Source organism: Gordonia polyisoprenivorans (genome assembly GCF_017654315.1).
Taxonomy (GTDB): Bacteria; Actinomycetota; Actinomycetes; order Mycobacteriales; family Mycobacteriaceae; genus Gordonia; species Gordonia polyisoprenivorans_A.
In genome coordinates this window covers 2,817,285-3,740,030 of record NZ_CP072203.1, presented here as the reverse complement: position 1 = coordinate 3,740,030, position 922,746 = coordinate 2,817,285, and the positions used below count along the sequence as shown (strand labels likewise).

The window sequence follows — 922,746 nt, the reverse complement described above, 5'->3', positions numbered from 1 at the left end:
ATGACCGCCAGGCCCCGATTGATCTGCGCGACAGGTGATCTGAGACAAGACGGCTCGGCGGCAGGCGGCAACGGCCGCACCCTGCGCCTCGAACGAGAGGTGAACGTGATATTGGCACCAGTGAAATATGCTGTGCTGCAATCTATTTCGCCACCATCGAGAAAACGTCAGGGGTATCCCAAGTTGTTTCCATGAGCCGGCGATCCTGATTGCAAGACCGTGATATGACAACTCTGGTACTGGACTGAAACGCCGCGTACTCCTTGATCCCAGTGTCAACATCAAGCACGCTCACGAGCACGTGGTGTGAGGCAGTGCAATCGGGGCTGCCGAAGGGTGTAACTGGCGACCCCGATCTTGAAGTGGTCGGCGAGCGGTGGGTCAGCCTTCGCTGATCTCCATGCGTTCGATCTTGTTGCCCACGGTCACGAACCTGAATCGTGACCGGCCGTTGGCGTGGTTGCTGCGCCAGCCGCCGATGACGGTGATCGAGTCGCCCTCGACGCTGACTGTATCGGGAGTAAGGGTGCCATTACTTCCGATGAATTCCTTGTCGCTCCAGCCTTTGATGGCGTCACGGCCGGTGAATTCCCGTCCCCAGTCGTTGACGGCGCCGCTCTGAGTGAAGGCGTCAAGAAAACCCTCGTCATCATGCCGGTTCACCGTCTCGATGAACGAGGCCACCGGTTCGGGGATCGTTGATGTGGTCATGTCGGTGTTCCTTTCTGTCCTTGCGATCAGCGGGTGGTGTAGCCGCCGTTGGCGAAGATCGTCTGTCCGGTGATCCACCAGCCATCGGTGGCCAGGAACAGCACGATCGGGACAATGTCCTCGATATGGGTGAGCTGGTTGCCCATCGCCTGCGACTTGTGGAACTCGACCCGCTCTGGAGTCTCCTGCGGGTAGAAGAACGGGGTGTCCATGGGGCCGGGGCCGATGGCGTTGACTGAGATACCGCGGTCGGCGAAGTCCTTGGACGCGGCACGGGTGAAGTGCTCTACCGGGCTCTTGCCGCCGGCGTACGTCGAGTACCCGTCGGTATACGCCGCGAGCAACGACGTGACAAAGGTGATCAGCTTGCCGTTGTCGGCGAGATGTTGGCCAGCTTCCTTGATGAAGAAGTAGGCGGCCTTCGCGTTGATGTCAAACATCGAGTCGAACTCGTCTTCGCCGGTGTCAACGATTGGCTTGCGCAGCACTTTGCCGACAGTGTTGACGGCGACATCGATCGTCCCGAGAGCAGATTCGGCGTCGCCGAAAAGCTTCGCGACGTTCTCGGCAACGGTCAGGTCGCCGGTCAGGATCACACCCTTGCCACCCGCGGCTTCCACGGCGGCCAGGGTCTCCTCAGCCTGGGGGCGGGTGGACTCGGAGTTGTAGTGGATGGCGACGTTCGCGCCTGCCTTGGCTGCTTCGCGGCTGATCAGTCCCCCGAGGTTCTTCGCGCCCGCTGCAACGAGGACGTTCTTTCCCTGTAGTGAATATTCAGTCATGACTTCTCCATCTCTCCTGCTCGACTGCACGTATTTCATCGATACATATCGCCATATCGGCGATACAGCGCCACTGTATCAGCGCACCGGAGAGTTCAAGCTCGGCGATACGAATGACGAGTGTCGACCGAATCTCGTTATGTTGTAATGTATCGAGATGACAGTGGAGCTCTCGGACACGCGGACTCGGCTGCTTGACGCTGCTGCCGACCTGATCGCAGGGTCCCCCGGTGAGGAGATTTCCCTGCGGGCCGTCTGTGATGCGGTCGGTGTCAGGATGCCGACGCTGTACCACTTCTTCGGCTCCAAGCAGGGACTCGTTGACGCCGTGATCGAGCGTGGTTTCGACCTGTACCTGGCGCAGAAGGGTTCCCAGGAGCTCAGTGGCGATCCCATACAGGACATCCGCAACGGGTGGGACACACACGTTGCGTTCGGCCTGGCGAATCCGGGCTTTTACACGCTGATGTACGGAAAGGTTCGGCCCGGGCACCATCACCCGGCCCAGCTACGGGCGTACACCATCCTGCTCGGTTTGACGACGAGAGCCGATAATCAGGGCCGATTGGCGGTCTCGGCCGAAGACGCTGCGGCACACATCATCGTGACAAATATTGGGGTGACGCTCCGGCAGATCATTCTGGCCCAAGCGGATCGTTCCCTGTCGGACTCAGTGCGCGATGGTGCCATCGCTGCCATTACCGGGGTCTCGTCCGACAGCGGCCGGACCGCCAGTCGCGCGATGCACGAAGTGCTCGAGTACGTCGCTGCCAACTCCCACGTCCTCGGGGGGGCCGAGACACAACTAATGATCCGGTGGCTGCAGCGACTAGACCAGGCCTGCACGGACATGTGATCGGGGTGGCGGGCGTTGACGACTGCTGATCCGGTGCGTCCGAGTAATGTGGCAGCTTCGCAGGCAGTGAGGTCGGTGCGCAGCGCGCCGGCGATTGCGGGTCCGGTCGATCGTGCTGCGTTGTCCATGCCGTTACTTCATCCTTCCGGTCGCTTTCCGCAGGCTCATTCGGTGCCGTAGTAGGCGCCGGGAGGTGGGGGCCGAGACACTCGGCTCAGAAGCCAGGCGCGGGGTGCCGCCTTGCTGAATCACCATTCACAGGCGATGGCTTCTTTGATTGCCAGACGTCGGCGGACAGATCGTGGTGGTGGGATGCGGACAACCGGTGGGTCAGCATTGATGGCGCGGTCACCGACGGTTGTGCGGTCGTGGTGGCCGCAACGACTGGACCAATCGGGAGGGCTCACCTCTCTCACCGCCGGACCTCGATGGTGTCATCGCCCGCTCCGCGTGGCCCTGGGACCATCTGTCAGCCGATGGTACTTTCGGAGGGGGGTTGCACTGGGGGAAAGTTGGCATTCGCTATTACGTAGGCCTATGTGGGGGCATCCGGGATACGGCGTCAGGACAGGAGATTAGTCAACGGTGAGACTTCAGCGGTGGACGACCCCACGAGACAGCCACGGTTCGTGGGTCAGCACCGGATCGGTGGTTGTCTTCGTGACATCGCTCGGCCTTGTGCTGGGTGCGGTTGTCTACCTGGTCGCCCCGTTTGGCAGGTTGGACCATCCAGAGCCACGGCCGAGTAACGAGCAGATAGCGTCGTCGCGAGACTCGTTGGACTCGGCGTCGATGATGTTCGGTCTGATGAACTCGGCGCTGATGAGTGCGTCGGGCAGTATCCGCACGATCACGGCGAGCGCCGAAGACATCTTCAACGCAGTCGATACTGCCACCGAGGCATCGGCGACGGTCGCCCGAGCGATGGCCGAGGCACCCAGCACGGGCGCGGCCGCTGGTGGAGCCAACGAGAGCCTGAGCGCGATCAGTTCAGCACTCGTCCAAGTACGTGGCCTCGCAGGAGCGGCCGGACAATTGGATTCGTTCGTAACACCATTGATCTCGATTCTCGAGGCCAGTAATACACCGGCAAGCAACAGGGCACTCGCGCAACTACGACAGTTGCAGCAGGCGAGCCGACAGGTCACCTCACAGTTGGGTTCGCTATCAAATCTCGATGCGCAGATCTCCCGCGTCAAAGGGTCCCTGACCTCCGCGTCTTCTCAAGTCGACACCGCCCTCGGTCAGGCACGGAATGCTGCGAATCAGCTCGCCGCCGGGTTCAAGAAGATGTCGACTGCACGCACCGACACCGTCGCCGGTGCGCGGAAGATCACTGATGGTGTTGCCAAACTCAGCGGGGTCATGACAACCATCAACAACAACCTCGAATCCGCCAAGACCAACCTGGCTGCCCCAGCTCAGGAAGATGCCGACAACGCCGGCGCCGCACCGACAGGGCCGGCAGATCGTCTGCCCTGGGCGATCCTCATCGGTGCCGCTGCTATCGTGCTGACTCTCGCCGCGATCGCACTCGCAGCGCTACGCGCCCGATCGATGCGAAACCGCCCCGAGTCAATGCCATCAACGGCCACTGCTGACACCGATACGCGCGCCGACGCCAACACCACACGACCAGTCGATTCGGACACCACCGCCCCGGAGTAGTCGCCATCACCCCAGAAGCAGCGGTCGCGGAATACGAGGCCGCAGGCTCGGAAGAAGCTTTGCCGCGCAAGCATTCGGCGTCTCTCGTTCTGTCATCCGCCGCCGGCTTCACCAAGCCGGGCTCCGTGACACCGACTGCCACAACCGATAGCCCGGGAACCAAGGAATGATCGCGCGATACCCGCCGCGCCGGGCGTGTATTTGTGAAAGCCATTTGAGAATGCGCTACCCTGCATTCCATGGCGCGTAAAGAAGTTCTCTCGTTTGTTGATGATCTGGATGGCACCGCGTTGGATGTCGAGGACACTCACACGATCGACTGGTCCTGGCTCGGTGTGGACTACCGGCTGGATGTGTCGAGTGAGAACCTCGAGAAGATTGAGAACGGCAAGGTGGCGCTTGCTCGGCTGCGTGCGGCGTCGACGAGGGTGGGTGGTCGCCGCCAGTCGACCGCGCCAAAGATGACCACGGGTGGCTCCCCGCGTCCCTCGCGGTCTCGCAACCGCAGCACTGACGGTGCCGCGGTCCGCGAATGGGCGGCGAGCAACGGCTACGACATCGCACCCCGCGGCCGCATCCCCGGCGCTGTGCTTGAGGCGTACCGCGAGGCTCACTGAACCTCATGTCGCCGAGCTCTCAACTGAATCGTGCCCCTATGGGTAAGGGTTACCCATAGGGGCACGATGGCGTACGTGACACTCGATAGGACTACAGGATGTTGGTTGGTGCCTGCAGGTGCCACACGGTCGCTGGGAGCTTGTCGCCGACGCAGAGTGCTTGTCCGGCAAGCCATTCGGCGCGCAGGGTGTCGTTGGCGTTGATGAACGAGACGCAGTCGTTGCTGGTGGCGAACGGCCCGTATTCGTAGTACACCGAGTTGTCGGACCAGGTGCGGTGTTTCTGCACGACCTGGACGTCGGCGTGGGCCGGTGCGGCCGCGGAGGCGATCACCGCGCCGGCACCGAGGATGCTCAGGCGGCGGGTGGAGAGTGTGATTGTCATTTTCCGGGGTCCTTCTCCTTCGGTGCTGCCCGCCGGGTGCGGGTAGCGAGGAACCACGGATCACGAAGCGACCGAATGACAGAGGGTGTAGCGCCGTCTACCCGGCCCACCTACAGGTGCGGGCCGGGTGTGGTGACGACGGAGCCGGGTGTCCCTGTCATGTGCTCACCTCGAGATCCGAGGGCTGAGCCGTCAGTCAGGTCAGGGAACGACTGGCGTGGTCGTGTCGGTTGCTGGTGGGGTCGCGGTGAGTGTTTCGGTGACGGTGCTCGCCGCCGGTGTCGAGGTCACGGTCACCGTGTTGGTCTCGGTGGTGGTTTCGGTGACCGTCGACGGTGTCTCGGTGGTGGACTCGGTCGATTCCGCGGCCGGCGACATGCCGGGCAAGGTGGTGGTTTGCACCGACGCGCTCGCCGTGGCGGCCACCGACATATCGCGTACCGCCTCGGCGAACTTGGTGACTCCTTCCATGGTGCCGTCGGGGGTGTAGTGAATCCCTTCGGGATAGAACAACGAGTCCGATGCTTGTGCCGCCCAGTCGAATACGGTCAGATTCGGGTACGCCGCTGTCGCCGCGTCGAGGGCTTGATCGAACGCAGTCATGGCTTCGGGAGCGAAACCGGTGTGCGAACGGGCCGCGTCGGTGGTCTTGACGGTGGGCCAGAGCACCGGGCGGCCGTTGGCGATCGCCATCACCTTCTCGATCCGCTGCGCGGCGTTCACGCTGGCGCCGGCGGCCACAGCCGCGGCGTCGTTGGTGCCCAACGCGACGACGTAGCAGTCCGGATTTTGCTGGTTGATCGTCTCCAGGGCCTCGAGGCCTGGGGTTGCGGTGTTGGTGCGCTCGACGCACCAGTGACGAAATGTCACTGTGTTGACTGATGTCACGCGTGCGCCCGGGGTGTTATTTGCGGGGGGCGGAATCGGTGGCGTGCGTTCGCGACTGCTGATCCGGTGCGTCCCAGTAGTGTGGCGGCTTCCCACACGGTGAGGTCGGTGCGCAGCGCGACGGCGATGTCCTCGGTGGTCCAGGGGCGCTGGTGTTCGCGCGCGTTGGCGCGGTTGTCGACCGGGCGGCGGTCGATGTAGTCCTTGGTGCGGGCTTTGCTGGCGTCGGCGGGTGCGCGTGGTGTGCGGCGGGCGGCGATCGCTCGCCGCTGTTCGATCGCCATGGCTCGGCGGCGCCGGGTTTCGGCAGCGGCTTTGGCTGCCCGGCACCGCTCACAGCGGCACTTGTGCCTGTTGTAGCCGCCGATCGTGCCATGTCGCGGATCAGTAGGCCCGTCGAGCATCAATCCGTCCTCCGCAAGCGGCATCGTTGCCATACGAACGAAACAACTATGTGGTCGGGGTGCACAAGTAAGGCAGATGATTAATGGCGGAGTTCATCGCCCGCGGGCAAAACAGGATGGCCGTTATGACCACTTCAGTTGAACTCTCATTTGGCCGGGTGAGTATCCGACTTTCGCGGGGTCGGTGGGTGGGGCTTCGCCGGAGGGTGTGTACCCCTTGAGGGTGAAGGTTCCGACAGGTGAGACGGTGTAGCTGTCGCCGGGATAGCACTCGATGCTGGCGGTTAATGATAGATCCGGTCCCGAAACCCTGTTCGCCACCGCGTTGAATGCCACGAACACCGAATAGTCGCCGTTCGAGTCGCCTCCCAAATCGCCGCCCACATTCAGTGTTCCGGCCCAGAAGTTTCTGCTAAGCGGTAAGGTCCATTCCTGGGTTCCGGTGGATCTTGTCCGAACATACTTCTGGCGTTGAGGACTATTCGGGTCCAAGACGCTGCCTGCCGAATTTGAGGCGGAAATCCCCAACATTATGACTTCCTGAGCGGCGGAACTGCGTGTGCCGTCGAGGAGTATTGATGTTCTTCCGCCGAGGGAGGCGGACATGGTGTCGGAATCCACTCTTTGGTAGGAGCGGAAAGTGAATACATCGCCGTTGGCGAAAGCGACGGTGAGATCAACCCAATGTCGACCGTGTGCCTCGCCAATGGCTTTGGGGGTGACTACATAGTCCTTCTCGCCTTCGTATCCCGGAAGAATATACGGTTGTCCGACATGCAGCTCGTAGCGAGGATAGCTGAAGTTGCTTATACGGATGGGGTCGCCGTGGGGAGTGGCCACAATGGGATTGCCCGTCAGTGTGAAGGATGTCGACGATGCCGCGTCGCCTGGCTCGTTGGTGGCTGAACACCCCGTCATTCCCACGCATACCAGAGTAGCGGCGGCGGAGATACCGAAAACTGAACGGAGTCGGCATTTCGCTCTTCTTGAAATCATTCAAAAACACCCCGAATCTGATATGGGCGCCGATATGAACACGTCGGTGAAGTCGTCATCTATTTGGTCTTTTGGTAGAAAGAACTCGTTGCCATGATCTGCCTTGTTGAACGGTCCCCATGGATTTTTCACCCAGATCCCGTCAGGTGAGGACTTCGTGACGACGGAGGCGTGCCCACCCTTAAGGGTGTATGTCAGTCCGTCTTTGACTTTCCCGTTTTCGACGATACTGGTGCCGATGTTCTTGTCTTCGTTGCCGCCGGTTCCGACGACGACTGAGCTGCCGTTGGCGATTTTGGAGTTGATGTCGCTGGAGTCGTTGGTGAGGCGGTCTGCCATTCTGTTGGTCCACCAGTGTTCGTTGTGGTGTTCACTGCCGCTGCCGGACATTAAGCTTTGCGCATTCTGCGGGTATCCCCCGGCGCACTCGACTGCGTTTTCGTCTACTTGCGATACCGCAGACTCGATGATGCTGTCGATGAATCACACCAGGTTTGGTGCACACCTGGTTACGCGTGTGCTTCCACGGGTGTGGCGACAGTTTGAATCGCACCGAGTTCTCCGGAGGCGATTCAGATCAACCCGTACACCACGCCGAAGGACTTGACCCGATCAGATGAGATTCAGATAGCCGAAGCTGCGGATGTAGTTCTCGATGATCGCGCGACTGATGTGTGGAATGTCGTTCTCCGGAACGACTCTGAGGCTACGCACGGCGTCGCGGAACTGGGTCGCTGGTGCTACCGACCCCGTGGACGCCGGCATCGGCGCCGCGTACTGGGTCAGTAGCGGTAACAGCGAATGGCGGCGGCGGTACTCCGGGAGCTTGTCAAGTGCCGTCGAGAATCGACGGAACCACTGCCCATAGTCGTCGATGCGGGTGATGTCGAGTCCGAAATCGATCATCCAGTCCACGAATGTGTCCAAGCCGACCCCGTCCTCGTGCGGATTCACCGCGTGGAACGTCGCAAATCCCTTCTTCTCGACCACTTCCGAGATTGTCTCGGCCAAGAAGTCGACGGGCAGCGCATCATAATGCGCAGCGACACGAGTGCCGTCAGCGGGGATCGGATGGAAGGAGAACGGGGCGAGACCGGTGGCGGCAATACTCATGAGAAGTCGCGTGAACATGTCGGGTAGGTTCAGCTGTCCGACATGACTTGCGTCAGCAAGGATCATGTCACAGCGCACCACCGTCACCGGCAGGTCGCACTGCTCGTGCGCCTCGCGGAGCAACACCTCTCCCGCCCATTTGCTGTTTGAGTAGCCGCTGGCATAGCCCGCGTCGGACCGCCGTACCGGACTCATCTGCCGAACATCGCTGTCCTCGACAAACTCACCTTGGGGAATCTGATCGCCGACCCCGATGGTGGAGATGTACACGAACGGTTTGCGCTTGCCCGTCAGCGCGAGCCGGATCAGTTCGGCTGTGCCCAACACGTTGGGGCCGAAGAGCTCTCGGTACGGCAGAAGGTGATTCACCAGCGCGGCGGGATCAATAACGAGGTCGACCGAGTTCGCCAGCTCAGCCCACTCATCACCGCTCAATCCCAGGTCCGGAGCCCCCTTGTCGCCGGGCAGAACCCGCAAATGTGCGTCTGCCAACCGGGTGAACTCCTCGAACAACTCGGTATCGCCGGAATCGAAGACGCTATCAAGGCGCTGCCGGCCAGCGGCGGCGTCGGTGGCACGGACCAGCGCGACCACCTCACCACCGTGCTGATCCATCCGCCGTAGCCAGTCGATCAACAAATAACGCCCGAGAAAGCCCGTGGCCCCGGTGATCAGCACGGCGGACGGGGTGTCCGGGGCGTCCGGCAATTGATCCACGCCGTCGAGCAGTCTCGCGTCGAAGAACTTGTCCAGCGTCAGATCCGCGGCGCGCAGTACAGCACCCTCTGCGGCCGTGTCAATACCGTGCACAGTCGCGGCGGTGGGTCGATCGGAGCCCGAGCCCGACTCCAGGTGATCGGCGAGCGCTGCCATGTCAACCGCAGGCGAGGTGATGGTGCCCGCCGAGACGTCCCGGCCGAGAACATCTGAAAGTGCGGTACCCAATGTGACAGCACTCAAGGAATCCCCGCCAAGGTCAGTGAAGTGCGAATCAGACTGCACCACACCCTCGTCGAGATCCAACAGCGCAGTGACCACATCGAACACCGTGTCGAGGACGGGGCGGCTGGACGCCTGCTCGCGTGCCCGCCGCAGGCGCTGCTCGGATGCGGCGTCCGCCTCGGCGTACAAAGTCTCCAGGCGCGAGCGGTACTTGTCGCGCAGTCGCGGCCTCGCAAGCTTACCGATGTCGGTGAGGAGTCCGTTCGTTCGAGCGAAGGGGACGGCCTCGACGAGGAGGTCACGTGGTATCTCCCCCGCTGCCAGTCCACCGCGGGCACCGATCTCCCGGAGCGCCGCGATCAGTCGGCGGCGCAGAACGTCTTCGTCGCCTTCGGCGTCCGCGATCGCCTCCGGGGTGGGAACCACAACGGCCAGAAGGTACGGGCGCGCGCTGTTGGCATAGACGTAGATCTGCCGAATCGGCGGTGTGCTGAGTACGGACTCCACATGGGAAATCGTGACGAACTCACCATTCGACAGTTTGATGACGTTGTTGCGGCGATCCACATAACGCAACTCGTCCGGACCGACCAGTTCCATGACATCACCGGTCCGATAGAAGCCATCGGGCGTGAAGACCTCGGCGGTCAGCTCCGGCCGACGGTAGTAGCCACCGAAGATGTGGTCGGTTCTGACCACGAGCTCGCCACGTGGGTGAGGTCGGTCCGCCGTGGAGTATCCCAGTTCGGGCACATCGACGAGCCGGTAGTCAGAAACGACGGGGCGGGCAACTCTACCGTTCATCAGAATCCCGCCGGCCTCGGTGGAGCCGTAACCTTCCTCCAACGGAGCATCGATGAGCCGTTCCACGAAGACGCGGACCTCCACCGAGATCGGCGCCGACCCCGTGAGCGCGTGCACACGCTGCGAACCGAAGCACCGTTCCCGCAGCCTGCCGATGGCCTCCGACTCATCCACCCCCGCACGGCATTGCGCGAGGTACTCCTGATACAGCAGCTCCCACACCCGAGGCACGAAATGCAACCGGTTGGGGCGTACCGCCTCAAGATCGTCGAGCAGTTCGGAGAGATCGCTGTGGGCCGTAAAGTAGGCGATTCCACCGTGTCCAAGGGTCTGTGACAGCGTCACCCTGCCCATCACGTGACTCAGTGGCAGGAAGTTGAGAGTCACCCACGGCTCGCCGTCACTCTCGGCGTGCTCGAGCATCTGCATTCCGAAGCCCTCGGTCACCAGGCGCATCACCGCACGCTGCGAGTACATCGCCCCTTTCGGAGTGCCGGTGCTTCCCGAGGTATACACCAGCAGCGCCAGACGCTCGGAGTCCTCGGCAGCAGCTTCTCCGCGGCCAGCGTCGGCGAGGTCACCGCCCAGCGGAGCAGCGTTGGCGACCAGCAAGTCGGACAGGACGTGGACGTTCACATGCCCTGTACCGGTCACGATCTCGAGAGTCTTCGGGTCTCGATCTTCGTCGAAGACGAGGACCTCTTCGATGGGAAGCGAACCGCCGGCAATGAGTTCGGCCACCAGAGGCAATTGCGCAGCCGACACGGCGAGCACACGCGATTCCGTCTCGGAAATGATCGCCGACCAACTCTCTCGGGGGGCACCCGCCTGCAACGGCACACTGACAGCCGAGGCCACTCCACTGACAGCAAAGTCGACGAGTACGTAGTCAGGACTGGTGAAGCCCAGAATGGTCACGCGATCGCCTGGACACACCCCCAGTGACTCTCGGAGCGCTATGCCGACGCGCTCGATGCGATCGCCCATCTCCCCATAAGTTGTCACTTCCCACCCGGACCCTGTAGCAGTGCGCCGACACAACGCCGGACGATCGGAATATCCCGATGCCAACGCTCGCAGAACGCCCGCTATGTCCCTTTCTTGCGTAATCTGCTCCGTGACAACCGGATCGGCAGCGTCGGCGGCCAGCGACGGTCCTTGCCGAGTTTCATGAGTCATTGCCCAACCTCTCCCCAAGTTCTCTATTTAGGCATACTAACTATCTGCATCAAGTAGACACCTCTGCGCCCAAAGACTCCACGCCACGTGAAAAACATCACCGAAGAGAACCGCTCGGAGGAAGGCCCCACACACAGGCCTCGGCCTACTCGAACGACAGACACCGCGACTGCTACGACCCCGGGGCGATGATGAGTACCCACCATAAGCAGATCTTGACCGCCCGCAACCGAGCACGGCTGGACACTGCGAGCAGTCTTACCCACCTGGATCGAGATGCGGCGGGCCAAGCGATCTGAGCTTCTTCTTCCGCAAAGATGGCCAGCTCATTAGCGGAAGCCGCTACAACGCCACCGCGACACCCGGTTACCAATTAACCCATCACATCCTCAAGATCCGCCCTTGAAGAAGTATGAAGTCACCCACTAGTCATCGTGACTGCTGGCCGGCCACCTGGGGATCGGGAACGCCACGGTGGCCCGAGCGTGGCGTGCGTACGGCATCCGATTGATACCTTCGCAAGTTCAATCATCCCAGGTCAGGGCACCATTCTCCTTTTATGACACGAAATCAGCATGAAAGCCCGAGGCTAACCCCTCGGTGCTTCTGATACTGAACCGTCACATCAGCGGTCGCTGAATTCCCGAGACTCTTCACATTCGTCACCGAGGTGACCTCACCAGTGCCACGTTGAGTCGTGTCATCGTGTGCCGAGCGGCGAAAATGCTCCGCGGTGGAGGTAGAAAGGTCGGATGCTAATGCACCACATGCAACCGATTTTCAGCAGCGCCAAGTCTCCGGAGCTGTACGCCGATAAAGCTCGACGAGACACCGAGGTGATAGCAGCGACGTCAGCCTGGGTCGCCTCACCGGAGTCTGCGAGGGCGTATTACCCGTTGGGGTGCAGGGTGTTACGGCGCTCATGTGTTCTGGCGTGATGTTGTTGTGAGCCCGGCGACTAGTGCGTCGACTGCGGCGTGTTCGTGGTCCGCGGACATGGGCCACAACACCAGGGAGATGAATCCGCGGATTGCCCACTGGGTGCCGGTTTCGTCGTTGGGGTCGAGTCCGAGCAACTCGGCGGCAGCTCGTGTGACGGCGGGCGATCCCACGGCGGCGGAAACGATGCTCTGTAGTTGTCGGGATTGTAGGAGGTGGCGCAGGACGCTGTCGTCGCGGAGTTCTCGCAACGCGACATGGATCGCCGTGACCGAGCGTGCTGAGCCGCTCATATGCGATGTGTGCGTCGTGACGGCATTAACGACGCGTACTGACGATCGGGCGAGGACTGCCTCGACGATGTGCTTCTTCCCGCCCACATGCCTGTACACCGTGGCGCGTGAGCAATGGGCGCGGTGGGCGAGTTCGTTGATGTCGAGAGCGTCGATTCCGCGTTCTCGGATGAGAGTGGCGGCTTTGTCAATTAACCGGTCTCGGGCCTGGTCTGCGCGGTTGTCCTCGAGGATCCAGTCATGAGTCATATTCTCATCATGATACACATATGCGATATGTCGCAGCCGATTGGCGCAGGTCGTCGAGCCGTTGTGCGACTCGCCCTATAAGCATCCACTGGGCCGCATATCAACTTTCGATGTTCGATTGTCACCTCGGTCATGTTGGGTTCACGCTGGCGGGATGCATGATCTCGATAATCCCTACCCCGCCTTGGCCGCTCTGTCGCAAACGGAGCCAGTCAGTCAGATCGGCGATTCGTCGTTCTATCAGGTGACCGCATGGGATCTGATCGCCGAGGCCGTCGCCCGCCCGGACGACTTCTCGTCAAATCTCACCGCGACCATGGTTTGGCACGACGACGGCACCGTGGGCGAGTACCCAATCGCCGAACTGGGATCGCCCGTCCATGTACTGGCCACCGCCGATGATCCCGAGCACAAACAGCATCGAGCGCTCGTGATGCCGTCGCTCGTGGCGCGCCGAGTCCGGGCCCTTGAGCGGTTCATTGACACCACCGTCGAGCGGTTATGGGACGGCGGGCTGCATCACAAGCAGATCGACTGGGTCCAGGCAGTCGCCCAGCGTCTTCCAATGGCCGTGGTCGCAGAACTGCTCGGGTTTCCCGCCTACGACATCGACGACCTGGTGCGGTGGTCGTTCGCGGCGACTACTCTTCTCGACGGGGTCGTGAGCGCTGGACAACTCGACACTGCCAGCGAGGCGGTCGGCGAGCTCACCGCCTATCTCTCGGAGGCGTTCGAGATGGCGCTGACCCGGCCCGGCGAGAACGTGATGGGCGACTTGGCACGTATCGTCGCCACCGGAGCGATCACCCGCGACACCGCGGTGTTGATTGCAGTCCAACTCGTCGCGGCCGGCGCCGAATCGACCGTCAGTCTGCTCGGTAGCGCAGTACTGCTCCTGGGCAACAATCCTGACGTCGTGGCCCGACTACGCACCAATCGTGACCTCGTACCCACATTCATCGAAGAAGCACTGCGGTTGGAATCGCCGTTTAGGGGCCACTACCGACACGTCGTGGGCAACACACAACTAGGGGGCGTAGCGCTACCCGCGGGTTCGCACCTCTACCTGATGTGGGGGGCCGCGAACCGCGACCCCGCAACGTTCGACGACGCCGGAACAATCGATCTCGACCCCACCGCCAGGCGCACACACATGGCGTTCGGCAAGGGAATACACCTGTGCGTCGGAGCCGCGCTTGCCCGCCTCGAAGGACGACTCGCCATCGAATATCTCCTCGACCGAACACCCCGCGGACTCTCCATCGACACCAGCGACCCACAATGGGAACGCAGCCTTCTGGTGCGCCGACTCACAACCCTCACGGTCACGGTCAACACGTGAACGACACACCCACAGCGCAGATCACCGAACTGCTCCACCGCTATGCCCGATTGCTCGATGCCGGTGACTTCGCAGGTGTGGCAGCAATGTTCACCGAGGCCGCGATCTTGGTGAACGGTCAAGTAATCGGGACAGGCACTGACTTTGTCGAGAGCATGTTGACCGACTCGATCATTGTCTACGCCGACGGAACACCCCGAACACGACACGTGATCACCCACCCTGCGATCGACCTCGCCGCCACCGATCGAGCCACCGCGGACTCCCAATACACAGTCTTACAAGCCTCCCCCACCGGCGAGAACGTCGTCATGGTGGGCCGCCACCACGACACCCTGGCCCTGCGACACGGTATCTGGAACTTCACCACCAGGGACTACGGCGACATCACTTACACCAGCGACACATCCCACCACCTAAGGTACTGAAGACCCCCGCAATATTACCGCTGAGCTGCGAAAACGACTCGTCCTACCTCGACACGTCTCGTTACCAGCTTTACCTATCGAGTTGAAAACAGATGAATACTCGAGACTGCCTCTCAACGGCCGTGGCCAGCGCGAATGTGCTCTCGGTGTCGTGACGTTAAGGCGGTGACCGGACTGTGTTGACCAGTCTGACATGCGGACATGACCAGATCATTCATCTGCTGGATAGTGCCCCGTGGAGTGGTGGACTTCGGATCGGCGTGGACTCACGCGTAGTGATCAACGAGTCATGGTGAATGCTAGGCGTTGTGGTGGGATTGGTCCAGTGCTGCGGCGGCGTGGTGTTTGGCGGCGATCACCTTCTTGAGTTCGAGCATCGATACATCGGAGAGTTAGCGGCGGGTGACCTGCCACTCGTCGTGGGCCTCGATCACCACCGCGGTCGACAAGCTGGGGTTGACCCCGTTTCCCGGACATCTTGATGGCCAGTGTGAGGCTGGCGGGAGAGGATGGAGTGATGGGAGCGAAGCGGAAGAGTTACACGCCGAAGTATCGGCGTGAGGCTGCGCACTTGGTGATCGATACTGGTCGCACGATCGCGGAGGTCGCGCGGGAGGTCGGTGTGGGTGAGCAGTTGCTGGGTCGGTGGGTGGCCATTGAGCGGTCGCGGATGGATGATCCTCCGCCGGCGGTCGATGCCGATGAGCGTGCCGAGTTGGAGCGTTTGCGTCGGGAGGTTGCCCAGTTGCGGATGGATCGGGATTTCTTAAAAACTGCGGCAGCCTTCTTCGCGGCGGAGAATTCGCAGCAGAACAAGCGTACGAGATAATCGACGCGGAGAAGGCCACCTTCCCTGTTGTACGTAGTGTTGAATTGTTGGGGGTGTCGCGGTCGGGTTTTTATGAATGGCGTGAGCGGCAGGAGGCTGGGCCGTCGGCACGTCAGGTACGGCGGCAGGAGTTGGTGGAAAAGATTGTGCGAGTCCATGAGCAGTCGGATCAGGTGTACGGTGCGCCGCGGATTACCGCTGATCTGCGGGATTCCGGCGAGGTGGTGTCTACGAAGACTGTGGCTAAGTTGATGCGTTCCAATGGTATTGCTGGTATCAGTCCGCGTCCGTGGACTCCTGTGACGACGATCGCGGATCAGAATCCGCATGTGATACCGGATCTGGTGGGTCGTGAGTTCGATCGCGGAGTGTTGAATACGGTGTGGACGTCTGATATCACGTATTTACGTACATCGAGTGGCGGTTGGTTGTATTTGTGCGTGGTGCGGGATGGGTGTTCGCGTCGGGTACTTGGCTACGCATTCTCTGATACTCTGCACACTGATATTGTGGACACGGCGTTGCGGAATGCGGTGATGTTTCGCGAGCCGGAAACCGGGTCGACCGATCAGGTCATTTTCCATGCCGACAGGGGCTGTCAGTACACCTCTGAGCAGATGGCGCAGGTCGCTGACGACCTGAAAGTGCGGCTCTCAGTGGGCAGGACCGGGGTGTGTTGGGACAACGCTCAGCAGGAAAGTTTCTGGTCGACGTTGAAGACCGAGTTCTACGATCGACGGGAGTTCGACACTCACCTGGAGGCCATCGTCGCGGTGTCCCGCTGGATCGATCAGGTCTACAACCGCAGGAGACGACACAGCTCGCTGGGCTACCTTGACCCGGTGACATTCGAACGCAACATGATTGACCAGGCGGCTACCGAAGCCGCTTAACCGATGTCCGGCAAACGGGGGTAACCACAACTTACCCGATTTACCCATCTCTTGCATTCGGCGAGGGCTGTCGCGATCCACGAAATCACGCCGCACTCGGGAGTCCTCCGTCTTGTCCCGGGGCTCGGACGGGGCGATGTGTCACAGTGACGATTCGCGTTCGATTGCGGCCAGACTTGGGCCACCCACGGCGCACCATCACTGCAAGAACAAACTCGCGCTCGTAGCACTGTGGGGTCAACCCGGATTCGAAGTGAAAGAGCTTGTGTCGTAATCTTTTCACCCGTGTCTCTTCTCGCTGCTGGTGCTCTCATGACCGACGTCGCTGTGTCCCGATGTGTGTGGTGTTCGTCCCTTGAAGATGTTGCGGTGTATCGCCATGAACCGCGGTGCGGGCGGTGCCGCGCCGCGGAACAAACTGTTGCCGAGGCCCGCCACTTCATCCGCTTATATGGTCTGCGCCCCTTGGGTGCGTCGCTGGAGTCCGAGGACGACGAGGAGCGGGAGCATCGGGTCGCTTTCCGTGAGGCGTCCGCGGAGCTGAGGCGGATTCGGACAGAGACTCCGAAGACGCGTAAGCCTTCCGCGGTGCGAGCCGGCGGCACCACGTCCGCGCCCGTCGCCGTGAAAGCGAATGGTAAGGCCACCGGCACGGCGCGGAAGGTCGGTTCCGGGGCCGACTCGACCGGCATTTCCCGGCCTGGCGCCACTGAACTCATGAGTCGGGCCGAGAGCCTCTTGGCGCAGCTCGCCGAGATCGAGGGCCGTCTCGAGGTCGCGCTGGAAGACACCGGTCTGAGCGGTAAGGCCAAGGCATCAGACCTGACAGCGAAGCGGGATTCTGTGCTGCGCATGCTCGCCGCGTTGGAGAAGGCCAAGCGTGCGATGTAGCGCACCCCGCAAGTGATGTCACCCCAGGCATCGAGTTGCACTGAGTCGTCCTCCTGCAGGTTGCACACGAGAACACTCGCATTCATGAAGTTCAGATCCCTGCAGAACATTCGCCACCGAGATTGAACGATGACAGAAGCTGGCGATAGTCATCAACAAGGGCGGGCTGCAGTTCAGAGCGTTGGCATGCGCCACTCCCCTGTTTGTCCACACCTCATCGCAGGATCGCTGATCCGAGCCATCTGGCGGCTCGATGAAATCACCCATCCGGTCGTCCACCACAGCTTCGTGAGTTGAGGCAGGCCAACATATCGCAATGCACATTGCGCGAACTCTATTCTTCAGCAGTGTGTTTGGCGCATCGATCCGCGTCGAGTAGATCGATTCGCGCAACGTCGCGTCGGCGGAGATCTGCTCCACATTCCGCACCCGGACTAGGGTGATGACATCCAAGCACATGCGACGGTGGTGTGGACTGCGACCGGCACCATCGCTGACCCGTACAGATCGGCGATGGCAGCACCTATGCTTGCAGGCGTGTCTCTTGAGGATCGCGTTGCTCTGGTGACAGGTGCAACGAGAGGTATTGGCCGCGCTACCGCGGAGCTACTGGCGGCGCGCGGTGCCCGCGTGTTGGTGACCGGACGTGACGTGGAGCGGGGCCAGGCAGTTGTCGAGGCGGTGCGCGCCGCCGTTGGTAGTGCACACTTCCTGGCCGCCGATTTGACCGACGCGCCGAGCTGCCGCGCCCTGGCCGCCCAAGCCACCGAGTTGGCCGGGAAGGTAGACATCTTGATCAACAACGCGGCAACCGCCGCGTACGGGCCGACCGAGTCGATCCCGGAGGCCGACTTCGATGCCTGCTACGCACTCAACGTGAAGGTGCCGTTCTACCTGGTGGGTGCGCTCGCTCCGGCGATGGCGACCCGTGGCCATGGTGTCATTGTGAACGTGAGCACGATGGTGGCCTCGTTCGGGACGGTGGGCTCGGCGGTGTACGCCTCGAGCAAGGCTGCGCTGAACTTGTTGACCAAGTCCTGGGCCGCGGAGTACGGGCCTCGTGGGGTTCGGGTCAACGCGGTGGCACCCGGGCCCACACTCACCGAAAGCGCCGACGCCCTGTTCGGCGAAGATCGGCTCAACAAGATGATGAGCAACGCCCCGGCCCGGCGAGTGGCGGCCCCCGATGAGATCGCGCAGACCATCGCCTACCTGGCAAGCGATCAGGCCAGCTTCATTCACGGAACCATCGTGCCTGTTGACGGTGGCCGTAGCGCCGTCTGACGACTCTGTACGTTCAACTGGCACAGTGCTGCGCATCGCGATCGGCGTGTCCCCTCCCGCCCGGTGCGGTCTGGAAAGCGGTGCCTGCGTGGCGGATCAATCGACACTCAGAACATGCCGAACTATTCCTATTTTGGCTGGCTTGCGAGCCACAGCCGAGCGACCCTCAGCGCGACGTCGCTGTCAGGAAAACCCCCGACAACGTTGACTCGATAGGCGCCAGTGCGACTCCACACACTGATCTCGAGCACGTCATTCGTGTGGTCGAAACGCGTGGCCATCTCAAACGCCTCATCCCCAAGGCCGTCTACCGCCCGGACTGTCGACGTAGTCGTCCTGCCATCACTCCGGTCGGCTGCCACGTGTGATCTCTCCTCCAACACCGGAAGGACGCTGTACCGCAAGAAGTCTCGGTTCTCAAAGGACAGTAACGAGAACGCAAATGCGCCGGGAATCTCCACGTAGCACGAGACCTCCGTGGCACCTTGCTGTCGGGTGACGAACGGCGTCGCCGACGTCGCAAGGACTTCCTGCAGACTCGATACGCTCGGACATGCAATATCTTCGATACGGAACACCTGCGACTCCTCTGAGACTTGGGGTTACCCCGCTTGCCGGACATCGGTTAAGCGGCTTCGGGAGCCGCTTGGTCAATCATGTTGCTTTCGAATGTCACCGGGTCAAGGTAGCCCAGCGGGCGGTGTCGTCTCCTGCGGTTGTCCACCTGATCGATTCAGCGGACACCGCGACGAGGCCTGGCGCCACTGAGTTCATGAGTCGGGCCGAGAGCCTCTTGGCGCAGCTCGCCGAGATCGAGGGCCGCCCACTATCGATAACGGTTGCCATCCCGGTTAGGCTGGGTGTCATGACAGGACCCTCCATCGCGCAGATCTTCAACTCGGCCAGTGCGGATTTCGATCTGGTGACTCCCCTTGTCTGGGGCCCGGCGGGGGAAGCTCTGGTGGCAAGGGCGGGAATCTCGCTGGGCGACAAGGTGCTCGACATCTGCTCGGGTACGGGGGCGAGCGCGCTGGCCGCCGCTCGGGCCGTGGGGCCCGACGGGCACGTCACCGCGGTCGACTTCGCGACCGACCTGGTCGACCGCGCCCGGACCAACGCCGACGCGGCGGGCTTGAGCAACATCGACTTCCGTGTCGACGACGTCACTACTCTCCCTGGTCGTCTCTCAACCGAATACGACGTCCTCACTTGCGGTTTCGGTGTCTTCTTTCTGCCGGACATGGACGACGCCGTGCGGAAACTCCTGACCCTGCTGCGTCCGGGCGGCCGACTCGCCGTCGCAGTCTGGCACGACGACGCGCTGCGCGACTTCACCGGTGCATACTTTGCCGAGGTCGCGCGGGTCAAAGGTGACCCGCCGCCTCCCGGCCCGCGTGCCCCGTCCGATGGACCGCCGCACCCCATCACCCGGATCGACACGCAGGAGAAGATCGTGGGATGGCTCGAATCGCTTGGTGCGGTGGATGGTTCAGCGTCAGTACTCGAACTGCGAGTCCCACGCACGGACGAGTTCTCCTGGTCGATGGTTTTGGGTAGCGGACTGCGGGGCGCGCTGTCGGGGATGGACGCCGAAACCGTCGCCGCCGTCCGGGCAGGTTTCCTGCGGCGACTGGCACGCGACGGAATCACCGAAGTCGACTGCGACACTTTGATTGCTGTCGCTCGGACACCATGATCGCTGTTGCGCACTGGACCCAGCGCCAGCGCTTCCTCGGGTCACCCAGGAGCTGCCAGTGGTGCCGATTGCCGATCCCCTACACGATCGAGGCGCGGTAGATGATCTCGATGGAATCGCCAAGAGTGCGATCGAACTCGGCGTCGTCCTGCTGATCGGTCAGCCCGTCGAGCAGGGCCCGGCTGAAGCTTGCGATGAGGCCAGGGTTTCGCTTCAGTCTCGCGCACGCGTCATCCCGTGTGTACCCGCCCGAGAGTGCCACAACCCGAGCGACCCTCGGATGCGAGATGAGATCGGAGTAGAAGCCGTCGTCGGTGGGGATTGTCACCTTGATTGCCACCTGCGCATCGCCAATGCCCTCCAGGCCTTTCACGAGCTCCTCCTTCAACATGACCTCGGCGTCGCGCTTGTCCGGCGCATCGATGCTGACCTCCGGTTCGAGGATGGGGACGAGATCGGCCGCGAGCACCTCGGCGGCGACCTCGAACTGCTGTGCCACGACTCGCCGGATCCCCTCTGTGTCGGCTTCGTGGATGACCGACCGCTCCTTTGTTCCGAACACCCCGCGCGCCCGGGCATCGTCAAGTGTGCGAGCGAGGTCCGGGATGTCCTTCATCAGCTGGACGCCGTGCTCGGGGTCCTGAAGACCCTTGTCGATCTTGAGCAACGGCACGATGCCCTTGGTGGACCAGAGGTAGTGGGCGAACTCCGTACCGTCGACCTGCCGATCCAGCGTCCCCTGGAACAAGATGGCGCCAAGGACGCGGGCACCGTCGAAGGCCGGACTGACGACGATGCGGGCACGTGCGGCGTTGATCAGATCGAACATCTCCGCGTCTGTCGAGTAGCGATCATCGGGTATGCCGTACATACGCAAGGCCTTTGGCGTGCTGCCGCCGCTCTGGTCGAGTGCCGCGATGAAGCCCTCCCCAGTGGTGAAACGGGCGAGCTGCTCGGCAACGGGCATGGTTGTCTCCTGTCGGGCGAAGGTGGAACGTCGCGGTCTCCGTCCAATAGTAAATGACAACCGTTATCGTTAGACCATGAGCCAGGAAGATCAGGTCCACGATCAGGGAGGGCCGCTGGTGGCGCTGTGCGCGGGTCACCGGTGCAGCGCTCTGTGGCATCTCGGCGACGAATCGGCCCCGGCCGGAGACCCCGGTGAGGTGCGCCGCTCACAACGCCTCGGCCAGACCATCCGCAACACCCCGGGCGGGGTGCTGATCAAGACCGGCTGCCTCGGGGTGTGTCACCAGGGCCCGGTCGTCGGGGTCGCCTACCGCGCGGCCGGCTCGTCGCGCGTCAGGTTCCGTCACACCTTCGCCACCGCGGACCGGATGCCGGTTCTGCGCGGACTCGTCACATGGATCGCGAGCATTCGTGATTCGTCGGACTGCCGATCCATCCCGGAGGCCTTGCAGCCCGCTCTCATCACCGCCCGACAGAGTCGGTGACGCATGACCCCCACCTATCCCTTCACCGCCGTCCTCGGTCACGACGAGTTCAAGACTGCTCTGCTGCTGACCGCCGTCGACCCGGGGATCTCCGGTGTCCTGGCAATGGGCGATCGAGGCACGGCCAAGTCCACACTCATCCGTGCGCTCGGGGAGCTCCTGGCGATCTCCGGTATCGATGCCCCGGTCGTCGACCTGCCGCTCGGTGCCACCGAGGATCGCGTGGTGGGAGCACTCGACGTCGATCGCGCACTTCGACACGGCGAAGCGGTGTTCCGGCCAGGGCTGCTCGCCGACGCCCACGGTGGTTACCTCTACATCGATGAGGTCAACCTGCTCGACGACTTCGTGGTGGACCTGTTGCTCGACGTTGCGGCGAGCGGGATCAACATCGTCGAACGGGACGGGCTGAGTCATCGGCATCCGGCGCGCTTCGTGCTCGTCGGGTCCGGCAACCCCGAGGAGGGCCAGTTGCGTCCTCAGCTGGAGGACCGGTTCGGTCTGTCCACGCACGTGCAGACCATCACCGATGTCGGCTTGCGGACCCAGATCGTCCGTCAGCGTCTCGACTACGATTCCGATCCCGACGTTTTCGCGGAACGCTTCTCGGTTCGCCAGCACCACCTGGCGCAACGCCTTGCCGCCGCGCGCGCCGACCTCGAGGGTGTGGAGGTCGATGATCAGATCCTGTCGGATGCCGTCCGGCTGTGCGTCGAGGTGGATGCTGTGGGGCACCGCGGTGAGGTGATGCTGATCCGAGCCGCGCGCGCACTGGCCGCGTTGCGTCGACACCCGACCGTGACGCGGGGTGACCTGGCCGATGCTGCGATTCCGGTGCTGCGCCATCGGATTCCGCGTGAGCCCTTCGGCCGCCCGACGGTGGCGACCGCGCGGGTACGCAACGCGGTCGTGTCAGTCGTCGGGCACGTCGCGGCGTAGATGCCCACGCTGCCCTGGCATCGCCCGCCGGAGTCGTTCCTCGACTCCGAACAACTGCGTCTCTGCAGGGCCTGGCAGACCGACGGCCGCTTCGGCCTGCTGTTGGTGGGCGACGCAGGCCGTCGGGAGGCGGTGATGGCATTTCTTCGCCCCGACTCCGCGATGACGATCACCGCCGCCATGACCGACGCCGACGTCACCGTCGATGAAACCGCCACCGGGTCACCGATGCTCTCCGTGCTCGACCGGGCCGCGACACCCGCCGGAGTCATCATTCCCGCCGCCGACCTGATCGACCCGGTGGTCGCAGCGCTCCTCGACTGCGACCGGATTCTCGCGTCGGCACCGGACGTCGAGAGCGTGCCACCGGTACTCCTCTCCCGCGTTACGGTCGTCGTCGGGCTGGGCGTGACTCCAACCACTCGATCCCGGCGATTGCCCTCGCTGGACGGCGTATCGCGCCTCGATTGGGCGGTGCGCACGCTGGCCGCCAACGGTATCGACGATCACCGTCTCGACATCGGCACCGTGTGTTGCCTGGACGCGGTGTCCGCGGCGGGCGGTTCACCCTCGACGGTGCTGGCCCACAACATCATCGAACCGCGGCTCGGGCCATTGGTCGAGGCCGCGACCCTCGCGCCGTCGGCCGTCGATCCGGCTCAGGTGGACGCACCTGCCGCGGGAGACACCGTGGAAGAGCTCGACGCCGACGAGGCCGAGGTGGCGCGGCTGGTCGACCTCGGTGCAGCCCGCGCGTCAATGCCGGAATGGGTGTCGGTGTCGGTCGCGCGGCGCTACCTGCAGCAGCGCCGCCCCGGACGCCGGGGTGCGGTGGGGCGCACGAGACGAGGTCGGGTCAGACGTGTCGTCGAGTACGATGCGGCGCTCGGTCTTGACATGCATTCGACGCTGACCGCAGCCGGCCGACGGGGCCGTCTTGATCGGGATGCCTTGCGAAGCAGCATCCACGTGCGTCGAGGAGGTCGCCTGACGATCGTCATCGTCGACCGGTCCGACTCCATGAGCGGCGTCCGTGGACGCGTGGCGGCCGGCAGGGCGATCGGCGCGATCGAACAGTCCATCGCCAACCGGTCGAAAGTGGCGGTCATCGTGGCCCGCGGTGCTACAGCGCAACTCGTGGTCGAACCCACCCGCGACCTCCGGGACGCGTACGAGGTCATCGCGGCGCTGCAGTCCGGTGGCGGCACGCCATTGGCGTCGGCTTTCCTGCTCGCCGTCGGGGTGATCGACGACGAACCGGAGTCCGCTGCCCGCGTCCTGGTGGTGTCCGACGGCGGGTCGAACGTCCGCCTCGAGGAGGAGGTTGCCGACCGTACGGAAAGTGCTGTGGCACAGGCCGAGAACGCACTCGGACTCCTCGTGGCCCGGTGTGAGCAGGTCGTGGTGGTGCCGACGGCCAATCCCGGCGTGCGAATCCGACCTGATGACCTCGCATGGCTGCGCCGCGCCGGCGCGGTGGTGCGGCCCGGATGACAGGAAGAACCCACCGGTGAGGTGCGGACCGGATCAATTGTCTCTCCTGACATCGGTTCCCGCGGGAACCTCGGACGATCTGGTGTACAGGAACGAGCCCCGTCGTGCGCCCGGACGGGCCTGCACTGGACTACCGTGGCGTAGTACCGGGCGACAGCATCGTCGGGGATGGCGGTGAAATGTGAGTGTCGGTTGTCGGGCGAAAAACTCTCGAACCTCATGGTTCTCGACCGAGCCGGTGGATGCGGGCTCGAACAGCGCGAGCTGGTCGCGTGCGGACCAGGGAGCAAATAGGAAGGCGCGATGGGTGTTCCGCCGACGATTTTGGGTATTCCGCGGCCAAGGATATGCAGGTAGCAGAACAATGACGAAGACAGACTTCAAGAAAGAGCTGGCCGCCTACCGTTCCAGCTCCAAGGCGTTTGAGATCGTGGACGTCCCACCACTGCAGTACCTCATGGTCGACGGCCACGGCGACCCCAACACCGGCCAGGAATACGCCGACGCCGTTGCCGCACTGTACTCCGTCGCCTACAAACTCAAGTTCGCGAGCAAGAAAGAGCTCGGCAAGGATTACGTCGTCATGCCCCTCGAATCGCTCTGGTCGGCCGAGGACATGGACGCTTTCACCGACAGGCGCGACAAATCCCAATGGGACTGGACAGCCATGATCATGGTCCCCGACTGGATCACCCCCGAGATGTTCGACGCTGCGATCGCCAAGGCCGCCAACAAGAACCCGCCCGTGAGCCTCGACAGGGTGCGATTGGAGACGCTCCACGAGGGACTCTCCGTTCAACGGCTTCACATCGGCTCCTACGACGACGAGGCCGGCACGCTGGCCGAGATGCACCACACCTTCATCCCGACTGCGGGGCTGAAGCCAACGGGAAAACACCACGAGATCTACTTCAACGACTTCCGCAAGGTTGAGCCCGCGAAGCTGCGCACCATCCTCAGGCAGCCCGTCGAACGAGTGTGAAGAGGAGCTTTCTGCCCTGTCGCGCTCGGCCTACAGTCAGCGGAGCGCGGCCACTCCCATCCCGATTGCGCCGAGCGACGACAACCACCGGTGTAGCACGTTCCACGTTCCCCACGTGCGGGTGAACATGGCCCATTCCACCGAGCCGGTGGCCAGTCGCTGATTCAGGGGTCGGGATCCTGTGCGAAGTAAGTTGCGTGACGAAACTCGGTGTGATTACCTCGGTTGCGTGAAACAACTCGGTAGGCAGGCGCTGGTTGATGAGTTCTCGGCCAAACCGATTGGTGAGGGCACGTGGTCGGCCGACATCGATCGCTCATGGTGGGGGTGGTCCGGTCCGCATGGCGGGGTGATCGCGGCTCTGGCTGTCCACGCGGCAGCGGCGGCCGTACCGGATCGATTGGTGCGAGCGCTCGACCTCCGATTTGTTGGACGACCTGCCGACGGCGAACTCGTCCTGACTCCCCATGAGAAGAAGATCGGCGGCAGCACGCGCATTGTCGATGTCGGCATCACCCAGGGCGACCACGATGTCGCGGCCGCCACGGTGACCCTGGGCCGGGTGGGGTCGGCGTCCCCCCAGGACATCGTGGATGTGTCGACGGATGTCGTCGCGCGTCCCGAGGACTGCGAACCATTCATGATCCCGCCCGAGATCGTTCCGATGGGTGGACATCTCGACCTACGTCCCACCGACGGCGCGCTCCCGCTGACCGGTTCGGAGGATGCCTGGATGCGGGCGTGGATTTCGACGAGAACACCGATGTCGATGGATTTCGCCTATCTCGCGCTTCTTGCCGATTGCCTTCCGCCCGGGGTCTTTCCGACGCTCTCGGCTCCCCTGGCCGTCCCGACTGTCGCGTTCTCGATGCACGCGACCGCCGCGCTCGACGACCCGTCGCCCGCGCCCGTCCTCGTCCACACGCGGAATGCGTCGACATCAGGAGGGTGGTCAGTCGATGACACGACCTTGCGGGATGAGTCGGGACGGTTGCTGGCCACGGCACGCCAGAGTCGGCGGGTCCTCGGGTGGCCTGCCCGGTGAGGACCCGCCGCGGTGTCCACCAACGGTTGCGACGTGTCGGCCACTTCGTGCCACCGAGTCCCTCAGGGCATCTCGACTGTCTGCGCGCGGCGTATCTCCTCAACGGCACGAGTCACATACGGACCGTGATCGACAGCGGCCGCCGACGCCAGATCGGCGGCCACCAGGAGCGCCGCGACGACGACGTCGTTCGGTGTGGGCACCGACGTCGTTCCGTCCTCGGGCCGCTCTGCCACGCCGAGCGCGCCGGTGAGCACCACTGCGACGGCGGTCGGGTCCACCTGGGCGTTCCAGCGATCGGCGGCACTCACGGTGCGGTTGAGGACTTCGGCGATATCGTCGCCATCGAGCCCGTCCTGATACGAGGTTTCCAGCAGCTCGCGCACCAAGTGGCCGTGTACGTCACGGGCGGCGTCGGCGTGGATCGCGAGTTCCTCGACAGCGTCGCGTAATTCTTCGAGCTCATGAGTGCGTGCCGCGCCGATCCCTCGGTCGGTGGCCTCGGCGATGACTCGTGCCACCGCAGTCCAGTCGGCTGATGATCGGTAACCACTGGCCATTGACTGTTTCCTCCTGGTCGGCCGACGGATGAGTGGGCGTGCTCGTCGCAGACACTAGTCGCCACCGCCGACAACCAACGCGGGCGAGACATCATCGCCGTGCAACGCTGCGGCCGACGCAATGCCATCCGGACCCGACACCGCCACGATTACGGTGTGGGCATGACACAAGTAGCACTCGTCACCGGCACCTCCTCCGGCATGGGCATGTACGCGGCGGTCGAGCTCGCTCGCCGCGGCGTGCGGGTCGTCGCCACCATGCGCGACACCGGTCGATCCGGTCGATTGCGTGACGCTGCGGCCGACGCCGGCGTCGAGCTCGACATCCGAGCGCTGGACGTGGTCGATCACACTGCCGCCGCCCGCCTGGTCGCCGAGGTGGTAAGTGACCACGGCGCGATCGATGTTTTGGTCAACAACGCGGGTCAGGGCTGTGTGGCGACCGCCGAGCAATTGTCGATGTCGGAAATCCAGGCGCAGCTGGATGTGAATTACCTTGCCCCGGTGAATCTCACGAAGCTCGTCTTGCCGGGTATGCGGGAACGCCGCAGCGGCAGCATCCTGACGGTCACGAGTGTGGGTGGCGTCGTCGGACAACCATTCGCCGACGCCTATTGCGGCGCCAAGTTCGCCGTCGAAGGATTCATGCAGTCTCTGGCGGTGGTCGCCGAGAGCTGCAACGTGCATGTCGCGGTTATCGAACCCGCCGCCGTGGCGAGCGACTTCGTCTCCAACGCTGAGCGTCCCGAAGGTGCCGACGCCTACGGTCCGCTGCTCGACGCCTATCTCAGCCGAACCGCCGGTGCGTTCGCCAACGCGCAGACTGCTCAGAGCGCGGCGCTCGCCATCGCTGACGCCGCGATGGCCGAGAGTTTCCGATTCCGGTGGCAGAGTTCGGACGCGGCAACGACTTTCGCCGGTATCTCGCTGGCCGATCTCGATGGCGAGCGCGTCCTGGAAGTCACCCGTACCTGGCTCACCGCCGAACGGTAGGAGATCGAAACCGTGAATACCGACGATGACGCACTCGACGATCACGAACTCGAAGCAGCCATTGCCCACGGATTCGACCAGCGGGACCGCGCGAACATGCAGCCGACGATCACGTACTTCGAGGACTTGCTCGCGCGTCATCCCGGACACGCTGCCGTCTTGTACGAGTTGGCGGGCTCCTACGACACAGCCGGCGATGGGGTCCGGGCGGAGGCGTTGTATCGAGAAGCCTTGGCCGCCGGGCTATCCGGTGACCGTCTGACACGCTGCCTACTCCAACGCGGAAGCACCCTGCGCAACCTCGGGCAGCTTGACGAGTCCCTTGCCGTTCTTGCTGACGCGTGCCAACGCTTTCCGAGATCGCACGCGTTGCGCGTCTTTCACGCCCTCAGTGTTCATGCTGACGGTCGGGCCGCGACTTCCCTCGCGATGGTGCTCGAGCTCATGGCCGACGAGATGAGGGACGGAGACATCCCACGCTACGAGGCGGCGATCAGAGGTAACGCGCAGTACTCACGAGATCTCGACAGCGGCGGCGCCGACAGCGCATAGTACCGCTCAGCTATCCGACGCCTGATCCTCAAGATGCGCCAATGCCGCACGCGCGGTTTCGAGTTCGTGACTGAGTTCGTCGATCCTGCGTTGCGCCGCCTCGCGCGCTGCGCTGATGACCTCGTCGACGGCAGCGATGGCCGCGTCGTTACCGAGTTCGCGCATCGCCCGCGCCACGCGATCAGCGGTCACCTCGGTCGCCTTGACGGTTTTCTTGCTGCCCTGCGACACCGAAACGGCCCAGCTTCCTGCGGAGGTTGAGGTGAGCGTGACGCTCACGGCGGCTGTCGTGGTCTTCGCTCGCCGTGGCGCCTTCGGAGCAGCGCTCGAACTCTGCGGACTCGTGTTCACGGTTCGCGGCGTCGGGGCTGCGGTGCCTGCTCCCCCGGGCCTGGATTCGGATTTCCGGATTGTCGAGTTCGACGTGACCGGCGGCGAAGACGGGACGGATCGCGGTGCAGCAACTTTCGCAGGTGCAGGCCTCGCGGCAGAACGCTTCTGTGCCGGAGATGCGGACCCCGTTGCGGCCTGCGACCTCTGCAGTTCATTCGCCTCGAAGGGCAACTGATCGTCGACGCCTTTCGGGCGCACCGTCACGACCGATCCCTCGATGGACACCACGCGAGCCGAGGTCCCGGCGTCGAGGTCGAGGGAAGGCATGGGATCGCGCAGATAGACCGTGACCCTCTTACCCGCGGCGAGTCCGGCGGACAACGCTGTCAGGTCGTCGGACGTCAGACCGTCCCCTTTGCGTACACTCACGGAACCATAGTCGCACATGTGTGCGAGACGACGGTAGTGGGCTTCGGCAGTCAGACCGATTGAACCTCGCCGACGTCCGGCGCGACCGTTGATGCGCCCTTGACTCCAACCTGCGCGTCGGCAACACTTAGGTATGTGCCTAAGTATCACGACGATCTCGACACGGTGCTCCGCGCTCTCGCGGACCCGACTCGTCGCGCCGTCGTCGAACGGTTGGCAACCTCGCCGGCCGTCGTATCCGAAGTCGCGGCACCGTTCCCGATGGCATTGCCGTCGTTCATGCAGCATCTGCGGGTACTCGAAGAAGCCGGAATCATCGTGTCGCACAAGGTTGGACGGGTTCGCACCGTCAGCCTGCGCCCCGGTTCACTCGATGTGTTGCATGTCTGGCTCGGCGAGCAGCGCACTCCTGCAGAACACCAGGCCGATCGGCTCGGCATCCATCTGACCCGCACGACTCGCAAGGAGACCTGACATGACCCGCGTTCGCATCGACATGTTTGTTTCACTCGACGGATACACCTCCATGGGCGGCGAATCCCCCGACAACCCGATGGGCGAGGACTGGGGGCGGCTCACCGCGTCCTACACGGCCACCCGCACCTTTCACGAACGAGTCTTCGGCGATACCAGCGGCGCAGGCACCACCGGCGTCGACGACACTTATGCCGCAGCGCATTTCGAGGGGATCGGCGCCGAGATCATCGGGGCATCGATGTTCGGGCTGCACGCTTACCCTGACGACCCGGACTGGAAGGGCTGGTGGGGTGACGAACCGCCGTTCGGTACGCCGGTCTACGTCCTGAGCCACACCGCGCCACGTCCCCCGATCGAGATGCAGGGCGGGACCACCTTCCATTTCCGCAGCGGCGCAGTCGACGACGTGCTCGCCGAAGCGTCCGCCGCGGCTGCTGGACTCGACGTGCGCGTCGGCGGTGGGGTACGCACCGCCCGCGAGTTCCTGCGGGCGGGACTCGTCGACCACCTACATCTCATGGTCGCCCCGATCGTCCTCGGCCGAGGGATGCGGCTGTGGGACGACCTGCCCGCCCTCGACCGCACCCACAAGGTGACCACCGAGGTCGCCGAGAGCGGCACCATCCACGTCACCTTCACCCGATAGGACAAAGATGAGCATCGAACGTCGGCTCGCGCGCGCCGAATTCACCCTGACCCGCGACTATCCCGCGCCGGTGCACCGCGTCTGGGATGCCTTTGCCGATGAACACGAGAAACTCTCCTGGTGGGGCGGGGGCGACTCGGTGGATCCCATCGAATGGGCCTTCGACTTCCGGGTCGGCGGCCGTGACGTCGCCGAGGGCAGATTCCACGACGGCCCGGTCTCGCGGTATGTGGCCACCTACACCGACATTGTCGAGCACAACCGCATCGTCACGACATACGACATGTGGATCGACGGCCTTCACATGTCGACGTCGGTGGCATCGCTGGAGTTCGAATCGGTGGATGCGGGAACGCGATTCACCCACGCCGAACACGGGGTGTTCTTCGACCGGTTCTGGGCCGACGGGCCCAACCGGGAGAAGGGCACGCGCGGCTTGCTCGACGCGCTGGGTGCTTATCTCGGCTGAGACCCTTCCGGGGCGATGAGTTCCGCGCGGTCGGCGTGTCGATATCTCCGACACTGCACGCCACACTCCCGGAGGTCTGTCATGGGCATCATCCAGATCGAACTATTCTCGACGCTGGATCTAGTCGGCCAATCACCCGGTGGCCCGGATGAGGATCCCGACGGCTTCCCGTACGGCGGGTGGCAGGTACCGCTGCTCAACGAGGTCAGTGGAGCGCAGGTCGTCGCCGCCTACACGCACACCGATGCTCTGCTCCTCGGTCGTCGGACGTATGACATCTTTGCCGGGTACTGGCCGAATCAGGACCCCCAATCGTCGCCGTTCGCCACGCTCTTCAACAGCATTCCCAAGTATGTTGCGTCAACCGGTGATCCGGAGTTGACCTGGTCGGGCTCACAACTTCTCGGCCCCGACCTGGTGTCCGCCGTCGGTGAACTCCGGAACGTGCACGAGCACGTGACCGTGGTCGGCAGCCTGAATCTGGTACAGACACTCGTGCGGGAGGCGCTGTTCGATCGACTCGATCTGTGGGTGCACCCGATCGTGCTGGGCGTGGGTAAGAAGGTGTTCGATCAGGGCGTGCCGCCCACGGTGCTGACGCTCGTCGAGCCGCCGACGGCGTCGCCCGGCGGAACGGTCTTCCTGCAGTACGCGCGAGCCGACGGGACGCCGGGGGTCGGTGACATCGACGCACAGTCGTGAGACCTGCGTCGTCAGTCCCCTCGCCACCACGCCGGACCGCCGCGACCCTCGGACGCTCCTGCGCCGACTATGTTTATGGGAAGCTCGACGGCCCCGGCGCGTACCGGCGCACGGGGCGGCACATAGTCAGCGGAGATTCGGGGCAGATGGACGTCGACGGTCGGCAGATCACCGTGTCGGGGAGCCTGCTGCAACCGCTGTGGCGTCGCACCACCGACATCCTGCGGGTGGTGGCCGCAACGCTGATGCTCGTGGTGGTCGTGGTCGGCTCGCTCATCACCCGCAACAATTGGGTCGATCTCGAGCAGTCCATCTCCCGCATCATCGGGGTCCTGTCCCCCACCCAGGCCGACTTGGTCTACCTCGCCTACGGTCTGGCAATCCTCGCGCTGCCGTTCGTGATCCTGCTGGAACTGCTCGCCGCCCGTCAGTGGCGCATGTTGTGGGCCTACGGCGCCGCAGCGGCGATCACTTTCCTGTCGTTGTCCATCAGCGAGAACGGTGTCAGCGCACCCAACTGGCATTTCGACCGGCACCAGCGATTCAATTCGCTTGTCTCGCAATTCCTCGACGACCCGCGGTGGATCGCGATGCTCGCCGCGGTGTTGACCGTGTCCGGGCCGTGGTTGCCCGCCCGTTGGCGGCGCTGGTGGTGGACGCTGCTGCTGGCCTTCATCCCGATCCATCTCGTGGTCAGCTCCGTCGTTCCGGCCGGAGCGGTCTTCGGGTTGTCGACCGGCTGGTTGGTCGGGTCGATCGTCGTCTGGGTGGTGGGCACGCCCGCTCTGGTGGTACCGCTGGAGAGCGCTGTCCGGGTGCTGGGGCAACGGGGAATCGAGGTGACCGCGCTGTCGATCGTCACCCCTGCCGGTACCGGGCCTCTCGGGCTGGAGGCGACGTCGACGTCGGACGAGTCGACGTCGGACTCGGACGACTGCGGTCGCGTGGTCATCGACCTCTACGGCCCCAATCAGCACAGCGCCGGACTGCTCCGGCAGTTCGTCCGCAAGATCCGACTGCGAACCCAGGAGACCGGTCCGCTGCAGCTCTCGGTCAGCCGGATGGTCGAGCATCGCGGCCTGATGGCGATTGCCGTCGGCGACGTCGGGCTCGCCGACTCCGCTCCCCTCGCTGTCGCCTCCCTCGACCGGGGATGGACGATGTATGCCCACCGCACGCGTCGCGGCCGCGACCTCGACGCCGCGATCACCGACACCACGCCACGGGCGCTGTGGGAGGCCCTGCAGGAACTGCATTCACACGGGATCGCGCACGGTGATCTCCGGGCAAGTCGGATCACCGTTCTCGACGGGACCGTCCTGTTCGGTGGGTTCACCCACGCCGAGTACGGCGCCAACGAGAATCGGATGGAGTCCGACATCGCTCAGATGCTCGCGAGTGCCACCGAGTTGTACGGCGCCGGGCCCGCGGTCACCGCGGCCATCGATGTGCTCGGTGAGGATCGGGTTCTGGTCGCCTCCCGACGCCTCACCAAAACCGCTCTGCCCTCCCGTATCCGGGATGGTCTCGCCGACGCGAAATCCACGCTGTCGCAGGCGCGGGAGGAGATCGTCTCGCAAACCGGCGGCGAGATCCAGGCCGCCCCGATCACCCGGTTCACCCGCAGCCAGGTCATCCAACTCGTACTACTTGTCGCGCTCGTGTACGTGGCCTACCCGTTCATCAGCACCGTCCCGACCTTCTTCGGTGAACTGCGCAGCCTCGACTGGTGGTGGGCGCTGATGGGTTTGGTCGTGTCTATGCTCACCTATGTCGGCGCTGCCGCGGCGTTGTGGGCGTGCGCCGATGGCGTGGTCAGCTTCCGCAACCTGGTGATCATGCAGTTCGGCAACACCTTTGCCGCCACCACCACCCCGGCGGGTGTCGGCGGGCTCGCCCTGAGTACCCGGTTCCTGCAGAAGGGCGGTCTCGGCGGGGTCCGCGCGACGACGGCGGTCGCCCTGCAACAAAGTGTGCAGGTGATCGTCCACGTCGCGCTGTTGATCGTGTTCACCACGTTGGCCGGCACGTCGACCAACCTCGAACATTTCGTTCCCTCGACCACGGTGCTCTACCTGGTCGCCGGCGCTCTGCTCGGCGTCGTCGGTGTGTTCCTCCTCGTTCCCAAGCTTCGGCATTGGTTGGGAACGTCGTTGCGGCCCAAGGTGATCGAGTTACTGACTGACATCCTCGACGTGGCACGCGAGCCGAAGCGGCTCGGCACCATCGTCCTGGGTTGTGCCACCACGACTCTCGGCGGAGCGCTGGCACTGTGGGCCAGCGTGTACGCCTTCGGTGGGCAGACGTCGTTCGTCACCGTCACCGTGGTGACGATGATCGGCGGAACCCTGGCCTCGGCCGCCCCGACGCCCGGTGGAGTCGGCGCCGTCGAGGCCGCGCTGATCGGTGGACTCGCCGCCTTCGGCCTTCCCTCGGCGGTGGCGGTACCCGCGGTGCTGCTCTATCGCGTCCTGACCTGTTGGTTACCGGTCTTCATCGGGTGGCCGGTGATGCACTGGATGACCCGCAAGTACATGATCTGACAACACCGCACGCCCGGCCCTGGTGGGCCGGGCATGCGGTGTGTTCGGAGGCGGCGAGCGGTCACTCCTGGGTGTTGCGTGAGTTGGTCAGCGCCATCGCGCCGACCGCGGTGACGACCCCGACGACGACCGCGAGGATGCCGTAGGTCAGCCGCTCTCCGTGGAAGAACGACTCGACGAGATCGGCGCCCCAGGTGCCGGCCGGGAGCTGGGTGGTGACCACCGCGGCGATGATGGTGCCGATGACGGCGGTCCCCAGGCTCGTGCCGACCTCCTGGGCGGTGTCGTTGAGCGCGGTGCCGATGGACGTGCGGTTGGCCGGCATCGCCTCGACGAGGGCGATGGCACAGATGGTCATCACCGTGCGCAGACCGATGGTCATGACGACCATCGAGAGCGCGATGACGAGATAGCCGTGCTCGACACCCCATGCCAGGCCGCCGAGCGATCCGGCCAGGCAGGCTGCGCCGACGAGGCAGGCGATGCGGTGTCCGAACCGGCCGGCCAACCACTCCGAGATCGGTGTGGCGACGAGCATGGTGACGATGATCGGCAGGTTGGCGAGACCGGCCTTGACCGGGCTCCAGCCGTAGGCGTACTGGAAGTGCAGGATCAGTCCGAACATCACGCTGGCCATCGCGATCGACGTGCCGATCTGGGCGATGGTGGCACCGCGGATCGTCCCGACCTTGAACAGCCGGACGTCGAGCATTGGAGCGGCCGAACGAAGTTCGTGCCAGATGAAGGCCGCTGCGGCGAGCACCGCGCCGCCGATGGAGGCGATGGTGGGCCACGACACCCAACCGTGCTCGACGCCGCTGGTCAACGACCAGCACGCGAGGCCGATCGTGACGATGCTCAACAGTGCGCCCGGCAGGTCGAGTCGATCTTTGGTCAGACCGTCGGAGCGGTCGGCGGCGACGCCGAGCCGGACACCGATGCCGGCGATCAGCGCGATCGGTGCGTTGACGACGAGCAGCCATTCCCAGCGGACGTGTGCCAGGGCGGTGCCGCCGAGGACTGGACCGAGGACGAACCCGGCCATGCCGACCACGATCATGACGGTCATCGCACGCATCCGCAGGGTCTCGTCGTCGAAGAGGCGGAACACGAGCGAATTGGTGATCGGTGCCATCGCGGCGGCGGCGATACCGAGCGCGGCGCGCAAGGCGATGAGTTCGCCTGTCGTGGAGACGAACACGACGAGCAGGCTCAGCAGACCGAAGGCGGTGAGGCCGATGAGCAACACTCGCCGTCGGCCGAATCTGTCGGCGATGGAGCCCGCGGTCAGCAGCAGGCCGCCAAAGGTCAGCGAATAGGCGCCGGTGACCCATTGAAGTGCGACGGTGTCGCTGCCGAGGTCGCGGCCGATGGTGGGCAGAGCGATCGACAGCAGTGTGTTGTCGACCATCTCGACGAAGAACGCGAGACAGAGTGCGGCGAGCGGTATCCATGCCGCTCCGAGTGAGGTGTAGGTGCGCGACGTGGTCGTCGGCGCGGTGGTGACGCTGGTCATGAGGTCCTCCTAGAGGACAGCCGGGGTTCGATTACCGACAACGCTAGGTAGCGGTTCTGTCGTGGCGCTGTCGTGACCTGTCGCCTGCTGTCGCACACTGTCGTGCAAGATGCGTGCCTGCGTTACTGCTGGTCACTTACGCTTGCCGGGTGGATGCCATCGCCTCGAAGCGCCGTTCCCAGCCTGCGCCGCCCTGGGTGATCTTCGACGATCTCGTCGACCCCGATCGTCAGCCACGTCGCCCGTGCTCCTGGTGAACGCGAACCTGCGCCATACCTACGGGCAGTAGCCGACGATCCGACAGCTGTCCCCCGATGGCTGGTTGCCAAGTCGACGCCCCTTGGGCACGGTGGAGTGATGAGCGAACAAACGAGTGTCACAGTGGAACGGGTCATCGACGCACCGGTGGATGCGGTCTTCGGCGTCCTGAGCAACCCGCAGCGCCATCAGAAACTCGACGGCTCCGGATTCATTCGCGGCGTCGAGCACGCCGACCGTATCCAGCAGGTCGGCGACGTGTTCACCATGAACATGGACGGCCCGCACATGGGTGGTGAGTACAAGACCGACAACCACGTCACCGGCTACGCCAAGGACAAACTGCTGGCATGGCAGACCGCACCCGCCGGCACCGAGCCTCCCGGATGGGAATGGGTGTGGGAGTTGGAATCCCAGGGTCCCGACGCCACGCTCGTGCGCCACACCTACGACTGGTCCAAGGTCACCGACAAAGACCTGTTGCAGCAGGTGAAGTTCCCGCTCGTGTCGGCCGATCAACTCGAGGACACTCTGGGCCGGCTGGCCGCCGAGACCACCGGTTAGACGCTGTTGCGAAACGCGTTCGGCGACTACCGGTTCGGCGGCGCGGCACCCACTCGCAGCACCTGCCTCCCGAGAACGACGATGACCACACCCGGAACGACGATCCAGATCAGGTTCGGCAGCACCGCCACCATCAGGAAGCCGCCGAGATCGCCGCGCACCAGTGATTGTCGGGTCATGTCGAGTCCGCTGCAGATCTCCACCAGGAAATAGAGCACGGTCTTCCAGAAGGTGGCGACGCTGACCACGAGCCCGACCACGACGGCCGAGAATCGTCGCCGATGCGTCAGCACCCAGACCAGAGCGATCACCTCGAGGAGATTGGCCCAGCTCTGCGCGCTGCCGAATGCGTCGAACCCGGCATAGCGATGGTCGAAGGTCGAGTAGTAGACGTGCCCCGGCCACAACCACGCCAGAGGACCACCCCGGTGTGAGATCGAGCCGAGCAGTTCGTAGCAGGCGTCGTAGGTCTGGATCAGTGCGGTGATGGTGAACCACATGATCACCCACCGCGGGAGGCGCAGGTCGTCACGATCTCTCACCGCCGCCGGGTGGGGGTGCACACTCATCAGGTCAGCGTAAAACCGCTCGTGGCCAGGCGGTCTGAAATCGCAATCCCGTAACCACACCCGGACTCGTCGACCAACGGCCCGCGTTGGGACGCCAACGGTTCTAGGGTGGGCACCATGAGTCCCGAGAGTGAGTCCACACCCGAGGTGGACATCAAGCCCCGCAGCCGCGATGTCACCGACGGTTTGGAGAGAACCGCAGCCCGCGGGATGTTGCGGGCGATCGGGATGGGCGATGACGACTGGGCCAAACCACAGATCGGCGTCGGCTCGTCGTGGAACGAGATCACCCCCTGCAATCTGTCGCTGGACCGCCTGGCCACCGCGGTGAAGGAGGGGGTGTTCGAGGCCGGTGGCTATCCCCTGCAGTTCGGCACCATCTCGGTCTCCGACGGCATCTCGATGGGCCACGAGGGCATGCACTTCTCCCTGGTGTCGCGCGAGGTGATCGCCGACAGCGTGGAGACCGTGATGAGCGCCGAGCGCCTCGACGGTTCGGTGCTGCTCGCCGGCTGTGACAAGTCGCTGCCCGGAATGCTGATGGCGGCGGCGCGACTCGACCTCGCCAACGTGTTCCTCTACGCCGGTTCGACCCTGCCCGGCTACGCGACACTGGCCGACGGCTCCGAACATCAGGTGACGATTATCGACGCCTTCGAGGCGGTCGGCGCGTGTGCGCGCGGCCTGATGAGTCGCGCCGATGTCGACACCATCGAACGTGCCATCTGCCCCGGTGAGGGCGCCTGTGGCGGGATGTACACGGCCAACACGATGGCTGCGGTCGCCGAAGCCCTCGGGATGTCGTTGCCGGGCAGCGCCGCCCCGCCGGCACCGGATCGCCGGCGAGACGAGTTCGCGCGCAAGAGCGGCGCGGCGGCCGTCGAACTCCTGCGCCGCGGGATCACCGCGCGCGACATCATGACCCGCGAGGCATTCGAGAATGCGATCGCCGTGGTGATGGCATTGGGCGGGTCGACCAACGCCGTCCTGCATCTGCTCGCAATTGCACATGAGGCCGACGTCGAACTGTCTCTCGAGGATTTCGCCCGGATCGGTTCGCGCGTACCGCATCTCGCCGACGTCAAGCCGTTCGGCCGCCACGTCATGACCGACGTGGACCGCATCGGTGGCCTCCCGGTCGTGATGAAGGCACTCCTCGACGCCGGATTGATGCACGGCGACTGTCTCACCGTCACCGGGGCCACCATGGCCGAGAACCTCGCCCACATCGCACCGCCGGATCCGGACGGAAAAGTGTTACGCGCCCTGGATTCTCCGATTCATCCCACGGGCGGGATCACCATCCTCAACGGATCTCTGGCGCCGGGTGGGGCGGTGGTGAAATCCGCGGGATTCGATTCCGACGTGTTCGAGGGGGTGGCACGCGTCTTCGATCGGGAGCGCGCGGCGATGGATGCCCTCGAGGACGGCACCATCACCGCGGGCGACGTCGTCGTCATCCGCTACGAGGGCCCCAAGGGTGGGCCGGGTATGCGCGAGATGTTGGCCATCACCGGTGCGATCAAGGGCGCCGGCCTCGGCAAGGACGTGCTGCTGATGACCGACGGCCGCTTCTCCGGGGGCACGACCGGACTCTGCGTCGGGCATGTGGCCCCCGAGGCTGTCGACGGCGGACCGATCGCCCTGGTGTGCGACGGGGACCGGATCCGCCTCGATGTCGGGTCGGGTACCCTCGACCTGCTCGTCGACGCCGACGAATTGGTATCGCGTGCAGAAACATTCAGCCCATTGCCGCCGCGCTACACCCGCGGCGTCCTCGCGAAGTACGCCAAGCTGGTCACCTCGGCGTCACGGGGCGCGATCTGTGAATGAGTGCGTTACGACATCCCGGATACCGGCAGACCGCGGACCGGCAGGGTGGGGAATCATGAGGGCATGACCGCAACTCTCGTCGCCAAGGACCTCGCCGGTGGCCACGGCCACCGCACCCTGTTCGAGGGACTCGATCTCACCGTGGCGCCCGGCGACGTGGTGGGTGTGGTCGGCGCCAACGGCGCCGGAAAGACGACGCTCCTGCGGATCCTTGCCGGCGATCTCGACCCCATCGAGGGTGAAGTGTCACCGGCGCCGGCCGATGGCTTCGTCGGATGGCTGCCGCAGGAGCATGCACGTGTTCCGGGCGAAACCATCGCGCAGTATGTGGCGCGCCGGACGGGATGTGCGCAGGCAACCGAGGCGATGAATACTGCCGCCGAGATGTTGTCGTCGAATCCGCCTCCCGGTGGACCCGATCCCGCCGATGTTTACGCTGCGGCACTGGATCATTGGTTGGCCACCGGTGCAGCCGACCTCGATGAGCGACTACCGGCGATCCTGGCCGACCTGGGTCTGCGCGGCGCCGGGCACAGCGGTGACCTCGACCTGGGGTCGACGCTGATGACCTCATTGTCCGGTGGACAGGCGGCGCGGGTCGGACTCGCCGCCCTGCTGGCGTCACGCTTTGACATCGTGCTTCTCGACGAACCGACCAACGATCTCGACCTCGACGGAATCCAACGTCTGGAGACCTTCGTCGACGGCCTGCGCGCGGCGGTGGTCCTCGTCAGTCATGACCGAGAATTCTTGGCGCGCACGGTGACCCGCGTACTCGAGCTCGACCTCGCCCAGCACACCACCACGATCTACGGTGGCGGCTACGACGCCTACCTCGAGGAACGCGAGGTACTGCGTCGCCACAAGCGCGAGGCCTATGACGAATTCGCCGACAAGAAGGCCGACCTCGTCGCCCGCGCACGTGTTCAGCGGGAGTGGTCGAGTCACGGTGTGCGCAACGCGATCAAGAAGGCGCCCGACAACGACAAGCTGCGCCGCAAGGCAGCCGCCGATTCCAGCGAGAAACAAGCCCAGAAGGTACGGCAGATGGAGAGCCGCATCGCACGCCTCGAGGAGGTCGCCGAGCCGCGCAAGGAGTGGGTTCTCGACTTCTCCATCGGGTCGGCACCGCGGTCGAGTTCAGTGGTCGCCACCCTGGACGAGGTCGTGGTCCGGCAGGGTGATTTCGTCCTCGGCCCGGTCTCGCTGCAGGTCGACGCCGGCGAGCGGATCGGCATCGTCGGCCCCAACGGGGCGGGCAAATCCACCCTGCTGCGCGCGCTGCTCGGCCGCGTCGAACCCGATTCCGGGCGGGCGTCGCTGGGCGCGAGTGTGGCGATCGGTGAGATCGACCAGGCGCGTTCCCAGCTCGGTGGGGGCGGCAGTGCGCTCGTCGCGCGCTTCGAAGAGTTGTTGCCGGACTTCTCGGTGGCCGAGATCCGAACGCTGGTGGCGAAGTTCGGGTTACGGGCCGGCCACGTCGAACGCCCGGCCGCCGAGCTCTCCCCCGGTGAACGAACCCGTGCCGCGATGGCGCTCCTGCAAGCCCGCGGCACCAACGTGCTGGTGCTCGACGAACCGACCAACCACCTCGATCTGCCCGCGATCGAGCAGTTGGAGAAGGCGCTCGACGCCTATGACGGGGCGTTGCTGCTGGTGACCCATGACCGGCGGATGATCGCGACCGTCCGCCTCGATCGCCGGTGGCGGGTGGAGTCCGGCCGCGTCGTCGACGACGTGTTGTGACGGCGCCCCGAAAGCCCGAAATGCCGGTTTGGCTCGATAGTCTAATCCCCTGCAGCCGAAGAATATTGAGCCGATAGACTTTCGTCGCCCGGACGCAACGGAAGGCGGCGATGTTCCCCAAGTACGGTATTCCCGACGGTGCCGACACGGCGTGGATGCTGGTGGCATTCGCGCTCGTCCTGCTCATGACACCCGCTCTCGCACTGTTCTACGGCGGCATGGTCCGCTCCAAGAGCGTCCTGAACATGATGATGATGTGTCTGTCGGCGATCCCCATCGTGTGGATCCTGTGGGTCGTCGTCGGATATTCGCTGGCCTTCGGTGACGATCACGCGGGACTGATCGGGAGTTTCGGCTCGTTCCCGGGCCTCGAGCACACCTTCGGTCACGATGCCGCGCATCCGACGACGATCCCGCTCGTCGGCACGATTCCCGCGATCCTGTTCGTCGCCTTCCAGGCCGGGTTCGCGATGGTCACCGTGGCGTTGATCGCCGGTGCGGTCGCCGACCGGATGCGGTTCCTGTCGTGGGTGGTGTTCGCAACCATCTGGTCGCTGCTGGTGTACATCCCGGTCGCGCACTGGGTGTTCAGCGCACCCGGATTGACCGAAGAGCACGGCGGCTGGATCGTCGCTCACCTCAAGGCCATCGACTTCGCCGGTGGTACCGCGGTCGAGATTAATTCGGGTGCGTCGGCGCTGGTGCTCGCCATCCTCCTGGGACGGCGGCGCGGATGGCCCAAGGATCCGATGCGTCCGCACAATCTGCCGTTCGTCATGCTCGGGGCCGGTCTGTTGTGGTTCGGCTGGTTCGGGTTCAACGCCGGATCGGCGTTGGCGGCCAACGGGTCTGCGGCGATCATCGCGGTCAACACCCTCGGGGCGGGCGCGGCGTCGATGGTGTCGTGGCTCGTCGTCGAATACGCCCGGCACGGTCGGCCCACGTCCTTCGGTGCGGCATCGGGTGTGATCGCCGGCCTGGTGGCGATCACGCCCTCGTGTTCGGCGGTGACGCCACTCGGCGCGCTGGCGATCGGCGCTGTCGCCGGTGCGCTCAGCTCGTACGCCATCGAACTGAAATTCCGCTGGCGCTATGATGATTCGCTCGACGTGGTCGGGGTGCATTTCGTCAGTGGTGTCGTCGGCACCCTGATGATCGGCCTGGTCGCCTCGAGCTCTGCACCGGCCGGCGTGGACGGGCTGTTCTACGGGGGCGGATTCGATCAGCTGTGGCGCCAGGCGGTGGCTGTGGTGGCGGTACTGTCCTACGCCGTCGTCGTCACCGGGATCATCGGTCTCGCACTCAAGTACACGATGGGTCTACGTGCCGATCGCCAGCACGAGGTCGACGGCATCGACGACGCACAACATGCCGAGTCGGCCTACGACTTCCACACCGCCGGTGGTCGGTGAACACACCGCTCAGCTCGCCCGGCGCAGCGTCGAGACCATCTCGGCGACGACGGCGGGACTGACCGCGTCGGGAACGCCCTGCGGAGCCGAGATGACGAAGAGCACGCACCCCTGTTGTCCGGGCACCGTTGTGGCCACCATGGAATGAATGGCGGTGGGGCCGACACAGTTCGAGGTCGCGATGTCGCTCACCGATGCGACGATCTGTACCGCGGGAGCCCCGCCGACGGTGAGTTGTCGGGGTGGGCCGAGGTGCACCGTCGGGACGTGTCCGGAGTCCGAGGTATAGATGCCGGCAACCAGCGACGCCTCCACATGAACCGCCTTGTCGATGTCGGTGGTGTTCGATGCACCCGGCAGCCCGGAGACCGCGACCGAGTTGTCACCACAGCCGGGTACGTCGAGGGTGGCCGCACCGCTCATGGTTCGGATCGCGCAGTAGCCGAAAGGGCCGTCGTTGCACCGCTTCTCCCAGCCGACGAGTGTGCCGCAGCTCGCCACCTTCCAGTTGGACGGGACGTCATAGGCCAGACCGCGTTTGCCTGCGACGGTGTGCCATCCGGCCGGGGTATCGGGGGCGGCGGTGGCCGGTGGACACTGTGCGGCTGCCGGAGCCGATGCCGAAGGTGAACTGGACGGCGTGGGAGTGGTGGTGCTCGGGAGTGCCGACGACGACTGCGCGGCGTTGGCGGAGGTGTCGTGATCGTCGTGCGTGGAGCGCACCACCAGTACCACCGCAGCGACGGCCACGACGAGAATCAGGATCACTCCCGCGGCGATGACCGCGAGTGCCTTGCCGCTGCCCCCACCGCGCGGCGGCCCGCCGGGGCCGCCCGGCGTTCCGGCGTCCCAGGCTGGTGGTTGCTGCGCCATGGGGTGGCCCGGATACGCAGCCCCCGGGTACCAATGAGGTTCGGTCGGATACCCGGGTGGTTGGTGGCCCGGCTGCTGGTAGCCGGGCGGCACGAAGCCGTAGTGTCGATGATCAGGCTGCTGATTCGGGTCCGGCTGGTTGCCCTGTGTCGGATGGCTCACTGATCTCCCCCGAGGTCGCCGTGCACGGGCAGCCACGGTATCACCCGAGTGCGTCAGTCGACGGCGATGCCGAGGTGCGCCGCGAAGTGCCCGGTGAGCCCGAGCGCCTGCTCGCTGTCGATGGTGCATCCCCGCAATCCGTCGAGGTGATGGATCGTGCCGATGTCGAGTCCACGTAGGTCGACGTCGGACAGTGTCGCCTGATGGACATCGAGTGTCGTCACCGTGCAGTCCTCGAAGGCCATACGTGTGACGGTGGCGTCGACGAGATCGAGTTCGCCGATGATGCACCCCCGGAACAGCACGTCGCGGACGTCGCTGCCGCGGAAGTTGGCCAGCTCGATCTTCGCCGAATCGACCACCAGTGACCGAATCCGGGATTCGAAGAGATCGAGTGCCCCGACGCGGCTCGCGCAGATCTCGACTTGCCGTATGAAGCTGCGCGGCATGGACATCCGTGGCGCGTTGATTCCCTCGAGCCGGGTCTCGACGAGTCGGGCGCCGGTCAGATCGGTGTCGTCCAGCGACACCGAGGTCAGCCGGCACCCGGACAGTTCCAGCCCGCTCAGATCACGTCCGGAGAGGTCGACGTCGGTGAGCCGGACGAGTTCGACAGTCGCATACGGTTCGAGTTGGTGGGCATCGCCCACCTCCGCGGAGGTCAGGGTCAGAGTCTCGATCTGTGGTCGTTTCGCCACGCGTGCGACGTCCTTTCCTCGGCGATGCAGACGAGCGTAATGCGTCCCGGCGCCACCGCTTCGAGCACGGGGGTCCGGATGATCGCGGCGTCGACACGCCGGATGCTGTTCTTCGCGAACCCTGGATTCATGATGACAACTTCGTTAGCCTGCCGAATGGGTCGTTTTCGATGGGCCCATCCGCTTGGCCGAGAACAGTGAGAACCGAAGGGAAATCATGAAGAAGACCATGCGAATGGCAGTCGGTGTCGCCGCGGTGTCCGTGGCTGTGTTGACCGCAGCGGGATGTAGTGACGACAACAGCGATTCGGCGACATCGTCCTCGTCGGCCGCATCATCGATGATGAGCGAGAGCAGCGCGTCCTCCTCCAGTGGTGCCCAGGCGCAGGGCGCGTCGGTCGCATTGACCGCAGCCGACGGCACGACTGTCACCCTGACCGGACCCATCGCGACGAAGTACGAGGCCGCGACCGCCAAACAGAAGACCGACCTGGGTAAGCCGAAGACAGGGGCGGAAGCGTCTGGAACGGGCGCCAACGGCGTGGTGTACCAGCAGTTCGACGGAGGGGTCATCACCGCCAAGAACGCCGAGTCCGGTACGCCGGCGTACATCACGTGGGGCAAGATCCGCGACGCGTGGAATGTGCCGCGCGACGCCGTCGGTCAACCGGCCACCGACGGGAAGGGTGGCTCGCAGGGGCCACTCGGTACCGCAACGAGCGATGAGACCGAGTCCGGCACGCTTCGGACCTCCACCTTCGAACACGGCAAGATCACCTGGGACTCCGCGACCGACAAGGTCGAGGTCACGGTGAACGGCAAGGTCGTTCCGGCCGCGTAGACCGAGCGTGGACGCTGCGCCCCGATCGGTCGAACCGATTGGGGCGCAGTCCTGTCCGGCCCGACCGTGCAAGGCTCACCCACTGGCGCCTTGGCCCGCCGGCCGGGCGCGGGTTACCGTATCGCGTGACCGGAGACGACATGGCCTCGCCGGAGCGAGCGACAACGCACCTTCCGCCGGTACCCACCGACCTACGGCTGGTGGTCACCGACATGGACGGCACACTTCTCGACGAGCACAAGCGCATCCCGGAGTCGCTGTGGCCGTTGCTCACCGAACTCGATCGCCGCGGTATCGTCTTCAGCCCGGCGAGCGGACGGCAGGCGGCAACGCTGCTCGATCAACTCGGCCACGCCCTACCCGAGATGGTGGTGATCGCGGAGAACGGTGCGGTGGTCGCGCGAGGGTCCGAAAAGCTCAGTGTCACAACACTGGACGCGGCCGCGGTACGCGATGTCCTCGATGCGGCGCAAGAACTCGCGACGGCGGGCGTCGACGTGGGTGTGGTGTTGTGCGGCCCCGATACCGCGTTCGTCGAGCGATCCGACGAGCCCTTTCTCGCCCAGGTGCGTCCCTACTATCACTCGCATCAGATCGTTGAGGATCTCCGCGGCATCGACGGTCCCTTCGTCAAGGTCGCGATCTACGACTTCGACGACGTCGAGAAGGACACCGCGCCACGGATGACCACCATCGAGGGTGCGATGCAGGTGGTCGTCTCGGGACGCAACTGGCTCGACGTGATGGCGCCCGGGGTGGACAAGGCGGTGGCGGTGCGCGCCGTGCAGCAACGCCTCGGGATCACCCCCGCGCAGACCATGGTGTTCGGCGACTATCTCAACGATCTGGCCATGCTCGGCACCGCCGAGTATTCCTACGCCATGGCCAATGCCCATCCCGAGATCCTCTCGGCCGCAGCCCACCTCGCTCCGTCAAACGCGGAGAACGGAGTGGTCCGCACGGTACGAGCCGCGCTCGGCCTACCCGACCTGCGGTGACACGAGCAGGTCCATCGGCATCGTCGCGTCCTGCGCTGCCGGCGGTTTTTTCACCCGGTTCGACGGACGCCGGGAGCGCTGCGGGTGGATGCTGGAAACGATGAGATCCGACCGCCCGTACCGTGACCGTGCCGACGCCGGTCGCCGATTGTGCGCGTCGTTGTCACACCTGCGCGGGCGCGCCGGCCTCGTGGTGCTGGCGTTGCCGCGCGGCGGCATCCTCGTCGGGCTACCGGTCGCCGCCGACCTCGGGTGTCCTTTCGACATCTGCCTGGTCCGCAAGCTGGGGGTCCCCGGACAACCCGAGCTGGCCGCCGGTGCGATCGCCGCCGATGGGACGATCGTCACCAACGACGAGATCATCGCGCGCACCCACACCACCGAACGCGATCTCGATGAGGTGATCGCCACGGAGACAGAAGAACTCAACCGTCGAGAGCGCGTCTATCGCGGCGGTGCGCCGATGCTGGACGTGGCGGGCGGGACGGTCGTGCTCGTCGACGACGGCGTCGCCACCGGCGCCACGATGCGTGCTGCCCTGAGCACGCTGCGGCGCCAGGGCGCGGCCGAGTTGATCGTCGCGGTCCCGGTCGGCCCCGAAGGTGTCGACCGCGACTTTCCCGAGGCCGATGTCATGATCTGTCCGATGACCCCACAGCACTTTCGCGGCGTGGGCGGCGCGTACGACGATTTCGCCCAACTCACCGACGAGCAGGTCTGCGCGATGCTCGACGCGACGCGGCCCACTATCCGGCGGCGAGGAAATCGTCGATCTGATTGATTGCCCCCGAAGCCCCTTCGACGACGCCCATGTCCAAGACCTTCTGCAAGGCCTCGGCGGTCTCGTATCTGCTCAGGTAGGTCGCCACGGTACGTCCGCCCTTGTCGGCGAAGCTGTACTCGTTGACCGAGACCGGCAGCGAGTCCACCGGGGTGAAATCCTCGTCGGCGAATCCGTCACGGAAGGTGAATCCATGCGGCTCGTCGAGGGAATCGATGATCCAGTAACCGGCGTACTTCTCCCCCTCCGGCCCGGTCATGAAATACGTGACCCGTCCGCCTGGCGTGAAATCGTGGTCGACGAAGGTGGCCGGGTGACTCGGCGGACCCCAGATACGTTCCAGCTGACGGGGATCGGCGTAAATCTGCCAGATCCGTGACGGTGGGGCCGCGAACTCCGCGGTGATGGTCAGTGTTCGGGAATCGATGTCGTGGGTGACGTCGGTGACGGGCATGGGTCAATCCTCCTGGTGTCTGACAACTTCGGTGTCGTGTGTGTGTATTTCCCGGTCCACGGTGTCGGCGATGAGGTCGTCGATCCGCCCGATCCGGCCGCGCCAGATCTGCTCGAGGTCGGTCAGCATCGTCGCCACCGAACGCACCGCGTGCACGTCACCGGTGGCCAATTGCTCGCGACCCTGACGCCGCTTGGTCAACAGCCCTGATCGTTCGAGCACGGCAACGTGCTTTTGCACTGCGGCGAAACTCATGTCGTAGTTCGTCGCGAGCGTCGAGACCGAGTGTTCGCCGGCCAGTACCCGCCGCATGATGTCGCGGCGGGTGCGGTCGGCCAACGCGTGGAACATCGCGTCGGCGCGATCCTCGTCGTCCTCGATCACGAGTCCAACATACAACCAAGTGGTTGTATGTTGTCAAGCCTTCGCGACAACTGCTCGAGGTGGGACCGGACCAACACGCCGTCGTTGCGCTGTCCTCCGTCACCAGGACGGCGCCGTCGGTGATGATCGTGGACGAAGTGATCGAGAGCTGGAACCGTCGAGCGAGGTGGAGTGCGATGTCGTTGAGCGCTGGTGTCGACCGTTTCCAGCGTCGCCATCCGCTGAGCGGCTATCCCCTCGCGGTGGCGTACAAGTTCTTCGACGACCAGGGTGGTTACCTCGCGGCACTGCTCGCCTACTACGGGTTCATCTCATTGTTTCCGCTGCTGTTGCTGTTGACCACGGTCCTGGAGTTCGTTCTGCGCGACAACCCCGAACTGCGGGAGCGAATCGTGGACTCGGCGATGTCGCAGATCCCGGTGATCGGTTCCGAGCTGGGACAGCCCGGGCAGCTCAGCGGAGGAACGGTGGCGGTGACGATCGGTGTCGTCGGCGCCCTCTACGGTGGGCTCGGCGTCGCCGTGGCCATCCAGAACGCGATGAACGTCGTCTGGGCGGTGCCACGCAACGACCGACCCGATCCGATTCGCGTGCGTCTGCGCGGGATGCTGCTGCTGTCGACAGTGGGCACCGCGATCATCGGGTTGACCGTGGTCAACGGCGCAATCGCGGCCGTCGACCTCGGCACCACGGGGAAATGGCTGTCGATCGCGGGATCACTGGTGTTGACCGCGGTCCTGTTCGTGGTGGCTTTCCGCATCGGTACGGTGCGTGAGCTCGGCGTCCGAGACGTGCTGCCGGGCGCGATCGCCGCCGCGATCGGATGGCAGGCCCTGCAGAGCTTCGGCAGCATCTACGTCCAGCATGTCATCGCCAACGCGAGTGCGACGACAGGTGTGTTCGCCGTGGTGCTGGGTCTGCTCGCGTTTCTCTACATCGCGGCGATTCTCGTCGTGTTCTGCCTCGAGGCCAATGCCGTGCGGGTCGACAAGCTCTACCCACGCTCGATGCTCACCCCCTTCACTGACAACGTGGTGCTCACCTCCGGCGACAAGGCGGCCTACGCGGCCCAAGCCAAGGCGCAGCGCCACAAGGGCTTTCAGGAGATCCAGGTGAGTTTCGACAAACGTTCCGCCGACAAACGCCCCGCCGACAACCGATCCGGTGACGAGGGATCCGGAGACAACGTATCCGGCAGCCAACCATCGGGCAGCGACCCGGAAAGCTGAACGCGCACCGGCCGATCCATTGGGGCGGGTCGGCGTGACTGGGGTTGGTGTGAATCGGGTCAGCGTGATTCGGGTTGGGGCGATTCGGCGAGTTCGAGAATCACCTCCACCGCGCGGGCGGCGCTCTGACATGCGCCCTCCATGGTGGTGGTCCAATCGGTACGGGTCCAATCCCCGGCCAGCGCCAGACCGCGCACCGACGTGCGTTGCTCGGGCCGGATGTCGGCAGTCCCGGGCCGTTGGGCGAAGGTCGATTTCGGCATCCGCACCACGTGACCGTGGATCAGTTCCGCGCGCCGGGCGCCCGGGTAGTAGCGCCGCAGCATCTGCATCTGGAGGTCGGTGATGTCGGCATTGGATTTGCCGATGAGATCGTAGGCCGCCGAGACGGTGGTCGAATACAGATATCCGCGTGCCGCATCCCGGCCGTGCATCCGTTGGCGATCCCACACCTGTTCGAGGACGCCCTCGCCACCGTGCAGGATCTCACCCCAATCGTCCATGCCGATCGGGCGGTCCAGGTAGAGGTTGACGCTGACGATGGGTACGGGCGTCAAATGTTGGCTCGCCGAATAGATCTCGTCGTGACCGGGCACCTGATCGAGCAGCCCGCCGATGCTCCACACCGGGACCGCGCAGATGACCGCGTCGGCCGAGAGGAACTCGCCGTCGGTGAGCGTGACCCCGGTGACGGCCCCGTCGACGACCTCGACCGCCCGGACCACCGCCCGATGGCGGACCTCGACGCCGGCATCGGCGAAGACCTTCTGTGCACCGGTGACGAACAGCGTGTCGAGATCCACGGTCGGATAACCGATGGAGATCGGCGTCCGGGTCTGCCGCGCCCTGCGGATACCGGTCACCAGGAGGTCGGCGGGAACCTTGGCCGAGGAGATGTCCGGCTTGTCGCCGGTCAGCCCGATGACGATGCCGTCCCACAACGCCTCTCGTGCGGACGTAGGCATCCGGAGCCGGCGGAACCACTCGTCGGCGGTGATCTGATCGAGCCACTCGGGTTGACGCAGTGCCTGGCGGATCAGTCGCGCTTGGGCACGCGCGGTCCGCAGACGGTCGAGTCCGCGCACGCCGGGTAGATCGCCGAGTGCCGCACGCAGCCCAGCGATCCCGCCGAAGGCCGAGCGGCGCGTCGCGCCACCGGGCATCCGGATCGTCATGTGGCCGGGAAAGGCCACGTGCTGACGGGTGCCGACGCTCTCGAGGTAGCGCATCAGATGCTCATAGCCACTGGCGAAGACGTGCTGACCGTTGTCCGGGACGTCATCGACCGCGGCGACCGGCATCGAGATCGTTCGTCCGCCCAGCGATCCCCGGCGTTCGAGCAGGGTCACCCGGTGTCCGGCCTCGCTCAGCCACACCGACGACGCCAGTCCCGCCAATCCGCCACCGATCACCACACAATGCATGCGATGAGACTAATCGGCCGATCCGTTCCATGGGAGGAATCGGAGATTCGGGGTCACCGGCCGGCCGACTAGAGCCGGGGACAGACCGCGTCGAACGGAGCGGTCGAGGAGATCCGGGTTTCGATCCCGGCGTGGGTGAACTCCTTGGCGGTGTGAACCGCATCGAGAACGTCTGCGCCCTTGGCCAATTCGGCCGTGGTCGCCGCAGCGAAGACGCAGCCGGCACCCGACACCCGCTCCTCGCCGACCTTGGGTGCGCGCAACACGGTGACCTCCGAACCGTCATAGACCACGTCGACGGCATCGTCGCCGGGTAGGCCAACGCCGCCTTTGACGACCACCACGGCCGGACCCTGATCGGCGATCCGCCGGGCCGCCTCGGCGAGAGCGTCGATGTCGGTCAGTTCGTCCATTCCGGCCAGTGTCGCGGCCTCGAACAGGTTGGGGGTCACGACGGTGGCCAGCGGCAGGATGTGTTCGCGCAGGGCGTTGTCGGTGTCGAGCGCGGCTCCGGGTTCCTGACCCTTGCAGATCAGGACCGGGTCGACGACGACGTGTCGCCAGGGTCGGGCGCGCAAACCCTCGGCGACGGTCGTGATCGTCTCGGGAGTGCCCAACATCCCGATCTTGACGACCTCGGGTTCATGGGCAACGGTCGCCGCCTCGATCTGATCGGCGATGACCGGCGCGGCGATCGGCACGAATCGGTGTCCCCATCCGGCTTTCGGATCGAAGGAGACGATGCACGTGATGGTCCCTACGCCGTAAGTGCCCAGCTGGGCGAATGTCCGCAGATCAGCCTGCAGACCGGCGCCTCCGGTTGCCTCGGAACCTGCGATGACGTACGACACGGTGGCCACGGTGCACTCTCCCTCTGCTCGATCTCCTCCGGCGGTGCCTCCCCCAGCTTGCCAGCGCCCGCCTCCCGACGCGTGAACCAGGGTGTCGGTTGCGTCGGCGCGCATCGCACTACGCTTGGCGTCGGTTCACTACTGCCTACGTGGAGGTTTTCATGACACAGCTCGGAGTGGTCGGCGGCGGCACCATGGGTGCCGGTATCGCGGAGATCGCGATTCGCGCCGGCGATGACGTACTCGTACTCGAGCGCGACGACACCGCCGCCGATGCGGCTCGTGCCCGCATCGAGAAGTCTCTTGGCCGTGGCGTCAGCAAGGGCAAGATCTCCGAGGACGACGCCACCGCGGCACTGTCGCGGCTGACCCTGACGACCTCCGTCGGCGATTTCGCAGATCGTGAGTTGGTGATCGAAGCGCTTCCCGAAGTCGAGTCGCTCAAGGTCGGCTTCTTCGCCGAACTCGACAAGGTCACCGCGCCCGAGGCGATCCTGGCCACCAATACCTCGTCGATCCCCATCATCCGGATCGCCAAGGACGTCGCCGACCCGTCGCGCGTGGTGGGGGTCCACTTCTTCAATCCGGTTCCGGTGATGCCCCTGGTCGAGATCATCTCGAGTCTCGCGAGCTCGCCGCAGGCCATCGAGACGGTCACCGTCTACGCGCGGGATCACCTGGGCAAGCGCACGATCGCGGCGGGCGATCGCGGCGGCTTCGTCGTCAACGCACTGCTGGTCCCGTACCTGGTGAGCGCCATCCGCATGTACGAGAGCGGCTACGCCTCCAAGGAGGACATCGACGCCGGCATGGTCAACGGCTGCGCTCACCCGATGGGCCCGCTGACGTTGAGCGACACGGTCGGTCTCGACGTCATCCTCGACGTGGCCGAATCGCTCTATGCGGAGTTCCGCGAGCCGCACTTCGCGCCGCCGCCGCTGCTCTCGCGCATGGTCGAAGCCGGCTACCTCGGCAAGAAGAGCGGCAAGGGCTTCTACGACTACGCCGGCTGACCGCCTGTCTCCCCGGTGGCCAACGTCTGCGCGGTCACCGGGGGCGGTCCGGTTGTCAGTGAAGGCCGGTGTCCTTGCTGCCGTAGGCCTCACGTAAGCGCGGTTTGACGACCTTGCCGCCGGCATTGCGCGGTAGTTCGTCGACGATGACGAGATCCTTGGGCTGTTTGAAGCGGGCCAGGTTCTCGTTCAGATAGGGCTCGAGGTCGTCGAGCGTGAGGTCGTCGGCGCCCTCCGCGAGCACGACGACCGCCACCGGGACCTCGCCCCACTTCTCGTGGGCACGTCCGATGACGGCGGCCTCGGCGATCTTCTCGTGGCCGTAGAGCACGTTCTCCACCTCGGCGCAGTACACGTTCTCACCGCCCGAGATGATCATGTCCTTGGCTCGGTCGACGACGAAGAGGAAGCCGTCCTCGTCCTGACGGACGAGGTCTCCGGAGTGAAACCAGCCGCCGCGGAAGGCATCCGCGGTTGCCTGCGGGTTCTGCCAGTAGCCCTTCATCAGGTTGGGTCCGCGATAGACGATCTCGCCGACCTCGCCGGGTGCCACGTCGTTCATCATCGGATCGACGATCCGGGCGGTGACCGCGGGCACCACCTTGCCGATCGACCCGATCTTGCGCAGTGCGTCCTTGCCCTCGAGGATGCACGTGACCGGCGACATCTCGGTCTGCCCGAAAGCAGTCATGTTGAGCGCCTGCGGGAACGACTCGTTCATCGCGTTGAGCACCGTGTCCGACGCGGGTGCAGCACCCCAACTGATGGTGCGCAACTTGAGGTTTCGCGGCCGGACCCGTTGAGCGGCGCACACCGCCTGCCACTGGGCGGGCACCATGAACACCGACGTCGTGCCCTCCCGTTCGAGGGTGTCGAGCATGTCGTCGGGGTCGAACGCGCCGAGCGGGTGGATCACGGCGGGCACTCCCCGGTAGAACACCGGCGCGAACGCGGCGATGCCCGCGATGTGGAAGATGGGCGGGACCACCGAGGCCACGTCGGCGTCGGAGTGGTCCTGGGCCGCGGCGATCGTCGTCACCGCCTGCGCCTGCAGGTTCTGATGGGTCAGCATGGCGCCCTTGGGTTTTCCGGTGGTACCCGAGGTGTACATGATCAACGCCACGGTGTCCTCGGGCACATCGATCTCGGGGAGATCGGCGGAGTCCTCGGCGATCAGATCGGCGTAGTCGAGGTGGTCGGGGACCTCACTGCCGCCGACGACGATCGTGTGGTCGATGCCGCCGGTGGAGGCGGCGGCCGCCTGGGTCAGGGGTGCGAGCAGGGTTTCGGTGACGATGACCCGTGCACCGCTGTCGGTCATGAAGTAGCCCACCTCGGCCGGGCTCATCCGAATGTTGACCGGCACCGGGATGGCACCGATCAGGTTGGCGCCCAACACCGCCTCGACATACTCGGCGCGGTTGAGCAGCGCCATCAGTACGCGGTCGCCGAAGCCGACGCCCCGCCGGGCCAGCGCCGCACCGAAGGCCCGGGAACGCTCATCGAGTTGCTGCCAGGTGGTGGTCTGGCCCAGGAACCGCAACGCCGGTCGGTCGGGGGTCATGAAGGCATGCCTGCGGACCTGGTTGTTCCAGTGATTGCGTCGCGAACGCAGCGGTTCGGTGGTCAGGTCGGCGGTCGATTCGGTGGTCGCGGTCATACGCACTCTCCCTGTGATCATGGGTGCGCACGTTCACGCCAACTCCGCGTGCGCCCCGGTCGCGCTTGGTGTTCCTCATCACAGTAGAGCGCGGCACGGATGCTGCGGGAGCGTTCGCCCGGCTTGGTCCGACGATGGGCGTTTCGTCCGTTCCCGGGGGGCGGCACCGCCCTCGGAAAGTTCGCAGGTTACCCTAACCTAACTCACAGGACAGGTGGCTCGTCGTGGCATGTCCGCCACGACGCAACACCGCCACGACACCACATGGAACGGATGCGGAGATGGTGCAGCAGACCACCAGGACGTCGATGGCACGTGCGGTACTCGGGGAGGACAACTACCGCCGCGCCATTCGGGTGCTCAACGAGCGCCGGCAACGCCCGCGGGTGGGCCGGGTCCGCTTCGGTGATCTGCGCCGGACCCAACCGATCTGCCGCGAATACGGCTCGGCGCGTGGACGTCCCGTCGACAGGTACTACATCGAGAACTTCCTCGCCGAACACGGGCGACTGATCACCGGGTCGGTGCTCGAGATCGGCGAGCGCACCTATACCGAGCGCTTCGGCCAGGGCGTCACCCGGTCGGACATGCTCCACGTGTCCGACGGCGCCGGCGCCACCTACGTTGCCGACCTCACCGACGCGCCCGAGGTACCGAGCAATACCTACGACTGCATCATCCTCACCCAGACGCTGCAGATGATCTTCGATCTGCGCGCAACGGTGCGCACCCTGTACCGCCTCCTCGCACCGGGCGGAGTGCTGCTGTGCACGGCGCCGGGCATCAGTCAGGTCGCCGACCCGGTGTGGAACTCGACGTGGTACTGGTCGTTCACCCGATTGTCGATGCAACGACTGTTCGACACGACGTTCCCGCCCGGCAACGTCGACGCGCGGGCGTTCGGAAATGTCCTGTCGGCCACCGCATTCCTCCACGGAATGGCACAGGACGAGCTGCGTCGCTCCGAGCTCGATGTGGTCGACCCGGAGTATCCGGTGATCCTCACCGTCGCCGCCCGCAAGGGAGATCTCGATCAGCGCCACCGGCCGGCAGCCGACACACCGGTCGGGCCGGCGCTGGACCTGACCGACCCGCGATACGGCTCGATCGCCGAGTTCCTCGGCGCCACCGACGCGACCCCACGCGTCGCCGACTGGGGCGCACTGACCGTGCGTGAGCTCGAGGACCGCACCACCCAGGCCCGCTCGATCGTGCTCCCCCATGTGCTCGAACACACCTGGGCGTGGCGTCGCATCCTGCGCAACGCCGTTGCCTGCACCGGCGGCCGGTTGACGGTCATGCTGTCGGTGCCACTGGGCGACAGCGAGTTACGACTCGACAACGAACAACCGATACCCACCCTGCAACTCCCGCGAGAGGAATTCCTCGCCCACTTCGACGGCATGACGGTCCGCACCGACACCGTCGAGACCGACACCGGTGGCAGCGAGACCTGGTTCCATGTCGAGAAGTAGGGCCGCGCTCGGGGTGCTGCGCTCCCGGGTCCGACGGCATCGTCGGCGGGGTGGCATCCTGATGTACCACTGCGTCTGCGTGCAGCGGTGCGATCCGTGGGCGATCTGTGTCTCCCCCAAGTCCTTTGCCGAACACATGGCGGTCTTGGCGGCTGCGCGCGCGCCGGTCGGGCTCGACGCCTTTGCCGACGACCGCGCCTACACTGCCGACGGCGCGCGCCTCGCGGTGACCTTCGACGACGGATACGCCGACAACCTCACCGCGGCCCTGCCGATCCTCGAGCGGTTCGAGATCCCGGCGACGATCTTCGTGGTCGGCAACGCCGTGGGTCGTACACGCGAATTCTGGTGGGACGCACTGCAGCGCGCCATCCTCGATCCACCCGCGCTACCCGAACAATTGCGATGGACCTTCGGCGGCGCACCCCGGTGCTTCGTCGTGAACGAGAGTCCGGACGACGCAGCACGACTCGAGGGTTGGCGGGCCGACGCCGCCCCGCCGGTGACCGCGCGGCAAAAGCTGTTCCGCACGCTGTGGGATGCGATCGTGCTTCTCGAGCCCGCAGCACAGGACGATGCGGTCGACGCCCTTCTGCAGTGGTCCGGGGCGCCGGTGCAGCCACCGGTCGCCGCACGTCTGCCGGTCACCGCCGAACAACTCGCCGAACTCGCCGCCCATCCCCTGATCGGCCTCGGTAGCCATACCCTCGACCACGTCTCGCTCACCGACGCCGACCCGTCCCGTCAGCACGCACAGATCACCGGCGGTCACCGGATGGTGGAAGAACTCCGTGGCGGTCCGGCGGCCCACTTCGCCTATCCGTTCGGCCGACTCGACGCGAGCGCGCGGGATATCGTGCGCGACAGTGGGATCGCCGTCGGCTGCACGAGCGTGTCGATGCCCGCGACCGACGGCGACAACCGTCACGCGCTCCCCCGTCTGCACGCCACCGAGATGGACGGCGACGGATTCGCCCGATGGCTTCGCGACGATCACCATCTGCTCAGGACTCGGTAGCCCGCGGCTACCGGATGACGGCTACCGGATGACGAAGTCGTCCCAGCGATCGGCGAGGTAGTCGACGAATCGCGGACCGACCGATTCCGCCGTCAGATGGTCGACGTGCACCGGCGTCGACACCGCGCGGTAGTCGGCGTCGGCGATGGCCTGGCGTGCGAAATCGTGATGCAGGATCGCGCCGGTACCGATCAGGACGAAATCGGCTCCACGGGAGAGGCATTCGCTCGCGCCGGCGGCATCGAGGATCTTCCCGGCCACCCCGAGTCGGGTGGAGCCGCGGTCGAGGTCGGTGAAGTGGTCGATCAGTCGGCGATCCTGATGATGAGGCTCGTAGGGGTGTTTGAATGCGTCCCAGAGCGACATGTCGAGGTAGTCGAGCGCGCCATCGGCGAGGACCTCACCGGCCAGCGCCCGTGACTCGTCGAGAACGATGCCGTAGCGCTCAGGCTAGAGCCGCAGTCCGAGTTGGAAATCCGGCCCGGTGGCCGCGCGGATGCCGTCGATGATCTCGTGGATGATCCGGAAACGGTTCGACGCGCCGCCGCCGTAGCGATCGGTCCGCTCGTTGTGGCGGGAGTCGAGGAACTGCGCGAGGAGATAGCCGTGTGCGCCATGGATTTCGGCGCCGTGGAATCCGGCGCGCTCGGCGCGGACCGCTGCGGAGACGAAGTCACCGACGATCCGTTCGACACCGTCGGTCGACAGCGCGGAGGCGCCCTTCTCGGAGTCGTCCCACGGCGCGACGGCCGGTAGTCCCGACAGCGCCGGGTCCGCGCGGCGCCCACCGTGCTGCAACTGAATCGATGCCACCGCGCCGGCGTCGGAGATCGCCGCGGCCAGCCGCGTCAGCCCGGGCAGGTGGGCGTCGTCGGAGACCCCGAGCTGGCCGGGAAACGATTGCCCGTCACTGCTGACGTAGGCGGCGCACGTCATGACCATCCCGAATCCGCCGTCGGCACGCCGCACCAGCCAACGGAATTCGTCGTCGGACAGGGTCCCGTCGTCGTTGCTCTGCAGATTGGTCAGTGGCGCCAGCGCGAGCCGGTTCTTCCACGATGGGCCGTGGGAAAAGCTCAGCGGGCTGCCGAGGTCGGTCATCACTACATCCTTTGCGGGCGTCGGCACGGTCAGCAGAACCCTACCCGGCACACCGGATCGCCCCGGATCGGCCGAGTCCGATCACCGCGACACCCAGCCGTGCCAGAATCGGGCCATGAGTGAGCACACATATCGCGTCGTCGAAGTTGTCGGTTCCTCGTCGGAGGGTTCGGACGCGGCGATCGCCAACGCCATCGCCCGGGTGTCGCAGACGACCCGCAACGTCGAATGGTTCGAGGTCGTCGACACCCGTGGACATGTCGTCGACGGTGCGGTCGCGCACACGCAGGTGACGCTGAAGGTCGGCTTCCGCATCGACGACGCCGACTGAGTTCGGCTGCGCACCGGTGACCGAACGGATCGACTGCGCGGTCATCGGCGCCGGGGTGGTGGGACTGGCGGTGGCCCGCCGCCTCGCCCTCGCAGGTCGCGACGTGGTGGTCTTCGAGGCCGAGGATTCGATTGGGACACAGACCAGTTCGCGCAACTCCGAGGTCATCCACGCCGGCATCTACTACCCCACCGGAACCCGCAAGGCCCGCTGGTGCGTGGCCGGTCGCGATGCGCTCTACCGATACTGCCGGGATCGGGGCGTGGCACATGAGCGGCTCGGCAAGCTGATCGTGGCGACCACTGCGGACCAGGAGCCGGAGCTGCAACGGATCGCCGCACAGGCGTACGCCAACGGTGTCACCGACCTGCGTCGCGTCGACGGCTCCGAACTCGCCGATCTCGAGCCCGCCCTCCATGCGTGCGCCGGTCTCCTCTCTCCGTCCACCGGGATCGTCGACGCCCACGGACTCATGCGGGCGTTGCGCATCGACGCCGAGCAGGCCGGTGCGACGGTGGTGGTCCACAGCCCGGTGCTCGCCGGATCGATCGGCGCCGACGGCTCGCTGTCGCTGGACATCGACGGATCCGGCGACGTGCGCTGCGATGCGGTCGTGAATTGCGCGGGGCTGCGCGCGTGGGACGTCGCCGCATCACTGACCGGTTTCGCGCAGGAGTTCGTGCCGGCGAGGTATCTCGCGAAGGGCAGCTATTACTCGCTGGCACACGGGTCGGTGCCGCTCGGCAGACTCATCTACCCGGTTCCGGTGGACGGCGGTCTCGGCGTACATCTCACGCTCGATCTCGGTGGCCGGGCCCGGTTCGGGCCCGACGTCGAATGGATCGACGAGGTCGACTACGGCGTCGATGCGACGCGGGTCGGTGAGTTCGAGAGCGCGATACGCCGGTACTGGCCCGAACTCGCCGACGGTGCACTTCAACCGGACTACTGCGGTATCCGACCCAAGGTCACCGGGCCCGGCCACGCTGCCGGGGATTTCGTGTTCCAGTCCGCAGCCGACCACGGTGTGCCCGGCCTGATCAACCTGTTCGGAATCGAATCACCCGGCCTGACCTCGTGCCTGGCGATCGCCGACGAGGTCGCCGCGATGCTCTGACGCCCGGGGCCGGCGCAGTCGCGGTGTCCGGGAGCTTGTCCGGGAGCTCAGGCGCGGGCGAGGATCTCCCCGTGCGGGATGACGAGCCAACCGTCGGGGTGCGCCGCCCACTGCAGCCAGGCCGCGGCGATCTCGTCGAGGTCCGACGGGGTGGCCAACCCACGCTCGACGGCCATCCGCCCGACATCGGAGTGGATTCGCTGCGCCCACATCTCGCCCCAGCTCGCCCGTTCGGCAGGAGTGGCATAGCACCACACCGACGCCGACGGCGTGACCTCGGTGAAACCCGCTTCGTGGACCCACGCGAGCAGGTGTCGACCGGCGTCGGGCTCGGCGCCGTTGCCGTGGGCCACGGCGCAGTAGAGATCGAGCCAGGCATCGAGGCGTTCGTCGGCCGGCCACCAGTGAAACCCCGCGTAGTCGGCGTCGCGGACGGCCACCACCCCGCCCGGCCGGGTGACCCGACGCATCTCCCGCAGCACTGCGACCGGATCGGACACATGCTGCAGAACCTGGTGGGCGTGTGCGACGTCGACGCTGTCGTCGGCGTCGGAGAGCCGGTACGCGTCGTCCACCGCGAACTCGACCGCCACGCCGCGCTCGGTCGCGAGCTCGCGTGCCCGACCCAGCGGCGCGTCGGTGATCTCGACGCCGCGAACACGTCCGGGGGCCACGAGTTCGGCCAGATCGACGGTGATGCTGCCCGGTCCGCACCCGACGTCGAGCAGGTCGAGCCCGGGCCGCAGGAGCGGTATCAGGTAGGCGGCCGAACTCGCCGCGGTGCGGGCCGCGTGGCTGGACACCACCACCGACGCGTGCCCATGGGTGTAGACGTCGCGGGGCCGATCGGCGTCGGTCATCGGTTTCACTCCTCCGTGAAGTCAGCAGGTCGTGTGATTCTCGTCGCATGGTGCGTTCGCCTGTGACGTGACGGTAACCCGGGCCGGGGTCGTAAGCTCGGAACTGGCCCGGACCCGAGGGCCGTGGGCACCGTGGCTGCACCGAACGCGTCAACACGCGCCGATGTCGCCCGCCCGCGATACTGGTACCGCCCGGACAACACGAATCCGGGCGCTGCGTGACCACGACTGGAGAGTAAGGCAGATATGAGCGCGGAGAAACCGACCATCATCTACACGCTGACCGATGAAGCGCCCATGCTGGCGACGCACGCTTTTCTCCCGATCATCAGGACATTCGCCGACGCCGCCGACATCAACGTCGAGACCTCCGACATCTCCGTTGCCGCCCGCGTGCTGGCCGAGTTCTCCGATTACCTGACCGACGAACAGAAGGTTCCCGACAACCTCGCCGAACTCGGCAAGCTGACCCAGGATCCCGACACCAACATCATCAAGCTCCCCAACATCAGCGCGTCGGTGCCGCAGCTGACCGCCGCCATCAAGGAACTGCAGGACAAGGGCTACAAGATCCCCGACTTCCCGGGGAACCCGAAGACCGACGAAGAGCACGCGATCCGGGACCGCTACACCAAGTGCCTCGGCAGTGCGGTCAATCCCGTTCTGCGCGAAGGTAACTCGGACCGCAGGGCACCGAAGGCGGTCAAGGAGTACGCGCGCAAGCATCCGCACAGCATGGGCGAGTGGTCGATGGCCTCGCGCACGCACGTGGCGCACATGCGCCACGGCGACTTCTATCACGGCGAGAAGTCGATGACCCTCGATGCCGACCGCGACGTGAAGATGGAGCTGATCACCGCCGCCGGCGAGACGATCGTGCTCAAGCCGAAGGTGCATCTCGACGCCGGTGACGTCATCGACAGCATGTTCATGAGCAAGAAGGCGCTCATCGAGTTCTACGAGGAGCAGATGGAGGACGCCTACAAGACCGGCGTCATGTTCTCCCTGCACGTCAAGGCCACCATGATGCGAGTCAGTCACCCGATCGTGTTCGGTCACGCGGTGCGCACCTTCTACAAGGAGGCGTTCGCCAAGCACGGCGAGCTCTTCGACGAGCTGGGTGTCAACGTCAACAACGGCCTCTCCGATCTGTATTCGAAGATCGAGTCGTTGCCGGCGTCGAAGAAGGAAGAGATCATCGACGATCTGCACGCCTGCCACGAGCATCGCCCGGAGCTCGCGATGGTCGACTCGGCGCGCGGCATCTCCAACTTCCACTCCCCCAGCGACGTCATCGTCGATGCGTCCATGCCCGCCATGATCCGCGCCGGCGGCAAGATGTACGGCGCCGACGGCCGGCCCAAGGACACCAAGGCCGTCAATCCCGAGTCGACCTTCTCCCGCATCTATCAGGAGATGATCAACTTCTGTAAGACCAACGGGCAGTTCGATCCCACCACCATGGGCACCGTGCCCAACGTCGGTCTTATGGCGCAGAAGGCCGAGGAGTACGGGTCGCACGACAAGACCTTCGAGATACCGACCGACGGCGTCGCCAACATCACCGATCTCGCAACCGGCGAGGTGCTGCTGTCGCAGGACGTCGAAGAGGGCGACATCTTCCGCATGTGCATCGTCAAGGACGCGCCGATCCGCGACTGGGTCAAGCTCGCCGTCACCCGTTGCCGGGAATCCGGTATGCCGGTGGTCTTCTGGCTCGATCCCTACCGTCCGCACGAGAACGAACTGATCACCAAGGTGCACACCTACCTGAAGGATCACGACACCGAGGGCCTCGACATCCAGATCATGTCGCAGGTGCGGGCCATCCGATACACGATGGAACGTCTGATCCGCGGCCTCGACACCATCTCCGCGACCGGCAACATCCTGCGGGACTACCTCACCGACCTCTTCCCGATCCTGGAGCTCGGTACGAGCGCCAAGATGCTCTCGATCGTGCCGTTGATGGCCGGCGGCGGGCTCTACGAGACCGGTGCGGGTGGCTCGGCGCCCAAGCACGTCAAGCAGCTGATCGAGGAGAACCACCTGCGGTGGGATTCGCTCGGCGAGTTCCTGGCGCTTGCGGTGAGTCTCGAGGATCTCGGCCGCAAGAACGACAACCCGAAGGCGGAGGTGCTGGCCAAGGCGCTCGACGCCGCGACCGGCAAGTTGTTGGAGAACAACAAGGGTCCCTCCCGCAGCACCGGTGAACTCGACAACCGCGGTAGCCAGTTCTACCTCGCGCTGTACTGGGCGAAGGCACTGGCGGAGCAGACCGACGACGCGGAGCTGGCGAAATACTTTGCGCCGCTTGCCAAGACGCTCGAGGAGAACGAGCAGACCATCGTCACCGAGCTCAATGACGCCCAGGGCACCGCGGTCGACATCGGCGGCTACTACGCCCCCGACAACGACCTCACCGACAAGGTGATGCGCCCGAGCGCCACACTGAACTCGGCTCTGGAGTCCGTGCGCGGCTGAGGCCTCACGACCGGTCACGACCTGACGAGCCCCGCTTCCCGGTATCGCACCGGGGAACGGGGCTCGGGTCGTTCACCACCGGTGCATGTTCCCGGTCTCGGACACCGATTGCGCCCAGATGGCTTGCACGCCAGATGGATTGCACCTCACATGGATTCGAACGCCCGGCCGAGTTCGGCCTCCACGTCGATGATCCGAGCGCTGGTGACCTCCGGATCCTCGATCCGGGCGGCCACATCTCGGGCGATGAAGCGCTTGATCTCGTCGTCGACCTGCGCGACGAGCCGGATGATCTCGCCCCGCAGATTGCGGGAGGCGACGCCCACGGTCACATCCACGGGGCGTGGCGGGGTGACGTCGATGTGGAGCTGCAGGGGTTCGACCGCTCGGGCGGTGAGTGCGAGCCGCACCGACCCGTCGACGTCGTAGCGGATGCGATCGACCTTGAGATCGACCAGAAGCCGGATCGACAGCGGAATACGCACGGTGAAGGTGATCAGCTCGGAGATGTCGCGGATGATCTGTGGCTCGTCGATGCTGACGCGGGCTTGGACCTTGGCGATCCCGCCGGGCCCCGACGGGATCGGCCCCACGTCGAACGAGTCGCCGGTGATCGCCGAGAAGGCGCTCCCCACCCGTTTCTCGGTGACGGCCACCTCGAAGAAGCGGCGGCCGAACTCCTCATACGTCAGCTCTGACATCTGTCCATCGTCGCAAACCCCGGGCGGTGACGAGGCCGCCATGATCATGCACCCCGATGCGCGTCGACCCGTGCGGCCGCATCCGGCCACAGGGGTGGGCACGGTGCGCCCGGGACGGTCGCGACCTCGAAGTGCCACCACTCGTTGTCGAAGGTGCGGCACAGGCCCCACCGGAAACCGTTGACCTGCAGCCACCGGGCGCCGGCCTGCGGCCCGACGTCGATGGCGTGACCCCCGACATGCGTCGACTCCGACGGCGGCAACACCCACCGGCGAGCCTGCGCCGGGCTGCCGTAGGTGGCGATCGCCTCATCCCACAGTTGTTGCTGCTGGGCCGGTGTCCGCGCACCGGAGGTGATGTGTAGAGGGACGTCGTCGGCGCGTGCTGCCGCCGACGCCTGCGCGTATGCGGTGCCGAGGACGGGATCGAGGCCTCCTGTTCCCGCGTCGGCGAGGGCATGCGGTGCGGCGATCGACCAGGCGATGACCATCGCTGCCGCGATCGTCACCAGAACCGTCGTCCGACGCGGGTTTCCGGGAGTCCGGAGAGCAAGAGTCACCACACCAGTAAAGCGGGTATTGACGTTGGCGTCGATGACGCGGGGTCGGAGGCACTCGGTTTCCGGGTGATCTGCTTCGCTCCTACAGTGAGTTTCATGGCAGGCACCGGGAGGTCGACGGCGGGAACCGACGGAATCCCGGACACCTCGGGTGTGCGTGGCCGTCTGCTCGTGGTCCTGGGCGCATTGTCGGCGTTCGGACCGATCTCCACCGATCTCTATCTGCCCGCCCTGCCCGAGGCGGCCACGGATCTGTCGACGACACCGGCCGGGGTGCAGGCCACCCTGGTGGTGTCGATGATCGGACTCGGCCTCGGTCAGCTCGTCATGGGCCCGCTCTCGGACCGGTTCGGTCGTCGCCGACCTCTGCTCGTCGGTCTGGTGCTGTTCACCGCCGCCTCGGTCGCGTGCGCCTTTGCACCCACCGTGGCGATACTCGTCGTCTGTCGGCTGCTGCAGGCGCTGGGTGGCTCGGCAGGTGTGGTGATCGCCCGCGCAGTGGTGCGCGATCGCTGTAGTGGTCCGCGGTTGGTGTCGGTCTTCGCCGTCCTGACCGTGGTCGTCGGCCTCGGTCCGGTCGTCGCCCCGCTGCTGGGCAGCGCGATCCTCGTGGTCGGCACGTGGCGGACGGTCTTCGCCGTGCTGGCAGTGATCGGCGCGCTGCTCGTGATCTCGACGGCGGCCTGGGTCGGCGAGTCCCTACCCGCGGATCGCCGAACCGGCGGTGGCCTGGGTGGCGCCTTCGCCTCCTACCGGGTCTTGTTCGGTGACCTGCGATTCCTTCTCGTGATCGGTACGGGCGCAGCGGGATTCGGGGCGCTGTTCGCTTACATCACCGGCTCGCCGTTCGCGCTGCAGGTCGTGCACGGGTGCCCGCCCGCGGTGTTCTCCGCGGTGTTCGCGATCAACGGGCTGTGCCTGATGGCGTGTGCACGGTGGGTGCGGTTCGCCGATCCCGTCCGTCAGATCGCCTGCGGTGCGGGAGTATTGATCGTCGCCTCGGTGGCGATGATCGTCGCCGGCGCCGGCAGCTCACTGATCCCGCTCCTGCTCGGATTCGCCCTGATCGCCTCGTCCTGGGGCATCATCGGCCCCAGTGTCACCGCGCTGGCACTGCAACGACATCCCGAACGGGCCGGCGCGGCAGCGGCACTGCTGGGTGCGCTGCAATTCGTCGTCGGTGCCGTTGCCGGTTCGCTCGTGGGACACGGCGCCGACGCCGGCATCACGGCGCTCGTCGCCGTGGTGGCGGGCGCCACGATCTGTTTCGTCACGCTGGTCGTCGCGGTCTGGAGGGGTGAACACGGCACTCGCCGCACTGTCGGCGCCTGAAATCCCGGGCGCGAGCCATGATGCGCCGTCTTTGCTAGCGTGGGCATCGGAGTCCATTCATGGACCGCGGACGAGGGAGCAGTACCCGCCGAGCGACAAGACTGCCACGAAAGTGGAGGTCGGTCGCCATGGCCTGGCTCATTCTCATCATCTCCGGCGTACTCGAGGCCGTGTGGGCGGCCGCGTTGTCGGCATCACGGAGGTTTCGTGAACCACTCCCCGTGGTGGTCTTCGTGGTTGCCCTGGCGCTCAGCATGCTCGGACTCGCCCTCGCGCTGACGTCGTTGCCGCTGGGCACCGCGTACACGGTGTGGGTCGCAATCGGTGTCGTCTTGACGGTCGTCTGGGGTGTCGTCACCGGACAGGAACGGCCGACCTTCGTGCGAGTCGGGCTGCTCGTGCTCCTCGTCGGCTGCGTCATCGGCCTCAAGGCGGTGAGCTGACATGGCCTGGCTGATCTTGCTGGCTTCGGCCGTGTGTGAGGCGGTGTGGGCGGTGGCCCTGGACCGGTCGGACGGATTCACCGAACCGGTGGCGGTCGCGGTGTTCCTGGTGGGGCTCGCGCTGAGTATGGCCGGACTCGGTTGGGCGGCCTCGTCGCTGCCGATCGGCACCGCCTATGCGGTGTGGGTCGGTGTCGGGGCGACGCTGACCGTGACGTATTCCATGGTCTCCGGCGGTGAGGAGGTCTCGATTGTCAAGCTGGTCTTCATCGCGGGCATCGTCGCGGCGGTCGCCGGCCTGAAGATGACCCGATCAGGGACCACCGACTCATCCCCGGCACCCTCGCCCGACCTACCCTGAGAGAACCCCGACGATGAGGAGTTCTCGATGAGTGACCACGAAGTGAAGATGATCATCCTGTCCACCGACGATCTCGACGAGTCGATCAAGTTCTACGGCGAAACCCTCGGTATGACACTGAAGTTCCGCGACGGCGCGCATTTCGCGGCCCTCGACGGCGGGCCGGTCACCCTGGCCCTGGCCACCGAGGTCGATCATCCGATTCCCGGACAGGTCGTGGTCGGGATCAAGACCGCCGACGTCGACGCGGCTGCCAAGGCCATCGAGGCCAGCGGTGGCGGCATCGTCAAGGGCCCCTACGACGACGCCCACGAACGGCGCGCGGTGGTGTACGACAACAAGGGCAACGGGCTCGTGTTCTACAGCCCGCTCAAGCGCTGAGTTCTCGCGTGCGGCGATGCCACGGGTGCGACCATCGTGGCATCACCGCGTGCACCAGGCGTACAATTCAGTCGTGCACTACTGATTAAGCGCTTCATCGATTGCTCGATTTCATGAAGCCGTATACCGGCGTTACGTCCGGATCTGCGGTCTGGGAAACTCGAGTACGAAGACCGGTCACCGACAAGAGGAACCCCCATGGTTGACACGAACCACCGTGCTGCGACATCGCGTGCATCGCAGGACGCCTCGACGAGGTCCGGCGCCGGTCGCGACGGTGATCGACCGCACGGGCTGCAGTACATCAAGTACCACTACGGGGCGAAGCTCCCGGACTCGATGCGTGACTGGGTCTTCAACGATCTGACCGGCCCCTATGCCGCCCTGCGCATGGTCGCCTGGTGGGCCGTGCCCTGTGTGATCATCCTGGTGCCGATGTTGTTCGTGCCGGCCGACTGGCTGATCCGCGCGAACATGACCGTGCCCATCCTGATCCCCTACATCTTCTTCTCGGTCGCGCTCAATCGCGTGTACCGACGTTATCGGTTGTCGCAGCACGGTTTCGATCCCGATCTGGTCTCCCGCCGGGAGAAGGAGAAGAACGCCGACGTGTACGCGGAGTACCACCGCAAGTACCGCGGGGCCGGCCGCTAGCCTGTAACGCCCGGGAGTCGAAACCCGGGAGTCGAGACCCGGGAGTCGAGAACAGCGCCGTGGCAGGAGATCTCGAGGCTCGGCGCACGCGCCTCGCACCTCGATCAGCGTTCATGAAGGACGCATGCGCCTGGTGAGGTGGTCGATCAGGAGTGGTGCGCCTGGTGAGGGGGATTCATCAGGGAGGCGTGCGGCGGGTAAGGGTGGTCGATCGGAAAAGCCCGCTCCTGCCCGAGGATTCCGGTCAGATCAGCCGATTCTTGCCCGACGCCCGCCGCAGGTCGGAGAACGCGCCGATCGACGTCGACGTCGCCGTCGCCACCGGGCGACCACCGGCCGCCTCGGACTTCGACACCATCACCACGTTGTCGATGTAGGGCTGGATGGTGCTGGTGTTCTGCACGGTCGCAACGATGATCAGCTGGAAGCCGAACTTGCGGAATGCCGAGAGCGCCTGCTGGGCGAACTGCGGGTCGGACTTCGAGAACGCCTCGTCGAGCATCAACTGCGCGAAGATCGGCCGGTTGTCGTCGCCATGCGGGCTGGCGAGGTTGAAGCTCAGTGCGCCCGCCAGACAGAAGGCCATCAGCTTTTCCTGCTCGCCACCGGAATTGTCGCCGGCATTGCTGTAGGTGCGGATCGTCTCGCCGGTCTCGGCGTCGTGCTCCTCGCAGTAGAAGTCGAAACGGTTGCGAACGTCGAGCGCGTCGCGCGTCCACTGCCGGTCCTCCGGGGTCGCCCCCGCCAGGCGTTCGCGCAGCAGGAGGATGTCGGCGTACTGCTCGAGGATGGCCTGCTCGTCGCCGAACGCGACGGCGGTCGACCGCCCCGCGATCTGACGCGCCTTCTCGGTGAGTTCGGCTGCGGCCCCGAGGTTCTTGCGTCCGGGCTGCAGGCGAAGTCGGGTGCCGCGATTGAACGCCACCGCACCCAGGCCCGTGTTGACCCGCTCGATCTGTTCGACGATCCGGCGCTCCTCGGCGTCGGCGGCCATGTGCAGGTTGAGGATCGCACCCGGCGCCTGCTCGGTGATGAGTCGGCGCATCCGCTCGTAGGCCGCGGGTAGCTCCCGCTCGTCGATCCGACGGCACAACGCGACGTAGTCATAGATGCGCTCGTCGAAATCGCTGCTGTCGTTGGGGATCTCGTCGGGGAACTCCTCGTCGTAGGTCGCGAGGATACGGGCCAGTTCGTCCCGGGAGCGGCGCGCATCGGCGCGCATCCGATCGCGATCGCGCCCGACCGCCTTGATCAGTTCCTGGCGGTAGGGATCCGGTGCGAGCACATCGAGGGTGGCCGCGGAATCCTCACGGAACGTGTCGAGGGCCGCCTGTGCGGGCCCGGAGATGTCCTCGGCCTTGAGGCGGTCGACGAGATCGAGCAACTGCGTCCGGCGCTCGTCCTGGGTGGCGATCCGATCACGCACGAGCGCGGCCTGGGAGATCGCCGCGCGGACCTGCTCCCAGATCTCCTCGGCCTTGCGTTGCAATGCCTCGACGTCGGGATGCTCTTCCATCAACAGTTCGTACTGCTCCGAAAGTCGCTCGGCGCGATCGTCGGCGGACTCGACGTCGATCTCACTCCACTGCGTGAACTGTTCGCACACGGTGCGGTACAGGTCGCGGCGGCGTTGTTTGTCGGCCCGTTCGCGTTCGAGGACGGCGGTGGCCTCACGTGCCGCGGCATGGATGCTGTCCTCGTGATCGAGTTCCTCACCGAGGGCCGCGACCTTGGCATCGACGTTGCCGACGAAGATGTACTGCGAGGGCCGCAACGCCTGCCGGTCGTCCTTGATCGCCAGCTTCGCGGAGTCCTTGCGCAGCCCGCGATCGGTGACCGCCTTGGCATGGTCGGCGAATTCGGCCGGATCGTCGACGCACACGTAATTGCCCAGCCGGGCGAGCAACGTCAGGGCCTCCGCCGAACTCGGGTGATCCGGATCGACCGGACGCAGGGTCGCGGCCAGGGTGCCCGGGTCGGGCAGTACCGCCGTGCGGCGCTCGACATGATGCAACTGGATCCGCCCACGCATGTCGTGGGTGTTCACGAACCGCAGGGCGGCATTGAAATGGCGATCCGGCACCAGCAGTCGCAGACCGGCGTTGCGCAGCACCTTCTCCACCGCCGGGCGCCACCGCTCCTGATCGGGGTCGAGTTCGACGAGTTCGGCGACATAGCGCAATTCGGAGTCGTCGAGCTGCAGCGCATCGGCGATCACCCGGCGCATCTCGTGCTCGGCGCGCGGCAACGCCGATCCGGCCTCGCGCACCCGGGTCAGCTCGGCGGCGGCGGCGTCGCGGCGGCTCCGCGCGGCGACCTCCGCGGCCAACAGCTCGGCATAGTGACCCTTGCCGGCCTCGAGTTGCCCGTCGAGGCGTGTCGCCTCCTCGATGAGCGATTCGCGTGTCTCCCAGAAGTCCTCGGCCGACTCGGGGATCTGCACATCGAGCGCCGACATCTTCGAATCGAACGACGCCCGCCGCATCGACACCTCGCTCGCCGCTTTGCCGGCCGCGGCGAGCTGCTCCTGCAGCGGCGCGAGATCGGCTGTGCTGGAGGAGATTCGCGAAAGCAGGTGGCTGTGATCCTGGCGCAGCTGGTCGTGCTGGGAGGTCAGCGCGGCGAGATCGCCATCCAGACGGGCGATCTGGTCGTCGAGGTCGGCGATCTCGGGCTCGGCGTTGCGGATTCGCAGGTTGGTCACGTAGGCACGGATGGTCGCGCTGTCGATGGTGTCGAGCACCGAGAACTTCGCCGACTCGGTCGCATACCGTTCCTGAACGGTCTCGATGTTGCCGAGGATGGTGCGCTTGCGACGCGCGACATCCAGGAATTCACGGGCCTCGACGAGTGGATCGATCTGTTCGAGAGCGTCCTTGATACCCGCGATGCTGGTCGGTTCGTCGAGCATGAACTCGCGGACGAACTGGGCCAGACCGCCGACGCTCTTGAGCGACTTGGCCTTTCCCAACAACTGCTGGGCGGCCTCGGAGCCGCGGATGCCGATCAGCGAGTACAGCGACGCGAGATACTTGCCTTCGCCGGGACCGCCCCGCCATCCGCGCTCGCGGAGCCGGGCGGCGTTGTGCCCGTTGGCCGCCCACTCGTTGCAGGCGTCGACGATGTCGGCGTCGCCGTCGGCGAGATAGTAGGCGCTGTGGGCGTCGGTCATCTTGCCCGCGGCGAGCCACTTGAGGACGAGGCCCGTGATCGACACACCCGAGGTGGAGGTATAGGTGACGGCGATGGCCGCCCAGGCCGGCCCGGTGCCGCGCAGGTACATGATCTCGCGCGTCGAGTTCACGCCGTCGCGACGCTCGCCCCACGCTCCACGCACGTACTTGCCGACCGTACGCCGACCACTCGCCGATCCGGCCGCCGTGGCGTCACCGGAGGCATTGAAGTTGCGCCGATGGTCGGGCAGGAAGGCCAGTGAGATGGCGTCCAGAAGCGAGGACTTACCGCTGCCCGATGACCCGGTCACTAGAGAACCGTTGGCGCTGAACGGAATCGAATGATATCCGTCGAAGACGCCCCAGTTGATCAGCTGCAGCCGCGACAGGTGGAACTGGTCGACACGATCGCTCACCAGTCATCTCCTTCGTCGGTCTCGTCATCCTCGGTGTCGTCACCGTCGTCGGTGTCCCGGTCGCCCTCCGCGAGGTATCCCGAACCGTCGTCACCGGATTCGGGCGCGGAGCGATCGAGCGTCTGTGCCTCGACCTCCTCGCCGGCGCCGATGAACTGTTCGAACTGCTGCTGCAGATCGGTGATCACCGATGCCGTCATGATCGCGGTGATCGCCGGACTCACGGTGAAGGTGTCGGGGTCATCGCGATGGCGGCGTAGCAACTCGAGTTCTTCGAGCTTGTCGATCGCCTTGTCGATGCGTTTGTCGAACAGCGCGAGGTCGCGATCGATGGTGTTGGAGACGCCGGCGAACAATTCGTGGATCTCCTCATGGGTGATCAGTACCTGATCCTCGCGTGCGGCCCGCATGTGTTTTGCCAGGTGCAGTGCGAGGATCGCGTCATAGGCCTGGATCGTCTCGCGCTTGAGTAGTCTTCTGCCCCAACGGGAGTCGTAGCCCACCTGCTCGACGAAGGCCACCTCGAGTTCGGCGACCAGGCGCAGCCGAAGATCGAGTTCGGACAGCCGGATGCGCAGGGACTCCTGGTATTCGACGATCCAGGACCACAGCTGGGGGGTACGGTCGCCGCTGACGTAGCGGCGGGTGAGTAGATTCTGCAACGCCCAGCAGGCGCGGTCGGGCATCGCCGAGACGTCCCCGTCGAAGCGTGGGACCTTCGTTTCCTCTGCGGCGGTCCGGCTCACCGCGGGCAGGTCGTCGTAGCCGTTGAACTCCTCGGCGCTGAACCCCTTGGCGGGAAACCGTTCTGACTGATCGGTCACAGGACGTCGACCTCCGCGGTGGGGATGGGTTCGGTGAAGTGCAGGGCAGGAATCTCGATGAGACGGTCCTCGCCGTCGAGGGACCGGAATCGGATGGACTCGGTCGCCACGGGGTCGCCGGTGGCCGCCGATTGCCGTAACGCCCACGACCACAACACGATCACGTGGGCGAGGTAGGGGTCGTCGAGGGAATCGATGACCTCCGACAGCGCCACCGGGCCGTCGACGACCGCGTTGTTGACCACCTCGGTGAGTTCGACGGTGTCGACCTGGCCGGCCAGCGACACGAACGAGTCGAGATCGGTCTCCCCCGTTGCGGGCACCGCCGGCTGTGGGGGTTCGGGCGTGCGGATCTCGAACGCGAGACGCCCGTTGGATGTCAGCGCGGGAGTGGCCAGCGGTAGTTCGTAGCCCAGCCGCCGATCGGCGAGTGAGATCGTGAGGAGTTCGTTGGCGGTGGCCAGGGCATCGTTGAGTTGACGGGCGATACCGCGACTCTGCTCGAGGGTTCCCGAGGCGACGAACCGGCGGATACGACGCGCGCAGCGACGACGGATCCGGCCGACCTCGTCGATCTGCTGGGTGACCAGTACGAAGAAGTTGTCCATCACCGACCGCAACCCCGGATCGATGGCGGGCAGATGCGCGGTGACGGTCTCGATGTCGGAGACCAGCCGGGCCCGCTGGGTCGGGTCGCCGATCATGTGCGTGAACGCGTGGTAGGAGGCGCTCTGCGAGGACTCCAGCAAGGCCTCGTAGTCGTCGAACATCTGCCGCTGACGGTCCCGATAGGCCAGATCGGAGTCGTTCGGATCGTCGAGGAGCGCGGTGGTGATGCGATCGAGCATGCTGCCGTACTGCCCGATGTCGGAGATGATCTGCTCCATCTGGTAGGCGATGGCGCGGGCCTCGTCCTCGGCGGCCCGCAGATCCGGCCGGCGTCGGCGGCCTGCGTCGAGGTCGGCGAGTTCGGCGTCGAGTTCCTCGATCTGATGGGTGAGGTCCTCACGGATGTAGCTGGGGTCGTCGCTGACCTGGCCGGCCACCCGCCGCAAGCCCGCCGCGATGCCATTGATCGAGCCGGCGGTGGCCACCGAGTCCTCCCGGCGCAGCCGTCGCATGTAGTCGAGCACCGAGCGCGCCTCGGGGGTGAGATAACAGAGGTTCTGGGTGGCCACGACCGGGTCGGCCATGCGATGCAGCCAGCCGTTCTTGGCCCACAGTTTGAGCAGATCCATGCCGTGGGGCTGGTCGCCGACGCCGAGTTCGGCCATGTCGCGTTCGAGCCGGATCGCCAGATCGGTCTCCGACCGGCGTGCCCCGAAGTCGAGGTGGCGCTCCATCAACGTCACGTAGAGCGCGGAGTTGGTCGCGGCGAACAACCGGACGGCCGCGGATCGTTGGATCGATCGGTTGGTCTCCCACGCCTGCATGAGCGTGGGCTCAGTCGCACTGTCCATCGCCGCCTCGTGGGTTCGTCTCGGGTTCGGTTGCTCGTCGGGTTCGGTTGCGATCGGGGATCGGGTTGGTGGTCGGGCCGCCAGGTAGTCTCCCACGTCCACCGAACTTGGCCCGCGCCACGTCCGCGCCGCTGTGGACAACCTCACCGACACGCCGAGGCGAGCGGGAAAGAGATCCGCATGTCGCGAGGCGCCGAACTCCAGGAAAGGACGTACGGGCACGACGGCTCTCGTCACGCCCGCTGCGAGAAGAGGGTGATCCACCGATGTCCGAGTTGCGCCTGGTCATGCCTCATCAGTTGTTCGAATCACATCTGAACGCCGAACCCGGCACCCGGTTCGTACTCGTCGAGCACGATCTGCTGTTCCGCCAGTACCGCTTCCACCGGCAGAAGCTGATCCTGCACCGGGTGTCGATGCGCCGGTTCGCGCAGCGGCTGCGCCGCCACGGATTCGACGTCGAGGTCATCGAGACCGACTCCCCAACCACCAGCCGAGAATCCCTGAGCGCTGTGGTCCGGCGCCTGCGCCCGTCGTCTGTGCATCTCTACGACGTCGTCGACGACTGGCTCGCCGCCGACGTGCGTGCTGCGCTGGCCGACGCCGGGATCGACCTCGACGACGAGGCCACTGCCGAGAGCCCCAACTTCCTCACCTCACGGCGCCAGATCGCCGAGTTCTTCGACGGCCCGACCGCTCGGATGAGCGAGTTCTACGCGTGGCAGCGCCGACGCCTCGGCGTTCTGGTGGACAGCGCAGGAGTGCCGGCGGGTAAACGCTGGAGCTTCGACGCCGAGAACCGCAAGCCGCTCCCCCGCGGGCTCGAGGTGCCGGTGCCGCGGTTTCCTGATCCGGACGATCAGGTCGACGCGGCCATCGAGTGGGTCGAGAAGGAGTTCCCCGACAACCCCGGCGATGCGCGGGCGTTTCGGTGGGCCACCGACCACCGCGGGGCACGCGAGATGTTCGAGGGCTTTCTCGCCGAACGATTCGTCGGATTCGGCCCCTACGAGGACGCGATCAGCACCAGGAATCGGTATCTCTTCCACGCCGTGCTCACCCCCGCTCTCAACGTCGGCCTTCTGTCACCGCGGACGGTGCTGCGCCGCGCACTCGAGGTCGGCGGGCATGGCGAGATCGGGCTCGCCGGGCTCGAGGGTTTCGTCCGTCAACTCATCGGGTGGCGCGAGTACATGCGGGCCACCTACGTGGCGCATGGTCGCGCGATGCGGACCGCCAATCGGCTGGGGCACCGTCGCGCCCTCGCGCCGGGCTGGTGGACCGCGCAGACCGGTCTCGAGCCGGTCGACGGCGTCGTGCGCCACGTCCTGCACTGCGGCTGGGCGCATCACATCGAGCGGCTGATGATCCTCGGTAATGCCATGTGCCTCTTGCGAACCCATCCCGACGAGGTCTACCGGTGGTTCATGGAGATGTTCGTCGACGCCTACGACTGGGTGATGGTGCCCAACGTCTACGGGATGAGCCAGTTCGCCGCGGGCACCGCCATCACCACCAAGCCGTACGTCTCGGGCAGCAACTACCTGCGCAAGATGTCCGACCTCGGCAAGGGCCCGTGGTGCGCGGAGTGGGACGGCCTGTACTGGACGTTCGTCGCCGATCACCGCGACGTCCTCGACCACAACCGCCGGTCGTCGGTCGTGGTAGCGAATCTCGAGCGCTTGGAACCGTCCAGAAGGGCCGCCCACCTGCGCACGGGACGGCGGTGGCTCGACTGACGATCGCGGAGGTGGTTCTCGGACCGCGCGGCGCACGTGAGGGTGCCACCATGGAGTCATGTTGCCGACCCTCGACCTCACCGCAGCCGACGCTGACGGGCAGGCCTTCGCGACCGCGTTGCGCGAGGCCGCCCACCAGCACGGGTTCTTCTACCTCGTCGGACACGGCATCGCGCCGGCGCAGATCGACGGGGTCCTACGACTCGCCCGCGGGTTCTTCGGGTTGCCCGACGCCGAAAAGGCGCGGATCTCCCAGCTGGACAGTCCGGCGTTCCGGGGCTATTCACGTCTCGGCGGTGAGTTGACGAACGGACTCGTCGACTGGCGCGAACAGATCGACATCGGCCCGGACCGGCCCGTCGTCGACGGTGCCCACGGGTACTGGAATCTGCAGGGCCCCAATCTGTGGCCGCAGCGCCCCACCGGATTCCGTGAGGCATTCGAGGCGTGGATCGCCGCCGTATCGGAGGTGGGCGTACGCCTGCTGCGGCACTGGTCGGCCTCACTCGGAGCGCCGGCCGGGTACTTCGACGACGCGTTCGCCGACCGTCCGGCCACCCTGCTGAAGGTGGTGCGTTATCCGGGCAGCGACGACCGGGACCAGGGCGTCGGAGCACACAAGGATTCCGGTGTCCTCACGCTGCTGCTGGTGGAGCCGGATTCCGAAGGGCTGCAAGTGGAAACGCTGGATGGTACCTGGGTCGACGTGCCGCCGAAGCCGGGCGCGTTCATCGTCAACATCGGCGAACTGCTCGAGGTGGCCACCGGCGGTTACCTGCGCGCGACCCGGCATCGGGTGCGCGCGCCGCGCCCCGGGACCGATCGCATCTCGATCCCGTTCTTCCTGAATCCGGCGCTGGACGCCACGATCCCGATCATCGAGCTGCCGCCGGAGCTGGCGGCGTTGTCCCGCGGTGTCGAGGCGGACCCGGACAATCCCATCTTCAGTACCTACGGCGAGAACGCCTGGAAGTCCCGGGTTCGTGCGCATCCCGATGTGGCACAACGACATCACGGGATCACCCCGCTCGGCCCGGCATCCGCCTACTGATCAGTCCGGTCTGATCAGTCCGGTCGCGCAAGCCATTCCGGCCGACACGAGCCGCGCGGAACCAGCACCGTGCGGTAGCGACCCGGCGTCTGGCTCATCCGAACCTGGTCGGTGACACCCTGATACGCCCCGAGCGGTGTCTCGGCGGTGAAGGTCTCGGGATCGAGATAGTGATGTGCGCCGTCGCCGACATCGGTGCCGGCGATCTCGTGGGCGTAACCACGATCGAACACACCCATCCCGATGATCCAGAGTGCAGCCCGGGTCAGCGACACGTGCACCCGGTAGCTGCCGCCGTCGCGGGCGCGGCGGGTGAGGGCTTCGACGATTCCCGCGGTCAGCAACCACGACACGATGTAGTCGTTGACGACGAGAATCGGAGGGAGCTTGGGTTTGTCGCCCCCGCCCTCGAGCAGCATCATCCCGGTCAGGCTGCCCGCGGTCTGATCGAATCCGACCTGCGACGACCACGGGCCGTGCTCACCGTTGAGAGAGGCGGTGGCGTAGATGATCCCGCGGTGTCCGTCGGCAGCGGCATCGGCGGACAGGCCGATCTTGTCGAGGTAGCCGGGTCGGCGGTTCGCGTAGAACACGTCGGCGTCGCCGAGCAGCCGACCAATCCGGGCGGCACCGTCGGCGTCGTAGGGATTGATCGTCGACGACCGTACGCCGACGTTGGCGGTGGCATAGGTCGCGTCGTGCTCGAGTTCGTCGGGGCGCCATACGTTGAGCACGTCGGCGCCGTGCAGGGCCAGTGCCCGGCCGACCCCGGCACCGGCGATCACATGCCCCATACCCAGCGCCCGGATGTCGTCGAGGGGCTGGTCGACGCCTCCGGGCAGCGGGACAGGGTCGCCGTCGGCGATGCGGGTGATCTCGATGAGCGGCATGTCGGCGAGAACTTCCCGATAGTGCGCTTCGTCGAGGAGTTCGGCCGTCGTGCGCAGCATCGGCAGGACGACACCCGCCTCGGTGGCCGCGGCCTCGAGTTCGGCGCCCTTCCAACTCGCGATGGCCGCCGCGACGGCGTCGTTGTCGTCGGGTACCCCGAGGAGCCGCTGCGCGCCGACCTTGATCTTCGGATACGGGTTCAGCGGCATCATCCACCGATCGTCACCGGTCCGGTAGAAGCGGAATCCCAGCGCGTTCGACGGATTCGACGGGGTGGCCGGCGGATAGCCGTTGAGCATCTCCCACCGGCGGTCGTAGAACGGGCACAACCGATGTGGTGCGCTCCGCAGGTCCACGGCGATGTCCTGGCCGGCGCCGCCGCGGACCTGCCACAGCTTGGCGACGGCGGCGGACTTGGCGGCGAGCGCGATGGCCGACGCACCGCCGAGACGCAGGGTGCTCGGCACCACCGGGTCGGCGCCGTCGAAGGTGACCGTGCCGCCGGTGTCCTCGGCCGACATGCCGATGCCGCCCAGGACATCGGCGAGTTCTGTTGCGGGATCGAAGGAGTCGTCGGTGGCCGGCGCGGCGATGGCCGCACGCAGTCGGTCGGTCAGGGAGGTCACACCAGCTCCTCGTGGTCGGCGGTGGTGAGGTCGGGGACGGTCGCGTCGGCGGTCAGCAGGTCGTCGGGGATCAGCACCTGACGCGAGCGCAAATACTCCCCGATCGCCTTGCCCACCTGGTCGATTCGCAGGTTCGACGATCCGCCGGTGCCGAGCAGGCCCTTGAACACGAAGTGGATCGCCCGCAGATCGGGGAACTCGTGGCGCACCACGTCGATGTCCTTGGTCTCGGGGATCAGGCGACGGATCTCGTCGGTGGACAGGAACCGCCGCAGCCACGGCCACACCCGCGGATCCGGGGTCCACACACCGACATTGGAGTTGCCGCCCTTGTCGCCGCTGCGCGCATGGACGACGGTGCCCAGCGGGGCGCGGGTCACCCGCTCGGGAAGCGGTGCCTCACCCGGTTCGGGATGCACGGGTTGAGGGGTCGACGCGGTGGCAGGGGGCACGGCGGAGTCGATGACGGTGCCGTCGTCGAGGATCGCCCGGTGGTGCAGTGCACTCTGTGGGAGGAGGCCCGGCCAGTAGTCGACCCGGGGTTGGGGACGCGAATGCAGTCCGGCGGCACCGTCGTGGAAGTAGCCGGGGATGCCCTGCAGGTACAGGCTGCCCAGGCGTGACCCCATCTCCGCCCGCGTCAGCGTTTCGGCATCGCCGGCGACCGCCATGACACGCAACGCCACCGTTGCCGCCCACTGGGATTCGGGGTCGTCGGCAGGCTCTCCGACCTGGGTGAGGTCGATCTGCACACCGTCGGGAAGATCCCGGTTCAGTTGGTCGCGGATGAGGGCGATCTTCTCCTCGACATGTGGTGAGGTGACGAACACCGTGTTGACCACGCTCGCGCCGACCGCTCCGAAGAGGGCGACCTTGGTGGTCGGTGGCGGCGGCGTTCCGGCCGCGCCGGACACGGTGACCCGATCGGGGCCGGTCTGATCGACCCGTACGTGGTCGAGGTGGACGGTGACATCGGGGTTGAGATAGATCGGGCCCTGGATCTCGTAGACGAGTTGAGCGGTGACGGTGTCGGCGGTGACCGCTCCCCCGTCACGGGCGTGTTTGGTGATGACGCAGGTGCCGTCGGCGGCGACCTCGCCGATCGGGAAACCCGGTGTCGTGCGGTTGGGGATCTCGAGGAAGCCGGAGAAGTTCCCACCGACCGCATGAGCACCGCATTCGATGATGTGGCCGGCGACCACGGCGCCGGCCAACGCGTCCCAGTCGTCGGCGGACCAGTCATGCCACCAGGCCGCCGGACCGACGGTCAGTGACGCATCGGTGACGCGGCCGCAGACCACGATGTCGGCCCCGGCGCTCAACGCACCGGCGATTCCCCAGCCGCCGAGGTAGGCGTTGGCCGCGATCGGCTTGGCTGCCCAGGTGTCGAGCGGCGCACCCGAATCCAGGTTGCCGAAGCGATGACCGGCGGTCTGCAGATCGGCGAGGTCGGCGAGGATGTTGTCGCCCTCGATGTGCGCGACGCTCACTGTGACCCCGGCGTCGGCGAGTTCGGTCCGTAATGCCTCGGCGAGCCGGTCGGGCGCGAACCCGCCTGCATTGGTCACGACCTTGATGCCGCGCTCGGCGATCGTGGCCAGGTGCGGGCGCAGTTGACGTACGAAGTACTCGACGTATCCGCGGGAGGGGTCACGGTGGTGCACCGCCGACAGTGAGGCGAGGGTGATCTCGGCGAGATAGTCGCCCATCAGGACGTCGACGGGATCGCCGGCGATGGCCTCGTCGATGGCGGTCCGGCGGTCGCCGAGGTAGCCGGAGAAATTGGCGATGCGGATGGGTCGTCGCGCGGTCATCGATACGCTCCTTCGCGTTGTCTGCCTGGCATCGATCGGCCGTAGGCGGCCGATACCGGTGTTTCGCGTCGCCACCGACGCTATCGACATCGTCCGACGCCCACCACGACCGATTCGCGAACGGCGAGATGATCGTGGCGGTCATCGGCGCACCCGGCGGATGGCGATGGTTCGGTGTCCTATCGTGAAGGTCGTGGACCTGCCCCATCTGCGCTACTTCGTCGCCGTCGCCGAGGAGCGCAGCTTCACCCGAGCCGCCGCCCGGCTGCACATGGCGGCCTCGCCACTGAGCCAGCGCATCAAGGACCTCGAACGCGAGTTGGGTGCACCGCTGTTCATCCGCGCGCACCATCGGATCGACCTCACCGATGCCGGTGAGGCGCTGCTGCCCCGCGCCCGCGACATCCTCCACCGGGTGGACTCCTTGCCCGTGGTCGTGGCCGACGCGCAGCGGCACACCCTGCGGCCGGCGGTGATCGGCATCGCGCCGGAGGTCTCGCCCACCGTGCGGGACAACGTTCTCGACACGCTCGCCGACCGCCACCCGGACATTGCCGCACAACTGCTGCCCGCGAGCACCGCACCGTTGCTGCGGGATCTGCGTGCCGGAGCGGTGGATGTCGCACTCGTCCACGGTCCCGTCGCCGGCGAGGGAATCGACAGCCTGCTCCTCGAACGCAGCCCGGTCGGCGTGGCTGTCGGCACCAAGATCCTTGGGGAACAACGGGATTCGATCGCTCTCGGCGAACTGTCGCACGTGCCGTTCGCCTCGATCAACCACGAGGCCGCACCCGAGATCTATCGCAACCTCGACCGGCTGCTCGACCGACACGGCGTCCGCAAGCGAATCACGTTGCCCGACGACAACTTCGCGGGCCTTGCGCATCTGGTTGCCAGTGGCCAGGCCTTCACCCTCATCTCACTCGGCGAGGGAATCGGTGGCCGGATGTTCGCCAGTGAGGCCGTGCAGGTCATCCCGCTGCGTGACACCCGCGCGCACATCAGCACGGTCGCGGCGTGGTCACACCGTCGTGCCGAGACCGAACCGCTGATCGCCGACCTCGTGGACGTGGTCAGCGCGCTGGGCTAGCCGGGGCGACCGTCGAGCGTGCTCAGCCGATGAGGCCGTCGCGTCGGGCCCGGTTGACCGCAGCGGTTCGTGAACGCACACCGAGTTTGGAAAAGACATGCACGAGATGGGATTTGACGGTCATCTCGCTCAGCAGCAGGCGTCTCGCGATCTCCCGGTTGCTGTGTCCGGCGGCGACCTCGACGAGCACGTCGATCTCGCGCGCGGTGAGTACCGCGTCGGCCGGTGCCCGCATCCGTGACATCAGGCGCGTGGCCACCATCGGCGACAACGCGCTGTCGCCGGCAGCTGCGGCGTGCACCGCGGCGATGAGTTCGGTGGGTGGGGTGTCCTTGAGCAGATAGCCCGACGCGCCGGCTTCGATGGCCGCAAGGATGTCGGCGTCGGTGTCGTGGTTGGTGACCACCAGCACTCGGGGCGCCGGTCGCAGCGTCAGCAGTCGTCGGGTGGTCTCCACCCCGGACAATCCCGGCCCGAGCCGCAGATCCATCAGCACCACGTCGGGTAAGGGAGCGGGCGGCGTGCACCGGGCGATCGCCTCCTCACCGGTGGCGGCTTCCCCGACGACCCGGATGCCGTCCGACTCGGTGAGCAGCGCACGCAGACCGGCTCGAACGATCGCGTGGTCGTCGGTGATCAGGACGCAGATCGGAGGTACCGAGGACGAGGCCCGGTCGGTCGGTGCGGTCATCGGAGTCCGGCCTCGACCCGGAAGCCGACCGCAACCGAGGTGTGGCCGGGTTCGGAGACGACGTCGAGGTCGCCGCCGAGCTCGCGCACGCGTCGGCGCATCGTCGTCAGACCGAAGCCCGGCGTGGCCTCGGGGTCGAAACCCACTCCGTCGTCGACGATGTCGAGATGGACCTCGTCGGTGCTGTAGGTGAGGGTGACCCGCAGGACCCTTGCCCACGCATGCTGCACGACGTTGCCGACGGCGCTCTGTGCCACCCGGACGAGCGCCGCCTCGATCGGCATCGGCAGCCCGAACGGCTCACCGTCGACGACGAACCGGGTACGCAGGCCGTGACCGCCCGCGTCATCGGTCACCCGTTGTAGTGCCGCACCCAACGAGCGTCCGTCCAGCGGTGCCGGGGTGAGTGCGTCGATGAGTCGCCGGGTCTCGGCAAGGGCGTCGGCGGCCGCGGTCCGCGCGGTCTGCAGCTCCGGCGAGCATTCGCCCGCCCGGCGTTCGGCCGCGTAGGTGAGCATCTGGATGCTCGAGAGACTCTGTGACACGGTGTCGTGGATCTCGCCGGCGAGTCGCTCCCGTTCCCGCGCCCGGCCCACCTCCTGCTGCTCGGCGGCGAGCTCGGCGCGGGTGGCGAGCAGTTCGTCGATGAGGCGTTGTCGGCTGCGTACCTCGTCGAAGAGTCGCCGGTAACCGGCCGAGATCACCACCGCCACCGCCGCTCCGAGGACCGGCCCGATCGCCGCGGCCACCGACCAGCCGCCGTGCAGTCCGAATCCCACCACGGCGGCCGCCGTGGACACCGCGACACATGTGGTACCCCAACGCATCCCGGCCAGATGCAAGTAGAGGAAGAACATCACGAACACCAGGTAGACCGCGTCGTCGCTGGCGGACAGGCATCCCAGCCACACGAGGCTGAGCGCGGCGAGCCACCACCACCCGGCACGGCTCGAGCGCACCAGCACCATCCCGGAGGCGTAGATCGCGAGCCACAGCGCCGCCAGTGTCACCGCCGCCACCGACGTCGTGCCCCCGCTGCTCACCGCACGGACCGCGACCACCACCGCGAGCACGGCGGCCATGGCGTGCAGGGCCAGGCGCAGGGCGGTGAAGACCGGGGCCAACGGTGAGAAGTGCATGTCGATCCAGTTTATCGACGGTGCACCGCCGCGCATCCATCGAAAGTGCGAGTCACCGGCGACGAACGATGCACCCCGTGACCCTCCAACTCTCGACGCGCGGTGCCCCCGATGCCCGCCACACTGGCAACCGACCACCCGAAAGGACTTTCCATGTTCGTCGCCATTCGTGATCTCCGAAGAGCGAGAGGACGATTCGCGCTCATCACCCTGGTCGTGGTGCTCGTGTCCGTGCTCGTCACCTTCCTCGGTGGACTCACCGCGGGACTGCGCCACCAGAACATCTCGGCCCTGCAATCCCTGCCCGGTTCGACGATCGTGTTCGCCGACACCGGGTCCGCGCCCTCCTTCGATCAGTCGGTGCTCACCGCCGCGCAGATCACCATTTGGCAACACAACTCCGAAGACGCAGTGCCCGTGGGTATCTCGCGGGACAGCGCGACGTCGACCACGCATACCGATCCGATGCCGGTGGCGCTCTTCGGCCTCGGCGGAAACGACCGCCCGATCGCCGGCACGGCCGACGTCGCGGCGCCCATCGCCTCGTCTCTCGGCCTCCACCCCGGCCAGACGATGCAGGTCGGCGGGCGGACGATGACCGTCGGACGAATCGTCGGCGACCAGTGGTACGCGCACAGCCCGGTCATCTACCTTCCCATCGACGCGTGGCACGACCTGGCACCACAGTCGGGCGCGGCGACCGTGCTCGCGGTGACACCACGTGCCGGCACCGACGCACAGTCCGTGGCCACCTCGAGCGGCACCATCACCCGCTCCGGCTCCGATGCGCTGTCGGCGCTGGCGTCCTACCGCGCCGAGAACTCGTCGCTGACGCTGATGACGGTGATGCTGCTGCTGATCTCGGCACTGGTCATCGGTGCGTTCTTCACCGTGTGGACCGTGCAACGTGTCCCCGACATCGCGGTACTCAAGGCGCTCGGGGCGTCCACCGCGTCGCTGGTGCGAGACGCCCTCGGCCAGGCCGTGCTCATCCTGATAGTGGGATGCGGCCTCGGGGTGGCGCTCGCCGTCGGTGGCGGCACACTGCTGGGCTCGACCCCGTTCGTCGTGACCACCTCCACCACGCTGGTGCCCGCGCTGGCCACGATCGGGCTCGGCGTCCTCGGCGCCGGCGCGGCACTGCGCTTCCTCATCACCACCGATCCCCTCACCGCACTCGGGAGCAACCGATGACCACGCCACGACACGTACCGATCCTGACACTGCAGCACGTGACGATGACCTATCCCGACGGCACCGGCCACCTCACCGCCCTCGACGACGTCGGGGCAACCTTCGACGCCGGAACGATCAGTGCCGTCACCGGCCCATCGGGATCCGGGAAATCCAGCCTGCTCGCCGTGGCCGGAGCGCTACGCCGGCCCGACAGTGGAGGCGTTCTGCTGGCCGGCAGAGGCCGTCCGGCCAGTGATGGCGGGACGGTCGATCTGGCACAGGTGGTCGATCTGGCACAGTTGAGCGCGTCGGCGGCCACCAGGGTGCGCCGCGAGCGCATCGGTCTGGTCTCCCAGCAGCCCAATCTGCTTGCCTCGCTGACCGTTCTCGAGCAACTGCAGGTGACCGCGCACCTCGGACAACCCCGGGTGGTCGGCGCAGCACGGCGCCGCGCCACCACGGCTCGGGCCCGCGACCTACTGGCCGCTGTCGGTCTGGACGGAATGATGCACCGGCTCCCTGCCCACCTCTCTGGCGGACAGCGTCAACGGGTCAACATCGCGCGGGCCTTGATGAACGAGCCCGACCTCCTGCTCGTCGACGAGCCCACCTCGGCGCTCGACACCGAGCGCGGGGCACAGGTGCTCTCGATGCTGGTCGATCTCACCGCCGCCGCGGATACCGCAACGATTCTGGTCACCCACGATCGGACGCACCTCGCGCGTATGGACGCCGTGTACCGGATGGTCGACGGCGTCTTGTCCCCCAGCGATGCTGGACACACCGACGCGGGGCGGTCTACTGTCGGCGCCAGATAGTCAATTAATTGAGTAAGGAGTCGTGATCGAATGCACCCGTTCCGCGAAGCGGTGGAGAACCGGGACATGGCAGCCGTCGACGAGCTTCTCGCCGAGGACGTGACCTTCATCAGTCCGGTCGCCTTTGCGCCCTATCAGGGCAAACCGATCACCGCAGCCATCCTCCGCGGCGTGCTCCGGGTGTTCGAGGACTTCCGGTACGTCAAGGAGTTCGGTGCGCCCGGAGCGCCCGACCATGCCCTGATGTTCGAGACGACGGTGAACGGCAAGGCGATCACCGGCTGCGACTTCCTTCATCTCGACGCCAGCGGCAAGATCGACGAGTTGATGGTGATGGTCCGACCGTTGTCCGGGGCCACCGCGCTCGCCGAGGCGATGGGTGCGCAGTTCGACAGGATACGTGCCGAGGCCGAAAGCGGAACCGAAAGCGGATAGGCGCGCCGTGCTCAGTGCGGCGGCTCGGTCCGGTCGAGGCGCGCGGACAGGACGTCGGCCGCACGGCGACACCACGCCGCGTTCTCCCGCTCGAAGGCGATGCCGCGTAGACCCGTGAGATACGGTCCCACGCGCGGACTCTCGGCCAGATACCGGTCCTCGGACATCTCCCCGCGCATCTTGGCGAGCAGCGATTCGATCAGTTCTGCCTTGGCCAACGCGTGCGCCCGGCGAGCATGCAGGGTGTCGATCAGGGTGGCCACCTCGCCGACATCGCACGCCCGCACCTTCACCAACAGGTCGTCGCGCACGAAGGTGGGTTTGGACGCGGCCGAGACGAAGTCGACGAGTGCGGCACGCCCGGCGTCGCTCAGGGTGAAGACCCGCTTGTTGGGTCGGCCCTGCTGGGTCACCTCACGCCCGCGGATCAGGCCGTCAGCCTCCAGACGCGACAGTTCGGCATACAACTGCTGCGGCGTCGCGAACCAGAAGCTCGCGACCGCCACGTCGAAGGTCTTGGCCAGCTGGTATCCACTGGCTCCGTCGTCGAGGAGTTCGGCGAGGATCGCGTGACGCAACGACATGCACCCAGGGTAGTCAACTAATTGCCCTTATTGGGTATTGAGCCGGGCTCCGTCGCGGGATACCGTCGAGGAACGCGTCGCTCGCCCATGCCGGGCGGCGCCTCACGCGCCGCGAAGGAGAATGATGAAACTCGGACTGCAACTGGGATATTGGGGTGCGCAGCCGGCACCGAACCACCACGAACTCGTGCTCGCGGCCGAGGAAGCCGGATTCGACGCGGTCTTCACCGCCGAGGCGTGGGGCTCGGACGCCTACACCCCGCTGGCCTGGTGGGGCGCCTCGACGCAGCGGATGCGGTTGGGCACCTCGGTGTTGCAGCTCTCGGCGCGCACGCCCACCGCCTGTGCGATGGCCGCCCTCACCCTCGACCATCTCTCCGGCGGTCGCCACATCGTCGGTCTCGGTGTGTCGGGTCCGCAGGTCGTCGAGGGGTGGTACGGGCAGAGGTTCGAGAAGCCACTGGGACGCACCCGCGAATACGTCGACATCATGCGGCAGGTGTGGGCGAGACAGGCGCCGGTGGTCAGTGCCGGTCCGCACTACCCGCTGCCCTACACCGGGCCGGGTGCGACCGGGCTGGGCAAGCCGCTCAAGCCGATCGTTCACCCGCTGCGGGCCGACATCCCGGTGATGCTCGGCGCCGAGGGCCCCAAGAACATCGCTCTCGCCGCGGAGATCGCCGACGGCTGGCTACCGCTGTTCTACACGCCGCGGATGGCCGACACCTACAACGCGTGGCTCGACGAGGGATTCGCCCGGCCCGGTGCCCGCCGCAGTCGTGAGGATTTCGAGATCTGCGCGACCGCCCAGATCGTCATCACCGACGACCGCGACGCCTCCTACGCCGCGATCAAACCGTTCCTGGCTCTCTACATGGGCGGAATGGGCAGCGAGGACACCAATTTCCACGCCGAGGTCTATCGGCGGATGGGCTACGGCGAGGTCGTCGACGAGGTCACCTCGCTGTTCCGGTCCGGACGCAAGGACGATGCGGCGGCGATCATCCCCGACGAGGTGGTCGACGATTCTGCGATCGTCGGCGATGTCGATCATGTCCGGGAACAGATCGCGGTTTGGGAGAAGGCGGGTGTCACCACGATGCTCGTGTCCCCCGGCAGCGTCGAGGAGGTGCGCCGTCTGGCGTCATTGGTTGCCGAGACCGGGTAGGTAGTAGCGTTGCGCGGCATGCGCATGCTTCGAGGGGTCCTCGCGTCGATCGCCCTTCTCACCGTGGTGATGGTGGCCGGATGTAGCTCCTCGTCCGACGACGGGCCGCCGAGTTGGTCGCTGAACGGATCGACCGGACGGGTCACGGTGACCGCGGCGAAGAACGACACCTCGGCCCCGCAGGTGTCGATGACCACCCCGTTCGCGGTCACCGAGACGCAGGTGCACACGCTGAGCGGTGGTGACGGCCAGACCGTTGGTGACGGTGCCAAAGTCACCGTCAACTACGTCGGCGTCGACGGACGCACCGGACTGCAGTTCGACAGCAGCTACACCCGCGGCCAGCCCGCGCAATTCTCACTGGCCGAGGTGGTTCCGGGATTCAGCAAGGCGATCGCGGGCCAGCGTGTCGGCTCCCCCGTCGCGGGGGCGACCGCCCCCGCCGACGGCTACCCCGACGGCAATCCCTCGGCCGGGATCAACGCCGGGGACACGCTGGTCTTCGCGATCGTCATCGTTTCTGCCGACGGCTGAGCCGTCAGGCGCCGACGTAGTCGGCGAGGTGACGGCCGGTGAGTGTGGTTCGCTCCGAGACCAATTGGGCCGGGGTGCCGGTGAACACCACCTGACCGCCGTCGTGTCCGGCTCCCGGCCCGAGGTCGATGATCCAGTCGGCGTGGGCCATCACGGCCTGATGGTGTTCGATGACGATCACCGATTTCCCGCCGTCGACCAGGCGATCCAGTAGCCCGAGCAGCTGCTCGACATCTGCCAGATGAAGGCCCGAGGTGGGTTCGTCGAGAATGTAGACCTCACCCTTGTCCCCCATCTGTGCGGCGAGTTTGAGTCGCTGACGTTCCCCGCCGGACAGTGTGGTCAACGGTTGCCCGATCCGCAGGTAGCCCAGCCCGACGTCGGACAGCCGCTGCAGGATCTTGTGTGCAGCGGGGATTTTCGCGTCACCGTCGGAGAAGAACCGCTCGGCCTGGGCCACCGACATCCCGAGTACCTCGTCGATGTCGGCGCCACCGAAGGTGTAGCCGAGCACCTCGGCCTGGAATCGCTTGCCCTCGCAGACCTCGCAGATCGTCGAGACCCCACCCATCATCGCCAGGTCCGAGTAGACGACGCCCGCGCCTTTGCAGTTGGGGCACGCGCCCTCCGAATTGGCGCTGAACAGAGCCGGTTTGACGCCGTTGGCCTTCGCGAACGCTTTCCGGATGGGCTCCAGCAGGCCGGTGTAGGTGGCGGGGTTGCTACGTCGCGAGCCCTTGATCGCACCCTGATCGATGCTGACGACGCCGTCGCGCCCGGCCACGGACCCGCCGATGAGCGAGCTCTTCCCCGATCCGGCGACGCCGGTCAGCACCACGAGCACACCGAGTGGGATGTCGACGTCGACGTCCCGGAGATTGTGGGTGTCGGCGCCACGCACCTCGAGTGCTCCGGTCGCCTCGCGCAGGGTGGTCTTGAGTGTCGCGCGATCGTCGAGGTGGCGGCCGGTGAGGGTGTCGGCGCCGCGCAGTCCCTCGACGCTGCCCTCGAAGACGATCTGACCGCCCTCGGTGCCCGCGCCCGGACCGATGTCGACGACGTGGTCGGCGATCGCGATGGCCTCCGGTTTGTGTTCGACGACGAGCACGGTGTTGCCCTTGTCGCGTAGTTGCCGCAGGAGGTCGTTCATCCGCTCGATATCGTGTGGATGCAGCCCGATCGTGGGTTCGTCGAACACGTAGGTGACATCGGTCAGTGATGAGCCCAGATGACGGATCAGTTTGGTGCGCTGCGCTTCTCCGCCCGACAGCGTGCCCGCCGGTCGATCCAGGGAGAGGTAGCCGAGACCGATGTCGACGAAGGAGTCCAGCAGTTCCGACAGTGCGGTCAACACCGGGGTCACCGATGCGGTCGACGATCCCTGCAGGCCGCGGACCCAGTCGGCGAGGTCGGTGATCTGCAGGGCGCAGACGTCGGCGATGCTGCGGCCGTCGATCTTCGATGACCGGGCGAGTTCGGACAGCCGCGTGCCGTCGCAGTCGGGGCACACGGTGAAGGTGATCGCACGGTCGACGAAGGCTCGGATGTGCGGTTGCATCGCCTCCCGGTCCTTGGCGAGCATGGATTTCTGGATCTTGGGGATCAGACCCTCGAACGTGACGTTGATGCCCTCGACCTTGATCCGCTTGGGTTCGGAGTAGAGCAGGATGTCGAGTTGTCGTTTGGTGAACTTGGCGATGGGTTTGTCTGGGTCGAAGAATCCGCACTCGCGATAGATGCGCCCGTACCAGCCGTCCATCGAGTAGCCGGGAATCGTCAGTGCGCCCTCGTTGAGGGATTTGGTGTCGTCGAAGAGTGCGCTCAGGTCGAAGTCGGAGACCTCGCCCCGCCCTTCGCATCGCGGGCACATCCCGCCGGTGATGCTGAACTCCCTGCGTTCCTTGACTTTCCGTCCACCACGTTCGATCTCGACGGCTCCGGCGCCCGACACCGAGGCGACGTTGAACGAGAACGCCTGCGGCGAGCCGATGGTGGGCTCACCGAGACGGCTGAACAGGATGCGCAACATGGCGTTGGCATCGGTGGCGGTGCCGACCGTCGACCGCGGGTTGGCGCCCATGCGTTCCTGGTCGACGATGATCGCCGTGGTCAGGCCCTCGAGCACGTCCACGTCGGGCCGGGCCAGGCTCGGCATGAAGCCCTGGACGAAAGCACTGTAGGTTTCGTTGATCATCCGCTGCGATTCCGCGGCGATCGTCGCGAACACCAGCGAGCTCTTCCCCGATCCAGACACCCCGGTGAACACCGTCAGGCGCCGCTTGGGGATCTCGACGTCGACGTTGCGCAGGTTGTTCGCCCTGGCTCCGTGGACCCGGATGATGTCGTGGGTGTCGGCGGGGTGGGGCGTCGATCTCGTCGGCGTCCGGCTCATCGATTCTCCGTTGCGGTCGGGCTTCTCGGGTGGGGTGGCAAGGTCTCGGGCGTCACGTGGCCCGGGTGTCAGGGCGTCTGGTTGATGCGCAGCAGGTTGCCCGTCGGGTCCCGAAATGCGCAGTCGCGCACACCGTACGGCTGATCCATCGGTTCCTGGATGACCTCGGTACCGGCAGCCTGGAGTTTGTCGAACAGTCCCTGGAGGTCGTCGGTGGCCAACGTCAGTGCCGCGCCATAGGTGCCCTTGGCGATGAGATCGAGGATCGTCTCACGCTCCTGTTCGGTGATGCCGGGATCGACGGCGGGTGGGTGGAGCACGACGGCGGTCTGTGGCTGGTTCGGGGGTCCCACGGTGAGCCAGCGCATGCCGGAGTAGCCGACGTCGTTGCGCACCTCGAATCCGAGGGTGTCGCGATAGAACCCGAGCGCCGCGTCGGGGTCGGTCTGCGGGAGAAAGGTGTAGTGAATCGTGATGTCCATGCCGACAACGCTAGCCGCGCCCGGCCGGCGAGACTTCTCGATTCCTGACCGGTCGGGTGACCTGTGTGGCCAGACATGTCGGAATGCCGACGGTCTCGTCGGCGGCGCGACGTCGGTACTCGGTGGGCGGCATACCGACGAGCTCGGCGAAGCGGGTGCTGAAGGTTCCCAGCGACGAACATCCCACGGCGAAACAGATGTCGGTGACCGACAGATCGCCCCGGCGCAGCAAGGTCATCGCGCGTTCGATACGCCGGGTCATCAGGTAGGAGTACGGCGATTCGCCATACGCACGCTTGAATTCTCGGCTCAGATGTCCCGCCGACATGGCGACGCCGCTTGCGAGTGCCTCCACATCGAGGGGCTGGGCGTGGTCGCGGTCGATCCGGTCGCGCACCTGTCGGAGCCGGCGCAGGTCTGCCCTCCGCCGATCGCGGTCTGGCTTCGCGGTCACATGGACGATCCTCGCATATTCCTCAGCGAGCAGGCCGGGACCGAAGGTAGACATCGGCGTCGAAGCGCAGGACCGCCACCCCGGACTGATTCACCAGTTCGGTCGTGTAGGTCACCAGGCCACGGCCGCGCGCGTCGAGGTCGACGGACTCGATCCGCATGGATCCGGACAATGTGTCCCCGGGGCGGACCGGTGCCAGGAACTCCATCTCCCGGAGCCGACGCCCGGCGATCACGCTCCACGAACGCAGGACCGAGCTGACGGCGAGGCGCTGTGCGATCGCCAGACTGTGGATTCCGCTGGCGATCAGGCCACCGAATGCGCCCGACTCGGCGGCTGCCCTGTCGATGTGAAACGTCTGCGGATCCCACTGCGATGCGAAGTCGACGAGCTCGGTCTCGGTGACCGTATGAGCGCCAAGATCCTGGCACTGACCAGGCTGGAGGTCGTCGGCGTACACGGTGGGATCGGTCATCGCTGGGGGTGCTCCTCGGGTGTCGGGCGGTGTGGTGGCGGGCGGGCTCGGCCGTCGGTGAAATTCTTTTCGACGATGTGTAACGCGATCGCCACCCTCGACGATCTCACCTATGACTCCGACCGAGAGTGCCAGACCCCCGACCCGGCATTCTCGGTCGGAGTCTCTTGTTGTGGTGGACTCCCCTCTTGTGGTGGGGCCTCCCGCCGTGCACATGGCTGAGACGTATCGGTAGGTTCGTCCCATCAGGGTGTTGCGCTGCGGCGTGACCCGACCATCGGCCAGGGGGTAACAACTGATGACGACCACCAGGATTCCGGTCAGCATCGATCGGGCGTGGCATGTCGGCGCCGACGGGGTGAGTTACCCGCCCGAACCGTGGTATCTCGGTGGTGACGCTCTCATGTCGGCGTTCGTCGTCCCGCGCGCCGACCTACCGGCCGAGGCGTTCGGGGTCATACCCTCCGGAGCCCGCCTGCTGACGGTGGCGGGCAAGGTTCTCGTCGTCGCCGCCGTCCTGCACTACACCGAGGGCGGGGTCCTGCAATACGAAGAACTGCTCACGACCTATCCGGTGGTGTCGGTGCGCCACGGTGTCCGGGTCAGCATTCCCGACATCTGGGTGACCAGCCCGAACTCACGCACGGGTGGACGTGAGCTCTGGGGAATCCCCAAGCACCTCGGCGAACTCACCCGTGAACGATCCGGGCGCCGGATCACCACCGCGATGACCGCGGACGGCCGCTATGTCGCCAGCCTCGAGGCGCAGCTCGGGCCGCGCCTGCTTCCCGGATCGCATCAGATCCCGTTACCCACCGCTCAGGTGCTCGAGGGTCGTACCTCGTGGTCGACCAACCGGATCGTCGCCCGGCTGCGCACCGCGCGGACGCGGTGGACCTTTGCCCCCGACGGACCGCTCGGGTATCTCGCGGGTCGTCGCTCGCTGGTCAGCGTCGCCACCACCGACGCCGCGGTCTTGTTCGGTACCAAGGTTTCTCACAACTGACCTGCTCCTCGCGCAACCACGAGCGTTCTTCCGGGAGCCGTCCCCTCGAGGTTGTCCTCCGCGCACAAAGGCATCGCCGAACTCTGGCTTGCGGGACCGTTTCACATCACATCTTCCCGTTCTAGTGTCATAAGTCACAGACACGGCGAAAGGGTATGCACCAGTGACCAGCTCCTCGTTCTTCGCCTGGGATCTCCGAGATCGCGGCGACGCCCCGTGCGTCGCCGATGACACCGTCGAACTCAGTTATCGCGACTTCGCCGACCGGGTCGACGCGTGCGCACAGGCGCTGCAGCGACTCGGCGTCACGGGTGGTGACGTCGTGGCGACCGTCCTGCCGAACCGTGCCGAACTGCTCGTCGTCCTGATGGCCGCGTGGCGCCTGCGCGCGGTGGCGACCCCGGTCAACCCGACCTTCACCGCCGACGAGATGCGCTATCAGCTCGACGATTCCGACGCGGTGGTCGTCGTGTCCGACGTCGCGGATCTGCGGGCCGACCGGAGAGTGCTCCACGTCGACGACCTGCCTCCGGCTCCCACCTCGGGGTGGCGGGCACCGAACGAGGCCGCCGACGCCGACGATGCCCTGCTGATCTACACCTCCGGATCGACGGGACGTCCCAAGGGGGTTCGGCTGTCCCACGCGAACCTGCACTACATGGCGACGGCGATGGCACACCATCTCGAGCTCGGCGCCGACGATCACGCACTACTGATCCTGCCGCTGTTCCACGTGAATGCGATCTGTGTGAGCTTCTTGGCGCCGGTCCTGGCCGGCGGACGACTCAGCATCACCGGACGGTTCTCGGTCTCGAGGTTCTTCGACGACGTCGAACGTCTACGACCCACCTACTTCTCGGCCGTGCCGACCATCTATGCCCTGCTGGTCTCCCACCCCGACCTCGAGCGCCGGGCGCAGGCGCTCGACTCCCTGCGCTTCGCGATCTGTGGCGCCGCACCGATTTCCGCCGAACTCCTCGATCGCGTCGAGAACAGTCTGCGGATCCCGATTCTCGAGGGTTACGGACTCACCGAGGGCACATGCGCGTCGACGTGCAACCCGCGTCACGGGATTCGCAAGCTCGGCACCGTTGGGCCGGCCATCGAGGGCCAGCGCATCCATGTGGTCGGACCCGACGGTGCCGACCTACCCACCGGTGCCGTCGGTGAGGTGGTCATCACCGGACCCAACGTGATGCGCGGCTATCTCCATCGTCCCGAGGCCACCACGAACACCGTCATCGACGGCAGGCTGCACACCGGCGACGTCGGCCGTCTCGATGCCGACGGCTACCTGACACTCGTCGACCGCATCAAGGACATGATCATTCGCGGCGGAGAAAACCTGTATCCCAAGGAAATCGAGAACGCCCTCGCCACCCATCCGGGAGTCCTCGAGAGTGCTGTCGTCGGTGCACCCCATCCGGTGTACGGAGAGATCCCGATCGCGTTCGTCGTCCCCTACCCCGATCACCCCGCCGACGCCGACGCCCTCACCCGGCACCTCGGGTCGCTGCTGACCAAGGCCAAGATCCCCGAGTCGATCCACGTCGTCGAGGCCCTCCCCCGAAACCCGGTGGGCAAGATCGACAAACCCGCTCTCCGTCGACAATTCGCAACGCCGACGGTGCTGTAGAACCGCCCCCGATCGCGTTCTCCCTCCTCCCCCCCGAACCGGCCGCGCACGACGGCGTCGGGTCGGCCGAACGCGTCCGCACCCCGAAACCACCCATCAATTCCGCCTCACCCCGAAGGAGTACCCATGGGATTCACCACCCCGGATTTCCCGCCCGTGGAACCGGAGACCTTTCTGGACAGACCGTTTCTCGACCGGCTGCGCGTTCTCGGCGCGCACTGGGCCGAATACGGCTTCGGCACGCCCAAGATGGTGCACACGATCTACCTGCTCAAGGTCGGCGTGCTGTATATCGTTGCGGGACTGTGTATCGCAACGCTCAGTTCGGGATTCAACGTTGTCGACGTCGGCTCCTGGTGGAACGAACTGATCGTGTATCAAAAGGTGGTCCTGTGGACCGTCCTGCTCGAAACCCTCGGGCTCGGCGGGTCGTGGGGTCCGCTGGCCGGCCATTTCAAGCCGATGACCGGCGGGTTCCTGTTCTGGTTACGGCCGGAGACGATCCGCCTGCCACCGTGGCCGGGACGCGTACCGTTCACCAGAGGTGATTCCCGAACTGTCGCCGATGTCGTGATCTACGCGGCAATCCTGATCAACATCATTGTCGCACTGGCACTCCCGGGCGTTTCGTCATCGTCGATGAACTCGGTCGTCGCCGGTGATCACGGCGTGGTGAATCCGGTGGTCCTCTACCCGCTGATCGCGCTCTTCGTGGTCATCGGGTTGCGCGACAAGGTGATCTTCATCGCGGCACGGTCCGAGCAGTACCTGCCGGCACTGGTGTTCTTCGCCTTCCTGCCCTACGTGGACATGATCCTGGCGCTCAAGCTCCTGATCGTCTCCGTCTGGGTTGGTGCCGGCATTTCCAAACTGGGACATCACTTCTCGATGGTCATTCCGCCGATGCTGTCCAACACCCCCTGGCTGCCGTTCCGGTCGATCAAACGCGCCCACTACCGCGACTTCCCGCACGACATGCGACCGTCGCGACTCGCCTCGGGGGTCGGGCACGTCCTGGGCACCATCGTCGAGATCGTGACCCCGTTGGTGCTGCTGTTCTCCACCAACAAGTGGCTCACGCTGGCGGGCGTGGTGCTGATGGTCTGCTTCCACCTGTTCATCTTCTCCACCTTCCCCCTCGCGGTCCCGCTGGAATGGAACATCCTGTTCGCCTACGCGTCGATCTTCTTGTTCTGGGGACACCCCACGTGGGACGGCTTCGCGCTGGCCGACACCACCATGCCGTGGGTGCTCGCCCTGATCGCCGCAGCGCTGTGCTTCTTCCCGGTGCTGGGCAATCTCCGTCCGGACCTCGTGTCGTTCCTGCCGTCGATGCGGCAGTACGCCGGGAACTGGGCGTCGGCAACGTGGGCCTTCGCCCCGGGCGCCGAGGACAAACTCGACCGGTGCGTGGTCCGCTCCTCGAAGAACACCAGGACCCAGCTGCTCGCGTCGTATCCACCGGAGGTCGCCGACGTCGTCATGCACCAGATGATGGCGTGGCGTTCCCTGCACAGTCAGGGGCGTGCGCTGTTCTCGCTCATGATGCGTCACCTCGGCGACGACATCGACACCTACACTCTGCGAGAGGCCGAGTTCTCGTGTAATTCGCTGGTGGCCTTCAACTTCGGTGACGGACACCTGCACGACGAGAAGATGATCGCGGCCCTGCAGCGCCGGTGTGACTTCGCGCCCGGTGAGTTCACGATCGCCTGGATCGAGTCGCAGCCCATCCACAAGGGCACCCAGCGCTACAAGGTGATCGACGCTGCACTCGGCGTCATCGAGACGGGCACCTACCGGGTCGCCGACGCGGTCGCCGAGCAGCCGTGGTTGCCCAATGGGCCGATCCCGGTGCAGGTCGACTGGACGCTCGACATTGACGCCCGCCGCGCGCTCACCGATCCTGAGATCGTGACCGAACCCCGGATGCGCTCGACACCCTCGCGGCAGGTGCAACCGTGACGACTGCCGTCGTCGTCGGCGGCGGGCCCAACGGGCTCGCCGCCGCCCTGCATCTCGCGCGCAACGGCGTCGAGGTCACCGTTCTCGAGGCCGCAGACGAGGTCGGCGGGGGTAGTCGGTCGGGCGAGCTGACCGAACCCGGCCTCATCCACGATCACTGTGCGGCCTTTCACCCACTGGCCATGGGCTCGCCGTTCTGGCGTAGCGTCGGCCTGGAGTCCTACGGCTTGACCTGGTGCCTCCCGGACATCGACTGCGCCCATCCGCTCGACGACGGGACCGCGGGACTCCTGTATCGCAGCATCGATCAGACCGCCGACGGACTCGGCCCCGACGGTCGGCGTTGGCGTCTGGCCCTCGGTGACCTCGCGCGCGGCTTCGACGAGCTGGGCGAGGACCTCCTTCGTCCGATCGTGCATCTGCCGCGGCATCCGTTGCGGCTGGCGGCATTCGGGCCACGTGCGGTACTGCCCGCGACCGTGATGGCCCGCTGGTTTCGTACCGATCGTGGTCGGGCGTTGTTCGCCGGTATCGCCGCGCATGCATTCACCCGGCTCGACCGGCCGCTCACCGCATCGCTGGGCATGATGATCGCGGCGAGCGGACATCGTCACGGTTGGCCGGTCGCCCGCGGGGGGTCCGGTGCGATCGTCGCCGCCGCGGCCACCGCGATCGGTGACCACGGCGGCAAGATCGAGACCGGCACACTGGTCTCGGCGCGCTCCGACATCCCGCCGGCCGATCTGGTCTTGCTGGATCTCTCACCCGCGCAGGCGCTCTCGATCTATGGTGACCAGATGCCGGGCAGGGTGAGACGCGCGCTGGCGCGCTACCGCGTCGGGTCGTCGGCGTTCAAGGTCGACTACGCCATCGACGGCGACATCCCCTGGACCACTCCCGACTGTGGACGCGCGGGCACCGTTCATCTCGGTGGTGATGCCTCCGAGGTGTGGCACACCGAGCGGCAGCGGGCCGCCGGGATCATGGCGGACAGGCCCTTTGTCCTGCTCGGGCAGCAGTATCTCGCCGATCGATCGCGGAGCCGTGGCGGACTCAATCCGATCTACGCCTACGCCCACGTACCCCGCGGATACGACGGCGACGCCACCGACGCGGTGACCGCCCAGATCGAACGTTTCGCCCCGGGATTCCGCGATCGGATCGTCACCGTGCGTAGTACCGGTACCCGTCAATTGCAGTCCTATAACTCCAATTTCGCTCTCGGGGACATCATCGGCGGAGCCAATGACGGGCTGCAGATGCTGGCGCGCCCACGACTGTCGGCCAACCCGTATGCGCTCGGCGTCGATGGCGTCTATCTGTGTTCCCAGTCGACGCCGCCCGGTGCGGGCGTGCACGGATTGTGCGGTTATCACGCGGCGTCGGCGGCCTTGGCATCGTTGCGGGGGCGCCGGTGACCGAGGCCGATGGTGATCGAGGGGCGCGGGCGCGCGCCCGGTTGGCCCGCATGCCCGCGACTGCCGATGCCGAATTGCAGGAGGTGGTCACGGCGATCGCTCGCCGGCTTCGTGCGCAAGAGGCCACCATCGTCGCGGACCTGAGCGTCAAGATTGCCCGCGAGATCGACCATCTGGATGCGGATCCGAAGCTCGTCGAGATGCTTGAGGCAAGTGTGCACGGCAACGTCTCGACGATCATCCACGTTCTCGCCAACGACATCCCGGTCGATCACCTGCAGCCGACGACCGCCGCGGTCGAGTACGCACTGCGCCTCGCTCAACGCGACGTTCCGTCGAATTCTCTTGTGCGCGCCTATCACCTGGGTCAGAACGAGGTGATGTTGTTGTGCTATCAGATGATCGGCGAGCTGGGCCTGGACGCGGACCGGGCCATGGCGGTCACCCGACACATCTCCGGGGTCATGTTCGGGTACATCGACTGGATCACCCTTTATGTGTTCCAGGCGTACGAGGACGAACGCCGTCGCTGGCTCGGCGCCGACGCCACGCTGTCCTCGACCGCGATTCGTCGGGTGCTCGACGGCACCGACACCGACGGCCGCACATTCACCGAGCAGACCAGATACCGGTTGGACCGCGCGCATCTTGCTGCGATCATCTGGTCCGACGACGACGGTGTGGATCTGCGGCGCCTGCATCGCGGCGCCGAGGAACTCGCGGTTCGGCAGCGTGCCGACGGGCCGCCAATTCTCACGGCCGTGGACCGTTCGACGATCTGGGCCTGGATACCGCTACGCACGGTGTCGGCTGAGCGTCCGGTCGGAGAGATCGACCTGCCGCCCGGACTGCGGGGCGCATTCGGTCTGGTCGGTGAGGGCGTCGACGGATTCCGACGCAGTCATGAGCAGGCTCGCGGAGCCTATGCGGTGGCGATCATGCCCGGTAGTGGCACCGGATCGGTCGTGGGGTTCGCCGATCGCGGGGTCGCCATCGCCTCGCTGCTCGCGCAGGATCTCCCCGCCGCCGCGGCCTGGGTGCGGGAGATGCTCGGTGGTCTCGCCGACGACTCACCCACGGCGGCGACGCTGCGCGAGACACTCTCGGTGTTCTACGCGACCCGAGAGAGTCATCTGCACACCGCGACCCGCCTCAACCTGCATCGCAACACGGTCAAGTACCGCGTCGGCAAAGCGCTGGCCGCAGTACCAGAACATCGCGATCGGCTCGATCTCGCCCTGGCGCTGACGGTCTGTGAACTGTTGGGGCCCAGCATCATCTCCGGTCCGGCCTGACCCGACCGGGGCCATCGGCGGGACGCAGGGCCCACGCCGGCACCCAGTGGGTGACCGACTCCTGCCGGTCGCGTGCGCTCAGGGTGTAGGTCACCTTGCCGTACCACTCGCCCCACTCCGACAGTCCCCACTCGGTGAGGACGCCGGTGGCGACCTTGCGGATCTGCAATCCGTCGGGGTGGTAGGTGCCGCTGTGGTGCGGCGTCTGCGGATACAGCGCGTTCAGATCGATCAGCACCGCTCGATGGCCGACGCGCACGAACGCGGGCCGGTGGGGTCGCCCGCTGTCGCCACCGATTCGAGCCATACCCACGCATGCGATCATATGTTCGATCGCCGCCGTTTATCCAACCGCCGACGCACGTATCCATGCCATCACGGAGATGAATCGAGTGAACGAACGTACACTGAGATCCATGAGCAGCAGGCAGTTGGTCGGTGAACAGGGAGAAGTCCGTGCGCTGGCACGACTGGGACTGAGTGAACTGGGTAAGGCCACCGTCGGAATCGCGCGGGTACACCGCGCCACCTCGGCGGCGGTGTTCGGCACACTCGACCTCGCGATCGGCAGGTCCGTCGCACCGGTGCGCACCGTGCACGACGCGGTCAGCGAAGCGGTCTACACCTCGATCACCGGAGTGCTCGACTCGGCCACGATCGTCGCCGACGCGTTGCCCGAGACCGGGCATCAGCCGACCACGACGGTCCGCGGTGCGGCCATGATCGGCATCCTCGACGGACTCATCGGTGATGCCCTCGACGACGACCACTCCCCGCTGGCGCCACGGATGGCGCCGCGCGTCGGTGGCTCACCGGTCACCGTGACCACCGACGGCTTGGCCGCCGCGTATCCGCACGCCACCGGACACCTCGTGGTGTTCCTACACGGGCTGATGGAGACCGAACATGCCTGGCGGCTCGGTGGACATCCGACCTATGGAGCGCGGCTCGCCGACGATATCGGCGCCACCGAGGTGCAGATCCGCTACAACACCGGCCGCCATATCAGCGACAACGGTGCGACCCTCGCCCGATTGCTGAGCGAGATGGTCTTGCTGTGGCCGGTACCGGTCACCCGTATCTCCCTCGTGGGGCATTCCATGGGCGGCCTGGTCATCCGCAGCGCATGTCACCTCGGCACGCGCAGCCGCGCGCCGTGGGTGCCACTGGTGACCGAGACGGTCAGTCTCGGCTCCCCGCACCTCGGTGCGCCCCTGGCGCGGGGGGTGCACGCCGCGTCGTCGGCGTTGCGCATGTTGTCGGTGACCCGACCGTTCGGCGAGTTGTTGCGTCGGCGCAGTGCCGGTGTCCGAGATCTGTTCCACGGCAACGTCATCGCCGAGGATGGACCATCGGCGGATCCGGATGGTTGGTGGCAGGCGCCCGGCGCGGACGTCCCACTGCTCGCCGGCGCCCGCCATCTGTTCGTGACGGCTTCCCTCTTCGGCAATCCGCGCCACCCGCTCGGCCGCTTCATCGGCGACGGTCTGGTTCTGACGCCAAGCGGTCGAGGATTCCATCGCTCCCGGCGGATCGGATTCCGCGACGAGGACGGCATGCACCTGGGCCGCGCGAACCATTTCACGCTGCTCAACCACGACGAGATCTACCTGTGGCTCCGTGACGGACTCCGTCCGCTGCGAGCGCTCACCGCCGGCTAGGGCACGGCTAGGGCGTGTCTCCCAGGTCGAGCGGATTGTTCTGATGTGACAGCCCGTGGCGCGCGAGCCTCAGCTACGGTGAGCAGCCTGCGGCGAGCGCGTACGGCATACTAGATGCCGACTGGGCACTTCTTGCTCAGTCAGTGGCTGCAGGCCTGATGATGCATCACCCTCCAACCGCATTCAACCGTCACCTCGACGAAGGAACTCCCTCCGTCGCTTCCTGCGGCCGTTCCAGGCGATTTCCTTGCGCCCTGGTCATCGGGAGCGTGCCAACTGCGGACAAACCCCATAGGCCATGCCAAGTGTCACGGCCCCTACAAAAGGTCAACGAAAACTGATGTCTATCAACATGATTACCGCCGGAGACGAACGACTGATCCTGAACAGCATGCTCGATCACAACCGTCGAGCGCTCGTCGAGACCGTGCGAGGTCTCGACGAGATGAGCGCGCGCCTGCATCTGGTTCCTTCGCTGACCACGCCCATCTCGTTGATCAAGCATGCCGCGGCCGCCGAACGGATCTGGTTTCAGCGCTTCTGGGCAGGACTTGAGGAACAAGAATGCGATGGCTACTCGCGCCGCGACGAAGGCACCTTCACAGTGGCCGAAGACGAGACATTGGAGGAGGTGATTGCCGAGTTCGAACGTGCCGGGACACGCTCGCGAGACATCGCTGCCCGCTTCTCTCTTGACGACATCAAACGTCAACCCCGTGAAGGGCTGGTCAGCATGCGCTGGACACTGGTCGCTATGATCACCGAGTTCGCCCGCCACGCGGGTCACGGCGATATCCTCCGCGAACAGATCAACGCGGTCGGCCACCACCACCCCGGCACATAGACCTGTAGTGGTGGGTGACCCGCATGCGCCCACAGTGAGCCTTAACGTTGAAGCCCTGGTATTCACTGGGGTGATCGTCGATCTCGGCGGGGTCTTGGAATCGTCGACACGATGGACTTCATCAGCGACCGACAGGTGAACTGGGTTGTACTCCAGACAATTTCGCCGCGCGAACCAGCGATCTATAGGCGGCGGGTGCCCTTGGCCCACTATCGGCTTGAGCCATCAGCCCGAAAGGCGCGCAAACCTGCGAACCAATTGACGCTATGTATTGAGGTTGAGGTCTTCGGCGGGTATACTCGAACATGTATTCATGGGGTGATACATTCGAGTATCGCGCGAGGGGGTGATCGCGGTGGCCGATGTCGATGGTGGAAAGGATCCGTCGGCTGCTGCGGACATGCTGGACCTGTACGCGCAGCTGCATGGTGTGCTCGACCGCATTGCTGCCGCATCGCCACACGTGTTGTCCGATACCGACCTGGTGACGGTCACCGAGGAACACGAACGCGCCGCTCGGCGGATGGAATCGGTGAGTCAACCCGCACTGATCGAGGTCGAGAACCGCGGCGTGTACCGGAAGCTGGGTTTTCAGAACATCTCCGGCTTTCTGAGCCGCCGATTACGGATCACCGACACCTTCCGCCGTAAACGCCGGTTGCAGGCGTTGGGGCAGTTCACCTCACCGACCGGTACGCCGTTACCGCCGTCGGCACCGACCCTGGCCGACGGTGTCGCCGACGGAGTTCTCGGCCCGGACCACGTCCACGCGGTCCTCGACGTGCTCCGCAAGATCCCGGTGGCGTTGCCCGCCGAGGTCCACACCGCAGCGGAGCAGACGTTGGGTCAACTGGCACGCGAGCACACCCCCGCGGAGTTGGGGGTCCTCGGGCAACAACTGCTTGCACGGGTCGATCCCGACGGCGAGCTGACCGAACCCGCCGACCGGGCCCGGCAACGGCAACTATGGTTGGGTCGTCAAGACGCGCAACAGATGTCGATGATCAAAGGCCGCCTGGACCCGGCCACCCGAGCGATGTTCGATGTGGTGCTGGCGTCATGGGCGGCCAAGGGCGTCAACAATCCCGACGACGAGAACTCCCCGCACGGATCCGTCCAGGACGCCGACCCAGAAGCGTTGGAGGCCGCGGCCCAACGCGATACACGCACCACCGCACAACGCCAGCATGATGCGTTCCGTGCCCTGCTCCACGCCGCCCTCGACGGCGGGTTACCGGGTAAGAGTCATCGGGGTCTGCCGCCGCAGTTGATCGTGTCGATCACCTCCCAGGAATTACGCGAGCAGGCCGGTCTCGGACGTACCGCCTCCGGTACGACACTGCCGATCGGCGATGTGGTGGAGGTGGCGGCGCGGGCGCAACTGTATTTGGCGGTGTACGCCGATCATTCGTCGGAGATCTTGTATTTCGGGCAAGCCCGTCGGTTCGCCTCACGGGGCCAGCGGCTGGCCCTGGCCGATTCCTACGGGGGCTGTTCGCATCCGGACTGTTCGGCGCCGATGGTGCACGTCGAAATCCACCACGCCGCCCGTGACTATGCGCGGGGCGGGAACACCGACATCCACGATCTCGCCCCGGCATGCGGTGTGCACAACAGGATGGTCGGCCCCGACGCCGGCCAGTACACCACCGAACTGATCCGCAGTGGCCCCGACGCCGGACGCTTCGGCTGGCGACTCAACACCGAACCCGGCCAGCCACAGAACCCGTTGCGGGTCAACAAGTTCTTTCGGATTGACCGGACGTTTCGGGCCGCGGTCGAACACATCCGAGACGCGGCCGGCGTACCGGCCGACCCGCCACCACCACCGGTGTCGAGGTGCGAAGCCCGCCTCGACGCCGGGGTGCAGCGAGTCGTGCACCGCGAAGCCAACAGCCGCCACGGCCACCGACGGACCGGCCCACACGATCACCCACCACCCGGACCGAATCCACCCGGGCTGGGCCCACCCGACCGTCATCGACCACAGGCACCACGAGGCGACATCAACTTCTTCCTCGCCCACCCCGACGCAGCCTGACCAGGCCAACGAGCCGACAACCACACACACGCGAGGTCACCGGCACACCACAACGGATGCCGGTGACCTCGCCGTGCGTTGATGACGGGCCACCTCTGCGCCATCCTCGAATCCGGCGGAGCGGCTTGACCTTCAGGTAGGTCGAGGTCCGATGATGTCCCGGTGACCAATTCGGAGATGATGTCGATCGGGGCGTTCGCCGACGCGTGCGGCCTGACGACGAGCGCCCTACGTTTCTACGACGACGCCGGGCTTCTGCGACCAGATCGCGTCGATCCAGGCTCGGGCTACCGCTGGTACACCCCGGGCCAATGTGACCGTGCGGTCCTGGTTCGACGTCTACGAGAGATCGGCATGCCCATCGTGGGGGTGCGGAAGATGCTCGACTCCGCACCGCTCGATGCGAAGCGTTGTCTCGACGATTACCTCGCGGAGATCATCGGCGCGGCCGAAGCCGCACGGTCGACTGCCTCGCTCATCAAGGCACAGTGGGACATTCAGCCAGAACCCGGTGTGACGACGATCAGTGGACCGATGTTTGCCGCCGCAACCGACCAGGTTCTCACCACCACGGCATGCGACGCGGAGTTCGCTGTCCTCGGCGGGGTTCGCGTGGAGATCGACAACGGGGCTCTCACGATGACCGCCACCGATCGCTATCGGCTCACGACCCGATCGCTCGTCGCCGGGCAAACGGGCGCGACGTGGGCGGGCACGGTCAGCGCAGACGACCTGCGCCGGTGCCTGGCCGATCTCCGACACTCCCCTGTCGTTGAGCTGACCGTCGCCGACGATGACCTCACGATCACGCTTCCCGGCGGACGCCGGCGTCACTGCCGACTGATCGACGACACCTTCCCGGATCATCGTGCGCTGCTCGGGGCATTGCCGACTCCGACAACAACGATGCTGACGTCGCGGACCGGACTGCTCGACGCACTCGAGCGCGGCCCCGCAGAATTCGTCGAGATGCAGATCGATGAGGGGCGGATCGCCCTTCGCCCGTACCCGCGCCCGTCCGACGCCGACTCCGGCTCCCCCGGCACCACGGATCTCGGTGACGAGATGCGCGTGGTGGCCGAGGTGACGGGTGCACCACTGACCCTGTGGTTCGAGATGACGACGCTCCATCCGGCGATCAGCACCGCGATCGGTGCGGACCTACTCGTCGAGCTCCGTGGTGGAGATCAGCCCGCCACGATCCGCTCGGCCGATCGTGGCGAACTGACCACACTGGTGATGCCGGTCAGGTCCCCGGCGTCTATCGACCGAGTCGCGTCCTGACCTGTACAGCCCCGGGCAGGGCGACTGACCGCGTTCAGACGACCGGGTCGAGAACCACCCGAACCGACACCGAACCCTTCTCGTCACGAGTCGCGACGGCGTGACCTGTCCGGTCCGCGCCGTCGAGCAGTAGCGACAGCGGTCCACCGCTCCCGGTGAAGTTGCGCCACCAGTTCTTCTTGTCCGGCAGCGCCACTCCGATCAGGACGGTCTCACGGTCCGCCCCGCTCTCGGAGGCCGGCGTGCCGCGTCGAAATGCGACCGGCAGCCGGAACGTGGTGCCCGAACGCCGGCCGGTGTAGGTCACCACGGTCATCGACCTGCCCAGCGCGGCACCGATGACCGGTAGTCCGAACAGCGGGATGACCGCCTTGTTGGTCACGGCCGCCGCGGAGGTGAACAGGCTCATCGGGCTCCTTCGTCGTGGACTGATGCGGCAGGGCGCGTGTGGTCGCTGCCGATGATGATCGAACGCGTGGCGAGAGCATCGTCGTCGATGGTGGCCACCCGGGTACCCGGTTTGCGGCCGTCGCGGATCTCGGAGATGCCGACCCCGGCGTCGGTCAGGCGACGATGGGTGGCCGCGATGTCGGTGCTGCCCCACGCGATACCCCACAGGCGTACGGGCTCGTCGGTGGGCGCGCTGTCGGGGACGACGACTTCCACGACGAGATCGCCTCGGCGGAAGAACAACTGTCGCAGACCGTCGACGACTCGGCGGTCGAGGCGGAAATCCAGTCCGAGCGTGGCACCGAACAGAGCGACCGCGTGATTGCGATCGGGGCTGGAGAACACCAGATGATCGATACCGGCGATGTCGGCGGCAACCTCGGGCGCCGACACGGTGCGCCCGCGATCGGCCACCGGGTCGGCCGGGGTGACACCGAAGGGCAAGGTGTCGACATGCCACTCCCCGCGCACGTCGGCTCCCGTCGGCGCCGTCAACTCCAGACCGCGCCGCCGGAGCAGGCGCACATGACCGTCGGCGTCGGGGGCTCCGAAGAGCACCCGGTGCTGATCGCCGGATGTACTGGGCCGCAATCGGATTCGAGCAGCGAACACGCCGATGTCGTCGGTGGGCTGCGGCAGGCCCAGTAGTCTCGCGTACGCCGCGGCCGATGCGTCGACGTCGGGCGTGCCGAGATCGACAACGGCGACCGGGTCGTGCGGTCCGGTCGGCGCCGTGTCGGTGGGTCCGGTCTCGATCCCGCTCGGGACGTCCGCGTCGGCATGCTGTGCCATCGGAGAAGTGCTCCTCATCGTCTGCGTCGGCCACGACGGCCGCTCGGGGGTCGGGGTGGCTCCTCGCGCGGCGGACTGCTGGTGATGTGCCACGACCCGCAGTCACAGCGATAACACCGCAGCGTCGGCGCACGCCGACCGACCTGCCGAATCCGGCCGATCCCCTCGATCGCCGCGGCCTCCGAGCCGAAGGCGTCCTTGTACGGCGTCGGACAGTCCCGATACACCGGCGCCGGGTGTCGACGACGCCGCGGGGTCAGGTCGGTCCGCGCCTCCACACCCCGATAGAACTGCTCGAGATCGTCGTCGGAGAAAGGCGTCATCACTGCAACACCACCGATCCGCGACAGCGCATCGACCTTTTCTGTCGGTCGCAAGCATCCGGGTGGTTGCCTGATCGGGTGGGCACATACCCAGCCTGCCATCCTCCTCGGCGCGACGTCGCGTCAGCGCGCCGAGCGCTCGACGTGTTATCGGCTCAGCGCGCCATCCACAACCGTCGGCGGATCACCTGGCGCATCCGCCGCAATTCGGAGTTGCTCAGTCCGCTCGGCGGTGCCTCGTCGACGAGCTGATCGACCTGCGCGAAGAAGTCACGATCGGTCAGCCCGAACTGCTCGGTGATCTCACGGGACGAGCCACCGCCCAACGTGTACCAACTCGTCTCGAAGTCGATCATCTGCTGCTGCTTGTTGTTGATCACTGTCATGGTGCCGCCCAACCATCGTGGTGTATCCGTGCGCACAGGACACTCTCGGTCTTGGCTCGGCCGAGAATGTTGCAGGAGTGCGGTTGACGTCCTTTGTACACCGCGACGGTGACCGAGGGCAGTCATTTGTGCACCGACGAGGTTAATCCTCTCGACCTCTTTCCAGGGGGATCGAAACACCGTGTCGCAGTAGAGGACTACACCAGCGCGCCGCACCGCGGTGGGCATGCCGGAAATGTCGCGCCAGCTCGATCTCTCATCGTGCGGTCAAGGGTCGCGATGTGGCCGGCGGGGCGGGTCCCGGCTCGTGCGGCGCTACGGGTCGTACCGGGGAACCACCGCGTACACGGTCAGTTCCCGGGGAACGCCCTTGGCCTTGAAACGACGGCGTCGGCGACGGGCATAGCGCTGCGGATCGACGCTCTCGAGGGTCGCGTCGCTGATGAGCAGTTCACCCGCCCCGGCGGCACCGGCAACGCGCGCCGCGATGTTGACGTCGACACCGACGAAGTCGTCGCCGACCGCGCGAGGTGTACCGGTGTGCAGGCCGGCCCGCAGCTGAGGGCGGTAACCGTCGATCGTGAGCGAGCTGACCGCACCGATCGCCTCGTAGGCGGCCGCGATCGCCTCGTCCGGATCGGTGAACATCGCCATCACCCCGTCCCCGAGGTTCTTGACGATCCGGCCGCCGTGACGTCGGACCACCTGCTCGGTCGCGGTGTTCACCTCTCGAAGAAGTCGCAACACCTGATCATCACCGGCTGCGAGAGCCCAGGTGGAGAATGCCACGAGGTCGGTGAACAGGATGGTGACGTCGACGGGAGTGTCCGTGGAGTGTCCGCGCCGGGTCACCGATTGCCACGCCTGCACCGCAGCGAGCCCCAACTCCCTGGTTGCACTTGGCTTTTCAGGTCTCGCGTCGGCGATCAACCGGGCCAGCCGGTCCGACGGCCGGGAGTCGGTGATCGATGGTGGTGCGTCCGGCAGCAGCCTGCGGACCGCTCGGATCGCCCGGATGCCGGTGGAGTTGGCGTCGGCCCGGGCGAGAGCATCGGCGGCGCGGGCACCCAGCGGTGGTGATTCGGGTGTGTCGGGTGCGTCGTCGGCATTCACCGCAGCCGCTCCGCGTCTCGCGCCAGGGACAGCAGGTCGTCGGCGAGCCCGGCCAACGTGCCGTGATCGGCGTCTTCGCCCACCGCGGTGGCGAGGTCCTCGGCGGCACATCGCAGCGCGAACATCCGGTCCCCGAACTCCGCGACCTCGGCCGAGGACAAGATCACCGCATCGTCGGGAATAGAAGTACCCGCCACGAGCGCTCTCTGTTCGTACGCCCGCTGTCGACATGACCGTTTGCAGTACTTGCGTCGCCGACCCATCTCGGAATCGGCCATGGTCGAGCCGCACCACGCGCACGCGTAGGTTCGCCGGGAACGGGTCGCATCCACGGCACAGACCGTACCGTGCGCGGTGCTCATCGCGACACAAGCCGCGCGCGGTGTCGCGTGCGTCGGGCGTCACGGATCAAGAAGAGTAGAATGGTTCTGTTCAGCAGCTGGTTTGGTCAGCGAGCAAGCCGAGAGGAAAGCAGTAGCAAATGGCAGATCGAGTACTTCGGGGTAGCCGCCTCGGTGCGGTGAGCTACGAAACCGATCGTGATCACGATCTCGCGCCGCGGCGGATTGTCCAATACCGCACCGACAACGGGGAGATCTTCGACGTCCCGTTCGCCGACGACGCCGAGGTGCCGTCGAAGTGGCCGTGTAAGAACGGCATGGAGGGCACCATCCTCGAGGGCGCCGAGCCCGAGGAGAAGAAGGGCAAGCCACCGCGCACCCACTGGGACATGTTGCTCGAGCGGCGCAGCGAGGAAGAGCTCGAGGTCCTGCTCAACGAGCGCCTCGACCTGCTCAAGCAGCGCCGTCGCGGAGCGACCAACTGATCGAGTTCTGCGGAGCGACGAACTGATCATCTGATCGTCGCAGACTCTGGCAAACAGACGGGCGGCCCGGGAGGTTTTCTCCCGGGCCGCCCGTCTCGTTGTCTGGCCGGTGCGTCGTCAGCGCCGTATACCGAGTTGGGCGAGCCGACTCTGCACACCCCAGCGGAACACCTTGACGAATGCCTCCGACATGACGCCACCGCTCATCTTCGACTGACCGATCTCGCGTTCGGTGAAGGTGATCGGAACCTCACGGACGTCGAAGCCCGCCTGGATCGACCGCCATGCCAGATCGATCTGGAAGCAGTACCCGGCGGATTCGACGGTATCGAGGCTGATCTTTTCCAGCACCGCGCGGCGATACGCGCGGTAACCGGCCGTGATGTCGTGAATTCCGGCGCCCAGCGCGACACGCGCATAGGTGTTGGCGCCGCGGGACAGGATCTCGCGTCGCCGCGGCCAGTTGACCAATTCACCGCCCTTGACGTAGCGCGAGCCGATGACCAGGTCGGCGCCGTCGTTGATCGCCGCGAGCAGGGCGGGCAGTTGTTCGGGAGCGTGGCTGCCGTCGGCATCCATCTCGATGATGACCTCGTAGTCGCGCGCGAGACCCCAGGCGAATCCGGCCAGATAGGCCTTGCCGAGTCCATCCTTGTCGACCCGGTGCAGGACGTGGATGCGGCCTGCGGCATCGGCGGCGGCCAACTCGTCGGCGACCTCACCGGTGCCGTCGGGGCTGGAGTCGTCGACGACGAGCACGTGGATGGCGCTCAGAGCGGTCTGCAGGCGGCCGATGATGAGTGGCAGGTTCTCGCGCTCGTTGAAGGTCGGGATAACGACCAGCGCTTTCTCGCCGTCGGGCCCGACCACGGTGGGTCGCTCGACACCACCGGCAGGCGATCGGTCACTGTTCGTCACCGGTGTACTCCTCCGACTTCTCCGGGGCGGCGCCGGCACCCTTGTGAGGCCGCACCGCCGTGAATCTCTGAGTGAACCTAGTACGCATTGCCACCGCGACCAAAAGCGCCACCACCGCGAGGAGCATCGCCACGCGTTCCGGCCATGCTCCCAGACGGGTGGCGATGGTCGTGGCGGAACTCAACGGAAGCCGGTCGGCGAGAATCGCCGGGGTGAATATGTCCGATTCCGACGTCACCGATCCGTCCGGTTCGATGAGTGCGCTGACTCCGCTGGTCGCGGCCACGATCACGGCCCGACCGTGCTCGACCGCCCGGAATTGCGACATCGCGAGTTGCTGGTAGGTCATGTTCGTACGACCGAACGTGGCGTTATTGGTGGGTACGTACAGGATCTGGGCGCCCTGATCGACCGCGTCGCGTGCCGCCCGGTCGAAGGCGACCTCCCAACACGTGGTGACCCCGACGGTGACGTCGCCGGAACGTCCGGGCACGGTCAACACCGACGGGCCGGTGCCCGGACGGAAGTTGCCTGCCATGTCGGCGTAGGACGAGAACATCCGGAAGAACGGACGCCACGGCAGGTATTCGCCGAAGGGCTGGATGATGTGCTTGTCGTAGCGGGCGATGGGTCCGCGGCTACCGTCCCAGACCAGCACGGTGTTGGTCGGACGGCCGTCGGGTTCGACGATCAGCGTGCCCACCAGGATCGGCGCGCCAACGGCGTCGGAGGCCGCGGTGATTTCCGCGGCGGCGTCGGGATTGGCCAGTGGATCGATGTCGGAGGCGTTCTCGGGCCAGGCGACGAACGAGGGTTGCTCGATGTGGCCGGCGTTGATCTCGTCGGCGAGCGCCATGGTTTCGCGGACGTGGTTGTCGAGCACGGCGCGCCGCTGGGCGTTGAACTCGAGCCCGAGTCGCGGCACGTTGCCCTGAACTGCCGCGACCTGCGCCGAGGCGCCTGCGACGTTGCGGTCGACGGTGTCGGGCAGCAACGCGATCGCCGAGACCGGCGCGAGCAGGGCCAGGACGATGCCCAGTGCGGCGCTACGGACGACAGAGGATCGTGGGCCCATGCCGACGGCGGTGTCTCGGCGGGCGGCGAGTTGGATCACCCAGACCACGGACGCGCCGAACAGTGCGACCGCCCCGGAGACACCGGGCGCCCCCAGGACCGACGCCAGCGGCAGCAGCGGACCATCGACCTGACTGAATGCGGTTCGGCCCCAAGGGAATCCGCCGAAGGGAAAGGACGACCGTAGTCCTTCGATCAGCACCCACGAGAGCGCGAACCAGATCGGTGGCACGGGCAGACGCATCGTCAGCGTCGCACACACCCCGAACAGGGCGAGGTAGGCGGCGAGCGCGGCGGCCAGCGCCAGCCACGGCAGGGGCCCGACGTACACACCGATCCAGGGCAGCAGGGGGACGAAGAATCCGAGGCCGAAGACGAAACCGATCCAGGCTCCGGTACGGGCCCGGGGACGGCCCTCACCCAGCAGTCCGTAGAGCAGTCCGAGTGACACCACCGCCATGAACCACCAGTTGCGCGGCGGAAAGGCCGAGAACATGGCCAGACCGGCCAGGGCGGCGAGGACGGTGCGTGCCGCCCACAGTGTTCGGCGGTGGGTGGCGGGCGCGGCCGCGGCCCACCGGTCCCGCAGCCGATCCCACGTCCGCGGTGGGGACTGCTCGGTGCCGACGGATCGATCGGCATCGGCATCGGTTCCGGGGACGGCGTCGGTTCCCGGTGCCGGCGTCACCAATCGCCCCCGTCGACGTCGTGGATGATCGAGCCGGCGCGGACGGTCCGCACGCATCGTGGCAGGCGGGCATCGGGTGAGACGTCGGGCAGTGCGGGTACTCGCGACCGCGGATCGGTCGACCACCGCTGCACCCCGGCGTGCGAGCCGGCGACGACGAGCTCGTCGACCTCCCACACCGCATAGTCGGCCCGAGCACCAGGTTCCAGGGTGCCGGTCAGACCGTCGTGTACACCACCGGCGCGCCACGCGCCGCGTGTGCACGCGCCGAACGCCGCGCGCGCAGAGATCGCCGACGACGCCCGATGCGGGTGCACTGCGGCGCGGATGGTCGCCCACGGATCGATCGCGGTCACCGGAGAATCGGAGGAAAATGACAGTGCCACACCGGCTTTGGCGAGCATTGCGAAATCGTTGAGGCCGTCGGCGCGGGGCCCGAGCCGCTGGGCATACAGCCGCTCACGTCCGCCCCATTCGGCGTCGAACAGTGGCTGCATACTCGCGATCACCCCGCAACGGGCCAGGACGGCGGCGTCGGTGGCATCGGTCATCTCGACGTGTTCGAGCCGATGGGCGCAGCGTGCCAGAGCCGGTGTGCCGAGTTCGTCGGCGACCGAGGCGAACGCGGCGACGACCGCCTTGGTCGCGGCGTCGCCGATCACATGGAAACCCGCCTGCGCGCCGGCCAGCGTGCAGGCGTGGATGTGGGTGCGGATCGTCTCGGGCTCGAGATAGTTGATGCCGCTGGTGTCCGGATCGTCGGTGTAGGGCTCCCGCAGCCACGCGGTGTGTGAGCCGAGAGCCCCATCGACGAACAGATCGCCGGCCAGGCCATCGGCGCGGGTGATGGAGAGTAGCTCGGCGGCATGCTCGGCATCCTCGGCCGCCTGCCCCCAGTAGCGGCGCACCTCGACCGGGTGGTCGAGGTCGGCCAGGGCGAGGAAATCGTCGAGTCCGGCGATCTCGGGTCCGCCGTTCTCGTGGACCGCCACCACTCCGGCGGCGGCTGCGGCGTCCAGTGCGCGGCGCTGCCACCGGGCGCGGGTCGCAGGGGTCACCAGTGTCCGGGCGGCGGCACGCACGAGGTGGTGTGCGTGGGCGACAAGCGGTGCATCGGGGTCGTACCCCTCGGCGGCGTCGAGGTCGGTGACCAGCCGGCGCAGCGCGGTGGAGGCAACCGCCGAGTGCTCGTCAACGCGCGCGAGATAGACCGGACGGTGACCGACGACCTCGTCGATCTCGGCAGTGGTGGGAAACCTGCGGTCATCCGGATCGACGCCCTCCCAGGTGGAATCGTCCCACCCGAGCCCCCAGATCAGTTCGTTCTCGTCGGCCCCGGCCGTCGCGGCGGCAAGGCGGGCGAGACAGTCGGTACGACTGGTGGCCTCATCCAGCGTCAACCCGTCCAGGGCGAGTCCGGTCGACGTCAGATGCACATGGGAATCGACGAAGGCGGGCGCGACGAATCGGCCGGCCAGATCGGTGATCCGGGCGTCGGGGTGCAGGGCTCGCCCCACGGCGTCGGTGCCGACCCACGTCACGACGCCGTCGGTGACGGCGAGCGCGGTCGCGTCGGGAACGCTCGATGAATAGACCAGTCCGCCGAGCAGGAGTTCGGTAGCCACGATCGTCCAGTGTGCCCTGAGTGGGGTCGGCAGGTGCCGGTGGGTTTGAGGTCGGGGGGGGTTGGGTGCGGTGGGGCTCGGGTCGGTGATCAGTGCCCGGGCGGCAGCTGCCGGTCGCCGGCCGGGGTGGCACCCGCGTGCGCCGGGTCGCCGGGAGCAGGCGAATCGACGACGGTGCCGTCGATCACGGTGCCACGACGGAAACCCGAGGTCGCATAGATCCCGGCGCGATCCATCGCCACCACGAGGCGGCGGGCGCCGAACGCGGTCACCGCGGGCCGGACCAAGCGCCGGGTGGGCGGTGCGAGCAGCACGATGCCGGCCAGCGTCGAGACAACCCCGGGAACGATCAGCAGGATCGAGGATCCGGCCATGATCGCGGTGTCGGCCAGGGGCGCCCGGGCGTCGACCTCGTTGCGGGAGGCGCGTCGGAGCTCGCCGAAGACCTTCGCACCCTGCCAGCGCAGCATGAGGAAGCCGACGACGGCCGCGGCGATGGTGATGAGCACCGCCCACCCGAAGCCGAGGGTCATGGTCATCGCCACGAACACGCCGATCTCGACGGCGAGATAGAAGAGGGCATACGCGAGTCGCATGGGTCGGCCTTTCGTTGCGTGTCTGTACCGCTCAACGAACGAGACGCCGGTTTTGCTCCGCAACCCGGGCCCGCCGGTTCTGGGAAAACGCTGAGAAACCCGCGCTACTGCTCGTCGCGGCCCTCGATGTCACCCTCGGTCTGCAGATACACCGCCCGGAGGTCGTCGAGCATCTGCGCCGGGGGCTCGTGCCACATGTCGCGTTCGACGGCCTCGAGGAGACGTTCGGCGATACCGTGCAGCGCCCACGGGTTCGACTCCGCCATGAACTTCTGATTGTGCTCTTCGAGGACGTAGGACTCGGTGAGCTTCTCATACATCCAGTCGGCGACGACGTCGGTGGTGGCGTCGTAGCCGAAGAGATAGTCGACGGTGGCCGCCATCTCGAAGGCGCCCTTGTACCCGTGGCGCTGCATCGCCGAGATCCACCGCGGGTTCACCACGCGCGCCCGGAACACGCGGCTGGTCTCCTCGGAGAGCGTGCGCGTGCGCACGGCGTCCGGGCGGGTGGAGTCGCCGATGTAGGCCTCCGGAGAGCGTCCCGTCAACGCGCGCACCGTCGCGACCATGCCGCCGTGATACTGGAAGTAGTCGTCGGAGTCGGCGATGTCGTGCTCACGGGTGTCGGTGTTCTTGGCGGCCACCGAGATCCGGCGATACGCGCTGCGCATGTCGTCGACCGCCGGGATACCCGACAGGTCGCGGCCGTAGGCGTAACCACCCCATTCGGTGTAGACCCGTGCCAGATCGTCGTCGGTGCGCCAGTCCCGCGAATCGATCAGTTGGAGCAGACCGGCACCGTAGGTCCCCGGTTTGGACCCGAAGATACGGGTGGTGGCCCGACGTCGGTCGCCGTGCTCGGCCAGTGCGGCACGAGCATGGGCCGCAACGAAATTGGAGTCATCGGGCTCGTCGGCGTCGGCGGCGAGGGCGACGGCGTCGTCGAGCATGGTGACCACGTGGGGGAACGCGTCGCGGAAGAAGCCGGAGATACGGACCGTCACGTCGATCCGGGGCCGACCGAGTTCGGACAGGCCGATCAGTTCGAGCGCCGACACCCGGCGCGACGCCTCGTCCCAGACGGGCATGACGCCGAGGAGTGCGAGCACCTCGGCGATGTCGTCGCCCGAGGTGCGCATCGCGCTGGTGCCCCACACCGACAGCCCGACCGACGCCGGGTACTCGCCGTGGTCGCCGAGATAGCGCTCGAGCAGGGAATCGGCCATCGCCCGGCCGGTCTCCCACGCCAGACGCGACGGCACGGCCTTGGGGTCGACCGAATAGAAATTGCGGCCGGTGGGCAACACATTGATCAGACCACGCAACGGCGATCCGCTGGGTCCGGCCGGGATGAAGCCACCGTCGAGGGCGTGCAGCACGCGCGGGATCTCCCCGGAGGTCTGTCGCAGCCGCGGGACGACCTCGGTGGCCGCGAATCGCAGGATGTCGGCGACCGCGGGGGGATGCCCGACGGCCACCTGCGCGACCGTCTGTTCCGACCAGTCCCCCGCCGCACACGACTGCACGAGTTCGCGGGCGAGCTGTTCGACGGCGTCGACCTCGGTACGCGCGGCTTCGCCGCTGCCCTCGGTCAGGCCCAGCGCCTCACGCAGCCCCGGGAGGGCAGCTGTCCCGCCCCACAATTGTCTGGCCCGCAGCATCGCGAGCACGAGGTCGACCTCGTGCTCGTCGGCGGGAGCCTGCCCCAGCACGTGCAGTCCGTCGCGGATCTGCACGTCCTTGATCTCACAGAGCCAGCCGTCGACGTGCAGGAGCATGTCGTCGAAGACCTCTTCGTCGGGGCGTTCGGTCAGCCCGAGATCCTGATGCATCTGCGCCGCGGTGAGCAACGTCCAGATCTGCTGGCGGATGGCCGGCAACTTCGCCGGATCCAGCGTGGAGATGTTGGCGTGCTCGTCGAGGAGTTGCTCGAGGCGGGCGATGTCGCCGTAGGACTCGGCGCGCGCCATCGGCGGGATCAAGTGATCGACGAGTACCGCGTGGGCGCGCCGCTTGGCCTGGGTGCCCTCACCGGGATCGTTGACGAGGAAGGGGTACACCAGCGGCAGATCGCCGAGGGCGGCGTCGGTCCCGCAGTCCGAGGACATGCCGAGTGTCTTGCCGGGCAACCATTCCAGGTTGCCGTGTTTGCCGATGTGCACCACCGCGTCGGCACCGAAGCCGGGGATGTCGCCCGCCCGCCCCGCCCGCCCGGCGACCCAGCGGTAGGACGCCAGATAATGGTGCGACGGTGGCAGATCCGGGTCGTGATAGATCGCGACCGGATTCTCCCCGAATCCGCGCGGTGGCTGCACCATGATCGCCGTGTTGCCGAAAACCAGTGCGGCGATGACGATGTCACCCTCGGGATTGGTCGAGCGGTCGACGAACAACTCCCCCGGCGGCGGCCCCCAGTGCGTGGTCACGGCCTCACTCAACGCGGTGGGCAGCGTCGCGAACCAGCGGGTGTAGTCCGCCGCGGACACCCGAATCGGGTTGGCGGCCAACGACTCCTCGGTCAGCCAGTCCGCGTCCTGACCGCCCGCGGCGATGATGGCATGGATCAGTGCATCGGAATCGTCCTCGGCCAGACCGGGAATGGCATCCGGGCCGGATTCCGGGCCGATGTCGTATCCCGCGTCGCGTAGCGCCCGCAGCAACGACACCAGACTGCGCGGGGTGTCAAGGCCCACGGCGTTACCGATGCGGGCGTGCTTGGTCGGATACGCCGAGAGCATCAACGCGATACGACGTCGGGCCGCGGGGGTGTGGCGCAGCCGGGCATGGGCCGCGGCGATGCCCGCGACCCGTGCGCATCGCTCCGGATCGGGACGATAGGTGGGCAGCCCGTTGTCGTCGAACTCCTTGAACGAGAACGGCACCGTGATGATCCGACCGTCGAACTCGGGCACCGCGACCTGGGTGGCCACATCGAGTGGCGAGAGCCCGTCGTCGTTGGCGTCCCAGTCGGCCCGCGAGGACGTGAGGCACAGGCCCTGCAGGATCGGGATATCCAGGGCGGCAAGGCGTTCGATGTTCCAGGCATCGTCGTCACCGCCCGCCGACGCGATGGCCGGGGTGGCCCCGCCGGCCGCGAGGACGGTGACGACGAGCGTGTCGGCGGTACCGAGCAGCTCGATGAGGTCGTCGGGAGCGGTGCGCAGCGACGCGCAGAACACCGGCAGTGCGCGGGCGCCGGTGTCCTCGATGGCGCGGCACAGGGCGTCGATGTAGGCAGTGTTACCGGCCAGATGCTGGGCCCGGTAGTAGAGCACGGCGATCGTCGGAGACGAGTCGTCGTGGCCGGCGTGGGCAGGGTCGGCCTGCCCGGTGCCTGCTCGATCGAGGATTCCCCACGCGGGGGTCTGCGCGGGCGGATCGAAACCGAGTCCGGTGAGCAGCAGCGTGTCGGAGAGGAAGTTGTGCAGATTCTCCAGATTGGCCACACCTCCCGCCGCGAGGTAGTTGTGGGCCTGCTGGGCGACTCCGGCGGGCACGGTGGAGCACGCCATCAGATCGGGGTCGGGCTGCTGCTCGCCGGACAGGACGACGACCGGGCGACCGGCGTCCAGAACCGCCTCCAGCCCGTCCTCCCATGCACGGCGCCCACCGAGGATTCGTACGACGACGATGTCCGCCGGTGCAACGAGATCGGCGATGTCATCGGCCAGCAGCCGCGACGGATTGGCGATCGCGTAGTCGGCGGTACCGGCATGGGCGGTGATGAGGTCGGTGTCGGAGGTCGACAGCAACAGGATCATGAGAACTCCTCACCGGGGTGGCGCGCCCGGTCGTGTGGTCGGGGTGCCCAGCGACAGGTCTGACTCCGGGCGTATCCGTGGACACCCCCGACACAGTGGCGCGACCGCGCCGGAATCGCACCGGCTTCTGACGCACTGGACGTGTGGTTGGAGCCTAGTGCAGGCGCCGTGGGCGGCCCACACCCGCGTCTACGCTGGATCCCGTGACCGAACCCCGCGAGCGCAGCGCCGACGACCGGTGTCCCGGTGTGTTCACTCCGCACCCGGCCGCCGACGGTGCGCTCGCGCGGATCCGACTGCCCGGCGGAGTGCTCACCTCCGCACAGCTGCAGACCCTGGCCGAGGTCAGTGCCGAACACGGTGACGGCTACCTCGAGTTGACGGCGCGCGCCAACATCCAGTTACGCGGGATCAGCGACGTCGAGGCCGTCGCGGACGCACTGACCGCGGCCGGTCTGGTACCCGACGGGGTCGGGGGTGACGACATCGGCGGCCGGGAGAAGATCCGCAACATCGTGGTGAGTCCCCTGACCGGCCGGATCGGGGGCCACGCCGATGCGTCGCCGATCGCCGCGGCGCTCGATGCCGAACTGCGTCGTGCCGATGGTCTCGACGGTCTGTCGGGCAGGTTCCTGTTCGGGGTGGACGACGGACGCGGTGATGTGGCGCGTCACCGGCCCGATGTGTGTGCCGTCCTGCGGCATCCGGCGGAGGGCGGGGCGGCCGACATCGTGGTCGACGGTGAGGTGGCCGGTTCGGTCGACGCGATCGCGGCTGTCGCGCCTGCGCTGCTCGACGTCGCGCGTGCCATGGCTGCGGTGACGGCGCCGCGCCGCTGGCGCATCCGCGACCTCGACGCCGCCACGCGCGTGTCGGTGATCGATGCGGCGCGGCGCCGTCTCGGACCACCCGGCGATCAAACGTGGACAAACGCATCGGCGCCGGAGCCTGTGGTCGGATGGTTCGAGCAGGACGACGGCCGGGTACTGCTCGGTGCGGTCGTCGAGCTTGGTCGTCTCCCGTCGCGGCTCGCCGAGTTCCTCGCTGCCGTCGGGGCACCGATCACGATCACCACCGATCGGGAGATCCTTCTCTGCGATCTGACCGAGCCGATCGCCGAAACCGTCGTCCGCGTCCTCGCGCCGATGGGCCTGATCTTCGACGCCGCCTCACCGTGGGTGCGGGTCAGCTCGTGTGCCGGCGCCCCGGGATGCGCCAATTCGCATGCGCCGGTGCGTATCGATCTCGCGGGCCGGGTCGCGGTCGGTGAGCCGGTGACCGACCGTGAGCACTGGGTCGGATGCGAGCGCGGATGCGGCTCCCCCACCGAGTCGCATCTACGAGTCCAGGCGGGCCCCGACGGCTATCACACGCGTCGGGTTCAGGAGAACAGGTAGTCCTCGAGCGGGAACGTGTCCTGCGCCCGCACCGCCTCGGCGACAGAGGTCGGCCGGAACAACGGGGTCTCCCCCTTGGCGTTGAACCAGTACGAGCGTGACCGCGTGCAGTTGCCAAGGGCGAACACCGAATCGGCGATCCGGGTGGTCATGTCGTCGAGGAATTTCTCGTTGGCCTCTTCACGGACCTCGAAGGACACCGCATCCCTGCGTCGGACCTCCCCGAAGAGCCGCGCGATGCGCCGCATCTGGCATTCGACTGTGGTGAACCAGGACAAACCCACCCACGAGTAGGGGCCGGCGGAGTTCAGGAAGTTCGGGAAGTACGGCATCGTCAGACCCTCGTATGCGGCGAATGCGGTTTCCCGCCACCACTTTCCGAGATTGCGACCGTCGCGTCCGATCACCTCGATCGCCGGGAGATTCTTCTCCCACACGTCGAAACCGGTGGCGAGGATCAGGACGTCGATCTCACGGGTACGGCCGTCGGCGGTGACGATACCGTTTGGCGCGATGTGGTCGATGCCGGTGGTGTCGAGGTTCACGTCCTCGCGTGCGAGCGTGCGGTAGTAGTCGTTGGACACCGTCGGGCGTTTGCAGCCGTAGTCGTAGGCGGGTGTGAGGCCGCGACGCATCTGCGGATCGCGCACCTGCAGATACCGGAAGAGTGCGGCTATCCGTTTGACGGCGTCGTTGACGCGACGGAATCGCCGGAACCGCCACATCGCGATCAGCATGGCCATCTCCTGGGTCGCATCGGTGACCCATCGCACCGCCCGTTGACTGGCCGGGAGCCGCCGGAACAGTGCCCGCACCGGCGCGGGGATGGGGGCGTCGAGTTTGGGCATCACCCACATCGGTGTGCGCTGATAGACCGTCAGCTCCTCGGTGAGATCGGCGATCTCCGGGATCAGTTGCACCGCAGTCGATCCGGTTCCGATGACCGCGGCCCTCTTGCCGGCGAAATCGTAGTCGGTATCCCACCGTGACGCGTACACCACCCGCCCGGTGAAGGTGTCGATACCGGGGATGTCGGGGGTGGCGGGCTGGGGCAGGAAACCGGTGGCACACATCAGGAATCGCGTCGTCATCGTGGCCCCGCCGGCAAGGGCGACACGCCAGGTGTGCGACCGCGTCGAGGAGACCACGATCGGACTCCGGGATGTACTCGTATCCACTGCGACCGGGTGCCGCGCAGGCGGAGACGAACAGCGCCTCGATCTGCACCCCGCGCTGTTCGAGGCGGCGAGCGGTCTCGAAGGCGACCAGGGCGCCCATGGAATGGCCGAAGAATGCCACGCGCGCGTCCGGGCCGAACGCCGGCAGTTTGCTCAGCACGGTGTCGGCGAGGGCGTCGATACCGGTGAACGAGGCCAGGTCCTGGCTTCCGTTCTTGCCGGGGTACTGGACCGCCACCCGACCGATGTCGGAGGTGAAGGTCCGCGCGAAGGGCACGTAGAAGGCCGCGGAGCCACCTGCGTGCGGGAAGATGTACAGCGTTGGCGCGGTCACGCCGCATACGATAGCGCCTCGGACGGCATGCGGGTCCGAGGCGATCATCGCCTCCGGGACGCCAGTGGGACCGAGCGGATGATCGGTCCCGCCGGGGCTGCCGATAGGCTGACGGACATCATGACCGAGTACCTGCGTGATGGCGCCTCCATCTATCGTCGATCGTTCGCGATCATCCGTGCCGAGTCCGACCTGTCCGCATTCGCGCCCGACGTCGCCGGTGTCGTCGTGCGGATGATCCATGCGTGCGGACAGACCGATCTGACGCGCGATGTGGTGGCCACCGAGGGCGTGGTGCGCGCCGCACGGAACGCGCTGGCCGGTGGGGCGCCGATTCTCTGTGATGCCACGATGGTCGCGAGCGGGATCACCCGCCGTCGTCTTCCCACGGACAACGAGATCCGATGCCATCTCCACGATCCCGCGGTGCCGGAGTTGGCTGAACGCATGGGTACCACCAGAACCGCTGCGGCACTGGAGCTCTGGCGACCGGTCCTCGACGGCGCCGTCGTCGCGATCGGAAACGCCCCGACCGCACTGTTCGCGTTGTTGGAAATGATCGACGCCGGGGCACCGCGGCCGGCCGCGATCGTCGGAGCGCCGGTCGGCTTCGTCGGGGCCGCCGAATCGTGCGCCGAACTGGCCGCCCGGGCCGACCTCGAGTTCATCACGGTCACCGGCAGGCGGGGCGGTTCGGCGATCACCGCTGCCGCCGTCAACGCACTGGCCAGTCCGGAGGAATGAGGCGTCGACCATGAGTGCAGAGCAATCGGTGTCATCACAGTCGGTGTCGTCGCGGCGCCTCGGCACCCTGTGGGGAGTCGGACTCGGGCCCGGTGACAGCGAACTGATGACGGTCAAGGCCGCTCGGGTGATCGGTTCGGCCGAGGTCGTGGCCTACCACTGCGCACGCCACGGACGCAGTATCGCCCGCGGGGTCGCCGAGCCGTATCTGCGTCCGGGGCAGATCGAGGAGAGGTTGATGTACCCGGTGACCACCGAGTCCGCCGACCATCCCGGCGGCTACCGCGGTGCGCTCGACGACTTCTACACCGACAGTGCCGAACTCCTCGCCACCCACCTGCGTGCGGGCCGCGACGTGGCCCTGCTCGCCGAGGGCGACCCGCTGTTCTTCAGTTCCTACATGCACATGCACAAGCGCCTGGCCGCCGAGTTCCCGACCGAGATCATCCCGGGGGTGACATCGGTGAGTGCGGCGTCGGCGGCGATCGAGGTGCCGCTGGTGGAGGCCGAGGAGACGTTGACCGTCGTACCGGGCACTCTCCCGGTGCCCCGGATGCGGGAATTGTTCGCGCACGCAGACGCTTTCGCGGTCATCAAACTCGGCCGAACCTTCACCGGGGTGCGTGAGGCGCTGCGCGCGGCGGGCCGGCTCGACGAGGCGTGGTACGTCGAACGCGCATCGACCGCCGCCCAGAAGGTGGCCCCGGTCGCCGAGGTCGATCCCGCACAGGTGCCGTACTTCTCGATGGTGGTGGTGCCCGGGCGCATGAACAACCCGCGCGCGGATCGTCCCGCCCCGCCGCGGGCGGAAGTCGTCGTCGTCGGTCTCGGGCCGGGTGCCGACGACTGGACCACCCCGCAGGTGGAGCGCGAACTGGCGGCGGCCACCGATCTGGTCGGCTACAAGACCTATCTGGCGCGTGTGTCGCCGCGGCCGGGACAGCGCATCCACGCCAGCGACAACCGGGTCGAGGCCGAACGTGCCGAGTTCGCACTGGATCTCGCGGCCCGCGGTGCCCGGGTGGCGGTGGTCTCCTCCGGCGATCCCGGGGTGTTCGCGATGGCCTCGGCGGTGGCCGAGGTGGCCGCCGAGTCGCGGTGGGCCGATGTGCCCGTGCGGGTCGTTCCCGGTATGACCGCGGCGACCGCCGTCGCGGCGGCGGTGGGTGCGCCGCTCGGCCACGACTTCGCGGTGATCTCGCTGTCGGATCGGCTCAAACCATGGGAGGTGATCGCCGATCGGATCCGCCGCGCGGTGGCCGCCGATCTGGTGATCGCCGTCTACAACCCGGGGTCGCGCAGTCGTACCTGGCAGGTGTCGGCACTGAAAGAGATTCTCACCGAATCGGTCTCGGCGAACCGAGTGCTCGTCCTCGGACGCGACGTCGGCGGCGCCGAGCAGTCGCTGACGGTGACCACCGTCGGTGACTTCGATCCGGCTGTCGTCGACATGCGCACGCTGATCATCATCGGGTCGTCGGCGACCCGAATCGTGCGACGTGGCGGCGGCGATCTCGTCTACACCCCGCGCAGCCACCCGAGTCGCTGAACGCCGGCGGCAGATCGGGCACTCGGCGCACCAGGTGCCGAACCGGCCGACGTCACCCGTCGGTCAGCGTCCGGACCCATGCTGCTGCCGACTCGACGTCGCCGACGGCAGTGACACCCATCGGTTCCGGTGGTCTTTCGACCATGATCACCCGGATGCCCAGTTCGGCGGCGGCGGCGAGTTTCGGGTGGGTCAACGCTCCCCCGCTGTTCTTGGTCACCAGCGTGTCGATCCGATTCTCCTGCAGCAGTGTCCGTTCGGCATCAAGGTGATAGGGACCGCGCGAACGCAGGATCGTGTGATGGGCCGGGAGCCGGCCGGTCGGCGGGTCGACCACCCGGATCAGGAACCACGCGCCGGTGACCCCGGCGAAGGCGTCGGCGTCCTGGCGTCCGGTGGTGAGCAGGATGCGGCCGTCGTGACCGGTGAGCGCCGCGGCCGCGGCGCCGATGTCGGGCACCCGCGTCCAGTGCTCACCCGGGCGTGCGACCCACGGGGCACGTCGAAGCCGCAGCAACGCTGTGTCGGTCACGGCGCACGCCGTGACGGCGTGCGCGGTGATCGTGGCCGCGAACGGGTGGGTCGCGTCGACCACGGCGCGAACGTGGTTGTCGTGCAACCACCTCGACAACCCGTCGACACCGCCGAAGCCGCCGATGCGGACCGCGCCGACGGGCAGGCGGGGCCGGGCCACCCGCCCGGCGAGCGAACTCACGATCCCGATACCGTCGTGGTGCAGGTCTGCCGCGAGGCCGCGAGCCTCCGCCGTACCGCCGAGGATCAGCACACGGCCGACACCCGCCGGTCGGCTACCGGCCATCGGACTCTCCCCGATACCCATGGGAGTCGTTGCGCAACTTGGTCATCCGAGCCTGGGAGTACAGATAACTCTCGAGACGGTCGGGATGATCGGCGGCGTCGAGAACACGACCGACGAAGATCACCGCGGTGCGGGTGATGCCCGCGTCGGCCAGGGCGGTGGCGAGGTCGGCAAGCCGACTGCGAATGATCACCTGATCTGATCGAGAAGCGAAAGCGACGGTGGCAGTAGGGCAATCGTTGCCGTACACGGGGCTCAGCGTCTCCACGATCTGCGTGGCGCGATGGGCGGCGAGATGCAGCGCGAGTGTCACGCCCGCCGCGGCGAGGTCGGCGAGATCCTCACCGGGCGGCATGTCGGTCGACAGCGTCGACACCCGGGTGACGAGCAGACTCTGACCGATCCCGGGAACGGTCAACTCGTTCTGCAGCGCCGACGCCGCGGCGGCGAAGGCCGGAACGCCGGGCACCCATTCGACGTCGATACCCTCGGCCCGGACCCGGGTGACCTGCTCGGTCACCGCCGAGTACAGCGAGAGATCGCCCGAGTGCAGACGCGCCACATCGTGGCCGGCGCGATGCGCGTCGACGATGTGGGAGACGATCTGCTCCAACGGCATTCGCGCGGTGTCGATGATCGTGGCGTCGTCCGGGCACATCTCGAGGATCTCCGCGGGCACCAGCGATCCGGCCACCAGGGCGGTTCGGCAGCGACCGAGGATCCGGGCGCCGCGCACGGTGATGAGGTCGGCGGCACCGGGGCCCGCGCCGATCAGGAAAAGGGTCACCGCGCCACCGGCCCGTCGCCGGCTTTGGTGCCCGCCCAGGTGACGATCGGCAGTGCCGGGCGCCAGGTGAGGTAGCCGCCGAGTGGTGCCGCGGTCTCCACCGCGATCCGGCGCAGCGTCGATTCGCCTGAGTCGCCGCGCATCCGATGCCACTCGGCGAGGATCGCCTGTGTCTCGATGGTCACCGCGTTGGCGACGAGCCGCCCACCGGGTCGCAACGCCGCCCACGCGGTGTCGAGCACCACCGGGGAGAGACCGCCGCCGATGAACACCGCATCGGGAATGGGCGCGTGCGCCAACGCATCCGGCGCGGCGCCGCAGACCGTGACGCGTTGGGACACACCGTGCCGGTGGGCGTTGGAGCGGAGTCGCTCTGCCCGAGCGGTATCGCGTTCGAAGGCGATGACCGCCCCGCCGGGCTGAGCGCGCAACCATTCGATCGCCACGCTGCCGGAGCCGGAACCGATGTCCCACAACGTTTGTCGGTAGGACGGTGTCAACGCGCACACGGTGAGGGCGCGGATGACGGATTTGGTGATCTGTCCGTCGTGGTCGAATTCACTCTCATCGCGACCGGGCAGTGGCGAGCGCCGCGGGCCGATGCAGTCGACGGCGATGATGTTCAGTGGGTCCACGACGGTCGCCGGATCCCAGCTGTCGGCGCTCGCGTCGGTCACCTGCTCGCGGGGTCCGGCCAGTTGTTCCAACACGGTGAACGGCGAATTGCCGAAGCCGTGGGCCACGAGAAGTTCGGCGATGCGGGCGGGGGTGGTCGCGTCGCGTGCCAGTACGAGCACCCGCCGTGCGTCGGTGATCTCGGTGAGCACGATCTCCGGGTCGGCGGTCACCGTACTGACGACCGCGACGTCGGCGAGATCCCAGCCGAGGCGGGCGCACGCGAGCGAGGCACTCGAGACCGTCGGGATCACCCGCACGCGGCGCGGTCCGACCGCCGCCACGATGGTGGCACCGAGCCCGTGGAACATCGGATCCCCGCTGGCCAGGAGATGGATCCGCAGACCGCCGAGACCGCCGTACCGGGCGAGCTCGGCGGACGACCCGGTGAGGACGGCGTCGAGATGCTCCGACATCGGCGAGCGCCAGGCAATGGTGGTGACGCCGAGATCGGGCAGCAGATCGAGTTGCCGGGCCGACCCGATGATCACTCGCGCCGAGGTGAGCTCGGACTGCGCGATCGGCGTCAGGCCGTCCCAGCCGTCGGCACCGACACCGACGACGACGAAGGTCGAGTCGTCGTGAGCGGGAACGGAATCGCTCATCGGGGCAGCCGCCGCCAGATCGCTCGCGGAAGCAGTCGCATGCCGACGAACAGCGGACGCAGGAGTGCCGGTATCCACACCTCTGATCGTCGTCTGCGGTAGGCGCGCGCGACCGCGTCGGCGACCTCGTCGGCCGTCACCGACAGCGGTGCGGGTCGGGTGCCCTGCGCCATCAACTCCGCCGTCATGTTGCCGACGACAAAGCCCGGTCGGGCCAACAACAGCCGAACACCACTGCCGTGCAACGCATCCGCAAGTCCACTGGCGAAGCCGTCGAGTCCGGCCTTGGTGGATCCGTAGACGTAATTGGCGCGACGCACCCGAACACCCGCGACCGAGGAGAAGACGATGATGGTCCCGCTGCGTTCGGCGCGCATGGCCGTTGCGAGCGGGGTCAGCACACTGATCTGGGCGAGATAGTCGGTGTGCGCGATCTGCAGGGCATGGGCCACATCGGATTCGGCGCGCGCCTGATCACCGAGAATGCCGAACGCCACGATCGCGATCCCGATCGGACCGTGCTCGCCGGTGAGGGTGTCGATCACCGCGGGGTGGGTCGCGGTGTCGTCGGCGTCGAAGCCCATGGCGACGACGTCGGTGGCTCCCGCCGCCAGCAAGGTCTGTCGCTGGGGCTCGAGATCGTCGGGACGGCGGGCGGCGAGGACGACGACCCGGCCGGCACACAGCCGCTCGGCCAACCCCACCCCGATCTCGCTGCGGCCACCGAAGACGACCACGGTCCCGCGATCGGACTCCACACCCTCGTCTGCCACGGGATGCAGTATCGCATCGCGCGCGCGCTCGCGATGCGCCGGGCATCCGGCGCGATCACCCGCCCGTGGTCGCTACCGTGAACCCATGCCACGTACCCGCGCCGACCTCGGCTCCGACGCCCTGTCCTTTCTCGCCGAGCGCCACCTCGCGACCATCGCGACCCTGCGCGCCGACGGCACCCCGCACGTCGCGGCCGTCGGTTTCACCTACGACGAGGCGGCGGGTCTGGCGCGGGTGATCACCAGCGACGGCAACCAGAAGGTGCGCAACGTCGAACGCGGCGGATATGCGGCGCTCACCCACGTCGACGGGCCGCGCTGGCTGACACTGGAAGGGCCGGCCCGCATCCGTCGCGAGCCCGAGCAGGTCACCGACGCAGAACAGCGATACGCGCGGCGCTACCGCGAACCCCGGCCGAATCCGCGGCGGGTGGTCATCGAGGTCACCGTGGACCGGGTGATGGGGTCGCGCACGCTGCTCGGGGAACCACCACAGGGGTGAGAGCCCGGCCAGAGCTCTACAGCACCACGAGGTCGTGCGGCCGGACGTTGAGAGCGTCGTGGCCGTCCTCGGTGACCACCACGATGTCCTCGATCCGCGCACCCCAGTGGCCCGCGAAGTACACACCCGGTTCGACGCTGAAAGCCATTCCCGGGCGCAGGATGAGATCGTTTCCGCCCACGATGTAGGGCTCTTCGTGGACCGACAGGCCGATGCCGTGCCCGGTGCGGTGGATGAAGTTCTCGGCCAGCCCGCGCTCACTCAGCAGATCGCGGGCGGCGGCGTCGATCGACTCGGCGGTGACGCCCGGCCGCACCGACTCCACCGCACGCGCCTGCGCTTCCTGAAGGGCGGCGTAGGCGTCGGCGATCTCGACCGGCGGGGGTGCGAAGCAGTAGGTGCGGGTGGAATCGGAGTTGTATCCGGGCTCGACCGGACCGCCGATATCGATGACCACGATGTCGTCGGGCTCGATCACACGGTCGGAGAACTCGTGGTGCGGGTCGGCGCCGTGTGGTCCGGAGCCGACGATGACGAACTCCGCCCCGGTGTGGCCCTCGGCGACGATCGCCGCGGCGATGTCGTCGGCGACGTCCTTCTCGGTGCGTCCCGGCCGCAGCCACTCACCCATGCGCGCATGCACCCGATCGATCGCCGCACCGGCCCGGCGCAGTGCCTCGATCTCCGCGTCGTCCTTGATCATTCGGAGTTCGCGCAGCACGGCGGTGGCCAGGGCCGGGGTGGCGTCGACCCGCTGCGCGATCGGTACGAGATGCAAGGCGGGCATCGCGTCGGACACGGCGAGCCGTGGATGGTCGGGTAGGCCGGTCAAGGCCAGTCCGTGGGCGTCCTGACCGTCGACCCAGTCCACGATCTCGATACCGAGATCCGCGGCCGCCGATTCACGCACCGAGGCCAGTTCCAGACGCGCGACGACCAGGCGTGCGGTGCCGTCGGCGCCGATCACCAACGCCGTCAACCGCTCGAAGGTCTCCGCGCGTGAACCGATCAGATACCGCAGGTCCGGGCCGGGCGAGACGATCAGGGCGTCGAGTCCGGCGCCGGCGGTCAGTTCGGCCGCGCGGGCCACCCTCGTGCGGTACACATCGGAGTCGAATCGCGAAGCACTACCCATGCGGGCAGCCTACGCGGACGGCGGTGGTGGGTCGGATTCGACGCCACGGCGTCGGAGCCTCGCGCGTGATGTCGGCGCGGGATGACAGAGTTGTGGGCGTGACCGACACCGGACGATCCACCCACGGCACCCTGATGCTGCTCGACGGCGCCAGCCTGTGGTTCCGCTCCTTCTTCGCGCTGCCGGAGAAGATGACCGCACCCGACGGTCGGCCCGTGAACGCCGTCCGCGGCTTTCTCGACACCATCGCCACCCTGGTGACACGCGAGGGACCGACGCGACTGGTGGTCTGCCTCGATCTCGACTGGCGACCGTCGTTCCGTACCGACCTCATCCCCTCCTACAAGGCGCATCGGGTGGCCCAGCCGGCCGGCGACACCCACGGGGGTGGCTCCACAACCGTTGACATCGAGGAAGTTCCGGACACCCTCACCCCGCAGGTCGACATGATCCTCGAGGTGCTCGCCGCGGCCGGTGTGGCCACCTCGGGTGCCGCCGGCTGCGAGGCCGACGACGTGATCGGCACGTTGGCGTTCGCCGAGTCCCTCGATGATGTGATCGTGGTGAGCGGCGACCGGGATCTGCTGCAGGTCGTCGCCGACGACCCGGTCCGCGTGCGGGTTCTCTATGTCGGTCGCGGGCTGGCGAAGGCGGAGATGATGGGTCCGGTGGAGGTCGGCGAGAAGTACGGCGTGCCCACCGAGCGTGCCGGTGCGGGGTACGCGGAGATGTCGATCCTGCGCGGTGACCCGTCCGACGGTCTGCCCGGGGTGAGCGGGATCGGCGAGAAGACCGCCGCCAAGCTCATCACCGAATACGGCGGACTCGACGAACTCGAAACCGCGGCCGCCGATCCGTCGTCGTCGCTGACGCCGCGAAACCGCAAGGCGCTCATCGCTTCCGCCGATTATCTGAGCGCCGCGCGCACGGTGGTCTTCGTCCGTACGGACGCCGAGACCGTGGAGAGCACCGACGACCGCTTACCCGCGGCACCGGCGGATCCGGGGCGTCTGGTCGAGCTCGCGGCCGAACTGGGGATCGGGACGTCGGTCGGCCGCCTGTCCAAGGCTCTGGGGTGGGATCTCGACGTACCGCGCTGATCGCGTCCGGTGACCGGCCGCGTGTCGTGGTGTGGCCCCGGTCGGCTCAGCTGGTCGGTCGCGCCACCTGGTACTTGCCGTCGTCGTCGAGGAAGGTGACCTTGACGTTCTGCTTCTGGCCGCCGACGGTCGCCGTGCACGTGAAGGAGTTGCCCTTCTTGACCTTCTGGCCGGACGGGCAGCTCACATCCGAGACGTCGCTGGCCTGGTACTGCTCGGTGAGAACCTGTTTGACACCGTTCTGCGCGGCCGTCTGATCCAGTTCACGCGGCCACCACCACAGCCATCCGGTGACGACGATCGCGATCGCCGCGACGATCAGGACTGCGCCCACGGCGATCAGTCCCCTCCAGAGACCCTTCTTCTGCGTGGGCGCGGCCATGCCGGCGAACTGGTCGCCGGGTGCTCCGTACGCACCGTAGGGGCCGGGCTGTCCGGGCTGTCCCGGTTGCGGCTGGTTGAACTGGCCGAAACCGGCGGTACCCGGCTGACTCTGGGCACCGTAGGGCGTGGTCCCGGGCTGCTGACCATACGGAGCCCCCGGCTGCTGGGCCGGGCCGCCGTACGGCGTTTGGGCTGCAGCGCCGTACGGCGCTTGGGCTTCAGCGCCGTACGGCGCGCTCGCCTGGCCGGGCTGCTGACCGTACGGCTGGGGCTGGCCGAACTGCTGGGGCGGGCCGTAAGGCTGGCCCTGAGTGAATTGCGGGGTCTGACCGAACTGCTGGGGCTGGCTGGTGGGCGCCATCTGGGTCGGACTGTACTGCTGACCGCTCGCCGCGCCGAATCCCGATGGCGCCGAAGGGGTTCCGTAACCCGGTGCAGGGTATCCGGGTTGCTGGGGAGGGCCGGGCTGGGCGGGATAACCGGCCGGGGTGGCGGTGGTCGGCGGCGCCTGCGGTGGCTGCTGCACGTGCCCGGGAATCTGCACGACCTCGGTCTTGCCGTCGGTTCCGGCTTCCGTCGGGTTCGCGGGTGCGGCAGGGCCGCCCGGAGCCGCGTCGCCCGCAGCCGGGGTGCCGGGAACCTTGTTGCTGGGGTCTTCCGGATTGCTCATCTGTGGTCTCCCGCCTTCGCTGCGCCGCCTGGCGTGCGCGTGTCGCCGATTCGCCCGACTCCATGGTCGGTGAACGTCCCCCCCGAGGTGTGTTCGGCCTGTCTCCGCCGACGTCAGCGCGGGAGGTCGCCCACCGGCCCGATCAGCAAGAAACGTTACCCCAGCGACCGCCGTCGATCACTCAATGCGCCCGACGGCGACCACTGGTGTCGATCGGACGACCGAATATCGACGGTCAGCTCAGTTCGGCGGCGACCACACCCCGGCGAATGGCCCCCACCGCCACGCGCGCGGGGCGCGCCAACGGCGAATCCTCACCCACGCACAATCGGATCTGTTCGAGCAGGTCGACGACCTGTCGATTCCAGCGGACGAAGTCTCCGGGCGAGAGCAGATGTCCGCGCTCACCGGCCGCGGCGAGCGCCTCGGTCAACGACCGTCCCGACACCCACATCGAGACCGCGATGGAGAAGCCGGTGTCGGGTTCCCGAGTCGGCGAGACGTGGTGGCGTGTCTCGACGGCGGTCACCGACCGCCAGATCGCGACGGTCTCGGAGACCGCCGTGCGCAGTGCCGGATTGCCGCTCATCGCGTCGGCACCGGAATAGCTCTCGCGACGCGACTCGAAGACCATCGCGGCGACGACGGCAGCCAGATCCGGCGGTGAGAGCTTGTCCCAGATCCCCGCCCGGATGCACTCGGTCACCACCAGATCGCTCTCGCTGTAGATCCGGCCGAGCACCTCGCCCGTCGGGGTGACACGCACGGTCTCGTCGACGTACTCCAGATAACCGAGTTCGCTGAGCACCCCGACGATGTGATCGAAGGTGACACCGAGCGTCGAGGTGCGCGCACCGATCCGCGCCTGCGCGTCGACGATGTCGCGCAACAGCCGGTTGCGTCGTTCGGCCAGTCGGAACAGATCGTCGGAGGCGTCGATGCCGTGGGCGGGATGAGTCTTCAGCACGTGTCGGAGCCGCTTCAACTCGGCGTCATCGGCGGCCTCGGCGCGCTTCTTGCTCCCCCGGCCCCGTGGCATCTCGATGCCCGTGGCGCGCAGCGCCGACGCGAGGTCGCGACGACCCCGACCGGAACGACGATCAGCATTGCGCGGCAGGCGCATTCCGCCGAGGACCTCCGGAGGATTGACGAAATCGGCCACCCCGACCCGACCGCACCAGGCGTCCTCGGTGAGTACGAGGGGTTTCGGGTCGACCGGTGCCCCGGCCGTCTCCAGCACGACCGCGATCCCGCGATGGCGCCCCGTCGGCACACCGATGACCGCACCACGTTTGAGCGAGGCGAGTTCGTCGGCGATCGCGTCACGGCCCTCGACGCGACGCCGGAACCGCAGATCCCGCTCTCGCCGCCGGATGTCCTCACGCAGGGTGATGTACCCGAGGAATCCGGCGTAGGGTTCGTCCGTGCCGTGCACGGCGTCTGACGCGTCCGGCACGCCGCCGGAGTCTCCGTCGATACCGATCGGTCCCGGATCGATCCCCCGCCGCCGTGCGGCACCGGCGAGTTCGACGTCGAGACGCCGCAACTGACGGCTCATCTCGTCGACCTTGCGCGCCTGACCGACCACCGAACGGTCCGCCTGGAACTGCGCGAAGGAGCGGTTGAGCAGATCGCGCGACCCGGCGAGGCCGAGTCGGCCGATCAGGTTCACCGCCATGTTGTATTCCGGCGCAAAGGAACTCCGCAGCGGGAAGGTGCGGGCACCGGCCAGCCCGGCTACCTGCTCCGGGATCAGTTCCGGCGACCACACGATCACCGCGTGTCCCTCGACGTCGATGCCGCGCCGGCCCGCGCGGCCGGTCAGCTGGGTGAACTCGCCGGGGCTCAGGTCCACGTGAGCCTCGCCGTTGAACTTGACGAGCCGTTCGAGGACCACCGACCGGGCGGGCATGTTGATGCCCAGCGCCAGGGTCTCGGTGGCGAACACCATGCGGACCAGGCCGCGGACGAAGAGCTCCTCGACCGTGTGCCGGAAGGTCGGCAACAACCCGGCGTGGTGGGCGGCGAACCCGCGTCGCAGACCCGCCCGCCACTCGTCGACACCCAGGACGTCGGCGTCGGCGGGTGAGAGTTCGGTCAGATGCCGATCCACCACCTCGTCCACCGCCGCCACCTGATCGGGGGTCAGCAGGTTCAGACCCGACCGCAGGCACTGCGCGAGCGCGCCGTCACAGCCGGCGCGGGAGAAGATGAATCCGATCGCCGGGAGCAGACCCTCCTTCTCCAATCGTGCGACGACCTGCGGCCGGGGCGGGCCCGGCTTACGTCGGGGACGGCCACGCCCGCGTCGCCCGCGCTGATCGTCGTCGTCCTCGAGGAGCATCCGGTGGCGGATGAAACGCTTCAGCTCGGGATTGACCTTCGACCGATGATCACCTGCCGCACTGTGGGAGTCGAATAGGTCGAACAGTCTGCTGCCGACCAGCATGTGTTGGGTCAGCGGCACCGGCCGGTGATCGTCGACGATGACCGTGGTGTCGCCACGAACTGTCTGGATCCACTCGCCGAACTCCTCGGCGTTGCTCACCGTCGCCGACAGGCTGACCACCCGAACCGAGGGTTCGAGATGCAGGATGACCTCTTCCCACACCGCGCCGCGGAAGCGGTCGGCGAGGAAGTGCACCTCGTCCATCACCACATGCGACAAGCCGTTCAGCGCGGGGGAGTTCGCGTAGATCATGTTGCGCACGACCTCGGTGGTCATCACCACCACCGGCGCGTCGGAGTTGATCGAGGTGTCACCGGTGAGCAGACCGACCGACGCGGCACCGTGCACCGCGACCAGATCGGCGTACTTCTGGTTGCTCAGTGCCTTGATCGGCGTGGTGTAGAAGCATTTGCTGCCCGAGGCGAGCGCCAGGTGAACGGCGAACTCACCGACGATGGTCTTACCCGCGCCGGTGGGGGCGCAGACGAGCACGCCGTGGCCGCTTTCCAGGGCGAGACAGGCACGGATCTGGAAATCGTCGAGGCGGAAGTCCAGGCGGGCGACGAAGGTGTCGAACGCCGATCCCGCGGACGCGGAGGGGGCGTCGAGCCGGTCGAAGGAAGTCATCGACTCCAGCATGTCACCTTCGAGGCCATCGGTGCTCTCCGTGCAGCTCCGTCGTGACCCGGTGACACATGGCCGGTGAGAGGTCGGTGGGTCAGAGGATGTCGTCGAAGGTGGATGCGTCGCGCACCCGGGCACGCGGCGTGCCCTGCTCTGCGGGGCGACTGCCGGTGCTCACCCCGACGGCCGGCTCCAGCCGGGAGGCCACCGGTGGTGCGGACGGGACGGGGATGGGGCCGGCCTGGTCGTCGGCCAAGGCGTCCCACTCCTGGGTGCGGCGGGTCTTTCGGCGGTCGTTGACGCGGGCGATCTGGATGGCGACCTCGAGCAGCACCGTCAGCGCCAGGGACAATGACAGCATCGTGAACGGGTCCTGGCCGGGCGTGACGATCGCCGCGAAGACGAACATGGTGAAGATGAGCCCGCGGCGCCACGCCTTGAGCTTCTGATAGCTGACGACCCCGACGAGGTTGAGCGCGACGATGAGCAGCGGTAGCTCGAAGCTCACGCCGAAGATGATCAGCAGGTGGATCATGAATCCGAAGTACTGGTCACCGGCCAGAGCGGTGACCTGTACGTCGTTACCCACGGTCAGCAGGAAGTGAAAAGCCTTGGCCACCACCAGGTACGCCATCACGGCGCCACCGACGAACAGCACCGCGGCCGCGGAGACGAAACTCATCGCGTACTTGCGTTCGTTGGCGTGCAGGCCCGGGGTCACGAACTGCCAGACCTGATACAGCCAGACGGGGCACGCCAGCACCATGCCGGCGGTCAGCGCGACCTTCAGCCGCAACATGAACTGGTCGAAGGGGCCGGTCGCGAGGAGCCGACAGCTACCGTCGGCGGTCAGTGTCGCCCGGGTCGACGGTGGTAGCGAACAGTAGGGTTCGCGCAGCAGATCGCCCAGGGACGAGACGCCGGGGATGCCGTGTGAGTACCAGATGAAGCCGACGATCGTGGTGACGACGATGGCCGCCATCGCCACGAGGAGTCGGTACCGAAGCTCCTGCAGATGCTCGACCAACGGCATGGTGCCGTCGGGATTGAGCTTGCGTTGTCGCTTACGCGGGTCGAGTGGGATCCGCACGCCGTACGCGCCTAGGCGGACTTCTTCGTATTGTCGGCCGGCGCGTTCGGAGCTGCCGCGTTGTGCGCCGGCGTCTCCGGGGAGGTCGGCAGTTCACGCGGCGGGGCGGGCTCGGCGGCGGTCGGTCGGGTCTCCCCGTCCTTCTGCATCTCCTGGACCTCGCTCTTGAAGATCCGCAGTGACTGGCCCAGTCCGCGTGCGGCGTCGGGCAGCTTCTTCGATCCGAACAGCAGCACCAGAACCACCAGCACGATGACCCAGTGCCACCATGACATTGCACCCATTGAACTACCTTTCCCCGTCATTTCTCGGCCCGAGGGCCATCGTACCCCGCACCCCGGAACACCCGTCACCGCAAGTGTGAGGACTCATCATCACGCCCCCGCGGGGCCGGTGGTGTAGCGAGCCCGGGCACGTGCGGCCTCGGCGCTGATCGCCGTTGCGATGTCGGCGTCGTCGACGACGCGCACTCGCCCGCCGAACCCGAGGAGGAAGCGGGTCAACCAGTCCGCCGAGCCATAGACCAGGCGAGCCCGGACCGGCGCGGACGGATCGGGCCGATCCTCGATCGGTTCGAGTGGCTCGACGGTGTAGTAGTCGAGAATCCACAACTCCGAGGAATCGACCTCGATGTCCACCGACGGAAGGTCGGGGTTCTCGGTGAGAATCGGCGACTGCACGGTATGGCGCGCCTGATCGGGCGGCGCGGCCGGCTCGTCGAGCATCACCGCCTCGTCGATCCGGTCGAAGCGGAACAGCCGGACGCCCTCGCTCTCGCGGCACCACGCCTGCAGATAGGTGTGACCGTCGACGGCCTGCAGCGAGATCGGGTCGACGATCCGCCGGGTCACCACGTCGCGGCTCGCCGAGTAGTAGTTCAACGCCAGGGCACGGCTCGACCGCACCGCCTCCCGGACGATGCGATAACGGGGTGACTCGGTGAGGTCGTCGCCCGAGGCCGAGGTGAGAGGCGCGAGTCCGGAACCGCCCGCGGCACCGGGTGCCGGGGCGCCGACCGCCTGCTCGATCTTGGCGATGGCCCGCCCGGCCGCTTCGCGGTCGAGGACCCCCGGGGTGTCGACGAGCGCGCGCAATGCCACCAGCAGGATGCTGGCCTCGGTCGGGGTGAGCCGCAGCGGCCGGTCCATGCCCGCGGTGAACCCGACGTGCACGTGTCCCTCGCTGAACTCGACCTCGATGAGATCGTCCGGGTAGTAGCCCGGCAGGCCGCACACGAACAGTTGCTCAAGGTCCTTGGTCAGCTGGCGCTCGGTCACCCCGAGATCGGCTGCCGCCTGATCGATCGAGATGCCTTCGTGGGCAAGGAAATACGGGACGAGCGCGAGCAGGCGGCTCAATCGGGACGGTGCAGCCTGGGCCATCAGGCACCCACCTGCATCAGGGTGTCGAGACCATCGATGACGATCTGCCTCAGCTCCGGTGGTGAGAGCACCACCGCGTCGGCGCCCGCGCCGAGCACCATCCGCGCGAGACCGGTCAGCGAGCCGATCTCGATGTCGAGGACATCGCCGGGTTCGCCGTCGTACTCCTGCGCGGTCCGGCCGGCCGCATGACGCCGCAAGCCCGCGGCGCGCCCGTCCGCCACCCACACCCGTGCAGTGCGGCCGTCGGATCCGGCTGCGGATTCCACCGCCGAGGCGACGATCGCCTGGAGATCGGTGCCATCGGGGACGGTCACCGAGCCCGGCTCGTCGACCGCCGTCACATCGGTGAGCCGGCTCAGCCGGAAGGTGCGGGTGTCGGCGCGGTCGCGATCATGGCCGACGACATACCAGCGGCCGCGATGGGTGACCACCCCCCACGGTTCGAGAGTTCGTGGCATTCCCGCCGATCCCGATCCGGCCCGATAGGTGAAGGTCACCGCGCGTTGCGCCTCGATGGCCGGCAGCAACGCTCCGAGGGTCGCCTCGCTGCCCATCGACCGCGCCGAATCACCTGCGGAGACCCCGATCTCGTCGTCGGCGCGGACGTCGAATCCGGCCGCGCGCAACTTCAGGACCGCGGTCTGCGAGATGGCCGAGATCTCCGGGGTGTCCCACAGGGTGGCCGCCATCGCGATCGCGGCGGCCTCGTCCCGGTCGAACGAGATGTCGGGCAGCTCGTAGCTGTCGCGATTGATGCGATAACCGTCGAGCCCCTGCCCCATCGCCGACGGCCCGGTCACCAGCGGGATGCCGAGCTCGCGCAGCTCGGTCTTGTCGCGCTCGAACATCCGGTTGAACGCCTCTGCCGACTGACCGTCGTCGTGGTAGCCGACCACGTTGCGGCGAATGTACTCGGCGGTGACGAACTGCTTGGTCGCCAGCAGGCAGATCACCAGATTGAGGAGTCGCTCGACCTTCGAGACCTTGGATGATGCCACCCGTCGAGCCTACGACTCACATGGACGCGATCAGGCGATCGACGCGCTCGTCGACCGACCGGAACGGGTCCTTGCACAGCACCGTTCGTTGCGCCTGATCATTCAGCTTGAGGTGAACCCAGTCGACGGTGAAATCACGTCCGGCCTTCTGTGCTGCGGAGATGAAGTCACCGCGCAGCTTGGCCCGCGTGGTCTGCGGCGGTTCGTTCACCGCGGTCTTGATCGCCTCGTCGGTGGTGATCCGTCGCACCAGGCCCTTACGGGACAGGACGTCGAAAACGCCGCGACCGCGTTTGATGTCGTGGAACGCCAGATCGAGTTGCGCGATCTTCGGGTCGGACAGATCCATGGAGTACCGGTCCTGATAGCGCTCGAACAGCTTGCGCTTGATCACCCAGTCGATCTCGGTGTCCACCCCGGAGAAGTCGCCGCTCTCCACCGCGTCGAGCATCCGGCCCCACAGATCGACCACCATGTCCATCTCCGGATCGGGGCGTCGGTTCACCAGGTGCTCGACCGCACGCGCGTGGTACTCGCGCTGGATGTCCAGGGCGCTGGCCTGGCGACCACCGGCGAGCCGGACCGGGCGACGCCCCGTGGGGTCGTGGCTGACCTCCCGGATGGCGCGAATCGGGTTGTCCAGGGCGAAATCCCGGAAGACCACGCCGGCCTCGATCATCTCCAGCACCAACGCCGCCGAGCCGACCTTGAGCAGCGTCGTCATCTCCGCCATGTTGGAGTCGCCGACGATGACGTGCAGACGCCGGTACTTCTCGGCGTCGGCGTGCGGCTCGTCGCGGGTGTTGATGATCGGACGGGAACGCGTGGTCGCCGACGACACACCCTCCCAGATGTGTTCGGCACGCTGCGACAGACAGAAGGTCGCCGCCTTCGGCGTGGCCAGGACCTTCCCTGCGCCGCAGATCAGCTGCCGGGTCACCAGGAACGGCAACAGCACGTCGGAGATGCGGGAGAACTCGCCCGCGCGCACCACCAGGTAGTTCTCGTGGCATCCGTAGGAGTTGCCGGCCGAGTCGGTGTTGTTCTTGAACAGGTAGATGTCACCACCGATGCCCTCGTCGGCCAGGCGCTGCTCGGCGTCGATCAGCAGGTCCTCGAGGACGAGCTCACCCGCGCGGTCGTGATTGATCAGCTGGACCAGACCATCGCATTCGGCGGTCGCGTACTCCGGATGCGACCCGACGTCGAGGTAGAGCCGCGCGCCGTTCTGCAGGAACACATTCGACGACCGGCCCCAGGAGACGACCCGACGGAACAGATAGCGGGCCACCTCGTCGGGACTGAGTCGGCGATGACCGTGAAAGGTGCACGTGACACCGAATTCCGTCTCGATGCCCATGATTCGACGCTGCACGTGATCAACCCTACCCGCGCGCCGCCACGGCGACCTGCCGGACGCGCGAGCCGACCACGCCGTCCGCGGGCGGGACGAACGTGCTCACTGTGCCGCGGGATCGGCGGAACCCGCGGCGGACTCACCCGGCTCGTCCGGGGCGTCGGCACCGGCGACGGTGCCCTCGGCGTCACCGCCCTGATCGACGCTCGAGAGCAACTCCGCCACGCGCGCGGCGGTGAGCCGCTTGAACGCCCGTCGGGGCCGATTGCGGTCGAGGACCGCGACCTCGAGATCACCCGGGGTGAGTTCCCGTGGCGTGGCCGCGGCACCGTTGCCGCTGTCGGTGGGAGTGGCCAGTGCGGCGGCCGCCACCGAGAGCGCATGCGCGAGATCGAGATCCGGGGTGTAGCTGTCCTTGAGGGCGGCCGCGATGGATTCGGTGGCACCACCCATCACCAGAAACCGCGTCTCGTCGGAGATCGAGCCGTCGTAACCGATGCGGTAGAGCTGGGAGGGCTTCGGCTTGCCCGGACGGGCCACCTCGGCGACGCACAGCTCGACCTCGTAGGGCTTGGCCTGCTCGGTGAACACCGATCCGAGTGCGTTGGCATAGGTATTGGCCAGACTCAGCGCCGACACGTCGTTGCGGTCATAGCTGTACCCGCGCATGTCCGCGAGCTGGATTCCGGCCTTGCGCAGACTCTCGAACTCGTTGTACTTGCCCACCGCGGCAAACCCGATGCGATCGTAGATCTCGCTGGTCTTGCGCAGCGTGTTCGACGGGTTCTCCGCGACGAACAGCACACCGTCGGCGTAGGTCAGGATGACCACGCTGCGACCGCGGGCAATACCCTTGCGCGCCAACTCCGAGCGGTCGCGCATGATCTGCTCGGCACTGGCGTAATACGGAAAGGTCACCGCGGATCTCCTTCGTGCTCGGCGGCGCGGCGATCGATGATCGCGCGTGCGGCCGCCTCGATCGCCTCCGAGTCGACCTCGTGGGCACCCTGCGCACCCACCACGACCGCCAACGGGAAGATCTTGCGGACCAGGTCGGGACCACCGGTGGCGGTGTCGTCGTCGGCGGCGTCGTAGAGGGCCTCCACGGCCACCGCCAGCGCGCCGTCGGCGTCGAGATCGCGACGGTAGAGCTTCTTCATCGACGACTTGGCGAACACCGAACCGGAGCCGATCGCGGTGTACCCGCCGAACTCCTCGTGACGGTCACCGGCGACGTCGAAGGAGAAGATCCGACCGCGCTCGGTGGGGTCGTCGTGATCGATGTCGTAACCGACCAGCAGCGGGATCGCCGCCAGACCCTGAAGCGCCGCACCGAGATTGCCACGCACCATCGAGGCCAGCCGGCTCACCTTGCCGTCCAGCGTGAGCGGCACACCCTCGATCTTCTCGTAATGCTCGAGCTCGACGGTGAACAAGCGGACCATCTCGATCGCGATACCCGCGGTACCGGCGATACCGGCTGCCGAGTACTCGTCGGTGATGTAGACCTTCTGCACATCCCGCGTGGCGATGAGGTTGCCCATCGTCGCGCGCCGGTCACCGGCGAGCACCACCCCGCCGGGATAGCTCACCGCCACGATGGTGGTGCCGTGCGGGATCTCGGAGGTGTCGGTCGCGGCGCTCATGTGCTGTGCGCGAGCGCCCGGTAACTGCTCCGGAGCGTGCACCCGGAGGTAATCACTGAACGAGGAGATGTCCGCGCCAAGGGAAAGTGCCGGTCGCCGAACGGGATTGGGGAACAGTGAATCGAACCCGTCGCTCACTGGCCGCCCTTCTGCACATAGGCACGCACGAAGTCCTCGGCGTTCTCCTCGAGCACGTCGTCGATCTCGTCGAGCAGATCGTCGGTGTCCTCGGTCAGCTTCTCGCGTCGTTCCTGACCCGCACCACCGTCCGAGCCGAGGTCGTCGTCGTCTCCGCCGCCGCCGCGCTTGGTCTGTTCCTGCGCCATCTGCACTCCTTAGTGTTGGCGAAGCCTCCGGCTTCGCGTGTGTTCACGCCCGAGAGCACCACTCTTCGTCGTCGGAGACGTCGCTCGCTGCGCTCACTGGTCTCCTCCTCCTGCATCGCGGTGCGGCGCGAACACGCCGTGCCACCATCACCCGAGTCGTATACGGGTTGTCGTCGTACCCGCTCGCTGGTGTATGACCACACTACCGGCGCAGACCTGTTCTGGGCGGTCGTAACACGACGACGTCTGCGAGGTCGATCAGGTCGTCAGCTGCTCGACGAGGTCGGCTGCGGAGTCCACGGAGTCGAGCAGCTTGCCGACGTGGGCTCGGCTGCCGCGCAACGGCTCCAGCGTCGGTATGCGCACCAGCGAGTCGCCGCCGAGATCGAAGATCACCGAATCCCAGCTCGCCGCGGCGACGTCGGCGCCGAAGCGTCGCAGGCACTCACCGCGGAAGTAGGCGCGGGTGTTGGTCGGTGGTTCGGTGATCGCCCGCGTCACCTGCGCCTCGTCGACCAGACGTTTCATCGATCCGCGCGCCACGAGCCGGTTGTAGAGACCCTTCTCCAGGCGTACATCGGAGTACTGCAGATCGATCAGCTGCAGGCGGGGCGCCGACCAGCCGAGGCCCTCGCGCTGCCGGAAGCCCTCCAGAATCCGCAGCTTCGCCGGCCAGTCGAGGATGTCGGCACACTCGAGCGGATCCCGTTCGAGACGGTCGAGGACGTCGGCCCACGTGGCCAGGACGTGCATGGCGCGCTCGTCGTCGGAGTGCTCCCGCTCGTGGAACCGGACGCAGCGGTCGAGATACTCACGCTGCAGCGCCAGGCCGGTGAGTTCGCGCCCGTCGGTCAGCGCGACGGTCGCGGCCAGGCTCGGATCGTGACTGATCGTGTGCACCGCCTGCACGGGGCGTGCGAGTTCGAGGTCGGAGAAATCGACTCCGGCCTCGATGAGATCGAGCACCAGCGAGGTGGTGCCGACCTTGAGGTAGGTGGCGGTCTCGGCGAGATTCGCGTCGCCGATGATCACGTGCAGACGCCGATAGCGTTCCGGGTCGGCGTGCGGCTCATCGCGGGTGTTGATGATCCCGCGCTTGAGGGTCGTCTCCAGCCCCACCTCGACCTCGATGTAGTCGGAGCGCTGGGAGAGTTGGTATCCCGCCTCGTCGCCCGACTGCCCGATGCCGACGCGGCCGGAGCCGGTGATCACCTGACGCGAGGCGAAGAACGTCGTGAGACCGCCGATGACCGCGGTGAACGGGGTCTCCCGGTTCATCAGATAGTTCTCATGGGTGCCATACGAGGCACCCTTGCCGTCGATGTTGTTCTTGTAGAGCTGCAGACGCGGGGCGCCCGGCACACTCGCGACATGGCGTGCGGCGGCCTCCATGACCCGCTCCCCCGCCTTGTCCCAGATCACCGCATCCATCGGGTCGGTGACCTCGGGCGCGGAGTACTCGGGATGGGCGTGATCGACGTAGAGCCGCGCGCCGTTGGTGAGGATCATGTTCGCGGCGCCGATCTCGTCGGCGTCGATGATCGGTGCCGGACCCGAGCCGCGGCCGAGATCGAACCCGCGCGCGTCGCGTAGCGGCGACTCCACCTCGTAATCCCACCGCGTGCGCTTGGCGCGGGGCACCCCGGCCGCCGCCGCGTAGGCCAACACCGCCTGGGTGGAGGTCATGATCGGATTCGCGGTCGGGTCCCCCGGAGCCGAGATGCCGTACTCGACCTCGGTACCGATGATTCGCTGCATATACCGAGCCTAGAGGTCGCTCGCCGACACCACCGATCCCACCCACCGGGGCGCCGACGGGTGAGAGGCCCGGGCGCCGTGGTCGGGATGGGTACGCGTCGATGAACACCACCCCGCTTGCGGTGCGCACGGTCGCCGTCGTCGGTAGCGTCTACGCCGTGAAAGCCTTCCGCCGGTTCACCGTCCGCGTGCCGCTCCCGGCCCCCCTCGCCGACCTCGATGTCCTGGCCCGCAATCTGCGCTGGGTGTGGCACAGCGACACCCAGGATCTGTTCGCCACGGTCGACCCTGATCTGTGGCACTCCTTCGCCGATCCGCTACGCCTGCTCGCCGAGGTCGATCCGGCGCGACTGGCCGAACTCGCCGACGACGACGGCTTCCGCGGCCGGCTCGAAGCGCTGCGCGCGGAGCTCGACACCTATCGGGCCGAGCCACAGTGGTTCGGTCGGCAGGAACGCGACGGTGTGCCGATGCCCCCGGGTATCGCCTATTTCTCGATGGAATTCGGGATCTCCGAGGTGCTACCGATCTACTCCGGCGGTCTGGGCATCCTGGCCGGCGACCATCTCAAGGCGGCCTCGGATCTGGGCCTGCCGCTCATCGGGGTCGGCCTGTTCTACCGCTCGGGCTACTTCCGGCAGAGCCTCTCGCACGACGGCTGGCAGATCGAGCGATACCCCGTCAACGATCCGGGGCTGCTGCCCCTGGACCTGCTGACCGACGGCGAGCATGCGGTCGACATCACCGTGTCGATGCCCGGCAGACGCACCCTGCACGCCCAGGTCTGGGTCGCCACCGTGGGCCGGATCCCGTTGCTGCTGCTCGACACCGACATCCCGGCCAACGACGACGAGCTGCGATCGGTGACCGACCGGCTCTACGGCGGCGACCAGGACCATCGGATCAAGCAGGAGATCCTCCTCGGTATCGGCGGGGTGCGCGCACTGCGTGCCTTCATCGCGGCCACCGGCCGCCCCGATCCCACGGTGTTCCACATGAACGAGGGACATGCGGGCTTCCTCGGCGCCGAACGCGTCCGCGAACTCGTCGAGTCGGGGCTCGATGTCGGCTCCGCGGAGTCGGTGGTACGCGCGTCCAACATCTTCACCACCCACACCCCGGTCCCCGCGGGCATCGACCGCTTCGGCAAGGATCTGGTCTCGTTCTATCTCGACGCCGATCCCGGTGGCGGGTCCCGGTTGCTGCCCGGGCTGTCCGCGGCGACGGTCCTCGAACTCGGCAACGAGGGCGATCCCGGAATATTCAACATGGCGCACATGGGTTTTCGGCTCGGCCAGCGGTCGAACGGGGTGTCGCAGCTGCACGGCGAGGTCAGCCGGGAGATGTTCGCCGGGCTCTGGCCGGGCTTCGACGCCGACGAGGTGCCGATCGGGGCGATCACCAATGGCGTACACGGGTTCACCTGGGTCGCGCGCCCCTGGCGCGAACTCGTCGGCGTCGACGAGGACTCGGCGGCATCCCGGTACGCCGACTTGTCGTCGGCCGATCTGTGGAAAACCCGGCAGACGCTACGCGGCGGACTGGTCGACGAGGTGCGCCGACGCGCACATGCCAGCGGCCGTGATCGCGGTTTCAGCGAGGTCGAATTGTCCTGGACCGCAGATCTCTTCGACCCCGAGGTGTTGACCATCGGCTTCGCGCGGCGCGCCGCGACGTACAAGCGGCTGACGCTCATGCTGCGCGACCCCGAACGTCTCAAGCGCATCCTCACCGACCCGCAGCGTCCGGTGCAGCTGGTCATCGCGGGCAAGGCGCACCCGGCCGACGACGGCGGCAAGGCGCTCATCCAGCAGGTGGTCCGCTTCACCGAGGACCCGGCGATTCGCGATCGCATCGTGTTCCTGCCCGACTACGACATCTCGATGGCACGGCACATCTACGCCGGCTGCGACGTCTGGCTCAACAACCCGGTGCGGCCGATGGAGGCCTGCGGTACCTCGGGAATGAAGTCGGCGCTCAACGGCGGCCTGAATCTGTCCATCCTCGACGGATGGTGGGACGAGATGGCCGACGGCGAGAACGGCTGGGCCATCCCGTCGGCCGAGGGCGTCACCGATGAGAACCGGCGCGACGACCTCGAGGCCGAGGCCCTGTACTCGCTGCTCGAGAACTCGGTCATCCCGCTGTTCTATGCGCGTGAGACCAGCGGACTGCCCGAGCGCTGGGTCGAGATGGTCCGGCACACGCTGTCGGTCCTCGGTCCGAAGGTGCTCGCCTCCCGGATGGTCCGCGACTACACCACCGAGCTGTATGCGCAAGCGGCGCAGTCGTTCACGGCCGCGGTCGCCGACGACTACGCGGCTGCCCGGGACCTCGCCGCCTACCGCAGGCGGGTCGAGGCGGCGTGGCCGTCGGTGATGATCGCGGGGCTCGACGAGTCCGGCGACCCAGGTGCCCGGCAACTGCAGCTGACCGCCCAGGTCGGTCTCGGGGGGATGGCCGCCGACGAGGTGACGGTCGAAGCGGTTCTCGGGCGGGTCGACGACGCCGGCGACATCGTCGAACCGACCGTGTCGCCGATGAGTCCCGCCGGTGGTCCCGACGCCTCGGGGCGGGTGGCCTTCACCACGACGGTCACCCCGCACCGTTCCGGTGTACTCGGCTACACCGCGCGCGTGCTGCCGCGCCAGCGGCTGCTCGCCGACGACGCCGAGCTCGGACTGGTGCGCTACCCGGCGCCGGCCGGCGGCTGAGCGACGGGCTCGGAGGCCGCGCGCGTCTGCGGCTCAGCGCTTCTTGAGCCGCAGACGCGAGTAGGTGAACAGGTAGAGGATCACCGCGATCACCAGCAGCACCCCGAATGCCAGTCCGGCGTGCGCGGGTGAGGTCTGCCAGAGGGAGACCTTCTGGGTCGCATCGGGATTGATGGTGGGCAGATCGACTGCGCCCGCCGACGCCACGTAGCCCCAGTAGGACGGGAAGATCCACGAGAGCTGTTGCAGGCCGGGCTTGTCCAGTGCGAACAGGCCACCGCAGAACACCAACTGCACCATGATGATGATCACCAGCGGGGGCATCGCCTGCTCCTGCGAGCGAACCGCCGCCGAGATCGCCAGTCCGACCAGGGTGGACACGCATGCCAGCGCGGCGATCGCGACGAACAACGCCACCGGTGGCGGCACCAGCGGACCACCGAGCTGTGGCAATCCCCGGCCGGCGAAGGTGATCGCGACCATCACCGCGCTCTGCAGGATCGCGGTGATGAAGAACACCACCACCTTTGCCCACAGGTAGGCGCCGGGTCGCAGCCCGACCGCCCGCTCACGTTCGAAGATGTCGCGCTCACCGACCAGATCGCGCATCGTCAATGCCGCACCCATGAACGCCGCCCCCACCACCAGCACGACGAGGATCTGCACCGCCTCGACCGGATCCTTGGCCGCCGGACGCGGCGGGATCAGGTTGGGGTCGGCGGCCATCTTGGCGTTGAATCCGTCGCTGCCCGGGATGACCAGCGTCAGCAATCCGAGCACCACCGGGAGCAGGATGAGGAACGCCAGATAGCCGACGTCGGCGAAGATCAGGCGTACCTGCCGGCGACCGATCGTGCTCGACTGTCGCGTGAAGCTGGTCTGCGGCACCGGTATCGGCGGGCCCGGCGGCCGCGGCGGGGGCGGTGGTGTGGGCGCGCGCCTGCCCTGCAGATACCGCATGTGTGCGGTGTCGGGGGCATCGGCGACGAAGGCGAAGATCTCCGCCCAGTCCGAGGTGCCCATCGCGGCCCCGACCTGTGTGGGCGGTCCGCAGTAGGCGGTCTTGCCGCCCGGCGCGAGCAGCAGCACCTGATCGCACATCGACAGGTAGGTCAGCGAGTGGGTGACCACCAGGACCACGCGGCCGGCGTCGGCGAGGCGTCGCAGCGTCGACATCACCTGGCGGTCGAGGGCCGGATCGAGGCCGGAGGTCGGCTCGTCGAGGATGAGCAGCGAGGGCCCGGTGAGCAACTCCATCGCCACCGATGCGCGTTTCTGCTGGCCACCGGAGAGCTTCTCGACGCGTGTGTCGACATGCTCGGTGAGTTGCAACTCGGCGAGCACACCGTTGATCACGTTGTCGCGGTCGGCTTTCGACAGATCCGGTGGCAGACGCAGCTCGGCGGCATAGCGCAGGGCCTGGCGCAGGGTGAGCTTGTGGTGCAGGACGTCCTTCTGCGGCACCATGCCGATGCGGGTGCGCAGCGAGTCGTATTCCTCGTGGACGCTGCGGTTCTCGAAGGTGACCCGCCCACTGGTCGGCGAATTCAGCCCGGCGACGATGCGCGAGACGGTCGACTTGCCCGCACCCGAGGGCCCGATCACCGCGGTCAGTGATCCGGGTCGGGCCGAGAACTCGACATCCTGCAGGAGTTTCTTACCCCCGTCGACGACGAGGCTCACACCGTTGACCTGGAGGCCACCGGCGACCACATCCTGGGCCTGGCCGCGCATCAGGCTGCCGGCGGAGACCACGAAGTCGCTGTTGCCGATGGTGACGACGTTGCCGTCGGTCAGCCGAACCCGTTGCACGCGTTGACCGTTGACATAGGTGCCGTTGACGCTTCCGAGGTCTTCGATGTAGAGACCGTCGGGTCGGGACAACACCCGGGCGTGGTGACGCGAGGCGAGTACGTCGCTGACGACGATGTCGTTGTCGGGGGTGCGGCCGATCGACTGCGAGCCCGCCAACGAGATCGTCTCGCGGCCCGGACGTTCGGCGCGTCCGGGCAGTTGATAGATCGCCGAGACATTCTGCTTGAGTGCCTGCAGGTGCGGCGCATCGGCGAGTTCGGCGGGCATCGGTGCGACCGCGCCGGGTTCATAGGATCCTGGCGCCGGTACGCGCATCGGCATCCGGGAAGAGCCCGCAGCGGCCGGACGTGGACCGGACCCCACCGGGCCCGGCGGCGCCGCCGGAGGGCGTCGCGGGGGTTGCGGCGGTGGCGGTGGCGAACCCGGACGCGCCGCGGTGCCATACTGCTGCCCGGCGGTGCCCGCCACAGGTGGGGCATCGAGCGCCACCTCGACGAGCGGGCCGGTGGTCGCGTCACCGAGCCGGAAGCCTGCGCCCGCGGTGAGCGGTAGCTCGGACACCCGCTGCGGACCGTGGAAGAAGCCGTTGGTACTACCGGCGTCGACCGCCCACCAGCCGGTCCCCCGCCACTCGATCGACAGGTGATGCCGAGATACCAGCGGGTGGTTCACGACGACGTCGTTGTCGGGGGTACGGCCGATACGAACCCGTGGCGAATCGCCGAGTCGGTGCGTGATCCCGGCAACCGTCAGCCGGCCGGGGATCATCGAGACGCTGCTGTTCATCACCGACAGACTCTAGTGCGTCCGAGGCCACCCGTCCCCGCCTCGTCGTGTGCATGACGGACAAATCGGGACGCCGACGGACGGTACCGACGACACGGACAGGGGTGAAACGGCCGCTGCCCACTCCCGAATCGGGAGTGGGCAGCGCCGAACCGGACTCGGGCCGGAGTCGACCTACAGGTACTGGCCGGTATTGGTCTCGGTGTCGATGGCGCGGCTCGCACCCGAACTCTTGCCGGTGACCAGCGTGCGGATGTAGACGATCCGCTCGCCCTTCTTGCCCGAGATGCGGGCCCAGTCGTCGGGGTTGGTGGTGTTGGGCAGATCCTCGTTCTCGGCGAACTCGTCGAGGATCGAGTCGAACAGGTGCTGCACTCGCAGACCCGGTGCGCCGGTGTCCAATTGCGACTTGATGGCGTACTTCTTCGCGCGGTCGACGACGTTCTGGATCATCGCGCCGGAGTTGAAGTCCTTGAAGTACATGACCTCCTTGTCGCCGTTGGCGTAGGTCACCTCCAGGAAGCGGTTCTCGTCGCTCTCGGCGTACATACGCTCGACGACCTTCTCGATCATCGCGTCGAGGCATGCGGTCCGGTCGCCCCCGAACTCACCGAGGTCGTCGGCGTGCACCGGCAGTGACTCGGTGAGGTACTTGGAGAAGATGTCGATCGCCGACTCGGCGTCGGGGCGTTCGATCTTGATCTTCACGTCGAGTCGACCCGGTCGCAGGATGGCGGGATCGATCATGTCCTCACGGTTGGAGGCACCGATGACGATGACGTTCTCGAGGCCTTCGACACCGTCGATCTCGCTGAGGAGCTGCGGGACCACGGTGGTCTCCACGTCCGAGGAGACACCCGAGCCACGGGTCCGGAAGATCGAATCCATCTCGTCGAAGAACACGATGACCGGTGTGCCCTCCGATGCCTTCTCCCGGGCCCGCTGGAAGATCAGGCGGATGTGCCGCTCGGTCTCGCCGACGAACTTGTTGAGCAGTTCGGGGCCCTTGATGTTGAGGAAGTAGGACTTGGCCTCCTTGGCGTCGTCGCCACGCACCTGGGCGATCTTCTTGGCGAGCGAATTGGCCACCGCCTTGGCGATCAGCGTCTTACCGCAGCCGGGAGGACCGTAGAGCAGCACACCCTTGGGCGGACGCAGCGCGTAGTCGCGGAAGAGATCCTTGTGCAGGAAGGGCAGCTCGACGGCGTCGCGGATCTGCTCGATCTGGCGGCCGAGGCCACCGATGTCCTCGTAGCCGACGTCGGGCACCTCCTCGAGCACGAGATCCTCGACCTCGGCCTTGGGAACGCGCTCGAAGGCGAAGCCCGCCTTGGTGTCGATGAGCAGGGAGTCACCCGGGCGCAGCTTGCGACGCTTGCCGTCCTCGCCGTCGACCTCGCCGCGCAGCGGTTCGGCCAGCCACACCACACGCTCCTCGTCGGCGTGCCCGACGACGAGTGCGCGGTTCCCGTCACCGAGAACCTCACGCAGCGTGCTGATCTCGCCGACCGAATCGAAGTCGCAGGCCTCGACGATCGTCAGCGCCTCGTTGAGGCGCAGTGTCTGCCCCTTGTGCAGCACCTCGGTGTCGATGTTCGGCGAGCACGTCAGGCGCATCTTTCGGCCCGAGGTGAACACGTCGACGGTCTGATCGGGATGGATCTCGAGCAGCACGCCGTAGCCACTGGGGGGCTGACCGAGCCGGTCGACCTCTTCGCGCAGGGCGACGAGTTGCTGACGCGCCTCTTTCAGGGTTTCGAGGAGCTTGGCGTTGCGGGCGGTGAGGTTGTCGACGCGATCCTGGAGATCCCTCGGATCCGAGGCCCGGGTGAATGCCGAGCGCTCCCGTTCCGCGCGGGCCGCGGCCAGAGGTGGGGTGTAGGCAGGGGTGAAGGTCTCCCCCGCCTCGACGTCGCGCGCATGCGCGGACTCGCTCGGGTCATTGCTGCCCGTGTTCTCCACCGAGGCTTCGTGGCGATCAGATTCGGTCATTGCTGACTCCTCTCCCCGGCAATCGCTCCCAATGGAGCACTTGCGCCGTAACACCACGCTACCGGCAGGAGAGAAGAATCGCCGTGCACTGCGCGAGGAGAGATGTTGATGGTGTGTTAAATGTGCGTCTTCGCAACGTATTAGCGATGTTTCCGGCTCGGCCGTGCGCGGATTCAGCCGCGTGTGGGTCGCCGTTGCGGCCGAAGCGTGGTGGTGCCCTCGGCGAGTCGTCGCGCGGTGATCAGAAACGCGGTGTGTCCTTGCATTTTGTGTTCGGGGCGGACCGCGAGGCCCACCGCGCTCCAATCACGTACCAGCGACTCCCAGGCCCGTGGCTCGGTCCAGCACTCCTGATCGCGCAGCGCCTCGATGACACGCGACAATTGCGTGACCGTCGCCACATAAACCGTCAAGACCCCGCCTGGTTTCAAGATCGAACGCACCACGTCGAGCGGCTCCCACGGCGCGAGCATGTCGAGGATGACGCGATCGAATTGCTCGGTGACGGCAATATTCGCCAGATCATCGATCACCAGTGACCAATTCGCCGGATGGCCGCCGAAGAATGTCTCGACATTGCGCTGGGCATGCTCGGCGTGATCCTCGCGGATCTCGTACGAGGTCACCTCGCCACGCTCGCCGACGGCGCGCAACAACGAGCAGGTCAGCGCACCGGAACCGGCACCGGCCTCCAGGACGCGGGCGCCGGGGAAGATGTCGCCTTCGGTGACGATCTGTGCGGCGTCCTTGGGGTAGATGACCTGTGCACCTCGGGGCATCGACAGGACGTAGTCGACGAGTAGTGGACGCAGCGCCAGGTATTCGGTTCCGCTGGTCGCCGCGACGATGCTGCCCTCGGGTGCGCCGATCAGGTCGTCGTGCGCGATCGCGCCGCGGTGGGTGTGGAACTGTTTTCCCGTATCCAGGATCACCGTGAACTTGCGCCCCTTGGCGTCGGTGAGCTGGACCCGGTCCCCGACGACGAACACGCCACTCGACGCCATCAGGTGGTGCTCTCGCGCAGCATGGTGGGGTGGTCCTCTCGGGGCTGGTGTTACACGTGTTGTCTACTGTGGCAGGACGTTTCCGATGCTGACGGTGTGTCCACCGACGTTCGCGGCGTTTGTCACCGACGTTTGCGGCGTTTGTCACCGACGTTTGCGGCGTTTGTCACCGACGTTTGCGGCGTTTGTCACCGATGTGCGCGGGTTTGTCACAGCCGCGCCCTACCCTGCCAAATGTGACGACCACAGTTTCTCCCGGGTCCACCCAGGCCACCGCTGCACCCGTTTCGGCCGCAGGCGCCCCGGCCGCGGACGAGGTGTCCGCGCCGGGTTCGGGGCGCGGTCTCGTCGGTCGGCCGTTGGCGTTGTCGCCCTCACGTGCCGCCGACTTCAAACAATGCCCGCTGCTCTATCGCTATCGTGCGATCGACAGGTTCCCCGAGACTCCCACGAAGGCTCAGACCCGCGGAACGGTCGTCCACGCCGCGCTCGAGAACCTCTTCGACATGCCGGCGTCTCTGCGCACACAGGAGTCCGCGGACTTTCTGGTGGAGGGTGCCTGGGCGGCGTTGTGCGAGGCCGATCCGTCGCTGGCCGAGCTGATCGGACCGGGTGATCACGAGGCCTTCCTCGCCGAGGCGCACGGACTCATCGAGAACTACTACCGGATGGAGAATCCGACGGCCTTCGATGCGGCCGCCGTGGAGGAACACGTCGAGATCGAGGCCGACGACGTGCTCATGCGCGGTTTCATCGATCGCATCGACATCGCACCCACCGGGGAGATCCGGGTGGTCGACTACAAGACCGGCCGCGCGCCCGGTGAGGCCTACGAGGCCAAGGCACTGTTCCAGATGAAGTTCTACGCGCTGGCGATCCTGCGGATTCGGGGTGTGGTCCCCGCCCGTCTGCAACTGATGTATCTCTCCGACGGGCAGGTGCTCACCTACACCCCCGATCGCGACGAACTCGAGCGTTTCGGTCGCACCTTGTCGGCGATCTGGCGGGCGATCCGGGCGGCCGTCGCCTCCGGCGACTTCCGGCCCCGTCGATCACGTCTGTGCCGCTACTGCGAGCATCACGAGCGGTGCCCCGAGTTCGGTGGCCAGATTCCCGAATACCCGGGTCCGCCAACGGGTTTCACGGCCTAAGCCGACAATCGGCCGGGTGGTGTGTCAGATCACCCGGCGTTGGTGGCGCCCGAAGCGCCGTCGCCTGAGCCCCCGCCACCTGCTCCCCCGTCACCTGCGCCGACCGTGCCTGTTGTTCCTGTACCCGTCGTTGCCGTGCCGGTCGTACCCGAGGTCGTCGAACCCGAGGTCGTCGTGCCGGTGTCGGCGTGCCGACCACTGCCCTGTAGGCGGTGCCGTCCCCCGCCCTGTGCGGGCTGCTCGGCCGGGGACTGCGTGGTCCCGGTGGTCCCCGTCTGGGTGGTCCCGGTCTGGGTGGCGGATGTCTGGTCGTCGCCGGGCGCCTCGGGTGCTCGATGTCGCCCGGAGGTCGTCGGTGCCGTGAGCGCCGAATCCTGTTCGGGTGCAGTGGTTTCGCTCGGTGCCGAGTTGTCACCCGGCGACGCAGCGGTGTCGGGTGTGGCTGCCATCCGGGCTTGTGGCGACGGCGTCGGGCGTTGGTCCGGGCCGGTCACGACAGGTACGGCCGCGTTGTCGACGGCGGGGCCCTGCAGCGGATAGAAGGCGTTGTTGACCTTGTCCCAGCGTGCGAGGTCGGCGGTGTCGTAGCCGATCCCGAGTTCGTCGTTGACCAGCATCGCCAGCATCGTCAGCGGATGGTGATCGGGCTGATAGACGAGGTAGGTGGTGTTGCCGTCCTGGCTGTAGAGCGTGGTCGGTTCCTGGCTGTAGTCGATGAGGTCGCCGTAGTTGTCGGCGCCCATGCCGGAGTGGATGGTGATGAAGCCTGCCGCGTCGACGAGAAGTGAACTCACCGGCCGATACCAGACCCACTGGAAGTTGGCGACCGGATCACCCACCACGATCACCGAGGTCACCGGCAGTTGGTTGCCCGTCGCACCCGGATCGCGGGCACCGTTGGATTCCGCACCGAACGCCTCGAAGAACGCCCCCACCAGCGGTTGCTCGGCGGCCCACGCCTTCAACCCCCACGGGGAGCGCGGATCGGAGATGAGGATGATGTGCGAGTTGGCCGTGTCGATGGAGCCCGACGCGACGGCTTGTTCGGCGGCGTTGCCCAGCGCTTCGGCGCCCTGCGAGTAGCCGGTGTAGACGACGTGGGTGCCGAGTCCGGAATCCAGGAAGGCCTTCATCACGGCGACGTTGCCCTCGACGGCGACGTCACGGGACTGGTCATAGGGCGGGGCGAAAATGGGCAGGATCGCGCCGGATTGTCCTGACGTGAGGGGCGCCAGCGACTGCGGGTAGTTGACCACGACGGTTTCCCGTCCGGCGCGCATCCCCTTGATCCGCGGATACAACGTGCCGTCGTCGGTACCCGGGGTCACCACGATGATGGTGCTGCGATCCGCATGCGGATCGTGCGTGCCCAGCCAGTCCGGACAGTCCGGGTTGATCGAGGTGTCATCGGCATCGGGCGGGACCGGGCAGTCGTCGGCGAAGGCATAACTCACCACCTCGGAGTCGACCAGGCCCCTGACAACCGAATCCACGCCGGCGTGGGCAACCGTTGCCGACAGGGTCATCGGGACGACCGCACCGAGACACAGCGCGCATCCGGCGGCCGTACTCGCGACCGCCTTTCGTACTCCGTACAAGACGTCTTCCCCTCGATCGATCACCGCGTGGACGTCGCGGATCCACCAGGGCTCCCATCGATGAGTCGTGTTGCCCGCTGTTCGTGATCAACATGATCGGATCGATGGTGGTGAACGAAGTTCATCCTGGACGTTTGATCGGCCGATCGTGGTGCGAGTCCGTGAATATTCACCCGATCGAACGAACAGTTGCGATCGTTCAACCGACACCGATTCGCGGCCCGTACCCCACCCCGGAGCGGACTATGCCGACTCGCATAGGCTCTGGCTGTGGAGACCAGTTACTACGTTCCGGAGGGTTCGGGTTCGGACGGGTTCGAGTACTTTCGACCGACGTCGGCGACCATCAGTCCGTGGTCGTCGGATATCCAGCACGGCGGTCCTCCGACCGGACTGTTGATGCGGGCGCTCGAGCACGCGGCGCCGGAGAAGTCGATGCACTTCACCCGGGTGACCACCGAGATCCTGGGTGCGGTCGGGCTCGAGATGAATCGGGTTCGGGCGCAGGTGATCCGGCCGGGCCGACGCATCAGCATGGTCGCCGCCGACCTCGAGGTCGTCCAACCCGACGGTTCCTATCGTCCGGTGGCCCGGGCGGTGGCGTGCCGACTGCGCGCCCACGACACCTCGACGATCGCGGTGCGCCCCCAGGCGCCGCTGCGTCCGACACCCGAGGACATCGATGTGAAGGTCGGCGTCACCGCGGACAGCTCGCTCGGGGTCGACTGGGGCACCGAGGGATTCATCGGGTCGACGGAGTCGGCGGTGACCGTGGGCAGGCTCGGCGCCACACCGGCGGTCTGGCTACGGCCGGCGGTCGAGCTCGTCGCCGGGGAGAAGATCTCCGATCTGCAATCGATCATGACCGTCGTCGACGTCGCCAACGGCCTCGGCACCCGATTGCGTCCGGACGAATGGACGTGGATGAACACCGACACCACCGTGCATTTCTCGGCGGTGCCGTCCGGGCAATGGCTCGGCATCGACGCCGAGTTGGCCGCGGGCTCCGATGGATTCGGCGCGACCTTCGCCGACCTCTACGACGCGGACGGATTCATCGGACGGTCCGCGCAGACGGTACTGCTCGACGGGCGTTGAGCGACTCACCGGCTCCGCTGCGGCGCCCGGCCGAACAGTGTCGACTGCTCAGAACCGGCAGGACCGGATGTCGGAGGCGAGGATCGCCCGCACACCGAGTTCGGAGAGTTCGTCCATCAGGTTCTGGTGGCTCTTGCGCGGGACCATCGCGCGCACCGCGACCCAGTCCGGGTCGGCCATCGGTGAGACGGTCGGCGACTCGAGGCCCGGGGTCAGCGCGATGGCCTGATCGAAGATGCCGCGGGGGCAGTCGTAGTCGATCATCACGTACTGCTGACCGAACACCACGCCCTGCACACGCTTGACGAATTGCCGTGCGCGCTTGTCGGTGTCGGTACCGGCGCGGCTGATCAGCACGCCCTCGGAGTCGCACAGCGACTCTCCGAATGCGGCCAGTCCGTGCTGACGCAGCGTCCGTCCGGATCCGACGACGTCGGCGATCGCATCGGCCACGCCGAGCTGGATCGAGATCTCGACCGCGCCGTCGAGGCGGATGATCTCGGCCTCGAGTCCGCGCGAGGCCAGGTCGGCGCGGACCAGATTCGGATACGACGTCGCGATCCGCTTGCCTGCGAGGTCGGCGACGGTCCACTCCTGATCGCCGGGTGCCGCATAGCGAAAGGTGGAGCTGCCGAACCCCATGGCGAGTTCCTCGTCGACCTCGGCGCCCGAGTCGCGAGCGAGGTCGCGGCCGGTGATCCCCAAGTCGAGGGTCCCGGCACCGACATAGATGGCGATGTCCTTGGGGCGCAGAAAGAAGAATTCGACGTCGTTGGCGATGTCGAGGACGGTCAGGTCCTTGCTGTCGGTCCGCTTGCGGTAGCCGGCCTCGGCCAGGACGGCGGCCGCCGACTCCGACAACGCGCCTTTGTTGGGTACTGCGACTCGCAGCATGATCACTCCAGGGGTAGCTGGTGAGCTGAGGGGATGACGGGCGATGGGCCGCGCCGGATCGGGCGCGACCTACAGATGGCGGTAGACGTCGGCCGGCGAGAGACCGCGCTTGATCATCATCACCTGCAACCAGTAGATGAGCTGGGAGATCTCCTCACCGAGCGACTCATCGGACTCGTGCTCGGCGGCGAGCCACACCTCGCCGGCCTCCTCGATGATCTTCTTGCCGAGGGTGTGCACGCCCGCGTCGAGGGCGGCGACGGTTCCGCTGCCGGCCGGCCGGGTCTGCGCCTTGTCGGTCAGCTCGGCGAACAGCTCGTCGAAGGTTTTCACGAGTTCCTATCCTCGCACGTGGACTGTTCGGAGTTCGGTGAGGGTGACCCCGACGAGCGAGGTCCGGAACTCCCGCAGCGGACCCGGCGGGACTGGTGCCGTCGAGGGCACCACGAGCGTCGTACACCCGGCTGCGGTCGCCGAGGAGGTCCCGGTCGGCGAATCCTCGACCGCTCGGCATCGGCGGGCATCGACGCCGAGGAGGTCCGCGGCCCGCAGATACGGATCCGGTGCCGGCTTGCCCGCGGCAACCTCGTCGCCGCACACCGTGACGGCGAAGAACCGCCGGTCGAGGGTGTCGAGGGCGAGTTCGGTCAGTTCGCGGACGGTGTTGGTGACCAGTGCCATCGGGATACCGGCCGCGGCGACGAGTTCGAGCGTCTCGCGGGCGCCCGGTCGCCACGGCAGGTCGTCGGCGAACAGTTCGGCGACCCGGTCGAGCAGCCAGCGTTCGTCGCGGGCGTGATCACGCCCGGCCGCCGAGAGTCCGGCGGCGTCGTAGACCTTGTCGAGTGCGTCGTCCATGGAGTTGCCCAGCGTCGACTCCCGCAGTTCCGGGGTCATCGGATAGCCGTGTCGCAGCGATAGTTCGGCGACGGCGATGTCCCACAGGCGTTCCGAGTCGAGCAGGGTGCCGTCCATGTCCCAGAGGACGGCGTCGGGAGTACGACGGTCGGCGGTTGTCGGCACGAGAGAATCATCGCCGACGAGCGGTGATCACACCCAATCCGGTGATCCCGGTCACCGGCCGATGACCGCGCCGCGAGCTCGCCGCAGGGTGTCGGCCACCGCCCAGACAAGACCGAGCGCGGCCAGACCCATCATCGACGCGTCGATGCCGAGTGCGGTGTCGCCTCGCCCGGAGGTGTAACCGCCGGAGCCGCCGTGTCCGCCGGGCGCACCTCCTCCGGTGCCGCCCGGGGCACCGGCTCCGGGACGGCCACCGGTATCGCCGTGCCATCCGCCGCCCGGTCCTCTGCCGAAGCCGTGCTCTCGACCGGCGCCCTGGCCACCGCCGGAACCCTGACCACCGACACCGTGGCCGGCACCGAAGCCCTGCCCCTGGTCCCCGCTCAGTGAGGAGTGGTACACACCGATCGCGGTGGCCTGGATGAGAATCGGGATGATCACGAAGCGCAATGGCAGGTAGAACGCCATGATGACGCTGAGCACTTCTGCCATGTAGAAGTACCGGTCGTGCATCGCCGGCAGCAGGAACGGCACGATCACCGCCGACGCCGTGGCCACCACGAGGATTGACGCGGGCGTCACCCGCGGCTTCTTCCACACCGACCACCCCAGGAACGCCACGATGATCGCCGCGGCGAGTCCGATGCCCAGATGCGCCAGCCAGGTGGCGTCGCCGGAAATCGGGATCAGTTGGTACGGGTTGGCCGCCCCGAGGGTGAGTTGTTTGTAGGAGTCGGTCTGATTCAGATACACCGACAGTGCATCCGACCACGGGGCGCCCACCGCCACGGCGGGAAGCACCGCGGCGACGAATACCGCGGGAATCGCGGCCAGGGTGTACCACGGCAACCTGCCGCGCAACAACATCCACGCCAGGATCGGCAGCACGAAGACGGCCTGCAGCTTGAACGACAGCGACAGTCCGAAGAAGGTGCACGCCCACAACGAGTTCAGGACATACGCCCGGTGGGTGATGCCCTCGCGCTGTGCGCGCAGCAAGAAGTAGACACCGCCCACCGCGAATGCCGAATAGATGGCGTCGGCCTGACCCCACCACGCGCTGTTGGCGATCATTGACGGTAAGAACAGGATCAGGCCGAAAGCCAAGGCACGCAGGGTGAATCGATCGGTGCGCAGGGCGACGATCCGGTAGGCGAAGAAGGCCAGGACCAGATCGAAGGTCACCGAGAGTGCCTTGATGCCGATCAGCGTCGGAGCGTGGACGACGGTGAGCAACCAGATCAGGTAGAGATAGGGGTAGTTGTAGTCGGCGAACTGCTCCTTGAACGCCCCGAAGCCCTGTGTGTCGAGCGTCTCGTACCAGCGCGACAGAAACGCCCGGTAATCCATCGTCTCCATCGAGTGGAAGTGCCACCGTACGGCGAGCGCGACGGCCACGAGGGCGCCCAGCACGAGCCAGCGTGCCCACGTCGGCGCGGTGCGAGAAAGTCCGATGTCGGTCGTCGGCTCATCTCCGGCATCGGACACCTCGGTGTCCGGAAGGGTCGCAGAGGTCATGACATCAAGGGTGGACACCGAAGCTGGGAGGCCGGTGGATGCACGCTGGGAATCGAGTGGCCCCGCCCCCGCGCGCGGCGATCAGCGTATCGTTCGCCTCGCACACCCCGGCAACCGTGAGGACGGCCGCATGACGGTTCTCGTGTTCGGACATCGCAATCCCGATACCGACGCCATCGCGGCGGCGCTGGCTCTCGCCGGGCTCGAGGTGGCTCTCGGCACCGACGCCCGGGCGGTCGCGCTCGGGCGGCCGAATCCCGAAACCGCCCATGCGCTGGCCTGTTTCGGCCTCGACGTGCCCCCCGTCATCGAACTCGCCCGGCCGGAGACCGATCAGGTGATGCTCGTCGACCACAACGAACGGCAGCAGAGTGTCGCCGACATCGACGAGGTGACCGTTTTGCGCGTGGTCGATCACCACCGCGTGGCCAACTTCACCTCGGTCCTCCCGCTGTATTTCCGGGTCGAACCCGTCGGATGCACCTGCACGATCCTGGCCCGCATGTACGCGGAGAACGAGGTGCCGATCCCCCGGGCGATCGCCGGGATGATGGTGTCGGCCATCATCTCCGACACCCTGCTGCTGCGCTCCCCCACCACCACCGACGACGACCGCCGCGTTGCGGCCGAGCTCGCCGGCGTCGCCGGGATCGACCTCGACACCTACGGCGACGCACTGCTGCGGGCCGGCGCCGCGCTCGGCGATCTCGGAGCCGCCGAACTCATCGACCGGGACGCGAAGAGCTACACGCTGGGCGCCACGCAGGTACGTCTGTCGCAGATCTCGAGCACCGATCCCACCGAGGTCCTCGACCGGCGCGACGAGTTCCTCGCGGCTATGGAGGCCGAGCGCGTCCGGGCGGGTGAGGATCTGTTGCTGCTGTTCGTCACCGACGTGCTCCGCGGGGATTCCGAACTCCTCGTGGTCGGCGAACCCGTTGCCGCGGTCGAGAAGTCCTTCTCGGTCACCGTCGTCGACGGCCACGCACACCTGCCGGGAGTGGTCTCCCGCAAGAAGCAGGTGGTGCCGCCGCTGACCGCGGCCCTGCGCTGAACCCGCGCCGTGCTCAGGTGGTGACGTACTCAGGTGTTGAAGTACTTGGCCTCCGGGTGGTGCAGCACGAAGGCATCGGTCGACTGCTCGGGATGCAGCTGCAGTTCCTCCGACAGATGCACACCGATGCGTTCGGGCTCGAGGAGCTCCATCATCTTGACGCGGTCCTCGAGGTCGGGGCATGCCCCGTACCCGAATGAGAAACGCGCGCCACGGTATTCGAGGTCGAAGAAGCCCTGCGCGTTGTCGGGATCCTCGGCGTCGACGGCGCGGTCGGCGAACGCCAGTTCCCCACGGACCCGCTGATGCCAGTACTCGGCCAGCGCCTCGGTGAGCTGCACGCTGATCCCGTGCACCTCGAGATAGTCGCGGTAGGCGTCACGTGCGAACAACTCGTTGGCGAAGTCGGCGATCGGCTGTCCCATCGTCACCAGCTGGAACGGCAACACGTCGACGCGCCCGTCGGCCACGGCCGCCTCGCGGGAGCGGACGAAGTCGGCGATGCACAGGAATCGTGACCGCTGCTGCCGCGGGAAGGTGAACGAGAACCGGGTCGGCGCATCGGGTGTCGGCTCGGTGAGTATGTGCACCACATCGCCGTCACTGACCGCCGGGAAGTAGCCGTAGACCACCGCGGCGTGCGCGAGGATGCCCTCGGTCGAGAGACGATCGATCCATTCCCGCAGACGGGGTCGGCCCTCGGTCTCGACGAGTTCTTCGTAGGTGGGGCCGTTGCCCCCGCGCGCGCCGCGTAATCCCCACTGCCCCAGGAACAGTGCGCGCTCGTCGAGTAGCTGGAGATAGTCCGCGACCGGGATTCCCTTGATGATCCGGGTGCCCCAGAACGGCGGGGTCGGGATCTCGTTGTCGGCGATGACATCCGAGCGTGCGGGCACCTCCACGGGCGTCTCGGCGGCCTTGCGTTTGGCCGCGATCCGTTGCGAGCGTTCGTGTCGCGCCTTGCGTTCGGCCGCCTTCTTCGCCGCGGCGAGCGAATCGGCGCTCTCGGGGACCGACCCACCGCCCCGCTTGAGTGCCATGATCTCGTCCATCAACCGCAAGCCCTCGAAGGCATCCCGCGCGTAATGCACCTGCCCCTCGTAGGTGTCGGAGAGGTCGTTCTCGACGTAGGCGCGGGTCAGCGCGGCACCGCCGAGGAGCACCGGGTAGTTGTCGGCGAGCCCGCGGGCGTTGATCTCCTCGAGGTTCTCCTTCATCACCACCGTCGACTTGACCAGCAGGCCCGACATGCCGATCACGTCGGCGCGCTTGTCCTCGGCGACCTCGAGGATCGTCGAGATCGGTTGTTTGATACCGATGTTGACGACCTCGTACCCGTTGTTGGACAGGATGATGTCGACGAGATTCTTGCCGATGTCGTGCACATCGCCCTTCACGGTGGCCAGCACGATGCGGCCCTTGCCGTCCTCGCCGGTGGCCTCCATGTGCGGTTCCAGATGTGCCACCGAGGTTTTCATCACCTCGGCGGACTGCAACACGAACGGCAGCTGCATCTGACCGGAGCCGAACAACTCACCGACGGTCTTCATCCCGGACAGCAGGGTCTCGTTGATGATCTCCAGCGGCGGCTTCTGGGTCATCGCCTCGTCGAGATCGGCCTCGAGGCCGTTGCGTTCACCGTCGACGATGCGTCGCTCGAGTCGTTCGAACAGTGGCAGGCGTGCGAGTTCCTGCGCGCGCGATTCGCGGGCCGAGGCCGCCGAGACGCCCTCGAACAACTCCATCAGCTTCTGCAGCGGGTCGTAGTCCTCGCGGCCCTCGCTGCGTGTGCCCGCCGGGCCGCGACGGTCGTAGACCAGATCGAGCGCGACATCGCGCTGCTCGTCGGGAATCTTGTTCATCGGCAGGATCTTCGACGCGTGCACGATCGCCGTGTCGAGTCCGGCCTGCACACATTCGTGCAGGAACACCGAGTTGAGCACCTGCCGCGCCGCCGGGTTCAAGCCGAAGGAGATGTTCGAGATCCCCAGGGTGAAGTGCACGTCGGGGTGCGCCTCGTGCAGCCGGCGGATCGCCTCGATGGTCTCGATGCCGTCGCGGCGGACCTCCTCCTGCCCGGTCGAGATCGGGAAGGTGAGGGTGTCGAGGATGATGTCCTCCTCGGCGAGGCCCCAGTTACCGGTGATGTCGGCGATCAGGCGTTGCGCGACGCGGATCTTCCAGTCCGCGGTGCGCGCCTGACCCTCCTCGTCGATGGTCAGTGCGACCACCGCAGCACCGTGTTCGACGACCAGCGCCATGATGCGCGAGAACCGCGACTCCGGACCGTCGCCGTCCTCGTAGTTCACCGAGTTGACCGCGCATCGGCCGCCGAGCGCTTCGAGTCCGGCGCGGATGACCTCCGGTTCGGTCGAATCCAGCATGATGGGCAGCGTCGACGACGTCGCGAAACGACTCGCCAGGGCGGTCATGTCCGCCGCACCGTCACGGCCCACGTAGTCGACGTTGAGGTCGAGCATGTGGGCGCCGTCGCGGGTCTGCTCCTTGGCGATGTCGAGGCAGTGCTGATAGTCCTCGGCGAGCATCGCCTCACGAAATGCCTTGGAGCCATTGGAGTTCGTGCGCTCGCCGATCACCAGGAAGCTGGCGTCCTGGTCGAACGGGACCGCGGAGTAGAGCGAGGACGTCTCCGAGATGTGTGCCGGGGCGCGATCGGCCTTGGTGGTCTCGGCGACCGCGGCGGCCACCTGCCGGATGTGTTCGGGTGTGGTCCCGCAGCATCCACCGACGAAGGCCAGTCCGAACTCACCGACGAAAGTGCTCAGCGCCGAGGCCAATTCGTCGGGCTGCAGCGGATACTCGGCACCGTTGGGCCCCAGTTGTGGCAGCCCCGCATTGGGCATCACCGACACCGGGATCCGGGCGTGGCGGGACAGGTAGCGCAGATGCTCGCTCATCTCCGCGGGCCCGGTCGCACAGTTGAGGCCGATCATGTCGACGCCGAGCGGCTCGATGGCGGCGAGCGCGGCGCCGATCTCGGAGCCGAGCAGCATCGTTCCGGTGGTTTCCACGGTGACGTGGGAGATGATCGGGATACGTCGGCCGAGCTCGTCCATCGCCGCACGCGCGGCGACCACCGCGGCCTTGACCTGCAGCAGATCCTGCGAGGTCTCGATAAGGACGGCGTCGGCGCCCCCCTCGAGCATGCCGGCGACGCATTCGAAGTAGGCGTCGCGGATCACACCGAAGGTCGTGTGCCCGAGACTGGGGAGTTTGGTTCCCGGACCGATGGATCCGAGGACGAATCGGGCGGTTCCGTCGGACGAGGGTCCCATCTCGTCGGCGACCCCACGCGCGATCGCCGTCCCCTTGTAGGACAGCTCACGAATGCGGTCGGCGATGTCGTAATCACCGAGGTTGGACAGGTTGCAGCCGAAGGTGTTGGTTTCCACCGCATCGGCGCCGGCCTCGAAGTAGGCACGATGGATCTGCTCGAGGACGTCGGGACGGGTGTCGTTGAGGATCTCGTTGCAGCCTTCGAGACCTGCGAAATCGTCGAGTGTGAGGTCGGCTGCCTGCAGCATGGTCCCCATCGCGCCGTCGCCGACCAACACGCGGCGCGCCATGGCCGACAGGAAGGTGGTGTCGTGGTTTCCCGGGTTCGGCGTGTGCGACGACATGGTGTTCAGAGTAGTTCGCTCTCTCTTGGGTTCGGTCGTAGGCTGGATCAGTGAACGCCGAGCAGATGTCGAACCTTCCCCGCTTGCGCAAACCCATCCTGCTGGCCGCATTCGAGGGCTGGAACGATGCCGGCGATGCCGCGAGCAGCGCCGTGGAGCATCTCGCGCTCATGTGGGACGCGCGTCCGCTGGCGGAGATCGATTCCGACGACTACTACGACTTCCAGGTGAATCGTCCGACGATCAAACAGATCGACGGGGTGACCCGCCGAATCGACTGGCCGACCACGTCCATTTCCTACTGCAGCCCGCAAGGGGCCGACCGGGACATCGTACTCGTGCGCGGTATCGAACCCAACATGCGGTGGCGTGGTTTCTGCGCCGAGATCGTCTCCTGCGCCGAGGCCCTCGACGTCGAGACCACGGTCATGCTCGGCGCCCTGCTCGCCGACACCCCGCACACCCGACCGGTGCCGGTCACCGGCAGTGCCTACAGCAGTGAGGCGGCCGCCCGGTACAACCTCGCCGAAAGCCGCTACGAGGGACCCACCGGCATCACCGGGGTGCTGCAGGACCTGTTCGTGCAGGCCGGTCTGCCCGCGGTGGCGTTCTGGGCGGCGGTCCCCCATTACGTCTCGACCCCGCCGAATCCGAAGGCGACGGTCGCCCTCCTCAACCGTGTCGAAGAGGTACTCGACATCGAGGTGCCGCTGGGTACGCTGCCCGAGCAGGCCGAGGAGTGGGAGCAGGCGGTCACCGAGATGACCGAGGACGACGAGGAGATCGCCGACTACGTCCGCGGGCTCGAGGAGCGCGGCGACGCCGAGATCGACACCGACGAGGTGATGGCCAAGATCGACGGGGACGCCCTGGCCGCGGAATTCGAGCGCTACCTCAAGAGGCGTGGCGGGCCGGGATCGTTCGGCGGCTGACCCTCAGCCGATCCGTTCGATCGACACGACCGGAGTGGTGATCCGCCACGTACGGACGTCGGGGTCGTCGGCGGCGCGCACCCAGAACTGGGCGGACTCCCCGACCCGGCAGGACTTCACCCCGAGCAGCGGGATGTCCTCGGAGTCGCGGCGCAGCGTGCTCACCGCCCACTCCTCGCTGTCGGTGCTGCCCACACCGGGTGCGCGCAGCAGCGTCATCTCGTCGAAGTCGATGAGGTAGGTCGACGTCCGGGTCTGCACGGTCCACACGCCGGTTGCGGTGTCGGGATTGATCTCCTGCACGCGAGCCACGCGCAAACCTTACTCACCCGGCCGCCCCGAGAACCAGCCGAGGTCGCCTTCGACGGGTCGGGCCGAGCAGTCAGGCCAGGCTCACACCGAGCAGCGCGTCGACCGCGGTGGCGAGCGCATCCGGCGCCACGGTGTCCCCGCCGATCCCCTGCTCCACGTCACGGCACCAGCCGTCGATCGCGTCGAGGGCCTTCGGGGTGTCGAGGTCGTCGGCGAGGTGTACCCGAATCCGTTCGATCACCGGCGTCGCATCCGGACCCCGGCCGCCGGCTACGGCACGTCGCCAGCGCGCGAGCCGCTCGGTGCCGGTCGTCAGGACGGCATCGGTCCACATCCGGTCGCCGCGGTAGTGATCGGCGAGCAGCGCGAGCCGAATCGCGGCCGGGTCGACACCCTGCGCGCGCAGCCGCGAGACGAAGACGAGGTTCCCGCGGCTCTTGGACATCTTCTCGCCGTCGAGCCCGACCATGCCGGTGTGGACGTAATGCCGTGCGAAACGCCGGGAACCGGTCAACGCCTCGCCGTGTGCGGCGGAGAACTCGTGATGCGGGAAGATCAGGTCGTTGCCGCCCCCCTGGATGTCGAACTCGACGCCGAGCCGGTTCAGTGCGATCGCCGAACACTCGATGTGCCAGCCGGGCCGTCCACGCCCGAACGGCGCATCCCAGGCGGGTTCGCCGGGTCGTTCGGCACGCCAGAGCACCGCGTCGAGCCGGTCCCGTTTGCCCGCGCGATCCGGGTCCCCGCCGCGCTCGGCGAAGAACCGCAGCATCGTCTCCCGGTCGTAACCGGACTCGTAGCCGAACTGTTCGGTGGCATCGATCCGGAAGTAGACGTCGGGGTATTCGGGATCGTCGACGACGTAGGCCGCCCCCGAGGCCAGGAGTTTGCCGACCATCTCCACGACCTCGCCGACCGATTCCATCGCGCCGATGTAGTCGCGAGGTGGGAGCACCCGTAGCGCGGTCATGTCGTCGCGGAACAGCTGTATCTGCTCGCTGCCGAGATCGCGCCAGTCCACCCCGTCGCGTTCGGCGCGCTCGAAGAGCGGGTCGTCGACGTCGGTGATGTTCTGCACGTAGTGCACGTCGTGACCCTGATCGCGCAGGACGCGATTGACCATGTCGAAGGTCAGATACGTTGCGGCATGCCCCAGATGGGTGGCGTCGTACGGGGTGATCCCGCACACGTACATGGTGGCCGTGGGGCCCGGGGCGACGGGGCGGACCGCAGCGCCGGCGGTGTCGAAGAGTCGGAGCGCGGGTCCGGCGCCGGGAACGGCGGGAACCGCGGGATCGGGCCACGAATGCATGAGTCCACTGTATGGCGGGCACGCGAGGGACCACGGACGGGGGCCACGGGCCATCGAGGCGGGTGTGCGCTGCACCCGTCTCACCGCAGGCACCTGCGGTGAGCCACCGATCAGAACGGGGGCCAGGGAATGGGCCGGTGGCCCGGAGGTAGCGGCATGGTCTCGGTCTCGGCGAGTACCAACACGCGGATGGTCAACGCGTCGATCTCGTCGACGGTGATGTGCCGGACCAGGTCGGCGCGCAATGCCGATGACTCGGTTTCCAGTGCCTCGGCGAGCTCGACGACATTGGCGAGCAGATGCGCCGGAACCGCTTCGCCCGCCCAACCCCACAGCACCGTGCGCAGCTTGTCCTCGCTGTGCAGACAGATGCCGTGATCGACGCCGTAGACCCCGCCATCGAGCCCTTCGAGCACGTGACCGCCCTTGCGGTCGGCATTGTTGAGGAGCACGTCGAGCACGGCCATACGCAGCAGACGCGGATCGTCGGCATGCACCAATTCGACCGGTTCGCCCCGCCCGTCCAGGGCACGCAGAATGGACCGATATCCGTCGGGCACCGCATCGACCGGACAGAGATCCACCAGATCGATTCTCGGAGCGGGCAACCCGGGATCATCGGGGTCCGGGGTGTCGATCCACCGCTGCACCATCCCCACCCCGAGCGGTCCATCGCGCAGCACGGTCGTCGGAATCGAGTCCCAGTGCAGCGCCTGCGAGATCAGATAGGACGCGACCTCTCGTCCGGCCAGGGTTCCGTCGGGGAAGTCCCACAGCGGGATCTCGCCGCGCACCGGTTTGTAGACACATCGAACCGCGCGATCCCCGACGACGGCGTCGCACACCAGGGTCGCATTGCTGGCCGTCGGGATGCGGCCGATGATCGTGAGTTCACCGTCGCGCAGCACGCCATCATCGGCGACATCGGTGTCGTGGGCCGCGTCGCCCCCCGGCTCAGGGTGCGAAGCGGGTTGCGGCACACCGGAAGCGCCCCCGACGCTCATGGCGCGGCCGCGCTCTGGTGCTCGGTCCGGCGCTCGGTCACGGCGCCGTCGCCGCGGTCATCGGGAGCCACCCTCCGGGCCTGTGTCGGGATCGTCGCCGCTACCGCCGCCCGGATCCTCCGACGACGGATCCTCATCGTCACCGAGCAGCGGCGGACCGTCGGTGAGCCCGTTGAACACCTCCGGATCGATGAAATCCAGCGACTTGCTCAGTTCGGCATCCCGCTTGTAGCCGTTGGTCCGGACACAAAGGTGTCCTTGGTCGTCGAGCGGTTCGCCACAGAGCGGACACGGGGGCCGGCCCGCCGAGATCACCCGGGTGGATCGGGCGGCGAACTCGCGTGCGGCGCGTGTGGTGAGGAACACGCGGACCGCGTCCGGGCCCTCGTCGGTGTCGTCGAGCACCACACTCTCGTCGAACTCGCCCTCGGTGATGGCGAGCAACTCCACGACGACCGCCTCGGACTCGGCATCCCACCCCAATCCCATCGTGCCGACCCGGAACTCGGCATCGACGGGCATGACGAGCGGGCTGAGGTCGCTGACCTGCTCGGCCTCCGGCGGAATCGGGGTCCCGAACCGCCGATGGATCTCCTCGAGCAGGGCGCCGATCCGTTCGGCGAGAATCTGGACCTGCTGCTTCTCCAGAACGACGCTGATGATGCGCGCCTCATGCACGGCCTGGAGGTAGAACGTGCGGTCACCGGGCTGCCCGACGGTACCCGCGACGAATCGGTCAGGACTGCGGAACACGTGTATCGCTCGTGACATCACCCACCTCCTTACGCTGTGTGGTCATTATCCGTCCCGGCCGGTCCCCGCGGCCACCGGCGCCTCCGGCTGCGCATCGGTGGACGCGTCGTCGGAGCCGGTGTCGCCGCCGACCACCGCATCGTTGGACGCCGGTGGCCGGATCGGCACCGACAAGGTCTTCGTCGAGTTCACCGTGTGGACGTAGGGCCGGGTGTTGCCGTAGCGGATGATGCTCACCGATGCGGGCTCGACGACGATGCGCTGGAACGAATCGAGATGCATCCCCATGGCGTCGGCGACGATCGCCTTGATCACGTCGCCGTGCGAGCAGGCCACCCACACCCCGGCCCCGTCCGACCCGCCGTACTCGCGGTCGAGCGCACGAACCGCGGCCACCGCACGTGCCTGCACGCCGGCGAGGCCCTCACCGTCGGGAAAGACCGCCGCGGACGGATGCTGCTGGACGGTCTTCCACAGCGGTTCCTTCAGCAACTCGCCGATCGTGCGGTTCGTCCACGCGCCGTAGTCGACCTCGGCGAGATCGTCGACGACGATCTCCGGCACCTCGTGACCCGCCTCGGCGAGGGCGGCCAGCAGCGGGCTCATGGTCTCGGCGCACCGCTGCAGCGGTGACCGGGCCACCGCGGTGATCGCGGTCAGGCACGGCTGCAGGCGATCGACGAGTTCGGCAGCCTGCCCCCGGCCCTTGTCATCGAGGGCCACGCCGGGAGTGCGTCCCGCGAGCACCCCGGAGGTGTTGGCCGTGGAACGTCCGTGGCGCACGAGGATCACGGTCATCCCCCAACCTTATGCATCCGCAGGAAACACAGCACATCGGTACCGGTGAGCGAGCCGACACCGCCAGGTCATGTGGCGTCGATGACACCGCATCACGTGGCGTCGATGACACCGTGTCACGTGGCGTCGATGACACCGCCGGCCAACAGGCCCATCACGACGAGACCCAGGATGACCCGGTACCCGCCGAACCAGTTCATCGAGTGGTCGCTGACGAAGCGCAGCAGCCACGCGATCGAGATGTAGCCCAGCACGAATGCGACGAGGGTGGCCACCACCAGTTGAATCCCGGTGGCCTCCATGCCGCCACCGGTCGGATGGATCGCATCGGGGATGCTGAACAGTCCCGACGCCAGCACCGCCGGGATGGCGAGTAGGAACGAGAAGCGGAACGCGGCCTCGCGTTCGAGCCCGAGGAACAGGCCTGCGCTGGCCGTCGCTCCCGACCGGGAGACCCCCGGGACCAGCGCCAGACACTGCGCCAGACCCATGACGATCCCGTCACGCAGGGTCAGCTGCTCCATCGAGCGGCGTTGGGTCGCGAGACGTTCGGCCAGCCAGAACACCCCCGAGAACAGGATCAGCACCGTCGCGACCAGCCACAGGTTGCGGGCCGCCGACCGGATCTCGTCCTTGAGCAGGAAACCGATCAGACCGATCGGGATGGTCGCCAGGATCACGTACCACCCGATGCGGTAATCGAGCCCACGCTCGTCGCGGGCGACCAACCCGCGGAACCAGGCGAGCACGATCCGGGCTATGTCACGGGCGAAGAAGACGAGCACCGCGGCCTCGGTGCCCAACTGGGTCACCGCGGTGAACGAGGCCCCGGCATCCTCCCCGAACATCAATTCCGAGGCGATGCGCAGATGTCCCGAGGACGAGATCGGCAAGAATTCGGTGAGGCCCTGGATGGCGCCGAGGACGATCGACTGGGCCCACGTCATGGTGTCGGTCACGGCGGTCGATGCTACGCGGGAATTGTCCGATCCCCCCGGTACCGGGGGGCGCCGCGGCTCCCGAGCCACTGTCGACCCGCGCCGACCGGACCCCGCGGGGGTGTGTGCAAGATGGGTGGCATGTCTGCCAGTCGATCCCGCGCCACGGCCCGTACCAGCACTCGCCGCACCGTCGGTCTGCTCGTCCCACTCGCCGCGGCCGTGCTCGTCGTCGCGGGGTGCAACTCCTCCGGAGGTTCGCAGACCCCCACGGATGTGGCCACCGTCACCCCGGCGTCCGCGAGTACCGCGCCACCGGGTGCGCCACGGGCGCCCGCGGGCGTGACCATCCCCACTCCCGCCGGATCGGCGTCACCGGCACTGTCGGACGCGCGTGTGGCGGTCATCGGCCCCGGCGGGACCGCGGTCCTGCGCTTCGACGAGTCGGCCATCACCGCAGCCGCCTCGGCGGCTCCCGGGAACCTCCCCACGGCGACTTCCCTCGCGACCCCCGCACTCACCCACCTCGTGGGCACCGGTGACGGCGGCTTCATCGGTGTCGGTCCGGGCCACGTCGTACGGATCGGCCCCGACGGTCAGGTGCGCAGCGACGTCCTGCGCACCGAGAACCCCAGCGCCCTGGCCCGCACCGCCGACGGCCGCACCCTGGTCGGCACCGACAACGGCCACGTGCTCGTCCTCGATCGCGATCTGGCCCAGCAGCGCGACATCACCGGGTTCGTCCGGGTCGACGACATCACCGTCTCGCCACCGGGCGCCGACCTGCCCGGCGAGCAGGTCGTGGTGCTCGATCGCGCACAGTCGTCGGTGACCCCCGTCGACCTGGGCAACGGTGATCTGGGGCCGGCGCTACGGGCCGGAAACGGTGCCACCAACTCCGCCGTCGACCACTACGGTCGCGTGCTCGTGGCCAATACCCGGGACGACGAGATCGTCGGATTCTTCGGATCACCGCTGGTGATGCGGTTCCGCTATCCGGTCTCCGACGGCCCCTACGCCGTAGACTACGACGACGCCCGCAATCTCCTGTGGGTCTCGACGACGGGCAACAACGAGGTGGTGGCCTATGACCTCGCCACCGGCGAACCGACCGAGAAGCATCGTTTCGCCGCGGTCGCCCAACCGGACTCGATCGTCGTCGACGACTCGAGCGGCACGGTGTTCGTGCTCTCGGCCCGGGACGGAGGAATCCAGGTGGTCACGACGGCTGCACAAACCGGCGGCGCGCCGGTGACGCCCACCGCTCCGGCGACCACCGGAGCCGCCCGATGACGACGAGGCGACCGGGGCAGGTGTCCATCGGATCGGGACGGGCGGGCGTGCGCAACGGCGCACGCTACCCGCGCGGCTGGGAGGTCACCTCCGAGGACTACGAGTGTCTGCTGGTACGACTGCCCCCGGACGTCACCCGCGTCACCGCGTCGATGCGGTTGTCGTTGGAGGCCGAATTCGGCGGGTGGGAGCTGTCGCGGGTGCGGCTGTATTCCGACGGCACCCGCAAGGTGCTGCTGAAGCGCCGGCGTGCGCCGCGCGGCCCCGACGTCGGCTCCGAGGCCACGCGCAACGGCCTCGCCCCCAACGATTCTCAGTCAGACCATGCCCACCCCGAGCGCGGCGCCCGAGCATGCTGACCCGCCTCAACCGGGCGCTGTATCCGGTGCTGCTGCGCCTGATGTTCCTGCTCCCGCCCGAACGCATCCATCGCATCATCTCGGCCACCATCGTCGCGACCATGCGCGTGCCCGCCCTGCGCGGGCTAGCGGCGCGTGTGCTCGCGCGCCACGACCCGATCCTTCGGCAACAGGTGTTCGGCGTCGACTTCCCCGCCCCGCTAGGCCTGGCCGCCGGCTTCGACAAGTCGGCCACGGCCGTGAACGCCTGGGGGCAGCTGGGTTTCGGCTTCGCCGAGATCGGCACCATCACCGGCCGGGCGCAACCGGGCAATCCCGCCCCACGGCTGTTCCGACTGCCACGCGATCGGGCGCTGATCAACCGGATGGGCTTCAACAATCCCGGTGCCGAGGTCGCCGCCGACCACCTACGAGCGTTCCGCCCCGGCCCGGTGCGCGTCCCGATCGGCGCCAACATCGGCAAGACCAAGGTCGTGCCCGTCGACGAGGCCGTCGACGACTATCGGCTCTCCGCACGGCTTCTCGGACCCCACGCCGATTTCGTGGTGGTCAACGTCAGCTCCCCGAACACACCCGGACTCCGCGATCTCCAAGCCGTCGACTCACTGCGCCCGATCCTCGCAGCGGTACTCGAGGAGGTCACGGTGCCGGTGCTGGTGAAGATCGCCCCCGACCTCGCCGACACCGATATCGACGCCGTCGCCGACCTGGCCGTCGAACTCGGGCTCGCCGGGATCGTCGCCACCAACACCACCATCGGGCGTGCGGGTCTGCGTACCCCGGCCGCCGAGGTCGAGGCGATGGGCGCGGGCGGGTTGTCCGGGGCACCACTGACCGCACGGTCCCTCGAGGTGCTCCGCCGTCTGTACGGCCGTGTGGGAGGCCGCATCTCGCTGATCAGCGTCGGCGGCATCGAAACCGTCGACCAGGCGTGGGAACGCATCCTGGCCGGCGCCGACCTCCTGCAGGCCTACACCCCGTTCATCTACGGGGGCCCGGTGTGGGTCGCCGGGATCAACGCCGGGATCGCCGACCGACTGCGGGCGGGCGGATACCCGGACCTCGCCGCGGCGGTCGGGGCCGGCGCCCGTCACTGAGCGCCGGCACCGACTGCGGTGTCACATATCCGCCGTGTCACATATCCGCGGTGTCACATGTCTTCTGTGTCACATGTCTTCTGCGGGCTGTTCGTACGTACCGACGAGAGTGGCCCGAGCGATGGCGTGCGAGAACAGATTGAACCCGAGGTAGGCCGGTGTGGCGCCATCGGGCAGACCGAGGGACTCGACGTCGACGGCGTGCACGACCACGAAGTAGCGGTGCGGGCCGTGGCCTGGAGGCGGTGCGGCACCGACGAATCGGCGCAACGACGCGTCGTTGGCCAGCGTCACCGCGCCGGCGGGCAGCCCCGACCCCTCGTCGTCACCGGCACCCTCGGGCAGGCTCGTCACCGAGACCGGGATGTCGGCGACCGCCCAGTGCCAGAATCCCGACGCCGTCGGCGCATCGGGGTCGTAGACGGTGACCGCGAAACTCTTGGTGTCGCTGGGGAATCCGGACCAGCTCAACTGTGGTGACGAGTCCTGACCACCGGCTCCCATCAGACCGCTCACCTGCGGATTGGCCAGCGGCGCACCATCTTCGAAGCTGGTGGAGCTCACCTCGAAACCCGGCAGGGCGGGTAACGACTCGTACGGATCGACGTTCGACATCGGATCACCTTTCTCGTGGTCGGCGCGCTACCCGACCCACTGTATGCGCGCGCAGATCAGCTGTGCAGCAAGAAGTGTTCGAGCACCTTGGTGCCGAAGACGACCGAATCGACCGGCACCCGCTCGTCGACGCCGTGGAACAGGGCCGCGAAATCCAGTTCGCGCGGCAACTGCAGTGGAGCGAAGCCGAAGCACCGGACGCCGAGTTTCGCGAACGCCTTGGCGTCGGTGCCGCCGGACATCATGTACGGCACGGTCCGCGCGCCCGGATCGTGGGCGAGGATCGCCGCGTTCATCGCGTCGACGAGGTCGCCGTCGAAGGTGGTCTCGTAGGAGTCGAGGTGGGTGATCCACTCCCGGGTGACATTCGGCCCGATGAGCCGATCGATCTCGGCCTCGAACTCTTTCTGCCGTCCGGGCAGGATGCGGCAGTCGACGACGGCCTCGGCCTTCTGCGGGATCACGTTGGCCTTGTAGCCGGCCCGCAGCATCGTCGGGTTGGCCGTGTCCCGCAATGTCGCGCCCAGAATCCGGGCCAGGCTGCCGAGTTTGAACAGCGAGGTCTCGAGATCGGGTGCGTCCGGACGAAGATCCAGACCGGTCTCCTCGGACACGGCGGCGAGGAACTCGGCGACCGATTCGCTCATCACGAGCGGAAAGGTGTGCCTGCCGATGCGGGCGACCGCCTCGGCCACCTCGGTGACGGCGTTGTCGGCATGCAAGAAGGACCCGTGGCCGGCGGTGGCATCGGCGGTCAGCCGCATCCACGCCAGCCCCTTCTCGGCGGTCTCCACCAGATACAGCCGCCGTTCGGTGCCGTCGGGCCGGTCCACCGTCAGCGAGTAGCCGCCGACCTCGCCGACGGCCTCGGTGATGCCCTCGAACAGATCGGGCCGGTGCTCGACGAGCCAGTGCGCTCCCCAGGTCCCGCCCGCCTCCTCGTCGGCGAGGAAGGCGAAGACCAGTTCCCGTGGCGGCGCCGTGCCCTCACGCCGGAATTGCCGCGCGAGCGCCAGCGCCATGCCGACCATGTCCTTCATGTCGACCGCACCGCGGCCCCAGATGTAGCCGTCCTTGACGGTGCCGGCGAAGGGATGCACGCTCCAGTCGGCCGGTTCGGCGGGCACCACGTCGAGGTGGCCGTGGATCAGCAGGGCCCCGCGATCAGAGTCCGGGGGTCCGGGCAGGCGGGCGAAGACGTTGCCGCGACCGGGCTGACCCGATTCCACGTACTGGGTGGTGTAGCCCACCTCCTCCAGCATCGACGCCACCCATTTGGCGCACTCCTCCTCACCGCGGGTGGTCTCCAGCTCTCCGGTGTTGCTGGTGTCGAAACGGATCAATGTGCTGACGAGGTCGACGACCTCGTCGACGGCGCGCGGGGTGTTCGACTCTTCGGTCACACCCTCACTCCTACGGGATTTGGGATACCGGGGCAACCTCGGTTAGTGTTATCGCCGCCGGTGTGAGAGCTCGCCTCGCACGCCGGTTGACAATCAAGTCCGAGTGGCGGAATGGCAGACGCGCTAGCTTGAGGTGCTAGTGCCCTATTAACGGGCGTGGGGGTTCAAGTCCCCCCTCGGACACGCAGCAGACGAGGTCCCCGGGAATCTTCCCGGGGACCTCGTCTCGGTTCGCGCGGTTTCGGCTCAGCCGTCGGCGTCGACGCCGACGAGTGTCCGGCCCCCGACATAGGGCAGATCGATGTCGTGTTCGTCATAGGCCCGCAGGATCTCCCGACGCAGCCGGCGCTGCACCGCCCACTGCGCGTTCGGTCGGGTCGTCACGGTCAGGCGCAGCACCACCCGATCCGACGCGACCTCCTGCACCCCGAGCATCCGCGGCTCGTCGACCACATCGGCGGCCAGTGTCTCGTCGTCGGCGACGGCCCTCATCGCGGCGTCGAGGGCGACCTCCTGCGCACGGTCGAGGTCGGCGCGCAGTGAGACCGGGACCTCGACCCGGGCCACCGCATACTCCTGGCTCATGTTGCCGACGCGGGCGATCTCACCGTTGCGGACGTACCAGAGGGTGCCGTCCACGTCTCGGACCGTGGTGATGCGCAATCCGACGCTTTCCACCGTGCCGATCGCCTCACCGAGATCGACGGTGTCGCCGACACCGTACTGGTCCTCGAGGAGCATGAACACACCGGTCACGAAGTCGCGCACCAGGTTCTGCGCCCCGAACCCGACCGCCAGACCGATCACCCCGGCCGAGGCGATGAACGGTGCGATGTTGACGCCGAGCACCGACAGGATCGCCAGTGCAGCCCAGGTCAGCACGATGATCGACACCGTCGACTTGAGCACCGACCCGATGGTGCGGGCCCGCTGATAACGACGCTGCGCCACAGCCGCTTTGGCCGCCGCGGGGGTCTTCGTCCCGGTCGGCGAACGTTCGCGCAGATGCCGGATCAGGGCGGGCGCCCTGCGGTCGGCGGCGTCGGGGTTCCCGCGGGTCGCCCGATCGATGAGGCGGTGCGCGACCCACCGCACGATCAGCGCCCCGACGATGTAGCACACGATACGAATGGGCCGTTCCACCAACCACATTCGGTTGGTGTCGGTCCATTCGAAGGCGAGCTGCGCGATGGGGCCATGGGCCGTGCCGAGAGTCGAAAGGTCCATGCCCCGACGGTACGGAAATCCCGCGATCCGTCGAACCCGCTGCGCAGCGGTGGTGGGCGCACCGGGGTGGGCCGGTGACCACCGGCAAGTGGGAGACTGGTGCGGTGACCCACCGTGTGTTCTTCGACTGCGATACCGGGATCGACGACTCGCTCGCACTGCTGTATCTGCTCGCCCGCGACGACGTCGATCTCGTCGGGATCGCCAGTACGGCCGGCAATGTGCCCGCCGATGTGGTCGCCACCAACAATCTCGCCTGGCTTGCGCTCTGCGGCCGCGAGGACATCGCGGTCCATCAGGGTGCGTCCGGCCCTCTGGTTGCCGACCTGATGACCACCGAGGACACCCATGGGCCGCTCGGGGTGGGCTATGCCGAGCTCCCCACTCCCACGCAGACCGTCGCCGGTCTCGACGCCGCGGACGCGTGGGTGCAGGCGGCCGCGGCACATGACGGGGAGCTCGTCGGACTCGTGACGGGTCCGATGACCTCGCTGGCCACCGCGATCCGCCGCGACCCCGACCTTCCGGTGCGGCTGCGACGCCTGGTGATCATGGGCGGGGCGTTCCATGTGCACGGCAACACCACCCCGACCTCGGAATGGAATGTGGCCGTGGATCCGGAGGCCGCCGCCGAGGTGTTCGCGGCGTTCGGCACCGATGGGGCGCCGGAACCGATCGTGTGCCCGCTCGATCTCACCGAATCCATCGCCCTGACCCCCGATCACACGGTGCGGCTGGCCGCCGCGGCCGGGAGTACCCCGCTGGAGTGCCCGGATCCCGCCGACGAACCGGGCACGCGGTCGGTGGCGACCAATGTGATCATCCGGCACGTGATGGACGCGCTGCGTTTCTATCTGGAGTTCCACCATGCTCACGACGAGGGCTACATCGCCCACCTGCACGACCCGTTCGCGGCGATGGTTGCGCTGGATCCGTCGTGGGTGCAGACCCGGCCGGCCCGGGTCGCGGTGGAACTCGCGGGCACGCTGACACGCGGGACGACGGTCGCCGACGAACGCGGGATGTGGGGTGGCGCACCGAATGCGCGGGTCGCCTCGACGACCGACGTCGATCGCGTCTTCGACGACCTCATCGAGACCGTTGCGACGCTCGCCCGGCGCGTGGGCAACCAGTCCACGGGAGCGTAGCGTTGGCGCGGTGACCCGCCTCGGCTACCAGATCCCGAACTTCAGCTATCCCGACACCGCGCCCGATCAGCTGTTCCCCACGATCACCGCGCAGGCCGTCGAGGCGGAGGACTCCGGCTTCGACACCGTGCTCGTGATGGACCACTTCTACCAACTCCCGATGCTCGGCGAACCCGACGAACCGATGGTCGAGTGCTACGCCCTGCTCGCCGCGCTGGCCCAGCACACCTCGCGGGTGCGGTTGTCGGCGCTGGTCACCGGCAACACCTACCGCAATCCCACGCTGCTGGCCAAGACCGTCACCGCCCTCGATCTGGTGTCGGCGGGGCGCGCCCAACTCGGCATCGGCGCGGGCTGGTTCGAACTCGAACACGACTGTCTCGGGTACGAGTTCGGTACGTTCACCGATCGGTTCGAGAAGCTCGAGGAGGCACTGCAGATCATCCTGCCCATGCTGCGTGGGGAGCGACCGAGCTTGGCGGGCAAGTGGTATCAGGTCAGCGACGCCGCGAACTCCCCCGCCCCGCTCGGTCGGATCCCGGTGATGATCGGCGGCGGTGGTGAGCGCAAGACGCTGCGCATGGTCGCCCAGTACGCCGATGAATCCAATCTCATCTGCGGGGTCGACGAGATCGGTCGCAAACTCGATGCCCTGGCGCAGCACTGCGAGCGCCTCGGCCGCGATCGCTCCGAGATCGTCGTGACCCTGCAGACCTCGGCGTGCGTGGCCCCGACCCACGAGCAGGCGCAGCAGGAGTTCGATGCCTATGTCGCCCGCAACCCGCGTGCCGAGGCACGCCGCGGCGGCGCGATCATCGGCTCTCCGGAGGAGGTCGCCCAGCGCTACTCGGCCCTACTGGCCACGGGCATCGACGGGGTCACGGTCAATGCGCCCGCCAACGGCCACCTTCCCGGCCGTGTCGACCTGTTGGGTCGGACCCTCGCGCCGCTGATCAACCGATAGGCAGGAACCACCGATACGCGTAGCCCGCTACAGAACCGCGGTCCGGCGCCCGGTTCCGTTGCGCGCACTCACGTGTGCCGACAGCGATTCGACGATCTCCCCGGAGCGGACCGCGACGTTGGACAACAGCGTCGCGGTCAGCCCGTGGGTGTGCTCGGAGTTGCCCTGCACGTAGATGGCGCCGGTCACCTCGGGATCGGTGCGCAGCCGATAGTGTCGGTCGAGCACCGGTCGCCCATGGACATCGGAGTGACAGAAGCGGCCGAGGTCGCCGAGCATGGCGCCGACCGGCGTGGGCTCGAAGCCGGTGGCGAAGACCACTGCGTCACAAAGGATCTCGAGTTCCTCGCCGTTCATGCGGTTCACCACCCGCAGGCGGGCCGCCTCGTCGGTCTCGACGATGTCGAGGACCTCGGTGGAGCCGTGGACGAACAACCGCCGGTGCCCGTCGACCCGTTCGGTGTATTCACGCCGATACAAGGCGTTGATCAGTTCCGGATCGACCGCCGAGTAGTTGGTGCCGCGATGATAGGTGAGAATGCGTTCACGCCAGGCGGGTTGCGCCGCGAAGTACTCGTCCACGGCACCGGGGTCGAAGATCCGATTGGCGTAGGGGCTGTCGTCGGCCGGGGTGTAGCCGTATTTGGCGAACACCGCGTGCACCTGCGCGTCGGTCTGCTCATGCAGGAATGCGGTCACCTCGGCGGCGCTCTGGCCGGCACCGATCACCGCGAACGCTCCGTGAGTGCTCTCGGGTAGCTCGGCGAAGCGATCGAGTACGTCGTGATTGTGGAAGACCCGTCGACCGGCGACCACACCAGCGGGCAGCTTGGCGCGGATTCCGCCGCCGAGCACCAGATGTCGGGCGCGACACGCGCCCGTCGGGGACGTCACCTCGAAGGCGCCGTCGTGCCAGCGCACCGAGGTGACCTCGGTCGAATACTGCACGGGTATCGACACGCGCGCCGCCGCCCACTGCAGATAGTCGTGGAACTCCGAGCGCAGCGGGAAGAAGGTCTGCAGGTTGATGAAGTCGGTCAGCCGGTCCCGTTCGGCGAGATACCTCACGAAGGTGTAGTCGCTGGCCGTGTTCCGTTGTGTGGCGAGGTCTTTGAGGAACGACACCTGCATGGTGGCGCCGGGCAGCAACATTCCGGGATGCCATTGGAACCGATCGCGTCGCTCGAAGAACTGCGCGGTGATCGGCGTTGCGGCGGTGCGGTTGTGCTCCTCGAGAGCGATGGCCAGCGCCAGATTCGAGGGACCGAACCCGATACCGACGAGATCCACCGTGGAAAGGTGCTCACTGCACACGCGCTACTCCTCTGCTTGCTCGCCGGGCTGTCGGACTCGGGTCCGGTCAGGCGAGCCGATCGGCGCCATCGGGCGACACCCTCACCGATGTTCAGAAGGTAAGTCTAACCTAATCTCCAACGCCCGCGAATCGGGCGCCCCGCTCCACGGTGACCACCCGATCGCCACAGATCCACCGGTCACCCATCCCGATCGGAGAAACACGCGAGATGATCTCATCGCCGACGTCGGCCGAGCACACTCCCGATGCCCTTGGCGCCGTAACCGGTCCGGCCGGCGCCGATGTCGCACATTTCCTGTTGTGCCGCAACACCTATCACGTCATCGGGGTGGGTTGCAGCACCGTGTACCACGACACCGACCGGGCGGCCCGCGCACTGCGAGACGGTGCGCGGGCCGCGATCGTCGGAGCCCTGCCGTTCGATGCCCGTGAGCGGGCGTCACTCATCGCGCCCGATCGGCTCGACCTGCACCACGGCCGGTGGACTCCGCCGACCGCCGCCGGGCGCCCGGTGGCGCGCTCCCGCATCGTGGCCGCCGTACCGTCGCCGGCCGACCATCATCGCCGGGTCGCGGCGGCGATCGACCGGCTCGCCGACCCCGACGACCCGCTGGCGAAGGTCGTGCTCGCACGCGCCCTGACGGTGCACTCCGAGTCGCCGGTCACCGGATGGGACGTGGCCGCGCGACTGCGTGCCATCGATCCGCGGGGATCGGTGTTCGTCACCGACCTGCCCGGTCCCACCTCGGGTTCGCTCCCCCAATTGGTCGGTGCCAGCCCTGAGGTCCTGATCCGCAAACGCGGCAACATCGTGTCGGCCTATCCGCTCGCGGGCTCGTCGGCGCGCCTGACCGATCCCCGACTCGACGCCGAACAGGGTCGGGCACTGGCGAATTCGACGAAGGATCGCACCGAACACCGATTCGTCGTCGATGCCTTGCGGGCGGCGCTCGCGCCGTTGTGCCGCACGCTCGACGTGCCCGACGAACCCGAGCTGATGACGACGCCGACGATGTGGCATCTGGGCACCCCGATCCGCGGTGAGATCGCCGACCCGTCGACCACGGCCCTGGATCTCGCCATGGCCGTTCATCCGACCCCGGCGATCTGTGGCACGCCCACCGACCTGGCCCGCGATCACATCGTCGCGACCGAGGCCCGGCGGGGCTTCTACGCCGGCGCGATCGGATGGGCGGGCGGCCCGACACGCGATCGCGACGGCACCGTGGTCGCCGGTGACGGCGAGTGGATGGTCGCGATCCGCTGTGCCGAGATCGCCCCCGGTGGCCGGGAGATCACCACCTGGGCCGGCGGCGGCATCGTCGCCGATTCCGACCCGGACACCGAACTCGCCGAGACCGACGCCAAATTCGCGACGATCCTCGCCGCCCTCGGTATCGGCTGAGCCGGACGGTCGGTGGGTCGACCGGTCAGACCGCGACCTGCGCCGGTTCCGCCCACGCCAAGCCGTCGGCCGAGGGCACCAGACCGCCCTCGAGCAGGGGCGGTTCGGTGGCGCGGTCGCCGACCGCGCCACGTGCCTGCAGGGCGTTCATCTCCTCCATCACCTCACGGACCACCGGCGCACCGAACATGTGCCCCATCCGCTGGCCGGAGTCGGTGTCCATACCGCCGGTGGCGCGGGCGGCCTCGGTCAGTGCGTCGGAGGATCGGCGGAACCGCGAGACGATCGACGACGGGTCGGTCAGTGCGTCCTCTCCCGAGTAGCCGCCGGCGACGAGGGAGACGAAGGCCGTCATGTCGTTGCGGTCGAAGTTGGTGACCTTGCGCGCCTTCCAGAAGTACGAGTCCTCGGATTGCTCCATGTCGTAGAACGCCGAGAGGAACTCGTGGAAGACGGCGTACTCGCGGCGATAGCGGCCCTCGAACTCACCGAAGGCACGTTCCTCGGACATCGTGCCGTCGAGCACGCTGTTGATCGAACGTGCAGCCAGCACACCGGAATACGTCGCGAGATGCACCCCGGTCGAGAACACCGGATCGATGAAGCACGCGGCGTCGCCGACGAGCACCATGCCGTTGCCCCAGAAGCGGGTGTTGGCATACGAATAGTCCTTGCGGATACGGATCTCGCCGTAGGTGCCCTCGGTCACCCGCGTGGCGTCGGTGAGCATGTCGCGGACGATCTCGCACCGATCGATGTAGTGCCGCAGGGTCTCTTCCTGCGCATTGAGCACATGCTGCGCCTTGTCCTTGGCGATGACCACGCCGACGCTGGTGAGCGTGTCCGACAGGGGGATGTACCAGATCCAGCCCTCGTCGAACGCCGCGCAGAGGATGTTGCCCGCGTCGGGCGCCGGGAATCGTTTGCCGCCTTCGAAATACCCGAAGACCGCGACGTTCTGGAAGAACTCGGAGTACACGCGTTCGCCGCCGGCGCGCGAGGACAGTCGGGTCGTGTTGCCGGAGGCATCGACGACGAACCGGGCCCGCACGTGGTGTTCGACGCGGTCGGCGTCCAGGTAGCGCACCCCGGTGACCCGGCCGGTCTCATCGGTGTCGACGCCGTTCACGCGGCAGTTCTGCCGGACATCGACGCCGTTGTCGGCCGAATTCTCCAGCAGGATCTGATCGAATTTCATCCGCTCGACCTGGTAGGCGTAGGAGCCCTCGCCGGCGAATTCCGGGGAGATCGCGAACAGGAAGTTCCACGGCACGGGGTTGGTGCCCCACCGGAAGCTGCCGCCGCGCTTGTGCATGAAGCCGGCGTCGCGGACCTTCTCATAACAGCCCAGCAGCTTGCACACCCCGTGAATCGTGGAGGGCAGCAACGACTCCCCGATCTGATACCGCGGGAAGGTCTCCTTCTCGATCTGGACCACGCGGCGGCCGCTCTTGGCCAGCAGCGTGGCGGTGGTCGACCCACCCGGACCGCCACCGACGACGACGACATCGACGTTCTCGATCGTGACCTCGCTCATCGGGCCTGCTCCATCGACAGTTCGCGCACCCAGGATCCGACCACCGGGTCGGCGGCCAACGCCACCAGATCGGCGCGCGTCGCACCTGCGGCGCGCCACCGCTCGATCAACGACATCAACCGCACCGAATCCAGGCCGATGTCGAGAACGTTGGTGTCGTCGGTGATCTCGGCGGCGGGAACGTCGAGGATCTCGGCGATGTCGCCGATGATCCGGTCGCGGGTCACAACTGCATCCACAGATGCCATGGGCAGATCCTCACTTCGTACGGCCACCGGATGCGGTGGGATCGTGGGTCGGTACGGTGAGCGAGGCACCGTCCGCGGTCGCTACAGTAGCTTAGCCTGGCCTAATTTCAACGCGCGCTCCGAGTCGGGCGTCCCGTGTGATGATCCTTGCCTAAGCAAGGGTAGGCTCTCCTATCATGCTTGAGCTCGATCTCGCCGCTCGCGAGCCTTCGTACCCCGCGTCCGCGGCCGCTTTGGGGCTGTGGGCCGCGCAGTCGGTGGTCGGGACGTCTGCGGTGTTCACGATCGGTCAGCTCGTCGAATTCCGTTCCGCGCCCGACCTCGACAGGCTGACCGCCGCCGTCGCGGCGGCGGTCACGGAAGCGGATCTGCTCCGTGCCCGATTCGTCGAGCCCACCCCCACCACCGACTCCGAGACGGACTCGGGCCTGCGCTTCGTCCTCGGGGACCCGGTGCCGGTCACCCGCATCGACCTCCGAGGCGACGGCGACGCCGACGCGCCACTCGAATACGCGCGCAGCGTCGTCGCAGGGTCCATCGATCCGCGGACCGGCCCCTGTGCCCGCATCGAGATCGTGTGCGCCGGCGACCGGATCGCCCTGCTCATCGTGGCTCACCACCTGGTCCTCGACGCCTACGGGCTCGGCCTCCTGACCCGCCGCATCGGCCACCTCTACGACGATCCGGCCGATCCGCGCCGACTCCGATCGGTCACCGACCTGCCCGATGGACTCGACGCAGCAGGAGTCGACGCAGCAGGAGTCGACGACCGCACCTTCTGGGCCGACCAACTGGCCGGGATCACGGCGCCCTTGACACTGTCGGACCGCCCGCGCGGTCATCGGGTCGCCTCGCGAATCCTCACCCGCCGCACGGTGATTCCCGCGCTCGGAGCACTCACCCGGAATCCGTCGACCCTGACCGCCGTCATCGCCGCCTTCTGCGGGCGGCTCGCGGGCACCGACGACGTCGTGCTCGGCTTCCCGATGATGAACCGGCTCGGCTCCCCCGTGGCCAATTGCGCGTGCTCGACGGTCAACGTGATTCCGTTGCGTGTCCACACGCCCGCACACCGCTCGATCGCCGACATCGCTGCCGGGGTCACCGACCGCCTGCGTGCCGTCTCCCCCCACGCGCGATACCGTGGCGAGGACATCGTCCGGGACCTGCGGCGACGAGGCGTCGACGGCGCGACCGGTCCCACGCTCAACATCAAGCCGTTCTCGGCGACCGTCACCGTCGGCGGGCATGTCGCCGACGTGCGGTCGCTGGCCCGGGGTCCGCTCGTCGACATGGCGATCACCGCCGCCGATCTCGACGGCGATCTCGAATTGGTCCTCGACGCCGACGCCGACCTGTACCCACCACAGCGCGTCGACGAAATCGTCGGCAGCATAGCCGAATTCGCCGAGGCGGCGGCCCGCACCATCGACGCTGTGCGCCCCGATTCTGGGCCCACCGTGGGCATCGGCGCGGTCGCGCTGGACGGCGCTGCCGACGAGCGCCTCGCGGCCCGAATCCGTGATGAGGACGCCCGGACCAGCACCCCGATCGGTGTGACGTCTCTGTTCGATCGGATCGCCGCCCAACCCGGGGACGCGGTCGCGCTCATCTGCGGCACGCAACGGATCGACCATCATGAACTGCGCGCCCGTGTCGCCTCGGTGTCCGACGAGCTCGGCGCTCTCGATGCCGAGGACATCGTCGCCGTCGCCCTACCCCGCGGGGTGGATCTCGTTGTCGCGCTCCTCGCCGTCCATCGCAGCGGTGCGGCATTCCTGCCGCTCGATCCGGGTTTTCCCGCCGAGCGGATCTCGGCGACCCTCGCCGACGCCGACCCGATTGCCGTCGTCGAGCCGGGACCCGGCGGGGTGGTTGTCCGTCGGCTCCGGGAACACGCCGCACCGTCGACCCGGCGCGCCGGTCGCGTCGGCGGTCGGGACGGCGATCCCGCCTACGTCATCTACACCTCGGGCTCGACCGGAAACCCCAAGGGTGTCGTCGTCGACCACGGCGCACTACGCAACCTCACCGACGCGATGATCGACGAGATCGGTTACCGCCCGGGTCGATCGGTGCTGTCGGTCACGACCATCTCCTTCGACATCGCCCTCGTGGAAACCCTTGTCCCCCTTGCCGCGGGCGCGACGGTGGTGCTCGCCGACGCCGATGATGTCCACGATCCCGGACGGCTCGCGGCACTGCTGCGCACCCACCGTATCGATCACATGCAGGCCACCCCGTCGTTGTGGTCGGCGCTCCTGGATTCCGGACACGCCGACGCCCTCCACGGGGTGCACGTTCTCGTCGGCGGGGAGGCACTTCCCACCGACGTCGCCGTCGGCCTAATCGGTGCGGCGGCGTCGGTACGCAACGTGTACGGGCCCACCGAGACCACGGTCTGGTCGACCACCGCGCCGGTGGTCGATGAACGCGCGATCGTGATCGGCTCCCCTATCGCCAATACCGGGGTCCGCATCCTCGACGCCACCCTGCGCCCGGTCCCCGACGACGCGATCGGCGAACTGTATCTCGCCGGTGCGGGTCTGGCCCGCGGATACCACCGGCGGGCCGGGCTCACCGCCACTCGTTTTCTCGCCGACCCGTTCGGGGCGCCCGGGTCACGCATGTACCGCACCGGCGATCTGGCTCGCCGTCGGACAGGGGAACACAGTCGGACAGCGCGACCCAGCCGGACAGCGGGACAGATCGAATGCCTCGGTCGCACCGACCACCAGGTCAAGATCCGCGGTTTCCGGATCGAGCTCGGTGACATCGAAACCGCACTGGCAGAGCACGATTCGATCGAGCGCGCCGTCGTGGTGGATCGACACGGTCGGCTGGTTGCCTACGCGACCCCCGCAACGGACTCCGGGATCGACCCGTTGGCGCTGCGTTCACACCTGGCCCGGCGAGTGCCCGACTACATGATCCCGGCCACCGTACAGGTGCTCGACGCGATCCCGCTGACCCCCAACGGCAAGGTCGATCGCACTGCCCTGCCCGCACCGGACTTCGGGGCTCTGACCGGCCATGGTCGCGCCCCGGTCACCGACACCGAACGTCTCCTCGCCGGGATCGTCGGCGAGGTCCTCGGGGTCGGCGACGTCGGTGCCGATGACGACTTCTTCATGCTCGGCGGTGACAGCCTCACCGCCGTTCGTGTGGTCGTACGCGCGGCCGACGCGGGTGTGCATTTCACGCCACTCGACGTGTTCGACCATCCGACCGTCGCGCGGCTCGCGGCAGTCGCGTCGAGCGACTCCCGATCGGCGGGCGGCGATCGAAGAGACGATGCGGCGCCCGGTGAGCGTCTGCGGCCTCGCGCGCACACCACCGCGGGGATCGACGCCGACGAACTCGACGACCTGATCGGGGAGGACCTGCTGTGAACGCACCGGAGGCAACAGATGGCGCCGTCACCGAAAGCGTTGACGCGCAGGCCAAGCCGGCCCTCGAGGACGTGCTGCCGCTGACGTCGGTGCAGGAGGCGATCGTCTATCACTCCACACGCCCTCGCGAGCAGGACTCGCACGACCCGTATCTGATCATCGCCGATCTCGACCTGGCCGCCGTCGCACCCGGCGTCATCGACGACTCGGCGGTGAGGTCGGCACTGGAGACGGTGATCGCCCGGCACGCCATGCTGCGGACTTCTTTCACACGCCGGCGCACCGGGGCGCCGGTCGCGCGCGTGCACACCGACGTCGAGGTCCGGATCGACACCGTCGACCCCGCCGAGTCGGGCGGACCCGACGGCCTCCGCGAATCCCTGCGCCGTCAAGGGATTCCCTTGACCACCGCACCTCCCCTGCGCGCGGTCGTCGCCCGCGACGCGCTCGCCGGTACCGCACACCTGCTGCTGGTGGTCCACCACGTGGCCCTCGACGGGTGGTCCCTGCATCGCGTCGTCGACGAGATCGTGCACCTGCTGCGCGGCGAACCGCTCGACCCGGTCGTTCCCATCAGTGACTTCCACCGATGGCGGACGACGCTGCCGAGCGGATTGGACTCGTGGCGTCGCGCGCTGACGGGCCTGCAGGCACCGACCCTCGTGCCGGTCGACCCCGGTGCCGCACATCGTTCCCGGGTGATCTCCCGATCCCTCGGTGTCGAGGCATCGCGGCGGCTGCGCACCATCGCACGATCCGTCGGCGCCTCGGCCAACACCCTCATCCAGGTCGCGTGGGCGCTGGTGCTCGCCGACCTCGACGACTCCGACGACGTCGTCTTCGGCGCGGTGGTCTCGGGCCGCGATCCCGCATTGCCCGGCGTCGACGAGATGGTCGGCATGCTGATCAACACGATCCCGGTGCGGGTCCGGCTCGAACCCACCGAGACCGTCGGCGAACTCATCAGCCGACTCCAGCGCGAACAGCTCGCCCTGCTCCCCCATCACCACACCGCCCTCGGTGACATCGGCGCGGCAACCGGCCTCGGGGAGCTGTTCAACACGCTGCTCGTCTTCGAGAGCTTTCCCCGCGGCACGGTCCGACCCCACCTCGAGGACGAGAACACCTACGCCGCAACGGTCCTCGTGGAGGACGAACCCGACATCCGACTCCTGCTCGAGCACCGCGGCGCCGACCCGGACCTGCTCGACCGCCTTCTCGGCATGCTCGCGGCCATCACCGCCGCGCCGGACACACCACGCGGCCGACTGCCGCGTTCGGATCGCGGAGACATTTCCATCGTGAGCGGATCACCCGTCACCGCCGCCGAGCCGCCCGCCCGGCGCATCGGACGCCTCGCCGCCGAACAGGGTGACGCGGTCGCCCTCCTCGTCGGCGAGGTTGCCGTCTCGCGCCGCGACCTCGACCGCGCCGCCGCTCGTGCGGCCGCCGGGCTCCGGGAGCGCGGCATCGGGACCGAATCGATCGTCGCGATCCACGCGCATCGCACGCCGGAGCTGGTCGCCGTGCTGCTCGCCGTGCTCCGGGTCGGCGCCGCCTACCTGCCGATCGATCCCGCCTATCCGAGCGCGCGCGTGGACTTCATGCTCACCGACTCGCGTCCGGATCTCGTCGTCGACGACGCTCTCGCCGCCGCACTGACCCGCACCGCACCGACCCCTACCGCACAGACCCAGACCGCACCGACCCAGACCGAGCGCGCCGCCGGCACCGAACCGGTGTCGCCACATCCGGATTCGGCCGCGTACCTGGTCTACACCTCCGGCTCCACCGGTACGCCGAAGGCGGTCGTCGGCACCGCCGGTGCCCTGGCCCGTCGACTCTCCTGGGCTGCCACCGATTGGGCCGCCCCGGTGATCCTGGCCAAGAGTTCGATCGCCTTCATCGACGGAACCACCGAGCTCCTCGGCGCATTATCGGCCGGGGCCAGCGTCGTTCTCGCCTCCGACGCCGATCTCCGCGACGCCGGCCGACTCGCCGAACTCGCTGCCGCCCACGGTGTCCGGCAGATCACCGCCGTGCCCTCACTCGCGCACACCGTCGTCGAGGACGGTCGCGCACCGGATCTCGATCGGTGGATCGTCTCCGGCGAACCGTTGAGCGCGGCCGTTGCCGACGCGCTCACCCCACATGCCGGTGAGGTCGTCAACTCCTACGGCTCCTCCGAGGTCGCCGGGGACGTGACGACGGGCGCGATCGCGCGCGACCACGGTGGCGCGATCCACATCGGCACGCCGGTGCCGGGCACCCGGATCATTGTCCTCGATCACCTGCTGCGCCCGGTACCCGTGGGTACCGCGGGCGAGGTGTATGTGTCCGAGACACATTCCGGCGCAGGTCAACTCGGACGCGGCTATCGCGCACACCCCGAGTGGACGGCCACCCACTTCGTCGCCGACGTCACCGGCGGTGCACGGATGTATCGGACCGGTGACCGGGGGCTCATCGACACCACCGGGCGTCTGCGCCTTCTCGGACGCCGAGACACACAGGTCAAGATCCGTGGCGTGCGAGTCGAACTCGGCGAGGTCGAGGCCGCCCTGACCGCCGTGCACGGCGTGGCTCAGGCCGCGGTGATCGCCAACCGGACACGCGACGGCCACCACCGAATCCACGCGTTCGTCTCCGGGACAGCGGCACCGGAGTCGGTCACGGCGTCGCTGGATCGGGTCCTGCCCGCGGCGATGCTGCCGTCGACGATCACCGTGCTCGACGAGCTGCCGCTCACCCCCGGCGGCAAGGTGGATCGCCGGGCACTGACCGCCCCCGAGGACCACGCTCCGACCACCGGCGGCCGCACGGCGCGGACCGACAACGAACGACTCGTGGTCACCGCGGCCGGGGACGTCCTCGGCATCGACGAACCGGCCGCCGATGCGAACTTCTTCGACCTCGGCGGCCACTCACTCTCGGCAACAAGGATGGTGACCCGGTTGCGCGTCGCCACCGGCCGGGCACTGCAGGTCGCCGACGTCTTCGACAACCCGGTGCTCGCCGACCTGGCGGGGTTGCTCCCCATTGCCGCCCGCACCGACGCCACGGATGCCGACGACGACACCAGCGGCGGGTCCGAGCCCACCGACGCGGAGCGCCCGGATCCGCTGCCGTTGTCCCCGGCACAGCAACGGCTGCTGTTTCAGGCCGGGGTCGACGATTCCGCCTATACGGTGGCCTTCGCCGTTCGACTCGACGCCCACGCGAACACCGCGATCGATGCTCAAGCCCTGCGGGGCTCCCTGCACGGCATCGTCACCCGCCACGAGGTGTTGCGAACCCGCATCGTCGACGGCCATCCCGTCATCGATGCCCCGGATGCGGTGGCGACGACACTCGACGAGCATCGCCTCGAGCACGACCCAGCCGCACTCGACACCGTCATGGCCGCGCTCATCGCACGGCCCTTCGATCTCGCCCGCGACCGGGTACTGCGCGCCGACCTGATCGCCCTGTCGGCGACATCGTCGGTGTTGCTGATCACGGTGCACCACATCGCCGCGGACGAGTGGTCGGCGGGACGACTGTTCGACGAACTCGCCGCCGGGTACAGCGCCGCCGTCGAGCACCGAGGTGATCGGGTTCCCGTCGCCCCGGCGATCCAATTCGTCGACCACACGATCCGGCAGCTGGCCCGGCTCGGTGACGAGTCCGATCCGCATTCGCTTGCCGCCGGACAACTCTCGTACTGGCGGGAGGCGCTCGACGGGATACCCGACGAGATCGCACCACCACTGGATCGCGCCCGACCGGTCGAACCGTCCCATCGTGGCGCCGAGGTTCATCGCACGCTCCCGCCCGGTGTCTGCCATGCCCTCGATCGTCTCGGGGCAGCAACGGGTACCTCGCGTTTCATGATGGTCCACGCCGCGGTCGCGCTGAGCCTCGCCGCCTCCGGTGCGGGTGACGACATCGTGGTCGGCACCCCGATCGCCGGCCGCGGGGACGCCGCCGCCGAAGACCTGATCGGGATGTTCGTCAACACGCTCGCCCTGCGCACCGATCTGCGCGGAGATCCTACTCTGGCACAGGTACTCTCACGTGTCCGCAGCGCCGACCTCGACGCGTATGCGCACGCCGATCTGCCGTTCGAGCAGCTCGTCGCCGCGCTCGCGCCGACCCGATCGCTGGCCCGGCACCCGCTCTTCCAGACCATGGTGCAGTACCGCGATCCCATCGTGGCACCGGAGTTCCCCGGACTCGAGGCCACCCCGCTGTTCCCGCCCACCCGGACGGCCAAGTTCGATCTCACCTACGAGTTCGTGGGGCTGCCCGACACCGGCGACGGCAGTGCACTGCGACTGCGACTGGAATACGCCACCGATCTGTTCGACGCCGACACCGCACACCGGCTCGCCGATCGCGCCGTCGCGGTGCTCGACGCGCTGGCCACCGACCCCGACCGGAGGCTGTCCCGGCTCCTCATGCCCGATGCGGTGCATGCGCTTGCGTCGGTGGGGGTTCCGGACGAGAGCCGGAACGCACCCGAATCCTCCCCCGGCCCGTCCTCGCTGGTCGAGGTGTTCACCTCGACCGTGGCGACACACCCGGACCGGGTCGCGATCAGCGACGGCACGACCTCCCTGACCTACCGCGAGATCGACTCCCGTAGTGCGCAACTCGCGTCGCAGCTGGTCGCCGACGGCGTCACGGTGGGCGACCTGGTGGCACTGGTGCTGCCCCGCGGTGCCGATCAGGTGATCGCGGTTCTCGCCGTGCTGCGCGCCGGAGCGGCCTACGTACCCATCGATCCCGCCTACCCGGCCGAGCGGATCGAGACGATCCTCGACGACGCCCGGCCCACGCTCACCGTCGATGCCGAGTACCTGACCCGCCCCGCGTCGGACGGCCCACCGGCCGAGCGGTCCGAGATCACGATCGGCGCCCGGCATACGGCCTATGTCATCTTCACCTCCGGATCGACCGGGCGTCCCAAGGGCGTCCGGGTCACGCACGGCAACGCGTGCGCGCTGCTCGCGAGCACCCGTGGCCTGTTCGATGTCGGCGCCGACGACGTGTGGATGTTGTTCCACTCGTATGCTTTCGACTTCTCCGTGTGGGAGATGTGGGGGGCGTTGTCGACCGGTGCCCGGCTGGTGATCGCCGATCGGGACACCACCCGCTCCCCCGCCGATCTCGCCGCGCTGATCGCCGCCGAGGGCGTCACCGTCCTCAATCAGACCCCGTCGGCGTTCGCGGCTCTCGACGCCACGGTCTCGTCGGCCGACGAGACCGGTGAACCGTTGTACGACAACGTGTCCGGTCCCACCTCGTTGTCGTCGTTGCGCTACCTCGTGTTCGGTGGCGAAGCCCTCGACCCCCGACGGCTCACCGGCTTCCTGCGCCGTCACCCGGGCGTCCGCGCGGTGAACATGTACGGCATCACCGAGATCACCGTGCACGCCACCCACCGCGAGATCGACGCCGCCGCAGCCGCTCACGCCACCGGCAGCGACGTCGGTGCGTTGCTCCCCGGATTCACCGGGCGACTGCTCGACCGGCATCTGCGCCCGGTTCCCGTTGGCGTCGTCGGCGAGCTGTATCTGTCGGGCCCGCAGGTCACCACGGGCTATCTGCACCGCCCGGCACTGAGTGCCACCCGATTCGTCGCCGACCCGACCACCCCGGGCGGCCTCGCTTATCGCACCGGAGACCTGTGCCGCCACACCGCGACCGGTGAGCTGCACTACGTCGGGCGCAGCGATCTGCAGGTCAAGATCCGTGGCTATCGCATCGAACCCGGCGAGGTGTCCGCGGCGATCAGCTCGCTGCCCGGCGTGGCCGACGTGGCCACCATCGCCCGTCCCGGCCCCGATGGCGATCACCGGCTGCTCGCCTACGTCGTTCCCGCCGAACACCATCCGGCCGGCACCGACCTCACCGCCGACTCCGTCCGCTTCGCACTCGCGCAGCGGTTGCCCGATCACCTGGTGCCCGGCGCCATCACACTGATCGATCGAATCCCGTTGACCACCAACGGAAAAACCGATGCGTCGGCGCTACCCGATCCCGTACCCCCGGCGGAGTCGGGTGCGGGCCGGGAACCGGCCACCGAGACCGAACGGATGATGCAGGAGATCTTCGCCGAGACGCTGCGGATCGATCCGGCCTCGATCGGCGTCGACGACGACTTCTTCGCTCTCGGTGGTGACTCCATCATCTCCACCACGATGGTGAACCGGGCTCGACGCCGGGGCCTGCGGATCACGCCGCGCGACGTGTTCGCGCACCGTAGCGTCGCCGGCCTCGCCGGCGTTGCCGAACCGATCGTCGCGCCGAGCGGCGGTGCGCCGGAGGACACGGCCGCCCCGCACTCGGCCCCCACACCCGTCGCCCTGCTGCCGATCATGCACCGCCTGCGCGAGCTCGGCGGCACCGTGGATCGCGTGAACCAGTCGCTGGTGATCGACACGCCACCGGATGCCGGCACCGAATTCCTCGCCACCGCACTCCAGGCGCTGCTCGATCATCACGACGCGTTGCGTATGACCCTGTCCGCGACCGCCGGGGTGTGGGGACTGGCGGTGTCGCCGCCCGGATCGGTCCGCGCCACCGACCTCCTCGTCGAGATGCCGATCGACGCCCACGGAACGGTCGCCGACACCGTCACCGTCGCCTCCGACGCCGCGGCCGCACGCCTGGCACCGACACGGGGTCGGATGCTCGCCGTCACTCATCTGCGGCCCGCGAACGACGCGGACGCGGGTCGACTGATCCTGGTGATCCATCACCTCGCCGTCGACGGCGTGTCGCGGCGCATCCTCATCGACGACCTCGCGGCCTTCCACAGCGACGGCAGACTGCCCACAGGCCCCGATGCGTCCATCGCCGACCATGCCGCAGCGGTGGCGGTGCGCGCGGGCGCACCCGAGTTGCTCGGCGAGCTCGATCACTGGGTTCGGGTCCTCGCACCCGGCGGCGACCTGCTGCCCGGTGTGCCCGCGGCCGGCGGTGTGGTCGGCGACCAACGTCGTCATGTGGTCGTCCTCGACGTTGCGACCTCGCGGGTGCTGGTGACCGAGGCGCCTGCCGCATTCGGCGTCGGGGTGACGTCGATCTTCCTGGGTGCGTTGCGGATTGCCGCTTCGGCGGTGTTCGACACCGCCGACCTGATCGTCGACACCGAGCGTCACGGCCGCGACACCGAGACGGCCGGCCTGGGGGTCATGGATCTCTCGCACACCGTCGGGTGGTTCACCACCATGGCCCCGCTGCGTCTGTCGGGACCCGTCGATGACGCCGTGGACCCGCTCGGCGCGGTCCGAGACGCCGACCGCCAATGGCACGACACGCCCGGCGCCGGAGCCGGATACGGGATGCTGCGCCATCTCAATCCGCAGACCTCGGCGGCATTGGCGACGATGCCGAGGGCCTCGGTGTTGCTGAACTACCTGGGCCGTTTCACCGTGGGTGGCGGCGGGGCGTGGCAGCCGTCGGCCGAGTCGTCGTCGTTGCGGGCGCTGCCCGACCCCGATCTCGGCTGCGACCATCTTCTCGAGATCGACGTGGTGTGCCGGGACGAGTTGGACGGGCCCGTTCTCTCGGCGACATTCGGCTACCTGCACCGCTTTCTGAGCGACGACGCGGTGCGGCGACTGGGTGAGGCGTGGGCGGACGCGTTGTCCACCCTGGCCGCCCTGTCCGCACGTGACGAGTCCGCATTCGACGATTCTGGAGTTCCCACGTGACCTCGACGACCCAACCGTCCGTATCCGCGCCGGCCTCGGCGAGGGGGGCGGGCGAACAGGTGTTGCCCGTACTCGCCGGCCAACGCGACATCTACTTCGGGCTGCAGGTGGCCACCGATCCCGCGCTCTACAACACCGGGCTCTACATCGAGGCCACGGCGTCACTGGATCTCGAGCGCCTCCGCTCCGCGGTCCTGGCCACCATCGATCGTGCCGAGGCGATGCGCGCGGTGTTCACCGAACACGATGGCGATCTCGGTCAGGTCATCCTGCCGATCGACGACTTCGACGTGCCGATCGTCGACCTCCGCGGTCACGACGCCCAGCAGTGGATGACCGCGGACATGGCGCGGCCCATGGACATTCACGCCGGTCCCTTGACCGAGTGCTGTCTGCTGCAGGTGGGCGGGCGCGCCGCCGGTGAGCCGTCGACGGTGTACATCTATCTGAAGGTGCACCATCTCGTCTGCGACGGAATGGGTCTGGTCGCCTTCTGCGAGGCCGTCCGGTCGGCGTACGACGGCGCCACCCCGTCCGCGGCCTGGACACTACGCGAAATCATCGAGTCCGAGCAGACCTATCGCACCGGCGAGGGGTTCGAGACCGATCGCCGCCACTGGACCACGATGATGTCCGACCGGCCCGACCCGGTGCGGCTGCTCGATGGTGAGGTGGCACCGGGGGTCGGACGAGCACACGCGCGTTTCGAGATCGATGTCGAACGTCTGTCCGTGCTCCGGGACTGTGCCTCGCGCGCCGGGGTCCGGCCGACGATCATGGTGATCGCCGCGGTCGCGGCCTTCGCCCACACCCGCACCGGCAAGGACGATCTGGTGTTCGCGCTGCCGGTCAGTGGCCGGGTGGACCGCCGGATCCGGACGACCCCGTCGATGGTGACCAGCGTCCTGCCGCTGCGGGTGCAGGCATCCGATCGCGATCGTCTCACCGACCTCGCCCGACGGGTCGACCGTGCCCTGTTCTCGCTGTTGCCGCACAGCCGATTCCGCGGCGAGGATCTCGGTCGCGCACTCGCCGCCACTGCCGCCGAATCGACAGACCCCGCCACGTCGACAGACCCCACGGTATCGACCGACCCCACCGTATCGACCGGCCCCTATCGCATGTTCGGTCTGGGCGTGAACGTCATGTCGCACACCACGACCCAGACCATGGGCGGTGAGCCCATGGTTGTTCATGCCTTGGCATCCGGCCCGGTGTCCGACGTGGAGATCCAGATTCAGTTGCGCCGCAAGAGCCTTCCCGCCGAGGTGGTCGTTCGTGCGATCGACGGCGCAGCCGAGCAGGCACGCTCGATCGCCGCGGCCTTCGACGAATTCCTCACCCGCCTCGCCGACCGTCCCGGAGAGCGTCTCGTCCACCTCGACGACGCCGCTCCCGTCCGCCAGGACGACTCCGCGCCGACGGCGGCGTTGACGCCGGCCCTGCTCCGGCTTCGCGCAGGTGGTGACGATCCGGAAGGGTTGCCGCCGAGTCGGATTCGCGTTCCACTGCCCCCGCAGACGGCCACCGAGACGATAGAGAATGTTCTCGGTCTCCTCTCGGCACGTCATGACGCGCTGCGCACCGACATCTCGCGTCCCCTGCCGATTCTCTGGACACTGACCACAGCACCGACCGACGACGCAACGATCGGGCTCGTCGAGCTTTCGGGTGAGGCCGGGTCGCGGCCGAGACCGCCGTACGCGATCCTCGGTGTGCACGCCGACACCCTCACGGTGGTCCTCGATTCCGCGATCATCGACCCGACGTCACGGTCGATCCTGCGGGCCGATCTGCTCGCCGCCCTCGCCGATGTCACCGCCGGTCGTGACCCCGACGTCGACCCGGTCCCGGTGTCCCTCGGTCGGGCCGCCGCCGAACTGACCGCGGCGGCCACCGACACCTCGGCCCTGCCCCGATGGATGGAGATCCTCGCACCGGGCGCAGCTCTCCCCGCGCCTCACGACGGGGCAGCGGCGACCGATGCCGCCATGCCCGAAACCATCTGTCGCCGTGCGGTTCCGGTTGCCGCGACGCCCAGCCCCCGACAACTGCTCTCGGCGATCGCCGAGGCAGTCCATGCGGTCTACGCCGGACGCATCGGCACTCACCTGCTCGTCGATGTCGTCTCCGACCTCCGGCCGGCCGGCGCCGAACGCACCACCGGCCCGTTCCAGGGGCTCACCCCCACCCGTATCGACCTCGCCGACGGCACCGCGATGCCGGTGCCCGGTCCGGCGCTCGATCTCCTGCGACATCTGTCTCCGCAGGTCGGCGCCGCGCTCACGGCCGCGGCGGCGACCGGCGAGATCGCCGAGCCCGCGGTGCTCGTCGGGGATTACGGTCTGCCGACCGATCACCCGGTCCGGGTCAGCGTCGTCGCAGCGGGGGTCGTCGCAGAGGGGATCGTCGCAGAGGAGGTCGTCGCAGAGGAAGTCGAATCGGAGGGGGTGACGCTGCTCGTCGAGGTCGACCCACGGATGGTCGCCGACGCCGAGGCCTTCGCCGACGCCCTGATCGACGCCGCCGGCCGGGTGGCCTCGCACCATCTCGTGGTGGTCGACCCCGACGAACTGGCCGCATTGACCGCCGTACACGGCGAGATCGCCGACATCTGGCCGCTGACGCCGCTGCAGGAAGGCCTCTACTACCAGGCGCAGATGGATGCCGACGCCGACATCTACACGGCCCAGTTCTGGCTCGACTTCGGCCATCGCATCGACCTTGCGGCGCTCACCGACGCGGCACAGGCTCTCCTGCAAGGCAATCCGGAGCTGCGTGCCGCCTTCGTCGAACATGATGGTCGACCGGTGCAGATCATCGCCGCCGACGTTCGCCCCGACGTCGCCGAGATCGATCTGTCCGACGCCCCCAACTCCGACCTGAATGAGCGCGTCGAACGATTCCTTGCCGAGGACCGCGCGACGAGCTTTCGCCTCGACCACGCTCCCCTGTGGCGGATGTGTCTGATCCATCTGCCCGGGGGCCGCGATCGGCTGGTGGTGAACCGGCGATTCCTGTTGTGGGACGGCTGGTCCGGTGGACTGTTCGTCTCGCGGTTGCTCGCTCATCTTCATCACACCCCGGTGCCGCCACGAGAGGCATCACTGCGGGACTATCTGGAGTGGCTGGCGGCCAACGGATCCGACGATGCGTCGATCACGGCCTGGACCGACCACCTCTGCGGCTATGACGAACCCGCACTGGTCGCGCCCCGGGCGGCCGGCTCCACTCCGCGGGCGCCCCGTCGCCTCGACGTCGAGCTCGGTGCCGTGCTGTCGGCGCGGCTGCGCGACGATGCACGCTCGGCCGGTGTCACCCTCAACACGGTCCTCACGGCCGCACTGAATCTGACCCTCTCGCGGCAGCTCGGACGCAGCGATGTGGCCTTCGGTTCGACGGTCGCCGGTCGCCCCACCGAGGTCGACGGCATCGACACCGTGATCGGCCTGTTCCTCAACACGGTGCCGGTGCGCACCCGGTTGCGGCCCGAGGAGACCGTCGGTCAATTGTTGCGGCGGATGCAGGCCGAGCGGGTCGAGATGATGGCGCACGACCACATCGGTCTGGCGCGGCTGCAGCAGGAGACCGGGCATCCGGCGCTCTTCGACGTCCTCTACGTGCTGCAGAACTTCCGTACCGACGAGGAGGAACGCGAGCAGTCGGCGCTGCACGACGTGATCGGTGAGGGCAGCCTCGATCACACGCACTATCCGGTGGCCGTGGTGGTGACCCCCTCGGCGGACATCCGTTTCCGGCTCGAGTACCGCGACGATCTGGTCTCCGAGCAGACCGCGACGGCGCTGCTCACCCGGTTCCGGCGAGCACTGGCAGCCCTTGGCGATCACCTCACCGACCCGGTGGGCTCGGTCGATCTCGACCTTCCCGCGGACGCCGGCCTGGACGGCCCGACCCACCCGCTGCCCGATCTCACGGTTTCCAATCTGCTGGCCGAGCGGGCCGCGTCGATCCCCGACGCCGAGGCCCTCGTCTTCGGCGGGCTCCGGATGACCTACGCCGAGCTCGACACCCACATCGATCGGGTGGCGCACGTGTTGTACGACCACGGGATCGGTGCGGAGAGCATTGTCGCGCTTGCGGTTCCGCGCAGTATCGATACGGTGGTGGCGCTCTTCGCGATCCTGCGGGCCGGCGCCGCATATCTGCCGCTGGAACTCGATCATCCCGACGACCGGTTGCACGGCATCCTCGCCGACGCCGAACCGGAGATCATCCTGTCGCACAGCCGCGTCGTGGCGCGCTTTGCCGATGTGGCGGTACCGACGTTGGTGATCGACGACCTCCCCGAGACCGCAGGTCCCGCCTGGCCGGTTCCGCGGGTCGACCCGGACTGGCCGGCCTATGTGATCTACACGTCGGGGTCCACCGGACGCCCCAAGGGTGTGGTGACGCCCTACCGTGGCCTGACGAACATGCAGTTGAACCACCGGGAGAAGGTGTTCGAGCCGGCGATCGAGGTGGCCCGCGCCGCGGGTGTGCAGGGGCGGCTGCGGATCGCGCACACCGTTTCCTTCGCCTTCGACATGTCGTGGGAGGAGTTGCTCTGGCTCGTCGAGGGCCACGAGGTGCACGTCTGCGACGAGGATCTGCGTCGCGACTCCGCCGCGCTCGTCGCCTACTGCGCACGTCATCGGATCGACGTCATCAACGTGACCCCCACCTATGCGGCGCAGTTGTTCGCCGACGGCCTCCTCGACGAGGCCACGCATGTGCCTCCGCTGGTGCTGCTCGGTGGCGAGGCCGTCGGCGATCCGGTGTGGACGGCATTGCGTGAACACCCGAAGACCTTCGGCTACAACCTGTACGGGCCGACCGAGTACACGATCAACACACTCGGTATCGGCACCGACGAGTCCGACACGTCGTCGGTGGGGACGCCGATCTGGAACACCCGTGCGCACTTGCTCGACGGGTGGCTGCGTCCCGTGCCGGCCGGGGTTGCCGGCGAGTTGTACATCAGTGGTGCCGGCCTGGCGCGTGGTTACCTGGGGCGGCCGGATCTGACGGCCGAGCGGTTCGTCGCCGACCCGTTCGCCACCGGCGGGCGGCTGTATCGCACCGGGGATCTGATGCGGATTCGCGCCGACGGCAACCTCGACTTCCTCGGTCGGACCGACGATCAGGTGAAGGTCCGCGGTCACCGCGTGGAGCTGGCCGAGATCGATGCCGCGCTCACCGCGCTCGACGACGTCGCCGGATCGGCGGTCGTCGCCGCCGAGGATCCCAGCGCACCGGGTGTCAAACGCCTTGTGGCCTATCTCATCCCGGAGGATCCGGAGCTCGGTGTCGACGTCGCCGACGTGCGCAGGCGTCTCGCTGCGACGTTGCCGGACTACATGGTGCCGACGCTGTTCGCGTCGGTGCCGCGGTTCCCGATGACGGTCAACGGCAAACTCGATGTGAGGGCGTTGCCCCAGCCGGCGCCGGCCTCCACCCGGCGGGCCCCGCGCACCGACCTCGAGCGTCGGCTGTGTGAGGTGTTCGCCGAGGTCCTCGGGCTCCGCGGCGGAGCCGCCGTCGACACAGCCGGAGCCGCCGTCGACACAGCCGGAGCCGCCGTCGACACAGTCGGAGCCGCCGTCGAAGCCGGCACGGTCACCGCCGATCCGGTGGTGGGTGCCGATGACGATTTCTTCGAACTCGGCGGACATTCGATGGCGGCGATGAAGCTCGTGTCGGCGTTGCGTGGCGAGCTCGGCGCCGAGATCACCATCCGTGATCTGTTCGAGGCTCGGACTCCCGCCGAGATCGCGACCCGGGTGCAGTTCACCGGGTCGCGTACCGACATCGTCGTCGGGCCCCGCCCGGATCGGATCCCGTTGTCCCCGGCGCAGGAACGGCTGTGGGTGCTCTATCGCCTCGATCCCGCCGACACCTCCTACCATTACGGTCACGTGATCCGCCTGCACCAGGCGATCGACCCCGACGCCCTACGGGCCGCGGTGGCCGACCTGCTGATCCGCCACGAGAGCCTGCGCACCGTCATCGTCGACGGAGGCGACGGTACCGACACCACCGGCAGCGCCACCGATCTCGCCGCGCACCAATCGATCCTGCCGGTCGAGCAGATCTCCGAGATGATCGGCGCGCACACGCTGGTCGAGGTGCACACCCTCGGCGATGTCGACGATCCGGAGGCGGTGTTCGGGGAACGGGCCCGCGAGACGCTGACCCGGCCGTTCGACCTGCGTACCGCTCCTCCGATCCGGTTCCGTCTGGATCTGCTGGAGAAGCCTTCCCCGACAGGCACTCTCGCCGGTGTGCTCACGATTGCCGCCCATCACATCGCGACCGACGAATGGTCGGACCGGCCGATGCTCACTGATCTGAGCACCGCATATCTCGCGCGGGCGGCGGGCACCGCACCCGACTTCGCACCGCTGCCGGTCCAGTACGCCGATTACGCGCTCTGGCAACGGGATCGGCTCATCGAACGCGGTGATGAGCAACTCGACTTCTGGGCCTCGTCACTCGCCGATCTACCCGACGAATTGCCGCTGCCGCGTGATCGTGCGCGACGACCCGGTGCGACCGGACCCGCGGCCACCGAGACCGCGACCGTGGACGCGGCGACCCGGGCCCGCCTGGCCGCCCTCGCCTCGGCGCACGGCGCCAGCATGTTCATGGTGGTGCAGGCCGCGGTCGCGGTTCTGTTGCATCGGGTGGGTGCCGGCGACGACATCCCGCTCGGCAGCCCCATTTCCGGGCGCAACGATCCGGCGCTCGACGATCTCGTCGGGTTCTTCGTCGACACGCAGGTGCTGCGCACCGACGTGAGTGGCCGCCCGCGATTCGGCGAACTCGTCGAGCGGGTGCGCACGGCCGATCTCGCGGCCTTCGACCATCAGGACGTGCCGTTCCAACGCATCGTCGAACGGCTGGCGCCGCGCCGCGAGTCGGGCCGTAATCCGCTGTTCCAGATCAGTGTCTCGTATCTGCCGCTCGACGCGGTTCCGGAGAGCTTCCTCGGCGTCGGGGCCACGTTCACGCCGCTGGTCGCCGAGGCCGCGAAGTTCGACCTCGGCTTCACCGTCGTCGATCTCATTCACTCCGGCGAACTGAGTGTCGCGCTCGAGTATGCGACCGCACAGTTCGATCCGTCGACGGCACGTACCCTGCTGCGCGGTCTGATGCGGGTACTCGCCACGGTCGGTGAGGATCCCGATGTCCCGGTGAGTGACATCGTTCTGCTCGACGACGCCGAGATCGCGCGACTGCGCACCGAGGAACGGGGTCCGCGCGGCACGGCCGACGACTCCACGACCGTGGTCGATCTGCTCGACGAGTGCGCCGGGACCCACGGCGATGTCCTCGCCATCCGGGACGTGAGCGGCACCGCACTCACCTATGCCGTCACACGCGCCGCCGCACTGCGGATCGCGGATCGGCTCGATGAGCACGTTGCAGGCATCGCCGAACCCGTGGTCGCCGTCCTCATGTCCCGCGGGGCTGCGCAGCTCGTCGCGCTGCAGGGCGTGTTGCGCAGTGGCGCAGCTTATCTGCCGATCGACGCGGATGTCCCCACCGAACGTGTCGCGGCAATCCTCGACGACGCCCGACCCGCTGCCGTACTCGCCGACGCCGTCACCGCATCCACCGCGCGGGCGGCGGCGCCCGCCATCGCGACGATCCTCCTCGACGCCGACGGATCGCCGAGCGACGCGGGCACCACGAGTGCGACCGGAGCCCGGCGTCGCACGGCGCGTCCCGACGATGCGGCGTACGTCATCTACACCTCGGGGTCGACCGGCACACCCAAGGGTGTCGTCGTCAGCCACCGCAACGTGGTCAACGTGTTGCGTTGGCGGCGCGACACCATCCCCGGCGGCCTTTGCGCCGGCGATGTGGTCCTCGCCAAGACACCCGTCGGCTTCGACGGCGCGGTGTGGGAGTTGTTGTTGCCCTTCGTCACCGGTGCCACGGTGGTCGCTGCCGCGGACGGCGACCACCGGGATCCGCGTCGCCTGGCCCGACTCATCGACGAGTACGCCGTCACCACCACGGTTTTCGTGCCCTCGCTGCTCGAGTTGTTCGTGGACCACCTCGCCGGACTACCGAGCCTGCGCCACATCATCGCCGGCGGTGAGGCCCTGCCGGCCGCATTGGCCCGACGGGTGGATGCCGCGGCTCCCGGGGTGTCGCTGATCAATGCCTACGGCCCGACCGAGACCACCGTCGTCGTCACCGACCGGCTCGCCGATCGCACCGTCACGGGTCCGACGGTGCCGATCGGCCGGCCCGTCGCCGGCACCGAGTTGCTCGTCCTCGACGGGTCGCTGCGGCGCGTCCCCGACGGCGTGACCGGGGAACTGTATGTCCGCGGAATCCCGGTGACCCGCGGCTATCTCAACCGGCCCGGCCTGACCGCGGCGGCCTACGTCGCCGACCCCACCGGCGACGTGCCCGGTGCCCGGGTCTATCGCACCGGCGACCTCGTCGTCCGCCGTGCCGGCGAACTCGAGTACCTCGGGCGTGCCGACACCCAGGTCAAGGTCCGTGGCAACCGGGTCGAACTCGGCGAGATCGAAGCGTGTCTGCGCACCGTCGACGGGGTGTCGGCCGCGGCCGTTCGCGTCGACGGTGACCGCATCGTCGGGTGGATCGTGCCCACCGACCCGTCGGTCATCGACGCGTGCACCTCCGAATCTTCGGCCGATCACACCGCACTGGTCGCGGCGGTCGAGCGGTCCGTGCGGCGACGTCTGCCGTCCTACATGGTCCCCACCCCGATCGTGGTGTGTGAGTCGTTCCCGTACAACCACACCGGCAAACTGGATCGGGCGGCGCTACCCGTACCGGCCACCGCGGCCGACGCCGGTACCACCGCGCCGCGTTCGACGATCGAAACCGATCTGGCCGAGATCTTCGGTGCGGTGCTCGGCCACCCGGTCACCGATGTACACGCGGATTTCTTTGCCCTCGGCGGACATTCGCTGCTCGCGATCAGGGCCATCAACCTGATCCGCGACACGCTGGGCCACGATCTCGAGTTGCGGACGCTCTTCGATCACCCGACGGTCGCCGGGCTTGCCGCACACCTTCTCGCCCTGCCCGCCGACGCCGACCCCGACACCGCCGCGCGCACACCGGAACTGCGACGTCGCGCGGATGGACGCGCGGAGTTGTCCTACGGGCAGGAGCGGATGCTCACGCTGCACGGCGTCACCGGACCCACGAGCACCTACAACGTGCCGATGCTGTGGCGACCCGGCGGACCGACGGGCCCGGCCGAGACCATCGATCCGACGGTGTTGCGCGCGGCGGTCGCCGATGTGGTGGCGCGTCACGAGATCCTGCGAACCCGCTACCCCGACCAGCGTCCCGAGGTCCTCGACGATCCCGAGATCGTCGTCGAGACCGTGACCGACCCGACCCATCTCGCCCGGGTGGCCGCACATGCGTTCGACCTGGCGACCGAGGTCCCGATTCGGGTGGCGGCCACCGACGACGTGGCGCTGGTGACGATCCACCACATCGCGACCGACGAATGGTCGGCTCCGCCGCTGCGCGCAGACCTGACCACCGCCTATCGTGCGCGAGCGGCCGGGCACGCACCCCAGTGGCCGCCGCTGCCCCTTCAGTACTCGGATTTCGCTGCGTGGCAACGAGATCTGATCGAGAGTGGGCGTGGCGAGAAACAACTCGACTTCTGGCGCACGGCGCTGCACGGGCTACCCGAGGAACTCGCGCTGCCCTACGACCACACCCGACCGCCACGACCGTCCGGGCGCGGCGACGGTGTCTTCCTCGCACTACGTCCCGCACTCGTCGGCGACCTGCGCCGCCTTGCCGCGGCCACCGGGACGTCGATGTTCATGCTGATGCGCACGGCGGTCGCGGTGTTGCTGTCGCGGCTCGGCGGCGGAGACGACATCGCACTCGGTACCCCGGTGACGGTGCGGTCGGACACGCGTCTGGAGTCTCTGGTCGGGTTCTTCCTCAACACCGTCGTCCTGCGCACCGACCTGTCGGGCGATCCGTCGGCCGCCGAACTGCTCGCGCGGGTGCGGGAGGCCGACCTCGCGGCCCTGGACAATCGTGATGTCCCGTTCGAACGGGTCGTGGAAGCCGTCGTGCCACGACGCTCGGCCGCGATGAACCCGCTGTTCCAGACGATGGTGGTCTACGTCGACGGTCTACTGCCCGGCGGTGATCCGGAGCAGAATCCCTCCGCCGCGCTGCCCGCACCGACGACCGCGAAGTTCGATCTGTCCTTCGACTTCACCGAGGACTCGACCTCGGGTGAGGCGACCACAGCAGGATCGACCGGGGCACGTGTGGGCGGAGTCATCGAGTACAGCACCGACCTGTTCGACCGGCCGACCGTCGAGGCGATGGCGCAGCGACTGGTCACGATCCTCGAATTCATGGCCGAGCGGCCCGATACGTCGTTGCGGCAGTTGGACATCCGAGTCTCCCGGGAACGTCGGGAGCTCTACCGGCCCGGCCCCGAGCCGACCACGTTCGACGTGCTGCTCGACGCCGCGGTCGAACGTGACCCGTCGGCGCCGGCGCTGCGCGGACCGGACGGCCGACGTACCTTCGGCGAGTTGCGTGACCGGGTCCACCTGATCGCCGCCCGGTTGATTCGCGCCGGGATCGGCGCCGAGGACGTCGTCGTCGTCCGTCTCCCGCGCGGGGTCACCGCGGTGGAGACGATCTTCGGTGTCCTCCATGCCGGCGCGGCATACCTACCGATCGAGCCCGACACCCCACCGGAGCGGGTGGCGGCGATGATCAAGGCCGCCCGTCCGCGACGCCTCATCGACAGCCTCGACGACGATCTCCTCGCACCCCGCGGCGACGAGGAGCCGTGGTCGCCGGAAATGCGGACCGCCCCGGTCCATCCCGACCATCCCGCCTATCTCATCTTCACCTCCGGATCGACCGGGACACCCAAGGGCGTGGTGATCACCCATCGCGGGTTGAGCAACCTGTTCGCCAGCCACCGCCGGATGCTGCATCGGCCTGCGGTGGCGCGCACTGGCCGCGAGCGGCTGCGCGTCGGACACGCCTGGTCACTGGCCTTCGACGCCTCCTGGCAGCCGCAGTTGTGGTTGCTCGACGGGCACGAGGTCAGCATCGTCGACGCCGAGGTCCAGCGCGACGCGCAGGCTCTCGCGGCCACCCTCCTCGAGCAGCGGTGGGACTTCCTCGAACTCACCCCGTCACATCTTCGGCAGCTCGGCGGTGCCGAGAGATCGATGGCGGCAATCGGTTTCGGTGGTGAAGCGATCTCCGGCGAACAGTGGGAGGCATTGCGGGCGTTACCGGACTCCGACGCCTACAACCTCTACGGTCCCACCGAGGGCACCGTCGATGCGCTCGTCGCGCGGGTATCCGACACGCCCCGACCGGTGATCGGCCGTCCGATCGACGGGGTGCGCGCCTACATCCTCGACGACCATCTGCTGCCGGTCGCCGACGGCGTCGACGGCGAGTTGTACCTCGCCGGTGCCGGGCTGGCCCGCGGCTACCTCGGCCGTGGTGAACTGACTGCCGAGCGGTTCGTCGCCGACCCGATCGCCAACGACGGCACCCGGATGTATCGCACCGGCGACGTGGTGCGCTGGACGACCGCAGGTGTGAACGGACCGGGCGAGGCGGCGATCGAGTATCGCGGTCGTGGCGACGATCAGGTGAAGATCCGCGGGCACCGCGTCGAACTCGGCGACGTCGAGGCGGCGATGCTCGCCGATGCCGACGTCTCGGCCGCGATCGCGGTGGCGCGGGCCGGTCATCTGATCGGGTACGTCGTGCCGGCCCGGGATCGGGCACCCGAGGCCTCCGTCATCCGCGCGCGGCTACGGTCCTCACTACCCGACTACATGGTGCCCACGGTCGTGGTCGTATGCGCGGCCTTCCCCACCCTGAGCAACGGCAAGATCGACCGTCGATCGCTACCGGAGCCGTCGTTCGATCGGGTCATCCGCACCCCGGAAACACCCGAGCAGCACCGTATCCGTGAGGCCTTCGCCGAGGTGCTCGATCTCGCCGCGGAGCAGATCGGGATCGACGACGACTTCGCCGAACTCGGCGGTGACAGCATCGTCGCGATGCAACTCGTCGCACGATTGCGCGCCGACGGCTTCGTGGTCGGCCCCCGTGACGTGATGACCCACCGCACCCCGGCCGAGCTCGCCGCACGCCTGGGTACCGCCGCGGCGGGGCAGGTCACCGACGCCGCGGCCCTGCCGCGTCTCGAGTCGGGCCCGGTCCCGGCCACCCCGATCGTGCGCTGGCTGCAGTCGGTCGCCGGATCCGATGCCCGGACCATCGCCGGATTCCATCAGTCCGCACTGCTCACCGCGCCCGTCGGACTCGACGTGGAGGCCCTCTCCGCGGCGCTGGCGGCACTCACGGCGCGGCACGCGATGCTGCGGGCACGACTCGTCGCCGATGAAAACCCTTGGCGTTTCGACATTCCCGCCGATTCGGCACCCGTTCCGGTGCGCAGGGAGACCGACCGCGATGTCATGGCGGTGGCGCAGCGGGCACGCGAGCACCTCGACCCGGAAGCCGGCGTGATGATGTCGGCGGTGTGGCTGGACTTCGGAGATGAGCCCGGACGTCTGCTCCTGCAGATCCACCACCTCGTCGTCGACGGCGTCTCGTGGCGTGTGGTCGTCCCCGAACTGATCGCCGCCTACACCCAGATCGTCGCCGGTGAGCCGGTCTCCCTTGGCCCCGTTCCGGCCGGATTCGCCGGTTGGGCAACCGAACTGGTGGCAACCGATCGCCGCGACGAACTCCCCCTGTGGCAACGGCTCACCGGCTCGGCGACCGCGACGGTGTTCTCGCGGCCGCCGGCCCCGGATACCGATCGCGAGGTTCACGCCCACCGGCATCGGGTTACGGTCGACACTCCGGTCGCGCAAGCGGTGCTGGGTCCGTTGCCGGCGCGCCTGCGGGTGGGTGTCGACGACGTGTTGCTCGGCGCATTGGGTGCCGCACTACCCGCGCCGACACTGGTCGACCTCGAGGGGCACGGCCGCGAGGAGCAGGCCGTCCCCGGTGCCGATCTCACCGGCAGCGTCGGATGGTTCACCGCCGTGCATCCGGTTGTGGTCGGCGGCGGATCGGATGCCGCCGGACAGGCCCGCGCGCTGGGCGCCGCCCGCGCCGAGATCCCCGACGGTGGACTCGGCTACGGTCTGCTACGTCATGTGGCCGGAGTCGATCTGCCAACGGCGGCCATCGAATTCAACTATCTGGGTCGCTACCGGTCCTTCGAGTTCGACGGATGGGCCATGGCCCCGGAATCGGCGGAGATCGGCCCCGGCGAGCTCATGCCCGCCGCCTACGGCCTCGTCGTCAACGTGGTCACCCTCGACGGACCCGACGGTCCGCAACTGAGCGCCACGTGGGTGTCGCAGCCCGGCGTGGTCGACGACGATACGGTGGCCGCACTGGCCGATCGGTGGGTTGCCGCGCTCACGACACTCACCGACAACGACCCGACCCCGACACCTGGAGAGAACTGATGGCCGCAGCCGTACGAGCAGTGCTCATCGACATCACCCCGCTACGGGTGAGCGTGCCCTTCCGACGGATCTTCGTGGCCCGGCTGATCTCCCTCGTGGGGATCGGCATGCTGCTGGTCTCGGTACCGGTGCAGGTCTACGACCTGACCGGATCGTCGATGCAGGTCGGCGCCGCCACCGCGGTGACCGGCCTCGCGACGTTCCTCGGCATGCCGCTCGGCGGTGTCCTCGCCGACCGGTTCGACCGGCGATCACTGATCCTCATCGGGCGCAGCGCGGCCGCGCTCGCCTTCGTGGGGTTGGCGGCCAACGCCTTCGGCGTCTTCGGTGAGTCCGCGGCGCTACCGGTGCTCTATGCGTTGGCGGTGACCGACGGGCTCATCGGAGCGCTGTCCATTGCCGCGCTGATGGCGGCCATCCCGACGCTCATCGACAGGAGACATCTCCCCTCGGTCGGTGCGCTCGGGGCGTTCAGTGTTCGCCTGGGATCGGCGGTCTCCCCCGGCGTCGCCGGATTCATCATCGGCGCGGCCGGCGTGCAGTGGGCCTACGTCACGGCCGCGGTCCTGGCCACCGCGGCGGTGCTCATCCTTCTCGGATTGCCGAGTCTCCCACCGGATGCCGCGATTTTCGGTGACCGATCGGAGCGCGCCCACGACGAGCCCGCCGACCGCACCCCGGACGACCCGACGACCGCCGAACCCGCCCCCACCACGACACCGTCGCTCTGGCGGTTCCTGCGCACCCAGCGGGTGATCACCGCGGTGATGGCGGTGGGTACGCTGGCGATGTTCGCGCCGGGCATCGTCGCCCTGCTACCGGCGCTCGTGGCGCAGCGTTTCGACGGAAACGCCTCGATCACCGGCCTGCTGTTCGCCGCGGTGGCCACCGGCGCGATGCTGGGCGCGATCACCAGCGGCTGGCTCGGCGGACTCCGCCGGCCCGGCGTGGTGTTGCTGGCCGCGCTCACGCTGACCTTCGTGATCATGATCGCGTTCGGACTTGCGCCCTACGCGTGGCTCATGCTGGGCTTGCTCGTCGTCGTCGGGTACTTCGAGTCCATTCAGGAGGTGTTGCGCTACACCTTGATCCAGCAACACACCCCCGGTCCGCTGCTCGGGCGGGTCAATGGGATCTGGATGGCGCAGGAAGTGGGCGGGGTGACGGTCGGCTCGCTGGTCGCCGGAGCATACGGAGCGATCTGGGTGGCCTCCGACGCCGTCATCTACTTCGGGCTGACGCTGCTGGTTCTGTCGCTGCTCTGCGCGGCGCTCCTGCGCTCGCTGATCCGCGTGCGCGGCGAACGCCCGGCCGCGATCCCCGTGTCCTGACTTTTCGCGGTCAGCGGGTGAGCAACTCCCGCAGCTTCTTTCGGCTGACCTTGCCCACCCCGGTCTCGGGGAACGCGTCGATCACCTCGATGGCGTCGGGGAGCTTCCATTCGGCGAGGCCGGAGTTGCGGACGAAGGCGCGCAGGCCCGCCAGGGTGGGCGGGTCGTCGGTGTCGGCGGGCACCACATAGGCACAGGTGCGTTCGCCCAGGTACGTGTCGGTCGCGGCAACGACGATCGCGTCGCGGACCGACGGGTGGGCCAGCAGATGCTCCTCGACCTGTTCGGCCGAGACCTTCTCACCGCCGCGGTTGATGCGATCGGCGGCCCGGCCCCGCACCACGAGGTTGCCCTGCGCGGTCAGCTCGACGACGTCACCGGTGCGATACCACCCGTCGGCGGCGAACGACTCGGGGCTCGCGTCGCGCCAGTAGGAGCGAATCGTGTAGGGCCCCTGAGTTTCCAGGAAGCCGGGACCGTCGGTGACCGGCGCCCCGTGCTCGTCGACGAGCCGCAGCTCGTCCAGTGACGACATCGGTCTGCCCTGCGTGGAGGTGATCTGGTCGTCGGGGTCGTCGAGCCGCGTGTAGCAGACCAGACCCTCGGCCATCCCGAACACCTGCTGCAGCCGCACCCCCAGGGCGGGGCCGATCCGCCGCGCCAGCTCGTCGGGGCACCGCGCACCGCCGACCTGCACGGTCTGCAGACTCGACAGGTCCAGCGAGGTACCGGCCTCGGCGGTCTCGGTCCACAGCCGGGCCAGCGGCGGCACCAGGCCCACCATCGTGACCCGTTCGCGTGCAACGAGTTCCCAGGCGATCGATGGCGTCGGGCTCGGCGAGAGCACCACCGTCGCGCCGGCGTACAACGCACCGAGGATTCCCGGTGAACTCATCGGGAAATTGTGCGCGGCGGGCAGCACGACGAGATAGACCGTGTCCTCGTCGACACCGCAGACCTCGTTGCTGCGCCGCACGCTGTACAGGTAATCGGCAGCCGTGCGCGGAATCAGCTTGGGCACACCGGTACTGCCGCCGGAGAGCTGCAGGAAGGAGAGTTGCTCGGGATCGGCGCGGCCGTGCTCGACCGGTGGCGCCCAGAGTTCCTCGAGAGTGTCGGAGTCGATGAGCAGTCGCACCGAGTCGACCTCGTCGGCGACGCGCTGCGCCAGGGCTCGGTAGTCGACGCCGCGACCGCCCGCCGGAGAGATGATGGCCACCGCTGCGGCCGACCGGGCGATGCCGACCAGCTCGGTCTCGCGGTGGGCGGGTAGTCCGAAGACGGGCAGGGCGAGTGCCCGGAACAAGGCGAACACCGCCTCGACGTAGGCCACGGAGTTCGGGATCTGCACGATCACCCGGTCGTCGGCCGCAATGCCCATGCCGACCAGTCCGGCCGCCAGCCGATCGACGCGTTCGTCCAGCTCGGCATAGGTCAGCGAGCGGTCGTCGTCGACGACGGCGATCTTCTCCGCGAAACGCGGATCAGCGGCCCGTGCGGTGAGGATGTCATCGAAGGTCTCGCCCGACCAGGTACCCGACGTGCGGTAGTTCTCGGCGAGTTCGGGGGGCCATGGTGTCACGTGCACAAGGTGAGGCTACCCTAATGCCGTGGCCATTCCCCCGATCGCTCCGTACCAGATACCCGAGGGCCCCTTCCCCGCCCGCGTGGAATGGACGTTGCAACCCGAACGCGCCGCGCTGCTGATCCACGACATGCAGCGCTACTTCATCGATGCCTACCGGCTCGACCACGAACCGATGGCCACCGCGCTGCCCAACATGATCGCGATCCGCGAAGCATGTTCGGCGGCAGGTGTTCCGGTGGTCTACACCGCCCAGCCCGGCGATCAGCATCCGTCACGACGCGGCATCCTCTCCGACTTCTGGGGCAAGGGACTCGCCTCAGGACGCGACGAGGAGGTCATCGAGCAACTCGCGCCCCGTGACGGCGACATCTGTGTGACCAAGTGGCGATACTCCGGATTCCAGCGCACCGACCTGCGTCAACTACTCGCCCATCACGGCCGGGACCAGTTGATCGTGGTGGGCGTGTACGCGCACATGGGCTGCATGATCAGCGCCACCGATGCGTTCATGAGCGATGTCGCCCCCTTCTTCGTCGTCGACGCGATGGGCGACTTCTCCCGTGACGAGCACCGCATGGCCGCCGAGTACATCGGCAAGCGCGCCGGACGGGTCGTCCGCGCCGCGCAGGTGCTGCGCGCCGTGCAGGGAGCGGCCACAGAACACGCCTCCGGCGGTGTCGGCACGGATCGGTCCGGGGTCACGGCGTGACCGCAGGATCCACCGCCGGGGTGGCCGGTCAGGTCGCCCTGGTGACCGGCGCCGCCGGCGGCATCGGGTCTGCCGTCGCCTGCGCCCTGAGGGCCGCCGGAGCCACCGTCATCGGATGGGATCGTCGGCCCGACACCGATGTTCGTGCCGTTGACGTGAGCGATCAGGATGCGGTGCGCGCCGCCTGGGACGAGCTCGACACCGAACACGGTCCGATCGGTGTGGTGGTCGCCGCCGCCGGGGTGATGAGCGACGACTGGGACACCTGCATGGCCGTCAACGCCGGTGGCGTCCGCAACCTCCTCGACGTGGCACTGCCCCCGATGATCGCCCGTCGACGAGGGTCGGCGGTGGTCGTCTCCAGTAACGCAGCAGCCGTGCCGCGGACCGCGTTGCCTGCGTACGCGGCATCCAAGGCCGCCGCCACCTCCTACGCACGGTCACTCGGGCTGGCCGCGGCGCCCTCCGGCGTACGCGTCAACATCGTCTCCCCCGGGTCCACCGACACCCCCATGCTGCGCGGGATGTGGACCTGCGACGCCGATCGCGACGCGGTGCTCGGCGGGGACGCCGCGCACTTCCGATTGGGCATACCGCTCGGCCGGATCGCCGACCCGGCCGACATCGCCGAGACCGTCGTCTTCCTCGCCTCGGATGCGGCGCGCCACGTGACGCTGCACGACCTGCGGGTCGACGGAGGTGCGACGTTGGACATGTGACCCCGTCACCACGGGCAACGCCGCACCTGATGGCACCGCGCTCGCCCCACCGCTGACATCGCGACCGCTGAAATCCCCGACCTGCTGACATCCCCGACTGTCGATATCCCGATTGTCGAAGTCTCCACTCCTCCTACACAACCGATTGGATTCTCGTGAAGAACACACGACCGATGCTGCGCGGCCTGGTGGTGGCCGTCGCAGTGGGCCTGATCGCCTTCCTCGGCGCCTGCTCCTCCCCCGACGACGACTCGGCGCAGAGCAGTTCGTCGTTCACCCCGGTGACTATCGATCACGAATACGGCTCGACGGAGATCACCGCCAAGCCCACCCGCGTGGTGACACTGCTCAGTGACTGGACCGATACCCTTGCGGCACTGAATATCCCGATCACCGCGGCGTTCGTCCCGAAGGGCACGCCGACGTTCTCGTGGACCCCCGCCAACAACGCACAGGTCGTCGAGGTCGCCGACCCGACCCAGGTGACCGTCGCCGAACTGGCCAAGTTCAACCCCGACCTCATCCTGGCCGGCTACCTCGGCAGCGAGGACCAGTACAACAAGCTCAAGGGGATCGCCCCGACGATCCCGGTACTGACCAAGGGCGCCACCGCCGACACCTGGGAGCAGCTGGCCACGACGGCCGGCAAGATCTTCGGCGTCGGCGATCAGGCACAGAAACTGATCGATGCCACCAATGGTGAGATCTCGACGTTCAAGTCGAACAACGCCAAGGCACAGGGCAAGACCTTCACCTTCGCGCAGGTGGGCCCGACCGGTCAGGTCGGGGCGATCAACTCCACCAAGGATGCCGCTGCGGGCCTGATCGCCCAGCTCGGCTTCACCCTGAACCCGCAGGTGGCCGCACTGCACAACGGTCAGTCCACCCGTGCGCTGATCTCGCCGGAGCGGATCGACCTGCTGAACTCGGATCTGCTGGTCGTCTATGTTCCCGGCGGCAACAACGCCGTGGTGAACCAGGTACCCGGCTGGAGCAACCTCACGGCCGTCAAGAACGGTACGGTCGTCTACCTCGACGACAAGACCCAACCCGCGTTCAGCGTGCCCAGTGCGCCGTCGGTCGGGTTCGTCATCGACACCCTGAATCCGGTGGCCGCCAAGCTCTGACCCGCGTGCGACCGACCCGCTGAAGAACACCGGCGCCGCACCTCGAAGGTGCGGCGCCGGTGTGCGTTCGGGGTGTCGGGTCAGCGGTTGTCGAAGGTCTCGATGATGCGCTGCGCGCCGAGCGCGGGGGTAAGCGTGGCCTCGCGCACCTGCTGCTCGACCTCGGCGCGCACCGACTTGACCTCGGGGGAATCGGCGAGGCGTGCCAGCACGGTCTCGCGCGCCATCTCCCACATCCACTCGATCTGCTGGCGGTTGCGTCGGGCCTCGAATTCTCCTGCGGCGAGCAGGGTCTCGCGATGACGCTCGACCGCCGCCCAATACTCGTCGACACCGGTGTTCTCCAGCGCGCTCATCGTCTGCACGGGTGGGAACCACAGTGCGTCGTGCGGATAGATCAGCCGCAGGGCGTTCTTCAGCTCGCGGGCCGCCGCGTTGGCCTCGGTGAGGTGCTTGCCGTCGGCCTTGTTGACGATGATCACGTCGGCGAGTTCGAGGACACCTTTCTTGATGCCCTGCAACGAATCCCCGGTGCGGGCCAGGGTCAGGAACGAGAACGTGTCGACCATGTTGGCCACCGCGACCTCCGACTGGCCGACGCCGACGGTCTCCACCAGCACGACGTCGAAACCTGCGGCCTCGACGAGGACGATCGACTCGCGGGTGGCCTTGGCGACCCCGCCGAGCGTGCCGGACGTCGGTGACGGCCGGATGTAGGCGCGCTTGTCCATCGACAACCGGCCCATCCGGGTCTTGTCCCCGAGGATCGACCCGCCGGTGCGGGTGGAGGACGGGTCGACGGCGAGTACCGCGACCTTGTGCCCCTGCTCGATGAGATGCAGTCCGAGTGCTTCGATCGTGGTGGACTTGCCGACCCCCGGGACGCCGGTGATGCCGACCCGAAACGACTTGCCCGAGTGCGGAGTCAGACGCAGGAGCAGCTCCTGCGCCGCGGCGCGGTGATCGGGCCGACGCGACTCGACGAGGGTGATCGCGCGGGCGAGGTCCGCGCGACGGTCCTCGAGGATGGCCTCGGCGAGCGCATCCACGTCCACCCGCCGGCGCACCGCTGCCCGTGTGCCGCTCTGGTCGGTCACTCGGAAGCGACTCCGGCGAGTTCGAGCCCGAGGTTGTCGGCGAGCTTGCCGACGAGTTCGACCGCCGAGTCGGCGATGACGGTGCCGGGCGGGAAGATCGCCGCGGCCCCTGCCTCGTAGAGCTCCTCGAAATCACCGGGCGGGATCACCCCGCCGACGACGATCATGATGTCGGGGCGGCCGACCTCCTCGAGCGCCTTGCGCAGCGCGGGCACCAACGTCAGGTGCCCGGCAGCCAGCGACGACACACCGACGACATGGACGTCGTTGTCGGCGGCCTGCGTGGCGACCTCCTCGGGGGTGGCGAACAGCGGGCCCACGTCGACGTCGAAGCCGAGGTCGGCGAACGCGGTCGCGATCACCTTCTGCCCGCGGTCGTGTCCGTCCTGGCCCATCTTGGCGACCAGCACGCGCGGACGCCGGCCCTCGGCCTCGGCGAACTGCTCGACGATCTCCGTGGCCGCCTCGACGCCGGTCACCGCACCCACCTCATGTCGATACACCCCGCTGATGGTCTTGATCTCTGCCTGATGGCGACCATAGACCTTTTCCAGCGCTGCGGAGATCTCACCGACGGTCGCCTGCTGCCGCGCGGCCTCGATGGCCAATGCCATCAGATTGTTCTCCATGCCGCCGTCGTCGCTGGCCGCGGCGCGTGTCAGATCTGCCAGCGCCGCCTCCACCGCCGCCGAATCCCGGCCCGCGCGAAGGCGATCGAGCTTCTCGAGTTGCTCGGTACGCACCTTGGAGTTCTCGACCTTGAGGACCTCGATCTCCTCGTCGTCCTCGACGCGGTACTTGTTGACGCCGATGAGCGGCTGCTGACCGGAGTCGATCCGCGCCTGCGTGCGCGCGGCGGCCTCCTCGATCCGCAACTTCGGCAGACCCTCGTTGATCGCCTGCGTCATGCCGCCGGTCGCCTCGACCTCGGCGATGTGCTCGCGCGCCTTCTGGGCGAGCTGATGGGTCAGCCACTCGACGTAGTTGCTGCCGGCCCACGGATCGATGGGGCGTGTGGTGCCCGATTCCTGCTGCAACAGCAGCTGGGTGTTGCGGGCGATGCGGGCGGAGAAATCCGTCGGCAGGGCGATCGCCTCGTCGAGGGCGTTGGTGTGCAGCGACTGGGTGTGGCCCTGGGTGGCCGCCATCGCCTCGACGCAGGTGCGGGCGACGTTGTTGAACACGTCCTGGGCGGTCAGCGACCACCCCGACGTCTGCGAATGTGTGCGCAGCGACAACGATTTCGGGTTCTTCGGATCGAACTGGGCGACGAGTTCACTCCACAGCAGACGCGCGGCGCGCAGCTTGGCGACCTCCATGAAGAAGTTCATCCCGATGCCCCAGAAGAACGAGAGCCGCGGGGCGAACTTGTCGATGTCGAGACCGGCGTCGAGACCGGCACGGATGTACTCCACACCGTCGGCGAGGGTGTAGGCCAGCTCGAGATCGGCGGTGGCCCCGGCCTCCTGGATGTGATAGCCGGAGATGGAGATCGAGTTGAACCGCGGCATCTTCTGGCTGGTGTACTCGAAGATGTTGGAGATGATCCGCATCGACGGCTTGGGCGGATAGATGTAGGTGTTGCGGACCATGAACTCCTTGAGGATGTCGTTCTGGATGGTCCCCGCCAGCTTCTCCGGCGGTACGCCCTGTTCCTCGGCGGCAACGACATAGAGCGCCAGGATGGGCAGCACCGCACCGTTCATCGTCATCGACACCGACACACTGCCGAGATCGATCCCGTCGAAGAGCTGGCGCATGTCGAGGATGGAGTCGATCGCCACGCCCGCCATGCCGACGTCACCGGCGACCCGCGGGTGGTCGGAGTCGTAGCCGCGGTGGGTGGCCAGGTCGAAGGCCACCGACAGGCCCTTCTGCCCGGCGGCCAGGTTGCGGCGGTAGAAGGCATTGGATTCCGCCGCGGTGGAGAAACCCGCGTACTGACGGATGGTCCACGGCTGGTTGACATACATCGTCGGATACGGGCCGCGGATGAACGGCGCGGCACCGGGCACCGAGTCCAACGGATACGGGTGGGCGCCGTCGGTGGTGACCGCGTCGCGGTCGGCGCGGGTGTAGACCGGCGTGACGTCGATCTGCTCGGGGGTGCTCCAGGTGACCTGCTCGGTGCTGTAGCCGTGGGCGGCCGAGAGGTTCCCGATCACCTCCGCGGCTGCGTCGGCCGGTACCGCCGGCACCTCGACGGCGAGGTCGACGTCGGCGAAACTCGGTATCGCGGTTGTCTGTTCGGTGTTGGTCATGCGCTGGCTCCCGAGGTGGCGGGGACGGAGGGGACGAGCCGGTCGAAGAGGTCGGTGAGGGTGGCCACCGCATCGATGCCCACACGCAGCGAGCCGTCGGGACGGTCGTCACCGGCGGGCCATTCCTTGTCCGGACCGGCGAGCAGCACCTGCGCCAGACCCGCTGCCCGTGCGGCGGCCAGCGCCGCCGGACCGTCCTCGGCGTAGCGCGCCTTGGTGCCGCACAGGACCGCGATCGGCGTGCCGGTCTCGTCGATCACGGTGGGGATGGTCGACGCGTCGAGCGGCCCGGGATTCACCGCCTCGATCCCGCCCGCCGCGAGCAGATTCGCGACGAAGGTGGTGCGGCCATTGTACTCGGCCACACTGCCCAACGGCAGCAACAGGATTCGCGGACGGGTTCCGGTGTCGGCGAAATGGGCGTCGGAGCGATCCCGCAACTGCTCGAAGGCGCGGCCGACACGAGCCAGCCGTGGAGTCGAACCGACGAGGTCGGTCGTCGTGGCGGGGGCGCCGGCGATCGGCTTCTCGGCGAGATTCGGGAACTCGTTGACCCCGGTCACCGATTCGCGACGATGGGCGACCTCCACATCCCGGGTGTGCAGCGATTCGGCAACCCGCTCGGCGATCCATCCCGAATCGAGGGCGGCGCGATACCCGCCCTGCTTCTCGATGTCGCCGAAGACCGCCCACGCGTTGGCGGCGAGGTCGTCGGTGAGGGACTCGACGAACCACGATCCGCCGGCCGGATCGAGCACGCGTCCGATGTTGGACTCCTCGAGGAGCAACAGTTGGGTGTTGCGGGCGATCCGCCGGGAGAACGCGGCTCCGGAGGTGCGCGCGTCGGCGGGCAGCGCGGCGTCGTACCGCAGGACGGTGACCTGGTCGGCGCCGCCGACGCCGGCACCGAAGGCGGCGATGGTGCTGCGCAGCATATTGACCCACGGATCGCGCTGGCTGTACATCGAGAGGTCGGTGACCGCATGGGTCAGTGCGCCACCCGAGGTCGGCGCGCCGATCACCTCGGCCACCCGGGCCCAGAGACGCCGCAGCGCACGCAGTTTCGCGATTCCGGCGAACTGGTCGTCGGCGACCGAGACGGCAAAGGTGATCTGCTCCAGCGCTGCTGCCGAGTCGAGTCCGGCGGCGGTGAGATCACGCAGGTGTGCCACCGCGGCCGCCACCGACAATGCCAGCTCGAGTCCGTTGTCCGCGCCGGCGGTGGCGAAGTCGGTGCCGTCGACCCGCAGGGTGCGAACCGCGGCGCCGTGTGCTTCCGCGACCTCGACCGCCAGGGCCGTGGCCGCCTCGGCTGCCACCGTGGGCCGACCCGAGTATGCGGCGGTCAGCGGTGAGAGTCCGAGGGACAGCGTCGTCGCCGCGGTCGGTGCGGCGGTGTCCGCGGTCGCGGGAGCACCGTCGAGGACGGCGAGCAGGGCGCGGGCGGCCTCGATACCCGAGGCGCCGGCGTCGAGGGTGATCGGTACCAGGTCCAGATAAACCCCGGACAGTGCGGTGGCGAGGTCGTCGGCCAACAGTGCACCCCCGACCGCCAGCCACAGTCCGCTGGTCCCGTTGTTCATCGCCTCGAGGATCTCGGCGTTGACCTGTTCGGCCGCTGCCGGGTCGTCGCCGAATCGTTCGGTCACCCGCCAGCCGGTGAGGACGTCGCGGTGCGGGTCGGCACCACGGACATAGGGAAAGCCGCCGGGGACACCGGGTTCGGTGGTCTCGTCCCGGCGCGTGTAGAGCGGGCGGACGGTCAGCCCATCCCGGGTCTGCGTGGACAGCAGCGCCTCGGGAGTATCGGGGAGATCGTCGACCTCGACGCGTCGTGACTTGGCGAGCACTCCGGCCGCGGCCCGCGACCATGTCTCGTATGCCTCGTCGAGCGCCTGTCGGGACTGCTCGGGCTGTTCACTGTGCTCGGGCATCGTGCTGCACACACCTCCATCATGCGCTCGGTCGAGAGCGTAGTTGACCTTAGCCGATCGCTCGCTCGGTACCGCACAGTAGGCCCGTGTCGTGACGTATGCCACGTCCGTCCCGCGTGACCGTGTGGCGGATCACGCGTGGCCGTGCGGCGGAACGGTCGTGATCGCGCGAGGGCCGGCCGGGCCCACGCCCTACAGTGGAGCGGTGCGTAACGATCGCGGTGGTTCCGGCGAGTCCGTGGCACCCACCTCGCCGAATTCGCGTCGAGAAGCGATGGGCACCGCATCGCGTCACAGCATCCGCAATGCGATCATCGGGCTCGTCGCGGTGTGCGCTGTCCTGGCCATTTCCTACCTCACCCCCATCCCGTCGGTCGGCAGTGTGCGCGACTGGGGTGAGAACCTGGGGCCGGCATTCGTCTGGGTCTTCTTCGGCGCCTATGTGGTGTGCACGGCACTGCCGATCCCGCGCACGATCTTCACCGTCATGTCGGGAATCTTCTTCGGTCCGGTGGTCGGCGTGATCGGTGCGATGACCTCGGCAACCCTGGCTGCCTACCTGGCGTTCCGGGTGGCACGTGGCGTCGGGCGGTCCCGCATCCAGCCCTTCCTGCAGAGGCCGGTGATGCGAGCGGTCGAGTACCGGCTGGCCGCGCGCGGCTGGCTCGCTGTCGGGTCGCTCCGGCTGATCCCGGTCTGTCCGTTCTGGCTGCTGAACTACTGCGCGGGACTCTCGTCGGTGCGCACCGGCCCCTATCTGGCCGCGAGCGTGGCATGCATGGCCCCGGGAACCGTGGCGGTCGTACTCCTCGGTGACGCGTTGACCGGTCGGCAGAATCCGTGGTTGCTGGGTCTGAGCGCCACGTTCTTCGCCATCGGTGTCATCGGACTCATCATCGACGTGCGGGCACCCCTTCGATCATCAACCCCTCAAACTTGACTTCTTCATATCAAGTCATTGTGCTTGATTATCCGAGAGCAAGTCGCCATACTTGACCGCCATGAGGGTGCGTGCGCCGCACGGCGCTGCCGCAACCGCCCTGTCGGTGGCGGGTGATCTGCTGTGTTCGTGATGACGATCGACCAGCGCCGGAGCCGGACGGATCGCGACCGGGTTCCCGACCTGCTCGCCGCCGTCGCCGACACCCCGGTCCTCCGCCCCTTCGACCGCACCGCCGGCGACGAGGTCCAGGCCGTACTCACCGACCCCGACACCGTCGTCGCAGTCACCCTGCTGCTGGCCGACGAGGGGCACTGGAGCATCGGCATCGGCATCGGCGCCGTCGAGACACCGCTGCCGGCGCAGACCCGGGCGGGCCGGGGTGAGGCGTTCGAACAGGCGCGAGCGGCGGTGGAGGCGGCCAAGGCCGCGCGGCCACCACTCGCGGTGCGCGGAGCGTCCCGGTGGGCCGAGCATGCCGACACCGCGCTGCGTCTGCTCACCGAGATCGTGACCACCCGCTCGGCCGCGGGCCGGGAAGCCGTGTCGCTGGTCCGTGGCGGTCTGCGCCAGACCGCGGCGGCCGAGGAACTCGGCATCACCCCGCAGGCCATGTCGCAGCGATTACGGGCGGCGCGCTGGGAACTGGAGTCGCCCACGCGAGAGCTCGTCGTCGATCTCCTCGCCCGGGCCGACCGACCTGCCGAGGATCGGCGATGACGGTCACCGCCATCACCCTGCTCGTCGTGATCGCCGCACTCCCCGGTGCGGCGATGGCGGTGCACCGTCGGCTCGGCAACCGGAAGTGGCTCGACCCGGCGTCGGGCGTCATCTCGTTGCTGCTCGCCGCGGCGGCCGCACTGTGCGCCTGGTCGGGCAACGCACCGACGACCGAGGCCGTGTCCGTCATCGGATCCCTCGCGGCGGCAACGGCCGCGGTCACCGCCGGCGGCGCGATCGTCCGATCGGTACTCATCGCCGGTGGGGTCACCACCGCCCCGGTCGGCACCACACCCCCCGCGGGCGGGCCGGCCGACCCCGAATCCGGTCCGCTGCGCGGCGGCCGGGTGATCGGCTACCTCGAACGGCTCGCCGTCGTCGGAACCCTGTTACTCGGTTGGCCGGAAGGGCTGGCGATCATCCTCGCGGTCAAGAGTCTCGCCCGCTTTCCCGAACTACGCGCGCCGCATGCCAGCGAGCAGTTCATCATGGGCACCTTCGCCTCGGTGCTGTGGGCGTGCGGGATGGCCGGGGTGGGCCACCTGCTGGCCGCCTGACGGCGCCTCGCACGGTCCGATAAGCCGGACTGGTCGGCTTCTTTAGCCCGAAATGTCAAGTGCTGAGCGGACTCTCAGCTGATTGACGGCGAAGTTCCAGATCCGGGCCGCATACTCGCGCGAGTGGGTTCGCAGACTTACGGACACGGCGTCTCCCTGCTCGACGGCTGGCTGCCGCTGACCATCGAGATCGTCGCCATCGTCCTCTTGATCCTGGTCGTCGCACGCCGGTCGCGACGATGGTGGCTGCTCTGGATTCCGGTCAGCATCGGGGTCGGCGCACTGACGGTATGGGCCGCATACGAGTACTGGTCCTCAGAGGGTATGTCCTCCGACCCCGCGCCGCAGCTCTTGTGGTGGTGGATCGGCGCGCTGGGTGCCGCGGTGGCGCTGCTCGTCGTCGGTGCGCGACGCACCCAGTGGTGGCGCCGGGTGGCATCGCTGTTGTCGGTGATCGCCGTGCTCGCCGCGGCAGCACTCAGCGTGAACCAGTGGGTCGGCTACTTCCCGACCGTGCAGGAGGCGTGGGCACAGCTGACCGCCGGACCGTTACCCGATCAGATCGACAACTCGACACTGGCCGCCGACCGCAACACCGTGCAGACCACCGGCAAGGTGGTCTCCATCGACACCGGTTCGGCGCACAGCGATTTCACCCATCGCACCGAATACGTCTACCTGCCGCCCGCATGGTTCGCCGGCCCCACCCCGCCGACCCTTCCGGTCGTGATGATGATCAGCGGCGAATTCAACACCCCCGCCGACTGGATGCGCACCGGACATGCCGTCCAGATCATCGACGCCTACGCGCGAGCACATCACGGACAGGCTCCGATCCTGGTCTTCCCGGATGTGGGCGGCAGCTTCAACAACGACACCGAATGCGTCAACGGTCCGCGCGGCAACGTCGCCACACATCTCACCGATGAGGTCCGTCCGGCGGTGATCTCGCAGTTCCACGCATCACCCGCCGCCAACTGGGGTGTGGTCGGCTGGTCGATGGGTGGTACGTGCGCGGTGGACCTGGTGACCATGCACCCCGATGAATTCACCTCGTTCGAGGACATCGCCGGGGACGCGGCCCCCAACTCGGGCACCACGAGCCAGACGGTCAGCCGCCTCTTCGGCGGCAGCACCGCCGCTTACGCCGACTTCGACCCGGCGACGGTCATGGCGCGCCACGGTCGCTACACCGGGGTCTCGGGGTGGTTCGACGAATCCTCCGGCGGCGGCTGGGGTCCAGGGGGTCCGGGACCCCACGGCGGGCACCACCCGGGACAGGGCGGCCGGGGCCAGGGACAGTGGGGCCAGGGTCACGGGGGTCAGGGGCATCGCGGTCAGGGCAAATGGGGCGGTCAGGGCCAGGGCGGCACCGGACTCGGCGGCCGCGACGGCGGAGGGCACATCACCCCGGGGTCGGAGCTGACCGCGGCCCGAACACTGTGCACCGACGGTGAGAAGGTCGGCATCGCCTGTTCGATCCACCTCCAATCAGGCGGTCACACATGGCAATTCGCCGAGCAGGCCTTCACCGACGCGCTGCCCACCATGGCCGCCGAGATCGGCGTTCCCGACGCCGGTCCGGTCCCGGCCACCGCGACACCGGCGCCATCGGGCACAGCGACACCGGCGCCATCCAGCACAGCGACACCGGGCACTCCGGCGGCGTCGGTGAATGCGATGTCCGCGCCCTCGACACCGCCTCCGGCGTGAGACCGCCCTCGACACCGCCTCCGGCGTGAGACCCCGCCCCGCGTGGAGCCCGGCGCCGCGGACCTACGAGCTCGACTCGGGGGTGTCGGTCGGGGCGGCCGACTCGACCGCGGGTGCCGCCGCGAATCCCGGTGCCGCATCGAGCGCGCCGGTCGGAGCGTTGGTGGACGGGGTGGTGTCGGCGGTGATGGAGCGCCGAGTGGCCGCACGCAGCGGCGCATCGGGTTCGACGGGCTGGCGGGCAACCGCCTCGGCCTCGGCGACCGCACGCGCCACCCGCGGGTCGGTGGTCATGTCGAACCAGCCCTCGGTGTCGGATTCGTCGACGTCGGCCGGAATGTCGTCGGCGGGCTCGTACCGGAACACCCCGTCGTCGCCCTGGACGCCGAACGACTTCGCGAATCCCTGGAGGGCCGAACCGAAGTCCGTCGGCAACACCCACACCTTGCTGGCCTCGCCCTTGGCCATCTCCGGGATCTGCTGCAGGTACTGGTAGGCGAGGATCTCCGGTGTCGGCTTGCTCGCCTTGACCGCGGCGAAGGTCTTCTGGATCGCCTTGGCCTCGCCCTGCGCCTTGAGGTAGGTCGCCGCGCGATCGCCCTGGGCGCGCAGAATGCGCGACTGCCGTTCGGCCTCGGCGGAGAGGATCGCGGCCTGCTTGGCACCCTCGGCGGACAGGATCTGGCTCTGCTTGGCCCCCTCGGCGGTCTTGATCGCCGACTCGCGCTGTCCCTCCGCGGCCAGGATGGTCGCGCGCTTCTCACGGTCGGCCTTCATCTGCTTTTCCATCGATTCCTGGATCGACGGCGGCGGCATGATCGACTTGAGCTCCACGCGCGCCACGCGCAGTCCCCATCGCCCGGTCGCCTCGTCGAGTACGCCGCGCAACTGGCCGTTGATCGAATCCCGGGAGGTCAGCGTCTCCTCGAGGGTCATGCCACCGACCACGTTGCGCAGTGTGGTGATGGTCAGCTGTTCGACGCCGGCGATGTAGTCGTCGATTTCATAGACCGCCGACCGCGGATTGGTGACCTGGAAGTAGACGACGGTGTCGATCGACAGGGTGAGGTTGTCCTCGGTGATCACCGGCTGCGGGGGGAAGGACACCACGCGTTCGCGGATGTCGACGCGCGCCCGGATGCGGTCGATGAACGGCACCAGCAGGGTCAACTGCCCTGACACGGTGCGGGTGTAGCGCCCCAGGCGTTCGATCACCGCTGCTTCTGCCTGCGGGATGAGGGCCACCGATTTAGCGAGGGTGACCACCACCAACACGATCACCAGGACGGCCACCACCAAGCCGATGTACTCCACGACCCTCACCCCTTCCATACGACGGCGGTCGCGCCGTCGATCTGCATCACGGTCACCTGTTCGCCCGGTTCGAAATGATCTCCGGGGGTCATCGCGCGGGCGGACCACTCCTCGCCGTCGATCTTCACCCGGCCGCGGTGTTCGTCGACCGGCGCGAGGACCGTGGCGTGCTTGCCCTCGAGCGCCTCGACGTTGGTCAGCAACGCCGGTCGGGACATCAGATGCCGTTTGGCCACCGGCCGCACGAACGCCAACAACGCGATCGCCACCACTGCGAACACCACCACATCCACCCAGATGGGCGGTGAGACAAAGAAATCCACGCCCGTGGCGGCGAGCGCGCCACCACCGAGCATGAGCAGCACCAGGTCTCCGCTGACCATCTCGCCGATCAGCAGCACGATCACGGCCACCAGCCAGATCAGGGTGCTCATGGGTCCAGTCTGCCAGAATCACCATCCGGGCAGCGGCGATCCGGACCGCGCCCGACTTCCCGGAGCGATCGCCGACTCAGCCGTCGCCGTCCGCGGCGGTCACGAAGTCGATGAGTTCCTCGACCGAGCGCAACAGATCCACCTCGAGGTCACGGAAGTCGGTGACCTTCGAGAGCACCCGACGCCAGCCGTCTTGCGGTGTGCCCCAGCCCAATCGGGTGCACACACCGGTCTTCCACTCCTCCCCGCGCGGCACCGTCGGCCAGGCCCGGATGCCGACGGAGGCCGGTTTGACCGCTTCCCAGACATCGATGAACCGATGCCCACGAACGAGGACGTGCTCCCCCACCCCCGCGGTGAGACGTTCCTCCTTGGATCCCGCAACGAGGTGGTCGACCAGCACACCCGCGCGGCGATGGGCGGCAGGGCCGAAATCGGCGAGTACGGCGTCGAGGTTGTCGAGGCCGTCGAGTCCGACGACCACCACGCCCTCGGCGCGCAGATCCGATCCCCAGACGCGTTCGAGAAGAGTGGCGTCGTGCACGCCCTCGACGAAGATGCGGCTCGCCCGGGCCGTGCGGGCACGTGCCGCGGGCGCCACCCGCGATCCCGACGCGGTCCGCTGCGCCGCGACTGGGCCCCGGGTGCGCGGTCGGACCAGGGTCACCGGCGAACCGTCGATGAGGAACGCCGCGGGATGCATCACGAACACCCGCGTACGCCCGTGGCGGTCCTCGAGTCGAACCAGGTCTCCTGCATAGCTCTTCTCGAGTCCGACGACGGCGCCACAGAATCCGCTCGCCGCGTCCTCGACGACGAGGTCCCGCTCGGCGGCCACCTCGGGGGTGCGGGGCGCGGCGCGGCGCGGGGCCGCCAGTACATCTCGTCCGTAACGATCGTCGGTCACACCCGTCACGCTAACCAACTCCCGCCCCAGCCGCGGAGAGCCACGCCGGGCGCCGAGGCGTGAACCGGAAGGTATCGTGGACGACCTATGACCAGTATCGACCATGTCCTGCAACACGCCTGGCCGGCCAGCGCCCTGGGCGCGTGGTCTGCGGCGTGGATCGCCGGCCGCTGCTCCCCCGACGACGTCGTCGACACCCTCGCCGGGGCAGCCGATCTGCACATCCTCGACGATCGGACGGACGCACCGGGTACGACCCCGGCCGGTGTTCTGGGAATGCTCTCCCTGCTCCGCGACGCCGGGCGCCTCTCGGTCCGACTACCCGGCGCCGGTGACCCGCAGGGCCTGCCCCCCGACGAGGCCACCACCGCGGCCCTTGCCGCCGGCGAGGTCCTACTGATCGACGACGGCGCAGCGACGCCGCTGGCACTGATCCCGACCGAACACGACGGATCGTGCCGATGGCGGGCGATGCGCTACCGATCCGAAGTGCCCAGTGGGTCCGGCGGCCTCGCCGGGGACATCGAATACGAACTGCGGCAGGCGATCTCGACGGCAGCCGAGATGATCGCGAAGATGGGTGGCCGGACGGCGACGATGCCCGCCGACCTCCGCGGAACACTGCGCGCGCAGACCCACCGCCACCTCGTCGAGGTGCCTCCGCACGACGACGTGCGCGCGACGCGCATGATCGAGACCGCCGCGCAGGTCGAGTCGATCGCGATTCTCGCCGGTGAGGCCGGGGCCGGATTCGGGGCGACCGCCGCGCAGTGGTCCTCTGGTGATGGGGAGCTTCGTCGGCTGGTCGGACTCGCGCATGCCGCGCGCGCCGCCGCCGTGAACCGGATCATCACCGAATTCCTCGGCACCACATGGTGATCGGCGTTCGCCGACGATACTGATCCCCGGTGAGGGTGATCGCCTGGCGTCAGCGGCGGGTCGGTCGGGCCACCGGGACACAGCAGCGGTCCCGGCAGATCGCCCCGTTGTCCCCGCACCCCATCGGCCGCTCGGCCGCCGGGGTGGTCGCGACACCGGCAAAACTGTCGGCGACGAGGTCGGCGATCAGGGCCACGAAACGTGCGTCGGTACCGACCGTGTCGGCGCGGACGTAATCCATTCCCAGACGCCGCGCGGTGTCGGCCGCCTCGTTGTCGAGATCCCAGATCACCTCGAGATGATCGGAGATGAATCCCACCGGGTAGACGATGACCTGCGTGACGCCCTGCTCGGCCAGGGCTTCGAGATGGTCGCAGATGTCGGGGTCCAGCCAGGGCACCTGGGGCGGCCCGGACCGCGACTGCCACACCTGGTCGTGGTCGTCGAAACCCGCTGCCCGCGCGACCATCTCGGCCGCGCGGGCCACCTGACGTGAATAGAGGCGGCCGCCGTCGGCGGCCGGCCCGGAGTTCGCGTCGGCGGCGCTGGGCACCGAATGTGCCGTGCACACCAGACGCGGTGGGCGAGCCGCGGGCGGGAGGAGGCCCGCCGCACGCGTGATCGCGTCGCGGCCGGCCGCCACCATCGCCGGATGGTCCCAATACTGTGGGAGTTTGCGCAGCAGCACGGGATCCGACGAGGCCGCCGCCGGCCGGCGCAGTGTCAGCTCGGTCACCGCATGCTCGATGTCTTCGTGGTACTGCCGGCAACCGGAATAGCCACCCCAGGCCGACGTCGGGAACACCAGAATCCGCCGATGACCCGCGTCGTACATCTCGGTGACGGTGTCGGCGATCATCGGATGCCAGTTGCGGTTACCGAAGAAGACCGGCAACCCCTCGTGCCCACGACGGTCCAGTTCGCCGCGCAACGCCTCGATCATGTCGAGATTGAGCCGGTTGATCGGCGAGACCCCACCGAAGTGCAGGTAATGCTGCGCGACTTCCTCGAGACGTTCCCTGGGCACACCCCGCCCCCGGGTGACGTTCTCCAGGAACGGGATCACGTCGTCGGGCCCGTCGGGCCCACCGAAGGACAGGAACAGTACGGAATCGAACGGCCGGCGCTCACCGGTCGGATCGAGGTCCCCGCGTTCGGCCGCGACGGTCACCGACACGCTCACTTGATGAAGTCCGCCGGGAACCAGGTGTTGTGGCTCGCACCGCCGTCGACGTAGACGATCGATCCGGTGGTGCCCGGCAGGTAGTCGGAGAGCAGTGTGCACACACTGGTCCCCACCACGCCCGGGTCGTTGACGTCCCAGCCGATCGGCGACGCACCGTTCCAGTACTCGTTGAGCATGTTCAGCTTCTTCGCGTCATCCGTCGCCGTACCCGAAATCGCCTTGGCGGCAAGCGTTTTAATGGGTCCGGCCGCAACCAGGTTGGACCGGATCCGCTTAGCGTAGCCGACCTCGCGCGCTACGTAACGATTCACCGACTCCAGCGCGGCCTTGGCCACCCCCATCCAGTTGTAGTCGGGCATCGCGGTTCGCGGATCGAAGTCCATGCCGACGATCGAGCCGCGCTCGTTCATCACCGGAAGCACCGCGCGCGCCAGCGAGGCGTAGCTCCACGCCGAGATCTCGAAGGCCTTGGACACATCGGGGCCCGGGCCGTCGAGGAACGGCACGGCGTCGGGACCCATCAGGGTCTTGGGGGCGAACGCGATCGAGTGCACCACTCCGTCGACGCCCTCGGGCGCCAGTTCGCCGACCTTGTCGGCCAGCGCGGCGAGCGACTCCTCGTCGGTGACGTCGAGCGGGATCGCCGCCGGCACCTCCTGCGGTAGCCGCTTGGCGATGCGGTCGATCAGCCGCAACCGCTCCGGGATCCCGGTGATGATGACCTTCGCGCCCTGTTCCTGGGCGACCTTGGCGGTGTGGAAGGCGATGGAGGCATCGGTGATGATGCCGGTGACGAGGACGGTCTTGCCGTCCAGGATTCCGCTCACGGCGAGAACTCCTCTGCTGTGCGGGGTCGGGGTAATGGGGGAAATCAATGGTGGGAGAACGGATCTGGAGACTCTAATGGCCCATTCCGAGGCCGCCGTCGACGTTGATCACGTTGCCGGTGACATACGACGAGTCGTCGGAGGCCAGGAACGACACCACCGCGGCGACCTCCTCGGGCTGTCCCATCCGTTTGGCCGGGATCGCCTGGTCCACCGCGGTCTTGGTGTACTCCTCGGGCAGCGCTCGGGTCATGTCGGTGTCGATGAGCCCGGGAGCGACCACGTTCGCCGTGATGTTGCGGCCACCGAGTTCGCGGGTGACCGACCGTGCGAGGCCGATCACGCCGGCCTTCGACGAGGCGTAGTTGGCCTGGCCGGGGGTACCCATCAGACCGACGACCGAGCCGAGATAGATGAACCGTCCCCACCGCTTGCGCAGCATGTCGCGGGTGGCCGCCTTGGTCACCCGGAAGGCGCCGGTCAGGTTGGCGTTGATGACCTTCTCGAAGCTCTCGACGCTCATCCGCATGAGCAGCGTGTCCTCGTTGATGCCGGCATTGGAGACGACCACCTCGACGGGACCCTGATGGTCGGCGACCTCCTTGAACGCCCGATCCACCGAGTCGGTGTCGGTGACATCGCACACGACCCCGAACAACCCGTCGGGCACCCCGGAACCGCGATGGGTCACCGCGACCTTGTGCCCGTCGGCGAGGAGTCGCTTGGCGACGGCCAGACCGATTCCACGGTTGCCGCCGGTGACCAGTACCGATCGTGAGACCCGACCGGCGTCGGTCGTTTCGTTGCTATCAGCCATGCGCCAAACCTATCGGTTGGATCGGTGTCACTTGCTGCCAGGTCGGCCCTGGGCGCGCACGCACACACCGACGGCTCCGGTGCACCGGCTACGGCAGGCGCTGGTTGATGACCAGCGAGCCGATGACCGCGACGATCGCGAGGATCGTGCCGGAGAGGATCCAGGGACGCGAGTTGTCGCCCTTGCGGATCTCGTAGCCGATGTCCTGCTGCAGCGACTCGTAGACCTTGTTGAGCTCGTCGAGACTCGACGCGGTGAAGAACCGGCCGCCGGAGAGGTTGGCGATCTGACGCAGGGTGTCGTCGTCGACGGGCACCGGTACCTGATCTCCGTCGAGATCCACGGTGCCGGTCGCGGTACCGAAGGAAATCGTCGACACCGGGATGTTCTCCTCCTTGGCCTTGCGGGCCGCGGTGAAGGCGCCGCGCGGGTCGTCGGGGTCGTCGGGCACCGTCTGCTTGCCGTCGGAGAGCAACACGATGCGCGCCGGCGGCGCACCGGAGTCGCCGCCGAGGACGGCGTTGAGCGTCTGGATCTGCTGGATGGCGGCGAAGATACCCTCGCCGGTGGCCGTCTTGTCGGCCAGTTGCAGCTTGTCGACGGCAGCCTTGGTCGCGCCGTGATCCGGTGTGGGCGTGACGAGACTGGACGCCGTCCCGGCGAACGAGATCAGGCCCAGGTTGATGCCGTCGGTGAGGTCGTCGGCGAACTTCTTCGCCGCGGCCTGCGCCGCCTTGAGTCGGGTCGGCGCGACGTCGGTCGACTCCATCGATCGAGAAACGTCCATGACCAGGATGACGGTGGCCTTGTTGCGCGGCACCTTGCGATCGGCCTGCGGTCCGGCCGCGGCGACGACGAGCAGGAGCAACGCGACGATCAGCAACGCGATCGGGGCGTGCCGGGCCCACCGCGTCCATCGGCCGTCGGGCGTGGTGACCCGGTCGAGGACCTCGGTGTTGGCGAACTGCAGGGTTCGCCTGCGACGAGCCCGCAGAACATAGACGTAGCAGGCCACGACGCCGGCGACGAGCAGGGCGAGCAACAGCCACCAGGGGTTGGAGAACACTCCGCGATCACCCGACCCCGGCCGCGAGGCCGCGGCGGCGCCGGCCGACGAATTTCACGACGTCGGTGAGCCAGTCCCGGTCGGTCCGCAACGACAACACCGGGCCACCGCAGCTGCGGATGGTGCGTCGCACCTTGTCCTCGTGGGCGTGTGCCGCGACCGAGAAGTCATGGCGCAGACGGTCGGTGATGGTCACCTCACGCACCTCACCGGATTCGGCGTCGGCCAACCGGACCTCACCGATCGGCGGCAATTCCACATCGCGCGGATCGAGCACCTCGACGGCGAGCAATTCGTGATGGGCCGCGATGGCGCGCAGGGATCGCTCCCAGGTGATCGGTCCGAGGAAGTCGCTGATCACCACCGCCAGGCCGCGGCGTCGCTGTGGACGACGGAGCGCTTCGATGCCGGCGTCGAGGTCTCCCCGAATGCCGGGCGCGCCACGGGTGGTGGTGGCAATCGTCTTCAGCACGTGTTGGGCGTGGACTCGTCCGGCCCGCGCCGGGATGCGGACCACCTGGTCGCCGGTCACCACGATCGCCCCGTGCCGGTTGCCGCCACCGGAGGTCAGGTGAACGATCGCAGCCGCCGCCGCGACCGCGAGATCGCGTTTGGTGCAGTTGACGGTGCCGAAATCCAGACTCGCCGAGGCGTCGACCACGAGCCACGTCTCGAGCTCGCGGTCGGCGATCATCTGACGAACGTGCGGCTGGGTGGTGCGTGCGGTCACCGACCACTCCATGCGCCGGATGTCGTCGCCGGGCTGATAGGGGCGGGCCTCCCCCGGCTCGGAGCCGGGCCCGGGGATGAGGCCGAGGTGCTCGCCCTGCAGCACGCCGTCGAGTTTGCGCCGCACGGTGAGCTCGAGCATCTTCAGCGCCGCGGTGAGCTGCGGCTCCTCGAGCAATCCCGCCCCGAGCAACGGCAGATCGCTATTGGCCGCCATAGTGCGCGGTCGCCTGGTTGGGTGCGTGCTGACCCGGCTGGGCGGTGACCTGCTGGCCGGCGCTCGGCGGCTCCCCGATCGGAGGTGCCGGCGGGTTGGGGTGGTCCTGACCCGGCTGCTGGTGTCCCGGCTGCTGGTTGGGGGGCTGCGGCTGGTTCGAGGGGTACGGCTGGTTCGAGGAGTACGGGGCGGCCATCGGTTGTGCACCGACCTGCGGCAGGCCGACGGTCTGCAGGATGCGGGTGATCACCGTATCCGCGGTGACCTCGTCGGCCATCGCGTCATAGCTGAGAACCAGACGGTGCCGCAGCACGTCCGGGATGATCTCGACGATGTCCTGCGGGATGACGTAGTCGCGCCCGCGCACCAGCGCGAGTGCCCGGGCCGCGGCGACGATACCGAGGGTCGCACGCGGCGAGGCACCGTAGGACAGCCAGCTCGCGGCATCGGTCAATCCGAGTTCGGCCGGGCGCCGCGTGGCGTTGATGACGCGCACGACGTAGTCGACCAGCGCGTGGTGCACGAAGACGTTGGCGGCGGTCCGCTGCAGACGGATGGTTGCCGCGGGGTCGAGGATCTGCGACGCCTCGGGGGCGACATTGCCCATCCGATAGACGATCTCGCGTTCTTCCTCGACCGATGGATAGTCGACGAGCACCTTGAACAGGAATCGGTCCCGCTGCGCCTCGGGCAGGGGGTAGACGCCCTCGTTCTCGATCGGGTTCTGGGTGGCCATCACCAGGAACGGATCCGGCATCGGATAGGTCGTTCCGCCGATCGAGACGTGACGTTCGGCCATCACCTCGAGCAGCGCCGACTGGACCTTGGCGGGCGCGCGGTTGATCTCGTCGGCGAGTAGGAAGTTCGCGACCACGGGACCGAGCTCGGTGTCGAACTCCTCGCGTCCCTGCCGGTAGATGCGTGTGCCGATGAGGTCGGTCGGGACGAGGTCGGGGGTGAACTGCACACGGGAGAAACTGCCGCCGATCACCTTGGCGAAGGTCTCGACCGCGAGTGTCTTGGCCACACCGGGAACACCCTCGAGCAGGATGTGGCCGCGGGCGAGCAGGCCGACGAGAATGCGCTCGACGAGCTGGTCCTGACCGACGATGACCCGCTTGACCTCGTAGATCGCCCGTTCCACGAGCTTGACGTCGGCGTCACTCAGTTCGAAGCCCGCCGCGCCGGCCCCCTGCGCCGTCGACTCGACTGTGGGATGTGAGGTCAACCCTTGCTCCTGTCGTTGCTGATCCGGCGACGGACGTACCCCCGCTCTCGTCGTTGCCAGCCTAGCGGCGCCGACTGAGAACATGCCACGAAGGGCGCGGGTGCCGAGGACGCCGGTAGGTCGGATGAACGAGCGTGGCGCCCGCCGACAACCGGGTCAGAGGAGGCGGACGACGTTGGGCATCGCGCCGTCGGTACGCACCGGCGACACCTTCACCACGTCGCCCGACTGCGGTGCCTCGACCATCTTTCCGTCGCCGAGGTAGAGGGCGACGTGCTCGCTGGCGTTGGGGCCGTAGAAGATCATGTCGCCGCGCTGCATCTGCGCGAGCGGGAACTGGGGCCCCGACGTGTACTGATACCCGGTGTAGTGCGGCAGCTCGATTCCGACGCCGGCGAAGGCGTAGACCATCAGGCCCGAGCAGTCGAACCCGATCTTGTTGTAGTCGCCGTAGCTGTCGGCGACGCCGCCGTCGCGGATGCCCTGGGTCGGACCGTTGGCGTCACCACCGCCCCACGCATAGGGCACGTTCAGCTGCGACAGTGCGCGGTTCACGACGATCTCGACGGCCTGCGGGCCGCGCAGACCCGGGCGGACCACTCCGCCCCCACCGCCGGAGCTGCCGAACAGTTGACCGAGGCTGCCCGAACCCAGGCGCGAGCTCAGGGTGTCGCCGCCGTCGCTGCCGAGCCCCGCTCCGCCGAGGCCTAGTTCGTCGAGCAGTTCCGAATGCGGCACCTGCTGTTGGCCCACCAGCCCCGAGAGCACCTTCTGCGTCACGTCGAGGGCCAGTCGCGCCGCGGCCTCCGCGGCGACCTGCATGGCGTCGTTGTCGCCGGCCGCCTGGTTGGGACTGACGGTGACCGGGCCGGGTTGCGCCTGACCGGGCAGATCGCGGAACAGGCCGGTCAGCAGATCCGCGGGCGCCGGGGCGTCGACCTGGGTCGGGCGCGCCGTGCCGCGAAGTTTGTCGAGTTGGGTCTGGACCGCGTTGCGCTGTTGGACCAGGGTGGCCCGTTTGCGTTGTTGGTCGGCGATCGCTCCGCGAGCCGCCGACACCGCGGCGACGGCGTCGTCCCGGCGGGTCTGGGCGCTCTGCGCCGCGTAGGCGGTCTGGCGCTTCGTCGCCTGGAGTGCCGCCACCTGGTTGGCCTGCTGATTGCGCGCCACCTGCAGGCGCCGGATGGTCTGCTGCTGGTCACGCCCGAGTTGATTGATGACGGTGACGCGGTCGAGCACCTTCTGCGGGTCCGACGACGAGAGGTACTCGGTCAGCGTGCCCTCGTTACCGCCGGTGCGATAGACCGAGCGGACGAATTGGTCGAACTCACGCTGGGCGGCCTCGGTGGCCCGGGTCGCGCGGCCCAGTGACTGCTGGGCGTCGTCGGCGGCCACGGCCGCGAGCCGCTGCGCGGCGACGGCGTTCTGGTAGTCGACGACAGCGTGGTTGGCCGCCTCCTGTCGGGCTGCGACCGCGCTGTCGAGGTCGCTGAGATTCTGGTTGACCTGGGCGATCTGATTGATCAGCGCCGACACCGGGGAACTCGAGGTCGTCGGGGCGGCCCCCGCCGGGCCCATCACGGCGACCACCCCGACGGTCGCCGCGACGAGCGACGTCGCCAACGACACCCATCGGCGCGCCGCCCTGCGGCCCACTCCTGTGGTCCCTCGCCTCACTGGCACTCCCTCGCCGTCTGTCAGCGGATGTGGTCATCCGTGGCACGAACAGCGCTTGCAACCCCCGTACGGCGCACGGCGCCGACGATGCAACACGCATCACATATGACGCATTGATGGACATCTACACCACACGTGACATTGGAACCGTACGTCACATTTGCCACAGGAGAAAACGGGTAGAACGAATTACAAAGACGTGATTACCTGCGTCGATGCTGTGAACTGCTCAAAGTCCGACAGGTTGCGTTGGTATCGAATTGGCAACGGACACCGTCGCCGCGGCGTCAGCCCAACAGGTGACGGGGCGTCAGCCCATCAGGTGACGGGGCGTCAGCCCGTCAGGTGACATCGGGGCTGCACCGCGGGACGCCACCATGAACGCGCCGAAACAGGCCTGCGACGGTGAGAACGACCTCCGAGACGGCCCCGGGAGTGCGACCTTAGGAGCGATTCGTCGAGCCGGGCGCGGCAACGCCGGCCGGGTCCTTCTCGTCCGCGCCCGTCTCCGCGCCTGCCGTGCCGCGAGCGGGATCTGCTGCCGACGTCAGCGGGTCGCGGTCCCGGCGGCGCAGACTCCGGATGCGGCCGACGATCGCCCCGACGACGACCACGGCGATCAGCACGATCGTGACCAGCGTCCAGTCGACCCCGGGCTTGGTGATCGCGTCGACCATCTGCTGTGCGGCCTGCGGAGGGTTGGACAGCGTCAGATTGTCGGTGGCGTCCTCGAGATTGACCCGGCTGAATTCCGGCGAGGCGCTGCCCACCGAATTGGGACCGAAGACCAGGACCGTCCCGCCGACGTGTTGTTGCAGTTCGGTGGCGATGTCGCGATACATCGTGAACGTGGGCATCTGCTGCTTGAGCACCACCAGGTTGATGTCATGACCATCGGCCTGGGCATGCGCCACGACCTGCTTGAGGGCGCCGATCTGCGCGGGGTCCTCGCTGTAGACATGATCGTCGCGGAGGTCGGCGGCGATCGCGGTCAGGTCGACCCCGCCGGGGGCGGTGGTGGCGGTGACGCCCTGGGTGTCGTAGGACGGGGCGGGCGCCGCGAGGACGGTCCGGGCGGGCGCGGCGAGTATCTGGGTGCCATCGGTGGCCGGACCAGGATTCATCGTCTCCGCTTCCTCGAACAGGGCCGGCGCACCGGTCAGGGTGGCCACCACGTTTCGCGATCATTAAATGTGAGGCGGTCGGTGGATGCTCACCGAACCCCGATCAGAACGGTACGACAGAATAAAGAAGTCGTGAGCATCCGGGGGGCCGCGTCGCACGCGCCGGGCATGGTCCTTGTTAGCAGTACGCCCGTACTGTTAGACTGGATTACGTCACCGCGGAAACCCCGCGGTCGCTGGATGAAACGTCGCTGGATGAAGCATCGAGCACGACCCCGACGCAGCCCGTCGGGTGGATGGTCAGAGTCGACGAGCCGGTCAGTTCGCCGATGAAGTACGCAGCCGTCCCGGAGACCGTCGCCCGGGACGGCACGCACACGCCGGCGCAGCCCGCCGGCCAGAGGAGAGTGGATTACACGTGAGTATCAATTCGTTCGGCGCGCGCGGCACCCTCGAGGTGGGCGACAACTCCTACGAGATCTACCGGCTCGGCGCGGTCGAGGGCACCGACAAGCTTCCCTACGCTCTCAAGGTCCTCGCCGAGAACCTGCTGCGCACCGAGGACGGCGCGAACATCACCACCGAGCACATCAACGCGATCGCCAACTGGGATCCCTCGGCGGAGCCGAGCATCGAGATCCAGTTCACCCCGGCGCGTGTGATCATGCAGGACTTCACCGGCGTGCCGTGCGTGGTCGACCTGGCGACCATGCGTGACGCCGTCAAGGAACTCGGCGGCGACCCCGACAAGGTCAACCCGCTCGCACCGGCCGAGATGGTCATCGACCATTCCGTCATCATCGAGGCCTTCGGCAACGCCCAGGCCTTCGAGCGCAACGTGGAGATCGAGTACCAGCGCAACGAGGAGCGCTACAAGTTCCTGCGCTGGGGCCAGGGCGCATTCGACGACTTCCGCGTCGTGCCGCCGGGCACCGGCATCGTGCACCAGGTCAACATCGAGCACCTCGCCCGGTCGGTCATGGTGCGCGACGGGGTCGCCTACCCCGACACCTGCATCGGCACCGACTCGCACACCACCATGGAGAACGGCCTCGGCGTCCTCGGCTGGGGCGTCGGCGGTATCGAGGCCGAGGCCGCGATGCTCGGCCAGCCGGTCTCGATGCTCATCCCCCGTGTCGTCGGATTCAAACTCACCGGTGCCGCCAAGCCCGGGGTCACCGCCACCGACGTGGTGCTGACCATCACCGACATGCTGCGCAAGCACGGCGTGGTCGGCAAGTTCGTGGAGTTCTACGGCAACGGCGTCGCCGAGGTGCCGCTGGCCAACCGCGCCACCATCGGCAACATGAGCCCGGAATTCGGTTCGACCTGCGCGATCTTCCCGATCGACGGCGAGACCATCAACTACCTCAAGCTCACCGGCCGGTCCGCGGAGACCCTCGCCCTCGTCGAGGCGTATGCCAAGGAACAGGGCATGTGGCTGGAGAAGGACGCGCCGGAGGCCCAGTACTCGGAGTACATGGAGCTCGACCTGTCGACCGTCGTCCCGTCGATCGCGGGCCCCAAGCGCCCGCAGGACCGTATCGAGCTGTGGGACGCCAAGAACGCTTTCCGCAAGGACATCCACAACTACGTCGAAGAGGGCAACACCCCGCAGCTCAACGGCGTCGACGAGGCCAACGAGGAGAGCTTCCCCGCCTCGGACTCGCCGTCGACCTCCCCGGAGGCGGCCAAGCTGTCGTTCTCCGACGAGCCCGCCCACAACGCCTCCAAGGGCGCCGAGGGACGTCCGTCGAAGCCGGTGACGGTGGAGTCGGCCGAGCGCGGAACCATGATCCTCGACCACGGCATCGTCACCATCGCCTCGATCACCAGCTGCACCAACACCTCCAACCCGTCGGTGATGCTCGGAGCGGGTCTGCTCGCGAAGAAGGCCGTCGACAAGGGACTGACCTCCAAGCCGTGGGTCAAGACCTCCATGGCCCCCGGGTCGCAGGTCGTGACCGGGTACTACGACAAGGCGGGACTGTGGCCGTACCTGGAGAAGCTCGGCTTCTTCCTCGTCGGCTACGGCTGCACCACCTGCATCGGCAACTCGGGTCCGCTGCCCGAGGAGATCTCCAAGGCGATCAACGACAACGACCTCACCGCAACCGCGGTGCTCTCGGGCAACCGCAACTTCGAGGGCCGTATCAACCCCGACGTCAAGATGAACTATCTGGCGTCGCCGCCGCTGGTCATCGCCTACGCGCTGGCCGGGACGATGGACTTCGATTTCGAGTCCGATCCGCTGGGCCAGGACCAGGACGGCAATGACGTCTTCCTCGCCGACATCTGGCCGACCAACGAGGAGATCGCCGAGACCATCGCGAGTTCCATCTCGGCCGAGCAGTACGCCGAGGACTACGCCGATGTGTTCAAGGGTGACGAGCGCTGGCAGAACCTGCCGACCCCGGACGGCAAGACCTTCGAGTGGGACGACGAGTCGACCTACGTGCGCAAGCCTCCCTACTTCGAGGGCATGACCCCCGAGCCGGAGCCCGTCGCCGACATCAAGGGCGCGCGCGTGCTGGCCAAGCTGGGTGATTCGGTCACCACCGACCACATCTCCCCCGCCTCGACGATCAAGCCGGGCACCCCCGCCGCGCAGTACCTCGACGAGCACGGCGTGGCACGCAAGGACTACAACTCGCTGGGCGCCCGTCGCGGCAACCACGAGGTGATGATCCGCTCGACGTTCGGCAACATCCGCCTGGCCAACCAGCTCGTGGACGTCACCGGCGGCTACACCCGCGATTTCACCCAGGAGGGTGGACCGCAGTCGTTCATCTACGACGCCGCCCAGAACTACGCGGCACAGAACACGCCGCTGGTGGTCCTCGGCGGTAAGGAGTACGGCACCGGCAGCTCGCGTGACTGGGCGGCCAAGGGTACCCGTCTGCTGGGCGTCAAGGCGGTCATCACCGAGAGTTTCGAGCGCATCCACCGCTCGAATCTGATCGGTATGGGCGTGATCCCGCTGCAGTTCCCCGAGGGCGAGTCGCACAAGTCGCTCGGGCTCGACGGCACCGAGACCTTCGACATCACCGGCATCGAGGCACTGAACTCGGGCGACACCCCGGAGACCGTGCATGTGACGGCCACCAAGGAGGACGGCACGGCGATCGAATTCGACGCCAAGGTGCGCATCGACACCCCCGGTGAGGCGGACTACTACCGCAACGGAGGCATCCTGCAGTACGTGCTGCGGAACATGATCAAGGGCTGAGGCACCCGCTCGAGAACGAGGAGCAACTCAAGTGCCCAAGGTCAGCGATGACCGACTTGCCGCGCGTCGTCGGGAGATTCTCGACGGCGCGCGGCATTGTTTCGCCGAGTACGGATACGACGGCGCCACCGTCAAGCGCATCGAGGAATCGACGGGCCTGTCCCGCGGTGCGATCTTCCATCACTTCCGTGACAAGGAAGCACTGTTTCTGGCACTGGCGTCCGAGGACGCCGAGCGAATGGCCGATGTGGCCGCCGAGCAGGGCCTCGTGCAGGTGATGCGCGATGTGCTGGCGCGTCCGCAGGATTTCGACTGGCTCGGAACACGGCTCGAGATCGCCCGAAAGTTACGGACGGACAAGAGCTTTCGTGATGCCTGGATGTCACACTCGGCGGATGTGGAGAAGGCCACGCTTGCCCGGCTCGAACGCGGGCGGGCCTCGGGCCGTCTTCGTGACGACGTGCCCGCCGAGGTGCTGGTGAAGTACCTCGACCTCGTGCTCGACGGGCTCATCACCCGGCTGGCGACCGGTCAGCCCACCGATGACCTCCACGACGTCCTCGACCTCGTCGAGGAGTCGGTCCGCGTGTCGCGGGGCGCCACCTCCGGCCCCGCCGGCAACGCGATGTGAAGTAGATCACCCACAGCCGACAAAGGTTTGCCTGGCCTAATTTTCTGGCTATCTTCACAGGATGCGTTCAGATTCTTCTTCGGCTGCGATCAGCCGCCGTTCCTTGCTGCGCGGTGCCGGGGCCGGCGCGCTCGGTGCCGCCGTGCTCGGCCCCGCGGGTCTCGGTGCCCCGTCGGGGACACCGGCATCGGCCGCGCCCGCAGCACCCGATTCCGGCGCCACCGCAATCGTCATCGGAAGTGGTTTCGGCGGTGCGGTGGCCGCATTGCGCCTGGGGCAGGCCGGGATCACGACCACCGTGTTCGAGCGCGGCCGCCGCTGGCCGATCCGGCCCGACGGCAACACCTTCGCGACCTTCGACCGGCCCGATCGCCGGGCCGCCTGGTTCGACGACACCGCCGGGATCTCGAGCGTCGGCCGGGTACCCACCCAGCGGTATCCCGGTGTGCTCGACACCATCCGTGGCAACGGCATCGAATCGGTGCACGGCGCAGGCGTCGGCGGCGGGTCCCTGGTGTTCGGGGCGTTCACCCTGCAGCCCGACAAGGCCGATTTCGAGACCGTGTTCCCGGGTGGCACGGGCTACGACGAGCTCGCCGCCGAGTACTACCCGCGCGCCCGGAAGATGCTGAACACCTCGGGCCTGCCCGACGACATCCTCGCCCACCCGAACTACGTGGGCGCGCGTTCCTGGTTGAGAATCCTCGAACGCTACGGAATCGCACCGCAATTCGTGGAGTACGCCATCGACTGGGATCGGGTGCGCGCCGAACTCGCCGGACGCGCCAAGCCGGGAGTCTCGATCGGTGACCTGTCCTACGGCGTCAACAGCGGCGCCAAGAACTCCGTCGATCACAACTACCTGCCCGCCGCCGAGCGGACCGGATTCGTGACGATCAAACCCATGCACGAGGTCTTCGAGATCCGGGAACGCTCACGGCGGCCCGGCTATGTCGTGCGGGCCCGGCTGATCGACGACGCGCGACGCACCGTCCGCATCGTCACCGCCGAAGCCGACCATCTCTTCATGGCCGCGGGCTCCTACCACACCACCTCACTGTTGGTCCGGGCCCGCGCACAGGGCACGCTCCCCCGGCTGTCGCCGAAGATCGGCAACGGTTTCGGCGGCAACGGCGACTTCCTCATCGTGCGCACCGCGCTCCGTGACCAGCACGGGCCGATCCAGGGCGGTCCCGGCTATGCCCGCATCCGTGAGGACCGGCTGCCCGGTGGACCGGCCACGATGATCTATCAGGCCAGCCCCTTCCCCGCGCCCGCGGGCTCGTTGGCGACCACACACCTGATCCAGGTGCACACCGATGAGCGCGGCACCATCGACTACGACCACGCCACCGGCGCGACGCAGCTGAACTACCCGTACCCCGAGGGTTCCAGTGTCCTGGACCGCCGCGCGATCGCCTTCGCCCGGCACTTCCATCAGCGGACCGAGACGCGGTTCGGCCACCCGGCCAACGGCATCCCGATCTACGACCGGCTCTCCGGATTCGGTTCCGGCGCAACGTTCCACGGGCTCGGCGGAGTCGTCGTCGGGCAGGCCGCCGACGCCGACGGCGCAATCCGCGGCTACGACAACCTCTACGTCGTCGACGGCTCGTTCGCCCCGGGCGCGGTGGGATTGGTCAATCCGTCGTTGACCATCACCGCACTCGCCGAACGCACCATGGACCGCTTCCTGAGCACTCGCTGACACCGTGACCAGTCGATGTCGGGGCCGCAGGGTCGCCGACCACATCGTCGAGCGCATGGACGCCGAAGGGATCACCTCGATCTTCGGTGTGCACGGCGCGAACATCGAGGAGCTCTTCGACGCAGCCGTCCGCGCCGGCCGGACTCCTCCGGTGATCGCCAAACACGAGTTCGCTGCGGCGGCGATGGCCGATGGCGTCGCCCGGATCTTCGCGCGTCCCGCCGCGGTGTTCGCAACCTCCGGTGGCGGCGCACTCAATGTGGTTGCGGCGCTGGCCGAATCGTACGACAGTCGGGTGCCCGTCCTCGCCGTGATCGGCGCGCCGGCCACCTCGACCGTCGGACGCGGAGCTTTCCAGGACATGCTCGATCCCCCCGACACCATCGATCTGCGGGCCACATTGTCCGGGATCGCCGGAAGTGTCGGCGTCGTCGGGCGGGCCACCGAGATCGACGCCGTGCTCGACGAGGCCATGCAGACACTGGAGCGATCGCTGCCCGCGGTGATCGTGGTTCCGAAAGACATTGCCGCCGAGCACCACCCCGACGGTGGCCCACCGCCGCGTCGACCGGTGGAAACACCGGCCGTTCCCGACCTCACCGCGACGATCGATCGCCTGGTGGCCGATCGCGGTCGGGTCTGCATCTGGGTCGGGGACGAGGCCTCGCGCGCCGGTCTGTCGGCTCCGGTCCACGTGCTCGCCGACCTGCTGGGCGCCTCGGTGGTCGTCGCCCCGGGCGGACGCGACATCGCGAGACCCGGATGTGCCGGTGTGACCGGGGTGATGGGCCATCCGTCCGCGTCGCGAGCGATCGCCGACGCGCGCACCTGCCTGGTGCTCGGCTGCCGGATGACCCTGACCGACCGTGCCGGCCTCGACGAGCTCCTCGCCACCCGCACGGTCATCCACCTCGGCGCCCACGCCCCGAGACTTCCCGGCACCGAGCACATCCCGTGCGAGCGTCTCGCCGAGGGCGTGTCCGACCTCGTCGAGCAGCTACGCCGTCGAATCGGTACCCGCGGCGGTCCGGACGACACTCGATTCGATCGGCGAGCCGTGGAGTTCCTCCCCGCCCTCGACCCCGGCTCTGCGCTGTCGCGGATGAGTGCGGTCGTCGATGCCGTCGGTAGGCATCTGCCCGATGACGCAGTCGTCTTCGCCGATGCCGGAAACATCGGAGCGGCTGCGGTGCACCATCTTCCGTTCGGGCGCGGGCGATTCGCGATCGCCCTCGGTATGGGCGGCATGGGTCATGCGATCGCGGCGGGCGTCGGGGTGGCGATCGCCGGCGCCGACGATGTCGGGAGTGCCCCACGCACGGTCGTCATCGCCGGCGATGGATCGTTCCTGATGCACGGCATGGAGATCCATACCGCGATCGAACACCGGGCACCGGTGACCCTGATCGTCGCGAACAACAACGCACACGGCATGTGCGTCACCCGGGAACGGATCTTCTTCCCGGATACGCCGGGGCTCAACACCTTCGGTCCCACCGACATCGCCGCCGGGCTCGCGGCGATGTTTCCCGACCTGCCGGTCCGTCGGGTCACCGATCCGCGCGACCTCGACGCCGCCACCCGTGACGTGCTCACCCGGCTCGGGCCCGCGTGCCTCGTCGTCGACACCGATCCCGACGAGATCCCGCCGTTTCATCCACTACGCAGAGGAATTCGATGACCACCGATCCCACGGGCGCTCTCTCCGATCTCGATCCCGCCGTACCGCTGCCCGGCGTCATCCGGGTCGAGACGCATTCGCGTGCGCAGAGCACCCCGATGCTCGTCGACCGGGTGCGGTCGGTGTATCCGCACGATCAGATCTACGGCGAGTTCTGCACCGTGCACGGTTACGTCGATGCACCGCCGCGAGAGCTGTTCGAGTGGCTCTCCGACACCCGGTCTCTGGAGGAATGGACCTACAGCACAAGGGATCTGCGCCGGACCGAGGCCGCCGAGCTGTGGGTGGGTACCGACCGGCTCAACACCGACACCGCGATCTATGTCCGCACCGTCGCCGACCCGGGAGCGATGACCGTCGACTACCACTGCGCCTGGGACCAACCCGATCACCTCTGGATGATCTATCTGATGCGGGTCGTCGACGCCCAACTCGTGCTGAACCGGCCGGGATCAGTCGTGCTGTGGACCAATTGCCGGCATCCGTTCTACGACCGCAATCCCTTCCCCGACACCGTCCCGGCCGGTCGTGAGGAGTGGGTCGGCGATCTGTGGGACATGTTCGCCGCCGGCCATCAGGTCGAACTCGACAACCTGACCGCCATCGCCGAACACCGCCATCGCATCGGCCTGCCGTTGACCCCGGATTGGATGACATCATGATCGCCGCAAACGGCCCCGGCGGACTGTGCCTGGGCGACATCGCCACCTATCGACCCGAGAACCGGGTACCGGCAGCCTATTTCGCGCAGTTCGCGCAGGACGACGAGCTCGCCGACAACGTCATGTTCCGCACACCCGCCCACCGCCATCATGCCGGCGCCGACGAGTCCAACGCCGACATGATGGTGGCCGCGGCGCAACGACTCATCGCCCGTCACGGCGCCGGCCATCTCGACGACGTCGACATCGTGGTGACCCACAGCCAACTGCCGGAGGTCCCGGTGCGCGGATGCGCGGGCGAACTGGCCCACCGTCTGGGTCTGCGCCCCACCACGGTCCTCGATGTGCACAACGGTGGTTGCGCCGCCTTCCTGCACATGATCGAGGTCGGCGGAGCGCTGCTGCGTGCCCGCGGCGGCGGCACGGCGCTGCTCGCCCTGGCCCAGAACAGTGCCGGACAGATCTTCACCCAGGAGCAGGTGCGCGCCAAGGCACAGGCCGCGATCCCCGGCGACGGCGCGGCGGTCGCGACCCTGATGCTCGGTGACGGCGCCAATCCGGTGCTGACCACGCTGTGCCGCTCGCACGGTGAGTATTCGGCGGATATGACCGCGGTGTCCGAGCCGGCCCGCAAGTACTGGGAATCGGGACCCGGGCAGATCCACGTCGGCTTCACCGAATCCAAGATCGCCAAGGTGCTCACCCGCGGCAATCGGCTCGTCCCCGAGGTCGCGATCGATGCCGCCACGGCCATCGACGTCCGACCCCGCGATCTCGACTGGTTGATCACCAACCAACCCAACCGCATCTTCTTACGCAATTGGCGTGAGGCACTGGAACTTCCGGCCGACCGGCATCCCGACACCTTCGACGAGTGCGGCAACCTCTTCGCCGTGGGCATCCCGATGACACTCGACGCACTGATCGACAGCGGCCGCCTGCGCGACTCGGATGTGATCATGATGGCGGCCTTCGCCCACGCCGGCGATTTCGCGGCCGCGGCCGCCGTGCGGTGGTCGGGCCGCTCGTGATCCGCTGCGATCTCAACGAGTCACACCTGCCGCCACCGCCCTCGGTGGTGGCGGCGATCGCCGCGGCGTCCGAGACCGTCCATCGCTACCCCGAATTCGGTGCCGACACCACACGCCGCGCGATCGCCGCGCACATCGGACTCGAGCCCACTCAGGTGAGCGTCGGGCCGGGCGCGACCGCCGTGGTCCACGCCATCCTCGCCGATGCGGTGCAGCGCGCCCGCATGCGCGGGATCTCTTCACCGGTGATCCTCACGCCCGCACCGACTTTCGACGGATTCGCACTCCTGGCCGGCATGATCGGTGTCGGCCTGCACACCACGCCGCTGCACGCCGACGGTCGACCGGATCCGGAGGCGCTGAGCACCGCGATCGGACCCGACACGGCGGCGGTGATCGTGTGCTCACCGCACAATCCGACCGGACGGACCGTCGACGCGGAGGCCTTGTCCGATCTGTTCGCCCGCATTCCGCCGTCGACCCGGGTGGTGCTCGATCAGGCGTACGTGGAGTACTGCTCGTCGCCACCCGACGTGCTCGACCTGATCTCGCGTTTCCCGGGGCTCGTGGTGGTGCGGACGTTCTCCAAGGCCTACGGTCTGGCCGGGCTGCGTGCGGGTTACGCATTCGGCGGGCGAGAGACGATGGCGGGGATCCTCTGCCGCGAGTTGCCGTTCGCGGTGAGCACCACCGCCGCCGTCGCGGTGTCGGCGGCACTTGCCGCCGGCGCTGAGATCCGCGATCGGGTCCGCGTCGTGCGCGCCGAACGCACCCGGGTGGCCGCGCGACTCGAGCAACTGGGCTACCCCACGCCGGCCGGTGAGGCCAACTTCATCTACGTCCCCGGCCCCGACGGACTCGCCCTCGACCACCTGCTGACCCGATCGGGTATTCAGGGCAAGGTCTGTGGCACAGATGGTTTCCGGCTCACGGTGGGCGACCCCATGGTCGGCGACGCCATCGAGGCAGCACTGCGTCGCAGCGTCGCCTGATCCTCGCCGCCCGTGCGGGAGTCACCGGTCGTGTGACAGCGCGGTCGACGCCGTTCGTCCCCGGGCGAGCCGCGCGACGAGCAGCCCGCCGAGGACCCGTACCCGAGCACCATCTGCGCACCGCCGAGAACCGAACCGACGAACCCCAACGCCGACAACGGGATTCCCCACACCAGCCAGCTCTGCGCGAACAGCGTCTGCCACCGCAGAACGCCACGCCAACGGCCGGCGATCGCGACTCGAATGCCGATGATCAGCATGCCGAGCATCGACAACGGCAAGCACATGTCGAACACCGTCCACACCGGCGAGCCCTGGATGAGCCAGAACGCGTCGAGCGTGGTCGAGACCATCGCTCCGGTGAGTACGACGGCCTGCGCGGTGTATCCGATACGTGCCACCCGCGCGGTGCCACCCTTACCGGTCATGGCCCGATCGCGGTACTGCACTCGCAGCAACCCGAGCAGCGAGACCTGGAACAGCATCGCCGCGATCCCGGTGAGAACCGAGGCGACACCGAATCCGTCCACGCCATCGAGGCACAGGAGTGCGGCTCCCCAGCTCATCGCGCCGATCACGAGGGCCGACCCGACCATCCGCACCCCACCGATCGGCGGCGGCGCGGGCTCGTCGGCGGGAGTGTCGGTTCTCCGACGGGCGGGGTCGGCACCCGTCGACTCCGCGGATGGTGGGTTCTCGATGGTCATGGCTGTGTCCTCGGCGGATCGGGGCTCTCCGGATGACGGAGAACTCGGTGCCGACAGCATGATCGGGGGCACTGGTAAAACACTTGGAGAGCGATCGGGCCACGGTGAACCCGGCCGGTGAGAACCCCTCGCCGCCGGGCATGCGCGATCTACCCGGTCTTCGGTGTCGCCCCGCCCACCGATGCGACACGTTCCCGGATCAGCACGGCCACCGCGGCACGATCGAGCGCGCGCCCGGTCGCCATCCCCGTGTCCAGCACGTGCGCGTCGATCCGCTCGGTCATCTCCCGTCCGTACGAGGCGAGATCGATGACGTCCATCCGCTCCGGCCGATATCCGGTCACCCCACCGTGGTGGTCGGCAACCCCGAGCAGGCGGGCGGCGGCCTCGTGTTCGCCCCGGACGAACTCGACGTAGGCGAGCGTGAACACGGCCACCATCCATGATGTCAGGTCGTCGATCCGCTCGCAGGCCGCGATCATCTCGGTCAGCTTCTCCTGTGCCGGGCCGTGCACCCGGCCGCGCGCGATGTCGTTCTTGGCGCCGATCCACAACGCCGAGGCGACCAACCAGTCGTATCCGCACTCGCGCCCGAGCTCGACCGCCACGGCCAGTTCGTCATCGGCCGCATCGTGGTCACCGGCGCGAAAACACGCGCTGCCGAGCGCCATTCGCGCTTCCGCGGCGATCTGCGGCAGCCCGTCGGTCGTCGCCACCGACAAGGCGCCGCGAGCCAGGGCGATGCCGGACTCGACCGCACCGGCACCACCCTGGAAGAATCCCAGGGTCACCGCGGCATCGGCGTGGGCAAGACGGTCGTCACGTCGTGTCATGTCCAGTGGCGCGTTGGACAGAGTCGCCTCAAGACGCCCCATCGAATCCAGCAGCACATCGAGATCACCTGCGAGATAGGCGATCACGAGCACACCGCACAGCGCACGCAGCCTGTCGACAACGGGAATGCCGGGGTCGTCGGCCACCGTCAGGGCCGGTCGCAGCATTCGCAGACCCTCGTCGACGCGGCCGCGACGGTACCAGTACCAGAAGATGCCACCGACGATCTGCGTGTAGGCCGCCGGATCGGCGTGGCGGCACCGTGACAGCGCCGCATGAATGTTGGGCATCTCGGCATCGAGACGACGCGTCCAGGCCAGGGTGTCGGGACCGCGCAGTCCCGCATCGACCTCGGCGCTCATCGCGCGGACCCACCGCAGGTGCGCTGCCTGCAAGGCGGCCGAGCGGGATTCATCGAGATGGTCGACGGCGAACTCGCGCAACGTCTCCAGGATGCGGTAGCGCCGCGGGTCACCGCCGACGACGGTCACCATCGAGGAGTCGATGAGCGCCTCGAGATCGCCGAGCAATCGCGCCCCGTGACCGGTCACCGCCTCGGCTGCGGCATGGTCGAACCCGCCTGCGAACACCGTCAGCGCCTCGAACAACCGGCGTTGTGAATCATCGAGTGCACGGTAGGACCCCTCGATGGCGGCGTACATGCTCGAGTGGCGCTCGCCTGCCGCCCCCGGCAGCGCGGCTCGCGCGGTGCGCAGCAGCGCAAAGCGGTCGATCAACAGGTGGTGCAGTTGCCGCACCGACAACATCGAGGTGCGCGCGGCCGCGAGTTCGATTGCCAGGGGCAGATTGTCGAGGGCCCGGCACAGGGTGACGATGTCGGCCGGGTCCTCGGTGCGCGCGGCACGAGGGGCGCGTTCGGTGAACAGTGTTGCGGCCTCGTGCAGCGGTCCGACGACGTGGACATGCTCACCGGGAACACCGAGCCGCACCCGGCTGGTGGCGAGCACCTGCACGCCGGGGCATGCGGTCAGCAGCGCCAGGACGAGCTTCGCGGCATCACCCGCCACATGCTCGCAGTTGTCGAGTACGAGCAGCGTCCGGCGCGTGCTCAGCAGTGAGGTGAGCACGTCGACGCCACCGCGCGCGGTGAAGCCGAGCACGCGCGTCGTGGCCTCGACGAGCGAGTCGTGATCCCGGGTGCCCGAGGCCTCGACGAACCACGGACCGTCGTGGTCGGAGCGTGCCGCGGCGACTGCCATCGCCAGCCGGGTCTTGCCGATGCCGCCCGGTCCGGTGAGCGTCACCAGTCGGTCCGTTGCGAGCGCGTGCTCGACGTCGGCGAGGTCCTCGTCCCGGCCGACGAAAGAGGTGAGCGCGACCGGGACGTGACGTCCCAGACGCGCGTGGGCGTCATGCTCCGCGTCGACGATGAGACCGGGATCGTGTCGCAGGATGGCATCGTGCAGGGCCACCAGCGACGGTCCGGGATCGGCGCCGATCTCGTCGGCGAGCACGTTGCGCGCAGTCCGCAGGCTCTCCAGCGCCTGCGCCTGACGCCCCGCGCGGTACTGCGTCAGCGCGAGCAGTTCCCAGCGCCTCTCCCGCAACGGATCCGTACGCAGCAGGGCCGACAGGTCGACGATGACGGATTCGTGGTCGCCGCAGGCGCTCGACGCGGCGAGGTGGTCGTCGACGGCCGCGGTCCGCACCGCCTCGAGGCGTGTGGCCTCGATCTGGGCGAACTCCCAGCCCTCGATGTCGGAGTACGCCGGTCCGTGCCATTGGGCCAGCGCCTGTGCGAGGATCTCGCGTGCCGCGGCCACCTCACCGGATGCCAGCAGGGCGCGCCCCCGCTGCGCCTGTCCGACAAAGACATTCGCATCCACGGCGTCACGAGGGATGAGCAGTCGATAGCCGCTTCCGGTACGGACGAGCACTTCCGGCGACTTCTGTGCGTGCGCCGGCTCGAGAACGCGTCGCAGCGTCGAGACATAGGCCTGCAGGGTCCCGGTGGCCGTCCGCGGCGGACTCTGATGCCACAGGTCGTCGATGATGGTCGACGCCGACACCACCTCGCCGCCCGCGATCAGCAGGCGCGACAGCAGGGCTCGCGGCAGCGGACCCCCCAACGGCACCTCGACCCCGTCCACCCGTACCGCCAGCGCGCCCAGAACACGGACCTCGAATGGCATGTGACGACGATAAACGGATCCGGGCGATTCGGACAGAATCTCACCTGCCGAGTGAGCGCTCGCTATAACCTGGCTCACAGTTGTCATCGCCGATGAGGAGAGATCGTGTTCCCTGGAGTGTTCGCCGCCCGTACCCCCGACAAACCCGCCGTCATCCGCCCCTCGACCGGCGAGCAGTTGACCTACCGAGAACTCGACGAGAACTCCACGCGTCTGGCCAATCATCTGGAATCGCTTGGCCTGAAGCCCGGGGATGCCATCGCCGTGGTCTCCGAGAACGACCTGCACATCTTCGAGGTGTACTGGGCGGCCCTGCGCAGCGGCATGTACATCACCGCCATCAACCATCACCTGACGGCCGAGGAGACCAACTACATCCTCACCGACTCCAATGCGCAGGTCGTCTTCGCCGGTGCGTCGGTGGCCCACGCCGTCGAACGCGCGGGTGAACTCCCTGCGCTCGCCGCGCCCGGTCATCGTCTCGTGTGGGGCGGCGACCTGCCCGGCTTCGACTCCTACGAGAAGGTCCTCGCGAGCGCGTCACCGCAACCGCGCACCGATCAGCCGCGCGGCACCGACATGCTCTACTCGTCGGGAACCACCGGGCGGCCCAAGGGAATTCAGACCCCTCTGCCGCAAGGGCAGGTCGATGAGATCCCCGACGCGTACACGGCCATCTTCGCCCCGATGTACGGCTTCGACGAGAACTCCGTCTATCTCTCCCCCGCACCGCTGTATCACGCTGCGCCACTACGTTATTGCGGCACCACCAATTCGGTCGGCGGAACCGTGGTGGTCATGGACCGCTTCGATCCCGAAGAGGCCCTGCGACTCATCGAGACCTACCACGTCACCCACAGCCAGTGGGTACCCACCATGTTCATCCGCATGCTGAAGCTGCCCGAGGAGGTCCGTTCCCGGTACGACGTCTCGAGCATGAAGGTCGCCGTTCACGCCGCCGCACCGTGCCCGGCCGAGGTCAAGCGCGCCATGATCGAGTGGTGGGGCCCGGTGATCCACGAGTACTACGCCTCCACCGAGGCGGCCGGTGCCACGTTCATCGGCCCCCAGGAGGCACTCGATCACCCGGGCTCGGTGGGTAAGCCGCTCCTCGGCGTGGTGCACATCTGTGACGAGGACGGCAACGATCTGCCCACCGGCGAGGTCGGCCTGGTCTACTTCGAGCGCGAGGAGGCCGTCTTCGAGTATCACAACGACCCGGAGAAGACCGCGCAGGCACGGCATCCCGCGCACGACAACTGGTCGACCACCGGCGACGTCGGGTACGTCGACGAGGACGGCTACCTCTACCTCACCGATCGCAAGGCGTTCATGATCATCTCCGGCGGGGTCAACATCTACCCGCAGGAGGCCGAGAACGTTCTCGTCACCCATCCCGCCGTGTTCGATGTGGGGGTGATCGGCGTCCCCGACCCGGATCTCGGCGAGGTCGCCAAGGCGTGCGTCCAGCTCGCCCCCGGGTTCTCGCCGTCCGACGAGCTCGCCGCCGAGTTGCTCGACTTCACCCGAGACAAGATCGCGGCCTACAAGGTGCCCCGCTCGGTCGACTTCGTCGACGACCTACCCCGGACGCCCACCGGCAAGCTCGTGAAAGGGATTCTCCGCAAGGCGTATTGGCCGTCGAACGTCTGACGATCGTTCGTCTGTGGATCGGTCGGGGTGACCCCGGCCGGTCTCAGGCGAGTTCGATGAGTTCCTGATACTCCTCGGACCAGTGATCCTCGGTGCCGTCGGGCAGCAGGATCACGCGCTGCGGATCGAGCGCTGCGGCGGCACCGGGGTCGTGGGTCACCAGGACCACGGCCCCGGTATAGCTGCGCAGGGCGTCGAGGACCTGTTCCCGCGAGATCGGGTCGAGGTTGTTGGTGGGCTCGTCGAGGAGCAACACGTTGGCCGCCGACGACACGAGTCCGGCCAGTGTCAGTCGCGTCTTCTCACCACCGGACAGGGTGCCCGCCGGCTGGTCGAGTTGAGCACCGGAGAACATGAACGCACCGAGCAGGCCACGCAGGTCCTGTTCACCGGCGTCGGGCGCGGCGTGCCGGATGTTCTCCCACACCGACGCCCCGTCGTCGAGGGTGTCGTGTTCCTGCGCGAAATAGCCGATCTTGAGCCCGTATCCGGGTTCCAGTGAACCCCGATCGGGTGTCTCGACCCCGGCGAGCAGTTTGAGCAGGGTGGTCTTACCGGCACCGTTGAGACCGAGAATAACCACGCGGCTGCCCTTGTCGATCGCGAGATCCACCCCGGTGAAGATCTCCAGGGAGCCGTAGTTCTTGGTCAACCCCGACGCCATCAACGGCGTCTTCCCACAGGTGGCGGGGTCGGGGAAGCGGATCTTCGCCGTCCGGTCGGCCACCCGCTCCTCCTCGAGCGAGTCGAGCATGCGGTCGGCTCGTTTGAGCATGTTCTGGGCCGCGGTGGCCTTGGTCGCCTTCGCGCCGAGTTTGGCGGCCTGTGTGCGCAGCGCCGACGCCTTCTTCTCGGCGTTGGCACGTTCACGTTTGCGTCGCTGCTCGTCGGTGGCACGCGCGTCGAGGTAGCGCTTCCACCCCATGTTGTAGACGTCGGCCTCACCGCGCACCGCGTCGAGGAACCACACCCGGTTCACCACGTCGGCGAGCAACTCGACGTCGTGACTGATGACGACGAGCCCGCCCTCGTGGTTCTGCAGGAATCCCCGCAGCCAGGTGATCGAGTCGGCGTCGAGGTGGTTGGTCGGCTCGTCGAGCAGGAGCGTCGTATCCGACTTGCCGGCACCGTCGGAGGCGGCGAACAGGATGCGCGCCAGCTCGATTCGCCGTCGCTGGCCACCGGACAGGGTGCGTAGGGGCTGACCGAGAACGCGATCGGGCAGGCCGAGGGAATGGCAGATCCGTGCCGCCTCGGACTCGGCGACGTAACCGCCGAGCGCGGAGAACCGCTCCTCGAGTTGCCCGTACTTCACGACCGCCTTGTCGCGCACCTTGTCATCGGCGGCCTCGGCCATCAGCGCCTGCTGCTTTTCCATCTGGCGCATGATCGAGTCGAGTCCGCGCGCCGAGAGCACCCGATCACGGGCGAGTACCTCGAGGTCGCCCTCCTTGGGGTCCTGCGGCAGGTACCCGATCTCGCCGCTGCGCACGACGGCGCCGGCATAGGGCTCGGTCTCCCCGGCCAGGATGCGCAGCGTCGTGGTCTTCCCGGCGCCGTTGCGTCCGACGAGCCCGATGCGGTCGCCGGGTTGGATGCGCAGCGCCGAGCCGGGCGCCGACAACAGGGTCCGGGCGCCCGCTCGGACTTCGAGGTCGGTCGCGGTGATCACGACGGTCCAGTCTAATGGCCGAGCGACATCAAGACCGCATCGCCGGGATTCGTCCACGTCAGCGACGCGGAGCGGGGGCGCGGCGACGACAGGCGACGGCCGATTGGGACGCCGGGTTAGGGTCTACTACACTAGCTTAGGCTCACCTTAGCGGCACCGAATTCCCGTGCATTCCCGTGCGGCACGGAACCCGCGAGCCCGACCCGACCGGATTCGAGGGAGTACACCCGGTGACCTCACCCCATCCGCATGACCCCCATCCGCATGTCCACAGCATGTGCGTCGTCATCTGCTGCTACACCGACGATCGGATGGCGCTGCTGACACGCGCGATCGATGCGGTCACCTCGCAGCTGTGTCCTGCCGATCGTCTGGTGGTGGTCACCGACCACAACGACGTGCTCGGGGACCGGGTGACAACCCTGGTGCGCGACCTTCCCGCACGCATCGATGTGGTGCCCAACGGGCAAACCCGTGGCCTGTCCGGTGCGCGCAACAGCGGCTTGCGGTGCGCGACGGAGGATCTCGTGGTGTTTCTCGACGACGACGCGGTGCTGCGGCCGGGCGGTCTCGCCGAGGTGCGTCGAGCCTTCCGCGACCCGTCGATCCTCGCCATCGGCGGGCGCGTGGACGCCGCGTGGTCGGGCACCGGCGCTCCCGGCTGGCTTCCCGACGAGTTCGGATGGGTGGTCGGCTGCGACTATCGGGGTATCGCCCCCGACTGTGCCGACATCCGCAATCCGATCGGCGCCGCGATGGCCGTCCGGCGTGCCGAGCTGGTCGAGATCGGGGGCTTCGCCGGTGAACTCGGGCGCGTCGGCGACCTGCCCGTCGGTTGCGAGGAGACCCTGATGGGCATCGAGTTGCACCGCCGGTTCACCGACGGCCGCATCGTGCGGCGCACCGGATTCGCGGTCGACCACTCGGTCACCGAGTCCCGCGCGACTCTGCGGTACTTTCTGCGACGCTGTCTGCACGAGGGCCGGTCGAAGGCCGTGTTGCGCCGGATGGCCGGCGCGACCGACGCGTTCTCGGCGGAGACCTCCTACGTCCTGCGGACCATCCCCACCGGGGTCCTGCGGTACCTCGCTCAGCTGCTGCGCGGCGATCTCGGGGCGCTCGCGCGGGTACTCGTGATGGTGCTCGGCGTGGCGGTGACCGCAGCCGGTGCGGTGTCGGCCCGGCGTGACGGTGGCCCGGTCGCGGCCAGGCGTGACGGTGGCCCGGTGTCGGCCACGCGGGCACGGTTCACCGGCTCCGACTTGGTGTCGGTCGTCATCCCGACGATCGGACGAGACCTCCTCGCCGGCACCGTGAAAGCGGTGCTGGCCCAGCACCATTCACCGCTCGAGGTCATCGTCGTCGACAACCGTCCGGCGTCCGGGCGGACCCGGCAGATCCTCGATGACTTCGACGATCCGCGGCTGCGGGTGGTCGACGAGTCGTTTCCGGGCATCTCCGCAGCCCGCAACGCCGGTATCGCCGCGGCTGCGGGACGGATCATCGCGTTCACCGACGACGACGCCCAACCCCGCCCCGACTGGGTTTCGACGATCGTGGAGACCTTCGTGCGCGATTCCACCGGCACCATCGGTGCGGTGACCGGCCGCGTGATGGGCGTGGAATCCCTCACCGAGCTCCAGCAGATGTTCGAGGACGCCCGGGTGTTCGACAAGGGCGAAGACCTCACGGTGTGGGCGCTGCGCCCGCATCCGACTCACGTCGCGGCGGGCGTTGCCGGCGAGCACAACTTCTTCTTTCCCTACACCGCGGGCCAGTTGGGCAGCGGGAACAACCTGGCGCTCGCCGCCGAGATCCTGCCGCACACCGGGGTGTTCGACGAACGCCTCGGCACGGGCACCCCATCCCGCGGTGGTGAGGACCTCGACCTGATGCGTTCGGTCATCCTCGCCGGATGGGCGATCGCCTACCGACCCGACGCCGTGGTGACCCACTACCACCGCGACAACATGGCCGAGTTGCGCACGCAGAGTTACGGATACGGCACCGGGATGTCGGCATCGCTGACCAAGCTGGCGTTGTCCCGGCACGGCCTGGCCCTGGCCTGGCGCATTCCCGCGGGTCTGCGCGCACTGTTGGTACCCGGTTCGGAGAATGTCTCGGCCTTCGCCCGGGAACAATGGCCCGACGAACTGCGAAGGCTCGAACGGCGCGGCTATTTCGCCGGACCAGTACTGTTCCTGCGCGGCCACCGTCGCTGCCGAAGACGGGCGATGCCCGGCACCGGCGTACGCCGCCCCGGTGCACCCCGACCCGAGGCACTCCGACCCGAGGCACTCCCGACGGGATCGCTCGAATGACGCTCACTGCAGACCGATCCGAGGCCGGCCCCGAGACCGATCGACGCTCGGTCGGGTATGGATTCCCGCCGCGGGCGGCACTGTCGGTGGCTGCGGTACTCGCCGCGGTGCTACTCCTCCTCGATGGTGCCGCCGCAGCCGACATCGACATCGCCGGTGCCGGGGTACGCGCCGCACTCGTCTTCCTCGGCGTCCTCACCCTGCCCGGCCTGCCACTGGTCATCGCGCTGGGGATTCCCGGTCGCGCATTGTCGACGGTTCTCGCCGCGGCGATCTCGTTGTCGGTCACCGTGCTCGCAGCGCAGACCACGATGATCGCCGAATGGTGGAGTCCGCCACGGACGCAGGCGATTCTGATGGTCGCCACGCTCGCGGTGTGCCTGTGGACGTGGCGCACCCTGCCCGCGGCGACCCGATCGGGCACCTGGCGGCTGGGTCGCCGGACGTGGACCCGCACCCGGGCCCGCAGCCTCGTGGCGCTGCTGGGCGCGCTGGTGCTGTTCGTCGTGGCTGCCGAGTCACTCGACGTGTTGCGGGTCGGTCGATTCGGTGTCGTCGCCGGTCTGGACGCCTATTACTTCGTCGGGCTGGCCCTGCTCGCGGTGGTGATCGTCACCGCCCTGCGCGCCCGCCGCCTCGACCCGCTGGTGCTGTCGGCCTCGACGGTGCTCGCGGTCGTCTACAACGGGATGCTCGTCGGTGCCGCCACCGGCGAGACATCGATTCCGACGTCGTTCGTCCACCGCGGTTTCATCAGCATCCTCGCCCAGGGGCACGCACTCCCCGACCAGATCGACGCGCGCTTCAGCTGGGCCGGGTTCTTCAGCATGGCCGCCCACGTCCAGACCGCGGCCGGACTACCGGATGTCACCGGCGTTCTGGTGTGGGCACCCCTGGTGTCGGGTGTGGTGATGTCCTTCGGCGTCTACGCCATCGCGATCGCAGTGACCGGCCGCGCCCGCCTGGCGTGGATGTCGGTGCTGCTCTACCACGGCTTCAACTGGTATCAGCAGGACTACTTCGCACCGCAGGCGATGGCCCTGATCGGCTACACCGCCATCCTTGCGACCCTGCTGTGGCAGCTGCGCCGGGCACCGCTCCCCGACCTGGAAGACGGCCGAATTCAGCGTGTGCTCAACGCCTTTGCGCGCACCCCGGGTCGCGTACCCGGCGTTGGCGCGGGACGCACCCTGGCCATCGAGGCGATACTCGTCGTCATCGTGGCGGCCGGCACCGTCTCCCATCAGATGACGCCCATCCTCACGATCGTGGCGTTGGCGGCATTCGCGGCGACCGGAACCACGCGCTACCGCACCCTGTGGCTGGCGGCCGGTCTGATCTTCGCCGCGTGGTTCTCCTACGGCGCCACCGACTTCTGGCTGGGTCACCTGCAGTCTCTCGTCGAGGAGGTCGGCAAGGTCGGCCAGTCGGTGGAAGCCGGGGTCGGTGATCGCCTCAGCGGTGACCCCACCTACACCCGAATGCAGTATCTGCGCATGATGGCCTCCGGCGGATTCGCTCTCGTCGGTCTTGTCGGCTGGTTCGTCTGGCGGACCAAGCGAACACGGCTGATCGCCGGTCTCCTTTGTGCTGCACCGTTTCTGCTCGTGGCACTGCAGAGTTACGGCGGCGAGATGATCATCCGATGCTTCTTGCTCGCCTCACCCGTCCTGGCGCCGTTCGTCGCCCTGACCCTCGCGTGGGCGGGCCACCGGATCGCCGTGGCCCGCGGTCGACGACCGGCGTCGCCGCGGCTGACCGTGCTGACGTCGGTGGTGTTGTGCGTCGCGGTGTTCGCCGTCGGTGTCCTGGAAACCACCAACCGCGGATTGAACACAGCGTTCGAGGCGTCCACCCGCGACGAGGTGGTGCTCACCGATGAGTTCATGGCGACGATCCCCCCGGATTCGCTGGTGATGAGTTTCAGCCACGCGCCACACTCGGTCGGCATTCGTCGCACGCTGGACCCACACGGCCCGAAGTTCGCGTTCATCGATTCCTATCCGTGTTTGAACAACATCGCACTGTGCACCGAGCAGCGCGATCCCGACTTCGTCTACATCACCAATCAGGGGATCCAGATGCTCGTACTCCAGTACGGCCAGGACCCGGCATGGCTACGACACCAGATCGACGAGGTCGTCGACACCGGACGATTCCGGGTCACGGTGAACACCCCGAGCGTGCAGATCCTGCGCAACGTCGAGAACGGACCGAGATCATGAACCTCACCATCGCCGCGTTCGTCGCCGGCGCCGTGCTGCTCGTGGTGGGCGCGGCACTTCGCGAATTCCAGGTCCCCGCATCGGGTGCGACGGGCCGGGGTCGCTTGGCACATCGGGTGACCATCCTGGTGGCCGCGTGCACCGTGGTCGCCGCCTGCCTGACCGTGCAGCGCCTCGCGGTGATGGCGCTGTGAGACGGCCCCGGCGGAAACGACCAGGTTCACCACGCCCGCGGCTGCTGCCGATTGCGTTGGGCGCCACGCTGATCGCCGGCGTCGCCGCGTGCGCACCGGCATCGGGCGATCCGATGCACAACGCCGCGCAGACGAGCAACTGTGTCGGCGCCGGGGTCGACGGCGCGGGCACCGCACCGGCCGCCCAGGACAGCCGATTGTGGAAGCGCGTGTTCGTCGACACCTTCGACCGATGTGACCTCGGCGACCGCTGGGGTACCTATTCCGGGTCGCCGGGCGGGAATCCCGTCGGCCGGTGGGATGCGTCGATGGTGCGTGTGCACGACGGCGTTCTGCGACTGTCCGGCGAGAAGACCGCGACGGGGTGGACGACCGGCGGCGTTTCCAACTATCCGGTCACCCAGACCTACGGGCGGTGGGAGGTGCGGATGCGGGCCACCGACAGCGCCGATCTCTCCTATCACATGCTGTTGTGGCCCAAGGACGAACAATGGCCGCCCGAGATCGACTTCGCCGAATCCATCGCCTCCCGACGCGATCAGATGTCGGCGTTCGTCCACTGGGTCGACGCCCGAAACGGGGACGGGGACAACAAGAAGGCCCATGCCGAGGTGAGCGGCGACTTCGGCGACTGGCACACCGTCGGCGTCGAGTGGCTGCCCGGGCTGATCCGGTACCTGCTCGACGGCCGGGTGTGGGCGGAGGTCCGTGATCCGGTGATGGTGCCGACAGTGCCGATGTGGCTCGGCATGCAGGTCGAGGCCGGCGCATGTGAACGTCGCGCCGACTGGGGTATGGCACCATGCTCGCCCGACGAGCCCCGTCCGACGCATGGTGAGGTCGAGATCGACTGGGTGGCGGTGTATTCGCCCATCGACGACGTCGCCGCGTTCACCAGTGCCGGATATCTCACGCCGACACCGGGAGCCGCTCAGCTCGGAGCGAGCTGAGCGCGCCCCGTCACCGCGCGTGTGAGCGGCACCGCGACGAGTAGGGCGGCGGTGCCCTCGGCGATGATCATCGCCCACCCCGCGGCGATCAGCCCGTGATCGCCGATCCACGCGGCGGTCAACGACAGCATCGTCACGGCACTGATCACCTGAACCGCCAACGCCGGACCGAGCCGGCACCGCACACGGCAGATGCCGACGTAGGCCAGGCCCACCGCCGCGAGCGGGAGTGCGGTGGCACCGAGCCGCAGCAGGACGGTGCCGTGTGCGGCGTAGTCCAGTCCGGCCAGCCGCAGGAACACCGGGCCGATCACGATCAGGACCAGCGCGGCCATCGTCGCCCCGCCGACGAGAATGGCCACGAACTGCCGCGTACGACGCAGGGCCACTTGGGCATTCGGCAGCGCTGGGGCATTCGGTGTCGCTGGGACATTCGGCGACACCGGGGAATTCGCGGGCCGTGCGGCATCGTCGGCACTCATCGCCGCCACATACGGTCCCAGCAGCATGGTCAACAGCACCAGCACCGCGCTCACCAGAGACCACACGATCGAGAAGTACGCATTCTGATCGGCCCCGACCCGCGCGATCACCACCGGCGGCAGGATCAGCGGGGTGATCGCGCCGGCCACATAGACGCCGTAATTGCCGGCGAGAAAGCGTCGTTGGGTCTGCCACGGGGGCAAGGCGGTCGGCGTGAACGCGACATCGGCGGCACGCAGACGGAGTTCGCGGCGGGCGACCCACCACAGCAGAGCGGCCGCGACAGCCGCCGTCACCACCCAACTGCCGATGAGTCCGAGCCGGTCGGCCGACAGGGCGAGCGCGGCCGCAGCGGCGAGTTTCGCGACCGCGTGCACGATGTTCTTCTGGGCCGACCAGTCGGCGCGTCCCATCGCGATGCTCACGTGGTCGAGCATCGCGAACGACGACAGGACCACCACCACGATCGGGAACATCCACATCTGCGCGGCGCCGTCGAACATCTCCGACGTCGGGCCGACGATCAGGAAACCGCACCCGAGCAGAGCGCCGCAGCTCGCGCCGATCAGCAGGCCTCGGCTCGGAAGTGTCAGGCTGCGTTCACCGGCAATCGGCAGAAACCGTTCGAGATAGGCGCCGATTCCCAGATTGCCGAACGCCGAGAGCATGGTGGCGGTGGTGATCACCGCAGCAGCGGCTCCGACCTCCGACGCCGGATACATGCGCCCGGCGAGGACCCAGTAAACCAACCCGAGAACCGCGGTTCCCAGACCCGAGACCACCAGCGCTGCCGAGCTTCTCGCGATCGTCTGACCGGTCGGCGCAGGCCCGTCGGACAGATCGGCGCGAGCGGCGATCACCCCGCGAGTTCGTCGGATGCGAGTTCGATCGCCGCACCCGCGCGCACTCCGTGACGCGTCGCCGACCGGTGCGAACGCCAGTGCTTGAATTCCTGGTTGATGGTGCGCAGCACGCGCATGCCATCGCTGTAGGCGTTGAGATTGCTGCGCCCGTGCAGTCGTGGCCCCTCGAAACTCCCGACCTCGGTGATCCGCAGACCTGCGGTCGCCAATCGAACGTTGATGACGGTCTCGATCTCGAACCCGTCACCCCACTGCGCCCGACGATATCCGGTGGGCGGCAATTCGATCTGCTCGGCGTGACGCGCCCAGAAGGCGTTGTAGCCGTAGCAGAGATCGGTGAACTTCGTATGGAAGTAGACGTTGACGATGGTGTTGAGGGCCTTGTTGCCGACCCGGCGCAGTGCGGTGATGTCGGTGCTGCCGCCCGCGCCGACGAATCGACTGCCCTTGGCCAGGTCGGCGCCCTCGACGAGCGCCTGCACGAACAGCGGGATCTCCGCCGGATCGGTGGAGCCGTCGGCATCGATCGTCACGATGATGTCGCCGGTGCAGGCCTCGATCCCGCATGCGAGTGCATTGCCCTTGCCCGAGCGGGTCTGGGTCACGAAAGTGGCTTCGGGCCACAGCTTTCGGGCCACGGCCACGGTGTCGTCGGCCGAGTTGCCGTCGACGAAGACGATCTGATCGATGCCCTCGGGCATCCGGAAGGCCACATAGGGCAAGTTCTTGGCCTCGTTCATCGCCGGGATGATCACCGAGACGCTCGGACGGGAGCCCGCCGCGTCGGAGATGGGCGAGATGTCACCATGCCCGATGGGCGAAATGTCACCGTGCCCAATGATTCCCGGTCGTGCGCTGTCCTGCATGGGTCCCCACTCGTTGCGGTTCGAACTACCTGAAGTTAGGCTTAGCGTAGACTAAAGGTTAGCCTAACCAAAGCCCGGTTCGCCTGAGTGCCGCACTTCACACCTTCTGCGGCGAATTGCGATCAACGCACAGGCTAGCCTAGCCTAAGTAATCGATCCACCCAGGCCTGCCAGGAGACCCGATGAACACCTTTCCGGACGGATATCGCCGTCCACATCCCACGGGCGGCAAGGCTATTCGGCTCTCCCGCATCGCCGACCCGGTGACCATGCGGTCCCAGATCGTGCCGATGGACCATTCGGTCACCGTCGGTCCGCTGGGCCCCACGCACCACACCGAACGCATGGTCCGGCTGCTCGCCGATTCCGGCTGTGATGCCGTGGTGCTCCACCGAGGTCGCGCCCAACAGGTCACCTCGGCGGCATTCGCCACCATGGGGTTGATCGTGCACCTGTCGGCGAGCACTTCTCTCGGTCCCGATCAGGACGCGAAGGTTCTCGTCGGGGGTGTCGACGCCGCGTTGCGGATCGGCGCGGACGCGGTGAGCGTGCATGTCAACGTCGGCTCCGCGACCGAGGCACGGCAACTGCAGGACTTCGCTGCCATCTCCCGAGAGTGCGACGCACTCGGGGTGCCACTGCTGGCCATGATGTACGCACGGGGTCCGGCCCTCCCGGCCCAGCCGACGGGCACGACACTGGCCCATCTCGCGGCGATCGCCACCGATCTCGGTGCCGACATGGTCAAACTCGACTACGCCGGCTCCGCAGAGGTCATGCGGGCCGTCGTCGACTCCACCCCGGCGCCGATCTACGTCGCCGGCGGGCCCGGCCGCACCGACGACGAGGCCATCGAATTCGGCGCGGAGGTGCTCACCAGTGGAGTCGCCGGACTGAGCTTCGGCCGCAACATCTTCGACGCCGCCGACCCGTTCCGGGTCGCCAGCAGCCTGGCCGATCTGGTGCACCGCCGTGCGGCGACCACGGCGATGGCGCGCGCCGGAGCGGCCGCCGACGTCACCGCACTCGAATCGGCCTGAGCCGAGTTGGACAGGTTCGAGTCAGCCCGGTCCGACAACGTCCACACCCAGCCCGACGCGCGCAGGTCGCGCGTCATCCCCGTCAGCAGAACAGGAATCCATCCGTGTCCACCACCGACATGTCCACCGCCACCGGCGACGTCGTCGTCACCGACCAGATCGTGCCCGCCGCCGCCACCGGCGCTGCGCGTGCCACCACGCATTTCGGCTGGATCGACGTCCGGGGACTGAACTCGACGGTGCGCGACGCGGTCATCGCCGCCGCCCTCAACCAGGGGCTCGACGGAATCGTCACCGACGACCCGCAGGTGCTGAGCGACCTACCGCCGACCGTGCGCCGAATCCTGTTCGCCGCCAACGGCGAATCCGCATCGGAGGCCGACCTCGTCCTCATCGACTCCGCGGCGCTCGATCCCGCCGACCCCACCGGCATCCCGAGCGGCGTGCACATCACCGTCTCCGATGCCCCCACCCTGGCGCAGGCGTGTGACGCGGTGCGCGTCACCCCGTGGACCGTCCTGACCTTCACCGATCCCACCAAGATCCCGCTCGAGATCGTGATCGCCGCCGCCGAGAACTCCGGCGGCAAGACGGTGACCGTGGTCAACGACATCACCGACGCCGAGATCGTGAAACTCGTTCTCGAGCACGGCTCCGACGGGCTGCTCCTCGCACCCCGGCACGCCGACGACGTCCTCGCTCTTGCGGCGATTCTGTCGCCGACGGCCGACCGCGTCGAGTTGTCCCACCTGACGATCACCGGTGTCGAACACATCGGCATGGGCGAACGCGCGTGTATCGACACGTGTTCACTGCTCGAACTGGACGAGGGCTGTCTCATCGGTTCGTTCGCCAGCGGAATGTTTCTGTCCTGCAGTGAAACCCATCCGCTCCCCTATATGCCGACGCGACCGTTCCGATGGAATGCGGGCGCCGTGCACTCTTATGTCCTGACCCCCGACAACCGGACCCGATACGTCAGCGAACTGCGGGCGGGTCAGCCGATCCTCGCGGTGCGTTCGGACGGTTCGGCCCGCGAGGTGCGGATCGGGCGAGTGAAGATCGAACGTCGCCCACTGATCTCGATCACGGCGACGAGCCCGGACGGCAAGACGATCAACGTCATCGCCCAGGACGACTGGCACGTGCGCCTGCTCGGCCCCGGCGGCGGCGTCAACAACGTCACCGAACTCACCCCCGGCGACGTGCTGCTGGGTTACGTCCCCACCGAAGCGCGCCACGTCGGGCTGCCCATCACCGAGTTCTGTGAAGAACGCTGAGCGCCTTGCCGATCGGTTCGCCGCGGCCGTCGCCGCCCACGCCGACCGATCCGCGCTGCGCATCGGCGACCGGTGCTGGGATTATCGCGAGCTCGACGGCGAGCTGAGCCGCCTCCGGGCAACTCTCGCCGAGGTCTGTACCGATCCCGACCGGCCGGTCGCGGTCGTCGTCGACGGTACGGCGCCGACCTTCCTGCCGATGCTCGCCGTGCTCTTCTCCCCGCATCCGTTGATTCCCGTCGATGCCGCCTCCCCGCGGTCACGGGTGTCGACCATCCTCGCCGACACCGGAGCACTGCTCTGGAGCGCCGACTCCGGGACCGACACCATGTCCACAGCCGACCTCGTGCCCGGCCATCCCCGGGTGGACTGCGCGGTGCTCGCCTTCACCTCCGGTTCCACCGGCACCCCGAAGGCCGTCCGGCAGGGCGACGAGCTGTGGCTGCATCAGGCGACCGAACTCGCCCACGAACTGGGCATCGGTCCGGGAGCGATTGTCGCACAGGCACTTCCAGCCGCCTTCGGTGGTGGAATCGACATCACCGTCACCACTCTGCTCGCCGGGGCGCTGCTGTGGACCCTCGATCCGCGAATCGACGGCGTGGGTGATCTGGTGGCCTCTCTGCGCCGTGGCCGGGCACAATCGCTGCACCTGTCGCCCGCGTTGTTGCGCGCGATCCTCGACACCGACGGCGCCGGCGAGGCTCTGCGCGGTATCGACCTGGTGGCCACCTGTGGTGAGGCGCTCGATGCGGCCGAGGTCAACCGGTTGCGCGCACTGACGCCCGAGGTCACCTTCGTGAACCGATCCGGCTCCTCAGAGACCGGCAACCTCGCCTTCAACTCGTTCGCACCCGACCGGGAACTGCCGACCGGGACACTGCCCGCGGGCCGCATCGCGGCGGGCAAACACATACGCGTTCTCGACGAGGACGGCACGCCGCTCCCGGACGGGGCTGTCGGCGCCATCGAGGTGCACTCGCCCCATCTCGCACGCGGATATCTCTGCGGCGGTGAGCTTGTCGACTTCGCGACGCACGACACCGGTGGCGGGCAGCAGCCCGCCGCAGTGCCGGTACGCAGTCACCGGACCGGCGACGTGGGGCGGGTCGACGGTGACCGGCTCACGTTGCTCGGTCGCAGTGACGACACGGTGAAGATCCGCGGCTACCGCGTCGACATCGGCGAGGTGACCGCTGCGGCCCGCGCCGCCGACGGCGTGGGCGACGCCGTGGTCATCGCCCACAAGTCGGACGGCCGAACCGAACTCGTCGCCTACGTGGCACCGCCGCGGGCCGCCCGTGCCCCGGCTGTCGCAACGGTCCGCACCGCCATCGGCCGGGCCGTGCCGTCGTGGATGGTCCCGGCCCACATCGTCCTGCTACCCGAACTGCCCCGCACCGAGCGCGGCAAGGTCGACCGCACCGCGCTGCCCGCCCCCCGGTGGCGCCCCGCGTACACGCCACCGGCCACCGGTACCGAAAAGCTCCTGGCAGCGATCTATGCCGACCTGCTCGGGATCGGGGCAGGGGGGATCGGGGCGGGCGGGATCGGGACGGGCGACGACTTCGTCGCGCTCGGTGGCGATTCACTGACCGCGGTGACCCTGCTGCAGCGGGTCGAGGAGACCTTCGGGGTGAGCCTGCCCCCGTCCGCACCGATCACCGACCCGACGGTGCGAGACCTTGCCGCGCGCATCGATGCAGCCGCACCCGTGAGCGCCGACGGCGTGGTGGTCCATCTGCCCGGAACGCACGAGCCCGGCGCAACGAATGATCCCGATGGAATGCCCGCACACTCCCCGATCGTGTTCGCCTTCGCCGGGGCCGGCGAGTCGGCACTGGCCTTCGCTCCGTTGGCGCGGCGCCTGACCGGGCATCGCCTCATCGGTCTGCACGCACACGGTCTGGAGAACCGTGGTGTTCCCGATCCGACGATCCGGCGGGCCGCGCGACGCTTCGCCCGCCAGGTGCGCCGGCTCTGTCCCCACGGTCCCTACCGATTCGTCGGGCACTCACTGGGCGGGGTGATCGCCATGGAGGTCGCGCGCATCCTCATCGCCGACGGTGAGGTCGTCGAGCACATCGTGTGTCTCGACACGGTGCTCACCGGCCCGCTACAACGTCGTCTGCCGGTTCACCTGCCCGCCTCCACCGCCGACACCACCCACGCCGCAACCGGATCCGATGTCGTCGATACCGAACAGGTTGCTGCAGAGCACCGTTCGACGTGGGATCTGTGGCGTACCCGGGCGGCGTTGCTGACCGCCGGATGGTGGCCGCGGCCCGCCGATGCCCAGTGGTCACTCTTCCACGAACTCGGGCGACGTTCGGCGTTGCTGCATCGGTTACACCCCTGGTCGGGCCCGGCCACGATCGTCCTCGCCGAGGACAACCCGGACCCCGGTGAGTGGTGGGAGGTAATCGCGCCGGAACACCATGGCGTGCACCGCATCAGCGGTGACCACAACGGCATCCTGCGCGCGCCGCACGTCGATGTGACCGCGGGAATCGTCGCCGATGCCCTTGCCGGGGCGCACGTATGACTCCCCGGTTCGCGGTGTACATCGTCGCGCACGACAAACCCGCGTTGTTCGCCGATCTGGTGGCCTCGCTGCACCATCCGCAGATCGACGTCTACGCCCACATCGACCGCGCCGTCGACAGTCGTCCGTTCCACGAGGCGGTAGGTGCGGCACTGCCCGAGGCGGTGCATCCGGTGCGCTTCGTCGCCGACCGCGACCGCATTCGGGTGCGCTGGGGTGGCATCAGCCTGGTGTCCGCCGGCCTACGGCTGCTCGCTTCGTCCATGGCGACCGGCCGTGTCTACCATCGTCATTCGTTGCTGTCGGGGACCGACCTGCTGCTTCGGCCGCTGCCCCAGCTGATCGACGCGTGGTCCGGGGACGTCGAATTCCTGCGCGTCGACTGCGCACTGGATTCCGTACCGCACCGCGCGACCGTCGACCGTTATCACTTTCCCGACCATCCGGGCCTGCGCCGGCTGTCCGGTCGCATTCCCCGCCCACCGGTCGAACGGCGCCTCTACCGCGGGTCCAACTGGTGGTCGCTCACCGACGAGGCGATCGGGATCATCGCCCGCACCCTTGCCGACGACCCGGGCTGGTTGCGGGATCTGCGGTTCGCCTCGTGCCCCGACGAGATCGTGTTCCACTCGATCCTCATGGGATCGGCTCGCGCATCGGCCATCGGGCAGAACTACGCCGAGTGCGTCCACGACAATTATCGGCATCCCGAGTCCGACTGCGTACACAGCGACGTGACCATCCACGGGCAGCACTACATCGACTGGACCGATCCCGCCGGCGTCTCGCCACCGGATCTCGATGTCGAGGCGCTGCGACGCGCTCTGGACGGCCCGGCCCTGTTCGCCCGCAAGGTGCCCTCGGGCTGGACGTGGCGCACCGGGCCGCTGCCCGGCCCGTCAGACAGCGACCCGTCAGACAGCGACCCGTTAGACAACGACCCGACAGACACCGCCCGGCCCGCTCGGGTGCGCACGTGATCGGCCGGTTCGCCACCCGGGATCGGTTGACGATCAACGCTTCTGCCCTGATGGCCAGCTCGGTGGGTACCGGGTTGCTGGGGCTGGTGTACTGGATCGTCGCCGAGCACCACTTCCCCACCGCCGAGGTCGGTCGGGCCTCCGCCGTGATCAGCTCGGCGACCGTGCTGTCCTCACTGGCCTGTCTGTCCCTCGGCGGTGCATTCCAACGGTTCCTGCCGGTCGCGGGCGGCGCCGCCCTGCGCTACATCGTCGGCGGGTATCTGCTGACCGCGGCCACCGGTATCGTCCTCGCCATCGGATTCGTCGTCGTCGGACTCGGAGACCGAATCCTGCACAGCACCGGTGAACGAATCGCCTTCGTGGCGATGGTCGTCGTGTTCGCGCTCTACGCGTTGACCGACCCCATCCTCACCGGCCTGCGGCGCGCTCCGGCCGTGGCGGTCAAGAACATCACGCTCTCGGCGATCAAGATCGTCCCCATCATCGTTCTGGCCGGTGTGCCCTCGGCACTGGTCATCTCCGGATCCTGGGCGCTACTGGCGGCCGTGGTCACCGCCGTCTTCGTGTTCGGTGCCTGCCGTACCGCGATCGCTCGCCGCGGCCAACGCCCGGATCTACCGGCGGGGCGCGAGTTGTTGTCGTTCCAGGGAGCGTTCTTCTTCCTGATGCTGGTGTCGTCGGTGACACCGCTGGCGTTGCCGCTGGTTGTCGTCGCCAAGACCGACACCACCCAGAACGCCTATTTCAACCTGGCGTGGACGATGTGCTCGGCGGCCGGCATGCTGCGCGCGTCGATCGGTTCGGCGTTCATCGTCGAGGCCTCCGCTCCCGGCGCCGACCGCCCGGCCCTGCTACGGCGACTGGGCCGGATGCTCGGACTGGTCACCGGGGTGGTGGCGGCGGGACTGGCGGTCGGGGGGCCGGTCGTGCTGCTGCTCGCCGGCCGCGACTACTTCCACGCGGCGGGGCCGCTGATGGTCGTCATGGCCGTCGAATCGATCGTGGAAACCGTTGTGGTGACCTACTTCTTGATCGCCCAGCTCCAACGACGGATGCGGTGGATGGTCACCGCGCAGGTGATCATGGTGATCACCACCGTCGGGGGTGCGTGGGTGCTGCTCGATCCGCTCGGGCTACTCGGCGTCGCGGTGGCCTCGCTGCTCGCGGCGGTGATCACCCTCGCGGTGGTGGCCCGGCCGCTGATCGTCGGGGTGCGCACGATGCTGCACGACGCACCGTCGGACACTTCTCGCACCGACGGCGAGGACGATCCGCGGGTCGCGACGCCCGGCGGCTTCGGCGCCGTTGTCACCGACGTCGGGCAGCCAGCGTCGCCTCGATGACGCGACGCGAACAGAAACGGGCCGTCTGGACACCCGGTTTCCGCCGGAATGCCCGCGCTGCGGCCGCCGAGGTGATCACCGCGGTCCGCAGCACCCCGGCGCCCTCGGGCCACAGCAGGTCGCCGACGACGTGATCCGGCAGGGCACGCACACCGGTGCGGTGCGCGTGCGCCGCCGCGATCGCCAGGTGCGCCTCCCGCTGCTCGGCACTGTGCCGGTTGCTCACCTGTGACGGATGAATTCGGTACCGATAGCCCACCGACGCGACGTTGCCGATCCGTCCGAACGCCGAGAGCCGTGCGTAGAACTCGTAATCCTCGGCGTGGGTGAACTGCGGATCGAACCGCAGAGCGGCCTCCGTCACGACGTCACGGCGCATCATCACCGAAGCGCCGCACAGACTTCCGGCCAGCAGCAGCCGCTGACGGCACGCCCTGTCCGAGCGCGGCATCCGCACGCGGCCGGTCATCGATCCGAACATCTCGTAGTCGGTGCCGCAGGCGATCCCGTCGGGATGCCGGCGGAACCACCGTAGTTGCGAACGCAACCGACCGGGGGCCGAGATGTCATCGGCATCCATACGCGCCAGATACCTGCCGCGGGCCTCGTCGAGACCACGGTTCAAGGCGGCCACGAGTCCCGAATTCGGTTGTCCCACCACACGTATGCGTGGTTCGTCGAGTGCGCGCAACACCTCGGCGCTGCCGTCGGTGGAGCCGTCGTCGATCACCAGGAGTTCCAGATCGTCGACGCACTGCTCGAGAATCGACCGCGCGGCCACCTCGATGTGGTCGGCGGCGTTGTACACCGGCATCAGAACCGTCACCAGCGGCGGGTCCGCCCGCCCGGTCAGCGCCATCGCAACACCGCCGAGTAGAAGCCGGGCACGAACTTCATCAGCACCGCGAACCTCGCCTCGCGCAGATGGCGTCCGGCCCACAGGGCCGGCAGATCGTGCAGGGTGATGTCGGCGCGGACCCGACGGATCGCCGTGCGATACAACGGCGGTTCGGCCCGGCCGTGATGCGCCGACCGCATCGCGACGTGGGCCACCGACGTCAGCACCTCGCGGTAGCGGAAGCCCACGAAGTCGCGGGCCCAGTCCACCCCGCGGTCGGCGCCGCAGATCAGCTCTCGCACATCGGCTTCGACGCGGAAGAGGTCGAGCGTCGAGGGACTCAGGGCCGTCGACAACGAGCCCTCCCGATACAGATAGCGATACAGCGGCTCGGTCACGGTGGCCACCCGGTCCACCGACAATGCCAGCCGCACACTGGTCGCGACATCTTCGTAGGCCTGATCCTGTGCCCACGGGTGGGTTCCGAGGATCTCGCGGCGGAACATCTTGGTACAGGCGTACGCCTTCGCGCGGCCGCGGAGGATCTCGCGGGCATAGTGCTCTCCGGTGAGCACCTCGGCCGGTGGCGGCGCCTCGTCGATCTGCAGGACGTTGCCGTCGACGTCGACGCGCCGGGTACGGGTGACGGCGAATGCCGCGTCATGCCGCTCGATCGCGTCGACGAGGCGCTCCACGAAGTCGGGGTCGGCCTGATCGTCGCTGTCGAGGAACCAGACGAGATCGGTGTCCAGTTGTGCCAGGCCGGTGTTGCGGGCCCGCCCCAGGCCGCCGTTGCGGGGTTGGCGAATGAGCGTATGCGGGCGCTCGTGCTCGGCCAGTACCCGCTGGGCCAGCGCAACCGAGTCGTCGCCGCCCCGGTCATCGACGAGTACGATCTGGTCGACGGGAAAGGTCTGCGCCAGAACCGATTCGAGGCAGCCGCGAACATAGGGCGCGCACCGGTACACAGGGATCACGACGCCGACGGTCGGCCTCACCCTCATGCGCCCCTCTCCCAACCTTGCCCAGACTTCGTGATGAGGATAGCCTAAGCAAATTCCCAGGTGCCGGCGGTGCCACACAGACGGCTGCCGACCCGAAGTCGATAAGGTGACTCCTGTGACCGCCACCACTTCATTTCCCGCACCCGACCTCACGGGTCGCTCCGCCCTCGTCACCGGCTCCAGCCGGGGAATCGGACTGGGCATCGCCACCGAACTGGCCCGCCGCGGAGCCGCGGTCGTCATCACCGGCCGCAAGCCCGACGCCCTCGAGGACGCCGCCCGGCAGATTCGCACCTCCGTCGCCGATGCGCGGGTCACCGCGGTGCCCGGCAACACCGGAGACCCCGCGCATCGGACGGAGGCCGTCGCGGCGGCCGTGTCGAACGGAGGAATCCACATCCTGGTCAACAACACCGGCATCGCACCGACCGCGGGACCGCTGATGGACGCCGATCTCGACGCCGTCCGAAAGACGTTCGACACCAACGTGGTTGCCGCGCTGGGCTTCGTCCAGGAGGCCTATCGGGCGGGCATGGCCGAGCACGGCGGCGCGGTGATCAACGTGGCGTCGGTGGCCGGCCTGCGGTCGACCGGCGTGATCGCCGCCTACGGCGCATCCAAGGCCGCATTGATCCGGCTGACCGAGGAACTCGCCTGGGAGCTCGGACCGTCCGGGATCCGGGTCAACGCCATCGCCCCCGCCATCGTCCGGACCAAGTTCGCCGATGTGCTCATCAGCGGTGACAACGAGGCCAAGGCGATCGCGCGGTACCCGCTCGGTCGCCTCGGGGAAACCGAAGACATCGCCGCCGCAGCGGCGTTCCTGGCCGGCGACGGCTCGTCGTGGATCACCGGCGAGACCCTGCGGATCGACGGTGGCCTCCTGGCCACCGGTGCTGTGTGAATGACGCGGCGCGGGCCCGGGGAGTGAGGGTGCCGGGGTGAGGGGGCTGAGATGAGAGGCCGGACGGCAATCGTCGTCGGTGCGGGACCTGCCGGTCGGGCGCTGGCCCATCGGCTCGCCCATCACGGCGTACCGGTGACGCTCATCGACTCGCGCGTCGAACGACGCTGGACGGCAACGTATGCAGCGTGGACCGACGAGCTACCGGCCTGGCTCGACGACTCGGTGATCGCAGCGCGGACGGCGTCGGTGGCCGCCCATGCGATCCACCGGCGTCACATCCCGCGCGGTTACAGCGTCTTCGACACGGTCGGGCTGCAGCGACGCCTGCACCTCGACGGTGTCGACGTCGTCGAGGCACGAACGCGCCACGTCGCCGCCGACCGGGTGATCACCGACGACGGCAAGGTTCATCGGGGCGCGACGGTGTTCGATTGTCGTGGCGCGGCAGCCGACGGCCCGTCGGCCCGGGCGGCCCCGCGCCAGACCGCGTTCGGCATCGTGGTCGGCCGCGACGAGGCGGCGCCGGTCCTCGACGGCGCCGAGGCGGTCCTCATGGACTGGCGAGCGCCGCGAGAAGGTCCGCCGTGGAGCCCCCGCGGAGCGGCGCCGTCGTTCCTCTACGCCGTACCCGTCGGCGACGACGCGATCCTTCTCGAGGAGACCTGCCTGATCGGCCGCCCGGCGCTGCCGGTCGCCGAACTCGCCGACCGCCTCACCACCCGCCTGGCCGGCCACGGCATCACCGGCGAGGGGGCACGGCACCGGGAGCGGGTGTCCTTCCCGGTACTCATCGCCTCGCCCACCCCGTGGCGTCTGGAGCCGCTGAGATTCGGCGCCGCAGGCGGATTCGTGAACCCGACCACCGGATACGGTGTGGCGACCGCGCTGCGTTGGGCCGATACCGCGGCACGGGCGGTCGCCGATGACGAGGACACCTCGGAGGTGTTGTGGCCGTGGCGAGCACGGCAGGTGTGGCGTCTGCGCCTGCGCGGGGCCGCCGTCCTGCTGGGTCTCGACCCCGTGCAGACGGTTCGGTTCTTCGACGCCTTTCTCGCGTTGCCGCTCGAGTCACAGCGCAGCTACCTGAGCGAACGCACCGACCTCACGGGCACCCTCGCCGCGATGCGCCGGGTGTTCGCGGCCCTCGATCAACCCACCCGCACGACCCTGGTCCGACGAACGATGCGCGGCCGCGCCTGATCGGCGCCACGGAGAGCTCGTCGCCGATTCCGCGGGACCTTGGTCCCGTGTTGCGGGTGCGGATTGAGGGCGCCCGATAACTAATGTTAGCCTCGCCTAACACCAATCCGGTGCCGGGTGTCGGCGGCAGTGCCCCGACTCGCATCTCGAAGGACATCCCATGAAGGTCTGCGTGGTCGGCGCCGGTCCGTGCGGTCTCACGACCATCAAACAACTCCTCGACGAGGGCCATGAGGTGGTCTGTTTCGAGAAGAACCCGTATGTCGGCGGAATCTGGCTGCGCGACGCCGATGGTGCGGATGCCGAGCAGATGAAGGCCTACGACAACCTGATGCTGACCATCTCGATGAAGCTGATGGCCTACTCCGATCATCCCCACGTCAGCGACGGTAGTCGTGGTGAGCGCGAGTTCTATTCGCGCGCGCAATATTTCGACTACCTGAAGGGATACGCCGAGCGTTTCAGTCTGTTCGAGCACATCCGTGCCGGTCATGAGGTCGTCGATGTCACCCGTGACGGCGCGACGTGGCGGGTCGATGTGCGCGACGGCGGAGACGCCGCGGGAGCCGTCCGTGCCGAGAGGTTCGACGCGGTCGCGGTGTGCTCGGGGCCGTTTGCCACACCGAATCGCGACATCGCCGAGCTCGAGGGATTCACCGGAGAGATCGTGCACTCCAGCGAGTACCGCAACAACGAACGTTTCCGCGGCAAGCGCGTCCTGATCGTCGGGCTCGCCGAGTCCGGTGCCGACATCGTGCGCGAGGTGGGCGACGTCGCCGCCGAGGCGACGCTGTCGATCCGCTCCTACAACTACCTGCTGCCCCGAATCATGAACGGCGACCGCACCACCGACCACGGAACCGTCCGGTCTCATCATCACGAGATGCTGCGCCGCTCGAGCGACGAGCCGTTCGTCCTCGACACGTTCTGGGGAACGAGCACGATCGCCAAGGCCGTGTTCCTCGCGTTCTCGGTCGTCTTCGGGGTGGTGACGACGGCGCTCGGCGCGGTCCGGGTGGCGAGCGAACGACTCGTTCCCGCCCGCCGCCGACCGAAGTCCGCACTGAATCCGATGGGCGAGCCGATGTTCCCGCCCAAACTCGACGTGGGCACCGTGCACGACGACGCGAATTTCGAACTGATCCGGACGTGGAATCGACGGTCCCATCCCGATGGCAGCTGGGCACAACGCACCATCTTCTGCAAGAACGTCAGTTTCATCCCGCACCTGGTGAGCGGCCGGGTGACACTCAACGACCGCGGGCTCTCTCACTCGGAGGGCACCACGATCACCTTCGGCGACGGCACCTCCGCCGAGTACGACACGGTGGTGCTGTGTACCGGTTTCACCAAGGAGTCGTTGTCGATCGGCGACCTCCAGGTCAAGGACGGCAACGTGCGCAACCTGTACAAGCACTTCCTGCATCCGGAGCATCAGGGCACGGTGGCCTTCATCGGCTTCGTGCGTCCGTTCTCCGGCGGGATCCCGGTGTGCGCGGAGATGCAGGCACGCTACTTCGCCCGGGTGCTCAGCGGCGCACTCACCCCGCCCGCCGACATCGACGAACGCATCGGGCGTGAGAAGGAGTGGGAGGAGTACTGGACGGCGTTGAGCCCTCGGCACACCGAAGCGATCCCGTCCCAGGTGCTCTACCTCGACGCGCTCGCGCGTGAGATCGGGTGCCTGATCCCGATGCGGATGATGCTCACCAACCCGAAGCTGTTCATCCAGTTGTGGTTCGGCAGCTTCAACCCTTCCTGTTATCGCGTGGTGGGGCCGCACAATCTCGGCGACGCCGCCCTCACCGACCTGTATTCCGAACTCGTCGACAACCGCCGCGAGATGGCGTTTCGGATGTCGATGCTGCAGTTGATGCCCACCCACGTCCATCCCGAACACATGATGTGAGTGCTCACAGGCGGGTGTCGACGGGCTCGGATTCCAGCGCCAGCACCCCGAAGACGCACTCGTGCACCTGCCAGAGCGGAGCCCCAGCCACGTGACGGGCGAGGGCCTCACGGCCCAGCCGATATTCACGCGCTGCCATCGACCGCTTGTGCCGCAGATCGCGAGACCGCAAGCGCGCCAGGTCATCGAGGTACGACGGCCCATAGACGATCCGCAGGTACTCGCGGCCGCGGACCTTGACCCCGGCCGGCGGCACGCGTCCAGCATTGTCGCGCACCGCATTGGCGTACGGTTTGACGACCATCCCCTCGCCACCCGCCGATGTCAGATCCGCCCACCACTGCTCCGCAGCCGCACACGAGCGCCGGTCATCGACGTCGACGACGCGGTGGCGGGTTCGGGTGAACAGTCCGTCGTCGGCGTCGACCAGTGTCGCGATGGTGTCAAGATGCCATGCGTGCGAACGAGACTCGAGTGTCATCTCCCCCGCCGAGCCACCCCCGCAGGCCAGCACCTCGAATGGCGCGATACGAACGTCGTCGATTCCGGCGCCCGGGTGCACATGGCCCGCGTAGGCGTCGGTGAACGCGCCGAGGTCGGCTCGGCGACGCCCGAGGGCATCGAGCTCGGCGTCCACCGACAGACCGCGGGCCAGTGCGCGGGATAGTTCGTCGTGCAACATCTCGGTCTCGGCTCGGCCGGCCGCGGCGACCTCCGCGAACTCCTCCCGAACCAGACTCTCGCCCTTGATGTTCCACGGCAGCAGTTCGGCGTCGAGGATCAGCCATGTCGCGTCCAGCCGGTCGAACAACTCCGCCACCGCGGTGCGTGCCCGCGCCAGGAGCGCGTGCTCGTCGGAGCCGTCGAAGAAGGGCCGACCGGTGCGCGTGTACATGGCGCCGCTGCCACCGCGCACCCCGAAACAACGCAACGCGGTGTCCTCGTCGGCGGTGAGCACCATGATCGCGCGCGACCCCATGTGCTTCTCCTCGCACATCACGGTCGAGATGCCCTGCTCACGGAAGAACGTGAACGCGGCGCCGGGACTCTCCAGGAGATCGTCACGATCCGAGCCGATCGGACTCATCGTCGGCGGCAGGTAGCGCAACCATCGTGGGTCGACGGAGTATCGCGACATCACCTCGAGAGCGGCCGCCGCGTTCTCGGCACGAATCGACACCGGTGGCCCGTATCCGGTTCGGATGGAGCGCTTTCCGAGGACATCGGCACGGTGCAGCCGTGCGCGCACGCGGTCGTCGGCTGCGCTGTGCCCGTAGCCGAGCGGACGACCGGCGTCGAAGTACGTCGCCCGCGCCGGCACCGACACGACCTCCCGCTCCGGGTAGCGCAACGCGGTCAACGCGCCGCCGAACACGCATCCGGTGTCGATGCAGATCGTGTTGTTGACCCACGCCGCCTGCGGCACCGGGGTGTGTCCGTACACGACCTGCGCCTGCCCGCGATAGTCCCGGGCCCAGTCGATCCGCACCGGAAAACCCCAGCGGTCGGTCTCACCGGTGGTCTCACCGTAGAGCGCCGCGCTGCGAACCCGCCCCGATGTGCGTCCGTGATAGCGCTCGGCGAGCCCTGCGTGCGCGACGACGAGTCGTCCGTCGTCGAGCACGAGCTGGGTGATCAGACCGTCGAGGAATTCTGTTGCCTCCAAGCGGAACTCGTCGGTCGTCTGTGCGAGCTGCGCCAGCGTCAGATCGGCACCGTGTCGCGCGCGGATCTCCGCACCACCTGCCCCGCGCCCGGTGCCCGCTCCGGCGCGGAGCAACCGCACCAGCTTCTCCTCGTGATTGCCGCGCACGCAGAGTGCGCGGCCGGCATCGACCATCGCCCGGACCACCGCGATGACCTGTGGACTGTCCGGACCACGGTCGACGAGATCGCCGACGAAGACCGCCGTACGGCCCTGCGGGTGTTCGGGGACGCCGCGGACGCGGCCGTCGTCACCCACCTCGACCACCCACTCGAGGGCGCGCAGCAGGTCGACGAGTTCGGTGGCACATCCGTGGACGTCGCCGATGATGTCGAACGGCCCGTGCAGATCGCGCTTGTCGTGGTACAGGCGGGTTCGGACGACCTGGACGGCGTCGATCCCGGCGACTCCGTCGAGATGATGGACGTACCGGAACCCTTCCTTGCGCAGCACTTTTCGGCTGTTGCGGAGCAGGTTGTACTGCCGTGCGAGAACACCCTCGTCGGTGCCGGTGACCGACGCTCTCCTGGTGAGTTCGCCGCGCGGGACGTCGAGGAGGATCGCGACCGCGAAGACGTCTGCCTCGCGTGCGAGGTCGAGCAACACCCGACGATCCTCCGGACGCAGCGAGGTCGCGTCGACCACGGTCAACAGGCCACGGCGCAGACGCCGTCCGGCGACGTCGGAGAGCACCGCGAAGGCATCGGCGGTGGCCGACTGATCGGTGGGGTCGTCGGCGACCATGGCGCGCAAGGCATCCGACGACAGCACCTCAGTGGTGTCGAAGTGACGGCGAACGAAGGTGGACTTGCCGGATCCGGACACTCCCACCATGACCACCAGGCACAGGTCGGGGATTTCGAGGACGGTCATCGTTTCACCCCTTCCGGCGACGGTGTGCGATCGGTGCGGGTGAACACGGCGTACTGGGTCGGCGACCCCGCCTCGACATCCCGGTCACCGATTCCGCCACGAACATGGGTGTAGGCGAACTCCGAGGAGACCGCGGCGCACCAGTCGGCGAACTCGGTGCGGTCGAACTCGAAACGGTGGTCGGGGTGACGCAATTCGCCGGCGGCCAACCCGTAACGGGCATTGAACTCTCGATTGGGCGTGGTCACGACGACGGTGGCCGGTGCCATGTCGTCGAACACCGAGGCCATCGCCACCGGCAGCCGCCCGCGGTCGATGTGCTCGATGACCTCCATCAGCACCACGGCGTCGTATCCGGAGCAGCGTGGATCGGCATACATCAGCGACGATTGCCAGAGCTCGACCTGCCGTACGAGCTCCAACCGTCGCGCCGCACGGTGCAGTGCATCCGCCGAGACGTCGACTCCGGCGAGTCGCGGGATCGGGGTGCGTGCCGCCAGTTCGGCCAACAGTCGCCCCTCCCCGCAACCGACATCGAGGACAGAACGTGCGCCGGATGCCGACAGGAGACCGACAACCTCCTCTGTCCTGTTGTGCGACAGACGTTTCCGTGTATCTGTGACGCCTGCGGCCGGCGCATCCGCTCCGGACACCATGATGATCGCCCGCTCGGCAAGGCCCGGCAGGTTCTTCAGATACGCGCGGGTGATGGCCGCGGCGTGGGGGTGGGCGGGCAGCCACGAGTCACCGAGCCGCACCAACTTCTCTATCTCGGCGTCGTCGACGAAGTAGTGCTTGTCGCGGGCGAGAACCGGGACGAGAACGGCGAGATGCCGCAGGGCGTCGACGACGCGAAACGATCCGCGCACGGTGAGCACCCCGTGGTCGGAACTGCCCCACTCCGCCGGCACCAGCGCCTCGCGTGTCATCTCGACGGTCCAGCCGAGTGGTTCGAAGAGATCCTCGGCACTCAGGGTGTCGGTGGCTCTGGGGTTGTCGGGGCCACCGGCGCACGGGACCGCGGCGGCGCGGATGGTGAGATCCCATGTTCGGTCGACCAACTCGGGCCGCTGGTGGCAGCGTCCGGCCAGTGCGTCACCGAACACCTTGCCCAGTGCGACCACGATGCGGGTGGACGCCTCGTACGGCGCGGCGGTGACGTATCGCGATGTCCCGGAATCGCGCGTCGGACGGATCCCGGTGCCGTCGACGTGCATGGCGATCCGGCACCGGTCGTCGTCGGCGATCGGGTAGAAGACGGTGGCCACGCCCTGGCTGGTCGGGAATCGCTGGACCCGATCGGGATGCTTGTGCAGCAGGTAGCCGACATCGGTCGCCGGGCTCGCCGGCCCGCCACGTACTTCCACGGTCATCAACACGCCGACCACACTATCGGTGGGGGCAAACGGTTTTGGCCGGTCAGCTGTGTCGCGACAACCGCCAGCGTTGCACCATCTCCTCGACGTCGACGGTGCGGCACACCAGATGTGAGGCCGGGCCGACGCTCGGACGCAACCGGTCCTGCTTCACCCGGGTGTTGAAGTCGGTCAGGATCGTGCGGACCAAACCTTCGTCGGAGATGCCGCGCAACGACTCCGGGAAGGTGTCGCGCTCCTTGCGCAGTTGCAGGGTGGGTGGCAGCAGTGCGGTCGAGTCGAGGTCTTCGTCGCGGATCTTCTGCTTGGCCCACCAATCGGGGTCGTCGAGTCCGGACAGGTTGAGCGGCTTACCCATTCCGGGCAGATTGTCGAACTCGCCACGCTCGGTCGCCTCGCGGATCATCTTCTCGACCCGTGACTCGTGACGCTGCGGACGCCACCGCCGTACCCGTCGGAAGTGTCCCTCGGGTCCGGTGGATGCGGGGTCGCCGCCGTCCGGTCCGGTCACCGGCCGCTAGACGGTGAACCCGAGGGCGCGCAGTTGCTCGCGGCCGTCGTCGGTGATCTTGTCCGGGCCCCACGGCGGCAGCCAGACCCAGTTGATCTCGACCTCGGTGCACAGTCCGCTGTTGACCAGTGCCCCGCGGGTCTGATCCTCGATCACATCGGTGAGCGGGCAGGCCGCCGAGGTCAGCGTCATGTCGAGTTTCGCGACGGCATCGTCGGTGATCTCGATGCCGTAGACGAGTCCGAGATCGACGACGTTGATCCCCAGTTCGGGGTCGACAACATCGCGCATGGCCTCTTCGACGTCGTCGTACTGCGGCAGCGACGTACTCGGGCCGGTCGGCGCCGGGACACCGGCTGTGGTGTCGACGTCGGCCGCGTCGGGATTGATGCTCATGCTGTCTCCGCTCCTTGCGATGCTGGTTGCGATTCGAGTGCCTCGACCGATCGTGCCAACGCGTCCTTGAACGCCAGCCATCCCAGGAGGGCGCACTTGACCCGCGCCGGATACTTGCTCACCCCGGCAAAGGCAATGCCGTCGCCGATGACGTCCTCGTCGCCGTCGTCCTTGCCACGCGAGGTCATCATCGTGGAGAACGAGTCGACGGTCGCCAACGCCTGCTCGACCGGCAACCCGACGATCTGGTCGTAGAGCACCGATGTCGAGGCCTGCGAGATCGAACAGCCCTGCCCGTCGTAGGAGACGTCGGCGACGGTGGTGCCGTCGTCGCTCAGGGCGACCCGCAGGGTCACCTCGTCCCCGCAGGTCGGATTGACGTGGGCGACCTCGGCGCCGAATGGCTCGCGCAGACCACGGCCGTGCGGATGTTTGTAGTGATCGAGGATCACGTCCTGATACATCTGCTCCATGCGCATCAGGCGTTCACCCCGAAGAAGTTCTGCGCCTTGCGGATCGCTGCGGCGAGCGCATCGACCTCGTCGAGGGTGTTGTATGCGGCGAACGACGCGCGTGCGGTTGCGGCGACACCGAACCGCTTGTGCAGCGGCCACGCGCAGTGGTGACCGACACGAATGGCGACTCCCTCGTCGTCGAGGATCTGCCCGAGATCGTGGGCGTGGATTCCGTCGACGACGAACGACACCGCTCCCCCGCGGTCTGTGGTGGTGGTCGGACCGATGATGCGCAGGCCACCGATCTCGCCGAGCTGCGACAGCGCTCGCTCGACCAGTGAGTGCTCGTGTGCGGCAACAGCGTTCATGCCCAGCAGCCGGAGATAGTCGACCGCCGCGCCGAGTCCGACGACCTGCGAGGTCATCGGCACCCCGGCCTCGAACCGTTGCGGCGCGGGCGCGTACGTCGACACCTCCATCGACACGGTCTCGATCATCGAACCACCGGTCAGGAAGGGCGGCAACGCATTCAGCAGCGCCTGCTTGCCGTAGAGCACACCGACACCGGACGGTCCGAACATCTTGTGCCCGGAGAAGGCCGCGAAATCGACGTCGAGTGCGGTGAAGTCGACCGGCATGTGCGGCACCGACTGGCAGGCGTCGAGGACCACCAGCGCGCCCACCGCACGCGCCCGGCGCACCAGTTCAGCGACGTCGGCGACCGCACCGGTCACGTTGGACTGATGGGTGAACGCCACCACCTTGACGGACTCGTCGAGGTCCAGCGAGTCCAGATCGATCCGGCCTGCATCGGCCGAATCCCCGCCGGTGACCCCGTACCACTTCAGGGTGGCACCGGTGCGTCGGCAGAGTTCTTGCCAGGGAACGAGATTCGCGTGGTGCTCGAGCTCGGTGACGACGACGGAGTCACCCTCACCGAGTGCGCGGCCACCCAGGATCGCTGCGCTGCGGTCGTCGCCGAGGGTGTAGGTCACCAGATTCAGTGCCTCGGTGGCGTTCTTGGTGAACACGATCTCGTCGGGTGCGGCGCCGACGAAACCGGCAATGGTCTCCCGTGCCGCCTCGTAGGCGTCGGTCGCCTCCTCGGCGAGCTGGTGCGCACCGCGGTGGACCGCGGCGTTGCGGGTCGTCAGGAACTCACGCTCGGCGTCGAGAACCTGCAGTGGCCGTTGCGAGGTGGCCCCGGAGTCGAGGTACACCAGCGGTTTGTCGTCGCGGACGGTGCGCGCCAGGATGGGGAAATCCGCACGCACTGCGGCGATGTCGAGGCCGGTGGTCCCGGTCTCGACGGCGTCTGCGGAGAGAGTCACGAGTGCTCCTTTCACAGACCCGGCGTCGTGCACCGGGTCAGCGGCTCGCGGCCGCCGAGGTGAAACGTACGTAGCCGTTGTCCTCGAGTTCGTCGGCGAGTTCCGGGCCCGCGGATTCGACGATGCGGCCGCCGACGAACACGTGGACGTGATCGGGCTTGATGTAGCGCAGGATTCGGGTGTAGTGCGTGATCAGCAGGATGCCACCGTTCTCGGCCTCCTTGTAGCGGTTCACGCCTTCGCTGACCACACGCAACGCGTCGACGTCGAGGCCGGAGTCGGTCTCGTCGAGGATCGCGATCTTCGGCTTGAGCAGGTCGAGCTGCAGGATCTCGTGGCGCTTCTTCTCGCCACCGGAGAAGCCCTCGTTGACACTGCGTTCGGCGAAGGACGGGTCGATCTCGAGGGCGGTCATCGCCTCCTTGGTCTCCTTGACCCAGTGGCGCAGCTTGGGTGCCTCACCGCGCACCGCGGTCGCCGCGGTTCGCAGGAAGTTCGACATCGACACGCCGGGCACCTCGACGGGGTACTGCATCGCCAGGAACAGTCCGGCGCGCGCGCGTTCGTCGACACTCATCTCCAGGACGTCCTCACCGTCGAGGGTGATCGAACCCTGGGTCACCTGGTACTTCGGGTGCCCGGCGATGGCGTAGGACAGCGTCGACTTGCCGGATCCGTTGGGCCCCATGATCGCGTGCGTCTCGCCCGAGCTCACGGTCAGATCGACACCCTTGAGGATGTGGATGGGTTCGGCGTCGGCATCGCTCTGGGCGACGTCGACGTGCAGGTCACGGATTTCCAGTGTGCTCACGATTGATTCCTTGATGGGTGTCTGTGGGTGCGTGTGGGCTGATGTCCGGTGCGAGGCTTCTGCGTCGGCCGGTCAGGCGCCGGCGATCTCGAGTTCGGCCTCGACGGCCGCCTCGAGTCGTTCGCGGAGCTCGGGAACCGCGATCTTGGCGATGATCTCGCCGAAGAATCCGCGGATGACCAGCCGTCGGGCCTGATCCTCGGGGATGCCGCGGGCCTGCAGATAGAACAGTTGCTCGTCGTCGAATCGGCCGGTGGCACTGGCGTGTCCGGCGCCGACGATCTCGCCGGTCTCGATCTCCAGGTTCGGCACCGAGTCGGCGCGTGCGCCGTCGGTGAGCACCAGGTTGCGGTTCAACTCGAAGGTGTCGGTGCCCTCGGCCTCGGGGCGGATCAGCACGTCACCGATCCACACGGTGTGTGCCTCGCGCGCACGGTCGGTCGCATCGCCTTGCAGCGCACCCTTGTACACCACGTTGGAGCGGCAGTTGGGCTGGCTGTGATCGACGAGCAGACGCTGTTCGAGGTGTTGGCCGGCGTCGGCGAAGTACAGACCCCACAATTCGACGTCGCCGCCGGGTGCGTCGTAGTGCACCACCGGCGACAGGCGAACGAGGTTGCCGCCGAGGCTGATCGCGAAATGGCGAACCGTGGCGTCACGTCCCACCCGTAGGTGGTGGGCGGCCACGTGCACGGCGTCGTCGGCCCAGTCGTGGACGTTGACGACCGTCAGTGCGGCGGAGTCACCGACGACGAACTCGACGTTCTCCGCGTACGTGCCGCTGCCCTTCTGATCGAGGACGACGACGGCACGCGCGAACGGTTCGAGGCGAATCTGCAGGTGACCGAACGCCGTCTGACCCTCGCCGGGTCCGGTGACCTCGATGGTGACCGGCTCGCCGAGCTCGACCTCTCGTCCGACCGTCACCACGGTGGCCTCGGTGAACGACGAATATGCTTGCGCGGCAATGCGATCGAAGGGAACGCCACCCTGGCCGAGACGCTCGTCGACGCGCCCGACGCTGTCGACGGTGACCCCGTCGCCCGCGCCACTGACCGTCACGGTCGCCTCCGCGGTGCGCTCGGCGGTGCCGTCATGCAGACCGCGTAGGCGGCGGAACGGGGTGAACCGCCACGCCTCCTCGCGCGGGCTGGGTACCTCGAAGGCGTTGACGTCGAACGACGTGAACTGCTCGCCTTTGTTGACCGGTCCGGCGGAGACCACCGGCAATGTCGGATCGGCCATCAGCCGACGGCTCCTTCCATCTGGAGTTCGATGAGACGGTTCAATTCGAGCGCGTACTCCATCGGGAGTTCTTTGGCGATCGGCTCGACGAAGCCGCGGACCACCATGGCCATCGCCTCGTCCTCGGTCAGTCCGCGACTCATCAGGTAGAACAGCTGATCGTCGCTGACCTTCGACACGGTCGCCTCGTGCCCCATCGTGACATCGTCCTCGCGGATGTCGACATACGGGTAGGTGTCGCTGCGCGAAATGGTATCGACAAGCAGCGCATCGCATTTCACCGTCGACCGGCTGCCGTGCGCGCCGTTGTTGATCTTGATCAGACCGCGGTAGGAGGCGCGGCCACCGCCACGCGCGACCGACTTGGAGACGATGTTGCTCGAGGTGTTGGGCGCGAGATGCACCATCTTGGAGCCGGTGTCCTGATGTTGCCCCTCGCCGGCGAAAGCGACCGAGAGCACCTCGCCCTTGGCGTGCTCACCGGTGAGCCACACGGCCGGGTACTTCATGGTCACCTTGGACCCGATGTTGCCGTCGATCCACTCCATGGTGGCGCCGGCCTCGGCCTTGGCGCGCTTGGTGACCAGGTTGTAGACGTTGTTCGACCAGTTCTGGATGGTCGTGTAGCGGCACCGACCACCCTTCTTGACGATGATCTCGACGACAGCGGAGTGCAGCGAGTCGGTCTTGTAGATCGGTGCGGTGCACCCCTCGACGTAGTGCACGTAGGCACCCTCGTCGACGATGATCAGCGTCCGCTCGAACTGGCCCATGTTCTCGGTGTTGATCCGGAAATAGGCCTGCAGCGGGATGTCGACGTGCACACCCGGCGGGACGTAGATGAACGAGCCGCCCGACCACACCGCGGTGTTCAGCGCGGAGAACTTGTTGTCACCGGCCGGGATGACCGACCCGAAGTACTCCTGGAAGAGCTCCGGGTGCTCCTTGAGACCGGTGTCGGTGTCGAGGAAGATGACGCCCTGCGCCTCGAGATCCTCCCGGATCTGGTGATAGACCACCTCGGACTCGTACTGCGCGGCCACGCCGGCGACGAGCCGCTGCTTCTCCGCCTCGGGGATGCCGAGCCTGTCGTAGGTGTTCTTGATGTCCTCGGGCAGTTCCTCCCACGAGGTGGCCTGCTTCTCGGTCGAACGCACGAAGTACTTGATGTTGTCGAAGTCGATGCCGTCGAGTTCGGCACCCCAGTGCGGCATCGGCTTGCGATCGAAGATCTTGAGCGCCTTGAGACGCTGATCGAGCATCCACTGCGGCTCGGACTTCTTGCCCGAGATGTCGGCGACGACCGCCGGGGACAGACCACGCTGGGCGCTGGCGCCCGCGACGTCGGAGTCGGCCCAGCCGTAGCCGTACGTGCCCAACGACGCGATGGTCTCTTCCTGCGTGAGCGGCGCCGCCTTACCGACCGGGGTGGACTCGCCGGCGGTGGTGACCGTGGGATCGGTGACTGTCATCGCGAAGCCTTTCGACTCTGGGGGTGTCGAGCGGATGCGGGCTGTGCATCACTCGTCGGGGTCGTGCGGTGCTGCTGTTCTTCGGGATCCGGCTGATGTTCTTCGGGATCCGGCTGATGTTCTTCGGGATCCAGTTGGTGCTCTTCGGGATCCGACTGTTCGGTGGCATCCGGGGGTGGATCGGGATGCGGGAGCGGAACATGGGTGGTGCACGCGCAGTCGCCGTTGGCGATGGTCGCCAGTCGCTGCACGTGCGTGCCGAGCAGCTCAGTGAATACCGCGGTCTCCGCTTCGCACAACTCGGGGAACTCGGTGGCCACGTGTGCCACCGGGCAGTGGTGCTGACAGATCTGCATACCTGCGCCGACCTGCCGGGTGTTCGCGGCGTATCCGGCACTGGTCAGTGCCTCGGCGATCTCGGTGACGGTCCCGGCAACCGTGGACGGATCGGTCGCGGGATCGATGCCGTCGACGATGCGTTCCACCCGTTCGCGGGCGAAGTCCGCGACCGCTCCGGAACCGCCGAGGTCACGCAGCTTGCGCATCGCCGCGCCGGCGAGATCGTCGTAGGCGTGGCGGAGCTTGCCCCGGCCGACCGCGGTCAGCTGGAACCACTTCGCCGGACGTCCCCGACCGCCTCGCTGGCCGAACGCCGGGGATGCTTCCTCGACATCGCCCGCCGCGGTGAGCGCGTCGAGATGACGACGGATTCCGGCAGCGCTGATCCCGAGCCGGTCGGCGATCTCTCCTGCCGTCAACGGCCCGTCCTCCACGAGCAGGGAGATGACCGCAGCCCGCGTCTGCCCATCGGCGTGGACACCATGATGGGCGGCGTCGGGCACGGTTTCGCCCCGCACAACATCACCGCGCATGGTTTTCACAACACGAGTGTGACGTAATTGATTCCCTCGTGCCAGCAAGGGTGCCCTTAGCGCCGACCTCGCGCGCCCCGCCCCGACGCGATCGCGGCCGGTCACCCACTACAGTCGTCGTGTGTCGGAATCACCCGCGTCAGAGGCCTCGGTGCTGCGCCGAACCCTGGACTACGTCGGGTTGAGCGCACCAGCACGGCGGACCAGGCGCGATCCCGATCGCCGCGGCGATTACGGCATCACCGTGGCCAAACTCCACGACCCCGAACACGAGGTGGGTCCCCTCGACGCCGCCGAGAACCGCCGCCTACTGCGCATCAAGTTGTTCGGGGCCACCGGCACCATCCTGATGCTCGTCGGGTCGCTGGGCACCGGGCAGATCCCGGTACTCCAGAACCCGGTGGCCGGGATGCGCGTGCTGTCACTGCCGTCGCGCATGTGGAGCACCGCGCTGACCCTGTCGATCGGCGGCACCATCATGCTCGTCGTCGCATGGCTTTTGATCGGGCGGTTCGCGGTCGGACGTTTCAGCGTCGAGGTCCTGCACGGCCGCAGTCCGGCGCGCCGGATGACCCGCCAGCAGGCCGATCGCACCCTTCTGCTGTGGATCGCGCCGATCATCGTCGCGCCTCCCCTGCTCAGCAAGGACATCTACTCCTATCTCGCGCAATCGGCGATCGCCTACCGCGGGATGGACCCCTACACGGTCAGCCCGCTGCACGGACTCGGCGTGGGCAACGTCCTCACCAGATCGGTGCCCAACCTGTGGCGTGACACACCGGCGCCGTACGGACCGTTCTTCATCTGGATCGGCAAGGGCATCACCGCGGTGACCGGCGACAACATCACCGCGGCGATCTTCCTGCACCGACTCGTTGCGCTGGTCGGTCTGGCGTTGATCGTGTGGGCGCTGCCGCGGCTGGCCCGGCGCTGCGGGGTCTCGCCGGTCGCCGCATTGTGGTTGGGGGCGATGAACCCGCTGGTCATCCTGCATTTGGTGGGCGGCATCCACAACGAAGCCCTCATGCTCGGACTGATGCTGGTCGGCATCGAGTTGTGCTTCCGCGCGATCTACGGTGCGCAGCGGCTCCGGACGCCCGGATCGTGGCGTCCGACCGGTGCGGGGTGGCTGTTGCTCGCCGGAGCAGCCGTGATCGCGACCAGCTCACTGGTGAAGTTCACCTCCGTCCTCGCGCTCGGGTTCGTGGGGATCGCATTGGCCCAACGGTGGGGTGCATGCCTGCCCGCGTTGCGTGGGGCACCGATTCGCCAGTGGTGGGCGAGATCACGCGCCACGGTGTGGGCGTTGGCCGCCTCCGCGGGCCTGCTCGGTGCCGTGCTCGCCGTCGTGATGGTGGTCATCTGCGTGGGCACCGGCCTCGGCTTCGGCTGGACCTCGACACTGTCGACCGGAGCAGTCGTGCGGTCGTGGATGTCGATGCCGACGTTGCTGTCGGTGTCGGCCGGGCGGGTCGGGGTCTTCCTCGGCCTCGGCGACCAGACCCAAGCGATCCTCGACGTCGTCCGTCCCCTCGGACAGATCATCGCCGCGGTCTTCGTCGTCCGCTGGATGCTCGCGACGTTGGCCGGACGCCTGCACCCGTTGGGTGCGTTGGGTGTGTCGATGGCGACGGTCGTCGTCTTCTTCCCCTTCGTCCAGGCCTGGTATCTGCTCTGGGCGGTCATCCCGCTCGCGGCCTGGGCGACCCGGCCGTGGTTCCGTATCGCGACCATCACCGTCTCGGCCATCATCGCGATCGTCGTGATGCCCACCAGCTCGAATACCAGCGGCGTGGTCCTCGCCCAGGGGTTGCTGGCCGGTGTGATCATGGTCGCGGTGATGACGGCACTGTTCTTCGAGGACTGGCCCCGATGGCGTCCGAGACGGCGCTGGTCGAAGCACCCGACCCCCGAACACACCGACACCGCGGCGTGATCGACGGCGTTCACGCCGATGCGAGTGCACGGGGTCGACGGTTTTTTACCTGTGCGCACGAAGGCATAGTCTGACCAGTGTGCGCAGCGCGACCTCCTCGCCGTCGAGCGACGATCCGATGACGGACCGTCACCTCGCCGGCCCGTCCCCCGAAGCGCGGACAGTCATCGGCGTCGATGCCCCCGCCCTTCAGGTCTGCGGACTGGTCAAACGCTTCGGCGACCGGACCGCGGTCGACGGTCTCGATCTGGAACTCCCCGCAGGGTCGATCCTCGCGCTCCTCGGCCCCAACGGCGCGGGCAAGACCACCACGGTCGAGATCTGTGAGGGCTTCTTGAGCCCCGACGCGGGAACGGTCACCGTGCTCGGCCTCGATCCCCGGCACGACAACGATCAACTACGCCGGCGCGTCGGGGTGATGCTGCAGGGTGGCGGCGCCTACCCCGGCGCGCGCGCCGAGGAGATGCTGCGGCTGTGCGCGTCGTATTGCGCCGACCCGATCGACCCGGACTGGCTGCTCGACGCGCTGGGTCTGCGCGATGCCGCCCGCACACCGTTTCGCCGCCTCTCCGGTGGCCAACAGCAGCGGTTGTCGTTGGCGTGCGCCATCGTCGGGCGCCCCGAACTGGTGTTCCTCGACGAGCCGACCGCAGGTCTCGACGCGCACGCCAGGCTCGTCGTGTGGGAGATCATCGACCGCCTGCGCGGCGACGGGGTGTCGGTGCTGCTGACCACCCACCTGATGGACGAAGCCGAGCACCTCGCCGATCACGTCGTCATCATCGACAGCGGTCGGGTGGTCGCGGCCGGTACGCCCGCCGATCTCACCAGCCGTGGTGCCGAGAACGAACTGCGGTTCAGCGCTCCGCGCGGACTCGACCTGGCGTTGCTGACGCTGGCGCTGCCCGAGGGGTATGTGTGCTCGGAGACCGCGCCCGGCAGCTATCTGGTCGTCGGGTCGATGACCCCACAGGTATTGGCGACGGTCACCGCGTGGTGCGCCAAGATCAATGTGCTCGCGACCGATCTGCGCGTGGAGACACGCAGCCTCGAAGACGTATTCCTGGATCTGACCGGCAGGGCGTTGCGATGACCGATTCGACAACCGTGGGATCGACCGCGGGCCCGGTGCGTTTCCCGCCGGGCACCTTCACCCCACGTGGCGGGGCGGCGCCGCTCGTGGCGATGCTCGCGGCGCAGACCCGTCTCGAACTTCGGCTGTTGTTGCGCAACGGCGAACAACTACTCCTCACCATGTTCATCCCGATCACGTTGTTGATCGGATTGTGCCTGCTTCCCCTCGACACCGACCTCGGATCGAGCACCGCCGAACGCGCGGCGACCTTCGTCCCGGCCATCATGACCGTCGCGGTGATGTCGACGGCATTCACCGGGCAGGCCATCGCCGTCGGCTTCGACCGGCGCTACGGAGCACTCAAACGCCTTGGGGCGACCCCGATTCCGCGGTGGGGCATCATCGTCGGCAAGTCGCTGGCGGTGGTGGCCGTGGTGGTGTTGCAGTCGGTGATCATCGGCGCCATCGGCGCCGGCTTCGGCTGGCGTCCCGGCCTCGGCGGACTGGCGATCGGCGCACTCGTGATCGCCCTGGGTACCGCCGCCTTCTCGGCGATGGGCCTTCTCCTGGGCGGCACGCTGAAGGCCGAGGTGGTGCTCGCTCTCGCCAATCTGCTGTGGTTCGCGATGGTCGGCATCGGCAGCGTGGTCGTGATGCAGTCACGGATCCCCGACGCCGTGTGGTGGGTGGCCCGATGTGTGCCCTCCGGTGCGCTCACCGAAGCCCTCGAGCAGGCCACACACGGCAGCGTCGATGTCGTCGGCATCGTGGTGCTGCTGGCGTGGGCGGCGGTCAGCGGCGCCCTCGCGGTCAGGTGGTTCCGATTCGAGTGACACCGACCCACCTGCCCACTCCCCCAACAGCCCTCACGATTGCGGGACCCCGATGACGACTTCAGAGAAGACCCCCGCGGCAGCCGACCGGCCCGCGCCCGTGGCGACGACGCGCTCCGGCCTGGCCCGTGTCCCCGGCTTCGGCCGCCCGACGATCCGTTTCGTCCATCGCTGGGCGATCGCTCTGCTGGTCGCCAATGTGGGCATCGTCGTCACGGGCGGTGCCGTCCGCCTGACCGGCTCCGGGTTGGGGTGTCCCACCTGGCCGCAGTGCACCGACGGCTCGTTCGTCCCGCATGAGGCGATGGGCTATCACGCGGCCATCGAATTCGGTAACCGCATGCTCACCTGGGTACTCACCATCATCGCGATCGCCGCGGTCGTCGCGGTGTGGCGTCAGGCGTCGTCGCAGCGCCGCAACCGTGTCCTGGTGGTCCTGCTCGCGCTGGGCATTCCCTTTCAGGGTGTCGTCGGCGGCATCACCGTCCTGACCGACCTGAACCCGTGGGTGGTCTCCCTGCACTTCCTGCTGTCGATGCTGTTGGTGTCGGGAGCCACGGTGCTCGTGTTCCGCACCAGCCCGTATCCACGGGAGTCCGCGGTGGCGGGTATCGCCGCACGCGTCGGCCTGATCATGGCGTGGCTCGTGTACGCGGTGACGTGGATCGCGATCTATCTCGGCACCGTCGTCACCGGTTCCGGCCCGCACGCCGGCGACGTCCATGCCCACCGCAACGGCCTGACCCCGTCGCAGACGACGCAGCTCCACGCCGACTCGGTCTTCGTCCTCATCGGTTTGGCAATCGCGATCGTGGTCATCACGCGGGTCATGCGGATGCCGCAATCCCGGGCGGCCCTCACCTACGCGGGGCTGCTGGTCCTGCAGGGGATCATCGGCATGGTGCAGTACTTCACCGACCTGCCGATCCTGCTGGTGCTGCTGCACATGCTGGGCAGCGGGCTGCTGCTGATCGGAGCCACCTGGTTGGTGCTGTGGTTCCGGTTGTCGGACAGCCCATCTGGAGACCCGGTACCCCTCACCTGAGGGCGCTGGAGGCCCACGCGACCTCACCGCACGAGCCAGCGCCGAATGTGCCCGATGAGTTCCTCTGTGCGTTCCAGGGGTGCAAGGTGCCCGACGCCGTCGAGCAGCGTGACGACGACATCGCCGGGCAACGCGTCTCGAAGGCGGCCGGCCTGTTCGACCGGCAACCACGGATCGTTCACTCCCCAGCCGATCTCGACCCGACATGTGACGTCCGCCAGTCGCGCACAGATCGGTTCGGTGTGATCCTCCGACAGCTGCGCGACCTGTCGATAGAACGCAGCTTGACCCACCTCACCGAGCCACGGTTCGACCAGCCCGCGCACTGTGTCGTGCGACAGATCGACGACGGCGGCACCGGCGATGTAGCGATGCACGAGCGCCTCGTGCAGATCCGCGGGAAGTTGTTGGAAATCCTCGGCGTGCTTGCCCACCAGCGCGAAGAACGCAGAGCCCCATGGGCGCAGCGTCACCGCGTCGAGCAGGTAAAGACTGCTCATCGCGACTTCGTTGAACAAATGCGCGCCGAGCGCAACCGCCCCGCCGATGTCGTGCGCGAGTACGTGGGGGCGGGACGGGTTCCAGATACGCACGAGTTCGGCGAAGCGTTGCCGTTGCGCGATCAGATCAACCGGCACCTCCGGGCTCTTGGTTGACCGACCGTAGCCGGGCATGTCCCACAGGAAGACACGGTGACGATCGGCCAATCGCCGGGCCACCGGCCACCACACCTCCGCCGACCACGGAGTACCGTGCATGCACACCACATCGGGGCCTTCCCGCCGGCTCCGAGGGGGCTCGAGGACATAGGTCGCGATGGCGGCGCCGTCGATCTCGACGATGGCGGGCGTGGGCAATGCATCGGCTGTGACAGGCATTCCCGAACCGTAGGACCTCAGGTCGACCTGAGGTCAAGGCATGATGTGGTGATGCGCATCGCCGAGGCGGCCGCACTGGTAGGCGTCGAAGTACATGTCCTGCGTCACTGGGATGACATGGGCGTCGTCGTGCCCGACCGCACCCCGGCCGGGCATCGCGAGTACAGCGCCGAGCACGTGAGCCGTCTACACGTACTACGCGCGTGCCAGCACGTCGGAATGAGCTTGCGAGAAATACGCGTCGTGCTCGATCGCGGCGCAGCCGAGCGCCGCCAGATCATCGATCGACGGATCGACGAGATCCGGGTGCAGCGCCGTCGATTGGCGGACGCGGAGTCGTTCCTCGTCCATGTCCTGGAATGTCGGCACGACCTGTTGACCCGGTGCCCGGAGTGCAGTGTCTTCGCCGGGTCGGACCCGGTCGAGCCCGAGGAAACCGGCTGAATCCCCGGTCACCCCGGCTTCCAGTCCCGGGATACCGGCTCAGAGAATGGCTTGATTACGCGGCTTGGGAAAGTGCTTTTGTCCGGCGACCCAGCCGGCCATCTTGCGATAGTGCGACGGCTCGACGGTCGTCGACGACGTCAGATCGCGGTCCCACTCGGCGGTCTCGACGCCGGCCACCGCATCCACGACCGCTGTGGCGGTCGCGAGGTCGGCGACCACGCGATCACCGAGGATGCCCCCCTGCTCGCCCACGAGCGTGATCCGCACGCCGGCCGCGCCGATCGGCTGCAAGACGGCTTTCGCCGACCCGCCTTCCCGGCTGACGAACTTCTCGATCGAGGACACCACGTCACGTGGTACCGACACGGTCGGGGCGTCGGCAGGGGTCTCGGAGTTCTCGGCTGCGGGCTGCTCGCTCATGGTCATCGAGCATACCGAGGTGGGGCCGCCGGGTAGACACGTGCCACCAACGCGCTCGACATGTGCCGCCGCCCGAAACTTGGCAGAGTCATTGCCATGAACGCCTCCGCCACGACCCCGCCGGCTCCCGACGAGCGCGAAAAGCTGACCTGGGAGATGAACGGCCGGGCATGCCGCGACCTCGCCCAGCAGATCGCCGACGACGGCTTCGTCCCCGACATCATCCTGGGCATCGCCCGCGGAGGCCTCATCCCGGCCGGCGCGATCGCCTATGCGCTCGACTGCAAGCTGATGATCTCGCTGAACGTGGCCTTCTACACCGGCATCGGCGAGACCCTGGCCGAACCGGTGATGCTGCCGTCACTGCTGGAGAGCAGTGGACTGCACGATCAGAAGGTGCTCGTCGTCGACGATGTCGCCGACTCCGGCAAGACCCTCGCCCTCGTCGACGACTTCTGCGAACATCAGGGCCGCGTCGCCGAGGTCCGCAACGCGGTGATCTACCAAAAGCCGCACACGATCACCACGCCCGACTACTGCTGGCGCACCACCGCCAAGTGGATCGATTTCCCGTGGTCGGTGGAACCCCCGGTCACCGGAGCCGCCGAGAAACCGTGATGATTCCGACGTCTCGGCCGGGGTGTAGAAACGACTCATGCGCGCAATTCAGGTCACTCGACACGGCGGTCCGGATGTCTTGAGCTATGGGACGGTCGACGACCCGATCCCCGCGCCCGACGAGGTTCTCGTTCGCGTCACCGCCGTCGGCGTCAACTTCATCGACACCTACCTGCGCCGAGGCTTGTACCCCTCACATCCGCCGTACGTGCCCGGCACCGAGGGCGCCGGCGAGATCGTGGCGGTCGGCTCGGAGGTCTCCGATCTCGATGTCGGCACCCGTGTCTGCTGGTGCGACGCCCCGGCCAGCTACGGCGAGCTCGTGGCGGTCCGTGCCACTCGCGCGGTGCCGATCCCCGACGGTGTCTCCGACGAGGTCGCCGGGAGTTCGTTGTTGCGTGGGCTGACTGCGCACTATCTGCTCGACGGCAGCGCGCATCCCGCCGAGGGCGACGCGATCCTGCTGCACGCAGGCGCCGGCGGCATTGGACTGATCCTCACCCAGCTGGCCAAGCGCAAGGGTCTGCGGGTCATCACAACGGTGTCCTCGGACGAGAAGGCCGAACTGTCGGCCGCGGCCGGCGCCGACCACGTGCTCCGCTACGGCGACGACCTCGTCGAGCAGGTACGAGGTCTCACTGACGGCGACGGGGTGCGGGTCACCTATGACGGGGTGGGCGCCGACACCTTCGACCAGTCGGTGGCAGCGACCGGCATCCGCGGATTCGTGGTCCTCTTCGGCGCGGCCAGCGGCCCGGTGCCACCGTTCGATCTGCAGCGTCTCAACAGCGCGGGCTCGTTGTCGGTGACCCGACCGACCCTGGCGCATTTCATCGCCGATCGCGACGAATTGGCTTGGCGCGCATCGGAGTATCTCGGAGCACTCGCCGACGGCGTCGAGGTGCGCGTCGGTCAGCGGTACCGTCTCGCCGATGCCGAACAGGCTCACGCCGATCTCGAGGGCCGGCGTACCACCGGAACGTCGGTTCTCGTGCCGAACTGACGAATTACCTCGGCGATCTAGAAGACGTGCGTGATGACCGGGAGGTTCACGACGGCGTCGATCGCCAGTCCGCAGAACAGGATCGCCAGGTACTCGTTGGACTGCAGGAAGATCTTGAGCGGCGTCACCTCGGCACCCTGCCGGGTGTCGCGGTAGAGCTTGTGGACCCGGCTGAGGAACCAGGCGCCGGCCAGCACAGCGACCGCCGCGTAGATCCAACTCGCCGCCGGGATCAGCGCCAGTGACGCGAGCACCGTGGCCCACGTATAGAAGAGCATCTGCCGGGTCACGTGCTCGTCGGAGGCGATCACCGGGAGCATCGGCACGCCGGCCGCCTTGTAGTCCTCGCGATACCGCATGGCCAGCGCCCAGGTGTGCGGTGGCGTCCAGAAAAAGATGACCAGGAACAGCACCACCGGCTGCCAACTCAGGCTGCCGGTCACCGCCGCCCAGCCGACCAGGGTCGGCATGCAGCCCGCGGCCCCACCCCATACGACGTTCTGCCAGGTACGCCGCTTGAGGATCATCGTGTAGACGCCGACGTAGAAGCCGATGGTCGCCGTCACCAACAGGGCGCTGAGCAGGTTCGCGGCGAAGAACAGCACCAGGAACGACGCCACCCACAACACGATCCCGAAGATCAGCGCACTGCGTGTGGCGACCGCTTTACGGGCCAGCGGCCGGCGCGCGGTGCGCCGCATCTTCTTGTCGATGTCGGCGTCGGCGACCATGTTCAGCGTGTTCGCACTGCCGGCTCCGAGCCAGCCGCCGAGCAGGGTGAACAGGATGACCGCGATGTCGACGTGGCCGCGGTTGGCCTGCAGCATGACCGGGATCGTGGCGACGAGGAGCAGTTCGATGACGCGCGGCTTGGTGAGCGCGATGTAGGCCAGAACGGTGGCCCGGATGCGCTGCGGCCACGTCGCGCCGGTGTCCTCGACGACGCCGTCGGTCGGCTCTGCGACGCCGGACTCACGGGACTGGGTGTGCCGAGCGGAGGTGGATCCGCCGGGAGCGGTGCCTTCTCCGCTCACACGTTCCCCAATCCTCACGTCCACTCCTACCTGCCCGAAGGACGCGCTCAGGGCAGTTGACCGGCTCTCGAACAGCGCGCCACGGCTACTACACAGCATGGTAGACGCTGCCCCACCCGATCGAAGAATTGCGTGCGCCGAGCAGGCCGCGAGCCCCAGCACGCGCCGCGACGCGCGCCGCAGACAAGGTTGCCGGGCATGGGCGGGCGGTGGCCGATTACTCTGGGAGCAGTGAGGCCCCTCCGACGTCCACCACATGTGACGGCTCGCGTTCCGTCCGGCGTGGCGTCGACCCTCGAATCCCCGCTGCTCGAATCCCCGCTGCGGCGAGCGCACGCACCCCGATAGGTACAGGAGACTGCAGAACAGTGGCAGACACAGACGAGATCCGCGAACTCACCGCTGCGGCCCACCCCGAGTGGTGGACCGAGGTCGATTCGCGCGCCGTGGACACCGTTCGGGTCCTCGCCGCGGATGCGGTCCAGAAGTGTGGGAGTGGCCATCCGGGCACCGCGATGAGCCTGGCCCCGTTGGCCTACCTGCTGTATCAGCGGGTGATGCGCCACGATCCGACCGACACCCATTGGGTCGGTCGCGACCGGTTCGTGTTGTCGTGCGGGCATTCCAGCCTCACCCAGTACATCCAGCTCTATCTGGGTGGCTTCGGACTGGAGCTGTCCGACATCGAGGACCTGCGCACCTGGGGATCGAAGACCCCCGGTCACCCGGAGCTGCATCACACGCGTGGCGTCGAGATCACCACCGGTCCACTCGGGCAGGGACTGGCCTCGGCGGTCGGCATGGCCTACGCCGCACGCTACGAGCGCGGCCTGTTCGATCCGGACGCCGCGGCCGGTGCCAGCCCGTTCGACCATCACATCTACGTGATCGCCTCCGACGGTGACATCGAGGAGGGCGTCACCTCCGAGGCGTCGTCGCTGGCCGGCGCGCAGGAACTCGGCAACCTGATCGTCTTCTACGACAAGAATCACATCTCGATCGAGGACGACACCCAGATCGCGCTGACCGAGGACACCGCCGCCCGCTACGAGGCCTACGGGTGGCATGTGCAGCATGTCTCCGGCGGCGAGAACGTCACCGCGATCGAGGCCGCGATCGAGACGGCCAAGCAGGTCACCGACAAGCCGTCGCTGATCGTGCTGCGCACCATCATCGGGTACCCCGCCCCGGACAAGATGAACACCGGCGCAATCCACGGGTCCGCGCTGGGCGCCGACGAGGTCGCCGCCACCAAGAAGGTCCTCGGCTTCGATCCCGACAAGAACTTCGAGGTCTCCGACGAGGTCATCGCCCACACCCGCGCGCTCACCGAGCGCGGCGCCGCCGCACACGCGCAGTGGCAGAAGGACTTCGACGCCTGGGCCGCGGCCAACCCCGAGCGCAAGGCGCTCTTCGACCGCCTGTGGTCGCACGAACTCCCCGACGGCTGGACCGACGTGTTGCCGAGCTGGGAGCCGGGCAGCAAAGCGCTGGCCACCCGCGCCGCCTCGGGCAAGGTCCTCTCCGCGCTCGGACCGATCCTGCCCGAATTGTGGGGTGGCTCAGCCGATCTCGCGGGCTCGAACAACACGACGATGGACGATGTCGACTCGTTCGGACCGTCGTCGATCAGCACCAAGACCTGGACGGCCAACCCCTACGGCCGCACCCTGCACTTCGGTATCCGCGAGCACGCCATGGGCTCGATTCTGTCCGGGATCGTGCTGCACGGCCCCACCCGCGCCTACGGCGGTACCTTCCTGCAGTTCGCCGACTACATGCGGCCCGCGGTCCGGTTGGCGTCGCTGATGGCGATCGACCCGATCTACGTCTGGACCCACGACTCGATCGGTCTCGGCGAGGACGGTCCGACCCACCAGCCGGTCGAGCACCTCGCGGCGCTGCGCACCATCCCGAACCTCGATGTGGTCCGTCCGGCCGATGCCAACGAGACCGCCCACGCCTGGCGCCACCTACTCACCCGGCGTGACCATCCGGTCGGCCTGTGCCTGACCCGTCAGGGCGTGCCGGTCCTGGAGGGCACCTCGTACGAGGGTGTCGCCGCCGGTGCGTACGTGCTGTCGGAGGCCGACGGCGAGCCGCAGGTCGTGCTGATCGGTACCGGCTCGGAGGTCCAGCTCGCCGTGGAGGCACAGAAGACCTTGGCCGACAAGGGTATCCGCGCACGTGTGGTGTCCATGCCGTGCTTCGAGTGGTTCTTCGAGCAGGACGCGGAATACCGCAATTCGGTGCTTCCGCCGTCGGTGCCGCGCGTCTCCGTCGAGGCCGGCATCGCCATGCCGTGGTACCAGGTCGTCGGCGACACCGGGGAGATCATCTCCCTCGAGCACTTCGGTGCCTCGGCCGACTACAAGGTGCTCTACGAGAAATTCGGCATCACCGCCGACGCCGTGGCCACCGCCGCGCAGCGCGTCGTCGGCGCCTGAACCCGCGCCCGAACGCCTTCCACCACAACCGAACACACCGAAATCGCGTGCCCCACAAGGACACCACGCGATGCACGCAAGGAGAGAACCGTGACCCAGAACGCCAAGCTCGCCGAATTGTCCGCCGCCGGTGTATCGGTGTGGCTGGATGACCTGTCCCGCGACCTGATCTCCTCGGGAGGTCTGCAGGAGTTCATCGACACCCGCTCGGTGGTCGGCGTGACCACCAACCCGTCGATCTTCCAGGCCGCGCTGTCGAAGGGCAACGCCTACGACGAGCAGGTCAACGAGCTCGCCGCCCGTGGCGCCGACGTCGATGCCACCATCCGCACCGTCACCACCGACGACGTCCGCAACGCGTGCGACGTCCTCGCACCGGTGTTCACCGAGTCGCACGGTGTCGACGGTCGGGTGTCGATCGAGGTCGATCCCCGACTCGCCCACGACACCGACAAGACGGTGGCCCAAGCCATCGAACTGTGGAAGATCGTCGATCGCCCGAACCTGCTGATCAAGATTCCCGCCACCAAGGCCGGGCTGCCGGCGATCACCCGGGTACTCGCCGAGGGCATCAGCGTCAACGTCACCCTGATCTTCTCCGTCGAGCGCTACCAGGGCGTGATGGACGCCTACCTGTCGGGCATCGAGGCCGCCGCGCAAGCCGGTCACGATCTCTCGACGATCCACTCGGTCGCCTCGTTCTTCGTCTCCCGCGTGGACACCGAGATCGACAAGCGTCTCGACGCCATCGGTACACCCGAGGCGACCGCGTTGAAGGGCAAGTCGGCGCTGGCCAACGCCCGGTTGGCCTACGCCGCCTACCAGGAGATCTTCGAGGTCGAGTCACGCTTCCACGGTTTGGTCGACAAGGGCGCCAATCCCCAACGGCCGCTGTGGGCCTCGACCGGCACCAAGAACGCCGACTACCCCGACACCCTCTACGTCAGCGAGCTCGTCGCGCCGAACACCGTCAACACCATGCCGGGCAAGACGATGGAGGCCTTCGCCGACCACGGCTGGGTCAACACCGACTCGATCATCGGTACCTCGGCAGCTTCGCAGGAGGTCTTCGACAAGGTCGCCGGCCTCGGCGTCGACCTCGACGATGTCTTCGTCGTCCTCGAGGACGAGGGCGTCAGCAAGTTCGAGGAGGCCTGGAACGAATTGCTCGCGGCCACCGCCGAGCAACTCGACGCCGCGAAGAAGGCTTGAACACGTGCCTACCGGCGGTTCCGCGAAATGGCGTAACCCACTTCGGGATCCACGTGACAAGCGGCTGCCGCGCATCGCCGGCCCGTGCAGTCTGATCATCTTCGGCGTGACCGGTGATCTCGCGCGCAAGAAGTTGATGCCCGCGGTCTACGACCTGGCCAATCGTGGTTTGCTGCCACCGTCGTTCGCTCTCGTCGGCTTCGCCCGGCGTGATTGGGACGACGAGGATTTCGCGACGGTGGTGCACGACGCGGTCCGTCAGCATGCCCGCACCGGGTTCCGTGAGGAGGTCTGGGAGCGGCTCGCCGAGGGATTCCGCTTCGTGCAGGGGTCGTTCGACGACGACAAGGCGTTCGCCCGGCTCAAGTCGACGCTGGCCGATCTCGACAACAAGCGCGGAACCGACGGCAATCATGCGTTCTACCTGTCGATTCCGCCGAAGGCCTTCCCGACGGTGTGTGAGCAGTTGCAGCGCAGCGGTCTGGCCGACGAACGCGATGACCACTGGCGTCGGGTGGTCATCGAGAAGCCGTTCGGCCATGATCTGCAGTCGGCGAAAGAGCTCAACGGCATTGTGAACGCCGTCTTCCCGGAGTCGTCGGTGTTCCGCATCGACCACTATCTGGGCAAGGAGACGGTCCAGAACATCCTGGCGTTGCGGTTCGCCAATCAGCTGTTCGATCCGTTGTGGAGTTCGCACTACGTCGACCACGTGCAGATCACCATGGCCGAGGACATCGGCCTCGGTGGACGCGCCGGCTACTACGACGGGATCGGCGCGGCCCGCGACGTCATCCAGAACCACCTGCTGCAGCTGATGGCACTGGTGGCCATGGAGGAGCCGATCTCCTTCGAGCCCAAGCAATTACAGGCCGAGAAGATCAAGGTACTGTCGGCGACCCGCAACATCCTGCCGATCGAGGAGAACACCGCCCGCGGTCAATACGGCCCGGGCTGGCAGGGCAGCGAGAAGGTCCCCGGCTTGAAGGACGAGGAGGGCTTCGCGGCCGACTCGACCACCGAGACCTATGCGGCGATCGCCCTGGAGGTCGACTCGCGTCGCTGGGCCGGTGTGCCGTTCTACCTGCGGACCGGAAAGCGGTTGGGCCGCCGGGTGACCGAGATCGCCTTGGTCTTCAAGCGGGCGCCGCACCTACCGTTCGACAAGACCATGACCGAGGAGCTGTCGCAGAATGCACTGGTGATCCGGGTGCAGCCCGACGAGGGCATCACACTGCGTTTCGGGTCCAAGGTGCCGGCGTCGAGCATGGAGGTCCGCGACGTCAACATGGACTTCAGCTACGGCACGGCCTTCACCGAGGCATCACCGGAGGCCTACGAACGCCTCATCCTCGACGTGCTACTCGGTGAGCCGTCGTTGTTCCCGGTGAACGACGAGGTCGAATTGGCTTGGGAGATCCTCGATCCCGTCCTCGAGAACTGGGCGGAGTCGGGTAAGCCCGACACGTACGAAGCCGGGACGTGGGGCCCGAAGTCGGCTGACGACATGATGGCCCGGACCGGCCGCGCGTGGCGCCGACCGTGACGACCGATGTGAGAGGACCCCGATGATCATCGAGATGCCCGAGACCTCGACCAACGACGTCGCCAAGAAGATAGTCGAGATCCGCGAGTCCGGTGGTGCGATCAGCCTCGGCCGCGTGCTGACCCTCGTCGTGGTGGCCGAACACGGCGAACCCACCGAGGCGGCCGTGGAAGCGGCAATCGGCGCCAGCAGCGAACACCCCAGCCGGGTCATCGTGCTGGCGTGCGGCTCCCGAAAGGGCGAGTCGCTGCTCAACGCGCAGATCAGGGTGGGCGGTGACGCGGGCGCATCGGAGGTGGTGATCCTGTCGATGTCCGGGCCACTCGCCGATCAGCCGCACAGCGTCGTGACGCCGTTCCTGCTGCCGGACTGCCCGATCGTGGTCTGGTGGCCGGGCGCGGCACCGGAGGATCCGTCCGCCGACCCGATGGGCCGGATCGGTCGCCGACGCATCCTCGACGCCAGCAAGTCCGCTCATCCCGAGAGTGTTCTCGAGCGCAGGCTGGCGACCTACTCCCCCGGCGACTCCGATCTCGCGTGGACCCAGATCACCCATTGGCGTGCGCTGCTCGCGTCGGCGATCGATCGCCCGCCGCACACACCGATCCAGTCGGTGGTGGTCACCGGGCCGGCCCAGTCGCCGGGCATCGAATTGCTTGCGGGATGGCTGTATTCGGCGCTCGGCGTACCCACCACGCGGTCGATCGGGAGTTTCGAGGTCCGCCTGCTGCGCGACCACGGCGCTACGGTCCTGTCGATCGATCAGAACGGCAACGCGGTGATCTCGGTGCCCGGCAAGCCCGATGGTCGGGTCGCCATGACCAACCGTGATCTACCCGTGTATCTCGCCGAGGAGCTGCGCCGCCTCGACACCGACGAGGTCTTCGAGCAGGCACTTCGTGGCGCCGTCGAACTCAGCCAGCAAGGACAACCGGCATGACCACCGAGACACTGGTTTTCGACGACAAGCAGACCCTGGTCGACACCGCCGCGCGGCGGTTCGTCGATCTGATCGGTGCCGCACAGCGCGCACGCGGGGTTGCGTCGGTGGTGCTGACCGGCGGTAGCAACGGCATCGCGATTCTGGCGTCCCTCGCCGCCGACAGCGGTGGTATCGACTGGTCCAAGGTCGACATCTATTGGGGCGACGACCGATTCGTCCCGACCGACGATCCGGAACGCAACTACGGACAGGCCCGGGACGCGCTGCTCGACCATGTGCCGGTCGATCCGGCTCGGGTACATCCGATGGCACCGTCGGACGGGGAGTTCGGCGACGACATCGTCGCCGCGGCAGGCGATTACGCCGCCACGCTGTTGGCGAACGCGGGAGCCGACATGTCTCCGCATTTCGATCTCCACCTGCTCGGCATGGGCGGTGAGGGACACATCAACTCCCTGTTCCCGCACACTGCCGCCACCGCCGAGACGCAGAAGACCGTTGTCGCCGTGGAGGACTCCCCCAAACCACCGCCGCGGCGGATCACCCTCACGCTGCCGGTGGTCAACCGCAGCAAGGCTGTGTGGTTTCTCGTCGCCGGTGAGGACAAAGCCCAAGCGGTCGCCGCAGCTCACGCCGGCGCCGATCCTGCCGACTGGCCCTGCGCCGGAGCCCACGGCACCGAGGAGACCGTCTGGTTCCTCGACCACGCCGCGGCCTCCACTCTCCCCGACGCCTGAACCCGTCAGGGCTGGAGCGACGTTTACGCCATCCGATGTCCGCCCCTTCCCCGGTGGTCGAGGTGCGAGCCGCATGCGGCGAACCTCGAGACCGCTTGCGCCGGTGCTGGTTCGGCTCGACGGGTGGTGCGGACACCTGTCGGCGAGCGGGGTCTCGAGGCTCGTCGCTGGCGCTCCTCGGCACCTCGACCATCGGATGGAAGGTCCTGAGTAGAACGACGGCGCATTCCCTGACCGAAGCTTGCCCCTTCCCCCCGATGGTCGAGCGCTTCCGTCACCCGACGCTCGCTCCCTTCCCCCCGGTGGTCGAGGTGCCAGCCGCGTGCAGCGAGCCTCGAGACCGCCTGCGCCGGTGCTGGTTCGGCTCGACGGGTGGTGCGGACACCTGTCGGCGAGCGGGGTCTCGAGGCTCGTCGCTGGCGCTCCTCGGCACCTCGACCATCGGAACGAGCGACCGCCGCTTCCTGACCGATGGTCGACCCGCCCCCCGATGGTCGAGGTGCGAGCCGCGTGCGGCGAGCCTCGAGACCGCTTGCAGCGAAGCTGGTTCCAGCTCGGCGGGTGGTGCGGACGCCTGTCGGCGAGCGGGGTCTCGAGGCTCGTCGCTATCGCTCCTCGGCACCTCGACCAACCTCGACCATCGGAACGGATCTCCCGATGCTTGACCGTTCCTTCCCGGTGGTCGAGGTGTGAGCCGCGTGCGGCGAGCCTCGAGACCCTGGCAAGATGACAAGCATCGCAACCACATCCACTACCCACTCGACGACTTGTCCACAGATTTCTCGAGCCGCGCGATCGCCGCGCCGGTTTTGTCGGTACCCCTTCGTACACTTGTGCCCATAGGTTGGATCACCGATCGCGGGAGGGGGCTATTCGGGTGTCGAGTGTGTTGACGTTCACCGATCCGGATGCCGATGCTGCCGCAATCGCAGCCATGCCACGGGATGAGCTCACCGAGACCGGCCCGGAGTTGTTGCGTCAATCGCGCAAGTACGAGGCCCGGACAGTCCTGGCCGCTGCCACGCTGGCGGAGCGGGTGTTTCGTGAGCATCTCGCCGGTCGACCCGAGACCGGTGTGTGGGGGTCGGTGATCGAACATGCCGAGAGACTCGGCCGCGCCGAAGTGTCGTTGCAGTTCAAGGTCTCCCGCAGCAAAGCCGGCAACTGGATAGCACTGGCGGACCTGTTGGAGAAGTTCCCACTCATCCGTGCCGCCTACCTGAACGGGGAACTCTCGACGAATCGGGCCTCGATCATGGCGCGCGCCGCCCAACGTGGCGGAGACATCGACGCCACCGACACCGACAGCACCGACAGCACCGACGGTGACGAGTCCGGTGACAACAAGGAGATGACGTTCGAGGAGATCGTCCTGGATTACGGGTCCCGGGCCACCACCGACCCGGTGCTATCCCAACAACTCGACGCTGCGCTGATCTCGATGAACCCCGACAGCGTGATCGAGGACCGCGACACCATCACCGATCTGGTGGGAAACGTGACCATCACCCCCGACGTCGCTGGACACTCCACTCTGGATGCGGTGGTGCCCGCGCATTACGGGGTGTTCCTCACAACCCAGATCAATGCCCTCATCGATGAACGCACCTGCCGTAAGGACCCGCGTCGCGTCGGGTCACTGCGGGTGATCGCACTCGGGGAGATCACCGGCGTCCCCGGAGCCCACCTCACCTGCGAATGCGGACAAGCGAATTGCGCGAAAGGCGGTGCTGCCCGCGACGAGTCGGCGGAAACACCCGCCGACGCTGCAGACGCACAAGCGTGGGACGACCTGCTACCCGAACCCGCCGACGCCGATGCTCCCGAAGTCGAGTTGGTTGAGTTGGTGGAGCCGGTCGTCGAACCCGAGGTCCCCGACCCCCTGGATGAGCCGACGCCGGATGAGCTGCCGGTGGCGTTCGGACGGGCCCTGGTGGTACCCGGCGCACCCGTACTGACAGTGGTCACTGACCCCGACGGTGTGCTGGTGCCCCGGTTACAGGGGTACGGGTCCATCGACCCCGACTACGCCACCACCCTCGCCGAGATAGCGAAAACAATCCACTACCCAGAATCTGCCCGTACTGCTGGGCCGTTGATCCCGCAGGTCTCCGACCGACCGCAAGCACCGCCCGCGGATCCGACCGGACACGGTGGTCACACCGTGCCACCCTCTCGGGCATTGACGTATGCACCCAGCGCTGCGTTGCGCGCTGAGGTGTTGGGCAACGATGCCTGGTGCCGATACCCGTACTGCGGGATGCCGTCGCACCTGTGCGACCTTGATCACTGGCGACCCTTCAACCATGCCGACCCCGAGGCCGGAGGGTGGACGGTGCTTGGTGATCTGATCCCGTTGTGTCGGGCCGATCACCAGCGGAAGCATCTCGCGGAGTGGGTACCGACGTTGTACACCGATCGGCGGGTGGAGTGGCGGAGTCGACGGACGGGCCAGGTCATCGTTACTTTCCCGCGGTGACGGGGTGTTTGCTGTGGGGTGGAACCAGCTGTGGCTCACCGGGTCTCGAGGCTCCTCGCTTGCGCTCGTCGCACCTCGACCACCAGGAAAAAGCACCTCGACCATCGGGGGAAGGCACTTCGACCACCAGGGAAAGCACCTCGACCGAGGACCTATCCGCTGTTGCGCAGTGCGGTCGCCAAACCGTTCATCGTCAGCTGGATACCGCGGCGGATTCGGGCTGAATCGTCACCGGCGCGGAAGCGACGCAGAAGCTCGACCTGCAGCAGATTCAGCGGCTCGAGGTACGGGAAGCGGTTGTACACCGACCGTTTGAGCGCCGCGTTGTCGGCGAGCAGATCGTTGGTGCCGGTGATCTTCGAATACATCGCGATGGTGCGTTCGTGCTCGTCGACGATCATCCCGAAGACGGTGTCGCGCAACTGCTCATCGGGGACGAGCTGGGCGTACCGATGTGCGAGCCCCATGTCCGACTTGGCGAGCACCTGCGCCATGTTGGACATGACTGTGCGGAAGAACGGCCACTTCTCGTAGTACCGCTGCAGGGTGGCCAGACGATCGGGGTCGTCGCCGACCCACTGCTCGAACGCGGCGCCGGTGCCGTACCAACCCGGCAGCATCACCCGGGATTGTGTCCACGACAGCACCCACGGGATTGCCCGCAGATCGGAGATCTTCTCGGTCTGCTTACGCGACGCAGGACGGCTGCCGATGTTGAGTGCGCCGATCTCCGACAGCGGCGTCGACGTCGTGAAGTACTCCACGAACCCCGGTGTCTCGTGCACCAATGCGCTGTAGGCCGAACGGGCCAGCGCCGCGATCTCATCGAGAGTGGTGTAGGCGTCCTCGGATACATCTCCGAGCCCCTCGACGTCGAGCAGCGACGACTCGATGGTCGCAGCGAGCAACGTCTCCAGATTGCGTTCCGCGCTGACGGGTTCGGCATACTTCGCGGCGATGATCTCACCTTGCTCGGTGATGCGCAGCGACCCTTGGACCGCCCCCGGCGGCTGGGCCAGGATGGCGTCGTAGCTCGGTCCCCCACCACGGCCGACGGTGCCACCACGACCGTGGAAGAGCCGCAACCGGATTCCGGCCTTGGCCGCGGCCTCGACCAGATCGAGTTCACCGCGATAGAGCGCCCAGTTCGCGGCCATGTAGCCGCCGTCCTTGTTGGAATCGGAATAGCCGAGCATGACCTCCTGCATGCCCGACTGCCCGTCGACGAGGTCGCGGTACAGCGGGATGTCCAAGGCGGCCAACAGGGTTTCGGCGCCCTGCTGCAGATCCTCGATGGTCTCGAACAGTGGGACGATCCGAACCGTCGAGGTGAGTTTCCCGGTGTCGCCGTCGATGTCGATCAGCCCGGCTTCTTTCAGCAGGATCATGGGCTCGAGCATGTCGCTGACCGAGGTACACATGCTGATGATGTAGTTGGGCACCGACTGCGGTCCGAACCGCGCCACCGCAGCGGCGGCCGCACGGACGATGTTGAGTTCCTTGGTTGCCAACTCGGACAACTCGGCATCGGGCCGGGTGAGCGGGCGCCGGGCGGCGAGTTCACTCGTCAGGATCTCGACCCGCTCGGCCTCGTCCAGCGATCGGTAGTCCGGGTGCACGCCGGCCCACGCCAGCAGTTCGGCGATGACGTCCTCGTGCATGTCGGAGTTCTGCCGCATGTCCAGCCCGGACAGGTGGAAACCGAAGGTGCGCACCGACTCCCGCAGCCGCAGTAGCCTGTCGTCGGCGATGATGTCGTCGTTGGCGGCGCGGAGTCCGGAATCGATGACGTCGAGGTCGGCGAGCAGTTCGTCGGCGGTCGAGTAGGCGTCGGCACCGTCGAGCAGGAACAGATCCGAGGTCTTCATCACCTCCTCACCGAACAGCCCGGTCGCGGTGGCCACCAACCGAGAACGAATGTGGCGCAACGCCAGACGGAACGGCTCGTCGGCGGCCGCGTCCTCGCGGGGCACCCCGGCTAGTTCGTAGACCGCGTCGGAGGTCGTCATCAGTCGGGTCGACATGCTCAGTTCCTGCGCGAGCGCCTCGAGCTCCGACAAATGATTGCCGATCGCGGTGCGCGCCGCGAGAGTCGTTGCCATCTCCACGATCTCGTCCGTGACAAACGGGTTGCCGTCGCGGTCACCGCCGATCCACGAACCCATCCGCAGCATCGGCTCGTCGGCCAGGCCCGCGTTCGGATACGCCGACCGCAATGCGGCCCGCACCGAGGTGTTGATCTTGGGCACGATCTCGAAGAACGACGCGTCGTAATAGCGCAGACCCGAACGGATCTCGTCCTGGATGGTCAGCCGCTCGAGGCGGATCAACGCGGTCTGCCACAGCGTCAGGATCTGCCTCCGGATTCCCTCGGTGACCGCGGCCTCCTCGGCGGGGGTCAGCTCGGTCCGCGACCGGTATCGCATCAGTTCGGTGATCCGGTTCTGCGCCTCGAACACCGACCGCCGACGGGTCTCCGTGGGATGGGCCGTGATCACCGGCACCACCGTCGCGTCGGCGAGCGCATCGCCCACCTCGTCATCACCGAGACCGGCCTCGGCCAGTTTGGCGTATGTGGCGTCCAGGCTGCTGTCCTGTGGCGGATCGCCGGCACGCACATGGATCATGCGTCGGCGTTCACGGTGGATGTCCTCGGCCAGGTTGGCCAACAGCGCGAAATTGCTGAACGCACGGATGATCGGCATGGCGACCGCGATGTCGAGATCGACGAAGAGGTCGGCCAGCTCGTCGCGATCGATCTCGGCCCGCCTGATCTTGAATGCCGCGACCCGCGCCGATTCGACGAGGTCGAAGACCTCCGACCCGGAATGTTCGCGCACCATGTCACCGAGGATGCCGCCGAGTAACCGGATGTCCTCACGAAGCGGTTCGGTGAGGGTGCGGCCCTCGTCGTCGACGACGATGTGGTCGACGATCGAGATGGAAGGACGCCAGTCCGGGGCACCGCGCGAAGGAGAGGTCATGGCCCCAGTATTGCGGCTGTGCGTGACGGTGGCATCTCGGGTGGGCATCTCGGGTGCACAGAAAGTCCGGTACACAGAAAGCACACGACCCGATGCGGCCGTGGCCGCATCGGGTCGAGGGAAAAACGTGTCAGGTCAGGCGGACAGCTTGATGTCGACGCCGATACCGATGATGAAGATGAACCATACCAACCCGACGAAGATCGTCAACCGGTCGAGGTTGCGCTCGACGACGCTCGAGCCGGACAGACTCGATTGCACACCGCCACCGAAGAGCGACGACAGGCCACCGCCCTTACCCCGGTGCAGCAGAACCAGGATCACCAGCAGCACACTGGTGATGATCAGGCCGATGTCCAGAACTGTTTCGAGCACGTCAGGCAGATCCTTGTCGGTTGGAATCGAGTCGCGTCCGGCCAGGGGCCCGACGACATGGTCGAGCCGGTCACTTCACGAGGAATGCAACCGGCTCGACCAGTGTACGCGTCCGAACGGGCGCTCAGGGCAGGGGGCCGCCCGCGGCGATCGCCGACAACGTGGAGAACTCGTCGGCCTTCAGCGAGGCGCCGCCGACCAGTGCCCCGTCGACGTCGGTCTGCCCGACGATGTCGCCGACGTTCTTGGCGTTCACCGATCCGCCGTAGAGCACCCGCACCGAGGCGGCGGTCGACGCATCGGCGATCTCGGCGAGCGTGGCACGCACCGCCGCGCAGACCTCCTGCGCGTCGGCCGCACTGGCCACCCGACCGGTACCGATCGCCCAGACGGGCTCGTAGGCGATGACGACCTTCGCGATGTCCTCGGCCGACAGTCCCGCCAACGAACCCTTCAACTGCGCGACGTTGTAGGCGACGTGCTCCCCGGACTCGCGGATGTCGAGTCCCTCACCGATGCAGACGATCGGCGTCAGACCGTGCTTCAGTGCCGCCTTGGTCTTGGCGAGCACCACCTCGTCGGTCTCGGCGTGCATCGTGCGTCGCTCCGAATGCCCGACGACGACGAAGGTGCACCCGAGCTTGGCGAGGAACGCGCCGCTGATCTCGCCGGTATAGGCACCGGAATCGTGCGCCGACAGATCCTGGGCACCGTAGGTCAACAGCAGCTTGTCGCCGTCGATGACCGTCTGCACCGAGCGGATGTCGGTGAACGGCGGGATCACCGTCACGTCGACCTTCTCGAAGTACTTCGCGGGCAAGGCAAATGCGATCTTCTGCACCAGGGCGATGGCCTCGAGATGATTGAGGTTCATCTTCCAGTTGCCCGCGATGAGGGGCTTGCGGGATCCGCTCATGACTCCAGCACCTTCAGTCCCGGCAATTCCTTGCCCTCCAGGTATTCCAACGACGCACCGCCGCCGGTCGAGATGTGCGAGAAGTCGTCGTCCGGCAGCCCGAGCGTGCGGACCGCGGCCGCGGAGTCGCCGCCGCCCACGACGGTGAACGCACCGGCCTTGGTGGCGCCGGCGATCGCCTCGGCGACGCCCTTGGTGCCCGCGGCGAACTTCTCGAACTCGAACACGCCCGACGGCCCGTTCCAGAAGATCGTCTTGGCACCCGAGAGCAGGGCGGCGAAGCGCTGCACCGACTCCGGTCCGATGTCCAGACCCATCCATCCGTCGGGGATGGCGTCGGCCGAGACCGTCTGCGACTGCGCGTCGGCGGCGAACTTGTCGGCCACCACCACGTCCGCAGGCAGCCGGATGACGTCGCCGAATCGCTCCAGCAGGTCCTTGCAGACCTCGATCTGGTCTTCCTGGAGCAGCGAGGTGCCCACGCCATGACCCTGGGCGGCCAGGAACGTGAATGCCATACCGCCACCGATGACCAGCGTGTCGACCTTCGGTGCCAGCGCCTCGATCACGCCGAGCTTGTCGGACACCTTCGAGCCGCCCAACACCACGGCGTAGGGCCGCTCCGGGTCCTCGGTGAGTGCCGAGAGCACCTTGACCTCGGCCGCCACCAGCTCACCCGCGTAGTGCGGGAGCAGCTTGGCGACGTCGTACACCGAGGCCTGCTTGCGGTGCACCACCCCGAACCCGTCGGAGACGAAGGCGCCGTCGGGACCGACGAGTTCGACGAAGGCCTTGGCCAGCGCCTCACGCTCGGACTCGTCCTTGGACGTCTCGCGCGGATCGAACCGCACGTTCTCCAGCAGCAGGACATCACCGTCGGTGAGTCCCTCGGCACGCGCGAGCGCGTCGGAGCCGACGACATCACCGGCGAGCTGGACGTTGCGGCCCAGCTCCTGGCCGAGACGCTCGGCGACCGGCGCCAGTGAGTACTTCGGATCCGGCTCGCCCTTGGGGCGGCCCAGATGCGCGGTGATGATCACCTTGGCACCGGCGTCGATGAGCGCGTTCAGCGTCGGCAGGGAGGCGAGGATTCGGCCCGGATCGGTGATCGTCGACCCGTCGAGCGGGACGTTGAAATCCGATCGAACCAACACACCGCGACCCGAAACGCCTTCGTCGAGAAGGTCTTTCAGAGTGGGTACACCCATTGCAGCATTGCTCCGTAACGGTTGGGTTCGTCAGCGACCGGTCGGTCAGAGAGACTTGCCGACCAGGCCGGACAGGTCGACGAGGCGGTTGGAGTAGCCCCACTCGTTGTCGTACCAGGAGACGGCCTTGACCTGGTTGCCGATGACCTTGGTCAGCCCGGCGTCGAACAGCGAGCTGTGCGGGTCGGTGACGATGTCGCTGGAGACGATCGGCGCGTCGTAGTACTTGAGGATGCCCTTGAGCGGACCCTCGGCGGCGGCCTTCATCGCGGCGTTGATCTCGTCGGCGGTCGCGGACTTCTCCAGGATCGCGGTGAGGTCGGTGACCGAACCGGTCGGGATCGGCACGCGCAGCGCGTAACCGTCGAGCTTGCCCTTGAGTTCGGGCAGGACCAGGCCGATGGCCTTGGCCGCGCCGGTCGAGGTGGGCACCACGTTGATGGCCGCGGCGCGGGCGCGACGAAGATCCTTGTGCGGGCCGTCCTGCAGGTTCTGGTCCTGGGTGTAGGCGTGCACGGTGGTCATCAGACCCGAGACGATGCCGAACTCGTCGTTGAGCACCTTCGCGAACGGGCCGAGGCAGTTGGTGGTGCACGAGGCGTTGGAGATGATGTTCTGGCTGCCGTCGTACTTGTCGTCGTTGACACCCATCACGATGGTGATGTCCTCACCGGAGGCCGGTGCGGAGATGATGACCTTCTTGGCGCCGGCGTCGAGGTGGCCCTTGGCCTTCTCCGCGGCGGTGAAGATACCGGTGGATTCGACGACGACGTCGACGCCGAGGTCGCCCCACGGCAGCGCCGCCGGGCCTTCCTTGACCTCGAGGGCCTTGATGCGCTGGTCGCCGACGACGATGAAATCGCCGTCGAGGGAAACCTCCTGCGGCAGGCGGCCCAGGATCGAATCGAACTTCAGCAGGTGTGCCAGGGTGGCGTTGTCGGTCAGATCGTTGACGGCGACGATCTCGATGTCGGTGGTGCCCAATGCTTTTTGTGCTTCGACGGCGCGGAAGAAGTTGCGGCCGATCCGGCCGAATCCGTTGACGCCTACCCGAACAGTCACTGGTGTGCTCCTTAGCAATTGTCTCGGCACGGGGTCATCTGCCCGCACCGCTCCTGGTGGCCGATCGGCTCATGGCCAACCGGCGTCGGGTCCAGCCTAGTAGGACGCCTGATCGTGGGCAGCGCGACGGGTGCACTGGCACACCCGTACCGCCGACCGAACGATCGGGTCGGCAACCGTCGATCAGGCGTCGTCGAGCAGATCCGAGGTGACCGCCGACTCGGTGTCGGGGATGCCCTCGGCATGCGCCTTCTTGTCCGCGGTCGACAGCAGTCGGCGGATCCGGCCGGCGACGGCGTCCTTGGTCATCGGTGGATCGGCGAGCTGGCCGAGTTCCTCCAGCGAGGCCTGCCGGTGGGTGATGCGCAGATGCCCGGCTGCGGCGAGGTGGTCGGGGACCTCGTCGCCGAGGATCTCCAGTGCGCGCTCCACCCGGGCGGCGGCCGCGACCGCGGCGCGCGCCGAGCGTCGCAGGTTCGCGTCGTCGAAATTGGCGAGGCGGTTGGCCGTCGCCCGTACCTCCCGGCGCATCCGGCGTTCCTCCCAGACCAGGCGCGTGTCGTGTGCGCCCATCCGTGTCAGCAGTGCGCCGATCGCCTCACCGTCGCGGATGACGACGCGGTCGGCGCCGCGCACCTCGCGGGCCTTCGCCGACACCCCCAGTCGCCGGGCCGCCCCGACGAGTGCCAGCGCCGACTCCGGACCGGGGCAGCTGACCTCCAGCGCCGAGGACCGGCCGGGCTCGGTCAGTGACCCGTGCGCCAGGAACGCACCGCGCCAGGCGGCCTCGGCGTCGGCGACACTGCCGCCGACGACCTGCGCGGGCAGCCCGCGGACGGGTCGGCCGCGCAGATCGAGCAGGCCGGTCTGCCGGGCGAGGCCCTCACCGTCGGCGGTGACCCGCACGATGTAGCGCGCCGACTTGCGCAGTCCGCCGCCGCGCAGGACATGGACCTCGGAGGTGTATCCGTACAGGTCGTGGATCTCCCGGCGCAGACGTCGCGCCACGTTGCCCATGTCGACCTCGGCCTCGACGATCACGCGTCCGGCCACGATGTGCAGGCCTCCCGCGAACCGCAGAAGCGCCGACACCTCGGCCTTGCGCGGACTCACCTGCGTCACGGCGAGCCGACTCAATTCGTCCTTCACCGCCGCGGTCATCGCCACCGGTCCCTGTCCTCCTGTCATCGCCGGGTCCTCCTGTCATCCGCGGACCCCATGTCTGCATTCCCAGGGCGCGCCCTGGCCTCCCCTGCCCGCGCAACCACGTTGAGCCAGCCTAACGGGTCGGTTCACGCGAACACAGTTGCTTGATCAGGCCGGCCACTTTCGCCGGGTCGTGGACGTGGCGCCCGGGAACGGCGAGGTCGCCGATCTCCAGGGTCGCGCCGAACATCCCGGCGGCCCGCTCGAGGTGATCGCGCTCTCGTCCGGCGGGTACCGATGACTCGTCGACCACCACATGATCGATCGCGAACGTGTCGGCGTGGGCGTGCAGCACATGCAGGTGCCGCTCCACCGAGAACCCCGGGGTCTCCCCCGGCTCCGGCGCCAGGTTCACGATCAGCACCTTGCGAGAAGTGCTGCGCTGCAACGCCTCCAGCAGGTCGGGCACCAGGACGTGCGGGATGACACTGGAGAACCACGAGCCCGGACCGAGGACCACGAGATCGGCCTCGTCGATGGCGGTGATCACCGGCTCACACACCGGGGGCTCCGAGGGCAGGAGCCGCACCCGACGCACCTTACCGGGGGTGGTCGCCACGGCCACCTGACCGCGGATGACCCGAGAGATACGCGGATCGGATTCCAGCCCGGAGACGTCGGCCTCGATCTCCAACGGGACCGACGACATCGGCAGCACCCGGCCGTCGACGTCGAACACACGCATCATCTCGTCGAGGGCGGCCACCGGGTCGCCGAGGACCTCGGTCAGCCCGGCCAGCAGCAGGTTGCCCACCGGATGTCCGGCGAGCGCACCGTAGCCACCGAACCGGTGTTGCAAGGTCTCCGCCCACAACTCATGGTGCCGCCGGTCGGCCTCCGGGTCGGGACGACCGGCCAGACCGTCGAGGGCTGCGGGCGCACACATCAACGCCGCCATCGCCATTCGCAGATCACCCGGTGGGATCACCCCGAGTTCCGAACGCAACCGGCCCGACGACCCGCCGTCGTCGGCGACGGTCACGACAGCCGTCACGTGCGGGCTCAGATAGCGCATCGCGGTGAGCGTCGCATACAAACCGTGGCCGCCGCCGAGCGCGGCGATTCGCATGGCACTCATTCGCGCCCCAGATCCCGGTGCATGACCCGCACGTCGTAACGCGCGGCGCCCGCCTCGTCGGCCGCGACGCGCAGGCGACGCGCCAACTCCTCGGAGATCGCGACGCTGCGGTGCTTGCCGCCGGTGCATCCGATGCTGACGGTCATGTAGCGCTTGCCTTCTCGCAGATAGCCCTTGCCGACGACACCGATCAGTTCGGTGTAGAGATCGACGAAGCGCCCGGCGTCGTCCTGGCCGAGGACATACTCCCGCACCGGCGCGTCGCGACCGTTGAGTTCCCGCAGATCGGCCACCCAATATGGATTCGGCAAGAAGCGGACATCGGCGACGAGATCGGAGTCGATCGGTAGCCCGTACTTGAATCCGAAGGACTGCACGGCGACGCTGAGCCGCGAACTCGCGTCGTGCGGATACGAATCCTCCACCACCTCACGCAGTTTGGCGACGGTCAGCGTCGAGGTCTCCACGACGAGGTCGGCGGAATCCTTGAGGGGCGCGAGGATCACCCGTTCCCGAGCGATCCCCTCGACCAGGGTTTCGCTGCCCTGTAGCGGATGGCGACGGCGGACCTGCTCGAAGCGGCGGACCAGCACCTGATCGCTGGCGTCGAGGAACAGCAGTCGCGTCTGGGTGCCGGTGGCCGCGAGTTGTGCGCGCAGCGTGCGCAATTGCTCGCCGAGGTTCTCGTCGGACGCGCGTAACACCATGGCCAGCCGCAGGATCGGCGGATCGCTGTCGGCGACGAGGTCGACCATCGTCGAGATCAGCGCGGGCGGCACGTTGTCGGCGACGTACCACCCGTCGTCCTCGAGCACGTTGGCGACCGTGGAGCGGCCGGCGCCGGACATGCCCGCGACGAACAGGACGACGAGTCCGTCGGTGCTCACACCGGAGGCGCCTCGTCCCGGTGCCCCGTGCGCGGGATCGCTGTCGGTCATGTCCGTGCCTCCGCTCGTGCTCATGTCCATCCCGCCGTCACATCGTGAGGGGTCTCGGCCGGTCCGGCCACCGAATCGCCGGTGACCTGTGGCGTGTCGGCGGCCAGCGCGTCGTGCACCACCCGGGCGGTCCCCGGGCCGATGCCCGGGACCGCGGCGATGTCGTCGACGGTGGCCTCCCGCAACTTGGCGACGGAGCCGAAGTGGGTGACCAGCGCGGTGCGCCGGGAGCGTCCGAGCCCGGGAACGCCGTCGAGTACCGACTCGGTCATGCGTTTGCTGCGTTTGCTGCGGTGGAAGGTGATCGCGAAACGGTGCGCCTCGTCGCGCACCCGCTGCAGCAGGAACAGCGCCTCGCTGGAGCGGGGCAGGATCACCGGTTCGTCATCACCGGGCACCCAGATCTCCTCGAGTCGCTTGGCCAGACCGATCACCGCCACGTCGGTGACGCCGAGCTCGTCGAGAACGGTCGCCGCGGCATGCACCTGCGGCGCACCACCGTCGACGACGAACAGATTCGGCGGATAGGCGAATCGTCGCGTCTTCTTGGAGTCGGGGTCGGCGGCCACCTGCGCCGCCACCTGGGCGGCGACGCCGTCGGCCTGATCGGCACGATGGCGCAGGAAACGTCGGCGGGTCACCTCGGCGATCGAGCCGACGTCGTCGGAGCGGCCGTCGCCGGCCGCCTCGCGGATCGAATAGTGCCGATAATCGGACTTGCGGGGCAAGCCGTCCTCGAAGACGACGAGCGAGGCCACCACGTCGGTGCCCTGCACGTGCGAGATGTCGACGCACTCTATCCGCAGCGGGGCCTGGTCGAGTCCGAGGCCCTCCTGCAACTCGGTCAGCGCCGCCGACCGCGTCGTCAGGTCACCGGCACGGCGTAACTTGTGCTGCGTCAACGCTTCTCCGGCGTTGCGGGCGACCGTCTCGAACAACGCCTTCTTGTCGCCGCGCTGCGGGACCCGCAGACTGACGCGGCTGCCGCGCAGATCGGACAGGAACTCGGTCAGTTCCTCGTGCTCGGCGGGAAGCGCGGGGACGAGGACCTCACGCGGCACCGACTCACCGCGTTCGCGGTCCTCGCCGACCTCGACGGTCGCGTCGAGATCGGCCTGGGCGCCGTAGAACTGTGTGAGGAACTGCCCGACCTGCTCGCCGATGTCGTCGTCGTCGGATTTCTCCACGACCCACCCGCGCTCACCGCGCACCCGTCCGTCACGGACGTGGAAGATCTGCACCGACACCTCGAGTTCGTCGCCGACCATCGCGATGACATCGGCGTCGGTGCCGTCGCCGAGGACCACCGCCTGCTTCTCCAACGCGCGCCGCATCGCCCCCACGTCGTCACGCAGACGCGCCGCCCGTTCGAAGTCGAGTGCTTCTGCGGCCGAGGCCATCTCACGCTCGAGACGCTTGATCATCTGGTCGGTACGGCCGGCCAGGAAGTCACAGAAATCGTTGACGATCTCGCGGTGTTCGATGGCGCTGACCCGGCCGATGCACGGCGCCGAACACTTGTCGATGTAGCCGAGTAGACACGGCCGGTCGATCTGCCCGTGCCGCTTGAACACCCCGGCCGAGCAGGTACGGGCCGGGAACACCCGGGTCAGCAGGTCGACGGTCTCCCGGATGGCCCACGCGTGCGAATACGGACCGAAATAGCGCACGCCACGACGCCGCGGCCCGCGATAGACGAACAGCCGCGGATACTCCTCGTTGAGGGTGACCGCCAGCATCGGGTAACTCTTGTCATCGCGATAACGGACGTTGAACCGGGGATCGAACTCCTTGATCCAGTTGTATTCCAGCTGCAGCGCCTCGACCTCGGTGCCGACGACCGTCCACTCCACCGACGCCGCGGTGGTCACCATCTGACGAGTACGCGGATGCAGCGAGGCGATGTCGGCGAAGTACGACGTCAGACGCGAGCGCAGGTTCTTGGCCTTGCCCACATAGATGACGCGGCCGTGGGAATCACGGAACTTGTAGACCCCCGGATCGGTGGGGATCGTCCCGGGCGGGGGACGGTAGGTACTCGGGTCGGCCACGTGTTCCAGGCTAGTCGGCGCGGCCGACGGATCGGGATGCGTACCGGCCGGCGAGCAGACTCGCCGACGGCCGTGGCGAACCGTCGTCGACGGTCCCCGGCCCCGCGAGCTCGGCATCGATGGCTCGCCCCGCCGCGGCGAGCACCGAGACGGTGTCGGTGAGCTCACACGTCCATCCGGTGTCGGCGAAGCGCCCGGCGATGCCCGGATCCTCGTGCCAGAGCGCGGCCACCTGCGCGAAGGGGCCATCGGTACTCGCGCGACGGGTGGAGCGGACCGTGACGCCGACCCGTGATCCGGGTGCCGACGCCGCCCCGATGGTGTCGATCACCCGCCGCGCGATCTCCGGTTCCAGATAGACCAGGAGTCCTTCGGCGAGCCAGCATGTCGGCTCGTCGGTGCGCAGACCGGCCTCGATCAGGGTGGGCAACCAGTCGGTGATCAGATCCGCCTGTACGACCCGGCGTCCGGTGGTGGCGAGCAACCCGTGCTCGGCGACGAGAGCTTCCTTGACCTCGACCACCGGCGGGCGGTCCAGCTCGTAGACCACCGCCGCGGGCCCCAGGTCCAGTCGGAAGGCCCGCGCGTCGAGTCCGGACCCCAGGATGACGAACTGCTCGATCCCGTCGCGCGCGGCCGATCCGAACAGGTCGTCGAGGAACAGGGTGCGGGCGACGATCCAGTGGTACATGCCGCGACGTTCGCGGCCCGCGGCGTCGGTGACCGGCGGCATCGGCCGCAGGGTGCCGTCGGGATCGATGACGGCGGATTCGAACAATGCAACGGCCAACGGGTCGGTGAACAGCGCATCACGACGCAGCGACTCGTAGGCGCGGACATAGGCCACCCCGAGTGCGGTCTGCCCCATGGCGTCGAGATCGATCATCGCGCGTCCCCCACTCAGCCGCGACGGTAGAGCTGCTCGATCTCCCGGTAGCGTTCCATCGCCTCGATCGCGCGGGCACCGTCACCGGCCTGGATCGCCAGCACCGGGACGTGCTCGTCGGCGGGAAGCTCGAGCTGACCGCCGAAACCCTTGTCCGGGTAGTTCAGTCCACGTACCTGATCCCAGTCGAAGAGCCGCTCGGTGGCCAGATTGCGCACCGACACCCCCCGCGCGCCGACCCGCAGGCGGGGCCGGGCGAGCAACATGATGGCGCACGCCTCGACGAGGCCGATACAGATGAGCGCGGCCTGATCGGACCACCCGATGTTGTCCGGACCGGTGTTGGAGATGGTCAGCAGCAGACCGAAGGTGACGTGGATGACCACCACCACCGTCGCGGCGACGATGCCGATCAGCCGAAGGCGCCGCGACCGGTACTCCATGTCCCACTCGGACGTCGACGCATCGGACACCGCGGACTCCGGTCGCGCCTCGCTCACGACGCCGCGGCCGTCGTCACCGACCCGGGATAGGCCTCGCCGCGACTCAGCGCGCGCAGGGTCAGGGCCGAGGCCAGCGCCGCCGTCGTGGCCTGAGCGCCCTTGTCCTCCTTGGACTCCGGCAATCCGGCCCGATCCAGGGCCTGCTCCTCGGTGAACGTGGTGAGCACCCCGTTTCCCACCGGGGTCGACTCGTCCAGCGACACCCGGGTCAGGCCCGCGGTGACCGCGTCACAGACGTAGTCGAAGTGCGGGGTCTCCCCCTTGATGACCACGCCGAGCGCGACCACCGCATCGTGGGTACGCGCCAACGCCTGCACGATCACCGGCAGTTCGATGGCGCCGGCCACCTGAACGATGGTCGGATCGTCGACCCCGTGCTCGGCCGCGGCCCGCACCGCACCGTCGAGCAGTGCCCGACAGATCGTCGCGTGCCACTGCGACGAGACGATCGCCAGGCGCAGTTTGCCCGCATCCCCCAACTCGAGGGTGGGTTCACCGTGTCCGCTCATAGAGGTCCTCCGCTCTCACAGATCCGCAGCTCGTGCCGGTGAGCTGCTCATGCCGGTCCGCTGTCTCCGGCCGCCGAATCCAGTGTGCCGTGCGGATCCCAGTTGTCCGGACCGTCCCAGTTCTCCAGACCGTCGAGGTCGTGACCCATCCGGTCACGCTTGGTCCGTAGATACCGCAGATTCTCCTTGTTCGCCCGCACCGGCATCGGCACGCGCTCCACGATATGCAACCCGTACCCGTCGAGTCCCACCCGCTTGGCCGGATTGTTGGTGAGCAGGCGCATCGAGGTGACCCCGAGGTCGACGAGGATCTGGGCGCCCAGACCGTAGTCGCGGGAATCGGCGGGCAGACCGAGCTGCAGATTCGCATCGACGGTGTCCGACCCCGCGTCCTGCAACTGGTAGGCCTGCAACTTGTGCAGCAGACCGATGCCGCGCCCCTCGTGGCCGCGCATGTAGAGCACCACACCGCGTCCCTCGGCGGCGACCATCTCCATCGCGGCATCGAGCTGCGGACCGCAATCGCAGCGCAACGAACCGAAGACGTCGCCGGTGAGGCATTCGGAATGCACCCGCACCAGCACATCACTGCCGCTGCCGTCGGCTCCGGCGAGATCACCCATCACCAGTGCCACGTGCTCGACGTCGTCGTGGATGCTGGTGTATCCGACGGCGCGGAAATCCCCGTGCCGGGTGGGGATGCGGGCATCGGCGACGCGGACCACATGCTTCTCGTGACGGCGTCGCCACGCGATCAGGTCGGCGATCGAGATCAACGCGAGATCGTGCTCGTCGGCGAAGATGCGCAGCTCGTCGGTCTGGGCCATCGACCCGACGTCCTTCTGCGACACCACCTCACAGATCACGCCCGCCGGCGCGAGACCGGCCAGCCGGGCGAGATCCACGGCCGCCTCGGTGTGCCCGGGCCGGCGCAGCACGCCACCCTCCTTGGCGCGCAACGGAACCACATGGCCCGGACGGGTGAAATCCCCGGCGGTGCTCGCCGGGTCGGCGAGCAACCGCATCGTCGTCGCCCGATCCGAGGCGCTGATCCCGGTGCCGATGCCCTCCCGCGCGTCGACGGTGACCGTGTAGGCGGTGCCGTGCTTGTCCTGGTTCATCGAATACATCGGCGGGAGTCCCAGCCGATCACAGTCGTCACCGGCCAGCGGCACACACAGGTATCCCGAGGTGTAGCGCACCATGAACGCCACGAGCTCGGGGGTGGCCTTTTCCGCGGCGAAGATCAGATCGCCCTCGTTCTCGCGATCCTCGTCGTCGACCACCACGACGGCCCGGCCGGCCGCGATGTCGGCGATCGCCCGCTCGACGGTATCCAGATGCACTGCCGCACTTGCCGATTCATTCACGGTCTCGTCGCTGACGGTCTCGCTCATCACTTCACCTCTGCTGTGCCGGACGTCGCGCCGGACGTTTTCGGGGTTCGGGTCGTCTCGGCGCGGGTCGCCTGGAGTCGTTCGACGTATTTGGCGAGGACGTCGATCTCGAGATTGACCACCGCGCCGACCGACGCCGACCCCAGGTTGGTCTCCTGCAAAGTGGTGGGGATCAACGAGATCTCGAACCAGTCGCCGTCGCTCCCGGCGCCGATGTCACCCGGCCCGCTCGCTTCGCTCCCGGCGCCGATATCACCCGGCCCGCTCGCTTCGCTCCCGGCGCCGATCGCCGAGACGGTCAGCGAGACACCGTCAACGGTGATCGAGCCCTTCTCCACGAGATAGCGACTCAGACGCGGATCGACGCCGATGCGTACGACCGTCCAATTCTGGGAGGGGGTGATCGCCACGACGGTGCCGGTGCCGTCCACGTGCCCCTGCACGATGTGACCGCCGAACCGGCCGTCGGCGCGCATGGCGCGTTCGAGGTTGACCGAGCTGCCCGGTCCGAGTCGATCAAGCGAACTGCGGCGGAGGGTTTCGGCCATCACATCCACCGTGAACTGCTGGTCGTCGAACTCGACGACCGTCAGACACACGCCGTTGACCGCGATCGAATCGCCGAAGCCGGCGTCGGAGGTGACCCGTGGGCCACGAATGGTGAGTCGGGCCGCGTCGGCGAGATCATCTCGCCCGACGATGGTGCCCAGCTCCTCGACGATGCCTGTGAACACCTTCTACCTCCTGTCGAGCTCGCTCGGAGCAGACAGGACGGTGTAGGGCCGTCTTGTTCTCTCGCATCCGGACTATGACCGTCGGCTCCGGATTCACACCGGAATCTGCTGTCCCCGTCCGGGTGGACGGGCGCTCGCGGGCTCGGTGTCGCCTGTGCCACACCATCACCGCCGGTGGGGAGTTTCACCCCGCCCCGAGAACGTACGTATCGACGCTAGCACGAGGTCGCGGACCCAACCAGTACGGCGGTCCACTTACGCGGGGAGGCGAGTCCCATTGCCGCCCGGCGGCGAGCGCCGCTGCGCTAGGATTCACCACACCCGAGTCCGATTCTCGGACCCGGTAGAAGGCGAAAGGCGACGCCAGCATGGCCGACAAGTCGACGCGGACGTCCGCCGGACCCGCAGCCAGAACACCCGGCGACATGGTCCTCGGACTCCTGAAACGCTTTTGGCTCCCGCTGATCCTGGTGATCGTCGCGATCATCTTCATCGCCCAGAACACCCAGCACGTGCAGGTGCGCTTCCTGATGTTCTCCATCAGCTCGTGGCAGTGGCTGATCCTCACCATCGTCGCGCTCGGCGGCCTGCTCGCGGGCTGGATTCTGGGCCGCAACGGCGCCCGCAAGCTCTCACGGCAGTAACCGGTCGGACACACTCCGGATCAGGACGTCGTCACCGAGTTGTTCGACGCCGGCCAGATGTAGTTCGGTCGCGTCGGCGAGCGTGATCGTCGCGGTCCGTTCGACCGCCGACGGCCCGGCGCCCAGGATCTTCGGCGCCACATAGCTGTCGACCTCGTCGACCAAGTCCGCGTCGAGGAACGCTCCGATGATCCCCGGACCGCCCTCCACCAGCACCCATGTCGCCTCGTGCAGCGCCGCGAGCACCTCGACCGGATCATGGGTGCGGACATGCCGGAAACCGCCCACCGTGCTGTCACGAATCCGGGCATCGTCGGGAATCTCGCGCTCTCCCATGGCAACCCGGATGGGTTGGTGTGCGTGCAGCGTGCCGTCGGGCAGCCGCGCGGTCAGCGCGGGGTCGTCGGCGACGACGGTCCCGGTGCCGACGATGATCGCGTCGAGTTCGGCGCGCTGCCGATGCGCCCGGGCACGCGCCTGCGGCCCGGTGATCCACTGGCTCGTGCCGTCCGGTGCGGCGGTGCGGCCGTCGAGGGTGGACGCGACCTTCGCGGTGACCAGCGGACGTCCGAACCGTTGGCGAAACAGCCAGCCGCGCAACGGCCCCGACCGCGCGTCGAGGGCACCGACGCCGGCGATCACCTCGATCCCCGCCGCGCGCAGCCGCTCCGCGCCACCCGCCGCGGTCGGATTGGGATCCCCGACAGCGTAGACCACCCGGGCCACACCCGCCTCGATCAGCGCCTGTGCGCACGGACCGGTGCGTCCGGTGTGATTGCACGGCTCGAGGGTGACCACCGCGGTCGCGCCTCGCGCCGCATCCCCGGCGCGGCGCAGCGCCTCGATCTCGGCGTGCGCACCGCCCGGCGGCTGGGTGTGACCGCGCGCGATCTCGGTACCGTCCGGCATCAGCAACACGGCGCCGACCGCCGGATTCGGCGAGACCCCACCGAGTGCCGCCCGCGACTCGGCGACGGCCTCACGCATCGCGGCGATCAGGACCGCCTCGTCGGGGATCATGGACGTCAGTGTGCGTGAGCCCGTGCGGCCGTTGCCTTCTCACGCAACGCCGCGACGGCGGCACCGGCGTCGGCGGGACCGTAGACCGCGGACCCGGCGACGAAGCAATCGACGCCGGCCTCGGCGGCCTCCGCGATCGTCCCGTCGTGGATGCCCCCGTCGATCTCCACGAGCAGCCGCAACTCACCGGCGTCGACGATCGTGCGGATCTCGCGCACCTTGTCGAGTACCTCGGGCATGAACTTCTGGCCGCCGAAACCCGGTTCGACGCTCATCACGAGCAGGGTGTCGAAGTCACGCAGGATCTCCAGGTACGGCTCGAGCGGGGTGCCCGGCTTGAGGGCGAGGCCGGCTTTTCCGCCCGCGGCCCGGATGTCCTTGGCGACGGCGATCGGGTCGTCGGTCGCCTCGGCGTGGAAGGTGACGTTGTAGGCACCGGCCTCGGCGTACGGCGGGGCCCAGCGACCGGGATCGTCGATCATCAGGTGACAGTCGAGCGGGATGTCGGTGGCCTTGAGCAGGCTCTCCACGACCGGCAGCCCGAGGGTGAGATTGGGGACGAAGTGGGCGTCCATCACGTCCACGTGCAACCAGTCGGCGCGCGAGGGTCCCGGTCCGGAGACCGCGTCGGCCTCGGCGGCGAGGTTGGCGAAGTCGGCCGAGAGGATCGACGGGGCGATCATCGGGGCAATCGGGGAACTCATGGCAGACAACTTACGCGGCCGACCGGCACCGACGAAGTCGGGTTTGGCGCCGGTCGATCACCGCCGGTGCGACACTCGACACCATGGACGGTGAGGTCTCGAGCAACGGCATCGGCGGGTTCCCGGGCGTAGACATCGGTGGAGCCGCCGAGGCCCTGTGGCGGCGCGAACCGATCTTCCACCGCTGGGAGCGCGGCTTCTCCCGCGCCGAATTCGACCGGATGACCGATGTGGACTTCTCGGAGGTCGGTGCCTCGGGCAGCCGCTACGACCGCGAGTACGTGTGGTCGGTACTCCTCCGACGTCATGCCACCGCCTCCTCCACCACAGCCTCCACCGACCGCGAAGAGACTTAGCGCGTCGAGGATTTCGCGGTGCGCAGCATCGCCCCCGACACCCATCTGGTCACCTACACGCTGCACCAGGACGATCGGGTGTCGCGCCGGGCGACCATCTGGCGCCACGAGGGTGGGCACGACGACAGTGAGCGCGACGACGGTGAGCACGACGACGGTGGGCACTGGGTGGCGCTGTATCACCAGGGCACCCTGGTGCCGGACCGGTGACTCCCCCGATCGGTCACGACCCCGGATCGGTCACACCACGGTGAGGATGCGTGGTCCGTCGTCGGTGATCGCCACGGTGTGTTCGGTGTGGGCTCCGACGCGTCCGTCGGCCAGACGCAGGGTCCATCCGTCGGGGTCGACGACGAGTTCGTCGGTACCCAGACCCCACCACGGTTCGAGGGCGAGCACCATCCCCGCCTTGAGTCGCATGCCGCGGCCGGCGCGCCCGGTGTTGGCGATGTGCGGATCCTCGTGCATGGTTCGTCCCAGGCCGTGTCCGCCGAAGTCGGTGTTCACGCGGTAGCCGTCGGCGTGCGCGACCGCGCCGATGGCAGCGGAGATGTCACCGAGACGGCCCTTCGGCACCGCTTTCTCGATTCCCGCGGCCAGCGCACGGCGCGTCGAATCGATGAGCGCGCTCACCTCGTCGTCGGCGGTGCCGACCTGGGTGGTCACCGCCGCATCGGCGACCCATCCGTCGATCGACACCGCGAGGTCCATGGTCAACACGTCCCCGTCGGTGAGGACGCGGTCGTGTGGAAGACCATGGAGCACAGCGTCATTCACCGACAGGCAGATCACGTTGCGGAAGGGGCCACGACCGAACGAGGGCGCGTAGTCCCAGTAGCACGACCGGGCACCCCGCGCGTCGAGCATCGTACGGGCGTGCGCCTCGAGGTCGAGCAGGTTCACGCCGGGCCGGGCCCGCCCGCCGAGCTCGTGCAGAACTTCGGCGACGAAGCGGCTGGTGACCGCGATCTTGTCGATCTCGGCCGGGGACTTCAGTTCGATCATTGCACTCCACTTCGGGTCACATCAGGGGGAACCGCACCGGTATTTTTATACCAATCGAGGCTATCATGGTTCGGTACAGTAATACCGGCTAGGATGGCTGCCATGGTGCGCGTTCCATTGACCCCCGAACAAGTCGCGGCCGGCCGCCGGCTCGGCGCTCTGCTCCGCGGCGCCCGCGCCGGACGCGACCCGGAAACGATTGCGCGAGATGCGGGTATCTCCCCGGAAACACTGCGCAAGATCGAGGTGGGCCGGATCGCCACTCCCAGCTTCGGCACCGTGGTGGCCATCTGCGACGCACTCGGGCTGCCGGTCACCGACGCCGTCGAGGTGTGGCGGTCGGCGACGGCCGAGGACGTCGCCGTCTGATCTGTCCCGCCTGCTCCTCGGTCCGCGCGTCTCAGTCGCGTGTCAGCGCGGCGAGGAACATCGCGTCGGTGCCATGGATGTGTGGCCACAGCTGCACGTGCGGACCCTCGCCGAGCTCGATGGCGCCGACGAGCGGCCGCGCATCGAGTTGGCGTGCGGCCGTGACCGATTCGAGCACCCCCGACACCAGGTCGGTGGTCTCCGCCGGATGCGGGGAACACGTGGAGTACAGCACCACCCCGCCGGGACGAACCAGCCGCAGCGCCTCGATCAGCAATTCTCGTTGCAGCGCAACGAGTTCGGGAACGTCGGTCGGCTGCCTGCGCCACCGCGCCTCGGGTCGGCGGCGCAACGATCCCAGGCCGGTACACGGGGCGTCGAGCAGAATCCGGTCGAAGCCGGGCGCGAGTCCGGTGTGGGCGGTGACATCGCGCGCATCGGCCACGTGGACGTCGACCGGGAGATCGCGCACCACACCACGGATGAGGTCGGCGCGATGCTCGCTGACCTCGATGGCGTCGAGGTGCGCGTTGTCGATGTCGGCGAGCGCGCCGATCAGGGCGGCCTTGCCGCCGGGCCCGGCACACATGTCGAGCCACCGACCGCCGTCGGTGCCGATGTCGGCCACGGTCACCGCCCGCGCCACCAACTGGCTGCCCTCGTCCTGTACGCCGGCGTAGCCCTGCCGGATCGCCTCCACGTCACCGGGATCGCCGCCGGGCAGGTAGACGCAATACGGCGAGTATCTGCCGATCTCTCCCCCGCTGGTCAGCGCGAGTTCCTCGGCCGTGATGAAACCCGGCCGCGCGACGAGGTGCACCGGCGGCCGCTCGTCGTCGGCGGCGAGCGCGGCCTGCAATTGTCCGAACGACCCGCCGAGGGCGTCGTAGAATACCTCCGCGATCCACCGGGGATGCGCATACCGGAAGGCCAGGTGACCGATCAGGTCGTCGGCCATGGACGGGGCGAGCTGGTCGACCCACAGCTCCTCGTCGCGCTGGGAGACCTTGCGCAGCACCGCGTTCACGAATCCGGCGGGGCCGATGCCGGCTTCGGAACGGACCAGGTCCACCGAGGTGTCGACGGCCGCGTGGGCACCGACCCGGGTGCGCAGCAGCTGGTAGGTGCCCAGCCGGAGCACGTCGAGCAGCTTGCCGTCGATCTCGTCGACCGGGCGGTTCGCGGCGGCGGCGATGACCGCGTCGAGGATGCCCTGCGCGCGTGCGGAACCGTAGGTCAGTTCGGTGGCCAGTGCGGCGTCACGACCGCTGATGTGGCGCTCCCGCAACATCTTCGGCAGCACCAGGTTGGCGTAGGCGTCGCGCTCACGGACCGCACGCAACACGTCGCGGGCGGTCTCGCGGACCGGATCGACCGCCTTGTCCCGCACCTTCGGGTCGTTGCGGGAGCCGCGTCCCGGACCGGAACGATGGTTGCCCCGGTCGGTCCCGCCGCGGCTGGATCCGTTGCGGTCTCCGCGTGGTCTGCTCATCCGAGCACGCTCCCCTCGTCGAGGCGGGCGCCCCGCGCCCAGTCGGTTGCGGGCATCGGTTTCTTGCCGGGTGCCTGCACCGGGCCCAGACGGACCGGGGTGGTGCCCGTCCCGACGAACACGACTTTCTTCGTCACGTATACCTCACCCGGCGCCAAGTTCCCGGGTGCAGCCGAATCCGCGATCGTGACCGGCCCGAGTTTGAGCCGAAGGTCACCGTGGGTGGTCCAGGCGCCCGGCGCCGGGGTGTGCGCGCGGATACGGCGATCGACGATGTGCGCGGGCAGTTCCCACCGCACCCGGGCGTCGTCGACCTCGACCTTCGGGGCATGGCTGACGCCGTCGGCCGGCTGCGGAACCGGGGTCAGCGCACCCGCCTCGATGCCCGACAACGTGTCGACGAGCAGACCCGCGCCGGCGTCGGCGAGACGGTCGAGGAGTTCACCGCTGGTGTCGGTGTCGCGGATGGCCTCGGTCAGCACCCCGTAGACCGGGCCGGTGTCGAGGCCCTTCTCGAGCCGGAACGTGCTGGCTCCGGTGGTGGCATCACCGGCGGCGATCGCCGCCTGGACCGGCGCCGCTCCCCGCCATGCGGGCAGCACCGAGAAATGCAGGTTGATCCAGCCGTGGGTGGGCAGCTCGAGCAGGGGCGGCGGCACGAGCCCGCCGTAGGCCACGACCGCCCCGGCGTCGGGCGCCCAGCCCTGCAGCGTCTCGGCGACCTCGGGTTCACCGAGACGTCGTGGGGTGATGACCGGGATGCCGTGGGTGTCGGCGAGTTCGGCGACTGGCGCCCGGTGCACCTTGCGGCCGCGTCCCGAGACCGCATCCGGACGGGAGATGACTCCGACGACGTCGTGCTCGGAACCCTCGATGAGCCGTCGCAGCGACGGCACCGCGACCTCCGGTGTTCCTGCGAACACGATTCTCACGCCGGTTTCCTCCACTCGCTCGACCATCTCGACCCACGCACGACGTGCGCGGCGTTCATCCGATCGTAGGCGGATCGATCTGGACCCGGATCGGTCCGGTCTCGCGTTGCGCGTTGCGCCGGATGTGCGCGGCGCGCAGGGCCTCGGCCAGCCGGCGACCTTCGCGGCGGTCGGTGCGGATCAGCACCCGTTCGATCTCGTCGGGAGCGCCGTGCCCGCCCGGCCGGTCCCAGTCGGCGCTGCCCGCGGGCGGACGGACACCGTCGGGCAGCGGGACCGGGCCCAAGGTGTCGGCGCCGTCGGGCAACTCGATCTGGTCGACGAAACCGGTGACCAGCTCGGCCGGACCGTCGATCGAGGCCATCGTGACCGCGGGCGGGAAGCCGAGCTCGACGCGACGCCCGAGTTCGGTCTCGGCGAAACCGACCGGGTCCCAACGGATCAGGGCTTGTACCGGATGCAGCGTCGAGTCGGCGACGATGACCATCGTCCCGCCCTGTCGCCGGGCCCGGACCAGCGCGCCGACGGCCATCCACCGGCGCACGGCATCTTCTTCGGCGCGCAGATCGGCGCGGTCGAGCTGAGCCCAGGTGTCGAGGATGACCGCTGCCCCGTAACCGCCCGGCGCCACCGGCTCGGCCCCCGGTGTGGCCACCACCACGCGCGGGCCCGGCTCCACCTCGTCGACGACGCCGGTCCCTCCGCTGGTGACGACCGGCACGCCGGCGAAGGCCCGGCCGAGTTCTTCCGCGGTCCGTCGGGCGCCGACGGTGAGGGCGCGCACACGGGTGCCGCCGCACTCCGGGCATCGGAAGTTGGTCTCGGGACGCCCACACCACCGGCAGGACAACGATCCGTGGGCGTCCATCTGCAACGGTCCGTGGCATGCCCGGCAGCGGGCGTGTTCGCGGCAGCGGGCACAGGCCAGCGACGGGATGTAGCCGCGCCGCGGGACACTGAACAGCACCGGTGCGTCGGCGGCCAGCGCGCGCCGCGCGGCATCGAAGGCGACCGCCGGGATACGTGCGGTGTGCGCCAACGGATCCCGCGCGACGCGGACGTCCTCGTCGTTGATGGCCTCGATCGCCGCGCCGCGTTCGCGGATGACGGCGCGGTCGGCGACGAGATCGTGCGCCCAGCCCGACGCGACGAGCGCCTGTGCCTCGGCGGTGCGCGCGTAGCCGCCGATCACCAGCCCGGCCTGCTCGTGATGGGCGCGCAGCACCGCGACCTCCCGGGGATGCGGATATGGTGCGCGCGGTTCGTTGAGGCTGTCGTCACCGTCGTCCCAGACCACGATCAGCCCGAGATCGTGCACCGGCGCGAAGATCGCGCTGCGCGTACCGAGGACGACGTCGGCTCCTCCGCGCCGTACCGCCAGCCACCGCCGGTAGCGGGCGGTCGGCCCCAGACCGGCGGCGAGGGTGACGCAGCGATCGCCCAACAGCGGCTCGCAGGCCGCCGAGAGGCGATCGAGGTCGCGTTGGTCGGGAACGACGATGACCACGCCACGACCGGCGGCGGCGGTCAGCGCGGCGAGATCGGCGAGCCGATGCGGCCAGCTCTCTCCCGGGGTGGCCTGCCATACCGCGCGCGGATTCGACGACGCCAACGACTCCAGGAACGCCGCGCCGGTGCGATAGGCCTGCCAGGCGCTGCGGTCGGGCGCGACCACCTCCGTACTCGGCGTCGGGGTCGGTTGCGCCTCGGTGCGGGCGTGGCGTGGGGGCACGGCCAGACGCAGGACATCGGACATCGTGCCCGCGTACCGGTCGGCGACGGCGCGACACACGTGGGCGATCTCGGCGGAGAGCACCGGCTCCGCGGACACGATCCGTTCGATCCAGCCCAGGCGGCCCTCATGATCGGATCCGTCGATCCGCTCCAACAGGAACCCGTCGACGAGCCGCCCGGCGAAGCGGACCCGCACCCGCACACCCGGTACCGCGTCGCCGTCCTGCTCGGTGTCGATCAGATAGTCGAAGGGCCGGTCGAGGTGGGCGAGCCCCAGCATCGGCAGGACACGGGCGATGGGTGCGGTGTGTGCACGCTCACGGGCCCCGGCGCGCTCACCACCGGCCGCCAATGCGGGGACTACAGTCCGGCGGCCGCGCGGAGCTTCTCGGCGCGGTCGGTGCGCTCCCACGGGAGGTCGACGTCGGTGCGTCCGAAGTGGCCGTAGGCGGCGGTCGGACCGTAGATCGGTCGCAGCAGATCCAGGTCGCGGATGATCGCCAGCGGACGCAGGTCGAACGTCTCGGAGATCGCTCGCCGGATGACCACCGGGTCGGTCTTCTCGGTGCCGAAGGTCTCGACGAACAAGCCCACCGGTGCGGCGCGGCCGATGGCGTAGGCGACCTGCACCTCGACGCGGTCGGCCAGGCCCGCGGCGATCGCGTTCTTGGCGACCCAACGCATCGCGTAGGCGGCGCTGCGGTCGACCTTCGACGGATCCTTGCCGGAGAAGGCGCCACCACCGTGACGGGCCATACCGCCGTAGGTGTCGACGATGATCTTGCGGCCGGTCAGCCCGGCGTCGCCCATCGGCCCACCGAGGACGAACTTGCCGGTCGGGTTCACCAGCAGCCGGTAACCGTCGGTGGTCAGACCCGGCAGATCGAGTTCGGCCAGAACCGGGTCGACGACCTGGCTCTGGATGTCGGGGGTGAGCATGTTGTCCAGGTCGATGTCGGCGGCGTGCTGGGTGGAGAGCACGACCGTGTCGAGACGGACCGGCGTGTCACCGTCGTATTCGATGGTGACCTGGGTCTTGCCGTCCGGACGCAGATACGGCAGCGCACCGGACTTGCGGACCTCGGTCAGGCGGCGCGACAGGCGATGAGCCAGCGCGATGGGCACCGGCATGTACTCGGGGGTCTCGTTGGTGGCGTAACCGAACATCAAGCCCTGGTCGCCCGCGCCCTGGGCGTCGATCTCGTCCTCGGAGATGCCGCTGCGGTTCTCGTGGGAGTTGAACACGCCGCCGGCGATGTCCGGCGACTGCGCGCCGATGGCCACGTTCACACCGCACGACGCGCCGTCGAAGCCCTTGGTCGACGAGTCGTAGCCGATGTCGAGGATCTTGCCGCGGACGATGCCCGGGATGTCGACGTAGGCGCTGGTCGTCACCTCACCGGCGACGTGTACCTGCCCGGTGGTGACCAGGGTCTCCACCGCGACGCGGGCCTTGGGGTCCTGATCGAGGATGGCGTCGAGGATCGAGTCGCTGATCGCGTCACAGATCTTGTCCGGGTGTCCCTCGGTGACGGACTCGCTGGTGAAAAGGCGGGACGCAGAGCTGGACATCGGATCCTCTCGAGGTCGTGACGGCGACGTACGGACGTCGCCGGTGATCGTAGACAAAACTACACAGGGGTCATGACGTGTGCGTGGCGGGCGTTGCGGTGCCCGATCCATCAGGCACCAGTGAGCGGACCGCGTCAAGGATCCGGCTCGCCATGAGTGTTTTGGTCCCCATCGGCAGTGCGGTCTCCTCGCCGTGCGCCGACAGCAGCCACCCGGTGTTGTCCTCGGTGCCGAAAGCCTTGCCGTTGCCCACGGCGTTGACCACCAGCAGATCGCACCCCTTGCGCTTGAGTTTCGCGCGACCGTGGTCGAGGACCCCACCCGTCTCGTCGCCGGTCTCGGCGGCGAAACCCACGATCACCGTTTCGACCGGGATGGATCCGGCGTCACGGGCCTCGACGAGTCCGCGCAGGATGTCGGGGTTGGTGGTCAACTCGACCGGAGCGGGCCCCGCGTCACCCTTCTTGATCTTGGACTCCGCGGTGGACACGGGCCGGAAGTCGGCGACCGCGGCTGCCATGATGACGACGTCGGCGTCGGCGGCGCGGCGGGTCATCTCCGCGGCCAGTTCGCGCGCGCTGTCGATCGGGACGACCTCGACGGCGGCGGGCTCGCCGGCCCCGGCGGTCGACCCGGCGACCACGGTCACCTCGGCGCCGCGCTGTGCGGCCGCGCGGGCGAGTGCGAAACCTTGTTTGCCGGAGCTGTGGTTACCCAGGAAGCGGACCGGATCGAGAGGCTCGCGGGTGCCGCCGGCGCTGATCAGTACGCGTACCCCGACGAGATCGTGCGGCAGGGCGTCTGCGCGGTCGAGCAACAGCTCACCGATGAGGGCGATCTCCTGCGGCTCGGGCAGACGTCCGGGTCCGCTGTCGGTTCCGGTGAGCCGGCCCGACGCCGGCGACATGACGATGTTCCCGCGCTCCCGCAGCGTCGCGACGTTGGCCTGGGTGGCCCGGTGGCGCCACATCTCGGTGTGCATCGCCGGCACGAACAACACCGGGCACGTCGTCACCAGCAGTGAGGCGGTGAGCAGATCGTCGGCACGGCCGGTCGCGGCACGCGAGAGCAGATCAGCGGTCGCCGGGGCGATGATCACCAGGTCGGCACCCTGGCCGAGCCGTACGTGCACGACCTCGTCGACGCCGTCGAAGACCTCGGTGCTCACCGGGTTACCGGAAAGCGCCTCGAAGGTCGCGGCGCCGACGAATTCCAACGCGTTGCGCGTGGGCACGACCCGGACGTCGTGGCCGTCCTCGGTGAAATGCCGGATGAGCGAACACACCTTGTAGGCGGCGATCCCACCGCCCACCCCGATCAGGATGCGCTTGCGGCCGCGTGCTGCCGGTCCGGTCGTCGCTGCGGTCATCTGCGGACCTGCGGGGCTTCTTACTCGCCCTCGGTGTGCTCGAGCAGGTCGGAGTGGATCTCGCGCATCGCGATCGACAGCGGCTTCTCCTGCAGACCCGGCTCGACGAGCGGGCCGACGTATTCGAGGATCCCGTCGCCGAGCTGGTTGTAGTAGTCGTTGATCTGCCGGGCGCGCTTGGCGGCGTAGATGACCAGCGCGTACTTCGACGACGCGCGCTCGAGGAGGTCGTCGATCGGGGGGTTGGTGATACCCAGCGGGGTGTCGTAGGCCGGTGCGTCGGCGATCTCGGTCATCTCGAAGTTGGTCTGCGTGCTCACGCGAACTCCTGGGAGTTGTGGGGTGGAAAGTCTGTCGGGGTGGAAGTCTGCGGGGTTGGAATCTGAGGGGTTGGCATCTGGGCGGGAACCGGCGACATGGTCGCCGGCGGCGGTCAGCTCGCCGCTGATTCGGGTCCGACCAGCAAGGATACCAATTCATCGGCGGCGCGGTCGACTCGGGAGTTCACGATGACGTGATCGAACTCGTCCTGAGCAGCCATCTCGGTGCGTGCGGTGGCCAATCGGGCATCGATCGCCTCGGGCGTTTCGGTGCCGCGACCACGCAATCGTGACTCCAGTTCGTCCCAGCTCGGCGGAGCCAGGAACACCAGGTCCGCCTCCGGAAGTCGGCGTCGCACATTGCGGGCGCCGACCAGATCGACCTCGAGCAGAACCGGCACGCCGGACTCCAGCGCCTGCTCCACGGGGCGCAACGGTGTGCCCGAGCGCTGCAGCCCGCCGTGGATCTCAGCCCACTCGAGCAACTCGCCGTCGGCGATCATGCGGTCGAAGTCGGCGCGGGAGACGAAGTGGTAATCGCGTCCGTCGACCTCGCCGGGGCGGGGATCGCGGGTGGTCGCCGAGACACTGAACCACAGGTCGGGAACCAGCTCCCGAACCCTGCCGACGACCGTCGACTTGCCCACAGCAGAGGGGCCGACCAGTACCACCAGTCGGCCCCTCGTACGTGTGGGCTGGCCCATCACGCTGCTGTGTTCGTTGTGCTCGGTCAGGAGCTGAACTTCTCGAGCAACGCCTTGCGCTGACGATCGCCGAGACCGCGCAGGCGGCGCGTCGGGGCGATCTCCAGCTCGTTCATGATCTCCTGCGCCTTGACCTTGCCGACCTTCGGCAGGGCTTCGAGCAGGGCCGAGACCTTCATCTTGCCCAAGATCTCGTCATCTTCGGCATCCTTGAGCACCTGCTTGAGGTCGGTGCCACCACGCTTGAGACGCTCTTTGAGCTCGGCGCGCGCTCGGCGGGCGGCAGCAGCCTTCTCCAACGCAGCGGCGCGCTGCTCGTCTGTCAACTGGGGAAGCGCCACGGGTTCCTCCGTCTTTCGTTATCGATCTGGACTGCACCGGCACCGTGTGGTGCCCGGTGGCGTGTGGCCGCTCGTGAGCGGGTGCGGTGGGTCGCTGCGACGGATCGCCACGACCGGCACTCACCGATTTGGTGCGGCGAAAGCGACCGTACCCACGTGAGCAGGCATTTGCGAGGGCCACCCCTGCCAAGCGCCGCGTAGGCGGTGCTGTAGGTTGCCCGCGGACCGCCCGCCGGTGGGCGGGTCGATCGGGCATCACCGTACCCCATCAACCCGGATGGTTGCGACCATAACCGCAGGTGAGCGGGGTGTGTCGAGGCCGACACCAGAATGCGGCGATATCGCCGGGCGACGACCGATTCTGCCCACGGCGACAACTCTGGGACTGGTGTGACGGGTGTGGTCACGCCGAATTGCTCCGAACATTCCCCGCACGTTGCGCGTGTCGTGGGACCCGAACGGCAAACGGAGGACCGGCTCGGCGAATCGGCTCAGCGGTCTGTCGGGACCGTCGCGATCGCCACGGTCCCGCCGCCGGGGCGGGCCCGGACCGTCAGGGATCCGCCGGCGGCGGCCAGCCGAACCCGACGCGAGGCGAGCCCGAGGTGGCCGGTGGCCATCTGGGCGTCGAGTCGCTCGCCCGATACGTCGTCGTCGGTGACGCCGACACCGTCGTCCACGACGATCAGCCGCGCCTGCCCGTCGGTGTGCTCGAGCGTGAGCTCCACCCGGTGTGCGCGGGCATGTTTGACCACGTTCATGAGCAGTTCGCGGGCTGACGCGAACAGCAGCCGGTCGACCGGGGTCGGCCCATCGGGCCAGGCCGCGGCGTCGACCAGCACCGTCACCCCCGACGATGCCTGCGTCGTCCGGGCGAGTTCGGTGACCGCGACCGCCAACCCGTGATGCTCGAGGACCGCCGGGTTCAGTGCCGTCAACGTCGATCGCAGCAACCGGCCGGATTCGGCGAGGGCGACCTCGACCCGATCGATCGCCACCGGATCGCCCCGGCGCACCGCGTCCATCTCGGCGCGCGCACCGAGCACGTACTGCAGGGCCCCGTCGTGCAACGCCTCGGCCAGTGCCTGCCGCTCGCGGGCCTCGACGCGCAGCGCATCCTCGAGCAACTGCGCCCGTTCGCGGGCCAGCACGGCGATGGTGAGCACCCGTGACCGCGCAACCCGCGAGAGCAGCACCGCGGCGAGCCCGAGGCCGGCGATCACCATCGTGTGCAACAGCACCGACGACCAGGGTTCGCCGTTGGCCGTACGTGCGGCCGCACTGGTGATGAAGAACACCAGCGCGGTCGGCACCGCGATCGCGGCACACACCGCCGGACGCAACTGCGTGGCCGCCGCCATCGGGAGCAGCGCGAAGCCCGTGAGCAACACGTCCGAGGTCCAGCTGGTCGCGTCGGAGGCGGCGGCGAAGGACGCGACGGTGGTGAGGGCCACCAGATCGACCAACAGCGCCAGCCACGCCCAGTACAGCGTCCGCCGGCCGGCACGTCGTGCGGGCACGATGCTGGCCACCGCCCACACCACGTAGGCGCCGACGACCGCCCAGGTCGGCACCAACAGGTGCGCGGGTGGATCGAGGGCGACGACAAGCGTCATGAACACCGCCAGCGTCAGCCGCACCACCACCTGCACACGCAGCCCGAGCAGGGCGTGTTCGTAGAGAATGCGGTCGAGTGCCGGCTCACCGAGACCCGGTGCGGAAAACCCGCGTGGCCGCCACCGCCCGAGAGGTTCCCGACTCATTCGATGAGGTGTTGCCGCATGCCCTCGGCGACCGCGGCGGCACGATCGGAGACACCGAGCTTCTGATAGAGGTTGCCCGCGTGGGTCTTGACGGTCGACGCACCGATGTAGAGCTCGGCGGCGATCTGCGGAATGGACAGGCCTCGCGCGAAACCGTTGAGCACCTGGCTTTCTCGCTCACTGAGTGTCGGTGCACCGGGAGCGGCGTGCGCCCGGATCTGGGTGACGAGACCGGCGGCGAGCTCGGGTGGCACGACCGTCTCGCCGCGCGCGACCCGTTCGACGGCTCCGACGATGGCGTCGCGGTCGGCGTCCTTCGACATGTAGCCCGCCGCACCCTCGCGCAGCGCGTCGAACACGACCACCGAATCGGTGACCGCCGAAAGCAGCAGCACCCTGGTGGAGACTCCGTCCCGGGTCACCGCGTGGACGAGATCGATACCCGTCATGCCGGGCATCTGGTAGTCGACGACGGCGACGTCGGGCTGCAGTTCGCCGATCGTGGCGATCCCCGACCGCGCATCCCCGGCCTCCCCGACCACCCGGATGCGACCGCTGGCCGACAATCCTCGCGACAGGCCGTCCCGGAAGAACGGGTGATCGTCGACGACCACGACGCTGATGGTCCGGTTCATGCGGCCTCCTCGGGCGCCGGCCTCACGACAGCGCTGATTCCACCTCATCACGCGCGGCCTCGAACGACGCGCGCAACGCGCCGATGTCGGGGCCGGCGCGCAGCACCCCGCGTGAACTCGCCGGCAGCAGCCAGTCGAGGTCGGCCTCGGCGAAGACCGAACCGAGATCCTCGGCGCGTGCGCCCTGGGCGCCGAGGCCCGGGGCCAGGACGGGACCGGCGAGTGCGGTGAGATCGAGGCCGTGCGCACGGGTCGCACCGACCACCACGCCCACCGTGCCCGCGCCGTCGGTGTTGACCGCGGCGGCCGCGTCGACGATCCGCTGCCCCACCGTTCGCCCGTCGGCATCGGCCAGTTGCACCGACGCACCCTCCGGGTTGGAGGTGCGGGCGAGGACGAACACGCCCCGCCCGGCCGGGCGTGCCGCGTCGAGAGCCGGTGCGAGGGAACCGAATCCGAGGTACGGGGAGACGGTGACCGCGTCGGAGGCCAGCGGCGACGAATCGTCGAGCCACGCTCGCGCGTAGGCGGCCATCGTCGATCCGATGTCACCGCGTTTGGCGTCGGCGAGCACGAGCGCCCCGGCGTCGCGACATCCGGCGATGACCCGTTCGAGGGTCGCCAGGCCGGCCGCGCCGAACGGCTCGAAGAACGCCACCTGCGGTTTGACGACCGCCGCCACCGACCCGAACGCCTCGATACAGATGTCGGCGAAGCGGTCCAGCCCGGCCGGGTCGGCTCCGAGACCCCAGGATTCGAGGAGTTCGACGTGCGGGTCGATCCCCGCGCACAGCCGCCCCCGTGCGGTGACGGCGGTGCGGAAACGGGGACCGAATCCGGTCACTTCTCGGTCCCGCCCGGCTCGTTCACCAGGGCCGCGTGGCGCCGCTGCAGCGCCTCGACACCCATCTGGTTGCCCCGCGCGGCCTCGATGCCCTGCACCGCCGCGCTGGCACCCTGCACCGTGGTGATACACGGGATTCCGGCGGCCACGGCGGCACTGCGGATCTCGTAGCCGTCGACCCGCGGGCCGGACTGGCCGTAGGGCGTGTTGATGACCATCGCCACCTCACCGGCGCGGATGGCGTCGAGGATGGTCGGCTCCCCCGGCTGTGCCTCGAAGTGCTTGCGCACCGTCTGCGACTCGATGCCGTTGCGCCGCAACACCTCTGCGGTTCCCTCGGTGGCCAGGATGGTGAATCCGAGGTCGGCGAGGTGTTTGACCGGGAACAGCAGCGCCCGCTTGTCCTTGTTGGCCACCGACACGAAGACGGCGCCGTCGGTGGGCAGCGAGCCGTAGGCGGCGGTCTGCGACTTGGCGAAGGCCCGCCCGAAATCGGCGTCGATGCCCATCACTTCACCGGTGGACTTCATCTCCGGACTGAGCAGCGAGTCGACCCCGGTGCCGTCGTGGCGGCGGAACCTGTTGAACGGCAACACCGCTTCCTTCACCGCGATCGGTGCGTGCACCGGGGCGTGGCCACCGTCGCCGTCGGCGGCGAGGATGCCCTGATCACGCAGCTCGGCGATGGAGGTGCCCAGCATGACGCGGGCACATGCCTTGGCCAGCGGTACCGCGGTGGCCTTGGAGACGAACGGCACCGTGCGGCTCGCGCGGGGGTTGGCCTCGAGCACGTAGAGGATGTCGTCCTTGAGCGCGTACTGGACGTTGAGCAGTCCGCGCACCCCGATCCCCTTGGCCAGTGCCTCGGTCGACTCGCGCACCATCTGCAGGTCCGCGCGACCGAGGGTGATCGGCGGCAGCGCGCACGCCGAGTCGCCGGAGTGGATCCCGGCCTCCTCGATGTGCTCCATGATCCCGCCGATGTAGACCTCGGTGCCGTCGCACAGCGCGTCGACGTCGATCTCCACCGCGTCTTCGAGGAACCGGTCCACCAGCACCGGGTGATCGGGGGTCAATTCGGTTGCGCGCGAGATGTAGTCGGCCAGGGACGACTCGTCGTAGACGATCTCCATGCCGCGCCCGCCGAGCACGTAGGAGGGACGCACCAGGACCGGGTAGCCGATCCGGGCGGCGGTCTCGCGTGCCTCGTCGAAGCTGGTGGCCGTCCCGAACGCCGGCGCGGGCAGTCCCGCGGCGGTCAGCACCTTGCCGAATTCGCCACGGTCCTCGGCGAGGTCGATGGCCGCGGGGCTGGTGCCGACGATGGGGACGCCCGCGGATTCGAGCCGGTCGGCCAATCCCAGCGGGGTCTGCCCGCCCAGCTGGACGATAACGCCGGCGACGGTGCCCGACTCCGATTCGGCGTGGAACACCTCGAGGACGTCCTCGAAGGTCAACGGCTCGAAGTACAGGCGATCGGCGGTGTCGTAGTCGGTCGAGACGGTCTCCGGGTTGCAGTTGACCATGACCGTCTCGTAGCCGGCCTCGCTGAGCGTGAGCGCGGCGTGCACGCACGAGTAGTCGAATTCGATGCCCTGCCCGATGCGGTTGGGTCCCGAACCCAGGATCAGGACCTTGGGCCGATCGGGCTGCGGCGCGATCTCGCTGGTCGCCGCCGGATCGAGCTCATAGGTCGAATAGTGATAGGGCGTCTTGGCCTCGAATTCGGCCGCGCACGTGTCGACGGTCTTGTAGACCGGGCGGACACCCGAGGCGTGCCGGAAGGCGCGGACCGCGTCCTCGTCGGCGAAATCCGAACGCAGCGCCGCGATCTGGCGATCGGAGAAGCCGGTCGACTTGGCCTCGCGCAGCAACTCCGCCGTCAGCTGCCCGGCGTCGCGGATCTCGGTGCCCAGCGCCGCGATCCCGCCGATCTCGGCGAGGAACCACGGGTCGATCGCGGTGGCCTCGTACAACTGCTCGACGGTGGCGCCGGCATCGAAGGCCAGCATGATGCCGTAGAGCCGGCCGTCCTTGGGGGTGCGCAACTGATCGAGGAGCGCCTCGAGGTCCACCGTCGACGGGTCGGGCCGGTTGGGCTCGGTCCAGAATCCGGCCGCCTTGGTCTCCAGCGAGCGCATCACCTTGCCCAGCGCCTCGGCGAACGACCGGCCCAGACTCATCGCCTCGCCCACCGACTTCATGGTGGTGGTCAGTGTGTCGTCGGCGCCGGGGAACTTCTCGAACGCGAACCGCGGAGCCTTGACCACGACGTAGTCGAGTGTCGGCTCGAAGCAGGCCGGAGTCTCCTTGGTGATGTCGTTGGTGATCTCGTCGAGGCTGTACCCGATCGCGAGTTTCGCGGCGATCTTGGCGATCGGGAATCCCGTCGCCTTGGAGGCCAGCGCCGAGGACCGCGAGACACGGGGATTCATCTCGATGACGACGAGACGACCGTCGGCGGGGTCCTGCGCGAACTGGATGTTGCAGCCGCCGGTGTCGACGCCGACCTCGCGCAGGATGGCGATCGAGAGGTCGCGCATCTTCTGGTATTCGCGGTCGGTGAGGGTCATCGCCGGCGCCACGGTCACCGAGTCACCGGTGTGCACCCCGACCGGGTCGACGTTCTCGATGGAGCAGATGACGACCACGTTGTCGCGGTTGTCACGCATCAGCTCGAGCTCGTATTCCTTCCAGCCGAGGATCGACTCCTCGATGAGCACATTCGCCGTCGGCGATGCGGCCAGGCCACCGCCGGCGATGCGCTCGAGGTCGTTCTCGTCGTAGGCCATGCCCGATCCGAGGCCGCCCATGGTGAACGACGGCCGCACCACCACCGGATAGCCGAGTTCGGCGACGGTCTCGCGCACCTCGGCCATGGTGTGGCAGACGGCCGAGCGGGCGCTCTCGCCGCCGACCTTGGCGACGATGTCCTTGAACATCTGCCGGTCCTCGCCGCGCTGGATGGCATCGAAGTCGGCGCCGATGAGCTCGATGCCGTATTTCTCCAGCGAACCCCGATCATGCAGTGCCACAGCCGTGTTCAGCGCCGTCTGACCACCGAGGGTGGCCAGCACGGCGTCGATGGGATGCCCGGCGTCGCGTTCGGCCTCGATGACCTTCTCGACGTATTCGGCGGTGATCGGCTCGATGTAGGTGGCATCGGCGAACTCCGGGTCGGTCATGATCGTGGCCGGGTTAGAGTTCACCAGGCTGACCCGCAGGCCCTCGGCCTTGAGGACGCGGCACGCCTGGGTGCCGGAGTAGTCGAACTCGCAGGCCTGGCCGATGACGATCGGTCCGGAACCGATCACCAGGACGTGCGACAGGTCGGTGCGGCGCGGCATCAGGCCCTCGTTCCGTTGGCGCGGTCACCCTCGAGCAGGGTGACGAATTTGTCGAAGAGATACGCGGCGTCATGGGGTCCGGCCGCGGCCTCGGGATGGTATTGCACCGAAAACGCACGGCCCGAGAGCAATTCGACGCCCTCGACGGTTCCGTCGTTGGCGCAGGTGTGGCTGACGCGGGCCCGGCCGAAATCGGTGTCGAACTCCTCGCCGGCCTCCCCCTCGAGGGCGAACCCGTGGTTCTGGGAGGTGATCGACACCGTGCCGGTGGCGTGGTCGATGACCGGGATGTTGATCCCGCGGTGCCCGAAGGTCATCTTGTAGGTGGAGCGGCCCAGGGCTCGTCCGAGGATCTGGTTACCGAAGCAGATCCCGAACAGCGGCAGATCCGCTCCGAGGACCTCGCGGGTCAGTGCGACGGCGGCATCGGCGGTCGCCGGGTCGCCGGGACCGTTGGACAAGAACACCCCGTCGGGCCGGAGTTCGCGGATGGCCGCGAAGGACGTGTCGGAGGGCAACACGTGCACCGCCACGCCGCGCTGGGCGAACATCCGAGGGGTGTTGGTCTTGATACCCAGATCGATGGCGGCGACGGTCAGTCGCGCCTGCTGCGCGGGCTCGACGAGGTAGCCCCGGTCGGTGGACACCTCCCCGGCGAGGTCGGCGCCCTTCATCGACGGCTGGCTGCGCACGCGGCCGAGCATCTCCTCGGTGGAGGCGAGCGCCGGACCGGAGAACACCCCGGCCCGCATCGATCCGTGATCACGCAGCACGCGCACGACGGTGCGGGTGTCGATACCCGCGATGCCGACCACACCCTGGCGGACGAGTTCCTCCTCGAGGCTCGTCGTGGCCCGCCAATTCGACACGCGCCGTGCGGGATTGCGGATCGCGTAACCGGCCACCCAGATCTTGCCGGAGTCACCGTCGATGCCGTCGCTCCCGGCGCTGCCGGTCGATTCGCCGTCCTCGGGGTTCCAACCGGTGTTGCCGATCTGCGGTGCGGTCGCGACCACGATCTGGCGGTGATAGCTCGGGTCGGTCAGCGTCTCCTGATATCCGGTCATCGCGGTGCAGAACACGGCCTCACCGAGTGTCTCGCCGGTGGCTCCGTAGGGCTGCCCGGAGAACACCTGACCGTTCTCGAGCACCAGAACCGCTGCGGTCATTGATCTTTCCCCTGTTCGCTATCGGTCAATGTCTCAGTGTGGGCCGGGGTCTCGGAATCGGCCGGTGCCGCGGAGAATTCGGCGATCCACGGGGGGTAGACGGCCTTGTCGTCGGCGCGGAAGCCGGAGTCGATCTCGGTTCCCGACGGCAGCGTCCACCGGATCACCAGCACACCGCCGCGGCCCATCACCTTTCCGGCATGGCCGTTCTCGGTCCGGATCGCGGTGATCGACGACCGCGGAATCCAGATCGTGGAGGCGCCGGCGCGCTCGATGCCGATACCGTCGGTGAACGCGGAGATGTCGGCGGCGGCGCGATCGCCGAAATCGCCGACGGCGACCCGGTTCTGCCAGCTCGGGGCGAGTGTGGCGCCGAGATAGAGTCCGGAATCCGGGCCGAGGAGCGCAGCACCCGGATCGTCGGGGAAGCCCGGGATCTCGCCGATCGCCTCGGCCTGGCGTCGGCCTCGATTGCGCCAGCCCCGCAGCAACAGGGCCACCAGCGCCAGCCACGCGGCCAACACGACGATCACGATGATCAGGTCGAGGAAGATCTCACTCATGCGCTCGCCCGCCCGTCCCGGGCAGTGACGACACCCCGTAGCAGCGTGGCGCTCACCCGCGCGGGCATCGTCATCTCCTCGTACGGCGTGTTCGACGACAGGCTGGCCAGCTCGTCACCGCGGACCACCCAGGGCGAGGACGGGTCGACCAGGGTCAGGTTGGCCGGTTCGCCGACGGCGATGGGGCGTCCCTGATCGGTGAGTCCGACGATCTGCGCGGGTCGTTCGCTCATCACCCGGGCGACCCCGCGCCAGTCCAGCAATCCGGGTTCGACCATGGTCGCCACGATGATCGGCAATGCCGTCTCGAGCCCGAGCATGCCCGGCTTGGCCTGGGCGAATTCGCAGCATTTGTCCTGCGAGGCGTGTGGCGCGTGATCGGTGGCCACGCAGTCGATGATGCCCTCGGCCAGCGCCTGCACGAGCGCTGCGGTGTCGCGGGCCTCCCGCAGCGGCGGGTTCACCTTGTTGACCGCGTCATAGGTGGCCAGGCGCTCGTCGGTGAGCAGCAGGTGGTGCGGGGTGACCTCGGCGGTGATGGAGATCCCCTGCTCCTTGGCCCAACGCACGAGCTCGACGGTGCCCTCGGTGGAGGCGTGACAGATGTGCACCCGCGCCCCGGCGTCGCGGGCCAGCAGCGCATCGCGCACCACGATCGACTCCTCGGCGGCGCGCGGCCATCCGGTCAAGCCCAGCCGTGCCGCGTTCGGTCCCTCGTGGGCGACGGCACCCTTGGTCAGTCGCGGCTCCTCGGCATGCTGGGCGATCAGCACGCCGAGTCCGGTGGCGTATTCGAGGGCGCGGCGCATGATCAGCGGGTCGTGGACGCATTTGCCGTCATCGCTGAACATGCGCACACCCGCGACGCCGGCCGCCATCATGCCCATCTCGGCGAGTTGCTCACCGCCCAGGCCGACGGTGACCGCCCCGACCGGGTGGACGTCGACCAGACCCACGTCGCGCCCGATCCGCCAGACGCTGTCGGTGATCGTCGAGTTGTCGGCGACGGGATCGGTGTTGGCCATGGCGAACACCGCCGTGTACCCGCCGAGCGCCGCCGCCCGCGAGCCGGTGCGGATGGTCTCGGTGTCCTCCCGGCCCGGCTCCCGCAGGTGGGTGTGCAGGTCGACGAAACCCGGCAGCAGCACCGCACCGGCACCGTCGATGCGCTCGGCTCCGTCGGGCACCGTCACCGACGTCCCGATCTCGGTGATCACCCCGTCGACGACGGCCACGTCGACCGTGTCCTCGCCGTACGGCCGAACCTGTTGCAGGACAACAGTTCCGATGTTCCTCGGGGCGCTCACTGCGATACTCCTGACTGTTCGGTCCCGACGAGCAGGCGGAACAACACCGCCATCCGCACATGGACTCCGTTGCGTACCTGTTCGAGGACGGTGGCCGCGGGGGCGTCGGCGACCGAGAAGCCGATCTCCATGCCGCGCAGCATCGGTCCCGGATGCAGGATCACCGCCTTGTCACCGAGCAGTCCCAGGCGGCGCTCGGAGAGCCCGTAACGCACCGAGTACTCGCGCGCGCTGGGGAAGAAACCGCCGTTCATGCGTTCGGCCTGCACGCGCAGCATCATCACCGCATCGACGGCCGGCAGTTCGGCATCGAGGTCGCTCGACACGGTGACCGGCCAGGTGTCGACGCCCACCGGCAGCAGTGTCGGTGGCGCCACCAGCACCACCTCCGCGCCGAGGGTCGAGAGCAGATGCGCGTTGGAGCGGGCCACCCGGGAGTGCAGGACGTCGCCGACGATCGCGATGCGGCGACCCTGCAGTGAGCCGAGTCGCTGACGCAACGTCAGGGCATCGAGGAGCGCCTGCGTGGGGTGTTCGTGCATGCCGTCACCGGCGTTGATCACCGACGGGCCGATGCCGTCGCGTCCCTCGGTCCATTGCGCGATCTGTTGTGCCGCACCCGAAGCCGGATGCCGGACGATCAGCGCGTCGGCTCCGATGGCGCGCAGGGTCATCGCGGTGTCACGCAGCGACTCCCCCTTGCCGACCGAGGAACTCGACGCCGAGACGTTGATCACGTCGGCGCTCATCCATTTGCCCGCGGTCTCGAAGGACACCCGGGTGCGGGTGGAGTTCTCGTAGAAGACCGTCATGACGGTGCGCCCGCGCAGGGTCGGCAGTTTGCGGACCTCACGTCCGGCGAGTGCCTGCTCGAAGCGTTCGGCCTCGTCGAGCAACTCGGTGGCCTCGGCCGCCGACAGGTCCTCGGTGGACAGCAGGTGTCGCATCAGCGCTCCCCTGCGCCGGCCGCGCTCAACACGACCTCGTCGAGTCCGTCGTGCTCGACGAGGTGCACGGCGACGCTCTCGTCACGTGAGGTCGGAATGTTCTTGCCGACATAGTCTGCGCGCAAGGGCAATTCGCGGTGGCCGCGGTCGATGAGGACGGCGAGCTGCACCGCGTCGGGGCGGCCGAGGTCGCGCAGGGCGTCGAGGGCGGCCCGCACCGTGCGACCGGAGTAGAGGACGTCGTCGACCAGGATCACGATCGCGTGGTCGACACCGCCGGGCGGTACCACCGTCCGTTCGAGGGGGCGGTGGGGTTTGTCGCGCAGATCGTCGCGATACAAGGTGATGTCGAGGTAGCCGACGGGGATGTCGCGTCCGGCGAACTCGCCGATCTTGGCGGCCAGCCGGTCGGCGAGAGTGGTTCCGCGAGTGGGAATCCCGATGATGATGACGCGCGGGGCGTCGGGGGCGTCGAGAGCGTTCTTCTCGATCACCTGGTGTGCGACGCGGGCAATGGTCCGCGAGACGTCCCCGGCGTCGAGGAGAACTCGTCTACCTGAGGGTGCACCGTCGGTGGGCGTGACCACGCCGACCTCCTTCTCCGCCTCACGGGACGGATCGTTAAAGGATGTCTGTCGCGGCCAAGAGTACACGCCGGAATCGTGTGCGCCGAACCGGACTCGGCCGGATCGGCTCAGTGGACTCGGCCGCTCAGTGGACTCGGCCGGGCCGGCTCAGTGGTTGTCGCGGTCCGAACCCGCCGCCTGCGCGGCCCGCACCTGCGGGGCGAGGTCGGCGATCGTCTGCAGCACCCCGTTGACGAAGGCGGGCGAATCGTCGGTGGACAGTTCCTTGGCGAGTTCGACCGCCTCGTCGACCACGACGACCGGGTCGACGTCGGTGGCGTTGAACAACTCCCAGGTGGACAGGCGCAGGATCGCCCGGTCCACCGCGGGCAGACGGGCCAGGGTCCAGCCCTTCAGGTGCGAGGAAATGACCGCATCGATCTGCGCCTGGTCGACCACCAGACCGTCGATGACCCGCGCGGTGTAGGGGTGGATCTGTCCGACACTCTCGTCGGTACGGACCAGCTCCCGCCGTTCGGCGACGAGTTCGGCCGGGCTGACGGCCTTGGCTTCCGCCTCGAACAGCAGGTCGATGGCGCGGCGACGCGCCTTGTGTCGGGTTCCGGGCTGCTTCACGTGTGGGGATCTCGCTAGTTGTTGACGCGGCCGAGGTAACTGCCGTCGCGCGAGTCGACCTTCAGTTTGTCGCCGGTGTTGATGAACAGCGGAACCGCGATCTCGGCGCCGGTCTCCATGGTGGCGGGCTTGGTGCCACCGGTGGAGCGGTCGCCCTGCAGGCCCGGATCGGTGTGGGTGACCTCGAGCTCGACGGTGACCGGCAGCTCGACGAACAGCGGGGTGCCGTCGTTGAGCGAGACCTGCACGGTCATGTTCTCCAACAGGAACCGGGCGCCGTCACCGACGGTTGCCGGTGCCAGCGAGTACTGCTCGTAGTCCTGGGCGTCCATGAAGACGTAGTCGGTGCCGTCGTTGTAGAGGTAGGTCATGTCACGACGGTCGACGGTCGCGGTCTCCACCTTGACCCCGGCATTGAAGGTCTTGTCGACGGTCTTGCCCGACAGGATGTTCTTGATCTTGGTGCGCACGAAGGCCGGGCCCTTGCCGGGCTTGACGTGCTGGAACTCCAGGATTTGCCAGAGCTGGTCGTCCATGCGGAGCACGAGGCCGTTCTTGAAATCGGCGGTGGTCGCCATATGTGTCGTCTCTTCCTTCTTGACGTCGAGAACCGTCAGATGACGGTGAATGTCTTGTCGCTGGCGGTCAGCAGCTCCGGTTCGCCGTCGGTGACGACGAGGGTGTCCTCGATCCTGACTCCACCTCGGCCCGGGAGGTAGACCCCGGGTTCCACGGTCACCGCTGCGCCGCAAGGCAGTGTACCCGTTGCGAGCTTGCCGATTCCGGGCGCTTCATGGATCTCGAGGCCGACTCCGTGCCCGAGACCGTGCACGTAGTTCTCCGCGTGACCGGCGTCGGCGATGACCGACCGGGCCGCGGCGTCCACCCCGCGCAGGTCGGCACCCGGGTGCAGTGCCGCCCGACCGGCGGCCTGCGCGGTGGCGACGAGTTCGTAGATCTCACGTTGCCACGACGCGGCGCGGCGGAGCACGAAGGTCCGGGTCATGTCGGAGTGGTAGCCGCCGAACACCGCGCCGAAGTCGATCTTCACGAAGTCGCCGTCGGCGAGCACATCGTGGGTGGGGCGATGGTGCGGAATCGCCGAGTGGGCGCCTGCGGCGACGATGGTCTCGAAGGCCACCGCGTCCGCGCCGCGCCGGAACATCTCCCACTCCAGGGCGCGGGCGACCTCTCGCTCGGTGGCTCCCGCCCGTAATCCCCCGCCTTCGATCAGTGCGGCAAGTGCCTCGTCACCGATCTGGCAGGCCCGCCGCAACAGCGCGATCTCCCCGGCATCCTTGATCTCCCGCAAACCCTGCACCAGGCCGGTCCGACCGACGAGTTCGACTCCGTCCGGCGCGTCCGCGCCCAGAGCCCGGTGCGCGGCGACCGTGAGCGCGTCGGCTTCGAACCCGATCCGTCGCGCCCCGGCGTCGGCGGCGACGCGGAGCAGAGCCGGTGGGCAGTCGCGGGCGATGACGGGTTCGAGATCACCGGCCTGCTCACCGACCTGGGTGAGATAGCGGCCGTCGGTGCAGATGCGATCGCCCGCCGGACCCGACGCCGAGATCAACACCGCACCGTTGGAGCCGGTGAATCCGGTCAGGTAGCGCACGTTGGTGAGATCACCGACCAGGAATGCGTCGACGGCGAGGTCACCACCACCGATCAGGTCACGCAGCCGGTCACGACGACCGGCATGGTCATGTGTGAAGGTCATGGCTTCACGGTAAGGCCTCGAGCCCGACCGTCCGTGCCGAGACGGGCCCTGCGTCGAGCCGCGAACTGTGTCCAAGAGCACTGAATGCGCCAACCCTCTAGTAACGTGTTCGGCATGTTCTCTTCCTGGTTGCTGCGCGGAGTGGTCATGACCGCGGTGCACGTCGTGGCCCGAGTGGTGCTCGGACTGGCCATCATCCACGCTCCCCTGCACTCCACGGTGTGGAAGACGATCGCGGTCGCCGTGGTCGTGCTGGTGTCCCTGCTCTGGGGCGGTATCGACGGCATCGCCGACGCGCGGGCCAACCCCGACCCCGACGACTACGAGGACCTCACCGTCCGCTGGCTCAAGGCCGGCGTCTTCGCCGGTGTCGTCGCCGGTCTCATCTCCTGGATCCTGGGCAGCTTCGTCTTCGCCGGGATCGGCCAGGCCAGCCTGTGGATCGAACTGATCGCCGGTGGCTCGTTCACCGCGCTCCTGATCTTCGTCCCCGCGTTCGTCGGCGCCGCGGTGGGTCGCTGGCTGATGCGCCGCGATCAGCGCAAGAACTCGCACGACGACGACTGGTCGGTGCACCCCGACGCGCAGCCAACCGAGCAGATCGAGCGGGTCTGACACACCTCGCCCAGTCCTCGGGCAGCGTGCGGAGACTCACTGTCGGTAGAACGGCTCGCCAGGCAACGGGTGCCGCCCGATAGTGGCCTCGAAGGGCAGATCGCGCACCAAATCGGGCCGCTCATCGTACGGATCGACCTCTGCAGGCGCGCTGCGAAGATAGTCACCCAGGTAGTCGAAGAACCAGATCTCGAAAACTCCGTCACGAGCACGTTCGTAGCCGCAGTGGGCGGCGGCGGTCACCAGATCGAAGCCGTCGTTCGGCGACCACGCACGGAAAGCGGAGAGGAAGTCCGCGCACCGTTCGTCGGTGGCCCAGAGTTCGCGTTCGACCTCGGGGTCCTGCGCTGCGAGGTCCTGGTGCCCCCCAGACCGTTCGGCCCACCACGCGTCTTCCTCGTCCTCCGACATACCCCGTGTCGGACTCGGTGTCGGGGTGGTCCACCACACGAAAGTCGGGTCGTCCGCGCGGATCAGTCCCCACTGTCCCTGGCGCCAGTCGGCCACCGGCGATTCCAGCCGGGCGCGCGCCAGCGTCCACCCGGGTAGCGGTTCGCCGAAGTAGACGGGCGAGACGACACACTGTTCACACACCGACGCCGTCCCTCGTCATCCGGCCCAGATTCATCCGGCCCGGATTCATCCAGCTCAGAGCAGGGTCGCCCCGCCCGGCGCCGCTTCTGCGGCAACCGCCGAGTATGCGGCGGCGACCAGGGAGGGGTCGGGGCCCTCGAGGCGTCCGGGTTTGGCGAGTCCGTCCAGGACGACGAAACGCATGACGCCGGAGCGGTTCTTCTTGTCACCCGCCATCGTGGTGAGGAGATCGCCGAGGGCGTCGGCATCGTAGGTCGTCGGCAATCCGACGAGGGACAGGATCGCCGCGTGACGATCGGCGGTCGCGTCATCGAGCCGACCGGCCAGCCGCGCGAGTTCGGCGGCGAAGACCAGTCCCACCGACACCGCCGCGCCGTGGCGCCAGCGGTACCGTTCGCGACGCTCGATGGCGTGGCCGAGCGTGTGACCGTAATTCAGGATCTCCCGCAGCGACGACTCCTTGAGGTCGGCGGATACCACGTCGGCCTTGACCTGCACCGATCGTCGGATGAGCTCGGGGAGGACGTCGGCGGTCGGGTCGGTGGCCGCGACCGGGTCGGCCTCGATGATGTCGAGGATCGTCGGGTCGGCGATGAATCCGGTCTTGATGACCTCCGCCAGACCGGCGATCACCTCGTTGCCCGGTACCGTCTCGAGGGTCGCGATGTCGATGAGCACCGCATCGGGCTCGTGGAAGGCCCCCACCAGATTCTTACCGGCATCGGTGTTGATGCCCGTCTTGCCGCCGACCGCGGCGTCGACCATCGCCAACAGGGTCGTGGGGACGTGGATGACCCCGATTCCCCGCATCCAGGTGGCCGCGACGAATCCGGCCAGGTCGGTCGCGGCGCCGCCACCGAGCGAGATGATCTTGTCGTTGCGTTTGAGCCCGATTCGGCCGCACACATCCCAGCAGAATGCGGCCACCGCGAGATCCTTGCCGGCCTCGGCGTCCGGGATCTCCACACGATGTGCGTCGAATCCCTTGTCGGACAGGTATTCCCGGATCTGTTCCGCGGTCTGGGCGAGCGTCGGCTGATACAGAATCGCGATCCGATCGGCACCGGCGGCGGCGTCGGCGAGTTCGCCGAGCAGCCCTCGGCCGATGATCACGTCGTAGGGCGACCCCGCGTTGACGCGGATACGTACCGGCTCGGTGGTCGTCGGGTCGCTCATGTGGTCCTCTCGGGTACGAGTTCGCGGGCGATCGCGGCGATGATGACGTCGGCGACGTCCTGCGCATCACCGTCGGCCGCGTCGACCTCGATGGTCGCGACGCCGCTGTAGATCTCGGCGCGTTCGGTCAGCAGTTCACGGTAGCGAGCGGCCGGATCACCGGCGGCCAGTAGCGGCCGATCCGATCCGGAGACACGCGAGAAGCCTTCCTCCGCACCGATTTTCAGGTGAACGACTCGGTGACCGTCGAGCGCGTCACGGACCGCTTCGGTGGTCACCGCACCCCCACCGAGGGCCACCACGCCGCGGTGGTTCTCCAGAACGTCGGCGACGACGTCGCATTCGATCTGCCGGAACCGAGTGGGCCCGGCCCCGGTGAAGATCTCCGGGATGCTCTGGCCGGTGCGCGTCACGATCTCGGCGTCGGTGTCGACGAAGTCGACGCCGAGCTTGTCGGCGAGTATCCGCCCGACCGTGGACTTTCCGGCACCCATGAACCCGACGAGCACGGCGACCGGACGATCGGGGCCGCCGGTCACCGGCAGTGGTGTGCCGGTCATGAACGCGGGGGCCGGGACTCGACGTGCTTGAGGTAGCCGCGCAGATTCTCACCGGTCTCGGTGGCCGAATCGCCACCGAACTTCTCCAGCGCCGCCTGGGCGAGAACCAGCGCGACCATGGCTTCGGCCACCACACCCGCCGCCGGCACCGCGCACACATCCGAACGCTGGTGGATGGCGCTGGCCTGATCACCGGTGCTCATGTCGATGGTCGACAGGGCGCGCGGCACCGTCGAGATCGGCTTCATCGCCACCCGCACCCGCACGTCCTCACCATTGGTCATGCCGCCCTCGAGGCCACCGGCCCGGTTGGTCGACCGCAGCACGCCGTCGGGTCCGGGGACCATCTCGTCGTGTGCGGCGCTGCCACGCCGGCGCGCGGTAGCGAAACCGTCACCGACCTCGACACCCTTGATCGCCTGGATTCCCATGAGCGCACCGGCGAGCCGGGCGTCGAGACGGGTCTCCCCGCTCACGTGTGAGCCGAGCCCCACGGGCACATTCGTCGCCACGACCTCCACCACGCCACCGAGGGTGTCGCCGTCCTTCTTGGCCGCCTCGATCTCGGCGATCATCGCCGCCTCGGCGTCGGAGTCGAAGGCACGGACCGGGCTCGCGTCGATCGCCTCGAGGTCGGTGATCCGGGGCGGCGGACCGACATAGGGCTCACTCGCCCCGATGGAGATCACGTGCGAGACGATGTCGATCCCGAGCACCTGTCGCAGGAAGTTCCGGGCGACCGTGCCCGCGGCGACCCGGGCCGCGGTCTCGCGGGCACTGGCCCGCTCGAGCACCGGCCGCGCGTCGTCGAAGCCGTACTTGAGCATCCCCGAGTAGTCGGCGTGCCCGGGACGCGGACGCGTGAGCGGCGCATTGCGCGCGCTGCCGTCGAGTTCGGCGGCATCGACCGGATCGGCCGACATCACCGTCTCCCATTTGGGCCATTCGGTGTTGCCGATCTCCACCGCGATCGGCCCGCCCATCGACAGACCGTGGCGCAGACCGCCGATCACCGTCACCTTGTCGGCCTCGAACTTCATCCGGGCCCCGCGTCCGTATCCGAGACGACGACGAGCCAACTGTTCGGCGATATCCGACGAGGTGATCTCAACTCCGGCGACCATACCCTCGACGATCGCCACGAGTGCCGGGCCATGCGACTCTCCGGCTGTTATCCAGCGCAACACAAGAATCCATTGTTCCATGCGGGCCACACGCCCCGCGAACAGCCTTGACGAGGCCCGGCCGCCGACACCGGCGACCGGCGCGCGAGACTCAGCCGAGCGCCAGGACGAGGACCGCGGCAAGGATCAGCGTCGGTCCGTGCGGGCGCCGCACCGGGCCGGCACGCCGATGCCCGATCAGTACTCCCACCTGGGCGAGCGCGACCATCAGCAGCGCCGCGAGCGGGTGCGCGAGGAGTCCACCGAGGACGAACCCGAGCTTGACGTCGGCGCCACCGCACCATCGTCGGGCGAAGGCGAGCAGATAGGGACCGGACCCGGCCAGGGCCGCGATCAATACGTGCGGGACAGTCAGCCCGCCGACGAGCACCGCGAGCACGCCCGGCACCAGCAACCGATTCGGGATCCGCGCGGTGCGCCGGTCGCACTCGGCGATCACCGCGAGCCAGATCATCACCACCAGCGCCGCCGCAACCATGCCGCCAGTGTGATCGGTGGCGTCGGCGTCCTGCGTCGCCGGATGGCTCGGGGACCTACGGCTGTGAACGGTCCCGAGTCTGTGGACGCGTCAGCAGGCCGCGTCGGCTCCGGCGAACACCTCGGCCATCACCGTGCGCGGTGCCGGCAGTCCGGTGAACTGCTCGACCTGACTGAACGCCTGGTTCAGCAGCATCACCAGTCCACCGACCACCCGACCGCCCGCGGCCAGGACCGCGGCCGCAAGTGGGGTGGGCCATGGGTCGTAGATGACGTCGACCAGACGTGCGGAGCCCGACACGGCGTCGAGCACCGGCGTGGTCGCCGACGCCGGGACCGTGGAGGCGGTGACCGCGGCGTCACGGCACCGCCGGTGCAGGTCGTCGGTGCTCTCGAACTCGGCCAGCTGCACCGACATCCCGAGATCGCGCGCCAGGGTGAGCACATCGGCGGCGCGCTGGGCACTGCGGGCGACGACGGTGAGTTCGCCGATCCCGACGGCGGCGAGCGCGGCAACGGTCGGCAATGCGGTACCCCCGGCCCCGACGAGCACTGCGGTATCGGGCAGGTCACCGCCGACGGTGCTCGCGTCGACACCGATGTGCTCGAGTGCGCCGGTCATGCCGTCGATGTCGGTGCAGTCCGCACGCCAGCCGCCCGCAGTGCGCACCAGGGTGTTGGCCGACCCCACCAGGACCGCACGCTCGGTGCGCTCGTCGGCGACGGCGAGCGCGGCGAGTTTTCCCGGCATGGTGACCGAGAAACCGACCTGCTCGGCCGGTGCCGCGGCGACGACTCCCGGCAGATCCGCTGCGGTGCACTCACGCCGCGTGTAGGTCCAGTCCCCCAGCCCCAGCGCGGCGTAGGCGGCCAGGTGCAGGTCCGGGGACCGCGAATGCGACACCGGGGAGCCGAGGACCGTGGCGCGACGGGCTGTGCGCCCGCCCACCGGGGCGCACAGCGGTGGACGCGCCAACAGCCGGCCGGCCTCGCCGAGCGGACCGGTCATCGGCACGTGATGAACTTGTTCTGGCATGCGGTGGCGATGTTGCGTCGATGCTGATCGAAATCGTCGGTGAACAGCGTCGTCCCCTTGGAGTCGACGGTCACGAAGTACAGCCAGTCACCGTCGGCGGGCTGCTCCATCGCCTCGACCGACGGCTCGGCCACCGCGCCGATCGGTGTCGGCGGAAGGCCCTGGCGCACATAGGTGTTCCACGGCGTATCCGCCTTGAGCGCATCGTCGTGCAGGTTCAGGTCGACGACGCTCGCGGTGTAGTTGGCGGTCGAATCGAACTCCAGCCGTTGGCCTTTGGCGAGCCGGTTCAGGATCACCCGCGCCACCTTCGGGTAGTCGTCGGGCTGCACCTCGCCCTGCAACAACGAGGCGGCGACCAAGGTCTGATACGGACTGAGCCCGGACTTGTTGTTGCTCACCAGACCCCAGCCCTCGTCCATGGCGGCACTCCTGGTGATCAGGGTGTTCAGGATCTGCGTGGCGTTGTCGTGAGGATCGATGTCCTCCCACGTGACGGGGGCGATCAGGCCCTCGATGCGGCGATGGTCGCCGTTGAGCGCCGTCACCGACTCCTGCGCCCAGCTCGGGACACCGAGTTCGGTGATACTGGCGTTGGCGGCCGCGTCGGACAGTTGCTGCTCGGTCACCCCGAGGCGTTGTCCGTTGATCTCGACGCCGGTCTGATCGGCGATCATCGCGAAGATGCCGGGGGTGACGCGCCCCGAGGTATCGCGTTTGGTGTCCAGCGGGGTGCCGGGGGGTATGACGATGCGCCCGACGCGGTTGGTCGAGTCGGCGTCGGTGATCATCTTCACCGCCTCCGCCGCCGGGATCTGGGTGCGCAACTTGTAGTAGCCGCTGGACAGCGAGGCCCCGTCGGCGGCGTCGACGAACGCCCGGACGCTACCGACGACGTTGTCGTCGACGAGAATGCCGCCGATCTGTTTGATCGACGCGTTCGCCGGGACGTGCACGAGCACGTCGGCGGTACCCGCGGCATTCGAGTAGTCCTTGCGGGAGTCGAAGAGCCCGGCCTTGTCCGCACCCCAGTAGCCCACTCCGGCCACGAGCGCCAGCATCACGACGGCCACCACGGCCATGCCGATCCGGCGTCGGCGCCGGCGGGCGACCGCCGCCGGACGACGTTCGGGATGGTCGTCGAGGTCTGGGTGGGAGTCGTCGGACACGGGCGCAAGGACGGTGTCGTCGGCGAGAGGCGAGACGACGGTGTCGTCGGCGAAAGGTGGGACGACGGTGTCGTCGGCGGGCTCGACCAGATCGTGCGGTTCGGTCAGATCGTGATCGACGCGGGCATGAACGTCGAGAGAGTCGGTGTCGGGGTGATCGGCGACGCGCGCATCGGCCTGCGAACCCGTGAGCGTCGGTTCGGCCAGTGCGGCCAGCGCGCCCGGAGCGACACCGCTGTCCCGTCTGCGCTGCGACGACCGACCACCGACCACCGACCGGCCCGTGGCCGCCGGGGCGGACGACACGTCTGGTTCGATCCGCTCCGGCTGCGCCCGCGGTGGTTCGGCCCGCGGTGGTTCGGTGCGCCGTGGTTCGGTGCGCGGTGGTTCGGTGCGCTGTGGTTGGGCCGGCTGCGACACCGGGATGGGAGCGGTGCCGGGATCCGAACGTTGTGCGCGCGAGCGCAGCGTCGGTTGCGGCGCCGACGGGGTCGTGTCGGCCGCGGGCCGCTGTGCGGGGGCCTGGGGTGCAGGTGTCTGGGGTGCCGATGTCTGGGGTGCGGTCCCGGGCCCGGGCAGGCGATCATCCGGTGATGCCGGCGCGGCCGGCCGCGATCCCGACGGGGTGTCCGCCGTACCGGTGCGGCGGCGGCGATGCCGGGTGTGGGGTCGCCCGTCCACCGGCTGTGTGAAATAGCGCAATCGGTCGGGGTCCATGCCCTCGGCGGGGTGATCCGCTCGGTCCCGATGGCGATTCCGATGCCGTTCGTCGCTCACCGCGGTTACCCTCCCTGGTTCCGGTTCGACGGCGCGGCGGCATGAACCCCACCCGTCCCCCGACACGTGCGCATGTCGCGCATCACACTGGACCTGAACCGATCGGACCCTCCGATCGGCGGACGAAGCGACGGCGCCAACGAACTCATCGTCGCGCGTCCAGCCATCCCTGCAGGATAGCGACCGCCGCAGCCTGATCAATCACCGAGCGCGACGCCTTCGCCGACCGGCCACTCGCCCGCAACGCCTGCGCCGCGGTCACCGTGGTGAGCCGTTCGTCGACGTACTCGACGGGCACCGGGGCAATCGCGGTGGTCAGGGCGTCGCCGAACTCCCGTGCGGCGGCCACGGCCACTCCGTCGGTGTTCCGCAGCGTCTTCGGCAAACCGATGACGATCCCGACGACCTCGTGCTCTGCGGCGAGTTCGGCGATCCTCGTCACATCCGACCCCCCGGACGTGTCCCGTCGGACGGTTTCGACCGGGGTCGCCAGAATCCCGTCGGGGTCGCACACCGCGACTCCGATCCGCACGCTGCCGACATCGATGCCCAGACGCCGGCCCCGCCGCGTCCGCTGGTCGTCGATCCCCGAATCCGGCATCAGTGCAGGAGCTCGGAAATCCGTCGGATCGCCGGGTCCACGCCCGCCGGATCGGATCCCGATCCCTGCGCCAGATCGGGTTTACCGCCGCCGCGGCCACCGAGGATGGGCGCGATCTCCTTCACCACATCGCCGGCCTTGAGTCCGGCCGAGCGGGCGGCCTCGGTGGTGGCGACGACGAACGGCACCTTGGCCTGCTCGGCGTCCTCACTCGGGGAGAACAGTGCGATCACCGCGGCACGATCGCTGATCCGGCCACGCAGATCCCCCGCCACCGACCGCAATCCGTTGGCATCGAGCCCGGGCAGCGTGCCCGAGACGAGCAGCGTCGACCCCACCGCCACCGCCCGATCGAGCAACGTGGCCGCCGATGCGCGAGCCGCCTCGGCACGCATTTTCTCCAGCTGCTTCTCGGCGTCGCGCAAACGCGTGACGAGTTGCTCGACGCGGGCAGGCACCTCGTCGGAGGGCACCTTCAACGACGACGCGAGACCGGCCATCAGTGCGCGTTCCTTCGACAGATGGCGGAACGAGTCCATGCCGACATAGGCCTCGACGCGGCGCACCCCGGAACCGACCGAGGACTCGCCGATGAGCGTCACCGGCCCGATCTGCGCCGACGACGCGACATGGGTGCCGCCGCACAGCTCCATCGAGAACGGGCCGCCGATCTCGACCACCCGCACCTCGTCACCATAGTTCTCCCCGAACAGAGCCAACGCGCCCATGGCCTTCGCCTCGGCCAGACCGGTCTCGAAGGTGTTGACCCGGTAGTCGGCCTCGACGGCCTCGTTGGAGATCTCCTCGATCTGGGCGCGCTGCTCGGTCGACAGTGGTCCCGACGCGTGGAAGTCGAAGCGCAGGTATCCGGGACGATTCAACGAACCCGCCTGTGTCGCACCGGGTCCGAGGACCTGACGGAGCGCCGCATGCACCATGTGGGTACCCGAATGTCCTTGCGTGGCACCGTGGCGCCAGCTCGTGTCGACGCTAGCGAGGACCTCGTCGCCTTCGACGATCTCCCCGGCATCGACGATGACGCTGTGCAACCACACCGACTTGCCCACGCGCTGAACATCTTTGACGGTCAACCGGGCGCCGGCACCGGTGGTGATCGAGCCGGTGTCGGCCATCTGCCCACCGGACTCGGCGTACAACGGGGTGCGGTCGAGGATCACCGTCAGTTCCTGACCGGCAGCGGCACTGCGGACCCGCACGCCGTCGGCGATCAGACCCAACACACGGGCCTCGGACACGAGCTCGCCGTATCCGGTGAACTCGGTGGGTCCACGATCGAGGAACTCCCGGTACACCCCGGCGTCGGCGTGCCCGGTCTTGCGGGCGTTCGCATCGGCCTTGGCCCGCTGCTTCTGCTCGGCCATGAGTTCGGTGAAGCCGCCCTCGTCGACCTGTAACCCGGCCTCGGCGGCCATCTCGAGGGTCAGATCGATCGGGAAGCCGTAGGTGTCGTGCAGGGTGAATGCGTCACTGCCCGAGAGCGTGCCCCGGTTGGCGGCCTTGGTGGCCGCTGCGGCGTCGGCGAACAACTTCGACCCGGCGGCGAGCGTCTTGGCGAACGAGGCCTCCTCGCCGACCGCGACACTCACGATGTGGTCGCGCTTGACGGCGAGCTCCGGGTACGACGGCGCCATCAGATCGATCGCGGCACCGATGAACGCCCCCATCGTCGGGGCGTCCGCGCCGCTGACATTCGGCCCGCTCGCTGCGCTCCCGGCGCCGCTGACATTCGGCCCGCTCGCTGCGCTCCCGGCGCCGAGCAACCTCGCCGAACGCACCACGCGCCGCAGCAACCGGCGCAGCACGTAGCCGCGGCCGTCGTTGCCCGGCAGCACGCCGTCGCCGATGAGCATCGCGGCGGTGCGGGTGTGGTCGGCGATCACCCGGAACCGGACGTCGGCCTCGTGGTCGCCGGCGCCGTAGGCGCGTCCAGTCACACTCGCGGCGAGGTCGATGATCGGTTTGAGTAGATCGGTTTCGTAGACGTTGTCGACACCTTGCAGCAGGCAGGCGACGCGCTCGATGCCCATACCGGTGTCGATGTTTTTCTTGGGCAGCGGGCCGAGGATCTCGTAGCCCTCCTTGCCGCCGCCCGGGCCGCGCACGTTCTGCATGAACACGAGATTCCAGATCTCGATGTAGCGGTCCTCGTCGGCCTCGGGTCCACCTTCGATCCCGTATGCCGGACCGCGGTCGTAGAAGATCTCCGAACACGGTCCGCACGGACCGGGGACGCCCATCGACCAGTAGTTGTCCTTCATGCCGCGTCGCTGGATGCGCTCGGCGGGCACGCCGATCTCGTCGCGCCAGATCGACTCTGCCTCGTCGTCGTCGAGATAGACCGTCGGCCACAGCTTTTCGGCCGGAATGCCGTATCCGCCGTCCTCGACGCTGTTGGTCAGCAGCGTCCAGGCGAAGGTGATCGCCTCGCGCTTGAAGTAGTCGCCGAAGGAGAAGTTGCCCGCCATCTGGAAGAAGGTGTTGTGACGGGTGGTGATGCCGACCTCGTCGATGTCGAGGGTGCGCACGCACTTCTGGACGCTGGTGGCTCGATCGAACGGCGGGGTCTGCTCGCCGAGGAAGTACGGCTTGAACGGCACCATGCCGGCATTGACGAACAGCAGGTTCGGGTCGTCGAGGATCAGCGAGGCGCTGGGCACCTCGGTGTGCCCGGCCTTGATGAAGTGATCCAGGAATCGCTTCCTGATGTCATGCGTCTGCACTGGGTGAGTCCTCGAAAGATCGGCGATGAGCGTATCTGCGGCTTACCAGCCTACCGTCGGCGGGACACACGCTCGCCGAGAGCGTCGGGTATCGCGGTCGTCACCGGCGCGGGCATACTCGGCCCATGTCCGGCGAACACCACTATCGCGTCACCACCACGTGGATCGGCGACCGCGGCACCGGGACGTCCGGGTACCGCGACTACGACCGCACCGTCCGCATCGGCGTCGACGGTAAACCCGATGTGATCGGTTCGGCGGATCCGGCGTTTCGCGGCGATGCGACGCACCACAATCCGGAGGATCTGCTGCTCATCGCGATCTCGCAGTGTCACCTGCTGTCGTATCTGCACGCCTGTGTGACCCGCGGCGTCGTCGTCACCGGCTACACCGACGAGGCGACCGCCGTCATGGCACAGAAGGGCAACGGCGGCCACTTCACCTCCGCCACCCTGCGCCCGACGGTCACGGTTGCCGACGAGTCGATGGTCGCCGACGCCCACGATGCCCACCACGACGCCCACGAGTGGTGTTTCATCGCGAACTCGGTGAACTTCCCGATCGACCACCACGCCACCGTCACCGTCGGCTGATTGCTTCCTGTCACCAGCAGGGCCAGGAACAATCCGCGCCACGCGGTCACCATGGAGTCATGACCAACGCATCGCTGCCCGTCGACCAGCTCGCGGACTTCTTGCGCTCTCGGCGTGCCGCGGTCGCGCCGGATGATCTCGGGATGGTGACGAATGGCTTCCGCAGAGTGCCGGGCCTGCGGCGAGAGGAACTTGCCGAACTCGCCGGCGTCTCACTCACCTACTACACGCGCCTCGAGCAGGGTGCGGCGACCAATCCGTCGACCCAGGTACTCGACGCACTCGCGCGCGCTCTGCGGCTCGACGACACCGAGACGAGTCATCTTTATCGGCTGGCGGGTGCGACAACGCAACCGTCGAATCATGCGCGGACCCTCCGACCGGGTCTGGCCACTCTGCTCGACGCAATGCCCGACGTCGCGGCGATGGCCCTGTCTCCAACTCAACACATCGTCGGATGGAATCGCCTGGGGCATGCAGTCTTTGCCGGACACCTCGAACCGTCGGCACCATACGGCCCGACGCCTCCGAACAAGGTCGCGATGTTGTTCAACGATCCGGCAACACGAGCGCTCCATCGCGACTGGGAGCATGAGGCGCGTCTGGCGGTGGCATCCTTGCGGTTTGTCGTCGCACCGCTGGCGGCGCGGCCCGAGGCCATCGCACTGATTGACGAGTTATCCACAGCCAGTGAAGATTTCGCGCGCATTTGGGCGCAGCACCCAGTGCAGGCGTGTTCGAGTGGAGTCAAGTATTTCAACCACCCTGTGGTGGGTGCGTTGGAATTGCGCTACGAGATGCTGCACCTGCCCGAGGACGACGGTTACCGGCTGATCCTGATGCATGCCGTTCCCGGCTCCGCCGACGATGACTCACTGCGCATGCTCGCCAGCACCACTCACCCGGGATAGCACCGGCCCAACTCATTCGTATCCGCGCGGCCATCACCGACCGCGTGCTCACTTGTCGCGTCGTCCGCCTCCCATGGCACCACGCGTTCCCGATGGTTCAGGAGACACACGTATGTCCGACCTCACCGACCAACACGTCGATCAGGTGGCCAACAAGAATCGAAGAGTGCAGTCGCACAACCACTTCCACTCCCCCACACTTCGACACCCGGGCGCGGCGCTGGCGGCGCTGGCACTCGGTGGCTTCGGCATCGGTCTGACCGAGTTCATCATCTCGGGCCTGCTCACCGACGTCGCCGACGACCTGCGCGTCAGCGTGCCCACCGCGGGCGCACTCATCTGGTCGTATGCCCTCGCCGTAGCAGTGGGCGCCTTCACCGTCACCCCCCTTCTGAGCCGACGCCCACCCAAGTCCGCACTCCTGTTGTTGCTGGGCTTCTTCATCGCAGGCAGTGTGCTCACCGCGCTGGCACCGACATTCCCGATCGCGGTACTCGGCCGTGTCCTCACCGCCATGTGCCACGGGGGCTACTTCGGAATCGGTGCCGTCCTGGCCGCCGAGCTCGTCCGCCCGGACCGCAAGGCCCGCGCCATCGCGGTGATGTTCGGCGGACTGACCCTGGCGAATGTGGTCGGCGTACCGTTCGGCACGGTGGTCGGGCAGCATTTCGGATGGCGGGCAGCGTTCTGGGTGGTCAGCATCGTTGGTGTCCTTGCCTTGCTCGCCATCCTCGCGTTGGTGCCCGCGCGGCCCGCACCACCGGCGACTTCCGGTTCGTCCTACCGCGTGCTGGCACGTCCCCAGGTGATCGCGTCGATAGTGTTGACGATGACCCTCTTCGGCGGCCTCTTTGGTGCATTCATCTACATCGAACCGCTGGTCACCCACATCACCGGCTACTCCGATGCGGCGGTGCCATGGCTGTTGGTGCTGTTCGGTGCAGGTCTGTGCGTCGGCAACGCCGTGGGTGGGTGGGGCGCCGACCGCTCACTGACCATGACGTTGCGCGTGTTGGCTGTGTCGCTCACGATCACCCTCACCGTCTACGCGCTCGTCGTGCCCTGGCCGATACCGGTCGCGATCCTGCTGTTCGTGATGGGTTTCGTCGGTTTCGCGACCAGCCCAGCACTGCAATTGCGGGTGATGCGCAGCGCCCCCGCTGCACCGACGATGGCGTCGGCGGCCAACATCGCAGCCTTCAACGTCGGCAACGCGATCGGAACCCTCCTCGGCGGACTCACCATCGGCGCGGGACTGGGCTGGGTGTCGCCGGTGTGGGTCGGCGTCGGAATGGCCACGGTGGCAACCGTGCTCACCTTCACCGTTCGGAATCCGTGAGAACCACCCCACGCCGCCGGGGCATCGCGAACGACACCACCGCGCCGACGACCACCAGCGCGACCATCGCGATCATCGCCGCGCGGTATCCGGCGTCCATGGACGTCGCGGAGGTGAAGATCGTCCCGATCACCGCAGCACCCACCGCGACCGACAACGCCTGCACGGTGTTGAACACACCCGAGGCGGCGCCGGCCCGATGCACCGGAACCTCGTCGAGCACCAGCAGACCTGCCGACCCGACGACGAGCCCGAAACCGGCGCCGGCCAGGACCAAGGCCGGCACCAACCACCAGTAGGGATCGTCGGTGCGTGCCGCGAGCATCATCGTGACCACCCCGACGGCGAATACCAGTGCGCCGCATCGCAGCACCGAGGCCCCGAACCGGGGTGCCAGCACTGTCGCCGATATGCCTGCGGCGACGAACACCGTCACCGAGAAGGGCAGCCACATCAGGCCGGCGCGTAGCACCGAGAAGCCCAGCGCCGATTGCGCGTAGAGCGACTGGACCAGGAAGAAACCGCCGGTCGGCACCATGAAGGCGGCGAATGCCGCGAGTCCGGCGGTGAACGACCGGGTGGCGAACACCGCCGGGGGCACCATCGGCTCCACACCGCGCCGCGCCGAGGCCCACTGCCGACGGCCGAATTCGGCCAGCAACCCCACCCCGAGCGCCATGCAACCGAATCCCCATGCAGGCCAGCCATGTTCGGGACCCACGGTGATCGGAACCATCAGACTCGCCAGCCCCGCGCCGAGCAGCACCGCCGACGTGACGACGATCGGGGCGGGCACCTGCGCCTTGGACTCCGGAAGGAACGCGCGAGCGGCCAGGATCGCCAGGACGGCGATCGGGACATTGATGAGGAAGATCGGTCGCCACGACATCCCCCACCAGTCACCTGCGGTGATGACGCCGCCGAGCAGCGGGCCCGCCACGGCGGCGAACCCGATCACGGAGGTGAACATCCCCATGGCGGTACCCCGCTGCGCGGGCGGATACAACACCTGGATGCAGGTGAGCACCTGCGGAACCATCAGGGCCGCGGCGAGTCCCTGAAGGAATCGGAAGGCGACCAGAGACGCCGGATCCGCGGCGAGGCCACACGCCAACGAGGCGGCACCGAAGGCGGCCAGCCCGATCACGAACATCCGGCGACGCCCGTACCGATCGCCGAGTCGCGCACCGAGCACCAGACCCGACGCATATGCCAGCGGGTACCCGGCGGCGATCCACTGCAACGCCGCCGCGGACAGCCCGAGATCGGACTGCATGGTGCGCAGCGCGACGTTGACCACGGTGGCGTCCATCAATTCCATGAACGACGCGGTCAGCAGGCACAGCAGGGCCACGGTGCGGGCGCGAGCGCTCAAGACAGGTGGGCCCTGCACTCCCCCAAGGGTTTCGGTGATCGACATCGTGGGTGTTCCTTCGGCTCGTCTCGGTGGGGAGATCCCCTGTGACGACGACGGTAGGAACCATTGCGGTCAGAACCGGTCCGCGAATCAGCGTCGCTTCGAGGTTGCCCGCCGAATGATCGATCGCAATTTGCCCACCCGCGGCCCGATTTCGCGTTCGAAGCCGTGGTCGGTCGGCTGGTAGTAGTCGACACCGACCAGCTCGTCCGGCGGATACTGTTGCGGCACAACACCATCGGGGTCATCGTGCGGATAGCGATAGCCGACGCCGCTGCCCATCTTCTTCGCGCCGGCGTAGTGGCTGTCCCGCAGATGAGGCGGTACGGCGCCGGCCTTCCCGGCCTCGACGTCGGCCAGCGCGGCTCCGATCGCGCCGACGACGCCCGCCGACTTCGGTGCGGTCGCGAGATGGATGGTGGCTTGTGTCAGAGCCAGTTTCGCCTCGGGCATCCCGACCAGCGCCACCACCTGCGCGGCGGCAACAGCGGTCTGCAGGGCCATCGGGTCGGCCATCCCGATGTCCTCGCTGGCATGGATCATCAGCCGCCGCGCGATGAATCGCGGGTCCTCCCCCGCGGCGATCATCCGCGCCAGATAGTGCAGTGCGGCGTCGACGTCGGACCCGCGGATGGACTTGATGAACGCCGAGGTGACGTCGTAGTGCTGGTCGCCGTCGCGGTCGTAGCGCACCGCGGCCTTGTCGATGGCCGCTTCCACGTCGGCGAGATCCACCGCCGGGATCTCGCTCGCGTCGCCCTGCGCATCGGGATCGGACCGATCCTGGGACACGACGTCGGCGGCGGCCTCCAGGGCCGTCAACGCGCGCCGGGCGTCGCCACCGGCAACCGCGACGAGGTGATCGTAGGCGCCGTCGGTCACGCGAACCGCCCCGCCGAGACCGCGCTCGTCGGTGACCGCCCGGCGAAGAACCTCGCGGATGTCGTCGTCGGTCAGCGACCGCAACCGCAGCACCAGCGAGCGCGACAGCAGCGGCGAGACCACCGAGAACGACGGATTCTCCGTCGTGGCAGCCACCAGCAACACGATCCGGTTCTCGACGGCGTCGAGCAACGCGTCCTGCTGGGTCTTGGAGAAGCGATGGACCTCGTCGATGAACAGAACGGTCTGCTCGCCGTCGACGAGTCGTCGGCGGGCCACCTCGATGACCGCCCGCACCTCTTTGACCCCGGCCGACAGCGCCGACAGCGCCTCGAACCGCCCGCCGGCCGCGGTGGAGATCAGCGACGCCATGGTGGTCTTGCCGGTGCCCGGTGGGCCGTAGAGCAGCACCGACGCCGCACCGGAACCGTTGATGAGTCGACGCAACGGCGACCCCGAACCCAGCAGATGGGTCTGCCCGATGATCTCGTCGAGTGAGCGGGGCCGCATCCGGACGGCGAGCGGCGCCGAGACGCCGACGGCGGGTCCGCTGCAGGGTGACGCGGGATCGGGAGTGTCGAAAAGTCCGTTCATTCCCGCGTCAGGACAGCCAGACCCGGTGCAACGCAACGCCGATCGCGGCAGCGAAATCGGCGACGTCGGCGTTGACCGACCGCGCGGACGCGGCGAGATCCGACCACCTCGCGACGATCACGCGCGGATCGTTGGAATGCAGTGCCCAGTCGTGCGCGTGGTCGGCGGTGTCGAACTCTTGCGGACCTGCCGGGTCCGGCGATGCGACGTCGGTGTCCTCCTCCGGCAGCAGCCACACCGTCGACAGCCACGCCCACAGCAACCGGGCGACGACCAGCTTGCGCTGCAGATCGCCGTCTCGGCGCAGCGCCGGCCAGATGGTGTGCACCTCCGAACGCCACGCGTCGACCATCGCGGTCTCGAGTTGGTCGCGATGTTCGAGTGCGTGCGGGCCGAGTTGCGCCGGGAAGGTCACGAGCGCATAGGCGATGTCGAGGGTCGCGTCGCGGAATCCACCCCACTCGTAGTCCATGAACTGCACGCCGGCCTCGTTGAGCAGGATGTTCTCCGGACCCACATCCGACGGGCTGAACGCACGATGATCGCCCTCGTCGAACAGGGTGCACGCACCCTCGAGCGCGGCGCCGACCGAGCAGCCCATCTCGACCCCGAGGTCACCGGCTCGCGACCGGGCGATCCGGACCGCACGCCGGGCCTCCTCGCCGAGCAGGTCGCGCCCCTCGGTGCCGGAGGGCCCGCGGCGGACCAGGGCATCGAAGTCGACCTCGCCGCCGACGGTGGCCGCGTGCATGCGACCGAGCGCCTGACCCCACGCGCTCACCGCGCGGGAGATCTCGACGACGTCGACACCGCCGAGCAGGGTGGTCATCGCATTGCCGCGCCCGAGGTCGGAGAGCACCATCAGCCGCACGTCCGGGTCGGAGGCGATCAACTGGGGCCCCGGTCGGGACTCGGTGGGCAGCGCCGTCGCGTACTTGTACGAGGCGATCTCGCGGTGAAACGCGTGCGGATCCTCGTGTTCGGGGAGCGCTTTGATGACGAGGGTGCGGTCCATCGACAGGGGGTTCTGGGCGACGCGTACGCGCACCACGATGGTGCGCCCGCTTCCTCCGAGATCCTCCGGTTCGGCGAGCACGACCGGCGAACCGGCTCGATGCGACAACAGGGCCTCTGCGGCACGCACCACGCTGGTGATGCGGCTTTCTGTGATGACCGTCATGGCATCCCCCACGGTACCGAATGCCACCGACAGTCGTCACCGGCCGTTGGGGATTCGTGACCGATCGGGGGACATCCGAGCACATACGCGCGGTATCGGGCCTCGCCGATCCTCACGCGGATCCGGTGTCGGCGGCGACGCCCGGCCGGGTCGGGGCCGGCGGCGCGTCGGAGCCCTCGTCGAGTGGGCTGACGTCGACCGATACCTTGATCTCGCTGCGTGTGGCATCGGTGTAGATGACCCCGCGCAGCGGCGGCACATCGTCGTAGTCGCGACCCCAGGCGACGGTGACATGCCGCTCGTCGACCAGTTTGTCGTTGGTCGGATCAAAAGGCAGCCAGCGGCCGTCGGGGAGCCAGACCGCAGCCCAGGCGTGGCTCGCGTCGGCACCGAAGATACGTTCGCGCCCCGGGGGCGGGTCGGTCGCCAGATACCCCGATTCGTAGCGGCCGGCGAGCCCGACCGAACGCAGCGCGGCGATGGCCACGCGGGCGAAGTCCTGGCACACACCTTCGCGGCGGGCCATGACGGTGTCGACGCGGGTACTGATCGCCGTCGATCCCGATTTGTAGGTGAAGTCGCGGTAGATGCGGGTCGTCAGATCGGTCACCGCCTCGATGAGCGGCCGGTCCGGGGTGAACACGGTGGCCGCGTACTCGGTGACCGCCTCGGTGATCTCCGGCGGATCGAGATCGAGGGTGAACTCCGTCGCAAGCTGCGGGCCGAGGCTCGCCGGGCGGGCCTGCTCCCAGGGCGCCCGCGCCGCGGGGCTGACGATCAGGCCGGGATCGATCGGATCGACCTCGACGTCGGAGATACCGGTCACCACCAGTTCGGTGTGCGGGGTGTGCACGTGGAAGTAGGTGTCGGTGTTGCCGTACACGTCGAGTCCGGTCGAACGATCGTCCGGTTCGGGTTCGACGCTGACATCGTTGCGCAACACCCGCTGATGCGGCAGGTCACGCGGGATGAGGTAGCACCGCCCGTACGACGAGGAAACCTCCGCGTCGTAGGTGTAGACGGTGCGGTGGGTCACCCGGTAGCGACGGGTCGTCGGCGCTTCGGGTTGGGGGCTGCTCATGTGTCACCTCTCCCGAAGCCCCAGATGGGCTGCGCCGGGCGTGGCAGCGCGAACCTGCTGCGCGCCAGCACCTCCGACAACTCGCGTGAACCCTCTCGCAGGGTGGTCATCAGTTCGACGAGGTCACCGCGCCTGCCGTCGTCACCGACGGCGCCGAGATCGGCGGGATCGATACGCCGCAGTTCGGCGGTCATCTCCTCGACGAGTCGTTCGGCAGCCGCCGACCGCAAGGCGTCGGGCAGGTCGCTCAGGTCGGCGCGCATGCGGTCGAGCTGGTAGATCATCGCGCGTGGATTGGTCTCGTCGAACAGCAACAACTGCGCCACCGGGAGTAGTCGGTAGAGGCCACGGCTGCGCCTGCGGTAGATCACCGCCGACTCGCCGGCGATCAGGTAGGACTCCAACAGCGCCTGTTCGACGGCGGTCTCGTGGGGTGTTTCGAAGAGCGCCGCGGTCAGATCGGCCAGGGTGATGACCCGTTCGATCCGGCGTCCGACGTCCATGAACAGCCACGCCGCGTCGTGGACCATCGACTCGGCCTGCAACCCGACCAGCCCCAGCACCCCGTGCATGATGTCCTCGTGCGTGCGGGCCAGGTCGGGTCCGAGATCCAGCGATGCGTCGCCGAAGATGCCCGCGGTGCGCGCGCCGGTGGTCTGGTCGACCTCGGCGGACCTGGCCACCTGCCGGGCCAGCGATTCCACCGCCCGTTCCATCGAGGTCAGCACCATCCAGGTACTCGTCGACATCTGATCACGCACCGCGCGGGCCGCCGCGACGAGCCGGTCCACGGCGAAGGCGACGGTGCCCGGCACCGTCGCGTCGACGGTGAGTTCGGCGATACGCATGATCGCGGCGTTGACCTGCTCGGGCGAGCGTTGCCCGTCGTCGACCAACAGGTCGGCGGTGTGCAGGTGCTCGGCGGTACCGGTGACCGTGGCCACCGCGTGCAGGAACAGCGGAACCGCGGAGGTGCCCTGCATCCACGGCCGGTACTGGAAGTCCTGGCATCGTTCGCGAGCGACCTTCGTCAGGCGTGTCACCAGTTCGGTCCGCTCGCCGTAGCGGCCGAACCAGAACATGTCGGAGAGCACGCGCGGGCTCGCCGCGACGGCGGTGTCGACGTACTCGGCCGCCGACGGGCGCGGCGAGCGGATCTCGATGACCTCTTCGGCCGGCTCCCCTCGGGTTTCCGAACGACGCGAGACATGACCGCCGACCTCCGGGTTGGTCACCCAGACGTCCTTGGCGGCCACGGTCTGCAGCGCGGCCCCGCCGATCCCGTCGGCCAGCACCGACCCGAGTCCGCCGGGCATCACCGCATAGGTCGGGCCCTGCGCGACGCTGAAGGCACGCACCGAGACCGGCGCGGCGCGGACCGCGCCCGGGCGCCCGGTTCCCCCGGGGGTGATGGTCGGCGCCACCGAGTACGCCTCGAGCGAGCGCGCGACCCACTCCGCGCCGTGCGCGGTGATGCGGCGCGCGAGGTCGTCGCGGGTGTGCGCATCGGTGAGTGGACCGACGAACTCCTCGCCGGTGCGCACATTGGTCACCGACAGAACGGCCAGCTCGGCGAGCACCTTGGATCGCTGTAGCTCCTCACCCGCCCAGAACGTGGGGATCGACCCGAGCGCCAACTCCTCGTCGAGCAGCATCGGCGCGGCTGCCTCGAGGACGGTGTGCAGGGCCGGGTTCTCGCAGACACCGCTGCCGAGGGTGTTGACGACGGTCACCGTGCCCCGCGAGATCGCCTCGACGAGACCGGCGACGCCCAGGCGTGAGTCGGTGCGCAGGTCGAGTGGATCGCAGTACGCGGCGTCGATGCGGCGCAGCAGCACGTCGACCCGCTTGAAGCGGCCCAGCGAACGCATGTAGACCGCACCGTCACGCACCGTCAGATCGGCACCCTCCACCAGCGGAAAGCCGAGCATCGACGCGAGATACGCCTGGTCGAACGCGGTTTCGGACATGCTGCCGGGGCTGAGCACGGCCACCGTCGGGTCGTCGACCCCGGGCGGTGCGTAGTCGAACAGCGCCAGGCGCAGCGTCCCGGCGAAGGTCGCCATGGGGCGCGGTGCGCACGACTGGAACAGTTGCGGGAAGGTCCGGGAGACCAGTCGACGGTCGACGGTCGCAAAACCGATTCCCGACGGTGCCTGCGTTCGGTCGGCGTGGGCGACGAAACGTCCGTCGGTCAGCCGGACGAGATCGATGGCATGCAGGAACAGAGCGTGTGGACCGGCGACCTCCAGGCGCGCGGCCTTGCGGACGTATCCGGGATGGGCGAAGACCATCTCCGGGGGGATCAGCCCGGAGGTGATCAGTCGCTGGTCGCGATAGAGGTCGCGCAGGATCAGATCCAGCAGCATCGAGCGCTGGGTGATCGCCTTCTCCAGGGCCGTCCACTCGACGCCGTCGATGATCAGCGGGACGGCGTCCACCGACCACGGTCGGGCGACGGTCGTGCTGCCCTGCACGGCGTTGTAGACCACGCCCTCGTCCCGGGTTGCCGACGCCAGACGGGCGGCGGCGGTCCGCAACCGCTCGTCACCGCGCATGCCGTAGCCGGCCACCAGCTCGTCCCAGGCCGGACGCACCGCGCCGCCGACGTCGAGCATCTCGTCATGGTGGATGGGGCCGGCTGCGGCGCGCAGGACCCCCTCGTCGATCTGTGCGAGATCGAACAGCGCGTAGCCGTCGGAGCGATACCTGTCGAACACCGCGGGCAGTGGGCCACCCGCAGAATCGGTCACCGGAGAACTGTACGTGCCCGACGTAGGTCGAGGATCGCCGGGACCCCGGCGTCGATGGCGGCCCGGGCCAACCGTTCCCGCAACAGCCCGGTGTCGAGGGTGCCGGTGGTGTGTCCGGTGGCCTCGAACCGGCCGTTACGGCGCGATTCGGCCTCGACCGCGTTCACCGGCGGCCGCTCGTAGGCGCGCCCGCCCGGATGCACCACGTGATAGGTGGCACCGCCGACCGAGCGGCCGTTGACGGTGTCGACGAGATCGAAGGTCAGCGGGGTGTCGATGCTGATCGTCGGATGCAGCGCACTCGGCGGCTGCCAGGCCCGGAACCGGATACCCGCCACCCGCTCACCGGCCCGGCCGGTACCGCGCAGGGGAACCGGGAAACCGTTGCAGGTCAACACGTATCGATCGTCGTCGCCTCCGGCGACGCGTACCTGGACCCGCTCGATCGAGGAGTCCACATAGCGTGCGGTGCCGGTGCCGGTGGCCTCCTCGCCGAGCGTGTTCCACGGCTCGATGGCGCCCCGCAGTTCGATCTCCTGATCGCGGATCTGCACCGTCCCGAGTCGCGGGAAGCGGAACTCGGTGAACGGGTCGAGCCACGCGGTGTCGAACGGATAGCCGGCCTCGCGCAGTTCCTCGGCGACCGACGCGATGTCGGCGATGATGTAGTGCGGCAACAGGTATTTGCCGTGCAGATCGGCGCCGTGCCGGATCAGCCGCGCCCGATAGGGCTGCTTCCAGAACCAGGACACCAGCGAACGCACCAGCAGCGACTGCACCATCGCCATCCGGTGATGCGGGGGCATCTCGAATCCGCGCAATTCCAGCAGCCCGAGCCGGCCGCGCGCCGAGTCGGGACTGTAGAGCTTGTCGATGCAGAATTCGGCGCGGTGGGTGTTGCCGGTGATGTCGGTGAGCAGATGACGCAGGGCGCGGTCGGTCACCCACGGGTTCGGCGCCACGCCGACCGTCGGCGCGTGCGGCTCGCCCTTGGCGTGTTTGACCGGGACCGGTGTCTTCTCGGCGAGCCGATCGATCTCGGCGAAGGCGATCTCGAGTTCGTAGAGCGCCGATTCGCGCCCCTCGTCCGCCCGCGGCGCCTGCGAGGTTGTGCCGATGAACTTGCCGCTGAACAGATATGACAGGGCCGGATGGCGCTGCCAGTAGGTCAACATCGACACCAGCAGGTCCGGGCGGCGCAACAACGGCGAATCCGCCGGCGTGGGACCGCCGAGTGTGATGTGGTTGCCGCCGCCGGTACCGCCGTGCGAGCCGTCGAGGTCGAAGGTCTCGGTGCCCAACCGGGCTCGGCGCGCGTGATCGTAGAGCGACTCCAACAACTCCGATTGTTCGGCGAAACTCGACGTCGGCTGGATGTTGACCTCGATCACCCCCGGATCGGGGGTGACGGTCAGTGTGGTCAGACGCGGGTCGGCGGGCGGGCCGTAGCCCTCGATGACCACGGCGGTGCCGGTCGCCTCGGCGGCGTCGGCGATCATCTCGATGATCGCGAGGTATTCCTCGAGCGCCGCGGTCGGGGGGATGAACACGAACAGGGTCTCACCGCGCTGTTCGGCCACCACCGCGGTACGCGGCACGAACTGCGCCGGGTCCATCTCCAGCACGGTGAAGCCCAGGTCGTCGGAGGCCTTGTCGGGCAACGCTTCATGAGGCGCCGACGGATCGGACACGAACACCGCGGGAGCCGGCCCCCACGACAGCGAGTTCAGCGGCAGCCGCAGTCCCGCCGGGGAGGTGCCCGCGGTCAGAACCAGACGGCCGCGTCGGGTGGTCCACCGCGCGCTGTGCCAGGCGGTTTCGTCCTCGGATCGGCTCAGCGGCAACACATACGCCGTCGGGTGCACGACGTTGGCGTCGAGCCGGTCGAGCAGTTCCCGGCGCGCGGCGGTCGAGTCGGCGGGCGGTTCGAGGTCGGTCTCCGGGTCGTCGATCTCGACGGCGGCCTCGGCTCGCGCGAAGGCGCGTGCGGTGGGCGTTGTGGGGTCGGTTCCCGGGTCACCCGGTGGCAGCGCGGCGAGTTCGCGCATGCGGACCAACGGATCCTCGAAGGCCGGCATCACCTGCGACGAAGGCACGCCCAGACGGGAAGCGAAGGTCAGCAACAACTTCTGGGCGCGTTCGGCACCCTCGGCGGTGGGCACCGGGCCCGCGGTCTCGATGGCCATGGACTCGGCGGCGCGCGCGGGGCTCGACCACGGATCGGCGAGCAGCTCCGGCCGATCCCAGATCGGCTGCCCGTCGGTGCGCCACATGATCGCGATCTGCCAGCGCGGCAAGGGCTCTCCGGGATACCACTTGCCCTGGCTGCGCTGGACCAGCCCGGTCGGGGCGTAGTCGCGGTGCAGGCGCTCGGCGAGGTCGGAGGCGAGTAGTCGTTTGTGCGGGCCGTCGGCGGCGGTGGTCCACTCCGGATCGGTCTGTTTGTCGATGGAGACGAAGGTCGGTTCGCCACCCATGGTGAGCCGGACGTCGTTCTCGGCCATCGTCGCGTCCACGCGGGCACCGAGTTCACAGACCCGATCCCACTGGGAGGCCGTGTAGGGCAACGTGACCCGCGGGTCCTCGTGAAATCGCGTGACCGTGTTGGAGAAGTCCAGGGTGGCGTGGCAGGGACCGGTCGATCCGGTGATGGGTGCGGCGGCACCGGGACTCGGGGTCGCCGCGAGCGGGATGTGTCCCTCCCCCGCGAACAGTCCCGATGTCGGATCCATGCCGACCCACCCGGCGCCGGGCAGATACACCTCGGTCCACGCGTGCAGGTCGGTGAAATCGGCGTCGGGGCCCGACGGTCCGTCCAGCGACCGGATGTCGGAGGTCAACTGGACGAGATAGCCGGAGACGAATCGGGCGGCGAGCCCCAGTTCGCGCAGCAGCGCCACGAGCAGCCACGCCGAGTCGCGGCACGATCCGATCGCGCTGGACAGGGTGTACTCGGGGCTCTGCACGCCCTGCTCGAGACGTACCGTGTAGCCGACGGCCTGCTGCACCGCCTGGTTCAGCCCGACGAGGAAATCGATCACCCGGATCCTCGAGGTGGGCCGGTGCGCGGCGGCGAACTCGGCGATCGCCGGATGGACGGGCGCGCCGGCGAATTCACCCTCGGTGACCCCGACCGGCCGCAGGTAGGCCTCGAGGTCTTCTTTCAGATCCTCGGGGTAGTCGAATCCGTAGTGCTCGGCCCAATCCTCGATGAAGAAGTCGAACGGATTGATCGCGGTCAAATCGGCGAGCAGGCTGACGGTGATCGTCAACGACGTCGACGGCTCCGGGAACACCAGTCGCGCAAGGTAATTGCTGAACGCGTCCTGCTGCCAGTTGAGGAAGTGCTCACCCGGTTCGACCTTCAACGAGTAGGCCTCGATCGGCGTCCGCGAATGCGGTGCCGGCCGCAGCCGGACCACGTGCGGGAAGATCTTCACCGGCCGGTCGAAGGCGTAGCTCGTGCGATGTTCCAGCGCGACCTTGATGGTCACAGCAGCCCACCTACCTTTCACGTCACCTCGGCGCGGGTGCGGGCGCCACAGGTGTCCGTGAACCGCGGGTCCCGCCTGCGGAAAATCACATCACAGATGTGACCTGTGCGCCCGTCGTGCGATCGGGCTCACCCCGACGGCCACTCCGGATGGGCGGCCGCCGGGGTCGGCGGTCAGGCCGTGGGCTCGGCCGACCCGGGAGCGGGGGCGTCGGGCCCCTTCTTCGGTGCGGGCTTGGCGTCGATACCGGACTCCTTGCGCTGCTGTGCGGTGATCGGCGCAGGAGCGTCGGTCAACGGGTCGACGCCGCCACCGGACTTGGGGAACGCGATGACCTCACGGATGGACGACTCGCCCGCGAGCAGCGCGGTGATGCGATCCCAGCCGAAGGCGATCCCGCCGTGTGGCGGGGCGCCGTAGGCGAAGGCGTCGAGCAGGAAGCCGAACTTCTCCTGTGCCTCCTCGGGCCCGATGCCCATGATCTCGAAGACCCGTTCCTGTACGTCGCGGCGATGGATACGGATCGATCCGCCACCGATCTCGTTGCCGTTGCACACGATGTCGTAGGCGTAGGCCAGCGCCGCACCGGGATCGGATTCGAGGTGCTCCAGCGATTCCGGAGTGGGTGAGGTGAAGGCGTGGTGCACGGCGGTCCAGGCTCCGGAGCCGACGGCGACGTCACCCGCGGCGCTCGCCTCGTCGGCCGGCTCGAACAGTGGCGCGTCGACGACCCAGGTGAAGGCCCAGTCCGCGGTCGCGGGGTCGATCGGCTCGCCCGGTGCCGGGATGAGTCCCAGCCGGGTCGCGATCTCCGAGCGCGCGGCGCCGAGCAGCGCTCGCTGCGCCTTCGCGGGCCCGGCGGCGAAGAACACGCAGTCGCCCGGCGCGGCCCCGACATGTGCTGCCAGACCGTCACGTTCGGCGTCGGAGAGGTTCTTGGCGACCGGTCCGCCGAGGGTGCCGTCGTCGTTGACGAGCACGTAGGCCAGGCCCTTGGCTCCGCGTTGCTTGGCCCACTCCTGCCAGGCGTCGAGGGTGCGTCGCGGCTGCGAGGCTCCTCCGGGCATGACGACCGCACCGACGTACGGCGCCTGGAACACGCGGAATGGCGTCTCGGAGAAGTACTCGGTGCATTCGACGAGTTCGATGTCGAAACGCAGGTCGGGTTTGTCGCTGCCGAAACGGCGCATCGCCTCGGCGTAGGTGATGCGCGGGATCGGCGTGGTCAGCTCCACCCCGATCAGGCGCCACAACGCGACGAGGATCTCCTCGGCGAGCGCGATCACGTCGTCCTGGTCGACGAAGCTCATCTCGACGTCGAGCTGGGTGAACTCCGGCTGACGATCGGCGCGGAAGTCCTCGTCGCGGTAGCAGCGCGCGATCTGGAAGTACCGCTCCATGCCTGCGACCATCAGCAACTGTTTGAACAGCTGCGGACTCTGCGGGAGCGCGTAGAACGAGCCCGGCTGCAGGCGCGCGGGCACCAGGAAGTCGCGGGCGCCCTCAGGGGTCGAGCGCGTCAGCGTCGGGGTCTCGATCTCGACGAAGTCGCGGGCGAGCAGCACCCCGCGGGCGGCGGCGTTGACCTTCGAGCGCAGCCGCAGCGCCGATCCGGGACCCTCGCGGCGCAGGTCGAGGTACCGGTGGCGTAGGCGTGTCTCCTCACCGGGGTTCTCGTCGAGCTGGAACGGCAGTGGCGCCGCCTCGTTGAGCACCTCGAGGTGCCCGGCGTTGATCTCGATCTCACCCGACGGCAGATTGGGGTTCTCGCTGCCCTCGGGGCGCACCTCGACGACACCGGTCACGGCGATGCAGTACTCGGCGCGCAGCCGGTGCGCGGCCGCGGCGACCGCCTCGTCCCGGAAGACCACCTGCACGAGTCCGGAGCTGTCACGCAGATCGATGAACACCACGCCCCCGTGATCGCGGCGGCGGGCGACCCAGCCGGCGACGGTGACGGTCTGCGTGGCATCGGCGCGGCGCAGGGAACCGGCGAGATGTGTGCGGAGCACGAAGGTCCTTCCTCAGGGGTGGAGACGTCGAGAACGGTGGGCGCGTCGGCCCGTGACAATCGTAGGCGTCCACCGCACGCTGGCGGCCACCGCCCGGGCGGTTGTCGCGCACGGCTGCGCGTCGGCGAGTCTCGAACTGTTCGACCCGATCCGGGTGGTTCGTCTCGTTACGCTGTGGCCATGACTTTTCAGGGCAGCGGGCCGCTCGACACCGGGAACGTCTCCGGCGGCGGAGGTGGCGGTGGCGGCGCCGGGCGGATCGCGCTCGGCGGCGGTGCCGGCCTGATCATCACCATCGTGGCGTTGTTGTTCGGGGTCAACCCGGGAGACATCATGGGCGGCGGGACCACCGGAACCGGAAGCTCCAACTCGGCCTCGTCGTCGGTGATCGACGAGCACATCCGGACCTGCACCGTGGAGATGGCCAATCAGGGTGACGCGATCTGCCGGATCGTGGCCACCACCAACAGTCTCGACCACGTCTGGCCGACACTGATGTCGAACTACACGCCGCCGAAGACCACCATCTTCAGCGGGTCGGTGAACACCGCGTGCGGTGCGGCGACCTCGGCGACCGGCCCGTTCTATTGTCCCGCGGACAAGACCGCCTACTTCGACCCGGATTTCTTCGACACCCTCGTCCAGATGGGTGGCAGCAACGGCGCCCTGGCGCAGGAGTACGTCGTGGCCCACGAGTACGGCCATCACGTACAGAATCTGACCGGGGCGCTGCGCAAGGGCCAGCAACTCGGTTCGCAGGGACCGCTGTCGGGATCGGTGCGCGTCGAACTGCAGGCCGACTGCCTGGCCGGGGTGTGGGCGCATCACGCCAGTGACGAGGGATACGACAATCGGTTGCAGCAACTGACCCAGCAGGACATCGCCGGGGTCATCCAGACCGCCAAGGCCATCGGTGACGACACCATCCAGGGCGCCAACTCCAACCCGGAGGGCTGGACGCACGGGTCGGCGCAGCAGCGGGCCCGGTGGTTCACCATCGGCTATCAGGGCGGCGACCCCAAGCGCTGCGACACCTTCGCCACCAACGACCTGTGATGCCACCCGCACGCACCAGCACCGCCGTCGACGCGATCGCCGACGCCCATCTGCGCACGATGGCCGCCGACGACCCGATCCTGGCCACCGAACTCGGGATCGATGACGCCGCGGCCGACCGACTCACCGACTTCTCCCCCGACGCCGTCGCCACCCGCGCCGACCACGCCCGGGCAACGCTGGCCGCGCTCGGCGCCGCCGAGGTGTCCGACGACGTCGACCGGGTGACCGTCGCGACGATGACGGCGTCGCTGCGCCGCGAGCTCGCCCTCGCCGATGCGGGAGAGCTGACCGGTGTCTGCAACGTCATCGCCTCCCCGCTGCAGGCGATCCGCGACATCTTCGATCTGATGGACGTCGACTCGCCGACGGGGCGGGAGACGATGGTGCGCCGGATCGCGGCGATCCCGGACGCTCTGGCCACCGCGATCGCCGGCGTCGAACAACGACGCACAGCCGGCCCGCCGTTCGCCCGCCGGCAGGTGGAACTCGTTGCCGCACAGGCAGATCAGGCCCTCGCCGCGATCTCGGCGAACACCGGGACCATCGTCGCCGACCCCGGATTGGCCGCCGACCTCGAATCCGCCACCACCGCAGCGGGTTCGGCCTTCGCCGAGTTCGCCGCCCACCTGCGCACCCGGGTGGCGCCCGACGCCGTCCATGACGACGCCGTCGGCCGGGATCGGTATCTGCTGCATCTGCCGCACTACCTCGGTGCCGACGCCGATCCCGAGGAGGCCTACGACTGGGGTCTGGCCCATTTGCGCGAGATCGTCGCCGAACAGCAGGCCATCGCCGCGCAGCTGGTACCCGGAGGGGCGGTCGCCGATGCCCTGGCCGCACTCGATGCCGATGCGCGGTATCAGATCCACGACAAGCAGGCGTTCGTCGACTGGATGCAGGCGACCTCCGACGCCGCGGTCGACGGACTGGCCGGCACCCACTTCGACATCCCGGCCCGCCTGACCCGTCTGGAATGCCGGCTCGCGCCGTCGTCGACCGGGATCATCTACTACACCCAGCCCACCGCAGACCTGAGTCGGCCGGGCCGCATGTGGTGGGCGGTTCCCCCGGGGCAGACCGTGTTTCACACGTGGCAGGAGAAGACCACCGTCTACCACGAGGGTGTGCCCGGCCATCACCTCCAGCTGGGGTCGGCGATCGTCGACGACGACCTCAACTCGTGGCGCAAACTGGCGTCGTTCACCTCCGGGCACGGCGAGGGCTGGGCGCTCTACGCCGAACGCCTGATGGCCGAACTGGGCTGGCTCGACGACCCGGGCGACCGGATGGGCATGCTGGATTCGCAGCGGCTGCGCGCGGCACGCGTCGTCGTCGACATCGGCGTGCACTGCCGATTGCGTGCCCCCGAGTCGGTGGGCGGCGGCATCTGGGACGCCGAGAAGGCCTGGACGTTTCTCACCTCGTCGGTGGCCATGGACCGGGCGGTGCTGCGCTTCGAACTCGACCGCTACCTGGGCTGGCCCGGCCAGGCGCCGTCCTACGCACTGGGACAACGGGTCTGGGAACAGACCCGCGACGCCGCCCTCGCCGCGCATCCGGGGTGGACGCTCAAGGAGTTCCACACCCGTGCGCTGGCGCTCGGTGGGGTGAGCCTGGACGTCCTCGCCGATCGGATGAGCCGGGCGGAATGAGACCGATCCGTATGACATTTCCTCCGGTTTCCGGGGGAAATGTCATACGGATCGGCGTGCGCCTCAGCCCAGCAGACCCCGCACCTCGTCGACGAGACCGTCGAGCGAGGCCCGATGCTGGTCGCCGGTTGCCAGGTTCTTGATCTCGATGGTGCGCTCGGCGAGTTCACGATCACCGAGGACGAGTGCGAGCCGTGCGCCCGACCGGTCGGCGGCCTTCATCGCACCCTTGAGGCCGCGATCGCCGTAGGCGAGATCGACGCTGATCCCCGCGGCCCGCAGTGTCCCTGCGACGGATACCAATTCGGCTTTCGCGTCGGCGCCGAGCGGAACCCCGAAGACCTCGACGCGCGCGGCGTCGGCACCCGCGACGCCCTCCGCCTCGAGGGCGAGCATCGTGCGGTCGACGCCGAGCCCGAACCCGATCCCCGACAGATCCTGCTTACCGCCGATCTGCTGCATGAGGCCGTCGTAGCGCCCGCCGCCCCCGATCCCCGACTGCGCGCCCAGTCCGTCGTGGACGAATTCGAAGGTGGTCTTGGTGTAGTAGTCGAGTCCGCGTACCAGCCGCGGATTGATCTCGTAGGGCACGCCGAGCCGGTTCAGGTGGGCGAGCACCGTGTCGAAGTGGGCCCGCGCGTCGTCGCTCAGATAGTCCAGCAGCAGCGGCGCGCCGGCGGTGGCGGCCTTGATCTCGGGGCGTTTGTCGTCGAGCACACGCAGCGGATTGATCTCGGCGCGTTGACGGGTCGGCTCGTCGAGGTCGAGCCCGAAGAGGAACTGCTGCAACGCTTCCCGATACCGGGGTCGGCTCTCGTCGTCGCCGAGGGAGGTGATTTCCAGTCGGAAGCCGCTGAGCCCGAGGCGTCGATAGCCCTCGTCGGCGATCGCGATGACCTCCGCGTCGAGAGCCGGATCGTCGACGCCGATGGCCTCCACGCCGACCTGCTGCAGCTGGCGATAACGACCGGTCTGCGGCTTCTCGTACCGGAAGAACGGACCCGCATAGCAGAGTTTGACCGGCAGCTGACCACGGTCGAGGCCGTGTTGGATGACCGCGCGCATCACACCGGCGGTGCCCTCCGGGCGCAGCGTGACCGAGCGGCCACCGCGGTCGGCGAAGGTGTACATCTCCTTGCTGACGACGTCGGTGGACTCACCCACCCCGCGCGCGAACAACGCGGTGTCCTCGAAGGCGGGCAACTCGATGTGGCCGTAACCCGCGCGCCGCGCCGCCTCGGTGAGCGTGTCGCGCACCTTGCGGAAGTCGGCGGAGGCCGGCGGGTAGTAATCCGGGATACCCCGAGGTGCGGCGAAATCGTTGGTCACAGGCCCATTCGTCCCTTCTTCACGGTGCCGGCGCCCTCGGCGTCACCGGCGAGACCGACGAGGAACGGATTGCTCGCACGTTCGGCGCCGATCGAGGTCTGCGGTCCGTGTCCGGGGAGCACCTGTGTGTCGTCGGTGCGGGTCAGCAGCCGGGCGGCGATGGAGTCGAGCAGTTGCTGGTGGTTGCCCCCGGGCAGATCGGTGCGGCCGATGGACCCGGAGAACAATACGTCACCGGAGAAACACACCGGGACGGTGTCACCGGCACCGCTCTCGTCGATCGGCACGTCGAGGGTCAGCAACACCGAGCCCTGGGTGTGACCCGGTGCGTGGTCGACGGCCAGGCGCAGTCCGGCGATCTCCACCGTCTCGCCGTCGACGAAGTCGATCACCTTGTCCGGCTCCCGGAACTGCAGCGACCCGATCACCGAGGAGAGCGCGTGGCCGAGGCCGATGCCCGGGTCGGCGAGCATCGACCGGTCCTCGGGGTGGATGTAGGCCGGGATCGAGAATTCGTCGCAGAGGTCCGCCGCGGTCCACGTGTGATCGAGATGACCGTGGGTCAGCAGGACCGCCACCGGGGTGAGATCGTGCTCTGCCAGCACCTTCTTCGCCATCGGCGCCGCATCCTGTCCGGGATCGATGACGACAGCGTCGCCACCGGGCGCCGGGGCGAGGATGTAGCAGTTGGTCTGGAACATCCCTGCGGGGAAGCCGGTGATCAGCATTGCTCCATTGTGTCTCATACGAATCCGGCGGCCTCGACCGCGGTCGACTCCAGTGGCACCGCCCACGGTCGGCGTACCAGCTCGTTTGTCGACGCAGGCCTCGCCACGCCCGGCTGTGTCCTCGACCCGGTGCGGCGAGTTCACAGGAGATACTGGCACACTGCATGGGGTGTCCGGCGGGAGTCGGACGACGAGCAGAGTGCACACGACACCAAGCGCACACCGAGGAGGGGTCACAGCGTGGCGAGCAACAAGGAACCCGAGAAGCCGGGTGCCCACAACGATGCCGACAACGATGACCCGGCCACCTCGACTCCGTCGGGGCCGAACCCGAGCAAGAATCCCTCCGATCCCGCGGCCGATGGTCCGGCGACGTCCGACCGGGCGCTGACCAACGAGCAACGGCGCGAGGCCGCCAAGCGCAAGCTCGAGGACCGGCTGGAGCGCGAACGCGCCGCAGCGCGCAAACGCAAGGTCCTCATCGGTTCGGTCTCGGGTGTGGTGGTCATCGCGGTGCTCGCGACCGCCACCTACTTCATCGTCGACAAGATCCAGACCGATCGATTCAACGCCTCGCACACGACGTGCGATTACGTCGCCAAGGACAGCAACTTCAAGCAGATCCCGACGACGGTTCCCGCCGAGATCACCGATCCCGCCCAGCGCGCGCTCTATCAGGAGCAGATCGACAAGGTGAAGGCCGGCGAGTCCAAGCAGAAGACCGCGCCGATGCCCGACAAGACGCAGGCCAAGGACGGCACGTCCACGCTCACACTGACCACCACGCAGGGTGTCGTGCCGGTCGATCTCAATCGCACCGGCGCTCCGTGCAACACCGGCGCGGTCATCTCGCTCGCCGATCACGGCTACTACGACAACAGCCCGTGCCACCGGATGACGACCGCGGCTTTGAAGGTCCTGCAGTGCGGTGACCCGACCGGCACCGGTCTCGGCCAGCCCGGCTGGACGAGCCCCGACGAGCCGCCGACCGATCTCAAGCCGTCCGGTCAGGCCAACCCGATGACCGGCCAGCAGGCTGTCACCTACCCGCGCGGGACCGTCGCGATCGCCAACAGCGGTAGCGCCCAGCAGGGTGAGGCGAATTCCGGTGGATCGGCGCAGTTCTTCATCCTCATCCAGGACGGCACCCTGCCGCCGAGTTACGCGGTGGTCGGCACCGTCGCACCCGACGGTATGAAGGTCATCGACAAGGTGTTCGCCGGCGGCGTGAACCCCGGCATCGGACCCAACCAGACGACCGGTGCCTACGAGCGCACCGCCGACGACGGCTCACCGAAGCTGCCGATCACCATCGAGACCGCCAAGGTCTCCTGACGCGCGGTCTCGCCACGGCCCGGCCGTGGCGAGACCGATCAGGCCGCCGTCTTCTCAGGCAGCCGAGGTGACGCGGTACACGTCGTAGACGCCTTCGACGTTGCGGACGACGTTCAAGACGTGTCCGAGATGCTTCGGGTCGCCCATTTCGAAGGTAAATTTGCTGATCGCGACGCGATCGCGGCTGGTGGTGACCGACGCCGAGAGGATGTTCACCCGTTCGTCGGAGAGCACCTTGGTCACGTCGGAGAGCAGGCGGTGACGGTCGAGCGCCTCGACCTGGATGGCGACGAGGAAGATCGATTCGGGCGACGGCGCCCAGGAGACGTCGATGATCCGCTCGGACTGATCACGCAAGGCGGTGGCGTTGGTGCAGTCGGTGCGGTGCACACTGATCCCACCGCCGCGCGTCACGAATCCCATGATCTCGTCACCGGGTACCGGGGTGCAGCACTTGGCGAGCTTGATCAGCACATTGTCGACGCCCTCGACGACCACCCCGGCGTCGCCGCCCTGCCGGGAACGGCTGGGCATGGTCGACGGCGTGGATCGCTCGGCGATCTGTTCGGCGGCCTCGTCGATGCCTCCGAGTGCGGCGACGAGACGGTTCACCACATGCCGAGCCGAGACGTGGTTCTCCCCGACCGCGGTGTAGAGCGCGCTGACGTCGGTGTAGCGCAGCTCCTTGGCGACCGCGGCCATCGAGTCGGCACTCATCAGCCGCTGCAGGGGCAGTCCCCCGCGGCGGACCTCCTTGGCGATGGCGTCCTTGCCCTGCTCGAGCGCCTCCTCGCGACGCTCCTTGGCGAACCATTGGCGGATCTTGGCTTTCGCGCGTGGTGAGACGACGAAGTTCTGCCAGTCCTTGCTCGGTCCGGCCGTGGGTGCCTTCGAGGTGAACACCTCGACGACCTCACCGTTCTCGAGGGTGCGTTCGAGGGCGACGAGACGACCGTTGACACGTGCGCCGATGCAGCGGTGGCCGACCTCGGTGTGCACCGCGTAGGCGAAATCGACCGGTGTCGACCCGGCGGGCAGCGTGATCACGTCGCCCTTCGGGGTGAAGACGAAGATCTCCTTGACCGCGAGGTCGTAGCGCAGCGACTCGAGGAACTCCCCCGGGTCGGCGGCTTCTCGCTGCCAGTCGAGGAGCTGGCGCATCCACGCCATGTCGTCGACCTCGGCGACGTCGGACTTGCGGCCCTTGCGGTCCTTGTAGCCGCTCTCCTTGTACCGCCAGTGTGCGGCGATGCCGAACTCGGCGGTGCGATGCATGTCGTAGGTGCGGATCTGCACCTCGAGGGGTTTGCCCTCGGGACCGATCACCGTGGTGTGCAGGGACTGGTAGACCCCGAACCGCGGCTGGGCGATGTAGTCCTTGAACCGGCCCGCCATCGGCTGCCACAGCGAGTGCACCACGCCCACCGCGGCATAACAGTCGCGCACCTCGTCACACAGGATGCGCATGCCGACGAGGTCGTGGATGTCGTCGAACTCGCGGCCCTTGACGATCATCTTCTGATAGATCGACCAGTAGTGTTTGGGCCGGCCCTCGACCGTCGCGGTGATCCGGGCCGAGGACAGTGCGTTGTTGATGTCGGCGCGCACCCGCGCCAGGTAGGTGTCGCGTGAGGGTGCGCGGTCGGCGACCAGCCGCACGATCTCCTCGTACCGTTTGGGGTGCAGAATCGCGAACGAGAGGTCCTCGAGTTCCCACTTGACGGTCGCCATACCGAGCCGATGCGCCAGGGGCGCAATGACTTCCAGCGTCTCGCGGGCCTTGCGGGCCTGCTTCTCCGGTGGCAGGAAGCGCATCGTGCGCATGTTGTGCAAGCGGTCGGCGACCTTGATCACCAGCACGCGCGGGTCGCGGGCCATCGCGATGATCATCTTGCGGATCGTCTCGGCCTCCGCGGCGCTACCGAGGGCGACCTTGTCGAGTTTGGTCACCCCGTCGACGAGGTGGGTGACCTCCGCCCCGAACTCCGATTCCAGTTGCTCGAGGCTGTATCCGGTGTCCTCGACGGTGTCGTGCAGGAGCGCGGCGACCAGGGTGATGGTGTCCATACCGAGGTCGGCGAGGATCGTGGCCACCGCGAGCGGATGGGTGATGTAGGGGTCACCGGACTTGCGGTTCTGCCCCTGATGACGTTCGTCGGCGACGTCGTAGGCGCGTTGCAGCAAAGCGACGTCGGCCTTCGGGTAGATCTCCCGGTGCAGGGTGACCAGCGGTTCGAGCACCGGACGAACCGGGCTGCGGGTCGCGGTCATCCGGCGAGCGAGCCGGGCGCGGACCCGCCGCGACGCCGACGAATGTTGGGGCAGCGCGTCGTTCGTGTCGCCGGCGGGCCCAGACTCGACAGCCCCGGACTCGACAACCGCAGACTCGCCCGCTGCGGACTCCGCAGCTCTGGACTCGACCACTGCTGCGGAGTCCACCTCGGCGGGTCCGGCATCGGTGATCGGGCCCGCGGTACTCGGCTCGTCGGCCATCAGACCCTCCCTCGTCCTCGGCGGTGGACGCGGCGGGAGCACCGGATCGTTGCCTCACACCACCGGTCCGTCCCACCACACATGTCACAAGTCTAATCCGCGCTTTCGGGAGCACCGTCGGTCCGGCCGGAATGTGACGGGCCAGGCTGTCGGGGAACCACCATGGGCTCACCGATCGCCGCGGACCCGCTTGAGCCGTGCCTTGCCGAGATTGGTGCGCACCACCCAGGCCACGTCGGGGTCCGGATCCTGTGCCAGCGCGTCGAACACCGGCAATCCGGCGGCCGGATCGGCGGCCACGGCGACGCTCCACCCGTATCCCAGTCCCTTGCGCAGGGTACGGGTGTCCGGCGCGCGCCGTCGCGTGTCGGGGACCGCGCGCAGCACCTCGGTGGCTCGTCCACACACGTCGATCGCGTGGGCGGCCATCTCGGGGGTCCGCAGCAACCTCGGCTCGCAGATCGCGGCGACAGCGGCGCGGGCGAGCAGGGGGCCGGGGCCGTCCGCCCATTCGCGTGCCACCGCGGCCATCGAGGCGGGATCGTCGTCGCCCCACCGCTGCAGCGCCATCGCCACGCCCTCGCGGACCCGCCATCGCTCGTCGGCGGCGAGTTCACGCAGCCGGGCAAGACCTTTCGAGCGGTCCTCGGCCGAACAGAGCAGACGTCCGATCCCGGCGGCCCCGCAGGTGGCCCGATACTCGTCGGCGGCATCGGCGGCGTGCCAGATCGTCGTGGCGGACGCCTCCTCGACGAAGGCGGCCAGCAGGGTCAGGTTCGCCCGCGGCCCGGGCAGACCCGAGTGCGCGTCCAGGTAGCCCAACCAGCGCTCCGGCACGTCACCCAAGGCGACGAGTTCGCGTCGATACTCTTCAACACCCATATCCGCCAACGATTCTCATCGATCGATCAATCAGTGGTGACCGCGTGCACCGGAATGTCGGCGAAGCCGTCGGCGATGCGGGCCCGCCCGCCGAGCGCCGCGATCTCCATGATCACCGCGACACCCGTCACCTCGGCGCCGGCGCGACGCAGCAGTTCGGCCGCCGCCACCACGGTGCCACCGGTGGCGAGGACGTCGTCGACGAGCAGCACCCGCGATCCGGTGATGTCGATTCCGCTCGCCGGGATCTCCAGTCGCGCGCTGCCGTATTCGAGGTCGTAGTCGATCGAGTACACCGGTGGCGGGAGTTTGCCGCCCTTGCGGACGGCGAGGATTCCGACGCCCAGTTCTCGCGCGACGGCCCCGCCGAGCAGGAAGCCGCGGGCGTCGATGCCCGCCACCAGGTCGACCGACCCGCAGCCGTGGGTCAGCGCGGTCACGATCGCCGACAACCCGTCGGGATCGGCCAGCACCGGCGTCAGATCCTTGAAATCGATTCCCGGCGCCGGGAAGTCGGCCACCATGCGGCCGTGCTCGGCGATCGCGGCCCGCGCCCGGGCCAGGGCGTCGCCAGTCGGGGTATCGGGGGTCGGGGTCTCACTATCGTTGCTCACCGGCTGCGTACCCATCGGTCCATGTTCCATCCCGTTCCGTTTCGTCCCGCACCTGCGACGACGTTGGTGATCTGATCCTTCCAGCCATGCGCGCGGGGAGCAGCGAACAGTGGGATCGACGGCACCTGAGCCCACGCACCGTTCTCGATGGTCCGGACGAGCGCGAGGCGCTCGGATTCGAGATCGGTGACCGCCAAGGCGTCGATCGCATCATTGACCTGCGGGTTCGAGAAGTTCGGCAGATCGAGCGGGTCGTCTCCGCGCAGCTGATAGGCGTCTCGGGTCTCGTCCGCGGCACCCGCCGCGGCGAAGGCGGCGCCGTTGGCCACCACCAGCGCGTCGGCCGACGAGCCGAGTGCTCCGACCCCGGTGGTGTCGGCGCCGACGTCTTTGACGGTGATCCCCGCCGGGGCACATGCGGAGGTAATGGCCGCGACCATCTCTTTCCACCGCTCGGTCGGTGCGGCATATCCGATACGCACCGTCTTGGCCGGGCGGCCACCGGTATCACCGGCCGCCTGGGCCAGCAGGTCACGGGCGCGCGGAAGATCGGGACGCGCGTACTGCGTGCCGAACTCGCCGTTCAGCGATGCGGCCAACTCGTCACCCGGCGCAAGTACCCGCATGTTCCACATCTGGGCGCCGTATCCGAACTGCCGGGCGAGCGCATCGCGCGGCACACAGGAGGCGAATGCCCGTCGCACCCGGACGTCGGAGAACACCCCGCGCCCGGACAACACGAGCCCCTCGACGCCGAGCGCCTGACCGGGGGCACCGACCCGGAGTCCGGCACCGGCGGTGGCCGCGGGCGAGATCGCGCCGGAACGCGTTTCGTCGGCGCCGGCGACGAGGCCCGCGGTGACGTCGGCGACGTCGTAGTCGTCGTTCGCGATGCGTCGCGCGGCATCGCTGCCGCGCCCGAAGATCGCGATCCGTGAGGTGGCCGGCGGATCACCCCACCACTTGTCGTTGGCCACCAGCACCACGCCGCCGGATGCGGAGTAACTCGCGATCTTGTAGGGGCCGGCGGACGGGAAACGCGCGGGGTCGAGGTCTCCGGGGGCGAGATCGAAGCCGGTGTTCCAGGCCTTGGCGATACGCGCGATGGCGGTGCGGTTGCCGGTGCGGATCGGTTCGGCCACGTCGGGGACCCCGGCGGCGCGGGCCACCACCTGCGCCGGCAGTAGCGTGCCGGCGCCGAACAGGGACGCCCAGTCGGAGGGGTCGCGTCCGGCGGCGAAGGTGACGGTTGCCGACTTGTCGCCGGGCGCACAGTCGACGGAGTCGATGTCGCGGTAGCCCGCGGTGGTCGCCGGGGTGAACTGGCCGAATCGTCCACTCATCGCCGCCCAGGCCAGCACGAGGTCGTCGCAATCCATCGCCGTGCCGTCGGAATATGTTGCGCGCGGGTTGAATTGGTACTTCAGGATCAGCCGGTTGCCGGGCTCACGGGTGACGGTGCCGATATCGCGGTCAGGGGTGACCTGTCCGGAATCGCCGAGATAGCTGAAGCCCGAGAGCACGCGGGTGAACGCCATCAATACGCCGTCGGCGTTGCCGTTCTCGGTGTTCGCGTTGTAGCTGCGGATGTCGGCGTCGACGACGTAGTCGATCGTCGGGGGCGCAGCGTCCCGGGAACAGCCGGCGATCAGCCCGGCACCCACCAGCAGGCTCACCACCAGGACCGCGGACCTCATCGCCGGTGTGGTCGTACCATGCCAACACCTGGATTGCCGACCTCTCGATGCCACGACTGCCGAGACTATCGCGCGCGACGCCGTTTCCCGCTCGGTGCCGTCGGGGTGTCGTCCTCGGCTACGCCCCGACCGGTCGACGCCCGCGACGGGCGGCGGCGCGGCGGTGTGCTGCCCGCGTCCGGGTCCTGCCCGGCGGCGATGGCCGCGCGACGGTCGAGCACCCGGGCGGTATGGCGGGCGATCTCACGACGCCGTTCCTTGAGGGTCACCAACAGCGGGGTGGCGAGGAAGATCGACGAGTAGGTGCCCACCACGACGCCGACGAGCTGGATCAGCGCAAGATCCTTCAGCGTGCCGACCCCGAGCAGCCACACGGCGATGACCATCAGCGCGATGATCGGCAACACCGAGATGATCGTGGTGTTGATCGAGCGCATCAGGGTCTGGTTCACCGCGAGGTTGGCCTGCTCGGCATAGGTGCGACGCGACGTCTGCAGCACCGACCGGGTGTTCTCCGAGACCTTGTCGAACACGACGACGGTGTCGTAGAGGGAGAAACCGAGGATCGTCAGCAGACCGATGACGGTCGCCGGGGTGACCTCGAAGCCGACCAGCGAATACACCCCGGCCGTGCAGATGATGTCGAAGAACAGGGTCGCCAGCGCGGCGATCGACATCTCCCGGTCGAAGCGCACCGCGATGTAGACGAAGACGATCACCAGGAACACGGCGAGGGCGAGCAACATCTTCTCGGTGATCTCGCGTCCCCACGTGGAACTCACCTCGGAGATGCTGACGTCGGCGGCCTTGAGTGTCGGCGCATATGCGTCGGTGAGCGCGACGGTCACCGCGCGTGCCTGCTCGGCGCTGAGCGCGTCGGTACGCACCTGCACGGTTTCGCTCGACCCCGATCCGGCGGTCTGCACCGAATCCGGGGCAGTGCCGAGCGCCTTGCCGACGACATTCTCGACGGATTGGCTGGTGATGCCCTGCGACACCGGGATCGAGATCTGAGTGCCGCCCTCGAAATCGATACCGAAGGTGAACTGGCGCACGCCGATCGAGATGATGCCGACCGCGAGGATCAGCGCGGTGACGAGGTACCACATGCGGCGTTTGCCGATGACCTCGAAGGCGCCGGTACCGGTGTAGAGGCGCGAGAGGAACGACCGGGAGGTGTCGGCGTGGAAGTCGGCGTCACTGCCGGCGATCGTCACCGTCGTCGCCGTGCTCGGCTCGTCACCCGTCGTCGTGCTGCCGGTCGATGCGCCGGTGGTCCGATTGCTGCCGGTCATTTCGCCGATCCCTTCGTCGGACCAGAGGGGGTCGAGTCGGTCGATGTAGCGCCGGTCGATGCAGTGGTCGTCGTGGACGAACTGAGGTTCGACACCCGTTCGGCCCGTGAGGTTCTGCGCGCTCGCGCCACCTCGCTGACCGCCCCGAGTCCGTTGACCCGCGGCCGCGACAGGAACTCCGAGCGGCTGGCGAGCACGACGAGCGGATGCGTGACCAGGAACACGACCACGATGTCGAGGATGGTGGTCAGGCCGAGGGTGAAGGCGAAGCCGCGCACCTCGCCGACGGCGAGGATGTAGATGACCGCCGCGGCCAGGAAGCTGACGGCGTTACCCGACCAGATCGTGCGTCGCGCGCTCGCCCAGCCGCGCGGGACCGCGGACCGGAAACTTCGTCCCTCACGCATCTCGTCCTTGATGCGTTCGAAGTACACGACGAACGAGTCGGCGGTCATACCTATACCGATGATCAGACCGGCGATACCGGCCAGATCCAGGGTGAACCCGATCCAGCGGCCGAGCAGCACGATGATGCCGTAGACCATCGCCAGCGACAGCAGCAGCGACGCCACGGTGAGGAAGCCGAGCATGCGGTAGTAGGCCAACGCGTAGATCAGCACCGCGATCAATCCGATCGCCCCGGCCAGGAGGCCGGCCCGCAGCGAGGACAGACCCAGCGTGGCCGAGACGGTTTCGGCGTCGGAGGTGGAGAACGACAGTGGCAACGAGCCGTACTTGAGCACGTTGGCGAGGTCGGTGGCCTCGGCTTCGGTGAACGGCGAGCCGGTGATCTGGGTGGCTCCGCTGATTGCCTGGTTGATCACCGGTGCCGACACCACGCGGGTGTCGAGGGTGAATGCGGTCTGCTTGCCGATGTTGTTGGCGGTGTACTCCGGCCAGGTCGTCGCGGCGGCACCCTTGTATTCGAGGCTGACGATCCACTCACCGGTCTGCGGGTCGGTGCCCGCGCTGGCCGATTTCACATCCCGCCCGTCGATGATCTCCGGCCCGAGCAGGTACACCGTCTTGCCGTCGGTGGAGCAGGCGACCAGATACTGCTTCGGGTCGTCGTTGCCGAGTAGGGGGTCGTTGGCGCCGTTGGCGCAGTTCATCTTCGACATGTAGGCCTGCAGCGCCTGGGTGTTGGCGCCTGCGGGAGCCTGCCGGTTCTTCTTCTCCTGGGTGATCTGCCCGGCAACCTGATCGGCGGGGAGTTCGTTGGAGTCCTCGGTGCGCGTGGTGTTGGGCGGCTGCGGCGTCGCCGGTGCCGAGGTCTCGACCGGGCGCACATACAGACGAGCGGTCTGCCCCAGCGATTTCGCCTGGGAGCCGTCCTGTCCGGGCACGGTGATGACCAGGTTGTTCCCGCTGACCACGACCTCCGAGCCGCTCACGCCGAGCCCGTTGACACGCTGCTCGATGATCTGCTTGGCCTGGTTCAACTGATCGCGGGTCGGCGCCTGACCGTTGTCGGTGCGGGCGGTCAACGTCACGCGGGTACCGCCCTGCAGGTCGATGCCCAGCTTCGGTTCGGGCGAGCCGCCACCGGTGAGGAAGACGAGGAGATAGACGAGGGCCAGGAGCGCGACGAACGCCGTCAGCGGCTGCCACGGCGGGATCTCGATCGACGACGAGCGACCCGGCGGGCGTCGCCGGGTGCCCTTCTTCGATCCCCCCGCCGACCGCTTCCGGGTCGATTGGCCCGGCGCCTTCCGACCGCCGGGACCCGCCGTCCCGGTCGAATCGGCGGCAGCTCCCTTCGATTCGGCCCCACGCGAAAAACTCACGTACTCGATCTCCTTTGATGAGCGTCGACCGGCGCACCTGGGCGCACTCGTCGACGCGGACTACGCGGCGCGAACAGCCCGAGGGCCCGATCGCGCGATCGAGTGGCCACTCTACTGCCCCGCCCGCGCACAGCGGCACGCCACCGCCCCCGACGGCCCGGTGTCCATCGGGCCACGGCCCTCCCCTGGTGGGCCGACGGTCGGTCGAGCGGCCTGCGGTCGGTGTCGGGGTGTGTCTACTTGTCCGAGTCGGCCGACGCGTCGCCGCCGGACTTGTCGAGATTCGGCCGATCGGTGGTCACATCGGTGGGGGTGATCGTCTCGGGCGCCTCGTCGATGGACTCGGCGTCGGCCGCGGCGAACGGCGGGGTGTAACCGGGGTAGGTCGCGGCGGCCTCGTCGGTGGGTATCACCCGCATGACGGCCAGGCGGTTCCAGCGGGTGACCAAACCGGTCGCGATCTCGACATCGATGTACTCCGACGAGGTCGCGTCGATCACGGTGCCGAAGAGACCGCTCGACAGCTGGATACGGGTCCCGGTCTGGACGGAGTTCTGCATTTCCTGCGTCTCGGCGGCACGCTTCTTCTGCTTGCGCACCGAGAAGAACATGAAGCCGACCATGAGGACCAGCAGAAGTGGGAGAAACAGAGATTCCATCGAGGTGTCGTCGTCCTTGTCGTATCGAGATCGTCACCCGCGGCGCGACGCTGATGTCACGCTCGGCGGGTCGCCGGTGAGGGGCTCCGGCGAGTCACGCGCCCGCGACCCGTCGCCCCGGGGTGAGGACCACCGGTGACGTCGGCGCCGAGCGCACGCACTCCCTCCAGTGTGCCATGCGAGGCAAGTCCGCTCCCAACGCCGGGAATGTCGGCTTTGCGAGCATACGAGCGACGCTGAGGGTAGGCCCCTGGTCGTCGTGCTCCCCTAGATGTCGTCGAACAACGACGGGCTGCCCATCTCGCGCGGGCGGACCCCGAAGGTCGCGTTGAGAGCACCGGCAGGTGGTGTGAGCCCCAGGTGATACCACGCCGCAGCGGTCGCCACGCGTCCTCGCGGTGTGCGTGCGACCATCCCGGCGCGCACCAGGAACGGTTCGCACACCTCCTCGACGGTCGCCGGTTCCTCACCGACGGCCACCGCCAGTGTCGACACCCCGACCGGCCCGCCGCCGAACGCCCGGATCAACGCGTCGAGGACCGCGCGGTCGAGGCGGTCGAAACCCAGTTCGTCGACGTCGTAGACGGCCAGCGCCGCGCGTGAGATGTCGACGGTGATCACCCCGTCCCCGCGGACCTCGGCGTAGTCACGGACGCGCCGCAACAACCGGTTGGCGATGCGGGGAGTGCCCCGGGAGCGGCTCGCGATCTCCGAGGCGGCGTCGGCCTGCATCTCGATGCCCAGGATGCCCGCCGACCGGCGCAGCACCCGGACCAACTCGCCGGTCTCGTAGAACTCCATGTGCGCGGTGAACCCGAAGCGGTCACGCAGCGGACCGGTCAGCGATCCGGATCGGGTGGTGGCCCCGACCAGCGTGAACGGAGCCACGTCGAGCGGAATCGAGGTCGCTCCGGGCCCCTTGCCGACGACCACGTCGACCCGGAAGTCCTCCATCGCCAGGTACAGCATCTCCTCGGCGGGCCGGGCGATCCGATGGATCTCGTCGATGAAGAGCACGTCGCCTTCGACCAGATTGGACAGCATCGCCGCGAGGTCTCCTGCGCGTTCGAGAGCGGGCCCGGAGGTGACCCGGATCGCCGCACCCATCTCGCCGGCGATGATCATCGCCAGCGACGTCTTGCCCAGACCGGGCGGCCCCGACAACAGGATGTGATCGGGAGTGCTGCCACGTTTCTTGGCGCCGTGCAGCACCAGCTCGAGCTGTTCACACACCCGCGGTTGGCCGATGAACTCGGCGAGCGACCGCGGACGCAACCCGGCGTCGAAGTCCCCATCGGAACGCACCGGGGTGGCGCTGACCTCCCGCTCCTCCTCGAGTCCATCCTCGGTGAGGCGGTCGTCGGGGTTCATGCGGACTTCCCGAGCAGGGCCAGCGACCGGCGCAGCGCCATCGACGCGTCGGCGTCGGGCTGCTCGGCGAGCACCGCGGCCACCGCCTTCTCCGCCGGTGCCGCGGTGAAGCCGAGTCCGACGAGCGCCTCCGCGACCTGACCGGCCACGCCGACCGGCCGCGATCCCGCACCGGTGGCGGCGTCGGCGACCGGCCGATCGACCTTGTCGCGTAGTTCGACGACGAGGCGCTCGGCGACCCGCTTCCCGATACCCGGCACGCTCGTCAGCGCCTTCACGTCGGAATCGGCCAGAGCCCGCCGTAGGGCGTCGGGTTCGAGCACCGCCAGCGTTGCCATCGCCAGCCGTGGACCGACGCCGGTGACCGTCTGCAGCAGGGCGAACAGCGCGCGGGCGTCGGGTTCGGTGAACCCGTACAGCGTCATCGAGTCCTCGCGGACGATCATCGAGGTCAGCAGCGTCATCTCGTCGCCCCGTCGCATTCGCGAGAGCGTGTCGGGGGTCGCCAGCACCCGGTAACCCACCCCGGCACAGTCGATGACGACGTGATCGAGGGCGACCTCGACCACCGGTCCGCGTACCGACGCGATCATGAGCCTGTCCCCTTCCGCCCGGCCGGTACCGTCGCCGATCGCGCCGCGGCGACCCGCTGTCGGTGCACCCGGGCCATCTGTTCGGCGCGCTGTTGAGCCTGCGCCATCCGTTCGATCATCGGTCCCCGCCAGCAATGGCAGATCGCGAGCGCAAGGGCGTCGGCGGCATCGGCCGGACGGGGTTTGGTCTGCATCCCGAGGATACGGGTCACCATGGCGGTGACCTGCGCCTTGTCTGCGCGTCCGCTGCCGGTGACCGCGGCCTTCACCTCCGACGGGGTGTGAAACCGCACCGGCACGTCGCGCTGGCCTGCGGCGAGCGCGATGACCCCGCCGGCCTGCGCGGTCCCCATCGCCGTCGACACCTGGTTCTGGGCGAAGACACGCTCGATCGCCACCACATCGGGCTGGTGGATGTCGAGCCAGTGGCTGGCCGCGGTGTACACCGCCAGCAGGCGCTGGGCGAGTTCCATGTCGGTGGGTGTGCGGACCACATCGACGTCGAGGGCGGTCACACTGCGACCACTCCCCGACTCCACCAGCGCGATCCCGCACCGGGTCAGCCCCGGGTCGACGCCCATCACCCGCACTCGACACTCCTCCTCCGACGGCGAACAGTTGTTCGAGATTCTAGCGACGCCGACCGACAGAGGGTGGGATCGACACGGCAACCCGTGGCGAACGGATCCGGCCGAAGCGTGGAGAATACGGCCGTGCCCGCCTACCGACCGATCGACCCCGAGGGCCTGGTCGTCACGTGCGCCGAGAAGTGCGCGGCGCTGCCCGGTCAGCCGGTGGTGGGGATCGACGGCGCGGTGGCGGCCCGACCCGACCTGGTGGCGCTGCGGGTCGCCGAGGTGCTGCGCTCGCGCGGCCGTGCGGCCGAGGTCGTCCGGGTCGCCGATTACGTCCGGCCGGCCTCGCTACGGCTCGAATGGGGACCGCACGACGCCGAGGCGTTCACGACCTCGTGGTACGACTTCGCGGCGCTGCGCCGTGAGATGCTCGACGGCCTCCGCGACCACCAACGATGGCTACCACGGCTCTGGGATGAGCTCTCCGACAGGTCATTTCGCGATCAACGACGCGAGGCCGCCCCCGGCCAGGTGACCTTGATCGCCGGCGAGATGGTGCTGCGCGACGACCTCGACCTGGATCTGAGGATCGCGCTGCGGATGGGTCGCGCGGCACTGGAACGCAGGACGCCGGCCGACCGACGATGGACGATCGATCCGCTACTCGACCATCAACGCACCGCACCGGACCCCGACGTCGAGATCCGCTACGACCATCCGGACCGGCCGGCGCTGCGGGTTTGAGGCTGAACGATTGACGGCTGCGTTGGCGGGGCCTCAGCTGTCGAGTTCGGCGAGCACCTCGTCGCTGACGTCGACATTGCTGTACACGTTCTGGACGTCGTCGGAATCCTCGAGCGCGTCGATCAGCTTGAACACCTTGCGCGCGCCCTCGGCGTCGACGGGAACCTCCACCGACGCACGGAAGTCCGCCTCGGCCGATTCATAGTCGATGCCGGCTTCCTGCAATGCGGTACGCACCGCGACGAGGTCGGTCGGTTCGCTGACCACCTCAAACGTCTCGCCGAGGTCATTGACCTCCTCGGCGCCGGCGTCGAGCACGGCCATCAGGATGTCGTCCTCGCTCTGACCGTTCTTCTCCAGCGTCACCACACCCTTGCGGGTGAACAGGTAGGCCACCGACCCCGGGTCGGCCATGTTTCCGCCGTTGCGGGTCATCGCGGTCCGTACCTCGCCGGCGGCGCGATTGCGGTTGTCGGTGAGGCACTCGATGAGGATGGCGACACCGTTGGGTCCGTAGCCCTCGTAGGTGATGGTCTGCCAGTCGGCGCCACCGGCCTCTTCGCCGCCGCCCCGCTTGCGGGCCCGCTCGATGTTGTCGTTGGGCACCGACGACTTCTTGGCCTTCTGGATCGCGTCGTAGAGAGTCGGGTTGCCCGCAGGGTCACCACCACCGGTGCGCGCGGCGACCTCGATGTTCTTGATCAGCTTGGCGAACATCTTGCCGCGCTTGGCATCGATGACGGCCTTCTTGTGCTTGGTGGTCGCCCATTTGGAATGGCCGCTCATACGCTGTTACCGATCCTTCCCGTGCACCGGAGGAGCCCCTGCCGGGGAGATCCGGGCATGACTTCTGTGGAACACGTCACTACTCGTCGAACACGTCGGAGATCGATTCTACCGACGCGCCACCCGCCTCAACCGCGCACCATGTCGACGAAGTGCGCGTGCACCCGCCGATCACCGGTCACCTCAGGGTGGAACGAGGTGGCCAGCACGTTGCCCTGCCGCACCGCGACGACCCTCTCGGCGGCCGGACCGCCGGGCACCCGGGCGAGCACCTCCACGTCGGCGCCGACCTTCTCCACCCAGGGCGCGCGGATGAACACCGCGCGCATCGACGGTCCGCCGTCGGTGATGTGCTCGACGTCCAGGTCGGTTTCGAAGGACTCGACCTGACGCCCGAAAGCATTGCGGCGCACCGTGATATCGAGGGCATCGAGATGCCGGGCGTCGGGGCGCGTGTCGAGGATGCGGGAGGCCAGCAGGATCATCCCGGCGCACGAACCGTAGGCGGGCATGCCCTCGGCGAGCCGTTCGCGCAGCGGTTCGAACAACTCGAAGATCCCCAGGAGTTTGCTCATCGTGGTCGACTCGCCACCAGGGATCACCAGACCGTCGACCCGGTCGAGTTCGGTCGGGCGTCGGACTGCGGACGCCTGCGCGCCGGCACCGGTCAGCGCGGCGAGATGCTCGCGGACATCACCTTGGAGCGCGAGTACCCCGATCCGAGGTCGGGCGCCGCTCACCGGTTCTGCCGGGCGTGCTGATCGGCGGGCATCACGCGCCCGGTCCGGCTCAAGCCCTCTTGGGTCACCGCGGCCACCATCCGTCCGGCCCGGTCGAAGATGCGGCCCTGGGTCAGGGTGCGCCCGGCGCCCGCCGACGGCGAGGTCTGGTCGTAGAGCAGCCACTCGTCGGCGCGGAAGCTCCGCATGAACCACATCGCGTGGTCGAGGGACGCCGATTGGGGTTCGACGCCGGGATGGGGCACCTTCGACGACCCCAATAGGGTCATGTCGCTCATGTAGGCCAACGTGCACACGTGGATCGTCTGATCATCCGGCAACGGTTTGCGGTATCGGAACCACACCCGTTGCTGGGCGACGAAGAACGGTGAGGTGACCAGTTTGTCGGCCGGAACGATGCGGATGTCGAAGTTGTCCCACTCCTTGAACACCGCTTTTTCGTCGTCGCCGGCCAGGACGTGCCGGTCGGGCAGGTCCTCGGGGGCCGGTGCGGGCGGAATGGGGTCCTGATGTTCGATGCCTTCGTCGGTGGTGACATGGAACGACGCCGACATCGTGAAGATGGCCTCGCCGTTCTGGATTCCGGTCACGCGACGGGTCACGAAGGAACGGCCGTCACGGATGCGGTCGACGAGGAAGACCGCGGGAATGTCGGGGTTGCCGGGCCGCAGGAAGTACCCGTGCAGCGAATGCACCGAGAACTCGTCGGAGACGGTCCGGGTCGCCGATACCAGCGCCTGGCCGGCAACCTGTCCGCCGAAGGTGCGTTGGAGCTGACTCTCGAAGGCCCCGCCACGATAGATGTCGGTCTCGATGCGCTCGACCCTGAGGACGTCCTCGATCTCTGCCACCCGACCAGTATCCCGTATGCGGTCCGTCGACACTCGAAAGGGCCTGCGCAGACGGTTCGCTGCGCGGTCGCCGTGGGCACCGGGTGCCCGGATTCGTCACAGCTCGTCGAGACGAACCAGACCGTCCTGCACGGCGCGCGCAACGAGGGCCGCCTTGGTCGGCGCGGTGCGGCCGATCTCGGCGTACTTGGCGCGGATACGGGTCAGGTGGGTGTTGACGGTGCCGAGGGAGATGAAGAGCTCTTGGGCCACAGCGGGTTTCGAGTCCACCATCAGCCAGGTGCGCAGCACCTCGATCTCGCGGTTGGTCAGGCTCGGCCGGGGCAGTTCGGGAGCCGCGGCCTCCTCGACGGGCTGCGGCGCCTCGGGCACCAGTCGCATGAGCGGGTTGGTCGGCATCGGCTGCTGACCGGGCAGCGGCATCCGGCGGGCGGCGAGCCGCGCGAGTGCCTCGGTGCGCCGGCGGTCGGCCTCGGCCCGGCGACGAGCGGCCTGGGCGAGCTGATTGGCGGGGATGTGGGAAACGACTGCGGTCATGGTGTCCTCCTGGATTCGCGTCATGCGTTGGGCTCCGTTGCCCCGATGCAGAAGACGTTATGAGCGATCCGACGAGAGGTCGATGGGGAGAACTCCCCTGCCCATGGGTAGAACTACCCATGAAATAAGTGCAGGTCAGAAGGGGTAAATCGGAGCCGATGGGGAGTTGTCGACACGACTACCCATGCGTCGTTCCCCAGGAAGGGGGAACGGGCCCCGACATCAGCTCGCGGCGTTGCGCGCAGCCTCGGCGTCGATCAGCGGGAGATCCTCACGCGTGACGATGCGGGAGGCGACCGCGTACTCGACCAGGCGGGCCCGACGATTGCTGGCGAGTTTGCCGCCTCCGGCGCGCATGCCGCTGACCCCGAGTTGATCGAGCTTGTCGCAGACGTTGTCGAGCTTGCGGTTGAACTTCGTCAGCGGCCACCCCAGCCGGGCGGCCGCCTTCGCCGACGACGGGATCGCGCTGGCCCCGGTGCCCTCACGGCGCAGGATCTCTTCCGCGAGCACGACGATGAGCAGCTTTTGGCTCTCGGTGAGCATCGGGACGCCCTGAGTGGTCCGGCCGCCGACGAAGGACTGCTCGGTGAGTGGGCGCACCTGTGGGGCCGTGGCGTAGACGCTGAGTTCGTAGGTGGTCGGGCCGGCGGTGAACACGATCGTCGTCTCGCCGAACACCAGCGGCATACGAGCACCCGGTCCGAGGGTCGCCGAGAACCCGACGTCTCCGGCCGACACGCTCGCCGAGAGGTGGGTGCCCAGGTTGGTGAGCCACCACAGCCCGTTTTCGTTGTGCAACACCAGGAATCGGCGATGCAGATAGGGGTTGTCGTCGACGGAGAGGTCGGCCTCGCGCCCGACGGTGAATCGTCGGTCACCCATCAACGGATAGCGCTCACCGCAGTATTCGACGTAGGTCATCCCCGGGGGCACCGGAGTGCTCCCCGAATGCTCCGACCCCGGATGTCCCGGTTCAGGAATCATTCATCCGACCCCGATCACTTCTCCGGCGTGGGCTCCGCGTCGCCCCCGTCGGTTGCGGTCCCGTCGGCCACGGTCGTCTCGTCCGCTGTTGCTTCGGCGTCCTCGGCCCCTGCCTCATCGGCCCCTGCGCCGGCGGTCCCTGCGTCAGAGCCCGTTGCTCCGTCGATGGCGGTGCCGTCCACCCCAGCACCGTCCACCACAGCGCCGTCCGCATCACCGTTGACGGCGGGCATCCGGATGGTCGGAACCGATTCGTGGACCTCGACGACGATGACGGTCACGTTGTCGTGAGCGCCGAGTTCGAGTGCGGCGTCGACGAGTTGGTCTGCGGCGTCGACCACTCCGTCGGCGTCACCGAGGATGCGGGCGATCTCGTCGTCGGGCAGTTCCCCGGTCAAACCGTCCGAGCACATGAGCAGGATGTCGCCCGGTAACGCGACGGTGCTGAAGTAGTCGGCGACGGGTTCGATCATGCCCGCGCCGAGCGCTCGGGTGATCACGTTGCGACGCGGATCGGTGCGGGCGTCCTCGGGAGTGAGGAACCCGGCGTCGATGAAGTCCTGGACCTGCGAGTGATCGCGGGTCAGTTGCTGCAGGGTGCCGTGCTGGAAGCGATAGGTGCGCGAATCACCGATGTTGAGGATCAGCCAATGCGGCTCCCCCTCGACGGTGACGAGCACCGCTCCGGTCGTCGTGGTTCCCGCGCGGCGCTCCGAGGAGGTCTCGATGTCGGAGATCCGGGCCTGCGCCTCGTCGAGGAGGTCGATGAGGGCCTTCTGCGTCTCGATCAGCTCGCCGGCACTCGTGGCAGCCGACAGCGTCAGCAGCGCCGCCTCACTGGCGAGTTCCCCGCTGTCGTGCCCGCCCATACCGTCGGCCAGCAGGTACTTTCCCGGCATGGCCAGAGCAGCGTCCTCGTTGGTCTCACGCACCCGGCCGACGCTGCAACGCACCGCCCACTCCAGACGCAGATCCTCCACGAAGTGGGTGCCCGAGGTCGCCTCGTCGCGGACGATGCTCACCGAATCCATGGTCAGCAGATCCTACCGGCGAGACCTCGCCGGACAGCGTCGGACCACACCGGAAAACAGCCGTTCGGTCGACGGATACTCGCGGTCAGGACGGTCACCAACCTCGTTCGGCGAGCCGGTGCGGCGCCGGGATGTCGTCGACGTTGATCCCGACCATCGCCTCACCGAGTCCGCGCGAGACCTTCGCCAGCACGTCGGGGTCGTCGTGGAAGGTCGTCGCCTGCACGATCGCGGCCGCACGCTGCGCCGGGTTGCCGGACTTGAAGATGCCCGATCCGACGAACACGCCCTCGGCGCCGAGTTGCATCATCATCGCCGCATCGGCCGGGGTCGCGATGCCACCGGCAGTGAACAAGGTGACGGGCAGCTTGCCCGCCCGCGCGACCTCGGCAACCAGCTCGTAGGGCGCCTGCAGCTCCTTGGCGGCCACATACAGCTCGTCGGTCGGCAGCGAGGTGAGCCTGCGGATCTCGTCGCGGATCTTGCGCATGTGCGTCGTCGCGTTCGAGACGTCGCCGGTGCCGGCCTCACCCTTGGACCGGATCATCGCCGCTCCCTCGGTGATACGGCGCAGCGCCTCACCGAGATTGGTGGCACCGCAGACGAACGGCACCGTGAACGCCCACTTGTCGATGTGGTTGGCGTAGTCGGCCGGGGTCAGCACCTCGGACTCGTCGACGTAGTCGACGCCGAGGCTCTGCAGGATCTGGGCCTCGACGAAGTGGCCGATACGGGCCTTGGCCATCACGGGGATCGATACCGCGGCGATGATCCCGTCGATCATGTCCGGATCACTCATCCGCGAGACGCCACCCTGGGCACGGATGTCGGCGGGCACACGCTCGAGCGCCATCACCGCGACCGCGCCGGCGTCCTCGGCGATCTTGGCCTGATCGGGGGTGACCACGTCCATGATCACGCCGCCCTTGAGCATCTCGGCCATGCCCCGCTTCACCCGCGCGGTGCCCTGTCCGGACTCGGGGGTGCCGTGGTGTCCGTTGATCGCGGACGTCGCATCAGACCCGGGGGTGGTCCCGGACTGGGGTTGGCTCACTGGAGGTCTCCTGGTTCGCGGTTCTTCGAGTCTCGGCGACGGCGCAGCCCTCGGCTGCGCAGCGCGTCCCACCAGGATAGGTGAGGTGTCCGGCGCACTCGCCACACACCTCGGTTTGGCCGACTCCGCTCAGTCGGCGGTGCCGGGGGTCACCCGCTCGACGATCTCGAAGTACTCGGGTCGCTGTGCGCGTCCGCCCAGGCGCAACAACCGCACCAGGAAGCGGTCGGCCAGGCTGAGGGTGTCGCGGACGGCGTCGTTGTAGAAGCGGCGGGCCATCATCACCCGGGTCTCGGCGTCGGCCAATTCGGCGATCAGTCCGGGTGGACGGACCGACGGGTCCACCCTGCTCAGCGCCGTGGACAAAGCATTCTCGGCATCCTCGCGGGAGGCGCGCGGAGCGTGCTCGGCGGCGTCGGCACAGGCGGCGAGGTGCCGTGCGGCGGTGGCGATCTCCGGATCACCGGAGTCCTCCATCCACGCGGTGAGTACCCGCACCACCACGGTTCGACGCTCCAGTGCCGCCTCCAGCGCCTGCCAGGCGAGGTCGACGCGGACGTTGAGCCGGTCGAGCCGATTCGCGCGACTGTAGGCCCAGGCACCGATGATCACCAGGATCGCCACGATGATCACGACCACCACGATCGTCAACGCCGACATCTCCTCCACCCCCTCGGTTCGTGCGGCACGACGTCAGTCCGACACCACGACCGGGCCGGCACCGACGGTGACGGTCTCGTACACGCGCATGATCTGATCGGCGACCCGCGACCAGTCGTAGCGGGCCGCGCGGGCACGTGCGGCCCGCACCTGGTCGGCGCGGGCGTCGTCGTCGGCGAGTAGTTCGATCAGTCCCGACGCCAGTTCGTCGGCGGCGCCGACCGTGAACAGCCGGCCCGCCCGGCCGTCGTCGAGCACGCGCCGGAACGCGTCGAGTTTGCTGGCGATCACCGCCGCGCCGGCGGCCATGGCCTCGACGAGCACGATGCCGAAGCTCTCGCCGCCGAGGTTCGGAGCGCAGTACACCTCGGCCGAGGCCAGCGCGCGGGCCTTCGTGGCGTCGTCGACCTGACCGAGGAACACGAGGTGGTCGGCGAGATCTCCGGCGCGACGCCGCAACGCTTTCTGGTTACCACCGCCGACCACGAGAACCCGCAGGTCGCCGAATCGCTCCACCACCGTGGGCAGTGCGCGCATGAGGATGTCGATGCCCTTGCGGGGCTCGTCGTAGCGACCGAGGAACAGCACCGTACGCCCCGGCCACGGATAGCCGTCGAGGGGTTCGGCGTCGGCGAACGATCTGACGTTGATGCCGTTGGGGATCTCCACCGCGTCGGAACCCAGCGACTCCATCTGCCATCGTCGTGCCAGTTCACTGACCGCGATCTTACCCGAGATGCGCTCGTGATAGGGCCGCAGCATGCCTTGGAAAGTGCTGAGCCACAACGATTTCGACGTAGATGTGTGGAATGTCGTGACGATCGGCCCGGAGGCCACCATCAGTGCCATCATCGACAGGCTCGGCGAATTGGGTTCGTGGACGTGCAACACGTCGAAGTGGTTGTCGGCGATCCAGCGACGCAGTCGTCGATATCCGTTGGGGCTGAAGTTCACCCGCGATACCGAGCCGTTGTAGGGAATGGCGAGCGCCGGGCCGCCGGAGACGACGTAGTCGGGTAGGTCGGTGTCACCGTCGGCGGGGGCGATCACGCTGACATGGTGTCCGCGTTCGATGAACACCGCGGCGAGTTCGGCGACGTGCGCCTGCACTCCGCCGGGGACGGAGAACGAGTACGGGCACACCATGCCGATCCTCATGTGCTCTCCCCGGCCCCGTGCACCCGATCACGCTGGCGCTCCGACCAGTCGGCTTCCCACAGGGGCTGCAGCATGTGCCAGTCGGCGGGGTGTGCGGCGATGTTCTGGGCGAAGGTGTCGGCGAGCGCCTGGGTCGCGGCCTCGACACCGACGGATACGTCGATCTCGTTGCTGACGGTGATCTGCGAGCCGGGCGCGTCGGTGAACCAGTGGTGCACCGGCAACAAGCCGGCTCCGGTCTCGATGGCCAGCCGCGCCGAGCCCGCAGGCATGCGGGTGCGTTCGCCGAAGAAGGTGACCGGGACGCCGTGGCGCGCGATGTCGCGTTCGCCGAGCAGGCACACGATTCCGCCGGCGCGAAGGCGCTCGGCCAACAGGCCGAACGGTGGCTGCTCGCCGCCGGAGAGCGGAAAGATCTCGAATCCCAACGACTCCCGGTAGTCGACGAACCGACGGAACAGCGATTCCGGTTTGAGTCGTTCGGCGACGGTGGCGAAACTCCCGCGGTTCTGCACCAGCCAGACGCCCGCCATGTCCCAGTTGCCCGAGTGCGGCAGCGCCAGGACCACACCCTTGCCGCGGTCGAGAGCCGCATCGAGTCGTGCCTGATCAGGGGGTGGGACGACGACGGTCTCGGCGGTGGCCGCCAGGTCCTGCGCGGGCAGACGGAAGGCCTCGTACCAATACCGCGCATAGGAGCGCATCGCATCGGCGACGAGGTCGTCGGGGACCTGGGCGCCGGTGGTGCCGAGGACCCGGGCGAGATTGCGGCGCAACTGCTCCGGTCCGCCATTGCGGCGCCCGGCGAAGGCACCGGCCCGGTCGAAGGCGGCGCGCGCCGGTCCGTCCGGAGCATGGCGGACACCGGCCCACCCGGCCCGATAGCCGAGGTCGGCGGCACCCGCGGACAGCCGCTCGAGCGCCGACCCCACCCTCGTCGACCCGCTCACCGGGCGTCCGCGCCGGGTTCGGTTCCGGCCCCGTCCGGCCCGTCGGAATCGGCGGCTGCCGCGGCCATCGGGATCAGTTCACGCGCGCCGGGTGACGCCGCGATCGACCACATGCGCTGACCGACGGTGATGACCGAGCCGACCGCGAGCAACCACATCGCAACATGGATGGCCCACCACAGACCCAGCCCGGTCAATCCGGCCCCGACGAGCACGATGATGAGCCGGTCGGGTCGCTCGATGAGACCGCCGTCGCCGTCGAGGCCGGCAGCTTCGGCGCGGGCCTTCGCATACGAGATGACCTGAGAGGTCACCAAACAGATCAGGGTGGCGACGAAGAGCAGCTGGTGCGGGTGGGTCCAGGCACACCACCAGGCCAGTCCGGCGAAGATCGCGCCGTCGGCGATCCGGTCGCAGGTCGCGTCGAGCACCGACCCGAAACGGGTGCCACCACCGCGGGCTCGCGCCATCGCACCGTCGAGCATGTCGAACATCACGAACAGCCAGATGACCATCGTGCCCCAGAACAACTGCCCCATCGGGAACAGCGTCAGCGCCGCGGCCACCGAGGCCACGGTGCCGATGAGCGTCATCATGTCGGGGGTGAGTCCGGTGCGCAGCAACGCCCGCCCGATGGGCAGCGTCACCTTCGACACCGACGCGCGGCCCCGGATGCTCAGCACCGATGCGCTCCTTCTCCCCGATCGAGATTCACCGCTCGCCCCGCCCCTCGCCGAGCCCTTGACCTGCACCGAACCGTTCCCACGCCTCCGCGAGGAGGTGACGGGTATCGCGCAGCAATTGCGGCATGACCTTCGCGCCGCCGACCACCGTGATGAAGTTCGCATCCCCCACCCAGCGCGGAACGATGTGCTGGTGCAGGTGTTCGGCCAACGATCCCCCCGCGGCGTAACCGAGGTTCAAACCGACGTTGAACGCGTTGGGGTTCGAGACCGACTTGATGGTGCGGATCATCCGCTGGGTGAAGGCCATCAGCTCGGCCGACTCCCCCGGCGTCAACGCCTCCAGGTCGGCGACCTGCCGATACGGCACGACCATCGTGTGCCCGGGGTTGTACGGGTACAGGTTGAGCACCGCGTAGACGTGCTCACCGCGCGCGACGATCAACCCGTCCTCGTCGGTCATCGTCGGGATGTCGAGGAACGGATGCCCGGTGGACTTGGTCGCCGGCGGGTCGGCGGTGATGTAGGTCATCCGATGCGGACTCCACAACCGCTGCAACCGATCCGGATCGCCGGTGCCGCAGTCCCGGATCTGCTCGTCGGTGCTCTGCTCGTTGGCGCTCGGCTGGTCGGCTCCCCGGTCCTCAGCCATCGTGGTCCCCACCCGCCCCGGCGGCGATGAGCTCACTGGTCGGCGAATAGTTGCGACGGGCGCCGATCCACTCGGTGATCGTCTCGACCGCTTGCGCCGTGGGCACGCCGTTGACCTGGGTTCCGTCGCGGAAGCGGAAACTCACCGCGCCTGCGGCGACATCGCGTTCGCCCGCGAGCAGCATGAACGGCACCTTTCCGGTGGTGTGGGTGCGGATCTTCTTCTGCATGCGGTCGTCAGAATAGTCGACCTCCGCGCGGATTCCGCGTTTCTTGAGGTCGTCGACGACGCCTTGCAGATGATCGGCGAAGGTGTCGGCGACCGGGATGCCGACCACCTGTACCGGCGACAACCACGCCGGGAACGCGCCGGCGTAGTGCTCGGTCAGCACGCCGAAGAACCGTTCGATCGAGCCGAACAACGCGCGGTGGATCATCACGGGCTGGTGTTTGGCGCCGTCACCGCCGGTGAATTCGAGGTCGAAGCGCGCGGGCTGATTGAAGTCGAGCTGGATGGTCGACATCTGCCAGTTGCGGCCCAGCGCGTCCTTGACCTGCACGGAGATCTTCGGACCGTAGAACGCGGCGCCGCCCGGGTCGGGTACGAGATCCAGACCCGACTCACGCGCCACCTCGGCGAGGGTGTTGGTCGCGATCTCCCACGATTCGTCATCGCCGACGTACTTCTTGGGGTCCTTGGTCGAGAGCTCGAGGTAGTAGTCGTCGAGTCCGTAGTCGGCCAGCAGGTCCAGGACGAAGGTCAGCAGGGACCGGAGTTCGTCGCGCATCTGCTCGCGTGTGCAGTAGATGTGCGCATCGTCCTGCGTCATGCCGCGCACACGGGTGAGCCCGTGCACGACGCCGGACTTCTCGTAGCGGTAGACCGAGCCGAACTCGAAGAGCCGCAACGGCAATTCCCGATACGAGCGGCCCCGGGACCGGAAGATCAGGTTGTGCATCGGGCAGTTCATCGGCTTGAGGTAGTAGTCCTGCGCCGGTTTGCGCACCGTGCCGTCGTCGTTGAACTCGGCGTCGAGTTGCATCGGCGGGAACATGCCGTCGGCGTACCACTCGAGGTGCCCGGATACCTCGTAGAGATGCGATTTGGTGATGTGCGGGGTGTTGACGAACTCGTAGCCCTCTTCGGTGTGGCGTTTGCGCGAGTAGTCCTCGAGTTCCTTGCGGATGATCCCACCCTTGGGGTGGAAGACCGGGAGGCCGGAACCGAGCTCATCGGGGAAGCTGAACAGGTCGAGTTCGGCGCCGAGCTTGCGGTGATCGCGTTTCTCGGCCTCGGCGAGCAACTCCAGGTACGCCTCCTGCGCCTCCGCCGATTCCCATGCGGTGCCGTAGATGCGCTGCAGGTCGGCGTTGTCCTGATCGCCGCGCCAGTAGGCCGCCGAGCTGCGGGTGAGCTTGAACGCCGCGATGTACTTGGTGGTCGGCACGTGCGGACCACGGCAGAGATCGCACCAGATGCGTTCTCCGGTGCGGGGATTGAGGTTGTCGTAGGCGGTGAGTTCGGCGCCGCCGACCTCCATCACCTCACTGTCGGCGGCCGCGCCCTTGTCGTCGATGAGTTCGAGCTTGAACGGCTCGTTCGCCAGTTCCATCCGGGCCTCATCCTTGGAGGCGTAGACCCGACGCGAAAACCGTTGGCCCGACTTGATGATCTGCTTCATCTTCTTCTCGAGGGCGGCGAGATCCTCGGGGGTGAACGGCTCGGCGACGTCGAAGTCGTAGTAGAAGCCGTCCTTGATGGGCGGACCGATGCCGAGTTTGGCGTCGGGGAACAGTTCCTGCACGGCCTGCGCGAGGACGTGGGCGGTCGAATGCCGGATCACGCTGCGACCGGCCTCGGTGTCGGCGGCGACGGGCTCGACGTCGGTGTCGAGTTCCGGGATCCACGACAGATCGCGCAGGTCGCCGGCCGCGTCGCGGACGACGACGATCGCCTGCGGCCCCTTGTTGGGCAGGTCGTGCTCACGCAGCGCGGTGCCCGCGGTGGTCCCAGCAGGCACACGGATCGTGGCTGGGTGACTCACCTTGAGATCGTCGGGCACGGCGAACGCTCCTCACACATGTGGCGGCACCGGTCGCCGGTGCCGCCGAATTTTCGATTTCGTGGTCGATCGTATCCGCGCCGGGTACGCGGGCGTGCCGGAGGATGGGCCGCGCGTCACAGGATCGGGCTCTCGGCCCAATCGGCGTGGACGTCGAACCATCCCGCGACCGTTCCGAACACGCCCAGCACCCACAGTGAGGCCAGCACCACCACACACGTGGCCAGCCCGAACATCCCCTGCACCGACCAGTGCCGGCGCTTCATCCACTCCAGCCAGGCGTCATAGCGGCCGCGGGCGAAGCGCAGCAACCGATGCGCCCACTCGAACTCCGACGCGAGGATGCCCAGACCGAGGAAGACGATGAGCCAACCGGGCCCGGGGTACGGGATGGCGACGATTCCGCCGGCGAGAACGATCGCGCCAACCACGCCGACGCCGATCCGGTAGGTCAGATTCAGTCGGGGGTCGCGCCGGACGATGTAGCGGCGTTGCCGTCCCCAGATGCGAAGTCGTTCCCACGCCCGCACTGTCGACTCCCGTCCTGCTCTGGTCGATCCCGATTGTCGGTTCGATCCGTGTGATCGCCGGAGTCGTCCGGCGTGCCGCCAGGATACCGATCGATGTCGGGTTAGTCGGATACCGAGCGTCGGGAGAGGCCGACGACAAGCGTCACCGCAATGGTGACGAGCAGCACCGCGACGTAGGCACCCGAATAGAAGACGACGGCCGCACCGTCGTACCAATGCACGTTCGGCCAGCGCGGCATCATGAACACGCCGATCGCGATGGCGTGATCGGAACTCTGATAGCGCCCGCTGGTCCACCAGTTGTACGACCAGGCGAACGTGGCGAGAACCAACGCGACCGGCAGGACCCACCACCACAGGCGCCGGCGGTCGGCGAGAGTGCCTCGGTAGGCCACGTCGATCGCGACGATCAGCAACGGCACGAACCACACCCAGTGGTGGCCCCACGAGAACGGCGATGCCGCCGCCGCGGTCATGCCGGTGATGGTGACCGACAACAACCGCCAGCCCCGGCGATAGGCGAGGACCGCAGCGCACAGGCCCACCACCACGACCACCGCGGCGACCGGCACCCACATCCACGCGGGCGCCTCGAACACGGTCCCGCCATCGGGATACGGGTGACGGAAGGAGGTCGCACCGAAGTAGGCGAGCAACTGCGAGAGAAAACCGTTGATCGACTGGTTGGCCGGTGAATCGACGCGACCCACCCGGTCGGCCGACCCGAGGTAGGTGGTCCAGTAGTCGCGGGAGTCGCCCGGAATGACGACGAAGGCAACCGCGACGGTCACCGCGAAGCCCACGACCACCCCGATTGCGGCGCGCCAGCGACGGAGTGCGAGCAGATAGAGAACGAAGAATCCGGGGGTGAGCTTGATTCCCGCGGCAATGCCCACCCAGAAGCCCCGGACACGGGAATTCGGCCGGTTCAGGTCACAGAAGACGAGGTCGGCGAGGATCAGGAACATGAGGAACACGTTGATCTGGCCGAGCCAGATCGTCGTGCGCACCGGCTCGAGCGCGGTGACGGCGACGGCCAGCAGCACCGACAACGTCCACAGCCGCGCGTCGGCTCGGTAGCCCAGACTGCGGAACCCGAGGAGCACGGTGATCACCAGGACGACGCCGATTGCCGCCCACCACAACAGTTTTGCGCCTGCAAAACCGATGAGGGACAGCGGCGCGAAGATCACCGCGGCGAACGGCGGATAGGTGAAGTCCAGATCGGAGATCAGCGAGTGGTGATACAACGGCGCCGAGGTGAGCACGGTGTGCCCACCGGCGCGATAGACGCGCAGATCCACTCCGTTGTGCAGCAGGCCGTAGAAGGGATTGTGCATCGGGATGACGGTGATCTGCCAGACGAACACCGCGATGGCCGCAATTGCGGCAAGCCCGACCAGCCCCCACCCGACGGAGCGGGGTTGCCGCCCGACGAGGGTCGCGCTGCTCGGCATGGGTAACACCGTACGACGATCCTCGGTCGATCAGAGGACTGCGTGGCCGACACGCCGACGATGTGAGCGGGTTACGTATTCAGGCGAAACGGTGGATCTCGCCGCCCGTACCGTACGGCGACCATCCGGGATCGCCCGAGGTGGCGAACCGCACCCACGTGGCGTGCATGTCGTCGGCGATCTTCTGGTCGGGTTCGGGGCCGACGAGCGCGTGCGCCTCGTCGAGGTGATCGAAGACGAACGGGATCTCGACCGCGTGCCCGGCGCGGATGTCACCTTGCGGGCTCTCGTATCCGAACTCGTAGAGATGGGTGGAGGCCCGGTCTCCCTGAGCACTGCCGCGCACCTCGGCGAGAGTGGTGGTCGGGCCGGAGAACGCGGCCCGGCTCAGGGCCTCGCTCAGCGCGTCGCCGGCGCTGACGCCCGCGTCGAGGCGGTCCCGCAGGAACTCGGCACCACCGTCGGTCGAGCCGAGCATCGCCGCCGCCCCCTCCTCCGTGACCGCCGACGCCCCACCGGTGGCCACCATGAAAAACCGGAACTCGTCGGCGTTCCAGCCGGCCAGCAACGGCACCGAGGCGCCGGCCCCGGCCGCGATGGCGTCGACCGGCCGGGCGGTGAGCACGTCGCCGTCGATCACCGGGAACTGCGACATGATGCCGAGGCCGACCTTCACGATCGACTCGCCCCACACCTGCGGATCGGGGGCCAGCATGAGTTCGAGTGCAACCTGGGTCTGCGCCTTGAGCAGCTCGTCGCCGGAGACCTGACCGAGTGCGTCGGCGGTGGCGTCCACGCGCAGCAGCGCCGCGAGCCGGTCGGTGACCTTGCGCGCGTCGGCGGGGTCGGCGGCCGCATTGCCGTTGCCGCTCTCCATGATCGCCCGTCCGAACAATCCGTCCGCGCGCGGCGAGGACAGCAGCGAGGCGACGCTCATGGCGCCGGCGGACTCGCCGAAGACGGTGATGTTGTCGGGGTCGCCGCCGAATGCGGAGATGTTCTCCCGCACCCAACGCAGCGCGGCGATCTGATCGAGCAGTCCGCGGTTCTCCGGAGCGCCCGCGACCGAGGCGAATCCCGGTGTGCCGAGCCGATAATTGATGCCGACGCAGACGACGCCGTCGCGGGCGAAGGTGTCCCCGGCGTACATCGTGATCCGGTTGGAACCACGGGTGAAAGCACCCCCATGAATCCACACCATCACCGGCAGCCCGGCGCCGCCCGGATCCGGGGTCCAGACGTTCAGGTTCAGGTAGTCGTCGCCATCGACGATGACGTTGTCGAGCAGTGCGGCGATTGGCGCGGGGTACGGCGCCTGTGGTGCGGTCGGGCCGTAGGCGGTGGCATCCCGAACCCCGTCCCACGACGGTGCAGGCTTGGGTGCGGCAAACGCATCGGGCCCGACCGGCGGTGCGGCGTAAGGGATTCCGAGGAATGCGGAGATCCCATCGGTGGTGCTGCCGGAGAGTGCGCCGCCGGCGATCGAGACGACGGGGGCGTGAACATCAGCGCGGGTCATACCCGCCGACGCTACGCCGCCGCCCCGTGAAATCGGCGGACATCGCGGGGAGCCCTCCGGATCTCGGCAAGTGCCGGTCAGGCCAGGAGCGCCCTACTCCGCGCGGCAATCACCTGAAGTGTCCTCTCCGTAGCGGCAACATCACCGGCGTCCAGCCCTTCCCAGATGGACGCGGTGACCTCGGCGATCTCGCGGAGCTTCTCGGCGACCAGCGCGCGACCTCGAGCCGACGCTGTGTTGCCGGCCACGAGACCGCGGCCTGCGAGCGCTTCAACGAGCTCTCGCGCGTCGGCAAGGTGCGTCTTGTGCGCCACCAGTGCCCCCAGATCGCCACCGGCATCGTTACCAACTGCCAGGCGCAGCACAACCCACTCGGGTTCGCTGAGGCCGGTTCCCTGGAGTATGCGCCGCAGCACTGCATTCAGCCCCTTCTCGGTCTCACCGATCAGTTGTGGTCCCAGAGGGGTCATCGAACTCTCCTTCTCGATATTCGTTGGTGGAACCAACATACATTTCGTTGGCGGAGCCAACAAGGGTCTAGGCTGATCCGATGTCGATCAGCCGCATCGAGAAGACCCCGACCTGGCTGCTGGCCCGCGCCAGCAGCAGCGCGCACAAGAAGCTGTCGGCGGCGTTCACGCCCTGGCAGCTTCGCCCGGTGCACTTTCGGGTGCTCGCAGCCCTACACGAGCTTGGCGAGATGACCCAGGCCGACCTGGGCCGCCGACTCGACCTGGACCGCAAGGATGTGGCAACCTGCGTGGACCTCCTGACGTCGCGGTCTCTTGTGAGCCGCCACGCAGACCCGCGCGACGCCAGGCGAAAGATCGTCGGCCTCGACGATCCCGGCCGCCGATTGCTACCTCGCCTATGTGCAGCGCTCAATAGCGTCCAGCAAGAGGTGCTCGCGCCGTTGTCTCCTCGTGAGGCCACCGAGTTGTTGAGGTTGCTGGTGAAGATGAGCGAGTGCTGACAAGTCGTGCCGGGCATCCGGTCACAGGAGACGACACCCTGGTGTAACCGAGTGACCGTGCCGAACAGCAATCGATGGAGACGCTGCTGACCAATGGTGGTCGGGGGCCATGCCCCGCGAATCGTCCACCAGCATTCGCGTTCATTGCATAGTGGTCTCCACCACCGACCTCGACCACCCCTGCGTTTCTACCGGGACACGTTGCGGGTGGTGGTTGACGGCGCCACCGACTTCGTAACGTCCTCCATGCCGGTGATCTGCAGGTGATGCTGCACGAGCATCCGGTGGAGCGTGGTGATGGCTGCGGCAGCGATCACCTTCGCGATCGACGACCTCGACGCCACCGTGGCAGCGTGGCAGCGTGGAACACGCAAGGCAATCGAGTGATCGACCCGCCGAGCAACCAACCCTGGAGTGAACTGGCAAAGCCGTCATGCGCGACGCCGACGGCCACGTCGTCTGCTGGTTCAGAACGACGACCGGTCACCGGCAGCGCGCAACCCTCGGTGTGACAGTGCCCGGTAGGCCGGCGCGTCGGCCACATCGGTCAATGGATCGTCACGATGTGTCACGCTGGTCCGGTGACCGAATCGGGCGAGAGTTCCTCCCACCGTTCCCGGCAGATCCGTCCGGGCACTGTTCACGGGCTCGACGCCCACCTCATCGAGACGCCGAACGCGCGGGCGGCGATTTCGGTGTTCGGCGGGCAGGTGCTGTCGTTCCGCCCCGTCGGAACGGGCCACGACGTGTTGTGGGCGTCCCCGGTGTTGGCCGATCTGCCGACGCCCATCCGCGGCGGAATCCCGGTCTGCTGGCCGTATTTCGCACGCGAGGGCCAGACCGGCGACGTTCCCTCGCACGGTTACGCGCGCACCGCACGATGGGCGATCACCGGATCCGCGGTCGTTGAGACCGGCGAGGTCGAGGTCTCGCTGGCACCCGAAGGACTCGATCACCTCGGCCTGCGCCTGTCGATGACCGTGCGGGTCGGCGCAACGTTGGAGCAGGGCATCCACACCCACAACCCGGGTACGACGCCTGCGCGGCTCACCGAGGCGCTGCACAACTACTTTCGCGTCTCCGACGTCGCTGATGTCCGCGTCGAGGGGTTGGCCGGGCTGAACTACGCCGACAAATTCGACAGCGGCGCGATCCATCCGCAGCACGGTGAATGGACGTTGCCGAGTTCCCCTGCGCGCAGCGATCGCCTGTACCCGGGGGCGGGCGGCACCTACCGGATCGTCGACCCCGGCTTCGGTCGGGTCATCGAGATCCGTGGACGCCAGGCGCGCACGGCCGTCGTCTGGAATCCCGGTGCGGACGTCGCCGCGGGCATGGCCGATGTCGGTCCGCACTGGCGCGAGTTCGTGTGTGTCGAGACGGCCAATGCCGGCCCCGACGTCGTCGAGGTTCCCGCCGGGGCCACCTACTCCATGTGGCAGACCATCTCCGTCGCGCCCGTCTCATAACTCCGGGTATCGAATCTCGTAAGTCTCAAAACTCGTTGGAACGCCGTCAGGATCCAATAGCCGGAAGTAATTCTCAGGACTGCGTTATCGAACTGACGATCGCCATCGGCCTCGTTCGTCTCAAATCTCACCGCGTGTCTCATCTCAGTAGCCCACCTTTTGAGATAATCTCGTCGGCATGGCCACCACCGATCCGGGAGCGCAACCCGGGATGCTCCTCGGTTACGCGCGGGAGAGTTCGGACTCCCCTGCACTCGATGAGCAGATCGATCTGCTCATCGACAACGGCGTCGACCCGGAGCGCGTGTACTCCGACCATTCGCGCCACGACTCCCCCACCGCACACCGCCCGGGACTCGACGCGCTGCTCGGCTACGCCCGCCCCGGTGACACCGTCGTGGTCGTCGGGATGGACCGGCTCGGACGCAGCACCCCGGAGTTGCTCTCGACCGTGCGCACCCTCGACGACCGCAGTATCGGTGTCCGCTCGATTCGCGAGCGATTGCGTACCGACGACGACGTCGGAGCGACGCTCGTCGGCGTCCTCGCCTCACTGGCCGTGGTGAACGACGAGGCCGCCCGAACACGCCAACGAACCCAACCCAGGCCGACCCGACACAGCGGAAGTTCCCCGCTCGGACGCCCCCGTGCGCTGACCGACGACCAGGTCGAACTCGCACAACGCATGCGGGACAACGGAGATCCCGTTCCGACCATTGCCACGACCCTCGGGGTCAGCCGCGCCACCCTGTACAGAACTCTCGCCGAGAAGAGGACCACCCGATGACCACCAGCAACTCCCGCGTACTCGCCTTCCCGACCGCCATCCCGCCGGAGTCGGCGATCAGCGACCCGACTCTCGACGAGGCGGAATTCCAGCGCGGATACGACGAGGCATCGGACTACCTCGCGTCCTTGCCGCGTGCCTGGGCCGCCAATCACGCGACGGCGGCGTTGGCCGCCGGCGAGATCCCCCAGATCACCCAAAGCTACGAACGTGGTTATCGCGCAGCCCTATACGGATATAGTCGGCATTCGCGGCGCTGAGTTCCACACCGGCCGCAGATAACCGTCACGAAGCAAGCATGTACCGCAAGATCACGCGATACCGATACATGCCATCGACGACCACGTTCTGGATGCGGGTCACAGTGGTGCCCTCGCGAACAAGCTCCTCGACGATCTCGATGTCATCGCATCGGCGGACCGTCGGCGGGTACCCGGACTCCTCGTAGTCCAGCACGTGGTCACGGCCGTCTTCCGTCCCGAGAAAACCATGAAAGGTGTAGCCCAGGCCTTCGAGCGCACCCTCTCCGGACCAGAAGGGGATCTCGGGATCAGTGCCGTCGGCGAGTTCGTGGAACGAACCGTCGGACCGAATCGTCAGCTCGACGGCGAACGGCGCCTCGATGGGAGCCGTGGAATTGCACACCGCGCTGTCGGGATCGGGCTGTCCGTCGAGCCATTGATCGTTCGCGTCCTCGGCAAGGTCCTCGCTCCAGTCGAGTTCGACTGCTTCGACGGACTGCAGGCGCCATCGTCCGACGAGGTCCTGGGTCGACTCGCCGGTGCTGTGCGAGGGCGGATACACCTCCTGTGCTTCGAGGCATTCGACGCTGACACGTACCGGTTGAACGTCGTTGCCGACCCCTTCGGGCCAAATCCGGATGTCGCCGGCGACACCCGGTCCATTGTCGAGGATCAGGTAACGGTTGTCACCCCACGGCGTGACGCTCGGGGCAACGGTGACCTCGATTCCCTCCGCGGTCACCGCGGACGTACGCAATCGTGCGAGCGCACCGGGCCGCACCACATGCTCGACGGTCAGCGGCTCCCAACGGGAATCAGGTTGCGCCACAACTTCTCCGAAGAGATCCGACAGGTAGGCGTCGAGTTCATCACCCAACCACACGCACCATCGCCAGACGGCGGGTCCGGTGACGACGGCGCGGCGAGCCGTGCCGGTGACCTTGTCCGCGCAGACGATGATCGCTGCCGGGAAGTGCTCCGCGTCGATGCCTGCATGCGCCTCGTCGACGACATCGTCGACCACCTGGGGTAGTTCGACATCGGGACCCTTCCATTCACCGTCAACATGGATGTTCGCACTCATGGAACGGCTGCCCTGGGCGAGACAGCTGACGATGTAGGCGAACTTGTCCCAGCCTTCGTCGATGGTTGCGGGCACATCGGCTTCTTGAGCCCGACGACGCCCCCAGCGAACAACATTCGGCCACGGCGCGAACACCGCCGCAGCCACCTCGTTGGGCAGATCCTGCCATAGGGTTTCATCTACGAGCATGCGCTGACCTCAATCTTTCCGAAAATTCTGCGTCGTGAACGACGAAAGATGTTCTTACATCTGATGATCGGACTTCCACGCATCGAGCCACCCCGGTCCGAACACCCCCGTTCAGGTCGGTCAGCTTATGTCGCGGATCCGGCGATGTCCGATGATGCGCCGGAGATGCCGGACCGTCGTCATTCGGAGAGCGGACCGCAAAACACACAGATCAGGCATAGGGTCGTCGGACGGTCTACGTCGAGTGGCAGGACTGGCATCCGACCTCGTCAAGGTCCCCCCGAGCCCTCCATCCACGCATTGCGTATTGCGTGTTTGCAACTCCTGAGCCGCGCCCCATGACGACCACCACGCACACCGCACGCAAGCCACGGCGCAACACCTCCGCGCCGGTCGCGCCAGACACCTCGACGATAAACCCGGCCCAGAAAGCCCGCTACCGCAACGCAATTCACGAGTCCGCCCACGCCATCACCGCCGCCGTCCTCGGCCACCGGGTCACCAAGGTCACCCTCGGCACCGACCCCGCACACCCGCACCGCAACGGCAGCTGTGCCTACTCCACCCGCTTCAACGACCGGGACCGGGCGGCGGTGTGCTACGCAGGCCCCTACGCCGAACAGTTCCACCTCCACGGCGGCCCGCCAACCACACAAGCGATCCGCCGCGCCCTCGACGGCACCGAAGACCTCGCCGCCATGACCGCCGCAGGCGACACCCGGCCCACCGAAGTACCCCGCCTCATCGCCACCTGCTGGGCCTCGATCACCGCGCTCGCCAACCACGTCTACCGCCACGGATCAGCAACCCAGGCCGACGTGGACACCGCGCTGAAACTCCCCCGCGACGACCAGGATGGACACCACGACGCCCTCGCGGTGATCCGCTCCGGCAGTGCGCCCGGAACGTTCACCGTCGTCGCTCAATTGCCGTGAGCCCTCCGATCTGAGGTCAGCGACCGCGGCAGCCAATGTCGGGGCAGGCATTTAAGCTCGTCGGGTGCGAGATGAGTTTTCGACTGCCGATGGCTGGACAGTTTCGCGCGTCCCCAACCCGTGGGGACTCGTGCCACACACCGCCGGAGGCCGTAGTCTCACCGACGCCGCACGCAGCTACAGGGACCGGCTCCGCTCGCAGATCGACCGGCGTGACGAAGCTGAGGACACCAAGCGCCACCACTATGTGCCCCAGGCGTAAATGAGGCGATGGACGTTCGACGAGCGCCGACGCCGGGTCTGGACCCTCGACACAGTGACGGGGAGAGTCATTCCAACAGGCGTATCCGACCTGTGCGTCGGTGAGAACTTCTATCGTGTGGTCGGCCTGGACGGCCCACACAACGGCGTCGAACTAATGTTCGGCGTGGTCGACTCAGAGCTGGTCCGAATACAGAAACTATTCGACGATTTGACCGACTCGAACACTCTGACACTGGACGACTTCCAAATTCTCTGTCTCTCAGTCGCGGCGCAGCGGATGCGAACGACACAACAGCGGCGAATCCACAATCAGTATTCCGCATGGTTGGCCGCGCAGGACCCGTCGATGACACCACTGGCCGAGGATGATCTGAAGGCGGCGGGAACGCAGACACAATCCATCTTCCGCGCCCTTTTCAGCGCCGCTGACGTATTCCTCGGTCGACAGATTGAGGTGTGGGAGGACCCGCAAGAACGATTCATGACCTGCGATGCCCCGGTCCTCGTTCCATTCTCCAAAGGTGGCTATCGTCCGCCGTTGCTCAACGCTCCTTGGACTATCTGGCCTATCAGCCCGCGCCGCGTGGTCGTTCTCAGCCGTGATTCGGTGGGCCAGAACGCGATAATTCGAGATGCCACGGGCAAGGATGTGGGTTTGGTTCGAGACTCGGTGCTCCAGGGTCGCGAGCGAATGGTTCTAGCCGGTGCAGCGCAGTCGGAGAGGCTGTCCAGTTGCAAGCGCTTCGGTGGTAGGCGCGCTCAGGCACAGCTCCGTTGTTCAGACCGCGGGCCGGGCGGCGACTACGTTCCGCATCCCGGCTGCGTGGTGCAGTTCTCAGACACGTTCGCTGCAAAGCCCGATGTAGTTCTCTGCTCGCGAGGTCTACACCGTCCGACGCCCGACATGTCGGGCCTAACCTAGACCACCTACTTGAGGGGCGAAGCGGACTCGGCCCGCGCGGGGTGAATCGCCCGCCGGGACCTTGCCCGCGACCTCGCGGCGTTCCGCAGAAGCAGTGTGCAGGGCGTCCACGTCACCCTGCGCGGGTTCGACTACTTAGATGATCCGCCACGGCCGCTCGGACAGTGCGTCCAGGACGGCCTGCGGATCGCTGACCAGCCGGACCAACCCGATGAGCTTCGCGGGATAGGCGCTCGGGTCAGCGGCGAACCCGGCCTCGTCGAACTCGACATTGAGCCGAGACCGTCGCGGCGACGGCAGCAGGTCAGAGGTTTCGTGCAGGAGTTGGCCAGCCTCGGACGCGAGTGGTGTTCGCGGCGTGCGGTGGCGGCGCAGCAGCCGTTCGAGAGGGCTGTCGTCGTCATCCTGGTGCGGCGCCTGCTCCATCGGTCTAGCCGCTGCGGCGAGGAGCCGGGCCGTGGTGTCGCGCAGCCCGGGGTCGTCGGCGTGGACGGGCAAGGGAATCGCGATGCTCTGGACCCTCCACACTGCGCTGATCTCGATGGCGAGCGACACGTTGGACGGGTCCTCGTGGACATTCACATACCGGAGCACGTTGACGCCCGGGCCGCACTTGCCCTCCAGGTGCGAGTCGCCCACGAAGTCGGTCGGCTCCCGGTGGATGCCCGGCTCGATGGCGCAATCGGACCGGAGCTGAACGCGGTGGAGGTAGAACTGGCTCGCCGCGTCACTCTGGTTGTCCATCCTGCGGAGCATGTTCTCGATGGCGGCCTCGTAGGTGCCGAGGTGGAGCGCCTTGGACTTCTGCCGCGCCGCCCAGCGCTCGACCGCGCCCGGGCGGAGTCCGTCTTGTTCCATCCGCTGCCTGCCGACCTCGGTGAGTTGCGCGGCGGGGTCAAAGTCCCTGTCGGGCCAGACGGCGTGGGTCGAGGAGTGGTACCAGTACCGCGCCCTCACGGTGTCGTCGTGCGCCGGGTCCTGCGGGCGCACCCAGAAGTCTGGGCGGTCCTCGCTCGTGCAGTCGGTGCCGCACTTCGGGCACGGCTCATCGCCGGCATCGAAGCGGTCAAGCCACTCGGCGTCGACCTCCCATTCATGGGCGCAGGTCCCGCAGCGCATGTAGCGGAGGCGGTCGAAGTCGATGGGCTGGTCAGTCACCACGCCAGCGTTCCACGGCCCACTGACAGAGCCACCGACGCGCGAGGCGGTGTGTCGAATAGCGCACCTGCGCAGGGAGATTCGAGGCCGTGCTGACGGCGGTCAACGCCGCCGTTATTGCACGTTATTTGCACGAGATGGTCAGAAAGTACCTCTGACCTGGTGGTCCCGGCTGGGATCGAACCAGCGACCTTCCCGGTGTGAACGGGACGCTCTTCCACTGAGCCACGGGACCGTGTTTCCGGCGCTCGGGGCGCCGGTGCACGAGGCAGAAGATTACACGCCGGTGACCCGGTTGCCAAAATCGCTCCCACCGCGCGTCCCGTCCCCGAACCATCGAACCCGCACACGCACCCGCGTCCGGCCGACAACCCCACCGGCATGCACGCTCGCGTCCCGGACCAGGCGATTTGGTATCTCCGTAACGTTCGGATAATGTTCTGTCCCGCATCGCGAGCACAATGGTCCACAAGATCGCTCGCGAAGCGTGCGGATGTAGCGCAGCTGGTAGCGCATCACCTTGCCAAGGTGAGGGTCGCGGGTTCGAATCCCGTCATCCGCTCGGTGCGAGTCGACTCGCCTCTGGTGGTGTGGCCGAGTGGTGAGGCAACGGCCTGCAAAGCCGTGCACACGGGTTCGATTCCCGTCGCCACCTCCACCACCAATTTCATATCCCGCGCGATTAGCTCAGTGGGAGAGCGCTTCCCTGACACGGAAGAGGTCACAAGTTCAATCCTTGTATCGCGCACCACGAAAAACCCGCCGGAGCCCCGGCGGGTTTTTTCTGTCGTCATGACTCTTTTCGCCTGCGCATTTGGCGTATCGGCGAACGATCGAATATGGTTGCGCAGCACGTCGCGAGTGGCCTGGTCCACTCGACGAGCATGCGGATGTAGCGCAGCTGGTAGCGCATCACCTTGCCAAGGTGAGGGTCGCGGGTTCGAATCCCGTCATCCGCTCGGCGCGGGGCAACTCGCATAGGGTGGCGTGGCCGAGTGGTGAGGCAACGGCCTGCAAAGCCGTGCACACGGGTTCGATTCCCGTCGCCACCTCCACCACCAATTTCATATCCCGCGCGATTAGCTCAGTGGGAGAGCGCTTCCCTGACACGGAAGAGGTCACAAGTTCAATCCTTGTATCGCGCACCATCACCAGAACGACTCGACGGCCGCTGCACCCCAGCGGCCGTTTCTTTTCACGCCTGGCCGCAAGCCGTGCACGGCCCCGGTCCTTGCCTCGCGGGCGCGCATACGATCTGATGACTCTCGAACACGGGGTGCCGGCAATCGGTCGGCTGAGATCAGACCCGTCGAACCTGCTCCAGCTCGCACTGGCGAAGGGATGGTCATGTCTGGCGCACTTCCGATCTCCGAGCACGTGGTCGTGGTGACCGGCGGCGGTCGCGGCCTCGGTGCCGAGATCGTCCGCGCAGTCGCCGGGCAGGGCGCGCGGGTCGTCATCAACTACCGCAAGAGCGCCGACGCCGCGCATGCGTTGGCCGACGAGATCGGCGATCGGGCGGTGGCAATCACCGCCGACGTCACCGACAGAGCTGCCGTCGACTCCATGATCGATTCCGCCACACACCATTTCGATCATCCGATAACGGCGGTGGTCGCCAATGCGCTTCCCGACTACTCGTTCAACGGCGACGCGCGATCCCACGCCGACGACCTCACCTGGGCCGAGCTCGACGCGCAGTTCCGCGGCATCGTCGGCGGCGCACTGACCACCGTGCAGGCCGCTATGCCCGGGCTCCGCGCATGCGGTGCGGGTCGCGTCGTGACCGTCGGAACCAATCTGGTGCAGAACCCGGTGGTCCCCTACCACGACTACACCGCCGCCAAGGCGGCACTGCTGGCCCTGACGCGCACGCTCTCACACGATCTCGGCCCCGACGGTATCTCGGTCAACATGGTCTCCGGCGGCCTGCTGCGCACCACCGACGCCAGCTCCGCGACGCCCGCGGAGGTCTTCGACGCGATCGCCGCTTCCACGCCGCTGCGGTCGGTGACCACACCCCGCGAGTTCGCCGACGCGGTGCTCTTCTTCCTCTCACCATGGTCGCGTGCGGTGACCGGGCAGAACCTGGTCGTCGACGGCGGGCTCGTCAAGAACTGAACCCCACAGTGACCGACCAACCCGGCTACGACGCGCTGGCATCGCTCTACGCCACGACGTTTCCCACGGCCTTCACCACTGCGCTCGAACGGCGCGTCGTCGAAGCCTTCATCGACACCGTGCGCAGCCGCGTCGAATACCCACGGGTCGTCGATGTCGGATGCGGAATCGGCCATGTGACAGCGCATCTCGCAGCCTCGGGTTGTCTGGTCAGCGCCGTCGACCCCAGTCCGGCGATGCTGCGGATCGCACGCGACACCCACCCGCACATCGACTTCCGGCACGGTGAAGCACTCCTCGCCGACGTCGACCTGTCGGAGGTCGACGCACTGGTCGCGCGATTCAGCCTGATCCATCTCTCCCCCGACGAGGTCGGTGAGATCCTCGACTCCTGGCGTCGTCGGCTCCCACCGGACGCACTCGTCCTGGTCGCGGCGCAAAGCTCCGATGACCAAGGGACACACGAGTTCGACCACGCGGTGGCACGCGCCTGGCGCTGGCACCCCGACACGCTGGCCGGCGCGCTCGTCGACGCCGGCTTCGTCGAGCTGTGGCGCACCGTCTCCCGCCCCGGACCCGGACATCGGTTTCCGGAAGTGCACCTCGTGGTGGCGGTCCCACCCGACGGAAGCCCCTAGTCGCAGCTCGTACCGCGGTCTAGGGTTGTATGCATGATGAGCAATATGACTGCCCCCGCCTGCGACAATCCCGATTGCACCTGTGGCCCGGACTGCAAGTGCGGCGAGAACTGCACCTGCGGAAAGAAGTAGCCTGAGCAAGTCGACCCCTTGCGCGGAGAAGCCGCGCAAGGGGTTGCGCGGTGCCCGGACCCGATGGCGTTCGGTACATCCCACGCGCCCGAGAGGAGAAGTCGGCCGGTGTCTGCCCAACCAGAACCCGTGACGGTGACCGTGCAACTGGTCACCGATCGCCGGTTCGCCGACGAGGTGGCCGCGCTCGCCGCCGCGACCTTTCCACTGGCCTGTCCCCCACACTCGGCCCCGGCGAACATCGCCGCATTCATCCGCGACAACCTCGCCCCCGCCGACTTCGCCCGGTACATCGACGCGCCCGAGTCCGACGTGCTGCTCGCGCGAACCGACAACAGCATCCCGGTCGGCTATGCCCTTGTGCATCACCGCGAACCCACCGACGCCGACGTCGCCGCCGTCATCACCGACCGACCGTCCTCGGAGGTCTCCAAGATCTACGTGCTGCCCGATCATCATGCGCACGGTCGCACGCAGTCGCCGTCGAAGTTGTTGATGGAGACGGCGATCGAACGTGCCCGAGCTCGCGGCGCGGCGTCGATCTGGTTGGGCGTCAATCAGGAAAACGCTCGGGCGCAACGGTTCTACGCCAAAATGGGGTTCACCCGTGCCGGGGTGAAGACCTTCGACCTCAATGGCAGCGTCGAACACGATTACGTACTGAGCCGACCCGTACTGAGCCGACCGCTGGACGCCTGAGCCGGACCGGTCTGACGCGCTGATCGCCCGATTCCCGTCGCCGGGGTCGCGCCGGACTCTAGACTCGACCAATGTCCTCCTCTGCCGCAACGACTCCCGGCCCCGACCCGGGACGCGCCGATGACCGGGTCGCCGTGGGCCTGGCCGACGTTCTCCGGGAGTCCACCGACGCGGGATCGATCGAGATCGGTGATCTCGTGCGCATCCCGGCCGGGGCGTCCCGGCAGACGTGGTCGTTCGTCGCGACGATCGACGGCGAACCCCGGCGGCTGGTCCTGCGCCTCGATCCACCGGGGGGACGCGACGCGTCGTCGCTGCTGCGCGAGGCCGCACTCATGCGCGCCGCGGGTGCCGTCGGGGTGCCCTCGCCCACGGTGATCGCCGAGGGCGTCGACCACGCCGACATCGGCGGCGATTTCGTCGTGATGGATCACATCGACGGCGCGACCATTCCGCGAAAGATTTTGCGCGACCCCGAATTCGCCGGCGCACGCGGTGCGCTCACCGGTCAGCTCGGTGCGGCGTTGGCGGCGGTGCACTTGATCGACGTCGATGCGGTTCCCGGGCTGCCCGAGGACGATCCGCTGGCCGCCTGGCGTCCCGAACTCGACGCCGCCGACCGAGTCTTTCCGACCTTCGAGTTCGCACTGTCCTGGCTCGAACGCCACCGACCCCCGACCGCCGGACGCGCCGTCACCCATGGCGACTTCCGTATCGGCAACGTGATCGTCGACCGCAACGGACTTGCCGCGGTTCTGGATTGGGAGCTCGCCCACATCGGCGACCCGCTCGAGGATCTCGGCTGGATGTGCGTGAAGGCCTGGCGATTCGGCGGCGCGGGAATGGTCGGCGGGCTCGGTGGACTCGACGAGTTCATCGGCGCCTACGAGGCCGCCGGCGGAGCCCGCGTCGACCGGGACGCGCTGTTCTGGTGGCAGGTCTACGGCACGCTGCGCTGGGGCATCATCTGCCTCCACCAGACCCAACGGCACCGCATGGGCACCAGCCGGTCGGTGGAACTGGCCGCGATCGGCCGCCGGGTGTCGGAGAACGAGTGGGAGCTGTTGTCGCTCATCGGATGAGGCGAAAGACAAGCCCCCTCAGCGCAGTCCGAACTCCCAGTTCCCGCCGTTGCGGTACTCGGTGAGGATGCGCCGCCCCACCGTGGAGATGTGTACCTCGTCGGCGCCGTCGTAGATCCGCGCGAAGCGGGCGTTGCGATACATCTTGCCCAGCGGGGTGTCGTCGGTGACGCCCGCCGCCCCGTACACCTGTACGGCACGGTCGATCACGTTGTGCAGCATGTGCGCACCGAAGACCTTGACCGCCCCGATGTCCACGCGTGCCTGCTCCCCGCGGTCGATCTGCTCGGCCGCCTTGAGGGTCAGCAAACGGCTTGCCTGGATCTCGGTGTAGGAGTCGAACACGTGCTTCTGCATCAGTTGTTTGTCGGCGAGCGGTTCGCCGAACGCGCTGCGTCCGATCAGCCTGCGGCACATGAGGTCGAAGGCCCGTTGTGCCTGTCCGAGCCAGCGCATCGCATGGAAGATGCGGCCGGGCCCGAGCCTTTCCTGCGCGATGACGAAACCGTTGCCGCGCTCGCCGAGCAGATTCTCCGCGGGCACCCGCACGTCGTCGTAGTCGACCTCGAAGTGATGTCCGGAGAACCCGAGAACCGGTGTGTCTCGCACGATCCGGTAACGCGGATGATCGGTGGGCACGATGATCATGGAGAACGCCCGGTGGCCGGGGGCGTCGGGCTCGGTACGGCACATCACGGTGGTGTAGGCGGCCTGGGCGGCGCCAGTGGTGAACCATTTGCGGCCGTTGATGACCCACTCGTCGCCGTCGAGGACCGCGGTGGTGCGCAGTCCGGTCGGGTCGGATCCGGCGACGTCGGGTTCGGTCATCCCGAAGCTCGGCGAGATCTCGCCCCGCACAAGCGGTTCGAGGTAGGCGTCACGCCACCGGGCGGACGCGTGGCGGTTGAGCATGATCGAGTCCTGTAAGGTCCAGGTCCCCAACGCCAATTGTCCGTACTCACTACGGCCCTGGACCTCGTTGACGTAAACGTAGTCGAGGAACGGCAGACCACCACCACCGATCTCGGTGGGATGCCCCAGCGCCCAGAGGTTTCGGCGTTTGGCCTCGGCGCGCAACTCGGCCATGATCGCGTCCGCGTCGGCGCCGCCCGCGTCGAGTTCGGGCTCGCGCGGCTCGACGAGTTCGACCATGAACTCGTACACCGCATCGCGCAGCGGGCGTACGTGTTCGGGCACTTCGAAGGTCATGCATCTCCGATCAACGAGGGATTGTCCACGCGCAGTTTGGCTACCACCGCAGCGCGCAGAACGGCGGGAATCCGCGGGTCCTCCGGGACGAATCGTCCTTCGCGTAGCCCGGCGACGAGTTCGGTGGCATCGGCGCATCCGAGGGTGGCGAGGTCGGCGCGGAAGCGTTGCGCCGGCTCGGCACCGGCCGCGAGTTGACGTTCGACGATCGCCAGCACGTTGCCGGCGACACGTGCGTGGAATCGAGTACTGCCCGACGTCTCGGCCATCACCTGTCCGTGCAGGAACTCCCGCACCGACTCGAGAAGCTCGGCGACGGTGGGCAGATCGTAGAAGCCGTCGGCGGACGCCGCGTCCGACGACGACTCACCGAAGGTGTCGACAGCGGCCTCGGCGTGCTCGAAATCCTTGTTCTGCAACGCCTTCGACCTCTTCCCCGTCGGTGGACCCAGGCCTTTGTCATGCTAGCCACGTCGGCGGGGTGTGGTCAATGACACACTGGAACAAAGATGAAGAAATGTTCCGATGCGGTTTCCGTCACGGCATGTGTCGGACCCTTGCTGTCACACCGCCGACTCGGCGAACCGCGACAGCGCCAACAGACGTGAGGTCGCACGCAGATACTTCTTGCGATAGCCACCGGCCAACATCTCGTCGGTGAAGATCTCGTCGAGCTTGGCGCCGGACACCGTCACCGGGATGTTCGCGTCGTAGAGGCGGTCGGCGAGCACCACGATGCGCAGCGCCACCGACTGGTCCTTGGCCGGATGCACGCCACTGATACACACGAGCGAGACACCGTCGACGAGCTCCTTGTACTTCGACGGGTGCAGCTTGGCCAGGTGCGCGCACAGCTCGTCGAAGTCGTCCAGCGTCGCGCCCTCGGTCGACTCGGCCAGCGCGGTGAGGTCCTCGGTCGAGCGCGGCTCGGGTGCCGGCGGCAGGTCGCGGTGTCGGTAGTCGGGGCCGTCGACGCGGATCGTCTCGAAGATCGCGGACAGCTTCTTGATCTCCCGCAGGAAGTCCTGCGCGGCGAATCGGCCCTCGCCGAGCTGCCCGGGCAACGTATTCGACGTCGCGGCGATCGAGACGCCCTTGGCGGTGAGCTCGGTGAGCAGCCGCGAGACGATCATGGTGTCCCCGGGGTCATCGAGCTCGAACTCGTCGATGCACAGCACGTTCTGCTCCGAGAGGCGCTCGACGGCGTTCATGAAGCCCAGGGCGCCCACCAGGTGTGTGAGTTCGACGAACGTGGCGAACGATTTCGGCGCGGGCATGGCGTGGTAGATCGATGCCAGCAGGTGGGTCTTGCCGACGCCGAAACCGCCGTCGAGGTAGAGGCCCACCCCCTGCGAGGTCTGCTTGCGGGAGAACAACCCCTTCTTGCCGCTGCGCGACTTCTTGGCCCGCTCGACGAAGTCACGGGCCTTGGCGACCGCCTCGGCCTGCGACGGTTCGTTGGCGTCGGGGATGTAGGAGTCGAAGCTCACCGCGTCGAAGGTGGACGGCGGGACCATCTCCTCGATCAGCTGCTCGGGAGAGACCACCGGGTTCCGGTCAGACAGACGTGCCACCATGGAGGGCAGCCTAGTCACTGCCGACCATGAGGAATGATGCTCTACCAGCATAAAGCGACCCAGGTCACATCCGGAGCTCCCGACGAGGACCAGAATCTGCGCGAACTCGCGCGCTTCTACCCGTACCCCGACACGCTCGATCGTCCGTTCGTGCGCGCCAACATGGTCGCCTCCGTCGACGGCGCCTCCTCGGTGCAGGGCCGTTCGGGCGGGCTCGGCGGCCCGGGCGACCGGGCAATCTTCCGCCTCCTGCGCGGGCTCGCCGACGTCGTGGTGGTCGGCGCGCGCACCGCGCTGACCGAGGGATATCGACAACCCGCTCCCGACGAGGCGTTCGGCCCGATGCGCGCCGACCAGGGCCAATCGCCGGCCCCGATGCTGGCTTTGGTCAGCAATTCACTGTCGATCGACCCCGACTATCCGCCGTTGGCCGATCCCGCGACCGTGGTCCTGACCTGTTCCGACGCGCCGGCGCAGCGTCGTCGCACATTGACCGATCGTGGGGCGACGGTGGTCGACTGCGGCAGCGAGGCCGTTCATATCGGTCGGGCACTCGATCACCTCGCCGCGCTCGGGCTGCCCCGCGTGCTCTGTGAGGGCGGACCCAGCCTCCTCGGAGCGGTCGTCGCCGAGGATCTGCTCGACGAACTGTGCCTGACGACGAGCCCGACGATCGTCGCCGGCGACACCGCGCGGATCGTCACCGGTCTCGCCCTGCCCGAGCTCGCGCAGATGCGCCCGGGCCATCTCCTCTCCGACGACGACGGGTACGTCTACACCCGCTGGACCCGGGCGAGCTGACCGATTGGCTACGCTCGCCGTCATGGCCCTGGCAAGACGCGGCCCGGTGTTCCGGGGACGGTCGCACACCGCACCGGAACGAATCACACCGACGCGCACCGGCAGGCCGTGGCGACGGTCCGGCGTGTCCGTCGCGGCTCTCGTGGCCGCGGTGACGATCGGCATCTCCGCGTGCGCCATCGGCCCCGATCCCGGTCCGGCCCTGGTCCCCGGCGGTGGCGGCAACGGTGGTCAGTCCGCGCCCGCATCCTCGAGTACCCCGGCGAAGGCACCGGAGCTGCGCGCCCCGGCCAACGACCTGCCGTGGCAGGACTGTGCGGCCAAGGTCTCCGGCGATTACGGAACCCCCGCACCGAACGGGCTGACCGTCCAGTGCGCCGCGCTGGCCTCCCCGGTCGACCCGGACCGGTCGCAGACGACGCTCTCCCTCGCCCTGACCCGCATCACCTCGCCCAAGACGCCCGCGGACGCCGCACCCCTGGTCCTCACCTCCGGGACCGACATGCCGTCCTCGCGCGCACTGTTGCTGCTGGCCTCCGGTGCCGGCCGCAGCCTGCTCGACACACATCCGGTGGTGGCCGTGGACCGACGCGGAATCCCGCAGAGCACTCCGTTGGACTGTCTGACCCGCGCCGATCGCGCCACCTACGCCGACAACGGCCTGACCCGCGGAGCGTCCGAGGATCGCCGCATCGGCGACCTGGCGTCGGCGGCCTCCGACGCCGCCGACGCGTGCACCGAAACCCTCGCCCCCGACCAGCTGGCCTTCGGCATCGGCGCCGCCGCCTCCGACCTGGAGACCCTGCGCAAGCGATGGAACGTTCCCCAGCTCGGTCTGATCGGCGTCGGTGAGGGCTCCGACGTCGTGATTGGCTACACCGCGCTCTACGGCGGCCGGTCGGGGCGCATCATCCTCGACACCCCCACCCCGTTCGGCGCCAACGCCCGCGACACCGCCGCCGCGGCGGCCACCGGGGTCCAAGCCGCACTCACCACCTTCACCCAACGCTGCGCCGCGCTGGGCAACGCATGCGCCCTGGGCTCGGGCGGCGCCGCCACCATCGCCGACGTCCTGACCAAGGGACGCAACGGTGACCTCGGCGCACTCTCGGACACCCAGGCGCTCGCCGGGATCACCACCGGGCTCGCACTGGCCGCCAATTCGCCCGACGGCATCGGTGGCGTCGCCTCGGCAATCGCCGCCGCCGATCGCGGCGACACCGGCGCACTGTCGGGCCTCGCCGATCAGGCACAATCCCTGCGCCTGACCGACGGCCAGATCGTCGGCGACTGCAACGACGTGACCGGGCCGGTCAGCCAGAACGAGATCGGCGGCCTGATCACCACCTGGTCCAAGGACAATCCGCTCACCGGCACCGACGCCGCGCTGTCGCTCATGCGCTGCAACGGCTGGGCCGCGGGCGAGGCGGTGGCTCCACCGACCGGTTTCCCGGTCGCACCACTGGTCCTGGACAATCCGGGCGACCCGATCAACGGCGGCACCGACGCCGACGCCCTCGGCGCACTGTTCACCCGCGCGTCCACCTCACCGGTGACGGTCAGTTGGAACGGTCTGGGCTATTCCGCAGTCGCCCGCAGCAGCTGCGTCGCCGATACCGTGGCCGAGTACGTCGCCTCGGCACCGCTGGGCGGCCCGTCCGAACGAGGCTGCCCGAGCTGACCCCGCCGCCGGCCCGCACCGACACCACCACCACCGGCCGGTCGAGACCGGCACCACGCGCGTAGTACGGTTCGCGGGTGGCCTTTCTCGACAGGTATCTCTACCCGCAGATGCCGGCTCAGCGCATCATCCCGATGGTGCTGTGGCCGATCACCCTGATGATGATCTTCCAGCGGTCGGTGATCCTCGGGGTCAACGGTGACCGTACCGACGACTTCAAGCCGGTCTACAACGCCGCCCTGGCATTCCTGAACCGCCGGGCGGTCTACGGCGAGAACCTCAACACGGTCGATCCGCATTATCTGTATCCGCCGTCGGGCACCCTGCTGATGTCCCCGCTGGCGGTCATCGACCCGGAACGCTCGCGGTGGCTGTTCATCGCGGTCAGCGTCGTTGTGCTGATCCTGTGCGCCTACCTCATCACCCGACTGTTCGGCTTCGGCGTCACAACCTGGGTGATGCCGACCGTGCTGTTCTTCTTCTTCAGCACCGAAACCGTCGCGCACACACTGATCTTCACCAACTTCAACGCCTTCGTGCTGCTGGGCCTGCTCGGCTTCCTGATGGTGATGCTGCACCGACAGGACTGGTGGGCCGGCGTGCCCATCGGGCTGACACTGGCGGTCAAACCGGTGCTCGCTCCCCTGCTGTTGCTGCCGCTGCTGGTGGGTCGATGGCGAATCCTGGTGACCGCCATCGGGATTCCGGTGGTGCTGAATCTGGTGGCGTGGCCGGTGTCGGCGGATCCGATGTCGTTCATCACGCGCACGGTGCCGTACCTCGGCGAGACCCGCGACTACTACAACAGTTCGATCGGCGGTAACGGCGCGTACTTCGGTGTCGCCGACTGGCTGGTGCTGCTCCTGCGGATCGCGTTCACGCTGATGGCGGTGTTCGCGCTGTGGTTCCTCTACCGCTATTACCGCCGCACCAACGAGTTGCTCTGGCTCGCCACGTCGTCCGGGGTGTTACTGTGCACCACCTTCCTGGTGAGCTCACTGGGCCAGGGCTACTACTCGATGCTGCTGTTCCCGCTGTTGATGACCGTGTTCATCCCGGGCTCACCGATGCGTAACTGGCCGGCCTGGCTCGGTGTCTACGGCTGCTTCACCTTCGACGCGTTCTATTCGGTGCGCTGGGATGCCCTCGGCAGACAGCTCGAATACAACAAGGTCACCTGGGGGTGGTCGCTGCTGATGATCGCGGTGTTCTGCTCGCTGCTGTTCCGATATCTGGACATGCGTCGCGACGGCGTGGCCGGTGGCTGGCGGGACTTCTCCGCGCCGGAACCGCCTGCCGACGATCAGCGCGAACAGGTCGGTGCGCCGACCCCGTCGGCAGCCCGATAGACCATCCTGCCGACCGTGCTGGCGGGCGGTGGCCGCAGCTCGTACGGTGGAATCATGACCGACACCCCCGCCCGCAAGGACGTGCAGGACCCCGCCGAACTGGCCGATCTCACCGATGACCAGTGGCGCGAGCGCCTCACCCCCGCCGAGTACCGGGTTCTGCGCCAAGCAGGTACCGAGGCGCCGTTCACCGGCGAGTACACCGATACAAAAAGTGTCGGGGTCTACCGTTGCCGGGCCTGCGGACACGAATTGTTCCGCAGCGAGCAGAAATTCGAGTCGCACTGCGGCTGGCCGTCGTTCTTCTCGCCGCTGGCCGGTGACGCGATCATCGAGCGTTCCGACGACTCGCTGGGCATGCGCCGCACCGAGGTGCTGTGCGCCAATTGCGGCAGCCACCTCGGCCACGTGTTCGCCGGCGAGGGTTATGACACCCCCACCGATCTGCGGTACTGCATCAATTCGATCAGCCTGACACTCGAACCGGAGGACGGCGGGGCCTAACGGTCCCGCCGGTCGGCGGACCGGCGCGCGATTCGGCGAGCCATGGCCTGATCGGCCGCGATCGGTGAGCGTGACAGGTGCTCGATGACGCTGTCCCGATTGCGTTCGGGCTGGTTCTGCGACATCTTGGCCTTGCCCTCCCACCGAGTGATCGACAGCTCGACCCCGACGATGGCGGACAGCTGCTTGTCGACGAACTCCGCGGGTGCATCGGTGACCGCCCACGGTTGGTCCCGTGAGCCTTCGTGCAGATCGGTCAGCGCGCACACCTGCCGGTACAGCCAGTCGCGATCGGTGTGGAATCGGAGCTGCCCGTGCGCGTGCACGGTCTCGTAATTCCAGGTCGGCACCACCCGGCCGGTCTCGGCCTTGGTGGCATACAGCGACGGTGAGATGTAGCCGTCGGACAGCGCGAAGATCGCGACGGACTCGGTCTGTGTGGCGGCCTCGCGCCAATGCGGGTTGGCCTTGGCCATGTGCCCGAGCAGCCGGGCGTTGGGCCGGTCGTAGATCAGGGGCAGTGGCGTCACGACGAGACCGGAGGCACCCACCGACACGAGCTGGGCCAGTCCGGGGTCACCGAGAAGCTCGGCGATCTCCTCGTCGGAGAGGGCGAAACCGGTTGGGACGTACATGACCTCGGACTACTGCGTTGTCAGCGGGCGCTCAGGGCAGCGTGTCGACGAGGGCGCCGGGCTCGACGCGGGGTCCGGTGAAGAACGGCGTCTCCTCACGCACGTGCATGCGGGCCTCGGTGGCGCGCAGATCGCGCATCAGATCGACGATGCGGTGCAACTCCGGTGCCTCGAAGGCGAGTAGCCATTCGTAGTCGCCGAGCGCGAACGACGCGACGGTGTTGGCGCGGACGTCCTTGTAGCCACGGGCAGCCATGCCGTGGTCGGCGAGCATCTTGCGGCGTTCCTCGTCGGGCAGCAGGTACCACTCGTAGGACCGGACGAACGGGTAGACGCAGATGTAGTTACCCGGTTCCTCGCCGGCCAGGAAGGCCGGGACGTGACTCTTGTTGAACTCGGCCGGACGGTGCAACGCGACGTTGCTCCACACCGGATCGCTTGCCCGGCCCAGCGGGGTCTCGCGTCGGAATCGGTTGTAGGCGGCCTGCAGATCCTCGAGTTTCTCCGCGTGCCACCAGATCATGTAGTCGGCGTCGGCACGCATCCCCGACACCTCGTATACCCCGCGCACGACGACGTCGGAGTCGTTGAGGGACTTGAAGAAGTCCGTCACCTCGGACTTGACCGAGTCGCGGTCGTCGCCGAGCTCACCCGGGCGCACGGCGAACACCGAGAACATCAGATAGCGGATCGTCGAATTCAGTGCGGCATAGTCCAAGCGGCTCATGCACCCCATGGTGCCACCGCGGGCGGGGCCGTCGACACCCAGGTCGGTAGGCCCGCACGGCCCTCAGCCGAGAGCGGCGAGGATCACCTCGGCGGCCCGACCGGCCGTCGCGATGCAGGCCGGCACGCCGACCCCGGCGTACGAGGAGCCGGCCAGCGCGAGTCGCGGCGGCAGCGCGGCGAGGACCTCGGCCATCCGGGCCAGGTGTCCGGGCGCGTAACGGGGCAGCCCGCCGTCCCATCGCTGCACGCGAGCCTCGAGCACGTGCGCCGAGGGGGCGGCCACTCCGGCGTCGGCACAGATCCGATCCAGATCGGTCAGCGCCCACGACCGTAGGGACTCGTCGATGCCGGGATCGTCGGCGGGGTCGGCCACCGGGTCGCCGTAGCGGCCGAAGGAGGCGCGCACCGACACCGGCGCACCGTCACCGCCCACGTGCGCCCACTTCTGGGAGGACAACGTGAATGCCTTGGGACGCAGATCTTCTCCGGTCGCCACCAGCACGCCGGAGTGATCGGGCAGAGCCGTGCCCGGCGTCAACGCGATCGAGACCACCACCGACGACGTCGGCTCGACCGCCGCCAGGGTGGCGACGAACTCATCGCCGATCCCGGCGAGCAGGCGGGCGGCGATCCATGCGGGAACAGCGAGAACGAGGCCGTCATAGACGGTGTCGGTTCCGGACTCGGTGCCCACCCGCCACCGATCGCCGTCGGCGTGGACGGCCACGACCTGTCGATCGGTGCACAAGGCCGGCCGCGCGGCTGCGGTGAGCGCATCGACGAGCACCCGATAGCCGCCGACGAGCGTCCCGAACACCGGGCCACCGGTACCGACCGGGGTGAGCAGCCCTCCGACGGCCGCCGACAGGCTCGGCGCACCCGCGTCGAGTCGCGCGGCCAGCGCCGGGATAGCTTCGCGCACACCGATGTCGGCGGCCAACGACGAGTACACGCCACCGAGCATGGGATCGACGCTGCGCGCGACGACCGACGCGCCGAACCGGTCGGCGACGAGATCGCCGACAGCGACGTCGTCACCGGGCCGCCACGCCAGGGCGCGGTCGGGTTCGGCGGCGATGCGGGCGAGGTCGGCGGGATCGGCGAGGCCGGCCATCACCTCTGCCGTGGCCGGGATACCCATCAGGGCGGGAGCGGGCATGGCATGCAGCCGGCCGCCGGCCCAGATCGCGGGGCGGCGGGGCGTCGGCGAGACGACCCGATCGGCCAGACCGAGTTCGTCGACCAGCGCGACAGCCTCCGGCCGGCGCACGATGAACGCTTCGGCTCCGACGTCGGTGGCCTGCCCGGCGACGTCGACGGTGTGCAGCACGCCGCCGAGCCGCTCGCGCTGCTCATACAGGTCGATCGTGGCGTCCTCGCCGAGCGCACGACGCAACCGGTAGGCCGCGACCAGGCCGGAGACTCCCCCGCCGACGATCGCGACCCGCGCCGGCATCAGAGGGTGTGGATCAGCTCGACGGCGCGGGTGAGCACGTCGGGATCGGTGTCGGGAAGCACACCGTGACCGAGGTTCACGATGTGGCCGGCCGCACCCGCGGCCACGGCCCGGCGGCCGTCGTCGAGGACGCGCTGGATCTCCTGCTCGACGACGGCGGGGCCGGCGAACAGCACGGTGGGATCGAGGTTGCCCTGCACCGCCTTACCCGGCCCGACGCGGTGTACCGCCTCCTCCAGCGGGACCCGCCAGTCGACGCCGATGACGTCGGCGGGTTCGGCCATCGCCGCGAGCAACTCACCGGTACCGACACCGAAATGGATTCGGGGAACACCATATTCGGCGAGCTCGGCGAAGACGCGATCGACGTGCGGCGCGACGAAGGTGCGGTAGTCGGCCTCCGAGAGCGCACCGGCCCACGAGTCGAAGACCTGGACGGCGTCGACCCCGGCGTCGAGTTGCACCTGCAGGAAGGTGATCGTGATGTCGGCGAGCCGGGCCATCAGCGCATGCCACGTGTCGGGGTCGGAGCGCATGAGCGCCTTGGTGTGGACGTAGTTACGACTCGGACCGCCCTCGATGAGGTAGGAGGCCAGGGTGAACGGGGCACCGGCGAAACCGATCAGCGCGGTGGTCTCGTCGAGCTGATCGAGGATCTTCGTGACCGCGCGCGCGACCGCACCCACCGCGGCCGGATCCAGACGTGGCAACGCCGCGACGTCGGCGGTGCTGCGGATCGGTGCGGCGATGACCGGGCCGGTACCGGCGACGATGTCGAGATCGACCCCCGCCGCCTTCAGCGGCACCACGATGTCGGAGAACAGTATCGCCGCGTCGACGTCATGGCGGCGGACCGGCTGCATGGTGATCTCGCAGACGAGATCCGGGTCGAAGCACGACTCGAGCATTCCGATCTCGGCACGGATCGCCCGGTATTCGGGCAGCGATCGACCGGCCTGCCGCATGAACCAGACCGGGCGGCGGGCGGGCGACTCCCCCCGTGCGGCGGCGACGAGCGGCATACGGGAGTGACTGCGGCGGGTACCTGGTGAGTGCGACATCACCGATCACTCTGCCATGCGGGGCCCGTCGGCATCGCGCGGTCGGGCGTGCTACTCCGGAACCCGGCGCGTCGTCCCGGTGCGCGGGGGGCGCCCGGTGGTGACCATCACCACGGCGCGCCTCCGACGCCCGACGTGGTCTCCGTCATACCGTCGGGGGCGTGACCTCCTCCGGAGCTCCGATGGAGCCTGCTGACTTCCGCACCGCGGTCGAGTCGCTGCATTCCGCGCGCATCCGGCGCGAGATCGAGGTCGGGCCGATCCGTCCCCCGCAGCGCCTCGCCCCCTACAGCTACGCCGTCGGCGCCGAGGTGCGCCCTCCGGACTCACCCGACGACCTCGACATCGACGCCGACGGCCAGGGCAGCGCATTCGGACGGCTGATCCTGCTCTACGACCCCGACGGCCAGGACGCCTGGAACGGGACGATGCGGCTCGTCGCCTACATCCAGGCCGAGGTCGAGGCCGCACTCGCGATGGACCCGTTGCTCCCGGAGGTCGCGTGGAGTTGGTTGTCCGACGCGCTCGGCGTACCGGTCGGCCAGACCGCCTCCGACGGCAGTGTGCACGCCAGCTCCGGCGGCCGGGTGGAGGTGACCGCACTCGGCGGCACCGTCACCTCGACGACGTCGGTGCGCTACGGCGACATCGCCGGCCCCCCACGAGCTCATCAACTCGAGTTGCGCGCCTCGTGGACCGCACCAACCTCCGACGGCCTCGGCGGTCATCTGGAGGGATTCTGCGAGGTCTTGTCGTCGGCGGCGGGTCTGCCGCCGGTCGGGGTCACCGAACTCGGGTCGGCGTGAACGACGCGGACCCGACCGGAGCCGCGGAGGAGCCCGAGTCGGACTCGCCGCCCGTCACCCCGCTGTTGGCACCCCGGGAGGGCGTGCCGCCGGTCCTGTCGTCCGCCGCCCACTTCGCCGATGCGGCACAACGATTGGCCGCGGGCAGCGGTCCGGTCGCACTCGACACCGAGCGGGCGTCGGGCTATCGGTACTCGCAGCGGGCCTACCTGATCCAGATCCGCCGCACCGGCGCAGGCAGCTTCTTGCTCGACCCGATCGAGGAGCCCGAGGCGCTGCAGCCGGTGATCGACGCACTCGCCGAACCCGAGTGGATTCTGCATGCCGCCGACCAGGACCTGCCGTGCCTGCGCGAGCTCGGATTCCGGACCACCACACTCTTCGACACCGAACTCGCCGGGCGATTGCTCGGGCTGACGAAGGTCAATCTGGCCGCGATGGTCGAGCAGTTCCTCGGACTCGGTTTGCAGAAGGGCCATGGGGCGGCCGATTGGTCGAAGCGCCCGCTGCCGCCGGAGTGGCTCAACTATGCCGCGCTCGACGTCGAGGTACTCGTCGAGTTACGCGATGCGATGGACGCGGCTCTGCGCGACGCCGGGAAAAGTGACTGGGCGGCTGAGGAATTCGCGTATGTACTACGCCGTCCACCGTCGCCGCCGCGCACCGACCGCTGGCGGCGGACCGCCAACATCCACACCGTCAAGACTGCCCGTGGACTGGCCGCGGTCCGCGAATTGTGGTCGGCGCGTGAGGAGATCGCGCAGCGACGCGACGTCGCGCCCGGTCGGGTACTGCCGGACTCGGCGATCATCACCGCTGCCGCTGCGGCTCCCTCGACCACCGACGAGCTGACCCGCCTGCCGGTCTTCGGCGGGCCCCGGCAACGACGACAGGCCGGGATCTGGCTCTCGGCCCTGCTGCGCGCACGCGAGCTGCCCGACGCCGAACTCCCGCCACGCAAGACCCCGGCCACCGGTCCTCCGCCGATCAGCCGCTGGGATCAACGCAATCCGGAGGCCGCGGCGCGCGCGAGCGCGGTCCGACCGCTGGTCAAACAGATCGCCGAGGAACACACACTTCCGCCGGAAAACCTGCTGACACCCGACCTGGTGCGCCAATTGTGTTGGGAGGGAATCGATCCGCCGATCACCGAGGCTGCGGTCGACGCCCGCCTGGCGGCCGGTGACGCCCGCGTCTGGCAGCGTGCGCTGACGGTCGGCCCGATCACCGCAGCGCTGAACGAGGCCGCGTCGAGCGACTCACCGTCGCCGGACCGGAGCTGACCCGCGGGGACCGATCTCGCACCGAAAGAACCCGTGCGACAGCGATTGTCGCCGCAGCGAGGACGGCCCCGGACACGGCCGGTAGAACGACTCCGGCTCGGCCTATTCCGGCTCGGTACCGTCGACCTCACGCAGCGAACGATCCGCACGCGACGCATCGAGTCCGGTGTCGGCGAACTCGTGACGGTCGAGCCCCGGTGTCACGTGCATGCCGGAGACGGTCGCGGTGATCGAACGCGCCAGATCCTGCGCGGTCAGCCCCAGCTCGGTGAGGATCTCACCGCGTGAGGCGTGCGCGATGAATTGCTGTGGGATGCCCCGGTTCTGCACCGGAACGGTGACCTCGGCGATACCGAGCGCGGTCGCCACCGCCGACCCCACACCGCCGTGCACACCACTGTCCTCGAGGGTGACCACCAACCGGTGCCGACCGGCGATCTCGGTGATCGACGCCGGAACCGGGAGCACCCACCGGGGGTCCACGACGGTGGCCTCGATGCCCTGACTACGCAGCCGTTCGGCGGTGTCGAGGGCCAGCGAGCAGAACGCCCCGACCGCGACGATGAGGACGTCACCACCGATCGGTTCGGCCGACGGGGTGCCCCGACGCAACACGTCGACTCCGTCATCCAGCCGCACCACAGCGCGGATATCCTCGGGCACAGCGCCTTTGGAGAATCGCAGCGCGGTGGGCGCGTCGTCGACGGCGAGCGCCTCGTCGAGTTCCTCGCGGAGCCGCACGGCGTCACGCGGGGCGGCGACCCGCATCCCGGGAACCATCGCGAGCAGCGAGAGATCCCACATCCCATGATGACTCGGCCCATCGGGTCCGGTGATGCCCGACCGGTCGAGGACCAGCGTGACCGGCAGCTCGAGCAGCGCGACGTCCATGAGCAGCTGGTCGAACGCGCGGTTGAGGAAGGTGGAGTAGATCGCGACCACCGGATGCAGACCGCCGAGCGCCAGCCCGGCCGCCGAGGTCATGGCGTGCTGCTCGGCGATCCCGACGTCGAACATGCGGTCGGGGAACTTCTCGCCGAAGGGGGCCAGCCCCGTCGGTCCGGGCATTGCGGCCGTGATCGCGACGACGTCCTCACGGGCGGTCCCCGCCTCGACGAGGGCCGTGGAGAACACCGACGTCCAGTCCTGCGGCGCCACGGACTTCGCCCGGCCGGTCACCGGATCGATGACACCGGTGGAGTGCATCTGGTCGGCCTCGTGGTTCTCGGCGTGCGCATACCCCATGCCCTTTCGGGTGACGGTGTGCACGATCACCGGCCCGCCGAAGGAGCGAGCCCGCGTGAACGCCGATTCGAGGGCCTCCACGTCGTGGCCGTCGACCGGGCCGACGTACTTGAGACCGAGATCGGTGAACATCTCCTGCGGCGCGAGAAGGTCTTTCAGACCGCTCTTGACACCGTGCAGAACGGCATACGCCGGGTCGCCGACCACCGGCAGCCGCTTGACCACGCGTCGGCCCTCATCGAGGACCCGCTCGTAGCCGGGCTGCAGCCGCAGACCCGACAGATGCCGGGCCAGCCCGCCGATCGTGGGCGCATAGGACCGGCCGTTGTCGTTGACGACGATCACCACACGACGATCGGCGGCGGCGATGTTGTTGATCGCCTCCCAGCACATCCCGCCGGTCAACGCGCCGTCGCCCACCACCGCGACGACCGTCCGGTCGTCCTGCCCGGTCAGCGCGAACGATTTCGCGAGCCCGTCGGCGTAGGACAGCGCCGCCGAGGCGTGTGAGGACTCCACCCAGTCGTGCGGGCTCTCGGACCGCTCCTGATAACCGGTCAACCCGCCGCGTTGGCGGAGCGAATCGAAGCCGTCGCGGCGCCCGGTGACGATCTTGTGCACATAGCTCTGGTGGCCTGTGTCGAAGATCACGGGGTCGATGGGCGAATCGAAGACGCGGTGGATGGCCAGGGTGAGTTCGACGACACCGAGGTTGGGCCCGAGGTGCCCGCCGACCGCCGACACCTTCTGGATCAGGAACTCGCGGATCTCGCCCGCCAGCGAGGTGACCTCTGCGTCCGACAGCGTCCGCAGGTCGGCTGGTGAGTTGATGCGCTCCAATTGGCCCATCTGATCCTCCATCACTGATCGTTGCACTCCCCGGTGACGTGGTGCGTACCCGGCGGGCCACCCGGCGCACCGACGGGTGCGCGCGGGAGCATGTATGTCAGTCTACGGTCGCCGCCGGCGCACCCCGGTCCGCCGAGCGCGGCAGCGGGCGTGAGTTCGACCGCACGAGCACGGCGATCGCCTCGATGTGGTGGGTGAGCGGGAACGCGTCGAATCCGCGGATCTCGCGGACGCGATAGCCGTTCTCGGCGAACAGGCCGAGGTCACGGGCGAACCTGGCGACGTCGCAACCGACGTGCACCACCACGTCCGGACCGGCCGCGGCGAGTTGCCCGATCACGCGTGCACCGGCCCCGGTCCGCGGCGGGTCGAGCACGACGACCCCGGCGGCGGGGAGTCCGCCGATGGCTGAGGCGACCTCACCACGGTGCACCTCGATGCCGTCGTCGTCGGCGAAGGTCGCTTCGGCGGCGGCCAGTGCCGCGGCGTCGGAATCCACGACGTGCACCGCCTGCGCATGCAGGGTGTCGGTCAGTGCGGCGGCGAAGATCCCGGCGCCGCCGTACAGGTCCCAGCACGTCGCGACCGAGTCGGTGTGGCGCGCGACGAGGTCGGCGACGGTCTGCGCATACACTCCCGCGGCGGCGCGGTGACCCTGCCAGAACCCGGTCACCGGGATGTCCCAGGTGCGCTCGCCCACCCGGTGGCGTGCGGTGGGGAGTCCCTCGACCACTCGCGTCGTCCGTGCCCGCTCGTGGCGTCGCCGACGCTGCTGCGCGGCCCGCCGAGCACCACCGGCTCGACCACCGCGTCCGCGCGCGGCCGTGCTGTCGGCGGGCGCGATCTCGGTGAGGTGCCGCGAGCCGTCGTCGTCGAGCACGAGCGCGAGTTCGGCGTGCGGGGTGAACCGACCGTCGTGCGCCGTGAGGTCGCTCAGACGCGGATCGGGCTGGGCGCAGGGGTGTCCGACGACGAGGCCGGCGGAGCCGCGCCGGTGCAATCCGGCACGCCCCTGGGCATCGACGGCCATGCGTGTCCGGATTCGCCAGCCGGTCTCGGCATCGTCGAGCGCGGCGACCGTCGGCGGCCCGCCGTCGAGCGCGGACAGCGCGTCGTCGGTGAACCCGCCGATCCGCCGCAGGACGTCGGTGAGGATCTCGGTCTTCAGGGTGCGCGCGTGCGCGACGGCGACATGCGCGAGATCGCAACAGCCGGCGCCGTGTGCGGCAGCGGCGCACAGCGGGTCGCGTCGATGTGTCGAGGGCTCCAGTACCTCGACCACCTCGGCGACGAGGAATCCCGACTTGTCCTCGACGATGGTCGCGGTGACCAGTTCGCCCGGGATCGCGCCTCGCACGAACACGACCCGGCCGTCGTCGGCGTGGGCGATGGCGGACCCACCGTTGGCGGGCCGTCGGACGCGCAGTGTCAGCGCGTCGGAGGGGGCACTCGTCACTCGGGGCCACCGCCCAGCGCCCGGCGGGTGTCACCGGGTGCGTGGTAATCGAGGTCGGCCTTACGGCGATCGGACGACGTGAGCTGCCATGGCACCGAGGTCACCATCACGCCGGGCTCGAACAGCAGACGGGTCTTCAACCGCAACGCCGACTGGTTGTGCAGGATCTGTTCCCACCAATGGCCCACCACGTATTCGGGGATGAACACGGTGATCACGTCGCGCGGCGATTCCCGGCGCACGCGCCGGACGTAGTCGATGATCGGTCGGGTGATCTCGCGGTAGGGCGACGCGATCACCTTGAGCGGCACCCGCAGATCGCTGTCCTCCCATTCCGAGACCAGTCGGCGGGTGTCGCGGTCGTCGACGTTGACCGTGACCGCCTCGAGCACGTCGGGGCGGGTGGCCCGGGCGAACAGCAACGCACGCTTGGTCGCCAGGTGCAGCGTCGAGACCAGCACGATCGAGTGGGTGCGGCTCGGTAGTACGGCCTCGTCATCGGCCGGGGTGCGCTCGAGTTCGCGCTGCACGGTCGCATAGTGGTGATGGATCGCCTTCATCAGCACGAACAGGATGACCATCGCCAGGATCGCGATCCATGCACCGGCGGTGAACTTGGTGATGAGCACGACCACCAGCACGGTCGCCGTCATCACCAGACCGACGGTGTTGATCACCCGCGACTGCATCATCCGGCGGCGCGCCTTCGGGTCGGTCTCGGTGCGCAACAACCGGGTCCAGTGGCGCACCATGCCGGTCTGGCTCAGCGTGAACGACACGAACACGCCGACGATGTAGAGCTGGATCAGTGAGGTCACCTCGCCGCCGAAGGCGACGACGAATGCGATCGCGGCGACCGCAAGGAACAGGATGCCGTTGCTGAAGGCCAGCCGGTCGCCGCGCGTGTGCAGCTGTCGGGGCAGGTAGCGATCCTGGGCGAGCACCGAACCGAGAACCGGGAATCCGTTGAAGGCGGTGTTGGCGGCCAGCATCAGGATCAGCGCGGTAACCGTCGCGACGAAGTAGAAACCGGCGGGGAAGGTGTCGAACACCGCGTGTGCGAGTTGGGCGATCATCGCCTTCTGCTGGTAGCCGGGGGGCGCCCCGATGAGGTCCTCCGCCGGGTTCATCACGTATTTCGCGCCGATCCGCTCGGCGAGGAAGACGATGCCCAGCAGCAGGACGATCGCGATCGACCCGAGCAGCAGCAGGGTGGTCGCCGCGTTGCGGGACTTGGGTTTCCGGAATGCGGGCACACCGTTGCTGATGGCCTCGACCCCGGTCAGCGCCGCACACCCCGAGGAGAACGCCCGCGCGATCAGGAAGACGAAGGCGATGCCCATCAGGTGGCTGTGTTCGGCCCGGATCTCGAATCCCGCGGTCTCCGAACGAATCTCGCGTCCGAGGATGAAGATCTCGGTGAATCCCCAGATGAGCATGCCGAGCACACCGATGATGAACGCATAGGTCGGAATGGCCAGCACGCTGCCCGATTCCTTGAGTCCGCGCAGGTTCACCGCGGCCAGGATGATGATCGCGGCCACACAGAACCACACGCGATGTTCGGACACGAACGGGATCGCCGACCCGATGTTCTCCGCCGCCGACGAGATCGACACCGCGACGGTCAGCACGTAGTCGACCAGCAGCGCACTGCCGACGGTCAGACCGGCCGTGGGCCCGAGGTTGACCGTGGCGACCTCGTAGTCGCCGCCACCGGAGGGATAGGCGTGCACGTTCTGCCGGTAGCTGGCGACGACCACCGCCATGACGATCGCGACCGCGATCGCCACCCACGGGGTGTAGGCCAACGCCGAGAGCCCGGCAACGGAGAGCACCAGGAAGATCTCCTGAGGCGCATAGGCGACCGACGACATCGCGTCAGAAGCGAAGACGGGGAGCGCGATGCGTTTGGGTAACAGCGTGTGGCCGAGACTGTCGCTGCGAAACGGTCGTCCCAGAAGCAGGCGTTTTGTCGCAACGGGCACCTTTGACACGGTAGGCACCACGCAACACTAAGACCTCGGTCAGATGAAGGCCACCAGGACCCGCGTCACGGCACGCCCCCTACGGGTAGGTTCATCTCTGCGTGGACCGATACCGGTCCGCGGCCGGCTCCCCGGCGACGCGTCGCCTCCCGGTGGCATGCGCCGGGAAGGAAGGATCGATTTTCTTGCGGGTAGTCATCATGGGCTGCGGCCGCGTGGGCTCGTCGTTGGCTCGCGCGATGGTCAAACGCGGCCACGAGGTCGCGATCATCGACCGCAACCCCTCGGCGTTCACCCGACTCGGCGACGAGTTCACCGGTCAGCGCATCGTCGGGGTCGGGTTCGATCGTGACGTGTTGATCAAGGCCGGGATCGAGCAGGCCGATGCCTTCGCCGCGGTGTCCTCCGGCGACAACTCCAACATCATCGCCGCGCGTGTCGCCCGTGAGACCTTCGAGGTGGAGCGGGTGGTCGCGAGAATCTACGACGCCAAACGTGCCGCGGTCTACGAGCGGTTGGGCATTCCGACGGTGGCCACCGTGCCGTGGACGACCGAACGGTTCGTCTCCGCACTCGGCGAGGTGTCCACCACCACCGAGTGGCGCGACCCGTCGGGCACCCTCGCGATCGCCCAGCTCCAGATCGACGAGTCGTGGATCGGGACGACCGTGGTGAAGTTCCAGGAACTGACCGGAGCGCGTATCTCGTTCATCAACCGGGTAGGCAATCCCGTTCTGCCAGAGGCGAAGACGGTCTTGCAGCAGGACGACGTGGTCTTTGCCGCGGTGTTGCTCGAGCGCCTCGCCGAGACTCGTACGATCGCCGCGTCGCCGATCGACGCCGACTGAGGAGTATCAGAATGAAAGTCGCCATCGCCGGGGCCGGCGCGGTCGGCCGTTCCATCGCCCGCGAACTCCTCGTCAACTCCCACGAGGTCACCCTGTTCGAGCGCAATGCCGAACACATCGACACCGACGCGGTGCCCGGCGCGCAATGGCTGCTCGCCGACGCGTGCGAGTTGTCGAATCTGGAGTCGGCGGAGCTGCAGTCCTTCGACGTCATGATCGCGGCCACCGGCGACGACAAGGCCAACCTCGTCGTCAGTTTGCTCGCGAAGACCGAGTTCGCGGTCAATCGGGTGGTCGCGCGGGTGAATGATCCCCGCAACGAGTGGCTCTTCGGTGAGGAGTGGGGCGTCGACGTCGCCGTCTCGACGCCACGACTGCTCGCCTCTCTCGTCGAGGAGGCGGTGTCGGTCGGAGACCTGGTGCGGCTCATGACTTTTCGTCAGGGTCAGGCAAATCTCGTGGAGTTGACGCTGCCTGCCAACACTCCGCTGGCCGGTCGGCCGGTCCACAAGCTGAGCCTGCCGCGTGATGCGGCACTGGTGGCGATACTGCGGGGAGGCCGGGTGATCGTGCCCGAGCGCGACGACCCGATCGAGGGTGGCGACGAACTGGTGTTCATCGCGCCTGCCGAAACCGAGCCGGCGTTGCACGAGGCGATGCGCGTCCCGCAGTGACCGCTGCGGTGCCGGGCGGATCGGTGGATCTACTCTTCCTCCGAGCCGTACAGCTCGTAGTACGGGTTGTAGACCACCTTGACACCGTCGTGTTCGGCCAGACGGCCTCGGACGGTGAGTTTGCGCCCGGGTTCGATGCCGGGAATGCGGTTACGTCCCAACCATTTCAGGATGACCGTGTCGGTCCCGTCGAAGAACTCGGCCTTGACCCCGCTCTTGGCGGCACGCGAACAGGTCTCCACCGCGCGCAGCTCGCCGTGCATGGTGACCTCGTCGCCTCGACAACATTCGACGGCGCGCTGGGCCCCGGTCGCCTCGGACTCGGCGGCGATCTGCTCGGCATCGGCATTGCCGAGATCTTCGGTCAAGCGCTTCGTCAGCCGCTTGAGATAACCGGCCGTCGGCATCACAACCTCCAGAAGAGACTTCGTTTCCGCTCGGAGGGCACGAGCCTGCTGGGCTGTGGTTCTCGGCCTTCTCGTCTTCCGACGCGGGTACTTTCGGCTCAGCGTAGACCCATGTCCTCATCGCATACAACGCGCGGCATGATCTGTGCATGCCCGCGAATGACAACCGAATCCACGCCCGCGGTGTGACCGGCGCCGGGAGCGATAGCGAGCGGGCCGAATGTGCCGGCGCCGGGAGCGATAGCGAGCGGGCCGGGTGTGGTGCCGCCGACGTCCTCATCGTGATGCCGGGAACGGGTTCGGACGCCAACTTCGTCCGTCGCGCGTTCGGTCCCGCGGCCCGTGAGATCGGTGTCGACCTGATCGCCCTCGACCCGACCGATGATCTCATCGGCGGACACCGTGATGCGTTGCGACGGTTCGCCGCCGACCATGCCCGGGTGCTGGTGGGCGGGTTCTCCATCGGTGCGGCCCTGGCGTTGGAGTGGGCGCTCGGGCCGGGGCGGGAGCGATGCGTCGGGGTGTGGGCGGCGATGCCGGCGTGGAGTGGCGAGCCGAGCACCGCATTCGCCGCGACCGGCGCGGCGATGACCGCGTCGGCGCTGCGCGCCGACGGTCTGGAGGCGACGATCGATGCGATGTCGTCGACGAGTCCGCCGTGGTTGGCGCATGAGCTGACCCGCTCGTGGCGGGCCCTGTATCCCGGACTCGTCGTCCAACTCGAGCGGGCGGCGGCGTATCGCGCACCGGACCTCGGCCGGATCGCCGGCCTGTCCGCGCCTCTGGCGGTGGTCGCCGCCGACGACGACCCGCTTCATCCGTGGGCCGTCGCGCAGTCCTGGTACGACGCAGCGCCCCGCTCACGGATCGAGCGGATTCACCTGGCGCAGTGGGGTGCCGATCCGGCCGTGTTGGGGCGCGCGTGCGCGATCGGATGGCGGTCGCTGGTCGACGAGTGTGTCGAAACAGACGAGAGTGCCGAAACCACCGACAGGTGAGCCCGCTCGGTACGGGGTACGCGGGTGGTCAGCGCTTGCCGCGGCGACGACGGAAGCGTTGCATCGCCGAGCCCGCCGACGGCGGCACCGGGTCCTCGGCGTCGGCTGCGCTCTCGACTGCCCCACCGTCGTCGGCTGGGGGTACCTCGCGGATGACGGTCGCCTGCTCGATCTGATCGAGGGCACCGCCGGCGACGCGCTCGGTCTCGGCGGTCGGCTGCTCGGGGGGCTGTGCGGGGGTGGGGGTTTCGCCCGTCGCGTCCGCTGCGGCGAGGTTGTCGGCGGCGAGGTTGTCTGCGGCGGTGTTCTCGACGGGGCCGGCGGGCGCACCGGCGGCCGGGTCGTCGGCGAACATCTGCTGCTGCGCGGCGGCGACCTGCTCGGCGAGGACCGGGGGCAGGATGATCGGGAGCATTTCGCGGGGCGGCGCCGGGTCCTTGCCGCGCCGCACCACGGACTCGGCGAGGACGGCGCGCGCGAGTTGTGCGAGTGGGGCCGCGGATTCTGCCGGTCCGCTGGCAACGCATCGCACCATCCACCGGGGACCGTCGACACCGATGAACCGGTGCGCGCCGCCCGGCACCTCGGCGAGCACCTCTCGGCCCCAGTGCCCGTCCTCGACGCTGGTCGTCGCGCCTTCATCACGGAGGGAAGCCGCGAGTTCGCGCACGACCTCACGCCACAGTCCGGGAGACCGCGGCGCCGCGAAGGCGGTCACACTGATCCGGCCGTGCGGGGTCACCAGATACACGGCTTCGGGTTGGTGATCGGGCGACATCTCGACGGTGACCTGCCCGCCCTCGACGACCGGGACCAGCACCGAACCGAGATCCAGGTGCGAGTTGGCCAGTTCCTCGGCCGGGGTGTCGAGCAACTCCATGTCGTACGGGCCGCGCGCCTGGCCGACCCGCAACTCCTCGTCGCCCGAGTCCCCGGTCCCCCGCTCCTCGTCAGCCATCAGTTCGTGTCTCCCATCGCCGTTTTCACGGTTGGTACCGCGTCACCCTCGCCACTGCAGGGTAGTCCAGGACCGGGCGCACGCCTCACAGGATCGCGTGGCCGCCGCTGGACCCGTATCCGCCCGTGCCACGGCTCGTCTCGTCGAGTTCGGTGACCTCGACGAACTCGGGCAGTTCGACGCGCTGGATCACCAATTGCGCGATGCGGTCACCGCGCGAGATGTGGATGGTCTCGGTCGGATCGAGGTTGATCAGACACACCTTGATCTCGCCGCGGTACCCGGCGTCGATCGTGCCGGGGGCGTTGACGATCGACAGACCGGCACGCGCGGCGAGTCCGGAGCGCGGGTGGACCAGACCGACGGTGCCGTGCGGCAGGGCGATCGCGATACCCGTGCCCACGAGCCGGCGATGCCCGGCCGCGAGTTCGAGGTCGATGGTGGAGCACAGATCAACCCCGGCGTCACCGGGATGAGCCCGTGCGGGCAGTGCGATGTCGGGGTCCAGCCGTTGGATGCGGACCGGTCCGATCGAGTCGGACGAGAGCGAATCGGACGGGGCGGACCCGGTCGCAGGGGGGAATTCTGAGGCCACGGGGGAAGACTACGCTGAGGGGTGTGAGTGACCCGGAACCCCGCAGTGCCGCCGAACCCCGCAGTGCCGCCGAACCCAGCACCCACGAACCCCGTACGGAGGCTGCCGGCGAGTCCGACGCCGTGGCCCCCTCTGGTGCGGTGTCGGGGACTGCTGAGGCCGGTGCCGGCGGCGGCGATCGATACGCCGAGCGGCTGTCCGTGCCGTGGTGGTGGTGGCTGGCCGCGGTGGTGGTGACCGGTGTGGTCGGTCATGAGATCCAACTGTCGGCCCATGACTCACAGTGGGGTCTGCTCGGCTACCTCGGCGCAGCGATCGTGTGTGCGCTGGTCCTGGTGTCGATGGGGCACACCCGGATTCGGGTGACCGCCGACGGCGAGTTGCACGCCGGCAAAGCTCGGCTGCCGCGGTCGGTCATCGCACGCGGGGCGTCGGTGCCGGCGTCGGCGAAGAGTGCCGCCCTGGGCCGTCAGCTCGACCCCGCGGCGTTCCTCATCCATCACGCGTGGGTGAAGACGATGGTGTTGCTCGTTCTGGACGACCCGGACGACCCGACCCCGTACTGGTTGGTGTCGACGCGCAGGCCCGCAGAACTGTTGAGTGCGTTGGGTGTTGCCGACGCAGCCGCCGGCAACGGGTGAACATCCCCACGAGCAACCGGTGACGGGATGACACCCTGGGCCCCACCACGATCCGCCCGGAGGGCGGATTCGTCGGGTGGGGTCGATCAGGCGCAGTCCACGCAGATCATGCTTGCGCCGTTCTCACGGGCCAGACGACTGCGGTGGTAGACGAGGAAACAACTGGTGCAAGTGAATTCGTCGGCCTGCTTCGGGATGACCCGAACCGAGAGTTCTTCTCCGGAGAGATCGGCGCCGGGGAGTTCGAACGACTCGGCGGTATCGCTTTCGTCGACGTCGACAGCAGCCGACTGCGCCTCACTGCGCCGTGCCTTCAGCTCCTCGAGCGAGTCCTCGTTCAGGTCCTCGGACTCCGTGCGCCGTGGGGCGTCGTAATCAGTAGCCATTGTGTGCCTTACCTGGTTGAAGGAGCGCGACCTTGGGTCGTCGGCTCGTGACCTGGACCGCTGGGGCGCTAAGTCGCCGGGATTGTCTTGCCGGCGTCACTACAACGTCATGACCGGTGTGATTCGTTACCGATCATCGACCAGACAGTTGTGATGTTGATCACAGTTGGTTGCCAGAACTCCAGCGGACTCGGGAGTGCGGGCGCCCGAAGCCTAGTGCACGGCCATCACAGAGTCAACAGTGTGTGCACGACGGATGAAACCGGCCCGGAGCGGTGGCCGCCACCGCAATCCCCCACTCGGCGGCGCCTGCGTCCCGTCGCGGCGACCACCCTCTACAGTTGGGCCAGAATCGGCGGTCGGGCCCGGCATTCATCGCCGGCGGCCCGACCCTTCCCTGGTGAAGGAGCGCAGTTCACGGTGGTCTCGCAGATTACGACCGGCTATCCCACTGACCACAACGGTCGGCCCTACAAGCGTCGGAACGCGCGCGCGATCCTCATCCTCCTGGCCGTTCTGGTGGTGCTCGGCATCATCGCGTGGTCGGTCGCCCTGGCCGGTTCCGATTCCGACACCACGCCCACCGCCTGCAACGAGCCGACACCGGCGAGCACTTCGGCCTCGGCGACCGCCGCCGCACCACCCGCCGCGCCCGCGGGCGCGAGTGCAACCCCCTCCCGAACCGTCGTGAACCGGGATCAGATGCTGACGGTCGCACCGGCCGCGCTGTCGACCTTCCAGGTGCGCGTCCTCAACGCGTCCACCCAGCGCGGCGAGGCCCAATCGGTCTCCAACGACCTCACCGCCCAGGGGTTCACCCCGGCCAGCGACACCGCCTTCGGCGACGATCCGGTCTACCCGAACCACGATCTCGATTGCGTCGCCCAGATCCGCTTCGGACCCGCCGGACAGTCCGCCGCGGCGTCGGTGTGGCTGGCGATCCCGTGCGCCCAGCTGATCAACGACGGCCGTCGGGGTACCGACGTCGACGTCGCCCTCGGTGAGTACTACAAGCCGCGCGAGCAGTCGCAGGACGCGCAGGCCGCACTCGAGGCGCTGCGGTCGGCCGATCCCAAGAACCCGCAGGCCGGCGTGGATCCGGGGCTGGTGAAAGCGGTACACGCCCAACCCTGCTGAGCAACACCCATCCCGTCCGCGGGGGTGTGACGGTCCGCGGGAGTGTGACGTCCGCAGGAGCGTGTCAGTGACGGGCCGGAAGTGCCCGTCGCGCTCCGAGGTCGTCGAGCAGCGCGACGAAGTCGGCGGCGATCCCTGGAGCCACCGCGATCGTCGCGTGCCCGTCGCAGGACCGCGAATCAGCCGGTGGCAGATGGACGACCGCCCCGGCCTCCGCCGCGATCAATCCGCCCGCCGCCCAATCCCAGGGACTCAGCCCGTGCTCGATGTGGGCATCGACCGCGCCACTGGCGACCATGCACAGATCGAGTGCCGCCGCGCCGATGCGTCGGAGGTCGCGTACCCGGGGCAGCAGTTGCGCCACGATCGCCCCCTGCTCCCGTCGGCGCGCCGCGTCGTATCCGAAGCCGGTGGCGACGAGGGCGAGCCCGACCTGTTCGATGTCGTTGCAGCGCAACGGCACCGTCTGACCGTCGGCGCGCAGGAACGCGCCGCCGCCCTCGGCCGCGTGATAGGTGACCCCGCGCGCGACGTCGACCACCGCGCCCGCCACCGAACGGCCGTCGACCTGCGCGGCCACCGACACCGCGTACGCCGGGATGCCGTACATGAAGTTGACGGTCCCGTCGATCGGATCGATGACCCAGCGCACCCCGGTCGGCACATCGACGGCGCCACCGGATTCCTCGCCGAGGATCTCGTCGGCCGGTCGGGCCGTGCGGAGACGATCCCGGATCAACTGCTCGGTCTCGGTGTCCGCCAACGTGACCGGGTCGGTCGGTGTCGACTTGGTCGCCACCGCGTCGACGCCGTCAGCGGCGGTCTGCGATCCCGGACCGCCGAAGAGTTCCGGGCGCCGCCTGCGCACGTGATCGGCCGCGGCCTCGGCGATGTCGACGGCGAGGTCGGCCAGTACGGCAGGACTCTCGACTGTCACATTCGCCGGCGGCACATCCTCGGGTGCGACGTTCCGGCCGACGGGATCACTGCCTTGTTGCTCCACCCGTCCATGTCAACACATCCGGCGCCGTGAACGGGCGTTCGGGCGGGCGGTGAGACCGGGCTCACCGCTCTCGCCGACACGTGCCGAGACGGTTTGCCCGTCCTCGCTGCACCACGATGCCCGCCTGGATAGCCTGGAGACGCGTCATACCCGATCAGCATCGATCCCGTATCGAGAGGACCCGCCATGACCGAGTCCGGCACGCCCGGCTCCCCCACCCCCTCCGCGAGCGAAGGAGAGCAAGCCCCGGGCGAAAAGACTTCGACGGCAACCAATCTCGCCTTCGGCGTGGACGTCGGCGGCTCCGGCATCAAGGGCGGGATCGTCGACCTCGACACGGGCGCCCTGGTGGGCGAACGCTTCAAGGTGCTCACGCCGCAGCCGGCCACCCCCGAGGCGGTCGCCGGCGGCGTCGCCGAGGTCGTCGCGCATTTCGACTGGCAGGGACCGGTCGGCATCACCCTGCCCGGGGTGATCACCGGCGGGATCATGCGCACCGCGGCCAACATCGACAAGGGCTGGATCGGCACCGACGTCTACGAGCTGTTCAGCAAGAACCTCGACGGCCGGAAGGTCTCGGTCCTCAACGACGCCGACGCCGCCGGGATGGCCGAGGACGCCTACGGGGCGGGCAAGGGTGTCAACGGCGTCGTGATGCTGCTGACCTTCGGAACCGGCATCGGGTCGGCGATCCTCAACGACGGAAAACTGGTGCCCAACACCGAACTCGGCCACCTGCAGGTGGGCAAGAAGGAAGCCGAGCACCAGGCATCGTCAAAGGTGAAGGAAGACAAGGGCTGGTCGTATGAGAAGTGGACCGAAAAGGTGTCCGAGGTCCTCAAGACCTATGAGGCGCTGTTCTGGCCACGGCTGTTCATCGTCGGCGGGGGGATCAGTCGCAAGTCGGCGAAATGGATTCCGCTGCTGACCAACTCCACCCCGGTCGAGGCCGCGGCCCTGCTCAACACCGCGGGTATCGTCGGGGCGGCCATGGCCGTCGATCAGGGTCTCCGCGTGTAGTTCGTGACCTTCCAACACTGCCGTTGACCTGGCCTTTGTCACATCGGCGGGGGTGGTGTCGTTACAATGGTGCGCACCGGTGCCATGTGCGCCGCACCAAGCCCTCATCCGCGACGGCCGACGCTGCCGCGAGGACAGTCAAGTTTCGCATCCGAAAGGTTGTACGTGGCAGCCACCCAGACCCGCCAGAACGACGCAGAGGTCTCCGACCCGACCACGGTCTCCGACCCGATCACGTCGACCGTTCCCACGGCTGACAAGGCACCCGCGAAGAAGACCGCCAAGAAGGCGGCCAAGAAGGCCACCGCTCGCAAGACCGCCAAGAAGGCTCCTGCCCGCAAGACCGCCGCGAAGAAAGCCGCCCCGAAGGCCGCCGGTGACGCCGACTCCCCGGACGACACCGATGCCGAGCCCACCTCGATCGAAGAACTCGACGGACCCGATGCCGAACTCGACGACGTCGAGATCGACGCCGACGACCTGACCGACGACGACGAGGAGGACGCCGAGGACTCCGCCGACGACGAGGAGGACGAGGAGTCCGAGGGCACGCCCGCCACCGCAGCGGCAGCCAAACCCGCCACCGCAGCGGCCAACAAGGCCGCGGCGGCCGACGACGCCAAGACCGCCGGCGACTTCGTCTGGGACGAAGAGGAATCCGAAGCCCTGCGCCAGGCCCGCAAGGACGCCGAGCTCACGGCATCGGCCGACTCGGTGCGCGCCTACCTCAAGCAGATCGGCAAGGTCGCCCTCCTCAACGCCGAGGAGGAGGTCGAACTCGCCAAGCGCATCGAGGCGGGCTTGTTCGCGACCGAGCGGCTGCGCCGGATCATGGAGTCCGGCGAGAAGATCAGCACCGCCCAGAAGCGTGATCTCAACTGGATCTCACGCGACGGCAACCGCGCGAAGAACCACCTTCTCGAGGCGAACCTGCGTCTCGTGGTGTCGCTGGCCAAGCGCTACACCGGTCGCGGCATGGCCTTCCTCGACCTGATCCAGGAAGGCAACCTTGGGCTCATCCGTGCGGTCGAGAAGTTCGACTACACCAAGGGCTACAAGTTCTCGACCTACGCCACCTGGTGGATCCGGCAGGCCATCACCCGCGCCATGGCCGATCAGGCCCGTACCATCCGCATCCCGGTGCACATGGTCGAGGTCATCAACAAACTCGGTCGCATCCAGCGCGAGCTGCTCCAGGATCTGGGCCGTGAGCCCACGCCGGAGGAACTGGCCAAGGAAATGGACATCACGCCGGAGAAGGTGCTGGAGATCCAGCAGTACGCGCGTGAGCCGATCTCGTTGGATCAGACCATCGGCGATGAAGGCGATTCGCAGCTCGGCGACTTCATCGAGGACTCCGAGGCCGTCGTCGCCGTCGATGCGGTGAGCTTCACCCTGCTGCAGGACCAGCTGCAGTCGGTCCTCGAGACGCTCTCGGAGCGCGAGGCCGGCGTGGTGCGCCTGCGTTTCGGCTTGACCGACGGTCAGCCGCGCACGCTCGACGAGATCGGTCAGGTGTACGGCGTCACCCGTGAACGCATCCGCCAGATCGAGTCCAAGACGATGTCGAAGCTGCGCCACCCCAGCCGGTCCCAGGTCTTGCGCGACTACCTGGACTGACCAGGCCCCTGATTCACCTGCTGCCCCGGCCGACGGCCGGGGCAGTCGGCGTCTGCGGGGGTGATTTCTCTGCTGTGTCAAGGGTTTCGGGCGCGCTGAGCCGGACGCGTCCACCGATGCCGGGGTGCGCGGGCACCAGCCCTACGATGTCGGACATGCCGCTTTCGCGTGATGTACCCGGAACACCTCTGGTGCGGCGCCGTGTCGTCGACCTGGTGCGGGTCGCGTCGATGCTGTGTCGCGTCGGGCTCCACGCCGCCTGACCCCACACCTTCCTGATTCGACCACAGATCCGATTCGATTCCGATCTCTGCACCGAAAGACACTCCTGATGCGCACCATCGTCCTCATCGGCCTGGTCGGGTTTGCCGCCCAACTGGTCGACGGCAGTCTCGGCATGGCCTACGGCGTCACCACGACGACGCTGCTCCTGGCCATCGGCACCAATCCCGCCGCCGCGTCGGCAACCGTCCACCTCGCCGAGATCGGCACCACGCTGGTCTCAGGCGTCTCGCATTGGCGATTCGGCAACGTCGACTGGAAAGTGGTGCGCCGCATCGCAATTCCAGGTGCGATAGGCGCGTTCCTGGGCGCGACGATCCTGTCCAATCTGTCGACCGAGGCCGCAGCGCCCGTGATGGCGGCGATCCTACTGGCCCTGGGTCTCTACATCCTCGTGCGATTCACCTTCAGTGGCATTCCCCGGCAGCACCTCGGCAAGCCGTTGCGCAAACGGTTCCTGTCCCCGCTCGGTCTGATCGCCGGATTCGTCGACGCCACCGGTGGCGGCGGATGGGGTCCGGTCGGTACGCCGGCGATCCTGGCCAGTGGACGTCTCGAACCGCGCAAGGTGATCGGTTCGATCGACACCAGTGAGTTCATCATCGCCGTCGCCGCGAGCCTCGGATTCCTGTTCAGCCTGGGATCGCAGGGCATCAACTTCGCCTGGGTCGGCGCGATCCTCGTCGGTGGCGTTCTCGCGGCACCCCTCGCCGCCTGGCTGGTCCGCCACGTCCCGCCGCGTCTGCTCGGCGCCTCCGTCGGCGGGCTGATCGTGCTCACCAACGTGCGCAGTCTGCTGCGGGCCGATCTCGTCGACGTCGCCCGTCCCGTGCAGACGGCGATCTACACCGTCGTGGTTCTCGCGTGGGCCGCGGCGTTCGCGTACTCGTTGCGCGAGTACCTGCGCGACCGCGAGGTGGAGTCCTCCGACGCCATCAGCTCCCTGCGCGAGGAACAGGAACGCGACACGGCGACGGGTGCGGTGGCAACCCCGGCGGGGTGATGCCGGGGTTCCCCGGATCGGTGCGCGCCTGCGGATGTGAGCTCCGTCTTGCCACCGGTAACAGCCAGTGGAACCCATGTTGCGGGCGGCGCCACCCGTGTAACGGGTGAGTGACGACACAACTCGCCGGGGCTTCGGAACAATACGAAAGCCGAAAACGTCTGACACAGTGAGGTTGGCGCATCGCCCGGATGTGCCGGCTCACGAAGGAATGGCACGAGAGGTGCCGGACCGGGACGGAGGAAACCATGCCAGACATCGCGACCACACCCCCGATCTCCCTGCCACTGACCGCATCGGACCGTTGCGATCGCTGTGGCGCCGCGGCCAAGGTGCGCGCCGTACTCCCCAACGGCGGCGAACTCCTCTTCTGCCGGCATCACTTCAACGAGCACGAGGCTCGCCTCGTGGAAATGCAGGCCACCGTGGACCAGTCGGCCGGCGAGCTCGTCTGACCGACCCACACCACGAGAGGGCCCGGCGGGATCCATCCCGCCGGGCCCTCTCGTCGTCTGCGGGCTCGTCGTCTGTGGGCTCGTCGTCTGTGGGCTCGTCTGCGGGCGCTCAGCGCCATTCGCGCAGGGCGGCGATCCGCTCACGCAGTTGATCCGCCGAAGCCATCGCGGTCGGCGGGCCCCCGAGTTTGCTGCGCAGTTCGCTGTGCACCACGCCGTGCGGTTTACCGGTGCGATGGTGGTGCATCGCCACGAGGGTGTTGAGTTCCTTGCGCAAGGCGTGCAGGTTCTCGCCGGCCGGCTTGGCCGCCGTGTCGGCAGCCGGGGTGGTGGCCGTGGCGGCCGAACGCGTCTGCACCTGGTCGGCCTGCCGCTGCCGGAGCAGAGCACGCACCTGATCGGCGTCGAGCAGCCCGGGTAGACCCAGGTAGTCCGACTCCTCGTCACTCCCGGAGAACGTCGCCGTGCCGAACGAGGAACCGTCGAAGATCACCTGATCGAGTTCGGCGTCGGCATGCAGCGATTGGAAACCCTTCTCGTCCTCGCCCGGCTCGTCCTTTTGTTTGTTGGCGTCGGTCAGCAGGGCGTCGTCGAGGCCGTCGCTGTCCCGATGCGGCTTGCCGAGCACGTGGTCGCGCTCGGCCTCCATCTGGCTGGCGAGGTTCAGCAGCACCGGCACCGACGGCAGGAACACGCTCGCGGTCTCACCGGGCCGGCGCGACCGGACAAAACGACCGATGGCCTGGGCGAAGAACAACGGTGTCGACGAACTCGTCGCATACACGCCGACGGCCAGTCGCGGAACGTCGACACCTTCGGACACCATGCGGACCGCCACCATCCACTCGTCGTCGGATTCGGCGAACTCCGCGATCCGCGACGATGCCTTCGGGTCGTCGGAGAGCACGACCGACGGCATCCTTCCGGTGATCGCCTGCAAGAGCTCGGCGTAGTCACGTGCGACGGTCTGATCGGTGGCGATGACCAGGCCACCCGCATCGGGCATGCCGCCGGACCGGATCTGTCCCAGCCGGGTGTGGGCGGCCTGCAGCACCGAGGGAATCCAGTCCCCGTGCGGGTCCAGGGCGGTCCGCCACGCACGCGCGGTGTGCTCGGCCGACAGCGGTTCGCCGAGTCGAGCGGTGAACTCCTCACCCGCACTCGTGCGCCAGCTCGCCTGACCCGAATAGGCCAGGAACACCACCGGTCGCACGACGCCGTCGGCAAGGGCATCGGAGTAGCCGTAGGTGTGGTCGGCGCGCGAGCGCAACACCCCACCCTCTTCGGGTTCATAGGTGACGAACGGAATCGGCGAGTCGTCGGATCGGAACGGCGTACCGGTCAGGGCGAGTCGTCGCTCGGCGTCGTCGAAGGCCTCGCGGATCGCCTCACCCCACGACTTCGCGTCGCCGCCGTGGTGGATCTCGTCGAGAATCACCAGCGTGCGCCGGTTCTCGGTGCGCACCCGGTGCCGGGACGGGTGCGCGGCGACCTGCGCATAGGTCAGCGCAACGCCGTGATAGTCGGAGCTGGTCTGACCGGTCGCGTTGCGAAACCGGGAGTCCAGCGAGATGCCGACGCGAGCGGCGGCCTGGGCCCACTGATGCTTGAGGTGCTCGGTCGGCGTCACGACGGTGATCTGCTCCACCGTCCGGTCGTCGAGGAGTTCACGCGCCACCCGCAGACCGAAGGTCGTCTTACCCGCGCCCGGGGTCGCGACCGCCAGGAAGTCCTTCGGCCCCTGAGCGAGGTATCGGGTCAGCGCACGCCGCTGCCAGGCGCGGAGCGGGGGGCCCGAAATGGCGGCGGCAACGTCTTCGGCAGCGGTCACTGGCAGCTGACTCCGGGGGTCGGTGAACGGGGAATCCGTCGGTGTTCCCGGTCGAACCCGGGCGACACAGTATCCCGGGCGATCGGCCGGCACACCGCACGGACGGGCCCATGCTACCGACCGGTTCCGACACCCGCGTGGGCGACACGGTGTGGGGCACACGCGGGTGTCGAGGCGTTACGCACACTGCGATGTCGAGGCGCGGAGCTGCGGCCGAGGTGGGCCGCACACGCTCAGGAGCCCGCTTGCGACACGCGCACTGGGCACGTCGCGGCCATGGTGGCGCACATCACCTTCGCCGATCGTGGATGCTGTAACCATCAGCACCCGACGACGCAACCCCGCTCCGATGACTCCCGACGACGTCACGTCGTCGGGCGCACGTCGTGGCCCGGTCCCCGAGGCGACCGGACGATCGGGCGCCGATCCGGCGCCGGGTGCTCTCCTCCCCCGACCCCCTCGCGCACCGCACCCCGACCGCGGTGAGATCCCGACCGCCCCGCTGCACTCCGCTCGCCACCCCGCGCGCCGCCCGGCACCGTCGTCGGTCGAACTCGACGCACCCGACCCCAACCACCGTGCGCTCGCCGACCCGGGGCGCGCCGAGACCGCCCACCCCGGCTCACCCCCACCGGGCGCCGACCCACGGACGGACAAGGAACTCGGTCGCGACGACCCGACCGTCGAACCACCCGAGACCCCGCGGCGGCCGGTGGTGCGCAACATCCCGATCCTGATCTGGCGGACGATCGTAAAGTCCTGGGACGACGGGATCGTGGGCTGGGCCGCGCAGGCCGCGTTTTGGCAGGCGCTGTCGCTGCCTCCCCTGCTCCTCGGACTGCTCGGCAGCGTCGGCTATCTCTCGGGCTGGTTCGGTCCCGACACCGTTGACGTGATCTCCGATCGCATCCTGGCGTTCGCGAACCGCACCTTCTCACCCAATGTGGTCAACGACCTGATCAAGCCGACCGTCGACAACGTCCTGGGCCGCGGACGGGTCGGGGTCATCTCGGTCGGCTTCATCCTGTCGTTGTGGGCGGGCTCGTCGGCGGTGTCGTGCTTCGTCGCCTCGATCGTGCGGGCCCACGACCAACACGAGGTCCGAAACCCGGTGTGGCAGCGCATCTTCGCGCTGCTGCTCTATCTCGGCTTTCTCACCGTCGCGGTCCCGCTGCTCCCCCTGGTCGCCCTGGGTCCCAACTATCTCCGCGAGATCGTCCCCGAATCCTGGGATCCCATCGTCACCAACGCGATCGATTTCGGGTACTTCCCGTTCGTGGCGTTGCTGCTGATGCTGGTGCTGACGACGCTGTATCACCTGGCACTGCCCAATCCGCTGCCCTGGCATCGCCTGGTGGGCGGCGCGATCGTCGCGGGCATCGTGTTCTGGGTGGCCAGCTACTTCCTGCGTCTGTACCTGGCCGCGATCACCCGGGCCGGGTACACCTACGGCGCACTGGCCACCCCGATCGCCTTCTTGTTGTTCACGTTCTTCCTCGGATTCGCGATCGTGGTCGGCGCCGAGTTCAACGCGGCGGTCCAATCCCTGTGGCCTGCGCGGCCGGCGGTGACCGCGCAAGTCCGGGACTGGGTCCAGCACCAGACCGCCGAGGTGACCGGGCAACTCAAAACGCTGCCCGAACGCCTGTCGACCGGCCCGATCAGTCGACGCAACCGGCCGCGCGGGAATTCACCCGACGATTCGTGACCGATTCCCGATCGCGACCGCCCGCGATCAAGCGGTCATTCCTTGCGCATCCGCTTGTAGATCTTCTTGCACTTCGGGCACACGGGTGAGCCGGGCTTGGCCGATCGGGTCACCGGGAAGGTCTCCCCGCACAGGGCAACGACGTGTGTGCCCATGACCGCGCTCTCGGCGATCTTGTCCTTCTTCACATAGTGGAAGAACTTGGGCCGGTCGTCGTCACCGCGATCGGTGGCGTCGGCGTCGGGGCGTTCGTCGGTGCGGGTGTCGGTCGGTGCATCGGTGTCGATGCGTTCGTCGATGTCGGGCCGCTCAATGGTTTCGGTGGGCATGCCCACCATTGTGCGCCACCGGGGCTCGACCGGGTCACCCCTGCCGGACCGAATCGATACGTGACCGCGGCGCGCTTCACCAAACGGACATAACCGACAGTGCGACGGTTCGGGGAAAGTGGGACAGTGGAGTGATGGGTGAGCGCGACGACAACGGTGAGTGGTCGGGGGGCGAGTGGTCGGGGGCCGAGCGGTCCGGGGGCGAGCGGTCCGGGACGGAACGGTCGAAGGCTGATGCGTTCCTCATCACCGGCGCCCCGACGCCGTACGACGAACAACATCGCGCTCGGGTCCGCAAGTACCTGACCCTGATGGCGTTCCGCGTCCCCGCCCTGCTCATCGCCGGCATCGTGTACTCCTCGACCGGTTCGGGCTGGTGGGCACTGGCCATCATCGCGGCGTCGATCCCCCTGCCCTGGGTGGCGGTACTGATCGCCAACGACCGGCCACCCCGCAAGCGCGGGGAGATTCCGCATTACCTGTACGGATCCGATCACTCCGTCGTCGGCCCGGCTCCACTCGGCACCACTGCCCGGACGATCGATTCCACGTCCACCGAGACACCGCCCGGGACCTGAAGCGTGTTCCGCGGATTCACCGATCTCAGCAACTTCTCAGAACCACGGCCCGCGACGTAGGGATATCAGCAGGTCAGCGTGGTGACCGAAAGGTAAGGAACTCCGGCGTCGGGAACTATCGGCGTCGGTGCGGCGTTGGACCCTGCAGAATGCACTCAAGTTCAGGAGGCCGGAATGTCACGCTCCACCGTTGCTCGCTCCACCACCCCCACCACCGATTACTCCGCCGAGCCCACCACCTCCACCCGTCCTGCCATGACAGAGCAGGATCTCGACGCCCAATCGCCCGCCGCCGACCTCGTCCGGGTCTATCTCAACGGCATCGGCCGCACCGCGTTGCTCAATGCCGAGCAGGAGGTCGAGCTCGCCAAGCAGATCGAGGCGGGCCTGTACGCCAAGCAAGTCCTGGCCACCCGTAAGCGTTTGAGTGCCGCCAAGAAGCGCGACCTCAACACCGTCGTCCGTGAGGGCGAGGCGGCACGTGCCCATCTCCTCGAGGCCAACCTCCGTCTGGTCGTCTCGCTGGCCAAGCGCTACACCGGTCGCGGTATGCCGTTGCTCGACCTCATCCAGGAGGGCAACCTCGGTCTGATCCGCGCCATGGAGAAATTCGACTACGCCAAGGGATTCAAGTTCTCGACGTATGCCACCTGGTGGATTCGTCAGGCCATCACCCGCGGCATGGCCGATCAGAGCCGCACCATCCGGCTGCCCGTCCATCTCGTGGAACAGGTCAACAAGATCGCCCGCATCAAGCGCGAGCTCCATCAGCAGCTCGGGCGCGAGGCGACCGACGACGAATTGGCCAACGAGTCCGGTATCCCCGCCGAGAAGATCGCCGATCTCCTCGACCACAGTCGCGACCCGGTGAGCCTGGACATGCCGGTCGGCAGCGACGAAGAGGCCCCGCTGGGCGACTTCATCGAGGACGCCGAGGCGACCTCTGCGGAGAACGCGGTGATCGCCGGTCTGCTGCACTCGGACGTGCGCGCCGTTCTCGCCACGCTGGACGAGCGTGAACAGCAGGTCATCCGCATGCGCTACGGCCTCGACGATGGTCAGCCGCGCACGCTCGACCAGATCGGCCGGATGTTCGGGCTCTCCCGTGAGCGCGTCCGGCAGATCGAGCGCGAGGTGATGGGCAAGCTGCGTCAGGGCGATCGCGCCGAACGCCTGCGCGCCTACGCCAGCTGATTCGCGTCCGCCCGGTCAGCTCATTTCGGTCTAGCTGAGCCTCCTCGGTCCGGTGTCCCTCCTCGAGGGCACCGGACCGATGCGTATCCGGGCGTTGAGGATCGCCGCGCCGTCGGGTGAGACCAGGATCGGATCACAGGTGACCTCCCGGATCTCCGGGATGTCCTCGACGAGAGTCGAAATACGTTGCAGGATCTCCACCAGAGCGGCCTTGTCGGCGGGGCGCTCACCACGGAAGCCGTCGAGCAGCGGCGCCGAGCGAGGCGCATCGATCAGATCGGCGGCGTCCCGATCCGACAATGGCACCGCCCGGTACGCACGGTCGCCGAGAAGTTCGAAGGTGCTGCCGGACAAGCCAAATGAGATCAGCGGCCCGAACGAGGGGTCGTCGCGCATGGTGATGACCGTCCCCACCCCCTTGGGCGCCATCTTCTGCACGTGCAGGACGCCGTCGCCGGTCAGTTCGGTCAGTTCGGCGAATGCCGTCACCACCGCGGTGGGATCGGGGAGATCCAGCCGCGCACCCTCGCGGTCGAGACGGCCGCGCCAGCCCGGCGAGGTGGCCTTGACCGCCACCGGGAAACCCAGTTCGCGTGCGGCGGCGCTGGCCTCGTGCATCGTCCGGACCTCGCGGAATGCCACGACATCGATGCCGTACCAGGTCAGCAGCCGAGCCGCGGCGACCTCGTTCAGCAGCCGACCGGCCGGCTCGTCGCCGAGGTCGGGTGCGCGGTCGTCGGCAACGTGGTCGGCGGGCGCGCGGTCGTCGGACGAGGCGCGCTCCTCCTGCGCGGTCTCGAGGCCCGCCATCTCTTCGCGGACGAACATGCGGGCGGCTTCGGGATCGATGTGGGCGGGCCGGATCACGGTCGGCTCGGGTTGGGCGCGCCACCGGGCGTACTGCCACGCGTTGGCCAGTGCGGACGCCGCGCGTTCGGGGCTGCCGTAGGACGGTATCGATCCTCGCTCGGGCAGACCGTTCGGGCCGGGACGCATGAGCCCGGGCGGGATGCCCTCGACCGCCAGGAACGTCGTCACGATAGGCTTGGCCGCATCGGCGTCGGGGGTGTTGGCCGCGGCCATCAGTGCGCGCGCGTGCCAGTCGGCGTCGACCGCCACCGGCGGCACGAACACCACGATGATCGCGTCGACCTGGTCGTCGGCCATCGCCGCAGCCACTGCCGACTCGAACTCCTCCTCCGACGCGCCGGCCCCGATGTCGACGGTGCCGATCACCTCCAGACCACCGTTGCGGGCGGTGTCGGCGGCGAGGCTGCCGAGTACCGAGGAGTTGCCGATGATCCGGGTGCGCGGCCCTCGGGGCAGCGGCTGGTAGGCGAATATCGTTGCGCAGTCGAACAATTCCGGGATGGTGTCGACCTGGATCACTCCGGCCTGCTCGAGCACCATCTGCGCGATGCGGTCGTCAAGGGTGGCCGCGGCCGACCGGGCGGCGCGCACCGCGGTGAGCGCCCCCTTGCCGGATTTGACCGCCACGATCGGCTTGGTTCGCGAGACGCGGCGCGCGATGCGCGAGAACTTCCGCGGGTTACCGAAACTCTCCAGATACAGCAGCACCACATCGGTGGCGGTGTCGGTGTCCCAGTACTGCAACAGGTCGTTGCCGGAGACGTCGGCGCGGTTACCCGCCGAGACAAAGGTCGACAAACCGATCTGCCGCCGTGCGGCGGTGTCGAGGATGGCGATGCCGAGCGCACCGGACTGGCAGAAGAAGCCGACCCGCCCGGCCGCGGGGATACGGGGTGCCAGAGTCGCATTGAGCGCGACCTGTGGGTCGTTGTTGGCGACGCCGAGGGCGTTGGGTCCGACCAGACGCATGCCGTGTTCGCGGACCTGCTCGAGCAGGCGGCGCTCACTCGCCAGACCTTCCTCACCGGCCTCACCGAACCCCGACGACACGATGACCAGGGTGCGTACGCCCTTGACGAGGCAGTCGTCGAGGACGTCGTCGACGACTGCGGCGGGCACGGCCACGACCGCCAGATCCACGGGATCCGGGATGTCGCGCACCGTCTCGTAGGCACGGATACCCCGCACCGACGGCGGACGCTCACGGTCACGCAGACGCGGATTGCCGTGTGCCACCTGATGGCTCACCGCGCCGTGACCGGTCGCACCGCCGGCGTGCGCCTGCTCGTCGGGGTCTTCGCCGCGATGTCCGGGCCCGTTGACCGGGAACACCGGTCCGGCGAATCCGCCGGCGATGATGTTGGCCAAGAGGGCATTGCCGACCTTCTTCGGATCGGTCGATGCACCGATCACCGCCACCGACATGGGCCGCAACAGATTGGCGACGCTGCGCGCCTCGGAGGCGCGTTCGCGGGCGTTGCGCACCGACAGCAACGCCTCGGTCGGATCGATGGTGAACTCGACGTGGACCGTCGCGCCGTCGAAGGCTCTCGAGATCTGGTAGCCGGCGTCGCGGAACACCGCGACCATGTTCGGGTTCTCGCTGAGCACCTCCGCCTCGAAACGGGTGAATCCGTTCTCCGCGGCGGCGCCGGCGAGGTGTTCGAGAAGGATCGGTCCCAGCCCGCGCCCCTGATGCGCGTCGGCGACGACGAAGGCGACCTCGGCCGACTCGGGTTTGCCGTCGGCGGCGAGGCCCTCGTAGATGCCGATCGCGATGAATTCACCACCGAGCACGGCAACCAGCGCCACCCGCTGCTGGTGATCGACCGTGGTCATCCGCACCACCTCGCGCGGCGGCAGCGTCGGGGTGGGGCCGAAGTAGCGCATGTAGCGGGTGCGCTCACTCAGCCCGGCATGGAACCGGACCACGCGATCGGCGTCATCGGGGACGATCGGCCGCAGATGAACGACGCCGCCGTCCGAGGCCAGGACATCGGCGATCCAGTGCCGCGGGTAATCCCAGGGCCCACGCGGGACCGGGCCCTCCACGGTGCGCGATCCCGCGCTCATCTCGGCATCGGCATCCGCCTGCGCTGCGCCGTCGGAGGTGGGTTGCTCAGTCACGCGGATCCTCCGGGTCGAGTCCGTGCAGCGGGAACACCGCCTTGCGAGTGGCCATGATGGCGCGATCGGTCTGTCGCAGCGCCGACTCGTCGATACCGGGCGGTGCTTCCTGACCGGCGTCGCCGTCCCAGGCGACATAGCCGACGTCGCCGTCGTCGCTCATGGTGCCGACCGGTGCGGCCGAATACTCCGAGTAGATCGTGCCTGCCACCTCGGTGGCGGTCTCGCACCACTGCTCACCGATGGTGGTCTCGACGGGAATGTCGCGGTCGAGGACCACACCGAGGAGGTGCGTCCAACTGCGCGGCACCACGTTGACCACGCCGTATCCCCCGCCACCGACCGCGATCCACCGTCCCTCACAGTACTTTTCAGCGAGGTCACGCATCGCGATCATCGCCGCGCGCTGCCCGTCGACGGTCAATGCCAGATCGGTCAGCGGGTCGGCGCGGTGGCTGTCCGCGCCGCATTGGCTGATCAGGATCTGTGGCGCGAACTCGGCGATCATCGACGGCACCACCGCATGAAAACCCCTCAGCCACAATCGATCCGGGGTATTCGGCATGAACGGGAGATTCACCGCGGTGCCGTGCGCGTCGTCCTCGCCGATCTCGGTCGGCCAACCGGTGCCGGGCCACAGGGTGGCCGGATGCTGATGGAGGGAGATGGTCATGACCCGTGGGTCGGCGACGAACTCGGCCTGCACCCCGTCACCGTGATGGGCGTCGATGTCGATGTAGGCGATGCGGTCGTAGCCGTGGTCGAGCAACCACCGGATGGCGACCGAGCAGTCGTTGTAGATGCAGAATCCCGCGGCGCGGGACCGCATGGCATGGTGCATGCCGCCGCCGATGTTGACTGCCCGGCGCACCGATCCCGACGCGACGGCCTGCGCGGCGGCCAGCGTCCCCCCGACGAGCAGACGAGCGGCTTCGTGCATGCCGTCGAAGACCGGGTTGTCGGCGTCCCCGAGCCCGAACAGCCGCGCCAGCAGCGGCCCGGACAACGACGCGGTGCCCGATCCGACGGCCCGCACGGCGTCGATGTAGTCGCGGGAGTGCACCGGGATCAGCGCGTCGTCGTCGATCTGCAGCGGGTCGGCGAGGTCGACGTCGTCGAGTACCCCGAGACTGCGTGCCAACGACATCGTCAGCGCCAGACGCACGGGGTTCATCGGATGGGAATGCGCCCATCGGTAGGACAGGAAGTCCTCACTCCAGATCACCGCTGCACTCATCGAGGACTCCACTGACTCGGCACGGATTCAGGCTAGTGGGTCCGAGGCCCGCCCGGTGCGGATCGGCGCGCGGGCGACGTTGCTCACACCGAGGACCCGTTGGCGCCACGCGGATGTGCCGGGGGCCACGACGACATCGACCGATGCCGGTGCTGGTCAAGGTACCCTTGGTGACGACGAAGGGACTGCGGACAGTGAACGATCTGGTTGATACCACCGAGATGTACCTGCGGACGATCTACGACCTCGAAGAAGAGGGGATCGTCCCACTGCGTGCTCGTATCGCCGAGCGTCTCGATCAAAGCGGACCGACGGTGTCACAGACGGTGGCGCGCATGGAACGCGACGGGCTCTTGCGGGTCGCGGGCGACCGTCACCTCGAGCTGACCGACAAGGGCCGCGGTCTCGCGATCGCCGTCATGCGCAAGCATCGGTTGGCGGAGCGACTTCTCGTCGACGTCATCGGGATGCCCTGGGATCAGGTTCACGATGAGGCCTGCCGCTGGGAGCACGTGATGAGCGAGAACGTCGAACGACGCCTGCTGGCCGTTCTCGACAACCCCACCACCTCGCCGTACGGGAACCCGATCCCCGGGCTCGAGGCGCTCGGCGCGGAGGCCACGACCACCATCGACGCCGCCACCCGGCTCTCCGATCTCCCGCAGGGCGATCCGGTCGCGGTGATCGTTCGCCGCGTCGCCGAGCACGCCCAGTCCGATCGCGAGCTGATCTCCGACCTCCGCGAGGCCGGCATCGTCCCCAACGCCCGCGTGACGGTGACCTGCAGCCCGCAGCGCGTCGAGGTCGACACCCCGGGCCACGAGGGCCTGGTCCTCTCTGCGGAGATGGCACACTCGATCTTCGTCGAGAAGGTCTGAGCGAGATTCCCTGACCGACCGCGACGCGCACCACCTCGCCATTCGGGCCACACCGTTGGGTCACGGTTCGGCGGGCCCGGCCGGTCAGCCGACGGCACGAAGCGTGGCTCGCGGGATCACCACCCCGAGATCGGTGGCGATGCCGTAGGACTCGTCGATCATGTCCCAGAGGATCGAGGGTGTCGCACCGCCGCGCAGCGCCTGGTCGAGCAGAGTCGCCAGCTTCCACCCGGGGTCGGCCGCCAGGGCGCAGTCGAGTGCGACACCCGCGAACGCCCCCTCGCCGCCGATGTAGTGAAGATGCGCGAGAAGCGTTGCGGCGCTGGCACGCCCGGTACCGCGCAAGCGGCGCGTGAGAGTTCGCCACAGGTTTTCCGCATCGGCTCTCAGATCGGTGACCGCGCAGGCGAGTGCGGCGTCGCGGACCGGAAGCGTGGTGATCGCGCGGTGCAGCAACGTCATGGTCGCGCAGTCCGGCACGCCCGGCGCCTGCATCGCATGAAGAACGGCCCGTAGCAGTTCGGCGTTTCGCCCATCCCGGGGTTCGATGTCACCGCGGGGTTCGATGCCACCGTGGGGTTCGATGCCAACAAGAGCCGGACGGCTCGACCGCTCGCCTCGCGGTGGCGCCAACCGCAGCTCGGGTCGCGCCGAAACCGGTTGTCCCGCAATGAATTCGGTGACGATCGGGGAATCACCGCTCGGGGAGTCGCTGCTCGGGAAGTCGCTGCTCGGGAAGTCGCTGCTCGGGAAGTCACAGTTCGGGGAGTCACAGTGCGGCAGCGGGGTGAGCATCGCGGCGATCTCACCGCGATCGCCGAGTATCCGTCGACCCGTCGACACCGCCTCGGCGACGGCGGTCGGCGAGGTGTAGGGATCGGCCATGGTGCCGCCGGCCGGTCGGCCGCCCACGCCGGCTGCCGTGGGGCCGGTACCGCGTCTCCAGATCAGTTGCCACGGCGCGTGCCGCTCGAAGGCGGTGACAACGAAACCCTGTGCGAGACCGCCGGATTCGGTGAGGCAGTCGTCGGCCAGGGAGAACACCCGGCGGTAACGGTCATCGTGGGGCGAATATCGGTCGTCGGCGATCACCGCGACCACCGGTCCCCCTCCGTGTCGGCGCACGATGTGCCCGAGACTCTCGGCGACGACGAGGAGTTCGTCGGCGGCACACCCGTCGGGCGTCAGCGACAGGTCGAAGCGCATCGCGACCCGCACATTGTTCGGGGACCTGAGGACGACGACGATCAGCGAGCGGGTCGGGATGAATCCGAGCAGCGCGGGGACCGCGCTGAGCAAGGTGGTCGCATCGATGGGCGAGGGAGGTGTGTGTGGCGTCATGCGCTGATCGTGGTCGCCGGTCCTGCCCCGTCCGCGTCGGTCGGGACCGTGCCGGACCGGCAATCCCCCGATCGACACTCGTCCACAGCCGCCGACACGAACATCCGTCAGGACTCCGGTCTGCACGCACTCCGGTCACGCACTCCGGTCAGAAGGCAGCAGCCACCGCTGTGGTGAACAGCGCGTCGAGATTCTGGGCGGCCGTCGGGTCGATGGCGCCCGCACCGGGCCATCGGTACTGCGCGTACACGCGGACGTCGCCGCGTTGTCCGAGCAACGTCAGACTGCTCGTGGCGTCGGAATGGGTGATGTCGCCGGTGAACACGGTGCGGTGCAGGGCGGCGGTACCGACGCCGGTAGGTGCCGGCGGGGCCGGTTGGATGCGGGTCGCCACGATGCTGCCGGCCTGCTGCCCACCGGTCCGGGTCTCCGGGCATCGACCGGCCTGTGCGAGCAGTGCGGCGAGCCCGTCGTGCACGCGGGCGATCGCCGAGGTGTAGGACGTGGATCCCGCGGCCACGATCACCGAGGTGACGACGGCGCCTGCGGCCGACGGAGCCGGGGGTGCACAGTCGGCCGGGTAGGCCACGGCCGGATCGTTACCACTGACTCCGGCCAGGGCGAACGGCACCGCCGTGTCGGGAACCCGCGTGGCACCCGGGACCGGGAAGTCGGCGGGGAGTACCGCGCGAGCCGAGAGATCGGCCGCCGAATTGCCCACCGCCTGACCATCGGTCATACAGCCGGCGAGCAGCACTACCGCACACAGTGACATACCCAGCAGGCGGGGCGTCCGACCGGGCACACGGGTATACCGGTTCAGTGATCGGGGGCGCGCTCGACCCGGGGGTCTCGGCGTCGGGGCACGCAGGGGCGTCATGGGTTCCCGCGATGGGTCGTCAGAGGAATCGTCATCATGGGGATCACTGTGCCACTCGGCGCGCGGGGTGCGGCGCACCTTCCGGCGGGAATCGCCGCCGGATGGCGATGGTTGTAGTGGCCGAGACGGTGCGAGAACCGTCTGCGATACGGCGCCGAGCTGCGGAATTGGTCTGCGGCGGCGCATATGCGAGACAATTGTGGTTCCTGCCCACGCTCACCTGGGGCGACGGGCCACATCGAGGAGGATTGACATGGACGAGCGGACCGCCGATGACGGCTCGCGCGACGATGCCTCGCGCGGTGAGGGCTCGCTGTACGAGCTGGCCTTTCCCGCGCCCGCCATGGGACGCCATGACACGGGTCCGGTACTGATCCACGCTCTCGACGGGTTCGCCGACGCAGGTCATGCGGTGGCTCTGGCGGCAGCTCATCTGCGCAACAGCCTGGAGTCCGATTTGGTGGCGACCTTCGACACCGATGAGCTGATGGATTACCGCTCTCGTCGCCCGATGGTCGATTTCAGCGGGGAGACCTTCACCGGTGTGGCGATGCCGACGCTGACCCTGCATGCCGTGCGCGACGCCAACGACCGCCCGTTCCTGCTGCTGTCCGGCTCGGAGCCGGACTTGCGGTGGGAGAAGTTCACCGAGGCCGTGCGGCGATTGGCCGACCGTTTCGGCGTCACCGACGTCGTCGGGCTCAACGCGATCCCGATGGCCGTTCCACACACCCGACCGGCCTCGATCACCGCCCACGGCAGCGATCCCGACATCCTCGGCGACCTGCCACGATGGGGTACCGCGATGAAACTGCCGGCCAGCGCCTCGATGCTGCTCGAACTGCGGCTGGGGCAGGGTGGTCGCCGGGCCTCGGGCCTGTCGGTGCACGTTCCGCATTATCTGTCGCAGACCGACTACCCCGCTGCCGCGTCGCGGCTGTTGTCGGCGGTGACGGCGATCACCGGCCTCGATCTGCCGGTCGCCGCGCTCGACACGGCCGCGGAGAAGGTTCGTGAGCAAGTCGACACCGAGGTCTCGGGCAACGCCGAGATCGAGACGGTGGTGACGGCGCTCGAGCAGCAATACGACGCATTCCAGCAGGCACAGACCGAACGGGCGTCGCTGCTGGCCACCGAGGAATCCCTACCCAGTGGCGACGAACTCGGCGCCGAGCTCGAACGCTTCCTCGCGGACCTGCATCAGGGTGGCGACGATCAGCCGGACGACGGTAATCCGTACGGCAGCGGCGATCAGCACGGCAACGGTGAGGATCCCGACGACGGCAGCGGTGGTCGGCCATTTCCGATCTGAGCCGACCCGATCCGGGCGACGCCGCCCGGATCGGCGACCCGGATGTGTCCTCACCGTCCTCTGCACCGCTGACCCCTGCACCCCCGACCCCGGCCCCTCTGTCCCCCACCGCCGATGAGGACACCGCCTTCGAGGAGTTCACCAACTGGTGGGCGGGACGCGGCATCGCGTTCTACCCGCATCAGGAGGACGCCCTGCTCGAGTTGGTGTCGGACAACAACGTCATCCTCGCCACACCGACCGGGTCGGGGAAGTCGCTGGTGGCCTCCGGCGCGATCCACTTCGCCCGCTGCCGCGGTCGGCGCGCCTTCTACACCGCCCCGATCAAGGCTCTGGTGAGCGAGAAGTTCTTCGACCTGTGCGAGCAGTTCGGCGCCGAGAACGTCGGGTTGCTGACCGGCGACGCCGCGGTCAACGCCGACGCCCCCATCATCTGCGCGACCGCCGAAATCGTCGCCAATCTCGCGCTGCGCGACGGCCCCGACAGCGACATCGGGGTGCTCGTCGCCGACGAGTTCCACTTCTACGGCGAACGCGACCGGGGCTGGGCGTGGCAGGTTCCGATCATCGAACTCCCCCACACGCAGTTCCTGCTGATGTCGGCGACGCTGGGCGACGTCACCTTCTTCGTCGACGACCTGCGCCGCCGGACCGGGCGGGACACGGTCGCCATCACCGGGACCCAGCGCCCGGTGCCGCTGGAGTACGCGTATGCGATGACGCCGATCCACGAGACCATCGAGGACCTCATCGACCGCGGCCGGGCCCCGATCTACGTCGTGCACTTCACCCAGGCCGCTGCGGTCGAGCGGGCGCAGGCACTGTTGTCGGCGCGGATCTGCGACAAGTCCGAACGCGCCGAGATCGCGGACGCCATCGGCGATTTCCGGTTCTCCACCGGCTTCGGCTCCACCCTGTCCAAGCTGTTGCGGGCCGGGATCGGGGTGCATCACGCGGGCATGCTGCCCAGATACCGGCGTCTCGTCGAACGTCTGGCCCAGCGCGGTCTCCTCAAGGTCGTGGCGGGCACCGACACACTCGGGGTCGGAATCAACGTCCCGATCCGGACCGTGCTGTTCGCCGGCCTCAGCAAGTACGACGGCACCCGGGTACGACGATTGCGGGCCAGGGAGTTCCACCAGATCGCCGGACGCGCCGGCCGCGCCGGATTCGACACGATCGGTTACGTGGTCGCCCAGGCGCCCGAACACGACGTGGAGAACGCGCGGGCGGTCGGCAAGGCCGGCGACGACCCGAAGAAACTCCGCAAGATCGTCCGCAAGAAGCCACCGGAGGGATTCGTCTCCTGGGGCGAGAAGACCTTCCTGCAACTCGCCGAGGCCCCCGACGAGCCGCTGCGCTCCCATTTCCAGATGACCACCGCGATGCTCATGGAGGTCCTCGGCCGGCCCGGTGACTGCTTCGCGGCCACGCGCCACCTCCTCGAGGACAACCACGAGCCGCGCGACCGGCAGCTTCGCCACATCCGGCACACCATCGCGCTCTACCGCGATCTGCGCAACGCCGGCATCGTCGTCCAACTCGACCGGCCCGACGCCGACGGCAGACACGTGGCGCTGTCGGTGGACATGCCGGAGAACTTCGCCCTGACCAATCCGTTGTCCTCGTTCGCGCTCGCCGCCTTCGAACTCCTCGACCCGGACTCGACGACCTACGCCCTCGACGTGGTCTCGATCCTCGAGTCGACACTCGAGGATCCGCGTCCGTTGTTGCTCGCGCAACGCAAACTCGCCCGCGACGCCGCGATCGCGGAGATGAAAGCCGACGGCATCGAGTACGAGGAGCGGATGTCACGGTTGGAGGAGATCACCTGGCCCCGGCCCCTCGCCGAGGAGATCGCCTATGCCTTCGACGTCTATCGGCGGGGCCATCCGTGGGTGTCGTCGTTCCCCCCGAAGCCGAAGTCGGTTCTGCGCGAGATGCTCGAACGGGCGATGACCTTCACCGAGCTGATCTCCGCCTATGGGCTCGCCCGCAGCGAGGGCATCGTGCTGCGCTATCTCTCGGACTGCTATCGCGCCTTGCGACAAGGACTTCCGCTCGCCGTGGCGACCGAGGAGATCGAGGACATCACCGATCGCGTCGGTGCGATGATCCGCGACGTCGACTCCAGCCTGCTCGACGAATGGGAAGAGCTCGCCCAGGCCGTGGCGACGACGCAGGCCTGACCGACGAACCAGGCGTGAGCGCAGCCTCTTTCAGACGGCGACCGCAGGCGCGCAGATCCGCACCGGCGCGATCTCCTCGACCAGTCCGGCGATCACCGCGGCCAGCCGCCGATACGGTTCGTCGCGGCCCGACGACGCCCGATAGACCAACCCGATCCGCCGTCCCGGTCGTGGGGCGATGAACCGCGCGATTGCCAGTTCGCCTGCCGCCGTTTCCGATTCGATCGCGGTCTCGGGGATCAACGTGACACCCAGCCCGCCCTCGACACATTGCACCGCGGTGGCCAGCGACGCCGCGCGGGTGTGCCCGAGGTCGGGCGAGACCCCGGCCAGCCGACATACCTCGAGGGCCTGATCACGCAGGCAATGCCCCTCGTCGAGCAACAGCAGCGGAAGGTCGGCGAGGGTGCTCGGGTCGACGCTTTTGCGGCCGGCGAGTGCATGGCCGACGGGCAGGGCGAGCACGAAATCCTCGTCATACATCGGGATCTCGGCGATGCCGGCGGCGTCTGCGGGCAGGGCCAGGACCGCCACGTCCAGCGAGCCCTCGCGCAACGCGGTGAGCAGACGCGCGGTCTGATCCTCGACCACCCGCAGTTCGAGGTCGGGTACTCGGGCCGGCAACCCCCGCAGCATCCGCGGCAGGATGTAGGGCGCGACCGTGGGGATCACCCCGAGGCGTACCGCACCGGAGAGCGGATCGTCGGCACCGGCCGCCGCGGACAGGAAGTCGTCGGCGGCGTCGGTCACCGCGATCGCCTTGGGGAGCAGGGTCTGCCCCTCCGGCGTCAAGAAGACACGCCGGGTGGTGCGCTCGATGAGTTTACGTTCGAGACCCGCCTCCAGCGCGGCCAGCGCCTGGGACAACGACGGCTGGCTGATCCCCAATTCGTTTGCTGCCGAACCAAAATGGCGCTTTCGTGCGAGCGTGACGAAGGCTCGCAGACCGGCCAGCGACGGCTGATAAGTTTTATCGGTCATGCCTATCAGTGTAGTGCTAATCATCACGTTTCGCTTTCACCGATTCCCGAGCACAATGGTCGGTGCGAAGCATTATCGGTACTGCCGTGCCGATCCGTCCGGATCGCCGGCGCCCGCGCGACAAGAAGGAGAGATTGCACACCATGGCTCTGCTCACGATCGGCGATCAGTTCCCCGCCTACAACCTCACCGCTGTGATCGGCGGCGACCTGTCGAAGGTCGACGCCCAGCAGCCCGACGATTACTTCACCCAGATCTCCAGCGACGATCATCCCGGCAAGTGGCGGATCGTCTTCTTCTGGCCGAAGGACTTCACCTTCGTGTGCCCGACCGAGATCGCCGCCTTCGGCAAGCTCAACGACGAGTTCGCCGACCGTGACGCGCAGGTGCTCGGCGCCTCGGTGGACAACGAGTTCGTCCACTTCCAGTGGCGCGCCCAGCACGAGGACCTCAAGACCCTGCCCTTCCCGATGCTGAGCGACCTCAAGCGCGAACTGACCACCGCGGCAGGTGTTCTCAACGCCGATGGCGTTGCCGACCGCGCCACCTTCATCGTCGATCCGAACAACGAGATCCAGTTCGTCTCGGTCACCGCGGGTTCGGTGGGCCGTAACGTCGACGAGGTGCTCCGCGTCCTCGACGCCCTGCAGTCCGACGAACTGTGCGCATGCAACTGGCGCAAGGGTGACCCCACCATCAACGCAGGCGAACTGCTGACCGCCAGCGTCTGAGAGGAGCACGCATGAGCATCGACAACCTCAAAGAAGCCCTCCCCGAGTACGCCAAGGACCTCAAGCTCAACCTCGGTTCGATCAGCCGCACCACGGCACTGAACGAGGAGCAGCTGTGGGGCACCCTGCTCGCGACCGCCGCCGCGACGCGAAATGCCAAGGTGTTGGCCGAGATCGGTGAGGAGGCCGCCGACACGCTGTCCGCGGAGGCCTACAACGCCGCCCTGGGCGCCGCGTCGATCATGGGGATGAACAACGTCTTCTACCGCGGTCGTGGATTCCTCGGCGGCAAGTACGACGACCTTCGTCCCGGTCTGCGGATGAACATCATCGGCAATCCCGGCGTCGACAAGGCCAACTTCGAGTTGTGGTCGTTCGCGGTCAGCTCGATCAACGGCTGCGAGCACTGCGTGGGCGCGCACGAGGCCACCCTGCGCGAGGCGGGCGTCGACCGCGAGGCGATCTTCGAAGCACTCAAGGTCGCCTCGATCGTGGCCGGTGTCGGCCAGGCGATCGCCACCACCGAGGTGCTCAGCGGCGTCTGATCGGCTTGTGACAGCCCCACTGTGACAGACGATGTCGGGCCCGGTGTCTGCGTGAGAGCAGGCACCGGGCCCGAGTCGTCGACGGCGTGCGCGCTCCGAACTGCGCGGTGCGACGTGTGCGCTGAGACTCAGCTCAGGGCATCACCGATGCGGCTCGCGAGATCGCCGACCTCTGCCGTGCTCATCACGAAGGCCGGGGAGATCTGCAGGGCACCCTGTCCGGCGGCGCGTCCGCTGACCCCGTGACGGCGCATGGCCGCCACCGCGTCCTGGGCGCGCGCGGGATCGGCGAGCTGGACGGCGCTGACCGCTCCCAACCCGGTGCGGACCTCGCTCACGGCGTCGAGATCGGCGAGCGGGCTCAGCGCCGTCGCCAGATCGGTCTCCAGACGGGTCGCCTCGGCGAGCAATCCCTCACGTTCGATGATGTCGAGGTTGGCCATCGCCGCAGCCGCGGCACCGGCGTGACCGCCGTAGGTGTAGCCGTGCCGCCACCAGACGCCGCCGGCGTAGAACGGCTCGGCGATCCGCGGCGCGACGAACACCGCGCCCATCGGTACGTACCCCGACGTCAGTCCCTTGGCGGTGGTCATCAGATCCGGCTGCAGGTCGAACCGCGACGACGCGAACCAGCTGTCGCCGCCGATGCGGCCGAAACCGGTGACCACCTCGTCGGCGACGAACAGGACGTCATGGTCGCGGCAGATCTGGCGCACCTCGGCGAGATAGCCCTCGGGCGGCAGATACACCCCGCCCGCACCGATGATCGGTTCGCAGAAGAAGGCGGCCACCCGATCGGCGCCGACCCGTTCGATGAGCCCGAGCAGACTCTTGGCGTCGTCCCAGCCGACCGACTCCGCGTCGGGCATGAGTTGCCCATAGCCGTCGTGGTTGGCCGGGATCCCGGCCAGCGAGGTACCCGCGACATGCATGCCGTGATAGGCCTTGGTGCGACCGACGAGCAAGGTCTTCTCCGGCTTGCCGACCTCGGTCCAATACCGACGTGCCAGCTTGGCCGCGGTGTCGACGGAATCGCTGCCGCCGGAGGTGAAGAAGATCTTGCTGCCGGGCACCGGTGCCAGCGCCGCGAGCCGATCGGCGAGGGTGTCGGTGACATCGGCGGTGAGATCACCGAACCCGGAGTAGTGGGCCAGCGTCGCCAACTGTGCACGCACCGCGTCGGCGATCTCGGTGCGCCCGTGACCGACGTTGGTGAACCACAGTCCCGCCGTGGCGTCGAGATAGGAGTTGCCCTGCGCATCCCAGATGCGCGCACCCTCGCCGCGGGTGACGACGAACGGACCGTTGGTGCTCACCGAACCCATGTCGGCGAAGCCATGCCACAGCGAACCAGCCATGGTCACCATGATGCCGGTCGGCTCCGGCCACGCGAGTCGCGGGGGCGGGCAAGAGCCGGTGCGATCCGGCCCACTCCCGCCCGACCCCATATCCTGGAAGGCATCATGTCCTCCTCCCCTGCCCGCTCCACCACTCACCCGGAGGGCGTCGATCGTCACGAACTGCGCGAGCGCATCGCTCGGCTGAGCATCGTCGACGAGCACTCGTTGCGCCGCAGGCTGGACAAACTCGGTCTCGACAAACGCGGCGCAACTCCCTCGCCCGAACGCCTGCACGGCCTGCTCCGTGCGATCGAGGGCGCCGAGAAGCGGATCGCCGCCAGACGTGCAGCGGTCCCGGTCCTCGAATATCCACCGGAGCTTCCCGTCTCGTCGGCCCGCGACGAGATCGCCGCGGCGATCGCCGAGCATCAGGTGGTCGTCGTCGCCGGGGAGACCGGGTCGGGTAAGACCACCCAGTTACCCAAGATCTGCCTGGAACTCGGTCGTGGTGTGCGGGGAGCGATCGGGCACACGCAACCGCGCCGCATCGCGGCCAGTTCGGTGGCACGCCGGATCGCCGACGAGACGGGCACCCACATCGGTGAGGCCATCGGCTATTCCGTGCGGTTCTCCGATCGCTCCGGAGCCGACACGCTCGTCAAGGTGATGACCGACGGCATCCTGCTGCGGGAGATCTCCTCGGACCCGATGCTGCGGCACTACGACACGATCATCGTCGACGAGGCCCATGAACGCAGCCTCAACATCGACTTCATCCTCGGTTATCTGCGCCGCCTGCTGCCCCGTCGCCCCGACCTGAAGGTCATCATCACCTCGGCGACCATCGAACCCGGGCGCTTCGCACGGCATTTCGCCACCGCGGACACCGAGGTGCCGATCCTCGAGGTGTCGGGGCGCACCTATCCGGTCGAGGTGCGCTATCGCCCGCTCACGCTGCGGGAGAATCCGGACTCCGGCGACGACACCGGTGGCGGTGAGCACGCCGATCTCGACCTGTTCGAGGGGATCGACGCCGCGATCGGCGAATTGTGGGGCGCACACGGTCGGGGGGACATCCTGGTGTTCCTGCCCACCGAACGCGACATCAGAGAGGCTGCGGCGACGCTGTCGCGTCGTGTCGCCGCGGGCGCCGAGGTGGTCCCGCTGTTCGCGCGGTTGTCCATCGCCGATCAGCAGAAGGTGTTCTCACCGTCGGACGGACGTCGAATCGTGTTGGCCACCAACGTGGCCGAGACATCGCTGACGGTGCCGGGGATCCGGTACGTCATCGATTCGGGGACCGCCCGCATCTCCCGGTATTCGACCCGCACCAAGGTGCTCCGGCTCCCGATCGAACCCATCTCGCAGGCCAGCGCCCGCCAACGTGCCGGGCGGTGTGGTCGCGTCGCGCCCGGCGTGTGCATCCGGCTGTACTCCGAGACCGACTTCGACGCGCGCCCCGCCTTCACCGATCCGGAGATCCTACGCACCAACCTGGCGTCGGTGATCCTGCAGATGACGGCGCTGCGCCTCGGCGACATCGCCGACTTCCCGTTCGTGCAGCCACCCGACGCCCGCGCGATCCGCGACGGCATGGCCGTTCTGAGCGAACTCGGCGCGATCACCACCGGCGGCCAGAAGTCGCGCGGCACAGCGCGATCGGACTCCGGCACAGCCCGATCGGACTCGGGCACGGCGCCCCGGCTGACGCCGGTCGGCGCGACCATGGCACGCATACCGGTCGATCCGCGGATCGCCCGCATGCTCGTCGGCGCCCGCGACGAGGGATGTCTGGAGCACGTCCTGGTCATTGCTGCGGCATTGTCGTTGCCCGATGTCCGTGAGCGACCGGCCGAGCACCGGGAGGCCGCCGACGCCGCACACCGTCGCTTTGCGGTCCCGGGCTCGGATTTCCTCGCCTACCCCACCCTGTGGGCCTATCTGCAGGAGAAGCGCACGGAGCTGTCGGGCAACCAGTTCCGGCGGATGTGCGAACGAGAATTCCTGCATTATCTGCGAATCCGGGAATGGCAGGACCTGCATCGGCAGTTGCGCGGCATCGTCACCGACCTCGACTGGGAGACTCCACGCACCGAGATCGATGCCGATGCGATCCATCGCGCGATCCTCGCGGGGCTACTCGGCAACATCGCCGCCCGCAATGCCGAGGGCCGCGAGTACACCGGAGCCCGCAACACCACGCTGATGATCTTCCCCGGGTCGTCGGTCGCCAAGAAACCGCCCTCGTTCCTGATGGCCGCCGAGATCATCGAGACGTCCCGGCTTTTCGCGCACACCGTGGCCGGGGTGGACCCGTTGTGGGTGGAACGGTTGGCCGGCGATCTGGTCAAACGCACCTACAGCGAGCCGCACTGGTCGTCGCGGCGCGGTGCGGCGATGGCCTACGAGCGCGTCACCCTCTACGGGGTCACTCTCGTCGCACGACGCCGGGTCACCTATGGCCCCATCGACCCCGAGGTCTCCCGCGAGTTGTTCCTCCGGCACGCGCTGGTCGAGGGCGACTGGAAGACCGATCACGAGTTCTTCCACCGCAATCGGCAACTGCTCAGCGACGCCGCCGATGTCGAGCACCGTGCCCGGCGGCGCGATGTGGTGATCTCCGAGGAGCAACTCTTCGAGTTCTACGATCAGCGCATCCCCGCCGAGGTGACCTCGGCGCGGCACTTCGACTCGTGGTGGAAGAAGGCGCGGTCGGCGCAACCGGATCTCCTCGACCTCACCGCGGCCGATGTGGCGGCCGACGTGGCCGTCGCCGACACCGACTATCCGGGTGTCTGGCAGCAGGGCCAGACCCGCCTGGAGTTGCGGTATCGATTCGAGCCCGGCGCGGCCGACGACGGCGTCACCGTGGTCATCCCGAAAGATCTTCTGCCCCACGTACGCAACGCCGGCTTCGACTGGCTGGTCCCGGGGATGCGCTCGGAGTTGGCGACCGAACTCGTCAAGACCCTGCCCAAATCGCTGCGCAAGACGATGGCACCGGCCCAACGTTTCGCCGATCTGGCGCTGTCACGGCTGACCCCGCGCTCGGAGCCGCTGATCCGCGGTCTCGCACGGGAGTTGTCGACCATCACCCGTCGCTCGGTCTCCCCTACCGACTTCGACCCCGACCGACTGCCGGCGCATCTGCGGATCCACTTCGCTGTCATCGACGACGAGGGCGAGATCCTCACCCGTACTTCATCGTTCGCCGAGCTCTCGGAACCGACACCCGCCGCCGCCACGCACACGGCCACGCCGGTGTACACCACGTGGACCGACGAGGGCATCGGAACACTCCCGTCGAGCGAGTCCGCCGACGTCGCCGGCCAGACGATCACCCGATACCCGACTCTGCACGTGACCCGCCGCACCGGCCACGCCGACGGGGTCACGGTGGCCCGGGCGGCGACGACGGCCGAGGCCACCAACGCCCTGGCGGCCGGGGTGATCGTGTTGCTGGAGAACGCGATTCCCTCACTGAGCCCGAAGGCTGCCGCCGGACTCGACCCCGCTGGTCGAATCGCGTTGAGCCAGAGTCCCTATCGGGAGTCGGCGCGGTTGTTCGGCGATTGCACACGCCGAGCGATCCGTGATCTCGTGGACGCCGACGAGCTGCGTACCGTACGTTCCCCCCAGGCGTTCGCCGCGCTCGCTCAGCGGTTGCGACCAGCGGTGACCGATGCCGCTCCGGAGTATCTGCGCCTCGCGGTCGACGTGCTGCGGGAATTGGTGGCATTGCGCGGGGTGATCGACACCCATTCGGGACAACTCGCCGCCGACGACGTCGCCGAACAGCTCGACCATCTGGTGTTCGACGGCTTCGTCGCCGCCACCCCACGTGAGTATCTGGCGCAGGTGCCCCGCTATCTCCACGCCGCGCGTGAACGGCTGGAGCATCTGCCCGCATCTGCCGCGCGGGATCGCGCCGGGATGCAGGCGCTGGATCGGGTGGTGGAGCGCTGGAATCAGCGGCTCGCGCAAGTGCCCGACGGCAGGCGGGATGCGGTCAACGACCAGGCGCACTGGCTGGTCGAGGAGTTGCGGGTCGGTCTGTTCGCGCAGCGACTGGGCACGCGGTACCCGGTCTCGGAAAAGCGGGCGCTACGGACTCTGGACGGACTCGGCTGAGACTGCGCCGGACGCAGGAGTGGTCCGGTCGTGGGTCAGATTGCCCTGCAGGTCGTCGATCTCGCGCTGGAAATCCTCGAGGGAATCGAAGGAGCGGTATACCGACGCGAATCGCAGGTAGGCGACCTCATCGAGGTCGCGTAAAGGTTTGAGGATTGCCAATCCGACTTCGTTGCTGGGGATCTCGGCCACCCCGGAGGCCCGGACGGTCTCCTCGACCTGCTGGGCGAGTTGCGCGAGATCGTCCTCGTCGACCTGGCGGCCCTGACACGCGCGCCGGACCCCACGCATCACTTTCTCCCGGCTGAACGGCTCGGTGACGCCGTTGCGTTTGACGACGGCGAGGACGGCGGTCTCCACCGTCGAGAACCGGCGACCGCATGCGCTGCAGGAGCGGCGACGGCGGATCGCCTGCCCCTCGTCGGCAACTCGGGAGTCGATGACCTTGGTGTCATCATTCCTGCAGAACGGGCAGCGCATACACCGACAATACCGCCCCACAGCGGCGGAATTACCGTGTGATCGTCCGGCCGTGACGTCACCGGTAGGCAGGCACGAGCAGCGCCTGCCCGACCTGCAGCCCGCTGCCCGTCATCTCGTTCATCTTCGTGATCTCCTCGATGACGGCCTGCCGCGGGAGATCGGGGGCCACCCGCGCCGCGACGGAGTTCAACGACTCCCCCGCTCGCACGTGCACGACCTCGGTCGCCGTGGGCGTCGGGGTGGTCGACTGCTGGTAATCGCTGCCGGCCACGGCCACCAGCCAGACCAGCAGCGCCAGGGCGACGCCGGTAAGCACAGCCACCATCGCACCGCTCCGACGGGCGGTGCGATGCGCGGTGACACGCGGGCCGACCGGCGAGGAACAGCGGGTACCCGCAACCAGCGGAGCGCGGCGTACACCGGGCCGGGCCGGGCCCGCGTACGCCGGTCGCCTGCGTGCCGGCTCGCGCTCGAGCGTGCGCCGTTCCGGGAGACTGCGCTCCGACGACCGGTGTTTGAGCACGCGGTGTTCGACGGTCGCGCGGGCCGAAATCGATGTCCCGCGGCGGGCGGCGGTGTGGTGGGCCGTCCGCCGGGACCGAACCTGCAGGTCGTCGGCGCCCGGCGTGGTGGGCAGAAGTACGGTCGGCATGGTGTCTCCCTGTCTCGATCATGCATTCGAAGAACGGATGTTCGAGTTCTACCACGGGGCTCCGACAATTTCTCGCGACACGTCGAACACATGTTTGAGGTTGCCTGTCGCCTCGGCTACCCTGGCCGGTGTTCAGCTCTCCACAGGGCCCGTCAACCAGGGCGTACTCCGACAGGACGTGCGCACCGACCGAAAGGATGCGAACCCCATGAGTGAGAAGAAGGGCCGTTCGTCCGACCCCGAGGCGACCACCGTCACCGACTCGGACGACTCCGACGAGACCGTCGCGACCGGCCCGATCGATCCGGCGGCCGTCGAGGCCGCGCTCACCCCGCGCCAGAAGGGCGTGCTCGACGTGATCCGCAAGTCCGTGCGCGAGCGGGGATACCCGCCGAGCATCCGCGAGATCGGCGACGCCGTCGGCCTGGCGTCGACCTCATCGGTCGCACACCAGCTACGGACCCTCGAGCGCAAGGGTCTGCTCAAACGCGACCACAACCGGCCCCGTGCGGTGAACGTCCAGGACGGCGATCCCACACCCACCGACGACAATCCGAATGCGTCGAATCTCCCCACGCCGACGTTCGTGCCGGTCCTGGGGCGCATCGCGGCCGGCGGACCGATCCTGGCCGAGGAGGCCGTCGAGGACGTCTTCCCGCTGCCGCGTGAACTCGTGGGCGACGGGTCGCTGTTCCTGTTGCGCGTCGTCGGCGAGTCGATGATCGACGCGGCCATCTGCGACGGCGACTGGGTGGTCGTACGGCAGCAGAACGTCGCCGACAACGGCGACATCGTTGCAGCGATGATCGATGGCGAGGCGACGGTCAAGACCTTCAAGCGCAAGGACGGTCATGTGTGGCTGATGCCGCACAACGACCTGTTCGAGCCCATCCCCGGCGACGACGCCGCGATCCTGGGCAAGGTCGTCACGGTGATGCGCCGCATCTGAGCGGAGCCACCCGCGCCGGACCGTTCGGTCGGATCGCTCAGCCGCGCAACGCTTCGGCTGCCGCGGTACGCGCATCGGCCGGTGATGCGGTGGCCAGTGCGGCACGGGCGGCGGAGCGGCACGCCTCGAGGTCGACCTCGGCGAGCTTCGCCCCCACCGCGGGCGCCGCGGCCGGGGCACTCGACAGCGAGGTGACGCCGAGTCCGACGAGAACACACGCGAGCAGCGGGTCGGCGGCGGCCTCGCCGCACACCCCCACCGGGGTCTCGCTGCGGGTGCCGGCCTCGGCGACACCGGCGATCAGCGAGAGCACGGCAGGCTGCCACGGGTCGGTGAGCCCGGCGAGTTCGGCCGACATCCGGTCGGCGGCCATCGTGTACTGCGTCAGGTCGTTGGTGCCGATCGAGACGAAGTCGACCTCGGCGAGGATGGACGGTGCGAGGATCGCCGCCGACGGGATCTCGATCATCACCCCCGCCACGAGCCCGCGGCCGCGGACCTCGGCGGCGAATTCGGCGGCTTCGGCGGCCGAGGCGATCATCGGCGCCATCACCCAGGGCGTGGTCCCGGTCTCCTGCGCGGCGCGGGCGATCGCGTCGAGTTGTCCGGCACGGATCTCGGGATGTGTCGCGGCGATCCGGTTGCCCCGTACCCCCAGTGCGGGATTCGCCTCGGTGCCGTGATCGACGAATTTCAGTGGCTTGTCCGAGCCGGCATCCAGGGTCCGAACGACGACCTTCTTGCCGTCGAAAGCCTCGATGACCTCGCGATAGAGCGCTGCCTGCTCCTGCACCGACGGCTCGTCGGCCCGATCGAGGAAGGCGAGTTCGGTGCGGAACAGACCCACCCCCTCGACGGGGTACGCCGTGGCCGCGCGCGCCGAGACGCCGTCGGCGACGTTGGCCAGGATGGCCACCTCCACGCCATCGGCGGTGCGTCCGGGCCCGCTCCATCCCGCGATCGCCTCCGCCTCCCGCCGGCTCTGCTCCACCTCGTCCTTGGCGCGCTCCGGATCAGGTTGGACGACAACGGTTCCCGCCGTCCCATCGACGAGCACAGGTGTGCCCGCGGATACCTCGTCGAGACCGGCGACCGCCACCACGCACGGAATCCCGAGTTGGCGGGCGATGATCGCGGTGTGACTGGTCGGGCCGCCGAGCCGGGTGGCCAGCGCGGTGATCAGTTTCGGGTCGAGGCCGGCGGTGTCGGCGGGCGCGAGGTCGTCGGCGAGGAGCACCGACGGTTCGTCGGGCACGGGGACCCCCGGTTCGGGTTCGCCGAGCACCTCGGCCACCACCCGATCGCGGACGTCGTTGAGGTCGGTGATGCGCTCGGCCATGATCCCGCCGAGTTTGGCGAACATCGCGGCGAACTGTTCGGTGGCCGCGGCGGCCGCGGCCGGGGCCGGGGTGCCGTCGGCAATCAGCTTGGCAACCGTCCCGATCCATCCCCGATCCTCGACGAGGCCCGCGGTGGCGATCAGGACCTCGGCGGCGGCGCCCGAGGCGTGCGATGCGCGCTCACGCAGTCGGGCGGCGACCACGGCGGCGGCATCGGCGAAGCGGGCCTTCTCGGCTTCACGGTCGGCCTCGGCCACCACGTGTGAGCCGGGATCGGTGGAGGCGACGCTCACCCGCTCACCCGGCCGGACGACCGGCCCGTAGGCCTTGCCGCCGACGACGGGCGTCCCGTGCAGCGTGGTGTCGGCATCCGACGCACTGCTCTCGGTCTGCGTGTGCTGGGGGCGAACCTGTTGATCCACGGTTCCGGCCTTTCCTCGTCCTTCAGTGATGCGGTTGTTCGGTGATGCGGTGGTGCGGGTGTTCGGTGATGCAGGTCGTACCGGTCAAGCGGTCGTTCTGTGTGATCCGACCAGGCGTCCGATGGATGTGAAACACCGGTACGTCACCACCTCTTGTGATCGAAGTTACAAGAAATCCTTGACTTGTCAACATAAACAGGCGTAAACACAGATATATCAACACCGAGTCCCACAGAAACCCACATGGGGTCGGTGGTCGGAAAGAGATCGGAGAGACGTGTACGCGGAAGAACGACAGCAGGCGATCGCCGAGCTGGTCCGCTCGAAGGGCCGCGCCTCGGTGAGCGCGCTCGCCGAGCGCTTCGAGGTCACCAGCGAGACGGTGCGACGCGATCTGGCCAGCCTGGAACGCGCCGGCCATCTGCAGCGCGTACACGGTGGCGCGGTTCGTCCCGGCCTGGTCCAGATCGTCGACGAGCAGGGCATCGGCGAGCGCGAGGCCAGCCATGCCGATCAGAAGGTGGCGATCGGCCGTGCGGCGATGCGTTTCCTGCCGCCCGACGGCGGCTCGCTCGCTCTCGACGCCGGCACCACCACCTACCAGGCCGCACTCAACATCCCCACCGACCGACGCCTGAGCGTGGTCACCAGCAGCCTGCCCCTGGCCACGCTTCTTGCCGAACATCCCAGCGCCACACTGCATCTGGTGGGCGGACGAGTCCGTAGTCTGACGCAGGCCGCGGTCGGCGCCGAGACGGTGTCCCGACTCCGGCAGTTCCGCTCGACGGTCGCCTTCATCGGCACCAACGGGGTCAGCGAGGGGCTTGGTCTGTCCACACCGGACCCCGACGAGGCGGCGGTGAAGTCGGCGCTGGTGCGCTCGGCTCAGCGCGTGATCGTGCTCGCCGACTCCTCGAAGATGAATCGAGAGGATTTCGCCGGTTTCGCCGACCTCGACGACGTCGATGTCCTCATCACCGACGCCGGTATCGATCCCACCTTCTCCGCGGTGCTCTCCGCGCGCGGGATCGAGGTCGTGATCGCATGATCCTCACCGTCACCGCCAACCCGAGCCTCGACCGCACCCTGGAGATCGCCGGTCCCCTCCAACGCGGCGAGGTACAACGCACCGTCGGTGTCCGCGCCGAGCCGGGCGGCAAGGGCGTCAACGTTTCCCGCGTCATCGCCGAGGCGGGCCTGACCACCCTCGCGGTCCTGCCGGCACGCAACGGCGATCCGCTGCTGACCGCGTTGGACCAGGTCGGACTCCGCCACGAGGCCCTCGCCGTGCCCGGTGAGGTGCGGTCGAACATCACCATCGCCGAACCCGACGGCACCACGACCAAGATCAACGCCTCCGGTCAATTCCTCGACGACCGTCAGGTGCGTGCGCTGACCGATCTCGTGTTGGCCCGCGCGGCCGGCGCCGACTGGGTGGCCCTGTGCGGATCACTGCCACCGGGTGTTGCCGACGACTGGTATCGCGTGCTCGCCGACCAACTCATCGCGCGCGGACACCGGGTCGCCATCGACACCTCGGGCGCTCCCCTGTCGGCGGCGGTGACCGGACGCGTCGACCTGATCAAGCCGAACGAGTACGAACTCGCCGAGGTCAGTGGTGCCGATCCGGAGATCCTGCGTCGCGCCGCCACCGAGGGTGATCTGTCGCCCATCGTCTCGGCGTCGGCCGACATGGCGCACCGCATCGGCGGCGCCGTGCTGGCCACCCTCGGCGCGGCCGGCGCACTGCTGACCACCGAGTCCGGTAGCTGGTTCGCCACGCCGCCGCCGATCGTCCCGCGCAGCACCGTCGGCGCAGGCGACTCCTCGCTGGCCGGCTACCTGATCGCCGAGACCCGGGGCGACGACGAGCCCGGACGCTTGCGCAGCGCGGTTGCCTACGGCGCCGCGGCGGCCGCACTCGCCGGCACCCAGCCTCCCCGCCCCGACCACCTCGATCCCGACCATGTCGTGATCACCGATCTCGCCGGAGCCGCCCCCACCCCATGACACCACCCGTGACCCAGAACCAGACCCCCACCATCAACACCCCCACCAGGACACAGCAGTAAGGAAACCCATGTCCGAGCAGATCATCACCGCAGCCACGGTGAATCTCGACGTCGACGCAGGCGACGACCCGTCGGCGGTGATCAATCACCTCGCCGAGAACCTCGGCGAAGCCGGTCGTACCAGCGAACCCGCCGACCTCGCGCGCGCCGCACTCGCCCGAGAAGCCAAGTCCGCCACCGGCCTACCCGGCGGGATCGCCATCCCCCACGCCCGCGCCGCATCGGTGTCGCAGGCGAGCCTGGCGATGGCGCGGCTGTCGAAGAAGGTCGACTTCGGCGCCCCCGACGGTCCGGCCGACATCGTCTTCCTCATCGCCGCCCCCGAGGGCGGTGCCTCCGAGCACATGAAACTGCTCAGCTCGCTCGCTCGTGCGCTGGTGCGCCCCGACTTCGTCGCCTCACTGCGGGCAGCGCGCACCGACGACGAGATCGTCGACCTCGTCGACGGTGCGATCAATCCGCCCGCGGCCGGCTCGAGCACCGCCGCGAACACGAGCACCGAGAAAGTGGCAACGCAGAAGGTGGCCACCGACAAGGTGACCACCCAGAAGTCCCCCCCGGCCGACTCGTCGACCCCGGACGCGCCGACGAGCGACACGCCGATGTCGATCGTCGCGATCACCGCGTGCCCCACCGGGATCGCCCACACCTACATGGCCGCCGACGCGCTGAAGTACGCCGCCGAGCGCGCCGGTGTCGACTTCCACGTCGAGCCCCAGGGTTCCTCGGGAACCACCCCGTTCACCCCGGACGTCATCGCCGGCGCCGACGCCGTCATCTTCGCCACCGACGTCGGCGTCAAGGGCAAGAGCCGGTTCCACGGCAAGCCGGTCATCGAGTCCGGTGTCAAGCGCGCCATCAACGAACCCGACGCGATGATCGCCGAAGCGCTTGCGGCAGCGAAGAATCCGCACGCGGCGGTGGTGCGCGCCGGCGACGGCGACAGTGCCGCCGCCGGTGCCACGGAGAAGGGCGGGCTCAGCCTGGGCAAGCAGGTTCAGCAGGCCCTGATGACCGGCGTCAGCTACATGATCCCGTTCGTCGCGGCAGGCGGTCTGCTGATCGCCCTCGGATTCCTGTTGGCCGGCTACCAGATCGCCAACAAGAACATCGACAAGACGATGAGCGACGGTGCCTACATCGCGCTGCACAACACGCTCTGGAATCTCCCGGCAGGAGGACTCGGCACCTATCTGGGGGCGGTGAGCTTCGCGATCGGCTCCCTGGCGATGGGCATGCTGGTCCCGGCGTTGGCCGGGTACATCTCGTTCGCGATCGCCGACCGGCCCGGTATCGCTCCCGGCTTCGTCGCCGGCCTGGTGTCGGTGGCCGTCGGCGCCAGCTTCATCGGCGGCCTGATCGGTGGCCTCGCGGCCGGCGTCATCTGCCTGGCGATCTCTCGACTTCCGTTGCCGCAGTGGGCGCGTGGCCTGATGCCGGTGGTGATCATCCCGCTCTTCGGCAGCCTCGTCATCGGTGCGGTGATGTTCATGTTCCTCGGCAGGCCGCTGGCGTGGCTCACCACCGAGATGAACAACGGCCTCAGCAGCATGACCGGTGGCTCGGCGATCATCCTGGGCATCGTGCTGGGCCTGATGATGTGCTTCGACCTCGGCGGCCCGGTGAACAAGGCGGCCTATCTGTTCGCCACCACCGGCCTCGCGGTCGGCGGCTCGGCGCAGCTGGAGATCATGGCCGCGGTCATGTGTGCCGGCATGGTCCCGCCGCTGGCAATGGCCCTGGCGTCCACGGTCCTACGTCCGCAGCTGTTCACCGAACCCGAGCGCGAGAACGGCAAGGCCGCTTGGCTTCTCGGCGCCTCGTTCATCTCCGAGGGTGCCATTCCGTTCGCCGCGACCGATCCGCTGCGGGTGATCCCGTCGATGATGGCCGGCGGTGCCCTGTCCGGCGCGCTGATCATGGCGCTCGGCGTCGAACTGCGCGCCCCGCACGGCGGCGTGTTCGTCTTCTTCGCCATGAACGCCTGGTGGTGGTTCCTCGTCGCCCTCGCCGCGGGCACCGTTCTCTCGGCGCTGTGCGTCATCGCCGCCAAGCAGTGGGGCCGCAACCGCGACCGCACCGCCGTCGCGACCACCCCGCGGGAGGCCGTCCCCGCCTGATGGCGCGGTTCGCCCACCTCGACCGACCGCCGCGGGCACAATCGAAGGTCACGCCCGCGCGCGGTCCGTCCCCCACCACCGATCCCGTCTGAATCGATCCCCGTCCCACCAGATCCATCCAAACAGGTCAAGGAGAAACCCATCATGCCCAGCACCACCGTCGCCGTCGGCTCCGCCGTCGGACTGCACGCCCGCCCCGCGACGATCATCGCCGAGGCCGCAGCCGATGCCGGCGGCCTGATCACCCTGGCCGTCGAGGGCGGCGAGCCGGTCGACGCCGGATCGGCGCTGATGATCATGACGCTCGGCGCCGAGAAGGGCACCAACGTGGTCGTGACCGCCGAGGACCCCGCCACCGTCGACGCGATCGCCAAGTTGGTCGCCACCGACCTCGACGCCGAGTGACCCGGTAACCGAACTCTGACAACGCCATCGGCCACCGACCCCAGCGGGTCGGTGGCCGATGGCGTTGTCGCCGCAACACTCGTCCCACAAGGATTGTGACCGAGGGATTCCGGCGGTGGGAGAACCTCGGCCGGTCAGGAACGCACCGGGACGGTTTCAAGCTGGTACGCGCGTGGGGTGCGGCCCGTCGCCTGCCGAAAAGCCGAGATGAACGCACTCGGGGTGGCCCACCCGCAGTCGTGGGCGGTCGCGGTGATCGAGCGTCCCTCGGCGAGCGCGATCATGGCCTGATACACCCGGATGTTGGTGCGCCACTGCGGATAGGTCACCCCCATCTCGTCGCGGAACAGGCGTGCCAGGGTGCGTTCGCCTGCACCGGCAACCGCCGCGAGCTCACTCAGCGGGCGAGGGACGGAGAGGTCGGCGAGCACCAGGTCGCAGGCACGCGCGAGCCGGTCGTCGCGTGGGGTGGGCAGCGAGACCGGATCCTGCGGCACGCGGCGCAGCTGATCGCGCAGCACGGCGCGGATCCGGGACAGTTCGTCGAGGCCGAGGGCATCGGTCGCGACGGCGATCACCAGTTCCCGCACCAACGGCGCCACCGAGATCACCGCGGGACCGTCTGCGTCCAGCACTCGTTCGGCTGCGGCGAAGCCCACCGTATGAAACCGGCTGGTGCCGTGGAATCGGTGCTGGTGCCACGTCTCGGCGGGAATCCACACCGCGCGATTCGACGACGCGACCCAGTGTCCGTCATCGGTGGCGACGGCGATCACCCCACGGCTGACGTAGATGAGCTGGTCATCGGTGTGCCGGTGACGCTCGACGATCTCGCCGGCCGCGCGCGAGGACGTCTGGGTCACCACCCGCTCATGCTGGCTGTTTTCCGACATTGATTGACAGAATATCGGAAGACTGCAACTGGTCGACGAACCACGATGGAACCATGAGTATCGAGAACACCGCCGTCGAGGCGATTCCACCGGGGTCACGTCGACCTGCCGACTCGGGATCGGCATGGCAGCGTATGCGAATCTGGGCCACCGCCCATGCGGTCGACGACTTCTACCAGGGCCTGGTACCGGCCGCCGTACCGTTCTTCGTGCTGGAGCGGCATTACTCCTATGTGGGCGCCTCGGGTCTCGCGCTCGCCGCCACACTCGGCAGCGCACTGCCACAGGTTCTGATCGGGTTGCTGGCCGACCGGCATCGGCTGCGGTGGATGTCGCCGGTCGGGCTGGTCGTGGCCGGGTCGGGTGCCGGACTCGCGGGCCTCGCCGGCTCATACGCCCTGGTCTGGACCCTGCTGCTGATCTCCGGCTTCGGCGTGGCGATGTTCCATCCACCCGCCGGGCGCGACGCGCGGAGCGCCGCGGGCGACAGCGCGAGCGCGATGAGCCTGTTCGCCGCCGGCGGCAGCGTCGGCTTCTTCCTGGCGCCCGCCCTGGCCACCCCGGCGCTCGATGCGTGGGGTGTCGGGGCAACTGCGGTGTTCATCGGCCCGGCGGTGCTGATGGGATACATCCTCTGGCGCCATCAACGCCGGACCGCGGTACATCCCGCCGCGCGGATCGCCCACGGCGGAGTCGACCGCTGGGGCATGTTCGGCACCTTGACCGCCGTCGAAGTGGTCCGCTCGACGATCTCCTTCGGCGTCAACACCTTCATCGCGTTGTATTGGATACGACACCTCGGGGCGTCGAGTTCGATTGCGGGACTTGCCCTCACGCTGCAGTTGGTGGGCGGGGTGTTCGGCACGCTGGCCGGCGGGCGGCTCGGCGACCGGGTCGGGATGGTGCGCACCGTGCAGATCGGCAACATCGCGCTGATCCCCGCCTTGTTCGCCATGCTGGCGTGCGGCCATCAGATCGCGGCACTGCCCCTGGTCTTCGTGGTCGGCCTGGTGACCAACATCCCGTTCGCCGTGCTGGTGAAGCTGGGCCAGGACTATCTGCCCAACCGCCCCGGCACCGCGGCCGGTGTCACCCTGGGGCTCGCGGTCAGTGCCGGCGGTCTGTTCATGCCGTTGTTGGGGATGGTCGCCGACCGGTGGGGCACGCAGGCCGTGTTCGTCGTGCTCGGCTGCATCCCGGTTCTCGCACTCGCCCTGTCGAGCGGGTTGCGCGAACCGACACCCGCACCCGAGGCCGTCCGGACCGACCCATGATCAGCGTGACGCGGTCGGCACCGGCGACGGTCAGGACCGCGTGACCACGAGGTCGGCGAGCTGACCGGCGAAGGCCTGCGGCACCCGCACCGTCATGCGGGTGCCGTCGGCGGTGTGGTCGCTGGCGAGCACCTCACCCTCCTCGTGGATACGCGAGATTAGGTCGCCCCGGGTGTAGGGCACGGCGAGGGTCAGTTCGACGTCGGTCCGGCCGACGAATTCCCGTACCCGATCGAACAGGTCCGGCAATCCCTCACCGGTGCGCGCCGAGACGAAGACCGCGTCGGGGGCCATCGCCCGCAATTCGGTCATCCGGGTGTGGTCGATCGCGTCGATCTTGTTGATCACGAGCAGTTCCGGCGGCGAGGACACCCCCTCCTCGGCGACGACCTCGTTGATCACCCGACGAACCGCGGCGATCTGCTCCGCGGGGAACTCGTCACTGCCGTCGACGACGTGCAACAGCAGGTCGGCGTCGACGACCTCCTCGAGAGTGGAGCGGAAGGCTTCGACGAGCTGGGTCGGCAGGTGGCGGACGAAGCCGACGGTGTCGGTGAAGACCACCTCGCGACCGTCGTCGAGCGTGGCCCGGCGGGTCGTCGGGTCGAGGGTCGCGAACAGGGCGTCCTGCACCAGCATGCCCGCGCCCGTCATCGCGTTGACCAACGACGACTTCCCGGCGTTGGTGTAGCCGGCGACCGTCAGCGACGGCACCGCGCTGCGGCTGCGGGCCGATCGCTTGGTCACGCGCGCCTTCTTCATGTCCCGGATCTCGCGCCGCAACTTGGCCATGCGCTCACGAATCCGGCGACGATCGGTCTCGATCTTGGTCTCACCGGGACCGCGCAGGCCGACGCCACCGTTGCTGCCGGCACGACCACCGGCCTGCCGTGACATCGACTCACCCCAGCCACGCAGGCGGGGCATCATGTACTCCATCTGGGCCAGCGACACCTGTGCCTTGCCCTCGCGGGAGGTGGCGTGTTGGGCGAAGATGTCGAGGATCAGCGCGGTCCGGTCGATGACCTTGACCTTGACGACCTTCTCCAGCGCGGTGAGCTGACCGGGGGTGAGCTCACCGTCGCAGATGACGGTGTCGGCGCCGGTGGCCAGCACGATCTCGCGCAGTTCCTCGGCCTTGCCGGACCCGATGTAGGTGCCGGGGTCGGGAGCGTTGCGCCGCTGGATGACGGCATCGAGAACCGCCGACCCGGCGGTCTCGGCCAGCGCGGCGAGCTCGGTCATCGCCGCGCGCGCCTGCGCCGAGGTGCCCTCGGTCCAGACACCGACCAGCACGACGCGTTCGAGCCGGAGCTGCCGGTACTCGACCTCGGTGATGTCGGTGAGCTCGGTCGACAGACCGGCCACGCGCTGCAGGGAGGCACGCTCGGACAATTGGAGTTCGCCGGTGGTCGGCTCGTCGGCGCGGTGACTCCCGGTGAAGCCCTGATCGTCGGTGAGGTCGGTGTCGTCGGAGACACCGATGTCCTCGGGGAGATCAGGGGTCGGGATGGGATATGCGGTGTGCGTCGTGTTGCTCATACGCCTTCCATGGTCGCATGCGGCAACGATGCAGCGCACACGAATATTTCGCGGCACCCGGCGGCGCCGACCGCCCGGCCGTCCCGGCGGCGCGCCCCGGTCGTGTCAGGAACCGTCCCATCCGGCGCGCAACGCACCGTCGGCGACCAGTTCCGACGGACCGCGCAGCCACGCGTCGTCGGCGAGGATGCGGACCTCGACCCGCCCGCCCGGCACGTCGATCACCAACTCCCCGACCCGCTCACCCCGATGGCGTAGCGCGGCCGCCGCGGCGGCGACCAAACCCGTTCCACAGCTTCGGGTTTCACCGACGCCACGTTCGAACACCCGCATCCGGGCGTGCAGACGTCCATCGACGGCCTCGGGGACGGTCAACAGTTCGACGTTGGCGCCGTGGGCGAAGACCTCGGGGTCGATCACGACACCCCGGGAGAAGTCGACGGCGGCCAGGCCGGCGGCATCGAGTTCGGGAACGACACAGGCCAGATGCGGATTGCCGACGTCGACCGCCACCCCGGGGTACAGATCGTCACCGATGCGGACCGTCGAGGGTTCCCCCACGCTCGCCGGGCCCATCTGCACACTGACGTCGGCGCGCAGCCGGTCGAAAGTGTGCACGATGACCGGACGGGCACCGGCACGCGAGCCCACGGTGAATTCGTCGGTGGCCACCAGGCCCGACGCGCGCAGGTGATGGGCGAAGACGCGGACCCCGTTGCCGCACATCTCGGCGATCGAGCCGTCGGCGTTGCGATAGTCCATGAACCAGTCGTCGGGGCGCACCTGATCCGGCAGGACCTCGAGCACCCCGGCCGCGACCAGCGCACCCGATCGGGCGACCCGCAACAGCCCGTCGGAGCCGATACCGCGTTGTCGATCGCACAGGGCGGCGACGAGATCGACACTCAGTGCGATCTCGGCCGCGGGATCGGTGAGGATGACGAAGTCGTTCTGGGTGCCGTGACCCTTCACGAACGGCAGGCCACTCATCGATTCGGCGGCGGTGGTCGAGGCGCTGGTCGTCACCGGTCCAGGGTAGCCAGTGCCCGATCGGTGAGGTCGGCGGCCGCGGCGTCGAGCCACACGATCCGATGATCACGCCGGAACCAGGAACGCTGCCGGCGAACATAGCGCCGGGTGCCGATCACGGTCAGCTCGACGGCCCGGTCGAGGTCGTACTCGCCGTCGAGGGCGGCCAGGGTCTGTGCGTATCCGATCGCCCGGCGCGCGGTGCGCCCCTCACGCAGACCGTTCTCCGCCAGCCCGGCCACCTCGTCGACCAGGCCGTCGGCGAACATCGCCGCGGTGCGCGCGACGATCCGCTCGTCGAGGTCTGCGGTTTCTCGGTCGAGAGCGAGAATCCTTGTACCCCAGTGTGGTTCACCGATCTTCGGAGCCGACGCGGCGAACGGCTCACCGGTGAGTTCGACGACCTCGAGGGCCCGCACGATCCGGCGACCGTCGGTGTCGAGGATCGCTTCGGCCGCGGCGGGGTCGACCTCGGCGAGCTTGCGGTGCAGGGCGGCGACGCCGATCTGCGCCAGCATCTCCTCGTAACGCGCACGAACCTGCGGGTCGGTCGCCGGAAACTGCCAGTCGTCGAGCAACCCCTGGATGTAGAGCATCGATCCGCCGACGATCACCGGGGTCCGGCCGGCCGAGAGCAACTCCTCGATGTCGCGCGTGGCCGCGGCCTGATATCGCGCGACCGTCGCGACCTCGGTCACGTCGAGGACGTCGATCTGGTGATGGGTGATGCCACGACGCTGCACGACGGCGAGTTTCGCGGTCCCGATGTCCATTCCGCGGTACTGCTGCATCGCGTCGATATTGACGATCTCCCCGTCGAGGGCCTCGGCGAGATCGAGCGCGAGATCGGACTTGCCGACCGCCGTGGGACCCACCACCGCCACCGGAACCGGAACCGGCAGACCACCGCCGGTCATGATCGGTTCCGGTTCGGCGTCCAACGTGCCACGACATACCCCACACCGAACGGCGCAGCGGCATACAGGCATTCGGCGTTCAACCCAGCTGCGTCCAACCCAGCTGCGTCCAACCCGGCTGCATCCAACCCGGGGGGATGCAGCTCGGCAGGGGTCACACCGGTGTGCGTACCCGCCGCACGGGCGACGGCCGCCGCGACCTGCCAGGCGACTCGTCCGCCGACACCCTCGGCGTGGCACTCCTCTACGTCGAGGCCGGCCAGAGCCGACAGATCCGCGGATTCGAGGGCGGCATCGATCCGCTCCTGCAACCGCACGGCCGATTCGCGCTCGCCGCCGCCCGGGGCCTTCGGGGACAGCGCGATCGCACCGTCCCCCACCACCAGCAGACCGACCGGTTCGGACACCGTCGACAGCGCCGCTGCGATCCCCTCCCCCACCGCCGCACACTGTTCGGGGCTCGCCGACGGGTCGAGCACCACCGGCGTCACGCGGTCGGCTCCCGCCTGCTCCCGCAGCCAGGCGGCGATCAGCATCGACAGCGGCAGTCGCGTCCGGTCGGCGCCGGCGCCGGTATCCGCCGACGGCGCCTCGGCGGTGGGATCCGCGGCGGAATCCAGGGTCACCGGCACGTCGACACCGAAACGCGCAAAGGTCCCGGTCGCGGCCACATCGGTGCGGCAGCGCGGCCGGTCGGTGCGGACGGCCGCGTCGGGTCCCGCGGCTTCCGGGGCGGTCGCCGTGTCGTCGGCGCCGACGGCGACCCATCGCGTGGCCGAGTCCACCAGCGCGGTCACCGCCGAGCGCGTCGCCTCGCGAACCGGCCGCGTGTCGTCGGCGTCGGGACCGGCGAGTTCGGGTACCAACAAGGGCGCACTCGGGACGAATACCGCGCAGGTGAACACCTGCTCGACGCTAGTCGACGGCGTGAGGCCACCGTGGACACCCCGGGCGGGCGTCGCCGGCCGGACCGCGCCGATCCGACGACGAGCGGGACCCATTGTTCCGCAGCCCACACGCGATGAACTCTGAGCTGCTTGAATGGACTCCAGCCCGGCGGCCTGACGCGGTCGGGGATCGAAGTGAACGGCAGCCGTGACGCGCGGCACCACGAGGCGGGAAGGGGCACCTGCACATGAGCGGACCAGACGGGACACCGGAGAACAGCGGGCACGAGGCCAGCGGTGGCGATACCGAGACCAGCGCACCCACCACGGCACCGGCGGCCTCGCCCCCGGCGCCCAAACCCGGCCCTCGCCCGGGCCCGCGTCCCGGGCCGCGGCCTCGTCCCCAACCGGGACCGGCAGCGTCCGCCCCGATCCCGGTGGTCACCCCGAATCCGTTGCCGCACACAGATCCCCATCGGTTCGGGCGGATCGATGCCGACGGCGTCGTATGGCTGAAGACCTCCTCCGGCGAACGACAGATCGGATCGTGGCAAGCCGGGTCCATCGAGGACGGGCTCGAACACTTCGGGCGGCGATTCGACGATCTGGCAACCGAGGTCGAGATCCTCGAGGAACGCCTCGCCGCGCGGTCCGGCGATCCGCGCAAGGCACAGGCCGCCGCCAAGCATCTTCTGGAGACTCTCCCCGACGCCGCGGTGATCGGTGATGTCGATGCGCTCGCCGAGCGGTTGTCGGCGATCGTCGGGACCGCGGACGAGGTCGCCGACTCACTCAAGGCCGAGCGGGAGGCCACCCGCGCTGCCGCGATCGCCCGCAAGGAGGAACTAGCCGCCGAGGCCGAGACGATCGGCGCGGAGTCCACCCAGTGGAAGACGTCGGGAGACCGGTTGCGGGCGATCCTCGACGAATGGAAGTCGATCAAGGGCATCGACCGCAAGACCGACGACGTGCTGTGGAAGCGGTACGCGAAGGCGCGAGACGCGTTCAACCGCCGACGGGGTGCACATTTCGCCGAGCTCGACCGGGTACGTGCCGGCGCCAAGGCGCGCAAGGAGGAGTTGATCGCGCAGGCCGAGGAATTGTCGTCGTCGACCGACTGGGGTCCGACCTCGGCCCGCTTCCGGGAACTGCTGGGTGAGTGGAAAGCGGCGGGCCGCGCCCCCCGCGACGCCGACGAAGCACTGTGGCAGCGTTTCAAGGCCGCGCAGGACGTGTTCTTCGCCGCACGTAATGCGGTCGCCTCCGAGCGCGATGCCGAGTTCACCGCCAACGGCCAGGCGAAACTCGAGTTGCTCGCCGCCGCCGAGGCCGCCATCGATCCCGCCGCCGACCTCGAGGCGGCGCGCCGCGAGTTCCGTGCGTTCCGCGACAAGTGGGACGAGATCGGCAAGGTCCCCCGGGAGCAGATGCACAGTCTCGAGAGCCGGGCCCGCGCCCTCGAGAAGCGGATTCGCGACGCCGAGGACGCACAATGGCAGCGCACCGACCCGGAGGCGCAGGCACGCGCCGCCCAATTCGCCGACCGCGCAGCGCAATTGGAAGAACAGGCCCGCAAGGCCGAGGAGCGCGGCAAAGCACGTGACGCGGCCAAGCTGCGCGAGCAGGCGGCACAGTGGCACGAGTGGGCTCAGGCCGCCCAGACCGCGATCGACGAGCTCTGAGCCCGCGTCGGGTCACCGCCGCTCAGGCTCTGGTGTCACCGCCGGTCAGGCCCCGGTGCCACCGTCGGTGGGTGGACGGAAGTCGGTCCGGCCGCGGATGCGGCGGGTCGCCTCCTCGCGTTTGGCGGCCTCGACCCGGCGCTGTTCGGCGATGGCGAGGTGATAGGTGCTGCGTGCCCACACGACCCGCGCCCAGTGGAAGGTGAGCACGAAGACCGCGATCCAGCCGAGGATCAGCCCGATCCCGACGCCGGACGGCGGCTCGATCCCGCCGACGCCCGGGGTGTTGCGGGTCCACCAGGCCAGCATCCCGGCAACGCAGGCGACGGCCGATCCGCACAATGCGACCCACGCGATGATCCAGCGCCGGGTGAGCAGTGCGAGCATCGATGCGCCGATCCCGAAGATCACCAGCAGATAGACGAAGACCCGGGAGGTCACCGCCACCCGCTCGGTCACCGCATTCGCCGACATCGTCAGCACGTCGATCCCGCTGGCCGACCCGGTGTGCGGTAGCACCAGCGACACCATCGCGAGCAGCACCGCGACCGCCACGACGATGGCGCGCGCACCCGGGTTGATCTCGCCGGCCACCTTGCGTTCGGCCTTGCGCAGGTCGTTCTCATAGGCAGCCAGGTCGGCAAGGCTCTCCGACGATCCGGACGGACGCCGGACATCGCGACCGAGGAGTTCCGAGAGCGCCTTGTCGCCCCGCAGGTTCTCGCGGCGTTCACGCGTCGCCGCGGATTCTCCGTCGGCCGCACCCGCGACGTCGTCGCCGTCGCGTCGGTCGGAGTCCTGCGGGTTCTGATCGTCGATACTCATGTCGTCCCTCACTGTCCTGCCGTCGCCATCACGCGCCCGGGATCCGCGGGACCGGCCCCACAGGCCCCGGCACCGCAGCCGTTGTCCTCCGCGACGACCGGCGCGGGACCGATGCCGGGGATACCGAGGCCGACGCCCACCGGCGGAGTCGTCGGGGTCCGGCTCTGTTCGTGTGCGTCACCGGCTCGGGTGCGCCGATGCCCGGCCACCCCGGCGTCGGCGATGAGGTGGTGCGGCGCAGCCTCGGTGACCTCGGTGGTCACGATGTCACCGGGACGGATCGCCGTGGCGCGGTCCCCGGGACGGAAATGAACCAGCCGGCCGTCCCGCGCGCGACCGGTCATGCGGTGCGAGTGCGCGCTCTTGCGGCCCTCGTCGGCGACCACGAGCAACTCGACCTCCCGGCCGATGATCGCCCGGTTCTCCGACAGACAGATCTGCTCCTGGAGTTCGATCAGGCGTCGGTACCGCTCGGAGACGACCTCCGGCGGCACCTGCTCGTCCATCGTGGCCGCGGGCGTACCCGGTCGCGGCGAGTACTGGAAGGTGAAGGCGCTGGCGAAGCGGGCTTGTTCGACCACCTCGAGGGTCTGGACGAAGTCGTCCTCGGTCTCGCCGGGGAAGCCGACGATGATGTCGGTGGTGATGGCGGCGTGCGGCATCGCCGCACGGACCTTCTCGAGGATGCCGAGGAAGCGGGTACGCCGATAGCTGCGGCGCATCGACTTCAATATCCGGTCGGACCCGGATTGCAGCGGCATGTGCAGCTGCGGGCAGACATTCGGCGTGTGGGCCATCGCCTCGATGACATCGTCGGTGAACTCCGCCGGATGGGGCGAGGTGAACCGCACGCGCTCGAGCCCGTCGATGTCGCCGCAGGCGCGCAGCAGTTCGGCGAACGCACCGCGGTTGCGCGGGGTGTCCGGGTCGGCGAAGGACATGCCATAGGCGTTGACGTTCTGCCCGAGCAGGGTCACCTCGAGCACACCGGTGTCGACGAGGGCGCTCACCTCGGCGAGCACGTCGCCGGGCCGGCGATCGACCTCCTTGCCACGCAACGACGGCACGATGCAGAACGTGCACGTGTTGTTACATCCCACCGACACCGAAACCCAACCGGCATAGGCGGATTCGCGTTTCGCCGGCAAGGTCGAGGGAAATGCTTCGAGGGAGTCACGGATCTCGACCTGGGCGGCCTCGTTGTGGCGCGCGCGTTCGAGCAACACCGGCAACGACCCGATGTTGTGTGTGCCGAAGACGACGTCGACCCACGGCGCCCGGCCCAGCACCGCGTCCTTGTCCTTCTGCGCCAGACAACCGCCCACGGCGATCTGCATACCCGGCCGAGCGGCCTTCACCGGCGCCAGATGCGACAGATTGCCGTAGAGCTTGTTGTCGGCGTTCTCCCGGATCGCGCATGTGTTGAAGACCACAAGGTCGGCGTCGTCGTCGGAGTCGGCCCGGATGTAGCCCGCCTCCTCGAGCAACCCCGAGATGCGCTCGGAGTCATGGACGTTCATCTGGCAGCCGTAGGTGCGGACCTGATAGCGACGCACGACGTCGTCGCCCACACCGACATTCGGCGAGGTCGCTGCGGATTCGGACAGGTCGATACTCACTCGGTCCAGAGTACGGGGCGGGGGCAAATCGGCTGTCGGGCCTACGGGCGGGGTCACGTCGGGGAGCTTGAGCGGAAAAGTGCACGTGACTACCCGTTTCCTCCTGAATCGGACACGCAGGTGTCGCATTTGCCGCGCCGTTCGGACTTGTCCCCATTAGGGTTGTGACGTATGACCGAATCCCCGAACGCGGCGCCGGGTGCGGCGACCGCCGCCGATTCACCGCCGATGATCGCCATGACGAATGTGCAGAAGCACTTCGGTGAGCTCCACGTCCTCAAGGACATCAACCTCGACGTTCCACGCGGGCAGGTCGTGGTCGTGCTCGGCCCCTCGGGATCGGGTAAATCGACCCTGTGCCGCACGATCAATCGTCTCGAACCGATCGATAGCGGCGAGATCCGCATCGAAGGTGAGTTGCTACCCGCCGAGGGTAAGGATCTCGCGCGCCTGCGCGCCGATGTCGGCATGGTCTTCCAGTCGTTCAACCTGTTCGCACACAAGACGATCCTGCAGAACGTCACACTCGCGCCGACGAAGGTCCGCAAACAGAACAAGGCCAAGGCCGAGAAGCACGCCCTCCAGCTCCTCGAGCGGGTGGGCATCGCCAGTCAGAAGGACAAGTACCCGGCGCAGCTATCCGGCGGACAGCAGCAACGCGTGGCGATCGCCCGATCCCTGGCCATGAACCCCAAGATCATGCTGTTCGACGAGCCCACCTCGGCCCTCGACCCGGAGATGGTCAACGAGGTCCTCGACGTCATGGTCTCGCTGGCCAAGGAGGGCATGACGATGCTCGTGGTCACCCACGAGATGGGCTTCGCCCGCAAGGCCGCCGACCGCGTCATCTTCATGGCCGACGGCGCGGTCGTCGAGGATTCCGACCCCGAGTCCTTCTTCGACAACCCGCAGTCCGACCGCGCCAAGGACTTCCTGTCGAAGATCCTGGGTCACTGAGATGGCCAACCCCACCAACACCCCGGGATCATCGACAAGACATATGCGACAACGTTTTCCACAGACCTCCGGTCATCGGCGACGCGGACGCTCCGCGGCCCTGGGCGCCGCGGTGCTCGTGGCCGCGGTCCTCGCCGCCTGCCTGACCGCCTGCGGCAGTTCCGAACCCCGCAATCTGCTCGACTCCATTCGCAACGGAAAAGTGGTTCTGGGCACCAAGTACGACCAGCCCGGCCTGGGTATCCGCAACCCCGACCGAAGCGTCACCGGATTCGACCCGTCGATGTCGACCTACGTCGTCAATCACATCGCCGATCAGCTCAAGGTGGCTCACCCCGAGATCACCTGGCGCGAGACACCGTCAGCCCAGCGCGAGACGCTCATCAACAACGGTGAGGTCGACATGATCGCGGCCACCTACTCGATCAACGCCTCCCGCGCGAAGCAGGTCAGCTTCGCCGGGCCCTACCTGATCAACTATCAGGCGCTGCTCGTCCGCGAGGACGACAACTCGATCACCTCGCTCACCGATCTGAACAAGGGCAAGAAACTCTGCTCGGTCACCGGGTCGACGTCGGCGCAGAACGTCAAGGCGCAGCTACCCGGAGTGCAACTGCAGGAGTACGACTCGTACTCGTCGTGCGTGGAGGCCGTGCGTCGCGGCAAGGTCGACGCGTTGACCACCGACGAGGTCATCCTCGCCGGTTACGCCGACTTCTTCCCCGACGAGTTCAAGCTCGTCGGGATGACCTATCCCAAGGACGCGTGCGTGACCAGCAGCGGCAAGAAGGTCCTCAAGAAGCAGGGTGCGCCGTTCTCCACCGAGAACTACGGCATCGGCATGGCCAAGAACTACCCCGACGCGATCACCGCCGTGGACGAGGCACTCGACGCCATGCTCCAGCCGGGCCCGGGTGGAGGCGAATCCGCATGGGAGGCGGCGCTGCGCAAGGCGATCGGCAATCAGTATGTCGACGAGATGATGGCCCGTGCCGCCGCGCCCGGATCGAGCTACAAGTTCCTACCCGATCCCGGACCGCAGGCCGTCGACAAGATCGTCAACTCCACGTCCACCCCGTGCCCGCCGGGACTGAGCTGAGGAAGGCAGGTGAACAACCATGAATGAACTCTGGTCGGACATGGGGCCACAACTGTGGCCCGCGTTCAAGGTGACCCTGGAACTCACCTTCTGGTCGGCGCTCGGCGCGCTCATCTGGGGCATCATCCTGGCCGGGATGCGGGTCTCCCCCGTTCCGGTGATGCGCTGGTTCGGCGCCACCTACGTCAACATCGTGCGCAACACGCCGCTGACACTGATCATCATCTTCTGCTCGGTGGGCCTCTATCAAAACCTCGGTCTGGCATTGGCTCCGGACAACAACACCTTCATCGAGAACAACAACTTCCGCCTGGCGGTGCTGGCCTTCATCCTCTACACGGCCACCTTCGTCTGCGAGACACTGCGATCGGGTTTCAACACCGTCCCGATCGGGCAGGCCGAGGCCGCCCGCTCCCTGGGCCTGGGTTTCACGCAGGTCTTCGGGATCATCGTGCTGCCACAAGCGTTGCGCGCGGTGATCGGACCACTGGGCAGCGTGTTGATCGCCCTGACCAAGAACACCACGATCGCCTCGGTGATCGGGGTCGCCGAAGCCTCGCTGCTGATGAAGGAACAGATCGAGGACCACGCCAATGAGATCGTCGCGATCTTCGTGATCATCGCCATCGGCTTCATGATCATCACCCTGATCGAGGGCGCCGTCTTCGGCTACCTCGCCAAGCGACTGGCGGTGAAACGATGAGCGGCGCAACAGTTCTCTACGACGCACCCGGACCGAAGGCACGGATTCGCAATGCGATCATCGCCGCGATCTTCCTCGCGGTGATCGTCGCGGTCGTCGTGTACGTGGTCCTCGTCCTCACCGACAACGATCAGCTGACCGGTGAGAAATGGAATCCCTTCGTCACCGGGACCACCTGGACGACCTACATCCTGCCGGGTCTCTGGGGAACCCTGAAAGCGGCGTTCCTGTCGATCATCTTCGCCATGATCCTCGGTTCGGTGCTCGGCATCGGCCGACTGTCCGATCACCTGTGGGTGCGGACGCTGACCGGCTTGTTCGTCGAAATTTTCCGCGCCATCCCGGTGCTGATCCTGATGATCTTCGCCTACTACCTGTTCGCCGATTACGCGGTGTTCCCCTCCTCGCAGTTGGCGTTCGCGGCGGTCGTCACGGGCCTGACCCTCTACAACGGGTCGGTGATCGCCGAAATCCTGCGTTCGGGCATCAACTCACTGCCCAAGGGACAGACCGAGGCGTCGATGGCGTTGGGACTGCGCAAGTCCCAGATGATGCGCATCGTGCTACTGCCGCAGGCGATCACCGCGATGCTGCCCGCCCTGATCTCGCAGATGGTCATCGCACTGAAGGACTCCGCACTCGGCTACGCCATCGGCTACGTCGAGGTGGTCCGGTCGGGCATCCAGTCGGCGTCGTACTACGGCAACTACCTGCCCGCCCTCGTCGTGGTGGCGGTGGTGATGATCATCATCAACTTCGGACTGTCGTCTCTGGCGACGTTCATCGAGAAGACGTTGCGCCGGGGACGCCGCAGAACCGACGTCCCCCACGGTGAGGACGTGGATCTCGGCGCCATGGAGAACATGCCGAACTTCGGTCCGCGATAACGGCACTCCAGGCCCGTATCGATCAGACGATGTTGCCGATCAGTATGACGTTTCGCCCGGATTCCGGGTGAAACGTCATACTGATCGAGCTGTTTCTCGGCTCGGCGCGATCAATTCACTCCGCCGAGTCCATTCCGGCCGCAGCGTCGAGGTGCTCGCCGACGACGTCGATCGCCAGGGACTGCGGATACCCGCGGCGGACCAGCATGCCCACCAGTCGACGAAAGTGCTTGTCCCGCTCGGTGCGATCGGCCACCTGCTCGAGCACACGCGGAGTCAGTTTCTTGGCGACCAGACGGCCGGCCACGGCACGCTCGTCCTCGGGGTCGATGTCGGCCAACGCATTCTCGATCGTTGCCGCATCCACGCCCTTCGCCTTGAGCTCGTGACGTAGCGCCACGCGTCCGCGTCCCGAGTGGGTGTGGCGTGACCGCACCCACTCGGAGGCGAAGTCCTCATCGTCGAGCATACCCGCGGAATCCAGGCGCCGCATCACATCGGCCACCGTGTCGGCGTCGAAGCCGCGCCGACCCAGCCGCTCCTGCATCTCGCCGCGCGACCGCGCCCGGACTCCCAGCAGTCGCAACGCCACATCCCACGCCGTGGGGCCGGTTGCGCCGCGGGAGTCGGTTGCGCCGCGGGGTTCGGTTGCGCCGGTCAGAATTCCACCGGAGCCGGAGCAACGTCATCGGCGTCGACCACCGCGCCGATGCCCAGCTTCTCCTTGATCTTCTTCTCGATCTCGTCGCGGATGTCGTCGTTCTCGAGCAGGAACTTCCGGGCGTTCTCCTTGCCCTGACCGAGCTGATCGCCCTCGTAGGTGAACCACGAGCCGGACTTGCGGATGAAGCCTTCGGCCACACCCATGTCGATGAGCGAGCCCTCCTTGGAGATGCCGTGTCCGTAGAGGATGTCGAACTCGGCCTGCTTGAACGGCGGTGCCACCTTGTTCTTGACGACCTTGACGCGCGTGCGGTTGCCGACGGCGTCGGTGCCGTCCTTCAGGGTCTCGATGCGACGGACGTCCAGACGCACCGACGAGTAGAACTTGAGTGCCTTACCGCCCGTGGTGGTCTCCGGTGAGCCGAACATCACGCCGATCTTCTCGCGCAGCTGGTTGATGAAGATCGCGGTGGTGTTGGAATTGCTCAACGCCGAGGTCATCTTGCGCAGCGCCTGGCTCATCAGGCGGGCCTGCAGACCGACATGCGAATCGCCCATCTCACCCTCGATCTCGGCCTTGGGCACCAGTGCGGCAACCGAGTCGATGACGAGGATGTCGAGGGCACCGGAGCGGATCAGCATGTCGGCGATCTCCAACGCCTGCTCACCGGTGTCCGGCTGCGACACCAGCAGGGCATCGACGTCCACGCCGAGCTTGGCCGCGTAATCCGGATCGAGCGCGTGCTCGGCGTCGATGAACGCCGCGATACCGCCCTGGGCCTGTGCGTTGGCGACCGCATGCAGGGCGACGGTGGTCTTACCCGACGATTCCGGGCCGTAGATCTCGACGACGCGGCCGCGCGGGAGTCCGCCGATACCCAGCGCGACGTCGAGGGCGATCGAGCCGGTCGGGATCACCTCGATCGGCTGTCGGGTCTCTTCGCCGAGCCGCATGACCGAGCCCTTGCCGAAGTTCTTGTCGATCTGTGCGAGTGCGAGATCGAGCGCCTTCTCACGATCCTGGGGCGCTGCTGCCATGGCTGTCTCCTCGTGTCTGTGCGCCGGGTACTCCGGCGGTCATCGGGTGGGTCGTCGGTATCGGTGTGATTCGTGAAGGACGTTAGCGACGGGGTCCGACAAAACCGTTCACGTCCTCACGAGAGCTTTGGACGCACCCGGTGCCGAGTTGGTTCCACACCCCTACAGAATTGCGTGAACATGTGTTCGATGGCAAGTCCGACACGCGGGTTCCGGGCGACTTCTACCAGCGTGACCACCAGCGCGAGTTCTACCAGCGGTGGCGCGGCACGTCGAAGTCCCGACAGATCGCCACCCATACATCGCGCGGATCGACGCCCGCCTCGATCGCCTGCGCGCCCGTCCGTCCACCGAGTTCGGTGAGCACGTGATCGGACAGGATCGAGTCCGCCGACATCGTGCCGAACTCCTCGGTGATCAACTCGGTGAACTCGGTCAATCGCATCGCGGCACTCCCCCTTTGCCCGTCCGGTACCCACCGCCGTGTCCGAGCGCATCCCCGGCGACCGACCGACGGTACACCTCGCACGCCACGCGCACCGGGTCCACCACGTCCGACGCCGATGCGGCAGCCGATGCCGCAGCGCGCGCATACCCCGAATCGCCGAGCACCGTGGCGACCGCCTCGGCGATCGCGTGCCCCTCGACCGGCCGCACCAGCATGCCGCTGCCCTGTCGGGCCACCCGGTTGGCCAATTCCCACTGATCACCGCCGCCGGGAACGGTGACCACCGGTACCCCTGCCGACAACGACTTCGCCAGCATCCCGTGACCACCTCCGCATACCACCACATCGGCTCGGGCCACGAGCTGATCTTGCCGTCCCAGTCCGGCGGTCACCGACAGCCCGGGCGCCCCGAACCCCTCGGCCCCTGGTGGGTCGAGCGCCGAGATGACCACGCGCACAGGATCTCTCGATGCCAGTTCGGCCAATCCGGCCAGCGTCTCGGTGAGCATGTCGGCCGCACCGATCACCGCGGTCGACGGCGCCACCACCACCACGGGGCCGGCGCCCGGCGGCGGTTCGACGATCACGTCGGTGGGCTCCCACAGCAGTGGTCCGACGAGGTGCGCCCGCGTCGGCCAGTCCGGTCGGGGGACCTCGAGCGCGGGCAGGGTCGCGATCAGTCGGGGAAGGCCGGCAGGAGACTCCGCCAAACCGATCCCCCGCCGTGCGATCGCACGCTGACGCTCACCGGCACGGACGGAGACATTGCTCGCCGTGCGCAGCGCGATGTCGCGGAGTCGACCACCGACCCCGTCACCCGGGCTCAGCCCGGCGCCGATGGGCGGCAATCCCCGCGACGGCAGGTAGAGCGGATGCGGCGACAACTCGATCGCGGGGATTCCGCACAGCTCCGCCGCCCACAGCCCGCCGACGGTGATGACATCGGAGATCACCAGATCGGTTCCCCGGGCGGCGAGCACCGGTGCAAGCGCAACGGCCATGCGGGCGGCGCGCGCACCGAGCTTGGCGCCGGCATCGGAATCGTCGTCGGTGGCCCGAGCACGCAGGCCGGGTAACTCCGCGACGTCGAGTCCGCGCGAGCGCGCCACCTCGTGCCACACGGCGCCGGTCCAGACCGTAGCCGAGATATCTTGCGCTGCAAGCTTTTCCGCCAACGCAAACGCCGGGAACGCGTGTCCGGCGTCCGGACCGGCGACAATGGCGACCTTCCGGGGGGCCACCGGAGACGACGTCGGCGGCAACGGTGAGGTCAGTTGCCCGTCTGCGGCGGCTCGGTGGTAGGCTTCGTCAGTCCCGGAGCCGGCTGCGCCGCCGGGGAGGCCGCTCCCCCGGTCGGCAGCGAGCCGCCGGACATGCTGGCACGAATCTGTTCGAGACGCGCATGCCCGGCCATCTGCACGCCGGCCTGCTCGACCTCGGCCATCCGGCCCTGCACCGAATTCTTCGCCAGTTCGGCGGAACCGAGCGCGTTGGCGTAGCGTCGCTCGATCTTCTCGCGCACCTGGTCGAGGCTCGGGGTGTTGCCCGGCACCGAGAGCTCACTCATCTGATTGAGAGAGGCGCTGACCTGCTCCTGCATCTTGGCCTGCTCGAGCTGGCTGAGCAGCTTGGAGCGTTCGGCGAGCTTCTGCTGCAAGATCATCGCATTGCGTTCGACCGCCTGCTTGGCCTGCTGCGCGGCCTGCAGGGATTGATCGTGCAGCGATTTCAGGTCCTCGACGCCCTGTTCGGCGGTGACGAGCTGAGCAGCGAAGGCCTCAGCCGCGTTGGTGTACTCCTGCGCCTTCTGCGCATCGCCTGCGGCATTGGCCTGATCGGCCAAGGTCAGCGCCTGACGGGTGTTGGCCTGCAGCCGCTCGACCTCTTCGAGTTGACGATTGAGCTTCATCTCGAGCTGACGCTGGTTGCCGATCACCGACGCCGCCTGCTGCGAGAGCGCCTGATGCTGGCGCTGCGCATCCTCGATCGCCTGCTGGATCTGGATCTTCGGGTCGGCATTCTCGTCGATCTTCGCGTTGCCGAGTGCCATCAGATAGCGCCACATCTTCACGAACGGGTTCGCCATGCTTCTCGTCAGCTCCATTCAGAACGGTTTCGCGTCGGTCTGCACACCAATCTAGCGTCTCGGTCGGCGGTGCGATGCAGTCCGGCATTCAGTTGGGGGATTACCCCGGGGATACCCGGATCTCGCGGATCGCGCACACCTCACGTCGCCCGGCCACCCGGACATCGAGGGATCCACCGACATCTCACACCCGCATCGACAGTCCCGAACGCATACGCGACCGAGACGCCGGATTTCGGGGCGACAAGCGGCGCCGCCGAACGGGTGTCGTCGAACGAGGCGACGTCAGGCTGCCGCCAGCGCGGTCGCGTGTGTATGCACCTCCGGTGCCGCGATGACCACCTTGGACGCGATGGCCGCCTCACGGTCGGCACCGTCGGCCGCCTGAGCCGACGCCGTGGCATGGTCCGGACGCATGGCGGTGCCGACGTCGAGGAGCAGATCGGCGATCTCCACCTCGAGAGCGTCGCAGATGGCGGCCAGAAGTTCGCTGGATGCCTCTTTCTGACCCCGCTCGACCTCGGACAGGTAACCCAGACTCACCCGCGCATCGGTGGACACCTCACGCAGCGTCCGGCCCTGCTGGGTGCGAACGCGACGCAGGCTGTCGCCGAGCGCCTCTCGCAAAAGCATTGCCATCGGGCTTCCTCCCTGTCTGTCTCGCACATCCGAACACCGCCACCGGTGGCGATGAACCACCCGTGCTGGGCCCCACATCGTGTTGGCGAACCACCACCGTGCTGTTCAACGACCGACGGGGGTGTGTCGTTCCCGAAGGTCACGCGCGGGCAACCGTTGAGCGCGCGTGTGGACGACAGTAGTCGAATTCCGTGACCGTCGCCGCGTCTCCCGCGGCGAGCCGACACGTGTCTCCGGCGCGAGCCGACACGTGAGTACCCGGCCTGGGCCCGCCTTATCCGCCGGACGATGCCTGATCCGACAGCCGATTCTGATGCGCGGGCCGGTGTCGTCTCCGCGGGTCAGTGTCGTTCGGGGCCCGACCCGGTGATCGGGGCGCCCTGGTGCGGTGCGGCCCCGCGGGCCCGATGGCGCGCGGAACGGCGCAGGCGCAGCGCCTGCCACACGTAATCGAATCCGGTGGCCACCGTGATGACGACCGCCACCCACATGATGATGACCGCCAGCAGATGAAACGCCCCACTCAGCGGAAAGAGCAGCAATCCGATACCGATGGCCTGCAACAACGTCTTGAGCTTGCCGCCCCGGCTGGCGGGGATGACCCCGTGTCGCAGTACCCAGAACCGCAGCGCGGTGACGCCGAGTTCGCGGACCAGGATGATCGCGGTGATCCACCACGACAGATCCCCGAGTAGCGACAGTCCGATCAGTGCCGAACCGATCAGCGCCTTGTCGGCGATGGGATCGGCGAGTTTGCCGAAGTCGGTGACCAGGTTGCGTCCACGGGCCAGGCGGCCGTCGATGTGGTCGGTGATCGCGGCGACGCAGAAGATCACCGCGGCGCCGACACGCCACCAGGTCTGGTGTCCACCATCGATGAACAGCACCACCAGGAATACCGGTACCAGGACGATCCGGAAGACGGTCAGCGCATTGGCGATGTTGACGACCGGCACCGGGTCGACGGGATCGGTGATGTGATCGGGTCCCCGCCCGACGTCGGCGAGACCGCGTTCGTTGACCGCCCGGCGCATCCGATCGGTCATGAGACCGCATCCCGGGCGCCGGCTCCTGTACTCGGCGCCGGACGCGTGTCGTTCATTCGCACGATCACCAGGGTATCGACCGAGGCGTGCTCGGCGACCGGCGGATCCGGGCGTGGACCGGCCACCCGTCACCGGTGCCCCGTCGCGGCTCCGGTCGAGAGCCTGCCTCCCGGTGACGCGCATGTCAGCCTGGGGGCAAGATGAATGCATGAACTCCCGTGGCGAGGTCGTCGTCCGTCGTGCCCGGACCTCCGACGTTCCGCGCATCAAGGAACTCATCGACCAGTACGCCGGGCGAATCCTGTTGGAGAAGAACCTCGTCACGCTCTACGAGGCCGTGCAGGAGTTCTGGGTGGCCGAACTCGACGGGCTTGTCGTGGGTTGTGGTGCACTGCACGTACTCTGGGCCGACCTCGGTGAGGTCCGTACCGTCGCCGTCGATCAGCAGTGCTCCGGGCGGGGTATCGGCCACCGGCTCGTCGCACGACTACTCGACGTGGCGCGGGAGTTGCAACTCGCACGCGTCTTCGTGCTCACCTTCGAGACCGAGTTCTTCGGCCGACACGGGTTCCGGGAGATCGAGGGCACGCCGGTCACCCGAGAGGTGTTCGAGGAGATGTGCCGCTCCTACGACACCGGTGTCGCGGAGTTCCTCGACCTGAGCTACGTCAAGCCGAATACGCTGGGCAACACCAGGATGCTGGTCCACCTTGATGCGCCGGCCGCCGAACAATAGACATGATGAGCCGAAACCCCAACGTGTCGAACGATATTCACCAGAGCGAGGAGATTCTTTCGTGACCATTTATGCGGTGCATTACGGCTACGAGCCGGCCAAGGGGGCCACCCGCGACGCCCATCGTGCCGTCCATCGTCAATGGCTGTCGGAGGAGCACCAGGCCGGCAACGTGCTCCTCAGCGGTCCATACCCCGACGGCTCCGGAGCATTGATCTTGATCCGGGTCGACGGCGACATCGACGCTGCCGAGGCATTCATGGCCAACGACCCGTTCAACGCACACCAGGCCGTCGACTCGGTGCGCATCGTCGAGTTCACCCAGGTGTACGGACCGTTCGACGACTGACCTCGCCACGACCGCGGGGCAGGATCGCCGGCGCCGTGACCGCGATCGGCGTGACGCTCACCGGTTGCACCCTGACACTCACGCCGGACGCCGGTCTCCCCGACGCCCCACCGCAGGTACGGCGGGGATTCCTTCACACGTCGCAATGAGGCGGAAGGCGGTGCGGACCGATTCCGGTCCGCACCGCACCGACCTCATCACGTCGGCGGAACCGCCTTCTGTCGTCGCGAACTCACCAGGCTCGCGACCGTCGTGATCACCAGGGTGCCGACGATGATGCCCAGCGAGAGCGGGGTGGAGATCTCCGGGACCGACAGGTGCTCGCCGCCGTTGATGAACGGCAGGGTGTTCTCGTGCAACGCGTGCAGCACCAGCTTGACGCCGATGAAGGCCAGGATGAACGACAGGCCGAAGGACAGGTACACCAGGCGGTCGAGCAGGCCACCGAGCAGGAAGTACAGCTGACGCAGACCCATCAGCGCGAACGCATTGGCGGTGAACACCAGGTAGGGCTGCTGGGTCAGTCCGTAGATCGCCGGGATGGAGTCGAGGGCGAAGAGGATGTCGGTGAAGCCGATGACGATGAGCACCAACAACATCGGGGTGGCCATCCGTTTGCCGGAGATCCGGGTGAACAGGCGGTCACCGTCATAGGTGTCCGTGGTGCGCAGAACCCGCTTGACGAATCGTTCCAGACGCGATTCGCGCTGCTCCTCGTGCTCGACCGGATCGTCACTCTCGCGCAGCAGCTTGATCGCGGTGAAGATCAGGAACGCACCGAACAGGTAGAACACCCAGCTGTACGCGTTGATCGCGGCAGCGCCGACGGCGATGAACAGACCACGCAGCACCAACGCCATGACGATGCCGAGCAGCAGCACCTTCTGCTGGTATTCCTTGGGCACGGCGAACTTCGACATGATGATGACGAAGACGAAGAGGTTGTCGACCGAGAGTGCCTTCTCGGTGACGTACCCGGCGAAATATTCACCGCCGTACGTCGATCCCCATTTCCACCACACGAATCCGCCGAAGATGACGGCGATCGTGATGTAGATGGCCGACCACATGCCCGATTCCTTGAGGGAGGGAGCGTGCGGTACCCGGACGTGGGCGAAGAAATCGAAGATGAACAGACCCAGGATCACCAAACACGTGATGATCCACATCGTGGTCGAGACTTGCATGAGCGATCTACCTCCAGCGCGCAGCACAAAGATGGTTGCGATGCCAGAGGTCTCTCCCGCCGTTGGACGACCGGGGATCCGGGCCTCGGTCCGAAGGTGATCGGCACCTTCGGGCTCCGCGACCGTATTGACGGACCCGCCGCGAGATGGGGATACTCCCCTCTTCGATCTGCGACCACCCTACACGATGTCCGATTCGACCGGTTCGCCTGACGACGCGACCTACGATGGCGGCCATGGCACGTCACCGGTCCCGCGCGGCCACCGTGGACGACATCCACGCCGCAGCCCGGTCGATGCCGTATGTCACCGACGCGAACGGCGATCCCGATCGCCCGGTCTATCAGGTCGGCGGCAAGAGTTTCGTGTTCTTCCGCACCCCGCGCCCGGACGCGGTCGACGAGGCCGGACACCGTTACGACGACGTCGTGGTGCTGTGGGTGCCCTCGGAAGCCGACAAACAGGCGCTCGTCCAGGACCCGAGGTCACCGTTCTTCACGACCACGCACTTCGACGGTCACCCATCGGTGCTGCTTCGGACGTCGAGGATCGGTGAGATCTCGGTCGACGAATTGACCGAGATCGTCACCGATGCCTGGCTGTCTCGGGCCTCGGCGCGACGCGCACGCGACTGGCTCGCCGCGCACGGCGACACCTGAGACCGCGACTGCCGAGACCGGCATGCCCGGTCTACTCGGCCTCGGTGTCGCCGTCCTGCTCCCCGCCGCCGTTGATCGATGCGATCACGCCGGCCAGATCCTCCGGCTTCACCAGCACCTCGCGGGCCTTGGACCCCTCGCTCGGTCCGACGACCCCTCGGGTCTCCATCAGATCCATGAGTCGTCCGGCCTTGGCGAAACCGACACGCAACTTGCGCTGGAGCATCGACGTCGAGCCGAACTGGCTGCTGACGACCAACTCGATCGCCTGGAGCAGATCGTCGAGATCGTTGCCGATGTCGGAGTCGATGTCCTTCTTGCCGCCGGCCTTGGCTGCGGTGACGCCCTCGGTGTATTCGGGCTCGGCCTGCTCCTTGGCGTAGTCGACGACGGCACTGATCTCCTCGTCGGTGATGAACGCGCCCTGCATGCGGATCGGTTTGTTCGCCCCCATCGGCAGGAACAGCCCGTCGCCCATGCCGATGAGCTTTTCCGCGCCCGGTTGGTCGAGGATGACACGTGAGTCGGTCAGCGACGACGTCGCGAACGCCAGACGCGAGGGCACGTTGGTCTTGATCAGGCCGGTCACCACGTCCACCGACGGCCGCTGGGTGGCCAGCACCAGATGAATGCCCGCGGCGCGGGCCTTCTGGGTGATACGCACGATCGCGTCCTCGACATCGCGCGGGGCGGTCATCATCAGGTCGGCGAGCTCGTCGACGATCGCCACGATGTAGGGATACGGCTTGTACACGCGCTCGGACCCGAGTGGCGTGGTGATCTCACCGGAACGCACCTTCGCGTTGAAGTCATCGATGTGACGCACCCGGGACGCCTTCATGTCCTGGTAGCGCTGCTCCATCTCCTCCACCAGCCATGCCAACGCGGCTGCGGCCTTCTTCGGTTGGGTGATGATCGGCGTGATCAGATGCGGGATGCCCTCGTACGGGGTCAGCTCGACCATCTTCGGGTCGATGAGGATCATCCGTACCTGTTCGGGTGTGGCCCGGGTGAGCAGCGACACCAGCATCGAGTTCACGAAGCTCGATTTACCCGACCCGGTCGAGCCGGCGACCAGCAGGTGCGGCATCTTCGCCAGATTCGCGCTGACGAAGTCACCCTCGATGTCCTTGCCGAGGCCGATGACCAGCGGGTGACCGTCCTTGCGGGTCGACGGCGCGGTGAGGACGTCGGCGAGACGCACCATCTCCCGGTCGGAGTTGGGTACCTCGATACCGACCGCCGATTTACCCGGGATCGGCGCGAGAAGCCGCACGTTGTCGGTGGCCACCGCATACGCGATGTTGCGTTGCAAGGCGGTGATCTTCTCGACCTTGACCCCCGGGCCGAGTTCGACCTCGTACCGGGTGACCGTCGGCCCACGGGTGTAACCGGTGACCGCGGCGTCGATCTTGAACTGCTCCAGAACACCGGTGACACGATCGATCATGTCCTCGTTCGAGCTGCTCCCCTGCTTGGGCGGATCGCCCTCGATCAGCAGGGCGGTCGGCGGCAGCCGATAGTCGCCGTCGGCGGGCTCGACGGTGAACGGCTCATCCGCGTCGTCGTCGACGGGGGTCGGCGCTGGAGCAGCCGGAGCCGCGGCGGGCGGCGTGGCGCGCGCGGGCTTGGTGGTCTCCGAGGTCGCCCGAGCGGCGGGTCGGCTGCGCGTCCGGCGCGGCGCCGGTGGCTCGGCGAGCGGTTCGGTGACCTCGTCGACGAACGGATCCGTGGTGGCATCGTCGCCGAATCGCTCCGTCGTCGCCGACGCGAGCACGTCGCCGGCACTGACCGGTGCCGGACGACGGGATCGTCGGGAACGCCGCGGACTCTCGGCGGCCGGGTCTGGCGGGTAATTGTCGTAGGGATCGGGCGAGTACCCCGGGTCGCCTGCGGGACGACCGCGTCGAGCGGACGACACACCGAACCGATCGTCGGATCCGAAGTCGTCGCGGTCATGGGCGTCGGGATCATGGGGATGGGGTTCGTCGGTATCCCACGGAAGTTCGTCGTCGTCGGTGTCCCAGTCGTCGACACCTGCGGTCAGTCCGAGATAGGTGCGCACTGCGTCGAGCACGTCACGCACCGTCCGACCGCTGATGACCAGAACACCAAAGGCCATGCACAACAACAGGATCGGCACCGACACCCATGCCGTCGCACCGGCGGTCAGCGGCGCGCCGACGGCAAACCCGAGGAACCCGCCGGCACCAGAGCGGCCATCGAGATCCGTCGGCGACCCCGCCATCAGATGGATGAGTCCCAGCAGCGGCAGCACAATGAGCAGCGCGGCACCGATGTAGCGGCCCCGACGCACCGGGTTCGGCGGGCGTCGCATCAGGACGATCGCCGCACCGACCAGCGCAACCGGGATCACGACCGCCAGGGAGCCGACGATCGCACGCATCAGCGCATTGATGAAGGCCCCGGCGGGACCGGCTGCGCCGAACCACACTCCGGCCGCGATGAGCACGGCGAGTGCCAACAACCCGAGGGCCACACCGTCGCGCCGGTGCGTGTGGCCGACACCGTCGCGGGTGGTCGATGCTCGGTCGCGATGTGCGCGCCGGTCGACTGCGCGTCGCCCGCCACGCGGGCCGGCGTCGAGGTCGGGGTCGTCGTACTCTGCGGCTGCGTCGTCGTCATGGGCGTCGTCGTAGAGGTCGTCGGGAAAGTCACCGTCGTGGAAGTCACCGTCGTGGAAGTCATCGTCGTAGAAGTCGTCGCTGCCGGCATCCCGGCTCGACGGTCCCCGCCGTCCCGAGCCCGCACGCGCGACGCCGCCGACTCCGCGTGCCAGGAGTCCCCAACCGGCGCCGACGCCCTTGCCGATGCCCTTGCCCACGGCACCCACCGCACCTGCACCCGGACTGCGCCGGGAGATGTCTGCCGACGCGGCCGCACTCGACCGCGATGCCCCGCGGGATGTGCCCGACGTGCGGGTCTTGCTCGCGGTGGCGCTGCGCGTACCCGACCCGGATGACCGTGAGCTCGCCGAACTGGACTTCCCCGAACTCGACTTCCCCGACTTCGGCGACGCCGCCTTGGCACTCGCGTTCTTCGACCGGGATGCTGACGTCGACGTGCGTGAGCGCGTCCCCGAGGACCGTGATGTCCCCGACCGCGTGGACGAGGACCCCCCCGACGCACGGGATGCGGACGTGCGCGTGCCAGTGCTCGCTCTCGAAGCCATGCCGACAGACTAGTCGGCAATGATCACCTCAGTCACACGGGCAACACCGGCAACACCGGCGCGTGTTGAATTCGTGACCCACGACGTGGTGATTTCGCTGCCGTCGTGCTCCCGAATCCGCAAACCATCAGAACCGCCGGCCATCAGAACCCGTGGGCCGCGGCCTTCACTTCGTCGATCTGCCCGGGGTCGCCGTCAAAGGTCACGGTGACCGGCGTCCGCCCGGTCGCGAACAGCAGCAACTCCCCGGGCGTACCGGTGACCGTCACCGGATCGCCGCTGCCACCCGAGGCGAGGTCGCTGCCGTCGGTGCCACGCAGCGTGACATGCGCCGGCATCGAGCGCAGGGTCATCTTGCTCATCGACCGCAACGGCATGCGCAGCGCGTCCTGCAGTCCGGGGTCGAGGACGCGCGGAACCCACTCGCTGTCGGGATCGGCGGCACCGCGCAGCACGTCCTCGTGGTGGATGAACATCTCGGCCAGATTCACCCACCGATCCAGTGGTCGCATCGGTGAGAAGATCGGCGGGCCGGAGGCGAGGTCGGCGAGCAGTGCGTCCCAGTCGGTGTCGGCGGCCACCGATGCCTGCACCTTCTCGGTGTACCCGGCGAGGGGTTTGATCAGGATTCCCGGTGCGGCATCGAGTCGGCGTTCCCGGACCACGAGATGCGCGGCGAGGTCGCGGGTGGTCCATCCGGCGCACAATGTCAGCGCATCCGGACCCACCTCTCGCATCGAGTCGACAAGGGCACGGCGTTCATCCTGTGCGAAGCTCACACCCCAACGCTACTGTCTGCGGTCGTCGACCGTAGCCCACCGGGCCCGACATCACGGCGACGCATGGTGTCAGCGGGCCCGGGATCAGCAGCGCGTCAGTCGCCGACGGCGAGCACCGTCGGCACGATCATCGGTCGGCGCCGATAGGTGTCGGCCACCCACCGGCCCACCGTCCGGCGGATGCCCTGCGCGATGCGGTGGGTGTCGGAGACGCCCTCGGCAGCCAGCGTGTCGAGCACCTGATCGACGAGGTCGGCGGCGGATTTGAGGGCGTCCGGATCGTCGGAGAAGCCGCGACCGGAGACCTCGGGGGTACTCACCGCACGCCCGGTGGTGGAGTCGACGGCGACGGTGATCGCGATGAAGCCGCCCTCTCCGAGGACGAGTCGTTCCGACAGCGTCGATTCGCCGACGTCACCGACGGACAGACCGTCGACGTAGACGTGGCCGACCGGGACCCGGCCGACGATCTGCGCCTGCCCGTCCACGAGGTCGACGACGACGCCGTCCTCGGCGAGCATGATCCGATCCGGATTCACCCCGGTCGCCTCGGCGAGCGCGGCATTCGCCCGAAGGTGACGCCACTCGCCGTGCACCGGCATCGCATTGCTCGGCCGGACCGCGTTGTAGAGATAGAGCAGCTCACCGGCCGACGCATGGCCGGAGACGTGCACCTTGGCGCTCTGCTGGGTGATGACCGTGGCACCCAGCTTCGCGAGGCCGTTGACGACCGCGAACACCGAGTTCTCGTTGCCGGGGATGAGCGACGACGCGAGGACGACCAGGTCGGCGGAGCGGATGTTGATCTGCCGGTGCTCCCCGCGGGCCATCCGCGACAGCGCCGAGAGCGGCTCACCCTGAGATCCGGTGGAGATCAGCACCACCCGGTGGTCGGGCAGGGTTGCCGCGGTGTCCATGTCGACCTCGACACCGTCGGGCACGTGCAGATAACCGAGGTCCTGGGCGATCTGCATATTGCGGACCATCGAGCGTCCGACGAAGGTGATCCGGCGGTTGTGGGTGTGTGCGACGTCGATGATCTGCTGGATGCGGTGCACGTGGCTGGCGAAGGAGGCGACGATGACCCGGCCGCGCGCCTTGCCGATGACCTGGTCGAGCACTCCCCCGATCTGCCGTTCGGGGGTGACGAATCCCGGCACCTCGGCGTTGGTGGAGTCGACGAGGAACAGATCGACGCCCTCGTCGCCGAGTCTGCTGAATCCGGCCAGGTCGGTGAGCCGGCCGTCGAGGGGCAGCTGGTCGAGCTTGATGTCGCCGGTGTGCAGGGCCAGTCCGGCCGGGGTCCGGATCGCGACGGCGATCGCGTCCGGGATGGAGTGGTTGACCGCGAAGTACTCGCACTCGAAGGGACCGTGGGTGGTCCGCTCGCCCTCGCGGACCTCGATGAGCTTGGGACGCAACCGATGTTCGCGGCACTTGGCGGCGACGAGTGCCAGCGTGAACTTGGATCCGACGACGGGGATGTCGCCACGCAGCCGCAGCAGGAACGGGACCGCACCGATGTGATCCTCGTGCCCGTGGGTGAGGACGACCGCCTCGACATCGTCCATCCGGTCCTCGATGTAGCGGAAGTCCGGGAGGATGAGGTCGACGCCCGGCTGCGCGTCCTCGGGGAACAACACCCCGCAGTCGACGATCAGCAGTTTGCCGTTGTACTCGAAGACCGTCATGTTGCGGCCGATCTCACCGATGCCGCCGAGGGCGACCACACGCAGCGCGCCCTTCGGCAGACGACGCGGCGTACCGAGTCGATCGACCGGTGCCGGCGGCGTGGAGGTACCGCGATCCCGGCCACCACCGCCTCGTGCACCTCGCGCGTTGTCACGGCGCTCGTGCCGACCGGACCGACGGGGTTCACCCCCACCTCGGTTCTCCGCCGGCGCCGATGCGGCGTGGCGGGCCGAATCCTGCTGCGCAGCCGCACTTTCGGACCCTCCGCCAGACGCTGAGGCCTTCGGGGGGGCCACGGCGGGCGAGGCGGGGGTCGGCGAGGCGGGGGCCGGTGAGCCGGCGGTATCGGTGGCGGGTGCGGGCTCGGGCGGTCCGGCCTGGCGTCGGGCGCTGCGGCGGCGCTGGGGGCCGGTCATCGGTTCAGCAATCCGGCCGTGCGCAGATCGGCGATGAGCGACTCGATCTGCGGAGCGTCTGCGGGTACCTGCGGCAGGCGTGGGTCCCCGACGTCGAGTCCGAGTATGCGCAACGACGCCTTGACCATGGTCACCCCTCCCAGCCGTCCCATCGCGTTGACGAGCGGGAGCATCGTGGTGTTGATCGACCTGGCGGTCTGCAGATCACCCTTCTCCACCGCGATCTGCATGTCGCGCAATCGATCTGCGACGAGATGGCCGATCACGCTGACGAAGCCGGTCGCCCCGATCGACAGCCACGGCAGGTTGAGCGCGTCCTCGCCCGAGAGGTACTCGAGGTCGGTGGAGGCGATCAACCCCGCGGCCGAATGCAGATCGCCCTTGGCATCCTTGACGCCCTTGATCCGCGGGTGCTCGGCAAGGGCGAGCATCGTCTCGTTGGCCACCGGCACCACCGAGCGGGGCGGGATGTCGTAGATCAGAACCGGCAGGCTGGTCGCATCCGCGACCGCGCGGAAGTGCGCGAGCAGACCGGCCTGCGGCGGCTTGGAGTAGTAGGGCGTGACGACGAGCAGACCGTGCGCACCGGCTTTCTCCGACGCCTGCGCGAAGCGGATGCTCTCGGCGGTGTCATAGCTGCCCGCACCCTGGGTGATGCGGGCGCGGTCCCCCACGGCGTCGAGAACGGTGCGCAGCAGATCGATCTTCTCTTCGGGTGTGGTGGTCGGCGACTCACCGGTGGTGCCACTGACCACGAGTCCGTCACAGCCCTTGCCGACCAGGTGGTCGGCGAGCTCGGCGGCCTTGTCCAGATCGAGCGAACCGTCGGGACGGAAGGGGGTGACCATCGCCACGACGTTGGTCCCGAACGGGTGCGCCTGTGGCTGTGACTCGGTTGCGCTCATGGTGGTCAAGATTACCGGGGCGCCGTGGCCTGCGGCCAATGGGCACTGCGTGTCGCAGAAAGGCGCGTCACCAGCACTTTGGCGGCCCCTGTGCCACTGCGGAGTTCAGCCCTCGAGCACGAACGGTGAGGTCGCGACCTCGGTGCCGTCGGCGAGCGTGCCGATCTCGAAGTCGCCGAAGACCGTTGGCGCGACCTCCATCAGCTGGCGCAGGCATTCGACGGCGAGTTGTCGGATCTCGACGTCGGCGTGCTCGGTGGCCCGCATCCCGACGAAGTGGCGCCACGCCCGGTAGTTGCCGGTGACGACGATCTTGGTCTCGGTGGCGTTGGGCAACACCGACCGCGCGGCCTGCCGGGCCTGCTTACGACGCAGGATCGCGTTGGGGACGTCGGCGAACTTGGCCTCGAGCGCGGCGAGGAGTTCGGCGTAGGCGGCGCGGCTGGCGTCGGTGGCCTCGACGAACAAGCGCTCGAGTTCCGCATCGCCGCTGATGGCCGGGGGCGCAACCACATTCGAATCGTGTTCGGGGACGAACCGCTGGGACAGTTGGGAGTACGAGAAGTGCCGGTGGCGGATGAGCTCGTGGGTGCACGACCGGGAGATGCCGGTGATGTAGAAGGTCACCGTCGCGTGCTCGAGAAGCGAGAGGTGCCCGACCTCGAGGATGTGGCGCAGGTAGCCGGCATTGGTCGCGGTCCGCGGATTCGGTTTGTCCCAGCTCTGATAGCAGGCTCGACCGGCGAACTCGACGAGGGCCTCGCCGCCGTCGGCATCGGTGGTCCAGGGCACATCCGACGGCGCGGTGAACTCGGTGGAAGCCACCATCTGCACCCGCAACGGAACCATCTCGGACACGTCGCCTCCTCGTCACTCGCCTCACGCCATCGCCGCGTCCCCCGGGCGGGAGGAGAACGCAGTCATCGATTGTCCCACCGGCATCCGTGGCGATTCCGCCCACCCCGTGCCGGACCGACCTGTTGTGCACACGACGGCGATCGCGATGAGCAGCAGGTGAATTCTCGGCGTCGCGTCGGTGTCACCGCTGTGGCGACCAGCACCGATGTGAGCGCCACACGAGGTCGGCCATGGCGATATGTCGGAAATGCCGCACAATGATGCCCCGTGAACCAGCCGCGCATGAACCCGACTGCTGTGAACCAGACTGCTGTGAGCCCGCTCGGGCGGCGACGGCTTCTGCAGACCGGTGCCGCGCTGTGCGCGGCGAGCCCGGTGGCGGGCCTGTGGGCGACCAACGCCCTCGCGGCACCGGCGTCGGTTCCCGTGACCTCCGCGGTCTTCGGCCACGGTGTCGCCTCGGGTGATCCGCTGCCCGACCGGGTCATCCTCTGGACCCGGATCACCGCGACCGCCGACGCGGTGCCGGGCTCGGGGCGTGGCGCGGGGGGCACCGTGCGGTGGGAGCTCGCCCACGACGAGCACTTCGGGACGATCGTCGCGTCGGGCGCGGTGGACGCCGTCGCCGAGCACGACTTCACCGTCAAGGTCGATGCGGCCGGCCTCACGCCGGCCACCGAGTATCACTACCGGTTTCGCGTGACCTCCGGGCCGGCCACCGGGGCGGTGTCGCCGGTGGGCCGCACCCGCACCGCGCCATCACCCGACGCCGACGTGTCGCGGATGCGCTTCGGGGTGGTGTCGTGCGCGAATTGGGAGGCGGGGTACTTCGGCGCGTACCGGCATCTTCGCTCCCACCGAGACCTGCACGCCATCGTCGCCCTCGGCGACTATCTCTACGAGTACGGCACCGGCGAGTACACCGGTAAAGCCGGTGCGGTGCGCACACATTCACCTCGACACGAGATCGTCACGCTCGCCGATTACCGAGTCCGTCACGCGCAGTACAAGACCGATCCGGATCTCGCGGAGCTCCATCGTGTTCTGCCGTGGATCTGCACCTGGGACGATCACGAATCCGCCAACGACGCGTGGGCCGGTGGTGCCGAGAACCACTCGCCCGACGAGGGTGCGTGGGCGACACGCAAGGCCGCCGCCGAACGCGCGTACCACGAGTGGATGCCGGTGCGCTCGGCCGCCGACGACTCGGGCACACACCTCTATCGACGGTTGCGCTTCGGTCGGCTGCTCGAACTGTCGATGCTCGACCTGCGCACCTACCGCGACCAACAGGTCTCGATGTCGTCGAATCGCATCGACGACCCGGCCCGGTCGATCACCGGGGCCGCCCAGATGCGTTGGCTCACCGGCGGTATCGCGTCCTCGTCGACGCGATGGAAGATCGTCGGCAATCCCGTGATGATCTCACCGGTGTTGCTGCCCCCGCTCGACACACGCACCACCGCCGCCCTCACCGAGTCCCTCGGGCTACCCGCCGAGGGGTTGCCCTACAACCCCGATCAGTGGGACGGCTACACCGCCGATCGCCGTCGCCTGCTCGACGCGATCCGGTCGAACAAGGTCACCAACGTGGTGTTCATCACCGGCGACATCCACTCGTCGTGGGCGTGTGACATCCCGGTCGATGCCGCCGACTATCCGGGAAGCGGTTCGGTGGCAACCGAACTCGTCGTCACCTCGGTCACCTCCAGCAATATCGACGACATCCTCGGCGTGCCCGAGCACACCGCGGGTGCGGCCGTCTCGCCGGCACTGATGGCGGCCAACCGGCACGTCCGCTGGAACGACTTCGATGCTCACGGATACGCCGTACTGACCGTCACACCGGCTGCGGCACAGATGGACTGGTGGTTCGTCACCGATAAGGCCGATCCACGGACCGGTCGGTACCACGGCCGCTCCTACCGGGTGATGGCCGGATCGCCACGCGTGCAACCGGCCGCGGCGCCGATCAACTGAGCATCTCCCCACCACCCGGTTCGCAAACCCGAACGGGGGCGGTGGCTCAGTTGTCGAGCAGCGCAACCAGTTTGGCGTGGGTGTCCTCCCAGCCCTCGACCGCGACGGAGGTGATGCCGATGTCCTGGACGGGGCGGTCGTTGCCACCCTCGTCGAGCCGGTCCCCGAAGAACAGGATGTCGTCGAGGCCCAGGTCGAGGATCTCCATGAGTTTGCGTGCGCCGTAGGCCTTGTCGATGCCCTTGCGGGTCACGTCCACCGATGTCGACCCGCCGCTGCGGACCTCGAGATCCGGAAGTCGTTCCGCGGCATAGGCGCGCAGCGATTCCTTTTTCGCACCGTCGGGGTCCCATGCCTTCTTGGCGTCCACCGGCGCGGACTGTCCGAGCGCCGAGTAGGTGATCTGACTGCCGCGGTCCTCGAGGATCGGGCCCCATGTCTCGCTCTCCCAGAGGCCGAGTTCCTTCGCGCCGGTCTCCAGGGCGTCGAGGGTGCGCTGCTTCTCGTCGTCGGTGAGGTCCTCGGCGTACACGGTCTCCCACTGTCCGTCGGAGTAGCGGACGTACTGGGTACCGCAGGTGGGCATCAGGTGCAGGTTGGCGACCTCGTCGACGCCACCGATCCGATCGAGGACCTGGGCACGGAATTGCTCGTAGCGCCCCCCGGAGATGATGCACACCAGTGACCGTTGCAGCAGCCGCCGCAGCACCTCGACCATGGCGTCGTCGAGTGGACTCTTCGACGGCGCGAGCGTGTCGTCGAGGTCGAACATCACCAGCGCGTAGTCGTGATCGCCGAAGGTCACCGTCATCGTCGTGTCTCACCTCTGTTGTGTGGATGTTTCCAGTGGTCGGGGCACAAGCATGTCATCGCTGACCGGCTGCCGCCATTCCGGCTCACGCGGCGGCCTCGACGATGTCGGCCGTGCGTGCGGTGGCATCGGAATGGTCGGTCAGTCGTGCCGCGAACCGGGCCGCACGATCGACGGTGTCGGGGTGCAGGACGGCGCGTAGTGCCATGGTGAGCGAATCGGCGTCGAGGTCGGCGAACCGGAGATGGCCGCCCACGCCGAGCCTGGTCACCTGCCCACCCCACATCGGCTGGTCGAACGACACCGAACAGATCAGTGTCGGTAGGCCCGCGCGCAGACTCTCGAAGGTCGTGCCGATCCCACCGTGATGCACCGCTGCCGCACATCGGGGGAAGATCAGATCGTGCGCAAGCGCACCGGTGATCATCACGTCGCCCTCGGCGACGCCGCGAGCGCCCGGATCGAGATCACTCCACCCCGCGCTGACGAGGATGCGCACGCCGAGACGTGCTGCGACCGTCCGCATCATGGCGACGGTGGCCGATGCGTCACGGATCGGCATGCTGCCGAAGCCGCAGTACACCGGCCGGCTTCCGGCGTCGATCCACTCGGTCACCTCGGCATGGTCACCGTCGAGGTCGCCGACCGCGGCACGCGTGTCGGGTTCCAGCGGAAGGAATCCCACGAGCGGTCGCCGTTGCCCCCACTCCTCGGCCAGGCCGGGCACCAGTGCGCGATCGTAGATCTGGATCTCCGGAATCCCTCGGCGAGCACATATCTGGGCGGGTATCGCCAGACTGCGGCGTAAACCCAGCTCGGTACGCAGCTCGGTCAGGTAGCGCAGGAACACGAGCCGGCGCGCGTTGTCGGCCACCAGCCATGTCGCGCGGTTGACCACTGCGGGCGGCGTCATCGTCGGTGGCAGGGCGCCGGGGAACGGATAGCTGCGGCTCGGCCGACCCGGGAATCCGTGCATCGTCACCATCGGGATGTCGAAGGCCTCGGTCACCGACGCCGCACGATCCTCGGTCAGCAGCGTCGCGACCACCACGTCGGCACCCCGACATACCTCGATCACCTCCGTGTTCATCCGAGACGCATAGTCGGCCATCTGCGCACCGACCAGTCGCATCAAAGCCAGGCTGCTGCCCGCGGCCAACGCTCGTTGTCCCTCATCGGAGGAATACAGTTGTGCCACATCGGGTCCGCAGCTCACGGCGTCGAGACCGGCACGACGGGTGAAGTCGAGGAGATTCGGTGGCGCTCCGACGAGGACGTCATGTCCGCGGCGGCGCAACTCCACCCCCAACGCCACCGCCGGCTGGACGTCTCCGCGTGTTCCCGTCAGCGGGATCGCAATCCTCATGTGACTCCTTTCGATTGCTGGGTGGATTACCCTGCAGACAATGCGACCCGACAGTGCGACGCCCGAGCCCGGCGAGCCCCACGGCCGGCTGCACATCGCCATGTTCACCGACTTCCCGCCGGGATCTCTCGGTGGCATCTCCACCGCGGTGCACGACCAGCGCCGGGCGCTCGAACGCCTTGGACATCGGGTGACGGTGTTCGCGCCGGCACCGACCGATCCGGGTGCCACCGTGCCCGCCTGGCTCGTGACCGTGCCCGCACCGCGGGCGCTGTCGGTCAACGGTTTTCCGTTCGTCGTGCCCACCCGCGGAGTCCTCGCGGCGGTCGAGAAAGAACTGATCCGACGCGCCCCGATCGACGTCGTGCACGTGCACACCACCTATGGGGTTGCGATCCTCGGCGCCAAAGTCGCCCGCCGGCACCGAATTCCACTGGTCCAGACGATGCACAGCCGCGACGACGTGTTCATCGAACGCACCTCCCCTGCGCCCTGGGCGTCCGCGGTGGGAATGCGAATGCTGCAGCGTTGCTTCGTGTCCCCCCGCTCGTCGACACATCGCGGAGGCGTCGATCGGGTAACCGAATCCCGCACCGCGCGGCAGGTGTGGCACACGATGCTCGCGCAGGCGCGTACCGCCGACGTGGTGATCGCACCGACCGAGCATTTCGCCGAACGATTGCGCCGCCACGGCCTCTCGGGTGTCATCCGCGTCGTCTCGGGCGGCGTCGACGACGATCTCCTGGCCACACTGCCGCGACGGTCTGCCCACGGCCACGACGATCCGCTCAGATTGCTGTGGTGCGGCCGGATCTCCGCGGAGAAGCGTCCGATGGTGGCTGTCGAGGCGGTCGCGGCGACCCCGGGATGCACACTCGACATCCTGGGCGGCGGCGATCAAGAAGCTCTCATTCGCACGCGCGTCGACGAACTCGGCCTGCGACAACGTATCCGGTTGCGCGGGCCGACCGACCGGGCCGGTGTGCTGGCCGCGATGGCCGACGCCGACGCGCTGTTGTTCACCTCGGCCGGTTTCGACACGCAGGGACTGGTCCTGCTCGAGGCCGCCGCTGCCGGTCTTCCGGTCATCTACTGCGATCGCGACCTCGACGAGACGGTACCCGCCGGCGGCGGGCTGCGTGCCGCCGATGCGTCGGCCGATTCCGTCGCCGCGACCATCGCAGCGGTGCTCGCCAACCCGGCGCGGCTCGATGCTGCACGAGAAGCGCTGTCCGACACCGCTGTTCCCCAGTCCCGGATGACCCGGCAGACCGTCGGGATCTACCGGGACCTCGTCGGTGCCGAGCGACGGCGCCGAGAGTGTGTGCCCGCGCGGCCCGAAGACGTCCCGAGCGCCCCCGGACGCGTACCCGGGCTCGGCCACAGCCTCGTCGCCCTGCGCCAGGGACTGCATTTCATCGTCGGTCTGGGCCGTATCGGCCCGGTGGTGCGCGTGGACCTCGGTACCCGGCCCGCCTATCTGGTCACGACTCCGGAAACAATCCGGCAGATCGGTTTTCGGACCGCGGGCGAGTTCCACCGCGCCGATCTGCAGGAGGCGATGCACGAGGCGATCCGGGAGGCTTCCAATGTTCTCTGCGGGCGACGCCACGAGGTGCGCAGGCGTCAGATGGCACCGGCGTTGCGCGCGCGTCGGCTGGCGCGGTACGCGGTCACCACGGCTGCCATCGCCGATGACTGGTCTCGCGGTCTGACCGATGAGCATCCGGTGGATCTGCGGACCGAGGCGCACGGTCTGGTGTTGCAGACCGTCACCTCGACGCTGTTCCGTGCCGACTTCGGCGCCGACGCGCTCGATCGGGTGCGTGAGACCGTGCCCTGGTTGCTCGGCGAGGTGATCATCCGCGGCGCGCTGCCCGCCCCCGTCCGCCGGATGCGGATGCGCGCGAACCGGCGTTTCGCCCGCGATTCGGCGATGCTGCGCGAGGCCATCGGCACCGTCGTTCGCCGCTACCGAAGCCAAGGCGTCGATCACGGCGACGTCCTGTCGGTCCTCGTCGGACACACCGACGAGGACACCGGAATCGGCCTGTCCGACGACGAGATCATCGACGAACTGCTGCTTATGGTGGCCGCCGGCGTCGGTTCGACGGCATCGATCCTGGCCTGGGTGTGGTACGAGGTCGCCCGCAACCCGCACGTGAGTTCCCTTGTTGCACAGGAGGTCGAACGCGTCGTCGGCGAGGGACCGGTACACCCCGACCACCTCGAACAGCTCACGTACCTGCGTCGGGTGGTGGCCGAGACACTGCGGATGTGGGGGCCGTGGATCAGCAGTCAGACCGCCGACGGGCCGGTCACCTTCGGCGACGACGACACCGGACGTCTCACCCTGCCGGACGGTTCGACGGTGATCTACAGCCCGTACCTCGTCCTGCACGACCCACAGTTCTACACCGATCCGGAGACCTTCGACCCGAACCGATGGGAGGCGGACCGAGCCGGGCATCTCGACCGGAAAGCCGATCTCGCTTTCGGTGTGGGAGAACGCCATTGCCCGGGAAACACGTTCGCGATCTCGACGATCCTGCTGTGCTCGGCGGCACTCTACTCGCGCTGGAATGTCCGTCCGGCCGGCCGCCGCCGGGCGCGGCCGTCGACGACCGATTTCGTCGCCGCTCCCTCGCAGGTCCGGGTGCGCCTCGAGCCGAGGCGATGAGGGTGCGGTAATCATCGCTGGGTCACCTCATCCCGTCGGGGTGGCCAGCGCCGCGCCGATCACCGCGAGGTAGACGCTCAGGACGTACACCGCGGCGGGCGTCGGCGGGTAATCCTCATGGCGCGAGCGCAGCCACACCGCCGTGGCGCCGACCGGGACGACGGCGAGAACGACTGCCGTCCAACCGAAGAGGGCAGAAACTACTCCAAACCGCCACGGCGTCCAGATCACCAGGACCGCGACGGTTGTGAGGGCGACGAAGCCCATCGAGACACCGACCGCGCCGGCGGCACCGAGCGGATTCGAGTAGTACATCTCACCGGGTCGCGGCCGGCGGGAAATCTTCCGCGCAAACTCGAACTGCAGGAACGACCCGGCCATGAGCACCGCGACCCACGCCGTCGACCATGTTGCCCCCACTTGTCCGGTGTCGACCGCCGAGCCGATCACGTACGCCGCCAACACCAGTTGCACCGGGTAGGTGACTGCGAGATTGCCGAGCACCGAGCGTCGCAACGCAGGCCACAGCGTCTCGGCGGCCCACAGACCGAGCCCGTAGGCCAGCACCGCCGCGATCGCGATCGCCGAGCCCGCACTCGCCATCCCGGACAGCACCACCACGACCACACCGAGCACGAGCATCGCGACGCGCAGATCGGCAGCGGTGACCGCACCGGTCACCAGCGGCCGGCCCGGGTGATACACGCGGTCGTAGTCGAGATCCTTCTGTTCGTCGACCATCCGCAGGAACAGCAGAACGAGCACCACGACCACCACACGCACGACGGTTGCCGGACCGAGATCCCAACGCACCTCGCTGAGCCGGGCCGCAGTCCCTTCGGCCGCCAGCACCCACAGGACCCCGAAAAGCAGATACTGCGGCTTGAACATGACCGCGGTGAACCGGGCAATGCGCACGACCGAGACCGACGACGCCCGAAGGGTTTCGGCCACCATCACGTCCCGGTCACCACACCCAGCCGGATCTCGGCACACACGGCGCCGCCCTGCTCGATCGTCACCATCACCGAGGTGGCCGCTCCGGGGTCGGTCGGGTCGTGCCCGTGATCGACACGTGCGATGCACATCGCCGACCGATCGAGTTCGACGAACCGGCCGAACGAACAGCGGACCGTTGCGATCCGCACGTCGGCACCGACATGGGCAAGCGCGATCTGTCGCGCCGCCTCGAGGAGCAGGGTGCCCGGCACGTGGTCGAGTTCGTGATCGAACAATCCCGGGTGGGCGGTGTCGACGACGAGTTCGCCCCGCGTCTCGTGGCCGTCCCGCGCGCGCACCCCGACCACGACGTTGCGCGGGTCGCAGCGGCCGACGACATGTGGATCTGCCGGCTCGGCCACGTGGACGCGCCCGCGTTCCGCACCGTCGCGCGCCCGGGCTCGCAGGGCCGACCATTGCGCGCGGGTCGTCCAGGAGAACGACCCGTCCACGGTCATCAACGGCACACCATCAGCCGAGATCGCCAGCACCATGTCGAGTCCCGTCAGCCGGTCGGCGACCACATGGCGGGCGCCGATGCCGACGGAGATGTCAACGTCTGCGGGCCGGGATCGCGGCCGCCACAACTCGTCGTCAACGGGTGCGTCGGCGGCGCCGTTGAAGGTGCGGACCAGGAAGGCACTGTCGAGCGGTACGTCGAAGAACTGGTGGGTCACCGCGATTGCGGCCTGCCGCGCGGTTTCCATCACCAACAACGGGTCGTGACGACCCGCCTGCGCCCCACGGTGATCCCCGAAGTAGGCGTGCATCCGCGGAAGCTGCGCACCGACGCGGAATTCGTCGTCGCCGAGATCCGGCTGTGCGCGCGACAACGACGTGACGAACACCTCCGAGACGGAACACCGATGAACGAGTTCGCGCGGAATCGTCTGACTGTGGAAGGTGGGCGCCACGGTGAGATGGTCCGGGGCCGGTGTCATGTGCGTGGTCATCTGCACTCCCGTCGGGTCGGGTCGGATGTCATGGGCAGAATGTGGGAGCCGAGCACGATCACCGACCACGGGTCCAGGTCGATCCCGTTCGCCCAGGCGCTGCGCAGCATGTCGGCACAGACCCGGTCATCGGTGAGGTCGGGCACCGGGGTCGCAGTACATGCAGCAGCACTCATCTGGGCAGCGACCAGCTCGGCAGCCACTGCGCGCCCGAATTCACGCGCCGGTGTCTGCGAATACAGTTCCGCAGCCAACGCCGCCACCCGCTCGTCGACGCCGACACCACCGTCGATCACGTCCTGCAGGCAGGCCGCGCGCGCTGGTTCGTCGAGCATGATCGCCCATTCCCGCAACACCTCGACGGGCGTGTCGGGTGTATGCACGAGATTCAGCAGGTAGCTGCGGTGACCGAGCGCATGCCGCAGCTCACCCGGGGCACCCGCCGTCGGATCGGTGGGTCCCTTCTCCCGCGTCAGCCGCTCGGTCGCCGACTCCCCGCCGACAGCGCCCTGCACGACGCCGACAGCGCCCTCGACGTCCTCGACAGCGCCCTCGGAAACGCCGACAGCGCTTCGGTCGTCGGTGACGAGCAGGACCATGGAGTCGCATATCTCGACCAGGAGGTCGGCCAGTCGGCGGCGCTCCACCGACGCCCGTGTCCACGAGGTCTGCCACAACGCCCTCGCGAGGTGGCGTCCCGACTCGACCCGCGCGGCGTGCAGAACTCGCCACCGATGTGCCGACAGCCACTCCAGCGTCGGCGCGACACCCCGGGCCACCACCGCGTCGGGTTTGAGGAGCAGTAGTGAGCACCGGGTGGCGAACCAGCCTGCCTCCACGCCCATCCGATCGAGATGTTCGATCGCCTCGAGCACGTAGGTGTCGCCGAGGCGGGTCGACAGGTCGGCGCCGTCGACGCCGATCCGGGTGAGCAGATCGGCGGTCATGGGGGTCATCGCGTGGTGTGCGCGTTCGGTCTTCAGAGTCATCGAGCACCACCGAGGCCGGCGAGAACGGTCTCCACATCGGGCAGGGGCGCACCGAGATAGCCGATGTCGAGGCAATGGTCGAGCAGCAAGCGCAGGTATTCGGGGCCGCAGTCCGGTGCCGGCCGCCCCAGAACAGTCTCGGCATTGCGAGTCGAGAAGTACTGTCGCCGTTGGAAGTAGCTGGTGTAGAGCGAGCCCACCCGGCGGAAGTACTCGCGTTCGATCACCTCGAGTGCATCGGGATCGAAGGTGGCATCCGGGACGAAGGTGGCCACATGGAAGGAGGGATACTCGGCCAGGACGTCGGAGAGCTCCCGCAGGGTCAATGGTCGAGAACTCACCGCGTGCAGCACCTTTCCATCGAGATCTACGGCTTGGCACGCGGCGGCGGCGACGATGTCGGCGACATGATCGACCGGCGCGAGCGACAGTGTGGCGTCATAGCGCCCCGGCAGCGTGCGCAGTTTGCCCTCGACCATGAGTTTGACGACGGTGTAGAGGTTCTTGTGGTCCCGGATGGCGCCGTCGGTGCTCACGCCGGTCACGATGCCAGGCCGGACCGTCACCGCGCGAAGCCCGTCGGCACGGGCCCGTTCGACGAGCTTCTCGGCATCGAATTTGCTCTTCTCGTAACGGGTTCCGAATACCTGGCCGACGTCGAGCTCGTCCTCGGCGATCGTGCCGCCCCGCATGCCGCAGACGTATGCGGTCGACACGTGCACCAACGGGACGTCCCAGGCGCGCGCGAGGTCGACCGCATGCGCGGTGCCACCCACATTGAGTTGCGCGTAGTCCTCGTCGGCGGCATCGAAGGCGGTGGTCGCCGCGCAGTGCACGATCGTCGACACCCGACCGGCCAGCGAATCGGCCCGGGCGGCCATCGCCGGACCGAATCCGGCGAGTCGCACGTCACCGGTGATCGTGTCGGAAATGGTCACGGGTGCACCGTCGTTGGCGATCAGTGATTCGTTGCGATGGGTCACGCCGATCACCGGCCAGCCCGCCGCCTCGAGCCTGAGACACACCTCGGTACCGACCAGGCCCGCGGCACCGGTCACCAGGATGTGATCACGCCGGCGATCATGTGACGGGGTCATCGGCCTTCTCCGATCTGTCGGCGCCGACCGGGAGACTGTGGTCGTCTCCGATCTGGCGACGGATGAGGGCGACGACGTCGCAGACCCGGCGCACGCCGGCAAGTTCGGCGGGCGGCAGGGGCGACAGGCCGAACGCTCTCTCCAGGGCGATGGTGAGCTCGATGAGCCGGACGGATTCGTATCCGAGGTCCTCGCGGAGGCGATCGGTTGCCGCCGGCGCATCCGCGGGCGGATTCGGCGCCATCGCGACCACGATCCGTCGGACCTGGCGGTCCGGGCCCGAGGTGTGCTGCTCGTCGATGCTCACCGGGCGCCACCCCCGAGCGGCGTGGACGGTGCCGGCGGGGCGTCGGCGACCGGATGTGGTTGTCCGCCTCCGCTGTTCATCAGGTCGGCGGCCTCGGCCAGCGGCAACCGAACCCCCAGGTGAGTGCCCAGACGAACCCAGTCGTAGGCGATCTCGAGGGTGCGGCGCCATTGGTCGCGGGAGTCGAAGGAGGCGGGGAAGTCACTTCCGACGAGTGCCCGGACCGCGCCGAGGAGTCCGTCGAGTACCTCGAGTTCGGCGAGTCCGTCGCCGCCGGAAGACAAGATGTCGTCGAAACGGACATGGGCGGCCCGCTCGATGACGGCGGGTATCGAGGGTTCGATCATCGGGCTCTGCAGGACCCTGCGGAGCGTGGCTGCCGGGGTGGCATCGGGAGGGAGAGGATGAACTCCCCACGCCGAGAGCACCATTCGGGCGATCATGGCGATCAGGCGATGCGCCGCAACATCGGCCACACCGCCCTGCCCACTCTTGAGGGCGCCGACGAGATCTTCCCGCGCGTTCTCGGCGACGATGTTGGCCCAGGTGAGTTGCAGGCCGGCCGAGGCGAAACGTTCTGCGGGCAACGGCGAGAGCTCTGCAATGCCCAACCCCGGCGCGGCGACTGCCCCACCCAGTCCGACGATCGGACCGCTCATGGCCGGCGGTGGTGTGTACGGTTCGGTGGCCTCGCACATCGCCATCGCCGGCCGGATGGGCCCGGCGCCTGCCCAGTCCACTCCGACGACACCGAGTCGAAGGAACTCGGCAAGGTACTCCGCGACCGGGCCGTGCTCCGCCTGCCCGGCACGGTCGCAGATCTCGGCCACCGGACGACGGAACACCATCTGCCGCCACGCTTGTGCCGCGGGATCGGAGAGCACGAAGACGTCCCGCGCGCCACGCACCACGTGCACACGCGAACCGATGGTCCACGTTGTCACCCCGGGAACACGCGCGAGCCGAAGCTGCCGCGCATCCGTCCACTCGTTCGCGTCGATTCCGAGGTCCGCGAGCAGGTCGGTGGCAGTGACCCACCACGAACCGGTCGCGTCGGCGTCGGGCACCGACGGTGCGGTCGCGGCCGTCCACCGGTCGGTGATCTTCTCGTCGCCGATCCGATCGAGTTGCCGGGGAAGCCATTTGGTCTCCACATAGGTTTCGCCGCGCTCGGCGCACCATGCCTTGGCTGCCTGGACGAGTGCATCACGCATCCACCCGAGCGCTTCGTCGTCGGCGCCGAGGGTCCGCAGAGTGGTGACATGCCGCAGCACCGAGACCGTGCGGTGGCGCCACCATCGCGCCATCACGCCGCCGAACCGGCGGTGGTCGATGATCGCCCGCAGCTCGTCGAGGTCGACGAGTGCGCTCGTGCGAATCGTGGTCGAGCGCAGGAATCGTTGACACCGGTTGAGGAGATCCTCGTCGAGCTCGGAAACGGTGCCGGCGGCCAGATGATCGGCGACCGTCTGCAAGTGGTGCCGCAGTTGAGCGAGCGAGCGGGTGCGCACCTCGAGGCGGCGCCCGTCACCGAACAGCACGGTCGGTAACGTCGGTAGTTCTTCGTCACCGCCCGCCACGACGAGAAAGTCCACGTCGGAGCCCTCGTTGCCGAATCCCTCGGCCAGCGACCCCTCGAACACGATCGCACAGTTGTCGGGAACGACGATCGAGTCGAGTGCGGTATCGAGGAGTTGAGCCACGCGCTGCGCGGGCAGCGTCGGAACGGCCCGGTCGTCGCCGGCCTCCCGGGCGGACGCGACGGTGCTCGTCGCAGCGGTACTCGCGGTCCCGTCGACCTCATGCACCACGGCGTCGGCCATCTCACCTGCGGTGAACATCTGCCACATGTGGCGCCGGCGCGGCTTTCCACTCGAGGTGCGCCGGATCAGGCCGCGCCCTCCGGTGATGACGGTGACCGTCTGAGCGGGCCCGAGCTGCCCGCGAATGACCGTGCGGGCGTGGGAGATCCATTCTCCCGGCGCGGTCTCGGCGAACAGTGCGACGCCTCTCGACCCGGCATCGGTGATCGCCACCGCTGCCAATTTGCCCTTGGTGATCCCGCATTCCACCGCCACCGTCGATTCGACGTCCTCCATGAACACCGAGCGGCCCCGCACCTTCAGGCTCGATCCCATCCGACCGAGGACGTAGAGCTCGGAGTCGCGGAGAAAACCGGCATCACCGGTGTGGAGCACCCCGTCGACGATGCGCGTCGAACCGCCCGATGAACCGGCGAGATAGCCGCGCGCGACGGAGCCACCGCGGACCGTGACCTCACCGAGTACCCCCTCGGGCACCGGCCGGCCATCGTCATCGACGACGGCGACCTCGGAGTCAGGGGTCGAACACCCCAGGCCGGCAATCCATCCCGATCCCGCATAGTCGGCGTCGACGTCGAACACCGCACACCGGCCGGTGTCGACCGTCTCCCCGAACCGAAGCGGCGAGGCCGGTCGGAGCAGGGTGATCGGTCGGTCCCGCCTCGAGGAACTGACCATCAATGTCGATTCGGCCAGTCCGTAGGCCAGGGTGATCGCTGCCGGGTCGAAGCCCTGCGGGGCGACAAGACGGCAGAACGACTGCAGATCCGACAGTTCCACCGGCTCGGAACCGACCGCGAGGGTGCGCCATCCCGACAGGTCGAGACCGTCGATGTCCTCGGGGCGAACACGGTGGGCCAGATAGCCCAAGGAGAACGAGGGAGACGGTGTGTGGCGGGCGATCTCCATCGCGCGCAACCAGCGCACCGGATCACGCACGAACTGGTCGGGTCGCATCAGGTACAGATCTTCCTGATTGGTGACCGTGGTGAGGAAACCGCCGACCAATCCCATGTCGTGGTAGAGCGGAAGCCACGACGCCATCGGCTCATCGGCACGCCAGCACAGCAGGTCGGTGATCATCGCGGTGTTGGTCGCGAGGTTCGGCCAGGAGATCTCGACCCCGCGCGGCGTGCCGGTGGATCCGGAGGTGAACTGCAGCAGAGCGCATTCGGTCGTCGGCGCGAGATCGTCGAGCGGCGTCGCATCCGAACCTGCGGCGCCCACCTCCATGACCGGGGCATCGAGTCCGGCCGCGGACACCGCGTCGGTCACCAGTGGCGTCAGGCCCGGGGCGGTCACGACGAGCGCGGGAGCCGCCTGGGCGAGGATCGACGCGGCGTGCGCGGTGTACTCGTCGAGGTCGGCAAAGGTCGGTGGGGTGATCGGAGTGAAGACCGCGCCGCACGCCCACACCGCGTAGAACGCTGCCGCGCACGTGACATCGGTGGGCAGGATCACGCACACTCCGTCACCGGGCCGTACCGCGTGCTCTCGCATGGCACCGGCGATGCGCAACGCTCGCCCCGCGATGTCGGTGTAGGAGTGGAAGGTCCAACCGCCGTCCTCATCGGCGAGGTGAATGCCCTTGTCCGGTGCGGGGTCGCGCAGCCATCCTCGGATGATCTCGGGTGCGTCACGGCCGGTTCGATCACGCATGGTCGGGGGTCCTCTCGAGTCGCGCCCCGTCCGGGGTGGTGGTGGCCGACGATGGCGGGTCGTCGGGTGCGGTATCGGTCGGTTGCGGCGCGTCCGTCACGACCGTCACGGTTCCCGCGGTGCCGTCGACGCGCACCCGCATCCCGGTGCGCAGCAACGCCGTCGCGTCACGGAGTTGCACCACTGTCGGGATGCCGAGTTCGCGGGCGACGATGGCTACGTGGGTCAGCGGGCTGCCGCGTTCGATGACCAGTGCCGAGGCGGACGGCAGTGCGGCCACCCACCCGGGGTCGGTGCGATAGGCCACGAGGATCCCGCCGTCGACGCCGATCGGTTCGGTCACCACATGGGCGGTCGCCTCGGCCGATCCCGCACACGACGGGGCGCCCGCGAGCACCGATCCCGCAGGCGCAGCGGCGGTCTCGGCCACGGGAGTCCAGCCCTGCGCGGCGAGTGCCTCGTCGTCGAACCGCTGTCCGCGGGTCTCGAAGCGTTCCGGCGCGATCAGGGTCGAGTCCGCGTGGCGGGCCGATCTGCGTGCGCACACCATGGCCGTTACATCGTCGGGTGGGCCCGATTCGTAACATTCGCGGAGTTCGGTCACGGTCAGCTCGAAGACGTCGGTGAAGTCGTCGAGCACCCCACGCTCGGCGAGGTCGCGACCCATCACGCGGATCAACCGTTTGACCATGCCGAAAGCCCTTGTGCGAGCGAATCGCAGCCGCTCGCGATGTGCGGCGCACCGGGATAGTTTGCCGCGCAGCGCGTCATACGTCCGGCGACGCAGTCCGTGCAGGTGGGCGTCGAGGTACTGCTGGGCGGACTCCGGCGGCGGACCGAGGGAGCGCATGGCCGGATCCGAATGCGTGCCCGGGTCGGGAGGTGCGGCCGATTCCGCGTTGCGCGCCAGTGCGCTGCGCAGCATGACGAACACCGACGACGGATCCTCACGCAGGTCGGGGACTTCGAGCTTCAGTTCGTCGAGACTTCGGTATCCGTAGCGCTGCAGGTAGTCCTCCACCGCTGCGGCGACCGTATCGTGGCCGCCTTCGTGCAGGGCACGGCGGATCGAGGCGGGTTCGGCGGTGGTGACAAGTTCTCGGACGTCGGGGTCCGCGGACACCAGGTCGGCGAGTGCGGCCATCGCCCGGGCCGGTTCGGCGGACTCGACGTCGGCGCCCGGTCCGACGACGGCGTAGAGGAACCATTCGGGCGCCCTGGGCAGAAAGATCTTGGTCAACAGATACATCGCGCCGGTCAGGGTGAGCAGGATGGCGTCGAGAACCATCAGCGGGCCCCATCGGCGAACCAGATCGCCCTCCACCTCGCGATAGGTGCGATAGGCCTGTTCACCGGTCATGGTGTCCACATCGAGGTTCTCGAAGTGGTCGTAGACGCGATAGAACTCGGTGAGGAAGTCCTCGACGAGGTCGTCGATGTCGCGCATCCGACGGAGGTACACTGCCGTGGTGACCGCTCGCACGGCGAGCCGCCGGATCGGGTTGGCCAGGGAGTAGGGCTTGAGCGTTCGCGCCAGGTCCTTGTCGAGTGGTTGGGCGACTCCGAGCGCGGCCTCGAGGACCTTGCGGTTGAGGGCATGCCCCGGCGCGATGCCGACCATCCGGTACCAGTGAAGCAGGTTGTAATACACACGTCCGTGAAAACAGCCCAGCATCACCGGCGTCCAGGTGTCGATCTGGGCGAGTGCCGCTCGCGGCAGATGCATCGACTCGGCGTAGCCGCGGTAGACGCGACCGTAGATGTCGGCGGCAGTCGTGTAGGTCAGGGGCGAGGTGATCCCGTTGAAGCTCTCGATGATGTTGGAGTTGTCCCAGATTCGCAGATCGTCGTCGGCCACACACTCGCCCGCACCGCGGATCAGCCGGTCCGACACCGGTCTCGACGGAGGCGCGGGGGTCTTCACGGTGGTGATCGGGCGGGCCTGCAGCAACCACAGACCCGCACCGTCGAAGGCCCATTCGATGTCCTGGGGTCCACCGAGGGCCCTCTCGACCCGCTCGGCGGTCGCGACGAGTTCCCGTATCTGGCCGTCGGTCAGAACCGCGCGCCGCCGCTCGGCGTCGTCGACGACGACGCTCGCGACGCCACCACCGGGCAGCGTGACGACCCGGAAGTCCTTGTCCCCGACGGTCGTATCGCGCACCGACCCGTCGGAACCGACGATGACGGTGTCGGCGTCGACGGCGCCGGAGACGAGCCCCTCCCCGAGTCCGTACACCGCGCTGACGACCATCTCGTCACGCGCACCGGTCATCGGATTGGCGGTGAACACGACGCCACTGGTCCACGGATCGAGCTGTCGCTGCAGCACCACGGCGATCGCACCGACGTCGTGGACCCCGCGCGCCCACCCGTAGGTGAGCACCCGCGCCGCATACGCCGACGCCCAGCAGTGACGCACCCGGAGCGAGATATCCTGTGTTCCGGTGACATTGAGGTAGGTCTCGAACTGGCCTGCGTACGAGAGGTCGGCACCGTCCTCGGCCGCCACCGATGACCGCACCGCCACCGGTCCCCCGCCGAGCCGCAACCACGCCGCGTCGATTGCATCGTCGATGTCGCCGGGCGTCGGCGACGCCAGAATTCGCTCCCGTAGGTCTGCCGCATACCGCTGTGCCGAGCGCTCGTCCTCGGCCGAGTTCACCAGCTCCCTCAGATTCGTGAGACCTGTTGCCGTCACATACCTTTCGAACAGATCCGCACCGAGCACCACCCACTCGGGAACGGCGACGCCGATGTCGGCCAGCCGTACCAGCCCGCGCGCTTTCCCGCCGGGGTCTCCCGCGACACCGTGCGGACCGCCCGGTCGGTCCCGTGCTGTCCGATCTGCCGCTGTCTGTTCCAATGGCTCCACACCAGCTCCTCTGTCGGGTCGGGCCTGTCGTCACCCTGTGCCGGAACGGACGGCATCGCAACCCTGCGCGACGATCCGCACCACCTCTTCGACGCTCGCCGATCACGGCCACGAGCGACGCTTTTCCGCCGTCCTCGCCGATGAGCGCGACTTGTGGTGGTTATCGGGAACCCTGTCGGGGCGTTACTTTGCGCAGTTCTGGCTTGTCAGTCGAAGAGATGACGTAGCGTGTCGGCAAGGTCCCCGCGGGAACCGATCTCGACCGACTCCATCCCGAGCCAGTCGGCCAACACCTGCAGGTCGCGTCGCAATACCGACGCGATCTCCGAAAGATGTTGTCCCGCCTCGGAAAATGCTCCCGGCACCATCAGCACCCCACGCTGCCGATCGGCCTTGAGATCGACGCGCGCCACGATCTCGTCGCCGAGCAGGTACGGGTGGACGTAATACCCGTGCACGCGTTTGTGTTCGGGAACGTAGATCTCGATTCGATAGTGAAAACCAAAGATTCGTTCGGTACGAGGCCGAAAGAACACCAGCGGATCGAACGGCGACAGAATGGCTCCCCGTTCACGATTGGCCGCGCGGACCCGGGCGGGAACCGTTGCAGCGGTGTGGAGGTACGCACCATCGCGCCACCCATCCACCGAAACCGGTTGCAGGACACCGGAGTCGATCAGGTCGGCGATGGCCGGCCGCACGTCGGCGGTCTTGAGTCGGTAGTAGTCGGCGAGATCGGCGACAGTGGCCACCCCCAGGGCCGATGCTGCACGCGTCACGAGTTCGCGGTGCGCATCGTCCCGCTCGACACGGCGGTCCACCCGATCGGCGCCGACAACCCGCTCGGCGAGGTCGTAGTGACGTCCGAAGACGTCGTCGCGGGTCGCGGCGAACTCGCCGGAGGCGAACATCGCCTCGCAGAGGTGTTTGACCTCGCCGCGGTTCCACCAGCCGCCCGCGGCCTGCGGTGCGCGCTCGATACCGAGGGCTTCCTCGATGCGCCGCGGGGTCACCGGCCCGGTCTCGGCGATCACGGCGCGTACATCGTCGGCGAGTTCACGGTTGCGTCGCATGGTGTCTCGCGTGTGACGGTAGCGTCCGTCGCGGTACTCGGCCATCCGGAACCCGAACAGCGGCCAGTCGTCGACGGGGATGAGCGCGGCCTCGTGCGCCCAGTATTCGGTCAACAACCGGCGCCCGCGGCCGGGCCGCCAGGCGGCCCGATCGAGCAGCGCCTGATCGTAGGGGCCGAGCCGGCTGAACAGCGGCAGATAGTGCGCCCGCACCGCGATGTTGACCGAATCCATCTGAAACAGCTTGGTGCGGGCCACGACTCGTTCGACCAGGCGCATGGTGACGGCCCCGGTCGGTGGCCGGTCGGCGAATCCCTGTGCCGTCAGCGCGATGCGGCGGGCCTGAGCCGTGGTGAGGACGGCGGCCACGTTACGACGTGTGCCGCACGTAGTCGACGAACCGATAGAACGTCCCGGTACTCGACTGCGCCCAGTCGGTCTCGGTCGTCGCGTGCCACCTCTCGTCGATCACCGGGGCGAACGCATCGGCACCGGTGACCAGCATGTCGATCTCGGTGACCCGCAGGTGAGTCGCGTGGTCCATCGCGGCCGTGTAGATCTCTCCGCCGCCCATCACCACCGCGTCGGCGCCGGCGAGCGCCAGCGCGTCGGCCACCGTGTGGACCACCTCGGCCCCCTCCGGGCGATAGGTCTGCGAGCGGGTGATCACGATGTTGCGCCGCCCGGGCAGTGGCCGAAAACGCTCGGGCAGTGACTCCCAGGTCTTGCGTCCCATCACGACCGCGTGCGAGCCGGTGACCTCGCGAAACCGTGCCATGTCCTCGGGCACACGCCACGGGATGGTGTTGTCACGGCCGATCGCGCCGACCCGATCCTGCGCCCAGATGAGTGTGATGCCGCCCATGAACCCAGCGTAACGGCCGCCCCCGACAACTCATGCGGCGCAATGCGGGTGCGCACACCCGGACCGCGACAGGTCAGACCGCCACCGGCGCCTTGATCCCGGGGTGCGACCGGTAATCGACGACGGCGACATCGTCGAAGTCGTAGTCGAAGATCGAATCCGCTTTGCGCAACGCGAGTGTCGGGTACGGGTAGGGCTCCCGCGACAGTTGGCGGGTCACCTGCTCGACGTGGTTGTCGTAGATGTGGCAGTCGCCGCCGGTCCAGACGAATTCGCCGACGTCGAGGTCGGCCTGCTGGGCCATCATGTGGGTCAGCAGGGCGTAGGACGCGATGTTGAACGGCACGCCGAGAAACAGGTCGGCGCTGCGCTGATACAGCTGGCACGAGAGCTTGCCGTCGGCGACGTAGAACTGGAAGAACGCGTGGCAGGGAGGTAGCGCCATCTGCGGGATCTCCCCGACGTTCCAGGCCGAGACGATGTTGCGGCGCGAGTCCGGGTTGGTCCGCAGCATGTCCAGCGCGGCCGAGATCTGGTCGATGTGCTCCCCCGACGGCGTCGGCCAGCTGCGCCACTGGACTCCGTAGACGGGGCCGAGATCACCGTTGGCGTCGGCCCATTCGTCCCAGATGCTGACCCCGCGGTCCTGCAGCCATCGCACGTTGGAGTCTCCCCGCAAGAACCAGAGCAACTCGTAGACGATCGACTTCAGATGCACCTTCTTGGTGGTGATCAGCGGGAATCCGGCGGCGAGGTCGTAGCGCAACTGATGGCCGAACAGGCTGCGCGTACCGGTCCCGGTGCGGTCGGCCTTCGGGGTGCCGGTGTCGAGCACCAACCGCAACAGGTCCTCGTACGGGGTGGGGATCGTACCGGTCGGCGCGCTGCCGTGAATCGCCGTGCTCACGTGAGCCAGTCTAGGCCAGCCTCGCCTGCCGGCGACGCGACGCGACGCGGCTCGGCCCTGCGCCAAGCGCGACAGCGCGGTCGTCGACCCCGGCAAGCCTCCAGTACCGATGGCCACCGCCCACACGAGGACGAACACGACGACGATGGCGATACGGGAGGAGTTGAGGTCCACGCCGCTGATCCACCTGATGGCGGCATGGTTCTGCCGAAGTCGTCATGCAGTACACCGCCGAGTTCGATCGTTCCGATGAGGAACGCGACCGCGATCGAGAGACCGGTGATCGTCAGCTTGTACTAGATCTTGCGCACGGGATGAGCCAGTACCCAGTCGCACGCGACCGTCATGAACATCCCTTCCACGGTGTCCGTCAGGCTCAGCCGCTGGCCAAGAGCAGGGAAGCACCAGAACCGCATACCACGGCAGACCGGCAACCGCTCCGGTGCCAGCAAGAGCCGGTAGTGCCACCTCTGTCTCGGTGTTGAGACCGAGACCGAAGAATACGCCGGCCGGATACCTGGGGCGGTCCGTCCGGCGACTCGGGCAATGAGCCCGAGACGCCGTGACCCCCAGGACGGTCACGCGCAGGTGTCGATCGCCCGCGAACGGCTGGGAGCACATGTACCCGCGCGGGCGCGGTACTCCGTCGGGGTACACCCGAGCGTCGCGTGAAAGGTCCGTGTCATATGCGAACTGTCACAGAATCCCCAGCTCGCAGCGACCTCCGCCATTGAGCGACCAGGGTTGTTCGTCAAGTCGCGGCATGCTGCCGAAACTCGCTCGGTGCGCACAAACTCGGCAAATGTGGTTCCCGACTCCTCGAATGCGCGATGGAGCGAGCGGACCGACACGCATGACGCCCGTGCCACCTCGGGAGCGGTCACCCGGCCCCTGCTCAGTACCGCGCGGATGTACCTGCGGGCGTTCTCGACGAGATACTCTCGCCCACCAACGGTCTCGGAGAGATGCCGGATACCGGTCGTGTCGGGCCCGAGCGCTCCGGCCAGTACTTCGGTGAAGGCATGATCCAGTGCGTCGACAGACGACCCCGACAGGTGCGCCTGCTGATTCCACAGTGAGGCCATCATCGACTTCACCACCGCACCGGCACCCACCGCACCGTTGATTTCTGCCGAGGTAAGGGGCAGTGCTGACGTCACCTGAAACCATTGCGACTGCGGAATCCGGAAAGAGATTGCCCGCCAGAGGTTTCTATCCGACTCGCGGAATTCCAGAGAGTACGGGCGGGTTGTGTCGAAGACGGCGAAAGAGCCGGGTCGCACCACGCAGCGGTTGCCTTCCTGTTCTCCGTAGCACGTCCCGGCGAGTTGCATGTTCACGAAGAACACATCCTCTGGGGATTGCCGCACCTCGGCAGCACCGTGGGTGATCAGCTGAGTACAGGCCGAGATCTCGGCGGTGTTAGTCGCACTCAACGGCCGCGTCCGCACCCATCCGGGCATCCCGTCAGGCGCAATACTGTCGGACTGATGTGCTCGTGTCCGGCGAGGCACCAAAGGCGTGAATGCTCTGCACACAACCTCCGCCCAGAACTGCGACTGGTCGGACAAGCTCAGTTCGGCCGTGGACCAGTACGCCATCTCGTCTCCGTTCCCTGGGCTTGCCCGTTGGCCGGACCCGTACCTATATCCCGCCTCGTCGCGCTGCCCCGACAATGATGATGCGCCACTGTCGCACAAATATTGCCGATTCATGACGCAGACGTTGGCTTTCATCCATCCTGCCGACGCGGCAAATGTGCGCACGTCGAAATCACGGCGAATCACCTCCGACATACCCACGAAACAGCGTCGCCGAGGTAATCCAACGTGGCACGTCGATCCAAGTCGTTGGTCTCAGTTGTCCAATCCTCCCGCTGCCACCCACTGCGACGATCGGTGCACCCCCGGCCGTCCGGGAACACCCACAGAATCTGTCCGACAACACTTGTCACGCCCACGAGAGGTACACCATGACAATCGACCTGACCCTCAGTCCGGACCAGCTTGCACTGCAGCAGGCGGCCCGCGGCTTCGCCGACACCGTGCTGTCCAAGGTCGCCGACACGATTGCGCCGTTCCACAAGCCAGAGGAACGATTCGAACAGATCAAACCGTTCTATCAGGAAATGGTCAACGCGGGCTTCCTCAAGGCGCTCATCCCTGCCGCATACGGCGGTACAGAATTCACTTCCGTCAACTTCGCAGTGGCCGCCGAAGAGCTCAGTCGCGTCGACATCAACACTCCGACCACACTGCTGGGTACCGGTCTCGGCCTCCAACCGATCATCAGGTTCGGCAGCGAGGAGCAAAAGCAGGAGTTCCTGCCACGCTTCTGCGGTGACGCACCGCTCCTGGCGGCCTTTGCCTTCACCGAGGTGGCCGGCGGTGCGAACTTCGACACCACCGACGTCAAAGCAGGCGTGCAGACCTTTGCCACGCTCGACGGCGACGAATGGGTCATCAACGGCAAGAAGCACTACACCACCAACGGAAGTGGTTGGCATGGAGACATTTCCGAGCTGATCACTGTGGTGGCGCGAACTGACCCGAGTGCTCCGCCCCAGGAATCGTTGGCGGTGTTCATCGTCCCAGGCAACACACCCGGTATCACTGTCGACTCCTACATCGACACCGCCGGTCACCGCGCGACCATCTCCCCGCGAATCCACTTCGACAACGTGCGTATCCCAGTTCGAAACATCATCGGCGCCCCTGGTGACGGAATGACGATCGTGGCGAGAGCATTCAATTGGACCGCATCGGCGATCGGTGCGGCATGCGTGGGCCGCATGCGTGCGGCGTTCGACTACGCCTACGAGTTCGCGCTGACCGACAAGCGATCCGGCCCGGTTCCGGTCATCGAATATCAGAACGTCGGCTACATGCTGGTCGATATCAAAATGCGTATCGAGGCATCCCGGTACCTGACGTGGAAGGGCTGTCAACTGTTCGACGACACCAACGGCGCCGACGAAGAGATCGGCCACATGGTCAAGATATATGCTTCGGAGACCTCGGTACAGGTCGTCTACGACGCCATGCGCCTGGTCGGCGTAGACGCCTACACCGACAAGACGCCGATCGCCGGGATCATGGAGGACGTGTTGTGCTTCCCGGTCTACGACGGCGGGAACATGGGCGTACGCCGCCGCCAGCTCCACAGCCTGATGAAGCGCGACGACTACGACCCGATGTTCTCGGCCTCGGGCGTCACTGCCTGATCACCGACGTCGCCGCACCGCAGGTCGGTGGTCGCCACGATGTGGTCGCATCTGTTCGTAACAGATGCGGCCATATCGCACGTCATTCCGGCGGCAGCGGGGTGAGGGTTCGTCGCAGGTGGCGGCCCAGCACCACCGACGTATTCGGCCCGGTGATCACATCAGCTGCGCGGCAACCCCCGCCCCGAGTTCCCAGCACGCCTCGATCACCGCCTTGTCCGGATTGTTCGACGCGATGACGTACTCGGCGGCCTTGGTCCAGCCCAGTCCGGCAGTGATCCGGTCGACGGCGGCTTGCGCTCCCTCGGTGCCCTCGTTGCCGTGCAGGTACAGCCCGAATGGTCGGCCTCGCGTCGAATCGAGGATCTGGTAGTACGAACCGTCGAAGGCGTGTTTATTTGTCGTAAACTCTCTTACTACGAGCGCCGCGCTGACCAGCACCTACTCCGACTCCCGACGTGCGCCGACCCGCGCAGTGATCTACACGCGCGTCTCGCGCGACCTTGCCGGTGGCCGCTCGGTCGCCGAGCAGGAGGCGGAGTGCAGGGCGGTGTGCGAGCGCAATGGGTGGCCGGTCGCCGAGGTGCTGACCGACAACGATCGGTCGGCTACCCGCTTCGCCACCAAGGACCGCCCGCAGTACGCCCGGCTCAGTGAGGTGCTGCGCCCCGGCGACGTGCTGGTGGTCTGGGAGCCCTCACGCGCTGGCCGGTCCATGGACCACTACGTCGATCTGCGCCGCCTCTGCACCGACCGTCAGGTGATGCTCTCCTACAGCGGGCGGCTGTTCGACCTCGAAGACGGCGACGACAGATTCACCACCGGGCTCGACGCACTGCTGGCCGAGCGCGAGGCCGAGGACATTCGGAAGCGGATCAAGCGCGCCCACCGCGAGAACCTGGCCCAGGGCAAGCCCCACGGGCGAGTCCCATACGGCTACAAGATCGTTCGCGACCCCGACACCGGCAAGTCGACGGGCCGCGTCCCCGACCCGTCGCGCGCTCCCCTGGTCGCCGAGGCTGCGCGGCGTGTGCTCGATGGGCACAGCTTCGGGTCGGTGGTGCGGTGGATCGAGACTCAGGACCCGCTCGGCTGGGACTCGGCGAAGCTGCGCCGGATCATGGTGAACCCGACCTACGCCGGGTACCGGACCGTCAGCGCGAAGGTCGACGGCAAGCGAGGACCGCAGGAGATCCACAGCAAGGGCACCTGGGAGCCGATTCTCACCGACGAACAGCACCACGATCTGGTGGCGCTGTTCGCCGGGCGCAAGACCGGCCCGCGCGGTGTGCCGGTGAAGCATCTCCTGACCGGCATCGCGCGGTGCGCGGTGTGCGGCGAGTACGTCTGGAAGGCGCGCGGCGGACGCCGCAAGGACGGCGGCAACTACGAGGTCTACCAGTGCAAGTCGCACTGTGTCGGTCGGAACATGCAGGCGACGGACGGCGTGATCTTGGGTGTCGTCAAGGGCATCCTCACCACGCCCGAGTCGCTGGCCGCCCTCGCCGAGGTCCCGGCGTCTGACCCCACCGCACCGGCACGGCTGGCCGAGCTGCGCCAGCGACTTGAGGACGTGGAGAACGAGATCGCCGAGGGCCGTATGCCGCCGAGCACCGGGGCGCGAGTGGCGACCCGCCTGGAGGCTCAGATCGCCGACCTGGAGGCCGCCTCGGCCCCGGTGTTCACCGACCCCGTGGTGCGAGATCTCGCCACGGCTCCCGACCCGATGGCACTGTGGGGCGAGTTGCCCCTGATCGCTCGCCGCGAGTTCATCCGATCGACCATGACCATCACCATCGACCGCGTGGGCCGGGGCCGCTGGCACAAGCCCTCGGATGCCATCACCATCACCCCGCGCCAACCCGGCGACGCGAGGTAGCCCACCCACGAGGTCAAGCGGCATAAGCTCTTTGCGTGCTGAACCTCGACCACCTGCCGACTGCCAAATCTCTACTGGGAATCACGGTTCCCGAGATGCTCTACCACTACACAAATTCGGGATCTCTGATCCAGATCACCACCGGGGGTGAGCTGTGGGGTGGGCTACCGGAACAGATGAACGACGCTGAGGAGGTCGCCCGAGCGTTTCGTTGGCTCAATGTAATCGCGGGTCAATTTAACCTCGATATGAGAGAGTCCGACGACCGCGATGAACGTATGCGCTTCGCGAGCTGGGCCGAACGTAGGACTTCGACCGAGGATTTCGGCTACTTGATCCGAGACTCGCCGAAGACCTACTTGGTATCGCTGTCTCGCGTAGGCGACTCCCTCTCCCAGTGGCGGGCGTACTGTCCCCGCAGCGGCGGCTACTGCATAGGTTTGCCCGGTCAGTTAATCCGGGACGCAGCATCATCCTCGGGGTGGCTACTAGCTCCCTGTATCTACGACGAATCTGACGTCGAAGCCATAATGCGCGAGCTATTCGATCACCACTTGACGAAGTGGTTCTCGACAATTGACTCCGGTGCCCCATTTGACCCAGACAATGACACTTTCACCGACGGCGTTATCGAAACGGTTGCAACGATGATTGAAGAGGCTCGCCTCATCGGCCACTTCATCAAGAACCCCACGTTCGAGGCCGAACACGAGTGGCGTCTGCTGGCTTTTGATCATTACCACGAAGCGGACGATCTTCGTTACACGTCGGGTACGGATGGCGTGCGCGTATTCCTCCCATTCGACTTTATGAACGGCCACGCCAAGCACTTTCCAGACGAGCCGCGTCCGTCCGTCCGAATTGGCCCTAACGCTCACCCCGAGAGCGCCAAGTTTGCGATGCGTTCCCTCTTTGAACGCCTCGTTGGGCCGGGTAATGCCGACGTGTTTACGACATCAAGTAGCTACCGCTAAACCTCCGCAAGGTCCGGATTCAGGTACACCGCGTCCGCGCCGCCGTCCTTGGTGCGCACGATGTGGTTGAGGTCGACGAGGAGGTCGAGCACCGCATCGCGCTTGGTCTTCTGGCGCAACCGCTTCGGCCCTGTAGCGGTGAGTTTGGAGATCCGGATCGGCTTGAACGGGTCCGCGCTGTGCGCGCGGATCAGCCACGCGCTCATGGCCTTCGCGTCCTCGATCTTCACCTCAGGCTTGCGCCGGTCGGCGTTCTCGATGAACGCGACACCGAACGCCTGCTTAGCGTTGACGATGTACCACTCCTCGATCTCGGCGGCTCGCCTCACCGTTTCCGCACTGATGAGGAGGTCGGCCCCCTTCGGGCCGTGCTCGGCCATGTGCAGGTGCAGGGCGCGCCGTGCGACCCGCCCGGCGGACTTCGCGACCCAGGTCTCCAGCTCTGGCGAACCGGCCAGGTCGCCGTCATCGCCGTATCGGCGCGCCTTGTACAGCGCGACAACCTGTTTCATGCGTAGCTGCGCGGCGTTGTCGAGCTGAGCAGTGCGTCGCGCTTCGCCGTGCAGTGACAATACAAGGTCCGCGATTCGTTTGGTGTAGTCCGAACGCACCGATGGCGGCACCGGCGGCTGCCCACTGGAGGCACCGCGCCGGTAGCGCTCCTTCACCGACTCAGGGTGAGCGAACTCGACACGGGCGATGAGTCCCTTACCGACGAATCGCGGGTTGGACAGGGCCTCCTGCGCGACGTGGGGCTGGGTGGCGACGCACATGGTGACGGCGGGACGATCCAGGCGGATCGACGCCCGCCCCACACGATCCTCGTAGTGGGTCTCACCGGTGTACGCGTGCAGGAGAATCGTGATCCCCGGCGAGGCGCTGTAGCGTCCCGCCAACGTGTCGAAGATGTCGCCCTCAGCGTCGGCGACCATGATCCGCTCGCCCTGGGCTGCCAGCTTGATCGCGAGCGCTTCGGAGGTGATGTCAGAGGCGATGAGGCACGGGTACGCCCCGATCGGCTTCGAATCGCCGACCACCGCGAGATCCGAACCGGCGGTGTCCCCATCGCTGTTGTCATCTGCGGGCGCGGGGGCGTCCTCGATCGACTCAGCGAGCCACCGGTCGATCAGCTCGCGCTCCGCGTCGTGCAGTGGTCCGGTGAGCATCTGCGCCATCGCGGGGCTCTTGTAGTCGCCGGACTCGCCGACGATCACGGTGTAGCTGACGCCGTTCTCGATCCACCGGTCGTCGTCCACACGAACATCGACACGGCCACACAGCGCACCCGAGATCGCACCCAGAGCCATCGGGGCGCACAACGACACATCGACGTCGAGGTTGTCGGCGACGGCCTGCGCCATGTCGCCGAGCACCGGGGGCAGCGCGTGGACCGGGAAGGACGGAACCTTGTTGACGCTCAACGGCAACGGCCCGGCCTGGAACAGCTCGCGAACCTCGCGGCGGTGTGCTTCGGCGTGCAGCGAACCTTCTTCTGCCAGCCGGTCGGCGATCACATGCGGGTCGTCCAGGCCGTGAGCGTCGGCGTAGGCTGCGACCTCGGCGCGAGTGAGCGATCCACCCGCTTCCGCTTCCGCGACACTTGCGGGCATGATCATCAGCTCGTCGTAGGTCGCTAGGTTGCTCGGGGCGTCGCCAGTCAGTGCCAGAAACGCCTCCTTCACCCCGTTCCATGCATGGAGGCCGAGGTTGTCGCGGACACAGCCCCCGTATGGGCTCTCGAACTCGTCGGCGAGTTGTCGTGCGCTCCACCACTGAGCGGGGCTGTCGTCCCCGATGTTGTTGGGGTTCTTGGTATCATCGGTGCTGTAGGTCATAGCGTCGGCCTCGTCGCTGCCCGCCCCTGGGGTCTCGGCCTGGGGGCGGGCACTCTCATTTCCGGACTGTGCACGGGCGATCGACGGCGCACTCATCGCGCATCGGCGAGCGCGCGGAGGACCTCGCCGGCGCGCCGAAGATCATCCGGAGTGAACTTGGCCAACGTCGCGGCAACGAACTCGTCTTGGCTGGGAGCCACCGCTTCTCCCATGGACTGTGCGTCGCTGTCGCGGGCACGCAGCCACGTGTCCACCTCGGTGATGTCGAAGCGATAAGTGCGCCGGGCAGTTCCGGTGCCGACACGATGTGCGGGCAGGCCCTCACGCTGAACGAGGCGAAGGACGGTCACGGGAGCCACGCCGAGGTGTTCGGCGAGCTGAGGCGCGGAAATGAGAGGGCTGGGTGTCTGGGACACTGCGAACTCCATGGTGCGTCGTGGAATTCGCAGCGGTCCCCGAGCCGGGTGATCCAGCTTCACCCTCAGGTCAGCGCTGCGCGGTGGGCCGAAGCCCCGCGTGGCGGCTAGCGTGACGCTCAGTTCCGGCGGGCGCATCTCGGTCAGCGACCGCACCGGGCAGAGCGTGCGCACCGGGCAGAGCGTGCGCACCGGCTACTGCTGGACAGATTGAAGCTAGTGCGACTGGAACCAGACTATATCCGCTCGGGCGGGTCCCTGGCAGCCTTGTTGCGCCTGGCGAGTCGACAACGCCAACAACGATAGGTATTGTGGGACAGTCGATCTCACCGCCAGATGACCCACAGCTCACCCAGCACGGCGCGGTCGACCTCGATTTCGCGGGTGCTGAGGTCTAGCACTCTAGCCCCCGGTCTAGCCCCTTTTTCGGTGGGTCTAGCCCCAGGCCTAGCCCCCTGGGTGCCACTCTCAAACCACCAGCGTACGGCCACTTTCGCACACTTTCGGCAGCTCAGGTCTAGCCCCTCTAGCCCCCTCCTCCGCGAGGACGCCGGAACCGTAGCCCGTCCAGCCGAAAGACAACAGGAACTTATTTCAATTATCTATCTATCTACCTGGGGAAATGTGGCTAGTGACAAGGGCTTTCGTCTGCATACGGGCGGGAGGGGGCTAGAGGGGCTAGACCTACCAGGCGATTTCGAGATGATTCCTCGCCTACCTGCGGTGATGGCGAAAACGCTTGGGGGCTAGACCAGGGGCTAGACCTGAGCGAAAAGGGGCTAGACCGGGGCTAGAGTTGGGCTAAGGGTCGTTCGGCGGTGCTGGTGGCTGTGTGACCGTGGCCGACATTCACGCGCGACGCGGACGGGTGAGCGCCTGGCACTGGGGCTGTGGGGAGCTGTGTCGATCGAATCGTCCACGCCCGCAACGCACAACGCCGACATTGACCAGTATTGTCACTGCACCCCCGCTTGACAGACTTTTGACGTGGCTACGACACGGATCGCTCAACGCGAGCGCGCACGGCGAGCGCTGCAACTTCGCGCGATGGGTGCCACCTGGCAACGGATCGCCGACGATCTCGGATACCGGTCCCGGCAGGCCGCGCATATGTCGGTGAAGACCTACCTCGCCCAGCACCAGCCAGACCCCGCGTCCGAACGCGGGGTGACCTCGGAGACGTTGCGCATCCTCCAGTCGACGTTGTTCTCCCGACTCGTCGATGCCAACGCGAACGGCGACACCGACACGATGCTGAAACTCTCGAAGGAGCTGCGATCGCTCACCGCCGAGTCGAGCCGCCTCAACGGGCTCTACGCGCCTGCCCAGACCGAGCACGCCGTCGCCGTCACGGTCACCCCGTCACCCCGTGACGCCATCGAGGAGGCAAGGCGGCGGACCCTCGAAGCCCTGAACACCAACACCATTGACGCGGAGGTCGTCGAACCATGAGCACCAAGTCCACCGAGGCAGCCCGAGCAGCCGCGATCAACTCGGCCTACGACGTCGCCACCGACGTCGCCGAGCGCCCTATCGACGCCGACGACCTCGCCCTCATCCAGACGTCCCTGGACTCGTCGCGCTCCATCGCGACCGGCGAGACGTCCGCCGACGACATCGGCGTCGAGTTCGCCGCCGAGGCGGTCGAGTTCTTCGGCGACGTGGTGGCCGACCCCGCTCACCCGTTCCACGATCTTTGGGTGACGGTGACGCGCAGGGCCGTCCGGCTGGGCCTGCTGCCCGCCCACGAGCTGGAGGACGCGCTGCGAACGATGCGCGGGCAGTGGGTCGAGGACGACGACACCCCAACGCTGCCACGGACGTTGCCGCCCATCGCCGGACCGGACGCCCTCGGTGAGCCAGAGCCGTGGGACGACCCCGCCCCGGCGCTCAGCGAGCCGCAGACGGGCCACGAGGCTGCGCCCAGGCCGACGTACCCCCGGCACGGCAGGAGGCCACCGAGGGCGACGAGGACGTGATCGACGCTGAGGTCGTCGAGGTGGAGCAGACCACCACGGCGCAGCGCCGGTACAAGCTCCCGCCCGGCCAGGTCTACGCGCCAGGTGCGAACCCGTTGGCACGTCCGATCGGCGGTGGCCACCGACCCGTCACCGTGATCCGCACCGATGTGCCGGGCCTCGACGATCAGCGATAGCTGTTGTCTGTCTAGGGCGTAGCCAATCGAGACGGCGACGGCACCCACGTCGCGCGTCTACCTAGAGTCGCCTGCCAGTTCTTTGACGGTCGCCTATTCTTGTCTAAGAATCTAGACAGACACTCAGGAGCGCAGGATGAGCAAGGGCCAGACCATCGGCTATCAGCGGGTATCGACCCCCGAACAGAACACAGCCCGACAGCTGGACGGGGTTCACCTCGACAAGTTGTTCACCGACCACGCCTCAGGCAAAGACACCAACCGACCCCAGCTCACCGCGTGCCTGGAGTACCTGCGTGAGGGTGATGAGCTGGTGGTCCACTCGATGGACCGGCTGGCCCGTTCACTGGTCGACCTGCGCCGGATCGTCGATGACCTCACCGACCGGGGCGTGAGCGTCCGGTTCGTCAAGGAGTCCATGACCTTCACCCGCGACGAGTCCGACCCGTGCTCGGTGCTCATGCTCTCTGTGATGGGCGCGGTCGCCGAGTTCGAGCGGTCGCTGATCCTGGAACGCCAGCGCGAGGGCATCGCCGTGGCCAAGGCAGCGGGCAAGTACAAGGGCCGCAAGGCAGCCCTGTCTGACGCCCAGGCGCGCCAGGTCGCCGACCGGCTGGCCGAGGGCGAGTCGGCCACAGCGCTGGCCACCGAGTACGGCGTGAGCCGCGCGACGATCTACAACGCGCGCCAACGTCTCGTGAGCGGCGCACCGCAGTGACCGCCGTCGACCTCACAGCCCTGGGAGTGCAAGATCTGCTCCAGCTCGACGCCGCGATCATCGCCGAGCTACGCCGACGCGACCTCGTGCGCACCAGCAACAAGCCGTTGGGCGACGTCGCCGAGGCGGTGGTCCACGCGGCACGCGGCGGTGTGCTGGAGGCCAACAGCACCAAGTCCCACGACATCACCGCGCCGGGCGGTCAGCGCATCCAGGTCAAGGCGATGGGCCTGCGATCCGCCGGGACCGCAGCGAAGTTCAGCGCGTTCCGCTCGACCGACTTCACCACCGCCGTGTTCCTCGTATTCGATCTCGACTTCAACCTGATCGAGGCGCGCGAGGTCGACGCCGCCGAGATCGAGCAGACGCGCCTCGTCGCCCACATCAACGGACGACAGCCGACCCTGCGCTGGGTCCGCTCAGTCGGCACCGAGGTGACCGCCGAGATGCAAGCCGCATGGGCCCGTCTCAACGAGACGCCCATCTGACTCGGCCCGTCCCCTGCACCCGGCGGGTGCATGATCACTACATCGACCGCCTCGCGGGTCGGTCGGAGCTTGAAGTCCCGTAGCCGCTCCGACCGTCCCGCAGGGCGGTCGAGTCATATCTGCCCCCTCGACACCGCCCCTCGGGCGTGCCCGGCAACAGCGGCAATAGAGTTTTCCGCGCCCGCGCGGCAACACCGGCAATACAGTTTTCCGCGCCTGCGACGCTTGCCGGCACTTTCGCCCCGAGTGGCTTTGCACCCCTGCTTGCTTGACTGGCAAGCATGAGCACCACGGCGATCTCACACCCCCGCGACCGGACTATGGCCGCGTGGCGATCTCGGCTCGGTGTCCTCGCGTCGCGAGGTGAGACCAGCGGCCCTCGCGTCGACGAGTGCAGGGCGGCGCTGTCGTGGTACCGGCTGCGTGCCGCCCTCGACCGCGAGGTCCGCGCCGGGTACCTCGACCCCAACCGCGCCGACGATCTGCTGGAGGGGGCGGTGGGAGCGATGACCTGATCCCCCTCGCAGCAGTGCGAGCCTCGGCGCACTGCTGCACCTTCGCCCGAGAACAGACAAGCACGACCGAGGAGACGACCATGACTACCACTGAGACGACTATCGAGGGCCAGATCCTCGACCACCTTCACCGCGTCGACCCCGACGCCGACGACCTGATCCGACTCTCGACCATCCTGCGCCGTGTCGACGGCACGTTCTGGGCCAAGCAGGAGGCCGTGACCGCGTTGTTCGACCGATCCGAAATCGCCGTCGTGAAGATCAACGGCGTGCCCTACATCGGGCTGTGCGATGGGTTCTGCCGAGACGCCCAAGCCGCCGCTGCCCGTCGTGGCGAACGCCGCGTTCCGGTGGTGCTGTGATGGCTCCGCTGCTTGGAGCCGTCGCCACCTGGGCGGTCGCCTGGGTGGCCCGCGACGTCTGCGACATCACCGCCGCCACCATCACGGCCCTGATCATCACCGCCCGCCGATCGCTGACCAAGACCGCCGCCCCCATCGAATTGCCCTGCCCTACTGAACAGCTCGTGAGGAGTTGACCATGACCATCTCGACCGGCGCTACCGGCTACGGTGTCCGCCCCCGCACCTTCGAGGACCCGCCCGCCAAGTCCCACACGCAGGACGAACTTCGAGCGCAGCGCCGCAAGTTCGTGTATCGCCCGCTGCGTTACGGTGCCGACTTCGACCTCGCCGCCGAAGTCCACGCTGTCGTCGGCCCCGTCGCCGACAAGCTGACCGGCGAGCCATGCCCAGCGTCGGCGGGATACGTCGGCGCCGCCCAGGCGGTCGTGGAAGCCGTTGCGCAGCTGTGTGACACCACCATCGAGATGGTGAACGACAGGAAGGTCGCCCGCGTCGGCTACACCGACCGCGACCGGGCACGTCGTGCGCTGCGCACCCTGCACGCCGTCGCACCTCCCGAGATCACCCGCGCCGCCCTCATCGACGGCTCCTGGCAGACCGGCGTCGTCGACATGGCCGCACCCCTGTCCGGCCCGCTCGCGGATCTCTTGAGCCGGGCGACGCCCTCGGCGTCCGACACCCTCGTCGAGTCCCTGCGCGCCCTGGACCGGGCCGCCGCCGACCTCGATCACCGAATCGACAAGGCCGCGTTCTACCGATCCCAGAACCCGACCGCGACCACCACGACGGCAGACGACCCCGAAGCCGCCCGCCGCACCCTCGCCGACCTCGGCATCGACATGGAGGCCAACCAGTGACCACCCCAACCCCGCAGACGCTCAACCCCGTTGAGTTCGACGCACCGCTGATCAACCCGGCACCGGATGGCTTGTACGCGGCGACCAGCTTCTTGGCGCAGGGCGCAACTGACGTGCCCAGGTGGCTCGCCTCGGGCGTCCGCGTTCGGCCGCACAACTACGGCGGCGAGGAGGCGTTCGGTGTCTGGGACGCGCCATGGTGCGGAGACCCCGGCGACTCGATCAAGGACGGCGAGCGACCCGGCCTGCCAGACCCGTTCGACCCGTACACGGTGTGGGCGTTCGACATGTGCGATCTCACCGTGCCCTCCCAGGCCGAGGTCCGCGAGCGCGCAGCGCAGAACCTTCGTCTCATCGAGCCCGTCGCCGTCGAGCGCGAGTTCGCCGCCCGCCTGCTGGTCGACGCCGGAACCGCTGAGGCCGCCACCGACATCGTGGAGGCGGTGGGTCACATCGAGGCCGAGTTCGCCAAGACCAACACGGTTGGCGTGATCCACGCTTCCGCCGGGCTCGCCGCCCACGCAGACCGATACGGGCTCATCATCCGCAACGGCGGCACGCTCAAGTCGCCGATGGGCCACACGTGGGTCTTCGGCGGCGGCTACGTCGAGGGTCTGGGCCACACCATCGTCGGCACCTCGCCGACGTTCGGGTGGCGCAACACAGTCGAGGTCCGCGAGACGATCGAGGAGCGCTACAACCAGTTCGTGGTCGTCGCCGAGCGCTCGGTGGTCGTCGGCTACGAGAAGGCGGTGGCAGCGGCCACCCTCACCCCCTGACCAACTATCCCGCGTGGCGATGAGGTCGGCTCCTCGCCACCACACCGACGCCGGTCTGGGCTTGGCTGTGGGCCGCCAGACCGGCGTCGGTCAACCTCAATCCTCCAGGAGCAGTGCAGAAATGAAGGCCACCAAGGCACGGCGCGACCGCTTCGCCACCGCCATCCACGAGGCCGCCCACGCCGTCATCGCCACCATCTACGGCGGCGAGATCTCGTCAGCGGTACTCACCCCCGACGACCCCGACAGCGGTGGCCGAGTGACCTACAAGACCACCTTCACCGACCAGCGCCGCGCCGACATCTGCTTCGCCGGTCCCTACGCCGAGGCGTTCGCACGGCACGGCGGACCGCCCACCTCGCGCGGGCTGCGCCTCCAGCTCGATCGCCACGCCTTCGACGCCCGCGCCATCCGCGAATCGGGCGACCACAGCGGGCAGGTACCCCGACTGGTGGCGAACTGTTGGGGCTCGATCACCGGCCTCGCACACCAGCTCTACACCGATGGCAAGATCTCGCAGCCCGACGTCGACCGCGCACTGTTCCTGCCCCTCGACGACGCCGACGCGCGATCGTTCGCACTCGCCAACATCAGGAGCGGTGCGACGCCAGGCACCTTCGGGATCACCCCGGCAGGCGTGCGAGCCTGATCCATCGCGTTCGCGCCGAGCGACCACCTACTACCCAAAGTCCGCCCACCCCAGCATCTCCCGATACAGCACCTCATTCCCGGTCGCATCTGGCATCGGGCGTGGATCGTCCGCCCAACAGCCCAGCACTGGGTGCTGCACAGTTGTGATCGTCGCCAGAGTCTTATTGCGGATGAGGAAACGTGAGAACTCCTCGACATATCGGAGCGTTTCTTTGAACAACGTGGTCGCCAGTGTCGCTAGATCAGCGGCATATGAACGTGGTTCAAAGGGATTTGAGGACTGTGCGTTCCAAACTCCTAAGCGGTCTAGTTGGTCCTGGTTCAGCGGTGTGCTGTCCGGATCAAACTCAGCGAGGCCGTCCAGAGTCACCGCCACCGTTGTCGACGAACCGTAGCCCCGAGATAGCTGGTGCTGCGTATCGAGCGGCAGCGCATGGATACGGTTTCGTAGCTGACCGATAACCCGCGCATACGCCCCGAGCGCTTCGAGTTCCGATGTGTCGGTCGGTTCGAACTTCTCGATCACTGAACGCAATTCGACCGTCGAGGTGAGCGAACCACGCTGCTTGTCCGGATTCAGACTCGTGTCGAACAACGTTTGGGTCACACGAGCGTATCTGTCCATCGCCGCACAGAGATACAGCAAGATTCGGTCGAATGCCTCTGCGGTGGTTTCGGCAGTATCCGACCGCTGCATCTCAGATGAGCTGCCGTTACTGAGTGCAGCGAGGAGATTGTCGACTGCTCGCGCTGCACGGCTGAGGCGCAGCGCTATCGCGGCCATGGACTCGACGAGATCAGAGTCACGGCCCATCGTGGCCATCAGGCGTATCGCAGTGAGATGCGGTACCGAAGCGTCAATACCAGCAAGGTAAAGGTCGGCAACGGATGTGGCGTTGTACTTCCGGACATACGTACCTCCCCCCTGCAATCCACCTTTCTCCGATTCCAGCACGTGGTTTCCTGTGCTGCGAAGGTAATGACCAAACAGGGGTAGCAGCTGATCGGGGGTGACACTGATGACTGAATCGTTGTCGGCCACGTCGTCGCGCAGCGCGGTCGGAGCCGTCGTCACGACGACGTCTACGCCAACAGCACCGGCAGCCGCTGCCAGTGCCGACGCTCTATGCCGATCGGCAAGGGTCAGGCCATCGTCGTCCGAATATGCCTTGCGAGCTGCTTCATCGAGCTGCGCGTAGATGCTGAAGAAGTTCCCCGAAGTCCCCAGCCAGCGCTCGCCGTCTCGATAGCCGGAGATGCCAACAGTGGATGCGTCGGCGAACTTCGGGGCGTCCTCCACGGTGGTGAATGTGAACTCGTACCACTCGCTAGAGCCGAGGGCGCGAAGCCACCCTGTCGGTTCGCCAGCATCGTTCTGGACCATCAAGATCGGCTCAACCTCTTCGTCCCGACCGACAACCCTCAAGAGTTCCGAAGTTGGTTCTGGCAAGGTCTCGACGTCAATGCCAACGCGCATCTTGCGAGTGCTTGGCTGGATCGGGAACAGCGGCTGTGCGTCGCGCTGGGTCCCGGTCGTCTTTGCGGGAGGCCGAACGTAACGCATGTAGCGGAAGCGCGGGATGTCGTCGGGCACTGTCAGAGTCATGGCATACAGATACACCGCCACTACGACAACGGGCCCGGATGGACGAAATTGATCCGAGTGACGGACACACGACGGGCACACCGCCCCCGGCGGGAGATCGGTCACCGGGAGCGGTGTGGAAGGTGACGATGGATGGCCTCGACACCCACCGGCGACGATAGCGGCGGTGGGGGCAGCCGCAGCGGATACGCTCTGCGCATGAGTGAGAGCGAGAGCGCGCGCCTGCCGGGCCTGGACAAGATCGAGCGCGCATTCGAGATTCGAGATGAGCTGCGGGACCTACTCGAAGAACTGCTCACCGCCGAGAAGAAGTACTCCCGACGCAGCAACATGTCTGAGGCGTCGGAGCCCATCGTGTGGGCTGAGTGGACGCTCGATGAAGTCCCCGACTACACGAGGTCGTCACTGCTCATGGGCGACGTCATCCACAACCTCAGAGCCGCAATGGACCACGCGGTCTGGGCTATCACGCCGTCGCGAATTCAGGCGAACAACCCACGCGAGGTGGAGTTTCCACTCAGACCCTCCGAGGCGTCGTTCGAGAAGTGGATTGGCAAACGGAAGAAGTGGTACGGCCCGACCGTCACCAAGGTGTTCGAGTCCCAACAGCCGTACCACGCAGGCGCTGACAAACTGCACCCACTGCACGTGCTCCAGCACCTCTCGAACACTGACAAACATCGACTGCTAAACGTGGTGGCCAACAACGCAGTTCGGATGGCCGAGGTGCGCGTCTCACCGGCACCACCCGGCGGCGTGAAGTCGAACGTGTACGAGGGAATTGTCGAGGCGGGCGGAGTCCTCGCGCGTGTTGAGTTCGCGCGACCCGCTGATAGAGGTGCTGTCGACCTCATGCCGGTGTTCGCGTTCGAGCAGGTCTTTCACTACGTTGACCCCACCGGGGCAGAGCGCTGGTTACAGCTCGGCGAGGCGATGAACGCCGTGTGCCCGGCGGTCGTCGAGGCAGTCGGCTACGTGGCCTCGGCCCACGATAAGGACCTCAATGACGGGTGGCAACCGCAGTGACGCGGTGCCTACCCCATCAGACCGGCGGCGACCGTCGCCCCCAGCTCCCAGCACCGCTCCAGCACCGTCTTGTCGGGCTTGTTCGACGCGATGACGTACTCGGCGGCCTTCTCCCAGCCGAGCCCGGCGGTGATCCGGTCGACAGCGGTCTCCGCACCCTCGGTGCCCTCGTTGCCGTGCAGGTACAGCCCGAACGGTCGGCCCCGCGTCGAGTCGAGGATCTGGTAGTACGAACAGTCGAAGGCGTGCTTGAGAGCACCTGAAATCGAGCCGAGGTTCGCCGGGCTGCCCAGCACGTAGCCGTCCGCGTCGAGGAAGTCGCTCGTCGACACCGACAGCGCCGCCCGGCGCACCACCTCGACGCCCTCGATCTCCGGGTCGGTCGCACCGCTCACGACCGCCTCGAACATCGCCTGACAGTGCGGCGAGGGCGTGTGATGGATGATCAGCAAGCGCTTCATGCCGCCGACCTCCAAGAACACGTAATAGCGGGGTTATCGCAACTCAAATGCTTGAGGGCACCCGAGATCGAGCCGAGGTTTGCCGGGCTCCCCAATACGTAGCCGTCCGCGTCGAGGAAGTCACTGGCCGACACCGACAGCGCCGCCCGGCGCATCACCTCGACTCCGGTGATGTCGGGATCGGTGGCACCGGAGACGACTGCCTCGAACATCGCCTGACAGTGCGGCGACGGGGTGTGGTGCACGATCAGCAGTGTTGCCATCACACTCGCCCGCGGTATTGCGCGACAGCACGTTTCATCATTTCCCGGGCGCGGCTCCGGTCGCCGGCGTAGTCGTAGGCGCGGGCGATGCGGTAGGTGTTGCGCCAGTCATTCGGGTCGGCCTCCCACTCCTGGCGCACCTGGGCGAACAGCGCGTCGGCGGCATCGCGTTCGATGCGGCCGGACGGTCGGCGCGGCATGTCGGAGACGTCGAGTTCACGTCCCTCCTCGGCGATCGCGCGCGCCAGCCGCTGATGCTCAATACCGGCCCGCAGGGTGGCCACGATCATCCAGATCCCCAGGAACGGCAGGATCAACACGCCGATCCCGATGCCGATGCCGGCCGCGGTCCCGCTGGTGATCAGGTCGACGCCACGCTTCCCGAGCAGCACGAAGTACACGCACATCGCGATGACGAGAAATGCGATCATCCACACGATCGGGCGGGCGTCGCGCTCGCGGGCCTTCTTGGGCCGCGCGGACGACTGTTCCGCATCCGATCGGGCCGGATCGGAACGGGACGGATCGGGGTCGGGAGCCATGAGCGGCGCCCTACAGGTCCATGAGGTCGTCGAGACCGACGGTCAGACCCGGCCGGTCACCGATGCTGCGCACGCCGAGCAGCACACCCGGGACGAACGACGTGCGATCCAGCGAGTCGTGACGGATGGTCAGGGTCTCGCCCTCCGTGCCGAGCAGGACCTCCTGGTGGGCGACGAGACCGGCGAGGCGCACCGAGTGCACGCGCACACCGTCGACCTCGGCACCGCGCGCACCGTCGAGTTCGGCGGTCGTGGCGTCGGGGCTGGGGCCGACGCCGGCGGCCGCGCGGGCCTCGGCGATCAACGACGCGGTGCGATAGGCGGTGCCCGAGGGGGCGTCGGCCTTGGCCGCGTGGTGCAGTTCGATCACCTCGACGGAGTCGTAGAAGCGGGCGGCCTGTTGGGCGAAGCGCATGCACAGAACTGCGCCGATCGCGAAGTTCGGCGCGATGAGCACCCCCACGCCGGGTGCCTCGGCCAGCCATTCGCGTACCTGCGCCAGGCGCTCGTCGGTGAAGCCGGTGGTCCCGACCACGGCGTGAATCCCGTTGCCGATGAGGAACTTCAGGTTGTCCATCACCACGTCGGGGTGGGTGAAGTCGACGACGACCTGGGTGTCGGTGTCGGTGAAGAACTCCGGGGCGTCGCCCTTGTCGACACCGACGGTGTAGGTGAGGTCGTCGGCCGCCTCGACGCCCGACACGATCGCCTTGCCGACCTTGCCGTTGGAGCCGAAAACCCCAACCCTGATGCCCTGCGCCATGTCAGCCTTTCCTCGACGGGTTGCCGCGTACGACCCGGTTGGGCCCGCGTCAAGTCTATGGGGACGGGTCGACGGGCCCGCCCGCAGGCGCCGCGCCCCGGTGGACGAGGACGTCGAATCACCGGTGCGCAGACGGGTCAGTAGATCGGCGCGTCGCCGCGTCGGTGGTCGAACACCAGTGAGGTCGTCGTGCCCGCGACCTCTCGCCGGGCATTGAGCATCTCCACGAAGCGACGCAGTTCCTCGGTGTCGGCGGTCGCGACGTGCAGCAGGTAATCGTCGGAGCCGGCGAGGAAGAACACGTCGATCACCTCGTCATGGCCGGTGATCTCGCCGACGAACTTCCGGATCTGACCGCGGGCATCCGATTGCAGGCTGACTGCGACCATCGCACGCAGCGGGCGACCCACCGCCGCCGGATCGACATCGGCGAAGAAGCCGCGGATCACGCCGAGATCCCGCAGTCGTCGGACGCGACCGTGGCAGGTCGATGCGGCGATTCCGACGCGCGCGGCGAGGTCGCTGTTGGTCACGCGGGCATCGGTCTGCAGGTGCCGCAGCAATTGACGATCGACCTCGTCGAGCTGTGGCCGAACATCCTTCGGCGAGTCGGGCATCCAATACCTCCTGGTCGACGGATCTTCGGCATACCGACGAGTTCAAGAATCATGTTCATGTCACTTGTATCGATTCCGAAGTTACTTCACTCTTGAGGCTAGTTCATCGAGGAACATTCAGCCATGAGCATTCCTGGTCGACGCTCATCACCGTCGGCGCCACAGACCACCACCGTCAAGGAGAACCCGTCATGCGTATCGGCATCCCCACCGAGATCAAGAACAACGAGTACCGCGTCGCCGCCACCCCGGCCGGAGTCGCCGAGCTGACCCACCGCGGCCACGAGGTGGTCGTCGAGGCCGGCGCCGGACTCGGATCGGCGATCTCCGACAACGACTTCAAGGAGGCCGGGGCGCAGATCCTCTCGACCGCCGATCAGGTCTGGGACCAAGCCGAGATGATCCTCAAGGTCAAGGAGCCCATCGCCGCCGAATACTCGCGGATGCGCGCCGGGCAAACCCTGTTCACCTATCTGCACCTCGCCGCCAGCCGTCCGTGCACCGACGCGCTGCTCGCGTCGAAGACCACCTCGATCGCCTACGAGACCGTCCGTGCCGCCGACGGCTCGCTCCCGTTGCTGGCCCCGATGAGTGAGGTCGCGGGTCGGCTCGCCCCGCAGGTCGGCGCCTATCACCTGATGCGGTCCGAAGGTGGCCGCGGAGTCCTCATGGGCGGCGTTCCCGGAACCGAACCGGCCGACGTCGTCGTCATCGGCGGTGGGGTCAGCGGCGTGAACGCTGCGACCATCGCCATGGGCATGGGCGCCCAGGTCACCGTCTTCGATCTCGACATCACCAAGCTGCGCGCGATCGACGCACGCTTCGGTGGTCGGGTGCACACCCGTTACTCCACGTCGCTGGCCCTGGCCGAGGCGATCAAGCAGGCCGATCTGGTCATCGGCGCGGTTCTCGTCCCGGGCGCCAAGGCCCCGGTCCTGGTACCCAACAGCCTTGTCGCACAGATGAAGCCCGGCTCGGTGCTGGTCGACATCGCGATCGATCAGGGCGGCTGCTTCGAGGATTCATGCCCCACCACCCACGACGATCCGACCTTCACCGTGCACGACAGCGTCTTCTACTGCGTGGCCAACATGCCCGGCACGGTTGCGCGCACCTCGACCCAGGCCCTCACCGGCGCCACCCTGCCGTACGTGCTGCGCCTGGCCGACAAGGGGTGGGAGGCGGCCTGCCGCGACGACGCCTCGCTGGCCGCCGGACTGTCGACCCACGACGGACACCTCTTCACCCCGGAAGTCGGTGCCGCCCTGGATATCCCGGTCACCGCGAATCCGTTCTCCGCGCACTGAGGAGATCACCAGACGATCTCGGCACGCCGACGCCTGCGCTCCCTCGATGGGGCGCAGGCGTCGACGTGAGACGTCACAGCGCCTCCAGCCCATTGGTGATCACCACAAAGCCCAGCACGATCAGCACCGTGCCGACGATCAGCGCATTGTGCCGGGTGATCAGCGCGTCGAGTCGCGCCAGTGTCGGTTCGGCGCGCTCGCCGGCAATGCTCGTGGCGATTGTCGGTGCGGCCACCGCAAGACTGCCGACAAGGACGAACACGACGATCGCCACCGCCTGAGCCCCGACGTCGGCGGTGGCCTCGGCGATCGCGGCGGCCGCCGACACCGTGATGAGCAGATTCTTCGGGTTGAGGGCCGCCAGACCGAATCCCGATGCGGCGGCCTTCGCGGCACCGATCTCCTCGATCATCGAGTACCACCCCGGGACCTCGCTCTCGGCGCCATCGGTCGTCCATGCCTTCTGCCACTTGCGGATTCCCCATCCGAACAACGCGAGACCCGCGACCAGTCCCACGATGCCCATCGCGGGCCCCGAGCCGCCGGAGAGCGAGCCGACGTCGACGATCGCGATGAGCACCACGAGCACCGCGGCGAGACCGGTCAGCCAACCGAGCAGAAAGCACCATCCGATCACGCTCGTGCGCTTGATGACCAACGCCATGCTCACCATCACCAGGGGCAGGGAGGCCATGAGCAGGGCGACGGCGATCGGCAGGACATCCAGGACGGCGTGGGTCACCCGAGCAATCTAGCCCGGTGGCGAGCTATCAGATGGTGATCACCGCGGTGGAGGGACCTTGGTCGGGGGTGTAGCGGCGTTCGGTGATGTCGCCATGGCCGTCGGGGGCGATCCGAACCACCGTACTGGCCCGGGTGCCGTACTCCCCCATGTCGACGAACATCGCCGACAGTGCGCGCTCGCTGTCGAGCGGAACCCCCGTGTGCGGCAGCGCGGCGTCGTCGGCGACGGTGGTGTCGTGCAGGGCGTCGAGCAGTGCTTCGGGGTCGGACGACGACGGGTCAGATGACGTCAGCGCGCCGGTCAGCTGTGCGATCCCGGACGTCACCTTCGGCCACGGCTCGTCTAGTGCCCCGTTGGACAACCCGTGGATTCCCGGCTCCACCCGCATGGCACGGGGTTCGAGATGGTTGGTGGCCCACCACATCTCGGCTCCGTCGTCGACGAGCAGATTCACCGGGGCATAGCGGTCGGCCGTCGCGACAAGGGCTGCCGCGGCATCGGCGGCACTGCCCGTACCGGTCACGAAGTCGACGGGCAGTCCACCACGAGAACGCTTGTCCGGCTGCGGTTGTGCGATCCCGTCACGCACATTGGTCACCGCGGCCAGCCGGTGCCCGTCGGGTGCGAGACCGAGCCAGGTACCACCCGCCTCGAGATCGCGTCCACCGATCACCGGCAGATCGTCCCACCGGTGCACCGCGGCGCTGCGCCGTTGATGAAACTCGTCACGGTTGGCGGCGAGGACGAGGCGATGGGACGGGTCGACCGCGAGGGCGAACAGGATCAAGCACACGACCGCCAGGCTACTGACACACACTCACAGAACCTGTGGCGGCATTCACGACACCGGCACCGACGACACCGGCCCGCCCCCGCCGAGGCGGGAACGGGCCGGTGGGCCGATCCGATCCGACGATCAGGCGTCGGCGGAGGCCTTCTCCTCGGCCGGGGCGGCCTTGGCGTCGTCGTCGACGGGGATGAGGCTGATCTTGCCGCGCTCATCGATGTCGGCGATCTCCACCTGCAACTTGGAGCCGACGTTCACCACGTCCTCGACCTTGTTGATGCGCTTGCCCTTACCGAGCTTGGAGATGTGCACGAGGCCGTCGCGGCCGGGCAGCAGCGACACGAAGGCACCGAACGCGGTGGTCTTGACCACGGTGCCCAGGAACCGCTCGCCCACCTTGGGCAGCTGCGGGTTGGCGATCGCGTTGACGCGGTCGATCGCCGCCTGCGCCGACTCACCGTCGGACGCACCGATGAACACGGTGCCGTCGTCCTCGATGGAGATGTTGGCGCCGGTCTCCTCGGTGATGGTGTTGATCGTCTTGCCCTTGGGGCCGATCAACTCGCCGATCTTGTCCATCGGGATCTTGATGGTGGTGATCCGCGGCGCGTACGGGCTCATCTCGTCGGGCTCGTCGATCGCCTCGGCCATCACATCGAGGATGGTCAGCCGGGCGTCCTTGGCCTGGGTCAACGCACCGGCGAGAACCTGGCTGGGGATGCCGTCGAGCTTGGTGTCGAGCTGCAGCGCGGTCACGAAGTCCTTGGTGCCCGCGACCTTGAAGTCCATGTCTCCGAAGGCATCCTCGGCGCCGAGGATGTCGGTCAGTGCGACGTAACGGGTTTCGCCGTCGATGGTGTCGGACACCAGCCCCATGGCGATGCCGGCAACCGGGGCACGCAGCGGCACACCGGCATTGAGCAACGACATGGTGGAGGCGCACACCGAGCCCATCGAGGTCGAGCCGTTGGAGCTCAATGCCTCGGAGACCTGACGGATCGCGTACGGGAACTCCTCGACGCTCGGGATCACCGGCACCAGGGCACGCTCGGCGAGCGCGCCGTGACCGATCTCGCGACGCTTCGGCGAACCGACGCGACCGGTCTCACCGGTCGAGTACGGCGGGAAGTTGTAGTGGTGCATGTAGCGCTTGGAGGTCTCGGGGGTCAGCGAGTCGATCTGCTGGGCCATCTTGACCATGTCGAGGGTGGTGACGCCCAGGATCTGGGTCTCGCCGCGCTCGAACAAGGCGCTGCCGTGGGCCCGCGGGATCACCGCGACCTCGGCCGAGAGCGAGCGGATGTCGGTGATGCCACGTCCGTCGATACGGAAGTGATCGGTCAAAATACGCTGGCGCACAAGCTTTTTGGTCACCGAGCGGAATGCCGCGCCGATTTCCTTCTCCCGGCCCTCGAACTGCTCGGCGAGCTGGGTGAGGATCTGTTCCTTGAGCTCGTCGGTCTTGTCGTCGCGCTCCTGCTTGCCGGCGATCGAGAGGACCGCAGCGAGCTTCTCGCTCGCGGCGGCCGACACGGCGTCGAAGACGTCGGACTCGTACGGCGGGAAGAGCGGGAACTGGCCGGTCTCCTTGGCGGCGGCCGCCGCGAGGGACTTCTGCGCCTCACAGAGGCGGGCGATGAACGGTTTGGCGGCCTCGAGACCCTCGGCGACGATCGCCTCGGTCGGCGCCTGCGCGCCACCGGCGATGATCTCGATGACGTTCTCGGTCGCCTCGGCCTCGACCATCATGATCGCGACGTCGGCGGAATCACCCTCGCCGGAGACGATGCGACCGGCGACGACCATGTCGAACACCGCGCCCTCGAGCTGTTCGGCGGTCGGGAACGCGACCCACTGGCCTGCCTTGTTCTCCTCGGTCGGGATGAGGGCGACGCGCACGCCGCCGACGGGACCGGAGAAGGGCAGCCCGGCGAGCTGCGTGGACGCCGACGCCGCGTTGATCGCGACGACGTCGTAGAGATCCTTCGGATCGAGCGAGAGCACGGTGACGACGACCTGGATCTCGTTGCGCAGGCCGTCGACGAAGGACGGGCGCAGCGGGCGGTCGATCAGCCGGCAGGTCAGGATCGCGTCGGTGGACGGACGGCCCTCACGGCGGAAGAACGATCCGGGGATACGCCCGGCGGCGTACATCCGCTCCTCGACGTCGACGGTGAGCGGGAAGAAGTCGAAGTGCTCCTTGGGGTGCTTGGACGCCGCGGTGGTCGACAGGAGCATGGTCTCGTCGTCGAGATAGGCGGTCACCGAGCCGGCGGCCTGCAGGGCGAGGCGTCCGGTCTCGAAGCGGATGGTGCGGGTACCGAAGCTGCCGTTGTCGATCACGGCGGTGGCCTCGGTGATGGTTTCGTCGTAGTCGGCGAAATCCTCGGTGGTGGTCACATCGGACATGTGGGGTGTTGATCCCTTCGTTGCGGCCGCATCCGGCGGCCGTGGGTGGCCGCGATTTCCGGCGGCCTTCTCTATGCGGATAGGGGCTGCCCGCGGCGCGACGACACGGCGATCATGCTTGGCTGCACGTGTCGGTGTCCGCGTGGGCGGCAAGCCCGGAACACGCGTGGGTGAGATCGTCGGCGGGAGGTGATCGGCGCGCTCGTATGCGCACCCTTTGCTCAGACGGCCTTCGATCGAAGCGGCCGGAACCTCGTGTTCCGGCGGCCACTACCGAGGACCGATCTGACTCGTCATCACTTCCGCGGACTCGCACGTCACGGCGGCGTTCCGACGCCACCTTATCATTGACACGACAAAGTCCATCGACACGACGACCACTGACACAGCAAGAACCGGTCGCCCCCGAGGGCGACCGGTTCTCCTGATGTCTGATGACCTCGACGCGACGAGGAGGTCAGCGACGCAGGCCGAGGCGCTCGATGAGCGAGCGGTAGCGCGCGATGTCGACCTTCGCGACGTACTTCAGGAGGCGACGACGGCGACCGACCAGCAACAGCAGCCCACGGCGGCTGTGGTGATCGTGCTTGTGCTCCTTGAGGTGCTCGGTGAGGTCGGTGATGCGCTTGGTCAGCAGCGCGACCTGCGCCTCGGGCGAGCCGGTATCGGTCTCGTGCAGACCGTACTGGCCGAGGATTTCTTTCTTCTCGGCAGCAGTCAGTGCCATGAAATACTCCTGTTTCTCAGTACCGCGACAATGTCATTCCTCGACCGAGCCCACCGGGGCCGATACGGGGCGGCGCGCCACCGCGGACTGCAGCAACGCCGGTCCGCCAATTTACCAGCGGTGAACCTCGGCGCCCAAATCGCTGCGCGCTGCGCTCACTGATCGGAGGCGGCGAGAATGGCGCGCGTCTTCTCCACGTCGTCGGCCATCGCCTCGAGGAGCCCGTCGATGCTGTCGAACTGCTCCATCGGGCGGATGTGGCTGACGAAGTCGACGGCGACGTGCTGGCCGTAGAGATCGGCGCTGGTGTCGAGGACGAAGGCCTCGACGGTGCGGGTCCGCCCGGAGAAGGTGGGGTTGGTGCCCACCGACACCGCGGCCTCGTACCGCTCGCCGGGGATCACCTGGCCGACCACCGGACCGGCCCCGAGCACGGTGAACCACGCGGCATACACCCCGTCGGCCGGGATCGCCGCATGCATCGGCGGTGCGACATTGGCTGTGGGATAACCCAATTCACGCCCTCGCCCGTCTCCGCGGACCACGACTCCCTCCACCCGGTGTGGGCGCCCGAGTGCCTCCGTCGCCCGCTCGACGTCCCCGGCGGCCACACACGACCGGATGTAGGTAGAGGAGTAGGTCACGGCGTGTTCGCCGAACAATGACACCGCCTGCACCTCGAACCCGAACTTGGCGCCGAGCTCGGTGAGTTTGGCGACATCGCCGGCGGCCTTCTTGCCGAACGTGAAGTTGGCACCGACGACGACGTCGGCGGCGTGCAGGCGCTCGACGAGCACATCGTGCGCGAAGTCTTTCGGTGTGCGCGCGGCGAGTTCGGGGGTGAAGGGCATCACACAGAACACATCGATGCCCAGTTGCTCGGCGAGCTCGGCCCGGCGCGTCAGGGTGGTCAGCTGCGGCGGATGGGTGCCCGCACGCACGACCTCGGCGGGGTGCGGGTCGAACGTCATCAGCACCGCGGGCACGCCGCGGTCTCGGGCGGCGCGCGTCGCGGCGCTGATCAACTCCGCGTGGCCGCGGTGAACGCCGTCGAAGACACCGATCGTGACCACACACCGACCCCAATCCGCGGGGACGTCCTCCAGACCTCTCCAACGCAACACGCCGACAACACTACGGCCACCGGCCGCGCCGTACCAGCACCGCCCGGACTGTGTGAACCTCCGGTGACCGATGCCCTCGAGCGTCGTGAACCCCGGGTGTCGCCACCGCAGTTCGCACCGCGCTCATGGCTGTCGACCGGGCTTCTTCGCGTCCGGGGGGATCGACACATAAGCTGAGCAGCATGCCCAACAGAGGACTGTCCCCCGCCGCCGGGGACAGCGAATCGCCGCCTGCGGTGACCACGCTGTCGACCGTGACCCAGGACTATCTGAAGGTCATCTGGACCTCGCAGGAATGGGCCGATGTGAAGGTCACCACCAAATTGCTCGCCGACAAGATGGGAGTGTCGGCCTCGACCGCCTCGGAATCGATCCGCAAACTCGCCGATCAGGGCCTGGTCTCCCATGAGCGTTATGGCGCGGTCACTCTCACCGATGAGGGTCGCAACGCGGCGATCCTGATGGTGCGTCGCCACCGACTGCTCGAGACCTTCCTGGTGCGCGAACTCGGATACGGCTGGGACGAGGTGCACGACGAGGCCGAAGTCCTCGAACATGCCGTGTCCGACCGCCTGATGGCGCGCCTGGACGCCAAACTCGGTTACCCGAGCCGGGATCCGCACGGCGACCCCATCCCCACGGTCGACGGTGCGGTGCCCACCCCGGACGCCGATTCGCTCGCCGACCTCGACGTCGGCGACTCCGGAACCATCGCCCGCATCTCCGACACCGATCCGGAGATGTTGCGCTACTTCGACCAGATGGGTGTCGCACTCGACTGCACGGTGACCGTCGTCGAGAAGCGGCCGTTCGCCGGGACCATCGCGATCAGCGTCGACGACGGCACGCCGATCGATCTCGGCGACATCGCCGCGCGGGCGATCTACCTGGTGACGGCGAGCTGACCACCGGCGCATCCGAACTCGATGCGCCGTCACACTCGACCGACGCAGACCGGACGCGATTGCAGGTTCACCCATCGCAGGGTCAGCGCAATGTCGCCGGTCGCACCACCATCACCGAACTGGCGCGTCTACCCTTCTCCTCGATCAATGCGATGGCCTGCCCGCGCGGATCGACGCCGACGTGAATTCCCTTGAGGCCCAACGGAACAAGCCAACGTCCCTGACTGATCGACTCGGCTTCGTCGTCGTCGATGTCGCGACGTGGGAACGATAACAGTGCCGCCTGGTCGATCGTCAGTGACAACTCGGGGGTCTCGGCGAGGACGTCGAGGGTTCGGGCGTGCTCCAGGGTGAACGGCCCCACCGCGGTGCGCCGCAGGGCGGTCAGGTGGCCGCCGGAGCCGAGGGCATCGCCGAGATCACGTGCCAGAGACCGGATGTAAGTACCGGCCGAACAGTCGACCTCGACGTCGAGATCGAGGAACCCGGCCTCGCCGCCGTCGTCGTCGGGCCGCCGGATCGCCCCGATCTCGAATCGTGAGACGGTCACCGGACGTGCCGCGAGATCGAACTCGGCGCCGGTGCGGGCCAACGCATGTGCGCGTTGCCCATCGACCTTGATCGCACTGACCTTGGCCGGGACCTGGGAAATGTCACCGGTGAGATCGGCGACCGCACTGGTGATCTCGTCATCGCCGATCTCCGAGACGGGCCCGCGACTGATGACCTGACCCTCGCGATCATCGGTGTCGGTGGCCGCCCCCAGACGGATCGTCGCCGTGTACGACTTGGTGGTCAGCGACAGCAGACCCAGGAGCTTGGTGGCCCGTTCCACACCGACGACGAGAACACCGGTCGCCATCGGGTCCAGAGTGCCTGCATGTCCGACCCGACGTGTGTTGAAGATCTTGCGGCACCGCGACACCACGTCGTGACTGGTGATACCGGCCGCCTTGTCGACGATGACCAGTCCGGCGTTCTCGATGGAGGCGTCGGCCATCAGAGCACCGCGATCACGGTGACGATGAGACCACGATCAATCATCCACCGGCCGTGGAACTCCGAGAGCGGACTCCCCCCGTCGACGGTCCGGCCGTCGATCAGGATGCGGGAGGTGAAGGTGCCCATGGGGACGTCGGCACCTCGGTCCTGCTCGACGGTGATGTGCGCATCCTCGAAACCCAGCCACCGCTGGGTCAGTGGAAACCACGCCTTGTACGTTGCCTCCTTGGCGCAGAACAACAATCGGTCCCAATGCAGCGTGTCGGGACGCTCGGCGAGTACCTGCCGTTCGGCGGGGAGACTGGTGTGGTCGATGACACCGTCGGGCAACGCGTCATGTGGTTCGGCATCGATGCCCAGTGAGCGCACCGCCATCGCGTAGGCAACCGTCGCCGCCCGGTACCCGTCGCAGTGGGTGAGGCTACCGACCACCTGCTCCGGCCACAGCGGCATTCCGCGTTCGCCCCGCATGATCGCAACCGGCTCGATACCGAGCTGCCCCAACGCCTGACGAGCACAGTGGCGTGCGGTGGTGAATTCGCGTCGGCGCTTCTCCACGGCCCGCGAGATCAGTGACTCCTCCCCCGGTAGCGGGGTGAGATCCGGTGGGTCACCGAACGATTCCGCCGAGGCCACCCCGGTGGGCAACAACTTCTCGATCACGGTTGGTCCCTCCGGGTGTCGTTCGTCGATCGTTCGGCGCGCCGGGCGGCCTGTTCGGCGCGGCGCTGTTCGAGTCGCCGGGCGAACTCCTCGGCGCGACGCTCGTAGTCGGGCGGCAGCTCGAATCGGGCACCATGCGGCGGCAGATCCTCTTCGCGCAGACCGGGATCCGGTGCGATCTGACGCAGCAACGGTTCGGGCAGCCCGCGGCGCTTCCATTCGCGCGGGTAGCCGACCGACACCTCCTCGAACCGCACGAGGTCGTAGAAGGTGGTCCGCGGGATGTGCAGATGCCCGTACACGCAACAGGCGGCGTTGAACCGGGTGTGCCAGTCGGCGGTCTCGGTGGTTCCGCACCACAGCGCGAACTCCGGATACATCAGGGTGTCGGTCGGTTCCCGCCGCAACGGCCAATGATTGATCAGGATCGTCCGCTCGGTCGGGTCGAGCGCCTCCAGACGTGCCCGGGTGGCCGCCACGCGGGCACGCCCCCACGCGTCGCGGGTCGGGAAAGGCTCCGGGGACAGCAGGAATTCGTCCGTGGCGACCACATTGCGTTCCCGTGCCAGTGCCAATGCCGCCAACGCGGTCGAGGTGCCCTCGGGCCGAAAGGTGTAGTCGTAGAGCAGGAACATGGGGACCACCCGTACCGGCGCAGAGCCGTCACCGGGATCGAACAGCGGATAGATGTCCTCGGGCGTCACGATCCCCATGTCCCGGCACGCTTGCACGAGATAGTCGTAGCGGGCCACCCCGAACACCTGCAGCGGATCCTTGGCCGTCGTGTAGAGCTCGTGATTGCCCGGTACCCACACGACGGTGTGGAAACGAGCGCGCAGCCGGCGCAGGGTCTCGACGATGTCATCGGTGCGTTCGGAGACGTCACCGGCCACGATCAACCAGTCGTCCGAGGTCCTCGGCCGGATCTGGTCGAGGATGTGCTCGTTGCCCCGATGTGCGACGTGCAGATCGCTGATCGCCCAGAGAGTAGCCACGAGGATCCATCGTGCCATGCGCTGTCATGTCCGGCGGCGCCCGGCACGATGCCCTTGCCTGAAGATGTCGCGGCGACGTGCCATGATGCCGACCATGAGTTATCCCCACCCTCCCGCGGTCCCCGCAGTGCCGGCGCCGGCCGTCGGTTCGCGGATGCCCGGCGGGCGCGGCCCGTGGTGGGTGCGAGTGCTGATCAGTGCGGCGATCACCGTCCTCCTGTGGGGGCTGTCGCTGGTGATCCTCATCGTCACCGACCGCAATTTCACCGGTTCTTGGGCGAACTTCATCGCGTGGACGGTGATCTATCTACTCTTCGTCGTCATACTCGCGCTCTGGGGACGGACCCTAGTACGCGGCATACTCGGCGCCTTGATCGCCTTCGTCCTACTGACCATCAGTCACGGGCTCGACGCACTGTTCCTCGTGAACGACTTCCACTTGTACGACTGGTACGAAACGATTGCGAACATCGGCACTCCGTTGTTCCTCATCGGAGCGATCGGTGGATGGAGTCTCGCCCGGCGCGCGACAGCCTTCGCGTGGATCGGTGTGATCCCGACGGTCGGAGTTGCGGCGGTCGCGACGTGGGTGCTCAATTATCACCTGCCGGACGTGCCGTACTCGTGGTTCGAACACCACGACTACACCCCCACGTGGTGGTGGTTCGCCTACATGTCTGTTCAGGCGGCGTTCATCATCGCGGGAGTCCTCGCTGTGTGGGCGTGCGACGCCATCGGCCTCGCCATCCGACGGAACCGACCGACCCCGCCCTCCGCGGGCCCGACCGCCACGTGGGGAGCCCAGGGCGTCCAAGCACCGTGGCCACCCTCGTCACCGGCCACATCCGGGCAGCCATCGTGGCCTGGGCAGCAGCCTCTATGGCCCTCTCAGCCACCGCCGGCCTGGCCCACCCCGCCACCGCAGGCGTGGCCAGGTCCGCCACCCACTCAGCCGCCGCCCGGCACCTGATCGGCCCGGCTGCCCGCCGGTGTCGTCGCGCCCACGCGATGCCAGCGTCCCGAGGCGATCCGCAGACACACCGCGACCAGTCGGGCGATCATGAACACCACCAGCCCACTCCACACTCCGGCCAGTCCCCAGTCGAAGATCAGCGACATCCAGATCAGCGGGAGGAAGCCGACGAGTGCGGCGACGAGGGTTGCCGTGCGCAAGAAGGCTGCGTCGCCGCTGCCGAGCAGTACGCCGTCGAGGGCGAACACGACGCCGGCGATCGGCAGCATCGCCACGAAGAACCACCAGGGCACCCCGATCGCGTCGAGCACCACCGTGTCGGAGGTGAACACCTTGGGTAGCGACGTCGCGCCCGCCGCGAACACCGCGGCCATCACCGCGGCGGCGATCACCGAGACCAGGGTCACCCGCCGGGCGACCGAGCGTGCGATGGTCACCGATCCCGCACCCAGTGCTGCCCCGACGAGGGCCTGGGCGGCGATGGCCACCGAATCGAGGAACAGCGACATGAATTCCCAGAGCTGAAGCACCAGTTGGTGTGCGGCCACCTGCGCGACACCGAATCGGGCGGCCACCGCCGCCGCGGAGATGAAACAGATCTGGAACGACAGACTGCGCACGATGAGGTCGCGGGCCATCACCAGTTGCGCTGCGATCATCTGGCGGTTCGGTGCGAAGGCCGCGAACACACTGCCCGACTCCTCGGCAGCCGAAGACCGCACGCTCACCAGTTGCTCACGCACCACGCGCGCGGCGAACAACAGCCCGGTGATCGACTGCCCGATCACGTTGGCGACGGCGCTGCCGATGATGCCGAGCCGCGGGAAGAACCACAGTCCGTGTACCAGACCGACGACGAGCACCGCCGAGATCGCCAGCCCGACAACCACATAGATGATGGGTCGACGTGTCTCCTGAACCCCGCGCATCCAGCCGTTGCCGGCCATCGACAGCAGGATCAGGGGCACACCGAACACCGCGACCCGCACCCACTGCGTCGCATCGGCGGCCACGACCGCCGACGACGACGAGGCGTCGCCCACCAGCGCCGACATCACATACGGCGCAATCGGCCACGCGACGGCGATGATCACCAGCCCCACGGCCACCGCTATCCAACTCGCCTGCACGCCCTCGGCGATCGCACCCGGACGGTCACCGGCTCCGTACCTGCGGGCCGACCGTGCGGTCGTGCCGTAGGACAAGAACGTCAACTGCGTGCTGATGATCGACAGCACCAGAGTCGCCACGGCGAGCGCGGCCAACTCGTCGCCACCCAGCCGACCGACCACCGCGAGATCCAACAGCAGATACAGCGGCGGTGCGATCAGTACCGCGAGAGCCGAGACGGTCAGTATGCCGACCCGACGCACTCCGGCATCGAGCACACCGGCATCGAGCACACCGGCATCCGGGCCTGCGTCCTCCGGGTGTGCGGCCTCGGGATCAGGGGCGTTGCGTTCGGTCACAGGGATCGCCGAAGGCGATCGATCACCTCGTCGGCCGTACCCGTGTCGCTGTAGCCGGAGGCGAGGCGATGTCCGCCGCCGCCATGGGTGCGGGCGATGGGGACCAGATCGACGGTGCTCTTGGAGCGCAACGACACCGTCCACTCACCGGCGTCGATCTCCTTGAACACCGCGGCGACCTCGGCTTCGGCGGTGGTTCGGACGATGTCGATGACGCTCTCCGACTCTTCCCAGCTCATCCCGGCCAACGCCCGGTGGGTCACCACGGCATACACCAATCCCTCACCACCACAAGCAGTTCGGTCGAGCGTTGCGGTGGCGAGAATCTCCGACACCATGCCGAGCCAGCCGAACGGATGCGTGTCGAGCAGCCGGCGACTCCACGTCCGGGAGTCCACACCGGCGTCGACGAGCCGGGCAGCCACCCGGAACGACTCCGGGCACGCCCAGCGGAACGACCCGGTGTCGGTGGTCAGACCTGCGTACAGACAGGTCGCGATGTCCTCATCGAGATCGACGCCGAGGTCGTCGAGTACGCGCAGGACGAGCACCGCGGTGCAGTCGGCGTGCGGATCGACGAAGTCAAGGTCGCCGAAACCGGTGTTCGACGCGTGGTGATCGATGACGATCGTGGTCTCGGCCCCGGTGAAGTGCGACTCGAGTTCACCGAGCCGCGGGCGGCTCGCGGCGTCGACCGACACCACCAACCGACTGCCTCGCAGGGCCGCCGGATCGACGAGCAACTTGTGCCCGGGCAGATCGGCGAAGGCCTCCGGGAGCGACTCCGGGCCGGGATGGGCGACCTCCACGTCCACCCCGAGCCGATCGAGCGCCAACCCGAGCGCCAACCCGCTGCCGATGGTGTCGGCGTCGGGTCGGACGTGACACAGGATGGTCACCGGACCGTTGTCGTCGGCGACCTGCCGGATGGACTGCGCGATCGCCGCACTCGAGGCTGCGGTCACGCGTGATCGCCGTCCTTGTCACCATGCTCGGGGTCATCAAGTTCGGGGTCACCATGCTCGGGTTCGTCGTGACCGGGCACCCGGTAGGGATCGGCCTCACCCGCCGGCCTCGCCTCGGCGGCACGCCGCGCGACGAGTTCATCACTCGCCCGCGCTCGCGCCACCAACTCCTCCATGTGCCGCGCGGCGTCGGGAACGGTGTCGAGGACGAAGGTGAGCGTCGGGGTGAAACGCACCCCGGTGCCCGCGCCGACCTTGGACCGCAGGATTCCGGTCGCCTTCGCCAGACCGGCCGCGGCGGCCTCGTAGTCCGGCTCGGTGTCCAGGGTCTCGCCCATCACCGTGTAGAAGACCGTCGCGTCATGCAGGTCACCGGTGACGCGCGCGTCGGTGATGGTCACATGGGCCAGCCGCGGGTCCTTGATGTCGTGCGAGATCGCCGACGCGACGATCGACGAGATCCGCTTGGCCAGCCGTTGTGCTCGTGCCGGATCAGCCATGATTGTCCTTCCCGAAGGGATCGAAAGGCGCTCCCCTCCCGCGTGGTGCCTGGGCGGCACGCTCGCGGAAGGGGAGCACTCGAGAGTGGTACGCGTCAGTCGCGCGGCTTCTCCTGGAGCTCATAGGACTCGATGACGTCGTCGACCTTGATGTCGCTGTACGTCAGTGTGAGACCACATTCATAGCCCTCGCGTACCTCGGTCGCATCGTCCTTCTCCCGCTTGAGCGAGGCGATGGTGAGGTTCTCCGCGACGACCACGTTGTCACGCAGCAGACGTGCCTTGGCGTTGCGGCGCACGATGCCCGACTGCACCAGACAGCCGGCGATGTTGCCGACCTTCGACGACTTGAAGATCGCGCGGATCTCGGCGCGGCCGAGTTCCACCTCTTCGTAGATCGGCTTGAGCATGCCCTTGAGCGCACTCTCGATCTCGTCGATCGCCTGGTAGATCACCGAGTAGTACCGGATGTCGACACCCTCGCGGTTGGCCAGCTCGGTCGCCTTGCCCTCCGCTCGGACGTTGAATCCGATGATGATCGCGTCCGAGGCCGCGGCCAGGTTCACGTTGGTCTCGGTGACACCACCGACACCGCGGTCGATGACCCGCAACGAGACCTCATCACCCATGTCGATACCGAGCAGCGCCTCTTCGAGGGCCTCGACGGTACCGGAGTTGTCGCCCTTGAGGATCAGGTTCAGCTGGCTGGTTTCCTTCAGCGCCGAATCGAGGTCCTCGAGGCTGATCCGCTTGCGGCTGCGTGCGGCCAGCGCGTTGCGCTTGCGCGCATTGCGGCGGTCGGCGATCTGACGCGCGATGCGGTCTTCTTCGACGACGAGCAGGTTGTCACCGGCACCGGGCACCGAGGTGAAGCCGATGACCTGCACCGGCCGCGACGGCAGAGCCGCCTCGATGTCGTCGCCGTGCTCGTCGACCATGCGACGCACACGACCGTAGGCGTCACCGGCAACGATCGAATCGCCGACGTGCAGCGTGCCGCGCTGAATGAGCACGGTCGCCACCGGTCCACGTCCGCGGTCGAGGTGGGCCTCGATGGCCACGCCCTGGGCGTCCATGTCGGGATTGGCACGCAGGTCGAGCGACGCGTCCGCGGTCAGCAACACCGCTTCGAGCAGTTCGTCGATGTTGGTGCCCTGCTTGGCCGAGATGTCGACGAACATCGCCTCACCGCCGTACTCCTCGGGGATCAGGCCGTACTCGGTGAGCTGACCCCGGATCTTCTGCGGGTCGGCGCCTTCCTTGTCGATCTTGTTGACCGCCACCACGATCGGCACATCGGCCGCCTGCGCGTGGTTGATGGCCTCCACCGTCTGCGGCATGACGCCGTCGTCGGCCGCGACCACCAGGATCGCGATGTCGGTGGCCTTCGCACCGCGGGCACGCATGGCGGTGAACGCCTCGTGACCGGGGGTGTCGATGAAGGTGATCAACCGGTCGTCGCCGTTGAGGTGCGTGTTGACCTGGTAGGCACCGATGTGCTGGGTGATGCCGCCGGCCTCGCCCTCGCGGACACTGGCGTTACGGATCGTGTCGAGCAGTCGGGTCTTACCGTGATCGACGTGACCCATGACGGTCACCACCGGCGGACGCTGCTCGAGATCTTCCTCGTCGCCCTCGTCCTCGCCGTAGCTCAGGTCGAAGCTCTCGAGTAGCTCGCGGTCCTCGTCCTCGGGGCTGACCACCTGGACGGTGTAGTTCATCTCCGAACCGAGCAGCTCGAGCGTCTCGTCATTGACCGACTCGGTCGCGGTGACCATCTCACCGAGATTGAACAGCGCCTGGACCAGCGATGCCGGGTTGGCGTCGATCTTGTCGGCGAAGTCCGACAACGATGCGCCGCGGGCGAGCCGGATGGTCTCACCGTTGCCGCGCGGCAGCCGGACGCCACCGACGGCCGGCGCCTGCATCGAATCGTATTCCTGACGCTTCTGCCGCTTCGACTTACGGCCCTTGCGCGGGGCACCACCGGGTCGACCGAAGGCGCCTGCGGCACCGCCGCGGCCACGTCCGCCGCCACCGGGACGGCCGCGGAAACCGCCACCACCGGCGGGAGCACCACCGGGAGCGCCGCCACCGCCGCCGCGGTATCCACCGCCACCGCCGCCGCGGTTTCCACCGGGGCCGCCGCTACGACCACCCGGACGGGCGTCGGGACGGGCGGCACGACTGGGCATCGCACCCGGATTCGGGCGCGGGGGCATGTTGCCCGGGCTCGGACGGGGACCGCCCTGACCGGGAGCCGGACGCGGTCCGCCCGGGCCGGGTCGGCCACCCTGGGCACCGGGACGACCACCGCCGGGACGGGGACCGCCCTGGCCCGGGCCGGGACGACCGGCCGGGGGTCGAGGTGCCGGCGCGGGCGCCGACGAGTACGGGTTGTTGCCGACACGCGGCGCACGGGGGCCCGGCTTCGGACCACCGGGACGCGGTCCCGGCGTCGGTCCGCCCGGCTTCTGGGCCGGTGCGGGCTGCTGTGCGGGCGGCGCGGACCGCTGGGCGGCCGCGGGTGTCGGGGCCGCCGGCTTCGGTGCAGCCGGCGTCGCCGGGGCCGCCTGTGCGGCGGCGGGCGTCGGAGCTGCGGGGGCCGGGGCCGCCGGGGCCGCGGCCGGCTGCGGGGCCGGACGGGTTTGCTCGGTACGAGCCGGGGCCTTCTGCTCGGCTGCCGGTGCCGGCTTGGGGCCGCCGGGCTTGGCGCCCGGACGCGGACCCGCGCCGGGCTTGGGGGCGGAACCGTTGGTGCCGGGCTTGGGCGCCGACGAACCGCCGTCTTTGTTCGGGAATGATTCGCGGAGTCGACGGGCCACCGGGGCCTCGACGGTCGACGACGCGGATTTGACGAACTCGCCCTGTTCCTTGAGTCGCTCGAGCACCTGTTTGCTCGTCACGCCCAGTTCCTTGGCCAGTTCATGCACGCGGGCCTTGCCTGCCACTGCTCTCCTCACTTGGAGGCCGAGCGGGCTGCCCGCTACGGCCTCGGATTACGTCCGATACGTGCTCATCGTGGTGACTTCACGGTGTGCTCATGTCTTCTGCTACCTGTTCCGGCCCGGTATCGGGCCTGCTGTCGTCCGTGGTCGGTGATGGTGCTGTTGCACCGATCACTTCTGCACCGAACACTTCTACGAGGTCGTCGGGGTTCACGACGAGACGCGACGCCCTCAATGCCGGGGCGAACGCTCGCCGCCGCACCGCGGCGGACACACAGTCCTCCCGCGGATGCAGCCACGCACCCCGTCCCGGCATGGTCTTCGCGAGATCGACCGCGATCGTGGGCCCGTCGGCACCCTCTCGGGCGACGACGCGGACCAGTGCGGTGATGTCGGTACGGGACCGACATCCGATGCACATCCGAATCGGACGACCCCGACGGCCATCGTCGGGTGACGAGGTCGACGGCTTTCGCTGAACCATCGCTCAGTCTAGCGCTAGTGACCGCGACTAGGACAATCGGCTGCCGCCGGGCGTGCCCGAGCCGGCGGCTCGGGCGTCGTCGGCGTCGGATCGGATGTCGATGCGCCATCCGGTCAGCCGCGCGGCGAGCCGCGCGTTCTGTCCTTCTTTGCCGATGGCCAGCGACAACTGGTAATCCGGCACCACGACCCGCGCTGCCTTGGCGGCGAGGTCGACGACCTCGACGGAGACAACCTTCGCCGGTGACAACGCATTCCCGACGAACACCGCCGGGTCGGTGTCGAAGTCGATGATGTCGATCTTCTCCCCGGCGAGCTCACTCATCACGTTGCGGACCCGCTGGCCCATCGGCCCGATGCACGCCCCCTTGGCATTGAGCCCACTGACGCCGGTGTGCACGGCGATCTTCGACCGGTGTCCGGCCTCTCGGGCCACCGCCACGATCTCCACCGACCCGTCCTCGATCTCCGGCACCTCCAGGGAGAAGAGCTTGCGCACGAGATTGGGGTGGGTGCGCGACAGGGTGATCTGTGGTCCGCGCTGTCCGCGGCTGACGCCGACCACGTAGCACTTGATGCGATCGCCGTGGGTGTAGGTCTCACCGGGAACCTGCTCGGCGGACGGGATGATGCCCTCGGTGGCATTGGCCTCGTTGCCGATCTGCACCACGACCATGCCGCGGGCGTTCGCCCGGGCATCCTGCTGCACGACGCCACCGACGATCTCACCCTCGTGGGCCACGAGATCGCCGAAACTCTTCTCGTTCTCCGCGTCACGCAGCCGTTGCAGGATGACCTGCCGGGCGGTGGTCGCCGCGATACGCCCGAACCCCTCGGGGGTGTCGTCGTATTCGTGGACGACCTCACCGTGCTCGTCGAGTTCCTGGGCCATCACCCGGACGGCACCGGTCTTGCGGTTCACGTCGATCCGCGCGTGCGGCGCGAATCCGTCGGTGTGGCGGTAGGCGGTCAACAGTGCCGTCTCGATCGCGGTGATCACCGTATCGGTCGGGATACCCTTGTCGGACTCGATCATCCGCAGCGCGTTGATGTCGATGTTCATTGCTCGTGGACTCCTATTCACTTGTCGGCGTATTCACTTGTCACATGGTCGTTCTCGATGGCCGGACCCACATGGTTCGGTGTATCCCGCCATCGGTGCACATCCCACAGTTCGGTGCACATCTCACAGTTCGGTGCGTAGCTCACAGTTCTGCGGTGCCGGGTTCACGACGCCGCGCGATCTCCTCGTCGTCGAGGCCGCACCGGGTGAGTTCGGCCACACTCGGACGCGAGAAGTCGACCTCGACGACCGCGCGGTCGACGGCGTCGAAGCGGACAGATTCCACGGCTATCCGCCCGCGGTGATTGACGACGATCTCGACGGCCTCGTCGTCGAGCGCGCCGATACGCCCGGTGATCGAGGCGCCGTCGACATCTCTGATCGCGACCTTGCGTCCACGTGCCCGCCGCCAATGCCGTGGCAGGGTGAGCGGCCGGCCGACGCCCGGCGAGGTGACCTCCAGCGTGTACGGGTCGTCGGAGAGATCGTCGTGGGCGTCGAGCGTGTCGGAGATGTCGCGGGTCAACTCACCGAGCAGGTCGAGGTCGGTGCCGGCGTCGGAATCGACGATCACCCGGATCTCGTCGGTGCCCGCGGAGGTCGAGACGATCACGTCCTCGAGGTCGAGTCCGCGATCGGTGACGAACTCACCGACGAGTTCGCGGACCCTCATCCGGTCGATGGTCACCGTGATCTCCCTCGTCTTCAGTTGTCCGGTTCACCCGTGGCGTGCAGCCCGTGCGGCTGCGCTGGCGCCCATCCATCGTAGAGGACACCTCAGGGGCTCGACGAAGTGCGCACGAACGGGCGTGCCGCGACCACCGTCGGGCTACGCCCGACTGGCATCATGTGTCGGGTGAGTCTCCCGCACCCCGATGAACCGACCGGCCGGTCCGCCGGCGTATCTCGTCGAACCCTGCTGCGGGGCAGTGCCGTCGCGGGCATCGGGGTGGTCACCGTCGCCGTGGCGGCGGGGTGCGATCGCGGACCCGATCCCGCCGAGACCACCGCACAGGCGCTGCTGCCCCTCGCACGCTCGGCGCTGGCCGACGCAGCCGCGGCGCGGGCTCTCGCCCCGCAGGTGACCGACTATTCGGCGGCCCTCGGCGTGATCGCCGAGCAGCGGGCGCAGCACGCCCAGGCGTTGCGCGAGGAGATCACACGACTCGACCAGACCCTCACCGGCCAGATCGAACCGTCCGGGACCGCCTCGTCGAGTGCCGCTGCGCCCGGCACACCCACCCAGGCGGCGAACTCGCTGGAAGGTCTGCGCTCATCTCTGAGTTCGTCGGCGAAGGCGGCGCGAACGGCGGCCATCGCATTGTCGGGGTACTCGGCCGGTCTGGCCGGGTCGATCAGCGCCTCGACGACAACCCTCGCGGAGGTTCAGCTGGCATGAGTCCCACCACCGACTCCCTGACCGACGCCGCAGATGCCGAGAACGCGGCGATCTTCACCTACGGCGTGCTCACCGCGTTCGTCTCGGCGTCCCGCCGCTCGACGGTCGACGACAACCTCGTCGCGCACCGCGCAGCCCGCGACGCCGTCAACGATGCGCTCACCAAAGCCGGTGGTACGCCTCCGGAACCGGCGGCGGGCTACACCTTGCCGCTGACGGTGAACGACCCGGTGAGTGCCGCCAAGGCGGCGCTGGCCGCCGAGGTCGACTGCACCGTCGCCTATCGCTCGGTGCTCGAGAAGGCCGATTCCGGTTCTGCCCGGACCCTCGGTGTCGACCAGCTCACCGGGTCGGCATCACGGGCCGCGGATTGGCGGATCGCCTTGGGCGACAAGCCCACCACCGTGGCCTTCCCGGGACAGCGCTGACCGGCCGACCGGCCGACTCCGATCCGCCCGGCGCCCTCAGCCGCGGACGGTGGCGGTGATGGCGTCGACCGCTTCGGCCACCGCCACCTCCACCGAGTCCCCGGAGAAGCGGTCGCGCACCTCGACGACCCCGTTGGCGTAGCCGCGCCCGACGACGACAACCGTTGGCATACCCAGCAATTCGGCGTCCTTGAACTTGACCCCCGGTGAGGCCTTGCGGTCGTCGAGCAGTACCTCGAGGCCCGCGGCATCGAGGTCGGCGGCCAGTGCCTGCGCACCGTCGATTGCCGCCTGATCCTTGTTCGCGATGACCAGGTGTACGTCGAACGGCGTGACCGCGCGCGGCCACCGCAGCCCCTTGTCGTCATGCCATTGTTCGGCCAGCACCGCGACGAGCCGGGACACACCGACGCCGTAGGACCCCATCGTCAGGCGCACGGGCTTGCCGTTCTCGCCGAGGACGTCGACCTCGAAGGCGTTGGTGTACTTCTGGCCGAGCTGGAAGATGTGGCCGATCTCGATGCCCTTGGCGCTCACCAGCTCACCCTTGCCGTCCGGCGACGGGTCGCCGTCACGCACCTCGGCGGCCTCGATGGTGCCGTCGGGCGTGAAGTCTCGGCCGGCCACCAATCCCACCACGTGATGGTTCGGTTCGTCGGCTCCGGTGATCCACGACGATCCGTCGCCGATGCGCGGATCGACGAGGAAGCGAACCCCGTTGGCCGCCAATCCCTTCGGCCCGATGTAGCCCTTGGTGAGGAACGGGTTGGCGGCGAAGTCGGCATCGGTGAGCAACTCGACCTCGGCGGGCTCCAGCGAGGCCTCGAGGCGCTTGAAGTCAACCTCCCGATCCCCGGGAACCCCCACACCGAGGAGTTCCCAGTCACCGCCGGGTTCGCGGACCTTGACCATCACGTTCTTGAGGGTGTCCGCGGCGGTGAACGTTCCCTCGAGAGTCGCATTGGCCCAGGCCACCAGGGTGTCGATGGTCGGGGTGTCGGGCGTCCGGTGCACCTTTGCCGGCGGCAACCCGTCGAACGGGATGGGTTGCGCCGCAGGGGTGATGACGGCCTCGACATTGGCGGCGTAGCCCGATTCCGGGCATCGGACGAAGGTGTCCTCACCGACCTCGCTCTCGGCGAGGAACTCCTCGGACGCGCTGCCGCCCATCGCGCCGGAGGTGGCGGCGACGATCACATAGCGCACCCCGAGGCGGGCGAAGATCTTCTGATAGGCCTCGCGGTGGGCGTGATAGCTGGACTTGAGTCCGTCGTCGTCGAGGTCGAACGAGTAGGAGTCCTTCATCACGAACTCGCGGCCACGGAGGATCCCGGCGCGCGGCCGCTCCTCGTCGCGGTATTTGGTCTGGATCTGATACAGGATGACCGGCAGATCCTTGTAGGAGGAGTACTCCCCCTTGACCAGCTGGGTGAAGAGTTCCTCGTGGGTCGGGCCGAGCAACATGTCGGCGCCCTTGCGGTCCTTGAGGCGGAACAGCGCATCGCCGTACTCGGTCCAGCGGCCGGTCTCCTCGTAGGGATCACGCGGCAGCAACGCGGGCAGCAGGATCTCCTGGGCGCCGATGGCGTTCATCTCCTCGCGCACCACCTGCTCGACCGCCTTGAGCACCCGCAGTCCCAGCGGCAACCAGCTGTAGACGCCGGGTGCGGCTCGCCGCACGTAGCCGGCACGGACCAACAGCTTGTGGCTGGGGACCTCGGCGTCGGCCGGGTCGTCGCGCAGCGTCCGCAGGAACAGATTCGACATGCGTGTGATCACGGGTCAGAAGTCTAGTCGGGCCCGCGACCCGGTTTCCCCGGCCCGCCCGGCGCGGTCGATACAGTGTTGCGGTGCTTGTCATCCTGCCGCCCTCCGAGACGAAATCCGATGGTGGCGACGGTCCACCGCTGAACCTCGACGCCCTGTGGTTCACCGAGCTCACCCCCATCCGCAAGCGCCTCGCCGACGCACTCGTCGAGCTGTCCGCCGACCTCGACGCGAGCCGTGACGCACTCGGGTTGGGCAAGACCCAGCTCGCCGAGGTCGACCGCAACGCCGACCTGTGGCACTCGCCGACACGCCCGGCCATCGAGCGCTACACCGGTGTCCTCTACGACGCTCTCGATCACCGCGGGCTGACCCGTGCGGGCAAGGCCAAGGCTGCCGACCGGCTCGCTATCGGCTCGGCACTGTTCGGCGTCGTGCGCTCGACCGATCCGATCCCGGCCTACCGACTCTCCGGGGGCTCGAAGCTCCCCGGACTCCCGACGTTGGCGTCGGTCTGGAAGCCGGAGCTCTCATGCGCCCTCGACACCGTCGACGACCTCGTCGTCGACCTGCGATCGGGGATTTATCAGCAACTCGGCCCGGTGTCCGGGGCGATCACCGCGACGGTGGTGACCGAGGCCGCCGATGGCAGCCGAAAAGTGGTGAGCCACTTCAACAAACACTACAAAGGCCTGATTGCCCGCGAATTGGTGCGCACACGTCGCACGGTGCGTGACGTCAATGCGCTGGCCGCGGTCCTCGCCGATGCGGGGCAACGTGTGGAGATCGCGCGAGCCGACGAGATCGTGGTGATCACGGACTAGGGCCCCACATTCGCGTTAACGTTTGCCGTGTTAACTATAGTGGCGGTCATGTCCGAGCCGATGTTCGTGTGCAATATCGATCCGCGCACCCGCGACATGCGCGACGAACCGTTCGCGCACGAGAACCTCGACGCCTTCGTGCAGCGGTGGCCCGGTGTCGACGTCGCCGTGTCCCCCGACACCGTGACCTTCGACCGGACCCCCGGTCCGGAGCGCGCGGAGACCGTCCTCGACGTGTTGACCACCGTGGGCGGGACCGCCCTCGGCGCCCATCTGCCGGTGGCGATCAGTTGCGATCGTGCCTGGTTGGGTGCCGATCATCCCCCGATGACCACCCTGGTCCTGGTTCGCGACGCCGACGAGATCCGCGACGCGTTGACGATGGACGCGGTGCATCCGGGCATCTACGACGGCCCGCGCTCGAGCCTGCGGATGGTGCGCCGTTGGTCCGACGAGCATGTCGCGACCGCGCTGGGCGGCAATGTCTTCCTCAGGATCGACGGCGAGCACGTTCACATCTGGGGCCGATGGTTCGAGACGACACCACAGATCTTCATCGGAGGCGCGCTGCACGACGCCGGTGGTGTGCGCACGTGGACCGCGCGCTGGGGTGCGCCGCCGACCGAGTTACAAGCCGGCCTGACCTACGCGGCCGACGGGTGGGTGATGCACCCCGAACTGTCGCGACTTCGCCTGATCGGTCACGGGGTCGAACTGATCGTCACCGGACCGCAGAAGATCTCGGTGCGCCCGGCACGCTGACGACGTCCGGCTACGACTGCCTCGAACTCACGTCGTCGACGTCGAGGGTGGCGTTGGCGGCTTCCTGCGCCGCCTGCCCCTCGGCAACCTCTTCGGGGGTGAACCGCATGAACAGGACGACGACGGCCGCGACGACCGCTATCCCCGCGCAACACGCGAATCCCAGGCCGTAGCCATCAGCCTGAGCGGCGAGCTGGGTGGCGTTCATCGTTTCCACCGGCGCGGTGGTGCCCCCTTGCGAGAGCGCGCGGGAGGTGACCATCGCCCCGACCACGACGAGTCCGACGGCGCCGCCGAGATTTTGGGCGACCTGCGCGAGCGCGGTGAGCGGACCGATCTCGGTCGGCTCGACCCCGGCGATCACCGACAGGGTCAGCGGGATGACGGCGAGGCCGACGCCGAATCCGATCACCACGACCGGGATCGCGATGCTCGGGAAATAGCTGGGCATCTCGGTGGCGATCGACGACGCGTACAGGCAACCGGCGAGGATGACGGCACCACCAACGAGCACCAGCCAGCGCGGCTGGATCATCAGGGCGAGTTTGGAGGCGATCGCCGCGGCCACCCCGAGGCCCACCGCGAACGGCACCACCGCCAGACCACTCTGGATCGGCGTGTACTTGAGGATTCCCTGCAGGTACAGCGAGATGAACACCGCCATGCACATCATGATCATGCTGGCCAGCAGGATCGCACCGAGCGCCGCGACCCGGCTGCGGTTGTCGAACAGTCGCAGCGGCAGGATCGGATTGGCCGCGCGTCGCTCCCAGACGATGAAGGCGACCAACGCCAGCCCGCCCAGGATGAACGACCCGACGACGATGGGCCTGTCCCACCCGTTCGGGCCGTCGCTGACCGCGAGCACCAGCAAGGTGCAGCCCAGCGTGGCCAGTACCGCACCGGGGACATCGAGGGGCATCCGCTCCCCCTGCGACTCGCGCAGGGCGAACAGCGCGCCCACCACCACCGCGAGTCCGATCGGGACATTGATCAGGAAGACCAGGCGCCAGGAGATCTGGGTCAGCACGCCGCCCAGGATGAGGCCGGCGACCGATCCCACACCGGTCATCGCGGCGTAGATCGCGAAGGCCTGGCTACGCGGTTTCCCGGGTGCGAAGGTCGTCGCGACCAGCGCCATCGCGGTCGGTGCGGCAATGGCCGCCGAGGCGCCCTGCAGCGCTCGGCCGATGACCAGACTCTCCTCGTTCCAGGCCAACCCGCACAGCAGGGAGGTCGCGGTGAACGCGGCCACGCCGAGGATGAACATCCGTTTGCGGCCGAAGGCGTCGCCGAGACGGCCACCGAGGAGCATCAGCCCACCGAAGGCCAGGACGTAGCTGGTGATGACCCAGTTCGCCGACGACTCGCTCAGGGAAAGGCTGTCGCGGATACGCGGCAGGGCAAGCGCGGCGACGGTGCCGTCGAGCACCATCAGCAGTTGCATCCCCGACAGCACCAGGATCGCCAGACCGAACACCGGCCGGTACTGGTCCGACGGCGCCGTGGTGGCATCGCTCGACGCCGAGAATGTCGACATACCGGTCGACGCTACCGCCGACGGGCTCGACTATGCCAATCCCCGTTGACGTATCGCCGTCCACCAGGTGGCACGTGGGCGCACCCGGTCGGCGGTGTGTCAGGTGAACGCGAGCACGTCATCGGCGTCGGTGAAGCCCGCCACGTCGCCGATGACGACGATCGCCGGCGGGCGCAGCCCCTCGCTCTGCGCGGTGTCCGCGGCGTGCGCGAGATCGGTGCGGAGCACTCGCTGCGTGGGTAGCGAGCCGTTCTCGATCATCGCGACCGGCGTGTCGCCGGGGCGCCCGCCGGACAGCAGCGCCTGCGCGAACTTCTCCACCCGCTCCACCGCCATCATCAGCACGAGAGTGCCGCGCAGTCGCGCGAGCGCCGACCAATCGGTCAGCGAGTCGGGGTGATCGGGCGCCACATGGCCCGACACGATGACCACCTCGTGTGTCACACCGCGATGCGTCACCGGGATACCCGCGGCCGAGGGCACCGAGATGGGACTGGCGATGCCCGGGACCACCGACACCGGGACCCCCGCGGCCACACACGCCTGTAATTCCTCGAAGCCGCGACCGTAGACGTAGGGGTCGCCACCCTTGAACCGCACGACGAACTTGCCCTCCTTCGCCTTCGCGACGAGGACATCGTTGATGGCTTCCTGCTTCATCGCCCGTCCGTACGGGACCTTCGCGGCGTCGATGATCTCGACCTGCGGTCCCAACGCCGCCAGCAGCTCCGGCGGTGCGAGTCGATCGGCGACGACCACGTCCGCGGCCATCAACAACCGCAATCCGCGGACCGTGATGAGGTCGGGGTCGCCGGGGCCGCCGCCCACCAGCGCCACGCCGGGCGGGTGCGGGGCCTCGTCGACCTGGAGATCGCCGTCGGCCAGCGCCCGGCCGATCGCCGCGCGCAGGGCCGCCGACAACTTGTGATCACCGCCGGCGATAACCCCGAACTGGACGTCTCGGTGCCGACCGGAGGCCGGGGTTACCGCGGTGCCGAACCGGGCGTCGTCGGCGCGCACACAGAACGTGTGCCGACGCTCCGCCTCGGCCACCACCGCGGCGTTCACCTCGGGGTCATCGGTGCAGGCCATCGCATACCAGGCACCGTCGAGGTCACCGTCGGCGTAGGCCCGCCGGTGCAGGGTGATGCCGGCGAACGATTCGACCGCCGGAGTCGGCTCGAGGGCCACCACATGGACCTCGGCCCCGCACGCCACCAGATTCGGCAGGCGTCGCTGGGCCACCGATCCCCCGCCGACCAGGACTACCTTGCGGCCCATCAGGTCCAGACCCGACAGATAGTGCGGATGGCCCGATCCGGGGTGTGCGGCTGCAGACATGAGAAGAACCGTACCGACTGCGCGCCGATCGGCAGCGCTCAGATCTCCCGGGGTACGACCGGTGTTCCACCGGGGCCGGCGGACTCGTCGTTCACCCGGTGGGATCGGTCACAGGGGGAGTTCGCCGGTTCGTCGGATGTGCGCCCAGACATCGGCCGCCGGCACACCGAGACGGTGCGCCGCCGCCTCGAGCAGCGCTCCGAGCAACACCGAACTGCAGTACTCCCCCGCCGCCGGGTCCGCTGCGTGGGCCCGAATCTCGTTCCACCACGTCGGATTGTGGCTTGCGGCGGCCTCGGCCATCGCGATGGCCGCGTCGAAGCCGTCCGGCACATCGGGCGCCGACGGCGCCGAGTCGCACGACCCGCAACACTGCCCGCAGCCATCGCCGGTGTCGGCCAACAGGTTCCGCGGGTTGTCGATCACCGTCATGCGCCGGCCCTGGCCTTGCGCTCTTCGCGTTCGAGGGCGCGCTCGCGGGCGCGTTCGAACTTCTCGACCTTGACGCTCATCTCCTGGAGATACTCGGCGAGCTTGTCCCGATACATCTGGCCGAGCGGGCCGAAGTCGTCGCGCTCGAAGATGCGCCACTTGCGCAGCACCGGCATCACCACCTCCGAAAGGTGTTGCGGGAGATCGTAGATACCGCCCTTGGCGATCAGGACGGCGTTGCGGCGGAAGTTGGGCATGGTGGCACCGGGCATCTGGAAGTTCGACACGATGCCGTAGATCGCACACATCGCCTGATCGGGAACGAGGTCGAGCGCACCGGCGACGATGTTGCGGTAGAAGAGCATGTGCAGGTTCTCGTCGGCGGCCACGCGCTGCAGCATGCGATCGGCGATGGGGTCGCCGCAGGCCTTGCCGGTGTTGCGGTGGCTCACACGTGTCGCGAGTTCCTGAAAGCTGACGTAACTGACCGCGAAGAGCATGTCGAAGCTGTGGTCGCGCTGGCCGTCGTCCTCGGGCAGCGGATTGAATCCGTGCGTCATGTGTTGCAGGCGGATCTCTTCGAGTTCAACGGGATCCACGCCTCGGGTGACGACGAGGTAGTCACGCATCACCGTCGAATGCCGCATCTCCTCGGCGGTCCAGCGCCCCACCCAGAAGCCCCACGCGTCGTCGAGGGTGAAGTTCTCGGCGATGACCCGGTGATAGGAGGGCAGGTTGTCCTCGGTGAGCAGGTTGGTGATCATCGCGGCCTTGGCGACCTCGGACAGCTTCGACTGATCGGGGTCCCAGTCGAGGCCACCGAGCGCGGCGAAGTTGCGACCGTTGTCCCACGGAACGTAATCGTGCGGATGCCAGTCCTTGGTCATCTTCATATGACGCTCGACTTCGGCCTCACAGACCGGCAGCAGTTCGCGCAGCAGGTCCGACCCGGTCATCCCGGTGTCGCTTGCGGATCCGATGAGGGTTGTCACTTCGCAGCTCCTAAGTTGGCGATTCGCGTACCCGTGGGTTCCACTCTTGCGAAACCTCACCAGTCCCACGTGAGCCGAAGGTCCCGGATGAGTGGGGACCGACGTCGCGTTCTTCGGCGTCGGGTGCGGTAATTTCGTGTCATGGCCACAGACCCGCGCCCACCCCAGGCCACCCCCGCCGCACCGACACCCGACAACCCGACCGCCGCGGAGCGATCCGACGCCGGTCCCGAACATCCCGTGCGGGTTTTTCTCGTCGACGACCACGAGCTCGTCCGCCGCGGACTACGTGATCTGCTCGGCACCGCCGAGGACATCGAGGTGGTCGGTGAGGCGGCGACCGTGGCCGAGGCGCGGGTGGGCATCCTCGCCGCCCGACCCGACGTCGCCGTCCTCGACGTCCGGCTGCCCGATGGCAACGGTGTGGAGCTCTGTCGTGACGTGCGCGCCGCCGAACCGTCGGTGCGCTGCCTGATGCTGACCAGCTATGCCGACGACGACGCGTTGCTCGCCGCGGTGCTCGCCGGCGCATCGGGTTTCGTGCTCAAACAGATCCTCGGCCGCAACCTGGTGGCCGCGGTTCGCACCGTCGGGCGCGGCGGATCGCTGCTCGACGACCGCAGCACCGCGGCCCTGCTGGCCAAGATCCGGGACGGAAAATCGCAGGCCGATCCGCTCGCGGAGCTGACCCATCAGGAACGTGAGGTCTTCAACCTGATCGGCGACGGTCTGACCAATCGGCAGATCGCACAGAAGATGTTCCTCGCGGAGAAGACCATCAAGAATTACGTCTCACGCATCCTGGCCAAGCTCGACATGCAGCGCCGCACCCAGGTCGCGGTGATGGCCACCAAGATCCGCGACGGCAAGGCCTGATCGGCACGCACCCTCAGGAGGGGGTCAGTGGCACCGACCAGGTCAGCGTCGTGCCGCCGTGGCCGTGGGGTGTGCCGCCCCGGGTGTCGATGTCGAAGGTCCCGTCGCACTCCTCGGCGCGACGGGTGAGGTTGGCCAGTCCGCGATAGGTGACCGACTTGTCGATGCCCACGCCGTCGTCGCTGATCTCCACCCGCAGGACGTCGTCGGCGCTGACCGACACCGAGATGTGTTCGGCACCGGAGTGTCGCAGTGCATTCGACAAACCCTCGCGCAGCACCGCGTCGATGTGCGGACCGAGTGTGTCGGGCACGACGGTGTCGACCGGGCCGACGAACTGCACACTCGGTGCGATCGGCGCGTGGGCCGACAACTCGGAGACGATGTCGAGCACGCGTCGGCGCAGCGTCGAGGTGTCGTGGTGACCGGAGACGGTCTGCAGGTCGAAGATCGAGGTGCGGATCTGCGCGATGGTCCGATCGAGGTCGGTCATCACCTGATCGAGCCGGTTGCTGACCGAGTCGTCGACCGAGCAGGCCCCGTTCTCCCGGGCCGCCTGCAGGGTCTGCACCGACATGCCGATGGCGAACAGCCGCTGGATGACGTGATCGTGGAGGTCGCGTGCGATCCGATGGCGATCCTCGAGAACCTCGAGATCGCGCGCCATCTGTTGCTGTTCGGCGTACACGACGGCCAGGGACACGATTTCGGCCACACCGGCGAGACCCGAGATCTCCTCTTCCTCCCAGAACGGCTTGCGTTCGGAGGTGATGACCACCCACCCGAAGGTCCCCGACACCCGGTGCAGCGGCTGCAGTGTCACCCATCGCGCACCCCGGGCGGTCAGGTCCGGGCCCACCTCGTCGGCGGGCAGCACCGTCATCTCCGACGAGGACGGCACCTTCAGTACGGTCGGATCGAGTCCGGCGCGGGTGGCGCCCTCCACCGCCAGTTCGCCCTCTTCGTCGGTGATCAGGTACACGTCGACGGCACCGACGAGTTCGCGCACATCCGAGCACATGCGGGACAGGGTGTCCGACAACGCGATTCCGGCGAGCGGCTCGGACCCGCGACGCACCAGGATCTGCATCCACCGGTGTCGCGTGCGGGCGCGCTCGAACAGTTGCGCGTTGTCGACGGCGATCCCGGCGGCCACCGCGAGGACCGCGACGAGTGTCTCGTCGAGTTCGGAGAACCCGCCACCGCCACGTTTCTCGGTCAGATAGATCCGACCGTAGATCGAACCGCGGATGATCACCGGGGCACCGAGGAAGGTGGTCATCGGCGGATGATGCGGCGGGAATCCCACCGACGCAGGATGTTTCGCGAGATCGGGAATCCGCAGCACATGTGGGTCGTCCATCAGCACCGCGAGCACGCCGCGACCGACCGGCAATGCCCCCATCAGCGCCCGTTGCTGCGGCGTGATCCCGGTCCACACGAATTCGCTGAGGCCGCCGTCGGGGCCGCGGACACCGAGGGCGCCGTACTGGGCGTCGACCACACCGACCGCGACCTCCACGATGCGCTGCAGCGCATGGTCGAGTTCGAGCCCCTGCCCGACGAGCAGCACCGCCTCGAGCAGATCCCGCAGGATGTCGGGGTTGTCGACGCCGTGCGACGCGAGTGCGTCGAGCGCCTTGGTCACCTCATGGGCCGGCATGGCTGCTCTCCTCTCGTCGCCGGGTGGCGATGTGCGGCGCGTGGGGCCGGGTCGCCGGAGGCACACTCGGCGAGACCCGTTGTGCTGCGCGCCGATCGGCGGCCCGAACGAACCGGAGGATCGCTCGCGGCACGGCCACCGGATGCACGTGCAGGTACGACGCGTGGACCGAGCCCGCCCCGATGCCGTCGGCGGCCGGTCGGCCCGCCCCGTCACGCCACGCCCAGGCAGGTTGCGCCGCAACGAGTTCGACGGTCGACCGATGGAATTCGTGGCCGGTGACCCGGCTGCCCGCCGGGTACAGCACCGAGTCGGCGACGGCGACCGCGTCGCGGTAGCCGAGGGTCAGGCGCGGACCGAACCGACCGACTCCGTCGATCACCCCGGCCATCGGATACCCGTCGAGTTCGCGACACAGATACAGAAGTCCGGCGCATTCGGCGTGAATCGGCCCACCGGACCGGGCGAGCGTATCGATGTCGTCGCGCAGACCTGTGTTCGACGACAGCTCCGCGGCGTGTTCCTCGGGGAACCCACCTCCGAGGACGAGGCCGGAGGTCCCCTCGGGTAGCCGATCGGTCAGTGGGTCGACGTCGACGGTCTCGGCGCCCGCGGCCCGCAGCATCTCCGTGTGTTCGGCATACCCGAAGGTGAACGCCGCGCCGGCGGCGACCGCGATGATCGGCTTGGCCGCGGGCGGATCGGTGGGGCCGGCCACCTCGGCCAGCGTGTCCTCGGGCGACCACGCCGGCGGCGACGGTGCGGTGCGGGTACGCGCGGCGGCGACGATCGCGGGGACGTCCAGACCCGCCGACACGGTCGCGGTCATCGCAGCCACCGCGGCCACCGCGTCGGCACTGCGTTCGGCGGCCGGGATGAGCCCGAGGTGACGCGAGGGCACCGTGAGGCTCGGATCACGGTGCAGCACACCGAAGACCGGGAGCCCGACGCGACGACACGCCTGTCGCAGCACCGCCTCGTGACGGGGTGAGCCGACCCGGTTGAGGATGACACCGGCGATCCGGGCCGTCGGAGAAAAGCCGAGGAAGCCGTGCAGCAGCGCGGCCAGCGACTGGCTGTGCCCGGCGGCGTCGACGACCAGGATGATCGGCGCGCCGATCAGGGCGGCGACGTGCGCGGTGGAGCCGATCCCGTTCGGGTCGCCGCCGTCGGGATCACCCGCCACGTCATCGCCACGGTCGCCTTCGTGGCAACCGTGGGCACCGATGCCGGTGATCCGACCGTCGAACAGGCCCATCACGCCCTCCACGACGGCGATGTCGGCGCCTCGGGTGCCCCAGGAGAACAGTGGCGCGACGAGGTCGGCGCCGACGAGGTTCGGGTCGAGGTTGCGTCCGGTCCGGCCGGCGGCCAGGGCATGGTAGCCGGGGTCGATGTAGTCGGGGCCGACCTTGAACGGAGCAACGCGGTGCCCGGCCGCCCGCAGTGCCCCGATCAGGCCGGTGGTCACCGTGGTCTTGCCGCTACCCGAGGCGGGCGCGGCGATCACCACGGCGGGGATCGAGGCTGGGCCGGTCACCACTCGATGCCCTTCTGCCCCTTGCGTCCGGCATCCATGGGGTGAGTGATCTTGTGCATCTCGGTGACGAGGTCGGCGGAGTCGATGAGTGCCTGCGGGGCGCGGCGACCGGTGATCACCACGTGCTGGCGTCCGGGTCGCTCCCGCAGCGCGGTCACGACGTCGTCGGTGTCGATCCATCCCCAATGCAACGGGTAGGTGAACTCGTCGAGGACGTAGAAATCGTGTTCGGCGGCGGCGAGCCGGCGCGCGATCTCCGCCCACCCCGCGCGGGCGGCCGCGGCGTGATCGTCGGCGGCATCGGTGTTGGCGCGCAGCCACGACCACCCCTGTCCCATCTTGTGCCACTCGACGGGCCCGCCCTGCCCGGTGGATTCGTGGAGCTCGCCGAGCGCGGTCAGCGCCGACTCCTCACCGACCCGCCATTTCGCGCTCTTGACGAACTGGAACACCGCCACCTTCATGCCGGCGTTCCATGCGCGCATCGCCATCCCGAATGCCGCCGTCGACTTGCCCTTGCCGTCGCCGGTGTGCACGGCCAGGACCGGCATGTTCCGTCGTTGTCGGGTGGTGAGCCCGTCATCGGGTATCGCGGTGGGGACGCCTTGCGGCACGTGCCTTCTCCTTGTTCGCCGATCGAATCCGGTTGTCCGTCCAGGGTGTCACGTCCGGCGCGGCGATGTGGCCGAGCGGACGTGTGCGGCGGTGTGCGCTCAGGCTGCAGGACTGCCGATCCGCGCCGCCGATGCGGCGCTCGGGCGGCCCGATCGTCCCAGGGCCGCCAACCCCAGGTCGTCCATCGGGATCAGGTCGGCGCGCAGGTGGGCGGCGAGATCGGCGGCCAGGCCCAGCCGCACCATTCCCTGCTCGCAGTCGACGACGACGCCGTCGATCCCCTGCCGTGCGATCGACGCGGCTGCGGCACGCGCGCGTACCGCGGCATCCGGCCCGGCGGTGGCGCGCCCATCGGTCAGGACCACGAGCAGCGGACGTCGCTGGGGTTCGATGCGGCGGCCACGGGCGATCAGCTCCTCGGCGGCCAGCAGACCCTCGGCCAGCGGGGTCCGCCCACCGGTCCGGACCGACGACAGCCGACGTACGGCGATGTCGACCGACTTGGTCGGCGGGACGACCAGTTCGGCGCGGGCACCGCGCGCGACAATCACCGCCACCCGATCCCGTCGGGTGTAGGAGTCGCGCAGCAGATCCACACACAACTCGCTGACCACGCCGAGCCTGCGGCGAGCGGTCATCGATCCACTCAGGTCGACGACGAAGACGACGAGGTTGCTCTCCTGCCCGATCCGATGGGCGCCGCGCAGGTCCTCTCGGCGCACCCGAACGCGTCCGTCCTCGGCCCCCCGGCCGGCGGCGCTGAGTACCGTGCCGAACAGGTGGACCGGTGTTTCGGCACCGAATTCCGTTGCGGCGACGGTGTATCCGCGTCGGCTGCGCGCCGCCGAACGACGGCCCGGCTCACCGTCGCCGATCCCGGCGACGGTGAGCCTGCGCATGCGCGGCGTGGTCGTCGAGTCGGTCGGCGCACCGAAGACACCGCCCGGCCGCGGGCCCAGGGTGGGCCGACCCGAGGCGTCGGATTCGGGCTCGCCGGACGCCGAGCCATCGGCAGCCGGATCGCTGGGAGCCGAATCGTCGGTCGGCATGGGTGATTCGGCGGGGTCGGCTGCCGCACCGTCCGGTCCGCCCCCATCCGGTCCAGCCCCAACCGGACCGTCCCCGTCCGGTCCGTCGGTCGTCGGCGCATCCCCGTCCGGCCCGCCGCCATCCGGCGGTTCCGGGGTGTCGTCCGGGCCCGCGGCATCGTCACCGGCCGCGAGTGCGTCGGCGAGTTCCTGATCATCCAGACCCGACTCGTCGAACGGGTTACGCCGACGCCGGTGCGGCAGTGCGAGTTCCACCGCCACACGAACATCGTCGGCGTCGACCTCCGAGGCGCCGCGCAACGCGGCGTGGGCCGTTGCCGTGCGCGCGACCACGATGTCGCCGCGCAGTCCGTCGACCTGTAGGTGCGCGCAGATACCGGCGATCCGTCGTAGCTGCGCGGTCGGCAACTCCACGTCGTCGACGAGTCGGCGGGCGTGTGCGATCTGTTGTGCCAGTTCGTCTTCTGCGGCGGAATAGGCGGCCGCGAACGCATCGGGGTCGGCGTCGAACGCCATCCGCCGACGAACGATCTCGACTCGCTCGTCCACATCGCGGCCGGCGCTCACGTCGACCGCCAGTCCGAAGCGGTCCAGCAACTGCGGACGGAGTTCGCCCTCCTCGGGATTCATCGTGCCGACGAGGACGAAGTCGGCGGACTGGGTGTGCGAGACGCCGTCACGCTCGATCGTGACCCGACCACTCGCGGCCGCGTCGAGCAACACGTCGACGAGATGATCGGCAAGCAGGTTGACCTCGTCGATGTAGAGCACTCCGCCGTCGGCGCGCGCGAGCAGCCCCGGCGTGAACTCGGCCCGGCCGTCGCGGAGCACCCGCGTCAGATCCAGCGACCCGATCACCCTGTCCTCGGTGGCCCCGATCGGCAGCTCGACGACCCGACCCTGCTGATCGGTCTGCCCCTCGCCGATGAGGGGGCCGAGTCCGCGCACGATGGTGGATTTCGCGGTGCCCTTCTCCCCGCGGATCAGCACACCCCCGATGCCCGGCGAGACGGCGCTGAGGATCAGGGCCAGTTTGAGCCGGTCCTGCCCCACCACCGCGGTGAAGGGGTAGCGGGTCACCGGAGGTGACGACGGGTCTGCGGTGACGAGGCCGGTCTCCGGGCTCACCGTTTCTGAACTCACCGTCTCGGCACTCACCGGCTGCTCCCGGCGGCCCGGATCATCGACACGTGCGGGATGCCGTCCTCGAGGTACTCGTCACTGTCGGCGCGGAAGCCGAACGCCGCGTACATCTGCGCCAGATAGGTCTGGGCCTCGATGCGGCACACGTGATCGCCGACCTCCTCGAGAGCCGCCGACAACAGGCGGGCGGCCAGACCCTCGCCCCGATGCGACCGCTCGGTGCACACCCGGCCGATCCGGAATTCGGGTCGGCCGTCGGCGTCGAGCCCGTCCTGCATCAGTCGCAGCGACGCGGCCACGGTGTCCGCGCCGGCACCGTCATCGGGTATGCACCAGAAATGTCGCGTCGACGGCTCGAGATCACGGCCGTCGAGCTCCGGATACGGACACGCCTGCTCGACGACGAACACGTCGACCCGCAATCTCAGGATGCGGTAGAGCGTGGCGGCGTCGAGGTCGGCGGCCGGGCGGGACTGCAGGCGGTAGGTACGCGGGCTCGATGACGTCATGATGTCGCCAACTATCTCAGACCGCCCTGTCTCAGACCGCCGTGGCCTCGGTCATCGCGCAGTCGTGGCCACCGGGTCGTCGCCGGTGATCAGCGGTGCGTTGCCGGTCAGCTGCAGACTCGCGCTGGTCCAGTCCCACACCTGCCGGAACAGGTCAGGGTTGTCGGAGAGCTTCTGGCCGAACGACGGGATCATCTCGGTGAGCTTCGGTGTCCACGACCGGTACTCGGTCGGGAAGCACTGCTCGAGGACGTTGAGCATCGCGGGCACCGCGGTCGACGCGCCGGGCGACGCACCGAGCAGACCCGCGATCGTGCCGTCACCGGCGGCGACGACGGCAGTGCCGAATTCCAGCGAGCCGCCCGCACCCGTCTTGCGGATCACCTGGACGCGCTGCCCGGCGGTGATCAGCTCCCAGTCCGATCCGAGTGCGCGCGGGACGAACTCCTGCAGCGTCTTGACCCGATCGGCCGGGCTCGCGGCCAGTTCGCTGATCAGGTATTTGAGCAGCCCGAACTCCTTGGGCGCGATGGACATCATCGGGATCAGGTTGCCCGGTTTGACCGATGCGGGCAGATCGGTGATCTTGCCGCTCTTGAGGAACTTCGGCGACCACCCCGCATACGGGCCGAACAACAACCCCTTCTTGTGGTTGATGACGCGGGTGTCGAGGTGGGGCACCGACATCGGGGGCGCACCGACGGCCGCCTGGCCGTACACCTTGGCCTGGTGCTGGTCGATGAGATCGGGGTTGGTGCAGCGGAAGAACTCACCCGACACCGGGAACCCGCCGAATCCCTTGGCCTCGGCGATACCCGACTTCTGCAGCAGGTGCAGTGCCCCGCCGCCGGCGCCGACGAACACGAACTTCGCATGCACCGACCACTTCTCGCCGGTGCGTCGGTTCTTGAGCTTGACGATCCAGCTGCCATCGGACTGCTTGTCGAGGTTGGTCACGGCGTGGCCGAAGTGGATGTCGCCGCCCTGACTCACGAAGTTCAGCAGCTGCTGGGTCAGCGCGCCGAAGTCGACGTCGGTGCCGTCGGTGAACCAGTTGAGTGCGACCGGATCGGAGAAGTCGCGCCCGATCGACATCAGCGGCAGCCGCTTGGTGAACTCGCTGGGATCGTCGATGAATTCCATGCCCTCGAACAGCACCTGGCTCGAGAGCCGCTCGTGGCGCTTGCGCAGGTAGCCCACACCGGCCTGGCCGTGGGTGAAGCTCACATGCGGGATGGGGTTGATGAACTCGTCGGGCGAGGTGAGGATGCCGTTGTCGACGGCGTGCGACCAGAACTGGCGGGAAATCTGGAACTGCTCGTTGATGTTGAGCGCCTTGTCGATGTTGACATCGCCGTCGGCGGTCTTGGGGGTGTAGTTCAACTCGCACAGCGCCGAGTGACCGGTACCCGCGTTGTTCCACGGGTCGCTGCTCTCCGCAGCGGCGGCGTCGAGCCGCTCGAACAGACTGATCGACCAACTGGGTTCGAGCTGGCGCAACAGTGCACCGAGCGTCGCACTCATGATGCCCGCGCCCACCAACGCCACATCCGTCTTGATCACCGTTTGAGACACCTGGACCCCAATTCACGCAGCCGGGACGACCCTCGCCCTCTCTCGTGACAGCCATTGTCCCCCATCGGCGACGCCCCGCCACAAGCACTCCGCGCAACTGTGGGCTGGGCGACATCGACGAGGACCTCCCACCAGCGGCCTAGAGTGGATTCGTGACGTCTTCCCGCGCCCGTACCGACAGCGCCGATCAGCTCACTTCACCGAAGTCCTCCACCCAGAAGTCCACCAGCCCGAAATCCATCAACCCGAAATCCATCAACACCGACGGCCCCGAGTGGCAGCCCGACCGGTTCCTCGATCGGTACGAGGTGGCGACCATCGCACTCGGGCCCGATCCCGACGACGAGGATCCGATCACCGCGACGCTCGTGCGACGCCCGGCGGCCGATCGCCACGCCGAGCACGGTGCGGTGCTCTACATCCACGGGTTCACCGACTACTTCTTCCATCAGCCGCTCGCCGATCACTTCGCCGATCTCGGCTATGCGTTCTATGCGATCGATCTGCGCAAGTGCGGCCGGTCGCTCGAGTCGCACCACACGCCCCATTACGCCACCGATCTGCGGGTCTACGACGAGGAACTCGATGCGGCCGTCGACCTCATCGTCGGCGAGCTCGGCGACGACACACCGATCATCATCGGCGCGCATTCCACCGGCGGTCTGATCGCCGCGTTGTGGCTGGATCGATTGCGGCGCACCGGCTCCGTGCGCCACCGGCGCATCGCCGGGCTGATGTTGAACAGCCCGTGGCTCGATCTGCAGGGCGAGGCACTGCTGCGCACCCATCCGGTGAGCATGCTGATCAAGGCCGTCGCCGCCGTCCGGCCGAAAACCGTCATCCCCCAAGAACTCTCGGCCGCGTACGGCGAGAGCCTGCACGACAGTGCCAACGGCGAGTGGAGTTACGACCTCGAGCGCAAGCCGATGGGCGGCTTCCCGGTCACCTTCGGCTTCCTCAATGCGGTACGCACCGGGCAGCGCCGGCTGCACCACGGCATCGACGTGGGCGTGCCGGTGCTCGTCCTGCGTTCGGACAAGACACATTTCAGCCGCACCTACTCGACGGCGGTCGATGCCGCCGACGCCGTCCTCGACGTCTCCCAGATCGCCGCGTGGAGCGGATCACTGGGCAATCGGGTGACCACCGTGCCGATCACCGACGCCCGCCATGACGTCTTCCTGTCGGTCGCGCATGCGCGCGAGCAGGCTTACCGGGAGGTCGATGCCTGGCTTGCGAGGACTGTCAACGTTCCCACCACCACCACGAAAGGACGGTGACCGGCCCGTGCCCGACATCGCCACCACCGCACATGTCGATCTCGCGATCATCGGGTCGGGCAGCGGGAATTCGTTGCCCGACGAGCGATTCGCCGACCGCAGCATCGCCATCTTCGAGGAGGGTGTCTACGGCGGCACCTGTCTGAATGTCGGGTGCATCCCGACCAAGATGTTCGTCTACTCCTCCGAGGTCGCCGAGATCGCCGCGCACGGCGGCAAGTACGGCGTCGACTCGCGCGTCGCCGGGGTCGACTGGCCTGCGATCGTGTCGCGGGTGTTCGGGCGGATCGATCCGATCTCGGAGGGCGGCAAGCGCTATCGCGTGGAGGACTGCGACAACATCACGGTGTACGACGCGCATGTCGAGTTCGACGGCCGCGACGACGCCGGCCGATACCGTCTGGTCACCGACGACGCGGTGGTGCTCGCCGACGAGGTGGTCATCGCCGCCGGGTCGCGGGCGACGATTCCCGACGTGATCGCCTCCTCCGGGGTTCGCTACCACACCAACAACGACGTCATGCGCCTCGAGGAGTTGCCCCGACGCATGATCATCCTGGGCAGCGGCTACATCGCCGCGGAGTTCGCCCACGTCTTCGGGGCGTTGGGCACCGACGTGACGATCGTCGCGCGTGGACCACGGCTACTGCGCAAACTCGACGATTCCATCTCCGAGCGATTCACCGAAATCGCCCGGGACCGTTGGGATGTACACCTCGACACCACCGTCACCGGCGCGGAGAACCTACCCGGCGGCGGCGTGCGGGTGCATACCGCAGACGGCCCGTCGCTGGAGGCCGACGTGTTGCTGGTCGCCGTGGGCCGCGAGCCCAACGGGGATCGGCTGGGACTCGCGACGATCGGACTCGAGTTGTCCGACGACGGCCGGGTCGTCGTCGACGAGCACGGGCGCACCGACGCGGCGAAGGTCTGGGCGTTGGGCGATGTGAGCTCGCCCTATCAGCTCAAGCACGTCGCCAACCACGAAGAGCGCGTCGTGCAGGCCAATCTCCTGAAGGGTTGGCAGGCAAGCGATCTGGTGTCCTTCGATCACCGTTACGTGCCCGCCGCGGTGTTCACCCACCCGCAGATCGCCGCGGTCGGACTCACCGAGGCACAGGCCCGCGAAGCCGGCTGGGACGTGACCGTCAAGGTCCAGGCCTACGGCGACGTCGCGTATGGCTGGGCGATGGAGGACACCACCGGGTTCTGCAAACTGATCGCCGAACGGGGTACCGGAAAACTGTTGGGCGCCCACATCATCGGCCCGCAGGCACCCACGGTGATCCAGCCGGTGATCCAGGCGATGTCCTTTGGGTTGGGTGCAGCCGAGATGGCGCGCGGTCAGTACTGGATTCACCCGGCGATGCCCGAGGTCCTGGAGAACGCACTACTCGGCCTCGATCTGGACTGGTGACGCGGCGCTCGTGACCGGCCGAGGTCTGGGTACCGATCGGTGCCCGGACCTCAGAACACCGCCGAGCGCAGGCTGATCTCGCTGGCGAGCTCGGCCGGCGCCTTCTGCGGAATCCAGTGGTCGATGCCGGGCAGGACACAGAACCTGAAGTCGGAGTAGGCATATCGTCCACTGCGCTCGGCCTGCTCGCGTCCCAGAGCCGCATCGCCGTCGCTCCAGACCATGGTCGTCGGGATCTCGACCGGACCGCACGCCATGTTCTTGGCGATGTCGCCGGTGAAGTTCGCCCGATACCAATTGAGTCCGGCGGTCAGAGCGCCCGGCTCCTTGAGCGGTTGGAGTTCCTCGGCGGTCACCCCCGCGCGACGCAGCAGCACGCCGTCCCGGGCCAGGAGTTTCTCCTCGGCGCCGTCGGCGATGAAATCCTTGATGTAGGACGACCTCTCACGCTGGTCACTGGTGGCCAGGGAGTCCCGGGTGGCCGAGGGGTGGCCGGTGGAGACCGCGACGAAGCCGGTGAAGCGGTCGGGGTAGCGCGACGCCAGATGCCAGGCGACCAGCCCACCCCAGTCGTGGCCGACGAGCAGTGCGTAGTGCACGTTCATCGCGTCGAGGATTCCGATGGCGTCGGCGACGAGATGGTCGATGCGATAGGCGTCCACGTCACTCGGGCGCGCCCCGGGGCTGTAGCCACGTTGATTCGGCACGATCGTCCGCAAACCCGCCTCGTGTAGGCGGGGCACGACGGCGTCGTAACACTGTCCGTTCACCGGGAATCCGTGCAGCAGCAGCACCCACGGCCCCCGCTCGGGTCCTCCCACGGTGACGTCGAAGGTCAACTCGCCGACGTCCACCGTGCGCTGTTCAGTCTCCACCGGCTCAGCCTAGGTGATCGCCCACGTCGCGCGTGGCTCAACGCGTCCTCTGTTGGAGGGAGTGTCTGATCGTCGGCAGTCGCGGGTCGGCGCCGCACCGCACGATCTCGACGAGCGCGGCCAGGTCCAGATGAGCCGACACGAGGTCGGCGATCCGGTCGACCTGGCTGCTGCGTATTGCCTCGACGCTCACCTCGGCAGCCGGGGCGAAATCGGCTATCCCGGACCTCGCCGCCACCTCGCGGAGGAAGTCCCGGCGGAACCCGTCGGAGGCGAGCAGGCCGTGCCAGTGCGTGCCGTATGTCGCGCCGCGTCGCGCTCCCTCCGGACCGTCGACGTCGTCGACGAGCCATCCCGTCTCCGCCGAGCGCACCACCTGCCCGTGATGAATCTCATAGCCCTCGATGCGGTGCCCGGCGGCCGATCCGGACACCCGACGCACCACCTTGTCGGCGCCGAACGCGATGTCGATGTCGAAGATCTGCAGACCGTCGACCACCGCGGGGCCCGAGACGGATTCGATCCCGTCGACGATGCGATGCGCCAGCATCTGGAATCCACCGCAGATGGCCAGCGTCGGGCGATCTTCGGCGGCCCGGGCGATCAGCGCGGCATCGATGCCGTGCGAACGCAGCCAGGCCAGGTCCGCGAGAGTCGCCCGGGTTCCCGGGAGGACGGCCAGATCGGCGGCGGCGACCGACGCCGGGTCGTCCACCCAGGTCACCTCGACGCCCGGTTCACAGGCCAGTGCCTCGACGTCGGTGGAATTGGAAATGCGCGGCAACCGGATCGCCGCGACCCGCAGGCGCGACCCGACAGCGCCGTGCACCGCGCCGACCGGGTTGGTCTCGGGCGGACCGACCCGTCGGCCGACCGGGCTCGCCAGCGAGTCCTCGGCATCGATCCACAGGTCCGGATCGAAGGGCAGCACACCGAGCGTCGGGCGTCCGGTGATCTGTCGCACCTGCTCGATCCCGGGTGCGAGAATCGCCGGATCGCCACGGAACTTGTTGATCACGTACCCGGCGATCCGCGACTGGTCGTCGGCGCCGAGGATTGCGGTGGTGCCGAACAGGTGCGCCAGCGATCCGCCGCGGTCGATGTCGGTGACCAGCAGGACCGGGAGGTCGGCGGCCTGTGCGAGGCCCATGTTCGCGATGTCGGTGTCGCGGAGGTTGATCTCGGCGACCGAGCCCGCCCCCTCGCAGATCACCACGTCGAATTCTTCGCGGAGGGACCGTAATTCGTCGGTCACCACCTCGAGTAGCCGGGTGCGTCGGGTGAAGTAGTCGGCGGCGCCGACATCACCGGCGGGCCGGCCACGCACGATGACATGCGACCGGCGATCACCCCCGGGTTTGAGCAGGACGGGGTTGAACCGCGTCGATGGTTCCAACCCGCAGGCGTAGGCCTGCAGTGCTTGGGCCCGGCCGATCTCGCCCCCGTCGAGGGTGACCACCGAGTTGTTCGACATGTTCTGGGCCTTGAACGGCGCGACCCGCACACCCTGGCGTGCCAGCGCCCGGCACAGACCCGCCACGAGCAGGCTCTTACCCGCATCCGAGCTGGTGCCGCCGATCAGCACGGCCCCTGCCGGCCCACTCATCCCGGGCAGCCCGGTCATCGCAGTCACCCCGGTCATCTCGGTCCTTCCGGCGCCGCCGCCCGAGCATTGGCCGCCTCGACCTTGGGGACGTGTTCCTCGGCCCACGCACGCACCGCGGCCAACGGGACCAGCAGCGAGCGGCCGAGCTCGGTCAGCGAGTACTCCACGCGCGGCGGCTGACCACCGTGATCGGTGCGTGCGACGAGTCCGTCGAACTCCAGCGCACGCAGGGTTTCGGTGAGCACCTTGGGGGTGATCCCCGCGATGTGTGCCTTGAGCGCACTGAATCGCATCGGACCATCGGCGAGTGCGGTGACCACGAAGACCGTCCAGCGCGCGCCGATCCGGTGCAGCACCACCCGGCTCGGGCAGGTCGGGGCCATCACGTTGTAGGCCTTGGACACCCACGCTCCCTCTCGTCATCGGAACCGCCGGGGGATCGCGCTGGTCGCCGACGGTTTCGTTGAAGATACCGGTATCAAATCCATACCGTGAATCGCGTCCAGCCTAGCCACTTCCAAGGAGTATTTGATGAACCAATCCCTGTCCGGTACCACTGTTCTCGTCATCGGCGGCGCCAAGCACCTCGGACTCGCGATCGCCCGGCGTGCCGACGCCGCCGGGGCCTCGGTGATCATCGGGGCCCGCGATCTCGCCGCGGCACGCTCGGCGGCCACCGACCTCGACAACGGCCGCGCAGTCGCCATCGACGTCACCGACGAGGCGTCCATCGCCGCTGCCGCCGCAGAACTGGGCGCCGTCGACCACATCGTGTCGACCGCGGCCGCCCATCACAACGTGGCGGTCCGCGATCTCGACCACGACGCGACGGTGACCGCCTTCGAGGCCAAGGTGATCGGCCCGATGCTGGTGGCCAAGCACTTCGCGCCGAGAATGCCGGCGACCGGCTCGATCACGTTGTTCTCCGGGGTCGCGGCGTGGAAGCCGGCACCGGGATACGCGGTGATGGGTATCACCAACGGTGCCGTCGCATTCGCCGTCAGTCATCTCGCTGCCGAACTCGCACCGGTGCGGGTCAACGCGATCTCGCCGGGCATCGTCGACTCCGGTACCTGGGACGGCATGCCCGAGGCGGATCGCGACGCGTTCTTCTCCGGTGTCGCCGAAGGCATCCCGGCGCGGCGGGTGGGAGCCGTCGACGACATCGTCGACGCCGCGCAGTGGCTGCTCACCGCGGGTTTCGTCTCCGGCGAGACCATCCACGTCGAAGGCGGTGCCCGCAGCGCATGACCGGGCCGTCACGCGTCGTCCCACGGCTCGGCGAGTGGATCAGTTGTCGGGGACGGTGAGGATCTCCGCGCCGTCCTCGGTGACGACGAGGGTGTGCTCGAACTGGGCGGTCCACTTCTTGTCGACGGTGACCACCGTCCAGCCGTCGTCCCACATCTCCCACGGCAGCCCGCCGAGGTTGATCATCGGCTCGATCGTGAACACCATGCCGGGTTCGAGGACGGTATCGACGTTCGGCTGGTCGTAGTGCAGCACGACGAGTCCGTTGTGGAAGGTCTCGCCGATGCCGTGACCGGTGAAATCGCGAACGACGGTGTAACCGAAGCGATTCGCGTACGCCTCGATGACGCGACCGATGACGTTGAGTTCGCGTCCGGGTTTGACCGCCTTGATGGCGCGCTCGGTGGCGATGCGGGTGCGTTCGACGAGGTCGCGTGCCTCCTGGGACACGTCGCCGGCGAGGAAGGTGGCGTTGGTGTCGCCGTGCGCGCCGTCGATGTAGGCGGTGACGTCGATGTTGACGATGTCGCCGTCGGCGATGACGGTGGAATCGGGGATGCCGTGGCAGATCACCTCGTTCAACGAGGTGCAGCACGACTTGGGAAAGTCCTTGTAGCCCAAGGTCGATGGGTAGGCGCCGTGGTCGATCATGTACTCGTGCGCGATGCGGTCGAGTTCGTCGGTGGTGACGCCCGGCGCGACGGCCTTGCCGGCCTCGGCGAGTGCGTTGGCCGCGATCTTGCTCGCCACGCGCACCTTCTCGATGACCTCGGGGGTCTGCACCCAGGGTTCATGGCCCTCGTTGACCTTCGGCTTCCACACGTACTCCGGACGTTCTATGGAGTCGGGAACGGTCCGGATCGGCGAGAGCTTGCCGGGACGCAGACGGGCACGCACAGTCATGGCTTCCACCATAGGACGCCGGGCCCAGACGCCTCTGACCACCGGGCCCACCGCCACCGGCGCGTACGCGACTCGCGTACGCGACTAAGGTGAGCCTGGGCAATGGCGCGGGCTCGGGCGGCGGGCGGCGCGACCACCGGAGAACGGAGACATCGGTGCGGCAGCGACATCTCACCCCCCACCGGCACCAGGAGCGGACGATCACGACGACCACCCTGGTGCTCGCGGTGTTCGCGGTCGTCGGTCTACTCGTCGGGGCGTGCAGCACCGCGCCGATGGAGCAGTCCTCGTCCTCCGAAGCCGCCGGCTCGCATCTGCGCAGCGGCCCGCAGACCGCGACGCTGCCGGGCTCGGATGTGACACCGGTGACCACCTCTCCCACGACCACCCTGCCGGTGACCGTCGATTCCGACGGGGGCGGCAAGGTCACCGTCACCGATACCAGACGCATCATCGCCGTCGACCGCAACGGCACACTCGGCAACATCGTGTTCGCCCTCGGTCTCGGTGGCCGGGTGGTGGGCCGCGATCAGTCGACAACCTTCCCGTCCGCGGCCAAGCTCCCGGTGGTCACCGGCAACGGTCACCAGCTCAACTCCGAATCGGTGCTGGCGTTGAACCCGACCGTCGTCCTCGTCGACGCCGCCACCACACCACCACAGGCGGTCGACGCGATCCGTGCGTCACAGATCCCGGTGGTGACGTTCAGCTCGACCCGCACCATCGCCACCACCCCCAATCTCATCCGGTCGGTGGCGGCCGCCCTCGGCGTGAAGCCGGCCGGCGAGCAGCTCGTCAAGCGCACCGAATCGGAGATCACCGAGGCCAAGGCCACGCTCCCGCACCCCACCGGCGACCCGAAGATCGCCTTCCTCTACATCCGCGGACCCCACCTGGTGCTGCTGGCCGGACCGAACTCCGGTGCCGACGATCTCGTCGCCGCCCTCGGCGGCACCGATGCGGGTACCGCCGCAGGCCTCACTGCCGAGTTCACCGCCGTGACCGCCGAGGCGCTGTTGCGCGCGAATCCCGACGTGATCCTGGTGATGACGCAGGGCGCGGACTCCGTCGGCGGTCTCGACGGGGTGCTCGCGTTGCCCGGTGTCTCTGACACGAACGCCGGACGTGCCCGACGAGTGGTGCAGATGGACGAGACCGAGGTGCTGGCGTTCGGGCCCGACGTCGGCAAGGTCATCGGCGCGCTCGGGCACGCGATCTACACATGAGTGCCCCGACCACCCGACGCTCCCCCATCGGTCCGTCCGGGCGGCTCTCGGGCCCGGTCGTGCTCGTCGTCCTGGTGATCGCGACGATCGCCGTCGCGATCACCTCGGCGGCCGTCGGCCAGATCCCGGTGCCGCCCGCCCAGGTACTCGGCAGTCTCGCACACCATTTCGGCCTCGACATCGGCACGATGCCCACCCACCCGCAGGGCGAGCACGCGCTGTGGGTGGTGCGGTTCCCACGAATCGTGTTGGGGCTGATCGTCGGCGCCGCCCTCGGCGCAGGCGGCTGCCTGCTGCAGGGGGTGCTCGCGAATCCACTCGCCGAGCCCGGTGTCATCGGCGTCTCCTCGGGTGCCGCCGTCGGTGCGTGCCTGATGATCGTCATCGGCGGGGTCGGCGTCAACGGGTGGGCGCTGGCCGGTGCGGCGTTCGTCGCGGCGCTGATCACCACCGCCGCGGTCTACGTGCTCTCGCTGCGGGACGGCTCGTCGTCGGCGATCATGCTGGTGCTCACCGGAATCGCGATCAACGCCTTCGCCCTCGGGATCATCTCGTATCTGACGTTCATCGCGACCACGGCGGCCCGAGAACAGATCGTATTCTGGCAGTTGGGCTCGCTCGCCGGCGCGAACTGGAACGCCGTGTGGGTGACGCTGCCGCTGGTGGTCGCCGGTGTCGCCGCGGCCATGCTGTTGGTGCACAAGCTCGACCTGCTGGCCTTGGGCGAGATCCAGGCGGCCTCACTGGGTGTCAACGTCGAGACCGTCCGCCGGCAGGTGGTCGTGCTGGTCGCGATCCTCACCGCGGCGGCCGTCGCCTTCACCGGCATCGTGATGTTCGTCGGGCTCGTCGTGCCACACGTGATGCGCCTCATCGTCGGACCGCGACACGCGATCCTGTTGCCGGCCAGCGTCATCGGTGGTGCGCTCGTCCTGGCCGCGGCCGATCTCGCCTCACGAACCGTTCTCGGCGGCGCCGATCTCCCGCTCGGGGTGTTCACCTCGCTGGTCGGCGGACCGGCGTTCTTCATCCTGCTGCGCCGCAGTCGCCACGCCGGGGCGGGGTGGTGACGGTGCCGCAGCCACGTAACGGATCGCAACGACATGCGGGCATCCGGGCCGAGGACATCGTCGTGACACTCGGCGGTCGCGACGTCGTCGACCACGTGTCCCTGGAGGTGACCCCCGGCGAGCTGGTGGCACTCGTCGGCCCCAACGGTTGCGGCAAATCGACTCTGCTGTCGGCGTTGTCCGGCGTGCGGACCCCGCAGCACGGCACGGCAGTCCTCGACGGTCACGACGTCGCACACACCTCCCACCGCGATCTGGCGCGACGCCGGTCGATGGTCACCCAGCACAATCGGGTCGACACCCCGTTCACCGTCGGCGAGGTCGTGGAGATGGGACGGTATCCGTGGTTGCGGACCCCGCACGCTGCCCGGTCACCCGAACTCATCGCCGATGCGATCACTCGCTGCGATCTCGATTCACTTGTCCATCAACCTTTTCCGCAGCTCTCCGGCGGGCAGCAGGCCCGGGTGTCATTGGCGCGGGCGTTGGCGCAGAACACACCGGTGATGATGCTCGACGAGCCGACCGCCGCACTCGACATCCGCCACCAGGAGCAGGTCCTGCAGATCCTGTGCGAGCATCGCGATTCGGGCGCCGCGATCCTGCTGGTGGTACACGACCTCACCCTGGCCGCGGCCTACGCCGACCGTGTCGCATTGATGAAGGACGGCCGACTCCTCGCATTCGGCCCGACCCGAGAGGTGATGACGAGCGAATTGCTCTCGGCGACCTACGATCACCCGGTCGACATCTTCGAGCGGGACGGAAGGCTCATCGTCATGCCGCTGCGGCGGTAGTCGCGCGCCGGGATTGTCCGCGCACGCCGGATCGCCCGGCACCGAACGGTCGCGGTCACACCCCGAAGCCGGGCGGCAGGAACGAGAAGAAGTCTCGGGTGACGCCGACCGCGTTGTTCGAATCCCCACCTCGCACAACGAGTGTCGCGAAAGCCAGATCTCCGCGATAACCGGCGAACCAGGCGTGCGAACCGCCGTCGAACTCGGCCTCACCGGTCTTGCCGTACACCTCGCCCTGTCCGGCGATCGCGGTGCCGGTACCGGTGAGCACCACCTCGCGCATCATCGGCCGCAGTTGCCCGACGACGTCGGGGTTCAGCGTCGCCGACGGGCCACCGACTGTGGTCGGCCGATCCAGGATGAGTTGCGGCACCGGCATCTTCCCGTTGTTGGCCACGGTCGCGGCGACGAGTGCCATGCTGAACGGGCTGACCAGGTCCTTGCCCTGACCGAAGCCGTCCTCGGTGCGGGCGACCAGATCGTTCTCGATGGGCACCGATCCGGTCGAGGTCGCCAGACCGGGGATGTCGAAGGTGCGGCCGATCCCCATGGCCGCCGCGGCGTGCGCCAGATCCGAGGGCCCCATCTCGCTGGCCAGTTTCGCGAAGGTGGTGTTGCAGGACTGTGCGAACGCGCGCTGCAGGGTGACCGAACCGAGCGCGAACTGATCGTAGTTGGGAATGGTGCGTGGGCCGATGGTGATCTCGCCCGGGCACCCGACGATCGAATCCGGATGCACCATCGACGCGTTGAACGCCGCCGACGACGTCACCATCTTGAACGTCGACCCCGGCGGGTAGAGACCGGTCGTCGCAATCGGGCCCTGGGTGTCGGCGGCCGGGTTCTGCGCGACTGCGAGGATCCGCCCGGTGGAGGGTTGGATGACCACCATCGCGATCTGAAAGGTGTTGGTGGCGTTCACCGCTCGCTGCGCGGCGTTCTGCACCTGCCGCGACAGGCTCAGCGGCACCGCCGCCGCAGGCTCTGGCGCATGGTCGGCGAGCACGTCGGCATCGAGACCATTGGGGTTCACGGTGACCACGCGCCATCCGGCCCGGCCGACGACCTCGTCGTCGACCACGCCGCGCACACCGTTGAGCAGCACCGGCGCGAAGGTCGGATCGGTGGGGACGAGTTCGGACTGCTCGTTGTACACCACGCCCGGGATCGCGAGTTGATCACGCAGCCGGTTGAAGTCGGCCTCGGAGAGCCGCGTGATCGGATACTGCCGGCCCGAGGACGTCGACTCCTCGGCGATCCGCTGCGGATCGAGATTCGGCGCGAACGGCGCGAGAACGCTCACCAATTGGGTGACGGCATCACCGACCGGGGTTCCGGCGGCCATGGCCGCCTTGGCGTCGAAGTTGATGCCGATCACGGTGCCGTTGTCCATCACCTCCGATCCGTCGGCCTCGTTGACCGTGGCCCGCGGCGCCTCGGTGATACGCAGCGAGAGACGTTGATCGCCACCGAGATTGGGGTGGATGTCGGTGGTCGTCCAGCGCACCTGCCATCCGCTGGCATCCGAGCGGATCGCCTTGACGGTGCCCGCATAGCCCCACTGCCGGCCGTGGCCGAGCTGCCAAGAATAGTTCACATCGATGTCGGCGGTGTCCTGGTCGATCGAGGCCTTGCCGGTGGTGCCCGACATCGATTCGGCCGACAACCCGGTCCACGCCGCCTGTAGTGCGGTCTGTGCCGTCTGCGGATTGTCGGTCAGCGCGGCCGCCTTGGCGGCGTCGCCGTGCGCGTAGGCATCGAGAAACGCCTGAACGGCCTGTCGGGGCCCGTCGTCGTCGGAGGAGCATGCGCTCACCGCGCACAGCGCGAGAACGGCACTGATCAGCACAGCCACCACACCGGCGGCGCGACGCGTCGGAAAGTCCATCGAGTGCCGATACTAGGACCCGCACGACATCGAATACGGTTGCCACGCGGCGTGATCGCCGCCGCGTTCCCCGGGCGCCGCTGCCCGGCGTGTCGGCGGTCGTCGGAGTCGGCGAGCCCGGAGTGCGAGGTCAGTCGATGAGAATCGTCGCGAAGGTCCCGACCTGGGTGAATCCGATTCGGCGGTAGGCGGCCTGGGCCGGCAGATTGAAGCTGTTGACGTACAGGCTGGGGATGCGCCCGAGCGCGGTGATCGCGGTGGCCACGGCGGCCGTTCCCGCGCCGCCGTAACCGCGCCCCCGCATACGCGGATCGACCCATACCCCCTGGATCTGCCCCACCGCCCGGGACATCGATCCGATCTCGGCCTTGAACACGACCTCGCCGTGCTCGAATCGGGCGAACACCCGGCGTGCGGCGATCAGCGACGCGAGCCTGCGCCGATACGACCGGCCGCCGTCCCCGGCGCACGGATCGACACCGACCTCACCGACGAACATGTCGACGGCCGCGGGCAGATATGCCTCGAGATCGTCATGGGTGACCAGTCGCACGTACGGGTCGGGTTCGACGTGGGGCGCGCCATGCAGAGCCATCAACGGTTGCACCGGCCGGACCTCGCGCGCCGGGCCCCAGGTGGCCCCGATACGGTCCCACAGCGTCAGGGCCAGGTCGGCGTCACCGACGATCGACGAACACACCCGGGCGCCCGCTGCCGCGCGATCGGCGAAGTACTCCATGTCGGCGGCGGTGCCACGCAACGGGATCAGATTGGCGCCCGAGAAACACAGGGAGGTCTCGGGCCGGCCCGCGGTCCACATCTCCCCGCCCAGCATCCGCGGCTCGATTCCGTGGGACTCGAACCGTGCGGCGACCATGCACATCGGGACCGGGTCCGAGTTGAGGACACGACCGACCGCGGGTGCATCCCGCGCCCCGAGCGGCTTGTCGCCCAGCAGCTTCAGCACCGCGCTGCTCCTTCGTCCCATGTGTTCTTGCGGTGTGAGCGTAGCCCGATATCAGTTCACCACGCGTGAGGAACTCAGGACACGGTCACGACTGGCGGCCCCGCGGGCGCGCCTTCTCCAGTTTCTCCCGATTCGCCCGCAATTCGCAGCGCTTCCTCGATCAAGGTCTCGACGATCTCGGCCTCCGGCACGGTCTTGATGACCTCACCCTTGACGAAGATCTGTCCCTTGCCGTTGCCCGAGGCGACGCCGAGATCGGCCTCACGCGCCTCGCCGGGACCGTTGACGACACACCCCATCACCGCCACCCGCAGAGGTACCTCCATGCCCTCGAGCCCGGCGGTCACCGCGTCGGCGAGCTTGTAGACGTCGACCTGGGCGCGTCCGCACGACGGGCACGAGACGATCTCGAGCTTGCGGGGCCGCAGGTTCAGTGACTGCAGGATCTGGTCGCCGACCTTCACCTCTTCGGCCGGTGGCGCCGAGAGCGACACGCGGATCGTGTCGCCGATGCCCTGGGAGAGCAGCGCACCGAACGCGACCGACGACTTGATGGTGCCCTGGAATGCCGGTCCGGCCTCGGTCACCCCGAGGTGCAGCGGGTAGTCGCACTGGGCGGCGAGTTGCCGGTAGGCCTCGACCATGACCACCGGATCGTTGTGTTTCACCGAGATCTTGATGTCGCCGAAGCCGTGCTCCTCGAACAGACCCGCCTCCCACAATGCCGACTCGACCAGAGCCTCCGGGGTGGCCTTGCCGTACTTGCTCATGATCCGTTTGTCGAGCGACCCCGCGTTGACGCCGATCCGGATCGGGATGCCGGCGTCACCGGCGGCCTTCGCGACCTCCTTGACCCGGCCGTCGAACTCCTTGATGTTGCCCGGATTGACCCGGACCGCCGCACAGCCGGCGTCGATCGCGGCGAAGATGTACTTCGGCTGGAAGTGGATGTCGGCGATCACCGGGATCTTCGACTTCTTCGCGATGATCGACAGCGCCTCGGCGTCCTCGTTGCGCGGGCACGCCACACGCACGATATCGCAGCCCGACGCGGTCAACTGCGCGATCTGCTGCAGGGTCGCGTTGATGTCGTGGGTCTTGGTGGTGGTCATCGACTGCACCGAGATGGGGTGATCGCTGCCGACGCCGACCGATCCGACCTGGATCTGGCGGGTCTTGCGGCGCGGTGCGAGCACCGGTGGCGGTGCGGCGGGCATGCCGAGCCCGATCGAGATCGGGTCGGTGACCGTCGAGCCGGCCGGAGTCGGGTCAGGTGCGGACATCTCGTTCTCCTGAGGAGTTCGGTGTGCGAGTGGGAACTCGCGAGGGCTGGGCGCGGGCCGGGCTGGTGGCGGCCATCAATTCGGGATCGTGATCGGGTTCACGATGTCGGCGGTGAGGGTCAGCACCATGAACGCTGCCATGACCACCACCACGGCGTAGGTCAGGGGAAGCAACTTGTAGTAGTCGATCGGTCCGCCGGGAGCCCGGCCGAACCACCGACGCACCGTGTCGCGCCCCTTCTCGTACCCGACGATGGCCATGTGTCCACCATCCAAGGGTAGTAGCGGTACGAGATTGAACAGGCCCAGGAAGAAGTTGATGCTGATCAGCAGCAGGAGAAAGGTGTCCCACAGCCCGCGTTCGGCGGCCTGTCCGCCCAGGACGGTGGCGCCGTACACGCTCACCGGGGTGTCTGCCGAGCGCACACCACCTGTCACCGCGATCCACAGATTGTGGACCTTGGTCGGCATCGACAGCAGCGCATCCCAGGTCTGATGCGCGAGTTCGGCGGTGAAGACCGCCGCACCGGGCAGGATCGTCACCGGGTTGTAGTGCTTCCACAGCGGCGGCTGCCGGAACTGGATCCCGACCTTGTTGACCGTCTGCGAGGTCACCTTGCCCGCCTTGTCGGTGACCGTGGTGGTCACCGGCTGCGGGGTCATCGTCAGGGTCACCCGGCTGCCATCGCGCTCGACGAGCAGCTGCACCGGGCCGTTGCTGTTCTGGATGAGCGGGGTGATCGCACTCGCGGTGGTGCCCGCGACCCCGTCGACCGCGATGATCTTGTCACCCGGGCGAATTCCGGCCGCACCGGCCGGTCCCGAACCGGTGCAGCGCGGCTCCGCCACGTTGCCGTCGGCGTCGACGGTGACCGTCGAAGTCAGACAACTCACCTTGTCCACCGTGGTGCCGACCGCGGGCGGCGACAGGTCGGGCAGACCCCAGATCAGACCGGCCACGACGATCAACACGAAGCCGAGGATGAAGTTCTGGGCCGGGCCCGCGAACAACACCACGAGACGCTTCCAAGCCTTCTGCCGGTACATCGCCCGACCCAGCTCGTCGGCGGTCAGCTCCTCGTGCGGGGTCATTCCGGCGATGTCGCAGAAGCCACCGAACGGCAGCGCCTTCACGCCGTACTCGGTCTCACCCCGCCGCGTCGACCACAGCGTCGGCCCGAACCCGACGAAATAGCGCCGTACCTTCATCCCCGTCGCCTGTGCCGCCCACATGTGCCCGCATTCGTGCCAGGCGATCGAGGCCAACAACGACAAGGCGAACAGCACGACGCCGATCGCGAATACCACTTCTCTCGACTCTCCGTTTCCTCACGCCACCGCTACTCACCCCACGGCACTTCACCCCACGGCGTGTCCTCACCGCTGCAACGTGGCCACCAACTCCGCGGCGCGGGCCCGCGCCCACGCATCAGCGCTGAAGATCTCCTCCACAGTACCCGGGGTTTTACGCCACTGATCTGCGTCGTCGAGCACACGACCGATGATCTCCACGATCCGCGGGAACGCGATGCGGCCGTCGAAGAACCCCTCCGCGGCAGCCTCGTTCGCGGCGTTGTACACCGCGGTCAGGCTGCCCCCTGCGGTTCCCGCCCGGCGGGCCAGGTCGATCGCCGGGAACACCTCGTTGTCGACCGGCTCGAACGTCCACGACGACGCCGTGGAGAAATCACACGCCGTCGACGATCCGGGCACCCGATGCGGCCAGCCCAGCGCCAGCGCGATCGGCAGCTTCATCGACGGCGGTGACGCCTTGGCGATCGTCGCACCGTCGACGAAGGTGACCATCGAGTGCACGATCGACTGCGGATGCACCGTCACATCGATGCGGTCGTAGGGCACGTCGAACAACAGATGCGCCTCGATCACCTCGAGCGCCTTGTTCACCAGGGTGGCCGAATTCAACGTGATCATCGGGCCCATCGACCAGGTCGGATGACGTCCCGCCTGCTCGGGCGTCACACCCTCGAGCCGATCGGCGGTGAACCCCCGGAACGGACCGCCCGACGCCGTCAGCACCAGTCGGTCGACCTCATCGGCGCTACCGCCACGCAAACACTGCGCGATCGCCGAATGCTCCGAATCGACCGGGACGATCTGCCCCGGTGCCGCCGCGGCCAACACCAACGCTCCCCCGGCGACCAACGACTCCTTGTTCGCCAGGGCCAGTCGCGCACCCGACCGCAACGCCGCCAGACTCGGCCGCAACCCGATCGAACCGACGACGGCATTCAGCACCACGTCGGCCTCGACCGACTCGATCAGCCGGCACATCGCGTCCGGACCACCCAGGACCCCATCGCCCAACTCGGCCGCCAGTTTCTCGGCCACCGCCGCATCCGCGACGGCCACCCGATGCGCGGGCACATCGAACTCGCGGGCCTGCCGGCCCAACAAGTCCGGGTTGCCGCCCCCGGCACCGACGCCGACCACCGAGAACAACTCCGGATGCTCGGAGATCACCTCGAGGGCCTGCACCCCGATCGAACCGGTCGAACCGAGAATCAGCACACGTGTCGTCACGACGACCATTGTCGCCCACCGCGCACCACGGCAAACCGCCGCCGCTCGCTACGCTTCCGGCGCTTGTTCGAATTCGGCCCGCTCGCTACGCTCCCGGCGCCGGGTTGACAGCGCGCCAGTGCTCGGCAATATCGATCCGCCGAGCAACCCACACGTCGTCGTGCGCCGCGACGTGATCGAGAAAGCGCTCGAGCGCCGCCACCCGCGCCGGCCGGCCCACCAGACGACAGTGCAATCCCACCGAGAGCATCTTCGGCGCACCCTGTTCACCCTCGCGGTAGAGCACGTCGAAGGCATCCCGCAGATGCGCGAAAAACTGTTCACCGGAAGGAAATCCGCCCGGCGACGCGAAGCGCATGTCGTTGGTGTCGAGAGTGTAGGGCACCACGAGGTGATCCACCTCGGTGCGAACCCCGTCGGTGGTCCGGCCGACCTTGACCCAGTACGGCAGATCATCGGCGTAACTGTCCGAGTCGTAGACGAAACCGCCCTGCTCCACGACGAGCGACCGCGTGTTCGGCGAATCGCGACCGGTGTACCAACCCAGCGGACGGGACCCGGTGATCTCGGTCAGCAGCTCCACGGCGGCGCGCATGTGTTCGCGTTCGACGTGCTCGTCGACCATCTGATAGCTCAGCCACCGGTACCCGTGACAGGCGATCTCGTCGCCGCGTTCGAGAAAGGCCGCCACCACCTCCGGGTTACGCGCCATCGCCTGCGCGACCGCGAAGATCGTCAGCGGCCAGCCGCGGCGCTCGAACGCCCGCAGCACCCGCCACACCCCGGCGCGGGAACCGTACTCGTAGAGCGATTCCATGCTCATGTGACGGTTCGGGAACGACTGCGCGCCGATCATCTCCGACAGGAATGTCTCGCTGCCGCGGTCGTTCTCGAGGACGTTGTTCTCGCTGCCCTCCTCGTAGTTCAGCACGAACTGCACCGCGATCTTCGCGTTCGACGGCCACTGCGGATCCGGCGGCGTGGCACCGTAACCCACCATGTCGCGGGGGTAGTCCTCGGAGCGATAGTCGGCAAGCGATCGGGTCGGCGGATGCATGGGCGCATTCTTGCACCGATCTCCGACGTCGTCCCGTCGGGCGACACCCCCGACTTTCGACGCCACGCGAGACGCGGCATGGGGAGTGAGACACGGCGCCACCGTGCCCGCTATGCTCTTCTGGAAGTACTACTACCGATCGTCAGAGACCGTTTCTGACGTGCGCAGCGAGGAGTCAACGTGGCAGGCACCGACGTGGAGCACGCGGCAAGCACCGACGTGGAGCACAGCGACGAGATCGACACCGGGTGGGTGCGCGAACCCGCTGACGCGCCCTCGGCGCGTTTCGGCTGGCACGGCGTGGCGACCCGCACGTTCTACATCGCCGGCTGGGTGGTGGTCGTGTTGCTGTTCGCGATGTTCTACGGAAACCACGTCGGACACGTCGAGGACATCTGGTTGGCCGCCTTCGGCGTCATCGTCGCCGCCTTCGTGCTGCGCGGCATGCTCACGAAGAAAAAGTGGAGTTGACCGCACCATCCTGAGAACCGACAAGGCACCCCGGCGAGAACTTCTCGCCGGGGTGCGTTGTCGTGTGGGCCTTGTCGTATGGGGTTCGGCGGCTCAGCCGTCGGTTTCCTCGGCGGCGAGTTGGCCGCACGCCGCCGCGATCTCCTGGCCGCGGGTGTCGCGGACCGTGCACGACACGCCCTGAGCCCGGACCCGCCGGACGAACTCGCGCTCAACGTCTTTCGGGCTCGCATCCCACTCGGAACCGGGTGTGGGATTGAGCGGGATGAGGTTCACATGCACCAGCGACCCGAGTGCCCGATGGAGCTTCTGGCCGAGCATGTCCGCGCGCCACGGCTGATCATTGACGTCGCGGATCAGTGCGTACTCGATGGAGACACGCCGGCCGGTGGAATCGGCGTAGTACCGCGCCGCGTCGAGCACCTCGGTCACCGACCAGCGGTTGTTCACCGGAACGAGCGTGTCGCGTAACTCGTCGTCGGGCGTGTGCAACGAGACCGCGAGGGTGACCGACAGATTCTCGTCGGCAAGCCTGCGGATCGACGGGGCGAGACCGACAGTGGAGACTGTCACCGAACGCGCCGAGATCCCCAGACCGTCAGGCGCCGGCGAGGTGATCTGCCGGACCGCCGAGACCACCCGCTTGTAATTGGCGAGCGGCTCGCCCATTCCCATGAACACGACGTTCGACAGGCGCCCCGCATCCCCGAACTCCCCGTCGCGCAGAGCCCGCGCGGCCGCGCGCACCTGATCGACGATCTCCCCGGTCGACAGGTTCCGGTCGAGTCCGCCCTGCCCGGTCGCGCAGAACGGGCACGCCATGCCGCATCCGGCCTGGCTGGAGATGCACAGCGTGTTGCGGTCGGTGTAGCGCATCAGCACGCTCTCCAGCAGCGTGCCGTCGTGCAGTCGCCACAGGGTCTTGCGGGTGCTGCCGTCGTCGCAGGAGATGTGGCGCACCGGGGTGAGCAGTTGCGGGAACAACGCGGCACCGACCTTGTCGCGCGCACCGGCCGGAAGATCGGTCATCTCCTCGACATCGGCGGTGAGCCGCCCGTAATACTGGCGTGCGAGCTGGTCGGCGCGGAATTTCGGAAGCCCGAGATCGCCGACCGCGGCGACCCTGGCCGCCTGGTCGAGGTCGGCGAAGTGTGTCGGCGGACGTCCGCGTTTGGGCGCGTCGAACACGAGCGGCAAAGACGTCATGTTCCCATTGTCGCATGTCATGATGGGTGCATGAGCACACCGGATTCGTCCTCCGAGCGCCCGGCCACCGACTCGTCGACCCACGCGCGCAATCCGGCGCCGCTCGATGACTCCCACGTCGCCGCCCAGACCGCGATCGACGACGTCAAACACACTCGCACCCGCGCGACCTTCATCGGCTGGGTCGTCGGTGCGATCATCACCATCCTGCTGTTGATCTTCATCCTCGCGAACCTGGGTTCTCAGCAGATCAACTTCTTGTTCGCGAAGGTCGACCTGCCGGTCGGCGTCAGCCTGCTGATCGCGGCGATCGCCGGTGCATTGATCACCGCGATGATCGGCGGCGCGCGCACGTTCCAGCTGAACCGTGCCCTGAAGAAGGCCCGAAAGGCCAACTGACAGCGCCCGGCACTCCGCCGACAGCGCCCGGCACACCGCCGACAGCGCCCGGTATTCCGCCGAGAGCGCTTCGAGGAGCGCCGCCGTCGATGTGAAGAGCGCCGTCGGCGAGATGGAGGGCGCTGTCGAGCTGGTGAGCCCGACTCAGAGCAGTGCGGTCAGCACGGCCCAGACGATGAACGCCGACGGCAACAGTGAGTCGAGCCGGTCCATGATGCCGCCGTGACCGGGCAGCAGGGTCCCCATGTCCTTGATCTCCAGATCGCGCTTGACCTGCGATTCGACGAGATCGCCCAGCGTTGCGCACACCACGAGGACCGGTCCCAGGATCACGCCGACCCACCACTGGGTGTCGAGCAGGAACATCGTGGTGCACACAGCACCCGCGGTACCCACCACCAGCGAGCCCGCCAGCCCTTCCCACGATTTCTTCGGGCTGATGGCCGGCGCCATCGGGTGTTTGCCGAACAGCACCCCCGCCGCGTAGCCGCCGACGTCGGAACACACGACGACGATCATCAAGGTCGCCACGCGTGCGGCTCCGTGATCCTGATGCACCATCAGCACGCCGAAAGAAGCCAGCAGCGGCAGCCAAGCGAGTACCAACACCGATGCGGACAGATTGCGCAAATAGTTCTCGGGGGCACGAGTGATGCCCTGTGCCAACAGCTTCCACACCATGATGACGAGGACCGTGGCCGCAAACGCCACCAGGACCCCGGTTGTCCCCCATGGCCAGCTGCACCAGATGATCGCCTGACCGCCGACGAGCAGTGGCCAGAACGCCACGTCGTAGCCGCCGTCGCGCAGTCGTTTGGTGACCTCCCAGGTGGCGATCGCGAACGCCACCGACACGACGATGTACCAGACCCACGGCGCGAACAGCAGAATCAGGATGATGCTGACGCCCAGGGTCAGCCCGACCCCGATCGCCGCCGGAAGGTCACGACCGGCCCGTGACTTACGCGGCACGGCGGCATCTGCCTCGCCGGGGCGTGCGGTATCAGGAGCGGCGGACTCGGACGGGGCGGCGTCGGGGGATTCTGGGTCGCCGGGTGTGCCGCCGGTCCCCGACGATTCGTGTGACATCGTTGTCGTTTCCGCCTGTCGTCTCGACTCGTCCGTCTTGCCTCATCTCGGTCGTCGCCCCCGGTGATACTCACACCGCGGACGTCGCTCACACCTCGAGAAGCTCGGATTCCTTGTGCTTGACGAGTTCTTCGACCTGCGCCACATACCCGGCAGTGGTCTTGTCGAGATCCTTCTCGGCGCGGACCACGTCGTCCTCACCGGCCTCGCCGTCCTTCTGGATGCGTTTGAGTTCTTCGACCGCCTTGCGACGGACGTTGCGGATGGAGACCTTGGCGTCCTCACCCTTGCCCTTGGCCTGTTTGACGAGATCCTTGCGGCGCTCCTCGGTCAGCTGCGGCACGGCGACGCGGATCAGCGTCCCGTCGTTGGTCGGGTTCACACCGAGATCGGAGTTGCGGATGGCGGTCTCGATGTCTCGCAGGGTCGACGCCTCGTACGGCTTGATCACCACCAGCCGGGGTTCCGGGGTGTTGATACTCGCGACCTGGGTGATCGGTGTCATGGCGCCGTAGTACTCGATGACCACCTTGTTGAACATCGCGGGGTTGGCCCGTCCGGTCCGGATCGAACCCATGTCCTCACGCGCGACGCTCACCGCCTTCTCCATTTTTTCCTCGGCGTCGAGCAGCGTGTCGTCGATCATTGTGTGTTCCTGTTTCGTCGTGGCGGGTCGGGCTGGATGCGGCTCGCCGGTTCGTCGGGATCGGTGGTGGGTCTGGCCTCCGCCGATCAGGTCCTCACCAGTGTCCCGATGCGCTCTCCGGCGATGGCACGCGCGATGTTCCCACGTTCCAGCAGATTGAACACCAACATCGGCATCTTGTTGTCCATGCAGAGGCTGAAGGCGGTCGCATCGGCCACCTTCAGTTCTCGGTCGAGGACCTCACGGTGGGTGATCTCGCGGAACAGCGTGGCATCGGGATCGACGCGGGGGTCGGCGCTGTAGACGCCGTCCACGGCCTTGGCCATCAGCACGACCTCGGCCTTGATCTCGAGCGCACGCTGCGCGGCGGTGGTGTCGGTGGAGAAGTAGGGCATGCCCATCCCGGCGCCGAAGATGACCACCCGGCCCTTCTCCAGATGTCGCTGCGCACGCAACGGGAGGTACGGCTCGGCCACCTGACCCATCGTGATGGCTGTCTGCACTCGGGTGGTGATTCCACGCTTCTCCAGGAAGTCCTGCAGCGCAAGGCAATTCATGACCGTACCGAGCATGCCCATGTAGTCCGAGCGCGCGCGGTCAAGGCCGCGTTGTTGCAGTTCGGCGCCACGGAAGAAGTTCCCGCCGCCGATGACCACGGCCACCTGCGCACCGGACTCGACGACCTCGGCGATCTGGTCGGCGACCGTGGCGACCACGTCGGGATCGAGGCCGACCTCTCCCCCGCCGAACATCTCGCCACCGAGCTTGAGGAGCACGCGGCCGAAGCCGCTACGTTCGGACTGTCGGGTGTCGGGGGTTTCGCTCATCAACATCCTCACTCGTCGGTTCGACTCACCATCTTATGGTCCCGTCCGTCCGAATCGGAGCGCGGCGCCACCGACCGGCAGCAAAAAGACGCGCCGGACACCCTCCACCAGCCGAGCAGAACGTCGTTGTATCACCGCTGAGCAGTCACGATGACCGTTCCGGCGTACACCTCAGCAGCCAACGGTGATGTCGATCCCGCACAGCGGCGGCCGACCGTGCACCACCGGATAGTTGCGCATCGGATCGAAACCACCCTGCCCGTCGGGTACGAACTGCGTCAACGGCTCCGTCGAATCGTCGATCCCGACACGTCGGAGGAAGGTCGCGACGATCTGTCGCGACGTGACGCCGCCCTCGCGCAGTCCGTCTTCACGGTGAGATCGCGACGCGAGCTCCACCTGGCCGATGGCGTCGATCCCGTCGCGGTGGAGTGTGTCGAGCAGGATCCCGATGTCGACACCGTCGCCGGGTGCAAACGGAATCGATGTCAACAGGTCCCGATCGGCGGCGAACTCACCGGCCAGGGGCTCGATCACCCCGGACAGCTCGGGCCTCAGCGCGGCGATCAGCTGGCGGACCATCAACTCGGTGACCCGACCGCCTCCGACCGGATCGGCGTCGTCGGCGACGAGTCTGTGGCGGTAGCCCTTGACCAGCCGCAACTCGTCGACGGTGAGCAGAGGTTCGACGAGTCGCGCGACGTCCCCCGGTTCCGGTCGCGCACCGTCGAGGACCACGACGATGTCACCGGTGGCCGCGGCCACCGAGCGCCACACGACCTCGCCCCGCCCGGGCAGGGTCGCGAGCCCCGGCAGCACCGACGGCCTGGGGATCACGCGGACGCCGGACGCCTCGCACGCGCCGCCGGCGCCGTCGGTGCCGTCGGTGCTCACCACGACCTCATCGACCAGCCGCCCGGAGTGCGACGCGAATGCGCGGAGCACCACGTCCACCGCCGCGCCATCCCCGACCACGGGCACCACCACCGAAATGGATCGGCCGGCCTTGGCTGCGACGAGGTCGTCAAGGGCGCCGGCCCGAAACGGTCGGGCGCCGTGGGGCGCGGCGAGGGACCAGGTGTTCGATTCCCACCAGGTCGCGGCGTCCTGCCCGGTCGTGATCGTCACCTCGCGAGTGCCTGCGCGAATTGCGGCCACGCGCGGTGCAACTCGTCCTGCCAGTAGGGCCAGGCGTGCGTGCCTCCCTGATAGAAGTGGAACGTCGCCGCCACGCCCAGCTGCGTCATGCGCCGCTGCAGGTTGTGGGAGCAGGCATCGGTGGCCGTTTCGATGACCGCGCCGACGGCCAGTTGCTCGGACAGTTTGGTCGCGTCGCCGTCGATACCCGGTCCGTTCAGCGTGTCGTAGCGGCCGGGCGTACCCGACCCGTTGGAGATGTAGATCGACTTGCCGCGGAATCGGTCGGCGTGGACATAGGGGTCGTTGGCCCGCCATTCGGGATCGGCGGGAGGACCCCACATATTGACCGTGTTGCCGTGTCCCCGGCCCTCGACGACCATGCGCACCGCGGCCTGTCCCACGGGGTCGCTCGTCTGCGCGCAACCACTGAACGAGCCCAGCGCCCGATACAGGTTCGGCGCGCGCAGGGCCAGTTGGAACACCGACGTCCCGGCCATCGAGATCCCTGCGATGGCGTTGCGACCATTGCCACCGAGGTCGCCGTCGATGACGGTGGGCAGCTCGGAAGTCAGGAAGGTGGCCCATTTCTGACGGCCGAGGACCGGATCGTCGCGACGCCAATCGGTGAAGTAGCTCGCCGCACCACCCATCGGGACCACCACGTTGACGTCGTCGTCGGCGAAGAAGGTGCGGATGTCGGTCTGATCGAACCAACTGCTGCCGCCGTCGCCTCCGGCCGCGCCGTTGAGCAGGTACAGCGTCGGCGCGTGCGCACTGCGTGCGGGGATCATCCGGACGTCGATGGTGCGTCGCATCGCCGGCGAGTACACGCCCACCGCGATCTCTCGAGGCGCGACGTCGTGTCGGTAGACGATGCTCGCGCCGCCCGGAGCCGCCTGTGCGGTTCCGGCGGTCGACACGACGGCTGCTGCGAGAAACACGGCCAGCACAACCACAATCGGTGTGACCCTGGGCCGGCGAATGACGCGGGGGCGGGGTATGGGCGACGGCATGAGGATTCCTCCGGTGACGGGGTCCCGCTGAACCGGAGAACACGGAACCAGAGAACGCGGGGCGTCGATGAGTGGTGCCGACCTGGCGGGTCGACGCTCGGAAGTGTGCCCGATGGCGTGAACACTTGTCCACAGTTTGACCGAAGACCAACTGAGTCATCTGACCAACTGCGATCAAATACACTGTTGTGCAGTCGGTTTGGTCGAATTGATCAACTGTGACTGGTTGCCAATGCCGCGGGACGGCTGTACTGTCACCCCACAACGTGTGTGTCCTGCAGCACTTTTCGACACGCCGCCCGATACGGGCCATTGCGTGCGTCGCACGAAATCTACTTCTCGAGAATCGAGGTTGTCGTGGTCAGTTTCGGCCTCATCGACGAATGGGAGCCCCGCATCGGTCGGCTGACCAGCTGGACGATGTCACCGACCGCGGTGGCCGCGGCCACCGGCGCGCCCATCCATCCGGTCCCGCCGTCCCATCAGCAGGAGGCCTACCTTCGTGCTGCGCAACGCAATCAGTCCGCGGGCTTCCGATTCTCCCGATTGTGCCTGCAGGCCTTCGATTTCCACTCACCGCTCGACGCCGACGCGCTGACCCGCGCCATCGACACCTTCCTACGACGCCACGACACCTTCCGCTGTTGGTTCTCCGAGGAGCCCGACGGCTCCATCGCCCGCCACGTCGTCGACCCGGCCATCATCTCGATGACCCCCACCACACACGGGGACATGGACTCGGCCACAGCGATTCGTGAACAGATCCAGAACGAGACACCGGGGCCGTTCTCGTGGGACTGCTTCACCTTCGGAGCGATCGAGTGGGAGGGCGGCTTCACCATGTACGGAGCGATCGATCACCTTGACACCGACGGTATTTCGCAGGCATTGACCTGTACCGAACTGATCACGCTGTACATGAACGAGGCCTTCGGACTCGACACCGGGCTGCCGGAGGTGGGCAGCTACATCGAGTATTGCGAGCACGAGCGCAGCGTCTCGGCCGCCCTGACACGGCAGTCTCCGCAGGTGTGCCGTTGGGTGGAGCTCCTCGAGGCCAATGGCGGTGTGCTGCCAGGATTCCCGTTGCCACTCGGTGGCGAGAGCGAGGGCCACACACGCAGCGCACTCCTGACGATGTCGGTTTTCTCCGAAGACGAGGCGCAACGTTTCGAGGACATCTGTCGCGCACACGACTCCAACATGACCGCGGGACTGATGGCGGTGGCCGCACTGGCAAGCTACGAGTTCACCGGGTGCACAGACTATCTCGGCATGACTCCGAAGAGCACCCGGGCGCCGGGACCGGCACTGAATTCGGTTGGCTGGTTCACCAGTCTGATCCCGGTGCCGATCACCGTCGGCGCCGACGCGACGTTCACCTCGATCGTCGGCCCGGCAGCCGAAAGCTACACGGCGGGTAAGGAACTCACCGATGTGTCATTGCATCGGGTACTCGAGTTGGTCGAGCACGATGACGGCATCGACGTGACACCGGGGTGGTCGGTACCGATGGTGTCCTACGTCGATGTGCGCAAACTCCCCGGCGTCGACGTCTTCGACGCCATCAACGGTTGCCTGTACGGCAATCGGGGCAGCAGCGAGGAGGTGTTCATGTGGATCAACCGATTCCGCGACCAGACGTCGATGACCTTGCTGTTCCCCGACACCGAAGAGGCGCATGTGGCGCTCCCCCGATACACCGACGCACTGCGCACGATCATGGCCACCATCGCCCGCTCCGGCGACTATCGTCCGACGGCGCTCGCGCTCACCTGATCCGGCCGATGACCGGTATCGAGCACACGAATCACCCAGCCTCACAGAACAGTTCCGCGTGTGACGCGCCCGCCCCGGTGCCGCCGCGCGGCTCGTGGTTGGCCCTCGCCGGCGCCCTGCTCGGGGTGTTCATGCAAATGCTCGACACCACCATCGTCAACATCGCACTACCCGACCTGACGGTCGAACTCGGCGCCTCGACGGCCCAGCAGTTGTTCGTCCTGAGCGTGTACACGCTCGCGTTCGCGTGCACGCTGTTGACCGCGTCCACGCTCGGCGGGCGATACGGGCGACGACGTTTGTTCATGTCCGCACTGATCGCCTTCACCGTCGCATCGGTGCTGTGCGGCGTCGCCCGCACCCCCACCGAACTCATCGTGTTCCGCGGCCTCCAGGGGATCAGTGCGGCGCTGATGTCGGCACAGACCCTGGCGCTGATCACCGCACTGTTCGCCAAGCCGCTGCATCCCCGGATCTTCGGCATCTACGGCGCGGTCGCGGGGGTGGCCGCGATGCTGGGCCCGGTCATCGGCGGCGTGCTGATCAGCGCCGACATCGCCGGCTGGGGTTGGCGCACGATCTTCTTCGTCAACGTACCGATCGGCGTCGTCGGATGTCTGCTCGCCGCCGGGCGGCTCCCCCAGATGCGCGACGGTGTGCGCGGCCGGCCCGATGTCGTCGGGGTCGTGCTGTCCAGCGCCGGATTGTTCGGTCTGCTCTATCCGCTCGCCGTCGGACGCGAGCAGGGGTGGCCACCGCAGCTGTGGGCGATGTTGGCCGGCTCGGCAGTCCTGTTGATCGCCTTCGCCTTTCACGAGCGGCGACTCACCCGAACGGGTGGCCGACCGCTGCTGCGTACCGACCTGTTCACGGCGCGCCGGTTCACCGTCGGCCTTCTGCTGTCGTTGATGTTCTTCAGCGTGTTCGCGGGGTTCTTCTTCACCGTGTCGGTGTCGACCCAATTCGGCTTGGGGTACTCGCCGCTGCGCACCGGAATGCTGGCACTGCCGTTCGCGATCGGCGCGATCGTGGGCTCGGTGTCCTCGGGTGTGCTCGCCGAACGTCTGGGCGCATCAACGGTGTTGAGCTGTGGTGCGATGGTGGTGGCCGTCGGCTTCGGCTGGCTCGCGGTGACGCTGACGCCGGACAGCGCAACCCTGTCCGTACCGGCGGTGATCGCACCGCTGCTGATCGGGGGCGCGGGTACCGGCTTGTTCGTCGCTCCCCTGCAGACCACGATCCTGGCCGACACTGCACCCGAGACGGTCGGCTCGGCATCGGGATGTGTTCCGACCGTCCAGCAGATCGGCGCGTCGATCGGCCTGGCGGTGGTCACGATGTTCTTCTTCGGCCAGGTCGCGGCCCAGTCTGCGACGGCCGTCCCGGCAGCGGGCTCGAACCTGGCAGTCTCACTCGAGACGACCTCCATCGACCCGGCCGTGCGCGGCCTCGTCGTCGACCGCTTCACGACGTGTGCTTCCGCCCAGCTGACCTCGCCGCATCCCGATCGCCCCGCTCCCGGGTGCGCGACGCAGGGCGAGAGGTCCGGAATCGTCGGCCGACTCACCGCCCAGACCGCCCCGCAGATCCACGCCGCACGTCGCGAGGTGGCCGCGCGGACCTTCGTCGGCGCGTTTCGTTCGACGCTGTGGGTGTTGGCCGCCGCTGCCGTGGTCGTGGCCGGGTTGTGTCTCGGACTGCGCCGGCCGCGGCCGGCGCGATGAGGGGCCCGCGGTGACCTTGAGCCCGACATGCACGAGGGCCCCGACCCACCGTGGTGGATCGGGGCCCTCGCGGATGGCCTCGTGACGGGTCGGTCAGGCCTGGCCGACCTCGAAGCGGGTGAAGCCCTTGACGGTCGCGCCGGCCTCGTCGAGAACGTCCTTGACGGTCTTCTTCGAGTCCTTGACGAACGGCTGGTTCACCAGGACCGCGTCCTTGAGGAAGCCCTTGAGCCGGCCCTCGACGATCTTCGGCAGAGCCTGTTCGGGCTTGCCCTCGGCCTTGGCGGTCTCCTCGGCGATACGACGCTCGTCGGCCTTGACGTCCTCGGGGACCTCGTCCTCGCTGGCGTAACGGGCCTTGAGCGCGGCAACCTGCTGCGCGGCGTTGCGCGCGGCCTCGGCTGCGGCGTCGCCCTCACCGGTGTAGGACACCAGCACGCCGACGGCCGGCGGCAGATCCGACGCACGCTTGTGCAGGTAGATCGCGACGGGACCGTCGTAGAACACGACGCGACGCAGTTCGAGCTTCTCGCCGATCTTGGCCGAGAGTGCCTGCACGGCGTCGGCGACGGTGCCGTCACCGAGCTTGGCTGCCTTGAGCTCCTCGACGTCGCTGGTCTTGGCGGCCAGCGCGGCGTCGAGCACCTGGTCGGCGAGTTCCTGGAACTCGGCGTTCTTGGCGACGAAGTCGGTCTCGGAGTTGAGCTCGATCATCGCGCCGTCCTTGGCGGCGACGAGACCCTCGGCGGTGGACCGCTCGGCACGCTTGCCGACGTCCTTGGCGCCCTTGATGCGCAGTTCCTCGACGGCCTTGTCGAAGTCGCCGTCGTTGTTCTCGAGCGCCTTCTTGCAGTCCAGCATTCCAGAGCCGGTGAGCTCGCGGAGACGCTTCACATCGGCTGCGGTGTAGTTCGCCATCGTTGGCGAGCCTCCTTAGAGAGAGTGATCGGTTACTCGGCGCGTCCCGTGGGTACGCCGGGGGTCAGGACGCCGGGGTGGCGTCGCCCTCGGCGGGCGCGGTGGCCTGGGTGAGCAGTTCCTGCTCCCACTCGGCGAGGGGTTCGCCGCTGCCGGCCTCCGGCTTGGAGTCGTCCGATGCCGCACCGGCCCGGGCCTGCACGCCCTCGGCAACCGCCGAGGCGATGACGCGGGTGAGCAGCGCGGCGCTGCGGATGGCGTCGTCGTTGCCCGGGATCGGGTAGTCGACGACGTCGGGGTCGCAGTTGGTGTCGAGGATCGCGATGACCGGGATGTTGAGCTTGCGTGCCTCACCGACAGCAATGTGCTCCTTGTTGGTGTCCACCACCCAAATGGCGGAAGGCACCTTGGCCATATCGCGGATACCACCGAGGGTCCGCTCGAGCTTGTTCTTCTCGCGGGTCAGCATCAGGATTTCTTTCTTGGTGCGACCCTCGAAGCCACCGGTCTGCTCCATGGTCTCGAGTTCCTTGAGACGCTGCAGACGCTTGTGGACGGTCTGGAAGTTGGTGAGCATGCCACCGAGCCAGCGCTGGTTGACATACGGCATGCCGACGCGGGTCGCCTCACCGGCGATCGACTCCTGCGCCTGCTTCTTGGTCCCGACGAACAGGATGGTGCCGCCGTGGGCGACGGTCTCCTTGACGAATTCGTAGGCCTTGTCGATGTAGGTCAGCGTCTGCTGCAGGTCGATGATGTAGATGCCGTTGCGGTCGGTGAAGATGAATCGCTTCATCTTCGGGTTCCAACGGCGGGTCTGATGCCCGAAGTGTGCGCCGCTGTCCAGCAGCTGCTTCATGGTCACGACAGCCATGAGGTCTCATTCCTTTGTGTCGGTTGATGCTCGGTACCGGGTGGTCCGAACCCTGGCGCCCGCATCCGCGCGGAACCCGGGGGTACCGGGACCGCCCACGCGGAAGGTTGTCGATCTCCACCACGACGGGAGGCGATCTGGTGACGAGCGCGCGAAGTCACCCCGCCGTCGGCGAGGTGCCCGATCAGCATACGCGTACGCCCAGCACAGCTCCAAAATCCGACCTGCGCAGCTCTGCGGAATCGCGGCCGTGCAACCGTTCCGCGGAATTCGTTCGGCCCGAAGGGAGCGGATCGTCGGTGCGCTGCGTCTGATCTGTCATGACCATTCTCCTGCGCCTTCGGCGCCCCCTCGTCATCGGCATGGTCGAACTCGCCGTTGTCGTGTCGTTGCTGGTGGCGGTGCCCGCGCTCGTCGGCGCACAGCCGATGTCCGCGGCGACTGTCGCCACGCCACCGGGTTCGCGGTACTCGGCGCCGCTGCCGCCCCGGCCGACGGTGGTCCGCGGGTTCGACGAACCGACCCAACGCTGGCAGCCCGGGCACCGTGGAATCGATCTCGCCACCACCTCCGGCGCCGCGGCTCTGGCCGCGGGTGACGGGATCGTCCGCTTCGCCGGGGTCGTGGCGGGCAAACCGACGGTGTCGATCGAGCACGACGACGGGATCATCACCACCTACGAGCCGGTCCGCGCCGGCGTGCGTCGGGGTGTCCGGGTGCGTCGCGGACAGGTGATCGGGACGATCGAGGCGGGCCACCCAGAGTGTGAGGCTGCGGCGTGCTTGCATTGGGGAGCACGACGCGGGAGCGGCCGCGCCGCGGATTATCTCAACCCGCTGGCACTCCTCGGCGCGATACAGGTGCGACTCAAACCGCTCGAGGGGCTGCTGTCACCGTGAGCGACTCACGCGCGGGGGTGGGCCTGCCGATGAGCGGCACGCAGGCGTTCGACGCTGACGTGGGTGTAGAGCTGGGTGGTGGCGAGCGAGGAGTGGCCCAGCAGCTCCTGCACCACCCGCAGGTCGGCGCCACCCTCGAGCAGATGCGTTGCGGCGCTGTGGCGCAAGCCGTGCGGGCCCATCCGCGGTCCGTCGATCGCGGCCACGGCCGTGGCCACCACGGTCCTCGCCGTGCGCTGGTTCAGGCGTCCGCCCCGCGCACCGAGCAGCAGCGCCGCACCCGAGCCGTCGGTGGCCAGGCGGGGGCGACCGCGGGACAGCCAGGCCTGTACGGCATGGTCGGCGGGTAACCCGAACGGAACGGTCCGCTGCTTGTCGCCCTTGCCGATCACCCGCAGGACGCGGCGACCGGTGTCGACGTCGTCGAGGTCGAGTCCGCACAACTCGCCGACGCGAATCCCGCTGCCGTAGAGCAACTCCAGGATGACCCGGTCGCGCAGGGCGATCGGTCCGACGTCGTCGCCCTCGGCGGCCGAGTCACCGGTGGGCGCCGACGAGGCCGCGGACACCGCGGCCGCGGCTTGCTCGGCGGTCAGCACCGCGGGCAGGGTGCGGTGCGCCCGAGGCGCCTGCAGGCGGCTCGACGGATCACTCGCGAACAGACCTTCGCGAACGGCCCACGCGCAGAAGGCCTTCGCCGAGGACACCTGACGGGCAACGGTGGTGCGCGCGGCGCCGCGACGCGTGTGTTCGGCCAGCCACGCGCGCAGTAGGCCGAGATCGATCGCCGAGATCGACGCGCCACGCGCTCCGGCGAAACTGATCAGTCCGCGAACGTCACCGGTGTAGGCGCGGATCGTGTGTTCGCTGTGCCCCTTCTCGAATCGCAGATACTCGGCGAAGTCGGCCAGCACCGTGGGTCCGCGTCCGCCGTCGGCGCCCGCACCGTCGACGGCTCCCGACCCATCGATGCCGTCTGCCTCGCTCATGCCCCGAGCACATCGCCCGACCGCCGATCCGGCAACCACACACGCCGTGTCGTTGCCGGATCGGTACGGCCGGACCCGATCGTGACGGGTCGAGGTTGCCTCAACGGACGAGGTTGCGCACCCGTTGTCCGAGCCCCGGCTTCTCGGCGCCTTCCTCGGTCTCGCGGAGTTCGGCCTTCCACTGCCGGAATCCCTCCTCGGTACGGCCGCGTCGCCAGTACCCGGAGATCGATGCGTTGGCCGCGCTCACCCCGCGCTCCTTGCGGACATAGGCGCGCAGGTTGTGCATGACGGCCTGCGCCTCTCCGTGGATGAACACCTGCGGCTCTCCCTCGAGCCAGGCTGTCTCCCGGACCGCGGCGACGAGCGGCGCGTTGTCACCGGCCTTGTCCTCGCCGACCTCACCTGCCCCGCCACCGCGATGCAGCCAGGTGATCTCGGCACCGGCGGGTGCGCTCAACTCGAGTTCATCGTCGGGACCGGCGACCTCGATGAAGACCTTGGCCACGGCATCGGACGGCAGTGCCTCGAGTGCCGCGGCGACGGCGGGCAGCCCCGCCTCGTCACAGGCGAGCAGGTGCCACGGTGCGGCCGGATCGGGGTGATATCCGCTTCCCGGGCCGAGGAAGTGGACGGTGGTACCAGGGTCGACACTCGCCGCCCAGGGCCCGGCGAGGCCCTCGTCGCCGTGCACGACGAAGTCGATGAGCAGTTCTCGACGCTCGGCGTCGACCTTACGCACGGTATAGGTCCGCAGCGTGGGTTGTTGTTCGGGCGGAAGCGATCTCGATGCCCGAGGGTCGAAGTCGTCGGGGAACTCCACCCCCTCGGGCATGAAGATCAGCTTGACGTACATGTCCGTCTCGGCGCGTCCGTCCTTGCCGACGGCGGGCACGAAGTCGTCGAATCCGTCTCCCCCGAGAAACAGTCGCACCATGTGCGGGGTGATCTGTTCACGCCGCAGGACCGTCATCGTGTTCACTCGCTTGGCCATGGGACCTCCTTCACCCGAACCACAGTACGCCGGGTTAGGTCAACCTAACCTGTGGGTCCGAGTGAGGACGTCAGGCCAGGCGCCACCCGCTGCCCTCCATGGCCACCAGACCACCGAGTTCCAGCACGGCAAGCGCCGCCCGGACCTCGCCGATCTCCACGCCTGCCGAGAACACCACCTCCTCGACCGTGACTGCGCCGCGACCCGGCAGCGCATCGTGGACGCGCTGTTGTACCGGCGTGAGTCCATCGGTGCTGCGTGGTGATCCCCGGTCGGCGACTCCCCCGCCGTCGGGGGCCGCCATCGTCCGCACGGCGGCACCATCGGCCACGAGTGCGGCGCGTCCGTCGGCGATCAGCTCGTGACAGCCGACCGAGGTCGCCGAGGTCACCGGCCCCGGCACCGCACCGAGCGGCCGCCCGAGTTTCACCGCCCACGCGGCCGTGCTCACCGCACCGGAGCGAGCACCCGCCTCGACCACCACCACGGCGTTGGACAAGGCGGCGACGAGCCGATTGCGGGTGAGGAATCGGTGACGGGCCGCGGTGGTGTGCGGCGGGTACTCGGAGACGATGACGCCGCGGTCGGCGATCTCGGCGAGCAGCCGGGAGTGCGCTGCGGGATAGTCGCGGTCGATGCCGCATGCGAGCACCGCCATCGTCGCGCCGCCACTGGCGAGCGCCGCGCGATGGGCCACCCCGTCGATCCCGAACGCGGCACCGGAGACGATGGCCCATCCGTGCTCGACGAGTTCCTCGGCGAGCAGGCCGGTGACGTGCTCGCCGTAGGACGAGGCGGCACGCGATCCCACGAGGGCGATCGAGGCCGCCGCGAGATCGTCCAGCCGGGCCGGGCCGCGCGCCCACAGCGCCAGCGGCATCCCTCCGCGTTCACCGGTGTCGGCGTTCGCCAGCGCCAGCAGCGAGAACCCCGGCCATTCGTCGTCGTCCGGGGTCACCAGCCGCGCACCGCATTTCTCGGCGACCGCCAGGTCCGACTCCGAGCGGTCGTCGCCGGCACGCGCCTGCGTCGCCTTGAGCACGGCCTCGTGCCCGCGCGGCACCTGCCCGCGCGCGACGGCCGCCGCGGCCTCGAGGACACCGATCTCGGCGACCAGTGCCGTCAGCGGCACACACGGCGGTTCGGCGACGCGGGCCAGATAGGCCCACGCGCGTCGTTCGGATTCGGTCGTCGTCATCGATAGCTCCCCCGATCGCGGTAGAGAAGTGCTTGGGCCACTTCGGTTTCGGTGGGCACCGTGCCCCCTGCCAGGTCGGTCAGCGTCCAGGCCAGCCGCAGCGCGCGATCTGCGCCGCGCGCGGTGAGTCGCCCCTCGCGCAAGCTCAGGTCCACCGGCCGAACGACCTTGGGCGGCAGCCGGAAACGCCTGCGCAACGCCGGCCCGGGTACCTCGGCATTGGTGCGCCAACCGAATTCGCGCCACCGCTCGGCAGCGGCGCCGCGTGCAGCGGTGACCCGCGCGCGGATGTCGGCGCTCGACTCACCGGTCTCGGTGGCCAGCGCGACGTTGCCGGGCGGATCCATCCGCACCCGGATGTCGACGCGATCCATCAGCGGTCCCGACAGTTTGCCCAGATAGCGCCGTCGGACCACCGCACTACAGATGCATTGCACATCCCGCGTCGGTGCGCACGGACACGGGTTGGCAGCCAGGATCAGCTGGAACCGCGCGGGATAGACGGCCACCCCGTCGCGCCGCGGCACCTTGACCACCCCCTCCTCGACCGGTTGGCGCAGGGAATCGAGAACTTTCGGACCCATCTCGGCGCACTCGTCGAGGAACAGCACCCCGCGGTGGGCCAACGACACCGCCCCCGGTCGCGCCATCCCGGTCCCGCCACCGAGCAGCGCGGTGGTCGTCGTCGTGTGATGCGGATCGATGAACGGCGGCGCACTGACCAACGGCGACCCCGGCGAAAGCACCCCCGCGATCGAATGGATCGCGGTCACCTCCAGCGACTCCTCGTCGTCCAGTGGCGGCAGGATCCCCGGCAACCGCCGCGCCAGCATCGTCTTCCCGATCCCGGGCGGCCCCGTCATCAACACGTGATGGCTTCCGGCAGCGGCGATCTCGAGCGCATGCCGCGCCTGCGCCTGGCCCACCACATCGACCATGTCGGCAACCGCGGCCACCGGCGGCGGCACCGCATTCTCATCGACCGTGTCGAGCACGAACGACCCCGCCAGCCACCGCACCACCTCCCCCAACGTGCGCGCCCCACCGACCTCGATCCCCGACACCAACGACGCCTCAGCCACCGTCGCCAACGGCACCACCGCCCGCGCAAACCCCGCATTCCGCGCCTCGATCACCGCGGGCAACACCCCGGCCACCGGCCGAATCCCGCCGTCGAGCGCCAACTCCCCCAACATCACCGTCGAGGACAACTTCACCGGCGAAACCTGGTCACGCGCAGCCAGAATCGCCACCGCGATCGCCAGATCATGCGCCGAGCCACGCTTGGGCATCGTCGCCGGCGACAGATTGACCGTCACCTTCAGATCCGGAAACGTGAACCCCGAGTTGGTGATCGCCGCCCGAATCCGATCCCGGCCCTCCCGCAACAACGCATCGACGTTACCGCCGATCGCAAACGACGGAAGCCCTTGCCCCACATTGGCCTGCACCTCGACCTGCTTGGCCTCGAACGCATTCAAACCCACCGAATGCGTGCGCCCCAACGACATACGCGCCGGCACCAGATCCTCACTCGGTGATACCGACATGATGGCGCACCTCCGCCCGCTCCATCGCCGACGGATTCGACCGATCCAATTGCACCGAGATGACGTCGAACCGAATGCCCGGCCACCACATCTTCTGCTGCGCCAACCACATCCGCGTCAACTTACGCATCCGCGCCAACTTGTCGGCCGTCACCGCCGCCACCGGGTCGGCGAAGACCCGCGACGCCCGCGTCTTGACCTCCACCACCACCAACCGACGTCCGTCGAAGGCGATCAGATCCAACTCGCCGTAACGATTACGCCAATTGCGTTCCAGGATCGACCAACCCAACTCGGTCACGAACTCGGCCGCCCGATCCTCACCGAGCCGGGCCACCTCCGCCCGCCCCAGACGACCACCCCGGGCTCTCACAGGTTCCGCTGTCATGACGACAACGATCGCCCCTCACACCCACACCACCGGCCCCCACGGCCCACAACACCCCCACCACCGTGCACACGGCGAAAACTGTGGAGAAAATCAGGCAGGAAAAACCCCACCACGAGGCGACGTCAGATCGAGCATCGGCTCGCAGACGGCGGTCACAGCCGGGCTCAGGGCTCGTCGGGCAACCGCAGCTCGGGCTTCTCGAGTTCCTCGATGTTGACGTCCTTGAAGGTGAGCACACGCACCTGCTTGACGAACCGGGCCGGACGGTACATGTCCCATACCCAGGCATCGCTCATGCGGAGCTCGAAGTAGACCTCGCCCTCGGCGTTGCGGGGCACCAGTTCGACGGCGTTCGCAAGATAGAAGCGGCGCTCGGTCTCGACCACGTAGGTGAATTGGCCGACGATGTCCTTGTACTCGCGATACAGGGACAACTCCATCTCGGTCTCGTACTTCTCGAGATCCTCAGCGCTCATCCTGTAAGCCTATCGCGGGACGCGTGGTCGTCGGCGTCGGGCGCGACCGCGCCGACACCGGGCTCACCGGTGTCGAGCAGCCGCCGCGACGCGACGTTGCGGTAGGACATCCGGTGTTGCGCAGAAGGTCCGAGTCGGTCGAGACAGGACATGTGTAGCGCGGTGCTGTAGCCCTTGTGGACGGCGAACGAGTAGCCGGGCACCTCGCCGTCCATCGCGACCATGATGCGGTCACGGGTCACCTTCGCCAGGATGCTGGCCGCGGCGATACACGCGGCCGCACCGTCGCCGCCGATGACGGGGAGCGAGGGCACCGTCAACCCGGGCACCGGGAAGCCGTCGGAGAGTACATATCCCGGAACGACGTCGAGCCCGGCGACCGCACGGCGCATCCCCTCGATGTTGGCGACGTGAATGCCGATCCGGTCGATCTCGTGGGCCTCGATGACCACCACCGACCACGACTCGGCGTAGCGGGTGACCGCACGATAAAGCTTCTCGCGCGCCGCCTCGGTCAGCTTCTTGGAGTCGTCGAGCTCGGCCAGCGAGGCGAGCTGGGTGGGCCGCAACACGCATGCGGCGACGACCAGCGGCCCGGCACATGCGCCGCGCCCGGCTTCGTCGACTCCGGCGACCGGCCCGAGCCCGCTGCGGTGCAGGGTGAACTCGTAGGTCCGCAGAGCCGCGGCGCGACGGACCGGGAATCGTGGTGGCCACCGGCTCATCGCGTCACCCCGCAGGCCGACATCGACACGGGTGACGCCGATCGGACGGGTACGTCGCTGATCATGGCGTGCCGCTCACTGCTGCGGGTCGACCGAGCCCACACCGCCCATCCGGGAGAACGGGTAGATGATGAACTGCGTCTTGCCGCGGATGTCGTCGACCGGGACCGTGCCATCACTGCTCGCGGTGATGTGATAGCGCGAATCCGAGGATCGGGTGCGATTGTCGCCCATCACGAACACGCTGTTCTTGGGCACGGTGATCGGACCGAAATCCTTGCCCAGGCAGCTGTTGAGCTTGCCGTCATCGCCGATCGCGCTCGGCGTGGCGGTGCCGTTGGCGAGATTCTGCTGCTGCAGCGCCATGTTGACGTAGGGCTCCTTGAGAGCCTTGCCGTTGACCTTCACACCGACGCCCTCGCTGTTGCGGCATTCGATGGTCTGGCCGCCCACGGCGATGATGCGCTTGACGTAGTCGTTCTCGTCCGGTGGTGCAAAGCCGAACCAGGACAATGCATCCTGCAGATGGTGCACCACCGGATTCGAGGAACGCGGCGAGACCCAGCCGTCCTCCCCCCACGAATCGGGGACCTTGAAGACGACGACGTCGCCGGGCTTGGGGTCCCCGAACGTGTAGGAGAGTTTGTCGACGAAGATCCGGTCGTTGGAGCAGCCGGTGCACCCGATGAGGGTGGGCTCCATCGACTCGGAAGGGATGACGTACTGACGACCGATGAAGGTCTGCAAAATCCAGCTGATCAGCAGGACGCAGGCGACGATGATGATCGTCTCCCGCAGCAACGAGCCCTTCTTCTTCTCGGGCTTGTCGCTCGTGGTCCGCCACGGCCGCGAGGTACGCGAACCGTCATCGTCGGAGGGATCGGCGCTGCCCGACGGATCGGTGCTGCCGGCGCCGTGGGCGCGGTCGTCCCCGGCGCCGTCGCGATAGGTGTCAGCCACGTCGTCAGGGTAGACGCGTCAGCGCTTTTCCTTGATCTTGGCTGCCTTGCCGCGGAGATCGCGCAGGTAGTACAGCTTCGCGCGGCGCACGTCACCGCGGGTGAGAACGTCGATCTTGGCGATGGTGGGGCTGTGCACCGGGAAGGTACGCTCCACGCCGACACCGAAGGAGACCTTGCGGACGGTGAAGGTCTCGCGGATGCCACCGCCCTGGCGACGGATGACGACGCCCTTGAAGACCTGGACGCGCTCCTTGCTGCCCTCGATGACCTTGACGTGGACGTCAAGGGTGTCACCGGGACCGAATACGGGGATGTCGTCGCGCAACGACTGCTTGTCGATGGTGTCCAGGATGTTCATGTGTCGTGGTCCTTATTCTGGCGTGGCGTGAACAGAGGAACCTGGCGGCCCACCCTGCTCCCCCGGGGATCACCCGAGGTCAGGAGTGTGGTTCGACCGGTTCGTGCTCCGAGTCATGGTGTGTGCCCGGATGGACGTCCGCTGGGGACATCGGCATCAGGCAACCCGACTATTGTGCCAGACGACCCCCGGCCCGACGAAATCGCCGGTCACGGCCCGGTGGCACCGCGCGACGACCGCGACGCGGTGGCGACCAGCGCGGCTCCCGACGCCGCGATCACCGCTCGGGAGTGCGCCGACGGAGGTGACGCGGTGGCGACCGCCAGCGGGATGACACCGGAGTTCTGCATGTGGTGTAACAGCGCGATCTCCGGGGCACGCCCGTCGCCGACGAGTTCCTCACCGGTCCGTATCGACATGCCCCGACGCAGGTAGGGCACCGGGTCGCTGGTTCCGATCACCACCATCCGACCGGTCTCCGGGTGCTCCCCCACCCCCACGGCGATCTGCACCCACGATCCGACGGCACCGGGCAGTGACGCCTGGACGGCTGCCGCCCGGCGGGCGAGCGCGTCATACTCGGCGCGCGTCAGTTCGGGAGGCTCGCCGGGCTCCGCGTCATGGTCGGATCGTGCGCCGGCCGCGACACGCCGGACCGCGGCACCTGCGCCCGCCCCTGCGCCGGCGGCGGCCGCGCCGAGTCCGGCGAAGCCGCCCATCGGCATCATCCCGCTCGTGGCGGCGGCGCTGCCGGCCCGGTCGTCGGTGTGATCACCGGCGCCCGACGCCACCGGGTCGGATCGCTCGAGGGTGAGTGCCCCGGACTGTTCGGTGTATTCGTCGCCGGCTGCCGTCAGTGCCATCCGACCGGCACTCGCCGCCCGTACGGCCGGTGTGTCGTCGCCGAGCGACGCCGCGAGCGCACCGATCATCCGGTCGCGGTCGGTGATCGCCGTGACCAACTCGACCCGCAGACGTGCCGTGGCGGTCAGGTCGGCGAACGCCTCGACGGTATCGGCGGCGGAAGCCACTGCTCGCGCGGTCGTGGTCAGCACGGCGTCCTCGCCGCCGACGAGGCGATCGCATCCGTCGAGAATCGCCCGGGTGAAGCGGCCGGCCCCACCCTCGACGTCGCGAAAGGCGGTGGCGAGGTCGGCCGCGATGTGTTCGAGACGCCCGCGCAGCACGGCCAGCGAGGACACGACCTCACGCAGGGCCGCGTCGTCGCTGGTGGGCCAGCATCCGGGAACGAGGCTCTCGGCCAGCGCGCGGGTGTCACCGCTCGACGGTTGCCCGCTCATCGCACCGTCATCGCTGCCGCCCACGAGTGTCGAGCCCGCGCGCCGCGCGATCGTCGGTGTCGACGAGGTCGCGCGTGCCCGCGTCGATCAACGCCGCGTGGTCGGTGACGTCGCGGACGGCACTCGCCACCGTCCCGGCGAGTGTGCTCACCGCGTCGGCGAATCCGCTGCGGAACCGCAGCGCGCCGGGATCGTCGCCGAGTGCCGAATCGAGGTGCGCCAGTATCGATTCGAGGTCGGCTCCTAGTTGGTCGAGGTGGCGGGCCGCGGTGGTCAGTGCGGCTTGCAGCGTGCCGGTGACGTCGGTGTCGACGTCGATACCGTGCGGGTCGGCGGTCATCGGGCGGACGGCTCGATGTCGGTGAGGGCAGGCGTGACCGCCGTCGCGGCGGTGAGTAGTTGTGCGCGTTGGGTGCGCAAGGTGCCATCGGCGTCGGCGACGAGTCCGGTGATCAGCTGCGCGAGTTGCTCTCCCCGATAACGACGCATCGCCGATGGGGTGATGTCGAGTTCGATCAGCACGCCGCGCGCATCGACGGTCACCGACACCGCGCGGTCCGGGCTGGTCGCCGTGGCGGTCAGCCCGGCGACGGCCTCGGCCACCCGCTGCACCTCGCCGCGCTGCCGGTCGACCTCATCGAGCATGTCTGCCCAGCGCGCACTGATCATTCGACTGTTGCCGGAATCCCCCACCGTCGCCTCCCCACTCACGCGGATCGGTCGATCATATCCCCCGAATCCGACATCGGCGGGGCGGGAATCCACAGGCCTGGACGGGTCAGGGATCGGGGTGATCGGCACCCGACAACAGGTCGGGGCGGCGCTCTCGGGTGCGCTGCATCGACTGCTGGTGACGCCAGGCCGCCACCTTCGCGTGGTCGCCGGAGAGCAGGACCGGTGGCACCGGAAGGTCCCGCCAGATCTCGGGCCGCGTGTAGCTGGGGCCCTCGAGCAGGCCGTCGGAAAACGAATCCTCTTGATGGGAGCGGGGATTGCCGAGGACACCGGGTATCAGCCGGACGGTGGCCTCGATCATCGCCATCGCGGCCACCTCCCCACCGATCAGCACGAAGTCGCCGAGTGAGACCTCCTCGACGCGCACGCGGCGCGCCGCATCATCGAAGACCCGCTGGTCGATGCCCTCGTAACGTCCGCACGCGAACACCAGATGCGCGTGCTTGCTCCAGCGACGAGCGGCGGACTGATCGAACGGCACACCGGCCGGGGTGGGGACGACGAGCAGCGCGTCGTCGGGGCACACCTCGTCCAGACACGGACCCCACACCTCGGGTTTCATGACCATGCCGGGACCCCCGCCGTACGGCGAGTCGTCGACACTGCGGTGGACGTCGTGTGCCCACGCGCGTAGATCGTGCACTCCGAGCTCGATGATGCCCCGCTCGATTGCCTTGCCCAACAACGCAACCCGAAGTGGCTCGAGATACTCGGGAAAAATGCTGACGACGTCTATGCGCACGCGGGCGATTCCTTGCTCACCGAGCCGGGTCCTCGGCGTCGTCGTCACTGCCGGTGTCACCGTCACCGTCACCGTCGTCGATCAGGCCGGGCGGCGGGTCGATCTCGATGCCCTCGAGGGTCACCGTCGGCACGATCTCCCGGACGAACGGGATGAGAATCTCCCGATCGGCGTCGGTGCGAACGACCAGGATGTCGTTGGCCGGCAGGTGCAGAACGGAATCGACGACACCCACGGCAACACCGTCGATCGTCGAGATCGCGACGCCCTCGAGCTCGTGGTCGTAGAAGGCGTCGGGGTCGTCGCCCGAATCGACCTGCGAGCTGTCGATGAGGAACAGCGTGCCACGCAGGGCATCGGCGGCCGACCGATCGGTCACCTCGGCCAGCGACAGCAACAGCCGCCCGGAATGTTCCCGGGCGGCTGTCACCGTGAAAGTGCGCTCGCCTGCGCCTCGCGGCAGTCGGCCGAGCAGGGTCGTCCCGCGCGCGAACCGCTCCTGCGGCTCATCGGTGCGGACGTCGACGACGAGTTCGCCGCGAATACCGTGCGACTTGGCCACACGGCCCACCACGAGCTCCATCGGGCTCGGAGAGATCAGCGGTCGGTGTCGACGATGTCGACACGCATCCCGCGCCCACCGATACCCGAGACGAGGGTACGCAGCGCAGTCGCGGTACGGCCGTTGCGGCCGATGACCTTGCCGAGATCCTCGGGGTTCACGTGAACCTCGACCATGCGGCCACGACGACCGGTGATCAGCTCGACGCGAACGTCATCGGGGTTGGTGACGATGCCGCGGACCAGATGCTCCACCGCATCGGCGACGACAGCGCTCACGCCTGGGCCTTGTCCTCGGCGGCGGAGGCGTCGTCAGCGGCCTCGGCCGGTGCGTCGTCCTTCTTGGGGGCGGCCTTCTTCTTCGGGGTGGTCGCCTCGGCGACGGGCTCGCTGTCGGCGGCGGCGAGCGCAGCGTTGAACAGGTCGAGCTTGGAGGTCTTGGGCTCGGCGACCTTCAGAGTGCCCTCGGCGCCCGGGAGGCCCTTGAACTTCTGCCAGTCACCGGTCACCTTGAGGATGGCGGCCACGGGCTCGGTCGGCTGCGCACCGACGCCGAGCCAGTACTGGGCGCGCTCGGAGTCGACCTCAATGAGGCTCGGCTCTTCCTTCGGGTGGTACTTGCCGATGGTCTCGATGGCGCGGCCGTTACGGCGGGTGCGCGCGTCGGCGACGACGATGCGGTACTGGGGATTGCGGATCTTGCCGAGCCGCGTGAGCTTGATCTTGACAGCCATGTCTTCATCTTTCGTGTGGTCACTGCGCAATTCAGCGACCCCACCGGTTGTGGGGCCCGGTTTTGCGATCTGTCTCGGTGTGACCGTCGGGCGGTGCGTGACCGGGTCCGACGAACCAGCAGATCATTGTGCCAGACCGGGTGAGTGAGGAGAAATCGGGTGAATCCTGCCCGGCCGGGCGACCCCGCCGGAAGTGCGGACATGCGGTTATCCACCCCGCGAAAGATAACCGCATGTCCGGCTTCATGTCGGTCCGTCTCGCGCATTCGCGTCGATCGGACTCGCCCCGTGGCCGGGCCGCCCAGACGGCCCGGATGCAGTTGCGGACTGATCACGCCTGCAATGCATCTGTGACCCTACCGAACAGTAATAAAACGCACCAATGGACAACGGGTGATTTGGATCACAAATCCCCCGTGTGCAGAGGCCCTGTGACACGTGTGATCAGACGTGGATTCCGGAACAGACGACCGCTCGGGGATGCCGGAGTACGCCGAGATCGGAGACCGGATTCTCGTCGAAGATCAGGAAGTCGGCACGATCGCCGTCGTCGAGTAGGTCGGCACCCAGCCACCGACGCGGCTCGGTACTCGCCGCCGCGATCGCACCACGCGCACCGAGACCGATGCCGGCGAGCCGTTCGACCTCGTCGACGATGCGCCCGTGTCCGACGAAACCACCGGCATCGGTACCAGCGAAGATCCTCACCCCCGCCTCGCGCGCGGCGGCAAAGGTGTCCACCGCACGGGCGTGCAGGGCGCGCATGTTGGCCGCGTACGTCGGGAACCGGTCCGCCCCGTCCGCGATACCCGGGAAATTGTCGACCTGAATCATTGTGGGCACCAAGGCAATAGAGCGCTCGGCCATGGCATCGAGGTGATCGGCGGTCGCCCCGGTTCCGTGTTCGATGCAGTCGACTCCGGCGGCGATGAGGTCACCGAGCGCATCGGTACCGAAGACGTGCGCGGTGATCCGCACCCCGGCATCGTGAGCGGCACGAACCGCGGCGTCGAGCTGCGCACGGTCCCACAGCGGCGCGAGGTCACCGACCTCACGGTCGATCCAGTCGCCGACGATCTTGACCCAGCCGTCGCCCGCGGCCGCCTGTCGCGTCACCTCGTCGGCGAGTTCGTCGGGATCGTCGAGATCCACACCGTAATCACGCAGGTACCGTTTGGGCCGCGCGATGTGCTTGCCCGAGCGGATGAACCGCGGCGCCAGCGGGTCGTCGTCGAGCGGGTGGGTGTCCAGTGGTGAGCCGACTTCCCGGATCAGCAGGGTGCCCGCTGCCACGTCCTGCCGTGCGAACGCCCGCGCCTGATCGATCGTCACCCCGAGCCCGGGGGCGATGCCGACATGATTGTGGGCGTCGACGAGCCCCGGCAGAATCCAGACATCGTCGGCAGCGGTCTGCGCGTCGGCAATCGGTTCGGTCCGGATGCGACCGGCTCGGACCCAGAACTCGACCGGTTCGTCGGTGAGCGGGTCGCGCCCCCGGTAGTGCCGCGGCCCGCCGTGGTCGATCGGGGAATACTGGATCGAGTCGCGTTCTGCGGCAACGTCTCCGGGCATCGGACAGGTTACTTCTTCTTAGGCTGCTGGAACTGGGAGATGTCGATGCCCTCGAGTCCGGGCGGGAGCTGGTCGAGTCCGGCGGGCATGTTCGACAGATCCGGGAAACCACCGGGCATCCCCGGGAAGCCACCGCGCACCTTCGGCGGCGTGGGTCCGCGGCCCTTGGTCTTGCCCTTCTTCCCCTTGCCCTTCTTGCGGTTGGTCTTGCGGCCGGGGCCCATCATCCGTCCGGACATCTGCGCCATCATCTTGCGGGCCTCGAAGAAGCGGTCGACGAGCTGATTGACCTCGCTGACGGTGACACCCGAGCCGTTGGCGATACGCAGACGCCGAGAGGCGTTGATGATCTTGGGGTTGTCCCGCTCGGCCGGCGTCATACCGCGGATGATCGCCTGTACGCGGTCGAGCTGCTTGTCGTCGACCTGCGACAAGGCGTCCTTCATCTGCCCCGCTCCGGGCAGCATGCCGAGAATGTTGCCGATCGGACCCATCTTGCGGATCATCTGCATCTGCTCGAGGAAGTCCTCGAGGGTCAGATCACCCTGGGTGATCTTGGCGGCGGCCTCTTCGGCCTGCTGGGCGTCCCAGTGTTCCTCGGCCTGCTCGATGAGCGAGAGCACATCACCCATGCCGAGGATGCGGCTGGCCATCCGGTCGGGGTGGAAGACGTCGAAGTCCTCGAGCTTCTCACCCGAAGAGGCGAACATGATCGGCTGGCCGGTCACCTCACGCACCGACAGAGCCGCACCACCACGGGCATCGCCGTCGAGTTTGGTCAGCACCACGCCGGTGAACCCGACGCCCTCGGCGAATGCCTCGGCGGTGGTGACCGCATCCTGACCGATCATCGCGTCGACGACGAACAGCACCTCGTCGGGACGGGTCGCGTCGCGGATGTCGGAGGCCTGCTTCATCAGCTCGGCGTCGATACCGAGACGACCCGCGGTGTCGACGATGACCACATCGTGGTGCTTGGCCCGGGCCTCGGCCACACCGCCGGTCGCCACCGACACCGGGTCACCGGCGGTCACCCCGAGCGGATTGGTCCCGATCGGGGCAGCCTCACCGCTGATGCTGGTGCCCGCATGCGGCGCGAACACCGGGACGCCCGCGCGTTCACCGACGATCTTGAGCTGCGAGACCGCGCCGGGACGCTGCAGATCGCAGGCGACGAGCAGCGGGGTGTGGCCTTGCTTCTTGAGCCAGGCGCCGAGCTTGCCCGCAAGCGTCGTCTTACCGGCACCCTGCAGGCCGGCAAGCATGATCACCGTCGGCGGGGTCTTGGCGAACCGGACGCGGCGCGTCTCGCCGCCGAGGATCGCCACGAGTTCCTCGTTGACGATCTTGACGACCTGCTGGGCCGGATTCAGCGCCGCCGAGACCTCGGCACCCTTGGCGCGTTCCTTGATGCGCGCGATGAACGCACGCACCACCGGAAGCGACACGTCGGCTTCGAGCAGCGCAAGGCGGATCTCACGGCAGGTGCGGTCGATGTCGGCGTCAGAGAGGCGGCCCTTGCCGCGCAGATCCTTCAGCGCACCGGTCAACCGATCGGAGAGGGAGTCGAACATTCCACCATCTTTCCATGACCGGCTCGTGCGGCGCCCGATGCGGGTGCGCGTCGCCCCCTCACGTCGACACGGCGGGCGCCGCCGACCGCTCGATCCCGCGTGGCGTCAGCTGATGGGCACTCCCGATCGCCCGCTGCTCCCGTAGCTCGCCGGCCCCGGATCGTCGTCGGATTCGGTATGCGGACGCGGCGGCGGACAGACCGCGAGCACCGCCTCGGCCAGCTCGGCCCGGCGCTCGGGGGTGTCCTCCCCCAGCATGAGACAAAACGTGTCGACGACCGTGTTGCCGAGGGTGGCGACCTTGGCCCAGCGCACCACGACGCCGGCGTGTTCGATGACGTCGCTGACCCGGCTCAACAATCCGAGCCGGTCGTCGGTGCGCAACTCCATGAGCACCCCACCGTCGAGGTCCGCCGACGTCCACAACACGCGCGACGGCGCGACCGCGAACAGTGCGGGTACCGCGTTGGCGGCGACCGTTGCGGGATCGTCGGGTGCGCCCTGCGCGACCGCCACGGCCCCAGGGGTCGCGACGATCGTGCCGATCGTCGGCGTCGGCGACTCGCGTTCACGCTTGTCGAGCCGCTCGAGCACGCTGAACTTGCCGTCGACGGTCGCCATGAGCTGCTGGCGCAACAGCCCGGCTTCGGGCGGTGTCCCGAACACGGGCACCACCACGAAGCTGTTCACCGCGCGATTCTCGTAACCCTGGACCGTCGCCGACAGCGAGCGCAATCCGTTGAGCGCCAGCACGCCGGCCATCTTGGAGAGCATGCCCGGATGATCGGGGGCGACCATCAGTACGGAATAGGTGTGCAAGCCGTCCGTCGGGGTGATGCGGACCGCGAAGTCGTCGCTGCGCGCCAGCGCGATCATCTCGTCGGTCAGCGGTTCGGGGGTCGGTAATTCCTCGCCGTCGAGCAAGCGCGTCGCCCGCCGCACCAGGTCGGTGATGAGTGAGGCCTTCCAGTCACCCCACACGCCCGGGCCGGTCGCCAGCGAATCCGCCTCGGCGAGTGCCGCGAGCAGTTCGAGGAGCAATCGGTTGTGTCCGAGCTTGTCGACGACTTCCTCGGCGGTGGCCGGGTCGTCGAGGTCTCGGCGGGTGGCCACCGTCGGCAGCAACAGGTGATGCCGGACCATCTGCGACAGGATCGTCACGTCCTGCGGCCACAACCCGATCCGGTTGCCGACCTGGATGGCGAGTTCCGCACCGACGATGGAATGGTCTGCGCCGCGGCCCTTTCCGAGATCATGGATCAGAGCACCGAGCAACAGCAGATCCGGTCGGGTGACCCGGGTCGTCATCGCGCCGGCGTTGACGGCGGTCTCGACCAGATGCCGGTCGACAGTCCACGTGTGCACCGCATCACGCGGAGGCAGGTCGCGCACCGCACCCCATTCGGGCAGGAGCCGACCCCACAGACCGGTCCGATCGAGGGCCTCGATCGGGGCGACCATGTGTGGCCCCGATCCGAGCAGCACCAGCAGATCCCCGAGCGCCTCGCTCGGCCACGGCTCGCGCAACTCCGGGGCGTAGTCGGCCAGCCGCGACAGGGTCGACGCGCTGATCGGCAGACCGGTCCGCGCCGACGACGCCGCCACCCGCAGAATCAGGCCCGGATCCTTACTGGGAATGGCGTTGCGCGCCAAGACGATTTCACCGTTGTGCTCGACGACGCCCTCATCGAGCGGCCGCCGGATCGGTGAGCGGCGCAATTTGGCCAGACCGCGTCGTGGCAGTGCATTGCCCGCGGTCCGCAAACCGACATCGGTGGAGTACCCGATCGTGCGCGCGGCGTCACTGATGACCCGCGCGAGATCGAAACGGTCCCCGAGGCGAAGCGCCGCACCGATCTCGTCGGCATCCTGAGCACGCACCTGTTCGCGTGCTCGGCCGGCGATCCGATGCAATTCGGTACGGATGTCCAGGAGTCGGTGATAGGCGACCTGCGGCCCCGCACCGGGCGAGTCGGGCCGCAGGTTGGCCATGCCGTCGGTCAGTTGCGCGATCGACAACGCACCGAGCAACTGCACGTCGCGGAGTCCGCCGCGACCGTTCTTGAGATCCGGTTCGGCGCGATGGGCGATGTCGCCGCTCCGCCGCCACCGATCCCGGGCATGTTCGACCACCGCGGGGAAACGCGTGCGGATCTCCGAACGCCATTGCTGACGTACCCCACCGATCAGCAACGACGACAGATCCTCGTCACCGGCGATGTGTCGCGCCTCGAGCAGGCCGAGTGCGGCCGTCACGTCCTCGGAGGCCACCTGCAGCGCCTGCGGAACCGTGCGCACGCTGTGATCGAGCGCGATGTTCGCGTCCCACAACGGATACCAGAGGCCGTCGGCGACCACCGAGACCCGCTCGGGTGACTGATCCTCGTAGAGCAGGATCAGATCGAGATCCGAATGTGGCAGCAGCTCACCGCGTCCGAGCCCGCCGACGGCGACGATCGCCAGCCCGCTACCGGGTTTGATCCCGAGTTCGGCGCCCTTGCTGGTCAACCAGAATTCGTGCAGGTCCACGAGCACCTGACGCAGGCCGGGGGCGTCGAGTCGATTGGGGCCGGACGCCTCGGTCAGCTGGCGTCGGGTTGCCGCGAGATCCGTTGCGGCAACCGGTGTCTGGGAAGGACGCGGCCCCGCGCCCGAATCATCATCGGACGCGGGGCCGTGACCAGTGCTCACGAAGGGCATCGGGCCCTCTCGCTACAGTGCGTCGGCGCCGCGCTCGCCGGTACGGACGCGCACGACCGACTCCACCGGCGAGACCCAGACCTTCCCGTCGCCGATCTTGCCGGTGCGGGCGGCCTCGACGATGACATCGACGACCTTGTCCACGGCGGCGTCGTCCACGACGACCTCGACCCGTACCTTCGGGACGAAATCGACCGAGTACTCGGCGCCCCGATAGACCTCGGTGTGGCCCTTCTGACGGCCGTAGCCCTGGACCTCACTGACGGTCATGCCCAGGATTCCGGCCTGCTCGAGACCTGCCTTGACGTCTTCGAGCGTGAACGGCTTCACGATTGCGGTGATCAGCTTCATGAGTTAACCCTCTCCAAAGGATTCGGCTGGGATTCAGCGTAGTGGTCGGCGGGTGAGGAATCACGCCAACTCATACGCCGTCTCCGCGTGTTCGGCCTCGTCGATACCGCTCTTCTCCTCGTCATCGGCGATACGCCAGCCGAGCGGCTTGAGGATGAACGCGATGATGGTGGTCAGAACGCCTGTGAACGCGAGCGCGAACAGCGCGATCACAACCTGAACGACCAGCTGCTTGTAGTCACCGCCCCAGAACAGGCCGGTGTCCTTGGCAAGGAATCCGATACCGATCGTGCCCCAGAGCCCGGCAACGAGGTGCACGCCGACGACATCGAGTGAGTCGTCGTAGCCGAACTTGTTCTTCAAGCCGATCGCCACCGCCGCCAGCGCACCGGCGATCACGCCGAGGATCAACGATCCCACCGGGGTGAGGTTGCCGCACGCGGGGGTGATCGCCACCAGTCCCGCGACGATGCCCGAGGCGGCACCAACGCTGGTCGCGTGCTTGTCTCGAACCCATTCCACGCCCAGCCAGCCGATCATCGCCGCTGCGGTCGCGGCGGTCGTATTGACCCACACGAGTCCGGCGGACACGTTGGCGGCCAACGCCGAACCCGAGTTGAAGCCGAACCATCCGAACCACAGAAGAGCTGCACCGAGCATGACGAACGGAATGTTGTGCGGCCGGTAGGCAGTCTTGCCGAAGCCCACACGGGCGCCGACGATGAGCGCGAGAACCAAGCCCGCCATACCGGCGTTGATATGGACCACGGTGCCGCCGGCGAAGTCGATCGGTGCGACATTGGCCTTGCCGTCGGTCGATCCGAACATCCACGAGGCGAAGCCCTTTTCGGCCGCGGACATGATTCCGCCGCCCCAGACCATGTGCGACAGCGGGAAGTAGACGATGGTCGACCACAGCACCGAGAACACCAGCCATGTCGAGAACTTCACACGCTCGGCCACCGCACCCGAGATGAGGGCGACGGTGATGACCGCGAAGGTCAGCTGGAAGCCGAGGAACACATACGACGGGATCGTCAAGCCGCCGGTCACGACGAGATCGGTTGCCGCACCGTCCTTCATTGGCCCGGGGATCGTGTCGGACAACTGTCCCGAGCCGAACAGAGCGAAGGGGTTGGAGAAGATACCCCCGATGTCACTGTCGCCGGTGATGCCGTTGCCGAAGGCCTCCGAGAAGCCCCACAGCACATACACGACGCTCACCGTCGCGACCGAGCCGAAGGACATCATCATCATGTTCAGCACGGCCTTGCCGCGGGACAGGCCCCCGTAGAAGAACGCCAACGCAGGCGTCATCAGAAGCACCATCGACGCGCTGGCGAGCATCCAAGCGGTGTCACCCGCGTCCGGAGTTCCAAAGGCTGTGTCTGGCAGAGCCAATATCACTTGCTTACCTCCCTATACAGCGCCGACGGCTCGGCGCCTGCAAAGAGAGTGTCGGCAGTCGGTTTCAGGCGTGGTGCCCTGGCGTTTCGGATATGTGAACCGCTGACTGCTTTATATTTCGCTGACGTTAAATCCCTGGTCGCTATGCAGCGGCACGCATGATTGTGCAGCGCAAAACCCACACGTTCACACATTCGCAAGAGCCGATGAGGAGGCCCCGGCTCCGTCGTGGCGGAGCCGAGCGTTATCCGGCCTCGGTCGCGCTCAGAGGAGCGCGTCGACGAACGCCTCGGGCTCGAACGGCGCGAGATCGTCGGCACCTTCGCCGAGACCCACCAGCTTCACCGGAACGCCGAGTTCCTCCTGGACGTGGAACACGATGCCGCCCTTGGCGGTACCGTCCAGCTTGGTCAGGACCACTCCGGTGATGTCGACGACCTCGGCGAACACCCGGGCCTGGGTGAGACCGTTCTGCCCCACCGTCGCGTCGAGAACCAGCAACACCTCGTCGACGGGCGCCTTCTTCTCCACGACGCGCTTGACCTTGCCCAGCTCGTCCATGAGTCCGGTCTTGGTGTGCAGGCGACCTGCGGTGTCGATCATGACCACGTCGACGCCCGAGTCGATGCCCTTCGCGACGGCGTCGAAGGCGACCGATGCCGGATCGGCCTGTTCCTTGCCGCGCACGATGTCTGCTCCCACCCGCTCCCCCCAGGTCTGGAGCTGATCGGCGGCGGCCGCGCGGAAGGTGTCGGCGGCGCCGAGCAGCACCCGTCGCCCGTCGGCGACGAGCACTCTCGCGAGCTTGCCGGTGGTGGTGGTCTTCCCGGTGCCGTTGACGCCGACGACCAGGATCACGGCCGGCTTGTCGGCGTGCGGTAGGGCGCGCACGGATCGGTCCATCTCGGGGTGGAGCTGATCGACGAGAACACGCTTGAGCAGTGCCCGGGCGTCATCGGCGGTGCGTACCGGGTTGGTGGCCAGATCGGTACGCAACCGCTCCACGACGGCAGTCGTCGACGCGGTGCCGAGGTCGGCCATCACCAGGGTGTCCTCGATCTCTTCCCAGCTGTCCTCGTCGAGGTCGCCGGCGCCGAGCAACCCGAGCATGCTCTTGCCGATCGCGCCCTGCGAGCGCGACAGACGGCCGCGGAGCCGACCGAGACGCCCCGCGGTCGGCGCGATCTCCTCGCGGGCGGGCGCCTCGGCGGCACCCGAGGCATCCGCCGGGACCGCCGGAGCGCTGTCGGCGGCAGCCGGAGCGCCGTCGGCGGGAGCAGGAGCGCTGTCGGCGGTGGCGGGAGCGCTGTCGACGGGAGCAGGAGCGCTGTCGGCGGTAGCAGGAGCGCCGTCGGCGGTAGCAGGAGCGCCGTCGGCGGTAGCAGGAGCGCCGTCGGCGGTAGCAGGAGCGCTGTCGGCGGTGGTGTCGGGGAGGCTGACCTCGGAGATTCCACGCTTGACCGAGTCACGCGGGATGGAGGCGTCGTCGCCGACGGCCGGCTGGCCGTCGGTCTCGGTGCGCTCCTGCGACGGCAGCACCGGCTCGACGGTCGGCGTCGGGCCGGGTGCCGGTGGCGGCGCGGTGGCGGTACCCGCCCCGCCCTGGCTGAAACTGAAACCCGACCCGGCCTGGTAGCCGCCCGATCTGTCGACCTGCGGCTTGCTGCCGTCGGTGACCTGGCGCTCGGGCTGATCGGTGAGCGAGATCCGCCGCCGCCGGGCGAGCACGATGCCCACCACGATGAGCGCGAGGATCACGACCACCGCGACGACGATGCCGATGATGATGTCGGTGTTCACTGGTGCACTAGTCCTGTTCTCCGTCAGTCTTGCGGTCCGTCGGTCTCGCGGTCGGGGGTGTCCGTCGGGATGTGTCAGTCGGTCGCGGGTTCCGGGGTCGCGGGATCTGGGGTCGCGGCGACCGGTACGTCGACCCCTCGCAACCGTTGGGAGATCACCGTGGTGATCCCATCGCCGCGCATGCTGACGCCGTAGAGCGCGTCGGCGACCTGCATCGTCGGCTTCTGGTGGGTGATCACGATCAGCTGCGACCGTTCCCGCAGTTGCTCGAACAGACTGATCAGGCGTCGCAGGTTGGTGTCGTCGAGTGCCGCCTCGACCTCGTCCATCACATAGAACGGCGACGGCCGCGCACGGAAGATGGCGACCAACATGGCCACCGCGGTCAACGATTTCTCGCCGCCGGACAGCAGTGACAGCCGTTTGACCTTCTTCCCCGGCGGTCGGGCCTCGACCTCGACTCCGGTGGTGAGCATGTCGCCGGGCTCGGTGAGGACCAGACGGCCCTCTCCTCCGGGAAACAGCGTCGAAAACACCTGTGCGAATTCGCGTTCCACGTCGGCATAGGCCTCGGTGAACACCTGCAGGATGCGGGCGTCGACCTCTTCGACCACCGACATCAGGTCCTTACGGGCGGCCTTGACGTCCTCGAGCTGCGCGGAGAGGAAGGTGTAGCGCTCCTCGAGTGCGGCGAACTCCTCGAGTGCGAGGGGGTTCACCCGGCCCAACGTGTTGAGGTCTTTCTGTGCCTTCTTGGCCCGTGACTCCTGGGTGGCGCGGTCGAAGGGCATCGGCGCCGGGGCCACCACCTGATCGCCACGCGCCTTGGCGGCCTCGTACTCTGCCATCTCGAGCGCCGACGGCGGCATCGGCACGTCCGGCCCGTATTCCGCGACGAGGTCGTCGGGCGCCATCGCGAACTGCTCGAGTACCTGCTCCTCGAGTTGTTCGATCCGCAGTGTGGCCTGTGCGCGGGCCACCTCGTCACGGTGCACGGCGTCCTTGAGCGTGCTCAGCCGCTGCAAGAGGGTGTTGACGCGACTCTTGAGTTCGTCGACGGCCGCGGTGCGGGTGGCCCGCACCTGCTCGAGCTCGTCACGCCCGGCCTGCGCGGTGGCGACGGCGGCGGCCACCCGCTCGGACACCTCCGCAGCCGACGCGGCCACGGCGGCGGCGACCGTGGCGGCCTGTCGTCGTGCCTCGTTCTGACGACGCACCCGTTCGCGGGAGTCACGTTCACGCTGCGCCGCACGCCGCAGCGATTCGGAACGTCCGCGCACCGACGCGAGACGCTCTTCGGCGGTGCGCATCGTCAGCCGCGCCTCCATCTCGGCGCTGCGGGCCGCGGCCACCGCCTCGGCTGCCAGCGTGCGTTCCCCCGAATCGACCTCGCCGGTCGGTTCGTCGGTGCCCTCGCCCTGGGCGAGTGCCAGACGTTGTTCGAGTTCGTCGAGTTTCGCGGCCGTCTCGGCGCGGCCGGTCTCGACGAAGTTGCGCTGGCGGGTGAGCCGGTCGGCCTCGGCCTGTGCTGCGCGGATCTCCTGTCCGAGCCGGGCGAGATGTTCGTATGCCCCGCCCACGGCGCTGTCGGACTCGTGCAGAGCGGCGAGTGCCTGTTCGGCGGCTTCCCGGCGCTGTTGCTGTTCGGCCAACGCACCCTGCAGGGCGGCGGCGAGTTCTTCGACCCGTCGGCGGGTGGCGGCGAGATCGGTGGTCGCGGTGTCGATCGCCGACTGGACCTCCAGCGTCGACGGCCGGTGCGACGATCCGCCTTCGATGGTCGCGCGGGACACCCGGTCGCCGTCGCCGGTGACCGCGCGTACGCCGAGCGCTCCGGCCACCTCGACGGCTGCCTCGGTGGTGTCCACCAGGACCGTGTCGGCGAGGATCAGCTCGATCGCGGGCCGGATGGACGGTGCGCAGGTCACCACCGACGACGCCCACACCGCTCCGTCGGGAAGCGGGTCGGTGCGCGGCGAGGGGGTCTGGGTCAGGCCGCCGACGATCATCGACGCCCGGCCACCGTCACCGGCTTTGAGCAACTCGAGGGCGTGCAGCGCCGACGACGGATCGGCGGCGGCGATCGCATCGACCGCACCGCCGAGCGCACCGGCGATCGCGGTCTCGTAGCCGGCGTCGACGGTCAACAGCTCGGACATGGGACCGAGGAGTCCGTCGGCCACATTCTCCATCAGCCAGGCACCGCCGTCACCACGCTCGAGGCCCACCGACAGTGCTTCGATGCGCGCGGTCAACGACGCGATCCGCTGTTCGGCCTCGCGTTCCTCGGCCTGCAGCGTCGCCACGCGCTCGTTGGACAGGTTGAGCGCGCTGACACAGCGCTCGTGGTGTTCGTCGAGGCCCTTTTCCGAGGCTTCGAGCTCACCCAACGACTCGGCCACCTCGTCCTGCTGGGTTTGCGCGATCTGCGAACGCTCGACGGCGGCGGCGATGGCCTCGGTCAGACGTGTGGTCTCGGCGTCGACCGAATCGGCCTTGGTCCGCAGATTGTCGACCTGCCCTTCGAGGCGGGCGAGTCCCTCCCGGCGGTCGGCGATGGCCCGCACCGCGGCCAGGTGCGCCTGCTCGGCTGCTGCGGCAGCCCGTTCACGTTGCGCCAGTTCATCTTTGGCGCCTTCGAGGAACTCTGCGGCATTCTCCACCGCGGCCGTCATCTCTGCCTCGGTCTCCGCGGCCTCATCGGCCTGGCGTTCGAGGTCGTCGGGGTCGGGACCGCTGGACGCGGTGACCGGCTCATCGAGGTAACGGCTGCGTTCGGTGGCGACGCGGGCGGTGGCGTCGACCCGCTCGGCCAACGCCGAGAGCGTGAACCACGCCTGGCCGGCGGCCTCGGCGGCGGGCACCACTTGTGCGAGATGCTCTTCGTGGTCGGCGAGTTCACCCGATACGGCGTCGAGTTCGGCGGAGACCTCGTCCTGTTCTCGGCGGATGTTGTCCTCGACGGCGGTGTGTTCGGCCATCTCGGCGCGGCGGGTCACCAGGTCGTCGGCGGCCAGCCGCAAGCGGGCGTCGCGGAGGTCGGCCTGGATGGTCTGGGCGCGGCGTGCCACCTCGGCCTGGCGTCCGAGTGGTTTGAGCTGGCGGCGCAGTTCGGCGGTCAGGTCGGACAGACGGTCCAGGTTGGCCTGCATCGACTGCAGTTTGCGGACCGCCTTCTCCTTGCGTTTGCGGTGTTTGAGGACGCCCGCGGCCTCCTCGATGAAGGCGCGGCGATCTTCCGGCCGGGACTCGAGGATGGCCGCGAGGCGCCCCTGCCCGACGATGACGTGCATTTCCCGGCCGATTCCGGAGTCCGACAGCAGTTCCTGGACGTCCATCAGTCGGCACGAGCTGCCGTTGATCTCGTATTCGCCCGCTCCGTCGCGGAACATGCGGCGGGTGATCGACACCTCGGAGTATTCGATGGGCAGCGCGCCGTCGGAGTTGTCGATCGTGAGGGTGACCTCGGCACGGCCCAGTGGTGGCCGTCCCGAGGTGCCGGCGAAGATGACGTCTTCCATCTTCCCGCCCCGCAGCGCCTTGGCGCCCTGCTCCCCCATCACCCAGGTCAGCGCGTCGACGACGTTGGACTTGCCGGACCCGTTGGGCCCGACCACACAGGTGATCCCGGGCTCGAAGCGCAGGGTGGTCGCCGACGCGAAGGACTTGAAGCCCTTGAGGGTGAGCGACTTGAGGTGCACGACGGTACAGCCTACTCATCTGGAGACGACGCGGGGCCCGCCCCCGGGCCTACTTCTCGACGAATCCGGTCACACCGGCGCGCGGGGCGTCGTAGGAGTCGACGACGAGATCCACGCGCCCCGGCGTCGTGTCGGAACGCAGGAGCGCGACGAGCGCGCGCACCGCCTCGTCCGGTCCCTGGGCCACGACCCGCACCCGACCGTCGGGTTGGTTGGCGGCGTATCCGACGAGGCCGAGTTCCAGTGCGCGGGAACGTGTCCACCAGCGGAACCCGACTCCCTGCACGTGTCCGTGGACGTAGGCGGTCAGCCGGACCGCATCATGGCCGTCCGTGCGGTCGGTGCTGTCGGCGTCGTCGGTCATGGCGTGTCGTCCAGCCTCACTCGGTGTCGATGCGCAGGCCGACCTCGGCCCCGGCCTTGATGGTGCGTCCGACGGTGCACACCGCGTCGATCGCGCGCTCAACCACGACGAGTAGGCGTTGCGCGGCCTCCGGATCGAGTTCGGACAGGTCCACTTCGAGTACCTCGTCGAGACGCGGGTACACCTCGTTGTCCCGGTCGGCGGTGCCGCTGACCCGGATCGTCGCGTCGTAATCGTCGCCGAGCCGCCGCGACAGCGGCCGGTCCGAGGACATGCCGGTGCACGCGGCCAATGCGATTTTCAGCAGCTCACCGGGGGTGAAGACGCCCTCGACGTCGTCGGAACCGACGAGTACCTCGGCTCCTCGCGACGAGCGACCGGTGTAGCGACGCGTTCCGGTGCGCTCCACCCACAGCTCGGTGTGCTGATGCGGCGCGGCGGCCGCGTCGCCCTTGTCGGCCGCGCCCTGCTGCTCGGCGTGATTCTCGACGGTCATCCTGACTTCGCTCCTTCGTCCATGGTCCTCGTGGCACCCAACGTCGCGGGCGGGCGGATGCTTCCGCGACGCCGGCAACCGGCGGCGCGCGTCACATCCGTGGTCGGCGCTGACACTGCGGACATGAGAACGAACTGCGGTTCATGAAGTGCTCACGACGCATGATCCGTCCGCACCGCCGGCACGGCTGACCCTCGCGACCATAGGCGTTGAGCGAACGCTCGAAGTAGCCGGACTGTCCGTTGACGTTGACGTAGAGCGCATCGAAGGAGGTGCCGCCGACCTTCAGTGCTTGCGCCATGACGTCGGTGGCCGCATCGATCAGCTCGCGAATCTTCTTGGGCGACAATGTGTCGGTGACCCTGGTGCCGTGTAGCCGGGCGAGCCACAGGGCCTCGTCGGCGTAGATGTTGCCGACCCCGGAAATGATCGTCTGATCGAGCAGTGCTCGTTTGATCTCGGTGTGTCGCGCACGGATCCTCGCGACGACGGCCGAGGTGTCGAAGCCCGGGTCGAAGGGGTCGGGCGCGATGTGTGCGATCGACGCGGGCACGCGGGGTAACACTCCGTCATCCGAATCCGTTGCAGCAGATGCATTCTCGGGCATGAACGGGTCGGGCACATGCTCGTCGACGTGCCAGCCGCCGAAGGTACGCTGATCGACGAAGCGCAGCTCGTTGCCGTCGGCGAGGTGTGCGCGGATACGCAGGTGGGTGTGATCGGGTGCGCCCGCCCGTGCGATGAGCATCTGGCCGCTCATCCCGAGGTGGACGACCAGCGCGGCGTCGTCGGTGTGGTCGGCGACGTCGAGCCAGAGGTATTTGCCACGACGGCGCGCAGCGGTGACGGTCTTTCCCGCCAGCCGCGACGCGAGATCGGCGGATTCGCCCGCATGGCGGCGCACCGCTCGGGAATGGAGAACCTCGACCGCAGTGATCCGTTGCCCGACAACATGGTCGGCCAGACCCATACGTACGGTCTCGACCTCGGGCAGTTCAGGCATCGACGCCCCGGCGCGGTGTGGTCACGACGCCCCGGCGCGGTCGGTCAGGGTCTGCCAGGCCAGCGCCGCCGCCTTCTGCTCGGCTTCCTTCTTGGTCCGGCCGACACCTTCTCCGACGCTCTCGCCGGCCACCACGGCCACCGCGGTGAATTCCTTGTTGTGGTCCGGGCCGGTCGAGGAGACCTGATACTGCGGGGGGCCGAAATTGTGCTCGGCGGTGAGCTCCTGAAGCGAGGTCTTCCAGTCCAGACCGGCGCCGAGATCGCCTGCACGATCGATGATCTCGTCGAAGAGGTCACCGATGACGCGCTGCGAGACCTCGAGGCCGTGTTCGAGATAGACCGCACCGAACAATGATTCGAGACCGTCGGCGAGGATGGAGTCCTTGTCGCGACCGCCGGTGAGTTCCTCACCTCGGCCGAGGTAGAGGTAGGCGCCGAGACCGTCGCCGGAGAGGCCGCGGGCCACACCGGCAAGCGCATGCATGTTCACCACGCTTGCCCGGATCTTGGCCAGCTCGCCCTCGGGCCGGTCCGGGAAACGCAGATACAGCCGTTCGGTGATGACCACGCCCAGCACCGAGTCGCCCAGGAATTCCAGGCGCTCGTTGGTCGGCAGCCCGCCGTGTTCGTAGGCATAGGAGCGATGTGTCAGGGCCAGGGTCAGCAGTTCCTCGGAGATGTCGGCGCCGAGCGCGGACAGCAACGGAGCGCACGACGCGGGTTGTTTTCCCCGGCGTCCGCCTTCGCTCACTGCGGACCCCGGGACTGTTCGGGATCGGTGCCGGACGACTCCTCATCGACATCGGCGAACTTCTGGGCGAGTGAGGCCCAGCGCGGGTCGATGATCTCGTGTCCGTGGCCGGGTTCGGCGGTGGCCATACGCACACCGCACACGGTGCACAGACCCTCACAGTCCTCGGTGCACAACGGCGACATCGGCAGTTCGAGCGCGACCGCATCGATGATCGACTGCTCGAGGTCGATCCGGTCGTCGTCGATGCGGTGGATCTCGTCGGCGTCGGTCGTCTGCTCGGTCTCGCTGTCCGGGTAGGCGAAGAGCTCGGTCAGGAAGACGGTGACGGTTCCGTCGACGGGCTCGAGACACCTCGAACACTGGCCCTCGGTTTCACCACACACCGTGCCGCTGACGAGAACTCCCTCGCTCACCGACTCGAGCCGCAGGTCGAGATCGACCTCGGACGCGGCCGGGATACCGATCATCTCCAGTCCGAGCCGCTCGGGTGTCACGGCGGTCCGGTGTACCTCGGTCATCGTCCCCGGACGTCGTCCCAGAGAGCGGATGTCGAGCACGAAGGGATCACGGGCGCGCGCGGATGCCTCACCCGTGCTCACACCTGGGGTCACTGCGTTTTCGGCCACAGATGCACCATACGCCCGGGTCAGCGAATCCTCGAATGAGCTCGCCCGGCCCGTGTCGGCACCCGGTCGATGGACTCAGACCGCGAGCGGCGAGACGTCGTCGGCAGCCTCGGACCGGGCCCGTCCGCGTGCCTGATCGTGATCGACGCTGCGGGGATATTCGACGTAGTCGTGCATGCCCGCTCCGGTACGCAGCTGATGGCGCCCGCGGTTCACCGACCGCAGGGTGTTGGTGAGGGTCTCCTCGAACTGCGCCAGCTTCTCGTCGACGTAGACGTCGCAGTCCCCACGCAGCCGGTCGGCCTCGGCATGCGCGGCGTCGATGATGCGCTCGGCCTCGGACTTCGCTGCGGCGACGACCTCGGCCTCGGACACCAGACGCTGTTGTTCGGCGATGCCGTCGGCGACCGACTTGTCGTAGGTGTTGTTCGCGGCGTCGATGGTGCGCTGCGCCTCGGCGCGTGCCCGCCCGGTGACGGCCTCGAATTCGCGGGCCGCACTGGACGAGAGCCGCCGAGCTTCTTCGGTCGCATCCTCGACGAGGGACTTACCGTGGTTGCTCGCCTCGTCGACCATGCGATCGGCCTGCGACTTGGCATCGGCGAGGATGCGGTCGGCCTCGGCACGGGCGTGGGCGAGGACCGCCTCGGACTCGGAGTCGGCGTTGCCGATCACGGTGTCGGCGTGCGAACGCGCATCCTCGAGCATCGAGTCACGGCTGTCGAGGACGTCCTGGGCGTCGTCGAGCTCGCCCGGGATCGAGTCCTTGATGTCGTCGAGCAGTTCGAGCACATCTCCCCGAGGGACCACGCATCCGGCGGTCATGGGGACACTCCGCGCTTCCTCGACGATCGCGACGAGTTCGTCGAGCGCTTCAAATACCCGGTACACAGCCACCCCAATCCGGCTCACGCCAATGGTCATCTGGTGAAACGTCTGTGACTATTGTGCCGAATGGGATGTGTGTGACTCCGGAGGTAGCAGTGATCGGCGTGTCGCATGGTGCGCCGACGAGGCCCGAACGATCAGTCGGGCACCCGGAACGATCCGAAGACGAGATCCTTGCGTAGTTCGAAGCCCAGTGATTCATAGAGGCGGATCGCCGTGACGTTCTCGGCGGCGGTGTGCAGGAACGGGATCTCACCGCGCCCGACGATCCCGTCGGCGACAGCGAGAACCAGACGCGACGCCAGCCCCCGACCCCGATGTGCCGGATCGGTGCACACGGCGCTGATCTCGGTGGCGCCCGCGGGATGCAGTCGCTCCCCTGCCATCGCGATCAAGGCGCCGCCCTGCTTGAGACCGAGATAGGTGCCCATCTCGATGGTCCGCGCCAGGAACGGCCCGGGACGGGTCCGGGCGACGAGGTCGAGCATCTCGGGTACGTCGTCGTCGGTGAGGATCACCGCTTCCGGATCCGGCGCGGGGCGGACGGCGCGGGCGATCATCTGCACGCCGGGCAGTGCCATCGTCGTCGTCCACCCGGGCGGCGGCGTCGGCATCGATCCCGAGATCGGCAGTGTGCCACCGGGACCGAAGAGTTCTGCGGCGTCCGCCCAATCCGTGGGGTCGGGATCGGCAGGGAACGCCGCGAACACCGAGACGTCGCGTCGATAGCGCAGCACCCGTCCGCGCCGTTGCGCAAGATGCCGATGGTGACCGGTCAGCGACGATCGGACCGCGTCGTCGAGGACGTCGGCGCCCGATCCGGCCATCGGCGAAGCATCTGCCGTGCACTCACTCATGACTTGATGATGTCCCATCGGCACACCTCCGTGCCCATCGCGCCCTTCCCCGTTCCGGCCCGCTCCATCCCGCCCGTCTCCATCCCGCCCACGTCAGCTGTCATTGCGCGGCAGCCCGGGCGGATTGACCTGTGACGTGGGCACGGCCTCGGCGGAGAGGTTCCATGCCGCCAGCCACTTCGCGTACACACCTGTGGTGATCAGGTGGTTGATCGCGTCGGCGAGCGGCCCGACGAGTCCGTCACCCTTCTTCGTCGTTGCCGCGATCAATCCCTGCAACGTCGACCCGGCCCCGGAGAATGTGCCGGCGACACGGGTGGCCTTGGGGGTGCCCGCGGTCTGACGGACGTGATACGAGATGCTCGGATTGGGTGCGAGGTAGGCGTCGATCTTGCCCGAGGCGAGGGCCAGGTTGATCGAGTTGGCGTCGGGGAGATAGACGACGTCGAGGGTCTTGCCCTCGGCGGCGAGCTTGTCGCGCCATTCGAGCAGTAGGCGTTCCTGGTTGGTGCCCGACCCGACCGCAACCTTCTTGCCCGCAAGGTTCTCGTAGTTGCCGTCGAAGTTCCAGGAGCTCGCCTTGAGCACCTCGAAGGCGATCTCGTCCTTGCGGTAGGTCGCGAAGTCGTATTTCTCTTTGCGCTCTTCGGTCACGGTGATGTTGGAGAACCCGACATCGGTTCGCCCGCTGTCGATTCCGACGAAGAGGTTCTCCCACGTGGCGTTGGTGATCACCGGCTTGAGTCCGAAGACGGCCGCGACGAGGCGCCCGAGGTCGGGTTCGGCGCCGGTCAGCGTGTGCTGATCGGAGCCGATGTACGCCAAGGGCGGGTATCCCGAGGGCAGTGCCCCGATCCCGATCGACAGCTCCCCGGAGTCACGCACCGCCGCAGGCAGCGCGTTGCGAATCGAATCGACCTGCGGCACAGTCAGATCGATTTGGTTGGCGGCGCCGTTGGACACCGCCCCGATGACGACGTCGCCCGGCTTTCCGGATGGTTCGGCGGCGTCGGTGGAACCGCCCGAGCACGCGGTGAGCAGACCGCCGACGAGGCCGAGTGCCACGGTGACAACACCGAGCCGCGTCGCGGCACGGCGACGAGCGCGGGTTCGAGGGGTGACGCGATCGGTGAAACGCGTTGGTGACATGGAGTTACTCCGTTTCTGGGGTGTGACAGCAGGGAGGATGACGACGTGCCCCGGAGGGGTCGCCGACGGTGGTGGTGGTCGGAGTGTGGCGGTCAGAGCACTCGGAGCAGTCAGAGCACTCGGAGCAGGAAGTCCTTGGTGCGCTGGTGAGTCGGGTGGTCGAGGACCTGCTCCGGGGTGCCCTGCTCGACGATGCGCCCGTTGTCGAGGAAGACGATGGTGTCGGCGACCTCGCGGGCGAAGCCGATCTCGTGGGTCACGACGATCAAGGTCGTGCCGGTGGCGGCGAGATCACGGATCACCGCGAGGACGTCGCCCACGAGCTCGGGATCGAGGGCCGAGGTCGGCTCGTCGAAGAGCAGCACCCCGGGCTCGACGGCCAGTGCCCGGGCGATGGCGACCCGCTGTTGCTGACCACCGGAGAGCTGGCGCGGATATGCGTCGTACTTGTCCGAAAGTCCCACGCGCGCAAGGAGTGCGCGGGCAGCGCTCTCGGCGTCGCCGCGGCTGATCCGGCCGGTCGAGACCAGTGGTGCCGCGACGTTCTGGCCTGCGGTCAGGTTGGAGAACAGGTTGAACGACTGGAAGACGTAGCCGATGCGGCGTCGCTGTCGCAGGATCTCGCGTTCGGGCAATTCCCGGAGCCGGCCGCCCGTACGGCGGACGCCGATCAGTTCACCGCCGACGCTGACGTGGCCTGCGTCGAGCCGTTCGAGATGGTTCACGGCACGGAGCAGGGTCGACTTGCCCGAGCCCGAGGGTCCGAGGATCACCGTCACCTCTCCCGGGCGGATCGTGAGGTCGATGCCCTTGAGGACGTGGTGGTCGGCGTAGAAGCGGTGGGCGCCCACGATCTGCACCTCGACACCGGCCGACGTCGTGTCCGGGGTGATGGCGGCGCGCGTCATGCGGCACGCTCCCAGGGACGCAGGGCGATGCTCCGGCGAGCGCCGGCAACAGCGAACCGCAATCGCTGTATCGGCGTCGGGGGCAGGGTGCGGACCGCCCCTCGCGCGAAGTAGCGCTCGACGTAGAACTGGACGATCGAGACGGCGCTGGTGAGGATCACATACCAGACCGTCGCCACCATCAGCAGCGGGATGATGTCACCGGAGTAGGTGCTCGACTGGGTCGAGACCACGCCGAACAGATCGAGTAGCGACACGTAGTAGACCAGCGACGTCGACTTGATCAGTCCGATCAGCAGATTCACATACGACGGCACGATGGAGCGCAATGCCTGCGGCAACGTGATGCGCAGAAAGTGGTATCGCCGTGGAATGCCCAGTGCGGCAGCGGCTTCGTGTTGACCCGCATCGACCGACAGGATGCCGCCGCGCACGATCTCGGCGGCGAACGCCGCCTCGTGGATGGTGATACCGATGACGGCGATCAGGAACGGAGTCGCCAGATCTGCCTCGGAGAAATGAAACAGTCCCGGCCCGAATGGAATACCGATACTCAGACTCTGGTAGAGCGCCCCGAAGTTGAACAGGATGAGAAGCAGGACGATCAGCGGGATCGATCGAAAGAACCACACGTATCCCCAACTGACCGCCGCGAGCACGGGATTGTTCGACAGCCGCATCAGCGCCAGGACGATACCCACGGCCAGAGCGAGCACCGCACTGTACGCCGCGACCTCCAGGGTGACCCCGAGACCTTCGAGAACGACGGGGCGAAAGAACCAGTACCCGAATCGATCCCATTGGAAGAATGCATTGGTGGCCAGGCCGTGGACCAGCTGCGCGCCGACGACGAGCACGATCGCGGCGAGAATCCACCGGCCGGGATGACGCAGGGGCGCAACGCGTTCGGCGGTCGGCGGCGTGGATTTCCCCGACGACGACCGCGGGTCCCCCGACGGCGCCGGGAGAGGACCGGCACTCGTGGACGGCGATGGGGCGGACATGGCGGCACTCTCCTTCACACGGGAACGGGAACAGACGCGAGGAGATGCGTGCCCGCCGCCACCCCGGGGCGCATCCCGCGGCAACCGACGACCACGACGGCACGACGACTCCTCACGAAGTCGTTGTGGCCGTGTCCATCACGCTTATCGGGATACACCCGATCCGGTCGTCACCTGGGGCACCCCACCGCGATGCGAGGGTTGCCGGTCAACCAGCCAGGGCTTGACGTTGACACTCATGACCGTCGTGCTCACGCTACTGCCGCGCGCCGCCGCGGTCAGCATTTACATTCGCCGAGGAGTGAAAGTCTCGTGGCGTCGGGTCGGACACCACCATTCCTCGGACGCCGCGGTCGTCAGATGCTGCGTTCACCGGCCAGGATCGCCTCGAGGCGTCGGTGGATGTGCGGGGAGAGAAAGGGTGTGACGTCGCCGCCGAGCTTGGCGACTTCTTTCACCAGTGAACTCGAGACGTGCGCGTAGCGGGGATCGGTCAGCAGGAAGACGGTTTCGACGTCGGCCAGCTCACGATTCATCTGCGCCATCGGAAGCTCGTAGTCGAAGTCCACCGACGAGCGCAGGCCCTTGACGATGGAGTGGATCGCGTTCTCTCGGAGATAGTCGACGAGCAGGCCGGTCCATTGATCCACCCGCACGTTGGGCAGATCGGCGCAGTCCTCCCGGATGAGTTCGAGTCGCTCCGGGACCGAGAACAGCCCGCGCTTGTTGGGATTGACGACCACGGTGACCACCAGTTCGTCGAAACACGCGGCCGCCCGCTCGACGACGTAGCGGTGCCCACGCGTGAAGGGATCGAAGGAGCCGGGGATCACCGCGCTGGTCATACTCTGCAGAACCTACCCGCCCGCCCCGCCGGTGACTCGCGCGACCTGCACCGTGGTGTCGCCGTAGGACTTGTCGGTGACGATCTCCCAGCCGGACGGCCAGTGTGTCGTGGCCCGTCGGCCGCGCTCGAGCACCAGCAGGCCGCCGTCGGCGAGCCAACCACCCGATCCGAGCGCCGTCAGGTCGCCGTGCACCTCGTCGTCGGTGAGCGCATAGGGCGGGTCGGAGAAGATCACATCGAAGCCGCCCGTCACATCCTCGTGGTGCGCGACATCCACGCGGGCCGGGGCACCGGCGGCCAGGAACGCCGGCACCGGTGCGGTGATCACCCGACCCACCTCGGCGACGCCGAGCGCCTTCAGATTGGCGGTGACGACAGCGGTGGCGCGACGGCGGTTGTCGACGAACACGGCCGAGGACGCACCACGGGAGAGTGCTTCGAGGCCCAGCGCACCGGACCCGGCATAGAGGTCGAGGATCGCGGCGCCCTCCAGATCGATCCGGGCATCGAGAATGTTGAACACCGCCTCACGCACCCGATCGGAGGTGGGCCGGGTCCCGGCGTCGGGAACCTTCAGTGGGCGTCCGCCGTGGCGGCCGGCGATGATCCGGGTCACCGGACCATTCTCCCATTGCCGATTCCGGTGGGCGGCGACCCTCGACGGGCGGCACCGGCGGGGGCGTCACCGCCACGTCGCTGCCGGACATTTCGCCCACCCGCAGCGAGTCGTCGCAAGCGTTTGTGTCCCGCATCACATACACCGGATGAACTGGGCATTGAGGGGACATTTCCCCACCGATTTACGCAGGCAGGTGAATTCGTCGACACACGTTGTTAACGTCGAATGCGTTATGAGCCCGTCCCACACAAGAACGGCCCCATCACCCCTTCTCACTCTCGACTACCGAGTTCCCTCGGTGGCCGACGGTACCCGACTCTGGGAGATTGCCAAGGACTCCCAGGTGCTCGACGTGAATTCCAGCTACGCCTACGTGCTGTGGTGCCGAGACTTCGCCGAGACGTCCATCGTCGCCGAGGTCGACGGCCGCACTGCAGGATTCGTCACCGGATATCGGCGTCCCTCCGACCCGTCGACCCTCATGGTCTGGCAGGTGGCGGTCGACGACGCCTATCGCGGCCACGGGATCGCAGCAACGATGCTGCACCGGCTCTTCGATCGTGCCGCGCGCCGCGGGGTGGTGGCCATGCACACCACCATCAGCCCCGACAACGTTGCCTCGCAACGATTGTTCGCGTCCGTGGCGGCCGCTCGCGGACTCCGGTTCGCCCGGCGCGACCTGTTCGCCGCCGGCGACTTCCCGGACGCACACGAGCCCGAGGATCTCTACCTGCTCGAACCCGAGGTCCCCGAACCCTGAGGCCGGGCAACGGGAGTCAGCTCCCGAGCGGTTCCGGTCCGACCCCGCACACGGTCAAGAATGCGGCCGCACAACACTTGTCGCTCACCCGTCGCCGAGAATCGCTGTTGCACAGCGACAATCGCGTGCAACAGCGCTTCACTCGCCGCACCGTGGTGCGCTCCCGCGGCACCGGCGCGTCGACGGATCGGCGGCCCCACAGATTTCCCACATTGGAGGAATAACCATGAATGACCAACCCACCGACAAGAAGGCCTCCATCGACGACTCGGTCTTCACCCAACACGAATCCGAGGTCCGCAGTTACTGCCGTAGCTGGCCGACGGTGTTCGGTCAGGCCCGCGGATCGTGGCTGACCGACACCAGCGGTGATCGCTACCTGGACTTCTTCGCCGGGGCCGGTGCGCTCAACTACGGCCACAACAATCCGGTCCTCAAATCCGCGTTGCTCGAATACATCGAGTCCGACGGCATCACCCACGGCCTCGACATGGCCACCGAGGCCAAGGGTCGGCTGATCGAGGAGTTCACCTCCAAGATCCTCGCGCCGCGTGATCTGGACTACAAGATCCAGTTCCCCGGACCGACCGGCACCAACGCCGTCGAGTCGGCACTGAAGCTGGCCCGCAAGGTCACCGGCCGTGAATCGATCGTGAGTTTCACCAACGCCTTCCACGGCATGACCCTCGGCTCGCTGTCGGTGACCGGCAACTCGATGAAGCGCGCCGGCGCGGGAATCCCGCTCGTGCACGCGACCCCGATGCCGTTCGACAACTACCTCGGCGGGGCCGTCGAGGACTTCAGCTGGTTCGAGCGCGTGCTCGACGACTCCGGCAGCGGACTCAACCTGCCCGCGGCGGTCATCGTCGAGACCGTGCAGGGCGAGGGCGGTGTCAACGTTGCGCGTGCGGAATGGTTGCGTGCGCTCTCCGAGCTCTGCCGGCGACGCGACATCCTGCTGATCGTCGACGACGTGCAGATGGGTTGCGGCCGCACCGGTGAGTTCTTCTCCTTCGAGGAGGCCGGGATCAAGCCCGACATCGTCACGCTGTCCAAGTCGATCAGTGGATACGGGTTGCCGCTGGCACTCGTGCTCATCCGCCGCGACCTCGACGTGTGGTCGCCGGGCGAGCACAACGGCACCTTCCGCGGCAACAATCCCGCGTTCGTCACCGCGGCCAAGACCATCGAGCACTACTGGTCCGACGATTCGCTCTCCCGCGACGTCCACATGAAGGGCCGCCAGATCAACGAGGTCCTCTCCACGCTGGCCGCCCGTCACGAGGGTGTGTCGACCCGCGGCCGCGGCATGGCGCGCGGCCTGGTGTTCGCCGAGCCCGCCGACGCCGGCAAGGTGTGCGCCGCCGCCTTCGGCGCCGGTCTGCTCGCCGAGACCTCGGGCCCGTCCGACGAGGTCGTCAAACTCCTTCCGCCGCTGACCATTTCCACCGAGGATCTCGACCACGGGTTGGGAATCCTCGCCGATGCCACCGAGGAGGTGCTCGCATGATCGTCCGCACCACAGACGAGATCACCGGAACCGACCGAGACGTCGCCGACCCCAAGGGCAATTGGGTGTCCAAGCGCATCGTGCTCGGCGGCGACCGGGTCGGGTTCTCGTTTCACGAGACCACCATCAACGCCGGCAGTGTCAACGAGTTCCACTACGCCAACCACATCGAGGCCGTGTGGCTCGTCGAGGGCACCGGCACCCTGCTCGACCGGGAGACCGGCCAGACCTACCCCCTGGCGCCGGGCACGATGTATCTGCTCAACGGTCACGAGCGGCACACCGTCACCGCGGAGACGCAGATGCGCATGCTGTGCGTGTTCAATCCGCCCGTGGTCGGCACCGAGGTCCACGACGCCGACGGTGTCTATCCGCTGGTCACCGTGCCCGAACAGCCATCCGGCAAGCACGCCGAGACCGCCGACGTCTGACACGCCGGCCGTCACGGGTCGTCCACGAGTGGTGGCCCTATCCTGGATGAGGTGCGTACCCGTCTGCAGATCGGCTGGACCCCCGCCGAACCGACCCCGCTCGAGGAGCGCCTCGACGTCGCCCTCGATCGACTCTCGGCACTGCTCGACGGGGCCCGGATCACCGCCCTGACCGGCGCGGGCATCTCCACCGACTCCGGTATCCCCGACTACCGCAGTCCCGGTGCGCCGGCCCGCACACCGATGACCGTGCAGATGTTCTTGTCCTCCCCGGAATTCCGCCGCCACTATTGGGCACGGAATCACCTCGGCTGGCGTCACATGGACGCCGCGACACCCAATGCCGGCCATCATGCACTCGCCGAGCTCGGACGCCAGGGACGCCTGACCGGTGTGATCACCCAGAACGTCGACATGCTGCACACCAAGGCACGAACCCGACGGGTGATCGAGTTGCACGGCTGTTACGGGCGGGTGCGCTGCCTGGATTGCGCGGCGATCCTGTCGCGTCACCGGCTCGCGGAGATGCTCGAGGATCTCAATCCCGGCTTCGCGGCCCGGGTGTCCGGCCGTGGTGCGATCGAGGTGGCCCCCGACGCCGACGCCGCACTGGAGGACACCGCCGATTTCGTTGTCGCACCCTGCCCGCGATGCGGCGGCATCCTCAAACCCGACATCGTCTACTTCGGCGAGAACGCTTCCAAAGATCTTGTCGCACAATCGTTCGCGATGATCGACGAGAGCGATGCGCTACTCGTCGCCGGATCGTCGCTGACCGTGATGAGCGGACTCCGGTTCGCGCGGTACGCCCACCGCACCTCCAAGACGCTGGTGGTGGTCAATCGCGGTGCCACCCGCGCGGACGACCTCGCCAATCTGAAGATCGACCACCTCTGCGGTGTCGTCCTACCCGCCCTCGCACAGTCGGAACGAGCAGACCGGGCACGAACAGACCGGGGACGGGCAGAGCGGCTTACCGAGCCCTCAGACGGGGACGAGGTCGTCGGCGTGGATCACCGGGCGCTGCAACTGTTCCGGTAGTTCCGAGGTCGAGCGACCCACCATCCGGGCGACGTCGTCGGCCGCGTAGGACGAGACCCCCCGTGCATGCACGGAACCTGCCGCATCGACCAGTTCGACGACATCGCCCTCGGAGAACCCGCCGCGCACCCCGATCACCCCGGCTGCCAGCAGTGAGCGCCTGCGCTGCACCACCGCGGCGACCGCGCCGTCGTCGATGGCGATCTGTCCGCGCGCATCGGCGGCGTGGCGCACCCAGAAACGCCGCGACGACAGCCGGTCGGGGCGTGCGGCGAAGACCGTGCCCACCGACGCCGACCCCAACGCCTGCGCGGCCTCGGCGGCGGCCGCGAGGAGTACCGGCACCCCGCCATCGGCGGCCAGACGAGCCGCGGCCAGCTTGGACGCCATCCCACCGGTACCCAGTGCCCCACCGGAACCGGCGATCACACCGTCGAGATCCTCGGGCCCGTTGACCTCTGAAAGAAATTGTGCGACACGGCCGTCCGGTCCCGGCTTGCGGGGATCCCCGTCGTACAGACCGTCCACATCCGAGAGCAGCACCAGCGCGTCGGCACCGGCGAGGTGTGCCACCAGCGCCGCGAGCCGATCGTTGTCGCCGAACCGGATCTCGTTGGTGGCCACCGTGTCGTTCTCGTTGACGACACCGACCGCCCCCAGGGAGCGCAGCCGGTCCAGCGTGCGTTGCGCGTTGGCATGATGGGCACGGTTGGAGATGTCGTCGGCGGTCAGGAGCACCTGTCCGACGGTCCGCCCGTATCGGGCGAAACTCGTACCCCACGCGTGTGCCAGCGCAAGCTGTCCGACACTTGCCGCAGCCTGTTTGGTCGCGAGGTCGGTGGGACGCTTCTTGAGTCCCAGCGGGGCGATGCCCGCACCGATCGCTCCCGACGACACCACGATCACGTCCGACCCGGCCCGCATACGTGCTTCGAGTGCGTCGGTGAGCCGGTCGAGCCGAGTCATGTCGAGACCGGTACCGAGGTCGGTCAGCGCCGACGACCCGATCTTGACGACGATGCTGCGCGCGTGGGCAATCCGTTCACGCACGTCGCTCATTACTCGTCGGCCTCCGTGTCGTCGACCAGACCGCGGCGCACCCGTCGTGCCTGCTTGCGTTCGGCCGCACCCATCCGGTCGGATCGATCGAGCCGAATGTCGGTGCCGCGCCCGGTGATCGGGACGTCATCGCCCATCGGGGTGGTCGGCTCCCAGTCGAAGGTCATGTCGCCGATGGTGACCGGCGCTCCGGGCCTCGCACCGAGACGCATCAGCTCGTCCTCGACGCCGAGGCGGTTGAGGCGATCGGCGAGATAGCCGACGGCCTCGTCGTTGTCGAACTGTGTCTGCGCGATCCAGCGTTCCGGACGAGCACCGGTGACGACGAATCCACCGTCGATCGCCGGGTCCGGCGTCACCGCGAACTGTGCCTCGTCGATCGCCTTGGGGCGGATGACCGTTCGGCGGGCGGCGGGCTTGGGATGGGCTTCGCGATATTGCGCGACCATGCGCGCGAGCGCGTTGGTCAACTCACGAAGACCTTGGTGGGTGACGGCGGAGATGCGGTACACCGGCCAACCGCGCTGTGCCAGTTCGGGTTCGACGAGATCGGCGAGATCTGCGGCATCGGGGACGTCGATCTTGTTCAGGATGACCACCCGCGGGCGCTCAGCGAGGTCACCGAGCCCATGGTCGGTGTCGAGGGCCGGCTGGTATGCGGCGAGTTCGGCTTCGAGGGCGTCGATGTCGGACACCGGGTCACGCCCGGGTTCGAGGGTGGCGCAGTCGACCACATGCGCGAGGACCGCACACCGCTCGAGATGACGCAGGAAGTCCAGACCCAGACCGCGTCCGGTGGAGGCGCCGGGGATCAGACCGGGGACGTCGGCGATGGTGAACACGTCACCGGCGGCCTGCACCACACCCAGATTGGGCTGCAGCGTGGTGAACGGGTAATCGGCGATCTTCGGTTTGGCGGCCGAGAGTACCGACACCAGTGACGATTTGCCCGCGGACGGGAACCCGACCAGCCCGACGTCGGCGACCGACTTGAGCTCCAGTACCAGGTCTCGGTGTTGACCCTCCTCGCCGAGCAGCGCGAACCCGGGCGCCTTGCGCGCCCGGGAGGCCAGGGCGGCGTTGCCGAGTCCGCCACGACCGCCCTGCGCGGCGTCGAAGGTGGTGCCCGCCCCGACGAGGTCGGCGAGGATGGTGCCCGCCGCATCGAGGACGACGGTGCCGTCGGGAACGGCGAGCACGAGGTCCTCGCCGTTCGCGCCGTCGCGGTTGTCCCCCATCCCCGGTTTCCCGTTGCCCGCCTTGGCATGCGGACGGAAATGGAAATCCAGCAGGGTGTGGACCTGGGGGTCGACGACCAGGCGCACCGAGCCGCCGTTTCCGCCGTCGCCACCATCGGGGCCGCCGAGCGGCTTGAACTTCTCCCGGTGCACCGAGGAGCAGCCGTGGCCGCCGTTACCGGCGGCGACGTGGATGGTCACCCGGTCGACGAACCGCGACATGACGTTCCTTCCTTTTCGGGCGCGACGAGGGGTCGACACCCGGTGACAACAACAACCAAACGACTACGCAACAACCAACCGTGAGAACCAGGTGGTGAGAACAACTGTGCCAAACAACAAGGGCGGGCCGGGTGCATGATGCCCCTGCCCGCCCTGTCGAAGAGCTCTGGTGGTTCTCGCGAACCGCTCGGGTCAGGCCTGAGCGGTCTCCGGAACGATGTTCACGGTCTTGCGGCCACGCTTGGTACCGAACTCGACCGCACCCGCCGCAAGCGCGAACAGGGTGTCGTCGCCGCCACGGCCGACGTTGACGCCGGGGTGGAACTTGGTGCCGCGCTGGCGGATCAGGATCTCGCCGGCGCTGACCTGCTGGCCGCCGAAGCGCTTGACGCCGAGCCGCTGGGCGTTCGAATCGCGACCGTTGCGCGAGCTGGACGCGCCCTTCTTGTGTGCCATGTGTCAGTCCTCCTGGGGTAGCGCTGAGTCGAGAATTACTTGATACCGGTGACCTTGAGGACCGTCAGCTTCTGACGGTGACCCTGGCGCTTGTGGTAGCCGGTCTTGTTCTTGAACTTGTGGATGCGGATCTTCGGGCCCTTGACGTGCTCGACGATCTCACCGGTGACCGAGATCTTCGCGAGCTTGTCGGCGTCGGTGGTGAGCTCGGAGCCGTCGACGACCAGCGCCACCGGCAGGTTCACGGTGGTGCCCGGCGCGCTGTCGATCTTCTCGACCTTCACAATGTCGCCCTGAGCGACCTTGTACTGCTTACCGCCGGTCTTGACGATCGCGTACGTTGCCATCGAAGCTGTCCTCTTGTTCATCATCTCGGGCCGTGTCACGCAGGTGCGTCCACGGGTGTGTGGGTGTGTACATCCGGTGTGGGCCGTGCGAAACCCAGCGGCTACACCGGGGTTGCATCAGATCACTCCGAAGGGCCTGCCGTGGAGGGAGTTCCCGGCCGGTGTGACCCGCCGGGAACAGTGATCCCTTCGGGACTCGGCACAGCTCGAACCCTCCGCCAGAGGCGACCAATCAAGGTTACGGGAGCCGGTCCGGTCAGGTCAAACTCGCCTCACCGGGGTCCGCCATCCCGCTTCCGTGCCTACTCGTCGGCGGGCGGACCGGCCGGACGCCCGGCAGCCCGGCGCCGCGGCCGCTGCCGGACCGCGACAGCGGTCTCGGTCGTTTCGGTGGTCGGGCCGGACGTGGTCAGGGGCTTGGCAGGAGCGTCGGCGACGACCATCGCCGTCACCTCCGACGTCGTCGTCGGCGAAGCGGCGCGACGTGCGGCGCGTCGCCTGCCCCGACGGGCCGGCGCGGGTTGCGCCGCGCTCTCGGGTCCGCTCGCCGAGGTGACCTCGCCATTGGACGACGCGTGTTCGGTGGCGTCGGCCGACGAGCCGGTCTCCGGCGTCTCGGTGTCGGTTGCGGTGGTGCCGGTTCCCTGCGATTCCGCAGCGTCGGTGTTCTCCGACGTGTTCTGCGGCGCCTGTCGAGCGCTCACCGCAGCCTCATGACCGTCGTGCTCATGCCCCCCGGCCTCATGACCGTCATGATCCGCATGGTCCACGTGACCGTCGTGATCCTCGTCGCCGTCGTGGGCGTGCGCCGCCATCGCCCGGAACATCGGGTGTTCGGCCGGATTGTGGGCGGGTTTCTGTTGCTCGGCGGGCTGCTCGGTCTTGCGCTTGCCGCGACGAGACTTCTTCGACCCGGCGTCGGCGCGGCCCGCGTCGTCGGTCCGGACCTCCACCGGCGCGGAGTGGACGATCACGCCACGGCCGCTACACGTGGTGCACGTGGTTGAAAACGCTTCCAGCAGACCGGTTCCCAGCCGTTTACGGGTCATCTGCACCAGGCCGAGCGAGGTCACCTCGGAGACCTGATGGCGGGTGCGGTCACGGGCCAGTGCCTCGGTGAGTCGGCGCAGCACCAGATCTCGGTTGGATTCGAGGACCATGTCGATGAAGTCGACGATGATCATGCCGCCGATGTCGCGCAGCCGCATCTGCCGCACGATCTCCTCGGCGGCCTCGAGGTTGTTACGGGTCACCGTCTCCTCGAGGTTGCCGCCGGCACCGGTGAACTTGCCGGTGTTGACGTCGACGACCGTCATCGCCTCGGTGTGCTCGATGATCAGCGTGCCGCCCGAGGGCAGCCAGACCTTGCGGTCGAGCGCCTTGGCGAGTTGCTCGTCGATGCGGTGCACCACGAAGGAATCGGGTGCATCGGCGTGCGAACGCTCGAACTTCTCGACCCGCTCGAGTAGGTCGGGCGCCACCGAGCTGACGTAGCCCTCCACGAGGTTCCACGCCTTGTCACCCTCGATGACGAGCTTGCGGAAGTCCTCGTTGAACAGGTCACGGACGACCCGCACCAGCAGGTCGGGCTCCTCGTACAGGGCCCGCGGATTCTGCGAGCCGTTGCCCTTCTTGCCGTCGGACTTCGCGTCGGAGACCGCGGATTCGATCGCCTTCCACTTGGACTCGAGACGTTCGATGTCGGCGGCGAGATCGTCGGCGCTGACACCCTCCGATGCCGTGCGGATGATCACTCCCGCATCGTCGGGGACGAGTTTGGCGAGGATCTGCTTGAGGCGCTTGCGCTCGACGTCGGGCAGCTTGCGGCTGATGCCGGTCGACGAACCGCCCGGCACATACACCAGATAGCGTCCGGCCAGCGAGATCTGCGTTGTCAGACGCGCACCCTTGTGACCCACCGGGTCCTTGCTGACCTGCACGACCACGTTGTCGCCGGGCGACAGCGCCTGCTCGATCTTGCGTGACCCGCCATCGAGACCGGCGGCATCCCAGTTGACCTCACCGGCGTACAGGACACCGTTGCGACCACGTCCGATGTCGACGAAGGCGGCCTCCATGCCGGGCAGCACGTTCTGCACGCGCCCGAGGTAGATGTTGCCGACCATCGACGACGACGTCTCGGTGGTGACGAAGTGTTCGACGAGCACGCCGTCCTCGAGCACCGCGACCTGCGTGTAGTCCTCGATGGCCGCGGGATCGGCGTAGTCGGTGGTGTGCAGTGAGCTGTTGGCGCTGCGCTCGCGCACGACCATGACCCGCTCGACGGCCTCGCGGCGCGCGAGGAACTCCGACTCGCTCAAGATCGGCGGCCGACGACGACCGGCGTCACGGCCGTCGCGGCGTCGCTGACGTTTGGCCTCGAGCCGGGTCGAGCCGGAGATGCCCTGCACCTCGTCGCGTACCCGCTTGCTGCGCGGTTCGCGCTCGTGCACCACGGTGTTCGGGGGGTCGTCGGCCGCCACATCCTCGGCCTCGCCGCCGCCCTTGCGCCGACGCCGACGCCGACGCCGCTTGGAGGTCGGTACCGAGGAGTCATCGCCATCATCGGACTCGTCATCGGTATCGGCGTCCTCCGCGGACTCCGCCGTGTCGTCACCGGCGGCGGTGTCCTCACCCCTGCGCTTCTTGTCGGCTCCGGCCTTGTCGGATCCTGCTCGGTCGGCTCCGGACCCGTCGCCATCGGACCCGTCGGCTTTCGCGTCGCCGTCCTTCTTGCCGGACTTCTTTCCGGATTTCTTGCCCGATCCCGATTGCTGCTTGTCGGTGGACGACTTGCCGTTCGATCCGGAGTCGTCCGACGACCCCGAGGAGTCCTCGTCGCGCGACGAGACATCGGTGGAATCGGAATCATCGTCGTGCGAGCCGGAGTCGTCCGACGAGTCCGCACGGTCGCCTTGATCGCCACGACCGCGACCACGACCACGCCGGCCACGCCGACGCCTGCGGTTGCGCCCGCCCTCACCCGACTGATCGTCCTCGGAACCGTCGTCGTCGGACTGATCGTCGATGTCCGCGGCGGTGTCGTCGCGGGTCGTCGATTCGGTCTTCGCCGACTCGGTCTTCGTCGATCCGGCCTTCGTCGATTCGGGGCTCGAGGTGCGCGCCGATCGGGACGGCGCGGGGGTCGATGTGTCCGGCTGCAGGAACAAGGGCCCCGCCGCGACCTCACCGGTCGCCTGGACGGGCGCATGACTGTCGACGTCGGCCGAGGAGAACAGCATCGGCACGTCCGACCGCGGTGGCGCCGGGGCGTCATCGGCCGATTCGGGCGCAGTGGTGAGCTCGGGCGCAGCAGTGTCGATCGCAGCGGTGTCGGGCACTTCCGACGTCGCCGCGTTGTCTGCTGGTGTCTCTTCGGCGGGGGTGTCTGCAACAAGAGACTCGGGCACGGCGGTCTCTGATACGGCGGTCTCGGGCGCCGCCACCTGCTCCGTCGGCTCCTCCGCCGCGGCGACAGTCGGCTCCGCGTGGGAGGTCTCGACCGCTGGTGTCTCGACCCCGGCGGTGTCGGCCGTCGGCGTCTGTCCCTGCGGCGCGTCCGCGACCGCGTCGTCGGCGGGCGGCTCGCTCTCCCGCACACGCTGCGCAACCGCCTGTGCCATCTCCCGCTCGACGCTCGATTGCGGGCTACGGGTGTGCCAGCCCAACTCGGCGAGGTGCGCAAGCACCTGACGACTGGTCAGGCCGAGCACTCGGGCGAGTGCGTGCACACGAAGCTTGCTGGGAAATTCTTCCACCGGATCCGACGCAGCGTTCGCGTCAGCCGGTGACCCATTGTCGGTCACTCGTGTCTCCTCGAACCCCCGGGCGCGTCCATCCGACGCGGCCACGCGAGGGCCTCTGCTGTGTGTCCCGGCCGTCGGCCAGTGTTGTGTGGTCTGCGCGCCCCCTCGGCTCGATCGGAGCTGCGGGGCGCTCTTGCTGGGTCGATGGGTTACGGCGGTCCACCCTCCACGCCATCACGAAGGCTGTGGCCTGCCGGCGGATCGCCGTCGGCGACCCACCGCGATGGGGAGGGCGGGTGGGCGGGCACTTGTCCCGGTCATCTCGACCGGGACTTTCGTGCTGGTCCGACCCGTTTCCGAACGTCATCGGCGTTGCCACGGACAAAGTGTGTCCGTGATAACCCCACAAGTATCCCACACCGCGGGGCGACGCCGGCACTCATGTGCGTGCACGCGCGTCGACCCGGGAGGTTGCGAGCGTCAGGCGTCGAGGTCGGGGAACCAGATCGCGATCTCGCGCTCGGCCGAGTCGGGCGAATCCGAGCCGTGGACGAGATTGTTCTGGGTGCTCAGTGCGAAATCCCCGCGGATGGTCCCCGGTACCGCCTTTTCGACGGGGTCGGTGCCGCCGGCGATCTGCCGCCAGGCTGCGACCGCACGCGGCCCCTCGACGACGGCGGCGACGAGCGGCGCCGAGGTGATGAACTCCAACAGCGCCGGGAAGAACGGCTTGCCCTCGTGTTCGGCATAGTGCCGACGGGCGAGTTCGTCGTCGACCGTCTTGAGTTCGAGCGCCACGAGCGTCAGGCCCTTGCGTTCGATGCGGGCGAGGATGTCACCCACCAGGGCGCGGGCAACACCGTCGGGCTTGATCAGTACCAGTGTCCGTTCAGTCACGAGCACACCTTATCGGCGCGCGGGTCGCGTCCCTACGGGTAGTGCCTCTATGGGCAGTACTGACCCGACACGGCGTAGAAGCCGTAATCGAACAACCCACCCGAGGTCGATCGCGGATCCACGATCACCTGTACGCATCCCTTCGGGTCGACCAGCGCACCCTTGACGGCCAGATCGAGATTCCTGGCCAGCGCCATGTTCGCCGGACGGTACTGCTCCGGAACCGGAAGAGCCGCGACCGCCTCGGCGGTCTTCATCGACGCCATCCGCTTGGTGAGGTCGTGGGTGGCGATGTATCCGAAGGAGCCGGAGGGCACCGGCATCGGCGGACCGGCATCGGGAACGTCGACGAGGAGTACCTGCGAGTCGGGGGCGGGCTGTGCCGGTGCGGGCGCCGCCGAGGACGGAGCCACCGTGGCCATGACTGCGGTACCGGCGGCGGCCGCCGCCAGGAGTGCGAGGGCGCCTTGTCTGGCGACCGACCGTGCCCGGGTCTCGTTGGTGGTGCGGTGACAGGCGCGGTCGATGATCACGCGGCTCCTTCGGGGTTGTCTGCGGCGTGGCGGTGGCGGCGAAAGGCGCGTCACCACCGTAGTCATGTCGGCCGGAGTGCGGGTCGGATGACCACTGCAGGGTCACAGCCCGATACGGGTCTCGAAGATACTCCGAGAGAAATCGCGGGCCCAGGCGCGACTTCGCGTAATTCTGCAAGAGGAGTGAGTGCGAGAACACCCCATCGAGGTCACGATTGGGCACCGATCGTCGGCCGAACGGACGACACGCCGCCCGAGCGCGCGGTCAGGCGAAGTGAACGATGCTGATCGCCCCGGCCAGCACGCAGTAGACCACGAACGGGTACAGCGTGCGGGTGTGGAACCAGCGGGCGAGAAAGGCCACGGCCGCGAGCGCCGCGACGAACGCGCAGAGCGAACCAACGAGGACCTGCCCACCGATGCCGTGTCCCTCGGGCCCGAACAGCTCGGGGATCTTCAGTAGCCCGGCGGCCAGGATGACGGGGGTGGCCAGCAGGAACGCGAATTTCGCCGCGTCCTCGTGCACCAGGCGACGCAGGAGACCACCGGAGATCGTCACCCCGGATCGCGAGATACCCGGGAGCAGCGCCAGGATCTGGCATGCGCCGATACCGACGGCCTCCCACATCGTCAGCGACGACATCGCCCGATCATTGCCCGAGGGTTGCGCGGCGTGCCGGCCCGCGGCCGTGCGTCGCCGCAGCAGTTCGGCCGTCAGCAGCACGAGACCGTTGAGGAACAAAAAGATCGACGCGGCAAGCGGGGTGGCGAACACCACCCTCAGCGGCTTCTCGGCAACCAGGCCGACGATCCCCACCGGGATCGTGCCGACGATGATCAGCCACGCCAGGCGCGCGTCGTCACCCTCGATGGAACGGTGCCGCAGCGACGAAATGAACCCACCCACGATTCGGACCCAGTCGCGCCAATAGAACAGAACGAGCGCCACGGCCGTCGCGACGTGCAGTGCCACGACGAACGCCAGGAACGGGGTGTGCCCGGCGCTGTCGGATTCGGTGACCAGCTTCTCCCAGTCTCCCCCCAGCCAGGCGGGCACCAGGATCGAATGCCCCAGGCTCGACACCGGGAACAACTCGGTCACACCTTGCAACAGACCCATCACAACGGCCTGGGGATAGGTCAGATCGCTCACCGTCGGCTCATCCTCTCGTCACCTCGACGCGCCAACAGTACCCAACGGCGGCCCACGAAACATGTTGCGCCACAGGCAATTACGGACATACCTCGCAGAACGGCCGACGCGGCGCGACGACCGTCACGAGTCGATCGGCTCCTGACCGGCCAACCGCCCCTCACGCATACGTCGGGCGACATCGGCACGGACATAGCGGATGTAGAGCCACACGAACAGGAACAGCAGCCCGACGATGGCGATCGACCAGTGGAATACCCCACCGATGATCACCAGGATCTGCAGGCCGATGTCGATCTCGAGAGCCCGCCGCCGACCCTGCATCCCGCAGGCGAGGATCATCAGCAGCGTGACCACGCCGAGATAGATTCCCGAGATCCAGGTCAGCCCCGGTCCGATCTTCGCGACGATCGGGAAGGTGAGGACCATGACGATGACCTCGAGGACCAGCGTGCCGGCCATGACGCCGCGCAGGCCGCGCCACGGGTCGGTGGCCGGCGCGGTGAAGCCGGGATGGTCGCTCATGCGGGCTCCTTGCCGAAGAGGGTTCGCCCGGCGCCTGCGGTGACCACCGAACCGGTGATGATCACACCCGCCCCGGACACCGGCTCGCCGTCGGACTCCTCGGCCAGCGCGATGGCCGCGGCCACCGCGTCGGGCAGGAAGGGCTCGACGGTGACGCGGTCCTCGCCGAAGACCTCCCGGGCGATCTCGGCCAGGTCCTCGGCATCGAGCGCACGCGGTGATCCGTTGTTGGTGACGACGACGTGATCGAGGACGGGTTCGAGTGCGGCGAGCACACCTTCGGCGTCCTTGTCCCCGAGCACGCCGATGACGCCGACGAGCCGCCGGAAATCGAATTCGTCGGTCAACGCGTGCGCGAGTGCCTCGGCGCCGTGCGGATTGTGCGCGGCGTCGACGAACACACTCGGCGCGCTGCGGACCCGCTCGAGCCGTCCCGGACTGCTGACGGAGGCGAAACCCGCACGGACGGCATCGATGTCGAGTTGACGATCGGGTCCGGCACCGAAGAACGCCTCGACCGCCGCGAGCGCGAGCGCGGCGTTGGCGGCCTGATGCTCGCCGTGCAGCGGCAGCAAGAGTTCCTCGTAGACACCACCGAGCCCCTGGATTCGCAACATCTGCCCACCGACGGCGGTAACCGCGTCGAGGACCGCGAATTCGGAATTCTGCCGGGCCACGATCGTGCCCTTGTCCACACTCTCGCGCAGCAGCACCTCCATCACCTCCGGCTGCTGGGGGGCGATGACGGTCACCGGATCGGTCACGACGAGATCGTCCTTGGCGCGCTTGATGATCCCGGCCTTCTCCCCCGTGATCGCCGCGAGCGAGTCGCCGAGGTAATCGGCGTGATCCATCGCGATCGGGGTGATCACGGCGACGGCACCGTCGACGACGTTGGTCGCATCCCAACGGCCGCCCATGCCGGTCTCGACGACGGCCACGTCGATGGGTGCCTCGGCGAAGTAGGCGTAGGCGATCGCGGTGAGCACCTCGAACTTGCTCATCCGCGGGCCCTCGGCGGCTGTCGACGAGTCGTCGACCATGGTGATGTACGGCTCGAGATCGCGGTAGGTGTCGACATAGGCGCGCGCCGAGATGGGTTGCCCGTCAACGGCGATACGCTCGGTCACCCGCTGCAGGTGCGGGCTGGTGATGCGCCCGGTGCGCCGGTGCAACGCGACGAGCAGCGCGTCGATCATCCGGGTCACCGACGTCTTGCCGTTGGTGCCGGCGACGTGGATCGCCGGGTAGGCGTGCTGCGGCGAACCGAGCAGATCCATCAACGCCGCGATGCGCGTCAGCGACGGCTCGATCTTCGTCTCCGGCCAGCGGGTGTCGAGGTCGGCCTCCACCTCGGCGAGTTCGGCGAGATCGGCCGCACTGTCGCCCGCGGTCAGCGGCGCACGATCGCGGGCGTCGGCGGCGGTTTCCTCGTCGTCGGTCAGCAGGGAGGCGAGATCCATCCGGTCGGGAGCGACGTCCTCGGGCCCGAAGTCGTCGGGTCCGAAGTCGTCGAGTCCGGGGGCGTCGGGTCCGGGGTCGTCGGGCTCGATGTCACCCGCGTCCTCCCACCCGGCGAAATCGGCGGCGGTGAAAATCGGTTCGTCGTCGGAGCCGTCCACTGCATCATCGTGGTGTGAATCGTCGGGATCGGACCCGCGGTCGCGAGTCACGATCCGCCCAGCGATGCCAGCTTGGCGGTGAGCCGTTGCACCTCTTCACCGGCGATCTGTTGGCGCGCGCGGATCTTCTCCACGACGGCCTCCGGCGCCTTGGCAAGGAACTGCTCATTGCCCAGTTTCCCGGTGGTCTGGGCCAGTTCCTTCTCGGCGGCGGCGAGATCCTTCGTGGCCCGCTTGCGCTCGGCCTCCACGTCGACGGTCCCGGACGTGTCGATCTCGACCCCGACCGTCGCCACACTCAGTCGCACCTCGAGGTCGGCGGTCGCGGTGAACTCGGTTCCCGGCTCCTCCAGCCGGGCCAGCGCGGCCATGTACCCGGTGAGTCCGGCCAGTCCGGCATCATCGAGGTGGGTGAACCGCACCGGAACCTTCTGTCCCGGTTTGAGCCCCTGATCGCTGCGGAAGCGTCGAACCTCGGTGATCAGCTTCTGCAAGTCCTCCACGGCGGTCGCCGCCTCGGTATCGGTCGCCCGCTCCGAGACCGTCGTCGGCCACGGCGAGATCACCAGCGACTCACCACCGGTCAGCGACGTCCACAACACCTCGGTGACGAAGGGCATCACCGGCGACAGGGCCCGCAACAACGGGTCGAGTACCGCGCCGAGGACCAGACGCGTTGTCTGCGAACGCTTCTCGTCGTTCTCGGCGAACTGCACCTTGGCCAGTTCCAGGTACCAGTCGCAGAACTCGTCCCAGGCGAAGTGATAGAGAGCCTCACAGGCCTTGGAGAATTCGTACGACTCGAAGCCCGCGTCGACCGTGGCGAGCACCTCGTCGAGACGCGACAGAATCCACCGGTCGGCGATCGTCAGATCCGCCGGAGCCTGCAGTTCGCCGACCTCGGCCCCGTTCATCAGCGCGAACTTGGTGGCGTTGAACAGCTTGGTCGCGAAGTTGCGCGAGGACTGGGCGTGGTCCTCACCGACGGAGATGTCACTGCCCGGATTCGCCCCACGCGCCAGCGTGAAACGCAGGGCGTCGGCGCCGAACCGCTCGACCCAGTCCAGCGGGTCGATGCCGTTGCCCTTGGACTTGCTCATCTTGCGGCCGTGCTCATCGCGCACGAGGCCGTGTAGGAACAGATTGTGGAACGGCACGCGGCGCTCCGGTCCCAGGTCGGCGCCAACATAGGTGCCGAACATCATCATCCGCGCCACCCAGAAAAACAGAATGTCGTAACCGGTCACGAGAACCGAAGTGGGATAGAACTTCTCGAGGTCGGCGGTCTGCTCGGGCCAGCCCAGGGTGGAGAACGGCCACAGACCCGAGGAGAACCAGGTGTCGAGGACGTCGGTCTCCTGGGTGTACCCGGCGGGCGGCGCGTCGTCGGGTCCGACGCACACCACCTCGCCATCGGGGCCATACCAGATCGGGATGCGGTGACCCCACCACAACTGACGCGAGATGCACCAGTCGTGCATGTTGTCGACCCAACCGAACCAGCGCGGCTCCATCGAGGCCGGATGGATCACCGTCGCCCCGTCGCGGACGGCGTCACCGGCGGCCTTGGCCAGTGGGTCGACCTTGACCCACCACTGCATCGACAGCCGCGGCTCGATCGGTTCACCGGTCCGCTCGGAATGTCCGACGCTGTGTAGGTAGGGCCGGATCTCCTTGACGATGCGTCCCTGCTCGGCAAGGGCCTCACGCACCTTGACCCGTGCCTCGAAGCGGTCCATGCCGTCGAATTGCGTTCCGGTGCCGAAGATCCGGGCTTCCTCATCGAGGATGGTCGGCATCGGGAGATCGTGGCGCTGGCCGATCGCGAAGTCGTTGGGGTCGTGGGCGGGGGTAATCTTGACCGCGCCACTGCCGAACTCCGGGTCCACGTAGTCGTCGGCGATGACCGGGATGGTGCGCTCGACGAACGGGTGGGCCAGTTCGGTCCCGATCAGGTGCGCATAGCGTTCGTCGTCGGGGTGCACTGCGATCGCGGTGTCACCGAGCATCGTCTCCAGTCGCGTCGTGGCCACCACGATGTGCGGCTCGGCGTCGTCGAGCGAGCCGTAGCGGAAGCTCACCAGTTCACCCTCGACGTCGGCGTAGCTGACCTCGATGTCGCTGACCGCGGTCTTGAGGACCGGCGACCAGTTCACCAGGCGTTCGGCCTGGTAGATGAGCCCGTCGTCGTACATCTTCTTGAACATCGTCTGCACCGCGCGGGACAGGCCCTCGTCCATGGTGAACCGTTCCCGGCTCCAGTCGACGCTGTCGCCGAGGCGGCGCATCTGCTCGCCGATGTTGCCGCCGATCGCGGCCTTCTCGGCCCACACGCGTTCGATGAACGCCTCACGTCCGAGGTCGTCGCGGGTCAGCCCCTCACCGGCGAGTTTGCGCTCGACCATGGTCTGCATGGCGATCGCCGCATGGTCCATTCCGGGCAGCCAGAGCACCTCGTAGCCCTGCATCCGACGGCGCCGCGAGAGCGCATCCATCAGGACGTGCTCGTAGGCGTGCCCCATGTGCAGGGAGCCGTTGACGTTGGGCGGCGGGATGACGATCGAGAACGGCGGCTTCTCACCGGCCGCGTCCGCGGTGAAATAGCCTGCGTCCACCCATCGCTGGTACAGCGCTGCCTCGTGTTCGGCGGGGTCCCAGGACTTCGGCAGCTCGCGGGAGGTATCGGGTGTGGTCACCCCCCAATCTTAGGGAACGCTGCAGACGCCCCTGCGCCCCCTGCCCCGCCGTGCCGGGTGCTCGCCGTTGCGGGTCGGGCGCACCCGTCGCTACGGCGCGAGTGCGCGCAGGCGGTGCAGGTCCTCGGGTGCGTTGACGTTGATCAGCCAAGACGGGTCACTCACCGTGATCCGGCGGGTCACCAGCGCATCGAGCGCTGCGGTCATCCGTCGCTCACCGGACTCGACCAGCGCGGCCACCGTGTCCGCGGCACCGACGCGGTAGATGGCCGCCATGGGGTGGTCGCGGTCGGCATCGTGGGCGACGACAGCCTCGGTCGATTCGGTCATGGCCGCCGACAATTCGGCGACCAGTCCCGGTGCGATCATCGGCATGTCGGTGGCGCACACGAACGCCATCTCGGCGCCGTGCTCACCCGCGGTCGCCAACCCGGCGGCGAGGCCGCCGAGCGGGCCTGCCCCCTGCTGCTCGCCGGTGACCCACTGGGCCGGCGGACCACCGGTGCCATGCAATTCCTGATACGCCGGGGAGCCCGTCGGTGCGGCGACGAACACCCCACGGTCGCAGCAGCCGTTGAGGACCTCGACGATGCTTGCCAGCATCGGCTGTCCCTCCCAATCCATCGCCGCCTTGTTGTGGCCCATTCGCCGGGAGCGTCCGCCGGCCAGGACCAGTCCGGCCAGATGTCGATCATTCGTCTGCGCTGTCATGGGTCCAGTCTCGGCGATGACCACCTCGCCTGGTGTCGAGATCGCGATACCGGTGTCGCCCAAAGGGAATTGAGCCCAACGGAATTGAACCCAGTGGAATCTGGCCCAGTGGGATCGGGCCACATACCCCGCACGCCAACGCTCCCGCCCGGGACATCCGGACGGGAGCGTTGGTGTGAGAGGGATCGGTGTGCGTGTCAGGCGCTTTTGTCGCGCCGTTCGTCGTCGCTCTCGGCGCGCGGAACGATCGTCGGGAGCACGTTGTCGTTCACCGTCTCGGCGGTGACGACGACCTTCTCGACGTCGGTACGGCTCGGGATGTCGTACATCACCGGGAGCAGCACTTCTTCCATGATGGCGCGAAGACCACGCGCGCCGGTACCACGATGGATGGCCTGATCGGCGATCGCCTCGAGCGCGTCGGCGCTGAACTCGAGTTCGACGTTGTCCATCTCGAAGAGCTTCGTGTACTGCTTGACCAGCGCGTTCTTCGGCTCGGACAGGATCGACACGAGCGATTCCTTGTCCAGATTGGTCACCGACGCGATGATCGGCAGACGACCGATGAACTCCGGGATCAGCCCAAACTTGATGAGATCCTCGGGCATCACCTCGGCGAAGTGATCGGTGACGTCCACGTCGTTCTTGGAGGCCACCTCATTGCCGAAACCGATGCCGCGCTTGCCGATTCGCTCGGAGATCACTTTCTCCAGGCCGGCGAAGGCGCCCGCCACGATGAACAACACGTTGGTGGTGTCGATCTGGATGAACTCCTGATGCGGATGCTTGCGACCGCCTTGCGGCGGCACCGACGCCTGCGTCCCCTCGAGGATCTTCAGCAGCGCCTGCTGCACGCCCTCACCGGACACATCGCGCGTGATCGACGGGTTCTCGCTCTTGCGGGCGATCTTGTCGACCTCGTCGATGTAGATGATGCCGGTCTCGGCGCGCTTGACGTCGTAGTCGGCGGCCTGGATGAGCTTGAGGAGGATGTTCTCGACGTCTTCGCCGACGTACCCGGCTTCGGTGAGCGCCGTGGCATCGGCGATCGCGAACGGGACGTTGAGCATCTTGGCGAGCGTCTGCGCGAGGTAGGTCTTGCCGCAACCGGTCGGACCGAGCATGAGGATGTTGGACTTCATCAGCTCGACGGTCTCACCGCCACGAGCCTCTTTCTTCTCCCCGGCCTGGATGCGCTTGTAATGGTTGTAGACGGCCACCGCGAGCGTGCGCTTGGCCGTGTCCTGACCGATCACATAGTTCTCGAGGAATTCCTTGATCTCGGCGGGCTTGGGCAGCTCGTCGAGCTTCACATCACCGTTCTCGGCGAGTTCTTCCTCGATGATCTCGTTGCACAGGTCGATGCACTCGTCGCAGATGTACACGCCGGGACCGGCGATGAGCTTTTTGACCTGCTTCTGACTCTTTCCGCAGAAGGAGCACTTCAGCAGATCGCCACCGTCTCCGATTCGTGCCATCGTGTGCTGTACCTACTTCCTCGATGTTGCCTGGCTGCCGGGGTCGTCGCCGCCACCGGATCGGCGACGATGGGGCAGGCGCGGGCGCGGACGGTCATGACGTGCGACGAGTACCTTGCTCGAACGGGCTCGCCACGAGTGTTCGCCCTCCCGACGGTACCCGCGCACGCCCGTTACTTCGACCGCTTGGGCCAAATGTCGCGAGAATGTCGTCCGGTCTGCCGCCGGGAACCCCGACGGCTCGGCCGCACCACATCCGTGCCGGTGATGAGCGCCGGCTACTTCTTCATTGACTTCTTGCGATACTCGAACACCTCGTCCACGATCCCGTACTCCTTCGCGGCGTCGGCGGTGAGGATGTTGTCGCGATCGGTGTCCTTGCGGATCTTCTCGGCCGGCTGCCCGGTGTGCGAGGCCAGGATCTCGTCGAGACGGTTGCGGATGCGCTCGATCTCGGCGGCCTGGATCTCGAGGTCGGAGACCTGCCCCTGATAGGCGCCACCGGTACGCGGCTGGTGGATCAGGATCGTCGCGTTCGGCAGCGCCGCGCGCTTGCCGGGGGTGCCGCCGGCGAGCAGGATCGCCGCCGCCGATGCCGCCTCACCGAGGCACACCGTCACGATGTCGCAGTGCACGTACTGCATCGTGTCGTAGATGGCGAGCATGTCGGGCACACTGCCACCGGGTGAGTTGATGTACATCGTGATGTCGCGGTCGGGATCCTGCGATTCGAGGACCAGCAGCTGAGCCATCACGTCATTGGCAACGGTCTGGTCGATCGGGGTACCGACGAAGACGATCCGCTCCTCGAAGAGCTTGGCGTACGGGTCGTACTGGCGCTGGCCGTTGGGCGTGTGCTCGATGAACTGCGGAAGGATGTAGCGCGCCTCGATCGCCTTCAGCGCCAGCGCCGAAGCCGGGATTCCGGCCGCCACGTCGGCGGGCAGGGCGTCGGTCGTCAGATTATGGGTCATTTCTGCTCCGTGAGGTTGGGATGCGACGAATGGTCTGTGGAGGGTCCGGCGCGTCAGTTCACCGGCACCGCACGCGTGATCACGTGGTCGACCAGCCCGTATTCCTTGGCCTGCTCGGCGGTGAACCACTTGTCGCGGTCGGCGTCGGCCTCGATCTTCTCCAGCGGCTGACCACTGAACTCGGCGTTGAGCCGGTTCATCTCCTTCTTCGTCGCCGCGAACTGCTCGGCCTGGATGGCGATGTCGGCCGCGGTACCACCGATACCCGCCGACGGCTGGTGCATCATGATCCGCGAGTGCGGGAGCGCATGGCGCTTACCCGGGGCACCCGCAGCCAGCAGGAACTGGCCCATCGACGCAGCCATCCCCATCGCATAGGTGGCCACATCGCACTCGGCGAGCTGCATGGTGTCGAAGATCGCCATGCCCGCGGTCACCGACCCACCGGGTGAATTGATGTAGAGGTGGATGTCCTTGGTCGGGTCCTCGGCGGCGAGCAGCAGGATCTGCGCGCACAGCCGGTTGGCGATGTCGTCGTCGACCTGTGTACCGAGGAAGATGATGCGCTCGCGCAGCAGTCGCTCGAACACCGAATCGGTGAGATTGAGCCCGGCGACTCCCGAGCTCATCGAAGGAGTGCGGCTCATCGAAGGGATGTCATCAGTCGGCTTGCTCACGATTCCTACCTTTACCTGTCGGTGTGGTGCCGGGTCGGGGGCAACCCGCCCGGCGTCGTGCGGGTCTGCTCGACCCGCACGCCTTGAGTTGATGCTCGTTACTTGCTTCTCGTTGTCCGGTGCCGTCTGTCACGTCGGCGGCTTCTCCGGCCTGCCCCGGAATCTGTCGGCCCCGGTGGTCGTTCCGGCGTTGTCACCGACACTAACCAATGCATCGCGTCCGGCACTCCCGGCGACGCCGTACTTCGCTCACAGCAGAACACGGCCCACGCCGGCGTGTCAGACGCGAACAGCCGGAGTCCATCGCTGGAATCCGGCTGTTCGTGATGAAGAAACTCAGGCGTCGGCGTCCTTGGCGTCGGCATCCTTGGCGCCCTCGACGTCATCCGCGGAGGCCGCATCGTCGGCTGCGGTTGCATCGTCGGCCTCGTCCTCACCGTAGAACTCGGCGAGGTCGATCGCGTTGCCATCGGAGTCGGTGACGCTGAACTTCCGGATGATGTCACCGAGCGCCTTGTTGCGGCGCACGTCGGCGTAGACGGCACCGAGCTGGTTGGCCTGCGTCAGTTGCTGGATGAAGTCCTGCGGCGCGATCCCGTAGCGCTGTGCGGAGAACAGGATCTGCTGGGTCAGCTCGTCCTGGCCGACAACCGTCTCGAGCTGATCGGCGATCGCGTCGAGCAGCAGCTCGGTGCGCACCGACTTCTCCGCGCTCTCGCGGGCCTCGGCCTCGAAGGCCTCGCGCGTGGTGCCCTGCGCCTCGAGCAGCTGGGCGAACACCGCCTCGTCGTGACCGATGCTGTGCAGTACCTGCTCGAGCTGCGCCTCGACCTGCGATTCGACGACCTTCTCCGGCAGCGGGACGTCGACCTTGGCGAGGAGTTCCTCGACCACGGCGTCGCGGATCTGGTTGGCCTGCTCGAGCTTCTTGGACTGATCGACACGCTCGGCAAGCGAGGTCCGCAGTTCGTCCACGGTGTCGAACTCGCTGGCCATCTGCGCGAACTCGTCGTCGAGCTCGGGCAGCTCACGCTCCTTGACGGAGTTGACCGTCACCGTCACCTGCGCCTCTTCCCCGGCATGGTCGCCGGCGACGAGCTTGGTGGTGAAGACCTTCGACTCGCCGGCCTTGAGTCCGACGAGGGCTTCGTCGAGTCCGTCGACGAGGTCACCGGAACCGACCTCGTGCGAGAGGCCCTCGGTGGAGGCTTCCTCGACGGCCTCGCCGTCGACACTGGCCGCCAGGTCGATGGACACCATGTCGCCGTCCTGGGCGGCGCGGTCGACGCCGGCAAGGGTGCCGAAGCGGCTCCGCAGTTGCTCGATCTGCTCGTCGACGGCGTTCTCGTCGTCGACGACGGCGGGCACCTCGACCGAGAGGGTCGAGAAGTCCGGGAGCTCGAGCTCGGGACGCACGTCGACCTCGGCCGAGAAGGTGATCGTCTCGCCGTACTTGAGCTCCTCGAGATCGATCTCGGGCTGGCCGATCGCCTTGGTGTCGGTCTCGGCGACCGCCTGGCTGTACTTGCCCGGCAGCGCATCGTTGACGACCTGCGCGAGGATCGAGTCGCGTCCGACGCGGGCCTCGATCAGCTTGGCGGGCGCCTTGCCCGGACGGAATCCGGGGATACGGATCTGCTGGGCCAGGGACCGGAAGGCCCGATCGAAATCGCCCGAGAGCTCCTCGAACGGTACTTCCACGTTGAGCTTCACCCGGGTGGGGCTCAGCTGCTCGACGGTGCTCTTCACGCTTCGAATGCTCCTATTTCTTGCGTTGCGGACGTCATGTGCGTCGTGGCCCGTCCTGACGGGCCACGACGTTGCTGTCGTTCGGTCGGTACAGAGTCGGGATGACAGGATTTGAACCTGCGACCCTCCGCTCCCAAAGCGGATGCGCTACCAAGCTGCGCCACATCCCGGCGCCCGCATCGCGGCAACGCCACCGGGGTGGGGATGCGCGGACAGGACCGACAGACGATCTTACGGGTCGCCCACCGCGAGACGAAACCCGGCCACCCGGATCGCCCTGCGCAGGATCTCCCGGATTCGCCGCAGAGGGCCGATTTCGGTTCGGGCACACCGAACAGGTACAGTCTCATGCGCACCGCAGCGGGTTCCGGCAACACCGGCGACCAACGCTGACGGGGCACGCGGGTGTAGCTCAATGGTAGAGCCCTAGTCTTCCAAACTAGCTACGCGGGTTCGATTCCCGTCACCCGCTCGCATCGACGAGAGCCCGGCACGAGGCATGTGCCGGGCTCTCCGCGTCTCGTGACCCACCCGGTCTCACGCCTCCCCGGTCTCGCACGTCACCGGCGGGGCTCGACGATCCCATGGTCGAAGGCGTAGACCACTGCCGCGGCGCGGTCGCGGACGCCGAGTTTGGTGAAGATCTTGCCGATGTGGCTCTTCACGGTCACCAACGAGATCACGAGTTCCGCGGCGATCTCGTCGTTGGTGAGCCCCCGACCGATGAGGCCGAGAACGGTCAGCTCCCGCGAGGTCAGACCGTCGGGGGCCGTCTGCGGCATGGTCGGTCCGGGCGCACTGCGATAGGTGTCGAGGACGTGCGCGGTCACCGCGGGGTCGAGGACGGCCTCACCCTGCGCCACGAGCCGTACCGCCCGGATGAGTTCCTCGGCCGGCGAATCCTTGAGCACGAATCCCGCCGCACCGGCCCGCAATGCCCCGGACAGCAGTTGCTCGTCGCGGAAGGTGGTGAGAACCAGCACCGGCGGCGGCTCATGGGCTCCGCCGAGATCGTCGCGGAGGCGTCGGGTTGCCTCCACTCCCCCGACCCTGCGCATCCGGAGATCCATCACGACCACGTCGGGTCGATGCCGGACGACCATCTCGGCCACCTCGTCGCCATCGGAGCATTCGGCGACCACCTCGAAGCCGTCTCGCGGCCGCAGGATGCGTCGCAGCCCCGCCCGCACCAGGTCCTGGTCGTCGACCAGGGCAACCCGGGTCATCACAGCGGCCCGGTCACCGGTGAGCCGTCCGTTCGGGTCACCGGCACCGATACGAAAGTCGTTGGGGGAAGCCGTGTCCCGTCCGATTCTCGCGGGCCATCAGCCGCATCGACGGCGTGTGCGCCGGGGCCTGCGACCGCCACCATCGGGAAACGGGCATCCACACACCAGTGTCCGTCGACCACTCCCGCCGCGAAGGCGCCTCCGCAGTTCTCGACCCGCGAGGCCATTCCCGAGAGCCCGGAGCCGCCGAGCGCACGACGCGCGTCGGCGCTCACCGGGTTGCGGACACACACCACGAGCGCGCTGCCGGGCTCCGGGCCCACCCGAACAGTGACTGTGCCGCGGGGTGCGTGGCGCGCAGCGTTGGACAACGATTCCTGAACGACGCGATAGACGGCCAGTCCGGTTCCGCCGGTGATCGTTTCGGCATTCCCGACGATCTCGGCGTCGAGATCGACTCCGGCCCTGCGGAATCCGTCGACGAGGTCGGCGAGATCGGCGAAACCCGGCTGCGGGGCCGACGACTCGGCGTCGGAGGTGCGTAACAGTTCGACCGTGCGTCGCACGTCCTGCATCGTTGCGCGACCCACCTGCTCGGCGTCGACGAGGGCCTCGACGGCATCGGCGACGTCGTCGTGTTCCTGAAGCGCCCGCCGCGCGGCGGTGACGTTGAGCATCATGATGCTCAAGGAGTGCGCGAGGACGTCGTGCACCTCGCCGGCGATCTCCGCGCGATCGAGTGCCATCTGCTGCTCCTGGGCGCGTCGTTCCGCGTGCAGCAGGAGTAGCTGTTTCTGTAGCAGGTAGCCGACCACACCGCCGAAGCCGACCATGAGCACGAACAACCACGCCTGGGCGATGACCCCGGCCAGCCCGCCGCCGACCGCGGTCACCGACAGGGCGATGGTCGAGATGATCGCCTCCCGTCGGGTGGCCACCGCGGCGGTGAGGGTCGCGCACAGCGGAAGCAACAGGGTGGCGACGTCGACCTCCACGGGAACCTGCCAGAAGCACACCACTGCCGCCAGCGTGAATGCGGGCAGACCGAGAATCCACGGCTTCCAGCGGAGGATGACGGGCTGCCAGCCGCCGTACAAGCACGCGAGGTGCGGTCCCAGTGCCAGCGCCACCGCCACCACCATCGGAATCCACTGGGTGCCGGAGAGACCGACGACCACACGCTGCACGACCGCGGCGACGGCGAGCGTGAACACCCCGAGGTCGGAGATGAGCATGTAACTCGTCGGGTAGTCGAACCCGAACATCACCAGGGCGTGCCGGTAGTGGGCCTCCAACCAGCGCATTCACCCAGCCTATCGCCGCCGCGGCGTTTGCACATCCACCCACGGTCGGAGGTCGCCTCCTCCCCGGGTAGGTCGGCAAAGATCCGCCCGCGGGGCGCTGACCAGGCAATTCGATCTCCATAGCGTGAGTGGTATCCGGATTGACCGGGTTTCATCGGACGAGGAGTACCCCATGCTGATCCTGCTGATCACCGTCGCCACCCTCATCACCCTCTTCTGGCTCCTGCACAGCCCGGATGACATGAACTTCCGTGGCCGCGAGACCGACATCGCCTATGCCGCACGAGAGAACCGCACCCGCCCGGCACACCGACCGACGCGGGTGGGTGCAGCGCTCCGCGTGACCCGGACCTCGCCGATGCCACGGCTGCTCGGTGCGACCCGACCGGCGGGGATGTGCGCATGACCGCATCGACCGGGCAGCGCCCCACGATCACCGAGCGGTGGTTCGACGCCGCCCCCGACGCGGCGTCGGGGTTGGTATCGACCTGCGCCGAGGCAGGGCCGTTGAGCGCGTCGGAAGCCGACGCCCTCTCGGCGCCGCCGATGCCCCGCAGCGCAACGGTCCGCAACGCGCTCCGGTTCGCCCGCCGTGAGGGCGACGTCGTGTTCGCCGACGCGGCGCGATGCGGCGACGTGCTCGCCTACGATCTGCCCGGCGCCCCCGGACGGTTGGTGGTGATCTCCGATCCCGCACACGTCCGCTCGGTACTGACGGCCGACCCGGCCATCGCGCCCTCGGCGACGCGGCTGTCACCGTTGCGCCCGATCGTGGGCCCTGACTCGGTGCTCACCACCGTCGCCGAGTAACACCGCAGACAACGGGCCGCGCTGCTGCCGTCTTTTCATCGCGCATCGGTGGCGCAGTGCGCAGACGTGATCCGCCGGGCGTCGGCGGCGCATCTCGATCGCTGGCCGGCCCGTCGTCGAGTTCGGGTCGATCGCATCGCCCAGGCGATCACCCTCGACGTCATCATGGCCGTGATCTTCGGCATCCATGCCCCCGACGGTGTCCTCAGCGACGGTGTTCCCGACGCCGCAACCACCGCCGAACGACACCTCCGCGACGCCACCCGGCGCTTCCTTCGCTGGTCGTCGTCGACGGTCGGTACCGTGGCGCAATTGCTCAACGCCTCGCATCCCGAGCCCGTCGGCCTGCTCGCCCGGGGTGTTCGGCATCTGGATGCGGCGATCGCTGCGGTGATCGCCGAGCGGCGGGCCGGCCGTCACACCGCCGACGACGTGATGTCGGCGTTGCTCGCGGCGCGCGCCACCGACGGACTCCCGTTGTCCGACAGCGAGATCCGCGACGAACTCGTGTCACTGCTGCTCGCCGGTCATGAGACCACGGCCACCACGATCGCCTGGGCATTCGAACGCCTCACCCGTCACCCCGAGGTGTACGCACAGGCCCGCCGAGCCGCAGCCGAGGACGACGCCGAGTTCGTGGGCACGGTGATCACCGAGACGATGCGGTGCCGCCCGGTGATTCCGTCGGTCGCACGGGAATTGAAGCGCCCGTGGCGATTCGGCACCCATCGCGGCGAGCCCGGAGACATCGTGCTGGTGAGCACGGTGCTCCTGCACCACCGCGACGACCTCTATCCGCATCCCTTCGACTTCCGGCCGGACCGGTTCGTCGGCACTCGGACCGATCCGATGACACTGCTGCCCTTCGGCGGCGGCAACCGTCGCTGCCTCGGCGCCCATCTGGCGATGACCGAGCTCCAGATCGTCGTGGGCGACATCCTGCGAAGGGTTGAACTGGAGACCCATGACCGCCCGTCGGAACCTCCCCGCTACCGCAATGTCACGATGATCCCCGCGCGCGGCGGAACCGTCCGGGCACTCTCCGTCGACTGATCTCGCCGCAACCCGCGGCCCCACGAGCATGTGATCTTCGCCACATCGCGCGTAGCCTGGGACCATGTCCTCCAGTCACGTCAAGAGTCAGCGCAAGTGCCCCTCGTGCGGGGCGAATCTCCACGTCCGCAAGGACGTCACCGAGACCACCGGCGGAAATCGGCGGGTCGACACCATGCTCGTGTGCCGTGACGAAGCCTGCTCCGAGCCGGCACGTCACCTGCACACCGAGCATCTCCAGCCCGCCTGACCCTCCGCCCGCGAACTCGCGGGTAACCCCCGTCACACCTGGTCATCCGTTCCAGTTGACACCCCATGCGACCCCCGTCAGATTGTGAAGCCTGTCGGGGGACATGACCGGTGTGGCCGTCGGCGCCACAGGTCTTCGAACCAGGACCTCGATGGGGGATTCGTGCTCTTCTCTCTCGGTGGTGGTCGCGCGCGTGCGACCACTCGCCCCAACCCGCTGTTCGGATCTCGTCGATCGAGCATGCCGCGCACCGGGATGTCCCCGGCCGCACGGGTACGCCACCTGGCCCTCGCCGTCGTGGCGACCGCAGTGACCAGCGTGACGGTGTCGAGTGGCTGGCTCGGCGCCGGACCCGCCCACGCCGACGACGTCGCACTCCCCACCCCGTTGCCCGACTCCTTCTATTCCCAGCCCGCCGACATCGCCTCGCATCGCGACGGCGACATCCTCGCGGTGCGCCCGCGGACCACTCCGCCCGGATTCTTCGACGTGCGGACCTACCAGCTGAAGTTCCGCTCGTCCGACAGCCAGGGCAAGCCGATCGCTGCGGTCACCACCCTGCTGGTCCCGATCCACAAGCAGGCCAACGGACCATTGTTGTCGTTTCAGCACATCATCAACGCGGTGGGACTCGAATGCGCGCCGTCGCAGGCCCTGTGGACCACCGACCCGAACCTCACCATCCGGGAGGCCCCGGGCCTCAACGGTGCGCTCCAACGTGGGTGGACGGTCTCGACCCCCGATCACCTGGGCCCGCGTAGTGCCTACGGGGCGGCCCGACTGGGCGGTCAGATCGCCCTCGACGCCACCCGCGCCGTGCAACGGTTCGGACCCGCCCAGGTCGCCAAGAGCAAGGTGGCGATGGCGGGCTACTCCGGCGGCGGCATGGCAACCGCGTGGGCCGCTGCGCTGGCACCGACCTATGCACCGGAGCTGAACATCGTCGGCGCAGCGTACGGCGGCGTCCCGATGGATCTGATCAAGATGGCCGAGGGCCTGGGGTACAACAATCCGCATCCCGCCTTCGGCCTGGCCTTCGCCGCGGCGATAGGCCTCTCCCGCGAGTATCCGCAGCAGATTCCGATGATGAAATTCCTGTCACCGCTCGGGAAGCAGATGTATTCCGAGATGCGCAATGCCTGCACCAACGACATCCTGCGCCTCGGCGCGGGTCACTCGGCCAAGCAGGTGTCGGTGGGCGGTGAGCAGATCTTCGAGGACCCGACAGCACGCCGCGTCGTCCAGGACAACAGCCTCGCGTTCTATCCGGGTGTGGCCAAGACCCCGATCTTCGAGTGGCACAGCCCGACCGACGTGTTGATCCCGGTGGCCTCGATCGATCAGACGATGCGGCGCTACTGCCGGGCCGGAACCCGTGTGCAGCAGTTCTCCACGCCGTCACCCGATCACATGTCGGCGGCGGTCATCGGACTGCTGCCCGCTTTCGACTATCTCGGTGACCGGTTCGCCGGATTGCCGGCTCCCAGCACCTGTTGAGGTCGCACAAGGTGGGGACACGCGCCGACTGATGTGACCGCAATCACAGCCGGCGTTTCCGGCGCCCTCACCTCCGGTTTCCAGATGCCGCATCGCAACTACACGACGGTGACGTCGCTCGATCGCCCAATGCCCTTTGGCCCCATGGCAACAGTTGTGTAACGATGGTGCCTGCGCCCCGGGGGAGCGCCCGGATGTCCCACAAGCAAAGGTTTCCACTTCCGTGCTGAACACCACCAACTCACCTCGCCGTCGTCGCGGCACGAGCCGCCTCGTGGCCATCGTCCTCGGCGTGATCGCCATGGCCCTTGCGCTGCCGGGCATGGCGCAGGCCGCCCCCGTCACGGTCATCCCCGGGCTCCCGCCGGTCGAGATCCCGTCGATCCCGGGTCTGCCGACCCCGCCGGCCGCACCGCCGTCGACAACCACCCCGCCTCCGACGACCACCACCCCGGAAACCCCCGGAGTGCCCGCGGAACCGAAGGTCTCGACCCCGACCGGTTGGGTTGCCCTCGCCGAGGATTCGACGCACACCATCTACTGGTGGAAGGACGGCACCTTCGTCAAGTCGATGCCGATCTCGATGGGCTCCGATGCCCACCCGACTCCGAACGGCGTCTACCACACCAAGGAGAAGTACCGTGACATGTACATGGACTCCTCCACCTACGGCGTACCCGTCGACTCGCCCGGTGGTTACCGCACCTATGTCGAGTACGCGACCCGCATGTCCTGGGACGGCATCTTCATCCACGCCGCTCCGTGGTCGCTCGAGCAGCAGGGCCACAGCAACGTCAGCCATGGCTGCATCAACGTGAGCACCGAGAACGGCAAGTGGGTCTACGACACCATCGGTCGCGGCACCCCGATCGTGGTCCGTGGCACCGTCGGCGGTCAGTACACCGGCGACTGATCACCCACCCGTCTTGGTACCGATGAAGGGCCGGCCCATCTGGGCCGGCCCTTCATCGTTCGTCGGGACTCATGAGCGAGGTCAGGCCACCGGCGCCGACACATCGAGATCGAGGGAACGGCCCTCCGCGCGCACCCATGCGATCGCACGCATCTTGTTCGACGCGTCGAGTGCGGCCACCTTGTAGCCCTCGGCGAGCGTCGGATAGTTGAACACCGCGTCGACGAGGTAGTCGACGGTGCCGCCGAGGCCCATCACGGTCTGGCCGATGTGGACCAGTTCGGCGGCGTTCGACCCGAAGGCGTGGACGCCGAGCAGCGTGCGGTCCTCGGCGTGCACGAGAAGCTTGAGCAAGCCGTAGGAGTCACCCATGATCGCCCCGCGTGCGAGCTCGCGGTACCGGGCCACCCCCACCTCGAACGGGATGTTGTCGGTGGTCAGTTGATCCTCGGTCCGGCCGACGAAGCTGATCTCGGGGATCGCGTAGATCCCGATGGGTTGCAGGTCGGTCGGGGTGTGCCCGACCGGCTCGCCGAAGGCGTGATACGCCGCGCGGCGTCCCTGCTCCATCGAGGTGGCCGCCAGCGCCGGGAATCCGATGATGTCGCCGACGGCATAGATGTGCCCGACCTCGGTGCGGAAATGCTCGTCGACCTTCAGCCGCCCACGGTTGTCGGCGGTGAGGCCCGCGGCCTCGACGGCGAGCTCATCGGAAACACCTTGACGCCCTGCGGAATACAGGACGGTGTCGGCCGGGATCTGCTTTCCCGATTCCAGGATGGTCAGGGTCCCGGAGGGGTGGGTCTCGACGGTGCGGACATGCTCGCCGAAACGGAAGGTGACGCCACGTTCCCGGAGCTGATACTGCAGGGCCTCGACGATCTCCCGGTCACAGAAGTCGAGCATGGCCGGCCGCTGCTCGATCACGGTGACCTTGGTGCCCAGTGCCGCGAACATCGACGCGTATTCGATGCCGATCACCCCTGCACCGACCACGACCATCGATCCCGGGACGCGGTCGAGTTCGAGGATCTGATCGGAGTCGACGACGGTCTCCCCGTCGAAGTCGACCGACGACGGCCGCGCCGGGCGGGTGCCGACCGCGACGACGAAGTGGTCGGCGGATACGTGTTTGAGGTCTCCGGTGGCATCCTCGATCGCGATCTCGTGCGGGCCGGTGAAGGTCGCGCTGCCGATGAGCGTGGCGACGCCGTTGCGGGCCAGCTGACTCTGGATGACGTCGATCTCCTTGCCGACGACGTGCATCGTCCGCGCGGTGAGGTCGGCCACGGTGATGTCGGACTTGAGTCGATAGGACTGCCCGTAGAGCTCACGCTGATTCAGGCCGGTCAGGTAGAGCACGGCCTCGCGGAGGGTTTTCGACGGGATGGTGCCGGTGTTGATGCACACGCCGCCCATCATGTGTTTGCGTTCGACGATCGCGGCGCGCTTGCCGAGTTTGGCCGCCGCGATGGCTGCTTTCTGACCTGCCGGTCCTGACCCGATGACGACGATGTCGTAATGATCCACCGTGGATCCTTCGCTCGATGTGTCCGTGGCTCGGCGGTGTAGCGATCACCGCAGGTGATCGGTACCGCCCGGACAAGTGTCACCCAGGTCGCCAGATCCCACGACTCGAGCGGCGGACCTCAGGCCGCCAGCTCGGCCGGGCCCAGGGTGAAGGTGGCCTGCACCTGCATCCATTGGGCCAGCGCCTGACAACCGGTGGTCAGCGGATCGGTCACCGAGTCCCGCCGGTAGGGCTCATCGTGGTAGGCGGTGTGTCTGCCGCCGGCCCGATTGCGAATGACCATGCCGCGCCAGGCGATGACACCGGGAAGGTAGCCGCGGACCTCGCGCCATGCCGAACCCAGCCGTTCGACGTCGCGCAGCCATTGCGCCGGACGCACCGAGGTCGCCCGGGCGTTCTGGAAGGAGTTGGAACGCACCACCTTCCATGTCTGCGACAGCCAGCGCCGAGGCGCGGCGAAGGTGAGGGTGTCGGTGAGATCGGCGATGTCGCGGACGAACGAATCCCGCGATGCGTTGCAGATCATGTCCTCGGGGGCGCCGACCCACCACACCGGGATGCGCTGGGGGATCGCCGGGCCCGGTCCGGCCACTCCCCACCCGTCGCAACCCGCGACCACACCGGGCGGTTGATGGGGGTCGGCGACGAATCCGACCGCCACGACACGGTTCAGCGCACGTGTGTCGGCACATGCGTCGAGGTCGGCCAACAGTCGACGGATCACCACCGCCCCCTGCGAGTATCCGATGATCATCACCGGCCCGGCAACGGCATGGAGCGCCGCGGCCAGCGCGCGCTGCCCGGCGGCAACACTGTCGGCGTAGCTGATCCCCGAAAGATGCGGTGCCGGACCATAACTCGCGGGATAGCCCACCCATCGCGCGTCAAACCGGTCGTCGAGGGCGTCGGTGACACCCGCCAGCAACCCGGTGACCTCGGTGCGCGTGTCACCGTCGTGGGACTCTCCGGTTCCGCCGACCACCAGGACCGTCACCGCGCGCGCCGGATCAGCATGGGCTGTCATGACTCCATCCTCGCGACTGTCGATGAGAGGTGCCGGACAGTCGGCTGAGGGTCGGATGAGAGTCGGAACAATACGGTGTGATGCCTGGTCACCGACGTGACGAGGGTGCCCAGGATCACCCGGGGTTCGGTTGCGTAACACAGATGTAACGCGAACAATGGATGGGGTCGAACACGGTCGTGAACCGTCGACGATCATCATCCCCGAGAAGTACGAAAGAAGCGGTACCCATGTCGTTCGCACGTCTGCGTGAACGTTTTCTCCCCTCCGGCCACAACCACCGTCGGCTCTACGAGCGCATCGTCCTGATGTCGTCCGGAGCCCAGCGCGACGAGTTGCTCGTCATGGCCCAGCGCCACGAAACTCGCTGACCTTCACTCACTTTCACCACCCCGACGCAGTAGGCGCGATCGTCAGTGCTGACAGTTGGGACACCAGTACAGGTTTCGTCCCACGAGTTCGGTGGTCGCGATCGGGGTCCGGCAGATCCGGCAGGGTTCACCGGTGCGCCGATAGACGTAGGTGCGTGGCCGATCCGGGGCGTATGACCCCGGTCCGTGGTCGTCCTCCGGCCGAATCACGTGAATTCGCCCGCGCCGCACGCCGATTCGCATGAGGCCGACGAGATCGGCCCACAGCTCGTCGAAGGTCTCCCGATCGACGGCGCGCCCGGCCCGCATCGGGTCGAGTCGTGCACGGAACAGGACCTCGGCGCGATAGACGTTACCGACGCCGGCCATCACCTTCTGATCCATCAGCAGCGCGGCGACCGGGCGTGACGAACGGTGGATCGCCTGCCATGCGCGCTCCGGGTCGGCGTCGGACCGAAGTGGGTCCGGGCCGAGCCGCGCGACGAGGTCCTCGAGGTCGGCCGGCGTATACAACTCGCAGGCGGTCGGCCCGCGCAAGTCGGTGCCCACCTCGTCTCCGACGATCCGCATCCGGATCTGTCCGACGGGCTCCCCCATCGGCACCGCGAGTTCGGTGAAGGAACCGTAGAGCCCGAGGTGGACGTGCAGCAGTTGGGTCCGCTTGCCGTCGCGGTAGCGCTGGATCAGGTGTTTGCCCCACGCCTGCGCGCGATGGAACTCCATGCCGTCGACCACCGCGGCGCCCTCGGCGAAACGCCCCTGCGGGCTCGACACCCGCACCCGCTGACCACCGAAGAGCTTCTGTTGACGCCGGGCAAGGCGGTGCAGGGTATGACCCTCAGGCATCGACCATCACCGGCGACGTCACCGATCTCGCCGACATCGCCGCCGCCGGGAGCTCAGGACTCGGGGACGGCCGGTGCCACACCGGTCTTCTCGAACTCCGAGAGGATGTCGATCCGACGCTGGTGGCGCGGTTCGTCCGACCACTTGGCCGCCAGGAAGGCGTCGACGATCTCGAGCGCTTCCTCGGTGGTGTGCATCCGTCCGCCGATCCCCATCAGCTGCGCGTTGTTGTGCTGGCGAGCGAGCTGGGCGGTCTCGACGCTCCACGCCAGGGCACACCGTGCACCGGGCACCTTGTTCGCGGCGATCTGTTCGCCGTTTCCGCTGCCGCCGAGCACGATTCCGAGGCTGCCCGGGTCGGCCACCACCTTCTCCGCTGCGGCAATGCAGAATGCCGGGTAATCGTCGGCGGCGTCGTAGACGTGTGCTCCGCAGTCGATCACCTCATGACCGTTGGACCGCAGATGTTCGGCGATGGCCGCCTTGAGTTCGAAGCCGGCATGATCTCCACCCACGTATACGCGCATGAGCCTCACTATAGATCCCGCCCACCCGCGATTCCGGTGCCGGGTGACGACCCGACAGTGGTCGTCACATGGGTCACCCCCGAACGACTCCGCCCCGGCGACCGGGGGCGGTCGTCGGGGCGGGGTGCACTCCAGGGCGGTCAGTCGAACTCGGGGTCCTCGTTGCGAGAGCGCTTGAGCTCGAAGAAGTGTGGATAGGACGACAGTGCCACCGCACCGTCCCACACCGTGCCCGCGGTCTCACCGCGCGGGATGCGCGAGAGCACGGGACCGAAGAAGGCCACATCATTGATGTGGATGGTCGGCGTGCCGACGTCGTCGCCGACCTTGTCCATCCCGCGGTGATGGCTCTCGCGGATCGCCTCGTCGAACTCGGTGGAGTCGGCGGCCTCGGCCAGTGTCGGATCGAGATCGAGTTCGGCGAGCGACTCGGCGATCACCACGTCGAAATCCTTGTTCTGTCCGTTGTGGATACGGGTACCCATCGCGGTGTAGAGGGGCGCGAGGATCGACTCATCCTTCGCCGCGGCCGCGGCGGCGATCACACGGACCGGCTTCCACGCCTGTTTGAGGCCCTCGCGATAGCTGTCGGGGATGTCGCGCCCCTCGTTGAGCACCGCCAGGCTCATGATGTGGAAATTCACCTCGATGTCACGCACCTTCTCGACCTCGAGGATCCACCGCGAGGTGATCCAACACCACGGGCACAGCGGGTCGAACCAGAAATCCACACGATCCTTCGACATACGTCTTCCCTTCTTCTCGACGATTCCCGGGCACCGATCTGCTGTCACCGGGTGCGCGGCGAACTCGGCCCACTCAACCCGTCCGCGGCCGTGCCCATTCCATTCGATCCTGCGCTCCCGGCGTCGCGTCGGCACCCCCGATCGCCGCCGAGCACTAAGCTGGCCGCTGTGACTGCCCCGAATCTCACCCGTGATCAGGCCCGCGAGCGCGCCGCCACCGTCGACGTGTCCCACTACGCCATCGAGCTCGATCTCACCGACGGCAACGGCGCTCCGGGCGCCACCACCTTCGCCTCCACGACGACGGTGACCTTCACCGCCACGCAGGGCGCATCGACCGTCATCGATCTCGTTGCGCCGACCCTGCACTCGGCGACGCTCAACGGCACCGAGCTCGACGTCACCGGCTTCGACGAGTCCATCGGCATCGAATTGACCGGTCTGGCCGCCGAGAACACCCTGACCGTGGTGGCCGACTGCGCCTACTCGAACACCGGCGAGGGCCTCCACCGTTTCGTCGACCCCACCGACGACTCGGTCTACCTGTACTCGCAGTTCGAAACCGCCGATGCCAAGCGGATGTTCGCGTGTTTCGATCAGCCCGACCTCAAGGCCACCTACACGCTGACGGTCACCGCGCCCACCGATTGGAAGGTGATCTCCAACGCGCCCGTGGCCAACACCGTGGCCGCCGAACCCGGCGTGCACCGCTTCCGCGAGACGCCGACGATGAGCACCTACCTCGTGGCCCTGATCGCCGGTCCCTACACCGAATGGACCGACTCCTACACCGACGAGCACGGCACCATCCCCCTGGGGATCTACTGCCGGGCCTCGCTGGCTGAGTTCATGGACGCCGACCGGTTGTTCACCGAGACCAAGCAGGGATTCGCGTTTTACCACAAGAACTTCGGCATCCCCTACGCCTTCGGCAAGTACGATCAGCTCTTCGTTCCGGAGTTCAACGCGGGCGCCATGGAGAACGCCGGGGCGGTGACCTTCCTGGAGGACTACGTCTTCCGGTCCCGCGTCACCAACTATCTCTACGAGCGCCGGGCCGAGACCGTCCTGCACGAGATGGCCCACATGTGGTTCGGCGATCTCGTCACCATGAAGTGGTGGGATGACCTGTGGCTCAACGAATCCTTCGCCACCTTCGCCTCGGTGCTGTGCCAGGCGGAGGCGACCGAGTACACCAGCGCCTGGACCACCTTCGCCAACGTCGAGAAGTCGTGGGCCTACCGGCAGGATCAGCTGCCCTCGACACATCCGGTGGCCGCCGACATCCCCGACATCGCCGCGGTCGAGGTGAACTTCGACGGCATCACCTACGCCAAGGGCGCGTCGGTGCTCAAACAACTCGTCGCCTACGTCGGCCTCGAGGACTTCCTCGCCGGTCTCCGCGATTACTTCTCCGCGCACCGCTTCGGTAACGCGACGTTCTCCGATCTTCTTGCCGCACTGGAGAAGTCCTCGGGCCGCGACTTGTCCGACTGGGGTGGGCAGTGGCTCAAGACCACCGGCATCAACGTGTTGCGCCCGGACTTCGAGCTCGACGACTCGGGCGCATTCACCCGGTTCACCATCGTGCAGGACGGGGCGGTCCCGGGTGCCGGTGGCGCCGACAACTCGTCAAAGGTGGGCGGGACGAGGGTGCACCGGCTGCGGGTCGGCATCTATGACGACGGCGACTCGGGCGCGTTGACCCGTACGCACAGCGTCGAACTCGACGTCGAGGGCGAACGCACCGACGTCGCCGATCTGCTCGGCGTCCACCGCGGCAAGCTGATCCTGATCAACGACGACGACCTCACCTACGCCTCGGTGCGGCTCGACCCCGACTCGTTGTCGACCGCGACCACACGGATCGGCGACATCAGCGATTCGATGCCACGCACCCTGGTGTGGTCGGCGGCGTGGGAGATGACCCGTCAGGCCGAGATGGCCGCCCGCGACTTCGTCGAGTTGGTCGAGCGCGGGATCGTCGCGGAAACCGAGATCGGGGTGGTCCAGCGAGTTCTGTTGCAGGCCACCACCGCCATCGAGTCCTACGCCGACCCGACGTGGGCCGAGCAGACCGGGCGTCCCGGCTTCTCGGCGCGACTACTCGAACTCGCCCGCGCCGCCGAACCCGGCTCGGATCACCAGCTGGCCTTCGTCAACACCCTGTTGGCCGGCGCTCTCGACGACGATCAGGTCGGCGTGGCCAAGGGCCTGCTCGACGGTGACGACCCGGCGTCGCACGGGCTGTCCGGGCTCACCGTCGACACCGATCTGCGGTGGCGGCTGGTGATCGCACTGGCCACCGCGGGCGCCATCGACACCGACCCCGGCTCGACCCCGGTCATCGATGCCGAGGCCGAGCGCGACAACACCGCCGCCGGTGCCCGGCAGGCCGCGACGGCCCGTGCCGCCCGCCCACTCGCGCAGGCGAAGGCCGATGCCTGGGCTCAGGCCGTCGACGACGATTCGGCCTCGAACATCTTCACCCGTTCCGTCGTCGCCGGCTTCGCCCGCCCCGGTCAGGGTGCACTGCTGGGCGAGTACGTCGCGAAGTTCTTCGACGCCGTGCCCGGTGTGTGGTCGCGGCGCTCGAGCGAGGTCGCCCAGACGGTGGTGGTCGGGCTCTACCCGTCGTGGGAGATCAGTGAGGCCGGTCTCGCCGCCGCCGATGAGTTCCTGGCCGCCGACCATCCCGCCGCGCTCAAGCGTCTCATCGTCGAAGGCCGTGCGGGAGTGGAACGTTCACTGCGCGCCCGGGCGTTCGACGCCACGCGCTGACCGTCGTGGCGGGCGGCCGAATGCTCAGCGCGCCCGCCACACGTAGCGGATCTGCGGTCGGCCGGTGTTGCCGTACTCGGTGAACCGGTCGACCGTACCGTCGTCGGCGAGACGTTCGAGGTAGCGCCAGGCCGTCACCCGGGAGCTACCGATCGCGCCGGCGACCTCCGAGGCGGTCAGACCGTCACCGCTGTCGCGGATGGCACGCCCGACGGCGTCCTCGGTGTCCGGGGAACGACCCTTCGCGGCGGTACGCCGGGTGTCGGCGGTGCGCAGGTTCGCCAGCGCACGATCGATGTCGCGTTGACTCACCGCGTCTCCCCCACCGGTCAGCGCCTCGCGATAGCTCAGGTACTGCCGGATCTTCTCACCGAATGCCGCGAAGGTGAACGGCTTGATGAGATAGAGCAGCACCCCGTGGGCCATCGCGCTTCGAACCGAATCCAGGTCTCGCTGCGCGGTGATCGCAATGATGTCGGGGGACGGAACGATGCCCGACAATGCCGAGGCCAGCGAGATGCCACTCGCGTCGGGCAGGCCGAGATCGAGCAGGACGAGGTCGACGGGGTGAGCGCCGTCGGCGGCCGCGGTGGCCCGGCGCAGGGCCTCCTGCGCGGTGGCTGCATGCGCGACGACGTCGAATCCGCCGATGCGCGACAGGAAGTCGACATGCGCGGCGGCGATCACCTGGTCGTCCTCGACCACGAGCACCCGGATCATCTCGGCCCTGATCGCATCATCTGAACCTCCCGGTGTCCGGTTCGGTCGGTGTCGATGTCTGCGCACCGGCGGTGATCTCGACGCCGACCACCGAACCGTAAGTGTTCTCCGCTCGGATCGTACCGCCGTGCAGGTGCACGACCTGCGCGACCAGCGCGAGACCGAGTCCGCGACCGGCGGTGTCCCCACCGGCCTTCGTCGAGTAACCGCGGCGTCGCGCTCGAGCGAACTCGTCGGGAGTCATGCCGGGTCCGGAATCGGCGACCACCACGTGCACGTGGGCGGCATCGCCGACGACGGTCACCTCCACCCAGGGATCGTCCGGGTCGACGGCGTCAAGCGCATTGTCGATCAGATTGCCCACCACGGTGATCAGCTCACCGGCCGAAAGGACCTGCGTCGCATGGTCATCGACCATCGACTCTTCGGTGAGGGTCAGTGCGACACCGCGTTCGGCGGCCTGTGCGGTCTTGCCGAGCAGCAATGCCGCCAGGGTCGGTTCGACCACCGCATCACCGACCCGATCGACGAGTTTCTGGGAGAGTTCGATGTTCTCGGTGGCCATGCGCACGGCGTCGTCCGACCGTCCCATCTCGATCAGCGCCACGATCGTGTGCAGCCGGTTCGCCGACTCGTGCGCCTGCGACCGCAGCGCCTCGGCGAAGCGTGTCATCGAGTCGAGTTCGCCCATCGCCTCGGCCACCTCGGTCCGGTCACGAATGGTGATGACCGCGGCATCCCGACCGGGCACCGGTGACCGATTCACCATCAGCACTCGCCCGCCCTCGGCCACGAGAATGTCGCGCAACGGTTCGGTGCCCGACGTCATGAACTCCGGGATCCGAAGCGGCTCATCGAGTCCCAGCAGTCGGCGCGCCTCGTCGTTGACGAGTACCGGGCGCGACGAATCGACGACGACAAGTCCCTCGCGGACCGCGTGCAGGACCGCATCGTGATGGTCGTACATCACCCGCAATTCCGTCGGGGTGAGCCCACCGGTATGACGGAGCAGACGCCGACGGATCGCCCACAGCCCGACCAGCGCGATCACCAGGGCAACGCCGCCGATCGCGCCGATCAGCGGGAGTTGGGACACCCAGTCCTCGGTCAACGTCGACTGGGTGATGCCGGCGGCCACCGCGCCGACGATGCTGCCGTCGCCGGCGCGGACCGGAGCGATGGTGCGGACCGAGGGACCGAGTGTGCCGGTGTAGATCTCGGTGAACGTCTCCCCCCGCAGGGCCGGTGAAATGGTGCCCAGATAGCGACCACCGATGAACCGGGGATCGGTGTGGGTGTAGCGGATGCCGTCGGTGTTCATGATCGTGATGAACGCGATGCCGGTGGCCAGCCGGATGTGCTCGGTGACCGGCTGCAGTTGCGCCGTAGGGTCCGGTGAGGTGATCGCCGCGGCGGTCGACGGGGCGTCGGCGATACTCACCGCCACCGCGGTCACCTGCTCCCGCGCCGCCCGATTCGCGTCGGCCCGGGCATCGACGATCGCGAGGAGACTGCCCACCACGACGATCGCGACGACCACCGCGACCTGCAGTGCGACCGCCTGCCCGGCCAATGACCGCGGCAGCAACCGTGCCCTCACCCGTGCACCTCCTCGTTCTCCGCCCACCGGCCCGACCTCCCACAGCGTGTCCATCCGGCGCACTCACACTGCCCGATCGGGGTGGTCCACGCCACTGAACGAAATGAACTCAATGGTGACCGGGGTCACCCCGAGACCGAAGAATTCTCGATCAGCACCTCCCATCGCCGTACGCGAGGGCGGGACGAGAAAGGACTCACTGATGAACATCAGGTCGAACGCGGCGGGCACCGACGATTTCCCGGCCACCCCGCGCAAGAAGCGGGACCGCACCCATTGGCTCTACATCTCGGTGATCATCGCGGTGATCGCAGGCGTGGCCGTCGGACTGATCTGGCCGGAGGTGGGCAAGGACATCGGCGTGCTGGGCACCATGTTCGTCGCCCTCATCAAGATGATGATCGCGCCGGTGATCTTCTGCACCATCGTCCTGGGCATCGGATCGGTCCGTAAGGCCGCCACCGTCGGCAAGGTCGGCGGACTGGCCTTCGTCTACTTCCTGGTGATGTCGACCGTCGCCCTGGCGATCGGCCTGGTCGTGGGCAATCTCATCAAGCCCGGCACCGGCCTCAACATCTCGGCGGTGGCCGGTCAGGGCGCAGAGCTGGCGGAGAAGGCCCACGAATCGGGCGGGACCATGGAGTTCATCGAGGGCATCATCCCCACCTCGCTGCTGTCGTCGCTCACCGAGGGCAGCGTGCTGCAGGCACTGTTCGTGGCACTGCTCGTCGGCTTCGCCATCCAGGCCATGGGGCGCACGGGAGAACCCATCCTCAACGCCGTGGCCTACTTCCAGAAGCTGGTGTTCAAGGTCCTCACCATGATCCTGTGGGTCGCCCCGATCGGCGCGTTCGGTGCGATCGCCAACGTCGTCGGCCAGACCGGCTGGGCCGCGGTGGGCCAGCTGCTGGTGCTCATGGTCGCGTTCTACCTGACCTGCCTGGTGTTCGTGTTCGGTGTGCTGGGAGTGCTGCTCAAGACCTCGGCGGGGGTGTCGATCTTCAAGCTGGTCCGGTACCTGGCCCGCGAGTACATCCTGATCTTCGCGACCTCGTCGTCGGAGTCCGCGCTGCCCCGGCTGATCGCCAAGATGGAACACCTCGGTGTCGAGAAGACCACCGTCGGTGTCGTGGTGCCGACCGGCTATTCGTTCAATCTCGACGGCACCGCGATCTACCTGACCATGGCCTCACTGTTCATCGCCGACGCCATGGGCGATCCGCTGTCGATCCCGGAGCAGATCGGGCTCCTGGCGTTCATGATCATCGCCTCCAAGGGTGCCGCCGGTGTCAGCGGCGCCGGCCTGGCCACCCTCGCGGGCGGACTGCAGGCCCACCGACCGGAGATGCTCGACGGCGTCGGCCTCATCGTCGGGATCGACCGCTTCATGTCGGAGGCGCGTGCGGTCACCAACTTCTCCGGTAATGCCGTGGCCACCCTGCTGGTCGGCTCGTGGACCGGAACCGTCGACAAGGCGCGCGTCGAAGAGGTACTCGCCGGCCGAGACCCGTTCAACGAGCAGGACATGGTCGACGAGGAACCGATCGACCGGCCCGGCACACACGACGACACCATCGTCACCGAGAAGGAACTCGCCGCTCGCTGAACGACGGTGGCACCGACTCGGGTGCCACGAGAAGCCGGCGCCGGTCACTCCCACCAGGAGTGACCGGCGCCGGTGTCGGCACGCAATGGTTCGTCGTGAAGGCCCTCCGGGTGCCCCCCGGCGCGGACACATCCACCGAAAACGCCGATGCGGGGCTCCTGGTGGGGAGCCCCGCATCGGCGAGAAGAAACGAGATCCGGCGATCAGGAAGGTGCGGCAGCGGTCGCGACGACGTGCAGCGCGGCGATCAGCCCATCGATGAGCTGACCGGAGCGGAAGCTGCCGATCGCGGCGGTCACACCGAGCTGGGCAACCCGATCGTTGACCCGGTCGGCCACCCGTGCACCGGACACGACGACGACGTCGTGGGTGTTGGGTGACACGGCGATCAAAGCGCCGTTGGCGGGCTCGGGAGCCTGGGCGAGGACAGCGCGCGCGTCGGCGACGGCGTCCTCACCGAGCTCACCGATATAGACCGAGAACCGCACGAGGGCCTTCTCGCTGGCGGCCTTGAGGGCGTCGTCGAGGTCGATCAGATCTCGCTGCGAGAACGGCGGGGTGCTCGGTGCCTGACCGGGAAACCGGGTCGCCGAGACGCGGCCGCTGTTGGTGATCACCGTTCCCATCGGGAGCGCGGTGGTCGGCGACAGCTTGACGTTGCCGCCCTGCGCGGCGCCGGGCGTGCCGGCCTGAGTCACTTCACCACTTGCCACTGGCCGAGCCTCCATCCACATCGGTCGGTCCCGCGTGGTGCGGCAGTGCCATCGGCTCGATCTCGGTGGCGCTGAACAGCAACGGCTGGCGCGTCCACTCCTGGTCGAGCGTGTACTCCTGCACCTTCGGGTATTTCAGGCCGGACGAGAACATCATCGAGACGACACAGAGCACGACCATCACGACGCAGATGACCGTGACCACGACTCCGATACCGACCATGGCGCTATCCATGACATCCTTTCGATCGGTGTTCCTCGAACGGCACGAAACCGCCCGCACCACCAGGTTGTGTGATCAATCTAGCCCACCGGCACGCGCGCGTCCCAGTGGGGCCTACAACGTGTCGTAGACGCTTGGCGGACTCCGTCCGGGACGATTTGGCGGACTCCGTCCGGGACGATTTGGCGGACTCCGTCCGGGACGATTTGGCGGACTCCGTCCGGGACGACACGCGGACCTCGACCACCGGAAACGACCGGCTTGTCAGGCAGCCCCGGCGTCGATGTACTGGACCCACGCCGGATCGATCTCCTTGATCGAGGCCAGCAGTCGCCAGTGCCGTCCCTTGGGCGCGGTGAGCGGGGTGTGCAGGGTCCAGCCGAGCTCGCTGAGCAGGCGGTCGGCCTTGCGGTGGTTGCAACTCGCACAGCAGGCCACGCAGTTCTCCCAGCAGTGCCCACCGCCACGGCTTCGGGGCTGCACATGGTCGATCGTGGTGGCCTTGGCCCCGCAGTAACCGCATCGGGAGCGGTCTCGATGCATCAACGCCGCCCTGGTCATCGGCGTGACCGCCCGATAGGGCACGCGCACGTAGGACCGCAGTCTGATCACCGACGGGATCGGGACCGTTCGTGCCGCGGAGTGCACAGCCATGCCCGGGGCCGCGGCGTGGACAACATCGGCACGTTCACGCAGGACGAGGATGATCGCGCGGCGCAGGGAGATCGCGGTGAGCGGCTCGTAGGTCGCGTTGAGCAGCAGCACCCGGCGTCGTCCCCACAGCCCGGCGCCCGGACGGGACTCGTCGGCGACATCCGGGTTCTCGACGGGTTCCTGGCCGGCCGACTCCGGGCTCTCGTGAGCGGGGCGCAGCGACCGGGGCTCGCCACGCAACATCGTCACATCGCGAACCTGCCGTTGGCTTCTGCGTGTCATCCCGCCTCCCGTGCGCGCGCCGGACGCGTCAAGTGGAACACGCCGAGCGCTGTCGTGCACGACAAATCTCGGGTGTCGGCGCAGGTCACTTGTGTGAACAGCGGATGTCGGGCACGGAGCCCGCAGCGGGTACCCACGGCGCCCACCGATGGTGGCCACGCGTGAGGTTTGAGACCTCCGGCGCCGGTGGAGGACACTGGTGGGGTGAGTGCCTCCCAGCCCGTTCCCGCACCCGAGAGCCGATCGTTCTACGACGAGGTCGGCGGCGCAGACACCTTCGCTCGCCTGACCCACACCTTCTATACCGAGGTCGCCAAGGACGAGATACTCCGACCGCTCTATCCCGAAGAAGACCTCGGGCCGGCCGAACGCCGACTCCGCATGTTCCTCGAGCAGTACTGGGGTGGCCCGCGAACCTATTCCGAGGAACGCGGCCACCCGCGTCTGCGGATGCGGCACCACCCCTACAAGATCGGGCCCATCGAACGCGACGCCTGGCTACGCTGCATGCACACCGCGATCGCGGAGATCGACTCGCAGACCCTCGACGACGAACATCGGCGTGCGCTCGTCGATTACATGGAAATGGCAGCACAATCGATGGTGAACTCGCCGTTCTGACCAATCGCCCCGACCGCGGCGCGCGTGGCGGCGACTCGCCGCGCGGACCTGCGTGGGTGACCAGGTTTTCGGGTGAGGCACAATTGCGACGTGAGCGATGAGACATCGAGCGCTGTGCCCATGGGTTCGGAGGACACCGGCTCCGAGGAAGCGCTCACCGACGAGCAGGTCGTGAGCCCGAGCGACCCCGGAACAGGTCCCGCCGACGTGGGCGAGGACAACCACGGGACCGCGGAGGACGAGGCGGCCGCCGGAGCGGACACCACCGGTGGACTCACCGACGAGCGAGTGGCAGGTTCGGTTGTGCCGCAACTCGACCCGTCCGACACCACGTGGTGGCGATCGGCGATCTTCTACCAGATCTACCCGCGATCCTTCTCCGACCTCGATGGAGACGGTGTCGGCGATCTCGCCGGGGTCATCGACAAACTCGGGTATCTCGAGCTCCTCGGGATCGATGCTCTCTGGCTGAGCCCGATCATGTGCTCCCCCATGGCCGATCACGGTTATGACGTGTCCGATCCCCGCGACATCGATCCCCTCTTCGGCGATCTCGAGGACTTCGACGAACTCGTCGCCGAGGCGCACGACCGCGGGATGCGCGTGACGATGGACCTCGTCCCCAATCACACCAGCGATCAGCACGAGTGGTTCCGGGCCGCACTCGCCGCCGAACCCGGCAGCCGCGAGCGCGCCCGCTACATCTTCCGTGACGGCCTCGGTGAGGGCGGTGACGAGCCACCCAACAACTGGCACAGCGTGTTCGGCGGACCGGCATGGACGCGGGTCACCGAGTCGGACGGTTCGCCCGGCCAGTGGTATCTGCACATCTTCGCCGCCGAGCAGCCGGATCTGAACTGGGAGAACCCCGAGGTCTTCGAGGATCTCGAACGCTCCCTTCGGTTCTGGCTCGATCGTGGGGTCGACGGGTTCCGTATCGATGTCGCGCACGGCATGGCCAAGCCCGAGGATCTGCCGGACATGGACCTCGAGTCGGTCGGGCTGCTGACCAACAGCGACGACGATCCGCGCTTCAACAACTATGCGGTGCACGACATCCACCGAAAGATCCGCAAGGTGCTCGACGAGTATCCGGGCGCGGCCAACGTCGGCGAGATCTGGGTGGAGGACAACGAACGCTTCGCCGAGTACCTGCGGCCGGACGAGCTGCATCTCGGTTTCAATTTCCGACTCGCCAAGGCCGCGTTCGATCCCGACGAGATCCGCGCCGCGATCGAGAACTCCATCGATGCGGTACATCGGGTCGCGGGGACGCCGACGTGGACCCTGTCCAATCATGATGTCGACCGGGAGGTCTCACGCTACGGTCGGCTCGATCAGCACGACCCACACTCCGAGGTCGACCTCGACGTCGGCCGGGCCCGGGCACGCGCAATGGCGCTGGTCGAATTCGCCCTGCCCGGAACGGTCTTCATCTACAACGGTGCCGAGCTCGGACTCCCCAATGTGGATCTCCCGGACGAGGCGTTGCAGGATCCGGTGTGGGAGCGCTCGGATCACACCGAACGTGGGCGCGACGGCTGCCGGGTGCCCATCCCGTGGGAGGGGTCGCAGCCGCCCTATGGTTTCAGCACCTCGGCGAAGACGTGGTTGCCGATGCCCGACGACTGGGCGTCCCTCACCGTCGAGAAGCAGCTCGAGGACATCTCCTCGACCCTCTCGTTGTATCGGCAGGCCATCGAATTACGGGTCAGCCGAGGCGAATTCACCGGAGACACGGTGGAATGGTATGGCGCGCCCGACGATTGCCTGGCATTCCGCCGAGCCGGTGGCGGTCTGATCTGCGCCCTCAACGCCGGCGAGGAGCCGGTGCCACTCCCCCCGGGAGAGGTCTTGCTGCTCAGCGCACCGCTCGTCGACGGTCATCTCGCACCGAATTCCGCCGCCTGGCTGGTGTGAGTCCGCGTATCACCGGTCCATTGCGGGTCACAGCACCGTGACGCCGAGGTCGCGGTGCCGGCGCAGGTAGACCGCCCCGAACCTCGCGTCGATCCGAATCCAGGCCGCCGACATCCGGATTCGGATCGGCTCATCGGCATCGATGGCCTCGACATCGGAGTCCTCGGTGATCGCGCGCCCCTGCGCGTCGCGGACGAAACCCATTCCGGTGAGCGCGAACAGCGCACGCAGCGACACCGCGGCCCGTAGACCGCCGTCGGTCGAGGTCACCTCCAGCACGTCCTGATCGAGTACGCCGGTCGCCGGGCCGTGCGCGCTGCCCTCCTCGCGTGCAACGCGAGCACCGTCCCGGACGAGCCCCACCACCGTGCGCGCGGGCACGTCGTCGACGTGGCGAAAACCGGTGAGCAGCGGCAGTGCGCCTCGCCACGCCGAGTCGAAGGGCATGCCGGGGTCGATGGGGGTTCCGGGTGCCGCACCGGAAAGCGCTGCGCGCAAGGAGGTCACGTCGGCCACCAGGTCCTTCGGCGCCATCCGACCGAAGACCGCCCGGGTGACCAGGACGTCGAAACCGGTGTGTGACCACAGGCCGATCAGACCGTCGCCGCGCACCGCGAGGCGGACGACGGCGGCGGCGTCGAGCTTGTGGGCGCGGCCGAGGAAGGCCAGCGCGTCGGAGAGGTCGTCGGCGCGCTGCAGCGTCAGATGTCGCTCACCCTCCATGACGCGGCGCGGTCTGCTCGGTGGTGCTCGGCAACCGGAAGCTCTCCAGGTATGCGCGTTCGTCGGCGGTGAGGCGCCGCAGACGCTGCGCATCGACGTCGAATGCGACGAGTTGGGTGGAGGCGATGACGGCCGGTGCGTCGCCGGGCTGCGCACCGTCGGGGCGCACCTCGTAACCGACGAAGAAGTCCACCGCCCGTACCTTTTCCACGAACATGGTGACCACGATCGGACCCTCGTCGTGACGGATCTGCGCCGCGTACTTCACGTGCAGGTCGGCGACCAGACAGCCGCGCCGCAGATCAGCGGTGGGTCGACCGTCGTAGAACAGCCACGGGATTCGGGCCTCCTCCAGGAGGGTCACCATCCGTGCGTGGTTGATGTGTTGGTAGACGTCCATGTCGGACCACCGCACCGGGACGCGCACGACATAGCCGTTCTCGGTGGCGGTTCCCTCATCCTCGTAGAGCATGGCGTCTCCCCTCCTCGAGTCTCATGAACGTTCCGACGGCGTTGCCGCTCACCGGGTCCCACTCATCGGATGACGCTGCGGAGTTGTCGGGCGGCCACCGACAGGGTGGCGAGGTCGATGTTGCCGGCCGCCTCGATCTCGGCCAGCATCGAGCGCACCCGCGCCAGACGAGACGAGTGCGCGCTCTCCCACTCGCTGATCTTCTCCGCAGACAGCTCATCGGGCTCGCTGCCCTCGAGGATCTTCAGCGTCAGCGCTCGCAACGCGCCATGCATGTCGTCGCGCAAGGCCAAGCGCGCCAACGCATGCCATCGGTCGCCGTACTCGAGATTCGACACCGCGGTGAGTAATTCCTCGAGACCGAAGTGCTCCATCACCCCGAAGTACAGTTCGCCCACCTCGACCGGGTCGCGGTCGGCGATCTCGGCCGCGTCGATGATGTCGAGCAGGCAGAACCGATGAAGACTGATCGCCACGTCGTGCGCGAGGTCCGGTGCCACGCCGAGTGAGTGATACCGGCGCACCCGCTCGTCGACGTCGGCGGCGGAGGCCTCACCGAACCAGCTGTCGAGCAGCGCGGTCAGATCGGCGACCCGCTCCCGATAGCGGGTGATGTCGGAGGCCATCGGCAGCGGTTGCGGCCGGAACGCCAGGAACCATCGCGACGCCCGGAACAGCAGTCGCCGCGCGTAGAGCATCATCTCGTCGACCGCGTCGATCGAAGCCGACGCAGTCTGGATGCGGTCGAGCAGATCGGCCATCCCGAAGACCTGCTCGGCCACCACGAATGCGCGTACCAGTTCCTCGGTGGTCGCACCGGTGGCCTCGCCGAGCCGGAACAGATGGGTGATGCCCGCACGATCGACGACGTCGTTGACGAGCACAGTGGTCACGATCTCGCGCCGCAGGCGATGATCATGGATCTCGGCGGCGAATCGCTCCTGCAGCGGCACCGGGAAGTAGTGGGTGAGCCGATGATCGAACACGTCGTTGTCGGGGAGGTCTCCGGCGAGCAGATCGTCTTTGGCGACCAACTTCACGTGCGCCATCATCGTGGCGAGTTCTGGTGAGGTGAGACCGCGGTGGGTATCGGAGCCGGAGCGTTTGCGTAATGCGACCGGGCTGGGCAGCGCCTCGAGTTCCAGGTTCACCCCACGGGCGGCGAGGGCGGTCAGCAGTCGGACGTGCACGTCCACCCGGTCACGGGAGTAGGCACGGCAGAAGCCGAGTTCGGAGTTCTGGGAGATGTTGTCGGCCAACACCAGTCGTGCGACCTCGTCGGTCATCGACTCGAGCAGCGGGTTGCGGTCGGACTGTGCCAAACCTCCCGAGGACACCGCGGCATCGAGCAGGATCTTGATGTTGACCTCGTGGTCGGAGCAGTCCACACCCGCCGAGTTGTCCATGGCGTCGGTGTTGACCCGTCCGCCCGCGAGGTCGCACTCGATGCGGCCGCGCTCGGTCACCCCGAGATTGCCGCCCTCGCCGATGACCTTGCAGCGCAACTCGTCTCCGGTGACGCGGATTGCGTCATTGGCCTTGTCGCCGACGTCGGCGTCGGATTCGGTCGAGGCCCGGATGTAGGTACCGATGCCTCCGTTCCACAACAGATCGACCGGCGCAAGCAGGACCGCCCGGATCAGCTCGGGCGGCGACAGGGTGGTCAGATCGTCGGAAAGTCCGAGGGCCGTGCGCATCTCAGGGCTGATCGGGATCGACTTGCGTTCGCGCGACCAGACGCCTCCGCCGGCGCTGATCAGTTGCTCGTCGTAGTCGGCCCACGAGGAGCGCGGCAGCGCGAACAACCTCGCCCGCTCGGCGTACGAGGACGCGGCGTCGGGGGTGGGGTCGATGAAGATGTGGCGATGATCGAAGGCGGCGACGAGTCGGATGTGTTCGCTGAGCAGCATGCCGTTGCCGAAGACGTCACCGCTCATGTCGCCGATTCCGACGACCGTGAAATCCTGTGTCTGGGTGTCGATTCCCATTTCCCGGAAGTGTCGCTTCACCGATTCCCAGGCACCGCGCGCGGTGATGCCCATGGCCTTGTGGTCGTAGCCGGCCGAGCCCCCGGACGCGAAGGCGTCACCGAGCCAGAAGCCGTACCGTCCCGCAACGTCGTTGGCGATGTCGGAGAACGCCGCGGTGCCCTTGTCGGCGGCGACGACCAGGTACGGATCATCACCGTCGCGCCGGACCACCGACCTGGCCGGGATCACCTCGCCGGTCGCCCGGTCGATGTTGTCGGTGACGTCGAGCAGACCGGAGATGAACATGCGATAGCAGTCGATTCCCTCGGCCCGCAATGTCTCTCGGTCGGCGGCGGCATCCCCGGTCGGGGCCGGGGGCCGGGTCAGGACGAAGCCACCCTTGGCCCCGACCGGCACGATCACCGCGTTCTTGACCGCTTGCGCCTTGACGAGTCCGAGGATCTCGGTGCGGAAGTCCTCGCGTCGATCCGACCACCGCAGCCCGCCTCGGGCGACGGCGCCGAATCGCAGATGCACCCCCTCCACGCGTGGCGAATACACGAAGATCTCGTGCAGCGGCCGGGGTTCCGGGGTCTGCGGGATGTCGCGCGGACGCAGCTTGAACGACATCACCGGCCGGTGCTCGTCGCCGCTGTCGGTCGTGTCGCTGTCGGTCGTTTTGCTGTCGGTCGTGTCGCTGGAGTTTCCCGGCGCGCCGAGCACGTAGAAATTGGTCCGATCGGTGGCGGCGATGACCGCGAGGAACGCCGACACGATGCGGTCGGCGTCCAGACTCAGCACGGCCCCCACATCCGCACGTAATTGCTCGAGGACGTCGGCACGACGGTCCGCGTCGGCGACCGCCGGGTCGAACGACGCCTCGAACAAGGCGACCAGCCCACGGGTGACCTCACGATAGCGGCCCAGCGTGGACGCGACATGGCTTGTGCTGTAGGAGAATCCGCATTGCTTGAGATAGCGGCCATAGGCACGGAGCATTGCCGCCGCCCGCCAGTCCAGTCCACACCGGATGATCAGCTCGTTGTAGGCATCGATTTGTGCGTGTTGTCGCCAGATCTGGGCGAATGCCTCGGTGAACCGTTCGGGCAGATCGTCGGCGTGATCGACGTCGACATCCATCCCGGCGGTCAACACCACGGCGAATTCGTAGACGTGGCAATCCTTGTCACCGATGCCGCGCAGCGCGTACGGGTGTTCGTCGATGACGTCGAGGCCGAGACTGTGCAGCACGGGCAATACGTCGGTCAGCGTGGCCGACTCGTCGCACAGGTACAGGGTGAAATCCCAATGATCCCGGTCGGTTCGGCTCTGCGCACCCGAGTGCTTGTCGAAGGTGACGGCCAGGTGACCGGGCTCGAGTGCGGCCACATGGGCGAGGTCGCCGACGGCGTCTGCGGGAGCGCGCTGGTCCTTGTAGTCGGCCGGTAGCGTATTGATCAGGCGCAGCATGGCATCGGCGCCACCGGGCGGCAGTGCCCGCTCCGAGGCGGTGGTGATCAGTTCTCGTACCCGCTCGTCCCAGCTCCGGATCGCCTCGGACAGGGTGGTCTGCATCCGGCGCTGCACATCGGTGCCGATGTCGACCGAACCCCACGAGCGAGCGGCGTCGGGGTCCACCCGCACCATCACCTGCAGCAGTGCCAGGGGGCGCTCACTGACCCGCGCCGAGTATTCGAGGTCGCTGCCACCGAGCATGTCGGTGACGGCCGCGCCCAGAGCTGTCCGTGACGGGGTGTTGTACCGGTCGCGCGGAAGGTAGATGAGTGCGGTGGCGGCTCCGCCTGCGGGGTGCACGCGGAGGAACACCCGCAGGGATCGCGTTGCGACGGCGTCGAGCATCTCGTCGATCCGCCGGTGCAGTTCCGCGGTCGTGTCCTGGAACATCTCGACCAGTGGGTAGTTCTGGAGGAGTTCGACCATTGTGCGCCCGGCAAAGGAATCCTCGTCGACGCCTGCGAGGGCAACCACGTCGTGCACCTTGCCGCGCAGAACCGGGACATCGAGCACCGTCTGATGCAGGCCCGAGGAGGTGAAGACGCCGAGGAAGCGATGCTCGCCGACATGTGCGCCCGCCGGGTCGAATGCCGGCACCGCGATGAGGATCGGGAATTTCGAGCGCTGGATTCCGGTGTCGAGGAACACCCGTGACACGCGCGGTGTCAGGGGCGTGGTCTCGATCCTCGGGAAGTCCAGGTCAACGGGCCCTGCGCGGTTGAGACCGAGTCGGTCGGTCACCGCACCGGAGGCGTCGAGTCGGGTATAGCCGAGTGGCACGAAGTGGTTGCCGGCGAACCATTCGAGCAGCCGCGCGTACTCGCGCTGGTCGTCGGTGGACACACCCGACTCGTTGTCGAGGTGCGCGCCGGCACACTCCGCGGAACATCCGGTCAAACGCTCCCGCATCGCGGTGGCGTCACCGTCGATCACCGCTACCACGTCGATACCGCGCTGGATGTCGGCCCGCAGCTGTGTGTCGTCGACCGACTCCCGACTCGACAGCGCCGACACCGAGATCCAGGATTCGGCCAGTCCTGCGTGTGGGCCGCAGATATCGGTGAGGGCGCCCGCCTCGTCACGGGTGACCGCCATGATCGGGTGGTCGATGCGGGTGACCGTCATGCCCCGCCCCTCGAGCGTGGCGAGCACCGACTCCACCAGCAGTGGCATGTCGTCGGTCACCACCACCACGTCGGTGCCGCCCGCACCGTCGGTGGTGACCTCGACCACCGCCTCACCGGATCGCCGGATCGCGGCGGTCTCCATGTGCGCGCGGATGCGGTCGAGGACGGCCGGGTCGAGAGTGGCCGGATCGATGCGCGACCGGTCGGTCCCCGCCGCATCCGCGGCGACCCCCACCGAGGTCGCCAGATAGCTGGGAATGACTTGCGGCAGAAGCGAAGTCACATCCGACAACGACAATCACCCTCTCGTGCGCGGCGCAGGGGTGACGGAGGCGCCGCCGTTGGCTCCATGGCGAGCCTAGCGCCTGCGGCGGCCCCCGGCGATCAGTCGCGCGTGAGCTTGCGATGCGTGACCCGGTGCGGGCGCGCCGCGTCGGCGCCGAGGCGATCGACCTTGTTGGCCTCATAGGCCTCGAAGTTGCCCTCGAACCAGAACCAGGTGCCCTCTTCGACGTTGCCCTCCCACGCGAGGATGTGGGTGCAGGTGCGGTCGAGGAACCAGCGGTCGTGGCTGATGACCACCGCGCACCCCGGGAACTGCTCGAGCGCGTTTTCCAGAGACGAGAGGGTCTCGACGTCGAGGTCGTTGGTCGGTTCGTCCAGCAGGATCAGGTTGCCGCCCTCTTTGAGGGTCAACGCCAGGTTGAGGCGGTTGCGCTCACCACCGGAGAGGACCTCCGAACGCTTCTGCTGATCGGGGCCCTTGAAACCGAACGCCGACACGTAGGCACGCGAGGGCATCTCGTTCTGCCCGACCTCGATGTAGTCCAGACCGTCGGAGACGACCTCCCACACCGACTTCTTGGGGTCGATGTTCGCGCGATTCTGATCGACGTAGCTGAGCTTGACCGTCTCGCCGACCTTGACGGTGCCCGAATCCGGCTTCTCCAACCCGACGATCGTCTTGAACAGGGTCGTCTTACCGACACCGTTCGGACCGATCACGCCGACGATGCCGTTGCGGGGCAACGTGAACGACAGGTCCTTGATCAGCACCCGACCGTCGAAGCCCTTGTCCAGATGCGAGACCTCCACGACGACGTCACCCAGCCGGGGCGGGGTGGGGATCTGGATCTCCTCGAAATCGAGCTTGCGCGTCTTCTCCGCCTCGGCCGCCATCTCCTCGTAGCGCGCCAGACGTGCCTTGTTCTTGGTCTGGCGGGCCTTGGCACCCGAGCGGACCCAGGCCAGCTCCTCCTTGAGGCGCTTCTGCAGCTTCTGGTCCTTCTTGCCCTGGACTTCCAGACGCTCGGCCTTCTTCTCCAGATAGGTGGAGTAGTTGCCCTGGTACGGGATCAGCTTGCCGCGATCGACCTCACAGATCCACTCCGCCACGTGATCGAGGAAGTAGCGGTCGTGGGTGACGGCCAGCACCGCACCCGGGTAGCTCGCCAGGAACTGCTCGAGCCACAGCACGCTCTCGGCGTCGAGGTGGTTGGTCGGCTCGTCGAGCAGCAGCAGATCGGGCTTGCTCAGCAGCAGTTTGCACAGTGCGACGCGACGCCGCTCACCGCCGGAGAGGTGGGTGACCGGCGAGTCCCCGGGCGGGCAGCGCAGGGCGTCCATCGCCTGTTCGAGCTGGGAATCGAGATCCCAGGCGTCGCCGTTGTCGAGGTCCTCCTGCAGCTTGCCCATCTCCTCCATGAGCTCGTCGGAGTAGTCGGTCGCGAGCAGCTCGGCGATCTCGTTGTAGCGGTCGAGCTTGACCTTGATCTCGCCCATCCCCTCCTCGACGTTCTGCTTGACCGTCTTCTCCTCGTTGAGGGGAGGCTCCTGCTGCAGGATGCCGACGGTCGCATCGGGGTCGAGGAAGGCCTCGCCGTTCGACGGCTGGTCGATGCCGGCCATGATCTTCAGGATCGACGACTTACCCGCGCCGTTCGGACCGACGACGCCGATCTTGGCGCCCGGGAAGAACGACATCGTGACGTCATCAAGGATGACCTTGTCACCGTGCGCCTTGCGCACCTTCTTCATGGTGTAAATGAACTCTGCCACGCGTGAGCCTCTCTACCAGTGGTTTTCGGGTCGTGGGGCCGACGAACAACTCGCGGTCTCATCTGCGGCGGGCGATCCCCGGGCGCGGAGAGAGCCGGGCCCTGACACAACGGTGCACCAGTCTAATCGCACCGGCCGGTCTGCCGTGTCGGCGCGTGCGAGGCAGGCGCGCCCGAGCCACCGGTGGCACCATCGATGAGTGCACGGCGACACCTCCGATACCGGCCGGCGCGCCCTTCGCGCCGGGTCGGCATCCGGACTGACCGACCTCGTCGCCATCCCCACGGCCGACTTCGAGATGGGCTCGGACCGCTTCTACGCCGAGGAGCGACCCGCCCACCCCCGCCACGTGGAGTCTTTTTCCATCGAGGTTCACCCGGTGACCAACGCACAGTTCTCGGCGTTCGTCGCCGACACCGGCTACCGGACCGTCGCCGAGCGGCCACTCGACCCGGCCGACTTCCCGGGTGCCGACTCCGCAGAGCTCGTTGCCGGCGCAGTGGTGTTCACCCCGACCGACGGCCCCGTGGACCTCACCGACTGGCGCGCATGGTGGCGCTACGTGCCCGGTGCGTCGTGGCGCCATCCACTCGGCCCCGACTCCGGGGTCGACGACCTGCTCGACCACCCAGTGACCCAGATCGCCTATGCCGATGCCGACGCGTACGCCCGGTGGGCCGGGCGCCGCCTGCCCACCGAGGCCGAGTGGGAATGCGCGGCCCGGGGCGGGCTCGACGGTCACGACTACGCGTGGGGCGACGAGCTCCACCCGGACGGCGCGGTCGTGGCCAACACGTGGATCGGGAGATTCCCCTACCGCAACGAGGGCTGGGGCGGGACCAGTCCGGTCGGGTATTACCCGCCGAATCCGTTCGGCCTGTTCGACATGATCGGCAACGTGTGGGAACGCACCTCCGAGGTGTTCACACCCCGCCACGTCCCGCCCGACATGTCGACGGTCACCGCGGGCGGACGGCAGAACCTGTTGGCGCCCAGCACTTCTCCTGCTGTCCTGCGTGTCACCAAGGGTGGCTCTCACCTGTGTTCACCCCAGTACTGTCGTCGATACCGACCTGCCGCGCGCTCACCGCAATCCGACGACTCCGCCACCTCACACCTCGGTTTCCGCTGCGTCGCCTGACCCGGTCGCCGACCGGCGGGGCGGAGTTGTCCACAGGGACGCTCCGGCGTCCGCCACAGAGCCCGATCGTCGGGCATGCTGATCGGGCAAGGACGGCGACCGCCGAGGGGACGGTCGCCGTCCTCACATCCGACCGGGATATACTTCCCAGGCCTTTCGGCCGCTCACGGCCGAGGCACGCCTCCGTAGCTCAGGGGATAGAGCAGCTGCCTTCTAATCAGCTGGTCGCAGGTTCGAATCCTGCCGGGGGCACCAGTACCGTTTCTTTCAAACCTGTGTCTTGGCGCACCGGTATGGTTCGTTTCGGGTGTTCATCGCCGTTCTTCCTGGTCGATCCGGCGCCGTCGCCGATTGTCGTTGCGGCGGCGTGGATGGCATCAAAGGGGTCGTTGAGGGTGCCGGTGGCGTCGTGTTCGCTGAGTTCGATGCGTTCGAAGAAGGCTTGATTGTAGAGCCGTCGAATGGGTGGTTCAGCTGCGAGGTAGCCGTGGTGGCAATTCTCGGCGTACTGGAGCGCGATGTGCAGGTTGTGGTCGATCTCCGCGCAGGCGGTGACGGTCACGGTCAGCTGTTCGTCGATGGTGGCGAGTTGTCGGGTGATCCGGTCTTGTTCGGTTTTGAGTAGATCGAGCGGTATGGCGTCGGCGTAGTGGGCGCGCAGGAGTCGGGTGCGTTCGGCGAGGAGCCGGTCTTTCTGTGTGGTGAGGTCGCGGTGGCGGTGATCGGCTTCGGCTTGGTTGGTGGCTAGTTCGGTGTGCAGATGCTGTTCGACGAGTTGTCGTTGTTCGGTGGTGAGTTGGATGTCGCGGTAGAGGTTTTCGACCAGTTGTTCGGCTTCGCGTTCCTGGCCGTAATGGCTCTGCTCGCGAGCACCGGATACGGGTTCGATCTGCTTCAGGCGGTGCTTCACCATGGAATCGGCAGCCCGAACGGTTCCAACTAGGAGACTGCTGAAAATGGCGGTCGTTGTGGGTCAGTCCCAGGGTGATCAGGCGGCGTAGATTCAGTGCTGCTCGGTTCGGTGCGCGTGTGCGAATCGGGCAGCCACGACAGGCCACCCCAAAGGTGACGTAGCCCTTGGTGCTGGTCGGCAGGTCAGGGTGTTCGTCTCGGCGTGATAGGTGAAGTCGTCGAGGAAATCACCCTGCACCTCCACCAGACCCACACACGACCTACACGCCGAAACAGCACACGACTGTTTCAGCAGGCTCCTAGGTAACCTGGTAGGCCCGGGCACAGCGTATGGATGCAAGCTGCGACTGTGGCCTCTGTCTGTGGATTAAGGCTGGTCTGTGGTGAGCGGAGGAGGATGATCGATGATCTCGGATTCATGGTGGGACGACCTGCCGAACCTCAGCGAGCCTCCAGAGTGGAAGCTTCGAGTCGAGCAAGGTGTTAGCAGCATCGTGTCAGCCCTCGGTATTCAAGCGCTCGCCGCATGGAGCGACGACGCTCTTTGCCGTGTTGAAGAAGAATTGTTGGCTACTTTTCCAAGGGTGGACAGTCCAGCAGTCCAGCGAAGCTCTGATTATCTTCAGTTTATTCAGTACCTTGGCGAGGGACTGGCGCATGACTTAAACGCCAAGTGGATTGAATTCCCGGAGGAACTGTCAGACTTGGGCGAATATGGGCTGTATGTAGAGTCGGAACATTCGCTGGTGCCGATCGAGCCTTTGATTCATCATGCTATCGACGTTCGCACCGGTGCTACATGGCTAGCGGCGTTCGCCGGTTCGCGCCGATGACTTTCGCGCTTTGATGCTCCTTATTCACAACAAATGGCGAAGGAAGCGTTCCGGTGACTGCAAGAACTCACGGGTGAGACGGACCGGCATAGCCTCGTCATATGAGACTGGCTTCACCTCCTCGTCTACTTCAAGAATTGTGGCTCCGGGGACGCTGAGCAGAATTGGCGAATGGGTGGCGATTATGATCTGGCAGCGAGCTGACGCCAGCTCTGTCAGAAGCGCCACGGCTGCCATACAGCCGCGCGGGGAGAGCGCAGATTCCGGTTCGTCCATAATGTAGAGACCGTCGGGAAAGAAGCGATTTCGCATGAGATCCAAGAATGACTCACCGTGTGAACGCTGATGCGGTGATACGCCACCGAATAATTCGAGTTGAGACCCGCCGAGGTTCTCACTGGCCGTCGCGAGATTATAGAATGACTCACCGCGAAGAAAGAATCTGCTGCGAGGTTTGCTAGGTCCCCAAACAACCGTCATGTTCTTCCCGAGGTCAGACTCGGTGGGTCGCGTAGCAAAGCGATAGTTTTGGCTGCCTCCTTCGGCGTTCAGTCCAACCGCGGTAGCAAGTCCCTCGATCAGAGTGGACTTCCCTGAACCATTCTCACCAACCAGGAATGTAACGCCAGCAGGCCACTGCATGCCGCCAGAGGCGGCGAGCCTGCCGATAACCGGCAGGTCGAACGGGTAGCGATCTCTAGGTGCCGCATCGTCGATGTACATGCCACGAACAAAGCGTCCTTCTTGCCTCGCAAGGCCCCGCATACTTGATCCTCTCTCCTTGGCGATGGTTGCAGCGAACCGGTCGGATTGTCGAAGTACCTTAACCCATGTGTTAACCGCAGAACCAGAATCTGGTTCGTTATCTCGAATCAGTCAGTCTATCTGTTGCGACCTGATTCTCCTGGAATTACTATGGATTTGCTCGGGCGAATCTTCACCTTCCTTTGCATCTCGTCTACTGTGATCAGGAGTGAGTTAACCGTGCATGCTATTTCACGCGCAATCGCGGCGGGTTCCTTAGCCTTGGGAGTATCTTTCGGGGCAATTGTTGGTGGTGTAAGTGAAGCCACCGCTTCAACACCATCGGAGCCGGCGAGCATTGTGAGTTCGTTAATACCCGGCCGCGTTCCGGTATATGGTCCCATTCGGATATTCCGACTCCATGTCGAGTGCAGTACATGGGCGATGCAGCCGCACAACAAGTACCATCAGGCATACTGCTTGCCGTACAACGCAGGTACCTGGGCGGGCTACTATAGGCACTAACCTCCTACCCCTGTCGACCCGGAGCCGATTGCACCATTCTGGCTTCGGGTCGATGGGTTTCAATTCACTAGTTCAAGCTGTTGTTTTGGCGCGCGGCACGGCTGGCGATCCATTCGGAGTCAAGTGTGGTCCACTTCAAAGAGGCGAGAACATTGATGTCACGATGTACCCCTCCCTGAAGGTAGCGCCGGGCGCAGTGCTGCCTCGTGCAGAAGCCCCTAGATGTATGAACAACCGGCAGAGCGGTTAGTTGCCGTCAACGATCCAGGCCTCGAGTCGGCGCAGCCCAAGGTATCCGAAGCTCCACTTCCAGAATGGTGTGCACGCCGCCCCGTCCGCGAGCGCGGCAGGCGTGCACGGGTGCTCTTGGCTACGGAAGCAGACGTCGAGCTTCGACCTCGTCCGCGTCGGGAGGTGCTTGCGGCATGCACCTCCAAGCCCCAGTGTGGTGTGCACTTCTCGGCGAGCTTGATGTCTATTCTTGGAGCGTTTCCGCGGTCCCCGTTTTTGGGGGATTCTTTCCGGTCCGGAATTTATCGCTCACCGCCCCTACCTGCACGGTTGCGAAATCAATTAAAGTGATGTCGATCTTTAGGTTGCCGAATCCTGTGAGACGTGGATGCATATTCGCGAACTGTTCAGAATCTGGCATCGCGCATCCATGGCGGTGCACTGATGGGTGTGAGGGGTGGCGTCATGGTGAGCGATGGCAGTCATGTGCGGGGTCGATCAAGGACGACTGCGCGCCGTCGAATGCTGACGGGCGTGTGTGCGGCGCTTGCGGTGGCCGCGTCTGTGATCGGGGCGGGTGCATCTGGTGCTGCACCGAGTTCGTTTGCTGATCAGCAGACGACCAAACGCACGGATGACGGGTGGGTCGTCTCGGCGATCAAGTCCCACGAGCAGGTGCGCTCAGTGCCGCCGCTTAATCGATCACCGTGGACAAGAGAAGGATTTCTGAGTCTGAAGGGTGAGGGTGTGATCGCCGGGTCGGGTTCGGTGCCGGTGCAGTCTGGGACGGTGGCGGCTGGTTTTCAGATCGGCTGCAACACCGACGTCACCTCCGGCGCCACGGTCGGGATCTCGGGTGGGCCGTCGGCGCAGATGAACATTTCGTATCCGCCGGCGGTGGTGATCGGTGCGACGGTCACCCCGAACATCTCCACGACGTTGCGGCCGGGCACGATCGCCGATATTCCGTTCGGCAGCAAGAAGATGCAGACCGGGAAAGCCGGCATCACCGTCGACGGCGTGCATGTGAAGGTCGACGGCTGTCTGGGGCCGGTCGCCCTGCGCGCGTACGTCACCGTCAGTGTGTCAACAGCGTTGAACGACAACACGATCAACGTGTACGGCAAACCCCACTATCTCTGACCAATTGGCCTGGCCGGCCGCCACGTGTGATCGGTCGGTGCGTTCGACGACGTCCCGTCAACTACAGCATCCAGATTCGTCTCCTGAAGGATCGTGACTCCCATGACTGCTCCTACTTCGTCCGTTCCGGGTGGCGCGCATCGCCTCGACGCCGATGCCGTGACCACCGAGTTCCCCACGACACCGAGCGGCGGTGATCTCTCGCCCGATGACCGTGACGCCTCTACTGCGCCGAACGACGCTCACGACACCGGTGGTGGGCTGCCGGTGCTGAAGGTGGTGTTGTTCCTCGTCGGCTGCGTGCTCTTGGTGCTGGCGGCGGCGAACCTGTCGAATCTTGGGGAGTGGTCGGACCGGTGGGGTGTGATCCCGGTATTCCTGGTGTTCTTTCTGGTGATGTCGATTGCCGGACGCTGGTTCTGGGCCGGTGCGGACGCGATCCTCGGAGCCCTGATGTGGGGCAAGGCCAAATGACTGACAGAGACCATCAACGTCGCCCGGCAGCCGTCGGAGAGTCGGTGATGTCGAAGCCTCGTCGGGGCCGTCATCGGCTGCCGCGCCGTCGGCGTCTCGGCGCCGGGCTGCTGGCTGCTGCGGTGTTGGCGATCGGTGGCGGCGTCACGGTGGCCGCACTCGGTAGCGATCCGGCTCCGGCGCACGCGGATGCGTTGTGTGATCAGATGCGCGCTCAGTACGGCTCGAACTGGCCGTGTATCTCGGTGCCCACCAACACCTTCCAACCGACCACGAACGCCCCGGCACCCACGACCGGGGGCAATGGTGCGGGATCGGGTGGGCCACAGGTCGGTTCCAACATCGGGCCCGGTCCGGGTGAAGGTAACGGCACACCGATCGTGACCGTGCCCGGGCAAGCCATCCCACAACCACCAGCAGGCACTGGGAACGGCGGGTCGGGACCAACCACACCGAACACTGGCGGCGTCCGGCCGTCAGCGCCGCAACCGGTACCCCGGGCGACACCACCGGGCAGATACCGGTGGTGCCCTCTGCCGCTGCTCCTGCGGTGACGACGGTACCGGATGCAGAGTCGGCGAACCCTGAACCAGGTACTCCGCCTCATGCTCTGGATTCCGGCTCGAAGCAGCCGGAGATTCCGCTCGCGGCGTGGGTCGTGGCGGGTGCGGCGGCATTCGCCGCGGCGAATCCACGGGTACGGCGCGCAGCGTCCGCTGGTGGGCTGCGGAGTTGGTCGTTGTTGCGGCGGGGCGGCTCGGAACGGGCGACGGTGGATCCGTCGCAGCTGGTGTTGATCAACGATCCGAGCAGCCCGAAAAGCTACGTGTTCCATGAAGACGTCCCACCGGGTGGGCATATCGGGGTGAATCCGGACGGGTCGGCGACCGTCTACGACGCCACCGGAAAACCGGTGCGTCAGATCGCAAAACCGTGGGCGTTTGATGCTGCCGGGCGGCCACAGAAGACCTGGTACACCGTCGATGAGAACGGTGACCTGGTCCAGCACGTTGAACCCGCGCCGAACGCGCTGTATCCGCTTGTCGGAGATCCGGCTGTTACCGACGCAGGAGCCAGCGGGGGCGCTGGGTCCGGGCAGTCGGCGGTGTCGTCGTTGAAGAGTGATTCGGGGATGAAGGCGTCTCCGAGCGGTAGCTGGGGTGGCGATCCGGGATTCTCGTCGGGCGCGGCGTCCAATTCGGGTGGTGACCCGGGATTCTCTGCTGGCGGCCGCGACGGCCTGCAAGACGGCGGCAACGACGACTCGCAGCACGGATCGGGCAGCGGTGGTGGTGGTGCTACCGGCGGCGACTCGGGATGTGAACCCGGCGACTGTGTCGGCGGAGGATCGGATACGCCCGCTCCCGCGCCGGCACCGACTCCTGACCCGCCGTCGAACACTTTCACTCCAGCACCCACCGCGCCGGAAGAAAGTACCGGCGGTGGGACCGACAGCCAAGGCGGCAGTGGCACAGCAGACACCGGCAGCGAAACCGGTGGCGGTGGCGGCTCGACATCGAGCGGTGGCGCTAGTGGTGCGGGTGGTGGCGGCTCAAGCGGTGACACCACCAGCACCACCGGGGACGGCACTGATCAGGTTCAGCCGATCGACTGGACGGTCCCTGACCGCGGCGATGGTGGCATCTTCAGCGGCGGCATTTTCGGCTGGTGGGCAGCAGTCCAGAACAGCATGGCCGGACTACTGCAATCGTTTTTCGAGTTCATCGCCGCGATCATGCAGTGGCTCAAGAACCTACCCGTGGCAATCATGACGTGGCTGCTATCCCAAGCCATCAACGGCGCCGAAGCCTTCCGCCACGCGCTGCAATGGCTATGGGACCAACTACACATCGATAACAACAACTCGCCCGCGACGCCCAACAACCCGCCGACGAATCAGACGCCCTCGCCGCCTCCGGCAACCACGGAGAAGCCTGGAGAAAACGCTGCACCCGGGACAAATTCCCCGCAGTCGGGAACGCAGTCTCCGACAACGGACCCGGCACAAGGCGGGAACCAGAACGCCGCCCAGAAGCCGCCAGCTATCCATCCCCGCGTTAGCAACAGAAAACTGCAAAACAACATCGATGAGCTATACAGGGGCGCAAAAGACCCTAATAGGGTCGGAGACGGCACGACATTTGATGCAGTAGAATGGGAACAGCAGCATCCAGGACAGACAGTTGGCGGCAAATCTCATACACTTAAGCTTCAGGAAAGGGTTAATTCCATAAATAAGATTCTTAACACGGACAAGACGCTTTCTCAGAATGACCGTGACGTTGCAAACTCCCTGCTCGACAGGGCTGAGAAGCTAGGAATCAAGCCAAATATACCAAGGGCGCCTCGATGACCGACAATGACGATTACGCCGAGCAGCTAGAATTTGTTGAAGAAATGGCCCGCCGGTTCAGGCCGATTCATGATGCATTTCTCGATCGAAAGGAAGAGTTCGAAGAAGACGGCCTCGATCCGCCAGTTCACATGATTCTTGCAGACACCGCCTCCTGGATCGACAGGAACGTTGAGACTGATCCGGCAGGTGTATCCGAAATGCTTTCAGCTTTCGATTATGCGTATTCCAAGAACGACCTAACCATCCGCGCGTTAATCGGCATGGGTTTAGTCGAGAGCCTACCGCGAACGTGGAGCGAGCGAGGTCAGAAAGTGTGGGAACTCGCCGGACAAAACATCAAGAAACTCATTGACGTGTGTTCTAAGAATGGGGCTGTCTTTGAGAAGGACCTGTACTGAGTTGCGATGATCCAGACACGCGTTCCTGATGGCGACAAGCGCGCTGGAACTTTGGGAGAGTGAACGGGCCATATCGACTACCAACGCGCACTTCCTGGCAGTTGCCGCTACCGCCATTTCCTGTAAGCGCAGACTAATGGGAGTAGTGTAAGGGCCGACCGCGCACTGGAAACCAAGTCTCGAGTCCTGGCCGGATGGAAAGCCATGCCACCAATATCAGTCCCGTAAACTGGAAATATGTGCGGATCTTTAATGGGCATGGCCAGCCGATTGACCTCGACGGTAAACCCTCTGGCAACCCCCAGACACATATTCCCATCAAGCCCGACGGGTCATTCCCACTGCCGAAAGGGTGGAAACCATGAGCGTAGCCATGCCACTTCCGCTGGCTGGCGACAAGGTTATCGATATTGACGGCGGCTACACCATTATTCTAAGAACGAACAACCACAATTTCCTCACCCTTGAGGACCCCATGGTCTGTGTCACTAACGCGGGCGAAAGATTCGTTGTTGATCCACGAGAGGGGTCTCCGCGCGTTGAATTGCTATTACCGTTGATGGAGAGTCCGATTACTTCGGCGGCCGACACCGAGGAATATCAGCTGACTATTCTACTCGATAGTGGGTTCTCCTTCTTTGTCGAACCAAATCACGATGGATATGAATCGTGGAATGCGCGGTACGGCGACCACATAATTGTGGCAATGTGGGAGCCAGACTTGGGTAGAAAACTGCGGTAACTCCAATTGCGGTTCGCGCATGGGCCCGGGAAACACCTCCTCCTAATGGCGCGAGTTTGAAGTTGTTGGACGGTTGGCTTTTTCCAGGATCTGTTCGGCGGTTTCGGTCCAGACGAATGGGCGGGCTCTGGGGTTCCATCCGTCGATGGACGCGCGGATTTTGGTGTTGAGGTCTGTGACGGAGGTGACCTGACTTGGCTCATTTTTCGCGATTCCGGTGTTCGCGGGTCTGTGACCTGCGGTGTTGGGTTGTGGAGTGGACACTAACGGTGGGGTTTTAGGCTGCTGGGGTGGCGTTTGTGCGGACGGTGACGACCAAGTCGGGGGCGACTGCTGTGCAGATCGTGTACTCGCATCGTGGTGGGTCGCGTCAGATCGAGCACATCGGGTCGGGACACACTGATGCCGAGGTCGCAGCGTTGAAGGCGGTCGCGGCGCAGCGTCTGGCCGCGGGCCAGCAGCAGCTCGACCTCGGTGTACTCGCTGCTGATGGTGCGGGGCCCTTACCGATCACCAGCTCACGGATGGCGGTGCTGCTGGATGCGGTGACCGCGGTTTACGACGAACTCGGCTTCGGAAAGATCCCGAACGCCGACCGTGTGTTTCGGGATCTCGTGACCGCTCGGATCATCGAGCCGACCAGTAAACTCGACTCGTTGCGGGTCCTGTCCGAGGCCGGAGTCGCTGCTCCCTCGTATGCGACTGTCAAACGTCACCTGCGCACCTATGCCGAACCGTCGTGGCGACATGCGTTAGCGAAAACCTGTGCTGCTCACGCGAATATAGGGCCAGCGACGCTGTGCTTGTACGATGTGACGACGTTGTACTTCGAGACCGACATCGCCGACGGGTTCCGCGAACCCGGGTTCTCGAAAGAACGTCGGCTGGAACCACAGATCACGGTCGGGTTGCTCACCGATGCCGCCGGTTTCCCGTTGATGATGGAAGCGTTCGAGGGCAACCGAGCCGAGACGCTGACGATGATGCCGCCACTGACCGCGTTCATGACCGCCCACTCGCTGGTGGATGTGACCGTGGTCGCCGATGCCGGGATGATCTCGGCGGCCAACATGGCGGCCATCGAGAACGCCGACCTGTCGTTCATCCTGGGTGAGAAGATTCCTACCATTCCGTACCAGATCATGAAGTGGCACAAAGACAATCCCGATACGATCCCGCCAGACGGGTTGACGTTGACCCAGCCGCAGCCGGCGACCTCGAAAACCAGTTACCGGCGTCATCGGGTGATCTACTACCGCTACAGCGCCGATCGCGCACGCCGGAGCCTGCGCGGGATCAACGAGCAGATCGCCAAGGCCGAGAAAGCCGTGGCCGGGCAGATCCCGGTCAAACGGAACCGGTTCGTCACCCTGCAAGGCGGTGACAAACACGTCAACCGCGCCCTGGAAACCAGGGCCCGAACCCTGGCCGGGTGGAAAGCCTATGCCACCAATATCAGTTCCCCGACACCAGATTTCGTGATCGGCTCCTACCATCAGTTGTGGCGGATCGAGAAAAGCTTCCGCATGTCCAAAAGTGATCTGGCCGCCCGCCCGATCTTCCACCACCTCGAAGACTCGATCCGCGCACACCTGACGATCGTGTTCGCCGCACTGGCCATCACCCGAATCATCGAAACCCGCACCGGCTGGTCGATCAAGAAGTTCGTCACCACCGCCCGCCGCTACCGCACCATCACCATCCAAGCCGCCGGCCATACCCTCACCGCCGCCGACCCCCTACCCGCCGACCTCGCAGACGCCATCACCGCCATCAGCAGTGGACACTAAAATGCGCCAAGTCAGGTCCATCCGTCGATGGACGCGCGGATTTTGGTGTTGAGGTCTGTGACGGAGGTGAACACTCCGTGGCCTGTTCCTGGTGCTCGCCGGAGTGTTCGTCATCGAATTGCGCCACAGGCAGCAGACACTGCAGCAGAAATTCGACGCTGAGCTGCCGCTGTTGCACCCGATCGCCGAGCAGACCGGTTGGAACATCGACGATTCCAAGGCCATGGCGTGGATGCCGCGGTGACCCGACGGCGAAGTCGCCGCAGCGCAGACACCGCCACGCCCGTCCGGCAGCGGTGTCAACGGAATGTGGCACCTCTCCATCTGCCCAATCGAGGCAATGTGAAAACCTACAGCGAACTCGGCTACTGAGTTCATAATCTATCGTCGTCGTAGATCGACTCCGGCATTGCGTAGACTACGTGCGACCGTGCTGCCCGCGACACCGTACTTGCGCCCCAGCGCGTTGGCCGAGTTACCTGAATGGTAGTCGGCGATGAGTTGTTCGAGTTGATCTTCCTCGAATGATCTCACTGGTCTGGTCTGGTGTCCGCTGCGCTGGATATGCCGGGTCACGGTCATGCGGTGGATGCCGTACTTGGTGGCAAGATCACGAGCGGTCGCTCCGTCCTGGTACTCGCTGACCAGCGACTCGACTTCGTGGGGTGTGAGCTTGCGGAGTTGGCGACTGCTCTGACAGATGTCGGCGGACATGAAAAACTGCCCATGGGCGGTCACGAAAGTGCCCGCTGACGGCCAATAAGGACTGCCCACCCGCGGTCAGGAAAGTGCCCGTTGGCGGACACGATGTTGCCCACTTCTGTCGTATCCATCCGGCGCGTCTGCGCTGTGGGGGTCTCTCCCGTGGTTTCGATGTCGATGCCTAGTCGAATCGAACGAGCTCACGGGAGAGACCCACCTTGAAGTCTGACGGAGAACTCATGGAGATACTCAATGCCTACGACCTGACGGGGTCGTATCGGGCTGCGGCGTCCTTGTGCGGGTGCAGCCATCACACAGTGAAACGGGCGGTCGCTGACCGTGCCGCGGGTCTGGCGCCGGCGGTGCGCCGGGCCCGGCTGATCGATGACTACCTGCCGCAGATCGAGCGATGGGTGATCACATCGAAAGGCAAGATCCGCGCCGACAAGGCTCACGAGAAACTCGTCGCGCTGGGTTTCACCGGCACCGAACGTACCACCCGGCGTGCGGTTGCGGAAGTCAAAACCCAATGGCGACTGGGCAATACACGGGTCCACCGCCCGTGGATCACCGAACCAGGGTTGTGGCTGCAGTACGACTTCGGCGACGGGCCCCTCGTCGATGGCCGCAAGGTGGTGCTGTTGGTGGCGTGGCTGGCGTGGTGCCGGTTCCGGGTGGTCATCGCGTTGCACGACCGGACCGCGCCGAGTGTGTTTGCCGGCCTGGACCGCGTGTTCCGGATCATCGGTGGCGCACCGACGTATGTGTTGACCGACAACGAGAAAACCGTCACCACCGGGCATGTGGCCGGAGTACCGGTCCGCAACCGTGACGCGGTCACCTTCGGCCGGTTCTACGGGGTCAGCGTGCTCACCTGCGAGCCGGCCGACCCCGCCTCCAAAGGTGGTGTGGAAAACGCCGTGAAACTCGCCAAAGCCGATATCGTGCCGACCGCCACGAACCTGCTCGAGGCCTACGACACCTTCGCCGAGGTTGAGGTGGCGTGTGCGCAGTTCATGAGCGAGATCAACGACCGTGAGCATCGGGTGACCGGCCGGCGTCCGGTCGAGATGCTCGCCGAGGAACGACTCCGGTTGCATCCGATCCCCGAGATACCGCACACCGCCGGGTTGGGGGTGACTCGCCAGGTGCCCGCGAATACCCCGATGATCACTTTCGAGTATTGCCAATACTCTTTTCCTGCAACATTGTTGGGGCAGACGGTGTGGGTGCGTCACCATCCCGGCACCGGTGAGGTCGTCGTGTGTGCGCTCGATACCGGTGGGCCGGTGGAGGTGGCCCGCCATGGACGGGCCACCCGCGGCACCCCGGCGATCGACGACAGTCATTTCCCCGGCCATCAGCCGAAGATGCCGGGCGACTACCGGATTCGGACACGCAGTGCTGGCAAGCATGCGTTCCTGGCGATCGGCGAGGGCGCCGGACTGTGGTTGAAAGAGGCGGCCGCGGTGGGTACTGAACGGATGTATCAGAAGATGGCTCACGCGGTGGAGTTGGCGGCCCTGCACGGCCGCGCCGATGTGGACTGGGCACTCGGGCATGCCGCGGTGCACGGCCGGTTCGCCACCGGTGACCTCGACTCGGTCCTGGCCAGCAAAGGGATGGACCCCACCCGCCACCACGCGTCGGAAGATACCTCGCTGGCCCAGGGAACAAAGAGCTGGACATGTTGGGCGCCAACAGTGCCGACGACACCGACAACGAGGAGCAGCAGCGATGACCGCACCCGTCACCTCGTCGCTGCCGGCCGAGGTCGAAGCATTGATGAAACAACTCCGGCTACCACACGCCCGCGCGATCGCCGCCGACGTGCTCGCCACCGCCCGCGCTCAACGCTGGGACCCCGCCGAGGTCATCAAAGCCCTGTTGACCGAGGAATCCGCCGGCCGCGCCCGCTCCATGCTGGCCTCTCGGCGTAAGGCGGCGAACTTCCCCACCGGCAAGACGTTTGACGTGTGGGACGAGTCGGCGTCGTCGATCCCGATCCCCACCCAGCACGCCCTGCAAACCCTCGAATGGGTCAGTCGCCGAGAGAATCTCGTCGTGTGTGGGCCCTCCGGCACCGGTAAGACGTTCTTCCTCGAAGCGCTCGGGCAAAAGTGATCGAAGCCGGCATGCCGGTGGCCTGGTTCAGTCTCGAACACCTCGGCATGCTCGTGCGCGCCCACCGTGCCGATGACACCCTCGGCAAAGCAGTGGCCAAGATAGTTCGCGCCGAGCTCATCGTCATCGATGACGTGGGCCTGTTGCCCGTGGGCACCGATGCCGCCGAGGGACTCTACCGGATCGTCGAAGCCGCCTACGAACGCAAATCGGTGGCCGTGTCGTCGAACCTGCACCCCTCCGGATTCGACGAGCTGATGCCCAAAACACTGGCGACGGCAACCGTGGACCGGCTGCTGCACCACGCCCACCTCTGCCAGACCAACGGCGACTCCGTACGCCTGGCCCAAGCACTCGCCGGGAAAGGAGTCACCACCTTGACCTAACCCCACCCCCGGCAGCGGACCAGCGGGCAGATTCATGTCCGCCACCGGGCACCCCCTCGTAACCGCCCACGGGCAGTCTTCATGACCGCCGGTGGGCAGTTCCCGCTGTCCCTTGACAGACGGGTAGACGCCTCTACGGGCGGTCCCTCCACCGTCCGACCCGGCAGGTGCGCCTTACGTGAAAGGGCGTCGAACCCGGTCGGCGGGTTTGAAAGAGATCCACGGAGGCGCACTGTGACATAGTTGCCGGCCTCCGGCCGGTGTGCGCCTCCTGTGTTTGAAAGAGATTCATGCAGGCGCACTCTGACATCCTTGCTGGTCTCCAGGTCCATGTGCGTTTCTTGTACTGGAGACGAGCATGCATGCTCCTCTATCGGTACCGCTTATTCTCAACTGTTTCGTCGTTGTCGCTGCGGTCCGCCTTTCCTTGTACGTCTCAGGTCTCCGGTTGGACTGTGTGGCCGTGACCAGGCTTCACTTCGCGGCTTGGCTTCGCGTCAGAGGATGGGGTCCTTCCCGATCGGATCGAAGCGTGTTGGATTCGGTGGGCTGATTCTCGGATCATTCCTGGGCCGGTCAGCAGGGTCGACCTTCGTCGATGCCGAGCGGGGTGCTGTGAGGTCGCCGGTGAGGCTGCAGGGTCGACGTGTTTCGCAATGCGGGCTGTCTACTCCACACGGCTCGTGGCGGGGCCGATCATAGGTGGCTCACTCCGCGTATCCCAGGTGATCGGCGGCCAGCGGGCTCACTGTGGGTCCTGCCACCCTTGCCCACCGATTCCGGTGTCCCCATTCGTGGGGATTGTTTCCGGTACGGAATTTCTCGCATGTTGCTGCGACCAGCACACTTGCCGGATCAAAGAAACCGATGGCGATCTTTAGGTTGCCGAATTCTGTCAGTCATGTTTGGGTATTCGAGAACAGTTCAGAATCTGGCATCACAGTTTTGTTGTGATGCACTGATGTGGTGGGGGCGGTGTCGTGGTGAGCGATGGCAGTCGGGCGTGAGGACGATCGGAGCTGACAGGCGTGTGTGCGGCGCTCGCTGTGGCCGCGTCGGTGATCGGGGCGGGTGTTGTCTGGTGCTGCACCGAGTTCGTTTGCTGATCAGCAGATCAGGAAACGCACGGACGAAAGGTGCCAACGTGACGAGAGGTGACACCGCAATGACCCACTACTTGCTTGACGGCCGGTTCGCGCCGATAACCTGGGCGATCGGATTCTTCAAAGCGCCTACTGCCACGGTAGCCGCTGCACTTGAAGACTGGCGAGTCGAAATCCACGGAAGACACAACGTCGAGTCCGTTGCCGTCGGCGGCGGTCTAAGTGCCATGCTCACCCACGTCGAACCCCTCGTCCGGGGCTACACTCCCCCTGAACTTCTCGTGCCCACACGCAACACCGAATGGACAGCATACTTCGCCGGAGGCTTCAGCGGCGCAGACGAGGCACCGATCGGTGGTCTCGCTCGGCGACTTCCGTGCGAGGCAGTTTCGTTCATGATGGTTCCGGAGCGGGAAGTGTCAAGACCGAAGCAACCCAACGGGGGCCGTTCCATTCTCCTGATCGCCGATCATGACACGGAATGGTTGAACTACGCCCGTTCAGTGGGAGTTGGCCAGGACGGAAACCGCTGGACTTTCGAGCAGCAAGGCGACCCGCTGCCCTTCGAGGATGTGTCTGCGTATCAGAGGCGCAGGGTGAAGGATCGTTTCACCGAGGAAATGCTCGTGGATTATGCTGCGAACCTCGGGCTGTATCCCATGGACGAACAGTTCTACAGTCAACAGGGCGTGTTGGTAAGAAGCCGATTAGAAGCCAAAGCCAGCGCATACTCCATGACTTTGGCGGAAGCCCGCGCGCATTTCGATCTGTCGTAGGAACGTGGGTACCTCTGTTGAAGACGGCCGCGGGTACCAGATGGCCCTGACAGTGAGAGGCTCACATGGAAGTGAATTGTGTCTTACCTCGACACGGCAACGTGACAAAGTATGCGTGAATTGAATAGTGATGAGTCTTTGCCGAGGAGACTTGACGAGTTCTGCGGCGGATACAGTCAGCGCCTGGTGTCGCTCGATGTTCTCTCATGGCTGCTGGAGGAAATTGTAATATCCCAAGACGATGGCAACCAAGCGAACGCTGAGGACCTGCGAGGGATTTGGTCGGAGATTGAGATAATCAACGCGCTTAGTTTGGAGTCTGGTAATTCTCCAAATGAGAGCGAAGTGGCCGAACTCCTCGAGTAATTTGGTACCGCCCTTAGGCTAGCAGATTCAAACATGACCGACCGATGATAATCGACCTATTACCTGAACAGCGTGACGCATTACTCTACCTCGCCGATCAACAAGGCGACGATGCAGTGTGCCAACAGATGAAGACAGTTGTTACTGTGGACGGGACACCGACGATGGCTCGCCTGAACGTGAAGCAGGGAGTCCCGCTCAGCCATCTTGCGGACGGACTGTGTTCCGGCGTACTAGGTGTTATTGACAGCTCAGGCCGACTAGTAGGCGAGTTGCTTCTATGGGTGGCGAACGGGCTGATCGACACCGTTGAGCAAACCTGGTACGGGGATTCACCACCTCTCCATCTGCCCGATCGAGGCAATGTGAAAACCGGCTCTTCAGGATTGACGGTGCGTGAAACAGGTTCTATCGACCACAAGATGTAGGCCGGATTTTCGGGTGTGAGCCGCGTGATGTGGGCGGGTCCTGTGGTGTGAAGATGAAAGCTCCTACACACTCATCCGAACACTCACAGGACCCATGACGCAGCGTAGCGCTATTGCCGACACGATTTGCCGCACCATCGAACTGGGCGTGACGATCACCGACGCCGCCGTCGACGGCGAGGATCGCACCCACCTGTTCTGCCAGCTCCTGGCCCCGAAGAACACCTGCCCGGCCTGCGGGCACGCAGGCCGGCTGCGTGATCACGTCGACCGCGAGGTCGCCGATCTGCCGATCGTCGGGCACCCGACCCGGCTGCACCTGACGGTGCCCCGCTATGTGTGCGCCACCAGCGACTGCGCGACGTCGATCTTCCGGGCTGACCTGACTGCGATCGTGGCACCGCGGGCGCAGGTCACCCGCCGCACCACCACCTGGATCATGCGGTCGATGATCTGCGACAAAATGAGCGTCACCGCGGCGGCGGCCGCGGTGGGGTTGAGCTGGAACACCGTCAACACTCTGGCGTGTGAGGCAGCCCGGACGCTGGCCGCCGCGCCCGCACGCCTGGCCGGCGTCCGCGTTCTCGGCGTGGATGAGCACAAGTGGAAACATGTTCGTGGCCAGGGGGAGTCGAGTTTCGTGACGGTGCTCGTCGACCTCACCCCGATCGTCGACGGGACCGGACCGGCACGGCTGGTGGATATGGTCGCCGGCCGCTCGAAAGCCGCGTTGAAGGACTGGCTCGACGCCCGCGATCAGGCGTTCCGGGATCGTATCCGGGTGGTCACGATGGACGGGTTCACCGGCTACCGCGCCGCGGCCGCGGAATCTCTGGACAAGGCGCGGGCGGTGATGGATCCGTTTCATGTGGTGCATCTGGCCGCGGAGAAACTCACCCTGTGTCGTCAACGCATACAACAGGATACGTGCGGACATCGGGGCCGATCCGGGGATCCGCTCTACGGCATCCGCCGGACCCTGCTGACCCGGATCGGGCTGCTCACCGACACACAGAAGACCCGCCTACGCACCGGTCTGGACGCCCGGGAGGAGCACGTGGCCGTGGCGGTCACCTACGCGATCTACCAGGAGTTGATCGACGCCTACGACCAGCCGAACAAGCGGGACGGGAAGATCGCGATGTACAAGCTACTCAAGAAGATCAACACCGGCCTACCCGCCGGTCTCGCCGAGGTAGCTCAACTCGGACGGTCGTTGTGGGCCCGACGTGCCGAGATCCTCGCCTACTTCGACACCGGCGCCTCCAACGGCCCAGTCGAAGCCATCAACGGACGCCTCGAACACCTCCGCGGTATCGCCCTCGGGTTCCGCAACCTCAACCACTACATCTTGCGGTCACTCATCCACTCCGGCCAACTCGCAGAACGCCTACACGCACTCTGAATTCGGAAGAGCCTGAAAACCTACAGCGAACTCGGCTACTGAGTTTGCTATCTATCGTCGTTGTAGATCAACTCCGGCAAGGGCCTGATTCACCAGCTCTCGCACCCGGGCAGGTCCGTGAGATTCCCGATCCCATTACACCCAACGGTCCACAAGGATACAACCCAAACTGCCCCTGGTGGAGCCAAATCCAGACATCAGCAGGTACGATCTGTCAATATCCGGTGTCAGAGTAATCCCGTCCGTTTCAGAAGAACCCAACGTATTCCTAATGCTACAAGGTGAAGCTCTCACGACCATTTCCGCTGCATCAGATACGATTGGATTTGGCAGCACAGGACAAACGGAGACCGCATGAAATTCTACAGGCTCCGTCCGGAGGTTCCGGCCAACTTCCGCGAAGGCACCTGGGATAATAGTTTCGATCCCCCCCCCCCCCCCCCGTGTCACTTCGGCAAAGTTGGGATTCGAGTTTCCGCTGCGCTCGGAGATCATCAAAGCACGTGGCGCTTACGTGGTAACTACCGAGCTGGCTGATGCGTTGCGGCGTACAGATTTCTCAGGTTTTAGGTTCGGGCCAGTGACGGAGACGGTGATCGAGTCGTGGTCGGAGTATGCCGATCAGATCGTTATTCCGCCATTGGAGTGTTTGATCGTCGTGGGTACTCCGTTGGTTGACGATTTCGGCTTACAGCGCCTCAACCGCCTTGTAGTTTCCGAACGTGCTGCCAGGTGGCTTGTTGCTCGGATCCGAATCTCCGGGAGTGTACGTCCGAACTCGATGACCAGGGCAAGGTCATCGACCTTGGACATCCGCTATCGGAGGACACCTCATAACTGAGGTGCGCTGTGGGGTGTCAGCGAAGTCCCACTCCGTGCTGCCGTAACGTTCGCGCGACTGTGCTACCCGCCACGCCGTACTTGCGTCCGAGCGCATTGGTCGAGTGGCCGGCACGGTAGTCGGCAATAAGCTCTTGGAGCTGATCTCCCTCGAACGATCGCACCGGTCTGGTCTGGTGTCCGCTGCGCTGTATATGACGGGTCACGGTCATGCGGTGGATGCCGTACATGGTGGCCAGATCACGAGCGGTCGCCCCGTCCTGGTACTCGCTGATCAGCGACTCGACCTCGTGGGGTGTGAGCTTGCGGAGTTGGCGACTGCCCTGACGGGTGGACGCCTCGACGGGTAGTCCCTTCACCGTCCGATCCGGCGGGTTTGCCTTACGCGGAAGGGCGTCGAACCCGTTCGGCGGGTTTGAAAGAGATCCACGGAGGCGCACTGTGACATCCCTTCCGGCCTCCGGCCGGTGTGCGCCCGCGGGAGCGGAACAGCGTCGGCCCCGTCCGCGTTGCCCCGAGATGACCGACGCCCCCTCCAACATCGTTGCCGCCCTTGCCCGCGTCCACGTCGACGATCTCGACGCGGCGCTGCCGTTGTATTGCGAGCTCACCGGCAACGAGCCACAGACTTTCGGATTTCGAGATATCCGCCTCGCCACGGTCGGCGCGTTCCTGCTGATCGAGGGCGGCGATGAGCAGGCGCGCTCACGGACCGCGACCGTCATCGTCCGCGACGTCGCGGTGGTGGAGCGCACCGTCGCCGACCTCGGAGGCACTGTCCTCGAGGGGCCCGCACCCGCACCCAACGGTCCACGGTTGATCGCCAGACATCCCGATGGTGCTGTTGTCGAGTACATCCAGTACGACTGACGCACCCGCACACCGGGTCGATCCAGCGGCAAGTTCCTTCGACGGCTATCGGCGCACCGCCCCATCACGTGTGCACAACCACCGTGAAGCATGGAACCGATCGGCCCCCTCGCCGCGTCCAATGCATCAGGTCGACCGACTCGACCGAACCACGACGCCGGAGGGGACCCATGACACCGTTCTCACATCTGCTGACGATGCTGCCCGACACCATCGAGCGCGTCTTAGCTGACGACGACTCACTGTTCGGCATAGACCCGGACGAGCTCGCCGGAATCTGCGCCGGTTGGCGAGAACGCGCCCGATTCATCGCCGACATTCCGTTCGACGGGTTGCATGTCGACGGACCACCGACCCGGGTCACCACAGCCCTGCGCTCACTGGCCGAACCCAGCCGCGCGGCCGCCGACTCGATCGCCGATCGCCTGCTGGCGATGAGCGTTGCGCTGCAGCAATTCAGCGCCGACGCACAGGCGAGCGACGCCGCGGCCGGACGCGCCTTCGACCTGTTGCCGCAACGCTGATGCGCCTCTCCATCTCCGCTGCCCGCGCCTGGCCCGTGGCCGACATCTCTGCGGCAGCAGACGCAGCCACCACTGCCGCGGGTGTTCTCGAGCAGGGACTCGACGTCGCGCTCGGCAGCGCACTTCGGCCAAGCGAGTGGCACGGCAAGACACATGACGCGGCCCTCGCCCGCCTGCGCCAGGAACACGATCACGCCTACGAGGTGCGAAATGTGTTGCAGCAGATCGCCGATGAAGCCGCCGATGCCCGCACAGACCTCGAGCAGGCACGCAGTGAGCTACTCGCCGCCGTCGACGAGGCGCGGCGGCTCGGTTTCACCGTCACCGACGAGGGCACGGTCTCCCATTCGCTGGCGACGAGATCAGCGGACGCCGCGGCGTTCCAGGCCTGGATCCAGCAGGGCCTTCGGGTTCTCGACGAGGTCGACGAACTCTACGGCACCAGACTCGACGATCTGCGCGCCGACCTCGCCTCGATGATCCTGGGCCAGCCGGACGTGACGGTGCCAGGTCTGGGCACCATGGACCCGGATGCGATGGTTCGGACCCTGAACTCGCTCGACGTCGACCAGCGGCGCACTCTGCTCGCCCAGACCGACGCCGACGATCTGCGGCGGCTCATCCAGGCCGACCCCGAGACCATGGGAAACCTGAACGGCGTTCCCTTCGAGATGCGCGGTGTCGCCAACGAGATCAGCATCCGCAACGCGCTGGCCGGCGAGATCCGCACGCACGGCGTCGACACCGACCGCGCACGAATGCTGCAGTCCTTTCTCGAGCAGCGCAAGGCGCCGTACTCGTCGGGCCAGGGCCACGCACCCAACGCCCCACTGACGGCACACACCGAGCGCGTGTTCGTCTCCTTCACCGACGGTGACAACCCACGGCTGGTCGAGATGGTCGGCGCGCTCACACCCACCACCCGCAACGCCACCGTCTACGTACCCGGTACCGGCACCAACGCGCGCGGCTACGGCGGTGGCAACTGGACAGCGGCCTACAACCTGGCGGAGCAGACGTGTGGTCCGGTGTTCATCTACCTCGACGGCGACTTTCCGCAAAACGTGGTCAACCCACCGCGGTTGCCGATCTCGACCAATCCCCTCGACCAGGTCAAGGCCTTGGCATCGGTCATCGACGACTCCGCCGTCGATCCGCAGTTCGCACTCGAGATGGCGCCGCGGCTGGTCGATTTCGGCCACGCCCTCGACGCCGAGATCGCCTCGATCGCGCCGTCGGCTACGACGACCTACCTCGGGCACTCCTACGGCGGGACCATCGTGGGAACCGCCGATCAGCTCGGATTGCGCGCCGACAACGTCATTCACGCGTCGTCGGCCGGAACCGGCGTACTGGGGGCGGCTGCGAACAGTCCAGGTGTGCACCGGTACACCATCACCGCACCCTTCGACCCCATCATGATGTCGCGCCTCATACCCGACAACACCCTCGGCGACAGCCCCGACCTGGCGGGCTACCAACCATTGCCCACCGGACGAGATGGCAACGGGGAGTGGCTGTTCGGACTGTCGGCGCACGGGTCGTACTTCAACGACCCCGAGTCGGACGCCTTCGCGGCGATGGTCGGGGTGATCACCGGGACACACCACACCAGCACTGAGACGCTCGCGGAGATCCTCGACAGGATCCGTGACGCGTCACAACCCACAATCGGCCCGGTGCCGCCGCTGCCCGGCAATGGCGGGCACGCGGGGCCACCGGGCACACCTCCCTCGCTCCCCACTCCTCTGATCCCCGATGTACCGCTGCGCACGTGGTGACTCGGGCCGGTCTGCGACGTACCCTCTTCGTCGGCGAAACACACAGCTGCTGTACAGGTTCCACTGACAGCGGGCTCTCAGCGACGAGGCAGCGCGGACGCAGCAACGGCTCCTAGTTTCATTTCTGTCGGCATCGACGCCGGCCATGACCGAAGGAGAACAACTCATGCCAGGACAGCCCCGTCAGTCCGGTCCGCAGCGCCGTTTCGAGCCCCAGCCGCGCCGCCGCCGCGTTCGCATCTGGGACTGGCGGACCTTCCGGTGGATCTGGGTGTGGCAGTGACCCGCACCGCCTGACCACTCCCGATCGGAAACCCGGCGCGAACCGCTTACTCGCGCCGGGTTCCGACGCGTCGACGCGCATGAATCGTCGACGCGCGCCCGAACGCACTTCTTCCACAACACACTCGACGACCAGGTTGCGGAGTCCCGATGAACACCCTCACTGCCATTCGACGATTCCTGCCCGCCATGCGCGGCCAGGGCACGCGATTCGCGTTCGCCGGCAGTCTCCTCGGGGTCGCCGCACTCTGCGAGATCGTCTCGGTCTTCGTCCTCGCCGACGTCATCGATGGAGCCCTCGATTCGCACAGCGTGTGGGACTTCGCCCGTCTTGCCGGTCTGTGGCTGGGTTTGACCGCGGTGTCCACGGCCGGCGACTACTTCGGCCAGGTCGTCGCGGTGAGCGTCTCCGAGCAGGTGGTCCTTCGGCTGCGTGACCGGCTCTTCGCCCACGTCCAGCGGCTCCACCCGGTGCTGCATCGTCGACTCGGTCTCGGCAACCTCGTCAGTCGTCACTCCGGCGACCTCGAGGCCGTCGAGTATCTCGTCGGGTCCGGGGTGATGCAGATCATCATCGCGATCTTCAACACCGTTGGCCTGGTGATCGCCGCGTTCCTCATGAGCTGGCAGGTTGCACTGGTCGCACTGGCTGCCGTCCCGATGCTGTGGGGTGTGTCCTCGATCTTCGCCCGCCGCCAGATGGCGGTCACCCGCGACGAGCGGGGCGCCAACAGCGACATCTCCGACGCCGTCGAAACCGCGCTGGCCGGCCACGAGACCGCCGTCGCCTACAACCAGCAGGAGCGCGAACACCAAGCCCTGCACGCCCACGGACTGGCTTGGCGCGCAGCACGTCTCGCGCAGACTCGGGTCGAGGCCGGGTTCGGCGCGGTGATGGGCTTCGGCCAGGTGATAGTCACCCTGGCCATCGCCGTCGCCGGCGTGTGGCAGGTTCGCCAAGGCCATCTCAGCGTCGGCCAGTTGCTCGCCCTCACCGGTTACCTCGGTCTGCTCTATCCGAAGATGCAACAAATCGCCGATGCCCGGCTCGCGATCGCCTCGGCCGTGGTCAGTGCCGAACGCGTCGCCGAGATCCTCGACCTCGAACCCGCCGAGCACGACGCACCCGACGCGCGGGACAGTTCCCCCACACCGGGCGCCGCACTGCCCGTGTCGTTGCGCTCGGTCTCGCTGCAGCGCGGTGAGACCACCGTCCTCGACGAGGTGTCGCTCGATCTGCGGCCGGGCCGGATCGTGGCACTCATCGGCCCGAGCGGGGTGGGCAAGACCAGTCTCGCTTCACTGCTGTGCCGCTTCGAGCACCCCGACTCCGGAACGATCCGTCTCGGCGGCGACGACTACGACACGCTGACCGGCGCTCACATCCGTGGCCTGGTGACCTTGCTCCCCCAAACCCCGATCATCAAGGGCGCCAGCGTCGCCGACAACATCGCCTACGGCGCACCGAACGCCGACCGGACACAGACCGTGCGAGCGGCCGTCGCCGCCGACGCCGACGCCTTCATCCGCGATCTCCCCGACGGCTACGACACCCGGCTCGACGACGGCGGACTCACGCTGTCCGGAGGTCAACGCCAGCGCATCGCGATGGCACGAGCGATGGTCCGCGACACCCCGGTGCTCATCCTCGACGAGCCGACGTCGGGGCTCGACGACGCCAGCGTGTCGCGAATCCTGAAGCCGCTACGGCGTATTGCGCAGGGCCGCACCACGTTGCTGATCACCCACGACCGCCGGGTCACCGCGATCGCCGACCGAGTCGTCGAACTCCGCGACGGTCACCTGCGCGATCGTTCCCCCTGGATCGCCCCCGAGGACACGATCGACGACTCGGCCGCGAGCGCGGAACGGACCGAGAACCTGGCGATCGCGCCGATCCTCGATTCACTCGCCGAGGGCACCCGTCTCTACGTGCCCACACTCGGCGGGCGCCGACACTGACCTGCCCACGTCACGGCTCGTCGACGGCGGTCTCCCAACGCTGCCGGCGCTGCGCATCGGTCTGCTCCCACCACGGCGTACCGCGTTCGCCCAGAGCGACTTTCGCCGCCTGGACCCCGGCGCGCGCGTCATCGGCACCGCGGGTTCGTCGTACCTCGCGTCGCCACGCCATGAGGATGTGCTGAAGTTCTTCCCGCCGCTCGGCGGGAATCAACGGATCCGTTGCGCGCCATCGGCGGCCGTTCACCACGATGTAGCGGCCGTCCGCGGTGTGCTCGACGTCGGCGGCTGCCCGCGGGGCACGGTCGGTGTTCTGGCCCATGCCACCAGGGTGCCACCACGCCTCTTGCGACAGTCGTCGATATGCACTCCCGCACATACTCACCTTGTTGCATAGCGCGTTGGTGCACTGCTACCGTGCGCATGTGGCTCTGGAACACGCGATCATGGTGTCGTTGTCCGAACGGCCCGGCACCGGCTACGAGATCAGCCGCCAATTCGACCGGTCGATCGGTCACTTCTGGTCGGCCACCCACCAGCAGATCTATCGCACGCTGCGCAAACTGCATGCGGACGGACTGGTGAGTTACGAGCCGATCGTGCAGGACGGCAGGCCCGACAAGAAGGTCTATTCGTTGTCCGACGCAGGTCGATCGGCGTTGCGCGAGTGGGTCGCCACCCCGACCCCGATCCAGAAACTGCGCGACGATCTCGGCCTGAAGATCCGCGCCGCCGACGTGCCCGGACTGCCCGATCTCATCACCGAACTCGAACGCCACCGGGAACTCCACGTGGCGCGACTGCACCTGTTCCAGTCCTTCGAGAAGGACGACTACCCCGCCCCCGACCGCCTCACCGGCCGAAAGTTGCACCAATACCTCGTGCTCCGGGGTGGCGTGCGGATAGAAGAAGGGTTCATCGACTGGTGCGACGAGGTCCTCACCGCACTGAAACGAGAACTCGACGCCTCGTCCTGACCGGACATCCCCAGATCACGAAGACCATCAGAACGTGCCCCACTGCCGGCCAGCCGGCACCGACCGAAAGGTGACGCGATGTCAGCCCCATCCGCACAGCCCAATCCTCATTACCCGCGCCTGTTCGAACCGCTGCAACTCGGCGGCGTCACCCTGAACAACCGTCTGATCATGGGCTCGATGCACACCGGGCTCGAGGACCGTCTGTGGGACACCGACAAACTGGCCGCCTATTACGCCGAGCGCGCCAAAGGCGGTGTGGGACTGATCATCACCGGCGGCTTCGGTACCTCTCGCACCGGTCTGCTCCTTCCCTTCGCCGGCAAGATGACCAATTACGCCGACGTCGCCAGGCATCGACGCATCACCGGTGCGGTTCATCGCGAGGGCGGCAAGATCGCGATGCAGCTCATCCATGCCGGGCGCTACGGATACACGCCGTTGAAGGTGGCCGCGGGCTCCGAGCCCTCACCGATCCACCCCTTCAAACACCTCAAGATGACCGAGCCGATCATCAAACACGTCATCCGCACGTTCGGTGCGTCGGCCAAGCTGGCGCGCCGCGCGGGATATGACGCCGTCGAGATCATGGGCGGCGAGGGTTATCTGATCAATCAATTCCTGTGCCCGCACACCAACGACCGCACCGACCGGTGGGGCGGCACCACCGAGAACCGACAGCGGTTCCTCGTCGAGATCATCACCGAGATGCGTCGCCAGGTCCCCCGTGACTTCCCGATCATCCTGCGCCAATCCATCGCCGACTTCGTCAAGGGCGGGCAGACCTGGGACGAGATCGCGCTGATGGCGCGCAAGGCCGAACAACTCGGAGTCGACGCGATCAACACTGACATCGGCTGGCACGAGGCCGGTGTCCCGACGATCGTGACCTCGGTACCGCGCGGCGCGTTCGTCAAGTTCACCGAGCGCCTGCGCGACGAGGTGAGCATCCCGCTCATCGCCAGTAACCGCATCAACACCCCCGAACTGGCCGAGGAGATCCTCGAACGCGGTAGGGTGGACGCGATCTCGATGGCGCGACCGATGCTGTCGGACCCGGACTTCGCCGACAAGGCGCGCACCGGCCGGGCCGACGAGATCAACACGTGCATCGGCTGCAATCAGGCATGTCTGGATCACGCCTTCGTCGGTAAGAAGGTGTCGTGCCTTCTCAATCCCCGCGCCGGCCGCGAGACGACGCTGACCCTCGGGGCCACCCGACTCGCCCAGCACATCGCGGTGATCGGCGCGGGCCCGGCCGGCCTGTCGGCCGCGGTGTCGGCGGCCAAGCGTGGCCATCGGGTCGAACTGTTCGAGGCCGGCGAATCGGTCGGAGGCCAGTTCTCGATCGCGGCGCGCATTCCCGGCAAGGAGGAGTTCAACGAGACGTTGCGCTACTTCACCCGTGAACTCGAGATCAACAATGTGACAGTGCATCTCAACACTCGGGTGTCCGCGCAGGACATCATCGCCAAGGGCTTCGACGAGGTGATCATCGCCACCGGTGTCACCCCACGCATGCCCGCCATCCCCGGCGTCGACCACCCGATGGTCGTCTCCTACGCCGATGCCGTGCTCGGACACCGAGAGATCGGCAAGCGCGTGGCCGTGATCGGTGCCGGCGGAATCGGATTCGACGTCACCGAGTTCCTCATGGTCGATGAGTCACCCACCCTGAATCTCAAGGAATGGGAGCAGGAGTGGGGTGTCAGCGAGGATCTGAGCAAGCCGGGCTTCGTCACCAAGCCGCGTCCGCTGCCCGCGGTGCGCGAGGTCTACCTGGTGCAGCGCAAACCCGGTCGACAGGGCAAGTCACTGGGGAAGACCACCGGTTGGGTACACCGCGCGACGGTGAAAATGAAAGGGGTCGAACAGATCTCGGGTGCCACCTATGACCGTATCGACGATGCGGGTCTGCACCTGAGCTTCCGTGACGAAGACGGCACCGTCCGCGAGACACGCCTGCTCGAAGTCGACAACGTCGTCATCTGCGCCGGACAGGAATCGGTCCGCGACCTCGTCGATCCGTTGACTGTCGCCGGCGTGCGGACCCACGTCATCGGCGGCGCCGACGTCGCCGCGGAACTCGACGCGAAGCGAGCCATCCGGCAGGGCACCGAGGTGGCCGCCGGCATCGGCTGACCGCGCCGGCCGAGCGACTCCGGCCACAGGAAGGCCGTACCCGTACCGACGGCGCCCGACGCCGTCGGTACGGGGCATCTGGATACGATCGACGGCATGGGAGTACCTGTACCGTCCGAATCCGCCCGCGCCGTCGTGACGGGCGCCTCGTCCGGTATCGGGATGGCCCTCGCCCGTGCCCTGGCACGACGCGGTCACGCGCCGATCCTGGTGGCACGGCGCGGCGAGGTCCTCGAGGAACTCGCCGAGGAGCTCCGCGCCGATCACGGGGTGACCGCCGAGGTGCGCCCCACCGATCTCTCCGATCCGACCGCGGTGGCAATCCTCGCCGCCGAGCTCGCCGACCGGGAGATCTCGATCCTGGCCAACAACGCGGGCATTGCGACCTTCGGGCCGGTCGCCGAACTCGATGCCGCCTACGAACGCGCCCAGGTTCGCTTGAACGTCAACGCCGTCCACGACCTGACCCTGGCCGTCCTGCCCGGCATGGTGGCGCGCCGCGCCGGCGGCATCCTGATGGTCGGTTCCGCCGCCGGCAACATGCCGATCCCGAACAACGCCACCTATGCGGCGACCAAGGCATTCGTGAACACCTTCAGCGAATCACTGCGCGGTGAGGTCTCCATCCACGGCGTGCACGTCACGCTCCTCGCTCCCGGCCCGGTGCGGACCGAGATCCCCTCACCCGAGGACGCGTCCGTGGTCGACCGTTTGGTTCCCGACTTCCTCTGGCACTCCAGCGACAAGGTCGCCGAGATGAGCCTGAATGCGCTGGAACACAACAAGATGCGTGTCGTCCCGGGCACTTTGTCGAAGGCCATGTCGGTGGCCGGGGGCTATACCCCGCGCGCTGTGGTCGCACCGATCGTGGGCACGTTCTACCGCAAGCTCGGCGAGGGCTGATCGCGTCGCCGAGTTGACCGCGCAGGTCCGCTATCGACGACGCCGCCCGGTGCCGAAGATCGCACGACTGAACTCGCGGCCGGCCGCGGTGGCCGCGGATCGCAAGAAACTCTGCATCGGCTTGCTGGTCAGCACCTCGGTGAGGATGCCCGGTTCCTCCGGCTGCGGAGCCGGCACCGGCGCCGGAGCGGGCGAGGGTGCCGGGGCAGGCACCGGCGCCGGGGCATCCGGCGATTCACCCGGCGCGAGCGTCTTGGCAGTCAGTTTCTCGTAGGCGGATTCACGATCGATCGATTGACCGTACTTGGCGTACAGCGGACTCGCCTTGGCCGCGGCCGTGATGCCTTCGGCACCAACGGCATCCATCGACGAGCGCGGCGCGCGGATGACGGTCCAGGCGACCGGTGTGGGAGCGCCCTTCTCGGAAAGGACGGTGACGATCGCCTCACCGGTACCGAGCGACGTCAGGGCCTGATCGAGCTTGTACACCTCCGAGACCGGATAGGTCTTGACCGTCTTGGTCAGTGCCTTCTGATCGTCGGGGGTGAACGCGCGCAACGCATGCTGTATGCGCGCACCGAGCTGTGAGAGCACCTCGTTGGGGATGTCGGTGGGCAGCTGCGAGCAGAAGAAGACGCCGACGCCCTTGGAACGGATGAGTTTCACCGTCTGCACCACCTGATCCTTGAACGCCTTGGAGGCATCGTCGAACAGCAGATGGGATTCGTCGAAGATGAAGACGAGTTTCGGTTTGTCCAGATCGCCGACCTCGGGCAGGAATTCGAAGAGATCGGCGAGGATCCACATCAGGAAGGTCGAGAACAAGGCCGGTCGGGCGGCCTGGGCGCCGAGTTCGAACAGGGTCACGATCCCGCGGCCGTCCGGTGCGGTGCGCAGCAGATCGGCCGGCTCGATCTCGGGTTCACCGAAAAAGGTGTCCCCGCCGTCGGCTTCGAGGTTGCTCAGAGCGCGCAGGATGACGCCCGCGGTCTGCGTGGACACCCCGCCGATGGCTTTCAGCTCCAGCTTGCCCTCGTCGCTGGTCAGATAGGCGATCACCGCGCGGAGATCCTTCAGGTCGAGCAGCGGCAGTCCTTTGCCGTCGGCCCAGTGGAAGATCAAGCCAAGCACCGACTCCTGGGTGTCGTTGAGGCCGAGCACCTTGCTCAGCAGAATCGGGCCGAAGGAGGTGATGGTGGCACGCACCGGGACCCCGATCCCGGTCGAGCCGAGCGAGGTGAATTCGACCGGACAACCCGACGGCTGCCAGTCGTCGCCGGTTTGCGCCGCGCGGGCGGCGATCTTCTCGTTCGAGCTACCCGGATTGCTCAGTCCGGAGAGGTCGCCCTTGATGTCGGCCATCACCACCGGCACCCCGTTGGCCGACAGTTGCTCGGCGATCAGCTGCAACGTCTTGGTCTTACCGGTACCGGTGGCGCCGGCGACCAATCCGTGGCGGTTCATCATCGACAGCGGGATACGCACGTGCGCGTCACTGACGACGGTGCCGTCGACGCTGACCGTTCCGAGTTCGAGCGCTGCGCCGGAAAACGCATAACCTGCGGCGATGGATGCGGCGGACTGGGCGGGATCGGTCACTGTCGGGTCCTCTCGGGTACACAACGGGGGTTCTCCGACGCTCCGGTGAGAGCCGGGGCCGCAGACCATCACAAATGCACCGATCACGATAGTCGCCTCGGTTCCGGGTGGTCGGCATCTGCGGTTGGCTAAGGTTGACGGGTGCAGGACAAATTGGTGTGGATCGATTGCGAAATGACCGGACTCGAACTCGGATCGGACAAGTTGATCGAGATCGCGGCACTGGTCACCGACGGTGACCTCAACATCCTCGGCGACGGCGTCGACGTCGTGATTCATGCCGACGACGACGCTCTCGCCGCGATGCCCGAGGTGGTGCGGAAGATGCACGCCGCGTCGGGCCTCACCGAGGAGGTCCGGCGCTCCACCGTCACGCTGGCCGAAGCCGAGAAGCTGGTGCTCGATTACCTGCGGACCCAGATCTCCGCATCCGGTGCGGTCCCCCTCGCCGGCAACTCGATCGCCACCGACCGCGGGTTCATCGCCCGTGACATGCCCGACCTGGACAGCTTTCTGCACTACCGGATGGTCGACGTCAGCTCGATCAAGGAACTGTGCCGTCGCTGGTACCCGAAGATCTACTTCGGCCAACCGGAGAAGGGCCTCGCCCACCGCGCACTGGCAGACATCCGTGAGTCGATCCGCGAACTCGCGTATTACCGAGCCGCAGCCTTCGTCGCGGCCCCCGGCCCTGACACCGATCGACTCCACCAGATCGTCGCCGATCTCGGCCCCGCCTGACTGCCACCCACCCGAATGCCCAGGTGAGAAAGCGATTGGTCTCGGCGCCGTCGATTCGCTAGAGTATGACCCTGGCTCTGGAACCCGGCGAGCGATCCTTGGTTCCCGACGCCGATGGTGGATGTAGTTCAGTTGGTAGAGCACCAGGTTGTGATCCTGGCTGTCGCGGGTTCGAGTCCCGTCATCCACCCCGAAACGAGAGCCGGAGTTGCCTGCCAACTCCGGCTCTCGCCGTTTCCGCACCGAGAAGAGCAGGGCACAATGGAGGCCGTGACCGAGACGGCGTCTGTACCCACGCTGCGCGCCACCGCCCCGTCCGCACCTGCCCCGCGTCCTTCGTCTCCGACACGCTGGGGCGATCGTGACCAACGCCGCGCCGACATTCTCACCGCCGGTCGTCGCCTGTTGGACGGCGGCGGATACTCCGCGTTACGCATGCGTGAGGTGGCCAAGGGTGCCGGGATATCCCTCGGTGCGGTCTACCGGTACTACCCCAACAAAGAGAGCCTCTTCGTCGCGTTGCATACCCGCCACCTTGCGGCGATGATGGACGACCTCGACGAACAGCTGCGGCAATCAACGGGATTCGTCGAGGCCTTCACCCATTTCGCCGCCGCCTACCGCACCGGATTCCTCGCCTTCGGCCGCGAGTTCGACGCGCAGAACGTGATCAACGACGACGCCCGGGTTCCCGCAGAACTCGTCGACGATCTCCGAGCGGCCATCGCCCGTATCCTGCGAGCCCTGCACGACACGCTCACCCGGTTCGGCTATACCGGCGACCCCGATCGCGCTATGACCCTGCTGTGGGCGACGGTCAGCGGACTGGCCAATCACTACGCCACCGCCAGAGCAGAATTCGTCGCGGTCGACTGGGACGCCGCCGTCTCGTTCGCCATCTCCACGTTGGCGTGCGGCCTCGGCCTCGACCCGACCCGCAGCTGAACGGCACGTTCAGAAGCTGTGCTCGGCCCCCCAGCCGATGGTTCGCACGATGGTGTCGGTGACCATCTTGACCGAGGGCACCTGCGGGCTCTCCTGCACGTAGTGGAGGCAGATCGCGACCAGTGCGGCCATCAGCAACGCTCCGGCGGCCTCCGGATCGACACGATCGTCCAGTAGCCCCGCATTACGGCAGCGAAAGAGGTAGTCGGCGAGAATCTGCGCGAGACGGGAGAACGCTCCGGTGATGAACTGCAGTGCAGCCGAATCGATCCCGGAGGTGTCGAGGATGACGCTTGCGAGTCGTGCACCCCGTTCCTCGGCATACATCGCCACCCGCGCGACCAGATGGGTGAGATCGGCGACCATACCCGCGTGCGAGGAAGGGATCGGCGTCACCATGGCGACCAGTCCCCCGACGATCAGCAGTTCTCGGTCGAGCACCTGCTGCAGGCATTCGCGGCGATTGTCGAAGTAGTTGTAAAAGGTGCCGTATCCCAGCCCCGCGGTGGCAGCCACATCGGCGGGGCGGACCCGTCGGTACCCCTGCAGGGCGTACAGTTCGAGCGCCGCGTCGAGCAGGCGTGACCGACGGTCGTGCGGGTGGTACACGGCCAGGTCCACACGGCGTTGTTCGTTCGTGAGCTCCGCCAGAGCCGTTTCCAGCGACTCGATCTCGAGTTCGCCGAAATCGGGAATCAGCCCTCGACGCAGCACGGCGTCGCAGGTCGCGGCAAACGCGTCCCGGGTGGTGCGGTTCGGGGTCGGCGCCGACTGCGGCGACGCGGTGACCATCGCCACCAACACGACCAGCAGGGTGCGGGCGACGAGGTCGACGGAATTCGGGTCGGCGACGATCCACCCGTGTTCGACGGCTCGGCGGATGCCGTCGCCGATCCTGTCGACCGCCATCGCCTCGAGTCCGAGGATGCGGTGCCGGATCTCGACATCGTTCGAACTACATTGGGAAACAATGAACTTCAGGACACGCGGCTGCGTGCCGACGAGTTCGAACCCACGCTGGACGATGATCTGCACCAGATCCACCGTCTGTGCGCGATCCTCGGGGAGCTGTGCGAGCGAGTCCGGGTCGATCGCCGACATGAGGGTGACCACCGCCTCGTCGAAAGCGGTATCGAAGATCTCCTGTTTGTCGGCGAAGTGCTGGTACACGGCACCGGTACTGATGCCGGCACGGCGGGCTATCGCCGAGACGCTCGCCGCGTCGTACCCGTCCTCGCACAGGATGTCGAATGCGGCCGCAGAAATGCGCTCTCGCGCGGGCCGTGAATCCCGACGAGTCTTGTCCGCCTTCGTCTGTGCCGTCATCAACCCTGACGCCACCGCTGGATCTCGGCCCCCATCTCGGTTGCGGGCGGACGCCCTTCGATCCACTCCCGGATGATCGCACCCCAGCGATTGGTCGCGTTGAGCTGTCCGAGAAGTCCGCAGACGGCCAGGTCGGTGCGGCGCGAGAAGATGTGGTCGGTGGGCAACGCGGTATGGCGAGTGGTGTCCAGATGCGCGGAACCCGGGACGAACAACGACGTGACGGCGCGGCGCGCAACGTCTTTCGTGATCGTCACCTGATCCTCCGTCAGAAACCAAAATCCGATGTCGCTCATCATCGAGACGATGTCCGCCTCACCGACCGATCCGGCAGTGGCCATACCCAGGTCCCGGCAGTCGCGGTACGCATCATGGTATCGCCCCTCGATGAGCGCGCGTAGTACTCGTGTCTGGTCGGCGAGCGACTCCGCCGACATCCGAACGTAGAGCCCGAAGTCGATGAAACCCAGCCGGCCGTCGGGCAGACCGAGCACGTTTCCCGGGTGCGGGTCGGCGCAGAACTCCCCTCTCTCGTAGACCCCACCTCCGTAGAAGCGGTAGATCGCTTCTGCCGCGTGCTCCGCACGGTCGCGATCCCCGGAGGCGATGTCGGCGAATTGCACACCATCGAAGAACTCACTCACCATCACCCGCGCCGTACTCATCTCAGGGAACACGCGCGGCACCTTCCAGCACGGATGATCGACACACAGAGACCACGCCCTCGCCTGGTTACCGGCCTCGGCGATGTAGTCGCACTCACGCGCGACCTCGACGGCGATCGCGTCGATGATCGCGTCGAGATTCAGACCCGGCATCACCGGGCCGCCCACCTTTGCGAAGAGCTTGAGGTTCTTGAGGTCGGCGCGCACCGCGGAATCGATCCCGGGGTACTGCACCTTCACCACGACCGGCATCGTGCCGTCGAGCATCGCGAAATGGACCTGGCCGAGTGAGGCGGCCGCGAGCGGTTTGGGGTCGATATCCAGTCGGCGCAGACCGCGGCCGAGCTCGCGGGCGAGCACCTTCTCGATGGCCGACCACTCCATCGGCACCACCCCATCGAACAGTAGCGCCAGACGGGCCGCGAACTCGTCGCGCGTCGTCCGGTTGGACAGGCCGAAATCGAACATCGCGATGATCTGTCCGATCTTGAGCGCGGCACCCTTCATCGGGCCGAGTACTCGCACCAGATCGTCGGCGAGCGACAGAATGGCGTCGTCACGCCTGCGCACATTCGCGTCGGCGCTCCGCAGCGGCGCCGTGGCACGTGTCGTCGTGGTTCGCACCGTGTGGCCGACCATCATTCGCCCGAAACTGTTGGCCCGCCGCAGTCGCCCGGCAGAGTCGCTCACCGGGACGCCCCGACGCACGGCAGCGGTGTCAGGTGTCCCACGCAGCACTTCATGTGAATACATCTATCATTTTCCGACATTTATGTGGACGGATGCGGACCAACGCGCAGACCCCTTTGGTGACACTCAGTTCATTGCTAAGCACGAAACAACTACCTTTGCCGCCAGTACATGAAGTACCTGAACGGCATTTCCACTCTTCGCGCTACACGGCTTTGATGAACCGGTTTGCGATATCACTGTGGTGCGGTACCGTGCCTGACAGTCAGTTCAGCACCGAGGCTCTGCACTGACGACCGTTGTTCGCGAAGAACAACCACGCCGTCGTCACCTGGAGGGGAGGTGACGACGGCGCCTCACGAACCACCGCCCGGCTCCGACCACACTGTCCGCATCCGGACCGATCAACGCCGATTCGTTGTTGTTCACTTTCATGCCCTAATCTGCGGCGCATGCTCGAGGACTTGAACAAGGCGGCCAAGAAGGTCGGCCTCAGTGTCGCCCCCGGTAAGAAGAAGGACCTCTACTCGGTGCGAAAGGTCAAGAACGGCAAACTCGTCGCGAAGAACATCAGCCCCGACGAGGTCAAGGAGCTGATCAAGGACCGCAAGTAGGGCCCTGAGCCACAGCACTTCCCCAACACTCCGCAATCACGTAATGTCGTAATTACGTAATGTCGTAGAGGGAGTGTCATGAAGAGCGCGATCATCATCACCGTCGTCACGATCGTCACGGTTCTACTCACCGAACTGACGGCCGCCACCGATCGGCCGCTCGCGCACGCCGACGCTCCGCTCACCGAATGCCCGAGCACCGCGGCGTCGGACACCTCCACCATTCCGGGCTGGCTCGGCTACATCGCCGAGCACCGCACCGATGTCGCCCTGGACCTGCGGACCCTCACCGGCGAGCGGATCGCGCTCAACTCCGACACCCGGTTCCCGACCGCCTCGGCGATCAAGATCGTCCATCTCGCCGCCTACGCCGCCGCGGTCGAGGCAGATCGCGTGAACCCGCAGGACACCGTCGACGTCGGGCAGTGGCAGCGGTGGTACTTTCCCCTCGACGGTGGCGCACACCGAGAGGCGTTGCGCCATCTGGGAATCCCGCAGACCGACAATGGAATCGCCCTCGATCCCGGCCGACGGGTGAGCTATGCCCAACTCGCCGACGTGATGATCCGCTTCTCCGACTCCGCGGCACCGGACCTGTTACGCGCACACCTCGGCGACGACGCACTGCGGTCGGTGATGGATCGCTACGGGATCTCCGGGCCTGTTCCCAGCCTGCTCGGCCTGTACCTCGGCGTCGTCGACCCCGCACTGCGGACCCCGGCCGACCAGGACCGGGCCGCACAGCGGTTCCACGACGACCCGGCAGTTGCCGCGTCGTATTGGGCACGGCTGGCATCTGTCGACCAGTCCGACACCACACGGACTGCGTCGTCGATCACCGCAACGGCGTCGTCCCTGACCTCTCTGATGTCGGCGATCGCCGACGGCAGCTTCGGACCGGGGTCGGCGCTCGCCCGCGGCGTGCTGGAGTTCCAGGGCCGCCGGCCCGACGGGTCGGTCCTGGGTTTCAAGGGCGGCAGTCTGCCGGGGGTGCTCACCGAGGTCTTCGAGTATCACGCCCCCGATGGCCGGATCGCGGTCGGAACAATGATGGTACGCAACATGTCTCGCGACGCACAGGACCGTGACCAGTTCACCCACCAGCGCCTGCTCCTCGGCGCCCTGACCGATCCTGCGATCTCCGCCGCGCTACGGTGCGTGGTGTGAGCGACGACCTCCAGTCCGTGGTGCAGGCGTTGACCGACCGCGTCGAACGCCTCGAAGCCCTCGTCGGGAACGACGAACGTCGTGGCCCGGAGGTCGGCGACGCCGACCCGACGACGGGGACCAGCGCCACGATCGCGCCGGACGGAAGCCCGCCGACCTCCGAGCGAACCCTGCACGAGAACACGGTCACCTACCAGGGCAGCGTCGACCTCGCGGGTCCGGTCTGGTGGCGGATCGGCTACGACGCGGCCGCGATCCTGGATCTTCCCGCCGCCACCATCGCGGATGTCTTTGCGGCGATGGGGCACCCCAGCCGCCTGGAGATCCTCCGAATCCTGTTGCGCCGCAATGCATCGGTGGCCGAACTCCAGGCCGCCGGGGACTTCGGGACCTCAGGGCAGCTCTATCATCACCTGAAGATCCTCACCGCGGCGTCACTGGTGGTGAAAGTGGGACGAAACGAGTACGGCATCGCTGCCACCCACGTCGTCCCGATCCTGGTCGCCCTGCTGAGCGCCGGGGACATCAGCGGCGTGCTGCGAACCCCACCTCCGCACATCGCGCCTTGCTGCGAGGCACTCGTCAGAGCGTCCGCGCGATGATCTCCTTCATGATCTCGTTGGTTCCGGCGTAGATCTTCTGGACGCGCTGATCGGCCCACATCCGGGCGATGGGGTACTCGTTCATGTAGCCGTAGCCGCCGAACAACTGCAGACATTCGTCGGCGACGACCATGGCACGGTCGCTGGTCCACCATTTGGCCATCGCCACGGTCGGGATGTCGAGCTTGCCGTCGATGTGTTTGGTGATGCAGTCGTCGACGAAGACGCGTGCGATCCGCGATTCGGTCGCCACCTCGGCGAGTTTGAATTTCGTGTTCTGGAAACCGAAGATGGGGCGCCCGAACGCCGTTCGTTCCTTCGTGTAGGCCAGCGTGTGCCGCAGTGCGGTCTCCATCCCGGCGACCGACGCGACGGCGATGATGAGACGTTCCTGCGGCAGCTGCTGCATGAGCTGGATGAAACCCTGCCCCTCCTCGCTACCGAGAAGGTTGCTCGTGGGCACCCGCACACCGTCGAAGAACAGTTCCGAGGTGTCCTGGCCGCGCTGCCCCACCTTGTCGAGCACGCGTCCGCGGCGGAATCCCTCACGGTCGGCCTCGACGAGGATCAGGGAGATGCCTTTGGCGCCCTCGCTCGCGTCGGTCTTGGCCACGACGATGATCAGATCGGCCTGGGCGCCGTTGGTGATGAAGGTCTTCGACCCGTCGATGACGTACTCGTCGCCCTGCGCGATCGCCTTGGTCTTGACGTTCTGCAGGTCGGATCCGGTGCCGGGTTCGGTCATGGCGATGGCCCCGACGACTTCACCGCTGGCCATCTTGGGCAGCCACGTCTGCTTCTGCTCCTCCGACCCGTACTGGAGCAGGTAGTGGGCGACGATGCCGTTGTGCAGGCTGACGCCCCACGAGGAGTCGGCGATGCGCGCCTGCTCCTCGATGAGTACCGCTTCATGGGCGAAGGTACCCCCGCCGCCTCCGTACTCCTCCGGAATCGACATGCACAGCAGACCGAGTTCGCCGGCCTTGTTCCAGAGGTCACGGTCGACGTGATGCTGGTCGATGAACTTGTCGATATTGGGCTTGACCTCCTTCTCGCAGAAGCTGCGGGCAAGGTCACGCAAGGCGCTCAGGTCGTCGTTTTCCCAGGAAGAGCGTTCGCCCATGGTGGTGGAATCCCATCGTCGTCGAAATCGTGTCAGAGATGAGCGTAACAATCACCAATGGCAATGTCGTTTCGGGGCGCCGCCTCAGGCATTGCCCTTCGACCACACCGCCCACGGGATGTTCCAGTCCCCGAGTCCGTCGGTGCCCGACAGCGTGCCGCCGACGGTGTTCTTCACGATGACCGGATCACCGCGCAGCGTGTTGTTCATGACCCACAGGGCGTTGTCCGGGCTCAGGTTCAGGCAGCCATGGCTGGTGTTGGTGTTGCCCTGGGCCCACACCGACCAGGGAGCGGAGTGGAAGAATATGCCGCTGTAGGACATTCGGGTCGCGTAGTCCACCGGCGTCCGATAGCCGTCGGCCGAGCCGACGGGCACACCGTAGGTCGACGAGTCCATGATGATGTTGTCGTGCTTGTCCGAGACGAGGTACACGCCGTTGTCGGTGGGGGTGGATTCCTTACCCATCGACGTCGGCATGCTGCGGACGACCTTGCCGTCCTGCACGAAGGTGACCTGCTTGGTGTTGTCGTCGGCCGTGATGATCATCGACCGGCCGATCTTGAAGGAGGACTTGAGATTCTCCTGACCGAACAGTCCGCCGCCGAGGTCGATGCCGTAGGTGTTCACCGCTACGTCCACGGTGGTGCCGGGCTTCCAGTACTCGGCCGGACGCCAGCGCACCTCGGTGTCGCTGATCCAGTAGAAGGCGCCCTGCACCGGCGGATTCGTGGTGATCCGGATCGCGTTCTGCGCTGCGCGGCGGTTGGTGATCGCCTCGTCGAACTTCACGGCCACGGGTTGGCCGACACCCACGGTCTCCCCGTTGTTGGGCGTCAGATAGGCCTGCGTGAGGTTGCTCGGCGCCCGCGTGGTGAACGAGACCTCTTTGGTCGTGGAGCCGCCGACGCCGGCTGCATCGGCGGTCAGTGTGTAGGTGCGGTTGTAGCCCAGCGGTTCTCCGCTGACCCATTCCGTGCCGTTCTCCGACAGGGTCCCCCGCACCGTGGAGCCGTCCGCCTTGCCGATGCGGACACCGGTCAGCGCACCCTCGCTCGCCCGCACCCGAATCGGTGCGCCCGGCTGGATTCCGACGGCGTTGTCGGCGAGCGTCTGCTCGTTCCACTCGGTGATCTCGACCCCCGGCTTGAGGAGATCGTCGTAGAGCACCGAACTGCCGACCGCGTTGGAGTATTGCGGCTTCTGAGAGCACGAGGTCACCAGCGCGATGACCGCCACCAGAAGCCCACCGATCATCAACGATGACCGCAGCCGAGTCCGACCGTTCCCCATCTCACTCCCACCTGACGCCGATGCCGACCCACCCATCAGGGAGTCGGCGAATTCTGCACCAAGTGTACGAGATCTCGGATATGACCGAGTTGTCGCGCCGTACGAGCCCGCCCGACCGAATGACACGCGCTGACCCCGCCTGGAGGCCACGCACCGCCGGTGGTGGATCAGGCGGGCGGCTGGGTCGAGGTTACGGCGGTGGTGGAGGCCGCGCGGCGCCGGCGACGGAGCCGAATCCACAGGAACAGGCCGACGGCGAAGATCACCGCGGCGATGATCACGCCGACCAGGGTGCCCCCGCGGAATCCCGGGGCCTCGACGTCGAGGATGCGCTCACCGGCGTGCGCCCCGCTGCCGCCGCCGGCGACGACGGTCAGGGTGAGCAGATTCGGTATCGACGCGACGACGGCGAGCACGACGAAGGCCAACGCCCAGTACCGGGTCTGACCCCAGCGCCGCGCGCGCCAGGCGAGGGCCAGCAACAGGAGTGAGACGAGCGTGCACACCACCCCGAACGCGATGCCGTAGAAGCTGCCGGTGGTGATGCTCTGATCCACCGCGGAACCGATCTTCTGCGACCACCAGCGCGGCAGGAACGCCGCCAGGATGAAGTACGCGATGACCGCCAGCACGACGACCACGGCGATGGCGATGGTTTTGACCGCCCACGACGGGAGTCCACCCTGGCGCTTGTCGTCGGGCACCACGGTCGAGGGGTTGTCGCTCATGCAGACATCGTTGCGCTCGGTGTCGCGATTGCCAAGTTCAACCCGCGAGACCGTGACCGCTTCGATACGCGTCGCCCCGGCTCGAACACCTGACCCGAGCCACGAAAGGCCCCCGTGACTGGTCAATACCAGTCACGGGAACCGTGCCGTGCCATCAGGACTCGAACTCTTAACCCGCTGGTTAAGAGTGTCGTAAAGCCGGCCGTGGCCGATACACAAGCTCCAACGGACTCTGCAGTGATTCACTGCAGAGATGAGCAATCGACCGGACGGTGGCGACCTTCCGCCCCAGATCGACTTCTCCCGGTTCTCGGGCTGGGTGCGGTTCGCGGACTTGCCAACCACGGATGTGCCCCGCGGCCCGGGCGTCTACGTCGTGGTGAGGGGTACCGAAAAACCGCCGGAGTTCCTCGACGTCTCACCGGCAGGTCACTGGAAGGGCCGCGATCCCACCGAACTCGTCGACGCCCTACAGGACCGCTGGGTGCCCGAGAGCCGTGTGCTCTATATCGGCAAAGCCAATGTCGGCAAGAGCGGACGCCGGGGCCTGCGTCGCCGTTTGGACGAGTACCGCCGCTACGGAGCCGGGGAACCCGTCGCCCACTCCGGTGGCCGTCGCATATGGCAGCTCGCAGACCACGCGGACCTACTCGTGGCGTGGAGGGAGACCCCGGACGCCGACGCCGCGGTCACCGAGAGCTCCATGATCCTGGCGTTCGCCGAACATTTCGGGCGCCTGCCATACGCCAACGCGCGTCGGTGAGGGATGTCGGATGGTCGCCCGCTGAAACCCATTGGCCCACTGGCGCTGTGCGGCCGTCCGAGCCCCACGATGAGAAAACCCCCTCCGGCGTACCCGGAGGGGGTTTTCTCGACTGTGCGCCATCAGGGACTCGAACCCCGAACCCGCTGATTAAGAGTCAGCTGCTCTGCCAATTGAGCTAATGGCGCTTGGCGAACCGAGAGGAAACATTACATGACCGGTACCCGATCCATGAAATCGGCTGGTCAGAAGCGGTTTCCGCTCGGTGGTCGCATCATCCGTCGGTGGCGTTGCCCTTCTTCCACACCGACCACGGGACGTTCCAGTCACCGAGGCCGTCGTCACCCGGAAGGATCGGTCCCACAGCGTTCTTCACCGTCACGATGTCGCCGCGCAGGGCCGTGTTGAGGAACCACTCGGCATTGGCGGGACTGACATTGAGGCAGCCGTTGCTCACGTCGTCGACGCCCTGATCGCCGAGCGACCACGGAGCCGAGTGAATGTAGATGCCGCTGAACGAGATTCGCGTCGCGTCGTAGACGGTCTCGCGGTAGCCGCCCGGCGAGCTGACCGGCACTCCGTAGGTCGAGGAGTCCATGATGACGCTCGGATCCCGTTCGGCCACGATGTAGATGCCGTTGTTGGTGGGACTCGAATCCTTGCCCATCGAGGTCGGCATCGTCCGCACGACCTTGCCGTTGATGGACACGGTGATCATGTGCGTCTTGTCATCGGCGGACGCGACGAGCGCGCGACCGACGGTGAAGTCGGTGGTGAGGTTGTTGTCGCCGTAGACGCCGCCACCGAGGTCGATGCCCTTGGTGTTGACCTTGACATTGACCTTGGTTCCCGGCGCCCAGAAATGCTCGGGACGCCAACGCACCATCGAGTCGTTGACCCAGTAGAACGCACCCTCCACCGGCGGGTTGGTGGTGACCTGGATGGCCCGCTGCGCGTTGAGCTTGTTGGTGACCGGCTGATCGAAATTGATCATCACCGGCTGACCGATGCCCACGGTCTCGTTCTCGGCGGTCACCGTCGATGCGGTGGCGGTCGATTCGGCGGAGGCGGTACTGAACGTCAGCTTCTTCGCACCCGCGCCGTCGACGCCCTGCGCCGCGGCGGTCAGGGTGTACTGGTCGTCGAAGTCCAATGGCCCCTTGGCGGTCCAGGTGGAGCCGTCGGCGGAGACGGTACCGGGCACCGGCCCGTCCGATCCGGTGACGACGACCGATCGCAGATTGCCGTCGTGGGCGGTCACGGTCAGTGGTGCGCCCGGCATCACGCCCACCGCGTTGTCCTTGAGGGGACGGTCGGCCCACCCGGTGACGGAGATACTCGGCTGCCCCAACGAACTCAACGCAGGCGCGTTCCCGGTGGCGTCGGGATACGACGACGACGCCGTGCAACCGGGCAAAACGGTCGCGACGGCGCCGGCGGTGAGTACGAGGAGCGCGTTTCGGGCGTATGAGCCCCGCGCTCGGGTCACCGTAGGACCTTGCGGATGACGAGAACGACGACGACAGAGCCCACGCCGGCAAGCGTGTACTTGACGGCGGGCGTGTTCAGGAACGCCAGTGCTGCGCTCTTGGCGTCGCCGGCCAGGCGCTGCGGGTTGGCCCGCTCGGCCAGCGCGTCGAGTGTGTGGGCCAGGTCCTCGCGGGCTTTCGCGATGTCCTGCTCGATACGGTCGGTATCCCCGGCCACGTGGTCCTCCCAGGAATGGTCAAAAAAGTTCAGCTCATGTGGCCCGGCGGACCACACTTCTCCCCCGACGCAACACGTCCGCGCGAGGTAAAGTTCCCGGCGCGGAGCGGATGCGGTGCGAGCGGCCACACAAGGCTACGCCATGACCGTCGGCGCCACTGCACATCGTCGGTCGGACATCGGACATCATCGACTAGCCTGAGCGTCATGTCAGACACGCAACGCCTCGCCGTCGGAGACCCGGCGCCGGCCTTCACCCTCCCCGACGCGCAGGGCAAGCCGGTGTCGCTGGCCGACTACGCAGGCCGAAAGGTGATCGTCTACTTCTATCCCGCGGCGTCGACGCCCGGGTGCACCAAGCAGGCCTGTGACTTCCGCGACAACCTCGCCGACCTCGCAGAATCCGGCATCGATGTGATCGGAATCTCACCCGACAAGCCGGCGAAGCTCGCGAAGTTCGCCGACGCCGAAGGGCTCGACTTCCCCTTGCTCAGCGACCCGGAGAAGACGGTGCTGACGCAGTGGGGTGCGTTCGGCGAGAAGAAGCTCTACGGCAAGGTCGTCACCGGCGTGATCCGCTCGACCTTCCTCGTCGACGAGCAGGGCACGATCGCCCTGGCCCAGTACAACGTCCGCGCGACCGGGCATGTCGCCAAGCTGCGCCGCGATCTCGCGCTCGACTGAGCCCACCTCGACACCGCACCCGGACCGATGACCACCCAGCCTCTCGTCCCCCGCAAACGGCCCACGCAGGAGCGCAGCAAACGCAAGTTCTCCGCGATGCTCGCGGCTGCTCGTGAGTTGCTCACCGAGGTCGGGTTCGAGTCGCTGACGTGTGAGGAAATCGCCTCGCGCGCCGAGGTTCCCATAGGGACGCTCTATCAGTACTTCGCCAACAAGTACGTCATCGTGTGCGAACTCGACCGACTCGACACGGTCGCGGTCCGCGAGGAGCTCACCGCGTTCGCCTCCGAGGTGCCCTCCCTCGAATGGCCGGTGCTCCTCGAGAAGTTCCTCGACCACCTCGCCGCGTTGTGGCGCGACGACCCGTCCCGGCGGGCGGTGTGGCTGGCGGTGCAGTCGACACCGGCGACCCGGGCCACCGCCTCGCAGAACGAACGCGTTCTGGCCGACCAGGTTTCACGGCTCATCGCCCCGCTCACCCCATCGCAGCGGGCGCGGCGCGAGATGATGTCGCAGGTGCTCGTGCACACGGCGTACTCGCTGCTCAGTTTCTCGGTGCAGGACGGCCACGACCATCCCGAGACGGTGACCGAGCTCAAACGCATGCTGGCCGGCTACCTGCTGCTCGAGGAGAGCACCAGTTCGGTCTGACCGACCGGTGCTCTCACCGACCGGTGCTCTGATCCACCGGTGCTCTGATCTACCGGTGGCCGACGAGAAACGACGGCGGTCGGGCCGATGCCCCACCGCCGTCGCCTCCTCGTCTCGTGCCCGGCGCGAGACGCCGGGTTCAGCCCGCGCCCTCCAGGATCGCGACCGCGGCGGCCGACGGGCCGTCATGGGTCAGCGAGATGTGTACCTGGGTGTCGCGTAGGTGTTCGGCGATCTCCCCGGCCAGTCGGATGGCCGGACGCCCCCAGTTGTCGGTGACGACCTCGATGTCGCTGTGCCGAATCAACGGCAGCAACGGCGACCGGGCGAATCGGCTCACCGACCACGCCTTGACGACGGCCTCCTTGGCAGCCCACCGTGCGGCGAGATGACGGGCATCCTCACCGGTACCCGACGCCGCGTCGCGGCGCTCGCCGACGGTGAAGCGGTCGCCGAAAGTCGTTCCCGGCTGGGCCAATTGCTCGGCGAATTCCGGGATCGACACGACGTCGATCCCGACTCCCAACACCGCCATCAGATCGCGGCCGCGCTGCTGGAGGCCGACACGTCCTGCGCCGCATCGGCATACGCACCCGACTCGCCCAGGCGGATCGCCGGATCGAGGAGCACCTGAGCCTCGGCGTCGTGCTCGTCGCGGGTCTCGTCAAAGCGACGATTGGCCGGACGACGGTAGGCGGCCTCGCCACCGCACATCGCCTCGAGCAACCGCTGGCTGCCCTTGCGCTCACGCTCGGCAGCACGACGGCGATAGTCGTCGCGCTCGGCCGGGTCCAGCGAGGCGATGAACGCCTCCGGGTGCACGACCGCGATCAGGCCCGACACGTGGCCGAATCCGAGACTGGTCAGCAGACCGGCCTTGAGCGGGAAGCGATCCCCGAGTCGCAGTGTCTCCCGCGCCCAGACCAGATGCGGGTAGTCCTGCATCTGCTCATCGACGCAATCGAGACTGCGATTCGGCGGGATGACGCCCTCACGCAACACCTGGCACAGTCCGATCAGCTGGAAGGCGGCGGCACCGCCCTTGGCATGACCGGTCAACGACTTCTGCGACACCACGAACAGTGGTGCACCGTCACCGCGGCCGATCGCCGCGGCCAACCGCTCGTGCAGCTCGGACTCGTTGGGATCGTTGGCGCGAGTGGAGGTGTCGTGCTTCGACACGACGGCAACGTCGTCGGCACTGACGCCCAGCGCCGCCAACGCGTTGGCCAGCGGCGAACTCAGCGCACCACGTGCGGCACCGAGCGCTCCGAGGCCCGGGGCCGGGATCGAGGTGTGCACACCGTCGCCGAAGCTCTGCGCCCACGCCACCACACCGAGGACCGGCAGACCCATCTGCGCCGCGACGTCGCCGCGGGCCAGCAGGATCGTTCCGCCACCCTGGGATTCGACGAATCCACCGCGTCGGCGATCGTTGGCCCGCGAGTAGCGGCGCTCATCGATCCCCCGTGCGGCCATCTTCGCCGATTCCGCGGTCGCCGACATGTCACCGAATCCGACGATGCCCTCGATCCCGAGATCGTCGAAGCCGCCGGCCACCGCGAACAGCGCCTTGCCGAGGCGGATCTTGTCGACGCCCTCCTCGACCGAGACCGCAGCGGTCGCACAGGCGGCGACCGGGTGGATCATCGCACCGTAGCTGCCGACGTAGGACTGGACGACGTGCGCGGCAACGATGTTCGGCAGCGCCTCCTGCAGGATGTCGTTGGCCTTGGCCTCGCCGAGCAAGGTGTTGATGTAGAGCTCGCGCATCGAGGTCATACCGCCCATGCCGGTGCCCTGGGTATTGGCCACCAGACCCGGATGCACCCACCGCATCAGCTCGCTCGGGGTGAAGCCCGAGGAGAGGAACGCGTCGACGGTGGCCACGAGGTTCCACAACGCCACCCGGTCGATCGACTCGGCCATGTCGGCCGAGACGCCCCAGCGGGTCGGATCGAACCCGGTCGGGATCTGTCCGCCGACGGTGCGGGTCAGGGCGAATCGACGCGGGACGCGGATCTCGGTGCCAGCCAGACGGGTCACCTGCCATTCGCCGGACTCCTCGTCGGCGACGACCCGGGTGCGCTCGGGATCGGCGGAGGCGAACGCACGCGCCTCGGCCTCCGAGGACACCGTGAAGGTCAGATCCTCGTCGAGGAACACCGATGTCAACAGCGGAGAGGTGCCGTCGACCAAGGCGCCCTCGTCGGCGTAGCGGCGGATGCCGCACCGCTCGACCACTGCGTCGTGGTAGCGCTCGGCGATATCGGCCTCGGCCACCGGGTCACCGGATTCGGTGTCATACCAGCCCGGCTTGGGCGCGGTATCCCAGGTAACCAGCCCGGTATTCCAGGCGAGTTCGAGAACACCTGCGGCGCTGAGCTTCTCGTCGACCTCCATCTCGAAGCGCGTGCGTGCCGACCCGTACGGGCCGAGCTCGCCGGCACCGACGATCACGACCATGTCCTCCGGACGCGAGTCGATCTTCGGCCACACCGGGCTCACGCCGCTCCCCGCGCGCGCCGGGGCGGGCAGGGCCGCGACGGTCACCGGTGCGTCGCCATCGGCCGGTTCGTCGGTCTCGTCCTCGTCGGCGGCCTGTGCGGCCAGGGCCTTGAGGTCGATCGACGGATCGAGCCCACCGGTGAAGTCCGCGGTCACCGCAGCCTCCCGCGCCGCGGCCCGGGTGGCCGGATCGCAGAGGCCCAGCAGATTGTCGGCCATCTCGTCGGTGGTCCAGGTGCGCACACCCGCGGCTTCCACCGCGGTGACCATGCCGTCGTTATGCCCCATGAGTCCGGTGCCCTTGACCCACCCGATCAACGCATGCGCCAGGGTGGTCTTCGAGCCCCACGATTCCTCTGCAGCCCAACGGGTCACGAGTGCATCGAGCGCTGCCTTGCTCTCGCCGTAGGCACCGTCGCCGCCGAACATGCCACGGTTGGGCGAGCCCGGCAGCACCACGTGCAGACGAGCGGCGATGTCGTGGTCGGCACCGATCTCGGACAGACCGGCGATCAACCGCTCCACCGACCACAGCAGCACCTTCATCTCCAGCTCGGCGCGACCACCGGCGTCGGTGAGATCACCGGCGACGCGGGGCGCGGCGAACGGGAACAGCAGCGTCGGCTTGATCGCCGGCTTCACCACGGCGGTGGTCCCGCCGAGGTTCTCGGTCTGTTCGCTACCCAGCCACGACACCAACTCATCGACGTCGGTGTAGGCGGCCATGTTCGCCGGAGCGACCCACAGTGCGGCGTCGAACCGTGCGTTCTCGCGATAGAGCTTCTTGTAGAAGGCGAGTCGCTGCGAGTCCAGTCGCGAGGTCGTGGCCACCACCGTCGCACCACCGGCCAGCAGCCCGGCGACGACCGACGCGGCGATCGACCCCTTGCTGGCGCCGGTCACGACGGCGACCTGATCGGCCCACCGGCCCTGTCCGGGCTCTTCGGCGGCATGCGCGATGGCCCCGAAAGCGAGCTCGTGCACCCGATTTCCGGCGGCCAGCGCCTTGCCCTGCCACCAGGTGGCGTGCTGGGCGACGGTGCGCCCGGACCCGGCGAACCGTGCGGTCAGCGCGTCGAAGTCGGCGTCCAGCTCGCCTTCGTCGGTGAGCCAGATCCGCACCAGGTCCTCACGCGAGGTCGCCCAACGATCATCGATCAGCACGACCTTGGCCTCGTCGAAGGCCGGGGCGACGGTGCGCGCCCAGTCCGAGCCCAGCTCATCGCTGACCCGCTGCGCCAGAACCGCATTGGGATCGTCGGCGGTCTCGGGGGTCGAGACCTCCTCGGTGAGACCGAGTTTGGACAGCATGGTGTAGGCGGCCGATGCCAGCGCACCGGTGCGACCGGTGATCTGTTCGGTGAACTCACCTAGCGCAGCCGCATCGACGGTTGCGCCGCCACCGGATTCGGCTGCCGGCTTGGCCACGGCGATACCGCGCGAGGCGCCGACCGCCGCGACCGCACGGTCGATCAGCGCGTCGAGACCGTCGGTGTTCGCGACGGCACCGTCGAGGAGATCGCCGAGGTCGCCACCGCGGACGCTGGCGCCCTCACGGGTGCCCAATGCGAGCGCGACCTGGGTGTGCAGGCCCCAACCCGGGCCCAGCTGCCACACGCCGGTCACCCGGTCGGTGATGTAGGACTGACGCTTGCCGGTCGGGCCGATCACCTTGCGGATCTGATCACCGACGGCGTCGGTCAGCACGGTGCCCAGCGGGCGGTACCCGCGGGCCAGGCTCTCCACCGTCGAGGCCAGTGCGGCCATGTCGGCTTCGGCGGCACCGTCGATGGCACCGAGACCGAGCTCTCCACCGATGTCGAGGAGCAGCTGGTTACGACGCGAGGACACACCGTCACAGAGCGCCTCGATGGTGTCGGCAGCGCCGATCTGATCGGTCCGCATCTTGGTCCACAACGCGATGACCGACTTGACCGCATCGGCCGGGCCGAACGAGATGTCGTCGGGCCGTGGGCCGCTCGCCGCAGCGGGGGCGGGAGCCGGCGCAGCGGCTGCGGGCGCGGCGGCGGTCTCGGCCGCCGGGGCCTCGCTCGGAGCCGACTCGGCGGGTTCGTCGTCCTCGGGCTCGGGTCCGGAGTCCTTGGCCAGGATCACATCCGAGTCGCGCTCGAGGTTGCAGACCTCGGTGGTCGCCGAGTCGTATCGGTCGAGTTTGAGGGTGTTGGTCGCCAGACCCGCCAGGGTCGGGGCGCCCTTCAGTCCGATCTCGACGAAGCGCTGCACACCGAGCCCGTCGCGGTCGGCGCCGGAGAACAGCAGCTCCTGGGTCTCGATCCAGCGCACGGGGCTGGCGAACTGCCACGCCAGCAACTCGATGAGCACCACGCGTGCCAGCTTCGCCGGCTGCGCTGCCCACGAATCCCAGTCCGCGAGAACCTCGTTCAGCGGGTCGGACGGAACCAGATCGGCGATCTCGGCGACGAAGTCGCGGCCCAGATTGAACATCCGCGGTACCAGGTTCGGGATGTAGTGCCCGATGAGGATCGACGGATCGAATTCCTCTGGGAGCAGCGCGTCGAGCTTGCCGCGGAATTCCGGCACGCCGGCTCGCAGCACCGTCGAGTGAAACGGCACGTCGATGCCGGGCACGATGATGAACGAGCGCTTGCCGCCGAATTCGGTCCGGCGACGCTCGATCTCGTCCTCGAGTCGCTCGAGGCCGCGCACGGTGCCGGCGATCGCGTACTGCGATCCGAGCAGGTTGAGATTCACGACCTCGAGGAACTCACCGCACTCGGCACCGATTTCCGCGACGAAGTCGGTGACCTCGGCGTCGTCGAGTCCGAACTGGCTGGGCCGAATGGCAGCCATCCGATAGTCGCTGCGGCCCTGATCATCTCGGGGCACCAGGTGATGCATGGCCTCGCCGCGCTGGAAGACGACCTCGAGGACCGCCTCGAGCGGCAACACCCCCGCGCAGGCCGCGAGCGCGTTGTACTCGCCGACGGAGTGACCGCAGGTGATCGCGCCCTCGACGAAGCCGCCGGATTCCTTGAGCTCGGCGATCTGTGCCACACCGAGGGTCGCCATGGCGACCTGGGTGAACTGGGTCAGGAACAGCACACCGTCGGGGTGGTTGTAGGTCGTGCCGTTGGCGATCAGGGTGGTCGGGTTGTCGCGGACCACCGCGAGGATCGAGAAGCCCAGTGCGGCACGGGTGTGCTTGTCGGCGCGGTCCCAGATCTTGCGGGCGGCCTTCGAGCGTGAGCGGGCGTCGAGACCCATGCCCTTGCTCTGGATGCCCTGGCCGGGGAAGGCGTAGACGGTACGCGGCGCGGCCAGCAGACCGGTGGCGCTCATCACGAGGTTGTCGCCGACCTTGGCGGTGACCTCGACGACCTCGCGACCGGCATCCATCCCGACCCGGTCAGCGCGGACGCTGATCACGTCACCGGTTCGCACCATGCCCAGATACCTTGCGGTCCAACCGATCAGCGGTCGCGGTGACGGAATCGGGTTCTTGGCGTCGGTGGCGGTGAGCACCTGCTGTGCCGCCGCCGACAACCACATGCCGTGCACGATCGGATCACCGAGACCGGCCAGCCGTGCGGCGGCGGAGTCGGTGTGGATCGGGTTGCGGTCGCCGGAGACCGCGGCGAAGCCGGTCATCCGCTCCGGTGCGGTGATGGTCGCGGTGCGCAGGGTCTTGCGGGTCGCCGAGCCCTCGTCGTCGAGCGCTCCCCCGGCGCGAGCCGGGTCGGCGAGTTCGGCCGAGCCGAGTCGTCCGCGGATCGCGAAGCGCTCGGTCATCACGGCGACCTGCTTCTGTCCGTCGATCACCTCGACCTGCACCAGCACGACGCGGCCGACCTCGGTGTCGGAGACCGGGCCACCGGTCGCGATCACGGTGAGTTGAGCTGCCTCCGTGGGGATCTCACCCACCAGGTGCACGGCGTGATCGAGATGCACCAGGTCGAGCAGACCCTCGACGACCGCTCGGCCGTCCTCGGTGGTGGCGGCGCCGATGACGCTGAACACGCTCGGCCAGCAGGCACCGACGAGGGTGTCGGGGACGGCGAAGCCGAAGGGCTCGGCGGGGGTGGTCGGATGCAGGTGAGCGGGCAGCGTGTACCCGGTGACCGCGGCGTGGTCGGCAACCGACTCCGGCGCCCAGGTGACCGTGGTGCGCGAGACGCCGTCGGCGACCTCGGCCAGCGAGCCGCCCGCGGCGACGGTGAGGATCTCCCGCATCGCGGTCGAGGCATCGTCGGCGAGAACCAGCGGGGCGCCACCGTCGGCGAGCGAGGCGTCGACGTGCAACGGGATGCGCACCGAAGCGCCCGAGATCGGGACGACGAGGTCGAAGCGCTCGTCGTCGATCCGCTCCAGTACCGAACCGGTCGGCTCGTGCTCGGCGCGGACATCCGAGAGCACCGACCACTTGTCCCGATCACCCAGCCGCGCAACGGGACTCGGAACCATGCGGCTCGCCCAGCAGACGTCGTCGGCTTCCAGGACGCTGGTCAGTCGACCGGCGTCGGCGGCCAGTCCGGCCTGCTTGCGGGAGTCGATGGCGCTCGGCTGTACGCCGGTGGCGCCGAGGTCGGTGACGACCTGCGCCTCGAAGCGGTCGAGCAGATCACCGACGGGCTCGTCGACCCGGGTGATACCGGCAACGGCCACCGGTCCCGGGATGATGCATACGGCCTCGGCCGGGTAGCGGGCGTCGTGGGCCTGCCACAGCGAGTCGCTGCGCCACCACCGGCGGACGTCCTTGTCGATAACGGGCACGAAGTTGACCGGCTTGCCCGGGGTACGGCACTGATCGAGGAAGAACGCGACGTCGGCGGGGTGCAGGACGTCGACCTCGACCTCGGGGTACACGCCGATGAGCGCGTCGATCGCGGCGTGCGCGTCCTCAACGGTGCTGACATCGGTGAACATGGTCGGGATCTCACCGGAATCGACCGGGTTCATCCGGGCTTCGGTGCGGCGCAGCATCTCGACGAAACGCTGCTTCCACGTGATGTCGGCCCACGGCAGTTGCTCGTCGTCGGGCGCGCCCACGGCCAGGGTGGCATAGCGCTCGAGCCATGCCCGATAGGTCATCTCGGCGACGTCACCGAAGTAAGGCTTGGCGGTGGGGGCCATCGCGGCGATGATCTCGTCGCGCCGCGCCGCGACCGCGTCGGCGTCGCCGGCGACCTCGTCGAGCAGGCGTCCGCACGCGGAGGCGGCATTGTCGATCTCGTGGATGTCGGCTCCGAGCTGGCTACGGCCCGAGGCCATTCCGGCGGTGGCGCCACCGGCGCCGATCCATTCGTCGCAGCCGACGGTGTCGACCAGCAGCTGCTTGACCTCGGGGGCCGTGGTGGCCTCCTTGGCTGCCATCGCGGCGGTGCCGATGAGGATGCCGTCGAGCGGCATCAGCGGGTAACCGTGCTCGGTGGCCCAGTGGCCGGTCAGATACGCGCTGGCACGTTCGGGGGTGCCGATGCCACCACCGACGCAGACGACGACGTTGGGTCGGGCACGCAGCTCGCCGTAGGTGGCCAGCAGCAGATCGTCGAGGTCCTCCCACGAGTGGTGACCACCGGCGCGGCCACCCTCGATCTGGACGATCACCGGGTGGTGGGGCACCTCGGCGGCGATGCGGATCACCGAGCGGATCTGCTCGACGGTTCCGGGCTTGAAAGCAACGAAACGCAGTCCGGCCTCGACGAATTCGTCGACGAGCGCCACGGCCTCGTCCAGTTCGGGGATACCGGCCGAGACGATGACGCCGTCGATCGGGGCGCCCTGGGCGCGAGCCTTCTGCACGAGGCGCTTGCCACCGAGCTGCAGCTTCCACAGGTAGGGGTCGAGGAACAGCGCGTTGAACTGCGCCTGACGTCCCGGCTCGAGCAGGTCGGTGAGGGTGGCGACGTTGTCGGCGAGGATCTGCTCGGTCACCTGCCCTCCACCGGCGAGTTCGGCCCAGTGTCCGGCATTGGCGGCGGCGGCGACGATGGCCGGATCCACGGTGGTCGGGGTCATGCCGGCGAGCAGCATCGGCGAACGCCCGGTGAGCTTGGTGAACGCGGTCTCGACGACCTTGCGTCCGTCGGGGAGTTCGGCGAGGGTCGGCGCGAACTCGCTCCACGGGCGGGCAACCTCGGGGATACCGCCGGGGCTGAACAGGTTTCGCTGTCCACCGCGGGATGCGGCGGCGACCAGACCGACACCCTGGCCGCGAACGAGCGGGGCCGAGAGCCGGGTGGCGAGGTCACCGGGACCGAAGTCGAGAATCCACCCGACGCCGGTGCCGAGGGTCTCCTCGACGGTGCCCACCCAGTCGACGGTGGCGACGAGGATGTCGTGGGCATGCCGCACGGCGAGATCGACGTCGATCCCACACTGCTCGGCCCACTGCCCGACGAGTTCGACCGCACCGGCCATGGCCGGGTGGTGGAAGGCGACACTGACCGACAGGTGGTCGAAGGAGGGGGCGAACGGTGCGCCGCCGGTGACCTTGCGCTTGCGCTCGTCGGCCTCTGCCGCGGCGACCTTCTCGCACAGTGCGGTGAAGGCACGCAGATGGCGCGGCGCGCCGGACAGCACGACCGCGGTGCGGCTGTTGCGGATCGCGATGACCGGGGCGTTGTCCTGCTCGGCGGCGGCGAGCTCGGAACGGTACTGCGCGAGAAGCGTTTCGATGCGCTCGGGCCGGACGCCGGTCACCGCGAGCATCGGCGAGCCCTCACTGGTGGTGGCCAGACCGCGACGACGCGCGACGATCGTGCCCGCGGCACCGATGAGGTGAGCAATCGCCAGCAGCAGACCCTGACCCGACTCGGCCACGTGGCCTTCGGCCCCGATGGCGCCGGTGGCCAGCGAGCCCTGGGAATGTCCGATGACGGCCCGCGGCGCGGCCTGAGCGGTGTCGAGGCCCTGCTTGCGCAGCGACTCGATCGCGGCGAGTTGGGTGAGCAGCACGCCGGGGCCGGACAGGGTGAAGTCGGCGAGGTCGGCGTCCGACGGTGCGGGCTCGCCGGCGTCGAGGGCGTGTGCCCACGTCATCGGGTGAAATCCGTCGGGACGGGCGATCGTGATCTGTTCGGCGATCGGCTCGACGAGGCGTTCGGCAGCGTCGACGACGCCGGCCACCCGATGCTCGAGATCGGCATCGATCACCAACTCCGCCAGGGTCGGCAGCCACGCTGCTCCCTGACCGCCGAAGCTGACCGCGTAGGGCTCGCCGGCGAGGAGGCGGTCGATGAGCGCCTGGGTGGGGCGGCCGGTGGTGGCCCGGTCTGCTCCGGTGCGATGGTGATCGACGGTCACATGAACTCCTGTGGTTGTGTCCGGTTGTCGTACGACCCGTGACCGCGCCCGCTGACGGGCACGCGTCATCGCCACCGGTGCTCGACGTGGGCCGGGCCGGTAGTGTGGTCGCGATGTTTCTGAACACGCCTGTGTGACAACGTCTTTGGTGTGGCGTCCTCATCAGTGAGCTCTCGCCGACGTGTTCGTGGCACTCATCATGACACACGAAAGTGAGGGATTCCTCATGTTCAGAACTGACCCCGCGGTATACCCGTGAGTAATCCCGCGGGTAACACACACGTGCACTCAACCCCGTTCGGAGACCGTCAGGGTTGCGCCAGTTCACACCAGCTTTTCGCGGACCGAACGAGCGCTCTGCAGGTCAGCGCCTGTTCGTTACTCAATCGTTATGTGAACTGGAACACCCTTCGTGGCGTGTCCCGCACCACGCCCGAGGACTCCGGGTGAGGACACCGACGACGTAGGCTGATCGACCATGACCGACTGCGTCTTCTGCGACATCGTGTCGGGCGCGGCCCCGGCCCGCGTCGTCTACTCCGACCCCGATGTCCTGGGCTTTCTCGACATCCGGCCGATCACCCGCGGCCACACGCTGTTGGTGCCCCGGACACATTCGACCGGGCTGGCCGACCTCGCACCCGAACTCGGCGCGCGCATGATGCGCGCGGGCCAATCCGTGGCCGCGGCCATGAAGAGCTCGTCGCTCGCCGCCGACGGTGTCAACCTCGCGATCAACGACGGCCGGGCCGCCTTTCAAACCGTTTTCCACACCCATCTGCACGTCGTCCCGCGCCACGACGGTGATCGCCTGCGCTTCCTTCGCGGAATGATCGTTCGCCGTGATCGTGATCCGGACTCCACGGCGATGCTGCTGCGTGCGGCACTCGACGGCACCCGGGAATCGTGAGGTGCGATGACCGACGAGCACCAGGGCGAGCCGCTGATCCCGCCCGAGGTCACCGAGATCGTTCGCGCGGCCGAATGGGTCACGGTCTTCAGCGGCGCGGGAATGAGCGCCGAAAGCGGGATTCCCACCTTTCGCGACGTCCGCACCGGACTGTGGGAGAACTTCGATCCGACAACGCTGGCCACACCGCAGGCATGGCATGACGATCCGGCGCTGGTATGGGGGTGGTACCAGTGGCGGGCCGGGCAGGTCAGGCGCCGCGAGCCGAACGCCGGTCACCGCGCACTCGCCGAGCTTCGGCACGCCGGGCTCGCGGCGGGAGACGATCCCCGCGCGATCATGGTGGTGACCCAGAACGTCGATGACCTGCATGAACGTGGAGGGACGCCGGTGACCAGCCATTTACACGGCAGCCTGTTCGCCCCGCGTTGTTCCCGTTGTGGGCATCGGTTCACCGAGACCGACCCCATCGACGTCGCCGACCCGGAGGTCACCGGCGAGCTGCCGAGGGTGGAGCCACCGCGGTGCCCGGTCTGCGGCGACCTGGTGCGTCCGGGCGTGGTGTGGTTCGGTGAACCGCTGCCCGCGCAGGAGTGGCAACGCGCCGATGCGGCGTTCCGCGCGACCGACGTCGTCCTCGTGATCGGTACGAGTGGGATCGTGTATCCGGCGGCGTCGCTACCCGAACGCGCCGCGGCCGCCGGACTTCCGGTCATCGAGATCAATCCCGAGCCCTCGGCGCTGACACCGTCTGTGCAACAACGTATTCCGGCCGGTGCGGCGGTTGCCCTACCCGCACTGGTCCAGGCGCTCGAGGTGCCGCCTACTCTCCTGCGCTGAGATCCACCGGCTCCCATGCCGCCACGGCGGGTTCCGACGACGAGCCCTCCGGGACAGCGCTTTCCGTGCTGCCGACATACGGCCCGGCCACCGATCCGGGCTTCACACCACGGCGATCGAGAGCCTCCCACAACGGCGCCAGCGCGGCGTCGGCGTCGAGTTCGAATTCCGACTCGCGCAGCCGCCAGAACTCCCAACCACATCGCCGCAGTTCACGCTCACGCTCCATGTCGGAACGGGCTTGCGCGCCGGTGGTGGTGAATTCATCACCGTCGCATTCGACCGCCAGCCGTCCGTCGGCGCCGGTGACCACCAGATCGATGCACATGTTGTTGACCGAAACCTTGGGGGTGACGTGATAACCGTGCGCGGCAAGGCAATTGAAGATCTTCTGCTCGAAGAGACTCTCGAAGGGCTCGACCCTGCGGTCATCGGGGACATCGACCGGCATGGCGTCGATGGCCGGTCCGGCATTGGCCTGCATGTACCCCAGCAGCGACCGCCGCAGGTCACCCTCCCCCAGGTCGGTGAGATCGATCGAGTGGAACAGCCACATCTGATCCATCGCCCGCGATGCAGCGACATTGATGCGCCGCTGGGACTCGGCACGGGTCAGGGCGGCGATCGCCGAGGGGTCGGAGACCACCATCGACAAGAAGATGACCCGCCGCTCATCGCCCTGGAAGTCAGGCGGCGAGCCGACCCGAATCCGCCGGGTGCGCCACGTCTCGTCGTCGACCGCCTCCCGCAGCGCACGGGTCAGCAGGTCGACCTGCTTGGTGCCCTGCAAGGCCATGACGCCGAAATCGAGTCCGTCATAGGCACTGTCGGACAAACAACCCACCAGCGTCGACACCAGCTCGTCGACCTCGCCTGTGTTGACGATCGAATTACCCTGCCCCTGAGCATTTCCCGTTACCCGCACGGTGCGCAGCGGATCGAGGCGGTCGGCGCCATGCTGACGAACCGGGATCAGCGGGGCGTCGGCGTAGAACTGCGCGGAGGAGAAGCCGATGATCTCCGGCATCGAGCGGAAATGCTCCCGGAGCCGGATGACGTGTCCGAATCGGCTGCGCAGCAACGAGAACAGGCTCGATCTCGGCGTGAGACCGTCACGAAGGTAGTGCGGCAGATCGGGCAACCGGGCGTCGAGGGCGGCGAAGGCGTCGTCGAGGGTGGTACCCGCAAGCCCCGTCGGGGCGCACTGCCGGTCGTCGCCGACCACGATCACCCGCGGAGCGAGCCAGAGCAGGAACACGCTGGTGATGTCGGACTGACTGGCTTCGTCGACGATGACCACATCGAACGAATTCTGTTCCGGCGCAATCATGTCCACCACCTGCGACATCGGCATCACCCATGCCGGGACTGCGGCGGATGCCTGCTCCATCGCCTCCCGGGCCGCAGCCCGGAACCTCGAGGCGTGTTTGCCCGACCCCTTGCCGAGGTTGATCATGTGGTCGCGATAGGACTGCAGTGCCTGGATCTGGGCCACTGTCACGCGCGACAGGCACGCCCGCCACGCGCGGGCCGCGGCGAGTTGTGTGGTCAACTGCGCGATGTCGGCCTCGGCCTCGTCGAGGGCCGCGGACCACCGCTGCTCCCCCTTGGGGTCGCTGCGTTCGGCGGCCCACGTCCGCGCACGTCGCCATGCCCATGCATCGGAGACGTCGCGCAATCTGGCGTCCCACCGCGGATCGTCGGCCGTGGACTCCAGCAGATCCGCGAAATCCGGTGCTTTGCTGCGTAACCGGAGCATCAAGAGGTCCAGCGCGGCCTGGTCCTCCCATTCCGTCCGGGCGGCCGTCGCCGCACGCCGGGTGGCGCGGATGGCCTCGGCATCGGCGTTGGCCAGTGCGGAGACGAGGGCGTCGCCCTCCGGTGAGGGCCCCTTCTCGAGTTGTGCGGCCAGACTGTAGGCGTGCTCGGCGAGTTCCTCCTCGGCGAGCAAGGCGTCGTTGGCCGCGGCGATCGCGCCGGCCTCGCGGGCCACGCGGGCGGCTTCGGTGACACTGCGCGGGCGCGGACCGCCCGGACTGATCACCTCGAGTTCACGAACGAGGTCGTCGCGCGCGGAAACCAGCGTCGAGATCCAGCCGAGTTGCCCGTCGAGGAGGACCAGCCGATTCAGTTGTGACGACCGCGATCCCGAGGTGTCGATGGGGACGTGGAGGTCGCCGAGGACGCGCTGCACCTGATGCACGGCATCGAAGACGGCCAGGTGATCGGCCACCGCCTGCAGCGATCGCTCGTCGGTGGCGGGCCGGCCGTCGACGGTGACGACGACACCGGATTCCTCCACCGCTCGCTGCGCCTCGGATCGGCGTAGTCGGCCGCGCCAGCGTCCGCCGTCGCGCAGGTGGGCCGCCGCCGCGGCGAACAGATCACCGTCGCCCGGCCGCGCACCGTCCACGACGACACTGTGCGCACCGAGTTCACGATCGCGGCGCGCGGCGTCGGCGATCACCGGTGAGAGCGCGGTGACCCGGGACCACAGGTGCGCGGCCTGTCCGGCGAGAAGTCGGTCGGCCATGTCGATCATGGTCGGCGGGAAGGTACCGACCTCCTGCGCGGCGACGCCGAGGTGATCGCAGATCTCCTTGATGTGGAGCAGCCGCGGGCTCTCGACGTCGCCGAGAATCGACATCAGCGATCCGCTGCCGACCATCGGCTCGGCCGGCCGCCGCGCGATCCGCGCACAGATCTGGTCCATGGTCGCGGGATCGGGTAGGTGATCGTCGAGGTCGACGAAACGCTGGGACAGTCGCCGTGTCTGCCCTCGCGTGGCTCTCAGCAATTCCAGGAGACGCCGGAACTCGCTCGCATCGAGGGGCGCGAACGCACCGTCGATCGGACCCGGAAGCCAGTCCAACCGCTCTGCGTCGGCGTTGGTCTGCCGCACGATCGCCGCGGCCGTCCCGGAGAAGTCACCGGCCACCCATTCGTGCACCTCGGTTTCGGAGCGGCGCAGTTCCCACAGCCCCCGCAGCGCGCGTTCGCGTCGCTCGACAGCCTGCTGCCGACGCGCGGAGAGATCGTCGATCTCGGCGCTGCCGACGCTGTCGACGTAGGTCGCCTTGCGTTCGGCGATCTCCTCGACGCCGGAGACCACCGACTCGAAGCGGTCGCGGGACAGGTCGGCGGTGGAGACGGTCAGCGCGCGCAGCTCCGGCGGCAGGATGTCCCGCAGCACCGCGAGCGCGCCCGCCTTCTCGCTGGTCACCAGTACCCGCTGCCCCTTGGAGAGAAGGGCAGCAACCACATTGGCGATGGTCTGGGTCTTGCCGGTGCCCGGTGGGCCTTCGACCACGACGCCACTGTCGGCGCCCAGGCGCGACAGCACGTCACGTTGTTCGACATTGGACGGCAACGGGTACAGCGCGTCGGTGACGAGTTCGCCGGCGGGCAGGGCCCCTGAGGCCGCGAGCGCCTCGACGCGCTCGTCGACCTCGATCGGCGCCACCAACTGCGCCAACCCGATCGGCACGTCCTCGGTGGATTCGCGCAGCCGATCGGCGACGGTGTCGTAGAACGCGGCCAGGGCCGTGGTCGACCGCTCACGCAGGACCAACGCCGTCGCCGCCGGATCGACCACCACGGTGACCTGCTCGGCATCGGTGTCGACACGCGGAATCCACTCGTCGAGCAGATCGGTGGCCTTGGGGCTCACCACACTGGGCAGAGCCTCGAAACGGGAGTGGAGCTTGACCGTCCGGGAGAGATCGATTCCCTCGATCCCCGCGAGCAGTCGGGCGTCCTGGGCACTCGGCGCGGATCCTGCGCCGAGTGAGATCCGCAGCGTGCCGGATTCCGGATCACGCTGCGCGACAACCTCTTGGGTCAGCAGGTACTCCCGTACCAGTTCGGGTGCACCGTCGTCGGGAGCAGCACCCTCGGTCGCCGACGTCACCACCACCAGGCCACCGGCGAGCACGAGTTCGCGAGAGTCCGGATGGTCGTACAGTTCTGCGACCATCGCCTCGAGTTCGTCGTAGCCGACGTAGCCGGGGTCGAGCTCCACGACAACCTGTCCGGCTGCGGCACCCGTACGCACGGCGACCGCGGTACCGGGACCGACGTCGAGCCGGGCACGATGGGCGTCGAGATGGCGTCGGCGACCGGCGCGGGTGGCCAGGAGGTCGGAGAGGAATTCGAGCAGACGCACGACCTGATCACGACGGTCGTCGAGAGACTCCTGCTCGGCCATCAGCCCGGCTTCCTCCTGCGCAGATCCCCCGACCTGGCCGGACGGCACCGGCCCACGGTCGGGCTGACCCATCACGCTATCAAGTCGACGCGCCGGTGGCAGGCCACACGATCATGGGGTGGTACGCCGCAGCGCCGGGAAACCACCGTCGACGTAGTGCACATTGGTGTAGCCGAGGTCGGCGATCTGCTCGGCGATGCGCGGTGCCTGCGACGACACGGATACGACGTTGATCTCCGTGTCGCGATGCCCGATGACGGGGAACGTGCCCGACGGCGTCGGGGCCAATCGCGACCGGACGTCAGTCGGGTCCACAACGACCGCTCCGGGCAGGGAGCCCTGGTGACGGACCACCTGCGGGCGGGCGTCGACGACGACGGCGTCGCCCTCGCGGGTGTGGGACAAGGCTTCGGCTGCTGAGATCGAATCCACCACTGACACTGGTGACTACTCCTGAAAATGCTCGCGTATATCTGACGGTCGGGTCGGACGGTGTCCACATGGATCATCGTTCGACCCGCCACCAAGGTTACGGAACAATCTCGAAACGCCCAACAGTGTCACGTACGCATCGGGTGTCCCGACCGCCCGGGGCGCCGCCTCAGCTACGACCGCGGCCGGCCACATGACGCGAGCCGCGTTTGCCCCAGCTGTCGCCTCGTGAGTGGTGACCGTCTCGACCGCGTTGACCTTGACCGGCACGTTTGTTGCCTCCGCGGGCGCGGGGCGGGCCCTGATCGCGACGCAGATCAATCGGGTTCTTGCCGATCCTGGTGTCGCGGAGCCGGTCGAGGGTGTCGCGGTCGAGGTTGTCCGGCAACTCGACGAGGGAGAAGTCGTCGCGGATGCTGATGTTGCCGAAATCACCCCGGGTGAGGCCGCCCTCGTTGGCGATCGCACCGACGATCGCGCCGGGCGACACCTTGTGTTTGCGGCCCACCGCGATGCGATAGGTGGCGTAGGAGCCCCCGGCCTTGCGCGGTTCTCGCTCACGACGCTCCGGCCGATCCCTCTCGGGCGGGTCGGGAGTCATCAGGAAGCCACCGTCGCGCGTCTCGAGGGCCAGCGCCGCGGCGATGTCGGCCATGGCGACGTCCTTGTCGCGCGCGTAGTCCTCGACGAGCTTGCGGAACATGTCAAGGTGATCCGACGTCAGATTCTCGGTGATCGAGTCGGCGAAGCGGGCCACACGCTGGGCGTTGACGTCCTCCACCGACGGCAACCCGATCTCGGTCAATGGCTGGCGGGTCGCGCGCTCGATGGCCCGGAGCAGATGCCGCTCCCGTGGCGAGACGAACAGCAGCGCATTACCCGACCGCCCGGCCCGGCCGGTCCGTCCGATGCGGTGCACATAGGACTCGGTGTCGTGCGGGATGTCGTAGTTGACCACGTGCGAGATGCGGTCGACGTCGAGTCCGCGAGCGGCAACGTCGGTGGCGACGAGGATGTCGATCCCGCCGTCCTTGAGCTGGTTGATCGTCCGCTCGCGCTGGGCCTGCACCATGTCGCCGTTGATGGCGACCGCCGAGAATCCGCGCGCCCGAAGCCGTTCGGCGAGTTCTTCGGTCGCCTGCTTGGTGCGGACGAACACGATCATCGCGTCGAAGGACTCGACCTCCAGGAACCTGGTCAACGCGTCGAGCTTGCGTTGATGCGACACCTGCAGATAGCGCTGCGTGATGTTCTGGGCGGTCGCGGTCTTGGACTTGACCGTGATCTCCTGCGGATCGTGCAGGTACTTCTGGGCCAGTCGGCGAATCGCGCTGGGCATGGTGGCCGAGAACAGCGCCACCTGCTTGGAGTCGGGCGTCTCGGCCAGGATGCGCTCGACGTCCTCGGCGAAACCCATCGTCAGCATCTCGTCGGCCTCGTCGAGGACGAGGTACTCGAGTTCGGAGATGTCGAGGGTGCCCTTGTCGAGGTGATCGATGACACGGCCGGGGGTTCCGACGATGACCTGCGCACCGCGCCGCAGCCCGGCCAGCTGCACGCCGTAACTCTGCCCGCCGTAGATGGGCAGCACGCGCACCTCGGGCATGTGCGCCGAGTACCGGCTGAACGCCTCGGACACCTGCAGGGCGAGTTCTCTTGTGGGCGCGAGGATCAGCGCCTGCGGACGGCGAACCTCCGGGTCGAGGCGGGACAGGATCGGGATCGCGAAGGCCGCCGTCTTACCGGTACCGGTCTGGGCCAGGCCGACGACGTCGCGTCCCGCCATCAACGGCGGAATCGTCGCAGCCTGAATCGGCGAGGGCGTCTCGTATCCGACCTCGGCGATCGCACTGCGCACACGATCGTCGATGTCGAGGTCGTCGAAGGTGATCGCGTCGGCGTCGGGGCGGTCGGCGGCTGGGGTCTCGGTCATGGTCTGCGTATCCCGTTCATCGAGTCAACTGTAATGCGAGAGGGCCCAAGAGACTGCATCTCCAGGCGCATCTGTCCACAGACCAACCGCCCGGGCTTCGAGCAGGCGACCGCCGATGCCGCCCGCCGCCACCTCCTGGTGTGACGCTCCTCTCATCAATCCTGGTACCCTCGGTCGCACATAAAATCGCCGCGCCGACCAGCGGGTTGTCCGCTATGTCGGGTTCTTCATCAGGAGCAGCATGCAGGAGTACACGACACCGTCCGATCTCTCCGTCGACGACAAGGCGACCACCGTCGACGCGATCCTGCGGTATCGCGCCGAGCGCCCGACCATGCCGCTGTTCAAGCGGCGCAGCAGCGGCACGTGGATCACGGTGACCGCCAAGCACTTCGCCGACGAGGTCGACGCCGTCGCCAAGGGCTTGATCGCTTCGGGCGTCGCTCCCGGCGAACGGGTCGCGATCCTGTCCTCCACCCGCTACGAGTGGACGGTTCTCGATTACGCGATCTGGCGTGCGGGGGCGGTGACCGTCGCCATCTACGAGACCTCGGCGACCGATCAGGTCAAATACATCGTCGAGAACTCGGGAACAACGCTGCTGATCGTGGAGTCCGAGGCACAGTTCACCAAGCATGCCGAGGTCATCGATGCCGGCGACCCCTTGCGCGAGACCCTGGTGATCGACCGCGGCGCGGTGACCGAGCTGACCAAGCGCGGCGAGCAGATCGGTGACGAGCAACTCGACGAGCGCCACGCCAACCAGCTGTCCTCCGACGCGGCGACCCTCATCTACACCTCGGGCACCACGGGCCGGCCGAAGGGTGTCGTACTGACCCACGCCAACTTCCTCGCCGAGTGCGCGGCGACGCGCGATGCGGTCGGCGCCGGCCTCGCCGAGGGTAAGTCGACCCTGCTGTTCCTCCCGCTGGCCCACGTCTTCGCCCGTGTCGTCGCGGTCGGCTGCGTCGAGAACGGTGTGATCCTCGGCCACACCAGCGACATCCCGAACCTCATCGATGATCTCGCGGTCTTCAAGCCGAACTACGTGCTCTCGGTGCCGCGCGTGTTCGAGAAGGTCTACAACTCCGCCAAGCAGAAGGCCTACGACGGCGGCAAGGGCTCGATCTTCGACAAGGCCGCCGACACCGCCATCGAGTACAGCAAGGCCACCGAAAAGGGTTCGGCCGGACTGGTGTTGACGATCAAGCACAAGATCTTCGATGCGCTCGTCTACAACAAGCTGCGCGCCGCGCTCGGCGGCAACTGCGAGGGGGCCATCTCCGGCGGCGCCCCGCTCGGTGCCCGCCTCGGCCACTTCTTCCGCGGCGTCGGCATCCCGGTCTACGAGGGATACGGCCTGTCCGAGACGACCGCGGCGGTCACCGCGAACAACGAGGACCACCAACGCGTCGGCTCGGTCGGCCGCCCTGTTCCGGGGGTGTCGGTGGCCATCGCCGAGGACGGCGAGGTGCTGCTGAAGGGACCGGTCGTGTTCACCGGCTACTGGCACAACCCCGAGGCCACCGCCGAGGCGATCCACGACGACTGGTTCCACACCGGCGACATCGGCCGCCTCGATGACGGTTACCTCTACATCACCGGCCGTAAGAAGGAGCTGATCGTCACCGCAGGCGGTAAGAACGTGTCGCCGGCGCAGCTCGAGGACGCCATCCGTGCGCACCCGATGGTCAGCCAGTGCCTCGTCGTCGGTGACAACAAGCCGTTCATCGGCGCGCTCATCACGATCGACCCCGAGGCGACCCCGGGTTGGCTCGAGCGCCACAACCTGCCGGCCGACACCTCGCCGGCCGACCTGGCCAGGAACGCCGAACTGCGCGCCGAGATCGCCGAAGCCGTCGACGAGGCCAACTCGAAGGTGTCCAAGGCCGAGGCGATCAAGAAGTTCGAGATCCTCGACACCGATTTCACCATCGAATCGGGGGAGCTCACACCGACGATGAAGCTCAAGCGCAACGTCATCAGCGACACCTACAAGCAGGCGATCGCCGACCTGTACACCTGAGCACCGAGCTCGACGCGGGGCCTCTCGGACGATGTCCGGGAGGCCCCGCGTCGTTGGATCACCGGACTGCCCGGCCTGTGACTGAAGTGCCCAATGTGGTGAATGTGACAATTGGGACTCGATCGCGCGTCGCACACGGTGACGGAACGACCCGGTCCTACTGTCGGGACCGATGAACCGGGACCTCGCGATCGACGTGACACGCGGCCTGGCGATCTGGAGCATGATCACCGCCCATTTCGCCGACGGCGCGAAAATCGCCATGCCCACCCACGTGTTCCCGTACGTCGACGGGATGAGCGTGTTCGTGCTGCTGTCGGGATTCGTGCTGGGGTTGGTGCACCGTCGGTGGATCGAGACCCGCGGTCTGCGATTCGCCTGCACGCGACTGGCCAAACGGCTTGCCGCACTGTACGTCTGCCAGCTCACGCTGTCGCTGGCCGCGGTCGCGGCCGGGATGGCCGGGTTCGGGCACCTGACCTGGCTTCGTCCGGTGGACGGGTGGGGGCAGGGCCTGGCGAGGGCGGTGACGATGAGCTATCTGCCCAGCGGCGGCAACATCTTGTTGCTCTACATGGTGTTGATGGTCTCGGCGTTCGCCGTCTTTCCGCTTCTGGTGCGCGGGTGGTGGGGGCCCGTCCTCGCCGCGTCCGTGGCGCTGTACGCGGTCTCACAACTCGCCGCACCCGACTGGTTCTATCTGGTTGCACAACCATCGGGCGCCCGAATCCAGAACTGGGCGGGCTGGCAGATCATGTTCGTTCCTGCGCTCATCGTCGGATGGCAGTGGCGTCGTTGGGATCTCGCCAGGCGGATCGAGCGGCACCTGCCGGCTGTGGTGTTGGTGGCAGCGGGCGTCGCGATGTGCACGCATCATCTGGTGACCAACGGTTCGTGGCACTCCGCCGAACCGTTCCTGGGAGACAAACTCGAGTTCGGACCGGCACGAGCCGTCGGCACCTGGGTGCTCGTGCCGGCCGTCTACGGGCTGTGCCGGATCTTCTTGTCGTTGTGGTCACGAGAATGGCTGCGGCCACTGCTGATGTCGGGGACCCGCAGCCTCGACTCGTATGTGATCCAGGCGCTGGCACTGGTCGCGGTACCGATCCTCGTCGTCGACCGACCGTGGTCACCCCTGCTCATGACCGCCTTCGCGATCGGCGTGTTCGGGACGTGCTGGGCGTGGGCCGAGGTCCGGCTCGCCCTCGGGATCGACAAGCTGCACCGGTTGCCCGTCATCCTCGGCGCTGCCGTCCTCGCCCGGATCACCGTGGCGCGAGCGGACGCTGCGAGGCCGGCGTGCCCGACCGTCGCGAGCCCTCCCCCTGCCGTTGCGTCGTCAGCGGTCGCCGACGTTGCGGCCTCACCGCGTGAGTGGACGGGCCGGCGAGAGGTGTCCGCCGCCGACCGGGCAGCATGAGACACGATCTGACCGACGGCCGAGCGGAGTGGAACCGACATGAACGAGCACACCGGCGATGTACTGCGTACGAGCGGCGACATGACGGCGTGTGTGCACGCGGGCAATGACACCGGCGGGCCATCGATCCGCACCCCGATCACCATGGCCAACTCGTATCACCTGCCACCGAATCCGGAGACCGCCGACTGGTCGGGCACCGATCAACTCTTCTACACCCGCAACACCGGCGCCAATCAGGCTGCGCTGCAGCGGAAACTGGCTCTACTCGACCACGGGGACGACGCGGTCGCGCTCGCCTCCGGCGTCGCCGCCCTGCACGCGGTGTTCTTCACCTTCCTCGCCACCGGCGACCACGTGGTGGTCTCCGACACGACCTACGAGGCGACGTTCAAACTATGGACCGAACTGATGCCGCGCAAGTACGGCATCGAGGCGAGCTTCGTCGACGTCACCGACCTCGACGCCGTGGCCGCAGCCGTTCGGCCCACCACCCGGATGCTCGTCACCGAGGCGATCGCGAACCCGACCACCAAGGTCGCCGACATCGCCGCGATCGCCGAGATCGCACACCGCGCCGATGCGCTGTTGATGGTCGACTCGACGTTCACTCCCCCGCCGCTGTATCGGCCGTTGACCGACGGTGCCGATCTCGTCGTGCACTCGCTCACCAAGTACATCAACGGACACGGAGATGCCATGGGCGGCGCGGTGATCGGCGCAGCGCATCTCATCGCACGGATCAAATCGGAGGCGATGGTCGACGTCGGCGGGGTCATCTCACCGTTCAACGCGTGGCTGATCGACCGCGGGTCCATCACCCTGCCGCTGCGGCTGCGTCAGCATCAGACGACCGCGCAGCGACTCGCCGAACTCCTCGCCGGCGATCCGCGAATCGCGTACGTGGCCTATCCGGGCCTGGCCACCCATCCGCAACACGACCTCGCCGCACGGCAATTCGGTGGGCGCGGGTTCGGCGCGATGATGGCGTTCGCCGTCGACGGTGATCCGGCGACCCAGAATCGGTTCGTGTCGCACCTGCGAGTGATCACCTCGGCGGTCTCGCTGGGTCACGACGAGTCACTCATCGTGCACGTCGGGACCGACGGGCCGCGGGTCGCCGCCTATCCCAAGCCCTTTCGCACCTTCGGGCACCTACGGTTCTCGGTCGGGCTCGAGGATGCGGACGATCTCGTCGACGATCTCACCCGCGCCCTCGACGCCACCTTCGGCTGACCATCCGGCTGCGACGGCACGCCATCGAGGGCACTCTCAGCGGGTCACCCACGCGCGTGCGATGTCGAGCCGCTGCCATCCGCCGGACGGCCCGCTCTTGTCCAGGGGGTAGCCGGCGGGCAGCGCGGTCCGGGCCAGGATGTCGCGCAGCTGGGCCGTGCTGAGTCCGGGATGTGCGGCGCGGATGAGGTTTTCGGCGCCTGCGGGCACGTTCTCCGCGCGGGCTGCGCCGGTCGGCAGGAAGGAGTAGGTCGCCCGCTGCCGGTAGGTCGTCAGCGCCGTCGCGGTGGGTTGGGTGGCCTGCTGGCAGGCGACGATCGCCCCGATCGGGGCGCCCACGCGTGCCTGCAGTACCGACCGCAGTTCGGTGCGCGCCTGCGCGAACAGCCCGGCGAAGCGCGGGTCACCGAGCATCTCGGAGGTCACGGCCTGCGCGAGCATCCGACCACCGATGACGTCGAGCGGATAGTGCACCCCGAGCACGACGCGATGGTACCCGTAGTCGGCGCCGCGCGCGAGGATCTGCGGACCCTCCTCGGGCACCATCGCCGCGATCAGGAAGGCCTGGGTGTAGCCCCAGGTGGTGTGCCCCGACGGGTAGGAGCCGCTACCGCGCACCGCCGCGTACAGATCGGGACGGCCGTCGCCGTAGTGGCGGATCAGTTGCGGCGCAACCTCGAACGGCCGCGGGTACTGAAAGTACTTCTTCTCCTTGCTGGTCCCGGTCCGGTCACCCGCCGGCGACTCGTCTCCGAGCAGCAGCGCGGCGGTCTTCGGCAACTGTCCGGCACGCAGCGCCGCGTAGAACGCCGGAGCCAGACGGGAACCCAGTGCGTCGAAGATCGCCGGGCCCTCGATCGCATAGTTGTCGTTCACCGCGGCGCGGGCGGTCGCCGGGCTCGCGGTGTTGTTGATCGCGACGGCCTCGGCGAGGTTCTGCCGGCGCACCAGCGGCGACGTCGACGAGAAGCCGTCCAGGATGGCGATGTGATCGCGCGGCGCTGGGGTCGCGAATGCCTGATCAGTTTGCCCCGCAGCGAAACCCGCGGATGCGGGTACCTGCGTCGGTGCGAACGCGCATGCCGGGGCTGCGGTGGCCGGCGATTGCGCCACCGCGGTGGGCACCACCAATGCCGCGGCAGCCAGGATCGCCGCCACCATCGAATTCACTGTCCGACGCCTCATGGTCTCCTCCGGGTCCGGCCGGCCACGCCGGCACCACACATCTCGGTGTCTCACCTCACGGAGGTCACCGGATCACCCGGCATCGACCGGTTTCACACCAGGTGAACAGTCGGTGAAGAGTCCTGCGGGATCGGACAATTCACCGAACCTCGAAGAGGATTCCGCGGCCGATCGCCTCGCGGACCACGGGAAGTGCTGCCTGTGCCAGTGCGTCGGCATCGACACCGTGGTGCGCGGCAAGCAAATCGATCAGGGTGCCGAGCTCGACCGCTCCGCGGCATCCGGCGAGCAGCGCTCGCGACACCTCGTCGACGCCGAGGACAGCACCCGGTCCGCCGGGGCGCCGCACCGCCGACCCGAACTCCTGCCAGCCGTCGTCGCCCGGCAACGATTGTGTCTCGCAGAACACCGGCGCACAGGCCAGCCGAGCCATCAACAGGTGGTCGTCGTCGTGGGCGCGCAGGTAGGAGCGCCGGTCCAGGAAGGCTTCGGCCTCGGGGCCGGTGACCTCCTCCCCCGCAGCGGTGATCTCTTCGAGAATGTGCTCGCCGTCGGTTGACCGCGAGCCGGCGCGCTTGCGAACGGTGATGACGCCCATGCCGATTCCGGTGATCTTCTCCTCGGCGAACCAATCGAGCCAGTCGGAGCCGCGTCGGGCGACCTGGTCGGGGTCCTCGCCGGCATCGGAGAGCCACAGGGAGATGTAGCTGATCGGGTCGGCGAGCTCCCGTTGCACCACCCAGGCGTCGAGTCCGGTGCCGGCCAACCAGCCGCCGACGCGGTCCCGCCAGTCGGCGCCGTCGCGCACCATCCAGTTGGCGAGCAATTGGGCGGTTCCACCGTCGGTCAGGTGGTCCGGCAATCCGGCGATCAGCTCGGCGCACAGGGCGTCGCCGGCCCGTCCGGAGTCACGGTAGATGTAGTCCTGTGCGCCGGCCCCGACCACGAACGGCGGGTTGGACACGATCAGGTCGAACCGTTCCCCGGCGACGGGCTCGAACAGACTGCCCGCCCGCAGATCCCAGGTCATGTCGTTGAGCGTCGCGGTGGCCGCGGCCAAGGCCAGCGCCCGTGGATTGGTGTCGGTGGCCACGATGGACCCGCAGTGGGCGTCGAGATGCAGTGCCTGGATGCCGCACCCCGTGCCGAGATCCAGGGCGGTGTCGACGCGGTCGCGGATCACCGCGCGCGCCAACGAGATCGACGCTCCACCGATGCCGAGCACGTGGTCGTGGGCCACCGGTCCGGAGCGCATCGCCGCATCCTGATCGGAGATGACGAGGAAGTCGTTGGTGTCGTCGGAGTGGGGACGGATATCGAGGATCGCGCGATATCGGCCGTCGGGACGCTGTTCGACGACGCCTTCGGCGATCAGCGCCGGCACGCCGGTGCTCGGGAAGGCCGCCGCCAGCGTCGGCCCGTCCTCGTCGGAGCCGAGTAGGAACAGTCTGATCAATGTCGACAGCGACTCCCGGGCGCCGCCGGGACGCGCCGCGCGCAATGCGGGCCACCAGACGCCGCGGCCCAGGGCGTCGTTGGCGTCGTCACCGAGTGCCTCCGCCACCCCCTCCGCGGTGTAGCCGGCGGCGCGTAGGTCGGCTCCGAGGGCGAGCACCACCGGGCGCGACCGCAGAGGCAGGGTCGTCATCAGCCGACGCTCCGATACTTCTTGTGCATGGCCTGTTTGGAAACACCAAGCAACACACCGATTTCGGCCCAGGAAAGGCCCGCCGCGCGGGCTCGCCGGACGGCAACCTCCTCGTCGCGGGCGATTTCGGCGCGGCGCCGGGCGACGGCAGCCAGTGCGGTCACCGGGTTGTCGGGGCCGCCAGATTCGTCTGGTCCGAGGCTTGTGCGCATGGCATCATCATTCACCGGAGCTCACCGGGGGTCAACCTTGGTTGACGATCTACTCGTCGACGTGGTCTTTCTCCCCGACACAGCACACCCAGATCGTGATTACGGTCACGATCGGCTCGTCATGCAAAGGTTATGCTAACTTTACTTTCGGTTTCCGCGCGAGGACGCTCCTCGATGCCCACCCGGGCACATGTCGGAGAGCCGAGGCCGGATGTCTGTTCGGGGGGTCAGAGGAGTGCGCGTGAAGACGGTTGGTGCGGTAGGAAATCGACGCTCGCGACGCACTCGCACGTGGGCCGTACGGGTCTCGGCGGTGGCGACGCTCACGGCATTCTCGGCGAGCGCGTTCACCTCCAACGGCACTGCGGCGGTGATCAATCCGGCGCTGGTTCCCGCTCCCACACCGGTCGCCGAGAAGGCGGCCCCGAAATCCCCGAAGACTCCCGAGCCCGAGACCTATCAGGAGCGGATCGACCGCATCGCGCAGAGCCCGCGCTCGTTGCTCGCGCCCCTGCAGGAGAACCGAGGCAAGGCGACGGTCTGCGTCAGCGGCGAGTTCACCAGTTTGTCGGTGGTGTATGACTCGCTGTTCGAATCGCTGTTGCCCTCGCTGCCACCGCAGCTACGCCAGAATGCCTACGCCGCACGCGATGCCGCGCATCGGGACATGAAGCGCCTGAACATCTCGACGCTGGCGATCTCCGACAACCCGATGGCTCTCGGCGCCGACTCCGCCGATCCGTCGATGACCTACCGCGGTCCGGTGTCGCAGTGGATTGTCACGCAGCTGTTGAAGGTTCGCGACGGCCAGGAGAACGAGGCGATCCCGCTCGGCAACATCACCCTGACCCAGGCGGTGGAGACGGCATGGCTGTACCTGTTCGTCACCGTCGTCGCACCGGTGAAGCTCGCCGCCCAGCTCACCCCGTTCCTGGGTAGCCCCTTGGCCGGCACGGCGCTCGACAGCTACCAGGGATATTTCACGTACAACACCATCCTGCAACTCGCCGTACAGGGCGGTGTCCTGGGCTCGCAGTATCTTTACCAGGGAATCTCCAACATGGTGATGAACCAGTGCGTCGCCCGGGTCACCGAGGATCAGCGAGAGCAGGCCGGGCGCCCCAGCGGCGACGTCGCCTACCACATCGACATCCCCGCGGTGGTGCGTGCCGCCGCAGGACAGCTCGCGCTCGCCGACAACGACAACTGCCGGCAGATCGGCACGCTACCGTTGAGTCGCATCGTCACCCGCACCGGCGAGTACGCGCAGCAACTGGTCACCACCGACGCCCAGAAGCAGAAGATCGCGAGTGAGACCAACGCGATTCTGGCGAAGATGCGGGCAACCCAGGTGCCGCACAACCTGATTCCCGCCGATCCAGCCGACTTCACACAACTCGAGTCCTTCGCCTCGCTCATCGGCAGTCTGATCCCCTACGTCGGCGGCGCCCCGCTCGACATCACGATCGGCCTCAAGCACAACCTCGACCAGGGCGACAATCCGTTCGAGACCGTGAGCGTCGCCGACCTGACCGTCACCAAGTCGCTGACGGCTGCCTACTACTCGTACTACCTGTCGCTGTACCTGTTCACCACGGTCGGCGGCTTGGCCGAAGGTCAGATCCTGGGAAGCCCGACCGTCGGCTTCCTCTCCCCCACGCGGGCCATCGGCGCCGTGGCAGCGCTGCCTCTAACCTACGGGCTCGTCAACTACCACAACGTGATCCGCTCGATGTGCCTGAGCGAGGACGACACGACCGGGACCGGCCGCGGCGCGCAGGTCAATCGCGACAACGCGGTCTTGCCGTCGGCGAGTACGACCACGCCGACCGTCGCCCGGCCGGGCCGACCGTCGAGTTCCGCACCGTCGAGCGCGCCACGGCGCGGCGCGTCCTCACCGACGTCGACGCCGGCACCGGTCATCCCGGGTCTACCGATCCGGATCCCGGGCATCAATTAGGGCGTGTCTCCCAATTCCTCTGCGATGGATTTGCGAGGTCGATGGTTCCCTGGCAAGGCGGAGGAGGCGCCGTCCTGAGGTGCGAGGCACGAGCCTCGAAGGGGAGCGATAGCGGAGCTATCGTGACCGACGACAACGCCGCCAGGGTGCCATCGAGCCGCAAAGACGCGCAAAGGGAATTGGGAGACATGCCCTAGAACCGGTCGACCGCGCTCATCGGCGAGCGTGGTCGATCCACTTCTGCACCAGGTGAATTGCTGTGATGCTCTGGCCGTCGTCGATCCCACCGGTGGCCACCATCTCGTCGACTTGGGCCATCGTGAAGAACTCAGCGGTGTCGAACTGCTCGTCGGAGACCTCCCGCTCGCCGTCGAAGGTGAGGTCGCGTGCCAGGCAGGTGGCCATCCGTTCGGTCATGAGCCCGTTACAAACGCGTGTCCGGCCGAGTACTTCCCACGCAGAGGCACGAATCCCGGTCTCTTCGTAGAGCTCTCGCGCCGCGGCTGCCAGTGCCTCCTGACCGTCACCGCCGCCCCCGGGCAGTTCCCAGTGCCACTGCTGTGACGGATAGGAGAATGTCTGCACCAAGTAGAGCCTGTCGGCATCGTCGACTGCCGCGATCATGACCGAATCGTTGGACTCCACCACGCCATAGATGCCCTCGGTTCCCAGAGGTGTGATCACCCGATCCTCGCGGACACGCATCCACGGATTCTCGTAGGGCATCGTCGACCCGAGCAGGGTCCAGGGGTTGTCGGTGCGCATGGCTTGATTGTGCTCGATCGACTGCCGGTCGGCAGGCGTCGTCCCATGTGACTGAGGTTCCCCAGTTTGAGTGGACACCCGAGATAGTGGGGCTGTGGGTCCTGCTGGAAGGATGTCACTATGTCGAGGACGCGTCGGTCGTTTACGCCTGAGTTCAAGGCGGAGGCTGCTCGTCGGGTGATTGATGGCGGCCGCCCGATCTCTGAGGTCGCTCGTGAGTTGAACGTGCATGAGAATCTGTTGGGCAAATGGGTTCGCGCCGAACGCATTCGCGACGGAGTGATCACCGAGGGGCGGGCAGCTCCGCCCGATGGTGAGCTCAGCGCCGGTGAGCGCGCGGAGTTGGTGCGGTTACGTGCCGAGGCCGCTGAGAAGGACCGCGACATTGCGTTCCTGAAAAAAGTCTCGGCGTACTTTGCGGCACAGCAACACCGGTGAGCTGTTATGAACTCATCGCCGCGGAGTGCGCCGGCCATGACATCACTGCTCTTGTTGAGCTGCTGGGGGTTTCACGCTCGGGATACTATGCGTGGGCGGGTCGTCAGCAGCGTGGCGAACTCACCGCGCGGCAGCAGCGTCGCCGTGATCTCGAAGTCAAGATTGTGGCTCACTGGAAGAGATCGCAACGCACCTACGGCTCCCCGCGGATCACCGCCGACTTGCACGACGAGGGCGTGTCGGTCTCGGAGAATACCGTCGCCAAGATCATGGCCGAGATGGGTATCGAGGGCATCAGCCCCCGCACCTTCAAGGTCAAGACGACCGTGATCGATCCGACGGAGTCGTTCCCACCTGACCGGGTGGGGCGGGTCTGTGATCAGGGCCGTCTTGATGCTGTCTGGACCTCGGATATCACCTATCTGACCTGCGGTGAGGGGGATGCGTACCTGTGTGCGATCCGCGATGAGCACTCGCGGCGCGTGCTGGGCTGGTCGCTGGCCGATCACATGCGTACCGAGCTCATCGAGGCCGCCGCGGACGCTGCGGTGGCCACGCGCGGCGGGTCGGTGACGGGCACCATCTTGCACTCGGACAGAGGCAGCCAATTCACCAGCCATGACATGGCCCAGGCCTGCACACGCCACGGGTTGCGGCGCTCGATGGGCGAGACCGGCATCTGCTGGGACAACGCCGGCGCAGAGTCGTTGTGGTCGACGGTCAAGCACGAATACTACAAGCGACACGCCTTCACCACTCGCGCGAATCTTACTGCAGGCCTTGACAATTACATCCGATTCTACAATCATGACAGGAGACACAGTTCGTTAGGGATGATCTCACCCATCGACTTCGAGATCAGCTCACACGCACGTCAGCAATCAAGCTAACCGTGTCCATTTTTTCGGGGGAACCCCACTTCCCCGACGGGGACCGCCTACTCGTTACAGAGGGGAGCCTTGAACATCTCGATTAGGCCGTATCCGGTACAAGGCCTACCCAGTGACGTTCAGGTTTAATCTCTCCGGAACTGGCTCTGCCATTCACTCGACTTACCCAGCGAATCACGATATGCCTCCAAGAACGCCGACAGGTCTTCTCCCAAATGCGGCCAGTAGCGTCGAGGATCGTACGGACTCGATACAACCCAGCCTCGATCCGGCGAATAGACTAGCGCTTCATCTAGCGATTGAAACTTGCCGACGATCACATCACCTGGCTCGTAGTAGTCATCCGGCTCGTCCTCGTTCTCTGCCGCGAACGCCGAAGTCGTATAATGACTTTCAGTAGGCGAGAATATGATCAAGCCCGTATTCCATTCGGCGTAGTAAAGGTGTATCCATTCAGCGGTCAGCCAAAGGTCACTTACCGCCTTTGGCAAATCGGTGCCCGACCAGGCCGTGTCGATCAACTCCTCGGTGGGGGGCGGCCCATAGTCCGTGACCGAATCGTAGGAGTACGCCGAATCGTGGCGGCGTCGATCGCCGCCGAGTTTCGTAACGATTGGCGTCCGGTATGAATCGAGAATCTTGAGGATATTCTCCATCGTCGCGAATCGGCTCCGTTCTCGATAGTGCGTTTCCGCGGCCCGTCTGTTTCATCGAGAGGCCATTCCGGGTGCTGGAAATCGCACTCGGGACCAGGTCAGAATTCCGGCCAGTCGAGATCGAGGTTGTGTAGCCACGGCAGGAACGGGTCGGCGATGTAACCGATGCCGTCTGTGATCGGAGTGGGGTCGGCATCGAGTGCTCGTACCGGGTCGGGGTCCGTGCCGAACAGCTCAGCCAGTCTGGTAGCAGCCGTCGGGCCCGTCACCACCCGGCCGGCTGCCTGGTCGTCGATGGCGCCGTCGTCGGCCGGCAGGTAGGCGCGGTAGACACAGTCGGCATCGCCGTCGGTTAATCGCCAGCCCGATACCGTCACCCCCCATTCGTCGCCGTCCTCGCACATCACCGCCCGCCCAGCGCCCACACCCGTGAACACCTCCGCGGCAGTGCCTGCCGCGACCGCCCCATTGACCAGCAGCGTCACCCGAACCGACGAGTCACCGGCCTCCACCTCGATCTCGGTGTCATCGAGCGGGTTACGCATCGGGAACGGCAGATGAGTACGCCGAGTGAACGTACGGCCCAACACCTCGCGGAACTGATCGGATAACCGCTGCGCCGCATCCTGATCGGCGACATCGGCGATAACGACGGTGCCGTAGGTACTCATAGCGACACCTGCGGTTCCGGGAACACCACATCACCAATCGCCTCATCCGGAACACCCAACAACCGCAAGCTATCGGTGCGGGCCTCCCGGATCACCGACTCGACCGCACCTCGATCACCACTGGCCACCGCACCCCGCAACGCGGTGAAGTACTCCTGATAGGTACGCGGGTTCTTCCGCGTCGACGCGTACGGCTTATACCGCTCAAGGAACGGATCTGCCAGCACCGCATCGATGTCGCTGACCAACTCGTCTCGAGCACGCGACCCGCACACCACCCGCATCGACACGAGTAGTTGTAATGCCGGCCCCTCGAAAAGGAACTGTCCATGAGCCTCACGCCGAGCCTTGACTACCTCCATCTCAGACAGGTCGTCCGCGAGGTTGGCCGGTGTTAGGTCCAGCCTTTCGCGCTTCACTGCAGTCACCCATTCTGCGACTGCCTCGGGCGAGCCCAACTCCTCAGAATAGCGAGGCCGATCCTCGCCCGAGACTATGAAGTGTTCGCTCGACACGCCATGTGCATCTCCCGTTTGAGACGCATGCGGCGGCCTACCCAGGAACGTGTTGTAAGCGATGAGTCTGCCCAGGCGGGTGTCTTCGTAGCCGACGAACTGCAGCCACCAGCCGACGGGCGCCCGAACCAACCGCGTCGAGGCGCCTTTGCCCGCGAGCACCCACTCCTCACCCAGAATCTCAGCAGCGCCGACGGCGAGTTCGCGCCAGCCTCTTGCTCCTATACCCACTGTGTCGTCACTCCTGTGTCGTCGTGTGTTGCCGCGGTGTGTCTAGTTCAGAGCTTATCGGTCGAGCCCGATCGTGACTTCGTCATGGCGTCGTCGCCGGTGGGCTGGGTGGCGTAGTCTTGGGCGGCCTCGGGATGTTCGGTTTGACTGACTGAATCATATCGTGCGTGATTCCGAGCACTCTACTAAGATCATTTCGCCAGCTTTTGCCGATATCTGCATTTCCGGTCTTGAGGTCAATGATCTGAAATATTTCCTCGACGACGTCACCGGCGGCATTTACTACCAAGCGAGTGATCACGAGATCCGGCCGCGCAGTGCCACTCTGCCCCCTCGGATCCCAAACAAAGCGTCCGTCTTGCCCTCGCGTGATTCCCACCGTCCGGTCGATTGACTTCTCAAGATTCGTGATGAAGTCGGGGCCGAACCACAGAGCGAGCTGCGGACCAAGGTATTTCTTTACGAAGTCTTCGAAGATTGTGTGGACGTCGGTGCCGAACTGTTGGGGGCTCAGCAGCGAGTGGGGATCGAGGAAGGCGCCCGCTGCTGCTGCAGCGTCGGCGATTTCCTGGAGTACCTCCTCAAATTGCTCGCGGACTTGGTCGTCAGAGGGTGTGCCATTTGGTCCTTGTGGATTCGCTGGCGGCGTCGGCGGCTGGATGGCCTGCATAATCGCCCCAAGCCAATCGGCGATCATCGCCGGCGTGACATTCCCGGTCGGCGGTGCCGGCCAACGTCCCGGCACCGGTTCAGGCCCGTCGGGGAGGTGCGGCTCCCCGAATGGTGGCGCGTCAGGGGCGGGCGGAGTCGTTGGTTCCCACCAGTTCGGAACGGCCCGAGACGGTAGTTCTGCACCGGGGTCCTCCCCGCCAGTATGGCCGGGCGTCGGCGAGTCCGAGTGGCCGGGATCGTTGCGTGGCGGCGGACTGTTAGGCGCGTCACCACCCGGATTTGTCGGATTTGTAGGCGCTTGGGGAGAGCTAGGACTCTCCCCAGGGCTGGTCGGTCCAGGAGCTGGTGACTCGCCAGGATTCGTAGGATCGCCAGGATTCGTAGGATTTTCCGGACCTGGCTGATCACCAGGCTGAGTAGGCCCAGATTCGTTCGGCGCATCCCCGGGGCGAGTGGGGTCGTTCGGACCCGGTTCATCGCCAGGATTTCTGGGTTCGATTGGTGGTGCGGCACCCGGTCCGCGGCGGCGTTCCAGCTCTCGCATCATCTGCTCACGCAGATCGTTGTTCATGTTGTGCAGCTGCTCGCGAAGATCGTGCAGTGCCGGGTCGTTGAATGGGCTGTCTTCCCTATAGAGATCGTTCTCCGCTTCGTCCAATAGGTCAAAGAACCCTTGAAGATCCTCGTCAGATAGCCACTGGAGCGAGTTGAGGAAACCCTCGGGATCACGTTGATACGCTTCCCACAGCTCGCGGATCCGCTTGATTCGTGCCTTCACGTCCTCCGGAAGATCATCAAACGGATTGCGCGAAGGAGATTCAGGAACCTGCCCTGGAATCTGACCTGGCCAAAACGGTATCGGTAGCCGTAAGCCGGGAAGACCGGGGATCTTTAATCCCGGGCGCAGTGGTTGTGCTGGTACCGACTTACCCGGGGCTGTAGGCGCGTTCGGGATCGCCTTCGGCTGAGTTTCTGGGGCGGGTGCAGGAGACTGCGGTGCTTGTGGGGCGGGTGCAGGAGGCGGCGGTGCTTGTGGGGCGGGTGCAGGAGGCGGCGGTGGATCCGGCGTGAACTGCGTGTTGCCGTTGCCTCCGCCGCCACTCCATGTCGAGCCGCCCCCGCCACCGCTGTTGGTAATCGGGTCGTCACCGCTACCGCTGTTGGTGATCGGGTCGCCGCCGCTAGCGTTACCGCTACCACTCGTGTTGCCGCTGCCGTTCGATGGCGGATCGCGATGCTCATGAGGCGCACGATCGTTTGCTCCCGGATCGTCGGGGCCGTGTTGCGGCCGGATCGCCGCCGCTTGGACATACCCGAATCGTCGTCCCCACCAGGTCGCGAATCGCGATGACCCTGTGCCGCGTACCGCCTGCCGCACTCGTGGGTGGGCTGCGGCGAAGGCTGCCGCCCCGGCAACGAGCCACGCCGCAATCGGAATATCTGGCTTCCTCGATCCAGAGTCCGATGCTCGGGAGGAATCACGGTCATTGGAGGTCGTTCCCGTGGGTACACCAGGAGGCGCGCTGATCACGGGAGCCGCACTACTCGGTATCACTGGGACCTGCCCGATGGGGCCTCCAGGTGGCACCGGGTTCGGTGCGGTCGGGCGATTCCCACCACTATCTGCCGCTGTCGGAGTGCCGCCATTGTTGTCGCCGCCACCCGCAGGCGATTGCGGCCCCTGCTGTCCGGGGACGGTCACGATGGGTGTGCCGTTGCCTTCGCCCGGGCCTGGCCCGATATTGCTACCGACCTGCGGACCACCTGACCCCGCACCATTGCCCCCGGTCGGGGCCGGGGTGTTCGTGGTCGGTTGGAAGGTGTTGGTGGGTACCGAGATGCACGGCCAGTTCGAGCCGTACTGGGCACGCATCTGATCACACAACGCATCCGCATGCGCCGGAGCAGGATCACTGCCAAGCGCCGCCACCGTGACCCCGCCGCCGATCGCCAACACGACCGCGGCGAGCAGGCCGGCGCCGAGTCGACGACGCGGCAGCCGGTGACGCCCCCGACAAGACTTTGACATCACCGACTCTCCGGCGGGTTCCGGGCGACGTCGATGGCCACGGTCAGTCATTTGGCCTTGCCCCACATCAGGGCTCCGAGGATCGCGTCCGCTCCGGCCCAGAACCAGCGTCCGGCGATTGACATCACGAGAAAGAAGACCAGGAATACCGGGATCACGCCCCAGCGGTCCGACCACTCACCGAGATTCGACAGGTTCGCCGCCGCCAGCACCAAGAGCACGCAGCCGACGAGGAACAGCACTACTTTCAGCACCGGCACCCCACCGTCATTGGTGGGGTCGTCCGGCGCAGAAGTCGGGTCAGCCTCATCGACCGAGCGACCGGCGTGGTCGGTCGTCGTGGGGAGTTCGGTGGTCGGCGCGTCGGCGTCGAGGCGGTGCGCGCCTCCCGATGCGGACGATGAAGTTGGAGCAGTCATACGGGATCACAGCCCTTCCTGGAGAAGATCGAAGAACGAGCAGAGAGAATGTCGTGCCTCACGCAGCGCGCAGCCACGCACGACACGGGGCGGAGGTCAGTGCCGACGGGTCACAGGTAGTGGGGTTTGCCGTATACGTTGATCGTGTTGTCGTTCAACGCCGTTGACACACTGACGGTCACGTACGCGCGCAGGGCGACCGGCCCCAGACAACCGTCGACCTTCACATGCACGCCGTCGACGGTGATGCCGGCTTTCCCGGTCTGCATCTTCTTCGACCCGAACGGAATATCGGCGATCGTGCCCGGCCGCAACGTCGTCGCGATGTTCGGGGTCACCGTCGCACCGATCACCACCGCCGGCGGATACGAAATATTCATCTGCGCCGACGGACCACCCGAGATCCCGACCGTGGCCCCCGACGCCACATCGGTGTTGCAGCCGATCTGAAAACCAGCCGCCACCGTCCCAGACTGCACCGGCACCGAACCCGACCCGGCGATCACACCCTCACCCTTCAGACTCAGGAAACCCTCTCTCGTCCAGGGTGATCGATTAAGGGGCGGCACTGAGCGCACCTGCTCGTGGGACTTGATCGCCGAGACGACCCACCCGTCATCCGTGCGTTTGGTCGTCTGCTGATCAGCAAACGAACTCGGTGCAGCACCAGACACACCCGCCCCGATCACAGACGCGGCCACCGCAAGCGCCGCACACACGCCCGTCAGCATTCGACGGCGCGCAGTCGTCCTTGATCGACCCCGCACATGACTGCCATCGCTCACCATGACGCCACCCCTCACACCCATCAGTGCACCGACATGGATGCACGATGCCAGATTCTGAACAGTTCGCGAATATGCAACCGCGTCTCACAGGATTCGGCAACCTAAAGATCGACATCGCTTTCATTGATTTCGCAACCGTGCAGGTAGGGGCGGTAAACGAGAATTCCGGACCGGAAAGAGAATCCCCAAAAACGGGGACCACGGGAACATTTCGAGAATGCACATCAAGATCTCGCAGCGAAGGGCACGGCGCGATCCGATCCGATCCAATCCGGAGCAGAGCATGCCGACAACATCTTCGGCGCGGACAAGCCCGATACACGGCGGCTACTCTCAGAGTCTGGGGCACCCGTGCGCTCGTGAACGCTCACTCGGTTGAGACACGTACTGGAAGGGTTCGCCAACCTCACGTACCGATGGACTACTCTGCATCGCGTGGCACCAGTTGAGCTGACAACCTTCATAGACGATCTCGACGGCGCTCTGCTCGAGATCGACGACGTTCATTCCGTCGACTGGTCCTGGAATGGCGTCGCTTACAGGCTTGACGTCTCCAGCGCGAACCTCGACAAGATCGAGAAGGGCACCATCCCGCTGGCCACACTTCTCGAGCACTCCACCCGCGCGGGCAGGCGCCGACGAACGAGAGCTTCACGCGCCCGCAAGACACCGAAGTCCGGCACCAACAGTCGCACGGTGGCGACTACGGCTGCGCAGATACGCGACTGGGCGACCGCACACGGTTACGACGTATCCGCACGCGGAAGAATCACCAACGCCGTGCACGAGGCCTATCTGGCCGCTCGTTGACCGATGCTGACCGATGGCCCCGTCGCCTGTGCACCCTGAGCGGTCAGAAGTGAAGCGCTCGCCCGCGGTGCCAGGCGAATGCTGGTTGTCGCGCAGAGTTGTGCGCGGTAGCCGGCCGCCCAGCCACGACATCACCACTTCGGTTACGGAGTCATTCGCGCTGTCACGGCCGGCGTGAATCGTTCCGTCGTCTACGACGAGAAAGCCACGCTCGAAGAGCGCGTCACAACCCAACGCGCATACCAGCATTGCGGCGCAAGCAAAGTCCCAGCGCTCGCTGTCCGAACACTTCGACCGCGGTTTGATGTGCCCTGCGACTAGGGCGTGTCTCCCAAATGCTGTAGCCAGTTGAGGATCGCGTTCAGTGTCACACCGGCCCGGTAGGTGATGGCGAGTTTGTCGTATCGGGTGGCCAGTCCCCGCCATTGCTTGGACCATGCGAATGAGCGCTCGACGACGTTGCGGCCCTTGTAGAGGTCGGAGTCGAAGGCGGGTGGTCGGCCACCCTTGCTCGCTCGTTTCTTACGCGAGGTGACCTGGGTGGACTTCTCCGGAATCACTGTTTTGATCCCCTTGTCACGCAGCATATCTCGATTGACACCGGTGGCGTAGGCCTTGTCAGCCAGGACCGCGTCCGGACGGGTCCGCGCACGCCCGACACCGATCCGTGGAACATGGATGTCGGCGAGCACCTCGGCGAGCATCGCGCCATCGTTGCGTTGGCCGCCAGTGACGATGTTGACCAATGGTCGTCCCCGCCCGTCGAGGGCACGATGAATTTTCGTGGTTAACCCGCCCCGCGACCTGCCGATCCCGTGACCTGCGGGTTCACCTCCGTTCGGGGCGAGGTTCTTGTGATTCGATGCTGCCCCCTGTGTCCTGATCAGGGCGCGAGGTGTTCGTCGCGTGCTGATGCGCACGCGCGATCGTCGCGTCCACCGACAGTCTCCAGTCGATCCGCCCAGCCGTATCGGCCTCGGCGAGCACGTGCGCGAGCACACGGTCCCACGTGCCGTCCTGGGCATGGCGGCGATGACGTTTCCACACCGTCTGCCACGGCCCGAACACCTCAACTGGCAAGTCCCGCCACGGAATTCCGGTCCGGTACCGATAGGCCATGCCCTCGACGACTCGGCGATGTTCACCACATGGATGCGCACGCTTACCCACATTCGACGGCAACAGTGGTTCGATCCGTGCCCACTGCTCGTCGGTGAACACTTGATACCTCGACGTCATCATCGCCACGAAAACAGCATGCGCCCACCAGAACCACACATATGGGAAACACGCCCTAGATCCCGAACGCGCTCCCCTGGTCAAACTTGCCTTCGAGCTGTACGCCGAAGGCACCATGACTATCCAGGACATCGCTTCTGAACTCACGACGAGAGGACTGACCACGCGCCCGACGCGCAGTCGCCCTGCCGGACCGATCTCCCATACGAAAGTCGCGGCGATGCTGAGAGATCGCTATTACCTCGGCCGGGTGAAGTACAAAGGCGACGAATTCCCGGGACGGCACGAACCACTCATCTCCGAAGAACTCTTCGACCGTGTTCAGCTGCTGCTCGAAGAGCGCGGGTTCGCCGGTGAACGGCGACGCAAGCTACACCACTACCTGAAGGGCAGCCTGTTCTGCGGCAAGTGCCACAACGCCGGAATCAAGCGCCGAATCATCATGCAGCGCGCGACCGGCCGTCACGGCGGTCACTATCACTACTTCTTCTGCCGCGGCACCCAAGACCATACGTGCGACGCACCGTACAACAACAAGGATCTTGTCGAAGCCGCCATCGAGGAGCACTACAAGACCATTCACTTCAGCCCCGAGTTCATCGAGGGACTGCGCACGGTGATGGAGGAACTGCTCGCCGACACGACAGCGGCGGCACGGCTGCACCGCAAGCAGCTCACCACGCAGCTAAAATCGCTCGACGTCAAGGAAGAGAACCTGCTCGACCTAGCGGCAGACGGAACGATGGCGACCGCTAAAGTTCAACGGCGGTTACGCGAGATCGCCGAGCAACGCGGGCGCATCACCGCCCAGCTGGATGAGGTCCTCGACGATCTTGGACAAGGTGCTCAGTACATCGACCTCTGCCTCCAGTTGCTCGCCAATCCGTACAAGCTCTACGCGGCAGCCAGCGACGAGACCCGCCGGCGGTTGAACCAGGCCATCTTCAAACACCTGTACATCCACGACGAGGAGATCACCGCCCACGACATCAACACCCCGCTCGCCGAGCTCCTCGCCGCCGACACAGGCGCGCAAATCGCGAACGCTACCCATGACCTGGTTGCGGGCAAGAAGGCCGCATACGCCGCCTACCGGGCCCACAGGGCGCAAGACGAAGGCACCGCCCTCTCGGGCGGTGCCAAACTACTGATTGATGACCTTCTCGAAGCCGTCCACGGACGTGCTGATTCAAGTAAGGCTTCTATGGTGCGCGAGGGGGGACTTGAACCCCCACGTCCTCCGGACACTGGAACCTAAATCCAGCGCGTCTGCCAATTCCGCCACTCGCGCGTGCCGAACCAGACTACCGCCCACGTCGGCGATCGACGGAATCGACTGCGATCAGAGCAGCGCCGCGACCTTGAGAGCCGTCTCCTTGGCCGATCCAGGATTCTGGCCGGTGACGAGATTGCCGTCGACAACCGCGTACGAGACGAACGGCAGTCGACCTTTCTCGTACAGGGCGCCGCGCTTCTTCATCTCCGCCTCGGCGTTGTAGGGCACCAGCTTGTTCACTCGCGCGAGCACCTCTTCTTGCCAGGCAAAGCCGGTGACCTTGCGGCCGGCGACGAGGAGTGTGCCGTCGGACAGGGTGGTGTTGAGCAGACCGCAGTAGCCGTGGCAGACCGAGGCGACGACCCCTCCCCGCTCGAAGATTTCACGCGTGATCCGCTGTAGCCCTTCGCTTTCGGGAAAGTCGTACATCACCGCGTGACCACCGGTGAAGTAGATGGCATCGTAGTCGGCGGAGTCGATCTCGTCGGGTGCCGCGGTGGTCTCGAGCAGTTGCATGCGCGCAGGATCGGCATGCCAGGCCTTTGCGGTCTTGTCGTAGTTGGGGAACTTCAACGATCGCGGCTCCAACGGGACATGGCCGCCGTGCGGACTGACGATTGTCTGCTCGAAGCCGCGGTCGTCGAAGACCTGCCACGCGTGCGTGAGTTCCGAGAGCCACAGGCCGGTCGGGTGGGACGGGTCGTCGTAGTGCCCGACGTTGGTGACGACGTTGAGAATGCGAGTCGCCATGAGACACGCTCCTGTGGGTTCGGTTTCGTGCGCCCGCGTTCCGCGGGCGCAATGTAGACGCTGCATACATTAAGCCCGAGGTTGCCCGTCGTCAACCCACGCCCACACCCTGCGGGCGACGCGGCGCTTCATCTGCCGGCCTGGATACACTTCGCTTCATGCCCCCTCGTTCGGCCTACCACCACGGCGACCTGCCCGCCGCGCTGGTTCGTGCCGCGATCGAGCTCGTCGACGCCGAGGGCGCAGACGCCGATCTGTCGCTGCGAGCCGTGGCGCGCCGGGCGGGGGTCTCGACCGGCGCCCCGTATCGCCACTTCGCCGACCGCAACGCACTGTTGTCCGCGGTGGCTGCGGTGGGCTATCGCGAACTGGCCACCACTCTGCAAGCAGCGCACCGGAATCCGAGTTCCGCTCAGGATCTCGCCGACATCGCGGTCGCCTATGTCCACTTCGCGATCGACCGGCCCGGCCTGTTCCGGATCATGTTCGGCGGCGTCTGCGACACCGACAACACCGAACGCGTCGAGGCGGTCGAGGCCATCCACGCCTATCTCCGTGACGTCGTGAAGCGCGCAATCCCCTCGGACACACCGGATGCCACGGCCACCGGCGCATGGGCGCTGGTACACGGCCTCGCATTCCTCTTCCTCGACGGCAAGCTCGATTCGTCGACCCCGGACGCCATCGACTCGACGATCCGCTCCGTCGTGTTGGCGTCCCTGCGCCACTGACCTCGCTCAATCCGCAGCCAGTTCGTCAATGTTGACAGCGTTCACTTCATCGCTCTACCCTCATGTGAGCAATGCATACATACGCGCGAGGAGTAACTCGATGACCATCCCCAGCACCACCGAGGACACCGTCGACATCGACCTGGGCGGACGCCTGGTTACGGTTCCGCGAGACGGCATGTTCGACCGCTACCGGATGGACGCGCCGCTCGACGAGGTGGCGGCCATGCCCGGCGTGCCCGGCGTCGACTTCTTCCGGACTCTCCCGAAAACGCAGGTGGAGACGCCGATCGGCGCCACTCGCACGCCGAACTTCTACTACGCGATGGCCTCGGCTCGGCTCACCATGCTCGCCCCGAGTCGCGCGATCCGCGCTCACATCCCCAGCGAACTCGCACCCCTGGAGGTCGTACCCGGCCTCGGTCTGGTGTCGGTGATGTTCTTCCGATACGACGTGTGCGACATCGATTTCTACACCGAGGCGGCTGTCGGGGTCGCGGTTCGTCCGGCCCGCCACGGCGGGCGTGGCATCGCCGATCTCGGGTCGGCCCTCGCCAACGATCACCTGCACTCGTATGCGCTCTCGCTACCGGTCAACACCGAGATCGCGCAGGTGCGTGGCCACGACGGATACGGATTTCCCAAGTGGGTCACCGACCTTCAGGTCAGCATCGACTCGACCCGGACCTCGGCGCACATCGCCAACGATGCCGGTGGCACCGACGTCGCGTTCACGGCATCGACTCCCGCGCAAAAGAACTTCACCAGTGGTGAGCGGGTCTCGACCCTCACCTCCTACACCCGGCGCGCCGGAGCGTGGCACTCCACGCTCAATCAGACCAACCTCCTGGCGACCGGAACATCGGTGTTCCCACGGGGTTTCGATCTGACTGTCGGTGAGGGCCGGATGGCCGACGCTCTGCGTTCCCTCAAGCCGCTGCGGACCATCCGCTTCGACGCGACGACGTCGGCGCAGGCCGCGCTGCACATGCCGGTCCCGTTCTCGGTCGGGGCGGCGCGATGAGCCCCACTCCGACGAGCCCCACTGCGTTGAGTTCGGTACCGTCCACCATGCGCGCCATCGTCGTCGACGCTGAAAAGAACCTCACCGTCGCCGACATCCCCACTCCCACACCAGGGCCCGACGAGGTACTCGTCCGCGTCGCCGCCGCCGGGATCAACCGTGCCGACCTGATGCAGCGCCAGGGGCTGTATCCCCCACCACCCGGCATCACCGACATCATGGGCATGGAGATCTCCGGCACCGTCGTCGCGCTCGGTCGAGACATCGGCCCCGACTCCCCCGCGCTCGGGCAGCAGGTGTGCGCCCTCATCGCCGGTGGCGGGTACGCCGACTACGCCGTCGTCCCGGTGACCCAGGTGCTTCCCGTGCCGTCGGGTGTGTCGCTCGTCGACGCCGCGGCGCTGCCCGAGGTGGCGAGTACGGTCTGGTCCACGGTGGTCGCCGACGCCGGGCTCCGCGCGGGCGAGCTGTTGCTCGTGCACGGCGGTGGTAGCGGTATCGGCACCCACGCGATTCAGGTAGCCAAGGCCCTCGGAGCGCGCGTCGCGGTGACCGTCGGCTCCGAGCACAAGGCCCAGCGCTGCCGAGCGCTCGGTGCCGACCTCGTGATCAATTACCGCGAACAGGATTTCGCCGCCGAGCTGGCCGGGCGCGCCGATGTAATCCTCGACATCATGGGCGGCAGCTACCTGTCGCGTAACATCGACGCCCTCGCCGTGGGCGGACGACTGGTGATCATCGGAATGCAGGGCGGCGTCACCGGCGAGGTCAACGTCGCCGCGCTGATCGGCAAGCGGGCCCGGATCATCGGACTCAACGTCCGCAACCGCCCCCTGACCGGCCCCGGATCGAAGGCCGAGATCGTGGCCGCGGTGGCCGCCGACGAATGGCCGCTGGTCGAGCAAGCCCTCGTCGCGCCGGTGATCTCCGCGCGGCTTCCGCTCGCCGATGCCGAGCGTGGGCAGGCGCTGCTCGAATCGGCGGAGTCCGTCGGGAAGGTCCTCCTGTTGACCGGGCAGTGACTCGCACGGACGGCGAGGTAGACAGAGATCACCGGACCGCCCGGCAGCTCATCGGCGCAGGCCAGGTACCGTCGTAGGTATGTCCGCGCAGCCCGGCCGTCGACGGCACCGCCCCGCACTCCTGGTGCTGGTGGTGGTTGCCGCGATTGTCTGTCTCGGCCTGGCGTGGTGGCAGTGGGACACCTATGAGGCCGGCGGGACCGGCCAAAACCTGGGTTACGCGTTGCAGTGGCCTGCTTTCGGTTTCGCGTTCCTGTGGGCCTATCGACGGTTCGTCGTCCTGGAGAGCGACCCCGAGGAACTGCAGCGGGCGACCGCGGCGAAGGGGATGACGGAGATCCCCGAGGATCTGCTCCCCGATCGCGCGAGCACCCCGAGTGCCTCGTCGTTGCGCGAATCGACCGTCGCGGACGACGACGCCGGACTCCGCGAGTACAACAGGTACCTGGCCGAGCTCAGCGCCGCCGACCGTGCACACGGCGACGGACACCTGGCCACCGCCACACCCGATTCATCTGTCAGTGAGGACCGCCGCAAGTGACCCAGACCGCCCAGCCCACCGCCACTCCCGTCGAGAAGGTCAAGGGCGCACTCCTGCGATATCGCATCCTCGCGTGGGTCACCGGCTTGTGGCTGCTGCTGCTGGTGGTCGAGCTGATCGTCAAGTACGGCTTCGGCGTCGACTCGTTGGACTTCGTCCCGATCGTGCACGGCTGGGTGTACTTCGTGTACCTGATCATGACCGTGGATCTGGCCATCAAGGTGCGCTGGCCGCTGGGCAAGATCGTGCTGACGGCGATCGCGGGCACGATCCCGTTCCTGTCGTTCTACTTCGAGCACATCCGCACCCGTGAGGTGAAGCAGGAGTACGGCCTCGGCGGCAAGTCGCTGTAAGCCTCGACGACGCCGGCGGTCGCGCCCCGTCGACAACCATCCCGCGAGCCGGTCAGGCCCGTGTTCGCAGCGCGCGTGTCACTTCCGCGGCCGCTCGTTCACCGGCACCGATTGCGCCGTCGAGGTACCCGGGGTGCTCACTCGCGGTCTCCGCTCCGGCCCAGTGGACGCGCCCGATTGCCTGCGACGACATCGGCAGCTCATCGTGACCGGCGCCGAGTTGCGGCACGGCAATGTAGCCGCCGCCGACGTGATCGTCGAGGTGCCACGCCTTCTCGTGCCAGTCGACCGGCTTGCAGATGGCGTCCCCGAGATGACCGGCGATCCTGCCCAACAGAAGTCGCCGTCGTTCCTCCGTATCGAGATCATCGAGGTCATGGGCCTCGGCACCGCCGACGAGTAGGCACAGATGGCCTGGGCCATCCGGGGGCGAGGTGTCGAAGACGGCGACACCGGGACGGTCGAGGAGGATCATCTCGGCCTCGCCCGAGACCCGCCAGAACGGGGTCGGGTACACCGCGATCGCCTTGTACACCGAGCCCATGAAGGTGCCGCGCTCCATCGAGATCCGCTCGGCCGGCAGTGGCGGGTGGTGGGTGATCCGCGCCGCGACCGGTGGCGGCACGGCCACGATGACCTCACGGGCGCCGATGTCACCCGAGGCGGTGCGAACGACGACGCGGTCATCGGACCGCTCGATCCCGGTGACCACGCAGTGCGTGCGTACCGCCGAGCCGAGATCGTCGACGAGTCGGTCGACCAGATATCCGATCCCTTCGACGACCAGCCCGTCCTGGGCACCCCCCTTCGTCGACAGCATGGTCACCAGACCACCCTGTACATCGATGAGGCTCAACATGGTCCGCACCGAGAACCGTTGCGGGTCGGCGGTCCACGAGATCGCGGCGACGACCTCGAGTAGTCGTCGGGCGCGCCCGGGTAGGCGGTCGAGCCAGCTCTGCACGCTCGTCGTCGCCCACCTCTGCCGACGTCGAACGCGGCGGACCGCACTCACTGCGGCGAGACCCGACACGGCGGCGAGCACCGACGGCGAGGTCACCCGCACCCGTCGGGAGCCGTCGGCGATCCTGGGCATCGGCGGGGTGTGCATCGTGAATCGGGTTGCACCGAGCTCGTCGGCCAGAGCCATCAGCCGGTGGTGATCGTGCCCCACCCACTGACCACCGAGGTCCAGTCGCGAGCCGAGACTCGACGTCACCGAATACGCCCGGCCACCGCATCTGTCGCCGGCCTCGAGTACCAGGACGTCGGCCCCTGATCGCCGAAGTGCGCGGGCAGCGATCAGACCCGACAGCCCCGCGCCCACCACCACTACATCGACATCGTCACTCATCAGACTCCTCAGTCAGTCGTATGACTGACTTTAGGGTCGGACGGGCTCGAAAGGCAATGGCGCGTCTCTCAGCGTGCGGGTCGGATGCCGGCTGCGGTGATCACCGTCTCGACGAAGAACGCCAGGTCGCTCTCGGCGCGCTCGTCGTCGGGGTCGCAGACGTATTGCAGGGTCATGCCGTCGATTCCGGCGAGCAGAAGGCGCGCCAGCCGATCGATCGGCACCGCGGTGGTCTCCCCGGCCCCCTGCGCCGCCCGCTCACACCACTGCGCGAGCACACTGCAATAGCGTTCGTACTGCCACGCCGCGAGGTGCTCCCACCCCGGCTTGCGGAGGCTGTGATTGAGCAACTCGCCCTGCACGATCTGCAGTCGCACATCGGGTGTGACGAGAGTCGACCAGAACAGTGCGACGCCGTCGCGGATGGCCCGGGCGAGCCCGCCCTCCACCGGCAGTGACTCGGCGAGTAGCGCGGCGATCTCCTCCACCACGTCCTCGATGACGGCCCGGACCAGTTTCTCCTTGGTGGGGAACACATATTGCAGGGTTCCGAGAGGCACACCGGCCTCGGCCGCGACGGCGCGAAGTGTCGTGGCGGCCACGCCCTCTCGCGCCATCACCGCCCGGGCCGCGGCGACCGACCGGCGGCTCCGTTCCGACGCCTCGACGTAGACCACCGCGAACTCAGTCGGAGTCGGCGAGCGCTGCCAGCGCAGATACCAACTGCGCCAACGCCTTACCGCGGTGACTCAGCAAATCCTTTTCCTGCGCCGACAATTCCGCAGAAGTCCGCCCGGTCGCCGCCGCGTCGTCCGGAACGAACAGCGGATCGTAGCCGAAACCATTGGCGCCGAGACCTTCTCGCAAGATGGTTCCGCGCCATTCACCACGCACGACCGTCTCGGTACCGCCGGGCATCACAAGTGCACACGCCGAGACGAACGCGGCCCCGCGACGTTCGTCGGGGACGTCGGCGATCTGATTCAGCAACAGCTCGTTGTTCGCGGCGTCGTCGCCGTGACGTCCGCTCCAGCGGGCCGAGAGAACTCCCGGCATACCGTTGAGGGCGTCCACCGACAACCCGGAATCGTCGGCCAGGCAAGGCAGTCCGGTGGCACGCGCTCCCGAGCGCGCCTTGATGAGCGCGTTCTCCTCGAAAGTTGCACCGGTCTCGGGTTCCTCGGGGTACTCCGGGACGGCGTCGAGTCCCACGACATCGAGTCCCACGATGCCCGCGGCGTCGACGACGCGTCGCAGCTCCGCCAGCTTCTTGGCGTTGCGGCTGGCCAGCAGCACGCGGCGGGGTGTCGAGTCAGGAGCGCTCATGCGGTCGGCAGCTCGCCCGGGTACGGCTCGTCGAGCACCGCGCGTTGCGCCTCGAAGAGCTTGGCGGTGCCGATCTCGGCGAGATCAAGCAGCTTCTCCAGGGTGGCGCGCGGGAAGGTCGCGCCCTCACCGGTGCCCTGCACCTCCACCAGGGTGCCGGCGTCGGTGGTCACGACGTTCATGTCGACCTCGGCGCGCGAATCCTCCTCGTAGGGCAGATCCAGCCGGACCCGGCCGTCGACGACGCCCACGCTGACCGCGGCGATCATGCACGACAACGGCTGCGGGTCGGAGAGCTTGCCCGCCGCACCCAACCAGGTCACCGCGTCGGCGAGCGCGACGTACGCACCGGTGATCGCGGCCGTTCGGGTGCCGCCGTCGGCCTGCAGTACGTCGCAGTCGAGCGCGATCGTGTTCTCCCCCAGCGCGGCGAGGTCGATGCAGGCACGCAGCGAGCGTCCGATGAGTCGGCTGATCTCGTGGGTGCGGCCCCCGACCTTGCCGGCGACCGATTCGCGGCGCGACCGCTCATGGGTGGCGGCGGGCAACATCGCGTACTCGGCGGTCAGCCACCCCAGCCGCGATCCCCGACGCCACGGCGGCACACCCTCGGTCACACTGGCGGTGCACAGCACCCGGGTGTGCCCGAATTCCACCAGCACGGAACCGGCCGGATGAGAGGTGAATCCGCGGGTGAAGGTGATCGGTCGGAGTTCGTCGTCGGCCCTGCCGTCAGCGCGTGTCGTCACCCGATCAACTGTAGACACCGATCCGATGGGACCCGTCGGGGCGTCAGAAGTGGAAGACCTGCCCTTGCCGGACGAGTTCGACCGGACCGGAGAAGGTGCTGCGCGCCTCGGCCATGATGACCGACGCGTCGCACCACGGGGGGACGTGGGTGATGGCCAACACCTTCGCGTTGGCTTTCGCTGCAGCCTCACCGGCCTCGATACCCGATAGGTGCAGGTGTTTGGGCCGGTTGACCGGATCGTGGGGCCACGACGCCTCACACAGGAACAGGTCGGCGTCGGTGGCGAGTTCGATGAGCTCGTCACACGGCCCGGTGTCGCCGCTGAAGGCGATCACGTGTCCCTCCGGACCGGTGACGCGCAGCCCGTAGGTCTCCGGCGGGTGATCGAGTTTCATCGCGTGGATGTTCATCCCGCCCAGCGTGATCTCCATCCCGTCGGCCCACTCGTGCACATCGAAGGTGTCGCTGATGTCGTCGATCTCGCCGGGGTACTCCGAGGAGGCCGCGCCGATCCGCATCGCCACTCCCGCCGGGCCGTAGAGCGGCGCCCTCTCCGGTGCCGGGCCGGGCGGGGCATAGCGGCGCCACACCATCATCGCCGGGAGATCGAGGCAGTGGTCGGCGTGCATGTGCGAGAGCACGACGGCGATGTCGTCGGGATCGGACACCCGCATCAGCTCACCGAAGACGCCAGGCCCGCAGTCCATCAGCACGGGTTGCTCGCCGGGCACCGAGAACAGGTAGCCCGAACAGGCTGTACCCGGTCCACCCACACTTCCCGAGCAACCGAGCACCGTGACACGCATAGCCCTACCTTGCCATGCGTGGGCGTCATGGTGGCCGGGTATCCGATCACAAGTCGGCGGGTGAACGACTCCCGCCGGTCACCTCAGATGCGGGCCACCGAGCCGACGGTCGGGCCGAGGAACCGAGTTGACAAGCGCGCGAACGATTCCGGATTCCCGGTGGCCTGGAACACGCGTTCGGCGGCGCGGTCGGTGTGCGGGTGCAACATGTCGGAGCGGGTCAACACGGCGAAGAGATCCTTGGCGGTTTCCTCGGCGCTGGAGACGAGAGTGACCTCGTCGCCCATGGCGAGGGCGATGACGCCCGAGAGTAGCGGGTAGTGGGTGCAGCCGAGCACCACGGTGTCGACGCCCGCTTCTTGCAGCGGCTCGAGGTAGCCCTGCGCCAAGCCGAGGATCTGGCGTCCGCTGGTGATGCCGCGCTCGACGAAGTCGACGAACCGAGGGCAGGCGACCGCGGTGATCTCCGCGTCCCGGGCAGCGGCGAAGGAGTCCTGATAGGCCTGGGAGGCGATGGTGGCCTCGGTCCCGATGACCCCGATACGACCGGTCTTGGTGGCCACCACCGCACGCCGTACGGCCGGCAGGACCACCTCGATCACCGGAATCGGCGAGTAGCGCTCACGGGCGTCGCGCAGACATGCCGCCGACGCGGTGTTGCACGCGATGACGATGGCCTTCACCCCGCGCTCGGCGAGCTCGTCGCCGATGGCCAACGCATGTTTGCGGATCTGCGGGATGGTCAACGGCCCGTAGGGTCCGTTGGCGGTGTCGCCGATGTAGACGATGTCCTCGTCGGGGAGCAGGTCGATGATCGCGCGGGCCACGGTGAGCCCGCCGACGCCGGAATCGAAGATGCCGATCGGGGCGTCGGGTCCTGGGGTGGCTATTGCGACACCCCCGGCATCGGCGGGCCGCCGGCGGGTGCGGTGTTCGGAGGTCGACGACGCCGGTCGCGGTCGGCGAGGAACCAGGCGGCGAGAACGCCGCCGATGGCCCCGAACAGGTGTCCCTGCCACGAGACGGTCGGATCGGTCGGCAGCACGCCCCACAGCACCGACCCGTAGACGAGCAGCAGGACCAGCCCGCCGAGGATCTGCCAGAGGTTGCGGTTGAACAATCCACGAACCAGCAGGTAGGCGAGCCAGCCGAAGATCACCCCGGACGCCCCGACGGTCACCGATCCGCTCGGCGCGAACAGCCACACACCCAGCCCGGAGGTGATCCAGACGACCGCGGTCACGAACAGGAAGCGCCGGGCCAGCAGCAACAGGAATCCGAGGACCACCCCGACCGCGAGATTGGTCCACAGATGATCCCAGTTGGCGTGCAGGAACGGCGACCACACGATGCCGTCGAGTCCGTCGACGCGACGCGGCTCGATGCCGGCCGAATCGAGGTCGTAATGGGTCGCGGCATCGATGGCCTCGACGATGATCAGGCCGATGACGATGAACACCATGACCAGCGCCGAGCGCTGCCACAACGGGCGCCGCGTCGGCGGCGCTCCCGGTGTCTGGGTCGCGTTGATGGTGTTCTCCTCGACGCCGGCGTCATGCCGGTCGGATTGCGGTGTCGGTCGGATTACGGTGTCGGTCGGGTGCGGGTGTCGGTCAGGGGCAGTGGTCGGTCGGGTGCGGTTGGGGCGGATCGGGCCTTCAGGCCCAGAGCTGCCCTTCCAGTGCCTGCTCGGCCTCTTCCAGGCTACCGTCGTAGGCCCCGGTCGACAGATACTTCCATCCCGCGTCGGGCACGACGAAACCGATGTCGGCGCGCCGACCCGCCTTGAGCGCCCTGCGTCCGATCCCCCGCGCAGCCTGCAGGATCGCACCGGTGGAGATCCCGGCGAAGATGCCCTCGGTGTCGATGAGTTCGCGTACCCGGGCGACGGCGTCGATCCCGGTCACCGAGAATCGCCGGGTCAGCACCGAGTCGTCGTAGAGCTCGGGCACGAAGCCCTCGTCGATGTTGCGCAGCCCGTAGACCTCGTCGCCGTAGCGCGGTTCGGCGGCCACGATCTCGATGTCGGGGTCGCGCTCACGCAGATACCGTCCCACCCCCATCAGGGTGCCGGTGGTGCCGAGCCCGGCGACGAAGTGCGTGATCTCGGGCAGGTCGGCGTACAGCTCGGGACCGGTGCCCGCGTAGTGCGCGCGCCAATTGGCCTCGTTGCCGTACTGGTAGAGCATCACCCAGTCGTCGTGCTCGGCGGCGAGTTCCTTGGCCACCCGCACCGCGGTGTTCGAACCGCCTGCCGCAGGTGATGAGATGACTTCGGCACCATACATTTTCAGCAGCGATCGACGTTCCTCGGAGGTGTTCTCCGGCATCACGCAGATCAGGTGATAGCCCTTGAGCTTGGCGGCCATCGCCAGCGAGATCCCGGTGTTGCCGCTCGTGGGTTCCAGGATCGTCGCCCCGGGCCTCAGGGTGCCGTCACGTTCGGCCGCCTCGATCATCGCCAGAGCGGGCCGATCCTTGATGGAACCGGTCGGGTTACGGTCCTCGAGTTTGGCCCACAGCCGCACGTGCGGGCCCTGCGTCGGATCGTCGTCCCAGCGCGGCGAGAGCCGTTGCAGACCGATCAGCGGGGTGTTGCCGACCGAGGCGATCAGCGAGTCGTAGCGGGTCACGACGTGGCGCTACCGCCGGCCACCGCGGGCAGGATGGTGACCTCGTCCCCGTCGTCGATGGTGGTGTCCAGACCACCGGAGAATCGGACGTCCTCGTCGTTGACGTAGATGTTGACGAAACGATGCAGCTTGCCGTCGGCGACCAGCCGTTCGCGCAGCCCCGGGTTCGCCGACTCCAGGTTGTCGATGAGTTCACTCAACGTCGATCCTGTTGCGTCGACCCGCTTTTCACCACCGGTGTGGGTACGCAGGATCGTCGGGATGGACACGGTTACCGCCATGGTTGCTCAGCTCCTGATCTCGATCTCTTCTTCGGTGACCACCCCGTCGAGGATCCGGTAACTGCGGACCTCGTCGGTGTCGGGCTCGCGGGTGGACACCAGGACGTAATGGGCGCCGGGCTCACTCGCGTACGACACGTCGGTACGGCTGGGGTAGGGCTCGGTTGCGGTGTGCGAGTGGTAGATCACCACCGGCTCCTCGTCGCGGCGGTCCATCTCCCGCCACACCTTGAGTTGTTCGAGCGAGTCGAATCGGTAGAAGGTCGGTGACCGTTCGGCGTTGACCATCGGGATGAATCGTTGTGGCTCGTCGGAGCCCTCGGGACCGGCGATCACCCCGCACGCCTCGTCGGGGTGATCGGCACGTGCATGCGCGATCATCTGGTCCACCAGCTCACGGCTGATCCGCAGCACTGCCACTCCTCGCTCTCACCGTCACGGGTGCACTCGGCACATCGTGGCTACCCAACGTCCGGCTCGGCGACGCTATTCCGGTCGCCGGTCCGATCGCATGCTCTCGCAGGTCAGCGCTGCGCCCGAGCGTCTCGCGCCCGCGCCACTCACTCGTCATCCGTGCGAACTACAGCTGTTTTCACACCGTCGTCCGGCGCTGTAGCGTTTCGCCACAGTTCACGATCTGTGGTGCCGACTTCGACAACCGACATCGGCCCCAGGGGGAACCTCAGAGAGTCAGGAGCTCACCACATGCACCGTGCCCACCGTGTTGCCACGGCCGCCATCGCCACGGGTATCGCCGCTGCCATCACACTCACCGGCTGCTCGTCGGATTCCGACAGCGGCTCGGGTGGCAACAACACCACCGCCTCGTCGTCGATGAGCGATCCGGCCGCCCTCATCAAGGCCGCCGCCGACAAGACCGCCGCCCTCACCGGCGCCCATCTCGATCTCACCGTCGACGGCAAGGTTCCCAACGTGACCGTCAAGAAGGTCGACGCCGATCTGGTGACCAAGCCCACCACCGCGGCCAAGGGCACAGCGACCGTGATGCTGGGCTCCACCGACAGCGCCGCACCGTTCGTCTACGTCGATCAGCACCTCTACGCCGATATCGGCAACAAGGGCTACGTCGATTACGGCGACGGCCGCTCGGTCTACGACGTGTCGGTCGTTCTCAACCCCGAGAAGGGCCTGGCGAATCTGCTGCGGAACATGCAGGACCCGAAGACCTCGGGCACCGAGGACATCGGCGGCGTCAAGGCCACCCGCGTCACCGGGACCGTCGCCGCCAAGCAACTCGCCGCGCTCACCGGGACCAACATCACCAAGAACCAGGACGCCCAGGTTCCGGTGAACGTCTGGATCACGCCCGACAACCAGCTCGCCCGAGTGGTCCTCATACCGGCGACCAACTCCACGATGACGATGAACCTGTCGAACTGGAACAACACCGTCGAGGTCACCAAGCCGGCGACCATCGCCACCCCATCCCCCTCCGGAACCCCCAGCCCGTCCGACGCCTCGCGCGCGCCGGCCTGACCAACCACTCACGCAAGGAGACAGCTCATGAGTATTCGCAAGCGTCTGGTTGCCTCGGCCGTCGCCGTGGGCGCGGTGGGTGCAGCGCTCGTCGCTCCCGCCGCCCTCGACACCGCCCCCGCCGCCCACGCATATGGCAATTACTACGGCGCGATCGCGTTGAACACCTCGACCGGGGACACCGGACGAGCGTGGGACTACGACTCCTACGCCGAGGCCTCGAACGCGGCCCTCGATGCCTGCGGCTACGGCTGCAAGGTCGTGGTCCAGTTCGTCAACGGTTGCGGCGCGGTCGCCTCGTCACCGTCGTATTGGGGCTACGGCCGCGGCCCCAGCCTCTACAGCGCCCAGTCGAACGCTCTCTACGCCGCAGGCGGCGGCGAGATCTACACCTGGGTCTGCACCTCGGACCACCAGTAACCACCGCCCGCTCTCACCCGCGGGTTGCCCAGACCGTGATGGCGTCAGCGCAATGCTGACGCCATCACGCGTCGGTAGGCGGGGATGCCCGCGACCGGTTCGGCGGCGACGATCGCCGCGATCACCGCATCCCGGGTGACCTCGGTGGCGACCGCACACACCTGCGCCAACACCGCGGTGTCGGGGTTCATGCCGGGCGGGATCGCCGGTGTCGGCGCCACCGGGTGCGCTCCGGTGGTCACGGCGAAGATGGTGTCGCCGTCGAGCGGCGAGTGCACCGGACGGATCGCCAGGGCGAGCCCGTCGTGCGCCGACATCGCCACCCGCCGCAACGACGCCGGGGCGAACGCCGCGTCGGTTGCGACGGCGCCGATCGTGGTGTTGAGGACGGTCGGCTTGGCGCCGACGTCGGCCAGGGCAGCCACCTCGGCCGGTGCCGGCCGCTGCAAACCCAGTCGAGCCAGGTCGGATTGGCCGACGCCCCAAGGCAATCCGGTATCCGGATCGATCACCGCGCCGACCGGATTGGCGACGATGAGCGCGCCCACCAGGATCCCGGCGGCCGGGCCCTCCTCGATCCGTCGACTCGCCGAGCCCACACCGCCCTTGAGGGAACCGGCCCGCGCGCCCGCACCGGCACCGACGCTGCCCACCGCGAACTCGCGACCCGCCGAGCGCACCGCCGCGGCACCGAACCCCGCATCCGGACGGTTCTCCCACGCCCCGACCGGGAGGTCGAAGATCACCGCTGCGGGAACGATCGGGACCACATGCCTGTGGGCGTCCATCGGTAGGCCAACGCCATCGCGTTCGAGCTCGGTCATCACGCCGTCGGCGGCGGCCAGCCCGTAGGCGCTGCCACCGGTCAGGACCACGGCGTGGGCGGTGGTGACGGTGTTCGCCGGATCGAGCAGATCGGTTTCGCGGGTGCCCGGACCACCACCGCGCACGTCGACGGCCGCACACGCGTTCGGCCCGTCGATCCGGATCACCGTGGTACCGCTGCACCAGCCACTGCCCGGCGGCTCGTCGGGGCCGCCACCGCCGACGGTCACCTCCGCGTCGATGCGGTGGTGATGGCCGACGGTGATCCCGTCGATATCGGTGATGCGGTTGCCCGCCTTCGCCATTCGGACGTCCGATTCGCTCGTCACATCAACGCCCCCGCTCACATCAAGGCCTCGACGAGCAACTCCTGCATGACCGTCAGCCAGTGGTAGACGTCGAGATGGGCTGCGTGCGGATGGCCCTCGGGCAACTGGTCGGGGGTGTCCTCGGAGATGCCGAGCATCGCGCCGAGAGCCAGCCGGACGTCGTTGAGCGCGGTCAGCCAGTCGAGTGCCTGTGCCTCGGTCAGGGCGATGTCGCCACCGCCGGCGGGCAACGAATCCAGCAACGTCTGCGCTGCCCCGAGTTTGGCGTCGATGATCTGCGGCTCGTTGAGGCTGCGCATCGCGGCGTTGAGGTCGCCGTTGATCATCTCCGCTTCCAGGTCGCGTTCCTGGTCGGGACGATGGAAATCGGGAAGGAGTCGGCCCAGGGTGAGATCGGTCGGCGGCGACGAATGACCGGTGCGGATGCCGGTCATCGCAGCCAGCTCGTCGGTGGGCGCGCTCGACTCCCGCTCGGTGAGCAGGTCGGTCATCGAAGTCACCATCGACGTGAGCAGCTCGACCTCATGGCGTTCGAGGTTGGAACAGATCCGCATCCGCGAACCCCGGCCCTGCCTTTTCCAGGTGCGCACGCGCTCAGCAATCCCGCTGCATCGTCGCCCACAATCCCGCCGCGTGCAGCTTTCGAACGTCGGATTCCACCTTGTCGCGGTCGCCGCTGGACACCACCGCCCGCCCCTCGGTGTGCACCTGCATCATCAGCTCGTTCGCCCGGGCCTCGGAGTAGCCGAAGATCTTCTGGAAGACGAAGGTGACATACCGCATCAAATTGACCGGGTCGTCCCACACCACTGTCATCCACGGGCGGTCGAGGTCCGATGCGCCCTCGGCGACGGTGGGTTCGGCGACGGCCGCACCACCGGGAGTAGCCTCATGCGCACGCATTCCGTCAGGCGCCATACGTCCAAGGGTAAGGGATCAACAACGTGGACAACACCGCCCTGCTGACCGACCACTACGAGGTCACCATGGTCCGCGCAGCGCTGCGCCACCCGATCGCGCACCGGCAGTGCGTCTTCGAGGTGTTCGCGCGGCGACTGCCCGACGGCCGGCGCTACGGCGTGGTCGCCGGGACCGGACGGGTCATCGACGAGCTGGCCCGCTTCCGGTTCGGTGACGAGGAGATCGCGGTCCTCGAACGCTTCTGCGACGCCGAGACCATCGCCTGGCTGCGCGACTACCGCTTCTCCGGCGACATCGACGGCTACCGCGAGGGAGAGCTGTACTTTCCCGGATCCCCGATCCTGACCGTGCGGGCGAGCTTCGCCGAGGGGGTGCTGCTCGAGACCCTGATCCTGTCGATCCTCAACCACGACAGCGCGATCGCGTCGGCGGCGGCGCGGATGGTCAGCGCCGCCGGCAACCGGCCGATCATCGAGATGGGGTCGCGCCGCACCCACGAGCGGGCCGCGGTCTCCTCGTCGCGGGCGGCCTACATCGCAGGTGTCGCGGCCACCTCCAACCTGGAGGCCGCCCGCACCTACGGGGTGCCGAGCGCCGGGACCGCCGCACACGCATTCACCCTCGGCTTCGCCGGGCCCGACGGCCCCGACGAGAAGGCGGCCTTCGCCGCGCAGATCGAGGCGCTCGGTGTCGGCACCACGCTGCTCGTCGACACCTACGACATCACCGCCGGGGTCCGCAACGCCATCGAGGTCGCCGGACCCGAACTCGGGGCGGTCCGCATCGACTCCGGCGATCTCGGCGTACTCGCCCGGCAGGTGCGCGATCAGCTCGACTCCCTCGGCGCCACCGGCACCAAGATCGTCGTGTCCGGCGATCTCGACGAGTACGCCATCGCGTCGCTGCGCGCCGAGCCCGTCGACACCTACGGGGTGGGTACCTCCCTGGTCACCGGCAGTGGTGCGCCCACCGCCGGCATGGTCTACAAGCTCGTCGAGGTCGACGGCACCCCGGTCGCCAAACGAGCCAGTCACAAGGAATCCCGGGGTGGCGCGAAGACCGCCGTCCGCGCGGCCCGGCCCAGCGGCACCATCGTCGAGGAGATCATCTACCGGGCAGGTGACCGGCTGCCCGACACCCACGGGCTCCTCACCCGCGACCTGCAGATTCCGCTCGTCCGTTCCGGCGAGCCGGTCGACGATCTGCCGAACCTGTCCGACGCGCGCGACCACCTCGGCCGCGGCCTCGTCAGCCTGCCCTGGGAGGGACTCGGCCTGTCGCACGGCGATCCGGCGGTACCGACGCGCTACGTTCTGGGTTGAGCATTTCGAGTCCGCTGTCCCTCTCACGTCGCTCACACCGCCAGCCGCCCTGTCCACAGCCCCGAGGAGAATCATGAGCAGCCCGCAGTCCGGCGAGTGGTCCGGCCCGGCCGATGCCCTGGTCATCGTCGACGTCCAGAACGACTTCTGCGAGGGCGGTGCGCTGGGCGTCCGCGGGGGTAATGCCGTGGCGGGTGCGATCAACAGCATCCTGGGCGACTACCGGACCGTGGTGGCCACGCGCGACTATCACATCGATCCGGGCGCGCACTTCTCCGACGACCCCGACTACGTCGACTCGTGGCCGCCGCACTGTCGGGTCGGCACCGATGGTGTGGCGTTCTCGCCCGCGCTGGACACCTCGACGGTCGCCGATGTCTTCTCCAAAGGCGAGTACAGCGCCGCCTATTCGGGATTCGAGGGCGCCGACGACGACGGGGTCTCCCTCGAACGGTGGCTGCGCCGGGCCGGGGTGAACTCGGTGGACGTCGTCGGGATCGCCACCGACCACTGCGTGCGTGCCACCGCCCTCGACGCCGCGCGCGCCGGTCTGCGTACCCGCGTGCTGCTCAACTTCACCGCCGCCGTCGACGCATCGACGGCCAAGGCCGCGCTCGACGAGATGCGTTCGGCGGGAATAACTCTCGACGGCGATCTGCTGTACAGTGGCGCATCCGAGGAGTCCTGAGCCGCATCCATGACAGATCTCCCCTCGGTGACCGAGCTACTCGACGCGGCGGTCACCGCATTGTCCGGCCGTCGTCGCGACGGCCAACTACGCATGGCCAACGCCGTCGATCACGCCATCGACGTCGGCGAGCACCTCGCCGTCCAGGCGGGCACCGGCACCGGTAAGTCGCTGGCCTACCTGGTGCCCGCGATCCGGCATGCGGTGGCCTCCGGCGAGACGGTGGTGGTGTCGACGGCGACGATCGCCCTGCAGCGCCAGCTCGTCGAGCGGGATCTCCCGCGGCTCGCCGATGCCCTCGCCGGCCCCCTCGGCCGCAGACCGACCTTCGCGATTCTCAAGGGCCGCTCGAATTACCTGTGCCTGCACAAGATCCACGCGGGCGCCGTCGAGGAACCCGATACCGAACTCTTCGATGCCTTCGAGCTGTCCCGGACCGGCCGCGAGGTCACCCGGCTGCGGGAATGGACCTCCGACACCGAGACCGGTGACCGCGATGACCTGTCCCCCGGGGTCGCCGACCGCTCGTGGCGACAGGTCAGCGTGTCGGCGCGGGAGTGCCTGGGAGCGACCAACTGCTCCTACTCCGAGGACTGTTTCGCCGAACGCGCACGCCGAGCCAGCGCCCAGGTCGACGTCGTCGTCACCAATCACGCGATGCTGGCCATCGACGCACTCAGCCCGGCCAACGTCCTGCCCGATCACGACGTGGTGATCATCGACGAGGCGCACGAACTCGTCGACCGCATCACCTCGGTCAGCACCGCGGAGGTCTCGGCGGCAGCGGTGGCCAACCTGTCCAAGCGGGTCGGCAAACTCGTCGATGAAGAGACCGTCGATGCGCTCATCGGCGCCGGTGAGCACCTCGGCGAGCTCCTCGAGGACTGTCCGCCCGGCGAATGGACCGCCATGCCGCCGGCGGCCGGCGCCACATTGACGGTGCTGCGCGACCGCCTGTGGGCCACGCGTGGTGCCATCGGGCCGGTCCGCGGCCTCGGGGCGGGCGGCGACGAGGGTGCCGCCGCGGCCCGCTCGGCCGCGCTCACCGGACTCGAGGATCTCCACGACACGATCGTGCGGCTGCTCGGGGCGTTCTCCGAGCCGGAGGTGGCCAAGCGTCGTGACGTGGTCTGGGTGGGCCACGAGCGGGTGGGCCGAGGACCGTCGGCAAGCACCCGTCCGGTGCTGCACATCGCACCGCTGTCGGTCGGCGGATTGCTGCGCAGCACCCTGTTCTCGACCTCGACGGTGATCCTGACCTCGGCGACACTGACCATCGGCGGTTCGTTCGACGCGCTGGCCGCCACCTGGGGACTACCCGCGTCCGGGCGCGGCGCAGACACCCCGGCCGCCGACGAGGTCGACGACCCGGGACCGGACGGGTCATCACGGGACACGTCCGGGCGATCCGCGGTGGCCGCGCGGACGGCGACCGCGACGGGCAAGGCCGCCCCGTCGGACGAGGGTACGGTCCGCTGGACCGGACTCGACGCCGGATCACCGTTCGACTATCCGCGCTCGGCGATCCTCTATGTCGCCCGCCACCTCCCACGGCCCGGGCGCGACGGACTGGCCCCGGCGACCCTCGACGAGATCGAGTCGCTGATCGGCGCCGCCAACGGCCGCACCCTCGGTCTGTTCTCGTCGATGCGGGCGGCGCGCGCGGCCGCCGACGCACTGGCCGACCGCGTGTCCGTGCCGATCCTGTGCCAGGGTGACGACACCACCTCGACGTTGGTCAAGCGGTTCGCCGAGGATCCGGAGACCTGCCTGTTCGGCACGTTGTCGCTCTGGCAGGGCGTCGATGTGCCCGGGCCGTCGCTGAGTCTGGTACTCATCGACCGCATTCCGTTCCCCCGACCGGACGACCCGCTGCTCACCGCACGTCAGCGCGCCGTCGACGCCCGCGGCGGCAACGGCTTTCTGTCGGTCGCCGCCAATCACGCCGCACTGCTGCTCGCCCAGGGCGCCGGTCGGCTGCTGCGCTCGGTCGACGATCGTGGTGTGGTCGCGGTGCTCGATTCACGTCTGGCGACCGCCGGATACGGCGGCTACCTCGCGGCGTCGCTGCCGCCCTTCTGGCGGACCACCGACCCCACCGTGGTCCGCTCGGCACTGAGCAGGCTGACAGGGGTACCCGTACGCTGATCCTGGCGCGCGGAGCGCTCCGAGCGACAACAATGGGTACCACGCCCCGGCGCAGAGGCCGCGGTGAGCAACGACGCATCCTCGCACCGACACGCGGTCGGGGTGAGAAGGGAGACCGTCTGTGATCGGCCGGATGGGCATCGACGACATCCAACCCATGGTTTCGGCGGGCCAGTATCCAGCCAAAGCCGTTGTCGGAGAAACAATCCCGATCAGTGCCACCGCGTGGCGCGAGGGCCACGACGCACTCGGGGTCACCGTGCGGATCGAGGCCCCGCGCCGGCGCGTCTACGAGATCACCATGACGCCGTCGATCGAGCCCGACCAGTTCAACGCCGTCTTCGTCCCCGACACCGAGGGCTACTGGACGTTTCGCGTCGAGGCCTGGAGTGACCCGTACACGACCTGGCGGTCGGCGATCGTCAAGAAGATCGAAGCCGGTCAGTCCGCGGTGGATCTGGCCAACGACCTCGAGATCGGCGCGCGTGTGCTCTCCCGGGCCCGCGACCAGATCGCCCCCACCGAACGCGGGGTCCTCTCCGACGCGATCCGCCTCCTGCGCGCCGACGACATGTCCCTGTCGACGCGGGTCGCCCCCGCCATCTCCGACGCCGTCACCTCATTGCTGCACCAACACCCGGTCCGTGAGATGGTCACCAAGAGCCGCAACCACCGCGTCTGGGTGGATCGCCGACGCGCATTGTTCGGCTCGTGGTACGAGATGTTCCCGCGCTCGACCGGCGGATGGGACAACGAGGGGCGCCCGGTACACGGCACCTTTTTGACCGCGGCGCAGGATCTGCCCCGCATCGCCGACATGGGATTCGACGTCGTCTACCTGCCGCCGATCCATCCGATCGGCGAGGTCAACCGCAAGGGCCCCAACAACACCCTGATCGCCGGAGCCGAGGACGTCGGCTCGCCCTGGGCGATCGGGTCCCGCGATGGTGGCCACGACGCCATCCACCCGCGCCTGGGCAGCGAGGAGGATTTCACCTACTTCGTCGGACGGGCGCGCGAACTCGGCATGGAGATCGCCCTCGACCTCGCATTGCAGTGCGCCCCGGATCACCCGTGGGCCACCGAGCATCCCGACTGGTTCACCATCCTGCCCGACGGCACCATCGCCTACGCGGAGAACCCGCCCAAGAAGTACCAGGACATCTATCCGCTCAACTTCGACAACGACCGCGCCGGCATCTATGCGGGTGTGCTGCGCGTGGTGCTGCACTGGATCGACTTGGGCGTCAAGATCTTTCGCGTCGACAATCCCCACACCAAGCCGCCGAACTTCTGGGAGTGGCTGATCACCGAGATCAAGAAACGCCATCCCGACGTGTTGTTCCTGGCCGAGGCGTTCACCCGCCCGGCACGGCTCTACGGACTGGCGCGTCTCGGGTTCACGCAGTCCTACACGTATTTCACGTGGAAGACCGCACGCTGGGAGCTCGAGGAGTTCGGCAACGAACTCGCCGCACACGCCGACGAGGCCCGCCCGAATCTCTTCGTCAACACCCCGGACATCCTCCACGAGAGCCTGCAGCACGGTGGCCCGGGCATGTTCGCGTTGCGGGCGGCGCTGGCGGCGACCCTCTCCCCGACCTGGGGCGTGTATTCGGGATACGAACTCTACGAACACCTGCCGGTCCGGGAGGGCAGCGAGGAGTACCTCGATTCGGAGAAGTACCAACTGCGCCCACGTGATTACAAGGCGGCCGCGTCCCGAGGGGAATCCCTGGAACCGTGGATCACCTCGCTCAACGCGATCCGGCGTCGCCATCCAGCTCTGCAGCAGTTGCGCAACATCACCTTTCACCACATCGAGAACCCGGCGCTGATCGCCTACTCCAAGATCGACCCCGCCTCCGGGGACCGGGTACTGGTCGTGATCAACCTCAATCCGTTCGGCACCGAATCGGCGACCCTGTGGCTCGACATGCCCGCCCTCGGTGTCGACTGGCAGGACCACTTCGGGGTCCGCGATGAGGTCACCGGAGAGGAGTACACCTGGGGTCAGGCGAACTACATCCAACTCGAACCGTGGCGCGCGGTGGCCCACATCCTGGCCCTGCCGCCCCTCGATCCGGCACTCGCGCAACAGCTTTCCTACCGCATCCGGTGAGGAACGAGGAGAGGACGACGACGTGACCAATCCCCCGCAATTCCCCACCCCCGACGATCCCCGGCCCACGGCCTCGCCGGCGTGCGGCGAGCCCGACCCGAACGCCTCCGGCCACGATCTGCGACGGATCGATGCCCTGACCCATCCCGACCCGCATGCCTTCCTCGGCGCTCACGACACCGGTACCGGTGTCACCGTGCTGCGGACGCTGCGTCCCACCGCGACGTCGGTCACTGCGGTCATCGGCGGCGTCGACTATCCGATGACCGCCCAGACCGACGATCTGTTCGTCGTCGCGGTCCCGATCGAGGGTCTCATCGACTACCGCTACCGCGTGGAGTATCCCGACGGCGCGGGCGGCCACAAGTCCTACGTCGTCGCCGACGGTTATCGCTTCCTGCCGAGCGTCGGCGAGACCGACCGCTACCTGTTCGGCGAGGGCCGCCACGAGCGATTGTGGGAAATCCTCGGGGCGCGCCCGGTCAGCTACACCACCCCCGACGGCGAGGTGTCGGGGACCGCATTCTCGGTGTGGGCTCCGAACGCCCACGGCGTGGCGGTGATCGGCGACTTCGACTGGACCGGGCGTACCGCGCCGATGAGATCACTGGGCTCCAGCGGCATCTGGGAGGTCTTCCTGCCCGACATCGGCGCGGGCACCCAGTACAAGTTCAAGGTGCACGGCGCCGACGGGGTGATCCGCGAGAAGGCCGACCCGATGGCGTTGGGCACCAACGTGCCCCCGGCAACCGCGTCGGTGGTGACCACCTCGGCGCACGAGTGGTCCGACGACGCGTGGATCGCCACCCGTGCCGCCTCCGCACCGGCCACCGAACCGATGAGCATCTACGAGGTGCACCTCGGATCGTGGCGAATGGGGTTGTCCTACCGGGAGATCGCCGGGCAACTCGGCGACTACCTCGTCGAGAAGGGTTTCACCCACGTCGAATTCCTGCCGGTCGCCGAGCACCCCTTCGGTGGCTCGTGGGGATATCAGGTCACCAGCTACTACGCGCCCTCGGCCCGGTTCGGCCACCCCGACGACTTCCGGTATCTCGTCGACCACCTGCATTCGCTCGGGATCGGCGTACTCGTCGACTGGGTGCCCGCCCACTTCCCCAAGGACGAGTGGGCGCTGGCGCGTTTCGACGGCACCGCCCTGTATGAACACGCCGACCCGATGCGCGGCGAGCAACTCGACTGGGGCACATACGTCTTCGACTTCGGCCGCCACGAGGTACGCAACTTCCTGGTCGCCAACGCGCTGTTCTGGTTCGACGAATTCCACATCGACGGCCTGCGCGTCGACGCGGTCGCCTCGATGCTCTACCTCGACTACTCGCGCCCGGCCGGCGGCTGGCGTCCCAACATCTACGGTGGGCGCGAGAACCTCGAGGCGGTGCAGTTCCTACAGGAGACCAATGCCACTGTGCACAAACACTTTCCGGGCGTGGTCACGATCGCCGAGGAATCGACGGCGTGGCCGGGTGTGACCCGCATGACCGATCTGGGCGGACTGGGTTTCAGTTTCAAGTGGAACATGGGCTGGATGCACGACACGCTCGGCTATCTGGGGCGCGATCAGATACATCGCAGCTTCCACCACCACGAGATCACCTTTTCGATGATGTATGCGTGGAGCGAGAACTTCGTCCTGCCGCTCTCCCACGACGAGGTCGTCCACGGCAAGGGCACACTGTGGACCCGCATGCCCGGTGACTCGTTCACCAAGGCCGCCGGGGTACGGGTCTTCCTGGCCTATCAGTGGGCGCATCCGGGCAAGCAACTGCTGTTCATGGGACAGGAGTTCGGCCAGACCGGCGAGTGGGCCGAGGACCGCAGCCTCGATTGGTCCCAGATGTCGGGCTGGGAGGGCGAATTGCATTCGGGCATCTCGGCTCTCGTGACCGACCTCAATCGGGTCTACCGACAGACCCCGGCCTTGTTCAGCGCCGACACCGACCCGGCGGGTTACGAGTGGATCGACGCCAACGACACCGCCAACAACGTCATCAGCTTCCTTCGATACGGAGCGGACGGCTCGGTCGTCGCATGTCTGTTCAATTTCTCCGGCTCCGATCGCAGCAACTACCGTGTCGGGCTTCCCGTGGCGGGCACCTGGGCCGAGGTCCTCAACACCGACTCGTCGGCGTATTCGGGTTCCGGTCAGGGAAATCTGGGCAGCGTCGTCACCGACGACCAACCGTGGCACGCCCGTCCCGTCTCGGCGACGGTGATGCTCCCGGCGAACTCGGCGATCTGGCTGGCCCCGGTGCCGGTCGACTCCCCGACCGATTCCGCTCCGACATCCCCGTGATCACCCACGTCGGTTGATACCCCGACGGCGCCGGGTCGAGATCCTCGACCCGGCGCCGTCGTCTGTGTGGCCTGCGGGACGCCTTGCGCTTTCACTATTCAGCGTTACTATGTACTAGTAGTCAGCATCACTGAGTAGTGGATCGCAAGACTTCACCCGAGTATCGGAGGACGCGTTGGGCAAACAGATGACCGAGATGCTCAAGGGCACGCTGGAGGGCATCGTCCTGGCGATCCTGAGCCTGCGCGCGGCCTACGGGTACGAGATCACCGCGGCACTGCGCGAGCAGGGTTTCACCGACATCGCCGAGGGAACCGTCTACGCATTGCTGCTGCGCATCGAAAAGCGCGGACTGGTCGACGTGGAGAAGGTGCCGTCGGAGAAGGGTCCGCCCCGAAAGGTGTATTCCCTCAACGCCTCCGGTCACGAGTACCTCGACGAGTTCTGGCGCACCTGGGATTTCCTCACCGACCGGCTCGACGCACTTCACCACCGAAAGGAACAACCGTGATGCTCACCAAGATCATCGGCGACAAGAAACGTTGGCGCGCATACAAAGCGCGGCGGGACGCCCTACCGGCCCCTCTGCGCACCGTCCTCGAGGCCGTCGAGCACTACATCTACTACTTCGCCTCCTCGGAGACAGATGCCCTGATGTCGTTGCTGACCGACCTCGCCGACCTCTTCGAGCAGGCCGCCGCCGACCGGACCCCGGTCGCCGACCTCGTCGGCGACGACCCGATCGAGTTCGCCGAGGGGTTCCTGCGCAATTACCCGGAGGCGTCGTGGATCAGCAAGGAACGCAAGCGATTGACCACAGCTGTCGAACAGGCGATCGCCGCCGAGACGAGCGGCCCCGACACCGACACCCCGGGGCGTGGGAGATGACCGCCGCACCCGCCATCTCCGTTGCCGGGCTACGCAAGTCGTTCAAGGAGCTCGAAGTCCTGCGCGGCGTCGACTTCGAGGTGGCGCCCGGCACCATCTTCGCCCTGCTCGGCTCCAACGGATCGGGCAAGACCACCACGGTCAAGATCCTCGCCACCCTCACCCGACCCGACGCCGGCACCGTGCTGGTCCAGGGCCACGATGTCGCCCGGCAACCGCAGCTGGTGCGCGAATCCATCAGCCTGACCGGGCAATTCGCAGCGGTCGACGACATCCTCACCGCCCGTGAGAATCTCGTCCTCGTCGCCCGGTTGCGCCATCTACCCGATGCCGACGTCGTGGCCGAGAAGCTGCTGGACCGGTTCTCGTTGACCGACGCCGCCGACCGCAGGGTCGCCACGTTCTCCGGCGGGATGCGACGACGACTCGACATCGCCATGAGCCTGATCGGCGAACCACCGGTCATCTTTCTCGACGAACCCACGACCGGATTGGATCCGCAAGCGCGCCTGGAGGTCTGGGAGTCGATCACCGACCTCGCCCGACAAGGCACCACGGTGCTGCTGACCACCCAGTACCTCGAGGAGGCCGAACATCTCGCCGATCGGATCGCGATCCTCCATCAGGGTCGCATCATCCAGAACGGCACCCTGGCGCAGCTCACCGCACTGCTTCCGCCCGCCGAGGTCGAGTACGTGGTCACGCAGCCCACGCTCGAAGACGTCTTCCTCGCCGTGGTCGGCGAGGACACCACCCGCACGACCAAGGAGCCGTGATGGCCACACATTTCGCCGCCGACACCACTGCGTTGCTCGGTCGCACCCTGCGGCATGTGACGCGCAGTCCGGACACGATCATCACCACCGCGGTCATGCCGATCGCCTTCCTGTTGCTGTTCGTCTACGTCCTCGGCGGTGCGATCCAGACCGGCTCCGGCTCTTACATCGACTACCTGTTGCCGGGAATCCTGCTGATCACGGTGGCGTCGGGGATCTCCTACACCGCGTTCCGGCTGTACTCGGATATGGCCGGTGGGATGGTCGAGCGATTCCAATCCATGCCGATCGCACGCTCGGCGACCCTGTGGGCGCATGTGCTGACCTCGCTACTGGCCAACATGGTGGCGGTGGCCATCGTGGTGCTGGTCGCGGTGGCGATGGGGTTCCGGTCGAGTGCCGGCGTCCTCGGGTGGCTCGCGGTGGCCGGCATCCTCGTCGTCGTCACCCTCGCACTGACCTGGGTCGCGGTGATCCCCGGACTCACCGCGAAGAGTGTCGACGGCGCCAGCGCATTCTCCTACCCGCTGATCTTCCTGCCGTTCATCAGCTCGGCGTTCGTGCCGACCGCGTCGATGCCCGGACCCGTACGGGCCTTCGCCGAGCATCAGCCGGTCACCGCGATCGTGAACAGCATTCGCGCGCTGTTCGCCGGGCAGCCGGTCGGCGGCGACCTCTGGATCGCGCTGGGATGGTGCGTCGGCATCCTGGTGATCGCCTACATCGCCGCGATGGTCGTCTACCGACGCAAGGTGTCGTGAGCCCCATACCCCGCGCGCCGGCACGGCCCCGGTCGTCGAACCACCACCGGTTGCGCGCGGGCCGGACTCAGAACAGGGCGCTCGCGAGCTTGCGCCGGGCGGCGACGACGAAGGGCTCGGCCGGATCGAACAACTCGAAGAGCTCGAGCAGCCGGGTGCGGGCGCGGGTGCGGTCGTCACCGGCGGTCGCGCGCACGACCTCGATGATCCGATCGAATGCCGCCTCGGGCTGCTGGGCGAGCAGGAGCACATCGGCTGCCGCCAATTGCGCATCGACGTCTCCGGCCGCGGCGGTCTCCACGATGGCGGGATCGTGGGCCTGGGCGCGGAGCACGAACTCGAGGTTGCGTGCCGCCGAGGCGGCCTCGACATTGTCGGGCTCGGCCTCCATGATCGCCCGGTATGCACCCAGCGCGCCGTCGAAGTCCCCGGCGTTGAGCAACTCCTCGGCCGCATCCATGCGTGGGTCGGTGGCCTCGGGCTCCGGCTCGTCGGCGTCGGGCACCCCGGTGAGGTGACCGCCGACCTGGGAAAGGATCTCATCGATCCACGAGCTGATCTCCTGCTCGCCGCGCACCCCGTTGAACGCGGCGACCGGTTGGCCGGCGGCGATCGCCACCACCATCGGGATCGACTGCACGCGGAAGGCCTGGGCGATACGGGGATTGGCGTCGACGTCGACCTTGGCGAGCACCCACTGCCCGCCGGCCGCGGCCGCCATACGCTCGAGCACCGGTGAGAGCTGCTTGCAGGGCTCGCACCAGGTGGCCCACAGATCGACGATGACGAGTTGCCGTGTCGACCGAGCCAGCACGTCGGTCTCGAAGGATTCCTCGGTCACGTCCAACACCGATCCCGACGAGGCCGAACCCGGCGAGCCCGGGCCGGATGCCGGCGGTCCGCCGGGAGCTGCGGAACGCTGTGGTTGCGCGCGTTGGGCTTCCGCGCGTTCCTTCAGCGCGGACAGGTCGACTGCACCGGACATCGCGACAGCTGCGGCCGCCTGCTGGGCTGCGGCTGCCTGTGCCCTGTTGGAAGGTCTGCTCACCCCTACAGTGTGTCATGACCGCGCGTCGCGCTCACGCGCGTGAGGTGCGCTCACGCCTGTCGGGCGGGGCGACCACCCCGGCGGCAGCGACCGCGAACGCGAGGGCGACCAACACCGGTGTGAGACCGAGACGCAGACTCGAGTGGCCGCTGATGACGCCGACGATCGCCGGCCCGGCGAGCATGCCGAGGTAGCCGCAGCCCACCACCATCGAGATCGCCCGCCCGCTCGAGTGCTCGGTGAGATTGCCCGCCGCGGTGAAGATCTGCGGGATGAGCCCGGCCAGTCCGATGCCGAACACCGTCCATCCGATGATCGCGACGATCGCCGAGCCGGTGGTCGGTGTCGACGGGACGAGCGCGATGACCATCCCGACGGCACCGATGACCGCACCCCCGCGGACCACCGATACCGGCCCCACGCGTGCCGCGATGGGGTCGACGACGAACCGGGCGATCATCATCGCCGCGCTGAAACTCGCGAAGGCGATGGCGCCGACGGCCTCACGGGTCCCGAAGGTCTCGACGATGTGCAACGCACTCCAGTCATACGACGTGCCCTCGGCGAGCATCAGCACGAACGCCAACGCCGCCATCACCGACAGGCGTCGCAGGTCCACCTCACGCCACCACCGGGCGCGTGGGCCATCCGGCGAGGCCGGGACACTTGGTTCGGGCGACCCCGTGCCGGCGTCACTGCCGACATCGCGCGGCGCCGCCACCGAGTCACCCCGGGCGACGATCCCACGCGCCGCGACCGCCACCACGACCAGTCCGATGCCGGCGAGCACCGCCACCGTCGCCACCACCGGCCATCGCAGCCACAGTCCCAGGGCCACCGCACCGGAACCGAGAAGTCCACCGACGGAGAAGAAGCCGTGGAACGCCGACATGATCGGGCGCCGATAGATCCGTTCGACGACGACGGCCTGCGCGTTCATCGACACGTCGAGGGAACCGTTGGTGAATCCGAAGAGGGCGAGCGCGCACGCGAGGCCGACCGGGCCGGTGGCCAGGACCGGACCCAGCATCACCGGGCACAGCACCACCGCTGCGGCGATCGTGGTGGGTCGCGAACCCACCCGGTCGATCAGATGCCCGCAGACCTGCATCCCGACGAACGCCGACGCACCCACGAGCAGCAGCATCGCGCCCAACAATTCGTGCGAGGTGCCGGTGCGTTCGGTGATGACCGGGATGTGGGCCACCCAGAGAGCGGCCAGGAAACCGTTGAGGCAGAACACAGCGGCCACGGCGGCGCGGGACCGACCCAGATGCCCGGGCACCGCCGACCGCACGGTGTCGGTCAATTCTCCAGATGAGCGTCGACCCGGGCGACCTTGCCCGCCAGTTCGCCGGTGTGGCCGGGCCGGATGTCGGCCTTGAGCATCAGCCCGACGCGGGGGGCGAGTTCGGCGACCGCCTCGGTGGCCTGCTTGACCACGGCCATCACCTCGTCCCACTCACCCTCGATGTAGGTGAACATCGCGGTTGTCTGATGGGGCAGACCGGACTCGCGGACCACCCGCACCGCCTGTGCCACCGCAGCGCTCATGCCGCCGTCGTCGTCGACGGCGTCGCCACCCGACGGCGAGATGCTGAATGCGACGATCATCGTTGCGTCCCCATCAGCCGAGTATCTCAGGCAGCGGAGTATCTCAGGCAGCCGAGTATCTCAAGCAGCGGCCGCTGCGTTGCTCGTCGACTCCGACTCCGACACCGACAGTTCGGCGAGGTGTCCGTTGCGCCGGGCCCACCACTCGAAGACCAGCGTCCCGAACGGGGGGATGCTCGAGAGCAGGGCCAGCCCGGTGACCTTGACGCTCCAGCGCAGGGAGAACGCGGTGAGCAGCGAGATCACCACGAACGCCATGAACACGATCCCGTGCGTCATGCCGGGGATCTGCACGGCCTCGTCGTGGCCGAGCACCCACTTGAAGAACATCGCGACGAGCAGCGCCGCCCACGTGATGGCTTCGAGCACGGCGACGAAGCGGAATCGTTTGGCGGGCGTGGACAGGTCGAAGAATTGCCTCATGCGCTCCATTGTGCCGGAGCCGGCGACAACCTACGACATCCCGTAGTAGCCGTGCGCTATCCGACGTGACCCACGTCACGGCTACCACGGGATCGTTGCGGTGTCGCCCAGACCCCCGGCGAGCAGGCTCCGGCGATCAGGCCTTGGGGACCCGGACGATCAGCGCATCGCCCTGCCCGCCTGCGCCACAGAGTGCTGCGGCGCCGACGCCGCCACCGCGCCGCTGCAGCTCCAGTGCCAGGTGCAGCGTGATGCGTGCACCGGAGGTGCCGATCGGGTGACCGACGGCGATCGCTCCACCGTTGACATTGACGATCGACTCATCGACGCCCAGCGATTTCGTCGAGGCCAGCCCCACGGCCGCGAATGCCTCGTTGATCTCGATGAGGTCGAGGTCGGTGGGCGCGATCCCGGCACGGTCGCAGGCCTTGCGGATGGCATTCGCGGGCTGCTGCTGCAGCGACGAATCCGGACCGGCGACGACGCCGTGCGGACCGATCTCGGCGAGCCAGGTGACGCCGAGCTCGGTGGCCTTGGCCTTGCTCATCACCACGACCGCGGCCGCACCGTCGGAGATCTGCGAGGAGTTACCCGCGGTGATGGTGCCGTCCTTGCGGAAGGCAGGCCGCAGGCCGGCCAGCGAATCGGCGGTGGTGTCGGCACGGATGCCCTCGTCCTCGGCGAACTCGATCGGATCGCCCTTGCGCTGCGGGATCGACACCGGAACCACCTCGTCGGCGAAGACGCCGTTCTTCCAGGCCGTGGCGGCGAGCTGATGGCTGCGCGCAGCGAATTCGTCCTGCTCGGCGCGGGAGAACCCATCGGTGTCGTTGCCCTGCTCGGTCAGCGCACCCATCGGCTGATCGGTGAACGCGTCGAACAGGCCGTCGTAGGCCAGGTGGTCGACGAGTTCGGTGTTGCCGTACTTGAAGCCGCTACGACTGCCCGGCAGCAGATGCGGTGCCTGCGTCATCGATTCCTGACCGCCGGCGACCACCACGTCGAACTCGCCGGCGCGGATCAGCTGGTCGGCGAGTGCGATCGAGTCGATTCCCGACAGGCACATCTTGTTGATCGTCAACGCGGGAACGTCCCACCCGATACCGGCCTTGACCGAGGTCTGGCGAGCGGGCATCTGTCCGGCGCCGGCGGTCAGGACCTGACCCATGATCACGTACTGGACCTCCGAGGCGGCCACCCCCGAGCGCTCGAGTGCACCCTTGATGGCGATGGCACCGAGGTCGACGGCACTGAAACCCTTGAGAGAACCGAGCATCCGGCCGAACGGTGTGCGTGCGCCTGCGACGATCACCGACGTCGTCTGATCTGGGGACATGGGGACCTCCACGACTCTGACCGCGGCACCAACCGAGCGGTCGCTCTGTACTTTGTCGCCTCTAACGCTACCGTTAGTCCATGAGTACTTCCGCAGCTGACCCCGCCACCACCACCCCATCGCCGGCCGCACTGATCTCCGACCTCGTCGTCGCGATCGACCACGTCGGCATCGCCGTGCCCGATCTCGATGCCGCCAAGCAGTGGTACGCCGACAATCTGGGCTTCGTGGAGCTCCACGAGGAGACCAACGACGAGCAGGGCGTACGTGAGGCGATGATCGGCCCACAAGGAGGTGACGGTGCCGTCATCCAACTCCTCGCGCCGCTGACCCCGGAGTCGACCATCGCGAAATTCCTCGACCGCAGCGGCCCGGGCCTTCAGCAGCTCGCGGTGCGGGTCACCGACGTCGTGGCGGTGATGGACCGCTTGACCGCGAACGGCGTCCGCGTGCTGTACCCGCAGCCGCGCCGAGGCACCGCCGACTCCCGGATCAACTTCGTGCACCCCAAGGACGCCGGCGGCGTACTCCTGGAGCTGGTCGAGCCCGCGGCGTCTGCCCACTGAGGTCTCGCGGGACCTTCGACCTCCCCGGCGCGTGCGGGCGCTGCGATTAGACTGGCTCGCATGTCAGCCCCTGCACCCAAGCAGCAGTTACCGTTCGCGATCGTGATGCGCGGGTACGACCGAGAACAGGTCGCCGACCGCCTTCGACGCATCGACGCCGACATGCGGGTGCTGGCCGCCGATCGCGATGCGGCCACCTCGCATGCCCGCGAACTCGCCGCACACCTCGCCGACGCGCGCGACGAGATCGAGGAGCTACGTCGCGAGGTCGACAAGCTCTCGGTGCCGCCGACGTCGGTGACCGGCATGAGTGAACGCCTCTCACGCATGTTGCAGCTGGCCTCCGACGAGGCATCGGAGATGCGCGCCGACGCGAGTGCCGAAGCAGCCGAGACCGTGTCCGTGGCTCGCCAGGAGGCCGAGGACACCCAGCGCAACGCCACCGAGGAGGCCCAGCGGATCGTCGCCGACGCCCGCGCCCGGGCGAGCAAGATCGTCGGCGACGCCGACGAATATTCGGCGAAGACGCGCAACGACGCCGATGCCATCAAGGCCGAGGCCGCTGCGGACGCCGAACGCGCCGCCGCCGAACGCGCCGAGCGCGCCGCCGCGATGGAGTCCGAACACGAGAAGACGATGACCGCGGCGAAGGCCGAGGCGCAACGCATCCTGACCAAAGCGCGCAGTGAGACCGACGAACTCCGGCGCCGCACGGCACAGGAGTTGCACGACGCGCGAACACAGCACGATGCCGAACTGTCCGCCCAACGTGCCGAGGCCGACGCTCTCGCCGCCGACATCGAACGGAGCGCGCGGGCCATCGCCACCGAACGGGTGGCGCGCTCGCGTGAACTCGGCGACCGCGTCACGAAGGCACGCGATGAGATCGTCTCCGAGTTCTCGCGGATCTCCGAGCGCCTCGCCGAACTCCCCGCGCTGTTGAACACCGAGGTCGATGCCGAGCTGACCACCGCGTCCGAACACAGCGACGCCGAACTCCTCAACACCCTGTTGTCACGCGACGCGCAGATCGACACCGAGCCGTTCCAGAAGACCACCGGCCACAATGGCCGCCACGCCGACAAACACGCCGACACCGCACCGATCCACACCGCCCCGCTCGAGGTCGAACAGAACTGACCGGCTCGACAATCGATCAGAACAATCGGAATTCGGTGCTCTCGGCCCCGCGGAGTGCATCGTAATCGAGTACCAGACAACGGATTCCACGGTCCTGCGCAAGGGTCCGCGCCTGTGGCTTGATCTGCTGCGCGGCGAACACCCCGCTGACCGGGGCGAGGAGCGGATCGCGGTTCAGCAATTCCAGGTACCTCGTCAACTGCTCGACGCCGTCGATCTCGCCGCGCCGCTTGATCTCCACCGCGACGGTCGCGCCGTCGGCGTCACGGGCGAGAATGTCGACCGGGCCGATCGCCGTCATGTACTCCCGGCGGATGAGGGTGTGCCCGGGCCCCAGGGTCTCGACGTGCTCGGCGAGCAATTCCTGCAGGTGGGCTTCGACACCGTCCTTCACCAGCCCCGGGTCGACTCCGAGTTCGTGGGTGGAATCGTGTTCGATCGAGGTGATCGTGATCCGCAGTTCCTCACCGGCCTTGTTGGTCACCACCCAGTAGGCGACCACCTCGTCGTGCGCGGAGGCGACCTCCTCGGGCACCGGCTCCTCGGCCAGCCAACAGGGTGGACTCATCCAGTTCAGCGGTTTGTAGGCACGGTCGTCGGCGTGCACGCTCACCGACCCGTCGGATTTGATGAGCAACAGCCGACGCGCCATCGGCAGATGGGCCGTGAGCCGTCCGACATAGTCCACTTGGCATTCCGCGATCACCAGACGCACAGACGGCAGCGTAACCGCTCACCGCACGACTCGGAGAACCCCACTCCGGGCCCCGCCGCGGAAATCTCGTCCGGTGATTCCCTACCGGAAAGCGCACGAGTCACGGACGCCGAAAGGACTCCAGTTGGAACTCCTCGGCGTCGCGGACCGCGGCCTCCATCGTCGAGTGCACGTGCGGCAGTGTCGGGTCGAGGCCCAGGAGTTGTTCGGGCGCATTCAGATTCGGCACCACGAAGTCGGAGCGATGACTGTCCACACTCGCCCGCACCACACCATCGGGATCGACGAGCATGGCACGCTGCCCGCGTAGTTCGGTGGTGTGCTTGATACCGAGCAGCATCGTCCGCGCGACCGGATCTATCACGCCCACCCGCGAGATCTCGACGATCACGACATCGAGGTCGTCGAGATCGGACTCGATGCGACGCAGGGCGCGCTCGGCGCCGGCGAAGGTCAGATCCCCCTGCAGTTCGTACACCCGCACCCGGTCCCGACAGGTTCGCAGGTAGCTGCGCTGCAACTCGTCCCAGTCCGCGCCGACCTCGAACTCGCCGATCGAGTACACCGACCGGATCGACACCCGGCTCTCCCGCGTCACATTGAACATGTGCAGGCCGAGGTCACGCGACAACCGCCGACAGGTGTCGACGCCACGCACGCTGTTGCCGTGCTGATCGAGGCGCGGCGAGTACACCCCGATCCCGAGCTGGCCGGGCAGGACCGCCAGAATGCCGCCGCCGACCCCGCTCTTGGCCGGCAGGCCCACCGAGGTGACCCAGTCCCCTGCGCCGTCGTACATGCCGCATGTGGTCATCACGCTCAACAACCGCTGGGCCACTTCGTTGCTCAGCACCCGGCGTCCGGTGCGCGGATTGACCCCGCCCGCGGCGATCGTCGCGGCGATCGCGGCAAGGTCGTCGCTAGTCACCCGCAGCGAGCACTGACGGAAGTAGAGGTCGAGGGCCGCCTCGGGGTCGGTGTCGACCGCGCCGAAACTGTCGAGCATGTAGACGATGGCACGATTGCGGGAGCCGGTGGCGGCCTCGGAGGCGTACACCTGCTCATCGATCGTCAGATGCCTTCCGGCGCAACCGGAGTAGAACTCGACGAGTTCGTCGAACGCCTCGTCCACGGCAGTGGCGGGCAGAGACCGTACCGGCGGCAGCAGCATCGACGACGCCAGGATCGCCCCCGCGTTGATCATCGGATTGCGCGGGCGCCGCCGCTCGTCGACGCTGATCTCGTTGAATGCCTCACCCGACGGTTCGACGCCGATCTTGGCATCCACCTCCGCCATATCGAGGCGGGTCAGCGCGAGCGCGTACGTGAGTGGCTTGGACACCGATTGGATCGTGAACTCGACGCCGACGTCACCGAGGGAATAGGTGTTGCCGTCGTGCATGCACATCGACAAGGCGTAACCATCGGGGTCGACGGCGGCGAGTTCGGGGATGTAGTCGGCGACCGCTCCGGAACGATCGGGGGCGCACTCATCCATGATGTGGTGCAGGTATCCGTGGACATGCGAGATCGGCACGGCACCAATCTATCCGGTGCGACAGCCGTCCCGCGCCGATCCGGCGACCAGGCGAGTCGGCGACGGCGGGTACGGCCGGTCAGTCGGGGGCCGAGCGCGTGTCGCGCACCACCACGCCGTCGGCGAAGCGGTAGGGGTTGGCACACAGCAGGCCGCCGAAATGCTTACGCAGACGCGAGATCTCGGCCCTGACGGTGATGGTGCGGTCGGCGACACCGAAGAGGTTCTGCGACAGTTCGGCCGCACGGAGCCCACCGGGTTGCGCGGCGGCGAGCATGCCGAGGATCTGGGCATGCCGGGGCGAGAGACGTTGGGTCCAACTGCCGGCGAACCCCTCGACGCGCACCACCACGCCGGTGCCGTCGGCGCCGATCACCACCTCGGTGGGCCGGCTCGGATCGGTGGCCTCGACCGTCCGGAGCAACCACCCTCCCGGCAGTGGTTCGATCTCGCACAGGCCGAGGTCGGGTACGGCCGCGCGGCCGGGCGCGAGCCCCGCCGGAATGCTCAGGCGCGCCCGCGGTGCCACCGAACCCACCGCGGCCACCCAGCCGTCGCGGTCGACGGCCATGGCCGGGCCGTCGGTCCGCGCGAGTATGGGCGCGGCAACCGCCCGGAGCTGGTCGAGGACACGTCGATGGTGTTCGCGCAGCCGGGATTCGGCCAGCCGGGCAACCGTGTCGACCAGGGCCAGTGTGGTCGGGTGGATCGTGGCCGCCGGGCCACTGACGTCGACCACCCCGAGCACGTCGCCGCTGCGTGGATTGCGGATGGGCGCACCCGCGCACGTCCAGGTGTGATGGGTGCGCACGAAATGCTCCGCGGAGAACACCTGAACCGCCCGCCCCGACTCGAGTGCGGTGCCGATTGCATTGGTACCCACCGACGATTCCGCCCAGCACGCACCCTCGACGAAACCGAGCCGATCGGCTCGATGCAGCACCTGGTTGGCACCACTGCGCCAGAGCACATGCCCGGCCGCGTCGGCGACGACGAGAATGTTGTGGCCGTCGGAGATCACCGCATCGAGGCCGAAGGTCAGGTCGTCGAGGACCTCGTGCAGTCCCGACTCGTTTCGACGCACCTCGATCTCGGCCACGTCGAGAGCTGCCGCATCCGGACCGTGGTCGGGGTCGACCCCGGCGCCGAGGACACGTCCCCACGATTCACTGATGACCTGGCGGGGACGGGCCGGCGGCTTGTCACCCGCCATCGCCGCGTCGTACACCGCCGAGAGGACGGCCGCGAACTGGCGCGGATCGTCGCCGGCGGCGACGGCGGGCTCGAGTCCGGCTGGCAGTGTCGACACCTCACGATTGTGCGCTCGGTCACAGCCAATTCGCAAAGACACCACCGGGGTTGCATCGGGTTGCAGTCCCGTGCCCCGCACGTCGCAACTGCCCCGCACGTCGCAACGGGATGCAACCCTTGCCGTCACGCATCGACGGCGCGTGTGCTGTGAGTCACATCAGAGATGACCGAAGGGAGCTGGCATGACCCAGACACTCGAACCCGATGTGGCGACCGCCGCAGACCAACCGCCCACACCACAACAGCGCGCCACCCGGTGGCTCGATCGATTCGAGACCGCACTCGCCGCACGCGACATCCCGGCAGTGACCTCGATGTTCGCCACGGACTCGTTCTGGCGCGACCTGGTGTCGTTCACATGGAATCTGAAGACGGTCGAAGGCCGCGAGCAGATTGCCGCCATGCTCGGCGAGCGCCTTTCCGACACCGACCCATCGGGCTTCGCCACCAGCGAACCGGCCACCGACGACGGCGGGGTGGTCTCGGCGTTCATCGAGTTCGAGACGGCGACCGGCCGGGGCGTCGGGCATCTGCGTCTACGACCCGACGCCGACTCCGGCGAGGACCAGGCGTGGACCCTGCTGACGACCCTGCAGGAACTCAAGGGCCACGAGGAACACAGCGGCCCGACCCGGGTCATGGGAGCGGTTCACGGATCCGACCCCGACACCCGATCCTGGGCAGAGCGCAAGGCCGACGAGGAGGCCGAGCTGGGGCGCACGCGTCAGCCGTATGTCCTCGTCGTCGGCGGCGGTCAGGGTGGCATCGCCCTCGGCGCCCGACTACGCCAGCTCGGCGTTCCGTCGATCGTCATCGACCGCCATGATCGACCCGGCGATCAGTGGCGCAACCGCTACAAGTCGCTGTGCCTGCACGATCCGGTCTGGTACGACCACCTGCCGTATCTCCCCTTCCCGGAGAACTGGCCGGTCTTCGCACCCAAGGACAAGATCGGCGACTGGCTCGAGTTCTACACCCGGGTCATGGAGGTGCCCTACTGGTCGAAGACGACGTGCGAATCGGCGACCTACGACGAGGCCACCGGCCGCTGGACCGTCGAGATCGATCGCGACGGCGAGCATCTGACCCTGCACCCCGATCAGCTGGTCCTGGCGACCGGTATGTCGGGCAAGGCCAACGTGCCCACCTTCCCCGGCCAGGACGTGTTCACCGGTGAGCAGCACCACTCCAGTCAACACCCCGGGCCCGACGGTTACGTCGGCAAGAAGGTGGTGGTGATCGGTTCCAACAACTCGGCCCACGACATCTGTAAAGCTTTGGTGGACAACGGTATCGATACGACCATGGTGCAGCGGTCCTCGACGCACATCGTGAAGTCCGATTCGCTGATGGAGATCGGCCTCGGCGCCTTGTACAGCGAGCAGGCGGTGGCGGGCGGGATGACCACCAAGAAGGCCGACCTGACATTCGCCTCGCTGCCCTACCGGATCATGCACGAGTTCCAGATCCCGCTCTATGACCAGATCCGGGTACGCGACAAGGACTTCTACGCTCGCCTCGAGGCGGCAGGCTTCGACCTGGACTTCGGTGACGACGACTCGGGCCTGTTCATGAAGTACCTGCGACGCGGCTCGGGCTACTACATCGACGTCGGCGCCTGCGAACTCGTTGCCGACGGCACCATCAAACTCCAGCACGGCGACGTCGACCATCTCACCGAGAACAGTGTCGTTCTCGCCGACGGTACCGAGTTGCCCGCCGACGTCGTGGTCTATGCGACCGGCTACGGCTCGATGAACGGGTGGGCCGCGGACCTGATGGGCCAGGAGATCGCCGACAAGGTCGGCAAGGTGTGGGGCCTGGGGTCGGAGACCACCAAGGATCCCGGTCCATGGGAAGGCGAACAGCGCAACATGTGGAAGCCGACGCAGCAGCCCGGTCTGTGGTTCCACGGCGGCAATCTGCATCAGTCACGCCACTATTCGCTGTATCTCGCGCTGCAGCTCAAGGCCCGGTACGAGGACATCGCCACGCCGGTGTACGGACTGCAAGAGGTGCACCATCTGAGCTGAGTCGCCGGCGACGACGAGCCGGGCCGCATCGCCGAATCCCCCGAGGCGCCCGGCTCGTCTGGTGTCCGGACCTGGCTGAGGGGTTTCGGTCGGTGACGGGCGGGGTGAATCGGGGCGGGGTGATCGGGGCGCACACGCGTGTCCCAGACACGTGTGCGGCACGCGTGAGAGTGAGAGCATCGAAGCGCACACCCCGAACACCGCCGATCGGAGCCGCCATGCCCTCCCGCAAACTGCTCGCCGCCTATCTCCCGACGCCGGGCGGCGAGGACGCACTGGCCCTCGCGATCGCTCTCGCCGGCCCTTTCCACGCGGCACTCGATGTCTGCATGGTCTTACCCCCGCCACCGGAGAGCGACGGTGACGCCGGCGCCGACCCGGTCCGGACGACCACGGAGATGTTGGACGCCCAGGCCGCCGACTGGCTGTCGGAGGCGGTCGGCCGTATTCCGGATGAGGTGGTCGCCGAGGGGCACATCGCCTTTCACGAGAACGCCGCCGAGGGTCTGGTGGCCGAGGCCGAGGCGACCGGGAGTGCGGCCATCATCGTCGGCGGTTCGGGAGGGGGCATCCGTGGACGTCACGCGCTCGGATCGGCGGTCAACGACCTGCTGCACATCTCGACCAAGCCGGTGGTGATCACGCCGCTCGGGGCTCAGGAGACCGCCCGTCCGCCACGTCGGATCACCTGCGCGATCGGCCGCCGGCCGGGGTCGACACCGCTGCTGCGCGCCGCAGTCGACGCGTGCTCACGGTCCGGTCTGCCTCTGCGTCTGGTCTCGTTGGTCACCAGCGACGACGCCACGGCCCATCGTGACGGTGACATGACGGGCGATGACGAGAACCGAGCAGTGGCCCACGCCACCGAACAGCTTGCCGAGCATGTGGCGTCCATCGGAGCACAGCTGCCCGACGGTCAGGAGATCACCTCCGAGGTGCTCACCGGCGACACCATCGAGGATGCCGTCGCGTCGCTGGAGTGGACCGCCGAGGACATCATCTTCGTCGGCTCCAGCCGCCTGGCTCGCCCACAGCAACTGTTCTTCGGGGCAACGGCGTCGAAGATGCTGCGCGCGTTGGCCATTCCCATGGTCGTCGTACCCAGGGATCCCGGCTGAGCGAGTGATCTCCCCGGCGGCTTCACCACGATGTCCATGCGCAGGGGTGACGATTCGACATTGTGGCTGGTGCATACCGGACGTGATGCGGCGCACAGTGGGGTTCGTTGATCCGAAACGGGCGGATCAGACGTTACGAACCCTGACCGATGGGAGCCCACATCATGACCACCGGCCGCACACTGCTGGTCGCCTACCTGTCCACGCCGGGCGGACAGGACGCATTGGCGCTCGGCGTCGTCCTCGCGCGATCCCTGCACGCCGATCTCGACGTCTGCATGATCTTGCCGCCGCCGTCGGCGACGGCACAGATCGCAGCCACCGGCAACGCCGATTTCGCGGAAATCCTCGACGAGCAGGCGACACGATGGCTCACCGAGGCCACCGACCGCATTCCCGACGACGTCCCCGCCACCAGCCGGGTCGCCTTTCACGACAATGCCGCCGAAGGGCTGGTGGCCGAGGCACAGGCGACCGGCTGTGCGGCGATCGTCGTGGGTGGCTCCGGAGGCGGACTGGTCGGTCGCCACTCACTGGGATCCGTCGTCAACGACGTCCTGCACGCGTCGACGACGCCGGTGGTACTGACGCCACGCGGTAGCCGGGACACGGCGTGCGCACCGCGTCGGATCACCTGTGCCATCGGCCGACGGCCGGGTACCGCGCCGCTGGTGCGTGCCGCCGTCGACGCCTGTGCCCGAACCGCGTTGCCCCTGCGGCTGGTCTCCCTGGTCACCGATGACGACCACGTGACCCCGTGGCGCCGCGACGCCGACGACGACGCCGCACGGGCTGCCGCGGCCGCCCACCTCGCCGACGTGCTCGCCCAGGCACGCGCCGAGCTCGGTGAGAACCATCCGATCACCTCGGCCGTCGTGCCCGCCCGCACCACCGAGGACGCCATCACCTCGCTGCACTGGGACGACGGCGACCTCATCTTCGTCGGTTCGAGCCGACTCGCCCAGCCCCGCCACCTGTTCCTCGGCTCGACCGCAGCAAAGATGTTGCGCGCGTTGTCGGTTCCGATGATCGTCGTTCCGAAGGACTCCTGATGAATCCCGACGACCCCACCACCTCTCGCTCCGGTGCCGCCCCGACGATCCCCGACTCCCCCGTCGCCAACGACAAGGGGCTCGCCGCCGGCAAGGTCGGCGTGCTCTCCGGAGCCATTCTCGGGATATCGACGGTGGCTCCCGGCTACACCCTCACCGCCAGCATCGGTCTGATCGTCGCCGCAGTCGGCCTGAAGATGCCGGCGATCTTCATCGCCGGATTCATCCCGATGTTTCTGACCGCCTACGCCTACCGTGAGCTGAATTCCGACACCCCCGACTGTGGCGCCTCGTTCACCTGGTCGACCAAGGCTTTCGGGCCGCACGTCGGCTGGATGTGCGGATGGGGCATGGTGGTCGCGACGATCATCGTGCTCTCGAATCTCGCGGCGATCGGCGTCCAGTTCTTCTACCTGATCATCGCCCAGATCGCCGACCGCCCCTGGATCGCCGACCTCGGAACGAACAAGCTGGTCAACATCCTCACGACCTTGGTTCTCCTGGCGATCGCCACCTGGGTCTCCATGCACGGGATCACGACCAGCGAACGTATACAATACGTGCTCGTCGGCTTTCAGATCGTGGTGCTGTTCGCCTTCGCGATCATCGCCTTCGTCAAGGTCGGCGCCGGAGACGCCCCCGCAGGCTTGTCCTTCGACATCGATTGGTTCAACCCGTTCACCGGGCTGACGATCTCGGCATTCGCCGTCGGGCTCACCGGCTCGATCTTTGCGTTCTGGGGGTGGGACACCTGTCTCACCCTCGGTGAGGAGTGCAAAGACCCGCAGCGCACCCCGGGTCGCGCCGGAATCCTCTGTGTCCTGTCGATCCTGCTCACCTATCTGCTGGTCGCCGTCGCGGTGATGATGTACGCCGGCGTCGGCACCGAAGGGGTCGGTCTGGGTTCGGAGGCCAACGCCGAGAACGTCTTCGGCGCCCTGGCAACACCGATCCTCGGTCGGTGGGGCGGATTATTGCTCTTCGCCGCGATCTTGGTGTCATCGATCGCCAGCTTGCAAACGACGTTCCTGCCCGTGGCCCGCACCATGCTCGCAATGGGCACCTACGGCGCATTTCCCAAGAAGGTCGCCGAGATCCATCCCCGCTTCCTGTCCCCGGCCTTCGCCGCACTAGTGGCCGGGATCGTGACGGCTGTGTTCTACACGGTGGTGACGGTCCTGTCCGAACGCACATTGATCGACACGATCGCCGCCCTGGGCATCATGATCTGCTGGTACTACAGCATCACCGCATTCGCCTGCGTCTGGTACTTCCGGCGCACCCTGTTCTCGTCCGCACGGAACTTCGTGTACCGCTTGCTGTTCCCGTTTCTCGGTGGACTCGCTCTCATCGTCGTGTTCGTCATCTCGGTCGGCGAGAGCATGAATCCCGACAACGGCAGTGGCGCGTCGATCTTCGGTATCGGTCTGGTCTTCTACATCGGATTCGGACTGCTCGCCGTCGGCGCCGTGGTCATGCTCTACCTGCGCGCCCGCCATCCCGCGTTCTTCCGCGGTGAGACTTTGCCACGCACGACGCCGGAGGAATCGGCACCAGCGCAGTAAGTCGTTGGCAGTTTGTGTGTCGACTTCGGCGTTGTGTGTCCTGCAGGGCACACAACGCCGGAGTCGACACACATTCCAGGCCTAACGGTTCCATCCGTGAGGAGCAAGCAGGTGGGTTGAATGGGGGATGCCCCGCAACACGGTGTGTTGCGGGGCATCCCTCAAAATTTGTGTTCGGCGGTGTCCTACTCTCCCACACTGATTAGGGTGCAGTACCATTGGCGCTGGTGGGCTTAGCTTCCGGGTTCGGAATGGGACCGGGCGTTTCCCCACCGCTATAGCCGCCGAAACTCTGTGAAACTCGCACCAGACGAGTCTATTTTTATCTCTTCTGGTGTTGTTTCAGAAGTACATAGTGGATGCGACACATCTTCTACTCTTTGAGAGTACGAAAGAATATAAGGATGTTGTTGTAAGTCCTCGGCCGATTAGTACCAGTCACCTACACCCATTACTGGGCTTCCAGTTCTGGCCTATCAACCCCATGGTCTGTGGGGGGCCTTAACCACTCAAAGGTGGTGAGAAACCTCATCTTGGAACAGGCTTCCCGCTTAGATGCTTTCAGCGGTTATCCCTTCCGAACGTAGCCAACCAGCAATGCTCCTGGCGGAACAACTGGCACACCAGAGGTTCGTCCGTCCCGGTCCTCTCGTACTAGGGACAGGTTTCCTCAAGTTTCTAACGCGCGCGGCGGATAGAGACCGAACTGTCTCACGACGTTCTAAACCCAGCTCGCGTGCCGCTTTAATGGGCGAACAGCCCAACCCTTGGGACCTACTCCAGCCCCAGGATGCGACGAGCCGACATCGAGGTGCCAAACCATCCCGTCGATATGGACTCTTGGGGAAGATCAGCCTGTTATCCCCGGGGTACCTTTTATCCGTTGAGCGACACCACTTCCACACGTTGGTGCCGGATCACTAGTCCCGACTTTCGTCCCTGCTCGACATGTACGTCTCACAGTCAAGCTCCCTTGTGCACTTACACTCACCACCTGATTGCCAACCAGGCTGAGGGAACCTTTGGGCGCCTCCGTTACCTTTTAGGAGGCAACCGCCCCAGTTAAACTACCCACCAGGCACTGTCCCTGAACCCGATCAGGGTCCGAGGTTAGAAGTCCAATACGATCAGAGTGGTATTTCAACAACGACTCCACAACCACTGGCGTGGCCACTTCACAGTCTCCCACCTATCCTACACAAACCGAACCGAACACCAATACCAAGCTATAGTGAAGGTCCCGGGGTCTTTTCGTCCTGCCGCGCGTAACGAGCATCTTTACTCGTACTGCAATTTCGCCGAGTCTGTGGTTGAGACAGCAGAGAAGTCGTTACGCCATTCGTGCAGGTCGGAACTTACCCGACAAGGAATTTCGCTACCTTAGGATGGTTATAGTTACCACCGCCGTTTACTGGGGCTTAAATTCTCAGCTTCACACCCCGAAGGGCATTAACCGGTCCTCTTAACCTTCCAGCACCGGGCAGGCGTCAGTCCGTATACATCGTCTTACGACTTCGCACGGACCTGTGTTTTTAGTAAACAGTCGCTTCTCTCTGGTCTCTGCGACCCACACCAGCTCAAACAGTAAATGTCGTCACCAGGATGGGTCCCCCTTCTCCCGAAGTTACGGGGGCATTTTGCCGAGTTCCTTAACCACAGTTCTCTCGATCGCCTTAGTATTCTCTACCTGACCACCTGTGTTGGTTTGGGGTACGGGCCGTGTACCAACTCACTAGAGGCTTTTCTCGGCAGCATAGGATCATGGAATTCACCACAACGGTTACGCATCACCTCTCAGACTATATGGGGCACGGATTTACCAATGCCCCGTCCTACAGGCTTACACCAGGACAACCATCGCCTGGCCCCACTACCTTCCTGCGTCACCCCATCGCTTGCCTACTACCACCCAAGGTCCCATGCAGCCCCCTCACGTACTCCGAAGAGTATCGATCAGGATTTGGATGGTTAGTACAGATGATTCAGCATGGACGCGGATACACGGGTACGGGAATATCAACCCGTTGTCCATCGACTACGCCTGTCGGCCTCGCCTTAGGTCCCGACTCACCCTGGGCGGATTAGCCTAGCCCAGGAACCCTTGGTCATCCGGCGGCAGAGTTTCTCACTCTGCTTTCGCTACTCATGCCTGCATTCTCACTCCCACACCCTCCACACCTAGATCACTCCGGCGCTTCCACGGATGCAGGACGCTCCCCTACCCACCCACACACCTAGACACACCCCCGCAAGGGCAAGCCAGACTAACGTGTGAGTGCCGCGGCTTCGGCGGTGTACTTGAGCCCCGCTACATTGTCGGCGCAGGATCACTTGACCAGTGAGCTATTACGCACTCTTTCAAGGGTGGCTGCTTCTAAGCCAACCTCCTGGTTGTCTTCGCGACCCCACATCCTTTTCCACTTAGTACACGCTTAGGGGCCTTAGCCGGCGATCTGGGCTGTTTCCCTCTCGACTACGAACCTTATCGCCCGCAGTCTCACTGCAGTGCTCTCACTTACCGGCATTCGGAGTTTGGCTGACGTCAGTAACCTAGTAGGGCCCATCGGCCATCCAGTAGCTCTACCTCCGGCAAGAAACACACCACGCTGCACCTAAATGCATTTCGGGGAGAACCAGCTATCACGGAGTTTGATTGGCCTTTCACCCCTACCCACAACTCATCCCCTCCATTTTCAACTGAAGTGGGTTCGGGCCTCCACGCGGTCTTACCCGCGCTTCACCCTGGCCATGGGTAGATCACTCCGCTTCGGGTCTAGACCCGGCGACTACCGTCGCAAGACAAATGTCTCCGACATTGCGCCCTATTCAGACTCGCTTTCGCTACGGCTACCCCACACGGGTTAACCTCGCCACCGAGCACTAACTCGCAGGCTCATTCTTCAAAAGGCACGCCATCACCCACGATTCACCAAAGAATCCACAGGCTTTGACGGATTGTAAGCGTCCGGTTTCAGGTACTCTTTCACTCCCCTCCCGGGGTACTTTTCACCTTTCCCTCACGGTACTAGTCCGCTATCGGTCACCAGGAAGTATTCAGGCTTACCGGGTGGTCCCGGCAGATTCACAGCAGATTCCACGAGCCCGCTGCTACTTGGGGACACCATCACGCAAGACCACACGCTTTCAGCTACCGGACTCTCACCGCCTACGGCAGACCATTCCAGGCCACTTCACCTAGCATGCAGCTTTCTCACTCACGCCCCGACAGGTAGATCGAGGAAGACAGACCCCACAACACCACACACACAACCCCTACCCGGTATCACATGCGCATGGTTTAGCCATCCTCCGCTTTCGCTCGCCACTACTCACGGAATCACAATTGTTTTCTCTTCCTATGGGTACTGAGATGTTTCACTTCCCCACGTTCCCCCCACACAGCCTATACATTCAGCTGGTGGTAACACGACATCACTCGTGCTGGGTTTCCCCATTCGGACACCCTCGGATCACAGCTCGTTTGACAACTCCCCGAGGACTATCGCGGCCTACCACGTCCTTCATCGGCCCCTGGTGCCAAGGCATCCACCGAACGCCCTCAAACACTTACAACAACACCTAAACCCACAGACGCCCCCAAACAACAGAGCCGCCCACCAGTTTAGCCATTTGCCTTACAAACATTTTCTTTCAACTCGAACAAAACACACAAACCAAAACATTGATTCGATATGCATTGCAAAAATAAAGATGCTCGCATCCACTATGCACTTCTCAAACAACACACACCCACAACATCACCGCATCTCCGCGCCCCACCACAGGACACCTCACCAACACGACAACCATTGCAAGCACCAAGACAACACACAGTGTGTTCCCTCAGAACCCCGACAGTGTATTAGCAGCACCCACCAGTCACCCAGAATCACCCGCCACCACCAGCATCAGACCAGCGACAGCACATGGCGTGTTTGATGTTTCACCCTATGAACACACACCCACCCAACGGACAGACGCCGCCGGCCTGGGAATGTTGCATGCTCCTTAGAAAGGAGGTGATCCAGCCGCACCTTCCGGTACGGCTACCTTGTTACGACTTCGTCCCAATCGCCGATCCCACCTTCGACAGCTCCCTCCCACAAGGGGTTAGGCCACCGGCTTCGGGTGTTACCGACTTTCATGACGTGACGGGCGGTGTGTACAAGGCCCGGGAACGTATTCACCGCAGCGTTGCTGATCTGCGATTACTAGCGACTCCGACTTCACGGGGTCGAGTTGCAGACCCCGATCCGAACTGAGACCGGCTTTAAGGGATTCGCTCCACCTCACGGTATCGCAGCCCTCTGTACCGGCCATTGTAGCATGTGTGAAGCCCTGGACATAAGGGGCATGATGACTTGACGTCATCCCCACCTTCCTCCGAGTTGACCCCGGCAGTCTCCTGCAAGTCCCCGGCATAACCCGCTGGCAATACAGGACAAGGGTTGCGCTCGTTGCGGGACTTAACCCAACATCTCACGACACGAGCTGACGACAGCCATGCACCACCTGTACACCAACCACAAGGGAACCAACATCTCTGCTGGCGTCTGGTGTATGTCAAACCCAGGTAAGGTTCTTCGCGTTGCATCGAATTAATCCACATGCTCCGCCGCTTGTGCGGGCCCCCGTCAATTCCTTTGAGTTTTAGCCTTGCGGCCGTACTCCCCAGGCGGGGTACTTAATGCGTTAGCTACGGCACGGATCCCGTGAAATGGAACCCACACCTAGTACCCACCGTTTACGGCGTGGACTACCAGGGTATCTAATCCTGTTCGCTACCCACGCTTTCGCTCCTCAGCGTCAGTTACTACCCAGAGACCCGCCTTCGCCACCGGTGTTCCTCCTGATATCTGCGCATTTCACCGCTACACCAGGAATTCCAGTCTCCCCTGTAGTACTCAAGTCTGCCCGTATCGCCTGCACGCCTGCAGTTAAGCTGCAGAATTTCACAGACGACGCGACAAACCGCCTACGAGCTCTTTACGCCCAGTAATTCCGGACAACGCTCGCACCCTACGTATTACCGCGGCTGCTGGCACGTAGTTGGCCGGTGCTTCTTCTGCAGGTACCGTCACCCGAAAGCTTCGTCCCTGCTGAAAGAGGTTTACAACCCGAAGGCCGTCATCCCTCACGCGGCGTCGCTGCATCAGGCTTGCGCCCATTGTGCAATATTCCCCACTGCTGCCTCCCGTAGGAGTCTGGGCCGTGTCTCAGTCCCAGTGTGGCCGATCACCCTCTCAGGTCGGCTACCCGTCGTCGCCTTGGTAGGCCATTACCCCACCAACAAGCTGATAGGCCGCGGGCCCATCCCCAACCGCAAAAGCTTTCCACCACAGAACATGCATCCCATGGTCATATCCGGTATTAGACCCAGTTTCCCAGGCTTATCCCAAAGTCAGGGGCAGATCACCCACGTGTTACTCACCCGTTCGCCACTCGAGCACCCTGCAAGCAGGGCCTTTCCGTTCGACTTGCATGTGTTAAGCACGCCGCCAGCGTTCGTCCTGAGCCAGGATCAAACTCTCCATGAAAAAACATCGAAACCAAACAGTTTCAACACAAAACAGGAAAGCAAAACCTGACAAAAACAATCCAAAAAACTGGCAAAAAAAAATCCACACCACACCCCACAACAAGGGTGCAATGCACAAACTCTAATGCCACAAAACAAATGGCATCAAACAATCCACCAATACACTATCGAGTTCTCAAAGAACACACACCCACCAACACCACCCCACACAAGGGCGAACTCCGATGAGCTTGTTCTGTTTCTGAAATGTTAACCCCTTCCGGAGCAACTCTTCCAGAGTACCAGGTGCTTGTTCCGTCCGCAACCTTCTCGGTTGGCAGTCAGATCGGCACCCGACGATCCCGCATCCTCATCGCGACACATGACAGTGCCGGCAACGATTTTTCGGGGGCGGTCAACGTCTACCCGGTTTCCTCTCCCCTACCGAACTCCTCTCGGAGCCCTCCGGGGCGGCGCCGCGGCGCGCTGACTTCGAATAAGTTACGCACCCGGGTGCCACGAATCAAATCGCCAGGTGAGCTCCGGGCCGACCGTGCATCCGCCCTGGTCAGCGGCCTCGCTGCCGCTGTCGGAGCTCGCGTATCCGGCCGTGCGGCCCGCTCGCGAGCATTGTGATCTGGGCCATGCGGGGGCTGTGATCGCCTCTCCGTTCGGTCAGCAGATGCACCCGTTCGGGCAGTTTCGCGGCAAAACTCCAGGTCATAGCGTTGTGATCATGAGCGTCACGACGATGAGTGCCGGGCTGCCGACCGCCCGTCGGATCACGGTGCGACACGTCGATGCACTGCCGGCGGATCTGCCCCACGCCGGACGGGTTGCCTGGTCCACCGACCGGGATGGAGCTCGCGTCGACCTCGTCCACACCTTCACCGCCGCCGAGATCTCGGATGACGCAATGATTCTCGCGCTCGAAGGCCTGATCGATGCCGGCACGTTGTGCGGCCAGTGGGAGTTCGAGGAGGCCGCGGTCGGTCTGATCCGGTCGTGCAGCGATCACGCCGACGACGCGTGGGCTGGCTTCTACGACAACTCGCTGCGCGCGCTACGCGACGGGACGGCGTCGTTCGCGCCTGTCCACCGGCGGGCGCGTTCCCTGATCAGCGGTTCGAGCGTGCTCGAAGTGGGCTGCTGCTTCGGCTTCTTCGCCCTGCAGTGCGCCGAGGACGGCCTCACTGTCGCCGCATGTGACATCTCCGTCGGTGCGGTCGACCTGCTGACCCGGGCCGCACGTCGGCGGGACACCGCTGTGCTGGCAACCGTTGACGACGCCACCGGCCTCGGTTTTCCCGACTCCTCGGTCGACACCGTCACGTTGATCCACCTGCTCGAGCATCTCCCCGCGAAGCAGGCGCGCGCGGCCATCAACGAGGCACTTCGGGTGGCGCGTCGGCGCGTGGTGATCGCGATCCCGTATGAGGATCGTCCGAGCGAACACTTCGGCCATCTCGTTCGGTTGGGGCCCGACAACCTGCACGCCTGGGCGGACGCAGCCGACCACGCCGGCGCCGAATTCCTCACCGATCACGGTGGTTGGCTGGTGCTCACCCCACGTCGCTGAGCCTCGTCAGATCAGCCCGCGCTTACTGGCGATGTACACCGCGTCGGTCCGTTTGCTGACGCCGAGCTTGCGAATGATGTTGCGAATGTGGAACTTCACCGTCGACTCGGAGATGAACAGCGTCGTACCGATGCGCTTGTTGCTCATCCCGTCGGCGAGAAGCCGCAACACCTCGCGCTCACGTTCGGTCAGGGTTTCCGATCCGCCACCATCGCCGGACACCGTGCGCAACACGATCGCCGCGCTGCGCGGATCGAACGCGCTGCCGCCGCCGGAAACCGACTGGATGGCCCGGACCAACTCGGTGGTGTCGACGTCCTTGACCACGTAGCCACGTGCTCCCGCCTTCACCGCGCGCACCACGAGATCGTCGTCGAGGAATGTCGTCAACACCAGAGTGGCCACCTCGGGATGCCGGGCGGCGATCTCGGTGATCAGCCGTAACCCCTCGTATTCGGTGCCCGCCGTCAACTTCAGATCGACGACGACCACATCCGGCCGCGACCGCTCGACCTCGGCCAGTGCCTGGTCGAACGAATCCGCCTCGCCCACAACCGAAATCGTTTCCTCCCGTTCGAGGAGCGAGCGAATGCCCGCACGCAGGAGTGCGTGGTCGTCGACCAGCATGGTGCGCACCGCCGTCGTCGCGATGTCGGGGTTGTTCATCTGCTGACCTCCTGATGCAGTGGCGATCGTGTCCCGGCGGTACGCCGGACCGATTCGGTGGTGGCGCGCCGCAACGACGTCGATTCGGTGACGGTGCCGGCCGGGATCTCCACCCCGACCCGCACGCCGCCCATCCGGGATCGGCGGATCCGGAACTCACCACCGAGTTCACGTGCCCGAGCCGACATGTTCGCCAGGCCCCGATGTCGCCCCGCCAGATCGCCCAGTGTCGCCGCACGCAGCACGCGACGCATGTGTCCCGGGTCGCCGACGCCGTTGTCGTCGACGGTCAGGCTCACGTCGTGATCGCCGTAGGTGAGCACCACCCGCGCCAGCGTCGCCTCGGCGTGCACCGCGGTGTTGAACAGCGCCTCGCCGGCGATGCGCAGAATGGCGTGTTGCACGTCGTCGGGCAGGTCACGGGGCCGGCCGACCACCCGCACCTCGGTCTCCAGATCAGCCGGCATGTGCATCGAGCACAGTTCGTCGAGAACCTCCCCCAGGCTCAACCCCTCCACCGACGGCGACTGGTTCAGGGCATAGATCACCGAGCGCAGTTGCTCGACCGCGTTGCGGGTCAGCGTCCCCGCGACCTCGAGGCGCTCGGCGGTCTCCGGGTCGCACTCCATCCGGCAGACCTCGATCTGCACACCCGCCGACAGCACCGACTGCGTCACCGAGTCGTGCAGTTCCCGGGCGATGCGTTCGCGCTCCTCGGTGACCAGCCGTTGTCGCATCACCGCCGACAACTCCCTTTGTGTGCGTTGCAATTCCACGTTCTGCACCGCCAGGTCGGTGGCCTGCTCACGGGCCTTGGCGTAGGCGTCCTCGGCGCGGGCGAGCTGATGGCGACTCTCCTCGAGCAGTGCCGCATTGAGCAGCGCCACCACTGCCTGTCGCGCGAGGATGCGCATCACCACCAGGTCGGCAGAGTCGACCACGTGGCGCGGGGGCGTCCACGCCGACAGCCCGCCGACCACCCGGCCGTCGAGGTGGACCGGCACATGCAGATGGTGATCGGCGACAACCGGACGGACGAGCTCACCGAGCTGGTTGCGCAAGATGTCGTTGAGACGGTTGAGCACCTCGTCGGGCAGGTGGCTCGGCGCGCGCGCGACCTGCACGCCCTCGAAGGCATAGATGGTGCCGTCGCCGTCCATCATCAGGTGACGCGGCCCCGTGCGGTCGAGCTCGCCGTCGCAGAGGGCGAAGACCACCCAGTCGGCCTCGAGGTGTTCGGCCGCCGCGCGCACCACCGAGAGCACGAGAGTCTCCGGTCCTTCCGCGGTCTGCACGAGGGCCCGCGAGATGCGGTCGAGTGCACCGACCACACGACCGAGACGCTCTTCGACCCCGCGGAACTGCGCGTAGTGCGAGCCCTTCACCGAGTGCAAACCGATCAGCGAATCGAAGTCCGACCCGACGACCTCGTCCACGCCGGGCGTCAGATCGCGGTCGCCGAACCTCGAGGAGACACTCATAACGCCTCGCGATAGAGACGCGCGACGTCGGCCGGGGTCGGCTGACGCGGATTGGTCCGCATACAGGCATCGACGAGCGCGTTGGCGGTCAAGGCGTTGATGTGTGCGGCGCTGACTCCCAGCTGAGAAAGTCGAGCCGGCATCCCGATCCGTCGCGAGAGTTCGCACACCGCGTCGGCGAATCGCTCGGCGGTCACGAACGCCGACGACGCCGTCGGGATGCCGACGGCCAGGGCCAGATCGACGAAGGGGGTCGGGTCGGTCTCCGCGTTGAACCGGATGACGTGCGGGAGCAGAACGGAGTTGATCGCTCCGTGCGCGGCGTCGCACAATCCGCCGACCGGATGGCTCATCGCGTGGGTGGCGCCGAGGATGGCGTTGGTGAACGCCATCCCGGCCTCGAGGGCGGCGTAGGCCATGTCGAGTCCGGCGTCGGGGTCACCGGGACAGTCGACGAAGCGCTCGATCGATCGCCATGCGGTCCCGATGGCCGACAACGCCGAGCGGTCGGTGAGTCTGGTGTGCGCCAGCGACGCGTAGGCCTCGATGCAGTGCGTGATCGCGTCCATCCCCGACTGCGCAGCCACCTCGGGCGGCAGCGTGGCCAGCGCGTGGGGATCGATCACCGACACATTCGGGACCAATCCGCGCCCGATGATCGTCACCTTCGTCATCCGGTCCACGTCGTTGACGATGCAGAACTGCGACACGTCCGAGCCGCTGCCCGCCGTGGTCGGGGCTGCGATCAGCGGCGGTAGCGGGCTGCGGGCACGGTCGATGCCCTCGTAGGACAGGATGTGACCTCCGTTGGCCGCCAGGATGGCCACTCCCTTGGCGGCGTCGATCACCGAGCCACCGCCGAGCGCCACGATTCCGTCCGAGCGTGTCTGCTCGTAATGGTCGAAGCCCGACGCGATCTCCGGCGCCCGGGGATTCGGTGAGACGTCGGTGAAGGACGCCACCTTGAGGTCGGCCGCCCGCAGACGTTGCGCCAGGCGCGGATACCAGGGGGTGGCCACCAGGTTGCGGTCCGAGACGATCATCAGCCGCCGCATCCCCAGACCTGCAGCGGCCGTGGGGATCTCATCCAGAGCGCCGGGACCGACGATGACCTCGGGAGTGTGGAACTTGACCACCGGGATCCGCGTCGGCCGCGCTGCGAGTCGTGGCCGTTCCGAATCCACCTCGGGTCGGGCCTCACCGATATCGGCGTGCATCCCGTTCACCCACCTCGTCGCACCCACCAGTCGTTGCCGAAATCCTACGCGGCCACCGACGGTTCACGCGCCGTATGCGCTGACCGAGACCTGCTCGAGCGCCTCGAGGTCGTGGACGACGTGCACGCGGTCGCACAGTGTGGCGTAGGCCGGCAGGTCGCACGACCCGAGGCCCCACGAGTAGCTGGGTTCGGGTGTGATCCAGATGGTCTCCCTGGCCCGGCGGCTGATCTCCTCCAACGCATCGAGGTTCGGGTCGCGGCCGTTGTTGCGACCGTCGCCGAGCACGATGACGGTGGTGCGCCGGGTGATCGCACCACCGAACTCGTCGAGGAAGCACTGCAGTGCATTGCCGTAATCGGAGTCGGCGTCGGTGTCGAGCACACCGCCGGCCGGCAGGCCCGAGACGACCAGCGACAGCGCCTCCTCGGGAGGGTGCTCGGCGAAGAGATCGGTGATCTCGACGAGGTCGGAGACGAAGGCGAACGACCGGACGTGGGCCACCATGCTCTGCAGTCCGTGCACGAGTTGCAGGGTGAAGCGGGCCGCGCTGCGCACCGACAACGACACATCGGCGAGGATCAGCAGCGACGGGCGGTCCTCGACCTTGGCAACGGTGATGGGCCGGAACGGCACCCCGTCGAATCGCAGATTCGCGCGCATCGTGCGGGCCGCGTCGACCGTGCCGCGGGCGGCGAGTTTGCGTCGGGCGCGCGGCGCGCCGTGCAGCGATCGGATGAGCCTGCGGATCGACTCCTCCAGGCTGGCCCGCTCGTGCTCGTGAATGGCATCGCGCACCGACGCCTTCACCTCACGGTCCTCGATCTCATGGTCGGTCGCCATGAGCGCCTCGAGGTGATCACGCAGCTTCTCGGGCAAACCGTCGAGCAATCCCGCCAGCGCGCTGCGCAGTCGGGCGATCTCCTCGCGGTCGGGCTGCGAACCGGACAGTCCCCCGGCGTCATCGAGCCAGTCGAGCAGCGCCATCTCCTGCGCCACCGACAACTCGGCGTCGAGCTGGGTCGGATTGCCGGTGACGAGTTCCCCCGGGCGGCCCGGGTTGTGCAGGCGTGACACCGTCAGCTGCACGCGAGCGGCCTGCTCGGAGTTGGGGACCGAATCCGCCGACAGCACGATCTCGTCGGTCAACGACGCCATGTCGAGTTTGTTGGCCTCCTGATGCAGGTTGTACTGCTCGGCGAGGTCCTCGGGGTCGAAGAAGTCCCGAATGTTCGACGGCGGACCATGACTGTGACCTTGCTGCGGGGTGTTGCTCACCTCGTCGGACAGGGTGTACTCGGCGAGCTCACCGGTGTCGGAGAGATCGTCGTGACTGTGCGAATGTCCGTGTCCGTCATCGGTGTCGAGCACCGGACGCAACGAGAAATACTTGTCGAAGACCTCGTCGAAGGTCTGCTCGTCGCGTCGATCCTTGATCAGACACGCCTGCAGCGCCGAACGCATGAGTTCACGATCGGCGAGGATCTCGGCGGTGCCGACGGCCGCCATCGCGTCCATCGCCTCCGAGACGCCGATGCGCACGCCGTGCAAGCGCAGCAGCCGGACGAACCGGTGGACCGCTCCTTCCATGACGCCGCTCCCTAGAACGGACGCTTGCGGCGGGTACCCGAACCCGAGCGGGAACGGCCGGTGTCGCCGAAGGAGCGACTGCCCTGCGTGGCACTCACCGCCCGGGTCCCGGCATCGCTCTTGGCCCCGGGCGAACCGTAATAGTCGTCACCGTGGCGGCCGGGCTTGTCCTTCTCGGCACGTTTGGCGCGACCACCGTGCGGGTCGTCGTGTGTGTGCTCGCCCTCGTGGGCGTCGTCGTGGGTGTGGGAATGCCCGTCGTGCGAATGGGAATGGCCGTGATCGTGGGAATGTCCGTGGGTGTGCAGATGATCGGGCACCTGCGCGTTCGGGTCCACCAGCCGGGGCAGGGCGTCGAGCGCGCGGGTGAGGTCGCGGTCGTACTTGACGACGACGTTGGCGGTCTGCCCGAGGATGTCGGCGGAGAGTTCGTCGGCGCCGAGCACCGCGAGGGTCCGCGCCCAGTCAATCGCCTCGGAGATACTCGGCGCCTTGCGCAGGTCGAGTTCACGCAGCCCGCGCACGATCTCCACGAGTTTGGCCGCCAGTGTCTCGGCCAGGCCGGTGTTCTTGGACTTGATGATCTCCAATTCCCGGGTGGCGTCCGGGTAATCGAGCGACAGGTGCAGACACCGACGTTTCAGTGCCGCCGACAGGTCACGAGTGTTGTTGGAGGTCAACACGATCATCGGCTGATGCTTGGCGACGAAGGTACCGATCTCGGGTACCGACACCTGGTATTCGGCGAGGAGTTCGAGCAGCACCGCCTCGAGCGCCTCATCGGCGCGATCGACCTCATCGATCAGCAGGACGACCGGGCGTTCGCTGCGCACCGCCTCGAGTAGCGGCCGGGGGGCGAGGAAGCGCTCGGAGAAGAACACGCTCTCCTCGGCGCCGATGCGGTCGACCGCTTCCGACAGCGAGTCGGCGTCGGCGACCACCGCAGAGATCTTCTCCCGCAACACCTGGGTGTAGAGCAACTGCTTGCCGTAGTCCCACTCGTAGAGCGCGGTGGTCTCGTCCTGACCCTCATAACACTGCAGCCGCAACAGATCTCGGCCGGTCACCTCCGCCAGGGTCTTGGCGAGCTGCGTCTTGCCCACTCCTGCCGGACCTTCGAGAAGGACAGGTTTGCCGAGCCGGCTCTGCAGGAAGACGGTGGTCGCCAGACGTTGATCGGCCAGGTAACCCGCCTCGGCGAACCGGGCGACCACGTCGTCGACATCACGGAAGCCGTCACCCGAATCAGGTTGGCTCGCAGCATCTTCGACATGCGGGGCGACGGTGTCGTCGGTGGTGACGGTGGAGGTGGGCATCGATCTCTCCTGAGGTCTGGTGGATGTGGGCCGGCGGCCGGTGGCCACGCCGGTGATCACCCGAATTGGGGGCGTTCGGGTGACCACCGGCGTGTAGTGATGTGGGGACACGCTATTCGGGGCAGACACATCCCCACATCGGTCTTCATCGGCGACGCACCGCTCTTACGGGAGCAGTTCGTCGAGATCGCCGTTGACGCAGTGCTCGACGACCGGGCGAACGGTCTCGAAGGTGCACTCCTTGGGGTTGCCCGGGGTGCACGCGTCACCGAGCACGTGATTGGTCAGCGCGTCGATGGTGGCCGCGTCGGTGGTGATCTCCTTGCGGTTCTCGTAGTACTTCGTCGGGCCCTCACCGAGACGGTTCTTCGGGTAGGTGTTCTGCTTGACGTCGGCGAACTTCTCCACGATGCCCACGTCGCGCAACAACCGGATCGCCGCTTCGAGCGCGGCGTCGGCGGCCTGGACCTTGGTCATGCCGTGGGTGTCGACGCCCATCGCGTCGGCCATGTCGGCGAAGCGGTCGTACATGACCGGCATGTTGAAGGCCCACACGCGCGGCAGCGCAATGGCGTTGTTGAGTCCGTGGTGGGTGTCGAAGAACGCCGAGACCGCGTGGCTGATCGAGTGGATGATGCCGAGACCACCGGAGTTGAATGCCTGCGCGGCGATGTACTGCGCGTACATCATGCCCTCGCGGCCGGCGAGTTCGGTCGGGTTCCAGGTGGCCTCACGCAGGTGACGGGCCGTCATCCGGACCGCGTGCAGGGCGTTGCCCATCGACGGCGGGAAGTTCAGGCGCGACACATACGGTTCCGAGGCGTGGGCGAGCACGTCGAACCCACACTGCGCGGTGAAGGCGACCGGGCAGTCGTAGTAGAGCACCGGGTCGTCGATCGCCAGGGTGGTCACCGCCGCGTCGTCGAAGGCGACGTACTTGTGCGGCTTGTCGGGATCGGTTGTGGTGTCGGTGATCACGTAGGCCCACGAGGTCTCCGACCCGGTACCCGCGGTCGTCGACACCGCGATGTGCGGCGGGTTCTTGGGGTTCTCGCTCTTGTTGAAGCCCTCGAACTCGTTGACGTTGCGGCCGTCGTGCGCGACCGAGATGCGCGCACCCTTGCAGGCGTCGTGCGCCGAACCGCCACCGATGGAGATGAACGAGTCGCACTTCTCCGAGTTGTACAACGACACGGCGTCCATGACGTTGTAGTCCTTGGGGTTGGACTCGACCTGGTCGTACACGACGACCTCGAGGCCGTGGTACTTGCACGACTCCACGATCTTGTGGACGGTGTCGCTACCCCGCAGACCGGTGGTCATCACGAGGGTCTTCTTGAACCCGAGTTTGAGGGCCTCGGGGCCGATCATCTCGTGCGCGCCCGGGCCCATCATCGCGCGCGGGAACGGGTGAAACTCCTTGATGGGAAACGGTTTGAGTAGTTCGTCTACCTGCATCTGACCTGTCCTCCTTCATCCGACGCACACCGCGTGACGCCGACTTGAGCACCGGCGACGTTACGCGCGTCACACCGTGTGTCAGAAGTGTTGTGAGGCCAAACCGTCCCTATTGCACCGAGTGCCAACCGAAGGGCAGTGCGTCCCCTGCCCGAGTGGTCAGGGCGATGCTGGCCGCAGGGTCAGTCACCCTGACCGGCGCGCGTCGGCTCACGCGGAGGACTGAGCGGCGCGTGCCCGGCGCACCGCATCGATGTCGAAACCCCAGGGCATCTCGAGGCGATGCGCGGCAAGCAATTCCGTATCCGACAGGATGTCGTCGACGTCGCCGTCGGCGACCACCCGCCCGGCGTCGAGCACCACCGCGCGGTCACACAACTGCGCCGCATACAGCAGGTCGTGGGTGACCACGAGCATCGTCGTGTGCAGCGTGAGCAGGGTGTCGGCGAGCTCGCGCCGTGCCTGCGGGTCGAGGTTCGCCGACGGCTCGTCGAGAACCAGAATGTCTGGGCGACATGCCAATACGCTGGCGAGTGCGCCGCGTCGGCGCTGTCCGCCGGACAGGTGGTGCGGGCTTCGCCCCGCGTGCTCGGTCATCGAGACCGCCGCCAGTGCCTCCTGGACGCGGGCGGCGAGTTCGTCACCGCGCACCCCGAAGTTGGCCGGTCCGAATGCCACGTCCTCGGCAAGGGTGGGCATGAACAACTGGTCGTCGGGGTCCTGGAAGACCAGTCCCACGCGGCGTCGGACCTCACGCAGGGTGTCCTTGGCCACGCGGGACCCGTGGATGCTCACCGCCCCCGCGCTCGGCAGCAGAACTCCGTTGAGCTGCAGCATGAGTGTCGTCTTGCCCGCTCCGTTGGGGCCGAGCAGTGCGATCCGCTCGCCCGGTTCGACGACAAGATCGAGATGGTCGATCGCGAGGTGCCCGTCGGGGTAGGCGTAGCGCAGTCCGGCGATCTCGATGGCGGGGGTCATCGCAACACCCAGGCGGCCGCGGCGATCGTGGTCGCGGCCAGCGCGGGTGTCACGATCACCAACCACTGGCCGGCGCTCGCACGGGCCGTGCCCACCACCCCGGGCATCTCCGGGATCGTCCCGGTGAAACCCCTCGACATCATCGCCAGATGGACGCGCTCGCCGCGCTCGTACGAGCGGAGAAACAGCGCGCCAACACCTTTGGCGATCGCACCGATCTGGTGGATCGCTCGCGGTGAGTCCCCGCGGGCGACGCGCGCGATCTGCATGCGTCGGATCTCGGCGGACAGCAGATCGACGTAGCGCAGCATCATCACGAAGATCGGGGTGATCGACGCGGGCACACCGAGGCGGCTCAGCGCCACCGGCAGCTCCCGCGCCGGCGTGGTGGCAGCAAAGGTCAGCGACGCCGCCACGCCGAGCGAGCCCTTGATGACGATCCCCCACCCGGCATACAGCCCGGGCACCGACAACGAGAGCCCGGCGACGGCGACGCGCTCACCCCCTTCGGCGAAGGGCAGGAGCACCGCGAGGATGACGAACGGCACCTCGATCAGCATGCGCGGAGCGATCCACGCCGGTGAGATCCGGGCGACGACCCACACCGCGGCCACAACCGCCGCGAAACCCGCGTAGGGCCAGAACATCTCACGCGGAGTGGCCACCACTGCGAACACGAAGACGACCAGACAGACGATCTTCACCTCGGCGGGCGCACGGTGAACCGCGGAGTCGCCGGCGCGGTAGAGCGGGTGCGCGTGTCCGGCTCCCATCGACTCAGTCTCCCGATCCGGTCCCCGACCGGGCGACACCGGTACGAGCACGTCGAGCGCCGCCGATGATCCAGAACAGGCCCGCGGCAATCACGAGGGTGATCGCCACGCCGATCACCCCGGCGATCCCGTTGGTGTAGCCGATTCCACGAAAGCTGTAGTCGGCCAATGGCGATGACGCCATGGCATGGTCTGTCGCATGCTGCGCGATGCAGTCTCCGGTGAGTTGCTCGGCACCGTCGACCTCGGTCGTCTCGCACCCGCGCAGGGTGGTCGAGTCCAGACCGTCCGGTGACGAACTGGCCAGATAGGACACCAGGCCTGCGATGAGCAAGGCCACCACACCGAACGCGATGAGGAAAGTCCTGCGATGCACCCGGGGCGAGCGGTCGCCGTGATCGTCGGTGGTTCCGGTCGCGGTCATGCCGGTGCTCCGATCAGCGTGGCGGGAGAGTCGGTGCGGCGCAACAGATAGACGAGGTCGGGTCGGGCCCGGGCTACCGCCACCACGGTCGCCGCGGTGATCAGCCCCTCACCGACGCCGATCAACAGGTGCGTGCCCCACATGTAGCTCGCGACCGCGGTCATCGACGTCGCCGCCGCTCCACCGATCGCATATTCGACGACGAATCCGCTTGCCGCGCACACGGTCCCACAGAGTGCCGCGACGAAGGCCACCACGCCCAGGCCGGCGAGCGGGTGATCCGAGTGTCCCCGGCGACCGACACGCAGTAGCCGCGACGCGGCCACCGCGACGCCGTAGCCGACGAACGTCGAGATGAGAGCCATGTTGGTGAGGTTGGCTCCGAGGGCGGTGATGCCGCCGTCGGCGAACAGCAGGCACTGCACGATCAGCACGATCGCGATACACAACGCGCCGGTATAGGGCCCCACCAGGATTGCGGCGAGAGCACCTCCGAGCAGATGCCCGCTCACACCGGGGAGGACGGGGAAATTGATCATCTGGACGGCGAAGATGAAAGCGGCGACGAGGCCGGCCATCGGCACGGTCTTCTCGTCGAGGTCGCGGCGCGCACGCCAGGCACAGAAGGCCAGGCCGACCACGGCGATGACGCCGAACAGCAGCGAGGTCGGTGCGTTGATGATGCCGTCGCTCATATGCATGGCGACTGGGGTGGTGGACATGAGCAGTGCCCTTCGAGATCCCTGGAGGTACACGCCCGGACGGCGCGATACGGGAAACACTAAAAGCGGACATCACATCTGTCTACTTATTCAGATGTTGAGGTGCTCAGACTGTCCGACCGGTCAGGTGTGGTCCTGACCACAATTCGACGGCGCCATGTCGATTCGGATCGGCACGGCTCACGACTCGTGGTGGCCGGCCCCGATCCAGTGCAGGAGTTGATGAACGGTCTCGTCCTCGAGTCGGTAGCTGACCGAACGGCCCTGTCGGGTGGAGGTCACCCACCCCTGGTGCCGCAGCACGCGCAGGGCCTGCGACACCGCGGTCTCGGTCCGTCCCACCTCGGCGGCGAGATCACCGACGATGATGCCGGGCGTACGGTGCAGCACCAACAGGATCTCGAGGCGATGCGGATCGGACAACAGATCGAAACGACTCGCCCACGCGGCGATGTCGACCTCACCGGCCGGATCCGCGCTCATCCCCGGACCCGCTCGATGCCGCCACCGAGCCGGGTGAGGTTTTCCTCGAAGTTCGGGTATCCGCGGTCGATGTGTTCGATGTCGTGCACCTCGGTGACCCCGTCGGCGACGAGGCCGGCCAGGACCAATCCGGCGCCCGCTCGGATATCCGAACACCACACCGGGGCGCTCGAGAGACGCTCGATACCTCGCACGACGGCGTGATGTCCGTCGGTGCGGGCATCGGCCCCCAGGCGCACCATCTCCTCGACAAAACGGAAGCGTGCCTCGAATACGTTCTCGGTGATCACCGACATGCCGTCGGCGACCGCCGCGAGTCCGATGGCCATGGGCTGCAGGTCCGTCGGGAACCCGGGAAACGGGAGGGTGGACACGTTGACCGCGGTCGGCCTGCCCTCGTGACGTACCCGGAACCCGTCCGGCATGGTGTCCACCCGTGCACCGGTGTCGACCAGTTTGTTGAGGACAAGCTGTAGATGCGCGGGCGCGACCCCGCGAACCGTCACGTCACCGCCGGTCATCGCGGCGGCGATCCCCCAGGTGGCGCCGACGATCCGGTCGCCGATCACCCGGTGTTCGGTGGGATGGAGACGATCGACGCCGGTCACCGTCAGCGTCGAGGTACCGGCACCTTCGATGCGAGCACCCATCTGCGAGAGCATCACACACAGGTCGACGATCTCCGGCTCGCGGGCGGCGTTGTCGATCGTGGTCTGCCCGTCGGCGAGCACTGCGGCCATCAGGATGTTCTCGGTGGCCCCGACCGACGGGAACTCCAGGGCCACGGGCGCACCCACCAGCGCGTCTGCCTCAGCAACCACACAACCGTGCTCGATCGCACTGTGTGCGCCGAGAGCCCGCAGGCCGGCCTGATGCATATCAAGCGGTCGCGACCCGATCGCGTCCCCACCAGGAAGTGCGACGACCGCTCGGTGGCAACGCGCCATCAGCGGTCCCAGCACACATACCGAGGCGCGGAACTGTTTCACCGCGTCGAAGTCGGCGTGGTACTTCGGCTCGGCGGGTGCATCGATCACAACGGTGTCGCCGTCGATGGACACCGTCGCGCCCAACCCACGCAGCACGTCGGCCATCAGCGGTACATCGGCGATCTCCGGCGAATTGGTCAATGTGGTCGTGCCCTCGGCGAGCAGCGCGGCGGCCATCAACTTCAGGACGCTGTTCGTGGCACCGCCCACCGAGACCTCACCCTGCAGCCGGGCTCCCCCGGTCACCAGATAGCGATCAGTCACGTCAGACAGCTTATCCGCCCGTCACCGTCACCCCGGTGAGGCGCTAGATTCGGGACTTATGGCCGTTCATCTCACCCGCATCTACACGCGTACCGGCGACGACGGGACCACCGGGCTCAGCGACTTCTCGCGCGTATCCAAGACCGACCCGCGAGTGGTCGCCTACGCCGACTGCGACGAGGCCAATGCGGCGATCGGAGCGGCGCTGTCGCTGGGCGGATCGGTTCCCGACGACATCGCGACGGTCTTGCGGACGGTTCAGAACGACCTGTTCGACGCCGGCGCCGACCTGTCCACTCCAGTGGTCGAGGACCCGAAGTACCCGCCGCTGCGGGTCGAGCAGGACTACATCGACGCACTCGAGCGCTGGTGTGACGCGTTCGGCGAGCCCCTGCCGTCGCTGGACTCCTTCATCCTGCCCGGCGGCAGTCCCCTGTCGGCTCTGCTGCACCAGGCCCGAACCGTCACCCGCCGGGCCGAGCGATCGGCGTGGGCGGCGGTCGACGCCGACCCGGAGGCCACCTCGGTGCTCCCCGCGCGCTATCTCAATCGGCTCTCGGATCTGCTGTTCATCCTCTCGCGCGTGGCCAACCGGCCGCCGCACGGTGACGGCGACGTCACCTGGGTGCCGGGCGGTCAACGTCACCGGCCGGATGAGACGGCGTCGGACTGACCACCGCGTGATCGCGGAAGCTCTCAGGCGCTGCGGCGTTCGGCGCGAGCCGAACGCCGGGACTCCAGCCACGACTGGAATGCGGTGACCCCACCGGCGTCAAAGGCGATTTCATAGTCCTTGCCGACACCAGTACCGACGGATTGGTGCACGTGCAGGATGATCAAGCCCTCGAGGATGTCACGTTCGCTTCCGACGGCGCGTCGGCGCCCGGCGATTTCGATCGAACTCCGCGGCAGCGTATGTGACGGGCCCGGACGCAGAGAACTCAGCCGGAAATACCGCAGGGCTTCGTCGCTGTAGTGGACCGTGCCGTGCCGCCAGCCCTCGTCGACATCGGCCGGCAGGGTGCGGAGCAGCACCGGTGTACCGCCGCGACGCAGCTGGGCCACCCGATAGGCGAGCAGACCACAGACACACAAGGCGACGAGGAGCAGGACGCTCAGTGTGATCACGAGTTCGGACACCCTGGTGCACCTCCTCGTTGCCGCCCGGGACGCATCGGACCCGTCAGGTCGTGACGTGGCTGTGGTCGTGCGTTGGTCTCCTCCAGGATGCCACCCCGAAACAGCACACGACCGGCCACCCGCACTGGGGTGGCCGGTCGTGTCATCACTGTTGACGTGCTCGGCGGTCTAGGAGGCCAGTTGTTCGGCCGCGGACAGACGAGCCTGCGCGTGGTTGTACTCGTCGGAGCCGGGTTCGGCGGCCTCGAGTGCCGAGCGCTCGGCTGCGACGTCGACGTCATCGGCCCACTCGGCCGACTCGGCGAGGATTGTCACCGCCTGGCCCGTGATCGACAGGAATCCACCCTCGATCGCGGCCGCCTTACGCTCGCCGCTCTCCTCGACGATGACCACGTATCCGCCGGGCACCAATTGGCCCAGCAGCGGCTCGTGGTTGGCCATCACACCGAGTTCACCCACGGTCGTGCGGGCGATCACGAAGGTCGCCTCACCGGAGTACAGTTCGGCGTCGGCCGAGACCACCTCGACGTGGAACGCTTTGTCTGCCATGTCGATCCGCTACTTTCCGGCGATCTTCTCGGCAGCAGCCTCCACGTCGTCGAGTCCACCGCAGCTGTTGAACGCCTGCTCGGGATAGTGATCGAACTCGCCCTTGCAGACCCGGTCGAAGGCCTCGATGGTGTCGGCGAGCGGAACGACCGAACCCTTTTGGCCGGTGAACTTCTCGGCAACCAGGAAGTTCTGGCCGAGGAACTTCTGGATGCGACGTGCGCGCTGCACGGTCACCTTGTCCTCTTCGGAGAGCTCGTCCATACCGAGGATGGCGATGATGTCCTGCAGTTCCTTGTACTTCTGCAGGATGCGCTTGACCTCGTTGGCGACGCGGAAGTGCTCGTCACCGACAATCGATGCCTCCAGGATGCGCGAGGTCGACGTCAGCGGGTCCACGGCCGGGTAGATACCCAGCTGCGAGATCGGACGCGAGAGCTCGGTGGTCGCATCGAGGTGCGCGAAGGTGGTGGCCGGCGCCGGGTCGGTGTAGTCGTCGGCGGGGACGTAGATCGCCTGCAGCGAGGTGATCGAGCGACCCTTCGTCGAGGTGATCCGCTCCTGCAGCTCGCCCATCTCGTCGGCGAGTGTGGGCTGGTAGCCCACGGCGGACGGCATGCGGCCGAGCAGCGTGGACACCTCGGAACCGGCCTGGGTGAAGCGGAAGATGTTGTCGATGAACAGCAGCACATCCTGGTGCTTGACGTCACGGAAGTACTCCGCCATCGTCAGCGCCGACAGTGCCACGCGCATACGCGTGCCCGGCGGCTCGTCCATCTGACCGAACACCAAGGCGGTGTCCTGGAGGACGCCCATCTCCTCCATCTCGAGGTGGAGGTCGGTGCCCTCACGGGTGCGCTCGCCGACACCGGCGAACACCGAGGTGCCGGAGAACTCTCGGGCAATACGGGTGATCATCTCCTGGATGAGCACGGTCTTGCCCACACCGGCGCCACCGAACAGGCCGATCTTGCCGCCCTTGACGTACGGGGTCAGCAGGTCGATGACCTTGATGCCGGTCTCGAGGATCTCGGTCTTGCCCTCGAGCTCGTCGAAGGCCGGCGGCTTGCGGTGGATGCCCCACTGCTCGCCGTCGCGACCGAGTCCCGGGGTGTCGAGGCAGTCACCGAGGGCGTTGAACACGTGTCCCTTGACGACGTCGCCGACGGGGACGCGGATCGGGTAGCCGGTGTCGGTGACGGTGGCACCGCGCACCAGACCGTCGGTCGGCTGCATCGAGATGGTGCGAACGAGGTTGTCGCCGAGGTGCTGCGCGACCTCGAGGGTCAGCGTCTTGGCGACCGACTCGAGCTTCACCTCTGCGTGCAGGGCGTTGAACAGATCCGGGATCGATCCCCGCGGGAATTCGACGTCGACCACGGGGCCGATGATGCGGACGATCCGGCCGTCGGCCGACCCCGACGACTGCGAGGCTGGGGTTTCTACTGCTGCGGTCATGGTGGTTGGATACTTCCTCTTGTCGAAAGATTGTGTCCGGCGGGGTTCGTCTCGGCTAGTTCGCCAGGGCGCTCGAGCCGCCGACGATCTCGCTGATCTCCTGGGTGATCTGGGCCTGACGGAGCTGATTGGCCTCACGTGAGAGCGAGGTCGACAGTTCCTCGGCGTTGTCGGTGGCCGCCTTCATCGCGGTCCGCCGCGCCGCCGACTCCGACGCCGAGGAGTCCAGCAGCGCCGCATAGACGCGAGTGGCCACATAACGCGGGAGTAGCGCCTCCAGCAAGGACTCCGCACTCGGTTCGAAGGTGTAGTTGCGCGACTCGGTGTCGACCTTGTCGGCCTCGCCGTCGCTCTGATCGGCCTCGTCGTCCTCGGTGACGACCAGAGGCGCCATCCGTCGAACCTCGGGAACCTGCGTCAGCATCGAGACGAACCGGGTGTAGACCAGGTGCAGTTCGTCAACACCCTCCAGTGTGCCCTCGCCGTCGGGGATCTCGACCTCTTCGCCGCTGCCGGCGACGAACAGGTCCACCAGGAACTTGCTGGCGACCGACGCGTCGGAATACTCCGGTGACTGCGAGAAACCGGTCCACGCCTGGGCGTAGTCGGCACCCCGGAAGGTGAAGTATCCGACGCCCTTCTGCCCCATCACGAAGATCACCGGCTCCTTGCCCTCCTCGCGGAGCAACGCGAGGAGTTCCCGGGTGGCCCGCAGCACGTTGGCGTTGTAGCCACCGCACATGCCACGGTCACTGGTGATCACCAGAACGCCTGCCCGCTTGGGGTTCTCGCGTTCCTGCAACAACGGGTGATCCAGCGACCCGGCGCTGCTCGCGAGTTCGGAGAGCACCTTGGTCATCTCCGTCGCGTAGGGCTTGGCAGCTGCGACGCGAGCCTGGGCCTTGGTGATGCGCGAGGTCGCGATCAGCTCCTGGGCCTTGGTGATCTTCTTGGTCGACTGAACCGACCGGATGCGTGAGCGCAGCTCACGGATGCTTGCCACGAGCCCTCACCCCTTCCTTGCCATCAGTGTGCCTTGCCGGGCCATCAGTGTGCCTCGCAGGCTTCGGCGGCCATCGGTGCCACGAAGGCATCGGCAGCGCTGGTTGAGTCGATCACTTGCGAATCTTGATCTCTTCTTGAGCGACGTCCTCGGAGTCCATCGCCGCCACCTCGGCCTCGTTGACCACGCGCTTGCCGTCGTGGGTGAGGTAGCTGTTCTTGAACTTGTTGGTCTCGGCGACCAGCGCCTCGGCCTCGTCGTCGGAGAGCACCTTGCCGCCGGCGATCGAGTCGTAGACTCCCTTGGCGTTGTGATGCAGGTGCGAGAGGAGCTGCGTCTCGAAGTTGCGCACGTCGTCGACCGGCACCGAATCGTAGTGTCCCTCGCCGCACAGGTAGATCGAGACGATCTCGTCCTCGACCGAGTAGGGGCTGTACTGATCCTGCTTGAGCATCTCGACCCAACGGGCGCCACGCTCGAGCTGAGCCTTCGACGCGTCGTCGAGGTCGGAGGCGAATGCCGAGAACGCCTCGAGCTCACGGAACTGCGCCAGTTCCAGACGCAGCGAACCGGACACCTTCTTCAGACCCTTGGTCTGCGCGGCACCACCGACGCGCGACACCGAGGTACCGACGTTGATGGCCGGGCGAACGCCCTTGTTGAACAGGTCGGATTCGAGGAAGACCTGGCCGTCGGTGATCGAGATGACGTTGGTCGGGATGAACGCCGACACGTCGTTGGCCTTGGTCTCGATGATGGGCAGACCGGTCATCGAGCCACCGCCGAGCGCGTCGGAGAGCTTCGCGCAACGCTCCAGCAGACGCGAGTGCAGGTAGAAGACGTCACCCGGGTAGGCCTCGCGGCCCGGCGGGCGGCGCAGCAACAGCGAGATCGCGCGGTAGGCCTCGGCCTGCTTGGTCAGGTCGTCGAACACGATCAGGACGTGCTTGCCCTGATACATCCAGTGCTGGCCGATGGCCGAACCGGTGTAGGGCGCCAGCCACTTGAAGCCCGCCGAATCCGAGGCGGGCGCGGCGACGATGGTGGTGTACTCCATCGCGCCGGCTTCTTCGAGAGCCGTCTTGACGCCTGCGATGGTCGAACCCTTCTGACCGATCGCGACGTAGATGCACCGAACCTGCTTGGTCTCGTCGCCCGACTCCCAGTTGGACTTCTGGTTCAGGATGGCGTCGACGCAGACGGCGGTCTTACCGGTCTTGCGGTCACCGATGACGAGCTGACGCTGTCCGCGGCCGATGGCGGTCATCGCGTCGATGGCCTTGATGCCGGTGGCCAGCGACTCCTCGACCGGCTGACGCTCGAGGACCGAGGCGGCCTGCAGTTCGAGCACACGCTGCTCGTCGGCCTCGATGTCGCCGAGGCCGTCGATCGGGGCGCCGAGCGGGTCGACGACGCGACCGAGGAACTTGTCACCGACCGGAACCGAGAGCACCTCGCCGGTCCGGCTGACCTGTGCGCCCTCTTCCAGGGTCTCGTAGTCACCGAGGATGACCGCGCCGATCTCGTCCTCGTCGAGGTTCAGCGCCACGCCGAGCACACCGCCGGGGAACTGCAGCAGCTCATTGGCCATTGCGCTCGGCAGGCCGCTGACGTGGGCGATGCCGTCTGCGGTATCGGTGATGATGCCGACCTCGTCGCGCGAGGCTTCGGCGTCGAACGACGAGACATATTGCTCGATCGCTCCCTTAATCTCGTCTGCTGAGATCGTCAACTCCGCCATGGGTTCTCGTCTTCCTTGCTCAGTCCGTGCAGTGGTTCGTGGTGGGTGGTGCGTCGGCGCCGATCGACCGGAATGGTTCCAGCCGACCGGCTCACGATCAACGCGGCAGCGTCTCGGTCGCCTTCGCCAGTCTCGTGGCGATGTCGGCCTCGATCACCTCGTCGCCGACGCCGATGCGAAGGCCGCCGATGATCGACTCGTCGACCTCGGTCTGGACCGAGATCGTGCGGTGGTAGATATTGCCCAGCACCTGTGCCAGGCGGGTGCGCTGCTCATCGGTCAACTCGACCGCGGACACCACATGCGCGACGATCTCCCCGCGACGGGCGGCGGCCAACTCGGCCAGATGCGCCACCGCGGTCTCCGACGGCTGTCCGTGCAGCAACGCGACGGTGTGCGAGAGCAGATACCAGGTGTGCGGACCGACCTGATCGCCGATGAGCGAACGCAGCAACTCCACGCGGCCTTCCGCCGGACGCTGGAAATCTGCGAGCAGCGAAGCGAATTCGGGGTTGGCATCGAGGATCCGGCCGATACGGAACAGCTCATCCTCGGTCTGCTCGATGGTCCCGTCGCGCTCGGCGGCGGTCAGTACGATCAGCGCGTTCTGCCGACGCAGCGCGGTCACGAAGTCGAGGCTCTGCGACCACCGCTTGGCGGCGGCCGAGGCCACCGTCTCCACGACGATCGGGGCGACCTTGCCATCGAGCAGGGTGTGCACCATCTGCTTCTTGCCTGCGTCGTTGTCCTCGTCCTCGGTCAGCTTCTTGCGCAGGACCGGGTTGTCGAGCAGGAACTTGATGACCGAGGCCATGTCCTCCGACGCCGACGTCAGCGCCTTCGCGTCGAGATCCTTGGCCGCCGACTCGAATTCGGCGCCGACGGCGCGCGCCGCGTCCCGGCTGGTGGCGTGCAGCGAGTGCAGACCTATCAGTTCCGAGCTGGCCGGTACCGAGGAATCGGCCTGCCCGGCGGCCATGCCGTCGAGCTCACTGATGGCCCGGTCGATGGCCGCCGACTGGTTGTCGGCCGACGAGAGATGCCGTCGGACGAGCTCGCCTGCGCCGTCGACGGCGTTGAGTCCGAGTTCCAGCCGCAGTTGGCGGACAAGGCTGGTCCGGGCCAATTCGGCCTGTGACTTGCCGTGCTCGCTGATGCGCCGGACCTCCGCGTCGGCGAGGGCCTTGAGGTCCTCTTCGATCGACTTCGCGTCGTCGAGCGCACCCGCGTGGAGCTCCTTGGCCTCCGCCTCGGCCTTTTCGACCGCGCGGTCGTGAGCGACCCGCGCGTCCTCGGCCCGGCTCTTGGCCTCGTCGCTTTCGACGATCTGCTGACTGATCGCGTCCTTCTGGGCGAGGACCGCCTTGCGCAGCGGCGGCAACACCCACTTGACGAAGATCGCGACGATGACGAGGAAGCCGACGAGCTGCCCGATGAAAATGTCCACGGTTACTTCACCGTCCCGCTCTGCTGGGCCCCGGCACCGGCCGAGGCGACGTCGGTTCCCAGAACGCGGCCGGCCAGTGCCTCCGACAGCCGACTCACGTCCTGCTTGGCGGTTGTGACCGCCTTGTCCGCCTCCACCTTCAGATCCGCCGAGATCTTGGCGAGTGCGGCATCGGCCTCTTCGGTGGCCTTGTGCTTGGCCGCCGACACATGCTCGTTGCCGCGGGCGCGGGCCTCGTCACGGATGCCGGTGGCATCGCCACGGGCTTCCTTCAGACGTGCCGCGTACTCCCGGTCGGCGTCCGCATAGCTCGCCGCCGCGGCCTTGTTGTCCTCGACCGTCTTGGCCACCCGCGCGTCACGCTCGTCGAGCACCTCGAGGATCGGAGGAACGACGAAGGTACGGATGACGACCAGGACGACGATGAAGATCAGCAGGCACGCGATCAGAGTGGCGTTCGGGATGAGGAAGTTGGACGTCTTCTCCCCGGCTTCTTCTGCGGCGAGACTCATCATGTTGGATGTCCCCTATCGGGATTGCGAACTACGAGCAGCTGAACGGACGACGCTTCGACTCAGGACGCGCCGTAGGTCTGAGCCGGGTTGGCGAACACGAACAGGGCCATGAACGCCAGGTTGATGAAGTAGGCCGCCTCGACCAGACCCACGGTGATGAAGAACGGGGTGAACAGACGTCCCTGGGCCTCCGGCTGCCGGGCGATGCCGGCGATGAGCTGCGAACCGGCGATACCGTCGCCGATGCCCGCACCGATCGCGCCGCCGCCCATGATGAGGCCGCCGCCGATCAACGCGCCCATGCTAACCAGATTCGGATCCATTGAGATCTTTCCTTTCGGGTGGAACTGGCACTCTTGGTTGCCAGGTCTGTGGGTCCGGTCGGCCGGGCCGACCTTTTCTATTGGGGTGTGGTTCTTACGGTTGTCCTGCAGTGGCCGACGCTCGCCATCAGTAGGCGTCGGCCGGTGGTTCTAGTGGTGCTCGTCTTCCATCGCCTGGCTGAAGTACAGGATCGTCAACAGGGCGAAGATGAAGGCCTGGATGAGGCCGATGAACATGTCGAAGGCTTTCCAGATCGCGTTCGGCGCCCACAGGATGTATGCGGGGAACAGTGCGATCAGGGCGACCATGACGCCACCGGCGAACAGGTTGCCGAAAAGTCGGAGAGACAGCGAGAGCGGCTTGGCGATCTCTTCGATGATGTTGATCGGTGCCAGACCTGCTGCGTGCCCCTTGACCAGCTTGCCCAGGTGGCGCAGCGGACCGCGACGGCGCATGCCGGCCGCGTGGTACCAGACGAAGACGAAGATCGCGAGCGCGTAGGTGAAGTTGGCGTCGCCCGAGGCCGGCTTGATGAGCTCGTGGGTCGCGCCACTGTCGACGCCGTACTGCACCGGCAGCACCGAGAACCAGTTGACGATCAGGATGTAGGTGAACAAGGTGACCGCGAGCGGCAGCACGAACGGGGCGATCTTCATACCGATCGCGCTCTCGATCTGGCTGCGCATCTGCACGGTGATGACCTCGAAGTACAGCTGCACGGTGTTCGGCCGGCGCGAGGTCATCCTGGCCTTGACGAAGAATGCGAGCGCGATCACGATCAGCGCGGCGATCGCCGAGGCGATGATCGTGTCGAGATTCCAGGTCATGCCCAGCCATTCCACCTCTTGGTGGTGGCCGACCTCGATCTTGGCCTCAGCCAGGTACAGCGCATCAGACGGTGCGGTCATAGCTGCTTACGAAGTCCTTTCATCACCGGAATCACCGTGTTGAGGACCAGGACAACCTGGCCAAGGGCGAGTCCGAACATCACGCCCAGCCCCTCGGGCCGGACCAGAATGGCTGCGGCCAATGCCAGCACGGTGATCACACCGAGCCGCAGCGCGGAATTGACGGCCAACAGTTTCTTACGGGGGTCCGCTTCGGCAGCCACGCGCGAGACGGCCATCGTCACCATCTTCGCGTTGACGAGAACCGCCGCCACACCCACCGCGAAGAAGATCGCAAACAGGAAGTGCCCCACGTAAATCGATACGCCCGCCACGATCAGCGTGAACGCACCGGCGATGATCCCAGGTCGCACCAGGCCGGTGGGGGCGGCCGGGTAATACACGGGAGCGGAGTCCGGGGCAGATGTCGTCATCAGCCTCTCCTCACCTCTCGTTGGAACCCTCCGTGCGGCACACAGGACGGCACACGGGATCGGGCGTACCCACTGGCAGCCGAGAGCAACCGAGCGTACGCTCCGCGTTGCTGTGACCCTACCAAGCACCGTGACCGCCACCACCAGGGGGTGCGAGACCGCGGAGCAGGTAGGTGAATCGGCGTGGAACCGCCGATCCGTTGCCGACGGCACCGTGCCCACCGTCGAACTACTACGTCTCATAGTACATGGTCTTTACCATCGGGTTACCTGCCCCCACGGACAGGTGCGCCTCAGTGCCCGCCGCGCCCGCCGACCACCGGTCCCGCGTGCGCGGTGCGCATCTGCGCGATCCGGCGGGACAGGCGCGGGGCCATGGTCACCAGCATCGCCAGCACCAGCCCTCCGGCGAAGGCCGGCGCGACGACCGCCATCGGAAACAATGTGCTCGCCGCCGCCGAGAACGCCAGGATCGCAACCCACAGATAGATGATCACGGCGACCCGTCGCTGCGAATGACCGAGCTCGAGCAACCGGTGATGCAGATGCATCTTGTCCGGCGTGTAGAAACCGACCCCGGCGCGGGTACGGCGAACGATCGCCATCAGCATGTCGAGCATCGGCACGAAGACGATCGCGGCGACGAGGATCAGCGGCAACAGCAACGTGAACACGTCCGCCGGACCGTAGGCATAGACCGCGATACGACCCGAGGCGCTGGTCGAGGCGGCCGCGAGCATCAACCCGATCAGCATGGCCCCGGAGTCACCCATGAAGATCCGCGCGGGCGAGAAGTTGTGCGGTAGGAAGCCCAGGCAGGCACCGGCGAGAACCACTGAGATCAGCGCAGGCGGGTAGTAGCTGACGTCGCCGCCCTGGTCACGGAGCAGTCCCAACGAGAACAGGCAGATCGCCGACGCCGCGATGAACCCCAGACCGGCGGCCAGACCATCGAGCCCGTCGACGAAGTTCACCGCGTTGATGGTGGCGACGGTGATCACGACGGTCAGCAACCCGGACTGGAATGGGTCGAGGACCACCGTGCCGATGTCACCGAAGGGCACCGGGAACTGGATCCAGCTGACCCCCATCACCACCATCACCCCGGCGGCGGTGAGCTGACCGACGAACTTGGTCAGCGCGTCCAGACCCCATCGGTCGTCGATCGCGCCGACGATGACGATCACCGCGCCCGCCGAGATCACCGCCCCGATGTCATTGGTGTAGGCGAAACCCCGGTTGAGCGCGGGTAGGTTCGCGGCCAACGCGACCGCGGCGACCATCCCGGCGAACATCCCGAGGCCGCCGAGACGCGGGGTCGGGATGACGTGCACGTCCCGTGCGCGTGGCACGGCCACCGCTCCGATCTTGATCGCGAGGACCCGCACTGCCGAGGTGAGCAGGTAGGTGACGGCCGCCGCACCCAATCCCACGAGCAGCAGCTCGCGGAACGGCACACCGAGCCCCTCGCCCACCCCGGGCGCAGCCAGTGCCGCGAACGTGTGCGCCACGCCGGGATCAGCCACGCTCATCGATGACCTCGCTCGGTGGCGCGCAAGGTCGAGAGGGGTTCCGGCACGCGAACAGGCTACCCGGCGAGCAACTCGGCGACCGAGCCGCGGATTCGAGCGTGTTGGGACGGATCGGACAATGCGGCGACCATCCAGTCGGCGATCTGCGTCATCGTGCCGGCGTCTGCGCCGGCGAGGGTCGCGATCGGGGTGCCGATGCGAATGGCCGAACCCTCGGCGACCGGCCGCGGGTCGAACGGGAGCACGGCCTTGTCGACGACGATCCCGGCACCGTGCAGGCGCTGCTGGGCCTGCACCCCGCTCAGCCCGGTCGTCGAGACGTCGACGACGGCGAGATGGGTGTCGGTGCCGCCGCTGACGATGCGTAGCCCGCGCTCGGTGAGTGCGGCGGCGAGCGCCCTCGCGTTCTCGACGGTCGCGGACGCGTACCGCGCATGCGCTGCCGTGGCCGCCTCGGCGAACGTCGCGGCTTTGGCCGCGATCACATGCATCGACGGAGCGCCCTGGGTGAACGGGAAGACCGCCTTCTGCAGCGCTGCACGATGACGGTCGGCGCCCAGCAGCAGCCCCCCGCGTGGACCACGCAGCACCTTGTGGGTGACCATGGTCACGACATCGGCGTGGGGTACCGGGCTCGGCGCCACCCCGCCGGCCACCAAACCACCCAGGTGCGCGGCGTCGACCCACAGGATGCACTCGGCCTCGTCGGCGATCTGCCGAAGAGTCGGATAATCGAACAGCCGTGAATAGGTCGCCGACCCGGCGACCAGCAACCGCGGACGGTGCAGCAGCGCGAGATCACGGATCTGGTCGTAGTCGACGAGTTCGTCGGCCTCACCGACGGCGTATCGGATGGTGGTGAACCACCGACCGGAGAAGTTCGCGCGCGAACCGTGCGTCTGATGGCCCCCGTGATCGAGTCGCAGTGACAGCACCGGGTCGCCCGGCTGGGCGAACGCCGCATAGACCGCCGACGCCGCCGCCGTCCCCGATACCGGCTGCACGTTGACATACGCGGCGCCGAACAACGAGGCGGCACGGGCGATCGCCAGTTCCTCGATCTCGTCGACCACCTCGCACCCGCCGTGATAGCGCGCGCCCGGATACCCCTCGGCATAGGTGTCGGCCAGTGGTGTCGCGAGAATGCGGTGAACCGCGGAACTCGCGATCGTCTCCCCCGCGACCAACTGCAATGTCTGCGCGCGACGCCGCGTTTCGCGGTCGATCAGCGTGGCGAGTTCGGCGTCGATCGCATCGTCGCCGACACCCATCACCGGATCGGACCCGTCATTGCTACACCAGGCTCGCCGGGTCGACGTCGAGGACCTCGGCGATGTCGTCGGCGCTCACCGCGCCCTGCCGAAGGATGCGAGGCGCCCGGCCGGTCAGATCGACAATCGTCGAAGCCTGCGCTTTCGGAGAAGGCCCGCCGTCTAGATAGACCGACACCGAATCACCGAGCTGAGTACGGGCCTCCTGTGCGGTCGTCGACGGCGACTGGCCCGAGACATTGGCGCTCGACACCGCCATCGGCCCGACGTCACGCAGGATCTCGATGGCCACCGGATGCAGCGGCATACGCAACATCACGGTGCCGTCGGTATCGCCGAGATCCCACGCCAGTGACGGCGCCTGCTGCACCACCAGCGACAACCCGCCCGGCCAGAATGCCTCCACGAGCGCACGCGTCGCGGAGCTGACACCGAGAACGAGTCCGTCGACGGTGTGCCAGGAGCCGACGAGTACCGGAACAGGCATGTCGCGGCCCCGACCCTTGGCGGCCAACAGCTCTGCAACAGCCTCGGAATCAAATGCGTCGCAACCGATTCCGTACAGAGTGTCGGTGGGCATGACGATCAGCCGGCCGGACTTGGCGGCACCGACCGCCGCCCGGATTCCGGTGGCTCGCTGGTCGGGATCGGCGCAGTCGAAAAGTGAGCTCACCGGTCCATCCTCGCACGGGCCGTGACAAATCTCGGACGCCCGGCGAGATCCTCGTGCTCACGCACCTCGTCGAAGACACCCGATCCCGCCAACACCCCGACCACCGATGCCGACGTCGTGTCATCGTGTTCGATCCCGACCCGGCCACCGGCCCGCAAGATCTGCGCGATCACCCCGACCATCGGGGTGATCACCGACATACCGTCATCGCCACCGAACACCGCTTCGGCCGGGTCGGCCCGCACCTCCTGCGACACCGTCACGCCCGTGGGGACATACGGAGGGTTGCTCACCACCAGGTCCACCGGACCGCCGACCATCTCCGACACCGCGGCAGGATCGGTTGCGTCGCCGAGGTGAACGTGGACGCGGTCGGCGACCCCGGCGCCATCGACGTTGCGGCGCAACCACTGTGCCGCGATCGGTGAGCGCTCCACGGCGTACACCCGGGCCCCCGGCAGCGACACGGCCAGCGCGATCGCCAGCGCCCCACTGCCGCTACAGAGATCGACGATCGTGGGACTTTCCCCCTCAGCCACCTCGAGCGCCCACGCGTAGAGCAACTCGGTCTCCGGGCGCGGGACGAACACGCCCGGCCCGACAGCGAGCTCGACCGGCCCGAACGACGCCGACCCGGTGAGATACTGCAGCGGAATCCGACGGCCGCGCGCGGCGACGAGATCGTCGTAGTCCCTGGCCACCGCGTCAGAGATGTCGTCCACGAGCAACAGCCGACCCCGGGAGACGCCGAGGACATGGGCCAGCAGCCACTGCGCGTCAGCGGCCGGCGAATCAACCCCCGCGGACGCGAGAAGCGCGGTCGCCGAAGCGATCGCGTCCCGTACCGAACGGGTCACTGCGCCTCGAGACGCGCCTGCCGGTCAGCCGCGACGAGCGCATCGAGCAAAGCATCCATGTCGCCGCTCAGCACGGCATCGAGATTGCTCGCCTTGTAGCCGATGCGGTGATCGGTGATCCGGTTCTCCGGGAAGTTGTAGGTACGGATCCGTTCGGAACGATCGACGGTGCGGATCTGCGCCGCCCGCCCCTCGGCGGCCGCGGCCTGCGCCTCTTCCTCGGCCGCGGACTGCAAACGGGCGGCGAGCACCTGCATGGCACGCGCCTTGTTCTGCAGCTGCGAACGCTCGTTCTGGCAGGTCACCACGATCCCGGTCGGAAGGTGGGTGATGCGCACCGCCGAGTCGGTGGTGTTGACGCCCTGCCCACCCTTACCCGACGAGCGATACACGTCGATCCGCAGATCCGACTCGTCTATCGCGACCTGCTCCACCTCGTCCGGTTCCGGATAGATGAGCACCCCGGCCGCCGACGTGTGAATGCGCCCCTGCGACTCGGTGACCGGCACCCGCTGCACGCGGTGCACACCGCCCTCGAACTTCAATCGCGACCACACCCCGTCCCGCGACACCTCACGCGAGCGAATCGACATCGTGGCTTCCTTGTAGCCGCCGAGATCGGACTCGGTGATACCCAGCATTTCGGCCTTCCACCCGTGCCGCTCGCAGTACTTCAGGTACATGCGCGCCAGATCGGCGGCAAACAACGCCGACTCCTCGCCGCCCGCACCGGATTTGATCTCGAGCACCACGTCGTCGGCATCGTGCGGGTCACGCGGGGCGAGTAAATCGGTCAGTGTCGCATCGAGTTCTGCCACCGTCTCCTCGAGCGCCGGGATCTCCTCGGCAAACGCAGCATCATCGGCGGCGAGCTCCCTTGCGGCCGCGAGATCGTCACGCGCGGACTGCAACCGGGCATGGGTCGCCATGATCGGCGCCAACTCGGCGAACCTCTTGCCCACGCGACGCGCCGTCGCCGGATCGTCATGCAACGACGGATCGGCGAGCTGGGTCTCCAAACCCGCATGCTCGGCGAGAATGTCATCGATGGCGGTTCCTTTGGCGCGGACTCCGTCCGCGCGTGCACCTGCGCCTTTACTCACCGCTCTTCGTCCTCATCACGTCGTCGCTGCGCTCCTCGCTCTTCCTCCTGCATCGCGGCGCGGCGCAGTGCCTTTGGCACCGGCTCCGCCGGTGCGGTGTTCGCGCCCTACTGCACCGCTCTTCGTCGTCATCGCCTTGTCGCTCCGCTAGCACCATTGGCACCGGCTCCGCCTGTGCGTGCACCCGCGCCTTCAGTCACCGCTCTTCGTCCTCATCACGTCGTCGCTGCGCTCCTCGTTCTTCGTCCTGCATCGCGGCGCGGCGCAGTGCCTTTGGCTCAGCGATCACCGCCACGGGCCGTGCAAAGACAAACGACGCCCGGCCGGTTCGTGCTGAACCGGGCGGGCGTCGTCGACGGGTCTACTTGGCGGCGTCGGCCTTCTTGCGCTTGCCGTAGCGAGCCTCGAACTTCGCGACGCGACCGCCGGTATCGAGGATCTTCTGCTTGCCCGTGTAGAACGGGTGGCACTGCGAGCAGACTTCCACGTTGATGCGACCGTTGGCAGCGGTGCTGCGGGTCTCGAACGTGTTGCCGCAGCCGCACACGACGGTGGTCGCGTGGTAATCGGGATGGATTCCCTGCTTCATCTCTGGTGTCCCTTTCTCGTGGTCGCCGGGTCACCGACGCGGATCGTCGGTGTGAACCGGAACCGGACTCGACCGATCAGTATGCCACGCGTACCGCACCGGACCGAAATCGTCGGTGACCGGTGATGACGTGACCCACCGAAGGGTTCATCGGGCTTAACAGAGCAACCCCCGGGTCCATTCCCGCCACGGAACACATATTTAGGGCACACTCATATTGGTAAGGCTTGGCTAAGTTATAGTGCCTCTGATGTTCGCTTCGCCGTCGCAGCGGACATCGCCGACCGGCCACTCGGACGTCACCGCCGAGGCCGGCACATCGAGTGGACACCCGGGCACACGAGGAGACGAATGCAGGCCGATCGGCACGGTCACCAGCAACTGCTGGTCGACCCCAGCGACGAGAAGAGCAGTTGTGGGGTGGGCTTCATCACCCGCAAGGACGGCGTCCAGAAGCACAGCGTGATCGAGAAGGCGCGTGCCGCACTGTGTTCGGTACCCCACCGCGGCGGCATGTCCGCACTGGGCGTCGGCGACGGCGGCGGTATCTGCATCGACCTGTCGCAGCGGTTCTTCCGCAAACTCACCGGTCGGCCCGACCTGCGCCTCGGCCAGTTCTGCGTGGGCAACTTCTTCTTGCCGAGCACCGAGGAGGCCGCGGCCAAGGCCACCCGCCTGATCGAGCGCACGATGGCCGACCGCGGATTCACCGTGTTGCGTGTGCGCGACGTACCGGTCGACAACACGGTGCTCCGCGAGGCCGCCGTCGACTTCCAGCTCCCGATCCGCCAGTGGATCTTTGCGGCACCGCAGCCATGCCCCGAGCCGGTGGACCTCGACCGTCTCGTCCAGCAGGCGCTGCTGCACATCGAGGCGATCGGCTACACGGCACCCGCGCTTGCCGGGCTCTATCCGCTCTCGCTGTCGGCACGCACCCAAGTCCTCAAAGGACGACTGTCCTCCCCCGAGGTCATCGACTACTTCCTCGACCTCGCCGACCCCGATCATCGCGTGCACACACTGTTCTTCCACACACGCTTCTCCACCAACACCGACCCGCACCCCACGATGGCGCAGCCGTTCCGGTTCCTCGCGCACAACGGCGAACTCAACACCGACAAGAAGAACCGCATCGCCCAGGTCACCGCTGCCGCGGCTACCCGACGGCCCATCGTGCGTCCACCCGGCCAGTCCGATTCCAGCCGCCTCGACCAGACCGTTGCCGCACGGGTGATCAACGACCAAACCGACCTGGTGACGGCAATCGTGTCGATGATGCCGCCGGCATGGGAGAACGATCCGACGCTGTCGGAGCGTGTCCGGGCGATGTTCGAGTACTTCTCGCTCTACGAGGAGAAGAACGACGGACCCGCGGCCGTCGTCTTCGGTGATGGCACGATCATCGGCGCGCGACTGGACCGCCTCGGCTTGCGGCCGCTGCGCACCGTCGAGACCACCGATTACCTGTGCGCCTTCTCCGAAGCCGGGCAGGTCGACTTCGATCCCGAGACCGTGATCGCCCGCGGCCGCGTCTCCGCGGGCGGGATGATCTACTACGACCATCGCGAGCATCGCGTCTACACCACCGCCGACGCCTACGAAAAGCTTTCCGCGGCACAGGATTACCCCGCGTTGCTGCGCGCGGCCAAGGTCGATCTCGCCGATCTCGCCGATATCGCCGCAGCGCACACCTCGGGTGAGTTCTCGTCGAACAGCTTTGGGTCCACCGCGGCCGAGCGCGATCTCAGCGACCATCAGCGCTACCGCGCCTACTACCTCGATCAGGAGAGCTTCCGGTACTTCACCGACCCCATGCTCACCGACGGCGTCGAGCGGGTATCCGCGATGGGCTTCGGCAACGCCATCAATCCGCTGACCAACGTCGAACCCAATGTGTCACGGTTCTTTTCGCAGCGATTTGCGCAGGTGACCAATCCACCGTTGGACTCCATCCGGGAGGCCGACGGGATGACCCTGCGGGTCGCACTCGGCCGCCGCCCGGACATCAACGTGGAGCCGGACCGGTCCGAAGGACGCCAGATCGTGCTCGGCACACCGATTCTCACCGCCGGCGACCTCGGAGTGCTGATGGCACAGTCGGAATCACCGGTGCAGGTCTTCGATGCGACATTCCAGCGGGGTGTCGACGCCGACGCCGATCGCATCCACCTCGTCGAATCGATCGACCGTCTCGGGGCTCGAATCGTCGAGTTCGCCTCGGCCACCGGCGGTATCGCTGTCCTCAGCGATACCGGGATCGGTCCCGAACGGGCGGCACTGCCGATGATCTTCACGGTGTCGGCGGTCAATCAGCAACTCATCTCCGCCGGCATGCGCCTGCGGATCTCGCTCGTCGTCGACACCGGCCAGGTCGAATCGTCGCATCATCTCGCCGCGATCCTCGGTTTCGGTGCCGCCGCGGTGCATCCACACACGGTGGCCCGGCGGGCACCCGACGAGGAGGGGTTCGCCCGGTGGCGCAAGGCCGCCGAGAAATCGCTGTGCAAGACCATGGGCCGGGTCGGGCTCTGCACGGTCGAAAGCTATATCGGCGGCGAGTTCTTCGAACCGGCCTTCCTCGACACCGCCGAGCAGGATCTGCGCCACTGGTTCCCCAATCTGCGGGCACCCGTCGGCGGCGTGGGGCTACAGCCGATCGTCGAGGCCCTCGGGGCCGCACACAGCGCGGCGATGAACGCCCCGGTACCGGCTGCCGACACCGACCTACCCCTGCTCGGCCTGTTCAAGGAACGCGCCGAGGGTGCCGGACACTCGTTCGGCGCCGCAGCCGTCCGCGGATACGGCGCCCTCGTCGACGAGAAGATCCATTTCTCCTCGGCGCCAGACGAATCGACGAAGGCCGAGGCCGAGGGGCTCGGTGACACGGTCCGCCTGCTCACCCTGGCCACCCTCACCGACGCGTTCGGTCTGGGTGACGAGGTCTACGAGGACAGCAGCTTTGCGGCATTGAGTCCCGCCGAGATCGATCGGTTCACCGTCACCGACGCCTATCGCGGCTTCGTCGCCGATCTGGCGACCACGCGGGCCCGCCGCCCGAGCGCGTTGCGCGACATCCTGGAGCCGGTGGCCGACACCCCACCGATCGCGCTCACCGACGTGCAACCCGCACATGAGATCACGGCGACCTTCGCCTCCGGCGCAATGAGTCACGGCGCACTCGTCGCACCCGCCCATGAGGCGGTGGCCCACGGCACCAACATGGTCGGTGGCCTGTCCAATTGTGGTGAGGGCGGCGAACATCTCTCGCGTTACGGGACGCTGCGCGCCTCGCGGATCAAGCAGTTCGCCTCCGGACGATTCGGGATCTGGGCCGGTTACCTCGCCGACCCGATGCTCACCGAACTCGAGATCAAGATCGGTCAGGGAGCCAAACCCGGCGAGGGCGGCCAACTCCCGGCACCCAAGGTGACCGTGGAGATCGCCGCCGCCCGTGGCGGTACGCCCGGCGTCGAACTCGTCAGCCCACCTCCGCACCACGACACCTACTCCATCGAGGATCTCGCCCAGCTCATCCACGACTGCAAGGCCGCGCGTGTTCGGGTGATCGTCAAACTCGTCAGTTCCGAGGGCATCGGCACCATCGCGGTCGGTGTCGCCAAGGCCGGCGCCGACGTCATCAACGTGGCGGGCAACACCGGCGGAACCGGCGCGGCGTCGGTGACGAGCCTGCGGTATGCGGGCCGAGCCGCCGAGATCGGGCTCGCCGAGGTCCATCAGGCGTTGTCGGTGCACGGGCTGCGCCAGAAGGTGGTGCTGCGGACCTCCGGTGCCCACCAGACCGGACGCGATGTACTCGTCTCGGCCCTGCTCGGTGCCGACAGCTTCGAATTCGGTACCGCCGCACTGATGATGATCGGTTGCGTGATGGCCAAGAACTGCAACATCAAGTGCCCGGCCGGGCTCACCACCAATCCGGAGGTGTTCGACGGCGATCCACGGGCGATGGCGCAGTATCTGCTCAATGTCGCCCACGAGGTCCGCGAACTCCTTGCCGACCTCGGGTTGCCGGATCTGCGCGCCGCCCGGGGACGCACCGATCTGCTGCGGCTGATCGATCATCCCGCACTCGTCACCGATCTGCGCCCGCAAGCGCTGCTCGCGCGGATCGAGGCACCCGAGATCACCGATCCGGTGTATCTCGAACGGGATTACCGCGTCGACGACACGCTCGGCGAGCAGGTCTGGCGCGCGCTCGTCGACGAGGCCCGCGACGGGGTCCACACCACACCGGTGGTGCTGACCAACCGCAACCGAAGTGTCGGTGCACAACTCGCCGTCGACATCGAGCGGCGGCTCAATCACGGGACCGGTTCCGAGGTGGCCGCCGCGATCCGCGATGATCGCGGGCGACGCCATCTCGACGCCGACACCGTGGTCATCGCCACCTCCGGTTCGGCCGGTCTGTCCTACGCCGCCTTCTGTAACGACGGGATGCGACTGGAGCACCGCGGAACCTGCAACGACGGGGTGGGCAAGTCGATGTGCGGTGGCACCGTCGTGGTGCGGTCTCCCGGTGGCGGCTCCCCCGCACTCGGGGGCAACGTCCTCATCGGCAATTTCGCCCTTTTCGGGGCCACCGGCGGACGCCTGTTCGTCGAGGGTGAGGCCGGAGATCGCTTCGCGGTCCGCAACTCCGGGGCCACGGCCGTGGTGGAAGGGCTCGGCGAATTCGGTTGTGAATACATGACCGGCGGTGCCGTGTTCAACCTCGGCGGCTACGGCAACGGCCTGGGCAACGGGATGAGCGGCGGCTTTCTCTATCAGTACGATCCCGGATGCGAACTCGCCGAACGGATCAGCAACGACTCGGTGATCGTTGGCGCGATCACCGGCGTCGACGATCCACTCGCCCCGATCCATCACCACGCCGCGTTCACCCTGCTGCAGATGCACGCCGAGGCCACCGACTCGGCGTTGGCCACACGGCTGCTCGAGAACTGGGAGACCGAACGCCATTACGTGAGTTATGCGCTGCCTCGAGCTCTACTGGCCCATCAGGATGCCGATACCCTCATGACGACGCTGAGTCCGCGAGCGCTGCGCGATGAGCTCGCCGGCGCGATGGCACTCGACCAGATCCGGACCCTCAAGGCCGATCTGCGGTCGGGGACGCCCGTCGCCGAGGGTGTGGTGCCCGAGTACGGCCACACCGACGACGCCGACATGTACCGGCTGCTGGGCGCTTTCACGGTGTACGAACTCGCCCGCGAGGTGGCCGGCGCGCGTCTGAACCACCGAAGCACCAGGGCGGCAACGGGTTCGGCGAGTGAGGAGTTCCTCGCGCGTGCGGCCCGCAATCTGATCCTGACCGAGGATCACGATCTCATCGCCCGGGTGTCCCGCTATGTGCGAGACATTCTGGCGCAGTACGACTCCGAGCAGATCGCCGCGCTCGTCTCCGCCAAACGCGTCGACGACTACAAGGCGGCACTCGAACGCCGCAATGTGCGCTCGATGGATGCCCCCGGTACCTATGGCTGGATTCTCCACCAGGACCGCCGCAATCATGAACGACTCGGTCGGCTACCGAGTTTCGACGAATTGTTCGCCACCCGAGCGATCCCCGACGTCGCCGAGTCCCTCGCACGTTCGGCCGCCGCAGTCCTACCGGAGGTCTCCTGAGATGCAATTGCCCTACATTCCCTCCGATGTTCCGTTCACCGGCGATCAGAAGGCCTGGCTGGCGGGCTTTCTCGCCGGATTGAACACCAAGATCGCGATGGCCGGATCGGCCACCGCGCAACCCACCGGAGCGCTTGCCGCGGCCGCCCCGGCCGGGATCGCCCTGCAGGTGGTGTTCGGTTCCCAGACCGGGACCGCCGAATATCTCGCCGAACAGCTCGTCGAACAGGCCGGTGCACAGGGCTTCGTCCCACAGTTCTGCGGTCTCGACGCCCTGGAACTCGACGACCTGACCGCGGTGCGGCGGTTGGTGGTGATCACCTCCACCTACGGCGAGGGCGATATGCCCGACAACGGTGAGCTGTTCTGGCAAGCACTCGCCGCACCCGACGCGCCACGCCTGGACGGGTTGTTCTACGGCGTTCTGGCGCTGGGTGATTCGATTTACGACGGATTCTGTCAGGCCGGGAAGAACATCGACGCCCGACTGGCGCAACTCGGCGCCACCCGCGTGATCGACCGGGTCGACTGCGACGTCGACTACGAGGAACCGGCCCGCGAGTGGATCTCCGGCGCGATCACCGCGCTGGCCGCCGTCGACACCGACAAGTCAGAAACGGGCTCCTCCACCGCCCCCGATTCCTTGGCCCCCGACTCCTCGTCACCGGCCACTCCACCTTCGGTCCCCACTGCGGCCGAAACCGTTGCCCCCGCCCTGGCGACCACGTCGCGTACCCCGGCGAAGTGGGGTCGCAAGAACCCGTATCCGGCGACCATCGTCGCCAACACGGTGTTGTCCGGCCCGGGGTCGGGCAAGGAGGTCCGTCATCTGGTGATCTCGTTGGGCGACAGCGGAATCACCTACGAGCCGGGCGATGGCATCAGCATCGCCCCGGTCAACGATCCCTCTCTGGTGGAGCGCGTGATCGCCCGCCTCGGCGCAACCGGTGAGGAGCAGATCACCGACCGCAGGTCCACCCGCACGTTGCGTGACGCGCTGACACGTCAGTACGAGATCGCGACGCCGTCGAAGTATCTGGTCGACTACATCGCCTCGCGCAGTCAGGATCCGGAGTTGCTGCACCTGGTGTCCACCGGCGACAAGGAGGCCCTCGACGCGTGGCTGTGGGGCAAGGACGTACTCGACCTCCTCGAGGTCGACCCGTCGCTGACGATCACCCCCGAGGAGTTGCTCGCCGAGCTGCGCCCGTTGGCGCACCGGGTGTACTCGATCTCGTCGAGTCCCCGCGCACACCAGGGCACGGTGCACATCACCATGGCCACCGTCCGCTACCGCTCCGGCGAGCGTGAACGTGGCGGGGTGTGTTCGACGTTCCTCGCCGATCGCCGCAACGACGGCGACACCGTCGACGTCTTCATCACCCCCAACAAGTCATTCCGGCTGCCGGCCGACGACGTCGCGACCATCATGATCGGGCCGGGCACCGGGATCGCACCGTTCCGGGCGTTCCTGCACGAGCGGCAGGCCCGCGGCTGTTCGGGACGGAACTGGCTATTCTTCGGCGACCAGCATCACGCCACCGACTATCTCTACGCCGATGAGATCGACCAATTCCGCGCCGACGGTGTGCTCACCCGCGTGGATCTCGCGTTCTCCCGTGATCAGGATCGCAAGGTCTATGTACAGGACCGGATGCGCGAGCAGGGGGCGGAGCTCTTCGCGTGGCTGGAATCCGGTGCGCACCTGTATGTGTGCGGCGACGCGACCCGGATGGCACGCGACGTGGAGACCGCACTCACCGAGATCATCGCCGAGCACGGTTCCCGCTCTGCCGATCAGGCCGGTGACTACCTCGATCAACTGAAGAAGGCCAAGCGCTACCTGCGCGACGTCTACTAGGAAAGGAAGGGCGTCATGCCCACCAACCGCGAGCCCACTCCCGGCCCCGAGAACGCCCCCGACAGCACCGGCACGTCGCTGTCGAGGAGCTGTCGGCGTGACAAGGGATGTGGTTGTGCGCCAGGGAGTTCGGGAACCAGCGATCTCGCAACGCTGATGGCCTCCCCCGGTTTCACCGGTACCGTACTCGGTCTCGAGCCCGCCGTCGTCGGAGCGCATCTGCCGCACCTCGACCAGGTGGTCGGTGTCACCGTGGCGGGGCCGGTGGTCTGCAACGACGTCGGCACCCACGAGCCGCCGGTGCATCCGGGCGGGCCGATCCGCTGCGACGCCTCCCGCATCACGTTGCGGCTCAACCCTGCTCGGCTGGGGTCGGCGCTGATCACCGAACCCGCTGCGCATGTCCCGCCGACCCTGCGGTTCTTCGACGTCGACGGAAACACCGCTCATGCCACATATCTCACCGAGCACAGTGACCGGCTGGCCTTCGAGTCGATCGGACTCGGGCGCGCCGATCCGACCTTCGCCGACGCAGCCGGCCTCGACTCATACGGTCCCGACGCCTCGGCGAGCTGGTCGGTTCCGACACCTGCTCAGGCCGACGACGATCAGATCACCCAGTTCGATTCGATCCTCGCCGACGGTGGTGTCGCGCGGCGCACCGAACTCCCGGGTCTGTCCGATGCCGGTTTCCGCAGGGTCGACGACCGGCAGGTGATCGCCGCGCTCGAACACGCTGCGCTCCTGGGTATGCAGATGACGACGGCCACCTGTGCACCCGGGTGCATCCAGATGCGCCACGATCAGCTCGACGGCGCCCGCGAGCACCGCGGTCAGATGGTCGTGGCCTCCGGGCGCGCGCGGGCCATGATCAACTTCGGTCTGGTCGCCGAATCCTGGATCACCTGGTCGGACGGCGTGTGGGGTCGCACCGGCTCGATCGAGCTGTACGACCGGCACGGCGCCTGCAGCCTCGTACTCACCCAGACCGGCCCGGTGCCCGCACCGGTGTTCGCCGCCTGGGATCATCTGCTGACCGATCTGATCGCCTGAGCCGGCCCGGCGCACGACAGGGCCACACAGCCAGACCGACCACACAGCGAACCAAACACCCAGCGAACCGAGCCGCCCTCGACCATCGGTGATGGTCGAGGGCGGCTCGAAGTGGTCGGCTCGCGGGGCCAAATCCCCTGCGGCGAGACCGGTCTCAGTCGTCCTTCATCGCGCCCGGCGCATTGGTCTGCACCTGCATCAGGAACTCGATGTTGGTCTTGGTCTTCTTGAGCTGGCTGATCAACAGGTCGATCGCCTGCTGCGAATCGAGGCCGCTCAGCACGCGACGCAACTTGTAGACGATCCCGAATTCCTCGGGCGACATCAACAGCTCGTCCTTACGCGTGCTCGACTGATTGACATCGACGGCCGGGAACACCCGGCGGTCGGCGATCTTGCGGTCGAGTTTGAGTTCGGCGTTACCGGTGCCCTTGAATTCCTCGAAGATCACGGTGTCGCCGGTGGAGCCGGTCTCGACCAGCGCGGAGGCGATGATCGTCAGCGACCCGCCGTTCTCGATATTGCGCGCGGCACCGAGGAAACGCTTCGGCGGATACAGCGCGGTCGAGTCGACACCACCGGAGAGGATGCGACCCGATGCCGGGGAGGCGTTGTTGTAGGCGCGACCGAGACGGGTGATGGAGTCGAGCAACACCACGACGTCCTTGCCACCCTCGACCAGACGCTTGGCGCGCTCGATGGCCAGCTCGGCGACGGAGGTGTGATCTGACGGCGGACGGTCGAACGTCGAGGCGATGACCTCACCCTTGACCGAGCGCTGCATATCGGTCACCTCTTCGGGGCGCTCGTCGACGAGCACCACCATGAGATGGCATTCCGGGTTGTTGGTGGTGATCGCGTTCGCGATGTCCTGGATGATCGTGGTCTTACCGGCCTTCGGCGGCGACACGATCAATGCTCGCTGCCCCTTGCCGATCGGCATGATCAGATCGATCACGCGGGTCGACAGGCGATCGGGGGTCGTCTCCAGACGCAGGCGCTGATTCGGATAGAGCGGTGTCAGCTTGCCGAACTCCGGGCGCTTCCTGGCGGCCTCGACCTCGGCCCCGTTGACGGTGTCGAGTCGCACCAGCGGATTGAACTTCTGCCGCTGATTGGGCTGTTCACCCTCGCGGGGCACCTTCACCGCACCGGTGATGGCGTCACCGCGGCGTAAGCCGTTCTTGCGCACGAGGTTCATCGAGACGTAGACGTCGTTGGGGCCGGCGAGGTAACCCGAGGTGCGGACGAACGCGTAGTTGTCGAGCACATCGAGGATGCCCGCGACGGGGGCGATGACATCGTCCTCGGAGATCTGGGGCTCGCCCGAGGTGTTCTCGCGGTCGCGCCCACGACGCCGCTCGCGGAATCGACGTCCGCGGCGTCGGCCGCCCTGGTCGTCGTCGTCGTCGCGGTTGTTGTCGCGGTTGCCGTTCTGGCCCTGCCCGCCCTGGTTGTTACCGCCCTGGTTGTTACCGCTGTTCCGGTTGCCCTCGCGATTCTGGCCCGACTCGCGGTTCTGGCCACCCTCACGGTTCTGGCCACCCTCGCGATTCTGGTTGTTGCGGTTGCGATTGCGGTTGCGCTGGTTGCCCGATGCGTCGTCGCCCTCGGCATCGGCTCGGTTGTCGCGGCGCTCGGAACGGGCCTCGCCGCCACCGCTCGTCGACTCGCCGGAGGTGTCGGGGGACTCGCGCTCGGAGCGCTTCTTCGGTGCGGCGTCGGTCTTCTCGGCGCCGGCTGCGGCGTCGGAGTCCGCGGCCTGGGAGGCACCGTTCTCGCGTGCGCCGGTGTCGGCGGCGCCGTTCTTGGCCGCGCGTCCGCGCACCGGACGGCTGGTGGGCTCGTCAGCGGTGATCGTCATCTGTTCGGGGGAACCGGCCTTGGCCTGCTCGCCGGATTTCGGCGAACCGCCGGACTGGCGTTCCTTGATCGCGGCGATGAGGTCACCCTTGCGCATGCCTGAGGTGCCCTTGATGCCCAGTTCCCCGGCGAGCGCACGGAGTTCGCTCAGCACCATGCCGGACAGTCCGGTTCGGGCGCTGCGGGCGCGGGTCTTCGGCGCCGCCGCTTCGGTGGTCGTGTCTGCGGAAGCGGGTGCGGTGATCAGGTCCGTATCGGTCACGGATGTCCTTTCATTCCCTTGCAAACCGTGTGCCGCAAGGGGCTTCATTCCGCCGTCGCCCTCGGTTGTCAGATGCCGAGGTTCGTCGGGCATGCCCGCCCTCGGTGGACGGGTGAGAGATCGTGGTCTCCGGCTGCGAGTGTCACTCCTGTACTCGGGTGCGCCAGTTGGGTGCCGGCTCGAGGAGGTGATTGTCGGGTCGGTATCGGTGAACCGTTCGTTCCGCTGTGGCGGCGGCTCCGCTGCGGAGTGGACCACCAAGCTGATTACCCGAGAACATGGCTGAACGAGCCTTCGCGGCTAGACGAGGATATGATAACGCGTCGTCCCAGATGAGGCAACACGCCGTGTCCTTGCGATATTCCGTGCCGTTGCGGCATCCCGCGGCACCGTCGTATTCCGCGTGTGCATCCCCGCTCGTCCTCCCCGACGCCATGGCGCCCCGACCCCCACCGGGTCGACCTCGGTCCATGGATCGTTACCCGTGCCGGCCTTGGGCGTCAGCCTATCTCGACTCCGCCCGCGATTTCGACGGTCTGCGGAACGAATCCGTACTCCACCCCGAGGTCACGGGCATCGGACGGGAGCGGTGCACCGCCGAGGACCAAGACGCTCGGTCCCGCACCGGAGACCGTGGCCGCATGTCCTCGTTTGCGCAGTGCGGCGACGAGCTCTGCGGTCGGCCCCATCGCGGCGGCCCGGTACGGCTGGTGCAGACGATCCTCGGTGGCTGCGAGCAGGCAACTCGGGTCGCTGGTCAACGCGACCACCGCCAGGGCCGCTCGGCTCAGGTTGTGCACGGCGTCGGCGCGCGGCACCTCGTCGGGCAGCAGTCCGCGCGTGAAGGCGGTCGACGACTCGGTGGACGGCACGAACACGGTGGCGCTGATGTCGGGGTGCACCCGAAGTCCGCGGGCCCGGTAGCGGTCGCGGTCGTCGGTACGTTCGGTCCAGGTCACCACGGCCGAGCCGAGCACCGACGCAGCGGCGTTGTCCGGGTGACCCTCGAACTCGCTGGAGAGTTGCACGAGTTCGTCGGTGGTCAGCGGCGCGGCGATCCCCGACGCCGCGAGGAGTCCCGACGCGGCGGCCAGGCCGGAGACCGACGCGGCCGCCGACGATCCCAGACCCCGCGAGTGCGGGATGACGTTGACGCAGCGCAGGTGCATCCCGGACACCGAGAAGCCCGCATGCGCCAGACCGCTCAGGATGGCGCGCACGACGAGATGGTTGGCGTCGAGGGGTACTTGCTCGGCCGCCTCTCCGACCACCTCCACCGTGAGACCGGCATCGGTGGTCGTGACCGTCACCTCGTCGTGGATACCGAGCGCGATACCGAGGCAGTCGAATCCCGGGCCCAGGTTCGCACTCGACGCCGGAACCCGAACCCGAGTCGAAATACCTTCGGGCAGTTGCCGATACACCGTGTCCGGGGTGACCATGAGCGAGTCAGGCGACGCCGAGGGCATGGGCCACCGCCACCGGGTCGACGTCGATCGCTTCCACCTCGGGCATCCCCGACAACGCGGTGTCGGGGTCCTTGAGTCCGTTGCCGGTCACGGTGCACACGACGGTTTCCCCGGCACGCACCCAGCCCTCCTCGCGCGCGGCGAGCAGGCCCGCGACACTGGCCGCCGACGCGGGTTCGACGAAGACACCCTCGCGGCCCGCGACGAGGCGGTAGGCCTCGAGCAGCTTCTCGTCGGTGGCGGCGCGGAACTGTCCGCCGGATTCGTCCCTCGCGGCCACGGCCTGATGCCAGCTGGCCGGGTTGCCGATCCGGATCGCGGTCGCGATGGTCTCCGGGTCGGCGACGGGCTCGCCGCTGACCAGCGGCGCCGCGCCGGCCGCCTGGACACCGAGCATGCGCGGGCGCGACGAGGCGATCCCGTCGGCGTGATACTCCGAGTAACCCTTCCAGTAGGCGGTGATGTTGCCGGCGTTGCCGACCGGCAACGCGTGGACGTCGGGAGCGCGGCCGAGGACGTCGACGATCTCAAAGGCCGCGGTCTTCTGCCCCTCGATGCGGGCCGGGTTGACCGAGTTGACGAGTTCGATCTCGGTGAATTCGGCGGTCGCCTTCCGGGCGAGTTCCAAGCAGTCGTCGAAGTTGCCCTGCACCTGAATGATCTTGGCGCCGTGCATGACCGCCTGCGCGAGTTTGCCCATCGCGATCTTGCCCTGCGGGATCAGCACCGCGCAGGTGATCCCGGCGCGGGTGGCATAGGCGGCCGCCGATGCCGAGGTGTTGCCGGTGGACGCGCACAGCACCGCGGTCTTGCCGTTGTTGACCGCGTTGGAGACCGCCATGGTCATACCGCGGTCCTTGAACGAGCCGGTCGGATTCAGACCCTCCACCTTGAGGTAGACCTCGCAGCCGGTCAGCTCCGACAGGTACGGCGCCGCGACGAGCGGGGTAGCACCCTCGAGGAGGGTGATCACCTTCCAGTCGTCGGCGACCGGCAGCCGCGAACGGTAGGCCTCGATCAGTCCGGGCCACCCCGAATGCACGGGGGCGAGCGGGGTCGACGGGGCGTCAGTCATCGGTACCTTCCAATCGCAGAACACTCGACACCTTGAGCACTTCGTCCATATCTTCCAGTGCCGCAACGCATTCGGACTGCGCACGGTCGGGTGCGCGGTGGGTCACGACGATCAGCCGGGCATCGTCACCCGCACCTTCCTGCCGCACGGCGGCCAGACTGACCGAACGCTTGGAGAATTCGCTGGCGATCTGCGCGAGCACTCCGGGGCGGTCGGCGACCCGCATCGACACGTAGTAGCGGGTGGGTACGTCGTCGATCGACGCGATCGGCAGTTTGGCGTAGGTGGACTCCAACGGTCCGCGACCTCCGTGCACCTTGTTGCGGGCGGCCATCACCAGGTCACCGAGGACCGCCGAGGCGGTCGGTGCCCCACCGGCGCCTTGTCCGTAGAACATCAGTCTCCCAGCGTTCTGTGCCTCGACGACGACCGCGTTGAACGCACCGCCGACCGTCGCGAGCGGGTGGCTCAACGGGATCAGCGCCGGATAAACACGAGCGGAAACACGTTGCGTGCCATCGGCATCGCGCACACGTTCGCAGATCGAGAGCAGCTTGATGGTGCAGTCGAACTTGCGGGCGGCGAGCAGATCGGCCGACGTCACCGCGGTGATGCCCTCGCGGTACACATCCGCGGCGGTGACCCGGGTGTGGAAGGCGATGGACGCGAGGATCGCGGCCTTCGCCGCCGCGTCGTATCCCTCGACGTCGGCAGTGGGATCAGCCTCGGCATAGCCGAGCCGACCGGCCTCGGCGAGCACCACGTCGTAGTCGTCTCCGTCGGCGTCCATCGCCGACAGGATGAAATTGGTGGTGCCGTTGACGATTCCGGCCACCCGCTCGACGGTGTCGCCGGCCAGCGACTGCGTCAGCGGACGGATCACCGGGATGGCACCGGCCACCGCCGCCTCGAAGTACAGGTCGGCGCGGGCCGTCGCCGCCGCGGTCGCGAGTTCACCGGTGTATTCGGCCAACAGCGCCTTGTTGGCCGTGACGACCGACTTGCCACTCTCGAGCGCCTGGCGGATCAGGCTGCGTGCCGGATCGATTCCGCCCATCAACTCGACCACGATGTCGACGTCGTCGCGGGTGACCAACGACGTCGGGTCGTCGGTGAGCAGCTCGGAATCGATCTTGCGGGGTTTGGCGAGATCGCGCACCGCCACACCACGCACCTCGAGTCGCGCGCCGACCCGGGCGCGCAGGTCCTCGGCGCTCTCCTCGAGAATGCGCACGACCTCGGTGCCCACGTTGCCCATACCGAGCACCGCGACTCCGATGGATCGTGTCTGTGTACCCGCTCCGGTGGGGTCTTGCGTCTGGCTCACCTAGGTCACCTCCAGCCTCAGGAAATCGTCGATCGTCTCGCGTCGCAGGATCACCCGGGCCGAACCGTCGGCAACACCGACGACAGCCGGGCGGGTGACCATGTTGTACCGCGAGGACATCGAATAACAGTAAGCCCCGGTGGCAGCCACCGCGATCAGGTCCCCGGGCGCCAGATCCTCCGGCAGCCAACAGTCCTTGATGACGATATCGCCGCTCTCACAATGCTTTCCGACGACGCGACTGACCACTGCGGGGGCGTCGGACACCCGCGAGACCAGCCGCACGTCGTACTCGGCCTGATAGAGCACCGTGCGGATGTTGTCGCTCATGCCGCCGTCGACCGACACGTAGCGTCGAATCGCTCCCCCACCGAGTTCGACGTCCTTGATGGTGCCGACGCGGTAGAGGGTGATGGTACCGGGGCCGGCGATCGCGCGGCCGGGCTCGACCGCGATCGTCGGCATCGGCAGCCCGACCGCCGCCGATTCACGCTTGACGATCTCGGCCAGAGTTTGTGCCACCGCGACGACGGGCAACGGCCGATCTTCTGGAACGTAGGAAATGCCCAGTCCCCCACCGAGATCCACGATCGACATCTGTGAGGTCTTGTCCACTCCGAACTCGGCGACCACGTCGTGCAGCAGGCCGAGGACGCGGTGTGCGGCGAGCTCGAAACCGTCCATGTCGAAGATCTGCGAACCGATGTGACTGTGGAGGCCGACCAGTCGCAGGTTGTCGGTCGCGAAGACACGACGGACCGCCTCCATGGCGACCCCGCCGGTCAGCGCGAAGCCGAATTTCTGGTCCTCGTGCGCGGTTGCGATGAATTCGTGGGTGTGGGCCTCGACGCCGACGGTGACCCGGATCAGCACGTCGGCGACGAGACCTCGTTCGCCGGCGAGTGCGTCGAGTCGCTCGATCTCGGTCATCGAGTCGCAGACGATGTGCCCGACCCCGGCATCGAGTGCCGCGGCGAGCTCGGCAACACTTTTGTTGTTGCCGTGGAAGGCGATTCGCTCGGGCGGGAATCCGGCGTGCAGTGCGATCGCCAATTCGCCACCGGAGCACACGTCGATCGACAAGCCCTCCTGATCGACCCACTTGGCGATCTCGGTGCACAGGAAGGCTTTTGACGCGTAGTGCACTCGGCCATAGGGCCCGAACGCGTCGATCATGTCCGCGCAGCGCGACCGGAAATCGGACTCGTCGATGACGAACAGCGGGGTGTCGAAGGTCTCGGCGAGCTCGCTCACCCCGACCCCGGCGATCTGCAGTTCACCCGAGGAGTCGCGAACGGCGTTGCGCGGCCACACCTGGGCCGGGATCTCGGCGAGTACCGCGGGATCGTTGGGTTTCTGCGCCAGGTGCGGGGCAGCCACGAGGTCGGCGTGCCGCGGCCCGGCGGGGTGGGCGTTCACATCCGCTCCGGTGCGCCGACGCCGACCAGTGCCAATCCGTTGGCCAGGACCTGACGGCTCGCCGCGCACAGGGCCAGCCGGGCGCGGTGGATGTCGCCGGCCTCCTCCTCGCCCTGCGGCAACACTCGGCAGTGGGCGTAGAAGCGGTGATAGGTCCCGGCGAGGCTCTCGAGGTAGCGGCAGATACGGTGCGGCTCACGCAGAGTCGCGGCGGTCGCGACCACCTCGTCGAAGTCGCCGAGGGTCTTGATGAGGTCGCCTTCTTCGGCGGTGTCGAGCAGATCGAGGTGCTCGATGCTCGCCGAGAGCCCGAGATCGTCGGCGTTGCGTCCGAGTGCGGCAAGGCGGGCGTGGGCGTACTGCACGTAGTACACCGGGTTGTCGTTGGACTGCTTGGCGAGCAGATCGAGGTCGATGTCGATGTTGACGTCGATCGACGAGCGGATCAGCGCATACCGGGCGGCGTCCACCCCGACCGCGTCGACGAGGTCGTCGAGGGTGATCACCGTGCCGGCACGCTTGCTCATCCGCACCGGCTTGCCGTCGCGCACGAGGTTCACCATCTGTCCGATCAGCACCTCGACGGTGTCCGGGTCGTCACCGAGGGAGGCCGCGGCCGCCTTGAGCCGCTTGATGTATCCGTGGTGGTCGGCGCCCAACATGTAGATGCACAGGTTGAAGCCCCGGTTGCGCTTGTCGCGGTAGTAGGCGATGTCGCCGGCGATGTAGGCGGCCTCTCCGTCACTCTTGATGACGACGCGATCCTTGTCGTCACCGTACTGCTCGGTGCGCAGCCACCAGGCGCCGTCGGACTCGTAGAGGTTGCCGTTGGCCTTCAGCTCGGCGATGCACTCGTCGACCAGCCCGGTCTCGAACATCTTGTTCTCGTGGGTGAAGACGTCGAAGTCGGTGCCGAACTCGTGCAGGCTCGCCTTGATGTGGTCGAACATCAACTCGACGCCCTCTGCACGGAAGGTCTCGACCCGCTGCGCCTCCGGCTGGTCGAGAACACCAGGAACCTTCTCCGTGACCTGACGCGCGATGTCGACGATGTACTCGCCCGCGTACCCGTCCTCGGGCGTCGGCTCGCCGAGTGCCGCAGCCTCCAGCGACCGCGCGAAGCGATCGATCTGGGCGCCGTGATCGTTGAAGTAGTACTCGCGCGTCACCGCGGCCCCGCGGGCCGCCAGCACGCGTCCGAGCGCGTCGCCGACCGCGGCCCACCGGGTGCCACCGAGGTGGATCGGCCCGGTCGGGTTGGCCGAGACGAATTCGAGGTTGATCACCTTGTCGGCGAATTCGTCGCCGCGACCGTACTGCGTGCCCCGGTCGAGCACCGTGGCGACGACGGTGTTCTGCGCGGCCGCCGCCAACCAGATGTTGACGAATCCTGGGCCCGCGACCTCGGCCTTGGCGATCCCGTCGGTGGAAGCGAAGGCATCGGCGAGCCATCCGGCCAGCTCACGGGGATTCACCCCGAGCTTCTTGCCCAGTTGCAGTGCGACGTTGGTGGCGTAGTCGCCGTGGTCGGCATGACGCGGTCGCTCCACCACCACGGCGTCGGGGACCAATGACGTGTCGAGGTCATGGTCTGCCACGACGGTGCGGGTGACAGAGCTCAGCAGCACGGCGAGATCGGCGGGAGTCACAACACATCATCCTATGGTCCCGCCGGAGGCCGGGAACAATCGGCTCGACCGGGGCCACCCTGCCCGGCCGCCCCGCGGGACTCGTCAGGCGGTCGGCGTCGGGTCGAACTCCTCGACGACGGGTTCGGCCCCGGCCCGCAGGGTGACGAACGACCATTCCGGCACCGCCGTCCAATGCGTGTCGCGGTACTCCAGTTCGAGCGGCTCGGACACCAGAATCCGGCCGTCGGCGGGCAGCTCGATGTGCGCTCCCGGATCGGCCGCCGACAACCGCATGTGTCCCGTCGAGTGATACAGCGTGCGCGAGGACCGGTCGCTCGAATACCTCAGCGCGTAGAGCGCGTCGCCGTCGGCGGCGCAGAAGGTACCGACGAAGGGTTCGACGACGCCGTGGTCGGCGCGCGCCCGCTCGATACGGGCCACCATCCGCGCGAACGCGCCCTTCGGGTCGCTCGCCAGTCCGTAGGTCAGGGCGAGGAAGAAGCACACCTCGGTGTCGGCGTTGCCCTCCACGAATGGATACAGCTGGGGGTCGATGTCGAAGGTCAGGTCCCGCTTGAGATCGGAGAACCGCGGAATCTCCCCGTTGTGCTGAAACAGCCAGCGCCCGTGCACGAACGGATGGCAGTTCACACGTTCGGTGGTGCCGCCGAGCGCCGCGCGCACACGCGCGAGGAACATCGGTGACCGGATCTGCTCGGCGAGTCGCTGCAGGTTGTGGTCGCTCCAGGCGGGCCGGGTGTCGCGGTACTGGCCGGGAAAATCGCGATCGCCGTACCACCCGAACCCGAAGCCGTCGCCGTTGGTCGGCCAGTCGTGATGCCGAATCATCGGCGAGCCCGGGAGATAGAGCTGACGCGCCTCGAAGCTCTGGTCGACCAGCGAGTGCGACGGCCTGGTCAGCAGGTCCTCGAGATGAATCGGGGAACCGGTGTAGGCCAACCAGCGACACATGGACCGACCGTAGCAATCAGCCGCACCGCGCGAAGCCCAACCGGAGCGGCTCGGCGCCGGCAGACCTCGGCGAATCGCTAGGGTGACCCCATGATCCGAGCCATCCGCCTGCACAACGACGAGAACGGACGTTCACACGTTCAGCACGGACACATCGATCTGGTGGAGAACGCGGTGCGCTCGGCCTCGGCGGCCACGACCACCTCGGCGTTCCAGGAAACCGAGAGCGGCGGGTCACTCGACTGGCACACCGCGCCGCGGCGGCAGTACGTCATCACCCTCGCCGGTGTTCTGGACTTCGTGACCCGCGACGGGGAGCAGTTCCGGCTCGAACCGGGGATCGTGCTGGTGGCCGAGGACACCGTCGGCACCGGACATCGGTGGCATCTCGTGGGCCACGACCCGTGGCGCCGCCTCTACGTGGGGCTCGCCGAAGGCGCCGACAGCGGGTTCGTCCCCGACGCCTGAGGTTCTGGCGAGCTCGCACTCGTCGAGCGAGTACTCAGCTGATGTTCTGGGCGAGTCCCACCAGGATGTTCTCGGGTCCCCGGATGTAGCAGAGGCGATAGACATTCTCGTACTGCACCACCTCGGGGCCGACGAGACGCGCGCCTTTGGCGACGGCTCGGGCGAGGGTGTCGTCGAGGTCATCGACCTCGAACATGACGCGCAGATATCCGAGCGCGTTCACCGGCGCGTTGCGATGGTCGTCGATCACCTCGGGTGCGAGGAACCGTGAGAGTTCGAGCCGACCGTGTCCGTCGGGGGTGCGCATCATCGCGACCTCGACGCGCTGATCGGCCAGCCCGGTCACCCGACCGGCCCACTCCCCCTCGGCCATCGCGCGACCCTCGAGCTCGAGCCCGAGTTCGACGAAGAAGTCGATCACCGCCGAGAGATCCTCGACGACGATGCCGACGTTGTTCATCCGGATCGTCATGCGTGGCGCCCTTGTGTGGGAATTCTGTTGGGCCCGTTCATTGCTGAACCTCCGGATCGGCGAACACGGGCGTGCGGCGGCTCATCCCCGCCGCGACCGCCTCCAACTGATTCGGCGAACCCATCAGACCGACCTGCAGTTCGCTCTCCAGCAGCAGCGCTGACGCCGGATCGGAGCTCGTCCAGGTGTCGTCGTAGAGACGCTTGGCGGCCTGAACCGCATGCGGGGATTTGCCGGCGATCTCGTGAGCCAGCGCCAATGCCTCGGCGAGCGGGTCGTCGGCGACGCGGGTGACGAGGCCGAGCGCATCGGCTTCGGTGCCGCTCACGATGCGCCCGGTGAACGTCAACTCCTTGGCGACGTCGATGCCGACGAGCCGCGGCAGGGTCTGGGTGATACCCATGTCGGGTACCAGACCCCACTTGACCTCCATGATCGACAGACGGGCATCCGGCGCCGCATATCGGAGATCGGCACCGAGCGCGATCTGCATTCCGCCGCCGAAGCAGTTGCCGTGCACAGCGGCGATCACCGGCGCGGCGATGCGCGACCAGTCGTAGGACACACGCTGGGCCAGATTGGCGGCGCGGCCGTCCTCGCGTGTCAGGAGATCCATCGGACCGCTGCCCTCGCGGTCGCCCAGACTCGTGATGTCGAGGCCCGAACAGAAACTCTTGCCGTCTCCGTGGAGTACGACGGCGCGCACGGTGCGATCCGCGGCCAGCTTCTCGGTGACGTCCACGAGCGCCTCGAACATCGCGGCGTCGAGAGCGTTGTGCTTCTCGGCACGATCCAGCGTGACCGTGGCGACGCCGTCTGCGTCGACGTCGAGGCGGATTCTGTGCTCGCTCATACTGATACCGATCTCCCGGGGCCGGACGTCACGACTGCACGCTGTTGTCCAGCGTGCGCTGCCGACGTTACAGGTGGGTGTGACGGGATAGTGGGCGATACACGACGTTTCCGCGGGAAGGGTGTTCCGGTACGCCGGCACGAACCACTCGCGAACTCACCAGCCGAGTTCCGTGTAGGTCCTCACGCGGCTTCGATCAGGAAGAGCAAGCGGTGGTGAATCCCCGTACCAGGCCTGCTCGACTGTGTCGATCAGCCCGTGAGCCATCCATAGCAGCAACTCGCCCGCCAAGTGGCCCGAGCTATCCACAACACCGAGCACGCCTGCACACTGCCCGTCCGGGAGATGACTGAGTGGGACTCCCTGCCGCACGTTGAGACGAGCCATCGTCGGCGTCCCCTCCACTGAAACGACGGTGTCCATCTGCCTGCACACTGCATCCGTCGCCTTGCTGATCGGCGAGGTAAAACAAGGCGTCCCTCTGTTCAGGTGTCAGCTCAATTGTCATCGGGCGAGTTACGGACTGGAATCAGCACGACCCAAGAGGACGCCAAACTCATCGAGAAGTCTCACTACTTCCGGCACACTCGGGGAGTTACCCGACTCCAGACTCAGCGCGTTGATTATCTCGATCTCCGACCACACCCCTCGCAACTCCTCAGCGTTCGCTCGGCTGCCATCTTCGTGCAAGATCACAATTTCCTCAAGCAGCCATGAGAGCACGTCGAGCGACAACAGGTGTTGTTTGTATCTGGCGCAGAGTTCGTCAAATCTCCGGGACAAAGAACCGACGCCCTCCATCAAATCCCAACACCCCGTTTCCACCCGCCAGAAGGTCTTTCACAGCCTGCATGGAAGTGCCACATATTTCTATACGCACCCCCATCGAAATCAAGCTGGCCCCGACAGGAGCCATCCCTACTGCGCGTCGTAGACCGGTCGCGCCCCGATTGTTGTCGATGCGGATTGCCGAGCGCATACTACATCGTCGGACATCGACCACTCAGTTGTCGACCTTACCGTCTGCCAGTAGGCGGCGATATATCCCGGGCAGCTCCGCAAGTTCCTCCTCGTATTGCGCAGCCAGTCCCCGCGAAGCAGACGGCGCGTGATCGCGAGCCACTCTACAGAGCCCGTCAATCAAATCCAGGGTTCCCGCAGTCTTCGAGAGTCCTTTATACATCTGCACCTCGCCCTTTATCAGCAGAGCCGACTCTGGTAAATACCCTTTGTTCACCGCCTCCTCCAAAGCCCGATCAAATGTATCCTGCGAAACCCACCACAAATACTTCGTGCTTGGCACATCGCGCCTGTCACCAAAATTAATCGCGTGCAATCCAGAATCCTATCCTCACTAACTTGCGCTGATCCAACTTTGGCGGGGAATTAGCATACCCTCGATTTCCTGAATCTGCTCCGGCGAATACTCCGATCATATCAATGACGCCGACGTTTCCACTCTTTCCAAGATGCGCATCGAATGAATCCTCCACCTGAGACATCTTTTGATACTGCGACGTTGTCCGTCTCCCCGAGCATCGTAGGTCCGCCTCCTTGCCATGGCGAACGTGCCGGATCGGACGGTGGACAGACCAACCGTCGGGGTGCCCCGTCAGGGCAGTCGCCTCGACCAATGGTGCACCTGTGACGACGAGACATTTCGAGGGTGCATCGTGATCTCATCACTGTGCTCAGTCCATGAAGCGATACCGACATCGGTCACAAGACCGAGATCAAAGCCGGTGAACCAAGTTCCCACCAGAGCTTCGCCAAATCCGCTGATCAGCAGACGACGCAGCGCACTGATGACGGGTGGGTGGTATGAGGGTGTCATCGCCGGAGCTGCGTCGGTGCCGGTGCCGGTGCCGGTGCAAGCGGGCACTGTCGCGGCGGGGAAACAGTTGAGAAGAAGCGGTACGGGTAGAGGGGCATGCGCTTCTACCGCACAAAAAACGCACATAGACCAGGAGTCCGGTAGGGAAGCTACGGTGCCCCCGGCAGGATTCGAACCTGCGGCCTTCTGCTCCGGAGGCAGACGCTCTATCCCCTGAGCTACGGGGGCTCAACGGGCGGCACTCAGAGTAGCGCACTCCGGTCCGGCAACCCAATCCGGCAGGTCACGACACGCCCACCACGCCGTCCATGCGCACCGAGGACCCGTTGGTCCCTCGCATCACGTGCAGTTGCGCCGGAATCCTCGCGCGCATCTCGTCGACGTGGCTGACGACGCCGACCACCCGTCCGCCCGAACGCAACTCGTCGAGGACGCCCATGACGAGGTCGAGCGCCTCGGGGTCCAGGGAACCGAAGCCCTCGTCGATGAAGATGGTGTCGAGGACGCGGCCACCGGATTCCGCAGACACGACATCGGCCAGTCCGAGGGCCAGGGCCAGCGAGGCGAAGAAGGTCTCTCCACCGGACAACGTGGTGGCCGCACGAACGGCGCCGGTGTACTCGTCGTGCACTTCGATGCCCAACCCACCGCGGCGGCCGCGTGGACCGGCCGCGTCGGAGTGGACGAATTCGTAACGGCCCGAGGACATCTGATGCAGCCGAACCGACGCCGCCACCAAGACTTCCTCGAGACGCGAGGCCAGCACGTAGGAGTGCAGCGACATCTTGCGCGAGTTCTGGCCGCGCCCGGCGACCAGATCGGACAGACCCTGCACGCGAGCGTGCCGCTCCCGGGCCGGTGCCAGCACGTCTAGCGCCGACCAGAACTCGGCGACGAGCTCCTCGAGTCGCGTCACCGTTCGGGCGGCCAGGGCGTGCTCACGCGCCGCCGCTTCCTGCCGCCGTTGGGCCTGCGCCAGCGCCTCCGACAAAACGCCGGTGTCGACCGGCTCGGTCGACACCGCCGCAGCGACGTCGGCGTCAGCCATCGTCTCCTGGGCGCCGGCACGCAGCTCCGCCGCCCGAGAGATCATCGTCTCCCAGGCACCGAGCTGCGTGGGCGTCGCCGCCGCGGCGCGCAGCGCGCCAACATCACTGAATCCGGCCTCGGACAACCGCAATTCGAGCCGACCGGCGAGGTCATCACGGTGCCGGACCGCGCGGTACAGGTCGGCTCGCGCGTCGCGCAGGGCTCGGGCCCGGCGGCACAACTCGGCCAGCTCGGCACGTCGCTCATCGACACCGATACGCCCGCCGGTGGCCTGTGCGACCTCGGCATCGAGATCGTCGATCTCGCGACGCAGCGACGAGCGGCGTTCCGCGCGCGCCGACGTGGATGCCGCGAGACGGCCGAGTTCGGTGCGCCAGGTCTCGATCTCGGCCTCGATGGCGTTGACGGCGCGTTCGAGGGTCGGGATCGACGCCACCCGGGTCCGGGCGTCGGCGAGCTCACGGTCGAGTACCTGTCGACGCGACCTCACCGCATCCGCGGATTCCTCTCCGATCTCGTCGTCGAGGTGCGCACGGCGTGCCTCGAGCGTGGCCAGCGCCGTCTCGGCTCGCCCCCGGCGCTCGGCCGCACGATCTTCGGCGGCCGCGGCCGCGGCCTCCGCGGTCTTCGCGACGTCGGTCTGCTCGCCTGCGTCGGCGGGCGCGGGGTGCTCGGTTGATCCGCACACCATGCACGGCTCTCCCGGGGCGAGCGTCGAGGCGAGCTCGGCGGCCATGCCGGCGATCCGGCGCTCCCGCAGATCGAGGTGGTGTTCGCGTGCGGCGGTGTGTGATTCACGTGCGGCGAGCACCTCCGTGCGAGCCTGCATGAGCTCGGCGTCCAGTGCTTGTCGCGCGACGAGCGATGCGACCAGCTCCTCGCATCGTTCGCGGTCGGCGGCGAGCCGTTGCACGTCGGATCTCGCCTCGGAGGCGGCCGTCAACGCGGTCACCGCAGCCTGACGGCGGTCCGGCGCGGCCTCCAGCATGTCAGTCAGCTCGGCGGTACGGGCTTGTGCGGCAGCCACTTCGGCGTCGAGCCGACGAAGGTCGGTCAGCAGCGTCGGACGCTGTTCGACGCGCCGCGAGAGCGGCTCCCACCGCGCCGACTCCCCGGTCCACCGTTCGATCGCCGCATCGAGATCGGCGTCGGAGCTCGCGAGCGCGGCGCCCTCGGGTAGATCGGCGAATCCCACTGCGGCAGAGTCGTATACGCGACTCGCGGTGGTCGCAGCCGATGCTGCGGCGTCGTGGTCGTCGGCCAGCGGAATGATCGGTGCCGCGGCGCGAGCTGCCCGTGCCGCGACGCGTACCTCCTCGAGGTCGGCCGCTCCGGCATCGAGCTGAGCCAATCGCTCCTGCGCCTCGAGACCTCGACGCCGCAATTCCGCCAGCCGATTTCCGTTCGCGAGTGCTGTCTGCGCACCGTCGAGTTCGGCCTGCGCCGCGGTGAGTCGCCGGTGGGCGGTCTCGACGGTCTCCCGGGCATTGGTCAGACACCCCTGCGCCCAGTCGATCTCCGCCTCCGTCGGTGGCTCGCAGTCGAGTACTGCCGCCATCTGACCGGCGATGCGTTCGACCGCCGCCGCCTTCTCACCGAGAGCGGCTTCTGCCTGCCGGGCACGGTCCTTGAGCCACTCCTCGACCCCACCGAACCGCTCGGTGTCGAACAGTCGCTCCAGCAACGCTTCTCGATCCTCGGAGCTCGCGCGCAGGAATCGCGCGAAGTCGCCCTGCGGGAGGAGCACCACCTGGAAGAACTGATCGGCACTCATCCCGAGCAGTCGCGTGATCGACTCACCGATCTCCGGTAGCCGGGTCAGTGCCGGGCCCGAATCGTCGAGCCAGGTCATCGTGGCCTTCGCCTGGACCTTGGTGGTGCCGGTTCCGCGCTTCTTGGGTCGGTGATATTCCGGGGAACGCACGATGCGCATCCGTCGGCCACCGATGGTCGCCTCGAGCTCCACTTCCGGAACCTGCTGTGCATCAGCATGATCGGAGTGCAGACGGCGCCCCTCCTGCCGCGTACCGGGCACCCTGCCGAACAGCGCGAAGGCCACGGCATCGAGCACCGAGGTCTTCCCGGCTCCGGTCTGCCCGTGCAGCAGGAACAGGCCGTCGGCACCGAGGGCGTCGAAATCGATCTCGGTGTCCGCGGCGAACGGCCCGAACGCCGTCATCCGTAAACGATGCAGTCTCATCCGCGCCGCCTCACGCCGACTTCGGTTCGGTGTCGAGGGCGAACAGCGCCCACTGCCCCTGATCGGCCTCGATTGCCTTGACATCACCAGCACCGACCTCTACGGCACCGGCCTCGACCACTTCCGGTTCGCCGACGACCTCACGCAGCGCACGCTCGATCAGGTCACGCTCGGCCGCCGACGGCTCGTCACGAACGTCACCGACGAACGCCGCGATGATCTCCGCGTCGGTGCGTCCGCGTATCCGCGACCGGTAGTCGAGACGACCGAGGGCCTCCGGCCGCTCCCAGTGCACGTGCACCGCGTAGGGGAATCGCTCGCGCAGCCGCCGCATCGCGTCGAGCGGCCGGATGGTGTCGGTGAGCGTCGCCTCGATGTAATGCTCATGCGCGTCGGCGTACGCCTCGTCACCGAGGAGTTCGTCGAGAGTGCCTCGCAGGGAGGACAATCCACGCACGGCGGGCAGCTCGTGCAGGCGAACGTCGGTCACGCCGTCGGCATCGAGATCGACGAGCCACACGCCCTTGCGATGACTGTTCTCACCGAAGGAGTACGGCATCGGCGAGCCGCTGTAGCGCACCGCCGGGGTGATCTCCTGCGGTGAGTGCAGGTGACCGAGCGCCACGTAATCGATCCCCGAGAAGGTATCGGCGGCAACCGTTTCCACCCCACCGACGCTGATGGACCGCTCCGATCCGGTACTGACGGCCCCGCTGACGAACGCATGGGCGGCGACGACGGTACGCGCGCCGCGTGCGGTGGCGTCGGCGCGCACCCGGTCCATCGCCGCGCCCAGTACGCCCTGATGACCGCAGGGGGCGTCGATGTCGAAAGCCTTTCGGACGGCGTCGGGTTCGAGGTAGGGAATCCCGTAGAACGCGACCGGGCCGAACTCGTCGTCGAGCAGGACCGGTGTGTCGATGGCAGCGACACTCGTGCGCAGGTGCAGCCCGCCCGCAGCGGCGAATGCCGATGCGGCACCGAGGCGGGTCGGTGAATCGTGGTTGCCGGAGGTGACGACGATCTGCGCGCCGGCGGCGGCGATGTCACCCAGACCGGCGTCGTAGACGGACACCGCATCCGCCGAGGGAACCGAACGGTCGTACACATCGCCCGCCACCACGACGACGTCGACCGACTCGGCGGCGACGATCGCCGCGATGTCGGCCAGCATCCAACGTTGATCGGACAGGAGCTCGACACCGTGGAACGTCCGGCCGAGGTGCCAGTCCGAGGTGTGCAGAATCCGCATGTCCAACACCGTACGATCGGCCACCGACAGTTCGGGGGAGGCGCCGCGGGGACATCCCGCGGCACCTCCCCCGAACTGGACGGACTCGGCAAACCGGGCTACGCGGCGCCGGCTCCCTCGACCTCACCCTTGGAGACCGCGGCCGCCGCGGTGAACGGCGATGCCTGGTGCTTGGGCCGCGTCAGGAACAACGTGGCGAGAACACCGATCAGCAGCACCCCGGCGGGCAGGTACAGCGACTGGCCCATGGCGGTGGCGAACGGCTCACGCACGAACGCGGGCAGCTGACTCACCGCACTGCTCTGCTCGGTGGTGTTCACCCCGGGCAGTTCGGCGGCCAGTCGGGTCTGCATGATGGCGCCGACGGCCGCCGAACCGATCACCGAACCGATCATCCGGGTGGTGTTGTAGACCCCGGCCCCCGCGCCGGCCTGTTGCCACGGCAGGTTTCGTGTCGCCGTCGCCGCCAGCGGAGCCCAGATGCCGGCCGAGGCGATGCCCATCAGACACATCGGAATGACCAACTGCCACACCGGTGTCGCCGGGCGGGCGATCACGCCGACCCAGCCCACGGCGATCGCCTGCAACAGCAACGCGGTGGCAATGATCGCGCTGGGATGGACCTTGTCGAGGATTCGACCGACGATCGGCGCGAGGAAGCCCGTGAGCACCGCCATCGGCACCATCATCACCGCCGAGCGCGTCGGCGACATCCCGCCGACGAGCTGCAGGAAGAACATCACCGGGATCATCAGGCCGGAGATCGCGAAACCCATCGATGCGATACCGATGTTGGAGAGGGTGAAATTGCGGTCCTTGAACAGCGAGAGCGGCACGAGTGGTTCGGTGCGGATGCGCGACTGCCAGTAGATGAAAACGGCCATCACCGCGATGCCGCCGATGATCAGCACCCAGATCCAGGGGGCCCAGTCGTACTTCTCGCCGTCCTGGATGCCGAAGACGAGCGCCGACAGACCGACCGCCGACAGCACGACGCCGATCCAGTCGAAGGAATGGTCGTGGGTGTCGACCGAGGGGACCAGGGTGGCGGCGAGGATCAGCCCGACGATGCCGACGGGCAGGTTCACGAAGAATATCCACTCCCAACCGAATTGGTCGGTGAGGATTCCGCCGAGCAGCGGGCCGACCAGGGTGGCGACACCGGCGACGGTCCCCCACACGCCCATGGCCGCGCCGCGCTTCTCGGGCGGGAAGATCCGGGTGATGAGGGCCATGGTCTGCGGGGTGATCAGGGCGGCACCGATGCCCTGGAGGGCGCGTGCAGCGATCAGTTCACCGATCGAACCGGCGAAACCGCACCACACACTCGCGGCGGTGAAGACGACCAGCCCGACCTGGTAGACGAGTTTGGGGCCGTATTTGTCACCGAGCCGTCCGGTGATCAGCAGCGGTACGGCGTAGGTGAGCAGGTAGGCGCTGGTGACCCACACGATGCCGTTGACGTCGGTGCGCAGGGCGACCTGGATCTCGGGTTGGGCGACCGCGACGATCGTCATGTCAACGAGGATCATGAAGAATCCGACGCACAGCGCCATCAGGGACAGCCAGGGGCGGTTGGTCACCGCCGCCGGGGAGGTGGACGTACTCATTGCGGGGTCACTTTCTGTGGAGACTCTGGGGAGGAGAACATGTGCTGCATGGCGGCATAGGGCGAATCCGGGTCGTCGAGCCATTCGATCTCTCCGGACTCCAGACGGCCGAGAAGACCGGCGAGCCACTCGATCTGGGTCCGCAGGGTGACGATCCGACAGCCGGCGTCTAGGAAGAACATCTCCGGGATGCCCTTGCCCGACGCCCACTCGGCGGCGTCGACGAACTGCGCGAGATCGGCGCGCATCGCCTCGATGCGGGCCGAGAGCAACTCGATCACCCGCCGCCGGGGAAGGGCATGGGCTTCCGACAGCGCGAGGTAGAGCTCGGGATACTCGGGTGAGTGCTGGGCGAGGATGCGCTCGAGATTGACCACGAGCGCCTCCTGTCCGGCCTCGGTGATCGCATAGACGGTGCGTTCGGGCCGGTTGCCCTCGCGTCGGACGTCGTGGACCTCGATCAGTCCGTTCCCGAGAAGCCGGTCGACCGTGTGGTAGAGCGTGCCCGGCCGAAACTTCACCAGCCGATCCTCACGTCGCTCGAGAGTGATCTGCACCATCTCGTACGGGTGCAGTGGTTGTTCGGCGAGTAGCCCGAGCACCAGCACCGCCAACGGAGCAAGCGCATGATCACCCCCGCCACGACCCGATCCCACGTCGCACACCTTTCGACCCAGACCAAATATTCCACGTGGAATATACACCCTGGAGTGTTCGGTGCCAATGTCGTGAGCGCTGATTAGTGTGGTCGTCATGGCCACCGACACCACCCCCGCCGCGGCGGGCTCAGCAGCAGCCGGAACTCAGGGATCGTCCGGAGCGCAGGGCTCGTACGTCACCGGCGGCCAGGAGTTCGTCCGCGACACCAAATACATCGAGACCCGCATCACCCGGGACGGCCGGGACGGCTACCCCGTCGAGGCCGGCCGCTACCGGCTCGTCGCCGCACGCGCGTGCCCGTGGGCGAACCGCACGCTGATCGTGCGCCGGCTCCTCGGACTCGAGGACGCCATCTCCCTCGGCCTGTGCGGACCCACCCACGACGCCGACTCGTGGACCTTCGACCTCGACCCCGGCGGCGTCGATCCGGTGCTCGGCATCCCCCGCCTGAAGGACGCCTACGACAAACGCTTCCCCGGCTATCCCAAGGGCATCACCGTGCCCGCGATCGTGGACATCCCGACCGGCGAGGTCGTCACCAACGACTTCCCGCAGATCACCATCGACTTCGAACTCGAGTGGACCGATCACCACCGCGACGGCGCACCGCAGCTCTACCCCGAACATCTGCGCGACGAGATCGACGCCGTCAACAAGGGCGTCTACACCGAGGTCAACAACGGCGTCTACCGATGCGGTTTCGCCGGTAGCCAGGACTCCTACGACAAGGCCTACGCGCGGCTGTTCACCAAGCTCGACGAACTCTCCGAACGTCTCGCGACACAGCGATACCTGGTGGGCGACACCATCACCGAGGCCGATGTGCGACTGTTCACCACGTTGGCGCGATTCGACGCCGTCTACCACGGCCATTTCAAGTGCAATCGCACCAAACTCGACGAGATGCCTGTGCTGTGGGCCTACGCCCGCGATCTCTTCCAGACCCCGGGCTTCGGTGACACCACCGATTTCACCCAGATCAAGCAGCACTACTACATCGTCCACCGCGACATCAATCCCACCGGGATCGTTCCGCAGGGCCCCGACCTGCGCAATTGGCTGACCCCGCACCACCGCGAGGAGCTGGGCGGCACCCCGTTCGGCGACGGCACCCCGCCACCACCCCCGCGGCCCGCCGAGGTCGTCCCCGCCGAGCACTGGGTGCCGACGTCATGAGCGGGAAGACGACCCCCGCGTCCGGGCGGTCGGTGGAGTTCACCGGCAACATGCTCGACAAGGCGCAGCGCCTGCAGGCACCCGCGGTCGCCAAATATGTTCGGGCGCTTCGGGAGAAACATCCCGACGACTCCCCCGCCCAGATCATCACCCGCCTGGAGAAGCGCTATCTCACCGCGGTCACCGGGTCCGGATCGGCGGTCGGCGCGACCGCCGCGGTCCCCGGCGTCGGCACGTTCGCCGCACTGGGCGCGATGACCGGTGAGACAGCACTGTTCCTCGAGGCGTCGGCGCTGCTGGCACTCGCGATCGCCGAGGTGCACGGCATCGGAGTGCATGAGAGCGAGCGTCGCAAGACGCTGGTCCTGACCGTCGCCCTCGGCGAGGAGGGCCTGAGCATCCTCGGTCGCGTCGTCGGAACGCAGGGTGGCGCCCTACGCCGACTCGGGCGCGCCTCGGCACCGAGTGGCGCCCTCGCCAAACTCAACAAGAACCTGATGAACCGGATCGCCAAGAAGTACGCGCTCAAACGCGCTCCGTTGGTGATCGGCCGCCTCCTCCCCGCGGGTATCGGGGCGGTCATCGGCGGAGCGGGCAACCGGGTCCTGGGCAAGCGGGTGATCGCCAATGCCCGCGAGGCCTTCGGTCCCCCGCCACAGCACTGGACGCTCGACGGCACCGTTGTCTCCGACCCCTGGTTGCCCCGCGGCAACCCGTGACCGCCACGCCCCGCCGGCCCCAGGTCGATCCACCCGCCTCCGGGCCGGAGGTTCCCGAGGCCGACTCACCGGACGACGGTGGACGCGGCTGGGTGCGCCGTCTGACCACCGAATGCCTGCAGTATCGCCGGCTCGTGGCGGTGACCCTGTCGGTCACCCTGGTGGCGGTCGGCGTCGACCTGGTCGCGCCACTGCTCGCGCGCGCGGCCCTCGACCGCGCCACCGGCATCCCCGGTTCGTGGACCATCCCGACGATCGTGATCGCGATGATCGGACTCGCGATCGTGCGGTATTTCTGTCAGTTCGGTCGCCGGCTGACCGCGGGTCAGCTGTCGATCTCGGTGCAGAATGCGTTGCGGCTCAAGCTCTTACGTACCTTACTGCATCTCGACGGCGCCACCCAGACCGACATCCGTACCGGCCAGGTCGTTTCGCGGTCGATCTCGGATCTGCAGATCGTGCAGGGACTGCTCGCGATGGTGCCGCTCTCCGCCGGCGCCGCGGTCCAGGTGGTAATCGCGCTGGGCATCATGCTCTACCTCTCGCCGCTGCTCACCGTGATCTCGCTGGCGATCCTGCCGATGGTGGCCGTGGTCGTGCTGACCACCCGCAGACGGTTGTTCGCGGCCACCTGGTCCGCCCAGCAGGCCGCCGCCGATGTGGCACAACACGTCGAGGAGACGGTCACCGGTGTCCGCGTTGTCAAGGGATTCGGACAGGAGACCCGCGCCGTCGACGAACTCGTCGAACTCGGACGCGATCTCTTCGCCAAGCGGTTGCGTGCGGGCAAGATCAACTCGTATTTCACCCCGACCATGTCGGCGATCCCGCAACTCGGCCTGGTCGCGGTCATCGGTGTCGGTGGCTACCTCACCCTGAACGGGTCGATCACCGCGGGCACCTTCCTCGCGTTCGCGACCTACGTCACGACCATGACCACCCTCGCGCGACTGCTGACCAACGTAGTGGTCAGCGGTCAACTCGCCCGCGCCGCGGTGGAGCGGGTCTACGACGTCGTCGACGCACCCACCGACCCCGACGATGCGAACACCGCCGGTCTGCCCGACGGCCCGCTGGGACTGGAGTTGTCCGGTGTGGTGTTCGGCCACGACGACCGCACCGTCCTCGACGGCATCGATCTGCAGATCGCGCCCGGCGAATGCGTCGCCGTCGTCGGTCCGCCCGGATCGGGCAAGTCGACCCTCGCCGATCTCGTCAGTCGCCACCGACGCCCCGACCGCGGGACCATCGCGCTGATGTCCGGACCGGACTCCTCGACGCGTCATCCGCTCTCCGAGCTGTCCGCGGATGCCCTGCACTCGGCGGTGGGCGTCGTCTTCGACGAGCCGTTCCTGTACTCGGACACCATTGCCACCAACATCACCCTCGGCGATCGTCCCAAGCAGTCCCCGACCCCAGGTTCGGGACCGGTGGCGCCGCGCCTGCTCGCCGCCGCCCGGGACGCCGACGCCCTCGACTTCATCACCGCACTGCCCGACGGATTCGACACCGTCGTCGGCGAGCGCGGCCTCACCCTGTCTGGCGGTCAACGACAGCGGGCGGCCCTGGCACGTGCGCTCTACGCCGACCCCCGGTTGCTCGTCCTCGATGATGCGACCTCGGCGGTCGACGCCTCCACCGAGTCGCGCATCCTGCACCGTCTGCGCGACCGCTCCACCGACCGGCCCACCATGCTGGTGCTCGCGCACCGGCGGTCGACCCTCATGCTCGCCGACCGCGTCGCCGTCCTCGACGAGGGCCGGATCGTCGACGTGGGCACCGTCGCCGAGCTCGAAGAGCGCAGCCCGCGTTTCCGTGCGCTGATGTCGCCGATCCAGTCCGTCGCCGACGACGCCGCCGCAACACTCACCCCGACGCCGCCGCACCACACCGGGGACTTGTGGCCCGCCGATGCGCCTGCGCCGGAAGAGGATTCGACCCGCACCGCGAGCGCCCCGCCGGCCGGTGGAACCGGGGGCCGTGGCGGTCGGGGCGCGGGGATCGCCGGCGCATTGGGTGCCATGCCCGCCACCCCGGCGCTGCTTGCGTCCGTCGCACGATTGCGGCCCGCCGACGAGGATCCGCGGGTCGACGTCGACGCGATGCGGGTGGAGAATCCGCATTTCTCCCTGTGGCAGATCCTGGCGCCGGTGCGCTGGCTGCTGGCGCTGGCCATCGTGGCGATCGGCGTGGACACCCTCACCGGGCTGGTCTTCCCGTCGTTGGCGCGCACCGTCATCGACGCGGCCACCCACACCGACGAACGCACCCTGCTCATCGCGACCGGTATCGGCGTGGGCACCGTCGTGCTCGGCTGGTTCGCCGCCGCGGGCATGACGCTGTACTCGACCCGCGCGGGTGAACGAGTGCTGTTCGGCTTGCGTGTGCGCAGCTACGCGCACCTGCAGCGGCTCGGCCTCGACTACTACGAGCGCGAGTTGTCCGGGCGCATCATGACGCGGATGACCACCGACGTCGATGCCCTCTCGACGTTTTTGCAGACCGGCCTGTCGACCGCGATCGTGGCGGTGCTGACGCTGGTCGGGGTCACCGTGGCGATGCTGTTCACCGACCTCGAACTCGGGGCGCTGATCCTGCCGGTGCTGCCGGTCCTGATCGTGGCGACCGTGGTCTTCCGCCGGATCGCCTCGCGCGCCTACACGCGCTCCCGGGAACTGGTCAGTGCGGTCAACGCCGACTTCCAGGAGAACATCGCCGGCATCAAGACCACCCAGGCCTACCGCAACACCGCCCCGGCCACCCGCCGCTTCACCGGGCTGACGTTGGACTGGGTACGCGCGCGAATGACCTCGCAGCGGGCGATCTCGGTCTACTTCCCGTTCATCACGTTGTGCAGCGATCTGGCGACCGCGGCGACGATCGCGGTCGGCGCGCACCAGATCACGACGGGCGCGTTGTCGGCGGGCACCCTGGTCGCCTTCATCCTCTACCTGTCGCTGTTGTTCGGTCCCGTACAACAACTTTCACAGGTGTTCGACGGTTATCAGCAGGCGGTCGTCGGCCTCCGGCGTATCGCCGACCTCTTGCGTACCGAGACGACCGTCGCCGAACGCAGCGATGCGATCGATCCCGGGAGTGCTCGATTCACCGGTGACGCGCGCCTCGACGACGTCGCATTCCGCTATTCGGGGGCGACCGTCGACGCGCTCGGCGGCATCGATCTACACATCCCCGCCGGTACCTCCCTGGCACTGGTGGGCCGCACCGGCGCCGGCAAGTCGACGATTGTGAAGCTGCTCGCCCGCTTCTACGACCCCACCGACGGCGTGGTGCGGATGGACGGCACCGACATCCGCCGGTTCACGCTGCGCGGCTATCGCCGCCACATCGGCATCGTGCCGCAGGAACCGCACCTGTTCACCGGCACCGTCGCCGACAACATCGCCTACGGGCGACCCGAGGCCGACCACGAACAGATCGCCGCGGCCGCCGCGGCGGTCGGCGCGACGACGATGATCGCCGGCCTGCCGGGCGGCATGCGTCACCCGATCGGCGAGCGCGGGGCCGGATTGTCGTCGGGGCAGCGCCAGCTCATCGCGCTCGCGCGGGCCGAGCTCGTCGAACCCGACCTGCTCCTGCTCGACGAGGCGACAGCCACCCTCGACCAGGCGACCGAGGCGATGGTGCTCGCCGCCGGTGACGCGGTGACCCGCAGCCGGACGTCGGTGATCGTCGCCCACCGCCTCGCGACCGCGGCACGCGCCGATGTGATCGCGGTGGTCGACGGCGGACGGATCGTGGAGATGGGAACACACGAGGATCTACTCGCGTTGGGCGGTAGGTACCGCGCGTTCTGGGATGCCGGTGTCGACCCGGACGCCGACGGTATCGAACCTGCCGACGAACTCATCCGCTGAGTTCACCGGCGCCCGGTGGCGACCCGACGACGTGCGCCCTCGGCGAGGTGGGACTCACGGCGTCCACAGGGTGGTGGGCGCGTACCATCGGCAGGTGGTTCACGACGATCTTCACAAGAGACTTTCGTCGTGACGTGGCGACCCGACACCTTCAGGGAATTGAGGCGAGAAACCGCTGTGAGCAGTTCGACATCCGAAACCGACTTCGGACAGAACGAATGGCTGGTCGAGGAAATGTACCAGCAGTATCAGAAGGATCCGAACTCGGTGGACCCGAGTTGGCACGACCTTCTGAAGAACTACACACCGAACGGTGGCGACACCGGTGCGAGCGGGTCGTCAAACGGGTCGGGTGCCCGCGCCGCATCCGCGAACGGCTCCGCATCCACCAACGGCTCGGCGTCCACCCCGAGCACCTCCGGCCCCACCACTTCCAGCGCGGCCAAGCCCAGCCCCGCCAAGGCCACGTCGACCGACTCCCAGCCCGCCCCGCAGCGCAAGCAGGGCGTAACCCTCGATCAGGGCCCCGAGCCGCGTACGACCACCCGCAAGACCCCCGCGCGTGAGGCGTCGGCCACCAAGGCCGCCTCCGGGCGCAGCGTCGCCAGCCGCGACGGATCCTCGCAGTCTCAGAAGGATCGGCCCGCCAAGGAGCCGGTGGCCAAGCCTGCGGCGTCGGCGCCCGCGGCCACCGAGGACGAGACCAAGGTGTTGCGCGGACCGGCCGCCGCCATCGCCAAGAACATGGCGGCGTCGCTGCAGATCCCCACGGCCACCAGTGTTCGCGCCGTTCCGGCCAAGATGATGATCGACAACCGCATCGTCATCAACAACCACCTCGCCCGCACCCGCGGCGGCAAGATCAGCTTCACCCACATCCTCGGCTACGCGATCGTGCAGGCGATCAAGTCGTTCCCGAACATGAATCGGCATTTCGCCGAGGTCGACGGCAAGCCGAACGTCGTCACCCCCGCCCACACCAACCTCGGCCTGGCCATCGACCTCGTCGGTAAGGACGGCAACCGCACTCTGGTGGTCGCCGCCATCAAGAAGTGCGAGACGATGGGTTTCGCCGAGTTCTACACCGGTTACCAAGACATCGTCCGGCGTGCCCGTGACGGCAAGCTGGGTGCGGAAGACTTTGCGGGCGTGACGGTTTCGCTCACCAACCCCGGCACCATCGGTACCGTGCACTCGGTGCCGCGGCTGATGAAGGGCCAAGGCGCGATCATCGGCGCCGGCGCGATGGAGTACCCCGCGGAGTTCCAGGGCGCCAGTGACGAACAGATCGCCGAACTCGGCGTCGGCAAGCTGATGACGCTGACCTCCACCTACGATCACCGCATCATCCAGGGTGCGGAGTCCGGCGATTTCCTGCGCCGCATCCACGAACTACTCCTCGACGACGCGTTCTACGACGAGATCTTCACCGCCTTCCACATCCCCTACGAGCCGATCCGGTGGCGTCGGGACATCCCGGCGGGTGCGGTCGACAAGAACACCCGTGTGCTCGAGCTGATCGCGGCATATCGCAACCGCGGCCATCTGATGGCCGACATCGACCCGTTGATGATGGACAGCGATGCGCGCACCAGTCATCCCGACCTCGACATCCTCACCTACGGTCTGACGCTGTGGGACCTCGACCGCACGTTCAACGTCGGCGGCTTCCACGGGCAGCAGAAGATGAAGTTGCGCGATGTGCTCTCGATCCTGCGCGACGCCTACTGCCGCCACGTCGGTGTCGAATACACCCACATCCTCGAACCCGATCAGCAGCGCTGGTTGCAGGAGCGGGTCGAGATCAAACACGTCAAGCCCCCGGTGGCCGAGCAGAAGTACATCCTGTCCAAGCTCAATGCCGCCGAGGCATTCGAGACGTTCCTGCAGACCAAGTACGTCGGACAGAAGCGCTTCTCGCTCGAGGGCGCGGAGTCGGTGATCCCCATGATGGACGCGGTGATCGACCAGAGCGCCGAGCACGGCCTCGGCGAGGTCGTCATCGGCATGCCGCACCGCGGTCGCCTCAATGTGCTGGCCAACATCGTCGGCAAGCCCTACTCGAAGATCTTCACCGAGTTCGAGGGCAATCTCAATCCGTCGCAGGCCCATGGCTCCGGCGATGTGAAGTACCACCTCGGCGCCGAGGGCAAGTACTACCAGATGTTCGGAGACAACGAGATCAACGTCTCGCTGACGGCCAACCCGAGTCATCTCGAGGCGGTCGACCCGGTACTCGAGGGTCTCGTCCGCGCCAAGCAGGATCTGCTCGACGAGGACCAGCAGTTCTCGATCCTGCCGCTGATGCTGCACGGCGACGCCGCATTCGCCGGGCAGGGCGTCGTGCCCGAGACACTGAACCTGGCGATGCTGCCCGGCTACCGCACCGGCGGCACCGTGCACATCGTGGTCAACAATCAGGTGGGCTTCACCACCGCGCCCGAGCACTCACGGTCCTCGGAGTACTGCACCGACGTCGCGAAGATGATCGGTGCACCGATCTTCCACGTCAACGGCGACGACCCGGAGGCCTGCGTGTGGGCCGCCAAGCTGGCCGTGGACTACCGCGAGACCTACCACAAGGACGTGGTGATCGACCTCGTCTGCTTCCGTCGTCGCGGCCACAACGAGGGCGACGACCCGTCGATGACCCAGCCGGCCATGTACGACGTGATCGATACCAAGCGCGGCGTCCGCAAGTCCTACACCGAGGCCCTCATCGGTCGTGGTGACATCTCCACCAAGGAGGCCGAGGACGCCCTGCGCGACTACCAGGGCCAGCTGGAGCGGGTGTTCAACGAGGTCAAGGAACTCGAGAAGTTCCGTCCCGAACCTTCGGAGTCGGTCGAGGACGATCAGCCGCTGCCGCAGAAACTGGTGACCGCCGTCGACAAGTCGGTGCTCGCCGAGATCGGTGATGCGTTCTTCAACGTGCCCGAGGGCTTCGATCCGCATCCGCGCGTCAAGCCGGTGCTCAAGCGTCGTCACGAGATGTCCACCGAGGGCGGCATCGACTGGGCGTTCGCGGAGTTGCTCGCCTTCGGCTCGCTGGTCATCGAGGGCCGTACCGTGCGCCTGTCCGGCCAGGACTCGCGTCGCGGCACCTTCACCCAGCGCCACTCGGTGCTGATCGACCGGGAGAACGGCTCGGAGTACACCCCGCTGAACCATCTGACGCCGCGCGACGGAGACTCGCTCGGCCGTTTCATGGTCTACGACTCACCGTTGTCCGAGTTCGCGGTCGTGGGCTTCGAGTACGGCTACTCGGTGGGCAACCCGGACGCATTGGTCCTGTGGGAGGCGCAGTTCGGCGACTTCGTCAACGGCGCGCAGTCGATCATCGACGAGTTCATCAGCTCCGGCGAGGCCAAGTGGGGCCAACGCTCCGATGTGGTGCTGCTGCTCCCCCACGGTCACGAGGGTCAGGGCCCCGACCACACCTCGGGTCGTATCGAGCGCTTCCTACAGCTGTGCGCCGAGGGATCGATGACCGTGGCGCTGCCGTCGACGCCGGCAAGCTACTTCCACCTGCTGCGTCGGCACGTCCTCGACGGCATCAGCCGCCCGCTGATCGTGTTCACCCCGAAGTCGATGCTGCGCAACAAGGCCGCGGTGTCGCCGGTCGAGGATTTCACCGAGGACAAGTTCCGCTCGGTGATCGACGATCCACACTTCGCCGCGAAGGGCTCCGACGCCGATCGCGACAAGGTCAAGCGCGTGCTGCTGGTCAGCGGCAAGCTCTATTACGAGCTCGCCGCACGCCGCGAGAAGGACGAGCGCGACGACATCGCGATCGTGCGCGTCGAGCAGCTCTACCCGGTGCCGCATCGCCGGCTGCGCGACACCCTTGAGCGCTACCCGAACGCCGAGGACTTCGCCTGGGTGCAGGAGGAGCCGGCCAACCAGGGACCGTGGCCGTTCCTGGGTCTGTGGTTGCCCGAGTTGCTGCCGGACCTGCTCAAGGGTCTGCGCCGGCTGTCGCGGCGTCCGATGTCGGCGCCGTCGTCGGGATCGAGCAAGGTTCACGCCGTCGAACAGGCCGAGATCATCGACGGGGCTTTCGCCTGAGCTGATCCATCAACGTGAGCGAGCCGCGGAATCCCTTGTGGGAGACCGCGGCTCGTTTCATACGGTGGTGCTGGGCGCCCACGGGCCGCACCTCACCCCGTGGGTACCGCCGCGCCGACAACCGTGGCCAGGGCCGGCAAGGCCGAGCTGATCACCGACAACAGCTCCTCGCGGGTGATCACCGGGTCGGTCAGCCACGAGATCGTGGTCTGTTCGACGAAAGCGATCCAGCCGTGCACGGTCATCTGGACCACCGGGGTCGGTTCGATCCCCAGGGCGGGCGCGTGCTCGAGAACCCGCCCGGCCATCACCGAGCGGGTATGGTCGAAGACCTCCCGCATCGCGGGGTCTGCGCTGGCCGATCCGCGGATCAGGGCCATGTACGCACTGCGGTTCTCGGTCACGTAGTCGACGTACGCCGACATCGACGCACCGAGGACCCGCAGCGGGTCCCCGAGCGAGTCGTCGGGTTCGGTGCAGTCGAGCATCTCCTGCGCCTGGGCGCGTGCGATCGCGACGTGAAAGTCCTGTTTGGATTCGAAGTAGTGGAACAACAGGGCGCGCGACACCCCGGCCACCTCGGCGATGGCGTCGATGGACACCTGCTCGAGCGGTCGGTTGCCGACCATCTCGAGACCGAGGGCGATCAACTGGTCGCGTCGCGCCTCCGGACTCATCCGGGTCCGACGGCTCGAGGCGCGGGTCTTCGAGGTGCTCACGGGGTACATCGTAGCTTATTGATTCTTGTTCAATAGTTATTGACTTTCATTCAATAGCGCACTAAGCTCAGACACCATGACAACGCATGATGTAGAGATCGCCATCGTCGGGGCCGGGTTCTCCGGCCTCGGCGCGGCCATCAAGCTCGCGCAGCGCGGCATCGACGATTACGTCATCCTCGACCGCGGCAGCGACTTCGGCGGGACCTGGCGCGACAACACCTACCCCGGCGCCGCCTGCGACGTCGCGTCGAACCTGTACTCGTATTCGTTCGCACCGAATCCCGAGTGGTCGCGCTCCTACTCCCATCAGCCGGAGATCCACCGCTACATCAACGCCGTCGCCGACGAGCACGGAGTGCGCGCGAAGGCACGGTTCGGCACCGAGGTCACCGAGGCCCGCTGGGACGAGGCCACCGCCCACTGGATCGTCTCGACGGTCACCGATGGCGATGAGAACACTTATCGCGCACGTCATCTCATCGGTGCGGTCGGCCCGCTGTGCGAGCCGAACCTCCCCGACATCGACGGCATCGACTCGTTCGGCGGCACCATCATGCACTCGGCGCGCTGGGACGACTCGGTGGACTTCGGCGGCAAGCGCGTCGCGGTGATCGGCACCGGTGCTTCGGCAATCCAGATCGTTCCCGAACTGGCCAAGGTCGCCGGACATCTCGACGTCTACCAGCGCACCGCACCGTGGATCGTTCCCCGCACCGAGCGGCCCTACACCCCGGTCGAGCACTGGGCGTTCAAGCACATCCCCGCTGTCCAGATCGCCTCACGGGCCGGGATCTACACCTTCAACGAGTTCATCGCCTTCGGCATGACGTATTCGCCGAAGGCACTCAAGCCGGTCGAGATGCTGGCCCGCGCCAACATCTTCCGCGGCATCCGCGACCCGCAACTGCGCAAGGCCGTCACCCCCGACTTCCAGATCGGCTGCAAGCGCATCCTGCGATCCAACACCTGGTATCCCGCGCTCGACCGCGCGAACGTCGATCTGGTCACCGATCCGATCTCGCGGGTCACCGAGACCGGCATCGTCACCGCCGACGGGACGGCCCATGACATCGACATCCTGGTGGTGGCCACCGGCTTTCACGTCACCGACTCCCCCGTGTTCTCCCACATCGTCGGCGTCGGCGGCCGCAGCCTGGCGAACGTTTGGGACGAGATCGGAATGCAAGGTTACAAGGGCTCATTCGTCCACGGTTTCCCGAACATGATGCTGATGATCGGTCCGTCGACCGGTCTGGGCCACACCTCGATGGTGTACATGATCGAGTCCCAGCTGAACTACCTGGTCGACTACATCGCCACCGTGCGCGCCCGCGAGGCGACGCGCGTGGAGGTGACCGAGGCCGCACAGCGCCGCTACAACGCCGGCATCGCCCACAAGCTCCGCAACAGCGTCTGGGTCAACGGCGGATGCGCCTCCTGGTACAAGGACGTGCACGGCAACATCACCACACTGTGGCCGGGATTCACCTTCGACTTCCGGCGCGAGACAAGGAAATTCGACGTCGCCGCCTACGACATCGATCGCGCTGCGAGCGCCGTGCCCGCGCAACCCACCTCCGCTCCCACCGCCGGCGTCGGCGCCTGAACAACTCCCACCACACGAAAGAAGGCATTCATGAAGGACTTTCGCGACAAGGTCGTCGTCGTCACCGGCGCGGGCTCGGGTATGGGCCGCGACCTCGCGGTCAAGCTCTCCCGTCTCGGCGCGAAACTGGCCATCTCCGATGTGAATCCGGACGGGCTCGCGGTCACCGAGCGACTGATCACCGAGGCCGGCGGCGAGGTGCACTCGCAGATCCTCAACGTCGCCGAGCGCGAGGCGGTCCTCGACTACGCCGAGACCGTCGTCGCCCACTACGGCCGGGTCAACGTCATCTTCAACAACGCCGGGATCGCCCACCACGGCGAGATCGAACGCACCGAGTTCAAGGACATCGAGCGCGTCGTCGACGTCGACTTCTGGGGAGTGGTCAACGGCACCAAGGCTTTCCTGCCGCACATCATCGCCTCCGGTGACGGCCACATCGTCAACACCTCATCGCTGTTCGGCCTCCTCTCCGAGCCCGGTCAGGCCGCGTACAACGCCGCGAAGTTCGCCGTCCGGGGATTCACCGAGGCGCTGAACCAGGAGATGATCGTCGCCAAGCACCCGGTCAAGGTGTCGTGTGTGCACCCGGGCGGCATCAAGACCGCGATCGCCCGCAACGCGACCGTCTCCGGCGATCACGACGCCACCGCGACAGCCAACTTCTTCGATCGTTACCTCGCCCGCATGACCTCCGAGGACGCCGCCGACGTCATCATCAACGGCGTGCGCAAGAACAAGACGCGCATCCTGGTCGGCGCCGACGCCAAGTTCCTCGACCTGTGGGTACGAGTGGTCGCCTCGAAGTACCAGTGGGTCATGGCCAAGGGCACCGCACTGGCACTGACCCGGGCCAAGTAGACACCCTCAGATCCGGTGCTCGTCAGATCTGGTGCTCGTTGAGCCAATCGGCCGCCAGATCCGCCGGGTGCGCGCCGGCGCGGACCTTGCCGGCGAGTGTGGCGAGGTCGGCGGTGGTGATCTCGCCGGCCACCCGATTGACGGCCTTCACCTGATCGCGGGTCAGCGCCGCGGTCCGATACACGGGCACGAGTGTCTCGGGTTGCGGTCCGGCGCCCCGGCCCGACGAGCCGGCCGGGGCGGGTAACGCCTCGACGCGGCCGGCTGGCCCGGAGGCCGAATCGCCTCCGATCTGCAGTGGCGTGAGCAATCCGAGCGCGGTGCCCGTGGCCGTCCGCTCTAGCACGGTGTGCACGTTGGCGACCCGTTGCACCGGACCCGCCCGGCATCCGGCGTCGGCAAAGGCACGCAGGGTCGCCGGATCGGGCTCACCGGTGGTGACCACCGGGAGGTCAGCGGGCAGCCGCCCGCACCCCGACAGGTCGCTCACCCCGGCCGTTGCGGCCAACGACGTCGCGACGAACAATTGCGGGGTGGCACTCACCGGCGTCGCATCGCCGACCGAGACCCCCTGCGGCAGAGAATGATTCAGGTCGACGTAGAGAGCGTCGGAGTTGGGGTCACCGGCGGCGGCGCCCTCGGCGGCGGGCTGCGTGGACGGCGCCGGGGAGACGGGCGAGTCCGCCGCCTGCGCCAGCGACGGCGCGAGTTCGGCCAGCAATTGACCGGTGAATGCCGGGAAGAGATCGACCTCACCGCGCTGCATCGCGTCGAGTTGTGCAGTGTCGCCGCCGATCCTCGGCTCGACCGAGACGTGCGCACCCGCAGTGCGCAACGCGCCCGCATAGATCTGTGCCATCACGAGCGACTCCGGGGTCCCGGAGGCACCCATCACCAATGGCCTGCTCTCGTCCGGGCCCGCATCGTCTCCGCCGCTGCCGCATCCGGCGAGCGCGGCGACCAGCACCAGGACGGCTGCCAGGATCGCCGGGGCCGCGCCGCGGCGCACTCGATGTCGCACGGCACTCACCGTAGCGTGCCGCTCACCCGCCGGCGGCGATGAACCCGGCCACCGAGTCGGCGATGAGCTGCACGGCGATGGCCGCCAGCAACAGACCGGCGATCTTGGCCAACAGGGTGATGCCGCCGACACCGAGGATGCGGATCAGCACCGTCGAGTATCGCAACACGATCGCGACGACGATGTGCACGCTGACGATGGCGGCCGCGATCGCGAGGTAGCCGCCCGCGTCACCGGAGACCCCGCTGACCCCGACGATGACCGCAGCGATCGCACCCGGTCCGGCGAGCAGCGGTGTGCCCAGCGGCACCAGCGCGACGTTGACGTCCTCGGAGGCCTGCGGCGACCCGGCGCTGCCCAGCCCGGTCAGCAACTGGAGCGCCACCAGCAGCAGGAGCAGTCCGCCGGCGCCCTGCAGGGCGGGGATACCGATGTGCAGGTAGTTCAGGATCGCCTTGCCGCCGATGGCGAAGACACTGATCACCAGCAAACTCACCAACGGGGCCTGCCAGGCGGCGCGGCGCCGGTACTCCGGTGTCCGGTGACCGACCAGCGACAGGAACAGGGGGATCTGCCCCGGCGGATCCATGATGACCAGCAGGGTGATCAGGGTCGTCGTGTAGACCGTGACGTCGAAGGACACGCGCTGATCTTACGGGCGGCGCGTAGCATCCCAGGCGTGCCATCGATGCCCCATCTTCGCCCCGGCCTCGGATTCACCACCGGCCGCCGCGAGCGACGGCCGCTACCGAGGATCCCGGTGCCCATCGCCCGCGCGATCGTCGATTGCGCGGTCTACGTCGACGGGCATCGGCAGCCCGGACGGATCGGCTACTCCGAGGCCCTCGAACAGGTGCGCAGTACGGGTGAGGGATTCGTCTGGCTCGGTCTGCATTCACCCGACGACGAGCAGATGACCGGTGTGGCGGAGGTCTTCGGACTGCACGAGCTCGTCGTCGAGGACGCGGTGCACGCCCACCAACGCCCCAAACTCGAGATCTACGACAACACCCAGTTCTTGGTACTGCGCACGGTGAAGTACGTCGAACACGAATCGATCGAACAGGCCAGTGAGGTCGTCGAGACCGGCGAGATCATGATCTTCACCGGCCCCGACTTCGTGATCACGGTGCGCCACGGCGATCACACCCACCTGTCGGGATTGCGCCGACGCATGGAGTCCCGTCCCGAACGCCTCGCCCTGGGTCCGACCGCGGTCATGCACGCCATCGCCGACCTCGTCGTCGACAGCTATCTCGCGGTCAGCGAGAGGATGGAGACCGATCTCCTCGCCATCGAGAGTTCGGTGTTCGGCAACAAGAAGCGCTGGCTCGACATCGAACCGGTGTATCTGCTCAAACGCGAAGTGCTCGAACTTCGCCGCGCGGTGACCCCGCTGACCAATCCGCTGTCGCGGCTGACCTCCAACAATCCCTTGGTGCCCAAGGAGATCCGACGCTATCTGCGCGACGTCGCCGATCACCTCACCACAGTCGTCGACCGCGTCGTGGAGTACGACGAGGTCTTGTCGTCGCTTCTCGACGCCGCCGCGGCGAAGGTCGGCATCCAGCAGAACAGTGACATGCGCAAGATCTCCGCGTGGGTGGCTATCGGCGCCATCCCGACGATGGTCGCGGGTCTCTACGGCATGAACTTCGACATCCTGCCGGGTATGCACGATGCGCAGGGTTTCGGTCTGGTCTGTCTGTTCCTGGTGGTGGTCTGCGGCGCGCTGTGGGGGGCGTTGCGGCGCAATCACTGGCTGTGAGCGTCGAGAAGGAGCGCGAAACACGGTCGACCGAAACGGCGCAGCCGCACTCTCAGGACTGCTGGGCGATCTTCAGCTGCGTGACGAGCGATGTCGGACGAGTGACGGTCTGCGCCACCGGCGATCCCGAAACCGCCTTGTTCCACAACGTGTTCAGCACCTCGTCGCTCGAGTCCGCGACCACCTCGGCAACGATTTCGAGACTGTGGAACCCCGGGTTGCCCTGGTCCGCAAGCCCCGCCCATCGCAGAATGTTGTCAAACCTGGCACGGACGGTGACCCTGAGATCATCCAGCCGAATCCCGGCCAAGGTCGCGTGCAACACCATCCCGTCGGTGATACAGGCGGCCACCGCAGACAACAGGTACTCATGCGGAGTGGGCGCCGAATCACGAGCAGTCAAATCCGCAGGCTCGTCGAACTGGATGGTGTGCCCCCGCGCCACGGCATCAACCCGAAACCCTCCTCGCCAGCGCGTCGAGATAGTCCACGGACCGCTGAAGCGCGCTACCTGGGCAACGTCGGTCATCCGGTCGGACAGCTCTGCTCTGGCGTCCTCGGCTATCCCATTCAGGGGCATGGAGCCCAGCCCGTGGGCACCGGACTGGTCGGCAGAGGGTTGGTCGCTCATTCCCTCGACGATAGTCGCGTCGGGCCGGCACGTCGCAGGACGTGGGTTAGTCTCGTCGTCAGTGGCGTAACGCATACTTCGGCAGGGGGCGGGTGATGGCAACTTCGGTCGGTCTGGGCATCGGTCCGGTGCCGACTCCGAGGCTCACAACCGGCGTCCCGCAAGTGGATTCACTGCTGGGACCGCTTGTGGGAGGCGAGAATATCGCCTGGTCCGTCGATGACGACCCAGCGACACTCATTGCAACGATCCTGGCAGCTGCAGGCCCGACAGCCATCGCCGTCGACGCGCAACAACTGCAATCACTTCAATCGCAACCACCCGACGTCTCCACCTTCTTGATCGACTTGAGCAGCGCCACGACATCGCAGACGCGCACGATCGTGAGTGTGGCGCAATCGATCTTCTCTGCCCAACGGTCGGTCTGCCATTGGCTGGCGGCGCCCGACACCCCGGCTCGCAACGAGTGGGCGTGGGCCATGCAGGTGGAACTCGATGTGGCCGACGGCGCAGTGAGCGTCGTGCGCGCCGATGGCCGCGCTGTCAGTCGCAACCGTGTTGCGCTGGGAGACTCTCACGATCTGAATGGTTCTCGACGCCCCGGCCCGGGCGCATCGGCGCTGGGGCGAGGGGTGCGCGCGGCGCGCACCGACCGCGGCTGGAGCCAGTCCGAGCTAGCCCGTCGAGTCGGCATCACACCCAGCGCGATCTCACAGATGGAGCGCGGACGACTCGGCATCTCGTTGGACACCGCCATAGACATCGCCGAGCAGTTGGGTTTACCTCTGGACACTCTGGCGCGCGGCGATGCCGCGACCCCCATCATCGTCGAGCAACGAGACGGGATCCCAGCCGAGAATGCGCCGGCGACCGCCGTTGCATCACCACTGGCGCGTGGCGCGCTCCGGTCGCACCGACTGTCGCCGCACGAAACGCTGAGTCCATCGACCGGACCGGCGGGCACTCTCACCATTCTCATCGGCTCCGGGTTGGTCTGTGTCGAGCGAGCATCCTCGCGGATGCTCGCTCGCGCCGCCGACGTCGTCTCGCTGACCAACGCTCACGGCGCCTCGATTCGCAACGTCGGGGACGCCCACGCCATCCTGTTCCACTTCTGACTCGCCTCGGTGAACCACTCCTTGAATCAAGTGATGGTTCATATTTCTCCCACTGATCGAAACAGTTGTAAGTATCACTTTCAGTCCGGATACTGACTGCGCGCGGGTCGCCCGACTCTGGGTCAGACGCTTCACAGCGAGCACTCGCCGACGCCGCACACTTCATTCCCGAGAACGCAAAGGTCGCCCCATGCCTCGTCCGCCGATCTACAACGGCTTTCTGCATCTGACCCCAAATCATCACAGCCACGGCTTCTGGCGGACTCCGCAAGGACAGGTCCAGTACGGGTACACCAAGCTCGACCCCTATATCGATGTGGTCACCACCTTGGAGCGCGGTCTCTTCGACACCCTGTTCATCGCCGACGTGGTCGGCGTCTACGACCTCGACTTCGGCGAGAGCAACACCACCATCCGTGCCGGCTCCCAGTTTCCCGAACCAGACCCGGTGACGATCGTCTCGGCGTTGGGATACGCGACCGAGCATCTGGGAATCGCGGTCACCAGCAACATCATTCAGAGTCACCCTTTCAGTTTCGCGCGCCAGCTCTCTTCCCTGGACCACTTCACCGACGGTCGCGTCGGGTGGAACATCGTCACCTCGTACCTGTCCAACGGATTCCGCAACTACGGTTACGATGCCATCGTCGGCCACGATGACCGCTACGTGTGGGCTCAAGAATATGCCGACGTGACCTACAAGCTCTGGGAGCATTCCTGGCAGGATGGCGCGGTAGTCCACGACCCGAGCACCAATCGATTCTTCGATCCCGACAAGATCCGCACGATCGACCACGTCGGGCCGCGTTACCAGGTGCAGGGTCCCCATATCGTGGAGCCGTCGCCACAGCGCACACCAGTACTCTTCCAGGCCGGAAACTCCACTGCCGGAAGGCAATTTGCGGCCAGAAATGCCGAGGTCACCTTCTTGCCCTCGCAGACACCGCTGACCGCGCGTGCCGACATCGACATCCTCGATGCCGAGACACGAGCACAGGGGCGCGATCCGCAGTCGTTGAAGAAGATCGTGACACTGTCCACCATCGTCGGCTCCACCGAGGAAGAGGCCAAGCGCAACCAGCAGTACTTCCGTGACAACATCGACTTCGAAGCCCTGCAAGCCTTCTGGAGTGGCGGGAGCGGGATCGATCTGACCTCGGTCGACCCCGAGACACCGCTGGCCGAACTCGCCAAGCGCGCACAACTGGGCGACCACGTACGTTCGGTGTTCCGGGCGGCGGCCGATTCACAGGTCGATCCGTCCACGGTCTCCTGGCGGGACTATCTGCTCGATCAGGGCCTGCTCCCGGGCCGCTTCGCCGGAACACCGGAGCAGATCGCCGATCACGTGTCTTCGTGGGTGGATGCAGGGGTCGATGGCTTCAACGTGGTACCCATCACCACTCTTGGATGGTGGGGAGAGTGGGTCGACAACGTGCTTCCGGTCTTGCAGGATCGCGGCCTGGCGCAACGCGAGTACCACCCAGGCACCTTGCGCAACAAGCTCTTCCGTAACGGCGATGCCATCGACGCCCGTCATCGGGCGCGCACCATCGGCCTCTCGGACTCCGTTGGTGCGCACTGATATGACCGGCCTCATCGAGACCTCCACCTCACCACACGGCTCGTTGTCCGCACGTTTTGCTCCGTTGTTCGCAGAGATCGGTGCCACAGCGATCGATCGGGAACGCGCACGCACGCTTCCCACCGAACTCGTTGCCCGCCTGGCCCAGTCGGGCTTTACCGCACTGCGCATTCCGCGGGAGTTCGGCGGCAGTGAAATCCGATTGAGTGAGCTTGCCGAGCTGTTGATCCAGCTGGCGGCGGCGGACTCCAACTTCGTTCAGATCCTGCGTGCCCACTTTCTTTACACCGACGCCTTGCGCCAAGCTCCGGTCAGCCCCGAGCGCGATGAATGGCTACGACGCATCGGCAACGGTGAGATCCTCGGCGGTGCCTACACCGAGCAGTCCGCAGAGAACCGCACCCACTTCTCCACAACGATCTCACCCGATCCCTCGGGTGCGTCCATCATCTCCGGTGAGAAGTTCTACAGCACCGGGTCGTGGTACGCAGACTGGATCATCACCGCCGGGGAAGGGCCCGACGGCGTCGCCCAGGCTGTGGTGGCTCGTGATGCCGACGGCGTTGAACTCCTCGACGACTGGAACGGCTTCGGACAGCGGCTGACGGCGAGCGGTACCACGCGTTTTCACGATGCGAGCACCGCTGGAGCGCCCCAGCTGCCGCCAGGTGTACAGCCGGGAAGCTACGGCACCTCGCTGGCACAGTTCTGGCATATCGCCGCTCTGGCCGGTATCGCACAGGCCGTGCACACCGAGACCGTCGACTACGTGAGATCGCGAAAGCGATACTTCGCGCAGGGCGCAGGTGTCGTGCCCGCTCTCGACCCGGTGGTTCAGTCAGTGGTGGGCGAGCTCAGCGCGGCACGCTACCTGGCCGCGACGATCACCCGCAGTCTCGCGGCCCGCCTCGATGACCTCGATGTAGCCATCACGACCGGTGGTGCCGATGAGGCTCTGTTCGACGAAGTAGAGGTCGAGGTGTACCGCGCTCAAGTTGTGGTCATGAATTCCGTCTTGTCCGCTGCTGCCCGGTCATTCGATGTGGGTGGCGCATCCGCAGTCGACGCCGATAGATCGTGGGATCGTCACTGGCGCAACGCACGTACTCTTGCCAGCCACAACCCCTCCCCACTCCGGCTGGTCAGCATCGGCGACTACGACATCAACGCAACCTCTCCCTTCCGTACCTGGCTCAGCGGCGTGGACCTGAGGAATCGCGCCTGACGACCGCAGAAGCGGTACCTCCACAAGACCCAGATCAGCACGTCGGCATTCTTTGCCGCCTTATTCGTCGATCTTCCCTCTTCGCCGGTCTGCGAGACTCCCCTGCCACATGCGCCGACCAGCACAGCTGTCACCGTGAAAGGAACCACCCCATGAAGTCTCGATGGAGACTCGGCCTCGCCACAGGCATGGCGTTGAGCGCCGTACTCGCACTTACCTCGTGCTCGTCGTCACAAACCACCGACGCCGGAACCAACAAGTCCGAGACCATCACCTACGTCCATGAGCAGGAACCACCATGCCTATGGGGCGGATGGGTACAGCAGGCATACCTGTCCCGACAAGTTTTCGACTCGTTGGTGAGCTGGGATACCGACAAGCCCGTGCCGTGGTTGGCCACCTCGTGGACCACCTCGGCGGATCGCAAGAATGTCACGTTCGTACTCAAGGACGACGTCAAGTTCACCGACGGAACCCCCTTCAACGCCGACGCGGTGGTCGCCAACGTCAACTACTGGCTCAAGAACCTCGGATGGAACCAGTTCTCCTACCTCACCGGGGCAACGGCCGACAACGCCAACACCGTGACCTTGCATCTCTCCGAGCCCAATCCCGAGATCTTGCGAGTACTTTCCAACGGCCACTACGGAATCCAGTCACCCACCGCGCTGGCCAAGAACTCCGAGGCCCAGAACTGCCAATACCCCGTGGGATCGGGACCATGGAAAGTCAACAAGTGGTCCCAGGGCCAGCAGATCCTGTTCGAGCGCAACGATGCTTACACCTCGGCACCGCAGAACGCCAAACACCAAGGTCCCGCCTATGCCAAGTACCTGGAATGGAAGTTCGCACCCGACGCAACCACTCGCTGGAGTGCGTTGACCACCGGTCAGGCTCAGGCCATCTACAATCCGCCGTCCAACCAGTGGGCCACGGCCGAAAAGGACTATCAGGTCCATAACTTCATCACCGGCGGTCGGCAACAGGCATTCTCCTTCAATGTCGCCCGTGGACCGTTCACCGATGTCCGGGTTCGCCAGGCCTTCGCCTATGCCGCCGACCGCAAATCGATCGTCGACGCGGTGTTCAAGGGATCTGCACCCTACGACGCCAATGGCTCACTGAGCCCCAATAATCCGTCGTATCTCGACGTCAACGACACCTACCTGTACAACCCGACAAAGGCCGGTCAACTCCTCGACGCGGCGGGTTGGAAGCTCAACTCCGACGGCGTGCGCGAGAAGGACGGCGCACTCCTGAAGATCCGACTGCCCTACGGCGCGGGCCCCATCGTCAGTCAGGATGGCACGGCAGCGCTGCAAGCGATCCAGGAGCAGGTAGCGAAGGTCGGATTCGAACTCGATTTGGTGCCGCTGACCATGACCCAGCTCTTCGCCGGCGAATCCAGCAGTGTCAACGACCTCGAGCTCTACTTCGGTTACTGGGTGTGGCCCGCACCGAATATTCTCGACATCGTCTACAGCGCAGGCACTACCGCAGAACCCAACGGCAATAACAAGACCTTCTTCAATGATCCTGCCGTCGAGGCCAAGATCATGGCGGCTCAGCGAGAGTCGGATCCCACCGCCCGTGATCAGCAGTACCAGGACCTGCAACGCTACTTCAACGACCAGGCGATAGCCGTTGGCTTTTACGACTTCACCAACAGCGTTGTCACCACGAAGGGACTCAAGGGGTTCTGGCAAGACCAGGGCAGCAACGGCTTGCCGGTGTTCTCCGACGTTCAGTTGAGCGGAGATCAGTAGATGAGCATCGCCGAGGCCATCGGAGTGCCCGACACCGATGATGAGACACCACAACCGCGCACCTCGCCTGCCCAGGTCGCACGCACCACAGCGGTGAAACTCGCCTCGGCGATCTTCGTTCTGTGGGGCGCAGTGACCGTCACCTTCATCGTGCTCTCGGTACTCCCGGGCAACCGGGCGGCGATCGTCCTCAACGTGCAGTCCGGGTTGACCACCACCCGGACAGATACCGAGATCGCCGCGGTCAACGCCCAATACGGTTGGGACAGACCACTGATCGTGCAGTACTTCTCATATCTGGGAAATCTGCTGCGCGGCGATCTGGGCACGTCGTGGGAGCTGCGCCGTCCGGTCACCGAGATCATCGGCGAGCAGGTGGGCCCCACCCTGACGCTGACCATCTCGGCCCTGATTCTGGCCTGGGTGCTATCGGTGCCGTGGACCCTGCTGACCGCAGGGCGTGGACGCCGGGTCAAGACGCTCGGTTCCACTGTCGAGACGATCACCGCCGGGCTCCCCCAATACTGGCTGGGCGTCATCTTGCTGATCGTCTTCGCAGTGAACCTCGGGTGGTTCCCGGTGATCGGCGGAGTCGATGTCAGCGGCACGGTGCTTCCGGCGTTCACCCTGGCAATTCCCTTGGCCGGGTTCATCGGACAGGCCACCCGCACCGAATTCGATCGGGCGATACGGCAACCGTTTGTGCTCTCGGCACGGACACGGGGAATGAGTGAGAACGGGGTTCGCCTGCGCCACGTGTTACGGCACGCGCTCATCCCCGGGATCACGCTCTCCGGGTGGGCAATGGGAGCACTGCTATCCGGAGCAGTATTGGTGGAGTCGGTCTTCGCGCGACCGGGTCTTGGTGCCGTCCTCGTCAAATCGGTGTCGGACAAAGACTTCGAGCTCGTCATGGGACTCGTCATCTTGATCAGTGCGGTCTATGTTGCCGTCAACTTGCTCATCGACGTCATCTACACGATCGTCGATCCACGTCTGGGAGGTAGCAGATGACCAGCCCCGGTGAAGTACTCCACAGCACGCGCAAGCGGCTGGGTACAACAGTCACCACCGTGCCCCCGTCCACGCTGATTGCAGCGGTGGTCTTGGTTCTGGTTGTTGTGGCCGTGGCCACTCCCGGACTGTTGGCCACCCAGTCGGCCTTCGCGGTCGACCTCGGTCAAACCCTGGCACCGCCGTCGAGTTCGCACTGGCTGGGCACCGACAGCGTCGGACGTGACCTGTACAGCCGCATCATCTGGGGTACCCGAAGCTCGTTGTCGATCGGTATCGGTGCAATGGCACTGGCCCTGGTAATCGCGCTGATCCTCGGTTTTGTTGCGGCCTTGAGCCCACGCTGGCTGGGTGAGCCGGTGAACCGACTTCTCGACATCTTCCTCGCCTTCCCGGTGCTGCTGTTGGCGCTGCTGTTCGTGGCGCTGATGGGCCCCTCGGAACTGAGCCTGATCATCGCGGTCGGTATCGGTTCGGCCCCCGGTTATGCCCGCCTCGTCCGCGCCCAAGCGTTGGGCGTACGTGATTCGGCATACGTCGAAGCCGCCCGCGCACTGGGACACGAGCGACGAACCATCTTCTCCCAACACATCTTTCCCAACGCTTTTCGACCGTTGGTGGCCCTGGTGGCGCTCGGGGTCGGCCAGAGCATTGTGTGGGCGTCCGGGCTGTCGTTTCTCGGCTTGGGAGTTGCCCCGCCATCGCCGGAGTGGGGCGCGTTGCTCAATTCAGGCAAAGCCGATATCACCACCGCATGGTGGCTCGAGGTGATGCCCGGCCTGGCGATCGTGGTGACGGCCTTGGCTTTCACCCAGATCGGACGCTACATCCAGGATCGTTCTGAAGGGATCTCACACTGATGACCGCAACCGTCGTCGCCACCACCGACTCCACCGGCGAGCTGGTACGGGTGGAGAATCTCAATGTGTCCTTCGGGGGCGAGCAGACACCCGAGGTCCACGTGGTCAAGGATGTCTCGTTCACCCTGCGTCAAGGTCAATGCATCGCTCTGGTCGGTGAGTCGGGCTCAGGTAAATCGGTGACCGCACGCACCCTTGTCGGCTTGTCCGGAGAGGCCGCCACCGTATCGGCCGACACACTCGAGTTCAATGGCCAGACCCTGCTCCGTCGCCCGGACTCCTGGTGGCGATCGGTACGCGGTGCACAGATAGGTTTCATCCTGCAGGATGCACTGGTCTCACTCGACCCACTGCGCCCGGTGGGCAAGGAGATTGCCGAGGCGTTCTCGCTGCATGGTGTGGGCGACCGAGCGGGTCGATCGGCCCGCGTCGCCGAGGTACTCGGACGGGTGGGGGTACCCGAGCCCGAAGTCCGTTCACGCCAACGTTGTGGAGAGCTCTCCGGCGGACTCCGACAACGCGCTTTGATCGCCTCGGCCATCGCACTCGAGCCGGCGCTGGTCATCGCCGACGAGCCGACCACCGCCCTCGACGTCACGGTGCAAGCGCAGGTACTCGACGTCCTACAAGCGATGATCGACGGGGGTACCACCGTCATCCTCATCAGCCACGATCTCGCGGTGGTAGCGCGGATGGCCGATGAGATCCTGGTGATGAAGGGCGGACGTATCGTTGAATCCGGCTCGGCGACACAGGTGTTGAACGCACCACGCCACCCCTACACCCGGCAACTGATCGATGCGGTACCAAGCGAACACACCAAAGGTGTTCGGCTCTCACGAACGACACACGCGACCCGGACGGCTGCCGCACTGTTTCCGCCACGAATGGACACGGCCGCTTCCGACGCCCCGCCGTTGCTCACCGCACGACGGGTCACCAAGTCCTACCGCGGTCCCGACAACATCCGGCGCCGCGTGGTCAACGATGTTTCGTTTCACCTCGATCGAGGCGAGACACTCGGGATTGTCGGCGAATCCGGTTCGGGTAAAAGCACTCTGGCTCGCATCGCGTTGGCGCTGACCACCCCCGACTCCGGCGAGGTGTTGTTTCGGGATTCGCCCTGGACGAGTGCAAGTTCTGCCGATCAGCGTCGTATCCGCCGACGGATCTCCGTGGTCTATCAGGACCCGTTGAGTTCCTTCGACCCCCGCTGGCGCGTCCACCGGATTCTGGCCGACGCCATCACACTCGGGGACACCGCCAACGCTTCCCGGATCGATCAGCGGGTGGTGGAGCTCTTGGAGATGGTTGGGTTGACGGAACATCATTGCCGGGCGTGGCCGCTGCGGATGTCGGGCGGACAACGCCAACGGGTGGCCATCGCGCGGGCGCTGGCCACCAACCCCGAGGTGGTAGTACTCGACGAGGCCGTCTCGGCACTCGACGTGTCGATACAAGCACAGATACTCGACCTGCTCACCGACCTCCAGTACCAACTGCACGTGAGCTACCTGTTCATCTCACACGATCTCGGGGTCATTCATCACATGAGCGACCGCGTGCTGGTGATGCAGGGCGGCAACTGCGTCGAGCAGGGTGATGCCGACGAGATCTTCAACCATCCGACCCACGCCTACACCCGTAAACTCCTCGAGTCCCTTCCCCGCCTCGAGTACCAACAACTCCACCAGGTGGCGCAACGATCATGACAACGACAGTCGCAGCAGCACAGCCCCTCCCGACGCCCGAGACCGAGTCGATCAGTGCCGCACTGATCCCGATCGTCGCAGCAATCGGTGCGCAGGCACCCGCCCGGGAATCACAGTCACACTCACCGGAACCGGAGGTCGCCGCACTGGCCGCAGCCGGGCTGGGTCGACTACGCGTGCCGGTCGAGTTCGGTGGCGGCGGATCATCGGTCTCCGAGCTTGCCTCCGAGCTGATCCGCCTCGCGGCCGCCGACTCGAACTTTGTGCAGATCTTCCGCGGTCATCTGGGATTCGTGGAGTTCCTGCTCCGACTCGACGCCAGTCCGGTACGCGACGAGCTACTGGCGGCGGCGGGGCGCGGCGAGCTGTTCGGGCCGGCCGCGTCGGTGAGCGCGAGCGGCAAACCCGGCGAAGCTGCACCGACCACCATCATCGACTCCTCGACCACCTTGGAGCGTGGTGAGAACACACTGGTGTTGTCGGGCAGCAAGTACTACACCACCGGTTCGCTCTACGCCCAGTGGATCAACGTGCTCGTCATCAACGACGACGGAGTGTTTGAGGTCGTGGTGGGCCGCAACGATCCAGGAGTCGGCGTGATCGACGACTGGAATGGTTTCGGCCAACGGTTCACCGCCAGTGGCACTGCCCACTTCGACCGAGTGGAAGTGCGCCCGGGATATGCTTTGCGCCGCGAGTCCGCGGCCACCGGCGAGTACCTCAACGCCTTCTATCAACTTGTTCACTCCAGCACGCAGGCGGGGATCCTCGAGCGGGCGACACGTGATCTCGGCGAGTTGGTCGCGGGGCGTACACGCAGTTATCCGCTGGCCACGGCAACTCCGCCCCGACACGATCCGCAGGTGCTCGAGGTGGTCGGCGAGGTCAAGACCGCCGCGTACGGAACTCGTTCCGCGGTGACAGCTGCGGCACTGACCGTTGACGGTTACAACGCAGATCCTTCACCGCAAGGACTGAACGAGGTGATCGTCGCGGCCGCAGCAACGCAGGTACTCAATACACGTCTCGCCGGGGAGGCAACCTGGCGATTCTTTGACGCCGCCAGCGCATCGGCAACCGATCTCGACCTTGCGCTGG

788 protein-coding genes, 15 tRNA genes, 3 rRNA genes, 11 pseudogenes and 4 riboswitches (1 of these 821 cut by a window edge) are annotated in these 922,746 nt (G+C 67.4%); of the genes and pseudogenes, 325 read left to right on the top strand and 492 right to left on the bottom strand.

The features are described 5' to 3' along the window. Positions 1-381: 381 nt before the first annotated feature. Complete coding sequence (locus tag J6U32_RS16800; protein ID WP_208791333.1) at positions 382-711, bottom strand: nuclear transport factor 2 family protein; 330 nt, start codon at positions 709-711, stop codon at positions 382-384. A gap of 26 nt (positions 712-737) precedes the next feature. Further along, positions 738-1,493, bottom strand: a complete 756-nt coding sequence (locus J6U32_RS16795; RefSeq protein ID WP_208796175.1) for an SDR family oxidoreductase — start codon at positions 1,491-1,493, stop codon at positions 738-740. Between the two features lie 157 nt (positions 1,494-1,650). On the opposite strand from J6U32_RS16795, the gene J6U32_RS16790 reads away from it, so the two are divergent. From J6U32_RS16790 to J6U32_RS16780, 3 genes are all read left to right on the top strand, one after another. Continuing rightward, positions 1,651-2,349: a TetR/AcrR family transcriptional regulator gene (locus J6U32_RS16790; protein ID WP_208791332.1), complete on the top strand. Its 699-nt coding sequence runs from the start codon at positions 1,651-1,653 to the stop codon at positions 2,347-2,349. 792 nt (positions 2,350-3,141) lie between these two features. Next, positions 3,142-4,017 carry a hypothetical protein gene (locus tag J6U32_RS16785; protein ID WP_208791331.1) on the top strand — a complete coding sequence of 292 codons (876 nt, stop codon included), beginning with the start codon at positions 3,142-3,144 and terminating at the stop codon, positions 4,015-4,017. A 239-nt stretch (positions 4,018-4,256) separates the two neighbouring features. Next, positions 4,257-4,634 (top strand): histone-like nucleoid-structuring protein Lsr2, encoded by a 378-nt coding sequence (locus J6U32_RS16780; protein WP_208791330.1) that lies wholly within the window; start codon positions 4,257-4,259, stop codon positions 4,632-4,634. 91 nt (positions 4,635-4,725) lie between these two features. On the opposite strand, the gene J6U32_RS16775 is transcribed toward J6U32_RS16780, so the two are convergent. From J6U32_RS16775 to J6U32_RS16745, 7 genes are all read right to left on the bottom strand, one after another. Then, on the bottom strand, positions 4,726-5,019 hold the full coding sequence (locus tag J6U32_RS16775) for a hypothetical protein (protein ID WP_208791329.1): 294 nt from the start codon (positions 5,017-5,019) through the stop codon (positions 4,726-4,728). A gap of 201 nt (positions 5,020-5,220) precedes the next feature. Beyond that, the gene (locus tag J6U32_RS16770; protein ID WP_208791328.1) at positions 5,221-5,889 is read right to left on the bottom strand and encodes a hypothetical protein; all 669 of its coding nucleotides are present in this window, start codon (positions 5,887-5,889) and stop codon (positions 5,221-5,223) included. Positions 5,890-5,903: 14 nt separating this feature from the next. Next, positions 5,904-6,191, bottom strand: coding sequence for a hypothetical protein (locus J6U32_RS16765; protein WP_208791327.1), 288 nt, complete (start codon positions 6,189-6,191; stop codon positions 5,904-5,906). 243 nt (positions 6,192-6,434) lie between these two features. After that, positions 6,435-7,235 carry a hypothetical protein gene (locus tag J6U32_RS16760; RefSeq protein WP_208791326.1) on the bottom strand — a complete coding sequence of 267 codons (801 nt, stop codon included), beginning with the start codon at positions 7,233-7,235 and terminating at the stop codon, positions 6,435-6,437. A gap of 72 nt (positions 7,236-7,307) precedes the next feature. After that, a complete protein-coding gene (locus J6U32_RS16755; protein ID WP_208791325.1) occupies positions 7,308-7,697 on the bottom strand; it encodes a hypothetical protein in 390 nt (129 codons plus the stop codon). A 222-nt stretch (positions 7,698-7,919) separates the two neighbouring features. Then, on the bottom strand, positions 7,920-11,345 hold the full coding sequence (gene car, locus J6U32_RS16750) for a carboxylic acid reductase (RefSeq protein WP_208791324.1): 3,426 nt from the start codon (positions 11,343-11,345) through the stop codon (positions 7,920-7,922). A gap of 920 nt (positions 11,346-12,265) precedes the next feature. Further along, a complete protein-coding gene (locus J6U32_RS16745; protein ID WP_208791323.1) occupies positions 12,266-12,826 on the bottom strand; it encodes a TetR/AcrR family transcriptional regulator in 561 nt (186 codons plus the stop codon). 154 nt (positions 12,827-12,980) lie between these two features. Between J6U32_RS16745 and J6U32_RS16740 the strand changes: the two genes are divergently transcribed. The 5 genes from J6U32_RS16740 (at position 12,981) to J6U32_RS16720 (ending at position 18,493) form a co-directional block, all read left to right on the top strand. Beyond that, the gene (locus tag J6U32_RS16740) at positions 12,981-14,168 is read left to right on the top strand and encodes a cytochrome P450 (RefSeq protein ID WP_208791322.1); all 1,188 of its coding nucleotides are present in this window, start codon (positions 12,981-12,983) and stop codon (positions 14,166-14,168) included. After that, positions 14,165-14,596: a nuclear transport factor 2 family protein gene (locus J6U32_RS16735; protein ID WP_244332056.1), complete on the top strand. Its 432-nt coding sequence runs from the start codon at positions 14,165-14,167 to the stop codon at positions 14,594-14,596. Before J6U32_RS16740 ends, J6U32_RS16735 begins: the two co-directional genes overlap by 4 nt. A 517-nt stretch (positions 14,597-15,113) precedes the next feature. Further along, positions 15,114-16,318 (top strand): IS3 family transposase gene (locus tag J6U32_RS16730; RefSeq protein ID WP_208791320.1). Its coding sequence is split into 2 segments (ribosomal slippage): positions 15,114-15,357 and positions 15,357-16,318, totalling 1,206 coding nucleotides; the frame shifts between segments, so codons are not numbered across the junction. Positions 16,319-16,630: 312 nt separating this feature from the next. Then, positions 16,631-17,209 carry a hypothetical protein gene (locus J6U32_RS16725; RefSeq protein ID WP_208791319.1) on the top strand — a complete coding sequence of 193 codons (579 nt, stop codon included), beginning with the start codon at positions 16,631-16,633 and terminating at the stop codon, positions 17,207-17,209. Between the two features lie 513 nt (positions 17,210-17,722). Continuing rightward, positions 17,723-18,493 (top strand): SDR family NAD(P)-dependent oxidoreductase, encoded by a 771-nt coding sequence (locus J6U32_RS16720; protein WP_338836162.1) that lies wholly within the window; start codon positions 17,723-17,725, stop codon positions 18,491-18,493. Positions 18,494-18,621: 128 nt separating this feature from the next. Here the strand turns inward: J6U32_RS16720 and J6U32_RS16715 are convergent, their stop codons facing one another. Further along, positions 18,622-19,071 (bottom strand): hypothetical protein, encoded by a 450-nt coding sequence (locus J6U32_RS16715; RefSeq protein ID WP_208791318.1) that lies wholly within the window; start codon positions 19,069-19,071, stop codon positions 18,622-18,624. A gap of 287 nt (positions 19,072-19,358) precedes the next feature. Here J6U32_RS16715 and J6U32_RS16710 point away from each other — a divergent pair, with 287 nt between their 5' ends. Continuing rightward, the gene (locus J6U32_RS16710; RefSeq protein ID WP_208791317.1) at positions 19,359-20,189 is read left to right on the top strand and encodes a class I SAM-dependent methyltransferase; all 831 of its coding nucleotides are present in this window, start codon (positions 19,359-19,361) and stop codon (positions 20,187-20,189) included. A gap of 79 nt (positions 20,190-20,268) precedes the next feature. Here the strand turns inward: J6U32_RS16710 and J6U32_RS16705 are convergent, their stop codons facing one another. Further along, on the bottom strand, positions 20,269-21,156 hold the full coding sequence (locus J6U32_RS16705) for a fructose bisphosphate aldolase (RefSeq protein WP_208791316.1): 888 nt from the start codon (positions 21,154-21,156) through the stop codon (positions 20,269-20,271). A gap of 76 nt (positions 21,157-21,232) precedes the next feature. Between J6U32_RS16705 and J6U32_RS16700 the strand changes: the two genes are divergently transcribed. The 5 genes from J6U32_RS16700 (at position 21,233) to J6U32_RS16680 (ending at position 26,103) form a co-directional block, all read left to right on the top strand. After that, positions 21,233-21,643, top strand: coding sequence for a hypothetical protein (locus J6U32_RS16700; RefSeq protein WP_208791315.1), 411 nt, complete (start codon positions 21,233-21,235; stop codon positions 21,641-21,643). A 3-nt stretch (positions 21,644-21,646) separates the two neighbouring features. After that, positions 21,647-22,582, top strand: a complete 936-nt coding sequence (locus J6U32_RS16695) for an ATP-binding protein (RefSeq protein ID WP_208791314.1) — start codon at positions 21,647-21,649, stop codon at positions 22,580-22,582. Beyond that, on the top strand, positions 22,583-24,076 hold the full coding sequence (locus tag J6U32_RS16690; RefSeq protein WP_208791313.1) for a VWA domain-containing protein: 1,494 nt from the start codon (positions 22,583-22,585) through the stop codon (positions 24,074-24,076). It begins immediately after the preceding gene. 364 nt (positions 24,077-24,440) lie between these two features. Next, a complete protein-coding gene (locus J6U32_RS16685; RefSeq protein WP_208791312.1) occupies positions 24,441-25,058 on the top strand; it encodes a GyrI-like domain-containing protein in 618 nt (205 codons plus the stop codon). A gap of 229 nt (positions 25,059-25,287) precedes the next feature. Beyond that, positions 25,288-26,103 carry an acyl-CoA thioesterase gene (locus J6U32_RS16680; protein ID WP_208791311.1) on the top strand — a complete coding sequence of 272 codons (816 nt, stop codon included), beginning with the start codon at positions 25,288-25,290 and terminating at the stop codon, positions 26,101-26,103. Between the two features lie 62 nt (positions 26,104-26,165). Here J6U32_RS16680 and J6U32_RS16675 read toward each other — a convergent pair whose 3' ends face one another. Next, positions 26,166-26,663, bottom strand: a complete 498-nt coding sequence (locus tag J6U32_RS16675) for a hypothetical protein (protein WP_208791310.1) — start codon at positions 26,661-26,663, stop codon at positions 26,166-26,168. 162 nt (positions 26,664-26,825) lie between these two features. On the opposite strand from J6U32_RS16675, the gene J6U32_RS16670 reads away from it, so the two are divergent. Continuing rightward, positions 26,826-27,656, top strand: coding sequence for an SDR family NAD(P)-dependent oxidoreductase (locus J6U32_RS16670; protein ID WP_244332054.1), 831 nt, complete (start codon positions 26,826-26,828; stop codon positions 27,654-27,656). A 12-nt stretch (positions 27,657-27,668) separates the two neighbouring features. Continuing rightward, the gene (locus tag J6U32_RS16665) at positions 27,669-28,208 is read left to right on the top strand and encodes a tetratricopeptide repeat protein (protein WP_208791308.1); all 540 of its coding nucleotides are present in this window, start codon (positions 27,669-27,671) and stop codon (positions 28,206-28,208) included. A gap of 6 nt (positions 28,209-28,214) precedes the next feature. Here J6U32_RS16665 and J6U32_RS27725 read toward each other — a convergent pair whose 3' ends face one another. Beyond that, positions 28,215-28,559: a DUF6319 family protein gene (locus tag J6U32_RS27725; protein WP_338837840.1), complete on the bottom strand. Its 345-nt coding sequence runs from the start codon at positions 28,557-28,559 to the stop codon at positions 28,215-28,217. On the opposite strand from J6U32_RS27725, the gene J6U32_RS27720 reads away from it, so the two are divergent. The 6 genes from J6U32_RS27720 (at position 28,471) to J6U32_RS16635 (ending at position 33,807) form a co-directional block, all read left to right on the top strand. Then, the gene (locus J6U32_RS27720; protein ID WP_338837876.1) at positions 28,471-28,776 is read left to right on the top strand and encodes a hypothetical protein; all 306 of its coding nucleotides are present in this window, start codon (positions 28,471-28,473) and stop codon (positions 28,774-28,776) included. The two genes, J6U32_RS27725 and J6U32_RS27720, sit on opposite strands and share 89 nt — an antisense overlap. A 329-nt stretch (positions 28,777-29,105) precedes the next feature. Beyond that, entirely contained in the window at positions 29,106-29,444 is a 339-nt protein-coding gene (locus tag J6U32_RS16655) for an ArsR/SmtB family transcription factor (protein ID WP_208791306.1), read from the top strand. A 1-nt stretch (position 29,445) separates the two neighbouring features. Beyond that, the gene (locus tag J6U32_RS16650) at positions 29,446-30,093 is read left to right on the top strand and encodes a dihydrofolate reductase family protein (protein WP_208791305.1); all 648 of its coding nucleotides are present in this window, start codon (positions 29,446-29,448) and stop codon (positions 30,091-30,093) included. Positions 30,094-30,100: 7 nt separating this feature from the next. Next, the gene (locus tag J6U32_RS16645; protein ID WP_094600588.1) at positions 30,101-30,562 is read left to right on the top strand and encodes an SRPBCC domain-containing protein; all 462 of its coding nucleotides are present in this window, start codon (positions 30,101-30,103) and stop codon (positions 30,560-30,562) included. Between the two features lie 81 nt (positions 30,563-30,643). After that, on the top strand, positions 30,644-31,264 hold the full coding sequence (locus J6U32_RS16640; RefSeq protein WP_208791304.1) for a dihydrofolate reductase family protein: 621 nt from the start codon (positions 30,644-30,646) through the stop codon (positions 31,262-31,264). 146 nt (positions 31,265-31,410) lie between these two features. Then, positions 31,411-33,807, top strand: coding sequence for a lysylphosphatidylglycerol synthase transmembrane domain-containing protein (locus J6U32_RS16635; RefSeq protein ID WP_208791303.1), 2,397 nt, complete (start codon positions 31,411-31,413; stop codon positions 33,805-33,807). A gap of 61 nt (positions 33,808-33,868) precedes the next feature. Here J6U32_RS16635 and J6U32_RS16630 read toward each other — a convergent pair whose 3' ends face one another. Continuing rightward, a complete protein-coding gene (locus tag J6U32_RS16630) occupies positions 33,869-35,323 on the bottom strand; it encodes an MFS transporter (protein WP_208791302.1) in 1,455 nt (484 codons plus the stop codon). Positions 35,324-35,680: 357 nt separating this feature from the next. Here J6U32_RS16630 and J6U32_RS16625 point away from each other — a divergent pair, with 357 nt between their 5' ends. After that, complete coding sequence (locus J6U32_RS16625; RefSeq protein ID WP_208791301.1) at positions 35,681-36,145, top strand: SRPBCC family protein; 465 nt, start codon at positions 35,681-35,683, stop codon at positions 36,143-36,145. A gap of 26 nt (positions 36,146-36,171) precedes the next feature. Here the strand turns inward: J6U32_RS16625 and J6U32_RS16620 are convergent, their stop codons facing one another. Continuing rightward, a complete protein-coding gene (locus tag J6U32_RS16620) occupies positions 36,172-36,714 on the bottom strand; it encodes a hypothetical protein (RefSeq protein WP_208791300.1) in 543 nt (180 codons plus the stop codon). 117 nt (positions 36,715-36,831) lie between these two features. Here J6U32_RS16620 and ilvD point away from each other — a divergent pair, with 117 nt between their 5' ends. The 3 genes from ilvD to J6U32_RS16605 all read left to right on the top strand — a co-directional run bounded on the left by ilvD (position 36,832) and on the right by J6U32_RS16605 (position 41,705). Further along, a complete protein-coding gene (gene ilvD / locus J6U32_RS16615) occupies positions 36,832-38,547 on the top strand; it encodes a dihydroxy-acid dehydratase (RefSeq protein WP_208791299.1) in 1,716 nt (571 codons plus the stop codon). Positions 38,548-38,610: 63 nt separating this feature from the next. Further along, on the top strand, positions 38,611-40,293 hold the full coding sequence (locus J6U32_RS16610; RefSeq protein WP_208791298.1) for an ABC-F family ATP-binding cassette domain-containing protein: 1,683 nt from the start codon (positions 38,611-38,613) through the stop codon (positions 40,291-40,293). Between the two features lie 110 nt (positions 40,294-40,403). Continuing rightward, entirely contained in the window at positions 40,404-41,705 is a 1,302-nt protein-coding gene (locus tag J6U32_RS16605) for an ammonium transporter (protein WP_208791297.1), read from the top strand. A gap of 9 nt (positions 41,706-41,714) precedes the next feature. Here the strand turns inward: J6U32_RS16605 and J6U32_RS16600 are convergent, their stop codons facing one another. Further along, positions 41,715-42,740 (bottom strand): hypothetical protein, encoded by a 1,026-nt coding sequence (locus J6U32_RS16600; protein ID WP_244332052.1) that lies wholly within the window; start codon positions 42,738-42,740, stop codon positions 41,715-41,717. Positions 42,741-42,793: 53 nt separating this feature from the next. After that, entirely contained in the window at positions 42,794-43,438 is a 645-nt protein-coding gene (locus tag J6U32_RS16595; RefSeq protein ID WP_208791296.1) for a pentapeptide repeat-containing protein, read from the bottom strand. Positions 43,439-43,655: 217 nt separating this feature from the next. Here J6U32_RS16595 and J6U32_RS16590 point away from each other — a divergent pair, with 217 nt between their 5' ends. The 3 genes from J6U32_RS16590 to J6U32_RS16580 all read left to right on the top strand — a co-directional run bounded on the left by J6U32_RS16590 (position 43,656) and on the right by J6U32_RS16580 (position 46,058). Then, positions 43,656-44,279: an LGFP repeat-containing protein gene (locus tag J6U32_RS16590; RefSeq protein ID WP_208791295.1), complete on the top strand. Its 624-nt coding sequence runs from the start codon at positions 43,656-43,658 to the stop codon at positions 44,277-44,279. A 125-nt stretch (positions 44,280-44,404) separates the two neighbouring features. After that, complete coding sequence (locus tag J6U32_RS16585) at positions 44,405-45,277, top strand: Cof-type HAD-IIB family hydrolase (protein WP_208791294.1); 873 nt, start codon at positions 44,405-44,407, stop codon at positions 45,275-45,277. Between the two features lie 88 nt (positions 45,278-45,365). Beyond that, positions 45,366-46,058, top strand: a complete 693-nt coding sequence (locus J6U32_RS16580; RefSeq protein WP_208791293.1) for a phosphoribosyltransferase — start codon at positions 45,366-45,368, stop codon at positions 46,056-46,058. On the opposite strand, the gene J6U32_RS16575 is transcribed toward J6U32_RS16580, so the two are convergent. Together J6U32_RS16575 and J6U32_RS16570 are read right to left on the bottom strand one after the other, a co-directional pair. After that, positions 46,024-46,512 carry an SRPBCC family protein gene (locus tag J6U32_RS16575; protein ID WP_208791292.1) on the bottom strand — a complete coding sequence of 163 codons (489 nt, stop codon included), beginning with the start codon at positions 46,510-46,512 and terminating at the stop codon, positions 46,024-46,026. The genes J6U32_RS16580 and J6U32_RS16575 overlap by 35 nt on opposite strands. A 3-nt stretch (positions 46,513-46,515) precedes the next feature. Next, positions 46,516-46,896, bottom strand: a complete 381-nt coding sequence (locus J6U32_RS16570) for an ArsR/SmtB family transcription factor (RefSeq protein ID WP_208791291.1) — start codon at positions 46,894-46,896, stop codon at positions 46,516-46,518. Positions 46,897-47,072: 176 nt separating this feature from the next. Here J6U32_RS16570 and J6U32_RS16565 point away from each other — a divergent pair, with 176 nt between their 5' ends. After that, positions 47,073-48,125: a YihY/virulence factor BrkB family protein gene (locus J6U32_RS16565; protein ID WP_208791290.1), complete on the top strand. Its 1,053-nt coding sequence runs from the start codon at positions 47,073-47,075 to the stop codon at positions 48,123-48,125. A gap of 59 nt (positions 48,126-48,184) precedes the next feature. On the opposite strand, the gene J6U32_RS16560 is transcribed toward J6U32_RS16565, so the two are convergent. Continuing rightward, a complete protein-coding gene (locus J6U32_RS16560) occupies positions 48,185-49,549 on the bottom strand; it encodes a hydroxysqualene dehydroxylase (RefSeq protein WP_208791289.1) in 1,365 nt (454 codons plus the stop codon). Positions 49,550-49,617: 68 nt separating this feature from the next. After that, a complete protein-coding gene (locus tag J6U32_RS16555; protein ID WP_208791288.1) occupies positions 49,618-50,409 on the bottom strand; it encodes a PfkB family carbohydrate kinase in 792 nt (263 codons plus the stop codon). Between the two features lie 152 nt (positions 50,410-50,561). On the opposite strand from J6U32_RS16555, the gene J6U32_RS16550 reads away from it, so the two are divergent. Beyond that, on the top strand, positions 50,562-51,413 hold the full coding sequence (locus J6U32_RS16550) for a 3-hydroxybutyryl-CoA dehydrogenase (RefSeq protein WP_208791287.1): 852 nt from the start codon (positions 50,562-50,564) through the stop codon (positions 51,411-51,413). A gap of 55 nt (positions 51,414-51,468) precedes the next feature. Here the strand turns inward: J6U32_RS16550 and fadD5 are convergent, their stop codons facing one another. Then, positions 51,469-53,073: a fatty-acid--CoA ligase FadD5 gene (gene fadD5, locus J6U32_RS16545; protein WP_208791286.1), complete on the bottom strand. Its 1,605-nt coding sequence runs from the start codon at positions 53,071-53,073 to the stop codon at positions 51,469-51,471. Between the two features lie 281 nt (positions 53,074-53,354). On the opposite strand from fadD5, the gene J6U32_RS16540 reads away from it, so the two are divergent. Continuing rightward, positions 53,355-54,548, top strand: coding sequence for a methyltransferase domain-containing protein (locus J6U32_RS16540; RefSeq protein ID WP_208791285.1), 1,194 nt, complete (start codon positions 53,355-53,357; stop codon positions 54,546-54,548). Next, a complete protein-coding gene (locus J6U32_RS16535) occupies positions 54,535-55,566 on the top strand; it encodes a polysaccharide deacetylase family protein (RefSeq protein ID WP_244332050.1) in 1,032 nt (343 codons plus the stop codon). Before J6U32_RS16540 ends, J6U32_RS16535 begins: the two co-directional genes overlap by 14 nt. 21 nt (positions 55,567-55,587) lie before the next feature. On the opposite strand, the pseudogene J6U32_RS27715 reads toward J6U32_RS16535, so the two are convergent. Continuing rightward, a pseudogene (locus J6U32_RS27715) lies at positions 55,588-56,667 on the bottom strand (NADH:flavin oxidoreductase). Positions 56,668-56,782: 115 nt separating this feature from the next. Here J6U32_RS27715 and J6U32_RS16525 point away from each other — a divergent pair. Together J6U32_RS16525 and J6U32_RS16520 are read left to right on the top strand one after the other, a co-directional pair. Further along, complete coding sequence (locus J6U32_RS16525) at positions 56,783-56,998, top strand: dodecin (RefSeq protein WP_208791284.1); 216 nt, start codon at positions 56,783-56,785, stop codon at positions 56,996-56,998. 16 nt (positions 56,999-57,014) lie between these two features. Next, on the top strand, positions 57,015-58,115 hold the full coding sequence (locus J6U32_RS16520) for an NAD(P)/FAD-dependent oxidoreductase (RefSeq protein ID WP_208791283.1): 1,101 nt from the start codon (positions 57,015-57,017) through the stop codon (positions 58,113-58,115). A 47-nt stretch (positions 58,116-58,162) separates the two neighbouring features. Here the strand turns inward: J6U32_RS16520 and J6U32_RS16515 are convergent, their stop codons facing one another. Next, positions 58,163-58,975 carry a methyltransferase domain-containing protein gene (locus J6U32_RS16515; protein ID WP_208791282.1) on the bottom strand — a complete coding sequence of 271 codons (813 nt, stop codon included), beginning with the start codon at positions 58,973-58,975 and terminating at the stop codon, positions 58,163-58,165. Between the two features lie 246 nt (positions 58,976-59,221). On the opposite strand from J6U32_RS16515, the gene J6U32_RS16510 reads away from it, so the two are divergent. Then, a complete protein-coding gene (locus J6U32_RS16510; RefSeq protein ID WP_208791281.1) occupies positions 59,222-61,459 on the top strand; it encodes an NADP-dependent isocitrate dehydrogenase in 2,238 nt (745 codons plus the stop codon). Positions 61,460-61,605: 146 nt separating this feature from the next. Here J6U32_RS16510 and J6U32_RS16505 read toward each other — a convergent pair whose 3' ends face one another. After that, complete coding sequence (locus J6U32_RS16505) at positions 61,606-62,160, bottom strand: hypothetical protein (RefSeq protein ID WP_208791280.1); 555 nt, start codon at positions 62,158-62,160, stop codon at positions 61,606-61,608. 44 nt (positions 62,161-62,204) lie between these two features. Then, the gene (locus J6U32_RS16500) at positions 62,205-62,651 is read right to left on the bottom strand and encodes a M15 family metallopeptidase (RefSeq protein ID WP_208796171.1); all 447 of its coding nucleotides are present in this window, start codon (positions 62,649-62,651) and stop codon (positions 62,205-62,207) included. 165 nt (positions 62,652-62,816) lie between these two features. Between J6U32_RS16500 and J6U32_RS16495 the strand changes: the two genes are divergently transcribed. From J6U32_RS16495 to J6U32_RS16475, 5 genes are all read left to right on the top strand, one after another. Further along, a complete protein-coding gene (locus J6U32_RS16495; RefSeq protein WP_208791279.1) occupies positions 62,817-64,052 on the top strand; it encodes a multidrug effflux MFS transporter in 1,236 nt (411 codons plus the stop codon). A 46-nt stretch (positions 64,053-64,098) separates the two neighbouring features. Further along, positions 64,099-64,163, top strand: a riboswitch (guanidine-III (ykkC-III) riboswitch). 17 nt (positions 64,164-64,180) lie between these two features. Then, positions 64,181-64,495: a DMT family transporter gene (locus J6U32_RS16490; protein ID WP_208791278.1), complete on the top strand. Its 315-nt coding sequence runs from the start codon at positions 64,181-64,183 to the stop codon at positions 64,493-64,495. 1 nt (position 64,496) lies between these two features. Next, positions 64,497-64,856, top strand: coding sequence for a DMT family transporter (locus J6U32_RS16485; RefSeq protein ID WP_208791277.1), 360 nt, complete (start codon positions 64,497-64,499; stop codon positions 64,854-64,856). A gap of 27 nt (positions 64,857-64,883) precedes the next feature. Continuing rightward, the gene (locus J6U32_RS16480; protein ID WP_208791276.1) at positions 64,884-65,237 is read left to right on the top strand and encodes a VOC family protein; all 354 of its coding nucleotides are present in this window, start codon (positions 64,884-64,886) and stop codon (positions 65,235-65,237) included. A gap of 198 nt (positions 65,238-65,435) precedes the next feature. Continuing rightward, complete coding sequence (locus tag J6U32_RS16475) at positions 65,436-65,891, top strand: DUF5313 domain-containing protein (protein WP_208791275.1); 456 nt, start codon at positions 65,436-65,438, stop codon at positions 65,889-65,891. Positions 65,892-66,135: 244 nt separating this feature from the next. Here J6U32_RS16475 and J6U32_RS16470 read toward each other — a convergent pair whose 3' ends face one another. From J6U32_RS16470 to J6U32_RS16460, 3 genes are read right to left on the bottom strand one after another with little or no spacing between them, the layout of a single operon-like run. Continuing rightward, positions 66,136-69,480, bottom strand: coding sequence for an ATP-binding protein (locus J6U32_RS16470; protein ID WP_208791274.1), 3,345 nt, complete (start codon positions 69,478-69,480; stop codon positions 66,136-66,138). Further along, positions 69,477-70,304: a DUF4194 domain-containing protein gene (locus J6U32_RS16465; protein WP_208791273.1), complete on the bottom strand. Its 828-nt coding sequence runs from the start codon at positions 70,302-70,304 to the stop codon at positions 69,477-69,479. The genes J6U32_RS16470 and J6U32_RS16465 overlap by 4 nt, the downstream gene beginning before the upstream one ends. Further along, a complete protein-coding gene (locus tag J6U32_RS16460; RefSeq protein WP_208791272.1) occupies positions 70,301-71,764 on the bottom strand; it encodes a DUF3375 domain-containing protein in 1,464 nt (487 codons plus the stop codon). The genes J6U32_RS16465 and J6U32_RS16460 overlap by 4 nt, the downstream gene beginning before the upstream one ends. 266 nt (positions 71,765-72,030) lie before the next feature. Here J6U32_RS16460 and J6U32_RS16455 point away from each other — a divergent pair, with 266 nt between their 5' ends. Both J6U32_RS16455 and J6U32_RS16450 read left to right on the top strand, forming a co-directional pair. Then, positions 72,031-73,503, top strand: a complete 1,473-nt coding sequence (locus J6U32_RS16455) for a cryptochrome/photolyase family protein (RefSeq protein WP_208791271.1) — start codon at positions 72,031-72,033, stop codon at positions 73,501-73,503. Between the two features lie 58 nt (positions 73,504-73,561). Beyond that, the gene (locus tag J6U32_RS16450) at positions 73,562-74,554 is read left to right on the top strand and encodes an isopenicillin N synthase family dioxygenase (protein ID WP_208791270.1); all 993 of its coding nucleotides are present in this window, start codon (positions 73,562-73,564) and stop codon (positions 74,552-74,554) included. Positions 74,555-74,568: 14 nt separating this feature from the next. Here J6U32_RS16450 and J6U32_RS16445 read toward each other — a convergent pair whose 3' ends face one another. After that, on the bottom strand, positions 74,569-76,071 hold the full coding sequence (locus J6U32_RS16445) for a CoA transferase (protein WP_208791269.1): 1,503 nt from the start codon (positions 76,069-76,071) through the stop codon (positions 74,569-74,571). Next, a complete protein-coding gene (locus tag J6U32_RS16440; protein WP_208791268.1) occupies positions 76,068-77,885 on the bottom strand; it encodes an acyclic terpene utilization AtuA family protein in 1,818 nt (605 codons plus the stop codon). The genes J6U32_RS16445 and J6U32_RS16440 overlap by 4 nt, the downstream gene beginning before the upstream one ends. 193 nt (positions 77,886-78,078) lie before the next feature. Between J6U32_RS16440 and J6U32_RS16435 the strand changes: the two genes are divergently transcribed. After that, complete coding sequence (locus J6U32_RS16435; protein ID WP_244332044.1) at positions 78,079-78,975, top strand: LysR family transcriptional regulator; 897 nt, start codon at positions 78,079-78,081, stop codon at positions 78,973-78,975. Positions 78,976-78,997: 22 nt separating this feature from the next. Here J6U32_RS16435 and J6U32_RS16430 read toward each other — a convergent pair whose 3' ends face one another. Both J6U32_RS16430 and J6U32_RS16425 read right to left on the bottom strand, forming a co-directional pair. Continuing rightward, complete coding sequence (locus J6U32_RS16430) at positions 78,998-79,666, bottom strand: response regulator (protein WP_208791266.1); 669 nt, start codon at positions 79,664-79,666, stop codon at positions 78,998-79,000. Continuing rightward, positions 79,663-80,805: a sensor histidine kinase gene (locus J6U32_RS16425; protein WP_208791265.1), complete on the bottom strand. Its 1,143-nt coding sequence runs from the start codon at positions 80,803-80,805 to the stop codon at positions 79,663-79,665. Before J6U32_RS16425 ends, J6U32_RS16430 begins: the two co-directional genes overlap by 4 nt. Before the next feature lie 153 nt (positions 80,806-80,958). Between J6U32_RS16425 and J6U32_RS16420 the strand changes: the two genes are divergently transcribed. From J6U32_RS16420 to J6U32_RS16410, 3 genes are read left to right on the top strand one after another with little or no spacing between them, the layout of a single operon-like run. Continuing rightward, positions 80,959-81,999: an ABC transporter permease gene (locus J6U32_RS16420; RefSeq protein WP_208796170.1), complete on the top strand. Its 1,041-nt coding sequence runs from the start codon at positions 80,959-80,961 to the stop codon at positions 81,997-81,999. Beyond that, positions 81,996-82,799, top strand: coding sequence for an ABC transporter ATP-binding protein (locus J6U32_RS16415; RefSeq protein WP_208791264.1), 804 nt, complete (start codon positions 81,996-81,998; stop codon positions 82,797-82,799). The genes J6U32_RS16420 and J6U32_RS16415 overlap by 4 nt, the downstream gene beginning before the upstream one ends. A gap of 30 nt (positions 82,800-82,829) precedes the next feature. Continuing rightward, positions 82,830-83,234 (top strand): nuclear transport factor 2 family protein, encoded by a 405-nt coding sequence (locus tag J6U32_RS16410; RefSeq protein ID WP_208791263.1) that lies wholly within the window; start codon positions 82,830-82,832, stop codon positions 83,232-83,234. Between the two features lie 11 nt (positions 83,235-83,245). Here J6U32_RS16410 and J6U32_RS16405 read toward each other — a convergent pair whose 3' ends face one another. Continuing rightward, positions 83,246-83,818 carry a PadR family transcriptional regulator gene (locus tag J6U32_RS16405; RefSeq protein WP_208791262.1) on the bottom strand — a complete coding sequence of 191 codons (573 nt, stop codon included), beginning with the start codon at positions 83,816-83,818 and terminating at the stop codon, positions 83,246-83,248. A gap of 124 nt (positions 83,819-83,942) precedes the next feature. Here J6U32_RS16405 and J6U32_RS16400 point away from each other — a divergent pair, with 124 nt between their 5' ends. Next, a complete protein-coding gene (locus tag J6U32_RS16400) occupies positions 83,943-84,986 on the top strand; it encodes an LLM class F420-dependent oxidoreductase (protein ID WP_208791261.1) in 1,044 nt (347 codons plus the stop codon). 18 nt (positions 84,987-85,004) lie between these two features. Then, positions 85,005-85,520: an FKBP-type peptidyl-prolyl cis-trans isomerase gene (locus J6U32_RS16395; RefSeq protein ID WP_208791260.1), complete on the top strand. Its 516-nt coding sequence runs from the start codon at positions 85,005-85,007 to the stop codon at positions 85,518-85,520. A 4-nt stretch (positions 85,521-85,524) separates the two neighbouring features. Here the strand turns inward: J6U32_RS16395 and J6U32_RS16390 are convergent, their stop codons facing one another. The 4 genes from J6U32_RS16390 to J6U32_RS16375 all read right to left on the bottom strand — a co-directional run bounded on the left by J6U32_RS16390 (position 85,525) and on the right by J6U32_RS16375 (position 89,323). Beyond that, positions 85,525-87,912, bottom strand: a complete 2,388-nt coding sequence (locus J6U32_RS16390) for an ATP-binding cassette domain-containing protein (RefSeq protein WP_208791259.1) — start codon at positions 87,910-87,912, stop codon at positions 85,525-85,527. 68 nt (positions 87,913-87,980) lie between these two features. After that, positions 87,981-88,394 (bottom strand): VOC family protein, encoded by a 414-nt coding sequence (locus J6U32_RS16385; RefSeq protein WP_208791258.1) that lies wholly within the window; start codon positions 88,392-88,394, stop codon positions 87,981-87,983. Positions 88,395-88,404: 10 nt separating this feature from the next. Beyond that, positions 88,405-88,902, bottom strand: a complete 498-nt coding sequence (locus J6U32_RS16380) for a helix-turn-helix transcriptional regulator (protein WP_425324069.1) — start codon at positions 88,900-88,902, stop codon at positions 88,405-88,407. Beyond that, positions 88,871-89,323, bottom strand: a complete 453-nt coding sequence (locus J6U32_RS16375) for a MaoC/PaaZ C-terminal domain-containing protein (RefSeq protein WP_208791256.1) — start codon at positions 89,321-89,323, stop codon at positions 88,871-88,873. The genes J6U32_RS16380 and J6U32_RS16375 overlap by 32 nt, the downstream gene beginning before the upstream one ends. 298 nt (positions 89,324-89,621) lie before the next feature. Between J6U32_RS16375 and J6U32_RS16370 the strand changes: the two genes are divergently transcribed. The 5 genes from J6U32_RS16370 (at position 89,622) to J6U32_RS16350 (ending at position 96,643) form a co-directional block, all read left to right on the top strand. Next, positions 89,622-90,329, top strand: a complete 708-nt coding sequence (locus J6U32_RS16370; protein ID WP_208791255.1) for an acetoacetate decarboxylase family protein — start codon at positions 89,622-89,624, stop codon at positions 90,327-90,329. 163 nt (positions 90,330-90,492) lie between these two features. Further along, positions 90,493-91,965, top strand: a complete 1,473-nt coding sequence (locus J6U32_RS16365; protein ID WP_208791254.1) for a class I adenylate-forming enzyme family protein — start codon at positions 90,493-90,495, stop codon at positions 91,963-91,965. Positions 91,966-92,091: 126 nt separating this feature from the next. Continuing rightward, positions 92,092-93,930 (top strand): DUF3556 domain-containing protein, encoded by a 1,839-nt coding sequence (locus tag J6U32_RS16360; protein WP_208791253.1) that lies wholly within the window; start codon positions 92,092-92,094, stop codon positions 93,928-93,930. Further along, positions 93,927-95,348, top strand: coding sequence for a phytoene desaturase family protein (locus tag J6U32_RS16355; RefSeq protein ID WP_208791252.1), 1,422 nt, complete (start codon positions 93,927-93,929; stop codon positions 95,346-95,348). Before J6U32_RS16360 ends, J6U32_RS16355 begins: the two co-directional genes overlap by 4 nt. Then, the gene (locus J6U32_RS16350) at positions 95,345-96,643 is read left to right on the top strand and encodes a PucR family transcriptional regulator (RefSeq protein ID WP_208791251.1); all 1,299 of its coding nucleotides are present in this window, start codon (positions 95,345-95,347) and stop codon (positions 96,641-96,643) included. The genes J6U32_RS16355 and J6U32_RS16350 overlap by 4 nt, the downstream gene beginning before the upstream one ends. Here J6U32_RS16350 and J6U32_RS16345 read toward each other — a convergent pair. Beyond that, positions 96,624-96,950, bottom strand: coding sequence for a hypothetical protein (locus tag J6U32_RS16345; protein WP_006372791.1), 327 nt, complete (start codon positions 96,948-96,950; stop codon positions 96,624-96,626). The genes J6U32_RS16350 and J6U32_RS16345 overlap by 20 nt on opposite strands. Positions 96,951-97,059: 109 nt before the next feature. On the opposite strand from J6U32_RS16345, the gene J6U32_RS16340 reads away from it, so the two are divergent. The 4 genes from J6U32_RS16340 (at position 97,060) to J6U32_RS16325 (ending at position 102,473) form a co-directional block, all read left to right on the top strand. Then, the gene (locus J6U32_RS16340) at positions 97,060-98,304 is read left to right on the top strand and encodes an esterase/lipase family protein (RefSeq protein ID WP_244332042.1); all 1,245 of its coding nucleotides are present in this window, start codon (positions 97,060-97,062) and stop codon (positions 98,302-98,304) included. A 340-nt stretch (positions 98,305-98,644) separates the two neighbouring features. Further along, positions 98,645-99,148 carry a DinB family protein gene (locus J6U32_RS16335; RefSeq protein ID WP_208791249.1) on the top strand — a complete coding sequence of 168 codons (504 nt, stop codon included), beginning with the start codon at positions 98,645-98,647 and terminating at the stop codon, positions 99,146-99,148. Positions 99,149-99,503: 355 nt separating this feature from the next. Continuing rightward, the gene (locus J6U32_RS16330; RefSeq protein WP_244332040.1) at positions 99,504-101,189 is read left to right on the top strand and encodes an HNH endonuclease signature motif containing protein; all 1,686 of its coding nucleotides are present in this window, start codon (positions 99,504-99,506) and stop codon (positions 101,187-101,189) included. Between the two features lie 162 nt (positions 101,190-101,351). Next, positions 101,352-102,473, top strand: coding sequence for a MerR family transcriptional regulator (locus J6U32_RS16325; RefSeq protein WP_244332038.1), 1,122 nt, complete (start codon positions 101,352-101,354; stop codon positions 102,471-102,473). Between the two features lie 34 nt (positions 102,474-102,507). Here J6U32_RS16325 and J6U32_RS16320 read toward each other — a convergent pair whose 3' ends face one another. The 6 genes from J6U32_RS16320 to J6U32_RS16295 all read right to left on the bottom strand — a co-directional run bounded on the left by J6U32_RS16320 (position 102,508) and on the right by J6U32_RS16295 (position 105,899). Next, positions 102,508-102,882 (bottom strand): hypothetical protein, encoded by a 375-nt coding sequence (locus J6U32_RS16320; RefSeq protein ID WP_208791248.1) that lies wholly within the window; start codon positions 102,880-102,882, stop codon positions 102,508-102,510. Then, the gene (locus J6U32_RS16315) at positions 102,879-103,715 is read right to left on the bottom strand and encodes a VOC family protein (RefSeq protein ID WP_208791247.1); all 837 of its coding nucleotides are present in this window, start codon (positions 103,713-103,715) and stop codon (positions 102,879-102,881) included. Before J6U32_RS16315 ends, J6U32_RS16320 begins: the two co-directional genes overlap by 4 nt. 14 nt (positions 103,716-103,729) lie before the next feature. Continuing rightward, on the bottom strand, positions 103,730-104,038 hold the full coding sequence (locus tag J6U32_RS16310) for a hypothetical protein (RefSeq protein ID WP_208791246.1): 309 nt from the start codon (positions 104,036-104,038) through the stop codon (positions 103,730-103,732). A gap of 155 nt (positions 104,039-104,193) precedes the next feature. Further along, positions 104,194-104,415 carry a DUF3263 domain-containing protein gene (locus J6U32_RS16305; protein WP_026920127.1) on the bottom strand — a complete coding sequence of 74 codons (222 nt, stop codon included), beginning with the start codon at positions 104,413-104,415 and terminating at the stop codon, positions 104,194-104,196. 324 nt (positions 104,416-104,739) lie between these two features. Continuing rightward, positions 104,740-105,537, bottom strand: coding sequence for an adenylate/guanylate cyclase domain-containing protein (locus tag J6U32_RS16300; protein ID WP_208791245.1), 798 nt, complete (start codon positions 105,535-105,537; stop codon positions 104,740-104,742). Beyond that, positions 105,534-105,899, bottom strand: a complete 366-nt coding sequence (locus J6U32_RS16295; RefSeq protein WP_208791244.1) for a hypothetical protein — start codon at positions 105,897-105,899, stop codon at positions 105,534-105,536. The genes J6U32_RS16300 and J6U32_RS16295 overlap by 4 nt, the downstream gene beginning before the upstream one ends. 119 nt (positions 105,900-106,018) lie before the next feature. On the opposite strand from J6U32_RS16295, the gene J6U32_RS16290 reads away from it, so the two are divergent. After that, on the top strand, positions 106,019-106,363 hold the full coding sequence (locus tag J6U32_RS16290) for an RNA polymerase-binding protein RbpA (protein WP_006372801.1): 345 nt from the start codon (positions 106,019-106,021) through the stop codon (positions 106,361-106,363). A 117-nt stretch (positions 106,364-106,480) separates the two neighbouring features. On the opposite strand, the gene J6U32_RS16285 is transcribed toward J6U32_RS16290, so the two are convergent. The 5 genes from J6U32_RS16285 to cobN form a co-directional block, all read right to left on the bottom strand. Beyond that, positions 106,481-107,281 carry a polyprenol monophosphomannose synthase gene (locus J6U32_RS16285; RefSeq protein WP_208791243.1) on the bottom strand — a complete coding sequence of 267 codons (801 nt, stop codon included), beginning with the start codon at positions 107,279-107,281 and terminating at the stop codon, positions 106,481-106,483. Next, a complete protein-coding gene (gene lnt / locus J6U32_RS16280; protein WP_208791242.1) occupies positions 107,268-109,043 on the bottom strand; it encodes an apolipoprotein N-acyltransferase in 1,776 nt (591 codons plus the stop codon). Before lnt ends, J6U32_RS16285 begins: the two co-directional genes overlap by 14 nt. Further along, positions 109,040-110,668, bottom strand: coding sequence for an amidohydrolase (locus J6U32_RS16275; RefSeq protein ID WP_208791241.1), 1,629 nt, complete (start codon positions 110,666-110,668; stop codon positions 109,040-109,042). Before J6U32_RS16275 ends, lnt begins: the two co-directional genes overlap by 4 nt. Before the next feature lie 89 nt (positions 110,669-110,757). Next, the gene (locus J6U32_RS16270) at positions 110,758-111,264 is read right to left on the bottom strand and encodes an FxsA family protein (protein WP_208791240.1); all 507 of its coding nucleotides are present in this window, start codon (positions 111,262-111,264) and stop codon (positions 110,758-110,760) included. Positions 111,265-111,368: 104 nt separating this feature from the next. Further along, entirely contained in the window at positions 111,369-115,025 is a 3,657-nt protein-coding gene (gene cobN / locus J6U32_RS16265; protein WP_208791239.1) for a cobaltochelatase subunit CobN, read from the bottom strand. Positions 115,026-115,228: 203 nt separating this feature from the next. Between cobN and cobG the strand changes: the two genes are divergently transcribed. After that, a complete protein-coding gene (gene cobG, locus J6U32_RS16260; RefSeq protein WP_208791238.1) occupies positions 115,229-116,422 on the top strand; it encodes a precorrin-3B synthase in 1,194 nt (397 codons plus the stop codon). Here cobG and J6U32_RS16255 read toward each other — a convergent pair. Together J6U32_RS16255 and J6U32_RS16250 are read right to left on the bottom strand one after the other, a co-directional pair. After that, a complete protein-coding gene (locus J6U32_RS16255) occupies positions 116,407-117,570 on the bottom strand; it encodes a flavin-containing monooxygenase (protein WP_244332036.1) in 1,164 nt (387 codons plus the stop codon). The two genes, cobG and J6U32_RS16255, sit on opposite strands and share 16 nt — an antisense overlap. Continuing rightward, positions 117,548-117,982: pseudogene (locus tag J6U32_RS16250) on the bottom strand (thioesterase II family protein); the annotation flags it as partial. The pseudogene J6U32_RS16250 and the gene J6U32_RS16255, both read right to left, overlap by 23 nt. Before the next feature lie 72 nt (positions 117,983-118,054). Between J6U32_RS16250 and J6U32_RS16245 the strand changes: the two are divergent. Next, positions 118,055-118,678, top strand: a complete 624-nt coding sequence (locus J6U32_RS16245) for a precorrin-8X methylmutase (protein WP_208791237.1) — start codon at positions 118,055-118,057, stop codon at positions 118,676-118,678. A 10-nt stretch (positions 118,679-118,688) separates the two neighbouring features. Beyond that, positions 118,689-120,227: a precorrin-3B C(17)-methyltransferase gene (gene cobJ, locus J6U32_RS16240; RefSeq protein ID WP_208791236.1), complete on the top strand. Its 1,539-nt coding sequence runs from the start codon at positions 118,689-118,691 to the stop codon at positions 120,225-120,227. A 52-nt stretch (positions 120,228-120,279) separates the two neighbouring features. Here cobJ and J6U32_RS16235 read toward each other — a convergent pair whose 3' ends face one another. From J6U32_RS16235 to J6U32_RS16220, 4 genes are read right to left on the bottom strand one after another with little or no spacing between them, the layout of a single operon-like run. Continuing rightward, entirely contained in the window at positions 120,280-121,068 is a 789-nt protein-coding gene (locus J6U32_RS16235; protein WP_208791235.1) for a cobalt-precorrin-6A reductase, read from the bottom strand. Further along, positions 121,037-121,834 carry a cobalt-precorrin-4/precorrin-4 C(11)-methyltransferase gene (locus tag J6U32_RS16230; protein WP_208791234.1) on the bottom strand — a complete coding sequence of 266 codons (798 nt, stop codon included), beginning with the start codon at positions 121,832-121,834 and terminating at the stop codon, positions 121,037-121,039. The genes J6U32_RS16235 and J6U32_RS16230 overlap by 32 nt, the downstream gene beginning before the upstream one ends. Further along, positions 121,831-123,114: a precorrin-6y C5,15-methyltransferase (decarboxylating) subunit CbiE gene (gene cbiE / locus J6U32_RS16225; protein ID WP_208791233.1), complete on the bottom strand. Its 1,284-nt coding sequence runs from the start codon at positions 123,112-123,114 to the stop codon at positions 121,831-121,833. Before cbiE ends, J6U32_RS16230 begins: the two co-directional genes overlap by 4 nt. Beyond that, complete coding sequence (locus J6U32_RS16220) at positions 123,111-123,887, bottom strand: SDR family NAD(P)-dependent oxidoreductase (RefSeq protein WP_244332034.1); 777 nt, start codon at positions 123,885-123,887, stop codon at positions 123,111-123,113. The genes cbiE and J6U32_RS16220 overlap by 4 nt, the downstream gene beginning before the upstream one ends. A gap of 85 nt (positions 123,888-123,972) precedes the next feature. On the opposite strand from J6U32_RS16220, the gene J6U32_RS16215 reads away from it, so the two are divergent. Next, positions 123,973-124,389 carry a PPOX class F420-dependent oxidoreductase gene (locus J6U32_RS16215; RefSeq protein WP_208791232.1) on the top strand — a complete coding sequence of 139 codons (417 nt, stop codon included), beginning with the start codon at positions 123,973-123,975 and terminating at the stop codon, positions 124,387-124,389. Positions 124,390-124,405: 16 nt separating this feature from the next. Here J6U32_RS16215 and J6U32_RS16210 read toward each other — a convergent pair whose 3' ends face one another. Further along, positions 124,406-125,524, bottom strand: coding sequence for a M24 family metallopeptidase (locus tag J6U32_RS16210; RefSeq protein WP_208791231.1), 1,119 nt, complete (start codon positions 125,522-125,524; stop codon positions 124,406-124,408). 134 nt (positions 125,525-125,658) lie between these two features. Here J6U32_RS16210 and J6U32_RS16205 point away from each other — a divergent pair, with 134 nt between their 5' ends. Next, positions 125,659-126,624, top strand: coding sequence for a 5'-3' exonuclease (locus J6U32_RS16205; protein WP_208796166.1), 966 nt, complete (start codon positions 125,659-125,661; stop codon positions 126,622-126,624). Positions 126,625-126,670: 46 nt separating this feature from the next. Here the strand turns inward: J6U32_RS16205 and J6U32_RS16200 are convergent, their stop codons facing one another. From J6U32_RS16200 to dop, 11 genes are all read right to left on the bottom strand, one after another. Continuing rightward, on the bottom strand, positions 126,671-127,678 hold the full coding sequence (locus tag J6U32_RS16200; RefSeq protein WP_208791230.1) for a DUF4333 domain-containing protein: 1,008 nt from the start codon (positions 127,676-127,678) through the stop codon (positions 126,671-126,673). 235 nt (positions 127,679-127,913) lie between these two features. Then, positions 127,914-130,754, bottom strand: coding sequence for a DEAD/DEAH box helicase (locus J6U32_RS16195; protein WP_208791229.1), 2,841 nt, complete (start codon positions 130,752-130,754; stop codon positions 127,914-127,916). A gap of 91 nt (positions 130,755-130,845) precedes the next feature. Further along, positions 130,846-131,841: a twin-arginine translocase subunit TatC gene (tatC, locus tag J6U32_RS16190; RefSeq protein WP_208791228.1), complete on the bottom strand. Its 996-nt coding sequence runs from the start codon at positions 131,839-131,841 to the stop codon at positions 130,846-130,848. Positions 131,842-131,852: 11 nt separating this feature from the next. Continuing rightward, entirely contained in the window at positions 131,853-132,125 is a 273-nt protein-coding gene (gene tatA / locus J6U32_RS16185) for a Sec-independent protein translocase subunit TatA (protein ID WP_208791227.1), read from the bottom strand. A gap of 90 nt (positions 132,126-132,215) precedes the next feature. Further along, positions 132,216-133,223 carry a helix-turn-helix transcriptional regulator gene (locus J6U32_RS16180; RefSeq protein WP_208791226.1) on the bottom strand — a complete coding sequence of 336 codons (1,008 nt, stop codon included), beginning with the start codon at positions 133,221-133,223 and terminating at the stop codon, positions 132,216-132,218. After that, positions 133,223-134,224 carry a helix-turn-helix transcriptional regulator gene (locus J6U32_RS16175; RefSeq protein ID WP_208791225.1) on the bottom strand — a complete coding sequence of 334 codons (1,002 nt, stop codon included), beginning with the start codon at positions 134,222-134,224 and terminating at the stop codon, positions 133,223-133,225. Before J6U32_RS16175 ends, J6U32_RS16180 begins: the two co-directional genes overlap by 1 nt. Positions 134,225-134,240: 16 nt before the next feature. Then, positions 134,241-135,599 carry a Pup--protein ligase gene (pafA, locus tag J6U32_RS16170; protein WP_014360026.1) on the bottom strand — a complete coding sequence of 453 codons (1,359 nt, stop codon included), beginning with the start codon at positions 135,597-135,599 and terminating at the stop codon, positions 134,241-134,243. 84 nt (positions 135,600-135,683) lie between these two features. Beyond that, on the bottom strand, positions 135,684-136,499 hold the full coding sequence (prcA, locus tag J6U32_RS16165; protein ID WP_208791224.1) for a proteasome subunit alpha: 816 nt from the start codon (positions 136,497-136,499) through the stop codon (positions 135,684-135,686). Further along, a complete protein-coding gene (prcB, locus tag J6U32_RS16160) occupies positions 136,496-137,365 on the bottom strand; it encodes a proteasome subunit beta (RefSeq protein ID WP_208791223.1) in 870 nt (289 codons plus the stop codon). Before prcB ends, prcA begins: the two co-directional genes overlap by 4 nt. Further along, complete coding sequence (locus J6U32_RS16155; protein WP_006370159.1) at positions 137,362-137,553, bottom strand: ubiquitin-like protein Pup; 192 nt, start codon at positions 137,551-137,553, stop codon at positions 137,362-137,364. The genes prcB and J6U32_RS16155 overlap by 4 nt, the downstream gene beginning before the upstream one ends. A gap of 258 nt (positions 137,554-137,811) precedes the next feature. Further along, positions 137,812-139,311, bottom strand: coding sequence for a depupylase/deamidase Dop (dop, locus tag J6U32_RS16150; protein WP_094600523.1), 1,500 nt, complete (start codon positions 139,309-139,311; stop codon positions 137,812-137,814). A 158-nt stretch (positions 139,312-139,469) separates the two neighbouring features. Here dop and glgP point away from each other — a divergent pair, with 158 nt between their 5' ends. After that, positions 139,470-142,025, top strand: a complete 2,556-nt coding sequence (gene glgP, locus J6U32_RS16145) for an alpha-glucan family phosphorylase (RefSeq protein WP_208796165.1) — start codon at positions 139,470-139,472, stop codon at positions 142,023-142,025. Positions 142,026-142,058: 33 nt separating this feature from the next. Here the strand turns inward: glgP and J6U32_RS16140 are convergent, their stop codons facing one another. From J6U32_RS16140 to J6U32_RS16130, 3 genes are all read right to left on the bottom strand, one after another. Continuing rightward, a complete protein-coding gene (locus J6U32_RS16140) occupies positions 142,059-144,608 on the bottom strand; it encodes an FHA domain-containing protein (protein WP_208796164.1) in 2,550 nt (849 codons plus the stop codon). A gap of 192 nt (positions 144,609-144,800) precedes the next feature. Beyond that, positions 144,801-146,618 (bottom strand): proteasome ATPase, encoded by a 1,818-nt coding sequence (arc, locus tag J6U32_RS16135; RefSeq protein ID WP_208791222.1) that lies wholly within the window; start codon positions 146,616-146,618, stop codon positions 144,801-144,803. 173 nt (positions 146,619-146,791) lie between these two features. Continuing rightward, the gene (locus J6U32_RS16130; protein ID WP_208791221.1) at positions 146,792-147,622 is read right to left on the bottom strand and encodes a tRNA (adenine-N1)-methyltransferase; all 831 of its coding nucleotides are present in this window, start codon (positions 147,620-147,622) and stop codon (positions 146,792-146,794) included. Between the two features lie 236 nt (positions 147,623-147,858). Here J6U32_RS16130 and J6U32_RS16125 point away from each other — a divergent pair, with 236 nt between their 5' ends. Further along, positions 147,859-148,773: a RecB family exonuclease gene (locus tag J6U32_RS16125; protein ID WP_208791220.1), complete on the top strand. Its 915-nt coding sequence runs from the start codon at positions 147,859-147,861 to the stop codon at positions 148,771-148,773. Between the two features lie 29 nt (positions 148,774-148,802). Here J6U32_RS16125 and J6U32_RS16120 read toward each other — a convergent pair whose 3' ends face one another. Continuing rightward, positions 148,803-150,371, bottom strand: coding sequence for a PE-PPE domain-containing protein (locus tag J6U32_RS16120; RefSeq protein ID WP_208791219.1), 1,569 nt, complete (start codon positions 150,369-150,371; stop codon positions 148,803-148,805). 264 nt (positions 150,372-150,635) lie between these two features. On the opposite strand from J6U32_RS16120, the gene J6U32_RS16115 reads away from it, so the two are divergent. Beyond that, the gene (locus tag J6U32_RS16115) at positions 150,636-151,469 is read left to right on the top strand and encodes a thioesterase family protein (protein WP_208796163.1); all 834 of its coding nucleotides are present in this window, start codon (positions 150,636-150,638) and stop codon (positions 151,467-151,469) included. 48 nt (positions 151,470-151,517) lie between these two features. Here the strand turns inward: J6U32_RS16115 and hisG are convergent, their stop codons facing one another. The 4 genes from hisG to J6U32_RS16095 form a co-directional block, all read right to left on the bottom strand. Beyond that, on the bottom strand, positions 151,518-152,363 hold the full coding sequence (hisG, locus tag J6U32_RS16110; protein WP_006370150.1) for an ATP phosphoribosyltransferase: 846 nt from the start codon (positions 152,361-152,363) through the stop codon (positions 151,518-151,520). A 69-nt stretch (positions 152,364-152,432) separates the two neighbouring features. Next, positions 152,433-152,696 (bottom strand): phosphoribosyl-ATP diphosphatase, encoded by a 264-nt coding sequence (locus tag J6U32_RS16105; protein ID WP_006370149.1) that lies wholly within the window; start codon positions 152,694-152,696, stop codon positions 152,433-152,435. A 6-nt stretch (positions 152,697-152,702) separates the two neighbouring features. Continuing rightward, positions 152,703-153,386 (bottom strand): HAD family hydrolase, encoded by a 684-nt coding sequence (locus tag J6U32_RS16100; protein ID WP_208791218.1) that lies wholly within the window; start codon positions 153,384-153,386, stop codon positions 152,703-152,705. A gap of 51 nt (positions 153,387-153,437) precedes the next feature. Continuing rightward, on the bottom strand, positions 153,438-154,904 hold the full coding sequence (locus tag J6U32_RS16095; RefSeq protein WP_244332026.1) for a hypothetical protein: 1,467 nt from the start codon (positions 154,902-154,904) through the stop codon (positions 153,438-153,440). Positions 154,905-155,034: 130 nt separating this feature from the next. Between J6U32_RS16095 and J6U32_RS16090 the strand changes: the two genes are divergently transcribed. Beyond that, positions 155,035-155,958 carry a manganese-dependent inorganic pyrophosphatase gene (locus tag J6U32_RS16090; RefSeq protein WP_208791217.1) on the top strand — a complete coding sequence of 308 codons (924 nt, stop codon included), beginning with the start codon at positions 155,035-155,037 and terminating at the stop codon, positions 155,956-155,958. Between the two features lie 29 nt (positions 155,959-155,987). Here the strand turns inward: J6U32_RS16090 and metH are convergent, their stop codons facing one another. Then, positions 155,988-159,599 (bottom strand): methionine synthase, encoded by a 3,612-nt coding sequence (metH, locus tag J6U32_RS16085; protein ID WP_208791216.1) that lies wholly within the window; start codon positions 159,597-159,599, stop codon positions 155,988-155,990. 50 nt (positions 159,600-159,649) lie between these two features. Between metH and J6U32_RS16080 the strand changes: the two genes are divergently transcribed. Continuing rightward, positions 159,650-160,531 (top strand): PAC2 family protein, encoded by an 882-nt coding sequence (locus tag J6U32_RS16080; RefSeq protein WP_208791215.1) that lies wholly within the window; start codon positions 159,650-159,652, stop codon positions 160,529-160,531. A gap of 3 nt (positions 160,532-160,534) precedes the next feature. Here the strand turns inward: J6U32_RS16080 and J6U32_RS16075 are convergent, their stop codons facing one another. From J6U32_RS16075 to J6U32_RS16050, 6 genes are all read right to left on the bottom strand, one after another. Then, a complete protein-coding gene (locus J6U32_RS16075) occupies positions 160,535-160,843 on the bottom strand; it encodes a hypothetical protein (RefSeq protein ID WP_006370142.1) in 309 nt (102 codons plus the stop codon). A 70-nt stretch (positions 160,844-160,913) separates the two neighbouring features. Continuing rightward, positions 160,914-162,155 carry a cysteine--1-D-myo-inosityl 2-amino-2-deoxy-alpha-D-glucopyranoside ligase gene (mshC, locus tag J6U32_RS16070; protein WP_208791214.1) on the bottom strand — a complete coding sequence of 414 codons (1,242 nt, stop codon included), beginning with the start codon at positions 162,153-162,155 and terminating at the stop codon, positions 160,914-160,916. 110 nt (positions 162,156-162,265) lie between these two features. Continuing rightward, on the bottom strand, positions 162,266-163,159 hold the full coding sequence (locus J6U32_RS16065) for an SCO1664 family protein (protein ID WP_208791213.1): 894 nt from the start codon (positions 163,157-163,159) through the stop codon (positions 162,266-162,268). Positions 163,160-163,216: 57 nt separating this feature from the next. Further along, on the bottom strand, positions 163,217-163,930 hold the full coding sequence (locus tag J6U32_RS16060; protein WP_208791212.1) for a DUF3090 domain-containing protein: 714 nt from the start codon (positions 163,928-163,930) through the stop codon (positions 163,217-163,219). A 27-nt stretch (positions 163,931-163,957) separates the two neighbouring features. Then, positions 163,958-164,710 carry an MSMEG_4193 family putative phosphomutase gene (locus J6U32_RS16055; RefSeq protein WP_208791211.1) on the bottom strand — a complete coding sequence of 251 codons (753 nt, stop codon included), beginning with the start codon at positions 164,708-164,710 and terminating at the stop codon, positions 163,958-163,960. A gap of 116 nt (positions 164,711-164,826) precedes the next feature. Then, positions 164,827-165,669: an undecaprenyl-diphosphate phosphatase gene (locus J6U32_RS16050; protein ID WP_208791210.1), complete on the bottom strand. Its 843-nt coding sequence runs from the start codon at positions 165,667-165,669 to the stop codon at positions 164,827-164,829. Positions 165,670-165,780: 111 nt separating this feature from the next. Between J6U32_RS16050 and J6U32_RS16045 the strand changes: the two genes are divergently transcribed. The 3 genes from J6U32_RS16045 to J6U32_RS16035 are packed head-to-tail and all read left to right on the top strand — an operon-like array spanning position 165,781 to position 168,397. Further along, positions 165,781-166,941 carry a YncE family protein gene (locus J6U32_RS16045; protein ID WP_244332024.1) on the top strand — a complete coding sequence of 387 codons (1,161 nt, stop codon included), beginning with the start codon at positions 165,781-165,783 and terminating at the stop codon, positions 166,939-166,941. Then, positions 166,938-167,300: a DUF5703 family protein gene (locus tag J6U32_RS16040; protein WP_208791208.1), complete on the top strand. Its 363-nt coding sequence runs from the start codon at positions 166,938-166,940 to the stop codon at positions 167,298-167,300. The genes J6U32_RS16045 and J6U32_RS16040 overlap by 4 nt, the downstream gene beginning before the upstream one ends. Beyond that, complete coding sequence (locus tag J6U32_RS16035) at positions 167,294-168,397, top strand: quinone-dependent dihydroorotate dehydrogenase (protein WP_208791207.1); 1,104 nt, start codon at positions 167,294-167,296, stop codon at positions 168,395-168,397. Before J6U32_RS16040 ends, J6U32_RS16035 begins: the two co-directional genes overlap by 7 nt. A 69-nt stretch (positions 168,398-168,466) precedes the next feature. Here J6U32_RS16035 and J6U32_RS16030 read toward each other — a convergent pair whose 3' ends face one another. Together J6U32_RS16030 and J6U32_RS16025 are read right to left on the bottom strand one after the other, a co-directional pair. Beyond that, positions 168,467-169,012 carry a YbhB/YbcL family Raf kinase inhibitor-like protein gene (locus J6U32_RS16030; protein ID WP_208791206.1) on the bottom strand — a complete coding sequence of 182 codons (546 nt, stop codon included), beginning with the start codon at positions 169,010-169,012 and terminating at the stop codon, positions 168,467-168,469. Positions 169,013-169,068: 56 nt separating this feature from the next. Then, on the bottom strand, positions 169,069-170,415 hold the full coding sequence (locus tag J6U32_RS16025; RefSeq protein ID WP_208791205.1) for a M20/M25/M40 family metallo-hydrolase: 1,347 nt from the start codon (positions 170,413-170,415) through the stop codon (positions 169,069-169,071). Between the two features lie 97 nt (positions 170,416-170,512). On the opposite strand from J6U32_RS16025, the gene J6U32_RS16020 reads away from it, so the two are divergent. Then, a tRNA-Leu gene (locus J6U32_RS16020) sits at positions 170,513-170,598 on the top strand. A 63-nt stretch (positions 170,599-170,661) separates the two neighbouring features. Here J6U32_RS16020 and J6U32_RS16015 read toward each other — a convergent pair. Continuing rightward, positions 170,662-171,642 (bottom strand): mechanosensitive ion channel family protein, encoded by a 981-nt coding sequence (locus J6U32_RS16015; RefSeq protein ID WP_208791204.1) that lies wholly within the window; start codon positions 171,640-171,642, stop codon positions 170,662-170,664. Between the two features lie 104 nt (positions 171,643-171,746). Between J6U32_RS16015 and J6U32_RS16010 the strand changes: the two genes are divergently transcribed. Both J6U32_RS16010 and J6U32_RS16005 read left to right on the top strand, forming a co-directional pair. Next, positions 171,747-172,790, top strand: a complete 1,044-nt coding sequence (locus J6U32_RS16010; protein ID WP_208796161.1) for a nucleoside hydrolase — start codon at positions 171,747-171,749, stop codon at positions 172,788-172,790. A gap of 10 nt (positions 172,791-172,800) precedes the next feature. Beyond that, positions 172,801-173,754, top strand: a complete 954-nt coding sequence (locus J6U32_RS16005) for an LLM class F420-dependent oxidoreductase (protein WP_208791203.1) — start codon at positions 172,801-172,803, stop codon at positions 173,752-173,754. A gap of 27 nt (positions 173,755-173,781) precedes the next feature. Here the strand turns inward: J6U32_RS16005 and J6U32_RS16000 are convergent, their stop codons facing one another. Then, positions 173,782-175,068: a lysine N(6)-hydroxylase/L-ornithine N(5)-oxygenase family protein gene (locus J6U32_RS16000; protein ID WP_208791202.1), complete on the bottom strand. Its 1,287-nt coding sequence runs from the start codon at positions 175,066-175,068 to the stop codon at positions 173,782-173,784. A gap of 209 nt (positions 175,069-175,277) precedes the next feature. Between J6U32_RS16000 and J6U32_RS15995 the strand changes: the two genes are divergently transcribed. Further along, positions 175,278-176,474 (top strand): isochorismate synthase, encoded by a 1,197-nt coding sequence (locus J6U32_RS15995; RefSeq protein WP_208791201.1) that lies wholly within the window; start codon positions 175,278-175,280, stop codon positions 176,472-176,474. 25 nt (positions 176,475-176,499) lie between these two features. Here J6U32_RS15995 and J6U32_RS15990 read toward each other — a convergent pair whose 3' ends face one another. Together J6U32_RS15990 and J6U32_RS15985 are read right to left on the bottom strand one after the other, a co-directional pair. Beyond that, the gene (locus tag J6U32_RS15990; protein ID WP_208791200.1) at positions 176,500-178,011 is read right to left on the bottom strand and encodes a tryptophan 7-halogenase; all 1,512 of its coding nucleotides are present in this window, start codon (positions 178,009-178,011) and stop codon (positions 176,500-176,502) included. Further along, the gene (locus J6U32_RS15985) at positions 178,008-178,259 is read right to left on the bottom strand and encodes a phosphopantetheine-binding protein (protein ID WP_208791199.1); all 252 of its coding nucleotides are present in this window, start codon (positions 178,257-178,259) and stop codon (positions 178,008-178,010) included. The genes J6U32_RS15990 and J6U32_RS15985 overlap by 4 nt, the downstream gene beginning before the upstream one ends. A gap of 176 nt (positions 178,260-178,435) precedes the next feature. Here J6U32_RS15985 and J6U32_RS15980 point away from each other — a divergent pair, with 176 nt between their 5' ends. From J6U32_RS15980 to J6U32_RS15965, 4 genes are read left to right on the top strand one after another with little or no spacing between them, the layout of a single operon-like run. Beyond that, positions 178,436-181,651: a non-ribosomal peptide synthetase gene (locus J6U32_RS15980; protein ID WP_208791198.1), complete on the top strand. Its 3,216-nt coding sequence runs from the start codon at positions 178,436-178,438 to the stop codon at positions 181,649-181,651. Then, positions 181,648-189,354, top strand: a complete 7,707-nt coding sequence (locus tag J6U32_RS15975) for a non-ribosomal peptide synthetase (RefSeq protein ID WP_208791197.1) — start codon at positions 181,648-181,650, stop codon at positions 189,352-189,354. Before J6U32_RS15980 ends, J6U32_RS15975 begins: the two co-directional genes overlap by 4 nt. After that, positions 189,351-202,859, top strand: coding sequence for a non-ribosomal peptide synthetase (locus tag J6U32_RS15970; RefSeq protein ID WP_208791196.1), 13,509 nt, complete (start codon positions 189,351-189,353; stop codon positions 202,857-202,859). The genes J6U32_RS15975 and J6U32_RS15970 overlap by 4 nt, the downstream gene beginning before the upstream one ends. Continuing rightward, the gene (locus J6U32_RS15965; RefSeq protein ID WP_208791195.1) at positions 202,859-204,190 is read left to right on the top strand and encodes an MFS transporter; all 1,332 of its coding nucleotides are present in this window, start codon (positions 202,859-202,861) and stop codon (positions 204,188-204,190) included. Before J6U32_RS15970 ends, J6U32_RS15965 begins: the two co-directional genes overlap by 1 nt. A gap of 10 nt (positions 204,191-204,200) precedes the next feature. Here the strand turns inward: J6U32_RS15965 and J6U32_RS15960 are convergent, their stop codons facing one another. Beyond that, entirely contained in the window at positions 204,201-205,778 is a 1,578-nt protein-coding gene (locus J6U32_RS15960) for a (2,3-dihydroxybenzoyl)adenylate synthase (RefSeq protein WP_208791194.1), read from the bottom strand. A gap of 22 nt (positions 205,779-205,800) precedes the next feature. On the opposite strand from J6U32_RS15960, the gene J6U32_RS15955 reads away from it, so the two are divergent. The 3 genes from J6U32_RS15955 to J6U32_RS15945 all read left to right on the top strand — a co-directional run bounded on the left by J6U32_RS15955 (position 205,801) and on the right by J6U32_RS15945 (position 208,333). Continuing rightward, positions 205,801-206,487, top strand: coding sequence for an isochorismatase family protein (locus tag J6U32_RS15955; protein WP_208791193.1), 687 nt, complete (start codon positions 205,801-205,803; stop codon positions 206,485-206,487). After that, the gene (locus J6U32_RS15950; protein WP_208791192.1) at positions 206,484-207,206 is read left to right on the top strand and encodes an SDR family oxidoreductase; all 723 of its coding nucleotides are present in this window, start codon (positions 206,484-206,486) and stop codon (positions 207,204-207,206) included. The genes J6U32_RS15955 and J6U32_RS15950 overlap by 4 nt, the downstream gene beginning before the upstream one ends. A 155-nt stretch (positions 207,207-207,361) precedes the next feature. Next, positions 207,362-208,333 carry an ABC transporter substrate-binding protein gene (locus J6U32_RS15945; protein WP_208791191.1) on the top strand — a complete coding sequence of 324 codons (972 nt, stop codon included), beginning with the start codon at positions 207,362-207,364 and terminating at the stop codon, positions 208,331-208,333. A gap of 80 nt (positions 208,334-208,413) precedes the next feature. Here the strand turns inward: J6U32_RS15945 and meaB are convergent, their stop codons facing one another. The 3 genes from meaB to J6U32_RS15930 are packed head-to-tail and all read right to left on the bottom strand — an operon-like array spanning position 208,414 to position 213,625. Continuing rightward, entirely contained in the window at positions 208,414-209,430 is a 1,017-nt protein-coding gene (gene meaB, locus J6U32_RS15940) for a methylmalonyl Co-A mutase-associated GTPase MeaB (protein ID WP_006370114.1), read from the bottom strand. Beyond that, positions 209,427-211,691, bottom strand: a complete 2,265-nt coding sequence (gene scpA, locus J6U32_RS15935; RefSeq protein ID WP_208791190.1) for a methylmalonyl-CoA mutase — start codon at positions 211,689-211,691, stop codon at positions 209,427-209,429. Before scpA ends, meaB begins: the two co-directional genes overlap by 4 nt. Beyond that, the gene (locus tag J6U32_RS15930; RefSeq protein ID WP_208791189.1) at positions 211,688-213,625 is read right to left on the bottom strand and encodes a methylmalonyl-CoA mutase family protein; all 1,938 of its coding nucleotides are present in this window, start codon (positions 213,623-213,625) and stop codon (positions 211,688-211,690) included. The genes scpA and J6U32_RS15930 overlap by 4 nt, the downstream gene beginning before the upstream one ends. Positions 213,626-213,830: 205 nt before the next feature. On the opposite strand from J6U32_RS15930, the gene J6U32_RS15925 reads away from it, so the two are divergent. The 4 genes from J6U32_RS15925 to J6U32_RS15910 all read left to right on the top strand — a co-directional run bounded on the left by J6U32_RS15925 (position 213,831) and on the right by J6U32_RS15910 (position 217,555). Next, positions 213,831-214,565, top strand: a complete 735-nt coding sequence (locus tag J6U32_RS15925; protein ID WP_208791188.1) for a TVP38/TMEM64 family protein — start codon at positions 213,831-213,833, stop codon at positions 214,563-214,565. 123 nt (positions 214,566-214,688) lie between these two features. Continuing rightward, a complete protein-coding gene (locus J6U32_RS15920; protein ID WP_208791187.1) occupies positions 214,689-215,285 on the top strand; it encodes a hypothetical protein in 597 nt (198 codons plus the stop codon). After that, positions 215,282-215,842, top strand: coding sequence for a hypothetical protein (locus tag J6U32_RS15915; RefSeq protein WP_208791186.1), 561 nt, complete (start codon positions 215,282-215,284; stop codon positions 215,840-215,842). The genes J6U32_RS15920 and J6U32_RS15915 overlap by 4 nt, the downstream gene beginning before the upstream one ends. A 123-nt stretch (positions 215,843-215,965) precedes the next feature. Then, a complete protein-coding gene (locus J6U32_RS15910; RefSeq protein WP_208791185.1) occupies positions 215,966-217,555 on the top strand; it encodes an alpha/beta hydrolase in 1,590 nt (529 codons plus the stop codon). Positions 217,556-217,618: 63 nt separating this feature from the next. On the opposite strand, the gene J6U32_RS15905 is transcribed toward J6U32_RS15910, so the two are convergent. The 3 genes from J6U32_RS15905 to J6U32_RS15895 form a co-directional block, all read right to left on the bottom strand. Then, the gene (locus J6U32_RS15905; RefSeq protein WP_208791184.1) at positions 217,619-218,887 is read right to left on the bottom strand and encodes an SPFH domain-containing protein; all 1,269 of its coding nucleotides are present in this window, start codon (positions 218,885-218,887) and stop codon (positions 217,619-217,621) included. Next, the gene (locus J6U32_RS15900) at positions 218,875-219,303 is read right to left on the bottom strand and encodes an NfeD family protein (protein ID WP_208791183.1); all 429 of its coding nucleotides are present in this window, start codon (positions 219,301-219,303) and stop codon (positions 218,875-218,877) included. Before J6U32_RS15900 ends, J6U32_RS15905 begins: the two co-directional genes overlap by 13 nt. Positions 219,304-219,379: 76 nt before the next feature. After that, positions 219,380-220,219 (bottom strand): DUF3097 family protein, encoded by an 840-nt coding sequence (locus tag J6U32_RS15895; protein WP_208791182.1) that lies wholly within the window; start codon positions 220,217-220,219, stop codon positions 219,380-219,382. Positions 220,220-220,297: 78 nt separating this feature from the next. Between J6U32_RS15895 and J6U32_RS15890 the strand changes: the two genes are divergently transcribed. Then, positions 220,298-221,089, top strand: coding sequence for a hypothetical protein (locus J6U32_RS15890; protein WP_208791181.1), 792 nt, complete (start codon positions 220,298-220,300; stop codon positions 221,087-221,089). A gap of 49 nt (positions 221,090-221,138) precedes the next feature. Here the strand turns inward: J6U32_RS15890 and J6U32_RS15885 are convergent, their stop codons facing one another. The 8 genes from J6U32_RS15885 to J6U32_RS15850 form a co-directional block, all read right to left on the bottom strand. Further along, positions 221,139-222,266, bottom strand: a complete 1,128-nt coding sequence (locus tag J6U32_RS15885) for a ferrochelatase (protein WP_208791180.1) — start codon at positions 222,264-222,266, stop codon at positions 221,139-221,141. 2 nt (positions 222,267-222,268) lie between these two features. Beyond that, the gene (inhA, locus tag J6U32_RS15880) at positions 222,269-223,102 is read right to left on the bottom strand and encodes an NADH-dependent enoyl-ACP reductase InhA (protein ID WP_208791179.1); all 834 of its coding nucleotides are present in this window, start codon (positions 223,100-223,102) and stop codon (positions 222,269-222,271) included. Positions 223,103-223,175: 73 nt separating this feature from the next. Beyond that, on the bottom strand, positions 223,176-223,919 hold the full coding sequence (fabG1, locus tag J6U32_RS15875) for a 3-oxoacyl-ACP reductase FabG1 (protein WP_208791178.1): 744 nt from the start codon (positions 223,917-223,919) through the stop codon (positions 223,176-223,178). 88 nt (positions 223,920-224,007) lie between these two features. Further along, positions 224,008-224,985 (bottom strand): VWA domain-containing protein, encoded by a 978-nt coding sequence (locus tag J6U32_RS15870; RefSeq protein ID WP_208791177.1) that lies wholly within the window; start codon positions 224,983-224,985, stop codon positions 224,008-224,010. A 7-nt stretch (positions 224,986-224,992) separates the two neighbouring features. Continuing rightward, positions 224,993-225,931, bottom strand: coding sequence for a DUF58 domain-containing protein (locus J6U32_RS15865; protein WP_208791176.1), 939 nt, complete (start codon positions 225,929-225,931; stop codon positions 224,993-224,995). After that, the gene (locus tag J6U32_RS15860) at positions 225,918-227,159 is read right to left on the bottom strand and encodes an AAA family ATPase (RefSeq protein ID WP_208791175.1); all 1,242 of its coding nucleotides are present in this window, start codon (positions 227,157-227,159) and stop codon (positions 225,918-225,920) included. The genes J6U32_RS15865 and J6U32_RS15860 overlap by 14 nt, the downstream gene beginning before the upstream one ends. A 156-nt stretch (positions 227,160-227,315) precedes the next feature. Continuing rightward, a complete protein-coding gene (locus tag J6U32_RS15855) occupies positions 227,316-228,836 on the bottom strand; it encodes an NlpC/P60 family protein (RefSeq protein WP_208791174.1) in 1,521 nt (506 codons plus the stop codon). Between the two features lie 443 nt (positions 228,837-229,279). Then, the gene (locus J6U32_RS15850; protein WP_208796160.1) at positions 229,280-229,960 is read right to left on the bottom strand and encodes a DUF6676 family protein; all 681 of its coding nucleotides are present in this window, start codon (positions 229,958-229,960) and stop codon (positions 229,280-229,282) included. Between the two features lie 418 nt (positions 229,961-230,378). Between J6U32_RS15850 and J6U32_RS15845 the strand changes: the two genes are divergently transcribed. The 7 genes from J6U32_RS15845 (at position 230,379) to J6U32_RS15815 (ending at position 239,894) form a co-directional block, all read left to right on the top strand. Beyond that, entirely contained in the window at positions 230,379-233,189 is a 2,811-nt protein-coding gene (locus J6U32_RS15845; protein WP_208791173.1) for an aconitate hydratase, read from the top strand. A gap of 31 nt (positions 233,190-233,220) precedes the next feature. Beyond that, the gene (locus J6U32_RS15840) at positions 233,221-233,820 is read left to right on the top strand and encodes a TetR/AcrR family transcriptional regulator (protein WP_208791172.1); all 600 of its coding nucleotides are present in this window, start codon (positions 233,221-233,223) and stop codon (positions 233,818-233,820) included. 61 nt (positions 233,821-233,881) lie between these two features. Then, positions 233,882-235,528 (top strand): GMC oxidoreductase, encoded by a 1,647-nt coding sequence (locus tag J6U32_RS15835; protein ID WP_244332021.1) that lies wholly within the window; start codon positions 233,882-233,884, stop codon positions 235,526-235,528. 4 nt (positions 235,529-235,532) lie between these two features. Next, on the top strand, positions 235,533-237,209 hold the full coding sequence (locus J6U32_RS15830) for a thiamine pyrophosphate-binding protein (protein WP_208791171.1): 1,677 nt from the start codon (positions 235,533-235,535) through the stop codon (positions 237,207-237,209). Continuing rightward, positions 237,206-237,871 carry an SRPBCC family protein gene (locus J6U32_RS15825; protein ID WP_208791170.1) on the top strand — a complete coding sequence of 222 codons (666 nt, stop codon included), beginning with the start codon at positions 237,206-237,208 and terminating at the stop codon, positions 237,869-237,871. Before J6U32_RS15830 ends, J6U32_RS15825 begins: the two co-directional genes overlap by 4 nt. Further along, complete coding sequence (locus J6U32_RS15820) at positions 237,868-238,902, top strand: 3-oxoacyl-ACP synthase III family protein (protein ID WP_208791169.1); 1,035 nt, start codon at positions 237,868-237,870, stop codon at positions 238,900-238,902. Before J6U32_RS15825 ends, J6U32_RS15820 begins: the two co-directional genes overlap by 4 nt. Further along, positions 238,899-239,894, top strand: a complete 996-nt coding sequence (locus J6U32_RS15815) for a pyridoxal phosphate-dependent aminotransferase (RefSeq protein WP_208791168.1) — start codon at positions 238,899-238,901, stop codon at positions 239,892-239,894. Before J6U32_RS15820 ends, J6U32_RS15815 begins: the two co-directional genes overlap by 4 nt. On the opposite strand, the gene J6U32_RS15810 is transcribed toward J6U32_RS15815, so the two are convergent. Together J6U32_RS15810 and J6U32_RS15805 are read right to left on the bottom strand one after the other, a co-directional pair. Further along, positions 239,795-240,601: a hypothetical protein gene (locus tag J6U32_RS15810; RefSeq protein ID WP_244332019.1), complete on the bottom strand. Its 807-nt coding sequence runs from the start codon at positions 240,599-240,601 to the stop codon at positions 239,795-239,797. The genes J6U32_RS15815 and J6U32_RS15810 overlap by 100 nt on opposite strands. Before the next feature lie 149 nt (positions 240,602-240,750). Then, positions 240,751-243,588 (bottom strand): BTAD domain-containing putative transcriptional regulator, encoded by a 2,838-nt coding sequence (locus J6U32_RS15805; RefSeq protein WP_208791167.1) that lies wholly within the window; start codon positions 243,586-243,588, stop codon positions 240,751-240,753. 105 nt (positions 243,589-243,693) lie between these two features. Between J6U32_RS15805 and J6U32_RS15800 the strand changes: the two genes are divergently transcribed. After that, complete coding sequence (locus J6U32_RS15800; protein ID WP_208791166.1) at positions 243,694-245,241, top strand: acyl-CoA synthetase; 1,548 nt, start codon at positions 243,694-243,696, stop codon at positions 245,239-245,241. Positions 245,242-245,284: 43 nt separating this feature from the next. Here J6U32_RS15800 and J6U32_RS15795 read toward each other — a convergent pair whose 3' ends face one another. Then, positions 245,285-246,913: an ABC-F family ATP-binding cassette domain-containing protein gene (locus J6U32_RS15795; protein ID WP_208791165.1), complete on the bottom strand. Its 1,629-nt coding sequence runs from the start codon at positions 246,911-246,913 to the stop codon at positions 245,285-245,287. Between the two features lie 230 nt (positions 246,914-247,143). On the opposite strand from J6U32_RS15795, the gene J6U32_RS15790 reads away from it, so the two are divergent. Genes J6U32_RS15790 through J6U32_RS15775 form a run of 4 tightly spaced genes read left to right on the top strand, consistent with a single transcriptional unit; the run spans position 247,144 to position 252,603 of the window. Next, complete coding sequence (locus tag J6U32_RS15790; protein WP_244332017.1) at positions 247,144-249,234, top strand: glycosyltransferase family 2 protein; 2,091 nt, start codon at positions 247,144-247,146, stop codon at positions 249,232-249,234. Then, positions 249,231-251,459 carry a hypothetical protein gene (locus tag J6U32_RS15785; protein WP_208791164.1) on the top strand — a complete coding sequence of 743 codons (2,229 nt, stop codon included), beginning with the start codon at positions 249,231-249,233 and terminating at the stop codon, positions 251,457-251,459. Before J6U32_RS15790 ends, J6U32_RS15785 begins: the two co-directional genes overlap by 4 nt. Continuing rightward, positions 251,456-251,653, top strand: a complete 198-nt coding sequence (locus J6U32_RS15780) for a hypothetical protein (RefSeq protein WP_208791163.1) — start codon at positions 251,456-251,458, stop codon at positions 251,651-251,653. The genes J6U32_RS15785 and J6U32_RS15780 overlap by 4 nt, the downstream gene beginning before the upstream one ends. Positions 251,654-251,709: 56 nt before the next feature. Beyond that, positions 251,710-252,603, top strand: coding sequence for a glycoside hydrolase family 16 protein (locus J6U32_RS15775; protein WP_208791162.1), 894 nt, complete (start codon positions 251,710-251,712; stop codon positions 252,601-252,603). Here J6U32_RS15775 and J6U32_RS15770 read toward each other — a convergent pair. Both J6U32_RS15770 and J6U32_RS15765 read right to left on the bottom strand, forming a co-directional pair. Next, on the bottom strand, positions 252,585-253,946 hold the full coding sequence (locus J6U32_RS15770) for a lipopolysaccharide biosynthesis protein (RefSeq protein WP_208791161.1): 1,362 nt from the start codon (positions 253,944-253,946) through the stop codon (positions 252,585-252,587). The genes J6U32_RS15775 and J6U32_RS15770 overlap by 19 nt on opposite strands. After that, a complete protein-coding gene (locus J6U32_RS15765; protein ID WP_208791160.1) occupies positions 253,943-254,815 on the bottom strand; it encodes a glycosyltransferase family 2 protein in 873 nt (290 codons plus the stop codon). The genes J6U32_RS15770 and J6U32_RS15765 overlap by 4 nt, the downstream gene beginning before the upstream one ends. Before the next feature lie 182 nt (positions 254,816-254,997). On the opposite strand from J6U32_RS15765, the gene J6U32_RS15760 reads away from it, so the two are divergent. From J6U32_RS15760 to J6U32_RS15740, 5 genes are all read left to right on the top strand, one after another. Then, positions 254,998-255,855: a 2-amino-3,7-dideoxy-D-threo-hept-6-ulosonate synthase gene (locus tag J6U32_RS15760; protein WP_208791159.1), complete on the top strand. Its 858-nt coding sequence runs from the start codon at positions 254,998-255,000 to the stop codon at positions 255,853-255,855. 119 nt (positions 255,856-255,974) lie between these two features. Next, complete coding sequence (locus J6U32_RS15755) at positions 255,975-257,135, top strand: 3-dehydroquinate synthase II family protein (RefSeq protein ID WP_208796158.1); 1,161 nt, start codon at positions 255,975-255,977, stop codon at positions 257,133-257,135. Next, positions 257,122-259,680, top strand: coding sequence for an AMP-binding protein (locus tag J6U32_RS15750; protein ID WP_208791158.1), 2,559 nt, complete (start codon positions 257,122-257,124; stop codon positions 259,678-259,680). The genes J6U32_RS15755 and J6U32_RS15750 overlap by 14 nt, the downstream gene beginning before the upstream one ends. Further along, positions 259,677-260,660 carry a beta-1,6-N-acetylglucosaminyltransferase gene (locus J6U32_RS15745; RefSeq protein ID WP_244332015.1) on the top strand — a complete coding sequence of 328 codons (984 nt, stop codon included), beginning with the start codon at positions 259,677-259,679 and terminating at the stop codon, positions 260,658-260,660. The genes J6U32_RS15750 and J6U32_RS15745 overlap by 4 nt, the downstream gene beginning before the upstream one ends. Continuing rightward, entirely contained in the window at positions 260,657-262,006 is a 1,350-nt protein-coding gene (locus J6U32_RS15740; RefSeq protein WP_208791157.1) for a lipopolysaccharide biosynthesis protein, read from the top strand. Before J6U32_RS15745 ends, J6U32_RS15740 begins: the two co-directional genes overlap by 4 nt. On the opposite strand, the gene J6U32_RS15735 is transcribed toward J6U32_RS15740, so the two are convergent. Both J6U32_RS15735 and J6U32_RS15730 read right to left on the bottom strand, forming a co-directional pair. After that, positions 261,972-262,865 carry a glycosyltransferase family 2 protein gene (locus J6U32_RS15735; protein ID WP_208791156.1) on the bottom strand — a complete coding sequence of 298 codons (894 nt, stop codon included), beginning with the start codon at positions 262,863-262,865 and terminating at the stop codon, positions 261,972-261,974. The genes J6U32_RS15740 and J6U32_RS15735 overlap by 35 nt on opposite strands. Further along, complete coding sequence (locus J6U32_RS15730; protein WP_244332013.1) at positions 262,856-263,821, bottom strand: glycosyltransferase family 2 protein; 966 nt, start codon at positions 263,819-263,821, stop codon at positions 262,856-262,858. Before J6U32_RS15730 ends, J6U32_RS15735 begins: the two co-directional genes overlap by 10 nt. Before the next feature lie 142 nt (positions 263,822-263,963). Between J6U32_RS15730 and J6U32_RS15725 the strand changes: the two genes are divergently transcribed. The 3 genes from J6U32_RS15725 (at position 263,964) to J6U32_RS15715 (ending at position 267,864) form a co-directional block, all read left to right on the top strand. Beyond that, the gene (locus J6U32_RS15725) at positions 263,964-264,752 is read left to right on the top strand and encodes an SDR family oxidoreductase (RefSeq protein WP_208791155.1); all 789 of its coding nucleotides are present in this window, start codon (positions 263,964-263,966) and stop codon (positions 264,750-264,752) included. 51 nt (positions 264,753-264,803) lie between these two features. Then, on the top strand, positions 264,804-265,955 hold the full coding sequence (locus tag J6U32_RS15720) for a lycopene cyclase family protein (protein ID WP_208791154.1): 1,152 nt from the start codon (positions 264,804-264,806) through the stop codon (positions 265,953-265,955). A 160-nt stretch (positions 265,956-266,115) separates the two neighbouring features. Next, a complete protein-coding gene (locus J6U32_RS15715; RefSeq protein WP_208791153.1) occupies positions 266,116-267,864 on the top strand; it encodes a flavin-containing monooxygenase in 1,749 nt (582 codons plus the stop codon). 4 nt (positions 267,865-267,868) lie between these two features. On the opposite strand, the gene J6U32_RS15710 is transcribed toward J6U32_RS15715, so the two are convergent. The 10 genes from J6U32_RS15710 to J6U32_RS15665 all read right to left on the bottom strand — a co-directional run bounded on the left by J6U32_RS15710 (position 267,869) and on the right by J6U32_RS15665 (position 278,911). Beyond that, positions 267,869-270,442 carry a polynucleotide kinase-phosphatase gene (locus J6U32_RS15710; protein WP_208791152.1) on the bottom strand — a complete coding sequence of 858 codons (2,574 nt, stop codon included), beginning with the start codon at positions 270,440-270,442 and terminating at the stop codon, positions 267,869-267,871. Further along, complete coding sequence (locus J6U32_RS15705; protein WP_208791151.1) at positions 270,439-271,821, bottom strand: 3' terminal RNA ribose 2'-O-methyltransferase Hen1; 1,383 nt, start codon at positions 271,819-271,821, stop codon at positions 270,439-270,441. The genes J6U32_RS15710 and J6U32_RS15705 overlap by 4 nt, the downstream gene beginning before the upstream one ends. 40 nt (positions 271,822-271,861) lie before the next feature. After that, positions 271,862-272,329, bottom strand: a complete 468-nt coding sequence (locus J6U32_RS15700; protein ID WP_208791150.1) for a DUF1992 domain-containing protein — start codon at positions 272,327-272,329, stop codon at positions 271,862-271,864. 6 nt (positions 272,330-272,335) lie between these two features. Beyond that, positions 272,336-272,725 carry a metal-sulfur cluster assembly factor gene (locus J6U32_RS15695; RefSeq protein ID WP_208791149.1) on the bottom strand — a complete coding sequence of 130 codons (390 nt, stop codon included), beginning with the start codon at positions 272,723-272,725 and terminating at the stop codon, positions 272,336-272,338. Next, positions 272,722-273,204, bottom strand: a complete 483-nt coding sequence (gene sufU / locus J6U32_RS15690) for a Fe-S cluster assembly sulfur transfer protein SufU (RefSeq protein ID WP_020171393.1) — start codon at positions 273,202-273,204, stop codon at positions 272,722-272,724. The genes J6U32_RS15695 and sufU overlap by 4 nt, the downstream gene beginning before the upstream one ends. Beyond that, positions 273,204-274,511: a cysteine desulfurase gene (locus tag J6U32_RS15685; RefSeq protein WP_208791148.1), complete on the bottom strand. Its 1,308-nt coding sequence runs from the start codon at positions 274,509-274,511 to the stop codon at positions 273,204-273,206. The genes sufU and J6U32_RS15685 overlap by 1 nt, the downstream gene beginning before the upstream one ends. A 37-nt stretch (positions 274,512-274,548) precedes the next feature. Continuing rightward, positions 274,549-275,322 (bottom strand): Fe-S cluster assembly ATPase SufC, encoded by a 774-nt coding sequence (gene sufC, locus J6U32_RS15680; RefSeq protein ID WP_208791147.1) that lies wholly within the window; start codon positions 275,320-275,322, stop codon positions 274,549-274,551. 72 nt (positions 275,323-275,394) lie between these two features. Beyond that, positions 275,395-276,567, bottom strand: a complete 1,173-nt coding sequence (gene sufD / locus J6U32_RS15675; protein WP_208791146.1) for a Fe-S cluster assembly protein SufD — start codon at positions 276,565-276,567, stop codon at positions 275,395-275,397. Next, positions 276,567-278,039: a Fe-S cluster assembly protein SufB gene (gene sufB, locus J6U32_RS15670; protein ID WP_208791145.1), complete on the bottom strand. Its 1,473-nt coding sequence runs from the start codon at positions 278,037-278,039 to the stop codon at positions 276,567-276,569. Before sufB ends, sufD begins: the two co-directional genes overlap by 1 nt. Continuing rightward, positions 278,036-278,911, bottom strand: coding sequence for a helix-turn-helix transcriptional regulator (locus tag J6U32_RS15665; protein WP_244332011.1), 876 nt, complete (start codon positions 278,909-278,911; stop codon positions 278,036-278,038). The genes sufB and J6U32_RS15665 overlap by 4 nt, the downstream gene beginning before the upstream one ends. A gap of 121 nt (positions 278,912-279,032) precedes the next feature. Between J6U32_RS15665 and mptB the strand changes: the two genes are divergently transcribed. From mptB to J6U32_RS15645, 4 genes are all read left to right on the top strand, one after another. Continuing rightward, on the top strand, positions 279,033-280,847 hold the full coding sequence (gene mptB, locus J6U32_RS15660) for a polyprenol phosphomannose-dependent alpha 1,6 mannosyltransferase MptB (protein ID WP_208791143.1): 1,815 nt from the start codon (positions 279,033-279,035) through the stop codon (positions 280,845-280,847). 118 nt (positions 280,848-280,965) lie between these two features. Beyond that, on the top strand, positions 280,966-281,940 hold the full coding sequence (locus J6U32_RS15655; protein WP_208796156.1) for an ABC transporter ATP-binding protein: 975 nt from the start codon (positions 280,966-280,968) through the stop codon (positions 281,938-281,940). Further along, positions 281,937-282,755 (top strand): ABC transporter permease, encoded by an 819-nt coding sequence (locus J6U32_RS15650; protein ID WP_208791142.1) that lies wholly within the window; start codon positions 281,937-281,939, stop codon positions 282,753-282,755. Before J6U32_RS15655 ends, J6U32_RS15650 begins: the two co-directional genes overlap by 4 nt. Before the next feature lie 52 nt (positions 282,756-282,807). Continuing rightward, positions 282,808-283,800, top strand: coding sequence for a COX15/CtaA family protein (locus tag J6U32_RS15645; protein WP_208791141.1), 993 nt, complete (start codon positions 282,808-282,810; stop codon positions 283,798-283,800). 23 nt (positions 283,801-283,823) lie between these two features. Here the strand turns inward: J6U32_RS15645 and J6U32_RS15640 are convergent, their stop codons facing one another. Beyond that, positions 283,824-284,678: an alpha/beta fold hydrolase gene (locus J6U32_RS15640; protein ID WP_208791140.1), complete on the bottom strand. Its 855-nt coding sequence runs from the start codon at positions 284,676-284,678 to the stop codon at positions 283,824-283,826. A 51-nt stretch (positions 284,679-284,729) separates the two neighbouring features. Here J6U32_RS15640 and J6U32_RS15635 point away from each other — a divergent pair, with 51 nt between their 5' ends. After that, on the top strand, positions 284,730-285,122 hold the full coding sequence (locus J6U32_RS15635; RefSeq protein WP_208791139.1) for a MerR family transcriptional regulator: 393 nt from the start codon (positions 284,730-284,732) through the stop codon (positions 285,120-285,122). 39 nt (positions 285,123-285,161) lie between these two features. Here the strand turns inward: J6U32_RS15635 and J6U32_RS15630 are convergent, their stop codons facing one another. Continuing rightward, complete coding sequence (locus J6U32_RS15630) at positions 285,162-285,551, bottom strand: hypothetical protein (RefSeq protein WP_208791138.1); 390 nt, start codon at positions 285,549-285,551, stop codon at positions 285,162-285,164. A gap of 90 nt (positions 285,552-285,641) precedes the next feature. Between J6U32_RS15630 and J6U32_RS15625 the strand changes: the two genes are divergently transcribed. Then, on the top strand, positions 285,642-286,163 hold the full coding sequence (locus tag J6U32_RS15625) for a phosphoribosyltransferase (protein WP_006370306.1): 522 nt from the start codon (positions 285,642-285,644) through the stop codon (positions 286,161-286,163). 37 nt (positions 286,164-286,200) lie between these two features. Then, the gene (locus tag J6U32_RS15620; protein WP_208791137.1) at positions 286,201-287,166 is read left to right on the top strand and encodes a quinone oxidoreductase family protein; all 966 of its coding nucleotides are present in this window, start codon (positions 286,201-286,203) and stop codon (positions 287,164-287,166) included. A gap of 17 nt (positions 287,167-287,183) precedes the next feature. Here the strand turns inward: J6U32_RS15620 and J6U32_RS15615 are convergent, their stop codons facing one another. Next, positions 287,184-288,218 carry a heme o synthase gene (locus J6U32_RS15615; protein WP_208791136.1) on the bottom strand — a complete coding sequence of 345 codons (1,035 nt, stop codon included), beginning with the start codon at positions 288,216-288,218 and terminating at the stop codon, positions 287,184-287,186. Positions 288,219-288,568: 350 nt separating this feature from the next. Here J6U32_RS15615 and tkt point away from each other — a divergent pair, with 350 nt between their 5' ends. The 6 genes from tkt (at position 288,569) to J6U32_RS15585 (ending at position 297,564) form a co-directional block, all read left to right on the top strand. Further along, a complete protein-coding gene (tkt, locus tag J6U32_RS15610; RefSeq protein ID WP_208791135.1) occupies positions 288,569-290,647 on the top strand; it encodes a transketolase in 2,079 nt (692 codons plus the stop codon). Between the two features lie 90 nt (positions 290,648-290,737). Then, positions 290,738-291,859, top strand: a complete 1,122-nt coding sequence (tal, locus tag J6U32_RS15605; protein WP_208791134.1) for a transaldolase — start codon at positions 290,738-290,740, stop codon at positions 291,857-291,859. Between the two features lie 4 nt (positions 291,860-291,863). Beyond that, the gene (gene zwf, locus J6U32_RS15600) at positions 291,864-293,405 is read left to right on the top strand and encodes a glucose-6-phosphate dehydrogenase (protein ID WP_208791133.1); all 1,542 of its coding nucleotides are present in this window, start codon (positions 291,864-291,866) and stop codon (positions 293,403-293,405) included. A 22-nt stretch (positions 293,406-293,427) separates the two neighbouring features. After that, positions 293,428-294,345, top strand: a complete 918-nt coding sequence (locus J6U32_RS15595) for a glucose-6-phosphate dehydrogenase assembly protein OpcA (RefSeq protein ID WP_208791132.1) — start codon at positions 293,428-293,430, stop codon at positions 294,343-294,345. Then, a complete protein-coding gene (gene pgl / locus J6U32_RS15590) occupies positions 294,342-295,085 on the top strand; it encodes a 6-phosphogluconolactonase (RefSeq protein ID WP_208791131.1) in 744 nt (247 codons plus the stop codon). The genes J6U32_RS15595 and pgl overlap by 4 nt, the downstream gene beginning before the upstream one ends. 877 nt (positions 295,086-295,962) lie before the next feature. Beyond that, entirely contained in the window at positions 295,963-297,564 is a 1,602-nt protein-coding gene (locus tag J6U32_RS15585) for an HNH endonuclease signature motif containing protein (protein ID WP_208791130.1), read from the top strand. 152 nt (positions 297,565-297,716) lie between these two features. Here the strand turns inward: J6U32_RS15585 and ppc are convergent, their stop codons facing one another. The 14 genes from ppc to J6U32_RS15515 form a co-directional block, all read right to left on the bottom strand. Beyond that, positions 297,717-300,548: a phosphoenolpyruvate carboxylase gene (gene ppc, locus J6U32_RS15580; RefSeq protein WP_208791129.1), complete on the bottom strand. Its 2,832-nt coding sequence runs from the start codon at positions 300,546-300,548 to the stop codon at positions 297,717-297,719. 135 nt (positions 300,549-300,683) lie between these two features. Beyond that, positions 300,684-300,923 carry a preprotein translocase subunit SecG gene (secG, locus tag J6U32_RS15575; protein WP_006370296.1) on the bottom strand — a complete coding sequence of 80 codons (240 nt, stop codon included), beginning with the start codon at positions 300,921-300,923 and terminating at the stop codon, positions 300,684-300,686. Between the two features lie 124 nt (positions 300,924-301,047). Next, a complete protein-coding gene (gene tpiA, locus J6U32_RS15570; protein ID WP_208791128.1) occupies positions 301,048-301,839 on the bottom strand; it encodes a triose-phosphate isomerase in 792 nt (263 codons plus the stop codon). Further along, positions 301,836-303,047: a phosphoglycerate kinase gene (locus J6U32_RS15565; RefSeq protein WP_208791127.1), complete on the bottom strand. Its 1,212-nt coding sequence runs from the start codon at positions 303,045-303,047 to the stop codon at positions 301,836-301,838. The genes tpiA and J6U32_RS15565 overlap by 4 nt, the downstream gene beginning before the upstream one ends. 45 nt (positions 303,048-303,092) lie before the next feature. Beyond that, positions 303,093-304,109, bottom strand: coding sequence for a type I glyceraldehyde-3-phosphate dehydrogenase (gene gap, locus J6U32_RS15560; RefSeq protein ID WP_014359939.1), 1,017 nt, complete (start codon positions 304,107-304,109; stop codon positions 303,093-303,095). A gap of 183 nt (positions 304,110-304,292) precedes the next feature. Beyond that, positions 304,293-305,270 carry a DNA-binding protein WhiA gene (whiA, locus tag J6U32_RS15555; protein WP_208796155.1) on the bottom strand — a complete coding sequence of 326 codons (978 nt, stop codon included), beginning with the start codon at positions 305,268-305,270 and terminating at the stop codon, positions 304,293-304,295. A gap of 118 nt (positions 305,271-305,388) precedes the next feature. Next, complete coding sequence (locus J6U32_RS15550) at positions 305,389-306,393, bottom strand: gluconeogenesis factor YvcK family protein (protein WP_208791126.1); 1,005 nt, start codon at positions 306,391-306,393, stop codon at positions 305,389-305,391. Beyond that, on the bottom strand, positions 306,390-307,331 hold the full coding sequence (gene rapZ / locus J6U32_RS15545) for an RNase adapter RapZ (protein ID WP_208791125.1): 942 nt from the start codon (positions 307,329-307,331) through the stop codon (positions 306,390-306,392). Before rapZ ends, J6U32_RS15550 begins: the two co-directional genes overlap by 4 nt. Positions 307,332-307,351: 20 nt before the next feature. Beyond that, the gene (gene uvrC, locus J6U32_RS15540) at positions 307,352-309,382 is read right to left on the bottom strand and encodes an excinuclease ABC subunit UvrC (protein ID WP_208791124.1); all 2,031 of its coding nucleotides are present in this window, start codon (positions 309,380-309,382) and stop codon (positions 307,352-307,354) included. A gap of 10 nt (positions 309,383-309,392) precedes the next feature. Further along, positions 309,393-310,268: an SAM-dependent methyltransferase gene (locus J6U32_RS15535; protein ID WP_208791123.1), complete on the bottom strand. Its 876-nt coding sequence runs from the start codon at positions 310,266-310,268 to the stop codon at positions 309,393-309,395. Positions 310,269-310,282: 14 nt separating this feature from the next. Next, positions 310,283-310,768: a PH domain-containing protein gene (locus J6U32_RS15530; protein WP_208791122.1), complete on the bottom strand. Its 486-nt coding sequence runs from the start codon at positions 310,766-310,768 to the stop codon at positions 310,283-310,285. Beyond that, positions 310,765-311,280, bottom strand: coding sequence for a 6,7-dimethyl-8-ribityllumazine synthase (ribH, locus tag J6U32_RS15525; RefSeq protein ID WP_006370284.1), 516 nt, complete (start codon positions 311,278-311,280; stop codon positions 310,765-310,767). Before ribH ends, J6U32_RS15530 begins: the two co-directional genes overlap by 4 nt. Positions 311,281-311,327: 47 nt before the next feature. Next, positions 311,328-312,677 (bottom strand): bifunctional 3,4-dihydroxy-2-butanone-4-phosphate synthase/GTP cyclohydrolase II, encoded by a 1,350-nt coding sequence (locus J6U32_RS15520; protein ID WP_208791121.1) that lies wholly within the window; start codon positions 312,675-312,677, stop codon positions 311,328-311,330. After that, a complete protein-coding gene (locus J6U32_RS15515; protein WP_208791120.1) occupies positions 312,677-313,411 on the bottom strand; it encodes a riboflavin synthase in 735 nt (244 codons plus the stop codon). Before J6U32_RS15515 ends, J6U32_RS15520 begins: the two co-directional genes overlap by 1 nt. A 51-nt stretch (positions 313,412-313,462) precedes the next feature. Continuing rightward, a riboswitch (FMN riboswitch) is annotated at positions 313,463-313,617 on the bottom strand. Positions 313,618-313,779: 162 nt separating this feature from the next. On the opposite strand from J6U32_RS15515, the gene J6U32_RS15510 reads away from it, so the two are divergent. Then, positions 313,780-314,055: a lipopolysaccharide assembly protein LapA domain-containing protein gene (locus J6U32_RS15510; protein ID WP_208791119.1), complete on the top strand. Its 276-nt coding sequence runs from the start codon at positions 313,780-313,782 to the stop codon at positions 314,053-314,055. Here J6U32_RS15510 and ribD read toward each other — a convergent pair. Both ribD and rpe read right to left on the bottom strand, forming a co-directional pair. Next, entirely contained in the window at positions 314,044-315,075 is a 1,032-nt protein-coding gene (gene ribD / locus J6U32_RS15505; RefSeq protein ID WP_208791118.1) for a bifunctional diaminohydroxyphosphoribosylaminopyrimidine deaminase/5-amino-6-(5-phosphoribosylamino)uracil reductase RibD, read from the bottom strand. The two genes, J6U32_RS15510 and ribD, sit on opposite strands and share 12 nt — an antisense overlap. 5 nt (positions 315,076-315,080) lie before the next feature. Beyond that, positions 315,081-315,779, bottom strand: coding sequence for a ribulose-phosphate 3-epimerase (gene rpe / locus J6U32_RS15500; RefSeq protein WP_208791117.1), 699 nt, complete (start codon positions 315,777-315,779; stop codon positions 315,081-315,083). Between the two features lie 83 nt (positions 315,780-315,862). On the opposite strand from rpe, the gene J6U32_RS27435 reads away from it, so the two are divergent. Next, complete coding sequence (locus J6U32_RS27435) at positions 315,863-316,135, top strand: hypothetical protein (RefSeq protein ID WP_244332008.1); 273 nt, start codon at positions 315,863-315,865, stop codon at positions 316,133-316,135. 18 nt (positions 316,136-316,153) lie between these two features. Next, positions 316,154-316,345 carry a hypothetical protein gene (locus J6U32_RS27430; RefSeq protein WP_244332006.1) on the top strand — a complete coding sequence of 64 codons (192 nt, stop codon included), beginning with the start codon at positions 316,154-316,156 and terminating at the stop codon, positions 316,343-316,345. 30 nt (positions 316,346-316,375) lie between these two features. Here J6U32_RS27430 and map (J6U32_RS15490) read toward each other — a convergent pair whose 3' ends face one another. Next, positions 316,376-317,140: a type I methionyl aminopeptidase gene (map, locus tag J6U32_RS15490; RefSeq protein WP_208791116.1), complete on the bottom strand. Its 765-nt coding sequence runs from the start codon at positions 317,138-317,140 to the stop codon at positions 316,376-316,378. A gap of 102 nt (positions 317,141-317,242) precedes the next feature. Between map (J6U32_RS15490) and J6U32_RS15485 the strand changes: the two genes are divergently transcribed. Next, a complete protein-coding gene (locus J6U32_RS15485) occupies positions 317,243-317,509 on the top strand; it encodes a helix-turn-helix transcriptional regulator (RefSeq protein ID WP_208791115.1) in 267 nt (88 codons plus the stop codon). Positions 317,510-317,540: 31 nt separating this feature from the next. On the opposite strand, the gene J6U32_RS15480 is transcribed toward J6U32_RS15485, so the two are convergent. The 20 genes from J6U32_RS15480 to J6U32_RS15385 form a co-directional block, all read right to left on the bottom strand. Further along, positions 317,541-319,001, bottom strand: a complete 1,461-nt coding sequence (locus tag J6U32_RS15480; RefSeq protein WP_244332004.1) for an RsmB/NOP family class I SAM-dependent RNA methyltransferase — start codon at positions 318,999-319,001, stop codon at positions 317,541-317,543. Further along, on the bottom strand, positions 318,998-319,933 hold the full coding sequence (gene fmt / locus J6U32_RS15475) for a methionyl-tRNA formyltransferase (RefSeq protein WP_208791114.1): 936 nt from the start codon (positions 319,931-319,933) through the stop codon (positions 318,998-319,000). Before fmt ends, J6U32_RS15480 begins: the two co-directional genes overlap by 4 nt. 55 nt (positions 319,934-319,988) lie before the next feature. Next, positions 319,989-322,019: a primosomal protein N' gene (locus tag J6U32_RS15470; RefSeq protein WP_425324138.1), complete on the bottom strand. Its 2,031-nt coding sequence runs from the start codon at positions 322,017-322,019 to the stop codon at positions 319,989-319,991. Between the two features lie 8 nt (positions 322,020-322,027). Further along, a complete protein-coding gene (gene metK, locus J6U32_RS15465; protein WP_208791113.1) occupies positions 322,028-323,239 on the bottom strand; it encodes a methionine adenosyltransferase in 1,212 nt (403 codons plus the stop codon). Between the two features lie 70 nt (positions 323,240-323,309). Next, a complete protein-coding gene (gene coaBC, locus J6U32_RS15460) occupies positions 323,310-324,608 on the bottom strand; it encodes a bifunctional phosphopantothenoylcysteine decarboxylase/phosphopantothenate--cysteine ligase CoaBC (protein WP_208791112.1) in 1,299 nt (432 codons plus the stop codon). 20 nt (positions 324,609-324,628) lie between these two features. After that, positions 324,629-324,928: a DNA-directed RNA polymerase subunit omega gene (rpoZ, locus tag J6U32_RS15455; protein WP_012834143.1), complete on the bottom strand. Its 300-nt coding sequence runs from the start codon at positions 324,926-324,928 to the stop codon at positions 324,629-324,631. Between the two features lie 113 nt (positions 324,929-325,041). Then, a complete protein-coding gene (gene gmk, locus J6U32_RS15450) occupies positions 325,042-325,632 on the bottom strand; it encodes a guanylate kinase (RefSeq protein WP_208791111.1) in 591 nt (196 codons plus the stop codon). A 26-nt stretch (positions 325,633-325,658) separates the two neighbouring features. Continuing rightward, a complete protein-coding gene (mihF, locus tag J6U32_RS15445; RefSeq protein WP_006370261.1) occupies positions 325,659-325,973 on the bottom strand; it encodes an integration host factor, actinobacterial type in 315 nt (104 codons plus the stop codon). A 491-nt stretch (positions 325,974-326,464) separates the two neighbouring features. Further along, positions 326,465-327,736, bottom strand: coding sequence for a sensor histidine kinase (locus J6U32_RS15440; RefSeq protein ID WP_208791110.1), 1,272 nt, complete (start codon positions 327,734-327,736; stop codon positions 326,465-326,467). Next, positions 327,733-328,371 (bottom strand): response regulator, encoded by a 639-nt coding sequence (locus tag J6U32_RS15435; RefSeq protein WP_208791109.1) that lies wholly within the window; start codon positions 328,369-328,371, stop codon positions 327,733-327,735. The genes J6U32_RS15440 and J6U32_RS15435 overlap by 4 nt, the downstream gene beginning before the upstream one ends. A 22-nt stretch (positions 328,372-328,393) precedes the next feature. Continuing rightward, positions 328,394-329,215 carry an orotidine-5'-phosphate decarboxylase gene (gene pyrF / locus J6U32_RS15430; protein ID WP_208791108.1) on the bottom strand — a complete coding sequence of 274 codons (822 nt, stop codon included), beginning with the start codon at positions 329,213-329,215 and terminating at the stop codon, positions 328,394-328,396. Next, entirely contained in the window at positions 329,212-332,562 is a 3,351-nt protein-coding gene (gene carB / locus J6U32_RS15425; RefSeq protein ID WP_208791107.1) for a carbamoyl-phosphate synthase large subunit, read from the bottom strand. Before carB ends, pyrF begins: the two co-directional genes overlap by 4 nt. After that, entirely contained in the window at positions 332,562-333,731 is a 1,170-nt protein-coding gene (gene carA / locus J6U32_RS15420; RefSeq protein ID WP_208791106.1) for a glutamine-hydrolyzing carbamoyl-phosphate synthase small subunit, read from the bottom strand. The genes carB and carA overlap by 1 nt, the downstream gene beginning before the upstream one ends. Beyond that, positions 333,728-334,294: a transporter gene (locus J6U32_RS15415; RefSeq protein WP_208791105.1), complete on the bottom strand. Its 567-nt coding sequence runs from the start codon at positions 334,292-334,294 to the stop codon at positions 333,728-333,730. The genes carA and J6U32_RS15415 overlap by 4 nt, the downstream gene beginning before the upstream one ends. Then, positions 334,291-335,601: a dihydroorotase gene (locus J6U32_RS15410; RefSeq protein WP_208791104.1), complete on the bottom strand. Its 1,311-nt coding sequence runs from the start codon at positions 335,599-335,601 to the stop codon at positions 334,291-334,293. The genes J6U32_RS15415 and J6U32_RS15410 overlap by 4 nt, the downstream gene beginning before the upstream one ends. Beyond that, positions 335,598-336,548 (bottom strand): aspartate carbamoyltransferase catalytic subunit, encoded by a 951-nt coding sequence (locus J6U32_RS15405; RefSeq protein WP_208791103.1) that lies wholly within the window; start codon positions 336,546-336,548, stop codon positions 335,598-335,600. Before J6U32_RS15405 ends, J6U32_RS15410 begins: the two co-directional genes overlap by 4 nt. After that, complete coding sequence (gene pyrR, locus J6U32_RS15400) at positions 336,548-337,135, bottom strand: bifunctional pyr operon transcriptional regulator/uracil phosphoribosyltransferase PyrR (protein WP_208791102.1); 588 nt, start codon at positions 337,133-337,135, stop codon at positions 336,548-336,550. The genes J6U32_RS15405 and pyrR overlap by 1 nt, the downstream gene beginning before the upstream one ends. A gap of 147 nt (positions 337,136-337,282) precedes the next feature. Continuing rightward, positions 337,283-337,750 carry a transcription antitermination factor NusB gene (gene nusB / locus J6U32_RS15395; RefSeq protein WP_208791101.1) on the bottom strand — a complete coding sequence of 156 codons (468 nt, stop codon included), beginning with the start codon at positions 337,748-337,750 and terminating at the stop codon, positions 337,283-337,285. A gap of 14 nt (positions 337,751-337,764) precedes the next feature. Then, positions 337,765-338,328, bottom strand: a complete 564-nt coding sequence (efp, locus tag J6U32_RS15390) for an elongation factor P (RefSeq protein ID WP_014359916.1) — start codon at positions 338,326-338,328, stop codon at positions 337,765-337,767. A 35-nt stretch (positions 338,329-338,363) separates the two neighbouring features. Then, positions 338,364-339,470 carry a M24 family metallopeptidase gene (locus J6U32_RS15385; RefSeq protein ID WP_208791100.1) on the bottom strand — a complete coding sequence of 369 codons (1,107 nt, stop codon included), beginning with the start codon at positions 339,468-339,470 and terminating at the stop codon, positions 338,364-338,366. A gap of 114 nt (positions 339,471-339,584) precedes the next feature. Here J6U32_RS15385 and J6U32_RS15380 point away from each other — a divergent pair, with 114 nt between their 5' ends. Further along, complete coding sequence (locus J6U32_RS15380; protein WP_208791099.1) at positions 339,585-340,085, top strand: B-4DMT family transporter; 501 nt, start codon at positions 339,585-339,587, stop codon at positions 340,083-340,085. Between the two features lie 36 nt (positions 340,086-340,121). Here J6U32_RS15380 and J6U32_RS15375 read toward each other — a convergent pair whose 3' ends face one another. The 9 genes from J6U32_RS15375 to alaS all read right to left on the bottom strand — a co-directional run bounded on the left by J6U32_RS15375 (position 340,122) and on the right by alaS (position 350,400). Next, on the bottom strand, positions 340,122-340,679 hold the full coding sequence (locus J6U32_RS15375) for a hypothetical protein (protein WP_208791098.1): 558 nt from the start codon (positions 340,677-340,679) through the stop codon (positions 340,122-340,124). A gap of 54 nt (positions 340,680-340,733) precedes the next feature. After that, positions 340,734-341,855 carry a 3-dehydroquinate synthase gene (aroB, locus tag J6U32_RS15370; protein ID WP_208791097.1) on the bottom strand — a complete coding sequence of 374 codons (1,122 nt, stop codon included), beginning with the start codon at positions 341,853-341,855 and terminating at the stop codon, positions 340,734-340,736. Beyond that, positions 341,852-342,415, bottom strand: a complete 564-nt coding sequence (locus tag J6U32_RS15365; protein WP_208791096.1) for a shikimate kinase — start codon at positions 342,413-342,415, stop codon at positions 341,852-341,854. Before J6U32_RS15365 ends, aroB begins: the two co-directional genes overlap by 4 nt. Continuing rightward, entirely contained in the window at positions 342,412-343,620 is a 1,209-nt protein-coding gene (gene aroC / locus J6U32_RS15360; RefSeq protein WP_208791095.1) for a chorismate synthase, read from the bottom strand. Before aroC ends, J6U32_RS15365 begins: the two co-directional genes overlap by 4 nt. 70 nt (positions 343,621-343,690) lie before the next feature. Further along, positions 343,691-344,077: a prepilin peptidase gene (locus tag J6U32_RS15355; protein ID WP_208791094.1), complete on the bottom strand. Its 387-nt coding sequence runs from the start codon at positions 344,075-344,077 to the stop codon at positions 343,691-343,693. 90 nt (positions 344,078-344,167) lie between these two features. Then, the gene (locus tag J6U32_RS15350; protein WP_425324137.1) at positions 344,168-345,085 is read right to left on the bottom strand and encodes a shikimate dehydrogenase; all 918 of its coding nucleotides are present in this window, start codon (positions 345,083-345,085) and stop codon (positions 344,168-344,170) included. Continuing rightward, positions 345,082-347,058 (bottom strand): endolytic transglycosylase MltG, encoded by a 1,977-nt coding sequence (gene mltG / locus J6U32_RS15345; RefSeq protein ID WP_244332002.1) that lies wholly within the window; start codon positions 347,056-347,058, stop codon positions 345,082-345,084. The genes J6U32_RS15350 and mltG overlap by 4 nt, the downstream gene beginning before the upstream one ends. A gap of 145 nt (positions 347,059-347,203) precedes the next feature. After that, complete coding sequence (gene ruvX / locus J6U32_RS15340) at positions 347,204-347,659, bottom strand: Holliday junction resolvase RuvX (protein WP_208791093.1); 456 nt, start codon at positions 347,657-347,659, stop codon at positions 347,204-347,206. Then, a complete protein-coding gene (alaS, locus tag J6U32_RS15335; RefSeq protein WP_208791092.1) occupies positions 347,659-350,400 on the bottom strand; it encodes an alanine--tRNA ligase in 2,742 nt (913 codons plus the stop codon). Before alaS ends, ruvX begins: the two co-directional genes overlap by 1 nt. A 125-nt stretch (positions 350,401-350,525) precedes the next feature. On the opposite strand from alaS, the gene J6U32_RS15330 reads away from it, so the two are divergent. The 3 genes from J6U32_RS15330 (at position 350,526) to J6U32_RS15320 (ending at position 353,243) form a co-directional block, all read left to right on the top strand. Next, positions 350,526-350,993, top strand: a complete 468-nt coding sequence (locus J6U32_RS15330; RefSeq protein ID WP_208791091.1) for an OsmC family protein — start codon at positions 350,526-350,528, stop codon at positions 350,991-350,993. Between the two features lie 59 nt (positions 350,994-351,052). After that, on the top strand, positions 351,053-351,904 hold the full coding sequence (locus tag J6U32_RS15325; protein ID WP_208791090.1) for a helix-turn-helix transcriptional regulator: 852 nt from the start codon (positions 351,053-351,055) through the stop codon (positions 351,902-351,904). A gap of 112 nt (positions 351,905-352,016) precedes the next feature. Next, positions 352,017-353,243 carry an MFS transporter gene (locus J6U32_RS15320; RefSeq protein ID WP_208791089.1) on the top strand — a complete coding sequence of 409 codons (1,227 nt, stop codon included), beginning with the start codon at positions 352,017-352,019 and terminating at the stop codon, positions 353,241-353,243. Here the strand turns inward: J6U32_RS15320 and J6U32_RS15315 are convergent. From J6U32_RS15315 to aspS, 7 genes are all read right to left on the bottom strand, one after another. Then, entirely contained in the window at positions 353,224-354,663 is a 1,440-nt protein-coding gene (locus J6U32_RS15315; RefSeq protein WP_208791088.1) for an MFS transporter, read from the bottom strand. The genes J6U32_RS15320 and J6U32_RS15315 overlap by 20 nt on opposite strands. Before the next feature lie 87 nt (positions 354,664-354,750). Then, positions 354,751-356,136: a replication-associated recombination protein A gene (locus tag J6U32_RS15310; protein WP_208791087.1), complete on the bottom strand. Its 1,386-nt coding sequence runs from the start codon at positions 356,134-356,136 to the stop codon at positions 354,751-354,753. A 7-nt stretch (positions 356,137-356,143) separates the two neighbouring features. After that, on the bottom strand, positions 356,144-357,316 hold the full coding sequence (locus tag J6U32_RS15305) for a hypothetical protein (protein ID WP_208791086.1): 1,173 nt from the start codon (positions 357,314-357,316) through the stop codon (positions 356,144-356,146). Between the two features lie 112 nt (positions 357,317-357,428). Further along, a complete protein-coding gene (locus J6U32_RS15300) occupies positions 357,429-358,397 on the bottom strand; it encodes a transglutaminase family protein (RefSeq protein WP_208791085.1) in 969 nt (322 codons plus the stop codon). After that, the gene (locus J6U32_RS15295) at positions 358,394-361,150 is read right to left on the bottom strand and encodes a circularly permuted type 2 ATP-grasp protein (RefSeq protein ID WP_208791084.1); all 2,757 of its coding nucleotides are present in this window, start codon (positions 361,148-361,150) and stop codon (positions 358,394-358,396) included. The genes J6U32_RS15300 and J6U32_RS15295 overlap by 4 nt, the downstream gene beginning before the upstream one ends. Further along, positions 361,147-364,644 carry a DUF2126 domain-containing protein gene (locus J6U32_RS15290; RefSeq protein WP_208791083.1) on the bottom strand — a complete coding sequence of 1,166 codons (3,498 nt, stop codon included), beginning with the start codon at positions 364,642-364,644 and terminating at the stop codon, positions 361,147-361,149. Before J6U32_RS15290 ends, J6U32_RS15295 begins: the two co-directional genes overlap by 4 nt. 173 nt (positions 364,645-364,817) lie before the next feature. Continuing rightward, entirely contained in the window at positions 364,818-366,656 is a 1,839-nt protein-coding gene (gene aspS / locus J6U32_RS15285; protein WP_208791082.1) for an aspartate--tRNA ligase, read from the bottom strand. Positions 366,657-366,836: 180 nt separating this feature from the next. Between aspS and ypfJ the strand changes: the two genes are divergently transcribed. Then, the gene (gene ypfJ, locus J6U32_RS15280; RefSeq protein ID WP_208791081.1) at positions 366,837-367,712 is read left to right on the top strand and encodes a KPN_02809 family neutral zinc metallopeptidase; all 876 of its coding nucleotides are present in this window, start codon (positions 366,837-366,839) and stop codon (positions 367,710-367,712) included. After that, positions 367,712-369,367 (top strand): annotated as a pseudogene (locus J6U32_RS15275) (DUF885 domain-containing protein); the annotation flags it as partial. The gene ypfJ and the pseudogene J6U32_RS15275, both read left to right, overlap by 1 nt. A 63-nt stretch (positions 369,368-369,430) precedes the next feature. Here J6U32_RS15275 and hisS read toward each other — a convergent pair. Further along, positions 369,431-370,696, bottom strand: coding sequence for a histidine--tRNA ligase (hisS, locus tag J6U32_RS15270; protein WP_208791079.1), 1,266 nt, complete (start codon positions 370,694-370,696; stop codon positions 369,431-369,433). Then, positions 370,693-371,424 (bottom strand): MBL fold metallo-hydrolase, encoded by a 732-nt coding sequence (locus tag J6U32_RS15265; RefSeq protein WP_208791078.1) that lies wholly within the window; start codon positions 371,422-371,424, stop codon positions 370,693-370,695. Before J6U32_RS15265 ends, hisS begins: the two co-directional genes overlap by 4 nt. Before the next feature lie 240 nt (positions 371,425-371,664). Here J6U32_RS15265 and J6U32_RS15260 point away from each other — a divergent pair, with 240 nt between their 5' ends. Continuing rightward, positions 371,665-372,759 (top strand): peptidylprolyl isomerase, encoded by a 1,095-nt coding sequence (locus J6U32_RS15260; protein WP_208791077.1) that lies wholly within the window; start codon positions 371,665-371,667, stop codon positions 372,757-372,759. Positions 372,760-372,813: 54 nt separating this feature from the next. Here J6U32_RS15260 and J6U32_RS15255 read toward each other — a convergent pair whose 3' ends face one another. The 10 genes from J6U32_RS15255 to ruvC all read right to left on the bottom strand — a co-directional run bounded on the left by J6U32_RS15255 (position 372,814) and on the right by ruvC (position 384,740). Beyond that, positions 372,814-375,252, bottom strand: coding sequence for a RelA/SpoT family protein (locus tag J6U32_RS15255; protein ID WP_208791076.1), 2,439 nt, complete (start codon positions 375,250-375,252; stop codon positions 372,814-372,816). A 168-nt stretch (positions 375,253-375,420) separates the two neighbouring features. Continuing rightward, positions 375,421-376,134: a HEAT repeat domain-containing protein gene (locus tag J6U32_RS15250; protein WP_208791075.1), complete on the bottom strand. Its 714-nt coding sequence runs from the start codon at positions 376,132-376,134 to the stop codon at positions 375,421-375,423. A gap of 26 nt (positions 376,135-376,160) precedes the next feature. Further along, entirely contained in the window at positions 376,161-376,763 is a 603-nt protein-coding gene (locus J6U32_RS15245; protein WP_208791074.1) for an adenine phosphoribosyltransferase, read from the bottom strand. After that, positions 376,745-378,445: an ABC transporter substrate-binding protein gene (locus J6U32_RS15240; RefSeq protein WP_208791073.1), complete on the bottom strand. Its 1,701-nt coding sequence runs from the start codon at positions 378,443-378,445 to the stop codon at positions 376,745-376,747. The genes J6U32_RS15245 and J6U32_RS15240 overlap by 19 nt, the downstream gene beginning before the upstream one ends. Positions 378,446-378,510: 65 nt before the next feature. Then, the gene (secF, locus tag J6U32_RS15235) at positions 378,511-379,740 is read right to left on the bottom strand and encodes a protein translocase subunit SecF (RefSeq protein WP_208791072.1); all 1,230 of its coding nucleotides are present in this window, start codon (positions 379,738-379,740) and stop codon (positions 378,511-378,513) included. Next, the gene (gene secD, locus J6U32_RS15230; RefSeq protein ID WP_208791071.1) at positions 379,737-381,527 is read right to left on the bottom strand and encodes a protein translocase subunit SecD; all 1,791 of its coding nucleotides are present in this window, start codon (positions 381,525-381,527) and stop codon (positions 379,737-379,739) included. The genes secF and secD overlap by 4 nt, the downstream gene beginning before the upstream one ends. A 236-nt stretch (positions 381,528-381,763) precedes the next feature. Then, positions 381,764-382,186 (bottom strand): preprotein translocase subunit YajC, encoded by a 423-nt coding sequence (yajC, locus tag J6U32_RS15225; RefSeq protein WP_208791070.1) that lies wholly within the window; start codon positions 382,184-382,186, stop codon positions 381,764-381,766. A 267-nt stretch (positions 382,187-382,453) separates the two neighbouring features. Continuing rightward, positions 382,454-383,557 carry a Holliday junction branch migration DNA helicase RuvB gene (gene ruvB, locus J6U32_RS15220; RefSeq protein ID WP_208791069.1) on the bottom strand — a complete coding sequence of 368 codons (1,104 nt, stop codon included), beginning with the start codon at positions 383,555-383,557 and terminating at the stop codon, positions 382,454-382,456. After that, on the bottom strand, positions 383,554-384,150 hold the full coding sequence (ruvA, locus tag J6U32_RS15215; RefSeq protein WP_208791068.1) for a Holliday junction branch migration protein RuvA: 597 nt from the start codon (positions 384,148-384,150) through the stop codon (positions 383,554-383,556). Before ruvA ends, ruvB begins: the two co-directional genes overlap by 4 nt. Beyond that, a complete protein-coding gene (gene ruvC, locus J6U32_RS15210; RefSeq protein WP_208791067.1) occupies positions 384,147-384,740 on the bottom strand; it encodes a crossover junction endodeoxyribonuclease RuvC in 594 nt (197 codons plus the stop codon). The genes ruvA and ruvC overlap by 4 nt, the downstream gene beginning before the upstream one ends. A 108-nt stretch (positions 384,741-384,848) precedes the next feature. On the opposite strand from ruvC, the gene J6U32_RS15205 reads away from it, so the two are divergent. After that, positions 384,849-385,469 (top strand): hypothetical protein, encoded by a 621-nt coding sequence (locus J6U32_RS15205; RefSeq protein WP_208791066.1) that lies wholly within the window; start codon positions 384,849-384,851, stop codon positions 385,467-385,469. Between the two features lie 33 nt (positions 385,470-385,502). Here the strand turns inward: J6U32_RS15205 and J6U32_RS15200 are convergent, their stop codons facing one another. The 17 genes from J6U32_RS15200 to J6U32_RS15120 all read right to left on the bottom strand — a co-directional run bounded on the left by J6U32_RS15200 (position 385,503) and on the right by J6U32_RS15120 (position 401,596). Further along, complete coding sequence (locus J6U32_RS15200) at positions 385,503-386,255, bottom strand: YebC/PmpR family DNA-binding transcriptional regulator (RefSeq protein ID WP_006370213.1); 753 nt, start codon at positions 386,253-386,255, stop codon at positions 385,503-385,505. Between the two features lie 128 nt (positions 386,256-386,383). Continuing rightward, positions 386,384-386,995 (bottom strand): pyridoxal 5'-phosphate synthase glutaminase subunit PdxT, encoded by a 612-nt coding sequence (gene pdxT, locus J6U32_RS15195; RefSeq protein ID WP_208791065.1) that lies wholly within the window; start codon positions 386,993-386,995, stop codon positions 386,384-386,386. Next, the gene (locus J6U32_RS15190; protein WP_208791064.1) at positions 386,992-387,846 is read right to left on the bottom strand and encodes an acyl-CoA thioesterase; all 855 of its coding nucleotides are present in this window, start codon (positions 387,844-387,846) and stop codon (positions 386,992-386,994) included. Before J6U32_RS15190 ends, pdxT begins: the two co-directional genes overlap by 4 nt. A gap of 96 nt (positions 387,847-387,942) precedes the next feature. Further along, positions 387,943-388,407 carry a response regulator transcription factor gene (locus J6U32_RS15185; RefSeq protein WP_425324136.1) on the bottom strand — a complete coding sequence of 155 codons (465 nt, stop codon included), beginning with the start codon at positions 388,405-388,407 and terminating at the stop codon, positions 387,943-387,945. 198 nt (positions 388,408-388,605) lie between these two features. Further along, positions 388,606-389,370, bottom strand: a complete 765-nt coding sequence (locus J6U32_RS15180; RefSeq protein ID WP_425324135.1) for a hypothetical protein — start codon at positions 389,368-389,370, stop codon at positions 388,606-388,608. 14 nt (positions 389,371-389,384) lie between these two features. Next, positions 389,385-390,401: a PP2C family protein-serine/threonine phosphatase gene (locus tag J6U32_RS15175; RefSeq protein WP_208791062.1), complete on the bottom strand. Its 1,017-nt coding sequence runs from the start codon at positions 390,399-390,401 to the stop codon at positions 389,385-389,387. Positions 390,402-390,495: 94 nt separating this feature from the next. Further along, positions 390,496-391,455 (bottom strand): pyridoxal 5'-phosphate synthase lyase subunit PdxS, encoded by a 960-nt coding sequence (gene pdxS / locus J6U32_RS15170; protein ID WP_208791061.1) that lies wholly within the window; start codon positions 391,453-391,455, stop codon positions 390,496-390,498. Between the two features lie 129 nt (positions 391,456-391,584). Further along, positions 391,585-392,124, bottom strand: a complete 540-nt coding sequence (locus tag J6U32_RS15165; RefSeq protein WP_079929584.1) for an NUDIX hydrolase — start codon at positions 392,122-392,124, stop codon at positions 391,585-391,587. 24 nt (positions 392,125-392,148) lie between these two features. Further along, positions 392,149-393,273: a glycosyltransferase family 4 protein gene (locus tag J6U32_RS15160; protein ID WP_208791060.1), complete on the bottom strand. Its 1,125-nt coding sequence runs from the start codon at positions 393,271-393,273 to the stop codon at positions 392,149-392,151. Then, a complete protein-coding gene (locus J6U32_RS15155; RefSeq protein WP_208796149.1) occupies positions 393,270-394,205 on the bottom strand; it encodes a phosphatidylinositol mannoside acyltransferase in 936 nt (311 codons plus the stop codon). The genes J6U32_RS15160 and J6U32_RS15155 overlap by 4 nt, the downstream gene beginning before the upstream one ends. Positions 394,206-394,219: 14 nt before the next feature. Further along, positions 394,220-394,906, bottom strand: a complete 687-nt coding sequence (gene pgsA / locus J6U32_RS15150; protein WP_208791059.1) for a phosphatidylinositol phosphate synthase — start codon at positions 394,904-394,906, stop codon at positions 394,220-394,222. A 28-nt stretch (positions 394,907-394,934) separates the two neighbouring features. Then, entirely contained in the window at positions 394,935-395,558 is a 624-nt protein-coding gene (locus J6U32_RS15145; RefSeq protein ID WP_079929581.1) for an HIT family protein, read from the bottom strand. After that, positions 395,551-397,620 (bottom strand): threonine--tRNA ligase, encoded by a 2,070-nt coding sequence (gene thrS, locus J6U32_RS15140; RefSeq protein ID WP_208791058.1) that lies wholly within the window; start codon positions 397,618-397,620, stop codon positions 395,551-395,553. Before thrS ends, J6U32_RS15145 begins: the two co-directional genes overlap by 8 nt. Positions 397,621-397,736: 116 nt before the next feature. Further along, positions 397,737-398,150, bottom strand: coding sequence for a TIGR02611 family protein (locus J6U32_RS15135; RefSeq protein ID WP_208791057.1), 414 nt, complete (start codon positions 398,148-398,150; stop codon positions 397,737-397,739). A 101-nt stretch (positions 398,151-398,251) separates the two neighbouring features. Continuing rightward, the gene (locus tag J6U32_RS15130; protein WP_244332000.1) at positions 398,252-399,607 is read right to left on the bottom strand and encodes a glycosyltransferase 87 family protein; all 1,356 of its coding nucleotides are present in this window, start codon (positions 399,605-399,607) and stop codon (positions 398,252-398,254) included. A 79-nt stretch (positions 399,608-399,686) separates the two neighbouring features. Next, entirely contained in the window at positions 399,687-401,126 is a 1,440-nt protein-coding gene (locus tag J6U32_RS15125; protein WP_208791056.1) for a carboxylesterase/lipase family protein, read from the bottom strand. A gap of 77 nt (positions 401,127-401,203) precedes the next feature. Continuing rightward, on the bottom strand, positions 401,204-401,596 hold the full coding sequence (locus tag J6U32_RS15120) for a hypothetical protein (RefSeq protein ID WP_208791055.1): 393 nt from the start codon (positions 401,594-401,596) through the stop codon (positions 401,204-401,206). Between the two features lie 80 nt (positions 401,597-401,676). Between J6U32_RS15120 and J6U32_RS15115 the strand changes: the two genes are divergently transcribed. The 4 genes from J6U32_RS15115 to J6U32_RS15100 all read left to right on the top strand — a co-directional run bounded on the left by J6U32_RS15115 (position 401,677) and on the right by J6U32_RS15100 (position 404,615). Next, on the top strand, positions 401,677-402,099 hold the full coding sequence (locus tag J6U32_RS15115) for a MarR family winged helix-turn-helix transcriptional regulator (protein ID WP_208791054.1): 423 nt from the start codon (positions 401,677-401,679) through the stop codon (positions 402,097-402,099). Positions 402,100-402,662: 563 nt separating this feature from the next. Continuing rightward, positions 402,663-403,568, top strand: coding sequence for a D-hexose-6-phosphate mutarotase (locus tag J6U32_RS15110; protein WP_208791053.1), 906 nt, complete (start codon positions 402,663-402,665; stop codon positions 403,566-403,568). A 178-nt stretch (positions 403,569-403,746) separates the two neighbouring features. Further along, positions 403,747-404,355 carry a recombinase family protein gene (locus J6U32_RS15105; RefSeq protein ID WP_208791052.1) on the top strand — a complete coding sequence of 203 codons (609 nt, stop codon included), beginning with the start codon at positions 403,747-403,749 and terminating at the stop codon, positions 404,353-404,355. Continuing rightward, entirely contained in the window at positions 404,352-404,615 is a 264-nt protein-coding gene (locus J6U32_RS15100; protein ID WP_208791051.1) for a hypothetical protein, read from the top strand. Before J6U32_RS15105 ends, J6U32_RS15100 begins: the two co-directional genes overlap by 4 nt. Before the next feature lie 25 nt (positions 404,616-404,640). Here J6U32_RS15100 and J6U32_RS15095 read toward each other — a convergent pair whose 3' ends face one another. Next, the gene (locus tag J6U32_RS15095) at positions 404,641-405,870 is read right to left on the bottom strand and encodes a hypothetical protein (protein ID WP_208791050.1); all 1,230 of its coding nucleotides are present in this window, start codon (positions 405,868-405,870) and stop codon (positions 404,641-404,643) included. A gap of 338 nt (positions 405,871-406,208) precedes the next feature. Here J6U32_RS15095 and J6U32_RS15090 point away from each other — a divergent pair, with 338 nt between their 5' ends. Next, complete coding sequence (locus J6U32_RS15090) at positions 406,209-406,805, top strand: hypothetical protein (RefSeq protein WP_208791049.1); 597 nt, start codon at positions 406,209-406,211, stop codon at positions 406,803-406,805. Positions 406,806-407,121: 316 nt separating this feature from the next. Then, positions 407,122-407,991, top strand: a complete 870-nt coding sequence (locus tag J6U32_RS15085) for a DUF4238 domain-containing protein (RefSeq protein ID WP_244331993.1) — start codon at positions 407,122-407,124, stop codon at positions 407,989-407,991. A gap of 135 nt (positions 407,992-408,126) precedes the next feature. On the opposite strand, the gene J6U32_RS15080 is transcribed toward J6U32_RS15085, so the two are convergent. Both J6U32_RS15080 and J6U32_RS15075 read right to left on the bottom strand, forming a co-directional pair. Then, a complete protein-coding gene (locus tag J6U32_RS15080) occupies positions 408,127-409,149 on the bottom strand; it encodes a hypothetical protein (protein ID WP_208791047.1) in 1,023 nt (340 codons plus the stop codon). A 160-nt stretch (positions 409,150-409,309) separates the two neighbouring features. Further along, positions 409,310-409,384: transfer RNA gene (locus J6U32_RS15075), tRNA-Val, on the bottom strand. Between the two features lie 254 nt (positions 409,385-409,638). Between J6U32_RS15075 and J6U32_RS15070 the strand changes: the two genes are divergently transcribed. The 10 genes from J6U32_RS15070 (at position 409,639) to J6U32_RS15025 (ending at position 413,821) form a co-directional block, all read left to right on the top strand. Beyond that, positions 409,639-409,711 (top strand) — tRNA-Gly (locus tag J6U32_RS15070). Between the two features lie 22 nt (positions 409,712-409,733). Then, a tRNA-Cys gene (locus J6U32_RS15065) sits at positions 409,734-409,807 on the top strand. 18 nt (positions 409,808-409,825) lie between these two features. After that, positions 409,826-409,900, top strand: a tRNA-Val gene (locus J6U32_RS15060). Between the two features lie 135 nt (positions 409,901-410,035). Further along, positions 410,036-410,108 (top strand) — tRNA-Gly (locus J6U32_RS15055). 22 nt (positions 410,109-410,130) lie between these two features. After that, positions 410,131-410,204 (top strand) — tRNA-Cys (locus J6U32_RS15050). A gap of 18 nt (positions 410,205-410,222) precedes the next feature. Beyond that, positions 410,223-410,297 (top strand) — tRNA-Val (locus tag J6U32_RS15045). A 114-nt stretch (positions 410,298-410,411) separates the two neighbouring features. Then, positions 410,412-410,508: riboswitch (TPP riboswitch) on the top strand. After that, positions 410,497-411,270 (top strand): 3-oxoacyl-ACP reductase, encoded by a 774-nt coding sequence (locus J6U32_RS15040; RefSeq protein WP_208791046.1) that lies wholly within the window; start codon positions 410,497-410,499, stop codon positions 411,268-411,270. Its footprint overlaps the riboswitch before it by 12 nt. A gap of 8 nt (positions 411,271-411,278) precedes the next feature. After that, entirely contained in the window at positions 411,279-411,908 is a 630-nt protein-coding gene (locus J6U32_RS15035) for a class I SAM-dependent methyltransferase (protein ID WP_208791045.1), read from the top strand. Positions 411,909-412,169: 261 nt separating this feature from the next. Continuing rightward, positions 412,170-412,739 (top strand): GNAT family N-acetyltransferase, encoded by a 570-nt coding sequence (locus tag J6U32_RS15030; RefSeq protein WP_208796148.1) that lies wholly within the window; start codon positions 412,170-412,172, stop codon positions 412,737-412,739. Positions 412,740-412,810: 71 nt separating this feature from the next. Continuing rightward, positions 412,811-413,821, top strand: coding sequence for a phosphotransferase family protein (locus tag J6U32_RS15025; protein ID WP_208791044.1), 1,011 nt, complete (start codon positions 412,811-412,813; stop codon positions 413,819-413,821). Between the two features lie 18 nt (positions 413,822-413,839). Here J6U32_RS15025 and J6U32_RS15020 read toward each other — a convergent pair whose 3' ends face one another. The 3 genes from J6U32_RS15020 to zapE all read right to left on the bottom strand — a co-directional run bounded on the left by J6U32_RS15020 (position 413,840) and on the right by zapE (position 416,607). Next, a complete protein-coding gene (locus J6U32_RS15020; RefSeq protein ID WP_208791043.1) occupies positions 413,840-415,030 on the bottom strand; it encodes an acyl-CoA dehydrogenase family protein in 1,191 nt (396 codons plus the stop codon). Further along, on the bottom strand, positions 415,027-415,449 hold the full coding sequence (locus J6U32_RS15015) for a DUF6285 domain-containing protein (protein WP_208791042.1): 423 nt from the start codon (positions 415,447-415,449) through the stop codon (positions 415,027-415,029). Before J6U32_RS15015 ends, J6U32_RS15020 begins: the two co-directional genes overlap by 4 nt. Before the next feature lie 144 nt (positions 415,450-415,593). Further along, on the bottom strand, positions 415,594-416,607 hold the full coding sequence (gene zapE / locus J6U32_RS15010) for a cell division protein ZapE (protein WP_208791041.1): 1,014 nt from the start codon (positions 416,605-416,607) through the stop codon (positions 415,594-415,596). 36 nt (positions 416,608-416,643) lie between these two features. On the opposite strand from zapE, the gene J6U32_RS15005 reads away from it, so the two are divergent. The 4 genes from J6U32_RS15005 to msrB all read left to right on the top strand — a co-directional run bounded on the left by J6U32_RS15005 (position 416,644) and on the right by msrB (position 420,942). Beyond that, positions 416,644-417,408, top strand: a complete 765-nt coding sequence (locus J6U32_RS15005) for a pyrimidine reductase family protein (RefSeq protein WP_208791040.1) — start codon at positions 416,644-416,646, stop codon at positions 417,406-417,408. 22 nt (positions 417,409-417,430) lie between these two features. Further along, positions 417,431-419,089, top strand: a complete 1,659-nt coding sequence (locus J6U32_RS15000) for an alpha/beta hydrolase (RefSeq protein WP_244331991.1) — start codon at positions 417,431-417,433, stop codon at positions 419,087-419,089. Positions 419,090-419,166: 77 nt separating this feature from the next. Continuing rightward, complete coding sequence (locus J6U32_RS14995; RefSeq protein ID WP_208791039.1) at positions 419,167-420,438, top strand: glycosyltransferase family 87 protein; 1,272 nt, start codon at positions 419,167-419,169, stop codon at positions 420,436-420,438. 54 nt (positions 420,439-420,492) lie between these two features. Next, complete coding sequence (msrB, locus tag J6U32_RS14990) at positions 420,493-420,942, top strand: peptide-methionine (R)-S-oxide reductase MsrB (RefSeq protein ID WP_208791038.1); 450 nt, start codon at positions 420,493-420,495, stop codon at positions 420,940-420,942. On the opposite strand, the gene J6U32_RS14985 is transcribed toward msrB, so the two are convergent. From J6U32_RS14985 to hemE, 4 genes are all read right to left on the bottom strand, one after another. Continuing rightward, on the bottom strand, positions 420,939-421,577 hold the full coding sequence (locus tag J6U32_RS14985) for an FMN-binding negative transcriptional regulator (RefSeq protein ID WP_208791037.1): 639 nt from the start codon (positions 421,575-421,577) through the stop codon (positions 420,939-420,941). The genes msrB and J6U32_RS14985 overlap by 4 nt on opposite strands. Positions 421,578-421,608: 31 nt before the next feature. After that, entirely contained in the window at positions 421,609-422,304 is a 696-nt protein-coding gene (gene hemQ, locus J6U32_RS14980) for a hydrogen peroxide-dependent heme synthase (RefSeq protein WP_208791036.1), read from the bottom strand. A 63-nt stretch (positions 422,305-422,367) separates the two neighbouring features. Further along, complete coding sequence (hemG, locus tag J6U32_RS14975) at positions 422,368-423,762, bottom strand: protoporphyrinogen oxidase (RefSeq protein ID WP_208791035.1); 1,395 nt, start codon at positions 423,760-423,762, stop codon at positions 422,368-422,370. Further along, a complete protein-coding gene (gene hemE / locus J6U32_RS14970) occupies positions 423,762-424,823 on the bottom strand; it encodes a uroporphyrinogen decarboxylase (RefSeq protein WP_208791034.1) in 1,062 nt (353 codons plus the stop codon). Before hemE ends, hemG begins: the two co-directional genes overlap by 1 nt. A gap of 161 nt (positions 424,824-424,984) precedes the next feature. Here hemE and J6U32_RS14965 point away from each other — a divergent pair, with 161 nt between their 5' ends. Together J6U32_RS14965 and J6U32_RS14960 are read left to right on the top strand one after the other, a co-directional pair. Next, positions 424,985-425,629: a DUF3000 domain-containing protein gene (locus J6U32_RS14965; RefSeq protein ID WP_014359855.1), complete on the top strand. Its 645-nt coding sequence runs from the start codon at positions 424,985-424,987 to the stop codon at positions 425,627-425,629. Beyond that, on the top strand, positions 425,626-426,912 hold the full coding sequence (locus J6U32_RS14960; protein ID WP_208791033.1) for an HRDC domain-containing protein: 1,287 nt from the start codon (positions 425,626-425,628) through the stop codon (positions 426,910-426,912). Before J6U32_RS14965 ends, J6U32_RS14960 begins: the two co-directional genes overlap by 4 nt. A gap of 102 nt (positions 426,913-427,014) precedes the next feature. Here the strand turns inward: J6U32_RS14960 and dxs are convergent, their stop codons facing one another. From dxs to J6U32_RS14945, 3 genes are all read right to left on the bottom strand, one after another. After that, positions 427,015-429,006 (bottom strand): 1-deoxy-D-xylulose-5-phosphate synthase, encoded by a 1,992-nt coding sequence (gene dxs / locus J6U32_RS14955; protein ID WP_208791032.1) that lies wholly within the window; start codon positions 429,004-429,006, stop codon positions 427,015-427,017. Positions 429,007-429,103: 97 nt separating this feature from the next. Then, complete coding sequence (locus J6U32_RS14950; protein WP_208791031.1) at positions 429,104-430,462, bottom strand: class I SAM-dependent RNA methyltransferase; 1,359 nt, start codon at positions 430,460-430,462, stop codon at positions 429,104-429,106. Further along, the gene (locus J6U32_RS14945; RefSeq protein ID WP_208791030.1) at positions 430,459-432,468 is read right to left on the bottom strand and encodes an APC family permease; all 2,010 of its coding nucleotides are present in this window, start codon (positions 432,466-432,468) and stop codon (positions 430,459-430,461) included. The genes J6U32_RS14950 and J6U32_RS14945 overlap by 4 nt, the downstream gene beginning before the upstream one ends. 167 nt (positions 432,469-432,635) lie before the next feature. On the opposite strand from J6U32_RS14945, the gene J6U32_RS14940 reads away from it, so the two are divergent. Both J6U32_RS14940 and J6U32_RS14935 read left to right on the top strand, forming a co-directional pair. Then, positions 432,636-433,298 (top strand): potassium channel family protein, encoded by a 663-nt coding sequence (locus tag J6U32_RS14940; protein ID WP_208791029.1) that lies wholly within the window; start codon positions 432,636-432,638, stop codon positions 433,296-433,298. A gap of 11 nt (positions 433,299-433,309) precedes the next feature. Then, positions 433,310-433,972 (top strand): potassium channel family protein, encoded by a 663-nt coding sequence (locus tag J6U32_RS14935; protein WP_208791028.1) that lies wholly within the window; start codon positions 433,310-433,312, stop codon positions 433,970-433,972. 29 nt (positions 433,973-434,001) lie between these two features. On the opposite strand, the gene J6U32_RS14930 is transcribed toward J6U32_RS14935, so the two are convergent. Then, positions 434,002-434,379, bottom strand: a complete 378-nt coding sequence (locus J6U32_RS14930) for an OB-fold nucleic acid binding domain-containing protein (protein WP_208791027.1) — start codon at positions 434,377-434,379, stop codon at positions 434,002-434,004. A gap of 149 nt (positions 434,380-434,528) precedes the next feature. On the opposite strand from J6U32_RS14930, the gene J6U32_RS14925 reads away from it, so the two are divergent. Next, entirely contained in the window at positions 434,529-435,377 is an 849-nt protein-coding gene (locus J6U32_RS14925) for an alpha/beta fold hydrolase (RefSeq protein WP_208791026.1), read from the top strand. 28 nt (positions 435,378-435,405) lie between these two features. Here J6U32_RS14925 and J6U32_RS14920 read toward each other — a convergent pair whose 3' ends face one another. After that, entirely contained in the window at positions 435,406-436,335 is a 930-nt protein-coding gene (locus J6U32_RS14920; protein ID WP_208791025.1) for a DUF3710 domain-containing protein, read from the bottom strand. Between the two features lie 85 nt (positions 436,336-436,420). Then, a complete protein-coding gene (gene dut, locus J6U32_RS14915; RefSeq protein ID WP_208796146.1) occupies positions 436,421-436,867 on the bottom strand; it encodes a dUTP diphosphatase in 447 nt (148 codons plus the stop codon). An 86-nt stretch (positions 436,868-436,953) separates the two neighbouring features. Here dut and J6U32_RS14910 point away from each other — a divergent pair, with 86 nt between their 5' ends. After that, complete coding sequence (locus J6U32_RS14910) at positions 436,954-437,571, top strand: DUF3093 domain-containing protein (protein ID WP_208791024.1); 618 nt, start codon at positions 436,954-436,956, stop codon at positions 437,569-437,571. Positions 437,572-437,657: 86 nt separating this feature from the next. Here the strand turns inward: J6U32_RS14910 and J6U32_RS14905 are convergent, their stop codons facing one another. Next, the gene (locus tag J6U32_RS14905; protein WP_014359847.1) at positions 437,658-437,957 is read right to left on the bottom strand and encodes a DUF4193 domain-containing protein; all 300 of its coding nucleotides are present in this window, start codon (positions 437,955-437,957) and stop codon (positions 437,658-437,660) included. A 420-nt stretch (positions 437,958-438,377) separates the two neighbouring features. Here J6U32_RS14905 and cei point away from each other — a divergent pair, with 420 nt between their 5' ends. Further along, positions 438,378-439,094: an envelope integrity protein Cei gene (gene cei / locus J6U32_RS14900; RefSeq protein ID WP_208791023.1), complete on the top strand. Its 717-nt coding sequence runs from the start codon at positions 438,378-438,380 to the stop codon at positions 439,092-439,094. A 64-nt stretch (positions 439,095-439,158) separates the two neighbouring features. On the opposite strand, the gene J6U32_RS14895 is transcribed toward cei, so the two are convergent. Beyond that, positions 439,159-440,097: an inositol monophosphatase family protein gene (locus J6U32_RS14895; protein ID WP_280118957.1), complete on the bottom strand. Its 939-nt coding sequence runs from the start codon at positions 440,095-440,097 to the stop codon at positions 439,159-439,161. A 186-nt stretch (positions 440,098-440,283) separates the two neighbouring features. Between J6U32_RS14895 and ppgK the strand changes: the two genes are divergently transcribed. From ppgK to J6U32_RS14875, 4 genes are all read left to right on the top strand, one after another. Further along, positions 440,284-441,117: a polyphosphate--glucose phosphotransferase gene (ppgK, locus tag J6U32_RS14890; protein ID WP_244331989.1), complete on the top strand. Its 834-nt coding sequence runs from the start codon at positions 440,284-440,286 to the stop codon at positions 441,115-441,117. 66 nt (positions 441,118-441,183) lie between these two features. Continuing rightward, positions 441,184-442,737 carry an RNA polymerase sigma factor gene (locus tag J6U32_RS14885; RefSeq protein WP_244331987.1) on the top strand — a complete coding sequence of 518 codons (1,554 nt, stop codon included), beginning with the start codon at positions 441,184-441,186 and terminating at the stop codon, positions 442,735-442,737. Positions 442,738-443,068: 331 nt separating this feature from the next. After that, the gene (locus J6U32_RS14880; protein WP_208791021.1) at positions 443,069-444,022 is read left to right on the top strand and encodes a sulfite exporter TauE/SafE family protein; all 954 of its coding nucleotides are present in this window, start codon (positions 443,069-443,071) and stop codon (positions 444,020-444,022) included. Positions 444,023-444,270: 248 nt separating this feature from the next. Beyond that, positions 444,271-444,477 carry a DUF7455 domain-containing protein gene (locus J6U32_RS14875; protein ID WP_014359844.1) on the top strand — a complete coding sequence of 69 codons (207 nt, stop codon included), beginning with the start codon at positions 444,271-444,273 and terminating at the stop codon, positions 444,475-444,477. A gap of 109 nt (positions 444,478-444,586) precedes the next feature. Here J6U32_RS14875 and J6U32_RS14870 read toward each other — a convergent pair whose 3' ends face one another. Continuing rightward, positions 444,587-446,308: a DEAD/DEAH box helicase gene (locus J6U32_RS14870; protein ID WP_208791020.1), complete on the bottom strand. Its 1,722-nt coding sequence runs from the start codon at positions 446,306-446,308 to the stop codon at positions 444,587-444,589. Positions 446,309-446,657: 349 nt separating this feature from the next. Here J6U32_RS14870 and J6U32_RS14865 point away from each other — a divergent pair, with 349 nt between their 5' ends. Further along, positions 446,658-448,016, top strand: a complete 1,359-nt coding sequence (locus J6U32_RS14865; protein WP_208796143.1) for a YihY/virulence factor BrkB family protein — start codon at positions 446,658-446,660, stop codon at positions 448,014-448,016. 35 nt (positions 448,017-448,051) lie between these two features. Here J6U32_RS14865 and J6U32_RS14860 read toward each other — a convergent pair whose 3' ends face one another. Continuing rightward, a complete protein-coding gene (locus J6U32_RS14860) occupies positions 448,052-448,345 on the bottom strand; it encodes a DUF3039 domain-containing protein (RefSeq protein WP_208791019.1) in 294 nt (97 codons plus the stop codon). A gap of 134 nt (positions 448,346-448,479) precedes the next feature. Between J6U32_RS14860 and J6U32_RS14855 the strand changes: the two genes are divergently transcribed. Both J6U32_RS14855 and J6U32_RS14850 read left to right on the top strand, forming a co-directional pair. Continuing rightward, positions 448,480-448,923, top strand: coding sequence for a DUF3099 domain-containing protein (locus tag J6U32_RS14855; protein ID WP_244331985.1), 444 nt, complete (start codon positions 448,480-448,482; stop codon positions 448,921-448,923). Between the two features lie 255 nt (positions 448,924-449,178). Next, the gene (locus tag J6U32_RS14850) at positions 449,179-450,117 is read left to right on the top strand and encodes a sigma-70 family RNA polymerase sigma factor (protein ID WP_244332965.1); all 939 of its coding nucleotides are present in this window, start codon (positions 449,179-449,181) and stop codon (positions 450,115-450,117) included. Between the two features lie 30 nt (positions 450,118-450,147). Here J6U32_RS14850 and J6U32_RS14845 read toward each other — a convergent pair whose 3' ends face one another. Next, entirely contained in the window at positions 450,148-453,060 is a 2,913-nt protein-coding gene (locus tag J6U32_RS14845) for a bifunctional GNAT family N-acetyltransferase/acetate--CoA ligase family protein (RefSeq protein WP_244332963.1), read from the bottom strand. Positions 453,061-453,106: 46 nt separating this feature from the next. After that, positions 453,107-454,351 (bottom strand): acetoin utilization protein AcuC, encoded by a 1,245-nt coding sequence (locus J6U32_RS14840; RefSeq protein ID WP_208791016.1) that lies wholly within the window; start codon positions 454,349-454,351, stop codon positions 453,107-453,109. A gap of 194 nt (positions 454,352-454,545) precedes the next feature. Here J6U32_RS14840 and J6U32_RS14835 point away from each other — a divergent pair, with 194 nt between their 5' ends. After that, positions 454,546-455,229: a metal-dependent transcriptional regulator gene (locus J6U32_RS14835; protein ID WP_208796141.1), complete on the top strand. Its 684-nt coding sequence runs from the start codon at positions 454,546-454,548 to the stop codon at positions 455,227-455,229. An 84-nt stretch (positions 455,230-455,313) separates the two neighbouring features. Here J6U32_RS14835 and J6U32_RS14830 read toward each other — a convergent pair whose 3' ends face one another. Next, complete coding sequence (locus tag J6U32_RS14830) at positions 455,314-456,570, bottom strand: DUF4192 domain-containing protein (protein ID WP_208791015.1); 1,257 nt, start codon at positions 456,568-456,570, stop codon at positions 455,314-455,316. A 148-nt stretch (positions 456,571-456,718) separates the two neighbouring features. Further along, entirely contained in the window at positions 456,719-457,309 is a 591-nt protein-coding gene (locus J6U32_RS14825; protein ID WP_244331983.1) for a hypothetical protein, read from the bottom strand. A gap of 394 nt (positions 457,310-457,703) precedes the next feature. Here J6U32_RS14825 and J6U32_RS14820 point away from each other — a divergent pair, with 394 nt between their 5' ends. Beyond that, positions 457,704-458,762: a PAC2 family protein gene (locus J6U32_RS14820; RefSeq protein WP_208791014.1), complete on the top strand. Its 1,059-nt coding sequence runs from the start codon at positions 457,704-457,706 to the stop codon at positions 458,760-458,762. A 44-nt stretch (positions 458,763-458,806) separates the two neighbouring features. Further along, the gene (locus tag J6U32_RS14815) at positions 458,807-460,951 is read left to right on the top strand and encodes a DEAD/DEAH box helicase (RefSeq protein ID WP_425324134.1); all 2,145 of its coding nucleotides are present in this window, start codon (positions 458,807-458,809) and stop codon (positions 460,949-460,951) included. A gap of 30 nt (positions 460,952-460,981) precedes the next feature. Here J6U32_RS14815 and J6U32_RS14810 read toward each other — a convergent pair whose 3' ends face one another. After that, positions 460,982-461,932 carry a hydrogen peroxide-inducible genes activator gene (locus J6U32_RS14810; RefSeq protein ID WP_208791013.1) on the bottom strand — a complete coding sequence of 317 codons (951 nt, stop codon included), beginning with the start codon at positions 461,930-461,932 and terminating at the stop codon, positions 460,982-460,984. A gap of 143 nt (positions 461,933-462,075) precedes the next feature. Between J6U32_RS14810 and J6U32_RS14805 the strand changes: the two genes are divergently transcribed. Further along, complete coding sequence (locus J6U32_RS14805) at positions 462,076-462,663, top strand: peroxiredoxin (protein WP_208791012.1); 588 nt, start codon at positions 462,076-462,078, stop codon at positions 462,661-462,663. An 11-nt stretch (positions 462,664-462,674) separates the two neighbouring features. Next, the gene (locus J6U32_RS14800) at positions 462,675-463,208 is read left to right on the top strand and encodes an alkyl hydroperoxide reductase (RefSeq protein ID WP_006371162.1); all 534 of its coding nucleotides are present in this window, start codon (positions 462,675-462,677) and stop codon (positions 463,206-463,208) included. Between the two features lie 128 nt (positions 463,209-463,336). Here the strand turns inward: J6U32_RS14800 and J6U32_RS14795 are convergent, their stop codons facing one another. After that, a complete protein-coding gene (locus J6U32_RS14795; RefSeq protein WP_208791011.1) occupies positions 463,337-464,566 on the bottom strand; it encodes an aspartate aminotransferase family protein in 1,230 nt (409 codons plus the stop codon). Between the two features lie 105 nt (positions 464,567-464,671). Between J6U32_RS14795 and hrpA the strand changes: the two genes are divergently transcribed. Beyond that, the gene (hrpA, locus tag J6U32_RS14790; RefSeq protein ID WP_208791010.1) at positions 464,672-468,679 is read left to right on the top strand and encodes an ATP-dependent RNA helicase HrpA; all 4,008 of its coding nucleotides are present in this window, start codon (positions 464,672-464,674) and stop codon (positions 468,677-468,679) included. On the opposite strand, the gene nrdR is transcribed toward hrpA, so the two are convergent. Both nrdR and J6U32_RS14780 read right to left on the bottom strand, forming a co-directional pair. Then, the gene (gene nrdR, locus J6U32_RS14785) at positions 468,653-469,159 is read right to left on the bottom strand and encodes a transcriptional regulator NrdR (RefSeq protein ID WP_208791009.1); all 507 of its coding nucleotides are present in this window, start codon (positions 469,157-469,159) and stop codon (positions 468,653-468,655) included. The two genes, hrpA and nrdR, sit on opposite strands and share 27 nt — an antisense overlap. A gap of 58 nt (positions 469,160-469,217) precedes the next feature. Beyond that, positions 469,218-469,814, bottom strand: coding sequence for a LysM peptidoglycan-binding domain-containing protein (locus tag J6U32_RS14780; protein WP_208791008.1), 597 nt, complete (start codon positions 469,812-469,814; stop codon positions 469,218-469,220). Positions 469,815-470,022: 208 nt separating this feature from the next. Here J6U32_RS14780 and lexA point away from each other — a divergent pair, with 208 nt between their 5' ends. After that, positions 470,023-470,763, top strand: a complete 741-nt coding sequence (gene lexA / locus J6U32_RS14775) for a transcriptional repressor LexA (RefSeq protein ID WP_208791007.1) — start codon at positions 470,023-470,025, stop codon at positions 470,761-470,763. Positions 470,764-470,800: 37 nt separating this feature from the next. On the opposite strand, the gene ptsP is transcribed toward lexA, so the two are convergent. Further along, the gene (gene ptsP / locus J6U32_RS14770) at positions 470,801-472,525 is read right to left on the bottom strand and encodes a phosphoenolpyruvate--protein phosphotransferase (RefSeq protein ID WP_208791006.1); all 1,725 of its coding nucleotides are present in this window, start codon (positions 472,523-472,525) and stop codon (positions 470,801-470,803) included. Between the two features lie 277 nt (positions 472,526-472,802). Between ptsP and J6U32_RS14765 the strand changes: the two genes are divergently transcribed. From J6U32_RS14765 to J6U32_RS14750, 4 genes are all read left to right on the top strand, one after another. Then, positions 472,803-473,573 (top strand): DeoR/GlpR family DNA-binding transcription regulator, encoded by a 771-nt coding sequence (locus tag J6U32_RS14765; protein WP_208791005.1) that lies wholly within the window; start codon positions 472,803-472,805, stop codon positions 473,571-473,573. Next, positions 473,570-474,535, top strand: a complete 966-nt coding sequence (locus J6U32_RS14760; protein WP_208791004.1) for a 1-phosphofructokinase family hexose kinase — start codon at positions 473,570-473,572, stop codon at positions 474,533-474,535. Before J6U32_RS14765 ends, J6U32_RS14760 begins: the two co-directional genes overlap by 4 nt. Before the next feature lie 70 nt (positions 474,536-474,605). After that, positions 474,606-476,717 (top strand): PTS fructose transporter subunit IIABC, encoded by a 2,112-nt coding sequence (locus J6U32_RS14755; protein WP_208791003.1) that lies wholly within the window; start codon positions 474,606-474,608, stop codon positions 476,715-476,717. Between the two features lie 144 nt (positions 476,718-476,861). After that, entirely contained in the window at positions 476,862-477,122 is a 261-nt protein-coding gene (locus tag J6U32_RS14750) for an HPr family phosphocarrier protein (protein ID WP_006371172.1), read from the top strand. Positions 477,123-477,256: 134 nt separating this feature from the next. On the opposite strand, the gene J6U32_RS14745 is transcribed toward J6U32_RS14750, so the two are convergent. After that, on the bottom strand, positions 477,257-478,015 hold the full coding sequence (locus J6U32_RS14745; RefSeq protein ID WP_208791002.1) for an AraC family transcriptional regulator: 759 nt from the start codon (positions 478,013-478,015) through the stop codon (positions 477,257-477,259). Positions 478,016-478,149: 134 nt separating this feature from the next. Between J6U32_RS14745 and J6U32_RS14740 the strand changes: the two genes are divergently transcribed. Next, positions 478,150-479,289 (top strand): MFS transporter, encoded by a 1,140-nt coding sequence (locus J6U32_RS14740; RefSeq protein WP_208796138.1) that lies wholly within the window; start codon positions 478,150-478,152, stop codon positions 479,287-479,289. 30 nt (positions 479,290-479,319) lie between these two features. Here the strand turns inward: J6U32_RS14740 and hflX are convergent, their stop codons facing one another. The 4 genes from hflX to J6U32_RS14720 all read right to left on the bottom strand — a co-directional run bounded on the left by hflX (position 479,320) and on the right by J6U32_RS14720 (position 483,778). After that, positions 479,320-480,831: a GTPase HflX gene (gene hflX / locus J6U32_RS14735; RefSeq protein ID WP_208791001.1), complete on the bottom strand. Its 1,512-nt coding sequence runs from the start codon at positions 480,829-480,831 to the stop codon at positions 479,320-479,322. 105 nt (positions 480,832-480,936) lie between these two features. Beyond that, positions 480,937-481,857, bottom strand: a complete 921-nt coding sequence (gene dapF, locus J6U32_RS14730; protein ID WP_244331981.1) for a diaminopimelate epimerase — start codon at positions 481,855-481,857, stop codon at positions 480,937-480,939. After that, the gene (miaA, locus tag J6U32_RS14725) at positions 481,854-482,777 is read right to left on the bottom strand and encodes a tRNA (adenosine(37)-N6)-dimethylallyltransferase MiaA (protein ID WP_208791000.1); all 924 of its coding nucleotides are present in this window, start codon (positions 482,775-482,777) and stop codon (positions 481,854-481,856) included. Before miaA ends, dapF begins: the two co-directional genes overlap by 4 nt. Then, positions 482,774-483,778 carry a hypothetical protein gene (locus J6U32_RS14720; RefSeq protein ID WP_244331979.1) on the bottom strand — a complete coding sequence of 335 codons (1,005 nt, stop codon included), beginning with the start codon at positions 483,776-483,778 and terminating at the stop codon, positions 482,774-482,776. The genes miaA and J6U32_RS14720 overlap by 4 nt, the downstream gene beginning before the upstream one ends. 134 nt (positions 483,779-483,912) lie before the next feature. On the opposite strand from J6U32_RS14720, the gene J6U32_RS14715 reads away from it, so the two are divergent. Further along, the gene (locus J6U32_RS14715; protein WP_208790999.1) at positions 483,913-485,346 is read left to right on the top strand and encodes a DUF349 domain-containing protein; all 1,434 of its coding nucleotides are present in this window, start codon (positions 483,913-483,915) and stop codon (positions 485,344-485,346) included. A gap of 45 nt (positions 485,347-485,391) precedes the next feature. Here J6U32_RS14715 and J6U32_RS14710 read toward each other — a convergent pair whose 3' ends face one another. Both J6U32_RS14710 and miaB read right to left on the bottom strand, forming a co-directional pair. Further along, positions 485,392-486,171 carry an Rv2732c family membrane protein gene (locus J6U32_RS14710; protein ID WP_208790998.1) on the bottom strand — a complete coding sequence of 260 codons (780 nt, stop codon included), beginning with the start codon at positions 486,169-486,171 and terminating at the stop codon, positions 485,392-485,394. An 8-nt stretch (positions 486,172-486,179) separates the two neighbouring features. Beyond that, the gene (miaB, locus tag J6U32_RS14705; RefSeq protein WP_432276971.1) at positions 486,180-487,790 is read right to left on the bottom strand and encodes a tRNA (N6-isopentenyl adenosine(37)-C2)-methylthiotransferase MiaB; all 1,611 of its coding nucleotides are present in this window, start codon (positions 487,788-487,790) and stop codon (positions 486,180-486,182) included. Positions 487,791-488,018: 228 nt separating this feature from the next. Here miaB and J6U32_RS14700 point away from each other — a divergent pair, with 228 nt between their 5' ends. The 4 genes from J6U32_RS14700 to J6U32_RS14685 are packed head-to-tail and all read left to right on the top strand — an operon-like array spanning position 488,019 to position 491,436. Beyond that, on the top strand, positions 488,019-488,747 hold the full coding sequence (locus J6U32_RS14700; RefSeq protein WP_208796134.1) for an amino acid ABC transporter ATP-binding protein: 729 nt from the start codon (positions 488,019-488,021) through the stop codon (positions 488,745-488,747). Between the two features lie 43 nt (positions 488,748-488,790). Beyond that, a complete protein-coding gene (locus tag J6U32_RS14695; protein WP_208796133.1) occupies positions 488,791-489,846 on the top strand; it encodes a glutamate ABC transporter substrate-binding protein in 1,056 nt (351 codons plus the stop codon). Positions 489,847-489,865: 19 nt separating this feature from the next. Then, positions 489,866-490,549 (top strand): amino acid ABC transporter permease, encoded by a 684-nt coding sequence (locus J6U32_RS14690; protein ID WP_208790997.1) that lies wholly within the window; start codon positions 489,866-489,868, stop codon positions 490,547-490,549. After that, positions 490,546-491,436 carry an amino acid ABC transporter permease gene (locus tag J6U32_RS14685; RefSeq protein ID WP_208790996.1) on the top strand — a complete coding sequence of 297 codons (891 nt, stop codon included), beginning with the start codon at positions 490,546-490,548 and terminating at the stop codon, positions 491,434-491,436. Before J6U32_RS14690 ends, J6U32_RS14685 begins: the two co-directional genes overlap by 4 nt. A gap of 115 nt (positions 491,437-491,551) precedes the next feature. Here J6U32_RS14685 and J6U32_RS14680 read toward each other — a convergent pair whose 3' ends face one another. The 7 genes from J6U32_RS14680 to pgsA (J6U32_RS14650) form a co-directional block, all read right to left on the bottom strand. Next, complete coding sequence (locus tag J6U32_RS14680; protein WP_244332961.1) at positions 491,552-492,100, bottom strand: regulatory protein RecX; 549 nt, start codon at positions 492,098-492,100, stop codon at positions 491,552-491,554. Further along, positions 492,094-493,137: a recombinase RecA gene (gene recA, locus J6U32_RS14675; protein ID WP_123925014.1), complete on the bottom strand. Its 1,044-nt coding sequence runs from the start codon at positions 493,135-493,137 to the stop codon at positions 492,094-492,096. The genes J6U32_RS14680 and recA overlap by 7 nt, the downstream gene beginning before the upstream one ends. 250 nt (positions 493,138-493,387) lie before the next feature. Then, positions 493,388-493,582, bottom strand: a complete 195-nt coding sequence (locus J6U32_RS14670; protein ID WP_006371417.1) for a DUF3046 domain-containing protein — start codon at positions 493,580-493,582, stop codon at positions 493,388-493,390. After that, a complete protein-coding gene (locus tag J6U32_RS14665; RefSeq protein ID WP_244331977.1) occupies positions 493,573-494,826 on the bottom strand; it encodes a glycosyltransferase in 1,254 nt (417 codons plus the stop codon). The genes J6U32_RS14670 and J6U32_RS14665 overlap by 10 nt, the downstream gene beginning before the upstream one ends. A gap of 29 nt (positions 494,827-494,855) precedes the next feature. After that, the gene (locus J6U32_RS14660) at positions 494,856-495,671 is read right to left on the bottom strand and encodes a PspA/IM30 family protein (protein WP_006371415.1); all 816 of its coding nucleotides are present in this window, start codon (positions 495,669-495,671) and stop codon (positions 494,856-494,858) included. A gap of 285 nt (positions 495,672-495,956) precedes the next feature. Continuing rightward, positions 495,957-496,310 (bottom strand): helix-turn-helix domain-containing protein, encoded by a 354-nt coding sequence (locus J6U32_RS14655; RefSeq protein WP_208790993.1) that lies wholly within the window; start codon positions 496,308-496,310, stop codon positions 495,957-495,959. 341 nt (positions 496,311-496,651) lie between these two features. After that, entirely contained in the window at positions 496,652-497,356 is a 705-nt protein-coding gene (gene pgsA, locus J6U32_RS14650; protein WP_208790992.1) for a CDP-diacylglycerol--glycerol-3-phosphate 3-phosphatidyltransferase, read from the bottom strand. A 208-nt stretch (positions 497,357-497,564) separates the two neighbouring features. Between pgsA (J6U32_RS14650) and J6U32_RS14645 the strand changes: the two genes are divergently transcribed. Next, the gene (locus J6U32_RS14645; RefSeq protein ID WP_208790991.1) at positions 497,565-498,092 is read left to right on the top strand and encodes an amino-acid N-acetyltransferase; all 528 of its coding nucleotides are present in this window, start codon (positions 497,565-497,567) and stop codon (positions 498,090-498,092) included. A gap of 61 nt (positions 498,093-498,153) precedes the next feature. Further along, complete coding sequence (locus J6U32_RS14640) at positions 498,154-498,441, top strand: YciI family protein (RefSeq protein ID WP_208790990.1); 288 nt, start codon at positions 498,154-498,156, stop codon at positions 498,439-498,441. 197 nt (positions 498,442-498,638) lie between these two features. Here J6U32_RS14640 and J6U32_RS14635 read toward each other — a convergent pair whose 3' ends face one another. Beyond that, positions 498,639-499,628, bottom strand: a complete 990-nt coding sequence (locus tag J6U32_RS14635; RefSeq protein WP_208790989.1) for a TerC family protein — start codon at positions 499,626-499,628, stop codon at positions 498,639-498,641. A 227-nt stretch (positions 499,629-499,855) separates the two neighbouring features. On the opposite strand from J6U32_RS14635, the gene J6U32_RS14630 reads away from it, so the two are divergent. Continuing rightward, the gene (locus J6U32_RS14630; protein ID WP_208790988.1) at positions 499,856-500,287 is read left to right on the top strand and encodes an MmcQ/YjbR family DNA-binding protein; all 432 of its coding nucleotides are present in this window, start codon (positions 499,856-499,858) and stop codon (positions 500,285-500,287) included. Between the two features lie 31 nt (positions 500,288-500,318). Here J6U32_RS14630 and J6U32_RS14625 read toward each other — a convergent pair whose 3' ends face one another. Next, the gene (locus J6U32_RS14625; protein WP_208790987.1) at positions 500,319-503,141 is read right to left on the bottom strand and encodes an FtsK/SpoIIIE family DNA translocase; all 2,823 of its coding nucleotides are present in this window, start codon (positions 503,139-503,141) and stop codon (positions 500,319-500,321) included. Here J6U32_RS14625 and J6U32_RS14620 point away from each other — a divergent pair. Next, positions 503,119-503,493 (top strand): hypothetical protein, encoded by a 375-nt coding sequence (locus tag J6U32_RS14620; RefSeq protein WP_244331975.1) that lies wholly within the window; start codon positions 503,119-503,121, stop codon positions 503,491-503,493. The genes J6U32_RS14625 and J6U32_RS14620 overlap by 23 nt on opposite strands. A gap of 130 nt (positions 503,494-503,623) precedes the next feature. Here the strand turns inward: J6U32_RS14620 and J6U32_RS14615 are convergent, their stop codons facing one another. The 4 genes from J6U32_RS14615 to thyX all read right to left on the bottom strand — a co-directional run bounded on the left by J6U32_RS14615 (position 503,624) and on the right by thyX (position 508,130). Beyond that, complete coding sequence (locus tag J6U32_RS14615; RefSeq protein ID WP_208790986.1) at positions 503,624-504,259, bottom strand: TIGR03085 family metal-binding protein; 636 nt, start codon at positions 504,257-504,259, stop codon at positions 503,624-503,626. Positions 504,260-504,354: 95 nt separating this feature from the next. Further along, entirely contained in the window at positions 504,355-506,367 is a 2,013-nt protein-coding gene (locus J6U32_RS14610) for a ribonuclease J (RefSeq protein ID WP_280118956.1), read from the bottom strand. Next, positions 506,364-507,272 (bottom strand): 4-hydroxy-tetrahydrodipicolinate synthase, encoded by a 909-nt coding sequence (gene dapA / locus J6U32_RS14605; protein WP_208790985.1) that lies wholly within the window; start codon positions 507,270-507,272, stop codon positions 506,364-506,366. Before dapA ends, J6U32_RS14610 begins: the two co-directional genes overlap by 4 nt. 105 nt (positions 507,273-507,377) lie before the next feature. Then, the gene (gene thyX, locus J6U32_RS14600; protein WP_208790984.1) at positions 507,378-508,130 is read right to left on the bottom strand and encodes an FAD-dependent thymidylate synthase; all 753 of its coding nucleotides are present in this window, start codon (positions 508,128-508,130) and stop codon (positions 507,378-507,380) included. 282 nt (positions 508,131-508,412) lie between these two features. Here thyX and J6U32_RS14595 point away from each other — a divergent pair, with 282 nt between their 5' ends. Next, positions 508,413-510,110: an alkaline phosphatase D family protein gene (locus tag J6U32_RS14595; protein WP_244332957.1), complete on the top strand. Its 1,698-nt coding sequence runs from the start codon at positions 508,413-508,415 to the stop codon at positions 510,108-510,110. A 46-nt stretch (positions 510,111-510,156) separates the two neighbouring features. Here J6U32_RS14595 and J6U32_RS14590 read toward each other — a convergent pair whose 3' ends face one another. Together J6U32_RS14590 and J6U32_RS14585 are read right to left on the bottom strand one after the other, a co-directional pair. Further along, a complete protein-coding gene (locus J6U32_RS14590; RefSeq protein ID WP_208790982.1) occupies positions 510,157-510,921 on the bottom strand; it encodes an HAD-IIB family hydrolase in 765 nt (254 codons plus the stop codon). Between the two features lie 85 nt (positions 510,922-511,006). Continuing rightward, positions 511,007-512,287, bottom strand: a complete 1,281-nt coding sequence (locus J6U32_RS14585) for a glycosyltransferase (RefSeq protein WP_208790981.1) — start codon at positions 512,285-512,287, stop codon at positions 511,007-511,009. 40 nt (positions 512,288-512,327) lie between these two features. On the opposite strand from J6U32_RS14585, the gene J6U32_RS14580 reads away from it, so the two are divergent. Further along, positions 512,328-514,967: a cytochrome P450 gene (locus tag J6U32_RS14580; RefSeq protein ID WP_208790980.1), complete on the top strand. Its 2,640-nt coding sequence runs from the start codon at positions 512,328-512,330 to the stop codon at positions 514,965-514,967. Between the two features lie 27 nt (positions 514,968-514,994). Here the strand turns inward: J6U32_RS14580 and J6U32_RS14575 are convergent, their stop codons facing one another. The 11 genes from J6U32_RS14575 to J6U32_RS14525 all read right to left on the bottom strand — a co-directional run bounded on the left by J6U32_RS14575 (position 514,995) and on the right by J6U32_RS14525 (position 530,115). Continuing rightward, on the bottom strand, positions 514,995-515,924 hold the full coding sequence (locus J6U32_RS14575) for a hypothetical protein (protein WP_208796130.1): 930 nt from the start codon (positions 515,922-515,924) through the stop codon (positions 514,995-514,997). Continuing rightward, positions 515,924-516,919 (bottom strand): ScbA/BarX family gamma-butyrolactone biosynthesis protein, encoded by a 996-nt coding sequence (locus tag J6U32_RS14570; protein ID WP_208790979.1) that lies wholly within the window; start codon positions 516,917-516,919, stop codon positions 515,924-515,926. The genes J6U32_RS14575 and J6U32_RS14570 overlap by 1 nt, the downstream gene beginning before the upstream one ends. After that, positions 516,916-517,908 carry a nucleoside-diphosphate kinase gene (locus tag J6U32_RS14565; RefSeq protein WP_208790978.1) on the bottom strand — a complete coding sequence of 331 codons (993 nt, stop codon included), beginning with the start codon at positions 517,906-517,908 and terminating at the stop codon, positions 516,916-516,918. Before J6U32_RS14565 ends, J6U32_RS14570 begins: the two co-directional genes overlap by 4 nt. Further along, positions 517,905-519,005, bottom strand: coding sequence for an SDR family oxidoreductase (locus tag J6U32_RS14560; RefSeq protein WP_208790977.1), 1,101 nt, complete (start codon positions 519,003-519,005; stop codon positions 517,905-517,907). The genes J6U32_RS14565 and J6U32_RS14560 overlap by 4 nt, the downstream gene beginning before the upstream one ends. Next, positions 518,989-519,312, bottom strand: a complete 324-nt coding sequence (locus tag J6U32_RS14555) for an acyl carrier protein (protein WP_208790976.1) — start codon at positions 519,310-519,312, stop codon at positions 518,989-518,991. The genes J6U32_RS14560 and J6U32_RS14555 overlap by 17 nt, the downstream gene beginning before the upstream one ends. Then, positions 519,309-522,794, bottom strand: a complete 3,486-nt coding sequence (locus J6U32_RS14550) for an AMP-binding protein (protein ID WP_208790975.1) — start codon at positions 522,792-522,794, stop codon at positions 519,309-519,311. Before J6U32_RS14550 ends, J6U32_RS14555 begins: the two co-directional genes overlap by 4 nt. After that, complete coding sequence (locus J6U32_RS14545) at positions 522,787-525,669, bottom strand: phosphoenolpyruvate synthase (protein ID WP_244331973.1); 2,883 nt, start codon at positions 525,667-525,669, stop codon at positions 522,787-522,789. Before J6U32_RS14545 ends, J6U32_RS14550 begins: the two co-directional genes overlap by 8 nt. Positions 525,670-525,875: 206 nt before the next feature. Continuing rightward, the gene (locus tag J6U32_RS14540) at positions 525,876-527,111 is read right to left on the bottom strand and encodes a winged helix-turn-helix domain-containing protein (protein ID WP_208790974.1); all 1,236 of its coding nucleotides are present in this window, start codon (positions 527,109-527,111) and stop codon (positions 525,876-525,878) included. A 1-nt stretch (position 527,112) separates the two neighbouring features. Continuing rightward, positions 527,113-527,607 (bottom strand): dihydrofolate reductase, encoded by a 495-nt coding sequence (locus tag J6U32_RS14535; protein WP_208790973.1) that lies wholly within the window; start codon positions 527,605-527,607, stop codon positions 527,113-527,115. A 73-nt stretch (positions 527,608-527,680) separates the two neighbouring features. Next, on the bottom strand, positions 527,681-528,514 hold the full coding sequence (locus J6U32_RS14530) for a thymidylate synthase (RefSeq protein ID WP_208790972.1): 834 nt from the start codon (positions 528,512-528,514) through the stop codon (positions 527,681-527,683). Positions 528,515-529,092: 578 nt separating this feature from the next. Beyond that, positions 529,093-530,115 carry a helix-turn-helix domain-containing protein gene (locus J6U32_RS14525; protein ID WP_208790971.1) on the bottom strand — a complete coding sequence of 341 codons (1,023 nt, stop codon included), beginning with the start codon at positions 530,113-530,115 and terminating at the stop codon, positions 529,093-529,095. Positions 530,116-530,486: 371 nt separating this feature from the next. On the opposite strand from J6U32_RS14525, the gene J6U32_RS14520 reads away from it, so the two are divergent. Further along, a complete protein-coding gene (locus J6U32_RS14520) occupies positions 530,487-531,737 on the top strand; it encodes an acyl-CoA dehydrogenase family protein (protein WP_208790970.1) in 1,251 nt (416 codons plus the stop codon). Positions 531,738-531,893: 156 nt separating this feature from the next. Here J6U32_RS14520 and J6U32_RS14515 read toward each other — a convergent pair. Continuing rightward, positions 531,894-532,133, bottom strand: a pseudogene (locus J6U32_RS14515) (flavodoxin family protein); the annotation flags it as partial. Between the two features lie 79 nt (positions 532,134-532,212). On the opposite strand from J6U32_RS14515, the gene J6U32_RS14510 reads away from it, so the two are divergent. Next, positions 532,213-533,616 (top strand): recombinase family protein, encoded by a 1,404-nt coding sequence (locus J6U32_RS14510; protein ID WP_244331970.1) that lies wholly within the window; start codon positions 532,213-532,215, stop codon positions 533,614-533,616. Positions 533,617-533,651: 35 nt separating this feature from the next. Further along, complete coding sequence (locus J6U32_RS14505) at positions 533,652-534,590, top strand: DUF2971 domain-containing protein (protein ID WP_208790969.1); 939 nt, start codon at positions 533,652-533,654, stop codon at positions 534,588-534,590. Here the strand turns inward: J6U32_RS14505 and J6U32_RS14500 are convergent. Both J6U32_RS14500 and J6U32_RS14495 read right to left on the bottom strand, forming a co-directional pair. Beyond that, positions 534,587-536,521, bottom strand: coding sequence for a YfjI family protein (locus tag J6U32_RS14500; protein WP_208790968.1), 1,935 nt, complete (start codon positions 536,519-536,521; stop codon positions 534,587-534,589). The two genes, J6U32_RS14505 and J6U32_RS14500, sit on opposite strands and share 4 nt — an antisense overlap. Continuing rightward, positions 536,518-536,841: a helix-turn-helix transcriptional regulator gene (locus tag J6U32_RS14495; RefSeq protein ID WP_208790967.1), complete on the bottom strand. Its 324-nt coding sequence runs from the start codon at positions 536,839-536,841 to the stop codon at positions 536,518-536,520. Before J6U32_RS14495 ends, J6U32_RS14500 begins: the two co-directional genes overlap by 4 nt. 987 nt (positions 536,842-537,828) lie before the next feature. Here J6U32_RS14495 and J6U32_RS14490 point away from each other — a divergent pair. From J6U32_RS14490 to J6U32_RS14440, 11 genes are all read left to right on the top strand, one after another. Continuing rightward, positions 537,829-538,293: a hypothetical protein gene (locus tag J6U32_RS14490; protein WP_208790966.1), complete on the top strand. Its 465-nt coding sequence runs from the start codon at positions 537,829-537,831 to the stop codon at positions 538,291-538,293. Then, positions 538,290-538,820 carry a hypothetical protein gene (locus J6U32_RS14485; protein ID WP_208790965.1) on the top strand — a complete coding sequence of 177 codons (531 nt, stop codon included), beginning with the start codon at positions 538,290-538,292 and terminating at the stop codon, positions 538,818-538,820. Before J6U32_RS14490 ends, J6U32_RS14485 begins: the two co-directional genes overlap by 4 nt. Continuing rightward, the gene (locus tag J6U32_RS14480) at positions 538,817-538,996 is read left to right on the top strand and encodes a hypothetical protein (RefSeq protein WP_208790964.1); all 180 of its coding nucleotides are present in this window, start codon (positions 538,817-538,819) and stop codon (positions 538,994-538,996) included. The genes J6U32_RS14485 and J6U32_RS14480 overlap by 4 nt, the downstream gene beginning before the upstream one ends. Positions 538,997-539,132: 136 nt before the next feature. Further along, entirely contained in the window at positions 539,133-539,714 is a 582-nt protein-coding gene (locus tag J6U32_RS14475) for a recombinase family protein (RefSeq protein WP_208790963.1), read from the top strand. After that, positions 539,711-540,202 (top strand): hypothetical protein, encoded by a 492-nt coding sequence (locus J6U32_RS14470; protein WP_208790962.1) that lies wholly within the window; start codon positions 539,711-539,713, stop codon positions 540,200-540,202. Before J6U32_RS14475 ends, J6U32_RS14470 begins: the two co-directional genes overlap by 4 nt. 281 nt (positions 540,203-540,483) lie before the next feature. Next, positions 540,484-540,717, top strand: coding sequence for a hypothetical protein (locus J6U32_RS14465; protein ID WP_208790961.1), 234 nt, complete (start codon positions 540,484-540,486; stop codon positions 540,715-540,717). An 80-nt stretch (positions 540,718-540,797) separates the two neighbouring features. Beyond that, positions 540,798-541,079 carry a hypothetical protein gene (locus tag J6U32_RS14460; RefSeq protein WP_208790960.1) on the top strand — a complete coding sequence of 94 codons (282 nt, stop codon included), beginning with the start codon at positions 540,798-540,800 and terminating at the stop codon, positions 541,077-541,079. Next, the gene (locus tag J6U32_RS14455) at positions 541,079-541,255 is read left to right on the top strand and encodes a hypothetical protein (protein ID WP_208790959.1); all 177 of its coding nucleotides are present in this window, start codon (positions 541,079-541,081) and stop codon (positions 541,253-541,255) included. The genes J6U32_RS14460 and J6U32_RS14455 overlap by 1 nt, the downstream gene beginning before the upstream one ends. A gap of 2 nt (positions 541,256-541,257) precedes the next feature. After that, the gene (locus J6U32_RS14450) at positions 541,258-541,938 is read left to right on the top strand and encodes a hypothetical protein (protein WP_208790958.1); all 681 of its coding nucleotides are present in this window, start codon (positions 541,258-541,260) and stop codon (positions 541,936-541,938) included. Further along, on the top strand, positions 541,935-542,717 hold the full coding sequence (locus J6U32_RS14445; protein ID WP_208790957.1) for a hypothetical protein: 783 nt from the start codon (positions 541,935-541,937) through the stop codon (positions 542,715-542,717). The genes J6U32_RS14450 and J6U32_RS14445 overlap by 4 nt, the downstream gene beginning before the upstream one ends. A gap of 121 nt (positions 542,718-542,838) precedes the next feature. Beyond that, a complete protein-coding gene (locus J6U32_RS14440) occupies positions 542,839-543,366 on the top strand; it encodes a hypothetical protein (protein ID WP_208790956.1) in 528 nt (175 codons plus the stop codon). A 30-nt stretch (positions 543,367-543,396) separates the two neighbouring features. On the opposite strand, the gene J6U32_RS14435 is transcribed toward J6U32_RS14440, so the two are convergent. Next, the gene (locus J6U32_RS14435) at positions 543,397-544,989 is read right to left on the bottom strand and encodes a hypothetical protein (RefSeq protein ID WP_244331968.1); all 1,593 of its coding nucleotides are present in this window, start codon (positions 544,987-544,989) and stop codon (positions 543,397-543,399) included. A gap of 183 nt (positions 544,990-545,172) precedes the next feature. On the opposite strand from J6U32_RS14435, the gene J6U32_RS14430 reads away from it, so the two are divergent. Continuing rightward, on the top strand, positions 545,173-546,000 hold the full coding sequence (locus J6U32_RS14430) for a hypothetical protein (protein ID WP_208790955.1): 828 nt from the start codon (positions 545,173-545,175) through the stop codon (positions 545,998-546,000). 8 nt (positions 546,001-546,008) lie between these two features. Here J6U32_RS14430 and J6U32_RS14425 read toward each other — a convergent pair whose 3' ends face one another. From J6U32_RS14425 to J6U32_RS14405, 5 genes and pseudogenes are all read right to left on the bottom strand, one after another. Next, positions 546,009-546,461: a flavodoxin family protein gene (locus tag J6U32_RS14425; RefSeq protein WP_208790954.1), complete on the bottom strand. Its 453-nt coding sequence runs from the start codon at positions 546,459-546,461 to the stop codon at positions 546,009-546,011. 47 nt (positions 546,462-546,508) lie between these two features. Then, positions 546,509-546,724: pseudogene (locus J6U32_RS14420) on the bottom strand (flavodoxin family protein); the annotation flags it as partial. Continuing rightward, entirely contained in the window at positions 546,724-547,266 is a 543-nt protein-coding gene (locus J6U32_RS14415; RefSeq protein ID WP_208790953.1) for a hypothetical protein, read from the bottom strand. The pseudogene J6U32_RS14420 and the gene J6U32_RS14415, both read right to left, overlap by 1 nt. A 10-nt stretch (positions 547,267-547,276) precedes the next feature. Further along, positions 547,277-548,029, bottom strand: coding sequence for a 4-hydroxy-tetrahydrodipicolinate reductase (gene dapB / locus J6U32_RS14410; RefSeq protein ID WP_208790952.1), 753 nt, complete (start codon positions 548,027-548,029; stop codon positions 547,277-547,279). Positions 548,030-548,166: 137 nt separating this feature from the next. After that, positions 548,167-548,646 carry an Lrp/AsnC family transcriptional regulator gene (locus tag J6U32_RS14405; RefSeq protein ID WP_014359793.1) on the bottom strand — a complete coding sequence of 160 codons (480 nt, stop codon included), beginning with the start codon at positions 548,644-548,646 and terminating at the stop codon, positions 548,167-548,169. A 191-nt stretch (positions 548,647-548,837) separates the two neighbouring features. Between J6U32_RS14405 and ald the strand changes: the two genes are divergently transcribed. After that, positions 548,838-549,953 carry an alanine dehydrogenase gene (ald, locus tag J6U32_RS14400; protein ID WP_208790951.1) on the top strand — a complete coding sequence of 372 codons (1,116 nt, stop codon included), beginning with the start codon at positions 548,838-548,840 and terminating at the stop codon, positions 549,951-549,953. Positions 549,954-550,026: 73 nt separating this feature from the next. On the opposite strand, the gene J6U32_RS14395 is transcribed toward ald, so the two are convergent. From J6U32_RS14395 to J6U32_RS14375, 5 genes are all read right to left on the bottom strand, one after another. Then, positions 550,027-550,695: a GAP family protein gene (locus J6U32_RS14395; protein ID WP_208790950.1), complete on the bottom strand. Its 669-nt coding sequence runs from the start codon at positions 550,693-550,695 to the stop codon at positions 550,027-550,029. A gap of 28 nt (positions 550,696-550,723) precedes the next feature. Then, entirely contained in the window at positions 550,724-551,491 is a 768-nt protein-coding gene (locus tag J6U32_RS14390) for an NRDE family protein (protein WP_208796126.1), read from the bottom strand. A gap of 123 nt (positions 551,492-551,614) precedes the next feature. Next, the gene (locus tag J6U32_RS14385; RefSeq protein WP_208790949.1) at positions 551,615-553,894 is read right to left on the bottom strand and encodes a polyribonucleotide nucleotidyltransferase; all 2,280 of its coding nucleotides are present in this window, start codon (positions 553,892-553,894) and stop codon (positions 551,615-551,617) included. A gap of 457 nt (positions 553,895-554,351) precedes the next feature. Next, a complete protein-coding gene (rpsO, locus tag J6U32_RS14380) occupies positions 554,352-554,621 on the bottom strand; it encodes a 30S ribosomal protein S15 (RefSeq protein WP_208790948.1) in 270 nt (89 codons plus the stop codon). A gap of 155 nt (positions 554,622-554,776) precedes the next feature. Further along, complete coding sequence (locus tag J6U32_RS14375) at positions 554,777-555,745, bottom strand: bifunctional riboflavin kinase/FAD synthetase (RefSeq protein ID WP_208790947.1); 969 nt, start codon at positions 555,743-555,745, stop codon at positions 554,777-554,779. Positions 555,746-555,927: 182 nt separating this feature from the next. Between J6U32_RS14375 and J6U32_RS14370 the strand changes: the two genes are divergently transcribed. Then, positions 555,928-556,650 (top strand): metal-dependent transcriptional regulator, encoded by a 723-nt coding sequence (locus J6U32_RS14370; RefSeq protein ID WP_244331966.1) that lies wholly within the window; start codon positions 555,928-555,930, stop codon positions 556,648-556,650. A gap of 82 nt (positions 556,651-556,732) precedes the next feature. Here J6U32_RS14370 and truB read toward each other — a convergent pair whose 3' ends face one another. Genes truB through J6U32_RS14355 form a run of 3 tightly spaced genes read right to left on the bottom strand, consistent with a single transcriptional unit; the run spans position 556,733 to position 559,310 of the window. Continuing rightward, positions 556,733-557,650, bottom strand: a complete 918-nt coding sequence (truB, locus tag J6U32_RS14365) for a tRNA pseudouridine(55) synthase TruB (RefSeq protein ID WP_208790946.1) — start codon at positions 557,648-557,650, stop codon at positions 556,733-556,735. Continuing rightward, positions 557,650-558,315, bottom strand: coding sequence for a 4'-phosphopantetheinyl transferase family protein (locus J6U32_RS14360; RefSeq protein ID WP_208790945.1), 666 nt, complete (start codon positions 558,313-558,315; stop codon positions 557,650-557,652). Before J6U32_RS14360 ends, truB begins: the two co-directional genes overlap by 1 nt. Then, a complete protein-coding gene (locus tag J6U32_RS14355) occupies positions 558,312-559,310 on the bottom strand; it encodes a metallophosphoesterase (protein ID WP_208790944.1) in 999 nt (332 codons plus the stop codon). The genes J6U32_RS14360 and J6U32_RS14355 overlap by 4 nt, the downstream gene beginning before the upstream one ends. Before the next feature lie 94 nt (positions 559,311-559,404). Here J6U32_RS14355 and J6U32_RS14350 point away from each other — a divergent pair, with 94 nt between their 5' ends. After that, positions 559,405-560,280 (top strand): hypothetical protein, encoded by an 876-nt coding sequence (locus tag J6U32_RS14350; RefSeq protein ID WP_208790943.1) that lies wholly within the window; start codon positions 559,405-559,407, stop codon positions 560,278-560,280. Here the strand turns inward: J6U32_RS14350 and J6U32_RS14345 are convergent. The 8 genes and pseudogenes from J6U32_RS14345 to rimP form a co-directional block, all read right to left on the bottom strand. Beyond that, on the bottom strand, positions 560,259-561,752 hold the full coding sequence (locus J6U32_RS14345; protein WP_208790942.1) for an MATE family efflux transporter: 1,494 nt from the start codon (positions 561,750-561,752) through the stop codon (positions 560,259-560,261). The two genes, J6U32_RS14350 and J6U32_RS14345, sit on opposite strands and share 22 nt — an antisense overlap. Continuing rightward, entirely contained in the window at positions 561,749-562,717 is a 969-nt protein-coding gene (locus J6U32_RS14340; RefSeq protein ID WP_208790941.1) for a DHH family phosphoesterase, read from the bottom strand. The genes J6U32_RS14345 and J6U32_RS14340 overlap by 4 nt, the downstream gene beginning before the upstream one ends. After that, positions 562,714-563,217: a 30S ribosome-binding factor RbfA gene (gene rbfA / locus J6U32_RS14335; protein WP_208790940.1), complete on the bottom strand. Its 504-nt coding sequence runs from the start codon at positions 563,215-563,217 to the stop codon at positions 562,714-562,716. Before rbfA ends, J6U32_RS14340 begins: the two co-directional genes overlap by 4 nt. A 95-nt stretch (positions 563,218-563,312) precedes the next feature. Beyond that, the gene (infB, locus tag J6U32_RS14330; RefSeq protein ID WP_208790939.1) at positions 563,313-566,168 is read right to left on the bottom strand and encodes a translation initiation factor IF-2; all 2,856 of its coding nucleotides are present in this window, start codon (positions 566,166-566,168) and stop codon (positions 563,313-563,315) included. 79 nt (positions 566,169-566,247) lie between these two features. Continuing rightward, positions 566,248-566,379 carry a hypothetical protein gene (locus J6U32_RS27670; RefSeq protein ID WP_280118991.1) on the bottom strand — a complete coding sequence of 44 codons (132 nt, stop codon included), beginning with the start codon at positions 566,377-566,379 and terminating at the stop codon, positions 566,248-566,250. Between the two features lie 69 nt (positions 566,380-566,448). Then, a pseudogene (locus J6U32_RS27425) lies at positions 566,449-566,586 on the bottom strand (YlxR family protein); the annotation flags it as partial. Between the two features lie 90 nt (positions 566,587-566,676). Continuing rightward, positions 566,677-567,711, bottom strand: coding sequence for a transcription termination factor NusA (gene nusA, locus J6U32_RS14320; RefSeq protein ID WP_208790937.1), 1,035 nt, complete (start codon positions 567,709-567,711; stop codon positions 566,677-566,679). A gap of 142 nt (positions 567,712-567,853) precedes the next feature. Beyond that, positions 567,854-568,399 carry a ribosome maturation factor RimP gene (rimP, locus tag J6U32_RS14315; protein WP_208790936.1) on the bottom strand — a complete coding sequence of 182 codons (546 nt, stop codon included), beginning with the start codon at positions 568,397-568,399 and terminating at the stop codon, positions 567,854-567,856. A 159-nt stretch (positions 568,400-568,558) separates the two neighbouring features. On the opposite strand from rimP, the gene J6U32_RS14310 reads away from it, so the two are divergent. Both J6U32_RS14310 and J6U32_RS14305 read left to right on the top strand, forming a co-directional pair. Further along, a complete protein-coding gene (locus J6U32_RS14310) occupies positions 568,559-569,110 on the top strand; it encodes a hypothetical protein (protein ID WP_208790935.1) in 552 nt (183 codons plus the stop codon). Continuing rightward, entirely contained in the window at positions 569,107-569,538 is a 432-nt protein-coding gene (locus J6U32_RS14305) for a ferritin-like domain-containing protein (protein ID WP_208790934.1), read from the top strand. Before J6U32_RS14310 ends, J6U32_RS14305 begins: the two co-directional genes overlap by 4 nt. Before the next feature lie 36 nt (positions 569,539-569,574). Here the strand turns inward: J6U32_RS14305 and J6U32_RS14300 are convergent, their stop codons facing one another. Then, positions 569,575-571,305 carry a proline--tRNA ligase gene (locus J6U32_RS14300; protein WP_208796124.1) on the bottom strand — a complete coding sequence of 577 codons (1,731 nt, stop codon included), beginning with the start codon at positions 571,303-571,305 and terminating at the stop codon, positions 569,575-569,577. A gap of 83 nt (positions 571,306-571,388) precedes the next feature. Here J6U32_RS14300 and yaaA point away from each other — a divergent pair, with 83 nt between their 5' ends. Next, positions 571,389-572,129 (top strand): peroxide stress protein YaaA, encoded by a 741-nt coding sequence (yaaA, locus tag J6U32_RS14295; RefSeq protein WP_208790933.1) that lies wholly within the window; start codon positions 571,389-571,391, stop codon positions 572,127-572,129. Positions 572,130-572,177: 48 nt separating this feature from the next. Next, positions 572,178-572,891 carry a hypothetical protein gene (locus tag J6U32_RS14290; RefSeq protein ID WP_244331964.1) on the top strand — a complete coding sequence of 238 codons (714 nt, stop codon included), beginning with the start codon at positions 572,178-572,180 and terminating at the stop codon, positions 572,889-572,891. Between the two features lie 10 nt (positions 572,892-572,901). Here J6U32_RS14290 and J6U32_RS14285 read toward each other — a convergent pair whose 3' ends face one another. The 4 genes from J6U32_RS14285 to J6U32_RS14270 all read right to left on the bottom strand — a co-directional run bounded on the left by J6U32_RS14285 (position 572,902) and on the right by J6U32_RS14270 (position 577,196). Then, complete coding sequence (locus tag J6U32_RS14285; protein WP_208790931.1) at positions 572,902-574,431, bottom strand: DHA2 family efflux MFS transporter permease subunit; 1,530 nt, start codon at positions 574,429-574,431, stop codon at positions 572,902-572,904. A 99-nt stretch (positions 574,432-574,530) separates the two neighbouring features. Continuing rightward, positions 574,531-575,772, bottom strand: a complete 1,242-nt coding sequence (gene cobA / locus J6U32_RS14280) for a uroporphyrinogen-III C-methyltransferase (protein WP_208790930.1) — start codon at positions 575,770-575,772, stop codon at positions 574,531-574,533. A gap of 108 nt (positions 575,773-575,880) precedes the next feature. Further along, a complete protein-coding gene (locus tag J6U32_RS14275) occupies positions 575,881-576,204 on the bottom strand; it encodes a hypothetical protein (RefSeq protein ID WP_208790929.1) in 324 nt (107 codons plus the stop codon). Then, a complete protein-coding gene (locus tag J6U32_RS14270; protein WP_208790928.1) occupies positions 576,201-577,196 on the bottom strand; it encodes an acyl-ACP desaturase in 996 nt (331 codons plus the stop codon). Before J6U32_RS14270 ends, J6U32_RS14275 begins: the two co-directional genes overlap by 4 nt. Before the next feature lie 141 nt (positions 577,197-577,337). On the opposite strand from J6U32_RS14270, the gene J6U32_RS14265 reads away from it, so the two are divergent. Continuing rightward, on the top strand, positions 577,338-578,072 hold the full coding sequence (locus tag J6U32_RS14265; RefSeq protein WP_244331961.1) for a response regulator: 735 nt from the start codon (positions 577,338-577,340) through the stop codon (positions 578,070-578,072). A 13-nt stretch (positions 578,073-578,085) separates the two neighbouring features. On the opposite strand, the gene J6U32_RS14260 is transcribed toward J6U32_RS14265, so the two are convergent. The 6 genes from J6U32_RS14260 to mqo form a co-directional block, all read right to left on the bottom strand. Beyond that, the gene (locus tag J6U32_RS14260) at positions 578,086-579,735 is read right to left on the bottom strand and encodes a GAF domain-containing sensor histidine kinase (RefSeq protein ID WP_208790927.1); all 1,650 of its coding nucleotides are present in this window, start codon (positions 579,733-579,735) and stop codon (positions 578,086-578,088) included. Next, entirely contained in the window at positions 579,722-581,278 is a 1,557-nt protein-coding gene (locus J6U32_RS14255; RefSeq protein WP_208790926.1) for a cobyrinate a,c-diamide synthase, read from the bottom strand. Before J6U32_RS14255 ends, J6U32_RS14260 begins: the two co-directional genes overlap by 14 nt. Then, positions 581,272-581,889: a cob(I)yrinic acid a,c-diamide adenosyltransferase gene (cobO, locus tag J6U32_RS14250; protein WP_208790925.1), complete on the bottom strand. Its 618-nt coding sequence runs from the start codon at positions 581,887-581,889 to the stop codon at positions 581,272-581,274. Before cobO ends, J6U32_RS14255 begins: the two co-directional genes overlap by 7 nt. Positions 581,890-581,988: 99 nt before the next feature. Next, positions 581,989-584,067 carry a VWA domain-containing protein gene (locus tag J6U32_RS14245; RefSeq protein WP_208796122.1) on the bottom strand — a complete coding sequence of 693 codons (2,079 nt, stop codon included), beginning with the start codon at positions 584,065-584,067 and terminating at the stop codon, positions 581,989-581,991. 26 nt (positions 584,068-584,093) lie between these two features. Then, a complete protein-coding gene (locus tag J6U32_RS14240) occupies positions 584,094-584,591 on the bottom strand; it encodes a GNAT family N-acetyltransferase (protein ID WP_208790924.1) in 498 nt (165 codons plus the stop codon). A 51-nt stretch (positions 584,592-584,642) separates the two neighbouring features. Beyond that, positions 584,643-586,166 (bottom strand): malate dehydrogenase (quinone), encoded by a 1,524-nt coding sequence (gene mqo / locus J6U32_RS14235; RefSeq protein ID WP_208790923.1) that lies wholly within the window; start codon positions 586,164-586,166, stop codon positions 584,643-584,645. Positions 586,167-586,318: 152 nt separating this feature from the next. On the opposite strand from mqo, the gene J6U32_RS14230 reads away from it, so the two are divergent. Both J6U32_RS14230 and J6U32_RS14225 read left to right on the top strand, forming a co-directional pair. After that, the gene (locus J6U32_RS14230) at positions 586,319-587,446 is read left to right on the top strand and encodes an alpha/beta hydrolase (protein ID WP_208790922.1); all 1,128 of its coding nucleotides are present in this window, start codon (positions 586,319-586,321) and stop codon (positions 587,444-587,446) included. Positions 587,447-587,453: 7 nt separating this feature from the next. Further along, positions 587,454-588,863 (top strand): mycothione reductase, encoded by a 1,410-nt coding sequence (locus J6U32_RS14225; protein ID WP_425324132.1) that lies wholly within the window; start codon positions 587,454-587,456, stop codon positions 588,861-588,863. A gap of 50 nt (positions 588,864-588,913) precedes the next feature. Here the strand turns inward: J6U32_RS14225 and J6U32_RS14220 are convergent, their stop codons facing one another. From J6U32_RS14220 to J6U32_RS14210, 3 genes are read right to left on the bottom strand one after another with little or no spacing between them, the layout of a single operon-like run. Further along, positions 588,914-589,717: an alpha/beta fold hydrolase gene (locus tag J6U32_RS14220; RefSeq protein ID WP_208796120.1), complete on the bottom strand. Its 804-nt coding sequence runs from the start codon at positions 589,715-589,717 to the stop codon at positions 588,914-588,916. A 58-nt stretch (positions 589,718-589,775) separates the two neighbouring features. Continuing rightward, positions 589,776-591,362 (bottom strand): cobyric acid synthase, encoded by a 1,587-nt coding sequence (locus J6U32_RS14215; protein WP_208796119.1) that lies wholly within the window; start codon positions 591,360-591,362, stop codon positions 589,776-589,778. A 14-nt stretch (positions 591,363-591,376) separates the two neighbouring features. Then, positions 591,377-591,727, bottom strand: coding sequence for a winged helix-turn-helix transcriptional regulator (locus tag J6U32_RS14210; RefSeq protein WP_244332953.1), 351 nt, complete (start codon positions 591,725-591,727; stop codon positions 591,377-591,379). 148 nt (positions 591,728-591,875) lie between these two features. On the opposite strand from J6U32_RS14210, the gene J6U32_RS14205 reads away from it, so the two are divergent. Next, positions 591,876-592,595 (top strand): SDR family oxidoreductase, encoded by a 720-nt coding sequence (locus J6U32_RS14205; RefSeq protein ID WP_208790920.1) that lies wholly within the window; start codon positions 591,876-591,878, stop codon positions 592,593-592,595. A gap of 39 nt (positions 592,596-592,634) precedes the next feature. Here J6U32_RS14205 and map (J6U32_RS14200) read toward each other — a convergent pair whose 3' ends face one another. Further along, positions 592,635-593,498, bottom strand: a complete 864-nt coding sequence (map, locus tag J6U32_RS14200) for a type I methionyl aminopeptidase (RefSeq protein ID WP_208790919.1) — start codon at positions 593,496-593,498, stop codon at positions 592,635-592,637. 155 nt (positions 593,499-593,653) lie between these two features. Between map (J6U32_RS14200) and J6U32_RS14195 the strand changes: the two genes are divergently transcribed. Genes J6U32_RS14195 through J6U32_RS14185 form a run of 3 tightly spaced genes read left to right on the top strand, consistent with a single transcriptional unit; the run spans position 593,654 to position 596,591 of the window. Further along, a complete protein-coding gene (locus tag J6U32_RS14195; protein ID WP_208790918.1) occupies positions 593,654-594,724 on the top strand; it encodes a heme/hemin ABC transporter substrate-binding protein in 1,071 nt (356 codons plus the stop codon). After that, on the top strand, positions 594,721-595,794 hold the full coding sequence (locus J6U32_RS14190; protein WP_208790917.1) for a FecCD family ABC transporter permease: 1,074 nt from the start codon (positions 594,721-594,723) through the stop codon (positions 595,792-595,794). Before J6U32_RS14195 ends, J6U32_RS14190 begins: the two co-directional genes overlap by 4 nt. Beyond that, positions 595,788-596,591: a heme ABC transporter ATP-binding protein gene (locus J6U32_RS14185; RefSeq protein WP_208790916.1), complete on the top strand. Its 804-nt coding sequence runs from the start codon at positions 595,788-595,790 to the stop codon at positions 596,589-596,591. The genes J6U32_RS14190 and J6U32_RS14185 overlap by 7 nt, the downstream gene beginning before the upstream one ends. 55 nt (positions 596,592-596,646) lie before the next feature. On the opposite strand, the gene J6U32_RS14180 is transcribed toward J6U32_RS14185, so the two are convergent. The 6 genes from J6U32_RS14180 to puuE form a co-directional block, all read right to left on the bottom strand. Further along, the gene (locus tag J6U32_RS14180) at positions 596,647-598,479 is read right to left on the bottom strand and encodes a penicillin-binding transpeptidase domain-containing protein (protein WP_208790915.1); all 1,833 of its coding nucleotides are present in this window, start codon (positions 598,477-598,479) and stop codon (positions 596,647-596,649) included. 130 nt (positions 598,480-598,609) lie between these two features. Then, positions 598,610-599,446, bottom strand: a complete 837-nt coding sequence (locus J6U32_RS14175; RefSeq protein WP_208790914.1) for a GNAT family N-acetyltransferase — start codon at positions 599,444-599,446, stop codon at positions 598,610-598,612. Between the two features lie 74 nt (positions 599,447-599,520). Next, the gene (gene ispG / locus J6U32_RS14170; RefSeq protein WP_208790913.1) at positions 599,521-600,729 is read right to left on the bottom strand and encodes a flavodoxin-dependent (E)-4-hydroxy-3-methylbut-2-enyl-diphosphate synthase; all 1,209 of its coding nucleotides are present in this window, start codon (positions 600,727-600,729) and stop codon (positions 599,521-599,523) included. Between the two features lie 75 nt (positions 600,730-600,804). Next, on the bottom strand, positions 600,805-602,037 hold the full coding sequence (locus J6U32_RS14165; RefSeq protein WP_208790912.1) for a M50 family metallopeptidase: 1,233 nt from the start codon (positions 602,035-602,037) through the stop codon (positions 600,805-600,807). Between the two features lie 69 nt (positions 602,038-602,106). Further along, complete coding sequence (gene dxr, locus J6U32_RS14160) at positions 602,107-603,279, bottom strand: 1-deoxy-D-xylulose-5-phosphate reductoisomerase (RefSeq protein ID WP_208790911.1); 1,173 nt, start codon at positions 603,277-603,279, stop codon at positions 602,107-602,109. Positions 603,280-603,355: 76 nt separating this feature from the next. Then, positions 603,356-604,327 (bottom strand): allantoinase PuuE, encoded by a 972-nt coding sequence (puuE, locus tag J6U32_RS14155; RefSeq protein WP_208790910.1) that lies wholly within the window; start codon positions 604,325-604,327, stop codon positions 603,356-603,358. A 180-nt stretch (positions 604,328-604,507) separates the two neighbouring features. Between puuE and J6U32_RS14150 the strand changes: the two genes are divergently transcribed. After that, the gene (locus tag J6U32_RS14150) at positions 604,508-604,798 is read left to right on the top strand and encodes a DUF2631 domain-containing protein (protein WP_208790909.1); all 291 of its coding nucleotides are present in this window, start codon (positions 604,508-604,510) and stop codon (positions 604,796-604,798) included. A gap of 93 nt (positions 604,799-604,891) precedes the next feature. Here J6U32_RS14150 and rlmN read toward each other — a convergent pair whose 3' ends face one another. Next, positions 604,892-606,004, bottom strand: a complete 1,113-nt coding sequence (gene rlmN / locus J6U32_RS14145; RefSeq protein ID WP_208790908.1) for a 23S rRNA (adenine(2503)-C(2))-methyltransferase RlmN — start codon at positions 606,002-606,004, stop codon at positions 604,892-604,894. Positions 606,005-606,034: 30 nt separating this feature from the next. Between rlmN and J6U32_RS14140 the strand changes: the two genes are divergently transcribed. After that, on the top strand, positions 606,035-606,403 hold the full coding sequence (locus J6U32_RS14140) for a LapA family protein (protein ID WP_208790907.1): 369 nt from the start codon (positions 606,035-606,037) through the stop codon (positions 606,401-606,403). A 144-nt stretch (positions 606,404-606,547) separates the two neighbouring features. Here the strand turns inward: J6U32_RS14140 and J6U32_RS14135 are convergent, their stop codons facing one another. The 5 genes from J6U32_RS14135 to J6U32_RS14115 form a co-directional block, all read right to left on the bottom strand. Beyond that, positions 606,548-607,492, bottom strand: coding sequence for a phosphatidate cytidylyltransferase (locus J6U32_RS14135; protein WP_208790906.1), 945 nt, complete (start codon positions 607,490-607,492; stop codon positions 606,548-606,550). A gap of 88 nt (positions 607,493-607,580) precedes the next feature. Then, complete coding sequence (gene frr, locus J6U32_RS14130; protein ID WP_208790905.1) at positions 607,581-608,138, bottom strand: ribosome recycling factor; 558 nt, start codon at positions 608,136-608,138, stop codon at positions 607,581-607,583. 86 nt (positions 608,139-608,224) lie between these two features. Beyond that, on the bottom strand, positions 608,225-608,965 hold the full coding sequence (gene pyrH, locus J6U32_RS14125; RefSeq protein ID WP_208790904.1) for a UMP kinase: 741 nt from the start codon (positions 608,963-608,965) through the stop codon (positions 608,225-608,227). Positions 608,966-609,136: 171 nt separating this feature from the next. Further along, positions 609,137-610,093, bottom strand: a complete 957-nt coding sequence (locus tag J6U32_RS14120; protein ID WP_208790903.1) for a glucosyl-3-phosphoglycerate synthase — start codon at positions 610,091-610,093, stop codon at positions 609,137-609,139. Further along, entirely contained in the window at positions 610,090-611,118 is a 1,029-nt protein-coding gene (locus J6U32_RS14115; RefSeq protein WP_208790902.1) for an alpha/beta hydrolase, read from the bottom strand. Before J6U32_RS14115 ends, J6U32_RS14120 begins: the two co-directional genes overlap by 4 nt. 357 nt (positions 611,119-611,475) lie before the next feature. Here J6U32_RS14115 and J6U32_RS14110 point away from each other — a divergent pair, with 357 nt between their 5' ends. Together J6U32_RS14110 and J6U32_RS14105 are read left to right on the top strand one after the other, a co-directional pair. Then, positions 611,476-612,897: a condensation domain-containing protein gene (locus tag J6U32_RS14110; protein WP_208790901.1), complete on the top strand. Its 1,422-nt coding sequence runs from the start codon at positions 611,476-611,478 to the stop codon at positions 612,895-612,897. A gap of 8 nt (positions 612,898-612,905) precedes the next feature. Further along, entirely contained in the window at positions 612,906-614,621 is a 1,716-nt protein-coding gene (locus tag J6U32_RS14105; RefSeq protein ID WP_208790900.1) for a DHA2 family efflux MFS transporter permease subunit, read from the top strand. A 93-nt stretch (positions 614,622-614,714) separates the two neighbouring features. Here the strand turns inward: J6U32_RS14105 and tsf are convergent, their stop codons facing one another. Next, positions 614,715-615,539: a translation elongation factor Ts gene (gene tsf, locus J6U32_RS14100; protein WP_208790899.1), complete on the bottom strand. Its 825-nt coding sequence runs from the start codon at positions 615,537-615,539 to the stop codon at positions 614,715-614,717. A gap of 64 nt (positions 615,540-615,603) precedes the next feature. After that, complete coding sequence (rpsB, locus tag J6U32_RS14095; RefSeq protein ID WP_006371318.1) at positions 615,604-616,413, bottom strand: 30S ribosomal protein S2; 810 nt, start codon at positions 616,411-616,413, stop codon at positions 615,604-615,606. A gap of 320 nt (positions 616,414-616,733) precedes the next feature. On the opposite strand from rpsB, the gene J6U32_RS14090 reads away from it, so the two are divergent. Then, positions 616,734-617,312, top strand: coding sequence for a peptidoglycan DD-metalloendopeptidase family protein (locus J6U32_RS14090; RefSeq protein ID WP_208790898.1), 579 nt, complete (start codon positions 616,734-616,736; stop codon positions 617,310-617,312). A gap of 5 nt (positions 617,313-617,317) precedes the next feature. Here J6U32_RS14090 and J6U32_RS14085 read toward each other — a convergent pair whose 3' ends face one another. The 35 genes from J6U32_RS14085 to rsmD all read right to left on the bottom strand — a co-directional run bounded on the left by J6U32_RS14085 (position 617,318) and on the right by rsmD (position 651,647). Then, positions 617,318-618,301, bottom strand: coding sequence for a tyrosine recombinase XerC (locus J6U32_RS14085; RefSeq protein WP_244331956.1), 984 nt, complete (start codon positions 618,299-618,301; stop codon positions 617,318-617,320). 100 nt (positions 618,302-618,401) lie between these two features. Further along, positions 618,402-619,295: a siderophore-interacting protein gene (locus J6U32_RS14080; protein WP_208790897.1), complete on the bottom strand. Its 894-nt coding sequence runs from the start codon at positions 619,293-619,295 to the stop codon at positions 618,402-618,404. 70 nt (positions 619,296-619,365) lie between these two features. Beyond that, complete coding sequence (gene dprA / locus J6U32_RS14075) at positions 619,366-620,493, bottom strand: DNA-processing protein DprA (protein WP_208790896.1); 1,128 nt, start codon at positions 620,491-620,493, stop codon at positions 619,366-619,368. Continuing rightward, positions 620,490-622,004: a YifB family Mg chelatase-like AAA ATPase gene (locus J6U32_RS14070; RefSeq protein ID WP_208796117.1), complete on the bottom strand. Its 1,515-nt coding sequence runs from the start codon at positions 622,002-622,004 to the stop codon at positions 620,490-620,492. Before J6U32_RS14070 ends, dprA begins: the two co-directional genes overlap by 4 nt. Before the next feature lie 19 nt (positions 622,005-622,023). Further along, positions 622,024-622,431 carry a YraN family protein gene (locus tag J6U32_RS14065; RefSeq protein WP_208790895.1) on the bottom strand — a complete coding sequence of 136 codons (408 nt, stop codon included), beginning with the start codon at positions 622,429-622,431 and terminating at the stop codon, positions 622,024-622,026. A 167-nt stretch (positions 622,432-622,598) separates the two neighbouring features. Next, positions 622,599-622,910 carry a DUF2469 domain-containing protein gene (locus J6U32_RS14060; protein WP_006371311.1) on the bottom strand — a complete coding sequence of 104 codons (312 nt, stop codon included), beginning with the start codon at positions 622,908-622,910 and terminating at the stop codon, positions 622,599-622,601. Next, positions 622,907-623,635, bottom strand: a complete 729-nt coding sequence (locus J6U32_RS14055; RefSeq protein WP_208790894.1) for a ribonuclease HII — start codon at positions 623,633-623,635, stop codon at positions 622,907-622,909. The genes J6U32_RS14060 and J6U32_RS14055 overlap by 4 nt, the downstream gene beginning before the upstream one ends. 75 nt (positions 623,636-623,710) lie before the next feature. Continuing rightward, a complete protein-coding gene (gene lepB, locus J6U32_RS14050; RefSeq protein WP_208790893.1) occupies positions 623,711-624,595 on the bottom strand; it encodes a signal peptidase I in 885 nt (294 codons plus the stop codon). A gap of 18 nt (positions 624,596-624,613) precedes the next feature. After that, positions 624,614-624,955: a 50S ribosomal protein L19 gene (rplS, locus tag J6U32_RS14045; RefSeq protein WP_208790892.1), complete on the bottom strand. Its 342-nt coding sequence runs from the start codon at positions 624,953-624,955 to the stop codon at positions 624,614-624,616. 209 nt (positions 624,956-625,164) lie between these two features. Next, complete coding sequence (locus J6U32_RS14040; RefSeq protein WP_208790891.1) at positions 625,165-626,256, bottom strand: hypothetical protein; 1,092 nt, start codon at positions 626,254-626,256, stop codon at positions 625,165-625,167. Positions 626,257-626,263: 7 nt separating this feature from the next. Further along, positions 626,264-626,596 (bottom strand): hypothetical protein, encoded by a 333-nt coding sequence (locus J6U32_RS14035; protein ID WP_208790890.1) that lies wholly within the window; start codon positions 626,594-626,596, stop codon positions 626,264-626,266. Beyond that, positions 626,593-626,967, bottom strand: a complete 375-nt coding sequence (locus J6U32_RS14030) for a YbaB/EbfC family nucleoid-associated protein (RefSeq protein WP_244331954.1) — start codon at positions 626,965-626,967, stop codon at positions 626,593-626,595. The genes J6U32_RS14035 and J6U32_RS14030 overlap by 4 nt, the downstream gene beginning before the upstream one ends. Before the next feature lie 67 nt (positions 626,968-627,034). Continuing rightward, the gene (gene trmD, locus J6U32_RS14025; protein WP_208790889.1) at positions 627,035-627,733 is read right to left on the bottom strand and encodes a tRNA (guanosine(37)-N1)-methyltransferase TrmD; all 699 of its coding nucleotides are present in this window, start codon (positions 627,731-627,733) and stop codon (positions 627,035-627,037) included. Between the two features lie 16 nt (positions 627,734-627,749). Next, positions 627,750-628,316 carry a ribosome maturation factor RimM gene (rimM, locus tag J6U32_RS14020; RefSeq protein WP_208790888.1) on the bottom strand — a complete coding sequence of 189 codons (567 nt, stop codon included), beginning with the start codon at positions 628,314-628,316 and terminating at the stop codon, positions 627,750-627,752. A 14-nt stretch (positions 628,317-628,330) separates the two neighbouring features. Further along, the gene (locus J6U32_RS14015) at positions 628,331-628,573 is read right to left on the bottom strand and encodes an RNA-binding protein (protein ID WP_208790887.1); all 243 of its coding nucleotides are present in this window, start codon (positions 628,571-628,573) and stop codon (positions 628,331-628,333) included. Further along, positions 628,570-629,028: a 30S ribosomal protein S16 gene (gene rpsP, locus J6U32_RS14010; protein ID WP_208790886.1), complete on the bottom strand. Its 459-nt coding sequence runs from the start codon at positions 629,026-629,028 to the stop codon at positions 628,570-628,572. Before rpsP ends, J6U32_RS14015 begins: the two co-directional genes overlap by 4 nt. Before the next feature lie 444 nt (positions 629,029-629,472). Further along, positions 629,473-630,600, bottom strand: coding sequence for an amidohydrolase family protein (locus tag J6U32_RS14005; RefSeq protein WP_208790885.1), 1,128 nt, complete (start codon positions 630,598-630,600; stop codon positions 629,473-629,475). 8 nt (positions 630,601-630,608) lie between these two features. Further along, positions 630,609-632,174, bottom strand: a complete 1,566-nt coding sequence (gene ffh, locus J6U32_RS14000) for a signal recognition particle protein (protein WP_208790884.1) — start codon at positions 632,172-632,174, stop codon at positions 630,609-630,611. A gap of 105 nt (positions 632,175-632,279) precedes the next feature. After that, positions 632,280-634,874 (bottom strand): [protein-PII] uridylyltransferase, encoded by a 2,595-nt coding sequence (locus J6U32_RS13995; protein WP_208790883.1) that lies wholly within the window; start codon positions 634,872-634,874, stop codon positions 632,280-632,282. Between the two features lie 12 nt (positions 634,875-634,886). Beyond that, positions 634,887-635,225 carry a P-II family nitrogen regulator gene (locus J6U32_RS13990; protein WP_005176661.1) on the bottom strand — a complete coding sequence of 113 codons (339 nt, stop codon included), beginning with the start codon at positions 635,223-635,225 and terminating at the stop codon, positions 634,887-634,889. Positions 635,226-635,285: 60 nt separating this feature from the next. Further along, positions 635,286-636,632 carry an ammonium transporter gene (locus J6U32_RS13985; protein ID WP_208790882.1) on the bottom strand — a complete coding sequence of 449 codons (1,347 nt, stop codon included), beginning with the start codon at positions 636,630-636,632 and terminating at the stop codon, positions 635,286-635,288. Positions 636,633-636,896: 264 nt separating this feature from the next. Further along, complete coding sequence (gene ftsY / locus J6U32_RS13980; RefSeq protein ID WP_208790881.1) at positions 636,897-638,432, bottom strand: signal recognition particle-docking protein FtsY; 1,536 nt, start codon at positions 638,430-638,432, stop codon at positions 636,897-636,899. A 74-nt stretch (positions 638,433-638,506) separates the two neighbouring features. Next, positions 638,507-642,133 (bottom strand): chromosome segregation protein SMC, encoded by a 3,627-nt coding sequence (gene smc / locus J6U32_RS13975; RefSeq protein WP_208790880.1) that lies wholly within the window; start codon positions 642,131-642,133, stop codon positions 638,507-638,509. A gap of 49 nt (positions 642,134-642,182) precedes the next feature. Beyond that, entirely contained in the window at positions 642,183-642,497 is a 315-nt protein-coding gene (locus J6U32_RS13970; RefSeq protein ID WP_208790879.1) for an acylphosphatase, read from the bottom strand. 16 nt (positions 642,498-642,513) lie between these two features. Then, a complete protein-coding gene (locus tag J6U32_RS13965; protein ID WP_244331953.1) occupies positions 642,514-642,993 on the bottom strand; it encodes an OsmC family protein in 480 nt (159 codons plus the stop codon). Positions 642,994-643,084: 91 nt separating this feature from the next. Continuing rightward, complete coding sequence (mutM, locus tag J6U32_RS13960; RefSeq protein ID WP_208790878.1) at positions 643,085-643,996, bottom strand: bifunctional DNA-formamidopyrimidine glycosylase/DNA-(apurinic or apyrimidinic site) lyase; 912 nt, start codon at positions 643,994-643,996, stop codon at positions 643,085-643,087. A 21-nt stretch (positions 643,997-644,017) separates the two neighbouring features. Beyond that, entirely contained in the window at positions 644,018-644,749 is a 732-nt protein-coding gene (rnc, locus tag J6U32_RS13955; RefSeq protein WP_208790877.1) for a ribonuclease III, read from the bottom strand. After that, entirely contained in the window at positions 644,746-645,378 is a 633-nt protein-coding gene (locus J6U32_RS13950) for a YceD family protein (protein WP_208790876.1), read from the bottom strand. Before J6U32_RS13950 ends, rnc begins: the two co-directional genes overlap by 4 nt. Before the next feature lie 75 nt (positions 645,379-645,453). Continuing rightward, complete coding sequence (locus J6U32_RS13945; RefSeq protein ID WP_208796114.1) at positions 645,454-646,269, bottom strand: DivIVA domain-containing protein; 816 nt, start codon at positions 646,267-646,269, stop codon at positions 645,454-645,456. Between the two features lie 134 nt (positions 646,270-646,403). Then, on the bottom strand, positions 646,404-647,123 hold the full coding sequence (locus J6U32_RS13940) for a GNAT family N-acetyltransferase (RefSeq protein WP_244331952.1): 720 nt from the start codon (positions 647,121-647,123) through the stop codon (positions 646,404-646,406). 93 nt (positions 647,124-647,216) lie between these two features. Beyond that, positions 647,217-648,272: an ABC transporter substrate-binding protein gene (locus J6U32_RS13935; RefSeq protein ID WP_208790874.1), complete on the bottom strand. Its 1,056-nt coding sequence runs from the start codon at positions 648,270-648,272 to the stop codon at positions 647,217-647,219. A gap of 110 nt (positions 648,273-648,382) precedes the next feature. Further along, positions 648,383-649,180, bottom strand: coding sequence for an amino acid ABC transporter ATP-binding protein (locus J6U32_RS13930; RefSeq protein WP_208790873.1), 798 nt, complete (start codon positions 649,178-649,180; stop codon positions 648,383-648,385). Then, positions 649,177-650,184, bottom strand: a complete 1,008-nt coding sequence (locus J6U32_RS13925; RefSeq protein ID WP_208790872.1) for an amino acid ABC transporter permease — start codon at positions 650,182-650,184, stop codon at positions 649,177-649,179. Before J6U32_RS13925 ends, J6U32_RS13930 begins: the two co-directional genes overlap by 4 nt. A 135-nt stretch (positions 650,185-650,319) precedes the next feature. Continuing rightward, positions 650,320-650,428, bottom strand: a riboswitch (SAM riboswitch). Between the two features lie 112 nt (positions 650,429-650,540). Then, the gene (coaD, locus tag J6U32_RS13920) at positions 650,541-651,029 is read right to left on the bottom strand and encodes a pantetheine-phosphate adenylyltransferase (protein ID WP_208790871.1); all 489 of its coding nucleotides are present in this window, start codon (positions 651,027-651,029) and stop codon (positions 650,541-650,543) included. Positions 651,030-651,041: 12 nt separating this feature from the next. Further along, positions 651,042-651,647 (bottom strand): 16S rRNA (guanine(966)-N(2))-methyltransferase RsmD, encoded by a 606-nt coding sequence (gene rsmD, locus J6U32_RS13915; protein ID WP_208790870.1) that lies wholly within the window; start codon positions 651,645-651,647, stop codon positions 651,042-651,044. Between the two features lie 235 nt (positions 651,648-651,882). On the opposite strand from rsmD, the gene ectA reads away from it, so the two are divergent. The 4 genes from ectA (at position 651,883) to J6U32_RS13895 (ending at position 655,392) form a co-directional block, all read left to right on the top strand. After that, entirely contained in the window at positions 651,883-652,410 is a 528-nt protein-coding gene (ectA, locus tag J6U32_RS13910) for a diaminobutyrate acetyltransferase (protein ID WP_014359730.1), read from the top strand. Positions 652,411-652,636: 226 nt separating this feature from the next. Then, the gene (gene ectB, locus J6U32_RS13905; protein ID WP_208790869.1) at positions 652,637-653,920 is read left to right on the top strand and encodes a diaminobutyrate--2-oxoglutarate transaminase; all 1,284 of its coding nucleotides are present in this window, start codon (positions 652,637-652,639) and stop codon (positions 653,918-653,920) included. Further along, positions 653,917-654,351, top strand: coding sequence for an ectoine synthase (locus tag J6U32_RS13900; protein ID WP_208790868.1), 435 nt, complete (start codon positions 653,917-653,919; stop codon positions 654,349-654,351). The genes ectB and J6U32_RS13900 overlap by 4 nt, the downstream gene beginning before the upstream one ends. 51 nt (positions 654,352-654,402) lie before the next feature. After that, the gene (locus tag J6U32_RS13895) at positions 654,403-655,392 is read left to right on the top strand and encodes a Sir2 family NAD-dependent protein deacetylase (RefSeq protein WP_208790867.1); all 990 of its coding nucleotides are present in this window, start codon (positions 654,403-654,405) and stop codon (positions 655,390-655,392) included. Here the strand turns inward: J6U32_RS13895 and proB are convergent. From proB to J6U32_RS13810, 17 genes are all read right to left on the bottom strand, one after another. Further along, complete coding sequence (gene proB / locus J6U32_RS13890; RefSeq protein ID WP_208790866.1) at positions 655,336-656,451, bottom strand: glutamate 5-kinase; 1,116 nt, start codon at positions 656,449-656,451, stop codon at positions 655,336-655,338. The genes J6U32_RS13895 and proB overlap by 57 nt on opposite strands. Continuing rightward, the gene (gene obgE, locus J6U32_RS13885) at positions 656,451-657,911 is read right to left on the bottom strand and encodes a GTPase ObgE (RefSeq protein WP_208790865.1); all 1,461 of its coding nucleotides are present in this window, start codon (positions 657,909-657,911) and stop codon (positions 656,451-656,453) included. Before obgE ends, proB begins: the two co-directional genes overlap by 1 nt. A gap of 192 nt (positions 657,912-658,103) precedes the next feature. Then, complete coding sequence (gene rpmA, locus J6U32_RS13880; RefSeq protein ID WP_208790864.1) at positions 658,104-658,367, bottom strand: 50S ribosomal protein L27; 264 nt, start codon at positions 658,365-658,367, stop codon at positions 658,104-658,106. 35 nt (positions 658,368-658,402) lie between these two features. Beyond that, positions 658,403-658,714, bottom strand: coding sequence for a 50S ribosomal protein L21 (gene rplU / locus J6U32_RS13875; RefSeq protein ID WP_208790863.1), 312 nt, complete (start codon positions 658,712-658,714; stop codon positions 658,403-658,405). Between the two features lie 302 nt (positions 658,715-659,016). Then, complete coding sequence (locus tag J6U32_RS13870) at positions 659,017-662,520, bottom strand: ribonuclease E/G (RefSeq protein WP_208790862.1); 3,504 nt, start codon at positions 662,518-662,520, stop codon at positions 659,017-659,019. A gap of 420 nt (positions 662,521-662,940) precedes the next feature. Further along, positions 662,941-663,357, bottom strand: coding sequence for a nucleoside-diphosphate kinase (gene ndk / locus J6U32_RS13865; RefSeq protein WP_208790861.1), 417 nt, complete (start codon positions 663,355-663,357; stop codon positions 662,941-662,943). Between the two features lie 47 nt (positions 663,358-663,404). Further along, the gene (locus J6U32_RS13860; RefSeq protein WP_208790860.1) at positions 663,405-663,890 is read right to left on the bottom strand and encodes a hypothetical protein; all 486 of its coding nucleotides are present in this window, start codon (positions 663,888-663,890) and stop codon (positions 663,405-663,407) included. 265 nt (positions 663,891-664,155) lie between these two features. Then, on the bottom strand, positions 664,156-665,043 hold the full coding sequence (locus J6U32_RS13855; protein WP_208790859.1) for an undecaprenyl-diphosphate phosphatase: 888 nt from the start codon (positions 665,041-665,043) through the stop codon (positions 664,156-664,158). Positions 665,044-665,166: 123 nt separating this feature from the next. Beyond that, positions 665,167-665,568 (bottom strand): DUF4233 domain-containing protein, encoded by a 402-nt coding sequence (locus J6U32_RS13850; RefSeq protein ID WP_208790858.1) that lies wholly within the window; start codon positions 665,566-665,568, stop codon positions 665,167-665,169. Next, the gene (gene folC, locus J6U32_RS13845) at positions 665,565-667,031 is read right to left on the bottom strand and encodes a bifunctional tetrahydrofolate synthase/dihydrofolate synthase (RefSeq protein ID WP_244332951.1); all 1,467 of its coding nucleotides are present in this window, start codon (positions 667,029-667,031) and stop codon (positions 665,565-665,567) included. The genes J6U32_RS13850 and folC overlap by 4 nt, the downstream gene beginning before the upstream one ends. A 206-nt stretch (positions 667,032-667,237) precedes the next feature. Further along, positions 667,238-669,886, bottom strand: coding sequence for a valine--tRNA ligase (locus J6U32_RS13840; RefSeq protein ID WP_208790856.1), 2,649 nt, complete (start codon positions 669,884-669,886; stop codon positions 667,238-667,240). 90 nt (positions 669,887-669,976) lie between these two features. Then, positions 669,977-670,597 (bottom strand): molybdenum cofactor guanylyltransferase, encoded by a 621-nt coding sequence (mobA, locus tag J6U32_RS13835; RefSeq protein WP_208790855.1) that lies wholly within the window; start codon positions 670,595-670,597, stop codon positions 669,977-669,979. Between the two features lie 197 nt (positions 670,598-670,794). Next, complete coding sequence (gene clpX, locus J6U32_RS13830; protein WP_006371265.1) at positions 670,795-672,075, bottom strand: ATP-dependent Clp protease ATP-binding subunit ClpX; 1,281 nt, start codon at positions 672,073-672,075, stop codon at positions 670,795-670,797. A gap of 278 nt (positions 672,076-672,353) precedes the next feature. Continuing rightward, positions 672,354-673,049: an ATP-dependent Clp protease proteolytic subunit gene (locus tag J6U32_RS13825; protein WP_006371264.1), complete on the bottom strand. Its 696-nt coding sequence runs from the start codon at positions 673,047-673,049 to the stop codon at positions 672,354-672,356. Between the two features lie 53 nt (positions 673,050-673,102). Next, entirely contained in the window at positions 673,103-673,678 is a 576-nt protein-coding gene (locus tag J6U32_RS13820; protein WP_280118988.1) for an ATP-dependent Clp protease proteolytic subunit, read from the bottom strand. 384 nt (positions 673,679-674,062) lie between these two features. Further along, positions 674,063-675,475, bottom strand: a complete 1,413-nt coding sequence (tig, locus tag J6U32_RS13815; RefSeq protein WP_208790854.1) for a trigger factor — start codon at positions 675,473-675,475, stop codon at positions 674,063-674,065. 96 nt (positions 675,476-675,571) lie between these two features. Beyond that, positions 675,572-675,645, bottom strand: a tRNA-Pro gene (locus J6U32_RS13810). 231 nt (positions 675,646-675,876) lie between these two features. Here J6U32_RS13810 and J6U32_RS13805 point away from each other — a divergent pair. Then, positions 675,877-675,947 (top strand) — tRNA-Gly (locus tag J6U32_RS13805). 88 nt (positions 675,948-676,035) lie between these two features. Here J6U32_RS13805 and J6U32_RS13800 read toward each other — a convergent pair. Together J6U32_RS13800 and J6U32_RS13795 are read right to left on the bottom strand one after the other, a co-directional pair. After that, complete coding sequence (locus tag J6U32_RS13800) at positions 676,036-676,701, bottom strand: response regulator transcription factor (protein WP_208790853.1); 666 nt, start codon at positions 676,699-676,701, stop codon at positions 676,036-676,038. Next, entirely contained in the window at positions 676,701-678,008 is a 1,308-nt protein-coding gene (locus tag J6U32_RS13795) for a sensor histidine kinase (RefSeq protein ID WP_208790852.1), read from the bottom strand. The genes J6U32_RS13800 and J6U32_RS13795 overlap by 1 nt, the downstream gene beginning before the upstream one ends. Before the next feature lie 172 nt (positions 678,009-678,180). On the opposite strand from J6U32_RS13795, the gene J6U32_RS13790 reads away from it, so the two are divergent. From J6U32_RS13790 to J6U32_RS13770, 5 genes and pseudogenes are all read left to right on the top strand, one after another. Continuing rightward, entirely contained in the window at positions 678,181-678,414 is a 234-nt protein-coding gene (locus J6U32_RS13790; protein WP_208790851.1) for a hypothetical protein, read from the top strand. Further along, positions 678,411-679,871, top strand: a pseudogene (locus tag J6U32_RS13785) (cytochrome P450). Before J6U32_RS13790 ends, J6U32_RS13785 begins: the two are co-directional and overlap by 4 nt. Before the next feature lie 64 nt (positions 679,872-679,935). Beyond that, positions 679,936-680,121, top strand: a complete 186-nt coding sequence (locus J6U32_RS13780) for a hypothetical protein (RefSeq protein WP_035734553.1) — start codon at positions 679,936-679,938, stop codon at positions 680,119-680,121. Between the two features lie 240 nt (positions 680,122-680,361). Next, entirely contained in the window at positions 680,362-681,618 is a 1,257-nt protein-coding gene (locus tag J6U32_RS13775) for a lipase family protein (RefSeq protein ID WP_425324131.1), read from the top strand. Positions 681,619-681,841: 223 nt separating this feature from the next. Beyond that, a complete protein-coding gene (locus tag J6U32_RS13770) occupies positions 681,842-682,531 on the top strand; it encodes a L,D-transpeptidase (protein ID WP_208790849.1) in 690 nt (229 codons plus the stop codon). Positions 682,532-682,612: 81 nt separating this feature from the next. Here the strand turns inward: J6U32_RS13770 and sthA are convergent, their stop codons facing one another. Next, positions 682,613-684,061, bottom strand: a complete 1,449-nt coding sequence (gene sthA, locus J6U32_RS13765; protein WP_208790848.1) for a Si-specific NAD(P)(+) transhydrogenase — start codon at positions 684,059-684,061, stop codon at positions 682,613-682,615. 119 nt (positions 684,062-684,180) lie between these two features. Further along, entirely contained in the window at positions 684,181-685,086 is a 906-nt protein-coding gene (locus J6U32_RS13760) for a PE-PPE domain-containing protein (protein WP_208790847.1), read from the bottom strand. 230 nt (positions 685,087-685,316) lie between these two features. On the opposite strand from J6U32_RS13760, the gene J6U32_RS13755 reads away from it, so the two are divergent. Beyond that, positions 685,317-685,457 carry a hypothetical protein gene (locus J6U32_RS13755; RefSeq protein ID WP_208790846.1) on the top strand — a complete coding sequence of 47 codons (141 nt, stop codon included), beginning with the start codon at positions 685,317-685,319 and terminating at the stop codon, positions 685,455-685,457. A 42-nt stretch (positions 685,458-685,499) separates the two neighbouring features. Here the strand turns inward: J6U32_RS13755 and J6U32_RS13750 are convergent, their stop codons facing one another. The 3 genes from J6U32_RS13750 to J6U32_RS13740 form a co-directional block, all read right to left on the bottom strand. After that, on the bottom strand, positions 685,500-686,303 hold the full coding sequence (locus J6U32_RS13750) for an Fpg/Nei family DNA glycosylase (protein WP_208790845.1): 804 nt from the start codon (positions 686,301-686,303) through the stop codon (positions 685,500-685,502). 53 nt (positions 686,304-686,356) lie between these two features. Further along, positions 686,357-686,830, bottom strand: a complete 474-nt coding sequence (locus J6U32_RS13745; protein WP_208790844.1) for a ribose-5-phosphate isomerase — start codon at positions 686,828-686,830, stop codon at positions 686,357-686,359. Between the two features lie 140 nt (positions 686,831-686,970). After that, entirely contained in the window at positions 686,971-687,576 is a 606-nt protein-coding gene (locus tag J6U32_RS13740; protein WP_208790843.1) for a DsbA family protein, read from the bottom strand. Positions 687,577-687,744: 168 nt separating this feature from the next. Between J6U32_RS13740 and pepN the strand changes: the two genes are divergently transcribed. Then, on the top strand, positions 687,745-690,357 hold the full coding sequence (gene pepN / locus J6U32_RS13735) for an aminopeptidase N (RefSeq protein ID WP_208790842.1): 2,613 nt from the start codon (positions 687,745-687,747) through the stop codon (positions 690,355-690,357). A 24-nt stretch (positions 690,358-690,381) separates the two neighbouring features. On the opposite strand, the gene J6U32_RS13730 is transcribed toward pepN, so the two are convergent. Both J6U32_RS13730 and J6U32_RS13725 read right to left on the bottom strand, forming a co-directional pair. Beyond that, positions 690,382-691,077 carry a response regulator gene (locus J6U32_RS13730; RefSeq protein WP_208790841.1) on the bottom strand — a complete coding sequence of 232 codons (696 nt, stop codon included), beginning with the start codon at positions 691,075-691,077 and terminating at the stop codon, positions 690,382-690,384. A gap of 16 nt (positions 691,078-691,093) precedes the next feature. After that, complete coding sequence (locus tag J6U32_RS13725) at positions 691,094-692,677, bottom strand: sensor histidine kinase (RefSeq protein ID WP_208790840.1); 1,584 nt, start codon at positions 692,675-692,677, stop codon at positions 691,094-691,096. 202 nt (positions 692,678-692,879) lie between these two features. On the opposite strand from J6U32_RS13725, the gene J6U32_RS13720 reads away from it, so the two are divergent. Further along, complete coding sequence (locus J6U32_RS13720; RefSeq protein WP_208790839.1) at positions 692,880-694,283, top strand: cation:dicarboxylate symporter family transporter; 1,404 nt, start codon at positions 692,880-692,882, stop codon at positions 694,281-694,283. A gap of 203 nt (positions 694,284-694,486) precedes the next feature. Here J6U32_RS13720 and J6U32_RS13715 read toward each other — a convergent pair whose 3' ends face one another. From J6U32_RS13715 to J6U32_RS13705, 3 genes are all read right to left on the bottom strand, one after another. Next, complete coding sequence (locus tag J6U32_RS13715; RefSeq protein WP_231386685.1) at positions 694,487-694,996, bottom strand: DUF5130 domain-containing protein; 510 nt, start codon at positions 694,994-694,996, stop codon at positions 694,487-694,489. Further along, positions 694,983-695,231, bottom strand: a complete 249-nt coding sequence (ctaJ, locus tag J6U32_RS13710; RefSeq protein ID WP_006371243.1) for an aa3-type cytochrome oxidase subunit CtaJ — start codon at positions 695,229-695,231, stop codon at positions 694,983-694,985. The genes J6U32_RS13715 and ctaJ overlap by 14 nt, the downstream gene beginning before the upstream one ends. A 252-nt stretch (positions 695,232-695,483) precedes the next feature. Then, a complete protein-coding gene (locus tag J6U32_RS13705; RefSeq protein WP_425324156.1) occupies positions 695,484-696,116 on the bottom strand; it encodes an HNH endonuclease in 633 nt (210 codons plus the stop codon). Positions 696,117-696,359: 243 nt separating this feature from the next. On the opposite strand from J6U32_RS13705, the gene J6U32_RS13700 reads away from it, so the two are divergent. Together J6U32_RS13700 and J6U32_RS13695 are read left to right on the top strand one after the other, a co-directional pair. After that, a complete protein-coding gene (locus J6U32_RS13700; RefSeq protein ID WP_208790838.1) occupies positions 696,360-696,776 on the top strand; it encodes a globin in 417 nt (138 codons plus the stop codon). 120 nt (positions 696,777-696,896) lie between these two features. Further along, positions 696,897-698,696: a glycoside hydrolase family 13 protein gene (locus J6U32_RS13695; protein WP_208796111.1), complete on the top strand. Its 1,800-nt coding sequence runs from the start codon at positions 696,897-696,899 to the stop codon at positions 698,694-698,696. 27 nt (positions 698,697-698,723) lie between these two features. Here the strand turns inward: J6U32_RS13695 and J6U32_RS13690 are convergent, their stop codons facing one another. The 4 genes from J6U32_RS13690 to ettA all read right to left on the bottom strand — a co-directional run bounded on the left by J6U32_RS13690 (position 698,724) and on the right by ettA (position 706,561). Further along, positions 698,724-699,419, bottom strand: coding sequence for a hypothetical protein (locus J6U32_RS13690; protein WP_208790837.1), 696 nt, complete (start codon positions 699,417-699,419; stop codon positions 698,724-698,726). After that, the gene (locus J6U32_RS13685) at positions 699,409-699,891 is read right to left on the bottom strand and encodes an acyl-CoA thioesterase (protein WP_208790836.1); all 483 of its coding nucleotides are present in this window, start codon (positions 699,889-699,891) and stop codon (positions 699,409-699,411) included. Before J6U32_RS13685 ends, J6U32_RS13690 begins: the two co-directional genes overlap by 11 nt. Positions 699,892-699,953: 62 nt before the next feature. Further along, positions 699,954-704,801: an NAD-glutamate dehydrogenase gene (locus J6U32_RS13680; protein ID WP_208790835.1), complete on the bottom strand. Its 4,848-nt coding sequence runs from the start codon at positions 704,799-704,801 to the stop codon at positions 699,954-699,956. Positions 704,802-704,887: 86 nt separating this feature from the next. Further along, positions 704,888-706,561, bottom strand: a complete 1,674-nt coding sequence (ettA, locus tag J6U32_RS13675; RefSeq protein WP_006371236.1) for an energy-dependent translational throttle protein EttA — start codon at positions 706,559-706,561, stop codon at positions 704,888-704,890. A gap of 199 nt (positions 706,562-706,760) precedes the next feature. Here ettA and J6U32_RS13670 point away from each other — a divergent pair, with 199 nt between their 5' ends. The 5 genes from J6U32_RS13670 to J6U32_RS13650 all read left to right on the top strand — a co-directional run bounded on the left by J6U32_RS13670 (position 706,761) and on the right by J6U32_RS13650 (position 709,447). Next, positions 706,761-707,702 (top strand): formylglycine-generating enzyme family protein, encoded by a 942-nt coding sequence (locus J6U32_RS13670; protein ID WP_208790834.1) that lies wholly within the window; start codon positions 706,761-706,763, stop codon positions 707,700-707,702. Between the two features lie 179 nt (positions 707,703-707,881). Continuing rightward, positions 707,882-707,957 (top strand) — tRNA-Arg (locus tag J6U32_RS13665). Between the two features lie 52 nt (positions 707,958-708,009). Next, positions 708,010-708,327 carry a hypothetical protein gene (locus tag J6U32_RS13660; RefSeq protein WP_208790833.1) on the top strand — a complete coding sequence of 106 codons (318 nt, stop codon included), beginning with the start codon at positions 708,010-708,012 and terminating at the stop codon, positions 708,325-708,327. Positions 708,328-708,462: 135 nt separating this feature from the next. Then, the gene (locus J6U32_RS13655) at positions 708,463-708,645 is read left to right on the top strand and encodes a hypothetical protein (protein WP_208790832.1); all 183 of its coding nucleotides are present in this window, start codon (positions 708,463-708,465) and stop codon (positions 708,643-708,645) included. Positions 708,646-709,018: 373 nt separating this feature from the next. Then, complete coding sequence (locus tag J6U32_RS13650) at positions 709,019-709,447, top strand: hypothetical protein (protein ID WP_208790831.1); 429 nt, start codon at positions 709,019-709,021, stop codon at positions 709,445-709,447. A 24-nt stretch (positions 709,448-709,471) separates the two neighbouring features. Here J6U32_RS13650 and J6U32_RS13645 read toward each other — a convergent pair whose 3' ends face one another. After that, a complete protein-coding gene (locus tag J6U32_RS13645) occupies positions 709,472-710,170 on the bottom strand; it encodes an ABC transporter ATP-binding protein (protein WP_244331949.1) in 699 nt (232 codons plus the stop codon). 1,452 nt (positions 710,171-711,622) lie between these two features. Between J6U32_RS13645 and J6U32_RS13640 the strand changes: the two genes are divergently transcribed. The 7 genes from J6U32_RS13640 (at position 711,623) to J6U32_RS13610 (ending at position 718,094) form a co-directional block, all read left to right on the top strand. Then, positions 711,623-712,090 (top strand): MspA family porin, encoded by a 468-nt coding sequence (locus tag J6U32_RS13640; RefSeq protein ID WP_348273376.1) that lies wholly within the window; start codon positions 711,623-711,625, stop codon positions 712,088-712,090. Positions 712,091-712,192: 102 nt separating this feature from the next. Continuing rightward, a complete protein-coding gene (locus J6U32_RS27415; protein ID WP_244331948.1) occupies positions 712,193-712,564 on the top strand; it encodes a hypothetical protein in 372 nt (123 codons plus the stop codon). Between the two features lie 772 nt (positions 712,565-713,336). Beyond that, positions 713,337-714,917, top strand: a complete 1,581-nt coding sequence (locus J6U32_RS13630) for a hypothetical protein (RefSeq protein ID WP_208790828.1) — start codon at positions 713,337-713,339, stop codon at positions 714,915-714,917. Continuing rightward, on the top strand, positions 714,914-715,318 hold the full coding sequence (locus J6U32_RS13625) for a hypothetical protein (RefSeq protein WP_208790827.1): 405 nt from the start codon (positions 714,914-714,916) through the stop codon (positions 715,316-715,318). The genes J6U32_RS13630 and J6U32_RS13625 overlap by 4 nt, the downstream gene beginning before the upstream one ends. A 361-nt stretch (positions 715,319-715,679) precedes the next feature. Further along, positions 715,680-716,060 carry a DUF6188 family protein gene (locus J6U32_RS13620; RefSeq protein WP_208790826.1) on the top strand — a complete coding sequence of 127 codons (381 nt, stop codon included), beginning with the start codon at positions 715,680-715,682 and terminating at the stop codon, positions 716,058-716,060. A 290-nt stretch (positions 716,061-716,350) separates the two neighbouring features. Continuing rightward, positions 716,351-717,850, top strand: a complete 1,500-nt coding sequence (locus J6U32_RS13615; RefSeq protein ID WP_425324130.1) for an IS1634 family transposase — start codon at positions 716,351-716,353, stop codon at positions 717,848-717,850. Between the two features lie 91 nt (positions 717,851-717,941). Further along, the gene (locus J6U32_RS13610; RefSeq protein ID WP_244331946.1) at positions 717,942-718,094 is read left to right on the top strand and encodes a hypothetical protein; all 153 of its coding nucleotides are present in this window, start codon (positions 717,942-717,944) and stop codon (positions 718,092-718,094) included. 137 nt (positions 718,095-718,231) lie between these two features. Here the strand turns inward: J6U32_RS13610 and J6U32_RS13605 are convergent, their stop codons facing one another. Then, a complete protein-coding gene (locus tag J6U32_RS13605; protein ID WP_208790825.1) occupies positions 718,232-718,564 on the bottom strand; it encodes a hypothetical protein in 333 nt (110 codons plus the stop codon). A 206-nt stretch (positions 718,565-718,770) separates the two neighbouring features. Between J6U32_RS13605 and istA the strand changes: the two are divergent. From istA to J6U32_RS13580, 5 genes and pseudogenes are all read left to right on the top strand, one after another. After that, positions 718,771-720,237: pseudogene (istA, locus tag J6U32_RS13600) on the top strand (IS21 family transposase); the annotation flags it as partial. Between the two features lie 52 nt (positions 720,238-720,289). Continuing rightward, positions 720,290-721,062: pseudogene (istB, locus tag J6U32_RS13595) on the top strand (IS21-like element helper ATPase IstB). A 1,165-nt stretch (positions 721,063-722,227) separates the two neighbouring features. After that, positions 722,228-722,941, top strand: a complete 714-nt coding sequence (locus tag J6U32_RS13590; protein WP_208790824.1) for a hypothetical protein — start codon at positions 722,228-722,230, stop codon at positions 722,939-722,941. A 410-nt stretch (positions 722,942-723,351) separates the two neighbouring features. Beyond that, positions 723,352-723,735 (top strand): hypothetical protein, encoded by a 384-nt coding sequence (locus J6U32_RS13585; protein WP_208795887.1) that lies wholly within the window; start codon positions 723,352-723,354, stop codon positions 723,733-723,735. Between the two features lie 94 nt (positions 723,736-723,829). Then, the gene (locus tag J6U32_RS13580) at positions 723,830-725,140 is read left to right on the top strand and encodes an ISL3 family transposase (RefSeq protein ID WP_208795886.1); all 1,311 of its coding nucleotides are present in this window, start codon (positions 723,830-723,832) and stop codon (positions 725,138-725,140) included. An 857-nt stretch (positions 725,141-725,997) separates the two neighbouring features. Here J6U32_RS13580 and J6U32_RS13575 read toward each other — a convergent pair. Beyond that, on the bottom strand, positions 725,998-726,339 hold the full coding sequence (locus J6U32_RS13575) for a hypothetical protein (protein WP_208795885.1): 342 nt from the start codon (positions 726,337-726,339) through the stop codon (positions 725,998-726,000). A gap of 160 nt (positions 726,340-726,499) precedes the next feature. Here J6U32_RS13575 and J6U32_RS13570 point away from each other — a divergent pair, with 160 nt between their 5' ends. The 4 genes from J6U32_RS13570 to J6U32_RS13555 all read left to right on the top strand — a co-directional run bounded on the left by J6U32_RS13570 (position 726,500) and on the right by J6U32_RS13555 (position 731,399). Continuing rightward, positions 726,500-726,850, top strand: a complete 351-nt coding sequence (locus J6U32_RS13570; RefSeq protein ID WP_208795884.1) for a VOC family protein — start codon at positions 726,500-726,502, stop codon at positions 726,848-726,850. Positions 726,851-727,020: 170 nt separating this feature from the next. Further along, on the top strand, positions 727,021-727,374 hold the full coding sequence (locus J6U32_RS13565; RefSeq protein ID WP_208795883.1) for a hypothetical protein: 354 nt from the start codon (positions 727,021-727,023) through the stop codon (positions 727,372-727,374). Next, the gene (locus J6U32_RS13560; RefSeq protein ID WP_208795882.1) at positions 727,374-729,155 is read left to right on the top strand and encodes an alpha/beta hydrolase; all 1,782 of its coding nucleotides are present in this window, start codon (positions 727,374-727,376) and stop codon (positions 729,153-729,155) included. The genes J6U32_RS13565 and J6U32_RS13560 overlap by 1 nt, the downstream gene beginning before the upstream one ends. Positions 729,156-729,587: 432 nt before the next feature. Then, on the top strand, positions 729,588-731,399 hold the full coding sequence (locus J6U32_RS13555; RefSeq protein WP_208795881.1) for an ABC transporter ATP-binding protein: 1,812 nt from the start codon (positions 729,588-729,590) through the stop codon (positions 731,397-731,399). 10 nt (positions 731,400-731,409) lie between these two features. On the opposite strand, the gene J6U32_RS13550 is transcribed toward J6U32_RS13555, so the two are convergent. Continuing rightward, the gene (locus J6U32_RS13550; protein WP_208795880.1) at positions 731,410-731,721 is read right to left on the bottom strand and encodes a hypothetical protein; all 312 of its coding nucleotides are present in this window, start codon (positions 731,719-731,721) and stop codon (positions 731,410-731,412) included. A gap of 103 nt (positions 731,722-731,824) precedes the next feature. Here J6U32_RS13550 and J6U32_RS13545 point away from each other — a divergent pair, with 103 nt between their 5' ends. The 3 genes from J6U32_RS13545 (at position 731,825) to cmrA (ending at position 735,421) form a co-directional block, all read left to right on the top strand. Further along, a complete protein-coding gene (locus J6U32_RS13545; RefSeq protein WP_014359698.1) occupies positions 731,825-732,376 on the top strand; it encodes a PadR family transcriptional regulator in 552 nt (183 codons plus the stop codon). A 78-nt stretch (positions 732,377-732,454) separates the two neighbouring features. After that, positions 732,455-734,518: an NADPH-dependent 2,4-dienoyl-CoA reductase gene (locus J6U32_RS13540; RefSeq protein WP_208795879.1), complete on the top strand. Its 2,064-nt coding sequence runs from the start codon at positions 732,455-732,457 to the stop codon at positions 734,516-734,518. 96 nt (positions 734,519-734,614) lie between these two features. Then, positions 734,615-735,421 carry a mycolate reductase gene (gene cmrA, locus J6U32_RS13535; RefSeq protein ID WP_208795878.1) on the top strand — a complete coding sequence of 269 codons (807 nt, stop codon included), beginning with the start codon at positions 734,615-734,617 and terminating at the stop codon, positions 735,419-735,421. A gap of 30 nt (positions 735,422-735,451) precedes the next feature. Here cmrA and J6U32_RS13530 read toward each other — a convergent pair whose 3' ends face one another. Next, complete coding sequence (locus tag J6U32_RS13530; RefSeq protein WP_208795877.1) at positions 735,452-737,020, bottom strand: helicase HerA-like domain-containing protein; 1,569 nt, start codon at positions 737,018-737,020, stop codon at positions 735,452-735,454. 141 nt (positions 737,021-737,161) lie between these two features. Between J6U32_RS13530 and orn the strand changes: the two genes are divergently transcribed. From orn to J6U32_RS13515, 3 genes are all read left to right on the top strand, one after another. After that, complete coding sequence (orn, locus tag J6U32_RS13525; RefSeq protein WP_208795876.1) at positions 737,162-737,761, top strand: oligoribonuclease; 600 nt, start codon at positions 737,162-737,164, stop codon at positions 737,759-737,761. 117 nt (positions 737,762-737,878) lie between these two features. Further along, positions 737,879-737,951, top strand: a tRNA-His gene (locus J6U32_RS13520). Between the two features lie 80 nt (positions 737,952-738,031). Then, positions 738,032-738,706 (top strand): TetR/AcrR family transcriptional regulator, encoded by a 675-nt coding sequence (locus J6U32_RS13515; RefSeq protein ID WP_208795875.1) that lies wholly within the window; start codon positions 738,032-738,034, stop codon positions 738,704-738,706. A 9-nt stretch (positions 738,707-738,715) separates the two neighbouring features. Here the strand turns inward: J6U32_RS13515 and J6U32_RS13510 are convergent, their stop codons facing one another. Together J6U32_RS13510 and J6U32_RS13505 are read right to left on the bottom strand one after the other, a co-directional pair. Further along, complete coding sequence (locus J6U32_RS13510; RefSeq protein ID WP_208795874.1) at positions 738,716-740,032, bottom strand: TetR/AcrR family transcriptional regulator; 1,317 nt, start codon at positions 740,030-740,032, stop codon at positions 738,716-738,718. Continuing rightward, positions 740,032-741,387 (bottom strand): ABC1 kinase family protein, encoded by a 1,356-nt coding sequence (locus tag J6U32_RS13505; protein WP_244332869.1) that lies wholly within the window; start codon positions 741,385-741,387, stop codon positions 740,032-740,034. Before J6U32_RS13505 ends, J6U32_RS13510 begins: the two co-directional genes overlap by 1 nt. A 452-nt stretch (positions 741,388-741,839) precedes the next feature. Here J6U32_RS13505 and J6U32_RS13500 point away from each other — a divergent pair, with 452 nt between their 5' ends. From J6U32_RS13500 to J6U32_RS13490, 3 genes are all read left to right on the top strand, one after another. Then, complete coding sequence (locus tag J6U32_RS13500) at positions 741,840-742,001, top strand: hypothetical protein (protein ID WP_208795873.1); 162 nt, start codon at positions 741,840-741,842, stop codon at positions 741,999-742,001. A gap of 78 nt (positions 742,002-742,079) precedes the next feature. Continuing rightward, entirely contained in the window at positions 742,080-743,168 is a 1,089-nt protein-coding gene (locus tag J6U32_RS13495) for a serine hydrolase (RefSeq protein ID WP_208795872.1), read from the top strand. Continuing rightward, positions 743,165-743,770, top strand: a complete 606-nt coding sequence (locus J6U32_RS13490; RefSeq protein ID WP_208795871.1) for an ArsR/SmtB family transcription factor — start codon at positions 743,165-743,167, stop codon at positions 743,768-743,770. Before J6U32_RS13495 ends, J6U32_RS13490 begins: the two co-directional genes overlap by 4 nt. On the opposite strand, the gene J6U32_RS13485 is transcribed toward J6U32_RS13490, so the two are convergent. The 3 genes from J6U32_RS13485 to J6U32_RS13475 all read right to left on the bottom strand — a co-directional run bounded on the left by J6U32_RS13485 (position 743,751) and on the right by J6U32_RS13475 (position 746,914). Then, entirely contained in the window at positions 743,751-744,893 is a 1,143-nt protein-coding gene (locus J6U32_RS13485; RefSeq protein WP_208795870.1) for an acyl-CoA dehydrogenase family protein, read from the bottom strand. The two genes, J6U32_RS13490 and J6U32_RS13485, sit on opposite strands and share 20 nt — an antisense overlap. Before the next feature lie 84 nt (positions 744,894-744,977). Continuing rightward, complete coding sequence (locus tag J6U32_RS13480; RefSeq protein WP_208795869.1) at positions 744,978-746,186, bottom strand: L,D-transpeptidase; 1,209 nt, start codon at positions 746,184-746,186, stop codon at positions 744,978-744,980. Between the two features lie 167 nt (positions 746,187-746,353). Further along, complete coding sequence (locus J6U32_RS13475; protein WP_208795868.1) at positions 746,354-746,914, bottom strand: permease; 561 nt, start codon at positions 746,912-746,914, stop codon at positions 746,354-746,356. A gap of 253 nt (positions 746,915-747,167) precedes the next feature. On the opposite strand from J6U32_RS13475, the gene J6U32_RS13470 reads away from it, so the two are divergent. Beyond that, a complete protein-coding gene (locus tag J6U32_RS13470) occupies positions 747,168-747,677 on the top strand; it encodes a hypothetical protein (RefSeq protein ID WP_208795867.1) in 510 nt (169 codons plus the stop codon). Positions 747,678-747,792: 115 nt separating this feature from the next. Here the strand turns inward: J6U32_RS13470 and J6U32_RS13465 are convergent. The 3 genes from J6U32_RS13465 to J6U32_RS13455 form a co-directional block, all read right to left on the bottom strand. Further along, positions 747,793-747,865 (bottom strand) — tRNA-Lys (locus J6U32_RS13465). Between the two features lie 86 nt (positions 747,866-747,951). Then, entirely contained in the window at positions 747,952-749,166 is a 1,215-nt protein-coding gene (locus J6U32_RS13460) for a L,D-transpeptidase (RefSeq protein ID WP_208795866.1), read from the bottom strand. Further along, the gene (locus J6U32_RS13455; protein WP_208795865.1) at positions 749,163-749,384 is read right to left on the bottom strand and encodes a DUF3618 domain-containing protein; all 222 of its coding nucleotides are present in this window, start codon (positions 749,382-749,384) and stop codon (positions 749,163-749,165) included. Before J6U32_RS13455 ends, J6U32_RS13460 begins: the two co-directional genes overlap by 4 nt. 207 nt (positions 749,385-749,591) lie before the next feature. On the opposite strand from J6U32_RS13455, the gene bcp reads away from it, so the two are divergent. Both bcp and J6U32_RS13445 read left to right on the top strand, forming a co-directional pair. Then, entirely contained in the window at positions 749,592-750,068 is a 477-nt protein-coding gene (gene bcp, locus J6U32_RS13450) for a thioredoxin-dependent thiol peroxidase (RefSeq protein WP_208795864.1), read from the top strand. A gap of 27 nt (positions 750,069-750,095) precedes the next feature. Further along, the gene (locus tag J6U32_RS13445) at positions 750,096-750,719 is read left to right on the top strand and encodes a TetR family transcriptional regulator (RefSeq protein WP_006371212.1); all 624 of its coding nucleotides are present in this window, start codon (positions 750,096-750,098) and stop codon (positions 750,717-750,719) included. A 139-nt stretch (positions 750,720-750,858) separates the two neighbouring features. Here J6U32_RS13445 and acpS read toward each other — a convergent pair whose 3' ends face one another. Both acpS and J6U32_RS13435 read right to left on the bottom strand, forming a co-directional pair. Beyond that, a complete protein-coding gene (gene acpS / locus J6U32_RS13440; RefSeq protein WP_123931914.1) occupies positions 750,859-751,254 on the bottom strand; it encodes a holo-ACP synthase AcpS in 396 nt (131 codons plus the stop codon). Next, entirely contained in the window at positions 751,254-760,511 is a 9,258-nt protein-coding gene (locus J6U32_RS13435; protein ID WP_208795863.1) for a type I polyketide synthase, read from the bottom strand. Before J6U32_RS13435 ends, acpS begins: the two co-directional genes overlap by 1 nt. Before the next feature lie 478 nt (positions 760,512-760,989). Here J6U32_RS13435 and J6U32_RS13430 point away from each other — a divergent pair, with 478 nt between their 5' ends. Together J6U32_RS13430 and J6U32_RS13425 are read left to right on the top strand one after the other, a co-directional pair. Next, complete coding sequence (locus J6U32_RS13430; RefSeq protein ID WP_208795862.1) at positions 760,990-761,421, top strand: HIT family protein; 432 nt, start codon at positions 760,990-760,992, stop codon at positions 761,419-761,421. 6 nt (positions 761,422-761,427) lie between these two features. Further along, on the top strand, positions 761,428-762,261 hold the full coding sequence (locus J6U32_RS13425; protein ID WP_280118984.1) for an SIR2 family NAD-dependent protein deacylase: 834 nt from the start codon (positions 761,428-761,430) through the stop codon (positions 762,259-762,261). Here J6U32_RS13425 and J6U32_RS13420 read toward each other — a convergent pair. The 3 genes from J6U32_RS13420 to J6U32_RS13410 form a co-directional block, all read right to left on the bottom strand. Then, a complete protein-coding gene (locus J6U32_RS13420) occupies positions 762,245-766,540 on the bottom strand; it encodes an AAA domain-containing protein (RefSeq protein ID WP_208796108.1) in 4,296 nt (1,431 codons plus the stop codon). The two genes, J6U32_RS13425 and J6U32_RS13420, sit on opposite strands and share 17 nt — an antisense overlap. A gap of 39 nt (positions 766,541-766,579) precedes the next feature. Further along, the gene (locus J6U32_RS13415; RefSeq protein WP_006371531.1) at positions 766,580-766,909 is read right to left on the bottom strand and encodes a rhodanese-like domain-containing protein; all 330 of its coding nucleotides are present in this window, start codon (positions 766,907-766,909) and stop codon (positions 766,580-766,582) included. 160 nt (positions 766,910-767,069) lie between these two features. Then, on the bottom strand, positions 767,070-768,833 hold the full coding sequence (locus tag J6U32_RS13410; protein ID WP_208795861.1) for a DEAD/DEAH box helicase: 1,764 nt from the start codon (positions 768,831-768,833) through the stop codon (positions 767,070-767,072). A gap of 241 nt (positions 768,834-769,074) precedes the next feature. Here J6U32_RS13410 and J6U32_RS13405 point away from each other — a divergent pair, with 241 nt between their 5' ends. The 3 genes from J6U32_RS13405 (at position 769,075) to J6U32_RS13395 (ending at position 773,515) form a co-directional block, all read left to right on the top strand. Beyond that, positions 769,075-770,859, top strand: a complete 1,785-nt coding sequence (locus J6U32_RS13405; protein WP_208795860.1) for an AMP-dependent synthetase/ligase — start codon at positions 769,075-769,077, stop codon at positions 770,857-770,859. A 172-nt stretch (positions 770,860-771,031) separates the two neighbouring features. Further along, entirely contained in the window at positions 771,032-772,279 is a 1,248-nt protein-coding gene (gene opgC, locus J6U32_RS13400; protein WP_208795859.1) for an OpgC domain-containing protein, read from the top strand. Positions 772,280-772,318: 39 nt separating this feature from the next. Continuing rightward, positions 772,319-773,515, top strand: a complete 1,197-nt coding sequence (locus J6U32_RS13395; protein WP_208795858.1) for a trans-sulfuration enzyme family protein — start codon at positions 772,319-772,321, stop codon at positions 773,513-773,515. Between the two features lie 36 nt (positions 773,516-773,551). Here J6U32_RS13395 and J6U32_RS13390 read toward each other — a convergent pair whose 3' ends face one another. From J6U32_RS13390 to J6U32_RS13380, 3 genes are all read right to left on the bottom strand, one after another. Beyond that, positions 773,552-774,700, bottom strand: coding sequence for an acid phosphatase (locus J6U32_RS13390; RefSeq protein WP_208795857.1), 1,149 nt, complete (start codon positions 774,698-774,700; stop codon positions 773,552-773,554). A 139-nt stretch (positions 774,701-774,839) separates the two neighbouring features. Continuing rightward, on the bottom strand, positions 774,840-776,348 hold the full coding sequence (locus J6U32_RS13385; protein WP_208795856.1) for a DUF7059 domain-containing protein: 1,509 nt from the start codon (positions 776,346-776,348) through the stop codon (positions 774,840-774,842). Next, positions 776,348-776,560, bottom strand: a complete 213-nt coding sequence (locus J6U32_RS13380) for a hypothetical protein (protein ID WP_208796106.1) — start codon at positions 776,558-776,560, stop codon at positions 776,348-776,350. Before J6U32_RS13380 ends, J6U32_RS13385 begins: the two co-directional genes overlap by 1 nt. A 241-nt stretch (positions 776,561-776,801) precedes the next feature. Here J6U32_RS13380 and J6U32_RS13375 point away from each other — a divergent pair, with 241 nt between their 5' ends. Continuing rightward, positions 776,802-778,520 (top strand): hypothetical protein, encoded by a 1,719-nt coding sequence (locus J6U32_RS13375; RefSeq protein WP_208795855.1) that lies wholly within the window; start codon positions 776,802-776,804, stop codon positions 778,518-778,520. Positions 778,521-778,733: 213 nt separating this feature from the next. Here J6U32_RS13375 and J6U32_RS13370 read toward each other — a convergent pair whose 3' ends face one another. Further along, positions 778,734-779,285, bottom strand: a complete 552-nt coding sequence (locus J6U32_RS13370) for an NUDIX domain-containing protein (protein ID WP_208795854.1) — start codon at positions 779,283-779,285, stop codon at positions 778,734-778,736. A 120-nt stretch (positions 779,286-779,405) separates the two neighbouring features. On the opposite strand from J6U32_RS13370, the gene J6U32_RS13365 reads away from it, so the two are divergent. Both J6U32_RS13365 and J6U32_RS13360 read left to right on the top strand, forming a co-directional pair. After that, positions 779,406-779,723 carry a transposase gene (locus J6U32_RS13365; RefSeq protein WP_208795853.1) on the top strand — a complete coding sequence of 106 codons (318 nt, stop codon included), beginning with the start codon at positions 779,406-779,408 and terminating at the stop codon, positions 779,721-779,723. Beyond that, positions 779,720-780,613 carry an IS3 family transposase gene (locus J6U32_RS13360; RefSeq protein ID WP_208795852.1) on the top strand — a complete coding sequence of 298 codons (894 nt, stop codon included), beginning with the start codon at positions 779,720-779,722 and terminating at the stop codon, positions 780,611-780,613. The genes J6U32_RS13365 and J6U32_RS13360 overlap by 4 nt, the downstream gene beginning before the upstream one ends. A 125-nt stretch (positions 780,614-780,738) precedes the next feature. Here the strand turns inward: J6U32_RS13360 and J6U32_RS13355 are convergent, their stop codons facing one another. From J6U32_RS13355 to J6U32_RS13330, 6 genes are all read right to left on the bottom strand, one after another. Next, on the bottom strand, positions 780,739-781,269 hold the full coding sequence (locus J6U32_RS13355; RefSeq protein ID WP_208795851.1) for a hypothetical protein: 531 nt from the start codon (positions 781,267-781,269) through the stop codon (positions 780,739-780,741). 98 nt (positions 781,270-781,367) lie between these two features. Continuing rightward, positions 781,368-781,940: a hypothetical protein gene (locus J6U32_RS13350; RefSeq protein WP_208795850.1), complete on the bottom strand. Its 573-nt coding sequence runs from the start codon at positions 781,938-781,940 to the stop codon at positions 781,368-781,370. Next, positions 781,937-782,686 carry a hypothetical protein gene (locus J6U32_RS13345; protein ID WP_208795849.1) on the bottom strand — a complete coding sequence of 250 codons (750 nt, stop codon included), beginning with the start codon at positions 782,684-782,686 and terminating at the stop codon, positions 781,937-781,939. Before J6U32_RS13345 ends, J6U32_RS13350 begins: the two co-directional genes overlap by 4 nt. A gap of 82 nt (positions 782,687-782,768) precedes the next feature. Continuing rightward, the gene (locus J6U32_RS13340; RefSeq protein ID WP_208795848.1) at positions 782,769-783,383 is read right to left on the bottom strand and encodes a hypothetical protein; all 615 of its coding nucleotides are present in this window, start codon (positions 783,381-783,383) and stop codon (positions 782,769-782,771) included. 2,051 nt (positions 783,384-785,434) lie between these two features. Next, positions 785,435-785,806 (bottom strand): hypothetical protein, encoded by a 372-nt coding sequence (locus tag J6U32_RS27410; RefSeq protein ID WP_244332867.1) that lies wholly within the window; start codon positions 785,804-785,806, stop codon positions 785,435-785,437. Between the two features lie 110 nt (positions 785,807-785,916). Then, positions 785,917-786,375, bottom strand: coding sequence for an MspA family porin (locus J6U32_RS13330; protein ID WP_244332947.1), 459 nt, complete (start codon positions 786,373-786,375; stop codon positions 785,917-785,919). A gap of 654 nt (positions 786,376-787,029) precedes the next feature. Between J6U32_RS13330 and J6U32_RS13325 the strand changes: the two genes are divergently transcribed. Next, positions 787,030-787,404: an Lsr2 dimerization domain-containing protein gene (locus J6U32_RS13325; protein WP_208795846.1), complete on the top strand. Its 375-nt coding sequence runs from the start codon at positions 787,030-787,032 to the stop codon at positions 787,402-787,404. A 317-nt stretch (positions 787,405-787,721) separates the two neighbouring features. Here the strand turns inward: J6U32_RS13325 and J6U32_RS13320 are convergent. Then, positions 787,722-788,643 (bottom strand): annotated as a pseudogene (locus J6U32_RS13320) (IS5 family transposase). Positions 788,644-788,758: 115 nt separating this feature from the next. Here J6U32_RS13320 and J6U32_RS27870 point away from each other — a divergent pair. Further along, positions 788,759-789,154, top strand: a pseudogene (locus J6U32_RS27870) (recombinase family protein); the annotation flags it as partial. Between the two features lie 258 nt (positions 789,155-789,412). Here the strand turns inward: J6U32_RS27870 and J6U32_RS13305 are convergent. The 3 genes from J6U32_RS13305 to J6U32_RS13295 form a co-directional block, all read right to left on the bottom strand. Beyond that, positions 789,413-789,697: a hypothetical protein gene (locus tag J6U32_RS13305; RefSeq protein ID WP_208795844.1), complete on the bottom strand. Its 285-nt coding sequence runs from the start codon at positions 789,695-789,697 to the stop codon at positions 789,413-789,415. 151 nt (positions 789,698-789,848) lie between these two features. Then, positions 789,849-789,934: transfer RNA gene (locus tag J6U32_RS13300), tRNA-Leu, on the bottom strand. Between the two features lie 51 nt (positions 789,935-789,985). Further along, positions 789,986-790,669: a type 1 glutamine amidotransferase domain-containing protein gene (locus J6U32_RS13295; protein ID WP_208795843.1), complete on the bottom strand. Its 684-nt coding sequence runs from the start codon at positions 790,667-790,669 to the stop codon at positions 789,986-789,988. Between the two features lie 158 nt (positions 790,670-790,827). Between J6U32_RS13295 and J6U32_RS13290 the strand changes: the two genes are divergently transcribed. The 5 genes from J6U32_RS13290 to J6U32_RS13270 all read left to right on the top strand — a co-directional run bounded on the left by J6U32_RS13290 (position 790,828) and on the right by J6U32_RS13270 (position 794,340). Then, positions 790,828-791,400: a TetR/AcrR family transcriptional regulator gene (locus tag J6U32_RS13290; RefSeq protein WP_208795842.1), complete on the top strand. Its 573-nt coding sequence runs from the start codon at positions 790,828-790,830 to the stop codon at positions 791,398-791,400. A gap of 100 nt (positions 791,401-791,500) precedes the next feature. Further along, positions 791,501-792,424 carry an acetoacetate decarboxylase family protein gene (locus tag J6U32_RS13285; protein WP_208795841.1) on the top strand — a complete coding sequence of 308 codons (924 nt, stop codon included), beginning with the start codon at positions 791,501-791,503 and terminating at the stop codon, positions 792,422-792,424. A gap of 47 nt (positions 792,425-792,471) precedes the next feature. Continuing rightward, positions 792,472-793,446, top strand: a complete 975-nt coding sequence (locus tag J6U32_RS13280) for an NAD(P)H-quinone oxidoreductase (RefSeq protein ID WP_208796105.1) — start codon at positions 792,472-792,474, stop codon at positions 793,444-793,446. A 79-nt stretch (positions 793,447-793,525) separates the two neighbouring features. Beyond that, positions 793,526-793,987, top strand: a complete 462-nt coding sequence (locus J6U32_RS13275) for a transcriptional regulator (protein WP_208795840.1) — start codon at positions 793,526-793,528, stop codon at positions 793,985-793,987. Further along, on the top strand, positions 793,984-794,340 hold the full coding sequence (locus J6U32_RS13270; protein WP_006371557.1) for a DUF3817 domain-containing protein: 357 nt from the start codon (positions 793,984-793,986) through the stop codon (positions 794,338-794,340). The genes J6U32_RS13275 and J6U32_RS13270 overlap by 4 nt, the downstream gene beginning before the upstream one ends. 52 nt (positions 794,341-794,392) lie before the next feature. On the opposite strand, the gene J6U32_RS13265 is transcribed toward J6U32_RS13270, so the two are convergent. From J6U32_RS13265 to J6U32_RS13220, 10 genes are all read right to left on the bottom strand, one after another. Then, entirely contained in the window at positions 794,393-795,694 is a 1,302-nt protein-coding gene (locus tag J6U32_RS13265; protein ID WP_208795839.1) for a flavin monoamine oxidase family protein, read from the bottom strand. A gap of 68 nt (positions 795,695-795,762) precedes the next feature. Further along, complete coding sequence (locus tag J6U32_RS13260) at positions 795,763-796,371, bottom strand: TetR/AcrR family transcriptional regulator (RefSeq protein WP_208795838.1); 609 nt, start codon at positions 796,369-796,371, stop codon at positions 795,763-795,765. 7 nt (positions 796,372-796,378) lie between these two features. After that, a complete protein-coding gene (rdgB, locus tag J6U32_RS13255) occupies positions 796,379-797,020 on the bottom strand; it encodes an RdgB/HAM1 family non-canonical purine NTP pyrophosphatase (protein WP_208795837.1) in 642 nt (213 codons plus the stop codon). Next, a complete protein-coding gene (gene rph / locus J6U32_RS13250) occupies positions 797,017-797,769 on the bottom strand; it encodes a ribonuclease PH (protein ID WP_208795836.1) in 753 nt (250 codons plus the stop codon). The genes rdgB and rph overlap by 4 nt, the downstream gene beginning before the upstream one ends. 43 nt (positions 797,770-797,812) lie before the next feature. Next, positions 797,813-798,577, bottom strand: a complete 765-nt coding sequence (locus tag J6U32_RS13245) for a cyclic nucleotide-degrading phosphodiesterase (RefSeq protein ID WP_208795835.1) — start codon at positions 798,575-798,577, stop codon at positions 797,813-797,815. Positions 798,578-798,660: 83 nt separating this feature from the next. Further along, a complete protein-coding gene (gene murI, locus J6U32_RS13240; RefSeq protein ID WP_208796104.1) occupies positions 798,661-799,467 on the bottom strand; it encodes a glutamate racemase in 807 nt (268 codons plus the stop codon). After that, positions 799,464-800,063, bottom strand: a complete 600-nt coding sequence (locus J6U32_RS13235) for a rhomboid family intramembrane serine protease (protein WP_208795834.1) — start codon at positions 800,061-800,063, stop codon at positions 799,464-799,466. Before J6U32_RS13235 ends, murI begins: the two co-directional genes overlap by 4 nt. 172 nt (positions 800,064-800,235) lie before the next feature. Further along, positions 800,236-801,210, bottom strand: coding sequence for a PLP-dependent cysteine synthase family protein (locus tag J6U32_RS13230; protein WP_208795833.1), 975 nt, complete (start codon positions 801,208-801,210; stop codon positions 800,236-800,238). Beyond that, a complete protein-coding gene (locus tag J6U32_RS13225) occupies positions 801,207-801,491 on the bottom strand; it encodes a MoaD/ThiS family protein (protein WP_006371568.1) in 285 nt (94 codons plus the stop codon). Before J6U32_RS13225 ends, J6U32_RS13230 begins: the two co-directional genes overlap by 4 nt. A gap of 6 nt (positions 801,492-801,497) precedes the next feature. Continuing rightward, positions 801,498-801,905: a Mov34/MPN/PAD-1 family protein gene (locus J6U32_RS13220; RefSeq protein ID WP_006371569.1), complete on the bottom strand. Its 408-nt coding sequence runs from the start codon at positions 801,903-801,905 to the stop codon at positions 801,498-801,500. A gap of 291 nt (positions 801,906-802,196) precedes the next feature. Between J6U32_RS13220 and J6U32_RS13215 the strand changes: the two genes are divergently transcribed. Further along, a complete protein-coding gene (locus J6U32_RS13215; RefSeq protein ID WP_208795832.1) occupies positions 802,197-802,988 on the top strand; it encodes an LppX_LprAFG lipoprotein in 792 nt (263 codons plus the stop codon). 27 nt (positions 802,989-803,015) lie between these two features. Next, positions 803,016-803,408: a DUF4189 domain-containing protein gene (locus J6U32_RS13210; protein ID WP_208795831.1), complete on the top strand. Its 393-nt coding sequence runs from the start codon at positions 803,016-803,018 to the stop codon at positions 803,406-803,408. A gap of 44 nt (positions 803,409-803,452) precedes the next feature. On the opposite strand, the gene J6U32_RS13205 is transcribed toward J6U32_RS13210, so the two are convergent. The 3 genes from J6U32_RS13205 to clpS are packed head-to-tail and all read right to left on the bottom strand — an operon-like array spanning position 803,453 to position 805,480. Then, complete coding sequence (locus tag J6U32_RS13205) at positions 803,453-804,538, bottom strand: P1 family peptidase (RefSeq protein WP_208796103.1); 1,086 nt, start codon at positions 804,536-804,538, stop codon at positions 803,453-803,455. 38 nt (positions 804,539-804,576) lie between these two features. Continuing rightward, positions 804,577-805,152 carry a DUF2017 domain-containing protein gene (locus J6U32_RS13200; RefSeq protein ID WP_208795830.1) on the bottom strand — a complete coding sequence of 192 codons (576 nt, stop codon included), beginning with the start codon at positions 805,150-805,152 and terminating at the stop codon, positions 804,577-804,579. Positions 805,153-805,156: 4 nt separating this feature from the next. Further along, on the bottom strand, positions 805,157-805,480 hold the full coding sequence (clpS, locus tag J6U32_RS13195) for an ATP-dependent Clp protease adapter ClpS (RefSeq protein WP_208795829.1): 324 nt from the start codon (positions 805,478-805,480) through the stop codon (positions 805,157-805,159). A 68-nt stretch (positions 805,481-805,548) separates the two neighbouring features. Here clpS and J6U32_RS13190 point away from each other — a divergent pair, with 68 nt between their 5' ends. The 9 genes from J6U32_RS13190 (at position 805,549) to J6U32_RS13150 (ending at position 816,505) form a co-directional block, all read left to right on the top strand. Continuing rightward, entirely contained in the window at positions 805,549-806,805 is a 1,257-nt protein-coding gene (locus J6U32_RS13190) for a nicotinate phosphoribosyltransferase (protein WP_244332945.1), read from the top strand. A gap of 73 nt (positions 806,806-806,878) precedes the next feature. Continuing rightward, positions 806,879-807,493, top strand: a complete 615-nt coding sequence (locus J6U32_RS13185) for an isochorismatase family protein (RefSeq protein ID WP_208795827.1) — start codon at positions 806,879-806,881, stop codon at positions 807,491-807,493. A gap of 9 nt (positions 807,494-807,502) precedes the next feature. Beyond that, on the top strand, positions 807,503-809,641 hold the full coding sequence (locus tag J6U32_RS13180) for an ATP-dependent DNA helicase (RefSeq protein WP_208795826.1): 2,139 nt from the start codon (positions 807,503-807,505) through the stop codon (positions 809,639-809,641). A 121-nt stretch (positions 809,642-809,762) separates the two neighbouring features. Continuing rightward, positions 809,763-811,763 (top strand): maltotransferase domain-containing protein, encoded by a 2,001-nt coding sequence (locus J6U32_RS13175; protein WP_208795825.1) that lies wholly within the window; start codon positions 809,763-809,765, stop codon positions 811,761-811,763. A 22-nt stretch (positions 811,764-811,785) separates the two neighbouring features. Continuing rightward, positions 811,786-814,080, top strand: coding sequence for a 1,4-alpha-glucan branching protein GlgB (gene glgB, locus J6U32_RS13170; protein WP_208795824.1), 2,295 nt, complete (start codon positions 811,786-811,788; stop codon positions 814,078-814,080). 175 nt (positions 814,081-814,255) lie between these two features. Further along, positions 814,256-814,591 carry a PadR family transcriptional regulator gene (locus J6U32_RS13165; RefSeq protein ID WP_244332865.1) on the top strand — a complete coding sequence of 112 codons (336 nt, stop codon included), beginning with the start codon at positions 814,256-814,258 and terminating at the stop codon, positions 814,589-814,591. Then, on the top strand, positions 814,591-814,968 hold the full coding sequence (locus tag J6U32_RS13160; RefSeq protein WP_338837804.1) for a DUF1048 domain-containing protein: 378 nt from the start codon (positions 814,591-814,593) through the stop codon (positions 814,966-814,968). Before J6U32_RS13165 ends, J6U32_RS13160 begins: the two co-directional genes overlap by 1 nt. Further along, positions 814,965-815,744 (top strand): ABC transporter ATP-binding protein, encoded by a 780-nt coding sequence (locus tag J6U32_RS13155; protein ID WP_208795822.1) that lies wholly within the window; start codon positions 814,965-814,967, stop codon positions 815,742-815,744. The genes J6U32_RS13160 and J6U32_RS13155 overlap by 4 nt, the downstream gene beginning before the upstream one ends. After that, complete coding sequence (locus J6U32_RS13150) at positions 815,744-816,505, top strand: ABC transporter permease (protein WP_208795821.1); 762 nt, start codon at positions 815,744-815,746, stop codon at positions 816,503-816,505. The genes J6U32_RS13155 and J6U32_RS13150 overlap by 1 nt, the downstream gene beginning before the upstream one ends. Before the next feature lie 67 nt (positions 816,506-816,572). Here J6U32_RS13150 and J6U32_RS13145 read toward each other — a convergent pair whose 3' ends face one another. The 5 genes from J6U32_RS13145 to J6U32_RS13125 form a co-directional block, all read right to left on the bottom strand. Continuing rightward, the gene (locus J6U32_RS13145; protein ID WP_208796101.1) at positions 816,573-817,490 is read right to left on the bottom strand and encodes a tetratricopeptide repeat protein; all 918 of its coding nucleotides are present in this window, start codon (positions 817,488-817,490) and stop codon (positions 816,573-816,575) included. A 94-nt stretch (positions 817,491-817,584) separates the two neighbouring features. Further along, positions 817,585-818,862 (bottom strand): MFS transporter, encoded by a 1,278-nt coding sequence (locus J6U32_RS13140; protein ID WP_208795820.1) that lies wholly within the window; start codon positions 818,860-818,862, stop codon positions 817,585-817,587. Beyond that, positions 818,859-819,167 carry a thiamine-binding protein gene (locus tag J6U32_RS13135; RefSeq protein ID WP_208795819.1) on the bottom strand — a complete coding sequence of 103 codons (309 nt, stop codon included), beginning with the start codon at positions 819,165-819,167 and terminating at the stop codon, positions 818,859-818,861. The genes J6U32_RS13140 and J6U32_RS13135 overlap by 4 nt, the downstream gene beginning before the upstream one ends. A gap of 60 nt (positions 819,168-819,227) precedes the next feature. Then, a complete protein-coding gene (locus J6U32_RS13130) occupies positions 819,228-819,599 on the bottom strand; it encodes a DUF3817 domain-containing protein (RefSeq protein ID WP_208795818.1) in 372 nt (123 codons plus the stop codon). Positions 819,600-819,726: 127 nt separating this feature from the next. Next, complete coding sequence (locus tag J6U32_RS13125; RefSeq protein ID WP_208795817.1) at positions 819,727-820,926, bottom strand: acetyl-CoA C-acetyltransferase; 1,200 nt, start codon at positions 820,924-820,926, stop codon at positions 819,727-819,729. Positions 820,927-821,006: 80 nt separating this feature from the next. Here J6U32_RS13125 and mce point away from each other — a divergent pair, with 80 nt between their 5' ends. Both mce and J6U32_RS13115 read left to right on the top strand, forming a co-directional pair. Then, positions 821,007-821,492 (top strand): methylmalonyl-CoA epimerase, encoded by a 486-nt coding sequence (mce, locus tag J6U32_RS13120; protein ID WP_208795816.1) that lies wholly within the window; start codon positions 821,007-821,009, stop codon positions 821,490-821,492. Positions 821,493-821,552: 60 nt separating this feature from the next. Beyond that, positions 821,553-822,632, top strand: a complete 1,080-nt coding sequence (locus tag J6U32_RS13115) for a hypothetical protein (RefSeq protein ID WP_208795815.1) — start codon at positions 821,553-821,555, stop codon at positions 822,630-822,632. 16 nt (positions 822,633-822,648) lie between these two features. Here J6U32_RS13115 and nucS read toward each other — a convergent pair whose 3' ends face one another. The 3 genes from nucS to J6U32_RS13100 all read right to left on the bottom strand — a co-directional run bounded on the left by nucS (position 822,649) and on the right by J6U32_RS13100 (position 826,193). Further along, complete coding sequence (nucS, locus tag J6U32_RS13110) at positions 822,649-823,347, bottom strand: endonuclease NucS (RefSeq protein ID WP_208795814.1); 699 nt, start codon at positions 823,345-823,347, stop codon at positions 822,649-822,651. A gap of 100 nt (positions 823,348-823,447) precedes the next feature. Then, positions 823,448-824,884 (bottom strand): glutaminase A, encoded by a 1,437-nt coding sequence (gene glsA / locus J6U32_RS13105; RefSeq protein ID WP_244332863.1) that lies wholly within the window; start codon positions 824,882-824,884, stop codon positions 823,448-823,450. Positions 824,885-824,963: 79 nt separating this feature from the next. Then, the gene (locus J6U32_RS13100; protein ID WP_244332861.1) at positions 824,964-826,193 is read right to left on the bottom strand and encodes a helix-turn-helix domain-containing protein; all 1,230 of its coding nucleotides are present in this window, start codon (positions 826,191-826,193) and stop codon (positions 824,964-824,966) included. 184 nt (positions 826,194-826,377) lie between these two features. On the opposite strand from J6U32_RS13100, the gene J6U32_RS13095 reads away from it, so the two are divergent. From J6U32_RS13095 to J6U32_RS13080, 4 genes are all read left to right on the top strand, one after another. Then, on the top strand, positions 826,378-828,228 hold the full coding sequence (locus J6U32_RS13095; protein WP_208795813.1) for an NAD(P)/FAD-dependent oxidoreductase: 1,851 nt from the start codon (positions 826,378-826,380) through the stop codon (positions 828,226-828,228). 218 nt (positions 828,229-828,446) lie between these two features. Beyond that, entirely contained in the window at positions 828,447-829,346 is a 900-nt protein-coding gene (locus tag J6U32_RS13090; RefSeq protein ID WP_208795812.1) for a universal stress protein, read from the top strand. A gap of 149 nt (positions 829,347-829,495) precedes the next feature. Next, positions 829,496-830,398, top strand: coding sequence for a universal stress protein (locus J6U32_RS13085; RefSeq protein WP_432276991.1), 903 nt, complete (start codon positions 829,496-829,498; stop codon positions 830,396-830,398). Next, on the top strand, positions 830,398-831,963 hold the full coding sequence (locus tag J6U32_RS13080) for an APC family permease (protein WP_244332859.1): 1,566 nt from the start codon (positions 830,398-830,400) through the stop codon (positions 831,961-831,963). The genes J6U32_RS13085 and J6U32_RS13080 overlap by 1 nt, the downstream gene beginning before the upstream one ends. Positions 831,964-832,135: 172 nt before the next feature. On the opposite strand, the gene rrf is transcribed toward J6U32_RS13080, so the two are convergent. The 3 genes from rrf to J6U32_RS13065 all read right to left on the bottom strand — a co-directional run bounded on the left by rrf (position 832,136) and on the right by J6U32_RS13065 (position 837,500). Further along, positions 832,136-832,252 (bottom strand): 5S ribosomal RNA (rrf, locus tag J6U32_RS13075). Positions 832,253-832,371: 119 nt separating this feature from the next. Next, positions 832,372-835,536, bottom strand: a 23S ribosomal RNA gene (locus tag J6U32_RS13070). Positions 835,537-835,975: 439 nt separating this feature from the next. Further along, a 16S ribosomal RNA gene (locus J6U32_RS13065) occupies positions 835,976-837,500 on the bottom strand. Together the 16S, 23S and 5S rRNA genes form the textbook arrangement of a ribosomal RNA operon. A gap of 711 nt (positions 837,501-838,211) precedes the next feature. Here J6U32_RS13065 and mftM point away from each other — a divergent pair. Further along, a complete protein-coding gene (gene mftM / locus J6U32_RS13060; RefSeq protein WP_244332857.1) occupies positions 838,212-839,060 on the top strand; it encodes a mycofactocin oligosaccharide methyltransferase MftM in 849 nt (282 codons plus the stop codon). Positions 839,061-839,066: 6 nt separating this feature from the next. Here the strand turns inward: mftM and J6U32_RS13055 are convergent, their stop codons facing one another. From J6U32_RS13055 to murA, 12 genes are all read right to left on the bottom strand, one after another. Further along, positions 839,067-839,726: a MadR family response regulator transcription factor gene (locus J6U32_RS13055; RefSeq protein ID WP_208795810.1), complete on the bottom strand. Its 660-nt coding sequence runs from the start codon at positions 839,724-839,726 to the stop codon at positions 839,067-839,069. Then, positions 839,723-841,207: a MadS family sensor histidine kinase gene (locus tag J6U32_RS13050; RefSeq protein WP_208795809.1), complete on the bottom strand. Its 1,485-nt coding sequence runs from the start codon at positions 841,205-841,207 to the stop codon at positions 839,723-839,725. Before J6U32_RS13050 ends, J6U32_RS13055 begins: the two co-directional genes overlap by 4 nt. Next, positions 841,204-842,424: an iron-containing alcohol dehydrogenase gene (locus J6U32_RS13045; protein WP_208795808.1), complete on the bottom strand. Its 1,221-nt coding sequence runs from the start codon at positions 842,422-842,424 to the stop codon at positions 841,204-841,206. The genes J6U32_RS13050 and J6U32_RS13045 overlap by 4 nt, the downstream gene beginning before the upstream one ends. Before the next feature lie 63 nt (positions 842,425-842,487). Further along, entirely contained in the window at positions 842,488-844,014 is a 1,527-nt protein-coding gene (locus tag J6U32_RS13040; RefSeq protein ID WP_208795807.1) for a VWA domain-containing protein, read from the bottom strand. Positions 844,015-844,025: 11 nt separating this feature from the next. Further along, positions 844,026-845,330: an AAA family ATPase gene (locus tag J6U32_RS13035; RefSeq protein ID WP_208795806.1), complete on the bottom strand. Its 1,305-nt coding sequence runs from the start codon at positions 845,328-845,330 to the stop codon at positions 844,026-844,028. A 165-nt stretch (positions 845,331-845,495) separates the two neighbouring features. Continuing rightward, the gene (gene mdo, locus J6U32_RS13030) at positions 845,496-846,788 is read right to left on the bottom strand and encodes an NDMA-dependent methanol dehydrogenase (RefSeq protein ID WP_208795805.1); all 1,293 of its coding nucleotides are present in this window, start codon (positions 846,786-846,788) and stop codon (positions 845,496-845,498) included. A gap of 210 nt (positions 846,789-846,998) precedes the next feature. Further along, positions 846,999-847,766, bottom strand: a complete 768-nt coding sequence (locus J6U32_RS13025; RefSeq protein WP_208795804.1) for an energy-coupling factor ABC transporter ATP-binding protein — start codon at positions 847,764-847,766, stop codon at positions 846,999-847,001. Continuing rightward, entirely contained in the window at positions 847,763-848,539 is a 777-nt protein-coding gene (gene cbiQ, locus J6U32_RS13020) for a cobalt ECF transporter T component CbiQ (protein WP_208795803.1), read from the bottom strand. Before cbiQ ends, J6U32_RS13025 begins: the two co-directional genes overlap by 4 nt. Positions 848,540-848,543: 4 nt before the next feature. After that, the gene (locus J6U32_RS13015; RefSeq protein ID WP_208795802.1) at positions 848,544-848,963 is read right to left on the bottom strand and encodes a PDGLE domain-containing protein; all 420 of its coding nucleotides are present in this window, start codon (positions 848,961-848,963) and stop codon (positions 848,544-848,546) included. Next, positions 848,960-849,685 carry an energy-coupling factor ABC transporter permease gene (locus tag J6U32_RS13010; protein ID WP_208795801.1) on the bottom strand — a complete coding sequence of 242 codons (726 nt, stop codon included), beginning with the start codon at positions 849,683-849,685 and terminating at the stop codon, positions 848,960-848,962. Before J6U32_RS13010 ends, J6U32_RS13015 begins: the two co-directional genes overlap by 4 nt. Positions 849,686-849,865: 180 nt before the next feature. Beyond that, entirely contained in the window at positions 849,866-850,168 is a 303-nt protein-coding gene (locus tag J6U32_RS13005) for an ArsR/SmtB family transcription factor (protein WP_208795800.1), read from the bottom strand. Then, positions 850,165-851,421: a UDP-N-acetylglucosamine 1-carboxyvinyltransferase gene (gene murA / locus J6U32_RS13000; RefSeq protein WP_208795799.1), complete on the bottom strand. Its 1,257-nt coding sequence runs from the start codon at positions 851,419-851,421 to the stop codon at positions 850,165-850,167. Before murA ends, J6U32_RS13005 begins: the two co-directional genes overlap by 4 nt. Before the next feature lie 58 nt (positions 851,422-851,479). On the opposite strand from murA, the gene J6U32_RS12995 reads away from it, so the two are divergent. Further along, positions 851,480-852,094, top strand: a complete 615-nt coding sequence (locus J6U32_RS12995; protein ID WP_208795798.1) for a cob(I)yrinic acid a,c-diamide adenosyltransferase — start codon at positions 851,480-851,482, stop codon at positions 852,092-852,094. Positions 852,095-852,117: 23 nt separating this feature from the next. On the opposite strand, the gene J6U32_RS12990 is transcribed toward J6U32_RS12995, so the two are convergent. The 16 genes from J6U32_RS12990 to rpmE all read right to left on the bottom strand — a co-directional run bounded on the left by J6U32_RS12990 (position 852,118) and on the right by rpmE (position 866,944). Then, positions 852,118-852,561, bottom strand: a complete 444-nt coding sequence (locus J6U32_RS12990; RefSeq protein WP_208795797.1) for a DUF2550 domain-containing protein — start codon at positions 852,559-852,561, stop codon at positions 852,118-852,120. 168 nt (positions 852,562-852,729) lie between these two features. Then, positions 852,730-853,110, bottom strand: coding sequence for a F0F1 ATP synthase subunit epsilon (locus J6U32_RS12985; protein WP_208795796.1), 381 nt, complete (start codon positions 853,108-853,110; stop codon positions 852,730-852,732). Positions 853,111-853,119: 9 nt separating this feature from the next. Continuing rightward, a complete protein-coding gene (gene atpD / locus J6U32_RS12980; RefSeq protein WP_208795795.1) occupies positions 853,120-854,568 on the bottom strand; it encodes a F0F1 ATP synthase subunit beta in 1,449 nt (482 codons plus the stop codon). 55 nt (positions 854,569-854,623) lie between these two features. Next, positions 854,624-855,571, bottom strand: a complete 948-nt coding sequence (locus J6U32_RS12975) for a F0F1 ATP synthase subunit gamma (protein WP_208795794.1) — start codon at positions 855,569-855,571, stop codon at positions 854,624-854,626. 112 nt (positions 855,572-855,683) lie between these two features. Next, on the bottom strand, positions 855,684-857,312 hold the full coding sequence (atpA, locus tag J6U32_RS12970; RefSeq protein WP_208795793.1) for a F0F1 ATP synthase subunit alpha: 1,629 nt from the start codon (positions 857,310-857,312) through the stop codon (positions 855,684-855,686). A 97-nt stretch (positions 857,313-857,409) separates the two neighbouring features. Continuing rightward, positions 857,410-858,759 (bottom strand): F0F1 ATP synthase subunit B/delta, encoded by a 1,350-nt coding sequence (locus J6U32_RS12965; protein WP_208795792.1) that lies wholly within the window; start codon positions 858,757-858,759, stop codon positions 857,410-857,412. A gap of 2 nt (positions 858,760-858,761) precedes the next feature. Then, positions 858,762-859,274 (bottom strand): F0F1 ATP synthase subunit B, encoded by a 513-nt coding sequence (locus J6U32_RS12960; RefSeq protein WP_006368524.1) that lies wholly within the window; start codon positions 859,272-859,274, stop codon positions 858,762-858,764. 59 nt (positions 859,275-859,333) lie between these two features. Next, complete coding sequence (locus J6U32_RS12955; protein WP_006368525.1) at positions 859,334-859,597, bottom strand: F0F1 ATP synthase subunit C; 264 nt, start codon at positions 859,595-859,597, stop codon at positions 859,334-859,336. Positions 859,598-859,747: 150 nt separating this feature from the next. Next, positions 859,748-860,506, bottom strand: a complete 759-nt coding sequence (gene atpB / locus J6U32_RS12950; RefSeq protein ID WP_208795791.1) for a F0F1 ATP synthase subunit A — start codon at positions 860,504-860,506, stop codon at positions 859,748-859,750. Next, a complete protein-coding gene (locus J6U32_RS12945; protein ID WP_208795790.1) occupies positions 860,503-860,919 on the bottom strand; it encodes a hypothetical protein in 417 nt (138 codons plus the stop codon). The genes atpB and J6U32_RS12945 overlap by 4 nt, the downstream gene beginning before the upstream one ends. A gap of 293 nt (positions 860,920-861,212) precedes the next feature. Further along, positions 861,213-862,451 carry an MraY family glycosyltransferase gene (locus J6U32_RS12940; RefSeq protein WP_244332855.1) on the bottom strand — a complete coding sequence of 413 codons (1,239 nt, stop codon included), beginning with the start codon at positions 862,449-862,451 and terminating at the stop codon, positions 861,213-861,215. A gap of 56 nt (positions 862,452-862,507) precedes the next feature. Continuing rightward, positions 862,508-863,722 carry a serine hydroxymethyltransferase gene (gene glyA, locus J6U32_RS12935; protein WP_208795789.1) on the bottom strand — a complete coding sequence of 405 codons (1,215 nt, stop codon included), beginning with the start codon at positions 863,720-863,722 and terminating at the stop codon, positions 862,508-862,510. A gap of 22 nt (positions 863,723-863,744) precedes the next feature. Continuing rightward, the gene (locus tag J6U32_RS12930; RefSeq protein WP_208795788.1) at positions 863,745-864,395 is read right to left on the bottom strand and encodes an L-threonylcarbamoyladenylate synthase; all 651 of its coding nucleotides are present in this window, start codon (positions 864,393-864,395) and stop codon (positions 863,745-863,747) included. After that, positions 864,392-865,252 (bottom strand): peptide chain release factor N(5)-glutamine methyltransferase, encoded by an 861-nt coding sequence (gene prmC, locus J6U32_RS12925; RefSeq protein WP_208795787.1) that lies wholly within the window; start codon positions 865,250-865,252, stop codon positions 864,392-864,394. Before prmC ends, J6U32_RS12930 begins: the two co-directional genes overlap by 4 nt. Next, entirely contained in the window at positions 865,249-866,355 is a 1,107-nt protein-coding gene (prfA, locus tag J6U32_RS12920) for a peptide chain release factor 1 (RefSeq protein ID WP_208795786.1), read from the bottom strand. Before prfA ends, prmC begins: the two co-directional genes overlap by 4 nt. Positions 866,356-866,716: 361 nt before the next feature. Further along, positions 866,717-866,944, bottom strand: coding sequence for a 50S ribosomal protein L31 (gene rpmE, locus J6U32_RS12915; protein WP_006368533.1), 228 nt, complete (start codon positions 866,942-866,944; stop codon positions 866,717-866,719). A 351-nt stretch (positions 866,945-867,295) separates the two neighbouring features. Here rpmE and J6U32_RS12910 point away from each other — a divergent pair, with 351 nt between their 5' ends. From J6U32_RS12910 to J6U32_RS12900, 3 genes are read left to right on the top strand one after another with little or no spacing between them, the layout of a single operon-like run. Continuing rightward, positions 867,296-872,587, top strand: coding sequence for a glutamate synthase-related protein (locus J6U32_RS12910; protein ID WP_208795785.1), 5,292 nt, complete (start codon positions 867,296-867,298; stop codon positions 872,585-872,587). A gap of 1 nt (position 872,588) precedes the next feature. Next, positions 872,589-874,448: a sulfite reductase subunit alpha gene (locus J6U32_RS12905; RefSeq protein WP_208795784.1), complete on the top strand. Its 1,860-nt coding sequence runs from the start codon at positions 872,589-872,591 to the stop codon at positions 874,446-874,448. Positions 874,449-874,463: 15 nt separating this feature from the next. Further along, positions 874,464-875,501 (top strand): heme transporter, encoded by a 1,038-nt coding sequence (locus tag J6U32_RS12900; protein WP_208795783.1) that lies wholly within the window; start codon positions 874,464-874,466, stop codon positions 875,499-875,501. A 154-nt stretch (positions 875,502-875,655) separates the two neighbouring features. On the opposite strand, the gene rho is transcribed toward J6U32_RS12900, so the two are convergent. From rho to J6U32_RS12865, 7 genes are all read right to left on the bottom strand, one after another. Further along, positions 875,656-877,626: a transcription termination factor Rho gene (rho, locus tag J6U32_RS12895; protein WP_208795782.1), complete on the bottom strand. Its 1,971-nt coding sequence runs from the start codon at positions 877,624-877,626 to the stop codon at positions 875,656-875,658. A gap of 500 nt (positions 877,627-878,126) precedes the next feature. Then, positions 878,127-879,095, bottom strand: coding sequence for a homoserine kinase (gene thrB, locus J6U32_RS12890; RefSeq protein WP_208795781.1), 969 nt, complete (start codon positions 879,093-879,095; stop codon positions 878,127-878,129). Continuing rightward, positions 879,076-880,170: a threonine synthase gene (gene thrC / locus J6U32_RS12885; RefSeq protein ID WP_208795780.1), complete on the bottom strand. Its 1,095-nt coding sequence runs from the start codon at positions 880,168-880,170 to the stop codon at positions 879,076-879,078. Before thrC ends, thrB begins: the two co-directional genes overlap by 20 nt. Beyond that, on the bottom strand, positions 880,163-881,428 hold the full coding sequence (locus tag J6U32_RS12880; RefSeq protein WP_244332943.1) for a homoserine dehydrogenase: 1,266 nt from the start codon (positions 881,426-881,428) through the stop codon (positions 880,163-880,165). Before J6U32_RS12880 ends, thrC begins: the two co-directional genes overlap by 8 nt. Before the next feature lie 69 nt (positions 881,429-881,497). Further along, a complete protein-coding gene (gene lysA / locus J6U32_RS12875) occupies positions 881,498-882,916 on the bottom strand; it encodes a diaminopimelate decarboxylase (protein WP_208795778.1) in 1,419 nt (472 codons plus the stop codon). Next, a complete protein-coding gene (gene argS / locus J6U32_RS12870; protein ID WP_208795777.1) occupies positions 882,913-884,565 on the bottom strand; it encodes an arginine--tRNA ligase in 1,653 nt (550 codons plus the stop codon). The genes lysA and argS overlap by 4 nt, the downstream gene beginning before the upstream one ends. An 84-nt stretch (positions 884,566-884,649) precedes the next feature. Beyond that, a complete protein-coding gene (locus J6U32_RS12865; protein ID WP_208795776.1) occupies positions 884,650-885,519 on the bottom strand; it encodes a class II glutamine amidotransferase in 870 nt (289 codons plus the stop codon). Positions 885,520-885,609: 90 nt separating this feature from the next. Here J6U32_RS12865 and J6U32_RS12860 point away from each other — a divergent pair, with 90 nt between their 5' ends. Then, the gene (locus tag J6U32_RS12860) at positions 885,610-885,987 is read left to right on the top strand and encodes a cupin domain-containing protein (protein WP_208795775.1); all 378 of its coding nucleotides are present in this window, start codon (positions 885,610-885,612) and stop codon (positions 885,985-885,987) included. Positions 885,988-886,021: 34 nt separating this feature from the next. On the opposite strand, the gene J6U32_RS12855 is transcribed toward J6U32_RS12860, so the two are convergent. From J6U32_RS12855 to J6U32_RS12825, 7 genes are all read right to left on the bottom strand, one after another. After that, complete coding sequence (locus tag J6U32_RS12855; protein ID WP_208795774.1) at positions 886,022-886,459, bottom strand: VOC family protein; 438 nt, start codon at positions 886,457-886,459, stop codon at positions 886,022-886,024. Between the two features lie 37 nt (positions 886,460-886,496). After that, positions 886,497-887,312, bottom strand: a complete 816-nt coding sequence (locus tag J6U32_RS12850; protein ID WP_208795773.1) for a crotonase/enoyl-CoA hydratase family protein — start codon at positions 887,310-887,312, stop codon at positions 886,497-886,499. 1,989 nt (positions 887,313-889,301) lie between these two features. After that, positions 889,302-889,374 (bottom strand) — tRNA-Arg (locus J6U32_RS12845). Positions 889,375-889,429: 55 nt separating this feature from the next. Further along, the gene (locus J6U32_RS12840) at positions 889,430-892,396 is read right to left on the bottom strand and encodes an AAA family ATPase (protein WP_208795772.1); all 2,967 of its coding nucleotides are present in this window, start codon (positions 892,394-892,396) and stop codon (positions 889,430-889,432) included. A 10-nt stretch (positions 892,397-892,406) separates the two neighbouring features. After that, a complete protein-coding gene (locus J6U32_RS12835) occupies positions 892,407-893,648 on the bottom strand; it encodes an exonuclease SbcCD subunit D (RefSeq protein WP_208795771.1) in 1,242 nt (413 codons plus the stop codon). A 98-nt stretch (positions 893,649-893,746) separates the two neighbouring features. Next, positions 893,747-895,258, bottom strand: a complete 1,512-nt coding sequence (locus tag J6U32_RS12830; RefSeq protein ID WP_208795770.1) for an MFS transporter — start codon at positions 895,256-895,258, stop codon at positions 893,747-893,749. Then, the gene (locus J6U32_RS12825) at positions 895,255-895,914 is read right to left on the bottom strand and encodes a helix-turn-helix transcriptional regulator (RefSeq protein WP_425324128.1); all 660 of its coding nucleotides are present in this window, start codon (positions 895,912-895,914) and stop codon (positions 895,255-895,257) included. Before J6U32_RS12825 ends, J6U32_RS12830 begins: the two co-directional genes overlap by 4 nt. 97 nt (positions 895,915-896,011) lie before the next feature. On the opposite strand from J6U32_RS12825, the gene J6U32_RS12820 reads away from it, so the two are divergent. The 4 genes from J6U32_RS12820 to J6U32_RS12805 all read left to right on the top strand — a co-directional run bounded on the left by J6U32_RS12820 (position 896,012) and on the right by J6U32_RS12805 (position 905,759). Further along, the gene (locus tag J6U32_RS12820; RefSeq protein WP_208795768.1) at positions 896,012-897,094 is read left to right on the top strand and encodes a glutathione S-transferase family protein; all 1,083 of its coding nucleotides are present in this window, start codon (positions 896,012-896,014) and stop codon (positions 897,092-897,094) included. Then, on the top strand, positions 897,091-897,813 hold the full coding sequence (locus J6U32_RS12815; protein ID WP_208795767.1) for a hypothetical protein: 723 nt from the start codon (positions 897,091-897,093) through the stop codon (positions 897,811-897,813). Before J6U32_RS12820 ends, J6U32_RS12815 begins: the two co-directional genes overlap by 4 nt. After that, on the top strand, positions 897,810-901,691 hold the full coding sequence (locus J6U32_RS12810; RefSeq protein WP_208795766.1) for an ABC transporter ATP-binding protein: 3,882 nt from the start codon (positions 897,810-897,812) through the stop codon (positions 901,689-901,691). Before J6U32_RS12815 ends, J6U32_RS12810 begins: the two co-directional genes overlap by 4 nt. 234 nt (positions 901,692-901,925) lie before the next feature. Then, positions 901,926-905,759 carry a multifunctional oxoglutarate decarboxylase/oxoglutarate dehydrogenase thiamine pyrophosphate-binding subunit/dihydrolipoyllysine-residue succinyltransferase subunit gene (locus J6U32_RS12805; protein WP_244332942.1) on the top strand — a complete coding sequence of 1,278 codons (3,834 nt, stop codon included), beginning with the start codon at positions 901,926-901,928 and terminating at the stop codon, positions 905,757-905,759. Positions 905,760-905,851: 92 nt separating this feature from the next. On the opposite strand, the gene J6U32_RS12800 is transcribed toward J6U32_RS12805, so the two are convergent. Further along, positions 905,852-906,487 (bottom strand): TetR/AcrR family transcriptional regulator, encoded by a 636-nt coding sequence (locus tag J6U32_RS12800; RefSeq protein WP_208795764.1) that lies wholly within the window; start codon positions 906,485-906,487, stop codon positions 905,852-905,854. 67 nt (positions 906,488-906,554) lie between these two features. Between J6U32_RS12800 and J6U32_RS12795 the strand changes: the two genes are divergently transcribed. Together J6U32_RS12795 and J6U32_RS12790 are read left to right on the top strand one after the other, a co-directional pair. Continuing rightward, entirely contained in the window at positions 906,555-908,087 is a 1,533-nt protein-coding gene (locus J6U32_RS12795; protein ID WP_208795763.1) for a flavin-containing monooxygenase, read from the top strand. 30 nt (positions 908,088-908,117) lie between these two features. Then, positions 908,118-908,948, top strand: a complete 831-nt coding sequence (locus J6U32_RS12790) for an SDR family NAD(P)-dependent oxidoreductase (protein ID WP_079929322.1) — start codon at positions 908,118-908,120, stop codon at positions 908,946-908,948. A gap of 22 nt (positions 908,949-908,970) precedes the next feature. Here J6U32_RS12790 and J6U32_RS12785 read toward each other — a convergent pair whose 3' ends face one another. Continuing rightward, positions 908,971-909,957: a glycine betaine ABC transporter substrate-binding protein gene (locus J6U32_RS12785; RefSeq protein ID WP_208796095.1), complete on the bottom strand. Its 987-nt coding sequence runs from the start codon at positions 909,955-909,957 to the stop codon at positions 908,971-908,973. 34 nt (positions 909,958-909,991) lie between these two features. Further along, positions 909,992-910,612, bottom strand: coding sequence for a MarC family protein (locus tag J6U32_RS12780; protein WP_079929320.1), 621 nt, complete (start codon positions 910,610-910,612; stop codon positions 909,992-909,994). 45 nt (positions 910,613-910,657) lie between these two features. Between J6U32_RS12780 and J6U32_RS12775 the strand changes: the two genes are divergently transcribed. Beyond that, entirely contained in the window at positions 910,658-911,737 is a 1,080-nt protein-coding gene (locus J6U32_RS12775; RefSeq protein WP_208796094.1) for a magnesium and cobalt transport protein CorA, read from the top strand. Positions 911,738-911,789: 52 nt separating this feature from the next. Here J6U32_RS12775 and J6U32_RS12770 read toward each other — a convergent pair whose 3' ends face one another. Continuing rightward, positions 911,790-912,368, bottom strand: coding sequence for an OsmC family protein (locus tag J6U32_RS12770; RefSeq protein WP_208795762.1), 579 nt, complete (start codon positions 912,366-912,368; stop codon positions 911,790-911,792). 389 nt (positions 912,369-912,757) lie between these two features. Here J6U32_RS12770 and J6U32_RS12765 point away from each other — a divergent pair, with 389 nt between their 5' ends. The 8 genes from J6U32_RS12765 to J6U32_RS12730 all read left to right on the top strand — a co-directional run. Beyond that, a complete protein-coding gene (locus tag J6U32_RS12765) occupies positions 912,758-913,486 on the top strand; it encodes a helix-turn-helix domain-containing protein (protein ID WP_208795761.1) in 729 nt (242 codons plus the stop codon). 190 nt (positions 913,487-913,676) lie between these two features. Continuing rightward, positions 913,677-915,071, top strand: a complete 1,395-nt coding sequence (locus J6U32_RS12760; RefSeq protein ID WP_208795760.1) for an NtaA/DmoA family FMN-dependent monooxygenase — start codon at positions 913,677-913,679, stop codon at positions 915,069-915,071. Between the two features lies 1 nt (position 915,072). After that, positions 915,073-916,296 carry an acyl-CoA dehydrogenase family protein gene (locus J6U32_RS12755; protein ID WP_208795759.1) on the top strand — a complete coding sequence of 408 codons (1,224 nt, stop codon included), beginning with the start codon at positions 915,073-915,075 and terminating at the stop codon, positions 916,294-916,296. Between the two features lie 152 nt (positions 916,297-916,448). Next, entirely contained in the window at positions 916,449-918,062 is a 1,614-nt protein-coding gene (locus tag J6U32_RS12750; protein ID WP_208795758.1) for an ABC transporter substrate-binding protein, read from the top strand. Next, positions 918,063-919,076, top strand: a complete 1,014-nt coding sequence (locus tag J6U32_RS12745) for an ABC transporter permease (protein ID WP_208795757.1) — start codon at positions 918,063-918,065, stop codon at positions 919,074-919,076. Beyond that, complete coding sequence (locus J6U32_RS12740; protein WP_208795756.1) at positions 919,073-919,936, top strand: ABC transporter permease; 864 nt, start codon at positions 919,073-919,075, stop codon at positions 919,934-919,936. The genes J6U32_RS12745 and J6U32_RS12740 overlap by 4 nt, the downstream gene beginning before the upstream one ends. After that, positions 919,936-921,648: a dipeptide ABC transporter ATP-binding protein gene (locus J6U32_RS12735; RefSeq protein WP_208795755.1), complete on the top strand. Its 1,713-nt coding sequence runs from the start codon at positions 919,936-919,938 to the stop codon at positions 921,646-921,648. Before J6U32_RS12740 ends, J6U32_RS12735 begins: the two co-directional genes overlap by 1 nt. Then, positions 921,645-922,746: the 5' portion of an acyl-CoA dehydrogenase gene (locus J6U32_RS12730; protein ID WP_208795754.1), read on the top strand. It continues 134 nt past the right edge of the window; only the first 1,102 of its 1,236 coding nucleotides appear in the window; it begins with the start codon at positions 921,645-921,647; its stop codon lies beyond the right edge, outside the window. The genes J6U32_RS12735 and J6U32_RS12730 overlap by 4 nt, the downstream gene beginning before the upstream one ends.

Bases quoted from the DNA above. Each gene is read 5' to 3' on its own strand.
- J6U32_RS16800 (WP_208791333.1), bottom strand. From the start codon at position 711: ATGACCACATCAACGATCCCCGAACCGGTGGCCTCGTTCATCGAGACG.
- J6U32_RS16795 (WP_208796175.1), bottom strand. From the start codon at position 1,493: ATGACTGAATATTCACTACAGGGAAAGAACGTCCTCGTTGCAGCGGGC.
- J6U32_RS16790 (WP_208791332.1), top strand. From the start codon at position 1,651: ATGACAGTGGAGCTCTCGGACACGCGGACTCGGCTGCTTGACGCTGCT.
- J6U32_RS16785 (WP_208791331.1), top strand. From the start codon at position 3,142: ATGATGTTCGGTCTGATGAACTCGGCGCTGATGAGTGCGTCGGGCAGT.
- J6U32_RS16780 (WP_208791330.1), top strand. From the start codon at position 4,257: ATGGCGCGTAAAGAAGTTCTCTCGTTTGTTGATGATCTGGATGGCACC.
- J6U32_RS16775 (WP_208791329.1), bottom strand. From the start codon at position 5,019: ATGACAATCACACTCTCCACCCGCCGCCTGAGCATCCTCGGTGCCGGC.
- J6U32_RS16765 (WP_208791327.1), bottom strand. From the start codon at position 6,191: ATGGCGATCGAACAGCGGCGAGCGATCGCCGCCCGCCGCACACCACGC.
- J6U32_RS16755 (WP_208791325.1), bottom strand. From the start codon at position 7,697: ATGTCCGGCAGCGGCAGTGAACACCACAACGAACACTGGTGGACCAAC.
- car (WP_208791324.1), bottom strand. From the start codon at position 11,345: ATGACTCATGAAACTCGGCAAGGACCGTCGCTGGCCGCCGACGCTGCC.
- J6U32_RS16745 (WP_208791323.1), bottom strand. From the start codon at position 12,826: ATGACTCATGACTGGATCCTCGAGGACAACCGCGCAGACCAGGCCCGA.
- J6U32_RS16740 (WP_208791322.1), top strand. From the start codon at position 12,981: ATGCATGATCTCGATAATCCCTACCCCGCCTTGGCCGCTCTGTCGCAA.
- J6U32_RS16725 (WP_208791319.1), top strand. From the start codon at position 16,631: ATGACCGACGTCGCTGTGTCCCGATGTGTGTGGTGTTCGTCCCTTGAA.
- J6U32_RS16720 (WP_338836162.1), top strand. From the start codon at position 17,723: ATGGCAGCACCTATGCTTGCAGGCGTGTCTCTTGAGGATCGCGTTGCT.
- J6U32_RS16710 (WP_208791317.1), top strand. From the start codon at position 19,359: ATGACAGGACCCTCCATCGCGCAGATCTTCAACTCGGCCAGTGCGGAT.
- J6U32_RS16705 (WP_208791316.1), bottom strand. From the start codon at position 21,156: ATGCCCGTTGCCGAGCAGCTCGCCCGTTTCACCACTGGGGAGGGCTTC.
- J6U32_RS16700 (WP_208791315.1), top strand. From the start codon at position 21,233: ATGAGCCAGGAAGATCAGGTCCACGATCAGGGAGGGCCGCTGGTGGCG.
- J6U32_RS16695 (WP_208791314.1), top strand. From the start codon at position 21,647: ATGACCCCCACCTATCCCTTCACCGCCGTCCTCGGTCACGACGAGTTC.
- J6U32_RS16690 (WP_208791313.1), top strand. From the start codon at position 22,583: ATGCCCACGCTGCCCTGGCATCGCCCGCCGGAGTCGTTCCTCGACTCC.
- J6U32_RS16685 (WP_208791312.1), top strand. From the start codon at position 24,441: ATGACGAAGACAGACTTCAAGAAAGAGCTGGCCGCCTACCGTTCCAGC.
- J6U32_RS16675 (WP_208791310.1), bottom strand. From the start codon at position 26,663: ATGGCCAGTGGTTACCGATCATCAGCCGACTGGACTGCGGTGGCACGA.
- J6U32_RS16670 (WP_244332054.1), top strand. From the start codon at position 26,826: ATGACACAAGTAGCACTCGTCACCGGCACCTCCTCCGGCATGGGCATG.
- J6U32_RS16650 (WP_208791305.1), top strand. From the start codon at position 29,446: ATGACCCGCGTTCGCATCGACATGTTTGTTTCACTCGACGGATACACC.
- J6U32_RS16645 (WP_094600588.1), top strand. From the start codon at position 30,101: ATGAGCATCGAACGTCGGCTCGCGCGCGCCGAATTCACCCTGACCCGC.
- J6U32_RS16640 (WP_208791304.1), top strand. From the start codon at position 30,644: ATGGGCATCATCCAGATCGAACTATTCTCGACGCTGGATCTAGTCGGC.
- J6U32_RS16635 (WP_208791303.1), top strand. From the start codon at position 31,411: ATGGACGTCGACGGTCGGCAGATCACCGTGTCGGGGAGCCTGCTGCAA.
- J6U32_RS16630 (WP_208791302.1), bottom strand. From the start codon at position 35,323: ATGACCAGCGTCACCACCGCGCCGACGACCACGTCGCGCACCTACACC.
- J6U32_RS16625 (WP_208791301.1), top strand. From the start codon at position 35,681: ATGAGCGAACAAACGAGTGTCACAGTGGAACGGGTCATCGACGCACCG.
- J6U32_RS16620 (WP_208791300.1), bottom strand. From the start codon at position 36,714: ATGAGTGTGCACCCCCACCCGGCGGCGGTGAGAGATCGTGACGACCTG.
- ilvD (WP_208791299.1), top strand. From the start codon at position 36,832: ATGAGTCCCGAGAGTGAGTCCACACCCGAGGTGGACATCAAGCCCCGC.
- J6U32_RS16610 (WP_208791298.1), top strand. From the start codon at position 38,611: ATGACCGCAACTCTCGTCGCCAAGGACCTCGCCGGTGGCCACGGCCAC.
- J6U32_RS16605 (WP_208791297.1), top strand. From the start codon at position 40,404: ATGTTCCCCAAGTACGGTATTCCCGACGGTGCCGACACGGCGTGGATG.
- J6U32_RS16590 (WP_208791295.1), top strand. From the start codon at position 43,656: ATGAAGAAGACCATGCGAATGGCAGTCGGTGTCGCCGCGGTGTCCGTG.
- J6U32_RS16580 (WP_208791293.1), top strand. From the start codon at position 45,366: ATGCTGGAAACGATGAGATCCGACCGCCCGTACCGTGACCGTGCCGAC.
- J6U32_RS16575 (WP_208791292.1), bottom strand. From the start codon at position 46,512: ATGCCCGTCACCGACGTCACCCACGACATCGATTCCCGAACACTGACC.
- J6U32_RS16565 (WP_208791290.1), top strand. From the start codon at position 47,073: ATGTCGTTGAGCGCTGGTGTCGACCGTTTCCAGCGTCGCCATCCGCTG.
- J6U32_RS16560 (WP_208791289.1), bottom strand. From the start codon at position 49,549: ATGCATTGTGTGGTGATCGGTGGCGGATTGGCGGGACTGGCGTCGTCG.
- J6U32_RS16550 (WP_208791287.1), top strand. From the start codon at position 50,562: ATGACACAGCTCGGAGTGGTCGGCGGCGGCACCATGGGTGCCGGTATC.
- fadD5 (WP_208791286.1), bottom strand. From the start codon at position 53,073: ATGACCGCGACCACCGAATCGACCGCCGACCTGACCACCGAACCGCTG.
- J6U32_RS16540 (WP_208791285.1), top strand. From the start codon at position 53,355: ATGGTGCAGCAGACCACCAGGACGTCGATGGCACGTGCGGTACTCGGG.
- J6U32_RS16535 (WP_244332050.1), top strand. From the start codon at position 54,535: ATGTCGAGAAGTAGGGCCGCGCTCGGGGTGCTGCGCTCCCGGGTCCGA.
- J6U32_RS16525 (WP_208791284.1), top strand. From the start codon at position 56,783: ATGAGTGAGCACACATATCGCGTCGTCGAAGTTGTCGGTTCCTCGTCG.
- J6U32_RS16515 (WP_208791282.1), bottom strand. From the start codon at position 58,975: ATGACCGACGCCGATCGGCCCCGCGACGTCTACACCCATGGGCACGCG.
- J6U32_RS16510 (WP_208791281.1), top strand. From the start codon at position 59,222: ATGAGCGCGGAGAAACCGACCATCATCTACACGCTGACCGATGAAGCG.
- J6U32_RS16505 (WP_208791280.1), bottom strand. From the start codon at position 62,160: ATGTCAGAGCTGACGTATGAGGAGTTCGGCCGCCGCTTCTTCGAGGTG.
- J6U32_RS16500 (WP_208796171.1), bottom strand. From the start codon at position 62,651: ATGGTCATCGCCTGGTCGATCGCCGCACCGCATGCCCTCGCCGACGCG.
- J6U32_RS16495 (WP_208791279.1), top strand. From the start codon at position 62,817: ATGGCAGGCACCGGGAGGTCGACGGCGGGAACCGACGGAATCCCGGAC.
- J6U32_RS16490 (WP_208791278.1), top strand. From the start codon at position 64,181: ATGGCCTGGCTCATTCTCATCATCTCCGGCGTACTCGAGGCCGTGTGG.
- J6U32_RS16485 (WP_208791277.1), top strand. From the start codon at position 64,497: ATGGCCTGGCTGATCTTGCTGGCTTCGGCCGTGTGTGAGGCGGTGTGG.
- J6U32_RS16480 (WP_208791276.1), top strand. From the start codon at position 64,884: ATGAGTGACCACGAAGTGAAGATGATCATCCTGTCCACCGACGATCTC.
- J6U32_RS16475 (WP_208791275.1), top strand. From the start codon at position 65,436: ATGGTTGACACGAACCACCGTGCTGCGACATCGCGTGCATCGCAGGAC.
- J6U32_RS16460 (WP_208791272.1), bottom strand. From the start codon at position 71,764: ATGGACAGTGCGACTGAGCCCACGCTCATGCAGGCGTGGGAGACCAAC.
- J6U32_RS16455 (WP_208791271.1), top strand. From the start codon at position 72,031: ATGTCCGAGTTGCGCCTGGTCATGCCTCATCAGTTGTTCGAATCACAT.
- J6U32_RS16450 (WP_208791270.1), top strand. From the start codon at position 73,562: ATGTTGCCGACCCTCGACCTCACCGCAGCCGACGCTGACGGGCAGGCC.
- J6U32_RS16440 (WP_208791268.1), bottom strand. From the start codon at position 77,885: ATGACCGCGCGACGACCCATCCGCATCGCCAATTTCTCCGGCTACCTC.
- J6U32_RS16430 (WP_208791266.1), bottom strand. From the start codon at position 79,666: ATGACCGCACCGACCGACCGGGCCTCGTCCTCGGTACCTCCGATCTGC.
- J6U32_RS16425 (WP_208791265.1), bottom strand. From the start codon at position 80,805: ATGCACTTCTCACCGTTGGCCCCGGTCTTCACCGCCCTGCGCCTGGCC.
- J6U32_RS16420 (WP_208796170.1), top strand. From the start codon at position 80,959: ATGTTCGTCGCCATTCGTGATCTCCGAAGAGCGAGAGGACGATTCGCG.
- J6U32_RS16415 (WP_208791264.1), top strand. From the start codon at position 81,996: ATGACCACGCCACGACACGTACCGATCCTGACACTGCAGCACGTGACG.
- J6U32_RS16410 (WP_208791263.1), top strand. From the start codon at position 82,830: ATGCACCCGTTCCGCGAAGCGGTGGAGAACCGGGACATGGCAGCCGTC.
- J6U32_RS16405 (WP_208791262.1), bottom strand. From the start codon at position 83,818: ATGTCGTTGCGTCACGCGATCCTCGCCGAACTCCTCGACGACGGAGCC.
- J6U32_RS16400 (WP_208791261.1), top strand. From the start codon at position 83,943: ATGAAACTCGGACTGCAACTGGGATATTGGGGTGCGCAGCCGGCACCG.
- J6U32_RS16395 (WP_208791260.1), top strand. From the start codon at position 85,005: ATGCGCATGCTTCGAGGGGTCCTCGCGTCGATCGCCCTTCTCACCGTG.
- J6U32_RS16390 (WP_208791259.1), bottom strand. From the start codon at position 87,912: ATGAGCCGGACGCCGACGAGATCGACGCCCCACCCCGCCGACACCCAC.
- J6U32_RS16385 (WP_208791258.1), bottom strand. From the start codon at position 88,394: ATGGACATCACGATTCACTACACCTTTCTCCCGCAGACCGACCCCGAC.
- J6U32_RS16380 (WP_425324069.1), bottom strand. From the start codon at position 88,902: ATGTCTACCTTCGGTCCCGGCCTGCTCGCTGAGGAATATGCGAGGATC.
- J6U32_RS16375 (WP_208791256.1), bottom strand. From the start codon at position 89,323: ATGACCGATCCCACCGTGTACGCCGACGACCTCCAGCCTGGTCAGTGC.
- J6U32_RS16370 (WP_208791255.1), top strand. From the start codon at position 89,622: ATGACGACCACCAGGATTCCGGTCAGCATCGATCGGGCGTGGCATGTC.
- J6U32_RS16360 (WP_208791253.1), top strand. From the start codon at position 92,092: ATGGGATTCACCACCCCGGATTTCCCGCCCGTGGAACCGGAGACCTTT.
- J6U32_RS16345 (WP_006372791.1), bottom strand. From the start codon at position 96,950: ATGGCTCGAATCGGTGGCGACAGCGGGCGACCCCACCGGCCCGCGTTC.
- J6U32_RS16340 (WP_244332042.1), top strand. From the start codon at position 97,060: ATGAGCAGCAGGCAGTTGGTCGGTGAACAGGGAGAAGTCCGTGCGCTG.
- J6U32_RS16335 (WP_208791249.1), top strand. From the start codon at position 98,645: ATGTCTATCAACATGATTACCGCCGGAGACGAACGACTGATCCTGAAC.
- J6U32_RS16320 (WP_208791248.1), bottom strand. From the start codon at position 102,882: ATGAGCCTGTTCACCTCCGCGGCGGCCGTGACCAACAAGGCGGTCATC.
- J6U32_RS16315 (WP_208791247.1), bottom strand. From the start codon at position 103,715: ATGGCACAGCATGCCGACGCGGACGTCCCGAGCGGGATCGAGACCGGA.
- J6U32_RS16310 (WP_208791246.1), bottom strand. From the start codon at position 104,038: ATGACGCCTTTCTCCGACGACGATCTCGAGCAGTTCTATCGGGGTGTG.
- J6U32_RS16295 (WP_208791244.1), bottom strand. From the start codon at position 105,899: ATGAGCACCGCGCACGGTACGGTCTGTGCCGTGGATGCGACCCGTTCC.
- J6U32_RS16290 (WP_006372801.1), top strand. From the start codon at position 106,019: ATGGCAGATCGAGTACTTCGGGGTAGCCGCCTCGGTGCGGTGAGCTAC.
- J6U32_RS16270 (WP_208791240.1), bottom strand. From the start codon at position 111,264: ATGCGACTCGCGTATGCCCTCTTCTATCTCGCCGTCGAGATCGGCGTG.
- cobN (WP_208791239.1), bottom strand. From the start codon at position 115,025: ATGATCCTGTTGCTGTCGACCTCCGACACCGACCTCATCACCGCCCAT.
- J6U32_RS16245 (WP_208791237.1), top strand. From the start codon at position 118,055: ATGACCGAGTACCTGCGTGATGGCGCCTCCATCTATCGTCGATCGTTC.
- cobJ (WP_208791236.1), top strand. From the start codon at position 118,689: ATGAGTGCAGAGCAATCGGTGTCATCACAGTCGGTGTCGTCGCGGCGC.
- J6U32_RS16235 (WP_208791235.1), bottom strand. From the start codon at position 121,068: ATGGGTATCGGGGAGAGTCCGATGGCCGGTAGCCGACCGGCGGGTGTC.
- cbiE (WP_208791233.1), bottom strand. From the start codon at position 123,114: ATGAGCGATTCCGTTCCCGCTCACGACGACTCGACCTTCGTCGTCGTC.
- J6U32_RS16215 (WP_208791232.1), top strand. From the start codon at position 123,973: ATGCCACGTACCCGCGCCGACCTCGGCTCCGACGCCCTGTCCTTTCTC.
- J6U32_RS16210 (WP_208791231.1), bottom strand. From the start codon at position 125,524: ATGGGTAGTGCTTCGCGATTCGACTCCGATGTGTACCGCACGAGGGTG.
- J6U32_RS16205 (WP_208796166.1), top strand. From the start codon at position 125,659: ATGCTGCTCGACGGCGCCAGCCTGTGGTTCCGCTCCTTCTTCGCGCTG.
- J6U32_RS16200 (WP_208791230.1), bottom strand. From the start codon at position 127,678: ATGAGCAATCCGGAAGACCCCAGCAACAAGGTTCCCGGCACCCCGGCT.
- J6U32_RS16195 (WP_208791229.1), bottom strand. From the start codon at position 130,754: ATGACTTCCTTCGACCGGCTCGACGCCCCCTCCGCGTCCGCGGGATCG.
- tatA (WP_208791227.1), bottom strand. From the start codon at position 132,125: ATGGGTGCAATGTCATGGTGGCACTGGGTCATCGTGCTGGTGGTTCTG.
- J6U32_RS16180 (WP_208791226.1), bottom strand. From the start codon at position 133,223: ATGGCCCAGGCTGCACCGTCCCGATTGAGCCGCCTGCTCGCGCTCGTC.
- J6U32_RS16155 (WP_006370159.1), bottom strand. From the start codon at position 137,553: ATGGCGCAGGAACAGACCAAGCGCGGCGGCGGCGGAGACGACGACGAC.
- dop (WP_094600523.1), bottom strand. From the start codon at position 139,311: ATGCAGCGAATCATCGGTACCGAGGTCGAGTACGGCATCTCGGCTCCG.
- J6U32_RS16140 (WP_208796164.1), bottom strand. From the start codon at position 144,608: ATGATCCCCGGCCGGCTGACGGTTGCCGGGATCACGCACCGACTCGGC.
- arc (WP_208791222.1), bottom strand. From the start codon at position 146,618: ATGACCGAATCTGATCGCCACGAAGCCTCGGTGGAGAACACGGGCAGC.
- J6U32_RS16130 (WP_208791221.1), bottom strand. From the start codon at position 147,622: ATGGCGTCGAGTGGCGTGTTCGTCGTCGGGGACCGGGTCCAGCTCACC.
- hisG (WP_006370150.1), bottom strand. From the start codon at position 152,363: ATGCTGCGAGTCGCAGTACCCAACAAAGGCGCGTTGTCGGAGTCGGCG.
- J6U32_RS16095 (WP_244332026.1), bottom strand. From the start codon at position 154,904: ATGACCTCTGCGACCCTTCCGGACACCGAGGTGTCCGATGCCGGAGAT.
- J6U32_RS16090 (WP_208791217.1), top strand. From the start codon at position 155,035: ATGACGGTTCTCGTGTTCGGACATCGCAATCCCGATACCGACGCCATC.
- metH (WP_208791216.1), bottom strand. From the start codon at position 159,599: ATGTCGTCGCACACGCCGAACCCGGGAAACCACGACACCACCTTCCTG.
- mshC (WP_208791214.1), bottom strand. From the start codon at position 162,155: ATGCATTCGTGGCCCGATCCCGCGGTTCCCGCCGTTCCCGGCGCCGGA.
- J6U32_RS16065 (WP_208791213.1), bottom strand. From the start codon at position 163,159: ATGAGCGTCGGGGGCGCTTCCGGTGTGCCGCAACCCGCTTCGCACCCT.
- J6U32_RS16060 (WP_208791212.1), bottom strand. From the start codon at position 163,930: ATGTCACGAGCGATACACGTGTTCCGCAGTCCTGACCGATTCGTCGCG.
- J6U32_RS16055 (WP_208791211.1), bottom strand. From the start codon at position 164,710: ATGACCGTGATCCTCGTGCGCCACGGACGTTCCACGGCCAACACCTCC.
- J6U32_RS16045 (WP_244332024.1), top strand. From the start codon at position 165,781: ATGGGTGGCATGTCTGCCAGTCGATCCCGCGCCACGGCCCGTACCAGC.
- J6U32_RS16040 (WP_208791208.1), top strand. From the start codon at position 166,938: ATGACGACGAGGCGACCGGGGCAGGTGTCCATCGGATCGGGACGGGCG.
- J6U32_RS16035 (WP_208791207.1), top strand. From the start codon at position 167,294: ATGCTGACCCGCCTCAACCGGGCGCTGTATCCGGTGCTGCTGCGCCTG.
- J6U32_RS16030 (WP_208791206.1), bottom strand. From the start codon at position 169,012: ATGTCGAACGTCGATCCGTACGAGTCGTTACCCGCCCTGCCGGGTTTC.
- J6U32_RS16015 (WP_208791204.1), bottom strand. From the start codon at position 171,642: ATGGACCTTTCGACTCTCGGCACGGCCCATGGCCCCATCGCGCAGCTC.
- J6U32_RS15995 (WP_208791201.1), top strand. From the start codon at position 175,278: ATGATCTCATCGCCGACGTCGGCCGAGCACACTCCCGATGCCCTTGGC.
- J6U32_RS15990 (WP_208791200.1), bottom strand. From the start codon at position 178,011: ATGAGCGAGGTCACGATCGAGAACGTCGATGTCGTCGTCGTCGGTGGC.
- J6U32_RS15985 (WP_208791199.1), bottom strand. From the start codon at position 178,259: ATGGCATCTGTGGATGCAGTTGTGACCCGCGACCGGATCATCGGCGAC.
- J6U32_RS15980 (WP_208791198.1), top strand. From the start codon at position 178,436: ATGCTTGAGCTCGATCTCGCCGCTCGCGAGCCTTCGTACCCCGCGTCC.
- J6U32_RS15965 (WP_208791195.1), top strand. From the start codon at position 202,859: ATGGCCGCAGCCGTACGAGCAGTGCTCATCGACATCACCCCGCTACGG.
- scpA (WP_208791190.1), bottom strand. From the start codon at position 211,691: ATGACCAACACCGAACAGACAACCGCGATACCGAGTTTCGCCGACGTC.
- J6U32_RS15930 (WP_208791189.1), bottom strand. From the start codon at position 213,625: ATGCCCGAGCACAGTGAACAGCCCGAGCAGTCCCGACAGGCGCTCGAC.
- J6U32_RS15915 (WP_208791186.1), top strand. From the start codon at position 215,282: ATGACGGTCACCGCCATCACCCTGCTCGTCGTGATCGCCGCACTCCCC.
- J6U32_RS15905 (WP_208791184.1), bottom strand. From the start codon at position 218,887: ATGGAAGGGGTGAGGGTCGTGGAGTACATCGGCTTGGTGGTGGCCGTC.
- J6U32_RS15900 (WP_208791183.1), bottom strand. From the start codon at position 219,303: ATGAGCACCCTGATCTGGCTGGTGGCCGTGATCGTGCTGCTGATCGGC.
- J6U32_RS15890 (WP_208791181.1), top strand. From the start codon at position 220,298: ATGACCAGTATCGACCATGTCCTGCAACACGCCTGGCCGGCCAGCGCC.
- fabG1 (WP_208791178.1), bottom strand. From the start codon at position 223,919: ATGGCTGATAGCAACGAAACGACCGACGCCGGTCGGGTCTCACGATCG.
- J6U32_RS15865 (WP_208791176.1), bottom strand. From the start codon at position 225,931: ATGGCGGCCAATAGCGATCTGCCGTTGCTCGGGGCGGGATTGCTCGAG.
- J6U32_RS15850 (WP_208796160.1), bottom strand. From the start codon at position 229,960: ATGAATCCTGGTCCGGCCACCGATGGCACCCAGATACTCGCCGCGCCC.
- J6U32_RS15835 (WP_244332021.1), top strand. From the start codon at position 233,882: ATGCGTTCAGATTCTTCTTCGGCTGCGATCAGCCGCCGTTCCTTGCTG.
- J6U32_RS15825 (WP_208791170.1), top strand. From the start codon at position 237,206: ATGACCACCGATCCCACGGGCGCTCTCTCCGATCTCGATCCCGCCGTA.
- J6U32_RS15820 (WP_208791169.1), top strand. From the start codon at position 237,868: ATGATCGCCGCAAACGGCCCCGGCGGACTGTGCCTGGGCGACATCGCC.
- J6U32_RS15810 (WP_244332019.1), bottom strand. From the start codon at position 240,601: ATGACCATCGAGAACCCACCATCCGCGGAGTCGACGGGTGCCGACCCC.
- J6U32_RS15805 (WP_208791167.1), bottom strand. From the start codon at position 243,588: ATGCCATTCGAGGTCCGTGTTCTGGGCGCGCTGGCGGTACGGGTGGAC.
- J6U32_RS15785 (WP_208791164.1), top strand. From the start codon at position 249,231: ATGACGCTCACTGCAGACCGATCCGAGGCCGGCCCCGAGACCGATCGA.
- J6U32_RS15780 (WP_208791163.1), top strand. From the start codon at position 251,456: ATGAACCTCACCATCGCCGCGTTCGTCGCCGGCGCCGTGCTGCTCGTG.
- J6U32_RS15765 (WP_208791160.1), bottom strand. From the start codon at position 254,815: ATGCAGGACAGCGCACGACCGGGAATCATTGGGCACGGTGACATTTCG.
- J6U32_RS15760 (WP_208791159.1), top strand. From the start codon at position 254,998: ATGAACACCTTTCCGGACGGATATCGCCGTCCACATCCCACGGGCGGC.
- J6U32_RS15755 (WP_208796158.1), top strand. From the start codon at position 255,975: ATGTCCACCGCCACCGGCGACGTCGTCGTCACCGACCAGATCGTGCCC.
- J6U32_RS15745 (WP_244332015.1), top strand. From the start codon at position 259,677: ATGACTCCCCGGTTCGCGGTGTACATCGTCGCGCACGACAAACCCGCG.
- J6U32_RS15735 (WP_208791156.1), bottom strand. From the start codon at position 262,865: ATGGCGCTGACCGGGCGGGCGGACCCGCCGCTGGTGACGGTTCTGATG.
- J6U32_RS15720 (WP_208791154.1), top strand. From the start codon at position 264,804: ATGAGAGGCCGGACGGCAATCGTCGTCGGTGCGGGACCTGCCGGTCGG.
- J6U32_RS15715 (WP_208791153.1), top strand. From the start codon at position 266,116: ATGAAGGTCTGCGTGGTCGGCGCCGGTCCGTGCGGTCTCACGACCATC.
- J6U32_RS15710 (WP_208791152.1), bottom strand. From the start codon at position 270,442: ATGACCGTCCTCGAAATCCCCGACCTGTGCCTGGTGGTCATGGTGGGA.
- J6U32_RS15695 (WP_208791149.1), bottom strand. From the start codon at position 272,725: ATGAGCATCAATCCCGACGCGGCCGACGTCGACACCACAGCCGGTGTC.
- sufU (WP_020171393.1), bottom strand. From the start codon at position 273,204: ATGCGCATGGAGCAGATGTATCAGGACGTGATCCTCGATCACTACAAA.
- sufD (WP_208791146.1), bottom strand. From the start codon at position 276,567: ATGGCCGATCCGACATTGCCGGTGGTCTCCGCCGGACCGGTCAACAAA.
- sufB (WP_208791145.1), bottom strand. From the start codon at position 278,039: ATGACAGTCACCGATCCCACGGTCACCACCGCCGGCGAGTCCACCCCG.
- J6U32_RS15665 (WP_244332011.1), bottom strand. From the start codon at position 278,911: ATGCGCGGTGATGTTGTGCGGGGCGAAACCGTGCCCGACGCCGCCCAT.
- J6U32_RS15655 (WP_208796156.1), top strand. From the start codon at position 280,966: ATGACGGACCGTCACCTCGCCGGCCCGTCCCCCGAAGCGCGGACAGTC.
- J6U32_RS15650 (WP_208791142.1), top strand. From the start codon at position 281,937: ATGACCGATTCGACAACCGTGGGATCGACCGCGGGCCCGGTGCGTTTC.
- J6U32_RS15645 (WP_208791141.1), top strand. From the start codon at position 282,808: ATGACGACTTCAGAGAAGACCCCCGCGGCAGCCGACCGGCCCGCGCCC.
- J6U32_RS15640 (WP_208791140.1), bottom strand. From the start codon at position 284,678: ATGCCTGTCACAGCCGATGCATTGCCCACGCCCGCCATCGTCGAGATC.
- J6U32_RS15635 (WP_208791139.1), top strand. From the start codon at position 284,730: ATGCGCATCGCCGAGGCGGCCGCACTGGTAGGCGTCGAAGTACATGTC.
- J6U32_RS15630 (WP_208791138.1), bottom strand. From the start codon at position 285,551: ATGACCATGAGCGAGCAGCCCGCAGCCGAGAACTCCGAGACCCCTGCC.
- J6U32_RS15625 (WP_006370306.1), top strand. From the start codon at position 285,642: ATGAACGCCTCCGCCACGACCCCGCCGGCTCCCGACGAGCGCGAAAAG.
- J6U32_RS15620 (WP_208791137.1), top strand. From the start codon at position 286,201: ATGCGCGCAATTCAGGTCACTCGACACGGCGGTCCGGATGTCTTGAGC.
- J6U32_RS15595 (WP_208791132.1), top strand. From the start codon at position 293,428: ATGATCATCGAGATGCCCGAGACCTCGACCAACGACGTCGCCAAGAAG.
- pgl (WP_208791131.1), top strand. From the start codon at position 294,342: ATGACCACCGAGACACTGGTTTTCGACGACAAGCAGACCCTGGTCGAC.
- ppc (WP_208791129.1), bottom strand. From the start codon at position 300,548: ATGACCTCTCCTTCGCGCGGTGCCCCGGACTGGCGTCCTTCCATCTCG.
- tpiA (WP_208791128.1), bottom strand. From the start codon at position 301,839: ATGAGCGGATCCCGCAAGCCCCTCATCGCGGGCAACTGGAAGATGAAC.
- J6U32_RS15565 (WP_208791127.1), bottom strand. From the start codon at position 303,047: ATGGGTGTACCCACTCTGAAAGACCTTCTCGACGAAGGCGTTTCGGGT.
- whiA (WP_208796155.1), bottom strand. From the start codon at position 305,270: ATGACCGCGGCGGTGAAGGACGAATTGAGTCGGCTCGCCGTGACGCAG.
- J6U32_RS15550 (WP_208791126.1), bottom strand. From the start codon at position 306,393: ATGAGTGCCATGCGAATCGCCGCGCTCGGCGGCGGCCACGGTTTGTAT.
- rapZ (WP_208791125.1), bottom strand. From the start codon at position 307,331: ATGACCGACAGCGATCCCGCGCACGGGGCACCGGGACGAGGCGCCTCC.
- J6U32_RS15535 (WP_208791123.1), bottom strand. From the start codon at position 310,268: ATGATCGATCTCGACGCCATGGGGCAGACCGCACTCGGGGTGGCCTAT.
- ribH (WP_006370284.1), bottom strand. From the start codon at position 311,280: ATGAGCGGACACGGTGAACCCACCCTCGAGTTGGGGGATGCGGGCAAA.
- J6U32_RS15520 (WP_208791121.1), bottom strand. From the start codon at position 312,677: ATGAGCGAGACCGTCAGCGACGAGACCGTGAATGAATCGGCAAGTGCG.
- J6U32_RS15510 (WP_208791119.1), top strand. From the start codon at position 313,780: ATGGCCGACAAGTCGACGCGGACGTCCGCCGGACCCGCAGCCAGAACA.
- ribD (WP_208791118.1), bottom strand. From the start codon at position 315,075: ATGATCCCCGACGAGGCGGTCCTGATCGCCGCGATGCGTGAGGCCGTC.
- rpe (WP_208791117.1), bottom strand. From the start codon at position 315,779: ATGAGTTCCCCGATTGCCCCGATGATCGCCCCGTCGATCCTCTCGGCC.
- J6U32_RS27435 (WP_244332008.1), top strand. From the start codon at position 315,863: ATGGACGGTGAGGTCTCGAGCAACGGCATCGGCGGGTTCCCGGGCGTA.
- map (WP_208791116.1), bottom strand. From the start codon at position 317,140: ATGATCGAACTGAAGTCCCCGGCCGAGATCGACAAGATCGCGGTCACC.
- J6U32_RS15485 (WP_208791115.1), top strand. From the start codon at position 317,243: ATGGTGCGCGTTCCATTGACCCCCGAACAAGTCGCGGCCGGCCGCCGG.
- J6U32_RS15480 (WP_244332004.1), bottom strand. From the start codon at position 319,001: ATGAGCAGACCACGCGGAGACCGCAACGGATCCAGCCGCGGCGGGACC.
- metK (WP_208791113.1), bottom strand. From the start codon at position 323,239: ATGTCCAGCTCTGCGTCCCGCCTTTTCACCAGCGAGTCCGTCACCGAG.
- coaBC (WP_208791112.1), bottom strand. From the start codon at position 324,608: ATGACCGCAGCGACGACCGGACCGGCAGCACGCGGCCGCAAGCGCATC.
- gmk (WP_208791111.1), bottom strand. From the start codon at position 325,632: ATGGGCCAGCCCACACGTACGAGGGGCCGACTGGTGGTACTGGTCGGC.
- J6U32_RS15440 (WP_208791110.1), bottom strand. From the start codon at position 327,736: ATGAGTCGGGAACCTCTCGGGCGGTGGCGGCCACGCGGGTTTTCCGCA.
- J6U32_RS15435 (WP_208791109.1), bottom strand. From the start codon at position 328,371: ATGAACCGGACCATCAGCGTCGTGGTCGTCGACGATCACCCGTTCTTC.
- carB (WP_208791107.1), bottom strand. From the start codon at position 332,562: ATGCCGCGCCGCACCGACCTGTCGCACGTCCTGGTGATCGGTTCCGGA.
- carA (WP_208791106.1), bottom strand. From the start codon at position 333,731: ATGACCGCAGCGGTTCTGGTGCTCGAGAACGGTCAGGTGTTCTCCGGG.
- J6U32_RS15415 (WP_208791105.1), bottom strand. From the start codon at position 334,294: ATGAGTGAGATCTTCCTCGACCTGATCATCGTGATCGTCGTGTTGGCC.
- J6U32_RS15405 (WP_208791103.1), bottom strand. From the start codon at position 336,548: ATGCGACACCTGCTGTCCACCGAGGACCTGTCGGCGGCCGAGGCCACC.
- efp (WP_014359916.1), bottom strand. From the start codon at position 338,328: ATGGCGACCACCGCCGATTTCAAGAACGGCCTCGTGCTCCGCATGGAC.
- J6U32_RS15385 (WP_208791100.1), bottom strand. From the start codon at position 339,470: ATGACCTTCACACATGACCATGCCGGTCGTCGTGACCGGCTGCGTGAC.
- J6U32_RS15380 (WP_208791099.1), top strand. From the start codon at position 339,585: ATGTTCTCTTCCTGGTTGCTGCGCGGAGTGGTCATGACCGCGGTGCAC.
- aroB (WP_208791097.1), bottom strand. From the start codon at position 341,855: ATGAGCGACCCGACGACCACCGAGCCGGTACGTATCCGCGTCAACGCG.
- J6U32_RS15365 (WP_208791096.1), bottom strand. From the start codon at position 342,415: ATGACCGGCACACCACTGCCGGTGACCGGCGGCCCCGATCGTCCGGTC.
- aroC (WP_208791095.1), bottom strand. From the start codon at position 343,620: ATGGAACAATGGATTCTTGTGTTGCGCTGGATAACAGCCGGAGAGTCG.
- J6U32_RS15355 (WP_208791094.1), bottom strand. From the start codon at position 344,077: ATGGTTGCGGCGGCGCTGGTGGTGATGATCTGGCTCGCGGTGATCGCC.
- J6U32_RS15350 (WP_425324137.1), bottom strand. From the start codon at position 345,085: ATGACCGGTCCGCTCGGCGAGGCCGGCCGGCTGTTGGCGCGTCCACCG.
- ruvX (WP_208791093.1), bottom strand. From the start codon at position 347,659: ATGCCGGATTCGGGGATCGACGACCAGCGGACGCGGCGGGGCCGGCGT.
- J6U32_RS15330 (WP_208791091.1), top strand. From the start codon at position 350,526: ATGTCCGGCGAACACCACTATCGCGTCACCACCACGTGGATCGGCGAC.
- J6U32_RS15325 (WP_208791090.1), top strand. From the start codon at position 351,053: ATGACCAACGCATCGCTGCCCGTCGACCAGCTCGCGGACTTCTTGCGC.
- J6U32_RS15320 (WP_208791089.1), top strand. From the start codon at position 352,017: ATGTCCGACCTCACCGACCAACACGTCGATCAGGTGGCCAACAAGAAT.
- J6U32_RS15315 (WP_208791088.1), bottom strand. From the start codon at position 354,663: ATGTCGATCACCGAAACCCTTGGGGGAGTGCAGGGCCCACCTGTCTTG.
- J6U32_RS15310 (WP_208791087.1), bottom strand. From the start codon at position 356,136: ATGAACGGACTTTTCGACACTCCCGATCCCGCGTCACCCTGCAGCGGA.
- J6U32_RS15305 (WP_208791086.1), bottom strand. From the start codon at position 357,316: ATGACGGTCATCACAGAAAGCCGCATCACCAGCGTGGTGCGTGCCGCA.
- J6U32_RS15300 (WP_208791085.1), bottom strand. From the start codon at position 358,397: ATGAGCAGCCCCCAACCCGAAGCGCCGACGACCCGTCGCTACCGGGTG.
- ypfJ (WP_208791081.1), top strand. From the start codon at position 366,837: ATGACTTTTCAGGGCAGCGGGCCGCTCGACACCGGGAACGTCTCCGGC.
- J6U32_RS15265 (WP_208791078.1), bottom strand. From the start codon at position 371,424: ATGCTGATCACCGGCTTCCCCGCAGGGATGTTCCAGACCAACTGCTAC.
- J6U32_RS15255 (WP_208791076.1), bottom strand. From the start codon at position 375,252: ATGGCCGACGAGCCGAGTACCGCGGGCCCGATCACCGATGCCGGACCC.
- J6U32_RS15250 (WP_208791075.1), bottom strand. From the start codon at position 376,134: ATGGGTGTTGAAGAGTATCGACGCGAACTCGTCGCCTTGGGTGACGTG.
- J6U32_RS15245 (WP_208791074.1), bottom strand. From the start codon at position 376,763: ATGGGTACGCAGCCGGTGAGCAACGATAGTGAGACCCCGACCCCCGAT.
- J6U32_RS15240 (WP_208791073.1), bottom strand. From the start codon at position 378,445: ATGAGGTCCGCGGTCCTGGTGGTGAGCCTGCTGGTGGGTGCCGGGCTG.
- secF (WP_208791072.1), bottom strand. From the start codon at position 379,740: ATGACCGGCAGCAATCGGACCACCGGCGCATCGACCGGCAGCACGACG.
- yajC (WP_208791070.1), bottom strand. From the start codon at position 382,186: ATGGAATCTCTGTTTCTCCCACTTCTGCTGGTCCTCATGGTCGGCTTC.
- ruvB (WP_208791069.1), bottom strand. From the start codon at position 383,557: ATGAACCCCGACGACCGCCTCACCGAGGATGGACTCGAGGAGGAGCGG.
- ruvA (WP_208791068.1), bottom strand. From the start codon at position 384,150: ATGATCGCGTCGGTACGCGGACCGGTGGTCGAGGTCGCCCTCGATCAC.
- J6U32_RS15200 (WP_006370213.1), bottom strand. From the start codon at position 386,255: ATGAGCGGCCATTCCAAATGGGCGACCACCAAGCACAAGAAGGCCGTC.
- J6U32_RS15185 (WP_425324136.1), bottom strand. From the start codon at position 388,407: ATGACGCGAATCCAGGAGGACACCATGACCGCAGTCGTTTCCCACATC.
- J6U32_RS15180 (WP_425324135.1), bottom strand. From the start codon at position 389,370: ATGATTCCTGAACCGGGACATCCGGGGTCGGAGCATTCGGGGAGCACT.
- J6U32_RS15175 (WP_208791062.1), bottom strand. From the start codon at position 390,401: ATGGATTCGGTGAGCATCGTCCGCGACGAGGCGACCTCGGGCACCCAC.
- J6U32_RS15160 (WP_208791060.1), bottom strand. From the start codon at position 393,273: ATGAGGATCGGCATGGTGTGCCCGTACTCGTTCTCCGTCCCCGGCGGA.
- J6U32_RS15145 (WP_079929581.1), bottom strand. From the start codon at position 395,558: ATGGCTGAGGACCGGGGAGCCGACCAGCCGAGCGCCAACGAGCAGAGC.
- J6U32_RS15130 (WP_244332000.1), bottom strand. From the start codon at position 399,607: ATGCCGAGCAGCGCGACCCTCGTCGGGCGGCAACCCCGCTCCGTCGGG.
- J6U32_RS15125 (WP_208791056.1), bottom strand. From the start codon at position 401,126: ATGACCCGCGCTGATGTTCACGCCCCCGTCGTCTCGATCGCCGGCGGC.
- J6U32_RS15120 (WP_208791055.1), bottom strand. From the start codon at position 401,596: ATGACCCCTCTGGGACCACAACTGATCGGTGAGACCGAGAAGGGGCTG.
- J6U32_RS15115 (WP_208791054.1), top strand. From the start codon at position 401,677: ATGTCGATCAGCCGCATCGAGAAGACCCCGACCTGGCTGCTGGCCCGC.
- J6U32_RS15110 (WP_208791053.1), top strand. From the start codon at position 402,663: ATGTGTCACGCTGGTCCGGTGACCGAATCGGGCGAGAGTTCCTCCCAC.
- J6U32_RS15105 (WP_208791052.1), top strand. From the start codon at position 403,747: ATGGCCACCACCGATCCGGGAGCGCAACCCGGGATGCTCCTCGGTTAC.
- J6U32_RS15100 (WP_208791051.1), top strand. From the start codon at position 404,352: ATGACCACCAGCAACTCCCGCGTACTCGCCTTCCCGACCGCCATCCCG.
- J6U32_RS15095 (WP_208791050.1), bottom strand. From the start codon at position 405,870: ATGCTCGTAGATGAAACCCTATGGCAGGATCTGCCCAACGAGGTGGCT.
- J6U32_RS15090 (WP_208791049.1), top strand. From the start codon at position 406,209: ATGACGACCACCACGCACACCGCACGCAAGCCACGGCGCAACACCTCC.
- J6U32_RS15040 (WP_208791046.1), top strand. From the start codon at position 410,497: ATGTCTGGCGCACTTCCGATCTCCGAGCACGTGGTCGTGGTGACCGGC.
- J6U32_RS15025 (WP_208791044.1), top strand. From the start codon at position 412,811: ATGTCCTCCTCTGCCGCAACGACTCCCGGCCCCGACCCGGGACGCGCC.
- J6U32_RS15020 (WP_208791043.1), bottom strand. From the start codon at position 415,030: ATGACCTTCGAAGTGCCCGAACACGTACGCCCGCTGCGCGATGCGGTG.
- zapE (WP_208791041.1), bottom strand. From the start codon at position 416,607: ATGGTGGCACGTCTGTCTGACCGGAACCCGGTGGTCTCTCCCGAGCAG.
- J6U32_RS15005 (WP_208791040.1), top strand. From the start codon at position 416,644: ATGCTCTACCAGCATAAAGCGACCCAGGTCACATCCGGAGCTCCCGAC.
- J6U32_RS15000 (WP_244331991.1), top strand. From the start codon at position 417,431: ATGGCCCTGGCAAGACGCGGCCCGGTGTTCCGGGGACGGTCGCACACC.
- msrB (WP_208791038.1), top strand. From the start codon at position 420,493: ATGACCGACACCCCCGCCCGCAAGGACGTGCAGGACCCCGCCGAACTG.
- J6U32_RS14985 (WP_208791037.1), bottom strand. From the start codon at position 421,577: ATGTACGTCCCAACCGGTTTCGCCCTCTCCGACGAGGAGATCGCCGAG.
- hemQ (WP_208791036.1), bottom strand. From the start codon at position 422,304: ATGAGCCGCTTGGACTATGCCGCACTGAATTCGACGATCCGCTATCTG.
- hemG (WP_208791035.1), bottom strand. From the start codon at position 423,762: ATGCCGGCGCGGGTCGCGATCGTCGGCGGGGGAGTCTCCGGCCTGGTC.
- hemE (WP_208791034.1), bottom strand. From the start codon at position 424,823: ATGTCGCACTCACCAGGTACCCGCCGCAGTCACTCCCGTATGCCGCTC.
- dxs (WP_208791032.1), bottom strand. From the start codon at position 429,006: ATGGGCCAATTGGAGCGCATCAACTCACCAGCCGACCTGCGGACGCTG.
- J6U32_RS14935 (WP_208791028.1), top strand. From the start codon at position 433,310: ATGAAAGTCGCCATCGCCGGGGCCGGCGCGGTCGGCCGTTCCATCGCC.
- J6U32_RS14930 (WP_208791027.1), bottom strand. From the start codon at position 434,379: ATGCCGACGGCCGGTTATCTCAAGCGGCTGACGAAGCGCTTGACCGAA.
- J6U32_RS14925 (WP_208791026.1), top strand. From the start codon at position 434,529: ATGCCCGCGAATGACAACCGAATCCACGCCCGCGGTGTGACCGGCGCC.
- J6U32_RS14920 (WP_208791025.1), bottom strand. From the start codon at position 436,335: ATGGCTGACGAGGAGCGGGGGACCGGGGACTCGGGCGACGAGGAGTTG.
- J6U32_RS14905 (WP_014359847.1), bottom strand. From the start codon at position 437,957: ATGGCTACTGATTACGACGCCCCACGGCGCACGGAGTCCGAGGACCTG.
- ppgK (WP_244331989.1), top strand. From the start codon at position 440,284: ATGACCGAGTCCGGCACGCCCGGCTCCCCCACCCCCTCCGCGAGCGAA.
- J6U32_RS14885 (WP_244331987.1), top strand. From the start codon at position 441,184: ATGGTGCGCACCGGTGCCATGTGCGCCGCACCAAGCCCTCATCCGCGA.
- J6U32_RS14880 (WP_208791021.1), top strand. From the start codon at position 443,069: ATGCGCACCATCGTCCTCATCGGCCTGGTCGGGTTTGCCGCCCAACTG.
- J6U32_RS14875 (WP_014359844.1), top strand. From the start codon at position 444,271: ATGCCAGACATCGCGACCACACCCCCGATCTCCCTGCCACTGACCGCA.
- J6U32_RS14865 (WP_208796143.1), top strand. From the start codon at position 446,658: ATGACTCCCGACGACGTCACGTCGTCGGGCGCACGTCGTGGCCCGGTC.
- J6U32_RS14860 (WP_208791019.1), bottom strand. From the start codon at position 448,345: ATGCCCACCGAAACCATTGAGCGGCCCGACATCGACGAACGCATCGAC.
- J6U32_RS14855 (WP_244331985.1), top strand. From the start codon at position 448,480: ATGGGTGAGCGCGACGACAACGGTGAGTGGTCGGGGGGCGAGTGGTCG.
- J6U32_RS14850 (WP_244332965.1), top strand. From the start codon at position 449,179: ATGACAGAGCAGGATCTCGACGCCCAATCGCCCGCCGCCGACCTCGTC.
- J6U32_RS14845 (WP_244332963.1), bottom strand. From the start codon at position 453,060: ATGAGCGCGGGATCGCGCACCGTGGAGGGCCCGGTCCCGCGTGGGCCC.
- J6U32_RS14840 (WP_208791016.1), bottom strand. From the start codon at position 454,351: ATGAGTGCAGCGGTGATCTGGAGTGAGGACTTCCTGTCCTACCGATGG.
- J6U32_RS14830 (WP_208791015.1), bottom strand. From the start codon at position 456,570: ATGACGCCACACACACCTCCCTCGCCCATCGATGCGACCACCTTGCTC.
- J6U32_RS14825 (WP_244331983.1), bottom strand. From the start codon at position 457,309: ATGACCGATGGTCAGGCGGTGGGCAATTCGGCGGCCGATCTCTCGGCT.
- J6U32_RS14820 (WP_208791014.1), top strand. From the start codon at position 457,704: ATGGACGAGCGGACCGCCGATGACGGCTCGCGCGACGATGCCTCGCGC.
- J6U32_RS14810 (WP_208791013.1), bottom strand. From the start codon at position 461,932: ATGACCGATAAAACTTATCAGCCGTCGCTGGCCGGTCTGCGAGCCTTC.
- J6U32_RS14805 (WP_208791012.1), top strand. From the start codon at position 462,076: ATGGCTCTGCTCACGATCGGCGATCAGTTCCCCGCCTACAACCTCACC.
- J6U32_RS14800 (WP_006371162.1), top strand. From the start codon at position 462,675: ATGAGCATCGACAACCTCAAAGAAGCCCTCCCCGAGTACGCCAAGGAC.
- J6U32_RS14795 (WP_208791011.1), bottom strand. From the start codon at position 464,566: ATGGCTGGTTCGCTGTGGCATGGCTTCGCCGACATGGGTTCGGTGAGC.
- hrpA (WP_208791010.1), top strand. From the start codon at position 464,672: ATGTCCTCCTCCCCTGCCCGCTCCACCACTCACCCGGAGGGCGTCGAT.
- nrdR (WP_208791009.1), bottom strand. From the start codon at position 469,159: ATGCGCTGCCCGTTCTGCAGGAATGATGACACCAAGGTCATCGACTCC.
- J6U32_RS14780 (WP_208791008.1), bottom strand. From the start codon at position 469,814: ATGCCGACCGTACTTCTGCCCACCACGCCGGGCGCCGACGACCTGCAG.
- lexA (WP_208791007.1), top strand. From the start codon at position 470,023: ATGAGTGAGAAGAAGGGCCGTTCGTCCGACCCCGAGGCGACCACCGTC.
- J6U32_RS14760 (WP_208791004.1), top strand. From the start codon at position 473,570: ATGATCCTCACCGTCACCGCCAACCCGAGCCTCGACCGCACCCTGGAG.
- J6U32_RS14755 (WP_208791003.1), top strand. From the start codon at position 474,606: ATGTCCGAGCAGATCATCACCGCAGCCACGGTGAATCTCGACGTCGAC.
- J6U32_RS14750 (WP_006371172.1), top strand. From the start codon at position 476,862: ATGCCCAGCACCACCGTCGCCGTCGGCTCCGCCGTCGGACTGCACGCC.
- J6U32_RS14745 (WP_208791002.1), bottom strand. From the start codon at position 478,015: ATGTCGGAAAACAGCCAGCATGAGCGGGTGGTGACCCAGACGTCCTCG.
- J6U32_RS14740 (WP_208796138.1), top strand. From the start codon at position 478,150: ATGCGAATCTGGGCCACCGCCCATGCGGTCGACGACTTCTACCAGGGC.
- hflX (WP_208791001.1), bottom strand. From the start codon at position 480,831: ATGAGCAACACGACGCACACCGCATATCCCATCCCGACCCCTGATCTC.
- miaA (WP_208791000.1), bottom strand. From the start codon at position 482,777: ATGACCGGCGGTGGTCTGCCGGTTCCGGTTCCGGTGGCGGTGGTGGGT.
- J6U32_RS14720 (WP_244331979.1), bottom strand. From the start codon at position 483,778: ATGGGTCCCGCTCGTCGTCGGATCGGCGCGGTCCGGCCGGCGACGCCC.
- J6U32_RS14715 (WP_208790999.1), top strand. From the start codon at position 483,913: ATGAGCGGACCAGACGGGACACCGGAGAACAGCGGGCACGAGGCCAGC.
- J6U32_RS14710 (WP_208790998.1), bottom strand. From the start codon at position 486,171: ATGAGTATCGACGATCAGAACCCGCAGGACTCCGACCGACGCGACGGC.
- J6U32_RS14700 (WP_208796134.1), top strand. From the start codon at position 488,019: ATGATCGCCATGACGAATGTGCAGAAGCACTTCGGTGAGCTCCACGTC.
- J6U32_RS14695 (WP_208796133.1), top strand. From the start codon at position 488,791: ATGCGACAACGTTTTCCACAGACCTCCGGTCATCGGCGACGCGGACGC.
- J6U32_RS14690 (WP_208790997.1), top strand. From the start codon at position 489,866: ATGAATGAACTCTGGTCGGACATGGGGCCACAACTGTGGCCCGCGTTC.
- J6U32_RS14685 (WP_208790996.1), top strand. From the start codon at position 490,546: ATGAGCGGCGCAACAGTTCTCTACGACGCACCCGGACCGAAGGCACGG.
- recA (WP_123925014.1), bottom strand. From the start codon at position 493,137: ATGGCAGCAGCGCCCCAGGATCGTGAGAAGGCGCTCGATCTCGCACTC.
- J6U32_RS14670 (WP_006371417.1), bottom strand. From the start codon at position 493,582: ATGCGATTGACCGAGTTCACCGAGTTGATCACCGAGGAGTTCGGCACG.
- J6U32_RS14660 (WP_006371415.1), bottom strand. From the start codon at position 495,671: ATGGCGAACCCGTTCGTGAAGATGTGGCGCTATCTGATGGCACTCGGC.
- J6U32_RS14655 (WP_208790993.1), bottom strand. From the start codon at position 496,310: ATGGCAATGCTTTTGCGAGAGGCGCTCGGCGACAGCCTGCGTCGCGTT.
- pgsA (WP_208790992.1), bottom strand. From the start codon at position 497,356: ATGACCGATCGGATGCGCCGGGCGGTCAACGAACGCGGTCTCGCCGAC.
- J6U32_RS14645 (WP_208790991.1), top strand. From the start codon at position 497,565: ATGAACTCCCGTGGCGAGGTCGTCGTCCGTCGTGCCCGGACCTCCGAC.
- J6U32_RS14635 (WP_208790989.1), bottom strand. From the start codon at position 499,628: ATGCAAGTCTCGACCACGATGTGGATCATCACGTGTTTGGTGATCCTG.
- J6U32_RS14630 (WP_208790988.1), top strand. From the start codon at position 499,856: ATGGCGGCCATGGCACGTCACCGGTCCCGCGCGGCCACCGTGGACGAC.
- J6U32_RS14620 (WP_244331975.1), top strand. From the start codon at position 503,119: ATGCCCTTGCCCACGGCACCCACCGCACCTGCACCCGGACTGCGCCGG.
- J6U32_RS14610 (WP_280118956.1), bottom strand. From the start codon at position 506,367: ATGACCGGCCCCCAGCGCCGCCGCAGCGCCCGACGCCAGGCCGGACCG.
- dapA (WP_208790985.1), bottom strand. From the start codon at position 507,272: ATGAGCGCAACCGAGTCACAGCCACAGGCGCACCCGTTCGGGACCAAC.
- J6U32_RS14595 (WP_244332957.1), top strand. From the start codon at position 508,413: ATGAACCCGACTGCTGTGAACCAGACTGCTGTGAGCCCGCTCGGGCGG.
- J6U32_RS14590 (WP_208790982.1), bottom strand. From the start codon at position 510,921: ATGACGGTGACCTTCGGCGATCACGACTACGCGCTGGTGATGTTCGAC.
- J6U32_RS14585 (WP_208790981.1), bottom strand. From the start codon at position 512,287: ATGAGGATTGCGATCCCGCTGACGGGAACACGCGGAGACGTCCAGCCG.
- J6U32_RS14580 (WP_208790980.1), top strand. From the start codon at position 512,328: ATGCGACCCGACAGTGCGACGCCCGAGCCCGGCGAGCCCCACGGCCGG.
- J6U32_RS14575 (WP_208796130.1), bottom strand. From the start codon at position 515,924: ATGGTGGCCGAAACCCTTCGGGCGTCGTCGGTCTCGGTCGTGCGCATT.
- J6U32_RS14570 (WP_208790979.1), bottom strand. From the start codon at position 516,919: ATGACCACGCACATGACACCGGCCCCGGACCATCTCACCGTGGCGCCC.
- J6U32_RS14565 (WP_208790978.1), bottom strand. From the start codon at position 517,908: ATGACTCTGAAGACCGAACGCGCACACCACGCGATGACCCCCATGACC.
- J6U32_RS14560 (WP_208790977.1), bottom strand. From the start codon at position 519,005: ATGACCCCGTCACATGATCGCCGGCGTGATCACATCCTGGTGACCGGT.
- J6U32_RS14550 (WP_208790975.1), bottom strand. From the start codon at position 522,794: ATGCGTGATCGAACCGGCCGTGACGCACCCGAGATCATCCGAGGATGG.
- J6U32_RS14535 (WP_208790973.1), bottom strand. From the start codon at position 527,607: ATGGGCGGCATCACACTCATCTGGGCGCAGGATCGGGTCGGCGCGATC.
- J6U32_RS14525 (WP_208790971.1), bottom strand. From the start codon at position 530,115: ATGGCGTACTGGTCCACGGCCGAACTGAGCTTGTCCGACCAGTCGCAG.
- J6U32_RS14520 (WP_208790970.1), top strand. From the start codon at position 530,487: ATGACAATCGACCTGACCCTCAGTCCGGACCAGCTTGCACTGCAGCAG.
- J6U32_RS14500 (WP_208790968.1), bottom strand. From the start codon at position 536,521: ATGAGTGCGCCGTCGATCGCCCGTGCACAGTCCGGAAATGAGAGTGCC.
- J6U32_RS14485 (WP_208790965.1), top strand. From the start codon at position 538,290: ATGAGCACCAAGTCCACCGAGGCAGCCCGAGCAGCCGCGATCAACTCG.
- J6U32_RS14475 (WP_208790963.1), top strand. From the start codon at position 539,133: ATGAGCAAGGGCCAGACCATCGGCTATCAGCGGGTATCGACCCCCGAA.
- J6U32_RS14465 (WP_208790961.1), top strand. From the start codon at position 540,484: ATGAGCACCACGGCGATCTCACACCCCCGCGACCGGACTATGGCCGCG.
- J6U32_RS14460 (WP_208790960.1), top strand. From the start codon at position 540,798: ATGACTACCACTGAGACGACTATCGAGGGCCAGATCCTCGACCACCTT.
- J6U32_RS14455 (WP_208790959.1), top strand. From the start codon at position 541,079: ATGGCTCCGCTGCTTGGAGCCGTCGCCACCTGGGCGGTCGCCTGGGTG.
- J6U32_RS14450 (WP_208790958.1), top strand. From the start codon at position 541,258: ATGACCATCTCGACCGGCGCTACCGGCTACGGTGTCCGCCCCCGCACC.
- J6U32_RS14440 (WP_208790956.1), top strand. From the start codon at position 542,839: ATGAAGGCCACCAAGGCACGGCGCGACCGCTTCGCCACCGCCATCCAC.
- J6U32_RS14430 (WP_208790955.1), top strand. From the start codon at position 545,173: ATGAGTGAGAGCGAGAGCGCGCGCCTGCCGGGCCTGGACAAGATCGAG.
- J6U32_RS14425 (WP_208790954.1), bottom strand. From the start codon at position 546,461: ATGAAGCGCTTGCTGATCATCCATCACACGCCCTCGCCGCACTGTCAG.
- J6U32_RS14415 (WP_208790953.1), bottom strand. From the start codon at position 547,266: ATGGCTCCCGACCCCGATCCGTCCCGTTCCGATCCGGCCCGATCGGAT.
- dapB (WP_208790952.1), bottom strand. From the start codon at position 548,029: ATGGCGCAGGGCATCAGGGTTGGGGTTTTCGGCTCCAACGGCAAGGTC.
- J6U32_RS14405 (WP_014359793.1), bottom strand. From the start codon at position 548,646: ATGCCCGACTCGCCGAAGGATGTTCGGCCACAGCTCGACGAGGTCGAT.
- ald (WP_208790951.1), top strand. From the start codon at position 548,838: ATGCGTATCGGCATCCCCACCGAGATCAAGAACAACGAGTACCGCGTC.
- J6U32_RS14385 (WP_208790949.1), bottom strand. From the start codon at position 553,894: ATGTCCGATGTGACCACCACCGAGGATTTCGCCGACTACGACGAAACC.
- rpsO (WP_208790948.1), bottom strand. From the start codon at position 554,621: ATGGCACTGACTGCTGCCGAGAAGAAAGAAATCCTCGGCCAGTACGGT.
- J6U32_RS14370 (WP_244331966.1), top strand. From the start codon at position 555,928: ATGCCCAACAGAGGACTGTCCCCCGCCGCCGGGGACAGCGAATCGCCG.
- truB (WP_208790946.1), bottom strand. From the start codon at position 557,650: ATGGCCGACGCCTCCATCGAGAACGCCGGACTGGTCATCGTCGACAAG.
- J6U32_RS14350 (WP_208790943.1), top strand. From the start codon at position 559,405: ATGAGTTATCCCCACCCTCCCGCGGTCCCCGCAGTGCCGGCGCCGGCC.
- rbfA (WP_208790940.1), bottom strand. From the start codon at position 563,217: ATGGCTGATCCGGCACGAGCACAACGGCTGGCCAAGCGGATCTCGTCG.
- nusA (WP_208790937.1), bottom strand. From the start codon at position 567,711: ATGAACATCGACATCAACGCGCTGCGGATGATCGAGTCCGACAAGGGT.
- J6U32_RS14310 (WP_208790935.1), top strand. From the start codon at position 568,559: ATGTGTCGGGTGAGTCTCCCGCACCCCGATGAACCGACCGGCCGGTCC.
- J6U32_RS14305 (WP_208790934.1), top strand. From the start codon at position 569,107: ATGAGTCCCACCACCGACTCCCTGACCGACGCCGCAGATGCCGAGAAC.
- J6U32_RS14300 (WP_208796124.1), bottom strand. From the start codon at position 571,305: ATGTCGAATCTGTTCCTGCGGACGCTGCGCGACGACCCGGCCGACGCC.
- J6U32_RS14290 (WP_244331964.1), top strand. From the start codon at position 572,178: ATGTCCGAGCCGATGTTCGTGTGCAATATCGATCCGCGCACCCGCGAC.
- J6U32_RS14285 (WP_208790931.1), bottom strand. From the start codon at position 574,431: ATGTCGACATTCTCGGCGTCGAGCGATGCCACCACGGCGCCGTCGGAC.
- cobA (WP_208790930.1), bottom strand. From the start codon at position 575,772: ATGTCTGCAGCCGCACACCCCGGATCGGGCCATCCGCACTATCTGTCG.
- J6U32_RS14275 (WP_208790929.1), bottom strand. From the start codon at position 576,204: ATGACGGTGATCGACAACCCGCGGAACCTGTTGGCCGACACCGGCGAT.
- J6U32_RS14265 (WP_244331961.1), top strand. From the start codon at position 577,338: ATGGCCACAGACCCGCGCCCACCCCAGGCCACCCCCGCCGCACCGACA.
- J6U32_RS14260 (WP_208790927.1), bottom strand. From the start codon at position 579,735: ATGCCGGCCCATGAGGTGACCAAGGCGCTCGACGCACTCGCGTCGCAC.
- J6U32_RS14240 (WP_208790924.1), bottom strand. From the start codon at position 584,591: ATGACGTCATCGAGCCCGCGTACCTACCGCCTGCAGTCCCGCCCGGCC.
- J6U32_RS14215 (WP_208796119.1), bottom strand. From the start codon at position 591,362: ATGACCGGGCTGCCCGGGATGAGTGGGCCGGCAGGGGCCGTGCTGATC.
- J6U32_RS14210 (WP_244332953.1), bottom strand. From the start codon at position 591,727: ATGGCCCCGACCTGCCCGAGCCGGGTGGTGCTGCACCGGATCGGCGCG.
- J6U32_RS14205 (WP_208790920.1), top strand. From the start codon at position 591,876: ATGAACCAATCCCTGTCCGGTACCACTGTTCTCGTCATCGGCGGCGCC.
- map (WP_208790919.1), bottom strand. From the start codon at position 593,498: ATGACTGTGCGTGCCCGTCTGCGTCCCGGCAAGCTCTCGCCGATCCGG.
- J6U32_RS14190 (WP_208790917.1), top strand. From the start codon at position 594,721: ATGAGTGCCCCGACCACCCGACGCTCCCCCATCGGTCCGTCCGGGCGG.
- J6U32_RS14180 (WP_208790915.1), bottom strand. From the start codon at position 598,479: ATGGACTTTCCGACGCGTCGCGCCGCCGGTGTGGTGGCTGTGCTGATC.
- ispG (WP_208790913.1), bottom strand. From the start codon at position 600,729: ATGTCCGCACCTGACCCGACTCCGGCCGGCTCGACGGTCACCGACCCG.
- dxr (WP_208790911.1), bottom strand. From the start codon at position 603,279: ATGGTCGTCGTGACGACACGTGTGCTGATTCTCGGTTCGACCGGTTCG.
- puuE (WP_208790910.1), bottom strand. From the start codon at position 604,327: ATGCATCCGCCGACCCGATCGCTTGCCGACTATCGCTCCGAGGACTAC.
- rlmN (WP_208790908.1), bottom strand. From the start codon at position 606,004: ATGACGTCTTTGCCGCTCGTGTTCGACGCGCCCAAACGCGGACGTCCG.
- J6U32_RS14140 (WP_208790907.1), top strand. From the start codon at position 606,035: ATGAGCACACCGGATTCGTCCTCCGAGCGCCCGGCCACCGACTCGTCG.
- J6U32_RS14135 (WP_208790906.1), bottom strand. From the start codon at position 607,492: ATGTCACACGAATCGTCGGGGACCGGCGGCACACCCGGCGACCCAGAA.
- frr (WP_208790905.1), bottom strand. From the start codon at position 608,138: ATGATCGACGACACGCTGCTCGACGCCGAGGAAAAAATGGAGAAGGCG.
- pyrH (WP_208790904.1), bottom strand. From the start codon at position 608,965: ATGAGCGAAACCCCCGACACCCGACAGTCCGAACGTAGCGGCTTCGGC.
- J6U32_RS14115 (WP_208790902.1), bottom strand. From the start codon at position 611,118: ATGCCGTCGCCCATACCCCGCCCCCGCGTCATTCGCCGGCCCAGGGTC.
- J6U32_RS14105 (WP_208790900.1), top strand. From the start codon at position 612,906: ATGACCGGTATCGAGCACACGAATCACCCAGCCTCACAGAACAGTTCC.
- tsf (WP_208790899.1), bottom strand. From the start codon at position 615,539: ATGGCGAACTACACCGCAGCCGATGTGAAGCGTCTCCGCGAGCTCACC.
- rpsB (WP_006371318.1), bottom strand. From the start codon at position 616,413: ATGGCTGTCGTGACCATGAAGCAGCTGCTGGACAGCGGCGCACACTTC.
- J6U32_RS14090 (WP_208790898.1), top strand. From the start codon at position 616,734: ATGACCATTCTCCTGCGCCTTCGGCGCCCCCTCGTCATCGGCATGGTC.
- J6U32_RS14085 (WP_244331956.1), bottom strand. From the start codon at position 618,301: ATGAGCGAGGCAGACGGCATCGATGGGTCGGGAGCCGTCGACGGTGCG.
- J6U32_RS14080 (WP_208790897.1), bottom strand. From the start codon at position 619,295: ATGGCCAAGCGAGTGAACACGATGACGGTCCTGCGGCGTGAACAGATC.
- dprA (WP_208790896.1), bottom strand. From the start codon at position 620,493: ATGACGACGACCGAATCCGAACGACGCGCGTGGGCCTATCTGGCCCGC.
- J6U32_RS14070 (WP_208796117.1), bottom strand. From the start codon at position 622,004: ATGTCGTTGGGGCGCACGCATTCGGTGGGTTTGAATGCGTTCGAGGCC.
- J6U32_RS14065 (WP_208790895.1), bottom strand. From the start codon at position 622,431: ATGACAGCGGAACCTGTGAGAGCCCGGGGTGGTCGTCTGGGGCGGGCG.
- J6U32_RS14060 (WP_006371311.1), bottom strand. From the start codon at position 622,910: ATGAGCGCTGAGGATCTCGAGAAGTACGAGACCGAGATGGAGTTGTCC.
- J6U32_RS14055 (WP_208790894.1), bottom strand. From the start codon at position 623,635: ATGAGCCGGTGGCCACCACGATTCCCGGTCCGTCGCGCCGCGGCTCTG.
- rplS (WP_208790892.1), bottom strand. From the start codon at position 624,955: ATGAACATCCTGGACACCATCGACAAGCAGTCGTTGCGCGACGACATC.
- J6U32_RS14040 (WP_208790891.1), bottom strand. From the start codon at position 626,256: ATGAGCGGGCAACCGTCGAGCGGTGACACCCGCGCGCTGGCCGAGAGC.
- J6U32_RS14035 (WP_208790890.1), bottom strand. From the start codon at position 626,596: ATGACCGCCGACCCGCACGGTATCGACGTCGACACCGACGTCACCGGC.
- rimM (WP_208790888.1), bottom strand. From the start codon at position 628,316: ATGGAGCTCGTGGTGGGCCGTGTGGCCAAGTCGCACGGTATTCGCGGC.
- rpsP (WP_208790886.1), bottom strand. From the start codon at position 629,028: ATGGCTGTCAAGATCAAGCTCACGCGGCTCGGCAAGATCCGCAATCCC.
- J6U32_RS14005 (WP_208790885.1), bottom strand. From the start codon at position 630,600: ATGCCCGGAGACGTTGCCGCAGAACGCGACTCGATCCAGTATTCCCCG.
- ffh (WP_208790884.1), bottom strand. From the start codon at position 632,174: ATGTTCGACTCCCTCTCCGATCGGTTGACCGGTGCGCTGAAGGATCTG.
- J6U32_RS13995 (WP_208790883.1), bottom strand. From the start codon at position 634,874: ATGCCCTTCGTGAGCACTGGTCACGGCCCCGCGTCCGATGATGATTCG.
- J6U32_RS13990 (WP_005176661.1), bottom strand. From the start codon at position 635,225: ATGAAGCTGATCACCGCAATCGTGAAGCCGTTCACGCTCGAAGACGTC.
- J6U32_RS13970 (WP_208790879.1), bottom strand. From the start codon at position 642,497: ATGACCGACGACGCCGACAGCACCGACCGCACGGACGGCCATGATGCG.
- J6U32_RS13965 (WP_244331953.1), bottom strand. From the start codon at position 642,993: ATGACCGTCGAGAATCACGCCGAGCAGCAGGGCGCGGCCGACAAGGGC.
- mutM (WP_208790878.1), bottom strand. From the start codon at position 643,996: ATGCCTGAACTGCCCGAGGTCGAGACCGTACGTATGGGTCTGGCCGAC.
- J6U32_RS13940 (WP_244331952.1), bottom strand. From the start codon at position 647,123: ATGAGTGAGTGCACGGCAGATGCTTCGCCGATGGCCGGATCGGGCGCC.
- J6U32_RS13935 (WP_208790874.1), bottom strand. From the start codon at position 648,272: ATGTCACCAACGCGTTTCACCGATCGCGTCACCCCTCGAACCCGCGCT.
- J6U32_RS13930 (WP_208790873.1), bottom strand. From the start codon at position 649,180: ATGACGCGCGCCGCCATCACCCCGGACACGACGTCGGCCGGTGTCGAG.
- J6U32_RS13925 (WP_208790872.1), bottom strand. From the start codon at position 650,184: ATGTCCGCCCCATCGCCGTCCACGAGTGCCGGTCCTCTCCCGGCGCCG.
- coaD (WP_208790871.1), bottom strand. From the start codon at position 651,029: ATGACCAGCGCGGTGATCCCCGGCTCCTTCGATCCCTTCACGCGTGGG.
- ectA (WP_014359730.1), top strand. From the start codon at position 651,883: ATGAGCCCGTCCCACACAAGAACGGCCCCATCACCCCTTCTCACTCTC.
- ectB (WP_208790869.1), top strand. From the start codon at position 652,637: ATGAATGACCAACCCACCGACAAGAAGGCCTCCATCGACGACTCGGTC.
- J6U32_RS13900 (WP_208790868.1), top strand. From the start codon at position 653,917: ATGATCGTCCGCACCACAGACGAGATCACCGGAACCGACCGAGACGTC.
- proB (WP_208790866.1), bottom strand. From the start codon at position 656,451: ATGAGCGACGTGCGTGAACGGATTGCCCACGCGCGCAGCATCGTCGTC.
- obgE (WP_208790865.1), bottom strand. From the start codon at position 657,911: ATGTCGCGGTTCGTCGACCGGGTGACCATCCACGTCGCCGCCGGTAAC.
- rpmA (WP_208790864.1), bottom strand. From the start codon at position 658,367: ATGGCACACAAGAAGGGCGCGTCCAGCTCGCGCAACGGTCGCGATTCG.
- rplU (WP_208790863.1), bottom strand. From the start codon at position 658,714: ATGGCAACGTACGCGATCGTCAAGACCGGCGGTAAGCAGTACAAGGTC.
- J6U32_RS13850 (WP_208790858.1), bottom strand. From the start codon at position 665,568: ATGAGCGACCATCCCGGCTTCACCGCGCCGGCCACCGACCCGTGGCGC.
- folC (WP_244332951.1), bottom strand. From the start codon at position 667,031: ATGGATCTCGCCTCCCTGCTGACCGACGACGAGGAAACCGCCGCCGAC.
- mobA (WP_208790855.1), bottom strand. From the start codon at position 670,597: ATGACAGCGCAGACGAATGATCGACATCTGGCCGGACTGGTCCTGGCC.
- clpX (WP_006371265.1), bottom strand. From the start codon at position 672,075: ATGGCACGAATCGGAGACGGTGGCGATCTGCTGAAGTGCTCCTTCTGC.
- J6U32_RS13825 (WP_006371264.1), bottom strand. From the start codon at position 673,049: ATGACCCATAATCTGACGACCGACGCCCTGCCCGCCGACGTGGCGGCC.
- J6U32_RS13820 (WP_280118988.1), bottom strand. From the start codon at position 673,678: ATGAGCTCGGGAGTCGCCGGGCTCAATCTCACCGATTCGGTGTTCGAG.
- J6U32_RS13800 (WP_208790853.1), bottom strand. From the start codon at position 676,701: ATGACCCGGGTTGCCCTGGTCGACGACCAGGACCTGGTGCGGGCGGGG.
- J6U32_RS13795 (WP_208790852.1), bottom strand. From the start codon at position 678,008: ATGCGCTGGTTGGAGGCCCACTACCGGCACGCCCTGGTGATGTTCGGG.
- J6U32_RS13790 (WP_208790851.1), top strand. From the start codon at position 678,181: ATGCTGATCCTGCTGATCACCGTCGCCACCCTCATCACCCTCTTCTGG.
- J6U32_RS13780 (WP_035734553.1), top strand. From the start codon at position 679,936: ATGTCCTCCAGTCACGTCAAGAGTCAGCGCAAGTGCCCCTCGTGCGGG.
- J6U32_RS13775 (WP_425324131.1), top strand. From the start codon at position 680,362: ATGCCGCGCACCGGGATGTCCCCGGCCGCACGGGTACGCCACCTGGCC.
- J6U32_RS13760 (WP_208790847.1), bottom strand. From the start codon at position 685,086: ATGACAGCCCATGCTGATCCGGCGCGCGCGGTGACGGTCCTGGTGGTC.
- J6U32_RS13755 (WP_208790846.1), top strand. From the start codon at position 685,317: ATGTCGTTCGCACGTCTGCGTGAACGTTTTCTCCCCTCCGGCCACAAC.
- J6U32_RS13750 (WP_208790845.1), bottom strand. From the start codon at position 686,303: ATGCCTGAGGGTCATACCCTGCACCGCCTTGCCCGGCGTCAACAGAAG.
- J6U32_RS13745 (WP_208790844.1), bottom strand. From the start codon at position 686,830: ATGCGCGTATACGTGGGTGGAGATCATGCCGGCTTCGAACTCAAGGCG.
- J6U32_RS13740 (WP_208790843.1), bottom strand. From the start codon at position 687,576: ATGTCGAAGGATCGTGTGGATTTCTGGTTCGACCCGCTGTGCCCGTGG.
- J6U32_RS13730 (WP_208790841.1), bottom strand. From the start codon at position 691,077: ATGATCCGGGTGCTCGTGGTCGAGGACGACCAGGTGATCGCCGCCGCG.
- J6U32_RS13720 (WP_208790839.1), top strand. From the start codon at position 692,880: ATGAACATCAGGTCGAACGCGGCGGGCACCGACGATTTCCCGGCCACC.
- ctaJ (WP_006371243.1), bottom strand. From the start codon at position 695,231: ATGGATAGCGCCATGGTCGGTATCGGAGTCGTGGTCACGGTCATCTGC.
- J6U32_RS13705 (WP_425324156.1), bottom strand. From the start codon at position 696,116: ATGTTGCGTGGCGAGCCCCGGTCGCTGCGCCCCGCTCACGAGAGCCCG.
- J6U32_RS13695 (WP_208796111.1), top strand. From the start codon at position 696,897: ATGGGTTCGGAGGACACCGGCTCCGAGGAAGCGCTCACCGACGAGCAG.
- J6U32_RS13690 (WP_208790837.1), bottom strand. From the start codon at position 699,419: ATGGAGGGTGAGCGACATCTGACGCTGCAGCGCGCCGACGACCTCTCC.
- J6U32_RS13685 (WP_208790836.1), bottom strand. From the start codon at position 699,891: ATGCTCTACGAGGATGAGGGAACCGCCACCGAGAACGGCTATGTCGTG.
- J6U32_RS13655 (WP_208790832.1), top strand. From the start codon at position 708,463: ATGCTGTTCGACGAGTTGTCGTTGTTCGGTGGTGAGTTGGATGTCGCG.
- J6U32_RS13650 (WP_208790831.1), top strand. From the start codon at position 709,019: ATGATCTCGGATTCATGGTGGGACGACCTGCCGAACCTCAGCGAGCCT.
- J6U32_RS13645 (WP_244331949.1), bottom strand. From the start codon at position 710,170: ATGTACATCGACGATGCGGCACCTAGAGATCGCTACCCGTTCGACCTG.
- J6U32_RS27415 (WP_244331948.1), top strand. From the start codon at position 712,193: ATGACTGCTCCTACTTCGTCCGTTCCGGGTGGCGCGCATCGCCTCGAC.
- J6U32_RS13625 (WP_208790827.1), top strand. From the start codon at position 714,914: ATGACCGACAATGACGATTACGCCGAGCAGCTAGAATTTGTTGAAGAA.
- J6U32_RS13620 (WP_208790826.1), top strand. From the start codon at position 715,680: ATGAGCGTAGCCATGCCACTTCCGCTGGCTGGCGACAAGGTTATCGAT.
- J6U32_RS13605 (WP_208790825.1), bottom strand. From the start codon at position 718,564: ATGTCCGCCGACATCTGTCAGAGCAGTCGCCAACTCCGCAAGCTCACA.
- J6U32_RS13590 (WP_208790824.1), top strand. From the start codon at position 722,228: ATGACCCACTACTTGCTTGACGGCCGGTTCGCGCCGATAACCTGGGCG.
- J6U32_RS13585 (WP_208795887.1), top strand. From the start codon at position 723,352: ATGATAATCGACCTATTACCTGAACAGCGTGACGCATTACTCTACCTC.
- J6U32_RS13580 (WP_208795886.1), top strand. From the start codon at position 723,830: ATGACGCAGCGTAGCGCTATTGCCGACACGATTTGCCGCACCATCGAA.
- J6U32_RS13570 (WP_208795884.1), top strand. From the start codon at position 726,500: ATGACCGACGCCCCCTCCAACATCGTTGCCGCCCTTGCCCGCGTCCAC.
- J6U32_RS13565 (WP_208795883.1), top strand. From the start codon at position 727,021: ATGACACCGTTCTCACATCTGCTGACGATGCTGCCCGACACCATCGAG.
- J6U32_RS13560 (WP_208795882.1), top strand. From the start codon at position 727,374: ATGCGCCTCTCCATCTCCGCTGCCCGCGCCTGGCCCGTGGCCGACATC.
- J6U32_RS13555 (WP_208795881.1), top strand. From the start codon at position 729,588: ATGAACACCCTCACTGCCATTCGACGATTCCTGCCCGCCATGCGCGGC.
- J6U32_RS13550 (WP_208795880.1), bottom strand. From the start codon at position 731,721: ATGGGCCAGAACACCGACCGTGCCCCGCGGGCAGCCGCCGACGTCGAG.
- J6U32_RS13540 (WP_208795879.1), top strand. From the start codon at position 732,455: ATGTCAGCCCCATCCGCACAGCCCAATCCTCATTACCCGCGCCTGTTC.
- cmrA (WP_208795878.1), top strand. From the start codon at position 734,615: ATGGGAGTACCTGTACCGTCCGAATCCGCCCGCGCCGTCGTGACGGGC.
- J6U32_RS13510 (WP_208795874.1), bottom strand. From the start codon at position 740,032: ATGACGGCACAGACGAAGGCGGACAAGACTCGTCGGGATTCACGGCCC.
- J6U32_RS13500 (WP_208795873.1), top strand. From the start codon at position 741,840: ATGCTCGAGGACTTGAACAAGGCGGCCAAGAAGGTCGGCCTCAGTGTC.
- J6U32_RS13495 (WP_208795872.1), top strand. From the start codon at position 742,080: ATGAAGAGCGCGATCATCATCACCGTCGTCACGATCGTCACGGTTCTA.
- J6U32_RS13485 (WP_208795870.1), bottom strand. From the start codon at position 744,893: ATGGGCGAACGCTCTTCCTGGGAAAACGACGACCTGAGCGCCTTGCGT.
- J6U32_RS13480 (WP_208795869.1), bottom strand. From the start codon at position 746,186: ATGGGGAACGGTCGGACTCGGCTGCGGTCATCGTTGATGATCGGTGGG.
- J6U32_RS13475 (WP_208795868.1), bottom strand. From the start codon at position 746,914: ATGAGCGACAACCCCTCGACCGTGGTGCCCGACGACAAGCGCCAGGGT.
- J6U32_RS13470 (WP_208795867.1), top strand. From the start codon at position 747,168: ATGAGCAATCGACCGGACGGTGGCGACCTTCCGCCCCAGATCGACTTC.
- bcp (WP_208795864.1), top strand. From the start codon at position 749,592: ATGTCAGACACGCAACGCCTCGCCGTCGGAGACCCGGCGCCGGCCTTC.
- J6U32_RS13445 (WP_006371212.1), top strand. From the start codon at position 750,096: ATGACCACCCAGCCTCTCGTCCCCCGCAAACGGCCCACGCAGGAGCGC.
- acpS (WP_123931914.1), bottom strand. From the start codon at position 751,254: ATGGCGGTGTTGGGAGTCGGGATCGACGTCGTGTCGATCCCGGAATTC.
- J6U32_RS13430 (WP_208795862.1), top strand. From the start codon at position 760,990: ATGACCGACTGCGTCTTCTGCGACATCGTGTCGGGCGCGGCCCCGGCC.
- J6U32_RS13425 (WP_280118984.1), top strand. From the start codon at position 761,428: ATGACCGACGAGCACCAGGGCGAGCCGCTGATCCCGCCCGAGGTCACC.
- J6U32_RS13420 (WP_208796108.1), bottom strand. From the start codon at position 766,540: ATGGGTCAGCCCGACCGTGGGCCGGTGCCGTCCGGCCAGGTCGGGGGA.
- J6U32_RS13410 (WP_208795861.1), bottom strand. From the start codon at position 768,833: ATGACCGAGACCCCAGCCGCCGACCGCCCCGACGCCGACGCGATCACC.
- J6U32_RS13405 (WP_208795860.1), top strand. From the start codon at position 769,075: ATGCAGGAGTACACGACACCGTCCGATCTCTCCGTCGACGACAAGGCG.
- opgC (WP_208795859.1), top strand. From the start codon at position 771,032: ATGAACCGGGACCTCGCGATCGACGTGACACGCGGCCTGGCGATCTGG.
- J6U32_RS13395 (WP_208795858.1), top strand. From the start codon at position 772,319: ATGAACGAGCACACCGGCGATGTACTGCGTACGAGCGGCGACATGACG.
- J6U32_RS13390 (WP_208795857.1), bottom strand. From the start codon at position 774,700: ATGAGGCGTCGGACAGTGAATTCGATGGTGGCGGCGATCCTGGCTGCC.
- J6U32_RS13385 (WP_208795856.1), bottom strand. From the start codon at position 776,348: ATGACGACCCTGCCTCTGCGGTCGCGCCCGGTGGTGCTCGCCCTCGGA.
- J6U32_RS13380 (WP_208796106.1), bottom strand. From the start codon at position 776,560: ATGCGCACAAGCCTCGGACCAGACGAATCTGGCGGCCCCGACAACCCG.
- J6U32_RS13370 (WP_208795854.1), bottom strand. From the start codon at position 779,285: ATGCGCACCGACAACCCCTGGACCCTGCTCGGGTCGACGATGCCCTAC.
- J6U32_RS13365 (WP_208795853.1), top strand. From the start codon at position 779,406: ATGTCGAGGACGCGTCGGTCGTTTACGCCTGAGTTCAAGGCGGAGGCT.
- J6U32_RS13355 (WP_208795851.1), bottom strand. From the start codon at position 781,269: ATGGAGAATATCCTCAAGATTCTCGATTCATACCGGACGCCAATCGTT.
- J6U32_RS13350 (WP_208795850.1), bottom strand. From the start codon at position 781,940: ATGAGTACCTACGGCACCGTCGTTATCGCCGATGTCGCCGATCAGGAT.
- J6U32_RS13340 (WP_208795848.1), bottom strand. From the start codon at position 783,383: ATGATCGCCGATTGGCTTGGGGCGATTATGCAGGCCATCCAGCCGCCG.
- J6U32_RS27410 (WP_244332867.1), bottom strand. From the start codon at position 785,806: ATGACTGCTCCAACTTCATCGTCCGCATCGGGAGGCGCGCACCGCCTC.
- J6U32_RS13305 (WP_208795844.1), bottom strand. From the start codon at position 789,697: ATGGGTAGCGTTCGCGATTTGCGCGCCTGTGTCGGCGGCGAGGAGCTC.
- J6U32_RS13295 (WP_208795843.1), bottom strand. From the start codon at position 790,669: ATGGCGACTCGCATTCTCAACGTCGTCACCAACGTCGGGCACTACGAC.
- J6U32_RS13290 (WP_208795842.1), top strand. From the start codon at position 790,828: ATGCCCCCTCGTTCGGCCTACCACCACGGCGACCTGCCCGCCGCGCTG.
- J6U32_RS13285 (WP_208795841.1), top strand. From the start codon at position 791,501: ATGACCATCCCCAGCACCACCGAGGACACCGTCGACATCGACCTGGGC.
- J6U32_RS13280 (WP_208796105.1), top strand. From the start codon at position 792,472: ATGCGCGCCATCGTCGTCGACGCTGAAAAGAACCTCACCGTCGCCGAC.
- J6U32_RS13275 (WP_208795840.1), top strand. From the start codon at position 793,526: ATGTCCGCGCAGCCCGGCCGTCGACGGCACCGCCCCGCACTCCTGGTG.
- J6U32_RS13265 (WP_208795839.1), bottom strand. From the start codon at position 795,694: ATGAGTGACGATGTCGATGTAGTGGTGGTGGGCGCGGGGCTGTCGGGT.
- rdgB (WP_208795837.1), bottom strand. From the start codon at position 797,020: ATGAGCGCTCCTGACTCGACACCCCGCCGCGTGCTGCTGGCCAGCCGC.
- J6U32_RS13245 (WP_208795835.1), bottom strand. From the start codon at position 798,577: ATGCGTGTCACGGTGCTCGGTTGCTCGGGAAGTGTGGGTGGACCGGGT.
- J6U32_RS13225 (WP_006371568.1), bottom strand. From the start codon at position 801,491: ATGGCGGTAACCGTGTCCATCCCGACGATCCTGCGTACCCACACCGGT.
- J6U32_RS13215 (WP_208795832.1), top strand. From the start codon at position 802,197: ATGCACCGTGCCCACCGTGTTGCCACGGCCGCCATCGCCACGGGTATC.
- J6U32_RS13210 (WP_208795831.1), top strand. From the start codon at position 803,016: ATGAGTATTCGCAAGCGTCTGGTTGCCTCGGCCGTCGCCGTGGGCGCG.
- J6U32_RS13205 (WP_208796103.1), bottom strand. From the start codon at position 804,538: ATGGCGAAGGCGGGCAACCGCATCACCGATATCGACGGGATCACCGTC.
- clpS (WP_208795829.1), bottom strand. From the start codon at position 805,480: ATGGCGCCTGACGGAATGCGTGCGCATGAGGCTACTCCCGGTGGTGCG.
- J6U32_RS13190 (WP_244332945.1), top strand. From the start codon at position 805,549: ATGGTCCGCGCAGCGCTGCGCCACCCGATCGCGCACCGGCAGTGCGTC.
- J6U32_RS13185 (WP_208795827.1), top strand. From the start codon at position 806,879: ATGAGCAGCCCGCAGTCCGGCGAGTGGTCCGGCCCGGCCGATGCCCTG.
- J6U32_RS13180 (WP_208795826.1), top strand. From the start codon at position 807,503: ATGACAGATCTCCCCTCGGTGACCGAGCTACTCGACGCGGCGGTCACC.
- J6U32_RS13160 (WP_338837804.1), top strand. From the start codon at position 814,591: ATGCTCACCAAGATCATCGGCGACAAGAAACGTTGGCGCGCATACAAA.
- J6U32_RS13155 (WP_208795822.1), top strand. From the start codon at position 814,965: ATGACCGCCGCACCCGCCATCTCCGTTGCCGGGCTACGCAAGTCGTTC.
- J6U32_RS13150 (WP_208795821.1), top strand. From the start codon at position 815,744: ATGGCCACACATTTCGCCGCCGACACCACTGCGTTGCTCGGTCGCACC.
- J6U32_RS13145 (WP_208796101.1), bottom strand. From the start codon at position 817,490: ATGTCCGGTGCAGTCGACCTGTCCGCGCTGAAGGAACGCGCGGAAGCC.
- J6U32_RS13135 (WP_208795819.1), bottom strand. From the start codon at position 819,167: ATGATCGTCGCATTCAGCATCTCGCCGTCGGGTGGCGACGCCGTCGAC.
- J6U32_RS13130 (WP_208795818.1), bottom strand. From the start codon at position 819,599: ATGGAGCGCATGAGGCAATTCTTCGACCTGTCCACGCCCGCCAAACGA.
- J6U32_RS13125 (WP_208795817.1), bottom strand. From the start codon at position 820,926: ATGTCCCCAGATCAGACGACGTCGGTGATCGTCGCAGGCGCACGCACA.
- mce (WP_208795816.1), top strand. From the start codon at position 821,007: ATGAGTACTTCCGCAGCTGACCCCGCCACCACCACCCCATCGCCGGCC.
- J6U32_RS13115 (WP_208795815.1), top strand. From the start codon at position 821,553: ATGTCAGCCCCTGCACCCAAGCAGCAGTTACCGTTCGCGATCGTGATG.
- J6U32_RS13095 (WP_208795813.1), top strand. From the start codon at position 826,378: ATGACCCAGACACTCGAACCCGATGTGGCGACCGCCGCAGACCAACCG.
- J6U32_RS13090 (WP_208795812.1), top strand. From the start codon at position 828,447: ATGCCCTCCCGCAAACTGCTCGCCGCCTATCTCCCGACGCCGGGCGGC.
- J6U32_RS13085 (WP_432276991.1), top strand. From the start codon at position 829,496: ATGGGAGCCCACATCATGACCACCGGCCGCACACTGCTGGTCGCCTAC.
- J6U32_RS13080 (WP_244332859.1), top strand. From the start codon at position 830,398: ATGAATCCCGACGACCCCACCACCTCTCGCTCCGGTGCCGCCCCGACG.
- J6U32_RS13055 (WP_208795810.1), bottom strand. From the start codon at position 839,726: ATGAACAACCCCGACATCGCGACGACGGCGGTGCGCACCATGCTGGTC.
- J6U32_RS13050 (WP_208795809.1), bottom strand. From the start codon at position 841,207: ATGAGTGTCTCCTCGAGGTTCGGCGACCGCGATCTGACGCCCGGCGTG.
- J6U32_RS13045 (WP_208795808.1), bottom strand. From the start codon at position 842,424: ATGCACGCCGATATCGGTGAGGCCCGACCCGAGGTGGATTCGGAACGG.
- J6U32_RS13040 (WP_208795807.1), bottom strand. From the start codon at position 844,014: ATGGAAGGAGCGGTCCACCGGTTCGTCCGGCTGCTGCGCTTGCACGGC.
- J6U32_RS13035 (WP_208795806.1), bottom strand. From the start codon at position 845,330: ATGCCCACCTCCACCGTCACCACCGACGACACCGTCGCCCCGCATGTC.
- mdo (WP_208795805.1), bottom strand. From the start codon at position 846,788: ATGCAGGTAGACGAACTACTCAAACCGTTTCCCATCAAGGAGTTTCAC.
- J6U32_RS13025 (WP_208795804.1), bottom strand. From the start codon at position 847,766: ATGACCCCCGCCATCGAGATCGCCGGACTGCGCTACGCCTACCCCGAC.
- cbiQ (WP_208795803.1), bottom strand. From the start codon at position 848,539: ATGGGAGCCGGACACGCGCACCCGCTCTACCGCGCCGGCGACTCCGCG.
- J6U32_RS13015 (WP_208795802.1), bottom strand. From the start codon at position 848,963: ATGACCGCGACCGGAACCACCGACGATCACGGCGACCGCTCGCCCCGG.
- J6U32_RS13010 (WP_208795801.1), bottom strand. From the start codon at position 849,685: ATGTCCACCACCCCAGTCGCCATGCATATGAGCGACGGCATCATCAAC.
- J6U32_RS13005 (WP_208795800.1), bottom strand. From the start codon at position 850,168: ATGAGCGCGGATCCGGCCGGTGAGGTCGACATCGCCGCGTGGGCGAGT.
- J6U32_RS12995 (WP_208795798.1), top strand. From the start codon at position 851,480: ATGGCCGTTCATCTCACCCGCATCTACACGCGTACCGGCGACGACGGG.
- J6U32_RS12985 (WP_208795796.1), bottom strand. From the start codon at position 853,110: ATGGCAGACAAAGCGTTCCACGTCGAGGTGGTCTCGGCCGACGCCGAA.
- atpD (WP_208795795.1), bottom strand. From the start codon at position 854,568: ATGACCGCAGCAGTAGAAACCCCAGCCTCGCAGTCGTCGGGGTCGGCC.
- atpA (WP_208795793.1), bottom strand. From the start codon at position 857,312: ATGGCGGAGTTGACGATCTCAGCAGACGAGATTAAGGGAGCGATCGAG.
- J6U32_RS12960 (WP_006368524.1), bottom strand. From the start codon at position 859,274: ATGATGAGTCTCGCCGCAGAAGAAGCCGGGGAGAAGACGTCCAACTTC.
- J6U32_RS12955 (WP_006368525.1), bottom strand. From the start codon at position 859,597: ATGGATCCGAATCTGGTTAGCATGGGCGCGTTGATCGGCGGCGGCCTC.
- atpB (WP_208795791.1), bottom strand. From the start codon at position 860,506: ATGACCGCACCGTCTGATGCGCTGTACCTGGCTGAGGCCAAGATCGAG.
- J6U32_RS12945 (WP_208795790.1), bottom strand. From the start codon at position 860,919: ATGACGACATCTGCCCCGGACTCCGCTCCCGTGTATTACCCGGCCGCC.
- J6U32_RS12940 (WP_244332855.1), bottom strand. From the start codon at position 862,451: ATGAGCGTGGCTGATCCCGGCGTGGCGCACACGTTCGCGGCACTGGCT.
- glyA (WP_208795789.1), bottom strand. From the start codon at position 863,722: ATGGGTGTCGGCGACGATGCGATCGACGCCGAACTCGCCACGCTGATC.
- rpmE (WP_006368533.1), bottom strand. From the start codon at position 866,944: ATGAAGCAGGGAATCCATCCCGATTACCACGCGACCACCGTCGTGTGC.
- J6U32_RS12910 (WP_208795785.1), top strand. From the start codon at position 867,296: ATGCAGGCCGATCGGCACGGTCACCAGCAACTGCTGGTCGACCCCAGC.
- J6U32_RS12905 (WP_208795784.1), top strand. From the start codon at position 872,589: ATGCAATTGCCCTACATTCCCTCCGATGTTCCGTTCACCGGCGATCAG.
- J6U32_RS12900 (WP_208795783.1), top strand. From the start codon at position 874,464: ATGCCCACCAACCGCGAGCCCACTCCCGGCCCCGAGAACGCCCCCGAC.
- thrB (WP_208795781.1), bottom strand. From the start codon at position 879,095: ATGCCCTCGGCGTCGCCTGACTCGCTCATGGTCACCCCGGACACGGTG.
- thrC (WP_208795780.1), bottom strand. From the start codon at position 880,170: ATGACTGACGCCCCGTCGACCCCGCTCGCCCCCGTGCATTCGGGGTGG.
- J6U32_RS12880 (WP_244332943.1), bottom strand. From the start codon at position 881,428: ATGGGCAACGTGGGCACCGAGGTCGTGCGCATTCTCGAGGAGAGCGCC.
- J6U32_RS12865 (WP_208795776.1), bottom strand. From the start codon at position 885,519: ATGTGTCGCTGGTTGGCCTACACCGGTTCCCCGATTCATCTCGAGGAC.
- J6U32_RS12860 (WP_208795775.1), top strand. From the start codon at position 885,610: ATGATCCGAGCCATCCGCCTGCACAACGACGAGAACGGACGTTCACAC.
- J6U32_RS12855 (WP_208795774.1), bottom strand. From the start codon at position 886,459: ATGACGATCCGGATGAACAACGTCGGCATCGTCGTCGAGGATCTCTCG.
- J6U32_RS12850 (WP_208795773.1), bottom strand. From the start codon at position 887,312: ATGAGCGAGCACAGAATCCGCCTCGACGTCGACGCAGACGGCGTCGCC.
- J6U32_RS12840 (WP_208795772.1), bottom strand. From the start codon at position 892,396: ATGAGACTGCATCGTTTACGGATGACGGCGTTCGGGCCGTTCGCCGCG.
- J6U32_RS12835 (WP_208795771.1), bottom strand. From the start codon at position 893,648: ATGCGGATTCTGCACACCTCGGACTGGCACCTCGGCCGGACGTTCCAC.
- J6U32_RS12830 (WP_208795770.1), bottom strand. From the start codon at position 895,258: ATGAGTACGTCCACCTCCCCGGCGGCGGTGACCAACCGCCCCTGGCTG.
- J6U32_RS12820 (WP_208795768.1), top strand. From the start codon at position 896,012: ATGGCCACCGACACCACCCCCGCCGCGGCGGGCTCAGCAGCAGCCGGA.
- J6U32_RS12815 (WP_208795767.1), top strand. From the start codon at position 897,091: ATGAGCGGGAAGACGACCCCCGCGTCCGGGCGGTCGGTGGAGTTCACC.
- J6U32_RS12805 (WP_244332942.1), top strand. From the start codon at position 901,926: ATGTACCAGCAGTATCAGAAGGATCCGAACTCGGTGGACCCGAGTTGG.
- J6U32_RS12800 (WP_208795764.1), bottom strand. From the start codon at position 906,487: ATGTACCCCGTGAGCACCTCGAAGACCCGCGCCTCGAGCCGTCGGACC.
- J6U32_RS12795 (WP_208795763.1), top strand. From the start codon at position 906,555: ATGACAACGCATGATGTAGAGATCGCCATCGTCGGGGCCGGGTTCTCC.
- J6U32_RS12790 (WP_079929322.1), top strand. From the start codon at position 908,118: ATGAAGGACTTTCGCGACAAGGTCGTCGTCGTCACCGGCGCGGGCTCG.
- J6U32_RS12775 (WP_208796094.1), top strand. From the start codon at position 910,658: ATGCCCCATCTTCGCCCCGGCCTCGGATTCACCACCGGCCGCCGCGAG.
- J6U32_RS12770 (WP_208795762.1), bottom strand. From the start codon at position 912,368: ATGAGCGACCAACCCTCTGCCGACCAGTCCGGTGCCCACGGGCTGGGC.
- J6U32_RS12760 (WP_208795760.1), top strand. From the start codon at position 913,677: ATGCCTCGTCCGCCGATCTACAACGGCTTTCTGCATCTGACCCCAAAT.
- J6U32_RS12755 (WP_208795759.1), top strand. From the start codon at position 915,073: ATGACCGGCCTCATCGAGACCTCCACCTCACCACACGGCTCGTTGTCC.
- J6U32_RS12750 (WP_208795758.1), top strand. From the start codon at position 916,449: ATGAAGTCTCGATGGAGACTCGGCCTCGCCACAGGCATGGCGTTGAGC.
- J6U32_RS12745 (WP_208795757.1), top strand. From the start codon at position 918,063: ATGAGCATCGCCGAGGCCATCGGAGTGCCCGACACCGATGATGAGACA.
- J6U32_RS12740 (WP_208795756.1), top strand. From the start codon at position 919,073: ATGACCAGCCCCGGTGAAGTACTCCACAGCACGCGCAAGCGGCTGGGT.
- J6U32_RS12735 (WP_208795755.1), top strand. From the start codon at position 919,936: ATGACCGCAACCGTCGTCGCCACCACCGACTCCACCGGCGAGCTGGTA.